Below are 900059 nucleotides of genomic sequence, written 5' to 3'. Positions count from 1 at the left end.
TTACCTCAACACATCCTGCCCCGTAAAGCGTTTACTTCTTACAAAGCGACTTTTTGACTCCGCTCTACAGGTTTTAAAACAACTGTCATCTCGAACGAGCGATAGCGAGGAGAGATCCTGTCGGTTAAGCAAAGTTCGCAAGCTTGACCAAGAGGATTTCTCACTCTCGTTCGAAAAGATAATTTGTTGGAACAATTACCTCAACACATCCTGCCCCGTAAAGCGTTTACTTCTTACAAAGCGACTTTTTGACTCCGCTCTACAGGTTTTAAAACAACTGTCATCTCGAACGAGCGATAGCGAGGAGAGATCCTCTCGGTTAAGCAAAGTTCGCAAGCTTGACCAAGAGGATTTCTCACTATCGTTCGAAATGACAATTTGTTGGGAAGTAAAGTCTCCGCCGGCTCACGCGTGCCGCGTGTGCTTTAGACGCCAAGTAAGTGCTGATTAACTTTTGACTATGAAACACGCTCACACATGCACCAGCAAGTGTAAACCCACCTTTTTTATAAATATTTGATTATTAATAATTTAATATGTTTATTTCGCGAATTATGTAAACCTTTGTAAACCGTATTTTAAAAAACTACCGCAACATCGCCAGCAACTCCTGCTTTGATAAAGCTTGTAAAAATGATGCATCGGTTTTGATGAGGTTGCTCACCAGTTCTTTTTTGCTATCCTGCATCAGCATGATCTTTTCTTCCACCGTATCGGGGCATATCAGGCGTACGGCTACCACATTTTTATACTGGCCAATGCGGTGCGAGCGGTCGATAGCCTGGTTCTCTACTGCCGGGTTCCACCAGGGGTCAACGATGTACACGTAGTCGGCCTCGGTGAGGTTTAGTCCTGTACCGCCCGCCTTAAGGCTGATGAGGAATACCCTTGCGGCAGCATTGTTTTGAAACTCGTTCACTATGGCTTCGCGGTTGCGGGTGCTGCCGGTAAGCATGGTGTAACCGATCTGTTTGGCGATCAGTTCTTTTTTGATCAGTTCCAGCATCGATACGAATTGCGAAAATACCAGGATCTTATGCTCCGGCGATTTGCTCTGGATCTGATCGATCAGCATGTCAATCTTGGCCGATTCGGTACCGGGCTGTTTTTCGCCGGGCAGTAACTCGGGCGAGTTGCAGATCTGCCTTAGTTTGGTCAAACCCTTCAGCACATTCATAGGCGACTTCTTCAGCTGGTCGTCTGTAGTAGCTGAGATATACTCGCGGAACTCCTTTTCATACGCGTTGTAAATGCCGCGCTGCTGTTCCTGCATATCGCAATACAGCACCATTTCGGTTTTGTCGGGCAGTTCGGCAGCTACCTGCTGCTTGGTACGGCGCAGGATAAAGGGTTTGATCTTCTGGTGCAATTCGGCAGCGCGTTTGTTGCTTTTAAACTTATCTATCGGCACCGAATAAATATCCCTGAAGTATTGGCGCGTGCCCAACAAACCGGGGCAGGCAAAAGAAAGCTGGCCGTACAGATCAAAGGTGTTGTTCTCGATAGGTGTGCCGGTGATCACGATCTTGTTGCGCGATTTTAGCAGCCGTACCGATTTGTACCTTTGCGAATCAGGGTTTTTAATATTCTGTGATTCGTCCAGGAAAATGTAATTGAACAAGTATTTCTTGATAAAATTAACATCGGCCAGCAGCGTACCGTACGAGGTTAGGATGAGCTCGTATTGATCGAACCCATCGGTGCTTTTGATCCGGTCGGCACCGTAAATGGTGTGGATGCGGATGGATGGCGCGAATTTTTGCACCTCCTGCTGCCAGTTAAATATCAGCGAGGTAGGCACTACCAACAAGTTGGTGTTGTGCTGCACCTTATCCCGTTGCGACAGGATGAACGCGATGATCTGCATGGTTTTACCCAGGCCCATATCATCGGCCAGGCAGCCGCCAAAGTTAAAATCATCCAGAAAGTTGAGCCAGTTTAAGCCCTGCTGCTGGTAGGGGCGCAAGGTAGCCTTCAACCCGGCAGGTATGGGTGCGTCTTTTATCGATTCAAAGGCGGCAAACTTATCGCGGTAGTTAGCAATTTCCTGCCGTACTTCTTCATCCAGCACCTCATCATCGTACAGCTCCCGGATAGTTTGGTAGTTGGTTTTTGGCGTGCGCAGCATATCATCCACCACCTCGCCCGAGTTAAAATAGCCGGTAAACTTCTTTATCCAGTCGGCAGGTAAAATACCCATAGTGCCATCGTCCAGCTGTACATACTTGCTTTTATTCCGTACTGATTTATAGATTTGCTTAAAAGATGCCTTAGTGCGTCCAAAGCGCACGTTGATATGTGAATTGAACCAGTTTATGCCGCTCAAAACCCTGATGGTGATCTTTACCTTATTGGGGTTAAGCTTGTTGCCTTCCAGTTCGTTAAAGCCTAATATGGTGATGCCGTTGCGCTGCCATTCTTCAAACACGTTCAGGAACCAGGCCTCGTCTAAAAAATGTTTTTTGTGCAGGTAAAAGTAGTGCAGGTCATCGTCAAGCTGTTCCAGAAAGTTGGGGTGCTGCTTCACCAGCATAGCTTTAAAGGCTTCCTCGGCATCGTCATCGCGGGTCACAAAAAACTCTTTGCCCTTATTGTCAACCGCGTAGATTTGCCTTTGCGTACGGATAGAGATCTCGGACTCGCCATACTGCATCACCGGAACAATCATGACATGGCTGCCAAAATCAGACAGGTAGATGATCTTCTCGGTTTCCAGTGTAAAGCCCTGTTGCTCCAATTGTACAGGAGTGGCGGGTTTGATGTGCTTGTAGTTAACGGAAATCTTGTCTTCCAGCTTATTTAGTAACCCCGCCTTAAACTCTTTGAATTTAGATTGGTGGATGAGCAGGTTATCGGGCCGCTTGCTTAAAATATCTATTAAGCCCAATGTTTGCAGGCTATCTGCCAGGTAAAGGGTATCTGTCCAAAACAGGAAGTAGCTGAAACGGACGGACAGGTCTTTTAAAGGTTGTTTAACATTGCCGATCTTGACGCTGCCGCCCACTTCGTAAAAATCGCCTTTGGTATTTACCGTAAGCGCAAAAGCCGATGGAAACGGCGCAACCTTTACAGGAACAATGGAGCTAGCAGTGATGTTTTCTGAAACCTCGCTGTTGTGGTAATAAAAACGATAGCCAAGTGGGTTTTTGACAATAGCACGCAGGGCGGTCAAATCAGCATCCGTCCGTTTGGAGTTAAGGTGGTTTTGAAATTTATTGATGCCGGTGTAAAACTTCAGCTGCTGGTGGTCGTCGGTTGCCCAGATCATGTCCAACGGGTTAACGGCTGTCAAAGGATTTTTGATCTTGCCGTCTTTAGCGGTTTGCGCGGTGTACAGGTCAATGAACAGGTATTTGTAGTATTTATGCTGGCGCAGCACCACGCAGGTGATCTGCCTGGCATCATTAGCAGTTTGCGCAGGCGTAAACAAAGGTGCGGGGGCTACCTGCTGGTTCATGTCAAACAAACTCTCTTTAGTAACAGGGATAAGCGATTCTAAAGCAGGGGTAATACTGAGTTTTTTGTCCTCATACCGGATGTTGAAAAAGGCATCGAGGTCGGCTTCGTTTTCTAAACCATAATCGGCGGCTACCTTTTTTAACTTTTGTCGGCGGGCAGTAGCGTTAAAGAATATGGCCAGCTCATCCCGTTTAATCAGGGCGGCCAACACAAAGGCCTCGTGTTCACAAAGCTTTTCTGCCGAGGCATTGCAAGTACAGGAGCAAAGCAGTTGCCCGGAATGCTGTACTATGGTAACGTCCGGAAAATTCATGTTGCCATACTCATGACCAAAAGTTCCCTGGTCAATCTCTAAAAACCGGGGGGTAATATGCTGGTAACTTGCTGCATCAAAATACACTCCGACGGCGGCATATCTGGCAATGGTAACCTCGGTAATGGTTTCAAAAGGGATGCCTTTTAAAACGAAAGTATGGTGGTGAGGATGGCCGTTTTCGATAGTCAAAACTAAGTGTACTAAATCGTCGCAAATTATCGAATATAATCTGTGAAAAGTTATAGGAATTAGAGATTTTTAGAAGTTTTAAATGAAAAAACTGTTCCTTTTTATCCATATTTGGTTATCGATAAGCCCGGCACAAAATCGTGCTTAACCAATAAAACCTTAAAAGATGACCTTTACTTTATCTAACTGTAAACCGGCCCTCACGGGTGTTGTAAGCCTGTTGCTGGCATCGTTTAATTTGAATGCGCAAACCATTATCCCGGTAGAGACCGCTAACAACGCAATGGTTTTACAGGTGGCCAAAAACAAGGATCTGGGTATTGTTTACTTCGGTAAAAAATTAAATAACCAACAGGAATACATTCAGATACAGTCGCAATATAAACAACCGGAAGATTATACCAATCAGCTTAATTCGGCGTACACTTCTTCGGGATCGCGCAATTTGGTAGAGCCGGCTATCTCGGTTACCCATGCGGATGGCAACAATTCCCTCGACCTGAAATATGTTAGTCATGATCTGAAAAAGATCAGCGACGATGTGTCTCTATTGACAGTTTTAATGAAAGATCCGGTTTACAATTTTGAGGTAACCCTTTATTATAAAGCCTATTATAAGAACGATGTGGTGGAGCAGTGGAGTGTTATCAGCAACCACGAAAAAGGGACGGTAACCCTGCAAAAGTTTGCATCGGCCAATTTGCATATCCAGGCAAAGAGTTTTTACCTTACCCAATATCACGGCGACTGGGCAAAAGAGATGCAGCCCGAAGAAAGCAAAATTACTCACGGTATTAAAACCCTTGATACTAAGTTAGGTACAAGGGCAAACCTTTTCCAACCGTCGGTTTTTATGGTGTCGTTAGATAAACCTGCAACGGAGGATGAAGGCAGTGTTTTATACGGAGGGCTGGAGTGGAGCGGCAACTTCCGCACCGACCTGGAGCTTGACCCGCAGGATAACCTGAGGATCATATCGGGAATTAATAATTATGCATCGCCATACGCCTTAAAACCGGGATTGGCTCTCACGACCCCTGCTTTCTGGTACACATTCAGTGATCATGGCAAGGGTGATGCCAGCCGTAAACTGCAAAGCTGGGCACGTAATTATAAGATATTGGACGGCAAGGGCTCGCGGTTAACGCTATTAAATAACTGGGAATCAACTTATTTTGATTTTAATGAGACTAAACTGGCCGAATTGCTGAAAGACACCAAAAAGTTAGGTGTAGACCTTTTCTTGCTGGATGATGGCTGGTTTGCCAATAAATACCCCCGAAACAGCGACCATACCGGCTTGGGCGATTGGGAGGAGAACAAACAGAAACTGCCAAATGGCATTGCATCATTAGTAAAGGAAGCACAAAATAATGAAGTTAAATTTGGTATCTGGGTTGAGCCAGAGATGGTTAGCCCTAAAAGTGAGCTTTATGAGAAACACCCGGATTGGGTAATTAAGCAGCCTAAGCGAGAAGAATATTACTATCGCAACCAACTGGTGCTGGATCTGGCTAACCCTAAGGTACAAGATTTTGTGTACAGCATTTTAGATAACCTTTTTACCAAGAACCCGTCATTAGCCTACATTAAATGGGATTGTAATGCGGTGATCTACAATGCTTACTCTGCACATTTGGGTAAAGATCAGTCGCATTTTTATGTGGAGTATGTGCAGGGATTGTATAAAGTATTGGAGCGTATCCGCGCTAAATATCCAACAGTACCTATGATGCTATGCTCGGGTGGCGGAGGTAGGGTAGATTATGCTGCCTTACAGTACTTTACAGAGTTTTGGCCAAGCGATAACACCGACCCGCTGGAACGGATCTTCATGCAGTGGGAATACTCTTACTTTTATCCGGCCATTACCAGTTCTAACCACGTGACCGATTGGGGCAGGCAGCCAATCAAATACCGTACAGACGTAGCGATGATGGGCAAGTTAGGCTTTGACATCGTAGTGAGCAAATTAAACTCCCGGGACCTGCAATTTTGCCAGGATGCTATCAAAACGTACAACAGCATCAAACCAATTATCTGGCAAGGCGACCAATACAGGTTAGCCAATCCGCGCGAAGGGAGCATAGCTTCTGTTCTTTATTTGGACGAGGCCAAATCATCAGGCGTTATGTTTAACTATCTGGTAAATAATCGTTACGATGAAAAAAGCAGACTGCCCATACTTTTAAAAGGGTTAGATGCGGGCAAGAAATATACAGTTAAAGAGATCAACCTTTACCCGGATGCAAAAAGCCGGATAGACGGAAGTAAAACCTTTACAGGCGATTTTTTGATGAAAATAGGCTTTAACCCTGACGTGAATTCTAACCGTACCAGCGTGGTGCTAAAAATTGACGAAATAAAGTAAGCGCACATGCAAGGGCAAATATAACGAACAAAACGGCGCGATTTGAGTACGGTTTTACTCATAGGTGTGATTAACATTGTATAAAATTTTCAGGAGGATGCAAGCGTGTTTCAATAGTTAAAACCGTTTGGAGTAGCGGTTTATCTTTCATCCGAATTTATTATCTAAACAGCTACAGCAGCTTACAATTTATAAAATGGCAATTAGAAAACATATATTGGATTGATAGTTGCAGTAATTGTAATCATGAAATTAAAATTACCGATTACCTTTTTATTTTTGGCCACCTTAAGTACGGCCTGTATTAAATCTTACTCACCAACAGTTGAATCTTATGACGTTGCCCGTAAGATATTTCGTGTTAAAGCCCAATACCAAAGCGAGCCGTATAACATAGTTATAACACAATTAAAGGCTAATTCTGCAAATTCTCCATACAGCGTAATCACCGGTGTTCAGAAAGCAAATTTCGACTACGATTTTACTCCGGCTGCCGGCGACACTATAAAAATAAAAGCAACTTCTAAAACCGGTTCTTTTGTTGTAAATGCCCGTTATTTAGATAAAGATTTGGGTTTCATAAATTTGAAGCAGGATAAAGCCAATAATAATTATTCGGCAGAGTTTGCGTATGTAGTACCGCAACCACAACCTTAAGTTAATTTGGAAGTATATAGCTCAGGCATATGCTTAACATTACATTAATTGACTGAAAATACCTTTTAGCATTCAAATAATTTTTGTTTCTTTGCGCTCCGATAAAATAGATGACTCGGTAGCTCAGCTGGTAGAGCAAATGACTCTTAATCATTGGGTCGAGGGTTCGAACCCCTCCCGGGTCACAAAAAAGCCTTTCAGTTATGCTGAAAGGCTTTTTTTTTGGCGAATTAGTGGTTATCTTATTGTGTAACGGGTCTATTTCCGCCGGCATATCCGAATAGCGATCTGTTTTTGATGATGGTAGCAACCTCTACGGGGACATATTCTTCCCAGCCGGTTGTGCCTTCTTTTATCAACTGTAAAACACGGTCTGTTTGAACATTTAAATTGGTTTCCTGATAATTAGTGATGTCTTCAATTTTATTGTTGGCTAACAGGTATTCGTAAAGATCAATTAAATGCGGTGGCAGGGTAAACTTTTCGCAATTATAAATTACGCCATCGCGCAGGGTAGGGTATATGAATAACTTCACTTTGCGGCTGAAAAGCGTAGCGAATGATTCTAAGATACCGCCTTCGAGATTTTTGTAATGTTCTTCAGTGAAAATATACTCCAGGTTGGGATAGCCCAACACAACGCCCATTTTTAGTTTGGTGATCTTTGACAGGTATGCTACCAGCTTATAATATTCGTGAAAATTGGAGATCATTACCATTTGCCCCAAAGAACTAAGGATATCCACCCGATCTAAAAAATCCTTTTCATCTATCTCGGCAGATTCATCGGCGTCCCGTTCTTTTAGCGATTGCAAGGTTAACTCTGTCAATACTACTACATTTTTTGTATCAATATCCGGCTCTTGCAAAAACTGTTTAACGCCATTGTTCAGCATATCCAAATGCACGTTAATAACCGGCCGGTAACGGCCGCGTATTACCACAATATGCTTTTTATACAGCACTTCTGATGGTTGCAGGTTCTTACCACTCGGCCCAAATACAGCGGCATCACTGAAGCCATACTTAACCAGGTATAGGCTCATCAGCCGGTTATCCACCTTGCTAAATTCCGGCCCGTCAAAGTGGATCATATCAATCTGGATCCGGTCTTTTGAAAGATCATCCATCAGCGATAGTAAAAATACATTAGGCTTGGCATGGTAATTAAAACACGCATAAATTAGATTAACACCCAATATACCCACTGCCTGCTGCTGCAAGTTGTTGTCATTGTCAAGCAGTTTAACGTGTAAGATCACGTTGTGCGATGGCCCATTGGGTGTTAATTGGAATCGGACGCCCATCCAGCCGTGTCCTTCATTGGTTTTATGATAGTTAAGGGTAGAAAACGTGCCCGAAAATGCAAAAAAGGTTGACGAAGCCCCCCTTTGTTCAGCAAGGCGCTCTATCAGTAACTCATATTCTTTATCCAGCATGGCTGCAAGCCGCTGCTCACTTACATAACGTTTAACCTGTTGGGTGCCGTAAATAGCATCGGAAAAGATCATGTCATAAGCAGACATGGTTTTGGCGATAGTGCCCGACGATGCACCTGCTTTGAAAAAATTAGCTGCGACATCCTGCCCGGCGCCAATCTCAGCAAACGAGCCATAAATGGCCGGATCGAGATTAATGGCCAATGCTTTTTGTTTTGTTCCGATATCTTTATTGTGGATGATATCCATTACCTGTGGGGTTTAGTTAAACAAGCTGTTTGTTTAAAATACGGTTAACAGCTATAGAAGTAGGTAAATAACGTAATTGTTTGGCGTATTGTATAGAAACTCGTCAGAAATAACGCTTAAATGATGTTATCTTAATAATGGTTTTACTTTTTGCCCCAGCAGCCTAATCGCGTTCATGATCTTTTCGTGAGGCAGGTTAGCGTTATCCATTTGAAAGGTCACCCTTGATATACCGCCTAATGCCTCGCTATGGCGTGCTATTTTATTGGCCACCTCTTCGGGGCTGCCTATTATGATTGCACCTTTTGGCCCTGCAACTGCATCAAATGCAGCTCGTGTAACAGGCGGCCAACCACGTTCGCGACCAATTTTAGTAAACGTTTCAGCATAACCCTTGTAAAACTCCTCAACAGCCTGCTCTGTAGTTTCGGCGACATAGCCTAACGAGTGCAGCCCTACCTTAAGCACTTCGGGCGCGTGACCGGCCCTTTTACCAGCTTCGCGATAAAGATCAACAAGGGGGCGGAAACGGTGTGTTTCGCCACCAATAATGGCCACCATTAAAGGCAGGCCTAAGACACCTGCACGTACAAACGACTCGGGCGTGCCACCAACGCCCAACCAAACCGGTAGCTTTTGCTGAATGGGGCGCGGGTAAATGCCCTGCCCTGTTAGCGAAGGCCTGAATTTGCCCGTCCAAGTTACCTTCTCGTTAGCGACAATTTTTAAAAGTAGGTCCAGCTTTTCTGAAAAAAGCTGGTCGTAATCCTGCAAATTAAAACCAAACAGCGGGAAAGATTCTGTAAACGAACCTCGGCCCACAACCATTTCGGCACGGCCGTTAGATATCAGATCTAAGGTAGCGGCATTTTGAAACACTCTTACCGGGTCGGCTGCACTCAATACGGTGACTGCGCTGGTTAAGCGGATGTTTTTGGTACGAGCGGCAGCTGCAGCCAAAATAACGGACGGAGCGGAGTCTAAAAATTCTTTGCGGTGGTGTTCGCCTATGCCAAAAATATCAAGGCCTACTTTGTCGGCTTGCTCAATACGCTCCAGTAGCTGTGCCATGGCCTCTGCATCTGTAATATTGGGGCCGGTACCTTTGTATGCTGCGGCAAAACTGTCAATTCCAATTTCCATAGGTGTGCTGTTTGGCTGCAAATTACGTTTTACAGCTAAAAGCACAGGCCATTAAAGAAGATTATGACACCGCAAAAACTTTAATGTGTATAAAATGGCTAATACTCGGCTAAAACATTAAAGGCAACGCCTGCAATACCCACTTTTTCCCAGTCAGCCTGGCTGGTTTGGCGCGAAATTACTGCCCCGCTACCCAGCAGGCTTAAATAGGCGGAAAACATTAACCCCCGGCCTTTGCTATTTTCAATCCATTCCAGCGCAGCAAAGAAGTTATCATCTACGTAAATACTGTAAGGTTCTAAATTAACCTGGATATCCTTTTGACCGGCTTGTGCTTCTACATAAATATTTTGATTTTGCAGTAACTGATCAGGCATGCCCTTTTTTAAGGAGTAGAAATTAAGACGCAATTTTACCGGATAGGACGGCGCCCGGCTGATATGTACATTAAATTTTTTTAGAAAAGTAGGCGACTTTTTGATTTTAATTACCGTGCCAATTTCATGGCCAAGGATATTGTCGGAAAAACCGGCGTTAGTATTGTCAGATTGCGATGTATTTCCCAGCACGCCTTCTTTCCATTTACGGTTGGTTACCTTAACCTCTTTCAGTTGGGTAACTGAAGGCTGCAATAAAATGATTTTTTTGTTACCGGCTATAAAATCTGCAATTTGATAAGTTTGAGCGAGATAACCTATCATGGATATCTTGATGATATCGGCCTCATGGCCAATAAGGCTAATCTTGTAACGGCCCGCACTATCGGTAACGGTTCCGATATTTTTGCCGGTAATACCAACGTTTACATAGGGCAGGGAATGCCCGGTGCCGGCATCTTTAACTATGCCTTCAAAACTTTGGGCATTGGCAAAAAAGCCGGTCAACAAAATTAATGCAACCAAGTAATAATGTTTCATATTACTAAGATGCACTAATTGTTTAAATAGTTACGCCGCAGCGTACATTTCTTCGCGTTGTTTCTGGACTACGTCGCTGTTAACGTATTCATCATACGTCATCAGCTTATCTATCACGCCACCGGGGGTGATTTCAATAATGCGATTAGCCACTGTCTCTACCAGTTCATGATCTCGTGAAGTGAAGATGATGTTTCCTCTAAAATCCTTCATGCCGTTGTTCAGCGCAGTTATCGATTCCAAGTCAAGGTGATTGGTTGGCTCGTCCAGCATCAGCAGGTTGGCCGATTGCAGCATCATCCGGCTAAACATGCAGCGCATCTTTTCTCCACCACTCAGTACATTGCTTTTCTTCAGGACCTCTTCGCCGCTGAATAACATACGGCCTAAAAAGCCGCGGATAAACTGGTCATCCTTATCGCCGGTTGAATATTCGCGCAACCAGTCTATCAGGTTATCATTTTTGCCTTTAAAGTATTCTGAGTTATCGATAGGGATATCGGCAGCGTTTACCGTAACACCCCATTTGAATGTGCCTTTATGATCGGTATCACGCCCGGTTAAAATATCATACAGTGCCGATGTTGCTAAACTGTTTTGAGAAAGCACCGCAACTTTATCGCCCTTATTCAGCATAAAGCTGATATTGCCGAATAATAATTCGCCGTTAAGGCTTTTGCTCAGCTTCTCCACCTGTAAAACCTGGTCGCCAATTTCGCGGCCCTGGTTATTAAATATAATTCCCGGGTATTTACGGTTTGATGGCTGTATCTCGTCCAGGTTGATCTTATCGAGCGCTTTCTTACGGCTGGTTGCTTGTTTTGATTTAGATGCGTTGGCACTAAACCTGCGGATAAATTCCTGAAGTTCCTTTACACGCTCTTCGGTCTTTTTATTCTGATCGCTGCGTTGTTTCAAAGCCAGCTGGCTCGATTCGTACCAGAAGGTATAATTACCGGTGTAGATGCTCATTTTAGCAAAGTCGATATCTACTACGTGGGTACAAACCGTATCTAAAAAGTGCCTGTCGTGCGATACCACCAACACAATAGCCTCGTATGACGCCAGGAAATCTTCCAGCCATGTAACGGTGTGGATGTCCAGATCATTCGTAGGCTCATCCAGTAAAAGGATATCCGGTTTGCCAAACAACGCCTGCGCCAAAAGCACGCGTACTTTTTGCGTATTGTCCAGATCTTTTACCAGGTTATAATGAAATTCTTCTTTAATGCCCAAGTTGCTCAATAGGGTAGCGGCATTGCTTTCGGCATTCCAGCCATCCATTTCGGCAAAAAGGTTTTCCAGTTCGCCGGCGCGTTCGCCATCTGCATCTGTAAAATCCTCCTTCATGTAAATGGCATCTTTTTCCTTCATTACGGCATACATCTCTTTGTAGCCCATCATCACGGTTTCTAAAACGGTGAAATCGTCAAAAGCATAATGGTTTTGGCTTAATACAGCCATACGCTCGCCGGGAGTAAAACTTACCGATCCACTGGTTGGGTCTATCTCGCCCGATAATATTTTTAGGAAGGTTGACTTGCCTGCGCCGTTAGCCCCAATAATGCCGTAGCAGTTGCCCTGGCCAAACTTGAGGTTAACATCTTCAAATAAAGTCCGTTTTCCGTAACGTAGGGATAAATTAGATACCGTAATCATGCTGCACTTAAATTTGTGCAAAAATACGGTAAATAGTTAATTTAACTAACTGTGGTAAGGATTTTTAAATAAAGGTGGGAAATTGATCAGGGATATTAATCTACACTTTGGTGATTGGTTGCAGTAAAATATTCCTCAAACGTTTAACTTGTATGCAACAAAATGCCGTATCAACCGTATAATATAAGTAATTATCGCACTGGAACAGAATTTGCCTAAGTTCTGTCAAATAACCAATTATTAAATTTTAACTACTAATTCCCGGAGTCATGATAATTTTTGTTGTTTTATGCCTTTTTGTTTTAAATGCAGTGATTATGGTTTACGATGTAAAGGTCAACAAAGACTATTGATCGGTACCTGATAGCTGTATTTTATTTAAAAAGCTCAGCTAAGTTTTGTGTTTCCTCGTGAGCCAGTTTCTGCAGCGGGCCCGATGCAAGCATTTTCATCAGCATGTTAAGATCGGCTGTGATGGTAAACTTAGCTTGGGATTTATCTTCTAATGGGGTTAATTCCCACTTTAATTCCATATCGAAGGGCGGCTTTTCGGCGGGAGTAATAATGATTTCGCGGCCTGTAATTCGATGGCTTATTTGTAACGTAAGCTTAGTTACATTTTCAATGTTAAAGCTGGCTATATCAGCGGTTGAAACCCAGTCAGTAATATTATCAGGCATTAATTGCCTGTGATTGTTCATGTCGGCTAAAAAAGCGTATACCTCGTTAACAGATTTATTTACGGTAACGATACTCTCAAAAACACTCATTTTATTTCCCCCAGGTTGATGGCTGATCTCGCCATTGTTTAAGCATCTCTACATCAGCAGTGGATATATATTGATGCGCCTCGGCGTATTTAATTAATGCGTTATAATTAGATAAAGTGAAATAGGGGCACTTTGCATTTTTAAAATTTTCTGCGGCCACATCAAATCCGTAACTAAAAATGGCAGCCAGGCCGGCAACAGTATATCCTGCGTCGCGCAAAGCTTCAACAGCTTGCAGGCTACTTTTACCGGTAGAGATCAAATCTTCAATAACTACTACCCGCTTTCCAGGGGAGATCTCCCCTTCAATTAAGTTACCTGTGCCATGTTCTTTAGGTTTTGCGCGTACATAAATAAAGGGCAGTCCCAATTCTTGTGCTACCAACGCACCCTGCGGGATACCCGCCGTAGCCACACCTGCGATGCAGCCTACAGAACCAAACATTTCTTGTATGGCCGAGGTTAATTGCTGGCGGATATAAGTACGGATAGTTGGGTGTGATAAGGTCACCCGGTTATCGCAGTAAATAGGCGATTTCCAGCCAGAAGCCCAGGTAAAAGGATTATTAGGTTGTAATTTAATTGCTTTAATTTGCAGCAGAAATTCAGCTACTTGCTGTTCCGTTTCACTATTGGTAACCATGGCTCAAAACTACAGAATTTATATTAACGAAAAAGTGATTTTGCTAACGGGCAAAGCACCGGCGCAAATTAAAGACTATCAAAAGATTGACAGTGAGTATTTTGATCTGAAAATAATATTTCCCTGGGTGGATAATCAGCCGGGGAAACTTTTTTATGTATTGAGCGATGATCCTAAAGCGTTTTTGAAACAGATCACCAAAACTGCTAAATTGGTTGAGGCCGCAGGCGGTTTGGTGAAGAACGAAGCCGGTAATTACCTTTTTATTTACCGTAACGATAAATGGGACTTGCCAAAAGGTAAGATTGAAGAGGGCGAAAAAACCAAAGTTGCCGCAGTGCGTGAGGTGGAAGAGGAGTGCGGCATAAAAGTGGCTCAATTAGGCGATAAGATCTGTAAAACTTACCATATGTACCACTGGAAAGGTAAAACCGTTTTAAAGAAAACCCATTGGTTTGCCATGACACACAAAGGTAAGACAAAACTGGTGCCGCAGGTTGAAGAGGGGATTACCGATGCCCGCTGGTTAGGTAAGGAGCAAATAGATCTTATTATGCAAAATACCTTCCCATCTATTGTAGATGTATTGGAAATTGCAGAACTGATTGAAAAACGCGAAGATTTGGCTGCGGGATAATAAATTTATATTTTAACGGGCTTACCTTCACGCTGAGATATTATAAAAACGGTAGCGCCTCCTTTGGGATAAATTGTGCGACATCTCCGTTATAACGGATGATCTCGCGCACGATGCTCGAGCTAATGGACGAATAGCCCGGCTTACTTACAATAAAGATGCTTTCAATTTCGGGCTCCAGGGCATGGTTCATCTGGGCGATGGCTTTTTCATACTCAAAATCAGACACGGTACGGATGCCACGGATCATGTAATCGGCCCCAATGCTTTTACAGAAATTAACGGTTAAGCCTTCGTAAGCTACCACGTGAATACGGTCATCGTGTGCAAAAACAGCCCGCAGCATATCTTCACGCTTGCCCACGGTTAACAAGCCTTGTTTGGTGCTGTTAACCCCAATACCGATATAAACCTTATCAAACAAGGCTACAGAACGTTTTACGATATCAACGTGTGCTTTGGTAACAGGATCGAATGAGCCGGGGAAAAGTGCTATTTTCATATGTGTTAGGCCATGTTGCTATCAAAAGTAAGTATAATAAGCACTAACCCAATAAATTATTTAACTGTGCGTATTGCAGCAGCATAATCGTTTTTGCGTCTTTTATATCGCCCGATTTTATCATCGCCACAGCATCTGTAAAAGGTAATTCCAATACTTCGATGTTTTCAGATTCGTGCGCCAAACCACCGCCTTCGCTTACCTTCATTTCCTGATCATATTCTGCCACAAAAAAGTAAAGGATTTCGGTAACTGAACCGGGCGACATATAAACCTCAAATACCTTTTGCACAGATGAGATCTTATACCCGGTTTCTTCTTCGGTTTCTTTGCGGATGCAATCTTCGGGATTATCTTTATCTAACAGGCCTGCGCAGGTTTCAATCAGGTAACCATCTGCATTGCCGTTTAAATAAGTAGGCATCCTAAACTGGCGGGTTAGTATTACTGTTTGCTTAATGCGGTTGTAAAGTAATACGGTAGCACCATTGCCCCGGTCATAAGCTTCGCGGTAGTGCTTTTCCCAACTGCCATCTTTTTGCTGCGCCTCGTAAGTCACCTTTCTTAACGTGTACCAGTTATCTGATAATACACTGGTTTCTACATTCCTTATTTTATCGTTCATTTAGGTAAAAGGTTAGGCTTTGAAAAATGAAAATGATGAATGCCCGTACTTGCGCTGTTCTACAAATGCAGGGTGATTACTTAAGTTTTGCATGGATTGATGCTCTATGATCAACATCCCATCTGGTTTAAGCAAGTTCTTATCGAAAACGATCTTGGCTATTTGGGGTATATTACTCAGGTCATAAGGCGGGTCGGCAAATATAAGGTCATACTGCTCGGTTTCCACATCCAGGTACTTAAAAACGTCAGCCTTAAATACTTCAATTTCGGTAAGCCCATGCTGGCGCGATGCATCCTTCAGGTAATGCACGCAATGGATGCTGCGATCAATTCCGGTAACCTTTTCGGCCCCGCGCGATGCAAACTCCATAGCTATGTTGCCCGTACCGCTAAAAAGATCGAGCACCGTAATACCTTCAAATTCAATTTGGTTAAGCAGGATATTGAAAAGGGCTTCCTTGGCCAGGTCGGTAGTAGGGCGTACAGGTAAATTTTTGGGCGGGTTAAGCCTCAAACCCCTTAATCTTCCTCCGATGATGCGCATAACGACAGGGCAGCGATAGTAAGGATTTGATGAGCTTTTACCTGTTGCGGCAAATCCAGAGGTTCTATCAGGCTTAATTTAACCTCTTTGAAGAAATCAGCTAAAAACGTAAAGCATCTGTCGCCGTATGAAATTTCACCACTAATGATGATGGTCACCTCCTGCGGGTCTAACTTTAAATCCTGGGCTACAAACGCACAGTAATACGCCAGTTCTTCGTGGTTTTTAAAATTAAAATGGTTATAAAAGCGCAAGCTCTGATTATGAAAGTTTACAAACTCAACCGTTTCATCAGCTACATTCACATACAGGTTCTTATCCAGCGGGAAGTTATTTGCGATTGCCTTTATCCAGCCCTTAGCTTTATAGTTGATTACCGGCGCGTCAAAATCATTCATGTTGGCTGTAAGCTCCTGGTCAACCTTGTAAATGATCACGTTATCTGAATTGACAGATTGGAAGTGTACCTTCTCGTTATCGTGCACGTCAAGCATCCGGGCAACATCAACCAAATGGTCTTTATCAAACAAACCTTTAGGCAGCAGTGTAAAACCTGTCGAGGCAAGGCCTACAATAACTTGCTTATAATTAGCGGTCAGGGTATCGCGCAAAATTTTAGGGTCTTTCAGCTCATCTAACGAATAATTTTCGGCCCATGCCAATAGCTGTTTGCCGGAGGCAATAGCATAGTTAAATGATTCAGCATTGATCTGTAATAACAAACTATAGCTGTGCGCTTGGTTAAGGCTTAAACTCTCGTGGGTAAAATGGTTTTTTTGCTCGCTCATGCAGTTTAACAAAAGTAATATTTTTTGAATTACTTAATTAACATACTTATCAGCATTTTTGTAAGTGCCATCATTTGATCATATTCGCCAATCATTCCCCCACGAGCCTACGCCCCAGCAAGAGGAGCTTTTTGGAAAACTGCACAAGTTTTTGCTGAGCGATGAAGGCGACGAATGTTTTATTTTGAAAGGCTATGCAGGTACCGGTAAAACCACCATTGTTGCTGCTTTGGTTAAGGCGCTGGCAAATTATAATTTCAAATCTGTTTTATTGGCGCCAACAGGCAGGGCTGCTAAGGTAATTACCAACTACTCGGGTAAAAAGGCTTTTACTATTCATAAGCGTATTTACCGTAAAAAATCGGCGTTGAATATGGACGAGGGTTTTGCCATGACCGATAATATGAGTGTCAACACGCTGTTTATTATCGACGAGGCGTCGATGGTATCTGATGAGGTTAGCAATTTTCACGGCAGCTTACTAAACGATCTTGTAAAATACGTTTATAATACGAAAAACTGTAAACTGATGCTGGTGGGCGATACCGCCCAGTTACCACCTGTAGGTGCCGATGACAGCCCCGCACTCGATCTGAAATTAATGAAGGACAGGTTTGGGCTGGATATCCATGCGTATGAATTAACGGATGTTTTGCGACAGCAAAAAGACTCGGGTATATTGTTCAACGTGACTAACGTTCGCGAGATCATCCGGCAGGGCGAAGAGGTGATGCCGCAGATAACTACCAAAGGTTACAAAGATGTTTACCGCATGAGTAGCGATCTGTTGGAGGAGGGCCTTAATTATGCCTACAGCAAATACGGGCATGATGATACCCTGATCATTTGCCGCAGTAACAAGAATGCCAATTTATATAACCGGCAAATTCGCGGGCGTATTTTGATGCGGGAGGAGGAATTAACCGGCGGCGACCAGCTGATGATCGTGCGTAACAATTATTTCTGGCTGCAGGATCAGGAGGAGGGCAGCACGGGTTTTATTGCCAATGGCGATATCTGCCGTATCCGCAAGGTGCGCCGTATTGAGGATATGTACGGCTTTAGGTTTGCCGATGTACAATTGGAGTTTATCGATTACGCCGAAGACCCGGTACTGGATTGCAAGATCCTGATAGACACCCTGTACTCCGAAGCACCCGCCTTAAAACCCGAAGACCAGAAACGCTTTTACCTGGAAGCCATGAAAGATTACGACCACATCCCTAACAAGCGCGCCAAGCATAACGAATTAAAACTGAACCCTTACTACAACGCCTTGCAGGTTAAATTTGCCTACGCCATTACCTGCCACAAAGCACAGGGCGGGCAATGGGGGGCCGTGTTTGTCGATCAGGGGTATCTGACCGAAGAAATGGTCAATACCGACTTTTTACGCTGGTTTTACACCGCCTGCACCCGCGCCACCAACGAACTTTACCTGGTGAATTTTAACGAGAAGTTTTTTAGATAGTGGTGCTTTCGGCTATTCTTCCAAGCACGAAAACGTGTTCACGTTCACCGCATGAACACCGTGAACATTTGCAATTACCTGATAATCAAATGTTCACGTGTTTTGAGTTTGTTGTTTTCTGACAGGATCTTGTCAGTAATGTCATTAATATGGAGATGTGGTCGATTTTCCGGCACCTCTAAAAATCTCTAAAATTCTTTACTCTGCCTTTGGTAATTCTACCGTAAATGTACTGCCTTTGCCTTCTTCGCTGCTTACTTTTATGGTACCCTCGTGGGCGACAACGATGTCCTTCACGATACTCAGGCCTATTCCGGTAGATTGCTCGCCTTTGAGGCCCGTACGGCCCGCGCCCGAGAAACGCTCGAATAACTTTGGGATCAGGTGCTGCGGGATTCCCAGTCCGTGATCTTTAATTTCTATCACAATCCTGTTTTTAACAATATTCAAATGAACCTCTATCTTATCCTCCTCTTTAGAGAATTTTAGGGCATTGCTGATCAGGTTATCGATCACCCGCGGGAATTTCTCGTGGTTGATCATCGCCGATACCGACTTTACATTGCTTATCAATACCACATGGCTCCGGCCGTTCAGCTGAATTTTCCAGGCATCTACCAAACCTTGTAAAAATTGGTTGAGTTCGGTCTTTTTAGTTTCCATGCCCGCACCCGAATTTTCGTTACGGGCAGCATCCAGCAGGTCGTCTATAATAGTACGGGCTTTCACGCACGATTCGCGCATCATATTCAGGTTCTCTTGCGTATCCTCGTCAATATCTTCCATTTCCATCATCATTGCCAATGATTCTACAGCGGCAATTGGGTTACGCAAATCGTGCGCTACGGTGCCTAAAACCTGGTTTTTGAACGTGTTCGCCTTTTCAATTTCTCCATTCTTCTGGCGGATCTCTACTATCTGCCCGTAATAACTGGCTTTGTAAGAGAAAAAGTAACGTGATGTTAAATAGAAACCGGATAACAATATCGCCGAGATAAGCTGATTGTGCGTCATTTCTGTCGGGCCAGATTGCGCGTGAAAAAGCAGCATGGTAAATATTAACTCGATACCTACCAGCAACACTACGGTTTCGTACCACTCAAATATAAAAAGGAAGCTTACTATACTCAAGGCGATTAAATATAATGTAAGTGCATTACTGGGGTCTGATGTGGATATAAAGCTGGAGTACATCCCGCCTACAATAAGGTACAATGCAAAAACGAATGTAAAAAGCGCCATCTCTGCCGTTGCCCGCCTGGTTTTGCGTAACTGCTGTACCAGCAAATGGCTGACTAAATAAAAGAATGGGGTAACGATGATGAAGATCCAGTTGACAAAATTAAACTCGGGGAAATTTTGTGCTTTAGTCAAACTCTCCGGGAAAACATAATAGCAGATCCTGATTACCAGGTTAAGCGTCAAAAAGATGAAGCTTGCTGTACGTACGCTTAACAGATTCTGATAATTGTAATAGTTGCGAAAGGCAACACTATACTTATCAGGCAATTTGGTAAAAAAGTGAGTTTCCAATCTTTAAACTTAAAAGGACGCAAAAATATTAAATATCTGCTAACAGTATCAAAAATAATATATATTCCTGAAAGTTGTGCAGGTTTACTAACGCTGAGTAGACAAAATGACGTGTAAAAAAATATTTAGGTGCCATTTATTCATAAAATTAGATGTGGCAATGGTTTTGAGCAGAATGGAGTACTATGAATTTTAACAACTTTACCATAAAAGCACAGGAAGCCGTGCAAAAGGCTACCGAAATTGCAACCGGTAATCAGCAACAAGCCATTGAAACAGCACACCTGCTAAAAGGCTTATTACTGGTTGATGAGAATGTTATCACTTATCTGCTGAAAAAATTAAATGTTAACCTGAACAGGTTAAACACACAGCTTGATGAACAGATTGCCTCGTTCCCGAAAGTTAGCGGGAGCAACGTTTACCTGTCATCAAATGTCAATTCAGCTTTGCAAAAGGCCACCGCATATCTTAAAGAGTTTAAAGACGAGTTTGTATCTGTCGAGCATATCCTGCTGGGCATCTTATCCGTAAGTGATAAAACATCGTCCGCATTAAAGGATTTCGGCGTAAACGAAAAGGACCTGAAAAAGGCCATTGTTAGTCTACGTGGCGATAACAAGGTAACCGACCAAAATGCTGAGGCTACTTATAACGCCCTTAACAAATATGCCCGTAACCTAAACGAGTATGCCGAAAGCGGTAAACTCGACCCGGTGATAGGTCGCGACGAGGAGATCCGCAGGGTGATTCAGATCTTGTCGCGCCGTACCAAAAACAACCCGATACTGGTGGGTGAGCCCGGCGTTGGTAAAACCGCCATTGCCGAGGGGATTGCCTTCCGGATCATTAAGGGGGATGTGCCCGAAAGCCTGAAAACCAAAACCGTGTATTCGCTGGATATGGGCGCATTAATAGCTGGTGCCAAATACAAAGGCGAGTTTGAAGAACGCTTAAAGGCTGTTATCAAAGAGGTTATCCAGAGCGATGGCGAGATCATCTTGTTTATCGATGAGATCCACACCCTGGTGGGTGCCGGAGGTGGCGAAGGGGCAATGGATGCCGCAAACATCCTGAAACCGGCCCTTGCCCGTGGTGAATTAAGGGCCATTGGTGCTACTACCTTAAACGAGTATCAAAAATATGTAGAAAAGGATAAGGCCCTTGAGCGCCGTTTCCAAAAGGTGTTGGTAGATGAGCCGGATACTGCGGATGCGATCTCGATCCTGCGCGGGTTAAAGGAACGTTACGAGGCCCACCATAAGGTGCGCATTAAAGATGAGGCCATTATCGCATCTGTTGAAATGTCGCAACGCTATATTTCAGATAGGTTTTTGCCGGATAAGGCGATTGATTTGATGGACGAGGCCGCATCTAAACTCCGTTTAGAAATGGACTCGGTACCCGAAGCTGTAGATGTGCTGGAACGCAGCATCATGCAGATGGAGATAGAGCGCGAAGCCATTAAACGCGAAAAGAACGATGCGAAGGTAGACGAACTGAGCAAAGAGATAGCCAACCTGTCTGCCGAGCGTGATTCACTACGGGCTCGTTGGAAAGGCGAGAAGGACCTGGTTGATGGTATTAACCAGAAGGTGGAGCAGATAGAAAATTACAAGCTGGAAGCCGAACAGGCCGAACGTGCAGGCGATTATGGCAAAGTAGCGGAATTGCGCTATGGTACCATTGTAGAAACACAGGCCGAAGTTGATAAATTGAAGGCTGCATTATTAGAAAACCAGCAGGATAGCCGAATGCTGAAAGAGGAAGTTACTGCCGACGATATTGCAGGTGTAGTAAGCCGCTGGACAGGCATCCCGGTGAGTAAAATGATCCAGAGCGAACGCGAGAAATTGCTGAGCCTGGAAGACGAATTGCATAAACGCGTAGCAGGGCAGGAGGAAGCGATTGAGGCTATCAGCGATGCCATACGCCGCAGCCGCGCCGGTTTACAGGATAAGCGCAAGCCTATCGGTTCGTTCATATTTTTAGGTACTACGGGTGTTGGTAAAACAGAGCTGGCCAAAGCTTTGGCCGAATACCTGTTTAACGACGAGAATTCGCTGGTGCGGATAGATATGAGCGAGTACCAGGAACGCCATTCCGTTTCAAGACTGATAGGTGCGCCCCCGGGTTACGTGGGTTATGATGAAGGCGGGCAACTGACAGAAGCTGTGAGGCGCAAACCTTACAGCGTGGTATTGCTGGACGAGATTGAGAAGGCGCACCCGGATGTGTTCAATATTTTGTTGCAGGTTTTGGATGACGGGCACTTAACCGATAACAAGGGGCGTGTGGTGAACTTTAAAAACACCATCATTATCATGACATCAAACATCGGCTCCAACATTATCCAGGAAAACTTTCAGGGTTTGCAGGATAACAACCGCGAGGAAGTGATCGCTAAAACCAAAAACGACCTGTTCAATGTATTAAGGGCTACCATCCGCCCGGAGTTTTTAAACCGAATAGACGAGATCATCATGTTTACGCCATTGAGCCGCGACGAGATCACCGATATCGTGAAGCTGCAGTTTAAACAAGTGCAAAATACACTGGCCGAAATGGGCGTAACCATCGAAGCATCTGACGAGGCTTTGGATTGGCTGGCCCAGTTAGGTTACGACCCGCAGTTTGGCGCAAGGCCGTTGAAACGTGTGATACAAAAGAAAATTTTAAACGAGTTATCTAAACAAATTCTGGCCGGTAAGGTGGATAGGGACAGCAAGATAAAGCTGGATATGTTTGATAATAACTTTGTTTTTGTGAATTCGTGAGGGTGAGTTAAGCGTGGTGAGTATTGAGTGAGGAGAGAATGAACGCACAGCCGTTGCCCGCTCCTGGTAATTGACGACAGGTTGGGTTTCTCTGCGGGCTAATCTGTCACCCGGTCGTTGCTTCGCCGGGTACCCTCTTGCTTCAAACCGAGGAAGTATCAATATTTCTTACCCTCTTTGCGCAGCAGAGAGGGTCGACCAGCGTAGCGTAGTCGGGGTGAGTTGTCGCACGCAGATTACTCACCCCGCGGCACTTCGTGCGCGGCCCTCTCTTCGCCTGCGGCGGAAAGAGGGCGTAGCGTCTTAGGAGTTCGTGAGGGTGATTGAGTGGTGATTAGTCCGTGGAGTGCGCTTACCCCCTCCACGGGCTTTTTTTTCAAGTCTGCACATGTTATTAAAAGAGGAACTGCCTGATACGGAAGTTCCTCTTTTTCTTTTAAAGCAAACCTGAAATATTAAAACCTGAAGTTGTAACTGGTTTGTACGATGTAAAAGCTTAATAATTAGTTAACAACATGTGTATAACTCCCTGTAACTTTTTTGTGAGCTTTGAACGTATAATTAAAATATAAAACAAAACACATTCTCACATTTATGAATTATTTTACCAGATTTAAATTACCGGTATTAGCCTTCATGGCTGCCGGATTAATGGTTACAGGTTGCCAAAAATCGGAAACTCAGGCCATTGCTAATCCATCTGTAGCGTCATCGGCGGTAGCTACGCAAGCCGTATCATTAACCGAAGGGTTCGAGGTGGGCTCAACCAGCCCTAAAACGGCTTATGATGTATCGCCAACGGGTTCGTCAAGTGGCGACAACGTAACCCTTTCAGGCAAATCATGGAATTTGTACGATGCGCTGATCGGTAATTTGGCTGCTGATATCCGGGCGGGCTCCTGGTCGGCACGTGTACGTAATACGGGTAAGATCACTATGCTTTTTGATGTCAGCACCGGCATAAGCACCGTTACCTTAAAATCGGCCACTTACAGCGGCGATGCGGCAAGTACCTGGGGCTTATTTTACTCGGTAGATGGCGGCAGCAGCTGGACGCAATCCGGCGCGGCGGTTACTACAACCACCACACTAACTTTAAAAACCTTTACGATTACCCAAACAGGTAATGTGCGTATCGAAGTACGCAAATTATCTGGTGGCACCAACCGGATCAATATCGATGATATCACCATTAACGATAACGCCGGCGGTACAACGCCTCCGGGTGGTGGCACGGTTATCACCGGCAAAAAGTTTTTGTTTGATGCCAGCCACTTAGAAAACGCGGGCAGTGCCGATTGGCAGATTGATGCCGACGGTACAGAGAATGTACCCTCATATACAGGCGGCACTACCGTCGAAACTAAGGCACAGCGTTTCCCAACGCCATCATACACAGGTATTACTGCCTCAACAACCGAAGATTACTGGAAAGGTGCGATGTCGGCCTGGGCGGTTGAACTGGTTAAAAAAGGCGAGCTGGTAGAGAGTTTGCCAAGCGGAACGGCATTAACCTATGGCAACTCATCAAACGCGCAGGATCTGAGCAACTACGACGTTTTTGTGGTAGTTGAACCCAACCGCCTGTTTACCGCGGCCGAGAAAACTGCCATCATGAACTTTGTATCTAACGGTGGTGGCCTGGTGATGATTGCCGACCATACTGCGGCAACTACCGCGGGCACTGATGCCAATGGCTACAACCCGTCTGACCGCGATGGCGACGGATATGATTCGCCACGGGTATGGAATGACCTGATGACCAATAATGGTATCAACAATAACAACCCTTTCGGCTTTACCATTAACTATGTAGATATCAGCGAAGGCCCGTCTACCAACGTTTATACCGGCAGCAATGCCAATGCAGCCAAAGTGTTGAACGGCGCTGCGGGTACGGCATCTAAACTGGCATTTTATAACGGATCTGTGGCTACGCTTACACCGGGTACCAATGCCAATGTGCAGGGATTATTTTGGCGTAATAGCGTTACCAACGGCGGTACAGCGGGCGTAATGTCTTTGCTGTCTACCTACGGTTCGGGCCGCATCTTCTTTGTGGGCGATAGCTCACCGTCTGACGATGGCACGGGCGATACCAACGATAACCTGTTTAACGGCTGGTCGGGCGATTCACCGTCGGGCTTTACATCGCACCCTGCGCTGCATTTAAATGGTGCGCTGTGGGCAGCCAAGGCGCAATAATTAAATCCAGATCGATTTAGCTTATTTAAAAGCGGCAGGCTTAAAACCTGCCGCTTTTTTTTGGGAAAGTTTTTTCTTAGGACGATAACTAAAACAACATCTAAGGTTTGAGGTTTAACTTATATAAACTACATCACACCAAAAAATTAATGCCATGAAAAATTTTGAAACATTAGTTGACGCAACTAACGATTTAACCAAACGCGGATACGATGCCAACCTAAGCCTGGAAGGCGATACGGTAGATGATAAAGCGCAAGACATTCACATGGCTGCCGATGACTTCGAGATAGACGAATTTTACCGATTTGAGGGGCAAAGTAACCCGGATGATGCAGCAATAGTTTACGGCATAAGCTCTGCAAAATATAACCTGAAGGGGATATTGGTAAATGCTTACGGTACTTATGCAAATGACAGTTCATCGGCAATAGGGGCTAAATTGCACCACGGCCAGGTAAGTCAAAACCTGCACGGTAGCGACCGGCCGACTGAGTAAGCGAAGAGTTATCATTTAAAAATAAAAAGTCGGAATTTGAAAGGTAGCGAATAAAGCTATTTCAAATTCTGACTTTTTATTTTTGAAGTAATGCCAAAAGTTTTTTGCCTCGGCTCTTCTGCAATCCAAGCGTAACGGCTCTTAGCCATCTTGGTAAATTAAATGTTTAAATATAACGTCAGTTTATTGCCACGCTTAAGTTAAAAAAAGCCGGAGTCGGTTATATAAAGGTGATAACAATTATAACCTTTAAACAAAAATTATACATTTGCCTACCGTAAATTGATTGTAAACAAATGGTTAAATTCAATAGATTTAAATTAGACAATGGCCTGCGTGTTATTGTCCACGAAGATAGTACCACCCCGATGGCCGTGCTTAACATCTTATATGATGTTGGCGCACGTGACGAAGACCCCGAGCAAACCGGATTTGCCCATTTGTTTGAGCATTTAATGTTCGGCGGATCGGTTAACATTCCCAATTATGACGGCCCGCTGCAAAGGGTGGGCGGCGAAAATAACGCCTTCACCAGTAATGATATTACCAACTATTACATCACCCTGCCATCGGCCAATTTAGAAACCGCCTTTTGGTTAGAGAGCGACCGCATGCTCAGCCTTGCTTTCAGCGAAAAAAGCCTCGAGGTACAGCGTAATGTAGTTATAGAGGAATTTAAACAGCGCTACCTGAACCAGCCTTACGGCGACGTTTGGTTAAAGCTGAGGCCTATGGTTTATAAAAATCACCCATATAGATGGGCAACCATAGGTAAAACCATCAAACATATCGAGGATGCTAAGATTGAGGACGTGAAGGCCTTCTTCAAAAAACATTATAATCCGCAAAATGCCGTGATGGTAGTAGGGGGCGATGTAAAAACTGAGGATGTAAAGGCCCTTGCCGAAAAATGGTTTGGATCTATCCCAGCAGGTGAAAAGTATAACCGCAACCTGCCACTAGAGCAGCCGCAGAACGAAGAACGCCGCGAAACGGTACACGCCAAGGTTCCGCTAAACGATGTATATATCGCTTTCCAGATGGAGGGGCGTTTGTCGCCGGGTTATTATGCTATCGAGCTGATGTCTGATATCCTCTCGCGCGGTAACTCGTCGCGGCTATATAAAAGTCTTGTTAAGGATAAGCAACTGTTTAGCGAAGTACACGCCTACGTTACGGGCAGTATGGATACCGGGATGTTTGTGCTGGAGGGTAAACCTTTAGACGGTGTTACTATCGAACAGGCTGAAGCTGCACTATGGCAGGAATTGGAGAAGATGAAAGCCGAAGAAGTACCTGCCAACGAATTGACCAAGGTGAAGAACAAAACCGAATCGACCATGGTATTTGCCGAGATGTCGTTATTGGATAAAGCGATGAACCTGGCTTTTTATGAGTTGATGGGCGATGCCGACGATTTTAACCTGGAGACAGGAAAATTCCTGGCGGTTACCGCTGCACAGATCAGGGAACAGGCCAATAAATTGTTTAGGAAAGAAAATTCATCGACCCTGGTTTACCTGGCCGAGAAAGTTGAAGAACCAGCTGAGGTGATCAGCGAATAATGCATCGAAACATATAAAATGAGCATTTTAAACAGAGAAACACCACCGCAATTTAACGGTGTAGATAATATCAAACTGATCCATCCGCAGGCGTCACAACTGGCTAACGGGTGTAAGATCTTCACGTTCGATTCCGGCGATCAGGACTTGGTAAGGATTGAATTTATATTCAATAACCTTAAATTCGACACGAAGAAACCATTGCTTAACGTGGCTACAAACACCATGCTGACAGAGGGTACAAGTAAACTCAATGCTGCGCAGATAGCAGACACGGTAGACTTTTACGGTGCCTTTTTACAGGTGGATTACAGCTACGATCATTCGCAGGTAACACTTTACAGCTTAACTAAGCACTTAAGAACTACGTTAGCGGTAATTAAGGATATCCTGACAGACTCTATCTTTCCCGAAAAGGAACTGGAAACATTTGTGCGTAACCAGCAACAGAAGCTACAGGTAAGCATGCAGAAGAATGATTTTGTTGCGCGGCGTATTTTTAATAAAGCTCTATACGGCGAGACCATCTATGGTTTAGGTGCCGAGCCGGAAGATTTCAAATCGCTGACCAGGGCCGACCTGCTTACACATTTCCAGCAGATGTATCAGCCGGCCAACTGCACCGCTATCGTAGCCGGCAAGGCTGATCCGGAAATCCTAAATGCTGTAAATGAATTATTTGAAGGTAACTGGGGTGAGGTAACCGCTGTTGTTGATACCAAGCAGGTTGTTGCCGACCCATCTGCCGACCGTTTCTTCTACCAGGAAAAAGCGGGTGCTTTGCAATCGGCTATCCGGATAGGTACGCCCTTTGTTAACCGTATGCACCCCGATTTCCCGGCTTTGCAGGTGTTAAACACCGTTTTAGGCGGCTATTTCGGCTCCCGGTTAATGGCTAACATCCGCGAAGATAAAGGCTATACCTACGGTATCGGATCGGGCATCACTTCCTTTAAAAAGGCAGGTACGTTCTTCATTGCATCAGAGGTTGGGGCTGATGTATGCAAATCGGCCATAGAAGAAATTGAGAAAGAGGTGAACAGGCTTAAAACAGAACCGGTTAGCGAAGAAGAGCTATCGTTAGTGCGCAATTACATGCTGGGTTCGCTGTTAGGCAGCCTTGAAAATGTATTCTCGCATGCCGATAAGTTTAAGAATCTTTACTTTGCCGGCCTGGATTATGAGTATTACGACCGTTACACCGATACCGTCAAAAATATCAACGCCGACAGACTACAGGAGTTGGCCAATAAGTACTGGAACTTTGAAGATTTCTACAAAGTTGTGGTAGGGAAGTATTAGTGGATGTGCAGATTTCAGATATGCAGATGTGCGGATAGAGAGCACATTTGCCTATCTGAATTTATCAAACTATTGTCAAATCCAATTTTACATCCATAATCTTCCTATTTGCACATCCGCACATTTGCATATCTGCACATCGAAGCGTATCTTTGCCCGGCAAATAATAACTTCAAATACATTATTTGCTATGCAGTTAGACCCATCCAAATTTGTCGCCGAAGGATTAACTTACGACGATGTACTATTACTCCCGGCTTATTCAGAAGTATTACCGCGCGAGGTTAACACCAGCACTTTTTTAACAAAAAGTATCCGTTTAAACATCCCGATCATTTCGGCTGCGATGGATACCGTAACCGAAGCCGGTTTGGCAATTGCCATTGCCCAGGCAGGTGGTATAGGGATGCTGCATAAAAATATGACCATACAGGCGCAAGCCGACGAGGTACGTAAAGTAAAACGTTCAGAAAGCGGGATGATCCAGGAGCCGGTTACCCTACTGCAGGATGCGTTGTTGTCTGATGCGGTAAATATTATGCGCGAGTATAGCATCGGCGGTATCCCGATTATTGATGCGAATGGCAAACTAACAGGTATAATCACTAACCGCGACCTTCGTTTCCAAAAAGACCTTACCGTACCGGTTAGCGAGATCATGACCAAAACTAACCTGATCGTAGCGCCGCAGGGCACCAGCCTTACCGATGCTGCTGCCATACTCCAGGCAAATAAAATTGAAAAACTACCTGTTGTTGATGAGAACGGCAAACTGGTAGGCTTGATCACTTATAAAGACATTCAAAAAGTTAAAAACTTCCCTAATGCCTGTAAAGACCAGTACGGGCGTTTACGTGTAGGAGCCGCCGTTGGTGTTGCTTCTGATAATATAGACCGCGTTACGGCCCTTTACAATGCAGGTGTTGATGTGGTAACAGTTGATACCGCCCATGGGCACTCAAAAGGCGTTATTGATATGGTGAAGGCTGTTAAGGCCCTTTATCCCGATCTGCAGGTTATTGCGGGTAATATAGCCACTGCCGATGCCGCCATTGCCCTTGCTGATGCAGGTGCCGACGCGGTTAAGGTGGGTATCGGTCCGGGTTCTATCTGTACTACCCGTATCATAGCAGGTGTGGGCGTACCACAACTATATGCTGTTTACGAATGTGCCAAAGCGTTAGAAGGCCGCGGTATCCCGGTGATTGCCGATGGCGGTATCAAACAAACGGGTGATATTGTGAAAGCCATAGCCGCAGGTGCCAGCACCATTATGGCAGGTTCGCTGTTTGCCGGTGTCGAAGAGGCACCTGGCGAAACCATTATTTACGAAGGCCGTAAGTTTAAATCATACCGCGGTATGGGTTCAATCGAGGCAATGGCTAAAGGTTCAAAAGACCGCTACTTTCAGGATGAGACCGATGTGGTAACCAAATTGGTGCCCGAGGGCATTGTAGGCCGGGTACCATTTAAAGGTAACATGGCTGAGGTGGTTTACCAATACATAGGTGGGTTACGCGCAGGGATGCACTATTGCGGTGCAGCCACTATCGAAGATCTGCAAAAGGCTAAATTTGTACGCATCACCGCAGCCGGCATGCGCGAAAGCCATCCGCATGATATAACTATTACCAAAGAAGCTCCGAATTATACGAGGTAGTTTTTAAGTTGTGAGTTCTGAGTTGTAAGTCATAACTATACATTGAAAGTCCGAAAGGCGGGATGCGAGAATTTTTTCTCCGGCCCATCTTTCGGTCTTTTACTTTAAACTTAAGCTTTCTCACGTAAAACTTAAAACTTACCACGTAAAACTTACTCTCTACTGATACCCCATAGCCTGCAAGTTAAACAGCTCTGCATATTTGCCATTTTTGGCCAGCAACTCTTCGTGGCTACCTATTTCAGCCATTTCACCTTTTTCCAATACCAGGATCCTATCGGCCATGCGCACGGTCGAGAAGCGGTGCGATATCAATACCGCCGACCGCCCCCTGGTCAATTCCGTAAAGCGTTCAAAAACTTCAAATTCTGCCCTTGCATCCAATGCCGAGGTGGGTTCGTCCAGTATCAACAATTGAGCGTCGCGCATGTAGGCACGGGCGATAGCCACCTTTTGCCATTCGCCGCCCGATAATTCAACGCCTTCAAAAAAGCGTTTGCCCAGCATTTGTTCATAGCCACCCGGTAGTTTCTTCGCCAGGTCATCGGCAAGGCTTTGTTGTGCCGACTTTACTATTAATTCGTTGTTATCTTTCTGGTTGATGTTACCTGCGGCTATATTTTGCGAAAAAGTCATCTGGTATCTTAAATAATCCTGAAAAATGATACCGATGTTAAAACGCAGGTCGTTAAGGTCATACTCCTTCAGGTCGTACCCGTCCAGCAATATCCGCCCTTCAGTAGGGTCGTAAAGCCGCGCAAGCAATTTTACCAGCGTAGTTTTCCCCGCTCCGTTTTCGCCAACCAGCGCCAGTTTTTCGCCGGGATGGAGCGTGAAACTCAAATGCCGGTTTGCCCAACGCTCGGAATGGATATACCGGAAACCCACATCCTCGAAAGTAAAACCTGTTTTAACTGGGTTGGGAAAAAGCCTGGCATTTGCGGTGTGTCGGATCTTGGGCTCGATCTCGAAAAACTCAAAAAAGTCCCGCAGGTAAATAGCTCCCTGCGATACCGTCGTAAAGCGGGTAAGGATGCCTTCTAACAACCCGCGCAACTGCCTGAAAGAACCCGCCAGAAAGGTAAGTTGCCCCAGTGAGATATGGCCGCTGATGGTTTGGGCGATGATATAAACATATGCCCCGTAATAGCCCGCACTGCCTAACACAGCAAAAAATGCTCCCCATACAGAGCGTTTGATAACTATCTGCTTGTTATCGTTATAAAATTTATCCGACAGTGTTTTAAAACGCCCGATTATAAAACCCGACAGGTCGAAGATCTTAACTTCTTTGGCGGTTTCATCGCTGGCACCCAGGTAACGCAGGTAATCCAATTCGCGGCGTTGGGGAGTTTGGCTGCGCGTTAAGGCATAAGTGCGGTCGTTAAAATACGATTCGCCCAAAAAAGCAGGTAGAATTGCGACCAGTAATAACAAGATGAGCCAGGGATTAAAAGCCATTAATCCAACCGACAGAAAACCTATTGTTATAAAATCCTGCACTTGGCTCAACACCTGCGACAGCAGCACCGTGCGGCCGACGGTTTGCTGCCTGGCGCGTTCCATCTTATCATAAAAAACGGCATCCTCAAACTGGTCAAGGTCCAGCGTGGCGGCATGCTCCATTATTTTTACCGAAGTAAGGTTAGAGAATTTGTCGCCCAGCATACTGTCAATCAGTGCAACTGCCCGCCCAAAGGCATCAGTTAAAATTGCCAGCCCAAACTCAATCGCTACCAATTGCCATAAATAATCATGAGGCTTGGCTGTAGTTGTGTTATGCAATAGCACTACCTGGTCAATGATCAGCTTACCCACATATAAAATGAGCAGCGGCAATGCCGACCGCAAGAAACGCAACAGGATATTGGCCAGCGTAAGCAGGGGGCTGGTTTCCCAAACCAGTTTAAAAAAGGCGGGCAGGTTGCGCAAAGCCGCTAAACGTTCGTTTAACGTTAGGGTAGGGCTTGGTTTAAATGGAGGGCGTTCTTTCAAATTTTTTTATGATGATGTTGTACAATATTACACCATGTTAACGGGAGCTTTGTTATGGGCATAAATAATTGACATTCGATTTACTTAACCTGTTTTATAATATTAGTTTTGGCTAAGGCTCTAAACAGTTGAAGTATTATGATATTGATAGATTTTTTAAACCGGCTTAAATACGAATACGGTACGCTGGACAGGCTTACTGCCGATACCTACTACGGCCGCTTATCGAGCATATTTGTATTACTGGAACTGGACGGTGCCCGGCTGGATGCCGAGTACGGACTGGGTTTAGAAAAACTGCTGGACAGAATGGGCGATATCAATGAAGACGAACTGGAAAACGGTTTATCTGCAGATCAACTGAAGGCATTGATCCATAAGGTCAAGTTAGGCCTCGGGCTGATTATTAATACGATCGAGCAGGAGTAAATATCAAAGGCAAGCTTGTCGAACGGCATGTGCTGGGTTCATGGTTCGACAGGCTCATCATGACAAGTCAATTTTAAAAGACATATTATGAAATCTATATGTGTATTCTGTGGCGCTAATATCAGCAGCGACCCGGCGTTAAAAGAGGTGGTCGAGCAATTGGCTACCGTGATGGCGGCTAAAGAGATCACCCTGATATACGGCGGTGGTAAAGTTGGCGTAATGGGTGTATTGGCCGATGCCGTACTGGGTAAGGGCGGCAAGGCTATTGGCGTTATCCCGCAGTTTTTGATGGATAAAGAAGTTGGCCACACCGGCTTAACAGAATTGCATATTGTGGAGAATATGCACCAGCGCAAGCAGTTAATGAATGATCTGTGCGACGGAATTATTATGCTGCCCGGCGGTTTCGGCACGTTAGAGGAATTCTTTGAAGTGCTTACGTGGCTCCAGTTAGGGCTGCATACCCACCCGGTAGGTGTGCTGAACGTGAACGGCTTTTACGACCATCTGTTGATGCAGATGGATGTGATGGTGGAGCAACGCTTTCTGAAACAGGCTAACCGCGATCTGGTGCTTACCTCGGTTGATGCTATCGAACTGGTAAACCTGATGGAAAACATCGATATTAAACCCGATGAGGTTTGGTTTAGGGACAGGAATTTGACTTAATTTATCCCGCCTATGTTAATCAAAATTTACACCTGCGAAATTAACACTTCCAAAACGAGATGGAGGTTGTTTGCTTCATGGCGAAATAATTATGGTCTCCGCAATAAACACACGATGAACCATCCCAAAAAGTAAAGTGCCCGGTTGCATCACTCCAACCGCTTACTTCAAACCTAATGATTCCGGTTATGTTTTTGATCTTCGCCAAGTCAAACTCGCCGTTTTTCCTGGTTAGCGAAACAGTAGGGGCGTAGTACTTCTGTCTCAAAAAAGTATTGAATTCGGCCACCCGTATAGCGTAAAATAATTTATCGCCACCGGTAAAGGTTAACATACCCGGATAGCTTTTAGGGATATCAAACAACTTGCCCGCGTTGGCATAATTGAATGCCCTCCTCATTCTTATAACGCAGGTATTACTAAAAGTTGGCGAATGTGATTCTACTTCTCCTTTAATCAATTCCCTAACCTGGAACGAACTGTAATTACTCCCTGGATAGTTTGTTATCAAACTTTCGTAAGTAGGTAAAATCGTATTATTTTAATTTAAGGATGTAGTTTTTAAGCATCGAGTTGTAAGCAAACTCAACATTAGGTTCCGTGCGGCCCCAGCGTACGCCCTGGTCGTAAAGCTTTTTATCCTGTTTGTTGGTAGTCAGGAATATGATGAGATCTTTCTCTACAAATTCTTTATAGTCGCCCTCTTCTAAAAAAGCTTCGTATTTAATGGTCGAATTTTTTTCGGCCTGCCCTTTGTAAGCTTCCATCAATTGGGCCGTAACGATGAAGATCTCCTGCTGTTTTACTGCGCTGATGACTTTGACCTTTGCCACCAGGTCAGATTTGCCATACAGGCTTTTCACCAACGGCTCAGAAAACTTTACAGTATCAGATTTCGCGCTAACCGTATCATATAACAGATTGGCCGGTTTCTTTTCCGGGCTGGTACAGGCAGCTAAAAATAATAGCGAAGAAATGGCTGTCGGGCGTATCTGCATGAGCGTAATTTTAGATTTAACGCTACGGTTAATAAATTGTTTTTATTTAACTTTAAGTTATTGCTATGCATGCATAATAAATCAAATCATCCTTATCTAATTCTCAACTTATTTTCCTAAAATTACAGCACCTATTATATACGCGTATGGATTTGGAATTCAATAAGAATGAGGATGTTAATAAACAACTTGTTTACGAATTTAACACAAAGCTTAAAAAGATCTTTATGGGCGGTGGCGAAAAGGCCGCTGCCAAACAAAAGGAGAAAGGCAAAATGCTGGCCCGCGAACGCGTTGCCTATTTGCTTGACGAGGATAAACCCTGGCTGGAAGTTGGCGCGTTTACCGCCGATGGCATGTATGCCGAGCATGGCGGTTGCCCAAGCGGTGGCGTGGTTTGCGGTATAGGTTATGTAAGCGGCAGGCAGTGTGTGGTAGTAGCCAATGATGCAACGGTAAAGGCCGGTGCCTGGTTCCCGATCACTGCCAAAAAGAACCTTCGTGCGCAGGAAATCGCGATGGAAAACAGGCTGCCTATTATCTACCTGGTTGATTCGGCAGGGGTATATTTGCCTTTGCAGGACGAGATCTTCCCGGATAAAGAACACTTTGGTCGAATCTTTCGCAATAACGCTATGATGAGCAGCATGGGCATTATCCAGATCTCCGCCATTATGGGTTCGTGTGTGGCAGGTGGCGCTTATCTGCCTATCATGAGTGATGAAGCGATGATCGTGGAGGGTACAGGTTCGGTTTTTCTGGCCGGATCTTACCTGGTTAAATCGGCCATCGGCGAAGATGTAGATAACGAAACGCTGGGCGGCGCTACCACCCAGTGCGAGATCAGCGGCGTTACCGATTACAAGCACCCTAACGATAAAGCCTGCCTGGATTCTATCCGAAACATTATGAATAAGGTGGGCGATTACACCAAAGCAGGGTTCGACCGTATTAAACCATCGGCACCCAAACTGAACGAAAAAGATATTTACGGTATCCTGCCGGATACGCGAGATAAGGCTTATGATATGTACGAGATTATCAAACGATTAATTGATGATTCGGAATTTGAGGAATATAAAGCAGGTTATGGGCAGTCGATTATTTGCGGCCTGGGCCGTGTAGACGGTTGGGCGGTAGGCATCGTGGCCAACCAGCGCAAGGTGATCAAATCTAAAAAAGGCGAGATGCAGTTTGGCGGTGTGATCTATTCCGACAGTGCAGATAAGGCCACCCGTTTTATCATGAACTGCAACCAGAAGAAGATCCCGCTGGTGTTTCTGCAGGATGTTACCGGTTTTATGGTGGGCAGCAGGAGCGAGCACGGCGGCATTATTAAGGATGGTGCTAAAATGGTAAACGCCGTAGCTAATTCGGTTGTGCCTAAGTTTACCATCGTGATAGGCAACTCGTACGGTGCGGGTAACTATGCCATGTGCGGAAAGGCTTACGACCCCCGGTTGATCTATGCCTGGCCATCAGCTAAAATAGCGGTGATGGGCGGCGCGCAGGCGGCCAAAGTATTGGTGCAGATGCAGGCCGCCGGCTTAAAAGCAAAAGGCGAAGAGGTTGATGATGTAAAAGAAGCCGAACTGCTAAAACAAACCACTGACCGCTACAACGCCCAAACTACACCTTATTACGCAGCGGCAAGGCTATGGGTAGACGGTATCATAGACCCGCTGGAAACCCGAAAGGTAATCTCTATGGGGATAGAAGCCGCTAACCATGCGCCAATCGAAAAACAATTTAATGTAGGGATTATACAGACATAGATTAGGAATAAGGGATTCTGACTAGCTATAAGAGTTAAAATATCCATTCGCGTCATTGCGAGGTACGAAGCAATCTCCACGTAGCCAGAGCGGTCTGTAAAGCAAATAGGTTGCTTCGTACCTGGCAATGACGCACTTTTTTATTATCTTCAAAAAATGAAAAGGTTTCTTTTACCGCTATTTCTATTATCGGCGATACTCGCCTCCGCCCAGGGTGTTCAAAAGATCCATCAACAAGCTATCCTGATAGATACCCATAATGATGCCATCTCTAATGAACTGATCACCAAAGCCGACCTGGGTAAACTGCAAACCGAAGGTAATTTCGACCTGGTACGTGCTAAACAGGGTGGGTTAGATGCGCAGGTGTTTTCTATCTGGTGCAGCGGCGATTACGGGCACGGTACCGCCTACGCCTTTGCCAACCGCGAAATAGATTCGCTGGACGCGCTCATTAAACGCAACCCCGATAAAATGACTTTGGTGCGAACAGCCAAAGAACTGAAGAAAACCGTAAAACAAAAAAAACTGGCGGCCATGATAGGGGTAGAGGGCGGCCACATGATCGAAGATCGGCTGGATTACATCGACAGTCTGCATAAACGGGGCATGGCCTACCTAACCCTTACCTGGAATAACAGTACCCCCTGGGCGACATCTGCGCGTGACGAAACCCTGCACGGCGATACTTTGTCACATAAGGGACTGAATTCCTTTGGCAAACAGGTAGTTAAGCGGTTAAACGATCTGGGTGTGATGATAGACCTTTCTCACCCAGGCGAACAAACATTTTATGATGTGATGATAACAACTACTAAGCCCGTTATCGCTTCGCACAGTTGCGCTTATGCGCTGGCACCGCACCGCCGTAACTTAAAGGACGATCAGCTAAGGGCCATTGCCAAAAACGGGGGAGTGGTATTTGTGAACTTCTATAGCGGTTTTGTAGATACCGCTTATGAGGCCAAACATACCCGGTTTATGGCGAAGTATAAACCGCAGTTCGACTCGCTGCGGGTGATCTATAAGGATTACGATCTGGCAAGCATCCGCTTAAACGCCATCTACAAAACCGAAGCCGACCAGCTGCGCCCGCCATTAAGTATGCTTATAAAACATATCGATTACATGGTGAAACTGATGGGGGCAGACCATGTGGGCATTGGCTCGGACTTTGACGGTGCAGAGTCATATCCATTAGGTTTAGATAGTGTTACCGACTATTACAAAATCACCGATGAATTGTTAAAGCTTAATTATTCCAAGAAAGATGTAAATAAGATTTTGGGTGGGAATTTTATCAGGGTGTTGAAGGCAAACGCAGGCAAGTGATCAAATGATTACATTTGTATAATGGAACGCAAGGCGCAAATAAAGGATTGGTTAAAACAAATATTGGATATTTACTTATCCGGGGTAAAGTACCAGGCTTTTTTATTTGGTTCACAAGCGAATCTCGATATTTTAAAAAGGGCCGACATAGATTTGGGTATTTGGGCTGAAAAGCCGATCGATAACGCAGTTTTGGTGCAAATAACCAATTCCATCGAAGACTTGCCTATGCTTTTTAAAGTTGACCTTGTAGATTTTAGCCAGGTAAATGACGTTTTTAAAAACGTTGCTTTAAGTAATATGGAAGTTTTATGACAGATTATTTTGACGAAAAACTGGTAACGTTTAAACAGGCGTTAATCACCTTTAATGAAGCTTTACTTGAATCTCCAACTCAATTGGAGCGCGACGGGACTATTCAGCGATTTGAATACTGCTTTGATCTTTCCTGGAAAACGGCAAAGCGGTATTTAGAACGGAAAGGTTTGATCGACCTAAATAGTCCGCGGTCGGTTTTCGCGGCAGCATACGCCGAAAAAATTATTGATGACGAGCAATTATGGTCGACTATAATCCTCAAACGAAACGCATCCGTACACACCTATAATCAGCAACTGGCAGATGCTTTATATGCCGAACTCCCAATTTATTATGAGGCTATGCAAAAACTGCTTCAGCAATTTGAAGATCAAGCTTAATCTATGGCATTGCTTTGACGGAGCGGTATTGGCATAATCATCAGGAAATATTAAATTCGCATCATAATTCAAAAAGAATAGAATGTCACAAGATCTTGAACATGTTAAATGCCTTATCATAGGTTCGGGCCCGGCGGGTTACACTGCTGCAATTTACGCTTCACGTGCCGATTTGCACCCCGTAATGTACACCGGTATGCTGGCAGGCGGTCAGCTTACGCAAACTACTGATGTAGAGAACTTTCCGGGCTATCCCGATGGCGTAATGGGTCCCGAAATGATGGAAGATTTCCGTAAACAAGCCGAGCGTTTAGGTACCGATATCCGTTTTGGGTATGTTAGTTCTGTTGATTTTTCGGCTATGCCACACAAAGTAGTGGTTGATGAAAGCAAAACCATTCTTGCAGATACCGTGATCATATCTACAGGTGCATCTGCCAAATGGTTAGGCCTGGAGTCTGAGCAAAAATACAGTGGTTTTGGCGTATCAGCCTGTGCTGTTTGCGATGGCTTTTTCTTTAAGGGGCAGGACGTTGCGATTGTTGGCGCTGGCGATACCGCTGCCGAAGAAGCTACTTATCTGGCTAAATTAGCTCGTAAGGTTTATATGATCGTACGCCGTGATGAGTTCCGCGCCTCTAAGGCAATGGTTCATCGCGTTCTGAATACGCCGAATATCGAGTTGTTATATAATACTGAAACACAGGAAATTATGGGAGATGGCCAAAGTGTTAATGCCGTAAGGGTGTTAAACAACCAAACCCAGGCCGAACGTATTTTAGATGTTACCGGGTTCTTTGTGGCTATTGGTCATAAACCCAATACAGATATTTTTAAAGGCTGGATAAATATGGACGAGACTGGTTATATCATAACCCACCCAGGCACTACCGAAACCAATATAGAAGGGGTGTTTTGCTGCGGCGATGCACAGGATCACATCTACCGACAGGCCGTGACTGCTGCCGGTACCGGTTGTATGGCCGCCATAGATGCAGAACGTTACCTGGCTGCTAAAGAGCACGTTGTGACGGCATAATTGGGGATTAGTGGTTGGTAAGAAATTAGTTTATCAAGACTCACTCACCACATCTGATTTCTAACGCTATTTAAAATATTTTAAGAAGGCTGCTTTCTCGCAAGAAAGCAGCTTTTTTGTTTCTGTTTGTGTAATTTTTAAAACATAATGGTGCATTTTTTTCAAAATATACTAAATTCACCAACTCAATATAACCTGGTTGTTTTTCCGTTATGAATAAAAAGATCTTCGTCCTGCTTTTTAGCGCATTAACCCTTTCTGCAACAATTATTGTTAAGGCCCAGGATGCTGATCCTAATATGGGTATTATCCCCGCACCCGTTTCTGTAAAGAAAATGGCCGGTCAGTTTATTTTGAGCCAGGAAACTGTTATCCAAGCCGATACGCCGAATAATAAGTCGGTAGTGTTTCTCTCTCAGTTTTTAGCAAGTAACATGGCCTATAATAAACAAGTAGGCTTACGGAATGCAAGGGTAAGTACGACGTCAATTTATTTGACATCGGCAGGTACTGAAAATTTACCTCCGGAGGGTTACCGTTTAATCATCACCCCGCAGCAAATAACAGTAGCCGGTAAAGGCGCCGGTTTGTTTTACGGGGTACAAACGCTGATACAATTAATGCCTTTAGACCGTGCCGCAACCGCTAAATTGCCGTGTGGGGTAATTGAAGATTACCCGCGTTTTGGTTACCGTGGTTTAATGCTTGATGTTTGCCGTCACTTTTATTCTGTCGAGTTTGTTAAAAGGTATATAGACCTGATGGCTACTTATAAACTGAATAACTTTCACTGGCATTTAACTGACGATCAGGGCTGGCGCATCGAAATCAAAAAATATCCAAGGTTAACATCTGTTGGCAGCACACGTGCACAAAGCGTGATTGGTAATTACCGCGACCGCCAGCCTTTACAATATGATGGCGTGCCGGTTTCGGGCTACTACACGCAAGACCAGATCCGCGATGTGATCAAATACGCGGCAGATCGTTACATCAATATCGTACCAGAAATTGAAATGCCCGGTCATGCTTTAGCTGCGCTTACCGCATACCCGGAGTTAAGCTGTGATCCAACTTTAACATATGAAGTGGCCGGCCAATGGGGTGTGTTCAACAATATTTTTTGCCCGTCAGAAAAAACCTTCGGTTTTTTACAGGACGTGCTGACCGAGGTGATTGATCTATTCCCAAGTAAGTACATCCATATTGGCGGCGATGAAGCACCCAAAGAGGTGTGGAAAAAATCGAAGTTTTGCCAGGACCTGATCAAACGTTTAAAATTGAAGGATGAGCACGGGCTGCAAAGTTATTTTGTGCAGCGCATGGAGAAATTTGTGAACAGCAAAGGCCGCAGCATTATTGGCTGGGACGAGATATTGGAAGGCGGCTTAGCACCAAATGCTACGGTAATGAGCTGGAGAGGCGAAGAAGGTGGCATACAGGCTGCTAAAGAAAGTCACGATGTGATCATGACCCCAAGCAGCCAGGCCCTGTATTTTGACCATGCGCAGGGTAAAATTGACCAGGAGCCGGTAGGTATAGGGGGCAACGCGCCTATTCAAAAAACTTACGCTTACAATCCAACACCATCGGCATTAACGCCTGATCAGCAAAAATTTATCAAAGGCGTGCAAGCTAACCTTTGGACAGAATACATTACCACCGAAAACAAGGTGGAGTACATGATATTGCCCCGATTGCTGGCCTTATCTGAAGTTGCCTGGACACCAATCGCTAATAAAAATTATAAAGACTTTGCAGAAACCCGCATGCCAGAGCATTTAGCATGGCTCGATCAGGCAGGTTATAATTACCGCGTACCAGCTGCTATTGGTGCTACCGATACGGTGATGATCGGTTCAACTATGACCGTGAATTTAAAATCGCCTGTAAAGGGGGCAAAGATCTATTATACTATAGATGGCTATACCCCGCGCGAAACAGAATTGTTATACACCAAACCGATCACCTACGCTGTACCGCTTGATCAGTATCGCGATCTGAAAACTATTGTGGTAACACCATCTGGCAAACGCAGCGTGATCACCACTGCCAAGGTGTTCAACAGGTTGCCTTTGGCAGCGGTTAACTTTACAGGAACCGCTACTGGTTTAAAGTACCAGGTTTCAGCAGGCACTTATGTGAATTCTACCCAGATAAACCCTGCGGCGGTTATTGATACCGGTGTGGCAAAAAGCTTCAGTACCGCAACATCCGCATTCAAAAAAGCGTTTGGTAAATACGGCGTAGTGTTTAATGGTTTTTTACGGATTGACCAGGACGGTAATTACGGTTTTTCAACAGCATCATCAAACGGATCGGTGTTGCTGATTGATGACCAGCCTATAGTAGACAACGATGGCCGTAAAGGCCCTGTTGAAGCAAACGGCGTGTTACCATTATTGAAAGGTTACCACAAAATAACTATTAAGTACGTAGATGCTAATTCATCGGGCAGCGGGTTGCGTGTTTACATGACCATACCGGGTAAACCCAAAGGAGAAGTGTCGCCGGAGATGCTGTACAACTAATTTTAAAAAAATGGATCTGAAATATTGCATACTGATACCTGCAGTTTGTTTGATCTTGGCCAGCTGCGGCAACGACGATAAAAAGCCCGCCGTAAACCACGCCGTTGCGGATAAGCCTGCGGTAATGCCGCCATTCCGTTTTCACAAGGCCATAGAAGTATCGCCGGGGCAAACTTATGATGTAGTGAGCTGGGGCAGGGGTTCAACCGCCGCAGGAGCGTTTGCCATATTACATTCCGATTCATCCGCTATTAAATACACCACAACTACAGGCGATTTGGACGGCACCATTACTGATGTTTTCAATGCCGATATGGATACCGATGGTAATCCGGAGATCCTGATCCAATCTAAGGGAAAAGACACGGTAAATTATGCAAAGATCTACGCATTTGAGTTTGGCGATAACGGTGCCAACAAACTTGATTTCCCTAAACTAAGTAATTCGCAAAAAAAGGGTTATCGGGGCAATGATAATTTTTACATCAAAGAGGGAAAGCTAATCCGCGAGTTTCCCATTTACAGCAGCAACGATAGTACTGCCAAACCAACAGGTGCTAAACGCCAATTGGAGTATGGTTTGCGAAGTAACGATTTTACAGTTAAACAGTTAAGTAAAGATTCTACCGAGGTTAACGGTAATAAACCTGTTGTATCAGACCAGCCGAAACAAACTTCGTCTAAAAAAAGCACTTCAACAAAAAAGCGTACGCAGACAGAAACCAAAAAGAAAAAGCGCAGGCGCAGGGGATAATATTAAGCGATATTATCGTTTTAATGGTGCTCTGTTTCCACATTAATTAGCAAATTTGCTTAATGCATTTTTTATATCCGGCTTTCCTGTTTGCGCTGTTAACGCTGGTTATTCCAATAGTAGTGCACCTGTTTAATTTCAGGCGGTATAAAAAGGTGATGTTTAGCAATGTACAGTTCCTGAAAGAGGTACAGGAGCAGCAGGCATCCCGCCGTAATGTAAAGGAAAGGCTAATCCTTGCCTCCCGTTTATTAGCCTTGTTATTTTTGGTGCTGGCTTTCGCCCGTCCATTCATCCCCCGGCAAAATGAAGCTAATGTTGGCAAACAGCAGGCAATAAGTATTTTTATTGATAATTCTTACTCTATGCAAACCCTTAACCGCGAGGGGAGCCTGTTAGATGAAGCCAAACAAAAAGCCAGGCAGATAGCGGCTGCTTATTCCATAAACGACCGCTTCCAGTTACTAACCCAGGATTTTGAAGGCAAACATCAGCGTTTATTAAGCCGTGACGAGTTTAATGATGCAGTTGATGCCGTAAATATCAGTCCGCAAAGCAGGCAGCTAAGTCAGATCATCGCGCGGCAGCAAAGCCTTTTAAAGCTTCAACCCGGTGTAACAGGGAAAAGCTATATCATCTCCGATTTTCAAACCAACATAAAGGGCAATTCAAAGAATACTGATAGCGTTTTGGTTAGCCTGGTCAAGTTAACTGCTAATAGTTTGCCAAATGTAGCGGTTGATTCTGTTTGGCTGCTTAATGCAACCCATCGGCCGGGCGAGAGTGAAAAACTGGTAGTGCGGTTAAGAAACTATGCCGACAAGGCCGCCGAAAAGATCCCTTTAAAACTTTTAATAAACGGTGTGCAAAAAGCCATTGGTAGTTTTACAGTAAAAGCGCGGTCGGCTCAAACAGATACGCTGACATTTTCAGGTCTGCAAGCTGGCTGGCAGCGTGGAACGATCGAGTTGCAGGACAACCCCGTAATTTTTGACAATAGCTTTTACTTCAGCTTCAACATCAGTAAACAGTTGCCGGTACTGCTGATAGACGGCGGTACGCCTAATAAATATTTGAGCGCGGTGTTTGCTACCGATGCCTTTTTTACCACCAGGCGCGTGCAAGATGGCAGTGTTGATTACGCAGGGCTAAATAATTACCCGGTCATTGTATTGAGTGATATAAAATCCATTTCGGCAGGATTAGCACAACAATTAAAAACCTATGTGAGCAAAGGCGGTACTTTGATGGTTTTCCCGGCATCTGATGCTGAGCTGGCGACTTACCGCGGTTTATTGCAGCCGTTAGGAGCTGCTTATCCGGAAAAACTGATCACGGAAGCTACCAAGGTATCGGCAATCAATTTGCAAAGCCCCGTGTTTAAAAACACATTCGAGGCATTCCCGCAAAATCCCGATCTGCCCCTGGTCAAAAAATATTACACATTAGCTTCATCATCCCGCCAGGGTAATTACTTGATGCGTTTGCAAACAGGTCAATCCATTTGGGAAGGATATAACAGCGGCAAGGGCAAAGTTTACTTGTCGGCAGTACCTTTAGATGAATCGTTCAGCAACCTGCCTGTGCATGCGTTATTTGTTCCCATCATGTTTAGGGTAGCAATTTTAAGCGGCCACGATCAGCCTTTATTTTATACCTTGGGCAACAACCAGCCCGTAGAGACTGTGGCTGTGCAATCAACAGATAAGCAGTTGTTAAAGATGGTTAAGGGCCCGCAAGCCATTATCCCGGATGTGCAGCAGCAGGAAGGGAGCACAATGCTTTACTTGCCTGATCAGCTTCGGGAAACCGGCCTATATGAATTGAAAAAACAAGATAGCCTGGCCGCGGTGATCGCCTTTAACGATAACAGGAGCGAATCGGACTTAAGCTATTTAACAGACGCCCAACTCAGGGACCTGCCCGTTCAAAAGGCCAACGTTTTAAACGGCGATAAATTAAATACAACTAATATTGGCGGCACTGCAAATTCGGGGCTGCAATTATGGAAACTTTGTATAATTTTGGCGCTGTTATTCCTGGTTGCCGAAACACTGCTCATCAGGTTTTACAAAACCGATAAAAGCAAGCTTGCGCAGCCGGTTTAGCAATATAACCCACCTTAAACAGCGATAATGAATTTGCTTATCAAATCCGCCACTGTTATTGATCCCGCATCATCTTTTAATAACCAGCTTGTTGATATTTTAATTAACGATGGGGTCATTTCAAAAATTGGTAGCTCTATAACAGCAGATGCCGAAACTATTGATGCGACCGGCCTCTTTCTTGCCCCCGGATTTTTTGACCTGAACTGCAACATTGGCGAACTTGGTTTAGAAACCAAAGAAGACCTGCAAACTGGAACTGCCGCGGCTGCTGCAGGTGGATTTACAGGTTTAGCACTTGCCCCAAACACCCACCCACCGGTACACTCAAAAGCCGAGGTGGAATATCTTTTAAACCGGGCAAATAACAACCTGGTTGATATTTATCCTTTAGGTACTATATCACATAAGCGTGAAGGTAAGGACATGGCCGAAATGTACGATATGTATAAAAGCGGTGCGAAAGCCTTTACTGATGGTGACCGGCCTGTGCAGGATGCCGGATTAATGGAACGCGCTATGCTTTACGTACAGGGTTTTGGTGCTAAGGTTATCTCTTACCCCGAAGATACATCGATTGCCGGCAAAGCTAAAGTGCACGAAGGTGTGGTGAGCACCATGCTGGGCATGAAAGGCATCCCGTCATTAGCCGAAGAGCTGATGATAGCCCGGGACCTTTACCTGGCAGAAGATACCGGTTCCGAAATCCATTTCACGACTATATCTACCGAACGCTCTGTAGAGCTGATCCGCGAAGCTAAACGTAAGGGATTAAAAGTTACCTGCGATGTAGCAGCACATAATTTGGTTTTGACCGACGAAGCCCTGATGGGCTTTGACAGCCTCTATAAAGTAAAGCCACCCTTGCGTACCCAAAAGGATGCAGATGCGCTTATAGCAGGTTTAAAAGACGGTACTATTGATGCCATCGTATCGCAACACACCCCACATGAAATTGAATACAAAGATGTGGAATTTGAAGTGGCCGAATATGGAATTATCGGCCTGCAAACAGCGTTTTCGTTGGCAGTGCAAGCTGGGTTGCCGATTGAGCTCATAGTTGAAAAACTCTCTACAAACCCGCGAAAGATATTAGATATAAAAGCTGTTTCGGTTGCGGAAGGGCAGTTTGCCAACCTTGTTTTGTTAGATGCAACCGGGGGTTGGGAATACACGCGCGAGAAAAACCGTTCTAAAAGTTACAATTCCCCTTTTATCGGGCATAACTTAAAAGGTAAAGTTGTGTTAACCCTTAATAATAACAAAATTTCTAAATTTTAAATATCATACCATGATTGACCCAAAAGTATCGTCAGCGATTACCAATGCGCTGCAAGCTTTCTCTAAATACGGCGATTTTGATGCCAATGCGCTGAAAACTAAATTCGACGAAGTATTTTCATCAGACGAAGATTTTATGACAAAGGTTGAGCTTTTGGATGGCGTATTTGACGACAATCCAAAGATTGACGAGTTGCGCGAAGTATTCTTTGACCTGTTAATGATCAATTTTTTTAGCGCCGATGTTAAGAAACTTGAAGATGATTACCTGGAAACACCTGAATGGGAAGCCATTGAAGAAGAAACCATTGACCGCGGCACAGAGTTATTAAATGTTTTACTGTACCTGAATGAGTGCCAGGACGAAGACATAGAGCCTGAATTAGATGACTTTTTAAAAGAATTTTTATTGGTTGATGAGGATGAATTTCAGGACGAGTATCGTATTTACGAGCCGATTATTACTAACCAAATCCTGATGGAAAGCCCGGTAAGCGAGATTAAAAAAGTGGCAGGTACCTTAGATGAGGAATCGGAATTGTTGGATTTGTTTTACCCTATAATGTGCTTTTTTCAAAATACGGCGCCAGAAGATACCGATAAAGACGCCATTGCAGAAAATGCGGTAAATAAACCGTTTGATATGGCAGTTATTGAAATATTGGTTAGCTTTAACTAAACAAACCTTAACCATAAAAGTCATGACCGAAACCACAGATCAACAAATCAGAAAACAAGCACTAACCAAAGGCCTTCTTTTGGGAATAATAATGTCTGTTCTAAGTATATTTTCGTTTTACTACATCACCTCGATGGTTACGTCGCTGTTGTTAATAACCGTTGGCCCGTTCATTATTTCGGCGGTTCTTCCACTGGTAGTGGCTATTTTATTTTCTTTCGACCTGCGTAAGGCCATTGGCGGCTTTTGGAATTTTAAACAGGCGGTTACCGGTATATTTATCATGTTCTTTGCAGCGTACTTAATTCAATACCTGCTGGTTAGCCTTTTGTTCGCAAAGGTAATTGAGCCGCAAATGGTGGAGAAAACCAAAACTGCCATGACCACAGCTGTATCAGGAATGCTTGAAAAAAGTAACGCCAGCCAAAATGATATCGATGCCAAGATGGAAGACATTCAAAAACAGTTTGATGCACAAAAAGACCCTACTGTTGCTAAACAGTTTCAATCGTTTGCGATTAGTATATTGTTTGTATTTGTTGTCGCGCTGATATTTGCGGCTTTCTTCAAAAAAGAACGGCCGCTTTACCTCACAGCAGACGAACCAGACCCTACTGTATAATTTACCTCATTAACAAAACAGGCCGCTTATGCGGCCTGTTTTGTTAAGTGTTAATCCCATTTATCTAAGCCTAATAATTTTTTACCAAGTGGCGTTAATTCAGCTACTGGGTTTTTCTTTTCACGTTCCAAAGGGTCGCCGGGGAAGGCGTAACCTTGCATCGCCTCGCGGTTTTGCCAGCTATTGATGCGCCACTGCCTTAATGCTTCATTATCCTCCTGCGCAGGCATCATGCTTACATATTGTGCCATCCGTACCTTGTTGCCGCTATTATTGGGGCGGATACCATGCGGCAGCGAACTGTTAAATATTAAAAGATCGCCGGCTTCCATTTTTACTTTTACAATTTCAAAACCTGTAGTATCAGGCTTAAAATGATCACGATCATCCGGTTGGGTTAGTTTCCAGTTATCATAAGTCCTGAATAGTTCCGGGATGCATTGAAAGCCCCCCATGTTTTCGTCAGTTTGGTCGGCCAGGGCTAAAACGCCTTGCACATTTTGCGGTTTTGTTTCCGGGTCATAGTCCCAATGAATAAAGCCCTTATATTCAAAACCTGGCCGCTGCGGGAAGTTGAGGTTCGCCCGGTCGATATTTGCCCAAAGCTTTTCGGTACCCCAAATATCAGCAAAGGCCGCGTGTACTGTGGGGTATTGGCGGTTATCCCATAAGTATTGATGATTGTATATCTCAACCATACCGGTATTATTTAATTCGGCCATTTGCATTTGAGCGTTCGGCTTTTTATACCAGGTTTCTATATCATTCTGGTCTTTCCCTTCATACTCCCAAAGGTAGTCGGCCAGTTTTTTTACCTGTTCTTTAGGTACAGCATTTTTTATAATCACATAGCCATTTGTAATCCAGAAATCCCAATCGGCTTCACTTAAAACACGTAGGGGTTGGCCGTTGCTGCGGTCATTAAGCTTAATCGTGCTCGATGTAGCCACCGATGGGTTACCCGGTATTTCATTATGGGCCTCGTTTGCTTTCATAGCAGGCGCCATTGTTTGGTTAGCTGTGGTTTCAGGTTCCATTCTCATGTTTGTTTTTTTTGTTGAATCAAAAGTAGGTTGGTTTCTGGTACGCCATATTCTTTACAATGACCAATTTTTGCTCTGTATTGATTTTTTAATTAGGTTTAGGTAGTTAATAAGTGCATTAAAGGATGAACGAGATTCAATTAGAACGGATAGAATTTGAACCCGGCAAATCGTTCAAATTGTTCTCACCGCGGTTGCGAAATACTTTTTTATGGCATTACCACCCCGAATTTGAGTTGGTATATGTTGAAGCGGACGCTGGTATAAGGCATGTAGGTGCGCACATTTCAAGCTATACGCAAAGCGATCTGGTTTTTATAGGCGGTAATGTACCCCACTTAAATTTCGATTACCGTCTGCGTAGCGAATACCACCAAATAGTAGTACAGCTACGCGCCGATTTTTTAGGAGAGGCGATAAACTTATCGCCGGAGCTGGCTGCAATTAAGCAGTTATTTAAAAATGCAGGATTGGGTATCGCATTCACCGGTCATACAAAGGAAGCGATTGCCCAGCGGCTTAAAGGTTTAACAGATTTGAACCCGTTTAACAGGCTAATAGAATTGGTATCTATTCTTCAGATCCTGGCAACTTCGGCAGAGGCAGAGATTTTAAATAAGGACGAAACAAGTAAAGACCTCATACTAAAAGATAAAATAAGAATGGGCGCTGTATATGAGTATATAGACGCGAACTATTATAAATCCCCTGATGTAAACATAATTGCCGCAAAAGTTAACCTAACTACTGCGGCGTTTTGCCGGTATTTTAAGCGGCAATCCAACATGACCTTTACCGATTTTGTTAATCAATACCGGATAGAGCGCGCCAAGAATTTACTCATGCGAGGTAATAACGTAACCGAAACCTGCTACGCAATAGGTTTTGAGAGCATATCTTATTTCAACCGGCTTTTTAATAAAATAGTAGGGGAGAACCCGTCACGCTTTAAGCAACGCTGGTTAAATGATAAGCGTTGACGTTTAAATAGTTAACAACTATTAGCTATATTAGCATACCTAAACATCACTCATCAATGAATGCATTAAGCGCAACTGCGCGGCATGTAAGGTACAAACAGCTGGATAGCTTGCGCGGAATTGCGGCTTTGTGTGTATTTTTTTCACACTATTTATTGATTTTTGGCCTAAGCGACAAAATTATTCGCCCGATAATTGCAAGTCCCCTTGGAATATTGCTAAACGGACATGCAGCTGTAATGTTCTTTTTTGTACTAAGCGGCTTTGTATTGAGTTTGCCATTTGTTGAAGGGCATAGGCCGCTGCAGCTCACTGAATTTTATGTTAAACGGATATTCAGGATCTACCCGGCTTTTGTAGTAGCAATATTACTTGCCCTTGTGTTAAAAACTTATTTGTATGATGAACGGGGGATTGCTGCTTTCCCGGTGTGGGTAAAACATTTTTGGGTATGGCATTGGACAACCAGTAACTATTGGGAAATTGCTAAAACGCTGGCATTAATTGGGCCAAATTTTAATGCCGACCTTATAGACCCTGTGATATGGTCACTGGTGGTCGAAATGAAGATGTCGCTGATACTTCCCTTTTTTATCGTACTGGTTTCAAGAAATAACCTGGTGTTTAACTTACTCTTCTTTTTTATAATTCTGTTACTGGTTTATAATAAACAAGCCGGTTACCTGAGCGTATTTTATTTAGGGGTACTGTGTGCCAAATATAAAGATCAGTTAATTGCAAAGGTTCAATTGCTTAGCATGATATTGATAACAGGTTTAGTTGCATGTTCATTGATCTTATATAATATCAGCTATGAATTTTTTGTAACCTATGGTGATAAAGCACACCCTTTCCAATATTTTTGGCGTGATCACCTTACAGCCTTAGGTAGCTGCATTGTTGTTATTGTAGTGATATCGCGCAAAACTATCACCAAATTATTGCAAGGCCGTGTTTTTAAGTTTATCGGCGATATCTCTTATAGCTTTTACCTTGTTCACCTTACATTATTAATTACGATCTGCTCAATAATATCGCTGCGCGCTCCGCTTAGTTACGAGTATATCTTCCTATTAGCGCTGGTAGGATCGGTAGCGATAAGTTACGTTATTTACCGGTTTGTTGAAGTTCCCTTTCAAAAGCTTGCAATAAAACTGGTTGCCCGGTTCAAAATATTCAGTCAGCTAAATCTTAAATCGTAAATATATATTGGTAACTATAACTATCCTCAAAAAAATTAGCTGTATTTGCGCTAAAACATAATTAGCTTTTTCAAGTTAAAGCCTGCTAAAGTCTGTAACTAACATAGGTTATTAATCATTGCTTCCACCCAGTATCTATATAAAGTATATCTTTGTGTCCGTTCGATGCTATTTTAAAAATGCCTGAAATTATTTTACCTGAGCTTAAATTTAATTTAATTAACCAAGGCAATCTTAATATTGCGGTTATAGGTCTTGGTTACGTAGGCCTGCCACTCGCGGTAGAATTTGCTAAAAAATTCCCTGTTGTTGGGTTCGATAAGAAAAAAAACAGAGTAGATGAACTTGTTTCGGGGCATGACCGCACTTTGGAAATTGACGAAGTGGAACTCGGAACTGTAATCCGTAAAGCCGGCAGCAATAATGGTTTACTAATTACAGCAAATTCGGATGATATAGCAGCTTGTAATATCTACATTATATCTGTACCAACACCAACCGACAAAAATAATCGCCCGGATATGGCCATGCTTAAGAGTGCATGTGAGGCAGTAGGATCAGTTATTTCAAAAGGAAATATATTTATACTGGAATCTACCGTTTATCCGGGTGTGACCGAAGATGTTTGTGTGCCGATAATTGAATCAGTATCCGGGCTGAAATTTAATGAAGGTTTTTATGCGGGCTATTCACCTGAGCGGATCAATCCCGGCGATAAAATACACACCCTGACAAATATTTTAAAAGTAACCTCAGGCTCAACACCTGCAGCTGCCAATTTTATAGATCAGTTATATCGTACCATTATTACGGCTGGTACTCATCAAGCCCCAACCATAAAAGTTGCAGAAGCTTGCAAGGTGATTGAAAATTCACAGCGTGATATCAATATAGCTTTTGTTAATGAGCTATCTAAGATTTTTAACCTGATGGGGATAGACACGCAGGCTGTATTGCAGGCCGCCCGAACCAAATGGAACTTTTTAAATTTTAAACCTGGTTTGGTTGGTGGGCATTGTACAGGGGTAGACCCTTACTACCTGGCACAGAGGGCGCAGGAATTAGGTTATCATCCCGAAATTATTTTGGCAGGCCGCCGCCTTAATGATGGTATGGGAACTTACGTAGCAACCGAAGTAATTAGGCTAATGATAAAAAATGATATTGGCGTAAAGAATGCTAACATCTTAGTGCTCGGTTTCACCTTTAAAGAAAACTGCCCCGATGTTAGGAATACCCGCGTAATAGATATAGTTAAGGTTATGAACGATTTTGATACCATTTGTGACATATATGACCCCTGGGCCAACCCCGCAGAGGTTTATAGTGAATACGAAATAACTACCATCAACGATGACACTAATCTACAATCAAAATATGATGCGATTATTTTAGCTGTTGCACATGATGAGTTTTTAGACATGGATTTGAGTAATTTAAAAAAATCGCCTGCTTCAGTGATTTATGATATTAAGTCTATTTTAGACGAGCGGATAATTAACGGGCGCTTGTAAATTATTATTCAATCAACCTGCAGAATTATTTTAACTTTGTCGAAATTGAAGTTAGATTATATCTAACAGACAATATTGATCTGTAAACCAAAATATGAGATTACGTTATAAAGCCCTTTTTACCTGTAAATTTCGTTTATTATCGATTTTTTGTTGTTTTGTAATGCTTTCGGCTACGCCTGCATTTGCACAAACTATTCCTCAAAATTTAAGTAATTCAAAAGTTAATGAATTATCAGACGCGCAGATACGCCAAATAATGCAACAGGCGCAGGCAAACAACTTAACTGATGCCCAATTACTACAGACTTTACAGGATAGGGGCTTACCCGCCGATCAGGGCAAATTGTTGCAAAACCGTATTAATACGATAAAGGCTGCCAATGGTACAACAAAAGACCAGGGTGCAGCTGTGAATGATCAACAGTCATCAAACAGAGAATTAAATTATTTGCCAGATACGGTTAATAATTCTCCGGCTTCGCAAAAGATAATCAATTCATTTCAATCAAAAATATTTGGTGCGGATTTATTTAGCGGTACAAATTTAAAGTTCGAGCCTAATCTTAAAATTGCCACTCCGGTTAACTATATTGTAGGACCCGAAGATCAATTGAATATAAATGTTTATGGTAACTCATTAGTTAACTGGAAGTTAGATGTATCGCCGGAAGGTAATATCAATATTCCCGGAGTCGGTATCCTAAACGTTGCCGGTAAAACTATTGAACAAGCAACAGCATCTATAAAAAGCAAACTTGCAGCCAGTAATTATGCAGTAGGCCGTGGTACAACTGTGCAAGTAAGTTTAGGCAATATTAGGAGCATTAAAGTTATTTTAGTGGGCGAGGTAAAAAAACCTGGTACTTATACGTTGCCATCTTTGGCATCAGCATTCAACGCATTGTCATCTGCGGGCGGGCCTAATGATATAGGGTCATACAGGAAAATTGAGATTATTAGAAACAACAGGGTGGTAAGGACACTCGATATTTACGATTTTTTAGTTAAAGGAAGTCAAAAAGATAATATATCGTTACAGGATCAGGATGTAATACGGGTACCATCATATCGCTTACGTGTCGATTTAAAAGGAGAGGTAAAAACGCCTGCTTTGTTTGAAGTGTTGCCAGGAGAAACGTTAGCAGATGTTTTAAGGTTTGCGGGCGGGTTTTCAGATCAGGCATACACTGCGCGTATCAAAGTTACCCAGGTTAGCGATCAGCAACGCCGCATAACTGATGTTTTTGAAAATGATTATAAGAACTATATCCCCCTTCGCGGCGACAAATACGTTGTAGATAGGATCTTAGAAAGATTTACCAATCGTGTAATTATTGCGGGTGCAGTTTTTAGGCCGGGCGAATTTGAATTGCAAAACGGCCTGACTTTATCACAGTTGATAAAAAATGCGGGTGGTTTAAAAGAAGATGCTTTTACAGGCCGAGGAAGTATCATCAGGTTAAATACTGATAATTCTAAACAGCAAATATCATTTGATGTAAATCAGGTATTAAGCAGCCCATCTGCTGACTTACGTTTGCAAAGAGAAGATAGTGTTACAATCTCCTCTAAATTTGATCTGCGCAATGCATACAAAATTACCATAAAAGGTGAAGTTAGGCGTCCGGGCGATTTTACGTTTGCAGATAGTATGAAGGTTTCCGATCTTATCATAAAAGCGGGTGGCTTTACCGAAGGGGCGAGTGCTTTAAGAATAGAGGTGTCGCGTAGGGTTTTTGATAGCGACCCACGAGCAGTAAATAGTAAAGTTGCACAAGTTTACACTGTTAACGTAAATACCGATCTTAAAAATGAAAACACTAATTTTTCACTTCAACCATATGATATAGTTTCGGTATACAGTTTGCCAGGATACGAAACACAAAAAATAGTTAAGGTTGAAGGTGAAGTGATTTACCCGGGGTTTTATACGATACAAAAGAAAAACGAAAAGATATCTGACATTATAGCCCGGGCTGGAGGACTAACACAATCAGCAGATGTTGAAGGCGGAAGCCTAAAGCGTGAAAATGATGCTGTTTTGGGGGTTGATAAATCAAAAATTGACACAGCCTCTCTTAATAAAGAACGTAAGGAGAGAATGAAAAGACTGCAACGTACATACAACGATTCTTCACGTGTTGATACTGCACAGCTACGCAACAATTATGTTGGTATCGATTTAAAAAGTATTCTGAAAAAACCGGGTACCAACCAGGATTTAATTTTAGAAAACGGCGACGTATTGCGTGTACCCAAACAACAACAAGTTGTGCGGGTAAATGGCGAGGTTTTATATCCAAGTGCTGTTGTTTATGGTGATGGAAAGAGTTTTAATAGCTTTGTATATAATGCAGGTGGATACTCGCCTAGGGCACTAAAAAGCGGTGCTTATGTAGTATATCCAAATGGGACTGTAAAAGGCACGAGGAAGTTTCTGTTCTTTAATAGTCATCCTGCCATAAAACCCGGTAGCGAAATCTATGTGCCTAAAAAACCAGAGAGAAAAGGTAATACGACACAAGAAATACTGGCATTTACCACCGGTTTAGCTTCTTTGGGGGCAATTATACTGGGTATATTAAGTTTAAACAGATAACTATTAATTGGTAGACAAAATGCAAGTTGTTTCTAATACTGATGAGGTGTCATTAAAAGACATCATTTTAAAAATTATCAGATTCGTTAAATATCTATTAACCTGTTGGAAATTAATATTGCTGGCAGCGGTTTTGGGATGTTGTCTTGGGTTAGGATATTCATTTTTAAAAAAAACTGTGTATAAGGCCGAGTTAAGCTTTGCTTTAGAAGACGATAAAGCATCAGGTAATTTAGGTTCCGCTATAGGGTTGGCATCGCAATTTGGAATAGATTTAAATGGTGGTGTCGGAGGTGCATTTTCTGGTGATAATTTAATTGAGCTGATTAAATCGAGGTCGATGGTGGAGCGTACTTTATTATCTAAAGTGAACGTTAACGGTAATACACAAACCTTGGCAAACTTATATATCGATTTCAATAATTATCGTAAGAAATGGAGCAATGAGGCTAATTTAAGTAACATAACGTTTTCGCCAGATGGCGACCGGTCAAAATTTACTTTACAACAGGATAGTGTGTTAGGTGTTTTTTACAGGGACATAACCAAGTATAACCTTACTGTAACTAAAGTAGATAAAAAGTTGAGTATAATCACAGTAGATGTAAATTCGAAAAATGAATTTTTTTCGAAATATTTCACTGAAATTTTGGTTGCAACAGTTTCGGATTTTTTTGTAAAAACTAAAACAAAAAAATCAGTTCAGAATGTGGCTATTTTGCAACGTCAAACTGATTCTGTTAGAAAAGAACTCAACGCAGCCATTAATGGGGTTGCCTCATCTGTAGATGTAAATCCTAATGCTAACCCTTCTCTTCAAATATTAAGGGCGCCGTCACAAAGGCGGCAAGTAGACGTACAGGCCAATCAAGCAATATTGACTCAGTTAGTAGCCAACCTTGAAGTTTCAAAAGTTTCCTTAAGAAAGGAAACACCACTAATCCAAATAATAGATACGCCAATTTTACCGTTAGAAGAGGTTAAAACCGGAAAGTTGAAAGGTGCAATTATTGGAGGGTTTTTGGGAGTATTTATTTTAGTTGTAATTCTCATTTCAAAAAAGTTTTATCGCGCCACGATGAGTTAAAATTATTTTTTTAGTTGTCAATCGCTATTAATTTTGCCTTTTTTGCCGTTATTAAAATAATTTGTGAGCGAAATAAAAAAAAATTTCTTGTTTAATTTATTGCTTACGCTAAGCAATATTATTTTCCCAATAATTACGTTTCCATACGTATCCCGTATTTTAGGGCCAGCAGGTGTAGGTAAAATTCAATTTATTACAACATTTGTTCAATACTTTGTACTCATAGCAGCTTTAGGTATCCCTATCTATGGGATACGCGAAATTGCCAAACTAAAAGGCGATGAGGAAGGGATTAAAAAGACTTTTTCCGAACTTCTTTTTCTAAATCTACTTACTAGCTTTATTCTCTTTTTTGTTTACAGTATCATCATATTTACAGTTCCCTCGTTATATATTGACTTGAAATTTTATGCTGTTGCGGTAATAATTTTACTGTTGAGCTTTAGCAATGTCGATTGGCTATTTTCCGGTTTAGAGAAATTTAAGTTTATTGCCATACGGTCAATAATAGTTAAATTTGTATCATTATTATTATTGATATTTTTTGTAAAACAAAAAAGTGACGTCGTAATTTACCTTTGGACAATTGTAATAGCTTCTGTAAGCAATAATATACTTAACATTTATTCAGCGAGAAAAATGTTCAAGTTTAATTACGCTACTTTTAAAGGTATAAAAGATCATCTGAAACCGTTATTTTATATTTTTAGCACTGTTGCCGGCATTACTGTGTATGCTATGTTAGATACCATAATACTTGGTTTTTTAACTAATTATACGTATGTTGGATATTACACAGCTGCTTCGCGAATCAATAAACTTACTTTACCTGTTTTAACTTCTTTAGGCACTGTATTAGTACCCCAAATTTCAGAAGCTATAAAAAACGATAACCTTACCCAAGTAAAAAAATTAGCTGTTTATAGTTTTAACTTTGTTTTGCTATTGGGCATACCCATGACGGTAGGATTAATTGTTTTGGCGCCCGAATTAATTGTAATCTTCTCGGGAATTGAATTTAAGCCTGCTATACTTGCTATGCAAATATTTGCGCCAGTTGTACTGATTATTGCATTAAGTAATGTTTGGGCAATACAGATACTTACGCCAGCCGGTAAAGACAAGCAGGTAACTATTTCTGTAACTGTTGGTTTAATTGTAAGCCTTATCCTTAACTTTTCGCTTATTCCATATTTTGGATATTTAGGTGCGGCTGCAGCAAATGTATTGGCCGAATTGTGTGTAATGGTTTGTTTCGCATATTTTGCATCTAAAGTATTATTAGTCGGGCTTAATTATAAATTGATTATTCAAACTCTTTTTGTTTCTGTACTGTTCTTTCCAATAATTATTTTATTAAGAATGCTTTTTAGAAACAGTAATTTTCTGGTTTGTGGGGTTGGTGTGGTGACTTGTGGGGCATTATTTTTAGTTTGCCAACTATATATATTTAAAAACGAATTGCTTTTGAACCAAATAAATCAATATACTGCAAAATTGGGCTTAAGGAAAAACAATAGGGATGAAAGACCGCTGCTATAATCTATGAATATTGAAATGCTACACCCCAAGATAACGATAATAACAGTTGTTTATAATGGAGTTAACTCTATAGAAAAAACTATTGTTAATGTGTTAAATTTAAATTACCCAAATTTGGATTTTATTGTTGTTGACGGCAATTCAACTGACGGAACCGTGCAGATACTTAACCAATACCGTGAAAAATTGACCTGGTTGATTACTGAGCCAGATAAAGGCATTTATGATGCTATGAACAAGGGTTGGGAGTTAGCCGATAATGAATCGTATATTTTATTTTTAGGTGCAGGCGACGAGGTGGTAGAGTTGCCCGATATGAACTTATATAAAAATGCCGAAGTTATTTATGGAGATGTTGAATTAGGTCAAAGAGGAACTTTCAAATCAACTGTAGGCTGGAGGTCTTTTTTAGGTAATAGTGTACACCATCAGGCTATGCTTGTGAAAAAGTCTATCCATCCGACGCCACCCTTTTCACTTGAATTTAAAGTATATGCCGACTTTGACTTTAATCAGCGTTTAATAAAGTCGGGAGTCAAGTTTTTAAAGGATCCCGGTTTCCGTTCTTATGCAATGGAAGGCGGCGTGAGTGAAAAAATTGATACTAAAGAATCGTTAAGGGTTGTCAGGAAAAACTATGGCTCTTTAGTGGGCTATTTGGCTGCACTTTATTATCACTTACAAAAGGTTTAATGGATTTAAAAAAAATAATCGCGGTAATAGTTTTATATAAATCAAGCTTAGAAGAATCTGTTTGTTTTCAATCGTTGTTAAAATCGGTTGATAGTTTTAACTCCCAGTTGCTTTTGGTGGTATATAACAATTCTCCAGATTACTGGCAGTATGGTAATGACAGTTACAAAGGTGTAACGATAACTTATCTGGAAGATCATAAGAATTCTGGAGTAAGTAAAGCGTACAACACTGCGTTTGATTACGGTATTGGGCAAAACAAAGAATATATATTACTTTTAGATCAAGATACACAATTAGAAAAGTTATTTTTTAATGTGTTTTTTGATTATGAAAGCAAGTTTAACAAGGATGCTGGCTTATACTGCCCAATGATTTGTAACGATTTTGGGCTTCTTTCCCCAGCTAAGTTCTTTTTATATTCAAGCCAAAAATTAAGTTCTATAGAGCCGGGTGTACATTCACTTGAGCCGCTGGCGATAATTAACAGTGGATTAATAATTTCAACTAAGTTGTATCAACTCAATGGCGGCTACAACGAGAAAATAAAGCTCGACTTCAGTGACTTCGATTTTTTAAGACGCGTTCTAACTTTTACTAAGTTGGTAGTAGTTTTAGATGTTAAGTGTAAACATGAATTATCTGGAGAGAGTAAAATGCCATTGGCAAGCGCCTTAAACCGATTCGATTACTATTTGGAGGGTGCGCTTTATTATAAGAAAACCCTTTTAGATGCAATTGGGCTTAGTATGTGGATAATGCTACGCTCCGTTAAATTGGGCGTAAAATATAAAACAGCTAAATTCGCAACAAAAACGTTTGGGGTATTATTTAAAAATCGATAATGCAAGATATAGTCTTCTCATTTAATCTTGTAACCCTAACATTGTTATTTTGCGGTATATTTCCGCTGTACCTTTTTTTTTTACGAAAACAAATATATTATTGGTTTGATCCGTTGCTATTATTTGTATTCCTTAACAGTGTAGCAGTCTCACTTGTCGTCTACCTTTTTTTTTACATGCAAAACATTAAACTCGAATATTTTTTAAGTTTCGTGTTTTGCACTCTGGCTTTTATAGCAGGGATAGCTTTTGGGGGGCGTAAAGGAATACCGGTATGGGAGCCAGCAATAGATGTAAATTTCATTGTCAACTCAAGAAAATATATGCTTTTAGTAGATATTTTTTTAGCCTTGTGCCTTTTAATAATGGTTGCATCTAACGCTGTTATTTTTGTTAGTAAAGGTACCTTACCGATATTTGCGGAAAACCCGAGCGAAGCAAAAATTTTATTTTATAATGGTGGATGGGGTATTGTTAAACGAATTAATTTTTCATTGGTAAACTTTGTTTTGGCTATACCGCTAATTAATATTTTTCATCCCAATGTTACGGTAAGCGGTAAAAAGAAAATCTATTACGTTTTGTGTATTTTAATTTGCGTATTGGTTATTGCCAGCATGGGGTATAAAGGAAACTCATTAGCTATAATTAATATTTTGTTTGCTATAGTCTTAATTAACAGGACATCAGGAGCGTCTGTTTTATCAAAAGTAAAGGCTTCAATAAACCAGCTGTTAATCTTAAAATGGGCTAAGTATATTTTTGTTTTAGCAATAATTTTCATGGTTGCTATTATTGCACTCTCCGGGGTAGAAACCTCGTCGTCCGATTCTTTTGTCACCAGGTTGGTATCGGCAGGAGATGTGTATTATTTTTTTTATGTATTTGATATCGCATCAGACTTTCATCAAACTGCATTAAGTTACATTCCCCATTTTTTTAATCCATTGCTTGGGATGCTTAGATTAGCTGATTACGAATTTTCCATAGGCGTTTACACATTATATTATTCTATTGGTTTACCCATGGATTCTATAGCTGTTTTTGGGCCAAATACGCAATTCCCCATAGAGGGTTTAGTTTATTTTGGTAAATATGGGGCACCGGTTTATTCCTTCGTTGTAGGAATGGTTATTTCTGCTGTAAGAGTTGGCTTGCTTCGAAAAATAGGGCCTAATCCCAATATTGTAGCATTGGTGATTTACGTAGTTTTATCTTCGCTCATTGTCACTATGGCAACTGATGTGCCGTTATTTGTTCAAATATTTTTTGACCTTGTTACATATGGGTCAATCATCTTTGTGTTTTCTGCAATATTGTTACCTGTTTTAAGAATAAAAAATGAAAGTTAGTGTATGCATGGCCAGTTATAATGGCGCAAAATATATCAAGGAGCAAATCGACTCAATATTGTCACAAATAGGTGATGATGAAGAGTTTATAATATCAGATGATCATTCCACTGATACTACTATCGACATCATAAAGTCTATCAACGATAAACGAATAAAATTATTTGCTAATGAACAGCAAAGCGGCTATTCAAAGAATTTTGAGAATGCGATAATCAGGGCGACAGGAGATGTTATTTTTATTTCAGACCAGGATGATGTTTGGAAAGAAGGTAAAGTTAAAGAGATGTTATTTGCGCTCCAAAATGCTGATATGGTTATCTCTGATGCTGAAATTGTTGACGAGCATTTAACGTCAACTTATCATTCGCATTTTGACCTTAACGGTACCCGGTCTGGGTTTTGGAATAATTTTTTAAAAACGAGATACATCGGAGCGTGTATGGCTTTTAAGAAAGAAGTTCTTAAAAAAGCGTTGCCATTTCCAAATAATTCTAATCTTTGTGCTTATGATTACTGGTTAGCGATAGTCAGCGAATATTATTTCAAAGTCGTATTACTGAATAAGGCGATGATAAAATACAGGCGACACGGCTCTAACGCTTCATCTGGCGGTGTTAGCAGCAATAATTCGCTACTGAAAAAAGTTAAGATACGTATATACGCTATGCAAGAATTACTAAAAAGAAAAAACATATAAATGGGTTCCTTGTTTAAGCGATATGGTGTATTTCAATTATTGTCATTAGCACTGAATACTATTATCACAAAAATATTTTTTTCAAAAGCGCGATTGATACGTCTTCCTGTCGATGTAAGAGGTAAAAAGTTTATTTCGTTTAACAAAGGGTTTACTACCGGTAAAGGATGCAGGTTTGAAGCCTATCCGATTGACGGAAAATCAAAAGTTTTGCTATTTGGCACCAATATTCAGGTAAACGATCATGTGCATATAACAGCTATGAGCAGTGTGGTATTGGGCAATAATGTGCTTATTGCCAGTAATGTCTATATATCTGATTCAACACATGGTAGTTATGCCGGCGACGCCGCGGATAGCGATCCGCTATCTATACCTAAAGACCGGTTATACAGTGTCAATAGCGTTACCATTGGCGATAATGTATGGCTTGGCGAAAAAGTTTCAGTATTACCGGGCGTCACTATTGGTAGCGGCACAATTGTAGGAGCAAATGCTGTAGTTACCAAAAGCTTGCCTGCAAATGTTATTGCAGTTGGTATACCGGCAAAGCCTATAAAGAAATACAATTTTAAAACCCAGCGATGGGAAATTATATAACTATGAAGAAACGGATTTTAATAACCGGGGGGGCTGGGTTTATCGGAAGTAATTTAGCATTGAAATTACTTGCCAAAGGATATGAAATAACTGTTCTTGACAATTTGTCGCCTCAAATACACGGGGAAGATCCAGAAAACACTTCCGAGTTATTTAAAAGTATTTTAAACAAGGTGACCTTTATTAAAGGAACAGTTACTTCTAAAGCTGATTGGGAAGAGGCTATTAATGGGCAAGATATCATCGTACATTTCGCGGCAGAAACGGGTACCGGGCAGTCCATGTACGAAATACGTAAATACATCGATGTCAATATAAATGGAACGGCTATAATGCTTGATATTTTAGCCAACCAAACCCATCAGATAAAAAAAGTTGTTATAGCTTCATCAAGGTCTATTTATGGTGAAGGAAAGTATTTGTCTGAAGAATTAGGAATGGTTTATCCTAAACATCGTAAGTCTGAAGACATGGACGGCGGTAATTTTGAGGTAACCTATCCGGGTTGTACACAACCTTTACAGTTACAGGCAACAGATGAAGAGTCAAAGATTCATCCTTCGTCTGTTTATGGCATTACCAAACAAAATCAAGAACAAATGATCATGACGGTTTGCCCAACTTTAGGTATCGCGCCTGTAGCGTTTCGCTATCAAAATGTTTACGGGCCCGGTCAATCCCTTAAAAACCCTTACACGGGTATATTGTCTATATTTTCAACGCAAATAAAAAATGGTAACGACATCAATATTTTTGAAGATGGTGAAGAAACACGTGACTTTGTATTTATAGATGACGTTGTTGATGCTACAATTTTAGGTATTGAAGATGAAAGGGCTAACGGAGAGGTTTTTAATGTGGGCACAGGCGTAGCTACTAACGTTATAACAGTAGCTAATAGTTTAATTAATAATTACGGAGCAAATACACCAGTAAATATTTCTGGTAATTACAGGGTAGGCGATATAAGACATAATTTTGCTGACTTATCAAAAATCAAGCAAAAAATTGGTTTTGAACCCAAATTTACTTTTGAAGCAGGCATAAAATTATTTACAGCTTGGGTTAACGAACAAAAGGTTGAGAGCGACAATTATGAGCAATCTATAGAAGAAATGAAGAAAAGGGGTTTATATAAATAAATATGAACAGTTTATCAGGTAAATCAATTTTGTTTTTTTCTCCCCAATTTTTTAGTTATGAGAAGGAAATAAAATTGGCTATGGAAAAATTGGGCGCCGAGGTAACCTGGTTCGACGATAGGCCCTCAAATTCTTTTATATCAAAGGTTTTTATCCGTCTCAATAAAAATTCATTGAAACAGGCAATTGATAGCTATTATGCAACTATACTGCAATCTGTAAAAGACAAAAAGTTCGATTACGTTTTATTTATTTCGCCGGAGTCTGTTAATAAAAAAAGCCTCAAAGCATTCAAGCTAAATTTTACCGGGTCTAAATTCATATTGTATATGTGGGATTCGTTTAAAAATAAACAATCTTTTGACTTGGTTGAATATTTTGATAGTGTTTTAACTTTCGATTCTGAAGATGCAAGCGAGTATAAATTATCTCTACGACCGCTTTTTTATATCGATACGTACAAACAGGCTGAAGTTGAACCAACAAATGATCTGTTGTTCATCGGTACCGCGCATAGTGACAGATATAATTTCATCAAAAAGTTTATCGAACCCTTTTTTGAAGGAAAAAAAATTAAATTATACTTTTTTTTAAGCAGTAAGAAATTGTATTGGTTGAAAAAAGCTTTTGATAGCAATTTCAGGCGCATAAAGTACAGTGATGTAAGTTTCGAATCGTTGTCGCATCAGGATAATGCAAATTTCATGAATGCTTCGAAAATGATTTTAGATATAAATCATCCCGGCCAGGTTGGATTAACAATGCGGACGATTGAATGTATAGGTGCGCAAAAAAAGTTAATAACTACTAATAGTAACATAAGAGATTATGATTTTTTTGACCCGGCTAATATCCTTGTTATCGATAGAAAGGATCCACAAATAGATCGGAGTTTCTTAGACACACCCTTTAAACCACTGCCGCCCAATTTATTATTTAAATACAGCATTAACGGTTGGTTGGCCGATGTATTGAAATAGAAATTATTTCGCCTGTGTTGTTATATCATAGTTAATTCCAAGAATAGTTTAAAATACAATGAATTTTGTTATAGTTTTAATTACACTCATTTGCTTAACCTTGCTGGAATTGATCTATTTTAGGGTTGCTGAAAAATATAATATAATAGATAATCCTAATCATCGCAGTTCTCATACAAATGTTACTATTAGGGGAGGGGGGGTAATTTTTTGCTTATCTATGTTGTTGAGCCCTGTTTATTTGGGCTGGTATAATGCATATTTTATTATTGGCTTGGTAATAATTAGCCTTATTAGTTTTATTGACGACATTAAAACAATCAGCAGTAAAATTAGGATTGTTTTGCATTTGGTATCGGTATCAATACTATTTTACGGTTTAGGTATGTATAGTTTGCCTGTTTATTGGATAGCGATAGCTTTTTTTGTTGTTATTGGAATTATAAATGCCGTTAACTTCATGGATGGTATTAATGGCATTACGGGTAGCTACGGTTTAATCACCCTTGGTTCTTTATCTTATATCAATTCATTTGTGGTAAACTTTACCGACTCAAACTTATTGTTGGTAGCCATATGCAGTGTAGTGGTATTTTTATTCTTTAATTTTAGGCGCAACGCAAAATGTTTTGCCGGCGATGTTGGCAGCGTTAGTTTGGCATTTATAATCCTGTTTTTTTTATTGCAGTTAATCATCAAAACGCAAAACATCGGGTATATTTTATTATTACTGGTATATGGTTTAGACACTGCAACGACAATAGTATTTAGAATGATTAGAGGCGAAAAAATTTCTGAAGCACATCGTTCACATTTTTATCAGTTTATGGCTAATGAAAAGAAAATGAATCATCTGATTGTAGCTACTATTTATGCGATGGTTCAATTGGTCATAAATGCGTTTTTACTATTTCCCTATGTTAAGACCGATGTTATAAGCCTACTATTGCTAATCATTATAACGGTAGCATTTATTATCATTCGTTTTATTGTAGAAGGTAAAAATCGATTGCTAACAGCCACATAATGCCTGCTGGCATAATTTTTTTAATTAGATATAGTTATTACATTTGTTATTGTTCTTAAAAAAATAGATTTACCTTGTTTAATCAAATTAATATAGTCCCACGCTGGATAATTTTCACCCTCGATATATTTATCAGTTGTGTATCATTGGTCAGTGCATATTTTATTAAGTATAATTTTGATATCTCCTCATTAAACTACCTTGAGTTTAGTAGAAATATTTTAATCGTAATTGCTATAAATACAGTAGTTTTTTTTACCATAAAAACCTACTCGGGAATCATTAGGTATACCAGCGCACAAGATTCTTTCCGAATACTTTTTGCAGTTTTAGCATCTAACGGCACGTTTATAATTTTAAACTTAGCCACGGTATCTTTTGGTCATGTGCCATTAATATCAAACAGCCTACTCATTGTATCTGCCTTGGCTTGTTTTTTAATGATGGTTACATACCGGGTGGTAGTCAAATACTTTTTTTTACATGTAAAAAACCTAAAATTAGATAAAAGACGCGTTATTATCTACGGAGCAGGCGAGGCAGGTGTAGCTACGAAAAGAACTTTTGATCATGATTACAAGGTGAACAAATATATTGTCGCCTTTATAGATGATGACCAGCGTAAAGTTGGCAAAACAATAGATGGTATTAAAATTTTAGATGCAAAAACGCTTCCAGGCCTAATAGAGCAACATGAATTAGACGAAGTAATTTTCGCCTCATACACTATACCAATTGATCATAAAAATAAGGTGGTTGATATGTGTTTGGAAAATGATATTAAAGTTTTAAATATCCCACCACATGAAGTTTGGGAAAGCGGTAAACTACAGACAACTCAAATTCAAAAGATCAATATCGAAGACTTATTGAATCGTAAAGCAATTGAAATTGATATCACAAGTATCCAAAATGAATTAAATGGAAAACGGATATTAATAACAGGAGCGGCGGGTTCTATCGGCAGTGAAATTGTGAGGCAATTGCTAAAATTTGATGTCGGACTTATTATCATGTGTGATCAGTCTGAAACTGCGCTTCATCACTTATATCTTGAAGTTGAGGAAAGCCATACCGATCTTAACTTTCATGCTTACATAGGCGATGTGAAAGATGAGCGGAGAATGCAAAACTTATTTGATACTTATAAGCCCCATTACGTTTACCATGCCGCCGCTTACAAGCATGTGCCAATGATGGAAGATAATGCTTCCGAGTGTGTTAAAACAAATGTTTTAGGAACCAAAACTATCGCAGATCTTGCTGTTAAACATGGTGTACTTAAGTTTGTGATGATATCTACAGATAAGGCTGTAAACCCTACCAATGTAATGGGTGCATCAAAGCGTATAGCCGAAATTTATGTTCAGTCATTGAATAAGATAATTCATGTAAAGGATTTTAATCTCGGTAGTGGTTTAGCGAATTTAGTAAATACTCCTACGGGCACTAAGTTTATAACTACACGCTTTGGTAATGTACTTGGTTCTAACGGATCTGTGATCCCAAGGTTTAAACAGCAAATTGAAAAAGGCGGCCCCATTACAGTAACACACCCCGAAATTACCAGATATTTTATGACTATCCCCGAAGCCTGCAGGCTTGTGCTAGAAGCTGGTTGTATGGGTAACGGAGGCGAGATTTACATATTCGATATGGGCAAATCAGTAAAAATTATTGATTTAGCTAAACGAATGATTCGCCTGGCTGGGTTAGTACCTAACCATGATATAAAGATTGAATACTCGGGTTTAAGGCCTGGAGAAAAACTGTTCGAAGAATTGCTAAATGATAATGAGAATACTATGCCTACCCATCACGAAAAGATAATGATAGGTAAAGTACGGGAATATGGATTTGGCGAAATTGAAGGTCAGATAGCTGGCTTGATACAGCACGCCAAAAATAATGATGATCTACAAGTTGTTAGGGGAATGAAACAGATTGTTCATGAATTCAAAAGCAAGAATTCTGTTTTTGAAGAAATAGATATTGCACTAAATAGCCTATAAATGAAAATAAAATTACTTGCTTATGCGGTAGTTGTTTGTTTAATTTCCTGCACTAAAACGGTTCAAAACGAGGTGGAGGTATATGGTAATGATTTTGATACCGCCGATCTTACTCATATAACTAATGGACGTATTATAAAATTCAATAATACGGCGGTTTTAGGCAATTATAATAACGATGGGTTCGCTCTTACCATCAATGATCTGCCTAAACATGATTTGGTTACTATTTCATATGACCTTTATATACACGATAGCTGGGATGGAAATAAGTTAGCACCCGATGGGCCGGATATTTTTAGCATGTTGGTTGATGGCAATCCCTACATCAATGCTTCCTTTTCAAATTCGCCTTGTGGCGTTGGTGTGTTTTGCGAACCTCAATCTTACCCATTAGATTATCCCAACAATTATAGCAATCCTAAAGCCGGCGCATTCCGTACAGATTTACCCGGCCTATGTAATTTAGCTACCAATCCTAACGGTACTACTCTTTATAAAATTCAGAAAACTATAAGGCATTCAAAGAGCACATTAATATTGCAGTGTTTAGATAAATTAATTCAAACAAATACAGCCGACCCAAAATGTGATGAAAGCTGGTCGGTAGATAATATCCGGATTAAAGCAATTGCCTTATGAGAGTGTTAAAGTTTATTTTAGTTTGTTTATTTTTACAATTTGCAAAAACAACCTCATATGGCCAAACGCTGCCTGTAGGTGCTACCGCTGTTGAAGATTATTACCGCAACGGGCAGTTATTAGGGCTTACAGATACTAATGTTTCTTTTACAGTAAGGCCTATTTTCCCTGCCCTGCTAAAAGGCCGCCGAAATGCATATTATCCTGATACTACGGAGCTACGCTATAATTTGTTAAATGCTGATGGGCAATGGCAACAAAAAGGTAGTAAGCTTAAAATAAGTTTGTTACCGGTTAGTTTGCAAACGCAATTCAACTCACACCATCCATACGGTTGGAATGATGGAGCGATGATTCCGTCAAAGGGGCTTCAAACGCTTATAAGTGCAGGTATTTATTTAGACTATGGTATTTTGAGTGTTCAATTCAAACCTGAATTTGTAACAGCAGCAAATTCGGAGTTTGAAACTTTTAATAATGGACACTATGATGTTATTTTTGCCCGCTATTATGATATTTATAATAATATAGACCTGCCTGCCCGTTTCGGCACCAGCAGCTACAACAAGGTATATTGGGGGCAAAGCAGCATCCGTTTAAATTACAAAGCGCTGTCATTCGGGTTATCAACAGAAAGTTTATGGTGGGGGCCAGGCATCCGTAGTTCGTTGCTAATGAGTAATAATGCACCGGGTTTCGCCCACCTTACCTTTAATACCATCAAACCTTTAAAAACGCCCTTGGGATCATTTGAGGGGCAGTTAATTGCCGGCCGGTTAGAAAATTCGGGGTTTGCACCCTTAGTACCCGACCACAGCTATTTTGGGACAAATCTTTATATCCCTAAACCTAACGACTGGCGGTATCTGGCTGGTGTTGTATTAACCTGGCAGCCTAAATGGATACCCGGCCTGTTCTTGGGTTACGATCAAAGTTCTCAAACCTATGGGAAGGATTTAAACGGTATAAGGGATTATTTGCCTTTGTTTACAACAGTTAAACCTGTTACCGCACCTGATGGTGCTATAAATAAGCAAGATCAGCGAAGCGCCATGTTTGTAAGGTGGTTATGGACTAAAGAACAGGCAGAGGTTTATTTTGAGTATGGGCATAATAACTACACCAATGATGCTACCCAAGATGTTTTAACGCCCGATAAATCGCGCGCCTACATTTTTGGATTAAGAAAAATATTACCGTTTAACAGATCACGTAATGAAAACCTGCTGATTGGCCTTGAGGTGACCCAGTTGCAAGAAACATCGATAGATAATATTAAAGGTGGTTATGAATGGTATGTCAATAAAAATATCAGGCAGGGCTATACTAATCATGGCGAAGTATTAGGGGCTGGTATAGGGCCTGGTGGTAACTTGCAATCATTAAATGTGAGTTGGATAAAAGGACTTAAAAAACTAGGGATACAAATTGAACGCTATGCGCATAACAATGATTTTTACTATTATGCGTACTACGATAGCGGCGATTTCAGGCGACACTGGGTTGACCTTAGTTTTGCAGCTAACGGAGAGTGGAATTACAAAAATTTGATATTTAATGCCAAGCTAATGGGCGTTCAATCAATAAATTACCAATGGTATATCAATCAGGTTCAACCGGCAGATGCGCCTTATTTTGTAAATGGTATCAATGCATTTAATCTGCAGTTACAGTTAGGTGCAACATACAGGTTCTAAACACGCAATAGTATGAGAAAAATATTTTTTTTATTGGTGATTATTTGTGTGTTTGCGACATTATCTACCAAAATATGGGCACAATCCATACCTGTTGGTGGCCCTTTAGATGATTATTACAGAAGGCAGCAGCTACTTGGTAAGGTTGATTCTAACATTTCATTCACAATGCGCCCTCTTAATCAGTCAGCGTTGAAGGTTAAGGATATATTTAACCCGGATACCACATTAAGAAAAGATAGTTGGACCCGAACCGGGCCGTTAACATTCGGAAGTGGTAAGGGGCTAATTCAAATTCTGCCTTTAAGTTGGCAGCAGCAATTCAATTCCGATCATCCTTATGGTTGGAATGATGGGCCTATGATACCAGCTAAAGGATATCAGACTTTGATAAGCGGTGGTGTTTTTATAAAATACGGCCCTCTGAGCATCCAACTCCGGCCGGAGTTTGTCTATGCAGCAAATCCTAAATTCAACGGTTTTGCATCAGGCCATACGGGTGATGACCTGCGTTCATATTACTTTTACAACTCATTTATTGATCAGCCGGAGCGTTATGGCAACGGATCATACAGCAAGGCCTTTTTAGGACAAAGCAACGTTTTGCTAACGTTTAATCCTATTGCATTTGGGCTGTCAAATGAGAATATATGGTGGGGGCCAGGCGTTCGTAATGCGCTAATTTTAAGTAACAATGCCCCAGGGTTTAAACACGCAACGATACATACTACAAGGCCTATAAAAACATTTTTGGGATCTTTTGAAGGGCAAATCATAGCAGGGCGGTTAGATGCGTCAGGATACACCCCACTATTGGACGTTACGTCGCTGCCTGATGGCACCAATCTGAATATTCCAAAAAGAGACGACTGGCGTTATTACACAGGCTTTAATTTAAACTATCATTTAAGGTGGGTGCCGGGTTTAACTTTAGGGCTTACCCGTACCTTTAACGCATACAGCAACGATGTTAGCGGCTTTAGTGGGTATTTTCCGTTTTTTGTTCCTTATCAAAAACAAACTATAATTAATGGCGATCCATTCCCCCGTGATCAATATACTTCGCTGTACGCCAGGTGGTTATTTAAAAAGGCACAGGCAGAGGTTTACTTTGAGTATGGTCTTAATGATAATTCGTACAATTTAAGAGATTTTTTGGGTTCTCCGGATCATTCAAGAGCTTACATATTCGGTATCCAGAAAATGATACCATTTAACGGTAAGGCCGATCAAAATATCTTGGTTAGTGCCGAAGTAACCCAACTTTCACAAACGCCGGATAGGTTAGTAAGAGATGCCCTTGGTTGGTATATTCATAGCGGAGTAAATGATGGGCAAACAAACCTTGGGCAGATACTGGGCGCAGGAACCGGTTCAGGTGGCAATCTGCAGTCATTTGATTTAAGTTGGGTAAGCGGCTTAAAACGTTTAGGAATCAACTTTGAGCGTTATGAGCACAATGTTGACTTTTACCGGATCGCATTTCCTGACATAAATGGTAACAGCCGTAAATGGGTTGATGTTGCCTTGGCTTTACAAGGGGAGTGGAACTACAAAAATTTAATATTAAACACGAAATTACAAGGGATAAAATCTTACAATTATCAGTGGATCTTAAAGAATTACGATCCTTCTAAATACTACATCCCTAATAACGATGTGTTTAACTTTCACGGTGAATTGGGCGTAACCTATCGGTTTTAATTAACCGGTTTCCGGGTAATTAGTGTGTAAAAGCTGAAAATAATAGCTGAAATGACTAATCCTGCTAAAATTGCGATAGAGTACTTTAATCTATTCTTCTTCAACGGAAATTCCGGTTCATCAACAACTTGTACTGTTGGAGTCTCTTGTGCCAGCGAAGTTTTACTTGCTTCAAGATTCTTAACCGTTTCTGTAAATATAGTACTCAATACTATTTTATCGCGTTCTTTTACCTCAACATTCGCATTCACATTTGTGTAAGCAGGGTTAAGATCTAACAGGTTTTGATTTGTTGACGATAAAGAATACGTTTTTTTGTTAAGTATTTGCCCAATGCTATCAGCACGGTGCTGCAATCGTTCCACGTTATTTCTTAACCGCTTGGTTTTTGTAGTGATGAAAAAATCTGTTGATTGCTTTATCATTCGAACGCAAAATAACTGCGCAAGCTTTTCATCTTTCATCGTGGTATTAACCTCAAAAAAACCCAGTTTTTTATCGGTTTTCGCAATACCAAATTCGCCAGACAGTATTAGTGTTGTCATCTCATGTAAAAGACTATCCTGGAGCCTTGTATTGTGCCTGTCATCCGTTGGGAACCTTGTTATCTTACCGTCTGGACTATATTTTAACCATTTTTTGTTCAGCTTGTAAACGGCTGCATATTTATCTGCAAGTGTTTGCGTGCTATCATACGGAGTAAGCAACGTTTTTTTGATCAATTTTTGGCTTTTAATCAATTCCTGCACATTGTCGCCGGCCAGTACGCCACTTGCACCCCCAATACCATCTAAATTAAACCCAAATTGGCCTGCTAAAGCAGATAAGCCGCCTGCTGATCCAGAAGATTTTGCGTCGTCAACTACAAAGGTTAAACGGGCGGTATACGTAGGTGTCCATAACCAGGCAGTTAAAGCGCCCAATGAAGCGCCGGCTATAAGCACCGCCACTAAAGTCTTTTTAAATTGCAATATATATCCAACATCACTTAGCCTGTCATTAACGAGTTTTCTGAACGAAAATTCCGGCTCGTATGGGTATGGGGTATTATCCTGGTTCATGTGTTATTTGTATAGAATAGCAAATAAACTAACTAACGCAGTCAAGGCAGCTGCAAGTGGCGCAATGTCACCAAAGCCAACTTTAAATCGATTGTCAGGCGTTTTCTCCGGAACAATAATCTTACTGCCTGGTTTTACTGTGGGGTACACTCTAAAGAACAGAAAATGCCTAACCGGTCTGTTTAAACCGTCGGGGTACTTAATATATGCTCCTTTTAACCTCGCATTTTCCGTAGTACCTGCTGCGGCGTTAATATAGTATTTAAAGCGGCTTCCATTATAGGTTACGTACTGCGGGTTATTAACCGCACCCGATACCTCAACATAAGATATTACACGTGGTACGTATATGCTATCACCGGGTAAAAGTATCATGTTTGTTTTTACCTTTTGGCTTGTATTTGTTGTTGAAAGGTCAAGGTTAACCCTAACACCTTTACGATAAACCTGGGCATTTTGCAAAGATGCGTAAGGGGTTAGCCCCCCTGCGCGCTTTAGAAAATCTAAAGCGTTTTCGTCACGCTTTTGCACCGCATAGTCTCCCGGGAACAAAACTTCGCCTTTAACAGCAACATTCCCTAATGACCGATAGTTCACCAGCCTTGGCACATAAATGTAGTCCATAGGCTGCAGCTCAATGTCAGGTGCGCTTGCGAGGGTCTTATCCATATCAACAGTAAAGGTGTTTACCAGTTGATTGGCAACACTGTCACTTTCATTTTTGATGATCCTTGAAACTTCAACGTGATGATCGGCAGCCTCGTCATCAAAGCCTCCCGCCATTGCTATCAAGTCTGCCAGTTTCATGCCTTTACGGTAAGTTATTACCAAGGGGTTGCGCACGTATCCGCTGATGGTTATCTTTTGGTTGGGTGTAAACACATCCCGATCTAAAATAACAACAGAGTCCTCGCGCAGAAGCGGGATATCGTTTCGGCCGTTCATAATATCTGCCGGTTTAAAAGATATGGACTCGCGTTCCAGGTTAGGAAGCGTACGTTTTATATATCCACGTTCCATGTAAGCTTCTGGTTTAAGCCCTTGCGCCTTTTTTAATAATTCTGACAAGGTGAACCCTGCAGACAATTCATAGGTGCCCGGGCGAAAGACCGAACCTTCTAAAGTTATACGGTTGGTATAGCGGTTCGTAATAGCACCAATGGTTACCATATCGCCGTTGCGCGGTATGTAATTCTCAAACATATTTGCCGGCACATCTTTTACTTCGCGCTCCAGGGTGTTGATCTGGTCAATCTTGGCTATGCCTTTATAAGCAATATCCGTGTAGCCGCCGGCATATTTGATTAGGTCATCCAACTGCTCATTATCTTTAAGCTCATAAATAGCCGGTCGCTTAACTTCGCCTGTAATGGCTACCCGTTTTTTGTACACCGGGATCCTGATAACATCCTGATCCTCTAACCGCACATTACCGCTTAATAACCCCTGCTGTAAAAAGCTGTAAAAATCAACCGTTTTAAATACCTTATTATTACGTATCAATTCAATGTTTCTTAATGATCCGTTGGTGTTTGGCCCGCCCGAGTTATACAAAACATTAAATAAAGTTGATAAAGAAGATAAAGTGTAGGATCCGGGAGTTTTTACCTCGCCAACTACCGTGATTTTAATACTACGGGTATTACCCAGGTTAACAGTTAACTGCGTTTGGCCGGAACTTAAACCAGGATAGATTCTGGTCATTTTGTTTCTGATCAAGGTTGTTGCCTGGTCTATGGTGAAACCGTTTACATATATGATGCCTGCGTAAGGTACTTGCAGGTTTCCTTCGGGGCTTACCTTTGATCGTACACTGGTTTCGTTAAGCCCGGTAACTAATACAATAACTTCATCACCCGGGCCTAAAACATATCCCTTTGGGGTGGCAACAGAAAAATTAGGTTCGAATTTTATGGATGATTGATTGAAAAAATCTGCACCATAAATGGCGAGCGTTGCAGGAGCGGTGGTTGTCGCTTGGGTAGCTGCTTTGCTTTTAGGTTTGCCAACACTATCTATGATATCTCTTGAAAAATCTATTTTGGCCTTTTCGGCACCTGATGACGTTTTGGATGCAGTTTTTTTATTGAGCCCTAAAAGTGTGACCCGGTCTTTAAATGCCTGAACCTCGCCCGGCGACAATCCTTTTTGTAGCATCAGTTTATAAGCCTCCTCTTCGGGTATGCCAGAATCTTGCAAGCGTTTCCAAACCTGAGTTATTTGCTCGTCAGACAGCTGACTAACTTTAACGTTCTGGATATTGCTCATTGATATATTTTGAGCATACATCTTATTAAAAGGGGTAATGAAAGCTATAAACAGGAGTAGCAATAAATATTTAAAACGCATGTAGTAATTAATGTTAAACTAAGCTTACAAATATAAAATATTAAATGAGTGTAATGCTATTTTTGGTTTATCGGAACGGTCTGTCCATACTCATAACTTATGCTTAAGTTTTAAGTTTTACCAGCTTGCATTTAATTTATTTATTAACGGCAGCTTTATATGCGTCAAAGGTTTGCTCGGCCGCTTTAAGCCAGGTGTGCCAGGTTTTAATTTTTTGAGCGAGCGAATCGTCAAAATTAGCTTTTGCCGCTTTTTCTACAGCTGCCCTAATGCTTTCAGGGCTTTCTGGTGTACAATAAAAAGCGTAATCACCAAAATAATCCTTAGTATCGCCTTTATCAGTTATAACAATATTGCAGTGCATTAAGGCGGCTTCTAAAGTACTTAAGCCCGTAGTTTCAAACCAACTGGCCAGTACATGCACCTTTGCCATTTGATAATAGTTAACCATTTCATCATGCGGGATTCTATTCAGGAACTTAACGTTTGGCCCGGCGACCGCTTTGCATTTGTTGAAATAGGGTAACTGCGTAGGGGACGGTGCACCAATAAGTACCAATTTATAATCGGTTCCGTTAAGGGCCTTTATCAGGTTGAGCTGATTTTTACGTTTTTCTATTCTTCCTACACAAATTATTAACCTTTTATCTTTTACAATTTGCGGGTCATAGAGAAATTTATCGGGGTTGATGCCGTTTGTTATCACCACACCTTTTACATTAGTGTAGCTGTTTACAACACGGTTCATTTCTGATTGCGAATTGGGCAAAATAGCCGCGGCCTTGTTTAAAACTTCAACAACGCTTTTGTGCTGGCCATTCCAAAGATATCTTAACGGGATTGTTTCTTTAAACCTTAACCAACGCGATACGATCCTTAAGTAATCTTTGGCATCTTCAGACAGCCAAGAGAATAACGTATTTGCTACTGAAGGGTGATATTTGTCATAGTCACCGTAAGGGCAATGAATAGTTGAGATAACAAAGGGCATTTTAGCCAAGTCGCTATGGTACAGTATGGCAGCAGGTCGAGTAATATGAAAAAAATTAAGTAGATCGTATTTTTTATAAGGTATTGGTTTGTTTGATAAAAAAATATCTACCTCAACATCTAAATTTCTTAATTGCCTTGCCGTTTGATCAATTTGTACGGTGTCACCACCAGCTATTGTGTATAGGTTTGGCCTGACAATAAAAGCTACTTTCATCTTTATATAATTATCACTATCAAATCCGGATAGAAAGGTGGCAAAGTTAACGTTTAATTTTTTAGGCGGGATAAGTCATTGATTATAGATGCGGATCGCGCATAGAAACTTAAATATCAAAAGAAAAAAAAATTCTAATGGGAATCTTGTATACCATCAATTGCTTTTCAATCAAGAAATAATCCATTCATTTCAGCCGTCAAATTATCCACCACTTTATTAATTTATCAAGCTTAAACAAAACGAGTTGTTAATTGTAGTAATAAGATTAAAGTTGCTTTTGATTTTACTTTTACATTTTTGATAAACCTTAATCCGTTTTTAACGTTTAAAGAATTGGGAGTCTACAATTATTTTTAATAAAATAATTTTGTGCGCATTGTCAATGAAATATTGATAATAAAAATAGCGATCAGGTACTTATTCGGAAAAAAGATAATGGTTGTAAAGCAAAAAAAAGTAATTTTGCTGAGAGGTGTGTAAAATCACACCTGGTAGCAGTTTAGCGCATCTACCAAGTTTGCTATAATAGCTATAACGTTTTATATGAAAAAAAAGATTTACATTGCTGGTGCTGGAGGTATGCTTGGCGAGGCTTTTTACCGCATTTTTAAAGATGATTACGAACTAAAGTGTACTGATAAAGACGTTAATGAAAAATGGCTTAGTTTTTTAGATTTTCGTGACTTCGAGAAGTATAAAAAAGAAGTAGCGGCTTTTAATCCGGATTATCTGTTCCACTTGGGCGCCTACACTGATCTTGAGTATTGTGAGCTGAATTTAGATGACACCTATTTAACTAACACAACAGCTGTAGAAAACGCGGTTTATATTGCTAATAAACTTAATATTCCATTACTATATATAAGCACAGCAGGTATTTTTGACGGCAAAAAAGAGTTTTATGATGATTGGGATGAACCTAACCCACTTGGCCATTACGCCCGTTCAAAATATATGGGCGAACGATACGTGCGCGAAAACGCTCATCGTTTTGTAATTTGCCGTGCCGGCTGGATGATGGGTGGTGGACCTGAAAAAGATAAAAAGTTTATTAACAAGCTTATAAGGCAATTAGCTGCCGGTAAACGGGAATTACATATTGTTGACGATAAGGATGGTACCCCAACGTTTACCGTCGATTTTGCAAAAAATGTTAAGTTATTAATTGAAAAGGAATATTGGGGCTTGTATAATATGGTTTGCAATGGCGAGACCAGCCGTTTTGAAGTTGCTGAAGAGTTGGTTAAGATATTAGGTTTACAAAACCATGTTACCGTTAATAGTGTGGCATCAAGTTATTTTGAGCATACTTATTTTGCGCCAAGGCCCCAATCTGAACGTTTAATAAACAGGAAATTAGAGTTAAGGAGCATGAATATTATGCGCGATTGGAAAGTGGCTCTTAATGAATATGTTACAGACTATTATTCGGATTTTTTGAGGGATAATATTCCTGCAGTTAAAGATGTTATAAGCCTATCATAATCGGTTTTTTTAGCAATGCGTATAGCTGCTTTTGGTTTTCGTTCTGTTCCGCCCTCAAAAGGTGCTGCAGGTGCAGACAAATTTGCAATTGAACTTTTCCCGAGGTTAGTGAAACGCGGTCATAAAGTTGTTGCTTATAATAGACGTTATCCGGATGTTTTTGTGGATGTTACCGAGTATAAAGGTGTAACCGTAAAAACAATCAAAACAACTAGCAAAAAAGGATTTGACACACTGTGGCACTCTTTCAGATGTACCCTTGATATTATTTTGAATAATACAGCAGATATTGTGCACATCCAAAATGGAGGCAACAGCATTTGGGCATTACCGCTAAGGCTGTTTGGTAAAAAGGTTTTTATAAGCCAAGATGGGGTAGATTGGAAACGCGACAAATGGCCATGGTACGGCAAGCTTTACTTAAAACTTTCATCCTTTATAACCGCACACGTACCTAATGAAGTAATATTCGATAATGTAATTGCCAAAAAACTATTTGAGGATAAGTTTAATAAACAGTTTAAGTTTATACCCTTTGGCAGTGAAGTTGAACCCGTGAGCGGCGACACCACAATATTAGCAAAGCTTGGCCTTGAAAAAGGATCTTACTATTTGTTTGTAGGACGATTTATACCCGATAAAGGCTTGCATTATTTGATCCCCGCATTTGAAAACTCTGTATCAAAAAGAAAATTAATTATGATTGGAGGTTCGCCCAATCCGTCTTCTTATGAGCAGCAGTTGTTTGACATGGCAAGTGATCAGATTATTTTCCCTGGTTATGTTTATGGCGAAGATGTAAATACGCTGATGCTCAACTCCTATTGCTATATCCAACCGTCGGATGTTGAGGGTTTATCGCCTGTGGTTTTAACGGTGATGGGCCTAAAAGTGCCGCTTATTGTGAGTGATATCGAAGAAAATGAATATGCAGTATTAGATACCGCTCGTAAATTCAAAAAGGGTAATATCGCCTCACTTACCGAAGAAATAAATTTTTGTGAAACCCATTACTTCGAAATGTTGGCATTAGCGGAGAAAGCGCAGACGCGTGCATTGACAGCATTCAATTGGGAAAAGGTTGCTGATGAGCACATAGAAGTGTTTGCAAATAGCTAAACTGCATTTTTAAATAGTTTTACAAGTTCCACCGCCGCTTTTTGCCATGAAAATTGTGCTAAACGTGCTCTTCCTTTATCGATCATATTCTGCCTTAGTATAGGGTTATCCAATACCTTTCTCATCTTATCATAAATGTCGTCTAAGTTTTTGGGATCGAATAATAGTACAGCATCACCGCCAACTTCCGGCAGGCTTGTATTATCGGATACCAGCACTGGTAAGTTATATTGAAAAGCCTCTAAAACCGGTATACCGAAACCTTCATTCAACGAGGGGAACACATAAATTGATGCATTACTATACAAAGTGCCGACCTGCTCATCAGTTATATAGCCGGTCAAGATCACATCTCTATCCAACTTGTTTTCTTTAATAGCATTTAAGATTGGAAGGTGATCACTCTCAGTCCCCGAAGGCGAAGACGAACCGGCCAATACCAATTTTAGGTTGGGGTAACCATCTTGTTTTAACTTTCCAAAAGCATTGATCAATGCGGGGATGTTTTTACGCTTAAACATCGAGCCCACATGTAAAATATAATTACTCTTAAATAGCCCAAATTGCGTAAGCAGCTTTAACGAATTTTCGTTGGGTTTCTTCTCTTTAGGTCCTTCAGCAACTACCACTAATTTATTTAAAGGTATGTGTGTATACTGGTTGATCTGCTGGCGTGCGTACAACGAAGGCGTAACAATAAATGGCGACCGGCGCGCAGCAGGCATTGCCGTCTTTAAATAAAGCCATAACCACATCTTTCCATAATGCTGCGGGTTCTCAAAAAAAAACGCATCGTGAAAAACCGGGATGGTTTTATACCCAAAATGAACAAATGGCACAACGGTATCAGTACAAAAAACAATATCGCATCCTTTTAAAGAAGCCTTTAAAGGCAAGATAAGCTGTTTCCAAAGTTGAAATCGTAAATGTTCTGCCAGGGAAAGCAATCTATTTTTCCCTGTATAAACAGGGATACAGGTGTCAATGAAATAAAATCTGACATCGGGCAGATCCATTTTTTTGAAAGCTTTGCAAATTTCTTCTAAATAGGTTTTGGTACCTGTTTGTGCAGTTTGCAGGTCACGGATATCTACACCGATGGTTAAGGTTTTAGGCATCGGTACGTCCCTTTATAACTTTTGCGGGTACACCGGCAACTATCGAGTCAATAGGTACAGATTTTGTAACCACGCTACCTGCCGCTACCACACAACCATCACCTATTTCAACACCCGATAGAATAGTGGTGCCGGCACCTATCCAGCAATTATTGCCAATGGTTACTCCATTCCGAGTTACTCCCTGGTCTTTAATTATAGTGTCCAATCCGGCATAATTATGATTTTCTGAAAAAATCTGCACATTTGGCCCCATTATAACGTCGTTGCCAATAGTAATACCACCCTGACCCGCAAAGTAGGCCCGGGCGCTTATGCCGGTGCGGTCGCCAATAGTGATACCCGTACCTTTTTGAGAAATAACGCCGGTACAAAACAGGATAGAATCACGGGCAATAGAAACTTGGTCACCCAATTTAATACCATTTACCGATAGGGCGTTTATACTTACATTGTCTTCCAGTATTAGATTTTTACCGGCATATAAAAGGTACCCGTGGCGTATCTTTACATTACTGCCAACAAATAGTAAACCACTGCACTTTTTTATATAAATACGGCGCCATAACCCCCGCAATACCTGTTCAAACCTAACCTCGGTGACACTAAGCAGATCGCGAAGGGTGTAGGTACTTTCCCATTTGTAATCAGGATCGCCCTTCAATTTGCGGATTAGTTTTTCAATTACCATTTATAGCAGTTTGTAATTGTACATTTCTGGGCCGCATAATTATGCTGATCAGCAGGCCCGACAAAAACCAGTTCATGTAAGATATATAAGAGGATGATTCGGCCTCTGATGTTAATAACGGTATTAAGATACCTACTTTAAATAGTAAAACGGCTAAACACACTTTACGTTCTTTACCCTTTAATTTGGGCAACCACTTAACGCCTAACCTTACAAACATAATGTATATGGCCAAGTACAAAGACAGTGCGATTATACCTGCCTGTACGCCAATGATTATGAATTGATTTTCGCCGCCTATGTTTTCTCCGAGGCTGCCCGCTACACGCCCCGAGGTACCCAAGCCCAATCCAAGCGGGCTATCAACCATCGCCATAATTCCTTGCACCCATTCTACCACGTGCCCAACGCTTGATGGGTTACTAAAGTCGATCGTGTTCATTACTACTTCTACCAAGCCGGATTTTTGATCCTCGAAGCGGGTAAAAAGGTATATTACATAAGCCGCGCCTACTGCAACAAAAAAGTGCACTGTATTAGTGATTAATTTGCGTTTGGTTAACAGGGCATATACATAAATTACCAAAAAGTAACTGGCTAACGGCGCGCGCGATAGCGCGAATATGATAGACAAAAACGAAGCCCCTAACGCCAGCAAGCCCACCACTTTGATATTAAGCTGGTTATTGTCGCGCGTATACAAAGCAAGGATCACCGCTAACGCCAGCAAGGTGGCTGAGGCGTGCTCGAGCGGATTTGCAAAAAAACTCGCAAAGCGCATATAGCCGCCTTCGGATTCAAACGTCCAGCTGAGGCCAAAGTTACCGCTGGGTTCAAAGTTGAAAAAATAGTAGCTGTAATCGGCATATCCTGTCATTGATTGCAACTGGCGTTGCATAACCAATTCAAAAAGTAATACTGCGCCCGCGGCTATAGTAAGCAATACTATATAATTAAAATACTTATTGACGTAAACGTCTTTAAGATCCATTAAACGCCCGGTAAAGTAAACCACTATAAAAAATGAGGTGCTTTTAAAAGCCATCAGCCGGTTCACAAATGTTTGCTCGCCAACGGGTAATAGGGCATAAAGAAAAGTATAAAGCAAAAAGGCAAGTATAGTATAGTCAATTATATGAAAACGTGGCCGTTGCTTTAAATTTATAATAGTTAATGTTAAGGTACTGATGATAAGTACCTCTTTAAAAAATTGTAGGAAGGGTACAACGTCTTTTAGCCCCAATAGAAAAGACACCGACATTGCCGTTGTATAGGTGGACAATCCGAAGATCAGAAATAAAAGTACGGCCTGCCTGTTCCCTTTAAAAACTTCCCGCATGGCTACAAAAAAGGAAGTGATATAGATTAATGGAAAAATGAACATGCTAAATAGGGCTACAAATATTTATCGGGCCAAATTAGCCTTTTTGGAGTTGAAATTCCTTCTTTTATCCCTTTAATTAACTGGGTTGCTTTTTGGCCGCGGCCACGTATTTTAAAGTAAGCCAATACAGCGGCATAGTATAATCCAAACCGGATAGCATATACAGGGAAAAATAGTGCGTTGCCATATCTGCGTAAGATCCAAATACGATTGCGGCTGGTATAATAATGAATAACCGGGCTCAAAAAACCTTCTTTTTTGGGTGCCGACACCTTTGCAGATACCCCGGCTTCGTGATACATTTTGGAGGAAGGCAAATAATGCAGTTCAAACCCAGCTTCGCGCAATCGTAACGACAGGTCTACATCTTCATAGTATAAAAAGAAAAGCTTGTTGAATAACCCGCTTTTAAGCAATGCATCGTTGCGTAATAACATACAGCAGCCGGTAACCCAGTCTACCCGGCTAAAAGTCTGATTTGCATTTGGTACGTTGGTTGCCGAGGTTACAGAACCGCTGATTTTTTTAAAACTACCCTCACCGTTCCAGATAGCGGCCTTATTGTGCATCCAGTAAATTGCGGGTTGTACAGCAGCGGCATTTCGGTATTTGTTAAGGTGTGCGGTTAGTTTGGTTAAAATATCTTCATCAACCAATGTATCCGTATTCAGCAAAAGCGAATAGGTGTAACCATTCGTCAGGCTGTATGTTAACGCCCGGTTGTTACCTTCGGCAAAACCAAGGTTCTCTTTATTATCTATAAAAATCGCATCAGGGAAAGCTTTCTTTAAAGTTGCTATCGAATTATCCGTAGAGCCGTTATCTGCCACGATAATATCAAACAACGTTTCATCACAATGCTGTTTTAAGGAGTTTATACACTGTGTTGTATGCTCAGGCGTATTCCAGTTTAAAAGTATTACTGCGGTTGACTTAGGCATGTTGTATAGGTAGCTTTTTTATAGTGTACTCGTACATTAGTAATGCACACAATTCAACAATCAGGGTAAACGCACCAACAAACTGATTATGGTTGGAATTTAACAGAAAAAAAGTAACCAAAATTGAAGTGAAAAATAACACCACAGCGATACGGAAAATATAGATCGTATTGTTTTTCAGGAGCTGATCCAAAACGTTCAATACATTTAAAGCCGAGATCGTAGGTACAAAAGCCATGATCCGCAGAAAAAGCACAGCGGTAGGGTCATGATGTTTAGTGAGGATAAAAATGATCCAATCGGCAAGTAAAAATATTAGTAACGATCCGGCGAAGAATAAAACCGTTAACAGGTATTTAGTTTTACGCCTGTAAACGTTCCATTTTACAATGCTATCCTGATAGATGATTGCTGCGTTGGGGTAAAGCGCGTTTGATATGGTAATTAGCAAGATCCGGCATTGGCCTATAATCCGGTCACAAAGCGTATATGCGCCAAGCAATGTAGCATTGCCCCATAATGGCATCACAAAAATAATTATGGTTTGCTGTAGGTTAACTGATACACTATTTACAGTAAGGTAAAAATTACTCTTCGCAATTTTTGATATTCCAGGTAATGAAGGGATTTTAAAACTCAACCGCTGCCGTTTGTTAAAATACATAAGCAAGCCCAGGTAAGTGATGGTGTTTGCCATGCCCAATAAAAAGTTAACCCATTTGGCATCGCCAGATAGTTTTATGAAAAACATGAGCGATAAAAGGCACACAACATTCGAGAGCAGGTTATAGGCATTGAACAACCTTAACTTTTCTATCCCATTAAAAAAACATAAAGGGTTAAACACTTCTGCTAGTACAATAGGAGTTGCCAACAAAATATAATTGTAATAGGGGACAGGCGTGAATTTTAAGATGATCAGCAAAAGGATGTACCCGGCAAAAATCAGTAGCCTAATCCATAAAGTGTCATAAAACACGATGCTTAGTTTTTGGGGTTCATCACGGTTAAAGGCAATATCCCTTATCCCCGTTTGGCTGGTGCCGTAGTTAACTACAGTGCCTGCAAGTTGCGCAAAGCGGCTGCTGAACATCACCAATCCAAATTCTGTGATCCCAACAACACGGGTTATCACCAAAACACTCAATACAATTAACAACGTATTGGAAAGCTGTATGCCGCTTAAGTTGAAGAAGTTAGAAATGATGTTGGTTTCTCTTAGCTTATGATAAGAGCCTATTAAGCGTTGTCTCAAATTTTGCAGGTGCTAACGAGCAAATTTAGCTTATTTTACTTAGAAACAAATTTGAATAACAGCCAGAAAATTAAAGTGTCTATAAATTGTTAATGTACTTTTTTAATTTTTAAGCGCAACGAATTGCCGATAACAATAACGTCAGAAAATGCCATTGCCAGCGCGCCAACCATTGGGTTTAAAAAGCCCATTGCCGCTACCGGGATAGCTATGATGTTATAAGCAAATGCCCAGAAAAGGTTTTGCTTAATGGTAAGTAATGTATGCCTGCTAATCTGCAAAAATTTCACTACAGACTGCAAATCGGTGTTTAGCAAAATCACACTGGCCGATTGGATGGCGATATGGCTGGCATCATTCATAGATACGCCAACATCTGCTTGGGTGAGGGCGGGGGCATCGTTTATGCCATCGCCAATCATTATAGTTTTGCCCTTTTCGCGGTAAATATCAACCACCTTTAATTTATCTTCCGGCAACATTTCCGCATGCACATCCTCTATCCCCAATATTTTGGCAACCGATGCGCAACGCGATTTTTTATCCCCACTAAGTAATATTGGCGTAATACCCATTTTTTTTAAAGTGGCTATCAGCTTTGCGGCATCTGGCTTAATGGTGTCGTCGACCGAGATTTGCGCGATCAGTATTTGATTGCGATATAGCGACAGGTTAAAGTTGTCATCCGTTTTTTGCTTGGCGGTCCCCAGGAAGTAATTGTTGCCCTCAATATCCTCGGCACGCATACCCAAACCCTTCTCTTCCGTGGCCGACATTAAAATAACCTTTTGCTGTGGTTGTCCTTGTAAGCCCGTCACTAACGATTTTGCGATAGGGTGGTTAGAGCGTTCTTCGATTGCGGTTATAGCCCCTCTGATCAGTTCAATGTCTGATCCGTTAGCTGCCTTAATATCGTTAATGCTAAACTTACCGGTAGTTAAGGTTCCGGTTTTATCAAACAGAACGTATTTTGTATTAGCAACGGCTTCAATGGTGTCGCCACCTTTTATCAGGATACCATTTTTAGCAGCCCGGCCCAAACCTACCATTACAGCAGTTGGTGTTGCCAACCCCATAGCGCATGGGCAAGATATAACCAATACCGCGATCGCGTTCATCATAGCCCGTTGTGCGCCCGCATCTGTTGCAAAATAGGTAATTACAAAAGTTAATAATGCAATCAGAATTACTATCGGCACAAATATCGATGCCACCTTATCGCCCAGTTTTTGTACAGGTGGTTTAGCCGCCTGGGCTTTCTTCATTAGATCTATAATTTGCGATAGCAAACTATTACTTCCCACTTTGGTAGCCATTATTTTGAGGTTACCCTGATGTACAATAGTGCCGCCTATTACGGTGCTATATTTGCTTTTATTAACAGGGATGCTTTCGCCGGTTATCGTAGCTTCATTAACTAACGCGTCGCCTGATAGCACCTCACCGTCAACAGGAACCTGGTCGCCTTCGTTTACCAGCAAAATATTGCCTGTCTCTACAGCCGAAGCGCTTATAATTTCGATGCCCCCGTTAATAACACGGTTGGCATTAACCTGCTGAAACTTCATCAGATCTTTAACGGCCGATGTGGTTTGGTTTACAGATCGTTTCTCTAACACGTTGCCCAACAGAACAAGTGTAATGATAGTGGCGCAGGTTTCGTAAAAAAGATAGGATTCGCCGAGATGCTGAAACGTGCCCACCAAGCTGTAGATAAATGCTGACGATGAACCTATAAAAATAAGTACATCCATATTGGGCACACCATTTTTAACGGAACTAAAGGCACTTTTGCCAAAATGCTGACAACCCACTAAAAATACGGGCAGGCATAGCGTTAATTGTAAAAGCGGATTGTGTAACAAGTGCCACGGAAACAGCATGTGCAGTAGGAGAGGAGCGGTAAACAGCGCGCAAAAAATAAGTTTGTTCTCAACTTTGTCATAAAATGGTGTAGCTATGGGGTGAGCATCATCCACCACTTTAAAGCCAAGATTTTCGATATCTTTGATAACCTGGGGCAAAACGGCACTATCGGCGGTGCTGAATTTTACTTCTTCTGAAGCGAAGCTAACCAGCACATTCTGAAAGCCTTTCTTTTCCAATAGTTTATGGATACTCATTGCGCAATTGTTGCAATGCATACCCGTAACGTTCAACTCCACTAATTGCTCTGCCATATATTTACAAAAATAGGCATTAATTAAAATCGTTCTAAATAGTTAGGGTAAGGTGATTGTAATTTTAAAAAAGCTTTGCAAATTAGCTTAAGATTTCTATTTTTGCAGCCTCCAACACGGTAGATGTAGCTCAGTTGGTTAGAGCATCGGTTTGTGGTACCGAGGGTCGTGGGTTCGAGCCCCATCATTTACCCAAAAGGCCTTAGCAATACGCTAAGGCCTTTTTTGGTTTTAATAAAAATTTCTATTTTTTGTCTGGCTCAGTTTTTCGCTATATTACAATTTCACCAACTCTACCCGTCTGTTTTTTGCTTTGCCTGCCTCGTTAGTATTATCTGCAATCGGTTTTGATGAACCATAACCAGCAGCCTTTAATCTTGACACACTGATCCCCGACTTAACGAGTGTTTCCAATACAGTTGTTGCCCTGCTTGTAGATAAGGTCTTGTTGTTTTCTACCTTTCCGGAATTATCCGTGTGCCCCTCGATGGACAATTTTAAAGTAGGATCGTTTTTTAATACCGTAGTTATTTCGTCAACAGCTTTGATTCCATCGGGCAGCAGGGTGCTTTTATCAATATCAAAGTTGATGTATACAGTTGCTTTTCCGGTTTTGTCCAAGTCATTCTTAATAACGTCCGACTTAATGATACTAACAGTTGGTATTTCGGCACTACCTTTTTTTAAGATGTTAATGTACCCACCATTTTCCCAAAAGCTTAATTCTATCCATACTTCGGCATCAGCGGTTCTGATCACATAGGTATTTACATGGTTTAGTGTGAACTCATTGGCGCCGATAATGCCGTAAGAATGGTTTTCTTTCTCTAAAACGCCTTTGCCAATTTTATCAATCTCGCCCGGTAATATTTTCGACGATATTTGAACACCACCCAAGGTTGTAATCGCATTTTCATAAGCCTTACTTACAATCTGTACGTTAAACGGCGTTTCCTTGTCATTTTTATAAATATTAGATTTAAAGGTTTTCCCCTCGACCGCCAAAAGTTTACTGTCTACACCAAAATGTAGGGTCTCCAAATCACTTTTTGTAAAGTCGTTAAAGCGGTATCCTTCGGGTGCGGTTAAGTATGGGAATTTACCAATATCTTTCGTGCTTACCGGAATTTTGTTGATGTCGAATTCGCTGGAATCAGATGTGGCAGTTGCGGTGGGCGAAACTGTTTGGGCACCATCCTTAACATTGGTTTGGACACTGGTCGAATCTGTTACGGCAGAGTTTTTAGCCGACTTATTGCCACATGCCGTTAAAAATAGGCTGCCTAACAATAATGCGTAAAAAGAGTTTTTCATTTGATTTAACATAAGGTTTTGTTAAGCGTTATAACACTTTTTGACTCCCTAATGTTTTATGATTACTGAATATCCCAGGTTGAAAATATATTTTAAAAAACTTAGTTCGGTATAATTTGATTCAAAAAAAAAGCCTCCGGTTTTTAATGGGAGGCTTGAGGAATTCTATAAGGTAAATTTACTATCCTAAATAGGATTTTAGGATCTTGCTTCTTGAGGTATGACGAAGCCTTTGCAAAGCTTTATCTTTTATTTGCCGTACGCGCTCACGGGTTAAGTTGAATTTTTCACCAATTTCTTCTAAGGACAGTGGTTGATTACTACCTAATCCAAAGAACAATACAATAATTTCGCGCTCGCGCTCTGTTAAAGTAGATAGGGAGCGTTTGATCTCTTCTGATAAAGATTCATTTATCAGGTTTGAATCTGTATTCGGTTCACGGTTCTCCAGTACATCTAACAAGGTGTTTTCTTCGCCCTGTACAAACGGTGCATCCATAGAAACATGTCGGCCGGAATTACTTAAGGTATCAGAAATCTTGTCGACCGTGGTTTCCAACATATCGGCCAGCTCTTCGGGAGATGGCTCACGCTCATACTCCTGCTCTAATTTAGAGAACGCCTTGCTTATCTTACTCAGCGAACCGACTTGGTTTAGTGGTAAACGAACGATTCGCGACTGCTCTGCAATGGCTTGCAGGATACTCTGGCGAATCCACCAAACGGCGTAGGAGATAAACTTAAAACCTTTGGTTTCATCAAAACGCTTGGCAGCCTTAATCAAGCCTAAGTTACCTTCATTGATCAGGTCGCCCAATGTAAGGCCTTGATTTTGATATTGTTTGGCTACAGAAACAACAAAACGAAGGTTGGTTTTTGTAAGGCGCTCTAAAGCGGCCTGGTCACCTTCTCTAATTTTCTGAGCTAAGATTACTTCTTCTTCGGCAGTTATTAGATCCACTTTACCAATCTCGTGAAGATATTTGTCGAGAGATTGCGACTCACGATTGGTGATGGATTGCGTTATTTTGAGTTGTCTCATCTATTTATCAGCCTCTGTTCTTATAATTAGGATTTAACGTGCAAACGTACAAATTTGTTTCTAAAAATAGTAGAATATTGCCAGTAATACGAGCGTTTTAATACAAAAAACTGCAAATATTTTTTTAATTGACGTTTAACTAATATTTATTGCAATTCAATAAATAAATTTTGATTTGTAATAAATATAAATTTAATTTGCACACCTTAAATTGATGTTTATGAAAAAAGTTCGTGCGTTACAAATACTGGTTTATGTGGTATTTGGATTGCTGATTATTCAAAATGAAGGCGGTGCACTTTACAAGGGCTTTGTTGAGGGTTTTAACCCGGTAAGTTATACCTCCAATGGCGATAGAGTTCAAAACGGACTGCTGTTACCTTATGTACTATTAGATCATAATTTGGTTACACATAATATTAACAACGAGTTGAAAATTAATGCCGGTTACACATTAAGCAATATAACTGTAGTAGCCGATATAAGCTTAGATAAAAAGACCGCCAACCTATCACCTCAATGGTTCGCTCCGGTTAAATTTCTTTTGATCGCACTTACGCTGCAGGTGCTTTACACTATCGCTAAAACAATTAACCAAATCATTAAAAGTATTTACCAGGATGACATGTTTAGCGAACACTGCATCAAATTAATAAGAAAAACGGGGATTTATATTATTACTTATTCATTAGTAGATTATATTTACTCATGGTTAACGTATGCCGAAAGAAAAATACTGCTTGGCTCAACTTTAGTCTCGGTAAACAATACATCATTCAGTTTTGAGGCGGTACTTTTAGCCATATTTGTGTTCATCATTGCCGAGGCCTTTAAGCAAGGTGCCAAATTAAGAGAACAACAAGAGTTAACTATTTAATTATGCCGATCATAATCAACCTGGATGTAATGATGGCTAAACGCAAAATGTCGCTCAACGAATTAAGCGACAGGGTGGGCATAACCATATCTAATCTTTCTATTTTAAAAACAGGTAAAGCCAAAGCCATCCGCATAGAAACACTCGAAGCCATTTGCAAAGCGCTGGATTGCCAGCCGGGCGATATATTGGAATTTAGAGATTAGACAGGTTACTGGTTTTTAGATCTCCTTCAGCTTAAACGTTTCCTTTACCTTGATCCCTTTTTCTGTTTGCTGTAAGGTACAACATTCGTTAACCGGGTCATGTTCCAGGTACAGAATGTATTCCTTTTCAACAGCTTCGTTCAAAAACGCTTTCTTTTCGCGCAGGGTTTTCAGCGGGAACATATCATAAGCCATAACGTACGGCAGGGGCAGGTGACCGGTAGAAGGCAGCAGATCGGCCATGTACAAGATCTGTTTGCCTTTATAACTGATCTGGGGTAGCATCATCGCATCCGTATGGCCAAATACGTAACGGATGTTGATATCATTGGTAAAACTAATTCCATCATCTACTCCTACAAATTTCAACTGCCCGCTTTCCTGTATCGGCAAAATGTTTTCTTTTAGGAAAGAGGCCTTTTCGCGTTCATTCGGGTTAACCGCCCAATTCCAATGCTGCTCGTTGCTCCAATAAACGGCATTTTTGAAAGCCGTTTTCAAGGTTTCGCCCTCACGGACAACCGCACCGCCCACATGATCAAAATGTAGATGCGTTAAAAACACATCGGTAATATCATCCCGATGGAAACCAAGCTTTTTTAACGATTTATCCAACGTGGCATCGCCGTGTAAATAGTAGTGACTAAAGAATTTTTCGCTTTGTTTATCACCTATGCCGGTATCTATCAACATCAACCGGTTACCGTCTTCAACCAGCAGGCAACGCATAGCCCAGGTACATAAATTGTTATCGTCGGCAGGGTTTGTTTTTTGCCAGATAGATTTGGGCACCACGCCAAACATTGCGCCGCCATCCAATTTAAAAAAGCCGGTATCAATGGTATGTAGTTTCATTTTAGGTACAGTTGAATATCAGGAAGTGAAGGTAGTATTTTATTTAATCGACTTTTAAAGGGTAATGCTTTTCTTTGTCTGATAAAATAATACTGAATTGGAAGACGTATTCGGCCAGGCACTTCACGATCATTATGAAGGCATTCAAAAGCAAAAGCTCTGGATTTATAACCGGTATGGCCCGAAGGAGGAGATGCCGTTGGATGTTTATTTTCGGAATGAAGAGGAGATGCCCGACATGGAATTGCTGGCACTAAAAAACTGCTATGGCAAGGTGCTTGATATTGGGGCAGGGGCGGGCAGCCATACATTGATCCTGCAAAGATTGGGGCTCGAAGTAACGGCAATGGACATTTCGGGATTGGCCATTCAGATCATGAAAGCCAGAGGCGTTATAAACCCGATCGAGGCTGACATTTTTCAATTCAACACAGGGAAATATGATACGCTATTATTAATGATGAACGGTATCGGTTTAGCGGGTACCATTCAACAGTTTCGCTTGTTTTTAAAGCATGCCGATAAACTATTAAGCAAAGGCGGCCAGCTGCTATTCGATTCTTCTAATGTGGCTTATCTATATGATGACGTCCCTTACGGTGATACTTATTATGGTGAGATCGATTACCAGTATGCTTATAAAGGTTATAAAACCGATTGGTTCAAGTGGCTTTATATCGATATGGAGTTGTTGAGCTCAGTTGCGGCAGACGAAGGGTGGACAGTGGAGATCTTATTTGAAGATGACATGGATCAGTATCTGTGCAAACTAACCCGGGCAATTTAGAAAGATAAAACTTATTGTGCCGAAAATATCACATTGCACAACAAATGGCACAATTTGTTTTAATTTTTTGTAACTTTTTTGTTTTATATAAAAAAACTATATATTTACCGGGTATTGAGTTCCTAATCAATACCCCCTATTAGATTGAAACGTTTATTTGCAATGGTTTTGTTATGCGTGCACCTGTTTAATACGGGTGGCTATAACCTTATCTTCCAGTATTTCATTCATCAATCCGAGGTTCAAATGGTAAAAAACATCTACGAGAACAAAGTAGATGCCACTCAATTAGTTCAGATCAAGATCCCGATGCGTTCACCCGGTTTAAAAGACTGGACGGATTATGAGCATATACAGGGCCAGGTACAATTAAAAGATGCTTTTTATAATTATGTAGGTATGAAAATGACGCACGATACCATGTATTTGGTATGTGTGGCCAATGATGCTAAAACTAAATTGGTTAATGCCAATATTATAGTAGCCAAAAATGTTAGCGACGTACCGGTAAGCAAGAAAGGGCAGGAGCAAACTGTCAAGAAATCTGCCACCGGCTTTGAATGCAGCATCCCCGCTGCACACTACAAATTCGTAGCGTTTGCTAATGTTATCGAACCAAAAGAAAGCCCTATATCTATCGCTTTAACAGATCCTTACATCGAATCTCCGGGCAAACCGCCCACCTTCAGCGCTTAAAATATTTTTGATTTTAAGAATTATCCCTTACATTTTTTACTGTGCCCCGGCAATTGGGAAATAGTTATTCATCTTGCATTTACTCGGTTACATGGTACCCGGTAAAAAATGTAAAGGATATATTACTACATCTGTACTTGCATCATAAGCAGATGTGTAAGCTGATTTATCCCTATTTAACTTTATATGAAAAAATCTATACTTAGATATTTTACCGGCGTTTTTATGTGCCTTGTATTAACGCAAACCGTTAGTGCCCAAACAGAAAGCGATGCCATTATGATACCCAAAAACTACCTGTGCGCTGCCGGTATGTTTGCCCACAATAGCTGGGATCACTATTGGGAAGGTACCCTTAACCGTAATAATTTAAACCTTGGTACCGTTAGCAGCAATGTATACAATGTTGGTTTGGTTTATGGTTTAAGCAACCGCATTAACATTTCGGCTTTCGTACCTTATATTCAAACCAATGTATCGGCCGGTACATTAAGGGGTCAGCGTGGTATACAAGACATTAACCTTGCTTTTAAATGGATGGCCATACGTGAGCAAATTGGCAGCGGGTTATTTAGCTTTCATGCTATTGCAACCGGTTCTATCCCGCTGGGCAACTACCAGCCAGATTATCTCCCCCTTGCATTAGGTAGCCGTAGCCGTAGCATAGCCTTTCGCGGTTTGGTAAATTACCAGGTAGGCCGTTTCTTTGTTGCCGGAGCAGGGCAGTATGTGCACCGGGATAATATCACGATAGACCGCGACTCTTATTACACCACAGAAATGCATTACACTAACCAGGTAGCTATGCCAAACGCTTCCAATTTTTTAGTAAGCGCAGGTTTCCGCAGTTTGCAGTTAAATGTCGAAGCTATCGCTACCAAATACACCACATTAGGCGGCTTTGATATTACCCGCAACAATATGCCTTTCCCAAGCAATCGTATGAATGCTACAGCGGTAGGCGGTTTAGCCAAATATATGTTCCAGTCGATACAGGGCCTTGAACTGACCGCCCGATCAAGCTACGTAGTTGCAGGACGTAATGTGGGCCAAAACTTACAGGTATTTGGCGGCATAGATTACATTTTCTCTGTTAAGAAAGAAAAATCGGATAAATAGACAATCATGAAAAAAGCAATATTATATATAATCCCTTTACTGGTAGCCACAATCATTGGCTCATGCAAAAAGGATATTACCGAGCGCAACGCAGTTTACCCGGCATTGGCACCAGCTAATATCGACTTAAATGCAGACACCTGGGTACCGATCCTGACCGCTACCTCAACTTTCACAGTTGCAACCCCGGATGTTATTACTTCACCAAATTACCTGGCAGATGTTAACGAGATCAAGAGCTATCAAAAAAACATCACCGACGATCAAAAAGCGATTGTGAAGTATTGGAGCGCAGGCTCTGTCTTACGGTGGAACGAGATTTTACGTGAGTTAGTGGCTAAACACAACTTGCCACCATACCAAAAGGATGATGGCACTTATCCGTTCCCGAGTGCTGCTAACCCTTTAGCTTATCCGTTATTTCCGTTCTCCAACCCGCCTTATGCTGCGCGTGCTTATGCTTATGTAAGTGCAGCCCAGTACGATGCTTTGGTACAGGCATGGAAATTCAAAAAACAGTTTAACCGGGCGGCACCTTACACCAACGATGCAACAGTGCAAGCCTTAGTTCCTAAATCAGCATTACCGGCTTACCCAAGCGAGGATGCAGTTGTTGCCGGTGCTACCGCAAAAATGATGGAATTACTATTCCCCGGCGATCTGGATTACATCCAGCAAAAAGTGGCCGAAGAAAAACTTTACCGGTTAATAGCAGGAGCCAATACACGTTCTGACTGGGATGCAGGCGAAAACTTAGGCAAACAAGTTGCCAACGTGTTTTTAACCCGCGCACGCGGCGATAAAGCAGGTGCAGCTATCGGTACACAGGCAGATTGGACTGCATTTGAAACTACGGCTACAGCAGCAGGGCAAACGCCATGGATCAGTTTAGAGCTGCCAAAGCGTCCGCCAATGTTGCCTTTGTTCCCAAAAGTTACACCGTTCTTATTCCCTTCAGCAACGGTAGTAGCGCTACGTCCACCTGCACCTTATTCAACTACGTCGCCTGAGTTTAAGAAAGAGGCTGATGAGGTATTAACCATGAGTCAGAATTACAGCCGCGAGCATGAGCGCATTGTAAGCTTTTGGGCTGACGGTGTAGGTACGGTAACCCCTCCTGGGCACTGGAACTCTATAGCTGCCGAAGAATTTGCGAGACAAAACTACAGCGAGGTTCGCTGGGCACGTAATTTAGCCTTATTAAACATGGCCGAAATGGACGCAGCCATCGTTTGCTGGGATGCCAAGTATTTTTACTTTAACCCGCGCCCAACACAGATGTTTGCTAACATAAAAACGCTGACCGGTATACCTAATTTTCCATCATACACCTCCGGTCACTCTAACTTTAGCGGTGCCGCAGCTACCGTTTTAACCTACTTATTGCCTGACAGGGGAACCAAGTTTATGGATATGGCGCACGAAGCGGCTATGTCAAGATTATACGGTGCTATCCACTACCGTAGTGATTGTGAAGTTGGGTTACAAACAGGTGCTAAAGTTGGCGAGTATGCCATAGCACGGGCCAAAACAGACGGAGCGGGAAACTAAGACAAAGGATGAAAGCACTTACAACCGAGCAAAAAATCCATTACATATTACGCCTGGCCGTTGCCATGTGCTTTATAGGGCATGGCACCTTCGGTATTATTACTAAAGAAATTTGGTGTAATTATTTCGCGGTGTTTGGTATAGGTAAAAGCATGGCTTATACTTTAATGCCCTGGGTAGGTATTGTTGATATTTTATTGGGTGTAACTATGTTGATTTTCCCAATGCGCGCAATTGCCTTGTGGTTGGTATTTTGGGGGTTGGTTACAGCTTCCCTGCGCCCGGCATCAGGCGAGCCGTTTGCCGAGTTGTTAGAACGAGCGGGTAACTTTGGTGCACCGCTTGCGCTTCTAATTCTATCTGGCGGTTTAACTGGCTTTAAGCAGTTATTTTCAGTTATCAACCCAAATGAAAAGATTTCAGCTAAGGCGATGGAAAGTGTTGCCAACTGTTTAAAAGTTGTGGTGTTTTTATTGCTGATGGGCCATGGTTGGTTAAATATCATAGAAAAGAAAGGCCTGCTCAATCAATACGCATCGCTCGGCTTTTCGCACCCGGCTAAGGTGGCGATTTTTGCAGGAGTATTTGAAATTGCTGCTGCTTGTATGGTGCTCATTAAGCCTATCAGGTCGTTCCTCATCGTGTTATTCATCTGGAAGATTTCGACGGAATTATTTTATCCGCATTACGAGGTTTTTGAATGGATAGAACGCGGAGGTAGCTATGGTTCAATACTGGCACTTTGGTTTGCTCTTAAACAAGTTCCCGCTAACTCAATAATAAGTTTTCAGAAAGTTCTTCAGAACAACAAACTAAGTTTTTAACCAATTATAAATCCTGCCTTGCAGGTTGTGGTCGCTACTTGTCGTGCGGCTATAAATTTGATTTTTAACACTTTATTTCTACCATATCATGAAATTTTTTACAAAATTATTGGCGGTTATCGCCGTATATATACTTTTTAATAATAGCAATGTAAATGCCCAGGGCTGCGTCGCCATCAGGGGTAACGGTTCATTCCAGACAATGGATCACCCCATGCTGGATACCACCATCGCATCAGATAAAAGCTGGTATTTGACCGCTTCATACCGCTATTTCAAATCTTTTCGTCACTTTTCAGGCACCGCTGAGCAAAAACAACGTCAAGTGCTGGGAAACGAGGTAATCAATCACCAAAGCACAATCGATTTGGGCATCACACGCAATTTTGATCAGTTCTGGTCGGCTACTGTTGGTTTACCATACCTGATCAATACTCGGTCGTCTTTATATGAGCATGGCGGCAAAGAAAGGCATAGCTCATATTCCCACGGCATTGGCGATATGCGTATCGTTGTAAACCGCTGGTTATTTGATAGCCACAAAACACATAAAGGCAACATCCAGGTGGGTTTAGGAATGAAATTGCCTACCGGTAATTTTAACGCACAATCAACTTTTTATAATGTAACGCCTGCCGTTCGCCCGGTAGATCAGTCTATCCAGTTAGGCGACGGCGGCACAGGTATCATTGCCGAAGTGAATGGTTTCCTGAATTTTACCAGCAAGTTTAGCGGTTACACTAACCTGTATTATATGGCTAATCCACGTAATGTTAATGGCACCCGTACTTACCGTGAAACTTTGCGCGCTACCTTGGCTAATGAAGCTAATTCAAGCGTGCCCGATCAGTTCTTGGCGCGCTTAGGTGCTAACTACACTTTCCAGGGGCATAACAGTGCGTTAACCGTTTCTGGCGGCATGAGGTTAGAGGGCATCCCTGTTTATGATCTGATTGGTAAAAGCGATGGTTTCCGCCGCCCGGGTTACGTACTCTCAGCTGAACCATCTTTAAGCTACAGTTTGCGTAAGATCAACTTTTTTGCCAATGTGCCTATTGCTGTTAAGCGCGACCGCACACAAAGCAAAACTGATAAGGAAAATAGTATAGCAACGGGCACCCGTGTAATTGGCGATGCTGCCTTTGCCGATTACTCCATCAACTTTGGGGTATCGTTTAAATTGTAATACAGTTCTATCTTATATACAGTGTTTAATTAAATGGTTTGAAGCCGGGGTGGTTCCCGGCTTTTTTGCGTTTTAAATAGTTATGAATTGGATAGTTGCTGTAATTTCTGCCAACTCTTTATAGATTTACAAAATGAATACTGCTGAACAAAACTTCGCGGCACTGGGCCTTAACTTGCCCCCGGCGCCAAAGCCCCTGGGCGTTTATAAACCTTGTTTAATTGATGGAAAATACCTGTACCTATCAGGGCACGGTACCGTGCAGGATGATGGCACATTGATTATCGGCCGAATTGGTGCCGATATGACGCAAGAAGAAGGCAAACTGGCTGCCAGGCAGGTAGGTTTAGCCATGCTGGCCACTATCAAAGCTAACATTGGCAGCTTGGATAAAGTTAAACGGGTAATAAAGGTTTTAGGCATGGTTAATTGCACGCCCGACTTTGAGAAGCACCCGTTTATTATTAACGGTTGCAGCGAATTGTTTGCAAGCGTTTGGGGAAACGAAAATGGGATAGGCGTACGCAGCGCGGTCGGTTTTGGCTCGTTGCCTGATAACATCCCTGTGGAGATAGAGGCATTGTTTGAATTAGCCGACTAAACCGTGGAATTGACAGACTGGTATATCATTGATGATGTTGAGCAGTTGGATACCCCGGCATTGGTGGTATACCCTGATAGGGTAAAATATAACATCGAACTGGTCAAAACCATAATAAATGATTTGGATCGCCTGCGCCCGCATGTTAAAACGCACAAGAGCGCCGAGGTAACCCGGTTAATGCTACAGGCTGGTATCACCAAATTCAAATGCGCCACCATTGCCGAAGCCGAAATGCTGGGTATGTGCAAAGCACTTGATGTATTATTAGCTTATCAGCCCACCGGCCCAAAACTTCAACGCTTTATCAATCTGATAAATGCTTACCCGCAAACATCATTTTCATGCCTGGTAGATAATGCGGCTACAGCCAAATTAATTGCTGGCGAAGCTGTTGCCAACAACATACTAATTAACATTTATATCGATCTCAATATCGGCATGAATCGTACAGGGATATTGGCAGAGCAAGCCTTTGAGCTTTATAAACAGTGTGCAGATCTTCGAGGCATTCACCTGATGGGCTTGCATGCCTACGATGGGCATATTCACGACAGCGATTATAAGCTTCGTGAGCTACGGTCTGAAGAGAGTATGTTGCCATTATATGACTTAATGGAAAAAATAGCTCAACAAGGTTTAAAAGCACCGGTATTGATCTCGGGCGGATCCCCAACGTATCCGATAATGGCTAACAAACCAGATTTGGAATGCAGCCCCGGAACATTTGTTTATTGGGACAGGGGCTATCAATTAGCATTTGCAGAGCAACCGTTTCAAACTGCCGCGCTTATTATTGCCCGGGTTATCTCTCTGCCTGATGATGGCAGGATCTGTATCGATATCGGCCATAAATCGGTGTCTGCCGAAAACGATATCACCAAACGCATTTATTTCTTGAACGCACCTGAACTGGTTTTCATCGGTCAAAGCGAAGAGCATTTGATTGCAGATGCAGGTATCAACCACACTTACAAAGTTGGTAATGTATTATACGGGTTGCCTTATCATATTTGCCCTACCATTGCATTGTACGAACGGGCAATCACCATTGAAGATCACCGGATTATGGGCGAGTGGAAAAACATTGCGCGCGACCGGAAGTTAACCATCTAAATTACGACTAACCCTGACAAGATGTTTATAGTAGATGCTCATTTAGACCTCAGCATGAATGCCCTTGAATGGAACCGCGATCTGCAGTTGCCTGTTGCTGACATTAACCGACAGGAGCATGGACTAACTGATAAACCGGATAGGGCAAAAGCAGTGGTATCGTTACCTGAATTGCGTAAGGGGAACATAGGTTTGGTGGTGGCCACACAAATTGGCAGGTATGTTGCACCCGGCAACAACTTGCCCGGTTGGCATTCGCCGCAACAAGCCTGGGCCCAAACTCAAGGGCAATTGGCCTGGTACAAAGCGATGGAAGATGCGGGGCAGATGATCCAAATTACCAATCTGCAAGCACTTGAGGCGCATTTGACTCTTTGGGCTAACAATATAGATAAAGCAGAAAAGCCTGTTGGTTATATTTTGAGTTTAGAGGGTGCTGACTCTATTGTTGATGTAAGCTACCTGCAAATAGCGTATGATAACGGCTTAAGAGCCTTAGGACCGGCGCATTACGGACCGGGAAGGTATGCTAACGGAACAGACGCTACCGGTAAAATGGGTGTAGCGGGCTTGGCTTTATTAAAAGAGATGGAACGGTTGAACATTATTTTGGATGTAACTCATTTATGCGATGATGCCTTTTGGCAGGCATTAGATAACTTTAACGGCGCTATTTGGGCAAGCCACAATAATTGCCGCGCTTTAGTAAACCATAACCGCCAGTACAGCGATGAAATGATAAAGGCACTGGTTGACCGCGGTGCTGTGATAGGTGCTGCACTGGATGCCTGGATGATGGTACCAAATTGGGTCCGCGGGCAGTCCACACCGCGCCAAATGAATTGCAACCTGGAGGTGATGATAGATCATATTGACCATATTTGCCAGATAGCAGGTGACGCATTGCATGTGGGGATGGGTACAGATCTGGATGGCGCTTTTGGCAGGGAACAATGCCCATATGACCTGGAAACTATTGCCGATTTACAAAACGTGCCGCAATTATTAAAAAAACGTGGCTATACCGGAACTGACGTTGAAAACATGATGCACGGAAATTGGTTACGTTTTTTAAGAAACACTTGGAAATAGATGGCAAAATTGGGTAATGAGCAGGAACGGCTAACACAAACCGGTTGGAAAAAATGGGGGCCATACGTAAGCGACCGCCAATGGGGCACTGTTAGGGAAGACTACAGTGCTGATGGTGATGCATGGAGCTATATTACGCATGATATGGCCCGCAGTAAAGCCTATCGCTGGGGAGAAGAGGGTATAGCAGGAATTTGCGATAGGGAACAGCAACTTTGCTTCGCTATTGCACTTTGGAATAAAAAAGATTCGATTTTAAAGGAACGTTACTTTGGTTTAAGTAACGCTGAAGGTAACCATGGCGAGGATGTGAAAGAATTGTATTACTATCTTGACAATACGCCCACTCATTCGTACATGAAAATGCTGTACAAATATCCGCAGCAGGCCTTTCCATACAACCAGTTATTAGCAGAGAGCAACAAGCGCGGGCTCGGCGAGCCGGAATATGAGCTCATGGATACGGGCATATTTAACAACGACGAATACTTTGATGTATTTATAGAATATGCCAAACAAGATACCGACGATGTCCTGATTAAAATAACCGTTAACAACAGGGGTAAAGAGGAAGCCGCTGTAAATGTACTGCCGACTTTGTGGTTTCGCAATACCTGGGATTGGGGATATGACGACGCTAAACCCGAATTGTCTGCTGTTAATGATAACCAGATCAAGATTGGCCATAAAACTTTAGGTGAGCTATACTTATCGGCAGAAGGTAAGGCCGACGCTTTGTTCTGCGGTAATGAGACTAATATTAAACGCTTCAGTAATTTTGATAACGGCGACCGTTTTTATAAAGACGGCATAAACGATCACATACTATATGGTTCGGAAACCGTCAATCCCGGTAAAACTGGCACTAAGGCAGCATTTAATTATGATTTAAACATACCGGCGGGGCAAAGCATAACTGTCCGCTTGCGGTTAAGTGAAAGTGCCGCTGACAGTTTTGACGGTTTTGACGAAACTTTTACAGCCAGACAAAAAGAGGCTGATGAATTTTATACATCCCTGCAGCCGTCTGCCAATGAAGATAAAGGGCGCATCCAACGGCAGGCGTTTGCGGGTATGCTTTGGAACAAGCAGTTTTATTACTACAATGTGCATCAATGGTTAAACGGCGACCCTGCCGAACCGGCACCGCCATCAGGCCGCAAAACCGGCCGTAACAGTAAATGGGGACACTATAATGCGTGCGACATTATCTCTATGCCGGATAAATGGGAGTATCCGTGGTTTGCCGCCTGGGATCTCGCTTTCCATTGTATCCCCCTGGCAACTATTGATATGGCTTTTGCCAAAAGGCAGCTGAGCCTGTTATTACGCGACTGGTACATGCACCCTAACGGACAGCTACCTGCCTACGAATGGGATTTTGGTGACGCCAACCCGCCCGTACATGCTATGGCTACCTGGAAGATTTATCAACTAGATAAAGAAACCAATGGCGGCAAAGGGGATATCTTCTTTTTGGAACGCAGTTTCCATAAACTGATGCTCAACTTTACCTGGTGGGTAAACCGTAAGGACGAGGTGGGCAATAATATATTTGAAGGTGGATTTTTAGGCCTGGACAACATCGGTGTGTTTGATCGTAATATGCGTTTTAGTAACGGAACGCACCTGGAACAAGCAGACGGAACAAGCTGGATGGCTATGTATTCGCTTAACTTGCTGCGCATTGCAACGGAGTTGGCAGAAACTAATAAGGCTTATGAAGATATTGCCTCTAAATACTTTGAACACTTTATTTATATTGCCGGGGCTATGGCCAGCCTGGGCGCAGGGGGAGATGACGGACTTTGGGATGAGGCTGATGGCTTTTTTTATGACCAGCTCCGCTTTGGGGATGGTAGCGCCCAAAAAATGCGCGTAAGAAGTATAGTTGGCCTCATACCGTTATTTGCGGCTGAGGTGCTGGATAAATCGGACATTGCCAATAATTCTATATTTAAGGGCCGGATGGATTGGTTTACGGCTAATCGCCCTGACCTGGCGCATCTTGTATCGCGCTGGAACGAGGAAAGTAAAGGTGGTAAACATTTGATAAGCCTGTTACGCGGCCACCGCATGAAAGCGATATTGCGATACATGCTGGATGAGAACGAGTTTTTGAGCCCGTACGGCATCCGCTCCTTATCAAAATATCACCTCGATCATCCGTTCAGTATAAAAATGGGTGAGAACGAGTTTGGGATCAGATACATCCCTGCCGAAAGTGACAGCCGGATGTTTGGCGGCAATAGTAACTGGCGGGGCCCGGTTTGGGTACCTATTAATTACCTGATCATACAAAGCCTTAATAACTTTTATGAGTATTACGGAGACGACTTAACGGTGGAATGCCCGGTAGGATCGGGGCAAATGATGAATCTAAAGGAGGCTGCCAATGAGATCTACCGCCGCGTTTCGAATCTTTTCATTCGGGATGAAAATGGATATAGGGCGGCAGGTGGCAATAATACCAAAGTACAAACGGACCCTAACTTTAAAGATCACATCCTTTTTTACGAGTATTTTGATGGAGATACAGGCAAGGGCCTTGGTGCCGCACATCAAACAGGGTGGACAGGGTTGGTAGCGAATTGCCTATATCATTAAAGCTTTAACTGTTTAATGCGTTTAATTGACACATTAAATTCTTTGAATTCAAATTAATTGGTTTAGATTTACCTAACCAGTTACCAATAAACCAATTAAAATGAATTTAAACCGACGCAAATTTTTGCAAAATACGGGTGCGCTTGCACTTGGCAGTTTGGCGATGTCAACCAGTGCTGCTGATCTGTTAATGGCTAAACACACCGTAGGTATCCAGTTATTTACGTTTTTTAATGTAATGGATGCCGATGTTAAGGGCACTTTGACCCAGGTAGCTGCTGCGGGATACAAAGATATTGAATCTGCTTTCAGCAAATTGGGCGGCTATTACGGGATGCCACCTAAACAATTTAAAGCGATGATCAATGATTTGGGGATGTCATGGAAATCGCATCATGTGTTGGGTGCTCCTTTTAAACTCCCTGCAGGGACAAAAATGCCCGAAGGGCCTGATGGTAAACCGATGGTTTTGCCGGTGATGAAAAACCTTACCTCAAACATGCAGCAGTTAGTTGATGAAGCTGCAGAAGGTGGCATAAAATATCTGGTTTGTGCCAATATACCTACCGAAACCTTAGAAGATGTTAAAGCAGCTATCCCTATCCTAAATAAAACCGGCGAAACTGCTCAAAAGGCGGGCATGCAGTTTTGCTATCACAACCATGATGCAGAATTCAAAACAATTGACGGGAAAGTGCCTTATGATATTTTTTTAGCAGAAACCGACTCGAAGATGGTTAAAATGGAACTTGACCTGGCCTGGGCTGTTAAAGCAGGTAAAAACCCTGTCGATCTGTTTAAAGCACACCCGGGGCGTTTCCCGCTGTGGCATGTAAAAGATTTGGATGCTTCAAGAGAAACTATACTCCCTGTAGGCAGCGGCACTATTGATTTCAAGCCAATTTTCGCAGCAGCGTCAATTGCAGGGATGCAAAATTTCTTTGTAGAACACGATATGCCTAAAGACCCATTCGCAAGTATGAAAGAAAGTATCGCTTACGTAAACAAAAACCTTAACGTTTAAGGCATTTAACATGATTTGTACAGGCTTATTCTAAATACGCCTGTACAAATTCATCATTATTTATAGCCGTTATCAACGCATTAACTATTGGTGCTGCGGGGGAGTTATTATCCAAATCTCCGGCATAATCTTCCAGTTCATCTAAATAGGCCACCGCTTCTTCCTCATCTTCAAACAGCATTATCAGATCGCCATTAACTTCGGTATCTGTACCGTTTTCTGACGTGGGTAAACCATAATCGTCAAAAATACTGTTGTTTATTTTTGCATCTGCGGTAGATGGAATGTCTATTCTTAACATGGTGTTTCGGGTTAAATGATAACCTTTAAACACATGTAATTACTTTTTAGTTTTAGACTTATCATTCAGCATCCCATCAAAGCGGATATTTTGGCGGTTTTTGCTATTCACGCTTAAATCTGTATAGCCATTTGGTGAAATATTGAAGATCAGCTGGTTGGTGGTTCGGCTGTCGTTTATCCTTATGGTAACATAACGGATGCCATTCTTTTTTAATTCCGACTTGTAGTCAAACTTTGTTGAGGTAAACTTGATGCCGTTGTCTTCATTACTGTTATAGCCTGCGCCGGAGTAAGCCACACCAAAGTAGGGCAGAAACGCAATCACAGAATCCTTGGTCACCCGCACATCATAATCGGTGTTTAAATAACGTTGCCCGCCACCCAGTGGGTACATATATCGAGCCTGAAAGGTGAATGTCCTGTTATCAAGTTGTTCCTTACCTTCGGCTATTTTAGCTGCATCACGAATTTGTTTTTCGGTTTGGGCGGAGGCTGTATCAAGCAAGTTAATTGATAAAATTGATATTAAGACTATTTTAAATAAAGTTTTCATTTTTAATTATTTATGAGGTATTAACGATAGTTTTTGTTTGACTAATTTTCAGACCAATAGTTTAAGGAATCACGTACTGTCTGCGATCAATATAAGCTTTTTCATTTTCAATATGTTTTAGCTATGATGCAGAATCATGCACCTTTCCATAAAGCCAGATCAAGTATTTACAAAAAAATAGCCACCCGGTTTGGGGTGGCTATTTTGCTAAATTTTAGTATCCGATTTATAAACCGGCGTTGATAATTATATCAAGCTAACGCTGCGGTTAACAAATTCGGTTAATTCCGCACCGGTCAATAAACCTTGTGATAATAAAGCCAGGTCAAAAGCTTGTTTAGCTAACTGGGCCTGTACTTCTGTATTTTCATCGTTTAAAATGCGGCTTATCAATTTATGGTTACCGTTAACAATCACGTTATAATTATCAGGCATGTTACCGTAAAAACCCATTCCGCCACCCATAGCGGCCATATCTTTCATCCGGCGCATAAACTCGTCCATAGTCACGGTTACCGGTAACTCGTCGGGGCTCAGGCTTTCCAGTTTAACTTTGTAGGCCGGCTTGTTAATGGCATTATCAAAGATCTCTTTAACCTTAGTTGATTGCTCTTCGGTTAAAATATGCTCAGGCGCATCATCCTTTTTTATAAGTTTATCGGCAACATCAGCATCCACTCGTTTTAAAGAGGTTTTCTCTAACTTCTGCTCTAACTGGCTAATGAAGTGATTATCGATAGGTGAATTCATCAACAACACGTCATAACCTTTTTTACCTGCCGACTGGATGAATGAATCTTGTTTATCCGGATCGTTTGTGTAGATATAAGTAGTTTGCCCGTCTTTATCAGTCTGGTTACCTGCAACCTTATCTTTGTATTCGGCCAAAGTAAAATTCTCCTTTTTGGTATTGCTTACCAAAACAAAGTCTTTCGCTTTATCGTAGAATTTCTCTTCGCTTACCATACCATATTTTACAAACAGGCCAATATCGCCCCATTTTTCTTCGTAAGCTTTGCGGTCGGCTTTAAACAGGTCAGAAAGCTTGTCGGCTACTTTCTTGGTGATGTAGCTGTTGATCTTCTTTACATTGCTATCGGCCTGCAGGAAGCTCCTTGATACGTTCAGTGGGATGTCCGGTGAATCGATTACACCATGTAATAACATTAAAAACTCAGGTACAATGTCTTTCACCTCGTCGGTAATGAATACCTGGCGGCTGTAAAGTTTGATCTTATTGCGGGTGATCTCGAAATCGTTCTTCAGTTTAGGGAAGTAAAGTACACCAGTTAGATTGAACGGGTAATCAACATTCAGGTGGATCCAGAATAACGGATCTTCGCTGAATGGATAAAGCTCCTTATAAAAATTAAGGTAATCCTCGTCTTTTAATTCATTTGGGGCCTTTGTCCAGATAGGGTTGGTGTTATTGATGATATTATCCGTCTCAACCGATTTGTACTTGGTTTTGCCTTCTTCATCAACACCGTCTTCTTCTTCCTGAGTGGTGGTGCCAAACTTAATGGGTACTGGCAAGAATTTGCAGTATTTATCAAGGATTCCCTGCAATTTTTGCTGATCTAAAAACTCTTCAGATTCGGCATTGATGTGCAAAGTGATCTCGGTACCGCGCTCTGCTAAAGAGCCTTCGGTTATTTCAAATTCTGTGCTACCATCACAAGTCCAATGAGCCGATTCGGCGCCATCCTGGTAGCTTAAGGTTTCAATCTCAACACGGTCGGCAACCATAAAGGCAGAGTAGAAGCCCAAGCCAAAGCGACCGATGATCTCGTTGGCGTCATTAGCTTCTTTAAACTTCTCCATAAACTCGGTGGCACCGGAGAAGGCGATCTGGTTAATATATTTTTTTATTTCGTCGGCCGTCATACCCAAACCGTTATCAGATATGGTGATGGTCTTTTTGTCTGCATCAAAAGCAACCTCAACGCGCAGGTCGCCCAGTTCGCCGCTGTATTGGCCTAACGACGCCAGGCGCTTTATTTTTTGGGTAGCATCTACTGCGTTTGATACCAGCTCGCGCAGAAATATCTCGTTATCAGAGTATAAGAACTTTTTAATTATCGGGAAAATGTTTTCGGTATGTATCGAAATCGTTCCTTTTTCTTGCATAATGATATGTGTTTAGAAAATTTAACTAATTAACTAAAACCCATTTATCAATGCCCGTTCCAAAGGTCGATGTTTGCCAAATTGGCAGGAGGAAGTTTGAATCAGAATTTACAGAATTTTAGGATTATCAGAATAAAGGCATTATGGAAATTGATTAATTCTTTAAATACTGATTCAGACTAGTTATTCGTGAACGTTAATATGAACGACGAGCCTTTGCCTTCTGTAGATTGTACTTGGATGTTGCCTTTATGCAGCAGCATGATCTGTTTACACAAACTTAGCCCGATACCGCTGCCCGTTTTGCGGGTACTGAAAAAAGGAATAAAGATCTTATCCAATAACTCGGGTGGCATGCCTAAGCCGTTGTCGGTTACCTTAACCAGCGTTTTGCTGTTGCTTTGTACTTCTGCAGATAGGGTGATCCGTGGCTCTTCGCGGTCTTTCACAGCTTCGATAGCGTTTACCAGCAGGTTGATCATTACCTGATCTACCAGATTGGTATCCAGTTCGATAGCCAGGGCCGGGTCGCGCAGGATAATCTCCAATTCGATATTCTTTTTCTCCAGAGTAGGGCGCATCAGGCTGGCCAGGTTCTCGAACATATTACGCACCAGCACCTTATTGGTATCCAGATTGGTAATCTTGTTCAGGCTACGATAGCTTTCTGTAAATTTAAGCAAACCCTCGCTGCGGCGTTTAATGGTATCAATACCTAACGAGATATCTTCCAGGTCGGCTTCTTGGATGCTGCTGGCAATCTCCGGGCTTTGCAAACGGTTCTTCAAAGTATCAGCCAGTGAAGAGATAGGGGCAACCGAATTCATGATCTCGTGCGTCATAACATTCAATAACTTCGACCATGCCTTTGATTCCGTCTCATCCAACGCTTCACTCACGTTTTGAAATGCGATCAATTTATAGATCTTGTCATCACTACGCATTATGCTCGATGTAACCAGCATTTTCACCTGTTGTTGGTTGCGCGTAATACTCAATACTTTCGAGTCGCCTGCCTTAAGTGCTACGATTTCCTGGTACAACTGCGGTTCGCGTTTTTGAAGTGAGTGTACCGTTTTTAAATAGGGGATGCTCATCAGGTTTTTGAAAGCTTCGTTTATCCAGCTGGTTTCGCCGGTTTCCTGTTCGTATGAAAGTATCCCGGTATCCACCAGTTCCAGAATCTTTTGCAGATAGTGATACTGCGTTTCGCGCTCGCGGCTAATTAATTTAAATGTGGTGTTGATATCATTGAACCCTTTACGTAAGGGCTTTAACTCGTTCGGTGCTTTACGTACGTCAAAATGACGCGAAAAATCCCGGTAGTGAATAGATTCCACAAACTGGTTTACCTCATCCTGCGCCTTCTTGTTAAAGCGGATCAGATCTAAAACAGAGTAAACCACCAAAGGCACGGTGATTACCGCATAGAGAAAATTACCCTTTTGCGTAAGCGCATTCGCCACAATCAGGGAGGTGGCCGTTACCGCAATAAATAAAAGTAAAATGCGTAGCACAAGCCGCCATTCGTAACGGTTAAATATCATACTTACTCAATCTGCGGTACAGTGCGGTACGGGTTAACCCCAATTCTTTAGCGGCACGGGTTATGTTGCCGCTATGTTTTTCTATCACGCGTAAAATGGCATTTTTCTCCAGTGTGCTTAGCTGGATGTTATCATCGTCGATAACGCTTTCGCCCGGGGTTTCCAAGATGGAAAAGATCAGGTCATCTGGCTTTAAGACATGCTCATCGGCCATAATTACCGCGCGTTCAATGGTGTATTGTAATTCGCGTACATTACCGGGATAATTATACATACGCAATTTTTGAAGTGCCGCAGCGTCAAACTCCATTGCGGGCTTTAAATATTTACCGGCATATAATTTAGCGAAGTGTTTAGCCAGTATCACAATATCTTCGGCGCGTTTGCGCAAAGGCGGCATATTGATCTCGACCGTGTTAATGCGGTAGATCAAATCCTTACGAAACTTGTTCTCATTAGCCAATTCTGTGAGCGCAACGTTGGTGGCACAGATCAGCCTTATATTTACATCTACCGCTTTGTTAGTACCCAGGCGGGTTACCTGTCGGTTTTGTAACACGGTTAATAATTTAGCTTGCTGTTGCAGGCTGATGTTACCTATTTCATCCAAAAATAGAGTTCCACCTTCTGCTTCTTCAAAGCGCCCCATGCGGTCTTCGCGGGCATCGGTATAAGCGCCTTTCTTATGCCCAAAGAGTTCACTTTCAAATAATGAATCTGTCAGCGCGCCAACATCAACCTTGATAAATGGCTTATCCGCACGTAAAGAGCGCTCGTGAATGGCCTTCGCCATCAGATCTTTACCTGTACCATTCTCGCCTAAAATTAGAATATTGGCATCGGTAGGGGCGATCTTATTTACTTTATGAAAAATGTCGTCCATCACATCAGATTCGCCCAATATAGATGTTTGGCCCGTGCCACTTTTTGATGGCTTGCTGGTTTTAACACCTTCCTTTTTATCGAGCAGATCTTTAATGGTATCTATCAGTTTTTCGTTATGCCAGGGTTTTACCACGAAGTCATTGGCCCCTTCTTTAAGAGAGCGTACCGCAAGGTCGATATCCCCGTAAGCAGTTATCATGATCACGCACACATTCGGTTTCCATTCCTTAATCTTACGCAGCCAGTAAATGCCTTCGTTACCGGTATTAATAGCACTGTTGAAATTCATATCCAGCAAAACCAGGTCAATTTGATTGCGCTGCAACAGCGAATTTAAGTTCTCGGGATTTTTCTCGGTAATTATTTCCTGTGTTTCCGGTTTAAGCAATAACTTAACGGCGGTAAGCACATCCAGGTCGTCATCAACAATTAAAACAGTTGCTTTTTTTAGTATCATTAGCTAATGGTGATTAGTTCAAAAGGTTGCCGCAAGGTAACGTATGCAATTTAATATTTGATTGTTAAATATCATACCATTTGTAGTGTAATACCTATTATATTGATAATCAGCTATGATCTGTTATTTGGCGCCTTATGCGGCTGTTTTGCCACTGTATCAATACCGAACACTTGCTGTAACAGAAGCGTACGGTACAAACACGGTAAATTGGTTTAATTAATTGAAATACAGTGAGTTAATTTGTGGCATGTGTTTTTGTATTGCTATACCAAATATTGATAAACACAGTGGATAGAGTAATAGAAAAAAAGACCTGGAGTAACAAGCGGCTGATGACCATAGCCGGGATAACTGGCGTGGTATTATTAGTTGGCGGTAGTATATTTTTTACATCCGGTAAAAGCAAGTTAAACGTTGATACAGAACGCATTACTATCAGTGAGATTAAGAAGGGCCCTTTCCAGGAGTTTATCCCGGTTAACGGCGTAGTGTTACCATTGAGTACCATTTACCTTGATGCGATTGAGGGCGGACGCGTTGAAGAGAAATATGTAGAAGACGGCGCGATGCTTAAAAAAGGCGACCCTATATTACGTTTGTCAAATACCGACCTTGAATTGAGCTTAGCCAATCAGCAGACCGCGGTTTTTAACGTGCTGACCCAAATGCAGATCTCCCGCGACCAGGCACAGCAAAACACCATTAGCAAGTTAAATTCAATGGCCGATGTAGACAACGCCTTAAAAGAAGCCGAAAGGGTTTACAACCTGGATAAGAGATTATATGACCAGAAAGCTATCGGTTTGCAGGAATATCAATCGGCACTTAACCTGTACAACTATCAGTTGAGGCGTAAAAGGCTGGCATCACAGATCTTGAAACAAGATACGGTGTCAACCAGTGCGCAGGTGAAACAATCGGCAGAGTCATACGCCAATATGAAAGGTACATTGGAGCTGATGAAGAAAAAAGTAGGCGACCTGATCGTCCGGGCACCGATTGACGGGCAGCTTACCTCAATGGACGCGGAGATAGGACAAAGCAAAAACAAAGGGGAGCACCTGGGCCAGCTCGATGCACAGAATGGATTTAAAGTACAGGTGGATGTAGAGGAGCATTACCTGTCAAGAATCTTCGCCGGTTTAAAGGGCGATTTTACCTTTGCCGATAAAACTTATAAACTGGTGATCAAGAAAGTGTTTACACAGGTAACCAGCGGCCGTTTCAAGGTAGATATGGCCTTCGTAGGCGAGTTGCCAAAGGGCATCCGCAAAGGGCAAACGTTGCAGATCAGGCTGGCACTGAGCGACGAAACTACGTCTCTGTTAGTACCCAAGGGCGGTTTCTATCAGCAAACCGGTGGTAACTGGATCTTTAAACTGAGCGAAGACGGTAAAACAGCTTATAAAACAGATATACAGTTAGGCAGATATAATACCGACAACTACGAATTGCTGCAAGGCTTAAAACCTGGTGACAAGGTGATCACCTCGAGCTACGAAAACTATGGCGATATACAGGAACTGGTGCTGAAGAAATAGTGAAAAGCAGAAAGAATTAAAAATATTAAAATATATAAATCACAATTAAATCAATAATAAATCCTTCCGCTTAACCGGCGGTTGGATTTTAAGGGAGGCCAAATGATAAAAATTACAAATCTTGAAAAATTTTACCGCACTGAAGAGGTAGAGACCATTGCGCTAAACAAGTTGACGATGGAAGTTAACACCGGCGAGTTTGTGGCTATAATGGGCCCGTCGGGTTGTGGTAAATCAACGTTGCTGAATATCCTGGGTATGCTGGACGATCCGGATGAAGGCAGCTACATGTTTAACGGAATCGAGATCGCTCATTTTAACGAGCGCAAACGTGCCGACCTGCGCAAGCACAACATCGGTTTTGTATTCCAGAGCTTTAACCTTATAGATGAGTTGACCGTATTCGAAAACGTGGAATTACCGTTGATATACACGGGCGTAAGCAGTGCCGACCGGGTTAAAAGGGTAGAAGAGGTATTGGATAAGATGCAGATCATGCACCGCCGTAATCACTATCCGCAGCAACTGTCTGGTGGTCAGCAACAGCGTGTGGCTATTGCCCGCGCGGTAGTAAACAAACCCAAGCTTATCCTTGCGGATGAGCCAACAGGTAATCTGGATAGCAGCAACGGTAACGATGTAATGGAATTGCTAACCGACCTAAACGAGCAGGGTACCACCATTATCATGGTTACCCACTCCGAGCATGATGCCCGTTACAGTCACCGTATCATCCGCCTGTTGGATGGCCAAACTGTAATGGAGAATATTATGGTTTAATTATACCGCCCTGATTTAGTTAAGTTAATATATAGTTAAGTGTGTCTCTTACTTACCCTCCGCCCTCAAAAGCGGCGGGGTTGGTTGGAGTATTACCCAAACTTTGAGTGTGTATTTTAAAAATGCATAGCATCAAGTCATTCATAGTTAAATGTTTACAACCGTAATCAAAATACCATGTTTAAAAATTATTTGAAAATAGCTTATCGCAGCCTTACAAAAAACAAGGCTTTTTCACTTATCCATATCCTGGGTTTGACCATCGGTATTACAGTGTGCATGATGATATTTGTTTACATTATGAACGAGTTCAGCGTTGATAATTTTCACACCAAGCAAAAGCGCATTTACAGGGTGATGCGCAATTTTAAAGAAATGAAGGAGGGCGTTCCCTATGTGTCCGGGCCTTATGCCCCCGCCTTATTAAACGATTTCCCTGGCGATATTAAACAAGCAGTAAGGGTTAACACCAACCAGGGCCTGATCTCCTTTGATAATAAATCGTTCCTTGAGAAGAAACTTTATGTAACAGACCCGGGGTTTTTCGATCTTTTTTCTTTTAAACTAATAAAAGGTAATGCTGCAACTGTACTTAAAGACCCATTAAGTATCGTACTTACAGAAACAACCGCGAAAAAATATTTTGGCAGTACTGATAAAGCCATGGGGAAAGTACTCACGCTTGATAAGCAACAGCAGTTTAAAGTAACCGGGATCTCGAAGGATGTCCCCCCAAACTCACATATTGATTTTGACATGGTTATTCCTATAACCAGCTATTTAAATAACACGGGGTTTAACGTTTGGATAAATAACCGATTATTTACCTACGTTTTGTTGGGTGAGCATACCAACAAATCAGTATTAGAACAAAAGTTCGCCCCGTTTTTGACTAAATATATGGGCGCAGATATGCAGCATTCCGGTATTAAAATAAGCCTGTCGCTTACTGCATTACCGGATATTTATTTTGAAAAGGCATCTGCCTTTGACAATGTGAAACACGGAGATAAAACAGTAGTATATATTTTTCTATGCATAGCAATACTCATCATGCTAATAGCATGTATCAACTTTACTAACTTATCAACCATACGCGCAGTTGAACGCTCTAAAGAAGTTGGATTACGCAAAGTGCTTGGTGCGCACAAAAGCCACCTGGTATTACAATTTATTGGCGAATCTATTTTGCTTACGATTGTTTCCTGCATTTTGTCAATTGGCTTGCTCCTTATTTGTATGCCTTGGTATAAAGAATTATTAGGCTACAAATTGTCGGTTTCGTGGAATTCGGCCCCCATCTATTTATTCCTCGTAGGGGTGATATTGGTTATCGGGTTCCTGGCAGGTAGTTATCCCGCCTTTTTCCTGTCGGCTTTTTCGCCAATCCAGGCACTTAAGGGCAAGTTGCGTTTAGGTAAAAGCGGCAATTTTTTCAGGCAATCGTTGGTGGTGGTGCAGTTTAGCATTTCCCTACTCTTAATAATCGGCACTTTTGTTATTGTTAAGCAAATGGATTTTGTTAAGGGCAAAGAATTAGGTTATAACCAACAACAGGTGGTAACTGTTAACCTGGACAATGATGATATATTTAACCATAGGCGATTATTTAAGTCGACATTAGAAAGTAATCAAGCAATCGCTTCGGTTTCATTAATGTCTGGCGAACCGGGCGGCTTTCATGATGTGCAGACGTATGAAGTGGAAGGCCAAAACGAGGCATTTAAATCGCGAAGTGAATTTGCTGATTTCGAATATGTAAAAACCGTCGGACTAAAAATTGTCGCCGGTCGGGATTTCTCGCCGCAGTTTTCGACAGACACAACAGAAGCTGCGCTAATCAATGAGACAGCTGCTCGTAAACTGGGCTTTACACCAAACCAAGCTGTAGGTAAATGGATTAAAAACACCGTACGCGATAGTCTTAAACGGCGCATCATCGGTGTTGTTAAAGACTACAATTTCTTATCCCTCAAAGAAAATATGGACGCCCTTGTTATTTCACCGTCAGACGATAGGCGTGTGGCCGTTATCAAATTAAAACCGGGTAACTTAAATAATGCAATTGCCGATATTAAAAAGGCTTATGCGCAGGCGGCCCCGGTTTACCCATTCGACTACAGTTTCCTTGATCAGAAATTTGACGTCACCTATAAAACAGATATCCGCCAAAAAACTATGCTTACTATCTTCTCCGGGTTAGCCATTTTTATTGCCTGCCTGGGTCTCTTTGGTTTAGCTTCATTCACCGCTGTTAAACGTACCAAAGAGATTGGTGTGCGTAAGGTGCTGGGTTCATCGGTAAGCAATATCCTTTTACTGTTATCTACAGATTTGCTTAAACCCGTTGCCATTGCTACAGTGATAGCCATACCGTTAGGATATTGCTTTATGCAGGCATGGTTACAAAACTTTGCCTATCGCACGCCCTTACACTGGTGGATTTTCGCCTTCGCTGCACTAATTACTTTCATTATTGCATTTGCTACCGTAGGCATTAAATCACTTAAAGCGGCGCTGGTAAACCCGGTAAAAAGTTTGCGAAGCGAGTAAATATTTATTGATTGTTATTCAGGTTTTAGAATTTATTATTCAACCCAAAAAAGATGTTAAAAAATTATATTAAAACGGCTTTTCGCAGCCTTTACAAAAATAAGGGGTTTGCAGCGATCAATATATTAGGGCTTGCTTTGGGTTTAGCTTCTTGCCTGCTCATTGTTTTTTATGTGGTTGATGAATTGAGCTACGACCGCTACAACGTAAAGTCGGATAGGATATTCCGAATTGGCGAAGACTTAAAGCTTGGTGAAAACACCGTGCATTATGCCGTTGCTATGCCGCCTTTAGCAAAAACGTTGATTGCAGAATACCCTTATGTTGAAGATGCGACCCGTTTAAAGGTAGCAGGTACAACGCATGTACGCAAAGGAAGCAGCAACATCATTGAAAATAAATTAGTTTTTGCTGATGCGTCGGTGTTTAATGTATTTACCCTGCCTATGATAAGCGGCGACCCTAAAACTGCCTTGGCTGAACCCAATTCTGTAGTGATCACAGAAACAACGGCTTTAAAATATTTTAACACCGTAGATGCCGTCGGGAAACCAATTCTATTTAATGATCATGAAAATTTTAAAGTAACAGGGGTTATAAAAGATGTGCCCAAAACGTCGCATTTTAATTTTGATTTCTTCCTGTCGATGGAGTCTTTCAAAGACAGCCGCAGTAACGAGTGGTTAAGAAGTGATTACAACACCTATGTGCTTTTAAAATCCCCCGCTGACTCGGATAAGCTCCAGGCAGGTTTTCCGCTGCTTTTGAAAAAGTTTAGCGGCAGGCAAATGCAAAACGATCTTAAAATGAGTATCGATCAGTTCGAAAAAAGCGGCAGTTACTTTCGCTTAAACTTAATGCCGTTAACAAGCATTCACCTAAAATCAAATCTTACCGGCGAACTTGGCCCTAACGGTACAGCACAATACGTTTACATATTTTCGGCAATCGCGCTTTTTATACTGCTGATAGCCTGTGTTAATTTTATGAACCTGAGCACCGCCCGTTCATCTAACCGGGCGCGTGAGGTTGGTGTGCGTAAAGTGCTTGGGTCGTCACGCAAACACCTTATCTTTCAATTCCTGTCAGAATCTGTTTTGGTCACATTAATTGCAACCATCATTGCTGTATTGGGTGCCTACGCGCTGTTACCGTTATTTAATGAGCTTGCCGGTAAAGAGCTTGTTATTAACAGCAAAACGTTGATCTGGCTTATTCCTGTCTTGCTTTCCATTGTGATCGTTGTAGGTTCGATATCAGGCTCTTACCCCGCTTTTTTCTTATCTGCGTTTCAGCCGATTGATGTTTTAAAAGGAAAACTGTCGGCGGGGTTCAAAGGTGGCGGCTTACGCAGCTACCTTGTTGTTTTTCAATTCACCGTTTCAATTATTCTTATCATCGGTACATTAGTGATATATAACCAGCTTAATTTTATCCAAACAAAAAACCTGGGTTATAACCGCAGCCAAGTTTTGATTGTTAAGAACGTTAATGAGCTTAACCAACAGGCGGCAGTATTTAAAAAGGAATTGACGGATATTACCGGAGTTGAAGGTGCCACCATGACCGGGTTTTTACCAACCGCGGGCTGGCGCAATACCCGCATTTACTTTAAGGATGCCACTTACGATCAAAAAAAATCTCTTTTCCCGCAAAGCTGGAATGTAGATGCCGACTATATACCCACACTGGGGATGAAAATCATTGCCGGGCGCAATTTTCAAAAAGACAATCTTAACGATTCGACAGCGGTTATAATCAATGAATCGGCCGCCAGTTTCCTCCAGCTAGGCAATCCTATAGATCATCCTTTATATCAATCGCAGGGCGGCGAGCAAAAAGCAGGCAACATTAAACAATTGCATATTGTTGGGATAGTTAAAGACTTTAATTTCAATTCGTTAAGGGATAAAATAGAACCGGTAATTTTCACTTATGGCGGTAATAACGGCGCTATAGCCATCCGTTTAAAGGGGGGCAACCTGCCATCAACTTTGTCACAGATCAAAGCCCAATGGGCTAACCTGTCGCCCAATGTGCAAATCGACTACTCATTTATGGATCAGGATTTTGATGCATCTTACCGTACAGAGCAGCGGATAGGCAAAATTTTTATTGTGTTTACTTCACTTGCCATTATCATTGCCTGCCTGGGCCTTTTCGGGTTAGCCGCGTACGCGGCAGAACAGCGAATCAAAGAGATAGGTATCAGAAAAATACTAGGTGCAAACGTATCGGCTATCGTAGGCATGCTCTCCATGAATTTTATGAAACTGGTATTTATAGCCATACTGATCGCTTCGCCGCTGGCGTGGTATGTTATGCATATATGGCTACAAGACTTTGCCTACCGGGTAGGTATCCAATGGTGGGTTATTACCTCCGCAGGTTTGGCTGCCATAGTGATCGCTTTCGTTACCATCAGTTTCCAATCTATAAAGGCTGCCTTAAGTAACCCGGTTAAAAGCCTGCGGAGCGAATAAAAAGGCGACAAGAAATGATAAACCAAGATATAAGAAGAACGCAGCTTAAAGTCAGCTTAATAATTTAATTATAAAATCAACGGTCACCATGATAAGAAACTATTTAAAAACAGCTTGGCGTAACATCGTCAACAATAAATTTTACGCTACCATCAATGTGGCGGGGCTTACCGTAGGGCTTGTTGTGGGTATTTTTATGCTGCTTTGGGTGCAGGATGAATTAAGCTTTGATAAGGCCAATACTAATGCCGATAAGATCTACAAAGTGGGCATTGTTGGCGGTACCGGCATCAGCAAGCAGATCTTTAATAACATCATTGCCCCGGTGGCGACATTCGCCAAAAGTGAGGTTCCTGAGGTGAAGGACGCGGTAAGGATAATGGCATTGGGTGATGCACCATTTAAGTACAAAGACAAAGTGTTTATTGAACCTGACTTTGCCTTTGTAGACCCATCTTATTTTACCGTATTCGATTTCCCGTTGATCAAAGGCGATAAGCGCCACCCATTCCAGGATAATAGCTCTGTAGTAATTACAGCAAGTACCGCCAAAAAGTATTTTGGTGATGAAGACCCTATAGGTAAAGTGGTGATGATGGGGCAGGATCAGCAGGCCAAAGTTACTGGAGTAATCGCCGATTACCCGGCTAACTCGAGTTTTAAGTATCATATTATGATGCCAACTTCGATGTATAACTACCAGGGCTATGTTAAAAATAAAAGGACTTACGACAACAAAAGCTTCGTATCATCAATGGATGGCGACTGGTCGCAATTTGGTTTTCAAACTTATCTGCTGCTAAAATCTGATGTTAACATGGCAGCTTTAGAAAAGAAACTGCAGGCCATACATGAGCGCAACAAGCCAGAAGATGCACCTGTGCCATACCTTACACAGCCGCTACTTCAAATGCACTTGTATAAAGCTGACGGCACAGACGGCGGTTTTTCTACCGTGCGTACGTTTGGTATCGTGGCGCTGATGATATTAATTATAGCTTGTATCAATTACGTAAACCTTTCTACAGCCCGTTCTATGTTGCGTGCCAAAGAAGTAAGCATGCGCAAGATCATCGGCGCAGATAAATTCCAGTTGTTTATGCAGTTTATGGTGGAAACGGCTTTTTTATTCGTCATATCCGCCGTTTTTGCCTTTGTGCTGATGTTTGTATTGCTGCCATACTTTAACCAGTTTTCGGGCAAGCAAATTACGTTCAGTTTAACTAATTACAATATCTGGCTTTGTATAGTCGCTACCTTATTGGGCACCCTGGCAGCATCCAGTATTTATCCGGCAATCCTGTTATCATCTTTCGAGCCGTTAAAGGCTTTAAAGGGTAAAGTAACGGTCGGTATCGGTAATGTAGCTTTCAGGCGCATACTGGTGGTTACTCAATTTGCGGTGTCTATTGTTTTGATCATCGGCACATTGGTTATAGGCAACCAGTTAAAATTTATCCGTAATAAAAACCTGGGGTACGATAAAGAGAATATTATCTCGGTGAGCATGAGGCAGGATATGAAAGACCACTTTGAAGTGGTAAAGAACGAATTGCTGAAGAACCCCGGCGTACTTGCCATAACACGTGCAGGCCGCAATATCGTTACAGATGGCAGCTCGACCGGCGATAGCGACTGGGATGGCAAACCAGCAAACTCTAACATGTGGTTTAACCAGATCTATGCCGATAAAGACCTCATCCCATTCTTTAAAATGAAGATAACAGAGGGAAGTAATTTTAAAGGTGTAGTGGCAGATTCGGCCCACTTCCTGATCAACGAAACGGCTGTTAAAGAAATGGGGCTAAAAGACCCGGTTGGTAAACGCCTGCGTGTGCAAACTATAACCGGTACCATCATTGGCGTTGTTAAGGATTTTCATTTCAATACTATCCATAAAAAAATAGAACCTGCAGTTTTCCAATATAACCCTAATTACTGCTGGAACCTTTACATTAAAACAACCGGTAAAGATGCTCAAAAAGCCATTGCCAGCACGCAAGGTTTGTGGAAGCAATACAATAATGATGTACCGTTCACTTACGCATTTTTAGATGAAACCTACGCTAAGCTTTATACTACCGAGCAAAAGCAGGGATCGTTGTTTAACCTGTTCTCGGCCATAGCAATTGTCATATCCTGCCTGGGGCTTTTTGGCCTGGCTACTTATTCGGCACAGGTTAAAACCAGGGAGATAGGCATCCGTAAAGTGTTGGGTGCAAGCGTAGGTAAGATCATTGCCCTGCTGGCGTCAGAGTTTATGGTGCTTATTATCATCGCCATTGTAATAGCTATGCCGCTGGCCTGGTTTGCCATGCAAGGCTGGCTGCAGGATTTTGCTTACAAGATCAACATCACCTGGGGGGTGTTCATCATCGCTAGCGTGGGTGCCACGCTGATCGCGCTGGCTACTATCAGCATCCAATCGATAAAAGCGGCACTGGCCAACCCGGTAAAAAGTTTAAAGAACGAGTAATTGGCGATAAGAGGTTAGTTGATCAGAGACTAGTTCAAATGGTAGCACCTTATCTCCGGTCAACTAATCTCTAATCACTGAAACCACTGTATCATATCCGAACACCAACTGTTACACTTGCGTACACGCGCATATCGTTGATTCAATTTAAAACGCTGTAAATCAGTATATTTATATCTTGGTATGTATTTTAGGCCTTAGTTAACAAATCAACTTATCATGCTGAAGAATTATTTTAAAATAGCCTGGCGCAACCTGCAAAAGCACAAAGCCTTCTCTTTTATAAACGTATTCGGCTTGGCTGTTGGGATAGCCGCTTTTTGGCTGATTACCCTGTACATTACCGACGAATGGAGCTTTGACCGTTACAATACCAATGCTGATAAAGTTTTCCGCGTGGTGCAACACGGTCGGTGGACAGGCGGCAAATTTGATATCGCCGTAACTTCGCCACCATTTGCACCTGCTATGAAAGCCGAATTTCCGCAGGTGGTTGATGCCGCCCGTGTAGATGCAGAGGGTGGCGGCCAGATAACGGTTGGCGATAAAAAAATCAGCGAGGGTAATATGCTGTTTGCCGATAACAGCATCTTTAACATATTCAGCTACCAATTCTTATACGGCGACGCGCAAAACGCTTTAGCTAAACCACAAAGTATTGTTTTAACAAAAGCCCTTGCCGAAAGCTTATTTGGCAGTGCAGAAGCCGCCTTCAATAAAACCATAGCTGTAGATAATACCCCAACAACAGTTACCGCTATTATTGATAACGTGCCTGTAAACTCGCACTTTACCTTTAAAGCGCTGCGCGCATTACCAGCCGATTATACCGGCGGCGAGGCTAACTGGGGCAATTTTAGCATTTATACTTATTTACGTTTAAAAGAGCATGACGATTACAAAAGGATAGAGGCCGCATCGGCCACATTTTTTAGCAATCATTTAAAGGCCGGTAAGGCAGGGCTGGGTGCCATGACCTTTAAACTGGAATTGCAGCCGCTTACCGATATCCACCTGAAATCTAACCTGAGTTATGAATTGGGCTCAAATGGTAACATCACCTACATCTACGTATTTAGTATTACCGCTTTGCTGATCCTGATTATCGCGGTGATCAATTATGTTAACCTCACTACCGCGCGTTCCTCTATCCGGATAAAGGAAATTGGCGTACGCAAGGTGATCGGATCCGACAGGTCACAGCTTATGATGATGTTCTTTGCCGAATCGGTGTTGCTTACTTTTATTGCTACCATTGCAGCCGGAGTTATTATCCAGTTTGCGTTACCCTACTTTAACCAGCTTTCTGGTAAAAGCTTGACCCTGTTGCAGTTTGGTTCGGTTAAAACGGTGTTGATATTCGCTGGTTTCTCCTTATTTACAGGTTTACTAAGCGGCATTTATCCGGCATTCTTCCTTTCAAAATTCAAGACGATTGCGGCCATGAAGGGGCAATTGGGCAACCAGTTCAGCACCATCTTATTCAGGAAATCGTTAGTGGTATTTCAGTTTGTAATTACCATTGTCATGATAGCCGGTTCGAGTGTGATCTACCAGCAGCTTCATTTTGTGATGAATAAGGATTTGGGGTTCAATAAAGCCCAAACACTAACTTTTCATATCAGCAAACCGGTACGCGGCAGGGTAGATGCGTTGAAACAACAATTGCTTCAAAACCCTAATATCGAAGCTGTGGGTATCGCCGGTAACCCAATCGGTAACAACAATATCGGTGGTGGCGACTTTAATTTAGGGCCCGATGGCCGGTCAACCGGTGAGTCAAAAGTGGTGCAGGACCTGATGATCGATGCCGATTTTATCCCGACGTTACAAATCAAAATGGCCGACGGACGTAATTTTTCTAAAGAAAACTTAAGCGATGTTAAAGATGCCATCATTGTAAACCAAACACTGGTTAACGAATTAGGCTGGAAAAAACCCGTAGGCAGGCTAGTACGTACAGGCGTGGGCAAAGATGGTAAAGTCATCTCGCAAACGATAGTAGGTGTGGTTAAAGATTTTAACACCTATTCGCTTCAGCATAAAATATCGCCGATAGTATTGAGTATGCCTGCCGAAACTAATGATAAAGACAACGTATACGTCCGGATTGCTAAGGGCAATACCCCGGCATCATTAGCTTACATCAGCAAAGTTTACGAAGGGTTCGATAACGAGAATAAAGCCGAGTTCCACTTTTTGGATCAAAATTTTGCGGCCCAATACCAAACCGAGCAACGGCAGGGGACAATTCTATTGATCTTTACCATCCTGGCGATCATTATTGCTTGTTTAGGCCTGTTTGGACTGGTAACCTTTACCGCAGAGCAGCGGGTAAAGGAGATAGGGATCCGCAAGGTTTTAGGTGCAAGCGTGGCCAGTATTGTAAGCCTTTTATCAACCGATTTGATGAAACTGGTAGTTATCGCCACAATTATTGCCTGCCCTATTGCATGGTATGCCATGAATGTTTGGCTGCAAGATTTTCAGTATAAAATAAATATCAGTTTCTGGGTATTCCTGTTAGCGGGGGCAGGGGCGGCTTTAATAGCATTGGTAACAGTTGGCGTGCAATCTGTAAAAGCAGCTTTAACAAACCCGGTAAAGAGCTTGAAGAGCGAGTGAGCCCCATCCAAAAACTCCTCTTCCGGGGGGGGGATTTAGAGGGGGCCGTGCAACTATTACAACAAAATAAACATCATATTATAAACTTAAAATTATCATGAAAAAGCATTTATTATTATTCCTGTTGGCATCTGCTACTTATGCTGCATCAGCGCAGGATAATCGCACGCCATATTTAACCAGGTCGTTAGCGGCTGACGGTATCAAAAACGTATTTGTAAACACCAGCGGCGGCAGCATCAGCGTTGCGGGTGGGCAGGAGCCCCGGTTAGAAGTTTATATAGTGGGCAACAATAACCAGGACCTGACCAAAGATGAGATCAAGAAACGCCTGAACGAAGACTACACCCTGGATATTTCCGTACACGATGGTGAGCTGCACGCAACAGCCAAGCAAAAACATAACATCAGCAACTGGAAGCGCAGCCTGAGTATCGGCTTTAAGGTTTATGTACCTAAGCAGGTAGCAACTAATCTAAATACAAGCGGTGGTAGCATCAGCCTTGATAATTTAACCGGTACGCAGCAGTTTGAAACCAGCGGCGGCAGCTTAAATGTAAACGCGCTAACTGGTGTTATCCGCGGCGAAACCAGTGGCGGCAGCATCAAGGTATCCAATTCTAAACAGGATATCAACCTAACTACAAGCGGTGGCAGCATAACCGCAAGCAATTGCTCGGGTAAAATCAAATTAGAAACTTCGGGCGGATCGTTAAAGCTTGATAATCTTAAAGGTTACATTAATGCCACTACCAGCGGCGGCAGCATCACTGGCAGCCAGATAGACGGCGAACTGATCACCGGCACGAGTGGCGGCAGTGTTAACCTGGCAGCTATATCGGGCAGTTTAGATGCATCAACCAGCGGTGGGAGCGTACATGCAGATATGGTACGTGTTGGCAAATACGTTAAGTTAGAATCAAGCTCGGGCCATGTTGATTTAAACGTGCCTGCCGGTGCGTCCATGGATCTTGATCTGCGTGCCGACCGCGTAACTTACAACCTTACCGGCACCTTCAGCGGCGAAAAAAGCAAGGATAAAGTAGTTGGTAAGGTAAACGGCGGCGGCTCAATTGTTGAGGTTCGCGGTAATGGCAGTATTTCAATTTCTACAAGATAATCGTACAATGCCCGGTAGTTTATTTGCCGGGCTTTTTGATGAATTCCAGTTTGGTTTTAAAAAAATATTATGTTTAAAAACTACCTCAAAATTGCCTGGCGCAATATTAGCAAACACAAGGGTTTCTCGTTTATTAACGCGGGTGGGCTGGCATTGGGTATGGCCAGTTGCCTGCTTTTGCTATTGTATATTACATATCATTTAAATTACGATAAGCATTTTGATAATATCGATAACACCTACATAATTGAGAATAACCAACCCGGCGATGGGAGTATTTTTACGGTAGCCGCAACGCCGCGTTTGCTGGCATCAGCCATTAAAAATGAGGTGCCCGATGTGGTAAGCTCCATCCGCGTGATTAGCTACACTGCCGAGGGGTTATTGAGTTACAAAAACAATAGCTTCAAAAAATCCGGGCTGTTTGCCGAAGATGGCTTTTTTGATATCTTCTCTTATAAATTCATTAAAGGCAGTGCTGTAAACGCCATAAAATTGCCTAATTCCATCGTTATTACAGAAAGCCTGGCCAAGACACTTTTTGGCGACGAAGACCCGATCAATAAGATCGTTAAACGTAATAACCAGTTACCTTTAAAAGTAACCGGTGTAATTAAAGATTTGCCGGCAAATGCCAGCTTTCAGTTTGAATTTGTGTTACCCTGGGTCATGTTTGAGGATAGTAATCCCTGGGCAAAAAACGCCGACTGGGGCAGTAACTTTGCCCGTACAATTGTACAGCTCAAGGATAGTGCATCACCAGACAAGGCAAATAAGATCATCAAAAATATAATTGGCCGCCACGCAGATGGTAATAAAAATGAGGTATTTCTTTTCCCTTTTGCTAAACTGCATTTGTATTCAAAATTCGAGAATGGTAAATCGGTAGGGGGAATGATCGATCAGATCCACCTGTTTATCACCCTGGCTATTTGTATTTTGCTCATCGCCTGTGTTAATTTTATGAACTTAAGTACCGCCAGGTCAGAGAAGCGCGCAAAAGAAGTAGGCATCCGCAAAGCAATTGGTTCTAACAAGCTTTCGCTGATTAGCCAGTTCATTACAGAGTCGGTGATCTTGTCGCTGCTATCTACCATCATCGCAGTTGTGATCGTTATCCTTTCCTTACCGTTCTTTAATGATCTGTTAGGACTTAAGCTGGCCATCCCCTATGCCCAATGGTATGCCTGGATTATCATCCTGGCTATCGGTATAGCTACGGGAATATTGGCGGGCAGTTACCCGGCGTTTTACTTATCATCGTTTGAACCTATCAAAGTGCTTAAGGGTGTATTTAAAGGTGGCTCATCTGCATTGCCTTTACGCAAAGTATTGGTGGTGTTACAGTTTTCATGCGCGGTGTTTTTGATTACCGCAACCATCTGTATTTACAGGCAGATCAAATTCGTACAGGAAAAATCGACAGGGTTCGACAAAAATAACCTGGTAGAGATCCCTTTAGAAGGCGACCTGCAAAAACAACAACAGGTGTTTGTTAACGAGTTGAAACAATCGGGCAATATTACCGACGCTACTACTTTATCACAAAGCATCAATGAATCGGGCAGTAATACCTGGGCGGTAAGCTGGCCCGGTAAAGACGCTAACCAGCAGATCCTATTTGACATCTTGCGCGGCGGTGAAAACTTTACCAAAACAGAGGGGATGAAATTAGTAGATGGCCGCGAGCTATCGGCCGCTAACCCGGCAGATACCGCTGGTAAAACGGTGATGATCAACCAAACAGCTGCTAACATCATGAAATTGAAAAGCCCTGTAGGTAGTATTATTAAATGGGGCGATGCCTCGATGACCGTTGTGGGTGTTTACCAGGATTTTGTTTGGGGATCGCCCTATGAAAAGATCAGACCCATGATAACGCAGTTTGCCGGTGGCAATGCCACGGTAGTTGCCTTGCGCCTTAACCAAAGCAAAAGCATCACCGCCAATGTTGATGCCATTACTAAGGTGCTCAAAACGATTAATCCGTCTTTCCCGCCCACTATTAACTTTGTGGATAGCGATTTTGAAAAGAAATTCCAAAATGAAAAACTGCTGGCTACGCTGGCTAACCTTTTTGGCGGGCTGGCCATTGTGATATCCTGCTTGGGCTTGTTCGGTTTGGCAGCTTATGCGGCCGAGCAGCGCGTTAAAGAGATCGGTGTCCGCAAGGTACTCGGCGCTACCGTTTTCAATCTGACAGGATTACTCTCTAAAGATTTTATGAAATTGGTTGCTTTTTCTATTGTGATAGGTATCGGCGCATCTGTTTATGCCATGAACCAATGGTTGCAAAAATATGAGTACCGTATCGCCCTAAGTTGGTGGATGTTTGCCGCAGCGGGACTTATAACCGTGGTGATCGCATTGGCAACGGTAAGTTATCAGGCTATCAAAGCAGCTTTAGCCAACCCGGTTAAGAGTTTAAGGAGCGAGTAAAAGCAATTAATGAATTAGTGATTTAAATGGATCATTTGGTTTAGTAACAGAATTTTATATTATGATAAAAAACTATTTTAAAATTGCTTTCAGGGGCTTTCGTAAACATAAGCTGTTTACATTTATCAACATTGTTGGGCTATCTATAGGCATTACGGCAGCACTGGTCATTTACCTGATTGTGCAATTTGACTTTACTTTTGATAATTTCCATAAAGACAGTGACCGCGTTTACCGGGTGGTTACCGACTATTCGTTCTCTGGCGAGAAAGGTTATAACAACGGTGTAACCATGGCCCTGCCCGGTGCAGCAAAAACCGAAGCAACAGGGCTGGATATAGTTGCCCCATATTACCTGATGGGTTCGGTAAGGGCAAATGTCCCTAACGGCAGTAAAACCCCGGCAAAGATCAAAGATGTGCAGCTTATCTTTGCTGATCAAAACTTTTTTAAAATATTTGATTTTAAATGGTTGGCAGGCTCTGCTGCTACTTCACTAAAAGACCCCGGCCAGGTGGTATTAACTACCAAACAGGCAAAGATCTATTTCCCTAAGCTAGATTACAGTGAAATGATAGGCAGGGGGATCATCTACGATGATTCCATTAAAGCTACCGTAAGCGGTATAATCGTACCGTTTTCTAAAAATTCCGATTTTGCTTTTCACGATATCGTTTCTTACATAAGCGGCACTACGCAAAGCTATCTGAAACCTAATTTTAACTGGAGTAACTGGACAAATACCAGTTCGTCGTCACAATTATTTGTAAAGTTATCGTCCGGTACAACTCCCGGCGCAGTAGAAAGGCAATTTAATGCGATGCTCAGAAAACATCATCCGCGTACGGCTGCCGAAAAAAACAGTACACAGGATTTTAAACTGCAGCCGCTCGCTGCAATCCATTTTGACCAAATTTACGGCGGTATGGACGGCATGCGTACTGCAAGCAAAACCACACTTTACGGTTTGTTGGGCATAGCAGCTTTTTTACTTATTTTAGGTTGCATCAACTTTATTAATTTGACTACGGCACAGGCCTCACAACGGGCAAAAGAAATTGGTATCCGCAAAACAATGGGCGGTAGCCGAGCAGAACTCATCATGCAATTTTTGAGCGAAACGTTTTTAATAACGCTGCTGGCTGTTATTATCGCTGTAGCATTATGCCCGCTGGTGCTGAAACTATTCTCAGACTTTATCCCCCCGGGCGTTACCGAAACCTATCATTTCCAACCGGCTTTATTGATATTCCTGCTACTGTTAATAGTTGTTGTAAGTTTGTTATCAGGCTTTTATCCGGCAATTGTTTTATCATCCTATCAGCCGGTGCAGGTGCTAAAAGGCCAATCGGCAAATAGTACAGGTAAAACGCGTGGCGCATGGCTCCGCAAATCTTTAACGGTAACACAATTTGTAATAGCCCAGTTCTTTATTATGGCTACGCTGCTGGTAAGTAAACAGATCTATTACGCCACGCATAAGAACCTCGGCTTTAAGCAAGATGCAATTGTTTTTGTGAGCACACCCTGGAAAGCTAAACCTGAAGCAAAAAAGGTATTTTTAGAAAAGATAAAGGCTATACCGCAAATAGCATTGATAAGCGTAGGTAGTTCGCCGCCATCTTCTAACAATACGATGTCCACATCGGTAATTTATAGCAATGGCAAACAGGAGATCAGCACGGATATACAGCAAAAATATGCCGATGCCAATTATCTGAAGCTATACCAGATAAAGCTTTTAGCAGGCCGTAATATTACCGAAGCCGATACGGCAAGCGGCTTTTTAGTAAATGAAACCTATGCTAAAATAATAGGGTTTAAAAAAGCCGGTGACGCCGTTGGCACGGTAGTGAAATATAATGGCAACGATAAAAACATGCGGATAATAGGCGTGGTGGCCGATTTTCATCAGAAATCTTTACATGCGCCTATCAAACCGCTTCTCATAACCCATTACACTACCTATAATAACGGAACGTTTCATTTGGCACTTACCCCGCAAACTCAGGGTGGCAACGAATGGAAAACAGCAATAAACGGAATAGAAAAAGCATGGAAACAGGTTTATCCTGATGACGATTTTGAGTATAAATTTTTTGATGAAAGTATAGCTAAATTTTACACAGCTGAGCAAAATACAGGTAAACTATTAAACTGGGCAACAGGCCTTTCCATTTTTATAAGTTGCCTGGGGCTATTAGGCCTGGCTATATATACGACAACGCAACGCACTAAAGAGATTGGCGTGCGTAAGGTTTTAGGTGCGTCTGTAACGCAGATCGTAACCTTGTTATCAACGGAGCTGATCTGGTTGATTTTACTGGCGTTTGTATTGGTTACGCCGATAGCGTGGTTTGCCATGCATAAATGGATGGAAGGTTTTGCCGACCGTACCAATATTAGCTGGTGGATCTTCGCTCTGAGTGGTGCCGCGATGCTTGGTGCGGCATTGTTAACCTTAAGTTTCCAGACAGTAAAAGCCGCGGTAGCAAATCCGGTAAAAAGCTTACGGAGCGAATAAAAGTTAACAGATGTTAAATTTTATAATTTAACATTAACAATGCTGATATTGTATTACTTAACGATATCAGCATTGTATGTTAAAAAACTACTTTAAAATCGCCTGGCGCAACATTGTTCGTCATAAAACAACTTCGCTGATAAACATCGGTGGGCTGGCCGTTGGTATGGCCGTTAGCTTTATGCTGTTGCTTTATGTTTACAACGAATATAGCTTTGATAAATTCCACGCCAATAACGGGCGCATTTACCAGGTTTTTAAAAACCAACCCTTTAACGGCGAGATCAGGACGAAAGCTTTTACGCCGCAAAAACTCGCGGCAGTATTAAAAAAGGATTTTCCGGAAGTGGAGGAGGTAGCGCGAATAAACGAGGCCAAGGATTATTTAATCAAATACGGCAACAAAGCGCTTAAGTTGAATACCGTTGCGGTCGATCCATCCTTACTAAATGTATTCAGTTTCGATTTTGTGTACGGCGATAAAGAAAGTGCGTTAACCGATCCATCGTCGGTTGTCATGTCGCAATCAGGTGCCACAGCATTATTCGGCAATATTGACCCGGTTGGCAAAGTGGTGCAATTTGGCAACCAGTTCCCGCTAAAAGTAAGCGCGGTTATCAAGGATAATCCGCAGAACTCGAGTTTCACTTTCAAGGCCATCATTCCCTGGGATGCCTTTATAGCGCAGCAACCGTGGCTTAAGGACGAGAACTGGGATAATTACTCGTATTTCACCTATGTGTTATTCAAGCCCGGCGCCGTTTTAGCATCTGTTAATTCAAAAATTGCGGGTTTGATTGGTCAGCACTATACGCCCGACAAAAACATCCGGCTTTTTATGTATCCCTTTAACCGCCTGCATTTATATGGCGAGTTCAAAAACGGCGTAAGCATAGGCGGGAACATCGAATACGTGCGGCTTTTTCTATTCCTGGCTATTGGCATTTTACTGGTCGCCTGTATCAATTTCATGAACCTGTCTACCTCGCGATCGCAAAAGCGGGCCCGCGAGGTGGGTGTACGTAAAGCGATGGGGGCACAGCGGATATCCCTAATTAAGCAGTTTATGGGCGAGTCTTTATTAATGGCGCTGCTGGCATTGGTACTGGCCATTATACTTACTGTGGTTCTGTTGCCTTTATTTATAAATATCATTCAAATACAATTGAGCATTCCTTACAGCAGCTGGCAAATGTGGTGTAGCGCGCTGGCGATCACCATTTTTACAGGAATCATATCAGGCAGCTATCCGGCGTTATTTCTTTCCTCATTTAATCCTGTAAAAGTGTTAAAAGGGCAGTTTACGGGAAATGGCAGCTCCGTGCGGCCACGGCAGGTATTGGTAGTGGTGCAATTTACCTTCGCTATTTGTTTGATCATCAGTAGCATTTTTATTTACAAACAAATTAAATACATAGCCGGGAGACCGGTAGGCTACAATCGCGACGGACTAATTGAAATGCCGCTGGAAGGAGCAATGTTTGATATTTTTGAGAATTTTAGGCACGATGCAATTGCTGTAGGTGCAATCACGGATGCCGCGGTGATATCAGAACCAATCGGTAATTTGACGGGGGCCTCCTGGAACAATACATGGCCCGGCCAGTTACCGGGAGAAAGTAATATTCCCATTGACTGCTTTGCGGCAACCTATCACTTTGTAGACACATACCAATTAAAACTTTTAGAAGGGCGTGATTTTGCCAAGGGGAGGCCATCGGACTCAACAGGGGTGATCCTGAACCGGGCTGCAGTTAGTTTAATGCGTCTAAAAGACCCTGTTGGGCAAACTATTAAATGGATGGGAGCCAACAGAACCATCATTGGAGTGGTAGACAATTTCGTTTGGGGATCGCCCTATGCGCCAGTAAAACCTACCATCATCGGTTTTGTGAAAGACTGGATAGGGAATATTGGGTTAAGGCTAAACCCCAACCAGCAAATATCTAAAAGCTTAACAGACCTGCAAGCGATTTATAAAAAGTATAACCCGGCCTACCCATTTGAATACACGTTTACAGATGAAAGTTTTAGCAAGAAATTTAAGAGCGAACAGATCTTAGCCACCATGGCGGTGATCTTTACCTGTTTGGCTACAATGATCTCGTGCCTCGGGTTATTCGGTTTGGCATCATTCTCGGCCGAGCAACGCCGGAAGGAAATTAGTATCCGCAAGGTACTGGGTGCGGGTACTGTTAGTTTATGGTTTAAATTATCACAGGAATTTGTCAGGTTAGTTATCGTAGCTTTTATTATCGGTGCTGCCGTAAGTTGGTACAGCGTTAATGGCTGGTTGAATAAGTATGCATATCACACATCCATTAATTTATCTGTGTTTATTTTAACATTGATTTTAAGTGTGGCTATTTGTTTGCTGGCAGTGAGTTGGCAAGCCATCAAATCGGCATTGGCTAACCCTGTGAAGAGTTTGAGGAGCGAGTAAGAATTAATCTGAAAAAATCTATTTATACATCTGCTTTTATTTAGAAAATTGGTGAGATTTAGAGATTTTTAGAGGTAATTTACGCTATTTACGTACCTTTATGTATGAATTTTTCTTCAAAACTGCTGGAAGATGCAGTTGCCGAATTTGCCAAATTACCAGGGGTAGGACAGAAGACAGCGTTGCGTTTGGTTCTCCATATGCTTAACCGCGATAAGGAAGAAGTTCAGAAATTTAGCTCGACGATTAGTAAACTTCGTAACGAGATCCAGTTTTGCCAAACCTGCCATAATATTGCAGATCAGGCAGTTTGTGAGATTTGCTCATCCCATAAACGCGATCATGGCCTGATATGCGTGGTAGAAGATACCCGCGATGTAATGGCCATTGAAAACACTAATCAGTATAACGGCGTGTATCATGTTTTGGGTGGGTTGATATCACCTATGGATGGCATAGGTCCCGCTGATTTGCAGGTAGATACACTTGTTGAAAGGTTAAAGGATGTGCAGGTAAAAGAAATAATTTTTGCTTTAAGCGCAACCATGGAGGGTGATACAACAATCTTCTACTTGCACAAGCGTTTAAAACAATTTAATATAAATATCTCTACAATAGCCCGTGGCATAGCTTTTGGTGGTGAATTGGAGTATGTAGACGAGATTACGTTAGGCCGATCTATTGTAACGCGTGTACCATATGAAAATTCATTATCCGGCTAAGTATGAAATTGTCTGTCGTTATAGTTAATCATAACATGTACTCGTTCCTTAAACAAGGTATTCCCGCTTTAATTAGGGCTTGCAGGTATATTGATTATGAGTTGATTGTAGTTGACGATAATTCAAATGACGGTTCTGTCGCTATGATCAAATCCACATTTCCGGAAGTAACGCTTATGGAAAACGAAAGTCATTTTGGAGTTGCCAAATCGCGCAATGTAGGCATCCGGCAGAGCAAAGGGGAGTATGTTTTACTGGTCAATGCGGATACTATTAGCGGCAAAAAAACTTTAGAGAACGTTGTCGATTTTATGGAACATCATGCAGATGCTGGTGCTCTGGGGGTCAGAATGTTAACCTCACGTGGAAAGTTCCTTACCGAATCGCGGACCGGTGTTAACAAGTCATGGAATATCGTATTTAAAGTAACCGGCCTTGCAAAGTATTTTCCAAAATCCCGGCTTTATAAATCAGATTCAGATACATGGATAGAGGAAGAGGAATTTGATGTCACAGAAGTAGACATGGTGAATGGCGCATTTATGCTGCTGCGAAAATCTGCATTGAATGATGTAGGTGCTATAGATGAACGTTTTAACAACTACGGCCACGATATCGACCTTTCTTTTAGGCTGCGTTTAGCGGGTTATAAAAATTATTACTTCCCCAAAACCTACATCCTTAATTTTCAAGAAAATCGGGTTAAACAATTTAGTCTGGCTCACTTTAAGCAATTTTATGGCGCGATGTTTATATTCGCAGCGAAGTATCTGTTCCACATGCCTAAATTAAAACTACCGGGCATCCCGCGGATCTTTGCCCCGAAGTATGAAATTGAAAGATAAGGTTATTATAATAACAGGTGCATCATCAGGTATTGGTAAAGCAATGGCTTATGAATTTGCTGCCCGCGGTGCTAATTTAGTTTTAGGTGCGAGGCAGTATGTAACGTTATGTGAAATTGCTCAAGATATTGAAAAACAGCACCATGTCAAAGCTTTAGCCGTTCAATGCGATGTATCTGTCGAGCAGGATTGCAGGGCTTTAATCAAACAAACACACCTTACATTTGGCAGAATCGACGTGTTGATCAATAACGCGGGGATCAGCATGCGTGCACTTTTCAAAGATGTTGATCTGCAAGTTTTAAAATCATTGATGGATGTAAACTTTTGGGGCACAGTATATTGTACCAAATACGCCCTGCCCGAGATCGTAAAAACAAAAGGTAGCATTGTAGGTGTTTCGTCCATAGCCGGTTATAAAGGTTTACCCGGCCGTACTGGCTATTCCGCATCCAAATATGCTATGAACGGCTTTTTGGATGCCTTACGATTAGAGAATTTTAATACCGGAGTGCACATTATGGTGGCTTGCCCGGGTTTTACGTCGTCAAACATCCGTAATACGGCGTTAAATAAGCATGGTAACCAACAGGGTGAAAGCACTTTAGAAGAAGATAAAATGATGACGTCTGAAGAAGTGGCCAAAACTATAGCCGATGGTTTAGAAAACCGGGAGCGTACCCTGATCATGACCTTCCAAGGCAAATTAACAGTGTTTCTCAATAAATTCCTGCCCGCTTTTTTAGATAAGCAGGTCTATAAAGTATTTGCTAAAGAGAAGCAACCGTTACTCAAATAGTATTAAAGGTGGTTATAGTCGCTTATTTTACTCATATCCAGCATTATCCGGCCACTTTCTTCCCTTTCAAACATTTGCACAAATTTCGCATCCCACACCATATCACAATATTGGTAAGAGGTGCGCGAATGTACGGTTTGCGAAAAGGTATCGTCAAACGCTTTTAACAATACCGAGAACGATGCCTGCGTTCTGTCCAGTTCATCTGGTGTAGCATCAGCCAACGGGCTATTTCCATCTAATGGATGTACTATCGTCCAGTTCAGGGTTAAAATGCTTACTTCCCGGCGTTCCAGTTCTAAGGGAAAAAACCTTCGGATCGGTTTACCATCCACCGTTTCATTGTAGGAGAAAATTACCTCCACATTCAGATCTATCAGCACATTTCGCCTCAAATTCGAAATCCTGAACATTAATCCTTTACCATCCTCTTTATAAGGGCTTATGAGTATATTGTTGCTGTAAACGATCTTTGCCGTCGGCCTCGAAAAACGGCCATATAACAAACCTGTAGCCAACGCAAAGGCAAGCAAGCCCAGCATCGACTCGATAGCGGCAATACTATTGGCGACAATACCATGCGGACTGATGTGCCCGTATCCAACTGTGGATATAGTTTGTGCCGAAAAAAAGAAGGCATCTAAAAAATAACTAATGCCGTTATTGCCGCTGGCGCCGTCCAGGCTATCTGCACCAATGGTTACATAAATAGTAGCGAATATCAGGTTGACAATTAAATATCCACTTAAAATAATGAGCCAGAATTTACCCCAGCCCATTTTTATGAGTGTATGATAATTATCGGCTGTATTAAAAAGCGAAAGGCCCTTCCGCCGAACGTTTACCGAACCATCTTTATTAATTAGTGGCTGGCTCTTCATAACCGGTTGCGGGCCAAAGCCCAGGTCATTTTCGGGATTTATCTGTTGTTCTCGTATAGCCATAAATTAATTAGTGGTTGGGTGAATTAATGAATTATTGGGTCAAAAGCAAAATCATTAATTTGCTAAATCACTCACTCAAAATTGCACATTGTAAAAATATCATTATGCTTGCTTTTAGTGAAAAGTATTTCCATATTTGCCCTAACAAAATGAAATTGAAAACTTTGAACAACAATTGGTGGTGGCTTAACGAAAATTCGTAAGGCAGCCTCATTTTTTGTTTTTTATAAATATGCAGAAGGGTTGCCACATGGTAACCCTTTTTTTATGGCCAATTATGAAACAGATACTTAACCATCTTTTTGAACATAAAACCTTTACCCGCGAGCAATCGAAAGAGATTTTGAAAAACATTGCTATCGGTAAATACAATAACTCGCAAATGGCAGCTTTTATGACGGCCTATTGCATGCGTAGTATCACGGTGAATGAATTGGAAGGCTTTCGCGATGCGATGCTGGAACTTTGCCTTCCTATCGACTTGCAGAGCGGCGAAACTATCGATCTTTGTGGTACCGGTGGCGATGGTAAAGACACTTTTAATATATCAACCCTGGCATCATTTGTAGTTGCAGGGGCAGGTTATAAAGTTGCTAAACATGGCAATTATGGTGTATCGTCCGGGTGCGGTTCATCCAACGTAATGGAATATCTGGGTTATGTATTCACCAATAATGCTGATGCACTTAAAAGAAGTATGGACAGTGCCAACATCTGTTTTTTGCATGCACCGCTATTTCACCCGGCTATGAAAACGGTGGCACCTATCAGGCGCGAATTAGGCGTAAAAACCTTTTTTAACATGTTGGGACCGCTGGTAAACCCGGCCAAACCGCAAAACCAACTGGTTGGCGTATTTAACCTGGAATTGGCGCGTGTTTATGCTTACTTGTATCAGAAATCGGGTATCAAGTACACTATATTGAACGCGTTGGATGGTTACGATGAGATATCACTTACCTGTGATTTTAAAACATTCTCGGCCGATGGCGAAAAGGTTAATAGTATCGAGGCATTGGGCTTCACTAAACTGAATGAGAATGAAATTACAGGTGGGCATACGGTGAGCGACTCAGCAGACATATTTATGAAAGTGCTGAATGATGAAGCTACCACCGCTCAAAGCAGCGTGGTTTTGAGTAATGCCGCAATGGCTATTAAAACTATCAACCCGGCTAAAAGCTTTGCCGATTGTTATTACGAAGCCGAGGAATCTTTAATAAACAAGATGGCTTTAAAAAGCTTTAAAACATTGATTGCCAACTGATATGAAGATCAAAGTTTGCGGATTACGGGACATTAATAATATTAAAGCTGTTGAACTGTTACAGCCCGATTTTATGGGCTTTATTCTGTATGATAAATCGCCCAGATTTATTGGCGAGCCGGACGAATTTTACCTGGATGAGATCTCGTCAAACATTGTCAAAACCGGGGTGTTTGTTAACGAACATGAAGATGCTATCAGTAAATACATCTATAAATATAAATTGGATGCTATTCAGCTGCATGGCAACGAAAGCCCGAAATTTTGCGATCTGTTTAAGCACGAGGTGCAAGTGATCAAGGCCTTTGGCGTCGATGAAGATTTCGACTTCAGTCAGTTGTCACCATACGGCGAGAATGTAGATTATTTTCTGTTCGATACAAAAACGACTGCGCATGGTGGTTCGGGAAAAAAGTTTAACTGGCAAATACTCGAAAAGTATAATTACGATACCCCCTTCTTTTTATCGGGCGGGCTGAGTTTGGATAATATTGAAGAAGTGAAAAAAATTGATCATCCCATGTTTTACGGGGTCGATCTGAATAGCCGGTTTGAGATATCTCCGGGTTTAAAAAATATAATGAAGTTAGAACAGGCTTTTAAAGCCATCAAAAATAATTAAAGTGATGAAATACGGAGTTAACGAGCAGGGATATTACGGTGATTTTGGTGGTGCATATATACCCGAAATGCTTTACCCCAATGTGGAAGAATTAAGGCAACAGTATAACAAAATCATCAATGATGATAGCTTTAAAGCAGAGTATAACAAGTTGCTGCGCGATTATGTAGGCCGCCCTTCGCCGTTGTATCACGCCAAAAGATATTCTGAAAAATACGGGGCTAACATCTTTTTTAAACGTGAAGATCTAAACCATACCGGCTCTCACAAGATCAATAACGCAATAGGCCAGATCTTACTTGCGCAGCGTTTAGGTAAAAAACGAATTATTGCAGAGACAGGTGCCGGCCAGCATGGCGTGGCAACCGCCACAGTTTGCGCGCTAAAAGGAATAGAATGTGTAGTTTACATGGGCGAAATTGATATGGAACGCCAGGCACCAAACGTTGCCCGTATGAAAATGCTGGGCGCAACAGTAGTACCGGCAACATCTGGCAGTAAAACGCTTAAGGATGCTACCAACGAGGCCATGCGCGACTGGATAGCTAACCCTGTTGATACACACTACATCATTGGATCTGTTGTAGGGCCGTACCCTTATCCGGATATGGTTGCCAAATTCCAATCCATCATATCGCAGGAAACTAAAAAACAGCTTTTAGAACAAACGGGTAATGAATTACCGCAATATGTGATGGCCTGTGTGGGAGGCGGCAGTAACGCGATGGGTATGTTTTATCATTTTTTGGATGATGAGGGTGTTAAGCTTATCGCTGTTGAGGCAGCCGGTAAAGGTGTAAATACCGGCCACTCTGCTGCAACTACCTTTCTGGGTCGCGAAGGTGTTTTACATGGTAGCCGTACCATATTAATGCAAACAGACGACGGGCAGGTTGTAGAGCCTTATTCTATCTCTGCGGGGCTTGATTATCCCGGCATAGGCCCGCAGCACGCGCATTTGTTTAAAGTTAACAGGGCTAAGTATGTAAGCATTACCGACGATGAATCATTACAGGCAGGTTTGCTGTGCTCACAAATGGAAGGGATAATCCCCGCGATAGAGACAGCCCACGCGTTAGCTTATCTGGAGAAAATGACCTTTGAAAAAAATGATAATGTGGTGATCTGCATATCTGGAAGGGGAGATAAGGACTTGAGCACTTACATTAAGCACTTCGGGTTTTAACATCCGCCGTTGTCATTTCGACCGATTTGAGAAATCTTCTGAAACCTGCATAGCAGCCATGTAGGTTAGTCTAAGGCTTTTAGAAGATTTCTCCTCACTATCGCTTGTTCTAAATGACAATTTGCGTGAATTACAACTGTATCATAATCGAACACATACTGTTACACTTACGTACATAGTAACACACTTCAGCTCAATGTAATTATTTAATTTTCAGGTTGTTAAAATAATGGTATGGGATTTACTTGTCTATAAGCCTAATGCCATAATCATGTTTAAAAACTACTTTAAAATTGCCTGGAGAAACATTGTCCGTCATAAAGGATATTCGATTATCAATATTTCTGGTCTTAGTGTAGGCATCGCCGCTTGCTTGCTCATTTTTGTTGTTCTTCAATTCGAAATCAGCTTTAATACTAATTTTCCCGGTTATAAAAACATTTATCACTTTGTAACGTCGCAGATGCAGGATGATGGGATGGCTTACAACCCGGGTACTTCTCCGCCGGCGATCGATGCGCTGCGAAATGATTTTCCCCAGGTAAAGTTCGCAGCTTTAAATTCCAATTATGGCAGCCAATTAACAGTGGGCGGTGCAAATTCAACGAACTCGGCAAACGATAGAAAATTCACCGAAAAAGTAGGCGTGTTTTTTATGGAACCGCAGTTCTTCGATATTTTCAAAACTGAATGGCTAAGCGGTAATAATGCTGTGCTATCCCAACCTAACATGGTGGTGATAGATAAAAGCACTGCTATCAAATACTTTGGCGATTGGAAAGAGGTAGTCGGCAAAACGCTTAAAATGGATAACGTTTTAACGTTGAAAGTTGCAGGAGTTATTGCTGATGCACCAAGTAACAGCGATTTTCCTTTAAAAGTCTTAGTATCCTACATCACCTGGAAACAGCACCCGAAAGATTACGGTTATGCCAATTCCTGGGATAATATCAGCAGCAATAATCAGATTTTTGTGCAATTACCGGCGAACTTATCTGTAGAAAATCTAACCAAAAAATTTGTCCCTTTCACCAAAAAATATTTGGAAGCAAAAGGCGGTAAAACAACACGTGTACATATATTACAGCCTCTTAATGAATTACATTTTGATACGCGGGTAGGGAACACCCTTGGCGACCATTTGACCAGCAAAAGCACATTGCGCACTTTATCATTCATCGCTATACTGATCATTGTGATGGCATCTATCAACTTCATCAACCTTTCTACCGCGCAATCGGTTGGTCGGTCAAAAGAAGTAGGCATCCGTAAGGTGCTGGGCAGCAGCCGTAAGCAATTGATCATTCAGGTAATTGGCGAAACCGCGTTGATTGTTATATTCTCTATTATATTAGCTATCGGGCTTGCCGAAATTGCCCTGCCTTTCCTTAAAAACATAGCAAATGTGCCGGAGGATATCGGTCTGTTCAATATGGGCAGTATTTTATTTTTACTGGTTACAATGGTTGTTGTGATATTGCTCTCGGGTATTTACCCTGCATTAGTAGTTTCGGGCTTTAAACCTGTATTGGCCATCAAAAACAAGATCACCGCTGCCTCCATAGGCGGCATACCGTTGCGCAGGGCATTGGTTGTAGCCCAATTTGCAATCGCTCAATTATTGATCATCGGTACATTGGTTGCCGTGAATCAAATGAATTTTGTGAATGAGGCCGACTTGGGCTTTAACAAAAATGCGGTATTGATACTGCCGGGCTATACAGATAGCATTAGTCTTTCAAAACTGGATGCCTTTAAACAGCAGCTGTTGCAAATGCCGGGCGTTAAAGGTGTCAGTTTTTCGTCTGATGCACCATCGTCCGATAACAACTGGGGGCAAAATTTCTATTACAACCATTCTGATAAGGAATTTACTTACCCTACCTTCCTTAAATACGGGGATGCCGACTATTTCAAAACCTTCGGGATGAAGTTCGCTGCCGGGCACGGTTACGAGCAAAGCGATACTGCCCGCGCGGCTGTGGTTAATGAAACCTTTATTCACAAGCTGGACATTCAAAAAGCTGAACAAGCAATTGGCAAAGACATTAAATTAGGCAGCGGGAAGTGGATCCCTATTGTTGGAGTGGTAAAGGATTTCAAAACAAATTCACTGCGCGATGCAATTAAACCAATTGTTATTACCGCCCGCAAAAAGGTTGAATCACAGGCGGCAGTAAAGATCGAAACAAAAAACTTGAAAGCTACTGTTAGCGATATACAGCAAACATGGGAAGCCACATATCCTGAATATGCTTATAACGGATATTTTTTGGACGAGAATATCGCAAAATTTTACCAGCAGGAAAACCAACTGGCACTGGTTTATAAAATTTTCGCAATCATCGCGATATTTATCTCTTGGTTAGGCCTTTATGGTTTAGTATCTTTTATGGCGGTACAACGCACCAAAGAGGTTGGCGTACGCAAAGTTTTAGGTGCATCGGTATTTAGCATCGTGTTCCTGTTCTCGAAAGAGTTTATGATTCTTATCCTGATCTCGTTCGTAATAGCCATGCCGGCAGCGTGGTATATGATGAATAAGTGGTTGCAAAATTTCGCCTATCGCATCCCGTTAACAGCAGGGGTATTCGTACTTGCAATCGTTACGTCATCCGGTATAGCCTGGATCACGGTTGGATACAAAGCGGTTAAAGCGGCCCTGGTTAACCCGGTTAAAAGCTTAAGGAGCGAGTAGGCGAAATAGAATCAAAAGAATCAGTTCAAATAAAATAAAGCCTATAAATCAGCCATCATGATTAAAAACTATTTAAAAACGGCCTGGCGCAACCTGGCGCAAAATAAAACAACATCAATTATCAGTGTTGCCGGTTTAGCCGTTGGAATTTGTTGTTTTTTATTATTAACAACTTACCTGATCAATGAATTGCGATATGATAGATTTCATGACAAAGCGGATCGTATCGTGCGCATCGCATTCAGCCACAAATCTGCGGATGATCCGGAAGCAAAAACTACGTCGGTAACGCCAACAGCACCCGTACCTGTTTTTAAGCAGGAATTATCTGAAATTGAAGACGGTGTACGTATTTACGATTACTCCGGCAACAGACCGGCCGCCATCCAGTATGGTGATAAACTTTTAAGTGAAAAGAAGATGCTATTGGCCGACGATTCTTTCTTTAAGATCTTTGGCTTTAAGTTTTTGGCGGGCGATAGGGCAACTGCGTTGGCAAGTCCGTTATCGGTTGTGATAACCCAATCTACTGCAAAAAGATACTTTGGTAATGAAAACCCATTGGGCAAAGTGCTTAAGGTAAATCAAACCCGTAGCCTGATGGTGAGCGGTGTTGTTGAAGATGTGCCGGAATACTCGCAAATAAAATTTAACATGGTTGGTAACTATGCCATGTTAGACCGTTCAAAAACCCGCGAATGGAGTTCGTCAAATGATTATTCTTATTTACTGTTAAAGCCTGGAGCCAGCGTGCCGTCAGCTCAGGCAAAAATGAACAGTTATTTGAACAAACTATTTAAAGATCAAACAGGCGGTGGTAAATCATGGTTTACGTTGGAGCCACTTACGAAAGTACATTTATACTCGACAGCGGGAGGTGGTTTAGAACCGGCCGGTAACATTAAATATATTTATATTTTAGGCATCGTTTCCGTTATTTTATTGTTGTTAGCTTGTGTTAACTTCCTGAACCTGGTTACGGCAAAATCTGCCGAACGCGCTAAAGAGATCGGCGTGCGCAAAGTAATGGGCGCGCAACGTGGCCAGTTATTCTTTCAGTTTATTACAGAAGCCGGAATAATAACGTTTGTTTCCTTGGTTACCGGTTTATTATTGGCCACAATTTGTTTCCCGGCATTCAGCAATTTTAGCGGGCAAGTGCTCAGCTTCAGTACATGGAACACCTCGTGGCTTATTTATGCGCTGGTTAGTCTATTTATCATTGTAACCTTGTTGGCGGGCACCTACCCGTCTTTGTATCTATCAGCCTTTAAACCCATTGTAACGTTAAAAGGCAATACAGGCGGGCAGGCGGGTGGCAACACTTTACGTAAATCGTTGGTGGTGTTTCAATTTGTTGTATCAGTCTTTTTTATCATCTGTACGCTGATAGCGGGCGGGCAGCTAAAATACATTCAAAACCTTAATACCGGCATGAGCCGCCAACAAGTGATGGTGTTGGAAATAGGGGGGATGCCTTACAGCAGTATGGAGCCATTTAAAAATGACTTGATGCAGCAACCCGGCGTACAGGGTGCCACGGCTACTTATGATTCGCCGGTGAATGTGCGCGGCGGTTATTCTATCAATAGTGCAGACGGGAAAGCATCAGATTTTGAATTGTCGGTAATTGCGATGCCGGTAGAGAAAAGCTTTATCAAAACGATGGGCATCCATTTGGTGCAAGGAAACGATCTTGACCTGGGCGATGAGCAACGGGTACTTACGCCGAAGTCCGAAGAACGCAATTACAGCTTTATATTGAATGAAACAGCCATCCGTGCAATGGGGTGGAAGCCAAAAGATGCCATTGGCAAACACATTGGATTAAATGGCCGCATGGGTACGATCAAGGCCATAGCAAAGGATTTTAACTTCACCTCGTTACATGATAAGATCTCGCCGATTGTGATGTTCCCTGAATACGATTGGTTTGGTAAACTATTGGTAAAGACCAATGGAAAAAATACGGCAAATACAATTGCCGCTGTACAAACCAAATGGCATAAGTATTATCCCAACACACCAATAGAATTTCATTTTTTAGATCAGGAATTTGAGGCGATGTATAAAACAGAACAGCGTACAGGCAGTATCCTTAAAGCGTTTACAGTGGTAACCATATTTATATCGTGCCTGGGGCTGTTTGGCTTAGCTGTATTCTCTACGCGGCAGCGGGTTAAGGAAATTGGCATCAGGAAAGTGTTAGGTGCTAACGTTATGAGCATCGTAACGCTCATCTCTGCCGATTTTTTGAAGTTGGTCGTGATAGCTGTTATCATTTCATCGCCGTTGGCGTGGTACGCCATGGGCAAGTGGTTACAGGATTTTGCCTACCGCATCGAAATAAATTGGTGGGTGTTTGCTGTAGCCGGCGGCACGGCCATTTTAATTGCATTCATAACGGTAAGTTACCAATCAATCAAAGCTGCTTTAAGTAACCCTGTAAAGAGTTTACGGAGCGAGTAAAAGTAAAAACCAAAAAAAGAACCAAGAAATAAGGAAACGGGTTAACCCCGCCTTGGCTCTTGGTTCTTTTTTCATTTAATCTCACTAACAGACAACTGTATCATTACCGAACGCCGCCTGTACAGAAGCGTACAGTGCGATGTATAAAAAATAACACAATCAACTATAAATCAACAAATTAAAAATTTGGTATGTTATTGATATATAAATACTAAAATCAAATAAGAAATTGCACCCAGTAAACAACTATTCATTAATCTTAACCAGTTAAAATGTTATCACTTCAGCATATTTCAAAATTCTACCAGGTTGGCGGCAATAAAAACTTTGTCATTAACGATATCAGCCTTGAAGTAGAAGAGGGCGAGTTTATTTCAATCATGGGCCCTTCCGGCTCAGGTAAATCAACGTTGTTAAACATCATCGGTATGTTAGATGAGCCTTCAACCGGTTTCCATTATTTTGTGGATCAGCCTGTGCATCAACTGAAAGAAAAACAGCGCGCTGCCTTATATAAACAATATATCGGATTTGTTTTCCAGGCCTACCATTTGATAGACGAATTAACCGTTTATGAAAACATAGAAACCCCGCTAATTTACCAGGATGTAAAAGGATCTGAACGTAAAGCGATGGTTGCCGATATGCTTGACCGTTTTAACATTGTTGGTAAAAAAGATCTTTTCCCCGCACAACTGTCAGGTGGGCAGCAGCAATTAGTAGGTATAGCGCGTGCGTTGATTGCCAAACCGAAGGTGCTTTTAGCCGACGAGCCTACCGGCAATTTAAACTCCAAACAAGGCGAAGAAATAATGGAATTATTCCGTAAGCTAAACAAAGAAGATGGCGTTACCATCATCCAGGTAACACACTCCGAAAAAAATGCTGAATACGGCTCACGCATTATTAACCTGTTGGATGGAAGGGTAGAATCTTCAAAAAAACTCTGAATTAAAATACAAAATGCGATACTTTAAATACTTGCTTTTCAGCCTTTCACTGTCGGCACCCGCACTGGCCATTGGCCAATCAACAGATACCTTACTAAACTTGCAACAATGCATCGATATTGCTGTAAAAAACAACCTCGACGTTAAGAAGAGTGAACTATTGCTGGAGACTGCTAAGGTAAATTCAAACCAAGCTAAGGAATATTTGCTGCCAACTGTAAATGGACAGGTAGATCATAGCGTAAGTAACGGCCGTGGGATAGACCCATCAACCAATACCTATCTTAATCAGTCTTTCCGGTCGGGAAATTATAATTTAAACAGCAACCTTACCTTATTTAGCGGCCTGCAAAACCTCAATAACATTAAACAAACTTCGTTAGCTTACCAGGCCGGTAAAATGGATTTTCAACAGGCTAAAGACCAGGTTACTATCAACGTGATCACAGCGTATTTAATGGTGCTTGATAATACAGAGCTACTTAACCAGGTAAAGAACCAGTTGGATGTTTCCAAACAGCAGGTAAAGCGTTTAGCGATACTGGAAAAGGAGGGGGCCAATAAAACACCACAAGACTACCCGGATATTAAAGGCATTTTTGCAGATAACCAGCTCACGGTTGTAAACACCGCCACTACTTTAAAAACATCCAAACTTAATTTGTTGCAGATCTTGAATATCCCCTATAAAGAGAGTATCAATCTACAGCCGATAAACGCAGAGAACCTGGCAAAACAAACGCCTAACTCGTCAGATCAGGTTTATGATATTGCATTGAACCAGTTGGCTTATATCAAAGCGGCTGCTTTAAGGCGCCAAAGTGCAGAAAAAGGAGTGAGTGTAGCCCGCGGAAGCCTTGCGCCAACGGTATCTTTATTTGGGGGGTTATCGACAAACATTTCTAGCTCTGCACAAATTGCCGGGCAAAGCCAAAGTTATTATGACCAGTTCAAAAATAATTATGGTACCCAATTTGGGGTGAGTTTGCGGGTGCCTATCCTAAATTATTTTCAAAATCGTAACAAGGTAGCACTGGCAAAAATTGATTTGCAAAACACCATCTATGTTGAACAAACAACCAAGGTGCAATTAAGGCAAAATGTAGAACAGGCCTATTTGAACATGACAACGGCTTATGAGCGCTATAATGTTTTGCAAGATCAGGTTAGTGCCTACACCGAATCATTCCGTACCGCCGAGATCAGATTTAATGCGGGTGTATTGAACTCTGTCGAGTTTGTTATCGCAAAAAATAACTTAGACAGATCGAAATTCAACCTGATCAACGCCCGGTACGACTGCTACATTTATAACAAAATTTTAGATTACTACCAGGGAAAACTGACGTTGTAATAATAATCTTTTTGCACAGTTAACGCTGTCAATATCTGGTCCGCTTTTGATAGCTAACCGGATATTGACATTTAAAAAAGATTGGGTGTAACACAATTTCCCTACCTTTGCGTTACACTAAAAAATTAAATCCTTATGAAAAAATTATTCCTTGCCTTATCGATATTGGCTGCGACAGCTACAGCATCACAGGCACAAGTGTTACCAAGCTTTCAGATTGGTGTAAAAGGTGGCGTTAACTTAAGCAGCCTGTCAAATTCGACCAGCACGTTTAACAGCAGCAACCGTGCAGGTTACCTGGGTGGTTTATGGGCACGTTTTGGCGCTCTGGGCTTTAACTTTCAGCCGGAAGTATACGTAACGAGTAAAAACGTCGATATTAACAACAGCACGCAAACTATCTCTTCTGCAAAGTTTACCAGTATTGATGTGCCACTATTATTTGGTGGCAAAATTGGTGCTTTTGGCTTAGGTGGCCGGTTTTATGCAGGCCCGCTTTTCTCATTCGCTATCGATAAGAAGAATAATTTCGGTACTGCTGTAAGCAGTGCTACAAGATTCGACTATAAAGATTCGAACGTTGCGGTTACAGCGGGTGCCGGTATCGATATACGTAAAATCTCTATTGATCTTCGCTACGAAGCCGGTTTAACCAAACAAAACTATTACGATGGTTCAACAAATTACAAAACCCGCGTAAGTCTCTTTAATCTAACTTTAGGTTACGCATTTTTGTAGTTAATAACATAATACTAGAAAAAAGGTCCCGTGCAGCAATTTGCGGGACCTTTCTTATTTACGTAGAATTTATGCTGCTGTAATTGCAACAAACAGTAACATCAACACGAAACAAAATCCGAATAAAACACTATACATAATGCCAACGCCTATTAACTTACTCACGGTACGCCAACGGCTTCTTTTATACACCACCCTGAATGAGCGGTAGATATACCAATTGATAATAATTGTAGATATTATTCCAACCCAGCCCATTACACCATCCCAACTATCGGGTACTATCAAAGCCAGCAGCGTTGTAAACGTCAAATACAAAAACACAAAACAATGCAGGTGGATAGCATAGATCATGTGTTCCACATAAAATTTGTGGTTGTTCCAAAATGCCAGTTTTAATATTAATGCAAATAAGGGCAACAGTAAAAACATCATTTTTGGGGCGTTATGCTTTAGTCCCTCAGTAATTATCTCCTTAGCGTTCGTACCATGACTGCGCCACTTAATATTATTCTTGACCAAATATCGCACGAGTGCCCCATCGCGTTTGTGGGTAGGTAACTTGCTTTGACGTGCTAAATAACCGCTGTAGGTAGTGTCGTTAGGGTCGTCACTAAAAAAGGCAAAATCTTCGCTTTTACTACCGTATGATGACTTCTTTTTGAGCGAATCCTTTTTTATATCTGCCAGGATTTCTTTGCGGAGTGTATCCGGTATAAATGGGCTGATCCTTCGTTTTATACCCTTCTTTTGCTTTTCGCTTAGCTCAGGGTTTTGATCGGTGCCTTTATCGATAGCCTTTTTTGTTTTTGAAGTGCTTGTTTGTTCACTTTGTTTAACATCTCTTTCATGAAACAGATCATTTTTTTTATTTTGAAAGAAGATTAAAAAAAATACCAAACTAATGAAGATGTACATCTTAACCGGGTGCAGATAATGAGCACGGCGGCCCGCAACATACTTATTGGTAAGCTTACCCGGTTCAAAAAGGAGTGGCTTAAGCGTTTGAAAAAACTGATCGTCGAAATGGAAGTAATCGCTTACGGCATGAATAAGCATGTGGCCAAAACTCTCTTTCATCTGCAGGTTTTCCTGGCCGCAGTTAGGGCAAAATTTACCTTCTAAAATAGTACCGCAGTTAAGGCAGTCGTTTTCTTTCCGGTAATGTTTTTTCATGTGATTGTGATAGATAGGTTTTCAGACGGATATTCAAGTCATTATAAGTCGTTGGTCTATATCTCCTTTAGCTGACTAAGCATGTTGAATGGCATGTTTTAGCGCAGCATTATGCTTATATCTGAATACAAAGGGGAAGATAATGGCTATGATGAGTGCGTAAGCCGAAAAGCTTAACCAGATGCTGTGCCAGTCTTTAGTTTGATCGGCATTGGTAAAAAACCTATCGATCACGAAGCCGCTGATCCGGCTGCCGAAAAACGCACCGAAACCATTAACCATCATCATAAACATCCCTTGCGCACTGCCACGTATCTCAGGTGAGGCCTGTGTTTCTACAAATAAGGAACCTGAGATATTGAAAAAGTCGAACGCCATGCCATAAACGATACATGAAAGGATGATCATCCACAAACCACCTGCCGGATCGCCAAGGGCAAACAAACCAAAGCGTAACACCCAAGCCAACATACTAAACAGCATTACATATTTTATACCGAACCTCCGTAAGAAGAAGGGTATAGCCAGGATAAACAAAGTCTCGGATATTTGCGAAATAGACATGATGATGGCCGGGTATTTTACAGCTATCGTGTCCTGATAGGCAGGTATTTTAGCAAAATCGTGCAGATAGGTATCCCCATAAGCGTTAGTTAGCTGCAGTGCGGCACCTAATAGTAAGGAGAATATAAAAAAGATAGCAAACTTTGGCGTTTTAAATAAAGCGAACGCGTTCAAGCCCAGCAAATTAGCAAACGATTTATTACCGGTACGCACAGCATAAGGTCTGCACTTAGGTAAGGTAAAGGAGTACAAGCCGAGCAATAATGACACGCCCGATGCGATATAAAACTGATTGGATGAAGTTTCGTTATGGGTTAAACTCACTGCCCACAACGCTACGATAAACCCTACCGTACCCCAGGTGCGGATAGGAGGATATTCCTTTACCACATCAATACTTTGATTTTTTAGTGCCGAATAAGCTACTGTAATAGAGAGTGATAAAGTGGGCATGTAAAACATCATGTTAAGCAGTATTACCCAAAAAAATGTGCCCGGGTCTTTTACCATTGGCAGGCTAAACAACACGCAGGCACCTAATATGTGCATAATGCCATAAAGCTTTTCTGCATTGATAAAACGATCTGCAATAATACCGGTAATCGTAGGCATAAATATAGATGCGATACCCATGGTTGAGAAGATAGCCCCGAACTGCGCGCCAGACCAATGTTTGTTTTGAAACCAGTAAGCCCCGATGGTGAGCAGCCACGCTCCCCAGATAAAAAATTGCATAAAATTCATCAGTATTAAGCGGAACTTAATATTCATACAGCGCGGGTTTGAAACAATTTACAGTTGATAAATTAAAAAACGAAAAGTAACGAAATATTGCGAAACGGGGAAACTATAGTTTGAGTAACTAATAGTATTACAGAATAAAATAGCTTATTCTGTAATAAATCAGCTTAACTAATAAATTTAAAGATTTTCTGAGATATTTTAAGACGATTTTCGTTTGGTTAACTCATCGCGTATCTTGGCTGCTTTTTCATAGGCTTCGTCTGCCAGGGCCTGCTGCAAACGGGTCTTCAACTCATCATCACTTATTGATGTAAAACTTCCCGCTGCCGATGCCGTCTGGGTTTTCTCTTCCGTATTTTCGTTGATGTTTTCCAGGTAAACAAAGTCGTTACCCTCTATCACAATTCCTGCGGTAGATAGGATGAATTCATAAGTGTAGATAGGGCAGTCAAACCGCACCGATACCGCAATGGCATCAGAGGTACGCGCATCTATCTCGACAGACTTTTTACCATCAAAGCAAATCAGTTTGGCATAAAAAATCCCGTCGACCAGGTTGTAAATAACTACTTCCTGCACTGTAATATTAAATGCCTGCCCCATGCTTTTGAACAGGTCGTGAGTGAGGGGGCGGCTGGGGGTCATCTTTTCAATCTCTATCGCTATGGCTTGTGCTTCAAAGCTGCCTATGATAATAGGCAACCTGCGGCGGCCGCTAACTTCGCCCAAAACCAGGGCATACGCACCAGACTGTGTTTGGCTATAGGATAGGCCCACAATGTCCAGCTTAATTTTCTTCATATCGTTACCCATCACAAACCTTATTTTAAGCTGATGCTTTATATTCTTTAACTGCTGCAATTAATTTAGGCAGTACCTCAAATGCGTCGCCAACAATACCGTAGTCGGCCACTTTAAAAAACGGCGCTTCGGCATCTTTGTTTATCACAACAATCACTTTTGATGAACTTACCCCGGCAAGGTGCTGAATAGCACCCGAAATGCCTATCGCAATATACAAATTTGGACTGACAGCTATGCCTGTTTGCCCCACATGTTCGCTATGCGGGCGCCATCCAGAATCAGATACGGGTTTAGAGCAAGCAGTAGCCGCGCCAAGCAGGTCTGCCAATTCTTCGATCATATCCCAATTTTCCGGACCTTTCAGACCACGACCGGCCGATACAACTATCTCAGCATCAGGCAACGAAACCTTGTCAGTCGCACGTACTATATCCTTGATCATCGCTGTAAAATCAGATGCTTTTGTCTCGATATTAAAATCTTCGACAGGGGCGGTTGTACCGCTTTCAACTACTTTATAAGCGTTTGGCGCAAGCGCGATAATCTTATTTTGTGATGTTAATTCAACAATGGCAAAGGCTTTGCCGGAGAAAGCTGTCTTTTTCACGGTGAACTTGCCGCCATTTTGCTCTGGCAGTGCTACAGCGCCATCGGCAACACCGGCATCTAATTTAACACCTAAACGCGGTGCAAGCCCACGGCCGCTGAATGAATTTGATATTACAACTATATCCGCACCATTAGCTTTTGCAGCTTCCGCAATAACCGAAGCGTAGGCCTGGTTAACAAAGTTCTTTAACTTGTCATTGGCTACATTAAGCACTTTTTCGGCTCCATACTTACCTAAAACGGCTAATTCATCATTAGCGACATCACCAATAGAAATGGCGATTAAATTAGTACTGTTCTGATCGGCAATCGCTTTGGCGTAAGACAACGCTTCGAAAGTTGATTTCTTAAACTTGCCGGCTGCGTTTTCCGCATATATTAAAACTGACATACTCTTGTTCTTCTACGTAAATAAAAATTAAATAACCCTTGCGTGCGTGTGCAATAATTCTACCAGTTTGGCCGGGTCATCGGCAGCAACAAGGTTAACCTGCCCGCGTGGGGCCGGGGTCTCAAAGCTGACGATCTCTGAATTATTTTGTACCTCAACCGCTTCAACAACGGTAAGCGGTTTGGTGCGGGCGCTCATGATACCGCGCATGTTGGGGATCTTTGGTTCGGCAACACCCTCGGCGCAACCCGCCACAAAAGGGAAAGGGATAGTTAATACTTCTTTACCACCTTCAATCTCGCGCTCAACTGTAGCTTCTGTATCAGCTGCATCTAACTTTTTAATGATCGATACTGATGGCAGATCCAGTAACTCACCTAACATACCGGCTACCTTTGATCCATTGTAATCGATAGATTCTTTACCGGTCAGAATTAGGTCGAAAGGGTTGGCTTTCACATACTGGGCTATCTGGTAAGCCACAAACCAGGCATCGTGCGGTTTGGCGTTAATACGTACCGCATCGGTAGCGCCAATAGCCAGCGCCTTGCGGATGGTAGCATCGGTATTGGCTTCGCCTACATTAATAACGGTAACTGTACCATTGCCGCCGTCGGTTAGTTCAATGGCACGGGCCAGGGCAATCTCATCCCAGGGATTTAATATAAACTGAACACCGTTGGTATTAAATTGGGTGTTATTATCAGTAAAAGTTATTTTTGTCGTAGTATCAGGAACATTACTGATGCATACCAGTATTTTCATCATTATAATTGGTTTATAGTATAACAGGTAGTTGTTATTATGACTGGTACAAATTTAGTTAAAAAAGAGAGAGATTAAAATGGAGATAAGCAGATTAGATAAGCTGTTGGCGTTTTTAGAGAATGAACCTGAAGATGAATTTTTGAAATATGCACTGGCCACGGAGTATTTGCGACTTAACGATACCGGCAAGGCTTTAGGTTACTATGAAGACCTGGTAAACAACCATCCCGGCTATACCGGCACTTATTATCACCTTGGTAAACTGTACGAAGCGCTTGGCCGTAAAGATGATGCGCTTTCAATTTACGAAAAGGGTATCGAGATCACCAAATCTAAGCGGGATATGCACGCTTTATCTGAATTGCAGGGCGTTTACATGAACCTGAAGGGTTTTGACGACGACGATGATGACGACTATTAATCGCTAATCATTTGAAAAGCAGGCAGCTGTTATTTATCCGAGATGTATCTCTGTATACATTTACCGCATTTGGTGGCCCGCAAGCCCATATCGCGGTTTTGCTGCGCGAATTTGTAGAGAAACGGCGCTACATTACCGAAGAAGAGTTGATGGAACTGAACGCGCTATCTCAAATCATGCCCGGCCCTTCATCTACACAAACCCTGGTGGGGATTGCCTGGAAGGTGGGCGGATTGCGGTTAGCCATCTTAACTTTTCTGATCTGGATCTTGCCGTCAGCTGCTATTATGTGTGCAGCGGCGATCAGTTACAAAATGTTTGCCGATAAGGATAAGTTTACGGCTATACTCCGCTATATACAACCTATGGCGGTTGGTATAGTGGCTTACGCTACTTACGCCTTTGCACGTAAGTTTTTGAAGAGCAGGATAACCATGATGCTGGCAGTTGCATCGCTAGTTGCCACCCTTATTCTTCAAAATCCTTACGCTTTTCCTATACTGATTTTATTAGGTGGCATCGTGTCATCAGCACTGGAAACGCAACAGCAGGAGAATGAATTGAGGGTTAAACTTTTTGCCAACACCAACCCTAATAAGGTGGCATACTTTATAGGTATCCTTTTGTTTTTTGCGGCATTGGGCGCTCTCATTAACCGCACATCACCGTTTAGCCTGCCCATCCGTTTATTTGAGAATTTTTATCGCAACGGCATCCTGATCTTTGGTGGCGGGCAGGTATTGGTACCGCTGATGTACACGGAGTTTGTGGATTTGAAGCATTACTTAACCAATTCGGAGTTTTTATCGGGTTACGCCTTACAGCAGGCTTTGCCGGGCCCAACATTTGCCTTTACATCATTTGTAGGCGGCATTACTATGGGCAATAAAGGTTACGGGCTTGCCGGGCAAATAGCAGGCAGCCTCGTAGCGGTTATCGGTATAAACCTGCCGGGGTTAATACTGATCCTTTTTATTGTTCCATTTTGGAACGATCTCAAAAAAATAACACGGATAAAAAATTCCCTCAGCGGAATTAATGCCGTGGCTGTGGGTTTTATGGCGACAGCGTTTATCCAATTGATGCGACCGTTCGGTTTAAACTATATGGCTTACGGTTTAATGGCCGCTACATTTTTACTTTTGAATTTCACCAAAATAAAAGCCCCATTTATCATTGTGATAGGGGTGGTATTGGGATTAGTTCTATAAACCAAAAGCCTGGCTGCTAACCGGGCTCTATCTTGTATCTTGATTCTAATATCTTTTTTCTGGTCTTAAAACGGAGCTTCGTCTTCCATATCATCCATCCGAGATGGGCGGATAATAAAGTTGCTCGGCTTGCTTTCAAAATCAGCAGATGGGTTGATGCCTGCAAATGCGGCCCCCGGCGCAGGGAAGTCTCCCATGCTTGGTTCCAAATCCTGGAATTTTACATACTTACCTACAAAGCGAAGCCTTACCTTACCTGTTTCACCGTTACGGTGTTTGGCAATAATGATCTCGCCAACACCTTGTGTTGGGTTATTATCCTCATCCACATCCAGTCCGTAATACTCGGGGCGGTAAAGGAATAATACCATATCTGCATCCTGCTCGATGGAGCCCGATTCACGTAAATCTGACAGCATCGGGCGTTTAGAACCACCCGGCCTGTTCTCAACCGCACGGCTTAACTGCGATAGTGCAATAACCGGGACGTTCAATTCTTTAGCAACAGTTTTTAGTGCGCGTGATATACTACCAATTTCCTGTTCGCGGTTACCGCCGCCTTTACCATCGGCCTTACCCTGCATTAACTGCAGGTAATCGATGATGATCAGTTGGATATCGTGCTGTGCCTTTAAACGGCGGCACTTGGCCCGGAACTCGAATATATTTAATGATGGGGTATCATCGATAATTAACGGCGCCTGCTCTAAGCGGCCAATCTTGGAGTGGATCTGCTGCCATTCCCATTCTTCTAAAGTGCCCTTACGGATCTTTTCCTGCTCTATCTCCGTTTCGCCGGAGATCAAACGATTCACTAACTGTACAGACGACATCTCCAGCGAGAATACGACAACCGGCTTAGCAAAATCAACAGCGGCATTACGGGCACAACTTAAAACAAAAGCGGTTTTACCCATTGCCGGGCGGGCAGCTATGATCACCAGATCTGACGGTTGCCAGCCCGATGTCATTCTGTCTAGGTCTGTAAAGCCTGAAGCAACCCCGGTTAACCCATCTTTTTTATCTTTTAGTGCCTCAATATCTTTCAAAGCCTGGTGCACCAGATCATCCATCTTTCTTGAATCGCGGCGTAAGTTGTTCTGAGCAATTTCAAAAAGATTTTTTTCAGCCTTATCTAAAAGCTCCAGTACATCACTTGTATCTTCATAAGCATTATTGATCACCTCTGTCGAGATCCGAATCAATTCGCGCTGAATGAATTTTTGGATAACGATACGGGCGTGGTACTCAATATTTGCCGCCGATGCAACGCGGTTGGTCAGTTCAGTTATATAATATGCCCCACCGATCATCTCTAACTCGCCCTGCTGGCGTAACTGCGCTGTAACGGTTAGGATATCTACAGGCGATGTTTTTTCGAACAGGGTGTGAATAGCCTGGAAGATCTTTTTATGCGCCTCCACATAAAAAACATCGGGCTTCAGTACGTCAATCACCGATGAAAGGGCATCTTTTTCGAGCATTAGCGCACCCAAGATGGCTTCTTCCAAATCAACAGCCTGCGGTGGTAATTTACCTAAACCGGCGGTTGGGGTAGGGTTAGTTAGACGGCTTCTGCGGTCGTTAGTATTAGCTTTGTAATTAGGGGCGTCGTTCTCGAAAATCATAACGAACAAAAATATACAAAATATGCCCGAACGGTGCGCTTTTAAGTTAACATAGTGTATTGTGTTGATAACTAAAACTTAATCAGGACTATAAATTTTGGGATATATAATTAACAACCTATGTGCATAACCTGTTTATAAACGTCATAACTTGCTGACAGCCATACCATGTTAATAACGTTTTTAAGTGTTAATTGGATGAGGCGGTTTTATAACCATTACTACCTTTATGTATGTAAAGCACTTAATATTCCCTACTTTTGGCGAAATAATTTTATTACGAAATGGCATATAATTCTAAACCTCCACCACGCGAAAGCAATCAGATGGTTTTTGGTATAAGAGCAGTGATTGAAGCGATATTGGCAGGTAAAGAAATTGAGGCTTTGTACATGCAGCGCGGCCTGGGCGGTGGTTTGCTTACCGAACTTAAAGACGTACTAAACGAATACCAGATAACGGGACAACAGGTGCCGGTTGAGAAACTCAACCGCATCACCATGAAAAACCACCAGGGGGTTATCGCGTTTATATCGCCCATCATTTATCAAAAAATAGAGAACATTATTCCCGAGGTTTTTGAAAGGGGAGAAGTGCCACTGATTTTAGTACTGGACAGTATTACCGATGTACGTAACATGGGCGCAATTGCCCGTACGGCCGAATGCGCCGGTGTGCATGCTATTGTTATACCTGTAAAAGGTTCGGCGCAAATTAACCCTGATGCTATCAAAACATCGGCAGGGGCTTTGTACAAAATTCCGGTTTGCAGGCATGATAATTTTATGCAAACGGTTAAATTTTTGCAGGAATCGGGTTTGCAGTTGGTTTGCTGTACCGAGAAAACCAATGACTATATCTACAGCCCTGATTATACCGCACCTACGGCCATTATTATGGGATCTGAAGAAGACGGCATCCGTAACGAGATCATCCGCATTGCCGACCACCTGGCAAAGATCCCGATGTTTGGTGAAATAGAATCGTTGAACGTATCCGTATCTACAGGGGTGATATTGTATGAGGCGATTAGGCAACGTAGCACGGCTGCAGTTAGTTAGTGAATGGTGATTAGAGATTAGTTCTTTTAACCTAATCTCTAATCACAAATATCCGATCGCTAAAAGTTAAATATATTTCGTACCAAATTTACTTTTTACATCAGCAACAACCTGCTTGATATTTTGCTCCTGATCGCGCGGGCAAACGAGCAGGGAGTTGTTTGACTCTACTACGATGTAATCATGCAAGCCCTGTAAAATCACCAGTTTATCGCCCGGTACGTTTACCATGCAGTTGCTGCTATCATACATAATCACTTTCTCTGAAGGGATAACAGCGTTACCTACATAATCCTTATCGGCCAATTGATAAATAGATGCCCAGGTACCCAGGTCGCTCCATCCAAATTCTGATGGCAATACATATACGTTGGCCGCCTTTTCCATAATACCATAATCTATGGATATATTGATACAGCGCTGATAGATCTTGTGTACAAAACTTTTCTCCTCGTCGGTATTATACACACCGCGCGCCTCTGCAAATATCTCGTGCATCTCTGGCAGGTAGCTGTCAAATGCAGCAACAATGGCCTTTGCCGACCATACAAAAATACCCGCGTTCCAAAGGAAATCACCGCTTTGGATAAACGTTTTGGCAATATCTACAGTAGGCTTTTCCGTAAAGGTTTTCACCTTATGAAATTCATCATTAATTACCTGGTCGGTGTATTGAATGTAACCGTAACCTGTATCCGGTCTTGATGGTTTAATACCCAAAGTAACCAGGCATTGCTTTTCGGTAGCAGTTTTTAAAGATTTTTCAATTGCGGTCACAAAGGCAGCTTCATCCAATATCAGGTGATCTGAAGGAGCAACAACTATTGCTGCATCCGGGTTCATGCTTTCTATTTTAAAGCAGCCATAAGCTACGCAAGGCGCAGTGTTACGCATTACCGGTTCTGTTAGTATCTGCTGATCGGCCATGTCAGGTAGTTGCTCTTTTACAAGCCCGGTGTAGCTTTCGTTGGTGACAACAAAAATATTCTCTTTAGGGCAAACTTTCAGGAAACGGTCGTAGGTGTTTTGGATCAGTGTTTTGCCAGTGCCTAATATGTCTATGAATTGTTTAGGATGCGAGGTACGGCTTATTGGCCAAAAACGACTACCAATTCCGCCTGCCATAATTATGGCATAATAATTTTTATTCATTGTATAAAGTAAGAATTTTTATTTGGCAAATTCAACGCTAAAGATGTGCATTAATTTGTAAAGTTTATATTAAGTAAAACTAAATATCCCTTCATAGTTTTTACCCTGAATAAAGCACTAAATAAACAAAATTGTTTTTAAAGAAATAATCATTTTAATATAAAATTTTTAACTAAACACTGCGTTTATTTATAAATTTTTGTTATTTTGAACCATAATTTCAAACGCACAAGTAAATAATGATAGAGACTAAGAAGTCGCTTTTTGATAATCTGCAGAATTTCTTCGGGTTTGATAACTTTAAAGGTGAACAAGAAGCGATTATAACTAATATTTTAGCAGGTAACGATACGTTTGTTATTATGCCTACGGGCGGTGGTAAATCAATGTGTTACCAGCTACCTGCACTGATGAGCGAGGGCACTGCGATAGTGATCTCTCCACTAATAGCCCTGATGAAAAATCAGGTTGATCAATTGAGGGCCTTCGGTGGCTCGGATAGCATTGCCCATTTCTTAAATTCGTCGTTAACAAAAGCGGATATTTTAAGGGTTAAAGAAGATGTTTTGAGTGGTAAGACCAAGCTACTTTATGTAGCCCCAGAGTCGCTTACGAAGCAAGAAAATGTAGATTTTTTAAGGCTTAACCAAGTTTCGTTCGTAGCGGTAGATGAGGCCCACTGTATCTCTGAATGGGGGCACGATTTCAGGCCTGAATATAGAAAGATACGGCAGGTGATTAGTAACATTGGCGATAATATCCCAATTATTGCTTTAACAGCAACCGCAACCCCTAAAGTACAGCAGGATATTCAAAAGAACCTGCAAATGAATAACGCCACGGTTTACAAATCATCCTTTAACCGGGCTAATTTGTTTTATGAGGTTAGGGCCAAACGTACGGCTATAAAAGAAATAGTAAAGTTTGTTAAACAAAACCAAGGAAAATCGGGCATTATCTATTGCCTGAGCCGAAAAAAAGTTGAGGAAGTTGCCGAAGCGCTAAGCTTGAATGGCGTTAAGGCTCTTCCTTATCATGCCGGGTTAGATCCAAAAGTACGTGCCGATACGCAAGACAAGTTCCTAATGGAAGACGTTGACGTGATTGTTGCTACCATTGCCTTTGGTATGGGTATCGACAAACCCGACGTTCGTTATGTAATACACCACGATATGCCTAAAAGCATGGAGGGTTACTACCAGGAAACCGGCCGTGCCGGCCGTGACGGTGGCGAAGGTGTTTGTGTGGCCTTTTACTCCGGTAAAGATATTGACAAGTTGCAAAAGTTCATGAAAGATAAACCGGTTGCCGAACGCGAAATTGGCACCCAGATCTTGAAAGAAGTTATAGACTATGCCGAATCATCCGTATGCCGCCGTAAACAGCTTTTACACTACTTTGGCGAGAACTTCAATGAAGCCGGCTGTAACTGCATGTGTGATAATTGCAGCGCACCCAAAACTCATTTTGATGGCGAACTGCACCTGCACAAAGCGCTAAGCCTGATTAAGCTAATTGGCGAAAAATTTGATGATTGCCACATTATCAATATCCTGATGGGTAAGGATGATGCACAGGTAAAAAATTACGAGCATGATAAGCTTGATTATTTTGGATCAGGCAAAGAAGACGGTGAAAATTTATGGAACTCGTTAATGAGGCAGGCCTTGCTAAATAATTTCCTGGCTAAAGATATTGACCATTACGGTCTGTTGCACCTCACCAAATCTGGCAATGCGTTCATAGATAACCCTTACAGCATCCGTTTTATCCTGAATAGGGAAATGGGCCCAACCGATGAAGATGAGGTTGAAGATGGGCCTAAACAAGCCGGTGGTGCCTTAGATACAGCCTTGCTGCTGATGTTGAAAGACCTGCGTAAAAAGCTGGCAAAGCAAAAAGGATTACCGCCGTTTGTGATCTTTCAGGATCCGTCGTTAGAGGAGATGTGCACGCATTATCCTATTAACACAGAAGAATTGAAACAGATCTCTGGTGTGGGCGCCGGTAAAGCTTTGAAATTTGGTGCGCCGTTTGTTGATCTGATAGCGAAATATGTGGAGGACAATGATATTGACCGCCCTATTGACATGGTGATTAAAAGTGCTGCTAATAAATCGGCACTCAAGGTGTTTATCATTCAAAACATCGACAGACATTTAAACCTGGACGATATAGCGGCTTCAAAAGGCTTAACGTATGAAGAGATCCTTAAAGAGGTTGAGACCATTGTAAATTCGGGCACAAAACTAAACCTCAACTATTACATCGATGAAATGATTGATGAGGATAAGCAGGAAGAAGTTTACGATTACTTTAAATCTGCCGAGGTTGATTCTATCGATGACGCCTTGATAGAGTTAGGATCTGACGATTACACGCGCGAGGAAGTACAATTAATGCGTATCAAATTCCTCTCAGAAGTAGGGAATTAAGTTAATTCATAAAGTTGAAAGTCCGGATCTAAAAGTAACCCCACTTTTAAATCCGGACTTTTTTATGATTTCTTTTATTGATGATTTACTATAAATAAGATATTTATAATGAACAAGGTACTATCAGCCATTATTCTTCAGCCTGCCGTATCAGATACAGATTTCAAAGAAATCATTGAGCTACAAAGAGAAAATCATTATAAATCGTTAAACGCGCAACAGCAGCAAGAGCAAGGATTTGTTTTTGCCGAACATACGATAGGCATGCTAAAACTAATGTCGGCTAAGATACCACAGCTTGTCGCGTTGCACGAGGGCAGAGTTATTGGTTATAACCTGGCTATGACGGCAACTATGGAAACCGATCTCCAAAGTTTAGAACCCATGTTTAGAGAGTTTCATAAAACCTTATACAAAGGGAGAGTACTAACCGATTATAATTTCTTTGTAGGCGGCCAGGTTTGCGTAGCCAATGATTTCAGGGGTTTAGGGTTGTTAAATAAATTATATCATGCTACTGCTGACGCTGTAAATGGAATTTATGATCTCTGCGTCACGGAGATATCTTTCATAAACAATCATTCACTTAAAGCTCATCAAAAAATGGGTTTTGAAATTGCAGGCAGCCATATCGACGATTTTGGAGGTTGGTATGTAGTTGTTTGGGATTTAAGGGCATAGGCGCCTATGCCTATCCATTAGAATATTTCCGCAAATTACTTCGCTGTGATCTTAAATTCCGTGCGCCTGTTCCTGCTGCGGTTTTCATCTGTAGTGTTAGGTACAATTGGATCGGATTTCCCATAGCCTTTGAATACCAACCTGCCTGAATTTATAGCGTGATTTATCAGGTAGGTATGCACCGCCTTTGCACGATTTTCTGACAGTACTTGGTTAACCTGCTCATTGCCCACATCATCGGTGTACCCCGATATTTCTATCCTTACTGTTTTATTGAGTTGTAAAAATTCAACCAGTTTGCCCAACTCTGTTATCGATTCGGGCTTCAGGTCGAATTTATTGGTATCAAAAAATATGTTTTTCAGTATCACTGTTCCGCCAATTTCGATAGGGGATAGCGAAACGGAAATATTAAAAGCGGTTTTTACGTTGTGATTAATTAGTGAGAAATTGTCCGAATAGAATAAATAGCCTTCTTTTGAAATATTTAGTGCATAATTTTTTCCTGCTGCTATGGTGGCTAAAAACTCACCGCCGTCTTCAGAGCTATAATCCTGGTAAACAGGTGCGTTACTTTGCAAGTCGATGATTTCTACTGCCGCCTCTAACGGCTCCTTACTTTTGCCATCAAACACCTTTCCCTTAACGTATGTGACCATATTGGGCCTAACATTTACAGGCAGCTGGAACGTATATATATCATATCCACCAAAGCCTTTTAAATTATTGGATGCGAAAAAAGCGTACTCTCCGTTGGCTGTAATAGTTAAGCCATTTTCGTCGCCGCTGGAGTTGATGGGGTAGCCCAGGTTCTCCGGTCGTTTCCATTTTCCGTCAGGCCCCAACCGACTTACAAAAAGATCCTTGTTGCCCAATCCAGGCCAGCCATTACTACAAAAGTAAAACGTGCTATCATCCGGGTGGATAAACGGTGATTGTTCATCGTATGCGGTATTAATTTCAGGGCCCATATTCTCGGGGTTACCCCAGCCTTTTTCAGTCAATTTCGATTTCCAGATGTCGTAGCCACCATAGCCGCCTTTGCGGTTGCTCACAAAATAAATGGTGCGGCCATCGGCACTAATAGAAGGTTGCGCCTCCCATCCGGCCGTATTTAAGGGCGCACTTAAACTGAACGGTTTACCCCAGTCATTACCTTTCTTCTGCGCGATGTAAATATCACATCGCCCTAAACCATCGGGGCGGTTGCAACCTGTAAAAAACAAAAATTTGCCATCCTGCGATATGGACTGCGCCCCCTCGTTGTATTGCGGGGTATTTATCATACTACTCAGGTATTCAGCTTTTTGCCAACTGTTGTTTAAGTTATCGCTTTTATAAAAGTCTTCGTTATTATTTATTTTACGGGTAAATATCAAAGTACTTTCATCTGCCGTGGCAGTGGGTAAATACTCATCGTCTGCAGTGTTGATCTCGCCACCCATATTAACAGGTTTAAACGCTACCGGATGTGTTAAAGCTACCAGACTAAACTTACAATCGTTTATTAATTTTTGGGCATAAGCGATGTTCTGCGTGGTCACATCGGGGTAAGTAAGGTATTTTTCGAGATGAGTTTTGGCGTTAGCATATTGCGATTCCGTAATTTCAGAATCGCCTAATTTTAAATATACGGCCCTGTTAAAGTCCGGATATAGCATAATTACCTTTTGAAACTCTTCTATAGCGAGTTTGTATTGTCGTTTCAGGCGGTATACGTCGCCCAATTCGGCGTGGGCCTCTACAAATTTACCATCTATACTGATTGCCTTTTTTAAAAGCTCGATAGCTTCCTCATACAAATGTTCATCAATACTCCGGTCGGCCAGCGCATAGTTTTTTATGGCTTCTTCATTAACGGTAGAATAATGCCTTTGCGCCGATACAAATAAAGGAAAAATGGATAGAATTATTAATGATAAAATTGTACGCATTAGTGGCTGATACGTTGATAAATACACTAAGTTACAATTTTAGGGGATATTTAAATATTTATGGGTTTGTAAAGAAATTTCCCATTGCGGGTTCGCCATAACATAGTCGACAATTAGCGGTGTCATCTCTTTATTTTTTGACCACTCGGGCTGTAAATATAACTTGCAATCGGGCCCAACCAATTTGGCATGATGCTCTGCAAAAGCGAAATCTGACTTATTAAAGATGATCACTTTTAGCTCGTGGGCTTTATCGGCCACTTGCTGGGTGGGTGCCTTAAACTTTTTTGGTGATAAACAGATCCAGTCCCAACTGCCGGACAATGGGTAGGCGCCTGAGGTTTCGATAAAGGTTTTAATCCCTCTTTGTTGCAAGCTGCTGGTCAGGTAATCAAGGTTATATATTAATGGCTCGCCACCGGTAACTACAACCGCTTTTGAAGGGTGTTTGCCGGCGTTGGCAACAATTACATCGGCAGTGGTAAGGGGATGTAATTCAGCATCCCAGCTTTCCTTAACATCGCACCAGTGGCAACCAACATCGCAACCGCCCAGGCGAATAAAATAAGCCGCCTTACCGGTGTTATATCCTTCGCCCTGTATCGTATAAAACTCTTCCATTAAAGGAAGCAATGTGCCGTCGTCCGGAACCTGATGTGCCATAATAGGGCGCAAAGGTAAGGCTTTGGAGCGTAAAGCAGAAAGGTAAAAGCATAAAGCACCAAAACCAGGCTAAAATTGACATTTTAACAATAAAAAAATGTATGGTTGACAGATACAATTTTTTGAATATAATTCGCTATAATTACCTTTAAATTAATGCAATATGAAAAAACTATACTTCGCGGTCTTATTTTTTGTATTGGCTGGCCTAAGTTCATGCGTTGATATTGAAGAACGCTTTGATTTTAAACCAGATGGAGCCTGCAACGTTACTTATGGCTTTGACATGGGTAAGGCAGTATCGGTATTAATGAACCTAATGACCGACTCGGTTAGGGCCACCCCGCAATTTGCCTTAGTTAAAGATACCACCCTTAATTTTTACAGCGCCCTACCCGACAGCATGGCGCAAAAGATGACCATTAATGAAATGAAGATGGCGCAAGGTAGCGACCTATCAATCAAAATGGACCTGAGTAAAAATATTATGAAGGTAAGCATTAGGCATGAGGCAAAGAATATTGATGACCTGCAATATTATCTGGCTCATCTGAGCAGTATATCAATGAATAACCAGCTAAACAGCTTTGCCAAGCTAAATGCAGTGAAGAACTTTGATGCGCAGCCACTGATAACAGGGCAGAGTTATTACAACTACGATATTACACCACACAAATTTTACCGGATTATTGATAAAGAAAAATTCAACACATTTTTGAAAAGCGCCGGATCAAAGTTTGCAATCGCCAAAGCGATGCTGATAGATATGCCCTACAAGGTGGTTTTGAATTTTGCCAAACCGGTTAAAAAAATCAGCAACCCCAAAGCCATCTTATCTGCCGACAGGCGACGGGTAACGCTTACAACCAGTATGGATGAAGTGATCAAAGACCCAGCAATGATGAATTTAAAGATTGATTTTTGAGGGTTGGTAAATAGTTGATGCATCATTGCGAGGAACGAAGCAATCTCTAAACTATGCAGGGCGGATTTGCTTATCGGGAGATTGCTTCGTTCTCGCAATGACGCGGTTTTACGTTAAACGTACACCTCTTTATTAGCCGAAGCTAAGGTATTCTTAAGCAAACCAATAATGGTCATTAAGCCCACGCCGCCGGGTACGGGGGTAATCCATGATGCTTTTTGGGATACACCTTCAAAATCAACATCGCCATAAAGCTTAAAGCCTGATTTTGTAACCGTTGATGTTTCCCGGTTCATGCCAACATCAATTACTACAACACCGTCTTTGACCATATCGGCTGTAATAAAATTCTTTTTGCCGATAGCAACGATCAATATATCAGCATCTAAAGTAAACTTTTTAATATCGGGTGTGCGACTGTGGCAAATGGTCACTGTGCAGTTACCCGGTGTGGTATTGCGTGCCATCAGGATGCTCATAGGCGAGCCAACAATGTTACTGCGGCCAACTACCACACAATGCTTACCTGCCGTTTCTATGCCGTATTCTTTCAGCATCAGTGTGATGCCATAAGGGGTAGCCGGGATAAACGATGGTAAGTTGCGCTGCATGCGGCCCAAATTAACGGGGTGGAAACCATCCACATCCTTTTTAGGATCGATGCGCTCTGTTACCTTTTCCGGGTCGATATGTTTGGGTAGGGGGAGTTGCACAATAATCCCGTCGATATCCTCATCAGCATTTAGTTCAGCTACTTTGGCAAGCAATTCTTCTTCGGTTACCGTATCTTCATATCGCACTAACGATGACTTAAAACCTACCTTTTCGCAGTTTTTCATCTTGCTGGCCACGTAAGTTTCGCTGCCACCGTCATGGCCTACTAATACCGCAACCAAATGCGGTTTGCGGCCGGTAGCAGCTAATATTTTAGCAGCCTCTTCGGCTATCTCAACCTTTAATTTTTCTGATACGTATTTTCCGTCGAGTAATTGCATGTTATTTCTCTTTTAAAATTGCACCAATTTTATTGCTTGCATTAATGGGATTATAACCATTGTCAATACAGGCGTGGTATAGTAATTCAGCGTTAATAATTGAATTATACATGTCGTTGATATTTGTTGACTTGTAGTTATTCACAAGATTATTGTATTTATTAGACTTAAGAGTTGCTATGATAGTAGCCGCATCTTGCTTAGTGACCACTGATTTTAAAACCTCAAGCTTTTTTTTATATGTTCTACTAATTAAAGTCGAAAAGAATTTACCCGTTAAATTCGGTATGTTAACCTCATCTAATTGCTTTTTGGTAAGTCCTTTAAATAAAGTCAATTGACCGGTTGTGTCAGCCGTTATAGTGTTGAAAGCTAAAACTTGATACCGTGTCAATGGATAGGGATCGGTAGTCAGCTGAATAGTATCTAACCGTTCAAGTTTCAGAATTGAATAACCTGATATTAGCTGATGGCTTAAAATTTTAAAATGGCTTGACGGCCGTATGTTAAAAAAAGGTTTAAAGTCGGGCGAACATTTAAATAGGTATAAAGTGTCATTAGATTGCCTGTACATTTTGGTATCATCTACAGATACCATAAAATAATCGTCATGAAAAATCCGCTGAGCATAATTATTTAGTGATATTGTTGTTAAAATAATTATTAGCAGGATTTTCTTTCCAATCATCGGTATTAATCTAATTTCAACACTGCCATAAACGCCGATTGTGGTATCTCTACGTTACCAACCTGGCGCATACGCTTCTTACCTTTTTTCTGTTTCTCTAACAGTTTACGTTTACGCGAGATATCACCACCGTAACATTTGGCAGTAACATCTTTACGTAAGGCCTTAACCGTTTCACGAGCGATGATCTTGGCACCGATAGATGCCTGGATAATGATCTCAAACTGCTGGCGGGGCAAAAGCTCCTTCAGTTTCTCACAGATCTTTTTACCAAAATCGTAAGAGTTACCACGGAAGATCAATGACGACAAAGCATCAACCGGCTCACTATTCAATTTAATATCTAAACGAACCAGGTCGCTTTGGCGGTAGCCAATCTGGTGGTAATCGAATGAAGCATAGCCTTTCGAAATAGTTTTCAGCTTATCGTAAAAGTCGAAAACGATCTCGCCCATAGGCATCTCGAAAACCAATTCCACACGGTCGGACGTTAAATACGACTGGTTTTTAATGAAACCACGTTTCTGGATACAAAGCGACATTACCGGCCCAACAAATTCAGATTTGGTAATAATGGTAGCTTTGATGTATGGTTCCTCTACACGATCTATTTTACTTGGATCGGGAAGATCAGACGGGTTGTTTACAACAATTTCTTCGTTACGGGTAGAGTAGGCCAGGTACGATACGTTGGGCACGGTGGTTATCACCGTCATATCAAACTCGCGCTCTAAACGCTCCTGGATAATTTCCATATGCAGCATCCCCAGGAAACCGCATCGGAAACCAAACCCTAAAGCAGCAGATGATTCGGGTTCGAATACCAATGAAGCATCGTTCAACTGCAACTTGGCCATAGATTCACGCAGTTCTTCGTAATCCTCGGTGTCTACCGGATAAATACCCGCAAAAACCATCGGCTTAACTTCTTCAAAACCCTGGATACCACCTTCGCAAGGGCGGGCTATGGTGGTGATAGTATCTCCAACCTTTACCTCGCGAGATTCTTTAATACCGGAAATTATATACCCTACATCGCCGGTTTTGATCACGTCTTTAGGCAGTTGCTTCAGTTTAAGGGTACCAACTTCTTCAGCTATATATTGTTTCTCGGTAGCAAAGAATTTCACCCTATCGCCTTTACGGATCTCGCCATTAACAACCTTAAAATAAGCAACAATCCCTCGGAAGGAATTATAAACAGAGTCAAAGATCAAGGCCTGCAAAGGCGCTTCAGGATCGCCGACAGGGGCGGGGACACGCTCAACAATGGCACGTAAAATATCATGTACACCCATACCGGTCTTGCCGGATGCTGCCAGTATCTCTTCGCGTTTACAACCAATTAATTCAACTATCTGGTCTTTAACTTCCTCAGGCATAGCGCCGGGCAAATCCATTTTATTCAGAACCGGGATAATCTCCAGGTCGTTCTCTAAAGCTAAGTAAAGGTTAGATATAGTTTGCGCCTGGATACCCTGTGCAGCATCAACGATAAGCAGTGCGCCTTCGCATGCGGCGATAGACCGCGAAACCTCATATGAAAAATCAACGTGCCCGGGAGTATCTATCAGGTTCAGAACATATTTCTGGCCGTCAAGCTCATAATCCATCTGGATAGCATGGCTTTTGATAGTGATACCACGCTCGCGCTCCAGGTCCATATCGTCAAGCAATTGAGCCTGGCTTTCGCGTTGGGTAATGGTATTGGTATATTCTAATAGCCTATCGGCCAGGGTACTTTTACCGTGGTCGATATGGGCTATAATACAAAAATTACGGATATGCTTCATTCAGGCGCAAAAATAACTTTTTGCGCGGATAAATTGGCATGTTAGTTAGCAATAGATAGAGAAGGATTACAGCCCCGCCTCGATAAACACGGGCGTTTCGGTAACAATCACAGGTAATTTCCCTTTTTTTGTGACAACGATCTTGCTTTCCATAGTATCTGAGCCCACTTTTAGCATATGGATAATAGCTGATTTGGCGTTGCCCAAGTCTAAAAAATATGCAGCTGTACGACCTTGTGAATCTGGCACTGTTAGCACGTAAATCGTTTTCTTGCCCGATTGAAATTTATCTACCAACGGATTGCCATTGATGGTTCCTTTGTACAAATAGCTACCCATCAGTTTATTGGTTTGCATGATATAGTCGGCTGCGGGGCGGCGTTTGATTCCTTCCGCTAAACCCGAAGTGGCATATTGCTCGCCTTTACCCGGAAAAGCATCAAATAACTGATAAAAAAACAATCGTTGAATACCGTGCCTGATATATAACAAAGACGACCGAATGATCCAGTCCCCCTGTACCAACAGCGGCGATTTGTGCAATATCGATGGCGCGTGTTGATAGCTTTCGGGGTTCACATCGTACCCTGTTTCTGTAACCCACACAGGTATGCCGTTAGCAACCTTAATAAATGAATCTGCGATACCTGCAGCTTCAGAGAACTCTGGTGCCATGCCTGTTGAAGCTTTTTTGTGCGTTAGTATACTACCATTATTTGAATATAAATGATAATTGATCACGTCAAAACAAAGATTTACCTTCCCATCGGCTTTGTAGCCGCGATTTATTTTACACCAGTTGATCATCCGCTGCACGTAGTTAGTATCAGCGGTTGCTAAACCACCCATCACTACCTGCATAGCGGGGTCGGCAGTTTTAACCCCTGCATCGCGCCCAAGTGCGCCCTTGTGCCCATCGTAAAAGGCCGATAGGTTTGCTGCGTATTCTTCGGGTGTTTGGGTGGCTTTATCACCTTTCCACCACCGGTCATTTTCGTTGCCGCACTCTATATATCTGATCAAACTCATGCCAATTTTTACCGTGTTGGGTTTATCATTATTCCAGCGCGGACGGCTATCTACTTTAACCAGCGCGGGATCTACTGCTTTATTGTAACCGTACCTTGCCGCAAACTGAAAAGCGGTACGTGCCTGTGCGATGTATGAATTTGGTTTGGTGCGATCCGAGCCATAAGGTGCAGGTACATTCTCATCATCACGCTCGTCGGCAGGGTAGGTGTTCATCATCCACACGGGCAAATTCTTCAGATCGGCTAAAACTAAGATACCTTCCTGTTGGCAACGGGTGTATATCAAATCGTAATTCCAACTGCCATTATTAGTTGGGTTATAAGTGTAATTACCTTGCGTATTTTCTAATTTGTTCCAGTTCATGTAGTGCCTAACCGCGCCAAAACTTTTAATCAGTGCCATGTTATCCTCATAAATGGAACTGTGCTCATTTGGTGTGGCAGGGTTTTCTAAAAAATTCCACTCGTAACTATTAACTCCGAACATATTTTTTAGCGGGATATTGTTTGCCGGATATACAAGCCCGCCACTACTACGCTTGACAACAACAGGCTGGTTAAGAGCAAGTTCTTTTGGCGAGGATGGCTCTGTTGCACATTGTATTAGCAGCAAGGTGACTAAGGATAATGCAGCAGCAGGAATTTTTTTTAAAAGTTTGGACATGTAAGCATCTTAACAAGGAAATATTCGGAAAAGTAAAAATAGGCATTGCTATTTCAATTTACGGTGACCAATAGAAAAACTTGAACAATTACGTTTTAAGAAAATAAATATTCAATTGATAAATTTTTTAGATAAAATTATTGCTCAAGGAAATCCGCCGGGCAATAGAAGCCGTAATTATATCAAACAGACATTTATCTATTTATAAATATCACCAATGAATTTTAATTTGAAAATCCTAATAGATACCATCCGTAACCGTAGGATAAAGATGAATTACAAACAGGAATATGTGGCTGCACGTATGGGTGTTTCACAAAATGCCTATAGCAAGTTAGAATGTGGTTACAGCCACCTAACGGTTGAAAGGCTTGTTGCTGTTTGTAAAGTTTTAGAAACGGATGTTTGCGAGATGCTTCGCCCTGCGTTAGAGTCGGCTTGATATATAAACCGCGCCTAAGCTGTAAAATAAACTATGTAAAAAGCCATCATGATAATCAGGATGGCTTTTTTGGTACAAGACTAGTTCGTAACTATTAAAACAACATTTCATTTGGTGGGGTAGCACCTTTTAAACGCAAATAAACAGTTGTTTGCCCACGGTGATGCGTTTGGTGTTCAAATCCTTTAACTAAAAGCATGCCCCTGGCAACTTTCATGTCTTTACCCATTGTTGTAATTTCGGCCAACTGGGTATCGGGCATAGCCTTAATTGTGGCAATCGCCCAATCGTAACTGTCCAACACCGCTTTGGTAACCGCTTCTTTATTCTGCGGGACGGTTTTTTCTAAAGACGTGCGGCCTATAGGGCTTTCTTTGCCTGTTGCCGTCCCAACAAAAAAGTAATCGGCATCGGCAAGGTGAAGCATTTGGCCGGCAAAGCTTCTCATTTCGGGTGTTGGTTTAAAAGCGTAGCCGTCGGCAGGCATGGCGTCTAAATAAGCTTTGGTGTAAGCTTTTGCGCGGGTCCATTCGGCTACTGATTGATCTTTAGTAATTTGGGCAAAAGCCGCTGTAAAGGCAAACGGTACCAGTACAATTAACACAAGTAATTTTTTCATAATGTTTAGGAATTTAGTGTGCTGCTAAGATAGCGCATTTTTGTAACCGCATAAACTATTGCGATATATCGATCTTGATCTTTTTGCCCTTTATCTTTTCATTCTTTACCAAACCTACCACCTTTTCAATCTGGTTTCGTTTAACAGCGGCATATGACGAGTGATCTAATACTTCTATCAAACCCAAATCCTCTTTATCCAGCTGGCCTTTTTTAAGCAATAAGCCTACAATATCTACTTTATTTATTTTATCTTTTTTACCCGCTGCGATATAAACAGTGGCCCATGGTGATAGCTTGGGGATAATTGTTTTTTCAGGTAATTGTTCAATCTCAGGTAGCTCTGATAAGTAGTCCGGTTTTTCGCCCGGGGCTAAAAGTAAATAGGAGGTGCCTTTAGCATTCATTCGCGCAGTACGTCCGTTACGGTGCACAAAGGCCTCCTCATTGTGTGGCAGCTGGTAGTGTACTACATGCTCAATTTCAGGAATATCAAGGCCGCGCGAGGCAAGGTCTGTAGTGATCAGTATCCTGTGGCTGCCGTTTCTGAATTTTAGTAAGGCACGTTCCCTGTCGTCCTGCTCCATGCCGCCATGAAAAATATCGTGCGGCAGCCCCATATCATAGAGCAAGTCGCTGATGCGCTCAACCGCATCGCGGTGATTACAAAAAACTAATGTCGGCTGGTCGCTTATCTTACAAACCAGCGCAAAAAGAGCCTCTAAGCGGTCGGCAGGCTCACAAATAACTACTTTTTGTTTAAGGTCGGGAACCGAAGCAGCATGAGTAAGAAAATCAAGTTTAACGGGGCGGTTTATACCTGTGAGAGAAGGTATCGCGTCCATTTTAGTAGCCGATGTAAGCATGCGCTTCTCTACGGACGGCAATTTCTTGATAATGTAAGCCATATCCTCCTGAAAACCAAATTCCAGCGCCTTATCAAACTCATCTAATATCAAAGTAGTTACCGTTGATGTATCGAAAGTATTGCGGCGTAGGTGGTGGCCCATACGGCCTGGGGTACCTACCAGTACCGCAGGCGGACGTGATAAATTATTCAACTCTATTTTGAGCGGGTGGCCACCGTAGCAGCAATTCACCTTAAACCCGGTGCCCATTGCCTTAAAAACTTGTTCTATCTGCAAGGCCAGTTCGCGCGACGGTACCAGTATCAAAACCTGTACCGTTTGCACATCGGCCTTTAATGTATCTAACAGAGGCAATAGAAAACCTAATGTTTTACCGGATCCGGTAGGCGAAAGCAATATCACATCGCCTTTTTTGGCTGCTTCTAACGCAGCTAACTGCATAGGGTTTAACTTTGCTATTTTAAGGTTTTGGAGTGCTTGCTGTATCATTTAGTACTATCTAAAAAAAACAAAGATAGCTGATTATATTTTGCCGTAAGATTTAGGGAAGCAAGTCGTTTAAAAAGCCTCATTTAATCCTAGGAAGAACCCGCGCGCACCATATTTACCCCAGGCATAGTCCAGGCAAAGGTTTGTACGTGTAGCCTTGTTGAACAAAACCCGCAAACCGCCACCATAACCAGGTTGGAATTTCTCGAATAATTTTGTTCCCTGCAAATCGTTAGCTGTTTGTAAGTTAAAGAATGTTACGCCGCTAATGAATTTATTTTTCAGGATCGGGAAACGATATTCTACTTCAGAATAGTTGTAGTTGGTACCTTTAAAATAACCTGTTGTATAACCACGGCCACTGCGGAACGATCCATCTTTTGCGGTGCCCGGTAACTCCAGGTAAGGCACGGCGCCACTCAGCAAATAGGAACCCCAGTTCCAAAACGCGACCACATGCTCGGGATTAGTGGCCGAGAGGCTAAAGTATTTTCTAAAATCGGTAATAAATTGCACGGCACTTTTTGAACTGCCTATCCAGGTTTGGTTTACCCTGAAGCCGGCATCGGCATAAATGCCTTTATAAGCACGGTTTTGATTATCGCGCGTGGTATACTGCACATTAAACAAAAAGCCGTTTGCCTGGTAATGATCCTGGTCAAACCCATAACGGTCATTATAGATGCTGTAAGGCGTTGCTGTTTTAGAAGTTTTATCTTCAATTTTAGTACGGATATCAAATGACACCCCTGCACCTACAAATAGCCCTTTCGAAACTTCCTTATATGCCTTTTCCCTCACGTTAAAATATAAGCTATTAAGGGCACGGCCCTTGCGGCCGGCATTGGCTAAAACCTGGTCATCTGCATTACCTGTAGAAGGCTCAGCTATCCCTAAGCCAAAATCGGGCGTAACAGATTTTGCCGCAACGATATTACCCTGAAAATTCCAATCATTACCCGGCGTGTAAATATTATGGTTGATATAAAAATAGATAATCCCTTTGGTTGTGATAGAAACAGATGTAGCCGCTACAGAAAGTAGGGTAGTTGGATCTGTTCCCAATTTACGGCCCGCAACTGCTTTAATTCCTATCTGCGAGCCAATGCTCGGATTAGACGCGATATTGGGTATGATGGTTATTCCCGACGACTTTTTTAAAGTATCCGGCTTACGACCCGGATGCAGAACATCCCTGATAAGATCAGCAATATCGTACTGGCGGTTTACACTGCGCGGTGCGTCTTCTTTTAAACCTGGTCTATCTGCTTTTAACGAATCAGATGGCACTTGTACCTGCCCCATAGCCACCACATGGACAAAGCTAAAAATAGCGGCCAAGATCAATTTTGTGGGTATCGTTAAGTTTCTTTCGGTATTTAAGTATTGCTTTTTCAGGACTTCGAGTTTAATTTATATCAAAACACATAACCATAGTTTTATAATTATGTTTGATTTGCCGTTGTTGTTGACACACATACGACAGAAGTACCGCTTTCAAATAAATAAACCGTTTAATTTTTTTTTCAATTATCATATTTTTTTAACTTTAAACAGACATTCAGAATAAACTAATCTTATAAATTTATCGCATGGAAAACCAATCAAACGATATCAATAACTGCCCGTATTTGAACGGCAGTATGGAACACAATGTTGGCGGTGGCGGTACCAGGAACCATGACTGGTGGCCTAATCAGCTAAAACTAACTATCCTTCGTCAAAACTCATCTTTATCAGACCCAATGGGCAATGATTTTGATTATGCAACAGCTTTTAATAGCCTCGATCTGGGGTCGGTAAAGCAAGACCTTCACGCGCTAATGACCGACTCGCAAGAGTGGTGGCCGGCAGATTTTGGTCATTATGGTGGTTTATTTATCCGTATGGCATGGCACAGTGCAGGCACTTACCGCGTTGGCGATGGCCGGGGTGGCGCAGGAGCAGGGCTGCAACGTTTTGCCCCGCTTAACAGCTGGCCCGATAACGTGAGCCTTGATAAGGCCCGCAGATTACTTTGGCCAATTAAACAAAAATATGGCCGCAATATTTCATGGGCCGATCTGATGATCCTGGCGGGTAACATTGCGCTGGAGTCCATGGGTTTTAAAACCTTTGGCTTTGCCGGTGGCCGTGCCGATGTTTGGGAAGCTGACGAGTCTGTTTACTGGGGATCTGAAACAACTTGGCTGGGTAACGATCATCGCTACGCCGACGGTTCGCCGGGTGTTGATGGTGAAGGCGCTTTGGTTTCTGATGAAGATGCATCCGGTAAGATCCATACACGCAACCTGGAACAACCACTTGGTGCGGCACACATGGGTTTAATATATGTAAACCCTGAAGGACCCGATGGTATCCCCGATCCGATCGCATCTGCAAGAGACATTCGTGAAACTTTTGGCCGTATGGCGATGAATGACGAAGAAACGGTTGCTTTAATAGCCGGTGGCCATAGCTTTGGTAAAACTCACGGGGCGGCACAATCCGACCACGTTGGTGCAGAGCCCGAAGCTTCAGATATCGAAGCGCAGGGCTTTGGCTGGAACAACAGCTACGGATCTGGCAAAGGTGCTGATACCATTACCAGCGGATTGGAAGTAACCTGGACAACAACCCCAACGCAGTGGAGTAACAATTACTTTGAAAACCTGCTTGGTTTTGAATGGGAACTTACCAAAAGCCCGGGCGGCGCACATCAATGGGTTGCTAAAGATTCGGAAGAAATCATTCCTGATGCTTATGACAGTTCGAAGAAACATAAACCAACCATGCTTACTTCGGATATCGCCTTAAGGGCCGACCCGGCATACGAAAAGGTATCAAGGCGATTTTTGGAAGATCATGAAGCATTTGGTGATGCCTTTGCACGCGCGTGGTTTAAACTGACCCATCGCGATATGGGCCCACGCGCCCGCTACCTGGGTACAGATGTTCCGCAGGAAGAATTGCTTTGGCAGGATCCTATCCCCGCAGCTGACCACGCTTTGATAGATGATAGTGATATTGCAGACCTTAAAGCTAAGATCTACGAATCTGGATTAAGCGTTTCAGAACTGGTTGCTACCGCATGGTCTTCGGCTTCAACTTTCCGCGGATCTGATAAACGTGGTGGCGCCAATGGTGCGCGTATCCGTTTAGCACCGCAAAAATACTGGCTGGCAAACAATCCTGCACAACTGCAAAAGGTACTTAATGTATTGGAAGGCATACAAAACAATTTTAACGGTGCCCAAACCTCAGATAAGAAAGTTTCTTTGGCTGATCTGATCGTTCTGGCAGGTAACGCAGGTGTTGAAAAGGCTGCTAAAGATGCCGGGCAAATTATTGCTGTTCCGTTTACAGCGGGCAGGATGGACGCTTCACAAGCACAAACGGATGTAGAATCGTTTGGCTATTTGGAGCCTGCAGCTGACGGTTTCCGCAACTATCGCAAATCAAGCATCCCGGTAGCTACTGAAGAACTATTGATTGATAAAGCGCAATTATTAACCCTTACCGCTCCGGAACTTACCGTGCTTTTAGGTGGTTTACGTGTGTTGGATACTAATTTTGATGGGTCTAAACATGGCGTGTTCACTGATCGCCCGGGCCAGCTGACCAACGATTTCTTTGTAAACCTGCTTGATATGGGCACCGTTTGGAAAGCTACATCAGACGGTAAAGAAGCCTATCAGGGCAGCGACCGTACTACCGGAAATGTAAAATGGACCGCCACCCGCGCCGACCTGGTATTTGGATCCAACTCCGAACTTAGGGCCATCGCCGAGGTTTACGCAAGTTCTGATGCTCAAGATAAATTCACTAAAGACTTTGTAGCCGTATGGACTAAAGTGATGAATTTAGACAGGTTCGACGTAGCCAAGTAATAATCCATCAGCCATGCTTTGCGTGGTTGATGTTAAACTAAAAAAGCTTCAGGTTTCCCTGAAGCTTTTTTAGTTTAACCCTGATTTTGATTAAATGTTAAAAGAGGAAATTAGGTTTACAGAGGTTTACATAATTCAGATAATAAATCACTTAAATGTTTCATTATTATATACTTATAAAAAACGAGTGTTTACATAAAAAACTATCTTTTCCGCCTATCTGAATAAAAATGCCGCGGATAGACTTAAAGATATTGGGAGACATTAATTTGGATGCAAATGATAACTCGCAGATAAAAAAGAGCGTTTAAAAGTATGCCTTCGCATAGTACTTACCTTTGTACTTTTAATACCGTTTGCAGCAATCCAAACTAAATAATAAAACTTTTATGCGCTCTAAAGGGTTGATATAGTAAGTAATAACCCAATTGTTAATTAAAATTATGATCGTGAATAAGAATCAAATCTGCAAAGTGTTAGGAGTTTTTATTTTTTTGAACGTGGTTTCCTGCTCAAAAGATAACACGGTTACGCCTTCATCAGGTAATTCGACCGGTGGCACATCGGGAGGTACTACTACACCCCAGTTTACGGGGCCAAACACCGGCGCAACTAATTTAACTGTGCGGCTCATATACCTCGTCCCTGCAGATCGGGCTTTGAATCAACAGTATACCGATGCTGTAACTGCCGGGGTTACACAACTTACAGCCTGGTATAAATCAACACTGGGTACAAACAAAACATTCCATCTAAATACCCAGATAGTTGAAACTATTAAAAGTACCCAAAACGCGGCATGGTTTAACGCGAGTAATAGCACAAGTGGTACCGACGCGCAATATTACTTTTATAACAATGCGCGTAACGATATCAAATCATTATTGGGGACTGGCTACGACGAAAGTAAATATGTTTACCTGGTTTATGTAGACGCACAAGGGGCTACCGGCGCTGGTGCGCTTGGATTTACGGCGATGCCGGAAAATGATTTGAAAGGTTTAACAAACCAAATGACAGAACCTGTTTCCAGATGGGTTGGTGGCGCAGGGCATGAATTGGGCCATGCTTTCGGCTTACCGCATCCTGACAACCAAAACCCACAGGCTTTAATGTGGACGGGCTATACCATATTCCCCAACTGTATTTTTCAAGCTAATGACAAGACTATTTTAAACGGAAGCAAATTCTTTTATTAAAACCCAAACACATTTGAATATAACAACAAAGCCTGATGAATTTTATCAGGCTTTGTTGTTTCAGGGATTATAAACTAATTATTCGCCTCTTTTTAAACCAAATTTCTCGATCTTACTGTACAGATGGCTCCTTTGGATATCAATGTCATCCGCTGTCTTAGAAACATTCCAGTTGTTTTTCTCCAATTTGAACTTGATGTACTCGCGTTCGGCAAAATCCTTGTATTCCTGGAAATTGGTGAACTGATCAAAGTCTTTTTCAGGTGCTGCAGCTACCGCAGTTGCACCCGCTGCTACGGGAGCGGATGGGTTGGCAAACGATTTTACATCGCTATCGGTAATCGTTTTATCACTTAAAATGATCAAACGCTCCACCATGTTGCGCAACTCACGGATGTTCCCGGTCCAGGGTAATGCCTTTAAGGCATCGAGGGCGGCTTCCGAGATCTTTTTGGTAGGCATGCCGTAATCATTACAGATCTCGTCTAAAAATGATTGAGTAAGCAGGCCAATATCATCGCGTCGCTCGGTAAGCGGCGGTACATGTATCAATATAACACTTAAGCGGTGGTATAAATCCATACGGAAATTACCGGCTTCAATTTCTTTTAAAAGGTCTTTATTTGTTGCCGCTACAACGCGCACGTCAACATCAATTTCCTTTTCACCGCCTACGCGGGTTATTTTGCTTTCCTGTAAGGCACGCAATACTTTGGCTTGTGCCGATTGGCTCATATCACCAATCTCATCCAGAAAGAGTGTGCCGCCACTGGCCGATTCAAACTTACCGATACGTTGTTTTATAGCCGATGTGAAAGAGCCTTTTTCGTGGCCGAACAGTTCACTTTCAATTAGTTCTGACGGTATAGCCGCACAGTTCACTTCAATAATAGGGCCGTTAGACCGGTTTGATTTTTCATGCAGCCAACGCGCAACCAATTCTTTACCGCTACCGTTTGCACCGGTAACCAACACGCGCGCATCAGTAGGGCCTACACGCTCAATGGTTTCTTTGATTTTTATAATGGCCTGCGACTCACCCAAAATAGGCCGAACCTTTGACACCTTGCGTTTTAAAACCTTTGTTTCAACAACCAGGCTACCGCGGTCCAACGCATTACGTACGGTAATGAGCAAGCGGTTTAAATCGGGTGGTTTGGAAATAAAGTCGAACGCACCTTTTTTGCTGGCTTCAACAGCGGTTTCAACCGTTCCGTGGCCGGATATCATGATAAAGGGCAGGTCCGGTTTGATGTTTAAACCTTCGGTGAGCACTTCCATACCATCCATGCGGTTCATTTTTATGTCGCACAGTACCAGGTCGAAATCATTCTTGCGGATCAGTTCAAGGCCGTCTACGCCATTATCTATATCTTCGACAGTGTAATCCTCATACTCCAAAATCTCACGGAGGGTGCTTCGGATAGACCGTTCATCGTCAATTATTAAAATTTTTGCCATGTGATTTAAACTGAATTTACGGTAGAATGTTTGGGCTGCTAATATATAAATTGTATAGAATATTAAACAGTGGTTTTGTAGAATTGAGAGTTGATGGTTAGGCGAGTATTTATAAACCTATTATTGAAAACCATTCAAGTTATTAACAACTTACTAAAAACAGAAAATCCCCTCCGGAGAGGGGATCTTCACAGCAGCAAATCTGTAAGCCGGGTTCTGTGTTCCCTTGAGGGAATTTCTATCATTAATCTTGTCCTGTTATTGCTAACAGGCTTTATCAACCTACCCATTCTAACGGCCGACGGATCGGCACGGGAGCGAGCAGCCCCACTTTCAGAACCTATTTGGTTTTTCAACTCCTGAGGTTTACCGCGATCCCGATCGCCCGGAAAAGCCGTGAGCTCTTACCTCACGTTTTCACCCTTACCCTTGCAGGCGGTATATTCTCTGTGGCACTTGCTGTCGCCCGCTGCGGGCGCCTTCCCGTTAGGAAGCAGGATGCTCTATGTTGCCCGGACTTTCCTCCCCGCATTTGAGTACGGAGCGATAGAACGTTTTGCAATTGCAAATGTATGGAAATATTGAGGAAAGCCCGAAAATATCAAACCGAAAATAGAAAAGGCAGCAAGTTTCCGATCATTAAGGTCTGATAGCAGACTATTTACACCCGGCCAGATAGCGATCAATAACTTCCGACTTGATTACGCCCATTTTATTACCAAACGAATTGGTTACATAGGTAAGCACTTTAGCAATATCGACAGGGGCAAGGTCATTAGCGGGCATGGCACCTTCATAGCTTTTACCATTTATTGTGATGATGGTTTCCTTTATACCATATTTAACCATACACGCCAGTAAAGCCTTATTCTTTTTAAGATAGATGGCATCTGTTAAAGGGGGGATGAGATTAGAGAGGCCATCGCCCTTGGCACTGTGGCAATTCTGGCACTTTTGCTCATACAGTTTCTTGCCGCCGTTATAGTAACGCTGAAATTCCAATTCGTCCTCACTTTGGCACGATGCTATAATAACAGCTATCAGGACCGTAAGCAGGCCAATTACCCTGCTTTTCATTGCGCTATGGTCGTATTGGTTTCGGCAAGAAGGGTTTTAATATCGGCCCTTAATTTATCTACCTGCTTCTCGTCGGTACCGTCGTAATACCCGCGAACGCGCTTTTGCTTATCAACCAAAACAAACCAACCCTGGTGCACATAACCGCCGGGCGTACCGCTATCTTCTTTAACCGCAACTAAATAGCTTTTTTCTCCTAACTGATAGGTATCTTCTTTTTTGCCTTGCAGCAACCACCAGGTTTGGCCGCTAATACCCATTTTATCAGCATATTTTTTCAATACAGGTACGCTATCGTGTTTAGGGTCAATGGTATGCGATATGATTTTAAAGTCACTTACGTTTTTATAATCGGCATAAACCTTTAACATATTACGGTGCATAACCGGGCAGATAGAAGGGCAGGTAGTAAAAAAGAAATCGGCCACGTAAACATACCCGTTCAAACTTTTGGATGTAATACTATCGCCATACTGGTTCACAAACTTAAAATCGGGTATGGTTGCATAAACCGAATCGACCACCATTTTGCCGTTAACCATTTTACTAACCGTATCGCGGTTACCGTAAATGGGCAGTTTCGGAGTCTCCGCAGCGTTAAATTTACAAGCGCTAAACAATATCAGCGTTATGAAAAGTAATCCGGTTAGTTGCTTCATTTTGTTTTAGTTTTCTTGATGAATTCACTTGACGATGCTATCGCCGCATTTAATTGCTTATCAATACTTTCGATCTGTTTTTTCTGATCTGCCAGATAAGTCATGATCTCGTCATGCGATTTGTTCTTGTTCTCTGCATCGAAGTTGTGCATCCAGTCTTCCATACGGGTATCGGCAGCCACTAATTGAGATTGTAAGGAAACCGCCTGTTTGTTTAATGTAGTATCATTATTAGCTTTCAGCAAGGTGTCCAATTGCATCTTATTGATCATGATCAACTCGTCTTTGCTCATTACCTGGTCGTGCGTTTTTATCACTTCGTTAAGCAGATCCTTCTCCTGCTTTTTGGTATCTGTGCAGCCAAACAGTGTTAAGCTTAAAAGGGTAGCGGCAATTATTTTTTTCATCTAAAAACGGTTTATGTTATTTATTACTTTCTCAAATAATAGCTGTAGTCTGTTACCGGGAGCTTATCAGCATCATCAAGTTTTAATAGCTGGCCAATTTGTGCTCGGGTATGGGTACCGTGGTTAACTACATGGGCCATAATATCACACATCAACGTATCAAATTTTGCTCCTGTTGAATTTTGGTAATGGATGTTTTTATCAAAGTCTCCCTCAACCAAAGTATTGATCAATGATATCCACTCATTATGGCTTTTCTCAATCAACTCTAAAAGTTGCGAAAGTTGCCCTTCAGGCCAAACGTTAATACCTGCTGTACTCATCCCTTTGCAGCGCTGTAGCCAAATATGTTCGGCAAACAACAGGTGAGTCATTAAGTGAACAGCCTTTTCATTAGGGCGCGCCTGCACCAATCCGTTAGTCTGCTTATTAGCAAACAAATTATAATTAAACAGGCGGATAAAATAACTTTTCATCGCTGCAAAAGTAAACAACAACAGGGTAATTGTTAAGCAGGTTAAGGTAAAAATCTGTTAATAATTATATAATCTAACCGGTACTTTAAGTACATATAGCGGAGGTAAATTAGTATATAATTAAAAATAAGAATATGAAATTGTTCAACGTATTTTCAAGAATGATCAACGACGTTAGGGAATGGCTATTTTTAAAAAGCATGCGCTCATCTTTTAAGCACTAAGTTTTAAAGTAAAAACTTTAATTATACAATAATAATGTACAATTTGGGCTTTTCAACAGCTCAATTACATGGCTTCTATTACTCCAACAGATCCGCAACTTACTAAAGAACTTTTTGGCGACGATTTTGCCTGGGGGGTATCTACCGCTGCCCTTCAAACGGAAGGTGCATGTGATGCCCATGGTAAGGGCCCATCTATATGGGATGCCTTTACCGCCAAAAAAGGTAAAGTTTTAAATGGCGAAAAGCCAACTATAGCCTGCGAATTTTATGACAATTACCAAAGGGACATCGATCTTATCAAACAACTTAATATCCCTAATTTCCGCTTTTCTATCGCCTGGAGCCGCATTTTACCCACCGGTGAGGGTAATGTAAACCAAGCCGGTATAGACCACTACCATAAAGTTATTGACTATTGCCTTGCCGTTGGTGTAGAGCCATGGGTAACCATTTACCACTGGGATTTACCCCAAGCCCTGGAAGACAAAGGCGGGTGGACAAATCGTGAAGTAGTGGGTTGGTTTACCAACTTTGCTACCATTTGTGCCCAAAGCTTTGGCGCTAAGGTTAAACACTGGATGGTGATGAACGAACCCGCGGTATTTACAGGCGCCGGTTACTTTTTAGGCATCCATGCACCGGGCAGGAGGGGATTAGGTAATTTTTTGCCTGCTGTACACCATACCGTATTAAGTATTGTAGCAGGGGCAAAGGTTTTAAGAGCTCTGCTACCAGAGGCAGTTATCGGCACCACTTTTTCCTGCTCGCATATAGAACCTTATGCCGATAAGCCACGCCATATTGCCGCTGCCAGGCGGGCCGACGCATTGATAAACCGTTTGTTTATTGAACCCATATTAGGGCTTGGTTACCCAACAGATGATGTTACAGCATTAAAGGGGATCTATAAATATTATCAACCCGGCGATGAGGATAATTTAAGTTTTGATTTTGATTTTATAGGGCTGCAGAATTATACCCGCGAGATAGTTAAGTACTCATTTTTCACCCCGTACATTGGTGCTACATTGATAAAGGCAGAAAACCGGGGCGTAGAGTTGACCAGTATGCGCTGGGAAGTTTACCCGCAGGCGATGTTTGAAATATTGAAAAAATACAACGCCTACCCGCAGATAAAAAAGATCCTCATCACAGAGAATGGTGCCGCATTCCCCGACGAAGTAATTGACGACGAAGTTCACGATCCTAAACGCACGGCTTATATACAGGCAAACCTGCAAATGATATTGAAAGCTAAACAGGAGGGGTTAAAAGTTAGCGGCTATTTTGTTTGGACACTGACAGATAACTTTGAGTGGGCCGAAGGTTATCACCCGCGGTTCGGACTGATCCATATTGATTTTAAAACCCAGCAGCGCATTATTAAGGGCTCAGGAAAGTGGTACGCCGACTTTTTGAGATAAATCTGCTGCTGTATGGTCGGATGTGAAAGGTAAACTGATAAAGAAAGTAGTGCCGGTTTCAGGGCAGCTTTCAAACCAAATTTTTCCGCTATGCTTTTCGATAATCTGCCTGCAAATGGACAGCCCCAAACCGAATGATTTCTCGCCTGCAGTACCCGGTCGTTGTGCACTTGTAAACATATTAAATACCTGGTCTTTCAGTTTATCCGGGATGCCAATGCCATTATCAGCTACGGATACAATGATTTGCATGTCGCTTTCAAAAACTTTAACGTTTATTAAGGCACCGGTTGGGCTAAATTTGATGGCATTACTTACCAGGTTGCTTATCACCCGCCATATTTTTTCCCGGCTAATGTAAAGCTCTTGTTGTTTAGGCAGGGGCTCAAATAATATTTTCTGGCCTTTTTCTGCTGCCTTAAATCTTAACAACTCTACGCTATTGTTTACCAAAGAATTGATATCTACATGTTCCAGGTTTAGCTTTACAGACGCTATGTTTGTAGCCTCCAGGATCTCGTTGATGAGTTCCAGGGAATTGACCGAGGTTTCTTTAACCAGATTGATCAATTCCTTTTGCTCATCGCTATATTCATCTTCGGCCATCAGGGCAGTTAAAGAGGCAATGCCGCCAATTGGGTTTCGCAGGTCATGCGCTACGGTGCGTAATATCCTATCCTTTTCCTGGCTGCTATTGTTTAGCTCGTTTAAAGTGCCTTCTAACACCTTGTTTTGCTCGTTTATTTGCTGGTTTAGCAGGTTAACCGTTTTTACATCCTTTTTTGAGCGGGTCCAGTTACGGTATACCAAAAAAATGATCACCACGGCCATTATAGTTAAAAATATAGTCACGTACAGGTAGATTACCTTCAATTTATTGTCGGTGCTTAATGTATCTATCTCGTGCTGTTTTTCGTAGTTGGTCAGTTGCTGGTTTACATCCGACTCTAATAAAAGATTGGATTTCTGTACCAACGAGTCTTTAATTACTTCGTATCGCTGTAAATAACCAATAGCTTTTTTCGCGTCATCTTTTAGTACGTAGTAATTACCAACCAGTCGCGCGTAACCGGCTTCGGCATCTGCATTGGTTACCGTGTCTAACTGCCTGCGTAGGTTTGTAAGCAGTACAGCGAGAGAATCTGTTTGATTTTGCTTCAAATAAATTTGCCCGAGTTTGATTTCGGTAAGCTCAGCATCATAGTTATCTCGGCCTTTTTGTAAATTAATAGCAATACTCTTTTTAAGCAGATCGATAGCCTGAACATCAGCCCCGCTTTGAATGTAAAGATCTGCCTTATTACCATAAACAACGCCTTGCGCCATATTGACCAAATTGCGCTTTTTGGGGAAATTATTTTTTTGCTGGTCTAAAAACTGAAGCGTTTTGTTAAAGTAAACCAGTGCGCTGTCGTTCTGGTTACTGTGCTTGTAACTCAGACCGATGTTATCCAGTAATTCCTGTTTCCTAAAAAACGCAGGGAAATCATTTCTATCCAGAAGGCCTTGCTTGTAACTGGCTTTAAAATAATTGGCCGCCAGCCTATAATGCCCCTTCTTGTACATAATCATCCCCATACGGTAGGTATAATCTGCCAGGGCATAACTATTTAAATACTGCTTACCTGTTAAGTAACCCTGGTAATAGTATTGGTAGGCATCGTTAAACTGTTTTAACTCGAAATAGGCATCTCCTTTAGCAAAGTTAGACTCGGCAAAAATAGCCGCGTACTGGTCTTTATTTAAACTTTTATTAGCTTCCAGCATCATGCTGTCGGCATACAAAAGTGCTTTATTGTAATCGTGTTTTAACTTTTTCTGATAAACAAAGTGCAATCCGTAAACCCGGAAACGATCACTGATGTTAGGTTGGTTCAGCTGGTTGAAAGCAGAATCGAGATATCTTACAGCCCTATCCGGGTCAGTATCAAATATTTTATTAACACTATCTAAAACAGGCATAAACGCGGCAGAGTACTTGCCATCGTCTGCTGTTTTTTCTTTACAAGAAGCAGAAAAGATCAAAAATACACAAAGCCAAAGATGCCATGTTGAGGTACTGGCAAAATAGGGCCGCTTTGGTATCAATGTTTGTATCGGGTTAACTGTTACTATAACAAATATAATGTTTGCACACAACATTTACCACCAATAGCTCTATTTTTAAAAAAATTTCTTTTCTATTTAAAAGCATCTTCTCCGGTAATATCCATACCGGTTATCAGCAAGTGAATGTCGTGTGTACCTTCATACGTAATAACCGACTCAAGGTTCATCATATGCCGCATAATTGGATATTCGCCGGTGATGCCCATTCCACCAAGCATCTGCCTTGCCTCACGTGCTATATTAATGGCAACCTCAACACTATTCCGTTTTGCCATTGATATTTGCGCAGCAGTCGCACGCCCTTCATTTTTCAAGGTTGCTAACCGCCAAACTAATAATTGCCCTTTAGTAATCTCAGTGATCATCTCGGCAAGTTTTTTCTGTTGTAACTGGAACGCCGCGATTGGTTTGCCAAATTGCACCCGCTCTTTAGCGTATCTTAAAGCGGTATCGTAGCAATCCATAGCGGCACCCAAGGCACCCCAGGCAATGCCGTACCGCGCCTGGTTTAAGCACCCCAGTGGGCCCTTTAGCCCTGATATATTCGGCAGTATATTTTCTTTCGGGATCTTTACATTATCAAATACCAATTCGCCCGTTGCCGATGCCCTTAAAGACCATTTATTATGAGTTGTGGGGGTAGTAAACCCTTCCATGCCGCGTTCAACGATCAAACCGCGCACCTTGCCGGCGTCGTCCCGCGCCCATACCACCGCAATATCTGCAAAAGGCGCGTTCGAGATCCACATTTTGGCGCCGTTTAATAAATAATGGTCGCCTTTGTCCCTGATATTGGTGGTCATCCCACCGGGGTTTGAACCATGATCTGGCTCTGTTAAGCCGAAGCAACCCATCATTTCGCCCGAAGCTAATTTGGGCAGGTACTTTTTCTTTTGCTCTTCAGATCCATAAGCATTAATAGGGTACATAACCAAAGAACCCTGCACCGAAGCGGTTGACCGGATGCCCGAGTCGCCACGCTCTAACTCCTGCATAATAATACCGTAAGCCATGTAATCTAAACCCGCGCCGCCGTATTCTATCGGAACGGTAGGGCCAAAAGCACCAATGTCAGCAAGTCCTTTTATTAAATGCGAAGGGAATTCGGCTTTTTGTGCATAATCTTCAATTACGGGGCTTAAATCTTTTTTTACCCAGTCGCGCACAGTTTGGCGAATAAGCTTATGCTCTTCAGATAAAAGCTCGTCTAAAAGGTAATAATCCGGTGCTTCGTACATGTCGGTCTTAGCCATAACGGTATCAATTGGTTGGTCAAATATATTGATTTGAAACTGACTTAAACAGCCTGAAAACTTTGATTTTGCATACCAGAGGCTGTTTTGTACTAAAAAGTAACTTTAAACGAACTAAACATATCTCTAGCCGAGATACTTTTTTATAGTTTTTAAAAATGGACGGTAAACGTGAACCCTTTCAGCCACCAATTATCAAAAATGGAAATATAAATATCAAATATTGCATTAATTTTGGGCTATGATAACTGTAGCGTTAGCGGATGTTGAGTTTTTTGCCTACCACGGATTTTACCCCGAAGAACAGGTATTGGGCACCCATTTTTTTATAGATATTTCGGTAAACTTTATATCTGCAAAGGCTTTTAACGATGATAAGATAGGCAATACCGTTAACTACGAAACGCTGTATAGCATAATCAAAGCTGAAATGGAACACCCACGCCAACTTATAGAAACGGTAGTACAAGGCATCATAGATAAAACCGTGGCCAAATTCCCGTTCATCGATAGCGCGCAGGTAACGCTAAAAAAAATGCACCCTGCTTTAGGTGGCCCGGTTAAACATTCGGCTGTTACCCTGAGCTATCATAACAACCAGAACTAACATGACCTACAATAAAATCAGCGCCGATGTTTTAAGCCAGATTAATGCTATAGTTGGAGCAGAAAATGTTTTGAGCATTCCGGCAGCAATGGAAATTTACAGCCATGACGAAACAGAAGACCTGGTTTACTACCCGGAAGTTGTTGTAAAACCTAAATATACGGAGGAAGTTGCGGCCTTGATGGCCTTGTGCCACGAGCATTTAATACCAGTAACGCCGCGTGGCGCGGGTACAGGTCTGGCAGGCGGCGCGTTGGCTGTAAACGGCGGGTTAATGATATCTATGGAGCGTTTTAACCAGATACTGGAGATAGACGAACAAAACCTGCAGGCTACCGTGGAGCCGGGGGTGATCACCGAAACTTTTATTGAAGCGGTGGCCGAAAAAGGATTATTGTATCCGGTAGATCCTGCAAGTAAAGGCAGTTGCTTTATTGGCGGCAATGTGGCCAACTGTAGCGGCGGCCCAAGGGTTGTAAAATACGGCACAATCCGCGAATATGTATTGAACATGGAGGTTGTTTTGCCTACCGGCGAGGTGATCTGGACGGGTGCAAACACGCTCAAATATGCATCAGGCTACAATCTTACCCAATTGCTGATAGGATCGGAAGGTACACTGGGTATCGTAACTAAAATTGTAACCAAGCTTATCCCGAAGCCTACTTTTGATGCGCTGATGCTGGCCTCATTTACCTCTAATGAAGATGCCTGCGCGGCAGTATCGGCTATTTTCAGGGCGGGGGTGGTGCCATCTGCTTTGGAGTTTATGGAACGCCGCGGGATGGAGTGGGTGATTAAATACGACGGGATAAACTTCGAATTGAAGGATGGGATAGAGGCTTTCCTGCTGATAGAGGCCGACGGCAGCAACCAGGATGTGGTATTTGCCGACTGCGAGAAAATCAATGAGGTTTTAGAACAATATAATTGCCAGGACGTGCTCTTTGCCGATTCATCTGCGCAGAAAGAAGAACTCTGGCGGATCAGGCGCACCATGGCCGTATCGGTTAAATCAAATTCGGTTTATAAAGAAGAAGATACCGTAGTGCCACGCGCCGCATTACCTAAACTGATTAACGGGATCAAGGAGATAGGGAGCAAATACGGCTTTGAATCAGTTTGTTACGGCCATGCCGGTGACGGTAACCTGCACGTAAATATCATTAAGGCAGGCATGAGCGACAACGACTGGAATAATAATTTGACCAACGGCATCACAGAAATATTTGAGCTGACAGTAAGTTTAGGCGGCACACTCTCCGGCGAACATGGCATAGGCTTAGTACAAAAAGGTTATATGCCTTTAAAATATACACCGGTGCACTTTGCGATTTGGAAAGGTATCAAGGCTGTATTTGATCCTAACGGGATCTTGAATCCGGGGAAAATATTTTAGTAGATGTGCGGTTATGCAAATTTCAGCTGCTGATAAATAAAAACGCTTTATCCAAATACTACCTTAATTCGTATTCAAAATCAGCCTTGGCTCGTCGTATTCTATCATCTTTTTGCGGCCTTCGGCGGGGATAGGGATAGATTTGTTGGTAGCGTAGTCGTAACTGATGCAAACCGTTTTACAGGTGGTGCAAATCTCCTCGCCTTTATCAGTTGTTTTTACCAACACGTGCATTACATCAAAGCTGCTGTTACCAATACGGATAACGCGCACATAGCAAACAATTTTATCGTCCACAGTTAGGGGTTTCAGATAGTTGATCTCTGACCGGCCCACCACCATACCAACTTCTTTCATGTTCCAGCCGATAACCTTGCTCCAATAACTAAAGCGGGCTTCTTCAAAATACGTTAGATACTTGGCGTTGTTCACATGGCCGGCCGCATCCATATCTGCAAAGCGGATACATATGTCTGTCTTAAATCGATAATCTGTAAGCTTTTCGGCCATTTTGTCTTGCTAAAATAATCTCAGCGGACTTTCTGTCGCTTAAATTGGTTGAAATCCCCGTTGGTATAACTGTTGATTATACACTCACGAAGTTAATTAAATTAAAACTTTGGAGGATAAAAAAATGACATTAGTAAAATTTAACAACGGATTAAAAAACAACAGCAACCCTTTCTTTAACGATGTTTTCGATTCGATATTGAACGACCGGTTCATAAGCGATAAATTAACTAATCGTATACCGGCTGTTAATATTGCCGAAACTGAAAACGATTTTCAAATTGAATTGGCTACACCAGGTTTAAAGAAGGAAGATTTTAAGATCAACTTAGATAAAAACGTATTGACGGTATCGGCAGAGAAAAAGGCTGAAGAAAATACCGAAAGTAAAAAGTTCAGCAAACGCGAGTACAACTACCACTCGTTTACAAGATCATTCACCTTGCCGGATAGTACAGATCATACCAAAATTGAGGCTGATTACACCGACGGTGTACTGAAGTTAACGATTGCCAAAAGGGAAGAAGCTAAATTTCAATCAAGAGAAATAGCTGTAAAATAATTAAGATTAGGTTTCAGTAATTGGTTTTTTAAGTAGAAAAGGGCCGTTCCGAAAAAGGGCGGTCTTTTTTTATTTACATGCCGCCAACACTAATTGTGAAAGCGTGTTATTCATATAAACATCCAATTATGAAACCATCACTATTATTAACCTGCGTTACAGCAATTTTATTTGCTGTATCATGTAAAGGCCCGGACGGTAAACAAGGTAACACGCCTCCCGATACCCCGCTAACGGTAAACGTGCCGGCGGCAGCAAAACCCGACGCCTCAATGAACAACGGCGTTTATTCAACTGCCGAATATCAAATAAGTATACCAACAGGTTGGGAGCAAAAAGACCAGTTATCTAATAATTACAAACTGGTAATGCTGGTAGCTCCAAGAGTGGATAATTACAGCCCGAACCTGAATATTCTTAAAGATGATATGAAAGGGAAGGAGTTAGACGGGTATATCCGTTTAAACCTGGAGAAAATGGCAACCATGAATTTGACCAATCAAAAAAACGGCGATTTGGTTATTGATGGTGTAAAGGGGAAATTTCTAACTTACAATTACACCATTGAGGGCCGCAACATCGCTATTAAAACCTATGTAATACCTAAAAATGGTGTCGCGTACGTTTTAACAGGCTCGTGTTTGGAAAGCCAGGCCGCAACCTATCAAAAGCAGTTTGATGATGTGGCGAATACGTTTAAGTTGAAGTAACGCATTGTTTAAGTATTCTCTTATCAGGGAAGGCTTAAACTTTTAAAACGTCGATAACAATTATGGGTCGATATGGTTAAGCGCGCATATTGATGTACTGCAGCGGCTGGCCAAAATCTTCGGTGCGGCAAAGGCTGATAACAGCCTGAAGGTCGTCTATCTTTTTGGCGGTTACGCGTACCTGGTCGTTCATTATCGAGGCCTCAACCTTCAGTTTGCTATCCTTTATTTTTTTAACCACTTTTTTGGCGGCCTCTTTATCGATGCCTTCCTTAACCTTTATCTCCTTACGGATCATATTGCCCGATGCATAGTGCTCTTTACCAAAGTCAAGCGCCTTGGCATCCAATCCCTGCTTCATCATCCTGCCAATAATGCTGTCCGTTATTGCCTTTAAACGCATATCATCTTCGGTAATTATAGTGATCTCGTTGGTTTTTTTGTCCAGGTCGATAGTGCTTTTACTGCCGTTAAAATCGTAACGATTAAGTATTTCCTTTTTGGCAACGTTAATGGCGTTATCCAAAGTTTGTCCGTCTATTTTACTAACTATATCAAATGAAGGCATAATGTAGGTGTTTTTTGAAAATGCAAAGCAAAGGTAAGATTTTTTAAAGCCAGTAACTAATAGCAAACAAAACCTATTAAATACGATTACTTAATACTAACTTAACAAATAAATAAGCAGATTTGGCACTTCGGCTGTTAAAACAGCATACTTTATGGATACAAAGAACATTCCTTTAATAAACAGGGAAATTAGCTGGCTATATTTTAATGACCGCGTTTTGCAGGAAGCTGCGGACCCAGCGGTACCCCTGATAGAGCGAATAAAGTTTTTAGCCATATTCTCATCTAATTTAGATGAGTTTTACCGGGTGCGGGTAGCTACCTTGACCCGGTTAGCCAACCTGAATGAGCGGGCAAAAGAAATTTTAGGTTACAACCCTAAAAAAGTACTTAACCAGATCAAAAACATCGTAGTAAAGCAGGAGCGCAAGTTTAATGACCTTTATGAGAATATTATCGTAAAGGAACTTGCGGAAGAGAAGATCTTTTTACTGAACGATAAACAGCTTAACGTAACCCGCGGTACATTTGTCAAGAATTTCTTTAGAGAGCGTTTACTCTCTACGCTGGTACCAATTATGATTGACGACAGCCTGCCGCTGCCCGAACTGCGTGACAGGGCTGTGTATTTTTTTGTGCGCCTTACCAAAGGCAAAAAAACCAGGTTCGCGTTAATTGAATTCCCGGATAACCTATCCCGGTTTTTAGTACTGCCCGATACCAACAACTTGAAATTTATCATCCTGCTTGACGATATTATCCGTTATAATTTAGAGGATATCTTTTTCATATTTGACCATGATAATATTGAAGCTTACTCTTTACAGCTAACCCGCGATGCTGAGCTGGACCTGGATAAGGAGGTGAGTGAAAAATTCATAGATTCTTTAGCTAAAAGCCTGCAAAAGAGGAAAAAAGGTAAGCCTATGCGTTTGCTTTATGATAAGGACATGCCTGTAGATATGCTGAGCTACCTCACTAAAAAAATGAAGGTACCGGTAGATAGCTTGATACCCGGTAACCGTTACCATAATTTTAAAAACTTTATCAGTTTCCCAAACGTCGGCCGTGCCGATCTACAGTACAACAAAAATATACCCCTGCCGGTAGCGGGGCTTTCCTTCGGTAAGAGTTTGATGAGCATGATCGCCAAAAAAGATTTTCTGATCAGTACTCCTTACCAATCGTTTGATTACGTTATTCACTTTTTACGCGAGGCCGCTATAGACCCTAAGGTAAAGGAAATCAGCATAACGGTTTACAGGTTGGCCGAGAACTCGAAGATAGTACACGCTTTGATCAATGCTGCAAAAAATGGTAAGAAGGTGAATTGTTTAGTCGAACTGCGGGCACGTTTCGACGAATCGAACAATATTTATTGGAGTAACAGGCTCGAAGAAGAAGGCGTTAACGTAATGTACGGAATAGACGGCTATAAGGTACACTCTAAAATATGCCTCGTAACACGCATGGAAAAAGGCAAGCAGGCCCATTACGCTTGTTTAAGCACCGGTAACTTTAACGAGAAAACCGCTACCATGTATGCCGATCATACCTTGCTTACTGCAAATAAAGCCATCACCACCGATCTGGTTTATATTTTCCGTGCACTGAATAAGAATCTGTTGCCTAAAGATCTGAAGAGCCTTATCGTATCGCCAATTGATTCGCGCCCGGCTATTTATAAACTCATCGATAACGAAATTAAGAACGCCAAGGCAGGCAAACCGGCTTACATGATCTTTAAAATGAACAGCCTGGCAGACGAGCAGATGATCACCAAACTGTATCAGGCAAGTAACGCCGGTGTCAAGATCCAAATGATCATCCGCGGGATGTGTTGCTTAATTGCCGGGGTGAAGGGCTACAGCGAGAATATCGAAGTTGTATCTATCGTAGATAAATATTTGGAACATGCCCGTGTGCACATCTATTGCAACGGCGGTAACGAACTGATGTACCTTACATCGGCTGATTTTATGACCCGCAATATCGATAACAGGGTAGAAGTGGGCTTCCCGATCTATGATGAAGATATCCGCAAGGAAATCCGGGATATTATTGATCTGCAACTGGCCGACAATACAAAATCAAGGGATATTACGGTTACGCACACCAACAAATACCATAAAACAAATGCGGACACGCTTACCCGTTCGCAAATAGATATATATACCTACCTTAAAACCAAACCCACAAATTGAGATACGCCGCCATAGATGTTGGTTCAAACGCCGTACGGCTTTTGATAGCAGAAATTACAGATAACAATGGGTCTATCTCATTTAAAAAAAATACGTTATTACGGGTGCCCGTAAGGTTAGGCGATGACGCTTTCCTGAATAAAAAGATCTCTGATAAAAAAGCCGGTGATCTGATCAAATCCATGCAGGCGTTCCGCAACCTGATGGATGTTTTTAAAGTGACCGACTACATGGCTTGTGCCACATCAGCAATGCGCGAAGCCACTAACGGACAGGAAGTTGCTAATCGCATTAAAGAAGAGGCAGGAATTGACCTGGAGATTGTACACGGCCAAAACGAGGCAAAGATCATCTATGCCAGCCATGCAGAAGTGGACATCGACAAAACTAAAAACTACCTTTATATTGACGTAGGCGGCGGTAGTACCGAGTTATCCCTATTCAGCGGTGAAACACTGCTGGCCTCGCAATCCTTTAACCTGGGTACCATCCGCATCCTGGACAACCAGGATAAAGAGGAAACCTGGACAGATATGAAGAACTTTATCCGCGAGCACACGCGTTCCCAAAAAAACATTTTCGGTATTGGCACGGGCGGTAACATCAATAAACTGTTCCGGTTATCTGGAATAAAGAACAATGCCGAACCGCTGACCTATATAAAACTCAAGGAGCTTTACAATTACCTAAACTCCTATTCGCTAAAAGACCGCATCAACGTTTTAGGATTAAGTCAGGACAGGGCCGATGTAATTATCCCCGCTTGCGAGATCTACTTAACCGTGCTTAAATGTGCAGGTATTAAGAGTATGTACGTGCCCTCTGTGGGAATGGTTGACGGTATAATTCAGACGCTTATAGAGAAAAATTTCTCCAAAACAGGTTAAATTAATTTTAACAAATTGTTCCGTAATTTAAAACTACTTATTATATTTGTAATGCCCACTCAAAGGGCATGTTTTTCATAGGTAGATGTAGGGTCGGATACGAGTTATTCGACCCTTTTTTGCGCCCCTAACTTTTAATCCGTTTATTTGTTGGTATAGATGATGAAAAGAAAAATTATTGTAGCGGTTACCGGCGCCAGCGGATCTATTTATGCCAAATTATTGCTGGATAAATTAGTACAATTGCAAGGTCAGCTTACCGAAGTTGCCATTGTAATGAGCGATAATGCCAAACAGGTTTGGGAATTTGAATTAGACGATGCCAGCCACGGCAGCTACCCGTTTAAAACTTACGCTAAAAATGATTTTATGGCGCCATTCGCGTCAGGCTCGGCCAGGTTTGATACTATGGTTATTGTGCCCTGTTCAATGGGTGCCATGGGTCGGATAGCTTCCGGCGTATCTGACGATCTGATCAGCCGTGCTGCGGATGTGATCTTGAAAGAACGCCGCAAATTGATATTGGTTGCGCGGGATACGCCTTTGAGCCTCATTCACCTTAATAATATGAAAACCATTACCGAAGCTGGCGGTATTATTTGCCCGGCCATCCCTTCCTACTACAGCAAGCCAAAAACGATAGAAGAACTGGCAATGACGGTTGTAAATCGCGTTATAGACCTGATAGGCCTGGAGAATGAAAGCTACCGGTGGGATGGGATTGATTAAATGACTGAAATTGAAAATCGTCGAGTTAGTGATTTTGAGGAGAATAGTTTGCCCGTCTCTTTTTTTGACACCCCCGTTAACATCAATCCTAAATTCCCTAACTCAGTAATTCTCTAAATGATTATCTTTGCGGCTTCAAAATGAATAAGAAAGTCGCTTTTTACACACTTGGATGTAAGCTGAATTACTCGGAAACTTCATCCATTGGCCGCCTGTTTACACAGGCAGGTTTCGACACGGTGGAGTTTACCGATACGCCCGATGTGTATGTGATCAACACTTGTTCGGTAACCGACCATGCCGATAAAAAGTGCCGCAAAATAGTAAAGGAAGCACTCAAAATCTCTCCCGGTGCCTTTGTAACCATTGTAGGTTGCTACGCCCAGTTGAAACCCAAAGAGATAGCCGAGATTCCCGGTGTGGATATGGTTTTAGGGGCCGCCGAGAAATTCCAGCTGGTTGATTATATCACCGACCTGACTAAAAACCCCAGGGCCGTTATTTATAATCAGCCCGTATCAGAAGCAAATCAGTTTGTACCCTCATTTTCTTACGGCGATCGTACCCGTACTTTCTTAAAGGTGCAGGATGGTTGCGATTATTCCTGCACATTTTGTACAATCCCGCTTGCACGCGGCAGCAGCCGCAGCGATACCATTGAAAATGTAGTGGCTCAGGCCAGGGAAATTGCCAAAACTGAAGTGAAGGAGATCGTATTAACCGGTGTAAACCTGGGCGATTTCGGCATCCGTAACGGAGAGCGCGAAGATCGGTTCTTTGACCTGGTAAAGGCTTTAGACGAAGTGGATGGTATCGACCGTATCAGAATCTCATCGATAGAACCCAATCTCCTTAGCGACGAGATAATTGAATTTGTAGCGCAGTCTAAACGTTTTGTACCGCATTTCCATGTCCCGTTACAGTCGGGGTCTGATAAGATTCTGGGCCTTATGCGCCGCAGATACAAAAGAGAATTATATGTTAGCCGAGTTGCCAAAATAAAAGAGGTGATGCCCGATTGCTGCATAGGGGTAGATGTGATAGTGGGTTTCCCCGGCGAAACGCGTGAGGATTTTATAGATACCTACAACTTTCTGAACGAATTGGATATTTCTTACCTGCACGTGTTCACTTATTCGGAACGGGAAAATACCCCTGCTGCCGAAATGAAGGGCACTGTTCCCGGCTCCACCCGTTTTGAGCGGAATAAAATGCTGCATACCTTATCTGAGAAAAAACGCCGTGCCTTTTATGAAACCCAACTGGGCAAAGCCGACCAGGTTTTGTTCGAGCGCGATATTAAAGAAGGCTTTATGCATGGCTTTACCCGCAACTACGTGAAGGTAAAAGCTAAGTACGATCCTGTACTGGTTAACGAGATCAGGCAGGTGAATTTAACAGCAATATCACATGACGGTGATGTTGAAATAACCGAAAGCGAAGAAATATTAGTGCATTAAAGCTATATTCGCCTCACAAATATCTGCTTATGTTTCCAACCCTATCCTCGCTTATCAATTACCTTTTTGGTATCAATATCCCTTTGCCTATCCAAACCTTCGGCTTTTTTGTAGCCTTTGCATTTATAGCTGCTTACTGGGCCTTTACCGAGGAATTTAAACGTAAAGAGGCGTTAGGATACATTCATACATTTGATAAAACAATTGTGGTTGGTGCTCCCGCTTCCGTAGGCGATTTGGTTGGTAACGGAATATTCGGCTTCATTTTAGGCTACAAACTGGTTGACGCAGCCATGCATTATTCCATGCTGATCAACGATCCGCAATCGTTTCTTTTGTCGTTACGCGGCAGCTGGGTTGGCGGAATATTATTTGCCGCAGGATTTGCCTACTGGGCTTATTATGAGGCTAAAAAACAGCAACTGCCCAAACCCGAAACAAAAGTTATTAAAGTACACCCTTATGAGCTGATGAGCAGCATTTTGCTTTGGGCAGCGGTTTGGGGTTTTGCAGGTGCCAAGTTATTTAACGGGTTAGAGAACTGGGACGAGTTTATGCGCGACCCGGTAGGGATGTTAATAGGCTTTAGCGGTTTAACCTTTTACGGTGGTTTAATATGTGGTGGTGCAGCAGTTTTATATATAGCTAACAAGCATGGTGTAAAACCGTTAGATATGCTGGATATCGGCGCTGCGGGTATGATGCTGGCTTATGCCTTGGGCAGGGTAGGCTGCCAAATGTCTGGCGATGGCGATTGGGGGATACCAAGCCTTTCGCCTAAACCAAATTGGTTAAGCTGGGCTCCTGACTGGATGTGGAGTTTCCGTTTCCCACATAACGTAAACGAGCAGGATCCGGGTAACCTGATCCCAAACTGTGTTGGTAAATTCTGTAATGAATTAAAGCTCCCGGTTTATCCTACATCTTTCTATGAATCAGTAGTTTGTTTATTGTTGTTTGCATTAATCTGGAGTATTCGTCATAAGGTGAAAGCACCAGGCGTGTTGTTCGGTATCTATATGATATTGAATGGTATCGAACGTTTTTTCATCGAATTAATCCGCGTTAACACCCGATATCATGTTGCCGGCTTACCATCATTTACCCAGGCAGAAATGATCTCATTAATTATGGTTCTTGGCGGTATTGCGTTGATAATTACAGGCCAAAACAAGTTTAAGAAAGCGCCTCTAAGGAATGCCTAACGCAACTGTTATCGTAAAGTAACATTAAGACAACATCAGGATGCAACTTAACCAGATCATTACCCAGGTAATTGACGTTTCTAAAGAAGCGGGGCAATTTATTCGCCAGGAACGAAAAACCTTCGATCCGGACAAGATAGAATACAAAGGCCTTAACGACCTGGTATCTTATGTTGATAAAACCGCTGAAGAACTGATAGTTAAGGGATTGGAGTTGATCCTGCCCGAGGCTGGATTTATTACAGAGGAGAAAACCCAAAACCGGGCGGGTGAGCGCTACAACTGGATCATTGACCCGTTGGATGGTACCACAAACTTCATCCATGGGCTGCCTACTTTCTCTGTAAGTATTGCCCTACAGGACTATGATGAGCTGGTGTTAGGCGTTGTATATGAGGTTAATCAGGATGAATGCTTTTACGCCCATAAAGGCGCCCCGGCATATTTAAACGGTAAAGAGATCAAAGTAAGCAAGATCCCCACCGTAGCGCAGAGTCTATTGGCTACAGGTTTTCCATATTATGATTTTACCAAACAAGATGCCTACCTAAAAATGTTTGCCGAACTGATGCGCAACTGCCACGGCATCAGGCGGATAGGATCGGCAGCTGTCGATTTAGCATATACCGCCTGTGGCCGATTTGAAAGTTTTTACGAGTATAATCTAAACGCCTGGGATATAGCTGCGGGCATTGTAATTGTTAAACAGGCCGGCGGGCATGTAGTAAATTTTAGCGGTGGTAATGAGGTGATCAACACCCGCGAATTATTAGCTACCAATGGAAACATAACTGCCGAGATGCTGGATTACATTGCGAAATATTTCAACTAAAAGACTGATTTTACCTCTAAAAATCTCTAATTTCTTCAAGAATTATTTAAAAATAACTCAAAAAAGGGAACTATTTAGTCTTGATTTTAAGCATAAAGAAGCCCCGGTTGATGATCAACCGGGGCTTCAATCTTTTTCAGTATGAACCCGATGTTATAAAGCTTCAGATACCACTTCGGTAACTTCGGGCACCATACGTTTTAACAAGTTTTCGATGCCGGATTTTAAAGTGACGGTTGATGAAGGGCAACCGCTACATGAGCCGCGAAGTTCGACAGTTACCACACCTGCATCAAAAGAACGATAGGTGATCGCACCGCCATCCTGCTCAACAGCCGGGCGAACGTAGTCGTTCAAGATCTGCTGGATTTTGATCTCGGTTTCGGTACCTTCAAAGTCAACGTCGGTAGCCTGATCAACTGCCTGAACCTTTAACTCAGACTCAACGGCACCTTTAACAAACTCCTTAACAATAGGCTCCACATCTGCCCAGTCACTGCCTTCGGTTTTAGTAACCGTTACAAAGTTACTGGCGAAGAACACGCCGTTAACAAATGAAAATTTATATAATTCTTTTGCAAAAGGAGAGGCCTCGGCACTTTCACGGGTTGCATAATCTACGCTGCCGTTGATCAACAATTTGTTTACAATAAACTTCATTGTGGCTGGGTTCGGGGTAGATTCGGTATATACGCTGATATTCATGGATGTACAATTTAATAGATTGGCAAATGTAATCAGGTTTTTGGTTGTTAGTGTAATCCTTATTTAGTTTTACTCCAAATTGACAGAGGGGGGGTAGATGTGCAGATTCCAGATGTGCAAAAAGCCCGTCTTTGCGAACGATAGTGAAGCAATCCCCGATATGCTTATCTACGACTTTTACATGGGGGATTGCTTCGTTCCTCGCAATGACGCGTTGGAAGGACATCGCCTAAATTCCCGTATAATTCTGTGGCGTTATTGCTTTCAACTCTGCCTTAACGCTGTCACTTATCGCCAGCGTATCCACAAAATCTGCTATGGTTTGGGCGTTTACCTGCGTGTTAGTGCGTGTAAGCTCTTTTAACGCCTCATACGGATTTGGATAGCCTTCGCGGCGCAGGATGGTTTGGATAGCCTCGGCCACTACAGCCCAGTTGGCTTCCAAACTCGCGTTGATAGCGGTTTCGTTTAGCAATAATTTATTCAAACCTTTAATCGTCGATTTAAAGGCAATCAACGTATGTGCTACCGGTACGCCGATATTACGCAGTACGGTGCTGTCTGTTAGGTCGCGTTGTAAACGGGATATTGGCAGTTTTGCCGCCAAATGCTCAAACATCGCATTGGCCATACCCAGGTTACCTTCGCTGTTCTCAAAATCTATCGGGTTAACTTTATGTGGCATAGCCGATGATCCAACCTCGCCTGCCTTAATCTTTTGCTTAAAAAAGTTCATGGAGATGTATGTCCAGATATCCCTGTCCAGGTCGATAATAATATTATTAATGCGTTTCAAAGCATCGCATTGGGCCGCAAAGTTGTCGTAATGCTCAATCTGCGTAGTAAACTGCGAGCGGTATAAACCCAATGTTTCATTTACAAAGCGGTTACCAAAGGCTTTCCAATCGATTGCCGGGTAAGCTACTTTATGCGCGTTAAAGTTGCCCGTAGCGCCGCCAAACTTGGCAGAGTAAGGCACATCGCGTAATAAATGAAGCTGATTGATCAACCGTTCCACAAACACCTCAATCTCTTTACCTAAACGGGTTGGCGATGCCGGTTGCCCGTGGGTATGCGCTAACATTGGTATGTGCGCCCATTCTGCGGCGTAATGCCTTAAAATATCTATCAGGCTGTGCAGGGTTGGGATGTAAACATCATGAATAGCGGCCTTAAATGAGTAGGGGATAGCGGTATTATTAATATCCTGCGATGTAAGCCCGAAGTGGATAAATTCCTTAAATTCTTGCAGGCCCAATTTGTCAAATTCGGCTTTGATAAAGTACTCAACCGCTTTTACATCGTGGTTGGTGGTCTTTTCTATCTCTTTAATAGCCGTGGCATCCTGCTCGCTAAAGTTTTGATAAATAGCGCGTAACTTATCTGTTAACGTGGAGTCAAAACTTTGCAGCTGCGGTAAAGGGTGCTCGCAAAGTGCAATAAAGTATTCTATCTCTACAAACACGCGGTATTTTATCAGGGCAAATTCTGAAAAATAGGCTGCAAGTTCTTTAGTGTTATTACGGTAGCGGCCGTCGATAGGTGATATAGCGGTAAGGGAATTTAATTCCATGTATAAGAGTTTTTGCAAAGATAGTGATTTGCTTAATTAGGAATGCGCGCAAAGGCGCTAAGGCGCAAAGAAGTAAATATTAAATCTATTATTAGTATTGTATTAGGCGAAATAATAACATTGTCATTACCTTGTAATTTGCAGTGGAAACTTTGAAATCTTAAAATGTTTCCATAGTTTTGACTTATAATGTCAAACGGTCAAATAGAAAGGGTAATCCAGGGCGCTGAAGAGCTGTTTTTACAAGCTGGGATCAAAAGCGTAACGATGGACGATATTGCCAAACATTTAGGCATGTCAAAAAAAACCATTTACCATTTTTTTAGCGACAAAAATGAGTTGGTTATTGCGCTTTGTAATAAAAAGATTAAAGAGGATGAATGCCAGATCATCACCATCATCAATGATTCTACAAATGTGATAGAAGAGATGATCAACATGATGAAATGTTCTGAAGAGATCTTTTCCCGCATTAACCCTATCGTGGTACATGATATGCAGAAGTATCACCCGGAAGCCTGGCAAATATTTCAAACGTTTAAGGCGGATTTCCTGGTCACAACCTTAGAGGAGTTACTTATTAAAGGAAAAGAGCAGGGCTTTATCCGCAATGAGATTGATGTAAAGATCCTGGCAAAAATGCGGGTTAGCCAGGTAGAAATGGGCTTTAATCAAAGCATTTTTCCCATCGGCCAGTTTAACACATGGACAGTTCAATATCAGATGCTGGAGCATTTTAATTATGGCATTTGTACCATAAAAGGCCATAAACTACTAAACGAGTATAATAATATCAACAATAATTAACAGCACTACTGACATACGGTTGTCACCCGATCATATTTCTTTGCAGCAATAAAACAGAAAACATACAACCTATCATATATACTATTCAAAAAATGAAACGATTACTAACCCTCACGCTCTGCATCACCGCCGCCCTAAAAGGTTTTACGCAGGCGCCAACGGCAGGTCAAACCTACAGCTTCAGCGTAGCAGACTGTATCAACTATGCCTTTGAACATAAAGACTCGGTTATCAATGCCGGCCTTGATGTAAAGAGTGCCGACTACAAGGTAAAGGAAACAATAGGCCAGGGCTTACCTCAAATTAATGGATCTGCCTCTTTTCAAGATTACTTGAAAGTACCCACCACCTTGCTTCCGGGCGAGTTTTTTGGTGCACCTGCGGGCACGTTCATCCCTGTTAAGTTTGGTGTAAAGTACCAATCTAACTTAGGCGTAAGCGCAACGCAGCTTTTATTTGACCCGAGCTACATTGTTGGTTTACAAGGCCGTAAAACGTATAAAGAACTTTACAACCGGGCCTACACCCGCTCAAAAATAGATGCGCAGGTAAACGTAACCAAAGCTTACTACCAGGTATTAGTAAGTAATGAGCAGATCAAATTGCTTGACGCTAACATTGCACAGCTAAAACAACAGGTTGACCAAACCACCGCCCAAAACAAACAGGGCTTTGTAGAAAAAATAGATGTTGACCGGATAGCTGTTCAATACAATAACCTGGTTACCACCCGCGAGAACACTATCCGTTTACTGGCTTTAAATTACCAATTGCTAAAATTTCAAATCGGAATGCCGATTGAGTATAACCTGATTTTAAAGGAAAACCTGAGCGATGTTAACATTAATGGTGATGTTGCTGAAACTGTTACCGATACAACGTTTTACAGACGAAGAATAGAGTACGGTTTAACAGAAACCAACCTGCAATTAAGCCGGTATGATCTTAAACGTATCAAAGGCCAGTTTTTACCAACGCTTAGTGCCAATGCAAGTTATGCCAACTCCTATCAAAATAACAGTTTCGGCTCATTATACAGCACGAGTTTCCCATCAAGCTATATTGGCTTAACGTTAAACGTGCCCATATTTAGCGGATTCCAGCGCACCAACAGGGTTAAGCAATATGCTATTACCGTACAAAAGAACGAGAATAGCTTAAACGGCCTGAAGAATGCACTTAATTTACAGGCAAGCCAGGCTAAAATTGTGTACTTTAATGGCTTACAGTCGCTTAACAACCAAAAACGCAACCAGGAACTGGCGCGCGAAGTGCTGCGGGTATCAAAAATCAAGTATCAGCAGGGGGTCGGCTCGAGCATAGAAGTTACACAGGCACAAACGTCATTAGAAGACGCAGACAATAAATACGTGCAAAGTTTATACGATGCACTGGTAAGCAAGGTAGATTTAGACAGAGCTTACGGAAAAATTCAATAATCAAAACACTAAACCACTATATATAACATGAAAAAATTAATATACATACCGGCTCTATTGCTTTTAGCAGCATGTTCAAAGCCAAAAGATAAAAAGGCACAGCTTGCCGATCTTCAGAAAGAGCAATCGGCCCTGAATGCCAAGGTGAGTAAACTACAGGCAGAAGTTGGCCCCGATTCTTTAAAGGCTACAGAAGTTGGCGTTGCCGAAGTTAAAACAGGCAGTTTTGTTAACTACGTACAAATACAAGGTAAAATTGATGCGCAGGATAATGTAACAGCTTACCCGCAATCGCCGGGTACTATTACCAATATTTACGTTAAACCGGGCCAGCATGTTTCTAAAGGCCAGGTGTTGGTGCAGTTAGATAACAGTGTTTTGCAGCAGCAAATTGCCCAGTCGGAAGCGCAGGTTGAATTAAGCCAAAGCCTGTATTCTCGCCAGAAAAACCTTTGGGATCAAAAAATTGGTACCGAAGTGCAATTCCTGCAGGCGCAAACCACTTTGCAAGCCAATAAAAAAGGCTTGGCGGCTTTACGCCAGCAGGCCAATTTATACCGCATCGTATCACCTATCAGCGGTAATATCGATCAGATGGACCTAAAACTGGGCCAGGTGGCACAACCGGGTACCAATGGCATCCGTATAGTAAATGCAGATATACTGAAAGTTAAGGCAGATGTACCGGAATCATACGCAGGCAGTGTAGGCACAGGTAACATGGTTAAAATTTTAGTACCTGATGCAAACGATTCGCTAACCACGAAGGTCACCTTCGCTGCAAAGGCTATCGACCCCACTTCACGGAGTTTCTCGGTAGAGATTAAGTTACCGGAGCGTAAATCGTTACGCCCGAACATGACCGCCATTCTAAAAATTGCCGATTACACCAAGGCTAATGCGATCATCATTCCTGTTAAGGCAATCCAAAAATCTGAAGAGGGCGATTACGTTTATGTGAACGATAACGGTACTGCCAAGCGTAAAAATGTGAAAGTTGGTATCACCTACGGTGGCCAATCAGAAATATTATCGGGTTTAAAAGCCGGCGAAATGTTGGTTACAGCAGGCGCGGCAGACATTGAAGATGGCGACAAAGTCAAAGTTTTACAGTCTGCTAATTAATTTATTAATCTATTGATCTATTATATATGAAAGATCTTAAAAAAGAATTCGGGCCTTCCAGTTGGGCTATTGATAATAAGACGGCTATATACGTGCTCATATTTTTGATCACGGTGCTGGGGTTGGTAAGTTATAACCGCTTACCTAAAGAGAACTTCCCGGATATTGCACAGTCTAAGGTATTTGTTACCACGCAGTTTTTAGGGCAGTCGCCTCAGAACGTCGAAAACCTGGTAACACGCCAGTTAGAAAAACAACTTAAATCGCTAAAGGGTTTAAAAAAGGTGACCTCTAACTCGGTGCAGAATGTATCTATCATCACAGCAGAATTCCAGGCAAATATTGCTATCAAGGATGCTAAGATTGATGTAAAGGACGCCGTTGATAAAGCCAAGCAGGATCTGCCGCAAAACGACGTCAATCTGAAAGAATCGGTGATATCGGATATTAACGTAGCCGATTTGCCCATCCTGTACATCAACATATCCGGCGATTATGACCTTAAGAAATTGAAGGAATACGCCGATGTATTAAAAGATGAGATAGAAGGCTACAAAGAGATCTCGAAAGTTGATGAAGTAGGTGCGTTAACCCCTGAGATAGAGATCAACGTTGACCTGAATAAGATGGCTGCTGCACAAGTAAGCTTTAGTGATATTACCCAGGCAGTAGGCAGCGAAAATATCCTGTCATCGGCCGGTAGTGTAAAAACTGATGGGATCCGCCGCAGTATCGATATTAAACAGGATTTTAAAAACGCCGATGAGGTAGCCGCGATGGTTATCCGTAACCCGAAGGGACAGGCGGTTTACCTGCGCGATATTGCCGAGATAAAAGATGCCTTTTTAGAGCAGGAAAGCTATGCCCGTTTAAAAACACCGGGAAGCGATCAATTTAAAAACGTAATCACCTTGAACGTAAGTAAAAGGGCGGGCGAGAACCTGATAGAAGCATCTGACAAGATCAATGCGCTGATCAAGCAAAAGCAAAAAACAGTTTTCCCTAAAGGCTTGAATATTACGGTAACCGGCGATCAGTCGGACAAGACCCGTACTACCTTAAATGACCTGATCAATACAATCATTATCGGCTTTTTACTGGTAACCGTTATACTGATGTTTTTTATGGGTACCACCAACGCCATCTTCGTGGCGTTATCGGTGCCGCTATCGTGTTTTATCGCGTTCCTGATTATGCCGGCAATAGGCTTCACACTCAACATGATCGTGTTGTTCTCGTTCCTGCTGGCCTTAGGTATTGTGGTAGATGATGCGATAGTAGTGATCGAGAATACTCACAGGATATTCCAAAACGGCAAGGTTCCGATCAAAGAAGCGGCTAAAATGGCTGCGGGCGAAGTGTTCTTGCCGGTATTCTCTGGTACCATGACCACCCTGGCGCCTTTTGTACCGCTTGCGTTCTGGAATAGTTTAATAGGCCACTTCATGTTCTTTTTGCCTATTACGCTAATCATAACCTTACTGGCATCGTTGGTTGTCGCTTACATCATGAACCCCGTTTTCGCGGTTGACTTTATGAAACCACATGTTGAAGGCGAACACGATCACCCAAAATTCGACAAGCCCACCAAACGTGCCTTAATTTACCTAGCAATTGCTACTGCCGTTGGTTACCTGATCAATGTTGGTGTAGGTAACTTTATGGTACTGATCATCGTGTTGTACCTTATCAATCACTTCTTTTTATTAAAGGTGATTGACAGGTTTCAGAACAATGTATGGCCGCGTTTCCAAAACTGGTATGCCAAATGGCTGGAGCGTGCGGTACAAAGGCCTGTAACAGTGTTATTAGGTACAATGGTACTATTTGTATTCGCTATAGTTTTGATGATGGTTCGTGGTAAAACACCTGAGTTTTTCCCGTCCGGCGACCCTAACTTTGCTTACGTATATTTAACCATGCCAATCGGTACCGACCAGGCTACAACCAACGAGGTGACCAAAAAGCTGGAACAACGTGTGGCTAAAATTGTAGAGCCTGATAAGGATATTATATCGTCCATCATATCAAACGTAACCAAAGGAGTAAGTGACCCTACTGATGAAGACCAGGGCGATTATCAGAATAAAGGTAAAATTACCGTAGCCTTTGTTGAGTTTGGCAAACGTGATGGTAAAGACACAAAAGCAATCCTTAAAAAGATAAGGGGTGCGGTACAGGGTGTGCCCGGTGCCAAGATCTCAGTAGCGCAGGAAAATAGCGGGCCGCCGGTTCAAAAGGATATCAGTATCGAATTGATTGGTGATAACCTGGATTCGTTAGTGAAAACCAGTGCGCGCTTGAAAAACTATATCGATAAGCAAAATATCCCCGGTATTGAAAACCTGGTGGCCGACGTACAGAACGATAAGCCCGAGATCGTGTTCGACATTGACCGCGAACGCGCTAATAGGGAAGGCATAACCTCTAAAACCATCAACGATGCTTTGCAAACGGCTGTATTTGGTGCACCGGCGGCCAACTTCCGTAACACAAAGGAGGATGATTATAAAATTCAGGTACGTGCTTTAGAAAGCCAGCGCGGAAATATTGACGAGCTGCGCAACATGAAAGTTACGTATCGCGATCTGGCGACGGGTGGCTCGATTCGCCAGGTGCCAATCTCTGCCTTTACAGATGTGCGGTACACCAACACCTACAGCAATATCAAGCGTAAACAACAACGCAGGGTATTAACCCTGGGCTCGAGTGTAATTAAACCTTATAATGCCAATGAAGTTAACGCGAGTATATTAAGCGCTATCAACAACTTTAAACATGCCGACGATATCATCATCCGTCAGGGTGGTGGCCAGGAAGACCAGTTAGAAGCTGTTACCTTCTTGGGTACTGCATTAGCCACCTCATTCGGTTTGATCCTGATCATCCTTATGATCCAGTTTAACTCGATAGGCAAAACGCTGATCATCATCAGCGAGATCTTCTTCAGTATTATCGGTGTATTACTGGGCGTGTCTATCTTTGGGATGACCATGGCTATAGTAATGACAGGTGTAGGTATTATAGCACTTGCGGGTGTAGTGGTACGTAACGGTATCTTGCTGGTTGAGTTTACCGATATGCTGATAGAGCAGGGTACCAGCCTGCACGATGCAGTGGTTGAAGCCGGCCACACCCGTATGACACCGGTACTCTTGACAGCGACTGCTGCCATATTAGGTTTGATACCATTGGCAGTAGGTTTCAACATCGACTTTGTAGGCTTATTTACGCACTTTGAACCACACATTCACTTTGGTGGCGATAATGTTGCCTTCTGGGGCCCGTTAGCGTGGACGATGATCTTCGGTTTAAGCTTCGCTACTGTGATCACGTTGATCCTGGTACCATGTATGTACATTATCCGTGTAAACATGAAGAACTATTTCTTTGGCAAAAAAGAATCCAAAGAGGAGCCTAAGAAATTAGAAACAATAGAAGCGTAAGTTTTCAAACACTCTTATAACAAAACGAGCCGCGCAGTTAAATTGCGCGGCTCGTTTTGTATATATCTGATAATTGTATTACTTGTTATACTTTTTGATGAGGCTGCTTAAATTATCAGCAATCTTTCTTAAAGTTCGTTCACGTTTAGACCCGGCATCTAAGGCATCATATACCAAACCTGCTGTAACAGCATAAACACCATGGTGCAGTACGTCAATCGCGATATCTTTAGGTTTTTGTTCATTTATCGGCTTAGATGCATCATGCTTAGGCAGCATAATTACTGCCGTACCCCAAACTGCGCCGAAATGTACTAAAGCAGCTGGGATACCCTTTAGGCCCGTTAACCCGATTAGTCCACGGGCAACACCCCAGGCTGTACCATACGACCAGTGAATTTCATTTGACAGCTGTGTTTTTTCCTCTCTCGATGCGGGCTTAACACCTGCGGTCTCTTCGGCAACTTTTAGGGTGGCATCGCTTGGCTCGCGTTTGGTAATTTTCATTTCTATCATTTGCGATAGGGTCATGGCAGCCGTAGCTGCAATACCCGCCAAAAGACCTTTGCCAATAGCACTTCCTAATGCGCCAAGTGAATTATCTTCGTGAATTTTCATAAGTAGTTTTAGTTTATCTACACCATCAACAAAAAGCTTTAATTATTTATTTATATTTTTTACTCCCGATAGATGTTTAATCGGATTACCCTTTATCACAAACACTTATCGCCTATTCATGTTGTAGGCTTATAATAACATCAAACTAATTATGAAAATAACAAAGGCTTTTAAACAAGCGGTGGGTTTGGGCATTATTGCGGGCGCGCGTACCTTCATGGCACCTGCCGTTATCAGCCATATGTATAGCAGGCACCCCAGCCGTTATTTAGAGCACACACCATTCGAGTTTATGCAAACCATATCTGCCTCAAAAGTTTTTAAGGTTCTTGCTTTAGGTGAATTAGTAGGAGATAAATTACCTAATGCGCCTAACCGTACAGATTTTCCCGGCTTAATTGGGCGTACAGTAGCAGGTATTTGGGTAGGGGCATCTGTTTACAAAGCACACAGGAAGAAAGCGTTTGTTGGCGGGCTTATTGGCGGCGCATCTGCACTTGCGGCCACTTTTGGCTGTTTCTTTTTACGCGATGCTTTGGGTAAAAAGACCAACATACCTGATCCTATTATCGGTGCAGTTGAAGATGTTATGACCATAACAGCAGGCGTTATATTGGCTAAGGGCTATTGATTTACCATCTCAAATTCATCTTTAGCGTTGTTTTTACAATTAAACTGGAAATTTGATAGATTTGTTTAAAAAGTCAGGAATTTCTATCTATTTCAAATACAGGGAGTAAATGAGCGCAGCTATAGACCAGCAGGATATCAAACGCGAAAAAATATTAGAGGCATCACATCAGCGTTTTTTACATTACGGATATTCTAAAACTACTATGAATGAAATTGCTGGCGACCTATCCATGTCAAAAGCATTGCTTTATTATTATTTTCCTGACAAAAGCGAATTGTATATTGCTGTGATGCGCAAATTGGCTAACGATTACTTGAAGCTATTTGAAGAGAAATTCAACAACTTTACCGGGCTGCGCGACGCTTTCCTTTTTCAGGTAAATACCCACCACGAATTTATTGTAAATAATTATAACTTCTTCGACTTTTTCCGCATCAACGAGCAGAACCTTCCCGATACGATATGGGGCATCATTACCCAGATACGGGAGACAGAGACGAAACTCTTAACAAGTGCTATCGAGGCAGAAGTTGCATCAGGAAACATTGCGCCAGTAAAAGATCCGGCCGATGTTGTAGACGTTTTTTTAGATGCTTTACACGGCATCAAGGTTGGTTCCATCCCGCAAAAGAAAGCCAACTTTCCCCGTAAAGAACACCTGGATGAGATCCATAACAAAAGACTATTATTGATAGACATATTTGTTAAGGGCCTCGGTAAATAGGCCTTTATTCGGCAGAGGTATAGATCTCAAAATTACCCACCAGCATTTTGTGTACGGGGCATGCATCAGCAATGGTTATCAGGCGTTTGCGTTGCTCATCATTTAGTTCGCCTTTAAAAGTAAGCTTACTATCAATATGTACGCGTTCTTCTGTTTTGCTTAAATCCAGGTTAATGGTTATCTCATCTACCACCCACATCTTACTTTCTATAAACATGCGCAATGTTATGACGGTGCAACTCGCCAAACTTGCCAATAACAAGTTATAAGGTGCCATACCCGTATTCATACCATTCATATCGGCGGGCTCGTCTGCAATAATGGTGTGGCCACCACTTTGTACAATAGTTTGATATTGTATACGGCCAATTTTAGCCTCGGCTGTGGCGATAAGATTATTATCAGTTTCCATCATATGAAGTGCGACGGGATTATTCCTTATCCAGGTTTAACATCGTCCAGTTTTGGGCGCTTTCTGCATGCCCGCCGTTATACTTAAGTGTAATGGTAAAATTGGTTTTAGTGGGTTCGTCACCGTTATCCTTGGCGGTGTAAAAAGACTTGATCACATAAACCGAATCAGATTTTTTAGCGAATTTGTATTCACTGTCAGAATACGTTGGACTGGATAAAACAGTAGGGCTGATGAACCCTTTGGCTATGGTATAAGCCTGGTCGCTATCAGGCAATCCGTTAAAGACATTTAATGAACCCGATAGTGCGAACTTACCTAATAGTACCGCGAACGCGATACCAAAAAACACTAATAAATAGACAACCTTTAACGCCGACTTTTTCTTTACCTTTTTGTCCTCTAAGTAATTGTGTTCCATATAATTTTAAAGCGATATTTTTTTTTAAAGCAATAAAATTAATAAAAATCATAACATCTGCGCAACCCTTGAAACTTATGTTCAATATTTGTTCTGGATGGGAGGGTGGTTTCGTAACCTATACTCCCCTCGGTTGTACCACTTGTGTTTGTATAGTTTAACCCGCCCGCAGGTACATCATGGCTTACGCCGAACCTTACCTTTTCTCCCCCTTCTTTATTGATGAAAAGATCGAATATTAAGGATAATACCACAGAGCTTGGCCCCGATTGGCCGCTGCTGCGGTACCATAACCCGGCGTTGATACTGCGGCGTTTGTACTGCATCCCCACGCTATATGATTGAGCCTGCGATTGCTTGTACACGACTACCGATGGGATGATGTAGGGTTTATCCTCGTCGTCGAGGTTATCATCCCAGGTTAAATTTAAGCGGTAGCTGGCATGAACCGTGCCGCGGATAGCTAATTTAGCGGGAACGCCCGTAAACGACTCGTCGGGGCGGTTTAAATGCTGTGCCGCGCCACCCAGGTTGAAGTTACCTACCGTAAGATTGATACCTGCGCCGGAATCAAAATAAAACTTGTTGTTAAAAAGGGGGGGATCTGCCGCCGTGCCTGAGCCGGGAATATAACCCAACCGCGGGTCTATCTGATCACTAAAAACAAGTTTCCCGTAATCGACAGATCGGTTAGTAACCCCGGCTTGTAACCCAAATGACAGTACGTAATCGTCAGACCCAACACTGTAAGAGTAGGTTCCTGACAGGTTATTTTTGGTTAAATAAGCTGTCCCTTCGGCGCTGCGGGTAAATAGTAAACCCAGCCCGCCGCCAAATTGCGGCACATTGTAATCTATTGAGCCTGAAATGTAATTTAAACTGCCTGGTACTGATGTGTATTGATTACGATAGATCAGGTTCATCCGCAGATCGCCCTGAAACTGGCCCGTTAATGCCGGGTTAAGATACAGCGGCGAATTAAAAAACTGCGAGTAAAGATGGTCTTGCGCGATAGCCCGCAAACCAAAAAAAGCCATACACAATACAAACACCCCCGCCCTCGCCAAACCTTTCATCGCTATCTTATTAAATGTATTGAGCCGCTGCGCTTAGGTAAAGAACTGTTGTAAGACATTCCCTTCCATTCCGTGCCGTTAATAAACGTTGCCGATGCCTGCCAGATATAAACCCCTTGCGGTGCAGGCTGCCCTTTAAACGTGCCGTCCCAACTGTCTATCGGTTGGCCCTGGCTGTTTAGCTTATTAGTTTGCCAAACCAGCTGGCCCCAATTATTGTATATCTGCAGGTTCCATTTTAATAGGCCCGATCCTTTTACGGTAAACACCTTCAATTCATTACTCAGGCCATCGGGTGTAAACGCATTGGGCAGATACAACTGGCCCGGTACGCCCTTTATTTGCACCGTCTGTTTGATAGTACTGTCACACCCCAAAACATTGGTTACCCTAAGCGTAACCACATACTTACCGGTATCTGCATAAGTGTGCGCCGGGTTTTGGCTGTTAGACAGATCGCCATCGCCAAAATTCCAATTCCAGGCAACCGGCGTACCAATTGTTTGGTCTACAAAATCAAACCTGTAGTTAGGGATCTCGGTAACCAGGCCCTGCTTGGCAGTAAACGCCACGTTGGGAGGGCTGTTTACGGTAATTAAATTGCTTTTTACGGCTACGTTTGTGCACAAGCTCGATGAATTTGTTACTGTAAGCGTCACCGTGTAAGGCGAATTGCCAAACCCGTAAGTATGCGGTGCCGGGTTATAAGCCGAGGAATGGGTACCGTCGCCAAAATCCCAGTCGTACACTAATGAAGAGGCAGGGGTTGCGGCATCGGCCGTTGTTAAGTTGGTAAAAGTTACCTTTAAATGTGTACAACCAATAGTAACATCGGGTTTAAAGTTGGGCTGCGGTGTAGAAAAAACATCGATTCTAACTTTAGGGGTCGACTCCAGCGTGGTGCAATAATCTGTCCCGCTTAAGGTAACATAATATGTACCAACATTAGCGAATACATAATTAAAGTCGGCCTTGCTCGCCGGCAGTGTTTCAATCAGTTTATTGGCGGCATCATAAATGTTGTAAGCGAAAGTATCGCCACCCGATGAATTGTTTACAAACGTTGCACTAAACGGCGCGCATCCGCGGTTAACGCTGTTTTTGACAAAAGTTTGTGGCCTAAAACTGGCAGGCGATATGGTGATGGGGATATCGGTAGTTTTAGCAGTGGTGCCACACTTATCTGTAACAACCATATAAAGCCTGTAATTGGTAATCACACTTACACTAATGGCGTTAAATGTAGCATCTGTTTTATCAGTTTTAACGATGTGCTGCACCAAAGTGGCACCCCTATATAAATAAAAATCGTACTGAGGGTTGTTCCCCGGCGATGCATTTTGAACGTTTAGCACAAAAGCACCACATCCATTTAAATCGTCGGGCAAGATAGCCGCCACGGGCACTAAGGGGCTTATACTAACGGCAAGAGTAGCGGGAGGGTGCGGCACACAGTTCCCTACAATGTTTAGGGTTACGTTATATACGGCTTCTTTACCATCTGTACGGGCGGCAAAAGTATGTATGGGGCTTACAGCTGCCGATGGCGGCGTACCGTCACCAAAATCCCAGGCGAAGGTTGTACCCGTTAAAGAGGTTGAAGTATTGGTAAAAGTAATTGTTTGCGGCCCGCAACCTGAAGATCTGTTAGCGGTAAATGCCGCAGTAACATCTTTTGTATTCGTTACAATTATTTCATCGCCGTTATCTGCGCAGGGAGGTAATCCCTTTATCGTCCAGGTGAATTTGTAAATGTTGCCACCTAAAAGCCCCTTTACTTGTGTTTGCGCGCTGGACGGGTTGACAATAATTACTGCCGGGCCGCCCGTTTGGGTCCACACCCCGGTAAAAGGAGAGGGGGAATTACCCGTCAAAGTAATTACAGCTGCATTACAGGCCGTAAAATCACTCCCTGCCGCAGCTATAACAGCCGGCGGGTTTACTGTAATAGTTGCTAATGCAGAAACTTTGATACTACACACCGAATTTTGTACAACTGCACGGTATTGGGTAGTTTGTATTAAATTGAGGTAGTTTAAAATATTGGTGCCGTTGGCTATCTGTATCCAGGTTGTACCACCATCAATAGATGATTCCCAACGTAATACAGCACCGGTTTGCCCGGCAAGTACAATGGCACCCACGTTATTGCCTGCGCATACGGTAGATGCCCCGCTAAGTATACCACCAACGGTTTCGGCAGCATCGGTAACCGTTACAATATTGCTGCTCGGCGCACAGGTGGCTGATGATGTGATACTCCATTTAAATTGATAAACATTGCCCGGTAAAAGACCGCTCACCGTGGCGTTGGGCTTGGTATCGTCAGAGAAAACCACACCTGTTTGGCCGGATACTAACGTCCATTTACCGGTGCCAGGTACTGGGTTGTTACCTTGTAAAGTGTAAATAGGCGTGTTACAGATTTGCGCATCCGGCCCCGGCACTGATGTTATCGGCGCAGGTAAAACGGTAATGGAAACGGTTATTGGCGCGCTTGCACAAATACTGTTTAGCGGGGTTATGGAATAGGTAACCGTCCCCGGGGCCGTCCCGGTATTGGTTAAAAGATCTTGTATACTACCTGTGCCGGTAGCCACAGTTTGAGTTGAATTACCGGAAATGCCTGCCGATGCCACACTCGACCAGATATAGGTAGTACCAGTTTGATTGGAATTAAAAGTAATACCTGCCGGTTGATTGCTGCATATTACCGGGTTAGCAACCGTAGCTGTTATCAGTGGCAAGGCTTTAACGCTAACGGTGAGGGTAAAGGTGTTACCCGGGCAGCCGGCTGTTGTAGGGACAATTTTGTAGGTCACAACAGCATCGGTAGTAGGGTGGTTATTATTGATCAGATCATTGATAACGCTACCACTACCGCTTGCGCCAAAACCCGATGCCGAACCTGATGTTAAGGCGGTTGTCCAGGCAAACGTGGTTAAAGGGTTTGTTGCCGTAATGATGTAATTGAAGTTTTGGCCGTTACAAACGATCTGAGTGGCCGGGCTGGTAACGTTATCTTTTTTAGTAATGTTAATTACAATATTGTCATCTATGCTGTTACAAGGTGCGGGCACGGGTGTAGTTACCCTTAATGTTAAGAGGGCCTTCCCGGCAGTTATCTCTGCTGCCGAAGGTGTGTAAGTAGCATTTAAAGTATTGCGGTCTGGCGAAAAGGTGCCCGTTCCGCCTACCCATTGCTGGCTAGTAATTGTGCCGCTAACCGTTGCCGCCAGCGTGGCTATGCTGCCCTCGCAAATTGTTTGATCGGGCCCGGCATTTACATTTGGGGCTGGTTGAAAAGTAATATTTTGCGATGCAGTAGCACTGCCACAATTATTGGTGTGAACTACAGTAACATTATAAGAGGCGTAATTGTCAAAAATAATTTGCGGGAAGCGGCTGTTTGCGTTAGTACCGCCTGTAAAAGTGTATGTGCCACCGTTTGAGCTGGTAACTGTCCAAAGATAAGTGGTAGGCAATGTATTTATTGTGCCGGCCAATATAGAACGTGTCACGCTGGGATTGGTATCGAAGGTGAATGTGCCGCCGTTACCGCATAAGGTAATATCCGGCGACAAAGATGCTATGGGCGAACTATTTACAGTGACTGTTTTCGCTGCAGATGTGATGGTACCGCAGCCCGGTGCAATAATTTCTAAGACAACGTTATAGGTACCTGGAAGCGAAAATATAAAATTAGGGATTGCCGAAGTTGCATCGGTGCCACTACCGTAAGTTACAGGTGCGGGCCCCGTTACCGTCCATCTATATGGATTTACTACGCAGGTAGTGGGATTGGTTGAAGTGTTGACCGGTGTTAACGCTGACCCTACGCAGGTAGTGGTGGATGTAAAATTAAAATCGGACACAGGGGTATTTTGTACGCAGATAGTCTTCTCAAGATCCGGAGCTGCACATAAACCATTAGTATTTTGTAAACGCAGCGTGATGTTATGCGTACCAACGGTGGTAAAAGGGTACACAAATGGCTGCCTTATATCGTAATCGGTGTATATAGGGTTGCCATCAACCGACCAGGTATAACGCCCGTTGATGTTTTGGCAATCTAAAGTTGTACTATTAGGGTCTTGACCTGCGGTTGAAATGTTTTGAATGGTAACAGGGGTATTTACACAGGCCGCGGGTGGTACGATGAACCTGTTTAGTGGTGGGGCAAGTACTTTGGCATAACCGGTAACTTGAGTAACTACCTTGCCGCAAAACGAACTTATGGGTTGCAAATCGACCTCAAAAACGTTTGCCTGGCCATTAACCAGTAATCCGCAGGATGAGGTTAGGTACAAGTGGCTTATCTTGCCGCTACCGTTAACAATGTCACATAAAGTGTAAGTATCCGGCCTTCCGCCATCTCCCCAGCTTACCTGGTAAGTTAACCCCGGATAGTTGTTTTGTATACCATTAGCCGATGTAATATCAACATTATAAGTTAAACTGTTACCCCCGCTTAAACAAACCGTTGTACTGCCGCTGGCACCAAAGCTATTATTAATAACATTGTTCATTAACAGGTATGATTTTGTACCCACCACACCTGTAGCACTAATGGCTTTCACAAAAACGGTGTAATGGGCAGTTTTGGCATTGAAAGTCTTATTCAACGGAAAGGTACCTTCATCGGCCTGAGCTAATTCGTTGTAAAAATTTACGGTAGCAGGGGCAGCAAGTGTGCCTGAGGTTGATTTATTTATGAATGAGTAAGCTTCGTTCGCGGCACCTAAACAGGCCCCAAAAACTTCAGGGTTAGCTGTATTAACAGATGAGGAAGATACAGATGCCGTAGTACCGGATAAAACCCCGATGGCGAATGGCGCTGACGCTGCGCTTGTGCTGCCCGGGTTGGTTGTTTTGATGCGTACGCGGTAGGCAACACCAGCAGGGGCGGTGCTGGGGATGATACCATTAACAAAACTGCCGTAAAAGCTTGTGTAACTACCAATTAATGTTTCTGAAGTGAAGTCGCCGGTAGCATCAGAAAGATACAAGTTAAAAATGTTTGTGCTGTTTAGGCAACCCGATGCATTATTTAAATGAAATGGCGCGCTGATGGTTGATCCAGGCCCGTATGGTCCGATATCGAAATTTTGAATGGTTATCGTTTGGCCATAGGTTGCACTACAAAACGAAAAACAAATCAACACCAGGAAGAATAAATTTTTAGTAAAGTTTTTAACCATCCAATCCCAGTTTAATCAACCTGTAACGTAAAACAATTTCATATTAATTATGACGGACAATAAAAGTTGCAAAACCTTGTACAATCACAACAATAACTGCTTCTACGTCAAAAGTAACATTTCGGTTACATAAACTAAAGACATTTTGGGGACAAATTGAGGAGTTGTTAATTATCAGCCAAAAAACAGGTAAGAAATAAAAATTGCAGCTATTACACCTGCAAAATCGGCAATCAGTCCGGCAGGGATAGCGTAACGGGAGCGCTTAATTCCTACAGACCCAAAGTAAAGCGCAACGATATAAAATGTAGTATCGGCCGAGCCATTAAATACTGATGCGATGCGACCTGCAAAGCTATCGGGGCCGTAAGTTTGCATTACGTTTATCATCATTGCCTTTGATCCTGAACCGCTAAGAGGTTTCATATAAGCTACCGGCATTGCATCAACAAAACGGGTATCGAGATGCATACTTGTAACAGCGTATTTCAAACCATCGTTAATATAACCCAAAGCACCACAATTGCGGAATACGCTAATGGCAACCAGCATAGCAACCAGGTAAGGTATAATTTTTACCGATACGTCAAAACCAGCCTTGGCACCATCAATAAAGCTTTCAAATACATTTACCTTTTTACGAATAGCTCCCAATATAAATACGGTAGGGATGGCAAATAATAACATGTTGCTGGTTACCTTTGATACCACAGCTATTTGATCATGATTTAGTTGTGTGGTAAAATACCAAACTATAAAGCCGATAAAAGCAGTCATCCCGCCAAGCCAGCTTATAATAACCCTGTCAAACAAGTTTATTTTTTGCTTAATGGCAACGGCTATCATGCCTACTACGGTAGCAACGTAAGTGGCAATAATACATGGAATAAGTACATCTGAAGGGTCTTTGGCGTGCAAGATAAATCGCTGCGCAATGATGGTGACCGGCAAAAGCTGCAAGCCGGATGTATGCAGCACCAAAAACATAATCTGTGCGTTGGAGGCTGTTTCTTTATCAGGGTTCAGTTCTTGCAAACTGCCCATGGCTTTAAGGCCAAGAGGAGTGGCTGCATTATCCAACCCTAATAAGTTGGCCGAAAAATTCATGATCATTTGGCCGGTAGCAGGGTGGTTTTTTGGCACCTCGGGGAAAAGGCGGCTTAAAAAGGGCCCAACTATTCTGGCTAAAAAGTTCATCGCCCCGGCGCGTTCACCAATATTAAGTATCCCTAACCACAAAACCATATTGCCTGCCAAAGGAAGTGCAATATCCATAACAGATGATTTTGAAGAATCGAACATCCCGTCTACCAGTAACTTAAATGCATCTACATCGCCTAAAAAAATGAGTTTGCACAGTGCAATTACAAACGCTATCAGGAAAAAGGCAATCCAGATGTAATTAAGGGCCATAGGGTAAATTTTAAAGGTTGTAAGTTAATTTTTTTTCAACAAAACTTCCCATTTTAGGTTTATAAATTTCCTTTCACCTGCAACAGCCAAAAAATGATCTGGATAGCGCAACAAATTAATCAGGAAGTGGCCAACTTTTTAAGCCAGACATCGCCCCGCATTATGTGGGATAATAACACCGTGGCTGACAAGTGGAACAATAAAGAAATATTGGGGCACTTGATTGATAGCGCACACGTAAACCTTACCCGATTTATCCGCTGTACCTATGAAGATTGCTTTAAACTAACCTATCACCAGGATGAATGGGTTAAAGCCCAGCATTACAGAGAAGCCGACGTTGCAGAATTGCTGCAACTATGGCAACTGGTAAACCGGCAAATTGCACGTGTACTGGAAGATTTCCCGGCTGAGAGACTGACTGCCACCTGCGATAACGGCCACCGTAACGTAACATTTTACACTGTAGAATATTTGGCAAACGATTACCTGGCACACATGCAGCACCATTTGTTACAAATTGCCGGCGTTGATTAATTATAGGCGGTGATGCTTTTGTCTGATATTACTTGCATGGTGTAGGTGCGCCTTAATGGGTTATAGGGTGTAGTATCGTTAACCATTACATAAATATTGCCCAGGTCCTTCACCTCAAAAGTTTGCACCTCGGGCGTAGAAGTTTGTTTGTTTACGTATTGGGATATAGAATTATAAATCAGGTTGTATTGCTCGGGCTCGTTGGTTTCTATCTCCACATACATGCGGCGGCCATCATTACGCAGTGCAAAGTTGGCGTAGGTACCACCTGCTATTTTCATCTCATATTTTCGGGTCTTCTTGTTTACATTCTTCTCGGTAAGGTTGTACCCTTTAGCCAGGAAAAAGGTATCAGCCTTATTAATATTATTCCGAAGGATATAACCCAGGTCGTCATAGGAAATTAGTTTACTTTGACCGTAAGTAAATGTGGCCGATAAAATAATGAAAGCAAGTAAGATTAATTTTTTCATGACACGTGGCGTTTTTACTGGGTTTACGAAAATATCCTTTGATATTTTAATCTAAATTGTGCAATTTAATCTTAAACAAAAGCATCTCACAATATTGTTACTATAAACAAGGCCTTGTATGTCAACAACGTATAACATTTACAGCTAACCGTACTTTTGGCCTTGATATTTATACCAAAAACATAACTTAGCAAAATATAAAACATCGTTATGCCTAAAATAAATTTATCGCGTATTAGCGGCGATTACGGCTTTGAAGCCAGCGACGAATACGGACACACCGTAAGAATGGACAGCAGCCCCGAAAGCGGTGGCCAGAATTTTGGCGTGCGCCCCATGCAAATGCTGTTAATGGGTTTGGGCGGCTGCTCAGCCATTGATGTAATTGCTATATTAAAGAAACAACGCCAGGACGTAGTAGATTATAAAATGGTGATAACCGGCGAACGTGAAGCCGGTAAAGAACCTTCTTTATGGCAGGAAATAGCCCTGGAGTTTCATTTATATGGCAACATTGATGAAGACAAGGCGAAAAAAGCTGTCGAACTATCTTTAAATAAATATTGCTCTGTTGCGGCAACCTTGTACAAAGCTGCTGCCGATATTCAATGGAAGGTGTTCATTCACCCTGCCCAATAATTTTTATACTACACATATTATCATGTCTCAGGAATTACATCCCATTACCAAGGCTATCCGTATACAAACCGCTAAAACCGGCCAGAACGAACACTCTACACCTTTATATTTAACCAGCAGTTTTACCTTTGACGAGGCTGAAACGATGCGAGCTGCCTTTGCTGATGAAAACGACAAAAACATTTACAGCCGCTTTAGTAACCCCAATGTAGATGAGTTTGTGGCTAAGATGTGCGCCTTAGAGGAGGCAGAAGATGGTTTTGCCACCTCTACCGGTATGAGTGCCGTATTCTCATCATTTATGGCATTAATGAAAAATGGTGACCACTTGCTTTGCTGCAGCTCGGTTTTTGGCAGTACTTATACAATTGTAAACAAATACCTTCCTCGTTACGGCATTACCTGCACGCTGATACCTGCGGGTGATAAAGCCGCATGGGAAGCAGCCGTACAGCCAAATACTAAAATGCTTTACCTGGAAACCCCAACCAACCCGCAGTTGGAAGTGATTGACCTGGAGTATGCCGGGCTGTTTTGCAAAAAACATAACCTGATATTCAACGTAGATAATTGCTTTGCCACACCGCTATTACAACAGCCTGTTAAGTACGGTGCCGATATTATCATCCACTCGGCAACTAAATGGATTGACGGACAAGGCAGGGTTTTAGGCGGCGTTATTGTTGGCCGTAAAGATCTGATCCATGAAATATACTTGTTTTGCCGTAACACAGGCCCTGCCATGTCGCCGTTTAACGCCTGGGTATTAAGCAAGAGTTTAGAAACACTTGACGTACGCTTGGAAAGGCACTGCGCCAACGCGCTTAAAATTGCCGAAGATTTGCAAAGCAACAAGAGCGTGACCTGGGTAAAATACCCTTTCCTAAAAACACATCCGCAATATGAAATTGCTGTAAAGCAAATGAAACGCGGCGGTGGTGTGCTTTGCTTTGAAATAAAAGGTGGAGTAGAGGCAGGCCGTAAATTTCTCGACTCGTTAGAATTACTGTCGGTAACCGCCAACCTGGGCGACTCTCGCAGTATCGCATCACACCCGGCAAGTACAACTCACTCTAAATTAACAGACGCAGAACGCGCCGCTGTAGGTATCACACCGGGCCTGATTCGTATTTCGGCAGGTTTAGAATATGCGGACGATGTATTAAACGATATACACCAAGCATTAGAAAAGAGCCAAGCATAAAACTATGTAATAATGGAGCAGCTTATTCCAATACCTACCCTGCATCTTTTCAGGACGCTTGATGAGTTATTGATTGAGCTGCTTTTATCATTATCACCGGCGGATTGGCAAAAGCCAACACTTGCTATGTTGTGGAGTGTAAAGGATGTTGCCGCGCATTTATTAGATGGAAACCTTAGAGGTATAGCAAACCTGCACAACTACGATGCTCCTGTTACCGGAAAGATACTCAGCTATCAAGACATTATAAACCATTTAAATCAACTAAATGCAGTTTGGGTAGATGCGATGAAGCGGGTGAGCCCTAAATGGTTAATTGCACAATTGAGCAGCACGGGTCCGCAATACATCCAATATCTAACCTCGCTTGATCCGTTTTCAATCGCAAAATATCCGGTTGCCTGGGCAGGGCAGGAGCAATCATACAATTGGTTTCATGTTGCCAGGGAGTATACCGAAAAGTGGCATCACCAGCAACAGATCCGTGACGCGGTAGGTAAAGAAGCCCCGCTGATGCTGCCAGAAATCTTTTATCCTGTTATTGCCACGTTTATGTGCGCGTTACATATAGCTATAAAGATATTGCTGCCCCCCCAAGGCAGCATTTTAAAAATCACAATAGACGGCCTCCCTAATGGCAGCTGGCAGTTGATTAAAACTAATAGTTGTTGGCAATTGACAAAAAGCTTGGCTACGCGAATAACTTCTGCACACATTACTATTCAGCCCGAAATAGCTTGGAAAATCTTCACCAAAGCTATACCACCTGCTGTAGCTGCCTCTAAATCGATTATTGCAGGCAGTAAAAAATTGGCCGATGGTATTTTTAATATGGTTGCCGTAATGGCATAATTATTAAAATATGTATAGTATAACAGTCAGCACAGCACAAAATTGGCCAAAATGGCATCAAACTAACTAATATAACAAGGTATTATTTTATTAATTTACGTATAGAGATTGTTTATTTCTTTTAAATAAATATTTCATCGTAAATTCATAGTAATATTAAAAAATGCTCGCGATAAGTCAAATGGCATCAATGTTGTTTTGTCGGTGTAGTCTGGCCTATATATACCAGATCTATAAATCAACTCATATGAAACCAAATTTTAAAAAAGCTTCGATGCTGCTAACCGGCTTAATGGTTGGGAGTAAATTATTCGCGCAAACACCCGATTCTTTGAGTACAAAGAATTATGTTAAACCATTCTCTCCATCAAGTTCATTCCGTACATGGTCTATTGGTATAAATGGTGGTATGTTAACGCCTTTTACAATCTTCGGTTCAAACCGCACGCAAGATTACATCCACCCAACAGCTAACTTCGGTTACGGTGGTTACATCAAAAAACAAATTTTATCTTCATTTGCAATCCAGGCAGATTACCTGGGTGGTAAAGTAAGTGCAGATGCCGGCCAGACTGCTTTTTACAAAGACTACGAAACTAAGTTAAACTATGCAGTTAGCTTAAGTGCTAACATAACACTGGCTAACATCAATTGGCGCCATGAGCAAGGTGCTATACAACCTTACTTAACTGCTGGTTGGGGTTTAATGGGCTACAAAACTACCATTAACAAAATCAATGGCCCGCAATATTTAACCAACAACGGTAACACGGTTAAAGAATACTTTATCCCGGTAGGTTTAGGTTTGAAATTCAACTTAGGTTCTGGTGTTAACCTTGATTTAGGTTATCAGGTTAACTTTATTGGTTCTGACAACTTTGATGGCTACAAAGCAGGTAGCACTAATGACAGGTTTTCTTATGCTCACGCTGGTTTAGAATTTGCTTTAGGCAAAAGCTCAAAACCACAGTTAGCTACACATAACCCGGTATCATCAATGCGTACCGAGTACTTGTGGGAAAACATGAATACCAAAAAAGAATTACAAGCACAGATCGATGCTGAAAAAGCAGCTAACGATAAGTTAAAAGCTGATTTGGATGCAACCAACGCTAACCTGGCTAAATTTACTGCCGATAGCGACGGTGATGGTGTACCTGATTTTTACGATAAATGCCCTAATACACCAGCTGGCGTTAAAGTTGACGGTGCAGGTTGCCCGCTTCCAGTTAACAAACCGGTGGTTATTGTTACAGAAGAAGATAGGAAAGTTGTTAGAGACGCTATCAAAAATCTTGAGTTTGACTTTGGTAAAGCAACTATCCGTGCTAAATCATACCCAAGCTTAAACAGGGTTGCCGGTTTATTAACCGAGAAAAACTTCAGCTTGAAATTAGCAGGCCACACAGATAACGTAGGTTCTGATGCTGCAAACATGAAGTTATCTAAAGACCGTGCAGAGTCTATCAAATCTTACCTGGTTAGCCAGGGTGCAAATGCATCAAGAATTGAGGCTACCGGTTACGGTGAAACACAGCCAATTGCATCTAACAAAACTGCAAAAGGCCGCCAGGCAAACCGTCGTGTAGAGTTTACATTATTCTAAACCCTGCAAAAGATCATGCAATAAAAAAGCGCCCCGGTCAAATGACCGGGGCGCTTTTGTTATGTTCAAATCGATTTGTTCTTATCTCTTGCTTCTTAAATCTCGCCGAAAAAATCTTCCAAGTTTCCAAAATAACTATCGCGCCAGCCGTCAGCTATGTCATCAAAATCAGCATCGGGGATGTTAGTATGCCGTAACTCTACAGATGTTCCCTGCTTATCTGGGTGCAGCTTTATGGTTACGATAGAATCTTCCGACTGACCGTCGAAATACCATTGCTGCACGATCTTTTTATTTTCTTCAAATTCAATGTTCCTGCCAACAATACTGCCTTCCCATAAGGAGAATTCCGAACCTGGTTCGGTCGACATAGTAGCTGTTTCGCCCGTCCATAACTCTAATGTGATAGGGTTAGTTAAGGCGGTATATATTTCTTCGGGCGTAGCCGGTAACAAGTAATATTTTTTCAGATCTTTCACGGCCGCAATTTAGCAGAAATATTTGAGGGTTTTACCTTGCCTCAACAGTTCCGATGGGCATAACTGTACGGCAATAAACTTCGTTCAAAACACCGGCAATACCAGTATAAATTGCCGAAAGACCGCAAATAATACCTTCATAACCCGCAATTTTTTTAATATCGGGGTTGCCCGTAGCATCGCCCAAAGCCAATAAAAAGAATAAGATAGTTAATGAGCCGAACACAAATTGCAGTGCCCTGTTCAATTTTAAGGTTCCAAAAAATAAACAAAAGGTAAACAGCCCCCAAATGCCTAAATAACAGCACATACTTAATTCAGATGGTTTTGAGCCCCATCCTAATTTGGGCATCACTAAAAGGCCCACTAACGAGAGCCAGAAAAAACCGTAAGAGGTAAAGGCCGTTAACCCAAAAGTGTTATTCTTTTTCGATTCAATAATTCCGGCTATAACCTGTGCCAGTCCGCCGTAAAATATCCCCATTGCCAGGATCATAGTATTCATTTCAAAAAAACAGGCGTTGTGGATGTTTAACAAAACGGTGGTCATGCCGAATGCGCAAAGCCCAAGCGGGGCCGGGTTGGCAATGCCATCTTTTACCAAAACAGGTTCAGTAGGTATCATATCAGGAAAGATTTAAATTTGGTTTATGAACGCAATCTAACTTAAATAGAGTTAATTAGCAATTATTTTAAACTCTGAGGTTATAACGGGCGTTAGTAAATATATGCAGAAACTGGTATTGATTCGCCACGGCGAAAGCGTCTTTAATAAAGAGGACAGATTTACGGGTTGGGAGGATGTAGATCTTTCGGCCGATGGTTTGTTGCAGGCCCAAAATGCAGGGAAGTTGTTAGCCGAAAACGGTTATACGTTTGATATCGGTTTTACATCTGTATTAAAAAGGTCTATTAAAACCATGCATTTCGTACTGGAAGAACTGGATCATCTATGGATCCCGGTACGTAAATCGTGGCGATTAAATGAGCGTTTTTACGGCGCACTGCAAGGGTTAAACAAAGCGGAAACCATTGAAAAATATGGCGAAGAGCAAGTACACAAATGGCGCCGCGACCCGCACGAGCATCCGCCTGCTATTACCGAGCAGGATAAACGCTTTCCCGGTCATTACTTACGTTATAACGATTTGACCTATCGTGAACTGCCGCTAACAGAAAATTTAAGCGAAACGATGGACAGGGCCTTACCCTTTTGGCATGAACACATAGTGCCCGCCATACGCGACGGAAAAAAGGTGATTATTTGCGCGCATGGCAACAGCCTGCGGGCTTTAATCCAGTACATCGAACATTTGAGCGATGAGGAAGTAACCAAGTTAGAAATTCCTACAGCAACACCCTGGATCTATGAATTAGATGATCATCTGGATAAGATCAATCAATATTATTTAAGGTAAACTTGAGCGATTGTCCATCTGCAACTTTTTTATTAGAGAATTGTGGCAGGGGTGAGTTAGAAAGTGTTCATATTTGTTCACGTTCACCGCATGAACATCGTGAACAAATATGAACACCTCATTATCAAGATTTTAATTATCTCACTTTTTATTTAAACACGCACATTAGGCTTATCCATGGTTAGATCTTGAAACTGCACACGGCTGCATTGTACTGTTATTTCACCAATTCGAAGCCCCAATCTTTACCCTTATCAACAGCAGGTACACCCGTTGCCAGCCATACCGGCATTGGGGCACCCTTCAAAAAGTGATCAAAGAATTGCGCCTCGCGGATAGAGATATCCTTGCGGTTTTGGCGTTTTACCAGGTTATGTGCTTCATCATTGTACTGTAACAACCATACCGGCTTATTCAATCTGCGTAAAGCTGTAAACATTTCAATACCCTGGTACCATGGTACAGCACCATCTGCATCGTTACTCATAATAACTACCGGGGTATTTACTTTAGGCAACTGAAAAAGCGGAGAGTTTTCGATATATAGTTGCGGCTTATCCCACAAACTGGCACCGATACGGCTCTGTGTTTTTTCGTACTGGAACTGGCGGTTTACACCGCTTTCCCAACGGATACCACCATAAGCAGATGTCATATTAGCAACAGGTGCACCAGCCCATGCGGCCGCATACATATTGGTTTGGGTGATCAGGTATGCCACCTGGTAACCTCCCCAGCTTTGGCCTTGTATGCCTATATGCGCCCCGTCAACCCAAGGGTTTTTCTTTAAAGCTTCCACACCAGAGTTAATGAATTCTACTGCCGATGCGCCCGGGTGGCCTGCCTCGTAGCTAATATCAGGCGCAAACACCAAATAACCGTTGCTCACAAACCAAGAGATTGGCAAACGTGAAGGCGTAGGGGCAGGTGCCTGGTATGCATATAAGCCGTCGGTGAGTTTTTCATAAAAATAGGCGATCATCGGGTACTTTTTAGCCGGATCAAAATCTTCCGGTTTGTATAGGATACCCTTTGATTTGTAACCTTTTGGTGTTGTCCATTGAACCAATTCGGCGGTACCCCAATTGTATTCGCTTTGTTGCGGATTAAGCGCGCTCAATTTCGTTTCTTTCTTCAGGTCGGCAGATACATACAGATCCGGCGATTGCACATAATTAGCTTTGGTGTATACAAAAGTGTTTGCGTTTTTAGCCTTCTGCAAACCGCTATAGCTTATGGGCGCCGTTACAACTTTAATAGGCGTACTAAACGTACCGATCTGTTTTTTATAATAACCCCATTGTTTATTGTCTTCATTTTGCACGATGAGCCAAAGCACCTTTTTATTAGGGATAAACTTTTCTTCAGGATCTGTACTGTTATACCTAAAATCCAGCTTGTTTTTGCGGCCAACACCATTGGTAAAATTGCTTGCCACGCCGGTTTCCGGGTTAATGCTCCAAATATCATATCGATCATAGATCAGCACTTCTTTATCGCCCTGTGTCCAGTCTGCTACGCCATAAGCGTTCGGGTCGTCTGGTACATCGTTATCCTCATCACCAAACTTTACTCTTAATGATGCGGTAAGGTTTAGTTTTTTGCCTGTAGCTACGGCGTAGCTGTGCCAGTTTTGTTCTTTTGAATCAAACCACAATACGTATTTACCATCTGGAGAAATGCTGTAACGGCCTTTTAAACGACTGTTGATAAGCTTACGTTCGCCTGTTTTTAAATCGATCAGGTAGGCCACCTGGTTGCTACTACCTTCCCATTGCGATTGTACGCGCGAGCCGGTATCTGTTAAACCCAAAGCGTAAGGTGCATCACTGTTATCAGCTATTGATACGTTCTGGATATTCACATCAGCTAACTGGATTAGCTTTTTATCGGCATCCATCGGGCGTATAACTGCCAGGTAACTGCGTTTTAATTCGCGCTGCAGGTTTTTTAATTGTTGTGGCTGCAGGTAATCATCCTTATAATTCCAGATATCCAGGCGGGCAACTTCAAAATCAACAATAGTTGTATCAGCCGGTTTAGGGATAGGAGCGGTACCAAAGAAAAGGTTGCCGCCTGTTTTGCTGAAATATACGCGGCCGTCGCCGCTTACAGCCCATTTACCAGGCATGCCGGCAGAGTTTGGCGCAGCAATAACATTTGCGCTATCCTTACCAATTTGATAATAATACAGTTTAAATGGTTTCACCTGTGCTTTCTCGGGATTCTTTTCGGCTGTAAAGGCCAATTGCTTGGCGGCATCGTCAAATATTATATTACGGTAATTGCCACGGCCAAGGCTCACGGCCTTTAAAGTATCTTTATCAATATCGTAGACAAATAAACCTGATTTTACATCTTTTGATTTCCGCGGAGCGGTAACAGAATACGCTAGAAATTTACCGTTCTTGCTCAGCTGATATTCCGTTACGTATTTGAAGGTACGGTTTTTGCCATTTGCCAGCTGCTTCACTACCAGTTCGGCACCATCGCGAGTTGGAGGGGCAATGGTAGTAGCTACCGCTTTTTTAGAAGTATCTGATGCGATGGGCTTTTTAAGCGTATCGGCAGGCGTTAGGTAAGCGATTACCGATGCCTTTTCCGCGATTTTAAATGAGCGTATGGCAGGGATCTTCTCGACGGTGTTTTTGCCTAATACTATGATACCCAACGTATCTTTAGGGAACTCCGCAGGCTTTTTCTTTTTGATCTTAGCCATCCGGGTGTCCTTGAAGAATGGCCTGATCAGAAAGGCCGAATATTTAGAGTCGGCGGTCATCCGCGCGGTATCAGCACGGGGGATAATAAATTTACTACTGTTCTTACTATCGGTAATGATCAAGTTGGCATCGCCCTCCTGGGGTTTCACCACATACATAATGTATTTACCATCGTTACTGATGCGTTCGTTAGCAATATTTTGCCAGCCATCATAAACGGAATGGTCGAGCGGCTTTTTTGATACTTTTTGAGAGAAAGCACTAATTGCCGACAATAAGAGTACAGAGAGTAATAATTTTTTCATATTCATCAAACTTTAACCCTTAAATATGCTAAAAAAATAGCTTTGAGGGGTTTCTGATATGAAAAAGTTACAGTTTATTCGCTTTTGTATAATGCCCCTGCTTTTTCGGCAGATACCTTAATGCCTTTTATCATAGCCGAGCTGAAGCCGTTGTGTTCCATTTCGTTTAACCCGGCAATGGTGCAACCTTTGGGCGAAGTTACCTTATCAATCTCTTGCTCGGGATGTGAGGCAAGTTGTAATAACAGATCGGCAGCACCTTTGGCCGTTTGCGCGGCCATCTTTAAGGCATCATGCGCGTGGAAACCAATTTCTGTACCACCTTGTGATGCAGCGCGGATAGATCTTAAAAAGAAGGCAATACCACAGGCACATAAAGCAGTGGCCGATGTCATCAGTTCTTCGTTGATCTGGATACTTACGCCAACGGTATCAAAAAGTGATTTTACGAGGCTAACATTTGCCGCTGATGCATTATCGGTGGCGATACAGGTCATGCTTTGGCCAATGGCAATGGCGGTATTAGGCATGGCGCGGATCACCTGCACATCTAAAGCCAGCTGGTTGCGGATATCCTGGCAGCTTACACCTGATACGACTGAGATAAGCAGATGCTTTGTCTGGTTAGCCGCGGGTTTTATTTCATCAAGCAATTTGTTTAATTGCTGTGGCAGTATAGCCAACACTACTATGTCGGCTTTGGTAACCGCTTCGGCATTATCGGCTGTAACATTGTAACCTTCGGCGGCTAATACAGATAAGGCAGCCACATTGCGGCGGGTGAGGGTAATTTGCTGCGGGGTAAAGATCCCGGCCTTAACCAAGCCTTTTGCCAATGCCAAACCGATGTTGCCGCTGCCTAAAATAGCTATATGCTGTTGTGTTTCCATGTTATTATTTACTTAAACGGGTACCAAACCCTTTTTTACTCTTCAGCTGACCTAAATCGTCAGAATGGCCGATGATAACCGCTTTTACCCCACACGATATGGCGGTGAAGGCATTATCCATTTTTGGCAGCATGCCGCTATGAATGATCTGCTCTGTTTTTAATTTTTCGTACCGTTCCGGGTCTATCTCTCGTATCAGCGAATCCTCGTCATTAATATCCTGCAAAACGCCTTTTTTTTCAAAGCAGTATACCAAGGTGGTTTCATACAGCTTTGAAAGTGCTACCGCCAGTGCGGACGCAATCGTATCTGCATTGGTGTTTAGCATCTGGCCCTCGCCATCATGCGTCAACGCGCAAAAAACGGGGGTGAAGCCACTATCCAACAGTTTAGCTATGTTTTCCGGATTAATTGATCCTTCAAATATATCGCCGGCGAAACCATAATCTATCGTTTTAACGGGTCGCTTTTTAGCACGGATAAAATCACCGTCGGCACCAGTCAAGCCAATGGCGTTGTTACCGTAACGTTGTAATTGCGCTACGATATTTTTGTTAATGAGCCCTGCGTAAACCATGGTAACCACGCGTAAAGTATCGATATCGGTAATGCGGCGGCCATCAACCAGTTTAGCTTCGATGCCCATGTTTTCAGAGATTTGGGTAGCCACCTTTCCACCGCCATGTACCAGTATTTTATCGCCGTCAAGCGCGGTAAAATCTTTCAGGAACCTGTGTAGGTTCTCGGAATTATCAATCACATTCCCGCCTATTTTGATGATGTGCAGCACTGGCATACTAATTCTATATAAGTTCAATAGCAATTATAGGGAAAATTTAGGTGATGGAGGTGGATAATCACCTTAAAATCATTGTCGGTTAAAACACATATTCTCATTACCCTGTTAAGAGCTAAACACATACCGGCTGTTTAATTGTTAATTTGCAGCAGGCAAATTAAATATGGATAAAAAACAAAATGCAACACCGCGTATAATTATCATAGGCGGCGGTTTCGGCGGCGTACAACTGGCAAAAAAGTTAAAGAATGAGCCGGTTGAGGTTTTATTATTAGATAAACATAACTATCACACTTTTCAGCCCTTACTTTACCAGGTAGCAACCGGTGCGTTAGAGGGCGATTCGATCGGTTTCCCTATCCGCCGACTCTTTACACATCAAAAGAATTTCACCTTCCATATGGCTGAAGTAAAGCGGATAGATGCAACTGCTAATACTGTTTTAACGAATCTGGGCGACTTTACATACGATTACCTGGTGATAGCTACGGGTGCCAACACCAATTACTTTGGCAACAAGGAGTTGGAACGCAACACCATGCCGATGAAAAATATTGCGGAGGCACTAAACATGCGTAGCCTGCTGCTTCAAAATCTGGAAAAGGCTTTGGTGACTGCCGATAAAACGGAACGCGATGCCTTACTCACATTTGTAGTGGTTGGTGGCGGGCCTACAGGTGTGGAGCTCTCAGGAGCATTATCTGAATTGAGGCGCTATATTTTATGTAAGGATTATCCCGGCCTTTGCGATGCGGATATGAAAGTTTATCTGGTAGAGGGTAAAGATGAGTTGCTTGCAGCAATGTCGACCGAGGCTTCTGTACAGGCGAAGAAGTTTTTGGAAGAAATGGGTGTGATTATCCATAATGGTGTGCATGTGTCCAGCTATGACGGCCATTTGTTAAAGATTGACGACGGCACTACAATAATTACCCATAATGTGCTTTGGGCGGCAGGCGTAAGGGGTGAAGTGCCCGACGGAATCCCGCCGGAAATGATTGCAAAAGGTGCCCGCATTACTACCGACGAAATCAACAGGGTTAAGGGATATGAAAATGTATTTGCTATTGGTGATGTATCGGCAGTAACAACGGAGGCTAACCCGACCGGTTTCCCGGGGGTGGCACAGGTTGCTCTGCAGCAGGGCAAACATTTGGCCGTAAATTTGATGAATATTATCAACAACAAACCTGTAACGCCTTTTAAATATCACGATTTAGGTACTATGGCTACCATTGGCCGCAACAAGGCTGTGGCCGATTTAGGTAAGCTAAAGTTCCAGGGATTTTTTGCGTGGCTGCTCTGGATGTTTGTGCACTTGTTGTCGTTGGCTGGTTTCAGCAACAAAGCGATTGTGTTTTTTAACTGGGCCATCGGTTATTTTACCCGCAACAGCGATAACCGTATGGTGGTACATCATTTTGATACCAACACCATGATGACCGACCCGGTGGCTAAGTAGCCGCTTTTTTATTTTAAATTATTTGAATGGATCTTTTTCAGATTATCGCTTTACTGATCATAGTAAGCGCTATATATTCTTACATCAATGCCCGCTTTATAAAGCTGCCGGGCACCATTGGTGTGGTAACACTGGCTATTATAGGTTCTGTTATTACATTGGTAATGGAACATCTTGACCCTGACATAGCCAAGTACCTCACCGGATTGGCAAAAAACATCAATTTTTCTACAACGGTGTTAAATGTAATGCTTGGTTTTTTGCTATTCGCTACGGCATTTAACCTCGATACCAAAAAGTTAAAAAAGGAAATGCGGCCAATATTAATACTGAGCACTATTGGTGTTTTGCTTTCTTCTGCATTGTTCGGTGCTATCTTTTACTTGGTATCGGGCTTTGTACATATACATATCCCTTTATTATACTGCCTTCTTTTTGGCGCATTAGTGTCACCAACCGACCCTGTGGCAGTTGCAGCAATCATCAAAGGATCAAAACTACCGGCCAATCTCGAAACCATTATCTCCGGCGAATCGCTTTTTAACGACGGCATTGGCCTGGTACTATTTATTACCATTTTAGAGATCACACAATCAAGCAGCCAGAATATCGATTTCGCTAAGGCAAGTTTGTTATTTGTGCAGGAGGTGTTCGGAGGTATTGCTTTAGGTGTAGTTTCAGGTTACACCGCATTCAGGCTGATGAAGTCAATCAACGATTTTCAAACCATCGTATTGGTATCGCTGGGATTGGTAATGTTCGATTCTGTTGTGGCATCTTACCTGCATCTTTCTATCCCATTGGCGGTGGTTACCGCGGGTTTATTTGTAGGTGGGCGGTCCATCAACGCGGATCATAAAGAAAAGTCGCATGAAGCATTGGAACAGTTCTGGACGCTTATTGACGAGATTTTAAATGCAGTTTTGTTTGTAATGATAGGTTTGCAAATGGTGAACGTACCATTTATCAATAACTACTGGATAACCGGCGGAATAAGCATCGTTATCATTTTAGTGGCACGTTGGTTGAGTATTATGCTACCGTTAACCTTTTTGCGCAGAACGTTAAACATAAATTACAACAGCGTAAATATTTTGACCTGGGCGGGGTTACGTGGTGGTATTTCTATAGCACTTGCGTTAGCACTGCCCGATTCTCCATACAGGCATTTGATCCAGTCGGGGGCTTATTTTGTGGTGATATTCTCCATCATCGTGCAGGGTCTAACGCTTAACAAACTGATTAACGCTTCGTTTAAAAAAGATTAGTCGACTTTTAGCTTTTGCATGTAGGCGGCTATGTCCCGCTCATTACGGTCATTAGATGCTGCAAATGCTGTCACAATGTTTTCTCTTTCGATGGATGACCGGTTCTGGCTGAGTTTGCTTTTGCCCTGAAAATCATCCACCATAATTTCGAAAGCAACAATACCGTTCATCATTTTGGTTTTATATTCCTGCGGGAGTGAGTTCCATTGCGTTAAATAGGCTGCTTCATAAAAATCGATGGTTTTTTCTAAAACCTGTGCGGCATTATCAACCCGTGTCGCTTTTCCGTATGCATGCACCGCGATGTAATTCCAGGTGGGCACGTTTTGTTCCTTCTCGTAATGGGTGGGCGAAATATAAGCGTGCGGCTCGGTAAAGATCACCAGCGGCGTGCATTCAAAAATCTCTACAGCCTGATGGTTGGCTTTGGCAAAGTGGGAAATTAAAACGATTTGATCGTCACGCTGCTCCACGACGAAGGGAAGATGAGTAGCGGTCGGCAGTCCGTTAGCAACTGTCACGATAGTAGCAAAGCTGTACTTCCGCATAAAATCAACAGCCTGTTGGTGATCTGTTAGCTGGTTGTATTTAGGCGTGTACATTGTGAAAGAATTAAGATAAAAGACTTGAAGACAAAAGATAGGAAATCAGCCCCGTTACAATACTTCCAGCATTTGTTTCAATACAGCCTGTGCAGCCCAAACACGGTTACCGGCTTCATGGATCACAACGGATTGCGGGCCGTCCAGGATCTCTGATGATAGTTCCAGATCACGGCGAACGGGTAAGCAATGCATTATTTTTGCCTTTGGTGCTATCTTCAGTTTATCGTTATTGAGCATCCAGTCTTCATTGCCGCCCGTTATAGCGCCATAAGGCTCGTAAGCCGACCAGTTTTTTACGTAAATAAAATCTGCATCTTTAATCGCTTCATCCTGGTTGTGGGTGATAATTGCGCTGTTAGTGAAATCGGCACAAAGCCCGTATCCTGCCGGGTGGGCAATGGTAAAATCAACATCAGCCTTACACATCCATTCGGCAAAAGAATTCGGCACAGCCTGCGGCAGGGGTTTTATATGCGGTGCCCAAGTGAGCACAACCTTGGGGCGACTAACGGTTTTCAATTCTTCGATCGTAACCAGGTCGGCCAAGCTTTGTAAAGGGTGGCGAGTGGCCGATTCAAGGCTTACCACCGGCACCTTACAAAACTCTACGAATTTATTAAAAATGGTTTCACTGTAATCTTCATCACGGTCTTTTAAACCGGGGAAGGAACGTACGCCGATGATGTCAGAATATTCGCCCATTACACCTGCAGCTTCGCGGATATGCTCAACTGTGGTGCCATTCATTATTACACCATCGCGCAGTTCAAGCGCCCAGCCTTCTTTATCAATATTTAGTACAATCACGTTCATGCCCAGGTTAGCACCGGCTTTTTGGGTGCTCATACGGGTACGCAGGCTTGGGTTCAGGAAAACAAGGCTCAAGGTTTTATTCTTACCTAAATGCTGGAATGCAAACGGGTCTTTTTTTAATTGAAGTGCTTCGGCGACCAGTGCCGGTACATCTTTAACATCATTTACCGAAGAGAATAGTTTCATAATAGCCTCACTCTAAATCCCTCTCCAAAGAAGGGGATTTGATTATTTGTTGTAAAAATATAATTAAATTATATAACTATTTAATTATGAATTATTTAAAGTAGTTGTAAAAGCTTCCAAAAACCTATCGGCGTAAGCCTTTGTCAAATTTAATGCGGGCAACAACCTCACCACATTTGGTTTAGCTTCGCCGGTAAAGATTTTATGTTTAAACAGCAGGTCTTTTTTCACGTTGGCAAGTTCGTCCGGCAAATCAATACCGATCATTAAACCACGACCACGTACTTCTTTTACCTTGTCAAATTTCTTTAATTCATCTATCAGATAGGCGCCCACCTCGGCTGCATTTTGCATCAGGTTTTCCCGCTCTATCACTTCCAATACGGCTAAGCCTGCCGCGCAAGCCAAATGGTTACCACCAAAAGTGGTACCCAGCATCCCGTAAGCAGGGGCAATTTTTGGCGATATAATGATACCGCCGATAGGGAAACCATTGCCCATGCCCTTAGCCATGGAATAGATATCGGCATCGATACCCGCAAAATCATGAGAAAAGAATTTACCTGTACGCCCGTAGCCGCACTGTACGCTATCCGCAATAAATACTGCATTGTGTTCGTCACACAACGTGCGAATCTTTTGCAGGAATGGGATAGGGGCCACCTGAATGCCACCCACACCCTGAATGCCTTCGATAATTACCGATGAGATCTCATTGGTTTTAAATGCTTCTGCCAAAGCTACTTCATCGTTCCAGGGCAGGAAAATGACATTATCGGTTTCATTGATTGGCGCAACTATTTTTGGATTATCTGTTACCGCAACCGCTAAAGATGTACGCCCGTGAAAAGCTTTCCTAAATGTGATCACTTTCTTTTTACCGTTGTAAAATGAAGCCAGCTTTAAAGCATTCTCATTAGCCTCGGCACCTGAATTACACAGGAACAGCTGGTGATCTTCTTTACCCGAAACATGGCCCAATTTCTCGGCCAGTAGTGTTTGTAAAGGGATCTCGATTGAGTTGGAGTAAAAGCCGATCTGATGCAATTGGTCTTCTAAACGGGTAACATAATGCGGATTAGTATGGCCGATTGAGATTACCGCATGCCCGCCGTAAAGGTCAAGGTATTCGGTGCCTTTGTCGTCAAACACCAGGCTGCCCCTGCCTTTAACAATGTTAATATGATTGATTGGATATACGTCGAAGAGTTTCATGGGAAAGTTAAAAGTTGAAAGTTAATACTTAAATGGATAAAACGTATGGGTGGCGAGCGCGACTAAAAGCCGGTCGCCTTAAGTCGTAATCCAGCGCGTTCATCCAGGTCAAACATGATGTTCATGTTTTGCACTGCCTGCCCGCTCGCGCCTTTAAGTAAGTTGTCCATTATACTGATAATGAGTATTTTATTACCATGTTTCTTAACTTGTATAAAACACTTATTGGTGTTCACAATTTGTTTCAGGTCGATATCACGGCTGGTTACGTGCGTAAAGGGATGCCCTGCATAATACTCCTGGTAAAGCTTTAATGCCTCTGCCTCGGTCAGCTCACTTTCTGTATAAATGGATGCGATGATGCCGCGGGTAAAGTCGCCACGGTAAGGGATAAAGTTAATTTCTTGATCAAAGCCATTTTGCAATTGCCTTAACGACTGACCAATTTCGCCTAAATGCTGATGGTTGAAAGCTTTGTAAACGGAGAGGTTATCATTACGCCAGGTAAAGTGCGTGGTAGCCGATGGGCTTTGGCCGGCACCGGTAGAGCCTGTAGTAGCGGTGACATGCACCTCGTTACTTAATAAACCCTTGCTTGCTAAAGGTAATAAGCCTAATTGCAGACAGGTGGCAAAACAACCCGGGTTAGCAATATTGGCCGCAGTTTTTATTGCATCGCGGTTTAACTCCGGTAAACCATACACGAAATTTTTACTTCTAATTTTTGAATTTTGAATTAAACGGAAATCCTGGCTCAGGTCAATGATCTTTATATGATCCGGGATCTCGTTAGCCTCCAAAAACTTCTTCGCATCGCCATGGCCAACACAAAGGAACAACACATCGATGCTGTTAGATAGTTCTGACGCAAATTGTAAATCGGTATCGCCAAAAAGGTCAGCATGCACATCATACACATGGTTGCCCGCTTTACTGTTGCTATGTACAAACACGATCTCCACGCGAGGGTGATTGATCAGGATACGCAGCATTTCACCGCCGGTGTAACCGGCGCCGCCAACAATGCCAACTTTTATATGCTTAGAGGTTAATTCTGTCATTTTTTGTAGATGGTGTTGAGTACAAAATAAATTCCAGGTCGGAGTTTTCCTTATTGGTAACAAAGTGTTTTTGCCCCGGCTTGATCTCGATGCCCTGCTCGGGTTTTAAAACCCTTATCTCGCCGTCTATTGAAAAAGTGGCCCTGCCTTTCAGTATAAAAAAGAATTGGGAGGCCTTTTCGTGAAAGTGCAATTGCTCGGCCGTGTCTGGTGGCATGAGTTCCTGTTTGATGGATAGCGCGTCGGTATCGACATAATTCCACCCGTAACAATCGTCGCCCCAACGGTAATGGCTTATACATTCGCTCCGCGAAAAAACGGGGTTACTCATTCGTTCCGTTTACCTTATGGTATATCATTACCTGGTTACCAAATATCTTACTAAAGCCTTTTACGTCTTCGCCGCTCCATGAATTGTTCATTTCGCCATAAGTACCAAACTTATTGCTCATCAGGTCGTGATCAGATTCGATACCTACTACCTGAAAACGGTATGGATATAACTGAACGATAACTTTGCCGCTAACTTGTTTCTGCGTATCTGCTAAAAAGGCTTCCATATTACGCATAATAGGGTCATGAAATTGCCCTTCGTGCAGCCAGTTGCCATAAAAAGCAGATAATTGATCTTTCCATGATAACTGCCATTTGGTTAACACGTGTTTCTCTAAAGTGTGGTGCGCTTTAATGATCACCATTGGTGCAGCAGCTTCGAAACCTACACGGCCTTTAATGCCGATGATAGTATCGCCAACATGGATATCCCTGCCGATACCATAAGGCTGCGCTATAGCTTGCAAAGCCTGGATCGCTTTGGTAGGATGATCATATTTCTCATGATCAATACCAACCAGTTCGCCTGCCTCGAAGATAAGTTCCAGGGTTCTTGGCTCAGATTCGGTAACTTGCGTTGGCCATGCTTCTTCAGGCAAACCTAAATTAGAAGTAAGCGTTTCCCGACCGCCAACAGATGTTCCCCAGATGCCTTTATTAATAGAGTACTTCGCTTTCTCAAAGTTCATCTCTACGCCGTGTTTCTTCAGATATTCAATTTCCTCCTCGCGGCTCAATTTCAAATCGCGGATAGGGGTGATGATCTTAACCTCGGGTACCAGGATATTAAAGATCATATCAAAACGTACCTGGTCGTTACCGGCGCCCGTGCTACCATGGGCAACATATTCGGCACCTATCTCTTTAGCATAGTTCGCTATCGCGGTAGCCTGGCTTACACGTTCGGCACTTACAGATAATGGATAAGTATTATTCTTTAACACGTTACCGTAAATGAGGTAACGTACACAGGTGTTGTAAAAGTTCTCGGTCTCATCAACCACGTGGTGGGATGTAACGCCCATTTGATACGCGCGTTCTTCTACACCCTTTAATTCTTCATCACTAAAGCCACCGGTGTTCACAATTACCGAATGCACCTCGTAACCCAAATCACGTGTTAAATAAATGCAGCAAAATGAGGTATCTAAACCGCCGCTGTATGCTAATACTACTTTTTTTGTCATGGTAAAAGGTGTAAGGTGAAAGGTAAAAGGTTACCTTCCATCTCTTAAAAATTTAATGAAAGATATAAGCATAGCTTTAATCTCGTTAATTGGTTTATTTACTAAATCGTATTTGTCTTGTGAAATATATCCTAAATCAAAAATAAGGTAACAAGTGTACTCGACTTCAAGGGCAGAACCCAAAGCATTGTCAAGGTAATGAGTGAAATCTTTATCGGTGTTTTTACCACAGCCCTCTACAATGTTCATCGGGATGGAATAGGAGGAGCGCCGAAGCTGATTTGTTAAAGAAAACTTTTCTTCAGAAGGCATCAAAGGTAAAATTTCCTGATACACTAATTTAGTAAATGTATGTGCCTTTTTCCAAATATCGAGTTTTCTATAGTCTCTCATTACCTTTTACCTTTCACCTTTTACCTTTATCCTAAAGCTATTATGTGTTCTAAACGCCTTTTGATCGCGGCTTCAATACGTTCTAATAACGTGGCTTTGTGCGTTATTTTTTTCATTTTTTCTTCACTTTGCTTTTGCACCTCGGCAGGGTCAAATAGCATGGCGGTACACATACAGTTTTTGCGGCCCTTGCTCATCAAAATATCGTAATTGACGCAGCTTTTGCAGCCGGCCCAAAAGTTTTCGTCTTGTGTCAACTCCGAATAAGTAACCGGTTCGTAACCTATCTCGGAGTTGATCTTCATAACGGCCAAACCTGTAGTTAGGCCAAAGATCTTTGAATCAGGATATTTCTTGCGCGAAAGTTGGAAAATTTTATGCTTGATGGCTTTAGCTAAACCTGCTTTACGATAGATTGGGTTTACAATCAAGCCCGAGTTGGCTACAAAATCGCCGTGGCTCCAGGTTTCGATATAGCAAAAACCTGCCCAAGTGCCGTCTTTATGCAAAGCGATCACCGCTTTGCCTTCCAGCATTTTATTGGCAACATATTCCGGCGAACGCTGGGCAATACCCGTTCCACGCGCCTTTGCCGACTCTGCCATTTCATCGCAGATCATAGGGGCAAAGTCTGCATGTTGTGCAGTAGCTACCGTTATGTCAAAATCTTGTATGGTCATTATAATAGAAAAGTTACCGTTAAATTATTGGCTTTCAGGGCCAGGATAATTAGAGGGACGTTGATTAAAGAAGTTTAATAAGGCTTCTTTGTTTTGGATGAGAATTAAAACCTAATTCAAACCCGCGGGATGAATAACCGTCGTCGGCTGTGGAATAACAACAAAACAAATGAAACTAAAGCAGCAGCAACCTGGGCGAATTTCGCCTTGGCAACCGTCAGTTTTGAGTTTTCTGTATTCATTATTTGATGAATTGTTGTTTTTTAAATTTTGTGCAAATTATTGCATAATAATTTACTTATGCAAGAAAAAACTTTTAATACGATTTTGAGGTTAGGTTTCGTTAATGGATACACCCAACCCTCTACTGCTAACACTAAATATCAATGCGGAAGCGCAACAGTACTTCGATACGTTACGTCAAAAACATTTCCCGCCCGAACGAAATTTTCTGGACGCCCACCTAATGCTGTTTCACCAGCTGCCGCCAAACAACGAAAGCGTCATAACCGATATAGAAAATATAATTGCTAAACATCAAACTATCTCTATCCAAGTGACCGCATTAGTCGGCATCGGCAGGGGGGTAGCATTCAAGTTGGAAAGCACTCAATTAGCCGCTTTGCATCGCGAACTACAAACCACATGGAAAACGTTCCTTATCCCGCAGGATACCCAGCGACTGTGGCCGCACATCACTATTCAGAATAAAGTAACACCGGAAGAAGCGAAAGTGCTATTGGAAGAATTATCGCAGGAGTTTAAGCCGTTTGAAATTACCGGCACGGGGTTAAGTCTTTGGGAATACCAGGGTGGCCCCTGGCAGTTTTTAAGATCGTATGATTGGAAAAGTTAACAAATACACCGCTTAGTTAATTGTTTATCTTAAATGACTAATTATTGCCTTGGTGCGTAATCGTTTACGTAAATATATGTAGGGGTATCCTGTTATTTGTTGCCCGGTTTTACTCACCTTTAGTTACCAATTATTAATCCAGGCTGCATATTTAGTGCATTACCCGGATGTTTAACTAAAAACAACCAGTATGGAAAGTTTAAGCGACAAAGAAATGGCTCCGCTGAGTAGCCTTGATGTTTGGGAAGATGATGTTTTAGAACGTTACCCGGAACCCGGCCCGGCCAAAACCAAGGAAGAATTTAGAAAATATGATAATGCTGAGGATAATCCAGTACGCGAATTTTACAGGCTGAATCATAAATATCAAACCTATAACAACGTATTGGCCAAAAAAGCCAACTTTTTGAGTTTTGATAAAAAAGAGATGCCCTGGTGGGATGCAATGGACTTTTTGAATACGTTGGTTGATGACTCAGACCCAGACACCTCACTCGATCAATTGCAACACTTGCTACAAACTGCTGAAGCGATACGGGCCGACGGACATCCGGATTGGTTTGTGCTGACCGGGTTTATACATGACCTTGGTAAGGTGCTATGCTTGTTTGGCGAACCGCAATGGAATGTGGTGGGTGATACTTTCCCGGTGGGCTGCAAATTTTCTGATAAAATTGTTTACCCGGAATTTTTTGCCGCGAACCCGGACATTGATGACGAACGTTACAACACCAAATATGGCGTTTATTCGCATCAATGCGGGTTAGATAATATTCACATGTCATGGGGTCATGATGAATATTTATACCATTTAACCAAAGATCATTTGCCCGAGCCTGCGTTGTATATGATCCGTTATCATTCATTTTATTCGCAGCACCGCGAAAATGCTTACGATCACCTGTTAAATAACCACGATAGGGAAATGTTTAAATGGGTTGATAAATTCAATCCGTATGATCTTTACTCTAAAAGCCCGAAACCACCTGTAGTAGCCGAGCTAAAACCATACTATGAAGATTTGATTGCCAAGTACTTACCAAAAACCGTTAAGCTTTAAGCTCACTTTACGGCTGTAGAACCCCTTTTTATTAACACGGAGTTTAACACTTCGGCATCGCCGGGTTCAACCTGTTTGTTGTCCAGTAACTTAAGTAAAAGAGATGCGGCTTTAAAGCCCATTTCAAATGCAGGCTGTGTTACAGTTGTTAAAGACGGGTTTAAAAAAGGAGCGGTTTTGAGATTGGAGAAACTGACAATTTTAAGATAGTTAGGAATATTAATTTTTAGTAATTGGCATATTTCATAACACGGTAGAACCAATTCTTCCGTAGCAGATATGACGCCATCCGGTTGATATTTACTGATGGCATCTTTTAACAGCGAATAGTTATTGATGTCGTCTTTTCCGCAGGTGATGATCAGGTGATCGTCCAGATCAATATTATGATCCTTTAGCGCATTCAAATAACCTTTTAGGCGGTTTTTACCGGCTAAAAGGTTATTAAGTGCAAAAAGATACGCTATTTTTTTGCAGCCGCTTTCTATCAGATGTTCAGCAGCGTCGTAGGCGCTTTCATAGTCGTTTGTTGTCACGTTTACCGTATTCAACCCATCAGGCACCCGGTCGAAAAATACGGTAGGGATCTGTTTATTCAGATCCATCAAATGTATCTCGTTAACCGTTTCGCTTGCAACCGATAGCAGGATTCCATCGGCTCGGCCGGTAAGCAAACTTTTTATAAACGACGCCTCTGCCTCAACATTATCATGCGACTGGTAAATTAATACGTGGTACCCGTGCTGCCTGGCCACTTCTTCGATACCGTTTATGGCCAGCGAAAAAAAATTATTGGCAATTTCCGGAACGATAACGGCAAGGGTTTTACTTTTATGGCTTCGTAAGGTACTTGCTGACGGGTTGGGTTCGTAATTGAGTTTTCTGGCCAGATCATTAACCCGTTGTTTGGTTGCCGAGCTAATCTCATGGCTATCGCGCAAGGCGCGTGATACCGTAGCGGCAGAAAGGTTTAATTCGCGAGCAAGTTGTTTGATATTCACACTCCCCATAAATATAGACGGTTTAAGCGGTTAAGTTAGTGTTTTTCTGCAAATGGCTAAGCTCTATCGGGTAAAACTGCGCCAGCTTCACCACAGGGCCCAAAGGAGCTTTAATAAATGCCTCTACAAAGTTTTAGTAATTGATAATCAACCCTCAAGCGCTTTTTTAACAATTTGTTAACCACAAGCCCATCATTTTTCTATCTTTGCGCCGGGGTAAGTCTTTTACGGCCAGCTCCTCTTGAACTCCCCCAGGGTGGGAACGCAGCAAGGGTAGAGAGTTGAGCGGCGCGATAAAAGTAGCTTACCCTTTTTTTATTTCTTTTTTTTGACACGACACAAAACCAATAGCCCTATATTGGTTTTTCTTATTTAAAGGCTATTTTTAATGTTAGATATACTCATCATAGGCGGTGGCCCAATCGGTTTAGCCTGCGGACTGGCTGCGCAAAAGGCAGGTTTAACCTTCCAGATCGTAGAGAAGGGCTGCCTGGTAAACTCGCTATTTAATTACCCAAGCACCATGACCTTTTTCTCTACCAGCGAAAAACTGGAAATTGGCGGTGTGCCCTTTGTAACCGTACACAACAAACCCACCCGTAACGATGCGCTCGAATACTATCGCCGGGTGGCCCTTGCAAATAACCTACCACTTAATTTATTTGAAGAGGTAACTGATGTTAGCCCGATAGATGGTGGCTACAGCATCACCACATCTAAAGCCACCTACAAGGCAAAAAAGGTGATCCTGAGTACGGGCTTCTATGATATTGCCGTTAACCTGGATATCCCCGGCGAAGACTTGCCCAAAGTAAAACATTACTACCAGGACCCCCATTATTATACATCACAAAATGTTGTGGTGGTGGGCAGCAGTAACTCGGCTATTGACGTAGCCTTAGAAACCTACCGCAAAGGGGCCGAAGTAACGTTGGTTATCCGCGGCCCCGAAGTGAGCGACCGGGTTAAATATTGGGTAAGGCCCGATATTATTAACCGCATCAAAGAGGGTACGATCAAAGCTTATTTCAACTCCAGCCTGCAGGCCGTGCGCGAGCGCGAGGCGGATATTCAAACCCCTGACGGGCTGGTGACCATCCCGAATGATTTTGTAATGGCTATGACGGGTTATAAACCCAACTTTGAGTTTTTGGCCAAACTGGGCGTCAGCCTTTCTAAAGATAAATTTGTGCCCGAGTACAACCCCGATACCATGGAAACCAACCAGCCCGGCCTTTACCTTGCCGGCGTAGTTTGCGGCGGACTGGATACGCATTTGTGGTTCATAGAAAATTCCCGCATTCATGCGGAGATGATCATTAGAGATATTGTAGGGAAGCGGTGATAATACATATGTCATTGCAAAGAGTGCAGCGATGCTGCAATCTCAGCATATCCAATTATCCTCTGAGATTGCCACACTTGGTTAGCAATGACGTATCCTTTACCGTTGTCATTTCGAACGAGCGATAGCGAGGAGAAATCTTCTTAGATTGAGATGCGGCGACTTTGCGTAAGTAGAAGATTTCTCTCTATCGTTCGAAATGACACGTTTTTATACGTCTCAAAACAATTTGATCTGCTTCCGTGCCGCTATTTCCGCTTCGGCCTGTTTTTTCAACGCCCAGTTGTCCTTCCCGGCAAAGCCTTCGGTATTTTTAAACCGGATGGTTTTATAAGGCTCCCATTTGCCGGCGGTAGTGCCAAAGGTTTCGCGTTGCAATACCTTTAACTCGTAGATCCAAAAGGGCTCCAGCAGTTTCTTGTTCTTAAAATTCGGCCACAGCTTGTTATAGTCGGCCTCCGGGATGTTGCGGACAACCGTGATGTGCGGTGTAATGGCTTTTTTGATGTTCAGGTTCTTGCGCAACAGAGCAAACCAATCTTCCATTGCCGGGGTGCTGCGGATATAGGCGTAGATAGTCATTTTACCGTGCAGGTGCTCAAAATATTTAAAGCCGTCCATATGCAGCAGTATAGCGGGCATAGCATGTAGTTTACCTTCTATCCGCTCAAAAGCGGCATCAACCATGTAGGGCTTTTGACGCTCCAATTGGTTAACGGTGATATGCGCAGGCGATTGCATGCTGCTAAATTCACCAATGTATTTTAACGACGCTTTTTTGTAACGCGCAATCTCGTTTTTGATATGCTCGGGCGGCGAAAGCAGGAATAGGCAATCTGCGTAAGTAGTTATCATTTGCGTGAATTATCGCAACAAAGTTTGCTAATTATTTTAGCAATTCAAATATAATTTTCATATTTGTGCATGGATGCTCAACGGCATATTGTACATATTGATCTCGACTCATTTTTTGTATCTGTGGAGCGTCAGTTCAACCCCTCGCTAGTCGGCAAGGCCGTAATAATTGGCGGCTCGGCAGATAGGGGTGTGGTGGCTTCCTGTAGTTACGAGGCAAGGGCTTTTGGCGTACATTCGGCCATGCCTACGCGGCAGGCTCTTAAGCTTTGCCCGCATGCTATCGTTATCCACGGCACGCACGGGCGCTATTCGGAGGCCTCCCGTAAAGTGACAGAGATAATCCATCGCTCCGTACCGCTTTATCAAAAAACGTCGGTAGACGAGTTCTATATCGATCTATCGGGCATGGAACGTTTTCATGATCCATACCAGATAGCCAGCGACCTGCGCCAAACCGTGATCCGCGAAACCGGGCTGCCCATATCGTTCGGCATGGGGTCGTCAAAAACGATTGCAAAAATGGCAACCAACCAGGCTAAACCCAATGGGCAGCTACGCATTGCGCACGGGGGCGAAAAGGATTTTTTAGCACCCTTGCCCATCAAAAAGATCCCGGGTTTAGGCGAGAACACCTGCCAAAAGCTTTACAAATATGGTATCGAAAAAATTGGTGACCTGCAACGGGTCAACCTCATGTTCCTGGAAACGGTGTTCGGCAAAATGGGGACTTATATTTATAACAAAGCGCATGGTGTTGATGATAGTGAGATAGTGCCCCACGGCGAACGTAAATCTATATCGACAGAAAACACTTTTCACCAGGATGTAAGTGATGCCAAAACGATTGAAAATATATTGGTGAGCATGACCGAAGAACTTGCGGGCAAACTCCGTAAAGAGAATAAGGTATCCGGCTGCCTGGCTATCAAGATCCGTTATGCTAATTTTGAAACTCATACTCAACAACAAAAGATAGCCCTTACCGCTGCCGAGCACATCCTGATACCGGGTATTAAAGCACTGCTTTACAAGGCCTGGAATACGCACCGTCCCATCAGGCTTATAGGCGTTAAGTTGAGTAATTTGTGCACCGGCAGTTATCAGATCAACCTGTTTGAAGATAACGAGGAGCGCATCCGCCTGTACCAGGCTATGGACAATATCAACTTTAAATTTGGCGATAAAACGGTTTGCCGCGCGGCGGGTATGGAAATAGGTGCACGCACGTTTAACCCGTTTTTGAAAGGTTGACCGTGATTAAGATTATTACCCTAGATTTATTTATTCAATTCTTTGCGCATCAGCAGGTCTATTTGCTTATCCTCTCCTAACATAAAAGAATGGCTGCCGAATATGGTAAAACCCTTATTTTCATAAAAGCGGATGGCGTTGGTGTTGTGTTCCCAAACACCTAAACATAGGTAGGTTAAGTTTTTGCGTAAGGTCTCGTCAATGGCAAATTCTATCAACTTTTTTCCAATTTGTTTTCCCTGGTGGTGATGCAGCACGTAAATACGCTCTACTTCTAAAGCGTTGGCATCCTGTATATCGGTTTGGGCGGTTTGGTAGTTGATTTTCATATAGCCCGCAATCTCACCGGCAATCCTGGCGAAGAAGAAATGTGAATCAGGGTGAGCAAGTTCTGCCTCAAATTTGGGGAGTGTAAAGTTTTTCGCGGCATAAGCTTCCATATCAGCAGCGCTATTAAGATGCGCAAAGGCGTCAAAAAATGTTTGCCTGCTCAGTTCCAGCAAACGTACGGACTGATCAGGCGGTACTCTTTCTATGGTTAGCTCTGTTGCCATTAATCAAACTGTCCCTGTAAACGTTCCAGGCGGTCTATCATCAGGTTAAGCTTTTCTTCCTCGTTCTTAAACATACGGGGCTTTAGGTAAAACGTGGTGAACATAAACCAGATAAAGGTAAATCCATACGTGACTATCTTAAAGGCTACCGATGCGTTCTCCAAAATCTCGATAAAATATAAGCCTAAACCCGCGCTTAACAGCAATATGTAAATATAATAGAACCAACCAACAGTTTTTGTGCGGGTCTTTTGATATTCTTTAAGGCTATCCAGGTAATCGATAGGGTTCTGGGTAAGATCGTGTTTATTCAGGATATGGTAATGGCGTACGATCAGATAAAGATACATCGCTATCGTGATAACAATGATAAATATACCTATAGTGGTAGCCGGCGATTTAAACGCCATAAAAAACATCAATATAAATGCCCCCGCTAAAGTAGCTATCATGGTAACAATGGCCCAATATAGTTTAGACGTTATACTGCGGATATCCTTTTTGGCTTGTTTAAGTACTTCATCTACCTGGAGATGCTCCTTTTTTGGCTGCCCCTGCCAAACCGTCATTAAATGATCAAAGTCTTTCATGCTGATTGTATAACTCTGTCAATTTTTGTTTAATGCGATATATTTTCACTCTCAAATTCCCTTCTGATATACCCGATACATCTGCAATTTCGGGGTACGGCACTTCATCAAGCACCAACGTAATAATGATTCTTTCCGATTCTTCTAATTTTGATATACACTTATACAGCAAGGCAACTTGTTCATTCTTTTCAGAAAACTCCTCGCGCTTATTTTCGGCTATCTGGGGGGTGAGTTCGTCTTTAGCCTGGCGCTTTTCTGAGCGGAGATAGGTTAAACAGGTATTTACTGCTATACGGTAGATCCAGGTTGATACTAATGCCTGGTTACGAAACTTGTGCAGATTTTGCCAGACCTTTAAAAAGGTTTCCTGTAAAAGGTCGTTTGCAGCATCATCGTCTCCGGTGTAACCATAGCACAAATGGAAGATCTTTTTTGAATTAGCTTCATATATTTCCCTGAAAGCTTCCTCTCTGCTTGCCACTTTTTAGTTAATTTACGGTTTGACAAATAAACGCCATTAAAGTTACAACAAGTAACTTTTTTTATTTATCCACGGTAATTTGCTGTCGGCATCATCAAGAAACTTATTATATTCCTGGCTATAATCAAACTGCAAATCCTCATGTAACTTACCTATGGAGGTTTTGATCTTATCCAACTGACGGGTAAGGATCAGACGGATGGGTTTATAGGAGGTTTGCCTTACCACGTATTGCAGATAGTTTTGGCAAAAGTTTAAAAGCAACTCTATTTCGGCAGGTTTGGTGCCTATAAATTTGGTGTACTTGGTTAGCATCTTCAAGATTTTGCGCAGGCCCTTAGCGGTAAAATAACTTTGTGCAGGCAACTGGCTAAACATAAACCCGGCTTCGGCTTTGATGCTCTCCATAAAATCTTGCTCGTTGTGCGATTCGAATAGGAGGTAGGCCAACAATTCTTTGTTCTCTTTTTTATATCTCACCAGGCGCAGGCATAACTCGGCCAACTGCTCTTGCGGTAAATGCTGCAGTTCTTTTTTAATTTGCTGGAGGCCGTAGGTAGTGATACTCATGGGTAGATTTTTAACTTTCTGCAACATAGTAAATTTTGTAGTTTAGCGGCACTAAATAATCAGATGCAAAAAAGCAAACTAACCTTATACATTTTTGTGGCGCTTGTGTTGGGCGTAATTGCTGGCTACATTTACAATGCTACTGTTATTAACAATATTAATACCAAGATAAGTGCTGCCGAGGCAAATATTAAATCTATTGACGGCCGCATCCTGCTTGTTAAAGATACCACCACTGCCGATTATAAAGCTTTAAAGACCGAGCGGACGGTACAGGCTAAAATGCGTAAGGAAGCCGACACCTCACGTGAAGATAAGTTGGTTGGCTTTACCGTATTAAGTGATATTTTTTTACGGTTGATCAAGATGATCGTTGCGCCATTGGTGTTTACAACATTAGTTGTGGGTGTTGCCAAAGTGGGCGATATTAAATCTGTAGGCCGTATTGGCGGTAAAACATTGCTGTGGTTTATCAGTGCTACCTTTGTATCGCTGTTTTTGGGGATGTTGCTGGTTAACTTTTTCAAACCCGGCGAGGCTATGCATTTGCCATTGCCCGATAGCCACATGGCTACCGACATTAAAAAAACAGCCCTATCCCTGCGTGATTTTATAGGCCACGTAGTACCCAAGAGCTTTACCGAAGCAATGGCTAATAACGAGATCCTGCAGATCGTCGTATTCTCGCTCTTCTTCGGCGTAGCCACAGCAGCTATTGGCGAAAAGGGCGAGGTAGTCATCCGTGCGCTGGATGCTATCTCACACGTAATTTTAAAAATAACAGGTTATGTAATGCAACTGGCGCCTTTAGCGGTTTTTGGAGCTATCACGGCTATTATAGCAAAGCAGGGTTTGGGAATTTTGTCAACCTATGCCATATTTATCGGCGAATTTTATTTCAGCTTAGTGATACTTTGGATGGTGATCATCTTTGCCGGCTTTATTGTGCTGAAAAAGCGCGCCTTTAACCTGGTTGGTAATATTAAGGATGCTATGCTGATCGCGTTCAGTACATCAACCAGCGAGGCGGCATATCCAAAAGTACTATTAGAGTTGGAGCGCTTTGGCTGTAATAATAAAATAGTGAGCTTTGTACTTCCCTTAGGTTATTCATTTAATCTTGATGGATCAATGATGTATATGACCTTTGCCTCACTGTTCCTGGCACAATCTTATAATATTCATTTATCATTTGAGCAGCAATTAACCATGCTGCTAATCCTGATGCTGACCAGCAAGGGCATCGCGGGTGTACCGCGGGCATCATTGGTCGTTATCGCGGGTACGGTATCATTATTCAACATTCCTGAAGCCGGTTTAGCATTATTGATAGGTATTGATCCTTTATTAGATATGGGCCGTTCTGCAACAAACGTATTAGGAAACGCAATGGCTACTGCAGTAGTAAGTAAGTGGGAGGGAGAGCTAAAAGATTAGATTTCTATGTCTAAGCATTTCGTTTAATTTCTCAATTTTGCAAATTCAATCACTAACTAATTTCCATGCCTAATCGTTCTAAGAAGATATTTTTGCTCTTAAGTATCATTGTTCCATTTATGCTATACTGCCTTTACTATTACGGTATGATGGTGAAGAATGCACCTTATAAGTTCGCTGAATTTCAGTCGATCAAATTTGAATATGGTTATGGCGATAGTCTGTTAAACAAGTACGACTCTAAAACCGGCGACTACCAATTTGTAAACAGGCGCGATTCGGTAGTAAAAATGCATATGAAATTGACTAAAGACGACCTGCTGTACCTGCACCGTAAAGCTGCCGATCTTGGTTTTTGGGATTTCCCGGAGAAGGAGATGGCCACCAGGAAGGTGCGTTCGCCGCGTTACATGATCCAGTTTAATTATAAGCGCAAAAGTAAAACCGTTGTATTTGAAGATGCCTTTGAAGGGAATGAAAAACTGATAGATGCCAACCAGCGGTTAATTAAAGAACTGCAAAAGGTGCTGGAAGATGCTGAAGCCCGCCAAAAAAATACCAAATAGTGCGTTGTAAATTAATTTATTAATCCATATATTTGCACCTCAAAATTTAACAAAATAATTAAATAACAATGTACGCAATAGTAAGTATAGCCGGGCAACAATTTAAAGTTGCGAAAGACCAGCAGATCTTTGTACACCGTTTACAAGGAGATGAAGGCGCTAATATTGAATTTGACCAGGTATTGTTAGCAGAAAATGAAGGTAGCTTTAAATTAGGTTCAGACCTATCGGGCGCTAAAGTTTCTGCTAAGATCGTGTCTCATTTAAAAGGTGATAAAGTAATTATCTTTAAGAAAAAACGCCGTAAAGGTTACCAGAAGAAAAATGGTCACCGCCAGCAATTTACCAAGATCGAGATCACAGGTATCACATTATAATTAAATTTTAACCGACCTGATATTTATCCGGTCACAAAAAAATATTAAGCATGGCACACAAAAAAGGGGCCGGTAGTTCAAGAAACGGCCGCGAATCACATAGCAAACGTTTAGGTATTAAAATTTTCGGTGGTCAGCCAGCAATTGCAGGTAACATCATCGTTCGCCAACGTGGTACCAAACACAATCCGGGCCTTAATGTAGGTATCGGTAAAGACCATACTTTATTTGCATTAATTGCAGGTAACGTAGTTTTCAAAAAGAAAGCAGATAACCGTTCATACGTTTCTGTCATTCCTTTTGAAGTTGCACCTGTTGCAGAAGATGCAACACCTGCACCTAAAGTTAAGGCAGAAGCAAAACCTGTAGCAGAAGCAGCACCAGTTGCGGCAGAAACTACTGAAGAAGCACCTAAAGTTAAAAAGGCAGCAGCGCCAAAAGCAAAAAAAGAAGCAGCACCTGATGCTGAAGCAGCTCCGGCTGAATAATTATTCAGTAAAGCACACCATATTAAAAGCCCTGATCGCAAGATCAGGGTTTTTTTGTTAAAGCATTTTTTTAAATAACCGGCTTTTTACACACCAAACTCTTCTCGCGGATTTTAATTTCTTAAATTCATCCATCTACAGTAAAATCCTTATCATGAAAAAATTTTCCTTTTGTTTTTTCCTGCTGCTGCGCGCTATCTATGCCAACGCTCAGGATGCCGTAAGTTATCAGATGCCGCCCAAGGCCATGGCCGACTTGCTGCTGGCTAAACCCACACCGGGCGTAAGTATCGATTCGAAAGCCGAATGGATGCTGCTGAGCGAGCGCAACCCTTACCCATCGGTAGAAGAACTTGCCCGGCCCGAACTGCGTATTGCAGGCCTTCGTATTAACCCGGCCAACTACTCGTTAAGCAGGGGTAATTACGTCAATAACTTTACGCTTAAAAATATCAAAACGGGCAAAACCTATGTTATTGCCGGCTTACCTGCGCCGTTGTTTGCCGGTAATGTGAGCTGGAGCCCCGACGAAAATAAAATTGCATTCACCCAAACAGGGGCTAAATCTGTCGACCTATACGTGATCAATCTGCTTACACAAAAAGCAGCAAAGATTAACAAAGCACCCTTGAACACCGTAATTGCCCAAGGCGGAGCGGTAATATGGGAAAACAACAGTACGATGCTTTATCGCGTAGCAACCAAACCTGTAACGGCAGCCCCTGTAAGGCCCGGTACACCTAAGGGCCCAACGGTTCAGCAGAGCCTGGGCAAGGCATCGCCGAGCGCTACTTACGAGGATCTGATCAAGACCCCATACGACGAACAGCTATTTGAATTCTTTGCTACATCGCAGTTGGTAAAAAACACTAACGGGATAGAAACACCAGTAGGTAAACCTGCTATTAATGGCAGTATTACGCTCTCGCCGGATAAAAAATACATGATGGTGCGTACCATTAAAAAGCCATTCTCGTATTTGGTCACGGCGGGCGGATTCCCATCTACGGTAAAGGTTACCGACCTAATCGGCAAAACGGTTAAAGTATTGGCCGAGCTACCTTCGAGCGAGGGCACGCCGTCGGGTTATGACAACACGCAAAATATCGACCGCGGTTTCGACTGGCGCGATGATGAACCCGCAACAATTACTTGGGCGCACCCATTGGATAGCGGCCGCATAAAAAAGAAAGTGGATTTCCATGACGCAGTATATGCTTTACAAGCTCCTTTTGCGGGCCAGCCGTTAGAGCTGTTTAAAACCACTAATCGCTACCGTGGCGTGGAGTGGGGGAATACTAACCTTGCTTTGGTAACCGAAGGCCTGCGTTCCAAACAATTGGAACGCGTGAGTACGTTTAATCCATCGACAGGTAAATTGGAAAAATTATACGAACGCACAACTAACGATGCCTATAAAGATCCGGGAGACCCGGTAACTGTAAAGAATAAATTTGGCCGCGAAGTGTTGCTGACCACTGATAACGGAACTAAATTATTGATGAACAACCGTACGGGTGCATCATCAAAAGGCGATTTGCCTTTCTTGTCGCGTTTCGACCTGGCATCGGGCAAGAGCGAGATCATCTGGCGTAGTGCTGAGGGTACATTCGAGACCGTGGTTGATGTGATCGACCCAGATAAGTTGATATTGCTAACCCGCCGTGAATCAGAGAAGGATGTACCGAACTATTACATCAAAAACCTGATGTTGAGAATAGCCGACAGGCCGGTTACATCCTTTGGCAACCCTTACCCGCAACTGGTAGGTGTGAGTAAAGAAAAGATCCACTACAAACGAAGCGATGGAGTAGATCTCACAGCCGACCTTTACCTGCCGAAAGGTTATAATAAAGAGAAAGACGGCCCGCTGCCGGTACTCATATGGGCATATCCGCGCGAATTCAACTCTGCGTCGGATGCTGCGCAGGTGCGTGGATCTCAGCATAAATTCACGGTGATAGGCGGGGGCAGCCCGGTATTTTTTGTGACCCAGGGTTATGCCATTTTAGATAACGCCGAGATGCCCATAGTCGCGAAAGATGGCAAGAAACCCAACGATACCTTTGTAGAACAATTGCAATTGAATGCCGAAGCCGCCATTAATAAATTAGCACAAATGGGCGTTGGCGATAAAAACCGTATTGCGGTAGGGGGCCATAGTTACGGATCATTTATGACTGCTAATTTACTGGCGCATACTAACCTGTTCAAAGCAGGGATAGCCGAGAGCGGCGCATACAATCGCACACTAACGCCCTTTGGTTTCCAGAATGAGGAACGTACTTATTGGGACGACCCTAAACTTTATTATGACATGAGCCCCTTTAGCTTTGCTGATAAAATTAAAACACCGATACTGCTGATCCACGGCGAAGCGGATGATAACCCGGGAACATTTCCTATCAACAGCGAACGTTTGTTTGCCGCATTAAAAGGCTTGGGCGGAACCGTTAGGTTTGTGTATTTGCCCTATGAGGCACACGGCTACCGAGGCCGCGAGAACCTGCTGCACAAACTTTGGGAAATAAATACCTGGATGGATAAATATGTGAAGAACGCACCGCCTGCTACCACGGCTGGTACTAATTAAATAATTAAAGGCCCGGAGTATCCGGGCCTTTAATTATTTACCCAGATGTAATACAGGATCGTTCTTTTGCGCCATAGGGTCAATCACAACATTTTCACCGGCGGTCATCAGCCATTTACCTTTTTGCCTAACATATACCAATAAAGCAATATCATCACTTCCCGGTATCTTATGCCCATCGGGTGTGGTAAACTCACTTACATAGCTTTTAAACTGAACCAATGCCGTTGTCGGGTTAATGATCCTGACGAAAACTCCCTTGTTGGTCATGGTTGTATGTTTAAACATATTAGTATGATAAAATTGGGTGGAGTACTCTACTTCTTTGAGGTTCTTCCACCACATACCAACAATATTTACCCAGCTACAATCTGCGGTGCAATATTTTTTCATATCGCTATGATCATGCTTATTCCAACTGTTAACCATGGCATCAACTTGTTTTTCTATCGCTTTACATCAGCACTTTTGCTTTGTGCATCGGCCGAAAATCCTAATAAAATAAAAACTAATAATGTAAACGCGCTTTTCATGATGATTTGTTTTTTCGGTAAAACTACTTCATCAGCAACTGTACAAATAGTATAAAAGCGACAAGTTTATATGCGGAGATGTTCTTGCAGAAGTGAAGGAGCGTTATTGATTTGCTGCGCCATATAACCCGGCAAAGCTCCGGCAAATTCTTTAAAATCTTTAATTAAATGCATTTGGTCGTAATAGCCACAGGCATGCGCAATATTAGTCCAGCTTAATAGCGGCTGGCTTTCTTTTAGCCTATAAGCTTTTGAGAATCGGATCAATCGTGAAAACACTTTGGGCGAATAGCCCATTACTTCTTTTGCACGACGTTCATATTGGCGAAGGCTAAGGCATGCCAACGATGCGGCACTTTCTATGGTCAGTTTTCCCGGCATTTGCAGCTGTGCTTTCATGGCATGCTCCCATGGCTTGAGCGGCGAGTAGGTGAGTTTACGCATAAAGAACCGTTCAACCACATTCTTCATCTCCAACGGCGTTTGCGCTTCTTTGAGCTGTTCATTTACATCGGCAATCTCTCTGCCTAATAGAAGCGAAGCGTCAAACGGCTCATCATATAACTCATGCATCGGTATTTTAAGCAACCGGTGCATACCACCAGGCATAAACGCAACCGAAACAATCACATGATGCATGCCCATCGCTACGTTAACGCGTGTAACTTGTGGGCCTATGATCACACTTTCCGGGAGTGTCTGGGTATAGTTTTTACTATCGTGCGCTGTAACGGCGTCTCTTGGATAAAAATTGATAGCATGTTGTGGCGTGGGCGGGAAGGGGCTGAACTGCAGCGTTGATTGATTAAATTTAGCTTCTACTATCATCACGTGACTAATGTAGTTGCGTAATGCCGGATGAGGCGTGTAAAAGCTTGGCCGCATATTCATTTAGTTAAGATACAGCTTAAATGATAAAAAGATATTATGTTATTAATAGCTTTTTCATTTCCCGGCCAATTCCTCATGGATCTCGCCAAAGAGCAAGCCGCTGCCGCCGCCAAAGTGATAGATGATCTTGGTATTGCTATTTCGAACTTTGGCAAAATCTACGATATCAGCTTCCTCTTTTTCAGTCAAACCGTTTCCTAATAACACCACGTCAAAATGCTTTAATTTGAGCAAGTCTTTAGTTTCAGCTACGTCAGTTGCGCCCACCGCATGCCAAGCGGTATTGTTGCCTATCAGGCGCAAAATGGTAGCCATGATGCCTTCGTGAGTACAAACCACCAGTATTTGAATTTGATTTTCCATGTTATAATTCCATCGGTACTTCCATTAGCAGCACCTGCGTATCGGTATTGGCTTTGATATTTAGCTGATCTGTATCCCATAAACCCATCCCATCCCTGGTATTCAAATGCTGGCCATTTACTGTTATATCGCCGTTTAATACAAATACATAAACGCCGTTTGCCTTATCGTTTAATTGGTAATTTATCTCTTTCCCGGCATCAAACTCACCCATATTAAACCAGGCATTTTGATAGATCCAAACACCATTGTCATCCGTGTTTGGCGATAAGATCTGGTGCAGCACGTTCCGCTCATTAAAGGGGATAGCTATCTGATCGTACCGCGGGGTTACATTTCGTTTGTTCGGATATACCCATATCTGTAAAAACTTAACCGGCTCGGTATCATTCTTATTAAATTCAGTATGGTAGATGCCCGTACCGGCGCTCATCACCTGAATTTCGCCAGGTTTGATAACTGCTTCGTTGCCCATGCTATCCTTATGTACCAATTCACCCTGCAATGGGATAGAAATGATCTCCATATTGTCGTGAGGATGGTCGCCAAAACCTTTAGAGCCGTCTACGATATCATCATTTAAAACCCTCAGCACGCCAAACCGCATCCGCTCCGGATTATAATAGCCCGAAAAGCTGAAGGTCTGGTAGCTTTTTAACCAACCCAGATCGGCAACGCCGCGGGTATTTGCCCTATGTATAATGGTATTCTTCATCTGTTTTGTTATTGTTTAACAAATGTATGGCGGCTTGTGTTGCTACCACTTAATGTAGATTAAGCCTATTCGCTATAACTCCTGTAAAATACTTGTAAACTTGCTTTTAAAATGCATTTTATTGAGTATTATAGCGGCTCAAAGCATTACTTATTATGAAAATTAAAGGTCGTAAATATGCCGGCATTGTTGCAATTGGTTGTTCCGCGTTTGTTTTAGGCTCGTTTGTAACCGCAAAATTTGCCAACGCGCCAATTACAGTAAGCGTGGTTAAAGAAGCCCAAAAAATAAACGGAATGGATTTTACGGACGGCCAGGCCGATTCGATGCTCAACAATTTAACCCAGTACCGGAACTCGTACGATGCCTTGCGGAAATTAAATATGCCCAACAGCATTGTACCTGCCCTCACCTTTAACCCTGTTCCTGTAGGCTTTATAAACCCTGATAATAAAGATGGCTTTAAGGTTGCAAAAGAGGTAAAGATAAAACTACCGGCCAACCGGGACGAACTTGCTTTTTACACCATTACCCAATTAGCCGGGCTGATAAAAACCAAACAAATAAGTGCTGTAGACCTGACTAAATTTTTCATTATAAGATTAAAGAAATATAACGGCAAGCTGCTTAACGTAATTACGTTTACCGAAGAACACGCGCTAAAAAAAGCTGCAGAAGCAGATGCCGAAATTGCTGCAGGCCACTACAAGGGCTTATTGCACGGCATCCCGTTTGGAGCAAAAGATTTATTAGCCCAAAAGGATTACAAAACCACGTTTGGTGCACCGCCTTATAAAGAACAACAGTTAAATATTGATGCTACCGTAATTACCCGTTTAGAAAATGCAGGTGCTATACTTGTGGCCAAAACATCGTTAGGGGAGTTGGCGCAGGGCGATATTTGGTTTGGCGGCAAAACCAAAAACCCGTGGGATATCACCCGTGGCTCCAGCGGTTCGTCTGCCGGTTCGGCATCTGCTGTGAGCGCAGGCTGCCTGCCTTTCGCTATTGGTTCAGAAACGTTGGGCTCCATCGTTTCACCATCTACAGAGTGCGGCGATACCGGCCTGCGCCCGTCATTTGGAAGGGTAAGTAAATATGGTGCAATGGCACTAAGCTGGAGCATGGATAAACTCGGCCCGATTGCGCGTAGCGTTGAGGATGTGGCTATAGTTTTTAATGCCATGCATGGCACAGATGCGAACGACCTGAGTACGATTGCCGCACCGTTTAATTATGATGGAGGAACAAAATCATTAAAAGGGTATAAAATTGGTTACACAAAAGTCGACTTTGACCGTAAGTATGCCAACCATGCAAATGATTCGGTAACCTTAAAAAAATTGCAGGAATTAGGTGCAGAACTGGTGCCGATAGAATACCCTAAAATGCCGGTAGGCGCCATGACCTTTTTATTAAGTGCGGAAGGTGCTGCCGCTTTCCAGGAATTAGTACTTATCCACAAAGACGATGATTTGGTACAGCAGGGTAAAGGTGCATGGCCAAATATCTTCAGATCAGCACAATTTATCCCTGCTGTTGAATATATACAGGCTAACCGTGCGCGTACCATGCTGATAAAGGCCTGGTACGAAAATTTAAAGGGGCTTGATCTTTACATTACCCCTTCTTTTAGCACGAACCTATCCATGACTAATTTAACGGGTAACCCCTGTGTAGTATTACCAAATGGTTATACCCCAAAGGGGCGCCAAAGTAGCATTACATTTATGGGCCAATTGTTTGGCGAGGGTAAATTATTACAGGCTGCACAGGTTTACCAAAACGCAACAGATTTCAATAAAAGGCATCCGGATTTAAATTTTTAGCATGCGTGGAATTAAATAAATATTTCGTAATAAATGCGTCACTACAAAATGTAGGTTTAAACACTATTTCAGGATTTAATCCGCTTTTATGATTATGTTTGATTTGTAATAGTTACCTAACACGACTATAATAAATATGCCTAATAACCGGCGGCGCATTTTCTTTTACATTTTTATCGCTGGCCTTTTACTGGCCTCCTGCATGTCGGAAAATACTGGTCATGATCCCGGGTTGAAGCAACAATTCAAGGTAGCAGACAGTTTGATAAGCGGAGGTGAATGGGATAAGTCATACGCTTTACTCAAAAAGATAAAAGCAAAAGCCAACCCTGCTGATCCTGTTTTGTCTTCTTATTACGTCGCCCTGGCAGATCATAACCGTTTCGGCAATGTTGCCGTAATGACCGCGTATGCCGATAGCGCGATGGCCTTTTTTACCGATCCAGAAAAGGCTAAAGAGTACCCCAATGAATATTTAAAAGCATTGCTAACGCGTGGCGACGCCAGCATGTTGGCTAAACAATACAAAACCGCGCTTGATTACTATTACAAAGGCAAAAAGCTTTTAGCCGAAGGCAGTTGTGACGACGGCGACCTGGCCACCAAAATAGCCGGGATCTATTTTAATCAGAAAAATTATCGCCTGGCGGCACAGGGCTGGATAGAAAACTACAGGCATTTAGGGGCATGTGACATAAAGATCACATCGCAAAAATTATTTTCGATGCGGCAGGCTGCACTCAACAACGCTGCCTACGCCTACCAGCGCGCCGGAATGGAAGACAGTGCATCGGTTTATTATCAAAAAGACGTTGACCTTTTAAATGCTGCAGAAAATGATACCACCATTGGAAAGGTATATGTAAGAGGCGCACGTTTAGTAGTTTATGATAACCTGGCCGGCATATGCATTAATCATCAAAACTATCCTAAAGCATTAGACTACCTTAATAAATGCATCGCTATGGATATTCCGTCGGTTGATGGTATTAAGATCCCTCCGTTTATAAAACTGGCCGGGATATTTACCCAAACCGGCGAATATGCTAAAGCAGAAACTGCCTTTAAACAAAGCATGGCGCTTATCAGGCAATTCCAGAGTGCTAACGGCGAATATGAAATTATATGGAATAAGCTGTACGCCCAGTATATGCTTAAACTTATACAGCCAGAACAAGCCTTTATCTATCTGGATAAATACATGCAGATGAATGATGCGCTGGAGCGGTCGCAAGCCAATGTATATAAAGTGGATGTAGAGCGTGAGCTGAATATTTTCCATCAACAGCAAGCCCTTACAGAATTAAGGCATCAGGAGAAACTTAGCCGGATTTATATCCTATGCATTACTGTTGCCATATTCCTTTTATTAGTGATCGTATTTTTGGTTTATCGTAACCTGAAATCCAGCCGTAAAAACCAACACCATACCGAAGACCATAACCGGCAATTACAACAAACCCTAACCGAACTTGAAGCAGCTAATAAAAACTACATCCGCATTATGCGGATAATGGCGCATGACCTGCGCAACCCTTTATCAGGCATTAGCGGGTTGGCGGCCGTGCTGTTAGAAGAAGATGACTTGACCGCCGATAACCGCCATGTACTGCAATTGATAGAATCCACTGGGAATAATTCGATTGATATGATCAACGAGCTATTAAAATCGGGATTGGCCAATGAAGAAGATGACCTGGTAATGGAGCCGCTTGACGTTAACCTTTTACTGCACGACTCTGTGAAACTACTGCAGTTTAAAGCTAATGATAAACACCAGCAAATCGTTTTTGAACCCAACCCATCGCCAATTATTATCACAGCTAGCCACGAAAAAATATGGCGCATTTTTAACAATTTGATTGTAAACGCCATCAAATTCAGTTATCCCGGTAGCAAAATTGAGGTGGGCATTGCGTTAACAGAAGACGATAGATATGTACAGATAAGCGTAATAGACAACGGCGTAGGCATCCCTGATAAAGATAAAGATGCTATATACGATGTATTTACCACCGCCAAGAAAAACGGAACAAACGGCGAAGAACCTTTCGGACTGGGCTTATCTATCACCCGTAAAATTGTTGAGCAGCACCGCGGTAAGCTATGGTTTACCAGCGGCGATGGTGAAACTGTTTTTTATGTAGAATTACCCTACGTTAAACGTGATTAAACAACCAGCGAAAAGCTATGTAGCTTGCGTAAATGGTTACGCTAATGAATACCAGTAAGATTAGCAGCAAAATCACGATAATACCATTGCCGTCGCCGGTATGTTTGCCTTCCTTATAGTGCTCTTTTAATAACTGAATATTGCGGGTGTTTGATTTGAAATAAAAGTCAGACAACTGGCCTATAAGCGGGATTGCCCCAATCATGGCATCGACACAAATATTGATGCTCATCAGTATCAGCACCTTTCGGCTTACCCCGTTTTTAGCCATCACATACAGCAATGCTGCCGAAACGACAAACCCCGAGATATCGCCCGCGAAGGGGATAAGGTTCATGATAGGATCAAGCCCGAAACTGAAATTTGTACCCGGCACACGGAATTTATCGTCCATTACGGATGCTACCCGTTCCACCCATTTAAGCTGTCCGGTGAGTTGTACCTGGTTGTTATTTTGACTTTTCACAACTGTTCAATAAAATAAACGGCTAATTGTTTGCAGCTAAGTGCTCATTTTATCTGGCCTCCGTAAAGTGGTGTGGGTATTTGTAACCGGTGGCTTTGGCAACCGTAATATTTTCCCGGCTTCGTTTAATCATAGGCTTCCAGACAGATTTTTTTTCTACGTTTGCCAATCCCATGTCAACGCTCGATGTTATTTCCTTGACTGCAATAATTGCAGCTATGCTGGCAACGTATAAGTCCGGTAAGCTAACCCCCGCAGGTACCATCACGGGCGGGTTGGTTGCGTTTATAATTTACATCGGGTCAGGCTTGACAGGCATCGTAATGTTGGGCGCATTCTTTATACTTTCAGTTTGGGCAACTTCACATAAAAAGAACGAAAAGCGAAAACTTTCCACAGGTCAGCAACACTCCGAAAAACGTACTGCCGGGCAAGTTGTAGCTAATGGGGGCGTGGCAGCTCTGCTCGGTTTAGCGGCCCACTTAATGCCGCATCAGTCGGCATTACTGGTTATTTTAATGACCGCTGCGTTGGCTTCAGCAACAGCAGATACACTATCGTCAGAATTAGGAACAGTTTACGGCAGGCGGTTTTATAACATCATTACCCTGAAACCGGGTGAAAAGGGTAGGGATGGCGTTATCAGTTTAGAAGGCACACTCGCCGGTATTATTGGCTCCGCTATTATTGCCGTAACATATTCGATAATTTTTAGATGGAATTTGACTTGCCTGTTCATCATCATCGCCGGAACGATAGGTAATTTATCCGATTCTGTTTTAGGCGCCACGCTGGAACGGAAGGGGCACTTAAATAACAATGCCGTTAACTTTCTGAATACCGCGATTGCGGCAGTAAGCTGTTGGGTGATGATAATTTTATAAGGATAAGGAATCACCGGTAGTATGACGTTACTTTTTCTTCTTTATCAGCCTCTTAAAGATTTTAAAAAATGAATCGACTTTGAGCTGAGAATATATCATTAACGGCGTTCTTACAATTCTGAATTCTTTATGTTCGGCGTGTGAAAAGAACTTCTCCATTAAATTTTCTTTGTATACATCGGCTTCAACCGCAGTAAAATATTGCTTAGATAAATTACCGATCTTAAATAAGTTAAGGGAATCGGTAATCGGCAATTTCCTATCCGGATCGGCCAAACCAAGCCACGATTCGTAATAATATCTAAAATCATGAATTTCGGGTGCGCTGCATTTAGCTAAATAGGAACCTTTAGCATACCAGAAATTATACCAGATCCATCCTTCTTTTGAAGAGAATAACCCAGCCTTTTGCTTGTTTTCTTTGTTCATGAGCTGGATGTTCTTTCTCCAGTTTTCAAATGTACTGGCGAGTAAAAATGTTTCTTGAAGCGATCTCGAATGCAAGTTATGTGTCATCCCTTTACTATGAAAGTATAAGATGGTACTTTCTGGGTATTGTAACGCGAGGTCATGGGTTATTTTAATGGCAGGGTATTCAAACTGATTAATGGAAGAGATGCTTACGACTGCATTGGGGACTATCTTGCTGATGATGTCCTTTATCTCTTCTGTAAAGCTGTTGCAGTCAGTAACATGAAGATACAGGTCTGCTTCTGATAAAATTCCGAAACTCTTTAAATGATACAGTTGCCCTGAAAGAATAGCCCGCCAATTGGAGTTGGGGCTGGTGAAAAAGTAGTAGACTATCTTGATATCATTTACAGCACGCGAGAGGTTGATAACAATGTTATCTACATATTTATCTTCCAGTATATTAAAAACCTGCGTTGCTGTAGTAATTTGTAAATATCTCTTACCGCGGCCGAATACATCACCAAACGCTTTACGAAAAACGAGGTCTTTTGGGAGAATTAAAGTATTACCATTTAAATAACTATTTATCTTTTCCGAAACGTCAATAGTTTCGAAAGGCAGCATATCTATATTGAAAATCCCAAAAATTGCTTTCATAGCCAATGATGTGGTACTAAACCATCGCGAAATTGCTTAAAATAGTTGTGTTTTATACGTTTAAATTTGCAATTGCGCATTCGACTACAAGGGGCTAAATAGTTACTACAAGGCAGGCAGCATTTATAGCCTCGTTAGTTTCACGGGTGCCGTATGGTTGGCATTCCATTGGCACACATAAACGTTTTTGTCTTCGTCTATACAAACATCATGTCCATGCATAAAAACAGCGTTGTCGGCCTGTAGCGTTTGTTGTAAAACGCCGTTCTTGTAAATAGGCGCTGCGCCACCCGGGTTGGATATCACTTTGTTGTCTTTATCTAATATAGTCACAAACCCCGATCCGTCAAACTGTTTGCCCTGCGCGTTTTTCGACCAGCAAACACCTGCATAAATATTATCACCATTGATCACGGCCCTGCAAACGTACATGCCCGGCAGATCTATCCGTTTGATGAATTTACCATCGAGTGTAAATACTTTAAAGCAATTTTCTTCTCGCGAAGTACAAATGAGCGTAGGGTTATTTTTATCCCGCGTATCTACGGTAACTCCGTGTGCGTTGTGCAGGTTGTGATCTTTATTGGCATTATTGTGCCCTCCAAAATGGCGGATGTATTGCCCCTTGCTGTTATACTGAATGATATAGTCAGAACCATATCCGTCGGCCACGTAAATATTACCGTTAGAGGCAACAGCTGTTTCGGTTGGTTTAAACGGCTCATTATCTTTATAAATACCGATGGTGCGCGGGTGCCCGATAGCAAAGATCAGCTTACCATCTACCGTAGTTTTCAACACCTGGCCAGATTGCCCGTAGGTATTACCCGTACGGTCTAAAGCCCAGCCACAATCCGTCAGGAGTAAAAAGTCTTCGCCGCCCTCTTTGCTGATGGTTAAGCCATGCCCGCCGGGTAAGGCTGTTCCCCAGTAATCTAACAACTTACCTGATTTGTCAAAAACCAAAATATTATTATGGGTATGGTCGCCCAGCATGATCAGGCGGCCTTTACTGTCCTGTACCATTTCATGGCAATTAGCCAATGGGGTATTATTAATACTGATCTTCGCCCAGTTTTTATCAATCTGGTAGGTGTAACCATTATGCCCGATGATCTGCGTGTCCGGCTGTTTATCGGGATGCAGTACAGCAAAGCTTTTTGCTGGCGTCGCTGCAACGGCTAACGAGGCAACAGCGGTATTCTTAATAAAATTTCTTCTTGAATTTTCCATTGATCAACACTTTAAACCAGGGTGTAATTTAAGCATACCAAGGCATACTTTTTAAGAATTGGGTTTACAAAGGTTTACATATTTACGTTAAAAAACGACTTAAAAATCTTAAAATCAAATACTTGTAAAAAATGAGGGTTTACACCCTTTTTAAAAATATTGACGTTTTGTAATCGTAGCTATATCTCCGTTAACCATGCAAATTTACTCGCCTTGCTTATCAAATTGATACTTATTCATCAGTTTGAGCAGTACCCCATTCGTCCAGCCGAAGCCGTCTTGCAGGGGGTATTCGCCGCCGCCGGCAGTAAGACTGGTATCAACCACATTATATTTCTCTAACAGTTTGCCGGTTTGTTTAAAAACACGGATGTTCAGCTGCATCCATCGGGTGGCAATATCTTTGGCTAGTTCATGGTGGTTGTAGTTCTCTAAACCGTCTATCGCCATATATTGCAACGGCGCCCATCCGTTTGGCGCGTCCCATTGCTGGCCGCTAAAGTTGAGCGTGGTCACCAATCCGCCCGGTTTCAGGAAGTTGGCCTTTAATCCGTCAGCTATTTTTTGCGCCTGTGCGGGCGTTGCTATCTTAAATTCCAACGGGAAGGCGGCTGCCAATGTTGGGATGGCCGAGAACTTTTGGGTTGTCCAGTTATAGTCTTCAAACCAGCCGGCTTTTTCATCCCAAAAATATTTCAGAATAGCCTTTTTGCGGGTTTCGGCTTTAGCGGTGTATAACTTGTATTGCGCCATGTTACCCTTAATTTGATAAGTGCGGGCGATGGTGCGCTCCAGGTTATACATCAGGCAATTAAGATCTACGGGTACCAGGTTTGCCGTTTGGATGGTTTGTAATTTACCCGATGCATCAAACCAACGGCTGCTAAAATCCCATCCCGAAGCTGCCGCCGCGCGGATGTTATGGTAAAAAACCGGCAAAGGTTGTTTGGTGCTTTTTGCCGCTGTAACATCCTGTATATATGATTCTTCGCGTGGCTCCTCGCTTTCATCCCAGTAACGGTTAAGCAGTGTACCATCGGCCATGCGCACGGCCCGGTGGGTAGCTTTGTTAACGGCTAAGGCCCTGCCGCCCAGCATCCAGTAATTATATTCTTTAATCAACTGCGGCTGGTATTTGATCATTACCTTGTCGCCCTCACTTTTTGCCAGCAGATTTACCATGAGCGAAAAGAACGGCGGCTGCGAACGGGTAAGGTAATAGGCCCGGTTACCGTTAGGGATAAACCCGTAGGTATCTATCAGGTAGGCAAAGTTATCGAGCATGTTGTTGATCACCTTAAACTGCCTGCTCTCCTGCAGGCCCAGCATGGTAAAATAACTGTCCCAGTAATAGATCTCGCGGAAACGGCCACCCGGCACAATGTATGGGTTTGGTAGCGCCGCTAACGATGATAATTTTGTCGTAGCATCCGGCTTGCGCTGTAAAACCTGCCACAAGGTGTCGATATGCTTGCGGATCCCTTCTTCAACATTTGTCGTAAAAGCATGGGTAACGCCCCCCGGGACGGTAAAGTTTGCCAGTACAAAATCTTTGAGATCAAAGCCTGACTTACCCAATTGCTCGTTGTAGGCCTTCATGATTAGATTAGGAGCGTATTTGGGCGTACAGTCTACAAAGGTTTTGTTATCCGGAAAGATCTCTGACGATTGCACCCCCTCGAACAAACCGGGAAACAGTTGCCTTGGGGTTTGCTGTATTTTTTGCGCGTTAGCGAAAATGCCCAATATCAGGCACATCATAAGCAGGAAAGTATTCTTCATGAGCGGATAGCTTACAGGTTTAACAGCTATAAATTTAGCGTTTAAAACCACTAAAGCAAATTTGCTAACGCTCAATTAACTTACCACTGGCGGGTATGGTCGCGCCTTAAAAAGTATTTGGTAAGCGTAAAGATAAGGAACACGATGACCGGCGCTGCCAGTACATCTATAGTGTAATGGATGTGCTGCACCAGCAATAGTACCATTACAAAAACGGTTGCGATACCGCTGATGATTTTGTCGGCACGTTTTTCAAGGCAAAGAAATATAAGCGCCATAGTTGCCGTATGGCCCGAAAAAAATAGGTCTTTGGTAACTATCGCATTGCCGTAAAACACACCCGTTATCGGGTCCACCAGTTCTACCAAACCATGCGGCGGGTCTAGTGAAACAATGCTGATGCTAATGATGCGCGCAATGCTGATGAAAATCAACGACCATACATAGTTAATGTAAATTTCGGGTTTGTAAAGGGCACGATAAAATATCAGTAATGCCATGCCCCAAATGGCGGCAAATATCAATACCGACACGTTGTGAGGGATCAGATACGCCAAAACCCAATCATTCAATACCACCCCGTCGCGCTTCTGTATCTGGTTAAAAAACAGGGGTAAAGCAGATAAAATAACAGCGACGATAAAAGACCCGGATAGAATCTTATACCTTGTGTAATGTGATTGCAGGGCCGAAGTCCATACCTGCCTTATTGTTTGGGTGTTATTTTGGGGCACTATATACTTTAAAATTAGGAGCGCAAATTTAACAAAAGCCTTAATATTAAATACAGGTTAGTAAAACATTAGGGGTATGTTGGGCTTGTTAAATTAAAAATTACATTTTAATGTAGGAGTTGAAGTTGAACAGGCGCGCTTGTTTGCCTATTTTATAATCACAGCGGGCACTGAGATTTGCAGGTTTATGATCTGCAGTGAACACTAAGTTTTCCTAACGTAAACGATGCATTAGTCTTTGTGACCTTTTAATTTTTCTTTCTGTTCTTTGTGGTTAAGCTTATAAACTTTTTATCGCCACAATTATCATTTAAGCTTAACACTCCGTAGCCTCTGTGTTTTCTTACCGAGCTCTCTGTGGTTAAAAATAAACCAGCCCTTAACAAAACCTTTACATATCTAACCATTTGTTCGGATAGTTTTAATGAGTATCTTAAGGCAATGCAAATTTCATAAATAAAGCCTTTGGAAACACCGGATAGCAAGCAATTAAAAAGGGTATTGAAACCTGTTCACTTATGGGCAATTGCAGTAGGATTGGTGATATCGGGCGAATATTTCGGCTGGAATTTTGGCTGGGCCGTATCGGGTACCGTGGGCTTTCTGATAGCTACATTGGTAGTTACCGTAATGTACGTTGCATTCATATTTAGCTATACCGAACTCACCGCATCCATACCGCATGCGGGTGGCGCATTTGCCTACGCTTACCGGGCAATGGGGCCATTAGGCGGGCTGATAGCCGGTTATGCCACCCTGATTGATTTTTTGTTTGCCACACCGGCCATTGCCTTTGCATTAGGCAGCTACCTCCATTTTTTATACCCGATGATGGATGTATTCTGGTCGGCGGTGTTTTTCAATATCGTTTTCATCCTGCTCAACATCTGGGGCGTAAAGGAGTCGGCAAGATTTTCAGTGTTCATCACGATATTGGCCGTGGGCGAATTATTGTTGTTTATGGGCGTAGTTGCTCCTCATTTTAAGATGGATAATTTCATGACCAACCCCATGCCTTTTGGCTGGGCCGGCGTGTTCGCTGCATTACCCTTCGCCGTTTGGTTTTACCTGGCCATAGAAGGTGTAGCCATGGTAGCCGAAGAAGTGAAAGACCCTAAACGCAACATTCCGCGTGGGTATATATCGGCCCTGGCAACCCTTGTTTTTTTAGCCTTGGGGGTAATGGTTTTTACCGGCGGCATCACCGACTGGCGTAAACTAAGCGCGATAGATTACCCCTTGCCCGAAGCCATTGGTATCGCTTTAGGTAAGAGTAATAGTTTAACCAAGCTCTTTGCCAGCATAGGTTTATTCGGACTGATAGCTTCCTTTCATGGCACCATACTGGCATCATCCCGGCAGGTATTTGCCATGGCCCGCAGCGGCTATTTACCAAAGCCGTTGGCCATGGTAAACGCTAAATTTAAAACACCCCATTGGGCCATTATTGCCGGCGGGGTTATCAGTTTCATGGCCTTATACTCAGGCACCACCAGCCAGATCATCATCTTGTCGGTAATGGGGGCGGTGGTGATGTATATGATGAGTATGGCTAGCCTTTTCATGCTGCGGAATAAAGAGCCCGCGTTGGAGCGGCCCTTTAAAGCGACGTTTTACCCGGTATTCCCGGCATTGGCACTGCTGTTATCGGCCGTATGTATGGTGGCTATTATGTATTACAATTTTATGGTAAGCATGATATTTTTTGCAGGGTTGGCGTTTTGTATAACGATTTTTATGTTATTGGGGATGCACAAAAAACGTATTATGGATGATGAATTACTGGCTACGCCACAACAGCCGCTATAAAAATGAGCTATCAGCATACCATATCAGGCAAAATTTACCGCTTTGAGAGCTTACGGGTGCTGCTCGCCAAAGCATCTCCTTTCCGCACCGGCGATGCGCTGGCAGGTTTAAGTGCCGATACTTATGAAGAACGGGTTGCCGCGCAGATCACTTTGGCCGATGTGCCTCTAAGTACCTTCCTGAATGAGGTAGTTATTTCTTATGAAGACGATGAAGTTACCCGCCTCATTGTTGATAGTCATGATCCCGCAGCGTTTCAAATTATCAGCCACCTAACTGTGGGCGGCCTGCGCGATTGGCTGCTGAAGGACGAAACCGACACCGCTGTACTTAAGGGTATTGCCGATGGGTTAACACCGGAGATGGTAGCCGCTGTATCAAAAATCATGCGCAACCAGGACTTGATCGCGGTTGCCAAAAAGTGCGAGATTATAACCAGGTTTCGTAATACGATAGGTTTAAAAGGCCGTTTTGCTACCCGCTTACAACCAAATCACCCAACAGACGATCCACGGGGTATTGCCGCCAGTTTAATAGAAGGATTGCTTTATGGGAGCGGTGACGCCTGTATCGGCATTAACCCGGCAACAGATAGCCCCGCCGCAGTGATAAAAATCCTGACGCTGATCGACAGGTTGAGGCAGCAGTTTGACATCCCCACACAATCATGTGTGTTAAGCCATGTCACTACTACTATCGACTTGATCAACCAAAATGCCCCTGTGGACCTGTGCTTCCAGTCGATAGCCGGAACGCAGAAGGCCAACAACAGTTTCGGCATCAATTTAAATATTTTAGAAGAGGCATATTCAGCCACTCAAAGCTTAAATAGGGGTACCGTAGGTTCCAACGCGATGTATTTCGAAACAGGGCAGGGGAGCGCATTATCTGCCAATGCCCATCACGGGGTAGACCAACAGACTTGCGAGGTAAGGGCTTACGCGGTCGCTAAAAAATTTAAACCGTTGCTGGTGAATACTGTGGTAGGTTTTATTGGCCCCGAGTATTTGTATGATGGTAAGCAGATCACCCGGGCGGCTTTAGAAGATCATTTTTGCGGCAAACTGCTTGGCCTGCCCATGGGGGTAGATGTTTGTTACACCAACCACGCCGAGGCCGACCAGGATGATATGGATAACCTGCTTACGCTGCTGGGTGTAGCGGGTTGTAACTTTATCATGGGCATACCGGGCAGTGACGATATCATGTTGAATTATCAGTCTACCTCGTTCCATGACGCTTTGTATGTGCGCAAGGTATTAGGGTTAAAACCAGCGCCTGAATTTGAGCAATGGCTGATTAAACAAGGCCTTTTTGACGACCAAGGCAACCGATCGGCTACCGCTGCCGCAGGATTATTAAAAGATATGGGGGGCTTATGGATAAAATAACCAAGCCCGAAGTTGATCCCTTAAGTTTTTTAAAGGAGTTTACCCCGGCGCGCATTGCCATTGGCAGCACGGGCAATAGTATACCAACCAAACAATCACTGGAGTTTAAACTTGCCCACGCCCATGCCCGCGACGCAGTCTATTCGGCTATGAATAACGAATTGCTTATTGATGACCTGCAACAATTTAAGCTGCCCATCACACAATTACGCAGCCAGGCAGTAAACCGTGCGCAATACCTGCAACGCCCTGACCTGGGCCGGTTACCCGATGAGCGCTCAATCAACCAGCTGGCAGATCAGATCACGGGGGATGATGTGGTAATTATTATTGCAGACGGCTTGTCGGCTTTGGCTATTCACGAAAATGTAATGCCTTTGTTAAGTTTGCTTATACCAAAACTACAGTCGGCCAAATTGAAGGTAGCCCCGCTTTGCCTGGTGCAACAGGGCCGCGTAGCCATTGCGGACCCGATAGGTGACGCATTAAATGCCAAACTATCCATCATCCTCATTGGCGAACGCCCCGGCCTCAGCGCTGCAGATAGTATGGGCGCTTACCTCACCTATAACCCTAAACCTGGTTTAAAAGACAATTCCCGCAACTGTATCTCCAACATCCGCCCCGGCGGTTTTAATTATGTAGCAGCAGCCGATAAGATCTTTTATCTGGTACAAGAAGCCTTCAAACGGAAACTCACGGGCGTGGAGTTAAAGGATAATGAGGGGTTGTTGGGCGAGTGAGCTCTTTGAGCCTCCCACCAAAGTAACATTGAGCTCCACAGCAAAACTAAGCCTTTTATTTACCACGACATTTGTTTTATACAACAAGCGAAAGCTTTAAAAATCAAACAAATGGAAACTGTAAAAAAAGTAATTTTAGTAACCGGCGCATCTGCCGGCATGGGTAAAGATTTTGTAAAGGAATTATTGAATGACGGGCATATCGTTTACGGTGCCGCGCGCCGCGTTGATAAAATGGAGGAGATTCGTTTATCAGGCGCAATGGTACTCGACTTGGATGTGACCAACGAGGCATCGATGGTGAAGGCTATCGATACTATTATGAACGCCGAAGGCAGGATAGATGTATTGGTGAACAATGCAGGGTTTGGTTCGCACGGGTCATTAGAAGATGTTCCTATAGCCGATGCCCGCTATCAGTTAGAAGTAAACGTTTTTGGCGCCGCACGGCTGATGCAATTAGTTCTCCCGCATATGCGTAAACAGCATTTTGGGCGCATCATCAACATTTCATCAATTGGCGGCAAACTGGCTACACCGCTGGGCGGCTGGTATCATGCCAGTAAATTTGCTTTAGAAGCGTTGAGCGATAGTTTACGCAATGAGGTAGAGCAGTTTGGGATAGATGTAGTTGTGATTGAACCAGGAGGTGTAAAATCTGAATGGCTGGATATCGCTAACAACAACCTGCGTAGAATATCTGGTGGCGGTGTTTACAAAAAACTGGTTGAGCGGGCCGAAACGGTATCAGTGAAAACCCAAAGTAAAAATGCCGAGCCAAAAGTAATTACCGACCTGGTACGCAAAGCAATATCCGCAAAAAAACCAAAGACCCGTTATCACGGTGGTTACATGGCCGGATTATTATTATTTTTAAGGCAAATACTACCCGACAGAACGTTCGACAGGCTCCTGATGAGCCAGATGAAGTAATTGTCAGATATCTTTAAATCAATTATAATGGACGATAAATATCATATCCGGATTAATAACCTGCTCTATTCATGTGTAGATAAAAAGTTACGCAGCAACGAATCATTCGTACCCGAGCATGCGCTCGGGTACATTATTTCAGGCGAAACACATTTGAAGGCCGGTAGCGGTGTAAAAATCTTTAGCCAGGGCGTTATAGCCCTTGTACGCCGCAACCAGCTTATCAAATCAGAAAAAGTGCCGCCTGCAAATGGGGGAGAGTTTAGGTCACTTAATATCTATTTTACCCAGGAGTTTTTGCGCCGGTAAGTACTACTAATAAAATTGCACCGGTGCCCGCCTACACAGGTGACCACATTAAAATATTACCGCCCGACCCATTCCTGAAAGGTTACTTTGAAGCCCTTACCCCGTACTTTCATCATAATGCAAAAATGAGTGAGGGCATGTCTGAACTGAAAACGCAAGAGGCGCTGGAACTGCTCTTACGGCTCGATCCATCTTTAAAGAATTTGCTTTTTGATTTCAGCGAGCCTCACAAAATAGATTTGGAAGCTTACATGAATAAAAATTTCATGTTTAATGTGCCGGCTATACAGTTTGCAAAGCTTACGGGCCGTAGCCTCGCCAGTTTCAAGCGCGACTTTGAAAAGGTTTTCCATACATCGCCGGGGCATTGGCTTTTACAAAAACGCCTGGAAGAAGCCCGGTATCTGATTAGCGAAAAAGGTCGGAAATCATCAGACGTATATCTGGATGTGGGTTTTGAGAACCTGTCCCATTTTTCATTCGCATTTAAAAAAGCTTATGGCGTAGCGCCATCGATGGCGTAATCAAGGCTTCATCTCTTGTTTTCGCATAGGCATAGCATCGATAGTGCTATATAGTTTTTTCAGCGTAATAGGTTCCGTTTCCCGCAATTTTTCTCCGCCATCTTTACCAGTTAAAGTTACAGTGAAAGCGTCTTTGATATTGTGCTTTTTAAAACGGGCGGCAGTTTTTGTGCTGTAAACATAAGTTTCAATTACCAGGTCACGCTCGGTAAGGCCAGGCTTATCTGCATTAAGCAGTTGTAATTGCTTTTCATACTTAGCATTTTCAACGTTTTTGGTGTAAACAGCAAGTATGCGTTTGTTGCTGCTTTGGCCGGGCAGCAGGGTTAGGGCGATCAATAAAAGACTTATCATACGGTAATTTTATTTTATTGAGATAATAGCGGCGCATGGCAAAATGTTTCAAAAGCAAATACTTAGCACTTACAAGAATATCCTCAACCATCGGCATTGTTGTTGCGTATTAAAGCTTATTAATATCACGACCTTTTAAATTTAACGAATACTTAAACAGGGGCGAAAGGCTTTAATTAGGTGTAAATTTTACACTATTTTTTAATTAAATAAGCATCCGTGTGATGTAATTTGCCGTATTTTAGCCACAGCTCCAATATTAGTTTATGCAGAAACAACCCCTCCCCGAAAATGAAATGGAACGGATCATCAGTCTGTCAGACTATGACCTCGATTACACTGCTTTCCAGGATCAGTTTAAAGACCTGGCCAAACTGGCCGCCAAAGTTGCCGGTACGGAGATCTCGCTGGTTAACTTGATAGACTCCTTTACGCAATGGACAATCACCAACCACGGCCTTGACATTGATCAGATGCCGCGCGAAGATTCGGTTTGCCAATATACCATCGCTGCCGAAAACCAATTTGAAGTAACAGATCTAAAAGCCGACGACCGCTTTAAAGATAAGTTTTACGTTGCCGATGCGCCTAATCTGCGCTATTACTACGGTATCCCTTTACGCACCAGCGAAGGTTATAATATCGGAGCACTTTGCGTTTTAGATACAGATCTTAAAACACTTTCGCCCGAAAAGACAGAACTATTAAAGATTATTGCAGATGAAATAGTAACTAGGCTTACGGCTCAACATATCATAAATGGTTTAAAAAACAAGTTACATGATGCAAACGAAAGTAAAAAGAAGGTTGCACATGATATCCGCGGTCCATTAGGCGGTATCATCGGTTTAGCGCAGGTAATTAGCGAGCAGGGAAAGGACAACGAGATAGACGAAGTTCTGGAATTTATCAATTTGATCCAGCGCAGCGGCCGCTCGTTACTGGAACTGGCAGATGAAATCCTGACTATGAGCCGGCCAACCCGCGAATTGAAGGCAGATGAGTTTAACCTGCTGATATTTAAAGATAAGCTGGAAAAACTGTACACCCCACAGGCTATTAGTAAAAACATCAAGTTTGCGGTAACTACTTCCGTAAACTCGGCAGAGATCCCGTTCTCTAAAAATAAACTTTTGCAGATAACCGGTAACCTGATTTCTAATGCGATGAAATTCACCCCACGCGACGGAAAGGTTACGGTCGACCTGGCATTGAAAATAGAAGAGACGCGCAACTTACTACAGGTAAACGTTACAGATACTGGTGTGGGATTAGACCAGGCCGGGATAGACAATATCCTTAGCGGAACCAAAACATCAACAGACGGCACCGGCGGCGAGGCCGGTTATGGTTTTGGTTTGGCTTTGGTAAAGCACCTGGTAGACAGCCTCAAAGGCACCATGCATATTTATTCGCAGGCAGGGCAGGGGGCCAATTTTGAGATCGTGTTGCCGCAGGCGCAATAATCTAAATTCGACATGCACTAACAAACGACAAAAAAAAAGCTTTTTCCGAAGTGTTATTGGTGTAATTTCAGCACTCAATTTAACTAAAATACTAACCAATGGCTTCCGACCAAAATTTTGTGAACCTTGTTATGGATCAAATTAAAAATCCAGGAGAAATAATCGCTAAAAAAATGTTTGGCGAATATGGCATTTACGCTGACGAAAAATTATTCGCACTGATATGCGACAACAAATTGTTTATCAAACCAACCATTGCAGGGCGAGAATTTATAGGTAATGTTATTGAAGCACCACCATACGAAGGAGCAAAAATAAGTTTCTTGATAGAAGAAAAAATTGAAGACAGTAATTGGTTAAGTGAATTAATCAGAATTTCACTCAAAGAATTACCAGCACCAAAACCTAAGAAGAAAAAATAAAGTAAGATAAAAGATAGCAAGTAACACTTTTAATACAGATTTTGCCAGCTTGAATTAATCGATAACTTTGGTTTAACCAATTACTTACCAAACTCTCAACAAGGTATAAATTATGATAAAGCAAAACTTAAGCAGGCGCCGCTTCTTAGGCACCGGTGCGCTCGCTGCAACCTCCATGTTGTTTTTCTCAAACACCTCATTTGCAGGATCAAAACTGGGTGTAACGAAACCAAATTCAGTTATTAACGGTGTGCAGATAGGGGTGATTACCTATTCGTTCCGCAGCATGCCCGGTACCGCCGAAGATTTGCTGAAGTACTGCCTGGATTGCAATATCAATGCTATTGAATTAATGGGCGATGCAGCCGAAGCTTATGCAGGTGCTCCAAAACGCGACAGCGGGATGAGCTACGCCGATTTTATGCCAAAGATGGCCGAATGGCGCACAAGCGTATCGATGGATAAGTTTAAGGAATTACGCAAAATGTATAACGATGCAGGCGTAACCATTTACGCCTGGAAGCCTAATGCTTTGGGCGCAAAAAATACCGATGCCGAGATCGAATACGCTTTTAACGCCGGTAACGCTTTAGGAGCAACCCACGTAACAGTTGAGTTACCAAACGACGAACAAACCAAACGCCTGGGCGATTTAGCCACCAAACATAAAATGTATGTAGGTTACCACGCACATACGCAAGCTACACCAACTTTATGGGATGCCGCTTTGGCCCAGTCTAAATACAACGCCATCAATCTGGATATCGGGCATTACGCATCGGGTACCAGTAGTAGCCCGATTCCGTTTATAGAGAAGTACCACGACAGAATTGTAAGCATGCACATTAAGGACCGTAAATTTAACAACGGCCCCAACGCACCATGGGGCCAGGGGGATACGCCGATCAAAAATGTATTGGCGCTGATGAAAAAGAATAAATATAAATTCCCGGCCACTATAGAGCTGGAATATAACCTGCCCGCAGGTAGCGATGCCGTAGCGGAAGTGAAAATTTGCCGTGCTTATGCGGCAGACGCGTTGAAAGCGTAAGGGTAAGTTAACTCACCCCGCGGCACTTCGTGTGCGACCCTCTCTTCGCCTTCGGCGGAAAGAGGGTAGGGCTGCTTTCCTTTTTCCTCTCTTTCTTATCTCCTCACCCTCTTTTCACTTTAGTGAAGAGAGGGTGGTCGAGCGAAGCAATGACCGGGTGAGTTGCTCTCCAACAGTCGCCCGATGTGATTTACGTTCTCTACTTCAGCACTAATTGCGCTGTGTTTCTATTCGTTTGTTTCAGCAAAACTGTTTTGTCGGCGGTTAGTTCTGCAACGGCTTCATCAGTGTAGTGTCTTAGTGTTATCAGGGTTAAATGATCATTATATTTCACTTTGAAGGCTTCTTTTAAAGTTAGCAGCAGTTTATCAAAACGTTCTGCCGATAGGTCTATACACGCCGTAAAGCTTAAGGCCGACGTTTGCATCATATTGATCTTTACCTGGCTTTTCGCAAACAAACCGAAGATCTCGCTCAGGTGAGTTTCGGTAATAAACGAGTAATCTATTGCGGATATAGAAAGCAATACCTGGTTTTGCTTTACAATGATAACGGGTTTTGCAAACGCGTTCACAGCACCTTCCCTTACCACAGTACCGGCATCCGCAGGGTGCATAAAAGATTTTACCAGTAACGGGATGTTAGCATTTTGTAATGGCTTGATGGTTTTGGGGTGAATGACGCTTGCACCATAGTAAGTCATCTCGATAGCTTCCTGGTAACTCAACTCATCAAACTTAACGGTATCCGCAAAAAATTTAGGGTCGGCATTTAAGATGCCCGGCACATCCTTCCAGGTGGTAACAGATTCGGCCCCCAGGCATGATGCAAAGATCGAAGCCGTATAATCAGACCCTTCCCGGCCTAATGTGGTAGTAAAGTTTTCTGATGTGCCACCTAAAAAACCCTGCGTAACCACTATGTTATTACTGAGCAGGGCAGGGATATCCTTTTGAATGATTGAACAGGTTTTATTCCAGTCGACCACGCCTTCCCGGTAAGTATTGTCCGTATGGATGTAACCGCGAACATCGAGCCATTTGCTGGTAAGGCCGACGTGATTAAACCAGGCATTTACGATCCGGGTAGAGACCAACTCACCGACAGACACGATTTGATCATATATAAAGTCGTAATCGTCATGTGGCTCATCTTCTATCATCCAGTCTATCTCCACAAATGTGTTGGCAATCTCGTCAAATGCGGGGTGGCCGTCGCCAAAAAGCTCATGCAAAATATGGTAGTGGTATTCCTTTATCTCCTCAAAAACCGCATGCACATCTTCGGTGCCATTTACGTAAGCATTGGTTAAGCGCTCTAAAGCGTTGGTAGTTTTACCCATTGCCGATACCACCACTACCAGTTTTTCGCCCGCGCAACCTTTGACAATATCACCCAGGTTAATAAGCCCCTGCGCATCTTTAACAGATGCACCTCCAAATTTAAATACCAGCATTTTTATTGATAAATTGTGCAATAACCGTATGAGGTTTTAATAAGTTTTTGATGGCCGTGTAAGGGATAAACAGCTCCGTTGTACCGGCAGCATAAGGTTTTATTTCGTATTGGTTGTACATAAAGCGCAAACCCAGGGGCGTTATCGCATAGTTTTGGTTGAGAGCGAATTTAGAGTCTTTAAAAAAATAGTTGGGTTCTAAAGATTCGGTCGGCCCCAGTTTTTCATCCTTACGGAAAATACCTTCTGCAATATTTGTTAATTTGTCTTTATAGCCGTCTATCATTATATCTTGAAGCATTACTTCTTTGTTAGCTTTGGTGTTCCAGTTAACAAATCCGGTGAACGAGCCACCATGTGCGCCCCCCTGGTAAACATATCCGCCATATTCTAAAGAGATCAATGCAGAATCTTGCTGAATAACCTTTGCGTAGGTGTCCAGGTCATAAAACATCCGTTCGCGCTGGCTACTCTTTTTGTAATCGGCGTACGACTTTAAGAAATTAGCTGTCATGCTTTTTATACTTGTGTCAGGCTTTTCAGACAGCATAAATACCTTTAATAATTTTGCCTGCACCGTATCATTTAACAGCGTATTTCCATTAAATTGGGGGTAATTAATTTTAACCACTGTACACGCGCTATCCGGTTTATTACCACAATCGGCCGCGCGCTCATGGATTGTTTTATACGTATAAGTTAAGGTATCGGTGTAAATTGGGTGCTTTTCTTTTTTAGGAGGGGCGCCGTATTCACACGCCGACAACCCTAAGATGACAACCCCAAGCAAAAATGTAATTTTCATAATCCTGACTTTTGAATTTGATTTGCCGACAGTGCGGCGTTTAACCAACCCGCTTCAATAGTCGCGCCATATTTTTTATAAAAGTTAATGGCCGGCTCGTTCCAGTCCAATACCTGCCAAACCATTCCGCTCATACCCAGTTCAAGTGTTTCGGTTAATACCCGTTCAAATAATAATTTACCAATTTTCTTACCTCGGTAATCCTCTGTTACTATTAAATCTTCCAGGTACAAGCGTGTACCTTTCCAGGTAGAATAGCGGATATAGTAAAGCGCAAAACCTACAATAAAACCGTCCACCTCGGCCACAAAAGCTTTCCAAACCGGGTTGGGGCCAAAGCCCGCGTCTTCAAAATGCTGCAACGAAACAGTTACCGCATCGGGTTCTTTCTCGTACACAGCCAGTTCAACTATCAATTCCAATAATCGCGGGCAATCTTGTTTGGTGGCTACTCTTAGGGTTGGGTTCATTAGTTTAAATATTCATTGGTTCAATTGGTCGTTAGTTCAGTAGTATTTGGCTTACACACCGTGTCATTACGAGCGATCGCGCGACAATTTTAGTAGACAAGCCGATATGCTGAGATTGCCACATCGCTGCGCTCTTCGCAATGACATGATCGACTTATCAATTATTCTTCCAGTGTTTCACCACGCGGGTTCCAAAAATGGTGCTGCCCAGGCGTACCATATTGCTGCCCTGCTCAATGGCCAGCTTATAATCGGACGACATGCCCATCGATAATATATCGAAAGAACCCTCCTTACGGAAAAAGCTCAGTTTAATACCGTCGAAAAAGGTTTTCAATTCATGGTATTCGTCCCTGATTTGCTTTTGCGATTCGGTGTTGGTGGCTATCCCCATTAGCCCGCGAATACGGATATTTTTTAACCCGGCAAACTCTTCGCAGCGCAACAGTTCAATCGCCTCGTCAAAACCTAAACCGAATTTAGTTTCCTCATCAGCAATATAGATCTGCAGCAGGCAATCGATCACCCGGTTATTTTTAACCGCTTGCTTATTAATTTCATGCAACAGCTTCAGGCTATCTACAGAATGTATCAGGCTAACAAAGGGTGCAATATATTTAACCTTGTTGCTTTGCAAATGGCCTATCAGGTGCCATTCTATATCTTTAGGTAATGCTTCTTGCTTTTCAACCATTTCTTGTACCGTATTTTCGCCAAATAAGCGCTGGCCGGCATCATAGGCCTCTTGCAGGTCGGCAATGGGTTTGGTCTTCGATACCGCTAATAAGGCTACGTTAAGTGATTCAGTTTCTTTTTTTAGCGCGGTGATATTATCTGCAATGCTCATTTATCCGTAAATTTGTATTTATAAACGCCGCTAAATTACAGAATGCCTAAATATATAACCCTGTTTTTTTCAGTATTGCTCATAATTGCCGGTTGCAGTAACGATGGCCCGCCACCTGGAGTGCTCCCCAAAGAGAATATGATTAACCTGCTGATGGATATCCACCTGGTTGACGGGCAGCTTTATGCTATCCCGCAACAGCAAGACAGCATTTACAAATACGGGACAGCCCGCTACCAGGCTGTTTTTAAACAGTACCACACCAATGATGCAAACTTTAAAAAAAGCCTGAATTATTACGCCAAACAGCCCGAAGTGATCCAGGCTATGTATGATGCGATACAGGTTAAGGTAAAGTTTAAAATAGACTCGCTTACCAAGGTGGGCAACAAACAACTCAAAAAACAAAATGCTATATCCCAATAACAGCGCAGATAAGCTTGGGTTTACCGAAATAAAGGAATTGATTAAGGCGCGTTGCCTGAGTGTGATGGGCCAGCAAATGGTTGATAAGATCCAGGTAATGAGTAATTACGATCTGATCTTTAAGTTTCTGAGCCAGGCTAATGAATTTAAGAATATCCTGCAAAACGACGACGCGCTTCCTATCAATCATTTCTACGATATAAAGTCGCTGGCCAACAAAGCCCGGATAGAGGGCACTTTTTTATCTGAAGAGGAATTCTCGCAGGTACAGGCATCATTGACCACAGTTTTTGCCGTGATCGCTTACTTTAATGAACGGGAAGGCGTGTACCCAAACCTGGAGGCACTGTTTGAACACCTGCCCATAGAAAAGGCCATTGTTAAAAAGATAGACCAGGTCATTGACCCTAAAGGCAAAATAAGGGTAAACGCCTCGCGGGAGTTGATGGAGATCACATCGGGCATCAGCAAGGCAGAACTGGAAGCGCGTAAAAAGATCGATCAAATCTTTAAAACCGCTACAGGCAATGGGTGGACGGCAGATGGATCATTAACGGTGCGTGATGGCCGCATCTGTATCCCCTTACTGGCCGAGAATAAGCGAAAACTAAAGGGCTTTATCCATGACGAGTCGGCCTCCGGGCAAACAGTTTATATGGAACCCGAGGAGGTTTTTACGCTTAACAATCGCATCCGCGATTTAGAGTTTGACCGCCGCCGTGAGATCATCAAGATCCTAACCGCACTTACCGATGAACTACGGCCTTATGTGCCGCTTTTACTATCGTACCATGGCCTGTTAACCAAACTTGATTTTGTCCGCGCTAAAGCCCTGTTTGCTATTGACATTGAAGGCGAAATGCCCAAGGTGGTGAATGAGGCAAGAATGCGTCTATTTAATGCCCGCCACCCGCTGCTGTTCCTTAATTTTAAAAAGGAAGGTAAAACAGTAGTACCACTGAATGTGGCGATAGATGAAGGAGCCAGGATAATCGTAGTATCGGGTCCCAACGCAGGAGGTAAATCTGTTTGTATGAAAACCGTTGGCCTGCTGCAAATGATGACCCAGGCAGGTTTACTGATCCCGGCTGCGGCGGATAGCGTAGTGGGCGTTTACCGGCAGATCTTTGTGGATATCGGCGATGATCAATCGATTGAAAGCGATTTGAGTACGTACAGCGCGCACCTTTCCAAAATGAAAAAATTTGTAGAGGATGCCAACGGTAAAACACTGATACTGATAGATGAATTTGGTACCGGTACAGACCCGCAGTTTGGCGGCCCAATTGCCGAAGCCGTGCTGGAGGCACTGAACCATAAAAAGGTAAGAGGGATGGTTACCACTCACTACTCTAACCTTAAGATCTTTGCCAGCAGTACCGAGGGGATAGAGAACGCTTCGATGCTGTTTAACAATACCGAAATGCAGCCGTTGTACCGGTTGGAGGTGGGGAAGCCGGGCAGCTCGTACGCGTTCGAGATAGCGCAAAAGATCGGTTTGCCGCAAAATGTTTTGAACCTGGCTAAGAATAAGATCAGTGCCGGGCAGAAAAAGGTAGATACCTTACTCATTGACCTGGAACGGGAGAAGAAGGAGATCTTTGATACCAAACAAAAACTAGACAGGCAGCAGCGCAGTGTAGATACCTTGCTCAAAGAAAACGAAGAATTGAAAAGCTTCCTGGACGAAAACCGCAAGGGCTTGCTAAAGGAGGCAAAGCAGGAAGCCAAGAACATTATCCTTAACGCTAACAAACTGGTGGAAAATACGATAGCAGAGATCAAAAGCAGTAATGCCGATAAGGAGGTGACCAAAAACCTGCGGGATAATCTGACGGTTGAACTGCAGAAAAACACGGTTAAAGCCGAAACACCAAAAGCCAAAGCCCCTGTAAACGAAGACATCAAACCCGGCGATTGGGTAAAACTTATCGATGGTGATACCACAGGCCAAGTGATTGAGTTGATAAAAGATAATGTGGTAATAGCTATGGGCGAATTAAGAACCGTCATCAAGCGGAAACGGCTGGAGAAGGTTACCAAGGCCAGTGTGCCCAAAGAGATAAGGCGCAACAGCAATACCAGCACAGGCGATGTAGCCAGTTTTAGTCCGGAGATTGATGTACGGGGTATGCGGACAGAAGATGCGCTGTTTGCCATTGAAAAATTGTTTGACCGGGCGCTAATGATGGGCTTCGGCACGTTGAAAGTTTTACACGGTAAGGGCGACGGGATTTTGCGAAAAATGATCCGGCAGTATCTTAAAAAATATGACCAGGTAGACCGCATGGAGGACGAGCACCCTGACAGGGGAGGTGATGGGATCACCTACGTTTATTTAAAATAGGGGATTTGATTTTTCTTAAAAGTTAAGCCTCGTTTGTGCAGCTATTTGCAAAAAAGATCACATTACAAGCGTTGAAAATCTGAAAAAATTAGAGATTTTTAAAGATTTATATGAGGAATTAGTTAGAAATCAATCATTGCTTTATAATTAAATACCGTAATCACTAATATGAAAAAAAAGGTCTTTAGCAGTTTCTTAATTTTATTAATAACCTGTTTTTCAGTTTCTTACGCTCAAAATATAATTGATTTTAAGAACGCCAAAGTTAGATACACGGGCCGGATTGGCATGAAAGGCGACGCTGCGGAATTAACATGGACGGCATCGTCGGTAATTGTCAATTTTACCGGTACATCTGCCAAAGCAACCCTGCGGGACGATTCCGGCAATGACCGGATAGACATAGTGATTGACGACAAAGTAACCACCACGTTGCAACCCACAACAGAGAAAAAAGAATACGTGTTAGCCGCCAATTTGCCCGCTGGCAAACATAAACTGGAGCTTTTTAAGCGAACGGAATATGATATGGGCCGCCTGTACTTTTATTGTTTAAATATTGACGGACAGTTACTTAACCCGCCAACATATAAGTATCGGATAGAGTTTTATGGCAACTCCATTACTTGCGGCTATGCCATTGAAGATACTGCCGGTAAAGACAGGGGTTCCGCGGAATTTGAGAACGGGTTTAAAGCCTATGCAAATCAAACCGCCCGCAATCTAAATGCCGAGGTAAATATTATTGCCAAAAGCGGTATTGGGGTCATTATAAGTTGGTTTAATTACGTAATGCCCGATATTTATGATAGGGTGGCCGCTAATGACAAACAACCTTTATGGAATTTTAAAAAATATACACCTGAGGTTGTGGTAGTTAACCTGTTTCAAAATGATTATTGGCTGATAGCTAATGCACAACATGAGCAGTTTAAGGCACATTTTGGCAGCACACCACCCACGCCTGAATTTATTATTAAGGGCTACCAGGATTTTATTAGTAAAATCAGAATTAAATACCCCAAAGCGACGATTATCTGTGCGTTAGGGAGTATGAATGCTACCGAAGACAAATCACCGATGCCTGGCTATATCGAAAAAGCAGTTGCAGGTTTAAATGATCGAAATATCATTACCCATTTCTTCCCCTACAAACAAACGCCCGGCCACCCCAGCGCGAAGGAACAAACTGTTATGGCAGAGGACCTTACAGCATTCATCAAAAGTACAATGAAATGGTAGAGCTTTAACAACTGTAAAAAGTTGTCAAAGGTTCCTGCATTAATCGCCAACTTTTTGCTGATCGGGAAGTTCATTAGGGCCTGGTATGTTGGTATCCTTACCATCGGCAGTTCCCTCGACATAGCTCTGTTCAGGTTGCTTTTGAGCCTCATTATCAGTATTTTCAGAATCAGATGCACCCGTCTTTGTGGCTTCGTTAGCCTGGGTATAATTAGATTGACCAGACTGGTTGGGATCTTTAAAATTAGAGTTTTCCGGGTGCTCTTCAGAAGGTTCCGTCCTGCTAAAATATGCGTTAGAATATCCCGCATTTTGCGATGGGTTATTTTTATCATCGCCCGATGGTGTATTATTGTTTTCGCCAAAGCGCTGGCCTCCGGTTCCTTCAGCTTCCATATCTGGCTCATTAGCAGACTTTTCTTCGCTTTTCCCAAATAGGAAATTTCGTTCTAAATCCTTTTGCTCCAAGTTACTATCGTCATCTACCTGGTAGGCGGTTGGTTTTTTATCTTCATTATCTATTGACATGATATTTATAGTTTGATGTAACTAATAAAGGATTGGCAGAAACAATTGTTTGTAATTTACACAGTATCTATACGTTTAATTTATTATGCTTGCATAGTATTTTTAATCTTTAAATAACCTAATTTTACCGAAACCAATTATAAAACATGAATAAAGTTGTGAGCGGTGCCGATGAGGCCATCCGCGATATAGAAGACGGCATGACCCTGATGTTAGGTGGCTTCGGCATGTGTGGGCTCCCCGAAAAGTGCATCCTGGCACTCGTTAAAAAAGGGGTCAAAGATTTGACTTGTATTTCTAACAACGCCGGGGTCGACGACTTCGGGATAGGTCTTTTGCTGCATCAGCACCAGGTTAAAAAAATGATCTCATCGTACGTTGGCGAGAATGCAGAGTTTGAGCGCCAGTTGTTGAGCGGCGAATTAGAGGTTGAACTGATCCCTCAGGGGACTTTAGCAACACGCTGTATGGCAGCCGGTTATGGGATGCCTGCTATATTCACCCCGGCAGGGATCGGCACCGAAGTAGCCGAAGGAAAAGAGATCCGCAATTTTAACGGGAAGGATTACCTGATGGAGATGGCTTTTGATGCCGACTTTGCTATTGTAAAAGCCTGGAAAGGAGATAGGTTAGGTAACCTGATTTATCGGTCAACGGCCCGTAACTTTAACCCTGTTATGGCCATGGCCGGTAAGATCACCATTGCAGAGGTGGAAGAATTGGTTGAACCCGGTGAACTCGATCCGGATAATATTCATACCCCCGGTATCTATGTGCACCGCATATTTAAAGGGGAGAACTATGAAAAAAGAATTGAACAACGAACAGTAAGGAAGAGGGACTAATCATGTTAGACAAAACAGGCATCGCCAAACGCATCGCCAAAGAGATAAAAGATGGTTATTATGTTAATTTGGGTATAGGCATACCTACGTTGGTTGCTAATTATATACCTGATGATGTGGATGTTATCCTGCAATCAGAAAATGGTTTGTTGGGCATGGGCCCTTTCCCTTTTGAAGGTGAAGAGGATGCCGATACCATAAACGCGGGTAAACAAACCATCACTAAGCTACCTGGTTCGGCTATTTTCGATTCGGCAATGAGCTTTGGCATGATCCGCGCCAAAAAAGTTAATCTGACTATATTAGGAGCAATGGAGGTATCAGAGAATGGCGACATTGCCAACTGGAAAATTCCCGGCAAAATGGTAAAAGGGATGGGTGGCGCTATGGATTTGGTAGCATCAGCAGAAAACATTATCGTAGCCATGCAGCACGTAAACAAAGCGGGAGAGTCTAAACTGTTGCCCAACTGCACCTTACCGTTAACAGGCATCAATTGCGTCAAAAAAATAGTGACGGAACTGGCTGTGTTAGATGTGCTCCCCGAAGGAGGTTTTAAGCTATTGGAACGCGCGCCGGGGGTGAGTGTAGAAGAAATTATAAAAGCAACCGCAGGCAAGCTTGTTGTGGAGGGAGAGATACCCGAGATGATTGTCTGAACTCAAATTCAAAGAGTCTATTGAATTTATAAAATGCGACAATGATTATTACAATACTCTGTAAATTCTTAATTTTCATTAATTCTGGTTCAGATAAATTCCCCCTATATTTACCGCTATGAACCATTTGATAGCACCATCAATTTTAGCTGCCGATTTTGCAAACCTGCAGCGCGATGTTGAAATGATGAATAATAGCCAGGCCGACTGGATGCACATCGATATTATGGACGGTATGTTTGTGCCCAACATTTCTTTCGGTTTCCCGGTGATGAAGGCGGTCAAAAAATATGCAACTAAGCCGTTAGATGTGCACCTAATGATTGTAGACCCCGATCGTTACCTAAAAGCCTTTGCCGATGCCGGAGCGTACAGTATTACCGTACATTATGAAACATGCCCGCATTTGCACCGCACTGTACAGGCTATTAAAGAATTAGGCTGTAAGGCATCCGTAGCCATTAACCCGCATACCAATACACTACTATTGAAAGACATTATTGCAGATTTAGATATGGTATTGGTGATGTCGGTAAATCCGGGTTTTGGGGCGCAAAAATTCATTGAACATACTTACACCAAAATTACCGAGGTGAAGGAAATGAGTGCCTTAACTAATCCACATTTGAATGTAGAAGTTGACGGGGGAGTAGATATTTCTAATATATCCAGGCTGATGGCCGCCGGTGCCAATGTATTTGTGGCGGGCAACTCCGTATTCTCGGCAGCCAATCAGACAGAAGCTATCGCGCAACTAAAAAATGCTAAGTAATTTTTTATATATCTCCTGTTATTGCTTCTAACTAAGCTTAGATCACCAACTGTAAAAAATTGCAAAAAAAGCCTATTAAACTTGTCGGATTTATTAACTTCGGCACGTCAAAATACAAAATTGATAATACAATAGAATTACAAATTCGCTAACATTATGAAACATAATTTCGGTGCCGGCCCCGGCATTTTACCCCACGAGGTCTTGAAACAGGCTGCAGCCGCAGTAGTTGATTTTAACGGAACAGGTTTATCATTGCTGGAGATCTCGCATCGCTCGCCGGAATTTGAAGCAGTGTTGGATGAGGCCGTAAAGCTTGTTAAAGAATTGTTTGAAGTGCCGGAAGGTTACTCGGTATTATTTTTACAAGGCGGCGCAAGCACACAATTTGCATTAGCACCATATAATTTGTTACCCGAAGGCGGCAAAGCTGCTTACCTGGAAACAGGCGTATGGGCCAACAAAGCGTTAAAAGAAGCTAAATTCTTTGGCGATGTCGAGGTTGTTGCTACATCAAAAGAAAGTAACTTTACTTACATCCCTACCAATTATAAAATACCGGAGGATGCGGCGTATTTCCACATCACTTCAAATAACACCATTTATGGTACGCAGATGCATCATTTTCCTAAATCGCCTATTCCGGTGGTTTGTGATATGTCGTCAGATATATTTAGCCGCAAGGTTAACGTAGCCGATTTTGGTTTGATCTATGCAGGCGCGCAAAAAAACATGGGCCCTGCTGGTGTAACATTGGTAATTATTAAGGACGATCTTTTAGGTAAAACAGGCCGTAAGATCCCCGCTATGTTTAACTACCAAGTGCAGATAGAGGGCGGATCAATGTATAATACACCTCCTTGTTTTGCTATATATGTTTCGATGTTAACATTGAACTGGTTAAAATCTAAGGGTGGTGTTGCCGAAATTGAAAAAGAGAACGATGCGAAAGCAAAGGTACTTTACCAAGAAATTGACCGTAACCCATTATTTAAAGCGGTTGCTGCCACAGAAGACCGCTCACATATGAACGTTTGTTTTGTTTCTGAAAACCCGGAGCACGAAAAACCATTCCTTAAACTTTGTGACGAAAAAGGAATAGTTGGCCTTAAAGGCCACAGAAGCGTAGGTGGTTTCCGCGCTTCGATATACAATGCATTGCCAATCACCAGCGTTTACGTGCTGATAGAAGCCATGCAGGAATTTGCTGAAAAGAATAAATAAAATAGTTCACTGGTTAATTGGTTCAATTGTTCATTAGTATTGACGAGGCGAACCAATAAACTGATGAACAAATGAACTATTGAACCAAATAAGATGATCAAAATATTAGCCAATGATGGCATCGACCCGATAGGTCAAAAAATGTTAGAGGACGCGGGTTTCTTTGTTGAAACTAAAAACATCCCGCAGGATGAACTGCCTGTGCGTTTACAGGAGTTTGACGCCATAACCGTACGTAGTGCTACCAAGGTACGTGCTGCTTTAATAGATGCCTGCTCAAACCTAAAGCTGATAGGCCGTGGTGGGGTAGGTGTTGATAATATTGATGTGGATTATGCCAAATCTAAAGGTATAGGCGTTTACAATACCCCTGCATCATCGTCATTATCTGTAGCTGAATTGGTATTTGCCCACTTGTTTACAGGCGTACGTTTCCTTGCAGACAGTAATCGCAAAATGCCGGTTGAAGGCGCAACCAAATTTAACGATCTTAAAAAGGCTTATGCCAAAGGTATCGAGCTGCGCGGTAAAACATTAGGCATCATGGGCTTTGGCCGTATCGGCCGCGAGGTGGCGAAAATTGCCATTGGTGTAGGTATGGATGTGATCGCTTATGACCTCTACCCGTTCAACCCGGAAGTTGAAATTGTATTAGGCGGTGGCACAAAAGTAAACGTTACGGTAAAAACGGCCACGTTAGAAGAAGTGATCAAACAATCAGATTTTATTACCCTGCATACGCCTTTTATAGACAAACCTTTGTTTAGCGCTGCAGAATTAGCACAGACTAAAAAAGGGGTAGGGCTGGTAAATATATCACGTGGTGGCCTGATCAATGAAAGCGACCTGCTGGATGCTTTGAACAGCGGGCAGGTATCGTTTGCTGCTTTAGATGTATTTGATAATGAGCCTACGCCAAACCAGGCAGTATTATCACATCCCAAGGTCTCTTTAACACCGCACATTGGTGCAGCTACTAACGAAGCGCAGGAACGTATCGGTGTTGAACTTGCCAGTTTGATAATAGGGCACTTTAACAAGTAATCGTTACATGTTTCAAAAAAATGCCCGGCGGATTTGCCGGGCATTTTTTGTTTATTAGTAAGGGTTATAGTTATTTCTTTGCCTGCGCTATCACTTCATTGTTCAAACGCACGTATTCGTCCGTTTTGGCTGCTGTTGCCAATTTAACGCCCTCTTGAGCGGTGGTTATAGCACCGGCCTTATCACCTTGTCTAAGCTGAACCCGCGCTTTCCACAGTTTGGGCACAAACGGGGGGAAGTTTTTGTCTTTCTCCAATTCGGTTGCCCAAGCTAAGGCTTTTGTCATATCCTTATTATTGTTGTAATAGTATATAAGGGCTTCGTAATAAGGCTTTTTATCTGTGCTCATAGCCGAATCTATCCGTGCCATTACTTTAGTGTCTATATCAGTAACCATATGCACGGTAAAACCACTACGTTCCCACATCATTTTCAAATCGCCCGTGGTAGGCGCAATGTTAGCAAAAGCCAATGTCATGGTTTCTGTTAAAGCCGGCAGATGCTCGGTTTTAACCTTAAAGCGTAAAAAATCGTCAGTTTGTTTATAAGAATAGGCGCCCCATTGTTTTGACTGCTTGCTCAGGATTATTGTCCATTCGCTTTCACCGGGTACAGTAAACAGGCCGTATTCGCCAGCAGGTACTTTGTTTCCCTCTAAAATTATATCGTCGCTGAACTTTATTACCGTAGCCGAGTTGGCGCCCGTACGCCAAACCGTGCCGTAAGGCTCCATTCCGCCAAATATTTTCCGGCCTTTTAAGTTGGGGCGTGAATAGGTTAAGTTAATCGTACCCAAGCCAAAACCCTGTGTAACTGTTTGTGCAGAACTGGGCGGCGGGGCTAATTGTGCGTAACCGTTAGTAGCTGTTGCCAACAGCACCACGGTGCAAAACTGAGTATATAATCTTTTCATTATTTGGGGTTTAATTGATACTAAGATATTGAAAATTCAAAAGCATAATTTACTTTCCCTGTATAAATAAAATCCTATTTTTGCAGCAAGTTCAAATCACGTTAGTATGTGATTGGTTTATCATTCCTATTTATTAAAATTTAAATCATAGTTGTAGATGATTAGTATTACACTTCCCGATGGTTCCGTTCGTCAGTATGACAAAGGCATCACTTCCATGCAGATAGCATTATCTATCTCCGAAGGTTTAGCACGTAACGTATTGGCAGCCGAGGTAAACGGCGAGGTTTGGGACGCAAGTCGCCCGATTGAAGCCGATTCCATGGTTAAATTATTAACCTGGAACGACCCAAAAGGTAAGGCCACCTATTGGCATTCGTCCGCCCACTTGTTGGCCGAAGCTTTAGAGGCTTTATATCCTGGTACCAAATTTGGTATCGGCCCGGCTATTGAAACCGGCTTTTATTACGACGTTGACTTTGGCGACGAGACCTTATCATCGGACGATTTTAAAAAGATCGAGGATAAGATGATCGAGTTGGCTAAAACCAAAAATGAATATATTCGTAAACCGGTGAGCAAAGCCGACGCGATTGCATATTTTACAGAAAAAGGCGACGAGTACAAGCTCGACTTGCTTAAAGATCTGCCTGATGGCGGAATCACCTTTTACACGCAAGGTAACTTTACCGATCTTTGCCGCGGCCCACATATCCCTAACACGGGTTTTGTAAAAGCAGCAAAATTAATGAGCCTTGCCGGTGCCTACTGGCGTGGCGATGAAAGCCGCAAACAGCTTACCCGGATCTATGGCGTAACGTTCCCTAAGGCAAGTGAACTGACCGACTACCTGCACCTGATAGAGGAAGCTAAAAAACGCGACCACCGCAAATTGGGTAAAGAACTGGAGCTATTTGCATTCAGCGAAAAAGTGGGCATGGGTTTACCGTTATGGTTGCCAAAGGGTACAGCCTTGCGCGAGCGCCTGCAAAACTTCTTGCAAAAGGCACAGGTAAAGGCAGGTTACGAGCAAGTGATCACACCGCATATCGGTCACAAGAATCTTTATGTTACATCGGGCCACTACGAAAAATATGGTGCCGATTCATTCCAGCCGATAAAAACCCCGCAGGAGGGAGAGGAGTTCTTTTTAAAACCTATGAACTGCCCGCATCACTGCGAGATCTATAAAACTAAACCACGGTCTTACAAAGATCTTCCGGTTCGTTTGGCAGAGTTTGGTACGGTTTATCGCTATGAGCAAAGCGGCGAATTACATGGCTTAACCCGTGTACGTGGCTTTACGCAGGATGATGCGCATTTATTTTGCCGCCCGGATCAGGTAAAGGATGAATTTAAAAAAGTTATTGACCTGGTATTGTATGTATTCAACGCTTTGGGTTTTGAAAACTATACCGCACAGGTATCATTACGCGACCCGGAAAATAAGACTAAGTACATCGGTACCGACGAGAATTGGGCTTTGGCAGAAAGCGCCATTATTGAAGCCGCTGCCGAAAAAGGCTTGACTACCATTGTAGAATATGGCGAGGCAGCGTTCTACGGCCCTAAACTTGATTTTATGGTGAAGGACGCCTTGGGCCGTAAATGGCAGTTAGGCACCATACAGGTAGATTATAACCTGCCCGAGCGTTTTGAACTGGAATATACAGGCAGCGATAACCAAAAACATCGCCCGGTAATGATCCATAGGGCACCGTTTGGGTCGATGGAGCGTTTTATTGCTGTATTGATTGAACACTGCGCGGGTAATTTCCCGCTTTGGTTATCGCCGGAGCAATTTATCATCCTGCCCATATCTGAAAAGTATGAAGATTATGCAAAAAAACTTTCAGATGAGTTAAAAGATTCCGATATTTGCGGGCTGATTGACTTCAGAGATGAAAAAATTGGTCGCAAAATACGCGATGCTGAAGTTAAAAAGATCCCTTATATGCTTGTCGTGGGCGAAAAAGAGGCCGCCGAAGGGTTAGTTTCGGTACGTAAACACGGTACAGGCGATTTAGGGAGCATGAGCATTGAAGAATTTAAACAACAAATAATTAAAGAAATAACAGTATAACTTGGCTTTAAACAAACCTTTCAACAGAGGACCAAGGCTACCTTTTAAGAAAAAAGAAGCCGAACACAACATCAATCAGTTCATCAGGGCACAAGAGGTGCGACTTGTAGGCGATAACGTTGAGCAGGGTGTATTCTCATTAAGAGATGCATTGGCTATAGCGCAGGAGCAAGAACTTGACCTGGTGGAGATATCTCCAAACGCTAACCCTCCCGTTTGTAAAGTAACTGACTATAACAAGTTTATTTACGAGCAGAAGAAGAAGCTTAAAGAGATCAAGAGCAATGCCAAGCAAACAGTAATAAAGGAGATCCGCTTTGGGCCTAATACGGATGACCATGATTTTGACTTTAAATTAAAACATGCCACCAAGTTTTTAGAAGCCGGCGAAAAAGTAAGGGCTTACGTACACTTTAAAGGCCGTGCAATTGTTTACAAAGAGCAGGGTGAAATTTTACTGTTGCGTTTTGCACAGGCATTAGAAGAAGTAGGTAAGGTTGAACAATTGCCGAAGCTTGAAGGAAAGCGGATGTTTTTAACCGTTGCGCCTAAGGCACTTAAGAAGTAACTATTACATATCATGGCATAGAATTATGCCGGAGTTATTGAAAATAAAACGTTGAGATAACGTTAATTATCTAAAAACAAATAAATAGAGTTATGCCAAAAATGAAAACCAATTCCAGTGCAAAAAAGCGCTTTAGGCTTACTGGAACCGGTAAAATTGTTAGAAAAAATGCATACAAAAGCCACATCTTAACCAAGATGTCGACAAAACGTAAGCGTAACCTTGGTCACACCAGCTTAGTATCTAAGGCTGACATGGGTAACGTTAAACGTATGCTTTGTATCGGCAAGTAATTAATTAATTTTTTAACCAGGTATTTAGCGTACAGAAGCTCCCGAAAAGGACACCTAATACCAAAAACAACACAAAATGCCACGTTCAGTTAACGCAGTCGCGTCGAGAAGACGCCGGAAAAGGATCATGATCCTCGCCAAGGGTTATTGGGGATCAAGAAGCAAGGTTTATACCGTTGCAAAAAACACAGTAGAAAAAGGTTTACAGTACGCTTATCGTGACCGTAAAACCAAGAAAAGAGAATTCAGAGCATTATGGATACAACGTATAAATGCTGGTGCCCGCCAACATGGTATCTCTTACTCACAGTTAATAGGTAAATTAGCTGCTAAAGAAATCGGTTTGAACCGTAAGGTATTAGCTGATTTAGCAATGAACCACCCTGACGCTTTCAAAGCGATCATTGACGCAGTGAAATAAGAAGAAACCAAAAATTCTTTATATACAGAAGCGGCCTCCAGAATTTTTCTGGAGGCCGTTTTTAGTTGTATTGCCTTTGGGTTGTTAATTAGTTAGTTAGTTAACCAGTAATGCTTTGCGGTGTTAAGAGCGATAACCACGACAGCATTATTTATTACAAAAACATTACTTCACGCTGTAATAATAAGTTTGCCGGCCAAGCTTCCCGTTATCATCAAGTCCCTCTAAAACAATGCGGTAAGTGCCCTTTGTATCGCCGTTAAAATAGTCTACAGAAAATTTACCTTCGCTATCGGTAGTTATATCTGGTTTCCAATAAATGCCCGAACGTAGATTAGGGGTACCGGTATTTTGCCCGGCTGCATATTTGGGTGCATAATATTTGCGCGCTACATGGAAGCCCTTAAAAGGATAAGTAATTATACCCTTAGCTATTTCGCTGGTTACAAACTTACCTTCACTGCCTATTTTATTAGTGATTATTAAAGCACCACCTTCTACGGACGCTCCATAAATAGACCTTGACCCGGCAGTTATCAATGTTTCGATACTTAGCACATTGTCGGCCACTACATTATTCAATTCCGAACCCGGTAGTTGAACACCATCAACAATGATCACCATATCTCTGTTCACACCACGTGATGTGTTTACCGGCGTACCGTCAGCTTTAAAAGTAACGCCGAACAGTTTTCCCCTTAAGCAATCGGCAATATTTACGCAACCCACCAATTTGTCACCCATCAGAACCTGGTCGGCATTCCCGGCACCATGTAAGTTTGAAGACCTTGTAAGCAATTGTGATTTACTACGCTTTGCTTTGACTACAACTTCTTTTAAAACGGTTGTATCTGTCCCTACAGAACTTTTAGTGGTAAATAGCAACAATGGCGAAGTTGTGTAAGATCCTGATATAAGTCTTATATTATCTATCTCCGCCGGATCATAAGCAGCAAGGTCGCTTACAGTCATCCTCAAACCATTTACTGATACAGCTAAAGATCTACCCTCATACGTTAGTGTCCCATCCTGAGAAAAAATTCCGGGTATGGCCCAACGTGCGGCTTCCTGTAAAGAATTTTGAAGTTTTATCCGACTTACATCTATTAATCTTTCAGGTAAAACACCGTTCATGTTAAATCTATCAGGTTTAGCGATCCTTTTAGCAGTTACGGTAATTTGCGGTAAAGTGGATCGATATTTAATCGAATCAGCTTTAAGTTGTTCTTTATAGACGGAGGTTTTAAACAATGGATCAGTATTATTGAAATCAATTTGGGCCGTTGTGACTTTTTCTTTCAATACTACCGGGTAATTTGGCAGTTTTACCAAGATAAATACGTTTTTCCCACCCTTTTCTTTGCGGGCCTGCAGTGCGATCTTAGCGGTATCGGTTAAGCTTAATTTATCAAATTTGAAATTACCGGCTGCATTAGCAATGGTATCAGCAAAAAAGCCTTCCCGTGTAGAGGTAAGCGACACTTTACTGTTTGGCACCGGAGCACCCGATAACGTTTTTACTGATCCCTCGAGGCTTAAGTATTGTTCTGCATCGTAAGCTGGTTTTGCAGGCGGGTTATTTAACGCACGCCATTCAAATTTACGATAGCCTTGTGTTAACATTAGTATATCTAATTCGGCCAGCTTGTTGGGTGTTTGCCTGTTAAAATAATAATTTGGTTTTTCAATGTAACCTTTAAGGTCAGATTTTAGCAACAAATGGCTGTAAATACTACCTTCCGCATCTTCGTCAACGCCAACGCGGCTTTGGTTGATAACAGCCATTGAAAAAGTGCCTGCTACAGCGGCACCCTCCGCGTTTGTTATGGTAAAGGTTAAACTGTTGTGGTCTCTTGGATGGGCTATTTTCACGATGCTACTTGCTCTCATCTTCAAGGTATCATCGTTAGCTATAAATACAATACGTTCACTTATAGGTTGGCCGCTGTCATCAAACAAAGTAAACTGTACAATGCCACACGGAAACCTGTTTTTTATAACCGAGGCTGTAAAGGTCGGCTCATTTAACTTGCCGGAGGTTGTATAATATATTACACCGCCGCTTTGTGCTATTAAATAAAAAGCACTGTTTTGCCTGGCCTGGAATAGTTGACTATTTGCCGAAATTTTAACCACGAGGCTATCTTGAAGGCTGTTATTTATTTGCATGATGTAACCCGCGTCTTTGGCCTTTGGTAAAGCAACGCTCAAAAGGCGTCCACCACTCAGCTTAATTTTGGCCGTATATATTTTACCTGCTTGCGGCAGTAGCGGAAAGATGCCCATACCCGCATGCTTAGTTTCAAATTCGGCAACAGCAATGTTATTGTTATCCACTATACTGCCGGTTACATTTTCTGATAAACCGTTTGGCTTTACCACTTTGAACGCTACTTTAGAACGCAGGCCATTCACCAGTTCGCCACCTTCGGGCATAAATTGTACATCAGGATCTACTTCGGCAGTTTGATTTGTAGTTTCCAAAGTTAAACTGCCGCCTATATTTAATGATTGATCATAAAAATATTCCGCACCGGCATTGCGCATCCAATTGGTGTAGGCGCGCAGATGATAATTGCCGCGTTTTACGCTTGTCGATAGCGAAAGATCTCCCCAGGTATTGCCTGAGTTTATTTCGGAAATTACACGGCTTACCACAGAATCTGCCGAGTTGACCAATTCGGTATAAAGAACCCCGCTTATGTCTGAAGGTTGGCCGGCTTTACCCGTTACTACATATGCTTTAAACCATAATGTATCACCGGGTAAATAATTTGGCTTATCCAGATGCAGGTATACTTTTTCTATTGGAAGTGCTTCTGCTTTTGCATTATAAGAGATGGCCGCTTTGGCTAAAAACGCAGTATCTTTTTGAGCTAATACAGGTAAGCTGGTTATTGCTATTATTGTTATAGAAAATAAAAAGGAAATTGTGATTCTCATCGTAAGTTTTGGGTTGGGTGAATTTACCAAAAGTTTCTAAAAAGAATATCGTAAAGGGTTTTTATTGTTCCTATGGTTATAAACAATTTGAGCATACGCTCACGAGATTTTCGATTTATATATCACTAAAAAAGCCCCTCAACGATTATTGAGAAGCTTTTCACATCTATTTTTTTCTTATACCAACAGACAACTATTCATAAACTACGTAGGTATCGTCAATATCCATATACTGCTTAAAATTTCGCACATCATCGTCAACCATGTTTTTAAATACTGGGTTAAGAATGTGCGCGATGCCCCCACCAAAGCCACCTGCGGGCGGGCGATATGATATGATGATATCTACGAGTGTTCCGTTGCCATCGGGGCTATCCTGAAAACGTACTTTTCCGGCATTATCTATCAAAGAATCTGGCAATGAACTCCAGCCAATACTATAGCCGGGCTCGTCCTTTACAATCTCGGCATCCCAACTTACTTTTGGTAAACCCACAGGCAGTTTCAATACCCAATGCGAACGGGTATCATCTATAAGGTCTACACTTTCCAGATGTTTCATAAACAGCGGCAAGTTGTCCAGCTTCCGCCAAAAATCATAAACCTGCTGGCGGGGCTTATCTATCAAAAAGGAAGAACGGATATTTACATTCACCGGTTCTGTAGAGTTACGGCCCATACGCGAATATAATTCGCAATGGCCGGTAATACCGCGGTTAAGCAAGTAACCACCGGCACCCAGTTTAATGATACTGCTAAAAGGACTTTTAAAGATCCCCTTAAAGCCGGATAAAGCCAATTTGACACCGGTAGCTATCGATACCGTACGCTCGGCTTGCGACAGGTTAATACTTTCCTGCTCGGCTGCCACACCTTTATATCTTTGCTGTAATGCTAAACTTGTCATAATTTGTCTGTTTTAAAGTGAACAGTTAAATTACAGAGGGGTTTGCGTTTAGCCTGTTTTATTTTCCTTTATCGTAAGTAAATTTAAATTTAGTTAAATCGGGCAGATACTTTTTAGGGCGGCTTAGTTCATATTGATAAAGCAGTTGGCCAATATTTTTAAGAAAGGGAAGGCATACCGTTTCGTATTCATACTTATCATCGTTGTAGATGCCGTCTTCGTTAGACTGTACTACGGCGGTAACCAGAAACTCTACCTTGTTTTTAAAATCAACAATGTAGGAGTTGTCGATATCGTACCCGTAGGAGTCGCCGGGTTTGTTAAAGATCCTGATATCCGGGTTAATTACAGCTGTACTATCGCCACCATAAAACAGGAACTTACAATATGCAGGATAGTATTCCGGCGGGTTATAGGTGGGCTTACTGCTTTCTGTAGGGAACATACTCATATTCCGATATATAAAATTATAATCGTTCGCAGTTAGGTTAAAACGCTGCGATTTAGGGAACGCCTGGGGGAATAATAAACGCTTTAATACCATTTGCTGATCCGCAATGGGGTAAACATTCTTATCACTAAAATCAAACGGATGCATGACCAGTTGGTCATTCTTATCCAGGTAGCCCTTACCCTGCATCGTATTATCCAGATGCATAGGGTAACTATTCGCATCTAAGCCGGCTGGCTGATGATAAATCAATTTATCGCCCTTATAAAAATCTACCGGGTTTGTATTCTTGGCACTTTCGCCACCGTCGCCAACAGCCAGCCTGCCAATGATGCGGGTATTGTTCAACTGGTATTTCTTCAACTTTTTATTGATCTCACTGCGACCGATAAATTCGTACAATCGATTGTAAGCATCGTTATCACTTACCAGTAATATTTTTTTGATGTAGTTGGCAACTGTTGGAAAACCGTTCACCGACGAGCTGTCTTTCACTACTTTAGTTTGCCCTTTAAATAAACTGTCTGTAAGCATCTTAAGGTCTTTATTTAAACCCTTTATCTTCAATTCATTCAGTTTTTCTAACGCGAAAATAGCCGTTGGCAGTTTAACGGTACTGGCCGGATAAAAATACCGCCTAGGATTTAACCGATAACTAAACAAAGTAAAATGCGGGACGTTATTTTTGTCGCGATCTATTTTCGTATAAAGTATCTGCACCTCGTTTTGGGTAGGGTGACTTAAGATCCCGCTAAACATGTCGGGATGTGACAATAGCATTTGCTTTAAAAATACCGTGTCGGGCTGTTGCGCTTTAGCGGATAACATCGTTGCCAATATTGCAAGGGTTAAAAATTGCTTCATTAGTATAAATATACAATGTTAGTTGCGGTTATTAATACTTGTGGTACCTTTGCAGCGCTTTAGGTTTCTGTGGCGAAGCATTTTCAAAACAGGATTAAAAGGGAATACAGTGTAAATCTGTAACTGTCCCGCAGCTGTAAGCTCTATTAACCAGGGTTCATTCTTATTGTCACTGTTCGTTGTCAAACGGATGGGAAGGCAGAGCCAAGGGGAGCAAGTCAGAATACCTGCCTCAGCATTATATTATTCATAGCTTTCGTGGATTGAAGCCTGGATGTGAATGCCTTCTGCAAGCAGTGTATTTCCATTCCGTATTTTTTCGCCTCTGGCTGTGTTGTTTAAAAAACAATGAAGCAGATCTGTTTACCCGGTTTATATAATTCGATACCTGCCAAAAAATGGTTAGTTATATTAACTTGTTTTATTGCGACCAACACTTTTGCGCAAAGCGATACAACCAAAAAGCTTAAACAAGTAATGGTTACAGGCAACTTAGCGCCTAAAGTTGAAACCCTTACACCAACACAGCAATTAAGCAGAACAGATTTCACCCGCTACAACGCATTCAACGTTGCAGATGCTATCCGTAACTTCTCGGGCGTTAATATTAAGGATTACGGCGGTATTGGTGGATTGAAAACCATATCGGTGCGCAGCCTGGGTGCCAACCATACCGCTGTACTATTTGACGGTGTGCAACTGAACGATGCCCAAAACGGACAGATAGACCTAAGCAAGTTTAACCTGAGCAACGTACAGGAAATAGCCTTGTTTATCGGCCAGCCCGAAAACCTGCTGCAACCGGCGCGTTCATTTGCATCTGCAAGTGTACTAAGTATTAAAACGGTTAAACCGGTGCTGACACAAAGCAAACTGTATCAGGTGCAAGCCGGAATCAAAAGCGGATCTTTTGGGCTGGCAAATACTTACCTGCAATGGCAGCAGCGCATTAACAAGCAATGGGCTATAATAGCTAATGCGAATTACGTTTACGCCAACGGCCGGTATAAATATAAAGTTGATGGAGATGGGTCTGATACGCTGGCAGTGCGCAGAAATGGCGAAGTTAAATCCATTCAAACAGATGCTGCATTATACTGGACAAAAAGCGACAGCAACAAATTCAACATTCACCTCAACTATTATGGCGCCAACCGAGGCCTGCCGGGCGCGGTGATATTTTATAACCCTTATTCCAGTCAGCGATTAGAGAATAATGACTTTTTTGTGCAAGCTACTTACGAACGTACATGGAACAGCAGCTTGCAATTGCTGCTAAACTCCAAACTGTCGCAGGTAAAAACACGCTACCTTGACCCGATTTTTTTTAATCAGCAGGGTTTTTTAGATCAGCACTACATCCAAAAAGAAGAATATCAATCGGTAGCATTAGCTTATCAACTAACCAGCAATTGGAAAATATCTTATTCGACTGACGCTTCCCTGATCAAAATGGACGCAGATATCTATAATTACGCCTATCCATCGCGATTTACTTTATTAAATGTGTTGGCAACGAATTACCGCAAAGGTAAGTGGCAACTGCAGGGAAACTTGCTATATACCTACCTCAAAGAGACGGTAGAAAGAGGAAGCACAGATCAACCGCGATCGGTATTATCGCCTACCTTAATGGCAACTTTTAAACCCTTACCAGATAGTAATTTTGAGGTAAGAGGCTTCTATAAAAGCATCTTTAGGCCGGCCACATTAGATGAGCTTTACTTTTATGCCATTGTACCGCGCGCCATTAAACCGGAGTTTGTAAAACAGTACAATATGGGTTTTACCTGGACTAAGAACTTAAATAACTTATTGGATTACATTACGTTAACTACAGATGCCTATTATAACGATGTAACTAACAAGATTCTTGCGGTGCCTAATCAAAACCCGGCTATCTTTTCGTTCAGCAATATTGGTAAGGTCGCTGTAAAGGGAATTGACATTGGCTTAAAAACACAAACACCCCTGCACAACAACTGGCGCGGATTACTAAGCGCAAACTTTACCTACCAGCAAGCCACAGATAAAAGTGACCCTACATCCTCCAGCTATAACAACCAGATCCCTTACACTCCTAAAAACACGCTTGCCTTAAACGCAGGTGTAAATTATAGGCGGGTAGGGGTTTGTTACAATCAAATCTTATCAACGGGCAGGTATTACACCGGCAACAATACGCCCGACTATTTCGTGCCTGGTTACGCTATCAGCGATGTATCTGCCGCATATAAATTCGTTACCGGCAAGTTGCCTGTCTCGGCATCTGTTGAGGTTAACAACCTGTTTAATGAAAACTACGCCATTATCCGAAGTTTCCCAATGCCGGGGCGCTCGTACCGTTTATCTTTTCAAATAACAATTTAATATATAACTATGAAACAATTTCAACTCAAAACACTGTTAGCAACCGTCACCATTATTTCTATCTTATTTTCCTGTAAGAAAGATAAGAACGTTTTGGTAGATCAACCGGTAGCAACCGCCGGGGTATATGTGCTCAACCAAGGTAACTTTGGTGCTAACAACAGTTCGTTAAGCTTTTTTGACTACACCGCTAAAACAACAACGTCCGATCGCTTTAATGCGGTTAACGGAACTAAACTGGGCGATACCGGTAATGATGCAAAGATCTACGGATCTAAAATGTATATTGTTGTAAACGTATCCAGTACTGTGGAGGTAGTTAACGCTAAAACAACAAAATCCATCCAGCAGGTAAAAATGTTTAACGGAACAGTTGGCCGCCAGCCACGTTATGTGGTATTCAACAAAAACAAGGCATTCATATCATCTTATGATGGTACGGTCGCGATAATGGATACCACTACCTTAGCTATCGAAAAATACATCACCGTAGGCCGCAACCCCGAGCAAATGGTGGTATCAAACGGAAAGCTATATGTTGCAAATTCCGGCGGCTTAAGTTTTGGAAATCCCGATAAAACTGTGTCTGTCATTGATTTAAACACCCTTATCGAAACTAAAAAAATTACTGTAATTGCCAACCCGGTAAGTATGGCTGCAGATAGTTACGGGAATGTTTATGTGTTATCGGCAGGTGATTACTCCTCAATTTTACCTGGTATGACCATTATTGATAACGCTACCGATGCTGTTAAAACAACAAGCACAACGTTATCGGGCGCGTATGGCACCTCGATAGTTGTAAGCGGAGATTTTGCCTATTTCCTTACGTCAGATAATAAAGTTGTAGTATACAATGTGAAAACACAAACGGTAGCTAAGACTAACTTTATTACAGATGGCACAGCTATTAAAACGCCGTATAGCATTGCTTTTGACAGCACTACAGGAGAAGTATTTGTTGCAGACGCAAAAGATTACGCCTCAAACGGACAGCTGTTTGCCTTCGATAAAAATGGCGTTTTAGAAAAGGCTAAAGGTTACCCGGTAACAGTTGGAATTAATCCTGGCACCATCGTGTTCGTTAACAAATAGCATTTTATATTACAGGCTATTATCAATAAATTTGCGCTACATTCAATTATATGTCTTCACAGAAAACTAACATCCGTACATCATTGCTCATTTTAATGGTGATCGTAGCAATGGCTATGCGCCTGGTAAATACTCAATTTTTATGGTTAAGCAATTTTACCCCCGTTGGTGCTATCGCACTGTTTGGCGGCACGTATTTTACGGATAAGTGGAAAGCCTACGCCGTACCGATTGCAGCACTTTTTGTGAGCGATATGCTGATCAATTACATGTATACCTCTAAGTTCATCGTATTTTACAGCAGTTCGCTATGGATGTATAGTTGCTTTGCGATGATGGTATTTATAGGCACACTCATTAAAAAAGTAAACGTTGCTAACGTTGCCGTCGCTTCTATTGCGGCTGTGCTGGTACACTGGTTAATTATGGATTTGCCATTTTTATACGGCACGATGTACACCCATGATTTGAAAGGTTACGGAGTTTCGTTAGTGGCAGCTATCCCATTTGAAAAAAATATGCTGATAGCCGATGCCGTCTATGGCGCTATTTTATTCGGCGGATTTGAATTAGCAAAAAGCAAATTCGAGGTATTACGGCCCCGCAAGGAATTAGCTTTGTAAGCTGATCTATAAAATTTCAGAAAAGCGGTTGACCAATGGTTCAACCGCTTTTTTTGTTTGCACACCAATTATTAACTTAGTTAAAAATCCACCTTGTAGAGCAATTAAACATGAAAAGAATAGTAATACTTACTGGGGCCGGAATAAGTGCGGAAAGTGGCTTAAAAACCTTCAGAGACAGCGATGGCTTGTGGGAGGGTTATAACATTGAAGATGTTGCTACACCCGAGGCCTGGGCCCGCAACCCGGAATTAGTGCAGTCCTTTTATAACGAACGCCGGAAATCTGTTTTGGACGCAAAGCCTAACGCAGCTCACTTAGCGTTAGTACGATTGGAAGAAAAGTACGATGTAACAATTATCACACAAAACATAGATGATTTGCACGAGCGTGCCGGTTCAAAAAAAGTAGTGCACCTGCATGGCGTTATTACGCGGTCGCAATCAAGTATCAAGGCAAACTTGACCTACCCGATTGAAGGATGGGAAATAAAAATGGGGGATACCTGCGAATTAGGTTCACAGCTGCGCGCGCACGTAGTTTGGTTTGGCGAAGCTGTGCCGATGATAGAAAAGGCAGCGCAGCTTTGCGCCGAAGCCGAACTTTTTATTTTGATAGGCACCTCTCTTGCGGTTTACCCGGCTGCCGGTTTGATGGATTACGTGCCGCGCGATGTAACCAAGTACATCATCGACCCAAACATACCCACAGCAATTAATCGCCGCATTGTTGAAATGCCTTACAAAGCAACAGTAGGGGTACCCATGTTGGTAGAAGAGTTGCTGGCGAATGAACATTAAAAGTTTAGAAAAATCACTAATTCATTCATTCGCTAAATCACTAACTAAAATGATTCCTTGCATTTTTAACTGGAGCGGCGGTAAAGATAGTGCATTGGCGCTATACCACTGTTTGCAAAATCCAACTTTAGATATTCGTTACCTGGTTACTACTATTAATGATACCGCCGACCGGATCTCGATGCATGGGGTGCGGACAGAATTACTGGTACTGCAGGCGCAAAGCATCGGCATTCCGCTTTACCAAATCCGCTTGCCGGAGATGCCAGACACGGATACTTATGGCAAAATAATAAGTAGTCATTTAGCACAATTCAAATTGGAGGGAATCACACATTCCATCTACGGCGATATTCATTTGGAAGACCTAAAAGCCTATCGGGACCATCAGTTGGCCGGCACCGGATTAACCGGAATTTACCCCCTTTGGAAACGCGATACAAACGAATTGATTAACGAATTTTTAGATCTTGGATTCGGTACCGTGATTGCCTGCGTTAGGGCCGATTTGAAAGTATTTGCCGGTAAGGAAATAACCCAAGAGCTGATTAAAAACTTGCCGGTAGGGGTAGACGTTTGTGGCGAAAATGGGGAGTTCCACACTTTTGCATTTAAAGGGCCTATTTTCAAAAAAGAGGTTAAATACAAAACGGGAGAGCTGGTCATTAAGCAATATCAATCGCCCAAAAAAGATAGCTATTCAGACGATCAGGAAAAATTGTCAGAATTTTGGTTTTGTGACCTGTTACCGGCTTAACCTCCCATTTATTTGGCTAAATTAAGTGCCAAATTAAAAATTTAAGAATTTCATAATAAATTTGATTTTCAAGTACTTGCGATGACAAATTAAACTATCAAATTAAATTATGCCAATTTTAGTATCCTAAAAAAGTGAAATAAACATTTATTTACAGAATATTATTCTGTTTGAATAATAATTGAATATTAACTACCTATTTTACAGATATTTACGATCAATAGTTATACCTGTAATATGCATCTTTAAAGTCTTTAAGCATTGCTGCAAACCGCTCTTTAACGGTGTTCAGAAAGGCCTCATCAAGTAATTCAAAAACACTGTTTACGCCATCCGTCAGGTCCATTTCAGGCAGTTTATAAGTTTGCTCTAAAGCGCCTTTTTCAATTTTAATAATAAACTTGGAGTTCATGCTCAGGATAGAAATTTTAAAATCAGGGTGCGGTAATTCGGCAATAATTCTCATGTAATAAACTCTATTTTAAAAACCCGCTTAGTGGGTTAATTCCATTTAAAGTACCCTGGGTTTCGATGATAGCGAAACGGGCGAAAAGCTCTTCGCTGTACCAGCCTTCACTACGTGTCTTTTTGATCACCTCAGCATGCTGTTTACTACCATAAGCAAAGGCCTTCATCGCTTCAAAATTTTCCCATATAGAAAAAGTTGCCTGCCTGTAAACCGGCGCTTCGCCAACGCCGATAGAGGTGATATAGCCTGGCGCATCAACCATCAAATTTGCTATATCATCTACATTAGACCAGAAGTTTTTTAACCGGCTCATTTTTATAGTGGCACGGGTAAGCACCGCGATAGGGCCTTGGATAATTGCAGAGTTGGGTTGGCCAAAAGGTTCTTTACCATCCCACTTACCATGGCTTTGCATGGGCTGGCACAAAATTGTCCAGCTTTCAGTACCCAACGTGCTCCACCATTTACTTACAAGAGATTTTTGGGCAAATTGCTCATAGCTATTCCGGTCATCCCAAACAGCTAACAGGCCCCATTGCTGCCAGTCGGGCTGCAAATCAAAAGTGCCGTTACGGCCACTGCCTAGCAATTTCCAAAAACTGCAGCCATCCTGCAACATCATTGGCAGGCGGTGTAATGCCATTGCCAGGAGGGCAAACGGCACAAAGGCTTTCCGGTAACGTACTATTGTGAGGCTTACAATCATCTACTGCGAAATAAAATATTAAATATGATATTTAACTTATTTACTTTCAACACGCCATTGTTACTTTTGCTTTATGGCAGAGGATTTAAAAATAACCGTATCGGCAAATAAAGAGGAGCAGTATCAATCATTAATTCCGCAGATTGAGGGTTTATTGCACAGCGAAACCGACCTGATTGCAAATATGGCAAACGTTTGTGCCGCCTTAAAAGAACAGTTTAAATGGTTTTGGGTTGGCTTCTACCTGGTGAAGGATAGTGAATTGGTCTTGGGTCCGTTCCAGGGACCTGTCGCCTGCACCAGGATTGCTAAGGGGCGCGGGGTTTGCGGTGCAGCATGGGAGCAGGCGCAAACGCTTATTGTGCCGGATGTGGAAGAGTTTCCCGGGCATATTGCCTGCAGTTCGTTATCCCGTTCAGAGATCGTGATCCCACTGTTTCGTAATCACGAAGTGATTGGCGTGCTTGATGTCGACAGCTCTGAATTAAATGAGTTTGACGATACTGATGAACTTTATTTAACACAGATAGTTAAGCTGATCAACTTTAATGACTAAGGTTTATTTGATATCGGGTTTAGGCGCCGATAAACGTTTGTTCAAGAACATTATTTTGCCTCAAGGCTTTGAGATAGTGGCCGTTGATTGGTTATTACCAGATATCAAAAGTACGTTAAGTGATTATTCACAACTAATTATAAATCAGTATCGTATTGATTTCGGTGCTGTTGTTATTGGCGTATCATTGGGTGGAATTATTGCGACCGAAATAGCAAAACGTGTTAGGCTAAAAGCCGTAATTTTGATATCCAGTATCAAAACTGAAAGCGAAGTCCCCAAGTATTTTAAATTTTTTAAGAATGTGCCCGTTTATACAGCTATTCCCGATCAGTTGATGACGCATGTCGGCTTTTTAATAAAACCAATCTTTGGCAAAATGAACACTGAAGATTTAAATTTATTTAAAAGTATGCTTCGCGAGTCTTCTCCGATATTTATGAAATGGGCGATGAAAGCAATTTTAAATTGGCGGAACGATACCGTGCCAGCAAATTTATTTCACCTCATTGGCGATAAAGACCTCGTTTTTCCTTACAAAAACATTAAAGAACCTACGGCGATTGTTAAAGGTGGTACGCATATCATGGTATTTGACAGGGCTGATGAGATCAATAGGTTATTAGCCGGTATTTTGAATAATGAAACTGCCTGAAAGTTATTATCACAACCCGGATGTAGTTGCCTTAAGCCGCGATTTGATAGGCAAATACCTTTTTACTTGTATAGATGGTAACCTGACCGGCGGATATATTGTTGAAACAGAAGCCTACGCGGGGATCATCGACAAAGCTTCGCACGCCCATGGTGGCCGGATGACACCACGAACCAAAACCATGTATTTACAAGGTGGCGTATCGTATGTTTATCTGTGTTATGGTATCCATGAAATGTTTAATATCGTAACGTCAGTAGACGGCCAGCCGCACGCTATTTTGATCCGCGCTATCCATCCTACAGATGGACTGGATATGATAATGGCCCGCCGCGATATGGATACGTTGAAACCTAATATCACCAGGGGCCCGGGATCTGTAGCCAAAGCTTTAGGCATATCGCGCAACATAAACGCCATGAGTCTGCAAGGCGATACCATATGGGTTGAAGATAGAGGTTTAACTTTCCCCGATGTTGAAGTAGTCGCCGGGCCGCGTGTGGGTATTGACTATGCAGGCGACGATGCCTTACTCCCTTACCGCTTTTATTTGAAGGAAAATATTTTTGTGAGTAAACCCAACAAATAAAAACATTGTCGGTTGTGTTAACATAACATTAACGCAATATGAGCAACTGGTCAAAAACAGAATCACTAAAATATCTTCAAGAGAAAGTAAAAGAAGTAAGGACAGCCATGCTGACCACATACACAGCCGAACATGGGTTTAGCAGCAGGCCTATGGGCACCGCCGATATCGATGAAAATGGCGATATATGGTTTTTCACCAACGAATATTCACCGAAAGTAAGCGAGATCTCGGTAGAGAATACGGTATCGTTAACTTATTCTGATGGCGCTAACAATACTTATTTGAGCATCGTTGCCGAAGCTACGTTGGTAGACGATAAGGCAAAAATGAAGGCCTTATGGAATCCTTTTATTCAAGCATTTTTCCCTGAAGGAATCGATGACCCAAAAATCACCTTGCTCAAAATGAGCCCTACCGATGCCGAATACTGGGATAGTAGCAGTAGTAGTATGGTAGTGCTTTTTAATATGCTGAAAGCGGTAGTCACAGGCAAGCAATATGACGAAGGCAAACACGGCCAAATAGAACTTTAATACATAAAGTTCTGATAATATTACCAAGAAGGCAGATGGATAATCTGCCTTTTTTGTAATATTGGCTAATGAATTACCAGGACACATTAGCATTTGCAACCGAGCTCGACGCACAAGACCAACTTGGCGGTTTTCGCAATGAATTTTTGATCCCAAAACATAACGGGAAGTATGCCATATACCTATGTGGCAACTCGCTGGGCCTGCAACCAAAAACGGCCAAATTATATCTTCAAGATCAGCTTAATTCTTGGGAAACATTAGCCGTAGAGGGTTGGTTTCAAGGAGATGATCCCTGGCTGGCTTATCATAAAAAACTTATTGGCCCGCTGTCAAATATTTTGGGGGCAAAACCGGCAGAGGTAACGGTCATGAATTCGCTTACAGTAAATCTTCATTTACTCATGGTAAGCTTCTATAAACCAACAGGTAAAAGGTATAAAATACTTATGGAAGCGGGGGCATTCCCTTCAGATCAATATGCGGTAGAAAGCCAGGTACGCTTTCATGGGTTCGACCCGGCAGATGCTATTATTGAGGTAAAACCCCGTGAGGGCGAAAGCACATTACATACTGCTGATATCATTAAATTGATTGACGATAATGCAGACGAGATTGCCCTGGTCATGTTCAGTGGGATAAATTATTACACAGGCCAGTTTTTTGATTTAGAAACTATTGCCGCTACTGCGCATAAAGCGGGCGCCTACGCGGGTTTCGACTTGGCGCATGCAGCAGGCAACGTGCCTTTGCAATTACACGACTGGGGGGCTGATTTTGCCTCTTGGTGCTCTTATAAATATATGAACTCCGGCCCGGGAGGTATAAGTGGTGTTTTTGTAAACGAAAGGCACTTTACAGATACCACACTGAATAGATTTGCAGGTTGGTGGGGTTACCGCCATGATCAACGCTTTTTAATGGCGCAGGGCTTTCAACCCGAAGTTGGTGCGGAGGGATGGAATGTAAGTACGGCGCCTATTATGCTGATGGCCTTGCACAAAGCTTCCCTGGATATTTTTGAGAAAGCGGGCGGGGTGCCGGCGCTGCGCGCCAAAAGCGAATTACTTACCGGGTACCTGGAATATATGATCAAACAGGTCAACACCAACTTTGGTGACGACGTTTATAAAATCATCACGCCAACTGACCCCGCCGCCCGTGGTTGCCAACTATCTGTAGTTTGCAAAAGAAATGCAAAAGCTATATTTAATTATTTGGCCGATAACGGTGTGATAGGCGACTGGCGCGAACCGGATGTTATCCGTTTAAGTGCCGTACCATTATACAACACGTTTACAGATGTTTATGAATCCGCTCAACAATTAGCAAATGCGTTAAAAGCCATTAATTAGCTTTATGATCTATTATAATCCAAAACTGTGGTTCTCTTTTATATTTAAGATAGATAAAGCCGATACCTTGCGTAAGCTTTTCCCGCTGATAATTTCGGTAGCTGCATACGCGGGTATAGTTACCTTTTTGTTGTTGGATGTTTTGCATGTTACCAAGGATAGTATATTAACCAGGGTGATCTACATTCATCAAACCATTGGTTTTGTATTCTCTTTATTACTCGCTTTTCGGATCAACTCAGCATACGACAGGTGGTGGGAAGGGCGCAAAATATGGGGGAGCCTTACTAATAACAGCCGCAATCTGGCTATTAAATTAAAGCATTTAGTGGATGATGATTCTGCATCTTTTTTTGAATACGCAATTCCTTTATACAGCCGCGTATTAAGGGATCACCTGCGAGATTCTTATACCTATGAAAAAGATAGCATTATTGCTATTGATGCCAATAAGCATGTACCTAACCAGGTCGCGTCATCAATAATAAAAGAGGTTTACAAGTTAAATAAAGCAGGGCAGATAAACCCGGAGCAATTGGTGAGCATAACGGCAGAAATCACCTCATTTACAGATATTTGCGGCGCGTGCGAACGTATCAAAAAAACACCAATACCGTTCTCCTACAGTGTATTTATTAAAAAATTTATCTTTACTTACATCGTTACGCTGCCATTTACATGGGCATTCGATTTGAAGTATTTTATCATGCCGATAATTGGATTCATCCTATTTGTTTTTACCAGTATCGAATTGATAGCCGAAGAAATTGAAGACCCATTTGGCATTGACGCGAATGATTTACCACTGGATAACATCTGCGAAAATATTGAAAAACATGTGGGCGAGATATTTGCTTAGCTATTATGCTTAAGATAGCTTACGACCCCATTTACGCGCACCCATTGCCACCCGGCCATCGTTTCCCGATGTTGAAATACGAGTTGATACCTGCCCAACTCTTACATGAAGGGGTCATATCTGAAGAGAACATATTTTCACCGGACGCGGTTGAAGAGTCTGCGATAGTGCGTACACATAAAGAAGCGTACTGGCATCAGCTGCGCGATTTAACGCTCCCGCCAAAGGAACAGCGCCGTATCGGTTTCCCGCTATCTGCACAATTGATAGACCGCGAAATGAGGATAGCACAAGGCACTATCGATTGTTGCCGCTACGCAGCTGAATTCGGTTTAGCTTTTAACGTGGCAGGAGGCACACATCATGCAGGCAGCAACTGGGGAGAAGGTTTCTGCATGTTAAACGACCAGGCTATAGCTGCTAATTACCTTTTAGATGATAACTTAGCACAATCAATCTTAATTATAGATTTAGATGTACACCAGGGAAATGGCACTGCCGAAATTTTTGAAAAAGAAAACCGGGTGTTTACCTTCTCAATGCATGGTGACAAGAATTTCCCTTTCAGAAAAGAACATTCCGATCTGGATATCCCTTTAGATGATGGCACGAATGATGAGTTGTACCTGAGTCTGTTAAAGAATGCTTTACCGGCACTGATAGATCAACAAAAGCCCGACTTTATTTTTTATTTAGCGGGAGTTGATATCCTGGCATCAGATAAGCTGGGCAAGTTATCTCTAACAAAAGAAGGCTGCAAAGAGCGCGACCGGTTTGTATTTGAACAATGCCGTCGACATCAAATATCCGTGCAGGTAAGCATGGGAGGGGGCTACTCGCCGGATATTAAGGACATTGTAGAGGCGCATTGCAATACCTACAAGATTGCAAACGAACTTTATTTTTAAAAAGCAGTTTTAGGCATGGAAGCTTGATGCCGTTTGCTAATAAGCTGAAAACGAAAAAACAGCATAATTGAAGCTGACATTAAACCGCAAACTAAGCCATACCAAACGCCTGTTACACCGATGCTTAGATGGATGCCAAGCAAATAACCAATAGGCAGGCCAATTACCCAATATGATATAAAAGTGATTAGGGTGGGGACGTTTACATCACCCATTCCGCGCAGAACGCCCAACCCTATAACTTGGGTACCATCAAATAACTGGAAAAATGCCGCTACAATAAGTAACTGTTGTGCAATTGCAATTACATTACGGTCCGATGTGTAGATCCAAGGCAATATATGATTGCAAAGGGTAAATATAACGGCCGTACAACTCATAAAAACAATCACAATGTGATAATTGGATATAGCTGATAGCCGCAGATTACGATGATCGCCGGAGCCGAAGTAATTACCCGACCGGATAGCCGCTGCCGATGAAATGCCGCTCGCCATCATATAGGTCATGGCGGCTAAACTTATAGCCACCTGGTGGGCCGCTTGTTCTACCGCTCCAATACTTCCGATGATAATTGCCGCACCGCCAAATGCACTCACTTCGAATGTATATTGCATGGCAACGGGTGCACCAATTTTCAAGATCTGTAAACCGCGTACCCGGTCGATATTTTTAATGGCAAAGGCCGTCAAATAGCTTTTAAAGTTGTTGGACCTGAATACATAAAAGCCCATCACTATTGCCATCAATATTCGGTCGATAAGGGTGCTGTAGCCAACACCGCTTATCCCCATTGCCGGAATCCCAAACATGCCCTTTACTAAAACTATACCAACAATTATGTTAAGCACATTACCCCAGATACTTATCTGCATAGCTTGTTTGGTAAAGCCCAGGCCTTCGGCAAATTGTTTAAATGTGCTGAATATAAGTAATGGAATAATTGATAAACTCAATAAAAACAGAAATGGTTTTGCTTGCGCAACTACCGCAGGTGCCTGATGAAGTTTATCAATAAATGTTATCACCCCAAAATAAACGGCGCAGAAAAGGATGATGCCGGCAATTATGTTTAAAAATAAACTGTTAGATAACAGTTTGCCGCATTCAGCAAAATTTTTTCGTCCGTTATGCTGGGCTATTAAAGGTGTAATGCCGTAGCTGATACCCACTCCAATAACCAGCGGGACTAAAAATATGCTGGTTACCAGTGATACTGCTGCCAAAGCTGTTGTACCGGCAAAATGGCCTACTATAACTGTATCAGATATTTGTACAAGTGTGTGGCCCAATTGAGATATCACAACCGGGATAGCGAGTTTTAAGCTGTCTTTATAGTAAGGTTTATATTTATGGAAGGTAGCTTTCATACTTAAGGGTTGCAAAAGTAATGAAAGCGGGTTAAATGCCGGTGAACTTCTTATTAAATCAGGATGCAGTATAAAATTCTTCTTTCTCGGTAGTATGTACGCGGATAACGCCGGTAAGTACTAAATTAACCAACACACGCTGCGCACGGCGGCGGCCAATGTTCAGTAGTTCACAAAACTGCTTTACAGTGATCCGTTCTGTTTTATCTAAGTGTTCTAAAAGGGCCTTTTCTTTTGATGAATATTCTATTAGAACACCCTGGTTACTGGCAGATTGCTTGAGAACTTCTACCACAATTTTACTGGCCAATACACTTTTATCTTTCACACGGATATACACCCACCATTTCCCATCTTCGGCTAAAGCGTAGTGTGGCTTATCCCGACTTTCAGGAATATCGACCACCAATACCAGCTTATCATCATAATAAACCTCTTCAAAAATAGGTTCGAGGGCAGGGCGTGCGAAAAAATGGGCGGCCTTTGTGATCATGTAGCGCTCTTCGTCTTCAGATTTTACCCCTTTGATCGTGCCGTCGTCTAAAACACCAATGAGCAGCCTGCCGCCAACGTTGTTAGCGTACGAAACCATCGTTTTTGCGATTTTTTCGCAACTGGTAATAGTCTTCTTAAAATCAAGTGATACACCTTCGCCTTCTAAGATCTGTCTCCGTAAGTTCATCTGCTAAATCTCCTTTAATCTTTCAGGTAGGGTGAATAAATTTGCATCCAGCGCTCTGGATTTTTTATTTCTGTAAATCCGAACTGACTGTACAACCCATGCGCATCCAGGGTTGCTAACGACCATCTTCGTAATTCTTGTAACTCATCATGAGCCAAAATAGTTTGCACAAGCCACTTTGAGATGCCCAATCCACGATGAGCTGGCAATACAAACACATCACAAACGTAAGCGAAAGTGGCTTTATCGGTAACCACCCGTGCAAAACCAGCCTGTTCATCGTTTTTATAGACGCCGAAACAAATTGAGTTAGCTAACGAGGTTTCAAACTTGTCGTACGGCAGTCCCTGCGCCCAATACGAGTCATTCACCAGGTAAGCGTATATTACATGGGATTGTAATAAAGATCTATCTGTCGATATTTTGAAGCCCTTTTTTTGAAAGGCAGCATCGTTCATAAATACGGACATAGGCTATAATAACTTTTTTGAAAAACCCAGATCGCGGATGTAAATCTCATTATATAGTGAAGCACAAAGCTCGCCATCTTTATTAAACACTTCTATCGGGAATACCTTTTTATACTTTCCTAAAACAATTAGGGTCTCTTTTGCGTGCGCTATATCTTCGTCAGTTAGCTTAAGTTCAAAAAACAGATCACCTAAGCCCGGTTTCAAAAAATCTATCTTAGACGACTTAGACCAAATTCTCAGTTTTCTATTACCACTATGGTTTAATGTTTGGTTAAAAAGCACTGGTAAAAACGGATCGGCCGCTGCAAATATTGTCCCTCCAAATATCGACCCGTTATAATTTCTGTTGATGAGGCTTTTATTGATCTTAACGCGAACGCTCTTAAAATCATTCCCAAACCCAACAACCCAAATGCGTTGAAGCAGGAGAGGGGGGTAGAGGCGCATAAGCCACTTAAGCGTGTTTTCTGATACAACCAGCATCGTTAAATATCAGAAAAATATCGGTTATATTTCAATCAGACAACATAAAACTGAAGTTTCTAAACAATCGCACCAAAGCTAAATATGGGATAAACTTCAATGCTTTGCACGTTAATAAAACAATTTGGAATACAAATGGTTATAATTAATCAAACGAGTGTGAACTTTAAACTAATATCTATGAAAAAGCAAATGTTAAGTTTCGCGTTAGTCGCGACAATGATCGGTTCAGTAGCAATGGGTTGTAGTTCAGAGAAAGCAGCAGGCAGTGGTTCAGACAGTACAAAAACTGATTCGACTGCGACTATGAGTACACCAACAACTACTCCAACTGATACAGCGAAAAAGGATACAATGACCAGAGATACTACTAAAAAAGTGCCTCAATAAGTTTTAGAACTTTAAAAAAATGTCCGGCAAAAATTTGCCGGACATTTTTTTTGATTCTCTTGTTAATTAAAAAGCTGTTTTTATCAAGCCACCATCTGCACGCAAAGTTGCACCATTGGTGGCTGCAGATAAAGGGCTGGCAATATAGGTGACCATGTTGGCAATTTCTTCCGGAGTAAGGAAGCGCTTAATGATTGATGTTCCGCGCATGTTTGCAAAAAATTCCTTTTGCATTTCCTCGCAAGGTTTACCTTGATCTTTGGCAAGGCTCTTCATAAAATCTCCAACACCTTCAGATGCTGTTGGGCCTGTAAAACAGTATTTACGGTTACATCACTATTTACCGTAAGCTCGGCCAAGCCGCGCGCTACAGCAATTTGTGCGGTTTTAGTTACACCATAATGGATCATTTCAGCAGGGATCTGGTAGCCAGATTCGCTGGAGATAAAAATGATGCGCCCCCAATTTTTCGCCAGCATTTTACCCAAATAAGCTCTTGATAAGCGCACACCACTTAATACATTCACCTCGATAAATCTCAGCCATTCCTCGTCGGGGATATCTTTATATTCTTTTGGATCAAAAATCCCTACATTGTTGATCAGTATATCAATCTCCGGTAACCGGCCAATTAGGTTATCGACTTGCTTCACATCAGCAAAATCAGCCACAATACCTTTTACATTTTTGTTGCCCGTATCAGTTATTATTTTTTCTACAGCTTTATCGATTCTTTTCTGTGTGCGCCCATTAATATAAACGATAGCGCCTTCGGCAGCTAATGCTTTAGCGAATTGCATATCCAATGCCAGCGGTGGATCCCGTCACCAGGGCTGTTTTTTTGTCGATTTTTAAATCCATAGTAGATGGTTATTTTATTTAATAAACAACATTAACCAAAATAAGGTCAAGATTGTTAAGACAGTATTACAAGATGGAACAGGATTGACAAAAAAGTGTTAACCAAACAAAAGGATGATAAAAGTATATTACTCATAATTAACATTATGTTAAGTTATAATTTAATTTAATAGCCCATACACTATGTATGGGCTATTAAATTATGTCCCCTATTATTTAAGGTCGTCCATTTGTTTATTTATTTTGGCTATGTTGACAGTGTCTTGTTTCCCTTTATAATAGGTAAGTAAGTTATTTAACGCATCCTTTGATTTAGGATTTAATTCAACTGCTTTTACTAAATATGGCCTTGCCAGTTCAAACTGCGCCTTAGCTTTTAACATTGCTGCATCGTATTCTTTTTGCTTGTTTGCAGGTAGTTTACCTGCAGCATTGTAGGTTTCAATAGCGGGGCTGATAATCACATACCCCATGCTCATATTCGCTTCAAAATAATTAGGATCTATTTCTATCGCTTTTTTAAATTTTTCTGCCGCTTTACTAAAATTATCAGTTTTCTTAGCTAATAAAGCATTTTTCGCTGCTACGTCTTTCGTTTTTGAAGCTTGCTCCGTTTGGTTGTCGCCATTTATCATGTAAACTAAACCGGCAGAGTAATAAAGCTCTTTATTTTTGGGGTTTGCAGTTATTGCTGCCTCCGTCCTTTCAAGCAACTCTTTGGTCTTACCTAACTGTAAGCTCATAGCTATTTCATTCTTTCTCATTTCTGAGTTTTCAGGAAATCTGGCTAAACCTTCTGTTACGGCCTTTAATGCGCTGGCGGTATCTTTATTCAATAAATAAATAGACGACAGATCACCGTAAATTTTTTCTACTCCCGAATATTTAGTTGTGACTAACTTGCTATAATTTGTAGCAGCAGCGGCATAATTTTTAGCATTTAACGCAGCAAGGCCTGTGTAGTACATACCGATAGTATCTTCAGGAGCCGACTGGCGATAATAATCGAATGCTTTATAAGCATCGTCATATTTGGCTGCTTTATAGTAATTTACACCTCTATTTAGCTGATAGTTGGCTAATATAGCGTTAGCGTTGTCGGTAAGTCTTTTAAACTCGCCTTTTGTATCTAATTCTTTAGCCTTTTTTAAAGCATCGGCACTGGTGTTAAATAATGGTGTAGATGTTGTAGCTATCGTATCAATAGAAGCAAGATTTGCATAAATCGCGCTTTTTAAAGCAAAGGTTTGCGGCAAAGCTGAAGTCTTATCATTAGCAGATGCTTTATCAATTGATGCTTTTGCAGATACCAGGCTTGGCATAGCCAATTGTGTTTGTTTAGCTGCATTAAAAGTTTCAAACTTGTCTAAATTACTTTGCGCAGAGCTCAACTCACCTTTTTGTGCGAAGGTTGTTGCAGAAATCAAGCCTAATAGACCCGTCATCAAAAATTTGATTTTCATTAGTATTTGTTTTTAGTGTTAACTGCCATCAGATACATACATACCGATGGTGAATTTATATTCTATTAATTGGTAAACTGTTCTAACCGGTCATTAACTCTTCGCAACTGATTTTGGTTGCCTGTTTTAGTATAAGCTAATTGCAACAATTCCAAACATTTTTTATCGGAAGGTGCCATCTCATTTGCTTTCTCTAACCACAATATAGCGCTTGTTATATTTTTCCCATTATCATTAGCCTTCAACGCGCTCTGTTTAAAGTAAAGCAGGCCTAAATTAAGAACCGGCTCATAAGCCGCTCCGTTAAGCTCAATGGCGCGCAAATATAAAGACTCGGCCTTGTTATAGGCATTTAAACGATCATAACAATTTGCCGCCACAAAGGTAACATCCGGGCTATTGGGGTTGTTATCAAGCAAATCGCCCAACAAGGGCTCTAACGATTTATAATCTCTTTTGTTATTGTAGATATTGGCTTCGTCCTGTAATAACTGCTTATCGGCGGGCAATAATTTACGGCCTTTTTTTAATATTTGTAAGGCCATGGCGGTATCACCCATTAATTTATAAACAGCCGTTGCAGCCTGAAAATACTCAATTTTGGTACTATCTGTTTTGATTAAGTTGCTGTAATACTTTGCAGCATCCTGCAGGTTACCCTGTTTGTTGTTGGCAAATGCGATGTAGGAATTAATAGCCTTAAAATCGGGAGAGTATTTTTTAGCCTGCGTAAAAGCTGTAGTGGCTTTTGCAAAATCGCCAATTTTAGTGAATTTAAACCCGTTACGAATATAAGTGTTAGTTAAACTTCGCCTGGAGTAATCCAACTCCGACTGAAATTTGAAGGCCTTTTGCTTTTCAGATAGCCTATCAAACAGACCAGCTGTCTTATCCAAAAAATCGTCGGGCTGGTTGAGCTTGTTTAAAGAGTCGGTGTACAGGATGCTTGAGTTGACAATTAGCCTATAAATGTTTTTTTCAATATCTGAAGAATCCGATCTGGTTACGATCAAACTATCTGCCGATTTTTTTGCACGGGATAAAAAAGCAAGGTCATTTTTTTGCTTATAAAAAGCAAGGTTGTTTACCACAACCTTTAAAGCTTCTGTTTGTGCAAAAGCGAAAGATGTAGTAAACAACACTAAAACCAATAACCCTATTTTACGGCTATACTGCATTTATTTATTCTTCAGTTTTATTATCGTCGCCTTTGGGCTCCTCCCCTTCGGCTTTTTCCGGTGTTTCAGTTTCAGAAGCTTCGGCAGATGGTTCAATTAATTCACCATCAGCAATAACCACATCATCCGTTTCTTCATCGTCGTCATGGTCAACCGTTGCCACTGATGCTATTTCGTCGTTGCCCTTAAGTGTGATTAACCTAACCCCTTGTGTAGCGCGACCCATGGTGCGTAATTCAGCCACTGCAATGCGGATAATGACACCAGATTTGTTGATAATCATCAGGTCTTCTTTATCAGTAACACCTTTTATGGCAACAAGTTTTCCCGTTTTATCAGTAACGTTAAGGGTTTTCACACCTTTACCGCCACGATTAGTTACCCGATAGTCTTCAATATCGGTACGTTTACCGTAGCCTTTTTGTGATACAACTAATACGGTAGTTTCTTTATCATCAATACTGATCATACCTACCACTTCGTCATTATCACTATCTAAACTAATACCCCTCACCCCTGTGGCAGTACGGCCCATTGGCCTCACAGTCGACTCGTTAAAGCGGATAGCCCTACCCGATTGCAGCGCCATTACAATTTCGCTGCTGCCGGTTGTTAATGTTGCCTCTAATAATGAATCACCTTCATTAATATTAATGGCATTGATACCATTAGCACGCGGACGGGAATATGCTTCTAAAGATGTTTTCTTGATAACACCTTTACGGGTACACATAATGATAAAGTTATTCTCCAGGTATTCCTTATCCTTAAGTGATTTTAACTTGATGTAAGCCTTAATGTTTTCCTCTTTAGGGATATTGATGATATTCTGAATAGCACGGCCCTTAGAAGTACGCGTACCTTCCGGTATTTCGAAAACACGTAACCAGAAACATTGTCCGCTTTCTGTGAAGAACAGCATGTAGTTGTGGTTACTTGCTATCAATAAGTGCTCAATAAAATCGGCATCGCGGCTATTACTGCCTATCGATCCTTTACCACCCCTGCCCTGCCTGCGGTATTCCGTAAGCGAGGTACGTTTGATATAGCCCTCGCGGGATATGGTGATCACAACATCCTCATCCTCAATAAAGTCTTCGGTTTGCATTTCTGCCGATGAGTGCACCATTTCTGTTTTACGCTCATCACCGTATTTATCACGAATCTCCACCAATTCGTCTTTGATGATCTGCATGCGCAGGCCTTCATCAGCTAAAATTGATTTTAAGTACTCTATTTGTTTCATCAAGACATCGTACTCATCACGGATCTTATCACGCTCCAGGCCTGTCAAACGCCTTAAAGTCATATCCAATATAGCACGCGCCTGGATATCGCTCAAGCCAAACTGGCTCATTAATCCTTCACGGGCTTCATCAGGCGTACTTGATGCACGAATAAGCTTGATAACTTCATCTAAATGATCGAGTGCTATCAGCAAACCTTCTAAGATGTGGGCACGCTTTTCAGCCTCGGCCAATTCAAATTTAGTACGGCGGATAACTACCTCATGCCTGTGCTCAACAAAATGATGGATAAGATCCTTCAGGTTAAGCAGCATTGGCCTGCCATGTACCAGCGCAATATTATTTACACTGAACGAAGTCTGCAGAGCGGTATATTTATAAAGATTATTTAATACGATAGATGCATTAGCATCGCGTTTGATTTCATAAACAACACGAATACCTTCGCGGTTACTTTCATCGCGGATGGCAGAGATACCTTCCAGTTTTTTATCATTAACCAATTCGGCGGTGCGTTCGATCATTAGCGCCTTATTTACCTGGTAAGGTACTTCGGTTACAATAATACGCTCACGTTCGCCATTATAAGTCTCAATTTCGGCACGGGAACGGATCACGACGCGGCCACGGCCTGTCTCCAATGCCTCGCGCGGGCCTTCATAACCGTAAATAATGCCACCTGTAGGGAAATCGGGGCCCTTAACATGGTTCATTAATTCGCTAACCTCTATCTGTCGGTTGTCTATTAAAGCAAGTGTGGCGTTAATAATTTCAGTTAAGTTGTGGGGCGCCATATTAGTAGCCATACCTACCGCTATACCAGATGCGCCGTTAACCAGTAAGTTAGGGAATTTGGCAGGCAACACAGTCGGCTCTTCTAAAGAGTCATCAAAGTTCAGTTGGAAATCGATGGTATCTTTATTGATATCGGCCAGCATTTCTTCGGCAATCTTTTCCAGCTTGGCCTCTGTATAACGCATTGCTGCAGGCTCATCACCATCAATAGATCCGTAATTACCCTGCCCGTTAACGAATGGGTAACGTAAGCTCCAGTCTTGTGCCATACGCACCATAGCATCGTAAACAGATTTATCGCCATGCGGGTGGTATTTACCCAGCACCTCACCTACTATACGTGCTGATTTTTTGTGCGATTTGTTATTATACAAACCAAGGTCAAGCATGCCGTAGAGCACACGCCTGTGAACGGGTTTTAAACCGTCGCGAACATCGGGCAAAGCCCTTGATACGATAACCGACATTGAATAATCAATGTATGCGGCACGCATCTCCTCGTCAATATTTATAGATATTATTCTGTCTTCGTTCTGTGGAGTTTCGTTTCCTGTATCTTCAGCCATTGTTTTTCTTAGTGGAAAATTTGATCTGTTACCGTTTATAAAATTGGTTATTTAAACGACCTGCGAAGTTAAGCATTTATATGGTTTAACCTTGTTAATTTTGCTAACATTTAAACTTGTTTTAACGATTTTGAGGGTAAAAAAGGCAATGAATATACTTAATAAGCCCTACAAGCTTATTTAACCCTTTTCCAATACTCCTGTACTACCGAGCCGTTTGGGAGCGTTCCGCTTAAAGTAAGCGTGTCGTTTTTTATTTGGTAAATATATTTGATACTGATGCCGAGTATTTTAGATGGCTGGCTGGTATAAGTTTGGGTTTCTATACAGGTATCCTGCTTTAAAAGATAGTCGCCACGTTCATAAATAACCGGCTTTTCCCCCACCTCCAAAAATGAGGCATCATAGTGGGTATCATCGTACTTACGCTGTAATTTGTAATTGGTTGCAGCCGATTGCTTTTTTCCATTGTAAATATCACCGGCATATTCCCAAACGCCTCTTAAGCTTGGTTTTGCGTTAAAAGAACAGAGAGCAATAATGATGCTTATCAAAAATAGTATTCTACGTATCATACTAAACCCAGTTAATGCCTTTTTTTAGCAAAGACAAAGTCTTTTCTTCCTCGCTACCAGGCTCGGCCTGGTAATTATAAACCCATTTTGCCGTTGGCGGCAAGCTCATTAATATAGATTCGATACGACCATTGGTTTCTAAACCGAAGCGTGTGCCAGCATCATAAACCAGGTTAAACTCGGTGTAGCGGCTGCGGCGCTGGTATTGCCATAATTGTTGCTGTTCTGTAAATTTCTTGCCCCGGTTACGGTTTACCAATTCTGTGTAGATGGGAATAAACGACCGACCAATAGCCTTAGAGAATTCAAAAATATCAGTCCAGCTCATGTCGTCATTTGCTGTTAGTCTGTCATAAAATATGCCGCCTATGCCACGCGTTTCATCGCGGTGTTTGATAAAAAAATAATCATCGGCCCAAATCTTAAACCGATGGTAAAAATCATGATAAAACTGATCACATACAGCCTTTAAACTCTCGTGAAAAAACCTGGCATCATCTTCCACAACATAGTGCGGCGTTAAATCAATGCCCCCGCCAAACCAACGCACCGGGCTGTGATTGGTATTAAAAGATGATGGCATTTCAAAATACCGGATATTCATGTGAATAATGGGAACCAGCGGGTGGTTAGGGTGGATAACGATGGAGATACCTGTTGCAAAAAAATCATCCTGCTCAACATTCAGCGCCTTTTTCATGGTATGCGGCAGGGTACCATGCACAGCAGAAAAGTTTACGCCACCCTTTTCAAAAATATTACCGTTTTGAATGACGCGCGTGCGGCCGCCGCCGCCGCCTTCCCGATCCCAAAGTTCTTGTTCAAATACAGCTTTGCCATCTGTTGCCTCCAGCGCGGCACATATCTCGTCCTGTATTTCCTGGTAATCTGCAGCTATTTGTTCCTTGCTAATCATTAAATAATTAGTGATTTGTTTAATTACTGAACTAGTGACCTACCCCGGCAAAACTAAATAAAGTAATTGACTTGGCGTTTGAGATGCGCCAATGTTATTGAAAACCTGCCAGGTGCATCTGCCCGATCAGCCGCTAACGGCTTCATCTTCAATGTAATTTAAGTCTTTACCAAAAGTTTCTTTTAACTGGCTCAACGCAAATAACGACAAAACAGTCAGAATGATCATCATGATATAACCGCTTTTGATCATCCCATAATGTACCACGAAGGCGTTAAAAGCAATATTTATTGGAATTAATGAGCCACGTACAAAGTTGGGCACGGTAGTGGTAACAGTAGCCCTGATGTTGGTACCAAATTGCTCGGCGGCTATGGTTACAAAGGTAGCCCAATAACCTACAGAGCAGCCCATTGCAAAGCATGTCCACACAAACCGGTGGTGGGTTATGCCTTCCGATTTTAAATAGTAAAATGCAGTAACTACCGATATGCTCAGGAAAACAGCCATTGTCAATTTCCTGGATTTGGTTACTTGTGCCAATAAACCGGCAAATATGTCACCTACCGAAATACCGATATATGTGTATAACACGCCTTCGCCTGCACTGAGTGGTGTTGCAGCACCTAAAGCCTTTCCAAACTCGGGCGATAGCGTTACCAATACTCCCACAACATACCACAGCGGTGCCCCGATCAATATGCAATACAGATATTTTTTGAAACGCTTAAAATTGCTGAACAGCATCATGAAGTCGCCTTTTTTTACGCTACTTTTTTCCATCGATTTAAACATGCCCGACTCATAGGTGCCAATACGTAAAAGCAAAAGCAAGATCCCAAGGCCGCCGCCTACAAAATAAGCTATCTTCCAGTCGTACCGGGTAGCTACAAAATATGCAGCTGCAGCACCAAATAAGCCTATTACAGCTACTATCATGGTACCGTAACCTCGTTTCTCCTTACTTAAAGTTTCGGCCACCAGGGTTATCCCTGCGCCTAACTCGCCCGCCAGGCCAATACCTGCTATAAATCGAACTATCGCATAAGTGGTAACATCATTTACCAAACCGTTAGCGAAGTTGGCTACGGAATATAACAATATGCTGCCGAACAATACTTTTATCCGGCCCAACTTATCGCCTATAATACCCCAAACTATGCCGCCAAGCAGCAAGCCAAACATTTGCACATTGATAATGAACTGGCCTTCGCGGGTGATGTCAACTTCGGGAATGCCTATATCAAGTAAACTGGCTTTGCGCACAATAGAAAAAACCAGCAGATCGTATATATCAACAAAGTAACCAAGGGATGCTACAAGCACCAGGAATACCACGTTCCTGGTTAGTTGCGCCGGGGCGTTATCGGTCATAATAGTAATGTAAGTAGTAATTGGTAGGGCTAATGTAAATAAAGCCCTTTACGATGCCTAATTTTTTTACACAAAAAAACCCCCGACTTGCAGAGGTTTTATTTATAATTTGAGCAGGTTGTTTAAACTTTTTTAACGTTTATTGCCTGCAACCCTTTTCTGCCTTCTTCTACATCATACTCAACACTATCGTTATCTTTAATAGCGTTCACCCCACCTTGTACATCCTTGAAATGAACAAATAGATCTTTGCCGTCGTCAGTAACAATAAAACCGTAGCCCTTTTGCGTGTTAAACCATTTTACTTTTCCAGTTTTCATAATATTAGAATAATCGTATTAAAATTTTTGTGTAAGATCAGTAAGTAATTCAACTCAATATACAATTGGTTAGTAATCAATATGAAATGTACAACTATCTTTTCAAATATATAAAATTATTAATAATCAAATAAAAATATTTATTTAGAATCATTAAAGCAAAAAACACCGTTTTACACAAAAAAGTCGCCGGTAAACACCGGCGACTTTAAATTTTATTTAAAGATTTTGAAGCTTATTTTACTGTTTGGAAAAAGTAAACGTTAGCAGTAGGTGTTACCCTTACCAATAATTCGTCATCGCCTTTTTTAAGGTCAACAAAATATACGGTTGTATCGTCATTTGCATCTAACCTGATCACTTCTTTAGCGAAATAACCTTCGTATTTCTGGCCAATTTCGATTTTTGCTTTTGCAGGTAACGCTTTAAACTGAACAGTTTGGGTAGCACCCATATATTCGCCGGCCAGGTTGTAAAATGCCGACATTTTAACGCCGTCTAAAGTAAAGGTAGCCTTTTGTAAGTTTGCGCTAACTTTCCATTTTACATCATTAGCACGTACAAACTCATTGTTGAATTTATTGATAACTGTATATGATACTGCTTCAGCACCATCTTCAGTTTTAATTACTTTGTTAGCAGCAAATACATTAGCAGTAAACAAAGCAGCGATTGCGGTAGTTACAAATATCTTTTTCATGTTGTTTTAAATTTTAATTTACATAACAAAAGTACATCTGAGTTATGAATAATTCAAATTAAAACAAACTTTTATGAATATTTGATAATATACAACCTTTAAAAATCATTTTATTAAAAAACACGCCGATACTTAGTGTATAATTTACAATATCTCAATAAAAATAAGATAGGCTTAGTGTATTATTTACAATAAGGTTAAGTGCAGTTCTATTTAATGTTAATTTTTCTACCCGTTATCGGCAAAACCGGGGTATAGCGTCATCCCGCCATCTATAAAAATGGTTGTGCCCGTAATATAGTCAGCCTCGTCAGACGCTAACCAAACCGCCAGTTTGCCAATATCCTCAGGCTGGCCAATGCGGTTGTAGGGAATGAGCTTTAATAACTTGTTTAAGGCCTGCGGTGTTTCCCAGGCATCTTCGTTGATAGGCGTTTGTATTGCCCCCGGCCCAATACCCATCACCCTAATCTTATGCGGTGCAAGCTCTTGCGCTATACTTTTCATAAACATCCCTACACCTCCTTTGCTGGCGGCATAATTTACGTGCCCCGCCCAGGGGATAACCTCATGCACACTACTCATGCAAATGATCTTACCGGCAGCCGCACTCCTGTTTTTTACAACGCCCCTGCGAATGAACTCTTTAGCAGCTTCGCGCGAGCAAAGAAACTGCCCTGTAAGATTAACGCCGATAACCGTATTCCAGTCATCTAATGACATATCTATTAATAATGCATCCTTTTGCAGGCCGGCATTATTTACTAAAATATCTACGGTTTTATATTTTTTGATAGTGAACGCAAACATAGCTTTCACATCATCCTCCCGGCTCACATCGGCATGGTAAGCATAAGCCTTCCCACCTGCCTTTTTAATGTGGGCCACTACTGCGTCGGCATTTTCATCACAGCTAACGTGGTTGATGATTACGGTAGCACCTGCCGCACCTAATGCTATTGCAACGGCTTTACCTATGCCGCTATCTGCGCCGGTAACAATGGCTACCTGGCCTTTTAATTGTTTTGTTGAAGCCATATATCTGATTTATGCTATATGGCAAAGCCGATAATTAATATATAGTTTTAATTATATAAAAATTACCGCAAGTACGAGAAGTTTTGTTAAAGAGCTTTTATAAATTCTAAAAATAGGTATAAAGCTTTCTTTTTATCTTCAGTCAGGTCAAAATCCAGTTTGCGCATCAGGTAATCTTCCAGATCAAAATCCGGTCGTTTCGACAACTCTTTTAAAAGATCCGTGCGATGATCTAATCCAAATTTTAACGCCTTATCCATTTCTTTGATAAAATCGGCGGGGATAGGCTTATTAGCTATCCAGGCAGCAAATACAAAAGGCAGGCCGGTAAAATTCATCCACTCCTGGGCAAGGTCATAAACAAATGGATATTGATTTGCTTTGCCAAAGGTACGATCACCAATTTGGACGAATGCTGTATCAAGATCTGTTGAGCGTCCATAGTCTGCAGCGTCGGTTATCATTTCCGGTTGGATCTTCCAAAAGTTTTTTAGTAATACCTTAGCCAGATTGTTTGATGAACGCGATTCGGGATCCAGCTGGATGCGCTTAACATCGTTAATATCGCAGTTACTGAATATAAATACCGAATTTACCGCGCCAACAGCACCAATGCAATAAGCCGATACAATTTCCCATTGCGGCAGGCTTAAGGTAGCGGCTACGGGGATCAAGCCGATGTCTGCTTTGTCGTCAATCAATTTCTGGGCACAGTCAGCGGGCATATCCAGGCTGAGGTCTATCTGATCTATAATTGCAGAGTGCTGCAGTCCGTACAAAAAGGGTTTAGTATTCGTGTAGCTAACGGCGGATATTCTTATCTTTTTTTTCACTAATCGTTTCTCAGGAAGTTTTTAAATGCTGGGCGTTATTAAAATCCACTATTTCGAATTTATCGCCATCAAAGACTACTTTATAAAGTACCAGGTTCTGGTGCGGGAAGTTATCCATTTCGGTAAGCGGCTTATCGGTCAACAGGCAAAGCAACAAGCGCATGGCACGTCCATGCATACATATCAATACTGTTTTCTCTTCGGGGTGGCTCATGATGGTTTCCAGTGCTTCTAACTGGCGAACTTTCACTTCATTAGGGCTTTCACCGCCTTCAAACTTTACATCAAGCTTACCATTTAGCCAATCGCGCATTACATCTAAAAAAGCCGCTTTAGTTTCTGGTGTAGCAGTTTTACCTTCATAGATCCCCCAGGCCAATTCGTCCAGTCCGGCCAATTTTTCATAAGGCAAACCCAAGTCGATAAAGGGCTGAATGCTTTGTTGGGTGCGTTTTAACTCGGAGATGTAGATCTTATCAAAAGCAACATCCTTGTAAGCATCGTAAAACTGTCCGGCCTGTTTGCGACCTTCGTCATTTAAATCGGTGTCCCGCCCGCGGCCTTGTACAATTCCTTGCTTATTCAGGTCTGTTTGCCCGTGGCGTACTATGTATAAAGTCTTCTGTATCATTTGTTCATTTGGTCATTGAGTCACTGAGCCATTTTTCATTAATAATTGAGATACGGAATAACTCAATGACAGCGAAGCGAATGACTCAATGAACTAATTTATTACCGGCAGCTTATAATAGCGTGGTTTCACCTCGTCAGCGAACTGAAAATCTTTATAGTCTGTCATCACATTATACAGTGTATCGCGCTCTATAGGGTGGCGGCCTGCATTTTTGATCAGTTCAACCAGTTCCTTAGTGCTCATGCCGGGGTTTTGTTCCTCGGCACCTGCCATTGAATAGATCTTCGTAGTATCGTCAAGCGTGCCGTCAATATCATCAACCCCAAAGTTTAAGGATAGCTGCGCGGTTGTGCGACTGATCATTGCCCAGTAGGCTTTGATATGATCGAAATTGTCCAGATAAATACGGGCGATAGCATAATTGCGCAGATCCTCTACCACGGTAGACTCGGGCACATTGCTCATCTGATTATCCTGGTTACGGAATTTTAACGGGATAAAGGTTTGAAAACCACCGGTACGGTCCTGTAGCTCACGCAGGCGTTCCATATGATCAACCCGATGTTTAAATTGCTCTATGTGGCCATAAAGCATGGTAGCGTTGGAGCGCATGCCTATTTTATGCCACTCTTCATGAATAGCCAGCCATTGCTCGCCGGTACATTTATCTTTGGAGATCAGCTCCCGCACCTCAGGATGAAAGATCTCGGCACCACCGCCTGGGATAGATTGCAAGCCTGCGTCCTTCATCATCTGCATGCCGGTAGCGTAATCTATTTTAGCTTTTTTAAAAATGTAATGATATTCTACCGGGGTTAAAGCCTTTACATGCAGATCGGGCCTATGCCGGCGGATACGGGTAAACAACTCGCTATAAAAAGCGACGTCGTACTGTGGCAAAACACCACCAACAATATGTACTTCGGTGACGGGCTGATCATCATATTTTTTGACGATATCCAGCATCTCTTCCATCGTATACTCCCACCCTTCGCTCTTTTGCTTTAACAAGCGCGAGTAAGAACAGAATTTACAGTCATAAACACAAAGGTTAGTTGGCTCGATATGAAAATTACGGTTAAAATAAGTTTTGTCACCGTGTTTCTGTTCGCGTATGTAATTGGCAAGTACTCCGAGGTAACCTAATTCTGCTTTTTGATAAAGCAAAACGCCTTCATCAAAAGTGATGCGCTGGTTATGGAGTACCTTCTCAGCAACGTTTTTTAGTTCAGGTAAAAGTTGGGGGTTATTCAGCAATACCTGGAAATTATCTGATACTTCCATTTGAAAATGTTTAGACAAAGGTAGTAAAACGCCGCAATTTTACAGCAGATGCCTTTATCTTCGAATGTTCAAACACCTAAAATGACGGTGGGTTTACAGTGCCTTAATATCTTTGATATGAATGCCGGTGAGGCAATCGTCCTGGCAACCCTTTGGCACATAACCGGCTGTCGATATGAGACCGGCATTAGCGGCTTCAAAGTAAATATCGTTTTCTTTTGGGTCGACCCTGAACCATTCCGTTTCGGCCTTATTATAAACCTGGTCTAAGGTAAGCAGTTCATGCCCTGCGTTGTTATGCGTATTTAGCGTTGCCGCATCTTCCGTCCAGGTGGTTGATATAATAAGGCTATCCGTATTAGGTTTATAAGATCCTGCTATGTATTTGCGAGAAATAATCTTATCGTTTTTAATTGTAAAGATGGTTTCCGCATGGCCGCCGAAAATCGAACCGTTGTAAGCGGTGTAGCTATATGAACTGTTACTTTTCTTTTTAAAGGCCTGCCACGACTGGTAACTGGCATCAAAATTTGAATTAATCTCATCCTTTTTACAGGCAGATATGATGAGGCATAGCGCAATCGCAAACAGGTATCCTTTTTTCATAAGTTGTTCAGTTCAAACCAATACGTTAACCCACCATATATTGCTACAAGAATGCCCAAAAATTCTTTTTATTTTGGCCGCCGTTAAATATCCTCCCATGAAAATAGAAACGATAGCGATACATGCCGGTAATCACGTTGACGAAACCTCAAAAGCCGCAATCCAACCGATTGTAATGGCGACTACTTTCGAGCGCAATCCCGAAGGCGGATACGACTCGGGGTACTCTTACAGTCGTGCGGCTAACCCTAACCGAAGTGCGTTAGAAAATGTGCTGGCACAGTTGGAGGGCGGTGCGGAAGCGGCGGCTTTTTCATCCGGTAATGCGGCGGGCATGTCGGTTTTTCAGGCATTGGAGCCGGGCACGCACATTATCTGCCCGGACGATATGTACCATGGCTTGCGCAATCAGCTTAAAACACTGTTTAAAGGTATATTGGAATTTGATTTTATCGATGTTAATCATGCTGAAATTTTAAAAGCGCATATTAAACCGAATACAGGCCTAATCTGGCTGGAAACACCGTCTAACCCGCTGCTGAAAATTACCGATATAAAAATGGTAGCCGCTATTGCCGCCGCACAAAACATAAAAGTAGTTTGTGATAATACTTTTGCCACACCGCTTTGCCAAAGGCCTTTGGCTTTGGGTGCCGATTTGGTAATGCACTCTACTACAAAATACTTTGGCGGCCACAGCGACCTGATGGGCGGCGCGCTGATAACCAAAGAAACGAACGAATTTTGGGAAAAGATCCGCAATGTACAAACCATGGGGGGCGCCATCCCATCCCCTATGGATTGTTATTACCTGGTGCGGAGCATTAAAACCTTACCTTACCGCATTAAAGGGCATGTTCATAACGCACAGTTACTTGCAGAATATTTAGAGAACCACGACAGTGTAGAGGAAGTGTTGTATCCCGGTCTGCAATCGCACCCGCAATACGCCATTGCCAAAGCACAGATGACGGGCTATGGGGCAGTATTATCTTTCACTTTAAAAGCCGGTGAGGCTGAAGCCAAGCGAGTGGTAAACCGCGTCGAGATCTTTACCCAGGCCACCAGTTTAGGTGGCGTAGAAAGCCTGATAGAGCATCGTGCATCCATTGAAGGGCCCGATACTAAAACACCGTTCAATTTGCTCAGGGTATCTGTTGGGTTAGAGCATATTGATGATCTGATTGCTGATCTGGAGCAGGCGATGGGGTAATTTATATTACAAAACGGCCGTTTTACAGTACCGTGATAATTATTTGCAAATTTTATTTGGAATTTAAATTTCGATTGCTCTATATTTGACACATTATTTGGTAGCGATACCTTGATCAATTCCCTCACACGGATTTTGGTTTATAAAGAAGCGGCGAGAGATCAGGCTCGAAGAACCGCTGGCAACCCTAAAAGGTTTAGAAGGTGCCAATTCCTGTCCCGGAGAATAGTTAACCGGGGGATATAAATTTTTAATCATGAAAAGTCTGATTTTTTTAGCAAAACAAAACACATTAGAAACCCAAACGGGTATATCTTCCACATTTAACAACCTCCCAGGCTGTATATGTATGTGTTGCTGCTGCTGTTGATTGCAGTACACGTTCCCTTTTTCTGATTTCCTGAAAAACACGTGGTACCCTTTAGGATAGTTTTATCCTTTTGTCATTCATTGTAACTAAATCATTCTCAACATCTAACAAATAATATCATGTCTAATTTAAAATTCGAAACGCTACAAATTCACGCAGGCCAAGAAGTTGATCCAACAACAGGTGCACGTGCAGTGCCTTTATACCAAACCTCATCATACGTGTTTAACAGCGCCGAGCATGGTGCAAATTTGTTTGCGTTAAAGGAATTCGGCAATATTTACACCCGATTAATGAACCCCACTACCGATGTGTTCGAAAAACGCATCGCAGCTTTAGAGGGCGGCGTGGCAGCATTAGCTACAGCATCAGGCCAGGCGGCGCAATTCATTGCATTAAATAATATTTTACAAGTTGGCGATAACTTTGTTACCTCGCCTTATCTATATGGCGGCACGCATAACCAATTTAAGGTAGCTTTCAAACGTTTAGGTATTGAAGCCCGTTTCGCCGAAGATGACAGTGCAGAAAATATTGAAAAGTTACTAGACGATAAAACCAAAGCCATTTACACTGAAACTATTGGCAACCCTGGTTTCAACATACCCGATTTTGAAAAATTGGCGGCTTTAGCAAAAAAGCACGATCTGCCTTTGATAGTAGATAATACCTTCGCCGCAGGCGGCTACCTGTTCCGCCCGTTGCAGCACGGTGCGCACGTCGTGGTCGAGTCGACTACCAAATGGATCAACGGACATGGAACCAGCATTGGCGGAGTGATCGTAGACGGTGGTACTTATAATTGGGGCAACGGCAAGTTCACCCAATTTACCGAGCCATCTGAAGGTTATCATGGCCTTGTGTTTAATGATGTATTCGGTATAGGTGGGCCATTTGGTAACATCCAATTCATAATCCGTGCCCGAGTGGAAGGATTAAGAGATTTCGGGCCATCCCAGTCGCCGTTCAACTCATGGTTGAATTTGCAGGGATTAGAAACACTTTCATTACGCGTTCAGCGCCATGTGGATAACGCATTGGAACTGGCCAAATGGCTGGAAAAAAATGAACAGGTTGCCAAGGTGAATTACCCGGGATTGGAATCATCGCCTCACCATACGTTGGCCAAAAAATATTTGAAGAATGGTTTTGGCGCAGTATTGTCTTTTGAGCTGAAAGGCGAAAAGGAACAAGCCAGCAAGTTTATCGATAGCCTGCAGTTGGTTAGCCACCTGGCTAATGTAGGCGATGCAAAAACTTTAATCATACAGCCGTCGGCTACTACCCATCAGCAGTTATCAGATACCGAGCAAATTGCTGCCGGTGTTACCCCTGCCCTGTTGCGTATAGCTGTGGGTATTGAACATATTGACGACATTAAAGCCGACTTTGTACAGGCGTTTGCCAAAATACAACAGCTGGAATTAGCATAGATTTTTTTAGTTTTTTATTTAGTTTTTTAGTTTTTATTGATGTTATCAGGGAGCGGGTGCCAGGCATCGGCTCCCAAGATAACCACCTAAGCAAAATGAGTTTACAACATTATACATACAACGACACTTTTGAATTTGAATCGGGCGTAAAAATACAGGGGCTGCAAATAGGCTATAACACTTACGGCAACCTTAATAGCAACCGGGATAATGTAGTGTGGGTATGCCATGCCCTTACTGCAAATTCTGATGTGTTTGATTGGTGGAAAGGCCTTTTTGGTGCCGAAGACCATTTTAACCCCGATGATCATTTCATAGTTTGTGCCAATGTATTGGGTTCGCCGTACGGTAGTTTTAACCCACTGGATATTAATCCCATAACCGGCCAGCCCTATTATTTAGCCTTCCCGGAATTTACTATACGTGATATTGTACAAGCCCACAAGCTATTAGCAAATCACTTAGGGATCGAACAGATAGAGATCCTTTTAGGAGGATCATTAGGTGGGCAGCAAGCCTTAGAGTGGAGCATTAGCGACCCGGAACGTATTAAAAACCTGGTCCTGATTGCGACCAATGCCAACCATTCGCCCTGGGGAATCGCCTTCAATGAGTCGCAGCGTTTAGCTATTACAGCCGACCGTACTTTTTACGCAGGGTCGGCAGATGGTGGGGCAAAGGGTTTAAAAGCCGCGCGTAGTATTGCTTTATTATCGTACCGCAACTACAAAACCTACGGCATTACCCAGCAGGAAGAGCAGGATACTACCTTAGATAACTTTAAAGCAGCCACTTATCAAAATTACCAGGGGCAAAAACTGGTTAACCGATTTAACGCTTACAGTTATTGGTATTTATCAAAAGCGATGGATTCGCACAATGTAGGCCGCGGCAGGCACGGTGTAGACAAGGCATTAAGCCTGGTGAAAGCGCGCACGCTCGTTGTCGGCATTCATTCAGATCTATTGTTCCCTATCGAGGAGCAGCAATATCTATTCAGGCACATCCCAAAGGCAGCCTTTGCCGAGATCGACTCGTTTTACGGGCACGATGGCTTTTTAATTGAAACAGAAGCGCTAACAAAAATTATTACATCGTTCATTAAAACCGATGTAAAAGGAAAAATTATAGAACTACAGAAAATTGCTTAATGAGTAAGAAACTAAACATAGGCCTCTTCGGATTTGGAGTTGTAGGCCAGGGATTGTACGATATTATTAAAACCAAAAACCTTAATCTCGAAATTGTAAAGATCGCTATTAAAAATCCGGGGAAGGAGCGATCACTTCCGCAAGACTTATTTACTACCGACCGTGACGAGATCCTGAATAACCCGGAGATCAACACCGTTGTTGAATTAATCAACGATACCGAAGCAGCGTTCGAGATCGTATCCCGCGCGTTAAGTTCAGGAAAGAATGTGGTATCGGCCAGTAAAAAAATGATTGCTACCTATTTGAAGGAACTGATAGACCTGCAGCAAAAACACGGCACCTCACTATTGTACGAGGGATCGGTTTGCGGTAGCATACCAATTATCCGTAACCTGGAAGAGTATTACGATAATGAATTACTGCACTCCATCAGCGGTATATTTAACGGGTCATCCAACTACATTTTATCAAAAGGTTATTTAGAAGGATTGGATTACGATACAGCGTTAAAACAAGCACAGGACCTGGGTTTTGCTGAAACAGACCCTACAATGGACGTTGGCGGTTACGACGCCAAGTATAAGCTGATCATTGCGGCAGCACATGCTTACGGTGTAGTAATAAATCCTGAAGAAGTACTGAACATCGGCATCCAAAACCTATCAGCGAACGATCTGCAATATGCCCGTGAGAAGAAATTGAAAATCAAGCTGGTACCGGTCGCAAAGGAATTGGACGACAGGCATGTCACTTTATTCGTGCTACCTAAATTTGTAAACGAAACAGAATTTTTGTACAATGTTGAATATGAATACAATGGTGTAACCGTACAGGCCGCATTTGCAGACCAGCAATTCTTTTTTGGTAAAGGCGCAGGTGGCCACCCTACCGGCTCTGCTGTACTGTCTGATATTGCTGCGTTACGTTACAATTACCAGTACGAGTATAAAAAAGCAAAAGAAGTAAATAATCTGCGTTTTACTAATGATGTTGAGTTGAACATTTACCTCCGTTACGAAGATGAAAGCCTGGTAGAGGCACTTGGTTTTGAACACATCCAGGAGCGTTTTTACTCGGGTAGCTATAAATTCGTTATCGGAAAGATCAATCTGCAAAAACTGATAGACAATCAACAACGTATATCAGATAACAAGGCATTCGTTGCCTTTGCCGATCAGTTAACAGGGGTCAGTTTAGCTCCGGCAAAAAAGCAAACGGCGAAAGTTTTTTAGTAGATTCTTCTCGCTGTTTCAAGTAAAAGGCTTCCTTCACGGAGGCCTTTTACATTTCTACCTTTTGCTGCTTTTATGTAAGTTTAGCAAATCAAATAACGCTATTTAATCAAACATGCTTACGTTAAAAAAGGTCATCTTCAATAGGCCATTCCTCCTGTTTCTTTGGTTTGGTTTAAGTCTTTTTGCTGTGGTAAAGGGCGTTCATTTTCATGATGGCGTTTTCTCTACCGATCATAACAACTACATCATCTACAAGCATAATTTTTTAAACCTGATTCAGCAGCATAGCCTGTTTGGGCCACAACCTGAATTTTACTTCGATCTGAACCATTATGGGCCTGTATTCGGTCTGGTGATAGCGCCATTTGCCTCATTGCCGGATGGTTTGGGGGTTATTTTGTGGGTGCTGTTTTTGGCTTGGTCGTTATACTTCGCAATAATGAAGTTGCCATTAACAGATTTTCAAAAAACGGTAATTATTTTATTGAATATCAACAGCATGATGGGCTCATCGGGAAACGTGCAAGTAAACCCGCTCATTATCGCGTTTGTACTTTTTAGCTTCATATTTATCCGCAAGCAGCAGGATTTTTGGGCAGCGCTCATGATTGTTTTAGGTACGGCCATCAAACTTTATGGTGTTGTAGGGTTAGCTTTCTTCTTTTTTTCAGACAATAAGCTTAAGCTGATCTTGAGTCTCGTTTTTTGGTCGGCAGTATTATTTGTCCTGCCTATGGCATTTTCGTCGCCGGAGTTTATTTTGAAAACTTATCACGACTGGTACCCCGATCTGGTGGCCAAAAATGCCAGTAATAAGATAGGTTCGCGCGCGTATGTTTGCGTAATGGGGATGATCAGCCGGATTTTTAATATCAAAGATTTCCCTACTTTGGTTGTTTTAATACCGGGGATGCTGATCTTTGCCTGGTCGATGTTACGGATCAAGTACTGGCGTAATTTACAGTACCAATTATTACTGGTTGCCTCGACACTTATATTTTCTATAATCTTCAGCTCCAGTTCCGAGCCGCCTACCTATATCATTGTTTTTATAGGGATCAGCATTTGGTATGTAAACCTGGATAGGCCCATTACCGGATACGAACGTTTCCTTCTGATCTTTGCTTTGGTGTTGACCAATTTTTCACCTTCAGATCTTTTCCCAAGATACCTTCGGGTAAATTACGTACTGCCCTATTACCTGAACGTTTTACCTTGTTTAATGATCTGGCTAAAAATTGTTTACGAGATGCTCACCAGGGAATTTAAGGAACATCCAAAACAAACGGACTGGAATTTAGCCACATTACCAGGCCTTAAAACCAAAAATCTATAAAAAAGCAAAGGCCCTGTACGGGCCTTTTGCGTTTGATAGAATCACACTTAATTAACTATATATTCCGATTAATGTCCCAGTTCTCAAGGTAATCGGCTACCTTTTTAACAAACATGCCGCCCAGTGCGCCGTCTACCACCCTATGGTCGTATGACAGGCTTAAAAACATCATGTGCCTAATGGCAATGGCGTCACCCTGCGGGGTTTCAACTACGGCAGGCTTCTTTTTAATAGCGCCAACGGCCAGTATCGCTACTTGTGGCTGGTTGATTATAGGCGTACCCATAACATTACCAAACGAGCCGACGTTAGTAATGGTAAACGTACCATCCTTAACATCATCTGGTGCTAATTTGCCGTTACGCGCCCGGTTAGCCAGGTCATTCACGGCTTTAGTGATACCTATCAGGCTTAACTGATCGGCCTTTTTTATAACCGGCACTATCAGGTTACCGCTTGGTAAAGCGGTAGCCATGCTTATGTTGATATCTTTTTTCTTGATGATCTGGGTACCGTTAACCTGTACGTTTATCATCGGCAAATCCTTTATCGCCCTAACAACCGCCTCTATAAATATGGGGGTAAAGGTTATTTTTTCGCCCTCGCGCTTTTCAAATGCTGATTTTACCTTATCGCGCCATTGCACCAGATTAGTAACATCGGCCTCAACGAATGAGGTAACATGCGGCGATGTATGCTTGCTCATGATCATGTGCTCGGCAATCAGCTTACGCATCCGGTCCATTTCAATAATCTCGTCGCCACCGGAGACTGAGGTGACAGGTTTGGCAGCAAGTGCTGGTGGTGGCGTTGCGGCAGGTTGTGGCTGCGGGGACGGAGTTTGCGGCTTTTGTGCCTGTGGTTGCGGAACGGCTATTGGTGTAGCGTATTTTAACACTTCGGGCTGTGGCGCAGATTGTGTTTCGGGTGCAACACTTTGCGGCGCAGCTACGCGTGAACCGCGCTTTTGAATGTATGCTAAAAGATCGTCTTTAGTTAAACGCGCTTCAGCACCTGTACCGGGTATCGTATCTAATTCATCATTGCCAATGCCTTCCTGCACTGCAATATTTTTAACCAATGGTGAGTAGAACCGGTTCTCAAATTTTTGCCCGGATGACGCAGATTGCTCAGGCTGAATATCCTGCAATTGGCTAATGCCTGGTATTTCTGTTTCTGTCTTAGTTTCTCTTTCGGGCTGTGTTACAGGCTCGGGGGTTGACTGTGGTACCACACTTTCCGGCTTATCTTCAGTTTCCGTTTCGGCTGTTACTGCTTTTGGCGCAGCGGCAGATGCTGGAGCAGTTTCGCTTTGGTCTGGTCCGTCAACTTCAATGATGGCAATTACAGACCCAACCTGTACTACGTCGTTTTCTTGAAATAACTGTTCAATTAATTTTCCCGCAACCGGCGACGGGACTTCAGAGTCAACCTTATCGGTTGCAATTTCCATTACTGCCTCATCCGCTTCAATGTAATCACCAGGGTTTTTATTCCATTTAATTACAGTTGCCTCCGCAACACTTTCCCCCATCTTCGGCAATAATAACTGGTATTTGGCCATACACAAATATACTTGGTTTGGTCAAAATTAAACATTTAGGGTGTCACATCCCGTCTTCCCTAAGTAAAGTAATCAACATAAAAAATGCCGCTACAGCACTTCTTTCGATGTTTTGCAAGCGCTTATTGCCAAATGTGAATTTCTTTGCAACCGTTTTGTTTGCATTTGCCGCCGCAATCCATACCGTGCCTACGGGCTTGTCTTCAGTACCCCCACCAGGGCCTGCAATTCCGGTAACGGCCATTGCGTAATCCGACTTAAAGTTAAGCAACGCCCCCTCGGCCATTTCCTTTACAGTTTCTTCGCTCACTGCACCGTGCTGCCAAAGGGTTTCATTTTTTACACCTAAAATACTTTCTTTCAGTTCATAAGCGTAGGATACCGCACCGCCTAAAAACACTTGCGATGAGCCCGCATGCTGGGTTATTAAATGTGATATATACCCCCCTGTGCAGCTCTCGGCAGCGGTTAAGGTAAGGCCACGGTGAGCCATATAATTTAATACTACCTTTTCCAGCGGGATATCTTCTTCGGCAACTACATTAATGCCAACACGATCTATAATTTTAACTGCAAATTCTTCTATTTTTCTCTGTAACTCGGCCTCGTTATCTCCATCGCCACTTAAGCGCAAACGCACCTGGCCCATTTTAGGCAGGTAGGCCAGTTTAATGTTGGCAGGGAGCGAATCTTCAATGTCAGCTATCTTTTCGGCCAGGAAAGATTCCCCCTCTCCTACCGTTAGTATAGTTTTGTGGATGATAACCGGTAATTTTAAAGCCTTCCTTAATTTTGGTATTACGGCCTCCTCTATCATGTACTTCATCTCGAAAGGTACGCCCGGCATCGACACATAGATCTTACCTTTTTCATTAAACCACATGCCGGGTGCCGTGCCGTTATTATTTACAATAATTTCGCAGTTTTCGGGTACTTCTGCCTGCTTACGGTTTACCTCCAGCAAAGGCCGGTTATATTTTTTAAAGATGTTTTCAACGTTTGTTAAAGCATCCAGGTTCAATACCATACCTACATTGAAATACTCTGCCAGGGTTTTTTTGGTGATATCATCTTTGGTGGGGCCTAAGCCGCCGGTTATCAAAATAATATCGGTACGCATAGCGGCTTCTGCCAGCGCGGCCAAAATATGTTCGCGGTTATCAGATACAGACGAGATCTGCTTTATCCGGATGCCTTCACGGTTCAATTGCTCAGCCATCCAGGCCGAGTTGGTATCAACAATTTGTCCAATTAATATCTCATCGCCTATGGTTATTATTTCTGCAAGCATTAGTTAAAAGATTGGTTGTTGGTGTAATCACTTCGTTTACTTAGTTTAAGGTCCTGTAAAATAGATGCCTTTACCTTTATAGTAACATTGTATGATTTGTAATATCCAAAAGGCAGCCATTGTATCGACATATCCCAGCAATGTAAATCACGGTAAATAGCAAAAGATGTCGCACTGCTCAACTGCCTTGCATTTAAATCATAAGTTGTATTATACTGGATCTTCCATTTTTTGGTGAGGCTTACGTCGCCACTTATCATCATGGTGTTGGTTTTGGTGGTATTGATAATGTTGTTTTGATAATTGAAGCTGTAGTTAATAGATACGTTCCAGGGAATGTTAAAGTCGATATATTGCGATGCATCACCACCAATTAAATTGAGCTGCTGCGTTTGTTCCGATGTTAAATTTTGCAGTGTGTTATTATATTGCTGCCTTGGCTTAGGTTTAAAAGATGTTGAATTTAAGCTCCCGCTGGCCGAAAAGTTAAAGGAACTTAACAACGGGAATTTACCATCCTGAAAACTGTAACGATTTATTCTGTTCACGTAATTTAAAACCCTGCCGCCTGCAATAGAATCGCGTACCCTGTTTACGTATGGATCTAATATACCGCCAAAGTTGATGTTTACTTTCTGATTGAAAACAGCCGTGTGGCCCGAAAAGGCGATGGCTTGTAATTTCAGGGAATCGGCCGCGAAGTTGTAAAAAGTAGAGAACGTTAAGCCCTGTAAGATCGGGATCTTTCTATCAACTCCAGATGTATCAGTGCTTCGCGCCTTAACCTTAGCTTCGATGGTGTTATCCAGCGAGAAACCTACTCCCGCCTGTTTACCCGGCGAGGGCCCGCCATAAACCGATTGCTCGAAGATGGAGTACCGCTGTGCCGTATAAGGATAAGGTACCGATGCCGGGCTCACTGCAGTTTTATAATAGCCATAACTCGGGTCGCCAAAATCAGGTCGGAAACCAAAACTTAAAGATGGTGTGGTGACGTGGCGAATGGCTTTTAAACTTCCTTTCTTAAAGTCAAACTCCCCATAAAATTTAGTAGCTATACTTGCATTTAAGCTATACTCCCCGTTACGCACAAACCCGCCTACGGTATCGGTAATAGGTATTACCTGGCCTGCTATGCTCCCGCGCTCAAACCTTCTCCTGATACTTTGCAGATACCAGCGTTCGGTGTAGGTACCACCTGTGCTAAACTGAAAATACCGTAAAAAGTTGGTATTGAAACCGATAGGTACGGTATGCTGGAAACCGTTTTGTAATTTTTTAGAAAACGTGTTCGATTTAAAGAGTTCGGCCTCGGGTACATCTGTTAATTTATTGGTACCCACTAAACTATAGCCAACAGTTATTTTCTGAAACCATTTTTGCTCGGTCACCCGGTCTTTTGAATCAAATGGGCTTAACGTCGACATGTTGAAACTGAACGTCGGCAATTCTAACGTTACCGTTTTTTTGCTCAGGTCCTGGCTATGCCCTAAACTCACATTTAAATTGAAAGGTGTACCGGCCCATATTTTACCGTAGGAAATACTTGAACGCAAGTTATTTTGGGTAAGAGACTGTAAATTATAATTATTTTGCGACCGTTGGTTTTGGTAATAGCTTGATGTACCGGCATTAACCGATGCGCTGAACGTTGTACCCGGGTTAGCATTAGGATCTTGTGAGTGGCTCCAGGTAATGTTAAAGTCTTTACGGGGCGGGTCGCCGGGCAGGCCGTAATTGTGCGAGCCATAGCTTAACATCAAGTTACCCCCATACTTGTACTTTTTAAGGTATCGGGCAGATGAATTTAGTTCATAGGAACCACGTGAGTACAGGGTACCCATAGTAGTAACATCCACATATTCGTTCAATGCTACGTAATACCCAAAGTTGCGCAGGTAAAAACCCAGGCGTTGATCCTCACCAAAAGTGGGTAATATAAACCCTGAAGTACGTGAATTTGGTTTAGGGAAAAAACCAAAAGGCAAACCTAAAGGCAAGGGCACTCCTTCAATTTCGAGATAGGCAAGTTTGGAAATGATGCGGTTCTTTTGCCCGATACCCTGGGTAATAACAATGCCGAAATGGGTATCCGGAAAAGGCAAGTCGCAGGTACTAAATATCACATTACGATAAGCCACCTCATCTTCGCTGATGCGTTTAGCCTCGCCGCCTGATATATAGTTACCCTCCTGCTCGGTGGCGGGGTTCCAGGTTTTACCTTTTTTTGATTCGTAATTAAACAGCAGTGAATCTGATGCTACCGGTTTTTCTTGTTTTGATTTGGCCAGCGGCCTGCCAACATACCGCTTTGTTTTTGGATCAATCGCACCACGCGCAAATATCAGGTGGTTCTTTTGATCTACCCTTATATACTCCGCATCCAGCTCAAAATCCTGGTAAACTACGTGCGCCTTGCCCCATAAATAGTAAATCTTATTGTCCTGGTCAAAATATGACGAATCTACCGCGGTAGCGTGCGTCATAGGCTGCTCTTTCGCATTTTTTGACGTATCGCTTTGCGTATAACCCGTGGTTGTGGCAGTGGCTGCTTTAGCCGGGCTTTTAGGTTTTATAGCCTTTAACAGTTTCTTGTCTCTAACAGAATCAAGTTTTATAATCGTATCTTTAGCAGAAAGTATAGCATAGCCTGCGCGGGGTGCTGCCATAACATTAACCATTAATATAAGTGCAAACAGAAAAAAAAGGCTAACTAATTTCAAAATTGATTATGAATAGTATTTTTGCAGGTACAGTTAACAGCGTTCAAACATAATGAAAAATAAAATATTGAACAGGTTGAAAAAGTTGATTTTTGGTTCTTCGGCATTATTACTAAGCTTGTCGTTGTTTTCTTTTACCCCTGATAGCGTTATTAAAACCGGCACCAGGGATACGGTTATAAATACCTTTAAACTGCGTACTATTATTATTGATCCGGGCCATGGTGCCAAAGCCGAGAATTCGCCCCCGGGACATTATTCTCCCGGTGCCAATGGCTCTTTTTCGCTTGAAAGGAATGTAACGCTGGCTATTGCTAAAAAATTGCAGATCGCGCTTGAAAAAGATGTGGCAGGCGTAAAGGCTGTTTTGACACGCAGCACTGAGGATGATGTATCGTTTGAGCGCCGTGCCGAAATTGCCAATCAAAACAAAGGGAACCTTTTCATATCAATACATTGCAACTCATTACCCGACAGAATTATAAGCGAACGAACCAGTACTAAACGGGGCCGTGCCATATATCGCAACATACGCGTCAAGGACCGCTCTGGCAGGGGTGCTTTGATGCTGATCTATGCATTAAAGAGATCGGAAGAAGCAGACAGGGAAATAAAGAAAAACCAGGTGGAAGATGACTCGGACCTTAACGGCGATGCGTTAGACCCTAATGATCCTACCGTAATTATCCTAACAAACGAGTACAATCGGAAATTTCGTAAACAAAGTGTTAAAATCGCAAACTTTATCAGCGATGAAATTGTTGGAGTTGACGGCAGGCGTAGCGAGGGTTTACGTGAGCAAAGCATTTACGTGCTTTGCCATGCTGCAATGCCATCTGTATTAGTAGAAACAGGCTATATCAACAACCCTGATGACGAGGAATATTTAAACTCAGAAAGCGGCCAGATGGAAATAGTAAATTCAATAGTACGGGCTGTACAGAATTATAAAGCACAATTAGAAAAAGTAACAACTAACTGAGCCATACAGGCTAAATTTAAAACATCAGGTATTGAAAATCTCTAACGAAACCAAAATAGGCGCACTTACCGCCATAAGCATTACTATATTGATATTAGGCTATAGCTTTTTAAAGGGTAATGACGTATTCTCGGGCTCAAACAAATTTTATGCTATCTACCGCAGCGTAGAAGGCTTAACGGTATCAAAACCGGTATTAGTAAACGGCTTTCAAATAGGCCGTGTATCAAAAATGGATCTTTCGCCGGACGGCCGCACTACCGTTGAGTTTAAAATCGACCCAAAATACGATGTGCCTGCAAATACATTGGCCAAACTGGAAAGTACCGACCTTTTGGGTGGTAAAGCGATAGTTTTTGAGTTGGGCAACAGCCGCGAGCTGGCCCAGGATAAAGATACCCTGCGTGCAGATATCCAGGGTAGTTTGGCAGAAAGCCTGCAACCTATCCAGCGTAAGGCCGAGGTGTTGATGAGTAAGGTTGATTCATCGTTAACCGCGATCAATAAGATCATGAACCCAAACTTCCAAAAAAATATCGACAGAAGTTTTGCCAGCATAGCCAATTCATTGCAAACGCTTGAGGGTACTACAAAAAAATTAGATGCCTTAGTAGGTGCTCAAAGCTCACACATCGATGGCATACTGGCCAATGCAGAGGTGGTATCCGGCAATTTAAAAACCAGCACATCACACCTCAACGGTATTGCTACAAACTTTGAAAAATTCAGTACCGATTTGTCAAACTCAAATATCAAACAAACGCTTGATAATGCCAACCAAGCAGTAAGCGGCTTACAGGCAACCATTGCTAAAGTAAATAGCACAGAAGGCTCTTTAGGTTTATTAATGAACGACAAGAAAATGTACAACAATCTTAATGATGCCTCAAATAACCTGAACAACTTGTTTATAGATATCAAAGCGCATCCAAGCCGTTATGTGAGCTTCTCCGTATTTGGCAAGAAAGGAAATTAAGAGAGAGTTTAGCAAAATCTGATAAAAAGGGTCTGTCAAATAAACTGGCAGACCCTTTTTAATGTAATTATGAGGCTGGAAGCATTAACTAAAAGTATAGTTTTTATGTTAACCCACTTCTTTCACAGCCTATTGACTATCAATACTTTAAGTCAATATTTTGATAAAATGTGTAAACCTTTGTAAACCCATTTGACTGTTTTAAAAAGCTTAAGGCCACCGGTCAATAATCCTATTCGCTTATTACAAACGTCTTTCCCTCGACTGCCAACTCGGTGTTTGGGAAAACGGTTTGGGCCTCATCAAGCAACTCGTTTAAGGTTTTATAACGGGCAGAGAAGTGGCCAATAATCAGCTTTTCGGCACCGGTAGTTATAGCCACCTGCGCGGCTTGTAACGCAGTGGTATGGTGCGTTTGATTAGCCCTGTCAACCATATCATTTAAGAAGGTAGCTTCATGATAAAGCAGGGTTGCACCGGTAATCTGCTCAAAATATTTTGGGTTGTATAAAGTGTCTGAACAATAGGCATAACTCTTAGGCTCGGCCGAGTCTGTGGTTAGCACTTCATTTTTGTAAATAGTGCCGTCGTTCGCTTCGTAATCTTTACCTTTTTTAAGTGCCGTGTAATATTGAACAGGGATCTGAAGCTCCTCTATCCTATCTTTGATCAACTTACGCAAACGCTTTTTCTGGCGGAACAAAAACCCGGTACAGGGTATACGATGATCGAGCGGGATGGTTTCTACAGTAATATCCTGGTTATCTAAAATAACATCCGGCGAATCTGTCCTGGTAAAAACGAATTCCACGGGGTAATGCAGCTTGGTTTCAGAATATTTTAATTGCAGATCGATAATCTCTTTTAACGGCGCCGGGCAAAATAACTTCAGTTCTTTAGTGCGCCCATTAAGGTGCATAGACGACATTAAGCCTACCAAACCCAGGTAATGATCGCCATGCAGGTGGCTGATGAAAATATAATCTATACGACTGCCTTTTACGTCAAACTTAAGCATCTGCTGTTGCGTACCTTCGGCGCAATCAACTAAATACAGTTTTTCGTTTATGTTAAGTATCTGTGCAGTAGGGTTTCTGTTAAAAATTGGAGTCGCAGAACTGCTGCCCAGTATCGTTACTTCGAATTTCATACCGGGAAGGGCGCTAATATTATCTTATTTCTTTCTTTAACTCTTTTTCTATCTCTTCCATAAATATCAGGTCGATAGCTTCTTCACATGTCGGCACGATTGATAATACATTGTCCAACTGTGATATGGTGATCAGGCGAGATACAGATTCGTTTAAGCCGCAAAGAATAAAAGAACCTTCGGCACTTTTACAGATCCGGTGCCCCACCAACAGGCTGCTCAATCCCGAAGAATCGGCAAATTTAACATTGGCAAGATCAAGGATAATGTTACGCTGCCCTTCGGTGTTGATCAGTATCAATTCTGATTTCAGCTGGGGGGTGATCAAAGAGTTTAATTTTGATTCGTTAAGTTTTATAAGAATATATTTCTCGTGCTTATCAACTGAAAATTTCATTTTTCGTATTATTTATCAGCTAAGATATAATTATTTTATGTTTAATTAAAAAATTACAGCGCAGCAATTGCGTTATTAATAGCATTCTGCACCCTCACAACAACATCTTGTGCCGCTGGTTTTACGAATGCTTCGCCGGTGATCTGTTCGTATAATTCAATGTACCGGGCAGATATAGAAGCCACTATTTCAGGCGTCATCACAGGTATAGTTTGCCCGTCCTTCCCCTGGAATCCATTTTCTATCAACCACCTTCTTACAAACTCTTTCGAAAGCTGTTTTTGTGCTTCGCCGCTTGCCTGGCGTTCTGTATAGCCCCCGCTGTAAAAGTAACGGGACGAATCGGGCGTGTGGATCTCATCTATCAGGTATATAGTATCACCTACCTTACCAAATTCATACTTGGTATCTACCAGTATCAGTCCCTGCGCGGCGGCTATTTCTGTACCACGCTCAAACAGTTGGCGGGTATAGTTTTCCAGCTGAACATAATCCGCTTCGCTCACAATTCCTTTGGCTAAAATATCTTCGCGTGAAATATCCTCATCGTGCCCAACAGACGCCTTGGTGGTTGGGGTAATGATGGGTTCGGGCAGTTTATCGTTCTCTTTTAACCCTTCGGGCAGGGTAACACCGCAAACCTGGCGTTTGCCAAGGGCATATTCGCGGGCAGCATGGCCGGCCAAATATCCGCGGATCACCATCTCTACCTTAAACGGCTCACAAATTCGGCCGATGGTTACGCTTGGATCGGGCACGCTTAATACCCAGTTAGGTACAATATCTACAGTAGCCTGTAAAAATTTAGCGGCTATCTGGTTTAATACCTGCCCTTTAAAGGGGATAGGCTCGGGCAGTACTACATCAAAGGCCGATATCCTGTCGGTAACCACCATGGCCAGGTATTTATCCTGTATGGTGTAAACATCGCGTACCTTGCCTTTATAATAGTTGGTTTGCCCCGTAAAATTGTAGTGTGTTTCTTTTATAGCGTCCATGTTAAATAATTGGAGAATAGTTGAACAGAGATTAATTCTTAGCTACAGGATAGCCTAATTACTAATCTCCATTCACTACTCACTATTATTGTATATCCCCGTAAGCTTCCAAAATGCGTTTCACCAATTTATGGCGTACAACATCTTCCCCGCTGAGGTAAACAATTTCGATACCGTTTATATCTGTTAATATACGCAGTGCGGTATATAAACCGGACTGCTGTTTTTTGGGTAAATCTATTTGTGTTACATCGCCAGTTACAATGAATTTGGCTGATGGCCCCATACGGGTCAAAAACATCTTGAGCTGCATATCGGTAGCGTTTTGCGCCTCATCCAATATTACGAAGCAATTATCCAGCGTGCGGCCGCGCATAAATGCCAAAGGTGCAATTTCTATGGTGCGGTTCTCCAGGTATAGCTTCAGCTTTTCTGCAGGGATCATATCATCCAACGCATCGTATAACGGGCGCAGATAAGGGTCGATTTTTTCTTTCAGGTCACCCGGTAAAAAGCCCAGGTTTTCCCCTGCCTCAACCGCCGGGCGGGTGAGTATGATGCGTTTTATTTCTTTATTCTTTAAAGCCCTTACAGCCAATGCAACAGCGGTGTAGGTTTTACCTGTCCCGGCAGGGCCGATAGCAAACAGGATGTCGTTTTTAGCCAAACTATCTACCATGCGGTGCTGGTTAGGCGTACGCGCACGCACCATAATGCCGTTAGGGCCAAATACTAAAACCTCGCCGTTAGCAAATTTATCTTCTTTGGTAGGATCGCCATTGGCAGCCGACTTAGCCGACGGTTTGGCACCTAAAATTCGCTCTACATCATTTACATTAATGCTTTCGTATTTATCGATGTGCGCAACAAGGCTATCAAATTTTTCCTGGAAACTATTCAACTCCTGCTCATCCCCCAGTACTTTTACCTCGTTGCCACGTGCAACTATTTTAAGCTTAGGGTATTGCTTTTTTATGATCTCGAAATGATCATTGTTCGGGCCCCATAATACGGCTGGGTTTACCTGGTCAATTGATAACTTTAGCTCGTTCAATACTAATTGATTTTTGTCGGTTGCGAATTTTTATGAATTAAAAATTGAATATTTGCACCGTTAAATGCTTTACAAGATTAGCAATAAATATTATAAAATTAATGGCGATTATAACATTAACTACTGACCTGGGCGATAAAGATATTTATCAGGCTGCCCTTAAAGGTAGTATTTATAAATTGCTCCCCACAGTAAATATTGTTGATATTACTAACAATGTTTCACCCTTTAATGTGCAGCAAGCAGCCTTTATTCTAAAGAATAGTTTTTACTATTTCCCCGATGATACCGTGCACCTCATAGGCATTGATACTGTGTACAATACGTATACACGCTACCTGGCGGTAAGGTATAACAACCACTACTTTGTAGGGGCCGACAACGGCATCTTCTCCCTGATGTTTGAGCAGGAACCCGATGAGATTGTGGAAATAAATATCATGCAGGATCTGAAGTTTCTGCACTTCCCGCTGGCAGATATTTTTGTAAAGGCGGCATGCCATTTGGCTAATGGTGGTACGCTTGCAGAAATTGGCCTGCCCGTTACCAGTGTAGAAAATAAAATGACGCTGCAGCCGGTGATTGAAAAGAACCTGATCAAGGGCGCTGTGATCTACATCGATTCCTTCCAAAACGTGATCACCAACGTTACTAAAGAATTTTTTAACCGCGTACAGCAGGGGCGTCGATTTATTCTTTATTTTAAACGTAACGAAACTATCAGCCAGCTTAGCTGGCACTATAACGAAGTGCCGGAGGGTGAAAAGCTTTGCCTTTTCGGTATCAGCGATCACCTGGAGATCGCCATCAACAAAGGTAACGCCAGCGGTTTGTTAGGGTTAAATTTAGGTGATAGCGTGATTATCGATTTCCAGTAGGTTTACTAATTCTCACATATAGGTACTAATCCATAAATTCAAATTACATCCTTTTACGATCTTTGCATTTTTGCGCAAAAACACCATTTGCATCCCTGCTCCGTCACATCAATTTTACCCATACCCAACAAACACATCAATTAAACCCTTACTTTTGCAGGTTGAAAACCCCCAATTTATAAATGGCACGAGGACAATTGAATAGTGGCAGTAAGGCAGAAGCAGAATTACCCAAGGCAAAGATCAATAAACAAAGTTTGCATAAAATTGGCAGGCTGCTCAGCTATATCAGGCCGTACCGCACCAAGTTTTTAGGCGGCTTATTTTTCCTGATCCTGTCAAGTCTGGTTGGTTTAGCCTTCCCGGGGTTTTTCGGGGCCCTGATTGATGCTTCACAAGGAATTCAGCGCTATAAATTCATGCCGGCAACATTGGGTGGAATTGGTAAAATAGCCATAGTGGTATTATTTCTTCAGGGCTTTGTATCCTTTTTTAGAATCACCTGGTTTGTACAGGTGGCAGAGAATGCTTTGGCTGCCTTAAGGCGCGATACGTATTTCCGGCTGGTCACACTGCCGATGAATTTTTTTGCCAACCGCCGCGTGGGTGAACTGAACAGCCGTATCAGTGCCGATCTTTCCCAGATCCAGGACACGCTTACCACCACCTTTGCCGAGATGATCCGCCAGATTATCATCATGATAGGCGGCATTATATTATTAGCAGTAGTTTCTATAAAATTGACCGCTGCCCTATTGATTGTGTTGCCATTTTTAATTGGTATAGCTATTTTCTTCGGTAAATACATCCGTACGTTATCCCGCCAGGCACAAGACCAACTGGCCGAATCAAATACCATTGTAGAAGAGACCTTGCAGGGAATTGCCAACGTAAAGGCCTTTGTTAACGAGGCTTTTGAAGCCGGCAGATATCAAAAAAACCTGCAGCAGGTAGTCAACATTGCTGTTAAGGGCGCTAAATATCGTGGTTTGTTTGGAGCGTTTATCGTGTTCTGCTTATTCGGGACTATCTTTTGTGAGATCTGGTACGGATCCTACCTGGTATCCATTCATGATCATGGCATGACCTTTGGTAAACTCACAACCTTTATCATTTATGCAGCTTTTATCAGCGCGGCAATGGGCAGCCTTCCAGACCTTTACGCCAACATGCAAAAAGCCGTTGGTGCAAGTGAGCGCGTTTTAGAAATTTTGGATGAAACCGGCGAAGATGTGTCGATAGATGCCAGCCAAAATGCGATTAAAGAGAAACTGGAGGGAAACTTGTCTTTCAACAATGTGGTATTCGCATATCCCTCCCGATCGGAATTAACGGTGCTCAAGGATGTATCTTTCAGCGCTGCCGCAGGCCAGCGGATCGCGATAGTAGGGCCAAGCGGCTCGGGTAAATCAACGATGGCGGCATTGATCTTGCAGTTTTATCATCCGCAGAGCGGGACAATTCAGTTTGATGGCCGGGATGCAAACGAGTTTGCCCTAACCGACATCCGTAACCAGGTGGCCATCGTACCGCAGGATGTGATGCTGTTTGGGGGTACCATTAAAGAAAACATCGCCTACGGTAAGTTAAGTGCATCAGACGACGAGATCATCGCGGCAGCGAAAAAGGCAAATGCCGATCAGTTTATTACATCCTTTCCCGAAGGTTATGACACTGTTGTTGGCGAACGTGGCGTGAAATTGTCGGGCGGCCAGCGGCAGCGTATTGCGATAGCAAGAGCCCTGTTAAAAAACCCGGCGATACTGATACTGGATGAAGCCACCTCGTCGCTCGACTCGGAATCTGAACGTTTGGTACAGGAAGCTTTAGAAGTGTTAATGAAGGGCCGTACATCGGTTATCATCGCTCACCGGTTATCAACAATTCGCGAGGCAGATAAGATCATCGTACTGGAAAAAGGTACGATTATAGAAACCGGCAGCCACCAGCAACTGATGGAAAACCAGCAGGGCCTTTACCGATACCTCAGCCAACTACAATATGAGGTTCAATAACGTTTTGCGTTAGGCGTTGTAAGTTTTACGTTGCGCTATTTAATATATTTACTAATTTAACCGTACTACGCAAAACGTATTACGTATAACATATTCAATGAAATTATCCATACACGGGGCGGCCCGGCAGGTTACCGGCAGCATGCATTTACTGCAGGTTGGCCAATATAAAATACTAATAGATTGTGGTTTAGATTACGAAAAAGACCACAACCTGCAAGTAAATGAGAACTTCAATTTTAAGCCGGAAGATATTGATGTAGTGATACTTACACACGCCCATATCGATCACTCGGGCAACCTGCCTATCCTGGTGCGCATGGGTTTTAACGGCCAGATATTGTGCACCCCGCCTACAGCCGACCTGACCGAGTTACTACTCATGGATTCGGTAAACATCTTTTTGCAGAAATCACAAAAAAGCCACCGCAACCGCAGGCATAAACACCAGCGCAGCAGCGGCCCGCAGCCCCTTTACCTGCAAAAGCACGTGATGGATACGGTAGAACGTTTCGTGACCATCGGCTTTAATAAACCGTTCAGGATCACGGGTGATATTGAACTAACCTTTATACAGGCAGGCCATTTATTAGGTGCGGCAGCAGCTATTTTACGGGTCACCGAAGACGGTGTAGAAAAGTCGATAGCCTTTACCGGCGATATTGGCCGCAAGAATTACCCGGTTTTGAACGATCCGGAAATGCTGCCGCAAGTGGATTATGTAGTTTCTGAATCTACCTACGGCGGCCGGAACCATACTAAGGGCCAATCTGTCGAGGAAGCGCTGATGGAAACGATTGATAAGGTTTGTGTTAAAGAGCAAGGCCGGTTAATTATCCCCGCGTTCAGCATCGGGCGCACACAATCTTTAGTATTTGCCTTGAATAAGATCTTCAGCAGTGGCAAACTGCCACCTGTGCGGGTGTTTGTAGATAGCCCTATGGCTACGAGGGCCACCAGTTTATACCGCAAATTCCACAACTTGGTGAACCCGGAGGCGCAGGAGTTTTATAATAAACAAGGCGACGAGTTTGATTTTGATAACCTGACCTATGTAGAAAGCCTGAAAGACAGCAAGCAGGTGTCTAACTATTACGAACCCTGCATCATCATATCGTCCGCAGGGATGCTGGAAGGCGGCCGCATCCAGGATCACTTATTTTACAATATCCAGAATTATTACTGCACCATCCTGTTCATTGGTTACTGTGCTAAAGGGACATTGGGTTACCGCCTGTTACGCGGTGACCCAATTGTACATATTAAAGACCGCGATCTGTCTGTATATGCGACCATCAAAAAAACAGATGTTTTAAGCGCCCACGGCGATCATGAAGATTTGATGAATAACATCAAGTCGCAGGATGCTAATAAGCTTAAAGGCGTGTATTTGGTGCATGGCGAGGAAAGCAGCATGCAGGCACTGGCAGATGATTTAGAAGCAGAAGGTTACAGGGTTACCATTCCTGAAAAGGATATGGTTTATGAGTTGTAGGTTAAACTGATAATTAAAATTTATCTTGGTGAGCTTGTCGAACCATTAGTGGACTATATTACTAAACACATATCCTTCGACAGGCTCAGGATGGCCCTGCTCAGCTTAACCTCTTTTACACATTCCCCCAACCATGCGCCAGTACATCGGCGATATGAATAGTTTTTATAGGAAGGCTATTTTTATCAATATATCCCTGCAAATGCAACAGGCATGACGCATCTGTCGAGATAATATAATCGGCTTTAGCAGCCAGAGCATTATCCACTTTTTGCTGCGCCATAGCGCTCGATATGGCATCAAACTTAACCGCAAAGGTCCCACCAAAACCGCAGCAGGTTTCGTTATCTTTCAGGTCTACCAGTTCCAATCCCAACACCTTCGAGAGCAACTGCCGGGGCTCCTCCTTTATTTTACATTCGCGCAAACCGCTGCAACTATCGTGATAAACTGCCCTGCCGTCTAACTCGGCACCAAAATAATCTACCTGCAAAATATTCACTAAAAAATCACTCAGCTCGTAGATATTGCTTTGAATATTGCGGCATTTGTTATGTGATGTAGTGTTAGTAAACAGATCGTTATAATAATTACGAACCATCCCCGTGCAGGATGCAGACGGTGATACAATTACGCTGTCCTCGTGAAAATCATTCAGAAACTTAGTACCTACAGCCTTTGCATCATCCCAAAAACCCGCATTAAAGGCCGGTTGCCCGCAGCAGGTTTGCTCAAGGTTATATTTAACCACACAACCTGCTTTTTCCAACACCTTAACCGTATTGAAGGCGGTTTCGGGATAAAGCTGATCGATAAAACAGGGTATAAATAGTTCGATGTTCATGGTACGGATTAAACGCCGCTAAATTCCGAATTTTTCTTAACTTTTCGTTCGGCGGTTAGCAGGTTTAGCAATAATATCAAGCCGATAACAAAAAACCCACACAAAACCAATGTCGAATTACGCATGCTGCCGGTCAGTTCTTCTATAAAACCAAAGCTGAACAAGCCCCCTACAATAGCAAGTTTTTCGGTTACATCGTAAAAGCTAAAAAAGGATGCAGTATCCGAGAGGTTCTCAGGCAGATACTTGGAGTAAGTTGACCTTGATAGCGACTGGATCCCTCCCATTACCAGTCCTACAATCACAGCTACGATATAGAATTGCTTAGCCGTTGTGGTGTAATACGCAGCAATACAAACGGCAACCCATATGGCCACGGTTAGTATCAAAACCTTCACGTTACCAAACTTGTCAGACAAGCGCGACATCAGCGTAGCACCTACTACCGCTACAATCTGGATGATTAAGATAATGGTGATCAGTGCCGATGTTTCCATCTTTAGTTCTTTAGCGGCGAAACCTGTGGCCACCAGCATAATGGTTTGCACCCCCATAGAGTAAAAGAAAAAAGCAGGCAGGTAACGTTTCAACAGAGGCATCGATTTTATTTTCATCCACACTTTACCCAGTTCAATAAAACCGCCTTTGATAATATGATGCTGATGTGTTTGCGCATTAGGGCTCCCCTTTGGCAGCACACTAAATGGGATCATAGCAAAGCCGATCCACCAGATACCTACCAATAAAAAGGAAATTTGCGCAGGTAAAGATTTATTTGTTATGCCGAACAGTTCCGGCTTTAATACAAATGCAAAACAGATTAACTGCAACAATACGCTACCGATATAGCCGTAAGTAAAACCCTTGGCGCTTACCTTATCCTGCATATCAACGGTGGCAATTTCGGGCAGGTAGGAGTTGTAAAATACAAACCCGCCGCTATATCCAATGGCTGCTAAAGCAAAGCAGATAATGCCTAATTCTAACCGGTTGCTGTTAAAAAAGAACAGGCCGCAGCAAGCCGCAGAGCCCAGCAAGGTAAAGAATTGCATAAACACCTTTTTGTTACCGCGATAGTCGGCGATGGAGCTTAATATGGGCAACAGCAGCACCATTATCATATAGGCGACGGCAAGCGCATAATCAGACAGTGCGGTATTTACAAAGCTGTGCCCAAAAAAGCTAACCTTGTTGCCATTCGCAGCATTAGCGGTGATAGCTACATAGTAGGCCGGGAATATAGTTGACGTAATAACCAGGTTATATGCCGAGTTAGCCCAATCGAACATTGCCCAGGCCCGAATGGTTCTCTTGTCGTTTTTTGCTTGCATTACAATTTAAAAGTAGACAAATTTTGCAGATTAACTCAAAGCGAATTCAACCGCTGCGCTGGAATGGATCCTCGTCGTGTCAAATTGAATAATAGCGGTATCTGCGGGCTGTATCAACAAAGGAATTTCTGTACAGCCCAATATCACCCCCACGGCTCCTTGTTGTCGCAAGTTTTCGATGATGCTTAAATAACGTTCCTTAGTTTCGGGCTTGGTAATTCCCTTACCTAATTCTTCTACGAGCGTTTGGTGAATAAAGTCGCGGTCGTCTTTTTCTGGGAGCAGCGCATCTATCCCGGCATCCTTTAGCTTATTTATAAAAAAATCGCGCTCCATAGTAAATCTTGTACCTAACAAAGCTACGGTTTTAATGCCGGCCCTGTTAATGGCTTTAGCAGTCGCTACGGCGATATGAATTACAGGCAAGCCTACTTCCCGCTCAACTGCAGGGGCTATCAGGTGCATGGTATTGGCACATAAAACAATAGCCTCTGCACCGCTCTCCCTCAAGCCCTTACCGGCTTTAACCATCATGTCGGTAACGGCGTCCCAATCATTTACGGATAAATGCTTGCCTATATCAGCATAATTAAAAGAGTGCAGTAAAAGATGCGCTGCATTAACCCCACCCAGCTTATCGTTAATTTCCTGATTAATAAAACGGTAATAATCTACAGTGGATACCCAACTTGTGCCGCCTAAAAGGCCTAATATTTTCATAGCCTAAAAGTAGAAAAAAATTAAATGCAAAAAGCGCCATCCGCTATAGCGAATGGCGCCTAAATGTAATTTCCCGTATTACTTTTTAACTTCCGATTTTGTAGCTAATACTTTCATAAAATAGCCGCCTACCACGCTCCGTGCCTGGAAACCCACCATCTTACCGTCGGTAGTTTCGTGCCAGTCGCTGATCGGTACACGTGATGATGTTTCGGTTGCATACTTATAAACCGGATCTATCAAGGCCTTAAAGTCGGCCTGATCTTTTGCCATAGATGCCGTCCATACTATCCAGTCGGATTTGGTGTAACTTTTGCGGCTATCCAACGGCAGGCCGAACTCGTTCTGTTTGGTCAAATAATATTTGATCTCTTTATCATATACAGCCTGCGGGAACAAGTTTAACTTCAGCACCTTATCCCAAACCATGTTGTATTTCTGGCTCCAGGTATTCTTGTTATCAAACACCAATGCATAATGATCGCCGGCATCAGCTTTCGCTACCCATTTAGCCGATAGTTCTTTGGCCAGTTTACTGTACTTGGCTGCTGTAACCGTTTGCCCCGCCATCCCGGCCATTTTAGCGTAGGCACCTATCGCCACAATAGCTTTTACAGATAAATTGATGTTGTGCGCCAGGTGGCCTGCAAAATCATCGGTACAAAGCTGGTTTCCCGGATCGAAACCTGATTGGGCAAGGTAATTTGTCCAAATGGTTAGTGTTTTCCAATGCTTTTTGGCAAAGGCAGGGTTTTTCTCCGCATCTACAATTGCGGCGGTTAGGATGATCATATTGCCCGATTCTTCTACCGGCATATCCTCGCCGTAAGTTTGGCCGTTAGCCAAGGGGTAAGTACCCAGGTCATGCGCTGCAAAGGGCTTTTTCCATTTACCACTTTCGCTGTAGTAGAAAATTCCGTTCAGCATGCCCTTCATCAAAGCCGGGTTATATAATAAATATAGGGGTGCTGACGGATAAGTAACATCCACCGTGTTAATTGAGCCATTACTAAAGTTTTCTTTAGATAAGAAAAGCAGATCGCCCTGTGGGCTTTTGACCAGTTGGTGCGCAGCTATGCTCTGCCTGTATCCCATAATACAAAGTTTAGCATACGCTGCACCACCAGCTTTATTTGCGTCATTATAGATCTGCACATCCGTTTTATTGCAAAGTGCCATCACCGATAAATAATCGGCTGCGGCTTTTTGCAGCACACCGTCAATGTTTGCACCGGGCTGGTTACGCCACCAGGGTTTGAGATTAGTACCAAAGTACTGTACGGAGTAGATATCGTCATAACCCAGCATAGTATATTTGCTCACGAGGTTACCGCCCACACTACCCAGATCGAATACTGTATTTAGCATCATTTTGGTGCCGGTTGTAAGCATGGCTGTTTTATTTGGGGTAGCTTTACAGAACGAATTGATTGCATCATCCTGCCGGGTGGTATATTGTTTAGCGCCACTTGCTGCTACATACATGTACCCCCAGTCAATGCGCACATTATCCCCCTTTTTTTTGAGTATGGGCTGCTCGACAGTGCCGGCCTTTAATATCTGTAAGCTGTTTTTGGCATAGGGCCAGATATTTACCTCCTGCTTGGGCTGGTCTACCGCTACGTTTGTTGATACACCTTGAAATATGCTGACCGTGTGCTTTTTACCGTCATTAGCGCGCACGTTGTAGGTAATATATGATACCGGCGAAGACAACACTGCCAGATTGTTCAAGATCAGGGGGGATGTGAAGGTAACGTCAAGGTCGATATCGCCGCACTTAAACTGATAGGCTGTTTGAGTAGCGGTAACCTTTACCGAGGTTTGTTTAGCCTTCTTTATTGCATTGTCCATTTTGTTTTCCTGCTCTTCTACCAAGCCTGCATCTATCCAGGTACCGCCACCGGTGTTATTGCAATGGATAGCCAATAAGTTTTCGCCGGTGACTAATTGTGATTTTGCTGAACCCGATAGTTCGATCATTTCATAATCGCCATTTGCCCCGCCTTTCTTCAGAATATTTTGGCCGTTCAGGTAAACTTCTGCACCGTCATCATGAAATAATTTGAGCATCAACTTTCCCGACGGAACTTTTGTGAGGTTGAATTTTTTTCTGATCCATACGTCTGTTCCGATCCATTTTGTACCCGCCTTACTGCGGTCATCTCCAAAAGGTGTTAAGCCTGTTTTCCACCCGGTATCGTTAAAAGATGGCTTTTCCCAATTGTCAGGCACAGTACCCTCCATTTGATATTTTACCATTGCCGGCCTTTCATCGCCATCGGCCACGATAGTATTATACAGCTTTGAAGACTGCCCCATAAAACGATAAAAATCGCCATCAACCTTAACAACTCCAACCAGCGATTGATCTTTACCTGTCCAATGGGTGGTGACAGATTCGTTTAATTTATCGGTATTTGACCAAACACTAAAGTATGGATTATGGGTAATAAGCGGGTAAGCCGGCATTTGTTGCTGTGCGTATAATTGCAGCGATACAAGCGAAAGCAAAAGCGCAGTGCCATTTCTCAGGAAGTTTTTCATGTTAGGTGTTATAAATTAAGATGTGGCTAAATATAGTTTGAACTGTTTATTAATCACAAACTTTTAACAGTAACATTCTTGTAGGGAACTTTTAAGATCAATTAAATTATAGTTACTAATCTGTGATGAACTTTGATAATAATAGTATTGAAAGATATGAACCACATCACTCCCGTACAGATATCCAAACAAAAAAAGCCGCTAACTTATTAAGTTAACGGCTTTTAAACTTAGTGCGGAAGAAGGGACTCGAACCCCCACGCCTCGCGGCGCCAGATCCTAAGTCTGGTGCGGCTACCAATTACGCCACTTCCGCGTTTGGTTTTTTTAGAGAGTGCAAAGATAGCTTAAAATGCTAAACTTTAAAATCCAAATTTAAGTTTTTGCTTATCTGCCTCATTCTATTGCTGTTATTTTATTGCAAGACTCTTAATAACCGATTAAAATATCCGGGCGCATGTAGTAGCCGGCTACCGTACCAGGAAAACATCTCGCCATCTACCAGTATAATTTTAGCTTGTGGCAAAAATCGCCCAAAATCATCGATGTGCTTTTGCGCGAAGGGATATGGCTCGGATGAGAGCATAACCACATCGGGGTTTAGTTCTGCTAATTCTTCAGCTGTGGTTTCGGGGTACCGCTCTTTTTCAAATACGTTGGTTAAACCGCAAAGGCGCAGCATGGCATCGATGTAGGTGTCCGCACCCGCAACCATGTAAGGTTTACGCCATATCAAATAAGCTACACGCAGGCTATCTTTAGCAGGAATAAGCGCTTTGAAACCTTGTTCAATCTCGTCGGCCAATATCGCTGCTTTCTTATGCTTGCCGGTAATATCCCCTAATCTGGTAATCATATCTAAAGCAGAGGGCAAATCATTAATATCACTGATCCAAACGGGGTGACGCGCCATTAGTTCTTCTACCTGTTTTTGCTCATTTTCTTCTTTGTTAGCAATGATCAGGTCGGGTTGCAAGTCATCTATTAATTGTAAATTCAACTGCTTGGTGCCGCCTATTTTGGTTACCAGCCGGGTTTTATCTGCAGGGTGCACACAAAATTTGGTAATGCCTGCAATCTCCGCATCCAACCCCAAATAAAAAAGAAGTTCGGTTTGCGAGGGTACAATGGAAATGATCCGTTTGGGAATAGCTTGAATATCAACCGCCCGGTTCAACTGATCATAAAATACGGGCATAGCTAAAGGTTAAGCTTGAAACATTTGGTTGATCTCGGCAAGCGTGGCTGTTGCACTGCCTACCTTACTTACCACAATGGCAGCAGCATGGTTGGCAAAATCGCAGGCCTCCGTAAGCGAGTAACCCGAAGCCAGTGCAATGGCTATCGACGCGATAACCGTGTCGCCTGCGCCGGTTACATCAACAACACCTAAAGCTTTTGTCGGGATGATACTCAGCTGTTCATTTTCATAAATAGCGATACCATCTTCAGACATCGTTACCACTACAGCCTCGCAACCTGTAGTTTCCTTGATTTTGATGCAGGCGCGCTCCAGGCTATCCTGATCGTGTATGGCAATACCCGTAGCTAATGAGGCCTCTTTACGGTTAGGCTTGATGATACTCGCACCCTGGTATTTACTAAAATCAAGCCCTTTGGGGTCGACAATGGTTTTAACACCTGCGGCTTTGCAAATTGCCACTACTTCGGCAAGTACCGTCGGGGTTAACAGCCCTTTATTATAATCGGACAGAATAAGGATATCTATTTCACCTGCATGCTGTTTAAGCAATGCCGAAATCTGATCGGCTACATCATCCCTTACGGCATCGGCACATTCCCTGTCCAGCCTGATCATTTGATGGTTAGACGATAGCACTCTGGTTTTAACCGTTGTGCAGCGGGCTGCATCGTAAATAAGGGCATCGGCCCTTGACCCGCAATCGGCAAGTTTACCGGCCACTATCGCGGCATTATCATCGCGGCCGACAACAGCTATGATATCAGCATGACAGTTAAGCGCGTTTAAATTTTCCAGCACGTTACCTGCACCGCCAAGGGTATAACTTTCGCGGGTGATCTCGACCACCGGCACAGGGGCCTCCGGCGAGATGCGGTTACAGTTACCGTAAATGTAATGATCAAGCATTATATCGCCAACAATGAGTATCCGGGCGTTGCTATTGATGTTATAGTTCATGCTGAAAAATGTGATCCGATAATCGTCAACAAGTATAAATATTTTTTGTTGTGTGGTTAAACATAAATTGGCCTTGCCCCCGCACCAATTATAAACTGTAATTTTAACCGATGAATTATTTTGAATTTTACGGCATAGCCGAAACCTTTCACCCGGATGCTGCAAGCCTTAAAAAGCAGTTTTACGCGTTGAGCAAAAAGTACCATCCCGATTTTTATGCCAACGAAGGCGACGAAAAGCAACAGGAAATTTTAGAACTATCAACGCTGAACAATAAGGCCTATCAAACCTTATCCGACCCAAACCGGGTGGTAGATTACATATTACGCACCCATGAATTGGTTAGCGAGGGTGCAAAACCACAGCTACCGGCAGATTTTTTAATGGAGATGATGGACCTTAACGAGCGGCTGATGGAAATTGAAGACAAACAGCAACTGGGTGACATTACTGCCGAAGTACTTGCAATTGAGGGCGATATGAAAGAAGAATTAAATGGCCTGACCCGGGATTACCCCACCTTAGACCACACAGCTAAGGAAAGCAGATTGAATGATGTGGCAAATATTTACTACAGGCAAAAATATCTGTTGCGAATTAAAGAGAGTTTAGATACATTTGCAGCTCGTTTGTAAGCAAACACTGTTTACAACTAAGTATGCCCAGCTGGCGGAATTGGTAGACGCGCTGGTCTCAAACACCTGTGGGAAACCGTGCCGGTTCGACTCCGGCGCTGGGTACTTCGAAAGAGGACTAAGCCCTGTAAATCAGATGATTACAGGGCTTTTTTATTACACCAAACTTTCTTATATCACCGCCGCCGCAAGCGTCCTCATTGGTAGTAAACCTGCAGATTTTTTTAGCGAAAACATGTTTTACAACATTTTGTTGTAAAAACATAATACCGTGATGCTAAGCTATAGCGCCGAAATTTGAGATAACCCGTGAATTAAGCGCTTGCAGAACGTTTTGGTTTTGTATTTCCTCGGCAGAGGCATTAAAGAAGATTAGCAATTAAGTTGTACTATACCTGATTTGAATTTATTAACCCGTGAAAAAACGTAATTTTTTTAACCTATCGCGATCACATGCTTAATCAAAACCAAAAAATAAAGAAGCTAATTAAACTTAATGATGAGTTAGAAAACTATTTTAAGAACACCATCATTCCGCAATTATTCGTGGATCGGAACTTGATTTTAAGAAAGTTTACGCCACCCGCTATGAAGCAGTTTTCATTAAAAGCCGATGATATAGGCAAGAACATTGATGACATTAAAGACAACTTTCGCTTCCCTACCATTGTTGAGAATATTGAACAGGTAATCAATGAAAATGAGATCCTGGAAAAAGAGATTCAGACAACAGACCGGAGGTGGTATCAAATGAACATCATTCCCTATGTTATTGCAAAAACCAAAAAGACTAATGGAGTTATTATCACTTTTGTAGAAATAACCGCCCGCATCAAAGATCTGGTTAACCAGGAAATGCTGATCGCAGATCATGAGACATTATTAGATACCATATCTCACGATATTAAAGGCCCGCTCACAAGCTTGCTGCTGACCGTAAATCAGGTTAAAAAAGTGTCGACAGATAAATCAAGACCATTCCTAACGTTTTTTGGGATTTTAGAAAACTCGATCAAAAAAATGCAGGTTATCATAACCGAGTTAACTGATGCCGGCAAATTGAAGCATAAATATCAAGCGGAAGAGGAGTTATTAGATCTGGAAAATATTCTGGAAGATGTACGCCTTACTTTGGCCGGAACCATAATGGAATCAGGCGCTATAATAGAAAGCAACATCAAAGTTTCTCAGATTTTATACTCACGAAGAAAGTTGAGAAGTATAATTTATAACCTCGTAAACAACGCAATAAAATTTCATACGCCTAACCTGGTACCTAAAATCCTGATCAGCTCTAAAAAAGAAAAAGGACATATCGTGATCACCGTTAAAGACAATGGTATCGGCATAGCTGAAACCCAACACAAGGATGTGTTTTCAAAATATAGCCGCGTAGGTGATAATGTTGAAGGTTCGGGTATAGGGTTATACCTTGTCAATGAAATTGTTACCAACTCAGGGGGGAAAATTGTATTAAAAAGCGAATTAGGGAAAGGTTCGGAATTTCAAGTATACTTGCAAGCCAAGTAAATTGGCTCATTAAACGATTTACTAAGGATGAGGGGTACCAATCATCCGCTGCCGCAAGCGCCCCCGCTTTTGGCTTAAGCTCCACTGGTCGTTGACCTTAAATATTTAATGACGGGCAGACGATTGCCTTTACTCGCACCACGTTTGAAAAGCCATCAAATTAACTGCCTACCTCAAGTTTATATCCTTTACCGCGTACCACCACTATATTAAGGTTCGGATCAACTTCCAGTTTTTTCCTCAATTTTGAAATGAACATATCCAGGCTGCGGCCTACTATAACACCTTCATCTTCCCAGATCTCTTTTTGTAACCGGCTTCTCTCTATGGTCTCATTTGGAGAGCGCGCGAAAACAAGTAGAACCCGGGTTTCAGTTCCCGTCAGTTCTATGGTTTGTCCGTTTACCATCAGTTTCCGGTTCTTCGCATCGAATAAGGCCGAGCCCAAGGTAAACATCCCTGCATCCTGACCATCCTCAAGTAAAGCTCTTTGTACCTTATTAGGTTTAAAAAAAAGGAATCCAACAAATGCCAAAATTGGCAGGCTGCCCAACAAGTATCGGTCCGTTGCTGTGTTGATGCTTGTCGGTTTAAATTTGATGCTGATCATGTAAGATGCTTTGGGTTGCTTTCTTCCTTTACACGATACAATGTCATCCTTTTTATTTTTGGAGATTGCGTAGCCATAAACTACGCCCGGCTTGTCGCTGTCCAGAACGTTGACAATGTAATCGCCCGCCAGCGGATCTTTGGCTAACACGCGCCGGGTAGTACCCACCAGTGAGTCTGCTTGAAAAGTAAACTCCTTTTCAAAAATGATCCGGTACTCGTTTTCATTGATCTTTTTTACCGGTAACACCCTTGAGGTGCTGTCGCCCGATTGTAAGAGTAACTCATGCCCTATCCTGCGAAGCAAAATTTCCCTTCTGGCTATAGCATAGTCATCACTACCGGCAAAACTGAAAGCTGCGCAGATTGCTGTGGTAAACAAGAGTAGTATAGATCCAACAAGGTATTTGCCTTTCCCGGAAAAGAGGTTTTGGCTATTGCGCATTTTTTCAATCATTTATTTACAAAGTTTACATTTTTATTTACAATTCAAGCGCTCCACGCTGCAATATATCAAAGTAATTTCGCTGAGTCGAAACGGAAAAGAACCTAAACGCATGTCTTATCCAATCTGATATATCGGGAATCTGTATGTTATTTAATCAACCCACACAAAGTATGAATAAAGTTATTTATGCGCTGATGTTACCACTGGTTGTGGTGAGCGGACTGGTATTTGCTAATCGTGCAATCAAAAATGAAACTGCTTACCAACCCGCTTCAAGGCCGTTTTCTGCTGCCGGCAAAAACGCCCACCGCGACGATTTGAAAAAATGGGAAGCTTCTCCTGACGGAATTAGGTACAAAAAATGGGAGGCTTCCCCCGATGGTAAAAAAGCGCATGCCAGTGCTGATCAAATAAGAGCGCACATCAAAGATTTTTCTAATATGGAGGGCGTTGTAACCGCTCTTTCCCATCCGTCGGGGTCATTAGGCGGCTTCGGAATGATGATAAAAATCAACGGCGATGAATACATTGTTAATTTTTGGCCGGAGCGGTCTGATCAAAGTTTCATGATGTTTAATAACGAGTTTCAGCAGTTAAACAGCCTGAAAGTTAACGACAAAATAGTGATCAGAAGCCATAGCGCAGGCTATTCGGGGAAGTCTCCACATGTAATTCTATCGGGCGACTATATCGCACGAGACAACAAAGTAATTTTTAAACGCGAAGTCCGCAAAGGCGGTTGCTGAGTATTGCGGCATTTGTGATGCGACCCTTACGGAATTAAAAGTAAAGAGGATCAACGATAATGAGCGATACATGAGGAAACTTCCATAAAGCCTTTTTGACTAATCAGAAAGGCCTTGTTTATTATAGCAATTAGGTACGATTAATGATTTTTAAATACGGTATCGTAATAATTAAAAATCCGGTCAAGCCGCTCCATCACAATTTTCTCATCTAATTCAGCCTCGATGTTCGTCTGGATAGTTCCTCCACCTGAATACTTATCTTTCGACAGGTCACCTATTAACTTAATTTCTGTTTTCTGATAGTTTATCCAGGCATTATTTGAGGTCAAAAGATCTGCCTTATCTATTGTAAGTAACAAAGAACCCAGTTTGTTATAATAATCCTGAAGCAAAGCATCGTAGGCATTAATTGCGCCGATAACGGTTTTATTTATAGACAAAGTAGTATTATTCGCCTTGATCCTTTCTGCTTCAATATGCCTGATAACAAATGTATCCACACAAAAGACTATCCTTTCCTGGTCAGTCTTATTATTGATTAATTGTTTTTTAAATTGCAACGCTTCAATAGCAACCTGCCTGTTGATTTTGTCTAAAATTGATGTATCCAACATTTCTGCCCGTTTGCTTTGCGCAAATAAACAGTTTGCACAAAAAGTGGCAAAAACTACAGCTATTACATTTTTCATATTTAAAAGCTTAATACAAGTTTAACGTGGGTTACATTTAATCGCCCATTGGTGTATTAATAACGATATTTCTTACTACGGCTTTACCGGTGTGCTCGTCCCTTGCATTAATGCATATATAGATTTTACTAAGGGAAACAGCACAAGGTTCCGTAAATACGTTTTTATAGTTCTCCAATAACGCCACCCATTCGGCCCCGCAATGATTTTCAATCTGTTGCTTTAATTCATCTTTAGTAATCGCAGGAAACTTTTGCGTTTGCGGATCATGAAACGGCAAATCAATCCCCTTATAGTTACCTCCGTTTAAAGTGGTAAGCTTTCGCCATCCCGATAGGTAATGTTTCCAGTGGGTAAGGTCGCAATGCTGGCCATCATTCATTAAAGTAAGGCTGGTTTCAAAGCGTTCTTTCAGGGTGATATGATTTAAATGATCGCTTTGGATATGCACCAGGGCCGGGGTAAGTTTATAGCCAATCCATGCGGTAAATGCTTTTTCATCAGCGTTAGCCTGACCATCAACCAAGGCTTGACTATCAATCGCCATCCCTTTGAAGGTGACGGTCATATCCTCAAATTTAACCATTGCGTCCTGATCCTGAGCATAACAATGAGCAGTTATCAACAAAGCAAAACCTAATAGAAAATTCCTTACACACATAGGGTATTGGAAGAGTCATTGTTGTAAGAATAACGCTAACCCAAACACCATATTGCGTTTCAAAAAATATAGTTAAGAAACACGTTTTTAGTGTTTTACATCATCTATTTTTGGCTATCAACTTAAAAAAAAGACATGGGCCAATCGATAAACACCACTTCCGAACAAAGCACACCGCAATTCTTTCATGGCACCAAAGCACAGCTTAAGATAGGCGATTTGATAGCCGCCGGCTTTACCTCTAACTTTGGCAAGCAAAATATTGCAAAGTACGTTTACCTGAGTGCTACGCTGGATGCTGCAACCTGGGGTGCCGAGCTGGCTTTGGGCGATGGCCCCGGTAGAATTTACATTGTTGAGCCTACCGGCCCAATTGAAGATGACCCTAACTTAACCGATCAAAAGTTCCCCGGCAACCCTACCAAATCTTACCGTACCCGCTATCCGCTTTTAATAGTCGGCGAGGTTACCGGCTGGCAGGGCCACCCAGAGGATTTGCTTAAACAAATGAAAGAAAGCGTTCAAAAGGCTAAAGAGCTGGGTATCGAGGCAATTGAGGATTGATACGTTACCCTTAACCAGGTGATTGATCCGGCAGCTTAAATTAGCTTTACTAAAACATTGCGTTCATTGTTGCACTTGATTGATGGTGTACGTAATAGTATTGATAAACCATTATCAATCACCATGAAAAAATTTATATTGGCTTTAGTAGTGCTATTTGCAGCAAACGTTGGGTGCAAAAAAGCCAGTAACGATGGCGGCAATATTTGCGCCTGTTCACCCATCGTAGGCCCTTCTCTACACCTGGTCATAAAAAACAGTGCCGGGCAAGATCTGCTGGACGATAAAACTACAGGCGGCCTTACCAAAGATAAGATTGACCTTTATCGAAAAGATGCTGCAGGCAATATCGTAAAAATCTATTTCGGTATCCAACCACCATTTCAATATGGGGAACAAAAGTTTCCTTTCTACCAGCTTTTCACAAGTGATTTTGGCTTCCTGCAATCGGCAAACAACATTGCTTACCTCAAACTGGATGATAAGCTGTATGAATTGAGCATACAGCTGGGTACCAATTCAAGCCGTGTCGATAAATTATTTATCGACAAAAAAGAAACAGAAAAGGACACCGGCGCAGTAAACAGCTATGTTTCGGTATTCTATTTTACCAGATAAAGCACGTAAAAGCAACTATAAATAACTGATTAGAAACCGGGTAACCGGTGATGATCGGGATAACCGCTGCAGGCTCGTTTAAGCACCATAAAAAGTTTATTTTTGAAAATTATTACAGTTTTCAATGATAGAGATTTATACAGATGGATCGTCAAGCGGCAACCCGGGGCCGGGTGGTTTTGGCGTGATATTACGTTCGGGCCAACACTATAAAGAAATTTCGGCAGGCTTCCGTAAAACTACCAATAACCGCATGGAGCTACTGGCTGTGATCACCGGACTGGAAGCAATTAAAACACCCAACCAGGTTACCATTTACTCCGACTCCAAATACGTGATCGACTCTATTGAGAAACGCTGGGTGCATGGTTGGGTGGCCAAAGGTTTTGCCGGCAAAAAGAATAAAGACTTGTGGATCCGTTACCTCAATATTGCTAAAGTACATCAGGTGAAATTTGTATGGGTACGCGGCCACAACGGCCACCCCGAAAATGAGCGATGCGACGAGTTGGCCGTGGCCGCCGGAAAACAAAAAGATCTGCTTATTGATACGGTTTTTGAAGCAGAAAATGGATAAGGCAAATTATTGTAAAAACGAAGTGCAGAAAGTAGCGTATGAGAGCGATTTTCGGTTAAAAATTAAAAGCTTTTAGAGATTTTTAGAGATAATTTAGTTCTATTTCCCGCCCAATTCGATGATCTCGAGATCATGGATCCGTTTTTCGGTGATGCTAAATCGTAACAGGGTGCGCACCTTTTGCCAGCCTTGCTTACCCGCTGCGCCGGGGTTGAGGTGCAGACAGCTGATCTTTTTATCGTAGATCACCTTTAGGATATGCGAGTGCCCGGTGATGAATAATTGGGGCGGGTTATTATAAATTTCGGGCTTAACCAACGGACTATACTTATCCGGATAACCACCAATGTGGGTCATCCAAACATCCACTTCTTCACACATAAACCGCAGATTTTCAGGATATTGCTGGCGGATATCTGACCCATCTATATTGCCGTAAACCCCTTTAAAGGGTTTAAAGGCAGCAAGCTGATCCGCAAGTTCCAGCGTGCCGAAATCACCGGCATGCCAGATCTCGTCGCACTGGTCAAAGTGCTTAAAAACAGCATCATCCAGGTAACTATGGGTGTCGGATATCAAACCTATTCTTTTCATCTCGGATTAGAAAATAGTAAAAAATTCTTTCAATAAGTTCTGATATTCAGACGAATACACTTTTTTATCGCTGTAAATTACAAAGTCAGTCTGAGTAAAATCTAATGCTTTTTTACAAATGATCAGGATCTCCCGATGGGGCTCATCGTGAGGGAATGACCGGATATTGATTTGCTTTTGCAAGTGTAAACCAACGCTTGCCAACAGCTCTTTAACCAGTTTGGCCGTGGTTAAGGGGAGCACCAACTGGCACGTACCCAATTCTGATAAATGCTGTGAAACACTATTTATCAATCGATTATAAAAATTAAAATCTGTATGCCTCGCCAAATTTCTCGTTGCTCCCGGCGATTCCAGCGAGTTCAGAAAGAACGGCGGGTTAGATATGATCAGGTCATATTTATGAGTTGGGTGCTCTTCAAAAAAAGCCTCAAAACCCATAGCAAAACATAACATACGCCCTGCAAACGGCGATTTTTTGAAATTCATTTGTGCGGTTTCAGCAGCAACTTCATCAATCTCAACGGCATCGATTAATGCGTTTGGGAAACGCTGGGCAAGCATCAGGGCAATTACACCCGTGCCTGTGCCTATATCGAGTATACGACTGGGGATAATCGCCTCGGCCATAGCGCCCAAAAGTACGCCATCAGTGTTGATCTTCATGGCACAACCGGATTGATCTACCTCAAATTGCTTGAATTTAAACACACTCATTTGCTAAATATCCCGTATTTAAGAATACAGTATAAAGCCCGCACACCATCCCTCCATCCTATCTTTTTACCCTCGTCATATGTACGGCCATAGTAAGAAATGCCAACTTCATAGATCCGAATCTTAGGGATCCGCGAGATCTTGATGGTTACTTCCGGCTCGAAACCAAAACGTTGTTCCTGAAGAGATACCGCTTGTATTACTTTGGTATCGAACAACTTATAGCAGGTTTCCATATCTGTAAGGTTGAGGTTACTCACCATATTGCAGGCAAATGTAAGCCAGCGATTACCTATGGTATGCCAAAAGAAAAGGATGCGATGGGGATTACTGCCCATAAAACGTGAGCCATAAACTACATCGGCAAACCCATTACAAACGGGTTTCAGCATGTCGTTATATTCGGCAGGATCATACTCCAGGTCAGCATCCTGGATAATCAGGTATTCGCCCGTAGCTTGCTGAATGCCAGTATGTAACGCTGCACCTTTACCCTTGTTTACCTCGTGTTTAAAATAACGGATATCTAAGTCAGCATGCTCTGAATGATAAGCAGCTATGGTCAGTTGCGTATCATCAGTAGAGCAATCGTCCACAATGATGATCTCCTTTTTTATATTGTCCAGCAACTCCACAGCTTTGATCTTATTTAAGATCATAAATATGGTTTTAGCCTCGTTGTAAGCGGGTATTATGATGGACAATTTATTTATTTTCATAGCTGATGATGGCGTGCTAAAAATAAATAATATAAATTTAGCTCTGAATTAATTTACAGACCAATTTATATGCTCGAACAGTACGACCTGGGAAACCTGATGGTGCTTGATATAGAAACCGTACCGCAATACAGCAGCCACGACCAGGTGCCTGAACATTTGCAGGAGCTTTGGGCACACAAAATTCGCAATAACCGGGGCGAGGCCACGCCTGAAGAGTTTTATGACCGCGCCGGCATTTGGGCAGAGTTTGGTAAGATCGTATGTATCTCGGTAGGGATCTTTCTAAACGGTAAGAAAACCGGATTACGCATAAAATCATTTGCCGGGCACGAGGAAAAAGAACTGTTAGAAGATTTTGCCAAAATGCTAACTAGTCAGCCTTTAAGCATCATCCTTTGTGCGCACAATGGCAAAGAATTTGATTTTCCCTACATCTGCCGCCGGATGCTGATCAATGGTGTACAGTTCCCGCCGCACTTGCAGATAACAGGACGCAAACCCTGGGAGATCCCCCATCTGGACACGATGGAGCTCTGGAAATTCGGTGATTTTAAGAATTATACCTCCCTTAGTTTACTCACCGCGATCTTTGATATCCCAACCTCAAAAGACGATATCGACGGCAGCGAGGTGGGCCATGTTTACTGGGTAGAAGACGATTTGCCCCGCATTTGCACCTATTGCCAAAAGGATGTGATCGCAACGGCCCAACTGATCCGCAGGTACCGCGGCGAGCCTTTGATAGCAGAGGATTGTATAACGGTGGTGGGATGATTAAATCGTTTTCCTCTCTACGCCTACTTTCCGTATCTTAGCCACAAACATTTATCAATGTCTAAAAAGAACAAACATAATTCCTCTATCAACCAGGTGCTCACGCAAATGGTGCTCGATATATTTGAACAAAACGGCAATACGCCGCTCAACCACAAACAAGTTTCTGCCAAGTTAAACGTTCGCGATCCTGATGCACGGGGCGTGATCCTCGATGTGTTAAAAGACGAAGCCTTTAAAGGCGTACTGAAAGAAATAACGCCAGGAAAATTCCAACTCCTTGAATTAAAGACTTTTGTAGAAGGAAAGGTCGACTTAACTAACGATGGCTCCGCCTTTATCGTTACCGACGACCCGAGTGAAACCGACATATTTGTTGCCCCGCGTAAATTGCGCAACGCCCTGAACGGCGACCGCGTAAAAGTTTACGTGTATGCTAAAAGCAAGGGCAAACGCCAGGAAGGCGAAGTGATAGAAATATTGCAGCGCAACAAAATGGAGTTTACCGGGATCGTTAAACTTTCAGAACGGTTTGCATTTTTTATCCCCGATGATCGTAAAATGATGCACGATATTTTTATCCCCATCAGCGATTTGAATGGTGCCAAAAACGGGATCAAAGCAGTTGCCGAAATTACCGACTGGCCTGCTGGCGCCAAAAATCCAATCGGCCGCATTAAGCACGTGTTGGGTAACCAGGGCGAGAACGACACCGAAATGAACGCCATCCTGGCCGAGTACGGTTTCCCGCTTTCCTTCCCTGCCGATGTGGAACATGAGGCAAATGAGATCCCGGTGGAGATTCCTGCCGATGAAATTGCAAAACGCCGCGATTTTCGTGATACATTGACCATCACTATTGATCCGTTCGACGCCAAAGATTTTGATGACGCTATCTCCTACAAAAAACTGGATAACGGCAATTACGAAGTTGGTGTGCATATTGCCGATGTGGCGCATTACATCGTTCCCGATTCTGCTTTGGACAAAGAGGCTTACGAACGCGGCACGTCTGTTTATTTGGTAGACAGGGTGATCCCGATGTTGCCGGAGCGATTATCAAACGGCCTTTGCTCGCTTCGCCCGAAAGAGGATAAGCTTTGCTTTGCAGCGGTTTTTGAACTGGATGAGAACGCCAATATTCAAACTGAATGGTATGGTAAAACCGTAATCCATTCGGACAGGCGTTTTACCTATGAGGAAGTGCAGGAGGTGATCGAGACGGAAACCGGCGATTATACCGAAGAGATATTAAAACTAAACGCTTTAGCGTACAAACTACGCGACCGTAAGTTCAAGAACGGAGCTATCAGTTTTGAAACTACTGAAGTTAAATTCAAGCTGGATGAAACCGGTAAACCAACAGGTGTTTACGTTAAAGAGCGAAAAGATGCCCATAAACTGATTGAAGATTTTATGCTTCTTGCTAACCGCAAGGTGGCCGAATTTGTAAGCAAAATGGGTAAAGGCAAGCACAAATATACCTTTGTTTACCGTGCGCATGATTCGCCCAAGCCAGATGCTTTGGCCAACTTCGCACAATTTGCGGCCAGGTTTGGGTATAAGATCAACACCAAGTCTGATAAGGAAACTGCCAAATCCCTTAACTTTTTAATGGAGGATGTTGAGGGCAAGAAAGAACAAAACGTGCTTACGCATCTGGCTATCCGCTCTATGGCTAAGGCTATTTATACCACCAAAACCTCCAGCCATTACGGTTTGGCCTTTGACCATTATACACACTTTACCTCACCTATCCGCCGCTACCCCGATGTAATGGTGCACCGGTTGCTGTTCCATTATTTGAATGGCGGCCAAAGCGCCAATGCTGATCATTACGAAGAGTTATGCAAGCACAGCTCACAAATGGAAAAGAAGGCTGCGGATGCAGAACGTTCGTCAGTTAAATACAAGCAGGCTGAATATCTGAAAGACCAGGTGGGTAATATATTTACCGGTATTATTTCGGGTGTTACAGAATGGGGTATGTATGTAGAGATCATCGAGAACAAATGTGAGGGTATGATTCGCCTGCGTGATATTAGCGATGATTTTTACACATTGGACGAAAAAAACTATGCCATCATCGGTCAGCGTAAAAAGAAGGTTTACCAGTTAGGCGACGAAGTAAATATCCGGGTTAAAAATGTCGATCTGACTAAAAAACAGATAGACTTTTCATTAGTTAATGATTAATTGTAGCGGGTGCAATTTGCGGGGCTAAAAGATGCGTTAATCCGCTCTTAAATCGTCGCACATCGCACCCAATACACACTCAAATACATGAGAAAATTAGAAGATCTGCAATCGCTTATTGCAAATTCGGTAGCTGAACTAAAATATCCGGCTTATCCGGCAGAGTTATATGAACCTATCAGCTACATTTTAGCCTTAGGTGGTAAACGGATGCGCCCAGCGTTGTTACTAATGGCTTGTGACTTATTTGGCGGCGACGTGGAATCGGCCATCCCCCCTGCTCTGGCTATCGAGGTGTTCCATAATTTCACGCTGATGCATGATGATATTATGGATAACGCACCAATCCGCCGTGGCAAGGTTACGGTACACGAAAAGTGGAACCAGAACGTAGCGATCCTATCGGGCGATGTGATGCTTATAGAAGGCTATAAACTGATGATGCAGGTGCGTAATGATATTTTGCGTCAGGTACTGGATATCTTCAACAACACAGCTGTCGGCGTTTGCGAAGGTCAGCAATTGGACATGACCTTTGAGACCAGCGATAATATCAGCATCGACGAATACATCAATATGATCCGTTTAAAAACAGCCGTGGTATTAGGTGGTGCTTTGAAAATTGGCGCGTTGATAGGAAATGCGGATCAGCAAGATGCCGACCTGCTTTGCGAATTTGGCGAGCAATTAGGTATAGCTTTCCAATTACAGGATGACATTTTGGACGTGTATGGCAATCCTTTAGTATTTGGCAAACAGGTAGGCGGGGATATCATCTCAAACAAAAAGACTTATTTACTCATAAAGGCTTTAGAACTGGTTAAGGGCGCGCAAGCCGAAGAGTTAACGCAATGGCTTACCGCAAAGCGGTTTGATAATGCACAGAAGGTAACCGCTGTTACCGCGATCTATAATCAGGCAAACGTGCGCCAATATGCCGAAGAAGCTATGCAAGCCTATGCCGAAAAAGCATTTGAAGCCTTAGAAAAAATAAACCTGCCCGAAGAGAACAAACAATACCTGCGCGATTTTGCCGATGGGTTGCTGGTGAGAGAATATTAAGATCAAAACACATGAAGAAATTTTTATTAATGAGCGCTTTAATCTTTGGTTTAAGCGCTTTATTTTTTTCCGTATCCGCTCAAACCTCCGGTGGCAAGGTAAAACCCGAACAAGCCATTATGGATGTGCGGCATTACACCATAGCGCTGAATGTGGACTTTGAGCAAAAACGTATAGATGGCTCAACAGTAATCGACGTGATCATGGAGAAACCCACGCAGGTGTTGATCCTTGATCTGCTCGATTCTTTAGACGTGAGTGCTGTTTTAGTTAACGGCAAAAAGGAGACGTTTGATCATAAGAACGGGCTTATCAATATTAGTTTAGCTAAACAACTATCTGCCGGCAAAGCAAGTATTAAAGTTATGTATGGCGGTAAACCCCGCATCGCTAAAAGACCGCCCTGGGATGATGGATTTACCTGGACAAGGGATTCAACCGGTCACCCATGGATGGCGATTACCGCCGAGCAAACCGGCGGAAAGATCTATTTCCCAAGTAAAGACAGCCCTTCTGATGAGCCCAATGAAGGAGCCGACCTGATGATTACCGTCCCGAAGGACCTGGTAGTTGCCGGGCCTGGATTATTAAAGGGCGTTGATAAAAAAGGCAATACCGTTACCTTCCACTGGCAAACCAAATACAGCATTAACAACTACAGCATACTTTTTAATGTGGGCGATTATAAAATGGTAAGCCGCACTTATCAATCGATAGCTGGCAACACTGTGCCGGTGCAGTTTTATGTACTGGCCGAGCATGCCGATAAGGCCCCTCACCTGCTGGATATGCTGGTTAAGATCATCCAATCGAAAGAAAAATACTTTGGCGAATATCCCTGGGCTAAAGAGAAGGTTGGCATTGCTGAAACACCGCACCTGGGTATGGAACACCAAAGCATGAACGCCTACGGCAATAAATTCAGGTACACTAAAGTGAACGGCGAGGACTTCGACTGGTTAATGACCCACGAGTTCGGCCACGAATGGTGGGGCAACAAGATTACTGCTAAGGATTGGGCCGATTACTGGATCCACGAAGGGATCGATACTTATGCAGATGCTTTAGTGATATTGGATTTTGAAGGGAAACAAGCTTATATAGACCGTTTTAAGAAATCGGCTTACAGTATTCAGAATAAACAGCCACTTGTATTGGGTAAAGATATTGACGAGGCATCAGCCTATAATAATGATATATATACAAAGGGCGGATATTTCATGCACACGCTGCACTATGTAATGGGCGACAGTACGTTTTTCCCTGCACTAAAGGGTTTTGCGACCGACCCGGCACATACATACAGCAACCTATCAGTAACAAGCGATGTAGAGCAGTATTTCAGCAAAGCATACGGCAAATCAGTTCAGCCATTGTTCGACCTTTATCTGCGTACCACTAACAAATTGGAAGTAAATGTAAAAGCAAGGCAAAACGACAAATATTTCATCAAGCTGCAAAATATAGACATGGAATTGCCCATTGACGTAACTACCGATAAAGGAACTGAACGGTTACTTATACCTAAAACAGGAATTGCTGTAACCAGTAAAACTATGCCTGTAATAGATACGGACGGCTGGTATTTGAAAAAGGTAATTTATGAATGATAGACAATTAATACCTTAACAGCAATCCGCCAAACAAACGATAGCCTTTGTTATCGACCCCATTGAGTTGTGTTTTCTCTGAACCGCCGGAGTTTAGATACAACTCGTCCACGCCCTTTCCTGTTTGGAAAGTAAAATAAGCTGCACCGATGTTGAGAGCTACGTGTTTGGCCAAGTCATAACTGATGTATACATTACCATCAAGCCCATAACCTTTTGCGTTGTGCCTGTAACTTACCGGGTGCTGAAAACTTGGTATTAAATTCCAGTTGGCACTGGCGTTGTAGTTTACCTGGTGGTAGGTAACATCGCCAATAAGCTTAATTTTTTGTGTTAACCTAAATTCGGCACTTGTACGTAAAAACGGCCCTTTCCAGCTGGTTTCGTAGGTGCTGTTCAAGTCGGCAAAGTTGCCCGTGTTATCTAAAAGGTGTAAAGACTGCTTGTTGATACCATACCCCGCGAATGGAGTTAGTTTAAAAAGGGTCGTTTGAATAAGTGGGTAACCCAACCCCAAATTTATCGCCTGCGTACTTCCCCTATCTGCATCAAAAGTCATGGCATAAGCCGGGCTGGTGCGGTTATCGCCGTTATAGTCGTTATCAGTCACGATGCCCGTTGTGATGAATGTACGGGAGTAATTCCCACTTAAAACGATGTGATGCCAAACGTCCCACTGTATGGCTGCACTTGCAGTTTGCCCGCCAACATTCCTCCATTTCAGTTCAGAATAAATGTTGGGGTTTTGCCCTGTAGCATTACCGGCAATCGACCAGTTAAGGTCTTGCCTTTCGTAACCGGTAAGTAAGCTTAAATGTAGCTTATTTTGTGGTGATTGGGCCCGAAGTATACCAGTAGCTAATAAAAAAAGGCAGCAGGTAATCAAAAATCTAATCATGCAGGTAATTAAAACAGCCTGCCTCGGGCGGGGCAGGCTGTAATTTAGTAAAATATTATTGGTTTACACCAAATGCCTCCCAGCCCGATGCTGTTGCCCGGGTGCAGGTCATGGCCTGTTGGCCGTTCTCGCTCGATATGAATTTACCGTTATTCCCTCTGAAAGTAACCTTACCATCGGCTGTTGGCACCCAGTCGAATTTCTCCCAGTCGCTAACAGTGGTGCGGTTACAGGTAATGGCCTGAGTACCGTTTTCTGACGATACATATTTGCCCTGGCTGCGTAAAGCCACTTTACCCGCCCCTGCATCAACCACAGTAAATTGCTCCCATGCCTGTGCGGCAGTGCTGCTGCAGGTCATCGCCTGTTGTCCGTTTTGTCCGTTTACATATAGATTATTGATCCCCTTTAAAGTCACCGTTTGGCCAATTGGTGCTGTCGAGCCTGTACCGCCGGTAATGTTGTATACCCTTACGTAATCTACAAACATGCTGGCCGGTAAGGCACCATTGTTAATGGTGTTTCCGGGCAAATCGCCGCCCACTGCAAGGTTAAGGATGATGTAGAACGGCAATTGAAATTCCTCGGTATTGTTAACGTTGTTTTGGATATTGCCGGTGTTAAACAACGTACCATCAACATACCATTTGATGCTGTTTGCATCCCATTCAACGGCATATACGTGGTAATCGGTAGCTGTTGCCGTGATACTGTTACCGTAGTAAACATGGCCGTTATTGTTCCAGTGCATGGTACCCAAAATGGTGTTGTTGGTATTCACCTGCTCCATAACATCAATTTCGCCGCATTGCGGCCAGCCTACTTGCCCAATGTTTTGACCTAACATCCAAAATGCAGGCCAGCTGCCCTGAAAAGCAGGTAACTTGATCCGAGCTTCGATACGGCCGTATTTTACGCTGAACTTACCTGAGGTGTTTAGCTTAGCAGATGTGTAAGGCTGGCCGCCAACGCTTTGATTACGCGCGGTGATCACCAGGTTGCCGCCGGTTACCGCCGCATTTGCGGCCTGATAGTATTCCTTTTCGTTATTCACATTCGGGTTACCATTATCAATATTCCACTTGCTGCCGTCAACACTGGTGCCGTTAAACTCATCCGACCATATTAATGTTAACGCTCTTGGTGTAGCGGTTGCGGCTTCCGACATGCCAACCTTGTCTGCTGCCGACTGGGTTACGTCCTTTTTACAAGATATCACCGTTGCCCCTAATAATAGCACCATCGCGGTGCTTTTTAAAAAGTTAAAAAATTGCTTTTTCATAATTTGTTCTTTGTGAGATATGTGAGATTTATTGATTTACGCCAAACGCTTCCCAACCCGATACCGAGGTGCGGGTGCAGGTCATGGCCTGGGTGCCGTTTTCGCTCGATACATATTTGCCATTATTGCCTTTTAGGGAAATTTTACCATCGGCTGTTGTTGCCCAATCAAATTTTTCCCAATCACCAATTGTGGTACGGCTACAGGTAATGGCTTGTGCCCCATTTTCAGACGATACGTATTTACCCTGACTGGTTAAGGCAACCTTACCCGCACCTGCATCAACCACTACAAATTGCTCCCATCCGCCTGCGGTAGCCCGGTTACAATTCATCGCCTGGGTTCCGTTCTCGCTGCTTACATACTGGTTGTTTATCCCCTTCAAGGTAATGGTTGAGCCGATTGGTGCGCCGGTGCCGCCACCACCGCCCGTAGATGGTGTACCGGTCCATTTGAAGGTTACTACCGCTCCTGCCGCCAAATTATAGGTGAACGACTCGCCACCCCATTTTAATTTGAAGCTAACATCGCTGCTGCCGGTATTTAAGGCGATAACCACCTTTGAGCCATCGCTGTTTCTGAATGCAACATTTTGAATGCTGCCTGCGATATTAGATGCAATGCGTACAGCACCCGGCCTTACCGCTTTTGAAGCATGTGCAATAATATAGTAACCTACGTTACGCGTAATTGATGTACCGCTTACGGTAATACCACCTAAACATGTGCTGCAACCACCCGGCGTATAAGGCTGATTGTTAGGATCGGCAGCTAAATTCCACTCCAGTACGTTACGGCTCCAGTTACGGGTTGCGCCAATGATCAGGTTATTTACATGCCAGGAAAGATCGCCGCCAAAGTTACTTGGCGCGCCTACCCATTGCTCGGTAAAGTAAACGTTCTTATTTGGATAAGCGTTGTGCACATCTGTAAGTGTGCTGATGTTGCCTGCATACAGGTGAAAAGCCGATCCGTCGACATATTGGCTGGCCTGGCCTACTACCGTTGTAGCATAGCTTGGCACATCGGTGTTATGGTCATACGCAATTATCTTTGTGTTAAATCCAGCCGCACGTATTTGCGGCCCCAAATTATTGTTGATAAAGGTTACCTGCTCATTGGCTTGCATCACCATACTGGGGTTATTGTAAGGGTTTAAAGGCTCATTTTGTGGGGTAATAGCGTCAATAGTAATACCCTGAGCTTTCATGGCCTGCAAGTACTTCACAAAGTAACGGGCGTAGGCATCATAGTAGGCTGTATTTAAACTCCCGCCAGTATAGCCATTATTGCCGGTAGCATTAACCTTCATCCAGGTAGGTGCAGTCCAAGGGGTGGCGATGATCTTGATACTTGGGTTGATGGCGATGATTTTCTTTAATATAGGCAGGAAATCAGTATTCTCGGGTGCCAGGCTAAAGTTATTCATATTGACGTCACCGGCTGTTTGGTTATACGTAAAATCGTACGAGCTTAAATCCGAAGCACCGATGCTGATACGGAGATAACTGATCCCTATCTGTCCGTTGCCTGTACCAAACAATTCGTTCAATACAGCGGCCTGGTTGCCGCCTAAGCCATTTAGTAAGCTTGCGCTGCCACCGGTTAGTGTAAAGCCAAAACCATCAATACCCTGGTATGTAGTGCCTTCATCAACTGTAATCGTTGTTGCGTTTGTACCGGCATCGGCAGAGAAGTTTACGCTACCTTGCGCCATCAAACTTGATTTATTTGACGTTGTGAGCCAGGTGGTTACCGCCGATGTAGCTGCCCGTGCTGTCGTACCTCCAGTACCCAGATTAGCTGCCGCTTGCGGGCCGGTGTCCTTTTTACATGCATAAGCTAACAGGGCGAACGCCACCATGAGCGTAGTGAGAAATTTGAATGTGTAACTGATTTTCATAATTGTGTGTATTATTAGTTATTGGTATGATTTCTAACGGTTTGCATCTAAAAACAGCTGACCTTATTTAACTGTCATTTAAAATAATTGACATAGAAAAGCCTTGCAGGCATTTATGCAATGAATCGATCAATCAAAAAACGAGGCAGACGCCGGTATAATTGGTTATTCAAACTTACGGTAATTTTTACGTTACAAGCAAGTGAAAGGTTTCGTAAATAACTGATTAATAAAGTATTATATAATTTTTGATACGCTTGCATCGCAGGGGTATTTTAATAAAACATAGATTTAAAGCCGTTAAACCCATATTTATCATTTTTAAAAAAAAGTTATGATACGCTTATTTCACATATTAATTTTTACGAAATATCACTGAGAGGTGTGCGTTTTTTAACTGTTTAAGCACAGGTTAGCCTGTTGCTTTATTTGGCGTATGATGCAACAGGTATGGTTTTACCTCTAAAAATCTCTAATTTATTCTAAAATAATTGGTGAATTAGCACTGCATTCTGATAGTTAACGGTTGGTTTTAACGATTTTAATTGATCTCTTTTACGATGGTCTAATCTTCTGAATGATCGATAACCAGTTTGCTCCAGCCTTTGCTGCCTGCGTTTTTGATCTCTTTTTTCCGTGCTTCCATCGCTTTTTTTATCCGGGTGCTGTAGGCCCAGCAGGTACTTTGGCGGATAGCCAGGATCTCGGATAATTTATGTGACGAGATCTTGCCTTTTGTTGAATACATCAGGAAAATCATGTAAAAAGCTTTGTTAATAGGGATTCGGGTGTTCTGCAAAATAGTGTAAGCAATAACCGACTCTTCATAGCCGCATTTGGAGCAACGGCGGCTATAGGGTAAATGGCCGTTACCATACTGGGTGTTACAGCACTTTTTACAGGCATAGCCCTTCTCCCACTTTAGGTCGGCCAGGAATTTAAAACAGGTTTCCCTATCTGGGTAGATCCGGCTGAACTCTTCAAAATCCACCTCGGCCGACATCACCCTGTCGTGCGTTACCTTCTCTATATCGTTATGCAGCAACAGGTTGTCATTTTCTAACAAAACATTCATGCGCGAGATCTCCTCTGCCTGTTGCTGTAACAGCTGGTTAACCGCGGTGAGTTCTTCGTTCTGCAATTCTACTAACGATGTTTTTTCCAACAACTCTTCCGTACGTTCGGCAACCTTTTCTTCCAACTGTTTGTTTAACAGGTCTTTCAGCTCTTCGTTTTGTTGCAGTTGTTTGATCATGCGCTGCTGGGCTTCATCCTTCTCCTGCTTAAGCATCCGTACCCTATCGCCAATGGCAAAAGTGATAAATAGCATTTCCATTATAAAACAAAGGCTTAAGGTGTAAAAGTTAAGGGCGGTAACCGGCAGCCACCATATATTTAGGGCTATTAGTGTTTTAATAATAAACCCGAAGAATAAAAAGCTATACCCGATCACAAAAAACCGGGCCGGACGGTAACCTTTGTACAGAACATAACAACCCGCGGCAAATGAAACCGACAGCGGTACAAACTCCACAATTTTGAGGCTGAACCAATCTTTATTTATAAATAAACACGCCCCGAAAAATACTGTACGCGCTATGATAACAGCCCACATGAGCTTGTTTAACCGGGGGGCGCTCTCCTTTAAATTCAACAGGCTTTGCGCGAATAACATGGCGAACGTACTGACCAGAAAAAGTGCGACACCGTAGGCATAATGGTTCCACTGGGGGGCCATTTGCCACAAATATTGATAAGCAATGCCATCGGTACACATTTCATAAAGGCCTATGCTGAGGTTGTAAACAATGTAGTACAAGTATTGCCGTTGCCGCATGGCAATAAACATCATAAAATTGTAAAGCCCGAAAACCAGGATCATCCCGTAAAAGATCCCGAAGAAAAAGTATTCGTCCAACGCGTAGCCAATAAAATAGCTCACCGTACGCAGCACGATAATTACGTTGGCCGACTGGTGCGACCGCATCCGGAAGTAATATACATTCTGGCCCTTTAAGTCGTTACTGATATCGAGGCTGATGTTTTTATGGCTGTAAATTCGTTGTGTAAAAGGCCGGTTGCTGCCTAATGTGGTAGCGATGTAACCTTTATTGTTAGTGGGTGAGTAAACCGTAATGCTGTCAATCGTTTGGTCAAAAAACTCCAGCAACCAGTTGTTGCGGGTTGCGAAGGATTGATCGAGTTTGATCCGATACCAATAAGTGCCGTTTGCATCATGTATCTCGGGCGTGGCCACCGTGCTGGTTATAAATTTATTATTGAAACCGGCACTGCTTACCTGCTCAATCGTAAGCGCATTACCTTTTTCCTTAAAATACTGGATCTCATCTCTCCTAAAAACATGCTGTTTGGCAGTATCTGCAACAGGTACAGCGGTTTGTGAAAAAACAGATTGCAAATCCGCCAATAATAAAATCATAAGGCACAAAGCACCCGGATAATATTTGTACATAAGTTTCAGTAAAGCAGGTGCTGCCTGAGATGGCGCAACATGCCGGTTTATAAATTGGTTGGCAAGCTAAGCTTTTTATACGCCGAAACCTACCAAAGGTTGGCAAAGTGATTATTCTGTTTGAGAATAGTTGGGGGAGAATTTTTGATGTTCGGGGCTGGGATTACAGGAGGCGTTACCATGTCTGTAAGATTCATAACTTATTCCGATAGCACCTTGATCTCGGTACGCCGGTTAATTTGATGTTGCGCTTCGGTGCAAGCTACCCCATTAGCGCACTGGATAATTAACTGTGTTTCGCCGTAACCTTTAGCAATTAGTCTGTTGGCTGCGATACCCTTGCTAATAAGGTAAGTTACAGCTGCGTCCGCCCTGCGTTGCGATAATCTTAAGTTATATGCATCATCCGCGCGCGAATCTGTATGAGAGGATAATTCTATCAGTACGTTGGGGTGTTCTTTTAAAACTTCGGCTACCCTATCTAATTCGGCGGCAGCATCCTGCCGGATGTTGTATTTATCCAAATCATAATAAATGTTTCGTAACACAAACGTTTGCCCGGTTTTAATGGGCTTGTCCGCGACGCCAAACAGTGGCTTTGCCACGGCAGGTTCAACTGTTTTAAAGTTATAAATATCGTCGCTGCCCTGCCCTCCCTGGCGGTTTGACGACAGGTAGCCGGTTTTACCATCGTGTGTAAGCAAAGCAAAATCATCACTGGTAGAATTGATAGGATATTTTGAGTTTTCGGGTTTGGCCCATACATTTTGCGCACCCTTTACTTTATAAATATCATAGCCGCCCATGCCCGGCAACCCTTTAGAGGCGTAATACAGCAACCCGTCGTCGCCAATCTGCGGGAAAGACTCTTCGTCCGCAGTGTTAATTAGCGGCCCACAGTTTACCGGGGGGCCCCAGCTCCCGTCAGCTTGTTTCCCGCAATACCATAGATCGGTTTTTCCGTATCCGCCGGGCCTGTCGGATGTGAAATAAAGTATCTTACCATCTGCAGATAAGGCCGCATTAGCCGTAGAATATTTATTCAGGTCGTTATAGTTAAAATCACTACTTAACAACCACTTATCGCCTTTTTTAACCATAACAAGCAATTGTAACCTGCGGGAGTAAAGCCTTTGTTTAGTGTGCTTGTCGGTTTTAATATCTGCCGCAGCAGCATCAGTAGTTATGGTAACATACGCGGTATCTTTATAAAAGGCAATGGGGCCGGTATGATATTCGTTGCCTAACGAATTCCATGCAGGCACCTTGTTTAACGCTATCGGCTTACTGCCCTCTCCATCAGTAAAATATAAGTTAAACCAACCATTTCCTGTCCTATTATCTATCTGGGTAGTTACATCCCTGTCTGATGCGAAGATTAATTGCTCTTTGTAAAAAAACGCCGCTCCGTATTCTGAATAGGCAGTATTTAAATTTCGTTCATTTTTTACCTCATAACCTGGCTTCTTGGTTATCCACAACGCGGCCGAATCGCAACTGCCCAATTTCAACTTCAATCTTTGAGGGTCTTTTACCTTACCGAAATAAACCTTATAAGCTGCTTTAGCCTGTTCAAACTTTTGATTTCGCAAAAGCATTTCGGCATAGTAATAATGGCTGATAGCGCTGGCCCTTCGTTCGGCAGTCAGGCGGGCGTACCATGCCTCTGCCTCCTGATACCTGGTGATGTTTCTATAACAATCGGCAATGCGCTCTGTAACGTGCAACCCCGAGGTGCGGTTATCCGCTATCGGCAGGTACAATTCTAAAGCTTTAGCATATTCAAAACGCTCATAAAGTTTGTCGGCACGCTGTGCTTGCGTCAACTGTTCCTGCGCGCCGGTCATTTGCCCCAGCACCATCAGTAAAAGATATGTGATCAGCAGTCTTTTCATGTCTAAAAATAGCGTGGACTAACTATCCTCGGTTTCTTGTTCCCCAAACTAAAACTTAGCGATAGCTCATGCGATCCGCTTTGATATCCCGCCAATTTGCTCACCGTAAAATCAAAAGAGTACCCAATGCGAAAATGATTATTTACATAAACCTGCGCCAGGGCTGCCACCGCATCCAGGTTTTGCAAACCGCTTTTCAGGTTGTTTTTCCAGGTAGTAACCCCGGTGCGGTACGATGCGCCTATCCAAACACTTTTGCTAAAGGCAAGGTAGCCGGTCAGGTCTACGTTGGTGGGGCCTTTAAAATCTTCTTTGATCATGAAGGAGGGTTTCAGGTCAATGTATTCCGTAAGCGGTATCAACAACCCAGCCGTGAGGTATACTGTGCGTACCTGGCGCACCAGAGTGGTATAATCGGCCACCAAATTAGTTGCCGACAGTAGGTTAAATACCGAGGCACCCACATATACTTTTGGCGCGTAATAATAAATGCCCAAACGGGCGTCGGGGGTAAACTTACTTTCGCTGGCTGTGGGTATGCTGTTGTCGCCACCATCGGTTGCATTAAACTGCGACCCATCCAGCGTATATTGTGTTGCCCCTACGGCCAATCCAAAACTCAGCCTTTTGGTATCTTCGTCATTCAGCCTTAACCGAAATGCATAATTCGCGTAAAACGAGGAAGTATTTTGCGGGCCCAGTTTATCTATGGTCGCAATAACACCGATCCCCACATTTTTTTTATCGTTGTTGAGTAAACCATCTGCCGATATCGTGCCTGTTTTGGGCGCACCGTTAAAGCCTGTCCATTGCAGGCGGCTGCTCAGGTTTATCGTCCAGTCGTCTTTATAACCCGCATAAGCCGGGTTAAGCGCCAGGCCGTTAAACATATACTGGCTCAACTGAATGGTTTGCTGTGCCTTTGCACCAACGGCATAAAGCAGTAGCATCAGTAGCAGGTATTTGTTCGGCCTTTTCATTATCTTTTCAAATACACCCAACCCTTAGTGGTGGTAGTACTGCCGTTATGCTCCTTTTTATTGAGGATATAAAAATAAGTGCCCTCGGCCAGGTTGCTGCCGTTCCAGTCGTTAGTGTAGTTGTCCGAATGATAAACAGCATTACCCCACCTGTTAAAAATATTTAATTGTGAACCCGGGTATTGTTCCAACCCCAAAATTTGGAACACATCGTTTTTACCATCATTATTAGGGGTGAAAATATTTGGGGCAATAACCGCAGTTTCGAGCTTAGGGTCAAACAGATCCAAGTTAGTCGTGGCCGTTAATGGCGGACTGATAATATACCCCCAGGTATCGATGCTTTTGTTGTTACCAAAGTCGGCATCGTTATCGGCGTTGGTCGTAGCCGTTCCCCAGGTATGGCCATTGGTTAAACTATTTATCCCCGTTAAATTCTTTATCGGGTTAGATGGCTTACCCACTATAGTTATCTGCGTATCGTCCCAGTAAAGGGTATTATCCGGCGCGTTACTTCCATTTAAACGGGTTAGCTTAAGCCCGTTCACATTACGTTCCACATCAAAAAACGGGAAGTGTACTTCACCGGCATTGGCTGTAACGGTAATCTTAGCGGAATAAACAGCACCCGAAAAAGCGGTGATCTTATTACCCGCACCGTCCAGCCCATCCCAGGTTACCTCATTGGCACCAGCGAATAACGCACCGGTAAGCTGGCGGTCGGCAGCATCTGTATAGATTGCGTTACGGTTTGCATCTATACTGATCAAATATGCGCCGCTCCCGGTACTGTTAAAAGCAAACTTGCCGCTCGAAACCGTACCAGTAGCTACCGCTTTATTAAAAGTAAAATTGCTTAGGGCCGCAGCTATGGGCGTATTCAGCAACCAGGTAGTGCCACCGCCAACCGTATTGGCTACAGCGGGCAGATCTGCCGCCGGGGTGTTAAAGAATATCTTGTACGTAATATCCGATTCGGTATCTGAAGCCCGTGGATCCTGCACATTGGGGTTGGTTACGTTGTTAACGCTGTTGTACGATGGCAGATTAGCCCCATCCCTAAAGCCTTTGTTATTTACAAAAAAGGTAAAGCCATTGCCCGCCTGCCCGTTATTATCCAGGGAATACTGATACCCATCTTTAGTGAGAACGTTAAAGATACCGTTAAAACCCACATTAAAGCGGCCCAGGATGCCTATGAACTCATTGGTAAATACCCTCCCGGTTAAAAATTGGGTATTGGCTGCGTTACGTACCGACACGTCAAACGCGGTAACGTATTGCCCGCCAAATTGTGCCCAAGCAGCATCGACAGCAACCGGGGTTGGGTTTGCCGCTCCATCGGCACCGCCGCTGGGCGATATAAAATCAACCTCCCAGATTCCCTCCTGCCCCGTTAAAACGGTTTTGGTAAAGGGTGTATAACCGCCCGGGGTGGGCAATGGCCCGGCCAGTTCCTGCGCACGGTTGGCTATTAACCCGGTTGTAATGGAACTGCCGCTACTATATGTTGCCCCATCGGGTGCGCGTAAATTAATAGTGCCCAGGCTCAATCCCTGCGCGCTGCAGCCTACATTGATCGTTTCGCCTGGTTTAACATATACTTTCATAGTCCCCTTGGTAGGAAACGGAAATGATGCATTCACGATAGTGCTGGAGTATAAATAAGCGCGGTTGCCGCCGTTAGCGGTAAGCTCTTTACTCCCCTCTGCCTTCACGTTGTGAGTATGCCAAAGTACCGCCAGGCAACACATTAATAAAACGTGCTTGATATAAAATGACGGAAAATTACCGGGGTACGTGAACTTCATGCAAATTCGATGGGATCAATCAGGTTAGTTAGTGCAATCAGCAGTTAAACATACGTTTTTTGATTCGAAAAATGATAATCAAAATGGGCGCTTCACCTCAATATGCGATCATCAGCTGATCGGGAATGCGCAGGATAATGTCTTTGGAGATAGCTGTGGGCTTGCCGGAAAATTTAGCGCATGAAAATCCATTTCAACAACGGGGGGCGATTATCATTATTAAGGTAGTAGTAATATTGTTTACGCTTAAAGGATAGGGACTTAGTTTACCCTTTATCGTAAAAAAGCTGTCGGACGAAAAACATTAACTAACTCGAATAAGAAAGGGTTGGCATTAATTAACCTAATTTTTTAGCAGGCGCATCTGTCGCCTGGATGCGTAATGCCATAAATACAATAAATGCTGTTACTAAAAGCATTGCTAAATCAAGTGTGCTGTATCCCATGATAGTGATGTTTAGTATTTGATCTATGTAAAATTACAACGCTGATATTACAGTAAGATTACTTTAACATTATCAGATAAATAAATAACAAGGCATTTTGTTTTCAGCTTAGTTAAAAATTCAGTACCGTAAATAGTTGTTATCCCGATATAATTGAAGGTTATTGTTAATTTCGCCTCTTTAGTATTTGCTACAATTATATGATAAAAGCTTATAGATTATATACCGGCGATGACGGCCACTCGCACGTAGAAACAGGCAACGTAAATCCGGCCGATTTTAACCAGGCGTCTGCTATCCGGTTCCAAGAGTCCCCACCACATTCCGTTTACGACTGGCACAATGCCCCGACAGACCAATATGTGATCACCTTATCGGGCACCCTGGAGTTTGAAACCCTGCCCGGCGAGACCTTTATTTTGAAGCCCGGCGAAATATTAATAGCGATGGACACTACAGGCACCGCGCACAAATGGAAACTGATAGACGAAGACCCCTGGAAACGCGTTTACGTGGTTTTTGACAGAACACAGCCTATTAATTTTATACCAGATCAAAAATAAACCGGTCTATACGCGGATTGACACTTGATGCCAATAATCGTTATTGAAATATTTTCTATCATTGTAATTAATATGCAGGCTACCATTCTAATCATCGACGACGAAGTAAAACTTAATGGATTGCTATCGCGAATTATTGGCTTAGAAGGTTTTAAGGTTTTACAGGCCTATACCGGTAAAGAGGGTTTAAAACTACTGGAGCAGGAAGATGTACTGGTGGTTTTAAGTGATGTTAAACTCCCCGATGCCAATGGTGTTGAACTGGTGAAAAATATCAAACTCAAAAAACCCTATGTGGAGGTTATCAACCTTACCGCATATGGAACTATAAATGACGGTGTACAATCCATTAAAAATGGCGCGTTCAATTATATTGTAAAAGGCGATGATAACGATAAGATTATCCCGCTGCTTAACCAGGCTGTAGAGAAGGCCACTTTACAACAAACGGCTTTTAACGCCGATAAGAAGATCAGCAGTAAACATAGTTTCGCTCAGATCGTCGGCCAATCTAAATCTATTACCGATGCCGTAAACCTGGCGCGTAAGGTCGCCTCTACCGATACCACCGTTTTACTATTAGGCGAAACCGGTACCGGTAAAGAAGTTTTTGCATCGGCCATACATTACGAAAGCCAGCGTAGGCAAATGCCCTTTGTAGCTATCAATTGCAGCAGTTTTACCGGCGAATTGTTGGAGAGCGAACTATTCGGCTATAAAGCGGGTGCTTTTAGCGGTGCCAATAAAGATAAAAAAGGCTTATTTGAGGAAGCGCACCACGGCAGTATCTTTTTAGATGAAATAGGCGAAATGAGCCTTGACCTGCAGGCTAAACTGCTGCGTGTGCTGGAAAGCAAAACCTTTATAAAATTGGGTGATACCCAAACTACCCGGGTAAACATCCGCATAATGGCGGCTACTAACCGCGATTTGCAAAAGGAAGCAGAAGAAGGCAAGTTCCGGCTGGATCTTTTTTATCGCCTGTCTGTATTCACCATCTCATTACCGGCACTAAGCGATCGTAAAGAAGATATTGAGCCGCTTGCCAAATACTATCTTAAATTCTTTATAGACAAGGCGGCAAAATCAGCTAAGATGAGCCCTGAATTTGTAGGTGCGTTAAAACGTCATCATTGGAAGGGAAATATCCGCGAACTGAAAAATGTGATGGAGCGCGCCGTTATCCTGGCCGATGATATCTTGACACCCGATGCCTTGCCGCCTCAATTCAATAATCAAACAGCTGCTGATAATTCCTCGCTCGATCTGCAAAGCATCGAAAAACAACACATCAGTAAAGTACTTGCCTATACAAAAGGCAATAAAACTGAAACTGCGCGCCTGCTGGGTATCGGTTTAACCACGCTTTATCGTAAAATAGACGAGTATCAGCTTGGATAAAAACCACTCCAAAATGGAAAAGCACCCTACCAAAATGGAAGGGTTATAAAAACCGGGCATAAAAAAGTGCCTTTACAACCATTTAAATAAAGTTTTTGTACTTTGGTATATCTATTGATAATGCGCAAGTATGAAATACCCCTTTTTCCAATCGGCCTATGCCGCTATTTGTTTAAAAACACCACTTTTGCTCACTCTTAAACCCTTTATTACAATATGAACGCACACATCAGGAAACTCTCTGCCGGCGGCGTTCTAATTACATTAGGTATTATTTTTGGTGATATAGGCACCTCACCACTCTACACGTTACAAACTCTGTTAAAAGAAGGCGGCCGTTCCGATCAGTTTATGGTGCTGGGCGCTATATCCTGCGTGTTTTGGACACTCACTTTACAAACTACTTTTAAATATATTTTCATAACGCTGCAGGCTGATAATAACGGCGAAGGTGGTATCTTTTCCTTATTCGCCCTGGTTAGGCGATATGGAAAATGGCTTGCCATACCAGCAATTATTGGCGCGGGTACCCTACTGGCAGATGGTATTATTACCCCGCCGATATCTGTCACATCGGCAATTGAAGGTTTAAGCTTGGTACCTGCGCTATCAACCGTCATCGTGCCGGGTAATACAACCATACTGGTTATTGTTATCATTATTATATTACTGCTATTCTTTTTCCAGCAGTTTGGCACTAACGTAGTGGGCGCAGCATTTGGCCCTATCATGCTGGTTTGGTTTGTGATGCTGGCCCTATTAGGTGGCATACAGGTGGCACAATATCCCCAGATATTTAAGGCCTTTAATCCTGTATATGGTTATCATTTACTAACCGACCACCCTAATGGGTTTTGGTTGTTAGGTGCTGTATTTTTATGTACAACGGGAGCCGAGGCCTTATATTCTGACCTGGGCCATTGCGGCCGCAAAAACATTCAGGTAAGCTGGGGCTTTGTTAAAACCGCCCTGTTACTTAACTACCTGGGCCAGGGTGCATGGGTTTTAAGGCAAACCAACCCGGCATTGGTAAAAGGAGTAAATCCCTTTTTTGCAATTGTACCGCATGACTTTATTATCCCCGCAGTGCTGATCGCTACGTTTGCCACCATAATTGCCAGCCAGGCTTTGATAAGCGGTTCATTCACACTTATTAGCGAAGCCATCAGTATGAATTTTTGGCCCCGGATTACGGTTAAGTACCCATCAAACATCCGCGGGCAAATATATATACCCAGTATTAACTGGCTGCTTTGTTTTGGATGTATTGCGGTGAGCCTTTATTTTAAAACATCGGAAGCGATGACTGCCGCGTATGGTTTCTCTATCACAATAGCCATGTTATCTACTACGATACTCATGTATTATTTTATGCGGTATAAAAAGCACTGGCCGCTTTGGCTGGTTACCATTATATTGTGTATGTTCCTCACGGTAGAGTTTTCATTCTTTGTTGCCAATGCCATCAAAATTTTAAAACGATTATTTTTTGTAGGGTTTGAAGTTGGTTTAATATTTACCATGTACATCTGGTTCAGGGCGCGCAAGATCAACAACCGGTTTTTGTCGTTTGTAGATCTGAGGGACTATTTGCCGGTACTGACCGAATTAAGCGAGGACACAAGTGTGTCCAAATTCTCCACCCATTTAATTTACCTTACCAAGGCAAATAACAGTAAGCAGATAGAGCAAAAGATTATCTACTCCATTTTAAGCCGTAAACCGAAAAGAGCTAACGTTTATTGGTTTATCCATATTGAACGAACGGACGAACCTTTTACCATGGAATACAGTGTAGAGGAACTGAAGGATGATAAGGTGATCCGGGTAGAGTTCAGGTTAGGGTTCAGGATCCAGCCGCGAATAAACGTATTGTTCAGAAAAGTGGTACAGGAGATGGTAGCCAGTAATGAGCTTGATATTACCAGCCGCTACCCTTCACTGAAAAAGTACCACCTCGCGGCCGATTTTCAATTTGTATTGATGGAAAAGTTCCTGTCCTATGAAAATGAGTTCAGCGCGAAGGAGGGCTTTATTCTAAGTAGTTACTTCGCCATTAAACAGCTGGCACAATCAGATGCAAAAGCCTTTGGATTGGACACAAGTGAAACCCGTATCGAAAAAATACCGCTCGTGGTAGCGCCGGTTAGTTACTTCAACTTAAAGAAGATCCCGCCGGTCAAGCACTCATAAATTCTCGTTTTGATAAAAAACCCTTCCATTTCGGAAGGGTTTTTTTGTTCATGAACACCATGAACACACCTTTGTATTATATAAATAATTGATTATTAGTTGTTTATATAAAAACGTTTGTTCACGGCATTGCTATTGGCATAGGCGTATCAAATATCAATATAATGATCACAATAATCCTTTTCCTCGCCATACTGCTTAGCTGGTGGCTAATTTTTAAAACTATCGACTGGTTCGAAAAAATCTAACACATCATGATCGCACTATTCATCATTTCTATCGCAGTTTTCCTATACATGGTATACGTGCTGCTCAAACCCGAAAACTTTTAATCTACCACAATGAACACAGAATTATTTGGAATCATTGCCTCGTTTGTCCTCATGCTGGTTATAGGCATACCCCTGGGCAAATACCTGGCAAAAATGTTTGCCGGCGAAAAGGTATGGACAGATTTCCTGAAACCTTTAGAAAACGGCATTTATAAACTATCGGGCATCAACCCTAACGAGCCCATGAACTGGAAACAGTTTTTGAAGGCGATGATGTGCATTAACCTGCTTTGGTTAGTTTATGGCTTTTTCGTTTTAATGCAGCAGGATAAATTGCCACTTAACCCCGATGGTAACCCAGGCATGACTGCCGACCTGGCCTTTAACACCATCATTAGCTTTGTGGTTAACTGTAACCTGCAACACTATAGTGGCGAAAGCGGTGCCAGTTACCTGATACAACACTTTATATTCATGTTTTTGCACTTTGTAAGTGCTGCAACAGGTATTGCCTGTGCTGTTGGTTTATTTAAAGCCTTCCGCGATAAAACGACTACAGACCTTGGTAACTTCTGGGCCTACTTTTTAAGATCCATTACCCGTTTGTTATTGCCGTTATCTATCGTAGTAGCGTTAATATTAACCTTCAACGGTACGCCAAGCAGTTACGCAGGTAAAGATCAATTCATCTCCCTGCAGGGCGATACCGTGCATGTATCACGCGGCCCGGCTGCCCAAATGATAGCCATTAAGCACTTAGGCACCAACGGTGGTGGATGGTTTGGCGCAAACTCTGCCCACCCTTTAGAAAACCCGAATTACCTGACTAACATTACAGAGATCGTTTCACAAATGATCATCCCTATCGCGATGGTTTTATGCTTCGGTTATTTCATCCGCAGGAAAAAGCTGGGTTGGGTAATATTTGGGGTAATGATGATAGGCGCCCTGCTCCTGCTCATTCCAAGTATCAGCAGCGAAACCGGGGGCAATACAGCCATTGCTAAAATGGGTATAGCACAGCCCACCGGCGCAATGGAAGGTAAAGAAGTACGCTTCGGCCCTACGGCTACCGCATACTGGAGTACTTTTACTACCATCGTATCAACAGGTTCTGTTAATGGGATGCATGACAGTACTATGCCGCTTACCGGCTTATGGCAATTACTGGGTATGATGATCAATGGCTTCTTTGGCGGTTGTGGTGTGGGTGTATTAAACTACTTCATCTACCTGATTATCGCCGTGTTTATTTCCGGGTTGATGGTTGGCCGAACACCGGAGTTTTTGGGTCACAAAGTAGAGGCGCGCGAAGTTAAGATAGCCGCCCTGATCACCTTATTAAGTCCATTCTTAATCATGGCAGGTACAGCTATTGCAGCCTTTGTATTTACCAATCATGGCAATGCCGACTGGGCCGTTAAGCCATCGGCATGGTTAAACAACCCAAGTTTCCACGGCTTTAGCGAGATGCTGTATGAGATGACCTCATCTAACGCAAACAACGGGTCGGGTTTTGAAGGCCTGGGCGACAATAACATCTTTTGGAATGTAAGTACAGGTATCGTGATGATATTGGGCAGGTTCCTGCCTATAATCGGCCCTGTAGCCGTTGCAGGCTTACTTGCCCAAAAGAAACATATCCCAGAATCTGCCGGTACATTAAAAACCGATACAGTAACCTTCGGGCTGATGACGTTTGCCGTAATACTTGTACTCAACGCATTATCATATTTCCCTGCTTTGGCTTTAGGCCCTATTGCAGAGTTCTTTTCAATGCCTAAATAATCTTAATCATGACAACCAGATCAAATAAATTATTCGAACCGGCCCTTGTGCAAACTGCACTTAAAGAGTCGTTCATTAAACTGAACCCAAAGGTGATGATGCGCAACCCGGTAATGTTTACCGTGGAAGTGGGCACCGCCATTATGCTTTACATGAGCATATACAGCTTTTTGCATACCGGCCAGGGTTCATTCTCGTACAACCTTATCATCTTTATTGTACTGTTGCTTACCTTATTGTTTGCCAACTTTGCCGAAGCAATTGCCGAGGCGCGTGGTAAGGCACAGGCTGACAGCTTGCGCAAAACCCGTGAAGAAACACCTGCTAATGTGTTAATGCCCGACGGCAGCATCGTGAGCAAGTCATCAAACGAATTGCGCAAAGGCGATTACTTTGTATGTGAGGCCGGTGATACCATCCCAACAGACGGAGAGATAACAGAAGGTTTAGCTACAATAGATGAATCGGCCATTACAGGCGAATCTGCACCGGTTATCCGCGAGGCGGGTGGCGATAAATCATCTGTTACCGGCGGTACAAAAGTACTGTCAGACAAGATAAAGGTGGTAGTAACAACCGAGCCTGGCGAAAGCTTCCTGGATAAGATGATCGCACTGGTAGAAGGTGCATCACGCCAGAAAACACCTAACGAGATCGCTTTGACCATCCTGTTAGCCAGCTTCACGCTGATATTTATTATCGTATGTGTTACGTTGAAACCTTTTGCAGATTATGCCAATACTCCTATCACAATAGCCGCGCTAATTTCACTTTTCGTGTGTTTGATCCCTACAACTATCGGTGGCCTTTTATCGGCCATCGGTATCGCGGGGATGGACAGAGCCTTACGTGCTAACGTGATCACCAAATCTGGTAAAGCGGTTGAAACTGCCGGCGATATAGACGTGTTGCTTTTAGATAAAACAGGTACTATCACTATAGGTAACCGTAAGGCTACCCAATTTTGGCCTGCCCCTGGTGTATTGCCGGAAGACCTGGTAAAGGCTGCTGTGCTTTCGTCATTAGCTGATGAAACACCCGAAGGTAAATCTATCATCGAGTTGGCGCAGCAAAGTAACATGCGTATCCCAATGACTGCGCCTGAAGGAGCAGAATTTATCAAGTTCACTGCCGAGACCCGTTCAAGCGGTATAAATACCACAGATGGTTTGCGTATCCGTAAGGGCGCTTTTGATTCTATCAGGAACATGTCGGTAGCGGCTGGTAACAAGTTCTCGCCCGATGTGGAAGAACGTGTTAAAGCCATCGCATCAAACGGCGGTACGCCGCTGGTAGTAGCGCAAAACGAGGTTGTTTTGGGTACGATAGAGCTGCAGGATATCATCAAACCCGGCATTGCCGAACGTTTTGAACGCCTGCGTAAAATGGGTATCAAAACGGTTATGGTTACCGGTGATAATCCGCTTACCGCCAAATTTATTGCTGAGAAAGCTGGTGTAGATGATTTTATTGCTGAGGCAAAGCCCGAAGATAAAATGAACTACATCAAAGCCGAACAGCAGGCAGGCCGGTTAGTAGCTATGATGGGCGACGGAACAAATGATGCCCCTGCCCTGGCCCAGGCTGATGTGGGTGTAGCCATGAACAGCGGTACCCAGGCAGCTAAAGAAGCCGGTAACATGGTGGATTTGGATAACGACCCGACAAAGCTGATTGAGATCGTAGAGATTGGTAAACAGTTACTGATCACCCGTGGTACACTAACTACCTTCTCTATCGCTAACGACGTGGCTAAGTACTTCGCTATTGTACCTGCGCTGTTTATCGCTTCTATCCCGGCGTTGCAGAGCATTAATATCATGCACCTGCACAGTCCTGAAAGCGCGATACTATCAGCGGTAATATTCAATGCGATTATTATCCCGATGCTGATCCCATTGGCTTTAAAAGGTGTAGAATACAAACCTATCGGCGCCAGTGCGTTACTTCGCCGTAACTTGTTGATATACGGTTTAGGCGGCGTTATAGCACCTTTCATCGGTATCAAACTAATCGACTTACTTATTTCCCTGTTCTTTTAATTAATAATAATCATGAAAAGTAACATCATAAAATCCATCCGTATCACACTGGTTTTAACCGTGATACTATGTGTAATATACCCGGTAGCCATCTCGTTGGCCGGTAAGTTATCAAAAGGCCGTGGCGATGGCGAAACCATTGTGGTGAACGGCAAAGTTGTTGGCTATGCCAATATTGGCCAGAGCTTTACACAACCCAAATACTTTTGGGGCAGGCCATCGGCTGTAGCCTATAATGCAGCAGGCAGCGCCGGCAGTAACAAAGGCCCAAGCAACCCGGATTATCTGAAAGATGTAGCCAGCCGCATTGATACCCTGCTTAAATACCACCAGTATTTAAAACGTAGCGATATCCCGGCAGAAATGGTTACCGCATCGGGCAGCGGGCTTGATCCGGACATTTCTCCGGCAGCCGCACAGATCCAGATCAAAAGGATTGCAGACAACCGCGGTTTAACCGTAGCGCAAGTTACCGATCTTGTTGCTAAACATACCGAAGCACCGCTTTTAGGCCTGTTAGGCCCTGCAAAAGTGAACGTATTGAAATTGAACGTGGCACTTGACGAACTTAAAAAATAAATAAAACACACAACCAAATGTCATTTCGAACGATAGAGAGAAATCTTTTTTGAATGGTAGGTGGCGAGCTTTGCATGATGAACAAGATTTCTCCTCGCTATCGCTCGTTCGAAATGACAGATTTATATAAAAACATGAAAAAACTTCTATTCTCTGCAGCCATTGTATTAGCTGCTATTGCTACCAAAGCACAGGATTCGACCAAAACGGTAGAAAATCCGTTAATCATCACCGGATCTGTAGATGCTTATTACAAATACGATTTTTCTAAATTCCGTAGTGCTGCAGGTACCTCCAACATCCCTACCAGTTTCGCAACAGATCAAAATTCATTTTCGATAGGTATGATCGATCTGGGCGTAAAAAAGAAAGTAAATAAGGCATCTTTTGTGGGTGAATTATCTTTCGGCCCCCGTGGCGAAATTCAGTCTATCCCTAATGGTGGCAGTAATAACCAGTCGTTCCATATTCAGAATTTATACGTGGGGTATGATCTTACCGACAAATTAAACGTTACCGCAGGTTACATGGCTACGTTTTTAGGCTATGAGGTAGTATCGCCGGTAGGCAACTTTAACTACTCAACTTCTTACCTATTCACCAATGGGCCGTTCCAAAATGCAGGCGTTAAATTAACGTATGCGTTTAGCAGTAAAGTGAGCTTAATGGCTGGTATTTTTAACGATTATTGGAACGTATATCAATCTGGCGGAAAAATAAACACCTTCGGTTCGCAATTAATGGTGAGCCCGGCTAAGGGATGGGTAGCTTATGTCAACCTGCTTACCGGCCCGCAATCGGGTACCATTGTAGATTTGACCACTACCTATCAAATCACAGATGCATTTAAATTAGGCTTAAACGGTGCAACATTCTCAGCACCCGATGCAGTTAAAGGCGGATTTGAAGGTGTAGCCTTATACCCGCAAATTGCAGTATCTAAAGATGTAACTTTAGGGCTTAGGGGCGAGTACTTTAAAACAAAAAATGGTGGTTTTACCACGGCAGGTCCGCCGGCAGGCGAATCGATAACCGCATTTACCTTAACAGCAAATGTGAAAGCCGGGCCGCTAACATTTATACCAGAAGTAAGGTTGGATAATGGCTCGACAGCGCAATTTATCAACAAAAGCGCAGGGCCAACTAAACAGGCATCGCAGTTTTTATTAGCAGCGGTATACGCCTTTTAAATAAGGCATAAGTCTTGTTATCAATTAAATAAAACAAATGTATTTGCAAATAGTGCTGCTCATACTCCTCATCACAGCTATCCTTGCGGTAGCTGTGATTGTTGGTAAATATATGGCCGCCGTGTACAAACACGAGCGAAGTCCGCTCGATTTTTTAAAACAGGTCGAACATTTCATTTTCCGGGTGGGCGGTATAGATCCGCAACAGGAAATGACCTGGAAACAATATGCTGTTAGCCTTCTGGTAATAAACGGCATATGGTGGATATTATCTTTCGCACTACTACTTCTACAAGGCTCTTTACCTCTCAATCCCGCAGGTAACCCATCAATGGAATGGAGCCTTGCCCTTAACTCCTCTATCAGTTTCCTCACCAGTACCAACCTGCAGCATTACTCGGGCGAGAGCGGAGCTACTTACCTTACCCAAATAGCAGTTTTTACATTTCTACAGTTTGTTAGTGCCGCCACAAGCCTTGCCGCAGGTGTAGCCATCGTACGCGGCCTTGCGCGGAAAGCAAGTAATAGTTTAGGTAATTTTTATAGCGATCTGGTGCTATCCGTTACCCGTGTATTACTGCCGTTATGTTTGCTTGCAGGTATATTACTGATGTTTTGTGGTGTACCCATGAACTTTAACAAGCCTCAAAGTATTACCACGCTGCAAGGCGACAAGGTTACGGTAGCAACAGGCCCCGTTGCCGCTATGTTGCCTATCAAGGAATTTGGTTCAAATGGCGGAGGTTTTTTTGGTGCAAACGATGCACACCCCTTTGAAAACCCCAACGTCGCTTCCTTTATTATCCATGTTTTTATGGTGTTACTGTTGCCTGCCGCGTTTATATTTTTCTTAGGTTACTATATAAATCAAAAGAAATTCTCGCGCATGATCATCCTGATTATGTGTGTGGGGGTGGTTTTACTAACTATCCCAATCATCAGCCAGGAAATTGCCGGCAACCCGTTACAATCAAAAATGGGTATATCTGTTTTGAGCGGAAATACCGAAGGGAAGGAAGTGCGTTTTGGCTCCTTACTATCCTCATTTTACGCCGGCATAAATGTAGCAATACCCGCCGGTACACTTGTATCAATGCACGACAGTTATATGCCTTTATCGGGCATTAGCATGTTGCTGGGTATGCAAATTGATGCGTTTTTTGGCGGTGTAGGCACAGGTTGGATAAATATGCTGGTATTTGTTATCATCGCTATTTTTATGGGCTCGCTGATGATAGGACGTACGCCTGAAGTGTTTGGTAAAAAAATAACGATGCGGCAAATACAGCTTGCCATGGGTATATACATTGCGCAACCGCTAATTTGCCTTGGGCTAACGGGCATCACTATTTTTGCATACAATAATTTAAATGCCGCAGGTGCAGCACCGGCGTGGTTCAGCAATAATTCCTCACATAATTTTACAACTGTTCTATATGAGTTCACCTCGTCGTTCGCGGGTAATGGATCAGGTTTTGAGGGGTTGGCAGATAATAACGTTTTCTGGAACTTGACAACGGCAGTTGCCATGATGGCAGGCCGGTTTATTCCTGTGTTAGGAGCTTTGGCTATTGCGGGTATCATGCTTCGTCAACGGCCTACCCCTTACTCGGCCGGGACTTTGCAAACAGATTCGGCCAGTTTTGGTGTTATGCTGTTTTTTGTAATGGTTGTTTTGCAAGTCTTATCATTGTTCCCTGCGCTGGTGTTAGGGCCAATTAATGAATATTTAACTCAATTGAGCTGATATGGAAGAACAGCAGGAACATAAAGATACATCCGTAAAAAACTTCATTGAACTGGTAAAAAAGTCGAGGCGGGGCAAGCTCAAGATCTATATCGGCATGAGTGCCGGTGTAGGCAAAAGTTACCGGATGCTGCAGGAGGCCCATGCCTTACAACGTACTAACATAGATATACAGATAGGTTACATAGAAACCCACAACCGGGCTGAAACTCACGCTTTACTGGAAGGCCTGCCCTTAATACCCCGCCGTAAAACGTTTTATAAGGGTAAAGAGTTGGAAGAGATGGACCTGCAAGCCATCATTAACCGGCACCCTGAAGTGGTCATTGTAGATGAACTGGCCCATACCAATATTGAGGGGAGCAAAAACAACAAACGCTGGCAGGACGTACTGGATATTCTGGAAGCCGGCATCAGTGTGATAACCGCCGTGAACATTCAGCATTTAGAAAGCCTAAACGAGGATGTGGAGCAAATAACCGGCATTGCGATTACCGAGCGTATCCCCGATAAAATATTGGATCTGGCAGATGAGGTAGTAAATATTGACCTGACAGCCGACGAATTGGTTGACCGGTTGAAACAAGGCAAGATATACGAAAAGGCCAAGATAGAACGCGCACTTCAAAATTTCTTCCAATCCGACAAGATCCTGCAACTGCGCGAACTGGCCTTAAAGGAAGTTGCTCACCATGTAGAGCGAAAGATAGATACCGAGATCCCTAAACAGATCAAATTAAGGCCCGAGAAATTTCTGGCCTGTATCTCATCCAATTCCGAAACAGCCAAGATCGTGATCCGTAAAACGGCCCGCCTGGCATCGTACTACCGCTCTCCGTGGATAGTTTTATACGTACAAAGCAGCGGCGAAAGCCTTGACCGCATCAAGCTGGATAAACAAAGGCACCTGATCAATAACTTTAAACTGGCCACCGAGTTAGGTGCCGAACTCATTAAACTTAAAAGCGACGCCATAACGCAAACCATTATGCAGGTAGCCGAAGAAAAAGAGGTAACTACCATTTGCATAGGTAAACCACATTTAAATTTATGGCAGGTGATACTCAGAACGGCTATCTTTAACGAGTTGCTGAACAAGATTGCCAAAACAGAAACTGATTTAGTAATACTATCATGAAAGTAAGAACAAAACTACGTTTAGGCTTCGGCTTTTTATTTTTGGTTGTGCTGTTTTTTGGTGCAACCGCCTTATTTTATATCCGCGACATATCTGAAAATGCAAAGGGCATCCTTAAAAACAATTATGAAACGCTAAGCTTTGCACGTGAAATGCGCACGGTGCTCGATGAGAACGATCTGCCGCTTAAAAACCCGGCTTTATTTGATTTTAACAGGTGGCTAACCATGCAGGAGCATAACATTACTGAACCAGGCGAAAGGCAGCTTACCGAAAGCCTGCGCAAGTCTGCCAGCGACCTAAAAACACCCTCGGTTAACCAACAACAAACCGAACGTAAGATCAGGCAAACTTTACGCGCTATAGAGCAATTAAATATGCAGGCTATCGTTCGCAAAAATGATAATGCGCGTAAATCTGTAAGCAGGGCCACCTTGTTTTTAGGCTTGGTAGGTACCTTTACTTTCCTGGTTTTATTTAGTTTCAGTGTCAACTTCCCCGGGTTTATCGCTAACCCGCTGCGGGCATTGTTAGAAGGTATAAGGGAGATAGGCCAGGGTAACTATAACAAACGATTGCATTTTGAACAAAACGACGAGTTTGCAGAAGTAGCGGGGGCCTTTAACCAGATGGCTGCGCGCCTGAACCAGTGGGAAAGCAGTAACCTGGCGACGGTAATATCTGAAAAGCGGCGGATTGAAACCATTATCGATCAGATGCAGGATGCCATTATTGGTATTGATGAGAAGCAAGAGATCTTGTTTATGAACGATGCCGCACGTAAAACGCTCAACATTACAGACGATAAAGTAGTTGGCCAAAATACCGAAACGCTGACCAAAAGTAATGACCTGCTCAAGACTATCTTAAAAAATGATTCATCTATTAAACCTTTCAAAATTGTTTTAGATGGGCGCGAGCTGCATTTTCAAATGCAAAGCAGCGACATTATCATACCCAACCTCGACGATACAAAGGGCGCGCTACAATTGGCCAGCCGCTCGGCAGGGAAGGTTTACATTTTAAAGAATATCACCGAATTTAAGGAGCGCGACGAGGCAAAAACCAACTTTATAGCTACCATATCACATGAACTTAAAACGCCCATCGCCTCGATAAAAATGAGCCTTAAGCTGTTGAACGACCAGCGTATTGGGGCAATTAACGCCGAGCAGGAACAATTGGTTAACCACATTAAGGATGATAACGACAGGCTACTAAAGATAACCAGCGAATTATTGGAATTATCGCAGGTAGAAACCGGTAATATCCAATTGAACTTTGTACCTGTTAACCCAATGCAGGTGGTAGATTATGCCATCACATCAATCAAATTCCAGGCAGATCAAAAACAGGTACAGATAGACATCCTTAAAGATGATGTACTGCCGGATGTGCAGGTAGATATCGAAAAAACGGCATGGGTGCTGGTCAATTTCCTTTCAAATGCATTACGTTACAGTGCCGAAAAATCAAAGATTGTTATACAGGTAAAAGCTAATAAAAAGCAAGTAGAATTTTCTGTGAAAGATACCGGCAAAGGTATTGACGAAACCTATCAAAAACGCCTGTTCGACCGCTATTTCCAGGTACCAACCGATGGCCAAAATAAATCAGGATCGGGCTTAGGTTTGGCTATTTCGAAGGACTTTATTAATGCGCAGGGTGGCCAGATAGGTGTAGAAAGTGAAATAGGTGCAGGAAGCCGCTTTTATTTTACCTTACCGCTAGCGGTTTAATGCCGGGGATAAATAATTATTGAAGCACAATTTATTTTAGAAACTTACGTATAGGTAGCTGTTGATGAGCCGCCTATACACTCTTACTGCACAATATTATCGTACACTTTGGCTGTACAATATTTCTTTTACCTTGTTGTGCTTCGTACTTACAGGTTTAGCCGCCGGTTTTAATCCGGTGGCCCTCCTTTTTTGTAAGTTATGCGGATTTGCCGCCGCTGCTAGTTTACATTATTATACTGCATCGAACACTTACTTTTATTACCGTAACGCAGGTGTCACGATCAGGCGATTGTTTATATACAGCTGCCTGGCAGATGCTTTAGCCTCTCTCCTTTTAATTATTCCACTCACACTTATTTGCCATGCCGCCGCAAACGTTAAAGGTTGATAGCGTACAGCTGGAATTTGATGGCCGCAGCATATTGCAGGACGTATCCCTGAATTGTACACAAGGCGAAGTTGTAGGTATACTTGGCAGGAACGGTTGTGGTAAATCGTCTTTGTTGCGCATTATATTTGGTACGTTAAAAGCCGCGTACAAATACGTCAGCATCGATGATCAATACATTCACAAAGGCTATCACAACAACCACATCGCTTACCTGCCACAACAAAGCTACCTGCCCAAAAATATACGGATAAGCGAATTAGCCAAAATGTTAGTTGACGACCGATCATGGGCCGAATTTAGCGGGTTGGATATTTACCGGCAGCACGGCCATAAAAAGCCTGATCAGCTATCGGGCGGCGAGTTGCGCCAACTGGAAATGCTGATGATCATTTACAGCCGTGCCGATTTCATTTTGCTTGACGAGCCCTTCACCCACATCTCTCCCATCCAGGCCGATGAATTTAAGCCCATTATTAAAACCTGTGCGCGACATAAAGGCATTATAGTTACCGATCATCAGTATTACAATATCCTGGATGTAAGCGACCGCATTATTATGATAACAAACGGCGCTACCAAACCTATTGCAGATCGCTCTGAATTAATCACTTACGGGTACTTGAACAGGTAACTATTTTGCGTCGAGCGCTGGCCGCGCAGCAGTTTGCGATACTATCCAACCTGTGTAATACATCCATTTGGCCATTTTAGCCAGCTTGGCTATATCAATTCTATCAGGTTCATCCTTGGGAGTATGGTAATCGGGGTGTAAAAGCGTAGTAAAAAATATTGCCGGGATACCCGCTTGTGCGTAGGGCAAGTGGTCGCTACGGAAATACCAGCCCTCGGGGTGCTTGGCGTCGTCCCACGAAAAATCAACTGTAAACTTAGTCAGCTGTTTATTGGCCATCATTGCCATATCAACTAAGGCGGTTGAGTTTTTATGCGGCGATAATGTACCCAGCAACGCTGCCGAATCCGGCGCGTTGCGGCCTATCATATCCGCATTTAATACTGTTACTATCGATTTTTTATCAACCGTTGGGTGCGCCGCATAATAGCGCGAACCAAACAAGCCACGCTCCTCTGCCCCGTGCCATACAAATAAAGCAGAGCGTTTGCCCGGTTTGGCTACCCATGCCCTCGCAATGGCCAGCATACCCACCGTAACCGAAGCATTATCGTCGGCACCGTTCCAGATCGAGTCGCCGGCTATGGGGTAACCTACACCGTCATGATCATGGTGGCCGCTGAACAATACGTATTCATTACGCAACGCAGCATCCGTACCTGAAGCCTTAGCTACCACGTTTACCGATGGGTAAAGGAAGGTTTCCATCACAAAATCTGATCTTACTTTCGCGTTGGCTTGCTGTAATGGCGCAGCATAATTAGATTTTACCAATACTACCGGTGCAGCAGGGCGCTGAGCAGGCGGCAACGCACTTTCTAACTGGTACAAGCCTTCCTGGTAATTATGCCCGATAAACGCCAGTGAACCCTCAACCGTTTCGTCAGCAACAATGATAATGGCTGTAACCCCCTTGCGGCGCAGAATGGTACTTTGCTGCCTTATCGCCAATGCCGTATACCGATAGCCCCATAAACTCATCCCTTTGGCAGGAAGTGGATTAGGTGCTACAATCTTCATGGCTACTATTTTCCCTGCTATGGCGCCAGCCGTATCGGCCATAGAATTTAACCAAACAACGCTACCTTCAAGCCGGGTATCTAAGGGCTGCGTTGGGAAAACATCGCTCCACAATTTAAGTGGTTGTTCGTTTATTGCAAAAGTACCGCGGTCGGCGGTGCGCGTGCGTTTCAGATTATAATACTGAAAGTAAGTACCGTCGTCGCCGGCAGGTTTTAATCCGGCTTCCTGCGCGCGTTGAGCTGTCCAGGCGGCGGCGCGCAACTCATCTGGCGTGCCCGCCCTGCGGCCACGAAAACCATCGCCTGCCAATTCAAAAATATCGCGTTTAATATCGGCATCTTTTATAGCCGACAATGCAGGCGGCGTGCTAATAGGTTTGGTTTGCGCAAACAGCTGCGTGCCGGTCAACGCGGCAAAAAGCAAAGTGGTAAGGGTTCTTTTCATGCTACGCCCAATTTAGTTATTTCAATTTAGATTTTCCACGGCATCTGCACTTCTTTTTTGCATATTGATCAACGATATATAAACGGATAGATTTACTTTAGCTCAATCAACACATCTAAACATGACTATCCCTATTTACCAAGCTGATGCTTTTACCGATCAATTATTTGGGGGCAACCCTGCGGCTGTTTGCCCGCTAAACGAATGGCTGCCCGATGCTGTGATGCAAAAAATAGCCATGGAGAACAACCTGGCCGAGACCGCCTTTTTTGTAAAGAACGAGAAAGGCTACCTGTTACGCTGGTTTACACCCGAATTGGAGATAGACCTTTGCGGCCATGCCACGCTGGCATCGGCACATATTTTATTTACCGAATTAGGTTATGCGGCAGATACCATTTATTTCAATACGGTAAAAGCAGGCACTTTAACCGTAAAGCGCGAAGGCGATAAATACGCGATGGGCTTCCCTTCTCGCCCGCCGTTCGTAGCAGATGCACCGGAAGGATTGATAGCCGCTTTAGGTGGCGCTAAACCAAAAGAAGTTTTACGCTCGCGCGATTATATGCTGGTTTATGAAACTGAAGAGGAAGTGCTGCAAATGGTGCCCGATCATCAGGCCTTAGCCAAAATTGATACGTTAGGCGTTATCGTAACTGCTCCGGGTAAGCATGTTAATTTTGTGTCGCGCTTTTTTGCGCCTGCCGCAGGCGTAGCCGAAGATCCTGTTACAGGCTCGGCACATTGCAACCTGATCCCCTACTGGGCAGGCAAACTGGGTAAAAACTTATTGCACGCCTACCAGGTAAGCGCCCGCAAAGGCGAACTATGGTGCGAACTAAAGGGCGACCGCGTAAGCATGGCAGGCAAAGCGGTGACTTACTTAAAAGGAGAGATTTACGTTTAAATCTAACATTTTATTCCTACCTTAAAGCTCTTAATTTTTTCGACGCACTATCCTTATTAATGCAGCTTACTCAATTAGAAATCAAGGGCTTTAAAAGCTTTGGCGATAAGATCACCATCAATTTTAATGAGGGTGTTACTGCTATTGCCGGCCCAAACGGTTGTGGTAAGTCAAACGTGGTAGATGCTATCCGCTGGGTTTTGGGCGAGCAAAGCACCAGGGCCTTGCGGTCGGAGAAGATGGATAATATCATCTTTAACGGTGCCAAAACCCGCAAAGCGGCTAACCTGGCGCAGGTATCGTTAACCTTTGATAATACTAAAAACCTGCTCCCTACCGATTTTTCGCAGGTTACCCTTACCCGCAGGCTTTACCGCAGCGGCGAAAGTGAGTACCTGCTCAACGATGTCCAATGCCGCTTAAAGGACATTACCGACCTGTTTTTAGATACCGGCATCGGCGCTAACTCCTACGCCATTATCGAGTTAAAGATGATCGATGAGATCATTAACAATAAGGAAGGCTCGCGGCGTAACCTGTTCGAAGAAGCATCGGGAATATCCAAATACAAGCTGCGCAAGAAACAAACCTTTAATAAGCTTAAAGATACAGAAGCCGACCTGGAGCGTGTGGAAGACCTGCTTTTCGAGATAGATAAGAACCTGAAAACCCTTGAAAACCAGGCAAAAAAAACCGAACGGTATTATCGCCTGCGCGATCAATATAAAGTTTTAAGCATTTCCCTTGCGTCATTCCGTATAGCGGGTTTTAGTAAATCGCTTGCCGAAATTGAAGATAAAGAGCAGGTACAACGTACAGAAAAGTTAGGTATTGCTACACAGATAGATACGCTGGAGGCCTCGTTACAACAATCAAAACTGGATAGCATTACCCGCGAAAAAAACCTTGCCGCGCAGCAAAAGGCCAGTAACGAGTTTACGGCAAAGATTCGCGCTTACGAGAGCGAAAAACGAGTTAAAAACGAACAGTTAAAAAACCAGCAGGATAAAGAAACCCGCCTTAAAGATGAATTGGAAAAGGATGGTAACCAGTTCAAACACGTTCAGTACAATATTAAGCGGTTGAGTGAAGAGAAGCTACAGGAAGACGAGAACTTGCACGCTATCACACTGCGTGTTGCAGAATTGAAGGAGGCAGTAGATGATTTGCGCCTAACGCAAAGCGAGGCCCGTAACGAATTAAATGAGCTAAATAGTGTAAACAACCGAATCCAAAACCAAGCTTATAAGGCCGAGAAAGACATTGACATCCTGAACATACAGCAGCAGGCTTTAGAGCAGGAAATCCAGCGAAACATGGAGGATGCTACCAGCAAAGAAGCCGAGCTCTCGCACTTCAATAAGATAGTGGCCGAACTGGATGGCCGAACTGAAACCCTAAAAGGCGAGTACGAAATGGCAGTTGTTGCCGAAAGCAAGCTGCAGCAACAGATAAGCGACACAACAGACGAACTTAAAACCGTTACGGATAACATAGCTGCTGATGGCCGTAAGCTGGATGCCCGGCAAAATGAATATAACCTGACCAAAAGCCTGGTTGATAACTTAGAGGGCTTCCCGGAGTCGATCCGTTTTTTGAAAAAGAACAGCAACTGGGCCAAAACAGTTACGCTGTTCAGCGATATTTTATTTTGTAAGGAAGAATACCGGGTTGCTGTAGAAAACTACCTGGAACCGCTGATGAACTACTACGTAGTAAATAGTTACGATGAGGCTGTAGCGGCCATTAATCTACTTAGTAATTCGGCTAAAGGCAGGGCGCAGTTTTTCATATTGAATAGCTACGGGACCGAAACTGTACAACCACACGATGTTGAGGATGCTATCCATGCCTTATCTGTTGTGGAAGTTGAAGAACGTTATAAACCGTTGGTTATCCATTTGCTTAAAAATGTTTACCTGGTAAATGATCAAGCCGAGCAGGATTTGAATGCTGCTAACTTGAATGGAGACGTTGTGGTGATAGGCAAAAGCGGCAAATTCAACAAATCTAAACACACTATGGCCGGCGGGTCGGTTGGATTATTCGAAGGTAAACGGATCGGCCGCGCTAAAAATCTTGATAACCTGCTCAAAGAGATCAAACTGGCCGAAAATAGAATTAACGGGTTTAAAAGCCGCAGCGAAGAATTGCAAAGTACCTTAACCGCACTTAAGGCAGCTACCAGGGCCGATGAGATGAGGCAAAAGCAACAGGCACTTAACCAGCTGAATACGGAGCTGATCACCGTTAAAACTAAACAAGAACAATATCAGGCTTTTATTGAGAACAGCCTTAACCGCAAGAAGGACATAGCTGATAAAATAACCGGTATCAGACAGGAGATCCAAAACCTTGGACCCCTGCTGGCCGAACTGCGTGCCCAAAAACAGATCCAAAGCGAACTAATGCTGGATAAGCAGCATGCATTTAATGAACTGAACGAAATGGTGACGGTACAATCTAACACCTATAACCAAGAGAATATCCGCTTCCATCAGCAGCAAAATAAAGTATCGGGTTTGGTTAAAGATCTGGATTACCGCGAAACGCAATTGGAGCACCTGGATATGCGCATAAAACAAAATAGCGCAGAATTGGAAAAGGTAAAAGCTTTGATATTGGAGAATCTGCAGCAAACAGGCGACAGCGACGAAAGCCTGTTAGAAATGTACGAGCAAAAGGAATCATTGGAGAAAGGCACACACGATGCCGAACAGGAATATTACGCCTGGCGCACCAGGATCACTGAAAGCGAAAACGAAGTATCAAAATTAAGGCAAAAAAAGGATCAGGCCGAAGCAATTGAGAACGCCCTGAAAGATGAACGTAATGATCTTAAACTGGAGCTGAACGCTTTGAAGGAGCGGCTTTCCGTTGAGTTTAATGTGGATATCAATGATTTACTGGAAGTTGAACAAAGCGCAGCAGAGAGCGAGGACGAGATCCGCGATAAAACGGAGAAGATGAAACGCCAGCTGGATGATTTTGGTGCCATAAACCCGATGGCAGTTGAAGCCTACACCGAAATGAGCGAACGCCTCCAATTTATCCAGGCCCAAAAGAAGGACCTTGCCGAAGCAAAAGCCTCGCTGCTGGCAACCATACAGGAAATAGACGATACCGCCCGCGAAAAATTTATGGATTCTTTTATTTTGGTTCGGGAGAATTTCATCAAGGTATTCCGGTCACTTTTCAATGAGCAGGACTCTTGTGATCTGATCCTGACCGACCCGGAACGGCCGCTCGAATCTGATATAGACATTATTGCCAGGCCGAAAGGAAAACGGCCATTGTCAATCAACCAGTTATCGGGCGGTGAAAAGACGTTGACGGCAACGGCTATTCTATTCTCGCTATACCTTTTAAAACCCGCTCCCTTCTGTATTTTTGATGAAGTGGATGCCCCGCTGGATGACACTAACATTGACAAATTCAATAATATCATCCGTAAATTCTCAAAAGAATCGCAGTTCATTATCATATCGCATAACAAACGCACCATAGCCTGTACAGACATTGTTTACGGTGTAACCATGGTTGAGCAGGGAATATCGCGTGTTGTACCTGTAGACCTTCGCGAATTTGCAGAATAAAAAAAGCGGATGATTTTCATCATCCGCCCAAATCTATTTTTATATTAAAGAATTACTTTTTCAGCTTAAACGGCTTATTGTAGATCATGCCATTGAATTTATTACCATCGAGCGCTATGCCTGCCGCGTTAGACTCATCAACAGAGAAAGACTTGCGTGCTGTGCTTTGTATTACAGGCGTAGTTGATGTGAAAGCTCCGGTTTTGGCATAAGTTAGAGCACGTGCTAATAAGCCTTCGGTTGGGTCACCAAAGTCTTTAGTCACATCGTCAAAATCTCTGTAACCGGGATAATCTGCAGATGCCGGTGTCATACCTGCATAGTAACCACCTTGCTGGTTTGCATTTTTAGTTTCAAACTCCGGTACATACATCTGGTATTTATTAATATCTATATCGAAGAAACCTACGGGCTTACCGTAGCTTGTAGTACCTATTAATTTTACATCTAATGTTGATATCGCCCTTATGTTATTAATTGTAAGCTCACTTGCCGAAGCGGTTGAACCGGTCACTATGAAGAACACCCTTGTTAGCGTATTTAAAGTAACGGGGATGTTCGTTTTCGTGAAGTTAACCACGTTTCCGTTAACCGAATAATCAAACTGCGCGTAATTGTAAGTGCCGTTAACCGCATCCTTGCGCACTTGGTTCCTGAGTAACGACGCTTTACCGCTGGCCAGCTTATCGTTAAAATAAGTGTAATACATTGGCGTACCCGACTTAGCCGCAGGCGCAATTAAGTTACTTAAATACTCGGCGGTAGATACATAGCCACCACCGTTATAACGTAAATCTACAACCAGGTCTGTAACACCATTGGAAGCAAAACTGCTGAAAGCTTCATTCAACTTAGCATTAGCATTAGCAGGTGAGCTAAAGCTGTTAAATACAATGTAGCCCACTTTATGGTTATTGCCGGCATCAATTGTTTTATAAGTTAACACGGGGTTTAATGTATAGGTAGCTACATTTAAATCGGCAGTCAATGTAGTACCATCAGGTTTCTTTAAGCCCAATGTTATGGTACTGCTGTTTGAGTAAGCGTTGATAACATAGTTAACGTTAGTACCAGCACCGCCGCTACCGGCATCATATGCCAAATTGGTACGGCCATTAATGCTGGTGATCACAAACCCACGTTTAATGCCAGCCAAATCTGCAGGTGACCCGGGGTATACATACCTAATACGCAAATCATTAACATCGTTATATAAAGGAGCAAAACCAAAATCGCCTTTTATACCGTTTAAAGCGGTTGATACGCTACCATCATCAATAAATGAGTATTTAGCGCTACCAGGGGCGGCGGCATAATACTCATAAGGTTTTCCTGTTACCGGGTTTATTTTGTACTGAGAAATCTTATCAACCTCTGCCGAAAGGGCTGCAATGTCTGTACTGCCAGTTACAGCCCGTGGATTAAACGTTGCATAATCTGGCAAACCATCGTACCAGTAATAAGCTTCCTGCGCGTATAAAAACACCGAATCCTTCATCAGATCAAGCGTGGTACCGGTTTTCGATGGAGTGATAGTTGTGCCGCCTGTTCCGCCTGTACCACCAGCGGTGGTGGTGGTTGCTGATTCTTTTTTGCAAGAAGATATGACTGCCGCAGCAAGCATTATTGAAGCGTAAAATATTTTTCGCATAGTTTAATTATATGACAGTTAACGTGTTAGTTTCTATATTTATTATTGTATTATATCAATTACCTCACTATAATCTACACCGGCATTTTCCGCACATTCCCTGTCAGTTTCAGAATTCCCTACCATCATCAGGTCTCTTCTCTCCAACCCGTGGTCTTTCATTAGTAATTCAATAACATCGGTCTCGGGTTTAGCCTTTGTTTCATTTGCAAAATAACAGATAAGATAACCCTCTAACCCATGCCACTCTACCTGCCTCAACTTGTTTAGCTGCATAAGCGGGTCGCCGTTGGTTACTATAAAAAGCTTTTTCCGGTCTAAAACAACATCCTGCAAAAAGGTAAGGATATTCTGATACAAAAGCAATTTTAAGGGCAGCTTTGTCGTAAGTAACAGTTTTTCCAGGTTAGCCCGGTGTTTCTCATCAATACCCAACGTTTGCTTAATTACATTAAATACAGCAATTGGTCCTTTGTCATTATACGTAGCAATCATTAAATCGGTTGTCTGTTTCGCGTCAGATAATTCAGTGTACTCCAATAAATTGGCAAACAAATAATATACCTGGTAATAGTAGTCCTTTTTAGGGTATAGCACATCGTCAAGCTCGAATATAAAAGCCTTTTTACTCGGGTCGATATCGTTATAGGTAATTCCGGCCATCAATGATATTAATATGGTACTCGTTAAATAAAACTTCCGATCTAAGCAGTATCTCCAATTCCTGGCCTTGCAAAAGGTACAAAGCTTCTATCTCCATATCCAGGCTCAGGGTCAGCATTTCATGCGCATAGGTATCTGTTGCGGGGTTGGGCAGTTTGATAATGTTACTGCGCATAAATGCCGGCAGGTCTGCATGGTCGCCTAACAAAACTTCGTTATTAATCAGTTTTCCTTTGAGTTTATGAGCTTCTGCAGCTGTGGCCGAGGTTATTAATATTTTCAATTATATGCTATCTACAATTTTACCATCTTTCATTAATATAGTGCGGTCGGCCATTGCTGCAAGATCTTCGTTGTGGGTAACAATTACAAAGGTCTGGTCAAAATCTTTACGCAACTTTATAAATAACTCGTGCAATTCTAAAGCGTTTACAGAATCAAGGTTCCCGGAAGGTTCATCAGCAAATATCAGTGCCGGGTTATTGATTAGGGCCCTTGCTACCGCCACGCGCTGCTGCTCGCCGCCGGATAACTGCGCCGGTTTGTGCGTAATGCGGTGCCCTAAGCCCAGCATTTCCAATAGTTCTTTGGCGCGTTTTTCTGCCTCGGCTTTAGGTATACCAGCAATAAAAGCCGGCATACAGACATTTTCGATCGCATTAAACTCCACCAGCAAATGGTGAAATTGAAAAATAAAACCAATTTTTTGATTTCGAAACGCGCTTAAATTTTTATTGTTAAGCTTACTTACCTCGACGTCATCAATAAATATTTGCCCCGAATCGGCATTGTCCAATGTACCCAGGATATTTAGCAGTGAACTTTTACCGGCGCCTGATGCTCCCACTATCGTAACGATCTCGCCCTTCTTGACCTCCAGATCGACCCCCTTTAATATACGGAGTTCTCCGTAAGATTTATTTATTGATTGCGCTTTAAGCATGGGCGAATTTAGTTTATTGGTTGTAAAGGTTATAATGTTACAAAGGTTTTAACAGATTTAAGGTTCGTTTACTTACGGTCGTGTTTACTGTAAATAAAGTTATTTTTAACTCTTGTAACATTTACAACAAATCAACTTACAAGTTATTAAACAAAATAGTAGCTTTACCGCAAATTCTTCAAACAACATGAACATTCACGAATATCAGGGCAAAGCGATATTAAAAAGCTTTGGCGTTAGAGTACAGGAAGGCATAGTTGCAGATACACCTGAAGAGGCTGTTGCTGCTGCTCAAAAAATGAAGGAAGACTTTGGGTCGGACTGGACAGTTATAAAAGCACAGATACACGCAGGTGGCCGCGGTAAAGGCGGTGGTGTTAAACTGGCAAAAAATGCTGAACAGGTTAAGGATATTGCAGGCCAGATATTAGGTATGCAATTGGTAACCCCGCAAACCGGCCCCGAGGGTAAACTTGTGAGCAAAGTGTTGGTAGCACAAGATGTTTACTACCCCGGCGAAAGCGAAGTGAAAGAGTTTTATGTAAGCGTATTGCTTGACCGTGCAGCAGGCCGTAACATCATCATGTACTCTACCGAAGGCGGTATGGACATTGAAGAAGTCGCGCACTCAACGCCGGAATTGATCCATAGAGAAGAAATTGACCCTAAGGTTGGCCTGCAGGCTTTCCAGGCACGTAAAATTGCCTTTAACCTGGGTTTATCGGGTGAAGCTTTAAAGGAAATGGTTAAATTCATTACTGCTTTGTATAAAGCCTACGATGCTACCGATTCTTCTCAATTTGAAATTAACCCGGTTTTAAAAACCTCTGATAACAAAATTTTAGCGGTTGATGCTAAGGTAAATATAGATGACAACGCCTTATACCGCCACCCGGATTACGCAGCAATGCGCGATACGGCCGAAGAAGACCCTACCGAGGTTGAAGCGGGCAAATCAAACCTTAACTATGTAAAGCTTGACGGTAACGTTGGCTGTATGGTTAATGGTGCTGGTTTAGCTATGGCTACTATGGATATTATTAAAATAGCCGGTGGCGAGCCTGCTAACTTTTTAGATGTTGGCGGTACGGCTAATGCCCAAACTGTAAAGGCTGGTTTTAACATCATCCTTTCAGATCCAAATGTAAAAGCTATCCTAATCAATATCTTTGGTGGTATTGTACGTTGCGACCGTGTTGCACAAGGCGTTATTGATGCCTATCATGAAATTGGCAATATCCCGGTTCCTATCATCGTTCGTTTACAAGGTACAAACGCTGCTGAAGCTAAAGAACTGATAGATAACTCTGGTTTAAAAGTTTACTCAGCAATCTTATTGAAAGAGGCTGCCGACCGTGTTAAAGATGTGTTAGCACTTTAGTAACCTAAACATAATACTAAGAAGGGGCCTCGTGCCCCTTTTTTTGTGGTTATTTGACAAACCTATTTACCCTATCCCCTGTTCTGAAAAACATATTGTAGTTTAATTGTAAACATCATAATCAAAAATAGATGTTTAAACATTTAATATTTACCTTTGCATCAACAAAACATAAAACACTATGGCAACATTAACTAAATGGGTTTTAGACCCTACCCACTCAGAAGTTCAATTCAAGGTAAAGCACCTGGTAATATCAACTGTAACAGGCTTTTTCAAAACATTTGAAGGCTCATTAACAACAGACAGTGAAGATTTTAACAATGCCGAGATCGAGTTTTCATTAGATGTAAACAGCATTGACACTAACCAGGAGGCACGCGACAGTCACTTGAAATCTGCTGAATTTTTTGATGCAGAAACTTATCCAAAGATAACTTTCAAATCAACCTCTTTTACTAAAGATGGTGACGATTACAAATTAAACGGCGACCTGACCATCAAAGATGTTACTAAACCCGTAACCCTTGATGTAGAACACGGTGGCGTAGCAGGCGATTTTTATGGTAACACCAAAGCTGGCTTTGAAGTTACTGGCAAAATAAACCGTAAAGATTTTGGCTTGGTATGGGATGGCGTAACCGAAGCAGGTTCGGTAGTGTTAGGTTCAGATATTAAACTAAGCATTAACGTACAATTCGCAAAACAAGCGTAAGTAATTTCGAAATTCGAAATTTCGATTTCGGATTTTTGATAATATACCCTAATATTTAATTAAATGCCGGATATAACAATTATTCGGCATTTTTGTATTTAAAATATTCGCGGAAATTTAGAGGTTGTTTCGAAAAATAAATCTGAAATCAAATATCTGAAATCCGAAATATAAACACCATGCTAATACGAATCTACCCCGAAAATCCTAACGAAAAAGCTATTGAACAAGTAGCTGATGTGCTGCGCAAAGGCGGCATCATCATTTACCCTACCGATACGGTTTATGGGTTGGGTTGCGATATCACCAACCAAAAAGCTATAGAGCGGATCTGCAAGATCAGGAACATTAAACCCGAGAAGGCTAACTTCTCCTTTATCTGCTACGATCTGAGCCATATATCAGATTACATCAAGCCGATTGACAATACTACCTTCCGGGTTTTAAAGAAAGCATTGCCGGGGCCGTTCACCTTTATCTTTAACGCCAGCCACGCCGTACCTAAACTGTTAAGCTCCAACAAAAAAACTGTAGGTATCCGTGTGCCCGATAACAATATCGCGCGTGAAATTGTAAAGGTATTGGGCAACCCTATCCTTTCAACTTCTATCAAAGATGATGACGACATTATCGAATACTCTACCGACCCCGAACTGATCTACGAGAAGTATGAAGACCTGGTTGACCTGGTGATTGACGGTGGCTATGGTGACAATGTACCTTCAACAGTAGTCGATTGCACCAACGGCGACTTCGACATCATCCGCGAAGGTAAAGGAGAGCTGGCGGAATATTTATAAATAGTATCTTTGCTGCGCACCTATTCGCTATCGCGTTGATCAACCAAATTAAACAATTTCAGGAATTTATCCGGTCTAATGCCACAGGGGGTAACTTATTGGTTGCCTGTATTTTTGTAGCGTTGATCATCGGCAATAGCAGCCTTAGTTTGCCCTACAACGCGGCACTACAATATCATTTGGGCCCATACCCTACCATTGAGTGGATCAATGACGGTTTAATGGCTATATTTTTTCTGTTGGTTGGTTTAGAGATCAAAGACGAAGCCCTGAACGGCGAACTTTCCAGTCTGCGTTCGGCAACCTTACCGGTATTTGCAGCTGTAGGCGGCATGGTAATACCTGCTTTATTTTACTATATCATTAACCACAACACCCCAACAGCTAAAGGCTGGGGCATACCTATGGCTACAGATATTGCCTTTGTAGTGGCCATTATCAATGTGATCAAAAAAAAGGTGCCGCTGTCCCTGCAGGTGTTTATAAAAGCATTGGCTATTGTAGATGATCTGGGGGCAATTGTAGTTATCGCTATTTTTTATTCGGCCGGCTTACATTCCATATATTTACTTATGGCGGGCTTAACATTTGGGTTGCAGCTCTTGCTAAACCGGTTAGGTGTGCGGCAATTATGGGCCTACCTGGTGCCCGGTGTATTTTTATGGTATTTTGTGCATAATAGCGGTATCCACGCTACAGTTGCCGGGGTGCTAACGGCTATGGCCATTCCATATAAAATTAAAGCAGATTACAGCCCGTTAAAAACGTTGATCCACCGTTTAGAGAACCCTGTTAACTACCTCATCATCCCTATTTTTGCGTTGGCAAATAGTGCTATCAATATAAGCGAAGGGCTTAAAGACGGGAATCATGTAAGTGCCCTATCTGCAGGGATATTGGTAGGGCTTTTAGTAGGTAAACCGGTTGGTATAACCTTGTTTAGCTGGCTGGCGGTTAATATGCGCCTATCGCAATTGGGGCACCGGGTAAAATGGAAACAAGTTTGGGGCATTGGACAATTGGCTGGGATTGGCTTTACCATGTCAATATTTGTAACGCTGCTTTCTTTCGGCAGTACCGAAATTCAAAACCAGGCAAAATTCACTATCCTCATCGCATCGTCAATCGCTGCCTTTGCAGGCTACCTCATCCTTAAAAATATAAAGGTTAAGGCCTGATAGTCTTAACAAATTCGGGTATCTTGTCCATATAATCATCCTGCGCCAGCAGCTTTACGAAGGCGCTACCTACAATGGCGCCGTTTGCATATTCGCAGGCTTTACTGAACGACTTACTGTCTGAAATACCAAAGCCAATAATGGTTGGGTTTTTCAGTTCCATCGCCCTTACGCGCTTATAATAATCTTCGATATTATCTGTCAATTGCAATTTGCCCCCCGTTATAGATGATGACGAAAGCAGGTAGATAAAACTATTGCTCAAGCCATCTATCTTCCGGATGCGTTCTTCTGATGTTTGTGGCGTCACCAAAAAAATGTTGCTCAGTTTGTTATCTTCAAAATAGTTGCGGTAAAGCGTTTCGTACTCGTACATGGGCAGGTCGGGCACAATAACGCCATCAACCCCCACAGCCGCAGCCTGTTTACAAAAGCGTTCTACCCCGTACTGCACAATCACATTTACATAGCCCATTAGTAAAATGGGGATGGTTACCCGCTGCCGTAACGTTTTCAATTCTTCAAATAAAACGTTCAGGGTCATTCCGTTATCTAATGCAGTTTGTGAACTGTGTTGAACGGTGGGCCCGTCGGCAACCGGATCTGAATATGGGAAGCCTACCTCAATAAAATCGGCACCGGCTTTTTCAATGGCCTCGGCAATGTCAACCGTTGTATTCAATTTAGGATAGCCCGCTGTAAAATATATCGATAACAGGTTTTCTTTCTTCGTATTAAAAAGCTGGTTCAGTCGGTTGGTTGGAGCAGTAATGTTGGCCATGTCGTATCATTAAGCAGTTTACCCTTGCTTTGTAACTGCAAAAATATTGTTAATTACTGTCTTTTCCATGTTTATTGTATAACCAATAAATTAGGCAACCACGCTCAATAGGATCCGTAAATGCAGCATTCAAAAGCATCTTTTTATGTAAACCCATTATTTTTATAAAATTCTGATTAACAATATTTTAACACGTTTTTTATTCGAAATATGTAAACTTTTGTAAACCCAAACTTATGTTACCTGACTGCTAATTTGCTTGATAAAAGCTAAACACCTACTTTAGGGCATCCGTCACCTGAATTTAAATTATGGCACCTGGCATACTACTCACCTTTATAATCGGTTATTTTTTGGTTTTACTGGTGATATCGCACCTCACCTCCAAAAAATCGTCAGATAACGAAACTTTCTTTGTGGCCAACCGTAATTCCAAATGGTACCTGGTAGCCTTCGGGATGATAGGTACCGCGTTAAGTGGCGTAACCTTTATATCGGTACCCGGCAAGGTGGGTGCCCCAAGCGGCGATCAGTTTGCTTACTTTCAATTCGTATTGGGTAACGCGGCGGGCTTCCTGATCATAGCCACCGTGTTACTCCCTTTGTATTACCGCCTTAAACTTACTTCCATATACAGCTATATAGAGGGCGCACTGGGTACCTGGAGCTATAAAACAGCGGCGGCTATCTTTTTACTGAGCCGTACCATCGGCTCGGCCTTTCGTTTGTATTTGGTGGTGATCGTTTTGCAGAAATTCATTTTTGACAGCTATCATGTACCATTCGCCGTCACGGTGCTGATTTGTTTGGTGTTGATCTGGTCGTACACTTACAAGGGCGGGTTGAAAACCATCATTATAACCGATAGCCTGCAAACGCTGTTCCTGGTATCATCCGTATTTCTTTCCATCTATTTTATTTGCCGCAGCATGGATATGAGTATTTTCCAGGCAGCCGAAGCGATCAAGGAGAGCAGCTATTCCAAAGTATTTTTCTTTAATGATTTCCTGAGCAGCAAGTTCCACTTTAGCAAGCAGTTTTTGGGCGGGATGTTCATCACCATCGGTATGACCGGCCTTGACCAAGACCTGATGCAGAAGAACCTGAGCTTGAAGAACATTCGTGAAGCGCAAAAGAACATGTTCAGCTTTACGGGAGTATTTGTGGTCATCAACATTTTCTTTTTAAGCGTGGGTGCCCTGCTTTATATTTATGCGCAGCGTTACGGTATCACCGTTGCCAAAACCGATTACCTGTACCCTACCATCGCCCTAAACTATCTGGGCGTTGTACCCGCCATGGTGTTTATGCTAGGCTTAACGGCGGCAACATTCGCCACTACAGATTCGGCACTGACAGCCTTGACAACCTCTTTCTGCGTAGATTTTCTGAACTTTAATAAACGGGCGGATGTGAACAGCGAGAAAATGGTGAACGTCCGCCACTACGTACACATTGCCTTTTCGGGATTAATGTTCCTGACCATCATCCTGTTCAATGCCCTCAATAATGATGCAGTTGTTACGGCCATTTTTAAAGTGGCATCTTACACCTACGGCCCACTGTTAGGTTTGTATAGCTTTGGCTTGTTTGTAAGCAGAAGGCAGGTTAATGATAAGCTGGTGCCGTTCATTTGTTTGATCTCGCCGGCTATCTGTTACTTCCTAAGCACCGAATCAAAAAAATACCTGGGCGGCTACGTGTTTGATAACGAACTCATCATTCTTAACGGTTTCATCACCTTTATTGGCTTGTGGCTTACATCAAGTAAGAAACTTTATGCCACCTCGACAACAGAAGCACCAAAAGTTTACGTATAACTAACAGCCAATTACCAAACTTTAACACGGCAATATTGTAATATTGCTTAATATTTATTTACTTACAAACCCAACCCGATTTTGGGTTTGCCGAACAAAAAAAGAATCATGACTGGTGAAGATAAAATAAGACAAGCATTTGAGAACAAAGACTGGCAGGAAATTAAGGTAACAGACTCTTGGCAGATATTTAAAATAATGGCCGAATTTGTTGATGGCTTCGAGAAACTGGCTAAGATAGGCCCCTGCGTATCCATCTTTGGGTCGGCGCGTACCAAGAATGATAACAAGTTTTACCAACTGGCAGAAGATAGCGCACGTTTACTAACCGAACGTGGCTATGGTGTAATATCCGGCGGTGGGCCGGGTATAATGGAAGCTGCTAATAAAGGTGCTTACGAAGCTGGTGGTAAATCGGTAGGTTTAAACATTGAATTGCCGTTTGAGCAGTTCCATAACAAATACATCGACAGGGATAAGATCCTGGAGTTTGATTACTTCTTTATCCGCAAGGTAATGTTCATGAAATATTCGCAAGGGTTTATAATCCTGCCTGGGGGCTTTGGCACCATGGACGAATCTTTTGAGGCCATCACCCTGATCCAAACCGGTAAAATTGCCCGTTTCCCAATTGTTTTTGTGGGTGTGGATTACTGGAAGGGTTTATTTGAATGGGTAGAAAGCCGGATGCTGAAAGAAGAGCACAACATTAGCCCGGACGACCTAAACCTTTACCGCGTGGTTGATACCGCAGAAGAAGCTGTTGAGCATATCTTCCGTTTCTATGATAAATATGTATTGAAACCGAATTTTTAAACGTTTGGTCGTTATAAAAAAAAGCCCTCCCGATGTTGATCCGGAGGGCTTTTTTTTATCACAGATCCGGGGTTTACTTTCTGATTAGCATAGATACTTTTTGAGAAGCATCCGAGTTGATCATTTCAATCATGTTGGTAATTTCATCCACCAGCTTATCTGGAGAGCCGCTGTAGCCAACGTGTTTAAAGCGGATATTGCCCCCTTTATCAATAATGAATTTAGTAGGGATGCCGTCAACACCAAAAGAGCTTACAACCTTTGATTGCCTGCCATCATCACCCTTCTCATCTATCAGCACATTAAAAGTGTATTTGTTATCAGCAATAAACTTTTTAACACCCGGCAGGTAGTTGTCGCCATTTTCCCAGGTATCAACAAACAGGAATTTAACGTTAGGGTCATTTTTATATTTGTTAACCGCCATTTGCATCCCGGGGAAAGATGCCTTGCAAGGGCCGCACCATGTTGCCCAGAAATCAACTATAACGGTTTTACCTTTTAGGCTGGCCAGGCTTACCGACTTACCATCCATATCTTTTAATGCGAATGCCGGCGCAGGTTTGTTAATCATCTCTTTGGTCAATTCTGCACGCAATTTGTCTTTGACAGAGTTATCTAACGCAGCAAAGTATTCGGCATATCCTTTATCGCTGCCTTTTACTTTAACGTAAGCAACGGCTAAAGCATCCTTTAACCCTTGCGAAGATTTCCCGGCGTTTAATGAACTTTCTGCAACCTTCATGGCTTCAGCATATTTACCCGCTCCGTTTAACATCATAGCATAATGCTCATTGATGTCGGCATCAGCATTTACATTGTGTTCGTAAACAGGTTTTTGTACGACAACAGCTTCCGCAAACTTACCTTCTTTAAAAAGGATGAACGCATAAGTATCAGCAAACATATCATAGGTTGATTGTGCAGCTTTTTTGGCTTTAGCCGGGGTGCTTAAAAACAAGCTGCCAGAAGCAGGATTGTCTATCTGCGTTTGCACTAAAACCAATGACTGTTTTGATAAACGTTCTGCTTCCGGCAAACGTTCTCCTTTTTCTGCCCATTTCCAGGCAACGCTGTTTAGATATGATGAGAGGTTGGTTTTGTCTGTCAACATTGCCGCCTGTTGTTCATATTGAGGGAGCATACCCTTATTTAAATAGGCACCGGCCACTTGTAAGCGCATCCCGTTCTCTACCGTTTTCTTTGCAGTAGTATCAGGATATTTAGCCAGATAAATTTTCAGAACAGAATCTTTTTTATTGGGATCTGCCTGCTTATAAAACTCGGTCATCATTTCTGATCTTGCCAGCAATCCGTTAGGGTATTTAGATTTGATCACTGCGGTCAATGAATCTACATGCGCTTTATTTTTACCACGTGCTAACAAGTTATTGGCCAATACCAGGTCTTCTTCTTTATTGCTTTTCTCCAGCATGGCTATCTTCTGATTTAACAAAGCCATACTTTCTGCATTTTTAGGGTCGTTCAGAAAAAAGTAGTAATTACTTTGAAATTCCTTTTCGCTTGCAGGGTACATGGCAAACTCTTTTTTATAAAGGTCGGCAGTTAACGGCTTATCGGCTTTAATTTTAGCAATATAGTTACCCATACCTGAGCTTATTAAATAAGCTTCGGTAGCGTAAGCGCCCGGCACCGGTTTCTTATCTTTGTATACTGTGTACATATAGCCTTTACCGTCGTTATCGTCAACGTTTTCGCCCTCGCTAAACTTTACAACAAATGCCTTTGTGGTTGCCGGAAGGGTAAACTCGCCTTTTAGCGCTTTGCCGTCACCCTTCAGATTAATGTCCGCCGCCGGGTAAAGCTTATTATCCAAAAAATATACGATTGCTTCCGGCTTTTTACCTGCCAAAACCGTATTCGACGGATCGTAGGTAAATGTGACCTTCTCGCCCGGTGCAGGCATTGTGCTTGACAGTTTGAGTGGTTCTGTAGATTGTGCAAAGGAGTTTTGCATTAGCAACACACACGGCATCGCTAAGATAAGTTTAAGTGTTTTCATGGTGAACTAAATTTTTAGTCAATTTAAGAATATATTTTTTAATTAACCAGATATTATTTTGTGAATTTGCCTGAATATTAAAAAATTTAATTGTTTATTTACGCTAATGGACACCCTAACCCAACCTAAAAAGAAGGCTGCCTTAAGCTTCATTTTTGTGACCTTGTTAATTGATGTAATAGGTTTAGCTATCATTATCCCGGTTTTTCCGAAACTGATCGAAAAGCTGATCCATGGTAACATCAGCGAGGCATCCCGTTATTCGGGTTTACTGCTTGTAGCTTACGCGGTAATGCAATTCCTGTTTTCGCCGGTTATTGGCAACCTGAGCGATAAATACGGCCGCAGGCCGGTTCTATTATTTTCGTTATTAGGTTTTGGGATCGATTATCTTTTCCTTGCTTTTGCGCCCACCATTGGCTGGTTGTTTTTAGGCCGCGTAATAGCAGGCATCACCGGCGCAAGTTTTACTACCGCATCTGCCTACATCGCTGATGTAAGCGAACCCGAAAAACGCGCGCAAAATTTTGGGATGATTGGTGTAGCCTTCGGTCTGGGCTTCATTATAGGGCCGGTAATAGGCGGCATATTAGGCAAATATGATACCCACTACCCTTTTTACGCCGCAGCCGCATTGGCGCTTTTAAACGCAGCCTACGGCTTCTTTATCCTGCCCGAATCTTTAGATAAAGAACACCGCCGCGATTTCGACTGGAAACGCGCTAACCCATTAGGAAGCTTAATGCAATTAAAGAAATACCCGCAGGTTATCGGGCTGGCGGTTTGCCTGTTCATCGTTTACTTTGCCGCACACGCGGTACAAAGCGTATGGACGTTTTATACGATGGAGAAATTCAAATGGAGCGAAGATGTTGTGGGCTATTCCCTGGGCTTTATTGGTTTGACTATAGCGATTGTTCAGGGCGGACTAATCAGGGTAGTGATACCTAAATTAGGGCAGCAACGTAGTATATGGGTAGGTTTGCTATTTTACGCAGTGGGGATGCTGTTATTTGGGCTGGCCAGCCAGGGGTGGATGATGTTTGCTTTTATGGTGCCCTATGCTTTAGGTGGCATCTGTGGCCCTGCCTTACAAGGTGTAATGAGTAACGAAGTTCCCAAAAATGAACAGGGCGAGTTACAAGGCGGACTGACGAGCTTGATGAGCCTTAGCTCAATTTTCGGCCCCTGGTTCATGACTTATACCTTCTATTATTTCACCAGCCCCAAGGCTCCTTTTTTATTACCGGGCGCCCCCTATTTTGTAGCCGCCACATTGATGCTGATAGGTGCAATATTGGCCGTACGAAGTTTTAAAAAACAAGCGGCTTAAAACTATTATTACAAGCATCTGTATAATATACCGCATGGATGCTAATTACACTATATGGATCAACCCAAACAGCACGGCAAGGCGGCGTTAGGCTTTATTTTTGTTACAGTTTTTATTGATACGCTTGGTTTGGGAATCATTATTCCTATCATACCTAAATTATTAGAGCAGTTGGCCCATGTGGATATCAGCATGGCGAGCCAGTACAGCGGCTATCTTACTTTTACCTACGCTACCATGCAATTCCTGTTCTCGCCGGTTTTAGGTAACCTTAGCGACCGGTATGGTAGGCGGCCTATCCTTCTTTTTTCTCTCTTGGGATTCGGTATCGACTATATGTTCATGGCCTTTGCCCCAACCATTTTATGGCTATTTGTAGGACGTTTTATTGCAGGTATAGCCGGGGCCAGCACCACAACTGCTACCGCTTACATTTCCGACGTAAGCAGTGGCGACAAGCGCGCCGCTAACTTTGGGTTAATAGGTGCCGCAACAGGCTTGGGTTTTATTTTAGGTATCGGAATGGGTGGATTCTTAGGCGATATCTATATCAAATTACCCTTTATAGTTGCAGCAGGACTTGCATTTATAAACGCGATATATGGCTTCTTTATCCTGCCCGAATCGCTGGATATGAAAAACCGCCGCCGCTTTGATTGGAAACGTTCTAATCCGGTAGGTTCTCTATTACGTTTACGGAAGTACTCGACAGCGGTAAGTACACTGATAACAGCATATACCATTGTTTATATTGGCCAGAAAGCTGTAGAGAGTACCTTGCCCTTTTACCTGATAGAAAAATTTAAGTGGACGGGCTCGAGCATCAGCGCTTTAGGAATGTTCCTGGGTTTACTTATTGTGGGTATCCAGGGCTTTTTTGTACGCTGGACCATCCCTAAATTCGGGCTGCGGAAAAACATCATGGCAGGCATCGCCTTTTACGGCATAGGCCTTATATTGATCGCTTTTAACAACACCGGTTGGCTAATGTATGCGTTTATGATCCCCTATTGTTTAGGCGGCATTGGCGGTACGGCGATGCAGGGCTTTATATCCGAACATGTGAGCCCTAAAGAGCAAGGAGAACTGCAAGGTGCTTTAACAAGTTTGGTAAGTGTTACGACCATAATCGGCCCGTTGATTATGACTACCTTATTCCATCACTTTACCACATCAAAAGAAAGCCCGGTCTATTTCCCGGGTGCGCCATTTTTAATGGGTGCTATTTTGATGATGATAAGTATTGCGCTGACAATCCGCAGCTTTAAGAAAAAGGAACCGCCAAAGCTTATTCCAACCCACTAACCCCGCCGGAGATAACAAACTTCATGGCCTCGGCGGCAGTAATATCGATTGATTTCACTTTGTCGGCAGATACGATAACTACCTGCCCCGCAAACGAATAGGAATACGGAAAATACACGGCAACATCGACGGGTAAACCGATGGCTTTCATATCCTTTTGTACCAGGAAGCCAATTTTTTTCAGTCCGAATTCATTTACCTCAACAATCACCGGCTCGTTGAATTTTTTCTCATCCCCCACGAAAGCTTCCGTCAAATCTTTGATGGATGAGTAGAGGAATTTAAAGATCGGCAGCCGGTTAAGCCAGCGGTGAAACCAACCTTTTATCGGGTCGGTAATTACGCTGGTAACTAAAATACCCGATATCAGGATGATCACAATTACATTCACTATGCCCAAACCGGGAATGTGCATAGGTTTACCGGTAGTTGGATTAACCAAAAAAAAATCGCTGATGTTCAGCGCGTTATCTATACTCGATACGGCCCAAAAGATAAGGAAGAAAGCAGCACCCAATGGCACCACCACCAGCATCCCTTTAATAAAATAATTAAGCAGCGCGCGGAATAACCTTTTCATTTCTATTCGTAAAAGTACACTCTTTTAACCCGCTCCGAAACATTTGTTAATATTTCATATGGGATGGTACCTATTTGCTGTGCCAGTTCCTCTATCCGCAACTGGTCGTTAAATACAATTACTTCGTCGCCCTCCTTTACTTCGGCAGCGCTCACGTCAAGCATGCACATATCCATAGATACATTGCCCACTGTGGGTACCAGCACACCATTTACCAGCATTTTACCTACGCCATTGCCAAAGGCTCGGCGGTAACCATCAGCATAGCCTATGCGTACTGTAGCAATTTGCCCATCGGTTTTGAGGCTGCCATTGCGATTATAACCAATTGTTTCTGATGCCAAAACCTTTTTAACCTGCGATACGGTGGTTTTAAGCGTTGCGATAGGCCGCAGACTGGTATCATCCGGCGAAACCGCCGCATCTACCCCGTATAAACCGATGCCTAAACGTACCATATCGTACTGGGCATTTGGCCACCTAACGATGCCCGATGTATTACTAACATGTTTGATAACGTAGTAGCCAAGGGTATCTTCTATTTGGGCACAGGCCTTTTCAAAAATGCCGATCTGCTTCAACGTAAACAAGTCATGCTGCTCTGCATCGCTTGCCGCCAGGTGCGAATAAACAGATTGCACACGCATATAATTGTTTACCGCCAACAGATCACAAAGCGCTTCTACTTCAAAGTCTTCGAAGCCCACCCGATGCATACCGCTATCTATTTTGATATGTACCGGGTACTCGGCAATATCATTTTCCTGAGCAAATTTTACAAATTCATCCAGTAAATTAAAACTATATATAACTGGTTCTAACTTATTGTATATCAATTTATCGTAAGCCAATGGCTCGGGGTTTAAAACCATAATAGGTAAGCTGATACCCGATTCCCGGAGTTCGATACCCTCATCTGTATAAGCCACCGCGAGGTAGTCTACTTTATTATATTGCAGGATATTAGCTACCTCAAAACTACCGCTCCCGTACGAGAAAGCCTTTACCATCGCCATCAGCTTAACACCGGGATTAAGCCTCGCTTTATAATAGTTGAGGTTACTTAAAAGGGTGTTGAGGTTAATTTCCATCACCGTTTCGTGCGCTTTCTGTACCAGCGCCCTGCTTACCTTTTCAAATTCAAAACTACGGGAGCCTTTGATCAGGATAGTTTCCTGGTGTAAATGCAGTTTCCCCAAGTCTTTTATCAGAGCTGCCGTATCATCATAAAAGTGGATCTCAGGCAAATCGAAGTAAGCTTTGTTTGCCTGCAAAGCCGCGCCTACGCCGATAAATCTCTCTACCTGCTTATCTTTGATCATTTGCGCGACCTGCTTGTAAAGCGCTTCCTCTTCTAAACCCGACTGATAAATATCCGACAGGATCAAGGTTTTTTTATGGTGCTGATTCTGTTGATCAAGAAAATTCAGCGCGATCTCTAACGATTGGATATCCGAGTTGTAAGAGTCGTCGATCACCGAGCAATCGTTGATACCTGTTTTTAATTCCAACCGCATACTCACGGCGGTGAGCCGCTCTATCCTATCGTCGGCATCAGCGGCGCTGTAACCCATGGCCAGCATGGTTGCCCAACATACGATGGCGTTTTCGACAGAAGCCCCGTCCCTAAATGGGATCAGGCATTCTATTTCCTTTTGGTTATAAACGGCACGCAAATAATACTTACCTGAGATGGTCGTCTCGCTGAACACATACAGATCGGCCAGGTTAAACTTGCGGCTCCACGTAAAGCATTCGTGGCTTTTCAGTTCCTCTGCATGGTCTTTAAGCTGGTCGTAGTTGTATATGATTTGTTTGCAATTTTTAAACAGCTTTAGCTTTTCGTCGATCTTTTGTTCGCGGCCTTCGAAACCTTCATCATGGGCGGTGCCAATATGTGTTAATATCCCTATAGTTGGTTGTACGATAGTTTCCAGTTTTTCCATTTCATCAGGAACAGAGATACCTGCCTCGAAAATACCGAGCGTGTGGGTGTCATTCATTTGCCAAACTGAAATAGGCACGCCAATTTGCGAATTATAACTTTTTGGGTTACGTACAATGTTATTTTCGGGGCACATCAACTGGTAAAGCCACTCTTTAACAATGGTTTTACCATTGCTGCCCGTAATACCGATCACCGGGATGTTAAACTGATTGCGGTGATGCGCCGATAAAGCCTGCAAAGCAGCGAGTACATTATCAACCACCAGGAAGTTAGCATCGGGCATGATCGTGTCCGGTTGATGGCTCACTACAAAATTGCGGATACCCGCTGCGTAAGCATCAACGATGAACTGGTGGCCGTCGCGCCGGTTATTCAATGCAAAAAACAAGGATGCAGCCGGATTAATGATCCGCCGGCTATCCGTAACCAGGATGCTAACGGTGGTATTTGCAGCCACATCACCAACAGCATCGATCACCCGCTTTACATCATTTATGGTATAGGTAGATTGCATAATACGAATTTGCTTATATTTCTGCTAATTGAAGAATTTTAACGTATTTTGATTTTGATGGATACGCCTAAACCGATCAAGATAACCGATGAAAAAGTTGGCCTAAAAAAGGCAGAGAACTATTGCGCCTACCAGGAACGTTCGCAGCAGGAGGTGCGTGATAAATTATATGAATGGGGCTTGTGGACAGCGGCAGTGGAGAACATCATCAGCCGATTGGTGGAAGAAAATTATTTAAACGAAGAACGATTTGCCAAAGCTTATGTGCGGGGCAAATTTAACCAGAAACATTGGGGCAAGATCAAGATAAAACAAGGCCTGCAATTAAAAAAAGTATCGGCACCGCTTATAAAAAAAGCATTATTGACCATTGACCTGGACGACTATATGGCGGTATTGGCCCGAATTATAGAAAAAAAGGCTAATACCGTTACCGAAAAGAACGCACGGAAAAGGACCTATAAATTACAACAGTACGCTTTAGGCCGTGGTTTTGAACCCGAACTTACCGCAGAGGTTTTGAAAAACAGTGAGTTATAAAAAACTTTAAAAAAGTTTTGATTTTCCCTTGCAGAACATTCATTTCTGTCTATATTTGCACTCCCGCAAACAACATGTGCGAAAGCTTTAAAGTTTAAAGGAAAATACCAATGCGAAAGTAGCTCAGTTGGTAGAGCACGACCTTGCCAAGGTCGGGGTCGCGAGTTCGAATCTCGTCTTTCGCTCAAATCCCTCTCTCATACAGAGGGATTTATTGTTAAAAGGTTAATCACCTGCTCAGATGGTGGAACTGGTAGACACGCAGGACTTAAAATCCTGTTCCCGTTAAAGGAGTGCGGGTTCGATTCCCGCTCTGAGTACAAAAGTCCGATGCATGTCCGCATCGGGCTTTTTTGTTTTGAATTCGAGTCATACCAATTACCCACCATCATTTAACACTAAATTTAAATTGCGATCTTAATTTTGCCAGTAATATTTGCGCTTGTAAACAACATGGAAAGAAGATCGGTATTAAAAAATATTGGCGGGCTACTATTAGCCCCAGCAATGACACTCCCGGCAATTGCGGCAGACAGAAGATCTGTTTTGCGGATAGCGCACTTAACGGATGTCCATTTAAAAAACAAGTTCGACGCGCCTAAGCGGTTTGAACGGTGCCTGCATCATGTACAAAAACAATCGCCCAAAGTGGAGTTGATCTTGAACGGCGGTGACATCGTTTTTGATATGAATAAGGAAAATCTGTCTATCATAGATGAGCAATGGAAACTGATGAAAGGCATAATGGCCAGCGAATGCAGCATTCCGGTTAACTACTGCCTTGGCAACCACGATATATGGTGGAACGAGAATGATAAAGGGCAGGCGCTTTACGGTAAAATATATTCGATGGATCAGCTACAACTCTCCAGGCCATACTACAGTATGCAAAAGAACGGCTGGAAGATCATCATTTTAGACAGTGTTCACCTGGATGTAGATGGCACCTGGTATATTGGCAAACTTGGCGAGGAGCAGTTTAACTGGCTTGAGCAGGAACTAAAAAGCGCCGGCAGCACTACCCCTGTCCTCATCCTATCGCATATACCGATACTTACCGCTACAAACTTGATCGAAGATAACATTGTAAACAAATGGACAATGTACGGCGGCGATATGCATACCGACACCTCAAAAATAATCAAGTTGTTTTACCAACACCCTAATGTAAAGCTTTGCCTGAGCGGTCACATCCACCTGCGCGAGAAACTGGTTTATAACAACGTTACCTATATATGTGACGGGGCTGTATCCGGTGCGTGGTGGGAAGGCAACCGGCGTGAAACCGCACCGGGCTATGGGCTCATTGACCTATACTCCGATGGTAGTTTTGAGGAGCGGTATATAAACTATTAAAAAATAAAAAGTCCGGTGCATGTGCACCGGACTTTTTTATGTGCTGGTTGATCAGTTTTAACTGGGGTCAAACTCCACCATCCACTCTATCCCATATTTATCCCTAAACATTCCAAAATAGGTACCCCAGGGGCTATCACTAATAGGGAACTCAACTCCACCACCAGCAGAAAGACCGTTAAACAAGTGGTTTGCTTCCTCTTTGCTATCGGCAGAGATTACAATTTTGCTCCGGTTCTCGTTTTCGTTTGTTGGGCCCATCGCTTCCGGGACATCGTTTGCCATCAGCATACTTCCGTTACCTATCGGCAAGGCAATGTGCATGACCTTGTTTTCTTCGTGTTTGGCTACCGGGAACTCGTCGTTTGCAAGGTCTTTGAAGCGGATAACTTTGGCAAACTCGCCGCCAAATACCGATTTGTAAAAGGTGAATGCTTCTTCGGCATTTCCGTTGAAGTTGACATGTGGATTAATTGCTGGCATAATTTTATTTTTTTATTGGTTGATTTAAATAAAAACGAAAGCTACTACTTTTCAGATACAATTATTTAAGATTTCAGCGCGCCAACGTATTTGTAATGGTTTACCTGCAGGCCGGCTGGTGTGCTTATCGTGCTCACATATTCCAATTCGCGTGCATCGTACTCTTCTGAAAACAGGCGTCTGCCCCTGCCCAGCAACACTGGGTAAGTAACTAACACAACGTCGTCTACCAAGCCCCCTGCAAGCAGCACCGAGGTAATGGTCGAGCTGCCCCAGATGATTAGGTCAGGGCCGTCGGTTGCTTTTAAATCGCGGATTCCGGCTATCACATCTTCGCCCAGTTTACCGTAAGGCCCCCACTGCAAACTGTCGGGATGATGCGTCGCTACGTATTTGGTTGCGGCATTGATGGCTTTAGCCATCGGGAAATTGCCGGCAGTTGGCCAATAGGCTGACCATAAATCGTAAGTGGTTCGGCCAAGAAGGAGATCAAAGTTGATACCGTATGAATCAAGTAAGGCGGCGGCCCCGCCCGGGCTCCGGTATGGTGCCGTCCAGGCGCCGTATTCGTAATCGCCATCATGCTCAATCACGCCATCCAGCGAGATATGTTCAAAGATCCTGATCTTTCTCATTTTGCTTAGTTCGATGTTTAATCAAAGGTAGTCCCAACAACTCAACTACGTGCGGTGCGTTTATGACAATTAGAGGGTGTTTTGCGACTTGGAGGGATTACCCCTCGTTACCCCAACACCCCTACCGTCAACCCAATAATATCATCAAACACCGCGCGCTCGGATGTTGATTTTGCGGTTACCTGGATGCCTTTTACGGTGTTGAATAGGAAACGGGCCAGTGCACGGGCATCCTGAGGGTTGGTGATCTCGCCACGCTCCTGCCCTGTTTTGATCACCCGGTAAAACGCGTCCTCAGTATTTTGGTCGTTCTTTTGGATCATATCGCTTACTTCCTTATCGTGCAGACCCACTTCAACTTCGGCGTTTACCATAAAACAGCCCTTCTGGCACGTGTCGTTCAATAAACCGTCAATAAAAAATTCTAACAAGGCCCGGATAATTTCCTTTGAAGATCCATCACCCGCTATAATCTGCGCAAACTGCCCTGAGTTAGCGCACTGGTAACTCTCCAGTGCCTTTAAAAACAAAGTGTGCTTGTCGCCATAGGTATCATATAAGCTGGAGCGGCTGATGCCCAGCTCGTCTACCAGGTCCTGCATAGAAGTGGCACTATACCCTTTAAGCCAAAACAGGTTTACCGCTTTGGTCAGCACTTCGGTTTCATCAAAATCTTTGGTTCTTGCCATAACAGAAATAGCTTTGCTTAATATTAAGCAAAGCTATTCATTTTTAAATAGTTCTTAAAAAGCGTAGATTATCTTACGCCGCCACCTGCCAGCAGGGTTTCGTTGGTTAACCAGCGCGAATCTTCCGATGCCAGGAAAACAGCTATCAAAGCAATATCATCCGGCTGACCGATCCTACCCAAAGGTGTGGTCTTAACAGCCTCATGATGGAAATCGCTGCCGATAAAACCGGCGGTATGCGTACCTTCTGTTTCGACCATACCCGGGTTAATCGAATTTACCCTGATGTTTTTAGGGCCAAGCTCTTTAGCCAATACGTGGGTGATGGCATCAACGGCGCCTTTTGTAGCGCTGTAAACTGCACTGCCTACCGGGGTAATAGCACTCACTACAGAACCTATATTGATAATGCTGCCGCCATTAGGGTTAAAGTTTGCAACGGCCGCTTGTGTGGTTAATAACAAACCAAGCACATTGGTATCAAACTGTTTGTGAAAATGCTCTTCGGTTATCTGATCGATGGGGCCAAATTCATACACGCCTGCATTGTTCACCAAAATGTCTGTCGGGCCAAATGCTTTGTTGGTTTCATCAAATAAACGCGCTACGTCGGCTGTGATGGATACACTGGCCTGTACGGCAATGGCTTTACCGCCTGCTGCTACGATCTCTTCAACCACTTTATCGGCACCTGCTTTAGATGATGAATAATTTACCACAACCGATGCACCTGCTGCTGCCAGATTTTTTGCTATACCCGCGCCGATACCTTTAGAGGCACCTGTTACTACTGCTACTTTGTTTTCTAACTTTTTCATTTTTGAGAGCGACTATTTTTTTATTTTGGAATAATCGTTCCGCAAATGTACATCAATAATGGAACAAACGTTCCGTTATTTTACAATTTCATTTTGTAATGACAATACGCGCGGTTAGCGCCCCGTTAATCCAGGTAATCGGGCGGAAAAAATTCCTGCCCATATTTGTTGCCGATCTCTTTCATTTTGGCAGCCAGTTCCGGGCTAATCTGCGGTGGTGGCAAAAAGGTTCCTGCCGCAACAGGCTGGCCAATCTCTTCAAACATTTCGTCCATCCCTGCAGGGGTAACTGTACAGATGATGCGCGCCAGGTTTTCTGATCTGTTCTTAAAACTATGCACCATCCCCCCAAATGGAATATCTATATAATCGCCTTTTTGGGCGGTGTAAGTTAGATCTTTACTTTTCACCTCTATTTCGCCATCAACTATATAAAACGACTCATTGATATCTTTGTGCGCATGAGGGCCCGGCCCACCGTTAGGCGGCACCAGCATTTCTATCACCGCAAAGGCGCCGTTTGTTTGTTTACCGCTGATCAACACGCGATAATTACCGCCCATTACAGAAAAGCTTTCGCTATCCTGCGCGGTAGTTACAATTAGTTTATGAGTTGGGTTTTCCATAAGTGTGGGATCTTTAAAAGCACAAGGGCTTAAATGTGATTTTGTTTGGTAACTAATATTTTTGATACAATCCGCCGATATTCTAAATGCCTATAATTTAGTTTAAGGCTTTTTAGCTGTGATACGCTTAAACCGTTTAGTAAACCCGAGCAAATTACAACCGCATTAAACCTTAAGCCGTAACTTAATCAAACCCAAAGCACATGCCACCTCCCGCCATCATTGCAACCATCGTCAAAATTGAAAAACGCTCTGTTGAATGGAAGGCCGCAATGGGTTGAATATTTTGAGAGTATCGTTAGGGCTTGTGTTCATTTGGTTCGGGATTTTGAAATTCTTTCCAGGTATCAGCGCAGCCGAGACCATCGCCGGCAAAACTATCCTTAAACTCACCTTCGGCTATGTAAAACCGGCTTTTTCATTACCATTTTTGGCGATATGGGAATGCACCATCGGCTTAGGTTTGATTACCAAACGCTGGTTAAGCTTAACTTTGCTTTTATTGTACCTGCAAATGGTGGGCACTTTTTGCCGCTTGTTTTTTTCCCTGCAGAAACGTTTAATCACTCAATATTCATCCCTACGCTTTTAGGGCAATATATTATCAAAAATATCGTGCTCATGTCTGGCGGTATTGTTATTGGTGCTACCGTTCGCGGCGGCTTATTGACGGCTAAACCAAGCCCCAAACTTAGATACAGTGGTTTTAAAAATATCCTGTCACGTGATACATTGCTATCAAAACAGCCCAATGAAGCCATTTAGGCTGGTTTATTAAATCCAAAAAAAACAGGTAACAAATTGATTATCATTAAAAATAACTATTGCGTATTAAACACACAATGAGTATTTTGCGTTGCTTTCCAATAGCAATAAACCGATAAACTTTTTATATGAGATTAAAATTTACCTTATTACTTGCTGCTGTATGCGCAGTGGTTTTCATTTACAGCAAAATCCCCGTTAAGCCGCGAATTTTGGTGTTCACCAAAACCTCAGGCTATCACCATGCCTCTATCCCTTTGGGAACGGCCGCTATCATTAAATTAGGGCAGGAAAATAATTTCACTGTCGATACCACTTCCGATGCCGCTAAGATAACTGAAGGCAACCTCAGCAAATACTCGGCTGTGGTGTTTTTAAGCACTACCGGCTACATGCTGAACAACTATCAGCAAGCCGACCTGGAACGCTACATGCAAGCAGGCGGCAACTTTGTGGGCGTACATGCTGCGGCAGATGCCGAATACGATTGGGCTTACTACGGCCGGCTGGTAGGTGCCTTTTTTGCCAGCCACCCCGAACAACAGGAAGCTAAATTGAACGTTGTTGACAAAAATCATCCTTCTACCCGTTCGTTACCGGATGTTTGGGCACGTAAGGATGAGTGGTACAACTACAAAAACATTAGCAAAAAAATTCATGTGCTTATCAATTTAGATGAAAGCAGCTACAAAGGCGGCAAAAATGGTGCAAACCACCCTATTGCCTGGTATCAGAATTTTGAGAACGGCCGATCATTCTACACAGGTTTGGGCCATACCGATGAATCTTACAGCGACCCTTCCTTTTTAAAACACTTGTTAGGCGGCATTCAGTATGCTATCGGTGATAATAAAAAACTGGATTATTCAAAAGCCACTACACTACGCGTTCCCGAAGAAAACCGTTTTGCAAAAACACAACTGAACGAAGGCACTTTGTTTGAGCCTACCGAAATGACCATTTTACCAAATCTGGATATTTTGATAGCCCAGCGCCGCGGCGAGATCATGCTGTACAAAAACGGCACTAAAACTATGAAACAGGCTGCAAAGCTTGATGTTTATTGGAAAACGCATACCAAAGGTGTCAATGCCGAAGAAGGTGTTTTGGGCCTAAAAGCCGATCCTGATTTTAAAAACAACCATTTCGTATATGTTTATTACAGCCCGGTAGATACATCAGTTAACCGCTTATCGCGCTTTACCATGACGGGCGACACGATCGATTTGAAATCAGAAAAAGTAGTATTACAGTTATATTCTCAACGCGAAATTTGCTGCCATACCGGTGGCTCCATCGCTTTCGGTCCGGATAGGATGCTCTTCCTTTCAACCGGCGATAACTCTACCCCGTTTGATGAGCCGGGTAAACGCACCATTAATACCCACGCATTTGCCCCGCTAGATGACCGCCCCGAGTTTTTAAACCATGACGCCAGGCGATCTGCAGGTAATACCAATGATCTGCGCGGCAAGATTCTGCGGATAAAAATGAATGAGGATGGCACCTATGCTATTCCTGATGGTAACCTGTTCAAAAAAGGTTTGGCCAAAACCCGCCCGGAAATTTATGTGATGGGCGACAGGAACCCTTACCGTATCCAGGTTGACCCTAAGAACAGCTACCTGTACTGGGGCGAAGTTGGGCCGGATGCACAAGCTGACAGTTTAGATACCCGCGGCCCGCGCGGTTACGACGAATTTAACCAGGCTAAGGCAGCCGGCATGTTTGGCTGGCCATACTTTATTGCCAACAATATCCCTTACCACGAATATGATTATGCAACAGGGAAGGTGGGCATTCAGTTCGACCCGCAGCACCCGGTAAACAACTCGCGCAATAATACAGGTTTAGTTGACCTGCCACCGGCGCAACCCGCCATGATCTACTATCCATATGCCGCATCTACTGAGTTCCCGCAGGTTGGGACAGGTGGCCGTAACGCGATGGCGGGACCTGTTTATTACACAGACCTTTATCCCAAAGCTACCCGTATGCCTGATTACTTTAATAAAAAAGTGATCTTTTACGACTGGATACGCGGATGGATCAAATTACTAACCTTACAGCCAAACGGGGATCTGGATAAAATGGAGCCGTTCATGGCAGGCACCAAGTTCAATAACCCTATCGATATGGAAACAGGCCCCGATGGTAAGATCTATGTATTGGAATACGGATCGGGCTGGTTTGCTAAAAACAAAGATGCCGGGATAGCCCGTTTAGATTACAACACGGGTAACCGCGCGCCCGAGGTAGCAAGCATCAACTCAAACAAAGCTTATGGTGCCTTGCCTTTAGCCGTTACTTTTACCGTTAAGGCAACCGATCCAGAGAATAATAAAATGACCTACATTTGGAATTTGGGCAACGGTGTCAAAAAAATAACCGTTTTGCCAAAATTGGTTTACACTTACACCAAAAAAGGCAATTACAACGCGTCTGTTGATGTGAAAGATGATATGGGCGCCACCGGCACAAGCAAAACTACCGCGGTACTGGCCGGTCAGGATTCGCCGGACATGAAAGCTAAAATGGCGGTAATAAAATCAAATGCTGCGGGCAAGGCCCTGGTCATGTCGATGGATTGCAAGGCTTGCCATAAAATTGCCGAAAAATCTGTTGGTCCGTCATTTACTGATGTAGCTAAAAAATATGCAGCAACTACAGCCTCTACCGCACACCTGAGTAAAAAGATCATGACAGGTGGCCACGGTGTTTGGGGCGATGTAGATATGCCAGCCCACCCCAGCATTAAGCCAGCAGAAACGAAGGCTATCATTAATTGGATCTACTCACTTAAGTAATAAAACCCTTTATTTGCAGCGGATATGATTTGAAGTCATATCCGCTTTTTTTATACACATGAAGAAACTATCTACCCTCATTTTTCTGCTGACATTATTTTTTTCGGCATTCGCGCAAACCCGATCTAATTTTTCGGGCACTGTGACTAATACCAATGCTAAACCTATAGCTGGGGCTATTGCAAGTTTATTGAATACCAACTTTGCTACAAGCACAAACGCACAAGGTGTTTTTACATTCCAAAACATCCCTGCAGGGCAATACACCTTACATATCAGCAGCATGGGTTATGCAGCTATCAGCCAAAACGTGATACTTTTAGCAGGCGACCGTAATACCAACTTCCAACTCACAGAAACCAGCAACCGTTTAGAAGAAGTTATTGTAACTGCGCAAAAACGCGAAGAGGCTGCGCAACAGGTGCCTATCAGTATTTCTACCCTATCGGCAAAGCAGGTGCAGGATTACAAGGTTTGGAACCTGAAGGATTTGACAGGTATCATACCCAACCTATACTCCGCTAACCCGGGCGATGGGCGCAACGTTACGGGGATTCGCGGTATTGCAACCACCTCTTACGATCCTGCCATTGCCACCTATATTGATGGTGTTAACCAGTTTAGCCTGGATACTTACATTCCCCAGCTATTTGATGTAGAACGGGTAGAAGTTTTACGCGGCCCGCAAGGCACACTGTATGGCCGTAATGCACAAGGCGGAGTGATCAACGTGATCACTAAACAGCCTACCAACATTGCAGGCGGTTTTGCCGAAGTTAACTTTGGCAGCTATGGCCAGCAGCGTTATAGCCTAGGGTTTCGTACCCCGCTAATCAAAGATAAGTTATACTTGGGTGTTGCCGGTTTATATGACGGCTTTAACGGGTTCTATACTAACCAATTCAACAATACCAAACTGGATAAGCAACACTCGTTTACCGGCAATTATTATTTAAAATACCTGGCTACACAATCGTTCAGCCTTACTTTAAATGTAAAGAATTACGCTAACCGCAACAACGGGCCGTTTGCGTTGAGTAGTTCGCCCGCAGATGCTTTAGCGCAGCCGTTTCAGGTTAACCAGAACGCTACCACCAGGATGATAGATAACATCTTTAACGCATCGTTATCTGCCAACTACACAGGCAAAGGGTTCAACTTTACTTCTAACAGCGCCTATCAGCAAAATTATCGTTACTACACCGTACCGATCGATGGCGATTTTTCTCCGCTCGATGCAGTTTCGGTCATAAACAATTATGGGCCACAATTTAACAAAGTAAAAGTAGGCACACAGGAATTTAGGTTCTCATCACCAGCATCCGCTACAAACTTAAAATGGACAGCGGGTGTCTATGGCTTTTATCGATACAGCCCAAGCAAAACAGGTACGCACTTTGGCGCAGATGCAGCAGCTGTAGGTTCACCAATAACCGACTTCACCGCAATAAACACCAACATCGAACGTAACTATGGCGGCGCGGTGTTTGGCCAGGTAACTTATGTGTTTGCCCCGCAATGGGATTTTACCGCAGGGCTACGTTATGATTATGAGCATAAAAAAGAACAGGTAAAGGGCGAATTCCAACCAGACGGTGCCGACCCGATCACCACGCAAAACGACACGTCGTCTACGGCGCACTTTAAGGCCTTTACGCCTAAAATTAGTCTGGCTTACCACATAACCGACAATAACAACCTATACGCCACCTACAGCCGTGGATTCAGGGCTGGTGGCATCAGCCAGTTAGGGTCCGATCCATCACAACCGCCTTTGTTTGCATTTAAACCCGAGTATAGCAATAACTACGAGTTGGGTTCAAAAAACTCATTCCTTAATAATCGCCTGCATTTGAATGTATCGTTATTCTATATCGCTATAGATAATGCACAGGTACCAACCCTGATATTACCCCAGGCCATTACGGTAACTCGGAACGCGGGTAAATTAGACAGTAAAGGTGCCGAAGCCGAACTGGCAGCTACTTTATTAAAGGGGCTGGATATATTTTATAATTTTGGATATACGCACGCTAAGTATTCCGACCTGCAAGTGGCCAGTAACGGTGCGGTAGTAAACCTTAGCGGCAACCGCCAGGTTTATACGCCTAACGTAACATCAATGCTGGCACTGCAATATGGATACGCGTTAGGTGGCAATACACAAAACAAACTGATTGCACGCGGCGAATGGCGTTATTTGGGCAAGCAATATTTTGACCTGGCTAACCAGATAGAACAAAAAGGTTATAACACTTTTAACGCGCGTGTAGGTGTGAGTACAAAACGTTTCGACCTGTTTGTATGGGGTACTAACCTGGGCAACAAACGTTATATAGATTACGCATACGATTTTGGCGCCGCACACTTAGGCAACCCGCGTATGTACGGAGTAACGTTAAGGACAAATTTTTAACCTCAATAAGCAGAAAGGGCCGCAAATTACTTTGCGGCCCTTTTTAATTTAAGCTCTTTGGTTTGCTGCTTCGTCTTTTTACGATTGCGTATCGACAACAAACCGGACGCAGATGCCCTCGTCAAGCGAGTTAACTTATTTATCTTTAACTATTAAATCGTTCACATCGTCTAATAAAAAACAGTGGGAAAAATTGGTCATCCCTGTTTTCGGATAATAACCTATCGCTGCCGGGGCTGCTAAGAGTATGAGTTTGGCGAGCGGAGATTCCCTTTTTGTCTCTCGGATCAACTTTACACCGATCCCCATTTTTTGATGATCCTCATCAACCGCCAGATCTGATAAGTAGGTACAGAAGGCAAAGTCAGATAGAGACCTGGCTATGCCTACTAATTGCCCACCTTTACGGGCAGTGACAATTAAATTCGCGTTTTGCAGCATTGCAGCTATCCGCTCTGCGTCATGAACAGGCCGTCGTTCGGAAAGAGTACTGCGTTTTAAAAGATCAATAAACTCGTCAGCGTCGATTGATTGTTCCCGCTGATATTGTACTTCGGTTAAAGACATCGCATTAATTTTTTGCAATTTAATGCACTTCAAATAAAAAGCATTTAAATAACTGATTTTGTTATTTAATAATCTTTAATTGTCCCGTACTGTATTTAAATATTTTTATACTCATTAATAAACGCCATCAGGCGGTTGATAATCTAATATGAAATCGGCGATCTCCTTTTGTTCATCATCTGAAATTTTTTCGCCACGGTATTCCCAATCGGCGTTTTCTTTATTTACATTAAACTCCCCTAAAAAGTCAGGGTCGCTCTTATCTGCCGATTCTTTTGATTCCCGTAGTGCGCCATTTGGATCAGAAACGCCAAATATTTTATAAATACCAGTTTCCCATAGTCCCCTTTCGGTAACTATTTCCACTTCGCGTTCTTCGGGAGTATCTGCGCTTATTTTTAAAATAACCATGATGTTGAGCTTTATAATAATAAGACAGGTAAACGACCTTCTTGTTTTTTAAAACTTGTATATGCCGTTTTGAATAATGTGCGCACGAACGAAATCGGTATACTTCAAAAAGATAATTATCCGGGCATTTTAAAGTTCTGTGCAACTTGTTTAACATTCATTTGTAGTATATTTTAGCGTCTATCATGAAAATACATCAGCAAACCATACAGCTTAACCAACGCCGAAGAGGATTTCATATCATTACAGCGGACATATTGAGTGCCCTTCCACAAATAAGTGAGTTTAAAGCCGGTATTTGCCAGATTTTCATTCAGCATACATCGGCCTCGCTTTGCATCAATGAAAATGCCGACCCTACCGTAAGGATTGATTTTGAAATGTATTTTAACAAGGCCGTGCCCGAAAATGACCCTGATTATGAACATGATTACGAAGGAAGCGATGATATGCCAGCCCATTTGAAAGCAGCCATGCTGGGCAGTTCTGTTACTATACCCATAACCAACGGCCGTTTAGCGTTAGGAACATGGCAAGGGATTTATCTGTGCGAGCACCGCAACCATGGGGGTAGCAGGCATTTAGTTGTGACTGCCTGGGGCGAATAACTTACAGTAATACATCAAGTGTTTACTGCCACAGTCACCTCCTTTAATTTATTACTATCTCGTTAAATCAAACATAAAATTATACGATGGATATTATCGACCTGAAACAAACGAAAAAAAAGATAATTGCCAGCGATGCTATGTTGGAAGACTCCACTTTTAACCAAGTATGCCTAAACCGCGTTCAAATGGATGATATTTCGATGGTTGACGCACGGATAGCCAACGCAAATTTAACCAACTTAAAGATTGAGGACGCGCAATTAGGTGGTGCATATTTCCATAATATTGGGATGCCGCCCCAAGGCCACCCTAATTACGATCCTGATAAAAAGCAAGGCGGCCTTAAATTTAAGGATTGCAACCTGCAAGACAGCGAGATCATTGATTGCAACATAAGTAGCATGTCAATAATTGATTCGAGTCTAATCGGCCTTGCAATAACCGATTGCAACACCACAGGGATGACCATTAACGGAATACTGGTAGACGATTTACTGAAAGCCTATCAAAAATAATAACAGGCTAACCTAAGCCATCAAAAATCTGAACCTTGCTGTCTCTCCTCATGCCGTTTGATCTTGATAAACACTAATTTACTGGTAGGACAGTTGCTTTTTAATGCAACACTGTTGATCGGTACCAATACATTAGTTTCCGGGTAGTAGGCCGCCGTGTTACGTTCGGGGATATTATAGGACACGATAATAAATAACCGCGCAACACGCTCTACACCCTCAAAATAGTTATACAGGTCAACCTTGTCGCCCTGAAAAAAGCCGGCTTTTGCAATATCTTTAGGGTTCATAAGTATTACACGGCGTTCATTATGGATGCCGCGATATCTGTCTTCCATACCATAAATGGTTGTGTTAAACTGATCATGGCTGCGAATGGTGGTCAGCATGAAGTCATCAGCTGCCATAGTGTGATCCGGCAGTTGAGTAATAGTAAACGGAGCCCGGTCTTTAAAAGCCTCTGTTTCAAAAGTACCTTCGCGCGCGGCATTGGGTAAGTAGAACCCACCCGGTAAACGCACGCGTTGATTGTAATTTTCAAAGCCGGGAATCACTTTACCGATATCATCGCGCACGGCATTATAATCATTAGAAAACCTGTCCCAGTCAACAACAGTACGGCCAGCTAACGTTGCTTTAGCCATTTCACATACTATCTGCGTTTCGTTTAACAATTCGGTCGATACAGGCTCTAAAACACCTTTTGACATTTGTACCACCCCCATTGAGTTTTCGCAACTGATAAACTGAACTTCGCCACCTACAACATCTTTATCACTGCGGGCCAAGGTGGGCAAAATTATAGCTTCATCGCCGTGTACTAAATGGCTGCGGTTAAGCTTTGTTGATACATGAACCGACATTTCTAACTTTCGCATGGCGTTGGCGGTAAAATTAGTATCTGGCGTAGCCGATAGGAAATTGCCCCCCATTCCAAAAAATACCCTTAGCTTACCCTCTTGCATGGCCTTGATAGAATCAACCACGTCAAAACCATGCTCCTGCGGCGGGTTAAAGCCATACACTTCCTTTAACTTATCCAGTTGTTCTTTCTTCGGTTTGTCATAGATCAGCATTGTACGGTTACCTTGTACGTTGCTATGGCCACGCACCGGGCACAAGCCGGCCCCCGCTTTACCAATACTGCCTTTAAGCAGCGTGAGATTGGCTATCTCCTTAACCATGTCTACGCCGTTCTTTTGCTGCGTAATGCCCATAGCCCAACAAATAATAATCCTGCTTTTGTGCTTCAACATCTCTGCAGCCTGCTGTACCTGCGCAACCGGCAAACCGGCTGCAGCACATAATGCATCAACATCAAAATTTTTAACCTGCTTTATAAATTCCTGGTAACCGGCGGTTTTATTTTTGATAAACTCCTGATCAAACACCTTTCCCGGCTCTTGCAGTTCGGCATCGTATAGCAATTTTTCTAATGCCTTAAACAATGCCATGTCACCATTTATTCTTACCTGCAGATACAAGTCGGCCAGCTGGGTTTTAATGCCCATAATTCCTTTAGCAGTTTGCGGGTTTTTAAAGCCCATCAGCCCTGCTTCGAATAACGGATTTACCGCAATGATCTTTGCGCCATTCTTTTTGCCCTTTTCTAAAGCAGTAAGCATCCTGGGATGATTTGTGCCCGGATTTTGACCTACGATGATGATCACATCGGTATCGTGCAGATCATTCAGTGTGACTGTTCCTTTACCGATACCAATTACCTCGGCTAACCCCACACTGGTCGATTCATGGCACATGTTAGAGCAGTCGGGCATGTTATTGGTGCCAAACTCCCTTACAAATAGCTGGTAAACAAATGAAGCTTCGTTGCTGGTACGACCTGATGTGTAGAAAGCAGCCTCGTTCGGCGAGGCAAGGCTATTCAGTTTATTCCCAATTTTGTGGAAGGCGTCATACCAACTTATCGGTTGATAATGTGTACCACCTTCTGGCAAATACATTGGCTGGGCTATCCTGCCTTTTTTACCAATATCCATATCTGTAAGTTTCGCCAGGTCTGCAACCGCGTTTTGTGCAAAGAATTCAGCAGTCAACTTTTTGGTAGTGGCCTCTTCAGCTAAAGCTTTAGCCCCGTTCTCGCAATATTCCGCAATCGGCGACCGATCATCGTCCGGATCAGGCCAGGCGCAGCTGGAACAGTCGAACCCGCCCTTCTGGTTCATTTTAAATAAAGCACCGGGTCCGCGTACGGCCCCAGTTTCCTCTAAAATATCAGCAAACGAGGCTGCAACGGCCGGGATGCCGGCTGCCCAGGTCTCGGGTTTGGTAACTTTAAGCTGGTGCAATGTTTCGGGGTTCTCTGCCGCCGGTTGTTCCTTAATTTCTTTGCTCATACAATTTTTCCGCTAAAGGATTAGGGTAATTATCACTCTGATCTTCGTCTACATTATCCAAACAGGTAAAATCCTTTTCGATCAATAAATGTAAGTCGCCGTTCATCCCACCAAAACCAACCTTGTCGGTGGCTGTCCATTCATTAGCCATATTCTCGGGCATTACCACTGTAATAACGTTATTTACAAACGATGCAGTAATAGCGTTCCCGGATTTTCGCTGCAAGGTGTAGGTAAGCGAAGTTCCGCCTATTTGTACTTTTTCAGTTACCATTCCTTCTTCTGCAAAAAGCGCAACCTCGCTCTTGGTAAGCCTAAACCTTAATCCGTTATTTTTGATACGAATCTTCATAATTGGGTATTAAAATGCGCTGTGGCGCGGTATAAATATTGAATCGTTGCACGCGCAAAAAGCCGACAAGCGTGATGTTAAATTCCTGCGCCAATTGTACTGCCAGGCTTGATGGTGCGCCAACCGCGACAATGATATTGATGCCTGCCATGGCTGCTTTTTGGATCAATTCAAAGCTTGCCCTGCCACTTAGCAATAGCACATGATTGTTCATAGGAAGTATTTGCTGACTGATGGCCGCTCCAATCAGTTTATCCAAAGCGTTGTGCCTGCCCACATCCTCACGCAGTAAAAGCAAGTTTCCCTCCGGATCAAACAAAGCCGAGGCATGTAACCCACCGGTATCTTCAAACACTTTTTGATTGTGGCGCAAGATGCCGGGGAGTGCAGTCAGTATTTCGGTATCGATGGTGTTGTTAAAATCAGCGGATTGATAATCGCTAACTGTACGGATAGCATTAATAGATCCTTTTCCGCAAACTCCACAGCTTGACGTAGTGTAAAAATTGCGTTCCGTATTTTGCAAGTGAGGAACCACATCTGCTACCAAACTTACTTCGATAACATTCTCCCTATTTTCCGCACAGGCAATAAATTTATAGTCTACCTGCTGTACGTCTTTTGCGCTTTTGATGATCCCTTCCGTAAATAAAAACCCGGTAGCCAATTCCGCGTCGTGGCCCGGGGTGCGCATGGTTACCGAAATATTCTGCGTTTTGCGCTGATGGGCGGGGCCGTGCTCTAGCCTAATCTCTAACGGTTCTTCAATGGCAACAAGATCGTTTACTACCTCGCTTTCGCCGTTGGTTAACCGAGTAACGGGCATTATTAAAATCGCGTTTGAGGGCATAATCAAATATACAATTTAGGTGGAAGGTTTGTTCTCAGTATAAGACAACTATATGTGGCTATTTATCGTTTTACAACAGATTATCGCATATTTGTAACCAATATCAAATTATGGAACTTAACATACTGGCATTCGGTATTGCCAAAGATATTTTCGGTGCGCCGTCTGTCATCGTAAATTTGGATGAGGGTGCAGATACGGCAACTTTAAAAACACTGCTCGAAACTCAATACCCCCGCCTGAAACAGTTGGCCAGTTACATGGTAGCGGTCAATAACGAGTATGCGCAAGACGAAAATTCCATTTCCGAACGCGATGAAGTAGCGATTATCCCACCTGTTAGCGGAGGTTAAGTAATGGAAACCCAGATTGAAATTTTTGAAACGCCGCTAAATACCCAATCTTGCATTGAATGGATCATGTCGCCGGCATCTGGTGGGATCGATGTTTTCATAGGTACAGTGCGTAATGCTACCAAAGGTAAAATGGTATTAAAGCTGGAGTTTGAAGCCTATAAACCGATGGCTATCAGCGAAATGAGTAAGATAACTCAACAAGCTTTTGAGAAGTGGCCTGTACAAAAGATTTTAATCCATCACCGTACCGGAACGTTGCAGGTGGGTGAAATCCCGGTGATCATAGCTGTATCGGCGGCCCACCGCGATGCAGCATTTGATGCCTGCCGATATGTTATCGATACCCTGAAACAAACCGTACCCATCTGGAAAAAAGAGTTTTTTGAGGATGGCAAAGTTTGGGTTGCCGCGCATCCTTAACAGCGATAAAGCTAATTTTTTGATTTTTTCTGAGTTTTTTATCTAACTAATGATGCTTTTTTAAGATAAAAAGTATTTACTGAGCTTAATTGAGGTTCCATTCCTGCAAACCGCCTTTTAAAGAGTAGGCCTTTACACCCGGCAGTTTTTGTTTCAATAATTTAACTGCCTCACCGCTCCTTTTACCAGATGAGCAATAAAACACATAGGTTTTGTCATCTTCAAATTCCTGAAGGTTATCTTCTACTTCATCCAGTTCAATATGGAGGCCGCCTATATCAAACTCGTCCCTCTCCTGGTCAGTTCGAACATCAACTAAAGTATATGTATCTTCATTGAGCCCTTCTTTCAGCTCGACAGCGGTAACGGTCGGGATATGTTCAGTTATTTCTAGAGCCTTTATATTCGTTTGGGTAACATCTCCTATTTTGATAACCCTGCTTTGCATGGTTTGAGCGTCAAACAGCAGCACCTTTCCTTTGAGTAATTCACCTGTCTGGGTAATACACTTGATTACCTCATTGGCCTGCATACAGCCAATTATCCCGGCAAGAGTTGGTATTACGCCACCAACAGAACAATTGGGCACTTGTGTAGCGTTTACCTGCGGGTAAAGGTCGCGGTAATTTGGTGAACGGCTGCCGTCTGCATTGGGTAAATTCCACACCGCTACCTGCCCCTCGTACTGATAAATCGCGCCGTAAACCACCGGTTTACCCGCCAATACAGCAGCGTCATTTAGCAAATAACGCGTCTCAAAGTTATCTGCCCCATCAAGGATAATATCATAACTATCAATTACTTGAATTACATTAGTTGAAGTTATTTTGGCCATGTGAGGTACTAATTTGATGCCGGGATTTTGCTGCTGCAGGCGTGCGCAAGCCACCTCCGCCTTTAAACGGCCTACATCTGCCGGATTATATAATATCTGCCGGTGCAGGTTGCTAACCGATACCTCATCGAAATCGGCAATACCCAGGGTACCAACACCACTCGCCGCAAGGTATTGTGCGGCTGGGCAACCTAAGCCTCCTGCACCTACTATCAACACACGTGCATTTTGCAGCAGTGCTTGTGATGAAGCTTCAAAACCGGGCAAGGCCATCTGGCAGCTGTATCTCAACCAATCATCCTGCATCCTTTACTGCTATTTTTTGGTGCAGGATGCGTTTGATCCGCTCCAGTTCTTCGGGTGTATTCACATTGGTTAGCGCGTCCTGCTCGGGTGCCTTTAATACGTTCACATCACTATTGATTAACACTTTACGCGGGCAGGAATAACCTTGTGCTAAAAATTGAAGTAATATGGGATAACTTTTTGGTTCATAAATAGTTATCAACGGTTCAGGGAAGTTTTGATAATCGCTTTGATAGGCTGTAGCGATTGTTGCTGTGTTGCGATTATTCACCAAGTACTGTAAAACAGTTGTATCCACCAATGGCAGATCGCAGGCCACAACCAGCCAGGCCTTATCGGGCTGCTCCCTAAAAGCCGAAAGGATAGCACCGTAGGGCCCTAAACCTATGAAGGTATCGGCGAGGCTTAAATAATCTGGGAATATGGCTTTTTGCTGCTCTACATCCCGGCAGGAAATATAAACATCAGCACAGTGCTTCTTCAATAGATCGGCCATGTGATAGCGTTGTTCTTTACCGTACCAGTTTACGCTCCCCTTATCATACCCCATTCGGGTACTTTTGCCACCAGCCAGTACTAAGCCTTGTAATATCGGTTTTGCTTGCTCTAACTTGTTTTTGAAAAAAGCGGTTATCTTCCCTGCGTCATCGTTCAGGCGCAACACGGGGATTTTCTGCCAGTCGGCTACCGCTTCCTTTACAAAAACGGGCAGTTCATCTGCATTATCTGCTAAAAGGAATAGTTGCACATTTGTCAACTGATCTAACCGTTTTTGCAGCGAAGCCGCCTTATTACTATCGATAATAACTATCTGCGCCTTTGCCTGCTGGTGGTTACCGTTTACTAATACTATATCCATGGCTGCAAACAGTTCGCGTTGTTTAAACGGATCTAAAGCAGCGGCGTAGTTTAATTGGGAATAATTGTTCTGATCGGTGTAATCCAAAGCAGCACCGGCATCCAACTTACCGGGTAGTTGCACCTTGTCATTACTATGCGATGTGTCGCCGTAGGCGCAGCGATATTGCGGCGATAATACCGAGATTACCTGGTCTGCCAGGAATTTGATCACCGTGCAGGGCCCGCCTAAAATTGCCCATTCGTTACGGGCAAAATTTCCGTTTGCCGGGCGGCTAATAGCCGCATGTTTTTTATGATCGATTAAAGTCATGTTTACCTCCTGTTTTTGAAATCAACCTGGTTTCTTTGATCACGATATCATGGCTCATTGCTTTACACATATCATATACTGTAAGCGCCGCCATAGAAGCACCAACAAGGGCCTCCATCTCTATACCTGTTTTAGCCGTAATACTGGCGGTACAGGTGATAACAACTTCGTTATTGGCCGACATTTGAATGGTAACTTGGCAGTTGTCCATACCCAAAGGGTGACAAAGTGGTATTAAATCGCCTGTTTTTTTAGCAGCCATAATGCCGGCTATGATGGCAGTTTGAAACACGGCCCCTTTTTTAGTTTGTAATTCACCATTAACCAGGTGTTGCAACACTTCATCTGGCAACACCACAATGCTTTGTGCAGTAGCGGTACGGTAGGTAACCTGCTTTGCTGACACATCCACTATGGTGGGGTTATCGTTTTTATCTAAATGCGTTAATTTTGTTTCCACGGATGCTGGTTGATCGCCTCAATTTAAAATTTCCAAACTCTAAAAACTTCGCCTTTTTTAAATTCGTCCCTGTCCGGCGGTAGTTCCATAAAGGCATCCGTATCAGCTAAGTTAGCAAAATCACCTGATCCGTTCCCTTCAACAGGCTGTGCAGCTAACGTACCCATTGGGGTTGACTTCAATTTAATTTGTAAAAAATATTTTAAGGGCGGCGCAAATGTAAAATCTCTGTCGAGTAAGGCATATACGTGCTCCTTTGGCGGCAAACTGAGTGTTGCATCTAGCCAGGGTAGAACGTACCGGTGCAGGCACATAAACGTTGCCACCGGATTGCCCGGAAAAGCAAATACCAAAGCACCATTATCATGTTTACCGAACCAAAATGGTTTACCGGGACGCTGCTGTACCTTGTGAAATAATCTAGTCACCTGAGCATCTTGCAAAGCTTGCGGGATGTAATCGAATTTACCCATAGAGATGCCGCCACTCAGTAAAATAACATCGTAGTTCTGCAGGCAGGTTTCTATCTGTTTGCGGGTAACGTCAGGGTCATCCGGAATGTGCATCATATCGGCATCCAGGCCGTGAAGCTTTAAAGCGGCTTTTACAGTGTAGTTATTCGACTTTCGGATCTGATAATCGGACGGTGTGGCGGCTACTTCTACCAATTCATCGCCGGACGATATGATCATCACCCGCGGCATCTTCTTTACCAAAACGTTTGCCTTGCCAACAGAGGCTAACAAACTGATCACAGCAGGCGAAATTACCTGGTTGGAAGGCGCAACGATATCGCCGCTGCGTTTATCCGTGCCTTTAAAATGGATGTTTTGCCCATGTTTAACTTCGGGAGCGAGTAATTTAGCCAGTCCGTTATTAATTTCGAGATCCTCGTACCTGATCACCGCATTTACAGTTGGCGACAATGCCGCGCCGGTCATTATCTCCACGCATTCTTCATTTGCATCAATATCAACAGGCTGATCTCCAGCTGCCTGGGTTGCCTTAATTTTAAATGTCCGTATGCCTTTTACGATCGCGTCAAAATCAATGGCGATGCCATCCATAGTTACCCGGTTAAAAGGCGGCAAGTTACGGTCGGCCTTTATATCTTCGGCTAAAACTCGGCCAAGTGCCTGTTCAAAAGCCAATGCTTCGGTACCGTAGTCCTTTATTTGGGCAAGTATAATTTGTTCGGCTTGTTCTACAGTTGTCATGTTCTTCATTTAATCAGCCGCCAATGGTCGCCATAGATTCCCGGAAGTCGGGGTTCTCTGCCCGCTTCGATTCTGCAGCCCAGCCATCCTTTTCGCGGCTGTTGAATGCCGCAAGTAATGTACCTTTCAATTCGACCTCTCCTATCCCCTCTCTCATCAGGTCTTTGATATTTAAAACCCCGTTATCATACAGGCAATTTTTTAAGGTGCCCTGCGGGGTAATGCGGATACGGTTACAGGTGCCACAAAAAGTACGCGAATAAGCTGCTATAATGCCAACGCTGCCCTGGTGGCCGGGAATCTGATAATTATAAGCGGTTGAGTGCATTGGATCAGGAACCTTCGTAATATCCGGGAACACCTGTCTTATCTCATCGAAGATCCGTACATAGTCCCAAACTATCCCGCTGTAGCCGTGCCCGTCGCCATTAAAGGGCATTTCTTCAATAAAGCGTACAACAACAGGCAAATTCCTTGTTAATTTAACCAGGGGGATAATATCCTCCGTATTTTTTCCTGCCATTACAACCGTATTGATCTTTACTTCTACATCGTGATTTAAAAGCTCGTGCATGGTATCCATCACATTAGCAAACTCATCGCGGCGGGTAATGGCAAAAAAACGGTTAGCATCGAGGGTATCTAAACTTAAGTTGACTGATCTGACCCCTATCTTTTTCAAATCGGCTACATGCGGTGCAGTTAAAACACCGTTTGTTGTAATGCTCAGATCTTTTAACCCATCCAATTTTGAAAGGGCGGTAAGCAACTTCATAATATCCTTGCGCACAAAGGGCTCACCGCCGGTTATTCGGATCTTCTCGATACCCATTCGAACTAAAACGGTACAGGCGGCCAGCATTTCTTCGTAAGTCATCAATTCCTTACGCGACAGCCAGTCCAAGCCCTCTTCAGGCATACAGTAAAAGCAGCGCAAATTACATCTGTCGGTAACTGCCAGGCGCAGGTAATTGATCTTTCTGCCGTGATTATCTAATAACAATGTATGTGTAGTATTTAATTGTCAACAATGGGTACCAGGCAATAGTTTGGAGGTCGAACACAAATGTAAGGATTACAATGTTTACCGAATGTCGCTTTTAAATACTATTTCAAATATATTTACCCGCCCCGGCAGAAACTCAAATAGGTAATAGCCGTTAATATTCTATACATCAATACAATATGACAGCAGTAATTATTTTGGCCGCTGGTTCGTCCAGCCGTTTCGGATCCGCAAAGCAGAACTTGAATTATAAAGGTGAAACCCTGTTGCAACTGGCGGTTAACAACGCCGTTAAAGTAAGTGATACCGTATTGGTAGTTTTGGGGGCTAACCGCGACGACATCGAGTTTTCGATAAAAGATAAGCCGGTAAAGATCCTGTACAACCCTTTGTGGGCCGAGGGAATGGCTTCGGGTATCCGGCTGGCGATAGAGAAATTGCAGGGCGACTACCTGGCTATCACACAAGTAATGATCATGCTTTGCGACCAGCCTTTTGCCGATGCCGCTGTATTACGCAATTTAATGGAGACAGATACTGAAAAGGGCATCATCGCATCGAAATACAACGATATTGTGGGTGTACCCGTTTTATTTAAGGCAAAATACTTCCCTTATTTAATTGCCCTGCAAGGTAAAGAAGGTGCAAAAAAGCTCCTTGAATTACATTTAGACGATGTGGAGCCGGTAAACTTCCCTTTAGGAAGTGTGGACATAGATACAACCGCAGACTGGGACAATCTGAACAACCAATCCGATCAAAATGAATAACTTAAAAAAATGCCCCGTATAGCTTTGCTATCGCGGGGCATTTTTTATTTTTATTTAGCTACCGAAAACTTGTAGATAGATTGTGTGCGATAGGTTTGGCCGGGGTTTAATACTGTGGTTGGGAATGATAACTGATTTGGCGAATCAGGGTAGTGTTGTGTCTCCATAGCAAACGAGGTACGGTACTCGTCTTTTTTGCCGCCCTTCATTATATTAAGGCCCTGCATAAAGTTACCGCTGTAAAACTGCATGGCGGGTTCTTCGGTATATATATCCATCTTGATCCCGCTCTTATCGCCAACAACAGTTGCTATCGAGGTACTGATATCATGCTTATTCAATACATAGTTATGATCATAACCTTTGCCATCTTTTAACTGCTGGTTTTCGGCATTTATCCGGGCGCCAATGGCAGTAGTTTTAGTAAAATCAAACGGCGTGCCTGCAACAGGCTCTACCTTACCAGTTGGGATCAGCGTACTGTCTACAGGCGTGTAGTTGTCGGCATGGATCTGAACCAGGTGATCTAATATGGTGCCGCTGCCTTCGCCGTTCAGGTTAAAGAAAGCATGGTTCGTTAGATTAACAACAGTGGTTTTATCAGTAGTGGCCTCGTAGCTTACCTTCATGGCATTATCGTCGGTAATCTGGTAGGTTACTTTCACATTTAGATTACCGGGGAAGCCGCCTTCCATGTCTTTTGCCAGGTAGCTCAATTCTAAAGTAGCGCTGTCGATCTGTTTGGCATCCCACACCACTTCCTGGAAACCCGGGTGGCCGCCATGCAGCGTGTTAGGGCCGTTATTGGTAGCCAAATCGTATTCTTTACCATCCAAGGTAAATTTACCTTTAGCTATACGGTTACCGAAACGGCCGATTGTTGCTCCGTAATAGGGTTCTTTAGAGTTGATAAATCCATCTACATTTTCAAAACCTAAAACCACATCTGTAAGCTTGCCATTTTTGTCCGGAACAAATAAGCTTACTAACCGGCCGCCATAATTGGTAACCGCGGCCGTTACGCCGTTTTTGTTTTTAAGGGTATATAAATGTGTTTGCTTACCGTTAATAGTTTTCTCAAATGCAGATGCGGCGGGTAATTTAGCTACGGTATTGGTGCTATCATTCATGGTAGTGGTTGTTTTGTTAGCTGATTGATTGCAGGCAGCGAATAATACACTACCGGCAATGGCAAGGCCCAAAGTTGTTGTTTTAAATGAAGTTTGCATAATTTTTATAGAGGTTTACTGATTGGCATGTGATGGTACAGCCAACACCTGGCCTTCCTTAACAGGTAACCCGAAATTTGGCGTTCCGTTTTTATTCCAGGTAAATTTTCGCATTCGCGGCGAGCGGAAACCGCCGCAGCCCTGCCCAGGTTTAGCATTGGCGTGGTAAATTATCCAGTCCTCCTTACCATCGGGCGATTTGAAAAAGGAGTTATGGCCGGGCGCGTAGACACCGTTCTTTTCCGACTTTTTAAACACAGGGTCGGATGATTTTATCCAGGACTTCGGGTCCATCAGATCGGCATCAGATGATGCGGTGAGCATACCCAACGCGTAAAAATCTGTCCAGCAGCCACTGGCTGAGTAGATGAGGAACAGTTTATCACCATGCTTTAAAATCTCCGGCCCTTCATTCACATTCACATGCGGCGGGTTGCCGGGATCATGCAGGTCGCCGTATTTCTCCCAATCGTAAAGCGGGCTCGAGATCTTTGACCGGCTACCCTGGATAGTCCAGGGGTTTTTCATTTTAGAGATGTAAAGGTTCTGCTGGCCATTTTCGTCGCCTTCCCACCCTGCCCAAATCATGTATAACTGCCCCTTATGCACAAACACTGAGCCATCAATAGCCCATTTGTCAGTCGCGTCGCCAACCTTACCTTTAAAGGTCCAGCTGCCTTTTAGCGGGTCAGCAGCTACGTTTTCTAATACATAAAGTCGGTGATTTTTATTATTTCCGTCGTCGGCAGCAAAATACAGGTACCATTTGTGGTTGATATAGTGCAATTCGGGTGCCCAAAGTTCTTTAGAGTAGTTTGTATTTACCGGAGGCACCCAACCCGTTTTCTTCTCGGCCGATTTAAGATTGGCCAGGTTTTTTGTTTTCCAGATCACCAAACTGTTTTGCGTGGAATTGGTGTAATAATAATATCCATCATGATAGATAACCCAAGGATCGGCACCGGATGGCAATAAAGGGTTAGTAAACGTTCGTTTTGATGATTGCGAAAAGGCCCCTATTGAAATAGATAGTAAGATATGAAAGATAATATTCTTCATCATAAAAATTTATAGCCCCAGCGCCTCGGGGCCTAACACTGCACTGGCACAGATATAGGTAGGTACAATTCCGGTAGCCGTGATTCGGTTTTCTGCATCCTCCGCGCGGGTATTACCTGTAAGTACCAGCACGGTATCCAGACCAAACTTATTACCGCCAAGAATGTCAGTTTGCAAGGTGTCTCCTACCATTACAATTTGTTTTTTGCTGATGGGTCGATAATCGCGGATGATATCATAGGCGAACATAAACATCTGCGAATCGGGCTTCCCAAACTGGATGAACTTTTTACCCACGATATTCTCTATCATGCCGGCCAAACCACCTACGGCGATACCTAAATCGGTTTGAGAGATCGGGTACGTTTTATCTGTGTTGGCGACAATAGCCGGGATAGTGCGTTTACGTAGTAGATTCACGGTCTTATTTAAGTCGCTAAACCAGTCGAAGCCTTCATCATCCATAAATACTAGGGCATTAACCTTGTCAATGTTAGACGCATCGATATCCCTCACCGGCATGGTATGGATCCCGGTACTTTCTAAATAATGGGCAGATTCAGTTGTGCCTAGGTAAGCGACAATGCCATCATTGACCTTTAAATCCAAATATTCTTTAGTAAGCATGCCCGATGATATGATCCTCTCAGGCGATACAGCCCACAAACCATTATCGTGGTAAGACTGCGCCAGCTTTGCCGGGCTGCGGGAGGCATCGTTAGTTACAATATAATATTCCTTGTTCTGCGCTGTGAGGTATGCGAAAGTACGTTCAATACCTGGTACCAAACCACTATGCGTTTTTAAAACCCCGAACGCATCAAAAAAAATCACATCGTAGCGGTCAATTATCGATTTAAAATCTTCAATGCGTTTCATGTTCGTTATTAAAGGTTAAAAAGCTGGAAAGGTTGTAATTGTTGTAAAGGTTCAAATAGTAAAATTGCTCATCCAACTTTTTCGACCTGTTTAACATTTAAAACCTTTTAAACCAATGAAAGCCCAAGTGCTTTTATAATTACCTCTGCATCAAAATCTCTGTCAACGGATGGCAGGTAGATTTCTAACGCTTCGGCTTGTAATTTTTTGGCGTATTGCTCGTTAAAAAAGTACTTGCCATCCTTTATCACGTAATTTAGTATAAAAAAGCGATAAGCTTCCTTTAAAAAGCGTATTTCGTCTGCCGTAACCGGGTTTACCTTATGATACTCTTTCAGGAAGGTGATAAAACGATCTTCCATCATAGGGCCTATTACGTAACTGAACACTGTGCGGTCGCCGGCGTCTGATACCACCCGGCTAAAGAAATAAAAATCAAGCAGACGATAACTCATCCTGAACCAGTCGTAGTCCCAGCGCGAATACAGTTCCAGGTCGGGCGTTACCGAAAAGTTACCGATGTTCCAGTCGATAAATACTGGGATGATCTCAAACGAGCTCATGTTATATTTTGATCGGTTTTTTAAAAACTGTTCACAGTGATATTTTAGAAAATCGACCTGCATGGCGGTGCCGAATTTGTGCTCGTTCTTATCTAACTGGCGCTGCAAGTCGTAAATATCTGTACGTAAGGTTTTGGATGATTTAGGTAGCACATTTTTAGCTCTTGAGCATGCTTTGTGGAATTTACCTAATTGCGAACCCAGCTGCCTGATCATCTCATCATTTAACCGGCGGGGCAGCCTGTCCATTATCCGGGTGGGGTTATAAAACACTACCCAGGCATCTGTTTTGCCTTGCTTGTAACGGTAACTATATACCCGGTTGTTTTTCAGTAAAGATTTTGAAAGCAGGTTCTCAAACGGATAAAGCAGGTTATTCGATAAAGCTTGAATGATCCGGTGATCCTCTTTAAAATGCTCGTATTTACCAAAAAAGGAAAGCTTGGCAATAATGATATCGTCGTCATCGAAAGTGATACGGTAAACGTGGTTTGTTGATACCATCGCGCTGATATCTTCAATATCCCGGATAGTTTTTGACTTATCATACCCTTCCCAGGCAGATTTTATAATGATCGATGGGTCCATTACCGTGGTTAAGTGGATTGGTGATGCATAGTTACAAAGTTTTTTTTTAACCACAGAGGCAACAGAGTTTAATCTATATTATTTCGAAATACCTCTTCAACTCCCAGTCGCTTACACTTTTGGCATACTGGCGGTGCTCCCATAATCGGGTTTGAGTGAAGTGCTCCACAAAGCCATCACCAAATAATTCTTTAGCAACAGCTGAATTTTGCATAGCCGTGGACGCATCAAACAAATTAGTATGCAGGCTGCCGTTGGTTTTATCGGCATAACCGTTGCCAACTGTTGCAGCAATATCAAGGGTCATTTTATTTTTAATGCCATATAAGCCCGAAGCTAATGCAGCGGCAATAGCCAGGTACGGGTTTGTGTCAGATCCGGGGATGCGGGTTTCTAAACGTGTATAATCGGCAGTGGTATTGATAACTCTTAAGGCTGTGGTGCGGTTATCTACCCCCCAGGTGATGGTGGTAGGTGCCCAGGCACCTTCAACCAGTCGCTTATAGCTATTGATGGTGGGTCCGTACATGGGCAATAAGTGCGGCATACAATAAAGCTGACCCGCCAGGTATTGCTTATGAAGTTCGCTCATTTTATTCACTTCGGTAGCGTCGTAAAAAAGGTTTTGAGAAAGATCTTTTTTCCAAAGGCTTTGATGGATATGGCCGCTGCAACCGGGCAGGTCGGCATTCCATTTGGCCATGAATGTAGCGCAGATGCCATGTTTGCTCGCAATTTCCTTCACCGCTGTTTTAAAGAGCACAGCTTTATCTGCAGCCTTTAACACTTCATCATGCATAATGGCGGCTTCGTAAACGCCGGGCCCTGTCTCGGTATGCAGCCCTTCTATCGGGATGTCAAACTGGGTTAATGAATTAAACAGATCATAGTAAAACACGCTATTTTGTGAGGTGCGCAGTACAGAATATCCAAACATCCCCGGCGATAGCGGCTCCATATTGGCAAAACCTTTTTGCTGCAGGCTCTCTGGCGTCTCCTTAAAGTTAAACCATTCAAACTCCTGTGCAAACTCGGCATGGTAGCCCATTTCTTCACATTGCCTTACTACCCGTCTTAATAAACTGCGAGGGCAGGCGGGTAAACTGCTCCCATCCGGCCCGGTAAAATCCGCCAGAAAGAACGGAATGTTATCCTGCCATGGCACGGTGCGGAAGGTAGACAGATCAATAAAACATAATTTATCGGGGTACCCGCTATGCCAACCGGTCAGCTTTACATTATCGTAAGTAGCATCGTTACTGTCCCAGCCAAACACCACATCACAAAAGCCATAACCGGCCTGCATGCCATCGAGCAGTTTTTTCTTGCTGATAACTTTGCCGCGAAGAACGCCATCAATATCTGCAAAGGCAAATTTGAGCTTTTGAATATTATTATCCTTTATATAAGCAATAACTTGTTCCTGGTTCATGGTTGTGCAATTATAAAATGCCAATTTAAGCAAGATAAAAATAATATGGACCATATATTATCAACCCTGTAGGGCTATCTTTATGTAATGGCGCATCTTCTGTTTATATACGGCACGCTTTCACAAACGGACAACCCGGTAGCACATCTGCTCCAAAATAGATTGAGGTATTTATTTAAGGGTAAGATCAAGGGAGTTTTATACGATACCGGCGACTACCCCGGGCTTATTCCTGACGACAAAGGCAACTGGGTTTATGGCAGCATTTGCGAACTTGACGATGATGCTTTAGCCATTATAGATGATTATGAGGGCTACGGGGAAAATCAGGAACAGCCGAATTTATATTTGAGGTTGATGAGTGCTGTTCAAACCGAGAGCAGCATTATATCTGCCTGGATTTATGTTTACAACCGATCTGTTGATGGCTTCGAAAAGATCCAATCAGGAAATTACCAGGAATATTTACAGCAAAAAAAATCCCCCTAAGTTTAAAACCCGGGGGATATATAAAAAGGTGTAGGTTATTAAAGTTTAGCTGATTTTACAGTTTTAATGATAACAGCAGCGACTTTGTATGGATCTGCAGCCGAGTTAGGGCGACGATCTTCCAGGTAACCACTCCAGTCATGGTCTACCGTGTAAAGTGGGATGCGGATAGAAGCACCACGGTCAGAAACGCCGTAGCTAAAATCAGTAATTGAAGCTGTTTCGTGTTTACCGGTTAAACGTAATTCGTTGTGTGCACCGTATACGGCAACACACTCGGCAACTGCCGGGCGGAAAGCCTCGCAAATAGCGGTGAAGGTTTCTTTGCTGTTTGCAGTACGTAAAGTTGAGTTTGAGAAGTTAGCGTGCATACCAGAACCGTTCCAGTCTAAAGTGCCCAACGGTTTGCAATGCCAGTTTATAGATACACCATGTGCTTCACCAATTCTTTCTAATAAGTAACGGGCAACCCAAATTTGATCACCAGCCTCTTTCGCGCCTTTAGCGAAGATTTGGAATTCCCACTGGCCTGCAGCAACTTCGGCGTTGATACCTTCAACATTTAAGCCTGCATCTAAACAAGCATCCAAGTGCTCTTCAACAATATCGCGGCCGTAAGCGTTGTTTGCACCTACCGAACAGTAGTAAGGGCCTTGTGGGCCAGGGTAACCACCTGCCGGGAAACCAAGCGGTTTGTTGGTTTCAGGATCCCATAAAAAGTACTCCTGCTCAAAACCAAACCAAAAATCGTTATCGTCATCCTGGATCAACGCGCGGCCATTAGACTCGTGTGCTTCGCCTTTTGAATCTAAAACTTCGCACATTACTAAGTAAGCATCTCTGCGTTGTGGATCCGGGCAAGCAAATACGGGTTTTAAAACGCAATCTGACGACCCACCCGGTGCCTGCTCAGTTGATGAACCATCGAAGCTCCAGTTATCTAAATCTTCAACTTTACCGCTAAAAGATTTTACAATTTTTGTTTTGCTACGCAAGCTTTGAGTTGGTTTGTAGCCATCAAGCCAGATGTACTCGAGTTTAGTTGCCATTTTTTCTAATGATTTGTAATTTAGATTAAACTATAGTTGTTTAAGAAGTTGTTTCTTTTGATATTATGAATGCGAATTTAAATTATTTTTATAAATTTCATAGTAATGTTCATAAAAAATATAAAAATCAATAACAAATACAATTAAAAATTCTAAAATCAATCAAAAAACCACCAAATTACTATGCATGCAGAATATTTGGAGCAGCAATCCCCTTAAAAGTAAAAAGCCGGATATTTTTATTGAAAACATCCGGCTTTACACACCATATTATACTACTTACCGGAAGCCACACCCCAATAACAAGCGTTTCGAATCTTTTTGAGTTGAACGCTGTCTATTTTTACTTCCATCTGCCCGGACCGGAGGTTGTTTTTTAGAAAATATAGCTTGGCAATACTATTATCATAAATAAAGGCCGACAAATTTTTGCCTTTTTGCCCTTTATCTACAACATCTACCCTTAAAGCATTGGTGGCTCCTTTTGTGTTAAGGGTATCAACGGTACCGTCGGCGATAACCCAGTTAATTTTATAGATAACTCGTTTAGCTTCAACACCGGCGATGTTTTGTTTATACTCAGCCGTTAATTGCACAGCTCGTACCAAACACCTAATGCATGGGTCGGCTATGGTAGCGTTACCATAATTTTTTTTGGCGTTATTGATCACGCTATCTTTTTTGCCGTTTACTCGTATCGTTTGTTTGGTAACATCTGCAGACGTTGGTTTAGGCTTGCTATTATTACAAGCGAACAAAACGAATAGCATGTATATTGCGGCGATTGTAGGAACGGATCTTATCATCGGGTTTTAATTGGTTATTATATATACAGTTAGCCATTTATTTTGTGTCGATTTAAACAATTGCCCTGATTATTTATTATTGGGATATTAAACTGAGGATTGATTATGTACAAACAACACTTGGATAACGATTCTTACAGTAAAAATTATTAAAATTGCCCGGTTTATCCGGTAAAGGTTTTACAAACGCACCGGCCGCTCCAGCCTGCTAAATGTAAAATTTTTATCATTTAAACGGTTTAAAACAAGGTTTAATCCCTCAAATAATTATTTGAATGTATCTTTAGCATTCAATTAGATCATGAATAACGGTAACAAAGTTTCGAATAAAACGGTGGATGTGGTTTTGGTAGGCGCTGGCATTATGAGCGCAACACTTGGGGTGATGCTTAAAGAGTTGCAGCCCGATTTGACCATTGAAATATTTGAACGATTGGATACCGTTGCTGCCGAAAGCAGTGATGCCATGAATAACGCAGGTACCGGTCACTCTGCGTTTTGTGAATTGAACTACACCCCGCAGCGTAAAGACGGTAGCATTGAAATTGTAAAGGCTATCAAAATTGCCGAGCAGTTTGAGATCAGCAAAGAATTCTGGGCTTACCTGGTTGAGCAAAAATATGTAGGTGAACCGCAAAACTTCATCAGCAAGATCCCGCATATGAGTTTTGTTTGGGGCGCCGATAATGTGGAGTATCTCAAAAAGCGCCGCGACGCACTGGTACAGCACCACTTCTTTAAAGGGATGCAGTATTCTGAAGATCACGCGCAGCTTAAAAAATGGATCCCGCTGGTAATGGAAGGCCGCGATCCGGGCCATGACGTTTCTGCAACCTTCATGGATATCGGCACCGATGTAAACTTTGGCTCGCTAACCCGCAGCCTGTTTGATAAATTGGAACAGAAGCCCGGTGTTAGTTTAAACCTTAATCACGATGTGCGCGATATTAAGCGCAATAAGGATAAATCCTGGAATGTTAAGGTAAACGACCGCGTATCCGGCACGAGCCGTAAACTGAACGCTAAATTTATATTTGTTGGCGCGGGAGGTGGCGCATTACCCCTGCTGCAAAAATCGGGCATTCCTGAAAGCAAGGGCTTTGGTGGTTTCCCGGTTAGCGGGCAGTGGTTGGTTTGCAACAACCCCGAGATCATAAAAAAACACGAAGCAAAGGTATATGGCAAGGCATCTGTTGGTTCGCCACCCATGTCGGTACCGCATTTAGATACCCGGATGATTGATGGCAAACGTTCCTTACTGTTTGGCCCCTACGCTGGTTTCAGTACCCGTTTCCTTAAAAAGGGGTCGTTGCTTGACCTGTTTACTTCTATAAAACTGAATAACATCTTACCGTTGCTGGCCGTTGGCCGCGATAATATGGCCCTGACCAAATATCTCATTAGCCAGGTAATGCAATCGCCTGCCGATAGGTTAAAGGCACTGCAGGAATACTTTCCGGACGCCAAAGATGAGGACTGGCATTTGGATATTGCAGGTCAGCGTGTGCAAGTGATCAAAAAAGACGATAAACGCACAGGTGTATTAGAATTCGGAACCGAAGTAGTTACATCTGCCGATGGTTCGATATCAGCCCTGTTAGGAGCCTCTCCGGGTGCATCAACATCCGTACCTATTATGGTGGAACTGATCAGTCGTTGCTTTAGAGCGCAAGCGAGCTCGAAAGATTGGCAGGAGAAACTCAAACAAATGATCCCATCTTTCGGGCAATCACTTGTTAACGATGAAGCTTTGGCTGATGCGACAAGGGCGCGGACAAGCAAGGTATTGGGCTTAGTTTAAATAAGCGATTATTTGCGTTCCGCATGGTGTTCCGCTTGAAACGGAACAGTGCGGAACGGCAAGCGAAACAGCACTACGATTTACAGCTTAATAAACTATAGATCAGGTATTTATAGTTAGCTTACTGAAATTCATCGCTCTAAACTCTTTCGGTTTCATCCCTGCGTAACGCTTAAAAAACTTGGTAAAGTTTGACGGATCGTAGGTTAGTGTTAGCGCGATCTCCCCTATCGATTTCTTTGTATTTAACAATAAATCTTTAGAAATCCTTACCATTCCTTCCTCATAAACATCGCATGGCGATTTTCCTAATACTTCTTTTATCGTATCGCTTAAATGTGCCGGGGTTATGAACAGCAGGTCGGCAAAATCGTTGATCTCTAACGACTTTTCCAGCAGCCCCGCTTTCAAATCGGCCAGGTGCTTATCCAACTCGCGGATGAAGCCGCTGGTGATTTCCTGTTTGCGTAGCGATGTATTTACGGCTAAAGTTTGTGGCATAGTTAAAGGTAGAAAATTTATACAACAAAAAATAAGCCCCGCTAATGGCGGAGCTTATTTTGAAAACAACTTATGACGTTCTATTTAAAATCATCGTTGCTGATATTGGTATTTACCGTCGCTTCGGTAACCATCAGATCGAGAGGTAAACCGCCAACATTCGTTTTCTCCGCGAACGGAATCCTGATGCCTGTATTAATACCCTGATAATTACTATAGTCTACAGGGGTGGCACGGGGCGCGTCGGTTAATTTTCGAACTTTAAACCCTGTTTTCTGACTATAGTAATTTTTAACTTTAATCCCTTCGGGAGTAGTCACCGTAACCAGGTAAACCAATTCGTCGTTGATAACCTGCATTGCCGGGGCTAAGTTTAACAAGTAACCGGTTTTGCTGTATTCCAGTTCGGGGAATAGTTTATACTTCAATTTAATTAAAGCTTTATCCTCATTTTGCAATTGCGCTACTTTATCAAATTGCACCACCCTGATGCTATCTCCGTTAAGGTTTACTTTTAGTACTGCAAAATCATGATAAGCAGGTGCGGTAATACTTTGATAAACTTTATCAGCCGACTTATATCTGGTTAAACTTACCAATTCGGCACCCTGTAATTTGCTGGTAGCCTTTACAGTCAGGTCTTTTACCTCCCTTAGTTTTGCAGCGCCGCCAATCGCATCTATATAATTATTGATCACCGTTGCTGCGGTAACACCGGCAGGTACTGCTATCCCGCTCAGGGAATTATTAGCAGGATTAACGTCCGGTAAAATATGGTCAGGATCTATGGTTACCGATATTAATTTAGAGGTTGAGTTATAGGCAAATGTCCAGGTATTGCCGCGCTGCCAAATTTCTGCAGGGAGTTTAATAGTGCTGCTTTTGCCATTTTCTTCCTTCACTAAAATAGTTACCGGCAAAGCCATCTCTTCCAGGTTTTCAATTGTGATCAATGCGCCTTTGGCCGGGTCGAAGTCTTTATAATCAATCGACTTCACAGCCTGGTCGAGTTTCCAGGTGGTCATGAACCATTCGTTCCAAAACCAGCTTAGGTCCTCGCCTGCCGCGTTATCCATAGTGTGGAAAAAATCGAACGGTGTAGGGTGCTTAAATGCCCAGCGTTTAATATAAGTACGGAAAGCGTAGTCAAAGCGCTCCTCGCCCAGGATCTGTTCCCGCAAAATAGTTAAACCCAACGCTGGTTTCACGTACGCAGATGCACCCAGATTATCGCTCTGGATCACATCGGGCGTGTTCATTATGGCGTCGGAGTTATCATTAAAGTTACTTGCCGCCGCCTGCTGCTCGTCAGTTTTTTCGTAGTACTCGCCTTTGTTGAATACTTTGGTATCCACCTTATTGATAAAGGTGTTAAAGCCTTCGTCCATCCAGGCGTATTTACGTTCGTTAGAGCCTACGATCATCGGGAACCAGTTGTGGCCAAACTCATGATTGGTTACATCCCATAATTCGCCGGCCTGGCTTTTGTAGTCGCAAAAAACGATGCCGGGGTACTCCATACCACTCACAGGGCCACCAATATTGGTTGCTACCGGGTAAGTATATTCAAACCATTTAGCAGAGTATAATTCGATGCTTGCTTTTACATATTCCGTAGAGCGGCTGTAAGCCTTTACGCCGCTGGCTTGTATCGGGTACATGGATTGTGCCAGCGCTTTTTTACCGTTTGCTAAATTGATGCGTGCCGCATCCCAAACAAATGCCTTTGATGCTGCCCAGGCTACATCGCGAGCGTTGTTGCAGTAAAAGTGCCAGGTAAGGTTTGGCTTTTTCAGGTAGGCGTTGCCGTTCTTTACTTCGTTAGAATCTTTCACCATTACCGTTTTGTCGCTGGTTTTGGCTAACGCCAAACGCTTTAATTCAGTCGCAGTCAATACTTCGGCAGGGTTAAGCAATTCGCCTGATCCTGCTATGATTAAACTCGCCGGCGCGGTAATGGTGTAGTCGAAGTTGCCATACTCGAGGTAAAACTCAGATGAGCCCATGTACGGAATGGTGTTCCAGCCGCTTACATCGTCATAAACTTCCATGCGTGGGTACCACTGGGCAATATCATAGATCCAGCCGTATTTATCCTTGATGCGGCCTGTGCGGTCGGTACCGTACTCAGGCACGGTGTAAGTATAATCTATTTTGATTTGAAGCTTACCGCCTGCCGCAGCCAATGCATCTTTCAATTTTAGCTGCATGCGGGTATCATTTACCAGGTAAACGGCCTGTTCGGTTTTGCCGTTTTTGATTAGTGTAACGCCTTTTATCTCGTATCCGTTAGTGAAAAGCTTGGTTGCGAAACGGCCGCCTTCAAGAATACTGGTAGCCTGCCCCCGGGAGTTTTCTTTATAAATGTTTTGATCTAACTGCAGCCATAAAAAATCCAACTTGTCGGGGCTGTTATTGGTGTAGCTGATCACTACGCTGCCGGTAATGCTGTGCTTGGCGGTATCTAATGCCACATTAATTTTGTAGTCGGCGTGATTTTGCCAGTATTTGGCACCCGGTGCACCGGAAGCCGAACGGAATTCATTCCCTTTGCCAAAGTAAAACAAAGGGTTAAACACCTTATGCTGATCGTATTTGGGTGCTACCGGTTCAGTAGTTTGCGCTACCGCGGCACAATTACCGGCTGTTAACAATAATAAGAGGGCTTTATAAAATTTCATTTGGGGGTTGATTGATTACGAGGCCAATATATTAAATTTATGAAACCTAACTATTGATTAAAAAAACTAACTTAAATCGGTTGCCTATTTTTTATATTTTTGCAGGTAATGCTATTGGTTAATTATAAAAGCCCGGCATTTTTCTCCGATAGATGGATATATCAGTTGTAGTACCACTTTATGATGAAGTAGAATCGTTACCCGAACTTACCACATGGATAAGCCGCGTAATGGCCGACAATAATTACACCTACGAGATCATCCTGATCGATGATGGCAGCAAAGATGGGTCTTGGGATATGATCGTTAAATTAAAGGAAAACAACCCTTTTATACAAGGTATCAGGTTCCGCCGAAACTATGGCAAATCTGCCGCTTTAAACACTGGTTTTGAGGCGGCCCGCGGTAATGTGATCATTACGATGGATGCCGATTTGCAGGATAGCCCCGATGAGATCCCTGCCCTTTACCGCCGCATTGCGGATGACGGCTACGACCTCATATCCGGCTGGAAAGCAAAACGTTATGACCCTTTAACTAAAACTATACCTACCAAGCTTTTTAATTCCGCAACGCGTAAAATGAGCGGTATACCTAACCTGCATGATTTTAATTGCGGCTTGAAGTCGTATCGCAAAGCGGTAGTTAAAAACATCGAAGTTTATGGCGAAATGCATCGTTATATCCCGGTGCTGGCCAAATGGGCAGGTTTTACTAAAATTGGTGAGCAGATTGTGGAGCACCGCCCCCGCAAGTATGGTAAAACCAAATTCGGGTGGAGCAGGTTTATCAATGGTTTTCTTGATCTGCTTTCGATATTTTTTGTAGGCAAGTTTGGTAAACGCCCTATGCACTTTTTTGGTATGATGGGTACCTTAAGCTTTTTTACAGGCATTGGGTTAGCTATATGGCTGATAGCCGATAAACTGATAGACCTGTCGCACCACGTAGTGCCGAGGCAACCGACCGACAACCCGCTTTTTTACTTTGCCTTAGTGGCCATATTGCTGGGATCGCAATTATTTTTAACCGGCTTTGTTGCGGAATTGGTATCGCGCAGCGCATCAGAACGTAATAAATACCAAATAGAAGACACGATTTAAGTATTTACGGATTTGCAAATTTCTGATGTGCAGATACCTGTTTGTTCTATAATTTATTAAAGATTTTTCATCTGCATATTTGCACATCAGCATATCTGCACATTTAATTTGAATGTTTTTATCTATCATCATCCCTTTATACAACCGCCCGCAAGAGATCAGTGAGTTACTGCAAACGCTTACATTGCAAACCTATAAAGAGTTTGAGGTTTTGGTTATCGAGGATGGATCTGTAAACAAGGCTGATGAAATTGTAAAAGGTTTTGCAGATCGATTGGATATCAGATACTTTGAGAAAGCTAATGAAGGCCAAGGCTTTACCCGCAACTTTGGGTTTGAGCGTGCAAAGGGGGATTACTTTATCATCTTCGACTCTGACTGCCTGATCCCTGCAGATTACCTTCAAATGGTAAACGACTCCTTAAACACGAACTGGCTGGATGCTTATGGCGGCCCCGATGGTGCGCACCCTTCTTTTACGCCGTTACAAAAGGCTATTAGTTACTCCATGACCTCACCTTTTACTACGGGTGGCATCCGCGGTGGCAAAAAAGGGATCGGCCAGTTTCATCCACGGAGTTTTAATATGGGGATCTCGCGCCGGGTTTGGGAAAAGGCAGGCGGCTTTATCATTACCCGCCTGGGCGAAGATATCGAGTACAGCATCCGTATTCATTCACTTGGCTACAAGATAGGGCTGATACCTAATGCTATTGTTTATCACAAGCGCCGCACCGATTTTTTGAAGTTTTATAAACAGATCCATTTTTTTGGTCGCGCGCGCATCAACATTTACAAATTCTTCCCTTCGCAGTTAAAGCTGGTGCACTTTTTCCCGGCATTTGTTACACTCGGCCTGTTGTTTACGTTAATAGCTAATGTATTACAATGGCCCGTTGCTGTATTGTGTAATGTATTGTTAGCTGTTTACATTATGTTGATATTTTTTCACGCTTGGTGGAAAAACAAATCAGCAAAAATCGCATTTTTGAGCATAATAGCGGCCTTCACACAACTCACTGCCTACGGCTTAGGATTTATGCAGGATTACTGGAAGCGGGTTATTTTAAAAAGATCATAAAAACGTAGCATGTACCACCCTTTTTCAGTTGCAGAGACCATAAAAACATCCTGGGACATCTTCAAAAAGAACTTTGTAACGATCATTGTTTATTCGGTTATTGCTTTTTTGCTACTGGGTATATTGGGGCTTATTGTTGGTTTTATGTATTCGCCTACAGATTTTTGGTGGTCAATGCTGGTAACCTTTGTACTCATCTGGCTGCAGGCATACACTACCCTCGGTTTATATAAATTAATATTTACTTTAATAGATAGCGAATATTACGAATTCGAATTTATCCAGGTGATCCCTAAGGCTAAAATGGTATGGAGCTACTTGGCGGTTGTATTCATTTTTGCCTTCGTAATAACTAATTTAACCATAGTTATAGATTATCTGGAAAATGCGGGGTACGAAGACCTGCAGTTTGCCGTCCAGGTTATATCAGGCCTTATTGGTTTGTACCTGGCCTTACGCATCATGTTCTTCAATAATTTTGTTGTGGATGATGCATCGGGCCCGATAGAATCTTTAAGACAAAGCTTCCAGCTCACCAAGGGTTATTTGTTAAAGGTGGTTTTAATTTTAGGCATCATTATTTTATTGATCGCCTTGCCGGCAAAACTTTCGCAGATCAATCCGCTTATATCTATAGCTATATTGTTCACTTATCCTTTTGTAAACATCATCCTTGCGGTAACCTATCGCAAGCTTATTTACAGCCACCAGGATGTAGATGACGACATTGCCGAAACCAACTAACTATGGGTTTAAAAGCGGTACTCAGCAAAGTATTTGCCTCGTTAGTAAACAGGCAACTCAACCATATCCGGCAAAACGCGGTTACTTTGCAGCAGAAAACCTTTAGTGATCTGGTGTATACTGCTAAAAACACCGCATTTGGTACCGATCATCAATTCGCTTTAATAAACAGTTACGAAGATTTTAAAAAGAACGTACCTATCCGCGATTATGAGGAATTGCGCCCTTACATTGACCGGGTAATTAAAGGCGAAGCTAATGTGATGTGGCCGGGCAAACCCTCCTATCTGGCCAAAACATCGGGTACAACATCGGGGGTAAAGTATATTCCTATCTCTAAAGAGAGCTTGCCGGAACATATTAAAGCCGCACGTAATGCTTTATTAAGCTATATTTATGAAACCGGCAAAGCCGATTTTGTAGACGGGAAGATGATCTTCCTGCAAGGCAGCCCGGTTCTTAATGAAAAGAATGGTATATCAACAGGGCGCTTGTCAGGCATTGTCGCTCATCATGTGCCAGGCTATTTACAAAAAAACCGACTTCCATCCTATCCGACCAATTGCATTGAAGATTGGGAGGAGAAAGTGGATGCCATTGTGCAAGAAACTGCAAAAGAAGATCTGCGCCTGATATCGGGCATCCCACCCTGGTGCCAGATGTATTTCGACCGGTTATCGGCGGTTTCGGGCGATAAAAAGATCAAGGATATCTTCCCTAACTTTAAGCTGTTTGTGCATGGCGGCGTAAATTACGAGCCTTACCGCGCCCGGATGGAAGAAGTGATTGGCACGCAGATAGATTCGATAGAAACCTATCCGGCTTCTGAGGGTTTTATCGCTTTCCAGGACTCGCAAAAAGAAAAAGGGCTTTTACTGATGGTTGATGCCGGCATCTTTTACGAGTTTATCCCCTCAGAAGAATATTTTAATGATAACCCTACCCGAATCAACATTAAAGATGTGGAACTGGAAAAAAACTATGCCCTGATATTGAACACCAGCGCGGGTTTATGGGGCTACAGCCTGGGCGATACGGTTAAATTTGTTTCCAAAAACCCTTACCGCATTGTAGTAAGCGGGCGTATTAAGCATTACATTTCTGCCTTTGGCGAGCACGTGATTGGCGAAGAGGTAGAACACGCTTTAATGACCGTTGCCAAACAAGAAGGCGTTGAAGTGGTTGAGTTTACGGTGGCACCACAGGTTGCGCCAGCAGAAAGCCAACTGCCTTACCACGAATGGTTTGTAGAATTTGGCAAAGAGCCTGCAGATCTGACCACTTTTGCAATGAAGGTTGACCGGGCACTGCAGCAAAAAAATATTTACTATTTTGACCTTATAGCCGGTAACATATTGCAACCTTTAATAGTCAGAAGTTTAAAAAAGGATACCTTTATTAATTATATGCGCAGCCAGGGTAAGCTCGGCGGACAGAATAAAGTGCCCAGGCTGGCGAATGACCGGAAAATTGCCGACGAGTTGACGATTTATATAATATAAAGCAAACTGATATGAAAAAATCATTCCTGACCTTTTTGTTAACAGGCTTTACAATTGTATCGGTATTGGCTCAAACAACAGAAACCCTTAAAATTGCCTGGCCGGGAGAATATAATTGGAAGGTTGGGTCGAATCAGAAAACGTCCGCTGCTAATATGATCGAACTGATCCCCGGCAAGGAGACATTGACCAACTGGACGATAATGGCTACCATGATGTCATACAAAAACATGAAGGTACCCGTTATAAGTAAAGTGCCTCCTATGTTATTCGCCCAAACCAAAAAGAATGCGCCCTTAGCCAAATTAACAGTGATTGAGCAGGGCGTTAAATCAGGCCGCCAGTGGATCTTATACAAAATTGAATCGCCCTCGTTTAAAAACAGCCCAAAACCCGAATCGCAGCTTTATTACGTTATACAGGGGGATAAAACTTTATATGTTAATTTTGTTGCTTTAAAAAGCGCCACCTTCCCAACCGTTTACGTATTTAAATGGACGAACGTTTTTAAGGCAAGCCAAATAGTAAACCAGTAAATTGAACAATAATCTTATAAAAAATATAGCCATTCTTGGCTCTACAGGTAGCATAGGCACACAAACGCTGGAGGTGATTAAAGATAACCCCGGTTTGTTGAGGGCGTTTATGCTTACCGCAAATGCTAACGCATACCTGCTTATTCAGCAAGCTATTGAATTTGTGCCCGAATATGCCATCATTTGCGATGAAAGTAAATACGCGCAGGTAAAAGACGCCCTGGCGCATTTACCCATCAAAGTATTAGCCGGTTACAACGCCATTAAAGAGATGGTTACCCATGCCGATATCGACATCGTGTTAACCGCAATGGTTGGCTTTGCAGGTTTGGAGCCTACTATCAATGCTATAAAAGCCGGGAAGGATATCGCGTTAGCCAACAAGGAAACTTTAGTAGTTGCGGGTGAGATGATTACCAGCCTTGCCAAAAAGCACAACGTAAAAATATTACCGGTAGACAGCGAACACTCGGCCATTTTCCAATGCCTTGCAGGTGAAGAAGATAACCAGATCGAGAAGATCATCATTACGGCATCAGGCGGCCCTTTCAGGGGCAAATCCACCGACTTTTTATCGTCCGTCACCCGCGAGCAGGCACTGAAACACCCTAACTGGGTAATGGGTGCCAAGATCACTATCGACTCGGCCTCGTTAATGAACAAAGGCCTGGAGGTGATAGAAGCGAAATGGCTGTTTGACCTGGAGGCAGATCAGATCGACGTGATCGTGCACCCGCAATCAATCATCCATTCTATGGTGCAGTTTGCAGATGGTTCCATTAAGGCCCAAATGGGTTTGCCGGATATGAAGCTGCCTATCCAATATGCCCTTACCTATCCGGGCAGGGTGCAAAACAACTTTAAACGTTTTAGCTTTGTTGATTACCCTAACCTGAGTTTTGAACAGCCGGATACGGATACATTTCGTAACCTGCAATTAGCCTATGAAGCTTTAAACCGTGGCGGTAATATGCCCTGCATCATTAACGCCGCAAATGAGATAGCGGTAGCGGCATTTTTAAATAACACCACCGGCTTTTTGGCCATGAGCGATATAATTGAAACCTGCATGCAGCAAATAGTTTATATAGAAAAGCCCTCCCTTACCGACTATTTGAATACTGATAAAGAAACACGCATATTTGCGCAAAATTTAATACATAAAACGCCGTTAAAGGCATTACAATCTTAATATATAATAATACGGAATGAGCGTTTTGATCATGGCCGGCCAATTAATACTTGGTCTTTCAATTTTAGTGATACTACACGAGTTTGGGCATTTTATAGCAGCCCGCGCTTTCGGAATAAAAGTAGAGAAGTTTTACCTGTTCTTTGATGCATGGAATTTTAGCCTTTTTAAATTTAACTATAAAGGTGTTGAGTATGGTATAGGCTGGTTACCCTTAGGTGGTTACGTAAAAATTGCCGGGATGATAGACGAATCTATGGATACCGACCAACTGGCCGGCCCGCCGCAGCCATGGGAGTTCCGTTCGAAACCGGCCTGGCAGCGTTTAATTGTGATGCTGGGTGGTATTATCGTAAACATCATTGTGGGTATCTTCATCTTTTGGGTGATGACCATCCGCTACGGCGAAACGTACATCCCAAATGCCAATATCAAAAACGGTATTGTACCGGGTACTATCGGCCAAAAAATGGGCTTGCGCGCCGGTGATAAGATCATTGGGGTGAATGATAAGCCAATCGTAAGGTTCGAAGATCTGATCAGTTCAAAGGTCCTTTTAGATAAAACAGTTTTGAACGTACAACGCGGCGATCAAAAGCTTGACGTTAAAGTTCCTCCTACCATTTTGAATGATTTGTCTGACTATGGTATCGAAGAATTCATCGGCCGATTACCGCGTACCACATTTGTAGTGGCAACTGTAATCCCTAAAAGTAACGCCGCGAAAGCAGGTTTACAAAAAGGCGATAGCGTGGTAGCGGTAAATGGTGTACCCGTAAAATTCTATGACGAGTTCCAAACAGAATTAAAGAAATTTAAAAATAAACCGGTCGGTTTAGCGATTAAACGCAACGGCGCAGAAGTACCATTAACTGCCGAGGTTAATAAAGATGGTATGCTGGGCTTTAAAGACCCAACACAAGGTTTATACGGAATATCTGTAAAAACAGATCTGCCGAAAGACACTACTATTAAATATGGTTTCTTTGGGTCGCTGCCTGTTGGTGCGACCAAAGCATGGGGTATGTTTACGGATAATGCTAAAGGGATCAGTAAGATATTCACCGGGCAGGTTAAGGCGCGCAAGGCCATATCAAGCCCTATAGGCATCGCGGTAATGTTTGGCAGCCATGTAGACTGGATAAGATTTTGGAGCCTTGTAGGCTTCCTTTCGATGGTTTTAGCGCTAACCAATTTACTACCTATTCCAGGATTAGATGGCGGGCACACGGTATTCCTGATCGTGGAAATGATAAAAGGCAAACCTTTAAGCGATAAGTTTTTAGAACGCGCTCAGATAGTAGGCTTCGTTTTGCTTATCTCCCTGATGGTATTTGCTTTTGGGAACGACATATTAAAGCAAATAGCTAAACACTAAGCTATTAGTTTTCTCATAAAACAACAAAAGGGCTTTCAAGAACGCCCTTTTGTTGTTTTACACCATTTGGTATATCTGGATCCAGTTGCCGCAGGTATCATCAAACACGGCTATTTTGACAGGCCCTGCCAGGGTTGGTGGCATTTTAAAGGTTACTCCTGCGGATATTAATCGGGCATACTCTGTATCGATATCTGTAACATAAAACATGGTTACCGGGATGCCCTGCTCACGGATAGCCGTTTGGAAAGCTAAAGCTGCCGGGTTATTATTAGGTTCCAGCAACAATTCAACACCATCCTGTACCTCAGATGATACCACGGTGAGCCACTTAAACTCCCCCATCGGGATGTTGTTCTTTATAACAAACCCCAAAATCTCCGTGTAAAATTGTAGTGCCTTTTCCTGGTTATCTACAAAAATGCTGGTTACGGTAATTTTCATAAATATTAATTATGCGTGTTTTATTTTATCGGTATTTGACTTCCGTTTTAGGATCAAAGCAGCTATTAGTGAAACGAGTATACCCATGGGTAAAATTTCGGCATAAGTATACAGCGTAAAAATTACCGGGCTTTTATAGGATTCATTCATCGCTTTAATTTCTTTGGTTTTTTCGGCAATTACATTGGCGCTTTTACCACTTGCGTGCAGGGTTTGCAAGGAATGGGCAGTATACCTTTCCATCCAATCGGGCATAAAAAAATGATACTCTGTCGCCCAGGCCAGCACATACATAGTGGACCCGATAAGAGAGATCAGCAAACCGATTTGAAACGCCTTTCCAAAACTTACAAAGCCATCATTATATTTATCGCGGTAGTTTTTTACTGCGACAAATATAAATGAAAAGGCTATAAGCATTGCCGAAAAGCCCATTACCATGCTTCCTTCAAATTGGGGCGATCGGTAACAAACAGCCATTGTAATCACCGTAAACGTGGAGATCAAGGCTCCCGAAAGCAGCCCGAACACTATTACATTTCTTTTCATCTTTTATGTTTTAAAGTTTATGGCTCAAAAGTGCGCATCAGCAAATTTTTATCACTCATACTTTAGGATGATTTTGTAAATATTCGATAAATAAATACCATTTGCAGAGGCTATGGTATCAGATTTAGCCGCTTGGCCTTTTCTATTGCCTGAGTGCGCCTTTGAACCTGCAGCTTTTCAAAAAGTTTTGATGAATGGGTTTTAACGGTATTTAAAGATACAAATAAGCGTTCGGCGATCTGTTGGTTACTTAAGCCCTGTGCCATTAACTGGAGCACATCTAACTCGCGGTTACTTATTCCGCTCTTTTGCAACTCAAATTCATATTGCACAAAAGCTTCTATCGGGTAGCTTTCCGCTTCAACATATACCGTATTAGTTTTGGGGGTGATTAGCTTAAGCGCAAGCCAAATACCAAGCGCTGTATAAAGAATGGCCGTTAACCCAACATATATTTCCAAAGAGTAATTTACAATTACAAACCGCCACTCTAACCACTTTAAAAAAAACAGCAATGCGGCCAATAATAGGCCATACCCAATTACAGATCTGTATTTTAACCAATTGATAACCGGCATCTCAAACTATTAAAATTGAATTTACAAAATTATTTGAGCATCCCGGATAGTTTTAAAATGTTAGCTGCTATTCCTTATGGCTAATGCGGTTAGTTTTTTTCAAACTGAATAATGAGAATACAATTGCTTTACCAGGCCTCATTTTTTAATTTGGATTGCTTTGCATTGCTGTATTTTGATGAGAATTTTTTACCTGTACCAATAAAATACAGTTCAAAATAATGATAGGTAAAATAACTTACAACCAGGGTAATTACGATAGTTGACATGATCAATAACAGGGGGTTAGTTCCAAACAATGATCCTGCAAAAAACAGGAGCATAGAATAGATCACCGGATGAAGGAGATAAAGCGAGTAGCTGATCATACCCAGGGTGTGTAATGCTTTTTTTATAAAACCGGGCAGAAAATCAAAATCTGTTTTATAAAAAAGATAGCATAACAATATCACCAGTGCGCTTATTATCAACCTGATCCACCCTGTGATTAACACAGCTGGTTCACCAGATACCGGGTAAAAAACAACCAGCATAAATACTGCGATAATTGCAAATACACTCCATATCCTAAATTTACCTCTATCCTCGATCAACCCTAATGCGATACCTGTAATAAAATAAAAAGCATGGTTTAAGGGGCTAACATATATCGCCCATTGATAACCTGACGTTAATTGGGGGCTTAGTTTAAAAAAACTGAAATAAATTACTATGATAAAGCTTAATGCCGTTAAGCCTAAAAACAAGGCTTTATGTTTCCTGGCCATCCATAATAAAAAAGGGAAGAGCATATAAAAAAACAATTCATCGCCTATTGACCAGGCCCCTCTTGCTATAAAGGTTTCGGGTTTAAATGCCCCGGGCAAAACGGTAACGTTGGCTATAATTTTTTTAACCGATAAATACTCGGGTTGGAAGTAAAAAATAGCTGTTAAAATAGTAGCGAGGTACAAAAGTGGTACTATCCTAAAAAAGCGTTTGATGTAAAACTGTGTGAGCGAAGATTTGCTTAACACAAAATGGTTTACATTTACTTTATAAAGCGTTAAGCCACTTAAAATAAAAAAGATGATTACCCCGTAAATTTTGACTTTGGCTATAAGTGTAGCAGAATCTGGCTCACCGCTGGTGTACAAATTCATATGGTACACCATTATACCCACTGCGGCAAGTCCGCGCAAATAATCTAAAGAATCTACCCTATTCTTTATCCCCGATACAGTCATTTGCGTTATATTTTGTTTGATACCTGTAGGGATAATTCAAAGTACCGTGCAATAAAATTAAATTTTTCAAAGGCATTCACCTGTATGGGGTAAAGATAGTGATTATAAATTTATTGACGTTTTTGTTTCTGTCAAACCTATACTCAAATTTATCAGCAGCTTTGGCTATAATTATCAAACCATAGTGCTCTACAAGCTGTTTTTTAAATTCTTCACCGCCCGCCGGCTCATCATTATCAACCACAAAAAAACTGATACCATGTGCACTGTTAACCCTACCCTTTAAACTACAGGTGGTGTCGCCATAAATATCGAAAACATTATTTTCCAGGTAGGATTGATTTACAGATAGTGCAAGCTCACCAGCATCAGAGTTAAACTGCAGGGGTTTGCCACTGTCACATTTTGTGATCACAAATCCGTTAGCATTCAGTGCTACTTCTATTGCGGCCTCTTCAGTTCCCGAGTGCTTTAAAGAGTTGGTTAGCAACTCCATTAAAATTACTTTTAATTTGAACTCGATGTCATCTGTAACCTCAATCTCGCCCACAATAAAACTAATGATAGTTGTTAATAGCGGATACAGGTCATCTGCCCGGTTGGTAAATAAAAACTGCTTTCTAACATTCGCCTCGCCCATTACCTGCTTTTTGCTGCTTCATCTACTGTAGTGAATATCTTAAAAGCTTTATCAAGCCTTATCAATTGAAAAAGGCCAAAGATATCTTTGTTCAACCCGGCAACCACAATTTCGGCCTGGTTAGCCATCGCATATTTCAATCCCGATACCAAAGCACCTAAAAATGAGCTGTCTACATAAATCACGGCTGCAAAATTCACGACAATGAGTTTATTACCGTCGTCTATTAGCGATGCTAAATCAGCTTTAAAGGCATCGGCCACCATAAGGTTAGCTTCGGCGGCAGTTACGTTAGCCACTAATGCAGCACCGTTAATTTGTGTTGTTACTATCATCAGATTTTTTTTCAATATAAATTAAGCTGCAGTCATCAATATGATTGGCCGTTTTGTCTTTCAGGAAGGCGCTGTTTTTAAAGGCTGTAAAGGGCTGGTTAAAAAATGATTGGATAGCCTGGGCAAAAGTGTTATAATCAGTTCTTTTACCATCTGTCCCTTCAAAATCGATTATGCCATCAGTTAAGACATATAATTTGTATCCGGTTTCCAGTTTGATCACGATCTCATCAAAGTCACCATCGATCATTAAACCTAACAACATGCCCGATGAAGTAATTTGCCGGCTCTGGCCTACGGAGGCATCATAGTAAAGTAAAGGCAGATCGCCCGCTCCGGAGTATTTGATCTCTCCGCATTCGGCATCAATCATCAACAGGGAAAGGCTCGACAGCACATCGCTCACCACCGGATCATGGTATACCACCGAATTTATTTTTTGCAGGATGCTTTTAGTCGCGTAATTACCTTCGGCAACACAAATGCGTACTGCTGCGCGGATGTAACTTAAAAAACCGAACGAGAAATACCATGCACCCCATTTTTTGCCCATAACATCGCCCAGTACTACAAAAGTATAACGATCATTAATGGTGATAAAATCAATAAAATCGCCGCCCGGATAATTTTGATAAGGCTTATGCCAAAAATCGATATCGAATCCTTTAACCACCGGTATTTTTTTCGGGATGGAATTGAGATTTAATGCAATTGCAGCCTTACTTAATTCCTGTAATGTACGCTCGTGCTGCTCCCTAACGGTACTTAAAAAGTTGTCTATTTTGGTTACAATAACGGGTATAGGGGTATCTTTTAAAATGTAATCAACCGCATCCAGGTTAATACCTTCCAGCATCAGCTTGTTATCTACCTCGGATGTAAGAAACATGAACGGGATATCCCTAAACTCAGAATCAATAAGATTCTGCCTGAACTGAAACCCGTTAACATCGGGCATATGGTAGTCGGACAAGATCAAGTCCGGTCGCTCCTTAATCAATATTTCCAAAGCAGCAGCTGCCGATATAGCCTTCATACAGTAAAAGCCCTCTTTATCCAGCGCTTTACCCATCATTTCTAACACCAGCCGGTTATCATCAACTAATAAGATCTTTTTTGATACCGGCATAAGAGTAAGTAGGTTATACAGACTGTTTTTTCAACACAGAACTCAAAAACAAATATACACCCGTAAATACAATTAGCAAAGCGATCAGGTCCATCAACGTTACACCATCGTTTTGGTTAAAATGAAAGATGGTGAACATTTCAAAATACGGAGGCGCAGGCATGATGATCATGGCCATACCTAATGTGATCATGATGATGCCTATGGCTACGATGACACCTTTTTTTAAACGTTCCTGAGATAGGTAGGTGCTTGTTGTGGCACTATCCAGCTTATGGTGCGATAGCAGGAACTCAAATTCGTTCAATAATTCCAACCGGTCGTCAACGGCATCTAACTCCGTGAACGCACCTATTGCCTGCGGCACGGTTTCGTTGTCAAGCGCATGATATACACGCTCTTGTATGGCGCGGGTTTTGTCTTTACCAACAATACCTTTTTGGAGTAAGGCTACCAGTTCATCGGCCTTCATCTCCAGCAATGCAACTTCATCAACAATTTGTTTATTATCCAATGCGCTAAATGGTGGTTAAATGCCTAACTTTTATTATAATTATACCGTTTAAATATAACAACGTATAGTATGGCCCGAGTCTCTGTTATTACTGTAAATTTCAATCACCCCAATGTAACAGAGGAGCTTTTAACGTCGATAACGGATACCAATACCTACCATAATGTCGAAATAATTGTTGTTGACAATGCCAGCGCGGTAAACCCGGTACCCCATTGGAAACTTAAATACCCCGACGTTACTTTTATACGCTCGAAAGTTAACAGGGGTTTCGCCGGGGGCAATAATTTAGGTATTGAAAATGCTACGGGCGACTACTTTTTTTTGGTGAATAACGACACCGAATTTACGCCGGGCCTTATACAGAAACTGGTTGATGTTCTGGATAGCGAGCCGCACGTTGGCATCATATCCCCGCTCATTAAATATTACAGTAATAAAAACACCATACAATATGCGGGCTTTACTTTGGTTGATTACTACACAGGCCGTAATCATGCAATAGGTAAAGGGCAAACAGACAACGGCCAGTTTGATAACTTAAAAGGGCAAACGGGCTATTGCCATGGTGCAGCCATGATAATAAAACGGTCTGCTACAGAAAAAGCCGGACTAATGGCCGAAAACTTCTTTCTATATTTTGAAGAAGTAGATTGGGGCGAGCGCATTAACCGGGCTGGTTACCAGGCCTGGGTGCGTGGTGATGCCGTTATATTTCATAAAGAATCTATCAGCGTTGGCAAAAATAGCCCGGTTAAGGAGTATTTTATGAACCGCAACCGCATACTTTTTATCCGTAAAAATGCACCGGCATTTAAAGCATTTGTATTTTACGTTTACTTTTTGCTGGTGGTATCGCCCCGTAATATTATTAATTACATAAAAGAAAAACGTTTCAACTTTGTAGGCCTGCTGCTACGCGCTATCTGGTGGAACATTACACATCGCAAAAACAGTAACGATTTAGGTTACACACTTAATAAAACTTCATGAAAATAGTATTTTGGGTTAGCCTTTTTATTGCCTTTTACACTTACGTAGGCTACGGCATTTTGCTGTATTTTATCATCAAACTAAAACGGGCCTTTAAGGGCAAACCTGTACTACTGGTTGTGGCCGACGAGGAACTCCCTGAATGTACCCTGGTTGTTGCTGCCTACAACGAAGAGCATTACATGGCCGACAAGATTGCAAATTGCCTCGCGCTTAACTACCCTGCAGGCAAACTGAAGTTTTTATTTGTGACCGATGGGTCTGACGATAAGACTGCAGATATTATTAGCCAGTATCCCGAAATACAATTATTGCACAGGCCCGAGCGTGCCGGCAAAATAGCTGCCATACACAGGGCTATGGAGTATGTAACTACCGAAGTGGTGGTTTTTACCGACGCCAATACTTTTTTGAACAAAGAGGCCATGACCCGCATTTGCCGGCATTACAGCGACGCAACCGTGGGTGCGGTGGCCGGTGAAAAACGTGTACAGATAGATGAAAATGCCGATGCGAGCGCGGCAGGCGAAGGTTTTTATTGGAAATATGAATCGACCTTAAAAAAATGGGACTCAGAGTTATACTCTGTGGTGGGTGCAGCAGGCGAATTGTTCAGCGTGAGGCGCAATCTTTATCAAAACGTAGAGCCGGACACCATTCTGGACGATTTTATGATCTCTATGCTGATAGCAGCGCAAGGATATCGTATTGTATATGAGCCTGATGCCTATGCCTTAGAAAATGCTTCAGAAAATGTTGTTGAGGAATTAAAACGTAAAATCAGGATAGCTGCGGGCGGCATCCAATCGGTTTTGCGACTAAAACCCCTGTTATTCTCGTTCAAATATCCAATTTTGTCTTTCCAATATGTAAGCCACCGGGTATTAAGGTGGACGGTTACACCCTTTTTTATGATCATCGCCTTCTTGGCTAACCTGGCTTTAGCCTTTGCAGGCGACGGATGGTTTTACAGCGTGCTATTTGCAGGGCAGGTGATTTTTTACCTGTCGGCAATTTTGGGTTTTATATTGGAGAAAAGGCAATTAAGGGTTAAAGCTTTATTTATACCCTACTATTTTTGCATCATGAACTATGCGGTGTTTATGGGCATTATCCGGTATTTTAAAAAATCACAGAACGCCGCCTGGGAGAAATCGCAGCGCAAAAAATAACGAGTAAGTTTTAAAGCTATTCAACTCCTTTTACATTCATTTTAAGGGTATAGATTGCTGTAGATGCTGTGATAAAAAGCAGGTCGCGGTTTTTGCCGCCGAAACATACGTTTGCGCTCCAGGGTTCCGGGATCTCGATATGCCCTATCTGGATACCTTGCGGGTTAAAAATAGCGATGCCATTACCTGCCAGGTATAGATTGCCCAGGGCATCAAGTGTCATACCATCAGCCCCCTGCCTGAGGTGAACTTTTTTGTTAGCCAACGTACCGTCTGCCTTAATACTGTATTTATAGATCTTACTATCGCCTATATCTGCCACATACAATGTTTTTCCATCAGGTGTCCCCACAATACCGTTTGGGCGTTTTAAACTATCATCTAACGGAACAGGCTGGGTTGCACCTTTGGGTAAATAAAACACTTTTTGATCGAGCAGGTCGGGCTTCGTACGTGTCCACCACGGGCGTTGGTAATAGGGGTCGGTTATGTATATATCGCCGTTGGGGCGCACCCAAAGATCGTTAGGCCCGTTCAGTAAAAAGCCTTGGTAGTCTTTAATCAGCACTTTCACCTTCTTATCCGGGCTAACCGACCATAGCTGATCATGCTCATCGGCACAAACAATCAGATTCCCTTTTTTATCAAAGTATGTTCCATTGGCTCTGCCAGCGCTATCCAAAAAGATGGACAGCTTTCCTTCGGTATTATATTTCCAGATCTTGTTATTAGGTTGATCGGTAAAAAAAATATTCCCTTTTTTATCAACTGCGGGGCCTTCTGTAAATTTGAATTGCCTTGATATCAGTTTTGGCTTACTCAGGGTATCATATAGGTTTTCCTGCTGGGCGAACGCTGCTGATACAAATAGCGATAAACAGATGATATAGCTTGTGATGTTGATTTTCATAGCAATAATTGGTTTGCTAATGTAAATAATCGGCAGGGGTTTTAATGGGTAATTAATTGGGGCTTTTATAATTATTACTTTATGTTTAACCCTATTAATAATTTCAAACAGGCATTTTAACAAAGTATGTACAGTAAAGAACAGGCATCACAATTTAAACAAGCTTTTTGGACGGCGTTCGGGCAATATATGCAGCCGGTACTTTCGGCCGATGGCTTGCGGACCAACTGGGTGAATTATAAAACCGGCGTTAAGCATATTAACTTTAAAATGCAGGCTGACAATAAATTAGCTACCATAGCTATCGAAATGAACCACCCTGACAAAGAGCTACAGCAGCTATTTTTCGAGCAATTTGCTACCTACAAAACCATGCTGCGCAGCAGCCTGGCCGAAGATTGGGACTGGCAGTTACATACCACCGATAATTACGGAAAAACAATCAGCCGAATAGTAAAAGAAACAGGCCCGGTAAGCATTTACCAACAAGGCGACTGGCCTAAACTTATCTCCTTTTTCAAACCCCGCATCGTTGCGCTGGATGAATTCTGGAACAATGCGAAAGCAGCATTTGAGTTCTAATGCATCAGATAATCTCTAAAAATCTCTAATTTTCTTTTAAAGAATTAGAGATTTTTAGATAAACTGACCACAAAAAAATGGCCCGGTAATCCGGGCCATCCTCATTGGAGATTTAACTTTATCGTTTGGTTATATGGTAACCTAACCCAAAACTAACCGTTGCAAAAAATGCGCTGTTCTTATCAGTTGGGCCGTTGCTTAGTTTGTGATCGTCAACCTTAAAATCACTTTGTGCGGCACCTATGTGGTAACCCAGGCGGAAGCCTACCGGAATGCTCCTATCCAAAGTTATATGTTCCATTTCTTTCGATTTCACTTTGAACAAGTAATCAAACCCTAAACCCAGGTCAACACCTAATTTGGTTTGATAAAGTGTTTTGCTGGAAGTTTTATTTAAAATTTCCTGCGCAAAATTCGGGGTACTCTCAATACCTGTTTTATCCTTAATGTTAAACATGGCTAAATTTGCACTGACGCCAGCGAATGGATACATCTGAAAGTTGGAAGATTTAGATAAATTATAACCAAACCTCAGAAAAAGCGCAGCTTGTGAATAACGGGCCTTGATGCCGTTAGCTTCTGACGAGTTAGGGATGGTAAAACCGATACCATGCTCTGTAATCCATTTCTTGTAAACTTTTTGCATGGCTGCATTTATCCAATAGTTGTTATTAGATATGGCCGGAATACCATTTTGGGCAAGGTAACCATTTAGCTGGCTAAGATCTGTTTGGCGATAGCCTACCTGCAGCAATGCCGCACCTGAGATATCTTTTTTAAAGAAACGGTCTTCCATACTTGATTTGGTAGACTGTGCCTTAACAGTAGTTGTGCCGATGATTACGCCAGCAACAAATAAAATTGTAAATATTTTTTTCATAAAAGGGTGTAAACGCTGTTTTAGTCTAAACGCTGAATCTTTAACAACTGATATACGCTATTTGTTATTTATTCAGTTTGCAATATGTTATCATACCCTTGATTTTTAAATCTGTTATCGTTTATTGTATAGACCCTCCTATTAATTAAAAATAACCTTAAACAAAAAAGGCGCAGTTGATAACTACGCCTGTGTGTTTAATGTGTGATGCAAATTCTATTTTAACATCGCGCAAATCTTATTTGCTTCTTCCAAATGTCCTTCCAACTGCGGTAAGGTTTTGGTAGCCAGTTTATTTACTGACGCATCCGTGTTTTTCGATGCCGCCCTAAACGTTTTAACGGCTTTTTCATGATCTATCACCATGGCTTGCATATAGCTATGGTCAAAATCGGCACCAGTTTTTGTGGCCAGGCTATCAATTAACAGTTTATGTTCCTGGTTCAAGGTATCTGTCAAACTTACGTGTTTATCGGTAGCCAATTTCTTAAGCTCCTCCCCTAAAGCAGTATGATCGTTTATCATCATTTTGGCAAACTCCTTAACCTTTGTATTTTGCGATTGCTTTTCGGCCAGTTGAGATAGCATCACTTCAGTATTGCCAGATTCCAACCCATCTTTTATGAGTGCAATACCGGTATCGTCAACAAGGGTACGGTCGTTATAATTTTTGGCTTTCCGGGTATCGTTACAAGCTTGCGCTGCAAATAATACCACTAACGTTATAGCAATGCAGAATGATCTTTTCATCGTATATATAGAGGTTATAATAGTGGTACAACAAAGTTAGCGCCGTACGGTTTATAATAATTTACAATGTAATGATATTGTTAGCATTCGGTGAAATTTTGATGAAAAAAAATAGCAGCATCTTTAAGATGCCGCTATTAAAATTAAATTTTAATACTATACCAAATTCCTACCCGCGTTAATAATTCCGTATACAGTACGGATTACCAGCTTATTATAAATTGCGGACATTTCTTCATCATCAGTTTTATTTAATAACTGTAGGGCATAATGCTGAATAATAACCAGCGGCAATACAATTTTCTCGCGGATAGCAATAGAGCGACGTTCTACCGGGAACTCCTCCATGATCACGCTGCTATCGGTCAACTCTAATAAAAGGCTTTTGGTTAATTCAAATTCATCGCGCAGGCCTTTCCAAAACTGACCAAATTTTTCGTCGTTTTCCAGATAGGCTGTCACGCGGAAATCTGATTTAGACATCGACATCATACAGTTATCCAGCATGGTCTTAAAAAAACCTGATGAATAGTACAGATCCTTTACCTCCTGCCATTTACCCTCGTCTTTCATTTTCTTTAATGCGGTACCCATGCCGTAAAAACCGGGGATGCTTTGTTTTAGCTGGCTCCATGAGGTTACAAAGCTAATTGCCCGGAGGTCTTCGAGTTTCATTTTGGCGCCCGCATTACGCTTGGTGGGCCTGCTACTGATATTGATCTGTGACAGCAATTTCAGCGGACTGAATTTCTCCAAATATTCTACAAACAAAGGGTCTTCGCGCAATGCGAGAAATAAATGGTGGCTGGCGTCTGCCATGTCGGCTATCAACGCCTTATGCTTATCGTCCAGCAGATCGTGATGGTTGGGGTGCAAAGCCGATGTGATACCGGCGTTGATCAGCTGTTCGGTATTGAACCTTGCTGTCTCTACCGATCCATATTGCGAGCTTACTGTTTGCCCCTGTATAGTCAACTGGATATTCTCGTTAGCGATCTCTTTACCCATTGAGGCGTAAAACCGATGCGTTTTACCGCCGCCACGCGCGGGCGGCCCGCCCCTGCCATCAAAAAATGCAAGGGCTATACCATATTTACGCGCCATGGCTGTTAATTCTACCTTAGCTTTATAGATACTCCAGTTAGCCATTAAATAGCCACCATCTTTAGTACTATCGCTAAAGCCCAGCATAATGGTTTGTTTGTTTCCGCGTCTTTTTAAGTGAGTTTTGTAAAACGAGTGCGTATATAGCTTCTCCATCACATCGCTCGCGTGTTTCAAATCGTTCACGGTTTCAAACAATGGCATAAAATCAACACTCAGCTTATCCTTTTCCCAACCGCTCCACAAAAACAGATCTATCAACTGCAAAATATCTGACGCCTGCTGGCAATTGCTGATAATAAAGCGCTGGCAGCCTTTTTCGCCGTTACTGACCTGGATCTGTTTCATCAGCCGGATGGTATCCAGCGTGTCGCGGGTCATATCATCTTCGGTTTCCGGGCATTTAAAATCGGCCTGGTTAAACGGAAGGCTTTTTATTTTGGTTTCTTCGTTTTGGTCGTGATACTCTTTAGGCACCCCGGTATAGATATTTTTGGTGCAGTATTTAAATACATCGCGCAATACGCGACTATCCTGCCTGATATCCAGTGTGGCAAAATATGACCCAAATAATTGTACTTTCTGGATCATATTATCCAGGATATCCACAAACAAACTATCATGACTTGTTACCAATGTTTCGCGCATCGACCTGAGCAGCGTAAGCATTTCGGGCTGCAAGTCCTTTGGTTTATCCTGCGGGTTGAATGCATTATCATATAGCAATTTTTCCAGCTTGCTGATATCATCTGCAAAGCCGCGGAAAGTGATTCGGCGCTTTAAAACCCGGAAATCGCGATAATAGCAGCGGTAAATGATTTGCCTTAATAAATTTGCCACCTCGCGGGTCGACTCGGTGGTTACGTTCGGGTTACCGTCCCTGTCGCCGCCCGGCCAAAAACCAAGTTCTAATACCTGATGGCTGCCATCTAAAGCAAACTCATCCTCCAGTTTGGCTTGGATGCCCGATAGTGCATGGTAAAAGATATTCTCTAAAAACCAAACCAGGCTAACCGCCTCATCTACAGGCGTTGGCGACGTTTTGTTAAAGAAAGGCGTTTTACCTAATTGCTGCAATAAAATATCAATACTGGTAATGTCGTTCGTTTTAAGCGCCTCTATCAGGTCGGTCATGATACCTAAAACAGCACCCGGGTAAAACTGGGTTGGGTGAGCGGTAAGCACCAGCCTTAAAGAAAAATCCTGCAATTGCTCGCTGATGCTTGTACGTGCCTGCTCGCTCACCGCCGCTTGCTGGATAAGGCTTTGCAGGGTGCCTGCATCATCTGCCCGTCCTACTTTGCTAAACGATGAATCTTCGATGGCGTCAAATAAAACAACCTGCCGCTCTATGTATTGGATAAAACGAAATAGGCGGTTCAGCTGCTCGCGATGATCGATGTCCGGTACGTATTTTTTGAAGAATGATTCGATAATGTCTGACGGCGAATTATTACCGGCAACTTCCTTATCGCAATGCGAACTAAAAAATGGCAGCAGGATACCTGTATCCTTAACCTGGTAAAAAGGGAGCGTTTGAAAAAGGCTGTTATAAAGTTCAAAACGTTTTACAACCTCATAATTAAATGTTGTTTCTCTTTGGCTGAGCCTTTGGGTAGATAGCATAATAATACAGGTTTGGCAAATTTATGTAAGCCCTATTTTGCAGGTTTACGGCGTGAATTTAAGTATCTAAAATCTATTTGCACGCAAAACCCCCAAATTAATAACAATTAAACCTTTTCAATGCAATATTGGTTATTACAACCCTCGCAAACTTTATTTGTTTAATTTTGCACAATTAAAATATTGTACGAATACCCCCATATGATCAACCATCAGCGAGAGATAAAAAGCTTTTTTTACAGCCAGTATTTTTCGGACGGGTTACGTATGACGGCCGGCATCCTGCTCCCTTCGCTGGTCATGATGGAATTAGGGAATTTCAACCTGGGCCTCACCTTGTCTTTAGGCGCACTGTGTATTTGCACTATTGACGGCCCCGGGCCTATTGTCCATAAACGTAATGCAATGGCTGCGGGCAACCTTTGCCTGATCGCAGTAGCTATTATTACAGGCTTTGCGCGGATGAACGTTTATACGCTGGGGTTAGAGATCACCCTCTTCTCGTTCATCTTCTCCATGTTTAATGTATACGGTAACCGGGCCGCATCTGTAGGTACCTGCGCGTTATTGGTGATGATATTTATCATGGATAAAGATCTCTCTCCATCGGAATTGCCTCATTATACCCTCAGTATTTTAGGCGGCGGGCTATGGTACATGGTATTCGCTTTAGTTTTCTTCGGTATACGCCCGTACCGCGCGGCACAGCAAACATTAGGCGAGAATGTAGCTGATATCGCTAAATTCCTGAGGATAAAGGCCGATTTTTATCGGATAGAAGTTGACATTGACGAAAATTACCGCAAGTTGGTATTGGCCCAGATTCAGGTAAGCAACCACCAGGATGCCGTTCGCGAATTGCTTTTTAAAAGCCGCGTGTTGGTAAAGGAATCTACCGCGGCCAGTCGCATATTGGTATTAACTTTTATAGACCTGGTAGACATGTTTGAACAGATCATGGCTACCCACTATGACTATGCATCCATCCGCGAAAAGTTTGAACAAACAGGAGTGCTGGGCGACATAGCAGATTATTTGCAACACGTAGCTACCGAACTGGATAATGTGGGCTACTCGATATTAGCTAATTCGCGGCCCGAGAAATCAAGTAACCTCGATTTCCGGTTGGAGCAACTGAAATTAAAGATAGACGCTATTGGGCTGGATGATAAAGAAACCAGTAACCTGGTGCTGAAAAAGATCCTCATTAATCTGCGCGACCTGACCAAAAACATCTCGAACATCTTTAAATACTACCATTCAAAAGCATCTGATGGTTTGCTGAATAATTCGGCAAGCGACGTCGAGTATTCTAAGTTTGTAACCCATCAGGACTATGCTCCGCATATTATTTTAGATAACCTTACTTTCCATTCGGCTACATTTAAACACGCGTTGCGGGTTTCCTTGGTTTGTTTAGTGGGGTTTATCACTTCCAAATACTTTTCGTTAGGCGGTCATAGTTACTGGGTGTTGCTTACCATTATTGTCATCTTAAAACCGGGGTTCAGCCTGTCTAAACAGCGTAATTATCAGCGTTTGATTGGTACCATAGGTGGCGGATTTATCGGTATTTTGGCATTAACTTTTATTCCGGATAAAACGGCACAGTTTGTATTGCTGGTTATATTGATGATAGGCACTTACAGCTTTTTACGATTAAATTATGTGGTAAGCGTAATTTTCATGACGCCCTATGTGCTTATCCTTTTCAAATTTTTAGGGTTGGGGCAGTATAACATTTTTCAGGAACGCATTACCGATACCATCATCGGCTCCAGCATTGCCTTTGTAGCCAGTTACCTTATTTTCCCTACCTGGGAGTTCGAGCAGATTAAAGAAAGCCTGGCCGCTGTGATATCCGCTAATGTTAATTATTTACGCAAAATCTCTGAAAGCATCTCCGGAAAAGAAGTAACGGTTACCGAGTATAAACTGGCAAGGAAGGACGTATATGTAACCTCGGCCAACTTATCGGCAACCTTTGAACGGATGACCTCCGAACCGAAAAGTAAGCAGCGTAATATTAAGGATATTCACAAATTTGTGGTGCTTAATCATATTCTATCTTCTTACATTGCCAATATTGCTTCGGCACTAATTAAAAGTGGGCCGCAAAAACCACATGCCGATACGTTAAAATTGGTAAAACGAAGTATTGCCGTTTTAAAAGACACCAATAAAAAACTGATGGGCGAATTACCCATCCCGGAAGCCCCCGCACCGGACCCTGTTAAAATTGATGCTATTAAACCCGAACCCGAAAAAATCCCGTTGACGGTTGATGATGTACTGATGAAGGAGCAGCTGGGTTTTATTAATAAGATCAGTATCGATATTGCCAAGATCACCGAAAACGTGATGAGGTAAGACGCCTCAGTTTATCTTTTAAAATGTTATTGCGAGAAGCGCAGCGACGCGGCAATCCCAGCATATTCGCTTGTCCAATGAGATTGCCACGCTATCGCTCGCAATGACATACTTTTTATTGGGCCTATAACAAATCGTTCGCCAAATTAGCCAGCTCACTTCGTTCACCTTTTTGCAGGGTGATGTGCGCATAAAGCGGGTGGCCTTTTGCCTTGTCGATAAGGTAAGATAGTCCGTTACTTTCTGCATCCAGATAAGGGGTATCTATCTGGTAAATATCACCGGTGAAAACAAATTTGCTGTTCTCCCCCGCGCGGGATATGATGGTTTTTACCTCATGCGGAGTCAGGTTCTGTGCTTCGTCAACAATAAAGAAGATCTTGCTCAGCGTTCGCCCGCGGATGAACGCCAGCGGGGTGATAGAGATCTTATCATTAGCGACCAATTCGTCTATTTTGGCCTGCATCTTCTCGTCTTCGGCAAACTGGTCTTTAATAAATTTAAGGTTATCCCATATTGGCGCCATATAGGGGTCGATCTTTGATTTAACATCACCGGGCAAAAAGCCGATGTCTTTATTACTTAACGGCACAATAGGGCGTGTTACGAAGATTTGACGGTAATGCTTGCGTTGTTCCAGCGCGCTGGCCAATGCCAACAGCGTTTTACCTGTACCGGCGTTACCTTGTATAGTCACTAACTTAATATCCGGGTGCAGCAGAGCGTGTATAGCGAAGGCCTGCTCTGGGTTGCGCGGGTATATGTTTAACGCGGGCTGGTCAGTAACCTTTTCCACCTGTCCGCTTTGCGAATTATAAAAAGCTGATGCAGCGGCACCACCTTTGCTGTTCAGTATATAGAATTGATTGCCGGCGTTGGGTTCTATCTCCAGTTCGGTACCGGGTAACGTATCGTTTTTGTTCAGTTTCCCCAAAACCTTTTCGGTGATCTTATTAAGCGTTGTTTTGCCGCTATACAATTCGTCAAGGTTTTTAACCTTACCTGTTTCGTAATCTTCGGCATTCAGATTAAGTGCTTTTGCTTTTAAGCGCAGGCAGATATCCTTCGATACCAGGATCACTTTTTTATCGGGGTTTTCGAACTGTACACCCAGGGCAGCGTTCAGGATACGGTGATCTAATTTTTCTGACCCGAAAACCAGCTCGGCATCGGCGCTGCTATTCTTTACATCCAGTATAACTTTAAAATTGCCTTTGCTTTTACCATTCAGCGGGATCCATTGGTTGACGAGCCGGTTTTTAGCCATATCGTCCATCAGCCGGATAAAGCTGCGGGCCTCAAAGTTGCGGGTATCGTTACCGCTTTTCATATTGTCCAGCTCTTCCAGCACCTGGATGGGGATAGCCACATCGTGCTCCTGGAAATTCTCGAATGCGTTATGATCGTAAAGGATAACAGATGTATCCAGCACAAATATTTTTTTCTTCCTGTCCAATTTATCTGCATCCTTTATCATGGATCACAAAGTAGGGTTTTTGATTGGCAACAAATAAAAATGTTGGGAAAATGATAAGTGTGGAAAGGTTGTAAGGGTAATGTCCTATTGAATACTATTTGTCTTTTTAAGTAAATACTTTTTCAACGTTATCTACCCTTTAAACTTTGATAAAATTTACAACTTACCCCAAAATAGGAAAACGGAAGCCTACTCTTGCGAATTGACTCCCGTTTCCTGACCGCCTGACTGACCATAGTCACTCATTTGACTAACAAGTTTTGTGTAAATTAACCGACCTGATCTCCTCTTTGTTAATTGCTAACGTTGATCGATCTTTACTCATGAGAATAATGATACGACCAAATGTTGGCATGAAATGCGGACTTGGTCTGTCTCCTTGCGGAGGTAACTCCATCAAATCCGTTCGACGCTGCCTAACCCGTGCCCTTGCGGGACGCTGACTAAGTATTGTTATCTGCGGAACCTGATATCGTCCATCTCCCGAGGGGAAGTCGACACTGTCGTTATCCTTGCAACACTGACCGAATCGTATTCAATTGAATGCTGATTGCTCATTGTTTGCAAACGCCGATTGCTTCAAGGTCATTATAAAAATCTGCCTTCCTCCATAGAATCTTGCAGCATTCATAATACCTCTTTAACTACAACATCTTCGTAAATTACTTTCGTATTTTATTTCTGTTTATGTAGTTCAGGTACTTCCCTTATCTTTAGTTCGCCCGAAAGGTCACCCGATTAAGTTTCTGTATTCCTGAAAGGCTGTCAAAGTACGTCGTTCTTGTTGATTACAATATAGGGACTTAAACCAACATTTGTCAAGCACTTTTTTACATTTCTTTTTAACACGTTGTTAACATTTATTTAACTGTTATCCACATCGATATTTGAACGATTGAAGCGAAAAGACAATCAGGTTGCAGCTTTATAAACAAAAAGCTTCTCCACAAGCTAAAGCGTTTTTGCCTGCTCAACCGCAGATTAAGAATGCTTAAAATCAGGAACAGCTAAATTTTCTCGGTTAAATGCTTCCAATATCTTTTGGGAATATGGCGGATATGAAGCTTAGTATTCTTGCGCGATTTGATGTTTACGCTGTTGAAATAATTCTTCCATAGATGCTGGTAGATCCCTTCCTCCTCGGAAAAGGCAGTCATTAAATCGCTTGGCTTATTACTTTCTGCAAAATCAAGGGTGATATATTGGGTATCGTGCAAATCGTAGTACAAACCATAATTTCGTTTCAGGTCGTAAATTATCCAGCGCTGGTCGGCATAACGGCTTTTAAAATGACGGATCAGTAGCGGCAGTACATTAAAATCAGGCTCTACCGACGCATAAAAGGTTTCATCCTTAAGTTTTTGGAACCGCACGAAAGCCTCCATTCTGTGCTTTTCACGCCTTACCATACGCACCATTTCAGACACCCGCACTACAAAGCGGTTACCATAATCTTCCTCAATGTTTTTGTCGCTATTGAATGCGTACCGAATAAACCCTATTAAATTGTTGTCTTCGTCATCCATTTCGGCAAGGTGGGCTGCGTATAATCGCTGCACCCCCATTGGAGATAGCTTTGTTTTTAGCCCTTTTAATACCCTTGTTGCCCTCGCTTCGTCCGTCACTATAGTTATTACCTGCTCAAACATGGCTGTAGTATATTTACCTGTTTTGACCAGATTAACGGCATCCATTTTATGCTCATACACTTCAAACACCGCCGTAAGTAAGCCTTCAAACGATCCGTCATATAACAAGGTGGTCATCATCATTAAAACAAGCTAAGCTGACTTTGCGTGCTCTTTATATATTTACTTTGCGATGTAGCCAGTATAAACTGCTTAATATTATTGCCGGTAAGGTCGCGGCGTTCAAATTCATTGCTTTGGCACACAATAAAATATTTAGCGCGGTTTATGGCCACTCCTATCTTCTTTAAATGATCCCAGTTCAGCTTACCAAATTTGCGGGCACTCACTATTTTCTGGGCAGATAATAAACCTACGCCGGGCACACGTAAGATCATTTGTAGATCAGCTTTGTTCACATCTACGGGAAATGCCTGCATATTACGGATGGCCCAACCTAATTTAGGATCGATATCCAGATCGAGATGCGGTTGCTGTGTATTCACTATCTCGTTTACCTTAAAGCCGTAAAAGCGCATTAGCCAGTCGGCCTGGTATAAGCGGTTTTCGCGCACCATGGGCACGGCAGTGTTTAGGGTGGGCAAACGGCTATCTGCTAAAACCGGCACATAGCCCGAATAATAAACCCGCTTTAAATTAAAATTTTTGTAAAAATAATTGGCCGACTGCAACACTTCGCTATCATTCTCGGGCGTGGCCCCAATGATCACTTGCGTACTTTGCCCGGCCGGTGCAAATATGGGCGCTTTTTTAAAAAGCTTCTTTTCTTCTTTATGCAGGATAATGGCATCTTTTAAATAACCCATCGGTTTGATCATATCTGCCTGGTTCTTATCCGGGGCCAATAGTTTTAAACCGGCTTCGGTAGGCATTTCGAGGTTAACACTCAGGCGGTCGGCATACAGGCCTGCCTCATTCATCAGCTCGTCGCTGGCACCGGGGATCGACTTGAGATGGATATAGCCGTTAAATTTGTGCTCGGTACGCAGTTTTTTGGCGATGCGCACCAGCCTTTCCATCGTATAATCGGCATCTTTAAAAATACCCGAACTAAGGAATAACCCTTCGATATAATTACGGCGATAAAAATTGATCGTTAGATCAACCACCTCCTGCACGGTAAATGCCGCCCGCTTAATATCGTTGCTTTTGCGCGATACGCAGTAAGCACAGTCAAAAATGCAGTGATTGGTAAGCAGGATCTTTAAAAGCGATACGCAACGCCCGTCCTCGGTATAAGAGTGGCAAATTCCATTACTGGCATTGCCCAAGCCCTTATTTTCGTTCTTTCGTTTACTCCCGCTCGATGAACACGACACATCGTATTTGGCGGCATCTGCCAAAATATTCAACTTCTCCGTTATTCTTTCTGCATCCATATCAAGTCAAAATTACTAATATTATTAGCAATTAATAACTTTGAAAGAATATATTTTAAGAAATTTAAAGATACTTTACTCCATATAGGTGTCCTGATGCGCGATAGTTTCGGGCTGGATGATTACAAAGCGGACCAACGTCCATTCGGCTTTCACGTCGGCGCGGATCCGGTCGATAGCTTCATTGATCCCGGCCGTATCCAATTCATCTTCAAAATTCAGGATCAGCATCAGTAAAATCTCATCCGGTGATTGATAGGTGGAAAGGATGTGCATCACTTTGGTAACTGCCTTATCACGCTCAACCAGTTTACAGATCTTGATTTTGGTTTCGGGCGAGATGCCTTCGCCCATCAGCAAACTGCGGCTTTCGCGTGCAAGTATGGCCGATACAGCTACTAAAACCAATCCCACTAAGATGGAGGCTACGCCATCCAGCATCGGCATATGATATTGGTGGTTTAAAAATGTACAGATCAATACGATGAATAGCCCGGCAACAGCGGCACCATCCTCAAACAATACCAGGAAGTTAGACGGATCTTTACTCTTAACTATTGCTTCCCACCAGGGGGTTTCTCCGCGGGATTTGTTAAAGTGTTTAGCAGCTACCACCAATGAAGCCCCCTCGAAAACGATAGACAGGCCCAACACGATGTAGTTGATAGTTGGGTTGGTTAACGGCTCTGGTTCGACAATATGATGGATGCCCTGGTAAATGGAAATACCACCGCCTAAACCGAATATGAGGATAGATACGATGAACGACCAGAAGTAAAGCTCTTTACCATATCCAAACGGGTGGGTGCTATCGGGTTTCTTTTTACTTTGGTGCAGGCCTAACAAAAGCAGCAATTCGTTTACCGTATCAACAACCGAGTGGATCCCCTCTGCTATCATAGCACCGCTATTACTAATTGCGCCGGCTACAAATTTGGTGACCGCAATAAGGAGGTTGGCTATAAGCGCGCTGTAAATGGATGCTTTAGATGATGCCATATATAATAGTATGGTAATGAATTTTGCGCGTGAATGTTTGAGCGGTTTGAGATTTACCTTAGATGTAGATATTTCTTTGTTAAATTTGATAACCAAAACACTCTATATATGGACGACCCATCGCTTTGCCAACATTTACAGGCCATAATCCAGGTTAAATTAAGTGACGACCACGTTTGCGAGGAATGTGTGAAGATAGGTGCGGAGTGGTTTCATTTACGCACCTGCCAAACCTGCGGCGTAACGCTCTGCTGCGACCAGTCGGAACATCAGCACATGACCAAACATTATCATAAAGAGCAACACCCGGTTATCGCATCGGCTCAGCCCGGCGAGCGTTGGTTATGGTGCTACCCCGATGAGCAATTTGTAGAATATTGATTACCTAATTTTTTTGAAATTTGTATTCGTTCTAAATTTCAAAAAAGGCTTTATACACTCGTAAAAAGTTCATTTCGTGCAACATAGTGGGTAACTTGCACCATGGATAATTTTATGGCCGCGCGCTCGCAAATGGCGCTCTCTTTAGGCTTTCACATCATATTTTCCTGCATCGGTATGGTGATGCCCTTCTTTATGGCGGTGTCGCATTATCTGTGGCTCAAAACCAATAAACCCGTTTATAAAAATGTAACCAAAGCCTGGAGCAAAGGGGTTGCCATCTTCTTCGCAACTGGCGCCGTATCGGGCACGGTGCTGTCATTCGAGTTAGGTTTACTATGGCCGGAGTTTATGAAACACGCCGGGCCTATTTTCGGGATGCCCTTTTCATTAGAAGGGACAGCATTCTTTATAGAGGCCATAGCATTAGGCTTTTACTTATACGGATGGAACCGGTTTAACAAATGGTTCCATTGGTTTACCGGGGTGGTTGTAGGCATCAGCGGCATCGCTTCGGGCATCCTTGTGGTATCGGCTAATAGCTGGATGAACAGCCCGACGGGTTTTGATTACATCAACGGAAAATACACTAATATCGACCCGATAAAGGCCATGTTTAATCCCGCGTGGTTTTCGCAAGCGTTACACATGTCTATCGCCGCTTTTGCCGCTACGGGCTTTGCAGTGGCTGGTGTGCATGCGCTAATGATCATGCGGCAAAAGAACATCAACTTTCATAAAAAGGCATTCCGGATAGCTGCGGTTTTCGGCATCGTTGCCAGTATATTGCAGCCATTAAGCGGCGATATATCGGCCAAGATGGTAGCCAAAAGGCAGCCCGCTAAATTAGCCGCCATGGAAGCGCACTTTAAAACAGAAGAATATTCGCCACTTATCATTGGTGGCATACCCGATGTTAAAAATAAAAAAGTAGACTATGCTTTAGAATTGCCAGGTTTACTCAGTTTTATGGTACACGATGATTTTAAAACACCGGTAAAAGGTTTAGACCAGATCCCGGAGCGCGACCAGCCGCCTATTGCTGTTACGCACTACTCTTTCCAGATCATGGTGGCGCTGGGGATGCTGATGATGGGTATTGGGGTTATTTATCTGATAGCCCAGTTCAAAAAACGCAACTGGTTTGATAAGACCTGGTTTTTAAAACTATTTATTGCCGCCACCCCTGTCGGTTTTATAGCGATTGAAGCCGGATGGACGGTAACAGAAGTAGGCCGGCAACCCTGGATTATCCAGGGCATTATGCGTACTAAAGACGCTGTAACACCAATGCCGGGGATCGGCTATTCGTTTTACCTTTTTACGGCTGTGTATTTAACTTTAAGCGTGGCCGTTATTTTTCTATTATACAGGCAAATAAAAATGGTACCCGAGATTTATGATAATACTAAACCATCTACCCATTAACTATGATCAAATGATGTTATACGTTGTGATATTATTTTTGTGGCTGGCTTTGTTACTTTACCTGGTAATGGGCGGCGCCGATTTTGGTGCGGGGATCATAGAAATGTTCACCTCCAAACCCAACAAAATGCGCACCCGCCAAACCATGTATAATGCTATTGGCCCCATTTGGGAAGCTAACCACATGTGGCTCATTATCGCTATAGTAATTCTGTTTGTAGGATTCCCGGTGATTTATACCACCATGTCGACCTATCTGCATATCCCGTTGGTTATCATGCTGATGGGAATCATTGCCCGCGGCACTGCCCTTACGTTCCGTAATTACGATGCCGTGATAGACGATATGCAGAAAGTGTATAACAAGATCTTTGTATACTCCAGTTTCATCACCCCTCTTTTTCTGGGCATCATAGCAGGCAGTGCGGTATCCGGCCGGATAGATTTGCATGCGACAGACTTTATGTCGGCTTACATTTACAGCTGGCTCAATTGGTTCTCGGTTTCTATCGGTTTCTTTACAGTAGCGCTCTGCGGTTTCCTTGCCGCCATATATTTGATCGGCGAAACCAACGAAGCGTCCGAACAAAAGCGTTTTATCCGCAAAGCTAAATTAATGAATGTGGCTGCGGTAGTAGCCGGGGCATCGGTATTTGCAGCTTCAGTCGCAGAACATATCCCGCTCATTCAATGGGTATTTGGCAATATCATTGGCATTGCCGCTGTAAGTTTGGCCAGTATCTCGTTAATTTTGCTTTGGATTTTAATCTACCGGGGCAAGCGGTATATTATCCGGGTGCTCGCGGGTTTCCAGGTCACCATGATCTTATTGACCACCACTTACAAGCACTACCCTAATATTGTTATTTTGAAGAATGGTGGCTACCTGTCTCTGATCAACGATCATGGCGCCGATAAAACTATTGTCGCGTTGGGATCGGCTTTGCTGATAGGTAGTTTATTTATTCTCCCTGCGCTAGTTTACCTGGTGTGGAGCTTTCAACGCAAGCCGCAAAACATTAAAGATCAGCATTAAAGGTAATTTGTATATCACATTATCGCCGTTTCAAAATTGATACAGAATTGCATTTTATATTTGCTGGATGAAGGTACTGGCCTTAGAGGACAATAAGGAACTTGCTAAAAGCATCCACGATTTTTTATCGATGGCCGGGTACGTTTGCGAAATGGCCGAAACGATTGCCGAAGCAAAAGAAAAACTCCTCTCTTTTTCGTACGACTGCATCCTGCTGGATATTATGCTGCCCGATGGTAACGGGTTGGATGTGCTGCGTTTTATCAAGGCCGAAAAGATCAGTAGCGGCGTGCTCATCATATCGGCGAAAGAAGCCCTGGATGATAAGATAGAAGGATTGGAAGAGGGGGCAGATGATTATCTGACCAAGCCTTTTCATCTTTCGGAACTGCACGCGCGCATCCGGGCTATATATCGCCGCAAAAGCCTGGACGGCAATAATGATAAACTGGTAACCTTTAACGAAATAAGCCTGAACACCGATACTTTCGAGGCTTTCATCAACAATAATTTATTGGATATTACCCGTAAAGAATTCGATCTGCTGATGTATTTTATGGTGAACAAAAACAGGGTGCTGTCGCGCCAGGCAATAGCAGCCCACCTTTGGGGCGATTACACTGATAATTTGGCTAACTTAGATTTTGTGTATCAGCATGTTAAAAACCTGCGCAAAAAAATAAGCCTGGTTAACGGCACAGACTATATCGATACCGTTTACGGTTTAGGGTATCGTTTCAAATCAAACACACCAGAGGCATGAAACTGATTGATAAACTTACTTTATGGATAGTTGGAGTAGTGTTTTTAGTAACACCGCTAAGCATGGTCATATCGTACCGTAGTATTAAAGATAACGTTCGGCAGGCCGAGATAGCGCGCTTAAAGGATGTGAATGATAAAGTGGCCATGCAGATAAAGGCCGGCCAGCCACCACACCAATATATGCTGGACAGGCCAATTGAGATCAAGGTTGTAAAATCAATGCCCGCGCAAACTACACACACCAGCAACTACAATTTTTACAATACCGAACTTAAACGCGAAGAATGCAAACTGGATGTGATATCGTATTACAGCATCAACAACAAAGTATACAGCATATATACCTACAACTATGTAACCCGCGGGGCTGATATTTTACATGGTATGATCCAGGCGTTATTCTGGAAAATGCTATTGATAAGTATACTGGTGGCTATTTCTGCAAGGATCATATCCCGGTATTTATTGCTGCCGTTTGCCAACGCCTTAAAGATCATCCAAAACTTTAGCCTGAGGCAAAAGGAGAAGATAGAGCTGACCAAAACCAACACCGAAGAATTTAAACAACTGAACTTTTTTTTAAAGAAGATGACCGACATCGCCCTGGAAGATTATGGCCGGGTAAAGGAATTCAGCGAAAATGCATCGCACGAAGTGCAAACCCCTTTGGCCGTAATCCGTACTAAATTGGAGTTGCTTACCGAAACTGATATCCGCGAGAATCAGGCTGTATTGATTGATGATATGCACAATGCGGTAGAAAAGCTGGTTAAGATCAATCGTTCGCTACTGCTCTTGACTAAGCTGGATAATTACGAGTTTGAAACCAACGAAAGTGTTAAGTTCTGTACTATTACCCGCGAGGCCCTCCATTCTTTTGAGAACTGGATCCAGATGAAGAACCTTTCAATCACACAAAAAATCGATAAGGAAGTACACTTAAACATCCACCCTGTGTTGGCCGAAATACTGGTAACCAATCTGGTAAGTAACGCCATAAGGTACAATTTAGAAGATGGCCAAATAGATATAAAGCTCACCAAAAACGCGCTTACAATAAAAAACACAGGGCTGGCGCCTGAAATAGAACCTGAATTACTGTTCCGCCGTTTCAAAAAAAGCAATCAGTCTGCCGATAGTATCGGCCTGGGCCTTTCTATCGTAAGGCAAATTTGCAACGTGAACAAGTTCAAGGTTTGCTATACTTATGCTGATAACCTGCACATACTAAAGGTGAAATTTACAGATGAGCAGCCCGGCATAAATAAGCCGGAACCGGCAAACGTCTTTAAATTTGAAGAAAACGTAGCACTTGCGTAATATAATTGTCAAAAACGTATTATAATTAGCAATTTAGTACTAACGCTTCAAAATTGCTTCAAAAAGATGTGATACCCTTGCGTAACGATTGCTACACAGGTAACCGCAAATTTGGGGTTTTACATGAAGATACTACAACCACTACTTTATCTGTCTGCGCTACTTATAGCAGAGAGTGCACAGGCACAACAAACATTAACATTAAAAGATGCTGTGCGGCAAGCGGTTACCAACTACGGTACCGTAAAGGCCAAAGCGAATTACGCAAATGCGTCAAAGGCAAGTGCAGTACAAGCCAAACGCGATTACTTGCCCAACCTTAACATTAGTGCACAACAGGATTACGGCACCGTTAACGGCCAAAATGGCCCGCTTTACGGGTTCGGCGGTTTGGGCGTTGCATCTTCGGGCCTCCCCTTAGATCATCAAAACTGGAATGCCGCATTTGGGGCACTGTATTTAACCAACGTTAACTGGGATTTTTTCGCCTTTGGCCGCGCTAAAGAAAAGATCAAATCTGCCGAGGCCGCAGCTACAAGAGATAATAACGATTTACAGCAAGAGATCTTTCAGCAGGAAGTGCGCGTTTCCGCAGCTTATTTGAATTTATTGGCCGCTCAAAGGCTTACGGCATCGTACCGTAAAAATTTAAACCGCGCAGATACCTTCAGGCAAGTGGTCATTGCCCGCGCAAAAGGCGGATTGATAGCGGGCGTAGATTCATCGCAGGCCAATGCGGAGATCTCCGGTGCAAAAATCTTGCTAACCCAGGCATTGGATGCCGAGCAGCAACAGGCAAAAAATCTGGCCGTACTCATCGGCTCCGACAACTATAATTTCAATTTAGATAGTTTGTTCATCAACCGTGTACCGGCAAATATTACGACACCAAACACACCCGATGCCGTATCAAACCACCCTTTACTTAGCTTTTATAAAAGCCGCATTGATGTGAGCGACAAGCAGGCCGCCTACTTTAAAACTTTTAATTACCCGGTTTTTTCTTTAGTTGGAGTATTCCAAACAAGAGGATCGGGATTTAGCAATTTATACTCTGTTAACCAAAACGCTTATACCACCAACTACGGTGATGGTATCAAACCAACCCGGTCTAACTACCTCATAGGCGTGGGGGTTACCTGGAACTTAACGCAGCCACTGCGTATATCGCAACAGGTAAAGGCGCAGCGCTACATAAGCCTGGGTTTACAGGACGAGTACGATCAAACCAAATTAGAACTGAATGCCCAATTAAACCTATCTGATGCTAAGATCAGGAACGCATTATCCAACTACCGCGAAGTACCTGTGCAGATAAAGGCGGCCTCGGATGCCTGGATCCAAAAATCGGTATTATATAAAAATGGGTTATCTAATTTAGTTGATGTAACACAGGCCCGTTATGCGCTTATCCGTGCCGAAACAGACAGGGATATTGCCTATAATAATGTTTGGCAGGCATTGTTGTTAAAGGCCGCAGCCGCAGGCGATTTCAACCTTTTTATAAATGAACTTTAATCTACAATAATGAATTTAATTCGTTTTGCGCTACGTCAACCCATTACAATAATGGTATTGGTGGCCGGTTTATTATTCTTCGGGATAAAATCCGCCACTACCATCAAGGTTGATATCTTCCCTAAGTTAGATCTGCCGGTTATTTATATCTCCCACCCTTTTTCGGGTTATACACCATCACAAATGGAAGCCATGTTTGGCAAGCAGTATATCAACATATTGCTTTTCGTGAACGGCGTAAAAAGTATCGAGACAAAAAACATCCAGGGCCTTACGCTGATGAAGATCAACTTTTACGCGGGTACCAACATGGCACAGGCCGCGGCCGAGGTAAGTGCCTTTGCCAACAGGATCCAGGCTATATTCCCGCCCGGTTCTAACCCGCCCTTTATCATCAGATTTGATGCATCCACCTTGCCTGTTGGGCAAATGGTATTAAGCAGCGCCACCCGCAGTAATAATGATCTGGCCGATTTAGCCAACGTTTACGTACGAGCATCCTTCACCCAGATCCCCGGTTTGGTTGCCCCACCGCCGTTCGGTGGTAACGTGCGTACCATACTGGTTAAGGCCGATCCGGAAATGCTCCGGTCGCATAATTTAACGCCCGATCAGTTGGTAGAGGCATTAAGGATAAATAATTTAACATCCCCATCAGGCAACGTGCGTATTGGTAACACCAACTATATTACACCAACCAATACCATGATCCACTCGTTAAAAGATTTTGAAAAGATCCCGCTATTTAAAGGAGGTATTCAGAATTTATACCTGGGTGATGTCGCCAAAATAGAGGATGGCGCAGATATCACCACCGGCTATGCTTTGGTAAATGGCAAGCGTTCGGTATACCTTAACGTTGCTAAAAGTGCCGATGCATCTACCTGGGAAGTTGTTCAGAAATTAAAAAAGTCAATCCCAAAAATACAGGCACAACTGCCGCCAGATGTAAAGATCAGCTATGAGTTTGATCAATCCACCTACGTGATCAATTCCGTTAAAAGTTTAATTACCGAAGGAACTATCGGCGCAATATTGACGGGGTTAATGGTATTGATGTTCCTGGGCGACCCGCGGGGTGCGTTGATCGTGATACTGACCATCCCCATCGCTATTATCTCGTCTGTTTTATTCCTGAGCCTGTTTGGGCAAACCATCAACATCATGACGTTGAGCGGCCTGGCTTTGGCTATCGGTATCCTGGTCGATGAAAGTACGGTAACTATCGAAAACATTCACCAACACTTTGATATGGGCAAGCCTAAGGCGCTGGCCATATGGGATGCCTGTAAGGAGATCGCCTTCCCAAAATTGCTGATCCTGTTTTGTATCCTGGCGGTATTTGCGCCTGCATTTACTATGGGCGGCATACCGGGATCGTTATTCCTGCCGCTGGCATTGGCCATTGGTTTCAGTATGATCATTTCTTACTTCCTGGCTCAAACGTTTGTACCTGTAATGGCCAACTGGATCATGAAAGTGAACCATCACAAAAAACCTGATGGGCAAAACATGACCGACGGTGAAGAATTTGCGGCATCGGGCTTAGACAACGCCGGTGAGCACAATACCTGGGTACAGAAAAAAGCATTGGTTGAACATGCTGATAGCAACCATGACGGCAAGGTAGGCCGGTTTGAGCGCATCAGGCTAAGCTATATGCGCTTTATCGACAGGATAATGCCTTTTCATAAGCCTATTGTTACTGCATATATCATCATATCATGCGTGATAGCCGGATACTTCATGTACAGCATAGGGCGCGACGTTTTGCCGAAAGTAAACGGAAGCCAGTTTGCGGTCCGTCTACGCGCTGTTGAGGGCACACGTGTAGAGGGAACTGAAGCAAAAACACTTAAAGCTATAGAAGATATTAAGGCGATAACCGGTAAAGATAATATCGATATCACATCAGCCTACGTGGGCGCGCATCCACCCCTCTTCTCCATCAGCCCGATATTTTTATGGATGGCACAGCCCTCTGAAGCTGTATTGCAGGTGGGACTTAAAGAGGGTTACAAAACCAACCTTGATGAGCTGAAAGAAAAGATCAGGGCCAAAATTGCTCAGGATATGCCCGATGTAAAATTATCTTTTGAACCGATTGAGTTGACTGATAAGATCTTAAGCCAGGGCTCGCCAACACCTGTTGAAGTAAGGGTATCGGGCCGTGATAAAAAAGTGAACGAAGTTTATGCCAACAAATTGATAGCCAAACTTAAAACGATTGATTATCTGCGGGATGTACAGTTGGGCCAGTCAACCAAATACCCCTCATTAAACATAGAGATTGACAGGCAGCGTGCAGCCCAGTTAGGGGTTGATGTAAATGATATTTCGCGCTCCTTAACGGCGTCAACGTCGTCATCGCGTTACACGGATAAAAACATCTGGATAGACGAGAAATCGAACTACAGTTACGGTGTCCAGGTAGAGGTGCCCGAAAGCAAGATGAACAGTATCATTAATATTGGAGAGATCCCGGTACTGCGCAATTCGAGCCGCCCGACTATTAACGATGTGGCGACCATAACCCCCGGTACAACCTATGGCGAAAATGATAACCTGGGTGCCTTGCCGGTATTATCGGTAACAGCCAACCTTAATAACAAAGACCTTGGGTCGGCTACTAAGGATGTTAACAACGCCATTGCCAAACTTGGCGAACTGCCACGCGGTTTAAGCGTTGAACTGATTGGTTTAAGCAGTACGCTGACAGATACCATGGACAGCCTGCAAAACGGTTTGGTGGTAGCCATCCTGGTTATATTTTTGATGCTGGCGGCTAACTTTCAGTCGTTCAAAGTATCGGCAGTAGTACTGGTAACGGTTCCGGCGGTAATGTTGGGCTCTTTAACGTTGCTTCTTTTGTGCGGGTCTACCCTAAACCTCCAATCGTACATGGGTATGATCATGTCGGTAGGGGTATCTATTTCAAATGCGGTACTCTTGATTACGAATGCCGAGCAATTACGTAAGGTGAACGGCGATGCAACATTATCTGCCAAAGAAGCTGCAGCCCTGCGTATGCGCCCCATTGTAATGACAGCATTGGCCATGGTGGTAGGGATGATACCTATGGCCAGCGGCTTAGGCGAGGCCGGTGATCAATCTTCGCCACTTGGCAGGGCCGTAGTAGGCGGGCTTATCGCGTCAACCTTTGCGGCTTTGTTCATATTACCACTTGCCTTCGCATGGGGCCAGGGCAAAGCTACCACCCAAAGCGTATCGTTAGACCCGGAAGATGAAGAGAGCAAATTTTATGTTAATACAACAACTAACCTGTCATAAATTTTATGAATAAGTCATCAGCAATAAACTTTATAAAAATAGCAATGCTTGCGTTTACCCTGCAGGCCTGCGGCCCTAAAGAAGAAAAAAAAGCCGAAGTGGACGAAGCACCAGTACTTGAAGTAGTGCCGTTGAAAAAAGGGGTGTTGAGTACATCTGTTGATATACCGGGCGAACTGGTTGCTTACCAACAGGTAGACCTTTATGCCAAAGTGAACAGTTTTATTAAAAAACTGAATGTTGATATCGGCTCACAGGTACATGCGGGCGACCTGCTGGCGACCATGGAAGCCCCTGAATTTAATTCCCAGCTATCGGGTGCCCAGTCACGACTGCAATCACAGGAGGCACTATATCAATCCAGCAAGGCTACTTATAACCGTTTACTCCAAACCAGCAAAACGCCGGGTACTGTATCGCCAAATGAGCTGGACCTGGCACTTGCCAAACAAAATTCAGACCTGGCGCAATTGCAATCAGCGCGCGCGTCTTTGCGCGAAGTGGGTGATAACCGTAACTATTTACAGATCCGCGCCCCGTTCGACGGGATTATCACCGCCCGTAACGTAAGCATGGGTGCATATGTAGGCCCATCGGGTAAAGGCTCTGAGTTACCCGTATTTACCCTGCAGGAGCAAAAGAAACTGCGCCTTGCCGTTAGCGTACCTGAAAGCTACACCGGCGTTTTAAATAACAAAAGCGAAGTCAACTTTACGGTTAAAGCCTTTCCGGGACAAAATTTCACGGCCAGAGTTACCCGCTTATCCGGTGCCTTGGATGCACGCTTACGCTCACAGCGTACCGAGATGGATGTGACCAACACCGATAAAAAGCTATTGCCCGGTATGGTTGCCGAAGTACATATCCCCTTTAGCGGCGCCGATGGCACATTTATAGTGCCTGCAAAGGCAGTACTAAACTCTACACAAGGGGTTTACGTAATAAAGGTGACGGGTAACAAGGCGCATTGGGTGGCTGTAAAAACAGGCCGTACCGCCGATGATAAAACCGAAGTATTTGGCCCGCTAACTGAAGGAGACCAGATCATAAAAATTGCTAACGAAGAAATAAGAGATAACAGCGATGTGAAAACCGGCCCTGCCAAAGCCGAATAAGATACCCTACCCTACTTATGTTAAAGCCTGCAACTAACAATTGCAGGCTTTTTATTTGTAGCTCCGATATTTATCCACATTAAATTTTGGTATTGCATTTTGAGATATTTTACTTTTTCAATGCGTAAAAAGCTTTTTTTTGCAACCAAACCTTTATCAGTAAAAAATTATTGAAATTCAATACCATGCAAATGAATGGGTTATGGGATAACGTTAAACTTCTTCTAAAAAAAGTTTTGCAAGTTGATTTAAAATCCTACTTTTGCAAACCCAATCGGGAACGGGATGTAGCGTAGCCCGGTATCGCGCCACATTTGGGATGTGGAGGCCGCAGGTTCGAATCCTGCCATCCCGACAACAAGCGATACCAAGTATCAAAACCCTCTGAATCGAAAGTTTAGAGGGTTTTTTTATGCGTTATTTCTACCTTATTTAAAAAATCGAAATCTGCAAGCGTACGTTGAAATGCATTATGAAAATTCATGGATTCTGAATTTCATAACGATAGGCCTGTCATACTTTTAAGACATAACCTGGCTGATCAATGAAAATTACGGCCTTTATGAAAAGCGCCTTCTGCGGAAACCGCCGGGCCCGACCGCCCGTCGTAATTAACGGGCTGGGTAGTTTCATCGCCACGCATCAGGGTTTGTGGCAGGTCGGTTTGGGTAAGGCTGCGCAGTAACACGCTCATATTAAAACATTGGCGCACAACCAAATGCGTTACCCCATTGGCAATTTGCAGTTTCCCCGCTACCATCAGGAGTTTTGATTGCACAATCTCTTTGCGATATTTATCAAACAGCTGCTGCCAAACTACCAGGTTGGCTGAACCTGTTTCGTCTTCGAGCGTCATAAATAATACACCTTTGGCGGTGCCGGGGCGTTGGCGTACGGTGATAAGACCGGCCAGGCGCACAAAGCTGCCGTCTTTATAATTAGCCAGGTCACTAACGCGAACGTTCCGTAAGCGGGTTAATTGAGGGCGTACCAGGCTTACCGGATGATCTTTCAACGAAAGGCCGGTAGAAACATAATCCTGTACCACATGCTCACCACGGGTCATGAGCGGCAAGGGTACGGTATCTTCCAGCAACGTTTCAGAAATTTGTCCGTCAAACAAACCAATAGGCCGGTCGGCCAAAGCAGATACCTCCCATAAGGCCGTGCGGCGGTCGGCACCTATCGATCTGAAAGCGTCAGCATCGGCTAACTTTTCCAGGGCAGCTTCAGGTACGCCCACCGAGCGAAGTTGATCAACATGAATATAACCCTTATCGCGCATCGTCACCAAGGTAAGCATGTCCTCTTCCCGCAGCCCTTTGATCTGCCGGAAACCTAAACGGACCGCGTAATATTTACCGTCTTTTTGTTCGAGTGTATTATCCCACTCCGAATAATTAACATCTGCAGGTAAGATGTTTACCTGGTGATTACGGGCGTCCTGGACGATTTGTGCGGGCTGATAAAAACCCATAGGCTGGCTGTTGAGCAGCGCGGCGCAAAAAGCATCCGGATAATGACATTTGAGCCATGAGGAAATATAAACTAACAGCGCGAACGAAGCCGCATGGCTTTCCGGGAAACCATAGCCCTCAAAACCCTGCAATTGCTTAAACACCCGCCGTGAGAAGTCTTCTTCATAACCGCGCTCCATCATGCCATCAACCATTTTCTTTTCATACATATGTAGCTTGCCATTGGCTTTAAACGAGGCCATACTTCGGCGCAGCTGATCAGCTTCACCCGGCGTGAATCCCGCCGCAACAATGGCTATTTCCATTGCCTGCTCCTGAAATAGCGGGACGCCCATTGTCCGTTTCAAGATTTCTTCCAGCTCAGGTTTGGGATATTCCGGTATTTCCAGCCCATCGCGTCGCCGTAAATACGGGTGCACCATATCGCCCTGTATCGGGCCGGGCCGTACAATAGCCACCTCTATCACCAGGTCATAAAAACAGCGGGGTTTTAAGCGTGGCAGCATGGACATTTGCGCCCTGCTCTCTATTTGAAACACACCGATGGTATCCGCTTTGCAGATCATATCATAAACAAGCACATCATCCTGCGGTACATTAGCCAGAGTAAGTTTGCGGCCGTAATGCTGCCAAACCAGATCAAAAGCCTTACGGATCATGGTTAGCATACCCAATCCCAAAACATCCACTTTCAAAATCCGGAGGTCTTCCAGGTCATCTTTATTCCACTCTACCTGCGTACGGTTTTCCATCGTAGCATTCATCACCGGGCAAAGGTCAGACAGCTTGCCTTCGGTAATAACAAAGCCGCCAGTATGTTGACCGAGTTGCCGTGGAAAGCCGATTAGCTGGCTCACGAGTTGCAACACTTTCAGGATCAGTGGGTCTTTAGGGTTTAAACCTTGCTCCCGCAAACGGGTTTCATCAAAACCCTCTTCCCTAAAACTCCAGATCGTCCCCCCTATGCGTTTTATGGTATCTTCAGATAAGCCCAAGGCTTTACCCACATCGCGGATGGCGCCTTTGTGCTGTTCCTGCATCACCGTAGCTACAATAGCCGCCCGGTCACGGCCGTAATCATTATATATAAACTGGATGATTTCTTCCCGCCGCTCATGCTCAAAATCCACGTCTATGTCTGGCCATTCATCCCGCGCATCAGACATAAAACGGGAAAACAGCAAACGTGATTTAGCCGGATTAACGGCGGTAATACCTAAACAAAAACAAACTGTAGAATTTGCTGCCGAGCCCCGCCCCTGGTGCAGGATACCGAGCTCTTCTGCTTTTTGGGTATAATGGTAAACCCGCAGGAAATACCAGGCCAATTTGCGCTTTTCGATAAAGGCCAGTTCAAATTCAATTTGTTCCTGCTGTTTTTGGGGGATCGGGTCACCAAAACAGACTTTCGCGCCTGCCCAGGTCAGTTGCGTTAACCGTTGTTGCGTTGTAAGGCCCTCTACCAATACTTCTTCAGGCTCCAGATACTTGAGTTCATCTAATGAAAAAGTGCAGGAACCGGCAATAGCTTTCGCATTGTTAATTGCCTGCGGATATTTTATAAATAAACGTTCTATTTCGGCCAATTCTTTTAGATGGCGCTCGGCATTAGGATGCAAATGAAAGCCCGCAGTATGAATGGTACATTTCTCGCGGATACAAGTAAGCACATCCTGTAATTCCCTGCACGAGGGCTGGTGATAATGCACATCACCGGTAGCCACTAAAGGCACGCCCGTTTCCATCAGTCTAAACAACCGTTTGGCATCCTGGCCCTGGTAATTAAAAGAAGCGGAAACGTATAAGGCCCGCCCAAAATGTGCCTTATATTCATCTAAATCATTTAGAAATTCGGCGTCAAATTCAAATTTGCTGTTTAATTTTTCTGGCGGCACAGCAATAAACAGCACATCCTTTGCATGTTCATAGATATCTTTTTTGTAAAGTTTGCATTCTCCTTTTTCTGCCCGCAGATTACCCAAAGTTAATAAAGCGGATAAACGCCCGTAAGCTGTAATATTGGTAGGATACGCCAGTAAACTTGTCCCATCCACCAAGTCTAAACGGCAGGCCGGTATAAACTGAATCCCAGCAGCTTTAGCGGCCATATGGGCACGCACAATTCCGGCAAAAGAATTACGGTCGGTTATGGCGATAGCAAAATACCCTAATGCCGCTGCCTGATCTGCCAGTTCATGGGGGTGCGAGCCGCCGCGCAGAAAACTAAAGTTAGAGGTGACTTGTAACTCGGCGTATTCCATCAGGCAAAATATCCATGTAAATACCATTGCGCATCGCCGCCATCATAATGCCCTGAACGGAACACCCAATAGCGGCAGCCTTCGCTGTCTTCAACTATATAATAATCCCTGTGCTGGCCGCTATCCTGCCACCACTCCCGCCCTATACGTTCGGGGCCGTCGGCTTTGGCAATCGTATGCCGTTTACCTTTATGTACAAAAAGTTTGGGTGGATGATCGGGCACCAAGGCCATTACTTCAATAGTTTCGGGTTGGTTTAATAAACGAATAGGGCGTGGTAACGCCGACCAAGCTGTTTGCGGCTGTTCGTCTAACGAAACGGCCAGTTTAATCGAGCGTTCGGGCCAATGGCTTTCTGCCGGTAAAAATCGTTGAATGACATTAGCACCAACCTTACCGGCAATACGGTCAAGTAATTCGGCAAGCGAGGTATCACCCAATCCTTTAGCTTCGGCCCAAAGCTGCTCCTGCACCACATCCATTTCTTCGGTACGCGTGGCTTCCATTATAAATAGCTCAATCCCGAGCGCTGGTTCTATCTTATCAATTTGCAGCCTGAACAGCCGTAACAGGTGGCTAACGCTATGCGACCCTTTGGTTGTTGTGATACCAACCTGCACTTTACGCCCATCAATACGGTGGCATTTTAAAATAGCTTTACGGATACCCAAACCATCTGATTGCAGGCGCAGGCAAAGCATTTCCAGTAATTTTTCAATAGCGATCTCAATGCCCGGCACAGTCCGTATAGGCTCTAAGGAGGGCAACCGTTCGGTGTAGGGAACTGGTGGTACCAAGGCTTCGGGATATTCATCAACGCGGCCCAATGCCTGGTCGATACGTAAGAGTAAGTTGGTACCAAAACGGCGGCGCAGGCTTTGCGGGGCAATATCCAGTAGCGGGCCGATATTCCGAAAACCTAATTTTTGCAGTTTTTCTAAAATCTCCGGCGGTAAGCGTAAAGCCGCCGGCGGCAAACCGGCAATCGCCGATGCTTGCTCACCCGAGCCAATAATAGGTCGGCGGGCCGCATACCGGGCCACTGCCCACGCTGCTCCTACCGTATCGGCAATAGCGGCCCGGGCATCAAAACCCGCTGCCCTTAATTTCAATACAATTTCTTTTAGATACTCCCTTTCGCCACCCCACAAATGCGCGCAACCAGATATATCCAGCATCAAACCATCCGGCAGGTTAAGCGAAACTATAGGGGTGTAACGAATACAGCCCAAACCAATTAACCGTAAAAGATTAGCGGCCTGGCCGGACACGGCATCAATAGCCAACAGGTCCGGAACAGCCGATCTTGCATCCGCCACCGCCATCCCGGTAAAAGCACCTTCCTTTTCAGCAGCAGCGCTGGCAGCGGTAATAATAATTTTATTCTTGACCGGTGCCACCAATACAAACGGCACATCTTTTAATTCCGGCCGCCGCCGCGCCAGCCCGTCTGTCAGCAAATGCCCAAACCAAATAGCCATAAAACGTTTCTGCATCGCTCAACCTACCTGCCTTTCTTCATTAATGATGAGCTCTTTAACTGGAACGAAACACCCATCCTGCCACTCCAGTTGCCAGCTCCCTGTATGGCCATTACGTACTTTTAGCAAATCTACCTGCCAGCGCAAAAAGCCCAGGCCGGGTAACCCATCCAGTTCCGTACTCGGTAAAGACTTTATCTGCCATCTTGCCGCACATGCCGTTGAGCTTAACTTATCCGTAGCATTTCGTAATACAAAACCCGTCACCCGGCTACTTTCGACCGCCAGCTGAAAACGACGCGATTGTTTGAAATCCATTTCCCGCAGCTCACAAACCACAGCAGTGAGCCCCGTACATTTCAGTGCTTCTTCCATAACCCAAAGCGCATCCTTGTCTTTATGTAAAGTGATAAAGATAACCTGGTGCGGTGCCACACCAAAAGCAGCCAATGCCGGTGCATATAAACGCCGGGCACGCCCTATCCAAACACAAACACCACCTGTTTGTATCAATAAAGATAAGACTGCGCTTACAAAGCCGCCGGATGCGGCAGCCTGCTCTATGGAAGCGCACACCAATTCATGGATACAGTTTTTAGGAAATACACCGTTGGGGAAAACATGCTCTAAAGCACCAAGGCCCAATTGTTCATAACGGCCAGATACTGGTGGTTTATAACCTTCCCAGTGCAGTAAATCCTGCCTCAATTTGCCAATGACCTGTTGCCTGTTTTCCATATGCTAAAAACAATTACAAACATAATGCTAAAAATATTAGCATTCACAGATTGTTAATAAATAATTTGCATAGGGTAGCTAACAGTAGAAGCTGTTAAACAACCTCATTAGTATTCGGCCTTTAATCAAGCAAAGTGATGCATTTAGCTTGCCACACTACCGGAGGAGTAGCGAATTAAAAAAGGGGAAACTTGCGGCGGCAGGGTGTATCGCGACTAATATATTCCAGAGAAAGGCATCTTGTTTTTTACTTAGTGTTTTCATTACCGGCCAATTTCGGATTTGCATGAATGTCCCGCATGATTTTTACTAATTTGTTATAAATTTCCTTAGTTTCTGCACTGACCAGTTTGTGGGTTAGCACTTTTGCATCCTGATGTGGTCGGCTAACAAGTGCTACAATAATGAGAATAAGGATAGCGTAAATTTCATCAGTTGAACATTTTTTTATAATTAATTTCTTAACGCAATATCTCAATTATTCACCTTCTTTTTCATGTTCACGTAGCTCGGTAATCATTTGTAAGATTCGATCATTATTGGCTATAATCTGCGCCTGATATTTGAAGGTTTTTTCGTCAATGCTTTTATAAATCAAATTATAGGTTTCTATCCGTAACAAACAATAAGCCTTTAACTGTGCATTACGATGATGAAACCGATAGGGTATATTCAGTTTATCTGCTTCGTCAAGCAATTTTAAGTTCTCTTCCCAATACGGCACACCTTTGTATTTTATTTCATAGGCTATACGATATTTGTTCCTGCTGGCCGTATCCGTAAGTATGTTAAGTGCCTTCGTTTCTGTTTTTACGAAAGTTTGCATACTGGCGTCATATTTACCCAAATCATTAGGTATGTGGGCCAAGGCAAAGTAAACAGCAACCAAAATCACTATTGATGAGATAGCAACAGACTTATTTTCTATATCCTCAATATTATCATAGTCTGTACTTTTTAGGCTCGGTATAAAAGCATAACCAATAACGATACCGCTTAATAACCCTCCCACATGCGCGGCATTATCAATACCTGCCTTAAAGCCATTTAATAAGTTAAACACAACAAATACACCTATACTTGTAAGTAGTGGTTTACGTGATTTTTTATCAATTAGGTTGGTAGTAAGCAAAGCCAGGAAAACACCATATAAACCAAATATAGCACCCGAAGCGCCGGCACTTATAGTAAGCTGATGCCATGCCAAACTGGTAGTACTGGCTACAATGCCGATTAACAAATAAGCTGCAACAAAACGCTTGCTACCAAGATATGGCTCTAATAATATACCAATGTAAACTAAAGCGTACATATTAAATATCAAATGCAATATACCAATATGTAAAAAGCAATTTGTTACCAAACGCCACCATTGACCATCTAAAGTTATCGGCCTAAAATTCGCCCCCCAGCTAATCAGACTGGTATTATCGGGCGTTAATATGTTAACCCCTGCCAACAACATCATCAAAAAGATTGCAATATTTATATTGATGAGAAGCGGGGTTATATAATAACCGTGTGTTGGCCGGAAAATAGAAAATAAGTTCTTTATCTTATCCGTAGTAGTAGGCGGCGGCATGTTCAGGATATCTTCCTCTTCAGGCAAAAAAGTTTCGCACAATTCATTATAGCGGCTTTCTATCTCTTCTAACGATAGGCTCAATTTTAGCTCGTTAAAAACGGATATGAACGCGCGGATAAACTTTTTATTTTTACCGAGGTCGAACATTTCAGAACCTGTTGATTCGCTTTTTAATATTGCATATCCATCTGTTATCTTTATTTCAATAGCAGCGTTAGTAGCAAAGATCCCTTTATTTGTATAGGCAATAATTCCGTTAGGGCTTACATAATCAACCCGCCACTTCAACGTTTCTATAGCTTCAATAGCAAGTACAATAAATTGCTGTTGGTTAAGGTCGTCAAGCGGTAAATTCTCAATGTGTTTTGGTGTAAATCCTATAGCCATTAATTATGATAGTATTGGTTTGCTAAATATATTACAAAACATACGTATAAATAAAAACTATTCTAATATGCCCTATAGCTTATTCTGTAGCTGATATTGCTATTACTACACTAAAAACAAATACCTCCTATGCAATTATTACTTTTATTTACAGCATTTGGGCCAGTGTAATACACCATTAATTAACACAAAACATCCAGCCCTAACATCTGTTGGTTAAGTTGACAACTATCTATAATTATATAAAATGAGCATCAAAAATAAAATAGCATTGGTAACCGGCGGTAGCCGCGGTTTAGGCAGGAATATGGCTATCAGCCTGGCCAAAAAAGGCATAGATGTGGTGCTTACTTATAACACCAATAAAGAAGAGGCAGATAAGGTGGTGGCAGAGATTCTGGCTATGGGGCAAAAAGCGATTACCTTTCAGTTAGATGCCGGTAATATCAAATCGTTCGATGGCTTTTTGAAACAGGTTACCGGATATTTAAATGAGCAAAATGGCAGCACCAATTTCGATTTCCTGATCAACAATGCAGGAACGGCCCTTTATGCGCCTTTTGCCGAAACTACTGAAGAGCAATTTGATACGGCTTTAAATATTCATTACAAGGGTGTATTTTTCCTGACCCAAAAATCGTTGCCGTTTATTAACGATGGTGGCCGGATAATTAATATCTCGTCAGGGCTTGCGCGGGTGTCATTTCCCGGTTCATCGGCTTATGGATCTATGAAGGGTGCTGTTGAAGTGCTTACCCGGTTTTTGGCAAAAGAATTAGGCCCAAGGCGCATAGCAGCTAACGTTGTAGCGCCCGGTGCAATTGAAACCGATTTTGGTGGCGGCCGCACAAGAGATAATAAAGAAATTAATGCACACATAGCAAGTATTACCGCATTAGGCCGTGTGGGTTTGCCGGATGACATTGGCGGAGTTGTTGCATTTTTATGTACAGAAGATGCCGGATGGATTAACGGGCAACGAATTGAAGTTGCGGGGGGAATGAGTTTATAAAGCGTTAGCGTTAAAGGGCTTTAGCTAAACTTAATAAAAAAGGCTGTGTCATAGATTATGACCAGCCTCTTTTTATTACCGGAGTTACGATTACTTTGCTGCAATCTGCCCGGATATCAGCGTGGCGGCCAGGCGGTCATCCAGGTTATAAATATCCTTTCGGAAATTCAAACGGTTATCCCTGTCTGTAAATGCGGTAAAATAAGCAATAAATACCGGCACCTTTTTCTTTAGGGTGATATATTGCTCTTTACCCGCATGCATCGCCTTTTTTATCGTTGCGGGGCTCCATTTGGCGCTATCGGCTAAAAGGAAATTAGCCAGTTTAGCCGGTTCGAGCACACGGATACAACCATGACTAAAGGCCCTTGAGGTTTCGCCGAACAATGATTTTGAAGGGGTATCATGCAGGTAAATATTATAACTGTTAGGGAACAGGAATTTAACCAGTCCCAATGAATTTGCTTCACCTGGTTTTTGCCTTACCACCGGCAAACCATCTTCCTTACTGGTTATTTCCATACGGTGGGCGCTTAAATAATTACTATTGCGTTTGATGCCGGGCAGAACCTCATTGCGTACAATACTTGGCGGCACATTCCAATAAGGACTAAAAACAACATATTTGATATCGCCAGAAAATATGGTTGTTGGGTGTGTGGTTTGGCCCACCACTACATTACAATTCCATAAAAGGCTATCGGCATGGTATACATGCAGCTGAAACTCCGGGATGTTTACCGCCAGGTAATCGCCGCTTATGGTAACCGGCAACCAACGGCTGCGCTCCATATTCACAAGTATTTGCATAATGCGCGTTTTAAGCGGAACGTTCATAGCTGCCAATGTACCGGCATCAACCGCACCGCTTGCGGCAAGCCCGTTTCTGCGCTGAAAGATCTTTACGGCAGCTTTTAAACTTGTATCGTATTTACTACTTAGGGTGTCGCCCTTATAATCCTCCAGCAAGTATAACCGGCGTTTTACCTGTTTAACAGCCAGGCTGCTATCCCCTGTCTTTAGCTTTTTTGTGGTAATGGGCAACCATTTTTCGGCAGTATCTAAAGCGCGGTATTTTTTCAGGAAGCTCTTCAGCAAATCATACTGACGGTAAACCGGTTCATCAGCCTGTTGCTTTGCGGGCTTTTTTAACAAACTATCCAGATACTGGTTATAATTCACTTTTTTTCGGGGCACATTCCAGCCGTTAGCTTTACTAACTGATGCATCTTCGCCATCATAAACCATCTTAGCAAAGGCAAAATACTGCGAGGTTAGCATCAGGTCGAGCGTCAGATCAGGTTTTGTCGATTTTGATTTAGCACCCGCACCATTCAATAGCGAATCAAGCGTTTTTTTATAGGGGATCTGTTTATAAACACCATCGTTCTCCAGGTTCATTACCCGGTTAGCCAGGTTATTTGCTTGTTCTATCACCTGCCCGTTTTCATACCAGGCGTAAGCAAACTGCCTGTTGCGATAAAAGCTCTTCACCTGATCACCGTATGCTTTCAGATCCGGATAATGTGTAAAGAAGCTATCTACCTGGTTACTATCCAGTTTCAGATCAACCTGCTGACTAAAACTGCCGGGAATGGTGTTATCCCAATGTTTTTTAGCTTTTTTGCGCGCAGGCTTTTTAGCTTCCTGGTTACATGCGCAAATAAATAGGGCAACTACAAATAACAACGATATGATCGATCTGTAACGGTTAATATTCATGACAGGCTAAGATAGTTTTATTATTGCGAACCAAGGCGATCTAATAGCGTTACCACCAGTTATGTTTATTTATTTAAAAATATGAATTTACGTAAACGGGCATGCTTTGGTTATTGAATTACTTTATATCGATCAAAAAATACGGCTATATTCACATAATTTTAAAACCAACACGAACAGGATTGGATGAGTGGTAAAGAAGGAGAAAAAGATGCAAAAAGGAAAATGCGTTATATGATATATATCGCACTAATCATTGCTGCTTGTATCAGTATACTCATCGTATCACTACTTCATCCTTTTAATAGTAATCCGGGCAAGATAGCAGCCGGAATTAAGCCAACAAATGCAAACTCTTTAGACGCTACGCCGCGTCTAACCTCTGTAAATGCCTGGAAGGCGCCTGGTGAAAATACCATACCAAAGGGTAAAGCGGGTGAAACCATTAAATATGGCCGCGAACTTTTGGCCCATACTGCTCAATATTTTGGGCCAAAAGGTAGCGTCGCACAAATTACCAACGGTATGAATTGCCAAAACTGCCACCTTGATGCCGGCACTAAGCTATTCGGGAATAACTTTGCAAGCTTTATTTCCGGCTACCCCAAACTGAGTAACCGCAGTGGCAGGATGGCGAAACCCGCCGAAAGGATTGCTGAATGTTTTGAACGCAGCCTTGCCGGTAAAGTGCCGGATACGGCAGGCAAAGAAGTGCAGGCCATACTATCTTATATGAAATGGTTGGGCCGCGATGTTAAAAAAGGGCAGGAAATGTTTGGTAATGCTACCGAAAAGCTACCTTTTTTGGATGAAGCGGCAGACCCGGCTAAGGGGAAAATAATTTTTGCAGCAAAATGCCAAAGCTGCCACGGGGAAAAAGGAGAAGGTGTGCATGCTACCGATCAAATCACTTACACCTATCCCCCGTTATGGGGTAAAAATAGTTATAACGATGGTGCGGGCATGTACCGGTTGGGGAATTTTGCGGGGTTTGTAAAAAATAACATGCCGTTGGGTGCTACTTATCAAAACCCACAACTAACAAATGAGGAAGCCTGGAATGTTGCTGCCTTTGTAAACACGCAACCCCGCCCGCATAAAGACCAGCAAAGGGATTGGCCCGACCTGATGAAAAAACCTATCGACTTTCCGTTTGGGCCATATATAGATACTTTTAGCGAAAAGCAGCATAAGCTTGGCCCGTTTAAACCTATTAAAAACGCTCAAAAATAACTGACTAATAAAAGAATATAAACAAACACAAACCATGAAAAAGCTATTCAAATTTACGCTGGTAATTATTGCCCTGTTACTGATCAAGCCTGTTATGGCGCAAAATTTCAAAGGGGCCGAAGCAACCAAGGCCCATTACAAAGCCATTTATTACCTGAACAGTAACGACCCTGCAAAAATTAAAGCCACTCTACGTAATATGGATAATGCTATGGATGATGCCCGCCTGAAAGGCAAGATAGAATTGGAACTGGTGGTTTTTGGTGACGGCACAGCCACATTTATGAAGGAAAACCCTTATGAAGAAACTTTGCTGGCCTTACAAAAAAAGGGGGTGATACTATCGCAATGCAATAATACGATCAGAGAGCGCCAAATTGATACAGCTACTTTATTCCCGTTCATTAATTACGTACCGAGCGGTAACGGCGAGATCATTATACGCCAGCAGGAAGGCTGGGCAGCAGTGCACCCATAGTTTAATCTGTTAGATAAATAAAAATGGACTTTATCAAACAACCCTGGCCCTGGTATGTGGCCGGCCCACTGATCGGGCTGATCGTCCCGGCGTTATTGTTAATGGGTAATAAAACTTTCGGCATCTCATCAACGCTGCGCCAGGTGTGCGCTGCCTATATCCCCGCCAATATTGCTTTCTTTAAATACGATTGGAAAAAGGAAAGCTGGAACTTATTTTTTGCATTAGGCATTATTGCTGGGGGCTTTATTGCCACCTATTTTTTGTCGGTGCCCGGCGCCGTTAATATTAACCCGGATACAGTTGCCTTACTCAAACAAGAAGGCGTTAAAGATTTTAACGGATTGCTACCGCAAGATGTATTCAGTTTTAGTCAGCTGTTTACACTAAAGGGCTTTGTGTTCATCATAGTTGGCGGTTTTTTGGTAGGTTTTGGCACCCGCTATGCAGGGGGTTGTACTTCGGGACATGCTATTATGGGCATATCTAATTTGCAATGGCCGTCTTTAGTGGCTACCTGTTGTTTTATGGTTGGCGGCTTTATCATGACCTGGTTTATTTTACCTTACTTGGTGCAGCTATGAAAAATATAAAATTCAGCCTACTGGGCATGCTGTTTGGAATTGTAATCGTTAAGGCGGAGGTGATCTCCTGGTTTCGCATACAAGAGATGTTTCGTTTCCAGGCCTTTCACATGTATGGTGTAATAGGCAGTGCCATTGTAGTGGGCATTATTTCTATCCAGATCATTAAACGGTTCGGTTTAAAAACGATTCATCAGGAGCCTATAGTCATACCCGATAAAAAGTTCAACTGGGGTAATGTTTATGGCGGGTTGATATTTGGCTTCGGATGGGCCATTACCGGTGCATGCCCCGGGCCTTTATTCGCATTGATAGGAAGCGGCTACCTGGTGATAATTGCCACCTTGCTGAGCGCAATTGCGGGCACTTGGGTATATGGTTTACTGCGAGAAAAGCTGCCCCATTGATCGATATAAAAACGGGCTTCCAGAATATGAACGCCCGTTTTTATTTATGCAGCCAACCTTTGAATTAACGGCATCTTTGTTTTTTCTATCAGGTAGTTATTCATCAATTCATTCTCTGAAATGATAACACTGAAATCTTCAAACCTTACACCGTCTTCAAAAGCGTAAAGCGTGTAGCCACGCTTATTGCCGTCATAGGCTCCAAGTTCATAAACCTCGTCGTGTTTTTTGCTTTTTATTTTTGCGCCGCCTACTAACTGGTAAGCGTCGAATATATTTTCAAATGTGTTGCTCTTCATGGTGCTTATGGCAATACAATTTCTTTGCCATAATTTATCCAAACCAATCAAAAAGCTCACTTTGCTTCAATTGTTGTTTTTCGGGCCCAATTATATCTTTTAAAACAGCCCCCTCGCCCATCTGGATAACCCGCGACCCATAATTTACCGCATCTTTCAAATTGTGGGTGACCAGTATTGCGGTAAGCTTGTACTCTTTTATCAAATTGTTAGCAATGCCCATCACATTTGCTGCTGATTTTGGGTCGAGTGCCGCCGTAGGTTCATCCAGTAATAAGATCTTACATTCGTCCATTACGCTCATTAATAAAGTAAGCGCCTGCCGCTGCCCGCCGGAAAGCGTACCAATAGGCTGCTCTATCTTATCTTCCAGGCCCATATTTAACGTAGCGATCTGTTCCTTTACTAATTTGCTAAACGCGGCATCCTTACCTATAAATAAACCTTTGGGTTTAGTACGGATTGCCGCCAGCCTGAAATTGTCTATAATGCTCAGATCGCCCGCGGTACCTGATAAGGGGTTTTGAAAGATCCTCGCTATCCATTTGCTGCGGCTATACTCGGGCAATCTGGTCACGTCGTTACCTTCAATGACAATGGTGCCTTTATTTGGGCTAAGGTTACCGGCGATGAGGTTTAGCAATGTTGTTTTACCGGAGCCGTTAGCGCCTACGATTACCACGAACTCGTCTTGTTCAATATTAAGCGATACGTTGTCTATTGCTGTTACCTGGTTAGTTTTACCTGTATTAAATGTTTGGGTAATGCCTTTGATCTCTATCATGCTTTACGGGAGGCTAAACGCGGCAAGCCGACAATTAATAATACAAATACAGCGGTTACCAACTTCAACAGGTTGGCATCTACTCCTATGCTTAAGGTAAAAGCTAACACAAACTGAAAGATGATCGCACCGGCTAATACCAGTATTAAACTCAGCCAAACAGAAGTGATCTGCCGCCAGTTAATAATGGTTTCGGCAATGATGACCGAGCCCAGACCCACTATCACGATGCCTATGCCCATACTGATATCGGCGAAGCCTTGTTGCTGGGCTATCAGGTAACCACTCAACGCGGTTAACGCGTTGGCAATGGCCAGGCCAATGATCTTCATTCTGTCGGTATTGACCCCTAAAGCCCTTATCATCTGCTCGCTATTCCCGGTTGCGCGCATCGCTATGCCAAAATCTGTTTTTAGCAGATAACCGATTATTAACGTTATGCCGACAACAAAAGCAGCCAATATGAACAGAGAGTTCTGGTTAACATTAGTAGTTAGATTAATCAGGGTAAATAAGTTGGGCATACTCAACAATGGCACATTTGAACGGCCAAGAATAGTGAGGTTAATAGAGTAAAGTGCCGTCATCACCAATATGCCCGCCAGCAGCGCGTTTATTTTTAGCTTGGTATGAATAAACCCGGTTAAGGCACCTGCCAGAGCGCCCGCCAAAATCACGGCAGGGAAAATGAGATAGCCCGGCTGGTTATGTGTTAGCATGGCACCGGTAACCACCCCACCCAGGGCATAGCTGCCATCTGTAGTGATATCGGGAATATTAAAAATCTTCATGGAGATATAGATGCCAAAGGCTATCCCGGCAAAACATAATCCCTGAATTAAAGCGGTAAGGTAAAAATCCATTTTATTTTACAGCTTCAAACCCATCGGGTATAGTGATTTGATACTTTTTTGCAGCCCCGGCATTGTAAACACGTTTACGCACTTTAACCATCTCCAGTTTAATGCCATCGGTTTTGTGCGTTTTTAAAAACTGTGCCGCCTGTAAACCACTTTGATAACCCCATTGGTAAATATCGGCGCCAAAGGCAGCCACCGCCCCGCGCTGTACTAAACCAGCCTCGCTGGTAAATATGGGAACATTCTTTTCGTTACAGCTTTTTAGGATAGTTTCAAAAGCGGCAAATACGGTATTATCAGGGTTGGCAAAAAATGCATCGATGTTTTTATTAAGCAATGCCTGGGTAACCAGTTGTGCATCGGCAGATGAATTTAATGGCAAGGCGATGATTTTGATATTAAGCTTGGCCGCCAATCCCTTTATCCGCTCCAAAGCATCTGCAGATTGTGGCTCCGACTGATTAAAGATCATACCAACCGTTAGTTGCCCGTTTTTAGGCTTTAATAATTTGGGAATAATGGCGAAAGAAGTATCGATATAATTCAAATCTTCCATTGTACCGTAAAGGTTTGAGGGGACTTTACCGTTAGCATCCATCACCTTCATGCGAGCGGGCGTTGGTGACACCATCTGGAAGATAGGGATAGTCTTAGTTTTTTGTATTGCAGCTACGGTAGATAGCGTGGTTGAAGTTGCCAGCAGGTCTACCTTTTCCGATACAAAGTAGTTCACTATCTGCGTAAGCGTAGGGATACTACCCTGTGCGTTGCGGTAATCTATCTTGATATTATTTTGTTCTTCGCTGTAACCGTTCTTTTTCAGGGCGTCTGTAAAACCTGTTTTTGCCTGAGATATGGTTGCATCTTCAAAGGCATCTATAAATCCAACGGTAGGTATGCCCGGCGTTTTAGTTGAGTTACAGGAAACAGCAGAAGCAATTATTAAAACAGCAAAAAGGGGCTTAAAAAATTTCATTTTACTAAGTTAGTTATTAGCCCTAAAACAAGGAATGTTAAGCTTTAATAAATTAGCTGTACAAAATAATATTGCTTTATTCTTATATTTATGGCACTAACCTAACACCACTCCATATCACTCAAATGAAAAAAGCACTCTTATTTATATTGCTCATCGTATCGCTTAAGGGTTATGCACAAAAGCTGACAGAATATAAAGCCACAAACGGCGTTAACTATAAAATTGGCGACACTGTAAAGCTTGGTCGCGGGTCGGCCCCTAACGGCTCCTTCAATTATATGCAAATGGGTGGCATTGGTGCATTCCTGGCTCATAAACAGCAACGGGGCGACCAACTCAATATCGATAAAACGTATGCCAATACCGCCGTTGTAATCAAGAATATCAAATCGTCAAAGATCAACGGCGCGCAAAAAATAACGTTTGTTGTAAAGGCAGATGCGCCTTTAAATATTAATCTCACTATTGATGATGCCATACAAACCTGCGAAGTGCTGCCCTGTAATGATAAAGCCGCTTCAGGCACCACCCAAACATTGAGCGTCGCCGACGAGATCTTAAAATTGAAAAAGCTATTAGACGCCGGTGCGATAACGCAAGCCGAATACGATGCCCAAAAGAAAAGGCTGTTGGGCTTGTAACTATTACGATCAATCTTTATGAAGTTTTATTGCCTTTTATTAGTCTTTAGCCTTTACACCGCAGGCACTTTATTTGCACAAACGGAATCGCAAAAACAGTTTACCCCTTACGCGCAAAAACAAAGCGACCTTTTACAAAAAGCATACGATAGCCGCGATGCCGAAGGCGCGAGAAAAATAGTCGCGGTTTTTGCGGGAAGATATAAAACCTTAAATAAGGAAGACAAGGTTTATTACCAGGGAAACTTGTTAGGTGCTTATTACAATTTAAGCTGCGTTTATGCGCTAATAAACCAAAAAGCCGATGCGTTACAATACCTGGATAGTGCCATTGTTAAGGGTTACCAAAATTACAAACACTTACTGGAGGACAGCGATTTTGCTACTATAAGGGATGATGTAAAATTTCAAGGCCTTGCAGAACGCATCCGAGCTACTACCGATTACATGTATATTTTGCAAAAGGCCGGCAAATATAATAACGCGGAGAGGCGGGCTATCCCTGCTTTTAGTTACCAACAGGCCAATGCGCCAGAGTTGGTAACACTTCGTAAGAAATTAAAACTGGACTCGGTTGCAGGTACAGGTACCGAAGTTTCAAAAATGCTAAACATTTTGCATTGGGTACACAATTCCGTTAACCACGACGGGCAGCACGAAAGCGGCATAACACTCATCAACGCCGACGAAATAATAGGTGCGGCTAAAGCGCGCAAGGTAGGCGTATCGTGCGGCGAATTAGCCTCGGTATTGCAGGATTGCTATTTGGCAATGGGCTGGAAAACACGCAAAGTTTATTGCTTTCCAAAAGATAGTTTAAAAAGGGATTTCGATTCTCATGTGATCAATGTAGTATATGTATCCGCCAAACATAAATGGATCTGGGTAGACCCTACAAATAACGCTTATGTAACTGATGATAAAGGCGAAATACTAAGTATACAAGAGGTGCGCGAGTATTTGGTGACTAACAAACCACTCGCCATAAACACCGATGCCAATTGGAACAATAGAATGGCAGTTAAAAAAGAGGATTATCTTTACAGGTATATGGCTAAAAATCTTTACATGATGTACAGCCCGCTTAAAAGCGAATATGACTATCAAACACCCGGCAAAAACAAGGAGGTTAGTTATGTGAGTTTGCTGCCGTTAGATTATTTTTTGCAAACACCACAGATATCCGTCAGTACAAAAAAAGCAACGGGCACAAAGATAATTTGGTACCGTACCAACAATGCAGATAAGTTTTGGAACGTGGATTAAGTAGTGTAGTAGCATATTCATTTTTTCAACAAATACGGCTCTGTTCTATTTTTTGGCTAATTTAGCCTTTAATGATACCTGTAATTTCAAAACTACCCCAAACCGGCACAACTATATTTACCGTCATGTCGGCTTTGGCAAATGAGGTTGGCGCCATTAACTTATCACAAGGCTTCCCGGATTATGACTGCTCGCCGCAGTTAATCGAACTTGTAAACAAGGCGATGCAAAACGGGCACAATCAATACGCCCCAATGCCCGGCTTAATGGCATTGCGTGAGCAGATAGCCATAAAAACCGAAAAATTATACGGTGCCGTTTACGATCCCGAATTGGAGATCACCGTCACCGCCGGTGGTACACAAGCCATTTTTACAGCCATTAGCGCGGTTATTCATCCCAATGATGAGGTTATCATATTTGAGCCTGCTTATGACTGCTATGCCCCCGCCATTAAGCTCATGGGTGGCGTAGTGAAATCATTAGAGTTAGAACCGCCTAATTATCGTATAGCCTGGGATATGGTAAAGAGGCTGATCAATAATAAAACAAAAATGATCATCCTCAACTCCCCGCATAACCCAACCGCTACTATACTGACTAAAGAAGATATCGACGAATTAAGCGCGTTAGTAAAAAATCAAGACATTTTGATTTTGAGTGACGAGGTTTATGAGCACCTCATCTACGATGGCCAAACACATCACAGCATGGCCCGCTATCCCGAATTGCAGCAACGGAGTTTCATCGTATCCTCGTTCGGGAAAACGTTTCACGCCACCGGTTGGAAAATGGGCTATTGCCTTGCTCCTGCTTATTTGATGCAGGAGTTCAGAAAGATTCACCAGTTTTTGGTATTTAGTGTAAACGCACCCATACAGCATGCTATTGCCGAATATTTGAAAGACGAAAACACTTATCTAAGCCTGCCTGATTTTTTCCAGGAAAAACGCGATTACTTTCGTAAAGGATTAGAACAAACCCGCTTTGAATTATTACCATGCTCGGGATCATACTTCCAATCAGTAGCTTATGATAACGTTACTGACGAAAAAGATACCGACTTTGCTGTTAGGCTGACAATGGAAACCGGGGTGGCTGCCATACCGGTATCAGCCTTCTATCGCAAGGGTATCGACAGGCATATCCTGCGATTTTGTTTTGCTAAAAGGCAAGAAACACTGGATAAAGCCGTTGATAGATTGACGAAGGTTTAACCGTACAGCAAATATTTACGTATAATTTAATTATTGCCGAAAATTAAAATTCAATTATGGATAATCTGAAAATTACCGTATTCCAGGGTTACTTATTTTGGGAAAACATAGAAAAGAACCTGCAAAATATAACCTTACGATTATCCGGCATACGGGAAAAAACCAACCTCATTATCCTGCCCGAAATGTTTAATACAGGCTTCAGTATGAATGCCGAAGCTTTGGGCGAGTCAATGGGTGGCAAAACCATGAAGTGGATGCAAACCACCGCCCAAAAATATAATTGCATAGTAACCGGCACCCTGATTATTAAAGAAAACGATAAATTCTATAACCGGTTAATCTGGATGCGCCCCGACGGTAGTTATGAGCATTATGATAAACGCCACCTTTTTGCTTTAGGCAAAGAAAATGAAACTTACACGGCAGGTACAAAAAAACTGATCGTAGAATTAAAAGGCTGGAAAATTTGCCCGATGATCTGCTATGACTTGCGTTTCCCGGTATGGTTGCGTAACGTTAATGAAGATTATGACCTGTTGCTGATCGTAGCTAATTGGCCCGAGAGGCGCGCCTTGCACTGGCGCACCCTTATCCCCGCCCGTGCAGTTGAGAACCAAAGCTATGTGATAGGCGTAAACCGTGTTGGCCACGATGGCAATGAGGTTTACCATTCCGGCGACTCGACCTGTATTGACCCTAATGGCAACGTGGTTTATTACAAACGCGACGAAGAAGATATTTATACTTTCTCTATCATTGGCGATGAGGTAAAAAAAGCGCGCCGTGCTATGCCTTTTTTGAAGGATGCAGATAAGTTTGAGATAGTAGACTGATTGTCTGAATCAGAATTTTCAGGATTTAAGAATTAACAGAATGCGGATTATGTCCTCATCTTCTGCACACCGCATATTTGCTTACTCGCACATCAATCCTCATCTGCATATCCACACATCTAAAAACCTCTGCACATTTGCACATCCGCATATTTGCACATCTATAAATAAATCTTAGTATTTTGCGTTAATAAATTATTAACCGGGATTTTTGATGAGATTGATTTTACGTGGCACCGTTATTATAATTGCGATCCTTTTTACCATTAGCGCATTCGCACAAAAAAAAGAAAAACCACTAAAACTTAAGGATCTTTCCCAATATGTTAATCCGTTTATTGGTACCGGTGGCCACGGGCATACTTATCCCGGTGCTGTAGCCCCATTCGGCATGGTTCAGCTAAGCCCCGATACCCGGCTGGAAGGCTGGGATGGTTCATCGGGCTATCACTATTCAGACACCACGGTTTACGGCTTTTCGCACACGCATTTAAGCGGCACCGGCATAGCAGATTATTGCGACGTACTATTTATGCCTACTACCGGCACACCACAATTCAGCAATAAAGATTACCGCTCTGGTTTTAAAAAAAAGAATGAAGAGGCCTCGCCCGGTTATTATAAAACCAAGCTCGACAAATATAACATCGGCGTTGAGTTAACCGCTACTACCCGCGTTGGTGTGCATAAATATGAATATCCAAACACGCCCGAGGCCAATATCATTATTGACCTGCAACACCGCGACCAAGTGTTGGACTCATGGATAGAAGTGGTAAACGACCGCGAGATCCGTGGTTTCCGCAGGTCAAAATCATGGGCTTCAGATCAATACCTTTATTTTTATGCTAAATTCTCCAAACCTTTTAAAAGCTACGGCATTGCATCGGATGACCAATTGCAGCCCGGTGAAAAAAAGGTGCAGGGTAAAAACGTAAAGATGTTTGTGCAGTTTGATAACCCCGGAGATGTGATTTCAAAAGTGGGGATATCTGCCGTAAGTACCGAAGGAGCACTAAAGAATTTAGATAGCGAAGTGCCTGATTTCGACTTTAAAAAAATCGCCAAAGCTACAAAGGCTTTATGGAATACCGAACTCAACAAAATCCAGGTAGAGGGCGGCTCGCCGCCCGTTTCACAACAACAAGCCGATAGCCGCTATAACAGTTACGGTTATCCAACCGGCCCGGCTCCTAAAAAGATCGCCACGCCGGATAACGCTAAAAATAAGCAAATCATCTTCTACTCTGCCTTATACCATTGCATGCTTGCCCCTAATATTTATAATGATGTGGATGGGCAATACCGGGGTATGGACCAGCAGATCCATACGGCAACAGGCTTTAATTACTATACTGTGTTTTCCCTGTGGGATACCTTCAGGGCCGAGAACCCCTTGCTCACGCTGATAGACCGCAAGCGCACCCTTGATTTTATAAAAAGTTTTTTGGCGATGTATGATCAAGGTAAACTGTTACCGATATGGCCACTGGCATCAAACGAAACCTTTTGCATGGTAGGCAACCATTCTATCCCGGTAATTGTTGATGCCTATGCGAAAGGCATCCGCGATTTCGATGCCGAAAAGGCTTTTATGGCTATGAAGGCTGCCGTTAACCGCAATCAGTTCGGGCTGGATAACTACCGAAAAACCGGGGCTGTAAATGCCGACGTAGAACATGAGTCGGTGTCTAAAACATTAGAGTACGCCTATGACGATTGGTGTATTGCACAAATGGCTAAAATGCTGAACAAGCCACAAGATTATAGCGAATACATAAAGCGGGCGCAATACTGGAAAAACGTTCATAACAACCAAAATGGCTTTATGCAGGCCCGCGATAACGGCGGCTGGTACGAACCGTTCGAGCCTACCGAGATCAACAGCAACTATACGGAAGGCAACGCTTGGCAGTACTCGTTTCTAGTTCCGCAGGATGTCGAGGGCTTGATAAAATCAATGGGCGGCAAGTTAAATTTTGAGCTTAAGCTGGATGAATTATTTAGTACTAATGCTAAACTGAGCGGACGCCAACAGGACGATGTGACCGGCCTTATTGGGCAGTACGCACACGGTAATGAACCCAGCCACCACATCGCTTACCTGTATAACTTTACAGACGCCCCTGATAAAACACAATATTACGTTAACAAAATCATAAACGACCAGTATTCCGCTGCTCCCGACGGCTTATCGGGCAATGAAGATTGCGGGCAAATGTCTGCCTGGTATGTAATGAGCTGTTTGGGCTTTTATAATACTTCGCCAGGGCAGCAGCAATTCCAGATAGGGATACCGCAGTTCGAAAACATTACTATCAGTTTAGAGAACGGCAAACGTTTTACGGTAGGCAACCCCGGTGCTACAGTTAGCCGCCAAAACGTGTACCTGCAAGGTATGAACCTGGATAAAAAGAGCTACGATAAACTGTATTTGGATTATGAGACTATAGCTAAAGGCGGCGACTTTGAAGTTTTTACCGGACGGCTGGCCAATAAACTTTTTGTACAAGATTTGGAAAAACCAACCTCAAAGATCACGGATGAACTGATAGTCCCTAACCCTTACATTATCTCAGGCGTAAAAACCTTTAAACAAGCCATCAGCATTGACATTAAATGCGCAGATAGTTTGGCCAGGATCTATTACACCACAGATGGCAGCACCCCTACTGTAAATTCCGCACTTTACATGCAAAAACTCATCATCTCATCAAACACAACGGTTAAGGCTATAGCTGTTAGCAATGGAAAAACTAGTTTTTTAGATGAGGCGAAATTCATCAAGATACGTGGCGATCTAAAAATTTCGCTAACCAACAAATATCTGCCAAATTATTCAGCGCAGGGCGACGAGACGCTGATAAATGGCATTCATGGCACAGCCAACTGGCGCCTTGGCAACTGGCAGGGCTACCAGGGTAAGGATCTGGAGGCGATAATAGATATGGGGCAAATAAAAACGGTTAAGCAAGTAGGCTTAGGCGCTCTACAAGATACCCGTTCATGGATAGTATTCCCAAAGGCCGTGCAGTACTGGTTATCTGACGATGGAAAGAATTACAAACTGGCCACAACAGTTGAGAGCAAGATAGACGTAAAGGAACAGGAGCCGCAAACGCAACAGTATATTGCACCGTTAAATGCACGCGCCCGTTATATTAAAGTGATAGCTAAACAATACGGCCTCCTACCCGACTGGCACGAGAGTAAAGGCAGCCCGTCATACATTTTTGCAGATGAAATAACAGTGGAGTAGTGAGTGAACAGTGCTCCCTTGTATTTATCCTTTTTACCTTTATCTTTACTGACTATTTCTCCCAGCCTGTTTCTTTCAAAGCCGGATCATTCTCTTTTGCCAGGAAATCGTTGTTGGAAAGCGACCCTGCATCCCATTCTAAAATAGCTTCATCGGGCACTACATCTACCGGGGTTTTCCATGAAGTAGACGTTTCGTTATAAGCCAGATTGCTTTGCAGCGAATAGCAACTGATGATAGACCAGCGCGGATGATCCGAAAGGTTTGCCTCAGAGCGGTGTAAAAGGTTACTATGAAAAAACAAGGCATCACCGGCTTTCAGCTCGCAATAGATCAGTTCCATCGTTTCCAGAGCATTATTCACCATTGTCATATCTGCACCCACCTGCTCGCCGCTAAAACCATGATTTATGCGTCCCAACTTGTGCGAGCCTTTAATGACCTGCAGGCAGCCGTTTTGCTGGTTAGCATCGGTAAGTGCCACCATTACGCTCATCAACTGATCAGGAAACATGAATTGATTTTTGTACCAGTAGCCATAGTCCTGATGCCACTCCCATGCACCGCCAACCTTAGGTTCCTTTTGCATCAATTTTGAGTGGAAGTGGCATACGTGCGCATTGCCATCTAATAATTGCCCAACAGGGCCTATCATCCGCTCCGCTCTGGTCAAATAGCCAAAAACATCGTTACCCGGCGTAAACCAAAGTGACAAACGCGTTTTTTTGCCACTCTGATCGTTAAGATCGAGCGCGTTTTTGCGCATGGCATCATCATTTACGGCAGTGCTATATAACTTTTCGATTTCAGGAGCGCTACAAAAATTTTTTACCACGATGTATCCGTCGCGATAATAATCGCTGATCTGCTGAGCAGTTAATGCTTGATAAGCCATAAGAAAAAAACTTTGGTTAAACTGGTTAGGTAAAGCTAAAAAGAATTTATCAATCCCAGTTAAAATTCACCTCCCGATTATTCAATTTCCATTTATTTGGAAACTGATTGGCCAGCCAGTCCAACGGTTCACCGTTAGGTTGTACTTTCGCGGCTTGGGTAAAGGCTGTTTTTATGGCCGCTTTACGATCGGCATCTAAAATACCAACCTCAGCAGATATGAATAGAGGCGACCCGCTTTCGGCCACCAATTGCAGCCATTGCTTGCTCTTTGCCCAGGCCACATCTTTGGTGATACCCACACAATCACCGTCGGCCGCATAAAAAGTATTATTTTGCGGCATCCTGAATCCTAATGTGTTAACCCCCATTTTTCGGGTACGCGGCCATTCCTTACCGCTGGTATCATCGCCAATGCGGTTCAATTCAAATACCCCGGCAGATAAGTGGCTTACCGTGTTACACCCAATGATATACATATCGCCTGCAGACTCCCTGATAGCTTGGTATAAATTATTAATGATCTCCGCATTTGTTCGCGTTTGATCGCTGAATTTCCAACCCGGTGCAGTTATACTATCCGTCATCTGGAAACCCCACCTGCCAAAAACATCGTAGGTGCTGTAATCGTGCTTAACCATATGATAGCCCCAATCACGGTACAACTTTATATTACGCCTTACCCGCTCAATAGTTTCAGGTACGGTTGGGTCAAGTATTGGCGCCTTTGCATCATCACGACCGCGAATTATTGGTGCCATCATGCTGGGTTTATCATCTAACCGGGCGATTAAAGGCCTCGTCCATAAGCCGGGGCGCAAGCCCAGCCCCTTTATCTCATCGGCCATTTTGTGCATATCCTTAAACTTATCGTTCACAATCGAAAAATCGTCGGGTTGCTGCCACCCATCGTCAATTACAGAGAAAGGCTTATTGCCATGATTCGTTACAAATTCGGCCATCACTGAGGTTTGATCCTTTATGGTCTGATAAGAGTTATTGCCATAAACTACGTACCAATCGTTAATACCATACACCGGCATTTTAGGCAGGCGCGGTTTAGTGCACATCTTTTTACAAAATCTGGTTGCCATAAAATAGGGCGATTCTCCGGCTTTGTTTTGAGCAGTAACGATATCTGCAGCATGCAATGTACGCCGACCTAATTTTACGCCCACGCCACCACTATGTGTATCAAGCGTTAGTTCCAATGCATTACCTTTAACTTCCCAAAAGCAAATAGTTTGGCACCCGGTTTTTACGCCGAAGCAAGCGGTATTTTTTCCGTCATAGACCAAAGCGTACCAAGGGCTCTTGCCGCTAACTTCCCGGTCTTTCCAGGCCAAATCGCCGTATGAACGTTCATAATGATCGCCCAACACTTTAGCGTAACCTGTGGTTTGGTATTTCCATTTTAGCTTGATAGCTTGTAATTCGTCCGTTGGCGATTGAACATATACCGACTGCCCGCTACCGCTTGTTTTGAGGCTTATCTTAATGTCCCGGTAACCAAAGTCATTCCCGCCGGATGGTACAAGCTTTACCCATTTATCACTAACCAGTGCCCAAGCCTCGTCCGGGTGGTTAATCATTTGAACTCCAACTGAATTTGCGTAGGTAAGCCTGCTATACATTACCGAAGCCATACCTACCGCAGAAAGTTTTATAAAATTGCGTCTTAACATAGGGTTATATACTTTTTATTAAAGTAACAATTAAACCTACTTTAAAATCAAAATAATTGTAACAAATGACATACATGAAAGTCAAATATCATGCACGATTTTAAATAAGTTATAACCGATATGAATTGGAAGTTTTTATCACGCAAAAAAAATACAGGTCAAACAAAAAAAACTAAAACCCGCGAATGGATTGATGCGATAGTTTTTGCAGTGATAGCTTCTACCATTATCCGTGGATTATTATTCTCTGCCTACGCTATACCATCCGGCTCAATGGAAGGGACACTCTTGACCGGCGATTATCTTTTTGTAAGCAAAATAAGTTACGGCCCGCGTATGCCGTTTACCCCTGTTGCCATTCCGTTTACCGAAAGCACCGTTTACGGCATTAAAACCTATTGGGACGGTATCAAGCTGCCGTATTTCCGCCTCCCCGGAACATCGGAAGTGAAGAAAAACGACATTGTAGTTTTTAATAAGCCGGAAGAAGCCGACCTTAAATATAACCGCCCGATTGATGTACGCACCAACCTGATCAAACGCTGCATAGCAACATCAGGCGATGTACTGGCTATAATTGATACCCGGGTTTATATTAACGGCAAGCCTGTAACAAACGCGCCAAAAGCGCAAACATCATACATTGTTGATACCGACGGGAATAACCTGAACCCGGAAATGATTCAGAACTTAAAAATTGAGGTTGCGGGCCAGATAAGCAATACCGAATATGTGATGATCATCCCCGCGGATAGCTACAACGAATTTAAAGCCTACTCGAATATCAAATCCGTTAAGCCGGTAGTGGAGAAACGCGGCAATTTCGATCCGTCTATATACCCGCATAACGAAAAATTTAAATGGAACCTGGATAATTACGGCCCATTAGTGATCCCAAAAAAGGGAATGACCATACAGCTAAACGACTCGACCATGGCGCTTTACAGCCGCGCCATCAACCTTTACGAACATAACACGTTAACAACTAAGGGTAAAGACGTTTACATCAACAACAAAAAGGAAGACAGCTACACCTTTAAAATGAACTATTATTGGATGATGGGCGATAACCGCCATAATTCAGAAGACTCGCGCTATTGGGGTTTTGTACCCGAAGATCATATTGTAGGTAAAGCGATGATCACCTGGATGAGCAGCGACAGTACCGCATCGCCACTAAAGCGCATCCGTTGGGATCGGATCCTGAAGCCTATAAATTAAGGCTTATCGCCTGTTACAGACGGGTTTCGTGATTAATTTTTCTCAACCTCTTTAACTATTTCGTGGATCTTTTTATCCAGGTCAAGTGTAGATTTCTCTAACATCACCAATGTTTCTTTGTCGGCTTTATATTTTTCGTCCTTTATCAGATTCATGATGCCTAAAATTGTAGAAAGCGGCTTACGGATCTCATGCGATTGAATAAATGCTATTTTAAGCAGTGCATCATTTAAACCGGTGTTTTTACCCTCAACAAGTTTTTTGTTCTTGCGGATGGCTACGTATTGGTATAGCAATGAGATAAAGAGCAATAAAAATATGATTGCCGAAACTGTTACAACCCAAACATATTTGTGGTTTAGTTTATTTAGCTTGTTTAAAACCGCAATTTGCTTGTCTTTCTGTTCGCCTTCAAACTTGAGCTGCATGGCTGCTAACTGTTTGGAATTATCTATTACCTGCAATGAATCTTTAAGATGCTGGTATTTTTTACCTGCAGCAATCGCTTCTTTATAATTCCCGGTAGATTCATATGCCTGGGCAATAGATTCGCTTATCTCCATCCTGCGGTAAGGCTCACCTATTTTGTAGGTTATTTCAATAGCCTTGTTCAAATATTCTAAACCTTTTTGATGCTGGCCCATATAATAGTAAGCATCCCCCAGCCAATTATAAGAGTAAGTTAATGAGCGTGGCCGCTCGTATTTGATAGCAAGGGCTACAGCTTTATTCGTGTAGTACAACGCTTTTGCATAATCCTTTCGTTCCTTATACGTTTGCCCTATATTATTATAAAAACGAATGCGGGTACTTTCGTACTTAGAGTTGGTTTCAGCAATTGTTAACGCAGCAAGTTGTAATCCCAGGCTTGTTTTATCTTGGCTCGGGATCTTGTTGAACATGTAATAACCATGCGTAAACATAGCCTTATTACCCAATGCAGATATTAACTCCATCGTGTCCTTATTATCCCTTGCTGCCTTAATACCTTTATCTACTGCTACAAAGGCCTCCTCATAATTGCGGCTTTCTTTATGCAAGTTAGCTATCGTTCCGTATATTTCAGGAATGGCTTCTTTTATCTGCCATTTCTCAGCATCTGCCAAGGCCTTCATAGCGGTTTGCATAGCCATAGGATGATTTGCTTTCATCCAGCTATAATGCGCATAAAATATTTCAGCATATAGTAGGGCTTTGTTGTTATTATTCGCGGTGCCAATGTAAAACAACTCATCCTTAACCGTAAGTAATGAATCAGCATTCGCACTTTGCAGATTTTCGCCTTTTTCGATTAAACTGGTTATCCGCGCGGTATCACTGCCGGGTGTAGGTTCCGTAAAAGATTTTTTTTGACCGGAAGTGCAAGCTTGTAATATATTGATTAACAGACTTGTAATGATAGCTAACTTATAAAACTGGCGGGTACTCAACTTTGGGGAAGATAAAAGTTAAAAATAGTACAAATTATTAATATAAATCTATCATTTAAAAATTTACTCTATAATCAATGATCGTATGCGAACAGTAAGCGTATCGTTAGCGAATACTTTTACATTAATAATTAAAACAAGTAACTGTTAATCAATTAGTTAAATAGATGGCATTGCATTTGTTGAAAAAAGATATAAGCCCATATAATGAAAAGCAAAAAACCACTCATCAGGCGTACCTTTTTGCAGGAACGGTTTGATATCCTGATCAAAAAACAGCGCAATGGTGATGCTACCTTTAGTGACTTAACAGAACTCGACTGGATAGTTAACCGGGACCCGGCTATTCGCGAATTTATCTTGGACGAGATGAGCGAAACGGATGAAAACCAACCTCAAGGATTGCGCCAAACCAATTTGCTTATTGAAAAAGAGATTAATCCAGGATTATGGGAGGAATTAAAAGCACTTATAAACAGGTTGTTTATGAGTAAAAAGGATGGCCTCAGCCTGGGTTAAAACAATTTCCCTGCACCGCAATGGGCAGGGACATGTATTTTGTTTTAACGGTAATGCCATATGCAAGTGCCGGGCTGGCACTAAACAGCGGTTAACTTTTCTCTGGCGGAGTTGAAACGATCTCGCCAAATTCGTTTACATATGCTATCATGCTGTCAAGGTCGCTGCCCGTAGGGTTTTCTTTACGCTCCTGCTTGCGCATGGCTTTATCTTCTTTCTTTTTCTGCCGGTTCTTCTCTAATTGTTTTTTCATGAAAGTTGCCTGCGATTTTGCCATATTTTAATTGGTGTTAATGAATAAATATTTGCTGAACAAAAAAGCACCTACTCTTTCGAGTAGGTGCATTACGATTAAATTTTATAGTGATTGATTAAACTACTTTTACATTTACCGCGGTAAGGCCTTTTTTGCCTTCTTCTACATCGAACGTAACGCTATCGTTTTCACGAATTTCGTCGATTAGACCAGTTGAGTGAACAAAAACATCGCTTCTGTTATCACTCTGTGAAATGAATCCAAAACCTTTTGCGGTGTTGAAAAACTTTACAGTTCCTTCTTTTTGCATTATACTTTTTTTAATAAGTGTGCAAGGTACTCATTAATAACGGCATTTTCTTTTAAATAAAACCTATTAACAGTATTTTAAATTTATAAACTTAAATTTTATGCCTTAACATGCTCTAACAGGCCATTTTAAATAAAGTAAAAATTAAATTAATTTTTAAACGTTATTGATATTCAATAAATAAAAGTTACATTTAAATAATACAGTCGCAAAGCCTGTGTGTAAAGCGGCGTAGCCTTTCCATACAAGGCGCAACGGTGCCTTAAGAAAAACCATTATGAGCAAAGAAAAAAAGTCAAACAAAGAAGTTAAGAAAAAACCTGCCGAAGCGGGAAGCAAAAAAGTATCATCATATCAATCGGGTAAAGGATCAGCCTCATCCGACCTGTCATCCACTATTAAGAAAAAATAGCCCTATGAACGAAAAGACCATTGAAGATCAAACCCGGCTTTACCTGTTTGACTTAACCAACACTGCAAAGGAGTTTGGTTTTAAAACAGATGATGTTTGGGAATTTAGTGTGGCAACAGATGCAGAAAGGATAAAGATTCAAAAGGACTTTTACCCCACCATATCTGCAAAGGTATTTCCTGAAATTATGCTACAGGTGTATCATGGCATACGTGAAAGGCTTAACCAATCATTTAACAAAGAGGAACAACAGCTTGATAATCGTGCAATTTTAAACGGCCAGCTCAATTACCTTGTAGCATATAATCTTAAAAGACCACGCACCTAATTAAAAAGGCTCCGTAATAACGGAGCCTTTTTAATTAGGGTATCATATTATCCCGATTATATTTCTGTTTTTCTGCACTATCCACATCCGGTGTCGCATTTTCGCCTTCAGTTAGTAAATGGTTGCCGCCCTTTGTCAACAGGTGATTCCCGCCCTCTGTTAGCAGGTGATCTTCGGCTACAATAGGCTTGCGTTTACCGTAAAATTTGGTCTCATTAAAATGCTCATGCTCGTAAAAATCATCTTTGGGGGCAAATGCCATATTATCCGGCCTGGTAAACACTTTTCTTATTTCAGCCTCGGTTTCGGCAGTTATCCCTCTTCCCCGCTCATAAATAGGCAATCTGGCCAGTTGATCGGCCGTTACCTCCGGAATAAGCACGGTGTCACTGTTTTCCTGTAATTCTGCAACACCAATAGGGATCAATACATGGCCATCCTCCAAATCCAAGTCGTTATTTTCGGTATCTAAAACGAAATAGCGCACCTTACGTGTTTCGGGGTCAAACAGCAACTCATCCACTTCGCCAATTTTAACACCAGCACTGTTCTCTACATCCCAGCCTTGTATTTCGGGCTGGCCATCAACTATTTCAAAATCACTTTCGCTTAGTTCTTCTAACCGGCGGTAATAATTTACATTTTCTTCTGTTTCCATTTTTGGTCTTTTTAAATTTTATTTAATTACCTGTACTATCCGGAAAAGCGATTATCTCCACACTCCTGTTTTGTGCACGTCCTTTTTCAGTTCCATTCGTAGCCAGTGGTTTGGTTTCGCCAACAGAGTGGGTTGATAGCGCGGTTTCCAACACACCACCTTTCGCCACAAACCAGTTTTTAACCGCGTTGGCTCGTTCGGCCCCTAATGTTTTATTGTAGCCTGTTCCCCCTATCGAGTCGGTACGGCCGTAAATTCCAATTTGAGCATTAGGGAAACGTTTAATTAACGATGCCGAGATCTGCTGCAGTTTCGCCTCGGCCACAGGCTGTATTGTGCTCGCATCTTTAGCAAACAGAACATTTTCGCTCAAGCTGTAAATGGTATATTTTTGATTCCCCCGCACGATAATTGCCGTATCGGTAATTTCTTCATATTTGGCTTTGGGTATAGTAAAATCTACAGCATCCCAATTGGGTTGGGTAGCGGCTACCGGGGTAATACCTGCAATAACGGTATCGTGAGCCAATGAGTCGCTTTGATCAACCTTGATAGGCTCTGTTCGGTTGCAACCTTTGTATAATAGAAAAAGTGCACCCAACAAAAGCACTACGAATATGATCCAGATCCAGGTAGAACTTTTTCGTTTAGGCTGCACGTCTAAATTTGCCATATATAAATTATTATTTTAAGAGTTAAAATCTTATATATCAAATAATAATAATGCCCAATAGTTTTAAAAAATATCAATTAGATAGCTGCGGCTTACACATCCTACCATTAATCAATCCATCTATATTTTTACAGGTTAAGGTTAGCAACTCTGTTTTAAGCCTCTGCTTTTTATTACATTCGCTATATGAAAACCACACTAAACTTATTGCAAAAGGTTAATGCAAAAAGCATTGCCAAAATGCTTTTACTTACGGCCGCCTGCTCGGGCGGGTCGGCGTTTGCGCAATCGCAAAGCCCCGTTGTTGCCGGCATTGTAAAAGAGGCTACTAATAATTCACAATTAGAAAAACTGGCCCACGAACTGATTGATGGCATAGGCCCGCGTTTGGTAGGCACACCGCAATTTGACCAGGCGGGCAAATGGGCATTAGATAAATACAAAGGCTGGGGAATTACAGCTAAACAAGAAAAATGGGGCGAATGGCGCGGATGGCAGCGTGGCATATCTCATATTGATATGGTATCGCCAAGAGTACGTTCATTAGAAGGTACGCAACTGGCCTGGAGCCCAGGCATGAAAAAACCGGTTACCGCCGAAGTGATCATCCTCCCTGAGTTTGCAGACTCTGTTGCCTTTGCTAAATGGCTGCCAGAGGTTAAAGGAAAATTCGTAATGGTATCTATGAACCAGCCTACCGGCAGACCTGACGATAACTGGAAAGAATTTGCGCTAACAGAATCGTTCAACAAAATGAAGGATGCCCGTACTGCGCAAACAGCCGCGTGGCGCAAACGCATTAGCAACACCAGCTTTACTGCCCGCACTTTACCCGTTGCGTTAGAGAACGCCGGGGCAGCAGGTGTGATCACCAACACCTGGTCGGCAGGTTTTGGGGTAGATAAGATCTTTAGCGCTTACACCAAAAAAACTCCAACCGTTGATATTGCCTTAGAAGATTATGGCCTGCTGTACCGCCTGGCAGAAGGCGGCGAAAAACCCAGGATCACGATCCAGGCCGAATCTAAGGAATTAGGCGTTGTACCAACCTTTAACGTAGTTGGCGAAATAAAAGGGTCCGAAAAACCAAACGAATATGTAATGTTAAGCGCCCACTTTGACTCTTGGGATGGTGGCAGTGGTGCTACAGATAATGGCACCGGAACGCTAACGATGATGGAGGCGATGCGCATCCTTAAAAAAGTTTACCCTAACCCAAAACGCACCATATTGGTAGGCCATTGGGCAAGCGAAGAACAAGGGTTAAACGGTTCACGCGCTTTTGTGGAAGACCATCCCGAAGTAGTTGCCAACCTGCAGGCATTGTTTAACCAGGATAATGGCACTGGCCGGGTGGTAAATATTGCCGGCCAGGGCTTTACCGGTGCGGGCGAACTTATAACCAAATGGTTAGCTGCCGTGCCCGATACTATCCGCCATCAGATCAAAACAAATTTCCCGGGGTCGCCGGGTGGTGGCGGGTCAGACTTCGCCTCTTTTGTTGCCGTTGGCGCGCCGGGTTTTTCATTAGGATCAAACAGCTGGTCGTACGGAAGCTATACTTGGCATACTAATCGCGATACGTATGATAAGATAGTTTTTGATGACCTGCGCAGCAACGCTATCCTAACCGCTATTTTAGTTTACATGGCCTGCGAAGACCCGGCAAAAATGCCGCGCGATAAAATAACACTTACGCCGCCCGCAAAATGGCCGGTACAAACAAAAGCCAACCGCCACGGCGGGTTAGATTGACCTTTTATAAAGTTAAAAACAATACAGCAGGCACAGCATTTATAATGCTGTGCCTTTTATTTTAAATTAAGTGTTTAACCGTAATGCCATGCCCTGTTAGCGCATTAGTTAAACACTGCACTTTTACTTTATTTTTTCTAACCCGTTGCATTGGTTTTGCGTATATTGGACATATTTGAACAACGTATTTAAATGAAGCGACTGACCTTTATTATATTCCTGCTGCCTTTTTATTGTTTCGCGCAAAGTGCCGACGCTTTTTTACAAAGCGGTAATGCTAAAGCAAAAGCAAAAAACTACCAGGGTGCTATTGCCGATTTCAGCAGGGCAATAACCTTAAACCCAAGCCTCGCCAACGCTTATTTGTACCGTGCTAATGCCTACAGTAACTTAGATGATAATGAAGCCGCTATAGCCGATTTTACCAAAACCATTGAACTGAACCCGCGTAGTGTTGATGCATGGCATTTTAGGGCTAATGCCAAAAGTAACAGTAAAGATTATGAGGGCGCAATTGATGATTTTACCCACGCGCTAACCCTTGACCCAAATAACCCCGAGTTATATGAATACAGGGGCGTAGCTAAAGGAAACCTGGAACTGTATAAAGACGCCATAGCTGATTATGATTTGGCCGTACGTTTAAAACCGCTTGATGCCAAACTGATATTTTACAGGGCTAATGCAAAAACTAACCTGGGTAATTTCAAGGCTGCCATTGCCGATTATAGTATCGCCACTCGCCTCGATCCCAAAAACGCCGAGGCCTGGTTTTACCGCGCCAATGCCAAAAGCAACATCAAGGATTACGAGTCGGCCATTCCTGATTATTTAAAGGCTGCAGAACTAAATCCTAAACTGCCTGAACTATATCATTACCTGGCAAACGCGCAAAGTAATATGGGCGATGCGAAAGGCGCGATAGACTTTTTCAGTAAAGCGATAGCAACATCGCCAAATAAGGCCGAATTGTACATGGGCCGTGCTATTGCCGAAAGTACAGAAGAAAACAGCGCAGCCGCACTTGCCGATTTTAACAAGGCCATTAGTTTAAAAGCCCGCTATGACGAAGCTTATCAAAACCGGGCAGATTTGAAAGTAACCATCAAAGATTTTCGTGGGGCTATCAATGATGCCGATACTACGTTGCAGCTTAACCCTAAAAATAGTTACGCGTACGTATCAAGGGCTAAAGGAAAATTGGGCCTTACAGATTCTGTAGGCGCATTAGCTGATTTTGCTATCGCCATAAAAAATAACCCGAAAGGCAGCTACGCGTATTTGGGTAGCGGCAATATTAAAGCAGGCCAGGGGCAATATCAGGAAGCTATTGATCTATATACAGGCTCTATCGCTGCTTTTGAGCAAAACCCCGATGCTTATCTACGGCGCGCGGCTATAAAAACCACCCTGGGCGATATTGACGGCAGCTTTAGCGATTATCAAAAGGCAATAAAGGCTATCCCTAAAAATGCACAATTGTATGTCAATTATGCGAAATTACTCATCACCGCCGGCAGGTACCGTGACGCCATCGCTACATTGACCGATGGCATTGCCGTGAACCCCAAAGTGGTTGACTTTTATAGCTTACGCGGGGTTGCAAAAAGCAAAACAGGCGATAATACGGGTGCCCTTACAGATCATGACATGGCTATCAAATTATCGCCAAAGTCATCTGTAGCGTTCACCAACCGGGGCATCAGTTATGCAGCTTTAAAGCAATATGATAAGGCACTAACCGATATTAACAAAGGGATATTACTGAATGACGCCGACGACGAGGCATACCTTGCCCGTGCCGACCTTAAATTACAGCAAAAAGAATACACCGCTGCCATTTACGATTATATTAACGTTATACTCATCAACCCTAAAAGTTATAAAGCCTATGCCAACCGCGGCCTTGCCGAAAGCGCTACCGGTGATACCGTAGCTATGCGTAAAGACTTTGCAACCGCCGTTAAGCTGGCCCCTACCGATGATGTGGTTTATATAGCAAGGGCAAATGCGCGCATCAATCTTAAGGATCTTAACGGTGCTGTTGTTGACCTGAACAAGGCGATCACGCTTAACCCACAGAATGCGAATGCTTATTTAAGCCGGGGTACTATACTTGCAGAGCGCGGCGATAAAAAAAGCGGCTGTGCAGATTTTACCAAGGCTGCCCAACTTGGTGCTAATGACGCACTCGCTGCAATGAGAAAGTATTGCAATTAGCTACGCCGATACCTGAATATTTCAACAAACGGTTATTATATTTGTATAGCGATGCTACTTTCGCACCGCAATAGAAAAACCTATGTTGCAGATCAGTCAGCTTTTTATTTATCCAATTAAATCATTAGGTGGTATTGAACTCAAAACCTCGGCAGTCACCGACCGCGGCCTGGAGTACGACCGCCGCTGGATGCTGATAGACGATAATAACCGTTTCCTGTCGCAACGCGAAAATGCCCAAATGGCTTTGTTTAAAACGGCAATAGGTGTTAATGGTTTGAAGGTCACTTATAGCCTGGATTTGTCCTCAATAACCTTCCCGTTTATTCCATTAAATCGTAAAACTACGCCGGTTGTGATATGGGATGATATCTGCACCGGGCAATACGTAAGCGAGGGTGCAGATGCCTGGTTCACGTTAAAACTTGGCATCAATTGCCGTTTGGTTTACATGGCTGATGATTCACTTCGCCCTACCGACTTGCGATACACTAAAGAGGGAACAGTCACTTCGTTCTCTGACGGATATCCCCTGTTAATGATAGGGCAAGCGTCATTAGATGATTTAAACAGCAGGCTGAAGGAAGCCCTGCCCATGAATCGTTTCCGGCCAAACATCGTTTTCACCGGCGGAGAGCCATATAGCGAAGATACCTTTAAGCACCTCACCATAAACGGAATTGATATTTACGGCGTCAAACTTTGCGCACGTTGTGTAATGACCACTATTGATCAGGATACAATGGCTAAAGGCAAAGAACCACTTAAAACTTTAGCTGGCTATCGCCGAAAAGGCGCAAAAATACTTTTCGGGCAAAACATAGTAAGTGCGGGTGCAGGCACACTTAACGTGGGCGACGAAATACAAGTTCAGAGCCTGCAAACTGAAGAACGCTTTATTTTTAGTTAGCCCGGGCTTCAGCGGTTTGTTTAATTAATTGATTACGCTTTACAAGCAACGCTTGCATATAATCTTTTAAAAAGTATCTGTCGGCCAGCTTGCCTAATATACCCAACGGCGACTTGAAAATAAACTCATCAGTCATTAATGTACCGTTTCGCTCGCTTTTAAATTGATGCAAATGCCGCATTAATTTGAACGGCCCCTTCACCATCTCATCTATAAAAAAATCGGGGGAATACATCTCGGATATTCTAACAGTCATGCGCATGTTTACGCCAAAGTGTTTGGCTTGCCATGTTACCCGGTCATATAAACCAATTAACCCGGATGTTACGCCGTTAATTGCCCTTTCATTAGTATGAGCCATCGATTGCCGGTGCAGATCGATATCCCTCGACAAATCAAAATATAACGCAACCGGGGCATCAATGTAGGTAATGAGTTTAATTAGCGCCATTCCGTACGTTGCTTAACCACCTGCAAAATATTATTCTGAATATCTTTCATGATCCACCCCGCCCACCATGATGCATAAAAATTAAAGGTTGTCGTCAATTTAAAATGACTGTACAGGTGTAAGCGGAAAGTATCTTTATTTAGCTGCTGTAGAACATATGTGCCGTTAAGCACATCAAAATAATCGCCGCCAATTACAACATGTTTATCCATTGTGGTTGATGGAATTTCGTACGGATTGGCTTTGATTGAAAACACCATCCGGCGGTTATCCTCATAACTTAAAACCCGCTCATGAAAAACCAGTCCTTTCTCAAATATAGCTTTACGGTACGCACCAACACCATTGTAATTAAGTTCGGCCCGTACCGGCCTCGGAAACCCCAAGGTACGGGTTAACCAACCTTTGTCCTGTTCAGCTTTTATTTCGCGCACACGGGTTACGTTGTTCCAGATCTTTTGCTTACCTGCTTTAATGTCGATGTAAGTGTAAGCTTCATACTTACCAGGGATAACACCAATAAATTGCTCCGCTGGCGAAATCACAAATGGCAGCAAAACCAACAAAGAAATGTAGATTTTTTCGCTATCTTTTCTTCTCAATTTAAAATACCCGGCCGCAAGTCCTCCGCATGTCGCTGCAGCTAAAAATACGGGGAGTATCATTATCCAACAGGCTACACCTTCAATATTAAACAAAAGAGTAAGTACCAAAAAGGCAAGTATGGGTACCCAAGGCATGAATACCCGATAACTTATCGATCTCACTTTAGAAGTATCTGATAAGTAAATTGTTAAAGCACCTACCCCGAACGGAACAAGCAGCAGAAAACTAACCGACATTACCGCGTAAAGACTAGATAAATTATCAACACCAAAAACAAAGCGTGTGATAAAGGCAAGTACAAGTGGCAGGCCAATTATGATAGTAAGTTTTTTTGTGGTTAATATCATTGTGATAATAGTTATGTAGTGATCAATTATAACCGGATACTTAAAATGTCTTGAATAGCATTCTTCGCATCATTAAACTGAAACGTGTAGCCGGCATCCAGCAAGCGTTTTGGCACAACCCAGCGGCTTTTCAAGATCAACTCTGTTTCTGTACCGATTACCTTTGCCCCTATTTCCAACAACCATTTGGGTGCCGGTAACCCAAATGGCATCCCATACGCTTTACAGATAGTTTGCATCAGGTCTGCGTTTTTAATAGCGACAGGTGCGGTTGAATTGACGATACCATCAATCTCTGTATGATCTGCTAACCATTCTGTAATTTTCGCGGCATCTAATTCGTGTATCCATGCTACATATTGTTGGCCATTGCCCTGCTTGCCACCCATACCCAATTTAACCAGGTTAAGCAGCCTTGGGAAAACGCCGTCACTATGGCCTAAAACAATCCCCATCCTCAAAGCTACTTTACACGTGCCAGGCGTGTCAGCATCAAAAAAGGACTGCTCCCATTGTTTGCATACATCTATAGAAAAGCCATGACCAATTTCGCCTGTTTGTTCATCCTGAGCATGATCTTCGGCGTGGCGGTAAATAGTTGCTGATGTTACATTTATCCAAAGCTTAGGTGGACTGGGCAATTCTTTAATCACCTCTCCCAGTAGCGTTGTCGGCACCACCCTTGATTGGATTATCTCTCGTTGGTTTGCAGCGGTATAACGGCAATTGACATTTTTACCGCAAAGATTTATTAATAAGTCGGCATCGTTTAAATCAGCGGCCCATTCGCCTTTGGTTTTACCATCCCACAGAACTGTTTTAATATTACCATCAACAGCTTTAGGTTTACGGCTCAATACAATTATTTGAGATGCGAGGTTTTTATAATGAGTGGCCAAAACTGTACCGAGGTATCCATTACCACCTGCCAAAATTATTTTATTGTATTTCATGATAGCACTTAAATTAAAATAACAGCCAAAATCAGCAATCGGTAAACCACCCATGTAACGGTAAGCAACCAGCCTAAATGTAAGAGTTTTGCGCGACGGATATGTTCTAAAAACATTAGCCCCGCTACAGCCAAAAAACATAAAGTACAAATGATCGCATTAAGCGCAATAAATTGAGCAAGCAGTAAAACAGGCATTAATAGTAAAGCACCAGCAAATGATATCGTCATCATATTACCTAAATACTCCCAGCGCTTCACAGGCATGTAAATACTGATAACGATACCTTGAAAAACGACTTGCCCCCCGCAGATATAAAATTCACGCAATGGGTTGCCTATTGGTACAAATTGGGTTAAGTGATGGGCGTAAAGCGTTAATATACCGCCGACCGCTAACCATGTAAGCAGCAGGAAAGCTATACGGTATTTCAATTTAAACGCCGGCTGAATAGTACTATTTTCTGAATTACTTGCGGGGATGATTACCCGGCGGTTATAAGATATAAATGCATAAACCTTTCGCATAAACCATAAAAAGGGAGCAAAATTAAACACTGGTTTAAATACAGGAAAGCTGTTACCAATTATTTTAAAAACGCTGTCAACGCCATAATACACCCGGCCGGTTTCCGTATTTACCAAGGCAATCTCATTAACCGCGCGTTGCATATCAACCATCGGGCAAACAGCATGTGGCATGTTTTGATAGCTGGCGCGTCCATTAACATCCAGCATGCCCGTTTGTGTAAAAGCGTTGGTATACATTTTGCACATCGGGCATTCTGCATCGTATAAAATAATATGGTTTGATAACGTTTTCATGATAAAGTGATATTATTGTTGAACAAATGTTGCCTGATTTTTTTCGCCTTTAGCTTGTTGCGCCTTGTTACGCAGTTTAAAAAAGATGATAAGGTTAAAAAAGTGCATCCCTCCCAATATCAAAATGATCCAGCCCAATTTATAACTCAGCGTTTCTATCACTCCCTGAACGCTGACAATACTGCCGGTTTCTTTAAGGGCTAGGCTCATATAGCCAACATTAATAAGGTAAAAGCCAACCACCAATAGCTTATTCACGCTATCGGCAAGAGGTGTATTACCATGGAAAATATCTACTAAAAAAATACGCCCATTGTTAAATAAAACCCTGGCAACCCAAATGGTTAATAAAATGCTTACAGTTATGTAAAACGTGTAGGTTAAAATAAAGTAGTTCATGATGTTTAATTGTTTAATGTAAATATATAAATTATTGAATTTTCAGTATAAAATGAAAGTTTAAGATAAAAAACTATTTAAATATTTTAAAAATAGATCCGAAAAACCAGCTTTCATCAGCTTTTAGCATAGTTTCTAAAGTACGGTTCACATTTTTTGCCAGTTTATTGATATCAGTTACCGATTTTTTGAAGGTTTTAAATGCAGGGTCTTTATCATCCCCCTTCAATTCAGTAAGTTCGTTTAAGATTTTGATCACAGGCTCCAGTTCGCGCTTTTTACGCTCCTGTGCCACTTGGCGGGCAATGTTCCAGGAATCTTTGTCGGCAAAAAAGTATTCTTTTCGCTCACCGGCTTTGTGCTGTTTCTCCACCAAACCCCATCCCATCAAATCGCGAAGCGTCATGTTAGCATTGCCGCGCGATATACTCAATGTTTCCATGATCTCTTCAGTAGTTAAAGCCTCGGGCGAAACCAGTAACAAGGCATGTACCTGGGCCATTGTGCGGTTTATCCCCCACTCGGAGCCCAACTTGCCCCAGGCTTCAATAAACTTTAATTTTGCCTCTGCTAATTCCATGCAACAAATATAAAATAAACTTTTTAAACTTTCAAAATTTATTGAAAGTTTATTTTATAACCCCTGAAATAATTAGCCTGATCTTTTTCTTAACTTAAAATTTACTCTGTAAAATTGCGTTGTTAACTTTTGTGGGTTGCCCGCTATGAAGTAGGCACTTAATTTTACATCTTTACCCAATGTTCAGAGAAATAAAGAACCGGTACCTGAGATATCTTACCGTATTTATATGTTTTGTTATCATCTTCTTCTGCGCCATTGAATTAAACTTTCTTTGGCTGTTTGGCTACTCGCCGGATATGCAGGATATCAAAACGCCTACCATGTCTTTATCGTCAGAAGTTTACACTGCTGATGGTAAGCTGATCGGTCGTTTTTATAAAGAAAATCGCTCCCCTGTCGATTTTAAGGGCATCTCTCCTAACCTCATCAATGCACTGGTTGCAACCGAAGATGTACGCTTTTACAAGCACGGCGGTGTCGATTTTTATGGTTTCGCCAGCAGTATGATCTCGACTGCCAAAGGTGGCCGCCGCGGTGGCAGCACCATTACGCAGCAACTGGCCAAAAACCTATTTAGTACCCGTAAGCGTAAATCGCAGGGTATCATCAGGCATGTTCCCTTACTCCGTACAGTCGTATTTAAATTCAAGGAGTGGCTTACCGCTTATAAGATAGAGCACTTGTACAGCAAAAATCAAATCATTACCCTTTACTTTAATACCGTCCCCTTCGGTAATAACTCTTATGGCATTAAAACGGCTACTTTAAAGTATTTCAATAAAACCCCGGATGCCGTTAGCCCTGCCGAAGCGGCTACCCTTGTAGGTATGCTGAAGGCTACATCTACCTACAATCCGATCAACAACCCTGAAAAAGCGACAGAGCGACGTAATGTGGCTTTAAGCCAAATGGAAAAATATGGTTACCTAACCAAAGCCGCCTACACGGCCGAAGTACAGAAACCTTTGGGTTTAGACCTCAGCTATGTTGATCGCACTGGGCAAAGCGACTCTTATATCCGCCGCGCGGTTGAAAAATGGCTGGATAAATGGTGCAAGCAAAATGATTATGACCTGTACGAGGATGGGCTGAAGATCTATACCACCATCGACTCGAAGTTACAGCAATATGCCGAGGAAGCAGTAGCCCAAAAAATGAAGATGCTGCAAAAAAGATTTAACAACCTTTGGGGTAATAAAAATCCCTGGCGCGATTCGAAAGGTGTGGAGATCAAAGACTTTTTATTAAAAGCCGAGCAGCGTTTGCCTATCTACAAACTACTCCAAAAGAAGTATAAAGGCGATACCACGCAGATCAATAATTATTTTGAGAAGAAAAAAGAGATGACCGTATTTACCTGGAATGGCGACAAGGATACCACCTTCTCCAGCGTAGATTCGATAAAATATTATACGAAGATCCTGAATACCGGGATGATGACCATGGAACCATCTACCGGCAAAATTAAAGTTTGGGTCGGCGGTATCGACCACAAATTCTTTAATTACGACCACGTAAACCAGGCTAAACGCCAGGCGGGCTCAACTTTTAAGCCTTTTGCTTACGTTACTGCATTAGATAACGGCTTTACCCCTTGTGATAAATTTACCGATAAACCTGTCACCATTAAATACAAGGATAATGGCAAAGATGATGTTTGGCAACCTAACAATGCCGATTTTCATTTCAGTTACCGCGAAATGTCGCTGCGCTGGGCAATGGGTAAATCTGTCAACTCGATCACCGCGCAGGTGACCGAGCAGGTGGGCTGGGATAAAATTGTACAGTACGCGCACAAGATCGGGATCGAAAGCCCGCTGAAGTCGGTGCCATCTGTATCATTAGGCTCTAATGATGTTTCAGTGTATGAAATGGTGCGCGCCTACAGCACTTTCCTGAACAAGGGTGAAAAAGTTGACCCATTGCTGGTAACCAAAATAACCGATCAAAAGGGAAATATTATTGAAGAATTTACTTTAAAGGCCGAACGGGTGTTGAGCGAAGAGACCGCCTGGTTAATGCTTTACATGTTCCGCGGGGGTATGGAAGAACCGGGCGGCACATCACAGGCCTTGTGGGAGTATCCTGGCTTATGGAAAAAGAATAACCAGATTGGCGGCAAAACCGGCACCTCGAGCGATTATGTGGATGGATGGTATATGGGGATCACTAAAGACCTGGTAACGGGAATTTGGGTGGGTGCGGATGACCGCAGCGTACATTTTACCTCATCAGAAACCGGCGAAGGATCACATACCGCGCTGCCGATATTCGGCACCTTCATGGAAAAGGTTTATGCCGATCCGAACTCCGGTTATACTTATGGCCCGTTCCCGAAACCGTGGAGTAAAATATCCAAAACATACAATTGCCCGTCGCCGCAGATCCGCGAGGATACCACATCGACCGACAGCACCGCTATGCCTGCAGACTCCGCCGGGACAATAACCATCCCTCCTCCCGCAACCGAAGAAACGCCGGAGCCTAAACCAACTGCACCGCCAAACAAATAGAAATACAATGCCTGCTTTGCAGGCATTTTTTAATTAGATTAGCATATCGTATAAAAAGCTGTGTATGAATAAACGTTACCCACTTAAAAAGTTAGTAAAGTATCCATTTATATTGATGTGCCTTGCATCGTTGCTGTTTAATCAGCAGGCTAAAGCGCAATACTTCGGGCAAAATAAGGTGAGGTATAAAAACCTTAAATTCAAGGTTTACAAAACACCGCATTTCGAGATCTACTACTACATCAAAAATGATAGCGTGATGAAACGATTTGCCCAGGAGAGCGAACTTTGGTACACGTTGCACCAACAGATCTTTCGCGATACCTTCAGCAAGCCCAACCCCATTATCCTGTATGCCAACCACCCCGATTTTCAACAGACTACAGCTATCGATGGTGAGATCAGCGTAGGTACTGGCGGTATTACCGAGGGGCTTAAAAACCGGGTGGTGATGCCTTTTATGGAAACAAACCAAACCACCCGCCACGTATTGGGCCACGAGTTGGTGCATGCCTTTCAATACCATACGCTATTAGGTAAAGATTCCGCTAATTTTGAAAATATTGGTAACCTGCCGCTGTGGATGATAGAGGGTATGGCCGAGTATCTTTCCATAGGTAAAAAGGATGCCTACACCGCTATGTGGATGCGCGATGCTTATTTGAACCACAACATCCCTACCATCAAAGAGCTTACCGAAACCAACAAATTCTTTCCTTACCGTTATGGAGAAGCGTTTTGGTCGTTCATGGGGTCGACTTATGGTGATAGCATCATAGTGCCATTCTTTAAAAATACCGCCCGCTTTGGCCTGGAATATGGCATCAGGCGCACATTTGGTTATGACGATAAAACACTGTCGCGCCTTTGGAAAAACTCTATCGAACAAACTTACAAACCCTATCTAAAGGATACCACCCAAACACCGGTAGGCAAGCGTGTTATTGATGATAAAATAGGCGGCGATTTGACCGTGGCGCCATCTGTTAGTCCTGACGGGAGGTACCTGGCGTTCCTATCGTCAAAAAGCCTGTTCAGCATTGACCTTTACCTGGCCGATGCGCAAACCGGGCGGATCATTAAGCGGCTTACCAGCAAAGTATCTAACACACATATCGATGAGTTTAACTTTATAGAGTCGGCGGGCGCATGGTCGCCGGATGGCAAGCGGTTTGCCTTTAGCGTATTCAGCAAGGGCCGCAACAGGTTACTGGTTGTAGCCGTGCCGGACGGCCGCGTACTGAACGATATTTCGATGGAGAAAGCCGAACAGTTCAGTAACGTAAGTTGGTCGCCGGATGGTAAGAATGTCGTAGTTCAGGGCCTATCCGAAGGGCAGGGCGACCTGTACCTGTACAATTTCGACACTAAAAAGGTAAGGCAGTTAACTAACGATAAGTATTCTGATTACCAGCCCAGCTTTTCGAAGGATGGCAAAATGATCATCTACTCGAGCGACAGGGCTACTTACGATACCCACAACGCGCAGGATATCTCCTTCAACCTGGCAGAGCTGGAAATAGCTACAGGTAAAATAATCGATATCAAGATTTTTAACGGTGCCAATAATCTTAACCCCATGTACTCGGCTGATGGTACGCAGATCTATTTCCTGAGCAACAGGGATGGTTTCCGTAACCTGTACCGTTATACGCCGGGCAATGGCAAAGTGGAACAAATGACCGATCTTTTTACTGGTATTTGCGGTATCACCGAGTTTTCGCCGGCATTGAGTGTATCAGATAAGGACGATATTGTTTACTCTTACTACCGCAGGCAAAAATATAGTATCTACAATGCCAAGGCCAGTGAATTTAAGCCGGTAACCGTTGATGGTGGCACTACTAATTTTGAAGCGGCGATGCTCCCTCCGCCGCGCGCCGTTGGGGTCGATTTGATCAATAGTAACCTGAATAACTACCTGGCCTATCCGCGCATCCCTGTGGACTCCATCCGGTCGATTGCTTATAAACCTAAGTTTAAACTGGACTACCTGGCCAGCAACGGCGTGGGTGCTTCGGTAGGGACTTACGGTACGGGATTGTCCAGCGGGATCCAGGGGGTTTTCAGTGATATTTTAGGCCGTAACCAAATCTACGCAGGTGCGGTAGTAAACGGCGAGATCTATGATTTTGGCGCGCAGGTGGTATACATTAACCAACAAGGCCGCTGGAATTTCGGTTTGGGCATCTCGCACATCCCTTATCAATCGGGAACGTTTGGCTCCAGCTTTACTACGATAGACGTAAACGGCAAGCCTACCCCCGTTTATGAAGAACGTACCGACATTATCCGCACGTTTGAAGATGCGGTGAAAGCGTTTGCATCGTACCCTATCTCCCGCTCAACCCGTGCCGAGATTGGTACCGGTGCTGCCCGTTACTCTTACCGGGTAGACCGATACAGCACATATTACCCGTATACTAACACCACGGTCAATGGTGCCAACCAATTACTGATAGGCAATGCGATAGATTTTAAAAAGCATAAAATAAGCCGCGAGCAGTTTCAGAGCGAAACCGGGTTTGACCTTAAACCTTTCGAGATCTATAACGTGAATGCCGCGCTGGTGGGCGACAACTCTTACTTTGGTATTGCAGCGCCACTTAACGGATACCGCTACCGCCTGGATGCTACCTACAATGTGGGGACGTATAACTTCTTCTCGCCTACAATCGATCTGCGCAAGTACGTACGTGCCGCGCCGGTTACCTTTGCAGCAAGGCTTTACGGTTACGGCCGCTTTGGCGACAACGCCACCAACCTCTACCCGCTGTATGTGGGCTACCCTTTCCTGATCCGCGGGTATGAAGCGCAAACCTTTTACAATTCAAACAACCTCACCACTAACGGCTTCACTATCGACCAGCTTTCGGGCAGCCGGATAGCGGTGGCTAATTTTGAGATACGCCTGCCGTTTACCGGACCGGAGAAACTGGCGGTGATCAAATCGAAGTTCCTGTTTAGCGATCTGAACTTCTTTTTTGATGCGGGTTTAGCCTGGAACAAGGGCAACCAGATCAAGTTTCAGCAAGGGCCGGATGTGACAGGCAAAGACCCTGCTACCGGCGCTGTAACCTACAACACCAACCAACGGGTACCAGCTTTAAGCGCAGGCATATCGCTTAGGGTTAACTTCTTCGGTTACTTTGTACTGGAGCCTTATTATGCCGTACCATTTAACCGTACCGATGTTAAGAAGCCTGTTTTTGGGTTAACGTTTGCGCCGGGATGGTAGTTTATTAGATGAAAGAGTTTTTGAACCAGGGGACAAGATAAAAACCATATTTGGGTTTACAAAAGTTTACATAATTCGCTTTTCAAACACCTTATTTTATTGAAAATCAAATAATTGTAAAAATAGTGGGTTTACACTGCCACTGTTGATAATTCAAATGGTAAAGAACTTCTCGGATTTGAGTTTTTGTAATCGTTATTACACACGCAGAACGCATGCGCCAACAAAGGATTTCTGTGAAGAATTTATTTTTCAGAAATACAACCGCCTTTCTAATTGGAATTATTTAAGGCGGTTGTATTGAACATTATTTTTTGGTTTTGAATTTTGTAAAACCTTTTACCGGCTTTATAAAATCAAATAACGCTTCACTCTTTTTATAATAAGTAAATTTCTTATCTACGCCTATTTTATAAGCTTCGCTAAAATCACCTTGTTTTCTTGGAATCACATTTAAGCTTGTTAATTCTTCATCTTGAAATAGCAATACAAGAGAAATGTCTTCACTGTATTCTATTCCAGTATGTGCTATTTCACTGCGATAATTTGTTAGTGTTTTGTCAAAGAAGGATGGATTAGCATAAGGTCCAAGGATATACAATTTGTTCCATTTAACTTTTTCAAAATTGCTGAAGTTAATAATGCCACCGTTCGGATAGTCGCTAATTGTACTTGCAACAAATGGTTTTAATTGATTGTCAACCTTATCTGAGTGACAACCGAATAGCAAGAACAGAAATAATAGTGAGTATTTCACAGTTATAAGTTTAATGGCACAATATCACCATTTTCCGGTTAAGCTTTCAGCTTAACAAACCTCTAAACCCTACCCTGCCATGACAATCTTTCTGGCATAGTTTTTCGTAATTTTAGGTATTATGAAAAAATCAATTTTAGCCATCATGATCGTCAGCGTTTTAGCTGCTTTCGGCTGTGACAATACAAACGGACAATCAAAAAAAGCAGATGTTAAAAGGCCAATGGCTAAGCCTGCTGCGGAGTGGAAAAAGAAGCTTACGCCTAACGAATACGAGATAATGGTAAACCGCGGTACCGAACCGCCCTACAAGAACGCCTATTACGATAACCACGAAAAGGGTGTTTACGTAAGCGCCGCCACCGGCGATGTGTTATTCAGTTCGGCCGACAAATTTGAAAGCGGCACCGGCTGGCCAAGCTTTGTTAAAGCGGTTGATGCCGGGAAAATAGAAGTAGTACACGATAACAGCTACGGCATGAGCCGTGACGAAGTGATCGAAAAAAGCACGGGCTTGCACTTAGGCCATGTGTTTGATGACGGCCCGGCAGACAGGGGCGGCAAACGTTACTGCATGAACAGCGGTGCGTTAAAATTTGTTAAAAAGTAACAGCCCTGCGTGCTGAAGGGATAGAAGGCCGGCCGTAATTGGTTGGCCTTACTCTTATCCCGCTCTCAAAGTTAAGGCCGGCAGTAAGGTCTATCCAATCCGGGTTTACCGGGCGGATCATTTTTTCTTTTTGCATGCGGGTGTAAGTACTCACCTGCTGAAAACGGGCCATAGCCTGCTCCTCGGTATTGATCTCTTCAAAATATACTAACCTGTTTAGCTGTTGCGAGCTATCGAAAAACAAAGTCGGCATATCGCCATAAAACTTAATGGTTTTCAATAGGTCTGTGCACATGCCTACGTGTAAATTTTTCCTGTTTCTGTCTGTGATGATATAAACGAACCTCTTCATTTGATAAAAAAATTTGGCGGTTAAAAAATAATTACTAATTTTATGAGCATAAAAATACTAACTATTTTAGCAATTCCAAATTTTTATGGCAAAAATTTCATCAAATATTAAATTCCTTAGAAAAAAGAAGGGATTAACCCAACAGCAATTTGCAGATCAGGTAGGCATAAAACGCTCTTTAGTAGGCGCTTACGAAGAAGAACGCGCCGAACCAAAGTATGAACTACTAAAAAATTTAGCATTGTTTTTTGACGTATCAATTGATGATTTTATCAATGAAACCATCGACGAGAAATGGGCGCCCAAGCCAAAGGGCAACCCTGCAAACCTCAGGGTATTAAGCATTACCACCGATAAGGAAGATAACGAGAATATTGAGTTAGTACCCCTGAAAGCCAGCGCAGGTTATTTAAACGGCTATGCCGACCCGGAATATGTAGTACAATTACCCAAACTGTATTTGCCCATGTTTAAGCAGGGCACCTACCGCGCGTTCGAGATTAAAGGTGATTCGATGCTCCCTTTAATTTCGGGTACTATAATAGTAGGCGAATACCAGGAAAACTGGGGTGATGTTAAAACCGGCGAAACCTATGTGATCATTTCTAAAAGTGACGGCATCGTATACAAACGTGCTGGCAATAAATTTAAAGAGAATAAGAAATTGAAGTTGGTATCTGACAACCCTGTTTATGAGCCGTATGACATTAACGGCGAAGACGTATTGGAAATCTGGAAGGCTAAGGCCTATATTTCTACCCACATGCCAATGCCAACGCCCGAGCCTACTATGGAAAGCCTGACCAGCATGATGGCCCAAATGCAGCGTTCTATAGCGAATTTGCAAGGCAACAATTAAGTTACACGCGGTTTATTAAACTATTGCTCCCTATCTTTATCATAACAACAATAAAAACTAAATAAAATAGAAATGAAAAAAATTATGTTGATCTGCATGTTCCTTGTAGGGATCACAGCAGTAAGCCGCGCACAAGGCGGTATGAGAATGAGCACAGCCGACAGGGTTAAAGGTATGCAAGCTTCTTTAAAGCTTACCGACGACCAGGTTGCCAAGGTTACCGCTGTTTATGATGCGCAAACCAAATCAATGGATAGCCTGCGTACTGCAGGTGCAGGCCGCGAGGCAATGGCTCCGTTAAGAAAAACCACTAACGATAAGGTTATGGCTATTTTAACTGACGACCAGAAGAAAGCCTACCAAAAAATGCAGGATGAAATGCGCGCCCGTATGCAAAACGGCGGCGGTGGCGGCGGCACCCCTCCTCCAAACAAATAATTTTTGTTAAAAAATAGAAAAGCGGCCGAAAGCCGCTTTTTTTGTTAGCTACATATTTGTTACATTTGGCTAATTAACTCCTATTCTTTACAAAAATTTATCAAATGAAAAAACTAATGTTGATATGCCTATTCCTGACGGGCATCACCGCGGCAAGCATTGCGCAAACTTTAAGCCCAGGGGCTAAATCAAAAGAATTGCAAAAAGACCTGAAACTAACTAATGCACAAACCGCCAAGGTGGAAGCTATCTTTACAGGCGCGTCTAAAAAGTTAGACAGCTTAAAAACCGCTACAAAAGGTAACAGCCTGGCATTCGAAAAATCAGTACCTGTTTTACGCAAATCTACCGATGCTAAGATCAAAGCAGTTTTAACACCCGCACAGGCTGCGTCGTACGATAAGGTGATGAAGTCTAAAATCGCACAGAATAAAAATGGCTGGGGCTGGGCTCAATAATATTTGACATAATTTCAGTTAACAAAAGCGGCTTATAGCCGCTTTTGTTATTTTTACCCAAATTTTAACGCTATTGAACACCGCCGACAACTTTATAAAAAGCAAACTGGACGACCGAAGAACGGCGGGAAATTACCGCACGTTAAAGGCCGGGGCCGGATTGATAGATTTTTGTTCTAACGATTACCTGGGTTTCGCACGGTCGGCTAAGCTTGCAGCAAAAGTCGCGGTAGAAATACTGGATTGCCCCCTACCCCTAAATGGTTCTACAGGCTCCAGGCTGATATCCGGCAATTTAAACTACACCGAAGAATTGGAACAGCAAATAGCGGCCTTCCATCAAAGTGAGGCGGGGTTGCTATTTAATTCGGGGTATGATGCCAACGTGGGTTTATTCTCTTCTATCCCGCAAAAGGGCGACACTATTATTCATGACGAGCTGATACATGCCTCTATTATTGACGGTGCGCGGTTAAGTCACGCCAACCGATACACATTCAGGCATAACGATCCGGATAGCTTAGAAGCCAAATTAAAGCAGGCTAAAGGTATTTGCTATGTGGTGATTGAAAGTGTCTACTCCATGGATGGCGACAGCCCACCGATTACTGCGTTATTAAAATTGACGGAACAATACGGTGCACATTTAATAGTGGACGAGGCGCACGCCGTTGGCTTATATCCTGCCGGGCTGGTAGCAACCATGGGGTTAGCCGATAAAATATTTGCCCGCATTGTAACTTTTGGCAAAGCATTAGGCTGCCATGGGGCAATCGTATTAGGCAGTAACAAGCTGAGGGAATACCTTATCAACTTTGCCCGGTCGTTTATTTACACCACGGCAGCACCTTTACACCAGTTAGCGGCCGTTAAAATGGCCTACGGTTTATTATCCGAATCTAAAGAAAGTATTGCTGCGTTAAAATTTAATATCAACCTTTTTAAACAGGGTCTGGATGTCAACCAAAATCAGCCATTGATCGCCAGCGACAGCGCCATTCAATGTATCCTGTTAAATAGTAATGATAAAGCAAGGGAGCTGTCGGCAAGCCTGCAACAGCAGGGCTTAGACGTACGCGCCATACTAAGCCCAACCGTGGCGAAGGGGGCAGAAAGGATCAGGATCTGCCTGCATGCTTATAATACTTACGAGCATATAGAAAAGCTCACTTATGTAATTAATACCTTTGGCCATGCAAAATAAACCCTTGTTTGTAACCGGCATCGGCACCGGTATCGGCAAAACTCTCGTATCGGCAATATTGGTAGAAAAACTTAAAGCAGATTACTGGAAACCCATACAGGCGGGCGAGTTGGATAACTCCGACACCATGAGAGTGCGCGAACTGGTAAGCAATTCCACTTCGATATTTCATCCCGAAACTTACCGCTTAACCCAACCCTATTCGCCCCACAAGGCAGCCGCATTAGATGGTATCGCTATAAACGAAAATACGATAAACCTGCCCCAAGCCAATAACCAACTGCTTATAGAGGGAGCAGGTGGCCTGATGGTACCCCTTAATGATCATTGCCTGATGATAGACCTTATAACCCGTTTAGGTGCCGATGTGGTGCTGGTGTCACAAAATTACCTGGGGAGCATTAACCATACCCTGCTATCGATAGAAGCACTAAAACAGCGGCAAATACCGGTAAAGGGTATCATTTTTAATGGCGATGCCAACCCCTCTACTGAAGATTATATTTTGAAATATACCGGGATCAAGCTCTTGGGGAACATCCCAACATTCGAAAACATAAGCGGTGACGCAATTGCCGAAGCCGGCGACCTGGTAACGCTTTAGTAACTCAGTCAGCAACAACCGGCTCACTGCCAAAACGATTTTGCTGAATGCGGTCATAATCTTTTACATAATCGGGGTGCTCGGTACCCATCACCCTGTCCCAAAACCTAAAATATAAACCATAGTTTCCTTTAAACTTGCTGTGGTGTAGGTTATGATGAACGGATGTATTAGAGATCTGGAACAAAAAAGATTTGCGAAACCATTTAGGGGCAATCTCATAGCCGAGGTGTCCATAAACATTAATAATAAAACCGGTAATTGTAAACCAAGCCACCGTAAGTGGATGAATGGGCATCACCATCACGATAACCAAAAGTACCGCACCCTCTGTCCAGGCCTCTAAAAAATGAAATGAATACGATGCCCAGGGCGATGGGTTAGTAGATTGATGATGTACCAGGTGTGTTAATTTGAACAGTCTTTTATGATGCAATAAACGGTGCATCCAGTAAAAATAAGTGTCATGTATCACCAGGCTTAAAATCAAGCTAACCGGCAGATACCACAAAGGGAAATCATTTAGTGAAGTATAAAGCTGCGTGTAGTTTTTAAGCGGCGTATATAAGACAACATAGCCAATAATGGCAAACACCACAGAGGTTTGCATAGATTGTAAAATCTCGCGCTTAAAATCTTTTAGATCAGCAGCGCGGTTTTGAATCTTGGCCTTGCTGTACCAGTTGGTTAACACTTTGTAAAATAAAAAAAACGGCACTCCTGCTATAATAAAATACCTGACGGCGGTAATGCTGAATATAGTAACGATGATGTGCAATATCTTTTCCATAGTTTTATCTTTTGACTATAACAAATGTAGATGCAACCAACCCTTCTAAAAATTAACAAAAGATAATTAATGCTTACGCGGAGAAGCAATTCTTTTACGGATCCGGCTTAAGGATACAGGTGTGATACCCAGCAGTGTAGCAAGATATTTATTGGGCACTCGATTTACAATATCGGGCTTTTCATGCACCAGTTGCAGGTAGCGTTCTTCGGGCGATAGTAGTATAAAAGATTCTACCCTGTCCATCGATTCGGCCAGCATACGTAATAAAAAATCATGGCGGGTGGCCGATAATTTGGGGCTGCTATCTAAAATGGGTTGAGCTTTGTCGTAATCAATTTCCATCAATACGGTGTCTTCCAGCGCATGATAAATAAAACGTGAGGGTTGTTGATAGATAATTTTATCGTGCGATGCGATAAACTGATTTTCCCACCGTAACAGCACGGTCATCTCGTCGCCGTTGGGTTTAAGATAGTACGCCCTGATTAAGCCTTTTTTAATATAGGCCAGTTTGTTGTAAACATCGCCTTCGTCAATAAATATTTCGCCTGCTGCTATACCGCGCGTTTTAGCGAGGTAAAACAGCCTGTAGATATCTTTCAGATCCAGTTCCTTAAAAACGGATAGGTAAAAACCGATATCTTCCTGATTGAGCATTAAAGTGGGCTTTTAAAACAGTAACCTGATCCTGATAGATAAATCGCAAATGCTTATAACGTATTAAAATAATCAATCAGTTTGCTTAAGTCGGCATCGGTTTTTAAGTTGAGGCTATTTACCTTGATATAGCTATCTAACTGTGTTTGTTTGCTATTAAGGGCGGTCAATATTGACTTTTTATCTTTTTTAATAGGGATGGGCTTTCCATCAATTACCAGGTAATACCTGTTGAATTTTTCTATAAACTTTCTTTCTTTTGTTGGGGCGCCGATAACAAAGGTTTCTAACAATTCTTTTTTTGTTCTTTTGATCAACTGAACTTTACCATCGCTTATTAATTCAAAAAAAGATGCTGGTGTGCTATCCTCTATATTGATATACCCGGTTTTAAAGCGCCTCATAAACGCACCATCGCCTTGTGAAACTTTTAGCGTAAATTCCTGAACAGGCTGTACGAATTCCATCTCGACACCCGTTTTGGGATCTTTGTATGATAACATATCCTTTACCATGTTAAACTTCAGCATCAATGGTTCTTTACTTGTAAAACCGTTAGTTAAAGTAAAATAGCCCGGCTGCCAGTCGTTATACAGGTAAGGTGTGCCACCTATATCCGTATTATCTATCACCAATACCGGCCTCGAATCGGTGTAATGCATAAACTCCTGTGCTTTCGCGCTAAGCATGCAACTTAACAGGCAGATGCAAACAGAGACAGACTTTAGGTATTTCATTAACAAAGAATTTAGGTGGTATAAACCAGTAGATTAAATTATGAAATAAACTGTTAATCGACTGGCTTCTTGCTCAATCCAGCATTGAAAACCTTACAGCGAATTATAATAAACAACCAACTTTACCAGGTCTTTATCGTTTTTCAGGTTTAAACCTTCTGCTTTCAAATAACCTTCAAGCTCATTTTGTTTATTACCTAAAGCCGGCAAAACAAACTTTTTGTCTTTTTTGATCAACGTCATTTTGCCGCCGGCAAAAATGTAGAATCCGTTTTCTTCGTTAACGGTTTGGGTTTCTGTGGCCGAATTATAGAGTTTGTTTTTTACAATATATTTAGATGTACGTTTAAGCAACTGAGCGGTTCCGTCAGTCAATACCTCGTAATACGATTTTACCGTATTCTTATCAATTGCCGGGTAACCATTCCTGTAATGCCCTGCAATACTGTTGCCCCCTTTTAGATAGTTTATTGTAAACTCCGTTACCGGGTCTGCAAAAGATAATACCTCATCGTCTTTTCCGGGAAAGTACAGCACATCATCAACCTGGTTATATTTTATCAAAACATCTTTGTAGGTGTTACCATTGGCCACTTTTACAGTCCCTTTGTTGTAATCCTTTGCCAGATAGGGCGAGCCTTCAACATCAATATAACTTTTTGTTAAAACAGGATAACCCGTCACATTCTCTGCCGTTTGGGCTTGCGCACCAATGCCTAAAAGCGTGATGATTATAGTGGGGAAAAGAAGTTTAGCGTTATTGATTTTCATTTTTAGTCTCCAATTTTACTGATCTAAATGTAACCATATTAGTTAAAACAACAAAGGCCCTATAAAGGGCCCTGTTTTTTTTTCTGCAAAATAGTATGGTTTAATAACCCGGGTTTTGTGTAACTACTCCCTGAGAGTTTAAGATCTCGGATTGTGGTACCGGGAATAAATTCCTGAATGTTTGATTAATCCCGGTTTGGTTAACGCGGCGCAAGTCAAAAAAGCGCTGGCCTTCATGAGCAAGTTCCACTCGTTTTTCCTTTAAAACGGCAGTAAGAATATCTGCCTGGGTTAAAGCGGTAGTATTTGCCAGGCCGGCACGGTTCCTAACAACATTTAAATCGGCTATAGCACCGGTTAAATTATTTTGTTGTGCCCTTGCTTCGGCCCTTATCAGATACATTTCCGGCAGGCGGAACATCATCACGGCATCTGTACCGGGGCTAACCACAGAATACTTAAGCTGCTTATTAGCCGGTGCTGTTGAAAAGTTAATAGGTTTCCTAACGTCGCCTGCTTCGAAAGCGTCACGTAATGATGCCGTAGAACTTACTTCGTTACGTCCGCCGTTAGCGGCCGGGTAGTAATAAAACGCAATGCTATTAGCATCTGTAGCGTTGTACTGTAGCTCCCAAATTGACTCGGTAGAGTTCTTAGCTGTGTAGATGGTACCATAATTTGCACCTGATACCAGGGTATATTTGCCACTTGTAATGACCGAAGTGGCATTTGCCTCTGCCTGTGCATATTGCCCACGATATAATTGTACACGTGCCCTAAGCGCGTTAGCAACCGATAAATTAACCCTGCCTACACCTACAGTAGCCGGCAATTTAGTAATGGCGTCATCTAAATCGGTTATGATCTGTGCAAATACTTCTGCTTCGGTAGCCCGCGCAGTTGGTGCTGCATCTCCTGGAGAAAGCGTGGGTTTTAAACGCAAAGGAACGCCTAAACCACCTGTTTGGTTAAAACCGGTTGGGCTGCCGCCAAACATTCTCAACAGATCAAAATAAGCCATTGCCCTTATCGTTTCACTCTCGCCAATAGCACGATTTTTATCAAACGTGGCATCACTAATGTTTGGTGCTGCTGCGATAATGTTATTTGCCCGGTTGATTACTACGTATATGCCGTTCCAGATAGTTGCGATATCGACGTTGTCTGGCAAAATTGTTTTGTTAAAAACCTGTGCAAAAGTTGGGAAAGTACCTACCTCCTGGATATTATCAGCATACATGTCCGGAAATATCAGATAGTTTAAACTCATATAACCTGTAGACTGTACACCATCGTAAATACCAATTACACCGGCTTCCACTCCCGCTTTTGTTGTATAACCTACGCTTGCATCAAGCGATGCCTGAGGTTGCTGATTCAGTTCCTTTCTGCATGCAGTGGAAACTAATAATGCAGGTAAAATAATATATAGAAATTTCTTTTTCATATTCATTTAATTTTTAAAATCCAACGTTAACACCAAACGTAAATGTTTTGGCTTGTGGAGCTGTTAAAAAATCTGTTCCCGGTGACGTATTGGTATCACTGAAAGTACTTAACTCAGGGTCGAAACCTGAATATTTGGTAATAGTGAATAAATTTTGCGCGGCGGCGTAAAGTCTAACACTGCGTACATGCAAAAATTTAACTGCCGATTTATCCAACGTATAACCTAAAGTAGCACTTTTTAAACGCGCGTATGAACCATTTTCCAGGAACCTGTCTGATGTACGGTTGTTTGTGTTAGGGTCGCCGTATACCGCTCTTGGGATATTAGTATTAGTGTTAGTAGGCGTCCAGTGATTAAGCACTGCGGCAAATTGTCCAAACACGCTGTTTTGCCCTTGAGCAAAAGCATTGGTGTTGTTGTAAACTTTGCTGCCATAGCTAAACTGCCAGAAAAAAGAAAAATCAAAATCCTTATACCTGAGTGAGTTTGTTAAACCGCCCACAAATTTAGGTTGAGCACTGCCTAAAATTTCCTGATCTGCAGAGGTAACAACACCATCGCCGTTTAAATCGGCAAATTTGATATCACCCGGAGCTGTTGTTGCCACCTGGTAATTGGCTGTAGCGCTGCCGGTTTTTGTTTTAGCAGCCGCGTTTAAATCGTTGATCTCTTGCTGGGTTTGGAATATCCCGGCAACTTTATACCCTCTGAAAGCACCTAAAGGTTGGCCAACCTGTATCCAGCTCGCAAAACCGGCACCAAAAGGCGCGTTGTTATTGGCTAAAGCCAAAACTTTATTACGGTTGAACGATATATTGAAATTAGTGTTCCAGCTAAAATCTTTGGTTTTAATGTTAACAGACTGCAAGTCGATATCTAAACCCCTGTTTTGAATTGCACCAACGTTATCAGTAACACCTGTAAAGCCAGAAGAACCAACTAAAGGAACGTTCAATAATAACCTGTCGGTCCTTTTATTATAAACATCAACAGAAAGCGTTAATCTATCACCAAAAAAGCCCAGGTCTACCGCTAAATCGGTTTGTTTGGTATTTTCCCAGGTTAAATTAGGGTTCCCCAATTGCGATGGGAAATAACCTGCCAAAAGGTTGTAATTAGCTCCCACTCCTAATAAGGTACGTGAAGCAAAGTCGCCAATGTTATAGTTACCGGTTAAACCGTAGCTACCGCGTAATTTTAAATTTGATAACCAGCTAACATTTTTAAGAAAAGACTCTTCACTTACTCTCCAGCCTGCAGATACAGACGGGAAGTAACCATTTCTTTTATTAACACCAAAGCGTGACGATGCATCATCACGGATACTTGCAGAGAACAAGTACTTTTCATCAAAATTGTAATTTGCCCTTGCGAAGTAACTTTCTAACACACTGCTTGTACCGCCTGATGTAGCTGTACTCTTAACACTGGCGGCAGATAACCTGAAAATGGTGTTACCTGAAAAACCGGTACCGCCTGCAGCCAACGACTGATAGTCATCTTTTTGATATGCCTGGCCTAACAAAACAGTTAAGTTGTGTTTATTAAAAGTTTTGTTGAACGTTAAAGTATTTTCGTTGATCGTGTTCAAATCCTGAACATGAGTTTCTGTACCTGAACCGTTAGGTAAACCTGCGTTCAATGTTGTTGGTAAAAACCTTCTTTCGTCGTAAATCAAATAGTCAGCTCCAAAGTTGGTTCTGAAAGTTAAATACGGCAAAATTTTATACTCGCCAAAAACATTAGCTAAAATACGGCCGTTAGTCGTTAAGTTGTAAGGCTCTTTATAAGCCGCAACCGGGTTTTCAACAGAACTGTTGCTGTCTTTTGCGTAGGTACCATCGGCATTGTAAATTGGGATAGCCGAGCTTTCTAAGATAGCCGCACTTAACACGCCGTAAATGTTGTTATCGTTATTGATACGGTTTTGTATAGCGCGGTTAATACCGATGCTTGTACCCACCTTAAATTTATCGTTAACGTTATGATCTAAATTTAAACGCAAATTGATACGCTTGTACTCAGAACCCTTAATCGTACCCTTCTGGTCAAAATAACCGCTGGTTAAGCTAAACCTGGTTTTTTCGTTACCACCATTAATTGATAAATTATAGTTGCTGATAGGTGCGTTCTTATCAAAAACCTCTTCCTGCCAGTTAGTTGTACCATAAGTGCTTGGATCATTACTTACATTTCTTAATCCTAAGCCGTTTTCAAGCAAAGCCTTCAAGGTAGGGTAAGTAGCAGTACCTATTAAAGCCGAATACCTGTTGGTTACCGCTTCCTGCAAATTTGCAATGTATTGCGGGCCGGTTAAAGTAGGGATCTTTTTAGTGACGTTCTGGAAACCCGTGTAGTAACCTAAATCAACCTTGGTTGAGCCAATTTTACCCCTTTTTGTGGTAACGATGATCACACCGTTTGAAGCGCGTGAACCATAAATGGCCGCTGCTGCTGCGTCTTTCAAAACTTCAATAGATTCAATATCATCCGGGCTGATATCATTCAACGCGTTGGTTTGCTGATTACCAAAACCTAATTGCGAATAACTACCTGTATTAATAGGCGTACCGTCAACAACGTAAAGTGGCTGGCTGCTGGCATTGATTGATGATGTACCGCGAACGCGGATAGATACGCCGCCACCCGGTGTACCAGATGCTGATGTTACCTGTACACCTGCCGCCTGGCCCTGTAAAGCCTGATCTAAACCCACAACCGGGCGATCTTTAATGGACTTTGCATTAATGGTAGCACTTGAACCGGTAAAGGTTCTTTTAGCCTGCGAACCGTAACCGGTAACAACAACCTCTGATAATTGCTTGTTGTTAGGCACTATGCGCGTATCATAACGGTTCCCGGCACTTATGATAACCGATTTGCTATCGTAACCGATAAAGCTAAATACCAGCGTTTGACCGGTAGAAGCATTTATAGTGTACAATCCGTCATTGTCTGTTTGTACACCAGATGTTGTACCTGCAATTTTGACAGTTACACCGGGGATTGGCTGGCCATCATCGGTGCCGGATACCCTTCCCGTAATTTTTCTGCTTTGTGCAAAGGCAGTGGTAACCGCCATAATACTAAAGAACAGAAGCGTGAGTAAGTTTTTCTTCATGCTTGTGATTTTGTTAATAATTTAAATAGTTAGTTAAAGAGTGGAAATTATAAAATTTCCGTTACAAAAACAAATCATCGTTAATAAATCGTTAACTAAAATATCATTATTCCAAATATGTTTAAACATTAATCGAATTTGATTATCTCGCCAAAAAAGAGAGGCTGCTTTAGAGAAATCGAACTTTTAATCACAAATAATTTACTTATAATAGCCACTATATAAATTTCAGTTTTATGAAGAATATCACAGTTATAGGATCGGGCACTATGGGTAATGGCATTGCGCATACTTTTGCGCAAAGTGGCTACCAGGTATCGTTGGTTGATATTAATGAAGCGGCACTGCAAAAGGCGCTACAAACCATATCGGGCAATCTGGACAGGCAGATAAAAAAAGGAACCATAGACGAGGATGCAAAAACTGCTACCCTTAACAATATTAAAACTTACACCGACGCTTACGAAGGTGCTATGAGCGCCGATCTGGTGGTAGAGGCCGCTACAGAGAACCGCGAGATCAAACTGCAGCTATTTAAGCAACTGAGCGAAGTTTGCAAACCCGGCGCAATCCTGGCATCAAATACTTCATCCATCTCTATTACCGAAATTGCAGCGGTTACCAAAAAGCCGGGCAACGTTATCGGCATGCATTTTATGAACCCGGTACCGGTAATGAAACTGGTGGAGGTGATCCGCGGGTATGCAACTACCGATGCGGTTACCCAAACCATTATGGAATTAGCTGTAACCCTGGGTAAAGAGCCTGTTGAGGTGAACGATTACCCCGGCTTTGTAGCTAACCGGATCTTGATGCCCATGATCAATGAGGCTATTTGCACTTTATTTGAAGGTGTTGCGGGAGTAACTGAAATAGATACCGTTATGAAGTTAGGCATGGACCACCCTATGGGGCCGCTGCAACTGGCCGACTTTATTGGCCTTGATGTTTGCCTTGCTATATTAAAGGTATTGCATAACGGTTTTGGCAACCCTAAATACGCGCCATGCCCCCTATTGGTTAATATGGTTACGGCCGGGCACCTGGGGGTAAAATCGGGCAGTGGATTTTATAAGTACACGCCTGGCAGTAAAGATTTGGTTGTTGCTGATAAATTCATTTAAATAAAGCTACCGGATAGAGTATAAAAACTGTTAAAACCAACCGCTCTTAATTTAGGCTTAAACCTTCATAAGCAACATCTGTCCAAAAATATGTACTAAAACATATTACAGATGAAAACGATGTCAAAATTCGGGATACTATGTGCCTTAGCGGGTTCTTTGTTCCTGTCGTCATGTGCAACAGATGGTTATGTGGTTGAAAGGCCCGCAGAACCGGTATATGTTCGCCCTGTGGCCCCTTATGCAAATGCTTATTGGGTACCCGGCGAGTGGGTTTATAGCGGCCGCAACTACGTTTACCGCAACGGCTACTACGTACGCCCGCGTGCAAACCGCGTTTATGTGCAAGGCAGCTGGTACCGCGGCCAACGCGGCTACGCCTGGCGCAAAGGCCACTGGCGGTAGGCTTTTAGATGTGCGGGGTTTAGATGTGCAGATTTCAAATATGCAGATATGCAGATGCTGTTATTTTTCAATCATTTGCACATCTAAAATCTGCACATCTGCATATCCGATATATTACATCCTCTCCGGTACTTCAATTCCCAACAGCCCCATTCCCCTGCTGATCACGCCGGCTGATGCAGCCGACAATTGTAAACGGAATTGCTTTTGCTTTTGCTCTTCTGCCTGCATGATAGGCTTTTCGTGGTAAAACTTGTTATAGGTCTTAGCCAGTTCGTATACATAGTTGGCAACCAGCGCCGGGCTATGGCCTTCGGCAGCTTCTTTGATGATCTGCGGGAATTTGGTTAGCGTCACGATCAGGTCGCGCTCAATGCCATCCAGTTCAGCCGTATCATTTGTACTACTTAATAAGGTATAACCCGCTTTGCTTAATACCGATTTAATGCGGGCATGCGTATATTGAATAAACGGCCCGGTGTGCCCCTGAAAATCTACCGACTCATTCGGGTCGAATAGCAGGCGTTTTTTAGGGTCAACCTTTAGTAGGAAGTATTTTAAAGCGCCCATACCTATGGTATGGTACAGTCTGTTCTTATCGTCTTCGCTAAATGCGTCTACCTTACCCATAGCTTCGGTAGTTGCAGCAGCGGTTTTAAACATATCGGCCATCAAATCGTCGGCATCCACAACCGTACCCTCGCGCGATTTCATCTTACCCGATGGCAAATCCACCATCCCGTAAGACAAATGGTATAAACCCTGCGCCCAGCTTTTACCCAGTTTTTTCAGGATCAGGAACAACACCTTAAAGTGATAGTCCTGCTCGTTACCTACCACATAAATGGATTCGTCCATTTTATAGTCGTCGTACTTTAATTGCGCGGTGCCGAGGTCCTGCGTGATATATACCGATGTACCGTCGGCCCGCAAAACCAATTTCTCATCCAGGCCATCGGCTGTCAGGTCAATCCAAACGGAGCCATCCTCTTTTTTAAAGAAAACGCCGCTCGCCAGGCCTTCTTCCACAATATCCTTACCTAATAAATAGGTGTTACTTTCGTAATAGTATTTATCAAAGTTTACGCCCAGGGTCTTGTAGGTCACATCAAAGCCTTCATATACCCAACCGTTCATAGTTTTCCACAAGTCGAACACTTCCGGGTCGCCAACTTCCCATCTAAGAAGCATAATATCAACCTCATTAGTCAGAGAAATATAATATTTATCCAGAAATTCCTTAAATAAATAATCGTTGTTGAAAGCTTGATTGATGAAGCTATAATCGCCAAATTTGCTTTGAAGGTATTGAATACCTCTCTTGAATTCAGGCAACATGCTTTCCACTAAAGCCGATTTTAAAACCCCCAATGCACCTTTAAAATACTCATGTTCATTCGTAGTAATGTTACTGCTAATATAATCTACTTCTTGTTGAAAAGCTGCTAATTCCTTTTTCTGCTCCTTATCAAATATTACGTAATATTTTCCTACTAAATGGTCGCCCTTTAAACCCGATGATTCCGGCGTTTCGCCGTTACCAAACTTGCGCCAGGCCAGCATGCTCTTACAAATGTGGATGCCCCTGTCGTTAACCAGATTGGCTTTTACCACATCATAACCCGCGGCGGTCAGGATCTCTGCTACCGAAAACCCTAACAGGTTGTTACGGATATGCCCCAGGTGCAAAGGTTTGTTTGTATTGGGCGACGAATATTCCACCATTACCCGTTTACCATTCGGCGCGACTACAGCAAAATTGTCATCCAATATTTCGGTTTGGAGTTTATTGATCCAAAAGCTGTCTTTAATAGAAATATTCAGAAAACCCTTTACCACATTAAATGCGGCAATCTCGGGCAGGGCTTGTTGCAGGTACTCGCCTATTTCGCCGCCGGTTTGCTCGGGGCCTTTGCGCGATACTTTGGTATAGGGGAAAGTAACCAGCGTTACCTGGCCGTCAAATTCTTTGCGGGTATCCTGCAGGTTTACACTTTCTGCAGCAATATCTGTTTGGTATAAGTCTTTTACGGCCTTAACAACAGCCTCTATAATAAAATCCATCGTGCAAAATTAAGAATTATAAGCTGATTAGCGTAGCTGCATTATAGGTTTTAACCACAGAGGGCACTGAGAAAAAATACAGAGGGACACAAAGTACTTTTAGAAATTTTAACTCACCCCGGATTCGCTACGCTGTCCGACCCTCTCTTCGCTAAAGCGAAAAGAGGGTAATGTAATATTTGTCCTCACCCTCTTTCCGCCGCAGGCGAAGAGAGGGTCGCGCACGAAATGCCGCGGGGTGAGTTGTCTGCGCTTGTGCAACCCACCCGGTCGTTGCTTCGCTCGACCACCCTCTCTTCGCTAAAGCGAAAAGAGGGTTAAGAAAACAAGGGCGGACGAAATGGTTCTCAACTTCTTACCGCCGCAGGCGAAGAGAGGGTCGCGGGGTGAGTTGTCTATGCACTATCCACAAAAACCATTAACTTTGTTAACCACTTACTACCTTTTATGACATTAACTAACCCTAATTTTAAATTATATGTAACATCAGAAATTGGCGCTTTACGTGTGCTGCTTGTCCATAGTCCCGATAGCGGTTTGGGCAAAGTTGTACCCTCAAAGGCGCAGGACTGGCTATTTGAGGACATTGTACACCTGGATACCATGCGCCGTAAGGAGTATGACTACTACATTAAATTGCTGATGTATTTTCTCGATCCGGATTTAATAAAGGGTAAACTGGCTGATATAGATTCGGCAGAAAGCAACCGTGCCTTTTTCAAGCCGGATAATGCGGCATTTCACAACTCAGGAAAAGTGATCGAGATACAAACCCTGTTGAGCGATATTTTACAACAAGGCGATATCCGTAAAAAATTGGTGGCTGCGGTTTGCGCCATAGAAAGCTGCAACTATCGCCTGCAACTTAAACTGATAGATACCGACCCGGTTGAATTGGCCAAGATCTTTATATCCGGATCGTTAGCGGATGATATGATGATCTTTGCCCCTATCCCCAACCTGATATTCTCCCGCGATTTGGGAATCACCATCAACAACCATATCCTGCTAAACAAGCCCGCAAAAAAGGCCCGTGCCCGCGAGACTTTACTGATGCGCTACATCTTTTTTAACCACCCGCTTTTTGCTGCTTACAAAGATAATGTGATAGAGATCTCTGAAAATAAACAGCACTTTTTAAGGCCCGGCGAAGTAAACGAAGAAAAAACCACGCTGGAAGGCGGCGATGTGATGATGGTAAGCCCCCAGCATTTAATTATTGGCTGCAGCGAACGTACTTCTATCAGCGGAGCAAATGAGGCAATCAAGCTTTTGTTTGAAAGTGATGTGGTGAACAAGATCACGATAGTAAAAATTCCGCATAAAAGGGATTATATGCATATCGATACGGTGTTTACGCAGGTAAAACGCAACACCTGGGTGCTGCTGCACTCACTAACCATTGCCGAAACCGAACAAGCTGAAAAAGAACCCATTGCCTGGTTTGCCGATAAAAAAAATAAGGACAAGCCCGAGATAGTACAGTTCCGCAAAGACAAAAAGCCCAAGACCTTTGCCACACTGGAGGATTTGCTGGATAACATTAGCCAAAAGGATTTGAACAGCACCGAACCCACTCAATTCATCTATTCCGGCAATGACGAATTCCCGTTTGATGCCCGTGAACAGTGGACAGATAGCTGTAACCTGCTGGCCCTTAAAGATGGCGTAGTATTAGGGTATGACCGCAATGATAAAACGGTAGAGGCCTTTAAACAAAAGGGTTTCAGCGTGATCCATATCACCGACCTGTTGCCTCAAGTGGAAAACGGCGAACTGGATGCACAAAGCCTAAAAGACACACTGATATTAATGCCATCTGCCGAGCTTTCACGGGCACGCGGTGGTTTCCATTGCATGAGTATGCCGCTGCAAAGGGATAATGTTTGATCAGAATTAAAGAATGCCCGGAATACAATCAAATTCTGTAAATTTCGAAATCCTGTAAATTCTGATTCAGACAATGACCCAGCAATCAACCAATAACCTATTAATGATCCGCCCGGTGGCGTTTGGTTTCAACGCGCAAACGGCAGATAGTAACGCCTTCCAGATACAACACACCGATCAGCAACTGGTGCAGCAAAAAGCACAGCAGGAATTTGACGGCTTTGTAACATTACTGCGCCACAACGGCGTAAGCGTTACCGTAATTGAAGATACGGCCGAGCCGCACACGCCCGATTCTATTTTTCCGAATAACTGGGTGTCATTCCATGAGTCGGGTGATATTATTTTGTACCCTATGCAAGCCGCAAATCGTCGGCTGGAACGCCGGGAGGATATTATTCGCCAGCTGGAAAGAAATTTTAAGGCCAATCACGTGATAGACCTGAGTAGCTTTGAAGCAAAGGACCAATTTTTAGAAGGTACCGGCAGTATGGTACTGGACAGGGTGAACAAGATCGCTTACGCCTGCCTCTCGCCCCGTACCAACGCCGAAGTGCTACAAGCTTTTTGTGACTATATCAAATACACCTCCATAACCTTTAATGCGTATGACCAGCGTGGACAGGCTATTTACCACACCAATGTGCTGATGGCCATCGGTAGTCAATTCGCGGTTATCTGTTTGGATAGCATTACCGATGCTCAGGAAAAGGAAGCCGTAACCGCGTCACTACAGTCTACCGGAAAAGAGATCATTGCAATTACCTTCGAGCAGATGAACCGCTTTGCAGGCAATATGCTGGAGGTAAAAAATAATGCGGGCGAAAAGCTGATCGTGATGTCGCAAACCGCCTTTAATTCATTGACGAATGCACAAAAAACTACCTTAAGTAAATATGGTAAATTAGTGTATGCCGATATCAACGCTATAGAAACCAACGGCGGCGGCAGCGCGAGGTGCATGATGGCCGAGGTGCATTTGGAGAGGATTTAATAGACAAAAATCGGTGCTCCGTAATTATTCCTTCACCGATATTCTAAACCGCAAAATTACAGGGTCAAGGTATTCTAAATGCCAAAACTGACAAAATCTTGTCATTGCCAAAAAATTAAATATTTGATTATCAAGTGTTCATGAATGTTCACCGTGTTCATAGCGTTCACGTGAACATTTTACCGGCCGGTTTCGCATTAAAAAGCTTCGTTCAGCCCGAGGAATATCCCGCTTGATCCGTAGTGCCCCATGCCGTAATCCAGGCAGATGTTAGAGCGGCTGTACTTGTTCAGCAGCATCCGTAAACCCGCCCCCGCCCCCGGCTCCCAATGCTGAAACAGTTTGATGCGGTCAACCTTGCGCAAGTTGCTCGCGGTTTCCACATTGGCAAAAACAACCCCGCTCAGCAGCTTATTTTCAGTGATCGGGAAACGGTATTCGCTTTCGGAGTAAAAGAAAGAGATCCCCTTAAACCTACCGATGGTGTATGCCCTGCCCGTACGCGTAGAAACATCGGCCCCGGTACCCGGTAATGATAAATATGGCACGCTGCCGCCCAGCAGGTAATTACCCCAGATCCAGAAGGCCAGTACATGCTCGGGGTTTTGTTTAGACAGGCTGAAGTATTTACGCAGCTCGGTTTTTAACTGGGCCGCGTTTTGTGTACTGCCCAGCCATTGCCGGTTGGTGCGTAAAACAACATCTACATACAGCCCTTTGTAAGCGCGGTTAGGGTGATCGCGCGAGTCGAATTCCAAGTTAAACAATAAACCATTTGCCCGGTAGCTGTTGGGATTATAGTTATTACGGATGCTGTACCTGAAGTTATGTGTTGAGGTTTGGGGGGTGTTTGGGTTTTGGTTACGGATGTTGCCATACCAATCTGCCACGATACCTGCCCCTGCAAAAAAATGCCCGAACAGCCTTTTATAAACCCGCTCGTTGATCTTGAAGTACGTATACCGCATCTGGAAAACGTCGGGGTTATTCTCAAACGGAAGGTTGTTAAAAGCAAAGTTACCGTCGCCCTGGTTTTTTAAACCGGTACCTATCCCATAATCTAATGCAACCGACCGGCCCACCTGGATGCCGCCCAGCAAGTTAAACTTATTATCGGGCGTGTAAACATTATGCTTGATCTCAAACGACGCAAGGCCACCCGTTGATGCGTAGGCATTCCAGTTGTAAATAGAAAAATTAGTAGTAGCGGGGTTGCCCAGCCGCCTGCCGCCTGATGAAGTTACGCCTATAGCCAACCCAAAGCTTGGGCTGTAGCCCAATGCGGGCAATATGGAACTGGTTGCGGCATTATCATTAATTGTATCTTTTTTTACAGCGTTCGGTTTTAAAATATGCCGGAACGCATCGCGCAGGTCGGTTTGGGTTTGTAGCGAATCGCTGCTCTGTGCAATCAGATCATGTGTCCACAGCATCAAAAAAGATGCGGTAAGTAAGTAGCGTAACAGGGGCTTAATCAATTTACCAGGGGGTGTTTAGTGAGGCACAAGATAACCATCCCCACGCCAATTGTAACATTAAAATTACATTAGAATGGCATAAATTAATTCCAATTGGGAGTAAAATAATGATTCAATTAGCAGCGCGGTAAATACTCTTAAATATTCCGCCCGACCGATCCTGTATAAGGTTTTAATATCGTCACTTAGCCCCCTCACCTCCGGGCATTGCAAATAAGCTACGTTCATCTTATTATTCTTTAAACGTTAAAAAATGAGTAGTAGAATTCGCGCGGTTTATATTTTAAAAACAATTGAAAGTAGCCATCCAACATATTTCAAAAATTCAAAAACGTCCATATTTGATTGCGTCGAAATCAGCGAAGAAGAGCCGGTTGTTATTACAGTAATTGACGAAAAAATGCCCTTTGATATCAAATGGATGATAGTAACATTAACTATAGTTTAGCTGCCGTATAAATCAAATGATTTTCAGGTTTGAGTTAGCCACCCCCGTCCCGGTATGATTCTGAAAGTCCACAGTTCTAATAATTACAAAGCAAATATAATTTCTTCCAACATTTTGGAAAAATATCCGTTTAAAAATTACATTTTTGCCAAAATTTTTATAAATGCAGAGTTACCAGGAATTTCTTGATCTAAGTGTAGGCTTCCCGCAAGATGGTTTCGAGATCATCGAAGATGAACTTTACTTTCAAGACTTAAATTTAATGGAGATGATTGAAACGTACGGCACTCCCTTGCGCTTCACTTATTTGCCTATGATATCTAAAAAGATACAACAGGCAAAGCTGTTATTTCAACAGGCCATTATCAAAAATGACTATCGCGGCAGCTACAAATACTGCTATTGCACCAAAAGCTCGCACTTTAAGCACATTGTTGAAGAAGCGCTGAAGAACGAGATCCACCTGGAAACATCGTCGGCTTTTGATATGCCGATGATTGAGGCGCTGGAGAAAAAAGGTGCGTTAACTAAAGATATGACCGTTATATGTAACGGGTTCAAAACTTTCCAGTATAAGCAGTATATTATCGATATGCTGCATGACGGATATCATAACATTATTCCGGTTTTGGATAATAAAGAAGAATTCAACCTTTATGATGACGAGGTTGAGTTGGATAGCCCTTGTAACCTGGGTATCCGTATTGCGGCAGAAGAGCAGCCCGATTCGCAATTTTATACCTCACGTTTAGGTGTGCGAATGGAAGATGTGATTGACTTTTATCATAACAAAATAGAGAAAAACCCAAATTTCCAGGTTAAACTATTGCATTTCTTTATCAACTCCGGTATTTCTGATACGCCTTATTACTGGAACGAGCTGGAGAAATACGTTACACTTTATTGCAAATTTAAAAAGGTAAATCCTGCATTAGATACGCTGGATATCGGTGGCGGGATGCCTTTTAAAGACTCGTTAGTGTTCGATTTTGATTATGAATACATGATCAATGAAATAGTAAGCCGGATCAAAGAGATCTGTGCAGAAAATGACACGATGGAGCCGGATATCATTACCGAATTTGGTAAATACACCGTTGCCGAGGCCTCGGGGATCTTATATAAGGTATTGGGCCGCAAGCAGCAAAACGACCGTGAGCGCTGGTTAATGCTTGACGGAAGTTTTATTACCAACCTGCCTGATGTTTGGGCATTGAACCAAAAATACATCCTGTTACCCATCAACAACTGGGATAGTGAGTACGAACGCGTAAACTTAGGCGGCATTACCTGCGACGGCCAGGATTACTATAACCAGGAAGCCCACATGAACAGTGTGTTTATGCCAAAAACCCGTAAGGTGCAGTACCTGGGTTTCTTTAACACCGGGGCCTACCAGGAAGTATTGAGCGGCTACGGCGGTATTCACCACTGTTTATTACCATCGCCGAAGCATGTGATCATCCGCAGAAACCGCGACGAAACATTCAACTTTGAAGTATTTGGCGAAGAACAAAACAGCAAACAGGTATTAAAAATATTGGGTTACACCACCTAATATCTTTTCATATTCATATTTAAAGCACCGCCCGAAAGCGGTGCTCTTTGTTTAGCGACGATTTAGAGACTTAACCAAAGAAATTACTGAGAATTGTGGACGCGTTTAGCATAGAGTAGTACACAGCGGTTTTAACCGAAGTTTCTATATTGCTAAAAGCCTCTGTGAACTCTTTGGTTTTCTAAGTCAACTCAGTGGTTAAAAAAACTCAACAATTTTTTCAAATAAATTCTACTAATTCCCTATACTATGTATATATTTGGCCAACAACAAATGGAACACAACAATTTCACATACAACTACGCCCTAATTTATTGCTGTATGCACAGCGAAAGATCGTGGTTGTAAGTATGCGTAAATGAAAATATATGCCTCTTCAGCCACAGCGAAGGGGCTTTTTTATATCACATTATTAACACAGCAAATATGCAAAGCTTCAGGACAGAACTGGAGAACCCGATAGTTGAACAGGACATTATTGACCTGGAAAGGAAGATCAGGGCGTTCCGCGAGGGCAAGATACATGACGAAAAGTTCAGGAGCCTGCGTTTGGCACGTGGTGTTTACGGCCAACGGCAGCCGGGCGTGCAAATGGTGCGCATTAAACTGCCCTTCGGTAAAGTCACCTTTAAGCAATTACTGAAGATTGCCGATATAGCCGACGAGTATGGCAGCAGTAACCTGCACCTCACAACCCGGCAAGATATCCAGATCCATTATGTAAGCCTTGACCGTACCCCGCAACTATGGGCCGAATTGGAGCGTGATGATATCACCCTGCGCGAAGCCTGCGGCAATACCGTACGGAACGTGACCTCATCCCCTACCTCTGGTATCGACGCGAAAGAGCCTTTCGATGTATCGCCTTATGCACATGCGGTGTTTGAATATTTTTTGCGCAACCCTATTTGCCAGGATATGGGCCGTAAGTTCAAAATGTCGTTTTCTGCAAATGATGATGATACGGCTTTCTCTTACATTCATGATCTGGGTTTTATACCGAAGTTAAAAGAAACAGGCGAGCGTGGCTTTAAGGTATTGTTAGGCGGCGGTTTAGGCGCGCAGCCTCTACTGGCCAGCCCGGTAGAAGATTTCCTGCCCGAAGATCAACTGATCCCATACATCGAGGCGATCATCCGCGTGTTTGACCGTTACGGCGAACGCAACAATCGCAACAAGGCCCGCATGAAATACCTGATCCAGAAGATAGGATTGGAAGAAGTATTGCGGTTGGCCAAAGAAGAGCAGAAAGCATTAAAGGTAAAAACATACCCTATTAACCATGATGCCCTGCCCGCACCCGCTTTACCCGAAGCGACAGCGTATCCCGCCGTTGAGATCAGTAACCCTTTACGCTATGAGCAGTGGCGTCTAACAAACGTGTTTGAGCAAAAGCAAACCGGTTTTTTCGGCGTGTATATTAAGGTGCCTGTCGGCGATATCCCTTCTCATACGGCACGAGCATTGATTGCGGGTATAAAACCTTTTGTGGGCGATGAGATCCGGATCACCCAAAACCAGGGACTGCTTTTAAAATTCGTCCGTGCCGAAGCTTTGCCCGGTTTATATGAAGCTTTACTGGCATTAGATATGGCCGCACCGGGTTTCGATAGTATTGCCGATGTGACTACCTGCCCCGGCACCGATACCTGCAACCTGGGCATTAGCAATAGCATGACTATGGCTAAAGTGTTGGAAGATGTGATATACAACGAATACGAAGAGTTTATTTACAACCGCGAGATCAAAATAAAGATCAGCGGCTGCATGAATAGCTGCGGTCAACATGGCCTGGCACATATTGGCTTTCACGGCAGTTCGCTAAAGGCCGGTTTAAAAGTATTACCGTCTGTACAGGTGATGCTGGGTGGCGGTACCGTGGGCAACGGCGTTGGCCGCGCTGCAGAGCGGGTAATAAAAGTGCCATCGAAACGGGCTACAGATGTTTTGAGGACGGTATTAGATGATTACAAACTGGTTTCGCATCAGGATGAAACCTTCCACGCTTATTACGATCGGCAGGGTAAGGACTATTTTTACCGGATGCTGAAACCACTTGCTGACCTAAGCACCCTTACCGACGATGAATTTGTAGACTGGGGCCACCAGGAAACTTATGTAAGCGCAATAGGTGTTGGCGAGTGCGCCGGGGTGGTGATAGACCTGGTGGCCACTTTACTTTTTGAAAGTGATGAAAAATTAGGCTGGGCTAACGGTGCTTACGAAAAAGGCTTATGGGCTGATGCCATTTACCACTCCTATAATACCATGATCAGCGCGGCTAAAGCTTTATTGCTGGATAAAGGCGTTAACAGCAGTACGCAGGTAGGCATTATTAAAGAGTTTGATGCGAATTATATTGAACCCGGCGAAATAGCCCTTACCGACACTTTTGACGACCTGGTATTACAAATAAATAAAAACGAACCGACAGAAGAATTTGCGACTGCTTACAAACAGCAGGCAACAGATTTTCTGCAATCGGTAAAAGATAAAAGAGAGGCAGTGTTATCATGATACAAACCCAAACAAAAACAACTGTAAAAGAGCCGCGTATTACGCTGGTAGGCGCAGGCCCCGGCGATGCTGACCTAATCACCATCAAAGGCATAAAGGCTTTGCAAACTGCTGATGTGGTTTTGTACGATGCATTGGTAAATGAAGAATTGTTAGAATTTGCCCCGGCACATGCTACTAAAGTATATGTGGGCAAACGTTCCGGCGATCATTCGTTTTCGCAAGAGAATATTAATAAGCTAATGATAGACTACGCCCTCAACTATGGCCACGTTGTCCGCTTGAAAGGTGGCGACCCATTTGTATTTGGCAGAGGGTATGAAGAGTTAGACTACGCAGCAGATTATAGCATCCCGGCGCAGGTGATTCCCGGAATTTCCAGTTCTATTGGTGTACCCGGCTTGCAGGGTATCCCGGTTACGCACCGTGGCTTAAGCGAAAGCTTTTGGGTAGTTACAGGTACCACAAGTGATGGAAAGGTATCTGCCGATTTGTACCAGGCTGCTAAAACCAATGCGACGGTAGTAGTGCTGATGGGCATCCATAAACTGGCCGAGATAGCAGAGATATTTAAAGCCGAAGGCAAAAACAGGTTACCTGTTGCCGTGATCCAAAGCGGATCGACAGTTAACGAGAAAGTGGCCATTGGCGTGGTAGATACCATTGTTGAAGTTGCCGAAGAGAATAAAATCTCCTCGCCCGCATTAATTGTTTTTGGTGATGTAGTTTCCTTGCATCCAAAGTTTCAGCCTATCAGGGAATTTTATGACATTATTGCCCAGGAATAATATAAACGATATACAGCCGGATAAGGCGCAGGGCAATCAGTTGTTCCCGGTGTTTTTGAAGCTGGATAACCTGCATACCGTAGTTGTGGGCGGTGGCAATGTTGGCTTAGAAAAGCTAACGGCCATCCTTACCAATAGCAGGAATGCGGCAGTTACCGTTATTTCTAAAACTTTCCTGCCACAGGTTCACGCGCTTGCCGCAGACTATCCGCAGTTAAACATCATACAAAAGGCATTTGTCGATACGGATCTGGATAGTGCGGATCTTGTTATTGCTGCAACTGACGATAGCGAGTTAAACCACTACATCCGTCAATCGGCACATGACCGTAAGCTGCTCATCAACGTAGCCGATAAACCCGATCTTTGCGATTTTTACCTGGGATCCATCGTCCAAAAAGGCGACCTGAAAATAGGAATCTCTACCAATGGCAAATCGCCAACCGTCGCCAAACGATTAAAAGAGGTTTTGAATGAATCGCTCCCTGCCGAATTAGATACCACCCTGCAGCAAATGAGCGCGATCCGCAATACTTTATCGGGCGACTTTGCTTATAAGGTGAAAGAATTGAACAGGGTTACTGCTATACTGCTCGGGGCAAAAAAATCGCCGAGCAATAACAAATTAAAGCTATTGGTTTGGGGCACGTTTATTATTTTTTTGGGTGTTACATTAGCAGCCCTATGGCTAAAAGAGCCCGGCTTTAAATTTTTTGTAGAAGGTATCAACCCGGTATTTTACTACTTTTTAGGGGCCGGTTTTGTATTCGCCCTGATAGACGGTGCCATTGGCATGTCGTACGGGGTTACTTCAACAACATTTTCACTTTCAATGGGCATCCCTCCTGCTTCGGCAAGTATGGGCGTCCATTTGTCAGAGATCATGAGCAACGGTATAGCCGGATGGATGCATTACCGGATGGGCAACGTAAACTGGAAGCTTTTTAAACTATTGCTTATCCCCGGAATTATAGGAGCCGTCACAGGAGCCTACCTCCTATCGTCGTTAGAACATTATGCGCAATACACCAAGCCGCTGGTATCATTATACACGCTAATTTTAGGTTCTGTCATTTTATCAAAAGCCATTAAGCTTAACCGTAAAAAAACATCAGGCAAAATCAAAAATATTTCGCTGTTGGGTTTAGGCGGCGGTTTTATTGATGCCGTTGGTGGTGGTGGCTGGGGCTCTATTGTCCTATCAACTTTGATAGCCGGCGGCCGTCATCCCCGTTTTTCATTAGGTACGGTTAAGCTTTCGCGTTTTTTCATCGCGTTAATGAGCTCGCTCACCTTCATCACTATGCTCAATGGCAAACATTGGGAGGCTGTGGGCGGCCTGGTAATTGGCAGCGCATTGGCCTCACCGGTAGCAGCGCGGATCTCCAATAAAATTTCGGCAAAAGCAATCATGTTTTCAGTAGCGATTATTGTGATTGCTATCAGCCTGCGCAGCATTATTAATTTTATCATCAAATAAGATATGGCAGATACAACCTACATATCGCAACTAATTGAAGGGAAAGGCCCTGTTAAAGCTTTGCAATCGTTAGCCGGTCAGTTCCACGGCGAGATCGTATTCTCCACCAGTTTCGGTTGGGAAGATCAGGTGATCACGCATATGATTTTTGCCAACAATATCCCCATAAAAGTTTTCACTTTAGAGACCGGCAGGCTATTTCCCGAAACTTATTACGTATGGAACCGCACGATGGAGATCTATGGAAAACCTGTTCACGCTTACTACCCGGTTCATCAACTGTTAGAGGATATGGTGAATACCAAAGGCCCAAATAGCTTTTATGAATCGGTAGATAATCGCAAGGAATGCTGCGGCATCCGTAAAATAGAGCCTTTAAAAAGGGCTTTGGTCGGCAACCAGTGCTGGATAACCGGCATCCGGGCGGAGCAATCGACTAACCGCGAGGATATGAGCAACGTGGAATGGGACGAGGGCAACCAACTGATCAAATTCCACCCGATTTTTAGCTGGACACTGGATGAAGTAAAGGCTTACATAAAAGAATACAATATACCCTATAATACGTTGCATGACAAGGGTTTCCCAAGCATTGGCTGCCTGCCCTGCACCAGGGCGGTACAACCCGGCGAAGACTTTAGAGCCGGACGCTGGTGGTGGGAAGACCAAAGCAAAAAAGAATGCGGGCTGCATGCGATTGAACTTAATGATTTGAAAGAATGAGTAAATACCGTTTAGATTACCTCGACGAGTTAGAGGCGGAAGCCATTTATATTTTGCGCGAAGTAGCCGGGCAGTTTGAAAAACCTGCGCTGTTGTTTTCTGGCGGGAAGGATTCCATTACCCTGGTGCATTTGGCATTAAAGGCCTTTAGGCCGGGCAAGTTCCCTTTCCCGTTGGTACATATCGATACCGGCCATAATTTTGAGGAAACCATCACTTACCGCGATGAAATGGTAGCCCGTATTGGCGAAAAGCTGATCATCGGCCATGTGCAGGACAGTATTAATGAAGGTAAAGTGATCGAGCAAAAAGGTAAAAACGCCAGTCGTAATGCACTGCAAACGGTTACGTTATTAGATACCATTGCCCAACACCAGTTTGATGCCTGTATAGGCGGTGCACGCCGCGATGAGGAAAAAGCCCGCGCCAAAGAACGTATCTTTTCGGTACGTGACGAGTTTGGACAGTGGGACCCCAAACGTCAGCGGCCCGAACTTTGGGATATTTATAATGGGAAGATCCACAAAGGAGAAAACGTACGTGTGTTCCCGATAAGTAACTGGACAGAACTAGACGTTTGGAATTACATTCGCCGCGAGAACATCCCATTACCTACCATATACTTTGCGCATCAGCGCGATTGCATTACCCGCAACGGTCAGTTAATGGCTGCGTCGCCATTTTTAAATATGGATGCCGATGACAGAATAGAAAATAAAAATGTACGCTTCCGTACCGTAGGCGACATGACGTGTACCGCGGCTGTAGAATCATACGCGTTCGAGATAGATGACATTATCAACGAGATAGCCTCATCAAAGATCAGCGAACGCGGCGCCCGTATGGACGATAAAGTGAGCGAAGCCGCCATGGAAGACCGAAAAAAGGGCGGTTATTTTTAACTCGTCCAAACTACTAAATCCGAAATTGCACATCCGAAATTCGAAATAAAACGATGGATATATTAAAATTTATAACAGCTGGCAGTGTTGACGATGGCAAGAGCACATTGATCGGTCGCTTGTTATACGATAGCGAAGCTATTTTAGCAGATCAGTTAGAGGCCCTGCACGCATCAAACCGTAAGAACGACGACGGCAGCATAGATCTGGCCATCTTAACCGACGGCCTGAAAGCCGAACGTGAGCAAGGCATCACCATTGATGTGGCCTACAAATACTTTGAAACCGATAAGCGCAAATTCATCATAGCCGATGCACCCGGCCATATTCAATACACGCGTAACATGGTTACCGGTGCGAGTAACGCCGCCCTGGCAATTATCCTGATAGATGCCCGTAAAGGTGTGGTGGAACAAACCACCCGCCATTCCTTTTTAGTGTCGCTGCTGCAGATTCCGCAGGTGGTGGTTGCTGTAAACAAAATGGACATGGTTGATTTTGACCAGGCTGTTTTTGATCAAATTGTGGCAGATTACAAAGTACTGGCATCCAAGGTTGGGTTGGATAATATCACCTACATCCCGATAAGTGCCTTAAAGGGAGATAACATTGTTTTTTCCTCTTCAAACATTACCTGGTACAAAGGCAACAGCTTATTGCAGCACCTTGAAAATGTAGAGATCACGATAGACGATTCGTCTGCCCGCGCAAGGTTGCCCATACAATGGGTGGTACGCCCGCAAACCGATGAGTTGCACGATTACCGCGGTTATGCGGGCCGTGTATCGAGCGGATCGTTCCGAATAAATGATCAGGTTACTGTACTGCCATCGGGCTTCAGTTCAACTATCTCAAAAATTGAATTGTACGATAAGCAACCGGACGAAGCTTTAGCGGGCATGTCGGTAACCGTTCACTTGCAGGATAATATCGATATCAGTCGTGGTGATATTATTGTGAACAGTGCAGGGCAGCCACAGGTATCTAAAGCTATAGAAGCCGACCTTTGCTGGATGGATACCCGTCCGCTGGATACCTCGCTCACCTATTTGGTGCAGCACAACACTAAAACCATCCGCTGCAAAATTCAGGAGATTATCTATAAAGTGAATATCAACACCCTGGAAAAAGACTTTGCCGATGAATTTAAACTGAACGACATAGGCCGCATCGTGATCAAAATTGCCGAGCCTTTAGCATTCGACCCTTACCAGGTAAACAAAGCTAACGGCGGTGCTATCCTGATAGATAGCCGTACAAACCTCACCGTCGGCGCGCTGATGCTACGGCAATCGGTAGAATAACCTTAAAAATTCAACTAACTAAATAGCCCCTAACCCAAGCAAACCTGCCAATGAATAATCGTGCGGGTTTTTTTTGTATTCGTATAATTCACTGTCCTAATTATAAACACGGCTGCGGCAATCGACTTTTAATGGTAAATTTATATTTTAGTCCTTTATCACAATTAAATGAGACAAATTCTCGTCGTTGCTATTCTTGTTTTAGTTACTGCCACAAAATTAAGTGCTCAGCACAAAGCCTATTTTGAACCCAGCCTGGCTAAAACTAAGACAAAAAACAGCTTATATAATTCCATTAAACTGATTGATTCACGAACGGATACTACTCTCGGCTTTGTGCAGACAGGGGCATTTAACAGACGCGCGGTAGTGGTGACCAAGCAACCTTTAGAAAATATACTTTCGTCCATTTTTTACTCAGCCGTTGATAGCGATGCCGGGAGCGGTAAATTATTACTTCACTTACGGCAATTTAACTTTGCAGAATTAACGGCGGGTATGTCTGAGAGCGGTTACCTTGCTTTTCAGGCCGATCTGTATTCTCAAATCAACGATCAATTTAAACTAATTGGAGCTATCGATACCTTATTTCAACTGCGGTCGTCCATTGATGTTACCAATCCTCTGTTAAAAAAAGGTAGCGACACTTTAGCCGGATTCATCCAATCTCATTTAACTAAAAACACGGTTAATGAATTGACATACAGTTACAGCGATGTCGTTCATATAGATAGCATTGAAAAAAAATCCATAAAACTCTACAACACAAAAACTTATACTGACGGACTATATCTTACCTATAAATCTTTTAAAGATCAGAAAGCGGATAAAGACTTAACCGTGTCAGGAGCATACTTATACCCCGGCAATGTAAAAGCTTTAGATGAGAACGGAAAACTTAAGGAAGTGAAGTTAAACAAAAGCTACGCAGTGGTTTACAAAGGTGAACCGTACATCGTTACATCCTATGGATTTTACCCGCTTCAAAAAAACAGCAATAATGATTTCACTTTCACCGGGAAGGCCAGGGTGTCTGCCGGTGCCGGCACTATGATAGCAAGTTCAATGTTTGGCGTGTTGGGCGCATTGATAACCAGCGGCGGTGACGATGCAACTTTCCTGATGAAAATAGACCATAGAAATGGCTCGATAATACGATTGAAAGAAATAGTTGAAGCAAAACCTATCAGCGTTCCAAGCAAGGTCGATAGTTGGTAAACAAAAAAAAGCGGGCAGCTCGCCCGCCCGCTTTTTCAAAAACTAAATTACCTAAAAAACAAATAGGACCCTTTACTTGCCACTCAGCAATCCGTCAAGCGTAACGGATGCATAGTACAAGCCACCAATAGTAGGCCCGCCGGCGTACTGGATATATCTTTTATTAAAAATGTCTGTAGCACCTATCTTGAATGTGGCATAGTAAACCGGTACGCGGTAAGTTACCTGGGCATCAAACGTATGGATGGCATCAACTCTTCCGGTCACTAAGGGGCTTTCCCACAGGTAAGATTGCTGCCATTTATAAACGATATTAAACCCAAAGTTCTTTGCCACTTCGCGGTTACCGAATGAAAAGTTACCCGACCATTCCGGCGTGTTGAAACCGGTTACAAATATATCCGACGTTTGCTGCGCCTTTAACTTGTTAAAACTCACGTTACCAGAAACGGTATAGCGTTTATAAAAATTATAGGTCAACCCGGCAGATGACCCGTAGTTGTTATATATGTTTTTGGCATTAGTGTACACGCGGTATCGGCTTTGCCCTGCGCTGGCAGCATTAGTTGAGGTTGCCGTTGTAGGGTCGCGGTTAATATCCAGCATGGCCAAAACGGCCGCATCTGTGCCCACGTTAGTGCCATTCGGCACAAATACCTGCACCTGCCCTAAAAATCCATCGTAGCGGTTGGCATAAGCATCTACGTCTAAAAATATCTTGTTATCGAAAAAGATTCCCTTATACCCTACTTCGTACGAAGTGATCTGCTCGGGGCGCGCCTTCGGCAGATCGGCCACCTGCAATAACTGGCGGTTAGCTAAAGCCGTAGCATCATCGCCGGTGGTCGATGCTGCCTTTACAGCATTATTAAATGCGGTAACCGATTGTTGGGTGTAACTATTGTTCAAATAACCCAAACCATCATTAATAAAATCCAAACTTCCCACTCGTTTAACCCGGCCATTGTTTACATAAGACAATGCTTCAAACAATGAGGGGAAACGATAGCCGTTCTGGAACGTGAACCTGAAATTATGATTAGGTGAAGGCGAGTAAACTGCCGCTAAACGAGGTGTAAATTTAGGATCGAAGTAAGGGTTATAATCCCAGCGTACGGATCCAAATAGCTTTAGCTTCTCATCAAAGAAAGTTTTAGTTACCTGGGTAAAAGCGCCATACTTTTTATAAACTACGTTCTCGCCAAAGCTACCATCGGCTAAGGGCGTATTACGGTCAGCTATAGATCGGGTAAAGTCAACAAAATTATTCCCATCCGGAATGATCTGATAAACGCGGATATCGGCCCCTACAAGCACGTCTGCAAATTTCACTTTACTTGTCAGGTCCCACTGGGCCTCACCATTAAATAAATGGCTTTTTTGCACTAATGCCGCGCCACCGGTAACCGGCGCATTAGGTATCAGGCTCGACTTGATATCCCAGTTGTTGATACCGATGATCGTTTTTCGCAACGCATCAAACGCAGGCGTGCCCGGCTCTACCCTGCCGGCATCAGCAGCGGCACGGGCGGCTTGCTCGGCAGCCGCCAGGTTTGTTGATTTTAAGCCGCCATTGGCATTGGCAAAGGCGGTAAGCGCGTTTTTATAAGTAGTACCCCATGCCGAGTTGCTGGCATGGTTCAGATCCAGATTATCAGCCAGGGGTTTTACGTTGAATGAGTTACCTGTATTTTCAATAGATTCATATCCTCTGATCAGGAAATCTTTGCCCTTCAGTTCCACCTTGTGGTTTTGCACTGATGCTCCGTTAAGCGAAATCTTGTTCCCTCTTTGAAAAACACCGTCCAGCTTACCATATCTGTAGGTGTAAGACAAGGTAGTGGTTGGCGAAAGCTTGTAGGCCAGCGTACCGTCGAGTTTCAGGTTGGTCACTTTAGGGTTAACCAGGTCAACCTCATTATAACCGGTACGCGCTACAGTCAGATTAGGGCGGGCTACACCGTCAACCACAATCCCTTTTATAGAAACCGTGTTACTTCCGGCGAGTGCATCATCACCATATTTGTTCCAACCATCGTAAGCGGCATTACTAATTCCCGTCAGTTCAGGATAAGCCGGGTTGGCCGTTTTCAAATTCGTCGGGTTTTGATCTATGCGGGTATTTGATTGCCAGTCTTTGCCCTCCAGGTAGCTGGCGTTGATCTTAAAAGCAAATTTATCGTTAAACGCTTTAGCATAGCGCACCGCTGTTTCGGTCAACGCGCTTGGGCTAATTCCTATCCCATCTACATGGTTAATACCTGTGCGATGGTAAGCGCTCAAGCCCTGATATTTAAATGGGTCTTTCGTAAATAAGTTGGATAAGCCGTTAATCGCATTTGTTCCATATAGGGCAGCTGCTGCGCCCGGTGTTATTTCAATACTGGCAATGTCTAATTCTGTTGGCCCAATGGCATTACCCAGCGGCACACCTAATGTTGCCGACTGCATGTCGACACCGTCAGCAAGTTGCATAAATCTAAAATTATTGGGGCTATTGAAGCCACGGGTATTAGGCACTTTTAAAGTGATGCTGGTGGTGGTCATTTGCACCCCCTTAACGTTTTCAAGCGCGTCATAAAAACTTGGGCCCGGCGATTGTTTAAGCGCATTTATGCTCAGTTTCTCAATAGCCACCGGCGATCTTAAAAGCTTCTCTTCCCGGCGGGATGCGGTAACAACCACTTCATTGATCAATAAAGACTGTGATGTAAGTTGTACGTTAACAGCACTATTTGCATTTTTGATATAAAACTCTTGCGGCTGAAAGCCTACCGCGCTAAATACCAGGGTGAAGGGTAATTTGGCACTGGTGGTTAAGGAAAATTTTCCCGTGCTATCTGTAGCAGTGCTGTTTGTTGTATTCTTTATGGTAACGGTTGTACCTATTAGTGGCGCGCTGTGTTCATCATTTACTTTGCCGCTTAATATATAACTGCCATTAAGTTGGGCAAAACTAAAACCAGGTAGCAGGATTAAAAAGAACACAAGGAACTTAAAAAATTTTGTAGAAAATTTCATATAATGAGATTGAAAGAAGAGATATTTAGAAAATATTAAAGACAGTTGCAGAGTGAAACTTAGCAACAACAGCATGCAGGTGAGCCCTGCATTCGTAACGTTTTAACTACTGAAAAAATCTTTAAATAATACATTGTCTATAGAATAGGTAGACAAAAATATAAAAACTTTTATAGCCTCCAAATAAATTTGATGTTATTTTGAAAATAATATCAAAAAAAGCCACTTTTCAGCTATAAATCAGTAATATTGACAACCACTCTGATACATATTAAATGGCTTTTAACTACCGGCGCATCATTATTAAAATAGGCTCAAACGTTATTACACAACGCAATGGCTTACCTGATGTGGAACGTATTGAACACCTGGTGAACCAAATAGCCGCCATCAAAAAATCGGGTCAGGAAGTGATCCTGGTATCGTCGGGCGCGGTAGCATCCGGCCGGAGTTTGATAACTGTTACCGATAAATATGATGCAGTTGCCACCCGTCAGTTGCTCGCATCTATCGGGCAGGTTAAACTGATCAACACCTACTCCCACCTGTTCGAACATTTCGAGATCCTTTGCTCGCAGGTTTTGGTCACTAAAGAAGATTTTCGCGACAGGCTGCACTACCTCAACATGAAAAACTGTTTAGAGATCTTGCTGCAGCACCAGGTTATCCCGGTTATCAACGAGAATGATGTGGTATCGGTAACCGAATTAATGTTTACCGACAATGATGAATTGGCCGGCTTAATCGCCGCTATGCTCAACGCGCAGGCATTGATCGTATTAACTAATGTAGACGGTATTTACGATGGCGATCCTAAACTTGCCGAATCTGCTATAATCAACGAGGTTACCGAAGCTGGGATCGACTTTTCGTCCTTTGTTAGTTCGGGCCGCTCGCAATTTGGCCGTGGAGGGATGATCACGAAATCGACAATCGCCCAAAAAACGGCCAAATTGGGCATAGCTGTACACATTGCTAACGGAACAAAGGACAATGTGCTGACGGACCTATTAGAAGGTAAAGTAAACCATACCCGTTTTGTTCCCAACAAAAAGGCGTCCGGTAAAAAGAAATGGATAGCACATTCAGAAACTGCCGCAACGGGTGCAGTGCAGGTTAATGATGGTGCAAAATCTGCTTTGATGTCCAACAAAGCTTCCAGCTTATTGCCGGTTGGTTTAATTGCGGTAGTAGCTGATTTTAAAAAGGGCGAAATCATTAAAATTGTAGATGAGCACAATAAATTGATAGGCCTCGGCCTTGCGGAGTATGGTTCAGATAAGGCGCACGAATGGGCTGGTCAAAAAAACCAGCGGCCATTAGTACATTACGATTACCTTTACTTACAGGGATAAGATGGCGTACAACCAATATTTTGAAAATGCGATAAAGGCGGCACGCGGCAAGTCTATTGCTACTACCGTGATAGATCAAATACTGCTCGAGGTAGCTAAAGCGACCGTTGAACAAACAGACTATCTGTTGCAGGAAAATAAAAAGGACCTGGAACGTATGGATCCGGCAGACCCTAAATATGACCGCCTTACGCTCACTGCCGACCGGATCAAAGCCATTGCCGCCGATATGGAGAACGTGGCGGGGTTAACAAATCCGCTGGGTGCCGTATTATCGGATAAAAAATTACCTAACGGATTACAGATAAAGAAAGTACGCGTTCCTCTGGGCGTTGTAGGTGTAATTTACGAGGCCAGGCCGAACGTTACCTTTGATGTATTTAGTTTATGTTTTAAAACGGGTAACATCAGTGTATTAAAAGGTGGCAGCGATGCCGATTTCTCTAACAGGGCTACTATGAAGGTTATTCATCAGGTATTGATTGCGAATAATATCGACGTAAATGTAACTATCCTGCTGCCTGTAGAGCGGGAAGCTACTGAGGCTTTACTCCATGCGGTTGGTTATGTAGATGTGCTGATCCCCCGGGGCAGCCAGGGCTTGATCAACTACGTGCGGGATAATAGTAAAGTACCAGTTATTGAAACCGGAGCAGGCATTGTACATACCTACTTTGATGAAACAGGCGACCTGGAAAAAGCCACTGCCATTATTGATAACGCCAAAACCCGCCGGGTGAGTGTATGCAACGCGCTCGATTGCTTCATCATTAACAGCAAACGCTTGGGCGACCTGCTACACATTGTCGAGCCGCTTGGTCAAAAGCATGTAATACTGTATGCTGATAAGGCCGCTTATGATGTATTGGAGGGCTTCTACCCCATTGAATTTTTACACGAGGCACAGCCCGAACATTTCGGTACGGAGTTTTTGGCGATGAAGATGGCGGTTAAAACCGTAGATAATTTAGAAGAAGCATTAGATCATATCGCCATAAACAGTTCTAATCATAGCGAGGCCATCATCTCTGAAGATGATCTCAATATCGAAACCTTTTTAAACCGGGTAGACGCCGCCGCAGTTTATGTGAACGCCTCCACCGCATTTACAGACGGCGCGCAATTTGGCTTAGGAGCCGAGATAGGTATCAGCACCCAAAAACTGCACGCCCGCGGGCCTATGGGGTTGGAAGAACTGACGAGCTATAAATGGATAGTAAAAGGGAATGGGCAAGTGAGGAAAGGGTAAATATATTTTATGGCTTAGGGTTACTTTTTATACTAAACTACTATTAAGTTAGATAAACCCAACCACGTGAAAAAATCCTATAAAGTTCTGTTGCATATTTTGCTTGGTCTTGTCGCCTTTGTGGTACTTTACCTGCTAGCGGCATTTCTTATCCCCAAGATAGGCGTACCTGCCGAAAAGGTTACCGACAAAACCATTGACATTTATATCCTAACCAATGGTGTACATACGGATTTGGTAGTGCCGCTACGTTCTGCACAGCTAGATTGGAGCAAACAGGTAAAATTTGAGAATACTAAGGGTAAGGATACTACCGCCAAATGGATAGCCTTTGGCTGGGGCGATAAGGTTTTTTATCTAAGTACACCAACCTGGGCTCAGTTAAGGTTTAGTGTAGCTTTTAAGGCTGCGTTCGCGCTAAGCACTTCTGCCATGCATGCCACTTTTTATAAGGGTTTAAAGGAAAACGCATCATGCAAGCGCGTAAAGCTAAGTACTGAGCAATACACGCGTTTGGTAGCCTATATCCAAAATAGTTTCCAAACGAATGCCGCCGGTAACGTCATCAAAATCAATACAAACGCCAACTATGACGACAGTGATGCTTTTTACGAGGCCACGCGCCGCTACAACCTCTTTTACACCTGCAATACGTGGGCAAATAACGCATTAAAAGCCTGTGGCCAACGCGCCTGTTTGTGGACACCGAGAGACCAACCCATATTTGACAAATATTGATAGGGATTGTTATCCTGTTTAAAACCTCATCATTGATATCCAACATTTCATTATTCGATATTCCCTCTCCCTACCATTTTACCCTCCACTGACCTACACCCCGAGCAAAATCCGCTGTAAACCTGTATCTTTGCGCCCAATATGAGTAAGCACGGCAGGATTTTAGTAGCGATGAGCGGCGGGGTAGATAGTTCGGTGGCGGCAGTAATGCTGCACGAGCAGGGCTACGAGGTTATCGGGCTTACTATGAAAACCTGGGACTATGCCGCCAGCGGCGGTAGTTCAAAAGAAACCGGCTGTTGCAGCCTGGATAGCATTAATGATGCCCGTGCTTTAGCCGTTGGTTACGGTTTCCCGCACTATATACTGGATATCCGTAACGAGTTTGGAGATTTTGTAATCGACAACTTTGTTGATGAATATCTGGCAGGCCGTACCCCTAACCCTTGCGTGCTATGCAATACACACATTAAATGGGAAGCACTTTTAAAACGTGCCGATAAACTGGATTGCGAATTTATTGCCACCGGCCATTACGCCAACATCCGTTTGCAGGATAGCGGTCGTTACGTAATATCAAAAGGTAAAGACGAAAATAAAGATCAGTCATACGTTTTATGGGGTGTATCGCAGGAAAACCTGGCGCGTACAAAATTCCCGTTAGGCAGCTTTTCTAAACCTGATATCAGGCAGATGGCTGTTGATATGGGCCAGCTGGAATTAGCGGGTAAAAGCGAAAGCTACGAAATTTGCTTTGTCCCTGATAACGACTACCGCGCTTTTTTAAGGCATAAAGTGGAAGACCTGGACGAACGTGTAGGCCCCGGTAATTTTGTACTGACCGATGGTACCGTTGTAGGCAAGCATTTAGGTTATCCTTATTATACCATAGGCCAGCGTAAGGGCTTAGGTATTGCTTTGGGCAAACCTATGTTTGTAACTAAAATTCAGCCCGAAAACAATACCGTCGTATTGGGTACAATTGAAGAGCTGGAAAAGAAAGAAGCCTGGGTACGCAATCTTAACTTGGTTAAGTATGATAACATCCGAGAGCCTTTAGAAGCCGTGACAAAAATACGCTATAAAGATGCCGGTACCGAAAGTAAAATCCAGCAAATTGGCGACCATATGAAAGTATCGTTCGATCACATGGTTTCTGGTATCGCGCCCGGGCAATCAGCTGTATTTTATGAAGGAAACGATTTGTTAGGTGGTGGCTTTTTGATTTAAGTTTTAAGCAGTCGAAACGGTTGAATAGTTAAAATTTCACAACTTGTTTAATATCAATTCCGTTTTTTCTTTAACTTTTACACCCTTTCCAACCCCTCTCACCGTTTTCAACATTTCCAACCTTAACAAAAACAATTTGCGTTTCTAACGCATTTTATGTTTTCTTTGCAAAAACAACCCGCTTAAATGGCTAAAAATTTACTCATAGTTGAATCACCGGCGAAAGCCAAAACCATCGAAGGATACCTGGGCAAGGATTTTACCGTAAAATCAAGTTACGGCCACATCCGCGACCTGATCAAATCTGAAGATGCTATTGATATCAACAATAACTTCAATCAAAAGTATGAAGTACCTGTCGATAAAAAGCAGATAGTGAGCGAATTAAAGAAATTAGCTAAAGAAGCAGACATCGTATGGCTCGCGTCCGATGAGGACCGTGAGGGGGAAGCCATATCCTGGCACTTGTTTGAAACATTGGGTTTAAAAGAGCCCGATACCCGCCGTATCGTTTTCCACGAGATTACCAAACCGGCTATAATGAAGGCCATTGAGAACCCGCGTAAAATAGATTATAACCTGGTAAACGCCCAACAGGCACGCCGCGTTTTAGATAGATTGGTGGGGTTTGAACTTTCGCCGGTGTTATGGAAAAAAGTTAAACCATCGCTTTCTGCCGGCCGTGTGCAATCGGTAGCCGTAAGGTTAATTGTTGACAGGGAACGCGAAGTAAATAAGTTCCTGTCCGAAGCTGCTTTTAAAGTAGTTGCCATTTTTGGTACAGGCCGCAACGCATTTAAAGCCGAACTACCGAACCGTTTCGAGAAACAGGAAGAAGCCGAAAAATTCTTACAGGATTGCGTCCAGGCCATTTTTGATATTAAATCGTTAGAAACACGCCCTGCCAAACGTTCGCCGGCCGCACCTTTTACTACTTCTACATTACAGCAAGAGGCCAGCCGTAAATTAGGATATTCGGTAGCACGTACCATGCAGGTAGCACAGCGCCTGTACGAATCGGGGTATATTACCTATATGCGTACAGATTCGGTAAATCTGTCTGATACCGCGCTGGATGCCGCCCAAAAAGAGATCAAATCAGCTTATGGCGATAAATACCATCAGCTAAGAAAATATAAGACTAAAAACGCAAGCGCGCAGGAGGCTCACGAAGCTATCCGCCCCACGTATTTTAATAACCATACTATTGATGGCGAATCGAATGAAAAACGCCTGTATGAACTAATCTGGAAACGCGCCATTGCATCGCAAATGAGCGAAGCCCAGTTTGAGAAAACCGTTGCAAAGATCAATATATCAACTCGTAACGAAGATTTGGTTGCTAACGGCGAGGTGATGAAATTTGATGGTTTCCTGAAAGTTTACCTGGAAAGCAATGATGAAGAAGAGGACAATCAAACTGCCGATGGCGAGAACGCGATACTGCCACCTTTAACAAAAGGGCAAGTGTTGCAACTACAGGAAATGACCGCAACAGAACGTTTCTCCCGCCCTCCTGCACGTTATACAGAGGCCAGTTTGGTTAAGAAATTAGAGGAATTAGGTATCGGCCGCCCGTCTACCTACGCCCCTACTATCTCAACCATCCAAAACCGCGGTTATGTGGTCAAAGAAGAACGCGAAGGCCGCCAGCGTACATTTAAGGTGATGACGCTTAAAGGCGAAAGTATTGTTAAAGAAGAGAAAACCGAGAATACCGGAGCAGAAAAAAATAAATTATTCCCCACCGATATCGGCGCGGTAGTAAACGACTTTTTGGTACTCCATTTTAAAGGAATTGTTGATTTTAACTTTACAGCCGGGGTAGAAAAACAATTTGATGAGATAGCGCAGGGCTTGCAGGATTGGACAAAAATGATCCGTACGTTTTACGATCCATTTCATAAGGATGTACAAACCACGCTTGAAACGGCTGACAAGGCTACCGGTGAGCGTGAATTAGGCGTACACCCGGAGAGCGGCAAAAAAATGTCTGTTCGTATAGGCCGTTATGGGCCCTTTGTTCAGGTGGGTGAGAACCCTTCTGACGAAAGCGAAGAAAAACCGGCGTACGCCAGCTTAAGAACCGGTCAAAGTATTGAAACCATCACTTTAGAGCAAGCGTTAGAACTATTTAAGCTACCTAAGGTTGTAGGTGAATTTGAAGGCAAACCCATGAAGGTTGCCATTGGCCGTTTCGGCCCGTACATTAGCCATAACAGTGCGTTTATATCGGTACCCAAAGAGGTAGACCCGCTTGATGTTACAGAGGCCGAAGCGATTGAACTGATCCAGGTCAAACGCAAAAAGGACGCCGAAAAATTGATCAAAGCCTTTGATGAGGACGAAACCGTGAAGGTTTTGAACGGAAGATGGGGCCCATACATAGAATTTGGCAAACTAAACGTTAAAATACCTAAAGATAAAGATCCGTTAACCTTAACGTTTGACGATTGTAAGGCACTGGCCGATGCCATGCCGAAAGACGCCAAGAAAGGCCGCTTCGGCAAAGCAGCAACTGCTGCAAAACCAGCCGCCAAAAAAGCACCTGCCAAGAAAAAAGCAGTGGTTAAGAAAAAATAAAACCGTTGGGATGTTTTAAAGTTCAGAAGTTGTAATGTTTATTGCTGAAACGACATTTCAACTTTAAAACATTCAACTTTTGACGAATAATAAACATGATCAAAGATCTTCCCCCTAACGTAGTTAAGGATATAGCGATTGCCGTTGCTTTAGAAAGCGAAAGTGTTGAAAGTAAGATCTGGTACGTTTACCTGATCAACCTACAAAACCAACCTTTAGAAAACGTATTGATCACCTCAAAAGGATACGGCGAAAAAGATGGCGAGCAGGTAAAAACATCTACCCTAAGGCATGCATTCCCTGTAGTTGATGCTAACAGTTTTAAGCTGGTTGAACCGATTGACGAGCAAACTTTCGGCTTAAACAACGAATACTGGTTAAGCTATTATATCGGCCGCGAGATCTTCGACAAAAAATTCATCTTCCTACCAGAAAGTATTGTAGACGATAACTTTATAAAGTTGCCTATCATTAACAAACCCGGCGTGATGATCCGCTAATTGTTCAGGTTGTGCATCAGGTGCATGCTTTCTTTAAGGTTTTTATAGAGTTTTTGATAAACGGCAAATGTCTGGTTGTAAATCCCATGGTTTGTCATATTAGGTTCGGTAACCTGTCGATGCCCTGCATCTTTTTCCCTAATGACATCTATATCTACACCAAATGCACTCATTGCCAAATAGATGGCACCAATGGCCGATGCGTCTTCCGTTTGTTGTACCACTAACCGCTTTCCTGTAATATCTGCCAGCATTTGTACCCAAATCTTTGATGAGATAAAACCACCGCTGATCACGATCTCGTCTATTGGCTGCAATGAATGCTGAACCGCGCTTAAAACATCGTTCAGCGCAAAGCAAATCCCCTCTAAACCTGCCCGCAAAAAATGTTCACGGCTGTGACTAAATCTGATATTTAAAAATGCGCCGGAGCTTTTTGCGTCCCAAACGGGTGCACGTTCTGCATATAAATATGGTAAAAATAACAGCCCGTTGCTGCCGGGTTTCACTTTATCTATTTCTCCAAACACCCCTTCATAAGTCTCGGTAGTTATATCAGTCAGCTTCAAAAAGTTTTGTAATAACCAATCCAAGGCAGCGCCGCCATTGTTAACCGCCCCACCGCATATAAATGTATTTTCGTCCAGCAGGTAGTTAAAGGTCATGGCCTCAAAATTATAAATAGGCTCATCGCTCCCTATCCTTACGGCGCCACTGGTGCCTATAGTTATCGCGCCGATCCCGGGTTGTATAGCGTTACCGCTCAGGTTAGCACAGCACCCGTCACTTGCGCCAATTACAAATTTCGTCTCAGCGGTAATGTCTTTAAATACTGTAGAGAGCAGGTGAGATGACCGGCTATGTTTTGTAGCTACCGGTACAGAAAGCTTATCAGGCGTTAAACCCGCTAACGCCATCGCCTGATCGTACCAATCTAAAGCTAAAATATCAAACAACCCGGTGGCCGAAGCTATGGAATGGTCAATTTCAAACACCCCGAAAAGCTTGTACCATATGTATTCCTTTATTGAAATAAATTTGTGCGCGTTGTTGTAAAGCGGGTAATCGTTATTGCGCCACCAAATAATTTTGCAAAGCGGCGACATAGCGTAGATTGCCGTACCCGTATGGCGATAAATATCCTCACCTTGAGTACTATCGCGGATACTTTGCGCAATATCCCCACTGCGTGCATCTGCCCACTGTATAGCATTTGAAAGCGGCTCGCCTTCGCTATTAATAGCCATAACACTATGCATTGCAGCACTAAAACTTACAGCGACCGGGATTGAACCAATGGTGGCCGTTACATCATTGATACAAAAAACAAAGGCATCCCATATAAGGCATGGATTTTGTTCACTGTAACCGGGTTGCGGGTTACTTGTAGGGTAGTGTTTTTGAGATGTGTAAAGCACCGATCCATCAGCGTCTACCGCTACAGCTTTGGTACTGCCGGTACCTAAATCTACCCCAACAAAATATTTCAACATAAACAGAAACTTAATACGAATATACTGCGTAAACTAACCCGAAGATATCCTATAAAATAATCCACATTGGCTTTATTTGTTAACATTTGTACTCCTAAAGGTCGAAATTAAATTCACTTATGAATAATTAACTCTACTTTTAGATAAAAATACCCCGTTAGATAATAGTTGTATCGGGCTGTTTTATAAATACATGATGCTTAATTCAAAGGTAGCTGCCATTAAGGAGTTATATTTAATTAGGGTTTTTTCGTGAAAAAAGTTCATATTTATAGCAGTAACAACGGTAAATTATCAGCATGAAAAAAAAATTACTAATTGTTGATGACGACTTGAGTATCTTAAAATTACTCAACTTTATCCTTTCTAAGGATTATGACATCGTCGTCAAAAATAACGGTATTGAAGCCTTTGGGTGGTTAGAAGATGGTAATATGCCAAAATTGATCATATCAGATTTGCAAATGCCTTATTTTGACGGGCAGTCATTCGTTAAAAATGTTAAAATAAGCGGTTTTTATCGTGATATCCCGGTTATATTGCTTTCTGCCGCCCATGATCTTGAAGAGCAGGTAGATAATATGCCGTTTAAAGTTGACGCATATATTCATAAACCCTTTAATCCAACAACCTTAAAAACCGCCATCAACCAAGCCCTACAAATATATGATGCAACAGACAGCAACTGATTGGAATGAAAATTCCGGTGCACAGATCAGTATTGCATACGCAGGACTGGAGCTGAAAGACGTAATTACCAAAGACCTGGGAGATAGTTTCCGGATCAATTTTAACGATACACTAAAAGATCTGGAGGGTTACCTGGGTAACCAATCAATCCTTACCATACCCGATATTGTGCTGATAGAAGTTGATAAGGATGAAAAGTGCTTTCACGTGGTTGACCGTTTGCGTAAAAATTTTTTAATGAACGGTATTATCATCATTATGATATCAACCCGCAAGGATAAAAAATTGGTGCAAAGAGCCATGCAAATGAAACTGCACGATTTTTACACCTACCCTTTTGATCTGTCTGATCTGCGCGAGCGGCTTAATTTTTTGGTTAAATTTAAATTGATCAGGCCGAAATTGCTGGAGCTATCGCAAGAGGTTGATATTACCTACAATATGCCGGCCGGCAAACGCTTTTTAGACTTGTTCATCTCATCAATGATGTTGATAGGCCTGTCGCCAATAATGCTTATTGTGGCCATATTGGTAAAATTAGATTCCAAAGGCCCTGTGTTTTATAAAAGCAAACGTGTAGGAACGGGTTATAAAGTATTCGATTTTTACAAATTCAGATCGATGCGTACCGATGCCGACCAAATGCTGGCACAAATGGCGGTTACCAACAACCAATATGCAGCAGAAGAGGAAGGTACAACCAAATCGGCCTTTGTGAAAATAAAAAACGACCCGCGTGTTACCAAACTCGGTAACTTTTTGCGCAATTCGAGCTTAGATGAATTACCCCAGTTATTTAACATATTGAGGGGCGATATGTCTGTTGTAGGTAACAGACCGTTGCCAGTTTATGAGGCCGAGATGCTCACCTCTAACGAATGGTCAATGCGCTTTTTAGGCCCCGCGGGTTTAACAGGGTTGTGGCAAATAAGTAAACGCGGTAAAGAAGATATGTCTGAAAGAGAAAGAAAGAAGCTGGATAATTTTTATGCTCAGAAGTATTCCTTCTGGCTTGATCTGAAGATCATAGTCGGCACGGTACCCGCTTTGTTTCAAAAAGAGAAAGTTTAATGAAAAGAATGAATACTACCTTACGATTACTTGGAATTATACTACTTAGCTTTTTATACACAACGCAGGTACATGCACAAGCTACCACCTTTATACCTGATGTAAACTATGCTTATTTAGATAAGCTTATTGCGACGGCTAAAAAGAATTACCCCGAAATTAAAGTGCGACAAAGCCAGGTTAATTTCGCGCGTAATAATTACAACGGCTCAAAACTATCCTGGCTGGATGTTTTTACGGCATCATACATTTATCAGCCTAAAAATTCACAAAACCTGTTGCAGCCCACTATTTTTAACGGATATCAGTTAAGCGTATCCATTAACATCGGGCAAATACTTACGCGCCCGTCGCAAATACACGCCGCGCATGAAAACTATAATATTGCCCGATACCAGCAAAGTGAGTATATGCTAACGCTGGAAGCACAGGTTAAACGTTTTTATTTTGCTTACCTGGCCGGGCAGGCCGAGGTAAGGCTACGGTCAGGCGCTACTATAGATGCTGAGGCTTCGGTAAAACAACTTAAATATTCGTTTCAAAAAAACGAGACCACTTTTCAGGTGTATAACGAAGCATTAACCAACCTGTATAATCAAAATGGTTTCCAGGTGCAGGCCGAACTGGCAATGCTAACCGCCAAAGCCAACCTCGAAGAGTTTTTAGGTGCCAAATTAGAAGACGTAAAGTAACATGGAGTTAGGTAATTTTTTTAAAGTTTTATGGAAACATAAAACCCTGCTGATTATTATTCCGCTGGTTACGATCATCGTTTCATACTTTCTGGTAAAAAACCTGCCCGATCAATATGTTTCAAGCGCGCAAATAGCGACAGGTATAGTTGATGAATCGAGCCATTTACTTGATCTTGACCCTACTGGGATGGCGCAAGACCAGCAGCTGAATCATAAGTTCAGTAACCTGATAGAAATAATGAAGCTAAAAAAGCTCATTAACCAGATATCGTATAAACTACTGATCCACGACCTTACCGACCCTCTCCCATTCAGGAAGCCGAGCAAACTGATGAGCACCCTAAATGATGGTGCCAAAAAAAATGCGTTAAAAATATTGCAGGAAAAGGAAGCAAAGCTGGAACCTTTATCTTTTTACAATAAAGATGAGAACGGATTAAACGAATTATTAAGATCGATGAAATATGACGAGCGCAATATCAGGCTTGACTTATCCATTGCACGTGACGAGGACAGCGATTTTATTTCGGTAAGTTTTGAATCAGAAAACGCGATGCTTTCGGCATTTGTAGTAAACGTTTTAAGTAGTGAATTTATTAATTACTACACGCATACAATCAAAAAGAATGAAAACGACGCCGTTGACTACTTAACTAAACTGGTAAGTGACAAACGCGATAGCTTAAATTCCAAAACAAACGGGTTACGACTGTATAAGATCAAAAATGGCATATTAAACCTCGAGGATCAATCAAAATCGATCTTTGAAAAAACGGTCGATTACCAAGATAGAAAAGTACAGGCAGAGCGTGAACTGGCATCAAATTTAGGCGCTATAAAATCTATCAACGAAAAATTTGACCCGAAAGACCGCCAATATGTTGAGGCATCTGTAAGTAAATACAACCAAGCCGTAACCGTCACACAAGAGCAGCTGCACATGCTTACCGACCGTTTTGTACGCAGCAATTTTAACCCGCGGTACAAGGCATCTATCGACTCGCTTAAGGCACGTTTGGCGCAACAGCTTGATCAAACTTCAGATAAGTATATTACCAACCCACTGGCAGGTAAAGATGAACTTGTACGCCAGAAAACACAATTAGAGATCAATCGCGACCTTGCCAAATACGGCATTGCATCAATAAATAAAGCATTGACAGAACTCAATGCGGATTATAACCGCTTAGTACCTTTTGACGCAACCGTTAAAAAGTTTGAATTTGAAATAGAAATTGCCAGTAAGGAATATACCGATGCACTAACTCGTTATAACGAAACAAATTTACGATCAACCAATTCCATCAAGGTACGTTTAGTTGAAAAAGCTACACCTGACGCCGCCGAACCCTCTAAAAAAATGCTGCTTATCATACTTGGCGGGGTTGTTAGTTTGGTGTTTTGTGTGATTGTTTTGTTTGCGATATTCTTTTTTGATGACACCATTAAAGAACCGGCGCAATTGGTTAACGCAACCGGCCTGCCCTTATTGGGTTATTTAAATACAATTAGCGGCGGCTCACTTGACCTGCGTAAACTTTGGGATGTAGAACACCGCGAAAAGATGAAGCAATTTAAAGAACTGATCCGTTCTATCCGTTTTGAAATTGACCAGGAACTGCGCGGCGAAAAGGTTTTAGCCGTAACCAGTTTAGAAAATCATGAGGGTAAAACAGTTTTGGCCATCAGCCTGGCCTACTCCTACTCCATGATCAATAAAAAAGTATTACTTATTGATGGTAACTTTTTAAATCCAACGATTAGCCAAACGGCACAACCAAAACTGTTTGTAGAAGAATACTTTAAAAACAACCCTGATAATTACGATACGCTTTCCAGTACCATTAACGTAATGGGTAACCACGGCGAGGATATCACCCTTCTTGAAGTAAGTGATGAAAACTTTATCCGCAGCAGGTTTAATGAATTAAAGGTAAAATACGATATAATCATTATCGAAACCCCGCCGTTATCGTCTCTAAACAAATCAAAAGAATGGTTGCTTTTCGCAAACAAGATTTTGGCCGTTTATGAGTCGAACAAAGGCATCAAAAAATCTCAAAAAGCCGACCTTAAGTATTTGAAAAACCTGAACGGTAAATTCTCCGGATGGATACTAAACAAGGCTAACGTTAAAGACAGGTTTTAACCCTAATTATATACATTCACAAAGCACGGCTCAATAAAATGAGAATCGAACCCAATAAACAAAAAGAAGATATTTATGAGGATTTGACGCCTTTTGAAAAAAAGACCCGCATTGTGGCTGTGATTTTTGCTTTTTGCGGTGTTTTTGTCTGGGCGCTAAAAATTCTTCTTGTATAGTTTGCCAGCAATGTTAAACAACCCGGCACGAAGCGGGCTAAAGCTTTTTTTTAATAAGAAAGATCTTTTTGCCCGCCTTACTCCCTTTAATCTGATACTGCTGCTATTACCCATAGCAGTATTTATAGGTGTAGTTGTAGCCAAAGGCGGCATTATAGCCGCAGGTGGCTTTTTGGTGCTTTTTGTGGGTATACCGATGGTATTAGGTATTGTGGCTTACCCCAAATTTGGGATAGCGGTATTTATATTCGTTTCATTCTTTTTAAACTATGTAGGTGAGGTAGTGCCCGAAGATGTGCCCCTTGGTATTATGCTTGATGCCATTACCTACCTGCTCATCTTCGGCTTTTTTTTAAAGAAAAAGTACGACTCCAGTTGGGATTACTTTAAAAACCCGGTGAGCTATCTGGTATTAGCCTGGTTAGGATATAATTTGTTAGAGGCTATCAATCCCTCATCGCCAAGCATACTGGCCTGGGTTTATACGGTACGTACCGTTGGGTTTTTGATCCTCACGTATTTTATATTTGTTTACCATATCCGCTCGGTAGAGTACATCAGGTTTTTATTTAAGTTGTGGCTGCTGCTTGCATTGATAGCGGCAATGTCGGGTTTCCAGCAAGAAAATATTGGCCTATTGCCGTTTGAACAAAAATGGTATTATTCAGACCCGGAAAAATTAAGTTTCCTTTTCATTATGGGGCACCTGCGTAAGGTAGGAATCTTTCCTGATCCGGTTACCTATTCTTATAACTTAGTGGTAGCAGCGGTAATGTGCATTGTTTTTGCAATGGGCGATATTACCCGGGTCAAAAAAATATTGCTATGGATGGCCGTACCATTTTTTTTATTAACCATGCTCTACTCGGGTACACGTGCCGCGTATGTGTTACCCCCTGCGGCTCTGGCGTTACTAGCCATACTTAAGTTTAACAGAAAGGTATTAGTATTTGTGCTTTTTGCCGCCGCCTTTTTAGGTGTGCTGATTGTAATGCCCACCGGTAACCCGCTAATAAAGCGTTTCCAATCGGCCTTTAAGCCAAATGACGATCCGTCGTATCTGGTGCGGGTAGAAAATCAACGACGAATAAAACCGTTTATACTTTCCCACCCCATCGGCGGTGGCTTAGGCTCTGTAGGTGTTTGGGGGCGCAAATTTGCACCAAATTCAATGTTGGCTAAATTTCCTCCTGATAGTGGTTATGTACGTGTAGCGGTAGAAATGGGCTGGATAGGCTTATTCCTATTTTGTACGCTCATGTTTGTAATATTAAAAACAGGGATAAATAATTACTTTTTAATTAAAGACCCCGAGCTGAAAAATTATTGCCTGGCCATGGTGCTGGTTATTTTTATTTTTAACGTGGGGAATTCTCCACAGCAAGCTTTGGTGCAATATCCGTCCAATATTTTATTTTATCTTGCAGCTGCGTTACTGGTGGTAACTTATCGGCTGGATAAAGAGAAACAGGCACAACAAATTAATAATGGTGAGCTAAAAAATTAATCATGTCACTGGCATCGCGCATAAAGTCAAACCCTAAACTTAAAAAGTTCGTGCATTCGCTTATTGTTAATAAGCGCCGGGCACAGCCATGGTTTTGGATCAGCTGGTTTGTAAACCCCTTTTTTCATAAACGCGGTAAAGGTGTCGTAATAAAATATTATTCAAGGCTGGATGTTTATCCATTTAATGATTTTAGGTTGGGTAATAAAACCATTGTAGAAGATTTTGCTGTAATAAATAATGGTGTTGGCGCAGTATTAATAGGTAATAATGTTGGTATTGGTTTAAGCAACGTTATTATTGGCCCGGTATCCATGGGAAATTATGTAATGCTGGCCCAAAACATCGTAATATCGGGCTTAAACCATGGTTTTGAGGATGTGACCATCCCGCCGCGTTTACAAAAAGTAACTACCAAACCAATCGTTATCAACGATAACGTCTGGATCGGGGCGAATTGCTCGGTTACAGCGGGCGTAATAATTGGCAAAAATGCAATAATAGGCGCGGGCAGTGTGGTAACAAAAGATATTCCCGAATTCTGTGTTGCTGTTGGCAACCCCGCCAAAGTAATAAAAAAGTATAATTTTGAAAGTGGAAGCTGGGAACGGGTTTAAGCCGAAATTGCTATATGTCATTCTTTAAAAAGATCGTAAATAAACATACCATGTCACTTGTCAGCAACGCAGCAATGCCGCTGATTGGTATGCTTGTACTATCGCTGATGGCACACAACCTGCATAAGGTTGATTTTGGTAATTATATCTTTTTCCTTATCATTTTTACCCTTGCCGATACCTTTCGGTCGGGCTTCATGCAAACCTCAGTGGTGAAATTTTACGCCGGGGCAGATAGGAAACGGGCTATAAACATTGCGGGCTCTGCCTGGGCCGTAGGGCTAATGATAACGATAAGCTTTGTGTTGATCGATTTTCTGCTTTACATGTTTGTAAAAAGCTCCAACGCCGATCTTGAGGCTACATTAAAATGGTTCGGGGTAATCTACTTTTGTACCCTGCCTTCGGCCATTGCATCATGGCTCTTACCTGCCGAACAGCGCTTCGATAAGCTCCTGATATTACAATTGGTAAACCAGGGGGGCTTTTTACTTTGTGTACTTGGGCTGATATTTTTTCATGACGTTACATTTGAAACCGTTATCTACTGCTATTTAGGTAACAACATCGTCACCAGCCTGTTGTGTATCTTTACGGGTTGGTCAAAGATCCGGTCTGTCCGGTACAGGTCTGTTCAGGCTATGAAAGATCTGGCACATTTTGGTAAATTCAGTGTGGGTACTACTTTAATGTCTACCCTGTTAAGCAGTTCCGACACCTTTATTATCAAATCAAAATTCCCTGTAGAGTTGGTTGGGGTTTACTATATCCCGCAACGGCTGCTCGAAATATTTCAGATCCCCATCCGCAGCTTCGTAGCCATAGCTATGCCCGAGCTATCGGCCGCAGTGCATCAAAAAGACGATGTTGAGGTAGCCACAATCATGAAAAAGTACGCGGGGATGTTAACCGTGTTATTCGTTCCAATCGCCATAGGAGCCTTTGTATTTGGGGGTATTGTTATACATCTCCTTTTTGGTAAAAAGTTTGACAATACAGATGCTGTAAGCATCTTCAGGATCTTTATCTGTTACGTAATGCTGCTACCTATCGACAGGTTTTTTGGCATCACGCTGGATATTATAGGTAAGCCCCATTTAAACATGATCAAAGTTATTTTGATGCTTATCGTTAACGTAACAGGCGATTTTGTAGGCATCGCGCTGCTACACAATTTATACGGTGTGGCCATTTCATCATTGTTTACATTCCTAACAGGTGCTATTTTTGGTTACTGGCAGTTAAAAAAACACCTTAATTTTACAGTTAGGGATATATTTAGTCTGGGGTATCAGCAGCTTAAAGAAGTAGCTACCCACCTTTTGCGTAAAAAAGCTAAGCCCGATAACTCGTGAGCTTAAAGGGCTGCCATATTGTTTTTTTCTCGCAGATGCAGTTTGACGGCGCGCTGGAGTCAACTAACTACACCATAGCCAGGAACCTTGCAAAAGACAATTATGTCTATTACATAGACAGGCCCTATACCTGGAAAGATTATTTTAAATTTAAGGGTACAAAATCGTTCAACACCCGTAAATCGCATTTCTTTTCGGCCAGTAACTGCGTTATCCAATCTGATCTTCCTAATCTGAAGATAGTGATATGCCCGCCTGTGCCGTCTATCAACATGCTCCCGGAAGGCCCGCTATACCGTTTAGGCGTAAAGTTTAATGAACGCGTGGTTGCCAATCGCCTTAAAAAGGTTTTTAAAAAGTATGGCGTAAAAGATTATATATACATAAACTCCTACAACTTTTCGTACCCTACTTTGCAGGACCTTTTACACCCTGACCTATCGGTTTACCATTGCGTCGACCCGATAATTGAAGCATACCAGTTAAAACACGGCCTGCATAACGAAGATATCCTGTTAAAGGATGTAGACATGGTAATATGTACCAGCCGCGAACTGACCAACAAAAAGGCATTAGTCAACAAGCATTCATATTTTGTACCCAATGCGGCGAACCTTTCACATAGCCAAAAGGCTCTTGACCCGAATTTACCGGAGTCAGCTATTTTTAATGGTATCAAAAAACCCGTTATTGGTTATCTTGGGGCTATTGAACGACGTATAGACTATGAGATGATGAACCAAGTTTTAGCTATGAATACGGATAAAAGCTTTGTATTTGTTGGCCCCGTTGATGATTATTATATTAAAGAAGGTGATTTTGAAGCTCCCAATCTATCGTTGCCAGGCGCAATACCATATGATCAAATGCCCGCTATATTGAAAGGTTTTGATATAGGTATCATCCCATTTAAAAAAGATGATGTAAGCAACAACATTTTCCCTTTAAAGTTATTTGAATATATGGGCGCCGGGAAACCGGTTGTAGCTACCAACTTTAACGAAGATCTGAAGAATTTCACTTTTGACAGTGTGCCCTATTGCAGCACTGCCGAAGAGTTTTCGGCAGCGATAAACGAGGCCTTGGCAGATACGCCCGAAAAGCAAGTGGCCCGGTTAAAAATTGCTGCCAATAATACGTGGGAACATCGTATAGATCAGCTTAAAGATATTTTAGCCGACGGCCTTGCAGAAAAACATAAACTGGCTAATTAAAAATTATTTATTAATTTAAAGCAGGCATTCAGCATATGGATTTTATTAAACTTATATTCTCGGTAATTTTCAGCATTGTGTTCATTTATATGGCTATATACAGCCTTTACTTGTTCGTATTCTCGGTAGTTGGGCGCTTTATTATTGTAAAAGCACCACCCGTTGCCGCATCATTCAGCAAATTTGTGATTTATATATGTGCTTACAAAGAGGATGAGATCGTGCTAAACTCTGCTGCGCACGCTTTAACTATCGATTACCCGAAAGATAAATTTCATTTTTGTGTAATTGCCGATTCGATGAAGCCGGATACCATTGATAAATTAAAGGCTATGCCATTACAGGTTGTCGAGGTAGTATTTGAAAGCAGTACCAAATCAAAGGCACTCCACGCCGCTATTGCGGCAACGCACCAGGATTTTGACGCGGCTGTGGTGTTTGATATTGACAATATTGCCGCGCCCGATTATCTGCGCCATATCAATAACTATCTGCATGCCGGCAACAGGGTTATCCAGGGCCACCGCGTAGCAAAAAATACCGAAACGCCGGTTGCCATCTTAGACGCTATAAGCGAGGAAGTAAATAATCACATCTTCCGTAAGGGACAGCGCGTGTTTAACCTTTCTGCAGCCATCATCGGATCGGGTATGGCGCTGGAATACAAGTTATTTAAGGATACCATGGCGCAAATAGATGCTGTTGGTGGTTTTGATAAAGAAATGGGCCTGGTGCTTACCCGCCAGAAAATTCACGTAGCGTATGCAGATGCTGCTTTAGTTTATGATGAAAAAGTAAGCAACCCCGAAGTTTTTAAAAAGCAACGCCGCAGGTGGCTGTCTGCACAGTTCAACTTGCTAAAAACATACGGTAGCACCGGGTTTACCGAGCTTTTTAAGAATGGCAACTTTGATTATTTTAATGAGATTTATCAAACGGCTATTCTGCCCCGCATTTTGATGCTGGGCTTGATGCCTTTTATGCTGCTGATAGCGTTACTTACCCCCGGTATTGGCCCATCGTGGCAAATGTGGTTAACGGCCACCATATTGTGCTATATTGGTATACTAATTGCAGTACCAGCGCAGTTCTTTAATGGTAAACTTCTTGGCGCTGTTTTAAAGATCCCTTTGATATTTTTCTCGATGCTTGCCTTGTTATTTAAGCTTAAGGGCGCTAATAAAAAGTTTATTCACACGCCACATAATCCAAATACCAATTAATACGTAAGTAAGCCTGGTTGGAGCAAAACGGGGAATTAAATGCCCGCTTAAACCATTTAAACAGTATTATAAAGCCCCCTGTGTTTAAAAAATTTTATGGAATCAATATTTAACAATACCCTCGTTGATTACCCGAAAGAGACGTCCCTGCACTCGCTTATTGTGAAATCTGCACAAAATTACCCCTATAGTATAGCTGTAAAATTTCATGAGCGTTCGGTTACTTATACCGAATTTAATAAGACAACTAACCGGATAGCCCGGGTACTCATAGAACAAGGTATAAAAAAAGGCGATGTGGTTGGCCTTGCGCTTGACCGCACGCCCGAGATGATCATGTGTTTAGTGGCTATCATGAAAACTGGGGCAGCCTATGTTCCGCTTGATCCGGAATATCCTAAAGACCGTATAGAATTTATGCTGGAGGATTCGGGCGCGAAGGTTTTGCTTACTTCTCAAAAATATAAAGGACATTACGCCGGCAACACTGTCGAGGTTTTGATAGAAGAGGCTTTGGCGAAATCGGAAAATTATCCCGCCGAAGAACCTGAAGTTGAAGTTACCGGTAAAGATCTCGCCTACATCCTGTATACGTCAGGATCTACGGGGAAGCCCAAAGGGGTACAGATACCGCACGGCGCATTAGTGAATTTAGAGTTAAGTATGCAGAAAAAGCCGGGTATGACTCCTGCTGATAAGATCCTGGCGGTTGCTACCATATCGTTTGATATAGCCGGGTTAGACCTTTACCTGCCGTTAGTTACAGGTGCACAGATTGTACTGGCCGATTCTTTAACTGCCAAAGATGGGCGGGCACTTTTAGATATCGTACGGAGCGAAAATATTACTATAATGCAAGCTACGCCATATACCTGGCGAATGATGCTTGAAGTGGGCTGGAATGAATACCTGCCTCTTAAAGTTTTTACAGGCGGCGAAGCGTTTCCGAAAGACCTGGCTGAAAAATTGTTGCCGATAAGTAAAGAGGTTTGGAACCTTTACGGCCCAACCGAGACTACCATATACTCTATCATCAAACAAATTACCGATGCGAATGATATTACAATAGGCTGGCCCATTGATAATACGCAGATCTACATAGTTGATGAGCAAATGCAAAACCATACCGATGGCGAAATTGGTGAGATATTGATTGGTGGCGCGGGCGTTTCATGGGGATATTGGAACCGGGAGGAATTGACCGTCGAGAAGTTTATCGACAACCCTTTTTCTGATATCCCCGGTGATAAAATTTACCGTACCGGCGATTTGGGTAAATATAAGCCAGATGGCGATATCGTTTATCTTGGCCGCATAGACCACCAGGTGAAGGTGCGTGGTTACAGAATTGAATTAGGTGAAATTGAATTTAACCTGGGTAAGCAACCCGATATAAAGGATGCAGTAGTGGTTGCCCGTGAGGATACACCCGGAATGCCCCGCCTGGTGGCCTACCTTACCCTACCAACAGGCCAGGTTGGCGTGCCTGAAAGTACACAGATCACTAATTGGGAACAGGCTTTGTTAGCTGTATTGCCCGAGTATATGGTGCCCGATGATTGGGTTTTATTAGAAAGTATCCCATCAACACCTAACGGAAAAATTGATCGTAAGGCTTTGCCAAAGCCGGATTACAGCCACATTAACCGTACCGGTGAATACGTTGCGCCACGCAGCGATAATGAGAAAATGGTAGCGCGTATCTGGGAAGAAATGATGGGCCTGGAAAAGATCAGTATAATGGATAATTTTTTCCAACTGGGTGGCCGCTCGTTAGTAGCCGTTAAAATAATGGCTAAAATAGAACAAGAAACCGGCAAGCGTTTACCATTGGCTACTTTGTTTGAATATTCGACAGTGGAGCAATTGGCTGCAAGGCTGGAAGTTGACGAGGCATCTATCAGCTGGAAATCATTAGTGCCCATTAAACCTCAGGGCACTAAAATGCCTTTATACATTGTACATGGGGCCGGTTTAAATGTGTTACTATTTAATGCATTAGCCATGAATATGGATGATGAGCAACCCGTTTACGGCTTGCAGGCACGCGGACTGAATGGCGTTGATGAGCCGTTGGATGTAATGGAAGAAATAGCCGCGAACTATATTGAAGAGATAGTAGCGCATGACCCGATTGGGCCCTATGCCATTGCCGGTTACTCGTTAGGTGGCATGATCGCTTATGAAATGGCTAAACAAATGCTGGCTGCTGGTAAAGATGTTAAATTGCTGGCTATGTTTGATACTTATGCCGAACAAACAACCAAGTTCGATTCGCCTTTAAAAAAATCACTAAAGGGTATCTGGTTGCTGGCTAAACAAATTGCCTACACCCCCGTGCTCTTTATGGAAGACCCTAAACGCACCATTGAGTACAAAAGCCGTGAGTTGGGCAGAAAGGTCACTAAAACGTTTAAAAAGATCTTCCCTGATAAAAAGAAGAAAACAGTTTTCTCTGATTATAACAATGAGATAGACGAACGTAGCGGCAAGGCACAGCGCAATTATCTGCTTACGCCGGTAAACATAGCGGTAGAACTTTTTAGGGCCAAAAAGAAAACCTTTTACATGGAAGATACCAAGCTATTGGGCTGGGCGCCATATGCGTTAAAAGGCGTACATGTACACGAGATACCCGGCGAACACAACACCATCTTTGCACCGCCGAACGATAAACAATTTGCTAAAGTGCTACAGGAGTGTTTAAACAAAGCTGTTTAAATATGCTATAAAAAGAGAAGGGCTTAAATGGTATCATTTAAGCCCTTCTCTTTTTATGTTAAAATTGCAGGTCAAACTTCATAAAGCTCTAATGGTAAACCGTCCGGATCTTGAAAAAACGTAAAACGTTTACCCGTAAACTCATCTACGCGGATTGACTCGGTGGAAACATTCAACTCGTTCAGGTGAAAAACTGCCTCATCAATATCATCAACCTCAAAAGCCAAATGCCTTAAACCGGCAGCTTCCGGGCGGGATGGCCGCAACGCCGGATCTGGAAAAGAGAAAAGTTCTATCTGATACTGCCCCCCCACTTCCAGATCGAGTTTATAAGAATTGCGCGCTTCGCGGAATACTTCGCGCGCAACCGTAAAACCCAGCACATCTACATAAAACCATTTTGAAAGTTCATAGTCAGAACAGATAATGGCAATGTGGTGGATCTTTTTAAGCTTCAGCATTATTCGCCTAAAATTACATGCAAAACGTTATCGTTCACCATTTTAATATCGGTGATATTACCGAACAATTCCTCGTCGATAGTAGTATCACCAATACCATTAACCGTACCCAACAAGCTAAATTCAACTTCGCTGGTGGCCATCATCTCTATAAAGCGTTCCTGGTCGTCAGGCGCAACAGAAACAACTACCCTGCCTTGTGATTCACCAAACAAAAATGCGTCCTTACGGATAGCGATATCGGTCTCTATATCGAAGCCCAAACCGTTGGGCATAGCCGATTCCGTTAGTGCGATATACAAACCGCCATCAGCTACATCGTGTGCCGATTGCACCACTTTATGCTTGATCAACTCTTTTACAACCTGGTGCATATCATACTCTTTATCGATATCAAAGTATGGCGCAGGTGCTTTTACTATTTTGTGGTACGACGCCAGGTATTGCGATGAAGCAATATCGTTTTGCGATTCGCCGATCAGGTAAATCAAATCGCCGGGCTGTTTAAAGTCTGATGTCATGATGTTACTCACATCATCCATTACGCCCAGCATACCAATGGTCGGCGTTGGGAAAACCGGGCCCTCATCTGACGACTGATTATAAAAACTTACGTTACCACCGGTTACCGGGGTTTCAAATTTAGTACAGGCTTCGCTCATACCTTTTATGGCACCCACAAACTGCCAATAAACTTCAGGTTTGTAAGGATTACCAAAATTTAGGCAATTAGTTATTGCAACCGGTTCGCCACCTGCGCAGGTAATATTACGTGCAGCTTCTGCTACGGCAATGGCTGTACCTTTTTGCGGGTCGGCGTATACATAGCGCGAGTTACAATCGCAGGTAATAACAATCGCTTTATTGGTATCGCGCACGGCCACAACGGCTGCATCGCTTGGGCGATTAGTGGTCATGGTCGCCACCCCTACCATGCTATCGTACTGGTCGGTTACCCAACGTTTGGATGCAATGTTTGGATGTGCTATCAAATGCTCGGCTACGTCAATTAAATTTTCGGGCTCGGCAACATCTTCTATCTTAAATTTTTGGTTCTCGGCAAAGTAAGCAGGCTCGCGGTATTCGCGTTCGTAAACCGGCGCACCGCCACCCAATACTAAATCATCAGCAGGTACATCAGCTACCTTTTCGCCATTCATAAAGTATTCCAGGCGTTGTGTATCGGTTACCTCACCAATAATGGCACAATTCAAGTCCCATTTATCAAATACGGCTTCAACCAAAGCTTCTTTACCTTTCTCCACTACGATCAACATGCGCTCCTGCGATTCAGAAAGTAAGATCTCGTAAGGCTTCATATTTTCCTGGCGCATCGGCACACGATCCAGGTGGATGATCATGCCATGTTCGCCTTTAGCGCTCATTTCTGAGTTAGAGCAGATGATACCTGCAGCACCCATATCCTGCATGCCAATAACGGCACCGGTCTTGATCACTTCTAAAGTAGCTTCTAACAATAATTTTTCCTGGAAAGGATCACCAACCTGTACAGCTGGCAGATCGTTTACAGAATCTTCGGTGATATCTTTAGATGCAAAAGCAGCACCATGGATCCCGTCTTTACCGGTAGCCGAACCCACTATATAAACCGGATTACCTACACCGTATGATGTAGCAGAAACAGTTTCGCCGGCTTTAACAATACCTGCCGAAAACGCGTTTACCAGCGGGTTGATATTGTAGCATTCGTCAAAGAACAATTCGCCGCCAACTGTAGGGATGCCGAAGGCGTTACCATAATGGCTGATGCCTTTTACCACGCCTTTAACCAGCCATTTAGTTTTATCAAGACTCAGATCGCCGAAACGTAATGAATTCATTTGAGCGATAGGCCTTGCACCCATCGTAAATATATCGCGGTTGATACCGCCCACCCCTGTTGCAGCACCCTGGTAAGGCTCTAATGCTGATGGGTGGTTATGTGATTCTATTTTAAAGGCGCAGCCAATACCGTCGCCAAGGTCAACTAATCCGGCGTTTTCTTCACCTGCCTTGGCCAGCATGCGCGGGCCGTCTTTAGGTAAGGTTTTTAACCAGGTGATCGAGTTTTTATACGAGCAGTGTTCGCTCCACATTACCGCGAAGATAGATAACTCGGTAAAGTTAGGCACGCGGCCCATTATCTCGTTTATTCTGTCGTATTCTTCGGGTAAAAGTCCCAGATCGCGGGCGGTTTCAACGGTTGTTAATTCCTGGTTCTCCAATGTATGCTGATTTAGTTGAATGGATGCCGCGAAATTAAGAAAAAGAGCCGAAAGCCTAAAGGTTTAAGGTATATTAAATAGCCCAATCCAGTGATAAGAAAATGATTGCGTCATTCTATAGATTTAAAGCCCCATAAGACGGAATTTAAAGGCCGAAAACGCTAAAAATGTTCACGTGAACACATATGAACACCGTGAACATACATGAACAGTTGATAATCAGCTACTTGAATTTTACCCTACTGACACGGTAGTGCCACCATTACTTTCAAACGGGGCAAAATATAACTATTAAAAATTTATATCGATTTTTAAAAAAGCTTTGACAACCTCTAAAAGTTGTCAAAGCTAATTGTTAATCACTCAGGCATTTGAAAAGCGATCGGGATCATATACCTCACCCTTACCGGCTGGCCATTTTGCCTGCCGGGTTTCCAGGCTTTTGCCAGTTTTAATACCCTAAGCGCTTCCTGATCCATCCCGTAACCCATGCCTTTTTCAACCACGATATTTGACAGGCTGCCATCTTTTTCGATCACGAAGCTAACCACCACCCTGCCCGAAATACCGGCATCTGATGCAGCAGAAGGGAAACGCAAATTTTTACCCAGGAATTTAGAAAAAGCGCCCATGCCGCCATAGGGTTCGGGCTGTACTTCAAGGCCAATGGTGGTTTTGACTTCATTGTCGGCTGGTGCCGGAGTTGATGGCGGGCCAACAGGCAAGTCAATTGGAAGCGCAATCTGGCCATCCGGATCACCTTTTTTGGTTTCCGAGCCGACATTTCCTGTCAATTCGGATATCTTCGGTGGTTCTTCGGTAACCGGTTCACTTGTAACCTTATATTGTAAAAATTTGGTGGTAGGCGCTGCAGGTAATGCCTTTGCGGGTGGCTGTTTTACCAACGGCTCTACTTTTTTCTCCACTTTTACTACCGGCGGCGGAGGAGTGATAACAACGATTATTGAACGATCTTGTGTAACCGGCTCAATTTCTTTAGCATGGAGTTTCAAATAAACACCCCCGGCCGCGATAACGGTGAAAGTGATCAGCATCGCCCTTACCATGTTGCCGGCGTAATGACTGCGCAGGTCATAGGCACCGTAACTTTTGTTTTTGTTTGCGAATACAACGTCGAGCCACTCGGCATTGTACAAATTTAGTTTTGTATTAAGCATGTTGAAAGAATTTAATTTTATAATTTAACGCTTAAACAGAATATAATGTTGTATTTATTTCTTTTTTATCAATAATTAGTTTGTTCGCTACTATAAATACAAAATTTATATTGGCAAATAAGCTTTATTACAAAATGTATGAAAAATGTTTTAGTGACAGGTAACTACCATTTATCGGTGGCTACCTTTTTTACAGGCTCCACCTTGCGGATATTGGATAGCTTGTCCATATACCGCTTTAAAGTTTCGCCGGTTTGCTTGCAAAAGGCACCTGTTTGGGCCAGGTAATTGTCGGCCTCCTTTTGGGAATATTTTATAGTAAGCTTTTCTAAAGGTACTTCTACACCGGGTATGGCAACCATGTTACCAAAACGGTCGCGGGCGTAGGGGGTGAAAATCAAATCGCTTACTTTGTAGCGATACTTCTGATCTTTCGATTCGATAAATAACGTATAAGAGACTTCTCCCCCTTCCTTTCTTACTACTGATGATCCACTATAAACTAAAAACTTCCCTTTGGTAACAACCGCATTGGCCACCACATTTTGGGGCTTAGTTTTAGGCACCGCTGTTTTAGCAAACGTTAAGGACCGATTATATAACGTATCGGCCACCACACCGGGCTTATCAACCACCTGATAATAAACGTACTTATTTGTCTCATCCAACTGCAGTAACTCTTTTTGAGCAAATGCCACGTGCGACGCCGATACGCAAATCAGGGCTATTAGTAGTTTTTTCATTTGATAAAGATAAGCCATCCATAAATTAATATGGATGGCTTCATAAATTAAATAAGATCCGTAAAAATATTAGAACGCGTACACCGCAGCTAACACAAATTGTGATGCGCTTTTAGTTGGCGTTACGCCACCGCTCTTGGTAAAGCCGTCGGTGATGTTTTTGTTGTTATCCAACCTGACCTCCGGGATCAGGGTAAGCGGGCCGCTCTTGATATTAGCTGTTAAGGTAAACGCTGTTACCGAACTGCCCGGAGCCGGGCCAAATGTGGTTACGCTTCCGGTTTTGGTTTTAAAATACTCGCCCCTTAAACCTAAAGTAACATCTTTAGCTACGGCAATTTGCGGGTATAAAGCTATACCGCTAAAGCCACCGGTACCAACTGCGCTTGCTGCAGAAAAATCAGCTGCGTTTAAGCCCAGTTTAAAGGCATCGGTAATTTGGTATGAAGTGGTCAAGTCAATCTCGGTGCCTGATAGTGTACCGGTTAATAAGTTGATGTAAGCTGTCCAGCCCTTTGCAGGGGCAAGCATTAATTGCGCGCCAAAAGTATTAACTTTGCTTACAGATGTGTAAACATTCCAGGCATCGTTAAAAATACCGGCCATTAAGCTGGCTTTGTCGCTAAACAAATAAGTTGCTTTAAAACCTGCATTTTGGAACGGACCGTTGGTGAACAGGTACGATGTAGAGTAGTTAAAGTTACCCACCGGTGAAATTACTTCATAACCCATAAAGGTAGCCATATAACCACCTGTTAAGTTAAACTTATCAGTCACATCGTACGATACATACAAGTTTTGTACGTGGTAGCTGCCATCTGTTGTACTTGGCGGGATAGACTGCGACTGGCCACGCGGGCCAAACGACATTTCGCCAACAAAAGCGGCCTTACCTACCTTTTTCTTCAATGCCAAATCTATCATACCGATAGATATAGAATTTTGATCTGAGGCAAAGCTGGTAGGGATATTACTGTGTTTAGAGAAATCGTATTTATAATAAGTATCAACAGAACCAGAGATCGTTAAAGGCGGATCGGCCTTGGTGGTATCTTGCGCCTGCGCAGCGAAAGCAAAGGTGGCCAGGGACATTAAAAGTAAAAGTTTCTTTTTCATTTTGAATTGTTTAAGGGTTTAGAATTTATATTTATTATAGTTGTGGCATAGGAATGGCTCTCCCAATTTCTTGAGACAAAAAACATATCTAAAAAATGTAAATGAGAAACTTGTACTAATGGCCTTTAATCTTTTGGAAGGGGGCTCACACAACCAGTGGTACAAGGAGTTTAAAAGAACTTGGCCCTGTTTAATAAATAACCGTGCGACAGGCCTGCCGCACGGTTATATTTTATATTATGCTGTTGGCGTTTGAACTTTTTGTTCAAACAAACCGCTCAGGCTCACTTCATCATCGTCTTGAGGGGGGTAAGCTTCGCTGCCGTGCTCAAACACATCGATACCACCCTTACCCAATTCGCCATGTTCTTCAACTCGCAGGTTCCAAGGGTATGGCAATTTGCGCAGGGCATACATCATTATAAATGCTACTGCAAAGGTTGCACCTGTGATAGCAAAACTACCAATGGCCTGTGCTTTTAATACTTCAAAGCCACCACCGTAAAACAAACCGGTAACCGGGGCAGAATTATCGGCACCGGTTGGGCCTGTTGCACCAAACTGACCAGATGCGAAGAAACCTAATGAAAGCGTCCCCCAGATACCGTTCAAACCGTGTACAGGTACTGCACCAACCGGATCGTCAATTCTTAAGTATTCTAACGCGTAGGTACCCAGGTAAACAATTATACCCGATATGGCACCTAACATGATAGCCCCTAATGGGCTTACCCAATAACAAGGGCAGGTAATAGCAACCAAACCGGCAAGGAAACCATTTACGGTAAAGCCTACATCGAATTTACCCTTAGTGGCTCCAAACCATAAGCCCAGGTACATCGCTACGATACCACCTGCACAGGCAGCCAAAGTGGTGTTGGCAGCCACGCGGCCAATTCCTTGCCCGTCCATAGCAGATAGTGTACTACCCGGGTTAAAACCGTACCAGCCAAACCAAAGTATAAAGCCGCCTATGGCAGCAATGGTAAGGTTATGAGGAGCGGGCATGCCGCCCTTAACTTTGTCGTCGCGTTTAAAGATCCTGCCTAAGCGTGGGCCTAATACAATTGCACCCGCTAATGATGCCATACCGCCAATGGTGTGTACCACTGTCGACCCTGCAAAATCACGGAAACCTAATCCTACCAGGAAACCGTCAGGCCCCCAGGCCCAATGACCAATAATAGGGTAAATGAAACCTGTAATACCAATGCTGTAAAGGATATCGCCACGGAAACTTGTACGGCCAATCATCGCGCCTGATACGATAGTTGAACAGGTATCGGCAAATGCGTATTGAAAGATCCAGTGGGCTAAGATAGGGATACCGTAAGCCTCATAAGTAAGCGGGGTATTTTGCAGGAAGAACCAGTTCTTACCATCAACACCACCCCAGCCAATAAACCCGTTACCATGGCCAAACATAAATGCGTAACCAATAGCCCAGAATAAGATACCGCAAAGGCAGGTATCAAAAATACACTCCATTAAAATATTCACGGTTTCTTTTTTACGAGCAAAACCGGCTTCGAGCATTACAAACCCTGCCTGCATCCCAAAGACCAGGAAAGCGGCTACCAATGTCCAAACGGTATTTACCGTATTGATCAGAGAGGTTTCATGCGCGGTATAAGTTTCTGCGGCATGCGCCTGGGTACCGAAAAAACCGGGGACGGTGATCATAGCAGCGATCACCAAAAACAGCCCGACCATCTTTCCGAAGAAGATAGTAGCACCAAGTGTCCATTTTTCCCGGCTAATACTTCGAAACCCGTCGAAGAGCCTGCTTTTCGTAAAATTTAATTCCATGAGTTAAAATTTGTTTAGTTAATGACGTTTGTTTAATTAGCTTTTTAATAATTGAGCGTAAAAACGTAAACATGAGGGCTCATATTCAACAATTTTTCAAAAAAAAGAACAAAAAATATCAAAATCCTTAATTTTTATGCCTTTTAGGTTAGTTATTTCTAAAATTCACAACCTTTTATAGTTATATTTTTATGAAATTATATATTTAATATCATTTAAACAAAATAGTAAGTATAAATATGATAACAAAAAACACTTTTTGTTAAATTATCAATAACTAAGCATTAAATGTTTATTAAAATATCAATATCACAATAACATCTACCTATTTTGTATACTAAGAATACTTCAGTCCTATTTAATAGTTACAACATCTAACATTTATTAAAAAAAGTCATAAAAAAAGCGATTATCCCCGGTAAGAATCTGGAGAAATGGCCTGCAATTAATTGTATGATATATCCTGCTGTTTTTACGTTATAATCTTATTTTTGAGCACCAATTATTAATTAAGATGCCAAACATCAGATTCCAGGCCCTCCGGGCAGTATTAGACCGCCAGATACCTGAGGTTAAAACCCCGTCGCATAAAATTTCAGACTATTTCGGCGCCAATGTTTTCGATAAGCAGAAAATGAAAGAATATCTATCGACGGAGGCTTATAACGGCATTGTAAATTCCATTGATAATGGCGTACCTATCCCGCGCGAAATGGCCGAGCAGGTTGCTTCGGCCATGCGTTCATGGGCTATGGGCAAAGGTGCTACACACTACACCCACTGGTTTCAACCCTTAACGGGCACTACAGCTGAGAAACACGATGCATTTTTTGAACCAACTGCAGATGGTGGGGCTATCGAACGCTTTAGCGGCGACGCACTGGCGCAGCAGGAGCCGGACGCTTCGAGCTTCCCGAGCGGGGGCATCCGTAACACCTTTGAGGCCCGTGGCTATACCGCCTGGGACCCCTCTTCCCCGGCCTTTATTATTGGCCGCACCCTATGTATACCTACCGTATTTGTATCATACACCGGCGAAGCACTGGATTATAAAGTACCACTCTTAAAAACCTTAAGTGCCTTAGATAAGGCTGCCGTTGATGTTTGCCATTACTTTGATAAAAGCATCGAAAAGGTAAATGCTTCGTTAGGTATCGAGCAGGAATATTTCCTGGTCGATATTGCCTTATTTAATGCCCGGCCCGATCTTTCCCTTACCGGGCGTACGCTGTTTGGGCACATGTCGGCCAAGAACCAGCAACTGGAAGACCACTATTTTGGATCGATACCGAGCCGGGTGTACGCCTTTATGCAGGATATGGAAACAGAAGCCCTGCAATTAGGCATCCCTTTAAAAACACGTCATAACGAAGTGGCCCCATCGCAATTTGAATGCGCACCTATTTATGAAGAGATCAACCTGGCCATTGATCATAACCAGTTGCTGATGGATATTATGGACCGGGTTGCACGCCGTCATAACTTTAAGGTACTGTTACATGAAAAACCTTATGCAGGTGTAAACGGTTCAGGCAAGCATAACAACTGGTCGTTAATTACCAACGCGGGCAAAAACCTGCTATCGCCGGGCAAAACGCCAAAGAATAACCTGATGTTCCTGACGTTTTTTGTGAACACCATCAAAGCCGTTCATGAACACGCCGATCTGCTAAGGGCATCTATCGCATCGGTAAATAACGATCACCGCCTGGGCGCTAACGAGGCCCCGCCTGCAATTATATCTATCTTTTTGGGCAGCCAGCTTAATGAGGTTTTGGATGAGATTGATACTTCGCGTCTGAGCAAGAAAATCAAAGAAGAAAACTCGTTATGGCAGGGCATCCCCAAAATACCGCAGATCTTAAAAGATAATACCGACCGTAACCGCACATCGCCGTTTGCCTTTACCGGCAATAAGTTTGAATTGCGCGCGGTGGGGTCATCCGCCAATTCGGCCAGCCCCATGACCGTTTTAAACCTGATCATGGCCGATCAGCTGAAGAAATTTAAAGTAGATGTAGATAAGCTGATCAAAAAAGGTGAGAAGAAGGACGTAGCCCTGATGACAGTTATTAAACGCTACATCAAAGAGTCGAGGAATATCCGCTTTGAAGGCAATGGCTATAGCGACGACTGGGAAAAAGAAGCAGCTGCCCGCGGTTTAGCGAATATCAAAACCACGCCAAAGGCACTCGATGCCTTCCTGACAGAGAAATCTGAAGAGCTTTTTGCAGATACCGGCGTGTTTACCAAACGCGAAGTGCATGCCCGCCACGAGATATTGCTGGACAGCTACTACAAAAAACTACAAATAGAAGCCCGCGTAATGGGCGAACTGGTGATGAACATTATTATCCCGGCGGCAATTGCCTACCAATCTAAACTGGTAGAAAATGTTAAGGGCCTTAAGGATATAGGTTTGGCTGCTGATACATACGAAGCGCAGTTAGATATCATCAACCAGTTAGCAACCCACATTAACTTTATTAAAACCAATGTGGAGCAAATGATCAACGAGCGCAAAAAGGCCAACAAGATAGATGACCTGCGCGACCGCGCCATTGCTTATGATGAAACGGTGAAAAGCTTTTTTCAACCGATACGCTACCACGTAGATAAACTGGAGCAATTGGTTGATGACAGCCTGTGGCCGCTGCCTAAATTCAGAGAACTGTTATTTATAAAATAGCAAAAGAGTCCTTATCTATTGATCAGGTAAGGGCTCTTTAAGTATTGAAGAATATTTTCATTACCGGGCAAACAGGTCGGCCTCACTGTGTTGTTTGATCAGCACCTCGCGGTATTTGGCAAGCAATGCCGATTTTGATACAAAGCCCATAAAGCGTTCGCCTTTAACAACGGGCAGTTGCCATACATCAAGCTTGTCGAACATTTCCATAATGGTACTAACGGGTTGTTCGTAATCTATCACAGCCGGCGGCGCAACCATGATATCGGCAACGGTGTTGATATCGTCCACATCGTTAAACATATGTTTACGGATCTCATCCATCAGCACAATGCCCCCTAAATCGCCGTTTGCGTTTACCACCGCAAAAACATTTGCACTGCTCCCTGCCAATATCTTGTAAAAATCAGCTATCGGCATGTGTTTTGGCACAGCTGTAAATTGCCTGTTGATGATACTATCCAGGCTGATGGCACTTAACATGCTGTAATCATGGCCCGGGTTAATATTTTTATCGTGGATCAGGTCGTGCCAGTACATATTATGCTCGTTATACAGCCGGGATATCATATAAGATATAGCTGATACCAGCATCAGCGGTATAAAAAGCACATAACCACCGGTAATTTCGGCAATCAGGAATATAGCCGTCAAAGGGGCGTGCAATACACCGCTTAACGCGCCGGCCATTCCTACTGCTATAAAATTACTCATGCTCAGATGGATCAGTCCGGTTTGGTTAACCGCAAACGCCACAAACAGCCCCAGAAAAGCCCCCGTGAACATAGTTGGCGCAAACGTACCGCCGTTGCCGCCCGCGCCAATCGTAATACCTGCCGCAACAATTTTCATTAATACCAACGCTGCAATAAAAATCAGCATTACCCAAGGGTTAGCCAGCCAGTTGCGAAAAAGTGATTCATCTTTTAGTGCTTCCAGATTGCCGTTGAGGATCTCCTGCAGATAGTGATAACCCTCTCCAAATAAGGCAGGGAATATCATGATGATCAGCCCGAGCAGTAGCCCACCTGCTAATGCCCGGACGTATCGGTTTTGTTTTAAAAGGATGCCCTTCTCCAATTTGCCTGCAACCATTGCGATATATATGGCTGTGTAGCCACTCAATACGCCCAGTATCAGGTAAAAAGGCAACGCGCTGATTACCCAACCCTCGGTAACCAAGTGAAACAACTGGCCCGAATACAATATTTTAGATACTACCACGCCCGTAGCCGATGCAATAAGCAACGGAATAAATGTAGGAATAGTTATCTCCCCAATTAATATCTCTAAAGAAAACAGCACCCCGGCAATTGGGCTGTTAAACACCGCCGCAATACCTGCCGATGCGCCCGCCGCCACTAAAACCGTTTTTTCGTAAGGGCTCAAGTTGAAAATTCGCCCAACACCCGATCCTATCGCCGCGCCGGTAGATACAATTGGAGCCTCCAGTCCCGACGAGCCACCGAAGCCCACGGTTAATGAACTGGTAACCAAATGCGAGTATATATTATTGCTGCGGATATTAGACCGGTTTTTTTTAATCGCGACCAAAATATTACCAATCCCTTTTTGCATCCGGTCGCGGTTGATGAGGTGCTGCCAGCTAACTGTTAACAGGATCCCTAACGCCGGTAAAAAAACGTAGATGATATGAAAGGGCAGGTGTGAAGATATATTGCGGCTAACCTCTTCCATAAAATGCACCAGGAATTTTAAAGCTACCGCAGCTAACCCGCCAAAAAAGCCCACAAACACACTGCAATAGATCAAAAAGTTGCGTTGGCTATTACGTTTTAAGCGCCAGCGGGTTATTTTGTAATTAAAAGATTTTAACATAAGTAGCGTGCAGATGTGGCAAAGTAACAATTTTTGGCGGCCAAAAATTTTTTAAGCAGTATATTCGCCCATGAATTCTTCGCAAAGATACGATCAACGGGGCGTTTCGGCATCAAAAGATGATGTACATAATGCCATTAAAAATATTGATAAGGGTATATTCCCTAAAGCATTCTGTAAAATTGTCCCTGATATATTAACCAACGACCCGGACTACTGTAATATTATGCATGCCGACGGCGCAGGTACCAAATCGTCGTTAGCTTACACCTACTGGAAAGAAACCGGGGATATCTCTGTTTGGCGAGGCATTGCGCAGGATGCGATCATCATGAACCTGGATGATCTGCTTTGCGTAGGTGCTACCGATAATATCCTTTTATCGTCTACCATTGGCCGTAATAAAAACCTCATTCCGGGCGAAGTTATTGCCGCTATTATTAATGGTACAGAAGAAATTTTAGCGGAGTTACGAGATGCAGGTATCGGCATTTACTCTACCGGTGGCGAAACAGCCGATGTAGGCGACCTGGTCCGTACCATCATTGTCGACTCAACGGTTACCTGCCGCATGAAACGTGAAGATGTAATATCAAACCACCGTATCAAACCGGGCGACGTGATCGTCGGCCTGGCATCGTACGGACAAGCTAATTACGAAAAGGAATACAACGGTGGCATGGGCTCAAACGGATTGACATCTGCCCGCCACGATGTATTTAATAAGACAATCGCTCAAAAATATAATGAGAGCTTTGACCCGGCTGTTCCGCAGGACCTGGTATTCTCGGGCAGTAAAAACCTGACTGATGAAATCGAGATAGGTAATGGCAAAACCGTTACTGCGGGCAAACTGGTATTGTCGGCCACACGCACCTACGCTCCCATCATTAAAACGATGCTTGATCAGTATCGCAGTCAGATCAATGGGATGGTGCATTGCAGCGGCGGTGCACAAACTAAAGTGCTGCACTTTATCGATCATCTGCACATCGTCAAAAACAACCTGTTCCCTATCCCACCGCTGTTTAAACTGATCCAGGAAGAATCGGACACCAGCTGGCAGGAAATGTACAAGGTATTTAATATGGGGCACCGGATGGAGCTGTACGTACCGCAAGAGATCGCAGCAGATCTGATCAGCATCTCGCAAAATTTTGGTGTAGAAGCACAGGTTATTGGCCATGTGGAGGCTGCTGATAAAAAACAAGTAACGGTTACTTCACCTTACGGTGAATTTATATATAACTAAACTTTAAACAGTAAGTAAAAAAGAAAGACCTGCCAGTTTTGGCAGGTCTTTCTTTTTTTATGAGCTATCTAATAATCGCCGACTAATTTCAGCTTTTTAAACTCTTTTAAGCAATAGTAGTAACTAATTATAAATGGCAGATGAGAAATTAAAAGAAAAGGACTCATTACATAAAATATCACCAAGCAAATTATGTTTGTAAGCCAAAATAAAATCGGCACAACAATAAGGAATTGTTTAAAAAATCTAAAAGATTGCATAAACAATAGTGAAACGATTGCAAGTTGTGTTACTATCAAGAAAATTGGTCTGACGATATCACCAATCTCATTATTAGGGTTTTTTATTCCTGTTAAATACACAATCTCCATCTGTATTGCCGGTATTGGAAATCCTATCAACAAACTTGAAATTACAAGACAGTATAAATAAATTTTAAACTTTCCGTTCATAAGCTAATTTAAATTAATGTCATGGACAAGGTCCGCCACCTACCGGCGCTGTTCCACCGGTTGTATTCACATTTAATCCTGAATTCGCTGATGCCTTTCCAAAATCACCTGGGGTATTTGCAAAAGCCCTCGTGAATTTATCTATTATAAACAACAAAGCCTCCTGAAATTCAGAAGGCTTTGTTGTTTGAAGGAAACTTCGTTTAGTTGAAGATGTATCTTAAACCAAACTGAGCTTGCCAGCGTGAAGCTTGTGAAGTACCGTTACCAAATGTAGAGGTAAGAGGTGTTTGGTTAGCACTATCAAAGTAAGGGAATGAGTAAGTTGGTTTACCTGTAGCAGCATCAATACCTTTGTAGGCAAGGATACCCGTACGGTTAACAAACTTAAAGTTACCCCAGTTCCTGTAAAGGAAGTTGCCTAAGTTGATGATGTTAAATTCAAACTGTAAAGTATTCTTGATCTTACCAGAAGTTTGATACAAGTCCTGAGTGAAGTTAAAGTTTACCAAATGGAAGTAAGGCAAAACTAAACCGTTACGCTCGGCATATTTACCACGGATTTTGCTTAGATAAGGATCCTGGTTAATGTAAGCGTTTAATTGATTGTAGATTTGTGTTGGTGTACGAGCGTCATAAGTAGCGCTTGTTGTAACGGCGTTATCTTTTACCAATACGATATCATTGATATCTTTAGGAACATACATCAAATCGTTCGCAGTTTGTCCATCACCGTTCACATCACCGTTGTAGGTGTATGACGCCACTCCATTGTTAGCAGCTTCGTAGGTTAAACCGATTGAAGTTGTTAAGTGGTTAAGGTATTGCTTACGGTATGACATTGACGCGATAACACGGTTAGGCTGACGGAAGTTAGCATAAGAAGCTACGTCAGCATTTGGATCGCCAGATACTGAACGATCTCTCCAGGTTGATTGTGCAATTGAGCCACCATCATTTACTGTACGAGAATCAGAGTAAGTATAAGCTACGTTAAAGTAGAATTCTTTGAACGTGCGCTGTAACTGACCGGTGATGCTGTAAGAGTAACCTTTGCTTGTATTTTTAAGCAAGATAGCATCAGTAATATTTGGCAATGCAGCAGTGTTACCACCTTGTGCAGCAGGTATTGAAGGATACACAGTGGTGTTGCTGTAACGTAAACGGTTATCGCTGCCTGCAAATGCAGTACCTGTAGTAGGTAAGGCAACGTTAACATAATAAGCAGCGTTGATATCCTTAGAGTAAATACCCTCTAATGTACCAATGATACCAAATGGTAATTTTTGATCAACCGCTAAGTTAGCCCTGAAGTTTGATGGGAATTTGAAATCCTTATCAGTAATAGCAAGGTTGTATGAAGTATTGGCAGCAGCACCAGTTGGCCTGTTGGCATCAACATTAGGATTGAATACCAAACGTGGGTCGGTAGCTAACACACCGCCTTGACCTGGTACCAAGCTGTATGAACCAAACTGAACACCATTGTTACTTGCCTGGTTCGATATGTAAACATAAGGAACCGGGCCGGTAAAGACACCTGCACCACCACGTACTTGGGTAGTACCCTGGCCGTTAACATCCCAGTTGAAACCTACACGTGGGGATACCTGTAACCTTGTTTTAGGGTACTGTGCAGTGTTAACCTGGTAACCACCCTGGAACCTTGTTAAAGCAGCTGCAGCTGGGTTAGCTTCACTTTTGGTGTTGTAAACCGGCAAATCTGCACGTACACCGTAAGTTAATTTAAAGTTATCATTTACCTGCCATTTATCCTGTGCATAAAAGCCTATTGTATAGGCCTTAGTGGTTGCAAAAGGGAATGAACCATCTGGCAAGGCCGAGTAACGGTAATCATAACGTACTGCTGTAGGTAAGCCCTGATTAGCTGAAGCGTAAAAATCAGCTAAGCTGTTAAAGCGGTAACCACCATTATAGTTAGGGGCAAAACCGTTTTTGAATTTATTGAATTCGTTAGCGGTACCAATGTTAATTTCGTGTTTACCGGCAAATATGGTAAACTGATCGCTAAACTGGTAAGTATCTGTATTCAATACGTTGTTTGCTGTAAATGGCTCGTAACCAAAACTGGTTAAGTTACCTGTAGATGCTGACTCCTGGATATCAACCAGCGGGAATGAACCACCACCTGGTGACGCACGGAAATCACGCAATGCCTGGTAACCAACAGTTAATTTGTTAGCAAATTTTGAACCGATACGTGTATTTAACTCAGCTATACCAATGTTAAAGTTGTTATTGATAGTATAGTAAGATGAGAAGAAAGGTAACACGTTAATGCTTGGGCTACGGCCGTTAGTTGGCGAACCTGAAGCACTTGGTGGTACATCACGTAATGATTTTAAATAGAAGTACTTTACAGATAAAGTGTTGTTCTTATCAATGTTCCAGTCTAACTTAGCTGTAATTTTATCAGAACGGGTACGCAAGTTATAGTTTTCGAATGCACCGGCATCGTAGTTATACTTGGTTTTTAAGAATGTCTGTAAAGCAGTTAAATCAGCCAAGGTTGCGCGTGATACGCTACCACCCGGAGTTTGCCCCGGACGTAAAGCTGTGAAAGAAGAAGCAGGGTCACTGATCCTTTCCTGCTCACCAGAAACAAAGAAGAACAATTTGTTTTTAACAATGGCACCACCAACAGCTAAACCGCGGGTAGTGTAATCAATGGTTGGTTTTAAAACAGTATTTGTTAAAGTTTTTAAACCTACCAAACCTGCACTGCGCTTGTATAAGTAAGCAGTACCTTTAAATTCGTTTGTACCAGATTTGGTTACAGTATTAATACCTGTACCGGCAAAACGGCCTTGTGTAACGTCAAAAGGAGATACCGCAACCTGGATCTGCTCAATCGCATCTAAAGAGATTGGCTGAGAGTTGGTTTGACCACCCAATGAATTCGATAAACCGAATGAGTTGTTAAACAAAGCACCATCAACAGTTAAGTTGTTACCATTACCGTTACGGCCACCAAATGAGCTACCGTTTGCAGTAGGTGTCAACTTGGTGTAGTCGCTAATTGAACGGGTAATAGTTGGTAAACGCTCAATTTGTGAACGGGTAATTGTTTCCTGAGAACCTGTTCTTGAATTGTTGATTACCTTGTTTTGAGTGCTTGTGATCGTAACCTCGCCTAATTGACGGCTCGACGGTAACAATTTGGTATCGATTTTTGATTCCTGGCCTAAGGCAAGGTTAATATCGTTTTGTACATTGCTGCCAAAACCGATAAAAGAGAACGTAACTGTGTATGGGCCACCAACACGTAAGTTTGGTAAGTTGTAACGGCCATCAACACGCGATACGGTTGCGTAGTTTGTACCGGTTGGGGTATGCACTGCCGTAATGGTAACACCCGGCAAAGGCAAACCCTTCTCGTCAACCACGGTACCCGACATGCTACTTGTTGTCACCTGTGCAAAGGCAACACTTGCAGTAAAAAGGGTAAATAATAATAAGAGTAAATGCTTCCTCATACTTAATTGTTTTAGTTTAATCCTTAAAATGATTTAATTTTGGCACAAATATAGATAATCGTCTCAAGGCCAATGTTAAGTTAGTGTTAACATTAATTATATATTTTTCAACATTTTATAGGTAAATCGACGCTGAATGAAATTGAGATGAATTATTTCTGTAATATTCGCATTAATTTGTAGTTGTGCAGCTGTTAAGTGTTAACGCTGCGCCGCAAGTCGGCCCCCTGTAAAAAAGTGGCCCCCCTCCTCCTATTTTTTTCAAATCCCCGCTTTTTACTTAGCTTTGGGCTTTGCAAATCAAAAACAGATATAATAACTATATGGACTACGATTTAATTGTTATTGGTTCAGGCCCGGGCGGCTATGTGGCAGCCATACGTGCATCACAGCTGGGTTTAAAAACTGCTATAGTTGAAAAAGAATCATTAGGTGGTGTTTGCCTCAACTGGGGATGCATCCCTACCAAAGCTTTATTGAAAAGCGCACAGGTATTTGAATATCTAAACCACGCTGCAGATTACGGCATAAAAACCGGCGGCGGCGAAGTTGATTTTGAAGCCGTTATAAAAAGGAGCCGCGGCGTTGCCGATGGCATGAGCAAAGGCGTACAGTTTTTAATGAAGAAAAATAAGATCGATGTGATCATCGGTTATGGTTCATTAAAAAGCAAAGGAACCGTTACGGTAAAAATTGCCGATGGTACGGTAAAAGACTTTACAGCTAAAAGCATCATCCTAGCAACAGGCGGACGCTCTCGCGAGTTACCTAACCTTAAACAGGATGGCAAAAAAGTTATAGGTTACCGCCAGGCGATGGTATTGCCGCAGCAGCCAAAATCAATGGTTATTGTTGGCTCGGGCGCTATCGGTATAGAGTTTGCATATTTTTACAACTCGATAGGTACAAAAGTAACCGTAGTTGAGTTTTTAGATAACATTGTGCCTTTAGAAGATGAAGAGATCTCGAAAGGACTTTTCCGCAGTTTAAAAAAACAAGGTATCAATATCATGACCGGCTCAACTGTCGAGTCTGTTGATACGAATGGTGATGGCTGCAAGGTTAATGTTAAAACGGCTACCGGCAACCAGGTATTAGAGGCCGAGATCGTATTGTCGGCCATCGGTGTTTCTACCAATATCGAAGGTATAGGATTGGAAGAAAACGGTGTTAAAACCGATAAGGGTAAAGTATTGGTTGATGATTTCTATCAAACCAACGTTGAGGGTGTTTATGCCATTGGCGATATCGTTAAAGGCCAGGCCCTTGCGCACGTAGCATCTGCCGAAGGTATTATTTGCGTAGAAAAGATTGCAGGCCAAAACCCGCAGCCTTTAGATTATAATAACATACCGGGTTGTACGTATTGCTCGCCGGAAGTTGCTTCGGTAGGTTATACCGAAAAGGCCGCGAAAGAAGCGGGTTACGAGATCAAGGTGGGTAAATTCCCGTTCTCTGCGTCGGGTAAGGCAAGTGCTGCCGGTGTTAAAGATGGCTTTGTTAAGGTAATTTTCGATGCCAAGTACGGCGAATTCCTGGGTGCGCATATGTTAGGTGCCAATGTTACCGAAATGATTGCCGAAGTAGTTACCGCTCGTAAGCTGGAAGCTACCGGTCATGAGATCATCAAGTCGGTTCACCCCCACCCAACCATGAGCGAAGCCGTTATGGAAGCTGCTGCTGATGCCTACGGCGAAGTGATCCACTTGTAATAGATATTAAAACATTGTTTTTATAAAGCACCTCCCGGGGTGCTTTTTTTTGCGCCTGTAATTTCGGAATAAAAAAGCCGCTTTCCTGTAAAAGAAAGCGGCTTAACGAAAAGTTTGGGCTTGCTCTATTTTAAATATTCTTTATCAAGGAAAAGATAACGTGCCCTTAACCGGTCGCTTTCTTTCTCTAAAATTGTCTTAACATCTAAATTAATGAACGACACCGCGCCGCCTTTAGTATTAGCCGACCACTTTGGCACACCCGCGCCGTTGGGGTTACCCGTTTTTATAAAGTTTGCAAAGTAGGTTTCCATCGTTTCAGATACTTTATAATCTGCAGGTGTCCAGTCGTAGGCATCATTAGTGGCCAGGTTGCCCATGGCGTATTCAATTTCGAACGCGTGCGGTGCGCCGGCATACGGCTGCGGGCCCTTTGGTGCCGCTGGTTTAGCGGCGTCACTTTTGTTCATTCCGCCGGCAAGGCCCGGGGTAGCACCTTCCATTTTAGCACTCATTGGTGGTTTTAATTTCGAAAACAAGTAACGGTATACCGGTTTGCCACTGGTTTGCGCGTGCAAATCAACCCATTTCCAAGTGCTGTAAACAATAAACCTGTCGCTGGCTAATTCCGTTGCCGATTTGATCACCTCTGCTTCCGTGCTACCCGGGTAAAGTTTGGCAACCTCATCCGCTTTACCCGGATAAAAGGTATTCAGTTGCTTCAGGTAGTTTTCTGGGGTTGGGGCCTGTCCATACATCACCGCCTGGTAGGGTATCTCGGCCGAATTCCAACCCGCCAGTAAGGGCACATGGGCTTGCTCGCCTGCCATGTATGTTTCTATAGGCTTTTTGGTAAAGAAATAACCATCTACAATAAAACTAATCGACGGGTTACCCGGTTTCGATGCCAGCTCTAACAATTGATCGGCAGGGATAGCACGTAAAGCAGCCAGGGTTGTCGCACCTATCTTCTCACCAAACTTTACTCCATTGCCTTCACCTACGCTTAAAGTAGCAGGCGCCAACGGATTGATCATAGCACCGCTTTCGCCTATTGCGCCATTGATAAGGTCTTTTGACAATGGCGATACCATTTGCGCCGATACCGACATAGAACCTGCCGATTCGCCAGCTATGGTTATCCTGTCCGGATCACCGCCAAAGGCGGCTATATTTTTTTTCACCCATACTAACGCAGCATTTTGGTCAAGCAACCCATAATTACCGGATGCATGATGCGGGGATTCTTTAGTCAATTCGGGATGTGACATGAAGCCAAACACCCCTAAACGATAATTCACCGTTAACGTCACAATACCGCGTTTGGCCATGCTCTCGCCATCGTAACGCCGTTCAGAGCCATCGCCGGCTGCAAAGCCGCCGCCATAAAAATATACCAGCACCGGTAATTTTGCCTTAGCCGGTTTAGCAGGTACCCAAACGTTCAGATACAGGCAATCCTCGCTCATGCCAGGGCCGCGGAAACCCATATCGCCGAAGATCTTTTTTTGCATTGCATTGTAACCAAAGGCATCGCATTTGCGCACGCCCGTCCAGCTGTTTACGGGCTGCGGTTCCTTCCAGCGCAGGTCGCCTATGGGCGGCTGTGCAAAGGGGATGCCCTTAAAACTATTCACGCCTGATTTTTCGGTTACGCTCTCCAGCATGCCATCAGCTATCTTCACCTGCACCTGCGCAAACGACATAACGCAAGCCATTTGCGCCAGTAAAAAGACACTTAATTTTTTCATCAGTATTATAATAATTGGTTAGAGAAATTTCAGGAATATTATTGTATCATTATGTTACAATAATAATTTGTATTATTGGCATTGTCAAGTTAATTATTGATTTTAAAAGATGGCGGCTACCAAAATACCAAACGAAGGCAACCCGACCGGTGAAGGTTTTATTCCTAACCTTGCCATTGATGCTGTCATATTTGGTTTTCATGATAATGAATTGAAGGTATTGCTGATGCATTACAGCAATACAGGTTATGTTGCACTACCTGGCGGGTTCATCAGACTGGAGGAAGACCTGGATGTTGCCGCCATGCGGGTAGCAAGCGAACGCACAGGGTTAAAAGAGATCTTCCTGGACCAATTCCATATTTTTGGCGATATGACCAGGTTTGACCCGGAGCCATTCAAGGCGATATTAAACGCGAACGGCATAGAGCCACCAGTCAACCACTGGCTGCTGAAGCGGTTTATCAGTGTAGGTTATTTTGCACTGGTCGATTTTACTAAAGTGACACCCACTCCCGATAAGCTTTTTGACAGTTGCGGCTGGTACGATTTAAACGATCTGCCCCGGTTAATACAAGATCATCAGCTTATCATCAAAAAAGCATTAGAGAGCCTGCGTACACAATTAGACAACAAACTGATAGGATTTAACTTGCTTCCTGATAATTTTACCATGGGCGACCTGCAAGCTTTGCATGAAACTGTGCTGGGTAAAAAATTACTGCGCCCCGCTTTCCAACGGAAAATATTAAGCATGGGCATATTGGAGCGTGTAGCAAAAAAATACAGTGGCGGAGCGCACAAGGCACCCTATCTGTATCGGTTTCTACCTAAATAAGTAGCTATATTTAAACCGATGAAACCAACCCTAATTATCGAGTATTGCCCAAAATGTAACTGGCTGCTCCGCGCAGCTTATATGGCGCAGGAACTTTTAACTACGTTTAGCGATGATGTTTACGGCGTGACTCTGCACCCCAGTGAAACATCGGGCAAATATAATATCCGGATAAATGATCACGTTATTTTTGACCGCAAAGATCAGGGGCGATTCCCCGAAATAAAGGAACTGAAGCAGCTAATCCGCGATGCGGTGAGCCCAGGCAAAGGCCTTGGCCATTCAGATAAACGTGCTGACGCGTAATTTTTGCATATTATGCTTTAACAACTTTGTTTGTGTACTTTTGTCATTTATATTAGTAGATGCTCTCCAAAAAAACGAAATACGCTATAAAAGCTCTGGTTGTAATGGGTAAAAACATGGACAAGCCGCCCATGCAGATCTCAAAAATAGCCGAGGCGGAAAAAATCCCTAAAAAATTCCTGGAGCAAATACTGCTTGATTTACGTAACGCCGGCTTTTTGTACAGCAAAAAAGGGGCTGGTGGTGGTTATAGCCTGAACAAAGACCCAAAAGATATTTACCTGGTTAATGTAATGCGCATTACCGACGGGCCCATTGCTATGGTACCCTGCGCAAGCTTAAACTTTTACCACCGTTGCGACGAGTGCCACCAAGAACATACCTGCGGCATCCGCGATGTGTTTATTGAAGTGCGTGATGCCTCTTTAAAGATCCTTTCAGAAACCAGTGTGGCTGATATTATTGCCCGCGAAACCAGCCTTATTAACCTGTAAATATTTCAATCTCAGCGCCTGATTTCTAAACATATATGGCTGGTTTGGCGTTAAGCAAATATGCTTTACATCAAAACGGCTTTTTTATTGCTTATCCCGTTGCTTTTTACCTGCCAACCGGCACAAAATCAACAGCAAGATACTGCCTACACCTACAAAACTGCCAGCCGCGACGGCAAGGGCAAAATGTACTATGGACGCGAAATTGCGCAGGTGATGAGCTTTGAAGGCGCTGATTGGTTGGAGCGCAACAACCGCCAGCAGGAGGAGAATACGGCACTGGCGATCTCCAAACTTCCCATTATCAAAAATAGTGTAGTTGCAGATATTGGCGCAGGCACAGGTTATTACACTTTCAGGATAGCGGCACAGTTGTCACAGGGAAAAGTTTATGCTGTTGAAATACAGGATGATGCCCTAAACTATCTGAAAGACAAAAGCAGCAAACTCGCGCATAACAATGTAACGGTAATTAAGGGTGGCGAAAAATCTCCCAACCTACCTGATAATAGCGTAGACCTGGCCATGATGGTTGATGTTTATCACGAATTATATTACCCGCATGAAATGTTGCAGGCCATCCGCAGATCGTTAAAACCAAAAGGCAAGTTATTGTTGTTGGAATACCGTGCGGAAGACCCGGCGGTCGCGATCAAAGAATTGCATAAAATGAGTGTAATACAGGTTAACAAAGAGTTAAAGGCAAATGGTTTCCATCTGGTTCAGGACGGCGAGTTTATGCCGATCCAACATTTTTTGGTTTACCAAAAAGATTAAGTCCTGCTATTTTTGGTAACTTCAAACATCATTACTACAAATCAAACTTATCCAGCAGCTTCAACAACGTATCAAAATCTTTAGGGTAAGGCGCATGTATAGTAATGTCATCGCCGTTCATTAACTTAAAGGTTACTTCGTAGGCGTGTAGCGCAAAACGCTTCATGATAGGCAACTCTTCCTGGTCTTTCCCTAAATGGTATTTACGTTTAATCTTAGAAAGAAACACCGGCTCGCCTTTGTACATCTCATCCCCGGCAATTGAGGCCCGCTGCGTGGCTAAATGGATACGGATCTGGTGCATGCGGCCGGTTACCGGGCGGCACTCAACCAGGGTATAATGTTTATAGAATTTTAAAGACTGGAACCATGTTTCGGCGCGTTTACCTTCCTGTCGGCTAATGGTCACACTGCTTTTGCCCACGTTCAATATCGGCAGATCGATAAACAGCTCTTCGAAAACATGGGTGCCGTTAATTACTGCATGGTATACCTTTTTTACTTTGCGGCGCTCAAACTGCATAGATACGGAGCGATAGGCTTCGGGGTTTTTAGCTATAATTAACGCGCCCGAGGTTTCTTTATCCAAACGGTGGCAAACTTGTGCGTCATCACTGTATTGCTTTGCAAGGCGCAGCATATTGATCTCGCCCCCCTCCCGCTCATCTAACGAACTGATGAATGGTGGTTTATTGACCACAATTATATCATCATCTTCAAACAGGATCAGGTCGGCAAACTTTGGAAACTTCATAGCCGGCAAAAATACGGTTTATTATTTAAGAATAAACGTCCGTTACAGATCCGGTAAAAGCAGTATAAGAAACAGGAAATAAATCTGTAAAGAAACCACAAATCTCCCCCTAAAACAAAATTAATTAAGCACTGTTAATCACCTATCTATCAACAATAACCTAAAATAAAAACCTCATGAGTACTAAAAAAACACAACCCGAAGAAAAGGGCTTTTTCGAAAAAATAAAAGAATCTATCGAAGAATTTTGGGATGGCACAAAAGATACTGCCGAAGACCTGAAAGATAAAGCCGGCGATAAAATAGAGGATATAAAAGAAACCGTTGCGTCTAAGAAAGCAGCGGTTACTAAAAAAGCGTCTGCAGCCAAAACTACTGTTGCCAAAAAGGCTACCGCAGCTAAAGAAACCATTGCAGCCAAAGCAGCATCAACCACTGCGAAGGCTAAAACTGTTGCAGCTGATGTGAAGGCTAAAGCCGATACCAAAGTAAAGGCAGTTGCCGATAAAGCTAAAACAGATGTTGCTGCAGCAAAAAAGACTGCTACAGAAGTAAAAACTAAAGCTGATACTAAAGCAAAAACTGTTGCCGATAAAGCTAAAACAGAAGTTGCTGACGGCAAAAAGGCTGCTATCGATTTAAAGGCTAAAGCTGATACAAAGGCAAGAACTGTAGCCGACAAAGCTAAAACAGAGGTTGCTAAAGCGAAAAAAGTAGCTACTACTGCTGCTAAAACTGTCAAGAAAAAAGCGGTTGCCGCAAAAAAAGCATAATCGGAATATTTTAAACAAAAACGGCCCGTTGAAATTCAACGAGCCGTTTTTGTTATGTTAGATTTTGTTTACGCTTCAAATTTGTAGCCTACTCCTTTGACGGTAGATACGCAATCATCTCCCAATTTTTCGCGCAGTTTGCGTACGTGTACATCAATGGTGCGGTTAGTTACCACTACAGAGTCTTCCCAGATGCTTTTCAATATCACCTCGCGGGTGTAAACCTTACCGGGTTTTGATGCCAACAGGTACAGCAGTTCAAATTCTTTTTTGGCCAAAACAACCTTAACGCCTTTTTGAAACACCAGGTAAGCCTCACGGTCAATCACCAGGTCGCCAATTTCCAGCTTATTGTCGGTAACCTCTTCGGGTGCCGAGTTACGGCGGAGGATGGCGTTGATACGGCTCACCAAAGCACGCGGCTTAATAGGCTTGGCAATGTAATCATCGGCCCCTACGTTAAAGCCTGCAATTTCTGAATACTCTTCGCTGCGAGCAGTTAGAAATACCATAAAGGTGTTTTTAAACTCGGGCATGGTGCGCATAATACGGCAAGCCTCGATACCATCCATTTTGGGCATCATGATATCCAGCACGATCAGATCGGGCTGGGTCCTTTTAGCTTCGGCTACAGCTTCCTGCCCGTTACGGGCCGAATATACCTGGTAACCTTCTTTTTTGAGGTTGTACTCAATTAACTCTAAAATATCGGGTTCGTCGTCAACAATTAATATCTTTTGTTTACCGGTGCTCATGTAAGGTTAATTTTTGCATAAAAGTATAACGTTAATGATAGCTAATGGTTAAAGGTACATTAACAAATTGTTAACCTTCACGGTATGTTAACTATTTATTGAACCTTATTAAACGTTTTGTTTAAAAAGTTCTCTAAATCGGCGCCGGTAATATTCTTAGCCACAATAACCCCTTGCGGGTCAATTATAAAGTTTGAGGGGATAGCTTCGATATGATACAGCTTCTCGGTTGCTCCGTCAAAACGCTGCAGATCAGACGCATGCGCCCAGGTTAGTTTATCGGCGTTAACCGCTCCCTGCCAGTCTTTTTTCTCGGTATCTAACGAGATGCCCAGTATGTTAAAACCTTTTGATTTGAATGCGTTATATTGCTTAACAACGTTAGGGTTTTCCTGTCTGCAAGGGCCGCACCATGATGCCCAAAAATCGAGCATTACATATTTGCCTTTGTAATCAGTCAGTTTCACGTCCTTTCCATCGATACCCTTTACCGTAAATTCCGGTGCTTTATGCCCTACCGATACCGGCTTTGCAATTTCCATTTGTTTGATAAACCGTTGAACACCCGGGTTATCTGTAAATTCACCCTTTATAGCATCAGCGTATGCCACCAGTTCCTTCTCGTATTTATATTGATCGAGCGATGTTGCCGCATAAAAACCCGCCAACGATTTTTTGTTATCGTTTACGAATTTTAAAATCTCGGTACTATAATCGGTAATGTTTTTTTGGAACTGCGGCATGTAAACCTTTATCAACGAGTCCGACTCTTTGCCTAATGCTTCAGATTTTGCGGTGTACTCGTCAGACAACTTACTGTTCTTATCGCCATATACATTACTAATCCGGTTAAATTCCTTAATCTTTTCAGAATCGTCAGATCCGGTTATTTTATAAGGATGGGCAAGATCTGCCAAGTCGGTTTCAAACTTCAGGCCGTCGCCATTTTTGGCTACAAAATCAAAAATGCTGGTACCGATGCGTAATTTGTAGAGGTTGGCGTAAGGCGCGGGGTGTTTAAATTCAAATTCACCCTTATCACTTAACTTTGTCGAGTCGATAACGCTTACCTGTGTGGTATCTGCCACTAATAAATAGGCCATTTTAGCCTTGCCGGGATTAGCAACCGTGCCCGAAATTGTAAAATCGGTTTTGTTTTTGCAAGCAACAAAAAACAACGCTGCGCAAAGCGTGATACAGGTAAATAAACGGGTTTTCATAATTCTATTTAGATTCTAATTCTTTAATTAACAATTGGTTGGTTTTCTGCGGATCAATCTTTCCCTTCGAGAGTTTCATTACCTCGCCCATAAATAAGCCTAAAACGCCCTTTTTACCCTTTTGGTATTCCACTACCTTATCAGGGAACTTAGCCAAAGCTGCCTTTATAAACCCGTCAACTTCCGATGTATCTTTACTGATAACCAAGTTAAGTTCTCTGGCCAATTGGTCGGCGGTTTTGCCGTTTCCTTTCAACAAAGCCGGGAATAATTTTTGCGCAGCAACAGTGTTGTTCACTTTGCCCTCATCCACCAGCTTGATCAATCCAGCAAGGTTGTCTGGCGTAAGCGACAAGCTGCTAATGCCTAAGCTGTTATCATTTAAGTAAGACCTAACCGACCCCATCAGCCAGTTCGCTGCCGATTTATAATTTGATGTGTGTTTTATAACTTCTTCAAAGTAAGCTGCAAACTCTTTGTCAGCTACGATAACCCCTGCATCATAAGCTGATAACCCAAGCTCTCTTGTATATTTTTCTATTAACTCATGGGGCAATGCAGGCATACTTTTACGGATAGCCTCCAGTTCAGCTGCTGTTATTTGTACAGGCAGCAAATCCGGCTCGGGGAAATAGCGGTAATCGTTGGCCATTTCCTTTGATCGTAAAACTGACGTTTCGCCGGTATCGGCATTAAAATTCAGGGTGTTTTGGTCGATGTGGCCGCCCGCTTCTATAATGGCTACCTGGCGGGAAAATTCATGCTCGATGGCGCGCTGTACGTTTCGGATAGAGTTTAAGTTCTTCACCTCGCAACGGTTGCCATATTCGACAGCGCCGTGTAAACGCACGGAGATATTGGCATCGCAACGCATGCTGCCTTCTTCCATATTACCATCGCAGATCTCTAAATATCTCAGCGTCCTTCTTATTTCCGTTAAAAACTGCCCGGCCTCTTCGGCACTGCGCATATCCGGCTGCGATACAATCTCGATAAGCGGCACCCCTGCCCTGTTCAGGTCGATAAGGGAGAATTCGTCATGCTGGTCATGCGCGCTTTTACCCGCGTCATCTTCCATGTGGATGTGGTGGATCGCAATAGACTTTGCTGTGCCGTCGCTTAAGTTGACGGTAACGCTGCCGCCTAAACAAATGGGCTGCTGATCTTGCGTAGTTTGGAACCCTTTGGGCAGATCGGCGTAGAAATAGTTTTTACGGGCAAAGGTATTGGTGAGGTTGATAGTGCAATTACAAGCCAGCCCCATCTTTACAGCATACTCTACCATGCGCTTATTAATGCGCGGCAAAGTACCGGGATGGCCCAGTGAAACCGGACTAACATGATGATTGGGGTCGGCACCAAATGCCGCCGAATCTGAAGAGAAAGCCTTACTTAAAGTGGATAATTGCGCGTGTACCTCTAATCCTACGACTAATTCGTACTTATCACTCACGCTGCTATTTAGAACTGCCATATTATATATTCAGCTGATGTTCAGCCCTGGTCTAATCTGTCAAATATAAAGTTATTAGTTATTTATGCAGATATTATTTTGACGTGCACAATTAACAGTAATGTCATTTTTCTAACATTCTGATATATTTGCAACGCATGGAAAATATTGAACAGCACATCGAGGCGTTGATCTTCGCGTCAGAACAGGGAATCCGGACGGAGGAAATCCTATATTGCCTGCAAGCTGCATTTGAGCATGATTACACTTCCGATGAAATAACCACGCACATCAATAATATCCGGGCAAAATATCAGGATGAAAGCTTCGCAGTTGAAGTATTGAAGATCAACAATGGGTTTCAGTTCCTTACCAAAAAAAAATACCATACTACCATCAGCCTGCTGCAATTACAGCGCTCAAAAAAGAAGCTGAGCCAGGCAGCGTTAGAAACACTTGCTATCATCGCCTATAAACAACCGGTAACTAAAACTGATATCGAGCAAATTCGAGGGGTGAATTGCGACTATTCTATTCAGAAACTGCTCGAAAAGGAGTTGATTGCTATCACGGGAAAGTCGGAAAGTGTGGGCAAACCCATACTTTACGGCACCAGCGGCCTGTTTATGGATTATTTTGGCGTAAATGATATTTCTGAACTCCCACAGCTAAAGGATATTACAGATAATAGCAGCACCATAGGCCAGGCAGCAGAATAAATTTCAAAATGATTTTTAATAAAAATGATTTTGATTATTTTTACTCATAAATAATGCTGAATATAGCACAGCGAAACTAAACAGCCCTACAGCAAATCAGGTTAACAGATTATAAGTTTTAACGAATAAATATTTATTAAAATGGCAGCTCCAAAAAAACCTTTGAATACCTCTTCCAAGAAAGCCGGCGATGAAGAGGATGATGATTTTGATGATGATCCTAAACCGGGCAAAAAGGTTGCGGACGAAGATGACGATTTTGATGAGGACATTCCTTTAGATGATGATCTGGGTGGGTTTGATACTTATGATCCTTACGATGACGAGGACGATGATTAATTGATTGATCCTGATAAAAGATAATTGTAAAGCATTCAGTAACCCGCTGGATGCTTTTTTTGTAGTAAAATATACTTCAGCATGATTATAACGGAAGTTAAAAGCAAGGCCGATAAAAACGCGTTTTTGGATGTTGCCCGTCAACTGTACAAAGGCGACCCTAATTGGGTATGCCCGCTGGATAATGATGTAAATGCGGTATTTGACCCGGCCAAAAATAACTTCCATCAACATGGTAGGGCCATCCGTTGGGTGTTGAAAGATGATAATGGCTTGCTTATTGGCCGCATAGCCGCCTTTATTAATGAAAAGAAAGCCTATAATTATGAACAGCCCACCGGGGGCTGCGGTTTCTTTGAATGTATAAACGATGAGGCAACCGCTTTTTTGCTATTCGATACCGCTAAAGCATGGTTAAAGCAAAACGGAATGGAGGCGATGGACGGCCCTATTAACTTTGGCGAAAATGATAATTTTTGGGGTTTACTGGTTGAAGGCTTTACGCCGCCCTCCTATGGGATGAACTATAACTTTCCCTATTACAAGGCCTTTTTTGAGAGCTACGGTTTCAAAACACAATACGAGCAGATAACTAATCACCTCAGTGTGCACAAACCATTTTCGGAGCGGTTCACTAAAATTGCTACCTGGGTAATGAATAAGCCCGGCTACACCTTCGAGCATTTTAAAACCCCGCAGATCGAAAAATATGCCAACGATTTTTTGGAGATCTATAACGATGGCTGGCGGGATTTTGAAAACTTTGTGCCTATCAATCACGCCACCATAATGGAAAGCTTTAAGCAAATGAAACCCATTATGGACGAAAAGCTGATATGGTTTGCCTACGTAGATGGCGAACCAGCATCATTTATAGTGATACTGCCCGACGCCAACCAATTGATCAAGCCATTAAACGGCAAGCTTGATCTTTTGGGCAAGTTAATTTTCCTTTATCGTAAATGGAAAGGTGTTACCCGCATGCGCGCGATAGTTATGGGCACCAAACAAAAGTTCCAAAAACACGGTTTGGAATCATGCCTGTTTATCAAGCTGAAAGAATATGTTTTGCCGCTAAAGCAATATGACGAGCTGGAATTATCGTGGGTGGGCGATTTTAACGAGAAAATGATAGCGATCCATGCTGCGGTGGGGGCCACATTTGGAAAACGCCATCTGACCATGCGATATAAATTTTAAGCCCGAAAAGAATCCGGGCTTAAAATTATGCTGTTGCTACTTTCTTATGTCTTAATTCTTCAAAAAGCTCGATCACTTTTTTCTGCAGGTCTATCACTTCAGTCTCTCGGTCCATTAACTTCTTGTTAACGTTTTCTAACTCGCTCGCAATTTTTTGATCCTGCTCCGTCTCATTAAATGTAAGTAGCTGAACCACAGACATTTCAAACAAGGCAGAAATTTGCTCTAAACGTGAAAGATTGATGTCGGTAATACCCGTTTCAATTTTTGAAAAGGCAGGGATAGAAATATCTAATCGTTTAGCAACTTCTTCCTGGCTCCAACCTTTTTGATGGCGTAATAACCGGATCTTTTTTCCAAGTGTTTTCATTTTTTAATTTAATTAGGATAGGTTTCTCAATAGTTAATAAAGTTACAACATATTTGATTAATAAACTAATTACCAGCTATATTTATAACAATTTATTTTTTAGTTCAATTAAATTTATGCCGCCAAAGTTGCCCGAACTCATCATTAAAAGGTTACTATCAGCCAGATCTAACCCTTCTAAATGATCTAACAATTGCGCCGGTTCGTTAAAAAACAGCAGACTCGCATTAGAAAAGGCCTTTTTTACTGCTTCCGCCGGGTACGGCTCAATTTTTTTATGCTCAAATGTTTTACGGTCTATAAACACTATGGCTTCATCAGCCAGGTTCATAGTGCCTGCATATTCGTCTAAAAACCGCTTATTCAAGCTGCTAAAAGTATGCAATTCGATGCAGGCCAGGAGTTTTCTGTCGGGGAACTGTGCCTTAACTGCCTGTATAGTAGCGGTAAGCTTTGACGGCGAATGCGCAAAATCTTTAAAGATCGTCGCATTTTCGTTTTGGCCAACTACCTCGAGTCTGCGCGCCGCACCTTTAAAAGTGGTGAGGTAAGAATAAAAATCAGCACTACCGATCCCTAAACTTTCACACACCAAACGGGCGGCTTCCATGTTCAATAAATTGTGCTGACCAAACACCGCTAAGGGGTAAGTTGTACCATCAGCTATTACACTGGTAATGCCGTTGTCTATCTTAAACTCCGGCAAGGCATAAGGCAATTTGGCTATGCTTACGTCCAAACCATCAACCATGGTTTTTAAAACCTGGTCGGTTTCGCTGTAGATCAGTTTACCACCGGGTTGTATGGTTTCAGCAAATATTTTAAACTGATGGATGTAATTTTCAAAAGTTGGGAACACGTTGATATGATCCCAGGCTATCCCGCTTATTACTCCAATATGGGCTTTGTAAATATGGAATTTCGGCCGGCTGTCAATCGACGAAGCCAGGTATTCATCACCTTCTATAATGATCACCGGTGCTTCATCGCTAAGCTTAACCATGGTTTCAAAACCTTCCAGCTGCGCCCCCACTAGATAGTCAAAATTGATTCCGGCCTGTTGCAAAGCATGCAGTATCATGCTGGTAATAGTAGTTTTGCCATGGCTTCCACCTATTACCACGCGCTGTTTATCTTTAGATTGCTCGTAAATGTAATCGGGATAAGAGTAGATTTTGACACCCAGTTCCTGTGCCTTTAAAAGTTCAGGATTATCTATCCGGGCGTGCATGCCCAAAATAACGGCATCTAATTCAGGAGTAATCTTTTCAGGGTACCAGCCGGTCTGCACAGGTAAAATACCGTAATTGCCCAGGCGGGACGCTGATGGCTCAAACAGCACATCGTCAGAACCGGTTACTTCAAATCCCTTTTTGTGCAAAGCGATAGCCAAATTGTGCATGGCACTGCCGCCTATCGCTATAAAGTGTACTCTCATTAATAAAGTTTAGTGCTGCAAATACGGCGGCAAATTAACGTAAAAAGTGTTATAACACCAATAACGGGTTTAAAAAATTGCCAATTAGGTAACTATTTTAATAATAGCAAAGGTACCGCCGAACTCTTAGCCAATTGTTGTGAAATACTGCTGTGCATTATCGATTGAAAAAAGCTGTACGTGTGCGGCAGAGCTATAACCATTTGAGCTTCGTGCTCCCTGGCAAAATCAAGGATACCTGTAATTACATTCGGATTATTAATATAAAAGTATTTGGGTTGAAACACTTTTAAAATATGATGCAATGCACCTTCCCGGGCAAGCTGTTTGGGTTCGGCAGCCCCATGCTTACCTTTGGCGTCTACATTAACCACCAGTAGTTTTATTTGTTGCTTTCCTAACAGCTTATGCAAAAGGTTGATGGGTACATTTTCCTTAGCTTTCTTAAAATCAAAGGCAATAACCGCCTCCTCAATCTTTTTGTAGATATAGGCTGGCGGGATAACCATCACCGGCACAGGGCTCGCCTTCGATATAGCTATAACGTGACCACCCAGCCCTATACCACCCTCACGTACGGTGGTATTCCCCACGCTGCCCAGCACTACCAAATCGGCTTTTTCTTCGGCAACCGTATCTATAACTGCCCTTAACAAGTGTGAGCGGTTCAGGCGAACTTTTATCTCAACTCCATCTCTAACCCTGTTTTTAAGCCTAACCTTCAGCTTTTCCAATTGTGCTAAACGGTCAATTGCGTTTTCATCAATTTCTTCCTGGCGCAGCATTACCATATTGGCGTCGGGCAACATCGTCTCCAGCTCGGATATATAATAAGCGTTCATTAGCACAATGGTTTCTACATTGGTTTGATGGCTTAGTTTAGCAGCAAAGTCGGCGGCGTTAAAGGCGGCGTCAGAAAAATCGACAGGTACAAGGTAGGTTTTCATAGTATCGGTTTTAAAACTATTAATACTGACCAAATTGGTCTGAAAGTTAAAAACATACAAAATTACGCATGAAATAATATGGCATTGTCAACACTGTTTCATATTAAAGATAGTTTATAACGAATGCTTGATCCATAAAATTACATGCTTATATTTGTACTGTAATAATATTTATTACAGAATAAATGAACGGACGCTTCCCCATTACGCTACATATAATGACCCTGCTTTGCGAGGCGGATGGGGTTATCTCATCCGAATACCTGGCGGGTAGTATTAACGTGAACGCAGTATTGGTACGGAAGGAATTAAGTAGCCTGATCAAATACGGATTAGTAACCAGCCAGGAGGGTAAAAAAGGCGGCTATAAACTTAACCGGCCTGCCGACCAGATCACGCTGGCCATGATCTACGAAACCGTTAAACCCAAAGCCTTATTAGGTATGGCCAAAAATCAGCCTAACCCCGCCTGCCCCGTCGGCAAGCAGATAAACCAGCATCTGAACGACTTATATGAAGAAATTGATCAGTCGGTAATGTTGAAATTGGGCAAAACGAACCTTTTAGAATTTTGTAAAAAATTCAAATAAAAAATTTAAAATTAAACTATAACAACTTAAATTACAATTAAATAGATCGATCATGAAAGTAGCATTAATAGGCGCAACAGGCTTTGTAGGCAGCGCAATTTTAAAAGAATTAACATCCCGTGGATACGAAGTGACCGCCATAACCCGCGACAGTTCAAAAGTAGCTAAAGAGGCTGGCGTAACCCCGGTAGCGGCAAACGTAAATAACTTAGATGCACTGGCAGCAGCACTATCCGGGCATGACGCTGTGATCAATTCATTCAATGCGGGTTGGACTAACCCCGATTTATATAACGCGTTCATAAAGGGATGTGAGGATATACAAGCAGCCACAAAAAAATCGGGGGTTAAACGCTTATTAGTTATTGGCGGTGCAGGCAGTTTATTTATAGATGGCAGACAATTAGTTGACTCGCCTGAGTTCCCTGCAGAATGGAAAACCGGCGCTACAGCAGCCCGTGACTACCTTACTGAACTGCGTAAGGAAGAAGAATTAGACTGGACCTTCCTGAGCCCTGCTATTAACCTGCACCCAGGCACACGTACAGGCACTTTCCGTTTAGGAACCGAAAGCCCGGTTTTTAATGAAGCAGGCAAATGTGAGATCAGTGTAGAAGACTTGGCTGTTGCTGCAGTAAACGAATTGGAAAACAACAAGTTTATAAAAGCAAGATTTACGGTCGGTTACTAATTACCTGGATTGAAAGAATTAAAAGATTACACCGATCGCAAATCAAAATCGGTGTAATCTATTAATCAAAATAATCGGTGTAAACCTATAGAATAAATTTAGCCGCTACCCACTCTTTATCTTTTTTATGGGTGATGTATTTGAGGTCGTATTTGCGGGCTTCGTCTGTGAGGATCTCCAGATCGGGCGACTCATAGAAACCGCTAAAATAGATCTCGCCGCCCGGCTTTAAAGCTTCGGCGTACTGCGCCATCTGATCAATCAGGATATTGCGGTTAATATTAGCCAGGATGATATCGTATTGCTCATCAGGGATAGCCTCTTTTGAGCCGCACAGAGCTTTGATATTAGTAATGCTATTGAGTGCCGAGTTTTCAATTGTGCTTTCATAGCAAACCACATCGTAGTCAATGGCGGTTATATCTACAGCGCCAAGTTTAGCTGCAAGTATAGCCAGGATACCCGTACCACAACCCATATCCAATACCTTTTTACCAGCAAAATCATTCTCCAGCATCAGGGCCATCATCATAGCCGTGGTTTGGTGGTGGCCCGTACCGAACGCCATTTTAGGATCGATAACGATCTCGTAAGGAAACTTCGGCTTGGATGCATGGAAGGTAGCCCGCACAAATACCTGGTCGCCTATCTGGATGGGTTCAAAATTGCTTTCCCATACCTCGTTCCAGTTTTTTTGCGGGATAAGTGTAATGTCGTAACTGAACGTGAACATTTCGCGGTAAGCCTCTAAAGCTTCATCCAGCCTGGCCTGGTCAAAATCTTCAACCGGGATATAGGCCTTAAAACCCAGATCAACCTCTTCAAAAGTGTCAAAACCAATATCGCCCAAAGTGTTTATCAACAGATCCTGCTGGTAATCTTCGGTGGTAATGGTAGTGAAGAGCAATTCGTAGTAGTTCATTTGTTAGAAATTAGGGGTTCGAGATTTGAGAAAATAAAAAATGCAAATTGGAGATCAGCGTTAACTGATCTCCAATCACTATTCTCTAATCCCTAAAATTAATTAAATGCTTTAACGATATCTGTAAAGTCGCGGGATTTTAGGGAAGCACCTCCGATAAGGCCGCCATCGATATCTGCACAGGCAAATAGCTCGGCTGCGTTCTTAGGATTACAGCTGCCGCCGTAAAGGATGGTAGTATCATCAGCAACCTGCTGGCTGTACTTTGCAGCTAATTCCTGGCGGATAAACGCGTGGATCTCCTGCGCCTGGTCGGAGGTTGCGGTAACACCCGTACCTATCGCCCAAACCGGCTCGTATGCCAACACTATTTTGCCAAATGCATCCGCATCTAAATGGAATACGCCTTCCGCTAACTGGCTTTTAATGATATCGAAATGCTCGTTAGCTTCGCGTTGCTGTAAGGTTTCGCCAATACAAAATATCGGTAATAAACCATTAGCCAAAGCGGTATCAGTCTTTTTAGCTAATAACTCATTGCTTTCGCCAAAATACTGACGGCGCTCCGAGTGACCCAGGATCACATACTCCGCACCTACTGATTTAATTTGTTTAGCAGAGATCTCGCCGGTGTAGGCACCGCTTTCTGCCTGATGGGCGTTTTGCGCACCAACTGCAACATTGGTATAGCCTTTAACTAATTGCGCTAAACTGTGCAAGTGAATAAACGGGCTGCATACTACCACCTGCTGGCTGCCGGTAGCCTCGTCCTTTACCATGTTGATCACTTCAGAAAACAAGGTTAAACCTTCCTGATAATCCAGGTTCATTTTCCAGTTTCCCGCTACAATTTTTTTTCTCATTATTATTTTTTTATAGATTTTAACGATTTTATGATTACACCGATTACGAGCATTACCTCGTAATCAATTATTTGCAATTTAACCTATAAGGCCTTGTTAATTCATAAACTTTAGTCAGGATGTCTTTTTCCGGATCATTAAAGTCACGGTGGTCACGGCGGTCAAAAACACGCTGCGTGGTTTCCATCATTTTATCAAAGGCATATTCTTCAAACCCATCAGCCCCCCCCCATGAAAAATCGGGGATAAAGTTGGGAGGATAACCGCCGCCGAAGACATTAGCGTTTACACCTACAACGGTGCCTGTATTAAACATAGTATTGATGCCGCTTTTGGCGTGATCTGCCATGATCAGACCGCAAAATTGCAAGCCTGTGGAACGCATGCTTTGCGTTGTGCAATCCCACAGTTTCACTGCCGAGTAATTGTTCTTTAAATTGGAATTATTGGTATCGGCACCCAAATTGCACCACTCGCCTAATACGGAGTTGCCCAAATAGCCTTCATGCCCTTTATTTGAATAGCCCCAGATCACCGCATTATTTACCTCGCCGCCTATCCGGCAATAAGGGCCAACGGTGGTAGCGCCATAGATTTTGGTGCCCATTTTTATCTGCGAATGCCCGCATAACGCAAATGGCCCGCGGATGTTGGTACCTTCCCAAACCTCGGTATCAGCTGCTAAATAAATAGGGCCGTTAACCGTGCTAAACGTACAGCACTCTGCCTTTGCCCCTTCTTCTGCAAAAAAACCATCACCTATAATGGTATTGGTACTACTTATTTGAGCACTTTTACGGCCGTTAGTCAACAGTTTAAAGTCCTTACGGAGCTCGATATCATTTTTGCGGAAGATGTCTTCAGGGTGAGTAATTGTGATGGGCTCGCCTGCGTACTTTACCTCATTAGCGTAATTACCAAAGAAGTCAAAATTATCGGCGTAGATATCCTTAAGCTTTACCGCGATTAATTTGTCGCCCCACCTTAATGCCTGGCCATTATCTAAATTCCTGATAGCTGCGGTTAACTCTTCATCCGGGCATACACAGCCGTTGATGAAAATGTTATCATTCTGAATTTGCATAGGGAATTTTGCCTGTAGATAATCAGCTGTACTGAAAGAGTGATCGCCGCCCAGATATTTCACCCATTTTTCGGCAATGGTGAGTATCCCTATCCTCAGATCGGCTACCGGGCGGGTATAGGTTAAAGGCAGAAGGGTATCGCGTGTAGTATCGTCGAAAAGGATAATTCCCATGTATCAAAAATAAAAAAAGTCCCCCGGTTAACGGGGGACTTGTAAATATTTTATTGAAAAAACACTTATTTTTTGTTGTAACGGGTACGGAACTTGTCTATACGTCCGGCTGTATCAACTAACTTCATTTTACCTGTATAGAACGGGTGTGAAGTGTGTGAGATTTCTAATTTAATCAATGGATATTCGTTGCCATCTTCCCATTTTACGGTTTCGCGGCTATCGATACATGATTTGGTCATAAAAGAATAGTCGTTTGACATGTCTTTGAAAACAACTAACCTATAATTTGATGGATGCAGATCTTTTTTCATTATTGTATACTTCTTATAAAAGAGGTGCAAATGTAATATAAAAAGTTAGAAGTTAAAAGTGTAAAATAAAAAGTTTTTAACAGGCTGTGGAGAGATTGGATTTGGACGATGCTTGGTTAAGCACTATGCAATTCTAATACTCCGTTGCACCCACATCGTAAGCCAGGCCCGACGGGCGTATTTTGCCATAAAAATCGGTAATAACGCCATAGGTTAACACATTAGCCCCTGAGTTGATCAATGGCGATGTTGCTAATAAATGAAAATTATCACCACCATAGTTCACAAACTGCAAAACGCTCACTTCCTTACCCTGATAGTTATTTAGTGCGGTAAGCTTTACTGCAGAACTTTTCCGGTTGATGGTAACGCCTGATCCGGGAATGATCATGACATTGTTAATTACAGTATTCATCGGGATCGACTCTGAGTTGAGCTTGATACCGTCAAGTGCAGGGTTGATGATGGTATTATTGATAAACTGAAAGTTAGGCCCAGGCGTGTACCTGGAATCGGCAAAAATACCGTAGGCACCCGAATTTATGATATAGTTATTATACACCAAATTATCGCCCAGCCCTAAAACAATGATGCCGTTACCGGGCGCATTCTTGATCAGATTGTTATAGCATTTACCTCCGGTACCTTCTCCTAACTGTATGCCGTTATCCTGCCCGGCAGCAAAAGGCTTTATCCCCGGTAGTTTAACGGTATTATTATAGATCTCGGCACCTATTATCGCCCCGCCCACCTGGATACCCTCGCACCCGGTAGAGTCTGTAATGTTATTATAAACCTTTACATTCACCACGTCATGCGGTAAAACTTTACCACATGCAAGTGACATACCATCAGCGTAAAACGAATTACCTATATAAAAGCCTTCACCGCCGGTTTTATGTACGTAATTATCATGCAGGCTAACGTTGGCCATGGTAAAATGACCGCGTTGGGTGTTAATATCACAACTTGGATCGGTTTTGGCCATAATACCGGCAAAGCCACTATTACGCACCTCTACGTTCGCGATCTCAAAATCCGAACTCAGGTCATCCATCGTCATTCCAATATTGCCACCGTTGATATCAAACCCGTATTTAACAGACGAACTGCCATTGCCCAATATTTTAAAGTACCTGCTATTTTGCGTTTTAAAAGTGTAGCCTGCAGATAAAGTTGCCGAGAAAGTTACCTTACCGCCTTTGTTAATTACTATTATAGGACTGGCCGCGGTACCTTTCAGATTTTTGAGCAGCAACGCGCCGCGCACCCCAGCAGGTATACATATAACTGAACCGGGTGCCAAATTGGTACCATCAACAAACCACTCCGAAGTTTTTACAGTGTAAGAGCAATTAGCCGTAGGGTCAACAGCTACAGGTGGCTTTGCCGCTATAACGGGGGTAGTATCCTTTGTGGTGGTAGTTGTTGTTGGTTTGGTTGTTACAGGCGTTTCGACAATTACGGGCTTTTTAGCGCACATTGTAAATGAGGATAGCACCAATAAAGCTGTCGCGAAGCGAGCTACGTAATTTTTAATTTTCATTTTATAAACTTAAACAAGCCTGCAAAAATCTATTTTGAACCGAAAGGCAGGAAGAATTCCTATGAATCAAGCTTTTACTAAAACAACTATTATACGGTGGCCATTGCCAAATGTTGTTATTCAGCTCCTTTTATATCAAATTATTTCCTGGCATAATTCTATTAAAACCCCGCTTGCGCTTTTGGGGTGCACAAAACAAACCAGTTTATTATCGGCACCGATTTTTGGGGTTTCGTTTAATAATACAAACCCTTCGGCTTTTAAACGCTTTATTTCGGCTACAATATCCGTTACCTCAAAAGCAATATGATGGATACCTTCACCTTTTTTCGCTAAAAATTTGGCGATAGGGCTATCATGATTTGTAGCCTCAAGCAATTCGATTTTGTTGGGGCCACTTTGCAAAAAAGCGGTCAGTACACCCTCAGTCGCAACTTCCTCTGTTTTATAAACAGGGGTATTAAGCAGTTTTTGGTAGATATCCCCCACTAACTTAACACTGTTAACCGCTACACCGATATGCTCTATCTTGTTCATGTCCAAATATTGTAAATAAATGGCAGGTATATGCAATATATAGGCACTTACGGTTATAAAAGTAAAAGTTTGCGTACATTTGTACTGCTAATTTTTATTACATGAATATCCCAATTTATTTAGATAACAACGCAACTACACCCATGGATCCACGGGTGCTGGAAACTATGCTGCCTTACTTTAACGAAAAGTTTGGTAACGCGGCAAGCCGCAACCACCCTTTTGGTTGGGTAGCAGAAGAAGGCGTTGATTATGCCCGTGAACAGGTGGCAAAACTGATAGGTGCAAGCGAAAAAGAGATCATCTTTACATCTGGCGCTACCGAGTCTGACAACTTGGCTATCAAGGGTGTATTTGAAATGTACAAAGAAAAGGGTAACCACATTATTACTGCCGTTACCGAACATAAAGCAGTGCTGGACGCTTGCAAACACGTCGAAAAAATGGGAGGTAAGGTCACTTACCTCGCTGTTAAAGAAGACGGTTTGGTTGATTTGGAAGTGCTCGAAGCAGCAATGACGCCCGAGACTATTCTGGTATCGATAATGTATGGTAACAATGAAATAGGTGTAATACAGCCGGTTAAAGAAATTGCAGCAATTGCACACAAACATGGTGCTTTATTCATGACTGACGGCACACAAGCGGTTGGTAAAATACCTGTTGACGTAATTGCCGATGGTATTGACCTGTTAGCCCTAACTGCACATAAAATGTACGGTCCTAAAGGTGTTGGTGCGTTGTATGTACGCCGTAAAGGCCCGCGTGTTAAAGTTACCGCACAAATGGACGGTGGCGGCCACGAGCGCGGTATGCGTTCTGGTACTTTAAACGTTCCGGGTATTGTTGGTTTAGGTAAGGCTTGTGAAATTGCCGGTGCAGAAATGGCCAGCGAAGCAGCACGTTTATCAGGCCTGCGTGATAAATTAGAACAGTCATTATTGCAATTAGAGGAAAGCTATGTGAACGGAAACGTGCAGCACCGCTTACCTCATGTTGCCAATATATCATTTAAATATGTGGAGGGTGAAGGTTTGATGATGGCCATGAAAGATCTGGCAGTGTCATCAGGTTCGGCCTGTACATCAGCTTCATTAGAGCCATCTTACGTGTTAAAAAGCTTAGGATTATCTGATGATCTGGCACACTCGTCTATCCGTTTCGGTTTAGGCCGCTTTACTACCGAAGAAGAAGTTGAGTACGCTATTGAAGTAACCAAAACAGCGGTTACTAACCTGCGCAACATGTCACCGCTTTGGGAAATGTTTAAAGAAGGCATCGACCTTGACTCGATTGAGTGGGCAGAACACTAATTTGATGTTCAAATATGCAGATGCGCTTATGCGCTGATGCTTAATAAAAACAAATAGGGTTAAATCAATAATTTACTAACTCACTAATTCAAAATAAAAAAAGCTATGGCTTATTCAGATAAAGTAATGGACCACTACACTAACCCCCGCAATGTGGGCACGTTAGACAAAAGCAGCCACAAAGTTGGTACCGGCCTTGTAGGTGCACCAGAGTGTGGCGACGTTATGCGCCTGCAGATCCAGGTGGATGACAATAACATCATAACCGATGCTAAATTTAAAACCTTTGGTTGCGGTTCGGCAATCGCTTCATCATCTTTAGCTACAGAGTGGTTAAAGGGTAAAAGCGTTGACGATGCAATGAAAATCGACAATATGGATATCGTTGAAGAGCTTGCCCTTCCGCCGGTAAAGATCCACTGCTCGGTTTTGGCAGAAGATGCTATCAAGGCAGCTATCAATGATTTCCGTGTAAAAAATGGAATGGAGCCTATCGCTTTGGAAAAATCTCATCACTAATAAACGGAGTTAAGAACTAAGAGACAAGAATCAAGACGAATTTTTTTTCTTGAATCTTGATTTCAATAACTTGAATCTAAATATTATGGTAACTGTAACAGATAAAGCTAAAGCTAAAATAGATGATCTGATGAACGGAAGCGGCTTAGATGCCTCCTACTTTCTGCGGGTGTCTGTACAAGGCGGCGGCTGTTCGGGGTTGTCATACAACCTTGATTTTGATAACGAGGAAAAAAAAGGCGATCAGTTCTTTGAAGATCGGGGTGTGCGTTTTGCCCTGGATATGAAATCATTTCTTTATTTAGCCGGTACCGAACTTGATTTTAGTGATGGTTTAAATGGCAAGGGATTTAATTTCCATAACCCTAATGCTACCCGCACCTGCGGTTGCGGAGAAAGTTTTTCTGTGTAGTATATAAGCTATTTATTATATTACTAAGGCTTCGTTTTTTACGGGGCCTTTTTTTGTAGTAAATTATTTAAACGCTACATTTATTGAATGCCGATCAAATCAAAATACGATGAGCAATCTAAATTTCTCGCTCAGGCTATAGATATCGCAGTTAATTCATTCAATCTATTCCCGCCTAAAGGGTGGGACAAGAATGTTCTCGAACAAGTAGTAAACGCTTACACGAGATTTAAAAACAATGCTTTAAATCCAGAACCACAATTCAAAAACATGCGCAGTTTTCAATATATATTGAATGACGTACTAACTTATTTTCAGGAAAGTTCAGGTAGCGCAGTTGACAATTTCTGGGTGGAGATTAGAAAAAACCATTTGCCTTACATCCGGGAAAATAAGATGGCGAAAATATTAAAAGCCGGTAAAATAAAGCATGACATTGATTGCGATTTTGTAATCGATACCATCGTTCCCTATCAACAGGAAGGATTAATAAATGGAGAACAAATTTTACTGTTAAATAAAATGATCGCTAATTTTGAGAATAAGCGGAAAGCTAAGTCAACATAATCCCGAGCCAACTATTTTTTGCTATTTAACAGCGATGTATAATAAAGAAACGCCTTGCCTGGGCAATCCGATGTTGAGCTCTAAACGATTGTTATTCAAAACTAAATTTTTACCCGGATTTAATTTTTTCAACATCCCGGCCTGCTCAAGCATATTAACTTGTTCAGCCGTTGGCCGCTGTGGCGAACCCATATTTTTCCACACGGTATAAGCGTTGCTATAAGTATTATCGATACGGTATTCAGTAACGTTTACTTTTTTGATGCCAGTAGTCCACCCTTCAATGTTGATACTTACCGGCTCCGCAACCGATTGCTTGTCCTTATCTGCATAATTCCACACCAAGACAGTAACTGTACTTTTATTTGTAGCAGCAATAGCTCCAATATCACTGAGCGGCCCGCGTATGCTGGAATCTAATATGGTTTTAAGCGGGTACATCCTGTTACTTTTGACAAGTACCCGGTTACCTTTCATCATCCCCAGCATCCTAAAAACATTTAGTACAGGTTTATCTACACCGTTTGTAGCCAAGTCTCTGAAACCGGCAAACCAGGGCTGGTTTTCAAACTCAAACGACCAGCTTACCGCGCCGATCAAATTGGCTTTGTAGGCATCCATCAACTCATAAACCCGGGCAAAGGAGGCAGCCGTGTAACTGGAATACATGGTACCGTTGCGGTAAGCGTTTTCGGGATTGGTGGCCATTCCGCAGGCAGCACAGCCTTCCGGATCAGATTCGCCTATTATCATCGGAATATCCTTCAATTTATTAAAAGCACTGATCGTTTTAAAATGCCCGTCGATATCCCTAAGTTGCTGCCTGATGCTCATCACAACGGTGTCTTGTACAACCCTTGGCGCACCTTTAGCATGAAATAGCAACACATCCAGCGGCGCCCCTATCTTACCCGTTACATAATTGGTGTCATTCAGGCAATGGTTGATAAAACCTTTTAGCCAGTCCTTTGCACCGCCGGTTACGTCCGGCCCGCCTATTTTGGCAGTTGGCAATGCGCTTTTTACACCATCTGCTGCATAATCATAAAGCTTATAAAACTGTGCAGGCGTGCCTTTCCAATAAGCGCCGTTGGGTTCGTTCCAAACTTCCCAATACCAGCTTTCAACTTCTTTTTTGCCATAGCGGGCAACACAATGTTTTACCCATTCATATATCAGCCTGCGCCACTTATTGTAGTCTTTAGGCGGATAAGCCCATCCGGTTAGTATCTTACCGTAATCCTGTCCCGGTTTCCATGTATGCCGATAAGGCTGTGGATGGGTGGATAGAGCTTCGGGCATAAAACCAATTTGGGCAAGAGGTTTCATTCCGCGTTTAACGTAAGTATCAAAAATACTATCTAATATGCGATAATTGTACACCGGGTTGCCTTTGCTATCTTCAGTATATATATTAGTCGATCCCCATTTCAACGCAGCGGTGCCGTCACCGGATGTAAGTAAATTATGTGTCCGAACAAAAACAGGCACGGGGCTTAACGCCGCAATTTCTGTAAGGAGTTTGCGACCGTCTTTCATGTAAGTGTAATTAGGTTCATCATATCCAAACCATGCCCATATCGGCTTCATCGGCCCTTGCGGCTTACTCAGGTCTACCTGAATAACGGCAGGTTTATTTTGGGCAGATATATCGGTATTCAATAAGCTTACAGAGAGTAACGCAGTCAAAATAAATTTCATGTGCAGTTTTTCAGCCGGTAAGATAATAAATTTGCGATACTCACCTTGTGGGTTGTTTAAATCAGCGGATACTTCCATAAAAATACCTTCTGGTTTTATTCTGGAAATAAATTAGCTTTGTTTAATTATAACCTGATATAAACTTAATGAACATTGTTGCTGAGCAATCAACCATACCGGGCCTGATCCGTAATATCGTTGCCAATATTCATCCGGATACGCACACTTTTCTTAAACATAAAGTAAAAGATGCCTGGGTTGATATCTCTTACGCGGAAGCTTTAGAAAAGATCGACGCTATCTCGGCCTGGTTCCTGGAGATCGGCATCCAAAAAGGCGACCGACTGGCGCTGATCATCGAGAATGGCCCCGACTACATTTATTATGACCAGGCCCTGCAGCAAATAGGTGCGGTGAATACTTCCATCTACCCTACCCTTTCAGAGGCCGAAATAGAATATATCCTGAACGATTCTGAAGCGAAGACCATTTTGGTGGGTAACCCTTTCCTATTCCGTAAGGTATTAAAGATCGCTAACAACTGCCAATCGCTCATCCGCTTAATACCGGCTTGTGATGAGTATGAAAAATACAGTGATAAGCTGACGCTTAATGCAGGCGTGATCAGTTTTGAAAATGTGATTATTGAAGGCCGCAAGCTGGTTGAAAAATATGCCGGTGCGATAGCTGCAGCGCGCGAGGCTATCCTTCCGTCAGATCTTTCCTGTTTGATCTACACATCCGGCACCACGGGCACGCCTAAAGGCGTAATGCTTACTCACAGCAACCTGACCCAAAATGTGCGCTGGAGTTTAACCCAGATCCCTATTATCGAAAGCAGTGACCTGTTCCTGTCCTTCTTGCCGCTATCGCACGTATTTGAGCGCACCGCCACTTATTATATCTGCATGAATAAAGGCTGTACCATAGCCTTTGCACAAAGCCTGGAGCTGCTGGCCAAAAACATGATGGAGGTTAAACCTACTGTGATGTGCTGTGTACCAAGGTTATTGGAGCGCATTCACGATAAGGCGATGAAGAACGGCCTGGCAGCCGGCGGAATGAAGACCAAGATCTTTACCTGGGCGCTTAAAACAGGCGAGCAGCTACGCCTGGCGACAGAAGCAGGCAAAAAACCTGGGTTGATATTAGCAGCTCAACATACGCTGGCCTCTAAACTGGTATTCAGCAAAATTCAGGAAAAAACAGGCGGGCGTTTAAAGCTGCTGGTATCTGGCGGTGGTGCATTACCCAAAAACATTGGTGAGTTTTTCGGCAATATTGGGGTGATGGTTTTGGAGGGTTTCGGCCTCACGGAAACCTCGCCGGTAATGGCGGTGACTGAAGACCACCGAATTATCATTGGTACGGTTGGCCGTATTATCCCGGGTATCGAAGTGGGCATCCAAAATGTGGACACCAAAAAAATCTATACTAAACAAACCTATGATACCTTCGACCCGAAATTTACGTCTGAAGAAGGCGAGATCATTGTCCGCGGGCATTGCGTGATGAAAGGCTATTGGCGCAAGCCGGAAGAAACCGCCGCGGTGATTGACAGCGAGGGCTGGTTCCATACGGGGGATATTGGCAGGTTTTATATTGGCAACTTGCAAATTACCGACAGACTGAAAAACATGCTGGTGAATGCCTATGGTAAAAACGTTTACCCTACCCCGGTGGAAAACACTTACCTGAAAAGCCCGAAAATTGAGCAGATCTTTTTAATTGGTGATAAACGCGAATATATTACCGCTATACTTGTACCCGGCCGGGAGCTGTTACAGGAGACGTTTAACCTGGGTAATGACTTCTTTGAAAACCCCGAAGTATTTATCGACGACAAAGAGATCAACGACTGGCTGAACCAGGACGTGCGGAAACTATCTAACGAGCTGGCGAAATTCGAGCGGATTAAAAACTTTAAGATCAAACGTTTACCATTCAGCATGGAAGACGGTGAGATAACCCCTACCCTAAAAGCCAAACGCAAAGTGATAGAAAAAAAATACGCTCATGAAATAGATGAGATGTATTTGCAGGAAGCGGACGCGGATTAAATTTTAACTAAATTGTCATGCTGAACGAAGTGAAGCATCTAATCGCAGATGCACAACCGGGAGATTCTTCGCTATCGCTCAGAATGACAAATTTGATATTAGCCAGGTTGGCGTAATTACCGCACCACTACTATTATCACTTCTTCGTCGGTGTGTACTTCCAGAAATCATCCAGCTGGCCGGGGTTGCCGGTGCCTACATAGCCAATGCCATCTATCGAAAAGGCAACCAAATCGTAACGCGCCTCAGCAGGGAAGTTGGTGATCTTTATCCAGCTATCCTTCAGTGTATCATATTTATACCAATCATCCAAGTTATCGGTCATTGTTGTACCAAAACCAATGTACCCATCGGTACTAATGGCAAATTGCCCGCTAAAAACGCGGCCCTTGGCTATAAAACTGGCCTTCTTGTTCCACCTGTCGGCAGTTGGATCGTATTGCCAAAAGTCCTTTTCAATGGTGCTGGGCAGCGTACCACCCAGTCCGGCGTATCCTTTACCGTTGCTGGCAAAGGCGGCCACCCCAAAACTGCCCGTGCCGGGGTAATCTGCTGCGCGTGCCCATTTATCCGCAACAGCATCGTACCTGTAAAAATCTTTATAAGCCTGCGTGTAAGTATCGTCGGTACCTAAGCCCATATAACCAACCCCGTTTATTTCAAAGGCGATAACATTTTCGCGGGGGATGCCTGCAAAATTTGCCTTGCGGGTCCACTTATCTAAAGCAGGGTCGTATTCCCAGAAATCGTTGTTTTGCGGCAGGGTGTTGCCTGGTATAGATAGCCGCTGGCCAAAGCCGGTGCCCAGGTAAGCTTTGTTGCCTATGGTAAAGCCGCGCACATATTCCGCAGCCTGGCCGGGGTAATCGGCCTTGCGGGTCCACTTATCGGTAGCAGGATCGTACTCCCAAAGATCGTTAAGTAATTGCAAATTAAAGCCGGCACCCGCGTTACCGCCTAAAATATATCCTTTTTTGCCAATAGTAAAACCGTAAGCCCTTACGCGGCCTGCGCCGGTAAAGTTGCCCAGCTTTTGCCATAAGCCGGGCAAAGCATTAGCCGAATTTGGCACAAACGGTTGCTTTTTACAGGAAAGCATGCACAGCAACAGTAAAACTAAGGGGATAAATTTTTTAGGTAACATATTGGTTTATAAGCGCGGAACTATAAATATATGATATAATTACGGCTTATACCAAAAGACGTTTTCTTACAACTATTGGTTGAGTAATTGTTGAAACAGATCAATAAACTGCCCTACCTGCATACCGTCCATCAACCCATGATGCACGGTAATGGAAACCGGCATACTCCTTACACCATCTTGCTCGGTCACTTTACCGAAAGAGATCTTGGGGATGCTATCGCGATAGGTAAAACTGCGGGCGTGGGTTAGCGCTGTAAAATTGACCCAGGGCAATGCTGATGCATGGATAATATTTTCATCGAAAGCCATCATGGGCAAACCTGTTTCGGCTTGTACGCGTTCAATTTCTTTTTTGGCCCCTTTTATAAAATCGGTAAGTGCGGGATGATATTTAATAAACGAGAACCCGAATGTGCCGTTAGGCCGCATAATGGTGGCCGAAACATCCACATCATCATAAATAAAAACCTCATCACCTATAGCGCGATATCTAAAGGCCTCAATTTGATTTATAGCGGTAATACAGCAATGCAGGTAATACAAAAAAAAGGAGATTCCCTGTTCTTTTGCTGTAGGGTAAGCTTTTGTACAATCAACGTTGACTACTGCACTAAAATAGGGCTCTTCAAATCGGTTAAAGAATTGAAAGTGCTCTTTACGTACCCAAGTATCCAGTTCAATTTTAGTCCTCATATTACAAAAAATCCAATATTTCTTTTATCCGCTCAACGCTTTTAAAGCGTTCGTTATCAACACTATGTTCTATCTGTTCGTGCGCCCAGGTGATATGGTAGGGTACGTGTACCGCGTGGCCGCCTATGTTCAGCACCGGCATTACGTCGCTCTTGAGGGAGTTCCCGATCATCATTAGTTCTCCGGGCTGGATGTCGAGATGTTTGATCAGCTTCAGGTAATTGGCATCATCCTTCTCGCTCATGATCTCGATATGATGAAAATAATGGTTCAGGCCCGATTTTTTGAGCTTGCGTTCCTGGTCAAGCAGGTCGCCTTTGGTAGCCACTACTAAACGGTATTTGCCTTTAAGGGCTTCCAATACCTCTTCTACCCCATCAAGCAATTCGATGGGTTGGTTTAGCATCTGTTTACCCAGCTCCATGATATGCTGTATAACCTCAATGCTCAAGGTTTTTTGGGTGATCTTCATGGCAGCTTCTATCATGGAAAGGATGAAGCCCTTTATGCCATAGCCATAAAGCACCAGGTTATCTATTTCTATCTTTAGCAGCTCGCGTTCCAGTTCATGTTGCGCGGCGTAGCTTGCCAGCAGGTTGCAAAATTGTTCTTCCGTTTGCCTGAAGTAGGGCTCGTTAACCCAAAGGGTATCATCGGCATCAAACGCAATTACTTTAATGTTCATGGGGTAAAGATATTAAACTGCGTTCTATTGCGATCCTTACGAGATATACTTTGTAATAAATTATCTCGCAGAGGCGCGAAGACGCTAAGACTTTTTCAATTCTGTCAATATTTGCATCGACAATAAATTATCTCGCAAAGGCGCAAAGACGCTAAGATATTCTAACTTATTCGCGGCATTGCTTGACAAAGCGATTCGCTATAAATATCAATTCTCACATCAAATCCCGCATATCTGAGTTAAAAATCTTATTTTTGCACCCTTAATAAAGTACCTTTTACAATATGAGTATTGCACTATCCGAACAGGAAATTTTCAGACGTGATTCGTTACAAAAACTTCGCGACTTAGGCATTAACCCTTACCCTGCCGAAGCTTATGCCGTAAATGCATGGGCCGATGATATCAATAAAAACTTTGAAACAAATCCTGATAATTATAAACAGGTAACTATAGCAGGCCGTATCATGTCGCGCCGGATTATGGGCAGCGCCTCTTTTGCCGAAATTCAGGATAGTACCGGCCGCGTACAGGTTTACATAAAGCGTGACGATATTAGCCCTGATGATGATAAAACCCTTTACAATACCGTATTTAAAAAACTGCTGGATATTGGGGATTACGTAGGCATTAAAGGCTACGGGTTCATTACCCAAACCGGCGAGGTATCGGTACACGTGCAGCAACTGGACATCCTCGCAAAATCATTAAAACCGTTGCCTGTTGTTAAACGCGAAGAAGACGGCACCATACATGATGGCTTTACCGATCCGGAAATGCGTTACCGCCAGCGCTATGTTGATTTAACCGTTAATCCGACTTATAAAAATATTTTTATCGCCCGCTCTAAAGTGATCAGCAGCATGCGCAATTACTTTAACGCGCAAGGTTGGATGGAGGTTGAAACCCCTATACTTCAACCTGTGCATGGTGGTGCAGCTGCACGCCCTTTTGCTACGCATCATAACACGCTGGATATGGGCTTGTTTCTACGTATTGCAAATGAGCTTTATCTGAAACGATTGATCGTTGCCGGTTTTGACGGGGTGTATGAGTTTGGTAAAATGTTCCGTAACGAGGGCATGGACCGCACGCACAACCCGGAGTTTACCGCAATGGAGATCTATGTAGCTTACAAAGACTATATCTGGATGATGGGCATGGTTGAGCAGTGTTTGGAAACTGTTGCCAAAGCTGTTCACGGCGTGCCTGTTGTGCAGGTTGGCCAAAACGAGATCAATTTTGCAGGCCCGTATGAAAAGCTGTCGATGTATGATTCTATCCTGAAATATACCGGCATAGATGTTTCTGCCAAGGACGAAGCAGGCCTGCGCCAGGTTTGTACCGATCTGGGTATCGAGTTAGATGCGACTATGGGTAAAGGCAAACTGATAGACGAGATCTTTAGCGCTAAAGTTGAGCACAACCTGATCCAGCCGACTTATATTACCGATTATCCCATCGAGATGACACCGCTTGCTAAAAAGCACCGCACAAAAGAGGGCTTGGTGGAGCGTTTTGAGTTGTTTGTAAACGGTAAGGAAATAGCCAATGCTTACTCGGAGTTGAACGACCCTATCGATCAACGCGAGCGTTTAGAAGAGCAACTGATATTAGCAGGCCGTGGCGATGATGAGGCTATGGCCATGGACGACGACTTTTTACGTGCGCTGGAATACGGTATGCCGCCTACATCAGGCCTCGGGATAGGTATCGACCGTTTGGTGATGCTGATGACCAACCAAAGCACTATACAGGAAGTATTATTCTTCCCGCAGATGCGCCCTGAACGGAAAGTTAAAGCGCCAAGTGCCGAAGATTTCATCAACATTGGTGTACCTGCCGAATGGGTGCCTGTGTTAAATAAAATGGGCTTCAATTCTGTTGAAGAACTAAAGGCCGGCAACCCGAATAAAGTATTTAATGACCTGGGCGGGATGCGTAAAAAGCTAAAACTGGAAATTACCATGCCCGTGAAAGAAACCGTGATGGCGTGGTTTGATAACCACTAATCAATTCGGATTAATTAATATTTTAATTAGAGACGCGGTAATTCGCGTCTCTTTTTGCTTTAATAAGTGTTGGTTGATTTAACCACAAAAGATACAAAGATTGGCTAATTAATAACCGCAAAAATCACCAAGCGTTTGAGTTCTTTGTGTTGTTATTGTGTGCTCTCTGTGGTTAAAATCTATTTTGAAATACATTTGTCCTCCTTGGTTAAAAACCTCGTTTGTTAACAAAAACGTAAAGGGAAAAAAACTTTCAATTAATATAGATGGTTTATTTTTATAATCGGACACCTATAAATGAAATGTAATGACAAATTCGATATTAGAAATTACCGAAAACGAATACCTGATCAAACTAAACAGGAGCAATTTTAACCTGTCGTTTATCCGCAGCCTGCTAAAGATCGTTGAAGTGTCTGAACCTGCAAAGGCGCAAAACCAACCCCAGGAGCATGACGATCTGGAAGATTGTATTGATGTAGAAATCCCTAACCGGAACTACGAGCCACAGCAAGGGCACTCGTCTGAACCAGACTATTACAGTAACCTCGACGAGAAATAGTCGTTTTCTTTCTTCTTAGAATTTCTGTTGGCGGAAACCGCCACGCACTACCTGTTGCTTATCCATTTGTGCCATCTGTCCCTTCATCATCTTGATCTGATCGGCAAGCAACTTATTCTTATCATCTTTCGCCGCTTCTTTGAGGTACATTTCTGCTTCGCGCTTATTGCGCTTTGCCATAGAAATACCTGCCAGGCTTAACTTGGCCAACGCAAGATTATGGCCCATATTTAAACCCAATTGAAGGGCCTTCTTAAAGTATTTTTCGGATTTCAACGGTGCCTTGCGCGATTCTATCAAACCGATTAGCAGGTTATAATAGCCCCACTGGTTCTTATGTAATTGCTTTTCATAATCGGTTATCTTGTTTAACCAGGCTTCTGCTTGTTCAGAGTTTTCTTTACGCAGGTAAAATTGGGCTACCAGCATGTTCTCATTAAAAAAGAAGGTAACCAGCACCAAACCGCCGATCAGGAACAAGGGAACTCCCCATCCCCAAAAACCAAATACGCAAAGGGCTATTGACCCTCCCATTATAACACAAGCAATAATTAACCTAACTATATTTGACATAATTTGTAGTAGTGTAAAAACAATGCGCAAATATCGTTATTTGTAACCTAAATAAAACATCAGTATCAATATTTATGGCAGGAGAATTAGAACCCGGATGGAACGCTATATTAGGCGAAGAATTAACTAAACCCTACATGTTCAGCCTGAAGCAATTCTTAGTTCAGGAGAAGGAAGCGGGACATGTTACCTATCCAAAAAATAAAGAGATCTTCAATGCCTTCAATATTACTCCGTTTGATAATGTTAAGGTGGTGATCATTGGCCAGGATCCCTATCACGGGCCAAATCAGGCTCACGGCTTATCATTCTCTGTACGGGAGGGAATCACACCGCCACCATCGTTAAAAAATATTTACAAGGAGCTTACCACAGATATGCCCAGCTTTAAAACACCCCAAACCGGCGACCTGACCAAGTGGGCCGAACAAGGCGTACTATTATTAAACGCTACCCTAACCGTACGAGCTGCTACAGCAGGCTCTCATCAAAAAAAAGGCTGGGAAAAATTTACGGATGCCGCTATCAAAAAATTGGCTGATGAAAAAACGGGTTTGGTGTTTATTCTTTGGGGGGCTTATGCACAATCCAAAAGTGTATTGATCAATCCTGATAACAACCACCTAGTCATTAAATCTACCCATCCATCGCCGTTAGCAGTAAGCCATGGCGGGTTTTTCGGGTCAAAACCGTTTTCTAAAACAAATGATTTTTTAGAGAAAATGGGCAAGAATCCGATTGACTGGCAGATTTAATTATTGAATTAGTGATTTACAGATTTTTACTTATTCACTAAATCACTAATACAGTCATTCAATATTGTTAATATTCCAACGGAATAATAGGTTCCTTTTTGCTGGTGCTCATGATCATCATGGTTTGGAAGGTTTTAACCACCGTAATACGGCTTATCTTTTCCATAATGAGTTGCTCGTATGACTTGATGTCGCGCACATAAACCTTCAGCAGAAAGTCGCACTGGCCCGTAACGTGGTGGCACTCTGTTACCTCTTTGATGCTTTGGATCTCATCCAAAAAGGTTTGGATAGTATTTTTCTGATGAAAATCTAAAGAGATCTGAATAAAGGTTTTAATACCCAGCCCCAGCTTCTCTTCATCCACCAAAGCATGGTAACTCTTTATATAGTGCGCATTTTCCAATTTGCGCACACGCTCTAACGTAGGTGCAGGCGATAAGCCTATCTCGTTAGAAAGCTGCAGGTTGGTTATGCGGCCGTTCTCTTGTAAGATCTTGAGTATTTGGAGGTCTATTTTGTCTAATTCAGCTGCCATGGTACATGCAAATATATATTATTCTGCTTCACACAAAATAAAATTCCATAAAAATCTCTTTCCACAAAACATATTGTTAAATAAATTGTATTTTTAGGCAAGTCTAAAAAATATATTAGAGTTACATAAATGCATACATTAGCCGAAGAGAATTATTTAAAGGCCATTTACAAACTGCAATTACAGGCAGAGAATGTAAGTACCAATCAAATTGCAGCTTCACTGGCAACAAAGGCCTCGTCTGTTACGGATATGCTGCGCAAACTGGCCGATAAGCTTTTGATCAATTACACCCGCTATCAGGGCGTAAGTTTGACAGCAGCGGGCGAGAAAGTTGCTGTTAACATTATCCGTAAACACCGGCTTTGGGAATATTTTTTGGTAGAAAAGCTGAATTTTAAATGGGATGAAGTGCATGATATGGCTGAAGAGATGGAACATATCTCGTCTAACGAACTGATTGATCGCCTGGATAAGTTTATGGATTTCCCCACGCGCGACCCGCATGGCGACCCGATACCTGATTGCGACGGCAATTTTAAACAGAATGACCTTAAACCAATTGCTGCCATTGCTGTTAACTCGGGTGGCATTATTTCTGGCGTGAGAGACCACTCCAGTGCGTTTTTGCAATATCTGGAAAAACAGCAACTAACCATCGGCAAAAAAATTTTAGTGAAAGAGATAATAACTTACGACAACACCGTAATACTGAAAATGGACAATAATGACATACACATCAGCCGCGACGTGGCTAATAACCTTTTGATAGCCATATGACACAGCAGCACGATAGCCACTCGTTGGGAAACGTACACAACACTGTAACTACTGAAGGAAAAACCGGGTGGCGTAAACTACTTTCATTTTTAGGCCCTGCCTATTTGGTTAGCGTCGGCTATATGGACCCCGGTAACTGGGCAACAGATCTGGCTGCGGGCAGCCAGTTTGGCTATCGCTTAATATGGGTGCTGCTGTTATCAAACATGATAGCACTGTTGCTGCAAAACCTGGCTGTAAGATTAGGCATTGTACGCGGGCTCGACCTGGCGCAGGCATCTAAACATACTTACCCGCGCTTTGTTAACTTTTGCCTTTTTATACTGGCGCAAATAGCCATCATAGCCTGCGACCTGGCCGAGATCATCGGTATGGCTATCGGTTTAAACCTTTTATTCGGGCTACCACTGATTTGGGGGGTGTCGATAACTTTATTAGATACGCTTCTGCTGTTATTCCTGCTCAACAAGGGTATGCGCAAGCTGGAGGGATTTATTATCTCGTTGATATTTATAGTGGGCGTAGCATTTTTAGCGCAGATGTTTATTGTACAACCCGATGTGCTGGACATTGCCAAAGGGTTTATCCCAACTAAGCTGAATAATCAGTCACTTTACCTGGCTATCGGCATAATTGGTGCAACAGTTATGCCGCATAATTTGTATCTGCACTCATCATTAGTGCAAACCCGCAAAATAGATCGCACCGACGAAGGTATTAAAACCGCCATCCGGTATAACTTTTGGGATACTACTATAGCGCTCAACCTAGCCTTCTTCGTCAACGCTGCCATATTGATCTTAGCGGCAAGCGCTTTTTTTGGCCGGGGGTACCACGAGGTTGCCGAAATTCAGGACGCACACAAACTGCTGACCAATATTTTTGGTAAGCTGGCTCCTGCCCTGTTTGCCATTGCGCTTATCGCTGCCGGGCAAAGCTCGACCGTTACAGGCACATTGGCTGGGCAGATAATTATGGAAGGCCACTTAAACTTGCGTATAGCGCCCTGGTTACGCCGGTTGCTTACAAGGATACTGGCTATCGTTCCGGCTTTTTTTACCATTTTACACGCCGGCGACGAAGGTTTGGGTAAGTTGTTAATCTTAAGCCAGGTAGTGTTGAGTTTGCAATTGGGTTTTGCGGTAATACCGCTTATCCACTTTACATCAGACAAAAAACGGATGGGGAAATTTGCCACAAAAACCTGGTTGAAAATACTGGCCTGGGTGTTTGCTGTTTTAATAGTTGGGTTAAATGTACGCCTGGTTATACAGGAAATAGATACCTGGGCGGCTGCAAGTGCGGGGGCAGCTAATTTGGTACATTATGTGATCACGCCTATCGCTGTGGGCATCGGTGCTTTGTTAGTGTATGTTTTTTTAAGGCCGCTATTATACAAACACACCGATCAGCCTGTACTTGTACCGCATGGTATTGCTGCTGCCTTAGACAACCTGGAAGCGGTGCATTACAATAACATAGCCGTCACAATAGATTTCTCTAAAAACGATCAGGACTGTATTCGCCACGCGCTGATGCAGGGCGGTAAGCGAGCGCATTACACATTGATACACGTGGTAGAGACCGCAGGTGCCCGTTATTACGGCGGGCAGGTAATGGATAACGAAACCCAAAGCGATGTAGATAATTTAGATAAATACGTGGATGCACTTAAAAAGCTGGGCTATAAAGCCGAATCAAAAATTGGATATGGCGGGGCTGCAACTTCTATCGCAGAGATCATTAACCAAAACAAGATAGATTTTGTGGTGATGGGCTCGCACGGGCATAAGGCGTTGAAAGATCTGATCTTCGGTACAACGGTAAACTCTGTACGCCATAAGGTGAACGTGCCGGTACTGGTTGTTAAACCCCAAAAAAAATAATTGCATATTTGCAGCAGGAAAGCGCAGGATGGAGCAGAAACTATATATCAAGAATAAAAAAGCATATTTCGAGTACATTATACTGGATAAATATACAGCGGGCATTAAATTGCTGGGTACCGAGATCAAATCGATCCGTGAAGGTAAGGCGAATATCAATGATGCTTTTTGCACGTTTATAGATAGCCAGCTTTACGTGCGCAACCTGCATATCTCCGAATACTCCTTCGGCTCATTTTACAATCATGAAGCTAAACGCGACAGGGTTTTGCTACTCAACAAAAAAGAACTTAAAAAACTATCTACCCGCGGAGAAGAAAAAGGGTTAACTATCGTACCCCTCGCCATCTTCATTAGCGACCGAGGTTTTGCCAAATTAGAAATAGGCCTTGCCCAGGGTAAAAAGACCTTCGATAAACGCGAAACCTTGAAGGAACGCGATACCAAGATAGAAATGGATAGAGCGATGAAAAGATAATTTTTCGAGCTTGTGAAAAGCATATATAATATCAAAGTCGCCCTGTCATTAAATATCTGCCTTAACACCGCAATACTCTCAAATAGCGTAATTAAAATCAACGAGAGTTGGATTTTGGCTTTAGTCTTGCTTAATGGTTAGCAAACAAACTAACCATGAGTAAAGAAACAAATATAGCAGCACAGAAAAAATTTGGCGGAGCTGTAAACACCGGGAATTTTGAATTGATGAACGACTTAGTAGCTGAAGGTTGCATAGATCACGATCCGGCACCGGGGCAGGCACCCGGCCCAAAAGGTTATATTGATTTTTTTACAACCATGCGTAAGGCTTTTCCAGACATGGAAATTGAGGTGAAACATTTAGTAGCCGATGAAGATAACGTTTCATTCGCTTACGAACTTACGGGCACACAAGAAGGAGAATTTAATGGAATAGCCCCTACCGGCAAAACTATTAAAGTGCGCGGCATGCAAATCAGCAAATTTACGGATGGCAAGATGACCGAACGTTGGGGAAGTTCTGACGAATTAGGAATTTTAAAGCAGTTGGGCAAAACGATATAAAATTTCTGGAGCGGGCAATTTGTTATAGCATTTTGCCCGCCTTTTCACCAGAGGCTTTTATTTTACCAGGCCCTATCGCCAACCAACGGTACAAACCTGAAGGTATCCAGCACATGGCGTTCATAATCATGCTCGCCCGTTTTTAATACGGTAACCATTTTTTGCGATTGTTCGTCGCCTACCGGAATTACTAAAATACCACCGATATTTAATTGCTTAAGTAAAACTTCGGGCACGGTTGGTGCACCGGCAGTTACAATTATTTTATCATAAGGTGCATGTTCTGCCCTACCTATCGATCCATCACCTAAAAAGAAAGTTGGTTGATAACCCATATGAGGCAATACCTGGATAGTACGTTCATACAATTTTTCCTGCCGCTCAATAGTAACTACTTTAGCGCCCAGTTCCATTAACACACAGGTTTGGTAGCCACAACCGGTGCCAATCTCCAGCACCTTATCGCCCTTGCGGATATGGAGCAACTCTGTTTGGTAAGCAACAGTATATGGCTGCGAAATGGTTTGACCGGCCCCTATCGGGAAGGCAATATCTTTATAGGCCTGGTTCCAAAAGGTTTCATCAAAAAAATAATGGCGGGGAATCTTACCAATTGCTTTTAAAACTCCTTCGTCCTCAATGCCTTTTTTTCTTAAAACCTCTACAAGTCTTTTACGCGCGCCCTGTTCCCTATAATTATCAATAAACTTGTATGCCATTTCAATTACAAAGCTAACATGATTTAGACAGGATTAAACGATTTATGGATTGACAGGATTAATTTCTAATACAGTTGACTGATTTTGAGCGGAGTTATTTGTCAACAATTAATACGGATCCACATCCGGCTGAACAATGCTACCCTTTGCCAGCTTTGTGGTTTGGAACTGGGTGATCACCTCCCTGATGACTGCCTTCGCCTTTACGATAGATATTGTATCGCGCTCAAACTTCAGCATAATAGATTTGATATAGTAATTACGGATGCGATTGATCAGCGGGGGCTCGGGGCCAATAACGCGCTCGCCGAAGTGCTTTCGCAACTCATTAGCCAAGTACTCGGCCTGATTATATAATATCTCGGGATTCTTATGCTTTACATCCAGATTGATGATGCGGTAAAATGGTGGGTAATGAAAGCTTTTACGCTCCTCCATTTCAGTAAAATACAGATCTGCGTAGTCGTTGGCAATAACTTGTTTAATCACACGGTGGTTAGGGTCGTACGTTTGTATCACCACCTTTCCTTGCTTGCCTCTGCGCCCCGCCCTGCCACTTACTTGTGCCAGCATCTGGAAACTGCGTTCGTTAGCCCTATAATCGGGGTACTTAAGTAAACTATCGGCATTAATGATCCCAATTACGGTGACATCAGCAAAATCCAATCCCTTGGCAACCATTTGGGTACCTACTAAAACATCTATTTTTTTTTCTTCGAGGTTATTCAAAATGGTTTGCAGCGAGTTGCGCGACCGGGTGGTATCCAGGTCCATACGCGCCAGCCTTGCATCAGGCATGAGCATAGACAATTCATCCTCAACCTTTTCGGTACCAAAACCCTTATACTCTAAATGTGTGGACCCACAGGCCGGGCATACTGATGGCGTATCTTCTTTATAACCACAATAATGGCAGTGTAGCTTACCGCTATGTTTATGGTAAGTGAGGCTTACATCGCAATTAATGCATTTGGGGGTGTAGGCACAAATACGGCACATCAATATAGGTGCGTAACCACGCCTGTTTTGAAATAATATGACTTGCTCTTTATTGGCAATAGCCTGTTCCATATCAAGCATCAACACACTGGTAAAGTGCGATTGCATGGTTTTATCCTTAGTTTCCTTACCGATGCTTACCACCTCAATTAACGGCAATTGTACGCCGCCATAACGCTCGGCCAGCTCAACCAAACCGAATTTTTTGGTACGGGCGTTAAAATAGGTTTCAAAAGCCGGCGTAGCCGACCCTAACAACACTTTTCCCTTGTGCAAATTGGCTAAGTAAATAGCAGCGTCGCGCGCATTGTATCGCGGCGCGGGGTCATATTGTTTGTAAGATGTTTCGTGTTCCTCGTCAACAATGATGAGTCCAAGGTCATGAAATGGCAAAAACACAGATGAGCGCGCGCCAAGTACTACCTGGTATTCGTTGTCTAAAACCTTGCGCCAAACCTCTACCCGCTCGTTATCATTGAAGCGCGAATGGTAAACGCCTATATGAGTGCCAAAATAAACGCGCAGGCGTTCGATGATATGGGTTGTTAAGGCAATCTCGGGAAGCAGATAGAGCACCTGTTTGCCTGTAGCCATAGCGTCCTCTATCAACCGGATATATATCTGTGTTTTTCCGGATGAGGTAACACCGTGCAAAAGCACCACATCCTTTTCTGTAAGCTGCTGCTGCACCTCTTGCAAAGCAATTTGCTGGGCATTACTCAGCGTAAAGTTAGCTATATCGTCATTCTCGTCATAACCCAATCGACTTACTGTTCTCTCTTCTGCTATAAAAACTTCCTTTTCGATAAGTGATTTGATACTCGAATCGCCTGCGCCGCTTTCTTCTACTAACTCGTTTTTAGTTACGGCCTTTTGCTGGCGCGACAACTTCATATACGCTAAAACTGCGTCGGCTTGCTTAGGAGCACGTTTTTCAAGTATAGTAAAAAGTTCCTTGCGGCTCTCCGGATTATTGTATTCGGGATTGAGGGTAAGGTAAGTTTTACGGCGGGGCTTATACCGCTCGCTTACCTCCTCAGATATATTGATAACATTTTTCTCGAACAGCGACTTCAGGATAGGCATCACCGTTTTTTGGCCTAACAGTTTGGCAATGTCGCTTATCGTCAGTTCGGGCTGAATGTCCAGCGCTTCGGTAATTAAAAATTCTTTGTCGTTAAGTTGGGTACGGTCAAATTCGTAATCACGGTTCAGCATTACTTTCGTTTCGCTGGCCAATTTCAGGGCAGATGGAAGCGCGGCGTTCATTACCTCGCCTTCGTTGCACATATAATATTCCGCAATCCAATGCCAAAATTTAAGTTGCCTTTCCGTCACCACTGGCTTGTCGTCCAAAACTTCGATAATGTATTTAGCCTCGTATTTTTCGGGGGCATGTTCGGTAATAGACGCGATGATGGCGGTATACAACTTACTTTTACCAAATTGTACCACAACACGCTTGCCGGTCTCAACCAGGCTATTCATTTCAAAAGGCACACGGTAAGTATAATTCCTGCTGATGGCCAGCGGCAATATCACTTCTACAAAAAGTGTTTTACGTTGTATATAAGAGCCTTCCGAAAATTCTAACATCAGTTTACTTGTTTCTGATAGCCGCCAATGCAAGCAATACCCACCCGATTATAAAAAGTAAGCCGCCAATAGGTGTAACGGGGCCTAACGCTACCAAACCGGGCATCCCCAGTAAAACGCGCAGCGAGATCAAATATAATGAGCCCGAAAAAAACACGATACCCAGCGTGAAAAGGTAATAAATGCTTACAATAAGCTTATTTTTAAAACTTGCATACGTTGACAAGAATAGCAACGCAAAGACATGGTAAAACTGGTACTGTACAGCAGTTTGCCATACTTCCATCTGCTTAGCTGGTAACGAAGCGCGTAAGGCATGGGCTCCAAAAGCGCCTGCAATTACTGCCAGTGCCCCCAAAACCGATGCCGTCACAATAATTTGTTTGTTCATGCGGTTATAAAAGGCTAAGTTAACCAAATGAAAGTATTACTTTATTGTGGTACAGTAAAATTCTAACTTGCGCCCGCAAATGCGATGAAGAAAATTATAGTAAGTATACTAATTTTAATTGCCGCTACCGCTTACATTACCGTTAAGTATTTCAAAAACTTAAATACATCAGGTACACATGCGGGTAACATAACGCGCACTATACCCAACAATGCCGCGCTGGTACTTGAGTTTGCTAATGAGAAAAGCTTTTATGATATTTTTACCGACAACAAGCTCTTAGGCAGCCTGATAGGCGAACGTAAATTAAGCGAATTGGATACGGTAAGAAAAGTTTTGTTCGGCAATGTAATGCTTGACCAATTATTTAATGGAAGCAACATCTTTGTATCGGCGCACCCTTTGCACGATAATGACGTTGAACTATTGTTAACTGCGGCAGCAGCAAAAGATTTTGACATCACCCAGTTTGACCGTTTGGCAAAGCTGCAAAAAACAGGTTTTGTGATTACACCCTTAAAAATTGGCGATAAAAAAGGTTACACCGTTTATTTTTCATCGTTAAAAAAGCGATTTTATATTATAAATAAAGAGGACAATATTTTTTCGGCAAGCTTTTCAAAAGAGCTATTAGATCAAAGCGCAGCTTATAAAGGCGACCGCGATGATGAATCTTTCCTGCTGCTGCCAGATAAGCAGAATTCCAATTCGCTAGCAAATTTATATGTAAACTACGAGCAGCTTAACCCGCTATTTAACCAGTTATTTAAGAATAATAATTCCGACCTGTTTAAAAGCTTTAAGTTATTACCCGCGCTTGCCGCACTAAACCTGAATTACAAAACAGATGCCCTGATGTTTAACGGATATTCAAATATACTGCATAATAAACCAGCCAGTTACCTAAACCTGTTTGCTTCCCAACAGCCCATGGTAAATGATTTGAAAGAGATTTTCCCATCTACAACGGCTTATGCGATGAGCATGGCCGTATCTGATCCTAAAAAGTTCAGTGCCAATCTATCAGACTTTCATAACAAAGCAGGCCTAAAGGCGGAGCGGGAGCAATTATTCAATAAAATTAAAACGGAAACGGGTATTAATTTATATACAGAATTTAGCAGCCTGCTTGGCAAAGAGTTTGCCGTGGTAACCACCCGTTACCGAGAAAAATTTGCCATAATTACCATTAAGGATGGCTCAAAATTACGGCCCTTTATGAATAACATAAGCGGGATGTTGACAGAAGATGTGGGTCAATTTAATTACGGCAAACTGCCCTTCTTTTTATTGGGCGATGCCTTCAATGGTTTCAGGCAGCCTTATTTTAGGATCATTGACAATTACCTGGTTTTAGCTAATACCGTAAAGGAATTAGAAAGCTATAACGACACTTATTTTAACCGCAAATATTTAAACAAAACAGAGCAATACTTAAGTTTTGATAATCTTTTAGCAGAACGAAGTAACGTGGTATTTTTTATCAATTTTAAAAATTCGCAGCAAATTTTAAAGGCCGATTTAAAGGAAGATGCTTACAACGCCTACAAGAACGATGCACTCTCTATGAGTAACTTTTATGCAGCATCTTACCAAATAGCGGCTGCCGACAAAAACTTTTACACAAACTTCTGCATGCTTAAAAATAAAAAAGATACATTGCAGCTTAAAAAAGAATAAAAGAGGCGTTAAAAATACAACCCTGACCACATAATTACGTTAAAGACCGTAATACATGGCCAAAGGGGTGTGCTAAATGTTTAACTATTACAAAGCGCGCACCTACATCAACAGGAGCGGTGACATATATGAGGATATTCTTACTATCTATTTTTTTTATATTTTTCGTTTCAAGGGTATTCAGTCAGCAATTCTTCCATTATAATACGGGCACCCTTTACGAGGGATTTGAAAACCCTGCAGTACAAACTTTCACACCAGATTCCAGCAGACAATACGCTTTTAACCTTTTTTTACCCAATGTTTACGGCAGCTTCCATATAACGGGTAACGCACAACCCAGTTTAAGAAGCAGGGCCTTTGATGGCAGGTATGAAAATTCAAACTTGCTAATTGGCCAGGGTGCCATTAATCGCCTGCGCGAAAACGCCAACATTTACTTTATTATGTATAAGGCCTTTATCGGCATAAATAATAATGCGGAGTTAGGCTTCTCGGTACAAAGCCGTGAAGAAGGCCGTGGATTTTTGACGGACGAATCTGTTGCTTTATTTAATGGGCCGGGGGCTTTTGCTAATAATACTTACGACAACATTTTCAACAACGATCTGCAATACCAGTCATACCATCAAATAAGCTTTAGCTTTCGCGAAAAGGCGAGTAAGCAGTTTGCGTACGGCATAAAATTAAGTGGCTTGCTGGGGATACAATATCAAAAACTTACGGTTAACCAGTCGCAAATTGAGTTTGACAGGCCAATGGACAGGGCTTTTGTTAGTATGGCAGGCACCTACCTGATAGACTACACACCTGGTAAATTCACACTGCACGATAATTTGCCCACCTTTCGTAATCCGGGTGCGTCAATTACTTTGGGCACCACATACCGTACCCGCGATAATTTTAATTTACAGGCTAACTTAAAAGACCTCGGTTTTATTCGCTGGAGTAACCGCTCTACTACTTATAAATTTAACGCGGCAGACGTTATTGAGGGCTTGTCGACTGAGAATCGGGAAGACAATGTTTTTGGAGCTAACCACCGTATTATACACAGCGGCGCAAATCAGGGTTCTTTTGTTACGGCTACAAACGCCAGGGCAGAATTGAGTGCCAATAAAAGTTATTGGCTTGGCTACGAAAAAAAATTCAGGTACTCGCCTACCATCATCGTATCTAAAGAACTCTTTTATAACGGTTTAACCGTAGCCATGATAAACCCGGTAACTTATAAAAACCTTACGTTAAGTGCTACTACCTCTTATGATCAGTATAAGATATTAAGTGCAGGCGGGCAAATGTTAATTAAATCACCAAACGCCGAGTTCTTTATCGGCAGCGAGAAGCTTATCCAATCGGGCAGGTTGCTACTGGCTGCAAACGGGAATAGTACGGAAATAAACCGGAACTCGTTCTACACGGGAGCCGATATCTTTTTAGGGTTTTCGTTAAAATTTGGTGCGGTGATAGAGCACCCTATGAATGCCAGCGATGTTCCGCTAAATGCCAAACGAACTTTTTTTGATCGTTTATGGAGCCGTTTGTTTAACCACGGAGATTAGCAGCTACACAATACTCTTTTTTACCCCGGCAATAAAATCTTTCAGATAATAAGGCTCAAAGTAAGCCACATCAACAAAGTCACTATTATCAAATTTATCGGCAGCAATTTGGGTAAGATGTATTGCTGAATTGGCAAAACCGTCCAGGAAACGTGCATGGGAGTTGTTTGAGAATACCTCGCAGCATTTGCCGGCCCCATCGCCAAAAAATAAAATATCATTACCCGCTAACAGTTCTGCGAAGCTATCCTTGTCAATGATTTCGGCAGTTATAGGTTTAACCACCTCGCCATTACTGCGGTATATAGCTGTGTAAACCTCCATACGCCGGGCATCGATCATTGGGCACAACAAAGTATGGTTATCAATGTTACCCTGTGTTACAAGGCCCGTTGCCATTGCTGCAAGTGTATCGACAGATATTAAAGGTTTATCCAGAGCAAAACAAAGGCCTTTAGCGGTAGATACCCCTATCCTTAGCCCGGTATATGAGCCGGGGCCACAGCTAACAGCAATGGCGTCCAACTGGGCATAAGTAGCGTTACTTAGCGCCAGAATTTCATCGATATACAAAGTAATCACCTCGGCATGAATGTTACGCTGGTCTATTTCTTTAAAAGCCAACATTTCGCCATCCTTTGCCAAAGCAACGGAGCAGGATGTGGTAGCGGTTTCTATCTGGAGTATTAAAGCCATTTGTTGAAGTCAAAATTAAAAAGTCAAAATTAAAAAAAGGAAAGCTAAACTCAGATGCACAGTTCTGACTTTATACTTTTGAATTTTGACTTAGTTTCAAGGTACCGGATCATGCCCGTGGCCGCCCCAGGGGTTGCAACTGGCAATACGTTTTATGGTTAGCCACCCACCTTTAAATGCGCCGTGCTTGCGAATAGCCTCTACACCATACTGCGAACAGGTAGGTGTGTATCGGCATGATGCACCCGTCAACGGCGATATAATGTATTGGTAGATCTTTATCAGCAGGATAAAAAATGACGCGACTACGGTTTTAACAGCATCCCATAAAGCCTTCATTTAACAACCTCCGCGGCAAGCTGCGTTAAAACCTTCAGCATTTTTTTTTCCAGCACATCATAAGGCAAAATTTCTTTACCAATATAACCAACCGATAGTATTATCTTTTTATCGGCAGCGGTTAATGCTTCATAAATAGCAGTTTGTTTTTGCAGACGATAGGCCTCGCGCATGCGGCGCTTAATTAAATTACGATCTACAGCGTGTTTGTAACGCTTTTTTGCGACCGAAAATAATATTTGCACGGGGAATTTCTGCACGGCATCTGTTAACTGCCATGAGGCCCTGAAGGGATAACATAAAAAAGAAGAACCGTTATGAAAAAGACCGTCAATAAGCCTTTTATTACATAACCGTTCTTCTTTCGTAAAAGTATACATAGTTGTTAGTGCTGAACCGAAAAATAAGCTTTACAACCGGTTCGGCTCCTTTTACAAGGAGTAAACAACCAGATTAAGCTTTGTGGCTGCGCTCGTCAGAAACGGTTAATCTTTTTCTTCCTTTTGCTCTTCTTGCAGCAAGGATCCTTCTGCCGTTAGCAGTTGACATGCGCTCACGGAAACCGTGTTTATTTCTTCTTTTCCTTTGTGAGGGCTGAAACGTTCTTTTCATGGCTATATTTTATTCTATTATTCTAACTTTCCGTTTTAAAAACAAGAGTGCAAATGTAGGTTTTTTTTTAGTTTTTTCAAATACAAATGTGGTTATTTGATAACGCGTATTTATCAACATATTAACATACCTATATAAGCTATGAAATTTACTGCCGTCTTATTGCTAATCTTCGCTCCTTTATTTGCTTTTTGCCAGGATCCGATGGCGAAGCATTATAAGATTTATAACACTGCCAAGAAAATCTTGGCGACGCTGGATGACGTGGTAAGCGATATGAGCAAAGCCGACGTTTTATTTTTTGGCGAAGAACATAACGACAGTACCGGCCATTATTTGGAGCAGGTATTATTTAAAAAACTGGTTGATAAATATCCGGCTAAAACGGCATTATCTATGGAGATGTTCCAAACGGATTGCCAAACCGTGTTGAACGAATACCTCGCAGGCTTTATCCGTGAGAAAAACCTGATTACCGAAGGCCGCGCCTGGAACAACTATAAAGATTACCGGCTGATGGTAGAGCTTGCTAAAACCGCCAACCTCCCCATAATAGCCGCCAACGCCCCTACCCGCTATACCAACATGACTACCCGCGCCGGATTATCAGAATTGCAAAAACTGGACGCCACCGCTAAGGGTTGGTTGCCACCCTTACCCATCGATACCGCTACAGGCCGCTATTATGAAAAATTTGGCGAAATAATGGGCGGACATGGCGGCCCAATGCATATTTACCAATCACAAAACTTGTGGGATGCTACCATGGGCAACTCGATAGCTAAATTCTACAAGGCCAATAAAGGCTTCAAGATCTTCCAGGTGAACGGCGGGTTTCATAGTGAAGAAAAGCTGGGCACCGTAGCGCAATTGAAAAAGTATGCGCCGGGCGTAAAATTGATCAACATCCAGGCATACGCCGATGATAACTTTGACAATCCCGACTGGACCAAATACGCCAGTTTTGGTAATTACATCATCATTACCGACCCAAAGCTGCCGAAAACGTTTTAAAGTTGTGAAAAATGATTGATGTTACGTAGTTTTTTTAAGCTTCATCAAATTTGATCAGATCGCCTAATTTCTTTGGCGCCACTTCCTTGTAGGCGCTTTTTAAAACCGCAACCAGCATTTTTTCTTCAATAGTAACAAGGTTAACGTGCGTCCAGCCCTGCTGCCCCCATTTGTTGGGTACGGGGTAAACAACATTGGCATCAAATGTACAGAATACGTCCTGTTCAGCCGGCGATAATTTCACAGTCGCATGGCCTTCATTTGGGACTATGGTAGCAAAAATTTTTTTTGCTACCCTGAACGACGTTTTATGAAAGTGCGGCTCTTCGGTAACCTCGGGTAGTGAAAGAGCTATCTGCCGGAGTATATCAAACATTATAATTTAATATTTCACAAATAATTCCGCACCGTTGCTTTTTGAACCTATAATCTTCATATAACTTGATGCATTATTATGTGGCAACTTCCTTAAAATTACGGTATCTGATACCTTATAAGCACTAAACTCTTGATCACTGACCACTAAATCAACCTTGTTCTTTTGTCGAAACCGATCATAAGTTATAGCTAAATGATGCTCGACACCACCCCTGCCATGGTCTATCTTAAAAGCCGAATCAACACGACAGTAAATACTTGTCCCTTCAGCTTTTAGGCGCTTAGAAGTTTGCTGATTGTTATATCTAAGGCAAAAATAAACACTAACAGCTATTATAGCACCTAAAATAGAGTATACATAAAGCATTGCTTTTTCATCCGCAGGACTGTAATTAGGCGGCATGTAAAGTTTATTTTTTATTTGCTAAAATATCCCTGATATCGGTAAGCAGCAATTCTTCTTTTGATGGAGCAGCCGTGGCCGATGGTGCAACCTCTTCTTTCTTTTTCATGGCGTTAATGGCCTTAACCACAATAAATATGCAGAAAGCGATTATCAGGAATTGGATAACCGAGTTGATAAAAAGGCCGTAATGGATGGCTACTTCGGGCGCTTTAGTTGCCGCGTCTGCAGGGGTAAGCACGATCTTTTTATCGGCAAAATCTACCCCACCGGTAATATATCCTATAGGCGGCATCAAAACATCTGTTACTAACGACGTAACTATTTTACCAAAAGCGGCCCCGATGATCACACCCACTGCTAAATCAACCACATTACCCTTTAGAGCAAATTCCTTAAATTCTTTTGCAACTCCCATATCGAATTTTGTTGTGTATTTAAAGTTATCAAAAATATTAGGTAGCCCAAACAAATTTTGCCGAAAAGTATTTAAACAACATTCCACCAGCCTATATTGTAAGTAATTTTAAATAACAAGGGAAATGGTGTATTTTTGGCCACGTCTATCTATATGTTAAAACAGAATCTTCAGCAAAAACTTTTACAAAAACTTTCTCCACAGCAAATACAATTTATCAAGTTGCTGCAGGTGCCTACGGTATCGTTAGATACTCGTATCAAAGAAGAATTGGAAGAGAACCCCGCTTTAGAAGACATCAGCCTAACCAACCTTAACGAACCTGAAGAGCAGTACCCCGACCGTGACCCTGACGAGGATACTTACAACAGCGATGACGAAAAGGGAGAAATGGATGAGTTTAACATTGACGACTACCTGCAGGATGATAGCGTGAACGATTACGGATCGCGCTACGACCAAAATGGTGACGACGAAGATGAACGTAAAGAGATCCCGATAGCGGTACAAAGCTCATTTTTCGAAAGCCTGCAGGCGCAGTTGGACCTGCTGCCCGTATCAGATAAAGATTTTGCCATTGGAAAACAGATCATCGGAAGCTTAGATGACGACGGCTACCTGCGCAGACCTATCATGTCGTTGACAGACGACCTTGCTTTTTCGCAAAATGTAATGGCCGAGGATGAAGAAGTGGAGGATATGCTTAAAGTGATCCAAAGCTTTGACCCCGCTGGTGTTGGCGCCCGTAGCTTGCAGGAATGTCTACTGATACAACTGCGTAAAAAGGACCCTAACGACCTGATCATCAAGAAGGCGATAATTGTGGTTGAGGATTATCTTGACGAGTTTACCCGCAAGCACTATGATAAGCTAGAGCGATCATTAAACATGAATTCGATTGAATTGCGTGGTGTGGTGAACGAGATTTTAAAACTGAACCCAAAACCAGGCGATAGTAACGAGGTAAGCACCAAACAAATGCAGGTGATACCCGATTTTCATATCACCAATAACGATGGTTTTTTAATGCTGACCCTTAATTCCAAGAACGCGCCGGAATTGAAGGTGAGCCGTTCCTACCAGGAGATGTTTCAGCATTATGATAAGGCATCGCAAAAAGATAAAAAACTAAAAGAAGCGGTACAGTTCGTGAAGCAAAAGCTGGATTCGGCAAAGTGGTTTATTGACGCCATTAAGCAGCGCCAGCAAACGCTCTTGAAAACGATGAATGCCATCATGCAATATCAGTACGATTTCTTTTTAACCGGCGATGACAAAAACCTGAAACCGATGATCCTGAAGGACATTGCGGACAGGATTGGCATGGATATCTCTACCGTATCGCGCGTTGCTAACTCTAAATATGTGCAAACCGAGTTTGGCACATTCCTGTTGAAATCGTTTTTTAGCGAGGCTATCCAAACCGAAAGCGGCGAGGAAGTATCGAACAAAGAGGTTAAAAAAATATTGGAAGAGCATATCGGTAAGGAAGACAAACGCCACCCATTGGCCGATGAAAAGCTTACCGATATATTAAAGGATGCGGGCTATAATATCGCACGCCGAACTGTTGCCAAATACCGCGAACAAATGAATATCCCGGTAGCAAGGCTACGGAAAGAGCTATAGTTAGCGATCAGTTAATTGTAGATAAGAGGTTAGTTACTTTGTTAAGTAAGACAACCTGTTCAAGCGTGTCGAACTAATCTTCAATCACTAATTAACCAATCTCTATTCTTAATTGATCTTATCCAACTGTTCCTGCAACGACTGTGCTAAAAACTTGTCATTGGGTGCTATAAACATTTCGCGGTGATCGCCGGGGACCACATGTACATCAACTCCCTGAGTAGCGTATTCATCCCATCCAAAATACTTAGGATCATCAACGTAATATAGCTTAACGGAAGCCTTAAACAAGTCGATCTTGATATCTTGCGATTTAAATATATACTTCGCAAAGGCCCTTTGCAATTGTTGCATAATATCTTGCATATAGCCGGGCACCTGGTTAGGGTTATACCGAATGTTGATTCCTATAAAGTTTAAAAATTCATAGTAATATACAGGAACCTGCAGCCACAGATAATGCAGGGTTTTACCCGGGCATATAAATAAGGTTTGCAGCCTGAATAATAATTTTTTGACCTGACGAAAGGCCTTAATTTTAATTTTAGCCATCAGGGATAATTGCTGGGCGGGCTTCTGCAGGTTTGTGTCAAATAAGGCCAGCATCTTTACCTCTTTACCAGCGGCCCTTAATTGCTTCACCATTTCAAAGGCAATGTAACCGCCAAACGAGTAACCTGATATAGCGTAAGGCCCCACCGGATCATTCATCAAAATCTCGCTGTTGTAAAAAGCGGCAATCTCCTCTATAGAGTGCATAGGCTCAACAGTACCATCCAGCCCGATGGCCTGTAAACCGTAAACCGGTTGCTCCTCATCAAGCATAGACACCATGTGGAACATGTTAAGCAGGTTTAAGCCAATACCATGCACAATATATAAAGGAACCTTATTGCCCTTTGGTTTAATGGGGATAAGCGATTTATACTGCGAATCAACAATATTACTTTCAATTAATCCCGCTAATTGTTGCAGGGTTGGGTACCTAATAAGTATCGATAATGGATAGCGTTTATCAAACTTTTTCTCTATCTGTACCATTACCTTCACCATTACCAGCGAATCGATACCCATATAAAAAAAGTTATCAAATATCCCGATGCGATCAATTGCTATATTTTTTAAAAATATTTCGGACAGGGCAATTTCAGTTTCGGTTTGCGGGGCAACGTATTCGCTATCGCTCTCATTGTTTACAACAGGTTGGGGCAAACCCTTCCTGTCGGTTTTGCCATTCTGCATTACAGGGATGGCGGCAATTGGCATAAAAATATCCGGCACCATGTACACCGGCAACACCTTACCCAGGTAGTCTTTCCATTGCTGTACCCGCTTGGGTGTTTCGCTGTCGCCAAACATGCTGCTTGGTACCACATAGGCTACAAGGTGCATATTCTCCGCTACGTCAGTGTAAACAACTACTAAAGCGTCACTAACGCCGCTGCATTCCTTTAACTGGGCTTCTATCTCTTCTGCCTCTATGCGGTAGCCACGTATCTTTATCTGATGATCAACGCGGCCCAGGCAAAGTATGTCACCATCGGGAAGTATCTTACCCAGATCGCCTGTTTTATATATCTTTTGCCCTGGCCTGTCAGAAAATGTATCTGCTATAAAACGCTCTGCTGTAAGATCGGGCTTGTTTAAGTACCCCTCACCTACGCCATCGCCACCGATATAGATCTCGCCTGTTTCACCATCAATAACCTGCTTTTGGTTTTCATCCAGCAAATAAATCTGCGTGTTCAATATAGGTTTACCAATAGTGATAAGCTGTTCATCTCCGGTTATCTTTCTAATAACGGAATAAACAGTTGTTTCGGTTGGGCCGTACATATTCCACAATTCATTACAAAGAGGTGCTAATTGGGCAGCTAACTGCCTGGTCATTGCTTCGCCGCCGCAAAATGCCTTTATCGGCAACGCGTCATCCCATCCGGCCTCCAGCATCATTCGCCACATAAACGGTGTGCCCTGCATAATAGTCACCTGCTCACGTTTGGCCATTTCTACCAACGCGCGCCCATCCTTCACGGTTTCCGCATCGGCAATAACAATAGTTGCGCCATTTACCAGTGGTAAAAACATTTCCAGCTCGGCAATATCAAATGAAATAGTGGTGGTAAAAAGCATCACATCACTTGCCGCTATGCCGGGGCTTTGCTGTATGCTTTGCAACAGGTTCATGACACCGCCGCGCTTTACCAAAACCCCTTTGGGCCTGCCGGTAGATCCTGATGTGTACAAAATGTAGCCAATACCCTCAGCATCAGGTTCGGTTAGTATGTCGCTTTCGTCAAAAGCCGCTGCTGAAGCAATGGCGTCTTCTGTAAAAAGTATGTGCTTTGTATTTTCGTATTTTTCGGCGTTGTTTTTTGAAGTAACCAATAATTTGATGTCTGCATCGTTCAGCATGTACTGGATGCGGTCTATCGGCAGGTTATTATCAATAGGGAGATAAGTTATCCCCAATTTAACAAAAGCGAGTAAAAAGATAATTAGCTCGGGAGTGCGGTCGCCGGCGAACGCAACGATATCATTCTCATTTAACCCCTGCGCCGTTAAAAAGCGGGCCAATTGCGACGATGATTTGTTTAGCCGGGCATAAGTTACCCCGGTTTCGCCCCATTTGATGGCAAGTTTATCGGGGTATTTGTTAGATTGGGTGTTAACTAAACTATTGATTGTCATCTTTTTATACGCGGATACCTTATTAAAAAAGGTAAATCTCAAATGCTACCGTTACATATACTGCAAACGGGAGGCCAATAAATACTAAAAAATGGGGCTTCAATATTTCAAAAATCGCTATTCTTTTCAAAATGACAAGTAAATGCTACTGAAAAAATATCAACACTCTCATTTTACCAACCATGCTGAGGGCTTGTTAGTTTATAACGGTTGTTTAATAAGATACCTAAGACAATTTCATGCGAGCCATTACTAACCGTACGTAACGCCGATGTAGTAATATCATAAGAATAGCCAACATTTACGAATGAACTTAAGTTAAATCCTGCCAGCACTGCAAAAGAATCGTCCTTACGGTATGAGCCGCCAAGCCAGAACCTGTCCCTGAACGACATTTTCAGGTTGACGTCAAACGTGGTGGGCACAGGTTGTATAAATTTAAGCAGTGCCGAAGGCATAAGCGATACATCATCAGAAATGTAGAATTTGTACCCTGCGGTAGCAAAAAAGTGGGGAACCGTTTTACTTTGATTGGCGGTATTGCCGGTGGTTACATATAAATTGGCGGGCAATATTTGCTGCGCCGATATACCAACATAATACCTGGCTGCATAAGCCCAGATCCCTACGCCCAGATCGGGTTTCCATTGGCTGCCCTGTAAATTATTTATGGTAGGATCATTAGCATTCTCAAGCGTTATCAGCGCGGTGTTCACATTAATATGGCTCACCCCGGCTGCAACGCCTACAGCAAGGTTTAATTTTTCGGTTAAGCCTAAGTGGTAGGCATATGTAGCATTAAGGTTGGTTTGGGTGATGGGGCCGGCCTTGTCTGATACTACTGTGAACCCGATACCGTGGTGCGGCTCAGATGCGCGGTAATCCTGCGTATAAAGTCGGCTTTGCGGGTAATCGCCCCCGGATGAGGGGAACGCCGCGGCATCGCCTTGTACAAAATTGGTACCGATCGGGGCGTTGATACTAAAATAGCTGGTTACGGGCGCCCCCTCAAGGCCTGTCCACTGGCTACGGTACCCCAGCTTCACGTCGGTATAGTTTTCGATACCGCTCACTGCCGGGTTTAACAAGTAGTTATTAAACACGTACTGCGTGTATTGGGGCCTCTGCTGCGCCTTAACACATATAACCAATGCCTGGAGCATCAATAACAGGAATAACTTTTTGTTAAACATTATCTAATAATGGTGACATTTCCAGCTATAACCTTACGGCCATTTTTGGGGTTTATAATATAATAATAGGTGCCTACCGGAAGCTCTTTCCCTTTATAGCGGCCATCCCAAGGAATGGCATAACCAATTGACGAATATACCTTTTCTCCCTGTCTGTTGTATATTTCAACCGTATTTCCCGGATAACTTTCTAAATATTTTATGTTCCAAACATCATTTATACCATCATTATTTGGGGTGAATGTATTTACAACTATAGGTTTTTCTAAGATATGCAAAAAAACATCATCCGTGGTTACACAACCGTTGGCATTTGTAACGGTTAACCTGTACGTGATATCCCGCGTGGGTGTTACTGTTGGTTCGGCAATATCGTCACGGTCGAGCCCGGCAGATGGCGACCACTTGTAAGTCACGTTAGTTTGATTATCGCTCCCCTTTAAAGTAATGGTGATACCGTCAAGAGCAGTAATATCTTCGCCCGCATTTGCCGTTAGTTCATCATAAACTAATATATCCTGATTAGTAGTATAGCTGCAGCCGTTGGTAGCCACAAATGTGTAAGATATAGTTGAAATACCCGCTCCTGCTGTTTTTGGGCTGAACATGCCGCTGTTAGTTACCCCCCTGCCCGTGAAACTTCCATTCCCCGAGAAGCCGTTGCTGTTAACAGCTATCTGTATGGGTGGTGCATTATAACAAATGCTGCCTATTTGCAATAGCTGCACCAAAGGGTTAGCATTTACCATGATAATTTGTTGGGTAATATCAACACAACTCTCGCCGGAGTAGGCCTCCATTCTTACTGTAAATTGTTTGGTGAGGGGCGTATTAAATACGGCGTAATTATGATGGTAAGTCCGGTCGTCAGGGATGTCGGCCCGCAAAAAAGTTTCATTAGCGGTTGGGCTATTTACATAATCATAATACCAAACTATTTTAGTTACATTTCCAAAATTTACGGTAGACTGATCATGAAATGTTACCGGCGCGGCACTGCATAGCTGATTGCTATTATCTACCAGGAACCTGGCAGAGGGTGTATCGCCGTTAACAGTAAGCGTTTGCGTTTTTGTTACCGAGCAACCTGCCGACGACGTAATGGTTAAAGTAACCGTGTAATTACTTGCCCTGTTATATTTGTGCCCCGGGTTTTTTAGCGTTGATGTATTGGGATTGGCTGCATTCGCATTTGCATCGCCAAAATTCCATAAGTAGGTAAATGCACCCTCACTGCCATCGGGTATGGAGCTTTTATCTGTAAACTTTGCTACAGCATCACTAAGGCAAACATCCGGCAGGGAAAAATCAACTACAGGCACAACTTTAATCTCAATAACTTTCTGCGTGATATCCGTACAGCCGTTTTCTGTAACCACCGTTAATTGCATGGTACTGTTGCCCGATTTGCTAAAAATGTGTGTAAATGAAACACCGGTAGTGTGTGTTTCGATTGGTGTACCATCCCCAAAATCCCAAATCCACTGTTTGATGGCACCACCTGTTGATGTTGATGCATCGGCCAGTGTAACCGCCTGCCCAAAACAATAAGGTGCTGGTACGTTAAATGCTGCTTTCGGCTTGTTTAAAATAGTCAGCACATTTTCGGCCGTTGTGGTACAACCGGCCTCGTTACCAACGGTTAGCCTTACTGTGTATTTGCCGCCTGTTGCGTATAGGTGTTTAGGTGTTTGCAGAGTTGAAGTAGTGCCGTCACCAAAATCCCAAAGCCAGGTCTTGATCGTTTCCGGCGGTGTCGATTCATCTTTAAATAAAATATCCTCACCGGGGCAAGTACCTGCCCAGGAGAATTTAGAAACAGGTAACCCCGATATAATAAAATCAAAATCTATGGGTACATCAGAGCCGCAATCGTCGGATGTTGGGTTGCGTACCGTGCCGGTAATATTGTATTCGCCGGGCGCAAAGGTTACCGTTTTATAGTACTCGTAAGTATACAACGTCTTTGAATCGCGCTGAATGGTTGATGCAACAACCGGCGCATTATCTACATAAGGCGCACTGCCATCTTTAAAATCCCATTTAATGGAGGTAGTTTGATAAGGAATGGTTAATTTAAGCTTGTAAGCGCTACCGGCACAGCCGCTTGTAACTGTTTCATTAGATTGTTTCCCGGCGATGAATATAAAGGAATTTAAATCTTTAACATTTGCACCTGCGGCGTAACCGTATGACTCACGGGCGCCGAAGCCATAAGCAATCGCTGTAAACCCTTCATCGGCGTTAATAAAATGTGTACCAGCGTCGACTTTTATTTGCGCGTATGAATACTCTTCGTTGCCAGGAACTGTGGCAAAAGGCATATTATTAACCCCATTGGCCAAATTTGAATACAAAACACCGTCCAACTGAAATGACGGAGCTGAACTTGTTTTTATAACTACATTAATAAAATTAGCCGTTATTTTAGATTTATCAGTAGAGTAAAGGGTAACGTGATCAAGCGTCTGTTCGAGCGGCGTTAGATAAATCATTTCCGGATCGCCGCGGTCTGTAGTGTTAGGCGTGCAGTTATTATCAAAAGAATTACCCTCTGTGACGGCATATTGTACTACCTGTATTGGTTTATCGGCCGTAATCGTATTAGTTGTGCTTGATTTAAATTCATAGTAAAGCAAATTACCCGTTCCGTCAATTACAACATTTCCATTCATTTTAACTACAGTATTTAAATCGCTTAATACTATTCTGAAGATATCGATTGGCCTGCTTTTAAGCGGTGCAGTTAAATAATTTTTACCCCATGACGATGTAGGATAAACCTGTTGAAAAAGATTATCTGCCGAATTGTAACTGATGTTACAACTGATCGATATTTTTGAACTTCCTGAAAAAACCGCTATTTTTTTACATTCTCCAGCTGTTGAACTTATAGATTTTACAAGGGTACCGGTAAGATCCGTGTTTGCTAAAGCCTGGTATACTTCGCCTTTTTTAAGCGATAGCTCAAATTTAGTATTTGCCTGCTTTCCATCTAACAAAGGGACTGACGGTGTGATCTCTACCGTAGTGTTGTCCTCAACCGCTATCACCGCTAAAGACGAATAACTTACAGCATTTGACTTTTGTGTATAATTTATTGATGTATAATTTTTACCCAACACATTTACAGGCAGAAGCAAGGTGGCCCCGGATACAGCATTTGCATAAATATGCGCGTAAATAGCTATATTTTTTAACGCAGTAATATGTATACCTTTCAAATACTGGCCACCCAACTTCAAAAAAGCCGTGTGGGGTATATCTACAATTGTAACTTGCCTGGCAACAACTGTGAACGGGACCGAAAAACTTCCGTCGGCCACTTCAACGGTACCCGAAGTATTTAAGTCGCTTGTAATGTAAAGGCTCATTTGGCTTGGGCCATTATCTTCTGTGTGGGACATGTAGGTAGTCCAAAACTCTTTTCCCTGGTTAGATGAGTTGCCTTGAGCAAAGGCAATGCAATTGAACAATGCCAGCACAAAAAACAAAAGGAAACGGAGCTTAACTATCCTGCCCAAAGTATCAACCTGTTTAAATCGCATAATGCTTAATGCAAAGCACATAGGATGATAAAAATACAGATAAGTAATTAAAACAAGCAGATAATTTGCTGCGCAATTTTAAATTTAATACTCCTTACTGCTATGCCGTTAACAAATTGTTAAATAGCGTTAAAAGAACTTATCCGGATTGGGTACAAGGTTTAAAAACGACCCAAACTTTTGCTCATAGTTTGATTGATCGAGCTGATAGTAGAAGGCGCCTTTTTTTGATGATAACTTGTCCTTTTCGGCTAGTTTAACCAACAAGCCCGTAGAGAGCAGCTTGCGGCTAAAATTCCTATCGTCAAACTTAGTTTGATAAACGCCCTCATACAAAGCCTGTAACTGGGGTATGGTAAACCTCCCCGGCAGCAACTGAAATAAAATGGGGTGTAATGCCGCTTTATAACGCAGCTGGCGCAAGGCCTGGGCAACCATTTCGGCATGGTCAAAAACCATTTCGGGCATTGCATCCAATAAAAACCATTCGGGATTATTTTCTTCGGTCAATTGCTGTTCGTACTGCTGTATGTCTATCAGTGCAAAATAAGCAATGGTAATGGTGCGCTCCACCGGATCGCGGTCGGGTTTGCCAAATACATGAAACTGTTCAATGTAAACATCCTTTAAACCTGTACGTTCCTGCAATACCCTGCTTGCGGCAGCGCCGGGGTCTTCTTCTGGATGTACAAAGCCCCCCATCAGGCTCCATTTGCCTGTTTCGGGGCTTAAACTCCGTTGAACCAGTAACAATTTGATGTTATAGCCATCAAACCCAAATATGATACTATCTACTGCTACTAAAAATCGTTTTTGCCCGGGGTATTCCTGACGCATAATGGAAATAGGTTTATTTACAAGTGTAAAAATATTCGGCATGATAACCTAATAGATTGTAATGCTTTTGTAACGAAACATTTTAGGCCGCCGCTTTATTAATAATACTTTGATATTTACGTAATTGACTCCTCAAATTTAAAAAATGCCAGCAGAAACTATATTAAACATACAAAACCTTAATAAAACCTACAAAAGCGCGGGGCGCACTTTAACCGTTTTAGATGATATCAATTTCAGCATCAGCACCGGTTCCACCAACGCCATAGTTGGCCCGTCGGGCAGTGGCAAAACAACATTGCTGGGCTTATGCGCCGGGCTCGACAGCGCATCATCGGGCATTGTTGAATTAAACGGCATTGGCCTGAGTAATTTAGGCGAAGACAAACGCGCACAGGTACGTAATCAGTATGTTGGCTTTATTTTTCAAAACTTTCAGCTGCTGCCTACCCTAACGGCTTTAGAAAATGTGATGGTACCGCTGGAATTACGCGGAGAGAAAAATATCAAAGCACGATCACAAGACCTATTAGACAAAGTAGGGCTTGCCGACCGTGGCCACCACTACCCTGCTCAATTATCGGGCGGCGAGCAACAGCGGGTATCACTGGCCAGGGCTTTTTCTAATTCGCCCAAGATTTTATTTGCCGATGAGCCAACCGGAAACCTGGATGCCGAAACCAGTGAAAAGGTGGTAAAACTAATTTTCGACCTCAACAGGGAGGCGGGTACAACCCTCGTTTTGGTTACGCATGACCTGGAACTGGCAGCCAAAACCCATCGCATCATTAAAATAAAAGGTGGCAAACTGGTATCTGACGAAAAAACCTGCAATGAATAATCATCAGATGGATCAAGTGAATTATAACCGTAAAATAAACTTTAGCTGGCTGTTTAAAATGGCCGTGCGCGATAGTCGCCGCAACCGCAGCAGGTTGTTGTTGTTTATCTCGTCCATCGTATTTGGTATTGGCGCCCTGGTGGCTATCTATTCGTTCCGATACAATATACAGAATGATGTGGATAACCAAGCGGCTACCCTAATTGGTGCCGACTTAACCATCAGCGGTAACAAAGCACCCGATGGTGAGCTAAAAACGCTAACAGACTCTTTGGGCGACGACCGCTCGCAGGAACGCAGCTTTGCATCAATGGTTTTATTCCCAAAAAGCTTCGGTACACGTTTGGTACAGGTACGCGCCTTACAGGGAGGTTTCCCTTATTACGGCGAATTAGAGACCGTTCCTTTACACGCAGGCAGCACTTTCAAAAAAGGCAAGTATGCTTTAGTGGATAAAACATTGATGATGCAGTTTAATGCCAAAGTGAACGACTCGGTAAAGGTGGGGAACGAGACCTTTGTAATTGCCGGGTTGTTGAACAAGGCACCGGGGCAAACAGGTATCTCATCGGGCATAGCTCCGGTGGTTTACATCCCGCTGCAATACCTGGAGCAAACCGGGCTGGCTAAATTAGGCAGCCGAATTACTTACAGTTACTTTTATAAGTTCAACAATACCAGGGCAATACCTAAGCTAATTAAAACGCTTGACCCCAAGTTGGAAAAAGATGGGTTTAATTACGACACCATAGCAACCCGTAAAGAAAATACCGGCCGGTCGTTTGAAGACCTGTCACGCTTCCTTTCACTTGTGGGTTTCATTGCATTATTACTGGGTTGTGTGGGTGTGGCGAGCGCAATCAACATATACATTCGCGAAAAGATCCGTTCTATAGCTATTATGCGCTGTATGGGGGTTAAGGCATCCGAGGCCTTTTTGATCTATTTAATCCAGATTGCAGGTATCGGGCTGGTTGGTTCAATTGCAGGTGCCGCATTGGGTACAGGCATACAACACCTTTTGCCAATGGTGCTGAAGGATTTTTTGCCGATCACCATCTCCGTTAGTATTTCCTGGATGGCTATTTGGCAGGGCATTGTCTTAGGGCTCATCATATCGGTGTTGTTCGCTTTACTGCCCCTTATCTCCATCCGAAATATATCGCCATTAAACACACTACGGTTATCATTTGATGATACCACCACTATTAAAGATCCGTTGAGGTGGCTGGTGTATTCGCTTGTGCTGTTGTTTATTGTATCATTTAGTTATTTACAGCTGGAGGACTGGACAGGCGCAGTTGTATTCACCATCGGTATTGCCATAGCCTTTTTAATATTGACGGCCATTGCCTGGCTGCTCATCAGGTTTACCCGCCTGCTGATCATGAGCTCCTGGAGTTATATCTGGCGACAGGGCTTTGCTAATCTTTACCGACCTAACAACCAAACCATTATTTTGACGGTATCTATTGGCTTGAGTACCGCTTTTATCTGTACCCTTTTCCTGATCCAGCAATTGTTGATCAGCCAGGTAACGCTCTCGACGGGCGATAATCAATCGAATATGATCCTGTTTGATATTCAAACCAGTCAGAAAAAAGCGATTGCCGACCTTACCCGCAAGCAGGGGCTAAAGGTGCTTTCGCAGGTACCCATTGTAACTATACGGTTAGATAAGGTGAATGGCAAAACCGCAGCGGATGTGAAGAAGGATACTACCCTGAAGATCAATCCGCATGTGTTTACTTATGAATACCGGGTAAGCTACCGCGATTCGCTGACAGCATCGGAAAAAATAACCAGTGGTGAATGGATAGGCAAAACTATACCGGGCAAAGATGTACCGGTATCTGCGGAGGAACGATTTGCCGAACGGGCCAAAGTAAAAGTGGGCGATAAATTGATCTTTAACGTACAGGGGGTACTCATGAACGCTTATGTGGCCAGCATCCGCAAGGTAAACTGGAACAAGATCTCTACCAATTTCCAGATCGTTTTCCCGACTGGAGTGTTGGAGGATGCACCGCAGTTTAATGTATTGCTTACGCATGTGCCAAACAATACTGTTTCGGCCAAACTCCAGCAGGTGGTGGTACAGCAATTCCCTAATGTATCTATCGTGGACCTGGGTTTGGTGCTGAGTGTATTGGACGAGTTATTGGATAAGATAGGTTACGTGATCAAGTTCATGAGTGGGTTTAGTATCATTACCGGGATCATTGTTTTGATCTCGTCAGTACGGATCAGTAAATATCAGCGCATACAAGAAAGTGTTTTACTGCGCACCCTAGGCGCAAGCCGTAAACAGATCTTTGCTATTACGGCATTAGAGTATCTTTTCCTGGGCACCTTATCTGCACTTACCGGCATTATTATCGCCATTGGTGCCAGCTGGTTATTGGCCGTATACCGTTTTGACATGCCCTACCATGTTAATTTATTACCGGTTGTGGCTATCTTTTTTGCCATAACATTGTTAACCGTAATTATTGGATTACTTAACAGCCGAGGCATTTTAAACAAACCACCGCTGGAGGTGTTACGCTCAAACTCATAATAAAAAGCATGTTACGTAAAATAAAAGCCCTGTTACTTGTCCCGGTTATATTAATTGCAAGCTGCAGCGGTGGCAGTAAATCGTCGGCAGCAGATACACCCAAAACAACGTCAACCGAAGCCAGTGCGCCCACGAAAAAGACCATATTGTTTTTTGGCGACAGCCTCAGCGCCGGCTATGGATTAGATAACCCAACTGATGCGTTCCCTAACCAGGTGCAACTCAAATTAGATTCGGCTAAGTTGCCTTACAAGGTGATCAATGCCGGTTTAAGCGGCGAAACATCAGCGGGCGGTAAGGGCCGTATCGACTGGCTTTTGAAGCAGCGTGTAGATATTTTTGTATTAGAATTAGGTGCTAACGATGGCTTGCGCGGCATACCTGTAAAGGAAACCACACAAAACCTGCAGGACATCATTGACCGAGTAAAGGCCAAATACCCCAATGCCAAACTGGTAATGCTGGGTATGCAGGTACCACCAAATATGGGCGCCGACTATGTGAATGGGTTTAAAAACATCTTCCCGCAATTGGCGACGAAAAATAACATGGCATTGGTACCTTTCTTATTACAGGGCGTAGGCGGTATCCGTAAACTAAACCAGGGCGACGGCATCCATCCTACTGCACAGGGTGCTAAAATATTAGCCAATAATGTGTGGGAAGTGCTAAAGGGAGTGTTGTAGAATATGTTTAGCGTGTCATTGCGAGCGATTGCGTGGCTATCTCATAGGACATGCAGATATGCTGAGATTGCCACATTCGCTGCGCTTTTCGCAATGACATAACTTATTTACAACCACGTAAACGGATCTCCGGATGTAAGGTGTGTTATTTTAACGCCGGGCAACTTAGGTGCTAACCATTCTACAAAATACTCCATCCCCGGCTCTTCGCTTACCGAATGGCCCAGTACGATCAATGCTACCTTGCGGCCCTGTTCGTTGGCATTCCTGATAAATTCGGCTGTTTCCCATTCAGACTGCTCGCCAATGATCAACGCATCCGGTTTATCACTGATCACTGCTGACAGATGCCATTTACCACCCGCAGCACCCGGGATGATCGTCAGCTTTTGGCAGGGCTGTTTCAAATCGCCAATTACGCGAACATGCGCTATATTTAATGTTGATTTTAAATGCTGTACAACCTGCAATAAACTTTGCGACGGAATCACAGTGGTAGTGCCGCCTTTGTAATACGGCAACCAACCGGTTTTCTTTAAAAACCCATGACCAACAATATCCGGGTTGATGGAGTGAATATAGTCGTGACAGCGCCAAATGGTGATCTTGTATTTGTTCAGCAAATCGAGCTTTTGCTGCATCACCGGGTTGTTCTTTACAAACTCCTTATCATCAACATGGTTATAAAACGTTGGCTCATGCGCGATAATAAAGTTTGCGCCCAGTTTTGCTGTTTGCTCTATGACTTCAATAGTAGCAAACATGGTAGTTACAATACCTGTAACAACGGTATCGGCACTGCCGCTTTTTATAGTATCCACCGTACCGGGGATAAGCTTTAGCTTTCCTTCTTTGAGGATAACGTCAATAATTTCCTGAACGGTGTATTTCTTTTCATTTGATACGGCCGCCTTTAAAACGGATGGCAAAGCGTTAAACACGGTTAAAGCACCTGCCACTTTAGTAGTGCTCACTATAAAACTCCTTCTGCTACTCATACCGTAAATTTAATTTTTTAAACAAACCGAGCACCACTTTTTTCAAACTGATGCTCAGTAATTCTACGTCTTTGAAAATACTACTCTCTTGTAGGCGGCGGTGTACCTGCAGGTGGAGTACCGCCCTGCTGTCCACCGGAAGGCGGTGTACCCAAACCACCCGGAGGCGGGCCGCCGAGGCCACCCTGACCGGGGCGCGGGCCACGCTCCGGCCATGTCTTAACCAATTCGGGGTGTGATGTACCACGGTGGCAGGTGTTACAGTTAACACCGGTTTCGGCCATCATGCCGGTACTATCCTTTTTAGCCTCAAAGAATTTCTTATTAAGCATGGCGGTCATCTTAAACATGTGGCGGGCCATCTCCTTTTCGGGCTTGGCATCACTCGCGAAATCCATCTTTTTAGTTTCTTCGTTCCGGGCATGGCAAAAACCACAGCGTGCACCTAAAGAGCGCGACCATTGATCCATCACTGTATGCAGCTGCTGGTCGGTAATACTTTTTGGCAAAACCTTCAGGTTGGTGTATTTCGGTTTTTCTTTTTCTTCCTGTTTGGCAGGAGCCATTGCCATTACGGCTACTACAGATAGCAGGCCAAATGTGGCCAATATTTTTTTGTTGATCATGTGTAATGAGGGGCTTTCTAATTACACGAAAGTTATGTCATTTAATTGTAAGCTGCAAACTTACTATAAAAATGTTACAACATCTAAAGGCAGGTGGTTATTCGCCCAAGTAGTGGCCGGCCATTTCGGTGCTCAATTCCCATAAGCGGTTACGTGAGCCCTCATCTGCGGCATTTGAGGATACGCCACTAACCTTACACTTTTTAAAGTACTGCCCGCTTTTTGCGTCTAATCGGGGGGCCGTTGCTAAAAACACAGTAGTTTCTGCACCTTGCTCGGCAGTGATCATAAATGGCCTGGCTAACCACATGAAAAATTTTCCTATCCCGGTTAATTCTGAGCCGAAGCCGGTTGCCACTAAACCGGGGTGCAGCGCAAAAGAGGTAATGCCCTTCGGCCCATATTTGATAGCTAATGAACGCGTAAAGTAAATATTGCAAAGTTTAGCCATTGAGTAAGCCGCATAAGCCGAGTATGGGCTGGTTTTCCATTGCATATCCTTAAAGCGGGTTTTACCGGTGCGGTGCGCTTCGGAACTTACGTTGATAACCCTGGCCTGCCCCTTTTGCAACAACGGCATTAGATGCTGTACCAATACAAAATGGCTCAAATGATTTACTGCGAAGGTCATTTCATAACCTTGCTTACTTTCTTCATAATCCTTGAAGATGCCCCCAGCGTTGTTTATTAAAACATTTATTGCTAATAAACTAACTTTTAAAAGGTTTGCTGCATTACGCACACTCTCCAGATCGGCCAGGTCGCATTCTATCACATAGATGCTCCTGTTTTTGGTAAGCTCGATGATCAGCTCTTTCACTTCCTCACCTTTAGCTATATCACGTACAAGCATATAAATGGCGTGACCTTTTCTGGCGAGCTCAATGGCTGTCTCTTTACCTATCCCGGAGGTTGCGCCTGTGATTACCGTAGTTGTGAAAGGCATAGACGAGGGTATTTAGTTTAAAAGTTTAGTTTAACCAAATCTAACATAATTTAAAGACACTAAAAATATCGTTATGGAGGTTTTTACCTACAACAGTGAATAAGTGACCAATATCACCTGAAAATAAATCTAAAAAATGTTAAATAATTTTTATTTTTACGAAATAGTCGTATGTTTACGATATAATCGTAGAAGATGGAAAAATTATCACAACAGGAAGAAGAAGCTATGCTGGCCGTTTGGCAGGCAGGAAGGGGTTTTATAAAAGATTTTTTAGACCTGCTAAAAGAGCCAAAACCGCCTTACACCACCCTGGCATCAACTATAAAGAACCTGGAGCGCAAAGGTTTTGTAACCGGCGAAAAGTTAGGCAACTCGTACCGGTACACGCCCGCCATTAATGAAGAAGAGTACAAAAATAAATTTATGAGCGGCTTTGTGAGCGACTATTTTAAAAACTCTTATAAAGACCTTGTTACCTTTTTTGCCAACGAGAAAAAGATAAGTACCGGCGAATTGCAGGAGATCATTAAACTGATTGAAAAACCTTAACACTTTAAAGCTATGCCAACGTTGTTTGTTTTTTTGTTTAAAGTTAACATAGCCCTGCTGTTGTTTTGCGCGGGCTATTATCTGGTGCTAAGGCATCTTACATTCTATACGCTCAACAGGGTTTACCTGGTAACAGCAATAATCTTTGCTACACTTTACCCTAAGATAGACCTGACCGCATTTGCCCAACGGCACGAAACGATTGCGCGCCCGGTGCAGAACGTTGCCTTGGTTTGGCAGGCCCCCGCAGAAAAGCTGGCCACACACACGGATTACTGGAAATGGGCAGCTTACGTTTTCTGGGCGGGTGCCGCGTTGTTGGCTATGCGGCTGGCTATGCAGTTATTCTCGTTATTTAAACTCTACCGCCGGTCTAAACCGGCACAGATCTATAACCATGACGTAAGGCTGATGGAAGGTGATGCCGCTCCGTTTTCTTTTTGGCAAAGCATTTATATTAACCCTAATAACCACACCCCCGCCGATCTGGAAGCGATACTGCTACATGAGCAGGTACACGTTAACGGCTGGCACACTATTGACATTTTATTAGCTGAACTGAGCAGCATCTTCTACTGGTTTAACCCCGGTATCTGGTTGATGAAAAAAGCGGTAAGGGAAAACATCGAATTTATAACTGATCGCAAGATCCTCAACAAGGGATTCGACAGCAAGACCTACCAATACAGCCTGGTGAATGTGAGTTTCAACAACAGCACGCCCGGCATTGTTAACCACTTTAACATATCAACCATTAAAAAACGTATAATCATGATGAACGCAAAAAGATCTTCGAGGGTTAACCTTACCCGTTATGTGTTTGTAATACCGGCTGTAGTGGCCTTGCTACTGGTATTTACCTTATCAAAGGCCGAGGTTGCCAAGCCCCTTACACTCAAAATAACTAACGCCATGCAACCGGTTACTTTAGCTATAAAAGAGGCAACAGTTACTGCGATCAATAATACCAAAACAGCTATTAAAGAAACCAAAGCAGCTGCTATCCAGCTAACAGGAAAGGACACTACCCTAAAATCGACCTTTACTTTTGCAACTACCACAAATGCTAAACCCGCAACCGTGAAAAGCGACAGCCTTGTTTTTGCCTACACAACGGGCAAAGCAGATACCGGCAAAAAAACAACCTTATACATCGGTACTTCAAACAGGAACAGCGGACTGGATTCAATGAACTTAATATTGAACGGCAAAAAGATAAGCAGCCGCGAGTTTAAGAATATCGATCCTGATAAGATCTCGGCCGTAAATATTGTAGCAGCAAACGCAGTTGCGGGGTTAATAGGCCCCGACCATGGCTTTGACTTGGATAATGGCCGCCAGGTGATGTTTATCACCACGAGTGATTCCGAAGCCGGTAAAAAACTTGCCAACCGCCTGGGCAGACGTAACCAAATAACAAACGTTCGTATTAATGGCGTAAATAAAGCGCCGGGCTTATTGACTACATCTGAACTGGCCATAGTATCTGCCCTGCCGGGACTAACCACCACCGCAAATGGCCAGCAAATTGCAGCATTAAACATCACAAAAGGTGTAAAAGTAAGCGGGATAAGCGCTTACAAGGAGCCCCTGACCGAAGTTGTGGTAGCGGGTTACCCAGCTAAATTAAAACTGAATGATGTGCTTGTTGTAAAAGGATTGAAAACCGACCCAAAATTAAAGCTTAACGAAGTAAGGGTAAAAGCCTATAAAACCGACCCGGATCTGAAAGAGGTTGTTATCACCGGCTACCCTACCGACAAATTACACACTACTGATAGTGCAGTAACAGTGACCGGATACGGCAATGGCAAATTGAATACCATAAATGGCACTGTTTTAAGGCTACACAATGAACCGACAGGCGTTGTTTCTGTGCGGACTACAAAACCCAACGGTACGATATTACGATTTAATAATGTTGCCACAGTTGATATGATTGACCGCGAAACAGGTGACGTGGTCACCCCGGTGAACATGGCCGATAAGCTTTACATCATAGACGGCAAAGAAGCATCTGAAAAAGCGATGAAAAAACTATCGGCCTTTGATATAGACCGGATAAACGTAAGCAAGAATACAAATGTGGTTGACAAATATGGCGACAAGGCTAAAAACGGTGTCATATTCATCTACACCAAAAAGAACAAAAAGTAAAAGTTAAGTTAGTTAAACCTAGATCTTAGGGTTGATCGGGGCAAGCCTGGTTAACCCTTTTTTTTGCAAAATATAGCCATCAGTAGCGTTCAAGTTTTAACTTGCTTCTGCCAGCTTTTCGTTTTCGAGGATCTTTAACAAAGCCATTTCCGCTATGTTTAATTCAGAACTTTTTACGTCCTTATCACCATCCAGCTTGCTGATGTATTTGAATATGGTACCCTCTTCATAACTTTTTATCACGGTGGGGTGTACATAATATTTTTTGCAAACGGTGCGGGTATTACCCAGATTGATAGCTACATCGTCCAGCACGCTTACAATCTTCTTTTTACATTCGGATATGGTACTGAATTCGCCTGCTTCCTTAAAGGCATACAGTGCGCTAACGCTGCCTGCCCAGGTACGGAAATCTTTGGCGGTAAAGTCCTCGCCGGTTATCGCTTTTAAGTAATTATTGATATCACCCGATCCTATGGTGCAACGTTCGTGATCGTCATTATAAAACTGGAACAGCTCTTTGCCCGGGATATCACGGCATTGCTTAACCAGTTTGGCCAGTTTTTTACTTTGCAGGGCCACTTTATGCATCACCCCTTTTTTACCCTTAAATTCAAAGTTAAGGTTCGATCCTTCGATCTTTACGTGCCTGTCCATCAATGTTGTCAACCCGAAAGAACCATAAAGTTTTTTATAGGATTCATTGCCCACCCTGATACTGGTAAGCTCCATGAGCCTTACTACCAATGCTACCACCTTCTCATGATCGAGATTTTTGCGGGCCAGGTCCTTATCTACCTGCTGCCTTATAGCCGGTAGGTGCGCAGCGAAGGTTTGCAGACGATGATATTTAGATTGGTTCCGAATTTTGTTCCAGTAGGTGTGATACCGGTACTGTTTACGCCCGGCTGCATCGATACCAGTAAATTGCAGGTGCCCATTATCATAAGGCGACATCCAAACATTAGTATAGGCAGGTGGTATAACCAGCTTATTAAACCGCTCAATCAGCTCTTTATCCTTTACGGTTTTTCCATCGGCATCGAGGTACGTCCACCCCTTACCCGATTTTTTGCGCGTGTAACCGGGTGTGGAGTCTGCTACGTAGCGCAGCCCTACTGCTTTTGCCGTTACCTTAGGGTCACGGCCTATTTTTTCGAGTTTTTTGAGGAGGCGGTTCATGTGCAAATAACAGAGCTGTTAAGTTTTAGTTTTGAGTTGTAAGTTTTGAGTTATGCGGAGGATGAGTGATAAGTTCGGAGGTGTAAGCTATGTAAGGTTAGCATCTCCTAAATAACATTGACTACTAACAACCCCTTACTCCCCACCACTGAATACTCCCCACTCACCACTGGAAACTCACAACTTTTTCAGCTCACTCACCACGTATTCCACTTGCTCGGGGTGTATATCCAAATGCGTTACAAAACGGATGCGGTGGGTATCTGTGCTACTTGCTTTAATGCCATTTTCCACCAGTTTGCGCAATACAACATCTGCAGGTTCTACTGTATCAAATAAGATGATGTTAGTCTCTACCGGTACTACTTTAGTAACCCAAGAAGTATTTAACAAAGCATCGGCCATGATTTGCGCGTGCGTGTGGTCTATCTTTAAACGCTCCACATGATGGTCAAGTGCGTAAATACCAGCTGCGGCTAAAAAACCTGCCTGGCGCATGCCTCCGCCTAAAACCTTACGGATGCGGCGCGCATAATTGATAATTGCCTTGTCGGCCAGTAAAACCGAGCCTACAGGTGCACCTAAGCCTTTTGAAAGGCAAACAGAAACCCCGTTAAAATATTTGCCATATTCCACAGCATTATCGCCGGTATGGGTAAGCGCGTTAAAAATACGTGCGCCATCCAAATGTAATTTTAAGCCTCTGTCGTGGCAAAGTTGGGCGATAGGTTTGATCTGCTCGATAGTGTAACAACTGCCCCCTCCCTTATTGACTGTATTTTCCAAGACTACTAAACTGGTATGCGGATAATGGATATTCTCAGCGTTGATCTCGGGCGAAATCATTTCAGCAGTAATAATACCGCGGTAGCCATTCAATAAACGGGTAGATACGCCTGAATTAAAAGCGATTCCCCCACCCTCGTACCGATAAACGTGCGCGGTTTGGTCGGCAATAAGTTCATCAAGTGGTTGGGTAAAGCATTTAATGGCGATCTGGTTGGTCATGGTGCCCGTCGGGCAATAGATAGCAGCCTCCATCCCGAACATTGCCGCGGCCTTTTGCTCTAGCGCGTTCACGGTTTCGTCCTCGCCAAAAACGTCGTCGCCTACTTTGGCACTCCACATGGCTTCGAGCATCCCGGCGGTTGGTTTGGTTACGGTATCGCTGCGTAAATCTACAGTCATCATATATTAAATAGCTAAAAAGTACGTTATTTGTTTTTCAGAATTATGCGCTCAATTTTAATCATTTTATTTTTCATGCTGATATTTGTATCAGCAAAATCGCAAAAATGGCAGCCAGGTCACTTTACCGATGTGAAAGGCATTACCGAAACCGGTTTTATCCGCCCGTATCCAGGTGGTAACGGGCCAATTAAAAACGAAGGCTTTATAGAATATAAACAAAATGAAAAGGATACACCCATGAAGTTGAGTGCCGGCGACCTGCAATCATTTGTTGCCGGTAAAGACAGTTTTGTGGTAGCCCATGCCCCTGGTAACGAAACCTGGGCAAAAAAGGATCTTGATTTTGTACGTGTGGTAGTTGATGAGCCCCTTAAAATTTACGCTACCCGTGGCGCGGGCAGCGGCGGTGGCGGCAGCGGCATTCATGTTTCGCCGGGATTTGGGCTGAGCACTGGCGGCGGTTACGGCACATCATACGGCGGCGGGCTGGGAATTTCTTTTGGTGGCGGCGGTGGCGGTAAAAGCTCTAAAATGAGTTACTACTATGGTAGCAATACGGCCGGTATGCAACATGTAACCAACGAGAACTTTAAAGATATTATGAGCGAAATTATGGGCGATGAGCCTGATGTAGTCGTGCGGATTCGCAACGGTAACTTCCGTTTAAACAATATGGAAAAGCTGGTTGAATTCTACAAAAAAATCCGCGAAACACCTTCCAAATAATAGGCGATCCATACCTTATGTAATTTAAGTGTCATAACGAATCAACCTTGTTTTCTTTTTAATCAAACATCTAAATAACCAAAGGTTTAATTCCCCTCAGTTTATTTGCGACATTGAGTATTAAAATGTCTTTATGACAATTATAGTCAACATTTTACCGCATTTAATTTTTACGCACATTTTCCAATCCCGAAAACTCAAAAAAGGAGTACACTTTATAAGAATAATAAGTAGATATCATTTAAAGTCTACTGTTAAGTTTTACCCGTATATGGGCTAAAATTTAACGGCGAAAGCCACAACCCCATTTTAAATGAAAAAAACATTCACTCTTTTTACAGTTTCCTTATTGATCGGGATAAAAGTTAATGCTCAGAATATATTTACTGCCATTAAAGAAAATGATGCCCTTGCAGTAAAATCGTTATTAAGCGGCGGCTTTGACGCCAACATCAAGGACGAGAACGGCGCTACCCCGTTGATCAACGCAATAAAGGCTGATCAAAACCGTATTGTAATTATGCTGCTGCAAAAAAATGTAGACATAGATACCAAAGACAACGACGGGAACACCGCCCTAATTGTTGCCTGCCAAAACAACCGTACAGATGCCATGTACCTGTTGGCATCCCACTTTCCTGATGTTAACATCAAAAATAAGCTTGGTCAAACCGCTTTAATCACTGCTGTTAACAATGCGAATGTTGATGTGGTTGATTACCTGGTACATCACAACGCTAAACTTAAGGCTAAAGACAATCAAAACCGGTCGGCTTTAGATTATGCCAAAATATCAAACAATACTGAAATACTTAATTTACTGAATGGCCCTGCATCTACCCTGAGTGCAAAATAATTTTTCAGATCCGTATTTTTTGCAGAACCCCTTTGTTAATACAAGGGGGTTTTCTGATTTATAAGTAACGGGTAAATGTTTAAATTAGCTGCTAACCAAGTCCCAGTTTATGAAAGCTTACCCCGGTAATATAACCCCGCAGGATTTTGACCATTACGTTTTTTTACAACCCGAACAGTTCAGGTCTTCGCTCGTAAGGCTGCGCGAGATAATTTTATCTGTAGTGCCGCAAGCCGAAGAAACGATCAGTTACCAGATTCCTTGTTTTAAATATCTGTACCTATTGGTTGGCGTAGGTACCAATAAAAAGTTTTGCAGCTTTTATACGATGAACCCGGCGCTCGTCAAAGAAATGGCGGGAGAATTACAGCGTGTTAGGGTATCGGGTGCTACTATCCATTTGAAGCCTGATGAACCTTTGCCCGTTGAATTACTCATCAAAATCGTTAAAGCCCGCATGGTGCAAAACGAGCAGATTGCCCTGACTAAACGCAATAAGTAAAAACGCTTAGTGCATTCCAAGTGTCTTATTTAGATCTGTTAAAACTTTTAGGTTTAAACGGTGTCATTACGTATATCTATTACTTGTGCACACTATGCCTGATAAAAAGCCATCCGAAGAGGAAATAACGAAAAGGGAATTAACCTATTTGGAAAAGGTTTGGCATACCGTGGCCATTGTAGCATTATTGGTAGTAACCATTCTAATTGCCCGCGTGGCCTTTAACGTATTGCTGATGGTTTTAGCGGGTGTGCTGATCTCGGTATATTTTCATGGCCTGGGCGATATGATTGAACGCCGAAGCAAATTTAGCCGCAGGGTAAGTATGATACTTTCGGTTACTATTTCCTTTGCTATTTTAGCCGCATTATTTTGGTTTATGGGTACTAAACTGCAGGGACAGATTGCCCAATTGAGTGATACCCTACCCACAACTATACATACCGCTAAGGCCAAACTGGCCGAGTCGCCCATTGGGGCAAGGCTCTTGGAGTACTTTTCGGGCGAAAAATCAGAGAAGCTTTATGCTACGGCTGGTCATTTTTTCAGCACAAGCTTTGGCGTTTTGGGCAACATTTACATTATATTTTTTCTGGGGATATTTTTTACCACCAACCCCAACCTTTACAAAGATGGCATGGTTAAATTAATGCCCGATAGCAAAAAAGAGCTAGCTATATGTGTTATAGACAGGGTGAGCATGGCCTTAAAGGGCTGGCTGAAGGGCATGATGCTTTCTATGGTGCTCATTACCATATTAATTACTACGGGCTTAACCATTATGGGCATCCCGGTAGCATTAGTACTTGCATTAATAACCGGATTATTAAAGCTAATACCAAACTTTGGGTCATTAGCTGCAATGATACCAGGCGTATTGCTGGCACTTACCGTAAGTGTAAATACGGCTGTAGCCGCAGCAATCCTTTATATTGTATCGCAAACGATAGTTAGTAACATCGTAACCCCACTTATTCAGAAGAAGATGATCAACACCCCACCTGCCTTAACCATTATTAGCCAGGTAATTATGGGCACGCTTTGCGGGGTTTTAGGTATTATATTGGCAGTACCTTTATTAGCCATCACTATGATACTGGTTGATGAGTTGTACGTTAAAAAAATGAAAAACGTTTGTTAATATGGTGCTAATCCAGTGGGGTATAGCCTAAGGGATTGAGATTACTTATTTTTTGCCAGCCCATGTAGCCCTCAAAAAAAAGGTCCTGCGGTTTAAAAAATGAACCCCTGTCATCTACAGCTACACCGGCAGATAAGACATTTATTACAGATACCTGCCCTACCTCCAATCGGTTATCATTAAACAACTGGCTAAAGCTGTAACCGGCTTTTTTGTAAATTTTATCTTCTTCATGGTTCATGTAAAGCACAAACAAAGCCTGTTTTGACGCCATCTTTTTGAACGATTTATTAATTGGTTCCATAAGGGAATCAACGACTACGCGCTTTTTATACTCGCCCGAGTCGATGTTGTTTCTGTATCCCGCACCGCCTGGCACCCAGTTTGTGAGCTTGTAAACTACAAATCCCTGTTTCCTGATATCGCCATTGTATGCAGCCCTCAAAAAATGTTGAATAGAACCGTAGTAAGCATTTTCCCGGTTTCTTTTCCAAAGGGCTTCCTGGGTGTTGGTGCCCTTTAAAATTTCAAACGATGGATAGCCATTGTATATTACGCTGTTATTCTTTTGACTGTACTCAAAATTTGCCAGCAGGTAGGTAATACGATAGCCCAGGGCATTGTTATCTATCTTTAGCAATTCATCGCTACTTGCTTTCAATACGTGCGTTTTTTTGTTGTAAACCAACAATAAACGTTCTGCATTAAGTATCTTACATTTCGAGGCATTCTCGTTCTCGCCTAAAAATTGCTTCTTAAATATCTCCAGGTTTTTAAACCACTCCTTATTGGGCCGAATAATGACCTCTTTTAACAAAGCTATACTGGGCTCAAGTACAACATTCAGGTTAACAGGCTCATCTGTAACCGTTATAGATTTCAAGAACGGGTTAAAGCCCATCATCTTCACAACCAATTGATAGTTACCCGGCACAATGTTTCTGAATTGAAAACTGCCTAAATCATTCGTCACGGTAATTTCTTTTGTGCCCGTCAAAAAAACGGTAGCTCCGGGCAATACTCCCTCTTTGTCCGTTACCGAACCGCTTATAATTATCCCCTGCTGTGCTAACGACTGGCTTGTAACCAATACAAATAACATCAATATCGAAAACCTGTAACTTTTAATTTTATCGCCAACCATATCAATAATATGTTAATTTACTTTATACCTGTAAACCTGCCGGCCAATACTCCCCTTATCATCAATGCCTTCTATCACAACACGGTAGGTTCCGCTGCCATCTGCATTATAAAATTGTACAGCGGCATTGCCATCTTTATCAGTGATCACATTAGGTTTCCAAAATACGGTGGTCCGCAGGTCGGCATTGGGCTTTTTAGCCGCATCAATATCATACTTAGGTGTGTAAAACTCACGCGCTTTATAAAAACCATTGATCACTACCGGGAAAACGCCCTTTGATTCGATATCAGCCAGTTCTAACCCCGTGCCTCGTTTAGTGGTAATGATCAACACCCCGCCAGCACCAGACATCCCGTAAATGGAAGTACTCGCATATTTTAACAGTTCAACCGTTTCTACATCCGACGCAAGGATCTGGTCGATACTTGAAGACGATATATCGCCAGAATTGTTTAATATCAAACCGTCAACTATAATCATCATCGCCCTATCGCCACTGGTCATTAAGGTAGGCCGCCCTTTAAAAAAAGCTACTCCGCCCAGCCGTCCCATCAAAACATCAGACAGTTGCCCGGTAATTTTAATATCTTTCATATGAATAACCTGATCTGCATTGCCGGCCCCGGCATAACTTTGTGTACGGTACGCAGGTTCCTTTGTAATTTGCTTCGCCTCTATCTTAACCTCTTTAAGCACGATACCACCGATGGCACCATATTTCCTGATGTCTTCCTGTTGGTTGTTGCTGTTTTTCAGATAAGCTGCCATTATTGTATCGATATCATTGCTTGCTGTAGGAGAAACAGATGCAACTGTTGAAGTTACCGGCGCACTTGTTTCTTTGTCGATACTTATCTTTACGTTATTGTCGCCTTTAGCGGTTGTACCATTTACAACGAATTTGGTGTACCCGGCAAACATCAGGTTGGGGAAGTTGAACCCGCCCTGCGCATCTGAATTTTGGCTTAACACCGGCCCGCCCTCCGGCGATATTAACGATAGCTTGCCGTTAGCTACAAGCTGTTTGCCTGAAAAGGATTTGAGCTTACCTGCTATTTGTAACAGCACTTCGGGCGGGTATTTTACCAGGCTATCAGCCTGTGGTTTCCAAACATAATTGCGGTATCCCTGGGTAAGCAGTAGTACGTCCAGGTTGTGCAGGCGTTCCGGTTCATTATTCACAAAATAATAGTTAGGCTGTTCCACAAAGCCTTTCAAATCACTTGTTAACAGCAGGTTGCTCAGAATGGTACTTTCGCTGTTCTCATCTACCGGTACTTTGCTCTCGTCAGTTACGGCTACAGAAAAGTTACCTGCAATAGGTTGGTTGGCTTTATTACCGGCCCTAATGCTTAAGGTTACCCGCCCCCGGGGGGTGTATTCCGCTTGGTCGCTTTTCAAGTCGAGCGTTAACAGATCGGGGCTTTGTACAAATACCAAACGTTCGCTCAACGGCTCACCCGTGGCCGAGTAAAGCGTTATCTGCGCTATCCCGGTACGCAGGTTTTTCTTTTGGATATCAAACCGCATCACCTCATAATCCAGCTTACCTTTAAAAGAGGTTACCTTACCGCCGGATACAACCTTAACATTAAATTCTTGATGCGGACTTTTTTCAAAATAGGCCTTATTGGCTATAACGTTAAGCGAGATCTTAGACAACGAATCGTTGTTGGCTATCAGGAGTAAACCATCAGTTTTAGCCTTCGGCAGGGCTATTGTACTTTGGGTGCCGTCAGCGTAGTTTACTTTAGCGCTATAAACTTTACCCGCAACAGGCATCAGGCTAAAAACACCCATACCTAAATGGGATGATGCAAAACGGCCAACCTCGTTATTCGCCTCATCAGTTATGATGCCCTTTAAATCGATGCCGGTACCACCTGCATCTATTGCCTTAAACGCTACTTTTGAATTAACACCGACTAACATCTCCCCCCCTTCCGGGAAAAATCTAATGTCCGCTGCACCGGCCTTTGCGGCAACCGCTTGTAATTTTATATTGTTGTTTTTTAAAGACCCGATAGGGATCACCTTTTCAAAAAAGCTATCGTCAATATTACGCATCCAACGGGTATATGCTCTCACCCTGTAATTCCCTTTCCGGAGGGTATCTGCCAGTGCAAAATCGCCATTGCCTACACCGTTGATGATCTGGAGTTTCAACGAATGATCAACCGTGTTGGCTGTATTTAATAAGTCGACATGCAGCACACCACTTAGTTTTGATGGGATATGCTGGCCGCCCAGTGTAACGTAAGCCTTAAAATAAATGGTATCGCCTGCCACATAATACGGTTTATCAAAATGCAAATAGACTTTCTCCGTGATCTGGTTGTTAAGCAGATTCTTCAGCTTATTATTATAAGCTAAAGGATTATTACTTGGCGTTTGCGCGAACAGCACCACCGGGGAAAATAAACAGAAAACTACTTTAAGGATCTTATTCATGCTACCTGTCTTTTATTGAACTTGATATTTAAACACTTGCCTGCCAATGTTTCCTTTTGCATCTATCCCTTCAACAACTACCCGGTAAGTCCCTGCTGCCGGTGAATTGTAAAAATTGAAAGTGGCGTCGCCATTTTTATCGGTTAACACATCGGGTTTCCAGAATATGGTCGACCGGTAATCCGCCGGATTTTCGCTATCATCTACATGGCTATATTTAGGCGAATAAAATTCGCGGGCCTTATAAAAACCTTTGACCGTAATAGGCAAAATACCAGTAGTGGTCATACTCCTGATAGATTTGCCATAATTAACAGTAAAGGCCAGTATGTTTGCATTTTCAAACACCTCCACCTTTTCAATCATATCGGGGTTAAACTGATTAAAATCGAACCCATACTCCATTTCAGCATTGTTCACCAGAATTTTAATCGGTTCTATAGAGAGTGTAGGTTTGTTCCATAGCGGTAAATATAAGTTACCATTAGGGGCTTGTACAAAGCGTATTGACCTGAGCAACTCCATCAACTTGTTTACAAGTTGGCCATTTTCTCCAATTTGCTGCCCTGTTATCAGCTGATCGGCCACACCATGCTGGCTGTTAATTTCAACTTTTTTAATTTTGTTAGCCGTAATTTTAACCTCTTGCAGCATTCTGCCTTTTAACTTACCGGTTTGCTGCAGGTAGGCATTTTGTTTTTGTGTGTTTTGCAGGTATGAAACCATGAGCTGGCTTGCCGTAGTGTCCTTACCCGGTTTGTAAGGATTGATATACGGTTGATTTTCAATGGGGTTATACGTCAGTTTAGTGTATTTTTTTCCTTTATTGGTAACCGCCTGCAGGATGAATTTAGCAGTATCATTAAAAACAACGTTGCTAAAACGAAAAACACCTTTGCCATCGGTTTTTTCACTTAGAATCATGTTCCCGGGTGATAATAATGACACCTGACCGTTAACTAATGGCGAGCCGCCAAGGCTGCTGGCAATCCCGTTAATATCAATACCATTTTCGGGCTGAAATTTGATTGGCGGTACTGAATCTCTTAAAATTTGCTTCCATTGAAACTTGCGATAACCATGAGTAAGCATCACCAGGTCAAGATCATGACTTGTCTCGTCAGACAGGTGAGTAAAATAATAATTGGGTTGTTCTAAGTAGCCTTTTAAATCTGAAATGAGCAGTAAGTCCGTTAATATCGTACGTTCGCTATTCTCGCTTACAGGTACTTTGCTTTCATCGGTAACAGATACCGAAAAATTGCCAACTGCCGGTTGTCCGGCTCGGGTTAAAGCTTTTAAACTTATGGTTGTCTGATGCTTAGGTGCATAGGCTCCGCTGTCAGTTTTAAGTGTTAAGCCTAACTGATCGTAGTTTTGCACAAAGATGAGCCTTTCGCAAAGTGGTTCATCTACAGCATCAAACAAGGTGATGGTAACAACACCGGTACCGAGTTTCCTTTTTAAAACGTCAAAAGATATTATAGGGTTATCTAATTTTGACCTTACCGATGTAGCCTTACCCCCTGCGTAAATGACTACCGTATAATCCTGATCACGATGTTCATCATAGTATGCTTTATTGGCTTCGATACTAATAGATGCTTTGCCAACAGAATCGTTGTTTACCGAGAGAGTAATGCCGTTTTGAGTAACAACAGGCAGCGCAACCGTATTACTGCTTCCATCGGCGTAAGTTACAACGGCTCTGTAGTTTTTGCCGCTTTGCGGGGTTAAGTAAAAGGTCCCCATACCCAAATGGGTGGCTGCAAAAGTAGCTATTTGCTTGGCGTCATTATCAAGCACTATGCCCTTTACCGGCAACCCAAGCCCATTTGATGCAACCGCTTTAAAAGCTATATTGGAGCTGATGCCTGCCACTAACATCCCTCCTTCCGGGAAAAAGTCTACCTTGGGTTTATCAATATTTGCCGCCCCGGTTGTTGTAGATACACTATTTTTTTGGATGCCCACCGGGATGATTTGTTCAAAAAAAGTAGGGTTAGCCTCATTGCGCATCCATTGCGTGTAGGCCCTTAAGCGGTACCTGCCACTTTGCAAAGAGTCGGGCAAGGTAAAGTCGCCTTGGCAAACACCATTCAACACCCTCAATTTTACCGATTGATTTATTTTATTGCCGGGGTCTATCAATTGGGCGTGTAATACACCACTAATCTGCGAGGGCTGGTGCCGCTCGCCCATTGTTAAGTAGGCTTTAAAATATATCGTATCGCCCGGGGCGTAGTAAGGTTTGTCTAAATGCAGGTAAACTTTTTCTGTTACGGGCAAGCCAAGCAGAGCTTTAAGTTTGCCGTTACCGGTTTTGAGGCCGCTGCTATCCGCCTGGCTAAAGGCGAAACTCACAAAGGTGAACAAAGCGATCACAGTAAAAGTAAGCTTATACATACGAACATGGTTTTTAGGCCCAACCGTTATCACAATCGAATAATTGGGATAACGACATTAAAAACAAGCCCTTAGGTTGATAATTGGTGCATAAATATAGTAAATGAAAACTATATAATTAGTGCCTAGAAAAAATATCGATAGATGTTACACCGCGTAATTGGCTATCATAGATTGCTCTTTTTTAAAGATCTTAAAGGCGATCAAAATAAAGATGAGGCAGCCGCATACCATCCCGATAATTGGTGCAGTAGTATAGGTCATGGCCCATCCGGAGATGTACGAACCCATCACATCGCAAAAGTTGACCATAGCCATATAGGCCGTAAATTGCGACCCTTCAACCTTTTTACGGCAAAGTGCCATTAAAATAGGCATAGCAGCCACACTAAACATCGGGTCCGCAAAGTTCCAAAGCATTAAACCTGTTATACTAAGGGGTTTGTGTACCCACATCAAACCGAAACTATTAAACAATATCAGGAAAAGACAAACGCCTGCCATCACCCAAATTTGCAACCGGCCCGGGCCAATTCTATCGGCAATAACGCCGCCCCCCAGCGTGACCAATAAAGTAGCGATAATGCCCCAGCCGCCTTGCAGTACCGACATAGCGTTATCTGCCCAATGTAAATTATGAATAAGATGGAATGAAAACGACCTGATAAATATGCTGTTGCAGGTATAAACCAACGCGATAACGCCAAACGTTCGCAGGTTGCGCTTTTCCATAATGCCACGGTATAATTGCGTAAACAGCCACTTCAGTTTGGGGTTATCCAACTGATCGGCGCCAGGCCTTACACTGCTACGAAAATTAAACGACGGGATAAAGCCGTCGGTATTATCCAACCTGATGCAAAAGGTTAATGCCGTCATTACCAGCAATAATGCCGATTGTGCAGCCGCCGCATAAAAGAAGCCATAATAATGCATTACCGTTGACAACCCCGCTGAACCCACTGCAACACCCAAAAGGTAACCGCCACGCATAAATGCGTTCACGCGGCCGCGCTCGGCGTCAGGAACTATGGATATGGCAATGGCATCTACACTGGCATCCTGCACGCTGGCAAAATTGCTGTGAATAAAAAACACAACCGACATTAATGTTAACTGTTTAACGGGGTCATGCACAAGCAACAGACTTAAGGATGCCAAAAAAGCCAAAGCTTGGGTAAGCACCACCCAGTGTTTGCGATGCCCGATAACGGAAAACTGATAGCGGTCTATAATCGGGCCCCAAAAGAACTGGATAATCCAGGGAATGCCTACGATGGCAACAAAGGTGCCGATAGAACTCGACGATAAACCCTTCGCCGCCAAATAATTAGCCACGGCAGTAAGTGCAAACCCGGATGGGATGCCCTGCATAATGTATAAATAAAAAAAAGTGAAATAACGCAGCCCTGCGCTCTCTTTAAGTACGGGTAATTTCGATAGCAAGTTTTTTATTTAAGTTATTGATATTAAATACTAAAACTTAAATTTTTGTTTTAAGAAAATCCCAATTGCCCTGATAATTATTTCCAAACAAAAAAGCCTGTCATCGCTGACAGGCTTTTTACTATATATTTTTGACTTAACGCTTTTAACTTATTGCCCCTGCGCCAGCGTATAACCTATTTTACCGTCAAATTTCATCAGGAACTCAACCGAGCACACCTTAAAATCTTCAGACAAGTCTGCCGCTATATGCAGGATTTCTTTTTGAGTGATAGTAGTACCGTCCTTTTTTTCAAAACGGATGCGGTATTCATTCACCAACTCGGTAAATATTGAGCCGGTAGGCCATACTTGGGTACCACGGTTAGAGATCATTACTAACTGAAAGGTATCTGTTTGTTTGCGTTGGGCAAGGGCAGCTAATTCATTGGGCTGTTGGTTAGATTCCACAAAAACATCCACCCCTACCATTTCTTCAGATACGGTTGAGCTTACGGTCAGTTTATTTTTTAGCGGATGATCGTGATTGGCCTTAACTTCCATATCGGGCTGTGCAATTACAGCGTCTTTACCGGGCAGTTTGCCTAAGTTACCAATTATCGCATCAGAAAACACTTCAGTATTGGCAGCTTCCGTACGCTTGTCGCCAAAATCACCGGTATGGATACCTTGTTCTAAGGTGTACAATAAAGCATTCTCGATTGTTGCAGCAGCTGTTGTAAAGCCTAGATAACGTAACATCAATATCCCTGATAGTAACAAGGCTGTAGGGTTAGCAATACCACGGCCGGCTATGTCCGGCGCAGTACCGTGTACAGCCTCGAAAATTGATATGTTATCGCCAATGTTGGCAGACGGCGCAAAGCCTAAACCACCCACTAAACCGGCGCAAAGGTCAGATACGATATCGCCCTGCAGGTTGGTTAAAACGATAGCCTGGAACATTTCCGGGCGCGATACCAGTTTCATACACAAATCATCTACAATAATATCTGATGATTCGATATCCGGGTATTCCTTGGCTATCTCATTAAAGGTTTCCAGGAACAACCCGTCGGTTAATTTCATAATGTTCGCCTTGTGGCCACAAGCCAGCTTGGTATAACCCTTGCGGCGCGCCATTTCAAAAGCGTAACGGATAACCTGGGCCGAGCCAGGTCGGGTAATAATACGACGGCCAACGGCTACGTCATTAGTCAGCAGGTGTTCGATACCCCCGTAGGTATCCTCAATATTTTCACGAACAATAGTCAAATTAATGGGAATGCCCGCTTTAGAAAACACAGTATCCACCCCGTTTAAGGATCTGAAATCGCGCTGGTTAGCATAGGTATTCCATGTTTTACGTGCAGTTACATTGATGCTTTTAACCCCCTTACCCTTAGGGGTTTCCATAGGGCCTTTAAACAATAAACCCAAGCGCTCGATGGTTTCCTTTGCGGCGGCGGTCATGCCGGTAGAGTGACCCGCGTCAAAATAAGATTTACCCATTTCTACATACTCGTAATCGAGCTGTACGTTGGCTGCTTCGAATATGCGGAGTACGGCGGCCATAATTTCTGGCCCGATACCGTCGCCTTTTGCTACTGCTATTTTGGTTTTCATGTGTGGAAGTGTATTTCTGTAAAACGCCGCAAAGATAGGCTTTTTGAAGCTATTTTGGTATGTCAGCATAGCTTTTACTGCTGATTTGTGACATTGTAAGTACCTGCAATGTACTTTATTGTGTCAACTAAACACATCTGTTTTAATCAACAATTTTTAGTGAGCAGGTTTTTGAAAGAAATAGGTTAAATTTGCCGCACCATATATGAAAGCATTTTACGGCGATTTACGATTAGGGATATTAGGCGGCGGCCAATTGGGCCGTATGCTGATACAGCAAGCCATCAATTACAACGTTACTGTTAAAGTTTTAGACCCTGACCGCGAGGCATCATGCCGCCACCTTTGTAATGAATTTGTTGTAGGGTCATTAAGCGACTACGAAACCGTTTACAACTTCGGTAAAAAGGTTGATCTGCTAACTATCGAGATTGAGAAGGTTAACGTTGATGCGCTGGAACAACTGGAAAAAGAAGGCGTACAGGTTTACCCGCAATCGCGCATTATCCGCTTGATACAGGATAAGGGCCTGCAAAAACAATTCTTTAAAGAGAACGACATCCCAACTGCAGACTTCCAGATCATCTCATCGGCAGAGCAATTAAGAGAAAGCCACATCCCATTCCCGTACATTCAAAAGTTGCGCCGTGACGGTTACGACGGCAAAGGCGTTTATAAGGTATTAGATGAAGGCTACCTGGCCAATGCTTTCACCGAACCGAGTTTGGTGGAACGAATGATCGATTTTGAAAAAGAGATTGGCGTGATCGTAGCCCGCAACGAAGACGGCGAAGTAAAAACCTTCCCGATGGTAGAAATGGAGTTTAACCCCGAAGCTAATTTGGTGGAGTTTTTAATAGCGCCATCAACCCTTCCCTTCGAAGTGCAGATGGAGGCCGAAAACATTGCCAAACGCATTGCCGAAACTTTAAATATTGTTGGCATACTGGCCGTAGAAATGTTTTTAGATAAACACGGCAAGATATTAGTGAACGAGCTTGCCCCGCGCCCGCATAACAGCGGCCACCAGACAATCGAGGGCAATGTGGTATCGCAGTTTGAACAGCATTTAAGGGCCATATTCAACCAGCCGTTAGGTGACACCGCCAGCCTAAGCAACGCTATCATGATTAACATATTAGGTGAAGCCGGCTTTGAAGGCCCAGCCGTTTACCAGGGAATTGAGAAGGTTTTGAAATGCGACGGTGTTTATGTGCATCTGTACGGAAAAGCTTTGACCAAACCCTTCCGTAAAATGGGGCATGTTACCATCGTAGATAACGACAGAGAAAAAGCAATTGAGAAAGCGCGTTATGTGCAGGAAACTTTGAAAGTGATAGCTTAAAAGTTCACTCTATGTCATTGCGAGCGATAGTGCGGCAATCTCAGAGGGCAAGCGGATATGCTGAGATTGCCACGTCACTACGCTCCTCGCAGTGACATGAACTACAAAAAGAACTAAAGAATACTAATCATATAATGTCATTGCGAGCGATAGCGCGGCAATCTCAGAGGACAAGCGGATGTGCTGAGATTGCCACGTCGCTATGCTCCTCGCAATGACATAATTAATAAAACACTAAAAATACCATGAGCCAACCAAAAATAGCCATTATAATGGGTAGCAAATCGGACCTGAATATAATGCAGGATGCCGCGGATGTTTTAAAAGAACTGGGTGTAGCCTACGAGATAACTGTCATATCTGCCCACCGCACCCCCGACAGGATGTTTAGCTATGCCCGTGCCGCTGCCGACCGGGGCATTAAAGTGATCATAGCCGGTGCCGGTGGTGCCGCGCACTTGCCGGGCATGGTGGCTTCACTAACGCATTTGCCGGTTATTGGTGTGCCTGTGAAATCAAGTAACTCTATCGACGGCTGGGATTCTATCCTGTCTATACTGCAAATGCCTAACGGCATCCCCGTCGCTACAGTCGCGCTTAACGCTGCAAAAAATGCTGGCATATTGGCCGCGCAGATTTTGTCTACAGCTGATGAATATTTGGTAGCTAAACTCATCGCCTTTAAAGAAAAATTAAAGCAGGTGGTCGAAGCTTCGGCTGCGGAGATGGAAAAAGGCAATAGTTAATTACGGGCTACGCTCACTTCATATTCCTCATAAGTTCTGTCGGCAATATTTGCAGATCGGTCGTTTTGCGTGTAAACTATTCGCATGGAAACATTGTCCATACTCAGGATCTTGAAGTTCAACGTCCCGGCGCTACTCACAGCTGCCACATTATTTTGATCGGAACCGCTTATAGTGTAGTTCATTCCGCCTAACAACTGGTTAGATGGTGCCACGTTTAAAGCCAGGTATCCGGAGCCATCGGCATTAAATTGAAGATAGTCGGCTGCGCTGAATGTACTTTTGGTTTGCGCGGGTTGCGCTACACTGTGCACATAATTAGTTATCGTAATGGTTTTGATAAGCCATTTACCCTGAATTTGTTTTTTGTAATAATAGTTATCGTGATTGGTAAAGCAAGCGCTCAGTGTTAAAAGCAAACAGGCAAAAAAAGCGACACGTTTAGATAAATGTAACAGGTGGTTCATAGGCAAAGTAATTCGGTTTAGCTTTAATTAGAGCAAGCGTAAACCGAATGGTTTAATGCCAAAAATAAAAATCAGCAGTGATTTTTGCTAATTACGAATTGTTTTAAGCCTCCATTTCAAGCAATAACACTACGGCGTTATTACTCAAGGCTTCAAGGTCGGCCTCGGTTAAACCCCATAAAGCCAAGCCATCGCGCTCGTGTAGCAAGCGACCCTGCAACTCAAAAGCGCCGGCAATTACAAAGGCATAAAGCAAGGTAAAATTTTCTTTAATCTGGTACAACGCTTCATTTCGCCCGGCAAACATGCCTATCTGTAAAGCAAATGGTAAAGTGCTACATGTGATGTCAATCAGTTTATCTGGGCTGGTTTCGAGGTCGAAACGGAATTGATAATTTACTTGCTCCGGCATATGGTCAGCCTTAATTTGCAGGTATAAAAAGTTTATCCAATCGGTATCGTATGGGTTTCTTAACTCAATTATTTGCCCTATGCGGGCAAATCTTACCACTACCTCGCCAACGTCGATATTGATACCATCAACCAGTACCTCGCCCGTTACCGGGATTACCACAAAATAGCAATCCTCCTCAATAGTTAACGTTACAGATTTACCCGCGGCTAACAGGTCGTCGTTAAACACAAACAGATACCCAAAAGCAGCGCGATCCTGATTAAAGCTCCTGTATCGGCGGTAAATGTTGTTCTCTTCCAGCACGCGCTGGTCGGCCAGGTAAATCTGTCCCGGGGATAACGTTTCCATTATTGCTGCTGTTTTATGGTGTAAATGTTCAAAAAAGGCTGCAGTTCAAATAAATTCGTTCGCACTTCTTCGCCTGCTGCGTCGCAATCAGACACCAGCATAAAGTTCCCAATTGTGTCATGCCAAACCAGCGGTTCAGTGTAGAAGTTTAATTCTATCTGGTGCCTGGCTCTATGGTAAATATCCGAGTTGATAATCTCCAGTTGAAACCTGTTAAACCGTAAAAACCGCCTGCCCGAATTGTTCAGGATATCCGGTACGACGTTTTGCAATTGTTGAATGTAACCGGTAATGGCAGGTGTGATCATCCCGGCCAGTTTGTTAGCATTTGGGTCGGTTCGTATTAATTCGGCGTATGAGGTAATCTGCGTGCCTTGCGTGTAATTTTGGGCCTGCATTTTAAACTCCAGGTACGAGTCGTTAAAAAACATTTTATCCCAGGTCTTATCGGCAGTACAGTCAATCACTTTGCGGTAACTCAGGGTGATGATGCGCATATCGATTGGGTTACGCCGGTACAGCAAGGGTAATATTCAATACAAAACCATCTGTTTTATTACCGCTAACACTTGCCAATTCCGTCGAGTAGCCGTCACTAAAAACGTTGTCGTTAGCGTTAGTGATATAGCCGGTCATCCCCTTGTTATAGCCATTCACTATGGATAAGGCGGTGCCGGTACCTTCAGGGAAAGCGATCTGCGTAACTTTTAATGACGTGCCCGATGAATTATAAACGTGCACATGAATATGTGTTGCACGGCCGCTGTACCACCCCGGGAAGATGGAGGTAAACGCTACAGCGCCGCTACTGTTAGTTGTTTGCCTGCCGCGTAAAAAGTGTACAGTAGTATAATTGGTTGCCTGCATACCACTGCCGCCATATTCGGAATAGTTCCCTTCCGAATCGCAATGCCAGATATCGACCATGGCATTTGCTAAAGCATTACAACTGTTATTACTGTTGGTGATCACAATATTCACCGTCATTTTATAGCCGGTGCGGCCATCGGTGATATCGCTGCGGATATAGGAAGCAGGCACCTTGGTAGGGAATGGCCCTTCAGTTTCCGTAGGTGCAACGGTGCAACTTGAAGAGGTGCCCGAACTGCTTGTTGTTGTACCGGTAGTTGCACTGCCTGTAGAAGCATCTGCAGATTCCTTTTGACAAGCTTGTACTAATACTGATGATGATACTGCGCCCACCATCAGGCTTTTTAAAAAATTCTTACGTTCCATAATCTATAGTGTGTTAAATCAATTTCTGGTTACTGATTTAAAGATAGATGTATGAAACGCAACAGCGATTTAGTGTCGATTAAAGGAGTTTTTGTATCGACAAAAATTTAGTTCAAAAGAGGGTTCTCCGGAAAGTTGGCAATGTGTGCATAACGTTGGCCCAGGCTAATCACTACCTCCTTCCATACGTTGTGCTCGCCGTTACTAAAAACGGTGTCTGCCTCAAATTTATTTGCTACTATCCAGGCATCCTCGCGCAACTCATCATCCAATTGTGCAGGTGTCCAGCCCGAGTACCCTGTAAAGAATTTCACCTCATCCTCTTTCAATTGATAGGTATTGATCAATTCCTTTACCTGTTCAAAATCGCCGCCCCAGTATATACCGTCCCAAATTTCAACGCCACCTTCTATCTTATCCGGGCAACGGTGAATGTAATGTAAGGTATTGGCCGCAACAGGCCCGCCCGTATATACAGGGATCTCGGAGTAGGATACATCCGGCAAAATATCGCCCAGCAAATACTCACCCTGATGGTTCAAGATAAAGCCCATGGCGCCACCCTCACTATACTCGGTTAGAAGGATAACAGACCGCTTAAAATTAGGGTCGGGCATAAAAGGTTCTGATATGAGTAACCGGCCGGCAGCAGGCGTAATTGCACTAAGCATAGGTTGTAAAGTTTAAACAATAACGCTTATTGTAAAAATATGTTCTTTAACAGTTAAAATGAATGCCATACAATATTTACGGTTTAATTAATTTGTAAGTTTGCGTTGATGGATCAGAAAGACATAGAGAACTTAAGACAAGATTACAGCGCGGCCTCGCTTAGCGAAACCGATGTAGATGCCAACCCGATGCGCCAGTTTGATAAATGGTTTAACGAAGCTATTAACTACAAAGTGCATGAGCCCAATGCCATGACTTTAGCTACTTCTACAACTGATGGCCGCCCGTCGGCAAGGATCGTTTTATTAAAGGGCTTTAGCGATGAAGGCTTCAAATTTTACACCAATTACTTGAGCCGCAAGGGTAAAGAGATAGCTAAAAACCCTGTTGGTGCATTGATATTCTATTGGGGCGATATGGAACGCCAGATAAGGATTGAAGGTACGATTGATAAGCTGGACAAGGGTTACTCTGAAAAATACTTTCATAGCCGCCCAATAAAAAGCCAGATAGGTGCAGCTGCATCGCCGCAAAGCCAGGAAATTCCGGGCCGCGAAGCATTAGAGCAAAAAATGGCCGAACTGGAAGCCGAATACGCTGATAAAGAGATCCCGAAACCATCTTTTTGGGGTGGCTATGTGCTAAAACCAACGCTGATTGAATTTTGGCAGGGGCGCCGCAGCCGCCTGCATGACAGGATCCTATATAAAAGAACTGATAAAAAAACCTGGAAGATTGTTCGCCTTGCGCCATGAGTTTTGATGATATTAAACTATTGCTGACTGAAAAGTTTGGCGAAAATGTAATTACCGGCGAAGAACGCACCGGGTTGCAGCCGGCCTTGTTAATAGACTCCGGCCAAATTGCCGCGGTGTGTTTAGAGTTGCGCGATAATGCCAAAACCTACTTTGATTTTTTATCGTGCCTTAGCGGTATGGATTATGGTGTGGATGACGGCCGCTTTGGGGTGGTTTATCACCTTTCGTCTATCCCTTACCAATTGCAGCTGACATTAAAGGTAAGCAAACCAAATAACCGGGATAAGCAGGAATTACCCGCTTTCCCGAGCATTGTATCTGTTTACCGCACTGCCGACTGGCACGAACGTGAAGCTTATGATATGATAGGTATTTACTTTGAGGGCCACCCCGACTTAAGGCGTATATTACTGCCCGATGATTGGGAAGGATATCCGTTAAGAAAAGACTATCAATCGGCAGAGTATTATAAGGGGATAAAAATAGATTAAGAAAATGTAGCCTCAAATTGTCATTTCGAACGAGGAACGAGGAGAAATCCTCTTAGAATTAAAGATGGTAAACATTGCATTCTGAATAAGATTTATCCTCGCTATGTTCGTTCGAAATGATATGGTTTTACACACATTGTAAATAACAGTGGAAACACAAATATCGAAATACAACGAAGCTCTTGATCGCTATAACAAAAAGATAGCAGATTCCAGTGTGGAAGATATGGTGCTGAACATGGGGCCGCAGCATCCGTCTACGCACGGTGTTTTGCGGCTGGAACTGATTACCGATGGCGAGATTGTGAAGGAAGTTATCCCGCATATTGGCTACCTGCACCGCTGTTTTGAAAAACACGCCGAATCATTAACCTATCAGCAAACTATCCCGTTTACCGACAGGATGGATTACCTGGCATCCATGAATAACAGCCACGCATGGGTTATGGGTGTTGAACGGATGCTGGGGATAGATAAAGACATCCCTAAGCGTATTGAATATATCCGCGTGCTGGTTTGCGAGTTGAACCGCATTGCATCGCACCTGATTGCTATCGGCACCTATGGCATAGATATAGGCGCCTTTACCCCTTTCTTATGGTGTTTTCGTGACCGGGAGCATATAATGGGCATGCTGGAGTGGGCCTCGGGTTCGCGCATGCTTTACAATTATATTTGGGTTGGTGGCTTATTTTATGATCTGCCGGTGGGCTTTGAGGAACGCTGCCGCGAGTTTGTTGATTATTTTAAACCCAAAATGATCGAGCTTAACCAGCTTTTAACCGATAACCAGATCTTTATCAGCCGTACGGCTAACGTAGGTGTTATACCTTTAGATGTGGCTATAAATTACGGCTGCTCGGGCCCGGTATTGCGTGGATCAGGCTTAAAGTATGATCTGCGCCGGATAGATAACTACTCTGCATATCCCGAACTGGATTTTGAGATCCCGGTAGGTAAAGGTGAAATGGGCACCCTGGGCGATTGCTGGGACCGCTACAAGGTTAGGGTTGATGAAATAGAGCAATCTGTTAAAATGATAGAGCAATGCCTTGACCGCCTGCAAAAAGAGCTTAAACGAACACCCGAGTTTGATCCAAGAGCTAAGCTGCCGCGCAAGATCACCCCGAAAGCACAGGATTACTATATGCGTGCCGAAGGCGCTAAAGGCGAACTGGGTTTTTACTTTGTAACCGATGGCCGCTCAGAGATACCTTTCCGGGCTAAATCACGCGGGCCAAGCTTTAATAATCTTTCCGTATTACCGGCAATTTCTCAAAACGTAATGATTGCCGATTTGATCGCTATCATCGGCTCGTTAGATTTTGTATTAGGCGAGGTAGACAGGTAGTACGGAAGTAGTAAACGGTAAAGCTTCATAAAAGGCACGGCTTACTTCCCTTTCATCCACCTTAGTGCCGCAATTATCTTGGCGTCTTTACTAAAATCGTTAAAGTTATCGCCAGCAATAACCTCCTGATCGGGCGGAACGTTTTCGTAGTAAACTTTGCCGGTCCTATCAGCCTCAACAGAGGTGGCCATTATAAACTGCACCCCGTAGCAACTAAAGCCCTCATTAGCAATAGTATATCCGGCACTCACATCTCCAACTATACGGGCATTCTTTTGACCTTTGAATGTAATAGCGGTCGCCTCCCCAGAACTTGCCGTGTAAGGTGATGTTAAAACCACAATCTTAATTTTTGGGTTTACTTTACTGAATGCCTTAACCGAGCAAACTTTGTTAGCATCAGAATAAATACTGGTATCCTTAACAGACCACGACTCATTCATCGAAGCTACCGGATAGACAAATGTGCCTAATTTGCCAGCGCTTACCAGGTTACCTACGCCAAGTATCATTGGCCACATGTTGCCGCCGGTGTTCAACCTTAAATCAATTATTACACCCTTAAGTTTAGCCGGATTTAACTTTGTCAATGAATCCTGTATTTGCGCGGCAATCAGTTGAATTTCGCCCTGCCTGGTCGGGTTGTTTCCTGGTATTAAAAGGTAACCATATCCATTCTCTAAAACACGCGTTTCAATTTGTGTATTACCTCTCTTAAATTTTGCAAAAAGCTCCTTATATTTTTCCTTATCGGCTTTTACTTTTGTTGTAGCCCATTTATAAGTTTTACCCTGGTACAGTGCCATACCATGAAAGTCGCCAAGCATTTTATACATTAACGCAACAGCCGGCATCGCCGCATTGATATTTGCCGCGTCTTTACTTTTGATTTTTACCGAATCTGTCAGGTTTTTCCAATCTACTTTATCGCGATATATCGAACTTTTTTTAGCGTAAGCTAACGCCGTATCAATAACCTTGCGGGCACTATCGGCACTTGTTAATGATTGTTGCGAGAAACTAAACAGGGGGATAAAAAAGGTTAGCAATAAAAGTTTTATTTTCATAAAAGTGTTATAGGTTGGCTCACTTATAAGACGCCCGATAGCCGGATAAGTTACGGGCACGGCAACTTATAGATCACAAAAAAAAGGTGCAATTTCTTGCACCTTTTTTCTACTCTGTAATAATTACTTTACTGGTTATATACCTTAACCATAAATACGTAGTTACGCATTTTTTTGATCTGTTGCGGGCGGCTCAAGCCTGCAAGTGTGTTTTTGGTATTCATGTTAAGCGTTTTACTTAACGAGTCGGCAGGGATATTTTGGATGGTCTTTAACAGGTAGTTTGATTTTACTGCAAATGCCGCTCCCGATGTTTGGGTTTGCTTACCGGTTATTACGCCGATGACATTACCCTTCTCATCTATCAACGGGCCACCACTGTTACCCTGGTTAACGGGGATATAAACTTCGTACTCGGTAGTATCGCCGCGGAACCCCGTATTAGCTGTTAAAGCACCCGGACCGAATTTAATATCATCGCCAGGGAAGCCTAACGTAAATACATCTTCGCCAAGGTCGCTTTTAGCTCTTTTAAAGCCATAGGGTACTGCACCCAGATTTTTAAAAGCCGGATCATTAATCTCCAAAATAGCGATATCATATTGGGGCTCGGTATAAATAACTTTAGTGTGGAAAGATTCGCCGTCAGCGTTTTGCACGTATACGGAATCGGCACCGTTAACCACATGGTAGTTAGTTACAATATAACCATTTGATGACAGCGCAAACCCGGTACCACTAAAGTTACCGGGGTTAGTCATCTTTTTATCGTTCTTAATATCGTGGATTAGGTTTTTCTGCGAACGGTTAAGGCTCTCTGTCGATTGTTTTAATTTACCAACCTCACGTTTCAATTCAACAAAACGGGGGTCTTTATTAGTGAGATCGCCGGTAAAATATAAAGTACATAATATTGCAAAAATAGCGATAGAAGCAGCAACCGAGATCTTAGAGTGGTGATTACGCCATAACTGTACAATAATAGACGGATGCGACATCAGGTCCTCTTTCAAGGTATGCACATCAATCTCATTATGAATTGCGTTCAGCCTGTTTTCCAAAGCTAAACGGTCGCTAAATTGTTTAAGCAGGCCGGTAAAGCTTTTATGCTCGGCCAGTTTATCGTTTATCGAAGCATCTTTACTACGTAAAGCGTCAAATTTCGCGCGCTCTTCGTTGGTCATCTCGCCATTTAAATAGCGTTCGATCATTTCTAAAAGTTGTTCTTCTCTCATCAGTTCACCCCTTTCTATTATAGCTGAAAAAATAATTTCTTCAACCTTTGCAGGCATTTGTATTTCTGCGTTTTAGCGTTATCGGCATTGGTATACCCAAACCTTTCGCAAATATCCTGCATAGATTTACTATGCATATAAAAGTCTTCCATTATAGTTTTGCAAGGTTCGCCCAACAAACTTAATGCATCAGCCATTTTGTTTAATTGTTCGTCCTTTTCATGGTGTTTCTCTAACTCATCCTCAACCGGTAAATATTCCTGGAAATCTTTAATATCGCCGCCGTACCTGTTCAGTTGTTTAAGCCTTTTAAGCCAAAGCCGCCTGCATATACTATATATATATGTTTTTAACTTACTGCTTAGTTCAAAATCGCCACTTTTAACCTTATTATAAAGAACTATTATCGCTTCCTGGTAAATATCCTTGGCATCATCCTCGCTCCCGCTATTATTAAGAACAAGTTGTAAAACCATGGGGAAATAAGCCAAGTATAATCTTTTTAATACACTGTCGGAGTTGTTAAGTATCCCAATGATCACTTCACTATCCGCAGGTAACTCCACTTCTATCTGTTTATTCACTACTTAATACAAATTATATTGAATTGTAACCCAACACAATGAATTATTTTTTCGATTAATAGGTGCAACATTATCTAACGGGACTAAACCTGCCGTATTGCTCATTTTTATTAACCCGCAATATCGTTTATAAAACGATAGTTAAAAAATGCGGCTGCCATTATAATTTGAATTTATTGAAAACAGTGCGGTGTTAATTAGCGGTAGGCGGTTTTATTTAGTATCGTTACCATCCGAATTGTTGTTTGATGCACACACCTGCTAAAATCAATTTAAATATTTGTAAAATAATTGGGTTACCTTTTTCACTTTTGGGCATTAACAGTACTAAACATTGAAAATATTAACACTAACACACATGAAAAATTCATTCAAATTGGCCCTTTTAGCTTTAACTGTAGCAGTTTCTGTAGCTGCCTGTGGCGGCCCTAAAAAAGAAGGTGGTTCTGATACTACCGTTGTTGATTCAACAGTAACTAAATCAACAACCGTTATCGACTCTACTAAAAAAGATACCGTATTGGTTGACTCATCTAAAAAGGATACTGCAGCTAAAATGTAATATTTGACCAGAGCAGTTAGCCCTCTCTGTTCCCAACATAGTTATTAACACAAATTTTAAACATACAATAAACTCCCAATCATGAAAAATTCATTCAAATTAGCCGTTTTGGCTTTAGCTATTTCTGTTTCTGCTGTTGCTTGCAAAGGTAAATCTGCTGAAGGTGGTTCTGATACTACTAAAACCGATTCATCAACTATCGTAACTGATACAACTTCTAAAGACACAACTATCAAAGCTGATTCAGCTAAGAAAGATACAACTGTTAAAGTTGAAACTAAAAAAACTGAGATTAAAAAATAATTTCGATTAGCTTTTTTAAGCTTTTTAGTTTTTGGAAAGGTAATTTACATTTTTTTAAAAAATGTGGGTTACCTTTTCTTATTTGTGGTATTAATACTTGAAAACTATTAAATCACTTAAAAAACACAAAAAATGAAAAATTCATTCAAACTTGCGGTTGTAGCTTTAGCTATCGCTGTTTCCGCTGTTGCTTGTAAAGGTAAATCAGCTTCTGATGCTGCTGATTCAGCTAAAATGGACTCAGCTAAAATGGACACTGCTGCCAAAATGGATACCGCTGCCAAAATGGATACCGCTGCGAAAATGGACTCAGCTAAAATGGACACTGCTTCTAAAATGAAGATGGATTCAACTAAAAAAATGTAATTTTTTTTAGAAAACAAAAAAGCCGCAGGTTTATACCCGCGGCTTTTTTGTTGCTTTTATATTTCTAAAACATTTACCCGCAATTTTGTTATTGCTGAAACAACCTTATAACGATGAGATACGCCGAGTGGAATAGCCTGAGTAATGACCAACGCAAAAACGCGCACTGGCGCCATCACCCACGCGTACGCCTGGCTACCATATTCTCTATTTTATTTGCTCTGGTGTTTGTAGTTTTCATGTCGCGGATATTTCAGAACCGCAGGTTGCATGTTAATCGCAAACCGATAGATAAGGAGGCTTTTGCAATAGCCAAGGCATTTGTAAAAGAAAAAGTAAACCAGCCGGAGTCGGCTACCTTCTCTAAAGATGATTTTCAGGGGAATGTTGATACTGCGCATAACTTATACCAAATTTCGTCGTACGTAAATGCCCAAGACAGCAGAGGTAAATTCAGCAAGAGCCAGTGGCAGGCTAAATTAGCCTACACTGGGGGCGATTGGGCGGACAAAAACAGCTGGAAAGTTTTAGAAATGGTTATTGACAACAAACGCGTTAATTAAAAAAAAAGGAGTGCCTTACGGGCACTCCTTAATAAATATTCTATAAACTTTAATTAGTTGTTTGCCACACTATCGCGTAAGCCTTTGATCTGGTCATGTGCTTCCTGCAGTGCCGATTGTTGCTTCACTAAAATATCTTTAATGTACGCAGGAGTAGCCTCATCAGCTATTGCCTTTTTATAAGCATCTTTAATAGCATCTTCTCCAAATTCACACTCCTCTAAAATGCTACGTTTACTGTGACCGCTAAACGCTGCTTTAACATCTAACCAGGAACGGTGTAATTTACCGCTGGTAGTTCCGCCCTGGGCTATATCGTGCCCTAACGCAACTACCTCTGTAGCTAACTCCATTTTAAAGTTGTGGCTATCGCCGATAAGTCCGGTGAATAACGTTTTAAGTCCGCTGTCTTCGGGCTTTAACTCTTTAGTAGCATTTTCAAATCCAATGATACGGTCGTTATTGATCTCAATCAGATCGTTAAGGGTTTCTATAGTTGCTTTTGAATTTTCCATGGTTATATGTTTTATGTTATCATAACCAAACAAAAAAGCTATTGTTTTAATTAAAAAACAATAGCTTATGGTTAAATTCAGATAACTTTATGATTTGCCCCTGAATGCAGAAATGATCCAAATAATAATAGCAATAACAATAACGATTCCGATGATGGCCGTGTATGCACCTGCTTTAAATATCCCACCGATTACAGAGCAGCTACTTAATGTAGCAACCAAAAAGCCGAGCATTAATAAGTTAAGTTTTTTCATGTTTGTATAAGATTTTATGATCTGTAAAACCTATTACAATAATGATACCTGTTTAATAAAAACCACTTTTTATCTTATTAAGATATGTTTGGGTTTAAAACTGTACAGCAAATCATACAAGCAGGGTAACATAATGGTAAAAAACGCAACAACCTGTTTTGCCTGACTTCAAAAATTGTAATTTCACCGCATGACACCTCTTCTCTTTTCTGCCGAACATATCGCCGTTAAGTTTGCGAATAACCCATTATTTCAAGATATGGATTTCGCCGTTTTGAAAGGCGAACACTGGGCAATAACCGGCAAGAGCGGATCAGGAAAGAGTGTGTTGCTGCAAATTATCTCTGGCAACCAGGGCGTTAACGGAGGCAAGATAAACTATCATTTCATGAATGATATTAAGTTGGAAACTGCCGCTCCCCTAACCTTTCATCGCTTTATAGCTTTTGCCGGGGCCAGGCATCGTTTTAAAAACCTGTCAAACACCGGCGACCTATATTATCAGCAACGTTACAACTCGTCCGACTCGGAGGATGCACTAACCGTGAGTGATTATCTGCATAACATTAAACCTAATAGTTATAGCCCGTTATATTGGACCTTTGAAAAAACGGTGGCGGCGTTAAACCTTACTGAGCTGATAGATAAACAAACCATCAAGCTATCTAACGGCGAAACTAAAAGACTGATGATAGCTGCTGCCTTGTTGAAAAACCCTTTGCTGTTACTTTTAGATAACCCCATGACCGGACTGGATGTGCAAACAAGGAAATCGTTCAACCTATTACTTACAGAAATAGCCGAATCGGGTATTACCCTTATTATGGCGTCATCAAACAGCGAACTGCCTGATGTAATAACAAACGTGGCAGTTTTGGAAGACGGCGACATAACAGAAAGTCTAACCCGCCAACAGTTTGATGCAAGCGATCATAAAAACAATAGCACCCCATTAATAAACAAGCTTGCCCTACAAGAATTAGTGGAGAACCAACAAAGCCTGTACAAATCCATTATCAGCATGGACGATGTGGTGATCAAATATGGAGAAAAGAAGGTATTGAATCATATCAACTGGCGGGTTAAGCCCGGTGATAGGTGGGCATTGCTCGGCCCAAATGGAGCGGGCAAATCAACTTTACTAAGTTTGGTGAACGGAGATAACCCGCACGCCTATGCCAATGATATTGTACTGTTTGATAAAAAACGCGGAACGGGCGAAAGCATCTGGGATATAAAAAGCAAAATAGGCTTTGTATCGCCCGAGTTGTACCAGTACTTTCCTACCGATAACTCCTGCCTGCAGGTAATAGAAAGCGGCTTTTATGACACCTTGGGCCTTTTCCGTCAAAGCAGTAAAACCAAAGCAGACCTGGCCTTGAAATGGATGAAGGCTTTGGAGATTGACCAATATGCCCTTACAGTATTAAAAAACATTCCCGCCAGTGCGCAACGCCTTTGCCTACTTGCCCGCGCCCTCATTAAAACCCCCACTCTACTCCTATTTGACGAACCCTGCCAGGGACTGGACGACCACCAGCAGCAGCATTTTAAAGCTGTAGTTGATACTATATGTGAGCTTAGCCCGGTAACGCTGATCTATGTAACACATTACCAACACGAGATACCGGATAGTGTAGATAAAGTATTGAAATTAGACAAAGGGGCAGTGGTCGTCTGAATCAGAATTTTCAGAATTATCCTGTTAATCTAAAAATTCTGTAAATTCTGATTCAGACAGCCTAATGTAACCTTTCACCTTTTGCCTTTCACCTTTCTGTTTCCACTACGTATATTTGTATATGAATACTGCCGATCTGTTACAGCGTGCTTTAGCCTTCGATTTTTTGAACATTGATGAGGGAGTTTACCTATACAACAATGCCAGCACTGCCGATTTGATGTACGTAGCGAACGAGCTGCGAAAAATTCAAGTGCCGCATGGTAAAGTTACCTGGCAGATAGATAGAAACGTGAATACCACCAACGTTTGTATCGCCAACTGTAAGTTTTGTAATTTCTTCCGTCGCCCTGGCCACGAGGATGCTTATATTACTGATATAGAGACCTATAAGAAGAAGATTGAAGAAACATTCCGCCTGGGTGGCGACCAGCTATTATTACAGGGAGGCCATCACCCCGACCTGGGGTTAAAATTCTATACAGATCTGTTCAGCGAATTAAAACAGCTCTATCCAAAATTAAAACTTCATTCGTTAGGTCCACCGGAGATTGCCCACGTGGCCAAGCTGGATAACATGAGCCATTACGATGTGCTGAAGGCTATGAAAGATGCCGGTTTAGATTCATTACCCGGTGCAGGTGCCGAGATCCTGAACGACCGCGTACGCCGCCTTATATCGAAAGGTAAATGTGGCGGGCAGGAATGGCTGGATGTAATGCGTGCGGCGCATCAGCTTAACTTACCAACATCAGCCACCATGATGTTTGGCCATATCGAAACCATTGAAGAACGCTTTGAGCATTTGGTGTGGATTCGCGAGGTACAATCAGAAAAACCAGAAGGCAATCATGGCTTTGTGGCATTTATCCCATGGCCGTTCCAGGATGATGGAACATTGTTGAGAAAAGTACGCGGTATCACTAATAACGTAACCGGCGACGAATATATCCGAATGATAGCCCTGAGCCGCATCATGCTGCCTAATGTAAAAAATATCCAGGCATCCTGGTTAACCGTTGGGAAACAGGTAGCTCAATTGTGTTTGCATGCGGGCGCTAACGACTTTGGTTCGATCATGATAGAAGAGAATGTGGTTTCTGCCGCAGGTGCACCGCACAGGTTTACCGCCAAAGGCATCCAGGATTCTATTAAAGAGGCAGGGTTTGAACCACAGCTCCGTACCCAAAAATACGATTGGCGCGATGTACCGGCTGAAATAGAAGAACAGGTTATAAATTATTAAAAAGGCCGGTCCTATTTAGGGTAAGATAAAGTTTGGAAAGCACAAAAAAGCGGTCATTTCATCAATAGCGCACCGACGAGGAATCTTGTTCGTTACATAAAGCGGATATACAAAAATTTCTAACTTTGCATATCGATCAGGATTTCTTCTCACCCATTCGCACACCCTCGCTATCGCTCGTTCGAAACGGCAACTATGCTTTTATTATCCCAAAAACGTCCTTGCTTTTTCCAATGCTTTATCCAAACCGCTTACATCACTACCACCTGCGGTAGCAAAGAACGGCTGACCACCGCCGCCGCCTTTTACTTCTTTGGCTAACTCTTTTACAATATTGCCCGCATGCAGCCCTTTATCCTTCACCAGGTTTTCCGCTATCATTACTGTAATATTGGGTTTGCCGTCGATGTTGGCAACCAACACCAGGAACAGGTCAGACACAATATCCTTTAAGTTATAGGCCAGGTTCTTTACCGCCTCGGCGTTAGGTAGTGTTACCTTTTGGGCGATGAAATTAATGCCGTTGATGTTTTCTACCTTTTTAGCCAGTTCATCCTTTAAACCGGATGATTTTTCCAACACGGTTTTCTCGATCTCCTTTTTCAGGCGGCTGTTTTCTTCCAATAAGCTTTCAATGCTCTTGGCAATATCTTTCGGGTTCTTTAGCAGCTCCTTTACCTGCTGCACCAGCTTACTTTGCTCGATGATATAATTCTCGGCAGCGATGCCGGTAATGGCCTCTATCCGGCGAACACCTGCGGCAACGGCACTTTCGGCCACTATTTTAAAGTAGCCTATCTGGCCGGTGGCCTTTACGTGGGTACCGCCGCAAAGCTCTTTACTAAACGTAGCGTCGAAGGTGATCACACGTACATGGTCGCCGTATTTTTCACCGAACAGGGCGGTAACGCCGCTGCTGATAGCCTGGTCATAACGTACGTTGCGCTCTTCCTGTAAAAATACATTCTCGCGGATCTTTTCATTTACGATGGCCTCAATTTTTGCCAGTTCCTCTTCGGTCACCTTTGCAAAGTGCGAAAAATCAAATCGCAGGTAATCGGCGTTCACTAACGATCCCTTTTGATTAACGTGTGTTCCTAATACCTGTTTCATGGCGGCATGCAGCAAGTGTGTAGCGCTGTGGTTATTATTGGTGTTGTTACGGCGCTCCGCATCAACAATAGCTGTCAGGGCATCATCAGGTGTGGATGGCAACGTATCCGTAAAATGAACGATCAAGCCGTTCTCCTTTTTGGTATCGTTTACCTCGATGATCTCACCGTTAGGGAAAATCAGTTCGCCTTTATCCCCTACCTGGCCGCCGCTTTCGGCATAGAAAGGTGTTTTATCCAGAACGATCTGGAACTGCTCTTTACCCTTGGCCGTTACTTTTCGGTATTTGATAATATGCGCAATGGTTTCAGTTTCATCGTAGCCTGTAAATTCAACGGCTTCATCCTCGTCTTTTACCAGAATCCAGTCGCCGGTATCGATAGCCGTAGCAGCGCGAGACCGGGTTTTTTGGGCTTGAAGGGCAGAATTGAAGCCTTCGATATCTACGCTCCAGCCTTTCTCACGAGCCATTAATTCAGTAAGGTCAATCGGAAAACCGTAAGTGTCGGAAAGCTCAAATGCCGCCTGACCGGAAATAATATTTACGCCAGGTTCATATTCGACAAAAACACCATCATTTAAAATGGTGGTGCCGCCACGTACAACTGATGTTAATTCACTGAACTTTCTTATACCTGCAAATAAAGTCCTCAAAAACGCAACCTCTTCTTCCAAAATCACCTTCTGCACAAAATCCTTTTGATTCCACAACTCATCGAATACCCCTTTAAATTGTTCGGCCAATAATGGCACTAATTCATTAAAGAATGGTTCTTTAAAGCCCAGTGTTTGGTAGCTATAACGTACCGCACGGCGTAAGATCCTACGGATAACGTAACCGGCTTTATTACTTGCAGGTAGTTGTCCGTCAGCAATTGCAAAACTTATCGCACGAATGTGGTCTGCCAATACACGCATGGCTACCGCATCGTTCCAATCGGTATCGCCTGGTTTGGCGGCACTGTTATATGTCTTACCGCTTTTCTCCGCAATGAACTGGATCATCGGCTGGAAAACATCTGTATCGTAATTAGAGCTTTTACCCTGCAACACACGCACTAAACGTTCAAAGCCCATCCCGGTATCTACATGCTTGTTTGGCAGCGGATGCAACGAACCATCTTTTACACGGTTAAACTGCATAAACACGTTATTCCAGATCTCTATCACCTGATCGTGGTCGGCATTAACTAAAGTAGCACCGCTCACTTCGGAGCGCTCATTATCCGGGCGACTGTCAAAATGCACTTCTGAGCAGGGTCCGCAGGGGCCGGTTTCGCCCATTTCCCAAAAATTATCTTTTTTGTTGCCGGGCAAAATGTGCGCTTCGTCTACATACTGTTTCCACAAGTCGTAGGTTTCTGTATCTTTTGCCAAACCTTCCTTCTCGTCGCCCTCAAAATAGGTAACGTACAGGCGGTTTTTATCTAATTTGTAAACTTCGGTAAGCAATTCCCAACTCCAGGCAATGGCTTCTTTTTTAAAGTAATCGCCAAAGCTCCAGTTGCCCAGCATCTCGAACATGGTATGGTGATAGGTATCAATCCCCACCTCTTCTAGGTCGTTGTGCTTGCCGCTTACCCGCAGACAGCGTTGTGTATCGGTAACGCGGGGTGCTTTGGCAGCTGCGTCGCCTAAAAATACGTCTTTAAACTGGTTCATCCCTGCGTTTGTGAACATCAGGGTGGGGTCGTTTTTAACCACGATTGGTGCGCTTGGCACAATTACGTGCCCTTTAGAAGCAAAAAAATCAAGGAAAGCCTGGCGGATTTGGGTAGCTGTCATAAGGTGCAAAGGTAATAGTTGTATTTCGAATGTCGAATTTAGTATTTCGAAATTATTCTGGAAACAAACAATGTCTTGCAAGTGCATTACAGTCGCTCGGCTGCGCCAAGTGACGATTATCTCATGGCTTCCGGCTGGCGAGACCTGTTAAAACCGCGGCCGGAGGCCTTATAATAAACCTCACTCGGCAAGAGCCGAGCGAGTGCGGGGTCATCGCAAGCGCATTGCAGTCGCTCGGCTGCGCCGATTGACGATTATCTCGCGGCTTCCGGCTGGCGAGACCTGTTAAAACTGCGGCCGGAGGCCTTATAAGTAAACCTCGCTCGACAAGAGCCGAGCGAGTGCGGGAATGTTTCATTGAAGTCGCTCGGCTGCGCCAAGTGACGATTATCTCACGGCTTCCGACTGGCGAGACCTGTTAAAACTGCGGCCGGAGGCCTTATAATAAACCTCACTCGGCAAGAGCCGAGCGAGTGCGGGAACCACATCCTTGCAAGCCCATGCAGTCGCTCGGCTGCGCCGAGTGACGATTATCTTACGGCCTCCGGCCGGCGAGATCTCTTGAAACTGCTGCTGGAGGCCTTATAAAATCTAACTCGGTAAGAGCCGAGCGAGTGCGGAAAAGTCGCAGCTTGGTTCCGCCCTATGAAAGTTAATGCTTTATCAGGTGCAGTTCCATCCGTGCGTTACGCCGCGTTTTAAGCTTAGTGTTAAGTTTGTCAGACTCATTTGTTACGCGTTACAAATCAATTAAATTCGCAAACTATGAAAATCCACATCATGGGTGCTTCCTGCGCAGGGTCGACCACTTTGGGGCAGGCCCTTGCCGACAAGCTGCATATCCCCTATTTTGATACAGACGATCATTTTTGGGTAAAAACCGGGATCCCCTATACCGTCAAGCGCGAACCGACTTTGCGCATCCAGGCTTTAAAAGATGATATGGCTAAACAGGAAAGCTGCATTGTAGGTGGCTCACTGGTAAGCTGGGGAGAAGAATGGAAAGCAATGTTTGACCTGGTGGTATTTCTTTATCTGCCTGCAGAGATCAGGCTAAACCGATTGAAAGCCCGCGAAGTTGAACGCTACGGCGATACGATCTACACCGACCCGGTGCGTAATCAACTTTATAAAGACTTTATTGCCTGGGCCGCAAAATATGACGACCGCAATTTCACCGGCCGAAACATCGGCATTCATGAAGATTGGTTTGGAAGTGTTACCTGCCCGGTATTGCAGATAAGGGGCGACAAGACCGTGGATGAAAGGGTTGAAATGGTGTTGGCGGCAGTCGATAGTTTAAAATGAAAAGGCAGTTAACAAATTCGAAATTGAAAATCCGAAATTCGAAATAAACTTTACCTTTGCGTATGCCTTACAAAGAACGCGAGATCAGCAAAATGTACTACACCATGGGTGAGGTGTCGGCTATGTTTGATGTTAACCAGTCGTTGATCCGCTTTTACGAAAAGGAGTTTGATGTTCTGCAACCCAAAAAGAACAAAAAAGGCAACCGCTATTTTACACCCGAGGACCTGGAGAACTTTAAGATCATCTTCCACCTCATTAATGATAAAGGCTATACCCTGCAGGGTGCTAAGGACCATCTTAAAAACAACATGGGCGACACACGCGACAATCAGCGTGTGATAGATTCGCTGGAGAGCATGAAAAAGTTCCTGCTCGAAGTACGCGATCAGTTGTAATCACCAATACTTATCTTAATTTTATTTCCTAAACCTATTGCAAGGCTGCCGAAATAAACATGATCGCTAATCACAAAGGTGAAATCCCTGTTGTTATCCTCTTAATTTCCTTTATTGCAGGGATTGCCGGCGGCATTTACTTTAATTTTATTTTCGGCTGGCTCACGGTGCTCCTATTGTTATACGGTATCAGCTTCGCGGTGCTCGGCCTTGGCTATGCGCAGTTCAAGATCTACCAAAACAGATGGCTGGGCGGGTTCCTCATCCATCCTATCCTATTTTTATTGGGTTGGGCGGCAGCTACCGGCCATAACGAATTGAACAGCACAGACCATTTTGCTAAAAGCTCCGCCCAATACTTAGCGGTAACGGTCACTAACGAACCGCGGGTAAAAGGCGACCTGGTGAGCTTTACTGCTGCCGCGAAACATAGCATCAATGTCGGGAAAACTACAAGCGTTAGCGGCAACATACTTATCACCATTAAAGATGACCTGGCCAAAAAGCTGTTTTACGGCGAGGAATTACTAATCCCGGCAAAGTTTGCAGCAGTCGACCCTCCTTTTAACCCGGGCGAATTTAACTATAAGCAATACCTGGCCAATCATAATATTCACTGCCAGGCCTTTTTATATCCTGGGCAGTACGTTATTATTAAAGCCGGGCAGGGCAACCCAGTTATTGCTTATGCGTTGACGTTACGGCAAAAGCTGGTCAGAAAATTCCAGGCCGATATGTGCGATACAAATGCCATCGCGGTAGCATCAACATTAATATTAGGTTACAAGGCCGATCTGAGCAATGATATTTTACAGGCTTACTCCAAAACCGGCACTATCCATATTCTTTCTGTTTCGGGCGGACATGTGGCTATAATTTACCTGTTATTAAGCTGGTTGATGCGTTTTTTAAACAGCAGCCAGCGTGGCCGGATACTTAAAGCCTTGATTATTATTACGCTGATTTGGGCCTACTCATTGCTTACAGGTTTTTCTCCGGCCGTTTGCCGGGCCGCCATCATGCTCAGTTTAATCATTACCGGTAAAACATATGCACAGTATATCAATACGTTAAATATCCTGGCGGTTTCGGCCTTCGCCATGTTACTTTATGATCCTTTTCTAACCACCGACGTTGGCTTCCAACTCTCTTATCTGGCTGTTGCCGGGCTCGTGATCTTTCAACCCATTGTTTATAATTGGTTCCACTTCAGCAATTGGTTTGGCGATAAGATCTGGATGGCTTGTTCGGTATCTATTGCAGCACAGGTTATTACTTTCCCGTTAAGTGCTTATTATTTTCACCAGTTCCCTGTATATTTTTTAATGAGCAACCTGCTCATCGCCATCCCGGTGGCAGCTATACTTTATATAGGCATAGCTTTGTTATTGCTTCCGCAGATGCCTTTTGTTTCGCAGGGTTTGGGTTATGTTTTAGAGAGCTGCATTGTTTTCATGAATAAGGTTTTAGCTTATATTGAACAAGCCCCGTACGCCAGCATTGGTAAAATATGGCTAACAACGTCCGAATATGTATTACTCTACGCCATTACTTTATCCGCCTTTTATTTTATCTACAGTAAAAAGGCGGGTTACATTAAAGCAGCTTTAGCAGGCGTTTTACTATTTAGTCTAAGCATCGGCATCAAGCATTTAAAAATTGATAATAGCCAATCCATCACATTTTTAAACTTGCGGAAACACAGCGGCATCGTATTTAAGAATGGCCGGCAGGGGGTGGTATTGACCGATGTGGCAGATACCGATAAAAATTTCCAGTACGCTATCCAACCGGGCTTAGATAGTAACCGGATCACCAACTACAAAATCTATAATTTCGGTAACGATATCCGGGCAAAATACCTTTTAAAACATCAAGGCATTGTGCAGTTTTTGGATAAAAAGCTTTTGCTGTTAAACCAAAGCAGCCCGTTACAGTCCATACCGCAGCACTTTAATATTGATTATTTGTTTACCGCTAATAATATGTTCACCGATTCTACCTTAATGACGCGCAGTAAAATGATGATCATTGACGGCAGCAATACCGAAAAGCATGTTAAACAACTGATTATGAAAGCCGAATTGCAAAATATTAAATACTATAATTTAAGGCGTAACAAATCGTTAACTGTGCTATCTAAATAAGATAAATTAAATATTTTTTTAAAAAACTTGCACAGCAGTTTATTACACGCTAAATTGTAATCATTAATTTAAAACTATGAAGAATAAATTTTTTGCCGTTGTTGCCATGGGCGTTGTCCTTTCTGCAACCGCTATTAACGCCAATGCTCAAAAAGCTTACACAGAGGGTGTTGCCACCATCAGCATGACATCTATGGGCCAGGCTATTGAAGCTAAAAACTATTTCAGGTCCGATTCAAGCGCGGTTGCGTTTTCTGCAGGCCCTGCAAATATTAAGGTATTAACCGACGCCAAGGGCACTTACATGGCTGTATTGGTAGATGTTGCCGTAGCTTCCATGAAAAAGGCTGCCATAGCTTCGCCTGCTGAGATCGAAGAAGAACTGGCCAAATTGCCTGTATTAACTTTTGCACCAACTACCGAAACTAAAGTAATAAGCGGTTTTAATTGCAAAAAAGTTGTAGCTACCGATGCTAAGGCTAATAAAACTTATGATATCTGGGTAACCAACGATGTAACCATTCCAATGTCTGGTGCTGCAAAAGTTTACGCAAAAGCAGGCGGTGTACCTATCCAATACATGGGTTTCCAAAACGGACAAGCGTCTGAGGTAACTGTAAAAAGCATTGTTGCCCAAAAAGTGCCTGCAGGTACGTTTGCTGTACCAAGTGATTTTGATAAGATCACTATGGATGAATTGAAATCTTTGGGCGGCGGTAACTAATCTCAAACGTCACGTTACAGAAAAGGCCGGATAAAATTTTTATCCGGCCTTTTTATTTAGCAGCAAATATGCTTTTTAGTTCACCTCAGTTGCCAGGTTGGCAACCCATTTATTAAACAAGGCGGTTTCCATATCAACGGCCTTTTGCGCGTGCATCTGCCAATCGGGCGAGAAATGCTGCAACTGATTGATCATCTCTTCCAGATGCCCCTCCTCTTCTAATATGATCGATTTTACATTCACCCTGCTGGATGCTGCATCCAGTGCCACCTGGTATATCGGGTAAAGTTCATCAGCCCTTACTTCGATGGCATAAGTAACCAACAGGTAGGCCGCAAAACGCAAATCTTTACCTGAAAGCTGCATTTCCTTTTTCAGGTAGCGACAAACATCAATATCCAACTGGTTTAAATAATACCGGCTGTATGCCGGTGCTATCAAATACTCGGGAGAATAGGTAGGCAATTGAGTATTCCCGATTTTTTCGATCTGCTTTTTCAGGTAAAAGGCATGACGATGCTCTTCGGCGGCATGCTTCAATATGATGTAGGTAACCGTTGTGGGGTCTTCACTTGCCGAAATTTTGCGCGCTCCGGTGTTCTCCATTAAGGATAGCGTGTTTAACCAGCGGGCATGCAATTCACTATCTGCAATTATTTTAGCTAATATCGTATTTAGTTCCATTTCAAATCTCGTCTAAGGCTTTTTCAATGACGCTGTAAATATAGTCCAGCTCAGCATCGGTAATGCAATATGGGGGTAAAATATAGATCACATTCCCTAATGGACGCAGAATTATCCCGGCATCTAAAAAATAGTGGTACAGCTTGTCGCGCAGGCCGCTAAAGTACGATGTGTTATCGCCTGTTTCCCATTCCATTGCCAATATGGTACCGGTTTGGCGAGTTGTTTTTAATGATCTGTGTCCGGTTATCTTTTCAGCAAATGCCTGGTGTTTATTTATAATCCTGTCGATATTCGCTTTTGTCGATGGTTCTAAAAATAGATCTAAACTTGCCAATGCAGCCGCACAGGCTACCGGGTTGGCCGTATAAGAATGACCGTGAAACAAGGTCTTCATTTTATCATCCGACAGAAACGCATCGTACATCTGTTGCGTGCAGGTGGTTAACCCAAAGGCCATAGTGCCCCCTGTGAGCCCCTTAGAGAAACACATAATATCGGGCTGCACTTGTACATGATCGCAGGCGAACGACTTACCCGTACGCCCGAAACCGGTGAAAACCTCATCATCTATCATCAATACCCCTTCCTTTTTACAATGCGCCATCAATTCGTTCAAATATTCGGCCTCGTACATGATCATTCCTGCAGATCCCTGCACCAGGGGTTCAAAAATAAAAGATGAGATGTGAGATTTGAGATTTGAGATTTGAGATTTCAATTCCTCAATGTTACCGGCATTAGGCAAATCAATAAATTCCACCTCGAACAGCAAGCTGTCAAACGCTGCCGTAAAAGCGCTCCGCCCGCTTACCGACATAGCGCCGAAGGTATCACCGTGGTAAGCGTTTTTGAACGCTAAAATTTTGGTACGCTGCTCGCCTTTGTTATGCCAGTATTGCAAACACATTTTTATGGCCACTTCAATGGCGGTCGAGCCGTTGTCAGAGTAAAAAGCCTTTGCTTGGTTAGACGGCAATATGGCCAGCAGCCTTTCGGCTAACTCCACAGCCCATGGGTGGGTAAAGCCCGCGAAGATGGCATGTTCTAAAACGGTTAATTGCTCCGCGATTTTTTTGGCGATATAGGGATGCGAATGCCCGTGAATATTTACCCACCACGATGATATGGCGTCGATGTATTTTTTACCGTCTTCGCCAAACAGGCAAGTACCCTCACCCCTAACAATAGGGATAGGTGGTTGTGCGGTTTTCATCTGCGTGTAAGGGTGCCATATTACAGCCAGGTCGCGTTCAACTAAACTCATATTTAAGCTGTTAAAAGTTTCGCCACGTGTTGATCTATCGGGAAGGTCAGGTCGTCTAATTTTAAGTCGTTAATATTTACCCACCTAAATGCCTGCAATATTGCCTCTTTATCGTCATTGTCGAAATCAAATACTTCGGTTTTGCAGCTAAAGTTCAACTCCCCTACAGCTTTAACGGTGTAATAAACGCTGATGATCTGCGATTCGCTGAAGATCGATTTAACAAAAAAATCAGTGGTGTAAAAGTGCTTTACGATCTCTACTTCTGTATTGCATTCTTCCATAAACTCCCGTTTAAGGCCGTCGGGCAAACCTTCACCAAATTCCAAGCCTCCGCCCGGGAATTTGCTAAACCGCATCCCATATTCCTGCTCGTCACTAATCAGCACCTCATTGTTATCATTCATCAGGATGCCATACACCCGTACATTAAAAACCGGCTTACTCATAATGTTTTTTGTTACGCATTACCTTATCCATAGTCCACGGTATATCTTCATTTTTTGCTTCACTGCGTATGGGGCAGTTGGGCATGCTGCAATAGTGACAGCAATCGGGCAAACAAGGGTCCGTATGGATAAAAAACTCAGTTTGCACACCAGCGTTGGAATTTACTAATTCTTCTACCAGTTTAACTTCGGCATGTACCCGGTTCAGATCAAAATAGTTGGGCAGGGTTAAGTGGCAATCTATATGAAGCTCGCTTCCGTATTTCTGTGCACGCAGGTTATGGATATCTATCCACTCATCCCGGCGCTGCTCGCCTAACACTTTTACTACATCGCTCACCACAATAAAATCGGTCTCGTCCATCAGCCCGGCTACCGACCGGCGGATCAACTTGTAGCCCGTAACCAGTATGTAGATACCCACACCGATAGACAACACGCTGTCCAGCCAAAGTATTTTGGTGAAATAAATGAGCAACAGGCCAATAACCAAACCGGCGCTGGTAACGGTATCCGTAAGCAAATGCTTGCCGTCGGCCTCAATAGTGATAGAGCGTAATGATTTCCCCTTGTTAATCATGTAATAACCCAGCCCGCCGTTAACCGCGCCGGTAAAGCCTATGATAATGGCGCCCAGCAAAAGATCATGGATCTGCTCGGGGTAGAATATGCTGTAAGTTGATTTTAGTACGATGATGACCCCAGCAATGCCGATCAGGGCGCCCTCTATAAAAACCGAAAAATACTCCACTTTGCCATGTCCGTATGGGTGGTTTTCGTCGCGGGGCTGCGATGCCAGGTAAATACTGAAAAACGCGAACGAGCTGGCCACTACATTAACAATGCTCTCCGCCGCGTCGGTTAATACAAAGTTGGAGTTTGTTAAAAAATAGGCGGTAAATTTCATTACCATCAGCACGAGGCCGGTGACCAGTGATATAAATATGATCCTTTTATGTTCCTTCAAAATCTGCCGAATTAAAGGGGGCAAACTTACGGAAAATCACCCCGGCTTTGGTAAAATGTATTATATAACCAGTAAAATTCAGTTGGAAATTCACCATTTACTGCTAACCCTTTCATTAATAACAAACACGGCTTACCATCGGTTAAGTAATTTTCTATATTTGCCGCATTAACACAAATAATATGAGCGCATTAAGTAACAGGATAAAAAACCTGTCAGAATCCCAGACCATCAAGATGGCCAAAATGGGCCGCGAACTGGCGGCTAAAGGTGTAGATGTGATCAGCCTGAGCTTCGGCGAGCCTGATTTTCATACCCCCGAGCATATTAAGGACGCTGCTAAAACAGCAATGGATAAGAACTTTACTTATTACACCCCTGTTGCCGGCTACCCCGATCTGAGAAAGGCCGTTGTTGCAAAACTAAAGAACGAGAATAAACTTGATTATACCGATAACCAGATCGTAGTATCGACCGGTGCTAAACAGGCTTTGGCCAACGCTATATTATGCCTGGTAAACCCCGGCCAGGAAGTAATTATTCCTACTCCTTACTGGGTATCTTATTCAGAGATTGTAAAGCTTGCCGAAGGTGTAAGTGTGTTTATAGATACCACTGTTGAGCAGAACTTTAAAATTACGCCAGAGCAGTTAGAGGCCGCTATTACGCCGCAATCAAAAGTGTTCATGTTCTCATCGCCTTGCAACCCAACGGGCAGCGTATACAGCCGCGACGAATTGGAAGGCCTGGCAAAGGTGTTTGCCAAATACCCGGATATCTATATCCTGAGCGATGAGATCTATGAGCATATCAACTTTATCGGTGGGCATGAGTCTATCGCCCAGTTCGACTACATAAAAGACCGGGTGATTATCGTAAACGGATGGTCGAAAGCATTTGCCATGACCGGCTGGAGAATTGGTTACACCGCCAGCAACAGCGAAATTGCTGCCGCGTGCGATAAGTTACAGGGACAGATCACTTCTGCTACCTGCTCTATCACCCAAAAAGCAGGCGTTGCCGCTTATACTGGCGGGTTAGATTCTGTTTACGCCATGCGCGAGCAGTTTCAGAAACGCCGTAACATTGTTTACGACCTCTTAAAAGAAATTGACGGACTGGAAGTAAACCTGCCTGAGGGCGCATTCTACTTTTTCCCCAACGTGAGTTCATTCTTCGGGAAGAGTTTTAACGGCAAGGTAATCAACGATTCTGACGAGTTGAGCATTTACCTATTGGAAGAGGCACATGTGGCAACAGTTGGTGGCGATTCATTCGGTGATAAAAGTTCACTACGAATCTCTTATGCTGCGGCCGAAGATAAACTAATAGAAGCTGTCAGAAGGATAAAAGAAGCGTTAGGCAAATTGGTATAGTCTGAATCAGAATTAAAGAATAAACAGAATTCTGAAATTTCTTAAATCCTGAAAATCCTGGTTCCGACAATAAAAAAATCCCCTCACCATAATGATGAGGGGATTTTTTTATTAAGTACGATCTGCTAATTACAAACCGAAACCGTAAGCTATACGTAAACCTACTGTACCATAGTTATTATCCTGGCCAGAGAAGTTTTCGTAACGGGCGCCTACATCCCATTTCTGAGAAGCGTAACCAATACCCGGAGATAGGATCAGCTTAGTAGCTTTACCGTTCAATTCGCCGGTAGCACCTCTGTAAGCATCTTTGGTTTCAAAACCGGCACCACCTTCAGCACTGAAGTAAAAGCCGCTGCCAACAAATGCCTTGATACCTAATTTAACCGGCACCATACCAAAGTCAATCGCTTTTTGAGTTACCCTAGTAACTTGTGTACCGTTGGTAATAGTGTAAGTGTTTTCTTTACCAAAATAATTGTAGTAACCTGATGTTAAAGTTAACGCGAGGTTATTGGCTAAACCGTATTGTAACCTGCCTGTACCACCTAAACCGATGTTAGAGATATTTTTTAACTGACCACCAGTTGGCAACAAACCTTCAACACCTACTCCGAAACGGAAAGCGTCTTTAGTGATTGATTGAGCGTTAACTGATGATGTTCCGATAAATATAGCTACTGCTGTAAGAGCTGTTGCTAAGATTTGTTTTGTTGTTTTCATTGTTGTGTTTTTAAATAAACAATTTTGTAATTGTGATACATCGATATGGACAAATACTTTGCCATCGTGCCAGAATACTTGCCAAATGATAATGCTGTGACGATAGCTAAACCTGTTTTAATAACAATTTATAGCTAAAGTCAGCCTGTTAACAACTGATAATCAATTGAATTTTTAACCATATAAAGTCAAAAGTCAGGAATTGTTAAGGTGATAATTTACAGAGAATGCAAATTATAGCATAGTGCTATAAAGAGTACAAAACTGTACAGTGTTATATATACACTAACCGATTTCAATGTTAAATTAATGCTAAATTTCATCTGCTTTTCATGCCAAAACGCTGTCTGAGCAAACATTTATACAATAAAAAAGCCCCTTTCGGGGCTGTATATTATTTGTGCGAACCTTCTATATCATCCTCATCAGGGTCTGGCTTGTAGTTTTTCTCCAGCTCGGCCAGCTTCTCTTTGCCATAGGCAAACTTGGTAATAATGTAATATAAAACCGGTACGATGAATATAGCCAATGATGTTGCAGTAAGCATCCCTCCAAATACCGTCCAACCAATGGTTTTACGGGATTGAGCACCCGCGCCCGATGCAAACAATAACGGAACGACACCTAATATGAATGCAAGCGATGTCATGATGATCGGTCTTAAACGTAGCCTCACTGCCTCTAATGTGGCTTTCTCCAGCTCCATACCCCTATCTACCCGCTCTTTGGCAAACTCTACGATCAGAATGGCATTCTTGGCAGCCAAACCTATCAGGGTTATCAAACCTATTTGCGCATAAACGTTATTGGTTAACGATGGCTGGAAAGAAAGGAACAATATCGCACCAAATGCACCAAGCGGTACGGCAAGCAGCACCGAGAACGGCACTGACCAACTTTCGTACAAGGCCGCCAAAAACAGGAACACGAACGCTATAGATAAGGCGAATATATATATGGTCTTAGATCCTGATAGTAACTCTTCCCGACTTAAGCCCGAAAATTCATAGCCGTAACCTTGCGGCAGAGTTTGCGCGGCAACTTCCTTCAATGCGTTAATGGCATCGCCACTACTGTAACCTGGCGCTGCATTACCATTTATCTCTGCAGAGCGGAACAGGTTATAATGCGATATCAAAGGCGCATTTTCGATAACCTTATAACTGGTAAGGGTACTTAATGGCACCATAGCCCCGGCAGAATTACGTACAAAGTACTGGCCTATGTTATCCATATTTGTCCGGTAGTTGGTGTCGGCCTGCGCCACTACCCTGAAGTTACGCCCGTAAATGGTAAAATCATTGATGTAAGCGCTACCCATATAGGTTTGCAGCGCATTGTTCACGTCCGAAATCTGCACGCCCAATTTCTTTGCCTTTTCCCTGTCAATGGTTAATTGATAGGCGGGGGTATGCGCGGTAAAGAAAGAGAACGCTTTTGAGATCTCCGGGCGTTTATTAATAGCCGCCGTAAAATTATTAAGCACCTTTTCAAAGTTAGTGATCTCGCCCCCTGCTTCTTTTTCTTGCAGGATGAATGAGAAACCACCTGTATTACCCAAACCTGGGATAGCCGGCGGGGATATTACCACCACATTGGCTTCTTTAGTTTTAGATAATTTCTTCTGCATGATGGAAATCAGCGAGTCTTTCTGGGTTTCGGCTGTTTTACGCTCATCCCATGGTTTTAACTGTACAAAGATGGTGGCACTGTTAGATTTTGTTGCAAAGTTTACCGCGTTCAAACCACCTAATGCCGCATAATGATTAATGCCGGGGATGCTGTCCAACTGTTTCATCATCCGGTGCAAGACATCTACTGTACGCTCTGTAGATGAACCCTCGGGCAAATCATAGGTGATAATAATACGCCCCTCATCCTCTAAAGGAATAAAGCCAGATGATTTACCACTGAATAGTAAAACGGTACCTACTACAACACATATCAACAATATAATAATATATTTTGAGCCTTTGATACTCTTATCAACCGCGTTACGGTAACGGCCGGTTAAACGGTCAAACCATTGGTTAAACTTGTAAAATAATTTATTCAGTCCGGTTGAATTTTCGTCGATCTTATGCGGCCGAAGCAAGAGAATACACAAAGCAGGCGTTAATGAAAGGGCCACAAAGGCCGATATTAGTACCGATATGGCAATAGTTATAGCAAATTGTTGGTATAACCTACCAACAATACCAGGCACAAAACCAACGGGAACAAACACTGCACCTAAAATTAGTGCAATGGCAATTACCGGTGCCGAGATCTCTTTCATTGCCTGGTGGGTAGCATCAACAGGGGTCATGCCCTTTTCGTCCATGTTATGCTGCACAGCCTCTACCACCACAATGGCATCATCTACCACAATACCAATAGCCAGTACAAAACCAAACAAGGTAAGCGTATTGATAGTAAAACCTAAAGGAATAAAGAAGATGAATGTGCCGATAATAGATACCGGGATAGCCAGTACCGGGATAAGTGTTGTACGCCAATTTTGCAGGAACAAGAATACCACTACTATAACCAACACCAAAGCAATTACCAGTGTTTCGATCACCTCATGAAGTGATACCCTTACCACAGTAACAGACTCGAACGGAACGACGTAATCCACATCAGCGGGGAATGATTTTTTAAGCTCATTCATTGTTGCGGTTACATTATCAGCAGTTTCGATAGCGTTACTTCCCGGTGCCTGGTATATCAAAAGGTATGAGGCCCTTTTACCATCTATAAATGAGTTACCTGCATAGTTAAATTTACCTAACTGTACGCGGGCAACATCCTTTAAATGCACAATCGCACCCGTCGCGGGGATGGTTTTAACAACGATATTTTCAAATTCTTCGGGCCTTACCAAACGGCCTTTTACCAATACGGTGTACTCAAAGGTTTGCCCTTTCATTTGCGGCGTGGCTCCAACCGTACCGGCGGCTACCTGCGCGTTTTGTTCCTGTAGGGCAGCGGTAACTTCGGCAGCGGTCATGTTCAGGGCTGCCAGCTTATCAGGCTTTAGCCAGATCCGCATACTAAAATCATCAGCACGGGTAAAAACGTCACCAACACCTTTTGTACGTAACAACGCATCCTTAACAAATACGTTGGCATAGTTATCTACTAATGTAACATCATGCGTTCCTTTTGGGGCGAATAACGCAACCAGCATCAAAATACTGGGGTTACGTTTACGCACCACCAAACCAAGGCGTTGTACTTCCTGCGGCAATGTTGGCTGGGCTATACCTACACGGTTCTGCACATCAAGCGCGGCTATGTTAATATCGGTACCTACCTCAAAGTTAACGGTCATGCTCATTTGGCCGTTGCCCGTGCTATTACTTTGCAGGTATGTCATACCGGGTGTACCGTTCACCTGTACCTCCACAGGTGTAGCCACTGTTTGCTCAACCGTTAAGGCATCCGCACCGGTGTAGTTACCGGTTACCTGTACAGTAGGCGGGGTAATTTCGGGATACTGCCCTATAGGCAGGCTCATTATAGCCAAAATACCTACTATTACAATAACCAGGGATATTACTATAGCGGTTACCGGGCGTTTTATGAAAGTATCTGCGATCATTATATTATCTTTATCTTAAAATGTATTCCGGAGAAGGCAAAACCGTCTTCTCTTATTATTAAAGTACTTTACTCAGCACTATTTTCTGGCAGGCGCAGCTTTACCATCTTTACCGGCAGTTGGTGGCGCACCTAAAGTTATCTTACCGCCATCGCGCAAGCGCTGAAAACCTTCGGTAATGATCTTATCCCCGGCTTGCAGGCCGTTCATAATAACTACATTGCTCTGAATCCGCGGGCCTAAGGTTACCTTGCGCTGCTCGGCTACGGTATCTTTTGATACGAATACAAAAAACTCACCCATTTGCTCGGTTATCGCTTTGTAAGGGATCTGTATGCGGTTACCTGAGTCGTCATTCAATACCTGCAACACGCAGCTCATTCCATCCTTCAATACATCCTTATCGTTATTGAACTGGATGCGCACTTTGATGGTACCCGTATTACCGCTTATGCCACGGTCAATTGCGAATACCTTACCTGTTTTGTTGTAAAGGGTACCGTCAGACAGTTGTAGTTTAAAGGTGGTATCGGTACTGTGGTTTTGCAGCTTGTAAAAACGGTTAATATCCTGCTCGTTTATCACTACATCTACCCCTATCGGGTTACCGGTAGATATTGTGTTTAATAATGTTGTACCGGGTGTAACCTGCGCGCCTAATTTAACCTGCGATATCCCTATGCGGCCTGTAAAAGGCGCCTTAATGGTAGCGTATGAAAGATCGGTCGCGGCAGAAGCCAGTCCGGCTTGTGCTACCTGCACCTGACTTTTGCTGGTTGCATAAGCAGCAACTGCCTGGTCAACCGTTTGGCGGGCAACCGCATCATTCTTTAATAACATATTATAACGGTCTACATCTTTTTGCGCCTTTACCAAATTGGCATTAGCACTGGCTACATTGGCTTTTGCCTGCTCGTAAGCGGCTACAAATTTGCGACGGTCAATTTCATACAGCGGTGTACCTTTAGTAACCACTTCGCCTTCTTTAAAAAAGATGCCGGTAATAAAGCCTGCAACCTGGCTGCGCAATTCAACAGAGTTTAAGGCGATCACTTGGCCCTGGTATTTATCGTAATAAAGGGCATCGGCTTTTTTAACTTCGGCAACACTTACAGGGGTTGGTGGCGGGGCAGCATTTTGTTTGCCGGATTTGCTTTTGCATGATGCAAATATGATTAAGCTTAAAGCGGCTATGCAGTAGATATATTTATTTTTCATTCTCGATGTGTTGTTAGTTCTAAAAATTATTCGGCCCGCAAAATACCCAGTGAGCGTTGCAGGTCTATTTTACTTGACAGTAACTGATATAATGCGTTGTAATAGTTTAATTGCGCGGTGCGGAGGTCAGCTTGCGATACGATGACGTCCAGATAGGTTTTAATCCCTTCGCGATATTGCAGCTCAACTACCTTGTATACATCTGTCGCCAGGCTTACGTTTTCCCGCAACACCTGCCAGTTATTATAATTGCTTTTGTAAGTCGCCAATGCGGCAGAATATTCGGCACTGATAGCGTTTCGGCTGTTCACCAGGTCAAGATCGTTCCGCTCTACCTGCAAACGGGCTTTGCTTAAGTTATGTAAGCGTCTCCCTCCCTGAAATATAGGAATAGACAGGGATAATCCCGCAAAGGATGTAGGATAAGTATCGTTATACAACTTAGAAAAACTATCATTAAAGTAAGCCAGACTGTAGCCACCCACTGCAGATAAAGAAGGTAAAAAACTCCAGCGGTAATAAGACACGTTGAGGTTGAGCAAATTCTTTTGTGTTTGCAACTGGCGGTATTCTATCCGGTTGGCATAGTTGATGGCTTGGTTGGTATCGATCAACGCTTCCGTTTGTAGTTTAGCCGTATCATAAGAAAGAACCAATCTTCTTTGAGGATCTAAGCCCATTACCTGTTTCAGGTACGCTGTTTTACTAATGATCGCTTCCTGCGTTGCTTTGCGGGATGCCAATGAATTATTAAGCGCGATTGTGGCTTGTTTATAATCCGTTTTATCAACCACACCTGCCTGGTAACGTGCGTAAGCATCCCTTAAGCTCCGGCGAAGTCTTACAATATCTTCATCGATAATTTGTAGTTGGCGTTGAGATAATAACACATCGTAAAAAGCCTTGCTTACATCTGATGCCAGATCAATTTTACTGCTTTCGCTGTTCTGTTTATAATATTGGCGTGAATATTTGGCTGAGCGTGATGCAAGCAATACATCATTATTATAGATCACCTGGCTTACCTGGGCACCAAGGGTAGATACGTTATGCGCTATGGCTAAATTTTGTTGCGTTGTGCCGGTGGCTGTTCCGGTTCCCGTTCCACCTGTACCAGTAGTCCCACCGGTACCTGTGGTACCGCCGGTTGTAGTACCGCCGGTATTAGTGCCTCCGGCAAGTACAGCAGGCCTTTGAAAGTAATGCTGGTATTGGCCGGTTGTACCAATTTGTGGCAACCAGGCAGATAAACCGATCCGTATATCACGCTCGTTGATTGCCTCGTCAATATAGGCTTGTTTTAATATCGGCTGATTTTTCAGCGCAAAATCGATGCTTTGCTTAAGGGTAACAACTGCTGCATTGGTATCGGCTACAGATTGGGCGCACAACCCAAAGGGTATTAAATAAAGTACAGCAGATGTTAAGATAAGGGGCAGTTTTTTCATAAGAACAGATGGATTCGACGTAAAAACGAAATTATTAAAGAATGGTTCTTTTTATTTCATATTTTTAACAGGGCTTATACGAAGATGACACAATTCCAAATCAATTGATAATCAACAACAGAAATATTACCGAATTAGGATAATACCATGATAATTGAAATAGCACCTCAACTTTTTTTTAACAATTTGAAAGAATTTGATGTTGTTTTAAGAAAATTTTAATTAATTTGCCTGATGAGAGTAAACTGTACACTATTAAGTTAGTGTGAAAAAATTTACATTTCTAATGCAAGACATTAGCTTATTCATGGTATTTTTACAGAAATTTTAAGAAGTGTTAATAAATGATAAAAAAGTTACACGATAAGATCGCTCAGTTTCAGGTAGCCAATGTGCTTAGGGAAGCCGGTCTATATCCTTATTTCAGGCCTATTGAGTCTGCCCAGGATACTGAAGTAATTATCGACAATAAAAGAGTGTTAATGTTTGGCTCTAACTCTTATTTGGGGCTAACTAATCACCCACTTATAAAAGAAGCTTCGAAACAGGCTATTGATAAATACGGAACAGGTTGTGCAGGTTCACGTTTTTTGAATGGCACGCTCGATATTCATATTGAGTTAGAGAACAGGCTTGCTACTTACGTTGGCAAAGAAGCAACTGTATTATTCAGTACAGGTTATCAAGTTAATTTGGGTGTATTGTCATGCATCACCGGCCGTAACGATTATTTGATACTGGATGAATATGATCACGCTTGCATCATAGATGGCAGCCGTCTATCGTTTTCTAAAGTTATAAAATACGCCCACAATGATATGGAAGACTTAGCCAGAAAGCTAAGCATCCTACCGGAAGAAGCGGTTAAGATCATCGCTGTAGATGGTATTTTCAGCATGGAAGGCGACATTGTTAAGTTACCTGAAATAGTTAAACTTGCCGAAAAATTTGGTGCCAATATTATGGTTGATGATGCGCACAGTTTGGGCGTAATTGGTCATAAGGGTGCCGGTACCGCATCGCACTTTAACCTTACCGATGATGTTGACCTGATTATGGGTACGTTCAGTAAGTCATTAGCATCATTAGGTGGTTTTATTGCTGCCGATGCCGAGACCATCGATTATATTAAACACCGCGCACGTTCATTGATGTTTAGCGCCAGTATGCCTCCGGGTTCTGTCGCCAGTGTTATCGCAGCGCTTAACATTATAGAATCTGAGCCTGAACGCATTCAAAAACTTTGGGATAATACCAATTATGCCATGAAGCTTTTACTGGACGAAGGCTTTGACCTTGGCCCTACCGAAAGCCCGATACTACCTATTTACGTACGCGATAACGAAAAAACGTTTGCGGTTACCAAACATCTGCAATCTGCCGGGGTTTTTGTAAATCCTGTTGTATCACCTGCAGTCCCTTCAGATTCATCTTTACTACGCTTCTCTTTAATGGCTACCCACACGTTTGAACAAATAGATGAGGCGGTTGATAAGATTATAGCTGCCTTTAAATCTGTAGGCGTTGAGAATGCCGCCGTTAAAGAAAAAATATAAATTACTACATATTTCATAACCTTATTGATGCCACGAAAGTGGCATCATCATTTAAGCCCCAATTGTAAATGAAAAATATTGTTCCGGTTACGTCAAAAAAAGAACTTGGTGCTTTTATTGACTTCCCACATGAGTTGTACAAAAACGATCCAAACTACGTACCGGAATTATTTATTGCTCAAAAGGACCTGCTAACAACGCACCCCTTTCATAAGCACTCATCCCTGCAAACTTTCCTGGCTTATGACGGCGACAAAATTGTTGGCCGCATTTGCGCGGTTTATAACACCAGCCACAATAGTTTTAATAAAGTTAACGATGGCTTTTTTGGCTTTTTTGATTGTGTAAACGATCAGGAAACCGCTAACCTGCTTTTTGACACCGCAACTACGTGGTTAAAGGAAAAAGGTGCCGAAACCATTACCGGCCCTGTTAACCCCTCAACTAACGAAACCTGCGGCTTGTTGGTAAAAGGCTTTGACCGCCCACCGGTTGTAATGATGACCTACAATCCGGAATACTATGTTACGCTATTAGAAAACTACGGTTTTAAAAAACAAACCGACCTGCTGGCCTGGCATTGGGATGGCCAAAACTATAACGATAAATCGCTGCAGATGCTGGATAGGTTGCAGGAGCGGTTAACCCGTAACAGCGGCATCACCATCCGTAAGATCAATCTAAAAAACTTTAAACAGGAAGCTGACTCATTGCGTGAGGTATATAACAAGGCATGGGATAAAAACCTTGGCTTCTTCCCGATGACCAACGAGGAGTTTGACTATACCGCCAAAGATTTAAAAATGATACTTGACCCCGATTTTGCACTGGTTGCAGAACAGGACGGTAAAATTATAGGTTTCGGTGTTGCCATCCCGGATATCAACCAGATCCTGAAAACCATAAAAAAAGGCCGGTTGCTGCCTACCGGCATCTTTAAATTATGGCTCAATAAAAAGAAGATCACCGGAATCCGTATCATGCTTTTAGGCGTAATTGACGGTTACCGTAAAATGGGTATCGAGGCTTGCTTGTATGGCAGTATAATTAAAGAGTACCGCCGCAAAGGCTTAAAATATGCGGAAGCATCATGGACCTTGGAGAAAAATGATATGGTAAACCGCGCAATAGAAGCTATCGGCGGCGATCAGTATAAAACCTATCGTATCTATCAAAAAGGAATATAATTTTAGAATTATAATAAGTGCATAATCATTTTTTATCTGCCGGTAATCTTTATTGATTTACTTGCAGGCTAAAGCAGAAATATAATTTATTTGCACAGCGAAAAAGTTAAGGTAAACCATAAATACCGGGCGCCCCCTGCCGGTTTAATAAACTTGCTCTATTGCAAAAAAAATTAATGGTAACACCATTATTGTAAAAGTAAACACTAAAAAGCAAATCGATTTGGCTAATTCCCAAAAAGGTTAAAAACAAATCACTAAATGAAAATCAACATTAAACCTGCTAACGGCAAGCTTGGTATTTTAATACCGGGTTTAGGAGCTGTAGCTACCACATTAATTGCCGGCGTTGAAGCCGTTAAAAAAGGTATATCTCAACCTGTAGGTTCGTTAACGCAAATGGGCAGTATCCGTTTGGGTAAAAGAACAGAGAACCGCCATCCAAAAATTAAAGATTTTGTGCCTTTGGCAAAGTTAGAAGACATTGTTTTTGGCGGATGGGATGTTTATGAAGATAACGTTTACCAGGCTGCAATGAACGCGAAAGTGTTAGATGCATCTTTATTAAACGAAGTAAGAGAGGGTTTGGAAGCAATCGTACCGATGAAAGCTGCCTTTGACAAAAACTACGCTAAAAACTTGGATGGTACCCACGTTAAAACCGGTACCCGCTATGAGCTGGCGCAGCAGGTTATGGAAGATATCAAAAACTTCCAGACGGATAACGGGCTTGACCGGGTAGTTTTGGTATGGTGTGGTTCTACAGAGGTTTACTTTGAAGGGTCTGAGATACATCAAACATTAGCCGCATTTGAGCAAGCTTTATTAGATGATGATAAACGCATCGCTCCAAGCATGATCTACGCATATGCAGCTTTAAAATTAGGCGTACCATTTGCTAACGGCGCCCCTAACTTAACTGTTGATATCCCTGCGATGATCGAGTTGGCCAAATTAACCAAAACACCAATTTCTGGCAAGGACTTTAAAACCGGCCAAACGTTAATGAAAACCGTTTTAGCACCGGGCCTGGCAGCACGTTCATTAGGTGTACACGGCTGGTTCTCTACTAACATTTTAGGTAACCGCGATGGTTTGGTGTTAGACGATCCGGATAACTTTAAAACTAAAGAAGTGTCAAAATTAGGCGTATTAGAAGATATACTGCGCCCTGAAGACAACCCCGAATTATATGGCGAGATCTTCCACAAGATCCGTATCAACTACTACCCGCCGCATGGCGATAACAAAGAAAGCTGGGATAACATTGACATTTTTGGCTGGTTAGGCTACAAAATGCAAATCAAGATCAACTTCCTTTGCCGTGACTCTATCCTGGCAGCACCTATAGCGTTAGATTTAGCTTTATTTAGCGATATGGCAAAACGTGCTAACATGAGTGGCATTCAGGAATGGTTGTCATTCTACTTAAAATCGCCGCAAACCGCGCCGGGCTTACATGCAGAGAATGACATTTTTAAGCAGTTGATTAAGTTAGAAAACACCTTACGTTACTTAATGGGCGAAGACCTGATCACACACCTGGGCCTTGACTATTACGACGATATGTTTGTTGATAACGTACAATAATAAACTATTGCCCAACCGTTTGCCGCGTGGAAGTATGCGGCAAACGGTTTTTAATGATACAGGAATACCATTTCAACCCCACAAATCCCTCCCCCGGGATATTATTTGTTTTGCTCGTACTCTTGCAGTATTTTCTACGTATATAGTAACAATTATCACTCTGCGGCATCTACATGACTGAGGTTGTAAGTGATAGTAGTTTGATCTACACGGCAAGGTCACATTCAATAACAGCCGTATAAATATTTTAATTGCTCAATGGCAACTTTTGTAAAAGCACAGGCATCTTCATTTATCGCATCTACTTTTGACTTTTTGACCACAGTAGTCTGCAAGGAATTTTTCTATCTTTGGTACGTAACTGCAACACTACTTGGAACGATAGCTGGCGGCATCATCAACTTTGTTTTAGGCAGGGTTTGGGTTTTTGAAGGCAGGGAAAAAAACATACCGCAACAGGTTTTAAAATACCTGCTTGTTTGGGGCGGGAATTCATTGCTTAACACGTCGGGGGTGTTTTTGGTAACGCATTATACCGGGTTGAGTTATATAATTTCAAAGGCGTTGGTTTCCATATCTGTAGGGATAAGCTATAATTATTTCCTGCAAAAAAAGTTTGTTTTTGCATAATTGCGTTTAGTTTCAATGAATTTTAAGTCCCCTAATAATCATTTTCTGGCGTTAACCTTCTTATTTATAAGTGCCTCCCTATTCGGCCAAAATACGGTAGTAACCGGCATCATCACCGATGCTTCCAATAAGCAAACCCTACCTTACGTTTCTATTGCTTTTACTGGCAGTACCATTGGCGTAGTCACCAATAACCAGGGCGTTTACACTATCCGGTCGGCCAAACCCTACACACAGATAAAGGTGTCATACCTCGGTTTTAAAGATGCCCTGCTTAACGTAGTGCCGGGTAAAGAACAAACCATTAACGTGCGACTGCTGCCATCATCAAAGCAACTGAATGAAGTGGTAGTTAAAACCAATAAACGCCCCAAATACGTTAACGATAACCCGGCTGTAGAATTAATTCGCAAAGTTATTGCCAATAAGGACAAAAATCGCCCTGAAAGCTACAATTACGTTGAGTATAAAGAATACGATAAAATGCAGTTCTCCCTCAGTAACCTTTCAGATAAGGTTTCTGAAAGAAAGCTGTTTCGAAAATATAAATTTCTGTTTGAGAATAAGGATAGCGTATCCTACCCTGGTAAAACACTGCTCCCTATTTACATGAAAGAGCGGCTGTCGCAGGTATACTACCGCAAAGCCCCCGAGGCGACGCGCACGGCCGTTCTGGGTGAAAAATCGGTAGACTTCGGTCCTGGTTTTGATACTGAAGGTGTAGGCCAGTATTTTAAACACCTTTATGAAAAGGTTGATATTTACGATAACAGCATTATGCTGTTGGGCAGGCAGTTTTTAAGCCCTATTGCCAACTCGGCACCTACTTATTACAAATACTTTATCACCGATACCCTATTAATGGATAACGGCGAAAAACTGATCCAACTGAGCTTTACACCACGCAACACTAACGACGTTTTATTTGAGGGTGATATATACATCACCCTTGATGGTAACTATGCTGTAGAGAAGGATGCGCTTAACATCAATAAAAACATTAACGTAAACTTTGTGCGCAGCATGCATGTTGACCAAAGTTTCGAGTTGAGTAAGGACGGCCGCTACCATCTGAGCCGCAGTAATACTTTTGCCGATTTTGGCGTTTCTGTCAAGCGAAAGGCCGGATTATTTGGTGTCCGTACCCTAACATTCAAAAACTACGAGATCAATAAGCCCCGGCCCGATACCACTTACCTGCCTCGGCCCGAAGTTGCGGATGAGGAAGTGAAAAATAGGCCGGAAAGCTTTTGGGCGCAAAACAGGCTCGATACCTTAAGCCAGGCTGAAGCAAAGGTTTACAAAAATATTGATAGCCTTGTACACATGCCATCGTTTAGGCGCACGGCTGATATTGTGAACCTGTTGTTTGCGGGCTTTAAAAACTTTGGTAAGTTTGAGATTGGCCCGGCCAGTACTTTTTACAGTTTTAACCCGGTAGAGGGTTTAAGGTTACGCTTAGGTGGCCGTACTACAGCCGATTTTAGCAAGCGTTATTTTTTAGAAGCATACGGGGCTTATGGTTTTAAAGACCAACGCTGGAAATACTTCCTTGCGGGTACTTATTCGCTTAATAACAAAAGTATTTACCGGTTCCCACAGCATTACATCAGGGCAAGCTTTCAGCGGGAAACCAAAATACCGGGCCAGGAATTACAATTCATTCAGGAGGATAATATATTGCTATCCTTTAAACGTGGCCGTAACGATAAATATCTTTACAACGATAACTACCGTTTAGATTATGTGAGTGAATATGAAAACCACTTTTCATACAAGCTTGGTTTAAAAAAAACTACCCAAACCCCTACCGGCAGTTTGTTTCCGTTCATTAGCAGCCAGAACGATATTTTTAACCATCTTACCACTTCAGAAGCGTCTATTGGCTTCCGATATGCACCAAAAGAGCAGTATTACCAGGGTAAATTATTCCGCACCCCTATTATTAATCAATACCCTATAATGTCATTAGAATTTACCCAGGGATTGAAAAATGTACTGGGCGGCGAATATAATTACTCCAACTTGACGGCGCGTTTTGATAAGCGCTTTTATATAGCGCCTTTTGGTTTTAACGATGTAACAGTTGAGGGCGGCAAGATCTTCGGTCAGGTACCCTACCCTTTATTAAATATCCACCGGGCCAATCAAACCTTTGCTTACGTGATAGATTCTTACAATTTAATGAACTTTTTAGAATTTGTGAGCGATAAATCAGCAAGTTTTAATATTGATCAGCATTTTGGCGGTTTCTTTTTCAACAAAGTCCCTTTATTCAAAAAACTAAAATGGCGCGAAACCGCATCAGTTAAAGCGCTGTTTGGCGGTCTAAGCAATCAAAACAATCCTTCTATCCACCCTAATTTATATCAGTTCCCGATAGATGAGAACGGCGCGCCAATTACTTACGCGTTGGGCAATAAGCCTTACGTGGAAGGAAGTGTAGGTATAGAAAATATTTTCAAATTTATCCGTGTGGATTTTGTTAAGAGGTTTACTTACCTGGATCATCCCGGTATTGCAGACTGGGGGATCCGCACCAAGATCAAATTTGATTTTTAATATGTGTTATTTTAATTATTTTTATTGTTAAATGGAACAGCAAACATCGGTACGTACAAGTTTACAACTTGGGATTTATAAAGTTATAGATCCATTTGTTAAACTATTGATAAAGATAGGCTTAACCCCTAACGCTGTAACATCTATCGGCTTTGTGCTGAATGTTGGCGTAGCTGCTATATTTATCATAGGCGGCGAAGACGGCGACCGGGCGGACCTAAGCTATGTGGGCTGGGCCGGCGGCCTGATACTTTTTGCAGGAGTATTTGATATGCTCGACGGGCAGGTAGCCCGTTTGGGTAATATGAAATCTACCTTCGGCGCTTTGTATGATTCGGTTTTGGATCGTTACAGCGAGCTGATCATGTTCCTGGGTATTTGCTACTACCTGGTTGCACATCATTATTTTTTAAGTTCGATAGCTGCATTCATCGCCCTGATAGGCTCAATGATGGTGAGCTACGTACGCGCCCGTGCCGAGGGCCTTGGGGTTGAACTAAAAGGTGGTTTAATGCAACGGCCTGAAAGGGTAATAACCATTGCAGTGTTTGCCATTGCTTGTGGCATAACATCGTCATATTTGGGCGGCGATTATAAATTGTACATCCCCGGCATTAAATATCACGTATTTGAATCGATGACAGTATTTACCCTTCCAATTGCGGTACTTGCTGTATTAACTAACTTAACTGCCTTCAAAAGGTTGACGGATGCTAAGAAAGCGCTGTCAGAAAATAAAGATGAACAATAATACTCCTATAAAAATAATCGTTTCGCTTTTACTGTTTATAAATTTCACATTACCATTAAGTGCTGCTGTAAAATATAATAACCCGATAGCTGCAGATAGCGCAGCAAATAAAAAGCACCAGAAACCACAACAGGCCTTCCCTACGCCGCCGGCCGATGCCAACAGGCTTTTTTACGTACAGCGGTCGTCAAATATCAACACGTTGATATACGATTTAAATATTGATAAAAAGACCGGTAGGCCCGATGAGGATAGCCCTGTACACCCGTACTGGATCCGTTATAATGAGCGGGGGCAGAAAGAAGAACTGAACTATATTCAGCGCAAATTTGCGTACGGGTTAACCTCAAAAGCCGTTGGTAACGATAAGTATGATATCAGATTTGTGTCATACAAAAAATTTCCGCTTACTTTAATGAAAGCATCAGATGGGAAATATCGTATCTTTGCGACAGTAAACCAAAAGCAAATGATGCTTAATTATGTGTTTATCAAAATAGAGGGCGGTTCGTTTTGGTTACCAAATGTAGTTTACGTGGAATTGAAAGGGACAGACCCTGTGTCAGGAAAAGAAATTACAGAACGCTTTAAACCCTAATTAATTATGGCTAAAAATTTTGTCTCCAACTCGCAGGAATCTGTGAGAATGTTTAAAAGCAGCTTTTTAGAGAGTTTATCTAAGGTGCATTATTTTGTGCCTATCATCATATTTGTGCCTGTTATTTTAGTTTGCAGTTACTTTGCTTACGATAAGCAAATCGGTGTATTAAACTATATCGGTTTATTTTTATTCGGCCTGGCGGTATGGACGTTAACCGAATACATTATGCACCGATTTGTGTTCCACTTTGTGCCAAAGCAGAAATGGGCATTGCGTTTACACTTTATTTTTCACGGTGTACACCATGATTATCCGAGTGACGCTATGCGTTTAGTGATGCCCCCATCGGCAAGCATCCCGCTGGCAACAGGTTTTTACCTGTTATTTAATGCCTTGTTACCTGCCAATTACATTTTTGGCTTTTTCCCGGGCTTTATATTAGGCTACCTTTTTTATGATATATCGCATTACGCTATCCATCATTTTAACTTCAAAGGCAACTTTTGGAAAAGGATAAAACAACACCACATGTTGCATCATTACCAGGATCCCACTAAAGGCTACGGCGTTAGTTCACCGCTGTGGGATAAGATCTTCAATTCAGATTTCATTAAAAAGCAGAATGGCTAATGATGGTACCGATGAGATACAGATCAATGCAAAAAATATAAGTATTGTATCTGCAATATCCATAGCCTATTTACTTTTATCGTACTTACTGGTAGGCTTTAAGTCGGATCAATTGGTGCTTTTGGGTATCTTCAACATCTGCTTTTACGCTACTCCAACCACCCGCAAGTTTATACTTGGGTTTTCTATCTTTATTGTATACTGGGTCATCTTTGATTATATGAAGGCATTTCCCAATTACAACTACAAAGCTGTAGCAATCGGCGAATTATATCACGCCGAGAAGCATTTTTTCGGTATTCACTTTAATAACGCCATATTAACGCCAAACGAATATCTTTACCTCAAACGTACAGCTTTCATTGACGTGGTAGCCGGGTTGTTTTATCTCTGCTGGATACCCGTGCCCCTTGCGTTTGCGGCATACCTTTTCTTCAAAAACAAACACCTGTTTCTGCGTTTCTCGTTAACATTTGTGCTGGTGAATATGCTGGGTTTTATTATTTACTACGCCTACCCAGCCGCACCACCCTGGTACGTTCAATTACACGGCTTTCAGTTTATACCGCTAACACAAGGCAACATGGCCGGTTTAGCCCGGTTCGACCAGTTTTTTCATATTAATCTTTTTAAAGGCATTTACGCAAAGGGCTCGAACGTATTTGCTGCCATGCCCTCTTTACATTCCTCTTACCCGGTTATCGTACTGTACTACGGTATAAAAAATCGTTTGGGTATGGTAAACGTGCTATTCGCTATTGTAATGGTGGGGATTTGGTTCACGGCAGTTTACGCCAGTCACCATTATATTTTAGATGTACTTGCCGGAATTAGCTGCGCCAGTTTGGGTATCTTACTGTTTAACATGTCGTTGTCATCCCCGTTCATGAAGAAATTTCTTCTACGATATGAGCAAATCATTCGCTAATTAGCATTCGCACTAAAAAAGTGTATATTTTTCTGTACTAAACAACGGTAATGTTAGTAACGTTAAAAGTGTGGAAATTTAATTCTGAAGCATTTTTTTACTACAATCAGCTGTTTCCGCTACTAAACGCCATTTGGCTAATAACCGATCCCTATAGAACCTCCAGATCACAAAAATCGGGCATGTAAATTGCCTATATATTTATGTACAAAGCAATGTATATTAATATGAAAAAACTACTTACTATCGCCATATTATTCTTAGCATCAGCTAATGTATTTGCAGATACCCGCAATTTAGACAGTTTAAAATCGCAATTGCAGCTAACTAAAAATGACTCATTAAAAGGTGGCATATATCAAGCAATTGCAACCCAATATTTACAGTACGATACCATTAAACATAGCGGCGTTAAACGTTATTACCAAGATGAGGCGTTGAATTACACTATGCTGGCTTTGCACAACTACAGCTATTATGATGATACCTTGGGGATGCGTACTTGCTTTGATTATCTATCTAAAGTATACCAGTCGCAAGGCAAATTAGCCCAGGCCAAATGGTTTGTGTTACAGTCAAACAAAATATCAAGGGACAGAAAAGATATCGACGGTATTGTTAACTCACTTGTACGTTTATCAAGCGTAAAAATGAGCAATAAGGACTATAAGTTAGCTATGCGCGATTTAAATGAAGCGTTAGTATTATCAACAAAAAACAAGCTTACCAAATTAGAGGCTTTGGTTCAAAAAAATTATGCCTATTTATATAACAGAATGGGTGATACAGAGAAAGGCGATCTTGCATCAAAACGTGCTTCTGAGTTAAATGATCAGGTATTAACCGAAGATCAGTTACGGTCAACAGCTATGGCTGCCACGCCCGATACCGCTAAAGTAAAAGTGGTTCTTAAAAAGAAAGTTGCAGTAAGCACTACTGCTAAGAAGATGAATAAATTAAACGCAGCCAAACGCTACGCATCTTTATAAAATACTCGACCCAATATATATAAAACGACTGCCCAACAAGGTGGTCGTTTTTGCTTTAAACCACTGGCTATTTTAAATGTCAAATAAACCGACATGAGGAAAATATTTTTGGCTATAGCCGTTATTGCTATACTTATTATTACCGCAGGCTTTTCGTATCAACCGGCCAGTCACTCGAGTTTTAAAAATCAATTTTTAGAGCTAATAAACCGTACCCGCGAAAAAGGATGTACCTGCGGCAACACCTACATGCCACCTGTCGCCCCTGTCGTTTGGAATGATAACCTGCAACAATCTGCCGAAGGGCACGCCAAAGATATGGCGCGGCAAGAATATTTTAGCCACACCAGTAAAGATGGCCGCACTATGGAAACCCGCATTGTTACATCGGGCTACAAATTTAAGGGGTTTAAAAGTTTTATGATCGGCGAGAACATCGCCTTTGGGCAAAACGACATTGCCGAGGTTATGGCCGGTTGGTTTAGAAGCGAGGGCCATTGCAAAAACTTAATGAACCCCGGTTTTAAAGAAGTGGGCGTTGCCGAGATCAATAAATACTGGGTACAGGATTTTGGCGGCCGCGAATCATTCAGTGCCGAACAGCAGCGGTTGATAAAGGCTGGAAAATACCGTTTGATCCAGCAAGATCCGATAACATCACATTAAGCGTTCGGCTCTTCCTTTTTCTCTTTTTTAGGCATAGGGCCGCGTTTGTAAATTACAAGGCCGTTTAAAAAATTACGGAGCAGCTGATCTTTACAAGGCTGAAAGTTAGGATGATCATCCGCACGAAAAATGGCGCTCAGTTCCGTTTTTGTTGTGCGAAAGTTAGCCAGTTTCAGTATTTCGATAATATCGTCATCACGCAGGCTTAGGGCCACACGCAGTTTTTTCATCACATCATTATTGCTCATAGACTGCTGATTATATTTTTTTAAATATCACAATCCCGTTATGCCCGCCAAAACCAAAGGTATTACTTAATGCGGCGTTAATTTTTTTGTTGATAGCTTCTTTGATTACAATGTTTAAGCCTTTGGGGATTTCCGGATCGATAGTTTCGGTGTTTATAGTCGGCGGTACTATGCCCTCGGTTATCGCCTTAATAGCAACGATAGCTTCTACCGCCCCTGCCGCGCCTAACAAATGGCCCGTAATTGATTTGGTTGCACTGATATGCAAGTCCGCGTTATCTTCAAACACCGCTTTGATCGCTTTAGATTCGCTGATGTCACCAACAGGGGTTGAGGTAGCATGCGCATTAACGTAGTCGATATCTGCAGCGTTTAAACCCGCATCATGTAACGCTCTTTTCATGCCCTCTATTGCACCCTTACCTTCCGGATGCGTTGCGGTGATGTGGTATGCATCAGATGTCATGGCGCTACCGGCAACTTCAGCATAAATATGTGCACCACGCGCTTTAGCATGCTCGTATTCTTCTAACACCAACACGCCGGCACCCTCGCCCATCACAAAACCGTCGCGCTCTACGTCAAATGGCCTTGATGCTTTAGTTGGGGCATCATTACGGGTCGACAATGCCTTTAAAGAATTATATCCGCCTATAGACGCTTCACTGATCGGCGCATCAGAACCACCGGTAATAATTATTTTGGCCTGCCCCCAACGAATATAATTTGCTGCATCCATAATAGCCGTATTAGCACTCGCACAGGCTGAAGCTGTGGAGAAGTTAACCCCCATTAAACCAAACTTGATAGAAATTACACCTGATGCCATGTTAACCAGCGTTTTTGGAATAAAGAAAGGGTTAAAATGCGGCTCGAACCCCGATGCTGCGTATTCTTTATACTGCTGTTCAAAAGTCTCCATGCCACCTTGCGCAGTACCAAATATTACCCCCACATCAAACGGCGACATGGTGTTTATATCAAAACCCGAATCATCAATGGCTTGTTTGGCCGCGATAAGAGCATATTGGGTATAAAGATCGCTCCGCTTGATATCATTCCTATCCAGGTAAAGTTTAGGGTCAAGGTCTATTATCTGCGTGGCAAACTGTGTTTTAAATTTTTCGGGATTAAACCGGGTAATAGCTTTAGCCGGGCTGTTACCTTCAACTATATTATTCCAAAAACCGGCAACATCATTTCCTACTGCAGAAACAACACCCAAACCGGTAACAACAACTCTTTTCATCAATTATTAAACAATATTTTTATATAATATTTATCGCAAAAGTACTATCGCTAAAGCAAAGTTTCGTATTTATTTACCAGCCCATTATTCCCATAGTGCGTACAAACTCTGGTTGTAAAGCTGCATTAATGGTTACCAATTCGCCGCTTACAGGATGTTCAAAAGATAATTCAGATGCATGCAGCATCATGGTATCCAGTTCCCAGGTTTCCTTAAAAAGTTTATTTTGCTTATTACAACCATGTGTCCGGTCGCCAATTATAGGGTGGAATATATGGGCGAAGTGCTTTCTCAGCTGGTGCATCCTACCGGTTTCAGGAGCTGCCTCTACCAGCGAATAGCGCGAAGTGCTATGTTTGCCCAAAGCTACTTCCAACTCTGCCCTGTACAAAGTTTTGTACCGGGTAAAAGCCTCTTGTAAGGTACCGTTCTCTTTACGCAGCGGGTAATCAATCTCTTCCATATCCGGCGTATAACCGCGCAAAATAGCCAGATATTTTTTCTTTACCCGATTTTCCATAAAGGCCTGCTGCATGGCAATCTCTGTAGGCTTATCAAACGCGAATAATAATACGCCGCCCGTTTTACGGTCTATCCGGTGGGCAGGATTAACTTTCTTACCGATCTGATCACGCAGTAGCTGTAGCGCAAATTCTTCTGCATCTGCAGCTATAGATGAGCGGTGCACCAGTAAGCCGTGCGGTTTATTGATCGCGATCAAATGGTCGTCTTGATAAAGTATCTCCAGCATCAACTTAATACAAACTGAAACTGCCCGGTAATTTGGTTAACAGCGTTTAATTCCGTTAACACAACCGGCGATGGGTCTATACAATAAACGGCGCTCTCTTCATCTCTCGAGGCTACGCTTACATGCGTATCCCCGGAGTGTTGCGCAAATAGTTGCTGCGCCAGCTCGGGGTTGTTGTTATCTTTAGATAGATGCGCCAATAGCAAGTGGGTCATGTACGGCGATTTATGTTCGATAAACATATCCAATGCCTGCTTATTGGATAAGTGGCCCTTGCCACTACGAATGCGCCGTTTTAAATAAAAGGGATACCTGCCCTGCTCCAGCATGTCTTCATCATAATTAGCTTCCAGGAAAGCAGCATGGCACTGCCCAAAATGGCGGATGAGGTGTTCGCAGGGCGCGCCAATGTCTGTAAATACCCCAATTTTAGTATCGCCATTGCTGATCATAAAACTATGCGGCTCGACAGCGTCATGATGCTTTGGAAAGGCGATTATTTCTAAATTACCGATTTGAACAGGTAAATATGATTTTAAAGTGCAGCAAAGTTCTTTAGGTATATCGCCACAATGATGAACCGTACCATCGGTGATATAAACAGGCAAACGGTATTTTTTTGCCAAAACAGCCAGTCCGCGAATATGATCTGAATGTTCATGCGAGATAAATATAGCCTTTACCAGTTTCATGGATAAGCCGAGCCGGGTCATCCTTTTCTCCGTTTCTCGGCAGGATATACCGGCATCGACCAGGACCGCTTCGCGCTCATTACCAACATAATAGCAATTGCCGTTACTCCCCGAATTTAAAGACGCAATAAACACCGGCATAGCCTGCAAAGTAAAACATTTTAAGCTGATAGAAAAAGCATAAAACGTGTAAATTTTTAATTGAAACGAAACCCCGAAAATTGTATTAATTTAGTACTCCTGAAATGAGAGTGCTGCACCTAAATATCTGTAAAACCTTACGATAGTTTATAGTCAGCGAAAGCCTGATCCTACAGTTTTAGTCTTGGGTTGAAGTGGAGACTCCAACCAGAAAAAAACCCCGCAGAAGATATCTGCGGGGTTTTTTAATATAAAATGGTTCCTTAACTTGTTACTTAGACGCTGAAACCTGCATTGGGTTAACCCCTACCGACTGGCCACGTACGGGGCCTGCGCCACCTGCACGCTGTTTAAACAGCTGGAACTTTGAAGGCTCAGGTATTTTACCCCAATGGTTGTTGCTCTCGTCAATATCGGCGGTTTCGCGCATTGGGTCAAGCTTAATAGAGGTAACCTCTTTATCCTGAATATAAAATTTAGATACCGAACGTTCGTTTAAACGCCATACCTGTGCAGGGATACGATCTACTTGTTTGGTGCCATCTTTAAAAGTAAATTCTACGATGATAGGCATTACCAAGCCCCCTTTATTACTAAAGCTCAGTTCGTAGAAAAACTTGTTGGCATATTTTGCCCTGTCGGCGTCGGTAACGGCTTCCGGCGTATTAGGCTGCGCATTTGCGGCCTGGGTTTTCATAATCGATGCGAACTTAGCACTATCCACACCAATCAATCCCCTGTCGTATTTCCAGTAAAAATCTTGCGTTGCGGTATCCCTGTCGGTAAGGAATTTGATGTTCTTGTCATTCTTGTTCCTGCTCTTGGAAAGATCTTCAAAGCTGTTTACGGTTGCAGGTGCAACCTTAGGTGCGCCATTTGGCCTCCGTGCAGCCGGCATCTTGCCATCCAGGTCGGCCTTCGCATATTTAACCGAATCTAAGGAGATATCAACCGGGTCGGTTCCGTAAAACCAGCCTCTCCAAAACCAATCCAGATCCTCGCCGCTCGCATCTTCCATGGTGCGGAACAGGTCGGCAGGTGTAGGGTGTTTAAAGGCCCAACGGCGTGCATATTCTTTAAAGGCATAATCAAACAGCTTACGGCCCATAATAGACTCACGCAAAATATTTAAGGCAGTAGCCGGTTTAGAATAAGCGTTAGGGCCAAAGCGTACAATATTTTCAGAGTTGGTCATGGTTGGCTCTAATTCATTTTTAGGCAACTTCATGTAATCAACAATGGTGTAGGCTGCTCCTTTTTTGCTAGGGAACTTATTGTCCCAAAGCTCTTCGGTCAGGTATTCCACAAATGAGTTCAAACCCTCGTCCATCCATGTCCACTGGCGCTCATCGCTATTCACGATCATTGGGAAAAAGTTGTGGCCTACCTCATGGATCACTACGCCTATCATACCGTTTTTCGTGCTTTCGCTGTACGTACCATCCTTTTCGGTACGGCCATAATTAAAGCATATCATCGGGTATTCCATACCGTTAGATGCCTCAACAGATTGGGCTACGGGGTAAGGATAAGGGATTGTAAAATCAGAATACGTTTTTACCGTGTGGGCAACCAGCCTTGACGAATATTTATTGTACAGGTTATAGGCTTCTTTACCATAATAGCTCATGCACATTACAGTTTTGCCGGCCACTTTCTGGCCCATGCCGTCCCAAATAAATTTACGTGATGATCCAAATGCAAAGTCGCGTACATTATTCGCCTGGAAAACCCAGGTTTTTTTAGCCGTAGATGGTGCCTTCTCCGCTTTCTTAGCCTCTGCAAGCGTAACAATTTCTACAGGAGCAGTTGCCGTTTTAGCACGGTTGTAACGGGCCATTTTTTCGGGACTTAACACAGCACTATAGTTAATACATTCGCCTGTACCACCAATAACGTGATCGGCAGGTACGGTGATTTGTACATGGAAGTTACCAAACGTAAGCGCAAACTCGCCACGGCCGGTAAACTGATGGTTTTGCCATCCCTGAAAATCGCTATAAACACAAAGGCGCGGGTACCACTGCGTCATGGTGAATAAGTAGTTACCATCTTCAGGAAAATACTCATAGCCACCACGGCCACCAATAGCAAGCCTATCGGTGATTTTATAGTTCCAATCCAGGTTGAAGATAAACTGCGCACCAGGTTTTAATGGCGTTGGAAGGTCTATCCGCATCATGGTTTTGTTGATGGTATAGCTTAATTTTTTGCCGGTTGCATCGGTTAGTTTAGTGATCATATCACCTAAACCGTTATCCACATCGCCATTACGGCCGGCAGAGCGATCTATATTTTGAGTAGTTGAGAACCGCGGCATTGATGAGCTGCTCTGGTAATTGGCATTATTTAAGGTGTTGTGCTCGTTCTCGTCTAACTGTAACCAAATGTATGTAAGCGGATCTGGCGAGTTATTAAAATACGTAACGGTTTCACTACCTGTTAACTTCAGGTTCTTCTCATCAAGCTCGCACTTAATGTTGTAATCTGCCCGTTGTTGCCAGTATTTGGTACCGGGTGCACCACTGGCGGTACGTTGTTCGTTCGGCGTATTCAGGATGGTACCTAACTGCTCAAACTTGTTACCGTGGTTGCTGCCTGGGTTGTTTTGTATATCCTGCGCAAATGCCGCACCGATTATACTTAACGAAAATAGAACGCTTGTAAAAATCCGCTTCATATTTTTATGGGGGTTTAAAGAATCAAATTTAACTTAAAATGGCAATCTTTCAAATGCCATCTGTAACGATAATGCAAATACACCTGCCGAGATAAAAAACACCCAATCGCGGCGGGTAACTTTTAAATATTTTATAAATAATAAGGCAAAAAGCAGCACCACAGCAACTACACAGATTTGCCCGGCTTCCAGCCCGATATTGAAACCAAAAAGCCCCATCGCAATCGATTGGTCTTTTGCCAGCATGATCCGGATGGCGTTTGCAAAACCCATCCCATGGATCAGCCCGAACCCAAGAGCCAGGTAATAATTCACTTTGGCACTGCCTTCTTTTTTATCTATCCGCAGGATGTTATTCAATGCGGTGATCAGTATGGTGCAGGGAATTAAAAACTCTACCCACCTGCTTGGAAACCTAATAATATCCATTACGCTCAAGGCCAGCGTTAACGAATGCCCAATGGTAAATGCGGTAACCAATATCAAAACCTGCTTAATATTACCGAAAGTGTAAACCGATGCCAATGCCAAAATAAAAAGCTGGTGATCGAGCGCATCAATACTGATAATATGTTTCCAGCCCAGCCCAAAATAAAAAAGAAAATCCGACATAATAATATGGGCGTTGAAAGCGTAAATTTAAGACGTTTTTAACAGTATTAAAATCCCCTTATACTATGAGTGCTTTTTTAGCTAAATCGCTATTATATTGTTACATTTTTTCGTCGGCTTTTTTTGTGCATAAAGTGCATCGCGCAAACTTTCATCCATTACATGTAAGCACTACAGATGTAAGCTTTAATGCACAAGACGGGCAAATGGAGGTTATTTGTACCATTTTTACAGATGATTTTGAAACCGCTTTGGAAAAACAATTTCATACCAAAGCCGATTTAAACAAAGCGGATATGCATAAGGCAATGGATGTTCTGGTAAAAAACTATGTAGACAGCCATTTGCAATTAAAGACGGGTACCGCTCCGCTTGCACTTAATTACCTCGGTTTTGAAATAAACCGTGAAGCAGTTAACGTATTCCTAGAGTCGGCTAAGATGACGGCTCCTAAAAGGATTGACGCGGAGATAAGCCTGCTGCAAAACGTTTATGACGATCAGCTAAATATTGTTCACATGACGGTAGCAGGTAACCGAAAGAGCGCCAAACTCGACTACCCCAACAAAAAGATAACGCAAGTATTTTAGCTAAATGCTTTTAGCAATAAAGTTTTATTATAAATGTTTACTTACTTTTAAAACCACAATTTATTTCAACTTGCATCAGTAACTTGTAACGGGGCGTTTGCAGGGATATTAAATTTCATTTTAAAGCATAATTTTTTGATATTTGCAAACCCCCACGCACAATAAACCATTGAATTATAATTAGTATATATTGCTAATAAAATGGATGCTAAGTGTATGCAATCGTTGCCGGTATTTACAATTGAGCATACATTAGGGCGCGAATGTTTAATTACATTATGAATAAAAACCGTACATTAAAGCGATTATTAGATATATTATTAAGTTTAGCAGTTATTATATTCGTACTATCCTGGCTTTTACCGTTATTGGTTATCATCATAAAGATGGAGTCGGCAGGGCCGGGAATTTTCAAACAAGAACGGTCGGGTAGAAATAATAAACCTTTTTGGTGCTACAAGTTCCGCAGTATGCGGGTTAATAATAGTAATGCCCAAGCCATCAAAGGCGATTTCCGTACCACGCGGATGGGTGCATTTATGCGCCGTACCAGTATTGACGAGCTTCCTCAATTTTTTAATGTTCTTTTTGGCGAGATGAGCATCGTTGGCCCCCGCCCGCATATGCTTAAACATACTGAAGAATATAGCCTTACGGTCGATCAATATATGGACAGGCACTTTTTACGCCCGGGTATAACGGGTTGGGCGCAGGTAAATGGCTATCGTGGCGAGATCAGGGACCATGAACAGATCATCCGCCGTACCGAGTACGATATATGGTATATAGAGAACTGGACTATTACCGGCGATATCCGCATCATCATCAACACCATTGTAAGTGTAGTTAAAGGCGACGAAAACGCTTACTAACCTGGCTTACTTCTAATTGATCTACATCTTATTTTGCTTTAGCATATTTGAACAGTAATATGTTACCCGGGTTAAGTGTATTGCCCTCGTTAGATATGTACAGATTGCCCTGCTTGTCAATGGCTATCCCTTCGGCCTGTAAAAATAAACTTGCATCTAATGGGATAGCTTGTTGCACCGTCCAATTCTCATCTGTTACTACCAGCAACTTATTAACCGATGATAAGATATACCACTGTTTAGTTAATGGATTTTTTGCCAACGCCGATGGGTGGAATTTCATTTTGCGTTTACCGCCGGATAATTCAGCAATCTTTTTTACATTAACCTTAAAATTCCCTGCGGCACTCATTGCACCATCCGCCGCTACGTTAAAGATAAACCCGCTACATTCTTTGTCGTGCTTATCGCCGGGGCATTGCTTGCATAATGCATACAATTTATTAGCCGGTTGGTCTGCATAGAGGCCTTCATATTCGCCGGCGGGCAACATATCTTTAAACTCCTTAATATCACTTAGCTTACCGCTGTTTACTTCACTCAGTGCGAGGCTGTAGAACTTACCGTCGCTGCGCATTATAACTATTCGGCTGCCAACGACGGCAATATCCTCGTAATCACCATGCTTAGCGAACTTTACAGACTGCACTTTTTTTTCGCCGGGGCGAAAATAGTACACATTACCATCTTCGTCCTGCTCGGCATAAATACGGCTGGCATCTCCGTTATTATAAGCGATGCCCGAAATTTCTAACAGTTCGGAGGGCATAGCGTACTTAACAGGTTTACTCAGATCATAGCCGGAAGGCCCGTATGCGTTAGTTTTTTTTGACTGGCTGCAAGAAGATCCGATAATTCCTATAAGCAACAAAGAAAACATGGTAGCTTTTTTCATTGTAGTATAATTATTAACGGCGCCTAATTGTTTAGTAAACTGTATATTTCTTTTTGCGACTGGATAGCTTTATCGTCTATCGCTGGCTTAAGCTGATTTAATTGGCTGTCAATGATCACCGCCTGTACATTATCGGCCAATTGCAATTCAATCATTTGTATTAACTGCTGCTTTACTGCAATATCAAATATGGGAAAGCAAACCTCTATACGGTTATAAATATTGCGGTTCATCCAATCGGCCGATCCCATAAACACTTGCGTATCGTTGTTATTATTGAATAAGAAAACGCGCCCATGCTCCAGGTAGCGGTCTACAATACGTTTGATGGTGATATTCTCACTTAGATCCTTAACACCGGGTACCAAACAACAAATACTCCGGATGATCAACGCTACCTTCACTCCCGCCTGTGATGCCTCGTACAGCTTATCTATTAAAACCCGTTCTTCCAGGTTATTCATTTTTATAGTAATACCGCTTGGCAAACCATTTTTTGCATTGCGTATCTCCCTGTCTATCAACTCTAAAAACCGCGACTGCAAGTTGAACTGCGCCACTAAAAGATGCTTAAACTTGATTTGGTTAGCGGATGAAGGCTTTTCACGGCGGGCTAAAAATATAAACAACAGTTCAACCTCGCGCAGCAGTTTGGGGTTGGTGGTAAAAAGAATGTGGTCGGTGTAAAATTTAGCCGTACCCTCGTTAAAATTACCTGTGGCTAATAAACCCGAGTATTTGATACGGTTACCCTGGCGTGTTTTAACCAATGCTACTTTTGCGTGTACCTTAAGCGCCGTTACGCTATAAATGATCTGTACGCCGGCAGCCTTCATTCTCTTGGCCCATTTTAGGTTGTTGGCTTCATCAAACCTTGCCTTGAGCTCAACCAACACGCGTACCTGCTTGCCATTCTTAGCCGCGCTGATCAGTGCATTCACAATGCGCGAGTTACTGGCTACACGGTAAAGTGTAACATTTATCTCTTCCACGTCGGGGTTATTGGCGGCCTCGTTAAAAAAACGCAAAACGGTATCATAGGATTGGTAGGGCGTACTTACCAACATATCTTTTTTAACAATAGTGCTTACAAGGGGCTCGGTGACGGTAATCCCGGAACTGGTCGCTGGCCATCTTTGAAACAACAAGGCATTATCCTCTACCGGGAATGCCGCAAAATCTTTCAGATTATGATAATGGCCACCTTGTACGGTTGTAGCATTTTGCAGATCAAGAAACTGAATAATTTGCTGCAAAATACGTAGCGGCATATCTGCCTGGTATAAAAAACGGGTCGCCAGCCCCATATCGCGTTTATTCAACTGGGTCTCCAATTGTTCGGCCAGATCATCCTTATACTCATCCTTCAGATCAAGCTCGGCATCCCTTGTTATTTTAATACTGTAGCAATTCTCAATAACAGCGTTCTTGAATAATTTATCCAGGCTAAACCTCAGTATATCGTCCAGAAAAATCACTACCTGTTCATCACCTGCGTTGGCAGTATAAAAACGAGGCAACTCATCAGAAGGGATATTGAGCAGCACCAGCTTCTCTTTGCCGGCATCCTGTAATTGCACCACGTAATAAAGCTTGTTGTTCTCCGGGAAGAACTTTGTTTGATCATTTAGTGCTAGGGGCTGCAAAAAGGCCAGCACCTCCGTCAGGAAATAACCGGTCACCCTATCCAATAAGGCATCGGGCAATGGCTCATTATATAAAAGATGGATATTATTGGCTTTAAGCTGCGGGAGTATCTCCCGGGTCAGTATCTGACCAAATTTTTGTTGCTGCGCCAGTATCATGTTGCCGGCATTGTCTAAAGCACCGGCGTGCTCATCGGCATCTATATCATTATTTTTCTTTTGGCCAACTTTGGTCAGTGCCCTTAACACAGGCATCCGCACACGGTAAAACTCATCAAGGTTAGACGAATAGATAGACAGGAATTTAATACGATCAAGCAAAGGTACCTGCGCATTGGCGGCCTCATCAAGCACACGCTCGTTAAAGGTTAACCAGCTTAAGTCCCTGTTAAAATATTGAGGTAGCATACCCGGGAGGTTTTATTTTGAACTAAATAATGCCGAAGCAATAATAAACGCCACAACCGAACCTATTAAACCAAACATGAAAATATTGTAGGCGATGCGCAGCAGGCGATACTTTTTACCCAAAACCACGCCTTGGGCATACACGTCTTTTATCAAACTGTCGTACAAAAAATCGGTATCGTGCATCATTTTAGTCATCCCATAGGCATATTCGTCAAGGCCCATTTTATAAAAATTACCAAAAAACAACAGGTTCACCTTCTTCTCGTCCACATCATCACGCGTAAAGGTTCCGGGCGGGATGGAAGGGCGCGTAGCCAGGATAGAAAACGTCATAGCCAATAAACTAACGGTCAGCAATATAAAAGTCGGTACCGTTAAATATTCATATTCACCCAGGCGGCGCAGCAATAAACTGATAATGGCCGATAATATTATGGAGTTAACGGTTATCATGATATGAGCCTTATTATCAGCCATATCACTTAATCGCTGGTGATTGGCAGAGCTAATCCGGAACATAGTTTGTACGCCCTTGTCCTGCTTATCGGCTTTTTCCTTTTTACTTTTGCTATCTTTTGGTGTATCGACTGTGGCGGGCTTGTCTGCAACGGTGCTATAATCCATCATTAAGCCGGGTACTTCTTCCGGCTGCTTTTTTTCTTTCAAATCCTTTTTCTCGTCTTTCTTATTTTTTGCATCCACCTTTTCCTGCAACTTATTCAAATTCTTTTGCTTACCGTCGCTCAGTAGTAATTGAGCGTAATCGGTGTGGTAATGATGTCCCTGCAAAAACGTAATGCTTTTAACGCGCCATTCCTGCTTGCTTATTTCTGTATTACTGATATTTTCAACCTCGTTATGAAGCAATTTATCCTTATCGGCAAAATCATCGGTACCCAGGTGAAAAAGGTCGGCATCACAAATAATTTGTTGCAACTGCGTTCTAGGCGACTGTGGCATTTTTGTAGCCATAATGCAATCGTCGATATCTTTAATTACCGCATCATCAACTTTACGCTCTTTCAAAAATGCATCGGCAAGCTTAGCACTTTCTTCCTCGTGAGCTTTCATATCAACCATGTAGCCCAAGTCATGAAACCAGGCTGCAGCAACCACTACAAAAAAATCACGATCATTCAACTGATAGTGGTTGGCTATTTGTGTTGCCTTGCCGGCCACGTATTCTGTATGCTGTTTGCTATGGTATATAAGGGTAGGGTTGGTGTGCTGTTTATAATAATCCAGCGTGTACTCATTAACCTGTTTTAGTAAGTGTTGATAGTTCATGTTTTTTGATTACGTAGATGTAAAAAACAGCTGTTAAAACGTTTTTTTAGCATTAGATGTTATACAATATCAAATACTGTTTACTTTGCGTATAAATATAAAAATTTAAATCTTTAGCCGGTTAATAATGCAAACAGCCAAAAAAAGCCAAAAAATATTCATATTCATTGTTTTACAACTTGGTTTCTTATTCCCGGCAATTGTTGCAGCACAAGACACCCTGGGTTTTAGGCTAAGGATGCAGCGTTTTGATGATAATGTGATGCTCGATATTGCAGCTCACCGCACACCAAAGCAAACCAAGGTGATGCTTTTTTTTACGCACTCTTTAGATTATGGTAATGTTGCCGTGCCGCTTGTACTACTGGGAGGTGGCATTATACGTAACGATAGCCAAATGCGCCAAAACGCACTTTATGTGGCCAGCAGCACGGCAGTAACAGCAGGAGTTACCTTACTGCTAAAAACTATATTTAAACGGCGCAGGCCATTCATCCAGAATTTAAAAATAGTTGCTGTCTATGATCCAACAAGTACTTCCTTTCCTTCGGGGCACTCTTCAACAAGTTTTGCAACGGCTACGGCCTTGTCAAGCGCGTACCCTAAATGGTACGTGGTGGCACCGGCTATGCTTTGGGCGGGCTCTGTTGCCTACTCGCGGGCTTACCTGGGTGTGCATTATATGTCTGACGTAACTTTTGGGGCATCATTGGGCGGTGCGAGCGCTATTTTGTTAAGATCAATAAAAAAGGACAGGCTGTAGTTGAGCGCAGTAACCGGTACATCTTGCTTAAGTCATAAAGAACATTTGCGACAGTTAAACCCTTACTTATTAAGTATTATTGTATAAAAAATAAATACATCGATGTTATCCGAACCTACCTACCTTCCGGCTCGTATGGTGGCTCCTACCATCGAGGCACACTTTTCTAAACATTTGCTGGCAGCGAGTTCTCTTGACAACGAAAACCTGGCAACAGCACCCGACACCAATATTATTGAGGCGGTAATAGATATAGCCTTTTGGGCAAGCCTGCGCCGGGAAGAGGGCCACTCGCCGACAGTATCGCTGGCATTGTTGCAGCCACACCAGTCGGATCAACCCCTAATATTTGGAGAAAAACTACGCTTAACTCCGCAAAACTTAATAAAATTAGCACCTGCCGTTGAGCAACCGGGAATTCACTTAGGCGTTTGGCCCGAGGGCGACGACCTGTTTATTTGGGGTACAACCCACAGCATCCCGGCTATTTGCTTTGTTTTAGAAGTGGTTGAACCTGGTTTGTTAGTCATTAAGCACCGTCGGGTAGGTGGCTTTGGCAAATTTGTTAACATTGCCGTATTACAAGGCGATCAGATAAAAATATTAGACGAAGTGACTATGGGCATTGCCGATTGCCCGTCGCTGCTATCATCTTTAGAAAACATGCCACTGCCGCAATCTATCGGCGAATCATTTAATGTGCTGGTGCAACTTGCATCGTCTATGCGTAAGCACAAACGGGGCGGCTTGGTACTTATAGTGCCGCAAGAGAGCAGCAATTGGCAACCATCTATTGTACAACCTATTAAATACCCGGTTACTCCGGCTTATAGCGCAATTTCTGAATTAATGGCGTTGCGTAACTTGCAAAAGGACAGATTGGAGTGGCGCGAAGATCTTTTAGAGGCCATTGACCTAATAGGTGGTTTTACCGCTGTAGACGGGGCTACTATCATTACCAAGCAATACGACTTGTTAGCATTTGGTGTAAAGGTTGGCCGACCGGAAAATAGCGCACCCGTAGGCCAGATTATCTTTACAGAACCCATAGCAGAAGGCAAGGCCATAAAAATGCACCCGGCGCAAAGTGGCGGCACACGCCATTTGGCCGCAGCCCAATTTGTAAGTGATCAGCATGATGCGGTAGCACTTGTGGCATCGCAGGATGGACAGTTCACCGTTTTTGCCTGGTCTGAACAGTTGAACATGGTGCATGCGCATCGCATAGATGTTTTACTTTTATAATAAATTAGCCTAAGCTCCACATTTAACCCCAAAGGTTATGAATCTAAATACTTTTTCAAACACACCATTTAGTTTGTGCATCTCCTTCCATTTGCTGATTGCGCATTACGAGGATGTAGCTGCAAATCAAACCGGTTTCAGGGCCGAACATGCCAAACAGATCCTTAAAGAAATTGAGCCCTTCCCAGAGTTAAGGACAGGAATAGATGACCTGGTACTGTTAGAGGAAAAATTAGAGCCGATAAAACGCCTTGTTGCCGACCTTTTCCCGGAAGCGCTGACTGACAATGAGATCAAGGCCATCACCGCACCCTTCCAGGATTTTTTATTTAACCCTACCAATCGTTTTAAAAAGATACTGAATAATGCCGGGCCAAAATTTGATATCGGCATCCGCGATTTTAACGACCACCAGCTATACATATTCAGTTGCTGCCTGATACTAAAGGATCATTACGACCAAAATTTTGATTTTTCGAAACCTTTCTTTTACGATATCCCTACTGCCGCCGGCGTAATAAAACACTACCGCATTTTATACAATGCCGATTTTATGGAATTGGTGCCTACCGAACATGCCGTAAAGCTTACTCCTGAGGACATTGACCTGTTGAGGGATAACTTTGACGACCTTGAGCTTTGGAAAAAATACTTCCCGGTAAACAGTTGGATGCTCAAAGGCTTTGCCATCGTAACCCTGTTTGATGCGACGGTTGAGAATGCTGTATCGAGCTTAAAAGGAACCTTACTTGGCGCACCATACAACGATGACGTTTATGAGAGCGTACTTTCGGTATTCCGTTCTATATACAGGATGCCCAACCTTAAAATTGGGTTTACCACGTTTAATCCTGATGAGGATAAATTCGGGCTGGCTACCTTTAATTCCAGGCTAAAAAGCTATCTGCTATCTGGCGAGCAGGAAGATACCTGCGCCAATATGATGTGTGTAGCGGAATTTGCCAACCTGGTTGATCAAAAAAAATACTTTGCTGTATCTGATGTAAAGAAATATCTCGAAAAAGAACCTGATAACGTGTTGGCGCAACGATTTGATAATGAAGGTGTGCAAAGCTTTATATTAGGGCCGGTGGTAAAGAATAACAACCTGCTCGGCATTATTGAGTTAGTTTCTGAGAACCCTTATGAGTTGAATAGTATCAACGCCAACCAGCTGGCAATTGTTATGCCCTTCCTGACAGACACGATAGACAGGCAGTACACCTACATGATCAACCAAATCCGAGCGGTGATCCAAAAAGAATATACCACTATCCATCCGAGTGTATACTGGAAATTTCAACGGGAGGCGGTTAAGTATATCGACATGCACGGCCAGGGAAAGGAATACACACTAAAAGAGATTACGTTCAGAGATGTATATCCTTTATATGGACAGATAGATATCAAAGGGTCGTCTGATACGCGTAACATGAGCGTACAGCTTGACCTGGAAGATCAATTGAATACACTGATCCCGCTATTAGATCAGATACAACCCAGCTTTAAAGAAAGCTTGCCGGCGGAGCGCATAGACAAACTGCGAAACATGGCTAACGAACTACACCTGCCCTTACGTGCCGATACAGAGCAAATGATCCAGACTTATCTGGAAACGCATATAGACCCGCTGTTGAAGAAAGTGGTTGAGCAGCAGCATGCCGATGCGCCTGATGTTAAGGCCTACCTATTAGAAACCGGCCAAACGGGCGAATTTCATGAACACCGTAAAATGTACGAGACTACGGTGGCGATGATCAACGAAAAAATGTCGATAATGTTGGATAAATGGCAAAACAAAGTACAAACAGCATTCCCGCATTATTATGACAGGTTTAAAACCGATGGCGTTGAGCATAACTTGTACATAGGCCAGTCTATTATACCCACCCGCACTTTTAACATGGCTGATCTGTATAACTTACGCCTTTGGCAAATCCAGGTGCTTTGCCAGATGGAGTACGAGCATCACCGGATTAAAGATACGTTGCCTTACCCTCTTGATGTTACCACCTTGATATTAGCCTTTAGTCAGCCGCTTTCCATCCGGTTTAGGATGGACGAGAAACGTTTTGATGTGGATGGCACCTACAATGCCCGTTTTGAAATGGTTAAGAAACGTATTGACAAGGCCTTCGTGAAAAACACACGCGAACGGGTAACCGCCGTGGGCAAGCTCACCATAATTTATACGACAAAAGAAGAGGAAACGGAGTACAAAAAATACATTCACTTTTTACAATCAAAAAAAATGCTGCATCATGAGATTGATGTGTTGGAAGTAGAAGACTTGCAGGGGGTATCGGGCCTAAAAGCGCTGCGCGTAAAAATCTGCTATGACATTTTACCCGACCGCCGTTGCTACACCTATGAGGAAATGATAGCCGACACTAAGAAAAATATGTACCTGATATCATAAAAGGTTAATTTAAATTAAGCCAGCAACCGGTTCCATTCGGGGTGGCGTTTTAAATATGCCTGGATATAAGTACATAGTGGTACCAGTTTTAGCTGATGCGCTTCCATGTAGGTAAATGTCTTTTCAACCAGTGCTTCGGCAACGCATTTACCTTGCAATTCGGCAGCGACTTCTGTGTGTATCAGGTATAGCTTATTGTCTTTTGCCTTGTAATCTATAAAAGCGCGCTGTCCATCCACAAAAATTTCAAAGTTGTGGATGTCTTCATTATTCTTTATTTCGATGTCGCTTAAATTCATGATAATGTGATTTACTACTCATTAACAACCAACGCGAACGTCTATGTTTTTTTACCTTTAAGTCAAGCTATCAATCTATAAACAAAAACGGGCCTAATTGCTTAAGCCCGCGTTGATACAGTTATTATTGCTTCACCTTTTTAAACTGTAACGAAGTATAAAATGCCAGCAGGTAATCTATTAGCTTTTTCATATAAATATAGTTTGGTCGGCCAATTTCAGCTCCTCAAAGCTAACAGTATGCGGCCGTTCTTTATATATTTTAAAAGTCACTTTTGCATTCATTTTAATTAATTGCTCAACACTTTCCTCCACCCTGCTAACGGGTACATGCGGATCGGGGTCGCCGGTGGTGATCAATACAGGCGTGCCGGCAAAATCGCCGCTATAATTGGTTATATCAAGCTCCTGACCTATCAGGCCACCTGTAAAGGCAACAGCACCGCCAAAGCGTTTGGCGTTACGGGCAATGTATTCAAGCGTTAAACACGCCCCCTGCGAAAACCCCATAAAGTAGATGTTATCTGCACCAAAACCATCTGTTACCGCCTTCTCAACCGTCTGGCCAATCAACTCTAAAGTTGAAGTTAACGCCGGTTCGTTATCCGCCACCGGGCTCATAAAGCTATAAGGATACCAGCTGTTGTTGGTAGCCTGCGGCGCGTATAGCGCCATATCCTTTACGTTTAAGTGAGCGGCTATCCGCATAATATCTTCAGCCGAAGCCCCTCTACCGTGGATCATGATGAGGGCGGCATTTGCACTGGCAGCGGGGTGGCCGCCAGTGATTATCTGTTTGCTATGTTTATACATTTGTTTATTAACTTAAGGCAGGTAAGGTCTTTTCTAAACTGCTACGGTACTGTTCGTACTGCGCAGGTAATTTTAGGTGCTCGCCTAATGTTTCAACCGGCTCATCTACGCTAAAGCCCGGGTTATCGGTTGCCAGTTCAAACAATACACCACCCGGTTCGCGGAAGTATAATGAGTAAAAATAGTTGCGGTCAATTTTATCGGTAATGTGCAAACCCAATGCAGTTATTTTATCGCGGTACTGCATCAGTACTTCCTCATTCTTCACCCGGAAAGCCACATGGTGTACAGAGCCGCCTGCTACATGCCCGGCAACTTCGCCCGCAACTTCAACCAGGTCTACAATGTTTGCGCCGTCTACAGCATCAGTTATAAAGCGGTAACGGTTCACATGCTGCTCTAACAAACGGTAGCCAAATACATTTGTCAGGATATCTGCCGTGGGCTGCATTTTATTGGTGGTAATGGTTACGTTATAAAAGCCTTTAGTAGCATTCTCCGCTTTAATTTCTTCTGTTTCCCAGGGCAGACGCGTATCTGTCGCTTTCCCGGCAATCAATTCCAGCTTCAAGCCATCGGGGTCTAAAACGGTCAGGTATTTCTCGCCGAACTTTTCAGAAACCTTGTTGTAAGTAATATTATGTTTTTCGAACCTGTCTATCCAGAAATCAAAGCTATTTTCGGGCACCGAATAACCGATCTCTGTTGCCTGCCTTGCCCCTCTGCGGCCCGCACCAATATTGCCCCATGGAAAGAAAGTAAGGATAGTGCCGGGCGTGCCTTCCCGGTCGCCATAATATAAGTGATAGGTTTCGGGGTCGTCAAAATTAACGGTCTTTTTAACCATACGCTGGCCTAATATCTTCGTGTAAAAATCGTAGTTGCGTTTGGCCTTCCCTGCTATTGCAGTGATATGATGTATTCCGTTTACAGTAGTTTCCATTGTGTGTTTCCTTTTGTTTTGATACTTCAAAGGTAGCTTGTAAAGCTATGCCGCCCAATAATGTAGGTTAACAATGAAACTTAATTTAGATTAAGATAAAACGCTCAAGTGCTATCTTGCGAGATAACTTAGTTTTATTTAATAATGGTATTGTTCAGCATCTTACTTAAAAACTCGGGGGTAACGCCAATGTATGAGGCTACTTGTTTTTGTGGAAGGGTTTTGATCAGCGACGGATAAAGCTTGCAAAATGTACTGTACCGTTCGCTTGCATTAAGGGTGATATTATCTATTTGCCTATGCTGGTAACTGGCTATCGCATTTTGCCCAATCAGTCGGTTAAAGCGCTCAAATTTGGGGATAGCAGAATTCAAACCTTCAAAATCGGGCTTGTTAAAATAAATGTACTCGCTATCTTCAATCGCGTCAATGCTTAACCGGGCGGGGGAGCCTTTTACAAAACTGAGCATATCTGCAATCCACCAGCCTGACGGGGCAAATTGTAAAATATGCTCGGTACCGTTACTATCTATCGCATAACTACGCAGGCAGCCTGCCGTTACAAAAAATATGCGATTATCAACTTCGCTTTGCTCCAGCACAAATTGTTTACGCCTTACCTTTTTAAAATGCAGGGCATCGGTAAGCCGGTCAACTTCATCGGCACTAAGCGAAACATACTTGGCGATGTTAGAAAGTAACAGAGACGTGTCCATAGGCGATTGTTAGTACAATTATATAAATTTGATGCTGTAAAAATAAGTACCGGCCAATTACTATATTAGCTATCCAATTAAAACTAAGATAATGAAAAGACGTTCATTTGTAAGATCATCAATTATAGGAAGCGCCGCCGTCGCTATCATACCGGCCATTACTAATGCTATGCCAACAAATATATCAGCACCCACCCACACCGACTATTATGAGCTAAAGGTTTACAGCTTAAAAAATGATATCCAGCAAAAACTTGTTGAGGATTATTTAAACAATGCTGCTATACCGGCACTTAACCGTGCCGGGCTAAAAAACATAGGTGTGTTTACCGAGATGAAGCCCGAGGGACAAACACGCATGTACACGTTGATAACTTACACCAGTCTTGACCAGGTAGACCATATAGCAGGCAAACTGGAAGCAGACGCGCTGTACCAAAAAGATGCCGCCGCTTATCTAAACGCGCCTGTATCTGCCCCTGCTTATGAGCGGATAGAAAGTTCGTTAATGAAAGCCTTTAAGCATAGCCCAATATTAGCTACTCCCGAAAAGAAAGACCGAATCTTTGAATTGCGCCAATACCAAAGCGCCAGCGAAGCCGCGGGTAAAAAGAAGATTGAGATGTTTAATGACCAGGGAGAGATAGACATTTTTAAACGCCTAGGCTTCAAACCCGTTTTTTGGGGCGAAACTATCATTGGCCCGCTGCGCCCAAACCTTACTTACATGATAACATTTGATGACTTGGCCGCTAAGGACGCCCATTGGAAGGCCTTTGTTGGCGATGCACAATGGAAAAAGATCAGCACCGTACCGGCTTATTCAGATGCTTTATTGGTGAACAAGATAACATCAACGCTGTTAATACCGACAGCCTATTCGCAAATATAATTGCCGGGGATTTGCTGCAGGATTATGTAAAATCGGTAAATTGCGCCGTTTTACAATACATCTAAAATCATGCAAGACCCATTTGACATATTGGTAAATGGAGTAGTTTACTCTGTGTTCCCTGAAGAAGAAAACGTTTATACCATTTTTAAGGCCGGAGTGGAATTCGGAAAAATAGAAAAAGACACGGACAATGTTTGGTTGAAGTTGAACCCTGAAACTGAAACGCCCATGTTTGATAACGACCCTGAAGTTGACAAAATAGGGCAAGCTATTACCGCCTACGTACCTGAAGAAGAGGATGAGGAAGAAGATGAAGAATTTGAATAGTTATTGGTTATAAATGGTTTATGCGTAATCGTAGCCCTTTGCATAGTTTGCTGTATTTTGTACAGGCGGGTGCACATTAAAAACCGTTCGGTGTAGGTGCGTTTTAGTCCCTCTTTCAAATGCGCAATTTCTGCCTCGTCTAATCCTGGTCGACTCTTTTTTTCCTGCATAATGCTTTAACTACAAGTCAAATTTAAACAAAAAAGCGTTCTCCGTAAGGCTATGTCAATTCAACAGGACAGCTTGCAATTTTAGGAAACAATACTGTGCGTAACTACGTTATTAGTCTTTAACCAAAATCTATCATGAAACAAAAATTCCATTACGCAACCGTTACCGAAGCTATTAATAAGTTGAAAGAACAGGGCTTCAATTTAGATTTTAACCTTTCAGAAAACCAATTGAAGGTGGGACAACTGGCCTACCCGGCGTCAGATTTTGATATTGTTGATCAGTACCGTTACGAAGGCCCGTCAGACCCGGCAGATGAAGCTACCGTTTATGCACTGGCATCGCCTGCAGGGCAAAAGGGGATTTTGGTAACGGGCTACGGTTACTCAACAGATAAGGAATCTGAAGATACTTTAAAACAACTCCACTATAAATACCTGGCGAAAGATGACCAGGCCGAATAATAAAAAAAAGCCAACGTTTACCGGTGGCTTTTAAATATATTTAGAGGTTGTAAAGATAATTAAATCTTTTTCTATACCTTTTTTTACAAATACGATTGTAAAAGATTAGCTCTTGAATTTTGGCGTAAACGCATCAAAGCCTTATCTTTTATCTGGCGTACACGCTCACGTGTCAGGCTATATTTTTCGCCTATCTCTTCTAAAGAGTGTGCTGCATTGTTATTTAAACCAAAAAACAATACGATAACCTCGCGGTCGCGCTCGGCTAAAATACCTAACGAGCGTTTGATCTCCTGGGTAAGTGAATCGATCATCAGGTCGTTATCCGTACCGGCATCGCTGCTTTGGAGTACATCTAACAAAGTATTCTCTTCGCCGGTAATAAATGGCGCATCAACAGAAACCTGGCGGCCCGCGTTTGATAACGAGTCGGCAATTTTATCTGTAGTAGTTTCCAGATCTTCGGCTAACTCCTCCGGAGTAGGCTGGCGCTCATACATTTGCTCCAACTTTGATGCAGCCTTATGTATTTTACTTAATGAACCTATTTGGTTAAGCGGTAAACGTACAATACGTGATTGCTCTGCAACGGCAGAAAGTATAGACTGGCGAATCCACCAAACAGCATACGAAATGAATTTAAATCCTTTGGTTTCATCAAAACGTTTAGCTGCTTTGATCAGCCCGAGGTTGCCTTCATTGATCAAATCGCCAAGGGTAAGACCTTGGTTTTGGTACTGTTTAGCAACCGAAACCACAAAACGTAGGTTAGTTTTTGTTAAACGTTCCAATGCAGCCTGATCCCCTTCACGTATCTTTTGCGCCAGGATAACCTCTTCCTGTGCTGTGATCAGGTCTACCTTCCCTATCTCGGTTAAATATTTATCTAACGATTGTGATTCGCGGTTGGTAATGGATTGGGATATTTTTAGTTGTCTCATGTATATGAAAAAAATTAAGCTCGCTGCCAATTAAAAACAATTAATTGGACAAAAAAGTATGCGTGTTAAATAAGGCCTGGTAAAAACTGCGTATTAATAAAAGATGCTTTATTTGAAAGCGTTATGTACGGATTATGTTTTAACTGTTTAGCTAAAATAACTACGCGTAATATGTTGTTTTTATTGATGCACAAAAATAAGAAAAGAAATGTAGTTGCTTTGTAAATTATTTATATTTATTGTTAACGCACCAACAGGTTTTGAAACGTTGTACTGTCTCCTTTAAAGACATCAAAATCAACTACATGTGCTATTCCGTTTACCTTCCCAATATCTGAATGTTGCCAAAAGTTAAGTCGCCCATTACCGTCAATTTGTAAGCTTGGTTGGTAATAATGCGCAATCCAAAGCGGATAATCGTCAAAATAGCCTGATAAATAATCGTTATAAAAGCTGATACCTGTATAAATTATAGGCTTAACCCCGGTTTTAGCCGAAACAGTTTTCAGGAAAGCCATCAGCTCTTTACGCATTGCAGCCGGTGCTGTACCGTCCAATCTTTCAATGTCTACTACCGCGGGTAAGTCGCCACTTTCCATCTTTACATTTTGCAGAAAAAACCGCGCCTGCCATGCCCCGCTTTTTGCGGGGCGTAAAAAATGGTAGGCACCACATACAATACCGGCCTTGGGCGCTTCGCGCCAATTACGCTTAAAGTATGGGTCTACCTTTAACAACCCTTCGGTTGCCTTTATAAATGCAAAGCTGATACGCACGCTGTCCTCTTCCATCGCGGCAACTTTTTTCCAGTCAATTTTACCCTGCGCGTATGAAACGTCGATACCGTGTTTTTTATATCCGGATGGGATACGGATCCCAAAACTTTTGTAGGTGCGGTAATGCGGATTTTCGCCGGCATCCATTATCCATCGCCAGGTTGAGGAAAAGGTTTTAAGCACGTAGCCATAATAAAATGGCGACAATATTACGAGCAGTATACCGGCTAAAACCACCTTCCACCAAAGGGTATTCTTAGCTGGTTTTTTCCTGCTGGCTACCGACCGCTTTCTTATAGCTTTTTTTATTCCCGATGGTGATTTTTTTGGAGCAGGCACGGAACAAAGTTAAAAAACCGGGGCAACCTTTAGGCTACACCGGTTTTATTATTATCTATATAAACGTTTTTATCTTCCTGCTATCTTTTTAAGGGTGTTGAGTACTGTCCGCGCTACAATCTTTATATCCATCATAACCGACCAATTTTTGATGTAGTAAATATCAAATTCAGTCTTTTTGTCGATAATATTCAAATCATTTATAGCGCCGTGAAAACCGTACGATTGCGCTAAACCCGTAATGCCGGGTTTTACGTAATGCCTGTCGTTATAATAACTAAACATTTCATTAAATCTCACATTCTCTACCAACATATGTGGCCTTGGGCCTACCATAGACATATCGCCGATTAAGACGTTAAAGAACTGGGGCAGTTCGTCAATATGGCTTATCCTTAAAAACCTGCCTAAACGTGTTATACGCAAATCGTTAACAACCGCTGCAACTTTATCAGATTCATCATTGATGACCATAGTACGGATCTTAATGCAGTGAAATAATTTTGAACCTTGTTTATTACGTTTTTGAACGAAAAATACCGGCCCCTTTGAATCTAAAACAACTAATAATGCAAGGATTGGAAGTAACCACAAGAGTATAAAGATGATAACTGTTAATGAAGCAAGTACATCTACCGTACGTTTTAAAAATTTAAACCTTTTCTTAAAAAGAGGAGAAGAAATTAAAGGATCTACGGTTATCTTATTTTTCCTGATCCATTTGGCAGTAGAATTTTGCCCAATACTATCTATGTAAGATTGATTGCTTACGTTGCTAATATCAAATAAATTATCGTTGCTGTAATAGTTGTTACCCATATTATATATTTACCTACGAAATCTTATAACATTTAGTTGCCCAAATATCATGATTAATATTTGTCTAAACTCATGCCACAATATCTAAGGGTGAAAAAATGTGGCGTTAATAGCTAATTAGCAAATGGTTTCATATTTCTAAAGTACAAATATTCAGCAATATAGCTTCTGCAATATTCGAAGGGACAAAATGGGGACAAAGAATATTAAAATACTTTGCCATAAAATAAACGGTCTTTACAGTAATATTCCTCTTAATGGGTCACAATCACCATTTAATTTAAATAACAAAATACCCATATTTTCATAAGTATTCTTATGCGTTGTGAATAAATGATTAAAGCCATATCTGGTGCACCCCTTAAACAAGATAGATCGCTAAATACCACTTAAACATAACCTGTATTTTTTGCATAATGAGGATGTGGCGGTAAAAATACAACCGTTTACATTTTAAACGAGTATGCAACAAATTGCCCATGGTGTGAAAATGAAACCGGATAGGTAAGCCCGGATTGAACATCACTTATTGACGGTACGCCGTGTTCAGATTTTATGAAATCAAACTTACCTTCAAATTTGACCCGGCTCAATTTTTCTAAGCAAAATTCCCTAACCTTTTCCGACTGATGTTGTGGCGAAGGATCTGCAATACGTCTGACACCCTGATGACTTTTCCCGGCGGCCATTGAATCACAAATAACCGTGTGCACATATTCGGAGCAAAGGAATGATTCGAAAGATAATTCGGCCCCTGCTGCAATTATCTGCCCGTAGCAGATGTATTCGGTATCGGGTTGGATGTCATCGGGATCAAGTAGGGTGTCAACTTTTTGAGCGCGGTCAACGGTAACCACAAACTTTAAGGGAGAAAAAACTAACGGGGGATGAAACCTTTGCAGATGTTTAAACGATGCTTCCTTTGCCGACCAAAGCAGCCAAACATAGTGTTCAAATGAAATTAATTTGCCCGGTAGCTTTTGATATTGGCTTACCTCAATATCGGTTAGGAATTTTTTATAAAAGGCCGGCTGTGTTGTTCTAACAGGGTTGATTTCAGCAAAAGATACAATATCATTGCCGGCGCTTATCATTTTTTTTCTGTAAGCTTTTCGCTTATCACATCAATACAGTTGCCCACATTAACCATCTTATCGGCCGAGTCGTAATCGATTTCGATATCATACTTAGCCTCGGCATCAATTATAATATCAACCAAATTGGCCGAATTTATTTTCAGATCTTTGATCAGGTCGGTACGTTCATCAATACCTGCCAGCATTTCTTTATTTGTTGTATAAGGTGCAATAACCTTTTTAAGTTCAGCTAATATTTCTTCTCTCGTCATTTTATATTACTTGTATTTACTTAGTATTAAACAGGAGTTTACATCTCCAAAACCAAAATTTGCTTTTGCTACAATGTTAACTTCTTTTTTTATCATTTTTACGGGTAACCGTTCTAAATTTATCAAATCGGCAATTTCGGGATTCGGATCCTCCAGATTAATGTTAGGATGAACAAACCCATGTACAATTTGCAATATCGAAGCTACCGTTTCTATTGAACCTGCCGCGCTTAACGAGTGCCCTATCATTGATTTTAAAGAGTTGGTTAATGGGAAATCGTCTCCCGCCCTGCCCAATGCCTCTGTCCAGTTTACAATTTCTTGCCTGTCGGCGTTTGTCGCGGTTAAATGGCCGCTTACCAGATCAATATCGTTACCGGTTATCCCGGCGCGTTCCATTGCCTCGTTCACACATCTTTTTACCCCGGTAGAGTTGGCGGCCGTCATGGTGCCGCCCTGCCTTTGCCCGCCCGAGTTGCTCGATCCGCCCAGTACCTCAGCATAAATATGGGCATTGCGTGCTAAGGCAAAATCCAAGTCTTCCAACACCAAAGCTCCTGCTCCTGATCCTGGCACAAAGCCGCCTGCAGTAATGCTCAATGGCCTTGACGCTCTTTCGGGCTCATCATTAAACTTGCGGGATAGCACCCGCATGCTGTCAAATGCACCAAACACATAGGTATCTACATGCTCTGCACTGCCTACCAGCATCCGTTTGGCGTAGCCGTGCTTAATGTATTCATAGCCCATTAAAATGGCCTGCGTACCAGTAGCGCAAGCTGCCGAATTGGTTATGACTTTATTACCCAACCCCAGCCTGCCCGATATGTAAGATGTTACGCCACTGTTCATGGCCTGTTCTACCACGCGCGACCCCAACTTGCGGGCTTCTTTATTGTCTACCTTGCTAATTACGTTTTTCATGGCCTCGGTATCTGCAATACTATTACCAAAAACACAACCGGTTTCCCAGCGGGGTTCGTCGGTATCGTAGGCCATTCCAGAGTCTTTCCAGGCATCCATAGCGGCAGCCAGTCCGTAACCTATGTTTGTACCCTTCAACCCGTGGAAAGTGACTTCTGATATATAGTTTTTGAGGCTTTCCCATTCAAAGGCGGGCATGCCGGCTACCTGGCAACTAAAGTTCAAATCTCTGTAGTGCGGAATAAATTTTATGCCCGATACACCTTTTTGTATCGCATCTAAAAAGGCGCTTATACCCACCCCGTTTGGCGATACAACCCCTAAGCCGGTAACAACTACACGATTGCTCATTTTTTGATCGCTATTTTTTTTATAATACCCGAAAACATGCCCCTGGCTACCAATTCATTATCGCTATCCAGCATTTCTACATAGCACTTCAATTTACCAAACCTGAAGTATTCCTTTTTAGAAATCACTGTAACTTTTTGCCCCGGCAATACCATTTTATAAAATGATACATCGGTTGAGGTAAGCAATGGGTACATTGTACCTTCTTCTTCCGGCAAATGGTCGGTTTCCTTCAGCATTAAAAACATACCTAATACTACTAAACCAATTTGGGCCATAATTTCTGTAATAATCACTCCCGGCGTAACCGGGTTATTTTCAAAATGATCCTCATAAAAAAACGAATCTGGCTTTAAAGTATATTCCCCTTTCACCCCGTCTTCGCTCAGCGATGCAATGTGATCTACAAAACGGAAAGACGATTTATATGGGAGATGGTTTAATATATGATTGGTCATGTGTACTTTTTAAGTATAAATTATTTGCAATGCTCCCCGCCATCAACATGTATCAGCGAGCCATTTATCCAAAAAGCCTCATCGGTACATAGCAGATAAACAACATTAGCCACATCTTTAGGCTTGGTCATCCTGCCCATTGGGTTTCTTTTGATCCCGTTCTCTATCAATTTTTCGCTGCCGGGTATCATTTTAAGGGCTGGTGTTTCGGTTACGCCGGCTTGAATTATATTGGTTTTTAAACCAACTGGGCTAAACTCCACCGCCATATATTTTGCCAGGCTTTCTAACGATGCCTTTGCAATGGCGATAGCTGCATAACTATCCCAGTATTTATGAGCACCCTCACTGGTTAAACCAATTATACGGCTGTCGGTATGGAATAATTTATGTTTTAATAAAAGCCTGGTCCAATCAAGCAGGCTGTTGGCCATGGCGTAACTGGTTAGCTGGATATCTTCTGCAGATAATTCAGAGGTATTTAATGCGGCAAGGGGTTTTAAATTACCCCGAGCAATGCTGTGCATAAGCAATTTCACCGAACCACTTTGGGCAATAGACGAAAATTTCTCAATAAATATGTCCCGCCCTGACTGGTCAAGCGCATTAATATTGTAGGGTAAAATTTGGACGTTGTTTTGAGCAGCGATGGTTGAAAGCGTATTCAATAACACCTTTTCAGCACCCGACATTTCGCGGTATAGCAAAGCTATATTCATACCGTGGCTTGCCAGTTTTTGAACGGAAGCGAAACCAAATCCACTGGATCCGCCCAACACTACTGCCCACAAACCTTTAAATTGTAAATTTACATCCATCCAAGCATTTTTAAACCTTTTTTGCTTTAGCCTGTCCTTACTATACTTTAAGTTTAATTTTACTGGTGGCCTGTTAATTATTGCAACCCCAAATTAAGCAAAAGTATATGAACTTTACGGCAACAATTGAACACTTTGTACAAATAAGATGCTATTTTGTTCCACGTAAGTCAATATTTAATACTGATAAAAATGCGCCTGAAAAATAAAATTGTTGCTCAAAATATATTAATTAAGTTTGATCGCCATGAAAAACACATCATCCATTAAATACTTGCTCACGGTTGTTTTTATTTTAACAGCCGGCTTTTTTAACGTTAACTATGCGCAGCAAAAATTTGATAAAACCGAATTTTATGCCACCATGTCGCAGGGCGACCTGCCCAAGATAGAAAGTGAGTTAGAAATGGTAAAGGCCTCGTCGCTGGCGAATAAAGATGGTTACGAGGGTGCTTTATTGATGAGAAAGGCAGGTTTGGTACACGGACCCAAAAAGAAGCTCGGCTTTTTCAAAGAAGGCCGGATTAAATTAGAAACTGCAATTATTGCCGATGCCGACAATACCGAATTCAGGTTTTTGCGCCTGGCCATTGAAGAGAACGCGCCAAAAATAGTTAAATACAAGGCTGATATTGAAAAGGATAAACTTTTTATCCAAAAGAATTTCAAGTCGCAGCCCCAGACCGTTCAGCATGCGATTATGGAGTACTGTAAAAAATCGAAGGTATTGCATGCCGAAGATTTATAGATTTGCGCCCGATGAATAAAAAGATCTTAGCTATTTACTACACTCAATCCGGCCAGATGACCGAGATTATGAATGCATTTACGGCACCTGTTGCCGCCGCTGGTGCATCTGTAGAAATAGTTATCCTGAAACCAGTGGAGAACTACGACTTCCCGTGGACGGGCGAACGCTTTTTTTCTGTAATGCCAGATTGCGTTTTAAGTGTGCCCCGCCCCTTTAAGCCGCTTGAGCTCAAAGAAGAAAAGTACGATCTGATCATTTTAGGATGGCAGCCCTGGTTTTTATCGCCCAGCATCCCCAGCAGTTCTTTATTGCAAAGCGAGCAATTTAAGGCCATTTTAAAAGATACGCCGGTAATAACTATAAGTGCTGCCCGCAACATGTGGCTGAATGCTTTTGTCAGGGTCAAAAAAATGCTGCATGACGCCGGCGGCAAATTGGTTGGCAATGTTGCCCTGGTAGACAGGCACCCCAACGTGGTTAGCTTTATCACTATTTTTTACTGGATGCTATCGGGTAAAAAAGAAAGGTATCTGAATATCTTCCCTAAGCCAGGCGTTGATGAAAAGGATATCCAAAATACAGAAACCTTTGGTAAAACCGTTAGTAAATACCTTGCCCTGGGCGATTGGACCAACCTGCAGGATGAATTGATCAAACAGAAAGCGGTAGAAATTAATTATACCCTCATGTTTACCGAAGCAAGGGCCAAACCCATTTTTGCTGTTTGGGCTAAAGTGATCTCTAAACGTAAGAACCAGGTGCCCTGGCTAAGCGTTTTTAAATATTATTTATTAATTGCATTATTTTTAGGGGCGCCCATCCTGATATTTTTAGATGCGATATTGCTAAAACCATTTTCATCCAAAAGAATCGAAAGAAAAAAATTAACCTATTTACAAGTAACTACCTAATATACATGTCAGATACAAAAGTTTATATCAACCATACTGCTGCCTATTTCCCCAATGAACCGGTTTCAAACGACGAGATGGAGCAATACTTAGGTTACATTGATAACAAACCGTCAAAATCAAAAAAAATAGTACTCCGTAACAATGGCATAACCAACAGGTATTACGCACTTGATAAAAACCATAAATCTACCCATACCAATGCCCAGATGACGGCCCTTGCAGTAAGGGAGTTATTTGATAATGATACAGAGCGTTTAAAAGAAATAGAGTTGCTTTCATGCGGCACCTCGTCGCCCGACCAAATGATGCCCAGCCACGGCGTAATGACGCATGGCTGGCTGCCCGAGGCCGGTGGTATTGAGGTAGTATCACCATCTGGCGTATGCTGCGCTGGTATGCACGCCTTAAAGTATGCTTATCTGGCCATTAAATCCGGCGAGGTTAAAACAGCAGTGGCTACGGGTTCTGAACGCTTTTCGGGCTTATTGGTTTCGGAGGTTTTTGAAGAGGAAGCCCAAAACCTAAAGGCCATGGAAGAGAACCCATACATCGCTTTTTCTAAAGACTTTTTGCGTTGGATGCTGTCTGATGGTGCTTCCGCATTTTTATTGAGTGATAAGCCAAATGAAAAAGGCTTGTCGCTAAGCCTCGACTGGATCGAGGGTGTATCTTATGCAAACGAAATGGACACGTGCATGTACATGGGTGGCGAAAAGCAACCTGACGGTACTTTGAAAGGGTTTATGGATTACACCCCGGAGGAGATCATGACCAAATCTATCTTTAGCGTTAAACAGGACATTTCTTTACTGAGCGATAACATTGTGCCGTTAGGGGGCAAAAAGATCAAGGAGATCTTCGAGAAAAAAGGATTGACCGTTGACGACATCGATTACTTTTTACCGCACATCTCCAGTAATTTTTTTAAGAGTAAGATCTATGATATGATACAGGAGTATGGCGGCGGTATCCCGTACGAAAAATGGTTTATCAATCTTTACACCGTAGGGAATGTGGGCGCAGCATCGGTCTACCTGATGATAGACGAACTATTTAAAAGCGGCCGGCTAAAAAAAGGCGAAAAGATTTTATTGCTTGTACCCGAGAGCGCCCGTTTCTCGTACATGTATGCTATGCTTACCGTTTGTTAATTACTTGCTGTGAAAAAAGAAGAGATACCGCAGGATTTGAGTGCGCTTGGTAAAATAACCAAAGAGGTTTGCTATGCCACAGATAATAACGGTAAGTACCAAACAGGTTTAAGCAGCGGCTGGAATGTTAAAATAGACGCGCTCGACCTGGCATGGAGCGATATCGATAAACGCATAAATGCAGCCAAACAGCGGGTGCTCAATAATGAGGCAAGCCCGGTATACTTTTTTATGGAATACCGCTTGATGGACTTAAGCCTGCTTGCCGATTATACTGGATTTTGGCAATGGCAAATAAAACGTCATCTAAAACCCGAAGTTTTTAAAAAGTTATCAGCTAATCAACTACAAAAATACGCGGAGGCATTTAACATAACGGTTAATGACCTCCAAACACTTACTGTGCATGAAGACTGAGTTTGAGCATCGGCAGGCGGCACATTGTGAATCGGGCGTAACCAGCAATTTATTATGGAAAGCATCGGGAGGTAAAATAACCGAGCCGCTTGCCTTTGGTATTGGCGCAGGTTTATTTTTCGCCCATATCCCGTTGATCAAGATCAATAACGGGCCGGCAATAGCCTTCCGTACCCTACCGGGATATATATTTAGCCGTACCTGTAAATCATTAAATATCCCTATTGTAAAAAAACGTTTCTTTTCTACGGAAAGTGCAGAAACGTTTTTACGCCAGCAATTAGATAAGGGAATAGCCGTGGGTTGCCAGGTGGGTGTTTACTACCTTCCCTATTTCCCAAAGGAATACCGCTTTCACTTTAACGGCCACAATTTGGTAGTATACGGATATGAGGAGGATAAATACCTGATCAGTGACCCCATTATGCAGGACGCCACTACGCTTGGCAGTTATGAATTGCAAAGGGTGCGTTTTGCAAAAGGCGCTTTGGCACCCAACGGGCAGATCTATTTTCCTAAGACAAACGTAACTATAACTGACGAACAGATAAAGCAAGCCGTCAAGGCGGGCATCAAAAAAAACGTATATAATATGCTGAGCATACCTGGCTATTTTGCCGGGGTTGCGGGTATTGCCCATACAGGCAACAAAATTAAAAAGTGGATGGATAAGCTGGGCTTAAAAAAAGCAGGCCTTTACCTGGCACAATTGGTGAGGATGCAGGAAGAGATAGGCACGGGTGGCGGCGGTTTTCGCTATATTTATGCGGCTTTTTTGCAGGAAGCAGATGCTTATTGGCCGGGCAAAGGTCTTTCAGAAATTTCGGCTACATTTACACAAGCTGGTGATATGTGGCGTACCGCAGCGGTACAGGCGGCAGGCATCTTTAAAGGCCGTTTAACCACACAGCAGGATTTTGATAAAATGGGCGATTACCTCATTGCGATTGCATCTGTTGAGAAGCAAGCTTTTGAAAAATTAAAAAAAATAAAATGGGATTAACGCCTGAGTTAGCTATTGATGTAAACAACATCGGTTTCCGTTACCCCGGCAACCCCGACGTGTCGTTCTCTCATCTTAACCTTAAAGTAAATAAAGGCGAGCGTTTTGGCTTGTTTGGGCCGAATGGGGCTGGTAAAACCACCCTGATCAGTTTAATGACAGGCTTATTAAAAGCCGACGAAGGAAGTATCAAACTTTTGGGGCATGACATCGGCAAAAATAAAAATAGCGTTAACAAGCTTTTCGGCTTTATCCCGCAGGACTTTTCGTTTTATCATGAGTTGAGCCCGGTAGAGAACCTGGAGTTTTTTGGCGCATGGAGCGGGTTGGACAAGCAAACGGTTAAACGCCGTACAGATGAATTGCTAACCATTTTAGGCCTGAATAATGTGCGTGATAAACAGGTGCAAAAATTTTCGGGCGGGATGAAACGCAGGGTTAACCTGGCCATTGGTGTAATTCATAACCCGCCGATTTTATTTTTGGATGAACCTACCGTAGGTGTTGATGTACAGACTGGCCGCGCTATTATTGATTACCTGTTAGTGCTTAATAAGGGCGGCACCACCCTGGTTTACACGTCACACCAATTAAACGAGGCCGAGGATCTTTGCGAGGAAGTTGCGTTGATTGACGGCGGTAAGATCATTGCCCAGGATAATTTGAAACACCTACTTAAAACGCATAATCAGGATAACCTGGAGCAAATGTTCCTGAATTTAACCGGAAAGGAGTACAGGAACTAATGTTTAAATTAACAGCCACAATAGCAAAAGACGTGCGGATCCTGCTGCGCGATAAAGTAGGCATCTCGTTGATGTTTATCATGCCGATCATCCTGGTCGTAGTGGTAACCAGCATCCAAAACAGCACTTTTCAACTGGTTAACAAAAACAAGCTATCCATCATCATTAATAACAGTGATACCGGGCAGGCCAGCAAGCAATTGATCAAGGCGATCGATAAGATCGGGATGTTTAAAGCAACCCAGGTAACCGGCGATCAAAGCGAACAAAAAATTGCCGAGGCTATGCATCAGCAGGATGCGATGTTAGGAGTGATCATCCCTCCAAATTTCTCGGCTAAAGTAAGCGCCAAATCTAAAAGCGTTGCCGGCAAGGCCTTAAAAAGCTTCGGATTGGAAGGTGATAGTGTTAAAAATGCTGGCGATGTGGATCCATTAACGGTTTACTACAACCCTGTTTTACAGGAAAATATCCGCCTATCTGTACAGGGGGCTTTGCGTAGCGCTTTACAACTGGTACAGAGCCGCGAAACTTTGCGAAGCTTGTACTTTTCTATCAATGAAAAAGAGCTCCCCGAGAAACTGGAAAATGAAATGCTGAATAATAAAACAGCAATTAACGAAATCCCGGTTTCGAAAGATGGCACACGCACTACTCCTAATGCAACCCAGCATAATGTACCCGCCTGGACGATCTTCGCTATGTTTTTTATTATCATGTCACTTGGCGGCAGCGTAGTGCGCGAGAAAGTAAGTGGCAGTTTTATAAGGTTAAAAACTTTGCCGACAAATTACCTTGTTGGGATGGCATCTAAACAGATCACCTACCTTGCTGTAACGATGCTACAGGCAATTGTGATATTTTCTATCGGTATTTGGATTTTTCCGTATGTCGGTTTACCAGCTCTGAATTTACCGTCGGATGTATTTGCATTGGTGCTGGTGACTGTTGTTTGCGGCTGGTGCGCCGTAAGCTACGCGATGTGTGTAGGCGTTTATGCCCAAACACAGGAGCAGGCTAATGGCTTTGGCGCGGTATCTATTGTGATATTGGCTTGCATAGGCGGTTTAATGGTACCCAGTTTTGCCATGCAAGGCTTTTTTAAATCGGCGGCGAACATATCGCCCATGCACTGGTGCCTGCAGGCCTACTACTCACTTTTTTTAGAAGGCGGGAAACTTAAAGACGTTTTAAACAATATCCTACTTTTATTTATTATTACCCTATTGCTCCAGGTGTTGACCTATGTGGGCCTAAAAAGAAAGAACTTAATATAATGGAAACTACCGAACTTAAAGAACAACTTAAACGCCAGATCATCCAGTTTTTAAACTTAACTGATCTTACGCCCGCAGATATCAGCGATAATGAACCCTTATTTGGCGATGGTTTAGGATTGGATTCTATCGATTCGCTTGAACTAATCGTACTTTTAAAGAAAGAGTATAATATAGATATCAAAGACCCGAGAGAAGGCCGTAAAGTATTGGTAGATGTAGCTACCATTGCCGATTATATCCAGGCAAACACAGTCAAGTAATTTTATAATATAGCAAAAACAGCTTGCAATTTAAAGCAGGCTGTTTCTGCTTTAAGGATGGTGGCATTTAAACTTATAAAGCCTGCTTCAATGGGCTTATGAGTAATTTTCAAATTCAATTCATCTGCATCCGCAGGTGTTACCATTTGCATAAATTTAATATTGCCTGCAGTTTTAAGCTGAATATTGATGCTTAAGGCGTCCCCGATCACAGTCTTCACTAAATCTAACATACAGGCACCCGGTACTACTGACTGCCCGGGAAAATGCCCATTCAAAATAGGGTTATCTTCAACTAAACGTAAAGTGGCCGTTATTTGCCCCCCCTGTTGTTGCAGATCCTTAACCTCAAAAATATTTTCGCTTACTAAAGTCATTCTATATAGCAGATAGCAGCATTAACGAATGATATTTGCCCTGGTAATGGTTGTAGTATAGGATAGTTTTAGGTGATTGAACTTTTTGCTCACCTTGCAGCAACACGTCCGGAATCGATTGCCGTTTGATCATGTTGGCAGCCAGCCATAACGCGAATGACGACGAGGTTGGATATTCTCCGCATAGGTGCTTATAATTGGCTGTGGTTGTGTCTTTAAATAAAGTATCCTTTAGACTTTTGTAGACATCATCATTTTTAATATCGCCATTTTTCCCAGTCAAAACCAGGTCGATATCGGCGATGGCTAAACCATTCGCATTTAAAAAATCGGCTATGCTTACGGTTACGTCCTTTGGCTTATAAAGCGTTTTAACAGCCACCAGTTCAGCCATGTTATTTGCAGAGGCGTTGACGCTCAATAAACCAAAAGCGGCACCCTCTCCTCCTATGGTACCTTTAGACTCCTCATCAAACAATTGAAGGTTAGAGATGGGCGATCGCTTGTACAATCCCAATCTGGTCAATACTATAAAGCTGGTATCAACCATTTCTTCCGTTCCGCCAACCAATACATTATCGGTTTCTTCTTCCTTCAAAAGCATAACGGCATCAAACAATGCACTTTCAAACGACATTCCCTTGTGCACAAAAGTACTATTATAGTTATGGCATTTAAGCATCAAAGCAATTTGCGCAGCAACTGTGTTGTGGGTGGATTGTATAAAGGCTGTAGGCGGTAGTAACTCCTCCTGGTATTCTATGATACGCGTTAAAAAGGTAACGGTATCTTCCATACAACCAAAAGCAGTGCCCGTAATAATAGCACCCGGCATATCTATCCCGGCCTGATCCAAGCATTCTTTGGCAGCAGCCACCCCCATCTTTATTACGCGGCTCATCCTGCGTATCAGCTTAGGATCGATATACTTTTTATAATCGGGCTGGATAACTGGTAAACGCGTGCCTGTGTATTCTACAATATCATCCAGAAAATTACCGGCCGCTAAAGTATTTTGAGCCGAAACGCAAGCTGATGAACGGATATAGATCTTCATTTAAGCCTCCGAAAATATTAATGATGTACAATTACCCCCAAACCCAAACGAATTGGACATGACGTGTTTTACAGGCTTATCTGTTAAAAGGTGCGCCTCCGGCTCAAACGGCAATTCATGCATCCGCGTTGTGAACCGCAGGTTAGGATATATTATTTGATGCCTAATGGCTAAGGCGGAAAATACGGCCTCGATGCCGCCGCTTGCCCCAAGCGTGTGCCCGGTAAATGATTTAGTCGAGCTCATGGGTGGATAGTGGGGATCAAATACCCTTTTTACCGCTGTACCTTCTGCACTGTCGTTATTTGGTGTTCCAGTACCGTGTAAATTAATGTAGCTGATATCGGCTGGCTGCAATCCGCTTTTTTTGAGTGCACCCTGCATAGCCATATATGACCCCGTACCATCAGGCGACGACGCTGTTTGATGATAGGCATCATTACTGTTATTGCAACCGCTCAGTTTGCAGTAAGCAGGTTTACTAAGCGTAGCTGCAACTTTTTCAGATACCAGCACTACGTATCCCGCCCCCTCGCCTAAATTTAATCCTTTGCGGTTGTCGTCAAAGGGTTTACAAAAGGCTTCGTCCAATATCATGAGGGTATTAAATCCGTTTAAGGTGAATTTCGTGAGCGAGTCAACCCCTCCGGCTACAACAACGTCAACTATATCACTTTTAATTAATCGGGCACCGTAAAATATCGCGTTAGCAGATGATGAGCATGCGGTGCTGATGGTGGTCATAAAATCAGTTATGCCCAGTTGATCAGCCACTATCTCGGTCATGCTGCCGCACTCGTGGTCATAAACATCTCGCAGCTTGCCTTTACTGTTATCAGCTAAAAACTTCACAAAGAAATCCTCGCTCTTATCCATTCCGCCTACGGTATTGGCCGACACAAACCCTACGCGTAAGTTATCTATTCCGGGGATATTTGCATCAGAAATTGCTTCCCTTGCAGCTACAAGACTCAATAAAGCTGTACGGCTATTGTGTTCGGTAAAGCCGCTTTTAGCCACCAATTCCTCGTTGGTCAGTTTCACCTCTGCAACGGGTAATTTGCCCTTGTGTATGGTATCGATCAAGGTTATCCCGGCCATGCCTGCCCGCTCGTTTTTAAAGGCGTCAAGATGCTCGGCCACGTTATTGCCAATGGCCGATATTACGCCCAACCCTGCTATATAAACTGTTGAATGAGTACCCAAGATTAAATTTTTATTTTACTAAATTAAATATTTTCGTCATGTTATTCGGCGAGAATGTTACCATATTATCGGCCTGCTTATCCTCTACCAAAAATAACGCTGCTTTATAATTATCGCCCAAGACGTCTACCCAGCCGCAAATGCAGGCCGAAGCTAATTGCTGATCGAGCAGGTAGTTTACCTGTTTAAAGATGAAATCTGCATCAAATTCATCTTGTATAAAAAAGGCATGCTCGCCTTTAAAGTTATTACGGATACATAACTCGCCAATTACGATGTTAGGCAATGTATACACAAATACCGACGGGCTGGCACCTTCTGAAATGGTCTTCACATATTTCAGGTCGTTATCAAGGCTTGAATTGGCGTTAGCCAAAACCACAGCTATCCGCGCCGGATCATATTTCTCATTCATTCCCGCATTCTTCAACAATAATTCTGACGCCAGCCAGCCCAATTTGCTTAAGTTATCCATTTTATAAAACTTAGGATAACTCAATGCGAAGTGCTGGTACACCGATAGCAAAAAGTCGGGCAGTAAGTGTCCTCTATTCGAAAACAGCACCTCCAAATTTACGCATACTTCACCGCTATTAATGCCGCAACTACGGGTTATATATCTTTCTGCTGCCAAGATGCTGTTTTAGATCTGTTCAAAAATATTGTTATTTACCGAATATAATGGCACCATTGCAACCCCCAAAACCCGATGCTGTTTTCAGAAAAGTTTTAGCATCTATTTCGGTAACGGCTGTACAAACTTTCACCGGATGGGTCACCCCATTTTCCTGGTAACCAATTGTAGGCATCAGCAACCCTTGTTTTAATGATTGTAGAGAGATCACTGTTTCAATAATACCTGCGGCACCCAAAGTATGGCCGTAATTGCCTTTCAAGCTGTTTAACGGCGCGTTTTGCAAACCGGCGAGTGTTATTGCAGCTGCTTCCATCTCGTCGTTATACGGGGTTGCAGTGCCGTGTGCCGAAATAAAATTAATATCGGCGGCAGCTACAACCGCATCTTTCAGGGCATTATTTATAGCACCTGCCAGCTCCTCACCCGTGCGGGACGGGCCCGATATATGGTTGGCATCATTACTTACAGCCCCTCCCAATACTTTTATGCTGCCAGAATATTTATTATCAGCAGATAAGATGATCGTCCCTGCTCCCTCGCCCAAATTAAGTCCGTCGCGATCACGATCAAACGGTTTGCAAACTTCATTACTCAACGCATGAAATGATTGAAAGCCCGAAACGATAAATTTGGAGATCACATCTGCGCCCGTAATTACGGCGGTATCATATTCTCCCGACCGGATCAACCGCATCGCGGTGATTATAGCCAACACACCGGAGATACAAGCGTTAGAAACCACTACGGGCTTGCTTGGAAAACCAAAATGCGCTGCAATTAAGTTGGCAGAGGTAGCCAGTGAAACCCGCTGATGCAATCCGGCATTATCTTCTTCGGTCTCTAATAGGCTAATATTTCCTTTGGTTGATGAGAGGATAAAGATGGTTTTGTCGTCGCCGGTATCAATGCCGCTATTGTTGATCGCCTCAGACGCGGATGCGATAGCCAGCCGCTCGAATCGCGTGTAATCAACGCCATCCCCTTTATAAAAACTGTCGTTATCTTTAAATAAAGAAGCTGCAAAAGCTTCTGGTGCAATTTCCTTGTAGTGGTGTTTTTGAACAGATGTTTTTCCTGCGCGCAAAGCCGCAAAGTTTGCCCCGGTAGTATTGCCCAGCGGCGATACAATATTATCGGTAACAACGTAAATATCCCGGCCATTGTACTCACCTGCACTCATCTCTTATTTTTAATTATCCGCGAAAACCTTCATTTCGCAACCGGCTATCAGTTTACCATCAAGCCATATCTTACCGGTTATAACGGTAACATTAAATATTTGTTCTCCTATGTTAACCTCGGTGATGATCTCGTCGTCAATCTTTGGCAGGGCGAATATTTCCAGGTTTTTTACATTGCCGATATAACCATTCATAACCAACGCGTTAGCTTGATGAGCCATATAACCGGCGCGTAAAGCCGCTGTTTGTGCTATATTTTCCATCAACCCGGCTTCTTGCAATAAACCGTCTTTTACAAATACGGCGTCCTTCTTAATTTTGAAACTACTGCGGGTTAAACTGTCACCGGCATACAGTAGTTTATCTACAAAAACAAAGGGTTGCTTTTGCGGGATAAGATCTGATATATCGTCAACAGGAAACTCCATGTGCTTAAGAATATAATCCGCCATTGACCGATAAAACCTGCCCGGTCACATAAGATGCCCCTGCCGAAGCTAAAAACGCCGCTGCGTGGGCCACTTCTTCGGGTGTACCGAAACGTTTAGCCGGGATCAAACCTTTGAGTTCCTTTTCGTCCAAACCCTCGGTCATATCTGTTTTGATAAAGCCAGGTGCCAAAGCGTTAACGGTGATCCCCTGGCGACCAATTTCTTGTGCAAGCGCTTTTGTAGCGCCTATAACCCCGGCCTTAGCGGCAGAGTAATTAGTTTGACCTGCCAACCCTTTCAATCCCGACAACGAAACGATGTTAACGATCCGGCCATATTTACGCAACAACATACCGGTCAAAACCAGGCGGGTCACATAAAAAAAGCTATCCAAATTGGTTTTAAGCACATTATGCCATTGTGCCGGCTCCATCCAGGCCATCAGACTATCATCGCGGATACCCGCATTGTTGATCAATACCTCTATGTACTTTTCGGAATTATTAGTTATCCAATATCCCAGAGTTTTATTGATATCGTCGCAATCGGCAACGTCAAACTGCAATAATTCGCCGTTGCTGCCGGCTTCTTTAATTAAGGCGAGGGTCTTCTCCGCCTCTGCCGTATTGCTTTTAAAATTTATTAGGATGTGGTATCCTTCGGTTGCAAGTTTAATACAAATAGCCCTCCCAATCCCTCTCGATCCACCGGTGATTAATGCGCACTTCATTAGACAAATGCGTTTATGCGTTCGGTACTTTCTAAAAACTCTTTGATCCGGGCAAGGTCTTTATACTTGGGTTCGTCCTCCACAAATTTGGGAAATATCGCCCTTACTTCGTCATATAATTCTTTAGAAGGTTTTGATAATTTATCCTGGCAACCCAGGTAATCTATCGCCTGCAAAATGGTCATTAAATGGATCCCCAACACTTCAAAAGAGTTATCTATCACCCTTTTGGTCATTAGCGCTGCATTACAACCCATACTTACAATATCCTGGTTATCATTATTGTTGGGTATGCTATGCACATACATCGGGAACGACAATGTTTGATTCTCGGCGACTGTAGAGGTCGCCGTAAACTGCATCCCCTGCATACCAAAGTTAAAGCCCAGCACGCCTAAGTTTACAAAAGGCGGCAGCTTTTGATTGAGCCTGCTGTTCAGCAAGTAGTTTAACTGTCGCTCAGCAAGCATGGATAGTTTGGTAGTAGCAATCTTCAGCTTATCCATTTCCAGCGATACATAATCGCCGTGGAAGTTGCCGCCATGGAATATATTCTGGTTCAGATGATCAATCACCGGGTTATCGTTCACCGAATTGAGTTCATTCACCAGCACGTTCTCTGCCTGCTCTATGGTATCGTAAATTGGCCCTAAAACCTGGGTAACACAGCGCAGGGAATAGTATTCCTGCACCTTATCTTCAAATACTTCCTGATCCAGATTTTCGGGGTTGTACAAGTGCTCAGAACGGTCGCGGATCATCTTACTATCCTTCAGCACATCGCGCATAACGGAAGCTATCTTATTTTGCCCCTTATGGTGTTTTACAATGTTCAGTTCCTGCGAGTAGTGGTCATCAAAAGCACCTACGATCTCGTTGATCATAGCCGAGAAAAGCAACTGCCAGTTCAATAATTTACGGGCCTGAATTATGTTGATCATCCCGATACCCGTCATGGCCGATGTGCCGTTTAACACGGCAAGCCCCTCTCGGATATGAATAGCTAATGGCTTAATATTAAACCGCTCAAATATGTCTTTTGTGCAATGAACTGTATCTTCAAAAACAACTTCACCCTCGCCTATCAGCACCAAGCCCAGGTGGGCAAGCTGTACCAGATCGCCGCTGGCACCTACACCGCCGTGCTCGTAAATGCAGGGGCAAATGTTTAGATTAATGAGTTGGACCAGCAGATCAACCACCTCCTGATGTACCCCCGAATAAGCCTGCATAAAGCTATTGAGGCGGGCTATCATCAATGCCTTTGATAGCTGGGCCGGCATTAGTTTGCCACTGCCCGATGAATGGCTGCGGATAAGGTTATATTGTAATTGCAGGATATTCTCTTCGCTTACTTTATACTGGGCCATTGGCCCGAACCCGGTGTTGATACCGTAGATGAGCTTGTTAGACGAGAATTGCTTCAGGAACTCAAAGCTATCGTTTACTTTTTTTAAAGCAGACTGATCTAAGGCGATTTGCTGGTTTTTAAAGATAAGTTCTGAAAAGTCGTTTAAAGAAAGTGTTGTTTGTCCAACAAGTATCATGGGCAAATGCGTTGTTCTGTCAAAGGTGATTAATAATCAGCTAAAGTATAAAATATATGCAAAAAAGGAGCAGCAAACGTGTAATAAGAAAGCAGGCGCTGTTTAAAGGAATGCTTTCACAGGCATTTTCCTTTTCATCCCTTCCATTCAATTTAAAACAAGCCTGCAAAACACAAATTGGGTTTACAAAGGTTTACATAATTTCAAATTAAATATACTTAAATAGTTGCTATACAAATAGTTATGTATTTGATGGGTTTACACGAAAATGACCTTTTAACAGGCTAACCGCTACGCTCTTTTATCAATGAATTTTATCGGCTTGCGGCTGGCTTCGTTAAATTGGATCTTCTGGATCTCCTCTAACGTAACATACTTAATATGCGGGCTTACCCTTAACCTCGCTTGTAAATAAGCCCTTATCCGGTGATCACACTCCTCATTCTCTTCTGCCGGTACCAGGTATAGGGCCACCTGGTCAAGCCCTATCTCGTTAGAATAAACTTCTATCACAAAATCAATGATCTCTTCACGCTCGTTTAACAGATCGAAAAGAGCGGGCGGGTAAAGCGTTGTACCTTTGAATTTGATCATCTGCTTTTTACGGCCAATAATGGATGATAACCGCAGGCTGGTGCGGCCGCAGGTACAGGGCTCATCAAAATACATACAAATATCGCCGGTTTTATAGCGCAGCAACGGCATACCCTGTACACCGAGTGTGGTAATGGTCACCTCACCGGGGGTGTTGGGCGCAACGGGCCGGTCGTGCTCATCTAACAACTCCACAATTAATAATTCGGGTTGGTAATGGCCGCCCTTACCTTCTGTGCACTCTGTAAAAGCAGTTTGCATTTCGGTACTTGCATAGGTAGAGAAAAGCTGGATATCCCATGCTTCGGTGATCTTTTTACCTAAAATATTCAGGCTAAAGTCGGTATTTCGGATATTCTCGCCAATACAGATCGCTTTTTTTACAGATGTTTGGCTGATATCTATATGGGTATCTTTTGCAAATTGTATCAGCTTTAAAATGAACGAGGGTACGGCAACAATGGTTGTGGGTTTTAGCCGCTTAATCGTTTCCCACTGTAAGGCAGGTACCCCGGGCCCCAAACGAACCATGCCAGCACCCAGCTTACGGATGCCCGAGTAATAGGCTATCCCGGCCATAAATTGCCTGTCGAGTGTGAGCATCAGCTGGTAAATATCATGCTTTGTACCACCTGCACATAAAAAAGAGTTGTACTCATTAAAGGCTAACCTGTCCAGGTCATTTTCTGTAAGCGCAATAGTAACCGGGCTGCCCAGCGTTCCGGAAGTTGACATATATTCTATTACATCTTCTGTAGATACGCATAAAAAGTCGTCATTGTGCAATTGCAGGTCGTCCTTTGTCGTTACGGGGATGAGCGGAAGATCAGCTACCGACCTGATCGCGTCGATATCTATTTGATGTTCTGCAAAAACCTGTTTGTAGAACGGAGACTTTACCGATACATATTTTAACAGATCTTTTAGTTTTTTTTCCTGTAAAACTGCAGTTTCAGCCGCTATATCTCTAAAAATTTCCATTATTTTCTATAATTACCACTGCAGATGCCACTGTTTTTATATGTGTTAAAGAAAGCAAAATAGTACCCAATTGCATATCGCTAATCGTTTTAGCGGTATCGCCGATAAAACTGAACATGGGTTTACCCAGTTCGTTATGTATCACTCCTACTTCATTAAATAAGGTGCCAGCTGCCCAACCGGTACCCATGGCTTTAAAAAAAGCCTCTTTGGCAGCAAACCGTGCGGCGTAGTGCTCAAACTTGTTTTTTTGAGCTTCACAATACGTGATCTCATCGGCAGAAAACACCAACTCTCTGAAACCATTAGTTTTGCTGATCCGGTTTGCAATACGTTCAACATCAACCAAATCAATACCAACCCCTACAACCATACCGTGCGCCTGTTTCTTGATTTAGACGATCTCAAATTTAGTAAAAAACTTTTCAGCTGAACAGATGCCATGGTTGTTTGACAAATGAGACTTAAAAAACATCTGTCCGTTTAAATTGTAACGTATATAAAGTATTATGTTTAAACAACAATTATTAGCTACGCTACTGTTATTTGCTACCACAGCCGCACTTAAGGCGCAAAACGGCGCACCCGTGAGATATAAAGACCTGGTTTTCCCCAATGTTGAAAAAACTGCCGACCTGAGCTACGGTCCCGGCGAAACGAAGGACGAAAAGAAAGCACATTTGTTTGACCTGTACCAGCCCAAAGGCGATAAGGCTACCGCCAGGCCGCTTATTATCTGGATGCATGGTGGCGGCTTTAAATACGGTTCAAAAAACGCCAAAGGGGTGGAGATCTGGAGCGAAACTTTTGCACAACGCGGCTACGTTTGCGTATCTATCAATTACACCTTAAGCAAGCATTACCCTTTTTTGCATGTCGACGAATTTTTACGGAGCAGCTATTATGCCGTACAGGACGCCCGCCAGGCCGTAGCCTTTTTCAAGAAGAACTACAAGGAATATAACATCGACCCGGACAAGATCATACTGGGCGGCAATTCTGCCGGGGGGATGATTGCTTTGCAAACCGCTTATAGTAGTAACGTCGAACTGGCAAAACTGGCGGCACTGCCGGATAGTGTTGCCTTTTCCAAACAAACCGAAGTTACCAAAGTGGCAGGCGTTATTAGTTATTGGGGGGCGATATACAACTTGGACTGGTTAAAAAACGCGCGTGTGCCCATTGTTTGTGTACACGGCAGCGAAGACCGTTTGGTGCCGCTAACACATAAAGATAACCCTTTGTACGGCAGCTTATCTATCCATCAAAAGGCAGATGAACTGAAGATCCCAAATAGCTTTAAATTATTTAAAGGTTACTCGCATGAGTTGCAGAGCCATTTTAACCCCATTTTTGGGGTAAGCAAAAAAACTAAAGGGCGTTGGCTGGAGGCCGGACAGTATACAGCCGATTTTTTATATACAGCCGCAATCAACAAATAATTTTTTAACGCATTAAACATTACCTATGTAATTTAGTTTAAGGTAGATACATGCACTTAACCGTTAAGAGATGAAAATAACAAAAGCTTACCTAATTGCCGCGTTAATGGCAGCGAGTATCACCATTGCCGATATTGAACCGGCGTTGGCACAGCCGGTTGAAGCGCCGGCGCAGCGTTTGCCTGGGCCACCGCCTCCGCCGCCAGATCCGCTACACATTTTTAGTAAGAAACGCAGCAGGCGTCCACCGGCTCGCCGCGCACCCAGACGCCCACGGATCAAATTTCCACATATCAAATTACCGCCGCCACCGCCGCGTCCATAAATAAAAATCCCCTCAACTTTTAGTTGAGGGGATTTTTGCTTTGCATATCTCCGTTCCGCTTGTGGTGTTTCGCTTGAAACGGAACACTGCGGAACGCTTAACCCCTATAGAGGAACACCCACTTAAATATTTATTAATGTTGTACATAACATTTAATTCAAATAATCCGTGATCCCGAACTTGTTTAGGTACATCGAAAGATATTTAACCCGTCGAATGCTTTGCTTGTGAGATGTCGAAATAAATTCGGCATGACGATTTCGGTGTTACTGTTAATTGATAGGATCTGGCTTGGCCGCGTGCTTGGGGTCATAAATGGCGACACCCACGCGTGAGTCGGCACAGCCATAATATAAATACCATTTCTGTTTAAAGTAAGCCATCCCCTCTATAAATACGGTACCGGCCGGGTACTGCCCGCTTTTTTCAAATGAAGCCATTGGCCGCATAAAGGGTACATCAAGCCGGGTTATGGGTTTTGATGGGTCGTGCTTATCAAACAACGCCTGGCCGGCGCAGTAAGAGTTTGCCGTAAACCTTTTATCGCCGTCATCGCCCTTTTTATTTTTGCCGTTGTAAAATAAAATAATGCCTTTATCGGTAAGCAAAGCAGGCGGACCGCATTCGGTTAATTCGCTGTCAAAAAAGCCTCTACGCGGCGAAATAAACTCCTTCAGGCTGCCGTCGGTATTCACTACCGGGGCCCAGTCAACCAGATTGGTTGAGGTTGCACCATACACGTGCAATTCGCCCCAATACAGCCAGTACTTACCATTTATTTTGGTGATCACCTGTTTGCCGCCAGCTATCTTAGTCAGTATCGATGCCGATTTATGCGCTATATTCAGGAATTTGCCCTGGTACGCATCCTCGAAGATTGGGCCGTGTTTGGTCCAGTGTTTCAAATCTTTAGAGGTAGCCACGCCTAAACGCGGTGTTTCGCGGTTCCATTGCGTATAAAAAACCACATAGGTGCCATTTTTAGTAACAGCAACCCTGGGGTCTTCACAACCACCCGGCCATTCATACTTTTTTTGATCATCATCGGCAGGATAAAAAACCGGTGTTTTTGAACGCGTAAAATGCAAACCATCGCTGCTGGAGGCATAGCCCAGGCGTGATGTGCGGAACCCGATGCCTACGCCCGATTTATCTTCTGACCGGTATAAAACTACTATCTTGCCGTTTAACACGGTGGCAGCCGGGTTAAAGGTATCGTTAGACTCCCACCCTACTAATTTATGCAACACCGGGTCCATAAAACGGGTGGTACTATCGGGCGAAATAATGGGGTTGATCCCCTCGGGCCTTGCAAAACCACCAAAAGCCCAATCGGGCAATTTATTTTCCTGGGCTAACAGGCAACCGGGTATCAGCAGTAAAAATGTTAAGACTTTTAAGTACGAATAGATGAATCTCATAGCGTGATATTAAAATGAAGACCGCCTGTTTAGCACAGGCGGTCTTTTTATAAATGTAATCAATAATTACGGTTGCTCAATAGTGTAGATAGACAGTACCTCTGCATCAGATAATGCACGATTGTAAAAACGGATATCATCCATAGATCCTTTAAAGTATGAAGTACCCTTCAGGCTTTTTGGCAGGCTTTGGCCAATCACCAGGTTTACAGGCGATGTTAACGTAACCGGCGTACCTGTTACCGCTGCTGTTTTTACCAGTTTATCATTCACGTAGAACTTCATGGTACCGTTCACGTAAGATACAGATACAAAAGTCCAGGCATCTGCCGGTACAACACCTGGGTTACTGTCTACGTCATGGTAACCATTATCGCCTTTAAAGGTCAGGAACAGGAAGTTTGCGCCCTGCAGCTGGAATTTAAAGCCATTGTACGTGTTAAGCGAAAACATATAGTTATCCGGATTGGTTTCGCGGCGTTTCACCCATAACGAAATGGTAAACTCCTTAGGGTTCAGATCAGCAGTGTAAGGAATCTCGATGTTTGACCCGTTCTGAAAATCATAGGCATTACCGGCCTGGTTGTACCTGTCTGCTATTAAAGCAGGCAATGTGCCGCCATCTGTAGTGCTGTTGATAAAGCCCGTCATCAGGGTACCGTTATGGCCGTGGCCGGTAACGTCGTTTGCATTGCCGGTAAATTCCCATTTAGCGATCAGGTTGTCGGCAGATACATCCTGTATCAGCCTTGATTTAAAGGCCGCAACCGCACGGTTCAAGTTGGCCGTTGCATTGTCAACCTCCCGCTGGCTGTAAGCGGTAGAAGCTTTGGTTGCGGTAGCCAGGTCGATAGCTGTTTTAAGATCTGTACGCGAACCCACGGCGTAGTTACCGGGGCGTTTACCTTCTGTAGCGCTTGTGTACAATGATGTGGCCACGCTTAACGCAGCTGTTATTTGAGTACCATCGGCGTTGCCAACGGTTTGCTGCGCCGCATCTTTTTTACAGGCAGCCAGGTTAAATAGCAGGGCCACAACTAAAATGGCTATACCCGCAATTTTTTGATATGTCTTCATGATTATGCTGTTACTATTTTACTAATAATTTATTTGTTGAAACTTCGCTAAAAGGAATAGGGAAGAATTTATTGGCTGTAAAGCTAAAATTCGGGATATCCTTCAAGGCGTTAGTTGCATAAGCGCTGCCGTAACGGATAATGTCGTAATAACGGCCAAATTCCAGTGCCAGTTCTGATCTCCGCTCTTTGCGGATAATATCACGCAGCTGGGTTTGATTAGTAGTCGTGATATCAGGTAATAAACCTGCCGGTACAACACCGCCGCCAGCTAAGGTGATGTCATATATATAGCTCTCCCTTGCACGCTTGCGCACCTTGTTTAAAGGCACAAGTGCAGCAGTAGGGTTGTTAGCCTCATTAAAGGCTTCAGCCTCTATCAGCAAAACATCTGCAAAACGTAACACTTCTACATTCACGTTGCCATCACCCTTGGTGGCAACCGGGATCTCTGATAATGGTTGGATATATTTTTTGGTAACGTAACCGGTAGCTGTCCAGCTTGGGTCAAAAGCACTGTCGAAATAAGGCTTACCAGCGCGGCCAACAGTGTAATCTAAACGCGGATCAACAACGCCGGTGGGCGATTTTTCAAAGTTATCTACCAGGCTTTGGGTAGGCTGAAAAAAGCCATAACCGTTCAACGCGCCGCGCGGTGCAAAGGCCTGGTTTAAGGCGTTGCCTTGTTTAGGGCTAAGGCCTGCAGTGTGCTGGATAGAGAATATTGCCTCGGTATTGTTTTTAGTTGATGCACTAAAGTTATCTGTAAACTTATTGGTTAACGCATAACCCAAAGCCTCTACCTGTTGGGCTGTTTGCGCAGCCTGTGTGTATTTGGCTTCGAACAGGTAAGTTTTTGCCAGCAATGCTAATGCAGCCCCTTTGGTAGCACGGCCCAGATCGGCACCGGTCCATGCAGTAGGTAATGCAGCTGCAGCTTCGGTACAATCTTTTTCTATCTGCGCGTAAACCTGTGCCTGCGGCACGGCAGGCGCATTCAAGTTATCGGCAGTGGCTGTTTGCAGGCGCAGTGGGATATTCCCATAAGCATTGGCCAGCGTGAAGTAATAATATGCACGTAAAAACTTAGCCTGGGCATTTATCGTCGCCTTATCCGCATCCGGTACGGCTTTGTTGCCATCGGGTAAACCATCTAAAACAAAATTTGCTTTGGAGATACCGTTATAACTTCTTCCCCAAACCGACTCAACCGCCGAATTGGTGTTCAGAATATTAAAGTTGTTAATGTTATCGATGTCCGCCTGGTCGCCGGTTAAACCACCTTTAACAGCATCGTCCGATGCAACATCGCCCAATACCCAGCCTTCGTTTCCAAAGGCATCACTATAACTTAATGGCACATAAGCTGCGTTAACGGCAGATTTTGCATTGGCGGTTGAATTAAAGAAAGTGGCTGCCTGGTAAGTGCCCAAAGGCGGTTGATCAAGTACTTTTTTACAGCTGCTTGCCGACAGTAACAAACCGCCTGCAAGGGTTATATATAAATATCTTTTCATGAGTGTAGAATTAAAAATTTGCATTAAAACCGATAGTGAATGTGCGTGCAGACGGGTAAGTACCAAAGTCGATACCAACGGCTCGTACGCCATCGCCGGCCGAGTTGCTGTTTGTATACATTTCAGGGTCAATACCTGTGTATTTGGTTACCGTGAATACATTTTGTGCACTCACAAAGAACCTAACCGACGATAATTTAACTGCCTTTACCAAACGATCGCTAAAAGTATACCCTAACTGCACGTTCTTTAAACGCAGGTAAGAGCCGCTTTCTAAGAAGCGGGTAGACGGGCGCTTATTGTTCGTTGCACCGTCCCATGATAAACGCGGGAACTGATCTGAAGTACCCTCGCCTGTCCATGCCTGGGTTGCTGCCCTTTCGGTTACGTTGAATGCGCGGTAAAAACCTTCAATATCGGTATTTACCTGGTTGTAAAGTTTGTTACCGTAAACGCCCTGGAAAAATAAGCTTATATCTACCCCTGCGTAAGAGAAGTTAGAGGTTAAACCGTAAGTAAATTTAGGGATCGGGCTGCCTACATAGGTACGGTCGTATTGGTCGTCAATAACGCCATCCGGCACGCCATTAGGTCCGCTGATGTCTTTGTATTTTACATCGCCCGGTTTTACGTTAGGCCCCTGGTAAGCGTGAGTAAATACCTGCTGCGCATTCTGGAAGATCCCTTCCTGCTGTAGCAGATAAAAAGAACCTATAGGGTGGCCTACTTCTGTTTGTGTAGCATAGTAGTTATTATCTATGCGCCCGCCAACAATAGCCGAGCCGCCTGCTAACGAGGTAACCTCGTTTTTAACAGTGGCAAAGTTACCAATGAACTCGTATTTAAACTTACCGCCTAAAGTATTGCGGTAGCCCAGCTCTAACTCAAAACCCTGGTTACGTACACCGCCTGCATTTACAGTAGCACTACCCGCACCACCGCTGCTTGATGGTTTTGCCGGAGGAAGCAATACGCCGGATGTGTTCTTGATATAGTAATCGGCAGAGATAGTTAACGCACTGTTAAACAAACCGAGGTCTACACCAAAATCTGTTTGCGTACTGGTTTCCCAGCGTACGTTAGGGTTACCCAACACACTGATGGAATTACCAGGAGTACTTACACCATTAAAAGGATAATAGCCCGAGTTTTGCACCAGCGTTGCATAAGCATATTCGGGGATCTGCTGGTTACCCAACTGGCCAATGCCCGCCCTTAATTTTAACAGGTTGATGGCTTTTACATCTTTCAAGAAATCTTCCTGGTCAAGCCTCCAGCCTAATGAACCACCATAGAACTGACCGTATTGGTTGCTTGGATCTAAACGTGATGAACCGTCGCGCCTTACGTTAAAGGTGGCCAGGTACTTATTATCATACGCATAATTTACCCTGCCGAAGATAGAGAACAAACCCGAATGGATCTGGTTACTGCCATTTTGCTGGATACCCAAGCCATTGTCCAGATATTGGAACGGCGAGCTTTGATCTGAGAACAAGGTACGTGATGCACCTAATGCACGGCTGTTGCTTTTAATTACCTCGGTACCTACTAAAAAGTTGAAAACGTTTTTCTTGGCAAGCGTCCAGTCGTAAGTGGCAGTGTTTGTCCAGTTGTAATCAAACTGGTTGGTGTTTGATTGCGCTAAACTGTTTGGCGAGTTTAAGAAACGGTCAATACCCCAGGTAGCAAAGAATTGTTTATAATCGGTGATCAGGAAATTCGTACCGAAATCGGTTTTTATCTTCAGGTTTTTAATCGGCTTCAATTCCAGGTAAGCATTACCTAAAACGGAGTAGCCCATAAAGTTACGGTTGTAGTTATCGGCAAAACCCACCGGGTTTAAACCATCGCCAAAGAACTCAGGGTTTTGCGGCAGATCAACAAAATCACCATTGGCATTACGTACGGGTGTAGCCGGTGTGCGGAACAGGGCGTAACGTAAAACGCTGGCCCCAGGGTTGCCTGCACCAAAACCATCGCCCGATGTACCTACCTGCCTGGTTTTAGAATAGCCCAGGTTAACGTTGGTACCGAATGATAAATATTTAGAAAAGTTGCTTGTAACGGCAGTACGCAAGTTCAGGCGATCAAAGGAAGAGTTTTTGATCAGACCGTTTTGCTTAAAGTAATTGGCCGATACGATGTAGGTAGAGTTATCACTCCCTCCGCTTACCGACGCCTGTACATTGGTGATAGGTGCCGGGCGCAAAACCTCTTTTTGCCAGTTCACATCGGGCAGTCCCGCAATGATGCTGGCAGGGATCAACGGGCGTTTATCATTAGTGGCTGCCGTGTTATAAGCGGCTACATATTGCGCCGTATTAGCCATTTTAATGAGGTGCTGAGAAGTTTGCACACCTGTGTAAGCATTTACGTTTACCCTTGGCGCACCGTTTTTACCTTTTTTAGTGGTAACGATAACTACGCCGTTAGATGCGCGTGCACCATAAATAGCAGCAGAAGAAGCATCCTTTAACACACTGATAGACTCGATGTCGTTTGGAGAGATCTCATTGATACCGTTTTTGGTAGGGATCCCATCGATCACATAAAGCGGGCTGTTATCATTGATAGTACCTACCCCACGGATGCGGATGTTGATACCATCGCCGGGGGCACCGGTAGATTGTGTTACCGAAACGCCGGCTGCCTTACCCTGCAGGATCTGATCGGCGCCACCAACCGGAAGGTTAGCAATATCACTGCTCTTCACTGTAGAAACAGCTCCGGTTAGGTCTACCTTCTTTTGGGTGGCGTAACCTACAACAACTACCTCATTAAGGTTGCTGCTTGACCCCGCCAGTTTAATTACCATAGGTGCATCGAAATTGGCGGCCACGGTCTGCGTAGTATAGCCAATGCTCTTTATCTCGAGCACGGCACCTTCAGCTGCGTTAAGCTTAAAGTTCCCGTTAACATCTGTAGCTACACCAGTGGTAGTGCCCTTTATCTGCACGGTTGCACCGATAACGGTTTCGTTAGTAACGGCATCCAGCACCTTGCCGGTTACAGATCTGCTCTGCGCACGGCTTTCGGTACCGAAACTGAGCAAAATAAGAAGGCAAAATACTAAGGCCTTCCATTTCTCTTTAAAAGTAAAATTGATCATAAGCGATTTATATTGGGTTGAATTGATTCATATTAAAAAACAAGGCGCACAACATAGCTTCTTTAAAAAATGCGAACATCATCACGGTGCTAAAGCAATAAAATAGGTCTTTGAATTTTAATTGGTTTCCAAACGTAGAAAAACTAAACGGATTTAGCAAATTATTAAAAAAATATTTATTTGCTTTTAACTGATGATTTACGGACGATCAATTCGGGTGGTAATACCTTATGTACACTGCTGCCCGTATCCTCGCCCCCGCTCATTCTTTTAAAGAGCACGTCTATCAGGTTTTCTGAAAGGTTTTTCATAGGTTGTGATACGGCGGTAATAGGCGGGTTAAAAACTTTGAAAAAAGCATGATCATCAAAGGCCACAACAGCCAAATCATCCGGGATCCTTAAATTCTGGCGGTTAATTGCTTCAAAGCCCTGCAGCGCCAGGTAGTTTGTTGCAAATAACACGGCATCGACATCTTTATTTTTTAATAGAAAGGCGCTCACCTGCTGCACCACCTTTTCGGGCTTAGAGGTAAATTTGATTTCCAGCACCTGCGGCTTAAATCCGGCGGCCTTAATAGCCTCGTTATAACCTTTTAACCGTTCTGCCATCTGGGTTTGGTCTGACGCCAGCGTAATGAATGCAATTTGCCTGAACCCTTCTGCCACTAAATGCTCTACCGCCATTTTTGCCCCGGCCAGATTATCTATAATAACATAGTCGGTTTCTATCTCCGGGAAATACCTGTCGAACAGAACAAAGGGGTGGTTTTGCGCCACCAACAGTTCAACCTCGGTTTCGATGCCTTTGGGCGCGGTTATAATAAAGCCATCCACATTGCGCCCTTTAAACATATTGATCAGCTCGATCGTCTTCTTAGGATTATCTTCTGTGCTACAATAGATGATCTTGTAACCTTTTTTGTAGGCCCGCTCTTCTATCAGCCGCGCCACGCTCGAAAAAAAGGCATCGGCAATGTCCTCTACAATCAGGCCGATAATCTTGGATTTACCTGTACGCAGGCTTTGGGCTAAAGCATTCCTGTTATAATTTTTTTCTTTCACATAATCCAACACCCGGGTAGCCAGTTTATCACTGATCCGCATTTCTTTGGCTTTGCCATTGATAATAAAGGAGATGGTGGATTTAGAAATATTTAAATCGCGGGCGATATCGTCCATCGAGATCTTCTTATTCATAAATTCCCTGAGGTTAAGTTTTTGCTAATGTAGGTTATTGAAGCAGGTAAATATAAATCAATTTAAGATAATATTGATCGTGCCCTGACAGTGCCCAGTTTGAATGGGAATAAACAGTGATTGACAAGTGCTAATATGCACAAACTACACATGCACCTTTCATCTGTTCATCAATTTAATTACGCTCAATTAGCCGGTAAACACCTTCAGTTATTTATGGTATACTTTAATTTAACCAACAGCATACCAGTATGCACCTTGTTTTTTAAATGCCCTTGATTTACTTTGCCTGATCTTGATAAAACCAAGTTCATCCAATATAAATCTTAAATCTTTTTTCAATACTTCGTTAACACCCACATCATACTTTTCGGTAAATTTCGAATCGGTAATGTCTAACTTGTTACCATTTTTAAAACATAACTGTAATGAAATAAGAGACGATTTTGAATTTTCGTAATCTGGGGCAAACAAACCAACCACGTCTTGTTTCTGAATTTTCTGCAATTGCCCGTTTATTTCTATATCCATATCATTCCCAGTAAAATACAGACGGATATTTTTGCTGAAGTATTTTAAAAGCAAATTCATAATAAAAAGAACAATAAATCCTGTAAAAATCAAACCCCATACGCCCAGGTAATTAAATCCATACTCGGCATATAAATAAAACAAAACAATACTCACCGTAAAACCAGTTAGTGGGAACCAAATAAAGCTTAGCGTAAGCACATTATTGAAAACAACCTCTTTTGCAACACCAGAACTTTTCATGCTATATTTTTTAAATAGTATTGCCTTTATTATTCGTCAATTTTTTTTAAATCAAACTGTGTAAGAAATTGATAATTATATTTTACAGCCTCCATAAACCTCGCACTTGCATGCAATATCAATTTAGATTGATTGTAATGCCCATCAGCATACTCCCAACGCCGCTCCAAAACTTCGCCGGTGACTTACAGACAAAACTTACGCTTATGTTTTTTTATTCGTTTTGCGTATTAGGCTGATAAATTAGATAATCAGTGTGACGATTAATTCTGATGTAACTTCAATAGGTTATTAGCCGCATCTTTATCACCCAGATCGGCAGCCTCCTTCCAATATTTTTCGGCATCGGCGAGTTTTTGCTGATTAGCGCAGCATGCCCCCAAATTGACCAAAGTATTGATATAGGTTTCTTTATTCAAATTGTCTTTATATTTTAATACTTCCAAGAAATGCTTTTCAGCATCCTGAAAATGTCTGCTATTCATTTGTTGAGTCCCTTTATTATAATCATATAGACCGGACTCGACGTCACTTTTAATATTCCCGATATTGTTTGTACTGTCATTACTAAACAATATGGAATAAAAAAGGCGGCCTATAATAACAAGTACAAAAACGGATAATACGATTATAATTATCTTTTTCATATAAACACTAATATTAAAGCAGCAAACAGTAGCGCTTTCTGCATAAACTTAAAAACCGGTTGATTATCTATACTCTCAATTTCCTGTTCGTTATTTGTGTTCCGCTTAAAATAACCGAATATTTTAGAAATGGCAGACCAACATAGAAAAAAACCTACGTGAAGCAAAAGATATCTGTTGATCAGATAAGCTAATACATCAATAAACAACCGAGCCTTTGCAGCCGGCAGTTTACCCGCCGTTGACGCAAAATGTATTGTTTTATCTTTTTTTCGCAAAGCATAAAAGGTAACTGTTTTAGTTTCATTTATATCACCTTCTGGCACCAATATCTTTGAAAGGGAAATGCCCGAATAGATTCTATCAACAACGTGCTTGTTGACTGTGCTGCGTGCTGGCGCGGAATATGATTCTATATAATAATGCCTTATTAATCCGAAAGCACCCGCTGCACGCATCGAAATATTGGTTTGGCTAACTACCTCTAAATTATTGATGATTTTAACAGCGTTTACTGTTAAAAAAATAAAGTAAGCAACCCAAAGTGTTATAAACAGACTCAAAAATGATTTAAACCTCATATTGAAGCAGGTGGTTTTTCCATTTATAGCTATAAGAAAAAGATTAAAATATGTAAGATCAACATAAAGATAGCATAGCTTTTAAAAAGAACATTATGTTCATACAAGGTAGCGCTTTGCAAAAAACAAGCTATAAATAACATAAAAGAAATAAAAGTAACCAGCCCTATCTTATAAACGCTTTGTGTAAATAAAAAGACATGTAGGAAAAGCATAAATGGAGAATAATTATTCGATTTAAATCTCAAATAAAGATAGGGAATGTTCGAATTTTCCTTTTGAACAGTCGTCACCGCACTCCATGTTGTAAAAAACACCACTTTGCGTTCAGCTTCGGGGCGGAGATTTGGATGCAAATAATACAAGTCGGCGTTAACGTTTGCAGGAGGTGGGGCATACACTTTCTCTCTAATAACGGGTGTTATAAAACGGCTTAAGCCCTCATAAGATCTCTTGTAGGTTAACTGCGGATGTTCTTTTAATTTAAAAGCATCTTCCCTTGCAGAGCGGGCTCCCGCAGATGTTTTACTATAGGCAACAATAGTACCTTCCTGCTTTACCAATAATTTACTTACGCTAACCACAAAAAATAGGATATAGCCAATTAATAATAAGGGAATAAGGATAAAGCCAGCTAAAGAAATTTTATATTTCATCTTCAATGATAAGAGCAATAAAGTAGTATCACCGCATTAATATCACGATAGTTATTGCTCAAACTTACAAATGGATTAACGATTTTAAATCAAATTACTAACCAAAGCATGCCAATGGATAAGATGCCCAACATAAATTTGATAACGATATTTGATTTTAAAGCAACCGAAAAGCCATTATATAAAATCAAGGCCCATGAAAGTGAAATAAGAATTGTTAAGATCAGGCTATTATAAAACCGATATAAAAAAACCTGCCAAATGCCGGGTGCCTGGTTAATGTAAAAAACAGGATAATAAAAAAAGGCAGATTGATCTCCAAGTGAGCTTATAGCCGCCCTTTTTCTTTCGGGGCTTTGAAATGTATAAAAATAAATATTATCCCCCTTTTTAATTGTGACACTATTTTCATCTGAAAATCTGCGCTCATATTTTTGGTAATAAATAGTATTAGCGCCGGCAATGTTGAATTTAAGAATGGTAGCTTTACTTTTATCTAAACTAACCGCAACAATATTTCCCATTACTTTTTTTAATGACAGATAACCAGTAGCTGTACTTATCAAAACCATAGCAACAGCGCAAATATAAACCAGTAAGCTTACAACCAAAACCTTACTGGTTTGCCAAAGGTGGTTCACTATTTTTATCATAGATTTTCAGTTATACCTTTTGAGCAAAAACACCTATATGTTTCTTGACTGCGTCTTCAGCAGCAGTTGATTCATCGTATAACTCTCTCTGTCTTCCTTCCGTCCAGAAATTGCTGGCTGTTTCTACAACTGTTGATATCCAAAAAATTCTTCCCATTTTGTTTTTTAAACTAAAGCCTTCTTTAAACCGGGAGCCACTTTCTTTTAAGTTCTTGATATGTTCGCTTTTATATTGTTTTAATCCATCTGTTGCCCTTAAATCTGCCACTTGTTTCGCTTGCAATTCTCTTCTTATTCTTAAATATTCGCTATTTGACAAATTCCCATTGTCGCGAGCGATTTTAGCAAGTTTTTTAGGGTCATTTTTTAGAAGGCCACCGTTACGTCCGGTATTACTATTTAAACGATCTTGAACTTTCGAGTCAATTATCTGCTCTTTATTACCTCTCAATTCCCCGGCCTTCTCTATAGTTTTGGTTGTATTTTCATCTCCGGTCATTTTTGGTGTTGCATAAGGAATTACATCTGTACCTTCTGATTTATGGTAAAGCGGACTTTCCTTTTGCTTTTCAGACATTTCCCCATAGTATAATTCCAAACTTTTATCCTGTACATAACTTACGCCTGCGCCAATTCCAAAACCTACAGTAAGCCCGCTTGCAATTGTTCCGAAACCTGCCGAAGCTGCCACAAATCCACCAAGTGCATATCCACCTACACCGGCCATAAGTATCTCCGTAAGTGCCTTATCTCTGAAAATTGCTGCTTGTTTAGATGCTATAGCTTCATCGTAAATAGGAATAATTGTACCGCCTATAGGGCAACTAAAATATGATTTCTCCGTAAGTACGTTTCGTTTTGTGTTTTGATTAATAAATACAGTTGGGTGATAACTTTTCCATCCCCCGCTATTAAATAGGTTTACAATTGCGCACATACTCAAACTAATACCCGTTGCAATAAGAACTGTTGCTATCATAGCTACTGCGCTGCCGCCGCTTGCAATTAAAGCCCCCAATACTAACGCACCAAGTATTAGGGCGTACTTACAAATAAAGTCGCCAAACCGATCGTCTATCGTAGCAATCTTTCTGTTTTTATTGTCGTTAAAAACAGTCATTTGGCTAATCACCTGTAATTCAGCTTTTTTTAACCCGCTACTGCAAACCAAATATGTTTTACTCGGTAGTATGCCCTTTTTCATCAGTTAAAATTTTTATGTTACAATCCATAAACATGCTAATACTACCAGCCTGTTCAAGAACTGTGGTATTCAGCTTTTTAACAAGGCCTGTATCAGTGTCTGTATCTAAGGTCACGTCGTAATCATACGAGTAATCATCAAATTCTGCTTTTGCGAAAGGATACTTTTCCTCATATAGTTTTTTTAAGCCTATCGTATTATAGCTTTGCTCCTCAACACCTTGAATTTCTACCTGGCAAGTAGCCGATTGTAAATTACATCTTTTTATCTTATAGTTAAAATTTATAGGTATAACCTGGTCTTTAAACATAGCTGATTGCTTGTTTTTTGAACCAATAACATACGTTTCTTGTAATTGATAATTTCGCCAGTATCCACAAAATAACATACTGTACAAAGTATAACCTTCGTTAAGAAATTTTACAATATCAAAATTTGTCAAATACTCTTCGTCCCCACCTGTTAAAATACTTTTTTGATCTTCCGGTTTCAATAAGTTGAATTGCTTATTTGTCGCCAAGTCATTTTTCACTTGAAACCATTTAGCTTTTATCTCTTCTTTATTAACTATTGCGGAAATAAAGCCTTCATTATTTATTTCCAAAACCAAAACATCTTTTACACTACCCAAGGCTATTAACAAACCATTAAAATCATTTAACTCCGTTATTCCATTATCCATAAATGTCTTGGTAACATCTATCCTAACAATGGTGTGGTTGGTACCCCGGTCTAAAACCGATAACGTAAACGTGGTTTCGTTTATAGATTTGCTAATTACTATATCATCTACCTTAAGTAATGAAAGTGTTTCACTTTTATATTTTCCAGAAATTATTTTCTTATAACTAAGATCAACTGTATCTGGATTTATATTGCCCGCACCACCATTGTCAAAAATTTGTTCTTTAGGTTCATCAGAAAAAAAACTCCACTTATTTGTTTTAACCGTAGTCATGAATTTTAGTTTTATTTGTTATGAGCAGTTATTTTGTCTTAATTAATCACAACTTCTTTACCCTGTATTGTATGCGTTTGATTTGAGACAGAGGTGATACTGCTGCCTTTAACATCAACTTTGGTTTCTGCAGACTTGCCAATATTTACATTTTTACCAGTTTTGTTTTCTGCGTTTGCATTGATCGCTTCTGTGCCCTGTATATTGATTATTTTACCTATTATATCTATAGTACCGTCGGCATTTAATGTAATAGAGCTCCCGTTTGGTCCTCCTGATACCAGTTTGATGACCTTATCTGCGGTTACAGTTATTTGACTTTGTCCATCAATTTCAATATGGTTTAATTTACTTTTATCAATAAAAGTAATACCGGCAGCATCGTTTAAATGAAGGGTATGCCCACTTTTTGAGCTAATGCTTTTACTATTATTACCACCACCACCACCAATGCCGGTTTTACCACTAAACATGCTACCAATAATAACAGGGCGAGCTATATTACCTTCTTCAAATGCAACTAATACCTGGTCACCAATTTCGGGGACAAATACAAAGCCTCTATTTTGATTGACTTTATCAGAACTGCCAGCATCCGGCGTAACCACTCTTAACCATTCGGTAACGTCATTATTGGTACACTCCCATTTAAACTGCACTTTAATGCGTCCTTGCTTTTTGGGGTCGTCGTTATCAGTAACAATAGCCAGCTGCATGTCCGCGGTAGGCTTTTCTGCGTTTTTTACCAACAACTTCTCACTATCGGCAGATACGCCTTCAAATGTATTTTGGTAATGCCCCACCCCATCCAACTGATGGTAAACCGCGGTTACTAAAAACTTGCCAAAATCCTGCACCTCAAAACCTATCTGGCCGCGCATACTGGTACTGATATTTACCACCTTGCCCAGGGCAACCTGCGGGTTATCGCCGTTGCCCATAATGCTTAACAGCTCAGATACGATGGCTTTATGTTCGTCATTAACAAAGGTGTCTATGTCTTTTTGCGAGTTTACCCGCACATCAAGCGGTTCGTTGTATTGTTTGCTGTAAACCTGGTTGGAGGCCGATATTGCGTGCGACATATCGGCTGAACCGTTGCTGGCGCCCGACGGTTTTGCCGTCAGCAATTGATCCTGGACAGAATTATAAGAGAATTTTTGGTAACTCAACGGCGAGATCTGCATCCCGTATTGAATGCTATGCAAATCACGGCCATATATCAGCGTGATCTCTTCCAGTTTGGTGGGCTTTCCAAAATTCAGCTTAGTGCCGTCGTAGTAAAACCACTCGTGATACTCGGCCGACAAACGGTTGATAAATTCAAAATCGCTCTCGCGGTATTGGATCAGATAATCAATCGGCGATGTATATGCCGGCGCAATGTTAAAGCTAAGGTCATTCTGTGGTGCATCAGCGGTTGCCTGTTGCAAGATCGTTTTCAAGTCTTTGTTCAGGTACGATCCCAAATCCGCACCGCGGTCAATTAAAATGCTTGGGCTAAAACCACTAATAACAATATCTCCTTGAAAACCGTGGCTTTGGGAGATCTCTACCCGGGTAATCTTACCGGTAAACTGGTGCTCGGCGTCTTCGATACGGCCAAATTGCACGGTAAGGTTTTTACCGATAAATTCTTTCGATTTTTCCAGCGTTACCTTATTGGTGTTTTCAATCTGATCGTGGTTAAAGCGCAACTGAAAAGTATGGTGTTCGTTAAAACGCTGGTCCAGTGTAAAAGACGAGAAATGCGCAATTGGCGTACCCTCGATGCTAATATCTACCTTTATCTTGCTATCCATATTATTTGGCTTAGTGTTATTATTTTAAGGGCCATGGCCTGAAGTAGCTTATAACTTTATAAGTACCATTTACTCTACCAAAAACAAACCCGAAAGACGTTTCTTTACCATTATCTTCGGTGTATTGCTTCTCTAACTCATATAGTGTGCTGCCTTTATCTGTTATCACTTTTAAGGTTAAGTAATAATTCTCGGCAGTAGTTTTATCAATTTCAGATAGGTCATCTTCCTTACTTAACGGGATAAGTTTTAAAGCATCCCGGGTAAAAATATCACCATAGTATTGCGGAAACTCATTTACGGTAATTAACCCGCTTTTAACATCCACAGGATTGCTTTTCAATTCGTCATTAGTCCACTGCGGTAAGGTTTGCAACGGAAAGTTGAACATTTGAACAAGTTGTGTTTTGCCATTAGCTTTAGCTGCAGATTTAAATTTTTCAAAAAACAGGCGAAACTGTTGCTCGTCTGTGCCGGTATCTTTTGTGGCATACCTGGCGGCAACGGTGTCATTTGATATAGCAACCGTAGCAGAATCTCTTTTTCTATTACCTGCCTCGCTACCATTACAGGCATACATCACCGGTATCAGTGAGGCAATAATTACAAACCGTGCATATACTGTTAACCGCTTCATTTAATTTCTGGGGATACTGATCAGTGCCCTTTGTTCCATTCGTTTTAAAATAACTGCTGCACCCAACTGGCTGGATACTGCGTCGGCATCATAAACCCCATCTTTAACGTACTTACCTTTGGTATAATGGTTAGAGTAACTCCACAAATAAGGTGTATGGATACCTTTTCGGTTGTAACCAAAGCCGTTATAACCTTCCAGTTTGAGTAAAATAAACGATAAGCTCCAGTTGGTGACCTGGTCGTACTTCATCAGTTTAATGGCGTCAACAGCACTCTCCTCAAATGTAAATGGTGGGGCGTGCCCTACTTTAGGCCTGTTAGCCGGCACATGCACGGTATAGCCAGTTAAAGGGTCGCCGTTATGTAAATGGCGTTTGAAACTAAAACTACATTCCATGTAATGTACACATGCTATAAAATACCAGGGAACCGATGAGCCGGCAAAGAAATTTGTGCCACCAAAAATATCCCTGTTTAACCCAAACGGATCTGTATTGGGGACGTATTTACCTGTTAGCAAATCATATTTTTGGGGGGTAAACCCAAATGTAGGCTTAGGCAGACTGAAAGGCGTTAATGGTGCTGATAAGGCTTTTAAAGCCGAGGTATCTATCGGCATTCCGGTTGCTGTGGCCGTTGAATCTGCAACTGCCGTAGCTGGCATAGCTGCTGAATCTGCAAGTGATGGGAATCTATTGTAAAATGGTGTGTAGGACGATTGAAATAATGGCTGATTATTCAGCAACAATGAACTGACGCCCCCTCCTTTTACCAAACTGGAAACGCCTTCGTATCTTGCTCTGTTAACAACTATTTTTTCGTCAATTATTTTGTCAACAGCGGCTATCTTTTCCTTTTTGATTTCGCAGGTATTAAAAAGCAATATGTATTCCATAGCTGTAGGGGCTACAGACTTAACTTTTTTGCGAATGGTAGGTGAACCGTGCTTAATTATTCTTTTCTTTTTTTTCATGGGCAGATTAAAAAAAGAACCTGATGGGCTAAAAAAATACGGAGAAGATACCTTCTATCTCCTCCGTATCCTGGTGTTTGTAGATTCGACTATTGCCTATTTTGGCCAGTCGTTTTCGTGCTCAGCATTGCCAATTTTTAGCTTGCGTGCCGACAATACGAAACTAAGGGTCATAGGTGCATTACCGACTATTGAGATCCCCTCGTTATACTGTATAATGTAACCATCTTCAAAAGTCAGTTCCTTCATTTTAGCATCTTCTTCAGATTTTTTGAAGGTTATTGTTCCGCTAAGCGGTTTATATTGGTTATTCACCATTGATTCTATAACCGAAGTATCTTCGGTCGATTCAACTTCAATTTGGATTGTACCACCGTAAACACCTGATGAAGGGCGACCTTTAGCGTCAACATCCCTGCTTAACGCATAACTGCACTGTAGCACGTCAAACTCTTTCGAGCCTATATTAATTCTTGCTTTAAAAGCCATTATAATAGAATTTTTTGTGTAACAATCAGAGGTACACTTTAGCCGTTACAGCAAAGCGCAAACTCAATTAATTAAAAGAAAATGAAATTAGTTAGCGCGTCCTGGCCAGTCGTTAACATGCTCTGCGTTACCAAGTTTAAGCTTGCGTGCAGAAATGGTAAACTTGTAGGTCATTGGGGTATCGCCAACGATGTTTAAACCTTCAGAATACTTCACAATGTAACCGTCCTCAAAGGAAAGTTCTTTCATTTTAGAATCTTCGTCAGATTTTTTTACCAGTAACGTACCTGCAACGGGTTTGTACTGATTGTTAACCATCGATTCAATAATTGAAGTGTCTTCGGTAGACTCGATCTCTACATCGATAGTACCACCGTAAACACCTGATGACGGGCGTCCTTTTGAATCAACATCTCTGTTAAGGGCATACGAGCAATTAAGTACATCGTACTCTTTGCCCGAAAAATTTAATCTTGCTTTGAAAGCCATAATGATAAATTTTAAAGGTTATTAATAAATGAAACCGACTACCGGCCTCTATGTATTAACTACAGACGAGATTATATATTGTTTCGAGAAATAATAAATTAACCTTTAATTATCTATATCAGCTTGATACCGAAGCTATAAAGTTTTTTCAACCACTTCTGAGCATATTGATTTTCAAGCGAATAAATATGGCCAATAGCACTGGTATGCACCGGTTTAATATTACATTTTTCTAAAACAGAGCGTTTAATAGAAAGGTAAGTAGCCCGCTGGGTATCCTGCCAGTCGGCCCAGGCGGCTTCATCCAAAATAGAAACAATCCGCGCCGAGCGGCCACGAAAATCATTACTAAACTTTGGCTGATTAATTACAAACACCTGGTCGGGCATAAATATGCGATCGAAAAAGCCTTTTATCTTGAAATTGATGGAGTCTTTAAAAACGGGGCAAAATATTACAATGTGGCTAGCCCAGTTTAACTTAACAATGGCACTCACCAGATCTGGCTCTAACCCCGTATTGCCGGGCACTTGCTTGTTAGGATTGAATATCAGATCAGCAATTACGATATCCTTTACTGATGCCTGCCCACCCTCTGCACCGTGCCTGTAGGCGTTTATAAGCGCCCTGGTGGTTTCACCTTTATTAATATCGGCATTTATTATTACAACCTGCTTCATTTTTCTGCCACAAAAGTAAGCAGTTATAGCGATAATGAAAGGATGTATTAAACTTAAGGTAACATTAAATTAAAATGCCCCGCTTTATTAAAGCGGGGCATCAAAACAAGTATTATAGTAAATATTATTGTTGTTTGTATTCTGTATTCCAGGTTGCACTGGCGTCTTCGCCTTTATGGCCATCTAATTTAACCACAAAGCTTTTTGCCGGAAAATACGGGGTAATGTTAATATCAAGGTGTATCCTGTCCTTCTGTACCTCGTCTCGCTCAAATTTAATGATCTTGAAGCGCTCAATCAACCGATCAGGGCCCTGGATATTATCTAAAAACTTAACAATCTGTGAACGCAGATCCTGCTCTGTTTTAGAGTTCCAGTTTTCAAAAGCACGGCGGTTCAAAAAGTCGAACAGCACCTTAGTAATATAGTCAAACACGCGCACAACCGAATAGGTTTGTAAACCAATGTTATCGCCATTGAACAAGGTTTTAGCAGAAAACGCCATCACCTTACCGTATTCGTTCACCATAGGTACCAGACCGATGCGCTCGAGGTGAGAAATCTCACTTTTCTTCAGGTCGAAACGTACGCCATCAACCTCATTAACGGCACCGTGTTTTTTACCTGCTGTAACCTGCGACATCAACGTGTAGTACATTTTACCTGCCAGGGCTGCCGAACCCGGTACATAAAGGTCATCCTCTTCGCCTACTTCGGCTACTTTACCGCGGCCAACCATCCAGTTACAGGTCATGATCGTGTTTGATTTGAAGGCCTCCCCACCGGTCAAATTAGCAGAGGTAAACAAATCTATCACGTCGTCGGGTTGTTCCAGATCGGCAAAATCGGTTACCAGCATCACCTTATTTTCAAAAGCTATCTTTGACCATTTCTCCACCACTTTGTTAGAACCCAGGTAACCGGGCACAACCATGATAGAGTAATTCTTCCGCAAATCTAACCTATCGTAGTTCTGCTTCAATTCGTTGCCTACATAATCAATAAAGCGCGGATTATCCAACTCCTTCAGCTGATCTAACGATGCGTTCATGATCACCACATTTTTTACCTTGTCAGATTCAGTGTTTTTATAAAACAACTGTAAAGAACGGTAAGCCTGTTCCAGTTCGCGGGTGCTTTCTAAAGCATCATGGATATTGGAATTCAAGTTTTCTTCGGCCAGTTGCAGCTTTTCGGTGCTGTTTGAAACCATTTCACCAACGTTGCCTCCTGTTTCCAGAGCTTCTATCCATTGGCTAAGTTTTTGTTTGAGCTCCTCACGTTCCAGTTTCTTCTCATCATCTGTCAAAAAGATCTGTTTACGTGCCTTACGCTCGGGGTTTAAATTTTGTAGTCCATCTATCGTCGTTTCCAACAGATCGAAGCCCCCAACTCTCGATAATTTTTCGAGACTTTGATTGAGGTTCAGGTCTTTTTCAACCGCTTTTTCTGCTGTTTTAAAACCCTGTTCCGCTGATGCTTCGTTGCTGGCTTGCTGGTTTGGTGTTGCCATAATACTTTTATATTAACTGGTTAAGGTTATGTATCTTCAATTATTGTTCAAGCTCTTTAACAAAGCTTTTAAGCGCGCTGATAAAGGCCGATCTTGTTTCTTCGTTATCAAGCGTGGTTTTTAAAGTTTTATTAGTTTTAAGCTGCTTAATAATGTTCATATGCATTTCGCGCTCAATATTAAGCTTTCGCAAATAATCACTTTGCTGCACTACTTTTTTAACGCTAAAATCGCCCAAGTTTTGAAACTTGAGGTTTTCAGATATGGTTGAGCCGTCTTGCTTGGTCAGCGCTATATTTACGTTTGGCTTGTAGTGCTCAAAAACGGCTTCAACTGTGTTCAAGCCTTCAACTTTTTCGGGGCGTAGGGGCTCGTTATCAGTTAGTTTTTGAATAAACAATGTTTTGTTGGGAGATATCTCACCAAATGCTTCTGAGGTGTCAACTTTCGTCTCGTTTCCTCCAATTTCGTAATTAAACATAGGTTTGGGATAAGTGTAGCTACTTTAATTTTATACTATAATGTATTTTTGCAACAAATTGTTTTATTAAACAAGTTGTTATTTAGTCGTTTAACATTTAATTAATACTCCAATCTAATTCATCCGCATCATCTTTCTTAGCAACGCTAATGGTTTGCCCTTTTTTTAACTCGCCCGAAATGATGTAACGGGATATTGGCCGCCTCAATTGGTTACGGATAACGCCCGATAGTTGCCGGGCACCGTACTTAGGTGTAAATCCGTTCATGGCCAGCATAGTTTTGGCATCATCGGTTATTGCGAAACTGATGCCCATTTTTTCTAAAGATTCGACCAGGCTTTTCAGCTGAATTTCGAAGATCCTGACCACATTATCTTCAGATATCGGTTTAAACGGAACGATCTCTGATAAACGCGCCAAAAACTCTGGCCTGAAGTGTTTGCCCATAACTTCCATCAATTGGTTTGATGTTGGCAAATGCCCCTGGCTTAACTGCTCCTGGAGCCATTCGCTGCCAATGTTTGAGGTAAATAACACAAGCGAATTTGAAAAGTCGCCTTCCTTACCCAACCTGTCATGCAGGTGCCCTTCGTCCAGGATCTGTAAAAAGATATCAAACACCGATGGATGGGCTTTTTCAATTTCATCAAACAATAACACAGAATATGGCTGCTGCCTTATTTTATTTACCAGCAAACCGCCCTCTTCGTAACCTACATAGCCCGGAGGCGCTCCATAAAGTAAAGCCGCGGAGTGCTCTTCTTTAAATTCGGACATATCAAACCGTATCATGGCCTTTTCATCATTAAACAAAAAGTCGGCGATAGATTTGGCAAGCTCTGTTTTACCTGTACCGGTTGGACCTAATAAAAAGAAGGAACCGATGGGCTGCCCTTTTTTATTTAAGCCGCTACGAGATTCTAATATCGCATCGGCAACAGCCTTTAACGCTTGATCCTGCCCTACCACCCTTTTCTTTAAAAAGCCTTCCATATTCAAAAGCCTTTCCTTTTCCTGCGCCTGGATCTTACCCATAGGAATACCAGTTTTATAAGATATGATAGCTGCAATATCGTGCTTATCTACTTCGCTGGTCTTTTCCTTAGCCAATGATTCCAGCAAGGGTAGGTTATGTTCAAAATATTCAATATACTCATCAGCAGTTTCAAAAGCGCTCACCTGTGTTTCATCCTCCAGCTTGCCCAAAAGCACTGCGCTGGTTTTGTTCTGCATTAAATTGTAAAGCCATTTATAATCGGCTACATTACTATCGGTTTCAACCTCAGCACTTTTGAGTTCTGTAAATTTTTCCTGCAACTCGGCCAGGGTCATATCCGATGTATCGTTCATAAGCCTTATGGCAGCCATCGTACGGTCCATCAGGTCAAAGGCAGAATCGGGCAGCCTGCGATCTTTCATATAGCGCTTAGCCAGCCTTACGCAATCTTTTACCGCGTCGTTATTTATCTTTAAGCCGTGGTGTTCTTCATAGTAAGGCACCAGCTTTTCCAGCATTTTTATGGCTGTATCAATATCCGGCTCGTTCACCTGCAATACCTCAAAACGGCGACTAAAAGCCTGCTCTGGTTCAATTATTTTGCGGTACTCATCAATAGTGGTCGCACCAATAACCGTTATCTCGCCACGGGCAAGTTCTGGCTTAAGCAGGTTACCTACCCCGCCGCCTATCGGGCCTTTGTTATCTAACAAGGTGTGGATCTCGTCTATAAACAAAATGGCCTTATCAAACTGCTTAATCTCTTTTAGGATATTTTTAAGCCGGTCTTCAATCTCGCCTTTGTAAGATGCCCCCGCAATAAGCGATCCCAAATCCAGCTCAAACAAGCTAACATTTAATAAAGATTGCGGCACCTGGTTATTTACAATATCCAGGGCAAAGCCATCAACCAAAGCAGTTTTACCTACACCAGCATCACCCGTGATAATTACATTGGGTTTGGTACGACGGCTCAAGATTTCCATTATCATACGGGTCTCCCTGTCGCGGCCTATTATAGGGTCAATCTTTCCCTGGCGGGCCAGGTCTGTACGATCTATACAATATTTGAATAGGGCCCCGGTAGATTTGCTGCCACCGTTAACGTCGCTACTAGCAGGTGGCGCTATAGCATGCTGTACGTTTTCATCCTGTATGTATACATCAAGCAGCTCCTTTTCCTTTATCGGGAATGATTTTAGCTGCCCGGCATCAAAACCTACGTTAGGCTTTGTTAACGCAATAAGCACACATATGGGCGTAATAGCATCCAGCCCCAATTTAACCCGTACATTGTCAGCTTCTTCAAAAGTTAGCTTAACGGCATCATTACCCAGCATTTCATCTGGCACGGTGATAGATTGCGGATACTCTTCCATCCGTACATCGGCCCAGTCGCTAATGTAAGCCGCATCTTTATCTATGGATGACAGGAAATTTCTTAGACCAACTTCCTGGTGCATTAACCCCTTTAATAAATGCGCGGGGCCAAATTCTTTATGGTGGTATTCTTTAGCTAAGGATTGTGCAACCCTTACCCCTGTTTTTACCGAATCGCTTAAACTTATTACACTCATTTTGTCGTGCTGATTAGTTGTTCCAGTTTGCCTGGGTTACATAATAGTAAATTTGCCCGTTAGATACGAAATGCTGTTGCAGCAATGCCTGTTGCTTGATGGTGTTACGGCATTTGATCAGGTAATTGATATAAGCTTCAAACTGTGCCTGCGGCATTTTGCCTTCATCTTTTATATCCTCCACCTTAAACCCGCCAAGACTTTTATTAGCCGGCACAATAAGCCCTGTTGTTTTGGTGATATAATCAGTTATCTGCATATCGCCAATAGCCGATTTTGGGAAATCTTTAAGGCCCATATAATTACGTACTATGCTGACATAATTTTTATACAACTGGCTCCGGTAATTGCCGGCATCCTGCTGCAAATTCTCACCTATCATCATGGATAATATATCGGTCATTTGTTTATACTCGGCTTCATTCAATATCACCAGGTATTGCAGCTGGCCCTTGTTTGCAGTTACCACATTAGCAGGCAAATTAGCCTGTAAAAAGTATTTGAATGCGTTATGCGGCATATCGTCACCCAGACTATCCGGTACCGGCGCGGTAAATTGTGATGTTACCACTTGCTGTACAAACCTGTGCTCGCGCCCGGTCAATCTAAAAACACTGTCTAAAGAATGGGTTTGCGTTTTAATATCCAGTTGGGTTTCGGCCATCAAGCGTTTAACCGCTGCCTCCATCGCCTGATTTGTTTTAACCACACCCTTTGGCGGGAAGATGACAGCGCCCTGTATAATACTGTGTTTTGGATAATCCAGGTAAAAAGATACGGTATCTGATAGGGATACATTGTATTGCTGGGTACTGGTAAGCCCCTCGCCTATCACCATACGTTTCTTTTTATTATCGGCCAGTAACACGGCAGATTGCGAAACCAACTTGCGCGACTGGATCACAAAATCGTTGTAAATAGGATTATAATCGCTATAAAGCTGTATGGCTAACAAACGTGCATCGGCAGCAGCCATCTGGTAAGACATATCTGTAAGGTCATCTGCCGATGCGTTGCCCGTGCTGCCGATCAGTACGATGAGGTTGGTTTCATTCTTGTGGTTTTTAAACATGCTTAACGCATAACGCAAACCATCAAAAACCGGCTGGCTATCCGGCGCAGCTAAACATAACGATGTTACAGCCGCTTGTTTATCTAAAAATTTTACTATCCGGCGATAATCGGTATTAAATGATTCGCCAACTATACCGCCTGCATTACAATTGGTTTGGCCGCGGTAAACGACAGCAGCATAACTTAACTGGTTGCCTTTATCATATAAATTGAACGTGTTTTCAAATGACTGGATGGTATTGGTTAACCCTGAGAAATAGTTACGCATGGAACTGCCCCCGTCTACCACGAAAACGATATTTATCTTATGCGTATTTTTGCGGATACTCAGATATTCCTGGTAAGTAAGGTGCCCGCCTTTAAGGTTAATGATGCTGTTGTGCGATTTATCATAAACATCAGTAGCGACACCTACCTGTAGTTTGCCTGTTTGCCCGTTAGTGCCCAAAACCGGGAGGCTGCGCAATAAAGGCTGGTCCTGATCTATCAGCGGATCGAACACAAATCGGGTAGCTGCCCCATTGTAAGTAATAGCGTTATTTATCACGTTTGCAACAGAATCGTCCGAATCAAAATTTCCGTTCTCTTTAGCCGACCCAATAAATAATCGGTTTCCCCAACTGTGTACAGCATCAGCAGGCAACCATCCATAGATACTATGTGATGCGCTATCGGCAATTAACTGACCGTCTGACCCAACCAAAACTGTTTTACCATCTGCCGATCTTTTGTAGATGTATAGCAACTGGTGTAAAGCTACCTTAGTTTTCTTATGCTCTAACTCGGGCGAGTTGTACACGTACAGCGAATCTGTTTTATCAAAATAGATTTTAGACATGATAAGCGGCCCCTTGCCCGACGCGATAGTAATAGATTTTTCTGCATAACCACTCTCGGGGTTTACATAGGCCGATTGCCATAACAGCATTTTATCGAGGCTCACCCAGCCATAGCTTTGGGCGGCTTTTTTATTGGTTAGCTTGCGCCCCTGTACTATACCGGGCTCGTATTTTATAAGTTTAACATAGCCGTTTTGTACCTGGCTTACATAAAAGGGCTGCATAAATGCTATTTTCTTCATCACCAACGATCCGCCTGGTGCGGTGTAGGTATAATTCTCGGCACGGTCAGAGAATACGATCCATGGCAAGGATGATTTTTTACCATTGTCACGAATATTTGTACGGCTATTGGGTTTTTCGAACGCGACGGGAAGCGTTTGTACTTTTTTACTGAACGACACCGGCGACTGCGCTGTGGCAGCCAGCGTTGTAAATATGGTTAAAACGTATAGTATGTTTTTCATGATAATAAGGGTAGACTAATTATTTTGAAGGCTTAGCTGCGGCGTTTGCGGTGGATGAATGCTGTTTAACGGTAAGTAAACTTGAACAAGTGGATTTTGGCTTAAGTGTAACCTGCGCTTCATCGATACTTACCCCGCCGCCAAAGGTGAGGCGCATACAGTACGAGTAAAAATCGGTTTGCTTATTGTCGCCGTTAGATTCAAGGTTAACCGTAACCTTTTCATCACCGCAAAAATATTTGTTTACCAAATAATAGTATTGCGAGTTAAAGTCGGCACCATTGGCAATAGCTTGCAAGTGCGCCCGGATATCGTCTATTACTTTACGCTCACCTTCGCCCGGCGCCACAATGGCATTCACGGTCGAATCGGGATTGGTAATGCGGATCTTATGAAAAACCGGGCGGCTGCCATTGTCGGCATTAAGCCTTACAAAATAAGTGCCCGGGTTATGATAGGTATAAAGTGCTGTTGGCCCCTTGATGTCAACGCGCCCGGTTTCGCCGAACGACCATTCATAAATGCGGGCATTGCCTTGCGCTTCGAGCCGTACCTCTTCGTTAACGATACCCTGGGTTGGGCCGTTTACCGTAAGCAGGGTATCTTTTAACAATTGTGCAACGGTATCTTTGATATTAATAGGGAATTGCTGTTGCAGCTTACCATCTACGGTTAGCCTTACAATATATGCCCCTGTTTTTTTGAACCGATATGCGCCATTTTGCTTATCAGAACGGTCGCCGTTACCAAACTCCCAAAGCCAGCTTTTGGCATTCTCGGTGTTATCTGAATAAACGAGGTCTTCATTGATAGCAATTTCATCCTTTAAAATTTTAGCGTTTACGTTGCGTTTGTCAAAAAGCGAACTTTTGAATAGGAAAATCAGCCCGGCTAATAGCAAGATACTGACTACAATGTATAGGAAAATGTAATTTTGCCTGTTGGTATTAACCGGCCGGCCGCTGTTGTGATCTTCTTGCATTGGTTGAGGTGGTTTATGTTTAGGATCGGATTAATTTTAGTGACCTGCAGCGCTCATGTTTTGCTGCAATTGCCGTGTTGAAAGTTTACAATCGTCTAATAATTTACTTATACGCCTTATATCGCCATAATTGCCCCTCAGTTCACGCTTATCGTAAAAAAGGCTCTCAGGTATTTTTGACGCGTATATAAAACATTTGTAACGCGTATCATACGGCCTGCTGTTATAGTAAGAGCGTATGGCGGTTATCGAGTTTTTAATATCATTTTCTAAAAACAGTGCCTGCACATCGGGGTTAAACTTCACAATCCGCGAATAGGTGGTATCAACCGCGGGCATAGCCTCGGCAACCATCCCTTCAAAGCGGTCTTCTTCGGTTATCCGTTTAGCAAACTCTTCTTTAGATATATTGCTACCGTCCTGATAGTTATAAAATATGGCCGTACACAACACCCCGGCTGTGAACAGGAACAGGGCCATAAAGAATAAAAACTTCTCGCGCTTTTCTTTTATACTAAATTTCATCATAACTTTTAGCGGCCAAATCGTCCCTTAATCCTGTTAACAGCACTTGTGTTTGTTTTGTTACAAGCCGCCAGTTGCGAGCGCAGGCTCTCTATTTGGAAACGGGTGGTAAATAAAGAATCTTTAATATTTGCTGCGACAGATATGTTGTCGCTCAGTTTTTTATAAAGCTCAAAGCTTTTTAAACCGGTTGAATTTTCCTGTAATTTTCCCTGGATCTTAAGGTTTGCTTCCTGTATATCATTAAGCAATAAGCTTTGGTTGTTCAGCTCTTCGGAATTCATTTTGGTGAACTGCGATAGTTGCTGCATACGCTGCAAAATAAGGTCAAAGTTATTGTTGATATCGTTACGTACCGCTATCATTTTATCGGACTCTTTTACCCGTTGGTTAAGCAGCACAACTTCATGGTTGGTAGTAAAAAAGAAAAAGAATACAATGAGAATAGAGAACGCGACAACTGTGATAAAATATAATACAAAGTTGACGTAGGATCGGCGGAGATCATTATTGTTAACTGGCTTCATTAATAAGTATCAATAAACGGTTTAAGTATCACATCACCCAGCACCATCCGGCAGTTAACTAAAAAACATACCTCCCGGACGAGTTGCAAATCCATCTCTAAATCCACAACTTTTCAACCTACACGAATGTTTATACAACTATTTAAGAAAACTTTTGTTTACAGTTAGTACAAAATAAACTCACAGTTACACATTTACGCAAAGTATGGCAAGCCCGCTCTACAAAAAACCTTTTCGCCTTAGCCAGATATTTCAGGGTCAAGACCTTGAAAAGCAAGACGTTGGGGCCTCTATTTCACAATATATCGAGCTGATAATTTTTACCCGGTACGGTGAGCATCGTTATAAGCCCGACTTCGGTTGTGAGATTTGGGACCTTGATTTTGAACTGATCATAAGCGAAAGTATGTGGGAAGAAAAGCTAAGGCAGTCACTTTTACGCTCCATTAAACAATATGAACAGCGTATTTATGATGTACAGCTTGATGTGCGCATTAAAGAAGTTAACAAATTTTACCCGCTTAGAAACGTGAGCGAAATAAAAAAAAGGGTTGAAATAGTGGTAAGCGGAAAAATGCAGCAAACCGGCGAAAACTATACTTTCTCTACCTCGTTATATCTAAGTCCTTTATCAGCCTAAGCCATATATGAATACCATTTTTTTTAACAGTAAAGAGGATATCCGTACACGCATGCTGCGTAACGCCATGGATTACTGGGGCACAACCAATATTAATGATATTGACCCCATGGTTAAGCTTTTGATTGAAGCGTTAAGTACCGAACTTTTTAATGTATCTAACGATGTAAAAAACCTCGAAAACCGGGTACTCAGCAAAATATCGCGTATTCTGGCTTCAGATTATTTAACATCGGCTTTGCCGGCACACGCCGTTTTAAAAGCCCAACCAATTGAAGCTAAAGAAACCGTTAACATTAATAACCACTTTATTTACAAAAGGCCGGCAACTAAAGAAAATTCTAAGGCGGAAGAACTACAGGTATTTTTTTCACCGGCGGGCGAGTTGGAACTTTTTAACGCCACCATCCACTATACAGCCAGCGGCCGCAACGTTTATGAAAACGACGAGGCGATGCATAAAAACACCGTTTTAACCGCCCGGTCTAATCTGAATAATGAGCCGGGCACCCTGTGGTTGGGCATTGACTGCGCCCCCGCTCTAAACAATTTACAAAACCTTACCCTGTTTTTTGAATGGCCGGAATACACGGCCAATAATGATTTTTATCAGCTATTATCTGTTGTAAAGCTTTACATTGGTAATACTGAGTTACAAACGCAAGCTGGCCTAATTTATAAGGAAGACACAGAACAGGGTATCAGACCCGTTTTTTACGAGCAAAATGTAATTAACCTGATAACCCGCGATATTAACGATTACTATACCACCCGGTTTATATCGTTAACAGATGCATCGCTGATTGATATCAGTAACCATAAGCAAGCCTTTCCCGAAGAATTTGCTGCGCAGTTCAATGCAAACGAGCTTTCGCAGCTTAAACCTTGTGTTTGGTTAAAACTAACATTCCCTGCTGCCATATCGGCTGCGGTGTTAGATGAGTTGCAAGTATCCTTAAATTGTTTCCCGGTAGTAAACAGAAGGCGGCACGAACAAAAGTATAGGTTGAGAGAGGTAAATAATATTATCCCGATAAAGGTATCGGCTAATGACCACTTTTTATCAGTGAAAGAACTATACGATGATCGGAGCGTGTATTACAGTGAGATCCCTTACACGCAGGCAACCCAAAGTTTTGAAGGCAGTTATACTATTCGTAACGGTGGTGCCGAACGCTTTGACCCGCGCAATGCGCAACAACTGATTGAATACCTTTTTGAATTGCTGCGCGATGAAAAAGCCGCGTTTGCAAGTTATGGCAGTGATTTTTTGAATAATATCCTAAAAACTCTGGAGCAGAACCTGGCGTTGATTGAAAAAAAATCAAAACTGGCAGAAACCGGAAGTGAGTTAAATAATTACCTTATCGTAAAACCGGGTGCAAAAGCAAGTATGTTATATTTGCAATACTGGACAACACTTGCAGATAACGCCAACCATATCCGCCGCGGATCGCGGCTGGTGCAGTTTGAAAATATCAAAATAAAAGCCGACAGCCTGCGCCTCATGACCGGTACCCTCGGCGGCCGCAACAGCCTGGGCGCAACCGAACGGATACAAGCTTATAAATACGGCCTTACTACTAAAGACAGGATTGTTACCCAGGCAGATTTGGTAAGCTATTGCTTTTATGAATTAGGTAATAAAATCACTAATGTAAAAATTGGAAAAGGCATCATGGTATCGGCCAACCCAAAAGAAGGTTTCAAAAAAACAGTTGATATTTTTTTAGAGCCTGCGGCTAATTTACAACTGGCTGCAGATGATTGGGATACGTTGCTTACGCTGCTCAAATCAAAACTGACCAGCCGCAGTGTGATGAATGCAAACTACAGGCTGTTTGTAAGCGCCAATTAATGGCCAAGGTAAGTTGTAAAGCCAAGGCAGGCATTGTCGTCGCCAAAGCCTAAAACCATTTTCTGGTTATCGGGGCCAACCAAATAATTGGTATTAACAGTGGTTGATAAGGGAATAAAATAAGATAGCAACACATCGAGCGCCCCGGCAGACTGTGTACCCGGTAAAAACGATAGCATTTGGCTGGCGGTAAGCGGGCCAATATTAATAACCAACTCCTCTTCCTGCTCGCTAACCAAACCCGCAATAAAATTAACACCCAGTACTCCCGTACCGAGTTTGGTTTCTAATTCCCGCACTTCTTTAGATGGTGTATTGTTGATGCTTAACCGGTATTGCAGATCAATATCAACTTTAAACATGATGCTCAGTATATCGCTAATAAATGAAAGATTATTGCGCTGCTCATGTATCACAGGCAACACATGCATCAATATCACCATTTGCTCGTTGTTGAAGCATCTAAACTCGTCCCATTCCTTTAAAAATATATTAACCAGCTCATGATATGTGCTCTTTTTGTCCAGTCGGCTTTCATACAATTCAACGATAGTGCGTATGTGATATAACTCGGCCTCTAAAGGGGCAAAGAAAGCCCGTGCTTGCTTTTCTTCTTCGCGGCGGATGTTGATGTCTTTGATCATCGCCTGCTCTGTGATCATCACGCTTGAAGCAGGCGGTTGGTGAAACAACCCTTCGGGTAACATATCGTATATCCCTTCCCTGTTAATACGTATGGCCAGCATTTCGCGGTTTCGGTAAACAGAGGTATAATTTACAACCTCATTAATCTCCTTTGCATAGGCGCGCTGCTGGGGGCCTACAGGTAAGATGATAATACCGTCGGCACTCACAAGGCCCTGCTCAATAAGTTCGGCAGCAATGGTTACGGCCTTATAATCTGTATCGAGTTGGTTTGCCTGCTTTATTATCATTTTTAGCTGATTTTCTGTTGCTTTATAAAACAATAACCCCAATTAATGGTAATTGATTAGACAAAGTTCATTTTTATTTTTAGAACTGATTTTTGATACCGAACCTATAACTTTTATGGACGTTAAATCCTTTTTTATCCGTTACCTCCTTTTCCCGGTAATTTTTGTGATCGCTACAGCGATCATGACCATCATCAACAAAAAGAATAAACTATTAAATAACAAAAAACTTATTGTAATACTTTTACTTACAAGCATGGTGTTGGGCTTACCAGGCCTGCTTGGCTTTCTGGATATGCAATTTATGCCATGGGGATACATTATTTGCCAGCTATACTACCTAACAGCAGGCATCTTATTTGTTTGGATGGCGGGCATTTATTATGAAAGTGAATTACTTGAACGGCGTGGATTCTTTTTTATATGCAGCCTTATATCATGCCTCCTGGGGATATTTTTATTTAAGCTTGGATTTGATTGGCTAAATAACCTGCATTATGGTTTATGGGCATCAACATCAGTATTTGTTTTTTTACTCCCTGTATTATTCTGGTGGACTTATATCGCATTTTTGAACATCCCGCTTGAGATTTACAAAGTTTGGCAATACCCGATTGTACCTGCCGATATTAGTATGGAACACCTTGATTTTAACCGGTTATTGGTTTTAGAGGTAAATCTCTACAAAAACACTGATGATGCCGAACCACTGAAGGTAAAAGCAAAGGCTCCGCGCAACATGAATTTTGGCCTCTGGTTTCAAAAGTTTATAGACGACTATAATTTAAAATTTCCCGATAACCCTATTCAATACCAGCACGGTAAAAATGATAGTTATAAATGGATCTTTTACATCAAACCATCGTTTTTTAAACAACGGCATTTTATAGATCCCGATTTGGATATCGAGCAGAACAGCATAACAGAAACCTATGCCATATTTGCAAAACGCGTATCGGAAGTCGTAGCCGAACCTGATCGTGCGGGCGATAAGGCCGTTTATTTATAATCCAAAACAAGTAAATTATGTATATACCACCAAAATATAGAGCCGTTAATTGGGTTGATGGAATGAAGATTTCCAGCGGGCATTTTGTGCAAACAGATAACTTTATTCAGGATGTTGTACGAGACAGCAACTCCATCATGCTTAACAGCAATAATTTTGGGTTACTTGCCCCCTTTAATGGCGAGAATACATCGCTTGATATTCAAATAACCGAAAGGGCATCAAACCATGTACAGGTAAAAATACGGCAGTGTAATGCTATTACGTCCGAAGGTTACCGCATCCATATTTCACCGGGGATGCTCGGTCAGGAATTGGATTTCAACCACTATTTTAACCAGGATGCGCCTACAGATGCAGTTGAAACGTTTTTTATCATACTGACTGTTAACCCGCATGAACGTGTGGCAGTTGGCAAAGCGGATGCTGATGAAACCCCGGTAAGGTACCCTGAGGTAGATAGCTTTTATGGCATCACGATATTATCAGCTGCTCAGATAAGTGCCAAAAACAACCATTACCTTGAAGTTGGAAAACTTAACAGAAGCGCATCGGGCATAAATTTAGTAACCGATTATATCCCCCCCTGCGCAGCAATATTAAGCCATCCGGATTTGGTAAGATATTATGAAACCTTCAGCAACCAGCTGAATGAATTTCAACTTTTGTCGTTCCGGATTATTGACAAGATCACCTCGAAAGATACCATATCCCCAATAGGCCGAAACGTTAAGTTACTATGCGATAAAATGCTTGATTATATTGCGCGAATTTACTTTTCCTATCGTAATGTCGCTTTTCAGCAATCGCCGTTGGTGTTGGTAGGCTATTTTTCAGAGATGGCGCATATATTTTTCAGTACGGTTAAAAGTATAGCAGGTACCGAGCGCGAAGAACTGCTTAAATATTTTTATGAGTGGAAAGATGTAACCCCCGGAAACTTTGAAGAGCTTTTGGCCAGGTTAATAGAAGTAGTTTATAATCATCATGATATCCGCTCATCAATGACAACTGTTGATGAATTTTTAAGGGTTATCATTGCTTTGTGGAATAAATTGAGCACACTTGAATACATTGGCCAACGTAAAGAAAACATTGTGGTTGCCGAGCAGCAAATTGTTCAAACAGTACAATCTAAACGTACCTGGACATTGCTTGATTAAAGCTTTCTTAACAGGTTTAAAAGAATATAAAAGATAAGTTACTTACCGATACAGAACTTGCTAAAGATATTCTCGAGCAAATCGTCGGTAGTTACAGCGCCGGTTATTTCCCCGAGATAATGTAGTGCTTGTTTGATATCCATAGAAAGGAAATCGGAGGTTACGCTGCCTATTCCATCAAGTACCCTCAACAAGGCTTCTTCTGTTTTTTGAAGCGCCTCCAGGTGGCGGATATTGGTCACCAGTGTTTCGTGTCCGGTAAGCTGATCTTTTACTGCAGAGTTGTAGATAATTTGCTTTAGTTCTTCAATCTGCTGCTTTTCTTTAGCTGATATCATTATCAGCTCAACTCCATCGGGAAGCCGCATGTCCAACGACCGGTTGCCATATACCAGGTCTGCTTTGTTAGCAACGATAATTGCCGGGATACCTGGCTTTACCAATTGGGAAATGTCGGCTGCAAGATCGGCAGGTGACAGTTCATTTAAATCGAAAACGTACAACAACAAGGCCGTCTGGCTGATTTTTTCCATCGTACGCTGCACGCCTACTTGCTCAATGGCATCGGTTGCTTCTCGGATGCCGGCCGTATCTATTAACCGGAAGTTGATCCCTTTTATGTTGAGCACCTCTTCAATTGTGTCACGCGTAGTACCGGGAATATGGCTTACAATGGCACGTTCTTCATTTAACAGGGCGTTTAGCAAGGTAGATTTCCCGGCATTTGGCCTGCCGGCAATAACCGTATTTACACCATTTTTGATAGCGTTGCCCAATTCAAACGACTGTATCAGGCTGCCGATGATCTTGATGATCTGGTGGATCAATTTTTTCAGCTGATCGCGGTTGGCAAACTCTACATCCTCTTCTGCAAAATCAAGCTCTAATTCTATTAATGATGCAAATTGCACCAGCTGATCGCGCAATTGTTGCAGTTGGTTACTGAACCCGCCACGCAATTGTTGTAGTGCCACCTGTTGAGACGCTTTTGAGTTAGAGGCAATCAAATCAGCAACGGCTTCCGCTTGCGAGAGGTCGAGCTGACCATTCAAGAAAGCCCTCAAGGTGAACTCGCCGGGTTTAGCCGCCCGTGCACCGTTTTTTATAAATAGCTTTATGATCGATTCGATGATATAACTTGATCCATGACACGAAACCTCTACTACATTCTCGCGGGTGTAAGAACGCGGGGCCACAAATAGGGAAGCGACAACCTCGTCAAGCACAAAATCTCCATCAGTAATACTACCGTAATGTAACGTATGGGATGCCTGTTTGGTAAGATCTTTTCCTTTAAAAACGTCGTTAGCAATGATAATGGCATCGGGCCCCGAAAGCCTGATCACCCCTATTGCTCCCGTTCCGTTTGGTGTAGCAAGCGCTACTATAGTTTCTTCTTTATTTGCCATGTTACGATGTGCAAAAGTCGCAAATTACTATGAACTAAAAGTTTTAATTTCGCCACACTATGGTAACTTTTTTTGAAGCTTCGCTCGATACTATTTCTGTACATCATGTAGGCAACCAGTCGCAAGACGAATTATACGCCCTTTCAAACAAACCACTGGAGTTGAAGGATGAAATCATTCCCAATTTGCTGATGCAGTACTTTTTAAAGCCTTTTGAGAAAGCAAATGAAGTTTACCACCTGATGCACAGCAGCGGCGATTTAGCGCTGAATGAATTACATAATTATGCCACTAAGGTTTTTGAGGATCAAACGCGCTTTCATGAAATGAGCGAGCAGATAGCCAAACATTTGTACAAAGTAAGCACCCACCCTAACATTAAGGGCGGCGAATTATATGTGGTTTACTTTAACAAAGTTCAGATAGAAGGCAACCCACTGGACGCAATTGGCATTTTCAAATCTGAAAATAAAGAGACATACCTAAAAGTTTATCCGGACGCTGGTGGCTTTGCGGTGGACTATGAGCAGGATGCCATCAATATTAATAAACTGGATAAAGGGGTGCTTATTTTTAATATCGAAAAGGAAAATGGCTATAAAGTAGTTGTGATTGATAAAGTTACCGGTGGGCAAGACGCGGCCGTTTACTGGAAGGATGAATTCCTGCAATTGAAGATCCGTAATGACAGCTTTAACCAAACCAGTAATACTTTAGGCATCTACAAAAACTTCGTTACTCAAAAACTGGACGATGCGTTTGATATGAGCAAAGCCGATAAAATTGACCTGCTGAACCGGTCGATGAAATATTTTAAAGAAAAAGACACCTTTGACCTGGATGAATTTAGTGAAGAGGTGATTAGTAATCCGGAAGCTATCGCATCTTTCAAAACATTCAAGAACCAGTACGAAGAAGAATTTGACAGCCCGATAGGCAACACTTTCGAGATCTCAGAAAACGCGGTCAAAAAACAAGCCCGTGTTTATAAAAGCGTTTTAAAGCTCGATAAGAATTTCCACATTTATATTCACGGCGATAATAAACTGATAGAAAAAGGCTTTGATGACGATAAATCTATGAACTATTATAAGGTTTATTTTAAAGAAGAGGCGTAGCACGTACTCTAAAAAAGAGTTTGTTAAAACATCAATTATAGCTATTTAAAAAACTTTATTCCGCGTAAGTACGTATCTACACATAACAATCTACTAATTGTTATTTACACGTGACCGCAGCTATATTTAACAAATATTCTTATCTCCGTATTGCTTCGGGAATAATTTTGATCCTTTTAATAGGATATAAAATAGTTTCACCCTTAGTTTCGCATTTAAGGGCAACGATTAAAGTCTCTGCTTTAGCATCACAGTCAACAGATAACAACGCCGAAAAGAAAGCAGAGATAAATAACTATACCGAAAAGGAGTTTGTCAACTCGGTCGATAATCAATTAGATCATAAACGGTTTTATACCGATATTGCCCACGTTACGGCGTATCAAAATAACTACTGTTCCTCCCACTTCTCTACCATCACTACCCCCCCTCCCGATTGTTACTTACAACCAACTGTTTAAAAAAAGCCGGCCTCGTGCCAACATTAACATTATTGTAAATAAAAATCTATCATGACAACATTTAATCTTTTAAAAAGGCTGGTACTGGTATGTACCGCAGCTATAATTTTAGTAACATCGGCCTGCAAAAACGACCAGGGCCCTTTCCCAACAGATACTACACAACCGGAAACTGCCGGACCGGACGTTAATTTCTTTGCGTTAACCGCGACTAACCAGTTGTTAACACTTAATGCAAAAAGTGTTGCTACTGTAGTAGCAACAACCACCATAAGCGGCCTGCAGACCGGCGAAACTTTGGTAGGTATGGATTTTAGGCCGGCAACCGGGCAGCTTTATGCCTTGAGCAGCGCAAGCCGTATTTACATTATTAACACGGCAACAGGCGTAGCACGTGCAGTTAGCACAACACCTTTTACCCCGGCAATTACTACCTCGATATACGGTGCAGGTTTCGACTTTAATCCAACTGTTGACAGGATCCGATACGTAGGTTACAACCTGCAAAACTTACGCTTAAACCCTGAAACAGGCTTAGTACAAACAGCCGACGGTAATATTAACGGCCCTACAAACCCTGGCATTAGCGCAGTGGCTTACACAGGTAACCGTGCAGGGTCTGCCGCTACTATTTTATATGATATCAACTTAAATGACGATAAACTATATAAACAAGACCCGCCAAATGATGGTAAATTGGTTGAAGTTGGTTCGCTAACTGTAAACGGCGAAGCCACCGGTGGGTTTGACATTAATCCCGACGGTTCAGCTGCTTTGGCTATTATGACTGTAGCCAGCAAACAAGGCCTTTATACAATTGACTTAACCAGCGGTAAGGCAACCCGTATTTCGGGCACGTTACCGGGTAACATCATTGCAATGGCTATCCCTACAGAGCCTGTTGCATACGCAGTGAGCACTAACAATGAATTGGTAATATTTAACCCTGCAAACCCATCACCTGTATTAAAAGCCATTACAGGTACACAAACTGGTGAAACTATCCTGGGAATGGATTTCCGCCCGGTTAACGGACAGTTATATGCTATAGGCAGTACCAGCAGGTTATATACCATCAATGCATCATCTGGCCTGGCTACCCAAGTGGGTATCGGTACCCTGACCACGCCATTACTTGGTACCAGCTTTGGCTTTGACTTTAACCCAACAGTTGACCGCATCCGTGTGATTAGCAACTTAGGGCAAAACTTAAGGCTTAACCCTATTGATGGAACGGTTGCTGCTATAGATGGCAACATTAACCCTGTTGGGCCTGTGGTTACTTCAGCAGCCTACACCAACAACTTTTCAGGTGCTACTACCACCGTATTATATGATATTGACGCAGCAGCAGGCATTTTATATAAACAAGACCCGCCTAATAATGGTACCCTTGTTTCTGTAGGTGCGTTGGGCGTTACCTCTTCTGTAGCTAACGGATTTGACATTGGCAGTACCAGTGGAACAGCTTATGCCTTATTAACCGTGGGTGGTGTTACAAAAGTTTATACGATCAATTTAACCACAGGTGCAGCAACACCTGGTGCAACACTTGCAGGTAATGTAAGTGCGTTTACATTAGGCTTAGGTTTCTAAGATTTTAGATCAGTTAATTTGGATAGCTCCGAGCGAAAGCTCGGGGCTATTTTTTTATCCAGGTTATTGTTCTTCGGCGTAAGTCAGCTTTATAAAACCTATTACTTCGTCATTCAAATCTTCGGGCGAATACATTCTGAAATGATGGTTAAATTGTTTTTGTCCCGGCACCTGGCCTACCTTTTGAAAACAAAGGTTATCGGGATACTCCTGCTTAAACGGGAAAACCACGTGAATAAAATTCTTACCTAATTGTGTAACCCAGGCAATGCGCTTATGACTGTTGGATATGCCTATCATCGTTTTAGTTGGCTCAACACAGATTTCGCCGATATTTTCAAACTGTTCTACAAAATGATAAAACAGCATGAGCGCGTATTCGCTTTTGCCATTTAAAAACGATGATAACTCCTTTTCGCTTCCCGGTTCCATAATAATTACAGCTCAAATTCGTCGGGGTTACGTTTGCTGTGAAATATCGAAGCAATAAATACTATATTCAAGCCTTTATCAAACCAGTAAACAATTATAAAAGGAAATTTATCTAAGGGTGCAAAGTGAAAATCTGTATTATATCTCTGAGCATATAGATTAGGGTTAAACTCAATTAGCACCAAGGTAGCACGAATTTCTTTTCTCAATCTTAAAGAAAGTCCTTTTTGCTGCTTTTAGTACCAATCGCAGGCATCATAAAGCTCCAATTCGGCCCGTTTAACTAACTTAATTGAAGGCACTGTTCAAATCTCTTTCAATATCAGTCCATTCACGAGCGGTGGTTTTACCCTCCACATAATCCTGCCGGGTTTGTAATAATGAATCTATTTCAGATTTAGAAAATATATGATCTGATCCGCTATCAACTTTATATGTTAAGCCAAACCGATTTAGTATTTCCTGTAAAACGGATAGATCTTTTTCGTCTATAATATTTACCGTCAAAGTGGTCATAACCAAATTTACAAAACATAAATTCAATAATGGCGATAATTTTTAAAGTTCCGGCAAGATGCCATCTATTCCCCAACGTTGCTCTATCCCTAAACCAAACAAAGCGAAATCATATTTTACGGGATCGGCGGGGTCAAGCTGTTTCAAATTATCGGTAAGTTCAACCGCAGTTTGCCAATCGGTTTGTTTTCGGGTGATGAGTTTAAGGTGACGGGCTACACGGTCAACATGCAAATCGCAGGGACAAATCAGGTCGGCAGGTCTGAGTTTGTTCCAGATGCCGAAATCTACGCCTTGATTGTCCTTCCTTACCATCCAACGCAGAAACATATTCAGCCGTTTGCAGGTTGATTTTTGTAATGGCGACGACACATGCTTTTTTGTCCGGTTCGGAAAGTCGGGCAGGGAGATAAAATAAGAGCGGAAATGATTTAGAGCCGCTTCAGCCCCAATTGATTTGTCACCCTGAGCTTGTCGAAGGGCGTATTCGCTATTAGATTCTTTATTATCGTTCAGAATGACAAATTTATTTAGAGGATTGAAGGCCTCTTCCAAACTATCAAACCGCTCGTAATGCTGCCTGAAAAACGAAATAAAATACAGTGTATCGATATCGTTAAAAGTACGGTGCTTAAAATGCAGCAGTTTCCTCAGATCAGGTTCCTGGTGGTTGATGATGAAGTCATAAGGCGCCCCATCCATTAGTGTAATGAGCTCTTTACACTTGTTGATGATGGTAACCCTTTGGCCCCAGGACAATGTCGCAGCCCAAAAACCCATGATCTCAATATCTTGTTTTTTGCCGAACAGGTGCGGGATTACAATCGGATCGTTGGCAATAAACTCGGGGCGATTATATTGGGCAACTTTGGCGTCGAGGAAGGCTTTGAGATTATCGTTCATAGGTTAGAATAAAGAAAAAAGAGTCAAGAATCAAGACCAACTGCCGTCTTATTTCTTGACTCCTGATTCTGACATCTTGTTTTTACGCTAACGCTTGTTTTAAATCTTCTAATAGATCTTCTATATCCTCTACCCCTACGCTTAGGCGCAACAAATTATCCACCACACCCGCTTTATCACGCTCGGCTTTGGGGATTGAGCCGTGTGTCATGCTTACGGGGTGATTGATTAATGATTCTACGCCACCTAATGATTCGGCCAGTGCGAATACTTTAAATGAACCAGCAATGCGGTAGGTATCTTCCAGCGAAGCATCTTTTAAAACAATTGAGATCATACCACCAAAATCGCGCATTTGCTTTTTGGCAACCTCATGATTTTTAGAATCAGGGAAACCCGGCCAGTAGATCTTCTCAACCCGTGGATGATCCTTCAAAAACGCCGCAACGGCACGCCCGTTTTCGCAATGCGCCTTCATACGCAGGTGCAGGGTTTTAATACCCCGTAATACTAAAAAGCTATCCATAGGCCCGGGAGTAGCGCCGCAGGCGTTATAAATGAACCAAAGCTTTTTGTAAAGCTCTTCATCGTTCAGCATCAAGGCACCCATCACCACATCGCTGTGGCCGCCGATGTATTTGGTAACCGAGTGCATTACTACGTCGGCACCCATATCTATCGGGTTTTGCAGGTAAGGTGATGCGAAGGTATTATCAACCACAAAAAGCAGATTATTGGCTTTGCTGATCTTTCCAACCGCCGCAATATCCACAATTTGCATTGTTGGGTTGGTAGGCGTTTCTATCCAGATCATTTTGGTTTTATCATTCACATATTCGTTAATGATATCTGGGTTGCTTAGGTCTAAAAAGTGGAACTTGATTCCATAATTAGCATAGATCTTGGTAAAGATCCGGTACGAACCTCCGTAAAGGTCGTTTCCTGTAATTACTTCATCACCAGGGGCCAGTAACTTCATAACCGCATCCGTAGCACCCATGCCGCTCGAAAATGCCAAACCGTATTTTGCATTTTCCAAAGCGGCCAAACAATCCTCCAGCGCCTTGCGGGTTGGGTTGGTACCGCGCGAGTATTCATAACCCTTATTATCACCCGGCGATTTTTGCCAGTAGGTAGAGGTTTGATAGATGGGCGTCATGATAGCGCCTGTAGTTGGATCGGGCTCCTGCCCTGCGTGTATTGCTTTTGTTCCGAATTTCATGTTGGTAAAATGATTGGAGTGCGAAGTGCGGGAACGAAGTGCATTAAACCGCTCTCTACTCCTTCGCACCCCGCACCAAATTAATAGGCTCTCGCAAATAGCACTCTCTGTGTCGACGGCTTACCCGTCAGGATGCATTTGCCTTCTTCCTGTTTATTGTCCAAAGGTATGCAACGGATTGTTGCCTTAGTCTCATCTTTTATCCGCTGTTCTGTTTCCGGCGTGCCATCCCAATGGGCCGATATAAAACCCGGCTGCTCATCCAACATGCGTTTAAACTCTTCGTAGGTATCCACTTCTGTCGTATTTTCCGTGCGGAAATCTGAAGCCTTCTTGTAGATATTCGCCTGGATTTCTTCCAGCAAGGCTTCTATGTGCGCGGCGAGTCCCTCCTGGTTGACAGTTTCTTTGGTTTTGGTATCACGGCGGGCCAACTCAACGGTTCCGTTTTGCATATCACGGCTGCCTATGGCTACGCGCAAAGGCACACCTTTCAACTCATATTCGGCAAATTTTGCGCCGGGGCGGTGGGTATCACGCTTATCAAATTTAATACTGATGTCTTTTGAACGCAGCTCTTTGGTTAAAGCATCAACAAATTTGGTGATGTTCTCCAGTTCCTCTTCATGTTTGTAAATAGGCACAACAACAACCTGGATAGGCGCCAGTTTTGGTGGCAGTACTAACCCAGCATCATCCGAGTGTGCCATGATCAATGCACCAATCAAACGGGTTGATACGCCCCATGAGGTTGCCCAAACAAAATCCTGCTTATTATCCCTGGTGGTAAATTTAACATCAAAGGCCTTTGCAAAGTTCTGCCCCAAAAAGTGCGAGGTACCGGCCTGCAGCGCCTTTCCGTCCTGCATTAACGCTTCAATACAATAGGTATCTAATGCACCTGCGAAACGTTCGTTAGCCGTTTTACGGCCTTTTACTACCGGCAGCGCCATCCAGTTTTCGGCAAAGTTGGCGTAAACATCTAACATTTGTTCAGTTTCTGCTACAGCTTCTTCGGCAGTGGCGTGAGCAGTATGCCCCTCCTGCCATAAAAATTCGCTGGTGCGCAAAAATAAACGGGTACGCATTTCCCAGCGCATTACGTTGGCCCACTGGTTTACCAAAATAGGTAAATCGCGGTAACTTTGTATCCACCCGCGGTACGTATTCCAGATAATCGTTTCTGAAGTTGGGCGGATAATCAGCTCTTCTTCTAATTTAGCGTCTTCATCCACAATAATATTACCTTCGCCATCGTTTTTGAGGCGGTAATGTGTAACAACCGCACATTCTTTAGCGAAGCCTTCTACGTGGCTGGCTTCTTTAGAGAAGAAGGATTTTGGAATGAGCAGTGGGAAATAGGCATTTTGATGCCCCGTTTCTTTGAACATTTTATCGAGCACGGCTTGTATTTTTTCCCATATAGAATAGCCGTACGGTTTAATGATCATACACCCTCTAACCGGCGAATACTCGGCCATGTCAGATTTAATTATTAAGTCGTTAAACCATTGCGAATAATCTTCGTCTTTACTGATAACACCTTTGCTCATACACTTTATTTTGGAATAGAATTTGACTTTATATTAATACTTAGTAACCGCCAAATTTATAAATTTATACGTTTATTTGAACCTTGAACTTTTACACCTTTACAAAAATGAAAAGGAACCTTATTAAAGGAATTATTTTGATCAGCGCCGTGCTGCTGAGTTCCTGCTCCGTAAACAAACTGGCATCAAACCAAAACGGTGATGATGTATATTATTCAAAAGCAACAGCAGCCGAAGAACCTGAATACGTTGCCCGCCAACAGGCTTATCGACAGGATGCCCAGGACGACACCAACGACGATGAAGATTATTTTTACTATGACGATTATGCATCCCGCATCAATCGTTTTTCTTATTACTCGCCGTTCGGGTATTATGACTACGCCTATAGCCCGTACTACGGTGGCGGCTTTGGTTTGGGTTACGGCGGCGGATATGGCTTTGGCTTAGGTTATGGATACGGTGGTTTTGGCTATGGCCTTGGTTTTGGCTTAGGCTATGGATACGGTGGTTACGGTTATGGTGGCTACGGGTACGGCGGAGGTTATGGATATCCATACTCTTACTGGGGTACCGGTTATGGTGGCATCGGCGGCGGAGGCTATTGGGGCCCTGTATCTGCAAATAACACTTATGGGCCGCGCCCTAACAGGGGTAACGGCAGCCCGGGCAGCACAATTGGCGTAGGCCGTACTGCGTACGGTGGTACTGCAGCAGCTGTTGGTACAAGCGGCTATTATTCTGGCCGGCCTGCAAGGGCTGGTGCGGGCAGTCCTCCGGCATCTTATGGTAACGGCAGGCCATCTTACAACAGCTATGGCGGTTCGCAGGGTACGGCAACGCGCCCTGTTAGAAATAGCAGTCCGCAATATAATCAACCACGGCCCGAGCCTACGAGTGTGCAACGTCCATCTCAGCCATCGTACTCTCCACCATCATCTGGCGGCGGCGGCGGTTATAGCGGAGGAGGCGGCGGTGGTGGTGGCAGACCGGTACGACCTTAATTTTAACATCAACCTATCATTATGAAAATAAAATATATACTCACTGTAATTGCTATAGTAGCAGTTACAAAAAATAGCTTTGCCCAATACTCGCAAGACGTTATCCGTTTTTCGGGCGGGCAAACGGGCTCTACCGCACGAATCAAGGCTATCGGTAATGCAGGCACGGCTGTAGGTGGCGACTTAAGTTCGGTTAGCGGCAACCCCGCTGGCCTGGGCTTTTTTACCAAATCTGAATTAAGCCTCACGCCAGAATTTAACGGATCTAAAGTTAAGGCCACTTACCAGGGTCAAACAATTACTGATACTAAAAACTCGGGCAATGTTAATCACGCAGCATTTGTAATTTATAATCAATTAGTTAAGCCGCGCGGTGCGGATAAAGATAAAGGGTGGTTAAGTGTTAACTATGGCGCGGCTTACAACCGTACTAACGATTTTGCCGAAAACATCCATTACGGCGGTGCTAACACAAATAATAATATTAATAATTATTATGCCAATCAGGCTAATTCATTCGGTGTGAGTAATGGTTTAGCGGGTTGGGCTTATGGCCAAAACCTGATAGATCTTTATGGCGTTGCTAACCCAACTTATCAAAGCAATACCGTTGGTGGTGTAAACCAGGAAAGCTTTACCAGCCGTACGGGTGGCCAATCGGCAGTCGACTTTTCAATGGGTGCAAACTACAGCAATAAGTTTTATATTGGTTTAGGTGTAAGTTTTACCAATTTGCGTTACAACTCGTCAAGCACGTTTTACGAAGATGGCACGGCATCGATTTTAGAAACAGCCGGTGCTGTTAATCGTCCTTACAGTTCGGCATACTCTCAAGACCAAATTACAAGAGGTACAGGCTTCGCAGCAAGGTTGGGCTTGATCTACAAACCTGTTGAAGCTGTGCGTTTAGGCGCAACTATTACATCACCTACCTTCTATAATGTAGATGATACGTACAGCGAAGGTTTGGCTACTAATATCACCAACAATGGCAGTTATAGTGATGGCCCGCAGAATTATACTTTAAATTATAATTTCCGCACGCCGCTTAAGGTTGCAGGGGGCGCAGCTATATTTATTAAACAATTTGGTTTCATCAGTGGCGATGTAGAGTATGTTGATTATAGCAGCGCACATATTAGCAGCAATTCAGATTTTAACGCTAATGGCGATAATGCGGATATAAAAAATCTATACAGATCTACCGTGAATGCCCATATTGGTGCTGAAGCACGTTTAACCAGTGTGTTTTTATTACGCGGCGGTTATGGCATACAAGGTGATGCCCGCAAAAACAACGGCAGCGATATCAAAACTGCAAGTGGTGGTATTGGTTTACGTTTAGGTGCTTATTATGTTGATGCTACCTACACGCATGTAACCGGGAATCAAACCGTATTCCCTTATGATATTGGAGCAACCAGCCCCGGTGCTTTTTTGAATAGGGCAACAAATAACGGTTATTTGACTTTCGGATACCGTTTTTAGGATTTGATCGTAAGATTTGCGACATAATCTTACTCAATAAAAAAGGCGATGAATAACTCATCGCCTTTTTTTACTTTATGTTAAAGTGTATTTAATGAATCAAAACTTCGAAATCAATTAATCTTCATTAACAAAAGACCGCAGCATCCAGGTATTTTTTTCTTTAAACTGCATAAAGCGGTTCACCATATCATTAGTACCATCGTCGCCGGCATCGGCAGTAATATCCAATATTGCCCGCTCCATTTCAATTAAAGCAGCCATGTCTTCTATCAGTGCCCTAACCATGTCGGTATCTTTTAGTCCAATAGTTTGGATCTCCTTAAGGGTAGATTCGGTTATATAATCGTTAAACGTACTGTATGGCGGCTTGCCCAAAGTAAGTATGCGTTCTGCCAACTCATCAATTGTGGTAAGTGCCACGGTATATAATTCTTCGAATTTTACGTGCAGCGTAAAAAAGCTTTTACCTTTCACATTCCAGTGACAGCCCCGTAGTTTTTGGTAATGGATATGGTAGTTGGCCAACAGATCATTCAGGTGATCTACAACCGGTTTTACTTTTACTTCTTCTAAGCTAATTTCTTTTGCGTCCATGATGTATGTATTGTTTTTTGTGATAACACCGTTTGCCGAGCATTGTTCATCAAACCTAATTACTTTTAATATTAATACCCCATATTTGCACACTTTATGACAATGCTGCAACCATTTATTTCGCACAGTTTAAACGGAACCATTTGGCGCCTGGAGATCGATGAATTGAACAGCACACTGATGGCCGAAGTTCGCAATGTGCAGGATAAATTAACAACCTTCACCGCTATTGGTCTGCAAACTGGCAATATCCATTTCACGGGCTATAAAACACAGGAAAGGTGGCTTACCGGTATCGAGGCTGTTTATAATAATGTTTTGCTGTTGCATCATTACAAGAATGATACAGGTCCTGAACATCAGGGCGTAATTGCTATCAACGCAACAACATCTGCAAATATATGGAGCAACTATGCCATTGCCTTTGACCACATGAGCATTAACGGCCCTGTGATTTATCAAACTGCGTTTCAAAATAAAAAGTTATTGCTTTTGGATATCCACACTGGCGATGTGAAACGCCCTTTTGACGTGTTACAGGATAAACCATTACCAAATAATATAGTCATACCCGGTATAACAACTGCAGATCAGATGCCCGCCGGAATAGTCCCTGCCAATGCCTTCGGAAATATGGTACATTACCATAACCACAATAATTACAGAATTGTATCTTTGCACACGCAAAAAAAAGGGGTATTGCAACATCACCTGTTGATTATGCAGGGCACCAATATTGTTTACCGGGATTTATTGAATACCGATATACAAAAACTGCAACCTGAGGCGTTTGTATTACATAAAAATGCTTTGATATACATTAAAAACAAAGCCGAAATAAAGGTTTTAAACCTATAAATTACTGATTAATAAGTTATTATGAAATTTAAAATACTGTTATTATCTACAATATTGCTCGCCTTATCCTCCTCTATTTATGCAAACGTTGTTGTAGATTCTATAGGTGTTGAGAACCTTAACGGAAAAAAAGTAATTCTGCATAAGCTTGACCCAAAAGACAATTATTATTCTATCGGTCGTAAATACGGTGTAAGCCCAAAGGTGATCATTGATTTTAACAAGGGCGCTAAGATGGCCATAGGTGCTATTATTAAAGTGCCAACCGAACGGTCCATAGTTGAGAATACCACCAACCCTGCACAAGTACCTCCAACTAAACCGGCTACCCCACCGGTACAGCAAGCGCCTGTACCAACCAAACCCGTTGCACAGCAACCTGTAACGGTTACGCCGCCCGCGCAAAAGCCTGTGGAGCAGAAAACTGCGCAAGAGGTTGCTAATAGTAATGCAGGCGGTATTACCGTTCAACAGTATAAGGTGTCGCAGGGAGAAACGCTTTACTCTATAGCTAAACGTTTTGGCACTACGGTAGAAGATATCACTACTATAAACAAACTGACATCGACCATTGTACCCGGCCAGGTATTACAGGTACGCAGCGGTGTACCTGCACCTACTCCAACGACCCCTGTCGCTGCAATTGATAGTACCATGGTTAAGCGGGATTCGACCTACGTATCTCCAGACAGCCTTGGCCGCCATATTCCAGTTAGTAAATATGGATTGTTTGAAAAGAATGAAAAAGGTGTTGCTACCTGGATAGACGATACCAGCCTTGACCCTAACAAAACACTTGTTTTGCACCGTACCGCCCCTATTGGCACAGTGATGCGCATAACCAATCCCATGAACAATAAAACTACCTTTGCAAAGGTGGTTGGCCGCTTTGCAGATAATCAATCAAATAAAGATGCTATAATTGTAGTGACAAAAAACGTTGCACAGGCATTAGGCGCGTTAGACAAACGTTTTCATGTAAATATTAGCTACGGTACTCCGAATGAATAAACCTTATGTGATTGGTGTTGCCGGTGGAAGCGGATCTGGCAAGACCTTTTTTTTAAAAAGCTTTTTGGCGCACTTTACTGAGGCAGAGGTTTGCCTGGTATCTCAAGACGACTATTATATCCCGGTGGCGCATAACATGACCAAAGAAGAAAATAAGTTCTACAACTTTGATCTTCCGAGCACGATCGACGCCGATCTTTTTGAAAGCGACATTAGCAAACTGATGCGTTGGGAAACCGTTTATCAAAAGGAGTATACCTTTAATAATCCTAATATTATTCCGAAAATACTGGAGATAAAGCCTGCACCTATAATTATTGTGGAAGGCCTGTTCATCCTCCACTTCCAAAAAATAGCGAATGACCTTGACATGACCATCTTCATCGAAGCTGATGAAGACATCGCCCTGCAACGCCGCCTAAAACGCGACCTGGCCGAACGTGGCTACTCAAACGAAGACGCATACTACAAATGGGTAAACCACGTGGTACCGGCTTATAAAGAGTACTTGCTGCCACACCGCGAACGCTGCGCCAAGATCATTATCAATAACGGCACGGTGGCAGATGATATCTTTAAAGTTACCGACGAAATTTCGCAGGAATTAAGAGAAAAAGTTTTTGGGTTGAGTAGTGAGTAGTGAGTAGTGAGTAGTGAGTAGTGAAAAACAATTATTCAACAAGTTGCTAAATCACAATTTACTAAACGATAACTTAATCGCAGTTAAGCAACAAATCGTAATACTTTTTCATTAAAACAGTATCATAATTCACAAGAGAGTTATAGGCTTCGGTAACCAGTTCGTTAAGTATAGACGAGCCGAGCTGACCTGCTCCGTTGGGGATAGAGTCGTAATAGGTGATCAATTCTTTAACCCTTATAATTTCGTACAATAGCTTTTGTATCAGGTCAGCCTGCTGGCCACCCGGCAGGCCTGGGCTATTGTTCAAAAAATCTAAAGGATCATTAGTAGAAGTAGATGTCATTTGCAATATCTGACCGGCTTTAGAATGTATGCTCTATAGTTACACTTAACTATACCATACCAGCACACCTTTGATTTTGTTTTACTTTTCTGAAAAAAATATAGTTTAAATAGCAAAACCCTCTTTTAGAGGGTTTTGCTATTTAAACATTTACAACCGATTAATTATTCTCAGCTGGTTTGTTGCTGTCCGGGCGAGGCAACAAAACTTTACGCGAAAGTTTTAGTTTGCCTTGCTTGTCAACATCGAGTAACTTAACGCGTACTTCGTCGCCAACGTTAAATATACCATCCATAGTTTCAATTCTGCGGTGATCAATTTCTGATATGTGCAGCAAACCATCTTTACCCGGCATGATCTCAACAAATGCACCAAACGGCATAATTGATTTCACTTTACCTTCGTATATTTCGCCAACTTCTGGTTTAGAAGCAATGGCGCGGATGCGGCTCAATGCCTGGTCGATAGCATCTTTATTATCACCAAAGATCTGAACGATACCCTGACCGTCTTTTTCTTCGATAGAGATGGTAGCACCTGTTTCGCGTTGCATCTCCTGAATGATCTTGCCACCGGGGCCAATAACTGCTCCAATGAATTCTTTATCAATTTTGATCATCACGATACGCGGAGCGTGTGGTTTGTAGTCCTCACGTGGTGCAGTCATGGTCTTAGCCATTTCGCCTAAGATATGTAAACGACCATCTTTAGCCTGGTTTAACGCGTTAGTTAAAACTTCGTAAGATAAACCGTTTATCTTCAAGTCCATCTGTACAGCAACGATACCGTTTTTAGTACCAGTAACTTTAAAGTCCATATCACCCAAGTGATCTTCATCACCCAAAATATCAGAAAGGATAGCGTATTTAGTACCCATTTCATTAGTGATCAAACCCATAGCAATACCTGATACCGGGTTACTGATTTTGATACCTGCATCCATCAAAGCTAATGTACCGGCACAAACCGTAGCCATTGATGATGAACCGTTAGATTCTAAAATATCAGAAACGATACGGATAGTGTAAGGATTTTCATCCTCGGCAGGTAAAACACGTTTTAATGAACGCATTGCTAAGTTACCATGACCAATCTCGCGACGGCCGGCACCCCTGTTAGGACGAACTTCGCCGGTTGAGAAACCAGGGAAATTGTAGTGCAATAGGAATTTTTGATAACCGTTAATGAACGCACCATCAATCATTTGCTCATCATCCTTAGCGCCTAAGGTAACTGTGGTTAATGCCTGCGTTTCGCCACGGGTAAATACAGCAGAACCGTGAGCAGATGGTAAATAACCAACTTCGCTCCATATCGGGCGGATCTGTGTAGTTGTACGGCCATCTAAACGTTTGCCTTCGTCTAATACAAGGTTACGGATAGCATCGTACTCAACATCGTGATAGTATTTTTTAGCTAATGATTTAGTGATATCATCAATTTCACCTAAAGTTGCGATGTATGCATCTCTAACTTCTTTGAATTTAGCACCACGCTCATCTTTGCCGGATGCAGCACCTGCAATAGCATAAACCTGATCGTAAGTGGCTGCGTATATAGCTTTTTTAAGCTCTTCGTTACTGTGCTCGTGATTGTAAACACGTTTAACAGTCTTATTCAATTCAGCAGTTAACTCCTTTTGAGCTAAACACTGTACCTTAATAGCAATATGTGCAAATTTAATGGCTTCAACCAATTCTTCTTCCTGGATCTCGGCACTCTCGCCTTCCACCATGTTGATGTCATGCTCGCTACCTGCAACAATGAATTCTAAAGTTGCTGTTTTAAGCTGGGTTAAAGTTGGGTTAATAACTAACTGACCGTCAACCTTAGCTACACGTACTTCAGATATAGGACCATTAAAAGGAATATCTGAACAAGCTAAAGCGGCTGATGCAGCTAAACCTGCAAGGCAATCAGGCATAATATCTTTATCTGCAGATATTAAAGAGATCATTACCTGGGTATCAGCGTGATAATCTTCAGGGAACATTGGGCGCAATGCACGGTCAACCAAACGGGAGATCAAAACCTCATAGTCTGACAAACGGGCCTCGCGGCGTAAAAACCCACCGGGAATACGGCCGGTAGAAGCATATTTTTCTTGATAATCTACAGAAAGCGGTAAAAAGTCAATTCCTTCTTTTGCTTCCTGCGATGATACTACAGTAGCTAATAACATGGTATCACCCATTTTTATTACTACAGAACCATCGGCTTGTTTGGCCAACTTACCGGTTTCGATCTCAATGGTGCGGCCGTCACCTAAATCGATTACCTTTTTAATTACGTTTAAACTCATCTTTTTTGTTTTGTGATGCGCTTTTCATCTTTCGGAGCGCATCGGTTTTTTTATGTGTGTGTATATTGTTTCAAATGTAAAAAAGCCGTCTGGCAAAATGCGGACGGCTTTTTAAAGAGTATTCAGTAAGGTTATTTGATGATATCCCTAAGCGCTAACGCTTTGATGATAGCACGGTACCTGTTAATATCTTTTTTGAATAAGTAAGCCAACAAACCGCGGCGTTTACCTACTAACTTTTGCAGTGATAACTGGGTTGAAAAATCATGTTTGTTCTTTTTCAGGTGACCCGTTAAATGTGCGATACGGTAAGTGAATAATGCTACCTGTCCTTCTGTTGTACCGGTATCAGATTCGCTTTTACCGTGTTTTGCAAAGATCTCTGCCTTTGCTTCTTTACTTAAATACATTACGTGAATAATATTAAAGTGTAAATAATTTGATTAATTGTGGCGCAAAGATAAGGTTTTAAATCAAAATTAAAAATGAGAAATAAAATTGGTCGTAAGCGGATAGTAGGTCGTCGGGTTGGTCCTTAAAGGAATTGTCAGAATTGATGTTTTAATCGCATTATGTTAATGGCATTGCCTGCGGCCGGGGCTGTCTGCTTATACTACACAGGCTTTAGCCATGGGCCGGTATCCGATACTATCCTTAACGCAATATCAGCGATAAAACAATCAAAGGTTTATTTCCGTTTTACTTTTAACTTTCTATTTTTGACTTAATGAGTTACTCCACTTTCGAAACCGAGCACCGGGTGCGCCCCGATGATATCGACATGTTTCAGCACGTTCACAACAGTAAGTATTTTGATTACGTGCTTGCCGCGCGTTACGAACAAATGGATACCTGTTATGGCATGGCCATGGAAGAGTTTATGAAACGTGGTTTTGGCTGGGTGGTGCGCGCTGTTTATATGGACTATAAACGCGCCCTGGTAATGGGCGATTACTTTTTAGTGCGAACCGGCATCGACAGCATTAATGACAAGGGCTGCCGGGTAAGTTTCACTATAACTAATAAAGCCACCAAAAAGGTATGCTGCGACGGCTACTTCGATTACGTGATGATAGACATGGCCAACGGCCGCGGAGCTAAAGTACCTAATGATGTTATCGAGCACTACCAGATATAATAACAAAATTAAACATTGAGAAATAAAGATCGACTAATACATTTAACTAACATTCAACTTTGGTTGACTGTGCTTTCTATTTCTATTACATTGTTCTTCTCATATCAAGCATTTAGAGCATCGATTCACACAAATTTGCAGCAGGAGTTTATTGACAAGCCAAGGTTTTTCATCGCCGATGTCGATGCGAGATACAAAAATAGTAGTGTGGAAGTTAGATTTCAACTAATGAACTTTGGCAAAACGCCGGTATCGATAGATAATATGGAATTGCTTGCGTACGACAAGGCGAAAGCATTTTTTAAATACGATTATACGCTTGGTCCTTCTGATTTAATTGGCGATTTAGTTTCTCAGCCCGAGATAACATTACCAAAAAAGGTTTTTGAGAGGAATCAATCCATCTTCTGTTTGAAAGTTTATTATTATTTTCTTGACAAAAGCAAGCTAATTAAATACATAAGTTTTTTTCGTTGGAGTCGGATGAGTAACGGAAGGTTCACGTATAACGCCGTATCGCCAAGCGATATCAAATCATTTGAAAACCAGATTGAACTTGTAGCACAGAGTGATCCTCAAATTATAGACTCTACTGCGGTTTTTATAACTCAATAACGCAATCGCCTTTAGTTCATCAAGAACCCTTTAGTACAAATAAAATCGGTGATCATCAGGCCTTTGCTGCCGTTGATCGTTTCAATGGTATGAATATATTTATAGCTCTTGCTCAGCTGGTCAAATTGCTGATCGATAATTTGGATATCCAGGTCTTCAACCGCGAAATCCAAACTATCCTGTATACATTGTAATTTGTGATCTGCCGTTGGCATGTAATCGTCTGTGTAACCTTTGCTGTGTAGCTCGATAACCCTAAGAGTAAGTGCGTTACTTAACTTACGGGCGATATTTTTTGAAGCATTCATGATGTGGCCTTTTTGTTTTGGATAACCGTTACGTAACAGTTTAATGCGTTACAACTTTCCCTTTTCAAAAACCAAACCAATTGTAAAAAACTCACTGTCAATTTATTAACAGCCAGTTTCCACTTTTGTTAACAACAGGGAAAAAAGCCATTTCCTTGATAATGAGGCCCTTTTTACTTTAGTTAAATCTTTTATCTTAACGAAGTATTTTTTTCATCATTTGTTAAAAGTTTATCTAAAGATATTGGCCCTGAACCTATTATAACAAAAAGCAGTAATAAAGTGAGCACTACAACAGACAGCCACAACTCGGAATTTACGGCCTTGTTTGGGATGTTCACCACAAATACTGCGGCCACCACTATCGGAATTTGGATAAGCGAAGCCAACCGGGTTACCAATCCAAAAAGTATGAGCGTCCCTCCTACCATGTGCGCATACGTTACATAATAAAGCAGAGCTGTTATCGTATCTGTCGACAGATCGACAAGCTTTGCATCAATGATCAGGTCGCGCAGGAAAGGCATATTGTGGAAGAAGAGGTAGCCCTTAAAAAGCAGGAACGCGCCTAAAACTATTCGTATTACATCTACTAATTTAGGGTGGTGCCTGTCGCCCCAATCCTCTAACTTACTTATCATTTTCATAACAAATATTTTAAAATGCTAAGAGGCGCTGCCAAACGGATCCCACCATTATGCCGGTAACAAGAATATTTATAAGGTTAAAGGTTGATTACATAAATGTAGACAATTTATAACCGGATTAGTTTACTATTTCAGATGCAGCCGGCAATATGCCGCGGGATTGACAATGGGCTATTGGCTTTCCAGCTTCAGCAAATACTGCTCAAACTTGTCGCCGCTGTAATCGGCCACTCCTTCGTGATGGAAAACCATCTCTCCTTTTTTATCGATTACAACGGTTGTAGGGATCGATTGGCCCACCAGCTCTGACGGGATATCGCTTGCCACACCGTACACCGGTAAATTATACCCGTGGTCTTTAATGAAAGGCATTGATTTATTTAGTTGATTATCGACGTCAACCATCAAAAATACAATTCCGGGATTGGCAGATAACTTTTGATGAAGCGCATCGATAGACGGCAGCTCGGCCAAACATGGCGGGCACCAGGTAGCCCAAAAGTTAATGAATACTACTTTACCCTTTAATGATGACAGGTTAACAGATCTGCCTGTCGCATCGTTAAAAGCTACATCCGGCACGGCTGTTAATTTTACAGCTTGTTCTGTTTTAGGCTGAAAGAAGCCTACAGCCATTAAACCGCGGGTAACCAACGACCGCGCACCCGGCACAAAAAGTATAGTGAGTATAGCAGCGAAAAACAACACGTTGCCGATGTTACTTTTGGAAAACCATTTTTTAGGTGCCGGATTCTCGGTCATCGATTATAGTAATAAAATAGCTTTACCGCGTACCTTCAATGATCTGCCCGTAAAAGTCAGATACGCTCATGCCCATCGCCCTTACCTGTTGCGGTATCAGGCTATTGGCCGATTGTCCGGGCGTGGTATTGATCTCTATAAAATAAAACTCCTGCGTACCTTCCAGCAAAATAAAATCAACCCGCACCATACCTCGGCAATTTAAGCGGAGATAAACCTGGGTCACTATTTCGGCAATCTCCTGGCTCTTGGTTTCGGGCAGATCAGCCGGGGTAACTTCATTGGTTACGCCGGTAGTATATTTGGCTTCGTAGTCAAAAAAATCTTTAGTAGTTAGTATCTCAGTAGCTGGCAATACTTTGATATGGCCGTTTAAACGGACAATACCAATGCTAAACTCGCGCCCTTTGATAAATTCCTCTATCAAGATCTGCGGGTCTTCGTGAAAAGCCTTATCGATAGCTTCCTGCAAACCGCCTACGTTATAAACCTTACTCATCCCTACGCTGCTGCCACCGTTATTAGGCTTAATAAACAGCGGGAATTTTAGAGTTGAGGCGATGGTGGCCGTATCGTGCCTGTCCTTTTGATGCAACTGGATAGATTTGGCCGTGTTTAACCCATGGATGCCATGTACCAAAGTTTTGGTGTAAGCTTTGTTCATGGTAATGGCCGATGTAGTAGCATCGCAGGTGTTGTAGGGAATTCCTATCAGGTCAAGGTAGCTCTGCAGTTTACCATCCTCGCCGGGAGTGCCATGCACCGTAATAAATGCAAAATCAAACTTGATTTTTTTGCCGTTTACGGTTATGCTGAAATCGTTTTTATCTACGTTAACAGTTCCGCTTATAGCTTCATAGATCCAGGCATCACGGTTAATAAGGATAGTGTACACTTTATATTTACCTGCATCTAAGTTAGCAGCAATGTTCTTGGCACTGTTGATAGATACTTCATACTCGCCGGAAAAGCCTCCGGCCAAAAGGGCTACGTTGATAGGTTCCATAGTGTTCAAAGATAGTTTTTTTTGGTTTCGGGGGAGCGTTTGCAACAAACATTATCTAAATACCGATATACTTCATTTAGGCTACAACAATAGTAGATTTGGATACTTCCGCTTGTTTGCATCGTTGCACCTTTGTAATATCAAAACAAAACAATATGAAGATCATCGTAACAGGTTCATTAGGACACATTAGTAAACCGCTGACCGAACAGTTGCTGCAAAACGGCCACACCGTAACGGTTATTACCAGCAACCCCGATAAACAACAAGAAATTGAAGTCATAGGTGCAACAGCCGCCATTGGCTCATTAAACAATCCTGATTTTTTAACCGCCACGTTTACCGGCGCAGATGCGGTTTACACCATGGTACCACCGGCGGATTACTTTGACCAGGAACTGGATCTACCGGCCCATTACCACACCATTGGTCACAACTACGCAACGGCCATCGCAGCGTCGGGCGTTAAACAAGTGGTGAACCTGAGCACGATCGGCGCACATCTTGAGCAGGGATCAGGCATCCTGATCGGTGCTCATGATGTAGAACAGATCCTGAATAAACTACCTGCGGAGATTAACATTGTGCACATGCGCCCTACATCTTTCTACTACAATTTACTACCTTACATTTATGCGATCAAAGCAAACGGTGTAATCGCCCAGAATTACGGTGCGGAAAGCATTATTCCATGGGTATCTCCAACCGACATTGCACAGGCTATTTTTGAAGAACTGGAGGCCGCCCGTCCCGGTCGCAACGTACGTTATGTAGCCAGCGAGGAACTTAGTGGTAATGAAACAGCAAAAACGTTGGGGGCTGCAATTGGCCTGCCCGACTTGAAATGGGTTTTGGTAAGCAGCGACGAAGTGCTTAATGGCCTGATAGCCGTGGGAATGAATGAACGTATTGCTGCTGGGTTGGTTGAAATGTACGGCAGCCTTTACAATGGTTTACTGGCCGAAGATTATAACCGCAACAAACCTGCTGTTATGGGTAAGGTAAAGCTTGCAGATTTTGCAAAAGAATTTGCCACTGTTTATTATCAAAAATAAGTACTTTGTCATATGGCTGCCACACCTCCTTTCCGCATTAAAACGATCAGCGAATTTCATCAGTTCAGGGGTTTGCCCAAGCCGGAGCACCCATTGGTGAGCGTAATCAATTTGAAGGACGTTAATGAAATGCCCGCCGGAGAAGTGACTGTGATAAAGGATTTTTACTCTATTGCTATGAAAAAAAACTTCAATGTAAAGATGAAGTATGGGCAGCAGCAATATGATTTTGATGAAGGCACGATGTTCTTTATGGCGCCCGGCCAGGTTTTAAGGCTGGAGGTTGACCGCAAAACGCAAATAAATCAATCGGGGTGGATGCTGCTGTTCCATCCCGATTTTTTATGGAATACGGCCTTAGCCAAAACCGTAAAAAACTATGAATATTTTGATTATTCCGTAAACGAGGCGCTGTTCCTGTCAGACAAGGAAGAAACCATTGTTGACGGCATTATGCAAAACATCCACAGCGAATATCATGCTAACATAGATCAATTTAGTCAGGACATTATCATCGCGCAAATAGAGCTCCTGCTCAACTACTCGGACCGGTTTTACCACCGGCAATTCATCACCCGCAAAATTTCCAACCACCAACTGCTCGACAGGTTGGAAACTATCCTAAAAGATTATTTTGAAAATGATAGCCTGATGGAAAAAGGCATACCCAGCGTTCAACATATTGCTAACGCATTAAATGTATCGCCAAATTACCTAAGCGGCTCACTTAAAACCCTGACCGGCCAAAGTACGCAGCAGCACATCCATAATTACCTTATCGAAAAGGCAAAGCAAAAGCTTTCTACTACTGCCCTTTCTGTAAGCGAAATAGCTTATCAGTTAGGGTTTGAACACCCACAGTCGTTCAGTAAATTATTCAAAACAAAAACCGAATTATCGCCACTTGAATTCCGGGCATCGTTTAATTGATAAGCCCCCGGTAAACAGTCTATCTAAACGGTAAATCCGAAATCGAAAATCTGAAATCCGAAATTATTCCCTATGTTTGGTTGTAATTTTTTGATCTATCGGTATGAGTAATTTAGGGGCTTATTTAAAAACAAGGCAATTCAGAAACACCATTTTATTGGTTATCGCTTCCGTTATCGGCGTGGTATTGATCGCCTTTTTTAGCCTGGGTTATTACACCCGCCATGGTGAGGGCATCCCGGTTCCAAAACTTAAAGGACAAAATATTGACCGGGCCCTGGCTACTTTAAAAGAACAGGGTTTTAACATTAAAATTGACAGTGTTTATGTACCAGATGAAGCCCCAGGCACTGTTGTAGAGCAAGACCCTGATGCCGGCACTAATGTAAAAGAAGGCCGTACCATATACTTAACCATGGTAACGCAATTGGCACCAAACGTATCCCTGCCCGATCTGATAACCGAGCAAAGCATATATCGCGAAGCGGTGGCTACCCTATCCAACTACGGCTTAAAAATTGGCGACACCACCTACCGAAGCGACATAGCCCGCGACCGCATTTTAGAGGTACGCTTTAACGGGCAGGTAATTAAGCCGGGCACTAAGTTACCAAAGGGCTCGCGGCTTGACCTGGTTTTGGGTAACGGTGAAGGCGCAAGCGAAGTTGATATCCCCGAGCTGATCAACCTTGACCTGGATGCCGCCAAATTTTCTATTAAAGGTGCAGGCTTAACTATAGGCACTATAACTTATGAAGGCAGCATAACCGATAGCACCAACGTCACGGTGGTTTCGCAGTCGCCGATGAAGAGTGATAGCACCAGCAAAACCAGTATAGGCACCCGTATAAACCTTACCGTTTCACAAGGCAAAGCACCAAATGTTCCAAATTAGTGCAGCAGAATTACAGCGGCGGATGGGCAACGGCGAAATTTTTAACCTGCTTGATGTTAGAGAGGTAATTGAATACCATACTTTTAATATTGGTGGTCAAAATATTCCCGTGGCAAAGCTGGCCGATAACTTAACCACGCTTCGGTACAACAAAAAGGACGAGATAATCGTTATTTGCAGTGCAGGCATCCGAAGTGAAGCAGCTGTAAACATACTCAGTCAAAACGGTTACAACCATGTGCTTAACCTAACCGGCGGGTTAAAGGCTCTGCATAAAATTAAAAAGTAAACACAACTTTCCCCAATTGATATGACATCCCAAAATTCGTCATCAGGAACCTTCAAGAAATTTATTATCGCACTGGTCGTTATCGTAGTGTTGGCCCTTGCCGGTACCGGTATATTTTATTATCTGCGCTTATTTGGCCCTAATGTTACTGATAAGCAGGGGTATCTGTACATCCACACCGATGCCACCTTTGACGAAGTGTACAAAACCATTCGCGAGCAGGGCATAGTTAAAGATACCACCACCTTTATGTGGGCCGCGCATAATATGAAATACATTACCCATGTAAAACCGGGTAAGTACCGTCTAAAGGCGGGCATCAGCAACCGTAGCCTAATCAATATGCTAAAATCGGGCACGCAGGAGCCTGTAACGGTGGCTTTTCATAATTTAAGGTTGAAGGAGCAATTCGCCGGTTTCGTATCAAAAAAATTAGAGCCCGATTCCGTGTCGTTTATCAAATACCTCGACTCGGCTAAATTTGCGGAGCAGTATGGTTTTACCCGCGATAATATTTATACGATCATCATCCCTAACTCCTACCAGTTTTACTGGAACACCACGCCCGAGAAATTCTTTAAGCGGATGTATGCCAACTATGAAAAATTCTGGACGGCAGAACGTAAGCAAAAAGCGGCAGCTTTAAACTTAAACCCGCAGGAAGTATCCGTTTTAGCCTCGATAGTCGACGCGGAAGCTTTGCATGATGACGAAATGCCTGCTATTGCCGGGTTATACCTCAATCGGCTCCAAAAAGGGATGAAGCTGCAAAGCGACCCTACCGTTATTTTTGCTATGAATGACTTTACTATCAAACGGGTGCTTAATAAATACCTGGTGAAAGATTCACCATATAATACCTATTTATACAAAGGCCTGCCTCCGGGCCCGGTGATGATGCCATCTGTAAATGCAATTAAGGCAGTGCTTGACCCTAAAAAGAGCGAATACATTTACATGTGCGCTAAAGAAGATTTTTCAGGCTACCACAACTTCGCAATCAACGAGGCCGAGCATAAAGTAAACGCCCGTAAATGGCAACAGGCTTTAAATGATAGAAACATTAAACGCTAATGTTTACCCATTCCACTAAATTGAGGGTGCGCTACGGCGAAACCGACCAGATGGGGTACATGTACTACGGTAACTACGCCGAATTTTTTGAGGTGGGCCGTGTGGAGATGCTGCGGAGCCTTGGCCTTACTTACGCCGGGATGGAAGCCTCAGGTATTATGATGCCGGTTTTAGAGATGCATTGCAAATATCTGAAACCCGCACGGTACGATGAAGAGATCACTATCAATGTAACCATGGCCAAAATGCCCGGCGTTAAGATCCATTTTAAGTATGACCTTTATAACGAGCAGGAAGAATTGATACACATCGGCGAAACACTGTTAGCTTTTATCAATATGAAAACTAACCGGCCCTGTTTACCCCCACAAGAATTTATTGACAAACTGATGCCTTTTTTTGAGTAATTTGCGGTAATGAAATGGGCTCACCGCATCCTCAACCGCTTTAAATTTTACCAATATATAACAGATTGGGCTAAAGCTGTCTACATCCCCGGCTTCCGTCCGTTGCCACTATATACGGTGGTAGTGTTCTTTATAGAGGAGATCCAAAAAACGTCGTTAACTAACCGCGCGGCAGCACTGGCATATAACTTTATGCTTGCCTTATTCCCGGCAATAATCTTCTTATTTACCCTGATCGCTTACATACCCATCAATCATTTTCAGGATGATTTATTGAGCTTATTTGGACTGATCATGCCAACCAATGCTTACGATGCCTTTAAGTCGACCATTGTAGGAATTGTAAAGATCCAAAACGGTAAATTACTTTCCTTCGGTTTTATAACGGCCCTGTATTTTGCGACAAATGGAGTAAGTAACCTTATGCAGGCGTTCAACAAGTCGTCTTTAATATTAGAGACGCGTACATGGCTAAAAAGGCGACTCATAGCACTTATCCTAACGGTTACTATAAGCATCGCCCTGCTAATCGCTATCGTTATCATGATAGCCGGGCAAACGGTCATTGAATTTATTAAAGACCAGTTTGGGAGCGAGGCACATTTTTGGTCATACCTTATCGCTTTAACTAAATGGCTCATTATCCTGGTGATATTTTTTGTAAGCGTTTGCATCCTGTACCGATACGGCCCGTCTAATAAACAGAAATGGAAATTTATTAACCCGGGCTCGATACTGGCTACTTCGCTGGCTATAGTAACCTCAATCGGGTTTACTTACTACACCAACAACTTTTCGTCATACAATAAAGTATACGGCACCATTGGTACACTTATCGTAGTGATGATTTATCTTTACCTTAACTCGCTTATTTTACTCATCGGCTTTGAATTAAACGCAAGTGTTGACCTTTCCAAGCGCACCATCCGCATCGTAAAACCCCGGTTTAATACTTTCCGCACCCGGAAAACGGAGCAGAAACCCTAATAAGGCAATGACTGTCAAACCATTACAATTAATTTAAAAAAAGTTAACATCGGGTTTGGCAATTCGCCCCGGATTTGTACTTTTGTCCCCGGAGAGCTGGCAGAGTGGTCGATTGCGGCAGTCTTGAAAACTGTTGACTGTAACAGGTCCTGGGGTTCGAATCCCTAGCTCTCCGCTGATAGCATATCAAGCAATTTAAAAACGCCTTAAATTCATCATTTAAGGCGTTTTTTATTTTAAGACCAATCCAAAATATACTATAAATAGCATCCTTTTGGTGACATGTAACATAACGAAACAACAGGTTCCAGAAAGCTTCTAAAGCGCTATAAATCAAAAAATTCAACTTTAATATTATAATTATTGGAAATAAGCAAATTCCAACTAAGATTCACATTCATACTCCCCGCTTATTAAAAAAACCTTTAAATCGTTGATTTAAAGGTTTTTTTAATAAGCAGTAATTGGCTCTAATACCAATTATCCGAAAAGCAAAAGAATATGTGTTGTTTGAGTCCTTGTAGTTTAGCGCAGAAGATTCATCATATTATTTAAATCCAACCGTGCTCAAAAAGGCAACGGCAACACTTAGTCACTTAAGCATTAACGGCACTGACAAATTACGGACGTAACATTCTTTTTTTCAAATACAAAAGCAGTTCTTTTGGCCTGTCCGTTTGCAACACGCCGGCTCCGTGGTTAATCAGCCATTCCCAGCTATCCTTGGTATTATTTTCCTCTACTGCCAAATCATCATCGTGCCCGTTGTTAAGCGATGCCCAAAGAGAGTTTAACCATATTTTAGACCCTTTACTGGTTATAAGTTTAGGATCCTTAAAAAGGAAAGATGTATCGCTTTTAAAATTCATTTCAAATGCAAACGGTTGCATGTGCTGCTGATATTCGCCAATAATCTGCCTCGCCTCCGGCTTATCCAGATTAATAATTGGCATATAAATGATGCTATCAATTAATCGTGGATATTTATCTTTTAACTGGGTATAAGTAACCTCCGCTTTAAAAATAGCTTGCTTTAAAGTTCCTGTTTGTTTTAAAATAGCAAAGGCTTCTTCGTAATAAGGGTAACTTTTATCCAGGTTAACCATAACCGGTTTTCCTTTTAAAGCTAACATTACTTCTTTTAGCGTTGGGATTGGGTTACGTGTAACGCGGCCAAGTCCGTTTTTTAAACCAAATTTCTTGATCTCTTCTAACGTGAAATCAGCGGGCTTACCTTTACCATTGGTGGTACGGTCAATGGTTTGATCATGCATGATCACGATCTCGCCGTCTTTGGTTTTGTTTAGGTCAAGCTCTACAATATCTACACCCATTGCGGCGGCGTATTCAAACGCGCGTAAGGAGTTTTCCGGCGCATTACGCCAGTCGCCACGGTGGGCGGCAACCATAACCTTTGTTTGGCCATGAACGCCTAAAGCCAACAATAGCGGCCACAAATAAACAATTAACTTTTTCATACGATTTAAAAAAAGATGGGGAGCTTCCTCCCCATCTAAAATGTTATTAATAACCAGGATTTTGATACATTTTTTCGGGATTTAGCTTATTCTCATCAAACGGAATAGGAAAATACCGGTCTTTAGTATTAAAGTTAGCCAACTTAGGAATGCCGAAATCTGCCTGGCTTTTTGCTTTAAAATAAGCTACCAGCTCATCAGTGCTAAAAGTGCGCAGCAGGTCAAACCAGCGATGATGCTCAAAGGCAAGCTCTACACGGCGCTCGTGCAAAATTGCCAAACGCAGGTCTGTAAATTTACTTGCATAGGTTGGGTTTGCAGTAAGCGTTGCGGCGTATGTTGTCAAGCCGGCCCGGGTGCGTACCTGGTCAAGCAGGGTAATGGCACCTGCACGGTCGCCAAGATAATTATTTACTTCTGCAAGCATCAGCATCACATCTGCAAAACGGATCAGGATCCAGTCGTTGCCGCCATAACCCAGGTTTGATGCACCAGCACTGGCATCCCTGAATTTGGTGATAAAATAGTCTTTTACAATAGGGTCATTAGCAAACTTAACCGAGAATGCCATGCGCGGATCGCCCGCTTCGTATTCTTTGATCAGATCGGGCGTAACGTTACCGCCCGAACCTGATGCAGGTTTAAGAGAGTTTATGGTTTCGCCCTTCGCCTGGTTGTTAGCTGCAATGGAGGAGCTATAGGTGATATCGCCTTGCTTGTTAACAATTTGCCAAACAATTTCAGGGCAGGTAGCTTTTTTGTTCACATCAAAAACGTCGGCATAAGGGATGCTCGATAACGCGCCAAAGGTGCGCATGCCATAAGCTGCGGTCAGATATGTTTTGGCGTCGTTTAAATTAGCTGTTTTGGCAGCTGCATCTTGTGTGGTAGCCATAGTCAGATATACTTTCCCAAGTGTAGCATTGATAGCTGCCTTTGATGCGCGGCCAATACCAGCACCAGTTTGCAGGTTTGGCAGGTTACTGGCCAAAGCATCCTTAAGATCTGTTACAATAAGCGCGTAAACAAGGGCCTGTTTTTCACGAAAAGTGTTTTCGTTCACCTCATCAGCAGATTTGAATTGTTTGGTAACCAGTGGTACATCGCCCCAGGTCCTCACCAGCTCAAAATACATTACCGCACGTAAAAATTTCGCCTCGGCCATGTATTGCAGCTTTAAATTCGGATCTGAAAACGTCACACGGTCAATATTAGCCAACACGATGTTAGCCCTTGATATGGTACTATATAATGAAACCCAATGACTTTTTAGATATGTGTTACTTGGCAAAATAGAAAAATCGCCAAACTGAAAAGGCTCTCCTGCGTTCGACTGGTTATCGTTACGCCCGGTATCGTCAGAACGCTCATCCGTCCATAATCCGCTATTTTCGCCAATATTATTGCTGCTGCGCAATGATTGATAAATTCCATTTACTGCGGTTAAAACGTCATCCGGCGACCGGAAGCTGGCTGTCAACTCAATAGCGTTGGGGTCGGTTTGTACTAAAAAATCTTTTTTACATGATGGCATGGCCGTGGCTAAAAATGCCACGCTTGCAATCAATATTATTTTCTTTTTCATCTTGTTGAATTTTAATGATTAAAACGCGGCTCTTATACCCACGTTGAATGAACGTACCAGGGGATAAACGCCATAGTCGATACCAGGAGCCAGGTTGGGCGGCTGTGTAGTATTTGACGCTCCGCTGCTGAAGTTATAATCAACCTCAGGGTTATAGCCTTTATATTTAGTAATGGTGAAGGCGTTCACCACGCTGCCATAGATGCGCGCATTACTCAAACCTAATTTACCAATTGCCAATTTCGGCAAAGTGTATCCGAGGGTGATGTTATTACAACGCAAGAACGAACCATCTTGCAAGTAAAATGTAGATAAGCGCGTACTGTTACTTTGCGTACCTGCACGTGATGCGCGGAATACCGTGTTGTTGCCCGGGCTGGCTGCATTGCGATAGCGGTTCACTACATCGGCATACTGGTTGCCCGATCCCTCCATGTTGTACAGATAGTAATCCTGCCCGTCAAGCACGCTGTTACCTTGCGAGCCGTTGAAAGATGCACCCACATCAAACTTCTTGTAAGTAGCATTTAAAGCAAAACCATAGGTAAAATCAGGATATGGGTTACCGATAACGGTTTTATCAGCATCATTTACCTTACCATCGCCATTTGTATCTTCAAAGTAAAGGTCGCCAACGTGCACCGGGTTAGATTGTGCGGTAGATTGAGCAACTTTGGTAATGTTTTCAGGAGTAACAAAACCGGCTACCTTAAATCCGTAAAACATACCTACCGCTTGCCCTTGCTGGGTGATATTGGTTAGATAAGATCGCTCGGCCCCGTTAATGATAATGGTATTATTACCGCTCAGTTTAGTTACCTTATTACGGTTGATAGAAATATTGCCGCTTAAGTTTAATGTAAAATCTTTGGCGGCAATTGCGCGGCCATCCATCTGGAAGTCAAATCCCTTGTTCCTGATCTCTGAATTGCGCAAGTTGGTTAAAATAGTGGTACTGCCGGATATAGCCGATATAGGTTGGTTATAAAGCAAGTTATAAGAGTTACTTAAGTAATAATTGGCGATTATTGATAATCGGCCCTTAAACAACCCTACATCTAAACCCACATTGTATTGCGAGGTTGATTCCCAGCTTAACTTCTCATCGGTAATACCATTAGCGTAGGTAGCAGATGCAACCGCACTGTTGCTACCAAATACCACACCTGTTGGGCTGGCCAGTGTTTGCAGGTAACCGTAATTACCAATGTTGTAATTACCGCTTAAGCCCCAGCTTGCACGTACTTTTAAGGTTGACTGATCGCCTAATAGGTTATGGTAGAACGGCTCTTCAGAAACCGTCCAACCCGCGGCTACTGACGGGAAATAACCATATTTATTTTGCGGGCCAAAACGTGATGAGCCATCGGCACGGAACGAGCCAGTTAAGAAATATTTGCTTGCGTAATTATAACCTACACGGCCAAAGTACGATAATAACGTAAAGTTCGACTTACCAGTTGGGCCGCCGTTCAAGGTAAAAAAAGTGGCATCCGCACCCTTGCCTGTTATCTCAGGGATGTTATCGTTCTGGAAACCTTTGGCGCTAACACTTAATGCATCGCGCATGTTTTTTTGGATGGTATACCCGCCCAATGCATCTATTTTGTGTTTACCAAATTGCTTATTGTAATTAAGAGTAAACTCCGCCAGTTGGTCAACTATATTAGTTGTTTGGGCAGTTGCCGTTGCTGCTGCAATTGATTGCGGCGAGCCTGGAGGATTAGCACCGTTACTTAAACTGGTTGGTAAGTAATAATCGTATTTTTCGTTATAGGTGTTTGTACCCAGGTTGGCCTTAAAGGTTAAAGCATCAATGATCTTGTAGCTTACAGCTGCGTTGATGTTTGTGCGATAGCCTTTTCTGCTAATTTTAGTACGGGTAGCTAACGCAACCGGGTTTTCAATACTTTGGTAACCAAAAGCGGCAGATTCTGAAGCCGCCCTGTTAGTAGCCAATGAGCCATCAGAATTGTAGGCCGGGAAGAAAGGCATATAAATCAGCGCGCCTAATATTGGCCCGTGATCAAACCTACCCTCCTGTATCTCGCGGTTAAAGTTTGATGTGTAAGCCATATTAGCGCTCACGTGAAGCCTTTTATTGATGTCCGACTCTACATTTCCCCTAAAGTTATAACGTTCTTGGCCTGATGTTACGATGATACCCTTTTGATTTTGATAACCACCGCTCAGGTAATATTTCGTGCCGTTACTACCCCCCGAAAAAGACAGGGTATGTTTTTGAAAAAACGCATTTTGATAAAGCTCGTCCTGCCAGTCGGTATTTACCGTTTGGTGGATTAAGCTCTGTGTAGGGAAGTTATATAAGTAGGTCGGGATTTGTACACTGCCTGCATTACCTACGTTAGCTACGCGCGTAGCGTTAACATCAGAATACATGGCATCGTTCCAAACATGGCCCGTATTTTCCCAAAGATCATGATATGCGTTGTTCCGGCCATCAATTACCAACTGGGCAAAATCATCAGAATTTAAAAGTTTGACTTTATGTGCCAGTTGGTCGCTGCCCACCTGTACGTCATATTCAAACTTACCTGCGCCTTCTTTACCGCGTTTGGTAGTGATCAATACCACACCACCAGATGCCCTTGATCCATAAATAGCTGCTGATGCAGCATCTTTCAATATATCTACTGATTCAACATCGTCAGGATTGATGTAAACATCGTTATTAGCAGGGTAGCCATCAATAACGTATAACGGATCTGAACTGGCGTTGAATGAACCTACACCACGTACGCGGATCTTGGTGCTTTGGTAAGGTGCGCCACTTGTTTGTGATACCTGTACACCGGCAACCTTACCAACCAACGCCTGGCCAAGCGTTGGTGCGGCCAGGTTTAACTCAGAAGCTTTTACGCTTGAAATAGCCCCCGTAACATCGCTTTTGCGCATGGTTTGGTAACCAATGGCTACCACCTCGTTCAGCATATTGTACTGCGGCTTCATTTTTAAGTTGAGCGGGCCGTTACCAACCGTTAATTCCTGGCTTAAATAGCCTAAAAAGCTAAATACTAATACAGATCCTTTATCGGCATTAATAGTATACCGGCCATCTGCGTTTGTACTTGTAGCAGTAATTGTATTTTTAATTTTTACGGTGACACCCGGTAATGGCTGATTATTTTCATCAGTTACCACGCCTGTAACTGCGGCGAATGTTGCGGAATGGACCTTTGGCTTATTAGCCTGGGCCGAAAGAGACAGGATCAATAGTAAAGCAATGCTTATACTATTAAAAGCCTGCTTCAAAAGATTGGAGGTAATCTTTTTATTCATACTTTTAAAAATTATTTGTTGAGAAACTCGAAATGGTTGATTGACAGGATCACATAACCGGATAATTGTTAGCGCAGCATCCGGTTTTTGTGTTTTGGAGAGTTGAAGTGTTACATAGGCAATTCAAATAAATTTTAATAACCTTATTATCCCTTGTGAATCAATGCTAACTGATTTACAACAGGCCCAAAAGTATCACGCCCACCTTAATACAATGAGCCTAATAAATTAACTTTTTATTAAGAAAAAGGCGCTGGAGTTAAGCCCTTGTAAACAAAGTTTACCAAATGGTAGTGGTATAGTTAACGTTGTTTTTACGGGACGATGTAACCGCAATGCCTTTTTGATGATTAAGGAAGGTGAACCCCTCCAGCTCATCGGCCCGGCTATTAATGTCGGCTTGGGCCATAATATGCATACTGCCGCTATCGACAGATTTTGTTAAATCAACATAAGTAAACCGCCACTTGCGCCCCTCTACCTGGTTTTGGATCAGTACCAGGATACTTTTATCCGCCACCCAATGAAGGTTTTGCACCCACGGCGAACAGGTGAATTTTTTATAAAGCACACCCGGCTCTGAAGTTTTTTTACAATTGGCCAGCTTTTCAGGGTCATACAACCTCACCTCGTTGCCTTTATCACCATAATCTGCAGTGGCCACGTACCACTTGTTGTTATATTTTACATATTCCGGCCGGGTTCCTTGGATGCAGGCATCGTCCTCAATAGTGTTGAGCAAGTTCCCATCAAGGGTGCGGGTTTTTAATAAGCCATCCCAGTTAACCAGGTAAATCACTGCGCGCCACTTCGTCCCTTCTTTATTCAACCGGATAGAGTTGCCTATAAAAACCGGGCTGCGGCCATGATAAGCAATGCCTGTTGGATGCCCGATGACATCTTCGTTTTTCAACGTTAGTTTATATTCGTTGTTGGTATATACCAGGCTGTCATCTTGCAATTTAAACTCCCGGATCACCCCCACCTCGCGGTCGCCGTATAAAAAAATACGGTTACCCTGGCGTGATACACCCTGGCAAGCCCCTAATGAATCCACCATGGTTTCACGGTCGAGCTTAATATTAAATCCCTGCCACGTAAAGGCTGCCGACAACAAAACCGACGCAACTATCAGGAGAAAATAAATTTTTTTCATTTAGAGCATTAAGATTAGGGATCCATTGGTTCATCTGCGTCAATCTGGAGCGCGCTGATGAGCGGAAAAAATTCAAGTTCGGTTTCAGAAAGGCGCTTACCCAATTTGTAAGGCACATAATTTAATTCTTTAAGGCAGCGCTTATCCATATTCATGATAAAATCATTCTGGCTTTTATCGGTAACAATCAGCCCCGGTTTATTAAAGGGCATACCGTAGCGAAAGGCTAAACGTGCATCGTTGCGTAAATTAGTGGTAGTATGCCGCGCATGCGGTTCAATGATCACGGCGCTGGCCGGTAAACGCAGCTTGGCAATTAGGTACTTCCGCATTTCTACCGCTTCGTTAAACTTTGTTTTATACGGATGCACATTCCCGCCCGATACAACAATAAATGGTGCTTTGCCTGCAAAATACTGGCGGGCTGCGGCCTTGCAGCGCAACATTCCTTCGCCGCTTAAGGGTGTAGTCAAATTATCGGGCCCTGCACCCGGCACAAGGATGTGAGTGTAGGGGAAACTCCCCCATTTAGTACCAGCGATCTTATCGACAGCAGCTTTATTAACCGTGGTTGCCATTGGCTCAAAATTACCGGCATCAACGCGCTCGTTAATTTCCAGATAGGTTAATGCTGCGTTAAGGGCAGGTTCAAAAAACAGCGCATTATTATGAGTGTTTGCTGCAACCTCGGCCGAACAGTCATACATCAGGGTGTAATAAGCTTTCTTCCTTACGTCAAAACTAATCGAGTCGATTAGAGGATAGTTGGGCTTTTTACCTTCGGCATAGACACCGATTGCGAAATTCAGTGCAAAGGCGTCCTGCTGCCAGGCTTTAACCAACAGGGCCGACGGATCATCAGATCCAAAAAAATTATATGTTCCTGATGGTATTAAATTCGTTTTCACCAACCTGTCTAAAGCATTACCCGGCCTGTAGAGAGCAGCCAACCTATCGCTTACCAATTTAATTTCATCATCAGTAAATTTTAAGGCGGCAGGCAGGCAAAGGCCGTCCTTACAATCAACAAGGGAGCTTTTTAACGCCTGAAGTTTGTTCTTGCCGATACCCGACAATCCCTCATCTGCCGAAATTAGTTTTGCTGCCTGCTTATCTTGCTGCAATAACGCGAGCAGATAATAATTTTTGGCCTTTACCCAATTATCGCCTGCCTGTATTTTATACGTTGGCAGTGCGCCATTGAACTGGGCGTTAGCAATTGAACATTTAACTATAAATAGCAGGATCAGAAAACGTTTTAACATGAGGGCCAAATAAGACAATTGCTTATTACCCTACTATTAAATTTTGATTATTCAATAGTTAAAAGATTTATTTTATATCTGAAGATTAAAGCGTGATGATAATAGGAAAACATCATCAATGTTATTTATAAACTCTAAGCCATTTATTTCCCAATTTCAAAGTCTTCACCAATCTCCATCAAACAGCATTATAGCCTTCTTTCAAACTTTAACCCAAGCAATCTTCTTTAGGCACCGGCACTAGGCATACTTAACAAATAAGCGGTTATAGATTTCCATCTATAACCGCTTAAATAATTTAGTTTACGTCGAACCAGAGCTTTGTAGTGAGTGCACCTGCACCCTGGCTGGCAACTACGGCCTGGTAGTTTGCTCCGTTTATAGACTGCTCGGTAGCGGGGTAAATAAATCTTACCGGTATATTACAAGCTTCCCCGGTATATAATTCAATCAAACATATCCTTTCATTCATGGAATTTAAATTTCGCGTAGTAAAATGAATGTTAAAAACCTTTCCTGAACGATTCCCGCCACTGTGGTTTCTTTTGTATTTTATGATAAGATCAATACTAAATAGATCATCTTTAATTCGCGTGATCGCTAAAATCACTAATTATAAAAAACTTAAAAAAACAATTAAAAATGAAGTTCAGGTTCATAGCTCTTAGCTCAAATCAAAAAGACCTTAATAGTTTCATCTATGGCTCAAATATTTTGTCCATACTGCTCACTTTATAATCGGCAAAGAATTTCAAGAACGTCCTTTTTTTTAAAAGATTTAAGGCAAAACACAGCCGAAAGCCGTTAACAAAGTCATAAAATAAATTTTAAAGACCAAGTGCTACCAAACAGATATAACCGTTCAACAACATAAAAAGAAAGGACGGCATTGATTCCCAAAAACCATCCTTCATTTTCAAACGAACACCGAAGCCCAACAGCATCAATAATGACAACCCACCCGACGCTATGATCAATGCCAGATGCCAGGCAAACCCTATAAGCAAGCCTGAACCGCCAAGTAGTTGCAGGCAGCCTACAAGTTTTCTAAGTTGATTAAGCCCATAGCGCTCAAACTCCTCTTTCATGCCGGAGTTAGTAAAGAAAGTTACACCATAAAACAGAAAGGCAATAGCAGAAATTAAGATTAAAATATTTTGCAGCATCCAAATTAAATTAGCCCTGAATGAACACCGGCGATAAACAAAGACAGAATTAGCAACAACGCAGAAGGCACAAACTTTATGAACTGATTTTTCACCCTGATATGGGCAACCTGAGCGCAAAGCATTAAACCAGCCATTAGCAAAGCCGGAACGAGCGTCAAAGCCGGATACCATATACCGACTATCAAAAGTGTTGCCAGCGCTATTTTCGAAGCACCGACTATGTTTCTAAGCAGGTCTGAGATACCGTATTGTTTAAATTCCGAGACAATGTTATCATATCGAAATATCCATACATAAGCAACTGATAGAGCAACAATGAGCTGGGCAGAAATAGAAAGTGTTTGCATGTCAATAGTTGTTAAGGTTTGGTTATAACGGAGTTTCTGTTTTAGGGTGTTGTTGTTTCTTTTGCGCAGCAAATAATCCCCAGGCAAAACCAACATATAGTACGGTAACGATAAGCGTAAGAATAATTAGGTCTAAATTTTCCATATCAATTGTTCTTTTTAAGGTTAAAATAGATTAGCAATCCTACCATAGTTGGTGGCCAAAGCCCGATAAAAATAGCACGGTCATGGTCTTTTAAAATAATGTAGTAGTACTCTGAAATGAAGATGATGATGACGACCATAGTCAGAATCGCAAATTCGATCTTTGAAAATTTATTCATTGGATTTAATAATTAGTTACAATTGAAAATAAGTGGCATGAGCCACAAACAGTGAGTAAACAAAATGGAAAGCCGGCATCAAATGCTGGGGATTTAAAGAGGTATCGGCAAGAAAACAGACACTTGCCAGGTTCATAAACCACTGGTAAGGCAAAGAGAAATCAGGACTTAATAATGCCTGTTAGGAATGCCAGCTGGCGTTGTAGAACAGTATCGGGAACGTTTATAATTGCTTAGTAAGTTAGAGATAAGTTTCTGTTTATTGAATTATATTATATTTAAAATATTGACCTATTGGTTACTTATTCATTGTCTCGAATCTGCGTTGTCTGCTGCAGTTAAACCAAACGCAAGCTGGTACGCTTATTATGATAATGTGAGTTCTTCTGCTATTTTTTTAAGATCTTCTTTTTTGATAATGGTTTTCTTCTCGTAGTGCTCCAAATGAAAATTTTCCAACTTTTGCAATAGGTATTGTAAAGTAAATTTTTCTGCGAGGGTCAATCTGCCGGTGATGATCTTGCCCACATAACTTGTATGCTCAAAAACCTGGAATAATAGTTTCCTGCCTTCATCGGTAATGGCAATATGTTTACTCCTTTTATCTTTGTTATCGTCCCATTGTATTACCAAACCTGCTGCAACCAAACGCCTGATCACTTCCGTACCCGATGTTTTTTCCTGTAAATTATGGCTTATCAATTCACTTTTTGACAAATGAGTGTGCGTAAGCAATGTTGCCAGGGCAGTAAAATCTTCTGCTGTTTGTAAAGGGGTGCCTTCAAGTGCCTTTTTAATATATGACTTTGCGTAGCGGCTCATGAAAACAAATAAGCGGCCAATATTATTATCCAACTGGTAGGCTAAATCAAGTGCTGCACGGTCATTGTTGCCGAAACGCTTATCAGTACTACGGTTATTACCGATGGGCTCACCAACTTTATTCAGCAAAAAACCTGTAAAATCCTGAACAGACGCTTCCCGTCCCTGGTTTTCTTCTTCCAGTTCGGCTACAAGGTTTATTAATTGATGAATTAGTTGGTATGATTTCATGTTGTTGCAAATTATAAGTATCAGCTAATGGTTTAAATTTAGTTTTTTTTAACGAGTTCGGGGTTTTGTGTCTTGAATGTGGCATAAGCCGTCCGGTAGTTTTGCTTTGGATCACCCTGTGGTTTAAAGCCCTTTAACAAATTCAACGTTTTGATCAATGTAAGCTTATAAGCCGGCAATTCGGGGGCGTCAATCGCCAGCATATCGGCCATTTCCTTTCCAAGCAAGTAACGCATTAAGCCCAGTATATCGTTGGCAGTTGCCTTGCTTTTATTAACTGACAAAATGTGGTTTGTTAGGGATTTGGTCAATTCCTGCCCATGGTTGGAAACAGAAAATTGCCTTTGCTTAATAATCGTATCCAGTTGCTGCGCCATTTTAGGATTTTCCGGTATCAAAGCATCATCCAATCCTGATAAATAGCCTACAACAGCCCAGATATGCATAAACGCGGCCTGGTCTTCCTGGCTCACGCTGTAACCCAGCATCCTTAATCCACGAATAACTATCAATGAAAATGAAAGGTTAGTGCCTGCCATATCTTCCTGATTAATAGGCAAGCCCCAGCTATCATCCCACTTGCCGCTTTGCAGCGTATAATAACGTACTGCAGCGTGCATGATCCGTACTTTTAATATCTCTTCAAAAGCATTGCCCTCCTTACCGAAAGCATCCGGACCCATCACTTCCCAAACAAAAATAGCGGTATCATATAGCCTTTTGGTGGTTTGCTTGCGGATCAGTTCAGACAAGTATAAAACCATGGCCCCGTTAGCTGCATTATAGCAATACGGCAATGATAACAAGCCAAGCAAACTCATAATGATTTCTGAATGCCGGGCGTAAAATATAGCTCCGCCTTTCATTAACCTTGGCTGCGCCCAGGCCGGTAGTTCTGTAGCTTTATTGATAAACGCGAAGCCAGGAAAAGCATCCTGCAATGACTTTAAATGTGCTGAACCCGACATACCACCCATCCATTGCTGCAATTGCTGCTTTGTTTCGGGGTTGCTAAAAATATGATTAATAAATTCGTCCACCTGTTGATCGCCCGACAGACGCTTTTGGTCTAAAAATTCATTGGTATATACATTTTGATTGATCATTTGCGCATGGTGTTTATAATCGCTTCAGCGGCCAGCCTGCCGCTTTTCATAGCTGCATTAATCGAGCCATTCATTAAATAATCTCCACAGGTAAAGCACTGCGCGTTTAACCGAAGGGCTTTATAGTCAGACTCATTGGTTACCTGGTCGTCGTTTGGAAGCGCGTAATCAATGTGATAAGTTTTTAAATGCTGCCAGCTGGAAGCATCGGGATACCAGAATTTCAGTTCGCTAACTACATTTTCCTGTAACTCCTTTTGGTTCGCTTTGGAATGATCACCAATTAGTGATAGCGAAATTAAGGTGTGGCCAGGTTTAGCATAAGCGGGCGAAATGCGATCCATCACCGCTACGTTATTTACGAGTTTTCCAGATAAAGTATTTAAAGCGATCAGAGGCATTTCAAAGGGCCTTTTCTTAGCTGTGAAATACATATTACTTACAGAGTGGTATTTAATTACCGAATTGCCGGATCGAACGGGCGAACGTAAAGGATCGGTGGCTATCAAGACAAAGGTGGCTTGATAGTTATTTCCATCTTCAGTTGTTACGGTGCCACCATTAACTGCTGTGACTTTTTGGTGAAACAGCAGTTCCTGCGGAGAAAGGCACTCCGCCAGTTGCTTTGGGATCATGTCCATTCCTTTGGCAGGGATAGCGGCATCTCCTTCACTAAACATTTTAAAAACAAACTCGAACATCCGGCTTGAGGTACTTAGCCGGTCTTCAAGAAATATCCCTGTCATAAAGGGCCGGAAGAACTGGTTCATAATCGTACCGCTAAAACCTTCTCTTTTGAGATATTCGGTAGTGGTGATCTCGGGTTCGGAAAATATCTCTTCAATATTCTTACCAGCTAATTTTAGCTTCAACCTGAGCATCCGCAATTTATCAGTAAATGTCGCGGCTTTAGATAATAAAGTGCTCACCAACGAACTGGGTTGCCTGATGGGGTCGCCCATATTGGTTATCCCATCCCTGGTCAGAATCAATGCGCCGGGATCAAATTTGCAAAGTTCAAGTGCATCATAATCTAAAAGGTTTTTGGCTTCGGGATAAGCCGTTAAGAAAACCTGGAAACCCCGGTCGAGCAGGTAGCCATCCACCTCATCTGTCCGCACCCTGCCACCTACCCCATCCGAAGCCTCCAACATCAAAACGGATATCCCTGCCGTTTTTAAAAGTTTAGCAGCTGTTAAACCAGCTATACCTGCACCTATAACTATTACTTCTGCATCTTTTTTCATGCTTTAGGCCTGATGATTAGCATGATCGCCCTGCAAATGCGGCTCAATCCCCGGCTTGGCATAAGACAGTTGCCCAACAGGCTGCGGAAGATAGTAAGTGTCTAAACCTGCAACCGTCATGGTTTTGGCTTTGGCGTGATCAAGCGTTCCATCTTCAGCAATCAGGTTATCTTCCGTCAAAATATGGATGATCTCGCCGATTACAATCGTGGTTCCATTTATTTCCATATCAATCACCTCACGAAGTTCAAGGCCGATCCGAATATTAGACTCCTTTACAAAAGGTGGTTTAAACTCCCTTATATAGTGCTTATGAAAACCGCATGCATCAAATTCAGAAACACTAGAAGGGTAACTGGCACTGGTTTGATGCGCCTGCATATACCATTCGGGCAACACATTATTCAAAGTGTATTGCCCGGTTTCTTTAATATTGGTAAGCGTATCGTTATGCTCACGCTCGGGGCGTATAACCATTCCGATAAGCGGCGGGTTTGCACCTAAATGAAACGCTGAACTAATGATACATAGGTTAGTAATGCCATCATTACTTATTGTACCCAAAAGATTTAATGACCGGTAACCGATTAAACTATTGATCAGGCTTATCCGGTATTGTTTTTCCAGTTGATAAATCTCTTCACTTTTTATGTTAACCATTTTAGCTTGTCTTTAATTTACCTAAACCACCATCAACCCCAATCACCTGTCCGGTCATCCAGCCGCTTTCTGCCGATAATAAGAATGCGATCAGCTGACTAATATCCGCTGGCTTTCCGATCGTTCCTAATGGATGTCGTTTGGCAGAGGCTTCCCTTTTCTCGGGTGTGCTCAGCAGGTTTTGAGCAAGTGGTGTATCTGTCAATGAGGGTGCCACTACATTTACCCGGATTTGTTGCGCAGCCAATTCGGCTGCCAGGGAAAGCGCCATACCCTCTACCGCACCTTTTGCTGCCGCTACACTGGCGTGATAAGGCATCCCGGTTCTCACAGCTACTGTACTGATCAAAACGATAGAAGCCCCTGCAGCATTTTTTACAGGCTTAATAGCTTGTTGGATAACGCGCGCTGCACCTAAAACATTTAGCTGAAAATCATTCATAAAATCTTCGGCGGTTAAACGGGTAAATGGTTTGAGGTTGATGCTGCCTACCGAATAAACCAGCCCGTGCAATTGTTGCGGCAGGAACATTTCGACCGCATCCAGACTTCCGGTCACATCAGCTTTTAAAAAATGTACATTTTCCGGCCATTCATCAGATGCCGATCTTGAAACTACATAGATGTTTGCGTTTTGCTGATGAAGCAGTTTGACCAATGATAAGCCAATGCCCGAACTACCGCCCACCACCAGTATATTTTTGTCCTTAAAATCCATTATCCGATATACTTTAAAAATTCGTTTTTGGTTTCTGTATTTAAAAAATGGCCGCTGTATTCGGCAGTTAATGTTGTACTGCCTGCATCCCTGATGCCACGGCTGGATACACAATGATGGTGGGCATCGATAATAACAGCCACATCATCTGTGCCCAAAGCCTCCTTTAGCATATTTGCAATCTGCATCGTCAATCTTTCCTGCACCTGTGGCCGTTGCGAACAATATTGAACGATCCTGTTTAATTTTGACAAGCCGATCACCTGCCCATTGCTGATATAGGCAACATGGGCTTTACCTACGATAGGTACAAAATGATGCTCACAGTTGCTAAACACAGCGATATTCCGCTCCACGAGCATTTGGTTATAGTTAAACGTATTTTTAAATAATGTAGGTTTAGGCTTATTTGCCGGGTTTAGCCCGCTAAATATTTCTTTGACATACATTTTGGCTACCCTTTTTGGTGTGTCTTTCAAACTGTCATCTTCCAGGTCCATTCCCAAAGTTTCCATGATCGCTGCAAAATGTTTGGCGATGATTTCCATCTTCGCTTCGTCATCCATTTCAAATGCGTCGGGCCGGAGTGGCGTGTCAAAAGCCGAATTATAATGATCCTGCTCCAGATCGGTTACAACCTGCTCTAACGTTAAGTCATTTACTGTTTCGTTCTTTATCATTAAATTGTATTAGTATAAATTAAAGTACTTTTCTTTTAGTCGCCTTAAGGTATTATTTACGCCGAGGATAGACCCTCGCGACGATGGCTATGTTCATGAATAAAGCCTTTTAAATAATTTGATAATAAGTTTCCAATACTTGTTCCAAACATATTTTGAACCAGGGCGTGTATAGATCAGGTTGCTCGATCAATTCAAACATTAACTGGTCTGTATCTATATACTTGAAATTGGCCACTTCAGTGGAATTGGGCAGCGGTAGTTCATCACTTATACCCATAAAAACATGGTCAAATTCATTTTCGATCAAGCCGTTCTCAAATTGATGATGGTAACTGAATTGAAACAATTCAGTCAACTTGCATGCCATCCCCATTTCTTCCTGCAAACGGCGATTGGCCGCGTCAAAGGTGACCTCCCCTAATTTAGGATGACTGCAACAGGTGTTTGTCCAAAGCCCACCAGAATGGTATTTATCCAAAGCTCTTTGCTGAAGCAGTAATTGGCCTTTGCTGTTAAATATAAAAACGGAAAAGGCCCGGTGCAGCATTCCTGAACGGTGGGCTGCCATTTTATCCATAGTTCCAATGAATTCGCCACCTGCGTTAACTATAATTACACCCTCTTTCAAATTTTAAGTTGTTTAATTTATCATGTTTAATATCTACTAAACCGGATAAATAGTTAAAAATCATTTTCAGCAATTCAGGATCATTAATAATCTTGTATTGTCAGCAAAAACTCACTGGCGTTATATAATTGTTGATTTATAGAACATTCAATTTATACCTGACCAAGGAATCGAACATCAGATAGAATTTATGGCCATTTGATACCCTTATCCTCTCCGACATCACTTTTTCTGCAGGCACTTTAGCAATCTTTCGGAATAGCTGCTTATAATAAACGTAAGCCAGGTAAACACCTTTTCGGCAGGAACGAGGCAACTGCCTTATTCCATGTAAAGCCTCGTCCAGTTCTTTTAAAATATCATTTTCTATATCCCTCTTATTATCATCGGAAAATGCGGAAAGATTAACGTCTGGAAAATAAGTTCGGTTCAATTCCTGGTAGTCTGCATTCACGTCACGCAGGAAGTTTACTTTTTGAAAAGCTGATCCTAATTTCATGGCCGGCATCTTCAGCCTTTCAAATTCCTCCTCGTTACCCTTGGTAAAAACATGCAGGCACATCAGTCCAACAACCTGTGCCGAACCCATAATGTATTCTTCATACTTTTCATGTGTATAATCCTGTTCACCCAAATCCATCTCCATGCTGTTAAGGAATTGAACAATCAGTTGATGTTTAATCCCAAACTGGTTTACCACTTGCTGAAATGAATTGATTACCGGGTTTATACTGATCCCTCGTTCTATAGCGGTAAAGGTGTCTGCTTTCAGTTCTGCCAGCATGAGTGACTTCGGGTAATCGTGAAAACTATCTACGATCTCGTCGGCCAACCTTACAAAACCGTAGATAGCATGGATGGGGCCGCGGATTTCTTTTTTTAAAAAGAGTATCCCCAAGGAAAAACTGGTACTGTATAACCTTGTTGTTTCCCTGCTGCATGTAGCAGATAAGGTATCAAATCTTTCTTTCATTTATGATTGAGGTATTGAATAAGCAATTGTACGGAAATAATAGATGGCGAAATTAAGTGCCTGAGCATTGTAACCCCGAGAAGCAGGAACCAACAACGGCAACGAACAATCGTACAACGAGAAATATGGAGTTTGACCGGGATATGGCATCAACATTAACAAATTTGAAATTAACACGTTTAAATATCAAATCAAATATAATGCAATACTGTATTATATTTTTAATAATAGTGCAATATTGCAGTATATGGAAAGGTTATAAATTATTTGTTTGATAAACATTTTGCCATAACCTTTGATTGACATCAATGTCTGAGTGTATTAAATTGATGTTGGCAGATTAAAAAGAAGTTAGACTTTACGTCGAGCATGCTATCTACAAGTATTCTGCTTTCATGAAACTGCAATATTTCTGCTACAAAATAAAGCCCAATGCGATACCGCATTTATTTTTACTTTCAAGTACTATTTTAATCCTCCCTAATCGCTGTTGAGCTATTGTTCTGCAGCTTAATCCAAAAAACTCAAGAAAATCTTAGATGCACTACTGATTTTGTACTCTAATTTGTTTTACCTAAATTTATGTGCCGATTATAAAACTACCCATTGAAGAAAATTTGTGCAATGTGCATGCTCGCTGTACTCCTGTTTAATATGGGTGGGCACTTGTTATTGCTTCAATATATGATCAACAAGGCTGACAATTTTGCAAACGAGCAAATCAGTAAGGGATATTATAAAACCGAAGATTTGGTTGAGATAAAAATTCCGGTACGTATGCCCTATGTGCACGAGCAGCGTTTTTACGAGAATGTTTCAGGACAGATACAGCTAAAGGGCAATTGTTATAACTACGTGGCATTGAAAATGACCCGCGACACCATGTACGTAAAGTGTGTTCCCAATTACAACAAAACCAAACTGATCAATGATAACGTTATAACTGCTAAAGAAGTAAGTGACGGCCCGTTGTCGAAAAAAACGCACACCCCACCTGTCAAGAAAAACGGTATTGATAACGAGTACAATTACACAATTACCTTATTTGACCTTGCCGCACCCGCCGGGATTTTGCATACATCTTATATAGACAAAGCGTCCCGGTTATCTGATATCCACCTCTCCGCACTGGGCCAACCGCCGGAACTCTTAGTGTAACACTTTCTTACAAATTTACAAAAATACAATTCGTGTGGCTTAAGTCTGCGAGATTGGCTGTATGCTGATTTCCGCGCTCGGTTACTTACGAATTGCTTTTGTAGTAGTCGCTCATCGCAACCTATCGATGAACATATCAACTTATTGTATAGCACTCCCGTCACTTTTTGCGGCAGTACTCGCAAGGTTTTGTAATGCCTTATGAGTATAATTTGCAGCAAAATACGTATGGAGTGTGTATAATTTTTTTACCTATTAAGCTAACTGATCATGAAACTAAAAATTATACTTCTTGCGCTTGCAGTATTCGTAGCGCTTGGGTTTACTTTGGTTATAACCAAGCAGCCGTCATCTCATGATGACATGATTGCGATATTGAAAGCCATAAACAAAAAAAACAACAACATATTAAATCCCTTTAATCCCGGGCCGAAAATAGCCTACCTCGATTCGTTTATCAGAGCCAACCCATCTGCAGAAAGCAGAGACTTTCTTTCTACCCAGGGCGCGCTGCTGCTGGAAGCTGGTAAAGAAACACAAGCTGTAAAGCTATATGACAAAGTCATTAATGAAATGGACTTTATGACTACCGATAAAGTATTTGACAATGCAGCTATTGCCTACATGCGATTAGGCGAAAGAAATAACTGTATGCTGAATCATAACGGTTCGTCATGTATTTTTCCGATAAAAGACAACGGCGTACATATCAATAAAACAGGCTCTAAAAGAGCTATAGAATTGTACAAGATCTTGCTACAGATTAACCCGGACGACCTGGAATCGAGATGGCTGATCAATGTAGCCTATATGACGACGGGCGAGTACCCTCAGAATGTCCCGAAAAACATATTATTGCCCGGGCTTAACAGCACCAACGTTACAGATGTAAAACCCTTTAAAGATTTAGCTAAAAGTTTAGGCATCAACGTTAACGGGCGCGCAGGCGGCGTTGTTGTTGATGACTTTAACAACGATGGTTATCTGGATATTGTAACATCGGCCTGGGACCTGAGCGACCCTATGCACTACTTTGAAAATAATGGTGACGGCACATTTAGTGATGTAACCGGGCGGGCTAATTTATCGGGCATAACAGGTGGGCTCAACATTCAGCAAACAGATTATAATAATGACGGCAATATCGACCTGTTTGTGCTGCGCGGTGCCTGGCTTGAAAAAGGTTATGGCGACCAGCCCAGTTCACTGCTACGTAACAACTGCGATGGTACATTTACTGACGTTACTAAACCCAGTGGTCTTTTGTTTTTCCATCCAACGCAAACAGCCACCTGGGCCGATTTTAATAATGACGGCTGGCTTGACGTTTTTATCGGTACAGAAAGCTCGAAAAATAATTTCGATTCGCCGCCCTCGTACAGCATGTTATATATAAATAACCATGATGGCACTTTTACCGATATAGCGAAAACCGCACATTGCGATATAAGCGCGTTTATAAAAGGTGTTACCTCTGCCGATTATGACAATGATGGCTGGATGGATATTTTCTTATCTACCATGAACGGAAAAAAATACCTTCTTAAAAACAAAGGCAAAGCAGGAAAAAATATCGACTTTGAAGATGTATCTGAAATAGCGGGCTTATCTAAAAACACAGAGCGTACCTTTACAACCTGGTTTTATGATTACAACAACGATGGCTGGCAAGACATCATTGTTGCTGACTATAAATTTGAGCATCCGCTTTCTTATTATGCCGCTGCGGAGGCCTTAGGAAAACCCGTACCAAACGCAGGTAATGTATTTTTATACAGGAATGATCATAATGGTAAATTTACCGATGTAACTAATGCAGCCGGGCTAAATAAGGTTGTTTATAGTATGGGGGCCAATTTTGGTGATATAGACAATGATGGATACCTTGATATGTACTTTGGAACGGGTAACCCCGATTTCAGATCATTGATACCCAATAAGTTCTTTAAAAATATTGGCGGCAAAAAGTTTGAGGATATTACAATAGCATCGCGTATGGGAAACCTTCAAAAAGGACACGGTGTTGCTTTTGCCGACTTTAGGAACAATGGAAAACAAGATGTATTTGCCCAAACAGGTGGTGCATACATTGGCGATTCATACACCAGTTCATTATACCTGAATCCCAACAACAATAACAATAATTGGATAAGCTTAAAGCTGAATGGAGTAAAAGCTAATAAGGTTGCGATTGGCAGCCATATAAAACTAACATTCACCGAAAACGGAATCAAAAGATCTGTTTACAAAGATGTGAACTCGGGCGGGAGTTTTGGGTCATCGCCTTTAAAACAGGAGATAGGCATTGGTAAAGCAACAGTTATTGATGAACTTGAAATAAGCTGGGCCGGAAGCGGTACGATACAGCGTTTTAACAACGTATCACCCAACCAATTCCTGGAAATAACAGAAGGCTATAATACCTACCGCATTAAAAAATTGGCAAAATTGATCTTCGTTGATAAAAAAGATCCGCTCTGCATGCCTATCGCTGCAAATCTTAAAAACGAATAATAAAAACCCAACAGGTTTTATCTATTGAACTTTTAGGGCCTGTGATAAAAGAACGCCTACAAATATTTGATAGGCGTTCTTTTTAGTTAAAATTTTCAAAAACCCAAACATTAATAATCAGGCAACACAAAATCGTCTTTTGTTTTGCTGCGGGTTTTCCTTTAAAAATCTTTGATATGCCATTAATAAAATCGCTTGCAATTGCACCTGCTAAAGTATTCAATATATTAACCCCCCATTTTGATTTTGGATGCACTATCCAGGGCGCGCCAGGCGGCAGGCTTTGTACCGATTTAACAAAGGGTCTTAATTTCTTTTCAAACGAGCCAAACGCCTTTGAATAATCTTCGGTTTGAGATAACTCGCCTGCTAGTACGTATGCTCCAATTATAGCAAGTGAGGTGCCCATCCCGCTGATGGGTGTGGGGCAATAAGCTGCGTCGCCAATCATTGCAAACCTACCTTTTGACCATCGTGGCGCTTTAACTTGGCTAACGCCGTCAAAGTAAAAATCGTCGCTATCGGCAATGGCTTTACTTAATCGTGGTGCTTCCCAGCCTGCACCGGTCAATTTTGCGATCAAAAACTTCTTTTGCTCTTCACGCGGAAACTCTTGGTAATTATTATCAGGCGATAAAAAACTGAACGAGGCCCTTGTACTGCCATCCTTATCCGGGCGTAGCAGTATTACCCTTGATCTCTGTGCATTATACCATTTTGCCCAATTCGTATCTGTGTGCGTTTTGGAAATGGTGAGGTATACGTTATAAATGCCTATATATTTTAACTCCGCTTCATTGCCGAACATCAGTTCCCTTGTTTTTGAACGGACACCGTCGGCAGCTATAACCAAATCAAAATCAGCCTGTTCACCATCGCTGTAAGTAACTTTCACCCTCATGTCATTATCATCAAGGGCGGTAATATATTTACCAAACAAATACTTAACATTGTTCTTAGTATGATCGTACAGGATGTTAACCAGGTCGCCCCTGATAATCTCCATCTCACCGGTAAACCTATCCGCACCGTTGGCTGGAAAAGAGGCCCTGATCCGGTTTTTGTCGTCAATGAACTGAATGCCCAACTCACCGGTATTTGCGGCCAGTATTTCTTTTGCTATACCCATTCGTTCGAACACTTTAAACGCAGCATCTCGCACATCAATGTTTTGGCCGCCTGATATTTGTGATGGTGAACGCTCCACTAACGTTTCATCAGAGCTATATTTGTTGAGCCAGAAAGCCAACGTTGAACCTGCTATGCTGTCGCCGGCTATCAATACTCTTTTCGAATTCATTTTTTAGCGACAGTCTAAAATCAGCAGCAATATCGGGTTTACCGGTCATGTTTCGTCCACACTAATTTTTTTACATTGTAACCTAAATTTTTCGCTTGCTTTAAGTAGTCACTAATTACAGCTGGCGGGATAGTTGTTTCGCGCGATAACAGCCAAAGGTAATTCAGGTTATTGCCTGCCACCATGGCGTACTTATAATCCTTATCAATGGCGATAACATTATATCCTGAGTAAAACGGCCCAAAAAAAGAAACCTTTAGCCGGCCGGCACCGTCATTACCCACTAATTTAGCTTTGCCGATGCTTTCCTTCCATTCCTTATCAAGGTAATTATATCCTTTGTTATCTACCCTTATCGTACCATTATCTTTTAGATTATAATTCGCGGTAACATTATTAAGATTTTTCTCAAATTTAAAGTCCATCCGGCATATCTCGTACCATTTGCCAAGGTACTTGTCTTTATTAAATGGTTTGACAGCTTTGGCACCTTTTGGGATGGATACACATGAAGAAAGACCAATCATAAGGGCGGCCGTCCCTACCCCGGCACGTACAATTTGCCATTTGTTTAATTTCATTTATTAGCAACCCGCTATGATCCGATTTGTTTATAAAATCCAAGGATCACATCAATAATAGCCGGAAATTAGAACGGCAATTTGGAAAAGACACAAAACGAAAAAAAGCACCCCGTAAAATTTACGAGGCACGCATTCACACAAGTAAAAAATTATCACTTAATAACGGTCAAAATTGCATCGCCAACCTCATGCCCTGCGTTTGCTTTAAAATCAAGCCCAAGCAGTTTGGCCATGGTTTGTGCCAATTGCTTGTGGTAAGTAGTAGTTTGTGTTTTGATCTCGCCCATTGGCTTTGTATCCGGGCCTATGACAGCAAACCACGTATTTTCTGAACCTTTAACGTCTGCTCCGTGGTCGCGCCACTTATCCATTGGTTCGTTGCCCCTGCCATGGTCACAGGTGATCAGTAAAGTTGTGTTGTTCTTATAAAATGGATCGGCCTGAACCATATCCCATAATGCTCTGATAAAACCATCTTCCTGTTTTGCACGTTCCAGATATGATTTGTAGTTACCTTCATGGGCCATATCATCGGTTTCATCAAATGCCATGTACAAAACACGCGGCTTGTACTGTTTAATATATTCTTTACTATATTCAAAAGTCAAAAAATCCGACCGGGTGGAGTCGCCCAGGTAGCGGGGTACATTCCGCTGCAATTCATTCAAGTATTTAAGCCTTGCATTGGCATCGGTATTCTTCAAATCGGCATAGCCAGAATAAACAGGCAGGCCAGATCTAAGAACATTAAAGATCTGCGGAAAACGCTCCCACGAAGAGAAGGCAATAACCTTCCCTTCAAATCCCTTTTGTTTATTGATGTACTCCAACACATTCGTGTTAGGGTTATTTACGGCATCGTTAGTATTCATCCGGGCATCCGGAAAACCAGTAAAAATCTCGTTATATCCCGGGTACGAGAAATGATACGGATTTGAAAGCTCATCTTTATTACCCAGATCCCGGTTACCATATATTTGCCCTTGCTTACTCACTACGCTCCATAAAAATGGGAACAGAATTTTCCGCCGCTCTTCTGCCGATGCCGCCCAGTATTTCTTACGAACTACATCCTTATCACTGGTATATTTAGCACTGATCATAGCCGAATCGGCCCCACGAAATACCTCCTGCCAGCGCATACCGTCGAGCGTAACGACAATGAGGTTTTTTGTTTTAGTAGTTTGCGCGTATGCATTTGGCAGCAAGGCTGCAATTGCAATAAATAAAAGCAGTTTTTTCATAGTATTTTTTAATAAAAAGGGGGCCGCAATGCGGCCCCCTTGGTTTATAATTAACTATTTAAGTATCCACATTACACCATTTATATCATCGTTACCACCAAACTGGCTATCCAATGCCGCTTTATAGTTTTTAGCATTTGACGTACGCTCTGCCGATGGGTATTTAAACCGGACCGCTATACGGCTGCCGTTACCTGTACCCGGGCCGGTTGTAAAGGTAGGGATGCCGGTACGGCGATAAGTAAAGTATGACTCTAAACCCGAGTGCCTGAACAAGGCCAGGTATTTTTGTTGCAAAATACGGTTAATGCCCGCTGCGTCGGCGGTATATTTCACGTTTGGCTGGTTGTAATAGGTAGTGAAGTTAGCAGTAATGTTAAAGGTATCATAATTGCTGCCAGCGCTTACATCTGTTGAACCGGGGCGATAGAAATAAGCGGTAAAAGTACCTGCATCCGGGATGCCATAAGCGTTCATAGATGCTTTAATACCCGCCTGGTAATAAGTCTCGGCATTGGCACCGGTTGCCCAGCCACGGCTTATACCTTCGGCAATGTTAAACATTAGTTCAGGGTAGCCAATCTGGATGCTTGGCTCGCCGGTGTAAGTTGAGTAAAAATGCTTGCGGTTAATGAACGAGTATTTTTGCAAACCTGCATTATTATACATTATACCCAAATCCAATCCCGCATCGGCACCAACAAATGACGCAAAGTCTGTTGCGCTTTGTTTAGCATTGTCAACCAGGTCGCGGGCTGGTTCGGCAGTTACAAACACCCGCGGATCTTTTAACGAAGTAAGTAAGCTGATGTAAGTTGCCGATGAATTTTTACGTGATCCGCTTTGGCCAAAGTTGTTTGGGTTTTGCGGGTAGTAATTATTTGGCGCAACAAAGGTGTATTGCAGGTTATCTGATGAGCTGGTCATCAACGGATATTTTGCAGGGGTGTTAATGATGTTCGCAAAACGGGTCGTTACTTTCAAATCAGCATCGGCTGTTTTTTTGCTTAATTGTACCAACAGGCGAATGTTTAATGCATTTATCGCCTTTTGCCATTTGCTTAAATCGTTGCTAAAATAAATATCGCCACTTAAGGTAGCACCGGCACCTGTACCGCCTACAGATGGGTTTTTAATTAATTGATCCAAGTCGGCGTTAGCGCTTTCCAACCAATCTAAAGATTGTAGCATCACAGTTTTTTGGGTATCGTAAACAGGCTCTAAACCATCAAGCCCTTTTAGAGCCTGGGTCATTGGGATATCGCCCATTTCTAAACTCATTTTGCTAAAGAAATAAGCCCGGAAGAATTTGCCCAAAGCCTCATATGGGTTAACGGCGGCACCACCTGTCGCGGCAGCCTGCTGTTCCATAGCCACTACATTTTTTAACGTGGTGTAATAATCGTCGCCCCCGCCAAAATCATAACGGTTGTTACCGTAATAATCATAATTGTAAAGGTAATATTGTGCGTAAATCTCCTTTTGACCATCCGGCTGATCGGGAAAGCTGTTTAGCACACCGTTAAACAAAAGAGAAGCCGGTACATTATTGGGTTTATTTACGTTTTGAGTGAGTTCGTCAAAACTCTTTTTACAACTGGTTACACTCAATAGCATAGCTAATGGTAACACATATATTTTAAATATTTTTTTCATGTTTTTACTACTTATCAGTGTTAAAATGATACGTTTAGGTTAAGGCCAAAACTGCGTACTGTTGGTGATTGCAAGCCTGTTGAAGCGGTTGCGTAGTTGTACTGATCCAGATCGACATCTTTAAAGCGCTTGTCCTTGTAGAAATACAACAGGTTACGGCCGTAAATTGATACTGATGCTTTTTGGATGAAGGTTTTGGCCAGCATCTCTTTAGGGAAATCGAAACCAAGCGTTACCTCGCGCAATTTGGTGAAGGTTTTGCTCATCAGGTTCGACTCGTCAACATTGTAGTACTTACTCACATAATCCTGAACAAAGGCAACCTGAGTGTTTGGCTGATATTGTAAAGCGCTGTAATTAAGCACAGCACCTGTGTTAGAATCATAGTTGATAGACGTTCCGTTTGAAACAACGACACCCTCACCCACATATGATCCGTTGTAACCGGCCTTACCAAAGTTAGACCAGTCGTTATAACGTGCAGCACCCAGGGCACCTTCGGCAGTTTCGGCATTCGAACCACCACGCATGGTTTTGTTGTGCATGTAATCGATAATTACACCACCAACTGAGCCATCCAATTGTACACCCAAACTGAAGTTTTTATATTGAAATTTATTGTAAATGCTCCAGCTGAATTTCGCTGTTTCGTTACCCAGGAACTGGGCTACCGGGTTAACCAATGGTTTACCGGCCGCATCATTGATGATCTTACCATCTTGTGTGCGTACAAAGGCAGTACCGTATAGCTTATCAGTACGGTCACCAGCTTTAAAGAAAGTATTATAAACTCCCTGGCCGGCAGGTAATTCTTTATAAATTTCTTTGTAGGTAGATATATTGGTTAAGATATTCCAGCTAAAGCCTTTAGGGTTCTGGAATACGGCACCACTTAAAGAGCCTTCATAACCTGTCTTTTTAGTTTTAAGCGCGTTCAGGTACTCGATAGTGTACCCTGTTGCTGTCGATATGGCGTTTGGCAAGATCCTCGGCCCATCGATATACTGGAATGCCGTACCGCTAAAGCCTAAACGGTTTTGCAGGAATTTGATATCAAAACCTTCCTCGTAATTGACGCGTGTTGATGTTTTGATACCGTTTTGGTATAAATAATCTGATGCGTAACCTGCAGTTTGGCTGTTATAAGGCTTGCTGGTTGCGTATGATGTATTTAATGAATAATCCGGGCCGTTATATGGTGACGTATAGGTATTACCATAACCCAGCGGGTTGTTAAACAAAGATGCACCTGTGCTGCCACCAAATACGGTAATCGAGCTGAATGGAGCAGGGCCAATTGTGGTTGAAGTAGCATCCGAACGAATGTTGGAGAATGATGCACGGCCTTTTAAGAAGGTAATAAATTCGGGCATCTTAATGTACTCAGAAACTACAGTGGCTACCGATAAGCTTGGATAGTAGTAAGTGGTCGGCACCTGGAATGCAGATGATTTATCGATACGGCCGGTACTTGAAATGGTAGCATATTTACCTAAGCTGGCATCTAATGAATAGTAAGCACTCAATACCCGCATACCCGAATTAAAACTGGTAGCCTGCACCGGGTTTTTAGAGTTACTGAAAGAGTAAACTTCTGGTACGTTCAGGTAATCTGTAGATACCCAGCTGGAGTTGTACGATAAGTTACGCATATTACCACCCACTAAACCCGATAGGTTAAGGAATTTTTTAACAGTGTAATCATAGTTTACCATCACCTCGGTATTGTTATCGAAAAGATCGCGTCTGTCTTCACGATAGTCACCTTCATTTCCTTCACGGCCGTATGGGTGGGCCGAGAACGGCATTTTTTCTGTCCGCAGAATATTGTAGGTATCAACCTGTGAACGTACTGTTGCATTCAGGTTATTATTGATCTTGTAGTTGGCCAATAAATAACCGGTGGTATTGGTTTTGTAGTGCCCGCGTGTCCATTCTTGTGTCATGAACCAAGGGTTATGGTAGCGGGTATATTCTGCAAATTGCTGTTGGATACCTACTTTACCCGGCTGCCAAATAGCTTTGATATCTGGCGCATTAACGTCCCAGTCGGCACCTGTCCATATGGCCAGGTTGTATATTAAGCTGTTTGGGCCATAGCTAACATCAGGGAAATTATCAGTTGTTTGGCGGTTAAAGTTTACGTTACCTTCAAATTTCCAACGTGGGTTAGGGTTAAATGAAGCGTAAAGGTTCGCATTTGCAATGTCTAAATATTGAGAAGGGATATAGCTGTTCTGGTGCTGTTGCGAAGCAGATAAGCGGATAGTGTAATTATCGCCGTTAGATGTTAAGGCGATGTTGTTGTTGGTTTGGTAACCTGTGCGTAAAAAGTTATTCAGATTGTTTGCACCACGTGCAGTATATGGTGTAGCCTGGCGTACGCCGTTAATAACAGGGCTATCATATTGCTGTATCAATTGGCCGTTAAAGTAAGGGCCCCAGATATCGTAATCTGCATCTACACCACCCGGTGCACCACCTTTACCATCAACAAACTGGTAAAAAGTATTTTCGCCCGCACCATATGAATGCTGCACGCGGGGGAATGCTAAAAAACCTTTGTTAATTACCGTACTGCTATTAACATCAATAGTTAAGCCTTTTTTATTTTTGTTACCTTTTTTAGTGGTTATTAAAATAGCACCATATGACGCACGGTTACCGTAAAGCGCTGCAGCGGCAGGGCCTTTCAGTACAGTATAAGTTTCAATATCATCAGGGCTGATATTATACGTATCTGTATTGATAGGGAAACCATCTACCACATATAAAGATATGGTGTTACCACGAATAGCAACATTTGGATTACCCAATAACTCAGCAGAGGGGCCTACCGATAAACCGGCAACCTTACCAATCAAACCTGTAATAGGGTTTGGATCGCGTGCAAGGGTTAAATCGCTACCCTTTACTGTAGATACTGCGTAACCCACGCGGCGGGCATCTTTGCTTACACCCAGGGCGGTTACCACTACTTCGTTAAGTGTTTTGCTATCGCCTTTTAGATTAACCACCATGCTGGATCCGGTTCCGACAACGGCTTCCTGTGGTGTAAAACCCAAAAATTTAAATTCCAGTACCTGGCCCGGGCTCGCCGTAATAATAAAGCGGCCGTAAACATCGGTTGTGGTACCCTGGCTGGTGCCTTTTAGCATTACGCTTACACCGGGCAGTGGTTGTTTGGTCTCGTCGTTAACGGTACCGGTAATTTTGGTTTGCGCCAGCATAATAAGCGGCGAAAACAGGCACATTAATAAAAATGCGAGCCTTTTTAAATTGGGGTAGATTTGTTTCATTCTGCTAAATAATTTTCGTGAGAGATTATTTAGCAATACTAAACACTGTTTATTATTTGTAAACTAAGTTTAGGTTAAGTAAACTTTAAACCTTTATTGGGATAAGGTTAACGACTGATTGAAGTGTTAACAAAAGCTACACAATTACATTAAAGAAAATTAACATGGCACAACTATCAGCTATAAATTATACTGAAGGTGCTTGATAGATAATTTTTTCAAATGCGCTATATTATCAACAGGTATTTCTGTTATTTTGGCCTCGTCGTCCCAAACACGCATCCGGATGATCAGGTCCGCATCCGGGTTTTGTTCAAAAGCTTTAGCTTCATCGGCACTCATCACCCCTCCCTGAAAATTTAACGTGGCGCGGCTCGCTTCAGATAATTTTTCAAAATATTCGGGGTGCTTAAAGGTCAAATACCTTTTGGCAACCACATGGCCGTTTACCAGGGCCGCCAGCCGTGCAGAATAGCCTCGTTCCAATAAATATTCGGCGCCCAGTTTCTCGTGATCAATGTTGCCCATACCATCCATGCTGCCAACCTCGGCACCGGCAGCACACAAGTGCCCGATGTCATGAAAAAAAGCGGCCAGTATTACCTCTTCATCGTACCCTTCGGCTTCGGCCAAAGCTGCCGCTTGCGACATGTGTTCTATTTGTGACACCGGCTCGCCAATATAATCTTCATCACCGTGTTGTTCATACAAACCAAACACTTGATCAGTGATTTCTTCGGGGCTACGTAGGGTAATATTCATGGGTAAATATAATTAGTAAATGAAGTACTTTAATATTACGACAAAATTAACATTCGATGAAAAAATTAGTATCCTATTAATAAAGCTAAATACCTTGCCTTGTTTAAAATTATTATCTACTTTTCGGCTATTCAACAACTGATAACCAATGGAAGATGATGTACTGATACAGATCAGTAACCGGATCAAAGACCGCCGCCGCGAAAAAAATATTACAGTGCAAGAGCTTGCCCAGCGCGCCAATGTAAGTAAAGGTCTCATATCTCAAATAGAGAACAGCCGTACTATACCCTCTTTAATTGTATTGATAGATATTATTAAAGCGCTGGAAATTGATATGAATGTATTTTTCCAGGACATTCATGCGGGTGGCAACAAGTTCCCGCTCATTATCCGCAGGCAAGCCGAGTATCATCACTTTGAAAAGGAACATGCCGACGGTTTTCACTATCAGCGCATCTTTACCCAATCTATCAAAAACTCAACGGTAGACATTGTGATATTGGAATTAGAGCCAAATGCCAAACGCCCGCAGGTAGAAACCGAAGCGTATGAGTATAAATACATACTAAAAGGTACCATCGAATATCAGTTCGGCGAAGACACTTATACTTTAAAAGAAGGCGACTCGATGTTGTTTGACGGCCGGCTACCGCATACACCTCGTAATAAAGGCAAGAAAAAGGCCAGCATGCTGGTGATTTACTTTTTTGAAGATAAGAATTGAGTTAAACATAATTTAACACAAACTTAGTTTAATATTAATAAACTAAGTTTAGTTTTGCTAAACAATAATTATTTATTATGTCTGTAAAACTGGTAGTGTTTGATATGGCCGGCACCACGGTCAAAGATGAAAATAAAGTGGCCGATACTTTCGCGGCGGCTATGCAAAAATATGGGTATACCGTGCCTATTGACGTGATAAATCCATTAATGGGTTATGAAAAAAGCGTGGCGATAACCAAAATGCTGGAGCTTTACGAACACGACAAAGCCAAGATAGTTCATGAATTGATCGGCAATATCCACAGGGAGTTTATTGCGCTGATGATCACTTACTACCAAACAGCACCTGTTTTAGAGGCATTGCCAAATGCTGAGGATACTATGCTTAAACTACGTAGCCAGGGTATTAAAATAGGTGTTAATACCGGGTTTTCTAAAGATATAGCCGAAACTATTGTAGACCGCTTAAAATGGCGCGAAAAAGGTATTATTGATTTTTTAATAGGATCTGACGAAGTGCCCGAAGGCAGGCCTAACCCGGCAATGATTAACCACCTGATGAATTTAGCCGGAATTACAGATCCGTTACAGGTGGCAAAGGTTGGCGATACCGAAGTTGATGTACGCGAAGGCCAAAATGCAGGCTGTAAACACATAATAGGCGTAACTACCGGCGCCTTTACACGTGCCGAACTGGAGCCGTACCATCCAACGCAAATTATTGATGATATTGCTGATGTGATTGAGATCATTAAATAAAAAAACAATGCAGCTAACCGCGACGCTAAAGAACAAAATTGCCAAGTGGCCCTACTGGCTTATTTCGCTGCTGGCCGCAATATCGGCGTTTGGTGCCTATACGTCTATGTACGCTTTTCGCAAAGCTTTTACAGCGGGTACGTTTGCGGGCGATCAATACCTGCATATCGATTACAAAGTATTGCTGGTTATTGCACAGATATTCGGCTATATGCTGAGTAAGTTTTACGGCATCCGCTTTATTGCCGAAATTAAAGGGGCAAAGAGGGGGCTTACTATTATTTTATTAGTGGCAGTATCCTGGCTGGCCCTGCTTGCCTTTGCGGTAACACCAAAGCCTTACAATATTATCTTTCTGTTCATCAACGGTTTCCCGCTTGGGCTTATCTGGGGCTTGGTTTTCGGTTATCTGGAGGGTCGCCGGTCTACCGAATTTATGGCGGCGGTGCTCTCTATCAGCTTTATTTTCGGTTCGGGGTTTGTGAAAACGGTGGGGCAAACGCTGATCCAGGTTTATGGGGTGAGCGAATATTATATGCCTTTTTTAACAGGCGCGCTGTTCATCGTTCCGCTTATCGGGTTTGTTTTGATGCTTGAATTAATTCCGCCGCAAACACCCGAAGATAAATTATTACGTACCGAGCGCTTACCGATGACTGCGCAGGAGCGCAGGCAATTTATCACCCGTTTTTTACCCGGCATTGTATTAACGCTTGTTACTTATGTAATAATCACCGTGCTGCGTGATATTCGCGACAACTTTAATGTTGAGATCTGGCACAGCCTGGGCGTTAATGACAAAAGCATCTATGCCCGTATAGATACCTGGATATCCGTTATCGTTTTGATAGCCATGAGCTTACTTATCCTGGTAAAAAAGAATCTACCTGCGTTCGCACTTATTCATCTCATGGTGATTTTGGGCTGCGTGCTGGCAGGCGCATCAACGGTAATGTTCTCGCTCAATATGATTGGTTCGGTTAGCTGGATGACCTTGGCGGGGCTTGGGCTTTACCTGGCTTACGTGCCCTACAACGCTATCTTTTTCGACAGGATGATCGCGACATTCAATTACAAGAGCAACGCGGGCTTTGCTATTTACGTAGCCGATTCTATTGGTTACCTGGGCAGCGTAAGTGTACTGCTCATAAAAGAATTGGGCAAGCCCAACATTAGCTGGAGCGAGTTTTTCAAAGAAGGCTTACTAATTGTGGCTGTTGCCGGAACCATTAGCGGTATTCTATCTCTTATTTATTTTCTACGATCTGCACGAAGCAGCAAAGCTACAATCAGCGCAGAATTAAACCTAACTACAATATGAGCATACCATCGGCCATTGTAATTGGCGCAGGTATTGTTGGTTTGGCCACCGCCCGCGCGCTGGCAATTCGCGGATATAAGGTTACCGTGTTTGAACGAAACGAACGCGCGATTGGTGCATCCATTCGTAATTTCGGGATGGTTTGGCCTATCGGGCAGCCCAATGGAGACTTATTTGAGCGTGCTATGTTATCGCGCAGCATCTGGAAACAAACCTGTGTGGACGCGGGTATCTGGCATGATGAGGTAGGTTCCTTACACCTTGCCTACAGCAATGACGAGTTGCAGGTGATTGAACAATATGCAGCCCTTAACAAATCGTATCGTGATTGTGCATTGTTAACTCCGGCCCAAACCCTGCAAAAATCAGCAGCCGTTAACCCGGCGGGATTAAAAGGGGCTTTATGGAGCGGAACAGAAATGATTTTGGAGGCTCGCGCTGCTATAGGTGCAGTGGCTAAACATCTGGAAGAAAAGCACAACGTTACTTTTTATTGGAATACAGCGATTAGTGAAGTGGATGGCACAACCGTAAAATCCGGTAAACGCAGCTGGCAGGCCAACGAGGTTTTTATTTGCAGCGGCACCGAATTTGAAACCCTATATCCAGAGTTATTTACCTCTTTCCAGATCACCAAATGCAAGTTACAAATGCTCCGTTTGGCTGCGCAGCCTAATAACTGGCGCATTGGGCCAGCCCTTTGTGGTAGCTTAAGCATGATCCATTACCCCGGCTTTAAGGCAGCGCCAGCACTTGAAGGTTTGCGTAAACGCTACGAAAAAGAATTTACTGAATACCTTAAATGGGGAATTCATGTAATGGCTGCACAAAATCATACGGGCGAGTTAACCATCGGTGATTCGCATGAATACGGACTTGTTCATGACCCTTTCGATAAAGATTTTGTCAATCAAATGATCTTGAAATATCTGGAAACCTTTACAAATTTTAAAGATACCAGAGTGATACAAACCTGGAACGGCATTTACGCAAAAATGACCGGCGGGCAAACGGAATTAGTGGTAGAAGCAGAGCCGGGGGTGACCATTATAAATGGTTTAGGCGGCAACGGCATGACCTTATCTTTTGGCCTTTGTGAGCAAGTGATAGCGGCAAGATCATAATGTTTCAACCCGGGGATATAGGTAGTCCGGGTAAGCTTTTACATCATAAACCATAATTAACGCGTTTAAGGCAGCAAGGCAAATAATAGTAATAAACATGGGGCTTAAGGGCTTTAGCGTAAAAACAAAACATTTAAATATCTTCTAAATATTTTGTTCGGCACTGCAATATAGTTGATACAGTGTGTAAATCAAATAAAAAATTACGAAATATTGTCCCTATGACAATTGACCTAATACCCATCCATCACAGCCCTTTGAATTCCTCTACATTCTTCATGCTTTAAAATCCGCTTTCAACCTACCCTACCATTATCCAATTTACAAGATCTGTGTGTACCGATAGCAAACAGCTATAAAAACCTAAGCTTCCCCGCAAACAATTGCTTCACATTGAAGTTATAAAACGGTTCCACTTTTAATTTTCAACCAATTTGGCCGCAGAACAACAAACAGGTGCCGTTAAAGGATTTAACGTATCAAGACTATTGCTCATACTCGGTTTAGGTGTGCTACTATCGGGCGAAGCCTATTTTGGATATCGCCTGTATAAGCTTTCTGACCAACAAGAGCAAATAAAAAAAGACTACTCCGACGCTAACAACATCACATTAGGGCTATTTTCAGTTGGCCAATGGCATGACAAGGTTGCAGGAATAGTGAATCACCAGGTGCGACACTTTACCATGACGCCTAAGCAAAAACGGGATTTGCAGGTAGAAGTTGAACAAATAGTATTGGCTTTGATGAATAAAGCGCAGGCTTTACTTGATAAAAAGCCAACATCATTAGGAGGCAAATTGAAGAAATTCGCTGTAAAAACTTTTGTAAATACCGACAAGATAAAGGCGCAGGCACCCGCTATCGCCAAATCTATCATAGCCAAGGTTGATAATCCTGCCAATAAAAAGCAGATGAGCAACATGGCTATGACCAAGTTTACGCAGGTAGAACATAGTGCATATTTTGACAGCGCAGCGACTGTAAACAAAGCGCTTACTGATAAACTGTATAGTAAATATTCAGTTTCTTCGCCTAATCAGTTTAATCAAAAACTTACCGCTCAGTTAGAAAAAATAAGGGCTACGATGTATACATACTGCTTTACCATGCTGGGCTGCGTGGTTGCGGTATTGCTATGTTGGTGGGCATTGCGTAAACGGGTTGATCTGCATGCAACACTTTTCATCATGTCGCTGCTATTTGCTTTTATCTTACTGGCAGTGGGCCTTACCGCTTCAATGATAGAGGTAGATGCGCGCATCCAATCGCTCGACTTTGTTTTACTGGGCGAGCATGTGGTGTTTAAAGACCAGGTATTATTCTTCCAGAGCAAAAGCATCCTTGATGTAGTTGAGGTATTGATTGCACAACCGGCTGTCGATTCGATCCTGGTAGGTGTATTGATACTGGTGTTTAGTATCCTCTTCCCTATCATGAAATTAAGTTCGACCGGGATCCATTTATTGAGTAAAAAGAAACTGGCCGAGAATAAGGTTATCAAGTACTTCGCCTTTCAATCGGGCAAGTGGAGCATGGCCGATGTTATCGTTATTGCCATATTAATGGTTTATATTGGCCTTAATGGCTTGTTAGAAAGTCAGTTAGCGAGTTTAAACATTAAAAGTAATTCGTTAACCATTATCACAACTAACAACACGGCATTGCAACCGGGATACATCGTATTTATTAGTTTTGTATTATACGGCCTTATCTTGTCGACAATCCTGAAATTTATTACTCCGCACGATTCTCATTAGTAAAGGGCACCTAATTCAATTATTTATTTAATTAGTTCAACATTGACAACTCATCAACAAAACCAGCCGGCAAAGAAATTTGGCCTGCCTAATATGATCCTTATTTTGGTGTTAAGTATTCTGCTATGTGGTGAAGCCTACTTTGGCTATAAACTGGATATTTTATCTGCCCAGCAAGAACAGATTAAAGAAGATTACAGCATGTCCAACAATATCACGTTCGGCCTTTTCTCGATGGATCAATGGCGCGACAGGATATCTGAGGTTGTACACGGGCAGATCCATGATTTTAGCCTTACCCCTGCACAGCGTAAGGTCATGCAGGTACAGGTAGAAAAGCAATTGCACGGGCTGATCAGTAAAACCGTGGCGCAAATCAAAAAACCGCAAAAATCGTTAGGTGGTAAACTTAAAAAATTTGCGTTTAACACCATGGTAGACGATAAGGATATTCACGCGCAGGTACCATCTTTCGCTAAAACCATTGTCGACAAAATAAATAGCCCCGCAAGTAAAAGGCGGCTGAAAAGTATAGCGACAACTAAAATTGACCAGTTAGAGAAACTGACTTATGACAGCACAAGCATAGCCAATTATGCAGTAACTAAATACCTGTATACCAAGTATAAAGTGGCAGATCCGGTTGCTTTTAATAAACGGATAAATGCTGACTTGGCTGCAATTCGAAAAGTAACCTACAATTACGCTTACGCAATGCTCGGCTGCGTGGCATTGGCGTTGGTTTTTTGGCTGGCCATGCGCAAACAGGTGCACCTGCACACCACGCTTTTTGTCATGTCGCTTTTGTTTGCTGTTATCCTTCTATTTGTTGGTGTAACGGCATCTGTAATTGAGGTAGATGCGCGCATACTATCTTTTAATTTTGGTCTCTTGGGCCAAAAGGTGGCCTTTGAAAACCAGATCTTATTTTTTCAAAGCAAAAGTCTTTTAGGTATTATAGAGGTACTGCTTAGCCAGGCAAAACCCGATGCTATTGCCGTTGGTATATTACTATTGCTGTTTGTTATAATCTTACCGCTTTTGCGTATGATAGCGCGCGGTATTCATATCCTGAGCCCTGAAAAATTATCGGAAAATAAAGTGGTGAAATACCTGGCCTTCGAAGCCGGCAAATGGGATATGGCAGATGTAATGGTAGTAGGTATTGTAATGACTTATATTGGATTAAACGGCATCTTAAAAAGCCAGCTCTCCAATTTAAATATCAAAAACGATTTTGTTAACACCACTACAGTTAATAACACGTCGCTGCAACCGGGCTACCTTATTTTTGTGGGGTATGTGGTATTCGCATTCATTTTGTCATACATTTTAAAGCGGATAACAGCGTACGAAGTTTCTGAACCCGGCAGGCAAATAAGGGGGTAACCCTTTATTTGGTAGGCGATATTGTCAGTGTTTTAGAGATTTCACTCCTGCTGAATGACCTATAAAATAACCGACGATAATAGCGATAACGACGAGTGCCCACCAAACGTACTGGAGCGTTTTTAAACGCTCTATAATTTTATTTAGGTTGAGTACCTGGGTTTGGTGTGTAAGCTTCTCGTTCTGCAATTTCATGTTCTGTTGCTGCAATTTAGAAAGCGTGCCATTTACCTCTACCGGCTTTTCCTGCTCTAATTGATAACGGCGCACAAAGCCACCTGCTTTCAAAAACTTATCCCCCTTGGGTTTAAGTACTAATTTTTCGGGCAGGTCATAATCACCATGCTTGCCTGTTTCTGCTATAAACCCTTCGCGGGTAAGGATCTGGACAAGCGAAAATGCTGTGGACTCATCCTGGTCAAAAAGTTCCAGCAACTGCTGTCGTGTCAAACTATCAGGTATACCAAAGGCTTCCAGCACTGCATCCAGCATCTCGCATTCGTATTCATTTAGTTCGATCATGCAGCAAATTTAAGGTATCTCGCCTTTTATACAGCGCAACAGTAAAAAAATACATTGGCTTCAGAACAACGTTTACATTCGAGTTTCGGGCGGAACAAAAAAGAGAGCCTTTTTACAAGCCCTCTTTCCCTAAACATACTCACTAATTTGGATATGCAGAACCGGCCTTCACCGGGATAATTACGAATCTATTGCGCCCTCGAGCAAGTTGATACCGTAATTTTATGATACAAATATTGATAACGACACTTATAACGGCCTTAAAAATAACTTAAGAATCTATTAGAAATCACCTGTAGAAGGTTACAATCACCTGATTGGTGTTTTGATCTATAATATGGTACGAAACATCTGCATCATGATATTGCAGCACCCGTTTTACGATGCCCAACCCTATACCGCTCCCTTGTTTATGCAGGGTGTTGCTGCCCCGGTAAAAGGTACCGAACAATAGGTTAGTGTCGGTAACATCCGGCACTTCGCCTGTGTTGGTAAATATGACATCAATTCCGGTCGGCTTTTGCCTGATAATGCATTCTACACATCGGTTATCTGAATACAGATAGCCATTTTTTAACAAGTTAAGCATCACCATCAGCAGCAACGTTTCGTCACCATCTACTTCAAGTTCAGTATCATCAGTAGTAAGGTTTTCTATCTCAAACTTAAGCTTAAAACCGGGGTTTGCGGCCGATATTTGCGCCGCAGCGTTAAACACTAGTTCGTCCAGCCGCGTTTTACCTAACGATATTGAGTGCTGGCGGTTATTGATCTCGGCCAGGGCCACCAGCGAGCTAATGATCTCTGATAACTGGAAAATATCATCGGCAATACTGGCAAGGTTCTTTTTCATGGCCGGTTCCAGTTCGTCGTCGTGTAAAATATTCTCCAATTGCGCTGCTATCCGTGCAACCGGCGTCCGCAACTCATGCGACGCGTTACCAGTAAATTCCCGTTGGCGGTTGTAAGCCCCATCTATCCTGTCCATCATCTGGTTAAATGCACTTACCAAAGTGTTTATCTCATCTTCGTGTTTTGCCTTTTTGAGCCTCACATTTAAATTCTTATCGGTAATGTCGCGGATCTGGGTAGTAAAATTATCAAGGGGCATCAGGTTACGCTTGCTCACGAAAAAAGAAAGGAACCAAATTAACAAGGTGCTGATAATAAAAGCGCCCATCAACAAATACTTTAAATAGACCAATTTACGGTTGCCATACGTATCTTCGGCAGATATCAGCACATAATAATTTTTTCCTTTGGATTGATAGAAAAGCCCTACCATTTCGCTCTTCCCTTTCCGTCTGATTATTTTGGGCTCTGTTTTAAGTTCTTCTAATTCGTCATTACTCCACGCTATACTGGTGGTATCACTACTATTGTAGATCAGTCTTTTAGCGTCATCAAAAACCAAGGTTTTTTCGTTATAAAGCCGCCTTACGCTATTACGGTCAAGCAGCTTTTGCATGTTATAATCAATTTCCCTTACATCCACCAAAATCTTGGCTGTATTTTCGGCTTTCTCGGCCAGGCGGTCTGCAAACTCCTCGCGCCTGAAATTGGCAAACAAATAATAAATGATCAGCATCACAGCAGCCAGTACAAATGAGAACAGGCAGCTAAAAATAAATGAGAACCGTTGCTTTAACGTCATGACGGTATTTTTAACGAGTAACCAAAACCTGCACGGGTATGTATAAGCGCTTTACCCCGCCCTTTATCTATTTTATTGCGCAGATAGTTGATATACACCTCAATGGTATTGGTACCCGTCTCAAAATTGATATCCCATACTTTGGTAGCAATGGTTTGCTTAGATACCGTGCGCCCCTGAGCCGAGGCAAGCAACTCAAGCAATTTATATTCTTTAGGAGTTAAAGCTATTTCATCCCCCCCGCGTGACACTTTTAGATCTACTGTGTTAATGATCAGATCATCTATTTTGTAAAGTTGCTCATTTTCATTTTTTGCACCTGAGCTGCGCCTTAACAAAGCACTAACGCGGGCAAGTAATTCTTCTAAATGAAATGGCTTAACCAGGTAATCATCGGCTCCAAACGCAAGGGCATCCACTTTATCCTGCACGGCGCTGTAAGCCGTAAGCATGAGCACAGGAGTTTGTTTGTCATTCACACGGATACGTTTACAAACCTCGGTACCGCTCAGTACCGGTACGTTAACATCTAAAATGTAGATGTCGTATTTGGTTATATCCAATTGTTTAAAAAAAGTACCACCGTCATACACGAGGTCGCAATCAAACCCTCTGTTACTAAAAAACAGGCGCAGTTCTGCTGCCATTTTATGGTCGTCTTCCAGTACTAATATTTTATACATTTTTAAATATCATTCAAATTCTTAGCCCTTAACAATGTTGTAGTAAAAATATTAAACTCCACTTCACACTGGCAGTCAACACTCAATTTTAAGCAAATTATAAGGAAAGGACAAATGGCGCTTATTTCAAAATATTAAATCGGGTAATAAAATTCTTACAATTAGTATTCTTATTTAGACTAATTCTTATTAATTTAGCGCAGTCAATTAGTTGACGCAATATTCAAGCAAATGAAAAAATTATTCATCGCCCTTATTACCGTATGTTCTTTCACGGCAAACGCGCAACAGAACACCCTGCTTAATCAGGATTTTTGGAAAAACACGCCCACCATTGCAGCTGTTAAATCGGAAGTTGAAAAAGGCAACAGCCCTTCACAATTAAACGGTTCGAGCTTTGACCCTGCGGTAATGGCTATCAATGCGCAGGCGCCGAATGATGTGATTACCTATCTGTTAGACCAACCTGGCAACACCACAGATAAGCTCACGCACGATGGCCGTACCTACATGCACTGGGCTGCATATAAGGGCAATGCCGAAATAATGGAATACCTGATTGCTAAAAAATCAAAGTTAGATGTAGAAGACAGCCACGGTGCCACCCCGTTTACTTTTGCCGCAGGTGTTGGTCAAACCAATACTAAAGTATATGACCTGTTATTAACTAACGGTGTTGATATCAAAAAAGAAGTTAACCAGGAAGGTGCCAACGCGCTTTTATTAGCCGTTAGTGGCGATAAAGACCTTACCCTTACCAACTATTTTGTAAGCAAGGGGCTTGACATTAAAAGTACCGATGCCGCAGGCAACAATGCATTCAGCTATGCGGCCCGCGGCGGTAATATTGATTTACTAAAAGCACTTTTGGCTAAAGGTGTACCGGTAAATCAAACCGCTATTTTAATGGCAGCACAGGGTCGTGGCGGCCGTGGTGCACCGGGTAGCGGCACTACGCTGGCTGTTTACCAATACCTGGAGGGCCTTGGTGTAAAACCCACCGCAACCAGCAAAATAGGCCAGAATGTTTTACATTACTTAGTACGCAAGCCTAATCAAGCCGAGATCATCACCTACTTTTTAAGCAAGGGTGTTGATGTTAATAAAGCCGATGAAGAAGGCAGCACACCATTTATTTACGCGGCGGCAAGCAGCCGTGACACCAGCGTATTTAACCTGCTATTCCCTAAAGTAAAGAATATCAATCAAGCTAATTTACAGGGTGTTACAGCCCTCGCTTTAGCGGTACGCAGTAACTCGCCGGCCATTGTAGATTTGTTGATAAGTAAAGGCGCTAACGTAAAGGTTGTTGATAACAAAGGAAACGACCTGGCGTACTATTTGGTTGAATCATACGGATCGCCAGGTGAACGCCCCTTTAACGGGCAACGTGCTGCAGATTTTGACGCAAAGCTAAAATCATTACAGGACAAGGGTTTAGATGTAAAAGCACCGCAAAAAAATGGTAACACACTTTACCACCTTGCAGTCGCTAAAAACAGCTTGTCGTTATTACAACATTTGCAGCCTTTGGGTATAGATGTAAACGCTAAAAATAAAGAAGGTGTCACCGCGTTACATAAATCTGCCATGATATCACAAAATGATGCCATGCTTAAATATCTTATCTCGATAGGGGCTAAAAAGGAAGCCACGACCGATTTTAAAGAAACCGCATACGACCTTGCAAAAGAGAACGAAACATTTAAAAAAAGTAACACATCAATTGATTTTCTAAAATAAACTAATGAAACACCTCCTGAGATTTATATTTATCCTTACTCTTTTAATAATACAAGCAAACGTTTCATCAGCGCAGACTACCAAGTACAAATGCATGCTGCAAATGACCAACTACATGGGCGAAGGCGCTTACATTGTAGTATCGCTGGTTGATAGTAAAGGGGCCTACGAAAAAACCCTTTATGTAATGGGGTCTGATAAAAAATGGTACAAAAACCTGGCTACTTGGTTTAAGTTTTACAAAAGTAAACCGACTAATATCAGTGCAATTACCGGTGCATCTGTTACCGGGGGCGACAGAAGTGTTACCACCTTTGAGATAGAAAATTCCAAGATCAACGCCGGTTATAAACTACGTTTCGAAACAGCAGTTGAAGACAATAAATATTACGAAAAAGACCTGGAAGTGCCACTTACCACAGAGGGTATTGCCGGTAAAACCGAAGGCACAGGTTACATCCGCTATGTAAGGTTAAGCGCCAATTAATATATTGAATGAATTGATATGACTATCTCGGTCTGGAGATACAGCCACCTTGCGTTGGCTGTATCTTTTTTTCTTTTTATTGCGCTTGCTTCCATAACCGGTATTATACTGGCTTTTCAGCCCCTGGCAGACAAAATGCCCGCCTATCGCGCTCATGACTTTAACCAGATTACTCTTTCGCAAGCCATCCCTTCACTAAAGGCCGCCTATCCGGATATCACCGACCTTAGCATTGATGCAAATCAATTTCTTATTGCCAAAGGCAATGATGCCGACGGTAATAAACTGCTGGCCTATGTCGACCCGCGTACGGGCAAGGTTTTAGGCCATCCGGGTAATCCCAATGAGTTTTTTCAATGGGTTACTGCACTGCACCGTTCGCTGTTTTTACATGAAGCAGGGCGTATTTTCATGGGCATCACCGCGTTTATTTTATTGCTTATCGCAATATCGGGCACAGTATTGGTGATACAAAGGCAACGCGGGGTAAGGCACTTTTTTAAGAAGATAGTTAAAGAAAATTTTGCGCAGTATTACCACGTAGTATTAGGCCGCTTGTCGCTTATCCCCATATTGATCATAGCTTTAACGGGCACTTTTCTGTCCCTAACTAAATTTGCGATATTTACGCAGCCTAAGAAATCGGCTCATGTAGATTTAAATGCGATCAAGGATGGGCCGAAGAAAAAGCTTTCTGAATTTGCCATTTTTAAAGAAACTAAACTGGCCGACGTTCAAAGCATCGAGTACCCTTTTTCTGACGATCCCGAAGATTACTACACCATAAAACTCAAAGACCGCGAACTCGCGATCAACCAAATTACCGGCGATATCTTAAGTGATGTCCCCTATCCTACTACCGTGATCTTAAACAACCTGAGTCTCGACCTGCATACAGGCCGGGCAAGTGCAATTTGGGCAATTGTGCTGGCGGTGGCAAGTGCTAACATCCTGTTTTTTATATACTCTGGCTTTATGATCACGCTGAAACGCCGGTCTAACCGCGTTAAAAACAAATACAAAGCTGAGGAAAGTAAGTTTATTTTATTGGTTGGATCTGAAAACGGCAATACATTCCGTTTTGCAGGGGCAATTCATCAACAGCTAATCAAAAACGGACAAACAGCTTTCCTGGCACAACTTAACGATTATAAAGTTTACCCACAGGCAAAGCATATCATAGTTTTTACAGCCACCTATGGATTAGGCGATGCCCCCACTAATGCTAAAAATTTTGAGAAACTGTTAGACCAGTATCAACAGTTGCACCCAGTGCAAACGTCGGTGGTGGCCTTTGGCTCACATGCCTATCCTGACTTTTGCCAATTTGGTTTCGAAGTTAACAACCTGCTCTCGCGCCAGCACTGGGCCGTTCCCTTACTCGAGATCCATACCGTTAATGATAAATCACCTGCTGAATTTGGCCAATGGGCAACAACCTGGGCGCAGATGGCCAATATGGATATAGAAATTGCACCCGAATTACTCAATGCTAAACCCACTGGTTTACAATCACTCACCGTTATTGAAAAAACGCCTGTGACACATGATGAAGGCGCCTTCCTGATCCGCTTGAAAACTCCCCGCAGAAGCAAATTCACATCCGGCGATTTGCTGGCTATTTATCCCGCCAATGATCACCGCGAACGTTTATATTCTATCGGCAAAGTGGGTAATGATATACAGTTAAGTGTGAAGCTGCACCGCGACGGTTTAGGGTCGGGTTACTTGCACCAATTGCAGCCGGGGCAATCATTCAAGGCCCGTATAGCGGCAAACCCGCATTTTTATTTCCCGCAAAATGCACCTGCTGTTGTGTTGATCTCGAACGGCACGGGTATCGCCCCGTTTTTGGGGATGCTTGATCAGAATACAAAAAAGATAAGCACGCATTTATACTGCGGCTTTCGCGGCCAGGCTTCCTTTGATCTTTACGAATCTGCCATAAAAAGCAATCTGTCTGGTGGTCAATTAAATGCGCTGCACGTTGCCTTTTCCCGCGAAGGTAAAAAACAATATATAAAGGATTTGCTTGCCCACGATGCGGAGATTGTTGCAGGTGTTTTAGCTAAAAAAGGTGCTATCATGCTTTGCGGGTCTTTGTCTATGCAAAACGATATGATAGAATTGCTGGACCATATCTGCCAAAGCAAACTGGGGGAAAGCATAAGCCACTATCAATCGCACGGGCAAATATTGATGGACTGCTATTAAGCCCGTTCATGTTATAAATGCCGGTATTTTTTTATATCCATGTTGGACGATGGGATGATGTTGCCATCGTCAGTAATCATAATGCAGCTGTAGGCCGGATATTGGCTTAGTAGTTTTAAGCCAGCCTCTTTACCCAAAACCATACATGACGTGCTGAAACCGTTGGCCACTTCGGCACTTGGGCCAAACACGGTAACGCTGGCTAATCCTGTAACCGGATAACCAGTAGCCGGATTAATAATGTGCGAATAGCGTTTGCCGTTAAACACCACAAATTTTTCATAATTCCCGGAAGTTACTACAGCCCCCTGTTGCAACGGAACGGTCGCAAACAGCTTATCCTTATGTAGTGGGTTAGTAATACCAATATTCCACGGTTTCCCATTTGGCTGGCTCCCCCAGGTACGCATATCACCAGATCCGTTCACTATCCCGGCCTTGATGCCCCTCGCCATCATCATGTCACGGCATTTATCGGCTGCGTAGCCCTCCCCTAAAGCACCAAAGCCTATCTTCATGCCTTTTAATTTCAAAAAGATAGTTGAGTTGGCTTTATCAAGGATTATATTTTGATAACCCACTCTTTCAACTGATTTCCGGATAGCTTCGGGCGAGGGCATTTCAGTCATACTGCCATCGAATTTCCAGATCCTGTCCATAGCGGCAAAGCTTACATCAAAGCCACCATTGGTAATCTTTGAAAAATTGATCGCGCGTTCGGTCAGTTCAAAAACCTCCCGGTCAACTTTTACCGGGCGGATGCCGGCGTTTTGATTTACTTGCGATACCTGTGTCTGCGGCCGCCAGTCAGATATCAGGTTTTCTATTCGGGTTATCTCCGTTATAACGGTATCAATATTTTGTTCGGCTGTTAACGAATCTTTGGCCACAATAGTAATATCAAAACGGCCACCCATAAGCTTCGTTGTTCTTTTTCGTAACACCTGTGCATTTGCCGAAAATGCCGAAGACAACAGTAATATGATCAGTATCTTTTTCATGAAATATATCCTCAACAAAAATACAAAACATGGCCCCTATTTGAGGTGCTAAAACCAATTAATAAGTAATATCATTAAAAGAATATCGCTTACTTTTGCACTATAAAATCCCTTCGTAAAATTTGGAAAGCAGCAACCTAAAGGCCATTACCTATTTTGATGAAAAAATCATCGCCGG

806 protein-coding genes, 8 tRNA genes, 2 other RNA genes, 1 pseudogene and 2 riboswitches (1 of these 819 cut by a window edge) are annotated in these 900059 nt (G+C 42.8%); of the genes and pseudogenes, 409 read left to right on the top strand and 408 right to left on the bottom strand.

Annotated elements, in window-relative coordinates; translation table 11 throughout:
* Window positions 1-586: 586 nt before the first annotated feature.
* Complete coding sequence (locus tag IDJ76_RS04585) at window positions 587-3964, bottom strand: DEAD/DEAH box helicase (RefSeq protein ID WP_224746180.1); 3378 nt, start codon at window positions 3962-3964, stop codon at window positions 587-589.
* A gap of 166 nt (window positions 3965-4130) precedes the next feature.
* On the opposite strand from IDJ76_RS04585, the gene IDJ76_RS04580 reads away from it, so the two are divergent.
* The 3 genes from IDJ76_RS04580 to IDJ76_RS04570 all read left to right on the top strand — a co-directional run bounded on the left by IDJ76_RS04580 (window position 4131) and on the right by IDJ76_RS04570 (window position 7177).
* A complete protein-coding gene (locus IDJ76_RS04580; protein ID WP_191161158.1) occupies window positions 4131-6335 on the top strand; it encodes an alpha-galactosidase in 2205 nt (734 codons plus the stop codon).
* A gap of 246 nt (window positions 6336-6581) precedes the next feature.
* Window positions 6582-6992: a hypothetical protein gene (locus IDJ76_RS04575; RefSeq protein WP_191161156.1), complete on the top strand. Its 411-nt coding sequence runs from the start codon at window positions 6582-6584 to the stop codon at window positions 6990-6992.
* A 112-nt stretch (window positions 6993-7104) separates the two neighbouring features.
* Window positions 7105-7177: transfer RNA gene (locus tag IDJ76_RS04570), tRNA-Lys, on the top strand.
* 57 nt (window positions 7178-7234) lie between these two features.
* On the opposite strand, the gene IDJ76_RS04565 is transcribed toward IDJ76_RS04570, so the two are convergent.
* From IDJ76_RS04565 to pyrE, 6 genes are all read right to left on the bottom strand, one after another.
* The gene (locus IDJ76_RS04565; protein WP_191161153.1) at window positions 7235-8680 is read right to left on the bottom strand and encodes a TonB-dependent receptor; all 1446 of its coding nucleotides are present in this window, start codon (window positions 8678-8680) and stop codon (window positions 7235-7237) included.
* A 126-nt stretch (window positions 8681-8806) separates the two neighbouring features.
* Window positions 8807-9823, bottom strand: a complete 1017-nt coding sequence (locus tag IDJ76_RS04560) for an LLM class flavin-dependent oxidoreductase (RefSeq protein ID WP_191161151.1) — start codon at window positions 9821-9823, stop codon at window positions 8807-8809.
* Between the two features lie 98 nt (window positions 9824-9921).
* The gene (locus IDJ76_RS04555) at window positions 9922-10740 is read right to left on the bottom strand and encodes a carboxypeptidase-like regulatory domain-containing protein (RefSeq protein ID WP_191161149.1); all 819 of its coding nucleotides are present in this window, start codon (window positions 10738-10740) and stop codon (window positions 9922-9924) included.
* A 30-nt stretch (window positions 10741-10770) separates the two neighbouring features.
* Window positions 10771-12399: an ABC-F family ATP-binding cassette domain-containing protein gene (locus IDJ76_RS04550; RefSeq protein ID WP_191161148.1), complete on the bottom strand. Its 1629-nt coding sequence runs from the start codon at window positions 12397-12399 to the stop codon at window positions 10771-10773.
* Between the two features lie 374 nt (window positions 12400-12773).
* Window positions 12774-13169, bottom strand: a complete 396-nt coding sequence (locus IDJ76_RS04545) for an SRPBCC family protein (protein WP_191161146.1) — start codon at window positions 13167-13169, stop codon at window positions 12774-12776.
* Between the two features lies 1 nt (window position 13170).
* The gene (gene pyrE, locus IDJ76_RS04540; protein ID WP_191161144.1) at window positions 13171-13812 is read right to left on the bottom strand and encodes an orotate phosphoribosyltransferase; all 642 of its coding nucleotides are present in this window, start codon (window positions 13810-13812) and stop codon (window positions 13171-13173) included.
* On the opposite strand from pyrE, the gene IDJ76_RS04535 reads away from it, so the two are divergent.
* The gene (locus tag IDJ76_RS04535; protein WP_191161142.1) at window positions 13811-14449 is read left to right on the top strand and encodes an NUDIX hydrolase; all 639 of its coding nucleotides are present in this window, start codon (window positions 13811-13813) and stop codon (window positions 14447-14449) included. The genes pyrE and IDJ76_RS04535 overlap by 2 nt on opposite strands.
* A gap of 40 nt (window positions 14450-14489) precedes the next feature.
* Here the strand turns inward: IDJ76_RS04535 and coaD are convergent, their stop codons facing one another.
* Genes coaD through IDJ76_RS04515 form a run of 4 tightly spaced genes read right to left on the bottom strand, consistent with a single transcriptional unit; the run spans window position 14490 to window position 16910 of the window.
* Window positions 14490-14951: a pantetheine-phosphate adenylyltransferase gene (gene coaD / locus IDJ76_RS04530; protein WP_191161140.1), complete on the bottom strand. Its 462-nt coding sequence runs from the start codon at window positions 14949-14951 to the stop codon at window positions 14490-14492.
* Window positions 14952-14994: 43 nt separating this feature from the next.
* On the bottom strand, window positions 14995-15576 hold the full coding sequence (nudK, locus tag IDJ76_RS04525) for a GDP-mannose pyrophosphatase NudK (protein WP_191161138.1): 582 nt from the start codon (window positions 15574-15576) through the stop codon (window positions 14995-14997).
* 12 nt (window positions 15577-15588) lie between these two features.
* Window positions 15589-16122 (bottom strand): 16S rRNA (guanine(966)-N(2))-methyltransferase RsmD, encoded by a 534-nt coding sequence (gene rsmD, locus IDJ76_RS04520; protein ID WP_191161136.1) that lies wholly within the window; start codon window positions 16120-16122, stop codon window positions 15589-15591.
* Window positions 16098-16910 carry a DUF3822 family protein gene (locus IDJ76_RS04515; protein WP_191161133.1) on the bottom strand — a complete coding sequence of 271 codons (813 nt, stop codon included), beginning with the start codon at window positions 16908-16910 and terminating at the stop codon, window positions 16098-16100. The genes rsmD and IDJ76_RS04515 overlap by 25 nt, the downstream gene beginning before the upstream one ends.
* A gap of 64 nt (window positions 16911-16974) precedes the next feature.
* Between IDJ76_RS04515 and IDJ76_RS04510 the strand changes: the two genes are divergently transcribed.
* Entirely contained in the window at window positions 16975-18381 is a 1407-nt protein-coding gene (locus IDJ76_RS04510) for an ATP-dependent DNA helicase (protein WP_191161131.1), read from the top strand.
* A gap of 198 nt (window positions 18382-18579) precedes the next feature.
* On the opposite strand, the gene IDJ76_RS04505 is transcribed toward IDJ76_RS04510, so the two are convergent.
* Window positions 18580-19914: a sensor histidine kinase gene (locus IDJ76_RS04505; RefSeq protein WP_191161129.1), complete on the bottom strand. Its 1335-nt coding sequence runs from the start codon at window positions 19912-19914 to the stop codon at window positions 18580-18582.
* 185 nt (window positions 19915-20099) lie between these two features.
* Here IDJ76_RS04505 and clpB point away from each other — a divergent pair, with 185 nt between their 5' ends.
* From clpB to guaB, 6 genes are all read left to right on the top strand, one after another.
* Entirely contained in the window at window positions 20100-22691 is a 2592-nt protein-coding gene (clpB, locus tag IDJ76_RS04500; protein WP_191161127.1) for an ATP-dependent chaperone ClpB, read from the top strand.
* A 594-nt stretch (window positions 22692-23285) separates the two neighbouring features.
* Window positions 23286-24896, top strand: coding sequence for a hypothetical protein (locus IDJ76_RS04495; protein ID WP_224746179.1), 1611 nt, complete (start codon window positions 23286-23288; stop codon window positions 24894-24896).
* A gap of 154 nt (window positions 24897-25050) precedes the next feature.
* Window positions 25051-25395, top strand: coding sequence for a phosphoribosylpyrophosphate synthetase (locus IDJ76_RS04490; RefSeq protein WP_191161125.1), 345 nt, complete (start codon window positions 25051-25053; stop codon window positions 25393-25395).
* 296 nt (window positions 25396-25691) lie between these two features.
* Window positions 25692-26960 carry a M16 family metallopeptidase gene (locus IDJ76_RS04485; RefSeq protein ID WP_191161123.1) on the top strand — a complete coding sequence of 423 codons (1269 nt, stop codon included), beginning with the start codon at window positions 25692-25694 and terminating at the stop codon, window positions 26958-26960.
* Window positions 26961-26978: 18 nt separating this feature from the next.
* A complete protein-coding gene (locus IDJ76_RS04480) occupies window positions 26979-28262 on the top strand; it encodes a M16 family metallopeptidase (protein ID WP_224746178.1) in 1284 nt (427 codons plus the stop codon).
* Window positions 28263-28452: 190 nt separating this feature from the next.
* Window positions 28453-29922, top strand: coding sequence for an IMP dehydrogenase (gene guaB / locus IDJ76_RS04475; protein WP_191161121.1), 1470 nt, complete (start codon window positions 28453-28455; stop codon window positions 29920-29922).
* A gap of 159 nt (window positions 29923-30081) precedes the next feature.
* Here guaB and IDJ76_RS04470 read toward each other — a convergent pair whose 3' ends face one another.
* Window positions 30082-31917, bottom strand: coding sequence for an ABC transporter ATP-binding protein (locus tag IDJ76_RS04470; protein WP_191161119.1), 1836 nt, complete (start codon window positions 31915-31917; stop codon window positions 30082-30084).
* A 138-nt stretch (window positions 31918-32055) separates the two neighbouring features.
* Here IDJ76_RS04470 and IDJ76_RS04465 point away from each other — a divergent pair, with 138 nt between their 5' ends.
* Both IDJ76_RS04465 and IDJ76_RS04460 read left to right on the top strand, forming a co-directional pair.
* Window positions 32056-32346, top strand: coding sequence for a hypothetical protein (locus tag IDJ76_RS04465; protein WP_191161117.1), 291 nt, complete (start codon window positions 32056-32058; stop codon window positions 32344-32346).
* A gap of 87 nt (window positions 32347-32433) precedes the next feature.
* Window positions 32434-33018 carry an LOG family protein gene (locus IDJ76_RS04460; RefSeq protein WP_191161115.1) on the top strand — a complete coding sequence of 195 codons (585 nt, stop codon included), beginning with the start codon at window positions 32434-32436 and terminating at the stop codon, window positions 33016-33018.
* A gap of 40 nt (window positions 33019-33058) precedes the next feature.
* Here IDJ76_RS04460 and IDJ76_RS04455 read toward each other — a convergent pair whose 3' ends face one another.
* The gene (locus IDJ76_RS04455; RefSeq protein WP_224746198.1) at window positions 33059-33478 is read right to left on the bottom strand and encodes a T6SS effector amidase Tae4 family protein; all 420 of its coding nucleotides are present in this window, start codon (window positions 33476-33478) and stop codon (window positions 33059-33061) included.
* A 76-nt stretch (window positions 33479-33554) separates the two neighbouring features.
* Window positions 33555-34016, bottom strand: coding sequence for a hypothetical protein (locus IDJ76_RS04450; RefSeq protein WP_191161111.1), 462 nt, complete (start codon window positions 34014-34016; stop codon window positions 33555-33557).
* A 146-nt stretch (window positions 34017-34162) separates the two neighbouring features.
* On the opposite strand from IDJ76_RS04450, the gene IDJ76_RS04445 reads away from it, so the two are divergent.
* From IDJ76_RS04445 to IDJ76_RS04395, 11 genes are all read left to right on the top strand, one after another.
* Window positions 34163-35791, top strand: coding sequence for an acyl-CoA carboxylase subunit beta (locus IDJ76_RS04445; protein WP_191161109.1), 1629 nt, complete (start codon window positions 34163-34165; stop codon window positions 35789-35791).
* A 156-nt stretch (window positions 35792-35947) separates the two neighbouring features.
* Window positions 35948-37123: a dipeptidase gene (locus IDJ76_RS04440; protein WP_191161107.1), complete on the top strand. Its 1176-nt coding sequence runs from the start codon at window positions 35948-35950 to the stop codon at window positions 37121-37123.
* 21 nt (window positions 37124-37144) lie between these two features.
* Window positions 37145-37438, top strand: coding sequence for a nucleotidyltransferase domain-containing protein (locus IDJ76_RS04435; RefSeq protein ID WP_191161105.1), 294 nt, complete (start codon window positions 37145-37147; stop codon window positions 37436-37438).
* Window positions 37435-37821, top strand: a complete 387-nt coding sequence (locus IDJ76_RS04430) for an HI0074 family nucleotidyltransferase substrate-binding subunit (protein ID WP_191161103.1) — start codon at window positions 37435-37437, stop codon at window positions 37819-37821. Before IDJ76_RS04435 ends, IDJ76_RS04430 begins: the two co-directional genes overlap by 4 nt.
* An 82-nt stretch (window positions 37822-37903) precedes the next feature.
* Window positions 37904-38860, top strand: a complete 957-nt coding sequence (gene trxB / locus IDJ76_RS04425; RefSeq protein ID WP_191161101.1) for a thioredoxin-disulfide reductase — start codon at window positions 37904-37906, stop codon at window positions 38858-38860.
* 212 nt (window positions 38861-39072) lie between these two features.
* Entirely contained in the window at window positions 39073-41391 is a 2319-nt protein-coding gene (locus IDJ76_RS04420; RefSeq protein ID WP_191161099.1) for a family 20 glycosylhydrolase, read from the top strand.
* A gap of 10 nt (window positions 41392-41401) precedes the next feature.
* Window positions 41402-42145 (top strand): hypothetical protein, encoded by a 744-nt coding sequence (locus IDJ76_RS04415; protein ID WP_191161097.1) that lies wholly within the window; start codon window positions 41402-41404, stop codon window positions 42143-42145.
* Between the two features lie 62 nt (window positions 42146-42207).
* On the top strand, window positions 42208-44253 hold the full coding sequence (locus IDJ76_RS04410; RefSeq protein ID WP_191161094.1) for a BatA domain-containing protein: 2046 nt from the start codon (window positions 42208-42210) through the stop codon (window positions 44251-44253).
* A 27-nt stretch (window positions 44254-44280) separates the two neighbouring features.
* Complete coding sequence (locus IDJ76_RS04405; RefSeq protein ID WP_191161092.1) at window positions 44281-45534, top strand: dihydroorotase; 1254 nt, start codon at window positions 44281-44283, stop codon at window positions 45532-45534.
* 10 nt (window positions 45535-45544) lie between these two features.
* On the top strand, window positions 45545-46213 hold the full coding sequence (locus IDJ76_RS04400) for a hypothetical protein (RefSeq protein ID WP_191161090.1): 669 nt from the start codon (window positions 45545-45547) through the stop codon (window positions 46211-46213).
* A gap of 22 nt (window positions 46214-46235) precedes the next feature.
* Window positions 46236-46835, top strand: coding sequence for a DUF4199 domain-containing protein (locus IDJ76_RS04395; protein WP_224746177.1), 600 nt, complete (start codon window positions 46236-46238; stop codon window positions 46833-46835).
* Between the two features lie 50 nt (window positions 46836-46885).
* Here the strand turns inward: IDJ76_RS04395 and IDJ76_RS04390 are convergent, their stop codons facing one another.
* Window positions 46886-47878, bottom strand: a complete 993-nt coding sequence (locus IDJ76_RS04390; RefSeq protein ID WP_224746176.1) for a phytanoyl-CoA dioxygenase family protein — start codon at window positions 47876-47878, stop codon at window positions 46886-46888.
* Window positions 47879-48003: 125 nt separating this feature from the next.
* Between IDJ76_RS04390 and IDJ76_RS04385 the strand changes: the two genes are divergently transcribed.
* The 18 genes from IDJ76_RS04385 to IDJ76_RS04300 all read left to right on the top strand — a co-directional run bounded on the left by IDJ76_RS04385 (window position 48004) and on the right by IDJ76_RS04300 (window position 70199).
* Window positions 48004-48858 carry a helix-turn-helix domain-containing protein gene (locus IDJ76_RS04385; protein WP_191161087.1) on the top strand — a complete coding sequence of 285 codons (855 nt, stop codon included), beginning with the start codon at window positions 48004-48006 and terminating at the stop codon, window positions 48856-48858.
* A gap of 56 nt (window positions 48859-48914) precedes the next feature.
* Entirely contained in the window at window positions 48915-50060 is a 1146-nt protein-coding gene (locus tag IDJ76_RS04380; protein WP_191161085.1) for an acyltransferase family protein, read from the top strand.
* Between the two features lie 179 nt (window positions 50061-50239).
* Complete coding sequence (locus IDJ76_RS04375; RefSeq protein ID WP_191161082.1) at window positions 50240-51574, top strand: nucleotide sugar dehydrogenase; 1335 nt, start codon at window positions 50240-50242, stop codon at window positions 51572-51574.
* Window positions 51575-51737: 163 nt separating this feature from the next.
* Window positions 51738-54176, top strand: a complete 2439-nt coding sequence (locus IDJ76_RS04370; protein WP_191161080.1) for an SLBB domain-containing protein — start codon at window positions 51738-51740, stop codon at window positions 54174-54176.
* A gap of 19 nt (window positions 54177-54195) precedes the next feature.
* Window positions 54196-55263, top strand: coding sequence for a Wzz/FepE/Etk N-terminal domain-containing protein (locus IDJ76_RS04365; RefSeq protein ID WP_191161078.1), 1068 nt, complete (start codon window positions 54196-54198; stop codon window positions 55261-55263).
* Window positions 55264-55326: 63 nt separating this feature from the next.
* Window positions 55327-56805 (top strand): flippase, encoded by a 1479-nt coding sequence (locus IDJ76_RS04360; protein ID WP_191161076.1) that lies wholly within the window; start codon window positions 55327-55329, stop codon window positions 56803-56805.
* Window positions 56806-56808: 3 nt separating this feature from the next.
* Entirely contained in the window at window positions 56809-57498 is a 690-nt protein-coding gene (locus IDJ76_RS04355; RefSeq protein ID WP_191161074.1) for a glycosyltransferase family 2 protein, read from the top strand.
* Entirely contained in the window at window positions 57498-58343 is an 846-nt protein-coding gene (locus IDJ76_RS04350) for a glycosyltransferase (RefSeq protein ID WP_191161072.1), read from the top strand. Before IDJ76_RS04355 ends, IDJ76_RS04350 begins: the two co-directional genes overlap by 1 nt.
* 176 nt (window positions 58344-58519) lie before the next feature.
* Window positions 58520-59695 carry a hypothetical protein gene (locus tag IDJ76_RS04345; RefSeq protein ID WP_191161070.1) on the top strand — a complete coding sequence of 392 codons (1176 nt, stop codon included), beginning with the start codon at window positions 58520-58522 and terminating at the stop codon, window positions 59693-59695.
* Window positions 59685-60395: a glycosyltransferase gene (locus IDJ76_RS04340; protein ID WP_191161068.1), complete on the top strand. Its 711-nt coding sequence runs from the start codon at window positions 59685-59687 to the stop codon at window positions 60393-60395. The genes IDJ76_RS04345 and IDJ76_RS04340 overlap by 11 nt, the downstream gene beginning before the upstream one ends.
* Before the next feature lie 93 nt (window positions 60396-60488).
* A complete protein-coding gene (locus IDJ76_RS04335) occupies window positions 60489-60995 on the top strand; it encodes a DapH/DapD/GlmU-related protein (RefSeq protein ID WP_224746175.1) in 507 nt (168 codons plus the stop codon).
* A gap of 2 nt (window positions 60996-60997) precedes the next feature.
* Window positions 60998-62137, top strand: a complete 1140-nt coding sequence (locus IDJ76_RS04330) for an NAD-dependent epimerase/dehydratase family protein (RefSeq protein WP_191161064.1) — start codon at window positions 60998-61000, stop codon at window positions 62135-62137.
* Between the two features lie 80 nt (window positions 62138-62217).
* Entirely contained in the window at window positions 62218-63117 is a 900-nt protein-coding gene (locus IDJ76_RS04325; RefSeq protein ID WP_191161063.1) for a CgeB family protein, read from the top strand.
* A gap of 58 nt (window positions 63118-63175) precedes the next feature.
* On the top strand, window positions 63176-64144 hold the full coding sequence (locus tag IDJ76_RS04320) for an MraY family glycosyltransferase (protein ID WP_191161061.1): 969 nt from the start codon (window positions 63176-63178) through the stop codon (window positions 64142-64144).
* A 74-nt stretch (window positions 64145-64218) separates the two neighbouring features.
* Complete coding sequence (locus tag IDJ76_RS04315; protein WP_191161059.1) at window positions 64219-66156, top strand: polysaccharide biosynthesis protein; 1938 nt, start codon at window positions 64219-64221, stop codon at window positions 66154-66156.
* Window positions 66157-66798 carry a hypothetical protein gene (locus tag IDJ76_RS04310; RefSeq protein ID WP_191161057.1) on the top strand — a complete coding sequence of 214 codons (642 nt, stop codon included), beginning with the start codon at window positions 66157-66159 and terminating at the stop codon, window positions 66796-66798.
* Window positions 66795-68495 (top strand): capsule assembly Wzi family protein, encoded by a 1701-nt coding sequence (locus tag IDJ76_RS04305; protein ID WP_191161055.1) that lies wholly within the window; start codon window positions 66795-66797, stop codon window positions 68493-68495. The genes IDJ76_RS04310 and IDJ76_RS04305 overlap by 4 nt, the downstream gene beginning before the upstream one ends.
* Before the next feature lie 12 nt (window positions 68496-68507).
* Window positions 68508-70199, top strand: a complete 1692-nt coding sequence (locus tag IDJ76_RS04300; RefSeq protein WP_191161053.1) for a capsule assembly Wzi family protein — start codon at window positions 68508-68510, stop codon at window positions 70197-70199.
* On the opposite strand, the gene IDJ76_RS04295 is transcribed toward IDJ76_RS04300, so the two are convergent.
* The 3 genes from IDJ76_RS04295 to IDJ76_RS04285 all read right to left on the bottom strand — a co-directional run bounded on the left by IDJ76_RS04295 (window position 70196) and on the right by IDJ76_RS04285 (window position 74816).
* Window positions 70196-71260, bottom strand: coding sequence for a hypothetical protein (locus tag IDJ76_RS04295; RefSeq protein ID WP_191161052.1), 1065 nt, complete (start codon window positions 71258-71260; stop codon window positions 70196-70198). The genes IDJ76_RS04300 and IDJ76_RS04295 overlap by 4 nt on opposite strands.
* Before the next feature lie 3 nt (window positions 71261-71263).
* Complete coding sequence (locus tag IDJ76_RS04290) at window positions 71264-73528, bottom strand: SLBB domain-containing protein (RefSeq protein WP_191161050.1); 2265 nt, start codon at window positions 73526-73528, stop codon at window positions 71264-71266.
* A 217-nt stretch (window positions 73529-73745) separates the two neighbouring features.
* A complete protein-coding gene (locus tag IDJ76_RS04285) occupies window positions 73746-74816 on the bottom strand; it encodes a glycosyltransferase family 4 protein (RefSeq protein ID WP_191161048.1) in 1071 nt (356 codons plus the stop codon).
* Window positions 74817-75362: 546 nt separating this feature from the next.
* On the opposite strand from IDJ76_RS04285, the gene IDJ76_RS04280 reads away from it, so the two are divergent.
* Both IDJ76_RS04280 and IDJ76_RS04275 read left to right on the top strand, forming a co-directional pair.
* A complete protein-coding gene (locus tag IDJ76_RS04280) occupies window positions 75363-76304 on the top strand; it encodes an SDR family oxidoreductase (protein WP_191161046.1) in 942 nt (313 codons plus the stop codon).
* Between the two features lie 15 nt (window positions 76305-76319).
* Window positions 76320-77423 (top strand): glycosyltransferase, encoded by a 1104-nt coding sequence (locus IDJ76_RS04275; RefSeq protein WP_191161044.1) that lies wholly within the window; start codon window positions 76320-76322, stop codon window positions 77421-77423.
* Here the strand turns inward: IDJ76_RS04275 and IDJ76_RS04270 are convergent.
* The 6 genes from IDJ76_RS04270 to IDJ76_RS04245 form a co-directional block, all read right to left on the bottom strand.
* Window positions 77420-78541, bottom strand: a complete 1122-nt coding sequence (locus IDJ76_RS04270; RefSeq protein WP_191161041.1) for a glycosyltransferase family 4 protein — start codon at window positions 78539-78541, stop codon at window positions 77420-77422. The two genes, IDJ76_RS04275 and IDJ76_RS04270, sit on opposite strands and share 4 nt — an antisense overlap.
* On the bottom strand, window positions 78534-79232 hold the full coding sequence (locus tag IDJ76_RS04265; protein WP_191161039.1) for an acyltransferase: 699 nt from the start codon (window positions 79230-79232) through the stop codon (window positions 78534-78536). The genes IDJ76_RS04270 and IDJ76_RS04265 overlap by 8 nt, the downstream gene beginning before the upstream one ends.
* A complete protein-coding gene (locus tag IDJ76_RS04260) occupies window positions 79222-80616 on the bottom strand; it encodes an O-antigen ligase family protein (protein ID WP_191161037.1) in 1395 nt (464 codons plus the stop codon). Before IDJ76_RS04260 ends, IDJ76_RS04265 begins: the two co-directional genes overlap by 11 nt.
* A gap of 11 nt (window positions 80617-80627) precedes the next feature.
* Window positions 80628-81557, bottom strand: a complete 930-nt coding sequence (locus IDJ76_RS04255) for a glycosyltransferase family 2 protein (protein ID WP_191161035.1) — start codon at window positions 81555-81557, stop codon at window positions 80628-80630.
* The gene (locus tag IDJ76_RS04250; RefSeq protein ID WP_191161033.1) at window positions 81550-82812 is read right to left on the bottom strand and encodes an oligosaccharide flippase family protein; all 1263 of its coding nucleotides are present in this window, start codon (window positions 82810-82812) and stop codon (window positions 81550-81552) included. Before IDJ76_RS04250 ends, IDJ76_RS04255 begins: the two co-directional genes overlap by 8 nt.
* A gap of 89 nt (window positions 82813-82901) precedes the next feature.
* Entirely contained in the window at window positions 82902-84992 is a 2091-nt protein-coding gene (locus IDJ76_RS04245) for a heavy metal translocating P-type ATPase (protein ID WP_191161031.1), read from the bottom strand.
* Between the two features lie 119 nt (window positions 84993-85111).
* Between IDJ76_RS04245 and IDJ76_RS04240 the strand changes: the two genes are divergently transcribed.
* Window positions 85112-85185, top strand: a tRNA-His gene (locus IDJ76_RS04240).
* A gap of 83 nt (window positions 85186-85268) precedes the next feature.
* On the opposite strand, the gene IDJ76_RS04235 is transcribed toward IDJ76_RS04240, so the two are convergent.
* Both IDJ76_RS04235 and IDJ76_RS04230 read right to left on the bottom strand, forming a co-directional pair.
* Entirely contained in the window at window positions 85269-86306 is a 1038-nt protein-coding gene (locus IDJ76_RS04235; RefSeq protein ID WP_191161029.1) for an OmpA family protein, read from the bottom strand.
* A 181-nt stretch (window positions 86307-86487) separates the two neighbouring features.
* Window positions 86488-87348, bottom strand: coding sequence for a sigma-70 family RNA polymerase sigma factor (locus tag IDJ76_RS04230; RefSeq protein WP_191161027.1), 861 nt, complete (start codon window positions 87346-87348; stop codon window positions 86488-86490).
* 220 nt (window positions 87349-87568) lie between these two features.
* Here IDJ76_RS04230 and IDJ76_RS04225 point away from each other — a divergent pair, with 220 nt between their 5' ends.
* Both IDJ76_RS04225 and IDJ76_RS04220 read left to right on the top strand, forming a co-directional pair.
* The gene (locus IDJ76_RS04225; protein ID WP_191161025.1) at window positions 87569-88225 is read left to right on the top strand and encodes a DUF2975 domain-containing protein; all 657 of its coding nucleotides are present in this window, start codon (window positions 87569-87571) and stop codon (window positions 88223-88225) included.
* Window positions 88226-88227: 2 nt separating this feature from the next.
* Window positions 88228-88431 carry a helix-turn-helix domain-containing protein gene (locus IDJ76_RS04220; RefSeq protein WP_191161023.1) on the top strand — a complete coding sequence of 68 codons (204 nt, stop codon included), beginning with the start codon at window positions 88228-88230 and terminating at the stop codon, window positions 88429-88431.
* 15 nt (window positions 88432-88446) lie between these two features.
* Here the strand turns inward: IDJ76_RS04220 and IDJ76_RS04215 are convergent, their stop codons facing one another.
* Window positions 88447-89286 (bottom strand): MBL fold metallo-hydrolase, encoded by an 840-nt coding sequence (locus tag IDJ76_RS04215; protein WP_191161021.1) that lies wholly within the window; start codon window positions 89284-89286, stop codon window positions 88447-88449.
* 97 nt (window positions 89287-89383) lie between these two features.
* Here IDJ76_RS04215 and IDJ76_RS04210 point away from each other — a divergent pair, with 97 nt between their 5' ends.
* The 11 genes from IDJ76_RS04210 to IDJ76_RS04160 all read left to right on the top strand — a co-directional run bounded on the left by IDJ76_RS04210 (window position 89384) and on the right by IDJ76_RS04160 (window position 101889).
* On the top strand, window positions 89384-90073 hold the full coding sequence (locus tag IDJ76_RS04210; protein WP_191161019.1) for a class I SAM-dependent methyltransferase: 690 nt from the start codon (window positions 89384-89386) through the stop codon (window positions 90071-90073).
* Between the two features lie 144 nt (window positions 90074-90217).
* Window positions 90218-90769, top strand: a complete 552-nt coding sequence (locus IDJ76_RS04205; protein WP_191161017.1) for a hypothetical protein — start codon at window positions 90218-90220, stop codon at window positions 90767-90769.
* A 186-nt stretch (window positions 90770-90955) separates the two neighbouring features.
* Window positions 90956-91888, top strand: a complete 933-nt coding sequence (locus IDJ76_RS04200) for a hypothetical protein (RefSeq protein WP_191161015.1) — start codon at window positions 90956-90958, stop codon at window positions 91886-91888.
* Between the two features lie 6 nt (window positions 91889-91894).
* Window positions 91895-93439: a phosphatase PAP2 family protein gene (locus IDJ76_RS04195; RefSeq protein WP_191161014.1), complete on the top strand. Its 1545-nt coding sequence runs from the start codon at window positions 91895-91897 to the stop codon at window positions 93437-93439.
* Between the two features lie 8 nt (window positions 93440-93447).
* The gene (locus IDJ76_RS04190) at window positions 93448-94263 is read left to right on the top strand and encodes a hypothetical protein (protein ID WP_191161012.1); all 816 of its coding nucleotides are present in this window, start codon (window positions 93448-93450) and stop codon (window positions 94261-94263) included.
* A gap of 88 nt (window positions 94264-94351) precedes the next feature.
* Complete coding sequence (locus IDJ76_RS04185) at window positions 94352-95449, top strand: hypothetical protein (RefSeq protein ID WP_191161010.1); 1098 nt, start codon at window positions 94352-94354, stop codon at window positions 95447-95449.
* A gap of 133 nt (window positions 95450-95582) precedes the next feature.
* On the top strand, window positions 95583-96050 hold the full coding sequence (locus tag IDJ76_RS04180) for a RidA family protein (RefSeq protein WP_191161008.1): 468 nt from the start codon (window positions 95583-95585) through the stop codon (window positions 96048-96050).
* A 3-nt stretch (window positions 96051-96053) separates the two neighbouring features.
* Window positions 96054-97166: a D-TA family PLP-dependent enzyme gene (locus IDJ76_RS04175; protein WP_317173940.1), complete on the top strand. Its 1113-nt coding sequence runs from the start codon at window positions 96054-96056 to the stop codon at window positions 97164-97166.
* A 21-nt stretch (window positions 97167-97187) separates the two neighbouring features.
* Window positions 97188-98258: a dipeptidase gene (locus IDJ76_RS04170; protein ID WP_191161006.1), complete on the top strand. Its 1071-nt coding sequence runs from the start codon at window positions 97188-97190 to the stop codon at window positions 98256-98258.
* Window positions 98259-100865, top strand: a complete 2607-nt coding sequence (locus tag IDJ76_RS04165; RefSeq protein WP_191161004.1) for an MGH1-like glycoside hydrolase domain-containing protein — start codon at window positions 98259-98261, stop codon at window positions 100863-100865. It begins immediately after the preceding gene.
* A 100-nt stretch (window positions 100866-100965) separates the two neighbouring features.
* Window positions 100966-101889, top strand: coding sequence for a sugar phosphate isomerase/epimerase family protein (locus IDJ76_RS04160; RefSeq protein ID WP_191161002.1), 924 nt, complete (start codon window positions 100966-100968; stop codon window positions 101887-101889).
* A gap of 25 nt (window positions 101890-101914) precedes the next feature.
* On the opposite strand, the gene IDJ76_RS04155 is transcribed toward IDJ76_RS04160, so the two are convergent.
* From IDJ76_RS04155 to IDJ76_RS04135, 5 genes are all read right to left on the bottom strand, one after another.
* Window positions 101915-102190, bottom strand: coding sequence for a hypothetical protein (locus IDJ76_RS04155; protein ID WP_191161000.1), 276 nt, complete (start codon window positions 102188-102190; stop codon window positions 101915-101917).
* 39 nt (window positions 102191-102229) lie between these two features.
* The gene (locus IDJ76_RS04150; protein WP_191160998.1) at window positions 102230-102745 is read right to left on the bottom strand and encodes a DUF4251 domain-containing protein; all 516 of its coding nucleotides are present in this window, start codon (window positions 102743-102745) and stop codon (window positions 102230-102232) included.
* Window positions 102746-102991: 246 nt separating this feature from the next.
* Window positions 102992-104875, bottom strand: coding sequence for a molecular chaperone HtpG (gene htpG, locus IDJ76_RS04145; RefSeq protein ID WP_191160996.1), 1884 nt, complete (start codon window positions 104873-104875; stop codon window positions 102992-102994).
* Between the two features lie 179 nt (window positions 104876-105054).
* Entirely contained in the window at window positions 105055-106422 is a 1368-nt protein-coding gene (locus IDJ76_RS04140) for a sensor histidine kinase (protein ID WP_191160994.1), read from the bottom strand.
* On the bottom strand, window positions 106412-107764 hold the full coding sequence (locus IDJ76_RS04135) for a sigma-54-dependent transcriptional regulator (protein WP_191160992.1): 1353 nt from the start codon (window positions 107762-107764) through the stop codon (window positions 106412-106414). The genes IDJ76_RS04140 and IDJ76_RS04135 overlap by 11 nt, the downstream gene beginning before the upstream one ends.
* A 290-nt stretch (window positions 107765-108054) precedes the next feature.
* On the opposite strand from IDJ76_RS04135, the gene IDJ76_RS04130 reads away from it, so the two are divergent.
* The 13 genes from IDJ76_RS04130 (at window position 108055) to IDJ76_RS04070 (ending at window position 131117) form a co-directional block, all read left to right on the top strand.
* Window positions 108055-109308: an efflux RND transporter periplasmic adaptor subunit gene (locus IDJ76_RS04130; RefSeq protein WP_191160990.1), complete on the top strand. Its 1254-nt coding sequence runs from the start codon at window positions 108055-108057 to the stop codon at window positions 109306-109308.
* Window positions 109309-109410: 102 nt separating this feature from the next.
* Window positions 109411-110088, top strand: coding sequence for an ABC transporter ATP-binding protein (locus IDJ76_RS04125; RefSeq protein ID WP_191160988.1), 678 nt, complete (start codon window positions 109411-109413; stop codon window positions 110086-110088).
* Window positions 110089-110265: 177 nt separating this feature from the next.
* Complete coding sequence (locus tag IDJ76_RS04120) at window positions 110266-112641, top strand: ABC transporter permease (protein ID WP_191160986.1); 2376 nt, start codon at window positions 110266-110268, stop codon at window positions 112639-112641.
* Between the two features lie 53 nt (window positions 112642-112694).
* Entirely contained in the window at window positions 112695-115124 is a 2430-nt protein-coding gene (locus IDJ76_RS04115; RefSeq protein WP_191160984.1) for an ABC transporter permease, read from the top strand.
* Window positions 115125-115212: 88 nt separating this feature from the next.
* Window positions 115213-117600 (top strand): ABC transporter permease, encoded by a 2388-nt coding sequence (locus tag IDJ76_RS04110; protein ID WP_191160982.1) that lies wholly within the window; start codon window positions 115213-115215, stop codon window positions 117598-117600.
* Between the two features lie 219 nt (window positions 117601-117819).
* Complete coding sequence (locus tag IDJ76_RS04105) at window positions 117820-120225, top strand: ABC transporter permease (RefSeq protein WP_191160979.1); 2406 nt, start codon at window positions 117820-117822, stop codon at window positions 120223-120225.
* 97 nt (window positions 120226-120322) lie between these two features.
* Complete coding sequence (locus IDJ76_RS04100; RefSeq protein WP_191160977.1) at window positions 120323-121345, top strand: DUF4097 family beta strand repeat-containing protein; 1023 nt, start codon at window positions 120323-120325, stop codon at window positions 121343-121345.
* A 69-nt stretch (window positions 121346-121414) separates the two neighbouring features.
* Window positions 121415-123784 (top strand): ABC transporter permease, encoded by a 2370-nt coding sequence (locus IDJ76_RS04095; RefSeq protein WP_191160975.1) that lies wholly within the window; start codon window positions 121415-121417, stop codon window positions 123782-123784.
* Window positions 123785-123845: 61 nt separating this feature from the next.
* Complete coding sequence (locus IDJ76_RS04090; RefSeq protein WP_191160973.1) at window positions 123846-126308, top strand: ABC transporter permease; 2463 nt, start codon at window positions 123846-123848, stop codon at window positions 126306-126308.
* Between the two features lie 76 nt (window positions 126309-126384).
* Window positions 126385-128751 (top strand): ABC transporter permease, encoded by a 2367-nt coding sequence (locus IDJ76_RS04085; RefSeq protein WP_191160971.1) that lies wholly within the window; start codon window positions 126385-126387, stop codon window positions 128749-128751.
* Window positions 128752-128855: 104 nt separating this feature from the next.
* The gene (gene recR, locus IDJ76_RS04080; protein WP_191160970.1) at window positions 128856-129473 is read left to right on the top strand and encodes a recombination mediator RecR; all 618 of its coding nucleotides are present in this window, start codon (window positions 128856-128858) and stop codon (window positions 129471-129473) included.
* A gap of 2 nt (window positions 129474-129475) precedes the next feature.
* Window positions 129476-130318 carry a glycosyltransferase family 2 protein gene (locus IDJ76_RS04075; RefSeq protein WP_191160968.1) on the top strand — a complete coding sequence of 281 codons (843 nt, stop codon included), beginning with the start codon at window positions 129476-129478 and terminating at the stop codon, window positions 130316-130318.
* Window positions 130302-131117, top strand: coding sequence for an SDR family oxidoreductase (locus IDJ76_RS04070; RefSeq protein WP_191160966.1), 816 nt, complete (start codon window positions 130302-130304; stop codon window positions 131115-131117). The genes IDJ76_RS04075 and IDJ76_RS04070 overlap by 17 nt, the downstream gene beginning before the upstream one ends.
* Before the next feature lie 2 nt (window positions 131118-131119).
* Here IDJ76_RS04070 and IDJ76_RS04065 read toward each other — a convergent pair whose 3' ends face one another.
* On the bottom strand, window positions 131120-132061 hold the full coding sequence (locus IDJ76_RS04065) for an ion channel (RefSeq protein WP_191160964.1): 942 nt from the start codon (window positions 132059-132061) through the stop codon (window positions 131120-131122).
* Between the two features lie 277 nt (window positions 132062-132338).
* Here IDJ76_RS04065 and trpD point away from each other — a divergent pair, with 277 nt between their 5' ends.
* The 8 genes from trpD to IDJ76_RS04025 all read left to right on the top strand — a co-directional run bounded on the left by trpD (window position 132339) and on the right by IDJ76_RS04025 (window position 143345).
* The gene (trpD, locus tag IDJ76_RS04060; RefSeq protein WP_191160962.1) at window positions 132339-133328 is read left to right on the top strand and encodes an anthranilate phosphoribosyltransferase; all 990 of its coding nucleotides are present in this window, start codon (window positions 132339-132341) and stop codon (window positions 133326-133328) included.
* A 1-nt stretch (window position 133329) separates the two neighbouring features.
* Window positions 133330-133950: a phosphoribosylanthranilate isomerase gene (locus tag IDJ76_RS04055; RefSeq protein ID WP_191160960.1), complete on the top strand. Its 621-nt coding sequence runs from the start codon at window positions 133330-133332 to the stop codon at window positions 133948-133950.
* Window positions 133951-133954: 4 nt separating this feature from the next.
* Window positions 133955-135136, top strand: a complete 1182-nt coding sequence (trpB, locus tag IDJ76_RS04050; protein ID WP_191160958.1) for a tryptophan synthase subunit beta — start codon at window positions 133955-133957, stop codon at window positions 135134-135136.
* Between the two features lie 271 nt (window positions 135137-135407).
* Window positions 135408-137834: an ABC transporter permease gene (locus tag IDJ76_RS04045; protein WP_191160956.1), complete on the top strand. Its 2427-nt coding sequence runs from the start codon at window positions 135408-135410 to the stop codon at window positions 137832-137834.
* Between the two features lie 57 nt (window positions 137835-137891).
* Window positions 137892-140303 (top strand): FtsX-like permease family protein, encoded by a 2412-nt coding sequence (locus IDJ76_RS04040; protein WP_191160954.1) that lies wholly within the window; start codon window positions 137892-137894, stop codon window positions 140301-140303.
* 272 nt (window positions 140304-140575) lie between these two features.
* Window positions 140576-141253 (top strand): ABC transporter ATP-binding protein, encoded by a 678-nt coding sequence (locus tag IDJ76_RS04035; protein ID WP_191160952.1) that lies wholly within the window; start codon window positions 140576-140578, stop codon window positions 141251-141253.
* A 13-nt stretch (window positions 141254-141266) separates the two neighbouring features.
* Window positions 141267-142607, top strand: a complete 1341-nt coding sequence (locus IDJ76_RS04030; RefSeq protein ID WP_191160950.1) for a TolC family protein — start codon at window positions 141267-141269, stop codon at window positions 142605-142607.
* Between the two features lie 135 nt (window positions 142608-142742).
* Window positions 142743-143345 (top strand): porin family protein, encoded by a 603-nt coding sequence (locus IDJ76_RS04025; RefSeq protein ID WP_191160948.1) that lies wholly within the window; start codon window positions 142743-142745, stop codon window positions 143343-143345.
* Window positions 143346-143414: 69 nt separating this feature from the next.
* On the opposite strand, the gene IDJ76_RS04020 is transcribed toward IDJ76_RS04025, so the two are convergent.
* From IDJ76_RS04020 to IDJ76_RS04000, 5 genes are all read right to left on the bottom strand, one after another.
* A complete protein-coding gene (locus IDJ76_RS04020; protein WP_191160946.1) occupies window positions 143415-144521 on the bottom strand; it encodes a DUF3667 domain-containing protein in 1107 nt (368 codons plus the stop codon).
* A 75-nt stretch (window positions 144522-144596) separates the two neighbouring features.
* Entirely contained in the window at window positions 144597-145856 is a 1260-nt protein-coding gene (locus IDJ76_RS04015) for a nucleoside permease (RefSeq protein ID WP_191160944.1), read from the bottom strand.
* 171 nt (window positions 145857-146027) lie between these two features.
* Window positions 146028-146630 carry a bifunctional nuclease family protein gene (locus IDJ76_RS04010; protein WP_191160943.1) on the bottom strand — a complete coding sequence of 201 codons (603 nt, stop codon included), beginning with the start codon at window positions 146628-146630 and terminating at the stop codon, window positions 146028-146030.
* Between the two features lie 25 nt (window positions 146631-146655).
* Window positions 146656-147633 carry an electron transfer flavoprotein subunit alpha/FixB family protein gene (locus tag IDJ76_RS04005; protein WP_191160941.1) on the bottom strand — a complete coding sequence of 326 codons (978 nt, stop codon included), beginning with the start codon at window positions 147631-147633 and terminating at the stop codon, window positions 146656-146658.
* A gap of 27 nt (window positions 147634-147660) precedes the next feature.
* Entirely contained in the window at window positions 147661-148398 is a 738-nt protein-coding gene (locus IDJ76_RS04000) for an electron transfer flavoprotein subunit beta/FixA family protein (RefSeq protein ID WP_191161226.1), read from the bottom strand.
* A 79-nt stretch (window positions 148399-148477) separates the two neighbouring features.
* On the opposite strand from IDJ76_RS04000, the gene IDJ76_RS03995 reads away from it, so the two are divergent.
* Entirely contained in the window at window positions 148478-148822 is a 345-nt protein-coding gene (locus IDJ76_RS03995; RefSeq protein WP_191160938.1) for a tetratricopeptide repeat protein, read from the top strand.
* An 11-nt stretch (window positions 148823-148833) separates the two neighbouring features.
* Entirely contained in the window at window positions 148834-150033 is a 1200-nt protein-coding gene (gene chrA, locus IDJ76_RS03990) for a chromate efflux transporter (protein ID WP_224746174.1), read from the top strand.
* Between the two features lie 65 nt (window positions 150034-150098).
* On the opposite strand, the gene dnaB is transcribed toward chrA, so the two are convergent.
* On the bottom strand, window positions 150099-151661 hold the full coding sequence (gene dnaB, locus IDJ76_RS03985) for a replicative DNA helicase (protein WP_191160936.1): 1563 nt from the start codon (window positions 151659-151661) through the stop codon (window positions 150099-150101).
* Between the two features lie 284 nt (window positions 151662-151945).
* Here dnaB and rlmB point away from each other — a divergent pair, with 284 nt between their 5' ends.
* Window positions 151946-152722: a 23S rRNA (guanosine(2251)-2'-O)-methyltransferase RlmB gene (rlmB, locus tag IDJ76_RS03980; RefSeq protein WP_224746173.1), complete on the top strand. Its 777-nt coding sequence runs from the start codon at window positions 151946-151948 to the stop codon at window positions 152720-152722.
* A gap of 66 nt (window positions 152723-152788) precedes the next feature.
* On the opposite strand, the gene IDJ76_RS03975 is transcribed toward rlmB, so the two are convergent.
* Window positions 152789-153874, bottom strand: coding sequence for a mannose-1-phosphate guanylyltransferase (locus IDJ76_RS03975; RefSeq protein ID WP_191160934.1), 1086 nt, complete (start codon window positions 153872-153874; stop codon window positions 152789-152791).
* 242 nt (window positions 153875-154116) lie between these two features.
* On the opposite strand from IDJ76_RS03975, the gene recQ reads away from it, so the two are divergent.
* On the top strand, window positions 154117-156309 hold the full coding sequence (recQ, locus tag IDJ76_RS03970; RefSeq protein WP_191161220.1) for a DNA helicase RecQ: 2193 nt from the start codon (window positions 154117-154119) through the stop codon (window positions 156307-156309).
* Between the two features lie 108 nt (window positions 156310-156417).
* Window positions 156418-156990: a GNAT family N-acetyltransferase gene (locus tag IDJ76_RS03965; RefSeq protein ID WP_191160932.1), complete on the top strand. Its 573-nt coding sequence runs from the start codon at window positions 156418-156420 to the stop codon at window positions 156988-156990.
* 35 nt (window positions 156991-157025) lie between these two features.
* On the opposite strand, the gene IDJ76_RS03960 is transcribed toward IDJ76_RS03965, so the two are convergent.
* Together IDJ76_RS03960 and IDJ76_RS03955 are read right to left on the bottom strand one after the other, a co-directional pair.
* Window positions 157026-158924 (bottom strand): OmpA family protein, encoded by a 1899-nt coding sequence (locus IDJ76_RS03960; protein ID WP_191160930.1) that lies wholly within the window; start codon window positions 158922-158924, stop codon window positions 157026-157028.
* Between the two features lie 39 nt (window positions 158925-158963).
* A complete protein-coding gene (locus tag IDJ76_RS03955) occupies window positions 158964-159587 on the bottom strand; it encodes a 7-carboxy-7-deazaguanine synthase QueE (RefSeq protein ID WP_191160928.1) in 624 nt (207 codons plus the stop codon).
* 163 nt (window positions 159588-159750) lie between these two features.
* Here IDJ76_RS03955 and IDJ76_RS03950 point away from each other — a divergent pair, with 163 nt between their 5' ends.
* Window positions 159751-160512, top strand: a complete 762-nt coding sequence (locus IDJ76_RS03950) for a Rho GTPase-activating protein (RefSeq protein WP_191160926.1) — start codon at window positions 159751-159753, stop codon at window positions 160510-160512.
* A gap of 113 nt (window positions 160513-160625) precedes the next feature.
* Here IDJ76_RS03950 and IDJ76_RS03945 read toward each other — a convergent pair whose 3' ends face one another.
* The 4 genes from IDJ76_RS03945 to IDJ76_RS03930 all read right to left on the bottom strand — a co-directional run bounded on the left by IDJ76_RS03945 (window position 160626) and on the right by IDJ76_RS03930 (window position 165683).
* Entirely contained in the window at window positions 160626-161507 is an 882-nt protein-coding gene (locus IDJ76_RS03945; RefSeq protein WP_191160924.1) for a bifunctional 5,10-methylenetetrahydrofolate dehydrogenase/5,10-methenyltetrahydrofolate cyclohydrolase, read from the bottom strand.
* A 1-nt stretch (window position 161508) separates the two neighbouring features.
* Complete coding sequence (locus tag IDJ76_RS03940; RefSeq protein ID WP_191160921.1) at window positions 161509-162195, bottom strand: hypothetical protein; 687 nt, start codon at window positions 162193-162195, stop codon at window positions 161509-161511.
* Between the two features lie 5 nt (window positions 162196-162200).
* Window positions 162201-163988 carry a translation elongation factor 4 gene (gene lepA, locus IDJ76_RS03935; RefSeq protein ID WP_191160920.1) on the bottom strand — a complete coding sequence of 596 codons (1788 nt, stop codon included), beginning with the start codon at window positions 163986-163988 and terminating at the stop codon, window positions 162201-162203.
* A 66-nt stretch (window positions 163989-164054) separates the two neighbouring features.
* On the bottom strand, window positions 164055-165683 hold the full coding sequence (locus tag IDJ76_RS03930) for a hypothetical protein (RefSeq protein WP_191160917.1): 1629 nt from the start codon (window positions 165681-165683) through the stop codon (window positions 164055-164057).
* Window positions 165684-165912: 229 nt separating this feature from the next.
* On the opposite strand from IDJ76_RS03930, the gene IDJ76_RS03925 reads away from it, so the two are divergent.
* Window positions 165913-166125: a helix-turn-helix domain-containing protein gene (locus IDJ76_RS03925; protein ID WP_191160915.1), complete on the top strand. Its 213-nt coding sequence runs from the start codon at window positions 165913-165915 to the stop codon at window positions 166123-166125.
* Between the two features lie 94 nt (window positions 166126-166219).
* Here IDJ76_RS03925 and IDJ76_RS03920 read toward each other — a convergent pair whose 3' ends face one another.
* From IDJ76_RS03920 to IDJ76_RS03910, 3 genes are all read right to left on the bottom strand, one after another.
* Window positions 166220-166744, bottom strand: a complete 525-nt coding sequence (locus IDJ76_RS03920) for a DinB family protein (RefSeq protein ID WP_191160913.1) — start codon at window positions 166742-166744, stop codon at window positions 166220-166222.
* 55 nt (window positions 166745-166799) lie between these two features.
* Window positions 166800-168101, bottom strand: coding sequence for a DEAD/DEAH box helicase (locus IDJ76_RS03915; RefSeq protein ID WP_191160911.1), 1302 nt, complete (start codon window positions 168099-168101; stop codon window positions 166800-166802).
* 69 nt (window positions 168102-168170) lie between these two features.
* Complete coding sequence (locus IDJ76_RS03910) at window positions 168171-169442, bottom strand: BamA/TamA family outer membrane protein (RefSeq protein WP_224746171.1); 1272 nt, start codon at window positions 169440-169442, stop codon at window positions 168171-168173.
* Window positions 169443-169693: 251 nt separating this feature from the next.
* Here IDJ76_RS03910 and katG point away from each other — a divergent pair, with 251 nt between their 5' ends.
* Both katG and IDJ76_RS03900 read left to right on the top strand, forming a co-directional pair.
* Window positions 169694-171970, top strand: a complete 2277-nt coding sequence (gene katG, locus IDJ76_RS03905) for a catalase/peroxidase HPI (RefSeq protein ID WP_191160909.1) — start codon at window positions 169694-169696, stop codon at window positions 171968-171970.
* A gap of 449 nt (window positions 171971-172419) precedes the next feature.
* Complete coding sequence (locus IDJ76_RS03900; protein WP_191160907.1) at window positions 172420-173169, top strand: hypothetical protein; 750 nt, start codon at window positions 172420-172422, stop codon at window positions 173167-173169.
* 78 nt (window positions 173170-173247) lie between these two features.
* Here IDJ76_RS03900 and IDJ76_RS03895 read toward each other — a convergent pair whose 3' ends face one another.
* From IDJ76_RS03895 to IDJ76_RS03870, 6 genes are all read right to left on the bottom strand, one after another.
* On the bottom strand, window positions 173248-174630 hold the full coding sequence (locus IDJ76_RS03895) for a sigma-54-dependent transcriptional regulator (RefSeq protein WP_191160905.1): 1383 nt from the start codon (window positions 174628-174630) through the stop codon (window positions 173248-173250).
* Window positions 174631-174819: 189 nt separating this feature from the next.
* Window positions 174820-175193: RNase P RNA component class A (gene rnpB / locus IDJ76_RS03890), an RNA gene on the bottom strand.
* A 94-nt stretch (window positions 175194-175287) separates the two neighbouring features.
* Entirely contained in the window at window positions 175288-175707 is a 420-nt protein-coding gene (locus IDJ76_RS03885) for a c-type cytochrome (RefSeq protein ID WP_191160903.1), read from the bottom strand.
* Window positions 175704-176366, bottom strand: coding sequence for an SCO family protein (locus IDJ76_RS03880; protein WP_191160901.1), 663 nt, complete (start codon window positions 176364-176366; stop codon window positions 175704-175706). The genes IDJ76_RS03885 and IDJ76_RS03880 overlap by 4 nt, the downstream gene beginning before the upstream one ends.
* Window positions 176363-176773 (bottom strand): hypothetical protein, encoded by a 411-nt coding sequence (locus IDJ76_RS03875; protein WP_191160899.1) that lies wholly within the window; start codon window positions 176771-176773, stop codon window positions 176363-176365. The genes IDJ76_RS03880 and IDJ76_RS03875 overlap by 4 nt, the downstream gene beginning before the upstream one ends.
* 23 nt (window positions 176774-176796) lie before the next feature.
* A complete protein-coding gene (locus IDJ76_RS03870; RefSeq protein WP_191160897.1) occupies window positions 176797-177249 on the bottom strand; it encodes a DinB family protein in 453 nt (150 codons plus the stop codon).
* Between the two features lie 292 nt (window positions 177250-177541).
* Between IDJ76_RS03870 and IDJ76_RS03865 the strand changes: the two genes are divergently transcribed.
* Entirely contained in the window at window positions 177542-178900 is a 1359-nt protein-coding gene (locus tag IDJ76_RS03865) for a GH1 family beta-glucosidase (protein WP_191160895.1), read from the top strand.
* Here the strand turns inward: IDJ76_RS03865 and IDJ76_RS03860 are convergent.
* Window positions 178868-180988: a tetratricopeptide repeat-containing sensor histidine kinase gene (locus tag IDJ76_RS03860; RefSeq protein WP_191160893.1), complete on the bottom strand. Its 2121-nt coding sequence runs from the start codon at window positions 180986-180988 to the stop codon at window positions 178868-178870. The two genes, IDJ76_RS03865 and IDJ76_RS03860, sit on opposite strands and share 33 nt — an antisense overlap.
* Before the next feature lie 92 nt (window positions 180989-181080).
* Complete coding sequence (locus IDJ76_RS03855; protein ID WP_191160890.1) at window positions 181081-182262, bottom strand: acyl-CoA dehydrogenase family protein; 1182 nt, start codon at window positions 182260-182262, stop codon at window positions 181081-181083.
* Between the two features lie 241 nt (window positions 182263-182503).
* On the opposite strand from IDJ76_RS03855, the gene folB reads away from it, so the two are divergent.
* On the top strand, window positions 182504-182869 hold the full coding sequence (folB, locus tag IDJ76_RS03850; protein WP_191160889.1) for a dihydroneopterin aldolase: 366 nt from the start codon (window positions 182504-182506) through the stop codon (window positions 182867-182869).
* A 1-nt stretch (window position 182870) separates the two neighbouring features.
* Window positions 182871-184268 carry an FAD-binding oxidoreductase gene (locus IDJ76_RS03845; protein WP_191160887.1) on the top strand — a complete coding sequence of 466 codons (1398 nt, stop codon included), beginning with the start codon at window positions 182871-182873 and terminating at the stop codon, window positions 184266-184268.
* A gap of 63 nt (window positions 184269-184331) precedes the next feature.
* On the opposite strand, the gene IDJ76_RS03840 is transcribed toward IDJ76_RS03845, so the two are convergent.
* Window positions 184332-184778 (bottom strand): acyl-CoA thioesterase, encoded by a 447-nt coding sequence (locus tag IDJ76_RS03840; protein ID WP_191160885.1) that lies wholly within the window; start codon window positions 184776-184778, stop codon window positions 184332-184334.
* 124 nt (window positions 184779-184902) lie between these two features.
* Between IDJ76_RS03840 and IDJ76_RS03835 the strand changes: the two genes are divergently transcribed.
* Window positions 184903-185340 (top strand): Hsp20/alpha crystallin family protein, encoded by a 438-nt coding sequence (locus tag IDJ76_RS03835; protein ID WP_191160883.1) that lies wholly within the window; start codon window positions 184903-184905, stop codon window positions 185338-185340.
* Between the two features lie 128 nt (window positions 185341-185468).
* Complete coding sequence (locus IDJ76_RS03830; RefSeq protein WP_191160880.1) at window positions 185469-186050, top strand: hypothetical protein; 582 nt, start codon at window positions 185469-185471, stop codon at window positions 186048-186050.
* 76 nt (window positions 186051-186126) lie between these two features.
* Here the strand turns inward: IDJ76_RS03830 and IDJ76_RS03825 are convergent, their stop codons facing one another.
* A complete protein-coding gene (locus IDJ76_RS03825) occupies window positions 186127-186618 on the bottom strand; it encodes a YajQ family cyclic di-GMP-binding protein (RefSeq protein ID WP_191160878.1) in 492 nt (163 codons plus the stop codon).
* A gap of 154 nt (window positions 186619-186772) precedes the next feature.
* Between IDJ76_RS03825 and ppk1 (IDJ76_RS03820) the strand changes: the two genes are divergently transcribed.
* The 6 genes from ppk1 (IDJ76_RS03820) (at window position 186773) to IDJ76_RS03795 (ending at window position 193937) form a co-directional block, all read left to right on the top strand.
* A complete protein-coding gene (gene ppk1, locus IDJ76_RS03820; RefSeq protein ID WP_191160876.1) occupies window positions 186773-188824 on the top strand; it encodes a polyphosphate kinase 1 in 2052 nt (683 codons plus the stop codon).
* Window positions 188821-189711 (top strand): Ppx/GppA phosphatase family protein, encoded by an 891-nt coding sequence (locus IDJ76_RS03815; RefSeq protein WP_191160874.1) that lies wholly within the window; start codon window positions 188821-188823, stop codon window positions 189709-189711. The genes ppk1 (IDJ76_RS03820) and IDJ76_RS03815 overlap by 4 nt, the downstream gene beginning before the upstream one ends.
* A 159-nt stretch (window positions 189712-189870) precedes the next feature.
* Window positions 189871-190440, top strand: coding sequence for a UbiX family flavin prenyltransferase (locus IDJ76_RS03810; RefSeq protein WP_191160872.1), 570 nt, complete (start codon window positions 189871-189873; stop codon window positions 190438-190440).
* 140 nt (window positions 190441-190580) lie between these two features.
* Window positions 190581-191900, top strand: coding sequence for a tRNA (N(6)-L-threonylcarbamoyladenosine(37)-C(2))-methylthiotransferase MtaB (gene mtaB, locus IDJ76_RS03805; protein ID WP_191160870.1), 1320 nt, complete (start codon window positions 190581-190583; stop codon window positions 191898-191900).
* Window positions 191901-191929: 29 nt separating this feature from the next.
* Complete coding sequence (locus IDJ76_RS03800) at window positions 191930-193105, top strand: prolipoprotein diacylglyceryl transferase (RefSeq protein WP_191160868.1); 1176 nt, start codon at window positions 191930-191932, stop codon at window positions 193103-193105.
* 40 nt (window positions 193106-193145) lie between these two features.
* Window positions 193146-193937: an inositol monophosphatase family protein gene (locus tag IDJ76_RS03795; protein WP_191160866.1), complete on the top strand. Its 792-nt coding sequence runs from the start codon at window positions 193146-193148 to the stop codon at window positions 193935-193937.
* Window positions 193938-194090: 153 nt separating this feature from the next.
* Here IDJ76_RS03795 and IDJ76_RS03790 read toward each other — a convergent pair whose 3' ends face one another.
* Window positions 194091-194642 carry a NifU family protein gene (locus IDJ76_RS03790; RefSeq protein WP_191160864.1) on the bottom strand — a complete coding sequence of 184 codons (552 nt, stop codon included), beginning with the start codon at window positions 194640-194642 and terminating at the stop codon, window positions 194091-194093.
* Between the two features lie 229 nt (window positions 194643-194871).
* Window positions 194872-196215 carry an adenylosuccinate lyase gene (purB, locus tag IDJ76_RS03785; protein WP_191160861.1) on the bottom strand — a complete coding sequence of 448 codons (1344 nt, stop codon included), beginning with the start codon at window positions 196213-196215 and terminating at the stop codon, window positions 194872-194874.
* A gap of 189 nt (window positions 196216-196404) precedes the next feature.
* Between purB and IDJ76_RS03780 the strand changes: the two genes are divergently transcribed.
* From IDJ76_RS03780 to IDJ76_RS03765, 4 genes are all read left to right on the top strand, one after another.
* Window positions 196405-197022: a TetR/AcrR family transcriptional regulator gene (locus tag IDJ76_RS03780; RefSeq protein ID WP_191160859.1), complete on the top strand. Its 618-nt coding sequence runs from the start codon at window positions 196405-196407 to the stop codon at window positions 197020-197022.
* Between the two features lie 92 nt (window positions 197023-197114).
* Window positions 197115-198461, top strand: coding sequence for a TolC family protein (locus tag IDJ76_RS03775; RefSeq protein WP_191160858.1), 1347 nt, complete (start codon window positions 197115-197117; stop codon window positions 198459-198461).
* A gap of 27 nt (window positions 198462-198488) precedes the next feature.
* On the top strand, window positions 198489-199586 hold the full coding sequence (locus tag IDJ76_RS03770; RefSeq protein WP_191160856.1) for an efflux RND transporter periplasmic adaptor subunit: 1098 nt from the start codon (window positions 198489-198491) through the stop codon (window positions 199584-199586).
* 26 nt (window positions 199587-199612) lie between these two features.
* Complete coding sequence (locus tag IDJ76_RS03765; protein WP_191160854.1) at window positions 199613-203032, top strand: efflux RND transporter permease subunit; 3420 nt, start codon at window positions 199613-199615, stop codon at window positions 203030-203032.
* 78 nt (window positions 203033-203110) lie between these two features.
* Here IDJ76_RS03765 and IDJ76_RS03760 read toward each other — a convergent pair whose 3' ends face one another.
* Entirely contained in the window at window positions 203111-203650 is a 540-nt protein-coding gene (locus IDJ76_RS03760; RefSeq protein ID WP_191160852.1) for a hypothetical protein, read from the bottom strand.
* A 151-nt stretch (window positions 203651-203801) separates the two neighbouring features.
* On the opposite strand from IDJ76_RS03760, the gene IDJ76_RS03755 reads away from it, so the two are divergent.
* Together IDJ76_RS03755 and IDJ76_RS03750 are read left to right on the top strand one after the other, a co-directional pair.
* Window positions 203802-204281, top strand: coding sequence for a DUF4126 family protein (locus tag IDJ76_RS03755; RefSeq protein WP_191160850.1), 480 nt, complete (start codon window positions 203802-203804; stop codon window positions 204279-204281).
* 109 nt (window positions 204282-204390) lie between these two features.
* Window positions 204391-205008 (top strand): TetR/AcrR family transcriptional regulator, encoded by a 618-nt coding sequence (locus tag IDJ76_RS03750; protein WP_224746170.1) that lies wholly within the window; start codon window positions 204391-204393, stop codon window positions 205006-205008.
* Between the two features lie 4 nt (window positions 205009-205012).
* Here IDJ76_RS03750 and IDJ76_RS03745 read toward each other — a convergent pair whose 3' ends face one another.
* The 5 genes from IDJ76_RS03745 to IDJ76_RS03725 form a co-directional block, all read right to left on the bottom strand.
* Window positions 205013-205423 carry an OsmC family protein gene (locus IDJ76_RS03745; protein ID WP_224746169.1) on the bottom strand — a complete coding sequence of 137 codons (411 nt, stop codon included), beginning with the start codon at window positions 205421-205423 and terminating at the stop codon, window positions 205013-205015.
* 16 nt (window positions 205424-205439) lie between these two features.
* Window positions 205440-205841: a hypothetical protein gene (locus IDJ76_RS03740; protein WP_191160848.1), complete on the bottom strand. Its 402-nt coding sequence runs from the start codon at window positions 205839-205841 to the stop codon at window positions 205440-205442.
* A 38-nt stretch (window positions 205842-205879) separates the two neighbouring features.
* A complete protein-coding gene (locus tag IDJ76_RS03735; RefSeq protein WP_191160846.1) occupies window positions 205880-206917 on the bottom strand; it encodes a PorP/SprF family type IX secretion system membrane protein in 1038 nt (345 codons plus the stop codon).
* Between the two features lie 2 nt (window positions 206918-206919).
* Complete coding sequence (locus IDJ76_RS03730; protein WP_191160844.1) at window positions 206920-212118, bottom strand: PKD domain-containing protein; 5199 nt, start codon at window positions 212116-212118, stop codon at window positions 206920-206922.
* A 174-nt stretch (window positions 212119-212292) separates the two neighbouring features.
* Window positions 212293-213531 (bottom strand): nucleoside recognition domain-containing protein, encoded by a 1239-nt coding sequence (locus IDJ76_RS03725; protein ID WP_191160842.1) that lies wholly within the window; start codon window positions 213529-213531, stop codon window positions 212293-212295.
* Between the two features lie 93 nt (window positions 213532-213624).
* Here IDJ76_RS03725 and IDJ76_RS03720 point away from each other — a divergent pair, with 93 nt between their 5' ends.
* Window positions 213625-214068 carry a DinB family protein gene (locus tag IDJ76_RS03720; protein WP_191160840.1) on the top strand — a complete coding sequence of 148 codons (444 nt, stop codon included), beginning with the start codon at window positions 213625-213627 and terminating at the stop codon, window positions 214066-214068.
* Here the strand turns inward: IDJ76_RS03720 and IDJ76_RS03715 are convergent.
* Window positions 214065-214541, bottom strand: coding sequence for a hypothetical protein (locus tag IDJ76_RS03715; RefSeq protein WP_191160838.1), 477 nt, complete (start codon window positions 214539-214541; stop codon window positions 214065-214067). The two genes, IDJ76_RS03720 and IDJ76_RS03715, sit on opposite strands and share 4 nt — an antisense overlap.
* A 210-nt stretch (window positions 214542-214751) precedes the next feature.
* Here IDJ76_RS03715 and IDJ76_RS03710 point away from each other — a divergent pair, with 210 nt between their 5' ends.
* From IDJ76_RS03710 to IDJ76_RS03695, 4 genes are all read left to right on the top strand, one after another.
* Entirely contained in the window at window positions 214752-215180 is a 429-nt protein-coding gene (locus tag IDJ76_RS03710; protein ID WP_191160836.1) for an OsmC family protein, read from the top strand.
* 22 nt (window positions 215181-215202) lie between these two features.
* Window positions 215203-216384, top strand: coding sequence for a trans-sulfuration enzyme family protein (locus IDJ76_RS03705; protein WP_191160833.1), 1182 nt, complete (start codon window positions 215203-215205; stop codon window positions 216382-216384).
* A gap of 12 nt (window positions 216385-216396) precedes the next feature.
* A complete protein-coding gene (locus IDJ76_RS03700; RefSeq protein ID WP_191160831.1) occupies window positions 216397-217236 on the top strand; it encodes a maleylpyruvate isomerase N-terminal domain-containing protein in 840 nt (279 codons plus the stop codon).
* 247 nt (window positions 217237-217483) lie between these two features.
* A complete protein-coding gene (locus IDJ76_RS03695) occupies window positions 217484-218842 on the top strand; it encodes an OmpA family protein (RefSeq protein ID WP_191160829.1) in 1359 nt (452 codons plus the stop codon).
* Between the two features lie 95 nt (window positions 218843-218937).
* Here IDJ76_RS03695 and IDJ76_RS03690 read toward each other — a convergent pair whose 3' ends face one another.
* Complete coding sequence (locus IDJ76_RS03690; protein ID WP_191160827.1) at window positions 218938-219321, bottom strand: SRPBCC domain-containing protein; 384 nt, start codon at window positions 219319-219321, stop codon at window positions 218938-218940.
* Window positions 219322-219352: 31 nt separating this feature from the next.
* A complete protein-coding gene (locus tag IDJ76_RS03685; RefSeq protein ID WP_191160825.1) occupies window positions 219353-219946 on the bottom strand; it encodes an acetate uptake transporter in 594 nt (197 codons plus the stop codon).
* A 103-nt stretch (window positions 219947-220049) separates the two neighbouring features.
* Between IDJ76_RS03685 and gpmA the strand changes: the two genes are divergently transcribed.
* Entirely contained in the window at window positions 220050-220739 is a 690-nt protein-coding gene (gpmA, locus tag IDJ76_RS03680) for a 2,3-diphosphoglycerate-dependent phosphoglycerate mutase (RefSeq protein ID WP_191160823.1), read from the top strand.
* 217 nt (window positions 220740-220956) lie between these two features.
* Here gpmA and IDJ76_RS03675 read toward each other — a convergent pair whose 3' ends face one another.
* From IDJ76_RS03675 to argB, 3 genes are all read right to left on the bottom strand, one after another.
* Window positions 220957-223764: an alpha/beta hydrolase family protein gene (locus tag IDJ76_RS03675; protein WP_224746168.1), complete on the bottom strand. Its 2808-nt coding sequence runs from the start codon at window positions 223762-223764 to the stop codon at window positions 220957-220959.
* 74 nt (window positions 223765-223838) lie between these two features.
* On the bottom strand, window positions 223839-224654 hold the full coding sequence (gene proC, locus IDJ76_RS03670) for a pyrroline-5-carboxylate reductase (RefSeq protein WP_191160819.1): 816 nt from the start codon (window positions 224652-224654) through the stop codon (window positions 223839-223841).
* Window positions 224655-224658: 4 nt separating this feature from the next.
* Window positions 224659-225450: an acetylglutamate kinase gene (argB, locus tag IDJ76_RS03665; RefSeq protein WP_191160817.1), complete on the bottom strand. Its 792-nt coding sequence runs from the start codon at window positions 225448-225450 to the stop codon at window positions 224659-224661.
* 166 nt (window positions 225451-225616) lie between these two features.
* Between argB and IDJ76_RS03660 the strand changes: the two genes are divergently transcribed.
* Entirely contained in the window at window positions 225617-226915 is a 1299-nt protein-coding gene (locus IDJ76_RS03660) for an NAD(P)/FAD-dependent oxidoreductase (protein ID WP_191160815.1), read from the top strand.
* Between the two features lie 26 nt (window positions 226916-226941).
* Window positions 226942-228183, top strand: coding sequence for a cation:proton antiporter (locus IDJ76_RS03655; RefSeq protein WP_191160813.1), 1242 nt, complete (start codon window positions 226942-226944; stop codon window positions 228181-228183).
* Here IDJ76_RS03655 and IDJ76_RS03650 read toward each other — a convergent pair.
* The 8 genes from IDJ76_RS03650 to IDJ76_RS03615 form a co-directional block, all read right to left on the bottom strand.
* Entirely contained in the window at window positions 228180-228785 is a 606-nt protein-coding gene (locus tag IDJ76_RS03650) for an FMN-binding negative transcriptional regulator (RefSeq protein ID WP_191160811.1), read from the bottom strand. The genes IDJ76_RS03655 and IDJ76_RS03650 overlap by 4 nt on opposite strands.
* Window positions 228786-228839: 54 nt before the next feature.
* Entirely contained in the window at window positions 228840-229787 is a 948-nt protein-coding gene (locus tag IDJ76_RS03645; RefSeq protein ID WP_191160809.1) for a Rossmann-fold NAD(P)-binding domain-containing protein, read from the bottom strand.
* 84 nt (window positions 229788-229871) lie between these two features.
* On the bottom strand, window positions 229872-231002 hold the full coding sequence (locus IDJ76_RS03640) for an aspartate aminotransferase family protein (protein ID WP_191160807.1): 1131 nt from the start codon (window positions 231000-231002) through the stop codon (window positions 229872-229874).
* 62 nt (window positions 231003-231064) lie between these two features.
* A complete protein-coding gene (gene argC / locus IDJ76_RS03635) occupies window positions 231065-232063 on the bottom strand; it encodes an N-acetyl-gamma-glutamyl-phosphate reductase (RefSeq protein ID WP_191160804.1) in 999 nt (332 codons plus the stop codon).
* On the bottom strand, window positions 232044-232394 hold the full coding sequence (locus IDJ76_RS03630; protein ID WP_191160802.1) for a cupin domain-containing protein: 351 nt from the start codon (window positions 232392-232394) through the stop codon (window positions 232044-232046). Before IDJ76_RS03630 ends, argC begins: the two co-directional genes overlap by 20 nt.
* A complete protein-coding gene (gene argG, locus IDJ76_RS03625) occupies window positions 232387-233583 on the bottom strand; it encodes an argininosuccinate synthase (protein WP_191160800.1) in 1197 nt (398 codons plus the stop codon). Before argG ends, IDJ76_RS03630 begins: the two co-directional genes overlap by 8 nt.
* Before the next feature lie 30 nt (window positions 233584-233613).
* Window positions 233614-233976, bottom strand: a complete 363-nt coding sequence (locus IDJ76_RS03620; RefSeq protein WP_191160798.1) for a four helix bundle protein — start codon at window positions 233974-233976, stop codon at window positions 233614-233616.
* Between the two features lie 26 nt (window positions 233977-234002).
* Window positions 234003-234656: a GNAT family N-acetyltransferase gene (locus IDJ76_RS03615; protein WP_191160796.1), complete on the bottom strand. Its 654-nt coding sequence runs from the start codon at window positions 234654-234656 to the stop codon at window positions 234003-234005.
* A gap of 346 nt (window positions 234657-235002) precedes the next feature.
* Between IDJ76_RS03615 and IDJ76_RS03610 the strand changes: the two genes are divergently transcribed.
* Window positions 235003-235512 (top strand): 2'-5' RNA ligase family protein, encoded by a 510-nt coding sequence (locus IDJ76_RS03610; RefSeq protein ID WP_191160794.1) that lies wholly within the window; start codon window positions 235003-235005, stop codon window positions 235510-235512.
* A gap of 190 nt (window positions 235513-235702) precedes the next feature.
* Entirely contained in the window at window positions 235703-236572 is an 870-nt protein-coding gene (locus IDJ76_RS03605; protein WP_191160792.1) for an inositol oxygenase family protein, read from the top strand.
* 2 nt (window positions 236573-236574) lie between these two features.
* On the opposite strand, the gene IDJ76_RS03600 is transcribed toward IDJ76_RS03605, so the two are convergent.
* Window positions 236575-237582, bottom strand: coding sequence for a LacI family DNA-binding transcriptional regulator (locus tag IDJ76_RS03600; protein ID WP_191160790.1), 1008 nt, complete (start codon window positions 237580-237582; stop codon window positions 236575-236577).
* A 205-nt stretch (window positions 237583-237787) separates the two neighbouring features.
* Here IDJ76_RS03600 and ffs point away from each other — a divergent pair.
* Together ffs and IDJ76_RS03590 are read left to right on the top strand one after the other, a co-directional pair.
* Window positions 237788-237886: signal recognition particle sRNA small type (ffs, locus tag IDJ76_RS03595), an RNA gene on the top strand.
* A 75-nt stretch (window positions 237887-237961) separates the two neighbouring features.
* On the top strand, window positions 237962-238918 hold the full coding sequence (locus tag IDJ76_RS03590; RefSeq protein WP_191160788.1) for a YpdA family putative bacillithiol disulfide reductase: 957 nt from the start codon (window positions 237962-237964) through the stop codon (window positions 238916-238918).
* A gap of 219 nt (window positions 238919-239137) precedes the next feature.
* Here IDJ76_RS03590 and IDJ76_RS03585 read toward each other — a convergent pair whose 3' ends face one another.
* Window positions 239138-239773 (bottom strand): 2'-5' RNA ligase family protein, encoded by a 636-nt coding sequence (locus IDJ76_RS03585; protein ID WP_191160786.1) that lies wholly within the window; start codon window positions 239771-239773, stop codon window positions 239138-239140.
* A 69-nt stretch (window positions 239774-239842) separates the two neighbouring features.
* Between IDJ76_RS03585 and dinB the strand changes: the two genes are divergently transcribed.
* Window positions 239843-241027, top strand: a complete 1185-nt coding sequence (gene dinB, locus IDJ76_RS03580; protein ID WP_191160784.1) for a DNA polymerase IV — start codon at window positions 239843-239845, stop codon at window positions 241025-241027.
* Between the two features lie 26 nt (window positions 241028-241053).
* Here dinB and IDJ76_RS03575 read toward each other — a convergent pair whose 3' ends face one another.
* The 4 genes from IDJ76_RS03575 to IDJ76_RS03560 are packed head-to-tail and all read right to left on the bottom strand — an operon-like array spanning window position 241054 to window position 243225.
* A complete protein-coding gene (locus IDJ76_RS03575) occupies window positions 241054-241581 on the bottom strand; it encodes a GNAT family N-acetyltransferase (RefSeq protein ID WP_191160782.1) in 528 nt (175 codons plus the stop codon).
* Window positions 241581-242171 carry a hypothetical protein gene (locus IDJ76_RS03570; RefSeq protein ID WP_191160780.1) on the bottom strand — a complete coding sequence of 197 codons (591 nt, stop codon included), beginning with the start codon at window positions 242169-242171 and terminating at the stop codon, window positions 241581-241583. The genes IDJ76_RS03575 and IDJ76_RS03570 overlap by 1 nt, the downstream gene beginning before the upstream one ends.
* On the bottom strand, window positions 242158-242655 hold the full coding sequence (locus tag IDJ76_RS03565; protein ID WP_191160778.1) for an RNA polymerase sigma factor: 498 nt from the start codon (window positions 242653-242655) through the stop codon (window positions 242158-242160). The genes IDJ76_RS03570 and IDJ76_RS03565 overlap by 14 nt, the downstream gene beginning before the upstream one ends.
* A 42-nt stretch (window positions 242656-242697) precedes the next feature.
* Complete coding sequence (locus IDJ76_RS03560; RefSeq protein WP_191160776.1) at window positions 242698-243225, bottom strand: hypothetical protein; 528 nt, start codon at window positions 243223-243225, stop codon at window positions 242698-242700.
* 63 nt (window positions 243226-243288) lie between these two features.
* Here IDJ76_RS03560 and IDJ76_RS03555 point away from each other — a divergent pair, with 63 nt between their 5' ends.
* The 5 genes from IDJ76_RS03555 (at window position 243289) to IDJ76_RS03535 (ending at window position 248686) form a co-directional block, all read left to right on the top strand.
* Complete coding sequence (locus tag IDJ76_RS03555) at window positions 243289-244662, top strand: dicarboxylate/amino acid:cation symporter (RefSeq protein WP_191160774.1); 1374 nt, start codon at window positions 243289-243291, stop codon at window positions 244660-244662.
* A gap of 65 nt (window positions 244663-244727) precedes the next feature.
* Entirely contained in the window at window positions 244728-245228 is a 501-nt protein-coding gene (locus IDJ76_RS03550; protein WP_191160772.1) for a hypothetical protein, read from the top strand.
* Between the two features lie 68 nt (window positions 245229-245296).
* Entirely contained in the window at window positions 245297-245605 is a 309-nt protein-coding gene (gene rplU / locus IDJ76_RS03545) for a 50S ribosomal protein L21 (protein ID WP_191160770.1), read from the top strand.
* A gap of 50 nt (window positions 245606-245655) precedes the next feature.
* Window positions 245656-246093, top strand: coding sequence for a 50S ribosomal protein L27 (gene rpmA, locus IDJ76_RS03540; RefSeq protein WP_191160768.1), 438 nt, complete (start codon window positions 245656-245658; stop codon window positions 246091-246093).
* Between the two features lie 154 nt (window positions 246094-246247).
* Window positions 246248-248686, top strand: coding sequence for a S9 family peptidase (locus IDJ76_RS03535; RefSeq protein WP_191160766.1), 2439 nt, complete (start codon window positions 246248-246250; stop codon window positions 248684-248686).
* 33 nt (window positions 248687-248719) lie between these two features.
* On the opposite strand, the gene IDJ76_RS03530 is transcribed toward IDJ76_RS03535, so the two are convergent.
* Complete coding sequence (locus IDJ76_RS03530) at window positions 248720-249115, bottom strand: SgcJ/EcaC family oxidoreductase (RefSeq protein ID WP_191160764.1); 396 nt, start codon at window positions 249113-249115, stop codon at window positions 248720-248722.
* Here IDJ76_RS03530 and IDJ76_RS03525 point away from each other — a divergent pair.
* On the top strand, window positions 249086-249274 hold the full coding sequence (locus IDJ76_RS03525) for a hypothetical protein (RefSeq protein WP_191161238.1): 189 nt from the start codon (window positions 249086-249088) through the stop codon (window positions 249272-249274). The genes IDJ76_RS03530 and IDJ76_RS03525 overlap by 30 nt on opposite strands.
* An 11-nt stretch (window positions 249275-249285) precedes the next feature.
* Here IDJ76_RS03525 and IDJ76_RS03520 read toward each other — a convergent pair whose 3' ends face one another.
* Genes IDJ76_RS03520 through IDJ76_RS03510 form a run of 3 tightly spaced genes read right to left on the bottom strand, consistent with a single transcriptional unit; the run spans window position 249286 to window position 251188 of the window.
* Window positions 249286-250110 (bottom strand): helix-turn-helix domain-containing protein, encoded by an 825-nt coding sequence (locus IDJ76_RS03520; RefSeq protein ID WP_191160762.1) that lies wholly within the window; start codon window positions 250108-250110, stop codon window positions 249286-249288.
* Between the two features lie 54 nt (window positions 250111-250164).
* Complete coding sequence (locus IDJ76_RS03515) at window positions 250165-250473, bottom strand: response regulator receiver protein (protein ID WP_191160761.1); 309 nt, start codon at window positions 250471-250473, stop codon at window positions 250165-250167.
* 1 nt (window position 250474) lies between these two features.
* The gene (locus IDJ76_RS03510) at window positions 250475-251188 is read right to left on the bottom strand and encodes a pirin family protein (RefSeq protein WP_191160759.1); all 714 of its coding nucleotides are present in this window, start codon (window positions 251186-251188) and stop codon (window positions 250475-250477) included.
* Window positions 251189-251343: 155 nt separating this feature from the next.
* Between IDJ76_RS03510 and IDJ76_RS03505 the strand changes: the two genes are divergently transcribed.
* Both IDJ76_RS03505 and IDJ76_RS03500 read left to right on the top strand, forming a co-directional pair.
* On the top strand, window positions 251344-253017 hold the full coding sequence (locus IDJ76_RS03505) for an amidase (RefSeq protein WP_191160757.1): 1674 nt from the start codon (window positions 251344-251346) through the stop codon (window positions 253015-253017).
* A gap of 202 nt (window positions 253018-253219) precedes the next feature.
* Window positions 253220-255190 carry a tetratricopeptide repeat-containing sensor histidine kinase gene (locus IDJ76_RS03500; RefSeq protein WP_191160755.1) on the top strand — a complete coding sequence of 657 codons (1971 nt, stop codon included), beginning with the start codon at window positions 253220-253222 and terminating at the stop codon, window positions 255188-255190.
* Here the strand turns inward: IDJ76_RS03500 and IDJ76_RS03495 are convergent.
* Window positions 255177-255656 (bottom strand): DUF4112 domain-containing protein, encoded by a 480-nt coding sequence (locus IDJ76_RS03495; RefSeq protein WP_317173935.1) that lies wholly within the window; start codon window positions 255654-255656, stop codon window positions 255177-255179. The two genes, IDJ76_RS03500 and IDJ76_RS03495, sit on opposite strands and share 14 nt — an antisense overlap.
* A gap of 173 nt (window positions 255657-255829) precedes the next feature.
* Here IDJ76_RS03495 and IDJ76_RS03490 point away from each other — a divergent pair, with 173 nt between their 5' ends.
* On the top strand, window positions 255830-256540 hold the full coding sequence (locus IDJ76_RS03490) for a DUF92 domain-containing protein (RefSeq protein WP_191160753.1): 711 nt from the start codon (window positions 255830-255832) through the stop codon (window positions 256538-256540).
* Window positions 256541-256567: 27 nt separating this feature from the next.
* Here the strand turns inward: IDJ76_RS03490 and IDJ76_RS03485 are convergent, their stop codons facing one another.
* From IDJ76_RS03485 to IDJ76_RS21115, 4 genes are all read right to left on the bottom strand, one after another.
* On the bottom strand, window positions 256568-257611 hold the full coding sequence (locus IDJ76_RS03485) for a hypothetical protein (protein ID WP_191160751.1): 1044 nt from the start codon (window positions 257609-257611) through the stop codon (window positions 256568-256570).
* A 123-nt stretch (window positions 257612-257734) separates the two neighbouring features.
* Window positions 257735-258844, bottom strand: coding sequence for a twin-arginine translocation signal domain-containing protein (locus IDJ76_RS03480; RefSeq protein ID WP_191160749.1), 1110 nt, complete (start codon window positions 258842-258844; stop codon window positions 257735-257737).
* Between the two features lie 204 nt (window positions 258845-259048).
* Window positions 259049-260701, bottom strand: a complete 1653-nt coding sequence (gene treA, locus IDJ76_RS03475) for an alpha,alpha-trehalase TreA (RefSeq protein WP_224746167.1) — start codon at window positions 260699-260701, stop codon at window positions 259049-259051.
* A 5-nt stretch (window positions 260702-260706) separates the two neighbouring features.
* Window positions 260707-261360 (bottom strand): phosphatase PAP2-related protein, encoded by a 654-nt coding sequence (locus tag IDJ76_RS21115; RefSeq protein WP_191160745.1) that lies wholly within the window; start codon window positions 261358-261360, stop codon window positions 260707-260709.
* 465 nt (window positions 261361-261825) lie between these two features.
* Between IDJ76_RS21115 and eat the strand changes: the two genes are divergently transcribed.
* From eat to IDJ76_RS21110, 6 genes are all read left to right on the top strand, one after another.
* Window positions 261826-263169: an ethanolamine permease gene (eat, locus tag IDJ76_RS03465; RefSeq protein ID WP_191160743.1), complete on the top strand. Its 1344-nt coding sequence runs from the start codon at window positions 261826-261828 to the stop codon at window positions 263167-263169.
* A gap of 2 nt (window positions 263170-263171) precedes the next feature.
* Window positions 263172-264560 (top strand): ethanolamine ammonia-lyase subunit EutB, encoded by a 1389-nt coding sequence (locus tag IDJ76_RS03460; RefSeq protein WP_191160741.1) that lies wholly within the window; start codon window positions 263172-263174, stop codon window positions 264558-264560.
* Window positions 264548-265303, top strand: a complete 756-nt coding sequence (gene eutC, locus IDJ76_RS03455) for an ethanolamine ammonia-lyase subunit EutC (RefSeq protein ID WP_191160739.1) — start codon at window positions 264548-264550, stop codon at window positions 265301-265303. Before IDJ76_RS03460 ends, eutC begins: the two co-directional genes overlap by 13 nt.
* Window positions 265304-265414: 111 nt before the next feature.
* Window positions 265415-266236: an oxidoreductase gene (locus tag IDJ76_RS03450; protein ID WP_191160737.1), complete on the top strand. Its 822-nt coding sequence runs from the start codon at window positions 265415-265417 to the stop codon at window positions 266234-266236.
* A gap of 27 nt (window positions 266237-266263) precedes the next feature.
* Window positions 266264-266545 (top strand): hypothetical protein, encoded by a 282-nt coding sequence (locus tag IDJ76_RS20750; RefSeq protein ID WP_224746166.1) that lies wholly within the window; start codon window positions 266264-266266, stop codon window positions 266543-266545.
* 23 nt (window positions 266546-266568) lie between these two features.
* Window positions 266569-267069 carry a helix-turn-helix domain-containing protein gene (locus tag IDJ76_RS21110; protein ID WP_317173934.1) on the top strand — a complete coding sequence of 167 codons (501 nt, stop codon included), beginning with the start codon at window positions 266569-266571 and terminating at the stop codon, window positions 267067-267069.
* Here IDJ76_RS21110 and IDJ76_RS03440 read toward each other — a convergent pair whose 3' ends face one another.
* On the bottom strand, window positions 267070-267423 hold the full coding sequence (locus IDJ76_RS03440; protein ID WP_191160735.1) for a DUF4174 domain-containing protein: 354 nt from the start codon (window positions 267421-267423) through the stop codon (window positions 267070-267072).
* A 266-nt stretch (window positions 267424-267689) separates the two neighbouring features.
* On the opposite strand from IDJ76_RS03440, the gene IDJ76_RS03435 reads away from it, so the two are divergent.
* The 3 genes from IDJ76_RS03435 (at window position 267690) to IDJ76_RS03425 (ending at window position 270362) form a co-directional block, all read left to right on the top strand.
* A complete protein-coding gene (locus IDJ76_RS03435; protein WP_191160733.1) occupies window positions 267690-268889 on the top strand; it encodes a GAF domain-containing sensor histidine kinase in 1200 nt (399 codons plus the stop codon).
* A 98-nt stretch (window positions 268890-268987) separates the two neighbouring features.
* Entirely contained in the window at window positions 268988-269311 is a 324-nt protein-coding gene (locus IDJ76_RS03430) for a TfoX/Sxy family protein (RefSeq protein ID WP_191160731.1), read from the top strand.
* Window positions 269312-269423: 112 nt separating this feature from the next.
* Complete coding sequence (locus tag IDJ76_RS03425; RefSeq protein WP_191160729.1) at window positions 269424-270362, top strand: sugar phosphate isomerase/epimerase family protein; 939 nt, start codon at window positions 269424-269426, stop codon at window positions 270360-270362.
* A gap of 199 nt (window positions 270363-270561) precedes the next feature.
* Here IDJ76_RS03425 and IDJ76_RS03420 read toward each other — a convergent pair whose 3' ends face one another.
* The 4 genes from IDJ76_RS03420 to IDJ76_RS03405 form a co-directional block, all read right to left on the bottom strand.
* Window positions 270562-271818, bottom strand: a complete 1257-nt coding sequence (locus IDJ76_RS03420; protein WP_191160728.1) for an aspartate kinase — start codon at window positions 271816-271818, stop codon at window positions 270562-270564.
* Window positions 271805-272623, bottom strand: coding sequence for a DUF3298 and DUF4163 domain-containing protein (locus IDJ76_RS03415; protein WP_191160726.1), 819 nt, complete (start codon window positions 272621-272623; stop codon window positions 271805-271807). Before IDJ76_RS03415 ends, IDJ76_RS03420 begins: the two co-directional genes overlap by 14 nt.
* Complete coding sequence (locus tag IDJ76_RS03410; protein WP_191160723.1) at window positions 272620-273093, bottom strand: GNAT family N-acetyltransferase; 474 nt, start codon at window positions 273091-273093, stop codon at window positions 272620-272622. Before IDJ76_RS03410 ends, IDJ76_RS03415 begins: the two co-directional genes overlap by 4 nt.
* Window positions 273094-273250: 157 nt before the next feature.
* Complete coding sequence (locus tag IDJ76_RS03405) at window positions 273251-273940, bottom strand: YggS family pyridoxal phosphate-dependent enzyme (protein WP_191160721.1); 690 nt, start codon at window positions 273938-273940, stop codon at window positions 273251-273253.
* A gap of 42 nt (window positions 273941-273982) precedes the next feature.
* Between IDJ76_RS03405 and IDJ76_RS03400 the strand changes: the two genes are divergently transcribed.
* The 3 genes from IDJ76_RS03400 (at window position 273983) to IDJ76_RS03390 (ending at window position 277955) form a co-directional block, all read left to right on the top strand.
* Window positions 273983-274366, top strand: coding sequence for a DUF4296 domain-containing protein (locus IDJ76_RS03400; RefSeq protein WP_191160719.1), 384 nt, complete (start codon window positions 273983-273985; stop codon window positions 274364-274366).
* Window positions 274350-276713 carry an endonuclease MutS2 gene (locus tag IDJ76_RS03395; protein WP_191160717.1) on the top strand — a complete coding sequence of 788 codons (2364 nt, stop codon included), beginning with the start codon at window positions 274350-274352 and terminating at the stop codon, window positions 276711-276713. The genes IDJ76_RS03400 and IDJ76_RS03395 overlap by 17 nt, the downstream gene beginning before the upstream one ends.
* A gap of 168 nt (window positions 276714-276881) precedes the next feature.
* Window positions 276882-277955, top strand: a complete 1074-nt coding sequence (locus IDJ76_RS03390) for an SGNH/GDSL hydrolase family protein (protein ID WP_191160715.1) — start codon at window positions 276882-276884, stop codon at window positions 277953-277955.
* A gap of 39 nt (window positions 277956-277994) precedes the next feature.
* On the opposite strand, the gene IDJ76_RS03385 is transcribed toward IDJ76_RS03390, so the two are convergent.
* The gene (locus tag IDJ76_RS03385; protein WP_191160713.1) at window positions 277995-278483 is read right to left on the bottom strand and encodes a hypothetical protein; all 489 of its coding nucleotides are present in this window, start codon (window positions 278481-278483) and stop codon (window positions 277995-277997) included.
* Window positions 278484-278629: 146 nt separating this feature from the next.
* On the opposite strand from IDJ76_RS03385, the gene IDJ76_RS03380 reads away from it, so the two are divergent.
* The 5 genes from IDJ76_RS03380 to IDJ76_RS03360 all read left to right on the top strand — a co-directional run bounded on the left by IDJ76_RS03380 (window position 278630) and on the right by IDJ76_RS03360 (window position 283027).
* Entirely contained in the window at window positions 278630-279328 is a 699-nt protein-coding gene (locus IDJ76_RS03380; protein WP_191160711.1) for a CoA transferase subunit A, read from the top strand.
* 2 nt (window positions 279329-279330) lie between these two features.
* The gene (locus tag IDJ76_RS03375; RefSeq protein WP_191160709.1) at window positions 279331-279987 is read left to right on the top strand and encodes a 3-oxoacid CoA-transferase subunit B; all 657 of its coding nucleotides are present in this window, start codon (window positions 279331-279333) and stop codon (window positions 279985-279987) included.
* 118 nt (window positions 279988-280105) lie between these two features.
* Window positions 280106-280759, top strand: coding sequence for a ribulose-phosphate 3-epimerase (rpe, locus tag IDJ76_RS03370; protein ID WP_191160707.1), 654 nt, complete (start codon window positions 280106-280108; stop codon window positions 280757-280759).
* A gap of 156 nt (window positions 280760-280915) precedes the next feature.
* Window positions 280916-281983 (top strand): 3-phosphoserine/phosphohydroxythreonine transaminase, encoded by a 1068-nt coding sequence (serC, locus tag IDJ76_RS03365; RefSeq protein WP_191160705.1) that lies wholly within the window; start codon window positions 280916-280918, stop codon window positions 281981-281983.
* 93 nt (window positions 281984-282076) lie between these two features.
* The gene (locus IDJ76_RS03360; protein WP_191160703.1) at window positions 282077-283027 is read left to right on the top strand and encodes a D-2-hydroxyacid dehydrogenase; all 951 of its coding nucleotides are present in this window, start codon (window positions 282077-282079) and stop codon (window positions 283025-283027) included.
* A gap of 70 nt (window positions 283028-283097) precedes the next feature.
* Here IDJ76_RS03360 and IDJ76_RS03355 read toward each other — a convergent pair whose 3' ends face one another.
* On the bottom strand, window positions 283098-283940 hold the full coding sequence (locus tag IDJ76_RS03355; protein WP_191160701.1) for a DUF2911 domain-containing protein: 843 nt from the start codon (window positions 283938-283940) through the stop codon (window positions 283098-283100).
* Between the two features lie 157 nt (window positions 283941-284097).
* On the opposite strand from IDJ76_RS03355, the gene thrS reads away from it, so the two are divergent.
* The 4 genes from thrS to rplT all read left to right on the top strand — a co-directional run bounded on the left by thrS (window position 284098) and on the right by rplT (window position 287305).
* On the top strand, window positions 284098-286023 hold the full coding sequence (gene thrS, locus IDJ76_RS03350) for a threonine--tRNA ligase (RefSeq protein ID WP_191160699.1): 1926 nt from the start codon (window positions 284098-284100) through the stop codon (window positions 286021-286023).
* 1 nt (window position 286024) lies between these two features.
* Window positions 286025-286591, top strand: a complete 567-nt coding sequence (infC, locus tag IDJ76_RS03345; RefSeq protein ID WP_191160697.1) for a translation initiation factor IF-3 — start codon at window positions 286025-286027, stop codon at window positions 286589-286591.
* Between the two features lie 92 nt (window positions 286592-286683).
* On the top strand, window positions 286684-286884 hold the full coding sequence (gene rpmI / locus IDJ76_RS03340) for a 50S ribosomal protein L35 (RefSeq protein ID WP_191160695.1): 201 nt from the start codon (window positions 286684-286686) through the stop codon (window positions 286882-286884).
* Between the two features lie 76 nt (window positions 286885-286960).
* Window positions 286961-287305, top strand: coding sequence for a 50S ribosomal protein L20 (gene rplT, locus IDJ76_RS03335; RefSeq protein ID WP_067193249.1), 345 nt, complete (start codon window positions 286961-286963; stop codon window positions 287303-287305).
* A gap of 165 nt (window positions 287306-287470) precedes the next feature.
* Here rplT and IDJ76_RS03330 read toward each other — a convergent pair whose 3' ends face one another.
* The 3 genes from IDJ76_RS03330 to IDJ76_RS03320 all read right to left on the bottom strand — a co-directional run bounded on the left by IDJ76_RS03330 (window position 287471) and on the right by IDJ76_RS03320 (window position 292470).
* Complete coding sequence (locus IDJ76_RS03330) at window positions 287471-290248, bottom strand: hypothetical protein (RefSeq protein ID WP_191160693.1); 2778 nt, start codon at window positions 290246-290248, stop codon at window positions 287471-287473.
* Between the two features lie 193 nt (window positions 290249-290441).
* Window positions 290442-291155 (bottom strand): SRPBCC family protein, encoded by a 714-nt coding sequence (locus tag IDJ76_RS03325; protein WP_191160691.1) that lies wholly within the window; start codon window positions 291153-291155, stop codon window positions 290442-290444.
* A gap of 58 nt (window positions 291156-291213) precedes the next feature.
* Complete coding sequence (locus IDJ76_RS03320) at window positions 291214-292470, bottom strand: serine hydrolase (RefSeq protein ID WP_191160689.1); 1257 nt, start codon at window positions 292468-292470, stop codon at window positions 291214-291216.
* Between the two features lie 44 nt (window positions 292471-292514).
* A riboswitch (cobalamin riboswitch) is annotated at window positions 292515-292719 on the top strand.
* Window positions 292720-292818: 99 nt separating this feature from the next.
* Here IDJ76_RS03320 and IDJ76_RS03315 point away from each other — a divergent pair.
* From IDJ76_RS03315 to IDJ76_RS03295, 5 genes are all read left to right on the top strand, one after another.
* The gene (locus tag IDJ76_RS03315; protein WP_191160687.1) at window positions 292819-294840 is read left to right on the top strand and encodes a TonB-dependent receptor plug domain-containing protein; all 2022 of its coding nucleotides are present in this window, start codon (window positions 292819-292821) and stop codon (window positions 294838-294840) included.
* A gap of 9 nt (window positions 294841-294849) precedes the next feature.
* Window positions 294850-295935: a YncE family protein gene (locus tag IDJ76_RS03310; protein ID WP_191160685.1), complete on the top strand. Its 1086-nt coding sequence runs from the start codon at window positions 294850-294852 to the stop codon at window positions 295933-295935.
* Between the two features lie 50 nt (window positions 295936-295985).
* Complete coding sequence (locus tag IDJ76_RS03305; RefSeq protein WP_191160683.1) at window positions 295986-296558, top strand: DUF6580 family putative transport protein; 573 nt, start codon at window positions 295986-295988, stop codon at window positions 296556-296558.
* A gap of 110 nt (window positions 296559-296668) precedes the next feature.
* A complete protein-coding gene (locus IDJ76_RS03300) occupies window positions 296669-297358 on the top strand; it encodes an SIR2 family NAD-dependent protein deacylase (protein ID WP_191160681.1) in 690 nt (229 codons plus the stop codon).
* Window positions 297359-297407: 49 nt separating this feature from the next.
* Entirely contained in the window at window positions 297408-298115 is a 708-nt protein-coding gene (locus IDJ76_RS03295) for a Dph6-related ATP pyrophosphatase (protein WP_191160679.1), read from the top strand.
* A 217-nt stretch (window positions 298116-298332) separates the two neighbouring features.
* Here IDJ76_RS03295 and IDJ76_RS03290 read toward each other — a convergent pair whose 3' ends face one another.
* Both IDJ76_RS03290 and IDJ76_RS03285 read right to left on the bottom strand, forming a co-directional pair.
* A complete protein-coding gene (locus IDJ76_RS03290; RefSeq protein WP_191160677.1) occupies window positions 298333-298581 on the bottom strand; it encodes a hypothetical protein in 249 nt (82 codons plus the stop codon).
* A 10-nt stretch (window positions 298582-298591) separates the two neighbouring features.
* The gene (locus tag IDJ76_RS03285; RefSeq protein WP_191160675.1) at window positions 298592-299290 is read right to left on the bottom strand and encodes a DUF3291 domain-containing protein; all 699 of its coding nucleotides are present in this window, start codon (window positions 299288-299290) and stop codon (window positions 298592-298594) included.
* A 73-nt stretch (window positions 299291-299363) separates the two neighbouring features.
* On the opposite strand from IDJ76_RS03285, the gene IDJ76_RS03280 reads away from it, so the two are divergent.
* From IDJ76_RS03280 to IDJ76_RS03250, 7 genes are all read left to right on the top strand, one after another.
* Window positions 299364-299846, top strand: coding sequence for a GAF domain-containing protein (locus IDJ76_RS03280; protein ID WP_191160673.1), 483 nt, complete (start codon window positions 299364-299366; stop codon window positions 299844-299846).
* Window positions 299839-300501 (top strand): alpha/beta fold hydrolase, encoded by a 663-nt coding sequence (locus tag IDJ76_RS03275; protein ID WP_191160671.1) that lies wholly within the window; start codon window positions 299839-299841, stop codon window positions 300499-300501. The genes IDJ76_RS03280 and IDJ76_RS03275 overlap by 8 nt, the downstream gene beginning before the upstream one ends.
* Window positions 300488-301090 carry a DNA-3-methyladenine glycosylase gene (locus IDJ76_RS03270; RefSeq protein ID WP_191160669.1) on the top strand — a complete coding sequence of 201 codons (603 nt, stop codon included), beginning with the start codon at window positions 300488-300490 and terminating at the stop codon, window positions 301088-301090. Before IDJ76_RS03275 ends, IDJ76_RS03270 begins: the two co-directional genes overlap by 14 nt.
* 38 nt (window positions 301091-301128) lie before the next feature.
* Window positions 301129-301626 carry a pyridoxamine 5'-phosphate oxidase family protein gene (locus IDJ76_RS03265; RefSeq protein WP_191160667.1) on the top strand — a complete coding sequence of 166 codons (498 nt, stop codon included), beginning with the start codon at window positions 301129-301131 and terminating at the stop codon, window positions 301624-301626.
* Window positions 301627-301694: 68 nt separating this feature from the next.
* Window positions 301695-302981, top strand: a complete 1287-nt coding sequence (kynU, locus tag IDJ76_RS03260) for a kynureninase (protein ID WP_191160665.1) — start codon at window positions 301695-301697, stop codon at window positions 302979-302981.
* A gap of 4 nt (window positions 302982-302985) precedes the next feature.
* Window positions 302986-303840, top strand: coding sequence for a bestrophin family protein (locus IDJ76_RS03255; RefSeq protein WP_191160663.1), 855 nt, complete (start codon window positions 302986-302988; stop codon window positions 303838-303840).
* A gap of 5 nt (window positions 303841-303845) precedes the next feature.
* A complete protein-coding gene (locus tag IDJ76_RS03250) occupies window positions 303846-304748 on the top strand; it encodes a histone deacetylase family protein (RefSeq protein WP_191160661.1) in 903 nt (300 codons plus the stop codon).
* Here the strand turns inward: IDJ76_RS03250 and IDJ76_RS03245 are convergent.
* From IDJ76_RS03245 to IDJ76_RS03230, 4 genes are read right to left on the bottom strand one after another with little or no spacing between them, the layout of a single operon-like run.
* Window positions 304745-306118, bottom strand: coding sequence for an MATE family efflux transporter (locus IDJ76_RS03245; RefSeq protein ID WP_191160659.1), 1374 nt, complete (start codon window positions 306116-306118; stop codon window positions 304745-304747). The genes IDJ76_RS03250 and IDJ76_RS03245 overlap by 4 nt on opposite strands.
* A gap of 58 nt (window positions 306119-306176) precedes the next feature.
* Complete coding sequence (locus IDJ76_RS03240; protein WP_191160657.1) at window positions 306177-306800, bottom strand: AlbA family DNA-binding domain-containing protein; 624 nt, start codon at window positions 306798-306800, stop codon at window positions 306177-306179.
* Window positions 306801-306814: 14 nt separating this feature from the next.
* The gene (locus IDJ76_RS03235; RefSeq protein ID WP_191160655.1) at window positions 306815-307270 is read right to left on the bottom strand and encodes a GNAT family N-acetyltransferase; all 456 of its coding nucleotides are present in this window, start codon (window positions 307268-307270) and stop codon (window positions 306815-306817) included.
* 3 nt (window positions 307271-307273) lie between these two features.
* A complete protein-coding gene (locus IDJ76_RS03230) occupies window positions 307274-307756 on the bottom strand; it encodes a DUF4442 domain-containing protein (protein WP_317173933.1) in 483 nt (160 codons plus the stop codon).
* A 180-nt stretch (window positions 307757-307936) separates the two neighbouring features.
* Between IDJ76_RS03230 and IDJ76_RS03225 the strand changes: the two genes are divergently transcribed.
* Window positions 307937-308146: a hypothetical protein gene (locus IDJ76_RS03225; protein WP_191160653.1), complete on the top strand. Its 210-nt coding sequence runs from the start codon at window positions 307937-307939 to the stop codon at window positions 308144-308146.
* Window positions 308147-308212: 66 nt separating this feature from the next.
* Here IDJ76_RS03225 and IDJ76_RS20950 read toward each other — a convergent pair whose 3' ends face one another.
* The 15 genes from IDJ76_RS20950 to IDJ76_RS03155 form a co-directional block, all read right to left on the bottom strand.
* Window positions 308213-308422: an SDR family oxidoreductase gene (locus tag IDJ76_RS20950; protein WP_262892208.1), complete on the bottom strand. Its 210-nt coding sequence runs from the start codon at window positions 308420-308422 to the stop codon at window positions 308213-308215.
* Window positions 308419-308946: an SDR family NAD(P)-dependent oxidoreductase gene (locus tag IDJ76_RS03220; RefSeq protein ID WP_262892207.1), complete on the bottom strand. Its 528-nt coding sequence runs from the start codon at window positions 308944-308946 to the stop codon at window positions 308419-308421. Before IDJ76_RS03220 ends, IDJ76_RS20950 begins: the two co-directional genes overlap by 4 nt.
* 273 nt (window positions 308947-309219) lie before the next feature.
* Window positions 309220-310470, bottom strand: a complete 1251-nt coding sequence (locus tag IDJ76_RS03215) for a tetratricopeptide repeat protein (protein ID WP_191160651.1) — start codon at window positions 310468-310470, stop codon at window positions 309220-309222.
* A 65-nt stretch (window positions 310471-310535) separates the two neighbouring features.
* Window positions 310536-311648, bottom strand: coding sequence for a tetratricopeptide repeat protein (locus IDJ76_RS03210; protein ID WP_191160649.1), 1113 nt, complete (start codon window positions 311646-311648; stop codon window positions 310536-310538).
* 4 nt (window positions 311649-311652) lie between these two features.
* The gene (gene gyrA, locus IDJ76_RS03205; RefSeq protein ID WP_191160647.1) at window positions 311653-314256 is read right to left on the bottom strand and encodes a DNA gyrase subunit A; all 2604 of its coding nucleotides are present in this window, start codon (window positions 314254-314256) and stop codon (window positions 311653-311655) included.
* A gap of 176 nt (window positions 314257-314432) precedes the next feature.
* On the bottom strand, window positions 314433-314831 hold the full coding sequence (locus IDJ76_RS03200; protein ID WP_191160645.1) for a hypothetical protein: 399 nt from the start codon (window positions 314829-314831) through the stop codon (window positions 314433-314435).
* 1 nt (window position 314832) lies between these two features.
* On the bottom strand, window positions 314833-315747 hold the full coding sequence (gene hemF, locus IDJ76_RS03195; protein WP_191160643.1) for an oxygen-dependent coproporphyrinogen oxidase: 915 nt from the start codon (window positions 315745-315747) through the stop codon (window positions 314833-314835).
* Between the two features lie 126 nt (window positions 315748-315873).
* A complete protein-coding gene (locus IDJ76_RS03190; protein WP_191160641.1) occupies window positions 315874-317121 on the bottom strand; it encodes an MFS transporter in 1248 nt (415 codons plus the stop codon).
* Window positions 317122-317243: 122 nt separating this feature from the next.
* The gene (locus IDJ76_RS03185; protein ID WP_191160639.1) at window positions 317244-317441 is read right to left on the bottom strand and encodes a cold-shock protein; all 198 of its coding nucleotides are present in this window, start codon (window positions 317439-317441) and stop codon (window positions 317244-317246) included.
* Window positions 317442-317676: 235 nt separating this feature from the next.
* Window positions 317677-318141: a hypothetical protein gene (locus tag IDJ76_RS03180; protein ID WP_191160637.1), complete on the bottom strand. Its 465-nt coding sequence runs from the start codon at window positions 318139-318141 to the stop codon at window positions 317677-317679.
* A gap of 228 nt (window positions 318142-318369) precedes the next feature.
* Window positions 318370-319179 carry an SDR family oxidoreductase gene (locus IDJ76_RS03175; protein WP_191160635.1) on the bottom strand — a complete coding sequence of 270 codons (810 nt, stop codon included), beginning with the start codon at window positions 319177-319179 and terminating at the stop codon, window positions 318370-318372.
* An 86-nt stretch (window positions 319180-319265) separates the two neighbouring features.
* Window positions 319266-320012, bottom strand: coding sequence for a menaquinone biosynthetic enzyme MqnA/MqnD family protein (locus IDJ76_RS03170; RefSeq protein ID WP_191160634.1), 747 nt, complete (start codon window positions 320010-320012; stop codon window positions 319266-319268).
* A gap of 10 nt (window positions 320013-320022) precedes the next feature.
* Window positions 320023-320643 (bottom strand): histidine phosphatase family protein, encoded by a 621-nt coding sequence (locus tag IDJ76_RS03165; protein WP_191160632.1) that lies wholly within the window; start codon window positions 320641-320643, stop codon window positions 320023-320025.
* 93 nt (window positions 320644-320736) lie between these two features.
* Window positions 320737-321930 carry an aminofutalosine synthase MqnE gene (mqnE, locus tag IDJ76_RS03160; RefSeq protein ID WP_191160630.1) on the bottom strand — a complete coding sequence of 398 codons (1194 nt, stop codon included), beginning with the start codon at window positions 321928-321930 and terminating at the stop codon, window positions 320737-320739.
* Between the two features lie 93 nt (window positions 321931-322023).
* A complete protein-coding gene (locus IDJ76_RS03155) occupies window positions 322024-322536 on the bottom strand; it encodes a hypothetical protein (RefSeq protein WP_191160628.1) in 513 nt (170 codons plus the stop codon).
* Between the two features lie 97 nt (window positions 322537-322633).
* Here IDJ76_RS03155 and IDJ76_RS03150 point away from each other — a divergent pair, with 97 nt between their 5' ends.
* The 5 genes from IDJ76_RS03150 to IDJ76_RS03130 all read left to right on the top strand — a co-directional run bounded on the left by IDJ76_RS03150 (window position 322634) and on the right by IDJ76_RS03130 (window position 329277).
* Window positions 322634-323749, top strand: coding sequence for a trans-sulfuration enzyme family protein (locus tag IDJ76_RS03150; protein WP_191160626.1), 1116 nt, complete (start codon window positions 322634-322636; stop codon window positions 323747-323749).
* Window positions 323750-323886: 137 nt separating this feature from the next.
* Window positions 323887-323998: riboswitch (SAM riboswitch) on the top strand.
* 240 nt (window positions 323999-324238) lie between these two features.
* Complete coding sequence (locus IDJ76_RS03145) at window positions 324239-325552, top strand: O-acetylhomoserine aminocarboxypropyltransferase/cysteine synthase family protein (protein ID WP_191160624.1); 1314 nt, start codon at window positions 324239-324241, stop codon at window positions 325550-325552.
* A 95-nt stretch (window positions 325553-325647) separates the two neighbouring features.
* Window positions 325648-326703, top strand: coding sequence for a homoserine O-acetyltransferase family protein (locus IDJ76_RS03140; RefSeq protein WP_191160622.1), 1056 nt, complete (start codon window positions 325648-325650; stop codon window positions 326701-326703).
* Window positions 326703-327938 (top strand): homoserine dehydrogenase, encoded by a 1236-nt coding sequence (locus IDJ76_RS03135; protein ID WP_191160620.1) that lies wholly within the window; start codon window positions 326703-326705, stop codon window positions 327936-327938. Before IDJ76_RS03140 ends, IDJ76_RS03135 begins: the two co-directional genes overlap by 1 nt.
* Before the next feature lie 115 nt (window positions 327939-328053).
* The gene (locus IDJ76_RS03130; protein ID WP_191160618.1) at window positions 328054-329277 is read left to right on the top strand and encodes a glycosyltransferase family 87 protein; all 1224 of its coding nucleotides are present in this window, start codon (window positions 328054-328056) and stop codon (window positions 329275-329277) included.
* Between the two features lie 55 nt (window positions 329278-329332).
* On the opposite strand, the gene IDJ76_RS03125 is transcribed toward IDJ76_RS03130, so the two are convergent.
* The 3 genes from IDJ76_RS03125 to IDJ76_RS03115 are packed head-to-tail and all read right to left on the bottom strand — an operon-like array spanning window position 329333 to window position 334801.
* On the bottom strand, window positions 329333-330841 hold the full coding sequence (locus IDJ76_RS03125) for a dihydrolipoamide acetyltransferase family protein (protein ID WP_191160616.1): 1509 nt from the start codon (window positions 330839-330841) through the stop codon (window positions 329333-329335).
* A gap of 43 nt (window positions 330842-330884) precedes the next feature.
* Window positions 330885-332132 carry a competence/damage-inducible protein A gene (locus IDJ76_RS03120; RefSeq protein WP_191160614.1) on the bottom strand — a complete coding sequence of 416 codons (1248 nt, stop codon included), beginning with the start codon at window positions 332130-332132 and terminating at the stop codon, window positions 330885-330887.
* The gene (locus IDJ76_RS03115) at window positions 332132-334801 is read right to left on the bottom strand and encodes a putative LPS assembly protein LptD (RefSeq protein ID WP_224746165.1); all 2670 of its coding nucleotides are present in this window, start codon (window positions 334799-334801) and stop codon (window positions 332132-332134) included. The genes IDJ76_RS03120 and IDJ76_RS03115 overlap by 1 nt, the downstream gene beginning before the upstream one ends.
* A gap of 106 nt (window positions 334802-334907) precedes the next feature.
* Here IDJ76_RS03115 and IDJ76_RS03110 point away from each other — a divergent pair, with 106 nt between their 5' ends.
* On the top strand, window positions 334908-335837 hold the full coding sequence (locus IDJ76_RS03110) for an N-acetylmuramoyl-L-alanine amidase family protein (protein ID WP_191160610.1): 930 nt from the start codon (window positions 334908-334910) through the stop codon (window positions 335835-335837).
* A gap of 31 nt (window positions 335838-335868) precedes the next feature.
* On the top strand, window positions 335869-336813 hold the full coding sequence (locus tag IDJ76_RS03105) for an MlaD family protein (protein WP_191160608.1): 945 nt from the start codon (window positions 335869-335871) through the stop codon (window positions 336811-336813).
* A 232-nt stretch (window positions 336814-337045) separates the two neighbouring features.
* On the opposite strand, the gene IDJ76_RS03100 is transcribed toward IDJ76_RS03105, so the two are convergent.
* From IDJ76_RS03100 to IDJ76_RS03085, 4 genes are all read right to left on the bottom strand, one after another.
* Window positions 337046-337963, bottom strand: a complete 918-nt coding sequence (locus IDJ76_RS03100) for a ribonuclease Z (protein WP_191160606.1) — start codon at window positions 337961-337963, stop codon at window positions 337046-337048.
* A 19-nt stretch (window positions 337964-337982) separates the two neighbouring features.
* The gene (locus tag IDJ76_RS03095) at window positions 337983-338360 is read right to left on the bottom strand and encodes an STAS domain-containing protein (RefSeq protein WP_191160604.1); all 378 of its coding nucleotides are present in this window, start codon (window positions 338358-338360) and stop codon (window positions 337983-337985) included.
* A gap of 53 nt (window positions 338361-338413) precedes the next feature.
* Complete coding sequence (locus IDJ76_RS03090) at window positions 338414-339358, bottom strand: phosphoribosylaminoimidazolesuccinocarboxamide synthase (RefSeq protein WP_191160602.1); 945 nt, start codon at window positions 339356-339358, stop codon at window positions 338414-338416.
* A gap of 85 nt (window positions 339359-339443) precedes the next feature.
* Entirely contained in the window at window positions 339444-340412 is a 969-nt protein-coding gene (locus tag IDJ76_RS03085; protein ID WP_191160600.1) for a PhoH family protein, read from the bottom strand.
* A gap of 101 nt (window positions 340413-340513) precedes the next feature.
* On the opposite strand from IDJ76_RS03085, the gene IDJ76_RS03080 reads away from it, so the two are divergent.
* From IDJ76_RS03080 to IDJ76_RS03070, 3 genes are all read left to right on the top strand, one after another.
* Window positions 340514-341290 carry an SAM hydrolase/SAM-dependent halogenase family protein gene (locus tag IDJ76_RS03080; RefSeq protein WP_191160598.1) on the top strand — a complete coding sequence of 259 codons (777 nt, stop codon included), beginning with the start codon at window positions 340514-340516 and terminating at the stop codon, window positions 341288-341290.
* A gap of 182 nt (window positions 341291-341472) precedes the next feature.
* On the top strand, window positions 341473-343305 hold the full coding sequence (locus IDJ76_RS03075) for an ABC transporter ATP-binding protein (protein WP_191160596.1): 1833 nt from the start codon (window positions 341473-341475) through the stop codon (window positions 343303-343305).
* Between the two features lie 97 nt (window positions 343306-343402).
* Window positions 343403-344800, top strand: a complete 1398-nt coding sequence (locus IDJ76_RS03070) for an MBL fold metallo-hydrolase (RefSeq protein WP_191160594.1) — start codon at window positions 343403-343405, stop codon at window positions 344798-344800.
* A gap of 115 nt (window positions 344801-344915) precedes the next feature.
* Here IDJ76_RS03070 and IDJ76_RS03065 read toward each other — a convergent pair whose 3' ends face one another.
* The 7 genes from IDJ76_RS03065 to rfaE1 all read right to left on the bottom strand — a co-directional run bounded on the left by IDJ76_RS03065 (window position 344916) and on the right by rfaE1 (window position 352403).
* Window positions 344916-345644, bottom strand: a complete 729-nt coding sequence (locus IDJ76_RS03065; protein ID WP_191160592.1) for a (Fe-S)-binding protein — start codon at window positions 345642-345644, stop codon at window positions 344916-344918.
* A gap of 8 nt (window positions 345645-345652) precedes the next feature.
* Entirely contained in the window at window positions 345653-346975 is a 1323-nt protein-coding gene (locus IDJ76_RS03060; RefSeq protein WP_191160590.1) for an MFS transporter, read from the bottom strand.
* A 30-nt stretch (window positions 346976-347005) separates the two neighbouring features.
* Window positions 347006-347695: an aspartate/glutamate racemase family protein gene (locus tag IDJ76_RS03055; protein WP_191160588.1), complete on the bottom strand. Its 690-nt coding sequence runs from the start codon at window positions 347693-347695 to the stop codon at window positions 347006-347008.
* A gap of 78 nt (window positions 347696-347773) precedes the next feature.
* Window positions 347774-350242 (bottom strand): glutaminase family protein, encoded by a 2469-nt coding sequence (locus tag IDJ76_RS03050; protein ID WP_191160586.1) that lies wholly within the window; start codon window positions 350240-350242, stop codon window positions 347774-347776.
* Between the two features lie 234 nt (window positions 350243-350476).
* Window positions 350477-350558, bottom strand: a tRNA-Leu gene (locus tag IDJ76_RS03045).
* A 99-nt stretch (window positions 350559-350657) separates the two neighbouring features.
* Window positions 350658-351440 carry a helical backbone metal receptor gene (locus tag IDJ76_RS03040; RefSeq protein ID WP_191160584.1) on the bottom strand — a complete coding sequence of 261 codons (783 nt, stop codon included), beginning with the start codon at window positions 351438-351440 and terminating at the stop codon, window positions 350658-350660.
* 9 nt (window positions 351441-351449) lie between these two features.
* On the bottom strand, window positions 351450-352403 hold the full coding sequence (gene rfaE1, locus IDJ76_RS03035) for a D-glycero-beta-D-manno-heptose-7-phosphate kinase (RefSeq protein ID WP_191160582.1): 954 nt from the start codon (window positions 352401-352403) through the stop codon (window positions 351450-351452).
* Between the two features lie 110 nt (window positions 352404-352513).
* Between rfaE1 and hscB the strand changes: the two genes are divergently transcribed.
* From hscB to IDJ76_RS03020, 3 genes are all read left to right on the top strand, one after another.
* Window positions 352514-353038 carry a Fe-S protein assembly co-chaperone HscB gene (hscB, locus tag IDJ76_RS03030; RefSeq protein ID WP_191160580.1) on the top strand — a complete coding sequence of 175 codons (525 nt, stop codon included), beginning with the start codon at window positions 352514-352516 and terminating at the stop codon, window positions 353036-353038.
* Between the two features lie 25 nt (window positions 353039-353063).
* Window positions 353064-353143, top strand: a tRNA-Leu gene (locus tag IDJ76_RS03025).
* 348 nt (window positions 353144-353491) lie between these two features.
* Window positions 353492-354568, top strand: coding sequence for a sensor histidine kinase (locus tag IDJ76_RS03020; protein ID WP_191160578.1), 1077 nt, complete (start codon window positions 353492-353494; stop codon window positions 354566-354568).
* 160 nt (window positions 354569-354728) lie between these two features.
* Here IDJ76_RS03020 and IDJ76_RS03015 read toward each other — a convergent pair whose 3' ends face one another.
* A complete protein-coding gene (locus IDJ76_RS03015; RefSeq protein ID WP_224746164.1) occupies window positions 354729-355634 on the bottom strand; it encodes a winged helix-turn-helix domain-containing protein in 906 nt (301 codons plus the stop codon).
* A 161-nt stretch (window positions 355635-355795) separates the two neighbouring features.
* On the opposite strand from IDJ76_RS03015, the gene IDJ76_RS03010 reads away from it, so the two are divergent.
* Window positions 355796-356371 carry a hypothetical protein gene (locus IDJ76_RS03010; protein ID WP_191160576.1) on the top strand — a complete coding sequence of 192 codons (576 nt, stop codon included), beginning with the start codon at window positions 355796-355798 and terminating at the stop codon, window positions 356369-356371.
* 140 nt (window positions 356372-356511) lie between these two features.
* On the opposite strand, the gene IDJ76_RS03005 is transcribed toward IDJ76_RS03010, so the two are convergent.
* Window positions 356512-357063 (bottom strand): lysozyme inhibitor LprI family protein, encoded by a 552-nt coding sequence (locus tag IDJ76_RS03005; RefSeq protein WP_191160575.1) that lies wholly within the window; start codon window positions 357061-357063, stop codon window positions 356512-356514.
* Between the two features lie 37 nt (window positions 357064-357100).
* Entirely contained in the window at window positions 357101-357649 is a 549-nt protein-coding gene (locus IDJ76_RS03000) for a hypothetical protein (RefSeq protein WP_191160573.1), read from the bottom strand.
* Between the two features lie 210 nt (window positions 357650-357859).
* On the opposite strand from IDJ76_RS03000, the gene arr reads away from it, so the two are divergent.
* From arr to rnhA, 3 genes are all read left to right on the top strand, one after another.
* Window positions 357860-358288 (top strand): NAD(+)--rifampin ADP-ribosyltransferase, encoded by a 429-nt coding sequence (gene arr / locus IDJ76_RS02995; RefSeq protein WP_191160571.1) that lies wholly within the window; start codon window positions 357860-357862, stop codon window positions 358286-358288.
* A 123-nt stretch (window positions 358289-358411) separates the two neighbouring features.
* A complete protein-coding gene (locus tag IDJ76_RS02990) occupies window positions 358412-358906 on the top strand; it encodes a hypothetical protein (RefSeq protein WP_191160569.1) in 495 nt (164 codons plus the stop codon).
* 124 nt (window positions 358907-359030) lie between these two features.
* Window positions 359031-359483: a ribonuclease HI gene (gene rnhA / locus IDJ76_RS02985; protein ID WP_191160567.1), complete on the top strand. Its 453-nt coding sequence runs from the start codon at window positions 359031-359033 to the stop codon at window positions 359481-359483.
* 99 nt (window positions 359484-359582) lie between these two features.
* Here the strand turns inward: rnhA and IDJ76_RS02980 are convergent, their stop codons facing one another.
* From IDJ76_RS02980 to IDJ76_RS02970, 3 genes are read right to left on the bottom strand one after another with little or no spacing between them, the layout of a single operon-like run.
* Complete coding sequence (locus IDJ76_RS02980) at window positions 359583-360077, bottom strand: metallophosphoesterase family protein (protein WP_191160565.1); 495 nt, start codon at window positions 360075-360077, stop codon at window positions 359583-359585.
* A gap of 6 nt (window positions 360078-360083) precedes the next feature.
* Complete coding sequence (locus tag IDJ76_RS02975) at window positions 360084-360794, bottom strand: tRNA1(Val) (adenine(37)-N6)-methyltransferase (protein ID WP_191160563.1); 711 nt, start codon at window positions 360792-360794, stop codon at window positions 360084-360086.
* The gene (locus IDJ76_RS02970) at window positions 360791-361513 is read right to left on the bottom strand and encodes a glycosyltransferase family 2 protein (protein ID WP_191160561.1); all 723 of its coding nucleotides are present in this window, start codon (window positions 361511-361513) and stop codon (window positions 360791-360793) included. Before IDJ76_RS02970 ends, IDJ76_RS02975 begins: the two co-directional genes overlap by 4 nt.
* A gap of 69 nt (window positions 361514-361582) precedes the next feature.
* On the opposite strand from IDJ76_RS02970, the gene IDJ76_RS02965 reads away from it, so the two are divergent.
* From IDJ76_RS02965 to IDJ76_RS02950, 4 genes are all read left to right on the top strand, one after another.
* Window positions 361583-362290 carry a 3'-5' exonuclease gene (locus IDJ76_RS02965; RefSeq protein WP_191160559.1) on the top strand — a complete coding sequence of 236 codons (708 nt, stop codon included), beginning with the start codon at window positions 361583-361585 and terminating at the stop codon, window positions 362288-362290.
* Between the two features lie 57 nt (window positions 362291-362347).
* Window positions 362348-364486, top strand: a complete 2139-nt coding sequence (gene rnr / locus IDJ76_RS02960; protein ID WP_191160557.1) for a ribonuclease R — start codon at window positions 362348-362350, stop codon at window positions 364484-364486.
* 87 nt (window positions 364487-364573) lie between these two features.
* The gene (locus tag IDJ76_RS02955; RefSeq protein WP_191160555.1) at window positions 364574-365548 is read left to right on the top strand and encodes a polyprenyl synthetase family protein; all 975 of its coding nucleotides are present in this window, start codon (window positions 364574-364576) and stop codon (window positions 365546-365548) included.
* An 11-nt stretch (window positions 365549-365559) separates the two neighbouring features.
* Window positions 365560-367158: a M1 family metallopeptidase gene (locus tag IDJ76_RS02950; RefSeq protein WP_191160553.1), complete on the top strand. Its 1599-nt coding sequence runs from the start codon at window positions 365560-365562 to the stop codon at window positions 367156-367158.
* A 7-nt stretch (window positions 367159-367165) separates the two neighbouring features.
* Here the strand turns inward: IDJ76_RS02950 and IDJ76_RS02945 are convergent, their stop codons facing one another.
* The 7 genes from IDJ76_RS02945 to IDJ76_RS02915 form a co-directional block, all read right to left on the bottom strand.
* Window positions 367166-368056, bottom strand: a complete 891-nt coding sequence (locus IDJ76_RS02945) for a hypothetical protein (protein WP_191160552.1) — start codon at window positions 368054-368056, stop codon at window positions 367166-367168.
* Between the two features lie 55 nt (window positions 368057-368111).
* A complete protein-coding gene (locus tag IDJ76_RS02940; protein WP_191160550.1) occupies window positions 368112-369338 on the bottom strand; it encodes a family 16 glycosylhydrolase in 1227 nt (408 codons plus the stop codon).
* 28 nt (window positions 369339-369366) lie between these two features.
* On the bottom strand, window positions 369367-371241 hold the full coding sequence (locus IDJ76_RS02935; RefSeq protein ID WP_191160548.1) for a glycoside hydrolase family 30 beta sandwich domain-containing protein: 1875 nt from the start codon (window positions 371239-371241) through the stop codon (window positions 369367-369369).
* 565 nt (window positions 371242-371806) lie between these two features.
* Window positions 371807-373681 carry a 7TM diverse intracellular signaling domain-containing protein gene (locus IDJ76_RS02930; RefSeq protein WP_191160546.1) on the bottom strand — a complete coding sequence of 625 codons (1875 nt, stop codon included), beginning with the start codon at window positions 373679-373681 and terminating at the stop codon, window positions 371807-371809.
* A gap of 233 nt (window positions 373682-373914) precedes the next feature.
* Window positions 373915-375609, bottom strand: a complete 1695-nt coding sequence (locus tag IDJ76_RS02925; RefSeq protein ID WP_191160544.1) for an OmpA family protein — start codon at window positions 375607-375609, stop codon at window positions 373915-373917.
* 2 nt (window positions 375610-375611) lie between these two features.
* Window positions 375612-376589, bottom strand: coding sequence for a PorP/SprF family type IX secretion system membrane protein (locus IDJ76_RS02920; protein WP_191160542.1), 978 nt, complete (start codon window positions 376587-376589; stop codon window positions 375612-375614).
* Complete coding sequence (locus tag IDJ76_RS02915) at window positions 376589-378400, bottom strand: gliding motility-associated C-terminal domain-containing protein (protein WP_191160540.1); 1812 nt, start codon at window positions 378398-378400, stop codon at window positions 376589-376591. Before IDJ76_RS02915 ends, IDJ76_RS02920 begins: the two co-directional genes overlap by 1 nt.
* A gap of 646 nt (window positions 378401-379046) precedes the next feature.
* On the opposite strand from IDJ76_RS02915, the gene IDJ76_RS02910 reads away from it, so the two are divergent.
* The 12 genes from IDJ76_RS02910 to IDJ76_RS02855 all read left to right on the top strand — a co-directional run bounded on the left by IDJ76_RS02910 (window position 379047) and on the right by IDJ76_RS02855 (window position 394523).
* Complete coding sequence (locus IDJ76_RS02910) at window positions 379047-379409, top strand: cupin domain-containing protein (protein ID WP_191160538.1); 363 nt, start codon at window positions 379047-379049, stop codon at window positions 379407-379409.
* 72 nt (window positions 379410-379481) lie between these two features.
* Complete coding sequence (locus tag IDJ76_RS02905; protein WP_191160536.1) at window positions 379482-380810, top strand: sigma-54-dependent transcriptional regulator; 1329 nt, start codon at window positions 379482-379484, stop codon at window positions 380808-380810.
* A 216-nt stretch (window positions 380811-381026) separates the two neighbouring features.
* A complete protein-coding gene (locus IDJ76_RS02900) occupies window positions 381027-383003 on the top strand; it encodes a KUP/HAK/KT family potassium transporter (protein ID WP_191160534.1) in 1977 nt (658 codons plus the stop codon).
* Between the two features lie 254 nt (window positions 383004-383257).
* Complete coding sequence (locus tag IDJ76_RS21195; RefSeq protein ID WP_078346467.1) at window positions 383258-383335, top strand: potassium-transporting ATPase subunit F; 78 nt, start codon at window positions 383258-383260, stop codon at window positions 383333-383335.
* Window positions 383336-383344: 9 nt separating this feature from the next.
* Entirely contained in the window at window positions 383345-385063 is a 1719-nt protein-coding gene (kdpA, locus tag IDJ76_RS02890) for a potassium-transporting ATPase subunit KdpA (protein ID WP_191160532.1), read from the top strand.
* A gap of 8 nt (window positions 385064-385071) precedes the next feature.
* On the top strand, window positions 385072-387105 hold the full coding sequence (kdpB, locus tag IDJ76_RS02885; RefSeq protein ID WP_191160530.1) for a potassium-transporting ATPase subunit KdpB: 2034 nt from the start codon (window positions 385072-385074) through the stop codon (window positions 387103-387105).
* Between the two features lie 12 nt (window positions 387106-387117).
* The gene (locus IDJ76_RS02880) at window positions 387118-387684 is read left to right on the top strand and encodes a K(+)-transporting ATPase subunit C (protein WP_191160528.1); all 567 of its coding nucleotides are present in this window, start codon (window positions 387118-387120) and stop codon (window positions 387682-387684) included.
* A gap of 134 nt (window positions 387685-387818) precedes the next feature.
* Complete coding sequence (locus IDJ76_RS02875; protein ID WP_191160526.1) at window positions 387819-388874, top strand: porin; 1056 nt, start codon at window positions 387819-387821, stop codon at window positions 388872-388874.
* 37 nt (window positions 388875-388911) lie between these two features.
* Entirely contained in the window at window positions 388912-390621 is a 1710-nt protein-coding gene (gene kdpA / locus IDJ76_RS02870) for a potassium-transporting ATPase subunit KdpA (RefSeq protein WP_191160524.1), read from the top strand.
* A gap of 1 nt (window position 390622) precedes the next feature.
* Entirely contained in the window at window positions 390623-391759 is a 1137-nt protein-coding gene (locus tag IDJ76_RS02865) for a sensor protein KdpD (protein WP_191160522.1), read from the top strand.
* Window positions 391756-393498 carry a HAMP domain-containing sensor histidine kinase gene (locus tag IDJ76_RS02860; RefSeq protein WP_191160520.1) on the top strand — a complete coding sequence of 581 codons (1743 nt, stop codon included), beginning with the start codon at window positions 391756-391758 and terminating at the stop codon, window positions 393496-393498. The genes IDJ76_RS02865 and IDJ76_RS02860 overlap by 4 nt, the downstream gene beginning before the upstream one ends.
* A gap of 365 nt (window positions 393499-393863) precedes the next feature.
* Window positions 393864-394523: an ATP-binding cassette domain-containing protein gene (locus tag IDJ76_RS02855; RefSeq protein ID WP_191160518.1), complete on the top strand. Its 660-nt coding sequence runs from the start codon at window positions 393864-393866 to the stop codon at window positions 394521-394523.
* On the opposite strand, the gene IDJ76_RS02850 is transcribed toward IDJ76_RS02855, so the two are convergent.
* Complete coding sequence (locus IDJ76_RS02850) at window positions 394524-395990, bottom strand: M28 family peptidase (protein WP_191160516.1); 1467 nt, start codon at window positions 395988-395990, stop codon at window positions 394524-394526.
* A gap of 121 nt (window positions 395991-396111) precedes the next feature.
* Here IDJ76_RS02850 and IDJ76_RS02845 point away from each other — a divergent pair, with 121 nt between their 5' ends.
* Together IDJ76_RS02845 and smc are read left to right on the top strand one after the other, a co-directional pair.
* Complete coding sequence (locus IDJ76_RS02845) at window positions 396112-396897, top strand: PhzF family phenazine biosynthesis protein (RefSeq protein WP_191160514.1); 786 nt, start codon at window positions 396112-396114, stop codon at window positions 396895-396897.
* Window positions 396898-396956: 59 nt separating this feature from the next.
* The gene (smc, locus tag IDJ76_RS02840) at window positions 396957-400493 is read left to right on the top strand and encodes a chromosome segregation protein SMC (RefSeq protein WP_191160512.1); all 3537 of its coding nucleotides are present in this window, start codon (window positions 396957-396959) and stop codon (window positions 400491-400493) included.
* A gap of 52 nt (window positions 400494-400545) precedes the next feature.
* On the opposite strand, the gene IDJ76_RS02835 is transcribed toward smc, so the two are convergent.
* Genes IDJ76_RS02835 through IDJ76_RS02820 form a run of 4 tightly spaced genes read right to left on the bottom strand, consistent with a single transcriptional unit; the run spans window position 400546 to window position 403750 of the window.
* Window positions 400546-402144, bottom strand: a complete 1599-nt coding sequence (locus IDJ76_RS02835; protein WP_191160510.1) for a S41 family peptidase — start codon at window positions 402142-402144, stop codon at window positions 400546-400548.
* 42 nt (window positions 402145-402186) lie between these two features.
* Window positions 402187-402807: an HAD family hydrolase gene (locus IDJ76_RS02830; RefSeq protein ID WP_191160508.1), complete on the bottom strand. Its 621-nt coding sequence runs from the start codon at window positions 402805-402807 to the stop codon at window positions 402187-402189.
* The gene (locus tag IDJ76_RS02825; RefSeq protein ID WP_191160506.1) at window positions 402788-403090 is read right to left on the bottom strand and encodes a hypothetical protein; all 303 of its coding nucleotides are present in this window, start codon (window positions 403088-403090) and stop codon (window positions 402788-402790) included. Before IDJ76_RS02825 ends, IDJ76_RS02830 begins: the two co-directional genes overlap by 20 nt.
* Window positions 403091-403750 carry an ABC transporter ATP-binding protein gene (locus tag IDJ76_RS02820; RefSeq protein WP_191160504.1) on the bottom strand — a complete coding sequence of 220 codons (660 nt, stop codon included), beginning with the start codon at window positions 403748-403750 and terminating at the stop codon, window positions 403091-403093.
* Between the two features lie 145 nt (window positions 403751-403895).
* On the opposite strand from IDJ76_RS02820, the gene sucC reads away from it, so the two are divergent.
* The 4 genes from sucC to nhaA all read left to right on the top strand — a co-directional run bounded on the left by sucC (window position 403896) and on the right by nhaA (window position 407824).
* Window positions 403896-405131: an ADP-forming succinate--CoA ligase subunit beta gene (gene sucC / locus IDJ76_RS02815; protein WP_394367919.1), complete on the top strand. Its 1236-nt coding sequence runs from the start codon at window positions 403896-403898 to the stop codon at window positions 405129-405131.
* Window positions 405132-405312: 181 nt separating this feature from the next.
* Complete coding sequence (locus IDJ76_RS02810) at window positions 405313-405846, top strand: YceI family protein (RefSeq protein WP_191160500.1); 534 nt, start codon at window positions 405313-405315, stop codon at window positions 405844-405846.
* Window positions 405847-406025: 179 nt separating this feature from the next.
* Window positions 406026-406646, top strand: a complete 621-nt coding sequence (locus IDJ76_RS02805) for an L-threonylcarbamoyladenylate synthase (protein ID WP_191160498.1) — start codon at window positions 406026-406028, stop codon at window positions 406644-406646.
* A gap of 35 nt (window positions 406647-406681) precedes the next feature.
* A complete protein-coding gene (nhaA, locus tag IDJ76_RS02800; RefSeq protein ID WP_224746163.1) occupies window positions 406682-407824 on the top strand; it encodes a Na+/H+ antiporter NhaA in 1143 nt (380 codons plus the stop codon).
* On the opposite strand, the gene trpA is transcribed toward nhaA, so the two are convergent.
* Complete coding sequence (gene trpA, locus IDJ76_RS02795) at window positions 407814-408605, bottom strand: tryptophan synthase subunit alpha (protein ID WP_191160496.1); 792 nt, start codon at window positions 408603-408605, stop codon at window positions 407814-407816. The two genes, nhaA and trpA, sit on opposite strands and share 11 nt — an antisense overlap.
* Before the next feature lie 311 nt (window positions 408606-408916).
* Between trpA and IDJ76_RS02790 the strand changes: the two genes are divergently transcribed.
* On the top strand, window positions 408917-410425 hold the full coding sequence (locus IDJ76_RS02790; protein ID WP_191160494.1) for a sodium:solute symporter: 1509 nt from the start codon (window positions 408917-408919) through the stop codon (window positions 410423-410425).
* Between the two features lie 108 nt (window positions 410426-410533).
* Window positions 410534-411241 carry an LOG family protein gene (locus IDJ76_RS02785; RefSeq protein WP_191160492.1) on the top strand — a complete coding sequence of 236 codons (708 nt, stop codon included), beginning with the start codon at window positions 410534-410536 and terminating at the stop codon, window positions 411239-411241.
* Between the two features lie 73 nt (window positions 411242-411314).
* On the opposite strand, the gene IDJ76_RS02780 is transcribed toward IDJ76_RS02785, so the two are convergent.
* Window positions 411315-413264, bottom strand: coding sequence for a TlpA disulfide reductase family protein (locus IDJ76_RS02780; RefSeq protein WP_191160490.1), 1950 nt, complete (start codon window positions 413262-413264; stop codon window positions 411315-411317).
* Window positions 413265-413370: 106 nt separating this feature from the next.
* Between IDJ76_RS02780 and IDJ76_RS02775 the strand changes: the two genes are divergently transcribed.
* Both IDJ76_RS02775 and IDJ76_RS02770 read left to right on the top strand, forming a co-directional pair.
* Entirely contained in the window at window positions 413371-414597 is a 1227-nt protein-coding gene (locus tag IDJ76_RS02775) for a TCR/Tet family MFS transporter (protein ID WP_191160488.1), read from the top strand.
* A 54-nt stretch (window positions 414598-414651) separates the two neighbouring features.
* On the top strand, window positions 414652-415902 hold the full coding sequence (locus IDJ76_RS02770; RefSeq protein WP_191160486.1) for a TCR/Tet family MFS transporter: 1251 nt from the start codon (window positions 414652-414654) through the stop codon (window positions 415900-415902).
* Here IDJ76_RS02770 and IDJ76_RS02765 read toward each other — a convergent pair.
* On the bottom strand, window positions 415886-416482 hold the full coding sequence (locus IDJ76_RS02765; protein ID WP_191160484.1) for a DUF502 domain-containing protein: 597 nt from the start codon (window positions 416480-416482) through the stop codon (window positions 415886-415888). The two genes, IDJ76_RS02770 and IDJ76_RS02765, sit on opposite strands and share 17 nt — an antisense overlap.
* Before the next feature lie 2 nt (window positions 416483-416484).
* Complete coding sequence (locus IDJ76_RS02760; RefSeq protein ID WP_224746162.1) at window positions 416485-418944, bottom strand: bifunctional UDP-N-acetylmuramoyl-tripeptide:D-alanyl-D-alanine ligase/alanine racemase; 2460 nt, start codon at window positions 418942-418944, stop codon at window positions 416485-416487.
* 57 nt (window positions 418945-419001) lie between these two features.
* On the opposite strand from IDJ76_RS02760, the gene IDJ76_RS02755 reads away from it, so the two are divergent.
* The 4 genes from IDJ76_RS02755 (at window position 419002) to IDJ76_RS02740 (ending at window position 420840) form a co-directional block, all read left to right on the top strand.
* On the top strand, window positions 419002-419484 hold the full coding sequence (locus IDJ76_RS02755) for a regulatory protein RecX (protein WP_191160482.1): 483 nt from the start codon (window positions 419002-419004) through the stop codon (window positions 419482-419484).
* 112 nt (window positions 419485-419596) lie between these two features.
* A tRNA-Gly gene (locus tag IDJ76_RS02750) sits at window positions 419597-419669 on the top strand.
* 50 nt (window positions 419670-419719) lie between these two features.
* Window positions 419720-419804, top strand: a tRNA-Leu gene (locus IDJ76_RS02745).
* 133 nt (window positions 419805-419937) lie between these two features.
* Window positions 419938-420840 (top strand): metallophosphoesterase family protein, encoded by a 903-nt coding sequence (locus IDJ76_RS02740; protein ID WP_191160480.1) that lies wholly within the window; start codon window positions 419938-419940, stop codon window positions 420838-420840.
* 57 nt (window positions 420841-420897) lie between these two features.
* Here IDJ76_RS02740 and IDJ76_RS02735 read toward each other — a convergent pair whose 3' ends face one another.
* The 5 genes from IDJ76_RS02735 to IDJ76_RS02715 all read right to left on the bottom strand — a co-directional run bounded on the left by IDJ76_RS02735 (window position 420898) and on the right by IDJ76_RS02715 (window position 424091).
* Window positions 420898-421323, bottom strand: coding sequence for a VOC family protein (locus tag IDJ76_RS02735; RefSeq protein ID WP_191160478.1), 426 nt, complete (start codon window positions 421321-421323; stop codon window positions 420898-420900).
* A gap of 65 nt (window positions 421324-421388) precedes the next feature.
* Window positions 421389-421958, bottom strand: coding sequence for a dihydrofolate reductase family protein (locus IDJ76_RS02730; protein WP_191160476.1), 570 nt, complete (start codon window positions 421956-421958; stop codon window positions 421389-421391).
* 107 nt (window positions 421959-422065) lie between these two features.
* The gene (locus tag IDJ76_RS02725) at window positions 422066-422647 is read right to left on the bottom strand and encodes a TetR/AcrR family transcriptional regulator (protein ID WP_191160475.1); all 582 of its coding nucleotides are present in this window, start codon (window positions 422645-422647) and stop codon (window positions 422066-422068) included.
* A gap of 68 nt (window positions 422648-422715) precedes the next feature.
* Window positions 422716-423465: a glucose 1-dehydrogenase gene (locus IDJ76_RS02720; RefSeq protein ID WP_191160473.1), complete on the bottom strand. Its 750-nt coding sequence runs from the start codon at window positions 423463-423465 to the stop codon at window positions 422716-422718.
* A 125-nt stretch (window positions 423466-423590) separates the two neighbouring features.
* Window positions 423591-424091: a cupin domain-containing protein gene (locus IDJ76_RS02715; protein ID WP_191160471.1), complete on the bottom strand. Its 501-nt coding sequence runs from the start codon at window positions 424089-424091 to the stop codon at window positions 423591-423593.
* A gap of 438 nt (window positions 424092-424529) precedes the next feature.
* Between IDJ76_RS02715 and IDJ76_RS02710 the strand changes: the two genes are divergently transcribed.
* From IDJ76_RS02710 to IDJ76_RS02700, 3 genes are all read left to right on the top strand, one after another.
* A complete protein-coding gene (locus IDJ76_RS02710) occupies window positions 424530-424856 on the top strand; it encodes a hypothetical protein (RefSeq protein ID WP_191160468.1) in 327 nt (108 codons plus the stop codon).
* Window positions 424857-424984: 128 nt separating this feature from the next.
* Window positions 424985-427663 (top strand): ThuA domain-containing protein, encoded by a 2679-nt coding sequence (locus IDJ76_RS02705; RefSeq protein WP_191160466.1) that lies wholly within the window; start codon window positions 424985-424987, stop codon window positions 427661-427663.
* Window positions 427664-427721: 58 nt separating this feature from the next.
* The gene (locus IDJ76_RS02700; RefSeq protein WP_191160464.1) at window positions 427722-430079 is read left to right on the top strand and encodes a TonB-dependent receptor; all 2358 of its coding nucleotides are present in this window, start codon (window positions 427722-427724) and stop codon (window positions 430077-430079) included.
* 135 nt (window positions 430080-430214) lie between these two features.
* Here IDJ76_RS02700 and IDJ76_RS02695 read toward each other — a convergent pair whose 3' ends face one another.
* Both IDJ76_RS02695 and IDJ76_RS02690 read right to left on the bottom strand, forming a co-directional pair.
* The gene (locus tag IDJ76_RS02695) at window positions 430215-430646 is read right to left on the bottom strand and encodes a GNAT family N-acetyltransferase (RefSeq protein ID WP_191160462.1); all 432 of its coding nucleotides are present in this window, start codon (window positions 430644-430646) and stop codon (window positions 430215-430217) included.
* 114 nt (window positions 430647-430760) lie between these two features.
* Window positions 430761-431057, bottom strand: coding sequence for a hypothetical protein (locus tag IDJ76_RS02690; RefSeq protein WP_191160460.1), 297 nt, complete (start codon window positions 431055-431057; stop codon window positions 430761-430763).
* Between the two features lie 185 nt (window positions 431058-431242).
* Here IDJ76_RS02690 and IDJ76_RS02685 point away from each other — a divergent pair, with 185 nt between their 5' ends.
* Together IDJ76_RS02685 and IDJ76_RS02680 are read left to right on the top strand one after the other, a co-directional pair.
* Entirely contained in the window at window positions 431243-431665 is a 423-nt protein-coding gene (locus IDJ76_RS02685) for a secondary thiamine-phosphate synthase enzyme YjbQ (RefSeq protein WP_191160458.1), read from the top strand.
* Between the two features lie 86 nt (window positions 431666-431751).
* Window positions 431752-432183, top strand: a complete 432-nt coding sequence (locus IDJ76_RS02680) for a pentapeptide repeat-containing protein (protein ID WP_191160456.1) — start codon at window positions 431752-431754, stop codon at window positions 432181-432183.
* A gap of 20 nt (window positions 432184-432203) precedes the next feature.
* On the opposite strand, the gene IDJ76_RS02675 is transcribed toward IDJ76_RS02680, so the two are convergent.
* The 3 genes from IDJ76_RS02675 to fdhD are packed head-to-tail and all read right to left on the bottom strand — an operon-like array spanning window position 432204 to window position 435718.
* The gene (locus IDJ76_RS02675; protein ID WP_191160454.1) at window positions 432204-434540 is read right to left on the bottom strand and encodes an FdhF/YdeP family oxidoreductase; all 2337 of its coding nucleotides are present in this window, start codon (window positions 434538-434540) and stop codon (window positions 432204-432206) included.
* On the bottom strand, window positions 434524-434892 hold the full coding sequence (locus IDJ76_RS02670; protein ID WP_191160452.1) for a DUF7009 family protein: 369 nt from the start codon (window positions 434890-434892) through the stop codon (window positions 434524-434526). The genes IDJ76_RS02675 and IDJ76_RS02670 overlap by 17 nt, the downstream gene beginning before the upstream one ends.
* On the bottom strand, window positions 434870-435718 hold the full coding sequence (fdhD, locus tag IDJ76_RS02665; RefSeq protein WP_224746161.1) for a formate dehydrogenase accessory sulfurtransferase FdhD: 849 nt from the start codon (window positions 435716-435718) through the stop codon (window positions 434870-434872). The genes IDJ76_RS02670 and fdhD overlap by 23 nt, the downstream gene beginning before the upstream one ends.
* A 134-nt stretch (window positions 435719-435852) precedes the next feature.
* On the opposite strand from fdhD, the gene IDJ76_RS02660 reads away from it, so the two are divergent.
* Entirely contained in the window at window positions 435853-436095 is a 243-nt protein-coding gene (locus IDJ76_RS02660) for a MoaD/ThiS family protein (RefSeq protein ID WP_191160450.1), read from the top strand.
* Between the two features lie 3 nt (window positions 436096-436098).
* Window positions 436099-436518 carry a molybdenum cofactor biosynthesis protein MoaE gene (locus IDJ76_RS02655; RefSeq protein ID WP_191160448.1) on the top strand — a complete coding sequence of 140 codons (420 nt, stop codon included), beginning with the start codon at window positions 436099-436101 and terminating at the stop codon, window positions 436516-436518.
* An 85-nt stretch (window positions 436519-436603) separates the two neighbouring features.
* Here IDJ76_RS02655 and IDJ76_RS02650 read toward each other — a convergent pair whose 3' ends face one another.
* Genes IDJ76_RS02650 through moaA form a run of 5 tightly spaced genes read right to left on the bottom strand, consistent with a single transcriptional unit; the run spans window position 436604 to window position 441510 of the window.
* The gene (locus IDJ76_RS02650; protein ID WP_191160446.1) at window positions 436604-437659 is read right to left on the bottom strand and encodes a HesA/MoeB/ThiF family protein; all 1056 of its coding nucleotides are present in this window, start codon (window positions 437657-437659) and stop codon (window positions 436604-436606) included.
* Complete coding sequence (locus IDJ76_RS02645; protein ID WP_191160444.1) at window positions 437649-438830, bottom strand: NTP transferase domain-containing protein; 1182 nt, start codon at window positions 438828-438830, stop codon at window positions 437649-437651. The genes IDJ76_RS02650 and IDJ76_RS02645 overlap by 11 nt, the downstream gene beginning before the upstream one ends.
* On the bottom strand, window positions 438811-439290 hold the full coding sequence (gene moaC, locus IDJ76_RS02640) for a cyclic pyranopterin monophosphate synthase MoaC (protein WP_191160442.1): 480 nt from the start codon (window positions 439288-439290) through the stop codon (window positions 438811-438813). The genes IDJ76_RS02645 and moaC overlap by 20 nt, the downstream gene beginning before the upstream one ends.
* A gap of 23 nt (window positions 439291-439313) precedes the next feature.
* Complete coding sequence (locus tag IDJ76_RS02635; RefSeq protein WP_191160440.1) at window positions 439314-440507, bottom strand: molybdopterin molybdotransferase MoeA; 1194 nt, start codon at window positions 440505-440507, stop codon at window positions 439314-439316.
* Window positions 440508-440520: 13 nt separating this feature from the next.
* The gene (gene moaA / locus IDJ76_RS02630) at window positions 440521-441510 is read right to left on the bottom strand and encodes a GTP 3',8-cyclase MoaA (RefSeq protein ID WP_191160438.1); all 990 of its coding nucleotides are present in this window, start codon (window positions 441508-441510) and stop codon (window positions 440521-440523) included.
* 182 nt (window positions 441511-441692) lie between these two features.
* Between moaA and IDJ76_RS02625 the strand changes: the two genes are divergently transcribed.
* Window positions 441693-442283: a nucleotidyltransferase family protein gene (locus IDJ76_RS02625; RefSeq protein ID WP_191160436.1), complete on the top strand. Its 591-nt coding sequence runs from the start codon at window positions 441693-441695 to the stop codon at window positions 442281-442283.
* Window positions 442284-442333: 50 nt separating this feature from the next.
* Here IDJ76_RS02625 and IDJ76_RS02620 read toward each other — a convergent pair whose 3' ends face one another.
* The 5 genes from IDJ76_RS02620 to IDJ76_RS02600 form a co-directional block, all read right to left on the bottom strand.
* Window positions 442334-443512, bottom strand: a complete 1179-nt coding sequence (locus IDJ76_RS02620; protein ID WP_191160434.1) for an aldose epimerase family protein — start codon at window positions 443510-443512, stop codon at window positions 442334-442336.
* A gap of 15 nt (window positions 443513-443527) precedes the next feature.
* A complete protein-coding gene (locus IDJ76_RS02615; protein ID WP_191160432.1) occupies window positions 443528-444574 on the bottom strand; it encodes a glycoside hydrolase family 43 protein in 1047 nt (348 codons plus the stop codon).
* Between the two features lie 6 nt (window positions 444575-444580).
* On the bottom strand, window positions 444581-445450 hold the full coding sequence (locus IDJ76_RS02610) for a TIGR01459 family HAD-type hydrolase (RefSeq protein ID WP_191160430.1): 870 nt from the start codon (window positions 445448-445450) through the stop codon (window positions 444581-444583).
* A 107-nt stretch (window positions 445451-445557) separates the two neighbouring features.
* Window positions 445558-446601: a hypothetical protein gene (locus IDJ76_RS02605; RefSeq protein WP_191160428.1), complete on the bottom strand. Its 1044-nt coding sequence runs from the start codon at window positions 446599-446601 to the stop codon at window positions 445558-445560.
* A gap of 73 nt (window positions 446602-446674) precedes the next feature.
* Window positions 446675-448033, bottom strand: coding sequence for a glutamine synthetase family protein (locus IDJ76_RS02600; protein ID WP_191160426.1), 1359 nt, complete (start codon window positions 448031-448033; stop codon window positions 446675-446677).
* 87 nt (window positions 448034-448120) lie between these two features.
* Here IDJ76_RS02600 and IDJ76_RS02595 point away from each other — a divergent pair, with 87 nt between their 5' ends.
* Window positions 448121-448522: a gamma-glutamylcyclotransferase family protein gene (locus tag IDJ76_RS02595; RefSeq protein ID WP_191160424.1), complete on the top strand. Its 402-nt coding sequence runs from the start codon at window positions 448121-448123 to the stop codon at window positions 448520-448522.
* Between the two features lie 38 nt (window positions 448523-448560).
* Here IDJ76_RS02595 and IDJ76_RS02590 read toward each other — a convergent pair whose 3' ends face one another.
* Complete coding sequence (locus tag IDJ76_RS02590; RefSeq protein WP_191160422.1) at window positions 448561-449571, bottom strand: glutamine synthetase beta-grasp domain-containing protein; 1011 nt, start codon at window positions 449569-449571, stop codon at window positions 448561-448563.
* Window positions 449572-449846: 275 nt separating this feature from the next.
* Window positions 449847-450377 (bottom strand): hypothetical protein, encoded by a 531-nt coding sequence (locus IDJ76_RS02585; RefSeq protein WP_191160420.1) that lies wholly within the window; start codon window positions 450375-450377, stop codon window positions 449847-449849.
* Window positions 450378-450678: 301 nt separating this feature from the next.
* Here IDJ76_RS02585 and IDJ76_RS02580 point away from each other — a divergent pair, with 301 nt between their 5' ends.
* A complete protein-coding gene (locus IDJ76_RS02580) occupies window positions 450679-452178 on the top strand; it encodes a malate:quinone oxidoreductase (protein WP_191160418.1) in 1500 nt (499 codons plus the stop codon).
* Window positions 452179-452280: 102 nt separating this feature from the next.
* Here the strand turns inward: IDJ76_RS02580 and IDJ76_RS02575 are convergent, their stop codons facing one another.
* A complete protein-coding gene (locus IDJ76_RS02575; RefSeq protein ID WP_191160416.1) occupies window positions 452281-452679 on the bottom strand; it encodes a helix-turn-helix domain-containing protein in 399 nt (132 codons plus the stop codon).
* Window positions 452680-452759: 80 nt separating this feature from the next.
* On the bottom strand, window positions 452760-455360 hold the full coding sequence (locus IDJ76_RS02570) for a M1 family metallopeptidase (RefSeq protein ID WP_191160414.1): 2601 nt from the start codon (window positions 455358-455360) through the stop codon (window positions 452760-452762).
* A 152-nt stretch (window positions 455361-455512) separates the two neighbouring features.
* Between IDJ76_RS02570 and IDJ76_RS02565 the strand changes: the two genes are divergently transcribed.
* The 7 genes from IDJ76_RS02565 (at window position 455513) to rseP (ending at window position 462896) form a co-directional block, all read left to right on the top strand.
* Complete coding sequence (locus IDJ76_RS02565) at window positions 455513-456463, top strand: glycosyltransferase family 2 protein (RefSeq protein ID WP_191160412.1); 951 nt, start codon at window positions 455513-455515, stop codon at window positions 456461-456463.
* Window positions 456464-456575: 112 nt separating this feature from the next.
* Complete coding sequence (locus IDJ76_RS02560; RefSeq protein WP_191160410.1) at window positions 456576-457544, top strand: glycosyltransferase; 969 nt, start codon at window positions 456576-456578, stop codon at window positions 457542-457544.
* Between the two features lie 9 nt (window positions 457545-457553).
* Window positions 457554-458288, top strand: a complete 735-nt coding sequence (locus IDJ76_RS02555; protein ID WP_191160408.1) for a hypothetical protein — start codon at window positions 457554-457556, stop codon at window positions 458286-458288.
* Window positions 458289-458290: 2 nt separating this feature from the next.
* Complete coding sequence (locus IDJ76_RS02550; RefSeq protein ID WP_191160406.1) at window positions 458291-459790, top strand: GH3 auxin-responsive promoter family protein; 1500 nt, start codon at window positions 458291-458293, stop codon at window positions 459788-459790.
* Between the two features lie 11 nt (window positions 459791-459801).
* A complete protein-coding gene (locus IDJ76_RS02545; protein WP_191160404.1) occupies window positions 459802-460326 on the top strand; it encodes a hypothetical protein in 525 nt (174 codons plus the stop codon).
* 1 nt (window position 460327) lies between these two features.
* Window positions 460328-461518, top strand: a complete 1191-nt coding sequence (locus IDJ76_RS02540) for a 1-deoxy-D-xylulose-5-phosphate reductoisomerase (protein ID WP_224746160.1) — start codon at window positions 460328-460330, stop codon at window positions 461516-461518.
* Window positions 461519-461534: 16 nt separating this feature from the next.
* Complete coding sequence (rseP, locus tag IDJ76_RS02535; protein WP_191160402.1) at window positions 461535-462896, top strand: RIP metalloprotease RseP; 1362 nt, start codon at window positions 461535-461537, stop codon at window positions 462894-462896.
* A gap of 57 nt (window positions 462897-462953) precedes the next feature.
* On the opposite strand, the gene IDJ76_RS02530 is transcribed toward rseP, so the two are convergent.
* The 8 genes from IDJ76_RS02530 to IDJ76_RS02495 all read right to left on the bottom strand — a co-directional run bounded on the left by IDJ76_RS02530 (window position 462954) and on the right by IDJ76_RS02495 (window position 468311).
* Window positions 462954-463340: a VOC family protein gene (locus IDJ76_RS02530; protein ID WP_191160400.1), complete on the bottom strand. Its 387-nt coding sequence runs from the start codon at window positions 463338-463340 to the stop codon at window positions 462954-462956.
* 9 nt (window positions 463341-463349) lie between these two features.
* A complete protein-coding gene (locus tag IDJ76_RS02525) occupies window positions 463350-463889 on the bottom strand; it encodes a DUF4199 domain-containing protein (RefSeq protein WP_191160398.1) in 540 nt (179 codons plus the stop codon).
* A 110-nt stretch (window positions 463890-463999) separates the two neighbouring features.
* Window positions 464000-464467, bottom strand: coding sequence for a response regulator transcription factor (locus IDJ76_RS02520; RefSeq protein WP_191160397.1), 468 nt, complete (start codon window positions 464465-464467; stop codon window positions 464000-464002).
* Between the two features lie 128 nt (window positions 464468-464595).
* Window positions 464596-465693 (bottom strand): acyltransferase family protein, encoded by a 1098-nt coding sequence (locus IDJ76_RS02515; protein ID WP_191160395.1) that lies wholly within the window; start codon window positions 465691-465693, stop codon window positions 464596-464598.
* A 76-nt stretch (window positions 465694-465769) separates the two neighbouring features.
* Window positions 465770-466333, bottom strand: a complete 564-nt coding sequence (locus IDJ76_RS02510) for a hypothetical protein (RefSeq protein ID WP_191160393.1) — start codon at window positions 466331-466333, stop codon at window positions 465770-465772.
* Window positions 466333-466668: an STAS domain-containing protein gene (locus tag IDJ76_RS02505; protein ID WP_191160391.1), complete on the bottom strand. Its 336-nt coding sequence runs from the start codon at window positions 466666-466668 to the stop codon at window positions 466333-466335. The genes IDJ76_RS02510 and IDJ76_RS02505 overlap by 1 nt, the downstream gene beginning before the upstream one ends.
* Window positions 466646-467797 carry a fused response regulator/phosphatase gene (locus IDJ76_RS02500; RefSeq protein WP_191160389.1) on the bottom strand — a complete coding sequence of 384 codons (1152 nt, stop codon included), beginning with the start codon at window positions 467795-467797 and terminating at the stop codon, window positions 466646-466648. Before IDJ76_RS02500 ends, IDJ76_RS02505 begins: the two co-directional genes overlap by 23 nt.
* A gap of 13 nt (window positions 467798-467810) precedes the next feature.
* The gene (locus IDJ76_RS02495) at window positions 467811-468311 is read right to left on the bottom strand and encodes a hypothetical protein (protein WP_191160387.1); all 501 of its coding nucleotides are present in this window, start codon (window positions 468309-468311) and stop codon (window positions 467811-467813) included.
* A gap of 69 nt (window positions 468312-468380) precedes the next feature.
* On the opposite strand from IDJ76_RS02495, the gene IDJ76_RS02490 reads away from it, so the two are divergent.
* Both IDJ76_RS02490 and IDJ76_RS02485 read left to right on the top strand, forming a co-directional pair.
* Window positions 468381-469304, top strand: coding sequence for a glycosyltransferase family 2 protein (locus tag IDJ76_RS02490; protein WP_191160385.1), 924 nt, complete (start codon window positions 468381-468383; stop codon window positions 469302-469304).
* On the top strand, window positions 469301-470476 hold the full coding sequence (locus IDJ76_RS02485; protein ID WP_191160383.1) for a glycosyltransferase family 2 protein: 1176 nt from the start codon (window positions 469301-469303) through the stop codon (window positions 470474-470476). The genes IDJ76_RS02490 and IDJ76_RS02485 overlap by 4 nt, the downstream gene beginning before the upstream one ends.
* 16 nt (window positions 470477-470492) lie before the next feature.
* Here the strand turns inward: IDJ76_RS02485 and IDJ76_RS02480 are convergent, their stop codons facing one another.
* On the bottom strand, window positions 470493-471386 hold the full coding sequence (locus IDJ76_RS02480) for an SMP-30/gluconolactonase/LRE family protein (protein WP_191160382.1): 894 nt from the start codon (window positions 471384-471386) through the stop codon (window positions 470493-470495).
* 126 nt (window positions 471387-471512) lie between these two features.
* On the opposite strand from IDJ76_RS02480, the gene IDJ76_RS02475 reads away from it, so the two are divergent.
* The gene (locus IDJ76_RS02475) at window positions 471513-471968 is read left to right on the top strand and encodes a DUF4268 domain-containing protein (protein WP_191160380.1); all 456 of its coding nucleotides are present in this window, start codon (window positions 471513-471515) and stop codon (window positions 471966-471968) included.
* Between the two features lie 118 nt (window positions 471969-472086).
* On the opposite strand, the gene IDJ76_RS02470 is transcribed toward IDJ76_RS02475, so the two are convergent.
* From IDJ76_RS02470 to IDJ76_RS02460, 3 genes are all read right to left on the bottom strand, one after another.
* Window positions 472087-472848 (bottom strand): hypothetical protein, encoded by a 762-nt coding sequence (locus tag IDJ76_RS02470; protein ID WP_191160378.1) that lies wholly within the window; start codon window positions 472846-472848, stop codon window positions 472087-472089.
* 216 nt (window positions 472849-473064) lie between these two features.
* Window positions 473065-473598, bottom strand: a complete 534-nt coding sequence (locus tag IDJ76_RS02465) for a DUF4142 domain-containing protein (protein ID WP_191160376.1) — start codon at window positions 473596-473598, stop codon at window positions 473065-473067.
* Between the two features lie 156 nt (window positions 473599-473754).
* Complete coding sequence (locus IDJ76_RS02460; protein ID WP_191160374.1) at window positions 473755-476328, bottom strand: phosphoenolpyruvate carboxylase; 2574 nt, start codon at window positions 476326-476328, stop codon at window positions 473755-473757.
* A 201-nt stretch (window positions 476329-476529) separates the two neighbouring features.
* Here IDJ76_RS02460 and IDJ76_RS02455 point away from each other — a divergent pair, with 201 nt between their 5' ends.
* Window positions 476530-478698 carry an FUSC family protein gene (locus IDJ76_RS02455; RefSeq protein WP_191160372.1) on the top strand — a complete coding sequence of 723 codons (2169 nt, stop codon included), beginning with the start codon at window positions 476530-476532 and terminating at the stop codon, window positions 478696-478698.
* A 124-nt stretch (window positions 478699-478822) separates the two neighbouring features.
* On the opposite strand, the gene IDJ76_RS02450 is transcribed toward IDJ76_RS02455, so the two are convergent.
* From IDJ76_RS02450 to IDJ76_RS02435, 4 genes are all read right to left on the bottom strand, one after another.
* Window positions 478823-480175 (bottom strand): PhoH family protein, encoded by a 1353-nt coding sequence (locus IDJ76_RS02450; RefSeq protein ID WP_191160370.1) that lies wholly within the window; start codon window positions 480173-480175, stop codon window positions 478823-478825.
* Window positions 480176-481182: 1007 nt separating this feature from the next.
* Entirely contained in the window at window positions 481183-481947 is a 765-nt protein-coding gene (locus IDJ76_RS02445) for a TIGR03915 family putative DNA repair protein (protein ID WP_224746159.1), read from the bottom strand.
* Window positions 481947-483203 (bottom strand): putative DNA modification/repair radical SAM protein, encoded by a 1257-nt coding sequence (locus tag IDJ76_RS02440; protein ID WP_191160368.1) that lies wholly within the window; start codon window positions 483201-483203, stop codon window positions 481947-481949. The genes IDJ76_RS02445 and IDJ76_RS02440 overlap by 1 nt, the downstream gene beginning before the upstream one ends.
* 75 nt (window positions 483204-483278) lie before the next feature.
* Window positions 483279-484202 (bottom strand): cation diffusion facilitator family transporter, encoded by a 924-nt coding sequence (locus IDJ76_RS02435; RefSeq protein WP_191160366.1) that lies wholly within the window; start codon window positions 484200-484202, stop codon window positions 483279-483281.
* 108 nt (window positions 484203-484310) lie between these two features.
* Between IDJ76_RS02435 and IDJ76_RS02430 the strand changes: the two genes are divergently transcribed.
* The 9 genes from IDJ76_RS02430 (at window position 484311) to IDJ76_RS02390 (ending at window position 495411) form a co-directional block, all read left to right on the top strand.
* Window positions 484311-484583, top strand: coding sequence for a UBP-type zinc finger domain-containing protein (locus IDJ76_RS02430; RefSeq protein ID WP_191160364.1), 273 nt, complete (start codon window positions 484311-484313; stop codon window positions 484581-484583).
* Window positions 484584-484685: 102 nt separating this feature from the next.
* Window positions 484686-486011 carry a cytochrome ubiquinol oxidase subunit I gene (locus IDJ76_RS02425; RefSeq protein ID WP_191160362.1) on the top strand — a complete coding sequence of 442 codons (1326 nt, stop codon included), beginning with the start codon at window positions 484686-484688 and terminating at the stop codon, window positions 486009-486011.
* Window positions 486012-486024: 13 nt separating this feature from the next.
* Window positions 486025-487047, top strand: coding sequence for a cytochrome d ubiquinol oxidase subunit II (locus tag IDJ76_RS02420; RefSeq protein WP_191161196.1), 1023 nt, complete (start codon window positions 486025-486027; stop codon window positions 487045-487047).
* 67 nt (window positions 487048-487114) lie between these two features.
* Window positions 487115-487810, top strand: a complete 696-nt coding sequence (locus IDJ76_RS02415) for a response regulator transcription factor (RefSeq protein ID WP_191160360.1) — start codon at window positions 487115-487117, stop codon at window positions 487808-487810.
* Window positions 487807-489132: a sensor histidine kinase gene (locus tag IDJ76_RS02410; RefSeq protein WP_191160358.1), complete on the top strand. Its 1326-nt coding sequence runs from the start codon at window positions 487807-487809 to the stop codon at window positions 489130-489132. Before IDJ76_RS02415 ends, IDJ76_RS02410 begins: the two co-directional genes overlap by 4 nt.
* A 123-nt stretch (window positions 489133-489255) precedes the next feature.
* Window positions 489256-490650 (top strand): TolC family protein, encoded by a 1395-nt coding sequence (locus IDJ76_RS02405; protein WP_191160356.1) that lies wholly within the window; start codon window positions 489256-489258, stop codon window positions 490648-490650.
* A gap of 9 nt (window positions 490651-490659) precedes the next feature.
* Window positions 490660-493941, top strand: coding sequence for an efflux RND transporter permease subunit (locus IDJ76_RS02400; protein WP_191160354.1), 3282 nt, complete (start codon window positions 490660-490662; stop codon window positions 493939-493941).
* A gap of 5 nt (window positions 493942-493946) precedes the next feature.
* A complete protein-coding gene (locus IDJ76_RS02395) occupies window positions 493947-495056 on the top strand; it encodes an efflux RND transporter periplasmic adaptor subunit (RefSeq protein ID WP_191160352.1) in 1110 nt (369 codons plus the stop codon).
* A 281-nt stretch (window positions 495057-495337) separates the two neighbouring features.
* Window positions 495338-495411 (top strand) — tRNA-Pro (locus IDJ76_RS02390).
* 186 nt (window positions 495412-495597) lie between these two features.
* Here IDJ76_RS02390 and IDJ76_RS02385 read toward each other — a convergent pair.
* From IDJ76_RS02385 to IDJ76_RS02370, 4 genes are all read right to left on the bottom strand, one after another.
* Complete coding sequence (locus IDJ76_RS02385; RefSeq protein WP_191160351.1) at window positions 495598-498795, bottom strand: error-prone DNA polymerase; 3198 nt, start codon at window positions 498793-498795, stop codon at window positions 495598-495600.
* Complete coding sequence (locus IDJ76_RS02380; protein WP_191160349.1) at window positions 498795-500291, bottom strand: Y-family DNA polymerase; 1497 nt, start codon at window positions 500289-500291, stop codon at window positions 498795-498797. The genes IDJ76_RS02385 and IDJ76_RS02380 overlap by 1 nt, the downstream gene beginning before the upstream one ends.
* Window positions 500292-500294: 3 nt before the next feature.
* Window positions 500295-501014 (bottom strand): ImuA family protein, encoded by a 720-nt coding sequence (locus IDJ76_RS02375; RefSeq protein WP_191160347.1) that lies wholly within the window; start codon window positions 501012-501014, stop codon window positions 500295-500297.
* Window positions 501015-501492: 478 nt separating this feature from the next.
* Complete coding sequence (locus tag IDJ76_RS02370) at window positions 501493-502986, bottom strand: rhomboid family intramembrane serine protease (RefSeq protein WP_191160345.1); 1494 nt, start codon at window positions 502984-502986, stop codon at window positions 501493-501495.
* Window positions 502987-503233: 247 nt separating this feature from the next.
* Here IDJ76_RS02370 and IDJ76_RS02365 point away from each other — a divergent pair, with 247 nt between their 5' ends.
* Window positions 503234-503998, top strand: a complete 765-nt coding sequence (locus IDJ76_RS02365) for an SDR family NAD(P)-dependent oxidoreductase (RefSeq protein ID WP_191160343.1) — start codon at window positions 503234-503236, stop codon at window positions 503996-503998.
* 90 nt (window positions 503999-504088) lie between these two features.
* Here IDJ76_RS02365 and IDJ76_RS02360 read toward each other — a convergent pair whose 3' ends face one another.
* Window positions 504089-505720: a L,D-transpeptidase family protein gene (locus IDJ76_RS02360; protein WP_191160341.1), complete on the bottom strand. Its 1632-nt coding sequence runs from the start codon at window positions 505718-505720 to the stop codon at window positions 504089-504091.
* 186 nt (window positions 505721-505906) lie between these two features.
* On the opposite strand from IDJ76_RS02360, the gene IDJ76_RS02355 reads away from it, so the two are divergent.
* Genes IDJ76_RS02355 through IDJ76_RS02340 form a run of 4 tightly spaced genes read left to right on the top strand, consistent with a single transcriptional unit; the run spans window position 505907 to window position 508422 of the window.
* Entirely contained in the window at window positions 505907-506953 is a 1047-nt protein-coding gene (locus tag IDJ76_RS02355; protein ID WP_191160338.1) for a c-type cytochrome, read from the top strand.
* 34 nt (window positions 506954-506987) lie between these two features.
* A complete protein-coding gene (locus IDJ76_RS02350) occupies window positions 506988-507431 on the top strand; it encodes a DsrE family protein (protein ID WP_191160336.1) in 444 nt (147 codons plus the stop codon).
* Window positions 507432-507454: 23 nt separating this feature from the next.
* Window positions 507455-508015, top strand: a complete 561-nt coding sequence (locus IDJ76_RS02345; protein WP_191160334.1) for a YeeE/YedE family protein — start codon at window positions 507455-507457, stop codon at window positions 508013-508015.
* Entirely contained in the window at window positions 508012-508422 is a 411-nt protein-coding gene (locus IDJ76_RS02340) for a DUF6691 family protein (protein WP_224746158.1), read from the top strand. The genes IDJ76_RS02345 and IDJ76_RS02340 overlap by 4 nt, the downstream gene beginning before the upstream one ends.
* 44 nt (window positions 508423-508466) lie before the next feature.
* Here IDJ76_RS02340 and IDJ76_RS02335 read toward each other — a convergent pair whose 3' ends face one another.
* From IDJ76_RS02335 to IDJ76_RS02320, 4 genes are read right to left on the bottom strand one after another with little or no spacing between them, the layout of a single operon-like run.
* Window positions 508467-508721, bottom strand: coding sequence for a hypothetical protein (locus tag IDJ76_RS02335; RefSeq protein WP_191160330.1), 255 nt, complete (start codon window positions 508719-508721; stop codon window positions 508467-508469).
* A 34-nt stretch (window positions 508722-508755) separates the two neighbouring features.
* Window positions 508756-509505 carry an ABC transporter ATP-binding protein gene (locus IDJ76_RS02330; RefSeq protein ID WP_191160328.1) on the bottom strand — a complete coding sequence of 250 codons (750 nt, stop codon included), beginning with the start codon at window positions 509503-509505 and terminating at the stop codon, window positions 508756-508758.
* Window positions 509502-510368 carry an ABC transporter permease gene (locus tag IDJ76_RS02325; RefSeq protein ID WP_191160326.1) on the bottom strand — a complete coding sequence of 289 codons (867 nt, stop codon included), beginning with the start codon at window positions 510366-510368 and terminating at the stop codon, window positions 509502-509504. The genes IDJ76_RS02330 and IDJ76_RS02325 overlap by 4 nt, the downstream gene beginning before the upstream one ends.
* A 1-nt stretch (window position 510369) precedes the next feature.
* The gene (locus IDJ76_RS02320; protein WP_191160325.1) at window positions 510370-511341 is read right to left on the bottom strand and encodes an ABC transporter substrate-binding protein; all 972 of its coding nucleotides are present in this window, start codon (window positions 511339-511341) and stop codon (window positions 510370-510372) included.
* A gap of 125 nt (window positions 511342-511466) precedes the next feature.
* Here IDJ76_RS02320 and IDJ76_RS02315 point away from each other — a divergent pair, with 125 nt between their 5' ends.
* From IDJ76_RS02315 to IDJ76_RS02295, 5 genes are all read left to right on the top strand, one after another.
* Window positions 511467-511985, top strand: a complete 519-nt coding sequence (locus IDJ76_RS02315) for an SHOCT domain-containing protein (RefSeq protein ID WP_191160323.1) — start codon at window positions 511467-511469, stop codon at window positions 511983-511985.
* 18 nt (window positions 511986-512003) lie between these two features.
* Window positions 512004-513251 (top strand): TPR end-of-group domain-containing protein, encoded by a 1248-nt coding sequence (locus tag IDJ76_RS02310; RefSeq protein ID WP_191160321.1) that lies wholly within the window; start codon window positions 512004-512006, stop codon window positions 513249-513251.
* A 71-nt stretch (window positions 513252-513322) separates the two neighbouring features.
* Entirely contained in the window at window positions 513323-514468 is a 1146-nt protein-coding gene (locus IDJ76_RS02305) for a methionine aminotransferase (RefSeq protein WP_191160319.1), read from the top strand.
* 56 nt (window positions 514469-514524) lie between these two features.
* Window positions 514525-515304, top strand: coding sequence for an amidohydrolase (locus IDJ76_RS02300; RefSeq protein WP_191160317.1), 780 nt, complete (start codon window positions 514525-514527; stop codon window positions 515302-515304).
* Between the two features lie 214 nt (window positions 515305-515518).
* Complete coding sequence (locus IDJ76_RS02295; RefSeq protein ID WP_191160315.1) at window positions 515519-518563, top strand: GH92 family glycosyl hydrolase; 3045 nt, start codon at window positions 515519-515521, stop codon at window positions 518561-518563.
* A gap of 52 nt (window positions 518564-518615) precedes the next feature.
* Here the strand turns inward: IDJ76_RS02295 and IDJ76_RS02290 are convergent, their stop codons facing one another.
* Both IDJ76_RS02290 and IDJ76_RS02285 read right to left on the bottom strand, forming a co-directional pair.
* Window positions 518616-519458 (bottom strand): phytanoyl-CoA dioxygenase family protein, encoded by an 843-nt coding sequence (locus IDJ76_RS02290; protein ID WP_191160313.1) that lies wholly within the window; start codon window positions 519456-519458, stop codon window positions 518616-518618.
* Between the two features lie 49 nt (window positions 519459-519507).
* Complete coding sequence (locus IDJ76_RS02285) at window positions 519508-521142, bottom strand: alpha-amylase family protein (protein WP_191160311.1); 1635 nt, start codon at window positions 521140-521142, stop codon at window positions 519508-519510.
* Between the two features lie 120 nt (window positions 521143-521262).
* On the opposite strand from IDJ76_RS02285, the gene lepB reads away from it, so the two are divergent.
* Window positions 521263-522363, top strand: coding sequence for a signal peptidase I (lepB, locus tag IDJ76_RS02280; RefSeq protein ID WP_191160309.1), 1101 nt, complete (start codon window positions 521263-521265; stop codon window positions 522361-522363).
* 32 nt (window positions 522364-522395) lie between these two features.
* On the opposite strand, the gene IDJ76_RS02275 is transcribed toward lepB, so the two are convergent.
* Window positions 522396-523793 (bottom strand): tetratricopeptide repeat protein, encoded by a 1398-nt coding sequence (locus IDJ76_RS02275; protein ID WP_191160307.1) that lies wholly within the window; start codon window positions 523791-523793, stop codon window positions 522396-522398.
* Between the two features lie 207 nt (window positions 523794-524000).
* Between IDJ76_RS02275 and IDJ76_RS02270 the strand changes: the two genes are divergently transcribed.
* Window positions 524001-524312: a hypothetical protein gene (locus IDJ76_RS02270; protein WP_191160305.1), complete on the top strand. Its 312-nt coding sequence runs from the start codon at window positions 524001-524003 to the stop codon at window positions 524310-524312.
* Between the two features lie 91 nt (window positions 524313-524403).
* Here the strand turns inward: IDJ76_RS02270 and IDJ76_RS02265 are convergent, their stop codons facing one another.
* On the bottom strand, window positions 524404-524589 hold the full coding sequence (locus tag IDJ76_RS02265; RefSeq protein ID WP_191160303.1) for a hypothetical protein: 186 nt from the start codon (window positions 524587-524589) through the stop codon (window positions 524404-524406).
* A gap of 94 nt (window positions 524590-524683) precedes the next feature.
* Entirely contained in the window at window positions 524684-524878 is a 195-nt protein-coding gene (locus tag IDJ76_RS02260; protein WP_191160301.1) for a cold-shock protein, read from the bottom strand.
* 277 nt (window positions 524879-525155) lie between these two features.
* On the opposite strand from IDJ76_RS02260, the gene IDJ76_RS20945 reads away from it, so the two are divergent.
* Window positions 525156-525290, top strand: a complete 135-nt coding sequence (locus IDJ76_RS20945) for a hypothetical protein (protein WP_262892204.1) — start codon at window positions 525156-525158, stop codon at window positions 525288-525290.
* 4 nt (window positions 525291-525294) lie between these two features.
* On the top strand, window positions 525295-525618 hold the full coding sequence (locus tag IDJ76_RS02255) for a hypothetical protein (protein ID WP_191160299.1): 324 nt from the start codon (window positions 525295-525297) through the stop codon (window positions 525616-525618).
* 34 nt (window positions 525619-525652) lie between these two features.
* Here the strand turns inward: IDJ76_RS02255 and IDJ76_RS02250 are convergent, their stop codons facing one another.
* The gene (locus IDJ76_RS02250; protein ID WP_191160297.1) at window positions 525653-526276 is read right to left on the bottom strand and encodes a PRC-barrel domain-containing protein; all 624 of its coding nucleotides are present in this window, start codon (window positions 526274-526276) and stop codon (window positions 525653-525655) included.
* A 22-nt stretch (window positions 526277-526298) separates the two neighbouring features.
* Complete coding sequence (locus IDJ76_RS02245; RefSeq protein ID WP_191160295.1) at window positions 526299-526949, bottom strand: OmpA family protein; 651 nt, start codon at window positions 526947-526949, stop codon at window positions 526299-526301.
* A gap of 186 nt (window positions 526950-527135) precedes the next feature.
* On the opposite strand from IDJ76_RS02245, the gene IDJ76_RS02240 reads away from it, so the two are divergent.
* From IDJ76_RS02240 to IDJ76_RS02230, 3 genes are all read left to right on the top strand, one after another.
* Entirely contained in the window at window positions 527136-528704 is a 1569-nt protein-coding gene (locus IDJ76_RS02240) for a M20/M25/M40 family metallo-hydrolase (RefSeq protein WP_224746157.1), read from the top strand.
* A gap of 192 nt (window positions 528705-528896) precedes the next feature.
* The gene (locus tag IDJ76_RS02235; protein ID WP_191160293.1) at window positions 528897-530924 is read left to right on the top strand and encodes a tetratricopeptide repeat protein; all 2028 of its coding nucleotides are present in this window, start codon (window positions 528897-528899) and stop codon (window positions 530922-530924) included.
* Window positions 530925-531006: 82 nt separating this feature from the next.
* Window positions 531007-531834: an MOSC domain-containing protein gene (locus IDJ76_RS02230; RefSeq protein ID WP_191160291.1), complete on the top strand. Its 828-nt coding sequence runs from the start codon at window positions 531007-531009 to the stop codon at window positions 531832-531834.
* On the opposite strand, the gene IDJ76_RS02225 is transcribed toward IDJ76_RS02230, so the two are convergent.
* The 6 genes from IDJ76_RS02225 to IDJ76_RS02200 all read right to left on the bottom strand — a co-directional run bounded on the left by IDJ76_RS02225 (window position 531827) and on the right by IDJ76_RS02200 (window position 535994).
* A complete protein-coding gene (locus tag IDJ76_RS02225; RefSeq protein WP_191160289.1) occupies window positions 531827-532285 on the bottom strand; it encodes an SRPBCC family protein in 459 nt (152 codons plus the stop codon). The genes IDJ76_RS02230 and IDJ76_RS02225 overlap by 8 nt on opposite strands.
* Window positions 532276-533238: an SRPBCC family protein gene (locus IDJ76_RS02220; RefSeq protein WP_224746156.1), complete on the bottom strand. Its 963-nt coding sequence runs from the start codon at window positions 533236-533238 to the stop codon at window positions 532276-532278. Before IDJ76_RS02220 ends, IDJ76_RS02225 begins: the two co-directional genes overlap by 10 nt.
* Window positions 533239-533264: 26 nt before the next feature.
* Complete coding sequence (locus IDJ76_RS02215) at window positions 533265-534191, bottom strand: TIGR01777 family oxidoreductase (RefSeq protein WP_191160287.1); 927 nt, start codon at window positions 534189-534191, stop codon at window positions 533265-533267.
* 8 nt (window positions 534192-534199) lie between these two features.
* A complete protein-coding gene (locus tag IDJ76_RS02210; protein WP_191160285.1) occupies window positions 534200-535015 on the bottom strand; it encodes a DCC1-like thiol-disulfide oxidoreductase family protein in 816 nt (271 codons plus the stop codon).
* A 12-nt stretch (window positions 535016-535027) separates the two neighbouring features.
* Window positions 535028-535414, bottom strand: coding sequence for a hypothetical protein (locus IDJ76_RS02205; protein WP_191160283.1), 387 nt, complete (start codon window positions 535412-535414; stop codon window positions 535028-535030).
* A 73-nt stretch (window positions 535415-535487) separates the two neighbouring features.
* On the bottom strand, window positions 535488-535994 hold the full coding sequence (locus IDJ76_RS02200; protein ID WP_191160281.1) for a GbsR/MarR family transcriptional regulator: 507 nt from the start codon (window positions 535992-535994) through the stop codon (window positions 535488-535490).
* 179 nt (window positions 535995-536173) lie between these two features.
* On the opposite strand from IDJ76_RS02200, the gene IDJ76_RS02195 reads away from it, so the two are divergent.
* Window positions 536174-538510: a penicillin-binding protein 1A gene (locus IDJ76_RS02195; protein WP_191160279.1), complete on the top strand. Its 2337-nt coding sequence runs from the start codon at window positions 536174-536176 to the stop codon at window positions 538508-538510.
* A gap of 64 nt (window positions 538511-538574) precedes the next feature.
* A complete protein-coding gene (locus IDJ76_RS02190) occupies window positions 538575-541748 on the top strand; it encodes a PD40 domain-containing protein (RefSeq protein WP_191160277.1) in 3174 nt (1057 codons plus the stop codon).
* 307 nt (window positions 541749-542055) lie between these two features.
* Here IDJ76_RS02190 and IDJ76_RS02185 read toward each other — a convergent pair whose 3' ends face one another.
* Complete coding sequence (locus IDJ76_RS02185) at window positions 542056-542505, bottom strand: hypothetical protein (RefSeq protein WP_191160275.1); 450 nt, start codon at window positions 542503-542505, stop codon at window positions 542056-542058.
* A 121-nt stretch (window positions 542506-542626) separates the two neighbouring features.
* Between IDJ76_RS02185 and msrB the strand changes: the two genes are divergently transcribed.
* Window positions 542627-543115 carry a peptide-methionine (R)-S-oxide reductase MsrB gene (gene msrB, locus IDJ76_RS02180; RefSeq protein WP_224746155.1) on the top strand — a complete coding sequence of 163 codons (489 nt, stop codon included), beginning with the start codon at window positions 542627-542629 and terminating at the stop codon, window positions 543113-543115.
* Here the strand turns inward: msrB and IDJ76_RS02175 are convergent.
* Window positions 543105-543467 carry a GIY-YIG nuclease family protein gene (locus IDJ76_RS02175; protein ID WP_191160273.1) on the bottom strand — a complete coding sequence of 121 codons (363 nt, stop codon included), beginning with the start codon at window positions 543465-543467 and terminating at the stop codon, window positions 543105-543107. The two genes, msrB and IDJ76_RS02175, sit on opposite strands and share 11 nt — an antisense overlap.
* 85 nt (window positions 543468-543552) lie before the next feature.
* Between IDJ76_RS02175 and IDJ76_RS02170 the strand changes: the two genes are divergently transcribed.
* The 5 genes from IDJ76_RS02170 (at window position 543553) to bioD (ending at window position 547030) form a co-directional block, all read left to right on the top strand.
* A complete protein-coding gene (locus IDJ76_RS02170) occupies window positions 543553-544326 on the top strand; it encodes an XRE family transcriptional regulator (protein WP_191160271.1) in 774 nt (257 codons plus the stop codon).
* A 72-nt stretch (window positions 544327-544398) separates the two neighbouring features.
* Window positions 544399-544764 (top strand): Spy/CpxP family protein refolding chaperone, encoded by a 366-nt coding sequence (locus IDJ76_RS02165; protein ID WP_191160269.1) that lies wholly within the window; start codon window positions 544399-544401, stop codon window positions 544762-544764.
* Window positions 544765-544868: 104 nt separating this feature from the next.
* Window positions 544869-545222, top strand: coding sequence for a hypothetical protein (locus IDJ76_RS02160; protein ID WP_191160267.1), 354 nt, complete (start codon window positions 544869-544871; stop codon window positions 545220-545222).
* Window positions 545223-545295: 73 nt separating this feature from the next.
* Entirely contained in the window at window positions 545296-546426 is a 1131-nt protein-coding gene (locus IDJ76_RS02155; RefSeq protein WP_191160265.1) for an aminotransferase class I/II-fold pyridoxal phosphate-dependent enzyme, read from the top strand.
* The gene (gene bioD, locus IDJ76_RS02150) at window positions 546416-547030 is read left to right on the top strand and encodes a dethiobiotin synthase (RefSeq protein WP_191160263.1); all 615 of its coding nucleotides are present in this window, start codon (window positions 546416-546418) and stop codon (window positions 547028-547030) included. The genes IDJ76_RS02155 and bioD overlap by 11 nt, the downstream gene beginning before the upstream one ends.
* A 4-nt stretch (window positions 547031-547034) precedes the next feature.
* On the opposite strand, the gene IDJ76_RS02145 is transcribed toward bioD, so the two are convergent.
* The 6 genes from IDJ76_RS02145 to IDJ76_RS02120 form a co-directional block, all read right to left on the bottom strand.
* Window positions 547035-547820, bottom strand: a complete 786-nt coding sequence (locus IDJ76_RS02145) for a sterol desaturase family protein (protein WP_191160261.1) — start codon at window positions 547818-547820, stop codon at window positions 547035-547037.
* Between the two features lie 66 nt (window positions 547821-547886).
* The gene (locus tag IDJ76_RS02140) at window positions 547887-548480 is read right to left on the bottom strand and encodes a Crp/Fnr family transcriptional regulator (RefSeq protein ID WP_191160259.1); all 594 of its coding nucleotides are present in this window, start codon (window positions 548478-548480) and stop codon (window positions 547887-547889) included.
* Window positions 548481-548533: 53 nt separating this feature from the next.
* On the bottom strand, window positions 548534-549217 hold the full coding sequence (locus IDJ76_RS02135; protein ID WP_191160257.1) for a hypothetical protein: 684 nt from the start codon (window positions 549215-549217) through the stop codon (window positions 548534-548536).
* Window positions 549218-549310: 93 nt separating this feature from the next.
* Window positions 549311-549988: a hypothetical protein gene (locus IDJ76_RS02130; protein ID WP_191160255.1), complete on the bottom strand. Its 678-nt coding sequence runs from the start codon at window positions 549986-549988 to the stop codon at window positions 549311-549313.
* A 100-nt stretch (window positions 549989-550088) separates the two neighbouring features.
* Complete coding sequence (locus IDJ76_RS02125; protein ID WP_191160253.1) at window positions 550089-551435, bottom strand: RagB/SusD family nutrient uptake outer membrane protein; 1347 nt, start codon at window positions 551433-551435, stop codon at window positions 550089-550091.
* A gap of 13 nt (window positions 551436-551448) precedes the next feature.
* Window positions 551449-554559: a SusC/RagA family TonB-linked outer membrane protein gene (locus tag IDJ76_RS02120; RefSeq protein ID WP_191160250.1), complete on the bottom strand. Its 3111-nt coding sequence runs from the start codon at window positions 554557-554559 to the stop codon at window positions 551449-551451.
* 236 nt (window positions 554560-554795) lie between these two features.
* On the opposite strand from IDJ76_RS02120, the gene IDJ76_RS02115 reads away from it, so the two are divergent.
* Window positions 554796-555683 carry a 3-hydroxybutyryl-CoA dehydrogenase gene (locus IDJ76_RS02115; RefSeq protein ID WP_191160247.1) on the top strand — a complete coding sequence of 296 codons (888 nt, stop codon included), beginning with the start codon at window positions 554796-554798 and terminating at the stop codon, window positions 555681-555683.
* Between the two features lie 111 nt (window positions 555684-555794).
* Window positions 555795-556088 (top strand): YXWGXW repeat-containing protein, encoded by a 294-nt coding sequence (locus tag IDJ76_RS02110; protein ID WP_191160244.1) that lies wholly within the window; start codon window positions 555795-555797, stop codon window positions 556086-556088.
* Between the two features lie 114 nt (window positions 556089-556202).
* Here the strand turns inward: IDJ76_RS02110 and argS are convergent, their stop codons facing one another.
* On the bottom strand, window positions 556203-558152 hold the full coding sequence (argS, locus tag IDJ76_RS02105; RefSeq protein ID WP_191160241.1) for an arginine--tRNA ligase: 1950 nt from the start codon (window positions 558150-558152) through the stop codon (window positions 556203-556205).
* Window positions 558153-558599: 447 nt separating this feature from the next.
* Here argS and IDJ76_RS02100 point away from each other — a divergent pair, with 447 nt between their 5' ends.
* Window positions 558600-560042, top strand: a complete 1443-nt coding sequence (locus IDJ76_RS02100) for an arginine deiminase family protein (RefSeq protein WP_191160238.1) — start codon at window positions 558600-558602, stop codon at window positions 560040-560042.
* A 73-nt stretch (window positions 560043-560115) separates the two neighbouring features.
* A complete protein-coding gene (ctlX, locus tag IDJ76_RS02095; RefSeq protein WP_191160235.1) occupies window positions 560116-561036 on the top strand; it encodes a citrulline utilization hydrolase CtlX in 921 nt (306 codons plus the stop codon).
* A 197-nt stretch (window positions 561037-561233) separates the two neighbouring features.
* Here ctlX and IDJ76_RS02090 read toward each other — a convergent pair whose 3' ends face one another.
* A complete protein-coding gene (locus IDJ76_RS02090; RefSeq protein ID WP_191160232.1) occupies window positions 561234-562514 on the bottom strand; it encodes a BamA/TamA family outer membrane protein in 1281 nt (426 codons plus the stop codon).
* Window positions 562515-562767: 253 nt separating this feature from the next.
* Here IDJ76_RS02090 and IDJ76_RS02085 point away from each other — a divergent pair, with 253 nt between their 5' ends.
* The 9 genes from IDJ76_RS02085 (at window position 562768) to IDJ76_RS02045 (ending at window position 573452) form a co-directional block, all read left to right on the top strand.
* Window positions 562768-562962, top strand: a complete 195-nt coding sequence (locus tag IDJ76_RS02085) for a hypothetical protein (protein WP_191160230.1) — start codon at window positions 562768-562770, stop codon at window positions 562960-562962.
* Window positions 562963-563125: 163 nt separating this feature from the next.
* Window positions 563126-564520 carry an arginine decarboxylase gene (locus IDJ76_RS02080; protein ID WP_191160228.1) on the top strand — a complete coding sequence of 465 codons (1395 nt, stop codon included), beginning with the start codon at window positions 563126-563128 and terminating at the stop codon, window positions 564518-564520.
* A gap of 426 nt (window positions 564521-564946) precedes the next feature.
* Window positions 564947-567037 (top strand): HEPN domain-containing protein, encoded by a 2091-nt coding sequence (locus tag IDJ76_RS02075; RefSeq protein WP_191160226.1) that lies wholly within the window; start codon window positions 564947-564949, stop codon window positions 567035-567037.
* Complete coding sequence (gene cobA, locus IDJ76_RS02070; protein ID WP_191160223.1) at window positions 567034-567825, top strand: uroporphyrinogen-III C-methyltransferase; 792 nt, start codon at window positions 567034-567036, stop codon at window positions 567823-567825. The genes IDJ76_RS02075 and cobA overlap by 4 nt, the downstream gene beginning before the upstream one ends.
* Complete coding sequence (locus IDJ76_RS02065) at window positions 567803-569305, top strand: TSUP family transporter (protein WP_191160222.1); 1503 nt, start codon at window positions 567803-567805, stop codon at window positions 569303-569305. The genes cobA and IDJ76_RS02065 overlap by 23 nt, the downstream gene beginning before the upstream one ends.
* A gap of 3 nt (window positions 569306-569308) precedes the next feature.
* Window positions 569309-570028: a phosphoadenylyl-sulfate reductase gene (locus tag IDJ76_RS02060; protein WP_191160220.1), complete on the top strand. Its 720-nt coding sequence runs from the start codon at window positions 569309-569311 to the stop codon at window positions 570026-570028.
* Window positions 570025-570930: a sulfate adenylyltransferase subunit CysD gene (cysD, locus tag IDJ76_RS02055; protein WP_191160218.1), complete on the top strand. Its 906-nt coding sequence runs from the start codon at window positions 570025-570027 to the stop codon at window positions 570928-570930. The genes IDJ76_RS02060 and cysD overlap by 4 nt, the downstream gene beginning before the upstream one ends.
* 53 nt (window positions 570931-570983) lie before the next feature.
* Window positions 570984-572234, top strand: a complete 1251-nt coding sequence (locus IDJ76_RS02050) for a sulfate adenylyltransferase subunit 1 (protein WP_191160216.1) — start codon at window positions 570984-570986, stop codon at window positions 572232-572234.
* A gap of 168 nt (window positions 572235-572402) precedes the next feature.
* Window positions 572403-573452 carry a hypothetical protein gene (locus IDJ76_RS02045; protein WP_191160214.1) on the top strand — a complete coding sequence of 350 codons (1050 nt, stop codon included), beginning with the start codon at window positions 572403-572405 and terminating at the stop codon, window positions 573450-573452.
* A gap of 72 nt (window positions 573453-573524) precedes the next feature.
* Here the strand turns inward: IDJ76_RS02045 and IDJ76_RS02040 are convergent, their stop codons facing one another.
* A complete protein-coding gene (locus IDJ76_RS02040; protein WP_191160212.1) occupies window positions 573525-576473 on the bottom strand; it encodes a TonB-dependent receptor in 2949 nt (982 codons plus the stop codon).
* Between the two features lie 275 nt (window positions 576474-576748).
* On the opposite strand from IDJ76_RS02040, the gene proB reads away from it, so the two are divergent.
* The 6 genes from proB (at window position 576749) to IDJ76_RS02010 (ending at window position 584128) form a co-directional block, all read left to right on the top strand.
* On the top strand, window positions 576749-577828 hold the full coding sequence (gene proB, locus IDJ76_RS02035) for a glutamate 5-kinase (protein ID WP_191160210.1): 1080 nt from the start codon (window positions 576749-576751) through the stop codon (window positions 577826-577828).
* A 1-nt stretch (window position 577829) separates the two neighbouring features.
* Complete coding sequence (locus IDJ76_RS02030; protein WP_191160208.1) at window positions 577830-579077, top strand: glutamate-5-semialdehyde dehydrogenase; 1248 nt, start codon at window positions 577830-577832, stop codon at window positions 579075-579077.
* A 66-nt stretch (window positions 579078-579143) separates the two neighbouring features.
* A complete protein-coding gene (locus IDJ76_RS02025) occupies window positions 579144-579815 on the top strand; it encodes a TIGR02117 family protein (protein WP_191160205.1) in 672 nt (223 codons plus the stop codon).
* A gap of 141 nt (window positions 579816-579956) precedes the next feature.
* Window positions 579957-581045 (top strand): tRNA 2-thiouridine(34) synthase MnmA, encoded by a 1089-nt coding sequence (mnmA, locus tag IDJ76_RS02020; RefSeq protein ID WP_191160203.1) that lies wholly within the window; start codon window positions 579957-579959, stop codon window positions 581043-581045.
* A gap of 186 nt (window positions 581046-581231) precedes the next feature.
* Window positions 581232-583628 (top strand): type I DNA topoisomerase, encoded by a 2397-nt coding sequence (gene topA, locus IDJ76_RS02015; protein ID WP_191160201.1) that lies wholly within the window; start codon window positions 581232-581234, stop codon window positions 583626-583628.
* Window positions 583629-583723: 95 nt separating this feature from the next.
* On the top strand, window positions 583724-584128 hold the full coding sequence (locus IDJ76_RS02010) for a hypothetical protein (protein WP_191160199.1): 405 nt from the start codon (window positions 583724-583726) through the stop codon (window positions 584126-584128).
* On the opposite strand, the gene IDJ76_RS02005 is transcribed toward IDJ76_RS02010, so the two are convergent.
* Window positions 584125-585621, bottom strand: coding sequence for a gluconokinase (locus IDJ76_RS02005; RefSeq protein ID WP_191160197.1), 1497 nt, complete (start codon window positions 585619-585621; stop codon window positions 584125-584127). The genes IDJ76_RS02010 and IDJ76_RS02005 overlap by 4 nt on opposite strands.
* Window positions 585622-585920: 299 nt before the next feature.
* On the opposite strand from IDJ76_RS02005, the gene IDJ76_RS02000 reads away from it, so the two are divergent.
* The 11 genes and pseudogenes from IDJ76_RS02000 to IDJ76_RS01950 all read left to right on the top strand — a co-directional run bounded on the left by IDJ76_RS02000 (window position 585921) and on the right by IDJ76_RS01950 (window position 599039).
* Complete coding sequence (locus tag IDJ76_RS02000) at window positions 585921-586310, top strand: response regulator (protein ID WP_191160195.1); 390 nt, start codon at window positions 585921-585923, stop codon at window positions 586308-586310.
* Entirely contained in the window at window positions 586288-587382 is a 1095-nt protein-coding gene (locus IDJ76_RS01995) for a sugar transferase (RefSeq protein ID WP_224746154.1), read from the top strand. The genes IDJ76_RS02000 and IDJ76_RS01995 overlap by 23 nt, the downstream gene beginning before the upstream one ends.
* Window positions 587382-587990: pseudogene (locus IDJ76_RS01990) on the top strand (TolC family protein); the annotation flags it as partial. The gene IDJ76_RS01995 and the pseudogene IDJ76_RS01990, both read left to right, overlap by 1 nt.
* An 85-nt stretch (window positions 587991-588075) precedes the next feature.
* Complete coding sequence (locus tag IDJ76_RS01985) at window positions 588076-590226, top strand: exopolysaccharide transport family protein (protein WP_191160191.1); 2151 nt, start codon at window positions 588076-588078, stop codon at window positions 590224-590226.
* 38 nt (window positions 590227-590264) lie between these two features.
* Window positions 590265-590402: a hypothetical protein gene (locus IDJ76_RS01980; RefSeq protein WP_191160189.1), complete on the top strand. Its 138-nt coding sequence runs from the start codon at window positions 590265-590267 to the stop codon at window positions 590400-590402.
* 10 nt (window positions 590403-590412) lie between these two features.
* The gene (locus tag IDJ76_RS01975; RefSeq protein ID WP_191160188.1) at window positions 590413-591909 is read left to right on the top strand and encodes an O-antigen ligase family protein; all 1497 of its coding nucleotides are present in this window, start codon (window positions 590413-590415) and stop codon (window positions 591907-591909) included.
* Window positions 591910-591911: 2 nt separating this feature from the next.
* Window positions 591912-592526: an acyltransferase gene (locus IDJ76_RS21105; RefSeq protein ID WP_191160186.1), complete on the top strand. Its 615-nt coding sequence runs from the start codon at window positions 591912-591914 to the stop codon at window positions 592524-592526.
* A gap of 14 nt (window positions 592527-592540) precedes the next feature.
* On the top strand, window positions 592541-593881 hold the full coding sequence (locus IDJ76_RS01965; RefSeq protein ID WP_191160184.1) for a lipopolysaccharide biosynthesis protein: 1341 nt from the start codon (window positions 592541-592543) through the stop codon (window positions 593879-593881).
* A complete protein-coding gene (locus IDJ76_RS21100; protein WP_191160182.1) occupies window positions 593878-595095 on the top strand; it encodes a glycosyltransferase family protein in 1218 nt (405 codons plus the stop codon). The genes IDJ76_RS01965 and IDJ76_RS21100 overlap by 4 nt, the downstream gene beginning before the upstream one ends.
* Window positions 595096-595130: 35 nt before the next feature.
* The gene (locus IDJ76_RS01955) at window positions 595131-596318 is read left to right on the top strand and encodes a glycosyltransferase (protein WP_191160180.1); all 1188 of its coding nucleotides are present in this window, start codon (window positions 595131-595133) and stop codon (window positions 596316-596318) included.
* 96 nt (window positions 596319-596414) lie between these two features.
* On the top strand, window positions 596415-599039 hold the full coding sequence (locus tag IDJ76_RS01950) for a non-ribosomal peptide synthetase (RefSeq protein WP_191160178.1): 2625 nt from the start codon (window positions 596415-596417) through the stop codon (window positions 599037-599039).
* A 71-nt stretch (window positions 599040-599110) separates the two neighbouring features.
* Here IDJ76_RS01950 and gloA2 read toward each other — a convergent pair whose 3' ends face one another.
* The 6 genes from gloA2 to IDJ76_RS01920 form a co-directional block, all read right to left on the bottom strand.
* Entirely contained in the window at window positions 599111-599500 is a 390-nt protein-coding gene (gene gloA2, locus IDJ76_RS01945) for an SMU1112c/YaeR family gloxylase I-like metalloprotein (protein ID WP_224746153.1), read from the bottom strand.
* Window positions 599500-601725, bottom strand: coding sequence for a phosphoribosylformylglycinamidine synthase subunit PurL (gene purL, locus IDJ76_RS01940; RefSeq protein ID WP_191160176.1), 2226 nt, complete (start codon window positions 601723-601725; stop codon window positions 599500-599502). Before purL ends, gloA2 begins: the two co-directional genes overlap by 1 nt.
* Window positions 601726-602084: 359 nt before the next feature.
* Window positions 602085-602903 carry an energy transducer TonB gene (locus IDJ76_RS01935; protein WP_191160174.1) on the bottom strand — a complete coding sequence of 273 codons (819 nt, stop codon included), beginning with the start codon at window positions 602901-602903 and terminating at the stop codon, window positions 602085-602087.
* 164 nt (window positions 602904-603067) lie between these two features.
* Window positions 603068-603646 (bottom strand): DUF4468 domain-containing protein, encoded by a 579-nt coding sequence (locus tag IDJ76_RS01930; RefSeq protein ID WP_191160172.1) that lies wholly within the window; start codon window positions 603644-603646, stop codon window positions 603068-603070.
* A gap of 69 nt (window positions 603647-603715) precedes the next feature.
* Window positions 603716-604762, bottom strand: coding sequence for a porin (locus IDJ76_RS01925; protein WP_191160170.1), 1047 nt, complete (start codon window positions 604760-604762; stop codon window positions 603716-603718).
* A gap of 237 nt (window positions 604763-604999) precedes the next feature.
* A complete protein-coding gene (locus tag IDJ76_RS01920; protein WP_191160168.1) occupies window positions 605000-606571 on the bottom strand; it encodes an ammonium transporter in 1572 nt (523 codons plus the stop codon).
* 514 nt (window positions 606572-607085) lie between these two features.
* On the opposite strand from IDJ76_RS01920, the gene IDJ76_RS01915 reads away from it, so the two are divergent.
* Window positions 607086-609260: a glutamine synthetase III family protein gene (locus IDJ76_RS01915; RefSeq protein WP_191160166.1), complete on the top strand. Its 2175-nt coding sequence runs from the start codon at window positions 607086-607088 to the stop codon at window positions 609258-609260.
* A gap of 60 nt (window positions 609261-609320) precedes the next feature.
* Here IDJ76_RS01915 and IDJ76_RS01910 read toward each other — a convergent pair whose 3' ends face one another.
* Entirely contained in the window at window positions 609321-611099 is a 1779-nt protein-coding gene (locus IDJ76_RS01910) for a chloride channel protein (RefSeq protein ID WP_191160164.1), read from the bottom strand.
* 70 nt (window positions 611100-611169) lie between these two features.
* Here IDJ76_RS01910 and IDJ76_RS01905 point away from each other — a divergent pair, with 70 nt between their 5' ends.
* Complete coding sequence (locus IDJ76_RS01905; protein ID WP_191160162.1) at window positions 611170-612351, top strand: AIR synthase related protein; 1182 nt, start codon at window positions 611170-611172, stop codon at window positions 612349-612351.
* Window positions 612352-613006: 655 nt separating this feature from the next.
* Here IDJ76_RS01905 and IDJ76_RS01895 read toward each other — a convergent pair.
* Window positions 613007-616300 (bottom strand): TonB-dependent receptor, encoded by a 3294-nt coding sequence (locus IDJ76_RS01895; RefSeq protein ID WP_191160158.1) that lies wholly within the window; start codon window positions 616298-616300, stop codon window positions 613007-613009.
* A gap of 323 nt (window positions 616301-616623) precedes the next feature.
* Between IDJ76_RS01895 and lpdA the strand changes: the two genes are divergently transcribed.
* Window positions 616624-618012: a dihydrolipoyl dehydrogenase gene (gene lpdA / locus IDJ76_RS01890; RefSeq protein WP_191160157.1), complete on the top strand. Its 1389-nt coding sequence runs from the start codon at window positions 616624-616626 to the stop codon at window positions 618010-618012.
* Window positions 618013-618137: 125 nt separating this feature from the next.
* Here the strand turns inward: lpdA and IDJ76_RS01885 are convergent, their stop codons facing one another.
* Window positions 618138-619763, bottom strand: coding sequence for a carboxylesterase/lipase family protein (locus tag IDJ76_RS01885; RefSeq protein ID WP_191160155.1), 1626 nt, complete (start codon window positions 619761-619763; stop codon window positions 618138-618140).
* A 109-nt stretch (window positions 619764-619872) separates the two neighbouring features.
* On the opposite strand from IDJ76_RS01885, the gene IDJ76_RS01880 reads away from it, so the two are divergent.
* The 4 genes from IDJ76_RS01880 to IDJ76_RS01865 are packed head-to-tail and all read left to right on the top strand — an operon-like array spanning window position 619873 to window position 622178.
* Window positions 619873-620601: an NUDIX hydrolase gene (locus IDJ76_RS01880; protein WP_191160153.1), complete on the top strand. Its 729-nt coding sequence runs from the start codon at window positions 619873-619875 to the stop codon at window positions 620599-620601.
* A gap of 18 nt (window positions 620602-620619) precedes the next feature.
* Window positions 620620-620907, top strand: a complete 288-nt coding sequence (locus tag IDJ76_RS01875; RefSeq protein WP_191160151.1) for a SelT/SelW/SelH family protein — start codon at window positions 620620-620622, stop codon at window positions 620905-620907.
* Between the two features lie 59 nt (window positions 620908-620966).
* Window positions 620967-621401, top strand: a complete 435-nt coding sequence (locus tag IDJ76_RS01870) for an RrF2 family transcriptional regulator (RefSeq protein ID WP_191160149.1) — start codon at window positions 620967-620969, stop codon at window positions 621399-621401.
* Between the two features lie 60 nt (window positions 621402-621461).
* Entirely contained in the window at window positions 621462-622178 is a 717-nt protein-coding gene (locus tag IDJ76_RS01865; RefSeq protein WP_191160147.1) for a class I SAM-dependent methyltransferase, read from the top strand.
* A gap of 34 nt (window positions 622179-622212) precedes the next feature.
* On the opposite strand, the gene IDJ76_RS01860 is transcribed toward IDJ76_RS01865, so the two are convergent.
* Window positions 622213-622932: an RluA family pseudouridine synthase gene (locus IDJ76_RS01860; RefSeq protein ID WP_191160145.1), complete on the bottom strand. Its 720-nt coding sequence runs from the start codon at window positions 622930-622932 to the stop codon at window positions 622213-622215.
* A gap of 176 nt (window positions 622933-623108) precedes the next feature.
* On the opposite strand from IDJ76_RS01860, the gene IDJ76_RS01855 reads away from it, so the two are divergent.
* Complete coding sequence (locus IDJ76_RS01855) at window positions 623109-623705, top strand: hypothetical protein (protein ID WP_191160143.1); 597 nt, start codon at window positions 623109-623111, stop codon at window positions 623703-623705.
* Window positions 623706-623773: 68 nt separating this feature from the next.
* Here IDJ76_RS01855 and IDJ76_RS01850 read toward each other — a convergent pair whose 3' ends face one another.
* The 3 genes from IDJ76_RS01850 to gatB all read right to left on the bottom strand — a co-directional run bounded on the left by IDJ76_RS01850 (window position 623774) and on the right by gatB (window position 627154).
* Entirely contained in the window at window positions 623774-624460 is a 687-nt protein-coding gene (locus IDJ76_RS01850; protein ID WP_191160141.1) for a response regulator transcription factor, read from the bottom strand.
* 95 nt (window positions 624461-624555) lie between these two features.
* Window positions 624556-625680 carry a TlpA disulfide reductase family protein gene (locus tag IDJ76_RS01845; protein WP_191160139.1) on the bottom strand — a complete coding sequence of 375 codons (1125 nt, stop codon included), beginning with the start codon at window positions 625678-625680 and terminating at the stop codon, window positions 624556-624558.
* Between the two features lie 4 nt (window positions 625681-625684).
* Window positions 625685-627154, bottom strand: coding sequence for an Asp-tRNA(Asn)/Glu-tRNA(Gln) amidotransferase subunit GatB (gatB, locus tag IDJ76_RS01840; RefSeq protein ID WP_191160137.1), 1470 nt, complete (start codon window positions 627152-627154; stop codon window positions 625685-625687).
* Window positions 627155-627291: 137 nt separating this feature from the next.
* Here gatB and scpB point away from each other — a divergent pair, with 137 nt between their 5' ends.
* The 3 genes from scpB to IDJ76_RS01825 all read left to right on the top strand — a co-directional run bounded on the left by scpB (window position 627292) and on the right by IDJ76_RS01825 (window position 629391).
* On the top strand, window positions 627292-627852 hold the full coding sequence (scpB, locus tag IDJ76_RS01835; protein WP_191160134.1) for an SMC-Scp complex subunit ScpB: 561 nt from the start codon (window positions 627292-627294) through the stop codon (window positions 627850-627852).
* 141 nt (window positions 627853-627993) lie between these two features.
* Window positions 627994-628191: a hypothetical protein gene (locus IDJ76_RS01830; protein WP_191160132.1), complete on the top strand. Its 198-nt coding sequence runs from the start codon at window positions 627994-627996 to the stop codon at window positions 628189-628191.
* Window positions 628192-628272: 81 nt separating this feature from the next.
* Window positions 628273-629391, top strand: coding sequence for a GNAT family N-acetyltransferase (locus IDJ76_RS01825; protein WP_191160130.1), 1119 nt, complete (start codon window positions 628273-628275; stop codon window positions 629389-629391).
* 25 nt (window positions 629392-629416) lie between these two features.
* Here the strand turns inward: IDJ76_RS01825 and IDJ76_RS01820 are convergent, their stop codons facing one another.
* The 3 genes from IDJ76_RS01820 to IDJ76_RS01810 form a co-directional block, all read right to left on the bottom strand.
* Complete coding sequence (locus IDJ76_RS01820) at window positions 629417-629761, bottom strand: helix-turn-helix domain-containing protein (RefSeq protein WP_191160128.1); 345 nt, start codon at window positions 629759-629761, stop codon at window positions 629417-629419.
* Window positions 629762-629843: 82 nt separating this feature from the next.
* Window positions 629844-631199: a UDP-N-acetylmuramate--L-alanine ligase gene (locus IDJ76_RS01815; RefSeq protein WP_191160126.1), complete on the bottom strand. Its 1356-nt coding sequence runs from the start codon at window positions 631197-631199 to the stop codon at window positions 629844-629846.
* 92 nt (window positions 631200-631291) lie between these two features.
* A complete protein-coding gene (locus IDJ76_RS01810; protein ID WP_191160124.1) occupies window positions 631292-632146 on the bottom strand; it encodes a universal stress protein in 855 nt (284 codons plus the stop codon).
* Window positions 632147-632331: 185 nt separating this feature from the next.
* On the opposite strand from IDJ76_RS01810, the gene IDJ76_RS01805 reads away from it, so the two are divergent.
* Both IDJ76_RS01805 and IDJ76_RS01800 read left to right on the top strand, forming a co-directional pair.
* Window positions 632332-632736: an Rrf2 family transcriptional regulator gene (locus tag IDJ76_RS01805; RefSeq protein WP_191160122.1), complete on the top strand. Its 405-nt coding sequence runs from the start codon at window positions 632332-632334 to the stop codon at window positions 632734-632736.
* Between the two features lie 52 nt (window positions 632737-632788).
* A complete protein-coding gene (locus IDJ76_RS01800; RefSeq protein ID WP_191160120.1) occupies window positions 632789-633427 on the top strand; it encodes an NAD(P)-dependent oxidoreductase in 639 nt (212 codons plus the stop codon).
* An 85-nt stretch (window positions 633428-633512) separates the two neighbouring features.
* Here IDJ76_RS01800 and prmA read toward each other — a convergent pair whose 3' ends face one another.
* The 6 genes from prmA to mce form a co-directional block, all read right to left on the bottom strand.
* A complete protein-coding gene (gene prmA, locus IDJ76_RS01795) occupies window positions 633513-634349 on the bottom strand; it encodes a 50S ribosomal protein L11 methyltransferase (RefSeq protein ID WP_191160118.1) in 837 nt (278 codons plus the stop codon).
* A 98-nt stretch (window positions 634350-634447) separates the two neighbouring features.
* Window positions 634448-635212 carry a triose-phosphate isomerase gene (tpiA, locus tag IDJ76_RS01790; protein WP_191160116.1) on the bottom strand — a complete coding sequence of 255 codons (765 nt, stop codon included), beginning with the start codon at window positions 635210-635212 and terminating at the stop codon, window positions 634448-634450.
* 67 nt (window positions 635213-635279) lie between these two features.
* A complete protein-coding gene (locus IDJ76_RS01785; RefSeq protein WP_191160114.1) occupies window positions 635280-636470 on the bottom strand; it encodes a putative sugar nucleotidyl transferase in 1191 nt (396 codons plus the stop codon).
* 65 nt (window positions 636471-636535) lie between these two features.
* Window positions 636536-636784: a type B 50S ribosomal protein L31 gene (locus tag IDJ76_RS01780; RefSeq protein ID WP_191160112.1), complete on the bottom strand. Its 249-nt coding sequence runs from the start codon at window positions 636782-636784 to the stop codon at window positions 636536-636538.
* Window positions 636785-636917: 133 nt separating this feature from the next.
* Window positions 636918-638330, bottom strand: a complete 1413-nt coding sequence (locus IDJ76_RS01775; RefSeq protein WP_191160111.1) for a right-handed parallel beta-helix repeat-containing protein — start codon at window positions 638328-638330, stop codon at window positions 636918-636920.
* Between the two features lie 135 nt (window positions 638331-638465).
* A complete protein-coding gene (gene mce / locus IDJ76_RS01770) occupies window positions 638466-638867 on the bottom strand; it encodes a methylmalonyl-CoA epimerase (RefSeq protein ID WP_191160109.1) in 402 nt (133 codons plus the stop codon).
* Between the two features lie 101 nt (window positions 638868-638968).
* On the opposite strand from mce, the gene IDJ76_RS01765 reads away from it, so the two are divergent.
* The 4 genes from IDJ76_RS01765 (at window position 638969) to IDJ76_RS01750 (ending at window position 641678) form a co-directional block, all read left to right on the top strand.
* Window positions 638969-640180: an IscS subfamily cysteine desulfurase gene (locus tag IDJ76_RS01765; RefSeq protein ID WP_191160107.1), complete on the top strand. Its 1212-nt coding sequence runs from the start codon at window positions 638969-638971 to the stop codon at window positions 640178-640180.
* 105 nt (window positions 640181-640285) lie between these two features.
* Window positions 640286-640699, top strand: a complete 414-nt coding sequence (iscU, locus tag IDJ76_RS01760) for a Fe-S cluster assembly scaffold IscU (protein ID WP_191160105.1) — start codon at window positions 640286-640288, stop codon at window positions 640697-640699.
* An 85-nt stretch (window positions 640700-640784) separates the two neighbouring features.
* Window positions 640785-641111, top strand: coding sequence for a HesB/IscA family protein (locus tag IDJ76_RS01755; protein ID WP_191160103.1), 327 nt, complete (start codon window positions 640785-640787; stop codon window positions 641109-641111).
* An 87-nt stretch (window positions 641112-641198) separates the two neighbouring features.
* Window positions 641199-641678, top strand: coding sequence for a hypothetical protein (locus tag IDJ76_RS01750; RefSeq protein ID WP_191160101.1), 480 nt, complete (start codon window positions 641199-641201; stop codon window positions 641676-641678).
* Window positions 641679-641699: 21 nt separating this feature from the next.
* Here the strand turns inward: IDJ76_RS01750 and IDJ76_RS01745 are convergent, their stop codons facing one another.
* Window positions 641700-643379, bottom strand: a complete 1680-nt coding sequence (locus IDJ76_RS01745; RefSeq protein WP_191160099.1) for a GH39 family glycosyl hydrolase — start codon at window positions 643377-643379, stop codon at window positions 641700-641702.
* 146 nt (window positions 643380-643525) lie between these two features.
* Between IDJ76_RS01745 and IDJ76_RS01740 the strand changes: the two genes are divergently transcribed.
* Complete coding sequence (locus IDJ76_RS01740; RefSeq protein WP_191160097.1) at window positions 643526-645439, top strand: AMP-dependent synthetase/ligase; 1914 nt, start codon at window positions 643526-643528, stop codon at window positions 645437-645439.
* A 136-nt stretch (window positions 645440-645575) separates the two neighbouring features.
* Here the strand turns inward: IDJ76_RS01740 and IDJ76_RS01735 are convergent, their stop codons facing one another.
* From IDJ76_RS01735 to IDJ76_RS01725, 3 genes are all read right to left on the bottom strand, one after another.
* Entirely contained in the window at window positions 645576-646583 is a 1008-nt protein-coding gene (locus IDJ76_RS01735; RefSeq protein ID WP_191160095.1) for a Kelch repeat-containing protein, read from the bottom strand.
* Window positions 646584-646655: 72 nt separating this feature from the next.
* On the bottom strand, window positions 646656-647279 hold the full coding sequence (locus tag IDJ76_RS01730) for a chloramphenicol acetyltransferase (protein ID WP_191160093.1): 624 nt from the start codon (window positions 647277-647279) through the stop codon (window positions 646656-646658).
* A gap of 1 nt (window position 647280) precedes the next feature.
* Window positions 647281-647964, bottom strand: a complete 684-nt coding sequence (locus IDJ76_RS01725) for an HAD family hydrolase (RefSeq protein WP_191160091.1) — start codon at window positions 647962-647964, stop codon at window positions 647281-647283.
* A gap of 284 nt (window positions 647965-648248) precedes the next feature.
* Between IDJ76_RS01725 and lysS the strand changes: the two genes are divergently transcribed.
* Together lysS and IDJ76_RS01715 are read left to right on the top strand one after the other, a co-directional pair.
* Entirely contained in the window at window positions 648249-649976 is a 1728-nt protein-coding gene (gene lysS / locus IDJ76_RS01720; protein WP_191160089.1) for a lysine--tRNA ligase, read from the top strand.
* A 307-nt stretch (window positions 649977-650283) separates the two neighbouring features.
* The gene (locus IDJ76_RS01715) at window positions 650284-650538 is read left to right on the top strand and encodes a hypothetical protein (RefSeq protein ID WP_191160087.1); all 255 of its coding nucleotides are present in this window, start codon (window positions 650284-650286) and stop codon (window positions 650536-650538) included.
* A 15-nt stretch (window positions 650539-650553) separates the two neighbouring features.
* Here the strand turns inward: IDJ76_RS01715 and IDJ76_RS01710 are convergent, their stop codons facing one another.
* Window positions 650554-651111 (bottom strand): tetratricopeptide repeat protein, encoded by a 558-nt coding sequence (locus IDJ76_RS01710; RefSeq protein ID WP_191160085.1) that lies wholly within the window; start codon window positions 651109-651111, stop codon window positions 650554-650556.
* A 74-nt stretch (window positions 651112-651185) separates the two neighbouring features.
* Here IDJ76_RS01710 and ung point away from each other — a divergent pair, with 74 nt between their 5' ends.
* Window positions 651186-651866 carry a uracil-DNA glycosylase gene (ung, locus tag IDJ76_RS01705; RefSeq protein WP_191160083.1) on the top strand — a complete coding sequence of 227 codons (681 nt, stop codon included), beginning with the start codon at window positions 651186-651188 and terminating at the stop codon, window positions 651864-651866.
* A 67-nt stretch (window positions 651867-651933) separates the two neighbouring features.
* On the opposite strand, the gene IDJ76_RS01700 is transcribed toward ung, so the two are convergent.
* A complete protein-coding gene (locus IDJ76_RS01700) occupies window positions 651934-652404 on the bottom strand; it encodes an Lrp/AsnC family transcriptional regulator (protein WP_191160081.1) in 471 nt (156 codons plus the stop codon).
* A gap of 129 nt (window positions 652405-652533) precedes the next feature.
* Here IDJ76_RS01700 and IDJ76_RS01695 point away from each other — a divergent pair, with 129 nt between their 5' ends.
* The 4 genes from IDJ76_RS01695 to IDJ76_RS01680 all read left to right on the top strand — a co-directional run bounded on the left by IDJ76_RS01695 (window position 652534) and on the right by IDJ76_RS01680 (window position 656114).
* Window positions 652534-653184, top strand: a complete 651-nt coding sequence (locus IDJ76_RS01695) for a metal-dependent transcriptional regulator (RefSeq protein ID WP_191160079.1) — start codon at window positions 652534-652536, stop codon at window positions 653182-653184.
* Window positions 653181-655070 (top strand): Nramp family divalent metal transporter, encoded by a 1890-nt coding sequence (locus tag IDJ76_RS01690; protein ID WP_191160077.1) that lies wholly within the window; start codon window positions 653181-653183, stop codon window positions 655068-655070. Before IDJ76_RS01695 ends, IDJ76_RS01690 begins: the two co-directional genes overlap by 4 nt.
* Window positions 655071-655098: 28 nt before the next feature.
* Window positions 655099-655548, top strand: a complete 450-nt coding sequence (gene smpB / locus IDJ76_RS01685) for an SsrA-binding protein SmpB (RefSeq protein WP_191160075.1) — start codon at window positions 655099-655101, stop codon at window positions 655546-655548.
* Between the two features lie 155 nt (window positions 655549-655703).
* Complete coding sequence (locus tag IDJ76_RS01680; protein ID WP_191160074.1) at window positions 655704-656114, top strand: ester cyclase; 411 nt, start codon at window positions 655704-655706, stop codon at window positions 656112-656114.
* A gap of 62 nt (window positions 656115-656176) precedes the next feature.
* Here the strand turns inward: IDJ76_RS01680 and IDJ76_RS01675 are convergent, their stop codons facing one another.
* The 3 genes from IDJ76_RS01675 to IDJ76_RS01665 all read right to left on the bottom strand — a co-directional run bounded on the left by IDJ76_RS01675 (window position 656177) and on the right by IDJ76_RS01665 (window position 659819).
* Complete coding sequence (locus tag IDJ76_RS01675) at window positions 656177-656833, bottom strand: protein-L-isoaspartate(D-aspartate) O-methyltransferase (protein ID WP_191160072.1); 657 nt, start codon at window positions 656831-656833, stop codon at window positions 656177-656179.
* Between the two features lie 108 nt (window positions 656834-656941).
* Window positions 656942-659428: a replication restart helicase PriA gene (gene priA, locus IDJ76_RS01670; RefSeq protein ID WP_191160070.1), complete on the bottom strand. Its 2487-nt coding sequence runs from the start codon at window positions 659426-659428 to the stop codon at window positions 656942-656944.
* A gap of 4 nt (window positions 659429-659432) precedes the next feature.
* Window positions 659433-659819: a DUF423 domain-containing protein gene (locus IDJ76_RS01665; RefSeq protein WP_191160068.1), complete on the bottom strand. Its 387-nt coding sequence runs from the start codon at window positions 659817-659819 to the stop codon at window positions 659433-659435.
* Window positions 659820-659903: 84 nt separating this feature from the next.
* Here IDJ76_RS01665 and IDJ76_RS01660 point away from each other — a divergent pair, with 84 nt between their 5' ends.
* Together IDJ76_RS01660 and IDJ76_RS01655 are read left to right on the top strand one after the other, a co-directional pair.
* Window positions 659904-661499, top strand: coding sequence for a hypothetical protein (locus IDJ76_RS01660; RefSeq protein WP_191160066.1), 1596 nt, complete (start codon window positions 659904-659906; stop codon window positions 661497-661499).
* A 128-nt stretch (window positions 661500-661627) separates the two neighbouring features.
* A complete protein-coding gene (locus tag IDJ76_RS01655; protein WP_191160064.1) occupies window positions 661628-663061 on the top strand; it encodes a DUF5723 family protein in 1434 nt (477 codons plus the stop codon).
* A 3-nt stretch (window positions 663062-663064) separates the two neighbouring features.
* On the opposite strand, the gene tsaB is transcribed toward IDJ76_RS01655, so the two are convergent.
* The 4 genes from tsaB to rpmH all read right to left on the bottom strand — a co-directional run bounded on the left by tsaB (window position 663065) and on the right by rpmH (window position 664708).
* A complete protein-coding gene (gene tsaB, locus IDJ76_RS01650) occupies window positions 663065-663757 on the bottom strand; it encodes a tRNA (adenosine(37)-N6)-threonylcarbamoyltransferase complex dimerization subunit type 1 TsaB (RefSeq protein WP_191160062.1) in 693 nt (230 codons plus the stop codon).
* A 96-nt stretch (window positions 663758-663853) separates the two neighbouring features.
* Window positions 663854-664096, bottom strand: a complete 243-nt coding sequence (yidD, locus tag IDJ76_RS01645; RefSeq protein WP_191160060.1) for a membrane protein insertion efficiency factor YidD — start codon at window positions 664094-664096, stop codon at window positions 663854-663856.
* Window positions 664093-664476 carry a ribonuclease P protein component gene (rnpA, locus tag IDJ76_RS01640; protein ID WP_191160058.1) on the bottom strand — a complete coding sequence of 128 codons (384 nt, stop codon included), beginning with the start codon at window positions 664474-664476 and terminating at the stop codon, window positions 664093-664095. Before rnpA ends, yidD begins: the two co-directional genes overlap by 4 nt.
* Window positions 664477-664549: 73 nt before the next feature.
* Window positions 664550-664708 (bottom strand): 50S ribosomal protein L34, encoded by a 159-nt coding sequence (gene rpmH / locus IDJ76_RS01635; protein ID WP_082800363.1) that lies wholly within the window; start codon window positions 664706-664708, stop codon window positions 664550-664552.
* Window positions 664709-664849: 141 nt separating this feature from the next.
* Between rpmH and IDJ76_RS01630 the strand changes: the two genes are divergently transcribed.
* Window positions 664850-665722, top strand: a complete 873-nt coding sequence (locus IDJ76_RS01630) for a ChaN family lipoprotein (RefSeq protein ID WP_191160057.1) — start codon at window positions 664850-664852, stop codon at window positions 665720-665722.
* A gap of 34 nt (window positions 665723-665756) precedes the next feature.
* Here the strand turns inward: IDJ76_RS01630 and IDJ76_RS01625 are convergent, their stop codons facing one another.
* The 3 genes from IDJ76_RS01625 to mscL are packed head-to-tail and all read right to left on the bottom strand — an operon-like array spanning window position 665757 to window position 666921.
* Window positions 665757-666098: an MmcQ/YjbR family DNA-binding protein gene (locus tag IDJ76_RS01625; RefSeq protein WP_191160055.1), complete on the bottom strand. Its 342-nt coding sequence runs from the start codon at window positions 666096-666098 to the stop codon at window positions 665757-665759.
* 6 nt (window positions 666099-666104) lie between these two features.
* Entirely contained in the window at window positions 666105-666503 is a 399-nt protein-coding gene (locus IDJ76_RS01620; protein ID WP_191160053.1) for a hypothetical protein, read from the bottom strand.
* Window positions 666504-666510: 7 nt separating this feature from the next.
* Window positions 666511-666921 carry a large-conductance mechanosensitive channel protein MscL gene (mscL, locus tag IDJ76_RS01615; RefSeq protein WP_191160051.1) on the bottom strand — a complete coding sequence of 137 codons (411 nt, stop codon included), beginning with the start codon at window positions 666919-666921 and terminating at the stop codon, window positions 666511-666513.
* Window positions 666922-667074: 153 nt separating this feature from the next.
* Between mscL and rpoN the strand changes: the two genes are divergently transcribed.
* On the top strand, window positions 667075-668550 hold the full coding sequence (rpoN, locus tag IDJ76_RS01610; RefSeq protein WP_191160049.1) for an RNA polymerase factor sigma-54: 1476 nt from the start codon (window positions 667075-667077) through the stop codon (window positions 668548-668550).
* A 108-nt stretch (window positions 668551-668658) separates the two neighbouring features.
* Here rpoN and IDJ76_RS01605 read toward each other — a convergent pair whose 3' ends face one another.
* The 4 genes from IDJ76_RS01605 to IDJ76_RS01590 all read right to left on the bottom strand — a co-directional run bounded on the left by IDJ76_RS01605 (window position 668659) and on the right by IDJ76_RS01590 (window position 676861).
* Window positions 668659-671241, bottom strand: coding sequence for an amino acid adenylation domain-containing protein (locus IDJ76_RS01605; protein WP_191160047.1), 2583 nt, complete (start codon window positions 671239-671241; stop codon window positions 668659-668661).
* A 173-nt stretch (window positions 671242-671414) separates the two neighbouring features.
* On the bottom strand, window positions 671415-672434 hold the full coding sequence (locus IDJ76_RS01600) for a PorP/SprF family type IX secretion system membrane protein (protein ID WP_191160045.1): 1020 nt from the start codon (window positions 672432-672434) through the stop codon (window positions 671415-671417).
* A complete protein-coding gene (locus tag IDJ76_RS21095) occupies window positions 672434-675982 on the bottom strand; it encodes a PKD domain-containing protein (RefSeq protein ID WP_191160043.1) in 3549 nt (1182 codons plus the stop codon). The genes IDJ76_RS01600 and IDJ76_RS21095 overlap by 1 nt, the downstream gene beginning before the upstream one ends.
* Window positions 675983-676111: 129 nt before the next feature.
* Window positions 676112-676861 (bottom strand): NUDIX hydrolase, encoded by a 750-nt coding sequence (locus tag IDJ76_RS01590; protein ID WP_224746152.1) that lies wholly within the window; start codon window positions 676859-676861, stop codon window positions 676112-676114.
* 103 nt (window positions 676862-676964) lie between these two features.
* Between IDJ76_RS01590 and IDJ76_RS01585 the strand changes: the two genes are divergently transcribed.
* From IDJ76_RS01585 to IDJ76_RS01575, 3 genes are read left to right on the top strand one after another with little or no spacing between them, the layout of a single operon-like run.
* The gene (locus IDJ76_RS01585) at window positions 676965-677660 is read left to right on the top strand and encodes an ABC transporter ATP-binding protein (RefSeq protein ID WP_191160041.1); all 696 of its coding nucleotides are present in this window, start codon (window positions 676965-676967) and stop codon (window positions 677658-677660) included.
* The gene (locus tag IDJ76_RS01580) at window positions 677653-680220 is read left to right on the top strand and encodes an ABC transporter permease (RefSeq protein WP_191160039.1); all 2568 of its coding nucleotides are present in this window, start codon (window positions 677653-677655) and stop codon (window positions 680218-680220) included. The genes IDJ76_RS01585 and IDJ76_RS01580 overlap by 8 nt, the downstream gene beginning before the upstream one ends.
* Before the next feature lie 8 nt (window positions 680221-680228).
* Window positions 680229-680906, top strand: a complete 678-nt coding sequence (locus IDJ76_RS01575; protein WP_191160037.1) for an arylesterase — start codon at window positions 680229-680231, stop codon at window positions 680904-680906.
* Between the two features lie 107 nt (window positions 680907-681013).
* Here the strand turns inward: IDJ76_RS01575 and IDJ76_RS01570 are convergent, their stop codons facing one another.
* The 3 genes from IDJ76_RS01570 to IDJ76_RS01560 form a co-directional block, all read right to left on the bottom strand.
* Entirely contained in the window at window positions 681014-681904 is an 891-nt protein-coding gene (locus IDJ76_RS01570; RefSeq protein ID WP_191160035.1) for a Nif3-like dinuclear metal center hexameric protein, read from the bottom strand.
* Between the two features lie 80 nt (window positions 681905-681984).
* A complete protein-coding gene (locus IDJ76_RS01565; RefSeq protein ID WP_191160033.1) occupies window positions 681985-682530 on the bottom strand; it encodes a c-type cytochrome in 546 nt (181 codons plus the stop codon).
* 97 nt (window positions 682531-682627) lie between these two features.
* A complete protein-coding gene (locus IDJ76_RS01560; RefSeq protein ID WP_191160031.1) occupies window positions 682628-683476 on the bottom strand; it encodes an SDR family oxidoreductase in 849 nt (282 codons plus the stop codon).
* A gap of 195 nt (window positions 683477-683671) precedes the next feature.
* Between IDJ76_RS01560 and IDJ76_RS01555 the strand changes: the two genes are divergently transcribed.
* Together IDJ76_RS01555 and IDJ76_RS01550 are read left to right on the top strand one after the other, a co-directional pair.
* Window positions 683672-684028: a BlaI/MecI/CopY family transcriptional regulator gene (locus tag IDJ76_RS01555; protein ID WP_191160029.1), complete on the top strand. Its 357-nt coding sequence runs from the start codon at window positions 683672-683674 to the stop codon at window positions 684026-684028.
* Window positions 684029-684040: 12 nt separating this feature from the next.
* Window positions 684041-686185 (top strand): M56 family metallopeptidase, encoded by a 2145-nt coding sequence (locus IDJ76_RS01550; protein ID WP_191160027.1) that lies wholly within the window; start codon window positions 684041-684043, stop codon window positions 686183-686185.
* Window positions 686186-686281: 96 nt separating this feature from the next.
* Here IDJ76_RS01550 and IDJ76_RS01545 read toward each other — a convergent pair whose 3' ends face one another.
* Together IDJ76_RS01545 and IDJ76_RS01540 are read right to left on the bottom strand one after the other, a co-directional pair.
* Entirely contained in the window at window positions 686282-687367 is a 1086-nt protein-coding gene (locus IDJ76_RS01545) for a DNA topoisomerase IB (protein ID WP_191160025.1), read from the bottom strand.
* 177 nt (window positions 687368-687544) lie between these two features.
* Window positions 687545-688558, bottom strand: coding sequence for a threonine aldolase family protein (locus IDJ76_RS01540; protein WP_317173931.1), 1014 nt, complete (start codon window positions 688556-688558; stop codon window positions 687545-687547).
* A 72-nt stretch (window positions 688559-688630) separates the two neighbouring features.
* Here IDJ76_RS01540 and IDJ76_RS01535 point away from each other — a divergent pair, with 72 nt between their 5' ends.
* From IDJ76_RS01535 to IDJ76_RS01520, 4 genes are all read left to right on the top strand, one after another.
* Window positions 688631-689284: a hypothetical protein gene (locus IDJ76_RS01535; RefSeq protein ID WP_191160023.1), complete on the top strand. Its 654-nt coding sequence runs from the start codon at window positions 688631-688633 to the stop codon at window positions 689282-689284.
* Window positions 689285-689597: 313 nt separating this feature from the next.
* The gene (locus IDJ76_RS01530; protein WP_191160021.1) at window positions 689598-690140 is read left to right on the top strand and encodes an ankyrin repeat domain-containing protein; all 543 of its coding nucleotides are present in this window, start codon (window positions 689598-689600) and stop codon (window positions 690138-690140) included.
* A gap of 109 nt (window positions 690141-690249) precedes the next feature.
* Window positions 690250-690642 (top strand): iron chaperone, encoded by a 393-nt coding sequence (locus tag IDJ76_RS01525; protein WP_191160019.1) that lies wholly within the window; start codon window positions 690250-690252, stop codon window positions 690640-690642.
* 94 nt (window positions 690643-690736) lie between these two features.
* A complete protein-coding gene (locus IDJ76_RS01520; protein WP_191160017.1) occupies window positions 690737-691783 on the top strand; it encodes an AI-2E family transporter in 1047 nt (348 codons plus the stop codon).
* Between the two features lie 7 nt (window positions 691784-691790).
* Here the strand turns inward: IDJ76_RS01520 and IDJ76_RS01515 are convergent, their stop codons facing one another.
* From IDJ76_RS01515 to IDJ76_RS01495, 5 genes are all read right to left on the bottom strand, one after another.
* Window positions 691791-692927: a carboxypeptidase-like regulatory domain-containing protein gene (locus tag IDJ76_RS01515; RefSeq protein ID WP_191160015.1), complete on the bottom strand. Its 1137-nt coding sequence runs from the start codon at window positions 692925-692927 to the stop codon at window positions 691791-691793.
* 12 nt (window positions 692928-692939) lie between these two features.
* Window positions 692940-695381 carry a TonB-dependent receptor plug domain-containing protein gene (locus IDJ76_RS01510; protein ID WP_191160013.1) on the bottom strand — a complete coding sequence of 814 codons (2442 nt, stop codon included), beginning with the start codon at window positions 695379-695381 and terminating at the stop codon, window positions 692940-692942.
* 12 nt (window positions 695382-695393) lie between these two features.
* On the bottom strand, window positions 695394-697787 hold the full coding sequence (locus IDJ76_RS01505; protein ID WP_191160011.1) for an MG2 domain-containing protein: 2394 nt from the start codon (window positions 697785-697787) through the stop codon (window positions 695394-695396).
* A 147-nt stretch (window positions 697788-697934) separates the two neighbouring features.
* On the bottom strand, window positions 697935-699233 hold the full coding sequence (locus IDJ76_RS01500; protein WP_224746151.1) for an MFS transporter: 1299 nt from the start codon (window positions 699231-699233) through the stop codon (window positions 697935-697937).
* 150 nt (window positions 699234-699383) lie between these two features.
* Window positions 699384-700838 carry an NADP-dependent isocitrate dehydrogenase gene (locus IDJ76_RS01495; RefSeq protein ID WP_191160009.1) on the bottom strand — a complete coding sequence of 485 codons (1455 nt, stop codon included), beginning with the start codon at window positions 700836-700838 and terminating at the stop codon, window positions 699384-699386.
* 205 nt (window positions 700839-701043) lie between these two features.
* On the opposite strand from IDJ76_RS01495, the gene IDJ76_RS01490 reads away from it, so the two are divergent.
* Both IDJ76_RS01490 and purE read left to right on the top strand, forming a co-directional pair.
* Entirely contained in the window at window positions 701044-702183 is a 1140-nt protein-coding gene (locus tag IDJ76_RS01490) for a 5-(carboxyamino)imidazole ribonucleotide synthase (protein ID WP_191160007.1), read from the top strand.
* Between the two features lie 245 nt (window positions 702184-702428).
* Complete coding sequence (gene purE / locus IDJ76_RS01485; protein ID WP_191160005.1) at window positions 702429-702929, top strand: 5-(carboxyamino)imidazole ribonucleotide mutase; 501 nt, start codon at window positions 702429-702431, stop codon at window positions 702927-702929.
* On the opposite strand, the gene IDJ76_RS01480 is transcribed toward purE, so the two are convergent.
* From IDJ76_RS01480 to IDJ76_RS01460, 5 genes are all read right to left on the bottom strand, one after another.
* Window positions 702926-703396, bottom strand: coding sequence for a hypothetical protein (locus tag IDJ76_RS01480; RefSeq protein ID WP_191160003.1), 471 nt, complete (start codon window positions 703394-703396; stop codon window positions 702926-702928). The genes purE and IDJ76_RS01480 overlap by 4 nt on opposite strands.
* Before the next feature lie 103 nt (window positions 703397-703499).
* On the bottom strand, window positions 703500-704159 hold the full coding sequence (locus IDJ76_RS01475; protein WP_191160001.1) for a pirin family protein: 660 nt from the start codon (window positions 704157-704159) through the stop codon (window positions 703500-703502).
* Window positions 704159-704656, bottom strand: coding sequence for a hypothetical protein (locus tag IDJ76_RS01470; RefSeq protein WP_191159999.1), 498 nt, complete (start codon window positions 704654-704656; stop codon window positions 704159-704161). Before IDJ76_RS01470 ends, IDJ76_RS01475 begins: the two co-directional genes overlap by 1 nt.
* A 10-nt stretch (window positions 704657-704666) precedes the next feature.
* Window positions 704667-705395, bottom strand: a complete 729-nt coding sequence (locus IDJ76_RS01465; protein ID WP_191159997.1) for a dioxygenase family protein — start codon at window positions 705393-705395, stop codon at window positions 704667-704669.
* Between the two features lie 107 nt (window positions 705396-705502).
* Window positions 705503-706066, bottom strand: coding sequence for a YqgE/AlgH family protein (locus IDJ76_RS01460; protein WP_191159995.1), 564 nt, complete (start codon window positions 706064-706066; stop codon window positions 705503-705505).
* Between the two features lie 108 nt (window positions 706067-706174).
* Here IDJ76_RS01460 and pdxH point away from each other — a divergent pair, with 108 nt between their 5' ends.
* The 3 genes from pdxH (at window position 706175) to IDJ76_RS01445 (ending at window position 708667) form a co-directional block, all read left to right on the top strand.
* Window positions 706175-706822: a pyridoxamine 5'-phosphate oxidase gene (gene pdxH, locus IDJ76_RS01455; RefSeq protein WP_191159993.1), complete on the top strand. Its 648-nt coding sequence runs from the start codon at window positions 706175-706177 to the stop codon at window positions 706820-706822.
* Complete coding sequence (locus IDJ76_RS01450; protein WP_191159991.1) at window positions 706819-707316, top strand: NADH-quinone oxidoreductase subunit C; 498 nt, start codon at window positions 706819-706821, stop codon at window positions 707314-707316. The genes pdxH and IDJ76_RS01450 overlap by 4 nt, the downstream gene beginning before the upstream one ends.
* Window positions 707317-707542: 226 nt before the next feature.
* The gene (locus IDJ76_RS01445) at window positions 707543-708667 is read left to right on the top strand and encodes an NADH-quinone oxidoreductase subunit D (protein ID WP_224746186.1); all 1125 of its coding nucleotides are present in this window, start codon (window positions 707543-707545) and stop codon (window positions 708665-708667) included.
* A 41-nt stretch (window positions 708668-708708) separates the two neighbouring features.
* Here the strand turns inward: IDJ76_RS01445 and IDJ76_RS01440 are convergent, their stop codons facing one another.
* The 3 genes from IDJ76_RS01440 to IDJ76_RS01430 form a co-directional block, all read right to left on the bottom strand.
* The gene (locus IDJ76_RS01440) at window positions 708709-709734 is read right to left on the bottom strand and encodes a S41 family peptidase (protein ID WP_191159989.1); all 1026 of its coding nucleotides are present in this window, start codon (window positions 709732-709734) and stop codon (window positions 708709-708711) included.
* A gap of 128 nt (window positions 709735-709862) precedes the next feature.
* The gene (locus tag IDJ76_RS01435; RefSeq protein WP_191159987.1) at window positions 709863-710969 is read right to left on the bottom strand and encodes a S1C family serine protease; all 1107 of its coding nucleotides are present in this window, start codon (window positions 710967-710969) and stop codon (window positions 709863-709865) included.
* Between the two features lie 17 nt (window positions 710970-710986).
* The gene (locus tag IDJ76_RS01430) at window positions 710987-711553 is read right to left on the bottom strand and encodes an RNA polymerase sigma factor (RefSeq protein WP_191159985.1); all 567 of its coding nucleotides are present in this window, start codon (window positions 711551-711553) and stop codon (window positions 710987-710989) included.
* Between the two features lie 358 nt (window positions 711554-711911).
* On the opposite strand from IDJ76_RS01430, the gene IDJ76_RS01425 reads away from it, so the two are divergent.
* The 4 genes from IDJ76_RS01425 (at window position 711912) to IDJ76_RS01410 (ending at window position 713347) form a co-directional block, all read left to right on the top strand.
* Window positions 711912-712115, top strand: a complete 204-nt coding sequence (locus IDJ76_RS01425; protein WP_191159984.1) for a hypothetical protein — start codon at window positions 711912-711914, stop codon at window positions 712113-712115.
* 81 nt (window positions 712116-712196) lie between these two features.
* The gene (locus tag IDJ76_RS01420; protein ID WP_191159982.1) at window positions 712197-712418 is read left to right on the top strand and encodes a hypothetical protein; all 222 of its coding nucleotides are present in this window, start codon (window positions 712197-712199) and stop codon (window positions 712416-712418) included.
* Between the two features lie 132 nt (window positions 712419-712550).
* On the top strand, window positions 712551-712784 hold the full coding sequence (locus tag IDJ76_RS01415) for a hypothetical protein (RefSeq protein WP_191159980.1): 234 nt from the start codon (window positions 712551-712553) through the stop codon (window positions 712782-712784).
* Window positions 712785-712897: 113 nt separating this feature from the next.
* On the top strand, window positions 712898-713347 hold the full coding sequence (locus IDJ76_RS01410) for a hypothetical protein (protein WP_191159978.1): 450 nt from the start codon (window positions 712898-712900) through the stop codon (window positions 713345-713347).
* Between the two features lie 53 nt (window positions 713348-713400).
* Here IDJ76_RS01410 and IDJ76_RS01405 read toward each other — a convergent pair whose 3' ends face one another.
* Together IDJ76_RS01405 and IDJ76_RS01400 are read right to left on the bottom strand one after the other, a co-directional pair.
* Window positions 713401-713862, bottom strand: a complete 462-nt coding sequence (locus tag IDJ76_RS01405; protein ID WP_191159976.1) for a PA2169 family four-helix-bundle protein — start codon at window positions 713860-713862, stop codon at window positions 713401-713403.
* Window positions 713863-713949: 87 nt separating this feature from the next.
* Window positions 713950-714117: a phosphatidate cytidylyltransferase gene (locus tag IDJ76_RS01400; protein ID WP_191159974.1), complete on the bottom strand. Its 168-nt coding sequence runs from the start codon at window positions 714115-714117 to the stop codon at window positions 713950-713952.
* A 190-nt stretch (window positions 714118-714307) separates the two neighbouring features.
* Here IDJ76_RS01400 and IDJ76_RS01395 point away from each other — a divergent pair, with 190 nt between their 5' ends.
* Both IDJ76_RS01395 and mqnC read left to right on the top strand, forming a co-directional pair.
* Window positions 714308-715798 (top strand): ATP-binding cassette domain-containing protein, encoded by a 1491-nt coding sequence (locus tag IDJ76_RS01395; protein ID WP_191159972.1) that lies wholly within the window; start codon window positions 714308-714310, stop codon window positions 715796-715798.
* Between the two features lie 121 nt (window positions 715799-715919).
* Window positions 715920-717044: a cyclic dehypoxanthinyl futalosine synthase gene (mqnC, locus tag IDJ76_RS01390; RefSeq protein WP_191159970.1), complete on the top strand. Its 1125-nt coding sequence runs from the start codon at window positions 715920-715922 to the stop codon at window positions 717042-717044.
* A 204-nt stretch (window positions 717045-717248) separates the two neighbouring features.
* On the opposite strand, the gene alaS is transcribed toward mqnC, so the two are convergent.
* Window positions 717249-719942: an alanine--tRNA ligase gene (gene alaS, locus IDJ76_RS01385; protein ID WP_191159968.1), complete on the bottom strand. Its 2694-nt coding sequence runs from the start codon at window positions 719940-719942 to the stop codon at window positions 717249-717251.
* 765 nt (window positions 719943-720707) lie between these two features.
* On the opposite strand from alaS, the gene IDJ76_RS01380 reads away from it, so the two are divergent.
* The 4 genes from IDJ76_RS01380 (at window position 720708) to IDJ76_RS01365 (ending at window position 724519) form a co-directional block, all read left to right on the top strand.
* Window positions 720708-721250: a shikimate kinase gene (locus tag IDJ76_RS01380; protein WP_191159966.1), complete on the top strand. Its 543-nt coding sequence runs from the start codon at window positions 720708-720710 to the stop codon at window positions 721248-721250.
* A 62-nt stretch (window positions 721251-721312) separates the two neighbouring features.
* Complete coding sequence (locus IDJ76_RS01375) at window positions 721313-721648, top strand: MerR family transcriptional regulator (RefSeq protein WP_191159964.1); 336 nt, start codon at window positions 721313-721315, stop codon at window positions 721646-721648.
* Window positions 721649-721707: 59 nt separating this feature from the next.
* Entirely contained in the window at window positions 721708-723795 is a 2088-nt protein-coding gene (locus IDJ76_RS01370; RefSeq protein ID WP_191159962.1) for a ComEC/Rec2 family competence protein, read from the top strand.
* A gap of 76 nt (window positions 723796-723871) precedes the next feature.
* A complete protein-coding gene (locus IDJ76_RS01365) occupies window positions 723872-724519 on the top strand; it encodes a DUF4412 domain-containing protein (protein ID WP_191159960.1) in 648 nt (215 codons plus the stop codon).
* Window positions 724520-724594: 75 nt separating this feature from the next.
* On the opposite strand, the gene IDJ76_RS01360 is transcribed toward IDJ76_RS01365, so the two are convergent.
* Genes IDJ76_RS01360 through IDJ76_RS01345 form a run of 4 tightly spaced genes read right to left on the bottom strand, consistent with a single transcriptional unit; the run spans window position 724595 to window position 727886 of the window.
* Window positions 724595-725203, bottom strand: coding sequence for a hypothetical protein (locus IDJ76_RS01360; protein WP_191159958.1), 609 nt, complete (start codon window positions 725201-725203; stop codon window positions 724595-724597).
* 1 nt (window position 725204) lies between these two features.
* Window positions 725205-726470 carry an adenosylmethionine--8-amino-7-oxononanoate transaminase gene (gene bioA, locus IDJ76_RS01355; RefSeq protein ID WP_191159956.1) on the bottom strand — a complete coding sequence of 422 codons (1266 nt, stop codon included), beginning with the start codon at window positions 726468-726470 and terminating at the stop codon, window positions 725205-725207.
* Window positions 726471-726472: 2 nt separating this feature from the next.
* Window positions 726473-726919 carry an NUDIX domain-containing protein gene (locus IDJ76_RS01350; RefSeq protein WP_191159954.1) on the bottom strand — a complete coding sequence of 149 codons (447 nt, stop codon included), beginning with the start codon at window positions 726917-726919 and terminating at the stop codon, window positions 726473-726475.
* Complete coding sequence (locus IDJ76_RS01345) at window positions 726912-727886, bottom strand: cation diffusion facilitator family transporter (protein ID WP_191159952.1); 975 nt, start codon at window positions 727884-727886, stop codon at window positions 726912-726914. The genes IDJ76_RS01350 and IDJ76_RS01345 overlap by 8 nt, the downstream gene beginning before the upstream one ends.
* Before the next feature lie 182 nt (window positions 727887-728068).
* Between IDJ76_RS01345 and IDJ76_RS01340 the strand changes: the two genes are divergently transcribed.
* Window positions 728069-729262, top strand: a complete 1194-nt coding sequence (locus IDJ76_RS01340; RefSeq protein ID WP_191159950.1) for a pyridoxal phosphate-dependent aminotransferase — start codon at window positions 728069-728071, stop codon at window positions 729260-729262.
* 129 nt (window positions 729263-729391) lie between these two features.
* On the opposite strand, the gene IDJ76_RS01335 is transcribed toward IDJ76_RS01340, so the two are convergent.
* The 4 genes from IDJ76_RS01335 to IDJ76_RS01320 form a co-directional block, all read right to left on the bottom strand.
* Window positions 729392-729985: a hypothetical protein gene (locus IDJ76_RS01335; protein ID WP_191159948.1), complete on the bottom strand. Its 594-nt coding sequence runs from the start codon at window positions 729983-729985 to the stop codon at window positions 729392-729394.
* 394 nt (window positions 729986-730379) lie between these two features.
* A complete protein-coding gene (locus IDJ76_RS01330) occupies window positions 730380-733571 on the bottom strand; it encodes an efflux RND transporter permease subunit (RefSeq protein ID WP_191159946.1) in 3192 nt (1063 codons plus the stop codon).
* A 78-nt stretch (window positions 733572-733649) separates the two neighbouring features.
* On the bottom strand, window positions 733650-734789 hold the full coding sequence (locus tag IDJ76_RS01325) for an efflux RND transporter periplasmic adaptor subunit (RefSeq protein WP_191159944.1): 1140 nt from the start codon (window positions 734787-734789) through the stop codon (window positions 733650-733652).
* A gap of 26 nt (window positions 734790-734815) precedes the next feature.
* On the bottom strand, window positions 734816-736237 hold the full coding sequence (locus IDJ76_RS01320; protein ID WP_191159942.1) for a TolC family protein: 1422 nt from the start codon (window positions 736235-736237) through the stop codon (window positions 734816-734818).
* 344 nt (window positions 736238-736581) lie between these two features.
* On the opposite strand from IDJ76_RS01320, the gene spt reads away from it, so the two are divergent.
* From spt to IDJ76_RS01265, 11 genes are all read left to right on the top strand, one after another.
* Window positions 736582-737793 carry a serine palmitoyltransferase gene (gene spt / locus IDJ76_RS01315; protein ID WP_191159940.1) on the top strand — a complete coding sequence of 404 codons (1212 nt, stop codon included), beginning with the start codon at window positions 736582-736584 and terminating at the stop codon, window positions 737791-737793.
* Window positions 737794-737861: 68 nt separating this feature from the next.
* Window positions 737862-738980 carry a hypothetical protein gene (locus IDJ76_RS01310; RefSeq protein WP_191159938.1) on the top strand — a complete coding sequence of 373 codons (1119 nt, stop codon included), beginning with the start codon at window positions 737862-737864 and terminating at the stop codon, window positions 738978-738980.
* 261 nt (window positions 738981-739241) lie between these two features.
* Window positions 739242-740570 carry an inositol-3-phosphate synthase gene (locus IDJ76_RS01305; RefSeq protein ID WP_191159936.1) on the top strand — a complete coding sequence of 443 codons (1329 nt, stop codon included), beginning with the start codon at window positions 739242-739244 and terminating at the stop codon, window positions 740568-740570.
* Window positions 740571-740828: 258 nt separating this feature from the next.
* Entirely contained in the window at window positions 740829-741200 is a 372-nt protein-coding gene (locus tag IDJ76_RS01300; protein ID WP_191159934.1) for a GtrA family protein, read from the top strand.
* A 15-nt stretch (window positions 741201-741215) separates the two neighbouring features.
* A complete protein-coding gene (locus IDJ76_RS01295; RefSeq protein WP_191159933.1) occupies window positions 741216-743762 on the top strand; it encodes a DUF5686 and carboxypeptidase-like regulatory domain-containing protein in 2547 nt (848 codons plus the stop codon).
* Window positions 743763-743793: 31 nt separating this feature from the next.
* Entirely contained in the window at window positions 743794-744513 is a 720-nt protein-coding gene (locus IDJ76_RS01290) for a CDP-alcohol phosphatidyltransferase family protein (RefSeq protein ID WP_191159931.1), read from the top strand.
* Window positions 744503-745111, top strand: coding sequence for a DUF4833 domain-containing protein (locus tag IDJ76_RS01285; protein WP_191159929.1), 609 nt, complete (start codon window positions 744503-744505; stop codon window positions 745109-745111). Before IDJ76_RS01290 ends, IDJ76_RS01285 begins: the two co-directional genes overlap by 11 nt.
* 6 nt (window positions 745112-745117) lie before the next feature.
* Window positions 745118-745744 (top strand): sterol desaturase family protein, encoded by a 627-nt coding sequence (locus IDJ76_RS01280; protein ID WP_191159927.1) that lies wholly within the window; start codon window positions 745118-745120, stop codon window positions 745742-745744.
* Complete coding sequence (locus IDJ76_RS01275) at window positions 745737-746672, top strand: phosphatase PAP2 family protein (RefSeq protein ID WP_191159925.1); 936 nt, start codon at window positions 745737-745739, stop codon at window positions 746670-746672. Before IDJ76_RS01280 ends, IDJ76_RS01275 begins: the two co-directional genes overlap by 8 nt.
* 227 nt (window positions 746673-746899) lie before the next feature.
* Complete coding sequence (locus IDJ76_RS01270; protein ID WP_191159923.1) at window positions 746900-747661, top strand: hypothetical protein; 762 nt, start codon at window positions 746900-746902, stop codon at window positions 747659-747661.
* Window positions 747662-747754: 93 nt separating this feature from the next.
* Window positions 747755-748327: a CAP domain-containing protein gene (locus tag IDJ76_RS01265; RefSeq protein ID WP_191159921.1), complete on the top strand. Its 573-nt coding sequence runs from the start codon at window positions 747755-747757 to the stop codon at window positions 748325-748327.
* On the opposite strand, the gene IDJ76_RS01260 is transcribed toward IDJ76_RS01265, so the two are convergent.
* The 6 genes from IDJ76_RS01260 to IDJ76_RS01235 all read right to left on the bottom strand — a co-directional run bounded on the left by IDJ76_RS01260 (window position 748324) and on the right by IDJ76_RS01235 (window position 754700).
* Window positions 748324-748575 (bottom strand): DUF1456 family protein, encoded by a 252-nt coding sequence (locus IDJ76_RS01260; protein ID WP_191159919.1) that lies wholly within the window; start codon window positions 748573-748575, stop codon window positions 748324-748326. The two genes, IDJ76_RS01265 and IDJ76_RS01260, sit on opposite strands and share 4 nt — an antisense overlap.
* A 10-nt stretch (window positions 748576-748585) precedes the next feature.
* Entirely contained in the window at window positions 748586-749824 is a 1239-nt protein-coding gene (gene fabF / locus IDJ76_RS01255; protein WP_191159917.1) for a beta-ketoacyl-ACP synthase II, read from the bottom strand.
* A gap of 73 nt (window positions 749825-749897) precedes the next feature.
* Window positions 749898-750575 (bottom strand): pseudouridine synthase, encoded by a 678-nt coding sequence (locus IDJ76_RS01250; RefSeq protein WP_191159915.1) that lies wholly within the window; start codon window positions 750573-750575, stop codon window positions 749898-749900.
* Window positions 750575-751408: an MBL fold metallo-hydrolase gene (locus IDJ76_RS01245; RefSeq protein WP_191159913.1), complete on the bottom strand. Its 834-nt coding sequence runs from the start codon at window positions 751406-751408 to the stop codon at window positions 750575-750577. Before IDJ76_RS01245 ends, IDJ76_RS01250 begins: the two co-directional genes overlap by 1 nt.
* A gap of 271 nt (window positions 751409-751679) precedes the next feature.
* Window positions 751680-754088, bottom strand: a complete 2409-nt coding sequence (locus IDJ76_RS01240; protein WP_191159911.1) for a M1 family metallopeptidase — start codon at window positions 754086-754088, stop codon at window positions 751680-751682.
* Window positions 754089-754121: 33 nt separating this feature from the next.
* Window positions 754122-754700 carry a HupE/UreJ family protein gene (locus IDJ76_RS01235; protein ID WP_191159909.1) on the bottom strand — a complete coding sequence of 193 codons (579 nt, stop codon included), beginning with the start codon at window positions 754698-754700 and terminating at the stop codon, window positions 754122-754124.
* 65 nt (window positions 754701-754765) lie between these two features.
* Between IDJ76_RS01235 and IDJ76_RS01230 the strand changes: the two genes are divergently transcribed.
* Complete coding sequence (locus tag IDJ76_RS01230; RefSeq protein WP_191159907.1) at window positions 754766-755290, top strand: DUF6702 family protein; 525 nt, start codon at window positions 754766-754768, stop codon at window positions 755288-755290.
* 278 nt (window positions 755291-755568) lie between these two features.
* Window positions 755569-756162 (top strand): sugar transferase, encoded by a 594-nt coding sequence (locus tag IDJ76_RS01225; RefSeq protein ID WP_224746150.1) that lies wholly within the window; start codon window positions 755569-755571, stop codon window positions 756160-756162.
* Window positions 756163-756190: 28 nt separating this feature from the next.
* On the opposite strand, the gene IDJ76_RS01220 is transcribed toward IDJ76_RS01225, so the two are convergent.
* The 3 genes from IDJ76_RS01220 to IDJ76_RS01210 are packed head-to-tail and all read right to left on the bottom strand — an operon-like array spanning window position 756191 to window position 760401.
* On the bottom strand, window positions 756191-757057 hold the full coding sequence (locus tag IDJ76_RS01220) for an SdiA-regulated domain-containing protein (RefSeq protein ID WP_191159903.1): 867 nt from the start codon (window positions 757055-757057) through the stop codon (window positions 756191-756193).
* A 23-nt stretch (window positions 757058-757080) separates the two neighbouring features.
* Window positions 757081-759111, bottom strand: a complete 2031-nt coding sequence (ppk1, locus tag IDJ76_RS01215) for a polyphosphate kinase 1 (protein ID WP_191159901.1) — start codon at window positions 759109-759111, stop codon at window positions 757081-757083.
* A gap of 12 nt (window positions 759112-759123) precedes the next feature.
* Window positions 759124-760401 (bottom strand): Pycsar system effector family protein, encoded by a 1278-nt coding sequence (locus IDJ76_RS01210; protein ID WP_191159899.1) that lies wholly within the window; start codon window positions 760399-760401, stop codon window positions 759124-759126.
* Window positions 760402-760528: 127 nt separating this feature from the next.
* Between IDJ76_RS01210 and IDJ76_RS01205 the strand changes: the two genes are divergently transcribed.
* The 3 genes from IDJ76_RS01205 (at window position 760529) to IDJ76_RS01195 (ending at window position 764828) form a co-directional block, all read left to right on the top strand.
* On the top strand, window positions 760529-761164 hold the full coding sequence (locus tag IDJ76_RS01205; protein ID WP_191159897.1) for a phosphatase PAP2 family protein: 636 nt from the start codon (window positions 760529-760531) through the stop codon (window positions 761162-761164).
* A 102-nt stretch (window positions 761165-761266) separates the two neighbouring features.
* On the top strand, window positions 761267-762409 hold the full coding sequence (locus IDJ76_RS01200; protein ID WP_191159895.1) for a putative sensor domain DACNV-containing protein: 1143 nt from the start codon (window positions 761267-761269) through the stop codon (window positions 762407-762409).
* 37 nt (window positions 762410-762446) lie between these two features.
* Window positions 762447-764828, top strand: coding sequence for a GAF domain-containing protein (locus IDJ76_RS01195; protein ID WP_191159893.1), 2382 nt, complete (start codon window positions 762447-762449; stop codon window positions 764826-764828).
* A 14-nt stretch (window positions 764829-764842) separates the two neighbouring features.
* Here IDJ76_RS01195 and IDJ76_RS01190 read toward each other — a convergent pair whose 3' ends face one another.
* From IDJ76_RS01190 to IDJ76_RS01175, 4 genes are all read right to left on the bottom strand, one after another.
* Window positions 764843-765127, bottom strand: a complete 285-nt coding sequence (locus tag IDJ76_RS01190; protein ID WP_191159891.1) for a GNAT family N-acetyltransferase — start codon at window positions 765125-765127, stop codon at window positions 764843-764845.
* 189 nt (window positions 765128-765316) lie between these two features.
* Window positions 765317-765940, bottom strand: a complete 624-nt coding sequence (locus IDJ76_RS01185) for an alpha/beta hydrolase (protein WP_191159889.1) — start codon at window positions 765938-765940, stop codon at window positions 765317-765319.
* Window positions 765941-765947: 7 nt separating this feature from the next.
* Window positions 765948-766883, bottom strand: a complete 936-nt coding sequence (locus IDJ76_RS01180) for a ring-cleaving dioxygenase (protein WP_191159887.1) — start codon at window positions 766881-766883, stop codon at window positions 765948-765950.
* 134 nt (window positions 766884-767017) lie between these two features.
* Complete coding sequence (locus tag IDJ76_RS01175; RefSeq protein ID WP_191159885.1) at window positions 767018-767599, bottom strand: Crp/Fnr family transcriptional regulator; 582 nt, start codon at window positions 767597-767599, stop codon at window positions 767018-767020.
* A gap of 91 nt (window positions 767600-767690) precedes the next feature.
* On the opposite strand from IDJ76_RS01175, the gene IDJ76_RS01170 reads away from it, so the two are divergent.
* From IDJ76_RS01170 to IDJ76_RS01160, 3 genes are all read left to right on the top strand, one after another.
* Window positions 767691-768491 (top strand): NIPSNAP family protein, encoded by an 801-nt coding sequence (locus tag IDJ76_RS01170; protein ID WP_191159883.1) that lies wholly within the window; start codon window positions 767691-767693, stop codon window positions 768489-768491.
* A 69-nt stretch (window positions 768492-768560) separates the two neighbouring features.
* The gene (locus tag IDJ76_RS01165; RefSeq protein WP_191159881.1) at window positions 768561-768821 is read left to right on the top strand and encodes a hypothetical protein; all 261 of its coding nucleotides are present in this window, start codon (window positions 768561-768563) and stop codon (window positions 768819-768821) included.
* Between the two features lie 305 nt (window positions 768822-769126).
* Complete coding sequence (locus IDJ76_RS01160) at window positions 769127-769456, top strand: hypothetical protein (protein ID WP_191159879.1); 330 nt, start codon at window positions 769127-769129, stop codon at window positions 769454-769456.
* A gap of 83 nt (window positions 769457-769539) precedes the next feature.
* Here IDJ76_RS01160 and IDJ76_RS01155 read toward each other — a convergent pair whose 3' ends face one another.
* The 8 genes from IDJ76_RS01155 to IDJ76_RS01120 form a co-directional block, all read right to left on the bottom strand.
* Entirely contained in the window at window positions 769540-770397 is an 858-nt protein-coding gene (locus tag IDJ76_RS01155; protein WP_191159877.1) for a sigma-70 family RNA polymerase sigma factor, read from the bottom strand.
* A gap of 242 nt (window positions 770398-770639) precedes the next feature.
* Window positions 770640-771512: a glycoside hydrolase family 25 protein gene (locus IDJ76_RS01150; protein WP_191159876.1), complete on the bottom strand. Its 873-nt coding sequence runs from the start codon at window positions 771510-771512 to the stop codon at window positions 770640-770642.
* 69 nt (window positions 771513-771581) lie between these two features.
* The gene (locus IDJ76_RS01145; RefSeq protein ID WP_191159874.1) at window positions 771582-772331 is read right to left on the bottom strand and encodes a sugar transferase; all 750 of its coding nucleotides are present in this window, start codon (window positions 772329-772331) and stop codon (window positions 771582-771584) included.
* Window positions 772332-772777: 446 nt separating this feature from the next.
* Window positions 772778-773425 (bottom strand): 4'-phosphopantetheinyl transferase superfamily protein, encoded by a 648-nt coding sequence (locus tag IDJ76_RS01140; RefSeq protein ID WP_191159872.1) that lies wholly within the window; start codon window positions 773423-773425, stop codon window positions 772778-772780.
* On the bottom strand, window positions 773422-773679 hold the full coding sequence (locus IDJ76_RS01135; protein WP_191159870.1) for an acyl carrier protein: 258 nt from the start codon (window positions 773677-773679) through the stop codon (window positions 773422-773424). Before IDJ76_RS01135 ends, IDJ76_RS01140 begins: the two co-directional genes overlap by 4 nt.
* A 6-nt stretch (window positions 773680-773685) precedes the next feature.
* Window positions 773686-774954, bottom strand: a complete 1269-nt coding sequence (locus IDJ76_RS01130; protein WP_191159868.1) for a beta-ketoacyl-[acyl-carrier-protein] synthase family protein — start codon at window positions 774952-774954, stop codon at window positions 773686-773688.
* Window positions 774951-775412 (bottom strand): 3-hydroxyacyl-ACP dehydratase FabZ family protein, encoded by a 462-nt coding sequence (locus tag IDJ76_RS01125; protein WP_191159866.1) that lies wholly within the window; start codon window positions 775410-775412, stop codon window positions 774951-774953. Before IDJ76_RS01125 ends, IDJ76_RS01130 begins: the two co-directional genes overlap by 4 nt.
* A 20-nt stretch (window positions 775413-775432) precedes the next feature.
* Window positions 775433-776230: an SDR family oxidoreductase gene (locus IDJ76_RS01120; RefSeq protein ID WP_191159864.1), complete on the bottom strand. Its 798-nt coding sequence runs from the start codon at window positions 776228-776230 to the stop codon at window positions 775433-775435.
* A 247-nt stretch (window positions 776231-776477) separates the two neighbouring features.
* Here IDJ76_RS01120 and IDJ76_RS01115 point away from each other — a divergent pair, with 247 nt between their 5' ends.
* From IDJ76_RS01115 to IDJ76_RS01080, 8 genes are read left to right on the top strand one after another with little or no spacing between them, the layout of a single operon-like run.
* Window positions 776478-776978 (top strand): hypothetical protein, encoded by a 501-nt coding sequence (locus IDJ76_RS01115; protein ID WP_191159862.1) that lies wholly within the window; start codon window positions 776478-776480, stop codon window positions 776976-776978.
* 11 nt (window positions 776979-776989) lie between these two features.
* Complete coding sequence (locus IDJ76_RS01110; protein ID WP_191159860.1) at window positions 776990-777892, top strand: hypothetical protein; 903 nt, start codon at window positions 776990-776992, stop codon at window positions 777890-777892.
* A gap of 5 nt (window positions 777893-777897) precedes the next feature.
* Window positions 777898-779046 carry a beta-ketoacyl-ACP synthase III gene (locus tag IDJ76_RS01105; protein ID WP_191159858.1) on the top strand — a complete coding sequence of 383 codons (1149 nt, stop codon included), beginning with the start codon at window positions 777898-777900 and terminating at the stop codon, window positions 779044-779046.
* Window positions 779047-779055: 9 nt separating this feature from the next.
* Window positions 779056-779463 (top strand): hypothetical protein, encoded by a 408-nt coding sequence (locus tag IDJ76_RS01100; protein ID WP_191159856.1) that lies wholly within the window; start codon window positions 779056-779058, stop codon window positions 779461-779463.
* A complete protein-coding gene (locus tag IDJ76_RS01095; protein ID WP_191159854.1) occupies window positions 779453-780466 on the top strand; it encodes a BtrH N-terminal domain-containing protein in 1014 nt (337 codons plus the stop codon). The genes IDJ76_RS01100 and IDJ76_RS01095 overlap by 11 nt, the downstream gene beginning before the upstream one ends.
* Window positions 780457-781212: an ABC transporter ATP-binding protein gene (locus IDJ76_RS01090; RefSeq protein ID WP_191159852.1), complete on the top strand. Its 756-nt coding sequence runs from the start codon at window positions 780457-780459 to the stop codon at window positions 781210-781212. Before IDJ76_RS01095 ends, IDJ76_RS01090 begins: the two co-directional genes overlap by 10 nt.
* Entirely contained in the window at window positions 781212-782489 is a 1278-nt protein-coding gene (locus IDJ76_RS01085) for an ABC transporter permease (protein WP_191159850.1), read from the top strand. The genes IDJ76_RS01090 and IDJ76_RS01085 overlap by 1 nt, the downstream gene beginning before the upstream one ends.
* Window positions 782489-782752, top strand: coding sequence for a phosphopantetheine-binding protein (locus tag IDJ76_RS01080; protein WP_191159848.1), 264 nt, complete (start codon window positions 782489-782491; stop codon window positions 782750-782752). Before IDJ76_RS01085 ends, IDJ76_RS01080 begins: the two co-directional genes overlap by 1 nt.
* Before the next feature lie 2 nt (window positions 782753-782754).
* On the opposite strand, the gene IDJ76_RS01075 is transcribed toward IDJ76_RS01080, so the two are convergent.
* The 10 genes from IDJ76_RS01075 to acpS form a co-directional block, all read right to left on the bottom strand.
* Window positions 782755-783129, bottom strand: a complete 375-nt coding sequence (locus IDJ76_RS01075) for a hypothetical protein (RefSeq protein WP_191159846.1) — start codon at window positions 783127-783129, stop codon at window positions 782755-782757.
* A 1-nt stretch (window position 783130) separates the two neighbouring features.
* The gene (locus tag IDJ76_RS01070; protein WP_224746149.1) at window positions 783131-784186 is read right to left on the bottom strand and encodes a beta-ketoacyl synthase N-terminal-like domain-containing protein; all 1056 of its coding nucleotides are present in this window, start codon (window positions 784184-784186) and stop codon (window positions 783131-783133) included.
* Window positions 784187-785392 carry a beta-ketoacyl-[acyl-carrier-protein] synthase family protein gene (locus tag IDJ76_RS01065; RefSeq protein ID WP_191159844.1) on the bottom strand — a complete coding sequence of 402 codons (1206 nt, stop codon included), beginning with the start codon at window positions 785390-785392 and terminating at the stop codon, window positions 784187-784189.
* A 10-nt stretch (window positions 785393-785402) separates the two neighbouring features.
* Window positions 785403-786026 carry a hypothetical protein gene (locus IDJ76_RS01060; protein ID WP_191159842.1) on the bottom strand — a complete coding sequence of 208 codons (624 nt, stop codon included), beginning with the start codon at window positions 786024-786026 and terminating at the stop codon, window positions 785403-785405.
* 31 nt (window positions 786027-786057) lie between these two features.
* The gene (locus IDJ76_RS01055; protein WP_191159840.1) at window positions 786058-787209 is read right to left on the bottom strand and encodes a beta-ketoacyl-[acyl-carrier-protein] synthase family protein; all 1152 of its coding nucleotides are present in this window, start codon (window positions 787207-787209) and stop codon (window positions 786058-786060) included.
* A 9-nt stretch (window positions 787210-787218) separates the two neighbouring features.
* Window positions 787219-787638: a 3-hydroxyacyl-ACP dehydratase gene (locus IDJ76_RS01050; RefSeq protein WP_191159838.1), complete on the bottom strand. Its 420-nt coding sequence runs from the start codon at window positions 787636-787638 to the stop codon at window positions 787219-787221.
* Between the two features lie 4 nt (window positions 787639-787642).
* Entirely contained in the window at window positions 787643-788371 is a 729-nt protein-coding gene (gene fabG, locus IDJ76_RS01045; RefSeq protein ID WP_191159836.1) for a 3-oxoacyl-ACP reductase FabG, read from the bottom strand.
* On the bottom strand, window positions 788371-789918 hold the full coding sequence (locus tag IDJ76_RS01040) for an HAL/PAL/TAL family ammonia-lyase (protein WP_191159834.1): 1548 nt from the start codon (window positions 789916-789918) through the stop codon (window positions 788371-788373). Before IDJ76_RS01040 ends, fabG begins: the two co-directional genes overlap by 1 nt.
* Window positions 789919-790209: 291 nt before the next feature.
* The gene (locus IDJ76_RS01035) at window positions 790210-791493 is read right to left on the bottom strand and encodes a phenylacetate--CoA ligase family protein (RefSeq protein WP_191159832.1); all 1284 of its coding nucleotides are present in this window, start codon (window positions 791491-791493) and stop codon (window positions 790210-790212) included.
* Window positions 791480-791866, bottom strand: coding sequence for a holo-ACP synthase (gene acpS, locus IDJ76_RS01030; RefSeq protein WP_191159829.1), 387 nt, complete (start codon window positions 791864-791866; stop codon window positions 791480-791482). Before acpS ends, IDJ76_RS01035 begins: the two co-directional genes overlap by 14 nt.
* Window positions 791867-792002: 136 nt before the next feature.
* On the opposite strand from acpS, the gene IDJ76_RS01025 reads away from it, so the two are divergent.
* On the top strand, window positions 792003-792935 hold the full coding sequence (locus IDJ76_RS01025; RefSeq protein WP_191159827.1) for an alpha/beta hydrolase: 933 nt from the start codon (window positions 792003-792005) through the stop codon (window positions 792933-792935).
* Between the two features lie 87 nt (window positions 792936-793022).
* Here the strand turns inward: IDJ76_RS01025 and IDJ76_RS20940 are convergent, their stop codons facing one another.
* The 26 genes from IDJ76_RS20940 to IDJ76_RS00900 form a co-directional block, all read right to left on the bottom strand.
* Complete coding sequence (locus tag IDJ76_RS20940) at window positions 793023-793154, bottom strand: hypothetical protein (RefSeq protein WP_262892203.1); 132 nt, start codon at window positions 793152-793154, stop codon at window positions 793023-793025.
* A 378-nt stretch (window positions 793155-793532) separates the two neighbouring features.
* Window positions 793533-794681: a glycoside hydrolase family 130 protein gene (locus IDJ76_RS01020; protein ID WP_191159825.1), complete on the bottom strand. Its 1149-nt coding sequence runs from the start codon at window positions 794679-794681 to the stop codon at window positions 793533-793535.
* A 66-nt stretch (window positions 794682-794747) separates the two neighbouring features.
* Window positions 794748-795758, bottom strand: coding sequence for a LamG domain-containing protein (locus tag IDJ76_RS01015; RefSeq protein WP_191159823.1), 1011 nt, complete (start codon window positions 795756-795758; stop codon window positions 794748-794750).
* A gap of 13 nt (window positions 795759-795771) precedes the next feature.
* Window positions 795772-797274 carry a RagB/SusD family nutrient uptake outer membrane protein gene (locus IDJ76_RS01010; RefSeq protein ID WP_191159821.1) on the bottom strand — a complete coding sequence of 501 codons (1503 nt, stop codon included), beginning with the start codon at window positions 797272-797274 and terminating at the stop codon, window positions 795772-795774.
* 10 nt (window positions 797275-797284) lie between these two features.
* Window positions 797285-800386 carry a SusC/RagA family TonB-linked outer membrane protein gene (locus tag IDJ76_RS01005; protein ID WP_191159819.1) on the bottom strand — a complete coding sequence of 1034 codons (3102 nt, stop codon included), beginning with the start codon at window positions 800384-800386 and terminating at the stop codon, window positions 797285-797287.
* Window positions 800387-800562: 176 nt separating this feature from the next.
* Window positions 800563-801585 (bottom strand): LacI family DNA-binding transcriptional regulator, encoded by a 1023-nt coding sequence (locus tag IDJ76_RS01000; RefSeq protein WP_191159817.1) that lies wholly within the window; start codon window positions 801583-801585, stop codon window positions 800563-800565.
* Between the two features lie 231 nt (window positions 801586-801816).
* The gene (locus tag IDJ76_RS00995) at window positions 801817-802359 is read right to left on the bottom strand and encodes a hypothetical protein (protein ID WP_191159815.1); all 543 of its coding nucleotides are present in this window, start codon (window positions 802357-802359) and stop codon (window positions 801817-801819) included.
* 263 nt (window positions 802360-802622) lie between these two features.
* On the bottom strand, window positions 802623-802844 hold the full coding sequence (locus tag IDJ76_RS00990; protein ID WP_191159813.1) for a hypothetical protein: 222 nt from the start codon (window positions 802842-802844) through the stop codon (window positions 802623-802625).
* 158 nt (window positions 802845-803002) lie between these two features.
* Window positions 803003-803587: a hypothetical protein gene (locus IDJ76_RS00985; RefSeq protein ID WP_191159811.1), complete on the bottom strand. Its 585-nt coding sequence runs from the start codon at window positions 803585-803587 to the stop codon at window positions 803003-803005.
* A gap of 29 nt (window positions 803588-803616) precedes the next feature.
* Window positions 803617-804243: a hypothetical protein gene (locus IDJ76_RS00980; protein ID WP_191159809.1), complete on the bottom strand. Its 627-nt coding sequence runs from the start codon at window positions 804241-804243 to the stop codon at window positions 803617-803619.
* Window positions 804244-804332: 89 nt separating this feature from the next.
* Window positions 804333-804896 (bottom strand): hypothetical protein, encoded by a 564-nt coding sequence (locus IDJ76_RS00975; RefSeq protein WP_191159807.1) that lies wholly within the window; start codon window positions 804894-804896, stop codon window positions 804333-804335.
* 10 nt (window positions 804897-804906) lie between these two features.
* The gene (locus IDJ76_RS00970) at window positions 804907-806100 is read right to left on the bottom strand and encodes a hypothetical protein (protein ID WP_191159805.1); all 1194 of its coding nucleotides are present in this window, start codon (window positions 806098-806100) and stop codon (window positions 804907-804909) included.
* Window positions 806075-807058 (bottom strand): hypothetical protein, encoded by a 984-nt coding sequence (locus tag IDJ76_RS00965; RefSeq protein WP_191159803.1) that lies wholly within the window; start codon window positions 807056-807058, stop codon window positions 806075-806077. The genes IDJ76_RS00970 and IDJ76_RS00965 overlap by 26 nt, the downstream gene beginning before the upstream one ends.
* 38 nt (window positions 807059-807096) lie before the next feature.
* On the bottom strand, window positions 807097-808860 hold the full coding sequence (locus IDJ76_RS00960; protein ID WP_191159801.1) for a type VI secretion system Vgr family protein: 1764 nt from the start codon (window positions 808858-808860) through the stop codon (window positions 807097-807099).
* 19 nt (window positions 808861-808879) lie between these two features.
* Window positions 808880-809497 (bottom strand): hypothetical protein, encoded by a 618-nt coding sequence (locus IDJ76_RS00955; protein ID WP_191159800.1) that lies wholly within the window; start codon window positions 809495-809497, stop codon window positions 808880-808882.
* Entirely contained in the window at window positions 809498-810472 is a 975-nt protein-coding gene (locus IDJ76_RS00950) for a hypothetical protein (protein ID WP_191159798.1), read from the bottom strand.
* A gap of 96 nt (window positions 810473-810568) precedes the next feature.
* Window positions 810569-810961: a type VI secretion system tube protein TssD gene (gene tssD / locus IDJ76_RS00945; protein WP_191159796.1), complete on the bottom strand. Its 393-nt coding sequence runs from the start codon at window positions 810959-810961 to the stop codon at window positions 810569-810571.
* An 87-nt stretch (window positions 810962-811048) separates the two neighbouring features.
* Entirely contained in the window at window positions 811049-811450 is a 402-nt protein-coding gene (gene tssD / locus IDJ76_RS00940) for a type VI secretion system tube protein TssD (RefSeq protein WP_191159794.1), read from the bottom strand.
* Between the two features lie 113 nt (window positions 811451-811563).
* Window positions 811564-812130, bottom strand: a complete 567-nt coding sequence (locus tag IDJ76_RS00935) for an NAD(P)H-dependent oxidoreductase (protein WP_191159792.1) — start codon at window positions 812128-812130, stop codon at window positions 811564-811566.
* Window positions 812131-812254: 124 nt separating this feature from the next.
* Window positions 812255-813643, bottom strand: a complete 1389-nt coding sequence (locus IDJ76_RS00930; protein WP_191159790.1) for a DUF5458 family protein — start codon at window positions 813641-813643, stop codon at window positions 812255-812257.
* Window positions 813644-813683: 40 nt separating this feature from the next.
* Window positions 813684-814124 (bottom strand): type VI secretion system contractile sheath small subunit, encoded by a 441-nt coding sequence (locus IDJ76_RS00925; protein WP_191159788.1) that lies wholly within the window; start codon window positions 814122-814124, stop codon window positions 813684-813686.
* Window positions 814125-814221: 97 nt separating this feature from the next.
* Window positions 814222-816699: an ATP-dependent Clp protease ATP-binding subunit gene (locus IDJ76_RS00920; RefSeq protein WP_191159786.1), complete on the bottom strand. Its 2478-nt coding sequence runs from the start codon at window positions 816697-816699 to the stop codon at window positions 814222-814224.
* Between the two features lie 13 nt (window positions 816700-816712).
* Entirely contained in the window at window positions 816713-819079 is a 2367-nt protein-coding gene (tssR, locus tag IDJ76_RS00915; protein WP_191159784.1) for a type VI secretion system protein TssR domain-containing protein, read from the bottom strand.
* A 19-nt stretch (window positions 819080-819098) separates the two neighbouring features.
* Window positions 819099-820061, bottom strand: coding sequence for a PKD domain-containing protein (locus IDJ76_RS00910; protein ID WP_191159782.1), 963 nt, complete (start codon window positions 820059-820061; stop codon window positions 819099-819101).
* 36 nt (window positions 820062-820097) lie between these two features.
* Window positions 820098-820589: a type VI secretion system TssO gene (tssO, locus tag IDJ76_RS00905; protein WP_191159780.1), complete on the bottom strand. Its 492-nt coding sequence runs from the start codon at window positions 820587-820589 to the stop codon at window positions 820098-820100.
* Window positions 820590-820594: 5 nt separating this feature from the next.
* Window positions 820595-821113: a type VI secretion system TssO gene (locus IDJ76_RS00900; RefSeq protein WP_191159779.1), complete on the bottom strand. Its 519-nt coding sequence runs from the start codon at window positions 821111-821113 to the stop codon at window positions 820595-820597.
* Between the two features lie 205 nt (window positions 821114-821318).
* Here IDJ76_RS00900 and IDJ76_RS00895 point away from each other — a divergent pair, with 205 nt between their 5' ends.
* Both IDJ76_RS00895 and IDJ76_RS00890 read left to right on the top strand, forming a co-directional pair.
* Window positions 821319-821753 (top strand): GPW/gp25 family protein, encoded by a 435-nt coding sequence (locus IDJ76_RS00895; RefSeq protein WP_191159777.1) that lies wholly within the window; start codon window positions 821319-821321, stop codon window positions 821751-821753.
* Window positions 821754-821760: 7 nt separating this feature from the next.
* Window positions 821761-823611: a type VI secretion system baseplate subunit TssF gene (locus tag IDJ76_RS00890; RefSeq protein ID WP_191159774.1), complete on the top strand. Its 1851-nt coding sequence runs from the start codon at window positions 821761-821763 to the stop codon at window positions 823609-823611.
* Here IDJ76_RS00890 and IDJ76_RS00885 read toward each other — a convergent pair.
* A complete protein-coding gene (locus IDJ76_RS00885; RefSeq protein ID WP_191159772.1) occupies window positions 823608-824546 on the bottom strand; it encodes a type VI secretion system baseplate subunit TssG in 939 nt (312 codons plus the stop codon). The two genes, IDJ76_RS00890 and IDJ76_RS00885, sit on opposite strands and share 4 nt — an antisense overlap.
* 115 nt (window positions 824547-824661) lie before the next feature.
* On the opposite strand from IDJ76_RS00885, the gene IDJ76_RS00880 reads away from it, so the two are divergent.
* The gene (locus IDJ76_RS00880; RefSeq protein ID WP_191159770.1) at window positions 824662-825555 is read left to right on the top strand and encodes a TssN family type VI secretion system protein; all 894 of its coding nucleotides are present in this window, start codon (window positions 824662-824664) and stop codon (window positions 825553-825555) included.
* 62 nt (window positions 825556-825617) lie between these two features.
* Window positions 825618-826718, top strand: coding sequence for a hypothetical protein (locus IDJ76_RS00875; protein ID WP_224746148.1), 1101 nt, complete (start codon window positions 825618-825620; stop codon window positions 826716-826718).
* A gap of 38 nt (window positions 826719-826756) precedes the next feature.
* Here IDJ76_RS00875 and mnmE read toward each other — a convergent pair whose 3' ends face one another.
* Window positions 826757-828127 (bottom strand): tRNA uridine-5-carboxymethylaminomethyl(34) synthesis GTPase MnmE, encoded by a 1371-nt coding sequence (mnmE, locus tag IDJ76_RS00870; RefSeq protein ID WP_191159766.1) that lies wholly within the window; start codon window positions 828125-828127, stop codon window positions 826757-826759.
* Between the two features lie 59 nt (window positions 828128-828186).
* Here mnmE and IDJ76_RS00865 point away from each other — a divergent pair, with 59 nt between their 5' ends.
* From IDJ76_RS00865 to IDJ76_RS00855, 3 genes are all read left to right on the top strand, one after another.
* Complete coding sequence (locus IDJ76_RS00865) at window positions 828187-829245, top strand: nucleoid-associated protein (RefSeq protein WP_191159764.1); 1059 nt, start codon at window positions 828187-828189, stop codon at window positions 829243-829245.
* A gap of 110 nt (window positions 829246-829355) precedes the next feature.
* Entirely contained in the window at window positions 829356-829706 is a 351-nt protein-coding gene (locus IDJ76_RS00860; protein WP_191159762.1) for a hypothetical protein, read from the top strand.
* Window positions 829707-829757: 51 nt separating this feature from the next.
* Complete coding sequence (locus IDJ76_RS00855; RefSeq protein WP_191159760.1) at window positions 829758-831302, top strand: DUF4394 domain-containing protein; 1545 nt, start codon at window positions 829758-829760, stop codon at window positions 831300-831302.
* A 63-nt stretch (window positions 831303-831365) separates the two neighbouring features.
* On the opposite strand, the gene IDJ76_RS00850 is transcribed toward IDJ76_RS00855, so the two are convergent.
* The 5 genes from IDJ76_RS00850 to proS form a co-directional block, all read right to left on the bottom strand.
* Complete coding sequence (locus IDJ76_RS00850) at window positions 831366-831734, bottom strand: DUF5655 domain-containing protein (protein ID WP_191159758.1); 369 nt, start codon at window positions 831732-831734, stop codon at window positions 831366-831368.
* Window positions 831735-832022: 288 nt separating this feature from the next.
* Window positions 832023-832250 (bottom strand): hypothetical protein, encoded by a 228-nt coding sequence (locus tag IDJ76_RS00845; RefSeq protein ID WP_191159756.1) that lies wholly within the window; start codon window positions 832248-832250, stop codon window positions 832023-832025.
* A 42-nt stretch (window positions 832251-832292) separates the two neighbouring features.
* Window positions 832293-833153, bottom strand: a complete 861-nt coding sequence (locus tag IDJ76_RS00840) for a TIGR02757 family protein (RefSeq protein WP_191159754.1) — start codon at window positions 833151-833153, stop codon at window positions 832293-832295.
* Between the two features lie 82 nt (window positions 833154-833235).
* Window positions 833236-834444 (bottom strand): cystathionine gamma-synthase, encoded by a 1209-nt coding sequence (locus tag IDJ76_RS00835; protein WP_317173929.1) that lies wholly within the window; start codon window positions 834442-834444, stop codon window positions 833236-833238.
* A gap of 11 nt (window positions 834445-834455) precedes the next feature.
* A complete protein-coding gene (gene proS, locus IDJ76_RS00830; protein WP_191159750.1) occupies window positions 834456-835928 on the bottom strand; it encodes a proline--tRNA ligase in 1473 nt (490 codons plus the stop codon).
* Between the two features lie 107 nt (window positions 835929-836035).
* Between proS and IDJ76_RS00825 the strand changes: the two genes are divergently transcribed.
* Both IDJ76_RS00825 and IDJ76_RS00820 read left to right on the top strand, forming a co-directional pair.
* Window positions 836036-836932 (top strand): hypothetical protein, encoded by an 897-nt coding sequence (locus IDJ76_RS00825; protein WP_191159748.1) that lies wholly within the window; start codon window positions 836036-836038, stop codon window positions 836930-836932.
* A gap of 21 nt (window positions 836933-836953) precedes the next feature.
* Window positions 836954-838420, top strand: coding sequence for an OmpP1/FadL family transporter (locus IDJ76_RS00820; RefSeq protein WP_191159746.1), 1467 nt, complete (start codon window positions 836954-836956; stop codon window positions 838418-838420).
* A gap of 117 nt (window positions 838421-838537) precedes the next feature.
* On the opposite strand, the gene IDJ76_RS00815 is transcribed toward IDJ76_RS00820, so the two are convergent.
* On the bottom strand, window positions 838538-839017 hold the full coding sequence (locus tag IDJ76_RS00815; RefSeq protein WP_191159744.1) for a Dps family protein: 480 nt from the start codon (window positions 839015-839017) through the stop codon (window positions 838538-838540).
* A 96-nt stretch (window positions 839018-839113) separates the two neighbouring features.
* On the opposite strand from IDJ76_RS00815, the gene IDJ76_RS00810 reads away from it, so the two are divergent.
* Genes IDJ76_RS00810 through IDJ76_RS00800 form a run of 3 tightly spaced genes read left to right on the top strand, consistent with a single transcriptional unit; the run spans window position 839114 to window position 841526 of the window.
* Entirely contained in the window at window positions 839114-839875 is a 762-nt protein-coding gene (locus IDJ76_RS00810) for a DUF4905 domain-containing protein (protein WP_191159742.1), read from the top strand.
* Between the two features lie 21 nt (window positions 839876-839896).
* Window positions 839897-840886 carry a DPBB and LysM peptidoglycan-binding domain-containing protein gene (locus IDJ76_RS00805; RefSeq protein WP_191159740.1) on the top strand — a complete coding sequence of 330 codons (990 nt, stop codon included), beginning with the start codon at window positions 839897-839899 and terminating at the stop codon, window positions 840884-840886.
* Complete coding sequence (locus IDJ76_RS00800) at window positions 840879-841526, top strand: uridine kinase family protein (RefSeq protein ID WP_191159738.1); 648 nt, start codon at window positions 840879-840881, stop codon at window positions 841524-841526. Before IDJ76_RS00805 ends, IDJ76_RS00800 begins: the two co-directional genes overlap by 8 nt.
* 73 nt (window positions 841527-841599) lie before the next feature.
* Here IDJ76_RS00800 and IDJ76_RS00795 read toward each other — a convergent pair whose 3' ends face one another.
* From IDJ76_RS00795 to rpsO, 3 genes are all read right to left on the bottom strand, one after another.
* On the bottom strand, window positions 841600-841872 hold the full coding sequence (locus IDJ76_RS00795) for a hypothetical protein (RefSeq protein ID WP_191159736.1): 273 nt from the start codon (window positions 841870-841872) through the stop codon (window positions 841600-841602).
* Window positions 841873-842032: 160 nt separating this feature from the next.
* Entirely contained in the window at window positions 842033-844174 is a 2142-nt protein-coding gene (gene pnp, locus IDJ76_RS00790) for a polyribonucleotide nucleotidyltransferase (protein ID WP_191159734.1), read from the bottom strand.
* Between the two features lie 131 nt (window positions 844175-844305).
* The gene (rpsO, locus tag IDJ76_RS00785) at window positions 844306-844584 is read right to left on the bottom strand and encodes a 30S ribosomal protein S15 (RefSeq protein WP_191159732.1); all 279 of its coding nucleotides are present in this window, start codon (window positions 844582-844584) and stop codon (window positions 844306-844308) included.
* Between the two features lie 317 nt (window positions 844585-844901).
* Here rpsO and IDJ76_RS00780 point away from each other — a divergent pair, with 317 nt between their 5' ends.
* Both IDJ76_RS00780 and IDJ76_RS00775 read left to right on the top strand, forming a co-directional pair.
* Window positions 844902-845312 carry an acyl-CoA thioesterase gene (locus IDJ76_RS00780; RefSeq protein ID WP_191159730.1) on the top strand — a complete coding sequence of 137 codons (411 nt, stop codon included), beginning with the start codon at window positions 844902-844904 and terminating at the stop codon, window positions 845310-845312.
* Window positions 845313-845327: 15 nt separating this feature from the next.
* A complete protein-coding gene (locus IDJ76_RS00775) occupies window positions 845328-845927 on the top strand; it encodes a hypothetical protein (RefSeq protein WP_191159728.1) in 600 nt (199 codons plus the stop codon).
* An 11-nt stretch (window positions 845928-845938) separates the two neighbouring features.
* Here the strand turns inward: IDJ76_RS00775 and IDJ76_RS00770 are convergent, their stop codons facing one another.
* The 4 genes from IDJ76_RS00770 to IDJ76_RS00755 form a co-directional block, all read right to left on the bottom strand.
* Window positions 845939-846235 (bottom strand): hypothetical protein, encoded by a 297-nt coding sequence (locus tag IDJ76_RS00770; RefSeq protein ID WP_191159726.1) that lies wholly within the window; start codon window positions 846233-846235, stop codon window positions 845939-845941.
* Window positions 846236-846426: 191 nt separating this feature from the next.
* Window positions 846427-846882, bottom strand: a complete 456-nt coding sequence (locus IDJ76_RS00765) for a DoxX family protein (protein WP_191159724.1) — start codon at window positions 846880-846882, stop codon at window positions 846427-846429.
* Between the two features lie 171 nt (window positions 846883-847053).
* Window positions 847054-847644: a TlpA family protein disulfide reductase gene (locus IDJ76_RS00760; protein ID WP_191159722.1), complete on the bottom strand. Its 591-nt coding sequence runs from the start codon at window positions 847642-847644 to the stop codon at window positions 847054-847056.
* A 22-nt stretch (window positions 847645-847666) separates the two neighbouring features.
* Entirely contained in the window at window positions 847667-848650 is a 984-nt protein-coding gene (locus IDJ76_RS00755; protein WP_191159720.1) for a D-alanine--D-alanine ligase, read from the bottom strand.
* Window positions 848651-848805: 155 nt separating this feature from the next.
* Here IDJ76_RS00755 and IDJ76_RS00750 point away from each other — a divergent pair, with 155 nt between their 5' ends.
* The 8 genes from IDJ76_RS00750 to IDJ76_RS00715 all read left to right on the top strand — a co-directional run bounded on the left by IDJ76_RS00750 (window position 848806) and on the right by IDJ76_RS00715 (window position 854462).
* Complete coding sequence (locus IDJ76_RS00750) at window positions 848806-849705, top strand: NAD(P)H-binding protein (protein ID WP_191159717.1); 900 nt, start codon at window positions 848806-848808, stop codon at window positions 849703-849705.
* Between the two features lie 12 nt (window positions 849706-849717).
* Window positions 849718-850635 (top strand): helix-turn-helix domain-containing protein, encoded by a 918-nt coding sequence (locus IDJ76_RS00745; protein ID WP_191159715.1) that lies wholly within the window; start codon window positions 849718-849720, stop codon window positions 850633-850635.
* Between the two features lie 103 nt (window positions 850636-850738).
* A complete protein-coding gene (locus IDJ76_RS00740; protein WP_191159713.1) occupies window positions 850739-851530 on the top strand; it encodes a PASTA domain-containing protein in 792 nt (263 codons plus the stop codon).
* Complete coding sequence (locus tag IDJ76_RS00735) at window positions 851517-851819, top strand: rhodanese-like domain-containing protein (protein ID WP_191159711.1); 303 nt, start codon at window positions 851517-851519, stop codon at window positions 851817-851819. Before IDJ76_RS00740 ends, IDJ76_RS00735 begins: the two co-directional genes overlap by 14 nt.
* 21 nt (window positions 851820-851840) lie before the next feature.
* A complete protein-coding gene (gene mltG, locus IDJ76_RS00730; RefSeq protein ID WP_191159709.1) occupies window positions 851841-852893 on the top strand; it encodes an endolytic transglycosylase MltG in 1053 nt (350 codons plus the stop codon).
* Window positions 852893-853300, top strand: coding sequence for an acyl-CoA thioesterase (locus IDJ76_RS00725; protein ID WP_191159707.1), 408 nt, complete (start codon window positions 852893-852895; stop codon window positions 853298-853300). Before mltG ends, IDJ76_RS00725 begins: the two co-directional genes overlap by 1 nt.
* Window positions 853301-853309: 9 nt before the next feature.
* Window positions 853310-854287, top strand: a complete 978-nt coding sequence (locus tag IDJ76_RS00720; protein ID WP_191159705.1) for a YihY/virulence factor BrkB family protein — start codon at window positions 853310-853312, stop codon at window positions 854285-854287.
* A gap of 90 nt (window positions 854288-854377) precedes the next feature.
* Window positions 854378-854462, top strand: a tRNA-Ser gene (locus tag IDJ76_RS00715).
* Window positions 854463-854907: 445 nt separating this feature from the next.
* Here the strand turns inward: IDJ76_RS00715 and IDJ76_RS00710 are convergent.
* From IDJ76_RS00710 to IDJ76_RS00635, 17 genes are all read right to left on the bottom strand, one after another.
* Window positions 854908-855765 (bottom strand): glycerophosphodiester phosphodiesterase family protein, encoded by an 858-nt coding sequence (locus tag IDJ76_RS00710; protein ID WP_191159703.1) that lies wholly within the window; start codon window positions 855763-855765, stop codon window positions 854908-854910.
* A gap of 46 nt (window positions 855766-855811) precedes the next feature.
* Window positions 855812-857350: a RagB/SusD family nutrient uptake outer membrane protein gene (locus IDJ76_RS00705; protein ID WP_191159701.1), complete on the bottom strand. Its 1539-nt coding sequence runs from the start codon at window positions 857348-857350 to the stop codon at window positions 855812-855814.
* Window positions 857351-857368: 18 nt separating this feature from the next.
* Window positions 857369-860650 carry a SusC/RagA family TonB-linked outer membrane protein gene (locus tag IDJ76_RS00700; protein ID WP_191159688.1) on the bottom strand — a complete coding sequence of 1094 codons (3282 nt, stop codon included), beginning with the start codon at window positions 860648-860650 and terminating at the stop codon, window positions 857369-857371.
* A 280-nt stretch (window positions 860651-860930) separates the two neighbouring features.
* Window positions 860931-861806, bottom strand: coding sequence for a hypothetical protein (locus tag IDJ76_RS00695; RefSeq protein WP_191159685.1), 876 nt, complete (start codon window positions 861804-861806; stop codon window positions 860931-860933).
* A 14-nt stretch (window positions 861807-861820) separates the two neighbouring features.
* Window positions 861821-863071 carry a YdcF family protein gene (locus IDJ76_RS00690; RefSeq protein ID WP_191159683.1) on the bottom strand — a complete coding sequence of 417 codons (1251 nt, stop codon included), beginning with the start codon at window positions 863069-863071 and terminating at the stop codon, window positions 861821-861823.
* A 298-nt stretch (window positions 863072-863369) separates the two neighbouring features.
* Window positions 863370-863543: a hypothetical protein gene (locus IDJ76_RS00685; RefSeq protein WP_191161236.1), complete on the bottom strand. Its 174-nt coding sequence runs from the start codon at window positions 863541-863543 to the stop codon at window positions 863370-863372.
* Between the two features lie 355 nt (window positions 863544-863898).
* Entirely contained in the window at window positions 863899-864237 is a 339-nt protein-coding gene (locus tag IDJ76_RS00680; RefSeq protein ID WP_191159681.1) for a DoxX family protein, read from the bottom strand.
* A 5-nt stretch (window positions 864238-864242) separates the two neighbouring features.
* Entirely contained in the window at window positions 864243-864587 is a 345-nt protein-coding gene (locus IDJ76_RS00675) for a DoxX family protein (protein ID WP_191159679.1), read from the bottom strand.
* A 22-nt stretch (window positions 864588-864609) separates the two neighbouring features.
* Complete coding sequence (locus tag IDJ76_RS20935; protein ID WP_262892201.1) at window positions 864610-864732, bottom strand: hypothetical protein; 123 nt, start codon at window positions 864730-864732, stop codon at window positions 864610-864612.
* Window positions 864733-865276: 544 nt separating this feature from the next.
* A complete protein-coding gene (locus IDJ76_RS00670) occupies window positions 865277-865963 on the bottom strand; it encodes a MarR family winged helix-turn-helix transcriptional regulator (protein WP_191159677.1) in 687 nt (228 codons plus the stop codon).
* Between the two features lie 38 nt (window positions 865964-866001).
* On the bottom strand, window positions 866002-867069 hold the full coding sequence (locus tag IDJ76_RS00665; protein WP_191159675.1) for an oxygenase MpaB family protein: 1068 nt from the start codon (window positions 867067-867069) through the stop codon (window positions 866002-866004).
* Entirely contained in the window at window positions 867066-868316 is a 1251-nt protein-coding gene (locus IDJ76_RS00660; RefSeq protein WP_191159673.1) for an NAD(P)/FAD-dependent oxidoreductase, read from the bottom strand. The genes IDJ76_RS00665 and IDJ76_RS00660 overlap by 4 nt, the downstream gene beginning before the upstream one ends.
* A 3-nt stretch (window positions 868317-868319) precedes the next feature.
* The gene (locus IDJ76_RS00655) at window positions 868320-868976 is read right to left on the bottom strand and encodes a flavin reductase family protein (protein ID WP_191159671.1); all 657 of its coding nucleotides are present in this window, start codon (window positions 868974-868976) and stop codon (window positions 868320-868322) included.
* A gap of 1 nt (window position 868977) precedes the next feature.
* Complete coding sequence (locus IDJ76_RS00650) at window positions 868978-869694, bottom strand: SDR family NAD(P)-dependent oxidoreductase (protein WP_191159669.1); 717 nt, start codon at window positions 869692-869694, stop codon at window positions 868978-868980.
* Window positions 869694-870374, bottom strand: coding sequence for a GTP cyclohydrolase I FolE (gene folE, locus IDJ76_RS00645; RefSeq protein WP_191159666.1), 681 nt, complete (start codon window positions 870372-870374; stop codon window positions 869694-869696). The genes IDJ76_RS00650 and folE overlap by 1 nt, the downstream gene beginning before the upstream one ends.
* A gap of 109 nt (window positions 870375-870483) precedes the next feature.
* Window positions 870484-871005, bottom strand: coding sequence for an isopentenyl-diphosphate Delta-isomerase (gene idi / locus IDJ76_RS00640; RefSeq protein ID WP_191159665.1), 522 nt, complete (start codon window positions 871003-871005; stop codon window positions 870484-870486).
* Between the two features lie 136 nt (window positions 871006-871141).
* The gene (locus tag IDJ76_RS00635; protein ID WP_191159663.1) at window positions 871142-871978 is read right to left on the bottom strand and encodes a phytoene/squalene synthase family protein; all 837 of its coding nucleotides are present in this window, start codon (window positions 871976-871978) and stop codon (window positions 871142-871144) included.
* A 630-nt stretch (window positions 871979-872608) separates the two neighbouring features.
* On the opposite strand from IDJ76_RS00635, the gene IDJ76_RS00630 reads away from it, so the two are divergent.
* Window positions 872609-873136: a hypothetical protein gene (locus IDJ76_RS00630; RefSeq protein WP_191159662.1), complete on the top strand. Its 528-nt coding sequence runs from the start codon at window positions 872609-872611 to the stop codon at window positions 873134-873136.
* Window positions 873137-873406: 270 nt separating this feature from the next.
* Window positions 873407-875650 carry a CRTAC1 family protein gene (locus IDJ76_RS00625; RefSeq protein ID WP_191159660.1) on the top strand — a complete coding sequence of 748 codons (2244 nt, stop codon included), beginning with the start codon at window positions 873407-873409 and terminating at the stop codon, window positions 875648-875650.
* Between the two features lie 82 nt (window positions 875651-875732).
* On the opposite strand, the gene IDJ76_RS00620 is transcribed toward IDJ76_RS00625, so the two are convergent.
* The 6 genes from IDJ76_RS00620 to IDJ76_RS00595 all read right to left on the bottom strand — a co-directional run bounded on the left by IDJ76_RS00620 (window position 875733) and on the right by IDJ76_RS00595 (window position 884495).
* Window positions 875733-876950 (bottom strand): FAD-dependent monooxygenase, encoded by a 1218-nt coding sequence (locus tag IDJ76_RS00620; protein ID WP_191159658.1) that lies wholly within the window; start codon window positions 876948-876950, stop codon window positions 875733-875735.
* A 38-nt stretch (window positions 876951-876988) separates the two neighbouring features.
* Entirely contained in the window at window positions 876989-877531 is a 543-nt protein-coding gene (locus tag IDJ76_RS00615) for a lipocalin family protein (protein ID WP_191159656.1), read from the bottom strand.
* A gap of 155 nt (window positions 877532-877686) precedes the next feature.
* Window positions 877687-878778, bottom strand: a complete 1092-nt coding sequence (locus tag IDJ76_RS00610; protein WP_191159654.1) for an alkaline phosphatase family protein — start codon at window positions 878776-878778, stop codon at window positions 877687-877689.
* A 54-nt stretch (window positions 878779-878832) separates the two neighbouring features.
* Entirely contained in the window at window positions 878833-880434 is a 1602-nt protein-coding gene (locus IDJ76_RS00605; RefSeq protein WP_191159652.1) for a SusD/RagB family nutrient-binding outer membrane lipoprotein, read from the bottom strand.
* Window positions 880435-880454: 20 nt separating this feature from the next.
* Window positions 880455-883733, bottom strand: coding sequence for a SusC/RagA family TonB-linked outer membrane protein (locus IDJ76_RS00600; protein WP_191159650.1), 3279 nt, complete (start codon window positions 883731-883733; stop codon window positions 880455-880457).
* Between the two features lie 180 nt (window positions 883734-883913).
* Window positions 883914-884495: an HDIG domain-containing metalloprotein gene (locus tag IDJ76_RS00595; RefSeq protein ID WP_191159648.1), complete on the bottom strand. Its 582-nt coding sequence runs from the start codon at window positions 884493-884495 to the stop codon at window positions 883914-883916.
* A 148-nt stretch (window positions 884496-884643) separates the two neighbouring features.
* Here IDJ76_RS00595 and IDJ76_RS00590 point away from each other — a divergent pair, with 148 nt between their 5' ends.
* The 6 genes from IDJ76_RS00590 (at window position 884644) to IDJ76_RS00565 (ending at window position 891577) form a co-directional block, all read left to right on the top strand.
* Complete coding sequence (locus IDJ76_RS00590) at window positions 884644-885222, top strand: helix-turn-helix domain-containing protein (protein WP_191159646.1); 579 nt, start codon at window positions 884644-884646, stop codon at window positions 885220-885222.
* A 77-nt stretch (window positions 885223-885299) separates the two neighbouring features.
* Entirely contained in the window at window positions 885300-885983 is a 684-nt protein-coding gene (locus tag IDJ76_RS00585; RefSeq protein ID WP_191159644.1) for an HAD-IA family hydrolase, read from the top strand.
* A 7-nt stretch (window positions 885984-885990) separates the two neighbouring features.
* The gene (locus IDJ76_RS00580; RefSeq protein WP_191159642.1) at window positions 885991-887304 is read left to right on the top strand and encodes a DUF5690 family protein; all 1314 of its coding nucleotides are present in this window, start codon (window positions 885991-885993) and stop codon (window positions 887302-887304) included.
* The gene (locus IDJ76_RS00575) at window positions 887301-888428 is read left to right on the top strand and encodes a TIGR03364 family FAD-dependent oxidoreductase (protein WP_191159640.1); all 1128 of its coding nucleotides are present in this window, start codon (window positions 887301-887303) and stop codon (window positions 888426-888428) included. Before IDJ76_RS00580 ends, IDJ76_RS00575 begins: the two co-directional genes overlap by 4 nt.
* Window positions 888429-888862: 434 nt before the next feature.
* Window positions 888863-890188 carry a paraquat-inducible protein A gene (locus IDJ76_RS00570; protein WP_191159638.1) on the top strand — a complete coding sequence of 442 codons (1326 nt, stop codon included), beginning with the start codon at window positions 888863-888865 and terminating at the stop codon, window positions 890186-890188.
* A gap of 42 nt (window positions 890189-890230) precedes the next feature.
* Window positions 890231-891577 (top strand): paraquat-inducible protein A, encoded by a 1347-nt coding sequence (locus tag IDJ76_RS00565; RefSeq protein ID WP_224746147.1) that lies wholly within the window; start codon window positions 890231-890233, stop codon window positions 891575-891577.
* Between the two features lie 24 nt (window positions 891578-891601).
* On the opposite strand, the gene IDJ76_RS00560 is transcribed toward IDJ76_RS00565, so the two are convergent.
* From IDJ76_RS00560 to IDJ76_RS00550, 3 genes are all read right to left on the bottom strand, one after another.
* Complete coding sequence (locus IDJ76_RS00560; RefSeq protein ID WP_191159636.1) at window positions 891602-892099, bottom strand: helix-turn-helix domain-containing protein; 498 nt, start codon at window positions 892097-892099, stop codon at window positions 891602-891604.
* A 289-nt stretch (window positions 892100-892388) separates the two neighbouring features.
* Window positions 892389-893753, bottom strand: coding sequence for a histidine kinase dimerization/phospho-acceptor domain-containing protein (locus IDJ76_RS00555; protein ID WP_191159634.1), 1365 nt, complete (start codon window positions 893751-893753; stop codon window positions 892389-892391).
* Entirely contained in the window at window positions 893750-894436 is a 687-nt protein-coding gene (locus IDJ76_RS00550; RefSeq protein WP_191159632.1) for a response regulator transcription factor, read from the bottom strand. The genes IDJ76_RS00555 and IDJ76_RS00550 overlap by 4 nt, the downstream gene beginning before the upstream one ends.
* Before the next feature lie 231 nt (window positions 894437-894667).
* Between IDJ76_RS00550 and IDJ76_RS00545 the strand changes: the two genes are divergently transcribed.
* The 3 genes from IDJ76_RS00545 to IDJ76_RS00535 are packed head-to-tail and all read left to right on the top strand — an operon-like array spanning window position 894668 to window position 898880.
* Window positions 894668-896179, top strand: coding sequence for an ankyrin repeat domain-containing protein (locus IDJ76_RS00545; RefSeq protein ID WP_191159630.1), 1512 nt, complete (start codon window positions 894668-894670; stop codon window positions 896177-896179).
* Window positions 896180-896183: 4 nt separating this feature from the next.
* Window positions 896184-896666 (top strand): DUF2271 domain-containing protein, encoded by a 483-nt coding sequence (locus IDJ76_RS00540; RefSeq protein WP_191159628.1) that lies wholly within the window; start codon window positions 896184-896186, stop codon window positions 896664-896666.
* An 18-nt stretch (window positions 896667-896684) separates the two neighbouring features.
* Window positions 896685-898880: a PepSY domain-containing protein gene (locus tag IDJ76_RS00535; RefSeq protein WP_191159626.1), complete on the top strand. Its 2196-nt coding sequence runs from the start codon at window positions 896685-896687 to the stop codon at window positions 898878-898880.
* Window positions 898881-898891: 11 nt separating this feature from the next.
* On the opposite strand, the gene IDJ76_RS00530 is transcribed toward IDJ76_RS00535, so the two are convergent.
* Entirely contained in the window at window positions 898892-899881 is a 990-nt protein-coding gene (locus tag IDJ76_RS00530; protein ID WP_224746146.1) for an FAD:protein FMN transferase, read from the bottom strand.
* Between the two features lie 122 nt (window positions 899882-900003).
* Here IDJ76_RS00530 and IDJ76_RS00525 point away from each other — a divergent pair, with 122 nt between their 5' ends.
* Window positions 900004-900059, top strand: partial view of an RluA family pseudouridine synthase gene (locus IDJ76_RS00525; protein ID WP_191159624.1) — the 5' portion only. The gene runs 1633 nt beyond the window's last position; only the first 56 of its 1689 coding nucleotides appear in the window; the start codon lies at window positions 900004-900006; its stop codon lies off the right edge, out of view.

Origin of the sequence: Mucilaginibacter glaciei, from assembly GCF_014773245.1 — a bacterium.
Classification (GTDB): Bacteria; Bacteroidota; Bacteroidia; order Sphingobacteriales; family Sphingobacteriaceae; genus Mucilaginibacter; species Mucilaginibacter glaciei.
Note: the sequence above shows the minus strand (reverse complement) of the source record. Positions and strands in the feature narration are given on the sequence as shown.

Coding starts and splice junctions, on each gene's coding strand:
- IDJ76_RS03095 (WP_191160604.1), bottom strand. CDS start 338,360: ATGAAATTTTCAGTTGATAAGCACGAGAAATATATTCTTATAAAACTT.
- IDJ76_RS04140 (WP_191160994.1), bottom strand. CDS start 106,422: ATGATATTTAACCGTTACGAATGGCGGCTTGTGCTACGCATTTTACTT.
- IDJ76_RS01445 (WP_224746186.1), top strand. CDS start 707,543: ATGGTGCTGAACATGGGGCCGCAGCATCCGTCTACGCACGGTGTTTTG.
- eutC (WP_191160739.1), top strand. CDS start 264,548: ATGGATAAAATAACCAAGCCCGAAGTTGATCCCTTAAGTTTTTTAAAG.
- IDJ76_RS01440 (WP_191159989.1), bottom strand. CDS start 709,734: ATGAAAATAAAACTTTTATTGCTAACCTTTTTTATCCCCCTGTTTAGT.
- IDJ76_RS02270 (WP_191160305.1), top strand. CDS start 524,001: ATGAAAAGCAAAAAACCACTCATCAGGCGTACCTTTTTGCAGGAACGG.
- IDJ76_RS01155 (WP_191159877.1), bottom strand. CDS start 770,397: ATGAGACAACTAAAAATATCCCAATCCATTACCAACCGCGAATCACAA.
- IDJ76_RS00595 (WP_191159648.1), bottom strand. CDS start 884,495: ATGAATATTACCCTACGTAGCCCCGAAGAAATCACTGATCAAGTGTTT.
- IDJ76_RS01545 (WP_191160025.1), bottom strand. CDS start 687,367: ATGAACCGCCTCCTCAAAAAACTCGAAAAAATAGGCCGTGACCCTAAG.
- IDJ76_RS03430 (WP_191160731.1), top strand. CDS start 268,988: ATGGCTTCCGACCAAAATTTTGTGAACCTTGTTATGGATCAAATTAAA.
- IDJ76_RS02830 (WP_191160508.1), bottom strand. CDS start 402,807: ATGGCCGGAATTACCTATAACGATATCGACCCGAGTAAAAAGGCTTTT.
- IDJ76_RS03940 (WP_191160921.1), bottom strand. CDS start 162,195: ATGATTGGAAAGAAAATCCTGCTAATAATTATTTTAACAACAATATCA.
- IDJ76_RS00720 (WP_191159705.1), top strand. CDS start 853,310: ATGAAATGGGCTCACCGCATCCTCAACCGCTTTAAATTTTACCAATAT.
- IDJ76_RS03845 (WP_191160887.1), top strand. CDS start 182,871: ATGACCTACAATAAAATCAGCGCCGATGTTTTAAGCCAGATTAATGCT.
- IDJ76_RS00845 (WP_191159756.1), bottom strand. CDS start 832,250: ATGACCACTTTGACGGTAAATATTATAGACGAAAAAGATCTATCCGTT.
- IDJ76_RS02075 (WP_191160226.1), top strand. CDS start 564,947: ATGCAAAGCTTCAGGACAGAACTGGAGAACCCGATAGTTGAACAGGAC.
- IDJ76_RS01855 (WP_191160143.1), top strand. CDS start 623,109: ATGAGTACTAAAAAAACACAACCCGAAGAAAAGGGCTTTTTCGAAAAA.
- IDJ76_RS01450 (WP_191159991.1), top strand. CDS start 706,819: ATGAGTTTTGATGATATTAAACTATTGCTGACTGAAAAGTTTGGCGAA.
- IDJ76_RS02085 (WP_191160230.1), top strand. CDS start 562,768: ATGAGTAGTAGAATTCGCGCGGTTTATATTTTAAAAACAATTGAAAGT.
- fabF (WP_191159917.1), bottom strand. CDS start 749,824: ATGAAAAGAGTTGTTGTTACCGGTTTGGGTGTTGTTTCTGCAGTAGGA.
- IDJ76_RS04325 (WP_191161063.1), top strand. CDS start 62,218: ATGGAAAAATTGGGCGCCGAGGTAACCTGGTTCGACGATAGGCCCTCA.
- IDJ76_RS20950 (WP_262892208.1), bottom strand. CDS start 308,422: ATGAAGAGCCTTGCCAAAGATCAAGGTAAACCTTGCGAGGAAATGCAA.
- IDJ76_RS03570 (WP_191160780.1), bottom strand. CDS start 242,171: ATGAAAGACTTTGATCATTTAATGACGGTTTGGCAGGGGCAGCCAAAA.
- IDJ76_RS01750 (WP_191160101.1), top strand. CDS start 641,199: ATGCCGATCAAATCAAAATACGATGAGCAATCTAAATTTCTCGCTCAG.
- IDJ76_RS01865 (WP_191160147.1), top strand. CDS start 621,462: ATGCTTTACATCAAAACGGCTTTTTTATTGCTTATCCCGTTGCTTTTT.
- IDJ76_RS01180 (WP_191159887.1), bottom strand. CDS start 766,883: ATGGAAACTACTGTAAACGGAATACATCATATCACTGCAATAGCAGGG.
- IDJ76_RS03390 (WP_191160715.1), top strand. CDS start 276,882: ATGAAAAAAAAGGTCTTTAGCAGTTTCTTAATTTTATTAATAACCTGT.
- IDJ76_RS03185 (WP_191160639.1), bottom strand. CDS start 317,441: ATGAAAACTGGAAAAGTAAAATGGTTTAACACGCAAAAGGGCTACGGT.
- IDJ76_RS03490 (WP_191160753.1), top strand. CDS start 255,830: ATGTCAACGCTCGATGTTATTTCCTTGACTGCAATAATTGCAGCTATG.
- tsaB (WP_191160062.1), bottom strand. CDS start 663,757: ATGGCTTTAATACTCCAGATAGAAACCGCTACCACATCCTGCTCCGTT.
- IDJ76_RS04030 (WP_191160950.1), top strand. CDS start 141,267: ATGCGATACTTTAAATACTTGCTTTTCAGCCTTTCACTGTCGGCACCC.
- IDJ76_RS01555 (WP_191160029.1), top strand. CDS start 683,672: ATGGAAAAATTATCACAACAGGAAGAAGAAGCTATGCTGGCCGTTTGG.
- IDJ76_RS01875 (WP_191160151.1), top strand. CDS start 620,620: ATGAAACCAACCCTAATTATCGAGTATTGCCCAAAATGTAACTGGCTG.
- IDJ76_RS03510 (WP_191160759.1), bottom strand. CDS start 251,188: ATGAAGAATACCATTATACATAGGGCAAATACCCGCGGCGTTGCCGAT.
- IDJ76_RS00880 (WP_191159770.1), top strand. CDS start 824,662: ATGGACGTTAAATCCTTTTTTATCCGTTACCTCCTTTTCCCGGTAATT.
- IDJ76_RS03405 (WP_191160721.1), bottom strand. CDS start 273,940: ATGAGCATTGCAGATAATATCACCGCGCTAAAAAAAGAAACTGAATCA.
- IDJ76_RS00865 (WP_191159764.1), top strand. CDS start 828,187: ATGGTAACTTTTTTTGAAGCTTCGCTCGATACTATTTCTGTACATCAT.
- IDJ76_RS03175 (WP_191160635.1), bottom strand. CDS start 319,179: ATGGCTTCAACAAAACAATTAAAAGGCCAGGTAGCCATTGTTACCGGC.
- IDJ76_RS02635 (WP_191160440.1), bottom strand. CDS start 440,507: ATGACAACTGTAGAACAAGCCGAACAAATTATACTTGCCCAAATAAAG.
- IDJ76_RS00560 (WP_191159636.1), bottom strand. CDS start 892,099: ATGATCGAACTAAATGAATACGAATGCGAGATGCTGGATGCAGTGCTG.
- gatB (WP_191160137.1), bottom strand. CDS start 627,154: ATGGCAGTTCTAAATAGCAGCGTGAGTGATAAGTACGAATTAGTCGTA.
- mqnC (WP_191159970.1), top strand. CDS start 715,920: ATGAATACTGCCGATCTGTTACAGCGTGCTTTAGCCTTCGATTTTTTG.
- IDJ76_RS00750 (WP_191159717.1), top strand. CDS start 848,806: ATGAAGATCATCGTAACAGGTTCATTAGGACACATTAGTAAACCGCTG.
- IDJ76_RS01920 (WP_191160168.1), bottom strand. CDS start 606,571: ATGGAATTAAATTTTACGAAAAGCAGGCTCTTCGACGGGTTTCGAAGT.
- IDJ76_RS04135 (WP_191160992.1), bottom strand. CDS start 107,764: ATGATACTAAAAAAAGCAACTGTTTTAATTGTTGATGACGACCTGGAT.
- IDJ76_RS01260 (WP_191159919.1), bottom strand. CDS start 748,575: ATGAGCAATAATGATGTGATGAAAAAACTGCGTGTGGCCCTAAGCCTG.
- IDJ76_RS04485 (WP_191161123.1), top strand. CDS start 25,692: ATGGTTAAATTCAATAGATTTAAATTAGACAATGGCCTGCGTGTTATT.
- IDJ76_RS02775 (WP_191160488.1), top strand. CDS start 413,371: ATGGACACCCTAACCCAACCTAAAAAGAAGGCTGCCTTAAGCTTCATT.
- IDJ76_RS04375 (WP_191161082.1), top strand. CDS start 50,240: ATGCCTGAAATTATTTTACCTGAGCTTAAATTTAATTTAATTAACCAA.
- IDJ76_RS04555 (WP_191161149.1), bottom strand. CDS start 10,740: ATGAAACATTATTACTTGGTTGCATTAATTTTGTTGACCGGCTTTTTT.
- IDJ76_RS02820 (WP_191160504.1), bottom strand. CDS start 403,750: ATGCTTAAAGCGCAATCAATAAATAAATCTTACGGAGAACTCCGTATA.
- IDJ76_RS00875 (WP_224746148.1), top strand. CDS start 825,618: ATGAAGATTTCCAGCGGGCATTTTGTGCAAACAGATAACTTTATTCAG.
- IDJ76_RS03795 (WP_191160866.1), top strand. CDS start 193,146: ATGCAACTTAACCAGATCATTACCCAGGTAATTGACGTTTCTAAAGAA.
- trpB (WP_191160958.1), top strand. CDS start 133,955: ATGAAATACGGAGTTAACGAGCAGGGATATTACGGTGATTTTGGTGGT.
- IDJ76_RS04170 (WP_191161006.1), top strand. CDS start 97,188: ATGTTTATAGTAGATGCTCATTTAGACCTCAGCATGAATGCCCTTGAA.
- IDJ76_RS01745 (WP_191160099.1), bottom strand. CDS start 643,379: ATGAAATTTATTTTGACTGCGTTACTCTCTGTAAGCTTATTGAATACC.
- mnmE (WP_191159766.1), bottom strand. CDS start 828,127: ATGGCAAATAAAGAAGAAACTATAGTAGCGCTTGCTACACCAAACGGA.
- argG (WP_191160800.1), bottom strand. CDS start 233,583: ATGACAAAAAAAGTAGTATTAGCATACAGCGGCGGTTTAGATACCTCA.
- IDJ76_RS02330 (WP_191160328.1), bottom strand. CDS start 509,505: ATGATAGAGATCAAAGGCATTACCCAAACATTTAATACAGGTAAAACT.
- IDJ76_RS00765 (WP_191159724.1), bottom strand. CDS start 846,882: ATGAAAATGATAAGTAAGTTAGAGGATTGGGGCGACAGGCACCACCCT.
- IDJ76_RS00960 (WP_191159801.1), bottom strand. CDS start 808,860: ATGGATAGCAAGATAAAGGTAGATATTAGCATCGAGGGTACGCCAATT.
- IDJ76_RS00975 (WP_191159807.1), bottom strand. CDS start 804,896: ATGATAAAAATAGTGAACCACCTTTGGCAAACCAGTAAGGTTTTGGTT.
- IDJ76_RS02585 (WP_191160420.1), bottom strand. CDS start 450,377: ATGATAAGATCCGTTCCTACAATCGCCGCAATATACATGCTATTCGTT.
- IDJ76_RS04535 (WP_191161142.1), top strand. CDS start 13,811: ATGGCTCAAAACTACAGAATTTATATTAACGAAAAAGTGATTTTGCTA.
- IDJ76_RS00590 (WP_191159646.1), top strand. CDS start 884,644: ATGGAAGATGATGTACTGATACAGATCAGTAACCGGATCAAAGACCGC.
- IDJ76_RS01250 (WP_191159915.1), bottom strand. CDS start 750,575: ATGCTGGAGATACTTTATCAAGACGACCATTTGATCGCGATCAATAAA.
- IDJ76_RS01785 (WP_191160114.1), bottom strand. CDS start 636,470: ATGGGAATTATCCTTTTCGACGATACTACACGCGATACCCTTCTGCCT.
- IDJ76_RS02215 (WP_191160287.1), bottom strand. CDS start 534,191: ATGAAATACAATAAAATAATTTTGGCAGGTGGTAATGGATACCTCGGT.
- IDJ76_RS03770 (WP_191160856.1), top strand. CDS start 198,489: ATGAAAAAATTAATATACATACCGGCTCTATTGCTTTTAGCAGCATGT.
- IDJ76_RS00805 (WP_191159740.1), top strand. CDS start 839,897: ATGAAATTTAAAATACTGTTATTATCTACAATATTGCTCGCCTTATCC.
- IDJ76_RS01910 (WP_191160164.1), bottom strand. CDS start 611,099: ATGTTAAAATCTTTTAATTACAAAATAACCCGCTGGCGCTTAAAACGT.
- IDJ76_RS02235 (WP_191160293.1), top strand. CDS start 528,897: ATGAAGCGACTGACCTTTATTATATTCCTGCTGCCTTTTTATTGTTTC.
- IDJ76_RS02240 (WP_224746157.1), top strand. CDS start 527,136: ATGAAAACCACACTAAACTTATTGCAAAAGGTTAATGCAAAAAGCATT.
- IDJ76_RS01465 (WP_191159997.1), bottom strand. CDS start 705,395: ATGGAACGTAAGAATTTTTTAAAAAGCCTGATGGTGGGCGCAGTATCA.
- IDJ76_RS02785 (WP_191160492.1), top strand. CDS start 410,534: ATGACTGGTGAAGATAAAATAAGACAAGCATTTGAGAACAAAGACTGG.
- IDJ76_RS01410 (WP_191159978.1), top strand. CDS start 712,898: ATGAGATACGCCGAGTGGAATAGCCTGAGTAATGACCAACGCAAAAAC.
- rplT (WP_067193249.1), top strand. CDS start 286,961: ATGCCACGTTCAGTTAACGCAGTCGCGTCGAGAAGACGCCGGAAAAGG.
- IDJ76_RS03725 (WP_191160842.1), bottom strand. CDS start 213,531: ATGGCCCTTAATTACATCTGGATTGCCTTTTTCCTGATAGCGTTTGTA.
- dinB (WP_191160784.1), top strand. CDS start 239,843: ATGGATGCTCAACGGCATATTGTACATATTGATCTCGACTCATTTTTT.
- IDJ76_RS02930 (WP_191160546.1), bottom strand. CDS start 373,681: ATGATTTTATTATTGGCGGATTTGCAATCTGTTTTTTCACAAACCGCT.
- IDJ76_RS03700 (WP_191160831.1), top strand. CDS start 216,397: ATGGAGCAGCTTATTCCAATACCTACCCTGCATCTTTTCAGGACGCTT.
- IDJ76_RS00575 (WP_191159640.1), top strand. CDS start 887,301: ATGAGCATACCATCGGCCATTGTAATTGGCGCAGGTATTGTTGGTTTG.
- IDJ76_RS00545 (WP_191159630.1), top strand. CDS start 894,668: ATGAAAAAATTATTCATCGCCCTTATTACCGTATGTTCTTTCACGGCA.
- IDJ76_RS02550 (WP_191160406.1), top strand. CDS start 458,291: ATGGGTTTAAAAGCGGTACTCAGCAAAGTATTTGCCTCGTTAGTAAAC.
- IDJ76_RS02160 (WP_191160267.1), top strand. CDS start 544,869: ATGAAAAAACTAATGTTGATATGCCTATTCCTGACGGGCATCACCGCG.
- IDJ76_RS01655 (WP_191160064.1), top strand. CDS start 661,628: ATGAGGATATTCTTACTATCTATTTTTTTTATATTTTTCGTTTCAAGG.
- IDJ76_RS03235 (WP_191160655.1), bottom strand. CDS start 307,270: ATGTCCGTATTTATGAACGATGCTGCCTTTCAAAAAAAGGGCTTCAAA.
- IDJ76_RS02875 (WP_191160526.1), top strand. CDS start 387,819: ATGAAAAAACTTCTATTCTCTGCAGCCATTGTATTAGCTGCTATTGCT.
- IDJ76_RS02940 (WP_191160550.1), bottom strand. CDS start 369,338: ATGAAAAAGCAATTTTTTAACTTTTTAAAAAGCACCGCGATGGTGCTA.
- IDJ76_RS02135 (WP_191160257.1), bottom strand. CDS start 549,217: ATGAAATACCTAAAGTCTGTCTCTGTTTGCATCTGCCTGTTAAGTTGC.
- IDJ76_RS02125 (WP_191160253.1), bottom strand. CDS start 551,435: ATGAAAAAGAAATTTCTATATATTATTTTACCTGCATTATTAGTTTCC.
- IDJ76_RS01590 (WP_224746152.1), bottom strand. CDS start 676,861: ATGCCGAATATTTTTACACTTGTAAATAAACCTATTTCCATTATGCGT.
- IDJ76_RS02690 (WP_191160460.1), bottom strand. CDS start 431,057: ATGGTTATTTTAAAAATAAGCGCAGATACTCCCGAAGAACGCGAAGTG.
- IDJ76_RS02210 (WP_191160285.1), bottom strand. CDS start 535,015: ATGAAAACGTTATCAAACCATATTATTTTATACGATGCAGAATGCCCG.
- IDJ76_RS01040 (WP_191159834.1), bottom strand. CDS start 789,918: ATGATACTTGTTGGACAAACAACACTTTCTTTAAACGACTTTTCAGAA.
- IDJ76_RS04070 (WP_191160966.1), top strand. CDS start 130,302: ATGAAATTGAAAGATAAGGTTATTATAATAACAGGTGCATCATCAGGT.
- IDJ76_RS00815 (WP_191159744.1), bottom strand. CDS start 839,017: ATGGACGCAAAAGAAATTAGCTTAGAAGAAGTAAAAGTAAAACCGGTT.
- IDJ76_RS01225 (WP_224746150.1), top strand. CDS start 755,569: ATGAATAAAAACCGTACATTAAAGCGATTATTAGATATATTATTAAGT.
- IDJ76_RS01120 (WP_191159864.1), bottom strand. CDS start 776,230: ATGGATGTAAATTTACAATTTAAAGGTTTGTGGGCAGTAGTGTTGGGC.
- IDJ76_RS01105 (WP_191159858.1), top strand. CDS start 777,898: ATGTCAGATACAAAAGTTTATATCAACCATACTGCTGCCTATTTCCCC.
- IDJ76_RS02440 (WP_191160368.1), bottom strand. CDS start 483,203: ATGGATGCAGAAAGAATAACGGAGAAGTTGAATATTTTGGCAGATGCC.
- IDJ76_RS04095 (WP_191160975.1), top strand. CDS start 121,415: ATGTTTAAAAACTACCTCAAAATTGCCTGGCGCAATATTAGCAAACAC.
- IDJ76_RS03865 (WP_191160895.1), top strand. CDS start 177,542: ATGGCTTCTATTACTCCAACAGATCCGCAACTTACTAAAGAACTTTTT.
- IDJ76_RS00600 (WP_191159650.1), bottom strand. CDS start 883,733: ATGAAACAAATCTACCCCAATTTAAAAAGGCTCGCATTTTTATTAATG.
- IDJ76_RS03640 (WP_191160807.1), bottom strand. CDS start 231,002: ATGAAACTCTTCGACGTATATCCAATCAATCATATTAACATTGTTAAA.
- IDJ76_RS04225 (WP_191161025.1), top strand. CDS start 87,569: ATGAAAAAAGTTCGTGCGTTACAAATACTGGTTTATGTGGTATTTGGA.
- IDJ76_RS01160 (WP_191159879.1), top strand. CDS start 769,127: ATGAAACAAAAATTCCATTACGCAACCGTTACCGAAGCTATTAATAAG.
- IDJ76_RS01165 (WP_191159881.1), top strand. CDS start 768,561: ATGCAAGACCCATTTGACATATTGGTAAATGGAGTAGTTTACTCTGTG.
- IDJ76_RS04290 (WP_191161050.1), bottom strand. CDS start 73,528: ATGAGCAATATCCAGAACGTTAAAGTTAGTCAGCTGTCTGACGAGCAA.
- IDJ76_RS03215 (WP_191160651.1), bottom strand. CDS start 310,470: ATGAAAATCAAATTTTTGATGACGGGTCTATTAGGCTTGATTTCTGCA.
- IDJ76_RS02510 (WP_191160393.1), bottom strand. CDS start 466,333: ATGGGCGAGGCGAATGTTAGAAAGCAGTTTTTATTTACCAACCGGGCA.
- IDJ76_RS02295 (WP_191160315.1), top strand. CDS start 515,519: ATGAGATTGATTTTACGTGGCACCGTTATTATAATTGCGATCCTTTTT.
- smpB (WP_191160075.1), top strand. CDS start 655,099: ATGGAGCAGAAACTATATATCAAGAATAAAAAAGCATATTTCGAGTAC.
- IDJ76_RS00850 (WP_191159758.1), bottom strand. CDS start 831,734: ATGGAACCGGGAAGCGAAAAGGAGTTATCATCGTTTTTAAATGGCAAA.
- IDJ76_RS02720 (WP_191160473.1), bottom strand. CDS start 423,465: ATGAAAAAGTTAGAAAACAAAGTAGCAGTAGTAACAGGTGCCTCTAAA.
- bioA (WP_191159956.1), bottom strand. CDS start 726,470: ATGAGTTTAGTTGAACGCGACCTGGCTGTAATATGGCACCCTTACACG.
- IDJ76_RS04035 (WP_191160952.1), top strand. CDS start 140,576: ATGTTATCACTTCAGCATATTTCAAAATTCTACCAGGTTGGCGGCAAT.
- IDJ76_RS02860 (WP_191160520.1), top strand. CDS start 391,756: ATGAAAGTAAGAACAAAACTACGTTTAGGCTTCGGCTTTTTATTTTTG.
- IDJ76_RS02715 (WP_191160471.1), bottom strand. CDS start 424,091: ATGGAAAACCCAACTCATAAACTAATTGTAACTACCGCGCAGGATAGC.
- IDJ76_RS01270 (WP_191159923.1), top strand. CDS start 746,900: ATGAAAAAACTACTTACTATCGCCATATTATTCTTAGCATCAGCTAAT.
- IDJ76_RS00555 (WP_191159634.1), bottom strand. CDS start 893,753: ATGACGTTAAAGCAACGGTTCTCATTTATTTTTAGCTGCCTGTTCTCA.
- IDJ76_RS02080 (WP_191160228.1), top strand. CDS start 563,126: ATGCAGAGTTACCAGGAATTTCTTGATCTAAGTGTAGGCTTCCCGCAA.
- IDJ76_RS03620 (WP_191160798.1), bottom strand. CDS start 233,976: ATGAGAGACTATAGAAAACTCGATATTTGGAAAAAGGCACATACATTT.
- IDJ76_RS01070 (WP_224746149.1), bottom strand. CDS start 784,186: ATGAAGATCTATATCCGTTCATCAGCTTGCGTTTCGGCTCAAAATACT.
- IDJ76_RS03660 (WP_191160815.1), top strand. CDS start 225,617: ATGGATAAAAAACAAAATGCAACACCGCGTATAATTATCATAGGCGGC.
- IDJ76_RS02200 (WP_191160281.1), bottom strand. CDS start 535,994: ATGGAATTAGCAGAGGCAAAATTAAAGTTTATTGAAGCCTGGGGCAAG.
- IDJ76_RS02920 (WP_191160542.1), bottom strand. CDS start 376,589: ATGAAAAGGCCGAACAAATACCTGCTACTGATGCTACTGCTTTATGCC.
- IDJ76_RS02205 (WP_191160283.1), bottom strand. CDS start 535,414: ATGAACTACTTTATTTTAACCTACACGTTTTACATAACTGTAAGCATT.
- ppk1 (WP_191160876.1), top strand. CDS start 186,773: ATGGATACAAAGAACATTCCTTTAATAAACAGGGAAATTAGCTGGCTA.
- IDJ76_RS02850 (WP_191160516.1), bottom strand. CDS start 395,990: ATGAAAAGAACCCTTACCACTTTGCTTTTTGCCGCGTTGACCGGCACG.
- IDJ76_RS03775 (WP_191160858.1), top strand. CDS start 197,115: ATGAAACGATTACTAACCCTCACGCTCTGCATCACCGCCGCCCTAAAA.
- IDJ76_RS04415 (WP_191161097.1), top strand. CDS start 41,402: ATGGATCTGAAATATTGCATACTGATACCTGCAGTTTGTTTGATCTTG.
- IDJ76_RS02735 (WP_191160478.1), bottom strand. CDS start 421,323: ATGCCAGCAATTAATCCACATGTCAACTTCAACGGAAATGCCGAAGAA.
- IDJ76_RS00840 (WP_191159754.1), bottom strand. CDS start 833,153: ATGAACGATAATCTCAAAGCCTTCCTCGACGCCAAAGTTGCCCAATAT.
- IDJ76_RS01925 (WP_191160170.1), bottom strand. CDS start 604,762: ATGAAAAAGAAACTTTTACTTTTAATGTCCCTGGCCACCTTTGCTTTC.
- IDJ76_RS00800 (WP_191159738.1), top strand. CDS start 840,879: ATGAATAAACCTTATGTGATTGGTGTTGCCGGTGGAAGCGGATCTGGC.
- mtaB (WP_191160870.1), top strand. CDS start 190,581: ATGAATAAGAAAGTCGCTTTTTACACACTTGGATGTAAGCTGAATTAC.
- IDJ76_RS02165 (WP_191160269.1), top strand. CDS start 544,399: ATGAAAAAAATTATGTTGATCTGCATGTTCCTTGTAGGGATCACAGCA.
- IDJ76_RS04010 (WP_191160943.1), bottom strand. CDS start 146,630: ATGAAGAAAATTAAGCTGGACATTGTGGGCCTATCCTATAGCCAAACA.
- IDJ76_RS03200 (WP_191160645.1), bottom strand. CDS start 314,831: ATGATACGTAGAATACTATTTTTGATAAGCATCATTATTGCTCTCTGT.
- IDJ76_RS04295 (WP_191161052.1), bottom strand. CDS start 71,260: ATGAACCAGGATAATACCCCATACCCATACGAGCCGGAATTTTCGTTC.
- IDJ76_RS00910 (WP_191159782.1), bottom strand. CDS start 820,061: ATGCAAGAAGATCACAACAGCGGCCGGCCGGTTAATACCAACAGGCAA.
- IDJ76_RS00675 (WP_191159679.1), bottom strand. CDS start 864,587: ATGCAAACACTTTCTATTTCTGCCCAGCTCATTGTTGCTCTATCAGTT.
- IDJ76_RS02880 (WP_191160528.1), top strand. CDS start 387,118: ATGAAAAGTAACATCATAAAATCCATCCGTATCACACTGGTTTTAACC.
- IDJ76_RS01375 (WP_191159964.1), top strand. CDS start 721,313: ATGCCTTACAAAGAACGCGAGATCAGCAAAATGTACTACACCATGGGT.
- IDJ76_RS03965 (WP_191160932.1), top strand. CDS start 156,418: ATGAACAAGGTACTATCAGCCATTATTCTTCAGCCTGCCGTATCAGAT.
- IDJ76_RS03535 (WP_191160766.1), top strand. CDS start 246,248: ATGAAAAAATTTTCCTTTTGTTTTTTCCTGCTGCTGCGCGCTATCTAT.
- purB (WP_191160861.1), bottom strand. CDS start 196,215: ATGGAATTAAATTCCCTTACCGCTATATCACCTATCGACGGCCGCTAC.
- IDJ76_RS03750 (WP_224746170.1), top strand. CDS start 204,391: ATGAGCGCAGCTATAGACCAGCAGGATATCAAACGCGAAAAAATATTA.
- IDJ76_RS02065 (WP_191160222.1), top strand. CDS start 567,803: ATGACATTATTGCCCAGGAATAATATAAACGATATACAGCCGGATAAG.
- IDJ76_RS03180 (WP_191160637.1), bottom strand. CDS start 318,141: ATGAAAAAGATATTTGTAACTACCGCAATCGCTGCTTTGTTTACTGCT.
- IDJ76_RS04445 (WP_191161109.1), top strand. CDS start 34,163: ATGGATTTGGAATTCAATAAGAATGAGGATGTTAATAAACAACTTGTT.
- IDJ76_RS04180 (WP_191161008.1), top strand. CDS start 95,583: ATGAATACTGCTGAACAAAACTTCGCGGCACTGGGCCTTAACTTGCCC.
- lepB (WP_191160309.1), top strand. CDS start 521,263: ATGAATTGGAAGTTTTTATCACGCAAAAAAAATACAGGTCAAACAAAA.
- tssD (WP_191159794.1), bottom strand. CDS start 811,450: ATGGCTTTCAAAGCAAGATTAAATTTTTCGGGCAAAGAGTACGATGTA.
- IDJ76_RS01135 (WP_191159870.1), bottom strand. CDS start 773,679: ATGACGAGAGAAGAAATATTAGCTGAACTTAAAAAGGTTATTGCACCT.
- IDJ76_RS02325 (WP_191160326.1), bottom strand. CDS start 510,368: ATGGATTTTTACCTTACCGCTTTAATTCAGGGATTATGTTTTGCCGGG.
- IDJ76_RS01630 (WP_191160057.1), top strand. CDS start 664,850: ATGAAATTTACTGCCGTCTTATTGCTAATCTTCGCTCCTTTATTTGCT.
- IDJ76_RS02420 (WP_191161196.1), top strand. CDS start 486,025: ATGTTATACGTTGTGATATTATTTTTGTGGCTGGCTTTGTTACTTTAC.
- IDJ76_RS01825 (WP_191160130.1), top strand. CDS start 628,273: ATGATTATAACGGAAGTTAAAAGCAAGGCCGATAAAAACGCGTTTTTG.
- IDJ76_RS03960 (WP_191160930.1), bottom strand. CDS start 158,924: ATGCGTACAATTTTATCATTAATAATTCTATCCATTTTTCCTTTATTT.
- IDJ76_RS00605 (WP_191159652.1), bottom strand. CDS start 880,434: ATGAAAAAAATATTTAAAATATATGTGTTACCATTAGCTATGCTATTG.
- IDJ76_RS03130 (WP_191160618.1), top strand. CDS start 328,054: ATGCTTACGTTAAAAAAGGTCATCTTCAATAGGCCATTCCTCCTGTTT.
- IDJ76_RS04400 (WP_191161090.1), top strand. CDS start 45,545: ATGATTGACCCAAAAGTATCGTCAGCGATTACCAATGCGCTGCAAGCT.
- IDJ76_RS02030 (WP_191160208.1), top strand. CDS start 577,830: ATGGCGTACAACCAATATTTTGAAAATGCGATAAAGGCGGCACGCGGC.
- IDJ76_RS02680 (WP_191160456.1), top strand. CDS start 431,752: ATGGATATTATCGACCTGAAACAAACGAAAAAAAAGATAATTGCCAGC.
- IDJ76_RS02460 (WP_191160374.1), bottom strand. CDS start 476,328: ATGCTATCTACCCAAAGGCTCAGCCAAAGAGAAACAACATTTAATTAT.
- IDJ76_RS01275 (WP_191159925.1), top strand. CDS start 745,737: ATGGCTAATGATGGTACCGATGAGATACAGATCAATGCAAAAAATATA.
- IDJ76_RS01995 (WP_224746154.1), top strand. CDS start 586,288: ATGATGCAACAGACAGCAACTGATTGGAATGAAAATTCCGGTGCACAG.
- smc (WP_191160512.1), top strand. CDS start 396,957: ATGCAGCTTACTCAATTAGAAATCAAGGGCTTTAAAAGCTTTGGCGAT.
- spt (WP_191159940.1), top strand. CDS start 736,582: ATGATAAAAAAGTTACACGATAAGATCGCTCAGTTTCAGGTAGCCAAT.
- IDJ76_RS01515 (WP_191160015.1), bottom strand. CDS start 692,927: ATGGTTGGCGATAAAATTAAAAGTTACAGGTTTTCGATATTGATGTTA.
- IDJ76_RS04560 (WP_191161151.1), bottom strand. CDS start 9,823: ATGGAAATTGGAATTGACAGTTTTGCCGCAGCATACAAAGGTACCGGC.
- IDJ76_RS03020 (WP_191160578.1), top strand. CDS start 353,492: ATGCTTAATCAAAACCAAAAAATAAAGAAGCTAATTAAACTTAATGAT.
- IDJ76_RS04025 (WP_191160948.1), top strand. CDS start 142,743: ATGAAAAAATTATTCCTTGCCTTATCGATATTGGCTGCGACAGCTACA.
- IDJ76_RS03115 (WP_224746165.1), bottom strand. CDS start 334,801: ATGGCAGCACCCCGCGCAGGCTATGCTATACTTTCTGCTAAAGATACG.
- IDJ76_RS00665 (WP_191159675.1), bottom strand. CDS start 867,069: ATGATCAATCAAAATGTATATACCAATGAATTTTTAGACCAAAAGCGT.
- IDJ76_RS01775 (WP_191160111.1), bottom strand. CDS start 638,330: ATGAAAATTAAAAATTACGTAGCTCGCTTCGCGACAGCTTTATTGGTG.
- IDJ76_RS01400 (WP_191159974.1), bottom strand. CDS start 714,117: ATGAAAAAACTTAACTTATTAATGCTCGGCTTTTTGGTTGCTACATTA.
- IDJ76_RS02600 (WP_191160426.1), bottom strand. CDS start 448,033: ATGAACCAGGAACAAGTTATTGCTTATATAAAGGATAATAATATTCAA.
- IDJ76_RS00680 (WP_191159681.1), bottom strand. CDS start 864,237: ATGCTGCAAAATATTTTAATCTTAATTTCTGCTATTGCCTTTCTGTTT.
- IDJ76_RS03385 (WP_191160713.1), bottom strand. CDS start 278,483: ATGTCAATAGATAATGAAGATAAAAAACCAACCGCCTACCAGGTAGAT.
- IDJ76_RS03555 (WP_191160774.1), top strand. CDS start 243,289: ATGCAAAAAAGCAAACTAACCTTATACATTTTTGTGGCGCTTGTGTTG.
- IDJ76_RS01170 (WP_191159883.1), top strand. CDS start 767,691: ATGAAAAGACGTTCATTTGTAAGATCATCAATTATAGGAAGCGCCGCC.
- IDJ76_RS01780 (WP_191160112.1), bottom strand. CDS start 636,784: ATGAAAAAAGATCTGCATCCATCAAATTATAGGTTAGTTGTTTTCAAA.
- IDJ76_RS02590 (WP_191160422.1), bottom strand. CDS start 449,571: ATGGCAACTAAACTCGAGTACATCTGGCTTGATGGCTACAAACCAACT.
- IDJ76_RS02910 (WP_191160538.1), top strand. CDS start 379,047: ATGATAAAAGCTTATAGATTATATACCGGCGATGACGGCCACTCGCAC.
- IDJ76_RS01715 (WP_191160087.1), top strand. CDS start 650,284: ATGACAAATTCGATATTAGAAATTACCGAAAACGAATACCTGATCAAA.
- IDJ76_RS01245 (WP_191159913.1), bottom strand. CDS start 751,408: ATGCCGGTGTTTATTGCGTCTTTAAATTCGGGGAGTAACGGCAATTGC.
- IDJ76_RS02620 (WP_191160434.1), bottom strand. CDS start 443,512: ATGCAAACTTCATTTAAAACAACAACTTTGGGCCTTGCCATTGCCGGT.
- IDJ76_RS00810 (WP_191159742.1), top strand. CDS start 839,114: ATGACAATGCTGCAACCATTTATTTCGCACAGTTTAAACGGAACCATT.
- IDJ76_RS03855 (WP_191160890.1), bottom strand. CDS start 182,262: ATGGCTAAGACCGACATGTACGAAGCACCGGATTATTACCTTTTAGAC.
- IDJ76_RS03655 (WP_191160813.1), top strand. CDS start 226,942: ATGGATCTTTTTCAGATTATCGCTTTACTGATCATAGTAAGCGCTATA.
- IDJ76_RS02345 (WP_191160334.1), top strand. CDS start 507,455: ATGGACTTTATCAAACAACCCTGGCCCTGGTATGTGGCCGGCCCACTG.
- IDJ76_RS02950 (WP_191160553.1), top strand. CDS start 365,560: ATGAAGAAATTTTTATTAATGAGCGCTTTAATCTTTGGTTTAAGCGCT.
- IDJ76_RS01210 (WP_191159899.1), bottom strand. CDS start 760,401: ATGAACTATCAACACTTACTAAAACAGGTTAATGAGTACACGCTGGAT.
- IDJ76_RS03375 (WP_191160709.1), top strand. CDS start 279,331: ATGTTAGACAAAACAGGCATCGCCAAACGCATCGCCAAAGAGATAAAA.
- IDJ76_RS03110 (WP_191160610.1), top strand. CDS start 334,908: ATGAAAAATAAAATATTGAACAGGTTGAAAAAGTTGATTTTTGGTTCT.
- IDJ76_RS03915 (WP_191160911.1), bottom strand. CDS start 168,101: ATGATACAGCAAGCACTCCAAAACCTTAAAATAGCAAAGTTAAACCCT.
- IDJ76_RS20935 (WP_262892201.1), bottom strand. CDS start 864,732: ATGGAAAATTTAGACCTAATTATTCTTACGCTTATCGTTACCGTACTA.
- IDJ76_RS02905 (WP_191160536.1), top strand. CDS start 379,482: ATGCAGGCTACCATTCTAATCATCGACGACGAAGTAAAACTTAATGGA.
- IDJ76_RS03400 (WP_191160719.1), top strand. CDS start 273,983: ATGCCTAAATATATAACCCTGTTTTTTTCAGTATTGCTCATAATTGCC.
- IDJ76_RS02855 (WP_191160518.1), top strand. CDS start 393,864: ATGCCGCCGCAAACGTTAAAGGTTGATAGCGTACAGCTGGAATTTGAT.
- IDJ76_RS03945 (WP_191160924.1), bottom strand. CDS start 161,507: ATGCAATTACTCGACGGAAAATACGTATCAGAAAAATTAAAGGTTGAG.
- IDJ76_RS04515 (WP_191161133.1), bottom strand. CDS start 16,910: ATGAGCGAGCAAAAAAACCATTTTACCCACGAGAGTTTAAGCCTTAAC.
- IDJ76_RS04465 (WP_191161117.1), top strand. CDS start 32,056: ATGATATTGATAGATTTTTTAAACCGGCTTAAATACGAATACGGTACG.
- IDJ76_RS03000 (WP_191160573.1), bottom strand. CDS start 357,649: ATGGTTAAATTTGAGGATATGACCGTCACCTTCAAAGGGATGGCGATT.
- IDJ76_RS01510 (WP_191160013.1), bottom strand. CDS start 695,381: ATGAATAAGATCCTTAAAGTAGTTTTCTGTTTATTTTCCCCGGTGGTG.
- IDJ76_RS04280 (WP_191161046.1), top strand. CDS start 75,363: ATGAAAAAAAAGATTTACATTGCTGGTGCTGGAGGTATGCTTGGCGAG.
- IDJ76_RS02975 (WP_191160563.1), bottom strand. CDS start 360,794: ATGAGTGTGTTTAAATTCAAGCAATTTGAGGTAGATCAATCCGGTTGT.
- trxB (WP_191161101.1), top strand. CDS start 37,904: ATGTCACAAGATCTTGAACATGTTAAATGCCTTATCATAGGTTCGGGC.
- IDJ76_RS02445 (WP_224746159.1), bottom strand. CDS start 481,947: ATGATGATGACCACCTTGTTATATGACGGATCGTTTGAAGGCTTACTT.
- IDJ76_RS01975 (WP_191160188.1), top strand. CDS start 590,413: ATGTTAAACAACCCGGCACGAAGCGGGCTAAAGCTTTTTTTTAATAAG.
- IDJ76_RS01335 (WP_191159948.1), bottom strand. CDS start 729,985: ATGAAAACAACAAAACAAATCTTAGCAACAGCTCTTACAGCAGTAGCT.
- IDJ76_RS03305 (WP_191160683.1), top strand. CDS start 295,986: ATGTCTTCACAGAAAACTAACATCCGTACATCATTGCTCATTTTAATG.
- IDJ76_RS01085 (WP_191159850.1), top strand. CDS start 781,212: ATGTTTAAATTAACAGCCACAATAGCAAAAGACGTGCGGATCCTGCTG.
- IDJ76_RS02045 (WP_191160214.1), top strand. CDS start 572,403: ATGAGACAAATTCTCGTCGTTGCTATTCTTGTTTTAGTTACTGCCACA.
- IDJ76_RS02900 (WP_191160534.1), top strand. CDS start 381,027: ATGAACGCACACATCAGGAAACTCTCTGCCGGCGGCGTTCTAATTACA.
- IDJ76_RS02695 (WP_191160462.1), bottom strand. CDS start 430,646: ATGTCTTTAACCGAAGTACAATATCAGCGGGAACAATCAATCGACGCT.
- IDJ76_RS01600 (WP_191160045.1), bottom strand. CDS start 672,434: ATGTTTAACAAAAAGTTATTCCTGTTATTGATGCTCCAGGCATTGGTT.
- dnaB (WP_191160936.1), bottom strand. CDS start 151,661: ATGATTTTCGAGAACGACGCCCCTAATTACAAAGCTAATACTAACGAC.
- IDJ76_RS01800 (WP_191160120.1), top strand. CDS start 632,789: ATGAAAGTAGCATTAATAGGCGCAACAGGCTTTGTAGGCAGCGCAATT.
- IDJ76_RS03630 (WP_191160802.1), bottom strand. CDS start 232,394: ATGAGTAACCCCGTTTTTTCGCGGAGCGAATGTATAAGCCATTACCGT.
- IDJ76_RS02455 (WP_191160372.1), top strand. CDS start 476,530: ATGATCAACCATCAGCGAGAGATAAAAAGCTTTTTTTACAGCCAGTAT.
- IDJ76_RS02595 (WP_191160424.1), top strand. CDS start 448,121: ATGGCGCATCTTCTGTTTATATACGGCACGCTTTCACAAACGGACAAC.
- IDJ76_RS01915 (WP_191160166.1), top strand. CDS start 607,086: ATGCCAAACATCAGATTCCAGGCCCTCCGGGCAGTATTAGACCGCCAG.
- IDJ76_RS02915 (WP_191160540.1), bottom strand. CDS start 378,400: ATGAAGTTCACGTACCCCGGTAATTTTCCGTCATTTTATATCAAGCAC.
- lysS (WP_191160089.1), top strand. CDS start 648,249: ATGAGTATTGCACTATCCGAACAGGAAATTTTCAGACGTGATTCGTTA.
- rlmB (WP_224746173.1), top strand. CDS start 151,946: ATGGCATATAATTCTAAACCTCCACCACGCGAAAGCAATCAGATGGTT.
- IDJ76_RS03295 (WP_191160679.1), top strand. CDS start 297,408: ATGATTCCTTGCATTTTTAACTGGAGCGGCGGTAAAGATAGTGCATTG.
- IDJ76_RS01000 (WP_191159817.1), bottom strand. CDS start 801,585: ATGAATAAGAAGATCTCGATGGACGATATCGCCCGCGATTTAAATATT.
- tssO (WP_191159780.1), bottom strand. CDS start 820,589: ATGATGAAATTTAGTATAAAAGAAAAGCGCGAGAAGTTTTTATTCTTT.
- IDJ76_RS02220 (WP_224746156.1), bottom strand. CDS start 533,238: ATGATATTAACCACAAAAAAACTTACTATCATAATTGGCCTGCCACTT.
- IDJ76_RS00900 (WP_191159779.1), bottom strand. CDS start 821,113: ATGAAGCCAGTTAACAATAATGATCTCCGCCGATCCTACGTCAACTTT.
- IDJ76_RS02430 (WP_191160364.1), top strand. CDS start 484,311: ATGGACGACCCATCGCTTTGCCAACATTTACAGGCCATAATCCAGGTT.
- fdhD (WP_224746161.1), bottom strand. CDS start 435,718: ATGCCCGTTACTCGGTTAACCAACGGCGAAAGCGAGGTAGTAAACGAT.
- IDJ76_RS01950 (WP_191160178.1), top strand. CDS start 596,415: ATGGAATCAATATTTAACAATACCCTCGTTGATTACCCGAAAGAGACG.
- IDJ76_RS01025 (WP_191159827.1), top strand. CDS start 792,003: ATGTTTAAACAACAATTATTAGCTACGCTACTGTTATTTGCTACCACA.
- yidD (WP_191160060.1), bottom strand. CDS start 664,096: ATGAAGGCTTTATGGGATGCTGTTAAAACCGTAGTCGCGTCATTTTTT.
- IDJ76_RS02935 (WP_191160548.1), bottom strand. CDS start 371,241: ATGAAAATCAGTTACACATTCAAATTTCTCACTACGCTCATGGTGGCG.
- IDJ76_RS01955 (WP_191160180.1), top strand. CDS start 595,131: ATGGATTTTATTAAACTTATATTCTCGGTAATTTTCAGCATTGTGTTC.
- guaB (WP_191161121.1), top strand. CDS start 28,453: ATGCAGTTAGACCCATCCAAATTTGTCGCCGAAGGATTAACTTACGAC.
- trpD (WP_191160962.1), top strand. CDS start 132,339: ATGAAACAGATACTTAACCATCTTTTTGAACATAAAACCTTTACCCGC.
- mscL (WP_191160051.1), bottom strand. CDS start 666,921: ATGGGAGTTGCAAAAGAATTTAAGGAATTTGCTCTAAAGGGTAATGTG.
- IDJ76_RS01710 (WP_191160085.1), bottom strand. CDS start 651,111: ATGTCAAATATAGTTAGGTTAATTATTGCTTGTGTTATAATGGGAGGG.
- rnpA (WP_191160058.1), bottom strand. CDS start 664,476: ATGTATACTTTTACGAAAGAAGAACGGTTATGTAATAAAAGGCTTATT.
- IDJ76_RS02230 (WP_191160291.1), top strand. CDS start 531,007: ATGTTGCAGATCAGTCAGCTTTTTATTTATCCAATTAAATCATTAGGT.
- IDJ76_RS03485 (WP_191160751.1), bottom strand. CDS start 257,611: ATGAAAGCAATTTTTGGGATTTTCAATATAGATATGCTGCCTTTCGAA.
- rfaE1 (WP_191160582.1), bottom strand. CDS start 352,403: ATGAACTATAACATCAATAGCAACGCCCGGATACTCATTGTTGGCGAT.
- IDJ76_RS04075 (WP_191160968.1), top strand. CDS start 129,476: ATGAAATTGTCTGTCGTTATAGTTAATCATAACATGTACTCGTTCCTT.
- IDJ76_RS04195 (WP_191161014.1), top strand. CDS start 91,895: ATGAAAAAAGCAATATTATATATAATCCCTTTACTGGTAGCCACAATC.
- IDJ76_RS04155 (WP_191161000.1), bottom strand. CDS start 102,190: ATGTTAAGAATAGACATTCCATCTACCGCAGATGCAAAAATAAACAAC.
- IDJ76_RS21095 (WP_191160043.1), bottom strand. CDS start 675,982: ATGCGATTTAAACAGGTTGATACTTTGGGCAGGATAGTTAAGCTCCGT.
- IDJ76_RS01090 (WP_191159852.1), top strand. CDS start 780,457: ATGGGATTAACGCCTGAGTTAGCTATTGATGTAAACAACATCGGTTTC.
- IDJ76_RS03525 (WP_191161238.1), top strand. CDS start 249,086: ATGATCATGCTTATTCCAACTGTTAACCATGGCATCAACTTGTTTTTC.
- IDJ76_RS03825 (WP_191160878.1), bottom strand. CDS start 186,618: ATGCCTTCATTTGATATAGTTAGTAAAATAGACGGACAAACTTTGGAT.
- IDJ76_RS03315 (WP_191160687.1), top strand. CDS start 292,819: ATGAAGCAGATCTGTTTACCCGGTTTATATAATTCGATACCTGCCAAA.
- IDJ76_RS00780 (WP_191159730.1), top strand. CDS start 844,902: ATGAGTTACTCCACTTTCGAAACCGAGCACCGGGTGCGCCCCGATGAT.
- IDJ76_RS03720 (WP_191160840.1), top strand. CDS start 213,625: ATGATCTGGATAGCGCAACAAATTAATCAGGAAGTGGCCAACTTTTTA.
- IDJ76_RS02480 (WP_191160382.1), bottom strand. CDS start 471,386: ATGAAAATCAACATCACAAGCTATATCATCTGTTTATCGCTATTTGTA.
- ung (WP_191160083.1), top strand. CDS start 651,186: ATGGCAGGAGAATTAGAACCCGGATGGAACGCTATATTAGGCGAAGAA.
- IDJ76_RS01395 (WP_191159972.1), top strand. CDS start 714,308: ATGACACCTCTTCTCTTTTCTGCCGAACATATCGCCGTTAAGTTTGCG.
- IDJ76_RS03355 (WP_191160701.1), bottom strand. CDS start 283,940: ATGAAAAGATTATATACTCAGTTTTGCACCGTGGTGCTGTTGGCAACA.
- IDJ76_RS01115 (WP_191159862.1), top strand. CDS start 776,478: ATGAAAAACACATCATCCATTAAATACTTGCTCACGGTTGTTTTTATT.
- IDJ76_RS02780 (WP_191160490.1), bottom strand. CDS start 413,264: ATGAAAACACTTAAACTTATCTTAGCGATGCCGTGTGTGTTGCTAATG.
- proS (WP_191159750.1), bottom strand. CDS start 835,928: ATGAGCAAAGGTGTTATCAGTAAAGACGAAGATTATTCGCAATGGTTT.
- IDJ76_RS04005 (WP_191160941.1), bottom strand. CDS start 147,633: ATGTCAGTTTTAATATATGCGGAAAACGCAGCCGGCAAGTTTAAGAAA.
- IDJ76_RS03645 (WP_191160809.1), bottom strand. CDS start 229,787: ATGAAACTATTCTCTTCGGTAAATGATGTTAAAGATGTACCGGCACTG.
- IDJ76_RS02525 (WP_191160398.1), bottom strand. CDS start 463,889: ATGAAAAGAAATGTAATAGTGTTCGGGCTGCTTTCGGGAGCCTTGATC.
- argC (WP_191160804.1), bottom strand. CDS start 232,063: ATGACAGAATTAACCTCTAAGCATATAAAAGTTGGCATTGTTGGCGGC.
- IDJ76_RS01880 (WP_191160153.1), top strand. CDS start 619,873: ATGGCGGCTACCAAAATACCAAACGAAGGCAACCCGACCGGTGAAGGT.
- IDJ76_RS00980 (WP_191159809.1), bottom strand. CDS start 804,243: ATGAAATATAAAATTTCTTTAGCTGGCTTTATCCTTATTCCCTTATTA.
- IDJ76_RS04020 (WP_191160946.1), bottom strand. CDS start 144,521: ATGAAAAAACATTACCGGAAAGAAAACGACTGCCTTAACTGCGGTACT.
- proC (WP_191160819.1), bottom strand. CDS start 224,654: ATGGAAACACAACAGCATATAGCTATTTTAGGCAGCGGCAACATCGGT.
- IDJ76_RS03055 (WP_191160588.1), bottom strand. CDS start 347,695: ATGAAAATATTAGGCCTTTTAGGCGGCACAAGTTGGGTATCCACTGTA.
- IDJ76_RS03600 (WP_191160790.1), bottom strand. CDS start 237,582: ATGGGGAGTGTGAATATCAAACAACTTGCTCGCGAATTAAACCTTTCT.
- IDJ76_RS02375 (WP_191160347.1), bottom strand. CDS start 501,014: ATGGAAAACAGGCAACAGGTCATTGGCAAATTGAGGCAGGATTTACTG.
- IDJ76_RS02310 (WP_191160321.1), top strand. CDS start 512,004: ATGAAGTTTTATTGCCTTTTATTAGTCTTTAGCCTTTACACCGCAGGC.
- IDJ76_RS02360 (WP_191160341.1), bottom strand. CDS start 505,720: ATGAATATTAACCGTTACAGATCGATCATATCGTTGTTATTTGTAGTT.
- IDJ76_RS03715 (WP_191160838.1), bottom strand. CDS start 214,541: ATGAAAAAATTAATCTTACTTGCTTTCATTATTTTATCGGCCACATTT.
- IDJ76_RS03380 (WP_191160711.1), top strand. CDS start 278,630: ATGAATAAAGTTGTGAGCGGTGCCGATGAGGCCATCCGCGATATAGAA.
- IDJ76_RS00965 (WP_191159803.1), bottom strand. CDS start 807,058: ATGACTACGGTTAAAACAAATAAGTGGAGTTTTTTTTCTGATGAACCT.
- katG (WP_191160909.1), top strand. CDS start 169,694: ATGGAAAACCAATCAAACGATATCAATAACTGCCCGTATTTGAACGGC.
- IDJ76_RS01325 (WP_191159944.1), bottom strand. CDS start 734,789: ATGAAAAATAAATATATCTACTGCATAGCCGCTTTAAGCTTAATCATA.
- IDJ76_RS03765 (WP_191160854.1), top strand. CDS start 199,613: ATGAAAGATCTTAAAAAAGAATTCGGGCCTTCCAGTTGGGCTATTGAT.
- msrB (WP_224746155.1), top strand. CDS start 542,627: ATGAAAAAATCAATTTTAGCCATCATGATCGTCAGCGTTTTAGCTGCT.
- IDJ76_RS01195 (WP_191159893.1), top strand. CDS start 762,447: ATGAATCTAAATACTTTTTCAAACACACCATTTAGTTTGTGCATCTCC.
- hscB (WP_191160580.1), top strand. CDS start 352,514: ATGAATTATTTTGAATTTTACGGCATAGCCGAAACCTTTCACCCGGAT.
- IDJ76_RS04150 (WP_191160998.1), bottom strand. CDS start 102,745: ATGAAAACTTTATTTAAAATAGTCTTAATATCAATTTTATCAATTAAC.
- IDJ76_RS03800 (WP_191160868.1), top strand. CDS start 191,930: ATGTTTCCAACCCTATCCTCGCTTATCAATTACCTTTTTGGTATCAAT.
- IDJ76_RS01905 (WP_191160162.1), top strand. CDS start 611,170: ATGAATTCTTCGCAAAGATACGATCAACGGGGCGTTTCGGCATCAAAA.
- IDJ76_RS02760 (WP_224746162.1), bottom strand. CDS start 418,944: ATGCAATCTACCTATACCATAAATGATGTAAAGCGGGTGATCGATGCT.
- IDJ76_RS02120 (WP_191160250.1), bottom strand. CDS start 554,559: ATGAAGAAAAACTTACTCACGCTTCTGTTCTTTAGTATTATGGCGGTT.
- IDJ76_RS00725 (WP_191159707.1), top strand. CDS start 852,893: ATGTTTACCCATTCCACTAAATTGAGGGTGCGCTACGGCGAAACCGAC.
- IDJ76_RS03950 (WP_191160926.1), top strand. CDS start 159,751: ATGAAAAAACTATACTTCGCGGTCTTATTTTTTGTATTGGCTGGCCTA.
- IDJ76_RS02255 (WP_191160299.1), top strand. CDS start 525,295: ATGAACGAAAAGACCATTGAAGATCAAACCCGGCTTTACCTGTTTGAC.
- IDJ76_RS03165 (WP_191160632.1), bottom strand. CDS start 320,643: ATGATACAGAAGACTTTATACATAGTACGCCACGGGCAAACAGACCTG.
- IDJ76_RS02100 (WP_191160238.1), top strand. CDS start 558,600: ATGACATTAACTAACCCTAATTTTAAATTATATGTAACATCAGAAATT.
- pnp (WP_191159734.1), bottom strand. CDS start 844,174: ATGAGTTTAAACGTAATTAAAAAGGTAATCGATTTAGGTGACGGCCGC.
- mltG (WP_191159709.1), top strand. CDS start 851,841: ATGACATCCCAAAATTCGTCATCAGGAACCTTCAAGAAATTTATTATC.
- IDJ76_RS00585 (WP_191159644.1), top strand. CDS start 885,300: ATGTCTGTAAAACTGGTAGTGTTTGATATGGCCGGCACCACGGTCAAA.
- IDJ76_RS03885 (WP_191160903.1), bottom strand. CDS start 175,707: ATGAAAAGCAGGGTAATTGGCCTGCTTACGGTCCTGATAGCTGTTATT.
- IDJ76_RS01220 (WP_191159903.1), bottom strand. CDS start 757,057: ATGAAAAAAGCTACCATGTTTTCTTTGTTGCTTATAGGAATTATCGGA.
- priA (WP_191160070.1), bottom strand. CDS start 659,428: ATGTTAGAATTTTCGGAAGGCTCTTATATACAACGTAAAACACTTTTT.
- IDJ76_RS04550 (WP_191161148.1), bottom strand. CDS start 12,399: ATGATTACGGTATCTAATTTATCCCTACGTTACGGAAAACGGACTTTA.
- IDJ76_RS02170 (WP_191160271.1), top strand. CDS start 543,553: ATGGCAAAAATTTCATCAAATATTAAATTCCTTAGAAAAAAGAAGGGA.
- IDJ76_RS04015 (WP_191160944.1), bottom strand. CDS start 145,856: ATGAATATTAAGTTCCGCTTAATACTGATGAATTTTATGCAATTTTTT.
- IDJ76_RS02225 (WP_191160289.1), bottom strand. CDS start 532,285: ATGGCGCTAATTAAACTCATTACCTACATTGATGCCCCGGTTGCGTTA.
- IDJ76_RS01020 (WP_191159825.1), bottom strand. CDS start 794,681: ATGAGATTCATCTATTCGTACTTAAAAGTCTTAACATTTTTACTGCTG.
- IDJ76_RS04430 (WP_191161103.1), top strand. CDS start 37,435: ATGACAGATTATTTTGACGAAAAACTGGTAACGTTTAAACAGGCGTTA.
- IDJ76_RS02675 (WP_191160454.1), bottom strand. CDS start 434,540: ATGAGCAAAGAAATTAAGGAACAACCGGCGGCAGAGAACCCCGAAACA.
- IDJ76_RS02385 (WP_191160351.1), bottom strand. CDS start 498,795: ATGGAATACGCCGAGTTACAAGTCACCTCTAACTTTAGTTTTCTGCGC.
- IDJ76_RS03675 (WP_224746168.1), bottom strand. CDS start 223,764: ATGAAAAAATTATTACTCTCTGTACTCTTATTGTCGGCAATTAGTGCT.
- fabG (WP_191159836.1), bottom strand. CDS start 788,371: ATGAAGTGCGCATTAATCACCGGTGGATCGAGAGGGATTGGGAGGGCT.
- thrS (WP_191160699.1), top strand. CDS start 284,098: ATGATTAGTATTACACTTCCCGATGGTTCCGTTCGTCAGTATGACAAA.
- IDJ76_RS00630 (WP_191159662.1), top strand. CDS start 872,609: ATGCTCGCTGTACTCCTGTTTAATATGGGTGGGCACTTGTTATTGCTT.
- folE (WP_191159666.1), bottom strand. CDS start 870,374: ATGATAAAGAACGAAACAGTAAATGACTTAACGTTAGAGCAGGTTGTA.
- IDJ76_RS04495 (WP_224746179.1), top strand. CDS start 23,286: ATGAATTATTTTACCAGATTTAAATTACCGGTATTAGCCTTCATGGCT.
- IDJ76_RS02555 (WP_191160408.1), top strand. CDS start 457,554: ATGTACCACCCTTTTTCAGTTGCAGAGACCATAAAAACATCCTGGGAC.
- IDJ76_RS04085 (WP_191160971.1), top strand. CDS start 126,385: ATGTTAAAAAACTACTTTAAAATCGCCTGGCGCAACATTGTTCGTCAT.
- IDJ76_RS01460 (WP_191159995.1), bottom strand. CDS start 706,066: ATGCTTAGTGCAATTACGCCTGCTGCCGGCCGGTTACTCATATCAGAA.
- IDJ76_RS04410 (WP_191161094.1), top strand. CDS start 42,208: ATGCATTTTTTATATCCGGCTTTCCTGTTTGCGCTGTTAACGCTGGTT.
- IDJ76_RS02285 (WP_191160311.1), bottom strand. CDS start 521,142: ATGTTAAGACGCAATTTTATAAAACTTTCTGCGGTAGGTATGGCTTCG.
- IDJ76_RS02650 (WP_191160446.1), bottom strand. CDS start 437,659: ATGCAGGATGATTGGTTGAGATACAGCTGCCAGATGGCCTTGCCCGGT.
- IDJ76_RS01365 (WP_191159960.1), top strand. CDS start 723,872: ATGAAGAATAAATTTTTTGCCGTTGTTGCCATGGGCGTTGTCCTTTCT.
- IDJ76_RS04365 (WP_191161078.1), top strand. CDS start 54,196: ATGCAAGTTGTTTCTAATACTGATGAGGTGTCATTAAAAGACATCATT.
- IDJ76_RS03010 (WP_191160576.1), top strand. CDS start 355,796: ATGAATAAAGTTATTTATGCGCTGATGTTACCACTGGTTGTGGTGAGC.
- IDJ76_RS01125 (WP_191159866.1), bottom strand. CDS start 775,412: ATGACCAATCATATATTAAACCATCTCCCATATAAATCGTCTTTCCGT.
- IDJ76_RS03015 (WP_224746164.1), bottom strand. CDS start 355,634: ATGATTGAAAAAATGCGCAATAGCCAAAACCTCTTTTCCGGGAAAGGC.
- IDJ76_RS04390 (WP_224746176.1), bottom strand. CDS start 47,878: ATGAGAATGGAACCTGAAACCACAGCTAACCAAACAATGGCGCCTGCT.
- IDJ76_RS21195 (WP_078346467.1), top strand. CDS start 383,258: ATGATCGCACTATTCATCATTTCTATCGCAGTTTTCCTATACATGGTA.
- IDJ76_RS03040 (WP_191160584.1), bottom strand. CDS start 351,440: ATGCCCGTATTTTATGATCAGTTGAACCGGGCGGTTGATATTCAAGCT.
- argB (WP_191160817.1), bottom strand. CDS start 225,450: ATGCCAGTGCTGCACATCATCAAAATAGGCGGGAATGTGATTGATAAT.
- IDJ76_RS00985 (WP_191159811.1), bottom strand. CDS start 803,587: ATGAGGTTTAAATCATTTTTGAGTCTGTTTATAACACTTTGGGTTGCT.
- IDJ76_RS01725 (WP_191160091.1), bottom strand. CDS start 647,964: ATGAACATTAAAGTAATTGCGTTTGATGCCGATGATACCCTTTGGGTT.
- recR (WP_191160970.1), top strand. CDS start 128,856: ATGAATTTTTCTTCAAAACTGCTGGAAGATGCAGTTGCCGAATTTGCC.
- IDJ76_RS04045 (WP_191160956.1), top strand. CDS start 135,408: ATGTTTAAAAACTACTTTAAAATTGCCTGGAGAAACATTGTCCGTCAT.
- IDJ76_RS02725 (WP_191160475.1), bottom strand. CDS start 422,647: ATGGCAAGAACCAAAGATTTTGATGAAACCGAAGTGCTGACCAAAGCG.
- IDJ76_RS03230 (WP_317173933.1), bottom strand. CDS start 307,756: ATGCTGGTTGTATCAGAAAACACGCTTAAGTGGCTTATGCGCCTCTAC.
- kdpB (WP_191160530.1), top strand. CDS start 385,072: ATGACAACCAGATCAAATAAATTATTCGAACCGGCCCTTGTGCAAACT.
- IDJ76_RS02615 (WP_191160432.1), bottom strand. CDS start 444,574: ATGATGAAGAATATTATCTTTCATATCTTACTATCTATTTCAATAGGG.
- mce (WP_191160109.1), bottom strand. CDS start 638,867: ATGAACAAGATAGAGCATATCGGTGTAGCGGTTAACAGTGTTAAGTTA.
- IDJ76_RS04340 (WP_191161068.1), top strand. CDS start 59,685: ATGAAAGTTAGTGTATGCATGGCCAGTTATAATGGCGCAAAATATATC.
- proB (WP_191160210.1), top strand. CDS start 576,749: ATGGCTTTTAACTACCGGCGCATCATTATTAAAATAGGCTCAAACGTT.
- IDJ76_RS01765 (WP_191160107.1), top strand. CDS start 638,969: ATGAATATCCCAATTTATTTAGATAACAACGCAACTACACCCATGGAT.
- IDJ76_RS02355 (WP_191160338.1), top strand. CDS start 505,907: ATGAGTGGTAAAGAAGGAGAAAAAGATGCAAAAAGGAAAATGCGTTAT.
- IDJ76_RS01200 (WP_191159895.1), top strand. CDS start 761,267: ATGTTATCCGAACCTACCTACCTTCCGGCTCGTATGGTGGCTCCTACC.
- IDJ76_RS02395 (WP_191160352.1), top strand. CDS start 493,947: ATGAATAAGTCATCAGCAATAAACTTTATAAAAATAGCAATGCTTGCG.
- IDJ76_RS03100 (WP_191160606.1), bottom strand. CDS start 337,963: ATGAAATTCGAAGTAACGATACTGGGCAGCAGTTCTGCGACTCCAATT.
- IDJ76_RS02520 (WP_191160397.1), bottom strand. CDS start 464,467: ATGCCGGTTATCAATTGGTTAAAATACAGATCTGTAATTGGGTATGGC.
- IDJ76_RS00620 (WP_191159658.1), bottom strand. CDS start 876,950: ATGAATTCGAAAAGAGTATTGATAGCCGGCGACAGCATAGCAGGTTCA.
- IDJ76_RS01280 (WP_191159927.1), top strand. CDS start 745,118: ATGGCTAAAAATTTTGTCTCCAACTCGCAGGAATCTGTGAGAATGTTT.
- IDJ76_RS04480 (WP_224746178.1), top strand. CDS start 26,979: ATGAGCATTTTAAACAGAGAAACACCACCGCAATTTAACGGTGTAGAT.
- IDJ76_RS01735 (WP_191160095.1), bottom strand. CDS start 646,583: ATGTTACCTAAAAAATTTATCCCCTTAGTTTTACTGTTGCTGTGCATG.
- IDJ76_RS02340 (WP_224746158.1), top strand. CDS start 508,012: ATGAAAAATATAAAATTCAGCCTACTGGGCATGCTGTTTGGAATTGTA.
- IDJ76_RS01340 (WP_191159950.1), top strand. CDS start 728,069: ATGAGCGCATTAAGTAACAGGATAAAAAACCTGTCAGAATCCCAGACC.
- IDJ76_RS03880 (WP_191160901.1), bottom strand. CDS start 176,366: ATGAAGCAACTAACCGGATTACTTTTCATAACGCTGATATTGTTTAGC.
- IDJ76_RS00935 (WP_191159792.1), bottom strand. CDS start 812,130: ATGAAGCAGGTTGTAATAATAAATGCCGATATTAATAAAGGTGAAACC.
- pyrE (WP_191161144.1), bottom strand. CDS start 13,812: ATGGTTACCAATAGTGAAACGGAACAGCAAGTAGCTGAATTTCTGCTG.
- coaD (WP_191161140.1), bottom strand. CDS start 14,951: ATGAAAATAGCACTTTTCCCCGGCTCATTCGATCCTGTTACCAAAGCA.
- IDJ76_RS01690 (WP_191160077.1), top strand. CDS start 653,181: ATGACACAGCAGCACGATAGCCACTCGTTGGGAAACGTACACAACACT.
- IDJ76_RS03585 (WP_191160786.1), bottom strand. CDS start 239,773: ATGATAACTACTTACGCAGATTGCCTATTCCTGCTTTCGCCGCCCGAG.
- IDJ76_RS02115 (WP_191160247.1), top strand. CDS start 554,796: ATGAAGAATATCACAGTTATAGGATCGGGCACTATGGGTAATGGCATT.
- cysD (WP_191160218.1), top strand. CDS start 570,025: ATGAGTAAATACCGTTTAGATTACCTCGACGAGTTAGAGGCGGAAGCC.
- IDJ76_RS03995 (WP_191160938.1), top strand. CDS start 148,478: ATGGAGATAAGCAGATTAGATAAGCTGTTGGCGTTTTTAGAGAATGAA.
- IDJ76_RS01235 (WP_191159909.1), bottom strand. CDS start 754,700: ATGTCGGATTTTCTTTTTTATTTTGGGCTGGGCTGGAAACATATTATC.
- IDJ76_RS21105 (WP_191160186.1), top strand. CDS start 591,912: ATGTCACTGGCATCGCGCATAAAGTCAAACCCTAAACTTAAAAAGTTC.
- IDJ76_RS01850 (WP_191160141.1), bottom strand. CDS start 624,460: ATGAGCACCGGTAAACAAAAGATATTAATTGTTGACGACGAACCCGAT.
- IDJ76_RS02490 (WP_191160385.1), top strand. CDS start 468,381: ATGGCCCGAGTCTCTGTTATTACTGTAAATTTCAATCACCCCAATGTA.
- IDJ76_RS04460 (WP_191161115.1), top strand. CDS start 32,434: ATGAAATCTATATGTGTATTCTGTGGCGCTAATATCAGCAGCGACCCG.
- IDJ76_RS01675 (WP_191160072.1), bottom strand. CDS start 656,833: ATGGCATACAAGTTTATTGATAATTATAGGGAACAGGGCGCGCGTAAA.
- IDJ76_RS01580 (WP_191160039.1), top strand. CDS start 677,653: ATGAATAATCATCAGATGGATCAAGTGAATTATAACCGTAAAATAAAC.
- ppk1 (WP_191159901.1), bottom strand. CDS start 759,111: ATGCTACCTCAATATTTTAACAGGGACTTAAGCTGGTTAACCTTTAAC.
- IDJ76_RS03255 (WP_191160663.1), top strand. CDS start 302,986: ATGATCTATTATAATCCAAAACTGTGGTTCTCTTTTATATTTAAGATA.
- IDJ76_RS00770 (WP_191159726.1), bottom strand. CDS start 846,235: ATGAATGCTTCAAAAAATATCGCCCGTAAGTTAAGTAACGCACTTACT.
- IDJ76_RS00740 (WP_191159713.1), top strand. CDS start 850,739: ATGAGTAATTTAGGGGCTTATTTAAAAACAAGGCAATTCAGAAACACC.
- IDJ76_RS04395 (WP_224746177.1), top strand. CDS start 46,236: ATGACCGAAACCACAGATCAACAAATCAGAAAACAAGCACTAACCAAA.
- IDJ76_RS04265 (WP_191161039.1), bottom strand. CDS start 79,232: ATGGTAATTGAAAAACTAATCCGCAAATTGAAGGGCGATCCTGATTAC.
- IDJ76_RS02410 (WP_191160358.1), top strand. CDS start 487,807: ATGAAACTGATTGATAAACTTACTTTATGGATAGTTGGAGTAGTGTTT.
- IDJ76_RS04260 (WP_191161037.1), bottom strand. CDS start 80,616: ATGTTCATTTTTCCATTAATCTATATCACTTCCTTTTTTGTAGCCATG.
- IDJ76_RS01330 (WP_191159946.1), bottom strand. CDS start 733,571: ATGATCGCAGATACTTTCATAAAACGCCCGGTAACCGCTATAGTAATA.
- IDJ76_RS04190 (WP_191161012.1), top strand. CDS start 93,448: ATGAAAGCACTTACAACCGAGCAAAAAATCCATTACATATTACGCCTG.
- IDJ76_RS03650 (WP_191160811.1), bottom strand. CDS start 228,785: ATGTACACGCCTAAATACAACCAGCTAACAGATCACCAACAGGCTGTT.
- IDJ76_RS04055 (WP_191160960.1), top strand. CDS start 133,330: ATGAAGATCAAAGTTTGCGGATTACGGGACATTAATAATATTAAAGCT.
- IDJ76_RS02705 (WP_191160466.1), top strand. CDS start 424,985: ATGAGATTAAAATTTACCTTATTACTTGCTGCTGTATGCGCAGTGGTT.
- IDJ76_RS04435 (WP_191161105.1), top strand. CDS start 37,145: ATGGAACGCAAGGCGCAAATAAAGGATTGGTTAAAACAAATATTGGAT.
- IDJ76_RS01130 (WP_191159868.1), bottom strand. CDS start 774,954: ATGAGCAATCGTGTAGTTGTTACCGGCTTAGGGGTTGTATCGCCAAAC.
- rnhA (WP_191160567.1), top strand. CDS start 359,031: ATGATAGAGATTTATACAGATGGATCGTCAAGCGGCAACCCGGGGCCG.
- IDJ76_RS01830 (WP_191160132.1), top strand. CDS start 627,994: ATGGCAGCTCCAAAAAAACCTTTGAATACCTCTTCCAAGAAAGCCGGC.
- IDJ76_RS03275 (WP_191160671.1), top strand. CDS start 299,839: ATGACTAAGGTTTATTTGATATCGGGTTTAGGCGCCGATAAACGTTTG.
- IDJ76_RS01205 (WP_191159897.1), top strand. CDS start 760,529: ATGCAAACAGCCAAAAAAAGCCAAAAAATATTCATATTCATTGTTTTA.
- IDJ76_RS02380 (WP_191160349.1), bottom strand. CDS start 500,291: ATGCAGAAACGTTTTATGGCTATTTGGTTTGGGCATTTGCTGACAGAC.
- IDJ76_RS03560 (WP_191160776.1), bottom strand. CDS start 243,225: ATGAGTATCACTACCTACGGCCTCCAGCAAATTAAAAAAGAACTGCAG.
- IDJ76_RS04310 (WP_191161057.1), top strand. CDS start 66,157: ATGAAAATAAAATTACTTGCTTATGCGGTAGTTGTTTGTTTAATTTCC.
- trpA (WP_191160496.1), bottom strand. CDS start 408,605: ATGGCCAACATTACTGCTCCAACCAACCGACTGAACCAGCTTTTTAAT.
- IDJ76_RS00625 (WP_191159660.1), top strand. CDS start 873,407: ATGAAACTAAAAATTATACTTCTTGCGCTTGCAGTATTCGTAGCGCTT.
- gyrA (WP_191160647.1), bottom strand. CDS start 314,256: ATGGCTGAAGATACAGGAAACGAAACTCCACAGAACGAAGACAGAATA.
- IDJ76_RS02300 (WP_191160317.1), top strand. CDS start 514,525: ATGGATAATCTGAAAATTACCGTATTCCAGGGTTACTTATTTTGGGAA.
- IDJ76_RS02980 (WP_191160565.1), bottom strand. CDS start 360,077: ATGAAAAGAATAGGTTTGATATCCGACACCCATAGTTACCTGGATGAT.
- IDJ76_RS01080 (WP_191159848.1), top strand. CDS start 782,489: ATGGAAACTACCGAACTTAAAGAACAACTTAAACGCCAGATCATCCAG.
- rpoN (WP_191160049.1), top strand. CDS start 667,075: ATGTTAAAACAGAATCTTCAGCAAAAACTTTTACAAAAACTTTCTCCA.
- IDJ76_RS01660 (WP_191160066.1), top strand. CDS start 659,904: ATGAAGAAAATTATAGTAAGTATACTAATTTTAATTGCCGCTACCGCT.
- IDJ76_RS02545 (WP_191160404.1), top strand. CDS start 459,802: ATGAAAAAATCATTCCTGACCTTTTTGTTAACAGGCTTTACAATTGTA.
- IDJ76_RS02110 (WP_191160244.1), top strand. CDS start 555,795: ATGAAAACGATGTCAAAATTCGGGATACTATGTGCCTTAGCGGGTTCT.
- IDJ76_RS03450 (WP_191160737.1), top strand. CDS start 265,415: ATGGAAACTGTAAAAAAAGTAATTTTAGTAACCGGCGCATCTGCCGGC.
- IDJ76_RS02670 (WP_191160452.1), bottom strand. CDS start 434,892: ATGAAGATTCGTATCAAAAATAACGGATTAAGGTTTAGGCTTACCAAG.
- alaS (WP_191159968.1), bottom strand. CDS start 719,942: ATGACAGCTACCCAAATCCGCCAGGCTTTCCTTGATTTTTTTGCTTCT.
- kynU (WP_191160665.1), top strand. CDS start 301,695: ATGAATTACCAGGACACATTAGCATTTGCAACCGAGCTCGACGCACAA.
- prmA (WP_191160118.1), bottom strand. CDS start 634,349: ATGAACTACTACGAATTGCTCTTCACTACCATTACCACCGAAGATTAC.
- IDJ76_RS00825 (WP_191159748.1), top strand. CDS start 836,036: ATGAAAAGGAACCTTATTAAAGGAATTATTTTGATCAGCGCCGTGCTG.
- IDJ76_RS03325 (WP_191160691.1), bottom strand. CDS start 291,155: ATGACAAGTTTAGCATTACAGCAAAGATATAAAGGTGTGGCAGCCGAG.
- IDJ76_RS03070 (WP_191160594.1), top strand. CDS start 343,403: ATGAAATTATCCATACACGGGGCGGCCCGGCAGGTTACCGGCAGCATG.
- IDJ76_RS02530 (WP_191160400.1), bottom strand. CDS start 463,340: ATGAAAATTACCGTAACCAGCATTTTTGTAGATAACCAGGAAAAGGCA.
- IDJ76_RS01985 (WP_191160191.1), top strand. CDS start 588,076: ATGGAGTTAGGTAATTTTTTTAAAGTTTTATGGAAACATAAAACCCTG.
- gloA2 (WP_224746153.1), bottom strand. CDS start 599,500: ATGCTGAAGCTTAAAAAGATCCACCACATTGCCATTATCTGTTCTGAC.
- IDJ76_RS02570 (WP_191160414.1), bottom strand. CDS start 455,360: ATGAAATTTTATAAAGCCCTCTTATTATTGTTAACAGCCGGTAATTGT.
- IDJ76_RS03145 (WP_191160624.1), top strand. CDS start 324,239: ATGTCTAATTTAAAATTCGAAACGCTACAAATTCACGCAGGCCAAGAA.
- IDJ76_RS02245 (WP_191160295.1), bottom strand. CDS start 526,949: ATGGCAAATTTAGACGTGCAGCCTAAACGAAAAAGTTCTACCTGGATC.
- IDJ76_RS00920 (WP_191159786.1), bottom strand. CDS start 816,699: ATGAGTGTAATAAGTTTAAGCGATTCGGTAAAAACAGGGGTAAGGGTT.
- IDJ76_RS03360 (WP_191160703.1), top strand. CDS start 282,077: ATGATCAAAATATTAGCCAATGATGGCATCGACCCGATAGGTCAAAAA.
- IDJ76_RS03740 (WP_191160848.1), bottom strand. CDS start 205,841: ATGGAACACAATTACTTAGAGGACAAAAAGGTAAAGAAAAAGTCGGCG.
- IDJ76_RS01680 (WP_191160074.1), top strand. CDS start 655,704: ATGAGTAAAGAAACAAATATAGCAGCACAGAAAAAATTTGGCGGAGCT.
- IDJ76_RS02605 (WP_191160428.1), bottom strand. CDS start 446,601: ATGGACCCATCGATCATTATAAAATCTGCCTGGGAAGGGTATGATAAG.
- IDJ76_RS03120 (WP_191160614.1), bottom strand. CDS start 332,132: ATGCTTGCAGAAATAATAACCATAGGCGATGAGATATTAATTGGACAA.
- IDJ76_RS02175 (WP_191160273.1), bottom strand. CDS start 543,467: ATGAAGAGGTTCGTTTATATCATCACAGACAGAAACAGGAAAAATTTA.
- rnr (WP_191160557.1), top strand. CDS start 362,348: ATGTCTAAAAAGAACAAACATAATTCCTCTATCAACCAGGTGCTCACG.
- IDJ76_RS04090 (WP_191160973.1), top strand. CDS start 123,846: ATGATAAAAAACTATTTTAAAATTGCTTTCAGGGGCTTTCGTAAACAT.
- IDJ76_RS01350 (WP_191159954.1), bottom strand. CDS start 726,919: ATGAGTAAGCCGGTTTTTAATGTACGGGTGTATGGCATCCTGATGAAT.
- IDJ76_RS01185 (WP_191159889.1), bottom strand. CDS start 765,940: ATGTATAAACATAGCAAACAGATAATCACTGGCGGCCACCCCGCTGCC.
- IDJ76_RS00925 (WP_191159788.1), bottom strand. CDS start 814,124: ATGTTTAATTACGAAATTGGAGGAAACGAGACGAAAGTTGACACCTCA.
- IDJ76_RS01095 (WP_191159854.1), top strand. CDS start 779,453: ATGAAGACTGAGTTTGAGCATCGGCAGGCGGCACATTGTGAATCGGGC.
- IDJ76_RS01145 (WP_191159874.1), bottom strand. CDS start 772,331: ATGGGTAACAACTATTACAGCAACGATAATTTATTTGATATTAGCAAC.
- IDJ76_RS01290 (WP_191159931.1), top strand. CDS start 743,794: ATGGAACAGCAAACATCGGTACGTACAAGTTTACAACTTGGGATTTAT.
- IDJ76_RS01845 (WP_191160139.1), bottom strand. CDS start 625,680: ATGAAAACCCGTTTATTTACCTGTATCACGCTTTGCGCAGCGTTGTTT.
- IDJ76_RS04380 (WP_191161085.1), top strand. CDS start 48,915: ATGAATGCATTAAGCGCAACTGCGCGGCATGTAAGGTACAAACAGCTG.
- IDJ76_RS03955 (WP_191160928.1), bottom strand. CDS start 159,587: ATGGCACATCAGGTTCCGGACGACGGCACATTGCTTCCTTTAATGGAA.
- IDJ76_RS02305 (WP_191160319.1), top strand. CDS start 513,323: ATGATACCTGTAATTTCAAAACTACCCCAAACCGGCACAACTATATTT.
- IDJ76_RS01490 (WP_191160007.1), top strand. CDS start 701,044: ATGAAAGCATTTTACGGCGATTTACGATTAGGGATATTAGGCGGCGGC.
- IDJ76_RS03320 (WP_191160689.1), bottom strand. CDS start 292,470: ATGAAGCAATTTTTAACCCTTGCAATATTGGCAACGATGTTATCCGCT.
- IDJ76_RS02470 (WP_191160378.1), bottom strand. CDS start 472,848: ATGAAAAAAATATTTACAATTTTATTTGTTGCTGGCGTAATCATCGGC.
- IDJ76_RS00885 (WP_191159772.1), bottom strand. CDS start 824,546: ATGATAATAAAGCAGGCAAACCAACTCGATACAGATTATAAGGCCGTA.
- IDJ76_RS01605 (WP_191160047.1), bottom strand. CDS start 671,241: ATGACAATCAATAGTTTAGTTAACACCCAATCTAACAAATACCCCGAT.
- IDJ76_RS00890 (WP_191159774.1), top strand. CDS start 821,761: ATGAATACCATTTTTTTTAACAGTAAAGAGGATATCCGTACACGCATG.
- IDJ76_RS01015 (WP_191159823.1), bottom strand. CDS start 795,758: ATGAAGACATATCAAAAAATTGCGGGTATAGCCATTTTAGTTGTGGCC.
- IDJ76_RS01935 (WP_191160174.1), bottom strand. CDS start 602,903: ATGCTTAATACAAAACTAAATTTGTACAATGCCGAGTGGCTCGACGTT.
- IDJ76_RS03300 (WP_191160681.1), top strand. CDS start 296,669: ATGAAAAGAATAGTAATACTTACTGGGGCCGGAATAAGTGCGGAAAGT.
- IDJ76_RS02335 (WP_191160330.1), bottom strand. CDS start 508,721: ATGAAGAGCAACACATTTGAAAATATATTCGACGCTTACCAGTTAGTA.
- IDJ76_RS01700 (WP_191160081.1), bottom strand. CDS start 652,404: ATGGCAGCTGAATTAGACAAAATAGACCTCCAAATACTCAAGATCTTA.
- mnmA (WP_191160203.1), top strand. CDS start 579,957: ATGAGTAAGCACGGCAGGATTTTAGTAGCGATGAGCGGCGGGGTAGAT.
- acpS (WP_191159829.1), bottom strand. CDS start 791,866: ATGGTTGTAGGGGTTGGTATTGATTTGGTTGATGTTGAACGTATTGCA.
- IDJ76_RS02700 (WP_191160464.1), top strand. CDS start 427,722: ATGAAGAAACTATCTACCCTCATTTTTCTGCTGACATTATTTTTTTCG.
- IDJ76_RS03220 (WP_262892207.1), bottom strand. CDS start 308,946: ATGCAATTCGCTAAAGCATTAGCTGCCGAAGGCGCTATCGTTTATATT.
- IDJ76_RS02575 (WP_191160416.1), bottom strand. CDS start 452,679: ATGCCACAAACTTTAGCCGTAAATACATCGCTACGCAAACAGGAAATC.
- IDJ76_RS00580 (WP_191159642.1), top strand. CDS start 885,991: ATGCAGCTAACCGCGACGCTAAAGAACAAAATTGCCAAGTGGCCCTAC.
- IDJ76_RS03060 (WP_191160590.1), bottom strand. CDS start 346,975: ATGCAAGCAAAAAACGACAAGAGAACCATTCGGGCCTGGGCAATGTTC.
- IDJ76_RS01005 (WP_191159819.1), bottom strand. CDS start 800,386: ATGATCAATTTTACTTTTAAAGAGAAATGGAAGGCCTTAGTATTTTGC.
- IDJ76_RS03605 (WP_191160792.1), top strand. CDS start 235,703: ATGGAAAGTTTAAGCGACAAAGAAATGGCTCCGCTGAGTAGCCTTGAT.
- IDJ76_RS02010 (WP_191160199.1), top strand. CDS start 583,724: ATGATCAAAGATCTTCCCCCTAACGTAGTTAAGGATATAGCGATTGCC.
- IDJ76_RS01305 (WP_191159936.1), top strand. CDS start 739,242: ATGAAAATCAACATTAAACCTGCTAACGGCAAGCTTGGTATTTTAATA.
- IDJ76_RS04405 (WP_191161092.1), top strand. CDS start 44,281: ATGAATTTGCTTATCAAATCCGCCACTGTTATTGATCCCGCATCATCT.
- IDJ76_RS01570 (WP_191160035.1), bottom strand. CDS start 681,904: ATGAGTAGCAGAAGGAGTTTTATAGTGAGCACTACTAAAGTGGCAGGT.
- IDJ76_RS01175 (WP_191159885.1), bottom strand. CDS start 767,599: ATGGACACGTCTCTGTTACTTTCTAACATCGCCAAGTATGTTTCGCTT.
- argS (WP_191160241.1), bottom strand. CDS start 558,152: ATGGATTTTATTATAGAGGCTGTTGTTAAGGCCGTAAAAGACTTATAC.
- IDJ76_RS04350 (WP_191161072.1), top strand. CDS start 57,498: ATGGATTTAAAAAAAATAATCGCGGTAATAGTTTTATATAAATCAAGC.
- IDJ76_RS02990 (WP_191160569.1), top strand. CDS start 358,412: ATGAAAAAATTTATATTGGCTTTAGTAGTGCTATTTGCAGCAAACGTT.
- IDJ76_RS01815 (WP_191160126.1), bottom strand. CDS start 631,199: ATGAGAGTACACTTTATAGCGATAGGCGGCAGTGCCATGCACAATTTG.
- IDJ76_RS03155 (WP_191160628.1), bottom strand. CDS start 322,536: ATGAAAAAAGGATACCTGTTTGCGATTGCGCTATGCCTCATCATATCT.
- IDJ76_RS03050 (WP_191160586.1), bottom strand. CDS start 350,242: ATGAAAAACTTCCTGAGAAATGGCACTGCGCTTTTGCTTTCGCTTGTA.
- IDJ76_RS01140 (WP_191159872.1), bottom strand. CDS start 773,425: ATGATAAGCGCCGGCAATGATATTGTATCTTTTGCTGAAATCAACCCT.
- IDJ76_RS01625 (WP_191160055.1), bottom strand. CDS start 666,098: ATGTTTGATATACTCCGGCAGATAGCTCTTTCACTACCCGAGGTTACC.
- IDJ76_RS00995 (WP_191159815.1), bottom strand. CDS start 802,359: ATGAAAAGTTCTGGTGTTGCAAAAGAGGTTGTTTTCAATAATGTGCTT.
- IDJ76_RS04105 (WP_191160979.1), top strand. CDS start 117,820: ATGCTGAAGAATTATTTTAAAATAGCCTGGCGCAACCTGCAAAAGCAC.
- IDJ76_RS04370 (WP_191161080.1), top strand. CDS start 51,738: ATGCTTTCGGCTACGCCTGCATTTGCACAAACTATTCCTCAAAATTTA.
- IDJ76_RS03210 (WP_191160649.1), bottom strand. CDS start 311,648: ATGCAGTATAGCCGTAAAATAGGGTTATTGGTTTTAGTGTTGTTTACT.
- IDJ76_RS04160 (WP_191161002.1), top strand. CDS start 100,966: ATGAATTTAAACCGACGCAAATTTTTGCAAAATACGGGTGCGCTTGCA.
- IDJ76_RS00955 (WP_191159800.1), bottom strand. CDS start 809,497: ATGAAGCGGTTAACAGTATATGCACGGTTTGTAATTATTGCCTCACTG.
- IDJ76_RS02865 (WP_191160522.1), top strand. CDS start 390,623: ATGGAAGAACAGCAGGAACATAAAGATACATCCGTAAAAAACTTCATT.
- IDJ76_RS04305 (WP_191161055.1), top strand. CDS start 66,795: ATGAGAGTGTTAAAGTTTATTTTAGTTTGTTTATTTTTACAATTTGCA.
- IDJ76_RS03695 (WP_191160829.1), top strand. CDS start 217,484: ATGAAACCAAATTTTAAAAAAGCTTCGATGCTGCTAACCGGCTTAATG.
- IDJ76_RS04565 (WP_191161153.1), bottom strand. CDS start 8,680: ATGGATATCATCCACAATAAAGATATCGGAACAAAACAAAAAGCATTG.
- IDJ76_RS01585 (WP_191160041.1), top strand. CDS start 676,965: ATGCCAGCAGAAACTATATTAAACATACAAAACCTTAATAAAACCTAC.
- IDJ76_RS03505 (WP_191160757.1), top strand. CDS start 251,344: ATGAAAATTAAAGGTCGTAAATATGCCGGCATTGTTGCAATTGGTTGT.
- IDJ76_RS01425 (WP_191159984.1), top strand. CDS start 711,912: ATGAAAAATTCATTCAAATTGGCCCTTTTAGCTTTAACTGTAGCAGTT.
- IDJ76_RS03875 (WP_191160899.1), bottom strand. CDS start 176,773: ATGAAAAAAATAATTGCCGCTACCCTTTTAAGCTTAACACTGTTTGGC.
- IDJ76_RS03410 (WP_191160723.1), bottom strand. CDS start 273,093: ATGAACCCAACCCTAAGAGTAGCCACCAAACAAGATTGCCCGCGATTA.
- IDJ76_RS02730 (WP_191160476.1), bottom strand. CDS start 421,958: ATGAGAAAGATCAGGATCTTTGAACATATCTCGCTGGATGGCGTGATT.
- IDJ76_RS02515 (WP_191160395.1), bottom strand. CDS start 465,693: ATGACTGTATCGGGGATAAAGAATAGGGTAGATTCTTTAGATTATTTG.
- tssR (WP_191159784.1), bottom strand. CDS start 819,079: ATGAAAAACATACTATACGTTTTAACCATATTTACAACGCTGGCTGCC.
- IDJ76_RS00660 (WP_191159673.1), bottom strand. CDS start 868,316: ATGAAAAAAGATGCAGAAGTAATAGTTATAGGTGCAGGTATAGCTGGT.
- IDJ76_RS01475 (WP_191160001.1), bottom strand. CDS start 704,159: ATGGAAACGTTATCCCCGGGACAGATTTACCTGGCCGACCAGCGCGTG.
- IDJ76_RS02755 (WP_191160482.1), top strand. CDS start 419,002: ATGGATACGCCTAAACCGATCAAGATAACCGATGAAAAAGTTGGCCTA.
- IDJ76_RS02945 (WP_191160552.1), bottom strand. CDS start 368,056: ATGATTAGATTTTTGATTACCTGCTGCCTTTTTTTATTAGCTACTGGT.
- IDJ76_RS01810 (WP_191160124.1), bottom strand. CDS start 632,146: ATGAAAACCTACCTTGTACCTGTCGATTTTTCTGACGCCGCCTTTAAC.
- IDJ76_RS04450 (WP_191161111.1), bottom strand. CDS start 34,016: ATGCAGATACGCCCGACAGCCATTTCTTCGCTATTATTTTTAGCTGCC.
- IDJ76_RS00710 (WP_191159703.1), bottom strand. CDS start 855,765: ATGAAAAAGTTAATTGTTTATTTGTGGCCGCTATTGTTGGCTTTAGGC.
- IDJ76_RS01805 (WP_191160122.1), top strand. CDS start 632,332: ATGAACGGACGCTTCCCCATTACGCTACATATAATGACCCTGCTTTGC.
- IDJ76_RS03745 (WP_224746169.1), bottom strand. CDS start 205,423: ATGATGGAAACTGATAATAATCTTATCGCCACAGCCGAGGCTAAAATT.
- IDJ76_RS00635 (WP_191159663.1), bottom strand. CDS start 871,978: ATGAAAGAAAGATTTGATACCTTATCTGCTACATGCAGCAGGGAAACA.
- IDJ76_RS02265 (WP_191160303.1), bottom strand. CDS start 524,589: ATGGCAAAATCGCAGGCAACTTTCATGAAAAAACAATTAGAGAAGAAC.
- IDJ76_RS01230 (WP_191159907.1), top strand. CDS start 754,766: ATGAGTGCTTTTTTAGCTAAATCGCTATTATATTGTTACATTTTTTCG.
- IDJ76_RS03190 (WP_191160641.1), bottom strand. CDS start 317,121: ATGACCGATAACGCCCCGGCGCAACTAACCAGGAACGTGGTATTCCTG.
- IDJ76_RS03895 (WP_191160905.1), bottom strand. CDS start 174,630: ATGGCAAAAATTTTAATAATTGACGATGAACGGTCTATCCGAAGCACC.
- IDJ76_RS00670 (WP_191159677.1), bottom strand. CDS start 865,963: ATGAAATCATACCAACTAATTCATCAATTAATAAACCTTGTAGCCGAA.
- IDJ76_RS02580 (WP_191160418.1), top strand. CDS start 450,679: ATGAATAACGGTAACAAAGTTTCGAATAAAACGGTGGATGTGGTTTTG.
- IDJ76_RS01420 (WP_191159982.1), top strand. CDS start 712,197: ATGAAAAATTCATTCAAATTAGCCGTTTTGGCTTTAGCTATTTCTGTT.
- IDJ76_RS03290 (WP_191160677.1), bottom strand. CDS start 298,581: ATGAGAATTATTGCCGAATTACCGCACCCTGATTTTAAAATTTCTATC.
- IDJ76_RS01530 (WP_191160021.1), top strand. CDS start 689,598: ATGAAAAAAACATTCACTCTTTTTACAGTTTCCTTATTGATCGGGATA.
- IDJ76_RS03140 (WP_191160622.1), top strand. CDS start 325,648: ATGAGTTTACAACATTATACATACAACGACACTTTTGAATTTGAATCG.
- IDJ76_RS03150 (WP_191160626.1), top strand. CDS start 322,634: ATGAAAATAGAAACGATAGCGATACATGCCGGTAATCACGTTGACGAA.
- kdpA (WP_191160524.1), top strand. CDS start 388,912: ATGTATTTGCAAATAGTGCTGCTCATACTCCTCATCACAGCTATCCTT.
- IDJ76_RS01540 (WP_317173931.1), bottom strand. CDS start 688,558: ATGATGACTGTAGATTTACGCAGCGATACCGTAACCAAACCAACCGCC.
- IDJ76_RS01320 (WP_191159942.1), bottom strand. CDS start 736,237: ATGAAAAAACTGCCCCTTATCTTAACATCTGCTGTACTTTATTTAATA.
- IDJ76_RS03250 (WP_191160661.1), top strand. CDS start 303,846: ATGCTTAAGATAGCTTACGACCCCATTTACGCGCACCCATTGCCACCC.
- IDJ76_RS02565 (WP_191160412.1), top strand. CDS start 455,513: ATGGATATATCAGTTGTAGTACCACTTTATGATGAAGTAGAATCGTTA.
- hemF (WP_191160643.1), bottom strand. CDS start 315,747: ATGATTAGCAAGGAACAAATAGCTGCAGATTACCAGGAAATACAGGAC.
- IDJ76_RS00655 (WP_191159671.1), bottom strand. CDS start 868,976: ATGGTTAACATAAAAAGTGAAGAGATTTATCAACTGGAAAAACAATAC.
- IDJ76_RS04100 (WP_191160977.1), top strand. CDS start 120,323: ATGAAAAAGCATTTATTATTATTCCTGTTGGCATCTGCTACTTATGCT.
- IDJ76_RS01110 (WP_191159860.1), top strand. CDS start 776,990: ATGAATAAAAAGATCTTAGCTATTTACTACACTCAATCCGGCCAGATG.
- IDJ76_RS04040 (WP_191160954.1), top strand. CDS start 137,892: ATGATTAAAAACTATTTAAAAACGGCCTGGCGCAACCTGGCGCAAAAT.
- IDJ76_RS01665 (WP_191160068.1), bottom strand. CDS start 659,819: ATGAACAAACAAATTATTGTGACGGCATCGGTTTTGGGGGCACTGGCA.
- scpB (WP_191160134.1), top strand. CDS start 627,292: ATGGAAAATATTGAACAGCACATCGAGGCGTTGATCTTCGCGTCAGAA.
- IDJ76_RS04200 (WP_191161015.1), top strand. CDS start 90,956: ATGAAAAAATCTATACTTAGATATTTTACCGGCGTTTTTATGTGCCTT.
- IDJ76_RS01870 (WP_191160149.1), top strand. CDS start 620,967: ATGCTCTCCAAAAAAACGAAATACGCTATAAAAGCTCTGGTTGTAATG.
- IDJ76_RS03270 (WP_191160669.1), top strand. CDS start 300,488: ATGAAACTGCCTGAAAGTTATTATCACAACCCGGATGTAGTTGCCTTA.
- IDJ76_RS00650 (WP_191159669.1), bottom strand. CDS start 869,694: ATGGATTTTAAGGACAAAAATATACTGGTGGTGGGCGGTAGTTCGGGC.
- IDJ76_RS02925 (WP_191160544.1), bottom strand. CDS start 375,609: ATGAAAAGACTGCTGATCACATATCTTTTACTGATGGTGCTGGGGCAA.
- IDJ76_RS02770 (WP_191160486.1), top strand. CDS start 414,652: ATGGATCAACCCAAACAGCACGGCAAGGCGGCGTTAGGCTTTATTTTT.
- IDJ76_RS01265 (WP_191159921.1), top strand. CDS start 747,755: ATGAGGAAAATATTTTTGGCTATAGCCGTTATTGCTATACTTATTATT.
- IDJ76_RS04185 (WP_191161010.1), top strand. CDS start 94,352: ATGAAATTTTTTACAAAATTATTGGCGGTTATCGCCGTATATATACTT.
- IDJ76_RS00690 (WP_191159683.1), bottom strand. CDS start 863,071: ATGTTAAAACGTTTTCTGATCCTGCTATTTATAGTTAAATGTTCAATT.
- IDJ76_RS02290 (WP_191160313.1), bottom strand. CDS start 519,458: ATGGCTTATCAAGCATTAACTGCTCAGCAGATCAGCGATTATTATCGC.
- IDJ76_RS01980 (WP_191160189.1), top strand. CDS start 590,265: ATGAGAATCGAACCCAATAAACAAAAAGAAGATATTTATGAGGATTTG.
- rpsO (WP_191159732.1), bottom strand. CDS start 844,584: ATGTATTTAAGTAAAGAAGCAAAGGCAGAGATCTTTGCAAAACACGGT.
- IDJ76_RS04330 (WP_191161064.1), top strand. CDS start 60,998: ATGAAGAAACGGATTTTAATAACCGGGGGGGCTGGGTTTATCGGAAGT.
- IDJ76_RS03870 (WP_191160897.1), bottom strand. CDS start 177,249: ATGAAAAGTTATTTTATCCGCCTGTTTAATTATAATTTGTTTGCTAAT.
- IDJ76_RS01310 (WP_191159938.1), top strand. CDS start 737,862: ATGAAAAATATTGTTCCGGTTACGTCAAAAAAAGAACTTGGTGCTTTT.
- IDJ76_RS04440 (WP_191161107.1), top strand. CDS start 35,948: ATGAAAAGGTTTCTTTTACCGCTATTTCTATTATCGGCGATACTCGCC.
- IDJ76_RS20945 (WP_262892204.1), top strand. CDS start 525,156: ATGAGCAAAGAAAAAAAGTCAAACAAAGAAGTTAAGAAAAAACCTGCC.
- tpiA (WP_191160116.1), bottom strand. CDS start 635,212: ATGAGAAAAAAAATTGTAGCGGGAAACTGGAAAATGAACCTGGATTAT.
- IDJ76_RS03930 (WP_191160917.1), bottom strand. CDS start 165,683: ATGTCCAAACTTTTAAAAAAAATTCCTGCTGCTGCATTATCCTTAGTC.
- IDJ76_RS00615 (WP_191159656.1), bottom strand. CDS start 877,531: ATGAAATTAAACAAATGGCAAATTGTACGTGCCGGGGTAGGGACGGCC.
- IDJ76_RS03500 (WP_191160755.1), top strand. CDS start 253,220: ATGTCGGAAAATACTGGTCATGATCCCGGGTTGAAGCAACAATTCAAG.
- IDJ76_RS01895 (WP_191160158.1), bottom strand. CDS start 616,300: ATGAGGAAGCATTTACTCTTATTATTATTTACCCTTTTTACTGCAAGT.
- IDJ76_RS02500 (WP_191160389.1), bottom strand. CDS start 467,797: ATGCCGGTATCAAAAAAGATCTTATTAGTTGATGATAACCGGCTGGTG.
- IDJ76_RS01730 (WP_191160093.1), bottom strand. CDS start 647,279: ATGAGGACTAAAATTGAACTGGATACTTGGGTACGTAAAGAGCACTTT.
- IDJ76_RS00705 (WP_191159701.1), bottom strand. CDS start 857,350: ATGAAAAAGAAAATAATATTGATTGCAAGCGTGGCATTTTTAGCCACG.
- IDJ76_RS01820 (WP_191160128.1), bottom strand. CDS start 629,761: ATGAAAACACTTGGAAAAAAGATCCGGTTATTACGCCATCAAAAAGGT.
- IDJ76_RS02370 (WP_191160345.1), bottom strand. CDS start 502,986: ATGGCTATAGGATTTACACCAAAACACATTGAGAATTTACCGCTTGAC.
- IDJ76_RS03480 (WP_191160749.1), bottom strand. CDS start 258,844: ATGGAAAATTCAAGAAGAAATTTTATTAAGAATACCGCTGTTGCCTCG.
- IDJ76_RS03520 (WP_191160762.1), bottom strand. CDS start 250,110: ATGAATATGCGGCCAAGCTTTTACACGCCTCATCCGGCATTACGCAAC.
- IDJ76_RS02970 (WP_191160561.1), bottom strand. CDS start 361,513: ATGAAAATAAATAAATTGTCCATCATAATACCCGCTTACAACGAGGCT.
- lepA (WP_191160920.1), bottom strand. CDS start 163,988: ATGAAGCATATCCGTAATTTTTGTATTATAGCCCATATCGACCACGGT.
- IDJ76_RS03835 (WP_191160883.1), top strand. CDS start 184,903: ATGACATTAGTAAAATTTAACAACGGATTAAAAAACAACAGCAACCCT.
- IDJ76_RS04215 (WP_191161021.1), bottom strand. CDS start 89,286: ATGAAACTACATACCATTGATACCGGCTTTTTTAAATTGGATGGCGGC.
- IDJ76_RS00610 (WP_191159654.1), bottom strand. CDS start 878,778: ATGAAAAAACTGCTTTTATTTATTGCAATTGCAGCCTTGCTGCCAAAT.
- IDJ76_RS00530 (WP_224746146.1), bottom strand. CDS start 899,881: ATGAAAAAGATACTGATCATATTACTGTTGTCTTCGGCATTTTCGGCA.
- IDJ76_RS02625 (WP_191160436.1), top strand. CDS start 441,693: ATGACAGCAGTAATTATTTTGGCCGCTGGTTCGTCCAGCCGTTTCGGA.
- IDJ76_RS04580 (WP_191161158.1), top strand. CDS start 4,131: ATGACCTTTACTTTATCTAACTGTAAACCGGCCCTCACGGGTGTTGTA.
- IDJ76_RS02060 (WP_191160220.1), top strand. CDS start 569,309: ATGGCAGATACAACCTACATATCGCAACTAATTGAAGGGAAAGGCCCT.
- IDJ76_RS01010 (WP_191159821.1), bottom strand. CDS start 797,274: ATGAAAAGATATTTATATATAACCCTTGCAGGCGGTTTGTTACTGTCG.
- IDJ76_RS03460 (WP_191160741.1), top strand. CDS start 263,172: ATGAGCTATCAGCATACCATATCAGGCAAAATTTACCGCTTTGAGAGC.
- IDJ76_RS02835 (WP_191160510.1), bottom strand. CDS start 402,144: ATGCGAAAAATATTTTACGCTTCAATAATGCTTGCTGCGGCAGTCATA.
- IDJ76_RS01755 (WP_191160103.1), top strand. CDS start 640,785: ATGGTAACTGTAACAGATAAAGCTAAAGCTAAAATAGATGATCTGATG.
- IDJ76_RS01300 (WP_191159934.1), top strand. CDS start 740,829: ATGGCAACTTTTGTAAAAGCACAGGCATCTTCATTTATCGCATCTACT.
- IDJ76_RS01520 (WP_191160017.1), top strand. CDS start 690,737: ATGCCTGATAAAAAGCCATCCGAAGAGGAAATAACGAAAAGGGAATTA.
- IDJ76_RS00820 (WP_191159746.1), top strand. CDS start 836,954: ATGAAAATAAAATATATACTCACTGTAATTGCTATAGTAGCAGTTACA.
- IDJ76_RS03285 (WP_191160675.1), bottom strand. CDS start 299,290: ATGATTGTAAGCCTCACAATAGTACGTTACCGGAAAGCCTTTGTGCCG.
- IDJ76_RS02845 (WP_191160514.1), top strand. CDS start 396,112: ATGACTATCCCTATTTACCAAGCTGATGCTTTTACCGATCAATTATTT.
- IDJ76_RS03840 (WP_191160885.1), bottom strand. CDS start 184,778: ATGGCCGAAAAGCTTACAGATTATCGATTTAAGACAGACATATGTATC.
- IDJ76_RS01560 (WP_191160031.1), bottom strand. CDS start 683,476: ATGCCTTTCACAACTACGGTAATCACAGGCGCAACCTCCGGGATAGGT.
- IDJ76_RS03780 (WP_191160859.1), top strand. CDS start 196,405: ATGTCAAACGGTCAAATAGAAAGGGTAATCCAGGGCGCTGAAGAGCTG.
- IDJ76_RS02560 (WP_191160410.1), top strand. CDS start 456,576: ATGTTTTTATCTATCATCATCCCTTTATACAACCGCCCGCAAGAGATC.
- IDJ76_RS01190 (WP_191159891.1), bottom strand. CDS start 765,127: ATGAATTTAAGCGACATCGAAATAAAGAATAATGAAGACATCCACAAC.
- IDJ76_RS03065 (WP_191160592.1), bottom strand. CDS start 345,644: ATGAACATCGAACTATTTATACCCTGTTTTATCGATCAGCTTTATCCC.
- rseP (WP_191160402.1), top strand. CDS start 461,535: ATGAGCGTTTTGATCATGGCCGGCCAATTAATACTTGGTCTTTCAATT.
- IDJ76_RS02405 (WP_191160356.1), top strand. CDS start 489,256: ATGAAGATACTACAACCACTACTTTATCTGTCTGCGCTACTTATAGCA.
- IDJ76_RS02050 (WP_191160216.1), top strand. CDS start 570,984: ATGGATATATTAAAATTTATAACAGCTGGCAGTGTTGACGATGGCAAG.
- IDJ76_RS03530 (WP_191160764.1), bottom strand. CDS start 249,115: ATGGTTAACAGTTGGAATAAGCATGATCATAGCGATATGAAAAAATAT.
- IDJ76_RS03240 (WP_191160657.1), bottom strand. CDS start 306,800: ATGAACTTACGGAGACAGATCTTAGAAGGCGAAGGTGTATCACTTGAT.
- IDJ76_RS02195 (WP_191160279.1), top strand. CDS start 536,174: ATGTTCAGAGAAATAAAGAACCGGTACCTGAGATATCTTACCGTATTT.
- IDJ76_RS04270 (WP_191161041.1), bottom strand. CDS start 78,541: ATGCCTAAAACCTTAACCATCGGTGTAGATATCCGTGACCTGCAAACT.
- IDJ76_RS04165 (WP_191161004.1), top strand. CDS start 98,259: ATGGCAAAATTGGGTAATGAGCAGGAACGGCTAACACAAACCGGTTGG.
- nudK (WP_191161138.1), bottom strand. CDS start 15,576: ATGAACGATAAAATAAGGAATGTAGAAACCAGTGTATTATCAGATAAC.
- IDJ76_RS01380 (WP_191159966.1), top strand. CDS start 720,708: ATGAAAATCCACATCATGGGTGCTTCCTGCGCAGGGTCGACCACTTTG.
- IDJ76_RS00970 (WP_191159805.1), bottom strand. CDS start 806,100: ATGAAAAAGGGCATACTACCGAGTAAAACATATTTGGTTTGCAGTAGC.
- IDJ76_RS01860 (WP_191160145.1), bottom strand. CDS start 622,932: ATGAAGTTTCCAAAGTTTGCCGACCTGATCCTGTTTGAAGATGATGAT.
- IDJ76_RS02810 (WP_191160500.1), top strand. CDS start 405,313: ATGGCAACATTAACTAAATGGGTTTTAGACCCTACCCACTCAGAAGTT.
- IDJ76_RS02415 (WP_191160360.1), top strand. CDS start 487,115: ATGAAGGTACTGGCCTTAGAGGACAATAAGGAACTTGCTAAAAGCATC.
- IDJ76_RS04275 (WP_191161044.1), top strand. CDS start 76,320: ATGCGTATAGCTGCTTTTGGTTTTCGTTCTGTTCCGCCCTCAAAAGGT.
- IDJ76_RS04355 (WP_191161074.1), top strand. CDS start 56,809: ATGAATATTGAAATGCTACACCCCAAGATAACGATAATAACAGTTGTT.
- IDJ76_RS01525 (WP_191160019.1), top strand. CDS start 690,250: ATGAAAGCTTACCCCGGTAATATAACCCCGCAGGATTTTGACCATTAC.
- rpmH (WP_082800363.1), bottom strand. CDS start 664,708: ATGAAAAGAACGTTTCAGCCCTCACAAAGGAAAAGAAGAAATAAACAC.
- ctlX (WP_191160235.1), top strand. CDS start 560,116: ATGACCCAGCAATCAACCAATAACCTATTAATGATCCGCCCGGTGGCG.
- IDJ76_RS03975 (WP_191160934.1), bottom strand. CDS start 153,874: ATGAATAAAAATTATTATGCCATAATTATGGCAGGCGGAATTGGTAGT.
- IDJ76_RS04120 (WP_191160986.1), top strand. CDS start 110,266: ATGTTTAAAAATTATTTGAAAATAGCTTATCGCAGCCTTACAAAAAAC.
- IDJ76_RS02400 (WP_191160354.1), top strand. CDS start 490,660: ATGAATTTAATTCGTTTTGCGCTACGTCAACCCATTACAATAATGGTA.
- IDJ76_RS02140 (WP_191160259.1), bottom strand. CDS start 548,480: ATGCTCAATCAGGAAGATATCGGTTTTTACCTATCCGTTTTTAAGGAA.
- IDJ76_RS03090 (WP_191160602.1), bottom strand. CDS start 339,358: ATGGACGCTATAAAAGAAACACACTACAATTTTACGGGGCAAACCAAC.
- IDJ76_RS04385 (WP_191161087.1), top strand. CDS start 48,004: ATGAACGAGATTCAATTAGAACGGATAGAATTTGAACCCGGCAAATCG.
- IDJ76_RS03755 (WP_191160850.1), top strand. CDS start 203,802: ATGAAAATAACAAAGGCTTTTAAACAAGCGGTGGGTTTGGGCATTATT.
- IDJ76_RS00685 (WP_191161236.1), bottom strand. CDS start 863,543: ATGAATGAAAGGATATGTTTGATTGAATTATATACCGGGGAAGCTTGT.
- IDJ76_RS04345 (WP_191161070.1), top strand. CDS start 58,520: ATGCAAAACATTAAACTCGAATATTTTTTAAGTTTCGTGTTTTGCACT.
- IDJ76_RS03420 (WP_191160728.1), bottom strand. CDS start 271,818: ATGCTGGTATTTAAATTTGGAGGTGCATCTGTTAAAGATGCGCAGGGG.
- IDJ76_RS03515 (WP_191160761.1), bottom strand. CDS start 250,473: ATGGAAAATCAAATTCAAATACTGGTGGTTTGTACTCACGAAGGCATC.
- IDJ76_RS00550 (WP_191159632.1), bottom strand. CDS start 894,436: ATGTATAAAATATTAGTACTGGAAGACGACCATAAAATGGCAGCAGAA.
- IDJ76_RS04255 (WP_191161035.1), bottom strand. CDS start 81,557: ATGCCTAAGTCAACCGCAGTAATACTTTTAAACTGGAATACGCCTGAG.
- IDJ76_RS03810 (WP_191160872.1), top strand. CDS start 189,871: ATGATGAAAAGAAAAATTATTGTAGCGGTTACCGGCGCCAGCGGATCT.
- IDJ76_RS01295 (WP_191159933.1), top strand. CDS start 741,216: ATGAATTTTAAGTCCCCTAATAATCATTTTCTGGCGTTAACCTTCTTA.
- IDJ76_RS03575 (WP_191160782.1), bottom strand. CDS start 241,581: ATGGCAACAGAGCTAACCATAGAAAGAGTACCGCCTGATCAGTCCGTA.
- IDJ76_RS02965 (WP_191160559.1), top strand. CDS start 361,583: ATGCTCGAACAGTACGACCTGGGAAACCTGATGGTGCTTGATATAGAA.
- IDJ76_RS02660 (WP_191160450.1), top strand. CDS start 435,853: ATGGAACTTAACATACTGGCATTCGGTATTGCCAAAGATATTTTCGGT.
- IDJ76_RS02425 (WP_191160362.1), top strand. CDS start 484,686: ATGGATAATTTTATGGCCGCGCGCTCGCAAATGGCGCTCTCTTTAGGC.
- IDJ76_RS04235 (WP_191161029.1), bottom strand. CDS start 86,306: ATGAAAAACTCTTTTTACGCATTATTGTTAGGCAGCCTATTTTTAACG.
- IDJ76_RS01240 (WP_191159911.1), bottom strand. CDS start 754,088: ATGAAGCGGATTTTTACAAGCGTTCTATTTTCGTTAAGTATAATCGGT.
- IDJ76_RS04490 (WP_191161125.1), top strand. CDS start 25,051: ATGAAAAATTTTGAAACATTAGTTGACGCAACTAACGATTTAACCAAA.
- IDJ76_RS01565 (WP_191160033.1), bottom strand. CDS start 682,530: ATGATCAACAAAAAAATATTGGCCACATTTGGCCTGCTATCTGTAGTA.
- IDJ76_RS01695 (WP_191160079.1), top strand. CDS start 652,534: ATGCATACATTAGCCGAAGAGAATTATTTAAAGGCCATTTACAAACTG.
- IDJ76_RS00855 (WP_191159760.1), top strand. CDS start 829,758: ATGACAACATTTAATCTTTTAAAAAGGCTGGTACTGGTATGTACCGCA.
- IDJ76_RS03245 (WP_191160659.1), bottom strand. CDS start 306,118: ATGAAAGCTACCTTCCATAAATATAAACCTTACTATAAAGACAGCTTA.
- IDJ76_RS01055 (WP_191159840.1), bottom strand. CDS start 787,209: ATGAGTGCAGGTGAGTACAATGGCCGGGATATTTACGTTGTTACCGAT.
- IDJ76_RS01965 (WP_191160184.1), top strand. CDS start 592,541: ATGTCATTCTTTAAAAAGATCGTAAATAAACATACCATGTCACTTGTC.
- IDJ76_RS02435 (WP_191160366.1), bottom strand. CDS start 484,202: ATGGCATCATCTAAAGCATCCATTTACAGCGCGCTTATAGCCAACCTC.
- IDJ76_RS03440 (WP_191160735.1), bottom strand. CDS start 267,423: ATGATAAGTCTTTTATTGATCGCCCTAACCCTGCTGCCCGGCCAAAGC.
- IDJ76_RS03280 (WP_191160673.1), top strand. CDS start 299,364: ATGGCAGAGGATTTAAAAATAACCGTATCGGCAAATAAAGAGGAGCAG.
- IDJ76_RS03075 (WP_191160596.1), top strand. CDS start 341,473: ATGGCACGAGGACAATTGAATAGTGGCAGTAAGGCAGAAGCAGAATTA.
- pdxH (WP_191159993.1), top strand. CDS start 706,175: ATGGATCAGAAAGACATAGAGAACTTAAGACAAGATTACAGCGCGGCC.
- IDJ76_RS03760 (WP_191160852.1), bottom strand. CDS start 203,650: ATGAAAATTCACGAAGATAATTCACTTGGCGCATTAGGAAGTGCTATT.
- IDJ76_RS01470 (WP_191159999.1), bottom strand. CDS start 704,656: ATGCGCATCATCACCCTGAGTTACCGCAAAGTGATTGACTGTACTGCC.
- IDJ76_RS03790 (WP_191160864.1), bottom strand. CDS start 194,642: ATGAATATCAGCGTATATACCGAATCTACCCCGAACCCAGCCACAATG.
- IDJ76_RS00755 (WP_191159720.1), bottom strand. CDS start 848,650: ATGGAACCTATCAACGTAGCCCTTTTGGCCGGAGGCTTTTCCGGCGAG.
- rsmD (WP_191161136.1), bottom strand. CDS start 16,122: ATGCGCATCATCGGAGGAAGATTAAGGGGTTTGAGGCTTAACCCGCCC.
- gpmA (WP_191160823.1), top strand. CDS start 220,050: ATGCAGAAACTGGTATTGATTCGCCACGGCGAAAGCGTCTTTAATAAA.
- IDJ76_RS03395 (WP_191160717.1), top strand. CDS start 274,350: ATGCTATATCCCAATAACAGCGCAGATAAGCTTGGGTTTACCGAAATA.
- tssD (WP_191159796.1), bottom strand. CDS start 810,961: ATGGCTTTTAAAGCAAGAATTAATATAGGCTCGAAAGAGTTTGACGTG.
- iscU (WP_191160105.1), top strand. CDS start 640,286: ATGGCTTATTCAGATAAAGTAATGGACCACTACACTAACCCCCGCAAT.
- IDJ76_RS02130 (WP_191160255.1), bottom strand. CDS start 549,988: ATGAAAATCAATAACGCTAAACTTCTTTTCCCCACTATAATCATCACG.
- IDJ76_RS04000 (WP_191161226.1), bottom strand. CDS start 148,398: ATGAAAATACTGGTATGCATCAGTAATGTTCCTGATACTACGACAAAA.
- IDJ76_RS01930 (WP_191160172.1), bottom strand. CDS start 603,646: ATGAAAAAACTACTAATAGCCCTGATTTGCGTATCGGCGTCGCACGTG.
- IDJ76_RS03135 (WP_191160620.1), top strand. CDS start 326,703: ATGAGTAAGAAACTAAACATAGGCCTCTTCGGATTTGGAGTTGTAGGC.
- IDJ76_RS01435 (WP_191159987.1), bottom strand. CDS start 710,969: ATGAGAGAAGAACAACTTTTAGAAATGATCGAACGCTATTTAAATGGC.
- IDJ76_RS02685 (WP_191160458.1), top strand. CDS start 431,243: ATGAAAATACATCAGCAAACCATACAGCTTAACCAACGCCGAAGAGGA.
- IDJ76_RS02765 (WP_191160484.1), bottom strand. CDS start 416,482: ATGAAAAGGTTATTCCGCGCGCTGCTTAATTATTTTATTAAAGGGATG.
- IDJ76_RS01035 (WP_191159832.1), bottom strand. CDS start 791,493: ATGGAAATTTTTAGAGATATAGCGGCTGAAACTGCAGTTTTACAGGAA.
- IDJ76_RS04065 (WP_191160964.1), bottom strand. CDS start 132,061: ATGGCTATACGAGAACAACAGATAAATCCCGAAAATGACCTGGGCTTT.
- IDJ76_RS03610 (WP_191160794.1), top strand. CDS start 235,003: ATGGATACACCCAACCCTCTACTGCTAACACTAAATATCAATGCGGAA.
- IDJ76_RS04575 (WP_191161156.1), top strand. CDS start 6,582: ATGAAATTAAAATTACCGATTACCTTTTTATTTTTGGCCACCTTAAGT.
- IDJ76_RS00950 (WP_191159798.1), bottom strand. CDS start 810,472: ATGAAAAAAAAGAAAAGAATAATTAAGCACGGTTCACCTACCATTCGC.
- IDJ76_RS03830 (WP_191160880.1), top strand. CDS start 185,469: ATGAAACCATCACTATTATTAACCTGCGTTACAGCAATTTTATTTGCT.
- IDJ76_RS01885 (WP_191160155.1), bottom strand. CDS start 619,763: ATGAAAAAATTAAGTGTCTTTTTACTGGCGCAAATGGCTTGCGTTATG.
- IDJ76_RS01415 (WP_191159980.1), top strand. CDS start 712,551: ATGAAAAATTCATTCAAACTTGCGGTTGTAGCTTTAGCTATCGCTGTT.
- IDJ76_RS01495 (WP_191160009.1), bottom strand. CDS start 700,838: ATGAAAACCAAAATAGCAGTAGCAAAAGGCGACGGTATCGGGCCAGAA.
- purE (WP_191160005.1), top strand. CDS start 702,429: ATGAGCCAACCAAAAATAGCCATTATAATGGGTAGCAAATCGGACCTG.
- IDJ76_RS03330 (WP_191160693.1), bottom strand. CDS start 290,248: ATGAGAATCACAATTTCCTTTTTATTTTCTATAACAATAATAGCAATA.
- IDJ76_RS01535 (WP_191160023.1), top strand. CDS start 688,631: ATGCTGATATTTGTATCAGCAAAATCGCAAAAATGGCAGCCAGGTCAC.
- IDJ76_RS00930 (WP_191159790.1), bottom strand. CDS start 813,643: ATGGCAACACCAAACCAGCAAGCCAGCAACGAAGCATCAGCGGAACAG.
- IDJ76_RS00795 (WP_191159736.1), bottom strand. CDS start 841,872: ATGACATCTACTTCTACTAATGATCCTTTAGATTTTTTGAACAATAGC.
- IDJ76_RS02005 (WP_191160197.1), bottom strand. CDS start 585,621: ATGTTGAAATATTTTGTTGGGGTAGATTTAGGTACCGGCAGTACCAAA.
- IDJ76_RS01480 (WP_191160003.1), bottom strand. CDS start 703,396: ATGAACCACCTGTTACATTTATCTAAACGTGTCGCTTTTTTTGCCTGT.
- IDJ76_RS02260 (WP_191160301.1), bottom strand. CDS start 524,878: ATGCAAAAAGAAGGAACTGTAAAGTTTTTCAACACCGCAAAAGGTTTT.
- rplU (WP_191160770.1), top strand. CDS start 245,297: ATGTACGCAATAGTAAGTATAGCCGGGCAACAATTTAAAGTTGCGAAA.
- lpdA (WP_191160157.1), top strand. CDS start 616,624: ATGGACTACGATTTAATTGTTATTGGTTCAGGCCCGGGCGGCTATGTG.
- IDJ76_RS03435 (WP_191160733.1), top strand. CDS start 267,690: ATGCAGAAACAACCCCTCCCCGAAAATGAAATGGAACGGATCATCAGT.
- IDJ76_RS02485 (WP_191160383.1), top strand. CDS start 469,301: ATGAAAATAGTATTTTGGGTTAGCCTTTTTATTGCCTTTTACACTTAC.
- mqnE (WP_191160630.1), bottom strand. CDS start 321,930: ATGGAAGTATCAGATAATTTCCAGGTATTGCTGAATAACCCCCAACTT.
- IDJ76_RS00745 (WP_191159715.1), top strand. CDS start 849,718: ATGGCTGCCACACCTCCTTTCCGCATTAAAACGATCAGCGAATTTCAT.
- IDJ76_RS02955 (WP_191160555.1), top strand. CDS start 364,574: ATGAGAAAATTAGAAGATCTGCAATCGCTTATTGCAAATTCGGTAGCT.
- IDJ76_RS00535 (WP_191159626.1), top strand. CDS start 896,685: ATGACTATCTCGGTCTGGAGATACAGCCACCTTGCGTTGGCTGTATCT.
- rpmI (WP_191160695.1), top strand. CDS start 286,684: ATGCCAAAAATGAAAACCAATTCCAGTGCAAAAAAGCGCTTTAGGCTT.
- IDJ76_RS20940 (WP_262892203.1), bottom strand. CDS start 793,154: ATGTGTAGCGGATCTGGCGGCGGAGGCGGTGGCCCAGGCAAACGCTGC.
- IDJ76_RS02450 (WP_191160370.1), bottom strand. CDS start 480,175: ATGATAAAGGATGCAGATAAATTGGACAGGAAGAAAAAAATATTTGTG.
- IDJ76_RS02655 (WP_191160448.1), top strand. CDS start 436,099: ATGGAAACCCAGATTGAAATTTTTGAAACGCCGCTAAATACCCAATCT.
- IDJ76_RS02790 (WP_191160494.1), top strand. CDS start 408,917: ATGGCACCTGGCATACTACTCACCTTTATAATCGGTTATTTTTTGGTT.
- IDJ76_RS02610 (WP_191160430.1), bottom strand. CDS start 445,450: ATGAAACGCATTGAAGATTTTAAATCGATAATTGACCGCTACGATGTG.
- IDJ76_RS04320 (WP_191161061.1), top strand. CDS start 63,176: ATGAATTTTGTTATAGTTTTAATTACACTCATTTGCTTAACCTTGCTG.
- IDJ76_RS01740 (WP_191160097.1), top strand. CDS start 643,526: ATGAACATTGTTGCTGAGCAATCAACCATACCGGGCCTGATCCGTAAT.
- IDJ76_RS01620 (WP_191160053.1), bottom strand. CDS start 666,503: ATGCCGCCTAATTACAGTCCTGCGGATGAAAAAGCAATGCTTTATGTA.
- IDJ76_RS02740 (WP_191160480.1), top strand. CDS start 419,938: ATGGAAAGAAGATCGGTATTAAAAAATATTGGCGGGCTACTATTAGCC.
- rpe (WP_191160707.1), top strand. CDS start 280,106: ATGAACCATTTGATAGCACCATCAATTTTAGCTGCCGATTTTGCAAAC.
- IDJ76_RS03550 (WP_191160772.1), top strand. CDS start 244,728: ATGCCTAATCGTTCTAAGAAGATATTTTTGCTCTTAAGTATCATTGTT.
- IDJ76_RS00700 (WP_191159688.1), bottom strand. CDS start 860,650: ATGAATAAAAAGATTACCTCCAATCTTTTGAAGCAGGCTTTTAATAGT.
- IDJ76_RS02145 (WP_191160261.1), bottom strand. CDS start 547,820: ATGGAAAAGATATTGCACATCATCGTTACTATATTCAGCATTACCGCC.
- IDJ76_RS01360 (WP_191159958.1), bottom strand. CDS start 725,203: ATGGAACTAAATACGATATTAGCTAAAATAATTGCAGATAGTGAATTG.
- bioD (WP_191160263.1), top strand. CDS start 546,416: ATGCAAAATAAACCCTTGTTTGTAACCGGCATCGGCACCGGTATCGGC.
- IDJ76_RS03005 (WP_191160575.1), bottom strand. CDS start 357,063: ATGAAAAATGTAATAGCTGTAGTTTTTGCCACTTTTTGTGCAAACTGT.
- IDJ76_RS00760 (WP_191159722.1), bottom strand. CDS start 847,644: ATGACCGAGAATCCGGCACCTAAAAAATGGTTTTCCAAAAGTAACATC.
- IDJ76_RS01075 (WP_191159846.1), bottom strand. CDS start 783,129: ATGACTTTAGTAAGCGAAAATATTTTTGAGGTTAAGGATCTGCAACAA.
- IDJ76_RS03615 (WP_191160796.1), bottom strand. CDS start 234,656: ATGACCATACAAGATTTTGACATAACGGTAGCTACTGCACAACATGCA.
- IDJ76_RS00695 (WP_191159685.1), bottom strand. CDS start 861,806: ATGAAAAAAATTTATTTTCTCCTGATAGTTGCGTCGGTTTTGTTGTCG.
- topA (WP_191160201.1), top strand. CDS start 581,232: ATGGCTAAAAATTTACTCATAGTTGAATCACCGGCGAAAGCCAAAACC.
- IDJ76_RS04285 (WP_191161048.1), bottom strand. CDS start 74,816: ATGAAAGTAGCTTTTATTGTCAGGCCAAACCTATACACAATAGCTGGT.
- IDJ76_RS03735 (WP_191160846.1), bottom strand. CDS start 206,917: ATGAAAGGTTTGGCGAGGGCGGGGGTGTTTGTATTGTGTATGGCTTTT.
- IDJ76_RS04125 (WP_191160988.1), top strand. CDS start 109,411: ATGATAAAAATTACAAATCTTGAAAAATTTTACCGCACTGAAGAGGTA.
- IDJ76_RS02465 (WP_191160376.1), bottom strand. CDS start 473,598: ATGAAAAGATCATTCTGCATTGCTATAACGTTAGTGGTATTATTTGCA.
- IDJ76_RS01370 (WP_191159962.1), top strand. CDS start 721,708: ATGATCGCTAATCACAAAGGTGAAATCCCTGTTGTTATCCTCTTAATT.
- IDJ76_RS03310 (WP_191160685.1), top strand. CDS start 294,850: ATGAAACAATTTCAACTCAAAACACTGTTAGCAACCGTCACCATTATT.
- arr (WP_191160571.1), top strand. CDS start 357,860: ATGGGCCAATCGATAAACACCACTTCCGAACAAAGCACACCGCAATTC.
- IDJ76_RS00990 (WP_191159813.1), bottom strand. CDS start 802,844: ATGAATAGCAGACATTTTCAGGATGCTGAAAAGCATTTCTTGGAAGTA.
- IDJ76_RS02250 (WP_191160297.1), bottom strand. CDS start 526,276: ATGGAAACAGAAGAAAATGTAAATTATTACCGCCGGTTAGAAGAACTA.
- IDJ76_RS01575 (WP_191160037.1), top strand. CDS start 680,229: ATGTTACGTAAAATAAAAGCCCTGTTACTTGTCCCGGTTATATTAATT.
- IDJ76_RS01285 (WP_191159929.1), top strand. CDS start 744,503: ATGAACAATAATACTCCTATAAAAATAATCGTTTCGCTTTTACTGTTT.
- IDJ76_RS03705 (WP_191160833.1), top strand. CDS start 215,203: ATGTCTCAGGAATTACATCCCATTACCAAGGCTATCCGTATACAAACC.
- IDJ76_RS03125 (WP_191160616.1), bottom strand. CDS start 330,841: ATGGCCAAATACCAGTTATTATTGCCGAAGATGGGGGAAAGTGTTGCG.
- IDJ76_RS02805 (WP_191160498.1), top strand. CDS start 406,026: ATGCTAATACGAATCTACCCCGAAAATCCTAACGAAAAAGCTATTGAA.
- serC (WP_191160705.1), top strand. CDS start 280,916: ATGAAACATAATTTCGGTGCCGGCCCCGGCATTTTACCCCACGAGGTC.
- htpG (WP_191160996.1), bottom strand. CDS start 104,875: ATGCAAGAAAAAGGAACGATTTCGATACATACCGAAAACATTTTCCCG.
- kdpA (WP_191160532.1), top strand. CDS start 383,345: ATGAACACAGAATTATTTGGAATCATTGCCTCGTTTGTCCTCATGCTG.
- IDJ76_RS02645 (WP_191160444.1), bottom strand. CDS start 438,830: ATGACTTTAATCGATCATAAAAAACATGCGGCTATTAGCCGCCCGGCA.
- IDJ76_RS02320 (WP_191160325.1), bottom strand. CDS start 511,341: ATGAAATTTTTTAAGCCCCTTTTTGCTGTTTTAATAATTGCTTCTGCT.
- IDJ76_RS02190 (WP_191160277.1), top strand. CDS start 538,575: ATGAATAAACGTTACCCACTTAAAAAGTTAGTAAAGTATCCATTTATA.
- IDJ76_RS00735 (WP_191159711.1), top strand. CDS start 851,517: ATGTTCCAAATTAGTGCAGCAGAATTACAGCGGCGGATGGGCAACGGC.
- IDJ76_RS02710 (WP_191160468.1), top strand. CDS start 424,530: ATGGGAATGCACCATCGGCTTAGGTTTGATTACCAAACGCTGGTTAAG.
- IDJ76_RS02350 (WP_191160336.1), top strand. CDS start 506,988: ATGAAAAAGCTATTCAAATTTACGCTGGTAATTATTGCCCTGTTACTG.
- IDJ76_RS03685 (WP_191160825.1), bottom strand. CDS start 219,946: ATGATACCTACTGAACCTGTTTTGGTAAAAGATGGCATTGCCAACCCG.
- IDJ76_RS04545 (WP_191161146.1), bottom strand. CDS start 13,169: ATGAGTGTTTTTGAGAGTATCGTTACCGTAAATAAATCTGTTAACGAG.
- IDJ76_RS01050 (WP_191159838.1), bottom strand. CDS start 787,638: ATGGAGTTTCCTGTTGACGATATATCAGATCTTATCCCGCAAAAGCAA.
- IDJ76_RS04115 (WP_191160984.1), top strand. CDS start 112,695: ATGTTAAAAAATTATATTAAAACGGCTTTTCGCAGCCTTTACAAAAAT.
- IDJ76_RS03415 (WP_191160726.1), bottom strand. CDS start 272,623: ATGAAAATTACATTTTTGCTTGGGGTTGTCATCTTAGGGTTGTCGGCG.
- clpB (WP_191161127.1), top strand. CDS start 20,100: ATGAATTTTAACAACTTTACCATAAAAGCACAGGAAGCCGTGCAAAAG.
- IDJ76_RS02000 (WP_191160195.1), top strand. CDS start 585,921: ATGAAAAAAAAATTACTAATTGTTGATGACGACTTGAGTATCTTAAAA.
- IDJ76_RS02365 (WP_191160343.1), top strand. CDS start 503,234: ATGAGCATCAAAAATAAAATAGCATTGGTAACCGGCGGTAGCCGCGGT.
- IDJ76_RS03225 (WP_191160653.1), top strand. CDS start 307,937: ATGAAAAAGCAAATGTTAAGTTTCGCGTTAGTCGCGACAATGATCGGT.
- rpmA (WP_191160768.1), top strand. CDS start 245,656: ATGGCACACAAAAAAGGGGCCGGTAGTTCAAGAAACGGCCGCGAATCA.
- IDJ76_RS04220 (WP_191161023.1), top strand. CDS start 88,228: ATGCCGATCATAATCAACCTGGATGTAATGATGGCTAAACGCAAAATG.
- IDJ76_RS20750 (WP_224746166.1), top strand. CDS start 266,264: ATGGACGATAAATATCATATCCGGATTAATAACCTGCTCTATTCATGT.
- cobA (WP_191160223.1), top strand. CDS start 567,034: ATGATACAAACCCAAACAAAAACAACTGTAAAAGAGCCGCGTATTACG.
- IDJ76_RS04420 (WP_191161099.1), top strand. CDS start 39,073: ATGAATAAAAAGATCTTCGTCCTGCTTTTTAGCGCATTAACCCTTTCT.
- IDJ76_RS03710 (WP_191160836.1), top strand. CDS start 214,752: ATGCCTAAAATAAATTTATCGCGTATTAGCGGCGATTACGGCTTTGAA.
- IDJ76_RS04230 (WP_191161027.1), bottom strand. CDS start 87,348: ATGAGACAACTCAAAATAACGCAATCCATCACCAATCGTGAGTCGCAA.
- IDJ76_RS01505 (WP_191160011.1), bottom strand. CDS start 697,787: ATGTATAAGCTTACTTTTACTGTGATCGCTTTGTTCACCTTTGTGAGT.
- IDJ76_RS02040 (WP_191160212.1), bottom strand. CDS start 576,473: ATGAAATTTTCTACAAAATTTTTTAAGTTCCTTGTGTTCTTTTTAATC.
- IDJ76_RS03265 (WP_191160667.1), top strand. CDS start 301,129: ATGAGCAACTGGTCAAAAACAGAATCACTAAAATATCTTCAAGAGAAA.
- folB (WP_191160889.1), top strand. CDS start 182,504: ATGATAACTGTAGCGTTAGCGGATGTTGAGTTTTTTGCCTACCACGGA.
- IDJ76_RS03080 (WP_191160598.1), top strand. CDS start 340,514: ATGGCGATTATAACATTAACTACTGACCTGGGCGATAAAGATATTTAT.
- IDJ76_RS01550 (WP_191160027.1), top strand. CDS start 684,041: ATGCCAACGTTGTTTGTTTTTTTGTTTAAAGTTAACATAGCCCTGCTG.
- IDJ76_RS03590 (WP_191160788.1), top strand. CDS start 237,962: ATGTTAGATATACTCATCATAGGCGGTGGCCCAATCGGTTTAGCCTGC.
- IDJ76_RS04300 (WP_191161053.1), top strand. CDS start 68,508: ATGAGAAAAATATTTTTTTTATTGGTGATTATTTGTGTGTTTGCGACA.
- IDJ76_RS03730 (WP_191160844.1), bottom strand. CDS start 212,118: ATGGTTAAAAACTTTACTAAAAATTTATTCTTCCTGGTGTTGATTTGT.
- IDJ76_RS02315 (WP_191160323.1), top strand. CDS start 511,467: ATGAAAAAAGCACTCTTATTTATATTGCTCATCGTATCGCTTAAGGGT.
- IDJ76_RS00895 (WP_191159777.1), top strand. CDS start 821,319: ATGGCAAGCCCGCTCTACAAAAAACCTTTTCGCCTTAGCCAGATATTT.
- IDJ76_RS00540 (WP_191159628.1), top strand. CDS start 896,184: ATGAAACACCTCCTGAGATTTATATTTATCCTTACTCTTTTAATAATA.
- IDJ76_RS03425 (WP_191160729.1), top strand. CDS start 269,424: ATGATAAAGCAAAACTTAAGCAGGCGCCGCTTCTTAGGCACCGGTGCG.
- IDJ76_RS03920 (WP_191160913.1), bottom strand. CDS start 166,744: ATGAAAAAATTACTTGTGTTAATTGTACTGGTACCGTTTGCCTTTACA.
- IDJ76_RS02475 (WP_191160380.1), top strand. CDS start 471,513: ATGTACAGTAAAGAACAGGCATCACAATTTAAACAAGCTTTTTGGACG.
- IDJ76_RS04245 (WP_191161031.1), bottom strand. CDS start 84,992: ATGGCAGAGCAATTAGTGGAGTTGAACGTTACGGGTATGCATTGCAAC.
- IDJ76_RS04110 (WP_191160982.1), top strand. CDS start 115,213: ATGATAAGAAACTATTTAAAAACAGCTTGGCGTAACATCGTCAACAAT.
- IDJ76_RS01405 (WP_191159976.1), bottom strand. CDS start 713,862: ATGGAAAATTCAAAAGCAACTATAGAAACCCTTAACGATCTGATTGAG.
- IDJ76_RS02505 (WP_191160391.1), bottom strand. CDS start 466,668: ATGATAGTAACAACACAAATTAACGGTGCTGCATTAGTGGCTAACGTA.